This window comes from Sinorhizobium sp. B11, assembly GCA_039725955.1.
Lineage (GTDB): Bacteria > Pseudomonadota > Alphaproteobacteria > Rhizobiales > Rhizobiaceae > Rhizobium.
In genome coordinates this window covers 1,150,105-2,072,850 of sequence record CP091033.1, presented here as the reverse complement: position 1 = coordinate 2,072,850, position 922,746 = coordinate 1,150,105, and the positions used below count along the sequence as shown (strand labels likewise).

General features: G+C 59.9%; 823 protein-coding genes and 25 pseudogenes (2 of these 848 cut by a window edge). 456 read left to right on the top strand and 392 right to left on the bottom strand.

All coding sequences use genetic code 11. From position 1 onward, the window contains the following. Positions 1-659, top strand: the 3' portion of a protein-coding gene (locus tag LVY75_09410) for an iron-siderophore ABC transporter substrate-binding protein (protein XAZ20325.1). 247 nt of this gene lie to the left of the window's left edge; 659 of the gene's 906 nt are visible here — the last part of the coding sequence; its start codon lies off the left edge, out of view; the stop codon is at positions 657-659. Then, positions 656-2,623: a Fe(3+)-hydroxamate ABC transporter permease FhuB gene (gene fhuB, locus LVY75_09405; protein ID XAZ20324.1), complete on the top strand. Its 1,968-nt coding sequence runs from the start codon at positions 656-658 to the stop codon at positions 2,621-2,623. Before LVY75_09410 ends, fhuB begins: the two co-directional genes overlap by 4 nt. A gap of 30 nt (positions 2,624-2,653) precedes the next feature. Here the strand turns inward: fhuB and LVY75_09400 are convergent, their stop codons facing one another. Next, complete coding sequence (locus tag LVY75_09400; protein XAZ20323.1) at positions 2,654-4,891, bottom strand: EAL domain-containing protein; 2,238 nt, start codon at positions 4,889-4,891, stop codon at positions 2,654-2,656. Positions 4,892-5,217: 326 nt separating this feature from the next. Between LVY75_09400 and LVY75_09395 the strand changes: the two genes are divergently transcribed. Then, positions 5,218-5,946, top strand: coding sequence for a transporter substrate-binding domain-containing protein (locus LVY75_09395; GenBank protein ID XAZ20322.1), 729 nt, complete (start codon positions 5,218-5,220; stop codon positions 5,944-5,946). Positions 5,947-5,971: 25 nt separating this feature from the next. On the opposite strand, the gene LVY75_09390 is transcribed toward LVY75_09395, so the two are convergent. After that, a complete protein-coding gene (locus LVY75_09390) occupies positions 5,972-7,513 on the bottom strand; it encodes a cation:proton antiporter (GenBank protein ID XAZ21376.1) in 1,542 nt (513 codons plus the stop codon). Between the two features lie 103 nt (positions 7,514-7,616). On the opposite strand from LVY75_09390, the gene LVY75_09385 reads away from it, so the two are divergent. The 10 genes from LVY75_09385 to LVY75_09340 all read left to right on the top strand — a co-directional run bounded on the left by LVY75_09385 (position 7,617) and on the right by LVY75_09340 (position 20,487). Further along, positions 7,617-8,840 (top strand): FAD-dependent oxidoreductase, encoded by a 1,224-nt coding sequence (locus LVY75_09385; GenBank protein ID XAZ21375.1) that lies wholly within the window; start codon positions 7,617-7,619, stop codon positions 8,838-8,840. Between the two features lie 244 nt (positions 8,841-9,084). Further along, entirely contained in the window at positions 9,085-10,107 is a 1,023-nt protein-coding gene (locus tag LVY75_09380) for a substrate-binding domain-containing protein (protein XAZ20321.1), read from the top strand. Between the two features lie 66 nt (positions 10,108-10,173). Beyond that, positions 10,174-11,718, top strand: a complete 1,545-nt coding sequence (locus LVY75_09375; protein ID XAZ20320.1) for a sugar ABC transporter ATP-binding protein — start codon at positions 10,174-10,176, stop codon at positions 11,716-11,718. A 28-nt stretch (positions 11,719-11,746) separates the two neighbouring features. Continuing rightward, positions 11,747-12,736, top strand: coding sequence for an ABC transporter permease (locus LVY75_09370; GenBank protein ID XAZ20319.1), 990 nt, complete (start codon positions 11,747-11,749; stop codon positions 12,734-12,736). Position 12,737: 1 nt separating this feature from the next. Next, positions 12,738-13,742, top strand: a complete 1,005-nt coding sequence (locus LVY75_09365) for a sugar-binding transcriptional regulator (protein ID XAZ20318.1) — start codon at positions 12,738-12,740, stop codon at positions 13,740-13,742. Then, on the top strand, positions 13,739-14,734 hold the full coding sequence (locus LVY75_09360; protein XAZ20317.1) for an aldo/keto reductase: 996 nt from the start codon (positions 13,739-13,741) through the stop codon (positions 14,732-14,734). The genes LVY75_09365 and LVY75_09360 overlap by 4 nt, the downstream gene beginning before the upstream one ends. Positions 14,735-14,745: 11 nt before the next feature. Further along, positions 14,746-16,482 (top strand): glycerol-3-phosphate dehydrogenase/oxidase, encoded by a 1,737-nt coding sequence (locus tag LVY75_09355; protein XAZ20316.1) that lies wholly within the window; start codon positions 14,746-14,748, stop codon positions 16,480-16,482. An 8-nt stretch (positions 16,483-16,490) separates the two neighbouring features. After that, positions 16,491-17,309 (top strand): class I fructose-bisphosphate aldolase, encoded by an 819-nt coding sequence (locus tag LVY75_09350; protein ID XAZ21374.1) that lies wholly within the window; start codon positions 16,491-16,493, stop codon positions 17,307-17,309. A 32-nt stretch (positions 17,310-17,341) separates the two neighbouring features. Then, entirely contained in the window at positions 17,342-18,871 is a 1,530-nt protein-coding gene (locus LVY75_09345) for a carbohydrate kinase (GenBank protein ID XAZ20315.1), read from the top strand. Next, complete coding sequence (locus LVY75_09340; GenBank protein XAZ20314.1) at positions 18,868-20,487, top strand: GMC family oxidoreductase; 1,620 nt, start codon at positions 18,868-18,870, stop codon at positions 20,485-20,487. The genes LVY75_09345 and LVY75_09340 overlap by 4 nt, the downstream gene beginning before the upstream one ends. Positions 20,488-20,616: 129 nt before the next feature. On the opposite strand, the gene ftsZ is transcribed toward LVY75_09340, so the two are convergent. Further along, positions 20,617-21,639: a cell division protein FtsZ gene (ftsZ, locus tag LVY75_09335; GenBank protein ID XAZ20313.1), complete on the bottom strand. Its 1,023-nt coding sequence runs from the start codon at positions 21,637-21,639 to the stop codon at positions 20,617-20,619. Between the two features lie 243 nt (positions 21,640-21,882). Here ftsZ and LVY75_09330 point away from each other — a divergent pair, with 243 nt between their 5' ends. From LVY75_09330 to glpK, 9 genes are all read left to right on the top strand, one after another. Continuing rightward, positions 21,883-22,656 carry a DeoR/GlpR family DNA-binding transcription regulator gene (locus tag LVY75_09330; protein XAZ20312.1) on the top strand — a complete coding sequence of 258 codons (774 nt, stop codon included), beginning with the start codon at positions 21,883-21,885 and terminating at the stop codon, positions 22,654-22,656. A gap of 113 nt (positions 22,657-22,769) precedes the next feature. Next, positions 22,770-24,299: a glycerol-3-phosphate dehydrogenase gene (gene glpD / locus LVY75_09325; protein XAZ20311.1), complete on the top strand. Its 1,530-nt coding sequence runs from the start codon at positions 22,770-22,772 to the stop codon at positions 24,297-24,299. Positions 24,300-24,341: 42 nt separating this feature from the next. Then, the gene (locus LVY75_09320) at positions 24,342-25,421 is read left to right on the top strand and encodes an ABC transporter ATP-binding protein (GenBank protein ID XAZ20310.1); all 1,080 of its coding nucleotides are present in this window, start codon (positions 24,342-24,344) and stop codon (positions 25,419-25,421) included. A 9-nt stretch (positions 25,422-25,430) separates the two neighbouring features. Beyond that, positions 25,431-26,501 (top strand): ABC transporter ATP-binding protein, encoded by a 1,071-nt coding sequence (locus LVY75_09315; protein ID XAZ20309.1) that lies wholly within the window; start codon positions 25,431-25,433, stop codon positions 26,499-26,501. Positions 26,502-26,504: 3 nt separating this feature from the next. Further along, on the top strand, positions 26,505-27,371 hold the full coding sequence (locus tag LVY75_09310) for a sugar ABC transporter permease (protein XAZ20308.1): 867 nt from the start codon (positions 26,505-26,507) through the stop codon (positions 27,369-27,371). A gap of 14 nt (positions 27,372-27,385) precedes the next feature. Continuing rightward, positions 27,386-28,213, top strand: coding sequence for a carbohydrate ABC transporter permease (locus LVY75_09305; GenBank protein ID XAZ20307.1), 828 nt, complete (start codon positions 27,386-27,388; stop codon positions 28,211-28,213). Between the two features lie 12 nt (positions 28,214-28,225). After that, positions 28,226-28,507 (top strand): DUF2160 family membrane protein, encoded by a 282-nt coding sequence (locus LVY75_09300; protein XAZ20306.1) that lies wholly within the window; start codon positions 28,226-28,228, stop codon positions 28,505-28,507. A 79-nt stretch (positions 28,508-28,586) separates the two neighbouring features. Beyond that, a complete protein-coding gene (locus LVY75_09295) occupies positions 28,587-30,317 on the top strand; it encodes an ABC transporter substrate-binding protein (GenBank protein XAZ20305.1) in 1,731 nt (576 codons plus the stop codon). 112 nt (positions 30,318-30,429) lie between these two features. After that, positions 30,430-31,926: a glycerol kinase GlpK gene (gene glpK / locus LVY75_09290; protein XAZ20304.1), complete on the top strand. Its 1,497-nt coding sequence runs from the start codon at positions 30,430-30,432 to the stop codon at positions 31,924-31,926. Between the two features lie 77 nt (positions 31,927-32,003). On the opposite strand, the gene ugpC (LVY75_09285) is transcribed toward glpK, so the two are convergent. The 6 genes from ugpC (LVY75_09285) to LVY75_09260 form a co-directional block, all read right to left on the bottom strand. After that, positions 32,004-33,074 carry a sn-glycerol-3-phosphate ABC transporter ATP-binding protein UgpC gene (gene ugpC, locus LVY75_09285; GenBank protein ID XAZ20303.1) on the bottom strand — a complete coding sequence of 357 codons (1,071 nt, stop codon included), beginning with the start codon at positions 33,072-33,074 and terminating at the stop codon, positions 32,004-32,006. An 18-nt stretch (positions 33,075-33,092) separates the two neighbouring features. Further along, positions 33,093-34,613: a DUF5060 domain-containing protein gene (locus LVY75_09280; GenBank protein XAZ20302.1), complete on the bottom strand. Its 1,521-nt coding sequence runs from the start codon at positions 34,611-34,613 to the stop codon at positions 33,093-33,095. 30 nt (positions 34,614-34,643) lie between these two features. Beyond that, on the bottom strand, positions 34,644-35,528 hold the full coding sequence (locus LVY75_09275; protein ID XAZ20301.1) for a carbohydrate ABC transporter permease: 885 nt from the start codon (positions 35,526-35,528) through the stop codon (positions 34,644-34,646). Beyond that, the gene (locus tag LVY75_09270; protein XAZ20300.1) at positions 35,525-36,424 is read right to left on the bottom strand and encodes a sugar ABC transporter permease; all 900 of its coding nucleotides are present in this window, start codon (positions 36,422-36,424) and stop codon (positions 35,525-35,527) included. Before LVY75_09270 ends, LVY75_09275 begins: the two co-directional genes overlap by 4 nt. 94 nt (positions 36,425-36,518) lie before the next feature. Further along, on the bottom strand, positions 36,519-37,772 hold the full coding sequence (locus tag LVY75_09265) for an extracellular solute-binding protein (GenBank protein XAZ20299.1): 1,254 nt from the start codon (positions 37,770-37,772) through the stop codon (positions 36,519-36,521). Positions 37,773-38,293: 521 nt separating this feature from the next. Beyond that, entirely contained in the window at positions 38,294-39,130 is an 837-nt protein-coding gene (locus LVY75_09260) for an alpha/beta hydrolase (GenBank protein XAZ20298.1), read from the bottom strand. A gap of 100 nt (positions 39,131-39,230) precedes the next feature. Between LVY75_09260 and LVY75_09255 the strand changes: the two genes are divergently transcribed. After that, positions 39,231-39,863, top strand: coding sequence for a GntR family transcriptional regulator (locus tag LVY75_09255; GenBank protein XAZ20297.1), 633 nt, complete (start codon positions 39,231-39,233; stop codon positions 39,861-39,863). A 13-nt stretch (positions 39,864-39,876) separates the two neighbouring features. Further along, positions 39,877-41,400 carry an aldehyde dehydrogenase gene (locus tag LVY75_09250; GenBank protein XAZ20296.1) on the top strand — a complete coding sequence of 508 codons (1,524 nt, stop codon included), beginning with the start codon at positions 39,877-39,879 and terminating at the stop codon, positions 41,398-41,400. A gap of 285 nt (positions 41,401-41,685) precedes the next feature. Here LVY75_09250 and LVY75_09245 read toward each other — a convergent pair whose 3' ends face one another. From LVY75_09245 to LVY75_09205, 9 genes are all read right to left on the bottom strand, one after another. Beyond that, positions 41,686-43,545 carry a hypothetical protein gene (locus tag LVY75_09245; protein ID XAZ20295.1) on the bottom strand — a complete coding sequence of 620 codons (1,860 nt, stop codon included), beginning with the start codon at positions 43,543-43,545 and terminating at the stop codon, positions 41,686-41,688. Next, positions 43,542-44,576 (bottom strand): Gfo/Idh/MocA family oxidoreductase, encoded by a 1,035-nt coding sequence (locus LVY75_09240; GenBank protein XAZ20294.1) that lies wholly within the window; start codon positions 44,574-44,576, stop codon positions 43,542-43,544. Before LVY75_09240 ends, LVY75_09245 begins: the two co-directional genes overlap by 4 nt. A gap of 1 nt (position 44,577) precedes the next feature. Beyond that, positions 44,578-45,642 carry an ABC transporter permease gene (locus tag LVY75_09235; GenBank protein XAZ20293.1) on the bottom strand — a complete coding sequence of 355 codons (1,065 nt, stop codon included), beginning with the start codon at positions 45,640-45,642 and terminating at the stop codon, positions 44,578-44,580. Next, a complete protein-coding gene (locus tag LVY75_09230; protein ID XAZ20292.1) occupies positions 45,639-47,189 on the bottom strand; it encodes a sugar ABC transporter ATP-binding protein in 1,551 nt (516 codons plus the stop codon). Before LVY75_09230 ends, LVY75_09235 begins: the two co-directional genes overlap by 4 nt. Then, positions 47,186-47,830: a DUF2291 domain-containing protein gene (locus LVY75_09225; protein XAZ20291.1), complete on the bottom strand. Its 645-nt coding sequence runs from the start codon at positions 47,828-47,830 to the stop codon at positions 47,186-47,188. The genes LVY75_09230 and LVY75_09225 overlap by 4 nt, the downstream gene beginning before the upstream one ends. Positions 47,831-47,907: 77 nt before the next feature. Continuing rightward, positions 47,908-48,849, bottom strand: coding sequence for a D-ribose ABC transporter substrate-binding protein (locus LVY75_09220; protein ID XAZ20290.1), 942 nt, complete (start codon positions 48,847-48,849; stop codon positions 47,908-47,910). 134 nt (positions 48,850-48,983) lie between these two features. Further along, positions 48,984-49,811 (bottom strand): NAD(P)-binding domain-containing protein, encoded by an 828-nt coding sequence (locus LVY75_09215; GenBank protein XAZ20289.1) that lies wholly within the window; start codon positions 49,809-49,811, stop codon positions 48,984-48,986. Positions 49,812-49,911: 100 nt separating this feature from the next. Next, the gene (locus tag LVY75_09210) at positions 49,912-51,246 is read right to left on the bottom strand and encodes a four-carbon acid sugar kinase family protein (protein XAZ20288.1); all 1,335 of its coding nucleotides are present in this window, start codon (positions 51,244-51,246) and stop codon (positions 49,912-49,914) included. 2 nt (positions 51,247-51,248) lie between these two features. Next, the gene (locus LVY75_09205; GenBank protein ID XAZ20287.1) at positions 51,249-52,505 is read right to left on the bottom strand and encodes a ribulose-bisphosphate carboxylase large subunit family protein; all 1,257 of its coding nucleotides are present in this window, start codon (positions 52,503-52,505) and stop codon (positions 51,249-51,251) included. Between the two features lie 182 nt (positions 52,506-52,687). Between LVY75_09205 and LVY75_09200 the strand changes: the two genes are divergently transcribed. After that, entirely contained in the window at positions 52,688-53,392 is a 705-nt protein-coding gene (locus LVY75_09200) for a transcriptional regulator NanR (protein ID XAZ20286.1), read from the top strand. Here the strand turns inward: LVY75_09200 and LVY75_09195 are convergent. Then, entirely contained in the window at positions 53,352-54,188 is an 837-nt protein-coding gene (locus LVY75_09195; protein XAZ20285.1) for an SDR family NAD(P)-dependent oxidoreductase, read from the bottom strand. The genes LVY75_09200 and LVY75_09195 overlap by 41 nt on opposite strands. A gap of 181 nt (positions 54,189-54,369) precedes the next feature. Continuing rightward, the gene (locus LVY75_09190) at positions 54,370-54,924 is read right to left on the bottom strand and encodes a hypothetical protein (GenBank protein XAZ20284.1); all 555 of its coding nucleotides are present in this window, start codon (positions 54,922-54,924) and stop codon (positions 54,370-54,372) included. Positions 54,925-55,139: 215 nt separating this feature from the next. Here LVY75_09190 and LVY75_09185 point away from each other — a divergent pair, with 215 nt between their 5' ends. Then, complete coding sequence (locus LVY75_09185) at positions 55,140-55,550, top strand: hypothetical protein (GenBank protein ID XAZ20283.1); 411 nt, start codon at positions 55,140-55,142, stop codon at positions 55,548-55,550. A gap of 84 nt (positions 55,551-55,634) precedes the next feature. On the opposite strand, the gene LVY75_09180 is transcribed toward LVY75_09185, so the two are convergent. Both LVY75_09180 and LVY75_09175 read right to left on the bottom strand, forming a co-directional pair. Then, positions 55,635-56,249: a pyridoxamine 5'-phosphate oxidase family protein gene (locus LVY75_09180; protein XAZ20282.1), complete on the bottom strand. Its 615-nt coding sequence runs from the start codon at positions 56,247-56,249 to the stop codon at positions 55,635-55,637. Between the two features lie 53 nt (positions 56,250-56,302). After that, the gene (locus LVY75_09175; protein ID XAZ20281.1) at positions 56,303-56,848 is read right to left on the bottom strand and encodes a peroxidase-related enzyme; all 546 of its coding nucleotides are present in this window, start codon (positions 56,846-56,848) and stop codon (positions 56,303-56,305) included. A gap of 123 nt (positions 56,849-56,971) precedes the next feature. Here LVY75_09175 and LVY75_09170 point away from each other — a divergent pair, with 123 nt between their 5' ends. From LVY75_09170 to LVY75_09145, 6 genes are all read left to right on the top strand, one after another. Next, complete coding sequence (locus LVY75_09170; protein ID XAZ20280.1) at positions 56,972-57,919, top strand: LysR family transcriptional regulator; 948 nt, start codon at positions 56,972-56,974, stop codon at positions 57,917-57,919. Between the two features lie 90 nt (positions 57,920-58,009). Then, positions 58,010-58,486: a MarR family transcriptional regulator gene (locus LVY75_09165; protein XAZ20279.1), complete on the top strand. Its 477-nt coding sequence runs from the start codon at positions 58,010-58,012 to the stop codon at positions 58,484-58,486. Then, complete coding sequence (locus tag LVY75_09160; GenBank protein XAZ20278.1) at positions 58,483-60,552, top strand: FUSC family protein; 2,070 nt, start codon at positions 58,483-58,485, stop codon at positions 60,550-60,552. Before LVY75_09165 ends, LVY75_09160 begins: the two co-directional genes overlap by 4 nt. Positions 60,553-60,557: 5 nt before the next feature. Then, positions 60,558-60,767: a DUF1656 domain-containing protein gene (locus LVY75_09155; GenBank protein XAZ20277.1), complete on the top strand. Its 210-nt coding sequence runs from the start codon at positions 60,558-60,560 to the stop codon at positions 60,765-60,767. Beyond that, positions 60,764-61,627, top strand: coding sequence for an HlyD family secretion protein (locus LVY75_09150; GenBank protein ID XAZ20276.1), 864 nt, complete (start codon positions 60,764-60,766; stop codon positions 61,625-61,627). The genes LVY75_09155 and LVY75_09150 overlap by 4 nt, the downstream gene beginning before the upstream one ends. Positions 61,628-61,718: 91 nt before the next feature. Continuing rightward, positions 61,719-62,387 carry a hypothetical protein gene (locus LVY75_09145; protein XAZ20275.1) on the top strand — a complete coding sequence of 223 codons (669 nt, stop codon included), beginning with the start codon at positions 61,719-61,721 and terminating at the stop codon, positions 62,385-62,387. A gap of 38 nt (positions 62,388-62,425) precedes the next feature. Here the strand turns inward: LVY75_09145 and LVY75_09140 are convergent, their stop codons facing one another. The 6 genes from LVY75_09140 to LVY75_09115 form a co-directional block, all read right to left on the bottom strand. Further along, a complete protein-coding gene (locus LVY75_09140; GenBank protein XAZ20274.1) occupies positions 62,426-62,755 on the bottom strand; it encodes an L-rhamnose mutarotase in 330 nt (109 codons plus the stop codon). Positions 62,756-62,758: 3 nt separating this feature from the next. Beyond that, entirely contained in the window at positions 62,759-63,877 is a 1,119-nt protein-coding gene (locus tag LVY75_09135) for a mandelate racemase/muconate lactonizing enzyme family protein (GenBank protein ID XAZ20273.1), read from the bottom strand. An 8-nt stretch (positions 63,878-63,885) separates the two neighbouring features. Then, entirely contained in the window at positions 63,886-65,409 is a 1,524-nt protein-coding gene (locus tag LVY75_09130; protein ID XAZ20272.1) for a sugar ABC transporter ATP-binding protein, read from the bottom strand. Position 65,410: 1 nt separating this feature from the next. Then, positions 65,411-66,367 (bottom strand): ABC transporter permease, encoded by a 957-nt coding sequence (locus LVY75_09125; protein ID XAZ20271.1) that lies wholly within the window; start codon positions 66,365-66,367, stop codon positions 65,411-65,413. Then, complete coding sequence (locus LVY75_09120) at positions 66,364-67,383, bottom strand: ABC transporter permease (GenBank protein ID XAZ20270.1); 1,020 nt, start codon at positions 67,381-67,383, stop codon at positions 66,364-66,366. The genes LVY75_09125 and LVY75_09120 overlap by 4 nt, the downstream gene beginning before the upstream one ends. A gap of 71 nt (positions 67,384-67,454) precedes the next feature. After that, positions 67,455-68,480: a sugar ABC transporter substrate-binding protein gene (locus tag LVY75_09115; GenBank protein XAZ20269.1), complete on the bottom strand. Its 1,026-nt coding sequence runs from the start codon at positions 68,478-68,480 to the stop codon at positions 67,455-67,457. 147 nt (positions 68,481-68,627) lie between these two features. On the opposite strand from LVY75_09115, the gene LVY75_09110 reads away from it, so the two are divergent. Together LVY75_09110 and LVY75_09105 are read left to right on the top strand one after the other, a co-directional pair. Next, entirely contained in the window at positions 68,628-69,617 is a 990-nt protein-coding gene (locus LVY75_09110) for an alpha/beta hydrolase (GenBank protein ID XAZ20268.1), read from the top strand. Then, complete coding sequence (locus tag LVY75_09105) at positions 69,589-70,602, top strand: GntR family transcriptional regulator (protein XAZ20267.1); 1,014 nt, start codon at positions 69,589-69,591, stop codon at positions 70,600-70,602. The genes LVY75_09110 and LVY75_09105 overlap by 29 nt, the downstream gene beginning before the upstream one ends. Positions 70,603-70,614: 12 nt before the next feature. On the opposite strand, the gene LVY75_09100 is transcribed toward LVY75_09105, so the two are convergent. From LVY75_09100 to LVY75_09065, 8 genes are all read right to left on the bottom strand, one after another. Next, on the bottom strand, positions 70,615-71,910 hold the full coding sequence (locus tag LVY75_09100; GenBank protein ID XAZ20266.1) for an amidohydrolase family protein: 1,296 nt from the start codon (positions 71,908-71,910) through the stop codon (positions 70,615-70,617). 36 nt (positions 71,911-71,946) lie between these two features. Then, complete coding sequence (locus LVY75_09095; protein ID XAZ20265.1) at positions 71,947-72,891, bottom strand: ABC transporter permease; 945 nt, start codon at positions 72,889-72,891, stop codon at positions 71,947-71,949. Further along, on the bottom strand, positions 72,888-73,937 hold the full coding sequence (locus LVY75_09090) for an ABC transporter permease (protein ID XAZ20264.1): 1,050 nt from the start codon (positions 73,935-73,937) through the stop codon (positions 72,888-72,890). Before LVY75_09090 ends, LVY75_09095 begins: the two co-directional genes overlap by 4 nt. Continuing rightward, entirely contained in the window at positions 73,927-75,456 is a 1,530-nt protein-coding gene (locus tag LVY75_09085) for an ABC transporter ATP-binding protein (GenBank protein ID XAZ20263.1), read from the bottom strand. Before LVY75_09085 ends, LVY75_09090 begins: the two co-directional genes overlap by 11 nt. Beyond that, a complete protein-coding gene (locus LVY75_09080; GenBank protein ID XAZ20262.1) occupies positions 75,453-76,901 on the bottom strand; it encodes an amidase in 1,449 nt (482 codons plus the stop codon). The genes LVY75_09085 and LVY75_09080 overlap by 4 nt, the downstream gene beginning before the upstream one ends. Positions 76,902-76,913: 12 nt before the next feature. Next, a complete protein-coding gene (locus LVY75_09075; protein ID XAZ20261.1) occupies positions 76,914-77,900 on the bottom strand; it encodes a BMP family protein in 987 nt (328 codons plus the stop codon). Positions 77,901-78,039: 139 nt separating this feature from the next. Continuing rightward, entirely contained in the window at positions 78,040-78,816 is a 777-nt protein-coding gene (locus tag LVY75_09070) for an SDR family oxidoreductase (GenBank protein XAZ20260.1), read from the bottom strand. Positions 78,817-78,845: 29 nt separating this feature from the next. Continuing rightward, positions 78,846-79,736: an aldose 1-epimerase gene (locus LVY75_09065; GenBank protein ID XAZ20259.1), complete on the bottom strand. Its 891-nt coding sequence runs from the start codon at positions 79,734-79,736 to the stop codon at positions 78,846-78,848. Positions 79,737-80,026: 290 nt separating this feature from the next. Here LVY75_09065 and LVY75_09060 point away from each other — a divergent pair, with 290 nt between their 5' ends. The 6 genes from LVY75_09060 to LVY75_09035 all read left to right on the top strand — a co-directional run bounded on the left by LVY75_09060 (position 80,027) and on the right by LVY75_09035 (position 86,374). Beyond that, the gene (locus tag LVY75_09060; GenBank protein XAZ20258.1) at positions 80,027-81,010 is read left to right on the top strand and encodes an arabinose ABC transporter substrate-binding protein; all 984 of its coding nucleotides are present in this window, start codon (positions 80,027-80,029) and stop codon (positions 81,008-81,010) included. Between the two features lie 69 nt (positions 81,011-81,079). Next, positions 81,080-82,585: an L-arabinose ABC transporter ATP-binding protein AraG gene (gene araG, locus LVY75_09055; GenBank protein XAZ21373.1), complete on the top strand. Its 1,506-nt coding sequence runs from the start codon at positions 81,080-81,082 to the stop codon at positions 82,583-82,585. 17 nt (positions 82,586-82,602) lie between these two features. After that, positions 82,603-83,559, top strand: coding sequence for an L-arabinose ABC transporter permease AraH (gene araH, locus LVY75_09050; protein XAZ20257.1), 957 nt, complete (start codon positions 82,603-82,605; stop codon positions 83,557-83,559). A gap of 105 nt (positions 83,560-83,664) precedes the next feature. After that, positions 83,665-84,438 (top strand): FadR family transcriptional regulator, encoded by a 774-nt coding sequence (locus LVY75_09045; GenBank protein XAZ20256.1) that lies wholly within the window; start codon positions 83,665-83,667, stop codon positions 84,436-84,438. Positions 84,439-84,573: 135 nt separating this feature from the next. Further along, positions 84,574-85,278: a GntR family transcriptional regulator gene (locus tag LVY75_09040; protein XAZ20255.1), complete on the top strand. Its 705-nt coding sequence runs from the start codon at positions 84,574-84,576 to the stop codon at positions 85,276-85,278. Between the two features lie 154 nt (positions 85,279-85,432). Further along, a complete protein-coding gene (locus LVY75_09035) occupies positions 85,433-86,374 on the top strand; it encodes a dihydrodipicolinate synthase family protein (protein ID XAZ20254.1) in 942 nt (313 codons plus the stop codon). Positions 86,375-86,495: 121 nt separating this feature from the next. Here LVY75_09035 and LVY75_09030 read toward each other — a convergent pair whose 3' ends face one another. Next, positions 86,496-86,849, bottom strand: a complete 354-nt coding sequence (locus tag LVY75_09030) for a helix-turn-helix domain-containing protein (protein XAZ20253.1) — start codon at positions 86,847-86,849, stop codon at positions 86,496-86,498. A gap of 49 nt (positions 86,850-86,898) precedes the next feature. Then, positions 86,899-87,099, bottom strand: coding sequence for a hypothetical protein (locus LVY75_09025; protein XAZ20252.1), 201 nt, complete (start codon positions 87,097-87,099; stop codon positions 86,899-86,901). An 86-nt stretch (positions 87,100-87,185) separates the two neighbouring features. Between LVY75_09025 and LVY75_09020 the strand changes: the two genes are divergently transcribed. Together LVY75_09020 and LVY75_09015 are read left to right on the top strand one after the other, a co-directional pair. Further along, positions 87,186-87,737, top strand: coding sequence for a hypothetical protein (locus tag LVY75_09020; GenBank protein ID XAZ20251.1), 552 nt, complete (start codon positions 87,186-87,188; stop codon positions 87,735-87,737). Beyond that, positions 87,734-87,961, top strand: a complete 228-nt coding sequence (locus tag LVY75_09015; protein ID XAZ20250.1) for a hypothetical protein — start codon at positions 87,734-87,736, stop codon at positions 87,959-87,961. The genes LVY75_09020 and LVY75_09015 overlap by 4 nt, the downstream gene beginning before the upstream one ends. On the opposite strand, the gene LVY75_09010 is transcribed toward LVY75_09015, so the two are convergent. Further along, positions 87,927-88,985 carry a LysR family transcriptional regulator gene (locus tag LVY75_09010; GenBank protein XAZ20249.1) on the bottom strand — a complete coding sequence of 353 codons (1,059 nt, stop codon included), beginning with the start codon at positions 88,983-88,985 and terminating at the stop codon, positions 87,927-87,929. The genes LVY75_09015 and LVY75_09010 overlap by 35 nt on opposite strands. 376 nt (positions 88,986-89,361) lie before the next feature. On the opposite strand from LVY75_09010, the gene LVY75_09005 reads away from it, so the two are divergent. Further along, positions 89,362-89,607: a hypothetical protein gene (locus LVY75_09005; GenBank protein XAZ20248.1), complete on the top strand. Its 246-nt coding sequence runs from the start codon at positions 89,362-89,364 to the stop codon at positions 89,605-89,607. A gap of 41 nt (positions 89,608-89,648) precedes the next feature. On the opposite strand, the gene solA is transcribed toward LVY75_09005, so the two are convergent. From solA to LVY75_08975, 6 genes are all read right to left on the bottom strand, one after another. Beyond that, a complete protein-coding gene (gene solA / locus LVY75_09000) occupies positions 89,649-90,779 on the bottom strand; it encodes an N-methyl-L-tryptophan oxidase (GenBank protein ID XAZ20247.1) in 1,131 nt (376 codons plus the stop codon). A 9-nt stretch (positions 90,780-90,788) separates the two neighbouring features. Continuing rightward, the gene (locus LVY75_08995; GenBank protein ID XAZ20246.1) at positions 90,789-92,282 is read right to left on the bottom strand and encodes a histidine ammonia-lyase; all 1,494 of its coding nucleotides are present in this window, start codon (positions 92,280-92,282) and stop codon (positions 90,789-90,791) included. Continuing rightward, positions 92,279-93,055 (bottom strand): ATP-binding cassette domain-containing protein, encoded by a 777-nt coding sequence (locus LVY75_08990; GenBank protein ID XAZ20245.1) that lies wholly within the window; start codon positions 93,053-93,055, stop codon positions 92,279-92,281. The genes LVY75_08995 and LVY75_08990 overlap by 4 nt, the downstream gene beginning before the upstream one ends. A 27-nt stretch (positions 93,056-93,082) precedes the next feature. After that, positions 93,083-93,787, bottom strand: a complete 705-nt coding sequence (locus LVY75_08985; GenBank protein XAZ20244.1) for an ABC transporter permease subunit — start codon at positions 93,785-93,787, stop codon at positions 93,083-93,085. A gap of 10 nt (positions 93,788-93,797) precedes the next feature. Beyond that, positions 93,798-94,523 carry an ABC transporter permease subunit gene (locus LVY75_08980; GenBank protein XAZ20243.1) on the bottom strand — a complete coding sequence of 242 codons (726 nt, stop codon included), beginning with the start codon at positions 94,521-94,523 and terminating at the stop codon, positions 93,798-93,800. A gap of 105 nt (positions 94,524-94,628) precedes the next feature. Further along, positions 94,629-95,471 carry a transporter substrate-binding domain-containing protein gene (locus tag LVY75_08975; protein XAZ20242.1) on the bottom strand — a complete coding sequence of 281 codons (843 nt, stop codon included), beginning with the start codon at positions 95,469-95,471 and terminating at the stop codon, positions 94,629-94,631. 176 nt (positions 95,472-95,647) lie between these two features. On the opposite strand from LVY75_08975, the gene hutC (LVY75_08970) reads away from it, so the two are divergent. Continuing rightward, the gene (hutC, locus tag LVY75_08970; GenBank protein ID XAZ20241.1) at positions 95,648-96,403 is read left to right on the top strand and encodes a histidine utilization repressor; all 756 of its coding nucleotides are present in this window, start codon (positions 95,648-95,650) and stop codon (positions 96,401-96,403) included. A 50-nt stretch (positions 96,404-96,453) separates the two neighbouring features. Here the strand turns inward: hutC (LVY75_08970) and LVY75_08965 are convergent, their stop codons facing one another. From LVY75_08965 to hutI, 5 genes are read right to left on the bottom strand one after another with little or no spacing between them, the layout of a single operon-like run. Beyond that, on the bottom strand, positions 96,454-97,038 hold the full coding sequence (locus LVY75_08965) for a HutD family protein (GenBank protein ID XAZ20240.1): 585 nt from the start codon (positions 97,036-97,038) through the stop codon (positions 96,454-96,456). A 3-nt stretch (positions 97,039-97,041) separates the two neighbouring features. Beyond that, a complete protein-coding gene (locus tag LVY75_08960) occupies positions 97,042-98,730 on the bottom strand; it encodes a urocanate hydratase (GenBank protein ID XAZ20239.1) in 1,689 nt (562 codons plus the stop codon). A gap of 17 nt (positions 98,731-98,747) precedes the next feature. Further along, a complete protein-coding gene (hutG, locus tag LVY75_08955; protein ID XAZ20238.1) occupies positions 98,748-99,548 on the bottom strand; it encodes an N-formylglutamate deformylase in 801 nt (266 codons plus the stop codon). Position 99,549: 1 nt separating this feature from the next. After that, a complete protein-coding gene (hutH, locus tag LVY75_08950; protein ID XAZ20237.1) occupies positions 99,550-101,085 on the bottom strand; it encodes a histidine ammonia-lyase in 1,536 nt (511 codons plus the stop codon). Further along, a complete protein-coding gene (hutI, locus tag LVY75_08945; protein ID XAZ20236.1) occupies positions 101,082-102,341 on the bottom strand; it encodes an imidazolonepropionase in 1,260 nt (419 codons plus the stop codon). Before hutI ends, hutH begins: the two co-directional genes overlap by 4 nt. Positions 102,342-102,465: 124 nt before the next feature. Between hutI and LVY75_08940 the strand changes: the two genes are divergently transcribed. Together LVY75_08940 and hutC (LVY75_08935) are read left to right on the top strand one after the other, a co-directional pair. Beyond that, a complete protein-coding gene (locus LVY75_08940) occupies positions 102,466-103,812 on the top strand; it encodes a formimidoylglutamate deiminase (GenBank protein XAZ20235.1) in 1,347 nt (448 codons plus the stop codon). A 57-nt stretch (positions 103,813-103,869) separates the two neighbouring features. After that, positions 103,870-104,595 carry a histidine utilization repressor gene (hutC, locus tag LVY75_08935; GenBank protein XAZ21372.1) on the top strand — a complete coding sequence of 242 codons (726 nt, stop codon included), beginning with the start codon at positions 103,870-103,872 and terminating at the stop codon, positions 104,593-104,595. Positions 104,596-104,826: 231 nt separating this feature from the next. On the opposite strand, the gene LVY75_08930 is transcribed toward hutC (LVY75_08935), so the two are convergent. After that, positions 104,827-105,852 (bottom strand): LacI family DNA-binding transcriptional regulator, encoded by a 1,026-nt coding sequence (locus LVY75_08930; GenBank protein ID XAZ20234.1) that lies wholly within the window; start codon positions 105,850-105,852, stop codon positions 104,827-104,829. A 269-nt stretch (positions 105,853-106,121) separates the two neighbouring features. Between LVY75_08930 and LVY75_08925 the strand changes: the two genes are divergently transcribed. The 5 genes from LVY75_08925 to LVY75_08905 all read left to right on the top strand — a co-directional run bounded on the left by LVY75_08925 (position 106,122) and on the right by LVY75_08905 (position 111,765). Next, positions 106,122-107,168 (top strand): sugar ABC transporter substrate-binding protein, encoded by a 1,047-nt coding sequence (locus tag LVY75_08925; GenBank protein ID XAZ20233.1) that lies wholly within the window; start codon positions 106,122-106,124, stop codon positions 107,166-107,168. An 89-nt stretch (positions 107,169-107,257) separates the two neighbouring features. Continuing rightward, entirely contained in the window at positions 107,258-108,058 is an 801-nt protein-coding gene (locus tag LVY75_08920; protein ID XAZ21371.1) for an ATP-binding cassette domain-containing protein, read from the top strand. Beyond that, a complete protein-coding gene (locus tag LVY75_08915) occupies positions 108,055-109,314 on the top strand; it encodes a sugar ABC transporter permease (protein XAZ20232.1) in 1,260 nt (419 codons plus the stop codon). Before LVY75_08920 ends, LVY75_08915 begins: the two co-directional genes overlap by 4 nt. Before the next feature lie 24 nt (positions 109,315-109,338). Beyond that, a complete protein-coding gene (locus LVY75_08910) occupies positions 109,339-110,067 on the top strand; it encodes an SDR family oxidoreductase (protein ID XAZ20231.1) in 729 nt (242 codons plus the stop codon). A 63-nt stretch (positions 110,068-110,130) separates the two neighbouring features. After that, positions 110,131-111,765, top strand: a complete 1,635-nt coding sequence (locus LVY75_08905; protein ID XAZ20230.1) for an FGGY-family carbohydrate kinase — start codon at positions 110,131-110,133, stop codon at positions 111,763-111,765. A gap of 27 nt (positions 111,766-111,792) precedes the next feature. Here the strand turns inward: LVY75_08905 and LVY75_08900 are convergent, their stop codons facing one another. Next, positions 111,793-112,686 (bottom strand): AraC family transcriptional regulator, encoded by an 894-nt coding sequence (locus LVY75_08900; protein XAZ20229.1) that lies wholly within the window; start codon positions 112,684-112,686, stop codon positions 111,793-111,795. A 292-nt stretch (positions 112,687-112,978) separates the two neighbouring features. Between LVY75_08900 and LVY75_08895 the strand changes: the two genes are divergently transcribed. Beyond that, entirely contained in the window at positions 112,979-114,430 is a 1,452-nt protein-coding gene (locus LVY75_08895; GenBank protein XAZ20228.1) for an aldehyde dehydrogenase, read from the top strand. A gap of 27 nt (positions 114,431-114,457) precedes the next feature. Here LVY75_08895 and LVY75_08890 read toward each other — a convergent pair whose 3' ends face one another. Beyond that, the gene (locus LVY75_08890; GenBank protein ID XAZ20227.1) at positions 114,458-114,733 is read right to left on the bottom strand and encodes a hypothetical protein; all 276 of its coding nucleotides are present in this window, start codon (positions 114,731-114,733) and stop codon (positions 114,458-114,460) included. A gap of 19 nt (positions 114,734-114,752) precedes the next feature. Continuing rightward, complete coding sequence (locus LVY75_08885; GenBank protein ID XAZ20226.1) at positions 114,753-114,995, bottom strand: DUF982 domain-containing protein; 243 nt, start codon at positions 114,993-114,995, stop codon at positions 114,753-114,755. Positions 114,996-115,446: 451 nt separating this feature from the next. On the opposite strand from LVY75_08885, the gene LVY75_08880 reads away from it, so the two are divergent. Both LVY75_08880 and LVY75_08875 read left to right on the top strand, forming a co-directional pair. Next, positions 115,447-116,247, top strand: a complete 801-nt coding sequence (locus LVY75_08880; protein XAZ20225.1) for a GNAT family N-acetyltransferase — start codon at positions 115,447-115,449, stop codon at positions 116,245-116,247. A 97-nt stretch (positions 116,248-116,344) separates the two neighbouring features. Further along, entirely contained in the window at positions 116,345-116,812 is a 468-nt protein-coding gene (locus LVY75_08875) for an MEKHLA domain-containing protein (protein ID XAZ20224.1), read from the top strand. Positions 116,813-116,918: 106 nt separating this feature from the next. Here the strand turns inward: LVY75_08875 and LVY75_08870 are convergent, their stop codons facing one another. Further along, the gene (locus LVY75_08870; protein XAZ20223.1) at positions 116,919-117,857 is read right to left on the bottom strand and encodes a sugar-binding transcriptional regulator; all 939 of its coding nucleotides are present in this window, start codon (positions 117,855-117,857) and stop codon (positions 116,919-116,921) included. Positions 117,858-117,941: 84 nt separating this feature from the next. Between LVY75_08870 and LVY75_08865 the strand changes: the two genes are divergently transcribed. From LVY75_08865 to LVY75_08820, 10 genes are all read left to right on the top strand, one after another. Further along, the gene (locus LVY75_08865; GenBank protein XAZ20222.1) at positions 117,942-118,676 is read left to right on the top strand and encodes an HAD-IA family hydrolase; all 735 of its coding nucleotides are present in this window, start codon (positions 117,942-117,944) and stop codon (positions 118,674-118,676) included. A gap of 167 nt (positions 118,677-118,843) precedes the next feature. Next, positions 118,844-120,478, top strand: a complete 1,635-nt coding sequence (locus tag LVY75_08860; protein ID XAZ20221.1) for an ABC transporter substrate-binding protein — start codon at positions 118,844-118,846, stop codon at positions 120,476-120,478. 82 nt (positions 120,479-120,560) lie between these two features. Next, positions 120,561-121,577, top strand: a complete 1,017-nt coding sequence (locus tag LVY75_08855; GenBank protein XAZ20220.1) for an ABC transporter ATP-binding protein — start codon at positions 120,561-120,563, stop codon at positions 121,575-121,577. Continuing rightward, a complete protein-coding gene (locus LVY75_08850) occupies positions 121,574-122,557 on the top strand; it encodes an ABC transporter ATP-binding protein (protein XAZ20219.1) in 984 nt (327 codons plus the stop codon). The genes LVY75_08855 and LVY75_08850 overlap by 4 nt, the downstream gene beginning before the upstream one ends. Positions 122,558-122,568: 11 nt before the next feature. Next, positions 122,569-123,498 carry an ABC transporter permease gene (locus tag LVY75_08845; GenBank protein XAZ20218.1) on the top strand — a complete coding sequence of 310 codons (930 nt, stop codon included), beginning with the start codon at positions 122,569-122,571 and terminating at the stop codon, positions 123,496-123,498. Positions 123,499-123,508: 10 nt separating this feature from the next. Then, positions 123,509-124,387, top strand: coding sequence for an ABC transporter permease (locus tag LVY75_08840; GenBank protein ID XAZ20217.1), 879 nt, complete (start codon positions 123,509-123,511; stop codon positions 124,385-124,387). Positions 124,388-124,419: 32 nt separating this feature from the next. Beyond that, positions 124,420-125,163, top strand: coding sequence for a glycerophosphodiester phosphodiesterase (locus tag LVY75_08835; protein XAZ20216.1), 744 nt, complete (start codon positions 124,420-124,422; stop codon positions 125,161-125,163). A gap of 490 nt (positions 125,164-125,653) precedes the next feature. Next, entirely contained in the window at positions 125,654-126,319 is a 666-nt protein-coding gene (locus LVY75_08830; GenBank protein XAZ21370.1) for a nitroreductase, read from the top strand. A 157-nt stretch (positions 126,320-126,476) separates the two neighbouring features. Then, a complete protein-coding gene (locus LVY75_08825; GenBank protein XAZ20215.1) occupies positions 126,477-126,776 on the top strand; it encodes a DUF982 domain-containing protein in 300 nt (99 codons plus the stop codon). 228 nt (positions 126,777-127,004) lie between these two features. Next, the gene (locus LVY75_08820; protein ID XAZ21369.1) at positions 127,005-127,496 is read left to right on the top strand and encodes a GNAT family N-acetyltransferase; all 492 of its coding nucleotides are present in this window, start codon (positions 127,005-127,007) and stop codon (positions 127,494-127,496) included. Positions 127,497-127,723: 227 nt separating this feature from the next. Here the strand turns inward: LVY75_08820 and ehuA are convergent, their stop codons facing one another. The 11 genes from ehuA to LVY75_08765 form a co-directional block, all read right to left on the bottom strand. Further along, positions 127,724-128,503: an ectoine/hydroxyectoine ABC transporter ATP-binding protein EhuA gene (gene ehuA / locus LVY75_08815; protein XAZ20214.1), complete on the bottom strand. Its 780-nt coding sequence runs from the start codon at positions 128,501-128,503 to the stop codon at positions 127,724-127,726. After that, entirely contained in the window at positions 128,500-129,192 is a 693-nt protein-coding gene (ehuD, locus tag LVY75_08810; protein ID XAZ20213.1) for an ectoine/hydroxyectoine ABC transporter permease subunit EhuD, read from the bottom strand. Before ehuD ends, ehuA begins: the two co-directional genes overlap by 4 nt. Before the next feature lie 8 nt (positions 129,193-129,200). Beyond that, positions 129,201-129,866 carry an ectoine/hydroxyectoine ABC transporter permease subunit EhuC gene (ehuC, locus tag LVY75_08805; GenBank protein ID XAZ20212.1) on the bottom strand — a complete coding sequence of 222 codons (666 nt, stop codon included), beginning with the start codon at positions 129,864-129,866 and terminating at the stop codon, positions 129,201-129,203. Between the two features lie 60 nt (positions 129,867-129,926). Next, positions 129,927-130,778, bottom strand: coding sequence for an ectoine/hydroxyectoine ABC transporter substrate-binding protein EhuB (ehuB, locus tag LVY75_08800; protein XAZ20211.1), 852 nt, complete (start codon positions 130,776-130,778; stop codon positions 129,927-129,929). A gap of 61 nt (positions 130,779-130,839) precedes the next feature. Further along, complete coding sequence (gene doeB, locus LVY75_08795; GenBank protein ID XAZ20210.1) at positions 130,840-131,853, bottom strand: N(2)-acetyl-L-2,4-diaminobutanoate deacetylase DoeB; 1,014 nt, start codon at positions 131,851-131,853, stop codon at positions 130,840-130,842. A gap of 4 nt (positions 131,854-131,857) precedes the next feature. After that, positions 131,858-133,036 (bottom strand): ectoine hydrolase DoeA, encoded by a 1,179-nt coding sequence (gene doeA, locus LVY75_08790; GenBank protein ID XAZ20209.1) that lies wholly within the window; start codon positions 133,034-133,036, stop codon positions 131,858-131,860. After that, complete coding sequence (eutC, locus tag LVY75_08785) at positions 133,033-134,046, bottom strand: ectoine utilization protein EutC (protein XAZ20208.1); 1,014 nt, start codon at positions 134,044-134,046, stop codon at positions 133,033-133,035. The genes doeA and eutC overlap by 4 nt, the downstream gene beginning before the upstream one ends. Then, positions 134,043-135,062: a hydroxyectoine utilization dehydratase EutB gene (eutB, locus tag LVY75_08780; GenBank protein ID XAZ20207.1), complete on the bottom strand. Its 1,020-nt coding sequence runs from the start codon at positions 135,060-135,062 to the stop codon at positions 134,043-134,045. Before eutB ends, eutC begins: the two co-directional genes overlap by 4 nt. A 68-nt stretch (positions 135,063-135,130) precedes the next feature. Further along, entirely contained in the window at positions 135,131-136,579 is a 1,449-nt protein-coding gene (locus LVY75_08775) for a PLP-dependent aminotransferase family protein (GenBank protein ID XAZ20206.1), read from the bottom strand. A gap of 177 nt (positions 136,580-136,756) precedes the next feature. Then, positions 136,757-138,160, bottom strand: coding sequence for an aspartate aminotransferase family protein (locus LVY75_08770; GenBank protein ID XAZ21368.1), 1,404 nt, complete (start codon positions 138,158-138,160; stop codon positions 136,757-136,759). Positions 138,161-138,173: 13 nt separating this feature from the next. After that, positions 138,174-139,652 carry an NAD-dependent succinate-semialdehyde dehydrogenase gene (locus LVY75_08765; GenBank protein XAZ20205.1) on the bottom strand — a complete coding sequence of 493 codons (1,479 nt, stop codon included), beginning with the start codon at positions 139,650-139,652 and terminating at the stop codon, positions 138,174-138,176. Positions 139,653-139,772: 120 nt separating this feature from the next. On the opposite strand from LVY75_08765, the gene LVY75_08760 reads away from it, so the two are divergent. Next, a complete protein-coding gene (locus LVY75_08760; GenBank protein XAZ20204.1) occupies positions 139,773-140,240 on the top strand; it encodes an Lrp/AsnC family transcriptional regulator in 468 nt (155 codons plus the stop codon). A gap of 450 nt (positions 140,241-140,690) precedes the next feature. Beyond that, a complete protein-coding gene (locus LVY75_08755) occupies positions 140,691-141,350 on the top strand; it encodes a response regulator transcription factor (protein XAZ20203.1) in 660 nt (219 codons plus the stop codon). Here the strand turns inward: LVY75_08755 and LVY75_08750 are convergent. Further along, positions 141,347-143,149 (bottom strand): ATP-binding protein, encoded by a 1,803-nt coding sequence (locus LVY75_08750; protein XAZ20202.1) that lies wholly within the window; start codon positions 143,147-143,149, stop codon positions 141,347-141,349. The two genes, LVY75_08755 and LVY75_08750, sit on opposite strands and share 4 nt — an antisense overlap. A 606-nt stretch (positions 143,150-143,755) precedes the next feature. Here LVY75_08750 and LVY75_08745 point away from each other — a divergent pair. The 7 genes and pseudogenes from LVY75_08745 (at position 143,756) to LVY75_08715 (ending at position 157,883) form a co-directional block, all read left to right on the top strand. Then, a pseudogene (locus tag LVY75_08745) lies at positions 143,756-146,341 on the top strand (hypothetical protein). Between the two features lie 963 nt (positions 146,342-147,304). Next, positions 147,305-147,403: pseudogene (locus tag LVY75_08740) on the top strand (calcium-binding protein). A 666-nt stretch (positions 147,404-148,069) separates the two neighbouring features. After that, positions 148,070-151,156 carry a hypothetical protein gene (locus LVY75_08735; GenBank protein ID XAZ21367.1) on the top strand — a complete coding sequence of 1,029 codons (3,087 nt, stop codon included), beginning with the start codon at positions 148,070-148,072 and terminating at the stop codon, positions 151,154-151,156. Positions 151,157-151,228: 72 nt separating this feature from the next. Beyond that, on the top strand, positions 151,229-152,992 hold the full coding sequence (locus tag LVY75_08730; GenBank protein ID XAZ20201.1) for a type I secretion system permease/ATPase: 1,764 nt from the start codon (positions 151,229-151,231) through the stop codon (positions 152,990-152,992). Continuing rightward, complete coding sequence (locus tag LVY75_08725) at positions 152,989-155,448, top strand: cadherin-like domain-containing protein (GenBank protein ID XAZ20200.1); 2,460 nt, start codon at positions 152,989-152,991, stop codon at positions 155,446-155,448. Before LVY75_08730 ends, LVY75_08725 begins: the two co-directional genes overlap by 4 nt. 14 nt (positions 155,449-155,462) lie before the next feature. Continuing rightward, the gene (locus LVY75_08720; protein XAZ20199.1) at positions 155,463-156,785 is read left to right on the top strand and encodes an HlyD family type I secretion periplasmic adaptor subunit; all 1,323 of its coding nucleotides are present in this window, start codon (positions 155,463-155,465) and stop codon (positions 156,783-156,785) included. A 240-nt stretch (positions 156,786-157,025) separates the two neighbouring features. Further along, complete coding sequence (locus LVY75_08715; GenBank protein ID XAZ20198.1) at positions 157,026-157,883, top strand: polysaccharide deacetylase family protein; 858 nt, start codon at positions 157,026-157,028, stop codon at positions 157,881-157,883. A gap of 289 nt (positions 157,884-158,172) precedes the next feature. On the opposite strand, the gene LVY75_08710 is transcribed toward LVY75_08715, so the two are convergent. Continuing rightward, positions 158,173-158,529: a hypothetical protein gene (locus LVY75_08710; protein XAZ20197.1), complete on the bottom strand. Its 357-nt coding sequence runs from the start codon at positions 158,527-158,529 to the stop codon at positions 158,173-158,175. Here LVY75_08710 and LVY75_08705 point away from each other — a divergent pair. Next, the gene (locus tag LVY75_08705) at positions 158,528-158,815 is read left to right on the top strand and encodes a PRC-barrel domain-containing protein (GenBank protein ID XAZ20196.1); all 288 of its coding nucleotides are present in this window, start codon (positions 158,528-158,530) and stop codon (positions 158,813-158,815) included. The two genes, LVY75_08710 and LVY75_08705, sit on opposite strands and share 2 nt — an antisense overlap. Before the next feature lie 78 nt (positions 158,816-158,893). Further along, positions 158,894-159,397 (top strand): cupin, encoded by a 504-nt coding sequence (locus tag LVY75_08700; GenBank protein XAZ20195.1) that lies wholly within the window; start codon positions 158,894-158,896, stop codon positions 159,395-159,397. Between the two features lie 306 nt (positions 159,398-159,703). Here LVY75_08700 and LVY75_08695 read toward each other — a convergent pair whose 3' ends face one another. From LVY75_08695 to LVY75_08685, 3 genes are all read right to left on the bottom strand, one after another. Beyond that, positions 159,704-160,747, bottom strand: coding sequence for a porin (locus LVY75_08695; protein XAZ20194.1), 1,044 nt, complete (start codon positions 160,745-160,747; stop codon positions 159,704-159,706). Between the two features lie 348 nt (positions 160,748-161,095). Then, a complete protein-coding gene (locus LVY75_08690) occupies positions 161,096-162,433 on the bottom strand; it encodes a GAF domain-containing protein (protein ID XAZ20193.1) in 1,338 nt (445 codons plus the stop codon). Further along, complete coding sequence (locus LVY75_08685) at positions 162,430-162,906, bottom strand: hypothetical protein (GenBank protein ID XAZ20192.1); 477 nt, start codon at positions 162,904-162,906, stop codon at positions 162,430-162,432. The genes LVY75_08690 and LVY75_08685 overlap by 4 nt, the downstream gene beginning before the upstream one ends. Before the next feature lie 167 nt (positions 162,907-163,073). Here LVY75_08685 and LVY75_08680 point away from each other — a divergent pair, with 167 nt between their 5' ends. Next, a complete protein-coding gene (locus LVY75_08680) occupies positions 163,074-163,781 on the top strand; it encodes a hypothetical protein (GenBank protein XAZ20191.1) in 708 nt (235 codons plus the stop codon). A gap of 233 nt (positions 163,782-164,014) precedes the next feature. Here LVY75_08680 and LVY75_08675 read toward each other — a convergent pair. The 6 genes and pseudogenes from LVY75_08675 to LVY75_08650 all read right to left on the bottom strand — a co-directional run bounded on the left by LVY75_08675 (position 164,015) and on the right by LVY75_08650 (position 168,816). Then, a pseudogene (locus LVY75_08675) lies at positions 164,015-164,907 on the bottom strand (hypothetical protein). 245 nt (positions 164,908-165,152) lie between these two features. After that, positions 165,153-166,055 carry an acyltransferase gene (locus LVY75_08670; protein ID XAZ20190.1) on the bottom strand — a complete coding sequence of 301 codons (903 nt, stop codon included), beginning with the start codon at positions 166,053-166,055 and terminating at the stop codon, positions 165,153-165,155. A gap of 165 nt (positions 166,056-166,220) precedes the next feature. Continuing rightward, a complete protein-coding gene (locus tag LVY75_08665) occupies positions 166,221-166,871 on the bottom strand; it encodes an alpha/beta fold hydrolase (GenBank protein ID XAZ20189.1) in 651 nt (216 codons plus the stop codon). 91 nt (positions 166,872-166,962) lie between these two features. Further along, on the bottom strand, positions 166,963-167,499 hold the full coding sequence (locus LVY75_08660) for a cytochrome b/b6 domain-containing protein (GenBank protein XAZ20188.1): 537 nt from the start codon (positions 167,497-167,499) through the stop codon (positions 166,963-166,965). Continuing rightward, complete coding sequence (locus LVY75_08655) at positions 167,496-168,542, bottom strand: catalase family peroxidase (protein XAZ20187.1); 1,047 nt, start codon at positions 168,540-168,542, stop codon at positions 167,496-167,498. Before LVY75_08655 ends, LVY75_08660 begins: the two co-directional genes overlap by 4 nt. A 34-nt stretch (positions 168,543-168,576) precedes the next feature. Then, a complete protein-coding gene (locus tag LVY75_08650) occupies positions 168,577-168,816 on the bottom strand; it encodes a hypothetical protein (protein ID XAZ20186.1) in 240 nt (79 codons plus the stop codon). Between the two features lie 181 nt (positions 168,817-168,997). Between LVY75_08650 and LVY75_08645 the strand changes: the two genes are divergently transcribed. From LVY75_08645 to LVY75_08620, 6 genes are all read left to right on the top strand, one after another. Beyond that, the gene (locus LVY75_08645) at positions 168,998-169,447 is read left to right on the top strand and encodes a hypothetical protein (GenBank protein ID XAZ20185.1); all 450 of its coding nucleotides are present in this window, start codon (positions 168,998-169,000) and stop codon (positions 169,445-169,447) included. Positions 169,448-169,718: 271 nt separating this feature from the next. Then, positions 169,719-169,991 carry a BON domain-containing protein gene (locus tag LVY75_08640; protein XAZ20184.1) on the top strand — a complete coding sequence of 91 codons (273 nt, stop codon included), beginning with the start codon at positions 169,719-169,721 and terminating at the stop codon, positions 169,989-169,991. A 125-nt stretch (positions 169,992-170,116) separates the two neighbouring features. After that, on the top strand, positions 170,117-170,512 hold the full coding sequence (locus tag LVY75_08635) for a DUF1236 domain-containing protein (protein ID XAZ20183.1): 396 nt from the start codon (positions 170,117-170,119) through the stop codon (positions 170,510-170,512). Between the two features lie 122 nt (positions 170,513-170,634). After that, the gene (locus tag LVY75_08630) at positions 170,635-171,459 is read left to right on the top strand and encodes a DUF1236 domain-containing protein (GenBank protein ID XAZ20182.1); all 825 of its coding nucleotides are present in this window, start codon (positions 170,635-170,637) and stop codon (positions 171,457-171,459) included. A 53-nt stretch (positions 171,460-171,512) separates the two neighbouring features. After that, complete coding sequence (locus tag LVY75_08625; GenBank protein XAZ20181.1) at positions 171,513-171,665, top strand: hypothetical protein; 153 nt, start codon at positions 171,513-171,515, stop codon at positions 171,663-171,665. A gap of 176 nt (positions 171,666-171,841) precedes the next feature. After that, positions 171,842-173,602 carry an MOSC domain-containing protein gene (locus LVY75_08620; protein ID XAZ20180.1) on the top strand — a complete coding sequence of 587 codons (1,761 nt, stop codon included), beginning with the start codon at positions 171,842-171,844 and terminating at the stop codon, positions 173,600-173,602. Between the two features lie 129 nt (positions 173,603-173,731). Here LVY75_08620 and LVY75_08615 read toward each other — a convergent pair whose 3' ends face one another. Further along, positions 173,732-173,992: a hypothetical protein gene (locus LVY75_08615; protein XAZ20179.1), complete on the bottom strand. Its 261-nt coding sequence runs from the start codon at positions 173,990-173,992 to the stop codon at positions 173,732-173,734. A gap of 1,159 nt (positions 173,993-175,151) precedes the next feature. Between LVY75_08615 and LVY75_08610 the strand changes: the two genes are divergently transcribed. Next, positions 175,152-175,508: a hypothetical protein gene (locus LVY75_08610; protein ID XAZ20178.1), complete on the top strand. Its 357-nt coding sequence runs from the start codon at positions 175,152-175,154 to the stop codon at positions 175,506-175,508. A 164-nt stretch (positions 175,509-175,672) separates the two neighbouring features. On the opposite strand, the gene LVY75_08605 is transcribed toward LVY75_08610, so the two are convergent. From LVY75_08605 to LVY75_08555, 11 genes are all read right to left on the bottom strand, one after another. Further along, entirely contained in the window at positions 175,673-176,608 is a 936-nt protein-coding gene (locus LVY75_08605; GenBank protein XAZ20177.1) for an acyltransferase domain-containing protein, read from the bottom strand. Between the two features lie 9 nt (positions 176,609-176,617). Continuing rightward, a complete protein-coding gene (locus tag LVY75_08600; protein XAZ21366.1) occupies positions 176,618-177,568 on the bottom strand; it encodes an AEC family transporter in 951 nt (316 codons plus the stop codon). Continuing rightward, a complete protein-coding gene (gene mdcB, locus LVY75_08595; GenBank protein XAZ20176.1) occupies positions 177,565-178,437 on the bottom strand; it encodes a triphosphoribosyl-dephospho-CoA synthase MdcB in 873 nt (290 codons plus the stop codon). Before mdcB ends, LVY75_08600 begins: the two co-directional genes overlap by 4 nt. A gap of 11 nt (positions 178,438-178,448) precedes the next feature. After that, positions 178,449-179,129 carry a malonate decarboxylase holo-[acyl-carrier-protein] synthase gene (gene mdcG / locus LVY75_08590; GenBank protein ID XAZ20175.1) on the bottom strand — a complete coding sequence of 227 codons (681 nt, stop codon included), beginning with the start codon at positions 179,127-179,129 and terminating at the stop codon, positions 178,449-178,451. Continuing rightward, positions 179,107-179,826 (bottom strand): biotin-independent malonate decarboxylase subunit gamma, encoded by a 720-nt coding sequence (gene mdcE, locus LVY75_08585; protein ID XAZ20174.1) that lies wholly within the window; start codon positions 179,824-179,826, stop codon positions 179,107-179,109. Before mdcE ends, mdcG begins: the two co-directional genes overlap by 23 nt. Further along, positions 179,813-180,751: a biotin-independent malonate decarboxylase subunit beta gene (locus tag LVY75_08580; GenBank protein ID XAZ20173.1), complete on the bottom strand. Its 939-nt coding sequence runs from the start codon at positions 180,749-180,751 to the stop codon at positions 179,813-179,815. The genes mdcE and LVY75_08580 overlap by 14 nt, the downstream gene beginning before the upstream one ends. Further along, complete coding sequence (locus LVY75_08575) at positions 180,748-181,062, bottom strand: malonate decarboxylase acyl carrier protein (protein XAZ20172.1); 315 nt, start codon at positions 181,060-181,062, stop codon at positions 180,748-180,750. The genes LVY75_08580 and LVY75_08575 overlap by 4 nt, the downstream gene beginning before the upstream one ends. A 12-nt stretch (positions 181,063-181,074) precedes the next feature. Further along, complete coding sequence (mdcA, locus tag LVY75_08570; GenBank protein ID XAZ20171.1) at positions 181,075-182,718, bottom strand: malonate decarboxylase subunit alpha; 1,644 nt, start codon at positions 182,716-182,718, stop codon at positions 181,075-181,077. 128 nt (positions 182,719-182,846) lie between these two features. Beyond that, positions 182,847-183,641 carry an alpha/beta hydrolase gene (locus tag LVY75_08565; GenBank protein ID XAZ20170.1) on the bottom strand — a complete coding sequence of 265 codons (795 nt, stop codon included), beginning with the start codon at positions 183,639-183,641 and terminating at the stop codon, positions 182,847-182,849. Positions 183,642-184,061: 420 nt separating this feature from the next. Further along, complete coding sequence (locus LVY75_08560) at positions 184,062-184,898, bottom strand: acetoacetate decarboxylase family protein (protein XAZ20169.1); 837 nt, start codon at positions 184,896-184,898, stop codon at positions 184,062-184,064. A gap of 122 nt (positions 184,899-185,020) precedes the next feature. Then, the gene (locus LVY75_08555; GenBank protein XAZ20168.1) at positions 185,021-187,879 is read right to left on the bottom strand and encodes a winged helix-turn-helix domain-containing protein; all 2,859 of its coding nucleotides are present in this window, start codon (positions 187,877-187,879) and stop codon (positions 185,021-185,023) included. A gap of 401 nt (positions 187,880-188,280) precedes the next feature. Between LVY75_08555 and LVY75_08550 the strand changes: the two genes are divergently transcribed. From LVY75_08550 to LVY75_08525, 6 genes are all read left to right on the top strand, one after another. After that, a complete protein-coding gene (locus tag LVY75_08550) occupies positions 188,281-189,633 on the top strand; it encodes an ABC transporter substrate-binding protein (protein XAZ20167.1) in 1,353 nt (450 codons plus the stop codon). A gap of 36 nt (positions 189,634-189,669) precedes the next feature. Next, positions 189,670-190,647, top strand: coding sequence for a branched-chain amino acid ABC transporter permease (locus tag LVY75_08545; GenBank protein ID XAZ20166.1), 978 nt, complete (start codon positions 189,670-189,672; stop codon positions 190,645-190,647). Next, complete coding sequence (locus LVY75_08540) at positions 190,644-191,570, top strand: branched-chain amino acid ABC transporter permease (GenBank protein ID XAZ20165.1); 927 nt, start codon at positions 190,644-190,646, stop codon at positions 191,568-191,570. Before LVY75_08545 ends, LVY75_08540 begins: the two co-directional genes overlap by 4 nt. Beyond that, the gene (locus LVY75_08535; GenBank protein ID XAZ20164.1) at positions 191,560-192,348 is read left to right on the top strand and encodes an ABC transporter ATP-binding protein; all 789 of its coding nucleotides are present in this window, start codon (positions 191,560-191,562) and stop codon (positions 192,346-192,348) included. The genes LVY75_08540 and LVY75_08535 overlap by 11 nt, the downstream gene beginning before the upstream one ends. Continuing rightward, complete coding sequence (locus LVY75_08530; protein XAZ20163.1) at positions 192,348-193,040, top strand: ABC transporter ATP-binding protein; 693 nt, start codon at positions 192,348-192,350, stop codon at positions 193,038-193,040. The genes LVY75_08535 and LVY75_08530 overlap by 1 nt, the downstream gene beginning before the upstream one ends. Before the next feature lie 98 nt (positions 193,041-193,138). Then, on the top strand, positions 193,139-195,604 hold the full coding sequence (locus LVY75_08525; protein ID XAZ20162.1) for a PAS domain S-box protein: 2,466 nt from the start codon (positions 193,139-193,141) through the stop codon (positions 195,602-195,604). 19 nt (positions 195,605-195,623) lie between these two features. Here the strand turns inward: LVY75_08525 and LVY75_08520 are convergent, their stop codons facing one another. From LVY75_08520 to LVY75_08505, 4 genes are all read right to left on the bottom strand, one after another. Next, complete coding sequence (locus LVY75_08520; protein XAZ21365.1) at positions 195,624-195,929, bottom strand: response regulator; 306 nt, start codon at positions 195,927-195,929, stop codon at positions 195,624-195,626. A gap of 128 nt (positions 195,930-196,057) precedes the next feature. Then, the gene (locus tag LVY75_08515; GenBank protein XAZ20161.1) at positions 196,058-196,702 is read right to left on the bottom strand and encodes a response regulator transcription factor; all 645 of its coding nucleotides are present in this window, start codon (positions 196,700-196,702) and stop codon (positions 196,058-196,060) included. Between the two features lie 177 nt (positions 196,703-196,879). Next, on the bottom strand, positions 196,880-197,278 hold the full coding sequence (locus tag LVY75_08510) for a GFA family protein (protein XAZ20160.1): 399 nt from the start codon (positions 197,276-197,278) through the stop codon (positions 196,880-196,882). Between the two features lie 458 nt (positions 197,279-197,736). Beyond that, a complete protein-coding gene (locus LVY75_08505; protein XAZ20159.1) occupies positions 197,737-197,958 on the bottom strand; it encodes a hypothetical protein in 222 nt (73 codons plus the stop codon). Positions 197,959-198,010: 52 nt separating this feature from the next. Between LVY75_08505 and LVY75_08500 the strand changes: the two genes are divergently transcribed. After that, positions 198,011-198,883 (top strand): hypothetical protein, encoded by an 873-nt coding sequence (locus LVY75_08500; GenBank protein ID XAZ20158.1) that lies wholly within the window; start codon positions 198,011-198,013, stop codon positions 198,881-198,883. A gap of 24 nt (positions 198,884-198,907) precedes the next feature. Here the strand turns inward: LVY75_08500 and LVY75_08495 are convergent, their stop codons facing one another. The 7 genes from LVY75_08495 to LVY75_08465 all read right to left on the bottom strand — a co-directional run bounded on the left by LVY75_08495 (position 198,908) and on the right by LVY75_08465 (position 205,559). Beyond that, positions 198,908-199,138 carry a hypothetical protein gene (locus LVY75_08495; protein ID XAZ20157.1) on the bottom strand — a complete coding sequence of 77 codons (231 nt, stop codon included), beginning with the start codon at positions 199,136-199,138 and terminating at the stop codon, positions 198,908-198,910. Positions 199,139-199,317: 179 nt separating this feature from the next. Continuing rightward, positions 199,318-199,515, bottom strand: a complete 198-nt coding sequence (locus LVY75_08490; GenBank protein XAZ20156.1) for a hypothetical protein — start codon at positions 199,513-199,515, stop codon at positions 199,318-199,320. A 305-nt stretch (positions 199,516-199,820) separates the two neighbouring features. Continuing rightward, entirely contained in the window at positions 199,821-200,636 is an 816-nt protein-coding gene (locus tag LVY75_08485) for an alpha/beta hydrolase (GenBank protein XAZ20155.1), read from the bottom strand. Between the two features lie 252 nt (positions 200,637-200,888). Beyond that, a complete protein-coding gene (locus LVY75_08480) occupies positions 200,889-201,830 on the bottom strand; it encodes a hydroxyacid dehydrogenase (GenBank protein ID XAZ20154.1) in 942 nt (313 codons plus the stop codon). Between the two features lie 201 nt (positions 201,831-202,031). Continuing rightward, entirely contained in the window at positions 202,032-203,042 is a 1,011-nt protein-coding gene (locus LVY75_08475) for a 2-dehydropantoate 2-reductase (GenBank protein XAZ20153.1), read from the bottom strand. 242 nt (positions 203,043-203,284) lie between these two features. Then, on the bottom strand, positions 203,285-203,794 hold the full coding sequence (locus LVY75_08470) for a cytochrome P460 family protein (GenBank protein XAZ20152.1): 510 nt from the start codon (positions 203,792-203,794) through the stop codon (positions 203,285-203,287). A gap of 127 nt (positions 203,795-203,921) precedes the next feature. Then, a complete protein-coding gene (locus LVY75_08465; protein ID XAZ20151.1) occupies positions 203,922-205,559 on the bottom strand; it encodes a sodium:solute symporter family protein in 1,638 nt (545 codons plus the stop codon). A 531-nt stretch (positions 205,560-206,090) separates the two neighbouring features. Here LVY75_08465 and LVY75_08460 point away from each other — a divergent pair. The 5 genes from LVY75_08460 (at position 206,091) to LVY75_08440 (ending at position 213,072) form a co-directional block, all read left to right on the top strand. Next, the gene (locus tag LVY75_08460; GenBank protein ID XAZ21364.1) at positions 206,091-206,678 is read left to right on the top strand and encodes a Urease operon accessory protein; all 588 of its coding nucleotides are present in this window, start codon (positions 206,091-206,093) and stop codon (positions 206,676-206,678) included. Positions 206,679-206,848: 170 nt separating this feature from the next. Next, positions 206,849-208,450: a GMC family oxidoreductase gene (locus tag LVY75_08455; protein ID XAZ20150.1), complete on the top strand. Its 1,602-nt coding sequence runs from the start codon at positions 206,849-206,851 to the stop codon at positions 208,448-208,450. A gap of 362 nt (positions 208,451-208,812) precedes the next feature. Then, positions 208,813-209,535, top strand: coding sequence for a response regulator (locus LVY75_08450; protein ID XAZ20149.1), 723 nt, complete (start codon positions 208,813-208,815; stop codon positions 209,533-209,535). Between the two features lie 29 nt (positions 209,536-209,564). Then, on the top strand, positions 209,565-210,578 hold the full coding sequence (locus LVY75_08445; GenBank protein XAZ20148.1) for a c-type cytochrome: 1,014 nt from the start codon (positions 209,565-209,567) through the stop codon (positions 210,576-210,578). Continuing rightward, positions 210,535-213,072 carry a two-component system VirA-like sensor kinase gene (locus LVY75_08440; GenBank protein XAZ20147.1) on the top strand — a complete coding sequence of 846 codons (2,538 nt, stop codon included), beginning with the start codon at positions 210,535-210,537 and terminating at the stop codon, positions 213,070-213,072. The genes LVY75_08445 and LVY75_08440 overlap by 44 nt, the downstream gene beginning before the upstream one ends. Positions 213,073-213,097: 25 nt before the next feature. On the opposite strand, the gene LVY75_08435 is transcribed toward LVY75_08440, so the two are convergent. Then, complete coding sequence (locus LVY75_08435; GenBank protein ID XAZ21363.1) at positions 213,098-214,363, bottom strand: MFS transporter; 1,266 nt, start codon at positions 214,361-214,363, stop codon at positions 213,098-213,100. Positions 214,364-214,709: 346 nt separating this feature from the next. On the opposite strand from LVY75_08435, the gene LVY75_08430 reads away from it, so the two are divergent. Then, positions 214,710-215,813 carry an FAD-dependent monooxygenase gene (locus tag LVY75_08430; protein ID XAZ20146.1) on the top strand — a complete coding sequence of 368 codons (1,104 nt, stop codon included), beginning with the start codon at positions 214,710-214,712 and terminating at the stop codon, positions 215,811-215,813. Positions 215,814-216,054: 241 nt separating this feature from the next. Here the strand turns inward: LVY75_08430 and LVY75_08425 are convergent, their stop codons facing one another. Continuing rightward, entirely contained in the window at positions 216,055-217,410 is a 1,356-nt protein-coding gene (locus LVY75_08425; GenBank protein ID XAZ20145.1) for an ATP-binding protein, read from the bottom strand. Between the two features lie 266 nt (positions 217,411-217,676). Between LVY75_08425 and LVY75_08420 the strand changes: the two genes are divergently transcribed. Next, complete coding sequence (locus LVY75_08420) at positions 217,677-218,033, top strand: hypothetical protein (GenBank protein ID XAZ20144.1); 357 nt, start codon at positions 217,677-217,679, stop codon at positions 218,031-218,033. A 141-nt stretch (positions 218,034-218,174) separates the two neighbouring features. Continuing rightward, a pseudogene (locus LVY75_08415) lies at positions 218,175-218,321 on the top strand (replication initiation protein RepC). Positions 218,322-218,391: 70 nt separating this feature from the next. On the opposite strand, the gene LVY75_08410 reads toward LVY75_08415, so the two are convergent. Continuing rightward, a complete protein-coding gene (locus LVY75_08410) occupies positions 218,392-218,595 on the bottom strand; it encodes a cold-shock protein (GenBank protein XAZ20143.1) in 204 nt (67 codons plus the stop codon). Between the two features lie 39 nt (positions 218,596-218,634). Then, positions 218,635-219,900 carry an MFS transporter gene (locus LVY75_08405; protein ID XAZ20142.1) on the bottom strand — a complete coding sequence of 422 codons (1,266 nt, stop codon included), beginning with the start codon at positions 219,898-219,900 and terminating at the stop codon, positions 218,635-218,637. A gap of 156 nt (positions 219,901-220,056) precedes the next feature. Between LVY75_08405 and LVY75_08400 the strand changes: the two are divergent. Then, a pseudogene (locus LVY75_08400) lies at positions 220,057-220,271 on the top strand (DUF2442 domain-containing protein). Here LVY75_08400 and LVY75_08395 read toward each other — a convergent pair. After that, on the bottom strand, positions 220,268-220,606 hold the full coding sequence (locus tag LVY75_08395) for a hypothetical protein (GenBank protein ID XAZ20141.1): 339 nt from the start codon (positions 220,604-220,606) through the stop codon (positions 220,268-220,270). The pseudogene LVY75_08400 and the gene LVY75_08395 overlap by 4 nt on opposite strands. A 400-nt stretch (positions 220,607-221,006) precedes the next feature. On the opposite strand from LVY75_08395, the gene LVY75_08390 reads away from it, so the two are divergent. The 6 genes from LVY75_08390 to LVY75_08365 all read left to right on the top strand — a co-directional run bounded on the left by LVY75_08390 (position 221,007) and on the right by LVY75_08365 (position 227,930). Further along, positions 221,007-222,527 (top strand): alpha-N-arabinofuranosidase, encoded by a 1,521-nt coding sequence (locus tag LVY75_08390; GenBank protein ID XAZ20140.1) that lies wholly within the window; start codon positions 221,007-221,009, stop codon positions 222,525-222,527. Positions 222,528-222,589: 62 nt separating this feature from the next. Beyond that, positions 222,590-223,675 (top strand): sn-glycerol-3-phosphate ABC transporter ATP-binding protein UgpC, encoded by a 1,086-nt coding sequence (ugpC, locus tag LVY75_08385; protein XAZ20139.1) that lies wholly within the window; start codon positions 222,590-222,592, stop codon positions 223,673-223,675. Between the two features lie 139 nt (positions 223,676-223,814). Further along, positions 223,815-225,083 carry an ABC transporter substrate-binding protein gene (locus tag LVY75_08380; GenBank protein XAZ20138.1) on the top strand — a complete coding sequence of 423 codons (1,269 nt, stop codon included), beginning with the start codon at positions 223,815-223,817 and terminating at the stop codon, positions 225,081-225,083. Between the two features lie 100 nt (positions 225,084-225,183). After that, positions 225,184-226,017 carry a sugar ABC transporter permease gene (locus LVY75_08375; GenBank protein XAZ21362.1) on the top strand — a complete coding sequence of 278 codons (834 nt, stop codon included), beginning with the start codon at positions 225,184-225,186 and terminating at the stop codon, positions 226,015-226,017. Between the two features lies 1 nt (position 226,018). Next, the gene (locus LVY75_08370) at positions 226,019-226,843 is read left to right on the top strand and encodes a carbohydrate ABC transporter permease (protein ID XAZ20137.1); all 825 of its coding nucleotides are present in this window, start codon (positions 226,019-226,021) and stop codon (positions 226,841-226,843) included. Positions 226,844-227,006: 163 nt separating this feature from the next. Next, positions 227,007-227,930 carry an ArsR family transcriptional regulator gene (locus LVY75_08365; GenBank protein XAZ20136.1) on the top strand — a complete coding sequence of 308 codons (924 nt, stop codon included), beginning with the start codon at positions 227,007-227,009 and terminating at the stop codon, positions 227,928-227,930. Positions 227,931-227,979: 49 nt separating this feature from the next. On the opposite strand, the gene LVY75_08360 is transcribed toward LVY75_08365, so the two are convergent. The 5 genes from LVY75_08360 to LVY75_08340 form a co-directional block, all read right to left on the bottom strand. After that, positions 227,980-229,110: a substrate-binding domain-containing protein gene (locus LVY75_08360; protein ID XAZ20135.1), complete on the bottom strand. Its 1,131-nt coding sequence runs from the start codon at positions 229,108-229,110 to the stop codon at positions 227,980-227,982. A 63-nt stretch (positions 229,111-229,173) separates the two neighbouring features. Beyond that, complete coding sequence (locus LVY75_08355; GenBank protein XAZ20134.1) at positions 229,174-230,160, bottom strand: ABC transporter permease; 987 nt, start codon at positions 230,158-230,160, stop codon at positions 229,174-229,176. Beyond that, positions 230,157-231,143 carry an ABC transporter permease gene (locus LVY75_08350; protein XAZ20133.1) on the bottom strand — a complete coding sequence of 329 codons (987 nt, stop codon included), beginning with the start codon at positions 231,141-231,143 and terminating at the stop codon, positions 230,157-230,159. Before LVY75_08350 ends, LVY75_08355 begins: the two co-directional genes overlap by 4 nt. After that, a complete protein-coding gene (locus LVY75_08345) occupies positions 231,140-232,654 on the bottom strand; it encodes a sugar ABC transporter ATP-binding protein (GenBank protein ID XAZ20132.1) in 1,515 nt (504 codons plus the stop codon). The genes LVY75_08350 and LVY75_08345 overlap by 4 nt, the downstream gene beginning before the upstream one ends. Beyond that, complete coding sequence (locus tag LVY75_08340) at positions 232,651-233,535, bottom strand: sugar phosphate isomerase/epimerase (GenBank protein ID XAZ20131.1); 885 nt, start codon at positions 233,533-233,535, stop codon at positions 232,651-232,653. The genes LVY75_08345 and LVY75_08340 overlap by 4 nt, the downstream gene beginning before the upstream one ends. A gap of 154 nt (positions 233,536-233,689) precedes the next feature. Between LVY75_08340 and LVY75_08335 the strand changes: the two genes are divergently transcribed. From LVY75_08335 to LVY75_08320, 4 genes are all read left to right on the top strand, one after another. Then, the gene (locus tag LVY75_08335; protein ID XAZ20130.1) at positions 233,690-234,718 is read left to right on the top strand and encodes an AraC family transcriptional regulator; all 1,029 of its coding nucleotides are present in this window, start codon (positions 233,690-233,692) and stop codon (positions 234,716-234,718) included. A 287-nt stretch (positions 234,719-235,005) separates the two neighbouring features. Continuing rightward, on the top strand, positions 235,006-235,767 hold the full coding sequence (cmoA, locus tag LVY75_08330) for a carboxy-S-adenosyl-L-methionine synthase CmoA (protein ID XAZ20129.1): 762 nt from the start codon (positions 235,006-235,008) through the stop codon (positions 235,765-235,767). Between the two features lie 11 nt (positions 235,768-235,778). After that, positions 235,779-236,528, top strand: coding sequence for an isoprenylcysteine carboxylmethyltransferase family protein (locus LVY75_08325; protein XAZ20128.1), 750 nt, complete (start codon positions 235,779-235,781; stop codon positions 236,526-236,528). Between the two features lie 343 nt (positions 236,529-236,871). Next, a complete protein-coding gene (locus LVY75_08320; GenBank protein XAZ20127.1) occupies positions 236,872-238,095 on the top strand; it encodes a sensor domain-containing diguanylate cyclase in 1,224 nt (407 codons plus the stop codon). A 96-nt stretch (positions 238,096-238,191) separates the two neighbouring features. Here the strand turns inward: LVY75_08320 and LVY75_08315 are convergent. From LVY75_08315 to LVY75_08295, 5 genes and pseudogenes are all read right to left on the bottom strand, one after another. Continuing rightward, positions 238,192-238,299, bottom strand: a pseudogene (locus tag LVY75_08315) (transposase). A gap of 100 nt (positions 238,300-238,399) precedes the next feature. Then, a complete protein-coding gene (locus LVY75_08310) occupies positions 238,400-239,146 on the bottom strand; it encodes an SDR family oxidoreductase (protein ID XAZ21361.1) in 747 nt (248 codons plus the stop codon). Positions 239,147-239,638: 492 nt separating this feature from the next. Continuing rightward, complete coding sequence (locus LVY75_08305; protein XAZ20126.1) at positions 239,639-240,235, bottom strand: J domain-containing protein; 597 nt, start codon at positions 240,233-240,235, stop codon at positions 239,639-239,641. 603 nt (positions 240,236-240,838) lie between these two features. Beyond that, positions 240,839-241,042 (bottom strand): cold-shock protein, encoded by a 204-nt coding sequence (locus tag LVY75_08300; GenBank protein ID XAZ20125.1) that lies wholly within the window; start codon positions 241,040-241,042, stop codon positions 240,839-240,841. A 129-nt stretch (positions 241,043-241,171) separates the two neighbouring features. Continuing rightward, entirely contained in the window at positions 241,172-242,242 is a 1,071-nt protein-coding gene (locus LVY75_08295; GenBank protein XAZ20124.1) for a hypothetical protein, read from the bottom strand. A gap of 255 nt (positions 242,243-242,497) precedes the next feature. On the opposite strand from LVY75_08295, the gene LVY75_08290 reads away from it, so the two are divergent. Then, positions 242,498-242,743 (top strand): hypothetical protein, encoded by a 246-nt coding sequence (locus tag LVY75_08290; GenBank protein XAZ20123.1) that lies wholly within the window; start codon positions 242,498-242,500, stop codon positions 242,741-242,743. A 34-nt stretch (positions 242,744-242,777) separates the two neighbouring features. Here the strand turns inward: LVY75_08290 and LVY75_08285 are convergent, their stop codons facing one another. Together LVY75_08285 and LVY75_08280 are read right to left on the bottom strand one after the other, a co-directional pair. Beyond that, the gene (locus tag LVY75_08285) at positions 242,778-243,167 is read right to left on the bottom strand and encodes a nuclear transport factor 2 family protein (protein XAZ20122.1); all 390 of its coding nucleotides are present in this window, start codon (positions 243,165-243,167) and stop codon (positions 242,778-242,780) included. Between the two features lie 25 nt (positions 243,168-243,192). Further along, entirely contained in the window at positions 243,193-243,945 is a 753-nt protein-coding gene (locus LVY75_08280) for a glucose 1-dehydrogenase (protein XAZ20121.1), read from the bottom strand. Positions 243,946-244,056: 111 nt separating this feature from the next. On the opposite strand from LVY75_08280, the gene LVY75_08275 reads away from it, so the two are divergent. The 3 genes from LVY75_08275 (at position 244,057) to LVY75_08265 (ending at position 247,848) form a co-directional block, all read left to right on the top strand. Continuing rightward, positions 244,057-244,956: a LysR family transcriptional regulator gene (locus LVY75_08275; GenBank protein ID XAZ21360.1), complete on the top strand. Its 900-nt coding sequence runs from the start codon at positions 244,057-244,059 to the stop codon at positions 244,954-244,956. Positions 244,957-245,262: 306 nt separating this feature from the next. Then, positions 245,263-245,922, top strand: coding sequence for a DUF1684 domain-containing protein (locus LVY75_08270; protein ID XAZ21359.1), 660 nt, complete (start codon positions 245,263-245,265; stop codon positions 245,920-245,922). Between the two features lie 873 nt (positions 245,923-246,795). Continuing rightward, entirely contained in the window at positions 246,796-247,848 is a 1,053-nt protein-coding gene (locus LVY75_08265; GenBank protein ID XAZ20120.1) for a 2-dehydropantoate 2-reductase, read from the top strand. A gap of 69 nt (positions 247,849-247,917) precedes the next feature. Here LVY75_08265 and LVY75_08260 read toward each other — a convergent pair whose 3' ends face one another. Continuing rightward, positions 247,918-249,639 (bottom strand): extracellular solute-binding protein, encoded by a 1,722-nt coding sequence (locus LVY75_08260; GenBank protein XAZ20119.1) that lies wholly within the window; start codon positions 249,637-249,639, stop codon positions 247,918-247,920. An 82-nt stretch (positions 249,640-249,721) separates the two neighbouring features. After that, entirely contained in the window at positions 249,722-250,627 is a 906-nt protein-coding gene (locus tag LVY75_08255; GenBank protein XAZ20118.1) for an NAD(P)-dependent oxidoreductase, read from the bottom strand. 407 nt (positions 250,628-251,034) lie between these two features. Here LVY75_08255 and LVY75_08250 point away from each other — a divergent pair, with 407 nt between their 5' ends. The 13 genes from LVY75_08250 to LVY75_08190 all read left to right on the top strand — a co-directional run bounded on the left by LVY75_08250 (position 251,035) and on the right by LVY75_08190 (position 264,402). Further along, positions 251,035-251,823: a glucose 1-dehydrogenase gene (locus LVY75_08250; GenBank protein ID XAZ21358.1), complete on the top strand. Its 789-nt coding sequence runs from the start codon at positions 251,035-251,037 to the stop codon at positions 251,821-251,823. 71 nt (positions 251,824-251,894) lie between these two features. Beyond that, complete coding sequence (locus LVY75_08245) at positions 251,895-252,968, top strand: 2,3-butanediol dehydrogenase (protein XAZ20117.1); 1,074 nt, start codon at positions 251,895-251,897, stop codon at positions 252,966-252,968. Between the two features lie 56 nt (positions 252,969-253,024). Then, the gene (locus LVY75_08240) at positions 253,025-253,309 is read left to right on the top strand and encodes a YciI family protein (protein ID XAZ20116.1); all 285 of its coding nucleotides are present in this window, start codon (positions 253,025-253,027) and stop codon (positions 253,307-253,309) included. Next, a complete protein-coding gene (locus LVY75_08235; protein XAZ20115.1) occupies positions 253,306-254,319 on the top strand; it encodes a Gfo/Idh/MocA family oxidoreductase in 1,014 nt (337 codons plus the stop codon). Before LVY75_08240 ends, LVY75_08235 begins: the two co-directional genes overlap by 4 nt. A gap of 11 nt (positions 254,320-254,330) precedes the next feature. After that, a complete protein-coding gene (locus tag LVY75_08230) occupies positions 254,331-255,314 on the top strand; it encodes a zinc-binding dehydrogenase (GenBank protein ID XAZ20114.1) in 984 nt (327 codons plus the stop codon). A gap of 3 nt (positions 255,315-255,317) precedes the next feature. Beyond that, positions 255,318-256,376 (top strand): SDR family oxidoreductase, encoded by a 1,059-nt coding sequence (locus LVY75_08225; protein XAZ20113.1) that lies wholly within the window; start codon positions 255,318-255,320, stop codon positions 256,374-256,376. Between the two features lie 18 nt (positions 256,377-256,394). Further along, complete coding sequence (locus tag LVY75_08220; GenBank protein XAZ20112.1) at positions 256,395-257,276, top strand: intradiol ring-cleavage dioxygenase; 882 nt, start codon at positions 256,395-256,397, stop codon at positions 257,274-257,276. Then, entirely contained in the window at positions 257,273-258,343 is a 1,071-nt protein-coding gene (locus LVY75_08215) for a maleylacetate reductase (protein ID XAZ20111.1), read from the top strand. The genes LVY75_08220 and LVY75_08215 overlap by 4 nt, the downstream gene beginning before the upstream one ends. Before the next feature lie 154 nt (positions 258,344-258,497). After that, entirely contained in the window at positions 258,498-258,782 is a 285-nt protein-coding gene (locus tag LVY75_08210) for a YciI family protein (GenBank protein ID XAZ20110.1), read from the top strand. A 341-nt stretch (positions 258,783-259,123) separates the two neighbouring features. Continuing rightward, a complete protein-coding gene (locus LVY75_08205) occupies positions 259,124-260,149 on the top strand; it encodes an ABC transporter permease (GenBank protein ID XAZ20109.1) in 1,026 nt (341 codons plus the stop codon). Then, complete coding sequence (locus LVY75_08200) at positions 260,146-261,213, top strand: substrate-binding domain-containing protein (protein XAZ20108.1); 1,068 nt, start codon at positions 260,146-260,148, stop codon at positions 261,211-261,213. The genes LVY75_08205 and LVY75_08200 overlap by 4 nt, the downstream gene beginning before the upstream one ends. A 70-nt stretch (positions 261,214-261,283) precedes the next feature. Continuing rightward, a complete protein-coding gene (locus LVY75_08195) occupies positions 261,284-263,791 on the top strand; it encodes an ATP-binding cassette domain-containing protein (GenBank protein ID XAZ20107.1) in 2,508 nt (835 codons plus the stop codon). 83 nt (positions 263,792-263,874) lie between these two features. Further along, positions 263,875-264,402: a VOC family protein gene (locus tag LVY75_08190; GenBank protein XAZ20106.1), complete on the top strand. Its 528-nt coding sequence runs from the start codon at positions 263,875-263,877 to the stop codon at positions 264,400-264,402. A gap of 295 nt (positions 264,403-264,697) precedes the next feature. Here LVY75_08190 and LVY75_08185 read toward each other — a convergent pair whose 3' ends face one another. Continuing rightward, positions 264,698-264,946, bottom strand: a complete 249-nt coding sequence (locus LVY75_08185; GenBank protein ID XAZ20105.1) for a helix-turn-helix domain-containing protein — start codon at positions 264,944-264,946, stop codon at positions 264,698-264,700. 144 nt (positions 264,947-265,090) lie between these two features. Here LVY75_08185 and LVY75_08180 point away from each other — a divergent pair, with 144 nt between their 5' ends. From LVY75_08180 to LVY75_08150, 7 genes are all read left to right on the top strand, one after another. Continuing rightward, positions 265,091-267,994: a monovalent cation/H+ antiporter subunit A gene (locus LVY75_08180; GenBank protein XAZ20104.1), complete on the top strand. Its 2,904-nt coding sequence runs from the start codon at positions 265,091-265,093 to the stop codon at positions 267,992-267,994. Continuing rightward, the gene (locus LVY75_08175; GenBank protein ID XAZ20103.1) at positions 267,994-268,329 is read left to right on the top strand and encodes a Na+/H+ antiporter subunit C; all 336 of its coding nucleotides are present in this window, start codon (positions 267,994-267,996) and stop codon (positions 268,327-268,329) included. Before LVY75_08180 ends, LVY75_08175 begins: the two co-directional genes overlap by 1 nt. Beyond that, positions 268,326-269,957: a monovalent cation/H+ antiporter subunit D gene (locus tag LVY75_08170; GenBank protein ID XAZ20102.1), complete on the top strand. Its 1,632-nt coding sequence runs from the start codon at positions 268,326-268,328 to the stop codon at positions 269,955-269,957. The genes LVY75_08175 and LVY75_08170 overlap by 4 nt, the downstream gene beginning before the upstream one ends. Beyond that, positions 269,957-270,433 (top strand): Na+/H+ antiporter subunit E, encoded by a 477-nt coding sequence (locus LVY75_08165; GenBank protein XAZ20101.1) that lies wholly within the window; start codon positions 269,957-269,959, stop codon positions 270,431-270,433. Before LVY75_08170 ends, LVY75_08165 begins: the two co-directional genes overlap by 1 nt. After that, positions 270,430-270,711 carry a K+/H+ antiporter subunit F gene (locus LVY75_08160; protein ID XAZ20100.1) on the top strand — a complete coding sequence of 94 codons (282 nt, stop codon included), beginning with the start codon at positions 270,430-270,432 and terminating at the stop codon, positions 270,709-270,711. Before LVY75_08165 ends, LVY75_08160 begins: the two co-directional genes overlap by 4 nt. After that, on the top strand, positions 270,708-271,097 hold the full coding sequence (gene mnhG / locus LVY75_08155) for a monovalent cation/H(+) antiporter subunit G (protein XAZ20099.1): 390 nt from the start codon (positions 270,708-270,710) through the stop codon (positions 271,095-271,097). Before LVY75_08160 ends, mnhG begins: the two co-directional genes overlap by 4 nt. Positions 271,098-271,441: 344 nt before the next feature. Then, positions 271,442-271,771 (top strand): MmcQ/YjbR family DNA-binding protein, encoded by a 330-nt coding sequence (locus LVY75_08150; protein XAZ20098.1) that lies wholly within the window; start codon positions 271,442-271,444, stop codon positions 271,769-271,771. Positions 271,772-272,145: 374 nt separating this feature from the next. On the opposite strand, the gene LVY75_08145 is transcribed toward LVY75_08150, so the two are convergent. Beyond that, positions 272,146-272,814 carry a LuxR C-terminal-related transcriptional regulator gene (locus LVY75_08145; GenBank protein XAZ20097.1) on the bottom strand — a complete coding sequence of 223 codons (669 nt, stop codon included), beginning with the start codon at positions 272,812-272,814 and terminating at the stop codon, positions 272,146-272,148. Between the two features lie 239 nt (positions 272,815-273,053). On the opposite strand from LVY75_08145, the gene LVY75_08140 reads away from it, so the two are divergent. Continuing rightward, positions 273,054-275,888 carry a winged helix-turn-helix domain-containing protein gene (locus LVY75_08140; protein XAZ20096.1) on the top strand — a complete coding sequence of 945 codons (2,835 nt, stop codon included), beginning with the start codon at positions 273,054-273,056 and terminating at the stop codon, positions 275,886-275,888. A 173-nt stretch (positions 275,889-276,061) separates the two neighbouring features. Continuing rightward, positions 276,062-276,757: a GNAT family N-acetyltransferase gene (locus tag LVY75_08135; protein XAZ20095.1), complete on the top strand. Its 696-nt coding sequence runs from the start codon at positions 276,062-276,064 to the stop codon at positions 276,755-276,757. 260 nt (positions 276,758-277,017) lie between these two features. Here LVY75_08135 and LVY75_08130 read toward each other — a convergent pair whose 3' ends face one another. Together LVY75_08130 and LVY75_08125 are read right to left on the bottom strand one after the other, a co-directional pair. Further along, the gene (locus tag LVY75_08130; protein ID XAZ20094.1) at positions 277,018-278,316 is read right to left on the bottom strand and encodes an epoxide hydrolase; all 1,299 of its coding nucleotides are present in this window, start codon (positions 278,314-278,316) and stop codon (positions 277,018-277,020) included. A 225-nt stretch (positions 278,317-278,541) separates the two neighbouring features. Next, a complete protein-coding gene (locus LVY75_08125; GenBank protein XAZ20093.1) occupies positions 278,542-279,204 on the bottom strand; it encodes a VOC family protein in 663 nt (220 codons plus the stop codon). A gap of 167 nt (positions 279,205-279,371) precedes the next feature. Here LVY75_08125 and LVY75_08120 point away from each other — a divergent pair. Next, positions 279,372-279,706, top strand: a pseudogene (locus LVY75_08120) (hypothetical protein). Between the two features lie 61 nt (positions 279,707-279,767). On the opposite strand, the gene LVY75_08115 reads toward LVY75_08120, so the two are convergent. The 5 genes from LVY75_08115 to LVY75_08095 all read right to left on the bottom strand — a co-directional run bounded on the left by LVY75_08115 (position 279,768) and on the right by LVY75_08095 (position 283,343). After that, on the bottom strand, positions 279,768-280,403 hold the full coding sequence (locus LVY75_08115) for a cysteine hydrolase (protein ID XAZ20092.1): 636 nt from the start codon (positions 280,401-280,403) through the stop codon (positions 279,768-279,770). A 19-nt stretch (positions 280,404-280,422) separates the two neighbouring features. After that, entirely contained in the window at positions 280,423-280,974 is a 552-nt protein-coding gene (locus LVY75_08110) for a hypothetical protein (protein ID XAZ20091.1), read from the bottom strand. 154 nt (positions 280,975-281,128) lie between these two features. After that, complete coding sequence (locus LVY75_08105; protein XAZ20090.1) at positions 281,129-282,118, bottom strand: enoyl-CoA hydratase/isomerase family protein; 990 nt, start codon at positions 282,116-282,118, stop codon at positions 281,129-281,131. A gap of 35 nt (positions 282,119-282,153) precedes the next feature. Continuing rightward, a complete protein-coding gene (locus LVY75_08100; protein ID XAZ20089.1) occupies positions 282,154-282,624 on the bottom strand; it encodes a RidA family protein in 471 nt (156 codons plus the stop codon). Further along, the gene (locus LVY75_08095; protein XAZ20088.1) at positions 282,618-283,343 is read right to left on the bottom strand and encodes an SDR family oxidoreductase; all 726 of its coding nucleotides are present in this window, start codon (positions 283,341-283,343) and stop codon (positions 282,618-282,620) included. The genes LVY75_08100 and LVY75_08095 overlap by 7 nt, the downstream gene beginning before the upstream one ends. Positions 283,344-283,764: 421 nt before the next feature. Here LVY75_08095 and LVY75_08090 point away from each other — a divergent pair, with 421 nt between their 5' ends. After that, positions 283,765-284,235 carry a nuclear transport factor 2 family protein gene (locus tag LVY75_08090; protein XAZ20087.1) on the top strand — a complete coding sequence of 157 codons (471 nt, stop codon included), beginning with the start codon at positions 283,765-283,767 and terminating at the stop codon, positions 284,233-284,235. A 203-nt stretch (positions 284,236-284,438) separates the two neighbouring features. On the opposite strand, the gene LVY75_08085 is transcribed toward LVY75_08090, so the two are convergent. The 3 genes from LVY75_08085 to LVY75_08075 form a co-directional block, all read right to left on the bottom strand. Continuing rightward, positions 284,439-285,473, bottom strand: a complete 1,035-nt coding sequence (locus tag LVY75_08085) for an LLM class flavin-dependent oxidoreductase (protein ID XAZ20086.1) — start codon at positions 285,471-285,473, stop codon at positions 284,439-284,441. Positions 285,474-285,646: 173 nt separating this feature from the next. Next, positions 285,647-286,696: an alpha/beta hydrolase gene (locus tag LVY75_08080; GenBank protein XAZ20085.1), complete on the bottom strand. Its 1,050-nt coding sequence runs from the start codon at positions 286,694-286,696 to the stop codon at positions 285,647-285,649. A 1,029-nt stretch (positions 286,697-287,725) separates the two neighbouring features. Further along, positions 287,726-288,541 carry an N-acyl homoserine lactonase family protein gene (locus tag LVY75_08075; GenBank protein XAZ20084.1) on the bottom strand — a complete coding sequence of 272 codons (816 nt, stop codon included), beginning with the start codon at positions 288,539-288,541 and terminating at the stop codon, positions 287,726-287,728. A 602-nt stretch (positions 288,542-289,143) separates the two neighbouring features. Here LVY75_08075 and LVY75_08070 point away from each other — a divergent pair. The 10 genes from LVY75_08070 (at position 289,144) to LVY75_08025 (ending at position 300,877) form a co-directional block, all read left to right on the top strand. Further along, on the top strand, positions 289,144-289,842 hold the full coding sequence (locus LVY75_08070) for a type 1 glutamine amidotransferase domain-containing protein (protein XAZ20083.1): 699 nt from the start codon (positions 289,144-289,146) through the stop codon (positions 289,840-289,842). A 227-nt stretch (positions 289,843-290,069) separates the two neighbouring features. Further along, a complete protein-coding gene (locus LVY75_08065; protein ID XAZ20082.1) occupies positions 290,070-291,119 on the top strand; it encodes a LacI family transcriptional regulator in 1,050 nt (349 codons plus the stop codon). Between the two features lie 4 nt (positions 291,120-291,123). Continuing rightward, on the top strand, positions 291,124-292,089 hold the full coding sequence (locus tag LVY75_08060) for an ABC transporter permease subunit (protein XAZ20081.1): 966 nt from the start codon (positions 291,124-291,126) through the stop codon (positions 292,087-292,089). After that, on the top strand, positions 292,089-292,991 hold the full coding sequence (locus tag LVY75_08055; protein XAZ20080.1) for a carbohydrate ABC transporter permease: 903 nt from the start codon (positions 292,089-292,091) through the stop codon (positions 292,989-292,991). Before LVY75_08060 ends, LVY75_08055 begins: the two co-directional genes overlap by 1 nt. Before the next feature lie 32 nt (positions 292,992-293,023). Beyond that, on the top strand, positions 293,024-294,451 hold the full coding sequence (locus LVY75_08050; protein ID XAZ20079.1) for an extracellular solute-binding protein: 1,428 nt from the start codon (positions 293,024-293,026) through the stop codon (positions 294,449-294,451). Next, the gene (locus LVY75_08045) at positions 294,441-295,646 is read left to right on the top strand and encodes an ADP-ribosylglycohydrolase family protein (protein ID XAZ20078.1); all 1,206 of its coding nucleotides are present in this window, start codon (positions 294,441-294,443) and stop codon (positions 295,644-295,646) included. The genes LVY75_08050 and LVY75_08045 overlap by 11 nt, the downstream gene beginning before the upstream one ends. Before the next feature lie 15 nt (positions 295,647-295,661). Continuing rightward, on the top strand, positions 295,662-297,761 hold the full coding sequence (locus LVY75_08040) for an ADP-ribosylglycohydrolase family protein (GenBank protein ID XAZ20077.1): 2,100 nt from the start codon (positions 295,662-295,664) through the stop codon (positions 297,759-297,761). A gap of 19 nt (positions 297,762-297,780) precedes the next feature. Next, on the top strand, positions 297,781-298,830 hold the full coding sequence (gene ugpC, locus LVY75_08035) for a sn-glycerol-3-phosphate ABC transporter ATP-binding protein UgpC (GenBank protein ID XAZ20076.1): 1,050 nt from the start codon (positions 297,781-297,783) through the stop codon (positions 298,828-298,830). Beyond that, on the top strand, positions 298,827-300,044 hold the full coding sequence (locus LVY75_08030; protein XAZ20075.1) for a CoA transferase: 1,218 nt from the start codon (positions 298,827-298,829) through the stop codon (positions 300,042-300,044). The genes ugpC (LVY75_08035) and LVY75_08030 overlap by 4 nt, the downstream gene beginning before the upstream one ends. Continuing rightward, the gene (locus LVY75_08025; protein XAZ20074.1) at positions 300,041-300,877 is read left to right on the top strand and encodes a CoA ester lyase; all 837 of its coding nucleotides are present in this window, start codon (positions 300,041-300,043) and stop codon (positions 300,875-300,877) included. Before LVY75_08030 ends, LVY75_08025 begins: the two co-directional genes overlap by 4 nt. A gap of 267 nt (positions 300,878-301,144) precedes the next feature. Here LVY75_08025 and LVY75_08020 read toward each other — a convergent pair whose 3' ends face one another. After that, positions 301,145-301,849, bottom strand: coding sequence for a DUF899 family protein (locus LVY75_08020; protein ID XAZ20073.1), 705 nt, complete (start codon positions 301,847-301,849; stop codon positions 301,145-301,147). 103 nt (positions 301,850-301,952) lie between these two features. On the opposite strand from LVY75_08020, the pseudogene LVY75_08015 reads away from it, so the two are divergent. Next, positions 301,953-302,036 (top strand): annotated as a pseudogene (locus LVY75_08015) (LysR family transcriptional regulator). Positions 302,037-302,181: 145 nt separating this feature from the next. On the opposite strand, the gene LVY75_08010 reads toward LVY75_08015, so the two are convergent. Continuing rightward, a complete protein-coding gene (locus LVY75_08010) occupies positions 302,182-303,276 on the bottom strand; it encodes a thiosulfate sulfurtransferase (GenBank protein XAZ20072.1) in 1,095 nt (364 codons plus the stop codon). 232 nt (positions 303,277-303,508) lie between these two features. On the opposite strand from LVY75_08010, the gene LVY75_08005 reads away from it, so the two are divergent. From LVY75_08005 to LVY75_07945, 13 genes and pseudogenes are all read left to right on the top strand, one after another. Further along, positions 303,509-304,528 (top strand): ABC transporter substrate-binding protein, encoded by a 1,020-nt coding sequence (locus LVY75_08005; protein XAZ20071.1) that lies wholly within the window; start codon positions 303,509-303,511, stop codon positions 304,526-304,528. Beyond that, on the top strand, positions 304,528-305,412 hold the full coding sequence (locus LVY75_08000; protein ID XAZ20070.1) for an ABC transporter permease: 885 nt from the start codon (positions 304,528-304,530) through the stop codon (positions 305,410-305,412). The genes LVY75_08005 and LVY75_08000 overlap by 1 nt, the downstream gene beginning before the upstream one ends. After that, on the top strand, positions 305,409-306,167 hold the full coding sequence (locus LVY75_07995; protein ID XAZ20069.1) for an ABC transporter ATP-binding protein: 759 nt from the start codon (positions 305,409-305,411) through the stop codon (positions 306,165-306,167). Before LVY75_08000 ends, LVY75_07995 begins: the two co-directional genes overlap by 4 nt. Positions 306,168-306,186: 19 nt before the next feature. Then, positions 306,187-307,440, top strand: a complete 1,254-nt coding sequence (locus LVY75_07990) for a monooxygenase (GenBank protein XAZ20068.1) — start codon at positions 306,187-306,189, stop codon at positions 307,438-307,440. 3 nt (positions 307,441-307,443) lie between these two features. Continuing rightward, positions 307,444-308,802 carry an NtaA/DmoA family FMN-dependent monooxygenase gene (locus LVY75_07985; protein XAZ20067.1) on the top strand — a complete coding sequence of 453 codons (1,359 nt, stop codon included), beginning with the start codon at positions 307,444-307,446 and terminating at the stop codon, positions 308,800-308,802. Positions 308,803-308,981: 179 nt separating this feature from the next. Next, positions 308,982-309,542, top strand: a complete 561-nt coding sequence (gene msuE / locus LVY75_07980; protein ID XAZ20066.1) for an FMN reductase — start codon at positions 308,982-308,984, stop codon at positions 309,540-309,542. An 8-nt stretch (positions 309,543-309,550) separates the two neighbouring features. After that, entirely contained in the window at positions 309,551-309,742 is a 192-nt protein-coding gene (locus tag LVY75_07975) for a hypothetical protein (protein ID XAZ20065.1), read from the top strand. A gap of 18 nt (positions 309,743-309,760) precedes the next feature. Next, a complete protein-coding gene (locus LVY75_07970; GenBank protein XAZ20064.1) occupies positions 309,761-309,928 on the top strand; it encodes a hypothetical protein in 168 nt (55 codons plus the stop codon). An 11-nt stretch (positions 309,929-309,939) separates the two neighbouring features. Further along, positions 309,940-310,080 (top strand): hypothetical protein, encoded by a 141-nt coding sequence (locus tag LVY75_07965; protein ID XAZ20063.1) that lies wholly within the window; start codon positions 309,940-309,942, stop codon positions 310,078-310,080. 38 nt (positions 310,081-310,118) lie between these two features. Beyond that, positions 310,119-310,412 (top strand): hypothetical protein, encoded by a 294-nt coding sequence (locus LVY75_07960; protein XAZ20062.1) that lies wholly within the window; start codon positions 310,119-310,121, stop codon positions 310,410-310,412. 82 nt (positions 310,413-310,494) lie between these two features. Continuing rightward, a pseudogene (locus LVY75_07955) lies at positions 310,495-311,180 on the top strand (gamma-glutamylcyclotransferase). A 120-nt stretch (positions 311,181-311,300) separates the two neighbouring features. Continuing rightward, the gene (locus LVY75_07950) at positions 311,301-312,236 is read left to right on the top strand and encodes an amidohydrolase family protein (protein XAZ20061.1); all 936 of its coding nucleotides are present in this window, start codon (positions 311,301-311,303) and stop codon (positions 312,234-312,236) included. Positions 312,237-312,452: 216 nt separating this feature from the next. Continuing rightward, positions 312,453-314,060, top strand: coding sequence for an ABC transporter substrate-binding protein (locus tag LVY75_07945; GenBank protein XAZ20060.1), 1,608 nt, complete (start codon positions 312,453-312,455; stop codon positions 314,058-314,060). Between the two features lie 61 nt (positions 314,061-314,121). On the opposite strand, the gene LVY75_07940 is transcribed toward LVY75_07945, so the two are convergent. The 4 genes from LVY75_07940 to LVY75_07925 are packed head-to-tail and all read right to left on the bottom strand — an operon-like array spanning position 314,122 to position 319,157. Next, entirely contained in the window at positions 314,122-315,282 is a 1,161-nt protein-coding gene (locus LVY75_07940; GenBank protein XAZ20059.1) for an acyl-CoA/acyl-ACP dehydrogenase, read from the bottom strand. Between the two features lie 13 nt (positions 315,283-315,295). Beyond that, positions 315,296-316,333, bottom strand: a complete 1,038-nt coding sequence (locus tag LVY75_07935) for an ABC transporter substrate-binding protein (protein XAZ20058.1) — start codon at positions 316,331-316,333, stop codon at positions 315,296-315,298. An 11-nt stretch (positions 316,334-316,344) separates the two neighbouring features. Continuing rightward, positions 316,345-317,523 (bottom strand): LLM class flavin-dependent oxidoreductase, encoded by a 1,179-nt coding sequence (locus LVY75_07930; GenBank protein XAZ20057.1) that lies wholly within the window; start codon positions 317,521-317,523, stop codon positions 316,345-316,347. Positions 317,524-317,552: 29 nt separating this feature from the next. Beyond that, positions 317,553-319,157, bottom strand: coding sequence for an ABC transporter substrate-binding protein (locus tag LVY75_07925; GenBank protein XAZ20056.1), 1,605 nt, complete (start codon positions 319,155-319,157; stop codon positions 317,553-317,555). A gap of 281 nt (positions 319,158-319,438) precedes the next feature. Between LVY75_07925 and LVY75_07920 the strand changes: the two genes are divergently transcribed. The 7 genes from LVY75_07920 to LVY75_07890 all read left to right on the top strand — a co-directional run bounded on the left by LVY75_07920 (position 319,439) and on the right by LVY75_07890 (position 327,274). Beyond that, the gene (locus LVY75_07920) at positions 319,439-320,428 is read left to right on the top strand and encodes an ABC transporter permease (GenBank protein ID XAZ20055.1); all 990 of its coding nucleotides are present in this window, start codon (positions 319,439-319,441) and stop codon (positions 320,426-320,428) included. Then, entirely contained in the window at positions 320,425-321,429 is a 1,005-nt protein-coding gene (locus tag LVY75_07915) for an ABC transporter permease (protein XAZ20054.1), read from the top strand. Before LVY75_07920 ends, LVY75_07915 begins: the two co-directional genes overlap by 4 nt. Then, positions 321,429-322,424 (top strand): ABC transporter ATP-binding protein, encoded by a 996-nt coding sequence (locus tag LVY75_07910; GenBank protein XAZ20053.1) that lies wholly within the window; start codon positions 321,429-321,431, stop codon positions 322,422-322,424. Before LVY75_07915 ends, LVY75_07910 begins: the two co-directional genes overlap by 1 nt. Next, positions 322,402-323,337: an ATP-binding cassette domain-containing protein gene (locus tag LVY75_07905; protein ID XAZ20052.1), complete on the top strand. Its 936-nt coding sequence runs from the start codon at positions 322,402-322,404 to the stop codon at positions 323,335-323,337. Before LVY75_07910 ends, LVY75_07905 begins: the two co-directional genes overlap by 23 nt. Before the next feature lie 12 nt (positions 323,338-323,349). Further along, complete coding sequence (locus LVY75_07900; protein XAZ20051.1) at positions 323,350-324,408, top strand: aldo/keto reductase; 1,059 nt, start codon at positions 323,350-323,352, stop codon at positions 324,406-324,408. A gap of 72 nt (positions 324,409-324,480) precedes the next feature. Beyond that, the gene (locus LVY75_07895; protein XAZ20050.1) at positions 324,481-325,725 is read left to right on the top strand and encodes an acyl-CoA dehydrogenase family protein; all 1,245 of its coding nucleotides are present in this window, start codon (positions 324,481-324,483) and stop codon (positions 325,723-325,725) included. 130 nt (positions 325,726-325,855) lie between these two features. Continuing rightward, positions 325,856-327,274, top strand: coding sequence for an FAD-dependent oxidoreductase (locus LVY75_07890; GenBank protein ID XAZ20049.1), 1,419 nt, complete (start codon positions 325,856-325,858; stop codon positions 327,272-327,274). Positions 327,275-327,366: 92 nt separating this feature from the next. Here the strand turns inward: LVY75_07890 and LVY75_07885 are convergent, their stop codons facing one another. Together LVY75_07885 and LVY75_07880 are read right to left on the bottom strand one after the other, a co-directional pair. After that, complete coding sequence (locus LVY75_07885) at positions 327,367-328,986, bottom strand: ABC transporter substrate-binding protein (GenBank protein XAZ20048.1); 1,620 nt, start codon at positions 328,984-328,986, stop codon at positions 327,367-327,369. Between the two features lie 14 nt (positions 328,987-329,000). Then, positions 329,001-330,608 (bottom strand): ABC transporter substrate-binding protein, encoded by a 1,608-nt coding sequence (locus tag LVY75_07880; protein XAZ20047.1) that lies wholly within the window; start codon positions 330,606-330,608, stop codon positions 329,001-329,003. 298 nt (positions 330,609-330,906) lie between these two features. Between LVY75_07880 and gcvA (LVY75_07875) the strand changes: the two genes are divergently transcribed. Then, positions 330,907-331,917, top strand: coding sequence for a transcriptional regulator GcvA (gcvA, locus tag LVY75_07875; GenBank protein XAZ20046.1), 1,011 nt, complete (start codon positions 330,907-330,909; stop codon positions 331,915-331,917). A 33-nt stretch (positions 331,918-331,950) separates the two neighbouring features. Here the strand turns inward: gcvA (LVY75_07875) and LVY75_07870 are convergent, their stop codons facing one another. From LVY75_07870 to LVY75_07840, 7 genes are all read right to left on the bottom strand, one after another. Beyond that, entirely contained in the window at positions 331,951-332,802 is an 852-nt protein-coding gene (locus tag LVY75_07870; protein XAZ20045.1) for an NADPH-dependent oxidoreductase, read from the bottom strand. Positions 332,803-332,836: 34 nt separating this feature from the next. Next, entirely contained in the window at positions 332,837-334,162 is a 1,326-nt protein-coding gene (locus tag LVY75_07865; protein ID XAZ20044.1) for an LLM class flavin-dependent oxidoreductase, read from the bottom strand. Beyond that, positions 334,159-335,391, bottom strand: a complete 1,233-nt coding sequence (locus LVY75_07860; protein XAZ20043.1) for an acyl-CoA dehydrogenase family protein — start codon at positions 335,389-335,391, stop codon at positions 334,159-334,161. Before LVY75_07860 ends, LVY75_07865 begins: the two co-directional genes overlap by 4 nt. 12 nt (positions 335,392-335,403) lie before the next feature. Further along, the gene (locus LVY75_07855) at positions 335,404-335,745 is read right to left on the bottom strand and encodes a DUF3088 domain-containing protein (GenBank protein ID XAZ20042.1); all 342 of its coding nucleotides are present in this window, start codon (positions 335,743-335,745) and stop codon (positions 335,404-335,406) included. 10 nt (positions 335,746-335,755) lie between these two features. After that, on the bottom strand, positions 335,756-337,114 hold the full coding sequence (locus LVY75_07850; GenBank protein XAZ20041.1) for an LLM class flavin-dependent oxidoreductase: 1,359 nt from the start codon (positions 337,112-337,114) through the stop codon (positions 335,756-335,758). Positions 337,115-337,125: 11 nt separating this feature from the next. Further along, entirely contained in the window at positions 337,126-338,304 is a 1,179-nt protein-coding gene (locus tag LVY75_07845; GenBank protein XAZ20040.1) for an acyl-CoA dehydrogenase family protein, read from the bottom strand. A gap of 400 nt (positions 338,305-338,704) precedes the next feature. Then, positions 338,705-338,959 carry a hypothetical protein gene (locus LVY75_07840; protein ID XAZ20039.1) on the bottom strand — a complete coding sequence of 85 codons (255 nt, stop codon included), beginning with the start codon at positions 338,957-338,959 and terminating at the stop codon, positions 338,705-338,707. A gap of 363 nt (positions 338,960-339,322) precedes the next feature. On the opposite strand from LVY75_07840, the gene LVY75_07835 reads away from it, so the two are divergent. Continuing rightward, a complete protein-coding gene (locus LVY75_07835; protein ID XAZ20038.1) occupies positions 339,323-339,577 on the top strand; it encodes a type II toxin-antitoxin system ParD family antitoxin in 255 nt (84 codons plus the stop codon). A 233-nt stretch (positions 339,578-339,810) separates the two neighbouring features. Further along, complete coding sequence (locus tag LVY75_07830; protein ID XAZ20037.1) at positions 339,811-340,185, top strand: VOC family protein; 375 nt, start codon at positions 339,811-339,813, stop codon at positions 340,183-340,185. On the opposite strand, the gene LVY75_07825 is transcribed toward LVY75_07830, so the two are convergent. The 9 genes from LVY75_07825 to LVY75_07785 all read right to left on the bottom strand — a co-directional run bounded on the left by LVY75_07825 (position 340,170) and on the right by LVY75_07785 (position 345,487). After that, positions 340,170-340,628 (bottom strand): hypothetical protein, encoded by a 459-nt coding sequence (locus LVY75_07825; protein ID XAZ20036.1) that lies wholly within the window; start codon positions 340,626-340,628, stop codon positions 340,170-340,172. The genes LVY75_07830 and LVY75_07825 overlap by 16 nt on opposite strands. A 205-nt stretch (positions 340,629-340,833) precedes the next feature. Beyond that, positions 340,834-341,409, bottom strand: coding sequence for a threonine transporter RhtB (locus LVY75_07820; GenBank protein XAZ20035.1), 576 nt, complete (start codon positions 341,407-341,409; stop codon positions 340,834-340,836). Between the two features lie 349 nt (positions 341,410-341,758). Next, positions 341,759-342,157: a hypothetical protein gene (locus LVY75_07815; protein XAZ20034.1), complete on the bottom strand. Its 399-nt coding sequence runs from the start codon at positions 342,155-342,157 to the stop codon at positions 341,759-341,761. Between the two features lie 39 nt (positions 342,158-342,196). Further along, positions 342,197-342,379, bottom strand: a complete 183-nt coding sequence (locus tag LVY75_07810; GenBank protein ID XAZ20033.1) for a twin-arginine translocase TatA/TatE family subunit — start codon at positions 342,377-342,379, stop codon at positions 342,197-342,199. Between the two features lie 111 nt (positions 342,380-342,490). Continuing rightward, entirely contained in the window at positions 342,491-342,697 is a 207-nt protein-coding gene (locus tag LVY75_07805; GenBank protein XAZ20032.1) for a hypothetical protein, read from the bottom strand. Then, positions 342,694-343,116 (bottom strand): hypothetical protein, encoded by a 423-nt coding sequence (locus LVY75_07800; GenBank protein ID XAZ20031.1) that lies wholly within the window; start codon positions 343,114-343,116, stop codon positions 342,694-342,696. Before LVY75_07800 ends, LVY75_07805 begins: the two co-directional genes overlap by 4 nt. Next, on the bottom strand, positions 343,113-344,030 hold the full coding sequence (locus LVY75_07795) for a U32 family peptidase (GenBank protein ID XAZ20030.1): 918 nt from the start codon (positions 344,028-344,030) through the stop codon (positions 343,113-343,115). Before LVY75_07795 ends, LVY75_07800 begins: the two co-directional genes overlap by 4 nt. A gap of 3 nt (positions 344,031-344,033) precedes the next feature. After that, on the bottom strand, positions 344,034-345,011 hold the full coding sequence (locus LVY75_07790; protein ID XAZ20029.1) for a U32 family peptidase: 978 nt from the start codon (positions 345,009-345,011) through the stop codon (positions 344,034-344,036). Continuing rightward, on the bottom strand, positions 345,002-345,487 hold the full coding sequence (locus tag LVY75_07785; GenBank protein ID XAZ20028.1) for an SCP2 sterol-binding domain-containing protein: 486 nt from the start codon (positions 345,485-345,487) through the stop codon (positions 345,002-345,004). The genes LVY75_07790 and LVY75_07785 overlap by 10 nt, the downstream gene beginning before the upstream one ends. 122 nt (positions 345,488-345,609) lie before the next feature. Between LVY75_07785 and LVY75_07780 the strand changes: the two genes are divergently transcribed. Both LVY75_07780 and LVY75_07775 read left to right on the top strand, forming a co-directional pair. After that, positions 345,610-347,118, top strand: coding sequence for a UbiD family decarboxylase (locus LVY75_07780; GenBank protein XAZ20027.1), 1,509 nt, complete (start codon positions 345,610-345,612; stop codon positions 347,116-347,118). Beyond that, the gene (locus tag LVY75_07775) at positions 347,102-347,740 is read left to right on the top strand and encodes a UbiX family flavin prenyltransferase (protein ID XAZ20026.1); all 639 of its coding nucleotides are present in this window, start codon (positions 347,102-347,104) and stop codon (positions 347,738-347,740) included. Before LVY75_07780 ends, LVY75_07775 begins: the two co-directional genes overlap by 17 nt. Here LVY75_07775 and LVY75_07770 read toward each other — a convergent pair. Then, on the bottom strand, positions 347,695-348,375 hold the full coding sequence (locus LVY75_07770; protein ID XAZ20025.1) for an NnrU family protein: 681 nt from the start codon (positions 348,373-348,375) through the stop codon (positions 347,695-347,697). The genes LVY75_07775 and LVY75_07770 overlap by 46 nt on opposite strands. Before the next feature lie 217 nt (positions 348,376-348,592). On the opposite strand from LVY75_07770, the gene LVY75_07765 reads away from it, so the two are divergent. From LVY75_07765 to LVY75_07745, 5 genes are all read left to right on the top strand, one after another. Beyond that, the gene (locus LVY75_07765) at positions 348,593-349,135 is read left to right on the top strand and encodes an iron transporter (GenBank protein XAZ20024.1); all 543 of its coding nucleotides are present in this window, start codon (positions 348,593-348,595) and stop codon (positions 349,133-349,135) included. A gap of 47 nt (positions 349,136-349,182) precedes the next feature. Then, positions 349,183-349,482, top strand: coding sequence for a cupredoxin domain-containing protein (locus LVY75_07760; GenBank protein XAZ21357.1), 300 nt, complete (start codon positions 349,183-349,185; stop codon positions 349,480-349,482). Continuing rightward, positions 349,479-350,333 (top strand): FTR1 family protein, encoded by an 855-nt coding sequence (locus tag LVY75_07755; protein ID XAZ20023.1) that lies wholly within the window; start codon positions 349,479-349,481, stop codon positions 350,331-350,333. The genes LVY75_07760 and LVY75_07755 overlap by 4 nt, the downstream gene beginning before the upstream one ends. Next, positions 350,330-351,709, top strand: coding sequence for a 4Fe-4S binding protein (locus tag LVY75_07750; GenBank protein XAZ20022.1), 1,380 nt, complete (start codon positions 350,330-350,332; stop codon positions 351,707-351,709). Before LVY75_07755 ends, LVY75_07750 begins: the two co-directional genes overlap by 4 nt. 341 nt (positions 351,710-352,050) lie before the next feature. Then, positions 352,051-352,338, top strand: coding sequence for a hypothetical protein (locus LVY75_07745; GenBank protein XAZ20021.1), 288 nt, complete (start codon positions 352,051-352,053; stop codon positions 352,336-352,338). Between the two features lie 66 nt (positions 352,339-352,404). On the opposite strand, the gene LVY75_07740 is transcribed toward LVY75_07745, so the two are convergent. The 3 genes from LVY75_07740 to nirK all read right to left on the bottom strand — a co-directional run bounded on the left by LVY75_07740 (position 352,405) and on the right by nirK (position 355,283). After that, positions 352,405-353,100: a Crp/Fnr family transcriptional regulator gene (locus LVY75_07740; protein ID XAZ20020.1), complete on the bottom strand. Its 696-nt coding sequence runs from the start codon at positions 353,098-353,100 to the stop codon at positions 352,405-352,407. After that, a complete protein-coding gene (locus LVY75_07735) occupies positions 353,090-354,052 on the bottom strand; it encodes a formylglycine-generating enzyme family protein (GenBank protein XAZ20019.1) in 963 nt (320 codons plus the stop codon). The genes LVY75_07740 and LVY75_07735 overlap by 11 nt, the downstream gene beginning before the upstream one ends. Positions 354,053-354,134: 82 nt before the next feature. Beyond that, entirely contained in the window at positions 354,135-355,283 is a 1,149-nt protein-coding gene (nirK, locus tag LVY75_07730; protein XAZ20018.1) for a copper-containing nitrite reductase, read from the bottom strand. A gap of 200 nt (positions 355,284-355,483) precedes the next feature. On the opposite strand from nirK, the gene LVY75_07725 reads away from it, so the two are divergent. Next, entirely contained in the window at positions 355,484-356,701 is a 1,218-nt protein-coding gene (locus tag LVY75_07725; protein ID XAZ20017.1) for an NnrS family protein, read from the top strand. A gap of 42 nt (positions 356,702-356,743) precedes the next feature. Here LVY75_07725 and LVY75_07720 read toward each other — a convergent pair whose 3' ends face one another. The 5 genes from LVY75_07720 to LVY75_07700 form a co-directional block, all read right to left on the bottom strand. Continuing rightward, positions 356,744-357,046, bottom strand: a complete 303-nt coding sequence (locus LVY75_07720; GenBank protein ID XAZ20016.1) for a DUF6522 family protein — start codon at positions 357,044-357,046, stop codon at positions 356,744-356,746. A 104-nt stretch (positions 357,047-357,150) separates the two neighbouring features. Then, positions 357,151-357,456 carry a metal-sulfur cluster assembly factor gene (locus LVY75_07715; protein XAZ20015.1) on the bottom strand — a complete coding sequence of 102 codons (306 nt, stop codon included), beginning with the start codon at positions 357,454-357,456 and terminating at the stop codon, positions 357,151-357,153. Beyond that, a complete protein-coding gene (locus tag LVY75_07710; GenBank protein XAZ20014.1) occupies positions 357,443-357,970 on the bottom strand; it encodes a DUF2249 domain-containing protein in 528 nt (175 codons plus the stop codon). Before LVY75_07710 ends, LVY75_07715 begins: the two co-directional genes overlap by 14 nt. Continuing rightward, on the bottom strand, positions 357,954-359,327 hold the full coding sequence (locus tag LVY75_07705) for a hypothetical protein (GenBank protein XAZ20013.1): 1,374 nt from the start codon (positions 359,325-359,327) through the stop codon (positions 357,954-357,956). The genes LVY75_07710 and LVY75_07705 overlap by 17 nt, the downstream gene beginning before the upstream one ends. Before the next feature lie 15 nt (positions 359,328-359,342). Next, the gene (locus tag LVY75_07700) at positions 359,343-359,627 is read right to left on the bottom strand and encodes a DUF2249 domain-containing protein (GenBank protein XAZ20012.1); all 285 of its coding nucleotides are present in this window, start codon (positions 359,625-359,627) and stop codon (positions 359,343-359,345) included. Positions 359,628-359,886: 259 nt separating this feature from the next. Between LVY75_07700 and hemN the strand changes: the two genes are divergently transcribed. Further along, the gene (gene hemN / locus LVY75_07695) at positions 359,887-361,239 is read left to right on the top strand and encodes an oxygen-independent coproporphyrinogen III oxidase (protein ID XAZ20011.1); all 1,353 of its coding nucleotides are present in this window, start codon (positions 359,887-359,889) and stop codon (positions 361,237-361,239) included. 158 nt (positions 361,240-361,397) lie between these two features. On the opposite strand, the gene LVY75_07690 is transcribed toward hemN, so the two are convergent. From LVY75_07690 to LVY75_07665, 6 genes are all read right to left on the bottom strand, one after another. Then, positions 361,398-363,284 carry a VWA domain-containing protein gene (locus LVY75_07690; GenBank protein XAZ20010.1) on the bottom strand — a complete coding sequence of 629 codons (1,887 nt, stop codon included), beginning with the start codon at positions 363,282-363,284 and terminating at the stop codon, positions 361,398-361,400. A 7-nt stretch (positions 363,285-363,291) separates the two neighbouring features. Beyond that, positions 363,292-364,104: a CbbQ/NirQ/NorQ/GpvN family protein gene (locus LVY75_07685; GenBank protein XAZ20009.1), complete on the bottom strand. Its 813-nt coding sequence runs from the start codon at positions 364,102-364,104 to the stop codon at positions 363,292-363,294. A 27-nt stretch (positions 364,105-364,131) separates the two neighbouring features. Beyond that, positions 364,132-365,472 carry a cbb3-type cytochrome c oxidase subunit I gene (locus LVY75_07680; protein ID XAZ20008.1) on the bottom strand — a complete coding sequence of 447 codons (1,341 nt, stop codon included), beginning with the start codon at positions 365,470-365,472 and terminating at the stop codon, positions 364,132-364,134. 18 nt (positions 365,473-365,490) lie between these two features. Next, complete coding sequence (locus LVY75_07675) at positions 365,491-365,943, bottom strand: cytochrome c (protein XAZ20007.1); 453 nt, start codon at positions 365,941-365,943, stop codon at positions 365,491-365,493. A gap of 206 nt (positions 365,944-366,149) precedes the next feature. Then, the gene (locus tag LVY75_07670) at positions 366,150-366,431 is read right to left on the bottom strand and encodes a cytochrome C oxidase subunit IV family protein (protein ID XAZ20006.1); all 282 of its coding nucleotides are present in this window, start codon (positions 366,429-366,431) and stop codon (positions 366,150-366,152) included. Beyond that, on the bottom strand, positions 366,428-366,970 hold the full coding sequence (locus LVY75_07665; protein XAZ20005.1) for a cytochrome c oxidase subunit 3: 543 nt from the start codon (positions 366,968-366,970) through the stop codon (positions 366,428-366,430). The genes LVY75_07670 and LVY75_07665 overlap by 4 nt, the downstream gene beginning before the upstream one ends. 161 nt (positions 366,971-367,131) lie before the next feature. Between LVY75_07665 and LVY75_07660 the strand changes: the two genes are divergently transcribed. Beyond that, a complete protein-coding gene (locus LVY75_07660; protein XAZ20004.1) occupies positions 367,132-367,287 on the top strand; it encodes a hypothetical protein in 156 nt (51 codons plus the stop codon). 3 nt (positions 367,288-367,290) lie between these two features. After that, complete coding sequence (locus tag LVY75_07655; GenBank protein XAZ20003.1) at positions 367,291-367,749, top strand: hypothetical protein; 459 nt, start codon at positions 367,291-367,293, stop codon at positions 367,747-367,749. Between the two features lie 18 nt (positions 367,750-367,767). Here LVY75_07655 and LVY75_07650 read toward each other — a convergent pair whose 3' ends face one another. From LVY75_07650 to LVY75_07630, 5 genes are all read right to left on the bottom strand, one after another. Beyond that, positions 367,768-369,357 (bottom strand): copper resistance protein CopC/CopD, encoded by a 1,590-nt coding sequence (locus LVY75_07650; GenBank protein XAZ20002.1) that lies wholly within the window; start codon positions 369,355-369,357, stop codon positions 367,768-367,770. 12 nt (positions 369,358-369,369) lie between these two features. Further along, positions 369,370-369,897: a DUF1775 domain-containing protein gene (locus LVY75_07645; protein XAZ20001.1), complete on the bottom strand. Its 528-nt coding sequence runs from the start codon at positions 369,895-369,897 to the stop codon at positions 369,370-369,372. A 57-nt stretch (positions 369,898-369,954) separates the two neighbouring features. After that, positions 369,955-370,407: a pseudoazurin gene (locus LVY75_07640; protein ID XAZ20000.1), complete on the bottom strand. Its 453-nt coding sequence runs from the start codon at positions 370,405-370,407 to the stop codon at positions 369,955-369,957. A gap of 319 nt (positions 370,408-370,726) precedes the next feature. Next, on the bottom strand, positions 370,727-372,652 hold the full coding sequence (locus LVY75_07635) for a PAS domain S-box protein (protein XAZ19999.1): 1,926 nt from the start codon (positions 372,650-372,652) through the stop codon (positions 370,727-370,729). Positions 372,653-372,669: 17 nt separating this feature from the next. Next, on the bottom strand, positions 372,670-373,398 hold the full coding sequence (locus tag LVY75_07630) for a helix-turn-helix domain-containing protein (GenBank protein XAZ19998.1): 729 nt from the start codon (positions 373,396-373,398) through the stop codon (positions 372,670-372,672). A gap of 233 nt (positions 373,399-373,631) precedes the next feature. Here LVY75_07630 and ccoN point away from each other — a divergent pair, with 233 nt between their 5' ends. The 16 genes from ccoN to LVY75_07550 all read left to right on the top strand — a co-directional run bounded on the left by ccoN (position 373,632) and on the right by LVY75_07550 (position 388,488). Beyond that, on the top strand, positions 373,632-375,254 hold the full coding sequence (gene ccoN / locus LVY75_07625; GenBank protein ID XAZ19997.1) for a cytochrome-c oxidase, cbb3-type subunit I: 1,623 nt from the start codon (positions 373,632-373,634) through the stop codon (positions 375,252-375,254). Between the two features lie 8 nt (positions 375,255-375,262). Continuing rightward, positions 375,263-375,997, top strand: coding sequence for a cytochrome-c oxidase, cbb3-type subunit II (ccoO, locus tag LVY75_07620; GenBank protein ID XAZ19996.1), 735 nt, complete (start codon positions 375,263-375,265; stop codon positions 375,995-375,997). An 8-nt stretch (positions 375,998-376,005) separates the two neighbouring features. Further along, positions 376,006-376,158: a cbb3-type cytochrome c oxidase subunit 3 gene (locus LVY75_07615; GenBank protein ID XAZ19995.1), complete on the top strand. Its 153-nt coding sequence runs from the start codon at positions 376,006-376,008 to the stop codon at positions 376,156-376,158. A gap of 1 nt (position 376,159) precedes the next feature. Then, positions 376,160-377,023 carry a cytochrome-c oxidase, cbb3-type subunit III gene (gene ccoP, locus LVY75_07610; GenBank protein XAZ19994.1) on the top strand — a complete coding sequence of 288 codons (864 nt, stop codon included), beginning with the start codon at positions 376,160-376,162 and terminating at the stop codon, positions 377,021-377,023. A gap of 12 nt (positions 377,024-377,035) precedes the next feature. Further along, positions 377,036-377,221, top strand: a complete 186-nt coding sequence (locus LVY75_07605) for a hypothetical protein (protein XAZ19993.1) — start codon at positions 377,036-377,038, stop codon at positions 377,219-377,221. Between the two features lie 260 nt (positions 377,222-377,481). Further along, the gene (gene ccoG / locus LVY75_07600) at positions 377,482-379,050 is read left to right on the top strand and encodes a cytochrome c oxidase accessory protein CcoG (protein ID XAZ19992.1); all 1,569 of its coding nucleotides are present in this window, start codon (positions 377,482-377,484) and stop codon (positions 379,048-379,050) included. Next, a complete protein-coding gene (locus tag LVY75_07595; protein ID XAZ19991.1) occupies positions 379,047-379,532 on the top strand; it encodes a FixH family protein in 486 nt (161 codons plus the stop codon). Before ccoG ends, LVY75_07595 begins: the two co-directional genes overlap by 4 nt. Next, complete coding sequence (gene cadA / locus LVY75_07590) at positions 379,529-381,811, top strand: cadmium-translocating P-type ATPase (GenBank protein ID XAZ19990.1); 2,283 nt, start codon at positions 379,529-379,531, stop codon at positions 381,809-381,811. Before LVY75_07595 ends, cadA begins: the two co-directional genes overlap by 4 nt. Further along, a complete protein-coding gene (ccoS, locus tag LVY75_07585; GenBank protein XAZ19989.1) occupies positions 381,808-381,966 on the top strand; it encodes a cbb3-type cytochrome oxidase assembly protein CcoS in 159 nt (52 codons plus the stop codon). Before cadA ends, ccoS begins: the two co-directional genes overlap by 4 nt. A gap of 23 nt (positions 381,967-381,989) precedes the next feature. Further along, the gene (locus tag LVY75_07580) at positions 381,990-382,655 is read left to right on the top strand and encodes a Crp/Fnr family transcriptional regulator (GenBank protein ID XAZ19988.1); all 666 of its coding nucleotides are present in this window, start codon (positions 381,990-381,992) and stop codon (positions 382,653-382,655) included. 175 nt (positions 382,656-382,830) lie between these two features. Then, positions 382,831-383,559, top strand: a complete 729-nt coding sequence (locus LVY75_07575) for a response regulator (GenBank protein ID XAZ19987.1) — start codon at positions 382,831-382,833, stop codon at positions 383,557-383,559. 63 nt (positions 383,560-383,622) lie between these two features. Further along, a complete protein-coding gene (gene ccmI / locus LVY75_07570; GenBank protein ID XAZ19986.1) occupies positions 383,623-384,759 on the top strand; it encodes a c-type cytochrome biogenesis protein CcmI in 1,137 nt (378 codons plus the stop codon). After that, positions 384,756-385,268, top strand: a complete 513-nt coding sequence (ccmE, locus tag LVY75_07565; protein XAZ19985.1) for a cytochrome c maturation protein CcmE — start codon at positions 384,756-384,758, stop codon at positions 385,266-385,268. The genes ccmI and ccmE overlap by 4 nt, the downstream gene beginning before the upstream one ends. Next, positions 385,265-387,262, top strand: a complete 1,998-nt coding sequence (locus LVY75_07560; protein ID XAZ19984.1) for a heme lyase CcmF/NrfE family subunit — start codon at positions 385,265-385,267, stop codon at positions 387,260-387,262. The genes ccmE and LVY75_07560 overlap by 4 nt, the downstream gene beginning before the upstream one ends. Next, positions 387,259-387,726, top strand: coding sequence for a cytochrome c-type biogenesis protein CcmH (locus LVY75_07555; protein ID XAZ19983.1), 468 nt, complete (start codon positions 387,259-387,261; stop codon positions 387,724-387,726). Before LVY75_07560 ends, LVY75_07555 begins: the two co-directional genes overlap by 4 nt. Before the next feature lie 75 nt (positions 387,727-387,801). Continuing rightward, positions 387,802-388,488: a CBS domain-containing protein gene (locus tag LVY75_07550; GenBank protein XAZ19982.1), complete on the top strand. Its 687-nt coding sequence runs from the start codon at positions 387,802-387,804 to the stop codon at positions 388,486-388,488. 39 nt (positions 388,489-388,527) lie between these two features. Here the strand turns inward: LVY75_07550 and LVY75_07545 are convergent, their stop codons facing one another. From LVY75_07545 to LVY75_07535, 3 genes are read right to left on the bottom strand one after another with little or no spacing between them, the layout of a single operon-like run. Continuing rightward, positions 388,528-389,091: a DsbE family thiol:disulfide interchange protein gene (locus LVY75_07545; GenBank protein ID XAZ19981.1), complete on the bottom strand. Its 564-nt coding sequence runs from the start codon at positions 389,089-389,091 to the stop codon at positions 388,528-388,530. Further along, positions 389,092-389,247 carry a heme exporter protein CcmD gene (gene ccmD / locus LVY75_07540; protein ID XAZ19980.1) on the bottom strand — a complete coding sequence of 52 codons (156 nt, stop codon included), beginning with the start codon at positions 389,245-389,247 and terminating at the stop codon, positions 389,092-389,094. A gap of 1 nt (position 389,248) precedes the next feature. Further along, entirely contained in the window at positions 389,249-390,013 is a 765-nt protein-coding gene (locus LVY75_07535; protein XAZ19979.1) for a heme ABC transporter permease, read from the bottom strand. Positions 390,014-390,279: 266 nt separating this feature from the next. Between LVY75_07535 and LVY75_07530 the strand changes: the two genes are divergently transcribed. Beyond that, the gene (locus LVY75_07530; protein XAZ21356.1) at positions 390,280-392,130 is read left to right on the top strand and encodes an ATP-binding cassette domain-containing protein; all 1,851 of its coding nucleotides are present in this window, start codon (positions 390,280-390,282) and stop codon (positions 392,128-392,130) included. A 453-nt stretch (positions 392,131-392,583) separates the two neighbouring features. Then, on the top strand, positions 392,584-393,276 hold the full coding sequence (locus LVY75_07525) for a beta-lactamase family protein (GenBank protein XAZ19978.1): 693 nt from the start codon (positions 392,584-392,586) through the stop codon (positions 393,274-393,276). 1,335 nt (positions 393,277-394,611) lie between these two features. Here LVY75_07525 and LVY75_07520 read toward each other — a convergent pair. Then, entirely contained in the window at positions 394,612-395,118 is a 507-nt protein-coding gene (locus tag LVY75_07520; GenBank protein ID XAZ19977.1) for a nucleoside-diphosphate kinase, read from the bottom strand. A gap of 146 nt (positions 395,119-395,264) precedes the next feature. Next, positions 395,265-395,684: a nucleoside diphosphate kinase regulator gene (gene rnk, locus LVY75_07515; GenBank protein XAZ19976.1), complete on the bottom strand. Its 420-nt coding sequence runs from the start codon at positions 395,682-395,684 to the stop codon at positions 395,265-395,267. A gap of 374 nt (positions 395,685-396,058) precedes the next feature. Between rnk and LVY75_07510 the strand changes: the two genes are divergently transcribed. From LVY75_07510 to LVY75_07500, 3 genes are all read left to right on the top strand, one after another. Then, the gene (locus LVY75_07510; GenBank protein XAZ19975.1) at positions 396,059-396,283 is read left to right on the top strand and encodes a hypothetical protein; all 225 of its coding nucleotides are present in this window, start codon (positions 396,059-396,061) and stop codon (positions 396,281-396,283) included. Positions 396,284-396,920: 637 nt separating this feature from the next. Further along, the gene (locus LVY75_07505; protein ID XAZ19974.1) at positions 396,921-397,598 is read left to right on the top strand and encodes a hypothetical protein; all 678 of its coding nucleotides are present in this window, start codon (positions 396,921-396,923) and stop codon (positions 397,596-397,598) included. A gap of 365 nt (positions 397,599-397,963) precedes the next feature. After that, a complete protein-coding gene (locus tag LVY75_07500) occupies positions 397,964-398,173 on the top strand; it encodes a hypothetical protein (GenBank protein XAZ19973.1) in 210 nt (69 codons plus the stop codon). A 127-nt stretch (positions 398,174-398,300) separates the two neighbouring features. On the opposite strand, the gene LVY75_07495 is transcribed toward LVY75_07500, so the two are convergent. Next, positions 398,301-399,056: a DeoR/GlpR family DNA-binding transcription regulator gene (locus tag LVY75_07495; GenBank protein XAZ19972.1), complete on the bottom strand. Its 756-nt coding sequence runs from the start codon at positions 399,054-399,056 to the stop codon at positions 398,301-398,303. An 83-nt stretch (positions 399,057-399,139) separates the two neighbouring features. Here LVY75_07495 and LVY75_07490 point away from each other — a divergent pair, with 83 nt between their 5' ends. The 4 genes from LVY75_07490 to LVY75_07475 all read left to right on the top strand — a co-directional run bounded on the left by LVY75_07490 (position 399,140) and on the right by LVY75_07475 (position 401,198). Then, positions 399,140-399,736 carry an NUDIX domain-containing protein gene (locus LVY75_07490; GenBank protein ID XAZ19971.1) on the top strand — a complete coding sequence of 199 codons (597 nt, stop codon included), beginning with the start codon at positions 399,140-399,142 and terminating at the stop codon, positions 399,734-399,736. Continuing rightward, the gene (locus LVY75_07485; GenBank protein XAZ19970.1) at positions 399,736-400,125 is read left to right on the top strand and encodes a hypothetical protein; all 390 of its coding nucleotides are present in this window, start codon (positions 399,736-399,738) and stop codon (positions 400,123-400,125) included. The genes LVY75_07490 and LVY75_07485 overlap by 1 nt, the downstream gene beginning before the upstream one ends. 411 nt (positions 400,126-400,536) lie before the next feature. After that, positions 400,537-400,722, top strand: a complete 186-nt coding sequence (locus tag LVY75_07480; protein XAZ19969.1) for a hypothetical protein — start codon at positions 400,537-400,539, stop codon at positions 400,720-400,722. A 53-nt stretch (positions 400,723-400,775) separates the two neighbouring features. Beyond that, a complete protein-coding gene (locus tag LVY75_07475) occupies positions 400,776-401,198 on the top strand; it encodes an HD domain-containing protein (GenBank protein XAZ19968.1) in 423 nt (140 codons plus the stop codon). Positions 401,199-401,329: 131 nt separating this feature from the next. Here LVY75_07475 and LVY75_07470 read toward each other — a convergent pair whose 3' ends face one another. The 5 genes from LVY75_07470 to LVY75_07450 are packed head-to-tail and all read right to left on the bottom strand — an operon-like array spanning position 401,330 to position 406,545. Further along, positions 401,330-402,100, bottom strand: a complete 771-nt coding sequence (locus LVY75_07470) for an ABC transporter ATP-binding protein (GenBank protein XAZ19967.1) — start codon at positions 402,098-402,100, stop codon at positions 401,330-401,332. A 2-nt stretch (positions 402,101-402,102) separates the two neighbouring features. Continuing rightward, positions 402,103-402,951 carry an ABC transporter ATP-binding protein gene (locus LVY75_07465; protein ID XAZ19966.1) on the bottom strand — a complete coding sequence of 283 codons (849 nt, stop codon included), beginning with the start codon at positions 402,949-402,951 and terminating at the stop codon, positions 402,103-402,105. Continuing rightward, positions 402,944-403,855, bottom strand: a complete 912-nt coding sequence (locus LVY75_07460) for an ABC transporter permease (GenBank protein XAZ19965.1) — start codon at positions 403,853-403,855, stop codon at positions 402,944-402,946. Before LVY75_07460 ends, LVY75_07465 begins: the two co-directional genes overlap by 8 nt. 4 nt (positions 403,856-403,859) lie before the next feature. Further along, a complete protein-coding gene (locus tag LVY75_07455; GenBank protein XAZ19964.1) occupies positions 403,860-404,921 on the bottom strand; it encodes an ABC transporter permease in 1,062 nt (353 codons plus the stop codon). Positions 404,922-404,943: 22 nt separating this feature from the next. Beyond that, positions 404,944-406,545: an ABC transporter substrate-binding protein gene (locus tag LVY75_07450; protein XAZ19963.1), complete on the bottom strand. Its 1,602-nt coding sequence runs from the start codon at positions 406,543-406,545 to the stop codon at positions 404,944-404,946. Between the two features lie 123 nt (positions 406,546-406,668). Here LVY75_07450 and LVY75_07445 point away from each other — a divergent pair, with 123 nt between their 5' ends. From LVY75_07445 to LVY75_07430, 4 genes and pseudogenes are all read left to right on the top strand, one after another. Continuing rightward, positions 406,669-407,379, top strand: coding sequence for a GntR family transcriptional regulator (locus LVY75_07445; GenBank protein XAZ19962.1), 711 nt, complete (start codon positions 406,669-406,671; stop codon positions 407,377-407,379). Positions 407,380-407,392: 13 nt separating this feature from the next. After that, positions 407,393-408,301, top strand: coding sequence for a dihydrodipicolinate synthase family protein (locus LVY75_07440; GenBank protein ID XAZ21355.1), 909 nt, complete (start codon positions 407,393-407,395; stop codon positions 408,299-408,301). A 12-nt stretch (positions 408,302-408,313) separates the two neighbouring features. Then, positions 408,314-409,453, top strand: coding sequence for a mandelate racemase/muconate lactonizing enzyme family protein (locus LVY75_07435; protein ID XAZ19961.1), 1,140 nt, complete (start codon positions 408,314-408,316; stop codon positions 409,451-409,453). Between the two features lie 11 nt (positions 409,454-409,464). Further along, positions 409,465-409,530 (top strand): annotated as a pseudogene (locus LVY75_07430) (hypothetical protein). A gap of 126 nt (positions 409,531-409,656) precedes the next feature. Here LVY75_07430 and LVY75_07425 read toward each other — a convergent pair. Beyond that, positions 409,657-410,844 carry a helix-turn-helix domain-containing protein gene (locus tag LVY75_07425; GenBank protein ID XAZ19960.1) on the bottom strand — a complete coding sequence of 396 codons (1,188 nt, stop codon included), beginning with the start codon at positions 410,842-410,844 and terminating at the stop codon, positions 409,657-409,659. A gap of 464 nt (positions 410,845-411,308) precedes the next feature. Here LVY75_07425 and LVY75_07420 point away from each other — a divergent pair, with 464 nt between their 5' ends. The 5 genes from LVY75_07420 to LVY75_07400 all read left to right on the top strand — a co-directional run bounded on the left by LVY75_07420 (position 411,309) and on the right by LVY75_07400 (position 418,435). Beyond that, complete coding sequence (locus tag LVY75_07420; GenBank protein XAZ19959.1) at positions 411,309-412,739, top strand: basic amino acid/polyamine antiporter; 1,431 nt, start codon at positions 411,309-411,311, stop codon at positions 412,737-412,739. Between the two features lie 309 nt (positions 412,740-413,048). Further along, positions 413,049-414,482, top strand: coding sequence for a basic amino acid/polyamine antiporter (locus LVY75_07415; GenBank protein ID XAZ19958.1), 1,434 nt, complete (start codon positions 413,049-413,051; stop codon positions 414,480-414,482). A 20-nt stretch (positions 414,483-414,502) separates the two neighbouring features. Then, the gene (gene arcA, locus LVY75_07410) at positions 414,503-415,747 is read left to right on the top strand and encodes an arginine deiminase (protein ID XAZ19957.1); all 1,245 of its coding nucleotides are present in this window, start codon (positions 414,503-414,505) and stop codon (positions 415,745-415,747) included. 171 nt (positions 415,748-415,918) lie between these two features. Further along, positions 415,919-417,361: an amidohydrolase family protein gene (locus tag LVY75_07405; protein ID XAZ19956.1), complete on the top strand. Its 1,443-nt coding sequence runs from the start codon at positions 415,919-415,921 to the stop codon at positions 417,359-417,361. A gap of 21 nt (positions 417,362-417,382) precedes the next feature. Further along, positions 417,383-418,435, top strand: a complete 1,053-nt coding sequence (locus LVY75_07400; protein ID XAZ21354.1) for an AI-2E family transporter — start codon at positions 417,383-417,385, stop codon at positions 418,433-418,435. 463 nt (positions 418,436-418,898) lie between these two features. Here the strand turns inward: LVY75_07400 and LVY75_07395 are convergent, their stop codons facing one another. From LVY75_07395 to LVY75_07380, 4 genes are all read right to left on the bottom strand, one after another. Then, on the bottom strand, positions 418,899-419,597 hold the full coding sequence (locus LVY75_07395) for an alpha/beta hydrolase (GenBank protein XAZ19955.1): 699 nt from the start codon (positions 419,595-419,597) through the stop codon (positions 418,899-418,901). A 36-nt stretch (positions 419,598-419,633) separates the two neighbouring features. Next, positions 419,634-422,819, bottom strand: coding sequence for a multidrug efflux RND transporter permease subunit (locus LVY75_07390; protein XAZ19954.1), 3,186 nt, complete (start codon positions 422,817-422,819; stop codon positions 419,634-419,636). After that, positions 422,816-423,931, bottom strand: coding sequence for an efflux RND transporter periplasmic adaptor subunit (locus LVY75_07385; protein ID XAZ21353.1), 1,116 nt, complete (start codon positions 423,929-423,931; stop codon positions 422,816-422,818). The genes LVY75_07390 and LVY75_07385 overlap by 4 nt, the downstream gene beginning before the upstream one ends. 508 nt (positions 423,932-424,439) lie before the next feature. After that, the gene (locus tag LVY75_07380; GenBank protein ID XAZ19953.1) at positions 424,440-425,135 is read right to left on the bottom strand and encodes an MgtC/SapB family protein; all 696 of its coding nucleotides are present in this window, start codon (positions 425,133-425,135) and stop codon (positions 424,440-424,442) included. 160 nt (positions 425,136-425,295) lie between these two features. Between LVY75_07380 and LVY75_07375 the strand changes: the two genes are divergently transcribed. After that, positions 425,296-425,832, top strand: a complete 537-nt coding sequence (locus LVY75_07375) for a YqhA family protein (GenBank protein ID XAZ21352.1) — start codon at positions 425,296-425,298, stop codon at positions 425,830-425,832. A 16-nt stretch (positions 425,833-425,848) separates the two neighbouring features. Here LVY75_07375 and LVY75_07370 read toward each other — a convergent pair whose 3' ends face one another. After that, positions 425,849-426,028, bottom strand: coding sequence for a hypothetical protein (locus LVY75_07370; GenBank protein XAZ19952.1), 180 nt, complete (start codon positions 426,026-426,028; stop codon positions 425,849-425,851). A 254-nt stretch (positions 426,029-426,282) separates the two neighbouring features. On the opposite strand from LVY75_07370, the gene LVY75_07365 reads away from it, so the two are divergent. Continuing rightward, positions 426,283-426,720, top strand: coding sequence for a hypothetical protein (locus LVY75_07365; GenBank protein ID XAZ19951.1), 438 nt, complete (start codon positions 426,283-426,285; stop codon positions 426,718-426,720). Positions 426,721-426,849: 129 nt separating this feature from the next. Here the strand turns inward: LVY75_07365 and LVY75_07360 are convergent, their stop codons facing one another. Both LVY75_07360 and LVY75_07355 read right to left on the bottom strand, forming a co-directional pair. Continuing rightward, positions 426,850-427,512, bottom strand: a complete 663-nt coding sequence (locus LVY75_07360; GenBank protein XAZ19950.1) for an NAD(P)-binding domain-containing protein — start codon at positions 427,510-427,512, stop codon at positions 426,850-426,852. A gap of 333 nt (positions 427,513-427,845) precedes the next feature. Further along, complete coding sequence (locus LVY75_07355) at positions 427,846-428,484, bottom strand: hypothetical protein (protein ID XAZ21351.1); 639 nt, start codon at positions 428,482-428,484, stop codon at positions 427,846-427,848. A gap of 412 nt (positions 428,485-428,896) precedes the next feature. Between LVY75_07355 and LVY75_07350 the strand changes: the two are divergent. Together LVY75_07350 and LVY75_07345 are read left to right on the top strand one after the other, a co-directional pair. Then, positions 428,897-429,004, top strand: a pseudogene (locus LVY75_07350) (helix-turn-helix domain-containing protein). A 398-nt stretch (positions 429,005-429,402) separates the two neighbouring features. Beyond that, positions 429,403-429,636 carry a BrnA antitoxin family protein gene (locus LVY75_07345; GenBank protein XAZ19949.1) on the top strand — a complete coding sequence of 78 codons (234 nt, stop codon included), beginning with the start codon at positions 429,403-429,405 and terminating at the stop codon, positions 429,634-429,636. A gap of 90 nt (positions 429,637-429,726) precedes the next feature. On the opposite strand, the gene LVY75_07340 is transcribed toward LVY75_07345, so the two are convergent. Genes LVY75_07340 through LVY75_07320 form a run of 5 tightly spaced genes read right to left on the bottom strand, consistent with a single transcriptional unit; the run spans position 429,727 to position 434,307 of the window. Further along, complete coding sequence (locus tag LVY75_07340) at positions 429,727-430,461, bottom strand: ABC transporter ATP-binding protein (protein ID XAZ19948.1); 735 nt, start codon at positions 430,459-430,461, stop codon at positions 429,727-429,729. Then, on the bottom strand, positions 430,454-431,167 hold the full coding sequence (locus tag LVY75_07335) for an ABC transporter ATP-binding protein (protein XAZ19947.1): 714 nt from the start codon (positions 431,165-431,167) through the stop codon (positions 430,454-430,456). Before LVY75_07335 ends, LVY75_07340 begins: the two co-directional genes overlap by 8 nt. Next, positions 431,164-432,114: a branched-chain amino acid ABC transporter permease gene (locus LVY75_07330; protein XAZ19946.1), complete on the bottom strand. Its 951-nt coding sequence runs from the start codon at positions 432,112-432,114 to the stop codon at positions 431,164-431,166. The genes LVY75_07335 and LVY75_07330 overlap by 4 nt, the downstream gene beginning before the upstream one ends. Further along, positions 432,111-432,992 (bottom strand): branched-chain amino acid ABC transporter permease, encoded by an 882-nt coding sequence (locus tag LVY75_07325; GenBank protein XAZ19945.1) that lies wholly within the window; start codon positions 432,990-432,992, stop codon positions 432,111-432,113. Before LVY75_07325 ends, LVY75_07330 begins: the two co-directional genes overlap by 4 nt. Before the next feature lie 46 nt (positions 432,993-433,038). Further along, positions 433,039-434,307, bottom strand: a complete 1,269-nt coding sequence (locus LVY75_07320; protein XAZ19944.1) for an amino acid ABC transporter substrate-binding protein — start codon at positions 434,305-434,307, stop codon at positions 433,039-433,041. A gap of 119 nt (positions 434,308-434,426) precedes the next feature. Between LVY75_07320 and LVY75_07315 the strand changes: the two genes are divergently transcribed. From LVY75_07315 to LVY75_07280, 8 genes and pseudogenes are all read left to right on the top strand, one after another. Then, entirely contained in the window at positions 434,427-435,242 is an 816-nt protein-coding gene (locus LVY75_07315; GenBank protein XAZ19943.1) for a helix-turn-helix domain-containing protein, read from the top strand. A gap of 120 nt (positions 435,243-435,362) precedes the next feature. Then, a complete protein-coding gene (locus LVY75_07310; GenBank protein XAZ19942.1) occupies positions 435,363-435,938 on the top strand; it encodes an NAD(P)H-dependent oxidoreductase in 576 nt (191 codons plus the stop codon). 27 nt (positions 435,939-435,965) lie between these two features. Then, positions 435,966-436,778: a citryl-CoA lyase gene (locus LVY75_07305; protein ID XAZ19941.1), complete on the top strand. Its 813-nt coding sequence runs from the start codon at positions 435,966-435,968 to the stop codon at positions 436,776-436,778. 9 nt (positions 436,779-436,787) lie between these two features. Beyond that, a complete protein-coding gene (locus LVY75_07300; GenBank protein ID XAZ19940.1) occupies positions 436,788-437,978 on the top strand; it encodes a CoA transferase in 1,191 nt (396 codons plus the stop codon). A gap of 37 nt (positions 437,979-438,015) precedes the next feature. Continuing rightward, the gene (locus tag LVY75_07295; protein XAZ19939.1) at positions 438,016-438,876 is read left to right on the top strand and encodes an extradiol ring-cleavage dioxygenase; all 861 of its coding nucleotides are present in this window, start codon (positions 438,016-438,018) and stop codon (positions 438,874-438,876) included. Beyond that, positions 438,873-439,256: a hypothetical protein gene (locus tag LVY75_07290; GenBank protein XAZ19938.1), complete on the top strand. Its 384-nt coding sequence runs from the start codon at positions 438,873-438,875 to the stop codon at positions 439,254-439,256. Before LVY75_07295 ends, LVY75_07290 begins: the two co-directional genes overlap by 4 nt. Before the next feature lie 73 nt (positions 439,257-439,329). Continuing rightward, positions 439,330-440,772 carry an amidohydrolase family protein gene (locus LVY75_07285; protein XAZ19937.1) on the top strand — a complete coding sequence of 481 codons (1,443 nt, stop codon included), beginning with the start codon at positions 439,330-439,332 and terminating at the stop codon, positions 440,770-440,772. 78 nt (positions 440,773-440,850) lie between these two features. After that, positions 440,851-441,551: pseudogene (locus tag LVY75_07280) on the top strand (IS5 family transposase). A gap of 38 nt (positions 441,552-441,589) precedes the next feature. Here the strand turns inward: LVY75_07280 and LVY75_07275 are convergent. From LVY75_07275 to LVY75_07250, 6 genes are read right to left on the bottom strand one after another with little or no spacing between them, the layout of a single operon-like run. Further along, positions 441,590-442,534: an ROK family protein gene (locus LVY75_07275; protein ID XAZ19936.1), complete on the bottom strand. Its 945-nt coding sequence runs from the start codon at positions 442,532-442,534 to the stop codon at positions 441,590-441,592. Next, positions 442,534-443,253: a ribulose-phosphate 3-epimerase gene (locus LVY75_07270; protein ID XAZ19935.1), complete on the bottom strand. Its 720-nt coding sequence runs from the start codon at positions 443,251-443,253 to the stop codon at positions 442,534-442,536. The genes LVY75_07275 and LVY75_07270 overlap by 1 nt, the downstream gene beginning before the upstream one ends. Continuing rightward, positions 443,250-444,083 (bottom strand): alpha/beta hydrolase, encoded by an 834-nt coding sequence (locus tag LVY75_07265; GenBank protein ID XAZ19934.1) that lies wholly within the window; start codon positions 444,081-444,083, stop codon positions 443,250-443,252. Before LVY75_07265 ends, LVY75_07270 begins: the two co-directional genes overlap by 4 nt. Beyond that, complete coding sequence (locus tag LVY75_07260) at positions 444,080-444,901, bottom strand: sugar phosphate isomerase/epimerase (GenBank protein ID XAZ19933.1); 822 nt, start codon at positions 444,899-444,901, stop codon at positions 444,080-444,082. Before LVY75_07260 ends, LVY75_07265 begins: the two co-directional genes overlap by 4 nt. Beyond that, entirely contained in the window at positions 444,901-445,977 is a 1,077-nt protein-coding gene (locus LVY75_07255; GenBank protein XAZ19932.1) for a Gfo/Idh/MocA family oxidoreductase, read from the bottom strand. The genes LVY75_07260 and LVY75_07255 overlap by 1 nt, the downstream gene beginning before the upstream one ends. A gap of 10 nt (positions 445,978-445,987) precedes the next feature. Further along, positions 445,988-446,809, bottom strand: coding sequence for a sugar phosphate isomerase/epimerase (locus LVY75_07250; protein ID XAZ19931.1), 822 nt, complete (start codon positions 446,807-446,809; stop codon positions 445,988-445,990). A gap of 251 nt (positions 446,810-447,060) precedes the next feature. Here LVY75_07250 and LVY75_07245 point away from each other — a divergent pair, with 251 nt between their 5' ends. After that, the gene (locus LVY75_07245; protein XAZ19930.1) at positions 447,061-448,209 is read left to right on the top strand and encodes a Gfo/Idh/MocA family oxidoreductase; all 1,149 of its coding nucleotides are present in this window, start codon (positions 447,061-447,063) and stop codon (positions 448,207-448,209) included. Between the two features lie 9 nt (positions 448,210-448,218). Next, positions 448,219-449,172 carry an alpha/beta hydrolase gene (locus LVY75_07240; GenBank protein ID XAZ19929.1) on the top strand — a complete coding sequence of 318 codons (954 nt, stop codon included), beginning with the start codon at positions 448,219-448,221 and terminating at the stop codon, positions 449,170-449,172. Here LVY75_07240 and LVY75_07235 read toward each other — a convergent pair. Together LVY75_07235 and LVY75_07230 are read right to left on the bottom strand one after the other, a co-directional pair. Then, on the bottom strand, positions 449,160-450,194 hold the full coding sequence (locus LVY75_07235) for a LacI family transcriptional regulator (protein ID XAZ19928.1): 1,035 nt from the start codon (positions 450,192-450,194) through the stop codon (positions 449,160-449,162). The two genes, LVY75_07240 and LVY75_07235, sit on opposite strands and share 13 nt — an antisense overlap. Before the next feature lie 154 nt (positions 450,195-450,348). Continuing rightward, entirely contained in the window at positions 450,349-451,110 is a 762-nt protein-coding gene (locus tag LVY75_07230) for a DeoR/GlpR family DNA-binding transcription regulator (GenBank protein XAZ19927.1), read from the bottom strand. A gap of 225 nt (positions 451,111-451,335) precedes the next feature. Here LVY75_07230 and LVY75_07225 point away from each other — a divergent pair, with 225 nt between their 5' ends. The 10 genes and pseudogenes from LVY75_07225 (at position 451,336) to LVY75_07180 (ending at position 462,418) form a co-directional block, all read left to right on the top strand. Further along, positions 451,336-452,136, top strand: a complete 801-nt coding sequence (locus LVY75_07225) for a class I fructose-bisphosphate aldolase (protein XAZ19926.1) — start codon at positions 451,336-451,338, stop codon at positions 452,134-452,136. A gap of 3 nt (positions 452,137-452,139) precedes the next feature. Further along, positions 452,140-453,077, top strand: a pseudogene (locus LVY75_07220) (PfkB family carbohydrate kinase). Between the two features lie 122 nt (positions 453,078-453,199). Further along, positions 453,200-454,345: a sn-glycerol-3-phosphate ABC transporter ATP-binding protein UgpC gene (gene ugpC / locus LVY75_07215; GenBank protein ID XAZ19925.1), complete on the top strand. Its 1,146-nt coding sequence runs from the start codon at positions 453,200-453,202 to the stop codon at positions 454,343-454,345. A 543-nt stretch (positions 454,346-454,888) separates the two neighbouring features. Continuing rightward, the gene (locus LVY75_07210; protein ID XAZ19924.1) at positions 454,889-456,142 is read left to right on the top strand and encodes a sugar ABC transporter substrate-binding protein; all 1,254 of its coding nucleotides are present in this window, start codon (positions 454,889-454,891) and stop codon (positions 456,140-456,142) included. A gap of 95 nt (positions 456,143-456,237) precedes the next feature. Next, the gene (locus tag LVY75_07205; protein XAZ19923.1) at positions 456,238-457,176 is read left to right on the top strand and encodes a sugar ABC transporter permease; all 939 of its coding nucleotides are present in this window, start codon (positions 456,238-456,240) and stop codon (positions 457,174-457,176) included. Between the two features lie 6 nt (positions 457,177-457,182). After that, positions 457,183-458,028, top strand: a complete 846-nt coding sequence (locus LVY75_07200) for a carbohydrate ABC transporter permease (GenBank protein ID XAZ19922.1) — start codon at positions 457,183-457,185, stop codon at positions 458,026-458,028. A 1,190-nt stretch (positions 458,029-459,218) separates the two neighbouring features. After that, a complete protein-coding gene (locus LVY75_07195; protein XAZ19921.1) occupies positions 459,219-460,076 on the top strand; it encodes a hypothetical protein in 858 nt (285 codons plus the stop codon). A gap of 52 nt (positions 460,077-460,128) precedes the next feature. Next, on the top strand, positions 460,129-460,755 hold the full coding sequence (locus tag LVY75_07190) for a hypothetical protein (GenBank protein ID XAZ19920.1): 627 nt from the start codon (positions 460,129-460,131) through the stop codon (positions 460,753-460,755). Positions 460,756-460,841: 86 nt separating this feature from the next. Further along, the gene (locus tag LVY75_07185; GenBank protein XAZ19919.1) at positions 460,842-461,321 is read left to right on the top strand and encodes a hypothetical protein; all 480 of its coding nucleotides are present in this window, start codon (positions 460,842-460,844) and stop codon (positions 461,319-461,321) included. Between the two features lie 857 nt (positions 461,322-462,178). Then, complete coding sequence (locus LVY75_07180; GenBank protein ID XAZ19918.1) at positions 462,179-462,418, top strand: hypothetical protein; 240 nt, start codon at positions 462,179-462,181, stop codon at positions 462,416-462,418. 90 nt (positions 462,419-462,508) lie between these two features. On the opposite strand, the gene LVY75_07175 is transcribed toward LVY75_07180, so the two are convergent. Then, positions 462,509-462,919, bottom strand: coding sequence for a hypothetical protein (locus LVY75_07175; protein ID XAZ21392.1), 411 nt, complete (start codon positions 462,917-462,919; stop codon positions 462,509-462,511). A 402-nt stretch (positions 462,920-463,321) separates the two neighbouring features. Here LVY75_07175 and LVY75_07170 point away from each other — a divergent pair, with 402 nt between their 5' ends. After that, positions 463,322-465,283: an elongation factor G gene (locus LVY75_07170; GenBank protein XAZ19917.1), complete on the top strand. Its 1,962-nt coding sequence runs from the start codon at positions 463,322-463,324 to the stop codon at positions 465,281-465,283. Positions 465,284-465,601: 318 nt separating this feature from the next. On the opposite strand, the gene LVY75_07165 is transcribed toward LVY75_07170, so the two are convergent. From LVY75_07165 to LVY75_07130, 8 genes are read right to left on the bottom strand one after another with little or no spacing between them, the layout of a single operon-like run. Next, on the bottom strand, positions 465,602-466,537 hold the full coding sequence (locus LVY75_07165; GenBank protein ID XAZ19916.1) for a dihydrodipicolinate synthase family protein: 936 nt from the start codon (positions 466,535-466,537) through the stop codon (positions 465,602-465,604). A 25-nt stretch (positions 466,538-466,562) separates the two neighbouring features. Beyond that, on the bottom strand, positions 466,563-467,516 hold the full coding sequence (locus LVY75_07160; protein ID XAZ19915.1) for an ATP-binding cassette domain-containing protein: 954 nt from the start codon (positions 467,514-467,516) through the stop codon (positions 466,563-466,565). Then, positions 467,517-468,533 carry an ABC transporter ATP-binding protein gene (locus tag LVY75_07155; protein ID XAZ19914.1) on the bottom strand — a complete coding sequence of 339 codons (1,017 nt, stop codon included), beginning with the start codon at positions 468,531-468,533 and terminating at the stop codon, positions 467,517-467,519. Positions 468,534-468,541: 8 nt separating this feature from the next. Continuing rightward, positions 468,542-469,459, bottom strand: a complete 918-nt coding sequence (locus LVY75_07150) for a dihydrodipicolinate synthase family protein (protein XAZ19913.1) — start codon at positions 469,457-469,459, stop codon at positions 468,542-468,544. Positions 469,460-469,478: 19 nt separating this feature from the next. After that, positions 469,479-470,357, bottom strand: coding sequence for an ABC transporter permease (locus LVY75_07145; GenBank protein XAZ19912.1), 879 nt, complete (start codon positions 470,355-470,357; stop codon positions 469,479-469,481). Position 470,358: 1 nt separating this feature from the next. Then, positions 470,359-471,318 carry an ABC transporter permease gene (locus LVY75_07140; GenBank protein ID XAZ19911.1) on the bottom strand — a complete coding sequence of 320 codons (960 nt, stop codon included), beginning with the start codon at positions 471,316-471,318 and terminating at the stop codon, positions 470,359-470,361. Positions 471,319-471,372: 54 nt separating this feature from the next. Next, entirely contained in the window at positions 471,373-472,971 is a 1,599-nt protein-coding gene (locus tag LVY75_07135; protein XAZ19910.1) for an ABC transporter substrate-binding protein, read from the bottom strand. Further along, entirely contained in the window at positions 472,955-473,698 is a 744-nt protein-coding gene (locus LVY75_07130; protein XAZ19909.1) for a FadR family transcriptional regulator, read from the bottom strand. The genes LVY75_07135 and LVY75_07130 overlap by 17 nt, the downstream gene beginning before the upstream one ends. 190 nt (positions 473,699-473,888) lie before the next feature. Between LVY75_07130 and LVY75_07125 the strand changes: the two genes are divergently transcribed. The 6 genes from LVY75_07125 (at position 473,889) to LVY75_07100 (ending at position 479,981) form a co-directional block, all read left to right on the top strand. Continuing rightward, positions 473,889-474,638 carry a GntR family transcriptional regulator gene (locus tag LVY75_07125; GenBank protein XAZ19908.1) on the top strand — a complete coding sequence of 250 codons (750 nt, stop codon included), beginning with the start codon at positions 473,889-473,891 and terminating at the stop codon, positions 474,636-474,638. A 68-nt stretch (positions 474,639-474,706) separates the two neighbouring features. Then, positions 474,707-476,224: a putative N-acetylmannosamine-6-phosphate 2-epimerase gene (locus LVY75_07120; protein ID XAZ19907.1), complete on the top strand. Its 1,518-nt coding sequence runs from the start codon at positions 474,707-474,709 to the stop codon at positions 476,222-476,224. Positions 476,225-476,275: 51 nt separating this feature from the next. Next, the gene (locus tag LVY75_07115) at positions 476,276-477,607 is read left to right on the top strand and encodes an extracellular solute-binding protein (protein ID XAZ19906.1); all 1,332 of its coding nucleotides are present in this window, start codon (positions 476,276-476,278) and stop codon (positions 477,605-477,607) included. 55 nt (positions 477,608-477,662) lie between these two features. Further along, a complete protein-coding gene (locus LVY75_07110) occupies positions 477,663-478,535 on the top strand; it encodes a sugar ABC transporter permease (protein XAZ19905.1) in 873 nt (290 codons plus the stop codon). Further along, positions 478,532-479,353 carry a carbohydrate ABC transporter permease gene (locus LVY75_07105; protein XAZ19904.1) on the top strand — a complete coding sequence of 274 codons (822 nt, stop codon included), beginning with the start codon at positions 478,532-478,534 and terminating at the stop codon, positions 479,351-479,353. The genes LVY75_07110 and LVY75_07105 overlap by 4 nt, the downstream gene beginning before the upstream one ends. A gap of 373 nt (positions 479,354-479,726) precedes the next feature. Further along, positions 479,727-479,981 carry a hypothetical protein gene (locus LVY75_07100; GenBank protein ID XAZ19903.1) on the top strand — a complete coding sequence of 85 codons (255 nt, stop codon included), beginning with the start codon at positions 479,727-479,729 and terminating at the stop codon, positions 479,979-479,981. Between the two features lie 5 nt (positions 479,982-479,986). Here LVY75_07100 and LVY75_07095 read toward each other — a convergent pair whose 3' ends face one another. Together LVY75_07095 and zwf are read right to left on the bottom strand one after the other, a co-directional pair. Further along, on the bottom strand, positions 479,987-480,244 hold the full coding sequence (locus LVY75_07095) for a hypothetical protein (GenBank protein XAZ19902.1): 258 nt from the start codon (positions 480,242-480,244) through the stop codon (positions 479,987-479,989). Between the two features lie 33 nt (positions 480,245-480,277). Further along, the gene (zwf, locus tag LVY75_07090) at positions 480,278-481,747 is read right to left on the bottom strand and encodes a glucose-6-phosphate dehydrogenase (protein XAZ19901.1); all 1,470 of its coding nucleotides are present in this window, start codon (positions 481,745-481,747) and stop codon (positions 480,278-480,280) included. A gap of 287 nt (positions 481,748-482,034) precedes the next feature. Between zwf and LVY75_07085 the strand changes: the two genes are divergently transcribed. The 4 genes from LVY75_07085 (at position 482,035) to LVY75_07070 (ending at position 487,199) form a co-directional block, all read left to right on the top strand. Next, entirely contained in the window at positions 482,035-482,718 is a 684-nt protein-coding gene (locus LVY75_07085) for a glutathione S-transferase (protein ID XAZ19900.1), read from the top strand. A gap of 785 nt (positions 482,719-483,503) precedes the next feature. Continuing rightward, on the top strand, positions 483,504-483,830 hold the full coding sequence (locus tag LVY75_07080) for a hypothetical protein (GenBank protein XAZ19899.1): 327 nt from the start codon (positions 483,504-483,506) through the stop codon (positions 483,828-483,830). Between the two features lie 249 nt (positions 483,831-484,079). After that, positions 484,080-485,303 carry a chloride channel protein gene (locus tag LVY75_07075; GenBank protein ID XAZ19898.1) on the top strand — a complete coding sequence of 408 codons (1,224 nt, stop codon included), beginning with the start codon at positions 484,080-484,082 and terminating at the stop codon, positions 485,301-485,303. Positions 485,304-485,954: 651 nt separating this feature from the next. Further along, positions 485,955-487,199, top strand: a complete 1,245-nt coding sequence (locus LVY75_07070) for a carbohydrate porin (GenBank protein XAZ19897.1) — start codon at positions 485,955-485,957, stop codon at positions 487,197-487,199. 46 nt (positions 487,200-487,245) lie between these two features. Here LVY75_07070 and LVY75_07065 read toward each other — a convergent pair whose 3' ends face one another. Together LVY75_07065 and LVY75_07060 are read right to left on the bottom strand one after the other, a co-directional pair. Next, positions 487,246-487,407: a hypothetical protein gene (locus LVY75_07065; GenBank protein ID XAZ19896.1), complete on the bottom strand. Its 162-nt coding sequence runs from the start codon at positions 487,405-487,407 to the stop codon at positions 487,246-487,248. 203 nt (positions 487,408-487,610) lie between these two features. After that, positions 487,611-488,894, bottom strand: a complete 1,284-nt coding sequence (locus LVY75_07060; protein XAZ19895.1) for an ROK family transcriptional regulator — start codon at positions 488,892-488,894, stop codon at positions 487,611-487,613. Positions 488,895-489,411: 517 nt separating this feature from the next. Between LVY75_07060 and LVY75_07055 the strand changes: the two genes are divergently transcribed. From LVY75_07055 to LVY75_07025, 7 genes are all read left to right on the top strand, one after another. Next, on the top strand, positions 489,412-490,413 hold the full coding sequence (locus tag LVY75_07055) for an ABC transporter ATP-binding protein (GenBank protein XAZ21350.1): 1,002 nt from the start codon (positions 489,412-489,414) through the stop codon (positions 490,411-490,413). Between the two features lie 11 nt (positions 490,414-490,424). Then, positions 490,425-491,294: an ABC transporter permease gene (locus tag LVY75_07050; GenBank protein XAZ19894.1), complete on the top strand. Its 870-nt coding sequence runs from the start codon at positions 490,425-490,427 to the stop codon at positions 491,292-491,294. Then, the gene (locus LVY75_07045) at positions 491,291-492,103 is read left to right on the top strand and encodes an ABC transporter permease (GenBank protein XAZ19893.1); all 813 of its coding nucleotides are present in this window, start codon (positions 491,291-491,293) and stop codon (positions 492,101-492,103) included. Before LVY75_07050 ends, LVY75_07045 begins: the two co-directional genes overlap by 4 nt. A 14-nt stretch (positions 492,104-492,117) precedes the next feature. After that, the gene (locus tag LVY75_07040; GenBank protein XAZ19892.1) at positions 492,118-493,155 is read left to right on the top strand and encodes an extracellular solute-binding protein; all 1,038 of its coding nucleotides are present in this window, start codon (positions 492,118-492,120) and stop codon (positions 493,153-493,155) included. A gap of 104 nt (positions 493,156-493,259) precedes the next feature. Further along, positions 493,260-495,233, top strand: a complete 1,974-nt coding sequence (locus LVY75_07035) for a primary-amine oxidase (GenBank protein XAZ19891.1) — start codon at positions 493,260-493,262, stop codon at positions 495,231-495,233. Positions 495,234-495,307: 74 nt separating this feature from the next. Further along, positions 495,308-495,958: a DUF2182 domain-containing protein gene (locus LVY75_07030; GenBank protein XAZ19890.1), complete on the top strand. Its 651-nt coding sequence runs from the start codon at positions 495,308-495,310 to the stop codon at positions 495,956-495,958. A 46-nt stretch (positions 495,959-496,004) separates the two neighbouring features. Continuing rightward, positions 496,005-497,366, top strand: coding sequence for an NAD-dependent succinate-semialdehyde dehydrogenase (locus LVY75_07025; protein XAZ19889.1), 1,362 nt, complete (start codon positions 496,005-496,007; stop codon positions 497,364-497,366). A gap of 74 nt (positions 497,367-497,440) precedes the next feature. On the opposite strand, the gene LVY75_07020 is transcribed toward LVY75_07025, so the two are convergent. The 4 genes from LVY75_07020 to LVY75_07005 all read right to left on the bottom strand — a co-directional run bounded on the left by LVY75_07020 (position 497,441) and on the right by LVY75_07005 (position 501,226). After that, complete coding sequence (locus tag LVY75_07020) at positions 497,441-498,349, bottom strand: hypothetical protein (GenBank protein ID XAZ19888.1); 909 nt, start codon at positions 498,347-498,349, stop codon at positions 497,441-497,443. A gap of 2 nt (positions 498,350-498,351) precedes the next feature. Beyond that, positions 498,352-499,350 carry a hypothetical protein gene (locus tag LVY75_07015; protein ID XAZ19887.1) on the bottom strand — a complete coding sequence of 333 codons (999 nt, stop codon included), beginning with the start codon at positions 499,348-499,350 and terminating at the stop codon, positions 498,352-498,354. 77 nt (positions 499,351-499,427) lie between these two features. Further along, positions 499,428-500,195 carry a GntR family transcriptional regulator gene (locus LVY75_07010; GenBank protein ID XAZ19886.1) on the bottom strand — a complete coding sequence of 256 codons (768 nt, stop codon included), beginning with the start codon at positions 500,193-500,195 and terminating at the stop codon, positions 499,428-499,430. Continuing rightward, on the bottom strand, positions 500,192-501,226 hold the full coding sequence (locus LVY75_07005) for a Gfo/Idh/MocA family oxidoreductase (protein ID XAZ19885.1): 1,035 nt from the start codon (positions 501,224-501,226) through the stop codon (positions 500,192-500,194). Before LVY75_07005 ends, LVY75_07010 begins: the two co-directional genes overlap by 4 nt. A gap of 196 nt (positions 501,227-501,422) precedes the next feature. On the opposite strand from LVY75_07005, the gene LVY75_07000 reads away from it, so the two are divergent. The 10 genes from LVY75_07000 to LVY75_06955 all read left to right on the top strand — a co-directional run bounded on the left by LVY75_07000 (position 501,423) and on the right by LVY75_06955 (position 511,786). Then, positions 501,423-502,688, top strand: coding sequence for an ABC transporter substrate-binding protein (locus LVY75_07000; protein ID XAZ19884.1), 1,266 nt, complete (start codon positions 501,423-501,425; stop codon positions 502,686-502,688). Between the two features lie 89 nt (positions 502,689-502,777). Further along, the gene (locus LVY75_06995) at positions 502,778-503,665 is read left to right on the top strand and encodes a sugar ABC transporter permease (protein XAZ19883.1); all 888 of its coding nucleotides are present in this window, start codon (positions 502,778-502,780) and stop codon (positions 503,663-503,665) included. Positions 503,666-503,677: 12 nt separating this feature from the next. Next, a complete protein-coding gene (locus LVY75_06990) occupies positions 503,678-504,550 on the top strand; it encodes a carbohydrate ABC transporter permease (GenBank protein XAZ19882.1) in 873 nt (290 codons plus the stop codon). A gap of 647 nt (positions 504,551-505,197) precedes the next feature. Further along, positions 505,198-506,523, top strand: a complete 1,326-nt coding sequence (ugpB, locus tag LVY75_06985; protein XAZ19881.1) for a sn-glycerol-3-phosphate ABC transporter substrate-binding protein UgpB — start codon at positions 505,198-505,200, stop codon at positions 506,521-506,523. A gap of 64 nt (positions 506,524-506,587) precedes the next feature. Beyond that, positions 506,588-507,472: a sn-glycerol-3-phosphate ABC transporter permease UgpA gene (ugpA, locus tag LVY75_06980; GenBank protein XAZ19880.1), complete on the top strand. Its 885-nt coding sequence runs from the start codon at positions 506,588-506,590 to the stop codon at positions 507,470-507,472. Between the two features lie 11 nt (positions 507,473-507,483). Continuing rightward, positions 507,484-508,332, top strand: a complete 849-nt coding sequence (gene ugpE / locus LVY75_06975; protein XAZ19879.1) for a sn-glycerol-3-phosphate ABC transporter permease UgpE — start codon at positions 507,484-507,486, stop codon at positions 508,330-508,332. 2 nt (positions 508,333-508,334) lie between these two features. Beyond that, entirely contained in the window at positions 508,335-509,387 is a 1,053-nt protein-coding gene (locus LVY75_06970; protein XAZ19878.1) for a sn-glycerol-3-phosphate import ATP-binding protein UgpC, read from the top strand. A gap of 87 nt (positions 509,388-509,474) precedes the next feature. Next, a complete protein-coding gene (locus LVY75_06965; GenBank protein ID XAZ19877.1) occupies positions 509,475-510,197 on the top strand; it encodes a glycerophosphoryl diester phosphodiesterase in 723 nt (240 codons plus the stop codon). 9 nt (positions 510,198-510,206) lie between these two features. Continuing rightward, positions 510,207-510,989, top strand: coding sequence for a DeoR/GlpR family DNA-binding transcription regulator (locus tag LVY75_06960; GenBank protein XAZ19876.1), 783 nt, complete (start codon positions 510,207-510,209; stop codon positions 510,987-510,989). Continuing rightward, on the top strand, positions 510,989-511,786 hold the full coding sequence (locus LVY75_06955; protein ID XAZ19875.1) for an HAD-IIB family hydrolase: 798 nt from the start codon (positions 510,989-510,991) through the stop codon (positions 511,784-511,786). The genes LVY75_06960 and LVY75_06955 overlap by 1 nt, the downstream gene beginning before the upstream one ends. A 1,118-nt stretch (positions 511,787-512,904) precedes the next feature. On the opposite strand, the gene LVY75_06950 is transcribed toward LVY75_06955, so the two are convergent. From LVY75_06950 to LVY75_06935, 4 genes and pseudogenes are all read right to left on the bottom strand, one after another. Further along, on the bottom strand, positions 512,905-513,129 hold the full coding sequence (locus LVY75_06950) for a hypothetical protein (protein XAZ19874.1): 225 nt from the start codon (positions 513,127-513,129) through the stop codon (positions 512,905-512,907). A 321-nt stretch (positions 513,130-513,450) separates the two neighbouring features. Further along, positions 513,451-513,659 (bottom strand): annotated as a pseudogene (locus LVY75_06945) (hypothetical protein). 38 nt (positions 513,660-513,697) lie between these two features. Further along, positions 513,698-514,297 (bottom strand): NADPH-dependent F420 reductase, encoded by a 600-nt coding sequence (locus LVY75_06940; GenBank protein ID XAZ19873.1) that lies wholly within the window; start codon positions 514,295-514,297, stop codon positions 513,698-513,700. A gap of 70 nt (positions 514,298-514,367) precedes the next feature. Further along, positions 514,368-515,102: an SDR family oxidoreductase gene (locus tag LVY75_06935; protein ID XAZ19872.1), complete on the bottom strand. Its 735-nt coding sequence runs from the start codon at positions 515,100-515,102 to the stop codon at positions 514,368-514,370. Positions 515,103-515,327: 225 nt separating this feature from the next. Here LVY75_06935 and LVY75_06930 point away from each other — a divergent pair, with 225 nt between their 5' ends. Further along, a complete protein-coding gene (locus LVY75_06930) occupies positions 515,328-516,212 on the top strand; it encodes a LysR family transcriptional regulator (protein XAZ19871.1) in 885 nt (294 codons plus the stop codon). Positions 516,213-516,279: 67 nt separating this feature from the next. Here the strand turns inward: LVY75_06930 and LVY75_06925 are convergent, their stop codons facing one another. Further along, complete coding sequence (locus LVY75_06925; GenBank protein XAZ19870.1) at positions 516,280-516,543, bottom strand: DUF982 domain-containing protein; 264 nt, start codon at positions 516,541-516,543, stop codon at positions 516,280-516,282. A gap of 622 nt (positions 516,544-517,165) precedes the next feature. On the opposite strand from LVY75_06925, the pseudogene LVY75_06920 reads away from it, so the two are divergent. Continuing rightward, positions 517,166-517,279 (top strand): annotated as a pseudogene (locus tag LVY75_06920) (AbrB/MazE/SpoVT family DNA-binding domain-containing protein). Positions 517,280-517,914: 635 nt separating this feature from the next. Here LVY75_06920 and LVY75_06915 read toward each other — a convergent pair. The 4 genes from LVY75_06915 to LVY75_06900 all read right to left on the bottom strand — a co-directional run bounded on the left by LVY75_06915 (position 517,915) and on the right by LVY75_06900 (position 522,814). Beyond that, a complete protein-coding gene (locus LVY75_06915; protein ID XAZ19869.1) occupies positions 517,915-519,642 on the bottom strand; it encodes a flagellin in 1,728 nt (575 codons plus the stop codon). 247 nt (positions 519,643-519,889) lie between these two features. Continuing rightward, on the bottom strand, positions 519,890-520,525 hold the full coding sequence (locus LVY75_06910) for a hypothetical protein (protein XAZ19868.1): 636 nt from the start codon (positions 520,523-520,525) through the stop codon (positions 519,890-519,892). A gap of 202 nt (positions 520,526-520,727) precedes the next feature. Continuing rightward, positions 520,728-521,609 carry an MBL fold metallo-hydrolase gene (locus tag LVY75_06905; GenBank protein XAZ19867.1) on the bottom strand — a complete coding sequence of 294 codons (882 nt, stop codon included), beginning with the start codon at positions 521,607-521,609 and terminating at the stop codon, positions 520,728-520,730. 254 nt (positions 521,610-521,863) lie between these two features. Next, on the bottom strand, positions 521,864-522,814 hold the full coding sequence (locus LVY75_06900) for an AraC family transcriptional regulator (GenBank protein ID XAZ19866.1): 951 nt from the start codon (positions 522,812-522,814) through the stop codon (positions 521,864-521,866). A 119-nt stretch (positions 522,815-522,933) separates the two neighbouring features. On the opposite strand from LVY75_06900, the gene LVY75_06895 reads away from it, so the two are divergent. After that, entirely contained in the window at positions 522,934-523,713 is a 780-nt protein-coding gene (locus LVY75_06895) for an alpha/beta fold hydrolase (protein XAZ19865.1), read from the top strand. A gap of 220 nt (positions 523,714-523,933) precedes the next feature. After that, positions 523,934-524,908 (top strand): ornithine cyclodeaminase family protein, encoded by a 975-nt coding sequence (locus tag LVY75_06890; protein ID XAZ19864.1) that lies wholly within the window; start codon positions 523,934-523,936, stop codon positions 524,906-524,908. On the opposite strand, the gene LVY75_06885 is transcribed toward LVY75_06890, so the two are convergent. From LVY75_06885 to LVY75_06865, 5 genes and pseudogenes are all read right to left on the bottom strand, one after another. Further along, a complete protein-coding gene (locus tag LVY75_06885; protein ID XAZ19863.1) occupies positions 524,895-525,536 on the bottom strand; it encodes a CDP-alcohol phosphatidyltransferase family protein in 642 nt (213 codons plus the stop codon). The genes LVY75_06890 and LVY75_06885 overlap by 14 nt on opposite strands. Further along, complete coding sequence (locus LVY75_06880; protein ID XAZ19862.1) at positions 525,533-525,928, bottom strand: hypothetical protein; 396 nt, start codon at positions 525,926-525,928, stop codon at positions 525,533-525,535. The genes LVY75_06885 and LVY75_06880 overlap by 4 nt, the downstream gene beginning before the upstream one ends. Continuing rightward, complete coding sequence (locus LVY75_06875; protein XAZ19861.1) at positions 525,928-526,875, bottom strand: phosphatidate cytidylyltransferase; 948 nt, start codon at positions 526,873-526,875, stop codon at positions 525,928-525,930. Before LVY75_06875 ends, LVY75_06880 begins: the two co-directional genes overlap by 1 nt. Then, complete coding sequence (locus LVY75_06870; GenBank protein XAZ19860.1) at positions 526,872-527,516, bottom strand: 1-acyl-sn-glycerol-3-phosphate acyltransferase; 645 nt, start codon at positions 527,514-527,516, stop codon at positions 526,872-526,874. The genes LVY75_06875 and LVY75_06870 overlap by 4 nt, the downstream gene beginning before the upstream one ends. Positions 527,517-528,322: 806 nt before the next feature. After that, positions 528,323-529,607, bottom strand: a pseudogene (locus LVY75_06865) (GGDEF domain-containing protein). Positions 529,608-530,017: 410 nt separating this feature from the next. Here LVY75_06865 and leuS point away from each other — a divergent pair. Continuing rightward, positions 530,018-532,537, top strand: a complete 2,520-nt coding sequence (gene leuS, locus LVY75_06860; protein XAZ19859.1) for a leucine--tRNA ligase — start codon at positions 530,018-530,020, stop codon at positions 532,535-532,537. Between the two features lie 79 nt (positions 532,538-532,616). On the opposite strand, the gene gcvA (LVY75_06855) is transcribed toward leuS, so the two are convergent. Then, positions 532,617-533,504, bottom strand: coding sequence for a transcriptional regulator GcvA (gene gcvA, locus LVY75_06855; GenBank protein ID XAZ19858.1), 888 nt, complete (start codon positions 533,502-533,504; stop codon positions 532,617-532,619). Between the two features lie 415 nt (positions 533,505-533,919). Between gcvA (LVY75_06855) and LVY75_06850 the strand changes: the two genes are divergently transcribed. Beyond that, a complete protein-coding gene (locus tag LVY75_06850; protein XAZ19857.1) occupies positions 533,920-534,372 on the top strand; it encodes a VOC family protein in 453 nt (150 codons plus the stop codon). 190 nt (positions 534,373-534,562) lie between these two features. Here LVY75_06850 and LVY75_06845 read toward each other — a convergent pair whose 3' ends face one another. Next, positions 534,563-535,513 carry an AraC family transcriptional regulator gene (locus tag LVY75_06845; GenBank protein ID XAZ19856.1) on the bottom strand — a complete coding sequence of 317 codons (951 nt, stop codon included), beginning with the start codon at positions 535,511-535,513 and terminating at the stop codon, positions 534,563-534,565. 105 nt (positions 535,514-535,618) lie between these two features. Between LVY75_06845 and LVY75_06840 the strand changes: the two genes are divergently transcribed. Then, a complete protein-coding gene (locus LVY75_06840) occupies positions 535,619-536,824 on the top strand; it encodes an MFS transporter (GenBank protein ID XAZ19855.1) in 1,206 nt (401 codons plus the stop codon). A 222-nt stretch (positions 536,825-537,046) separates the two neighbouring features. Here LVY75_06840 and LVY75_06835 read toward each other — a convergent pair whose 3' ends face one another. Together LVY75_06835 and LVY75_06830 are read right to left on the bottom strand one after the other, a co-directional pair. Then, positions 537,047-538,279 carry an MFS transporter gene (locus LVY75_06835; protein XAZ19854.1) on the bottom strand — a complete coding sequence of 411 codons (1,233 nt, stop codon included), beginning with the start codon at positions 538,277-538,279 and terminating at the stop codon, positions 537,047-537,049. A 405-nt stretch (positions 538,280-538,684) separates the two neighbouring features. Further along, complete coding sequence (locus LVY75_06830) at positions 538,685-539,983, bottom strand: glycosyl hydrolase family 28 protein (protein XAZ19853.1); 1,299 nt, start codon at positions 539,981-539,983, stop codon at positions 538,685-538,687. A 206-nt stretch (positions 539,984-540,189) separates the two neighbouring features. Here LVY75_06830 and LVY75_06825 point away from each other — a divergent pair, with 206 nt between their 5' ends. The 3 genes from LVY75_06825 to LVY75_06815 are packed head-to-tail and all read left to right on the top strand — an operon-like array spanning position 540,190 to position 543,196. Beyond that, entirely contained in the window at positions 540,190-541,431 is a 1,242-nt protein-coding gene (locus tag LVY75_06825) for an extracellular solute-binding protein (GenBank protein ID XAZ19852.1), read from the top strand. Next, positions 541,428-542,381: a sugar ABC transporter permease gene (locus LVY75_06820; protein XAZ19851.1), complete on the top strand. Its 954-nt coding sequence runs from the start codon at positions 541,428-541,430 to the stop codon at positions 542,379-542,381. The genes LVY75_06825 and LVY75_06820 overlap by 4 nt, the downstream gene beginning before the upstream one ends. Further along, positions 542,378-543,196 carry a carbohydrate ABC transporter permease gene (locus LVY75_06815; GenBank protein ID XAZ19850.1) on the top strand — a complete coding sequence of 273 codons (819 nt, stop codon included), beginning with the start codon at positions 542,378-542,380 and terminating at the stop codon, positions 543,194-543,196. Before LVY75_06820 ends, LVY75_06815 begins: the two co-directional genes overlap by 4 nt. A gap of 97 nt (positions 543,197-543,293) precedes the next feature. Here LVY75_06815 and LVY75_06810 read toward each other — a convergent pair whose 3' ends face one another. Next, on the bottom strand, positions 543,294-545,036 hold the full coding sequence (locus LVY75_06810; protein XAZ19849.1) for a glycogen debranching protein: 1,743 nt from the start codon (positions 545,034-545,036) through the stop codon (positions 543,294-543,296). Continuing rightward, positions 545,033-545,953, bottom strand: coding sequence for an ROK family protein (locus LVY75_06805; GenBank protein XAZ19848.1), 921 nt, complete (start codon positions 545,951-545,953; stop codon positions 545,033-545,035). Before LVY75_06805 ends, LVY75_06810 begins: the two co-directional genes overlap by 4 nt. 240 nt (positions 545,954-546,193) lie before the next feature. Between LVY75_06805 and LVY75_06800 the strand changes: the two genes are divergently transcribed. The 12 genes from LVY75_06800 (at position 546,194) to LVY75_06745 (ending at position 557,820) form a co-directional block, all read left to right on the top strand. Further along, a complete protein-coding gene (locus LVY75_06800) occupies positions 546,194-547,396 on the top strand; it encodes an ROK family transcriptional regulator (protein XAZ19847.1) in 1,203 nt (400 codons plus the stop codon). A gap of 336 nt (positions 547,397-547,732) precedes the next feature. After that, a complete protein-coding gene (gene ugpC / locus LVY75_06795) occupies positions 547,733-548,881 on the top strand; it encodes a sn-glycerol-3-phosphate ABC transporter ATP-binding protein UgpC (GenBank protein XAZ19846.1) in 1,149 nt (382 codons plus the stop codon). Between the two features lie 216 nt (positions 548,882-549,097). Beyond that, complete coding sequence (locus tag LVY75_06790) at positions 549,098-549,760, top strand: response regulator transcription factor (protein XAZ19845.1); 663 nt, start codon at positions 549,098-549,100, stop codon at positions 549,758-549,760. Beyond that, the gene (locus LVY75_06785; protein XAZ19844.1) at positions 549,757-551,124 is read left to right on the top strand and encodes a two-component sensor histidine kinase; all 1,368 of its coding nucleotides are present in this window, start codon (positions 549,757-549,759) and stop codon (positions 551,122-551,124) included. The genes LVY75_06790 and LVY75_06785 overlap by 4 nt, the downstream gene beginning before the upstream one ends. An 87-nt stretch (positions 551,125-551,211) precedes the next feature. After that, the gene (locus tag LVY75_06780) at positions 551,212-551,895 is read left to right on the top strand and encodes an MtnX-like HAD-IB family phosphatase (protein ID XAZ19843.1); all 684 of its coding nucleotides are present in this window, start codon (positions 551,212-551,214) and stop codon (positions 551,893-551,895) included. A 12-nt stretch (positions 551,896-551,907) separates the two neighbouring features. After that, the gene (locus tag LVY75_06775; protein XAZ19842.1) at positions 551,908-553,320 is read left to right on the top strand and encodes an aminotransferase class III-fold pyridoxal phosphate-dependent enzyme; all 1,413 of its coding nucleotides are present in this window, start codon (positions 551,908-551,910) and stop codon (positions 553,318-553,320) included. A gap of 4 nt (positions 553,321-553,324) precedes the next feature. Further along, the gene (locus LVY75_06770; GenBank protein ID XAZ19841.1) at positions 553,325-554,278 is read left to right on the top strand and encodes an arginase family protein; all 954 of its coding nucleotides are present in this window, start codon (positions 553,325-553,327) and stop codon (positions 554,276-554,278) included. Beyond that, on the top strand, positions 554,275-554,625 hold the full coding sequence (locus LVY75_06765) for an EamA family transporter (GenBank protein ID XAZ19840.1): 351 nt from the start codon (positions 554,275-554,277) through the stop codon (positions 554,623-554,625). The genes LVY75_06770 and LVY75_06765 overlap by 4 nt, the downstream gene beginning before the upstream one ends. After that, positions 554,622-555,497 (top strand): fatty acid desaturase, encoded by an 876-nt coding sequence (locus LVY75_06760; GenBank protein XAZ19839.1) that lies wholly within the window; start codon positions 554,622-554,624, stop codon positions 555,495-555,497. The genes LVY75_06765 and LVY75_06760 overlap by 4 nt, the downstream gene beginning before the upstream one ends. After that, positions 555,487-556,302: an alpha/beta fold hydrolase gene (locus LVY75_06755; protein ID XAZ19838.1), complete on the top strand. Its 816-nt coding sequence runs from the start codon at positions 555,487-555,489 to the stop codon at positions 556,300-556,302. The genes LVY75_06760 and LVY75_06755 overlap by 11 nt, the downstream gene beginning before the upstream one ends. 52 nt (positions 556,303-556,354) lie before the next feature. Further along, on the top strand, positions 556,355-557,458 hold the full coding sequence (locus LVY75_06750; protein XAZ21349.1) for a GNAT family N-acetyltransferase: 1,104 nt from the start codon (positions 556,355-556,357) through the stop codon (positions 557,456-557,458). A gap of 5 nt (positions 557,459-557,463) precedes the next feature. Beyond that, the gene (locus LVY75_06745; protein ID XAZ21348.1) at positions 557,464-557,820 is read left to right on the top strand and encodes an EamA family transporter; all 357 of its coding nucleotides are present in this window, start codon (positions 557,464-557,466) and stop codon (positions 557,818-557,820) included. An 18-nt stretch (positions 557,821-557,838) separates the two neighbouring features. Here the strand turns inward: LVY75_06745 and LVY75_06740 are convergent, their stop codons facing one another. Both LVY75_06740 and LVY75_06735 read right to left on the bottom strand, forming a co-directional pair. Next, positions 557,839-558,672, bottom strand: coding sequence for a MipA/OmpV family protein (locus tag LVY75_06740; protein ID XAZ19837.1), 834 nt, complete (start codon positions 558,670-558,672; stop codon positions 557,839-557,841). Positions 558,673-558,864: 192 nt separating this feature from the next. After that, positions 558,865-559,083 (bottom strand): hypothetical protein, encoded by a 219-nt coding sequence (locus tag LVY75_06735; GenBank protein ID XAZ19836.1) that lies wholly within the window; start codon positions 559,081-559,083, stop codon positions 558,865-558,867. A gap of 199 nt (positions 559,084-559,282) precedes the next feature. Between LVY75_06735 and LVY75_06730 the strand changes: the two genes are divergently transcribed. From LVY75_06730 to LVY75_06715, 4 genes are all read left to right on the top strand, one after another. Then, positions 559,283-561,073: an ABC transporter ATP-binding protein/permease gene (locus tag LVY75_06730; protein XAZ19835.1), complete on the top strand. Its 1,791-nt coding sequence runs from the start codon at positions 559,283-559,285 to the stop codon at positions 561,071-561,073. A gap of 303 nt (positions 561,074-561,376) precedes the next feature. Further along, positions 561,377-562,291 carry an esterase gene (locus LVY75_06725; protein ID XAZ19834.1) on the top strand — a complete coding sequence of 305 codons (915 nt, stop codon included), beginning with the start codon at positions 561,377-561,379 and terminating at the stop codon, positions 562,289-562,291. Positions 562,292-563,251: 960 nt separating this feature from the next. After that, entirely contained in the window at positions 563,252-564,127 is an 876-nt protein-coding gene (locus LVY75_06720; protein ID XAZ19833.1) for an alpha/beta hydrolase, read from the top strand. A 102-nt stretch (positions 564,128-564,229) separates the two neighbouring features. Further along, entirely contained in the window at positions 564,230-565,444 is a 1,215-nt protein-coding gene (locus LVY75_06715) for a GGDEF domain-containing protein (protein XAZ19832.1), read from the top strand. 407 nt (positions 565,445-565,851) lie between these two features. Here LVY75_06715 and LVY75_06710 read toward each other — a convergent pair whose 3' ends face one another. From LVY75_06710 to LVY75_06695, 4 genes are all read right to left on the bottom strand, one after another. Beyond that, the gene (locus LVY75_06710; GenBank protein XAZ19831.1) at positions 565,852-567,108 is read right to left on the bottom strand and encodes an arsenic transporter; all 1,257 of its coding nucleotides are present in this window, start codon (positions 567,106-567,108) and stop codon (positions 565,852-565,854) included. 144 nt (positions 567,109-567,252) lie between these two features. Beyond that, positions 567,253-568,071 (bottom strand): alpha/beta hydrolase, encoded by an 819-nt coding sequence (locus LVY75_06705; protein ID XAZ19830.1) that lies wholly within the window; start codon positions 568,069-568,071, stop codon positions 567,253-567,255. A gap of 19 nt (positions 568,072-568,090) precedes the next feature. Continuing rightward, a complete protein-coding gene (locus LVY75_06700; protein ID XAZ19829.1) occupies positions 568,091-569,578 on the bottom strand; it encodes an NAD-dependent succinate-semialdehyde dehydrogenase in 1,488 nt (495 codons plus the stop codon). 16 nt (positions 569,579-569,594) lie between these two features. Continuing rightward, entirely contained in the window at positions 569,595-570,821 is a 1,227-nt protein-coding gene (locus tag LVY75_06695) for an iron-containing alcohol dehydrogenase (protein XAZ19828.1), read from the bottom strand. A gap of 211 nt (positions 570,822-571,032) precedes the next feature. On the opposite strand from LVY75_06695, the gene LVY75_06690 reads away from it, so the two are divergent. The 5 genes from LVY75_06690 to LVY75_06670 are packed head-to-tail and all read left to right on the top strand — an operon-like array spanning position 571,033 to position 575,968. Then, complete coding sequence (locus LVY75_06690) at positions 571,033-571,713, top strand: GntR family transcriptional regulator (protein ID XAZ21347.1); 681 nt, start codon at positions 571,033-571,035, stop codon at positions 571,711-571,713. A 28-nt stretch (positions 571,714-571,741) separates the two neighbouring features. Continuing rightward, a complete protein-coding gene (locus LVY75_06685) occupies positions 571,742-573,304 on the top strand; it encodes a sugar ABC transporter ATP-binding protein (GenBank protein XAZ21346.1) in 1,563 nt (520 codons plus the stop codon). Further along, positions 573,301-574,293 carry an ABC transporter permease gene (locus LVY75_06680; GenBank protein XAZ19827.1) on the top strand — a complete coding sequence of 331 codons (993 nt, stop codon included), beginning with the start codon at positions 573,301-573,303 and terminating at the stop codon, positions 574,291-574,293. The genes LVY75_06685 and LVY75_06680 overlap by 4 nt, the downstream gene beginning before the upstream one ends. Positions 574,294-574,346: 53 nt before the next feature. Next, positions 574,347-575,294 (top strand): substrate-binding domain-containing protein, encoded by a 948-nt coding sequence (locus LVY75_06675; protein XAZ19826.1) that lies wholly within the window; start codon positions 574,347-574,349, stop codon positions 575,292-575,294. A gap of 59 nt (positions 575,295-575,353) precedes the next feature. Continuing rightward, complete coding sequence (locus LVY75_06670) at positions 575,354-575,968, top strand: DJ-1/PfpI family protein (GenBank protein XAZ19825.1); 615 nt, start codon at positions 575,354-575,356, stop codon at positions 575,966-575,968. 289 nt (positions 575,969-576,257) lie between these two features. On the opposite strand, the gene LVY75_06665 is transcribed toward LVY75_06670, so the two are convergent. From LVY75_06665 to LVY75_06630, 8 genes are all read right to left on the bottom strand, one after another. Then, positions 576,258-577,070 (bottom strand): ABC transporter ATP-binding protein, encoded by an 813-nt coding sequence (locus LVY75_06665; GenBank protein XAZ19824.1) that lies wholly within the window; start codon positions 577,068-577,070, stop codon positions 576,258-576,260. Beyond that, positions 577,067-578,056, bottom strand: a complete 990-nt coding sequence (locus tag LVY75_06660) for an ABC transporter ATP-binding protein (GenBank protein XAZ19823.1) — start codon at positions 578,054-578,056, stop codon at positions 577,067-577,069. The genes LVY75_06665 and LVY75_06660 overlap by 4 nt, the downstream gene beginning before the upstream one ends. A 2-nt stretch (positions 578,057-578,058) precedes the next feature. Continuing rightward, a complete protein-coding gene (locus tag LVY75_06655) occupies positions 578,059-578,916 on the bottom strand; it encodes an ABC transporter permease (protein XAZ19822.1) in 858 nt (285 codons plus the stop codon). A 3-nt stretch (positions 578,917-578,919) separates the two neighbouring features. After that, positions 578,920-579,924 carry an ABC transporter permease gene (locus LVY75_06650; protein XAZ19821.1) on the bottom strand — a complete coding sequence of 335 codons (1,005 nt, stop codon included), beginning with the start codon at positions 579,922-579,924 and terminating at the stop codon, positions 578,920-578,922. A gap of 104 nt (positions 579,925-580,028) precedes the next feature. Further along, a complete protein-coding gene (locus LVY75_06645; protein XAZ19820.1) occupies positions 580,029-581,933 on the bottom strand; it encodes an ABC transporter substrate-binding protein in 1,905 nt (634 codons plus the stop codon). A 197-nt stretch (positions 581,934-582,130) separates the two neighbouring features. After that, the gene (locus LVY75_06640; GenBank protein ID XAZ19819.1) at positions 582,131-583,639 is read right to left on the bottom strand and encodes an alpha-N-arabinofuranosidase; all 1,509 of its coding nucleotides are present in this window, start codon (positions 583,637-583,639) and stop codon (positions 582,131-582,133) included. A gap of 206 nt (positions 583,640-583,845) precedes the next feature. After that, complete coding sequence (locus LVY75_06635; GenBank protein XAZ19818.1) at positions 583,846-584,769, bottom strand: helix-turn-helix domain-containing protein; 924 nt, start codon at positions 584,767-584,769, stop codon at positions 583,846-583,848. Between the two features lie 158 nt (positions 584,770-584,927). Further along, positions 584,928-585,884 (bottom strand): LacI family DNA-binding transcriptional regulator, encoded by a 957-nt coding sequence (locus LVY75_06630; protein XAZ21345.1) that lies wholly within the window; start codon positions 585,882-585,884, stop codon positions 584,928-584,930. A gap of 227 nt (positions 585,885-586,111) precedes the next feature. Between LVY75_06630 and LVY75_06625 the strand changes: the two genes are divergently transcribed. From LVY75_06625 to LVY75_06595, 7 genes are all read left to right on the top strand, one after another. Beyond that, positions 586,112-587,026, top strand: coding sequence for an NAD(P)-dependent oxidoreductase (locus LVY75_06625; GenBank protein XAZ19817.1), 915 nt, complete (start codon positions 586,112-586,114; stop codon positions 587,024-587,026). 270 nt (positions 587,027-587,296) lie between these two features. Continuing rightward, positions 587,297-588,283 (top strand): SDR family oxidoreductase, encoded by a 987-nt coding sequence (locus LVY75_06620; protein XAZ19816.1) that lies wholly within the window; start codon positions 587,297-587,299, stop codon positions 588,281-588,283. After that, a complete protein-coding gene (locus LVY75_06615) occupies positions 588,280-589,053 on the top strand; it encodes an SDR family oxidoreductase (protein XAZ19815.1) in 774 nt (257 codons plus the stop codon). The genes LVY75_06620 and LVY75_06615 overlap by 4 nt, the downstream gene beginning before the upstream one ends. A 78-nt stretch (positions 589,054-589,131) precedes the next feature. Beyond that, positions 589,132-590,199 carry a sn-glycerol-3-phosphate ABC transporter ATP-binding protein UgpC gene (gene ugpC, locus LVY75_06610; GenBank protein ID XAZ19814.1) on the top strand — a complete coding sequence of 356 codons (1,068 nt, stop codon included), beginning with the start codon at positions 589,132-589,134 and terminating at the stop codon, positions 590,197-590,199. Between the two features lie 150 nt (positions 590,200-590,349). Next, the gene (locus LVY75_06605; GenBank protein XAZ19813.1) at positions 590,350-591,654 is read left to right on the top strand and encodes an ABC transporter substrate-binding protein; all 1,305 of its coding nucleotides are present in this window, start codon (positions 590,350-590,352) and stop codon (positions 591,652-591,654) included. 81 nt (positions 591,655-591,735) lie between these two features. Then, positions 591,736-592,668, top strand: coding sequence for a sugar ABC transporter permease (locus tag LVY75_06600; GenBank protein ID XAZ19812.1), 933 nt, complete (start codon positions 591,736-591,738; stop codon positions 592,666-592,668). An 11-nt stretch (positions 592,669-592,679) separates the two neighbouring features. Further along, positions 592,680-593,579 carry a carbohydrate ABC transporter permease gene (locus LVY75_06595; protein ID XAZ19811.1) on the top strand — a complete coding sequence of 300 codons (900 nt, stop codon included), beginning with the start codon at positions 592,680-592,682 and terminating at the stop codon, positions 593,577-593,579. A 27-nt stretch (positions 593,580-593,606) separates the two neighbouring features. On the opposite strand, the gene LVY75_06590 is transcribed toward LVY75_06595, so the two are convergent. Both LVY75_06590 and LVY75_06585 read right to left on the bottom strand, forming a co-directional pair. Then, complete coding sequence (locus LVY75_06590) at positions 593,607-594,329, bottom strand: ribonuclease activity regulator RraA (protein XAZ19810.1); 723 nt, start codon at positions 594,327-594,329, stop codon at positions 593,607-593,609. A 17-nt stretch (positions 594,330-594,346) separates the two neighbouring features. Beyond that, positions 594,347-596,084: pseudogene (locus LVY75_06585) on the bottom strand (dihydroxy-acid dehydratase). A 147-nt stretch (positions 596,085-596,231) separates the two neighbouring features. Between LVY75_06585 and LVY75_06580 the strand changes: the two are divergent. Further along, positions 596,232-596,924, top strand: a complete 693-nt coding sequence (locus LVY75_06580) for a GntR family transcriptional regulator (GenBank protein XAZ19809.1) — start codon at positions 596,232-596,234, stop codon at positions 596,922-596,924. Between the two features lie 8 nt (positions 596,925-596,932). Here the strand turns inward: LVY75_06580 and LVY75_06575 are convergent, their stop codons facing one another. Next, positions 596,933-597,766 (bottom strand): SMP-30/gluconolactonase/LRE family protein, encoded by an 834-nt coding sequence (locus LVY75_06575; GenBank protein XAZ19808.1) that lies wholly within the window; start codon positions 597,764-597,766, stop codon positions 596,933-596,935. Positions 597,767-598,158: 392 nt separating this feature from the next. Between LVY75_06575 and LVY75_06570 the strand changes: the two are divergent. Continuing rightward, positions 598,159-600,256 (top strand): annotated as a pseudogene (locus LVY75_06570) (carboxy terminal-processing peptidase). Positions 600,257-600,351: 95 nt separating this feature from the next. Here LVY75_06570 and LVY75_06565 read toward each other — a convergent pair. Then, positions 600,352-600,651: a hypothetical protein gene (locus tag LVY75_06565; GenBank protein ID XAZ19807.1), complete on the bottom strand. Its 300-nt coding sequence runs from the start codon at positions 600,649-600,651 to the stop codon at positions 600,352-600,354. Between the two features lie 89 nt (positions 600,652-600,740). Next, positions 600,741-601,118, bottom strand: a complete 378-nt coding sequence (locus LVY75_06560; GenBank protein XAZ19806.1) for a hypothetical protein — start codon at positions 601,116-601,118, stop codon at positions 600,741-600,743. Positions 601,119-601,807: 689 nt separating this feature from the next. On the opposite strand from LVY75_06560, the gene LVY75_06555 reads away from it, so the two are divergent. The 3 genes from LVY75_06555 (at position 601,808) to LVY75_06545 (ending at position 606,402) form a co-directional block, all read left to right on the top strand. Further along, positions 601,808-603,343: a sensor histidine kinase gene (locus LVY75_06555; protein XAZ19805.1), complete on the top strand. Its 1,536-nt coding sequence runs from the start codon at positions 601,808-601,810 to the stop codon at positions 603,341-603,343. A 385-nt stretch (positions 603,344-603,728) separates the two neighbouring features. After that, the gene (locus LVY75_06550; protein XAZ19804.1) at positions 603,729-605,783 is read left to right on the top strand and encodes a response regulator; all 2,055 of its coding nucleotides are present in this window, start codon (positions 603,729-603,731) and stop codon (positions 605,781-605,783) included. A gap of 286 nt (positions 605,784-606,069) precedes the next feature. Beyond that, complete coding sequence (locus LVY75_06545) at positions 606,070-606,402, top strand: hypothetical protein (GenBank protein XAZ19803.1); 333 nt, start codon at positions 606,070-606,072, stop codon at positions 606,400-606,402. 55 nt (positions 606,403-606,457) lie between these two features. On the opposite strand, the gene catE is transcribed toward LVY75_06545, so the two are convergent. Beyond that, positions 606,458-608,596, bottom strand: coding sequence for a catalase C (catE, locus tag LVY75_06540; GenBank protein XAZ21344.1), 2,139 nt, complete (start codon positions 608,594-608,596; stop codon positions 606,458-606,460). 306 nt (positions 608,597-608,902) lie between these two features. Further along, positions 608,903-609,760 (bottom strand): SDR family oxidoreductase, encoded by an 858-nt coding sequence (locus tag LVY75_06535; protein XAZ19802.1) that lies wholly within the window; start codon positions 609,758-609,760, stop codon positions 608,903-608,905. A 352-nt stretch (positions 609,761-610,112) separates the two neighbouring features. Here LVY75_06535 and LVY75_06530 point away from each other — a divergent pair, with 352 nt between their 5' ends. The 6 genes from LVY75_06530 to LVY75_06505 are packed head-to-tail and all read left to right on the top strand — an operon-like array spanning position 610,113 to position 615,797. Beyond that, positions 610,113-611,150: a LacI family transcriptional regulator gene (locus LVY75_06530; GenBank protein XAZ19801.1), complete on the top strand. Its 1,038-nt coding sequence runs from the start codon at positions 610,113-610,115 to the stop codon at positions 611,148-611,150. A 20-nt stretch (positions 611,151-611,170) separates the two neighbouring features. Continuing rightward, positions 611,171-612,121, top strand: a complete 951-nt coding sequence (locus tag LVY75_06525) for a substrate-binding domain-containing protein (protein ID XAZ19800.1) — start codon at positions 611,171-611,173, stop codon at positions 612,119-612,121. Continuing rightward, the gene (locus tag LVY75_06520) at positions 612,121-612,927 is read left to right on the top strand and encodes an ATP-binding cassette domain-containing protein (GenBank protein ID XAZ21343.1); all 807 of its coding nucleotides are present in this window, start codon (positions 612,121-612,123) and stop codon (positions 612,925-612,927) included. Before LVY75_06525 ends, LVY75_06520 begins: the two co-directional genes overlap by 1 nt. Beyond that, positions 612,924-613,928: an ABC transporter permease gene (locus LVY75_06515; protein XAZ19799.1), complete on the top strand. Its 1,005-nt coding sequence runs from the start codon at positions 612,924-612,926 to the stop codon at positions 613,926-613,928. The genes LVY75_06520 and LVY75_06515 overlap by 4 nt, the downstream gene beginning before the upstream one ends. Further along, positions 613,928-614,998: a phosphotriesterase-related protein gene (locus LVY75_06510; GenBank protein XAZ19798.1), complete on the top strand. Its 1,071-nt coding sequence runs from the start codon at positions 613,928-613,930 to the stop codon at positions 614,996-614,998. Before LVY75_06515 ends, LVY75_06510 begins: the two co-directional genes overlap by 1 nt. A 28-nt stretch (positions 614,999-615,026) precedes the next feature. Beyond that, positions 615,027-615,797, top strand: coding sequence for a glutamine amidotransferase (locus LVY75_06505; protein ID XAZ19797.1), 771 nt, complete (start codon positions 615,027-615,029; stop codon positions 615,795-615,797). A gap of 2 nt (positions 615,798-615,799) precedes the next feature. Here LVY75_06505 and LVY75_06500 read toward each other — a convergent pair whose 3' ends face one another. After that, a complete protein-coding gene (locus tag LVY75_06500; protein ID XAZ19796.1) occupies positions 615,800-616,702 on the bottom strand; it encodes a PfkB family carbohydrate kinase in 903 nt (300 codons plus the stop codon). Between the two features lie 26 nt (positions 616,703-616,728). Here LVY75_06500 and LVY75_06495 point away from each other — a divergent pair, with 26 nt between their 5' ends. Genes LVY75_06495 through LVY75_06485 form a run of 3 tightly spaced genes read left to right on the top strand, consistent with a single transcriptional unit; the run spans position 616,729 to position 619,480 of the window. Then, positions 616,729-617,571: a BtpA/SgcQ family protein gene (locus tag LVY75_06495; protein XAZ19795.1), complete on the top strand. Its 843-nt coding sequence runs from the start codon at positions 616,729-616,731 to the stop codon at positions 617,569-617,571. 5 nt (positions 617,572-617,576) lie between these two features. Beyond that, complete coding sequence (locus LVY75_06490; GenBank protein ID XAZ19794.1) at positions 617,577-618,218, top strand: TenA family protein; 642 nt, start codon at positions 617,577-617,579, stop codon at positions 618,216-618,218. An 11-nt stretch (positions 618,219-618,229) separates the two neighbouring features. Continuing rightward, positions 618,230-619,480 (top strand): Zn-dependent hydrolase, encoded by a 1,251-nt coding sequence (locus LVY75_06485; GenBank protein XAZ19793.1) that lies wholly within the window; start codon positions 618,230-618,232, stop codon positions 619,478-619,480. A gap of 119 nt (positions 619,481-619,599) precedes the next feature. Here the strand turns inward: LVY75_06485 and betC are convergent, their stop codons facing one another. Further along, a complete protein-coding gene (gene betC / locus LVY75_06480) occupies positions 619,600-621,114 on the bottom strand; it encodes a choline-sulfatase (protein XAZ19792.1) in 1,515 nt (504 codons plus the stop codon). Between the two features lie 418 nt (positions 621,115-621,532). On the opposite strand from betC, the gene LVY75_06475 reads away from it, so the two are divergent. Then, positions 621,533-622,447 carry an alpha/beta hydrolase gene (locus LVY75_06475; protein ID XAZ19791.1) on the top strand — a complete coding sequence of 305 codons (915 nt, stop codon included), beginning with the start codon at positions 621,533-621,535 and terminating at the stop codon, positions 622,445-622,447. Positions 622,448-622,450: 3 nt separating this feature from the next. On the opposite strand, the gene LVY75_06470 is transcribed toward LVY75_06475, so the two are convergent. The 10 genes from LVY75_06470 to LVY75_06425 form a co-directional block, all read right to left on the bottom strand. Beyond that, a complete protein-coding gene (locus tag LVY75_06470) occupies positions 622,451-624,454 on the bottom strand; it encodes a CocE/NonD family hydrolase (GenBank protein ID XAZ19790.1) in 2,004 nt (667 codons plus the stop codon). 56 nt (positions 624,455-624,510) lie between these two features. Beyond that, the gene (locus LVY75_06465; protein XAZ19789.1) at positions 624,511-626,142 is read right to left on the bottom strand and encodes an ABC transporter ATP-binding protein; all 1,632 of its coding nucleotides are present in this window, start codon (positions 626,140-626,142) and stop codon (positions 624,511-624,513) included. After that, the gene (locus LVY75_06460; protein XAZ19788.1) at positions 626,135-626,962 is read right to left on the bottom strand and encodes an ABC transporter permease; all 828 of its coding nucleotides are present in this window, start codon (positions 626,960-626,962) and stop codon (positions 626,135-626,137) included. Before LVY75_06460 ends, LVY75_06465 begins: the two co-directional genes overlap by 8 nt. After that, positions 626,959-627,966, bottom strand: coding sequence for an ABC transporter permease (locus tag LVY75_06455; GenBank protein XAZ19787.1), 1,008 nt, complete (start codon positions 627,964-627,966; stop codon positions 626,959-626,961). The genes LVY75_06460 and LVY75_06455 overlap by 4 nt, the downstream gene beginning before the upstream one ends. 88 nt (positions 627,967-628,054) lie before the next feature. Further along, entirely contained in the window at positions 628,055-629,644 is a 1,590-nt protein-coding gene (locus tag LVY75_06450; protein ID XAZ19786.1) for an ABC transporter substrate-binding protein, read from the bottom strand. A gap of 120 nt (positions 629,645-629,764) precedes the next feature. Next, positions 629,765-630,547, bottom strand: a complete 783-nt coding sequence (gene caiD / locus LVY75_06445; GenBank protein XAZ19785.1) for a crotonobetainyl-CoA hydratase — start codon at positions 630,545-630,547, stop codon at positions 629,765-629,767. 6 nt (positions 630,548-630,553) lie between these two features. Further along, positions 630,554-632,608, bottom strand: a complete 2,055-nt coding sequence (locus LVY75_06440; protein XAZ19784.1) for an acetate--CoA ligase family protein — start codon at positions 632,606-632,608, stop codon at positions 630,554-630,556. A gap of 3 nt (positions 632,609-632,611) precedes the next feature. Continuing rightward, entirely contained in the window at positions 632,612-633,772 is a 1,161-nt protein-coding gene (locus LVY75_06435) for an acyl-CoA dehydrogenase family protein (GenBank protein XAZ21342.1), read from the bottom strand. A 10-nt stretch (positions 633,773-633,782) separates the two neighbouring features. After that, the gene (locus LVY75_06430; GenBank protein ID XAZ19783.1) at positions 633,783-635,273 is read right to left on the bottom strand and encodes a carnitine 3-dehydrogenase; all 1,491 of its coding nucleotides are present in this window, start codon (positions 635,271-635,273) and stop codon (positions 633,783-633,785) included. A 7-nt stretch (positions 635,274-635,280) separates the two neighbouring features. Beyond that, a complete protein-coding gene (locus LVY75_06425) occupies positions 635,281-636,183 on the bottom strand; it encodes a 3-keto-5-aminohexanoate cleavage protein (GenBank protein ID XAZ19782.1) in 903 nt (300 codons plus the stop codon). 41 nt (positions 636,184-636,224) lie between these two features. Between LVY75_06425 and LVY75_06420 the strand changes: the two genes are divergently transcribed. Next, positions 636,225-637,274 carry a GlxA family transcriptional regulator gene (locus tag LVY75_06420; GenBank protein XAZ21341.1) on the top strand — a complete coding sequence of 350 codons (1,050 nt, stop codon included), beginning with the start codon at positions 636,225-636,227 and terminating at the stop codon, positions 637,272-637,274. Here the strand turns inward: LVY75_06420 and LVY75_06415 are convergent. Next, on the bottom strand, positions 637,249-638,124 hold the full coding sequence (locus LVY75_06415) for a LysR family transcriptional regulator (protein ID XAZ19781.1): 876 nt from the start codon (positions 638,122-638,124) through the stop codon (positions 637,249-637,251). The two genes, LVY75_06420 and LVY75_06415, sit on opposite strands and share 26 nt — an antisense overlap. 113 nt (positions 638,125-638,237) lie before the next feature. Here LVY75_06415 and LVY75_06410 point away from each other — a divergent pair, with 113 nt between their 5' ends. From LVY75_06410 to LVY75_06345, 14 genes and pseudogenes are all read left to right on the top strand, one after another. Further along, the gene (locus LVY75_06410) at positions 638,238-639,143 is read left to right on the top strand and encodes a DMT family transporter (protein XAZ19780.1); all 906 of its coding nucleotides are present in this window, start codon (positions 638,238-638,240) and stop codon (positions 639,141-639,143) included. A gap of 89 nt (positions 639,144-639,232) precedes the next feature. Then, complete coding sequence (locus LVY75_06405) at positions 639,233-641,275, top strand: FAD-dependent oxidoreductase (protein XAZ19779.1); 2,043 nt, start codon at positions 639,233-639,235, stop codon at positions 641,273-641,275. 27 nt (positions 641,276-641,302) lie between these two features. Further along, positions 641,303-641,527 (top strand): annotated as a pseudogene (locus tag LVY75_06400) (amino acid permease). Positions 641,528-641,649: 122 nt separating this feature from the next. Next, the gene (locus tag LVY75_06395) at positions 641,650-642,213 is read left to right on the top strand and encodes an isochorismatase family protein (GenBank protein ID XAZ19778.1); all 564 of its coding nucleotides are present in this window, start codon (positions 641,650-641,652) and stop codon (positions 642,211-642,213) included. Further along, entirely contained in the window at positions 642,213-643,214 is a 1,002-nt protein-coding gene (locus LVY75_06390) for a helix-turn-helix domain-containing protein (protein ID XAZ19777.1), read from the top strand. Before LVY75_06395 ends, LVY75_06390 begins: the two co-directional genes overlap by 1 nt. A gap of 458 nt (positions 643,215-643,672) precedes the next feature. Next, the gene (locus LVY75_06385) at positions 643,673-644,005 is read left to right on the top strand and encodes a hypothetical protein (GenBank protein ID XAZ19776.1); all 333 of its coding nucleotides are present in this window, start codon (positions 643,673-643,675) and stop codon (positions 644,003-644,005) included. 696 nt (positions 644,006-644,701) lie between these two features. Then, entirely contained in the window at positions 644,702-645,289 is a 588-nt protein-coding gene (locus LVY75_06380; protein XAZ19775.1) for a transglutaminase-like cysteine peptidase, read from the top strand. 249 nt (positions 645,290-645,538) lie between these two features. Beyond that, positions 645,539-646,414, top strand: a complete 876-nt coding sequence (gene panC / locus LVY75_06375) for a pantoate--beta-alanine ligase (GenBank protein ID XAZ19774.1) — start codon at positions 645,539-645,541, stop codon at positions 646,412-646,414. Beyond that, positions 646,411-647,232: a 3-methyl-2-oxobutanoate hydroxymethyltransferase gene (panB, locus tag LVY75_06370; protein XAZ19773.1), complete on the top strand. Its 822-nt coding sequence runs from the start codon at positions 646,411-646,413 to the stop codon at positions 647,230-647,232. Before panC ends, panB begins: the two co-directional genes overlap by 4 nt. 289 nt (positions 647,233-647,521) lie before the next feature. Continuing rightward, positions 647,522-648,724: an MFS transporter gene (locus LVY75_06365; protein ID XAZ19772.1), complete on the top strand. Its 1,203-nt coding sequence runs from the start codon at positions 647,522-647,524 to the stop codon at positions 648,722-648,724. Between the two features lie 205 nt (positions 648,725-648,929). Further along, a complete protein-coding gene (gene msuE, locus LVY75_06360; protein ID XAZ19771.1) occupies positions 648,930-649,490 on the top strand; it encodes an FMN reductase in 561 nt (186 codons plus the stop codon). A 241-nt stretch (positions 649,491-649,731) separates the two neighbouring features. Continuing rightward, a complete protein-coding gene (locus tag LVY75_06355) occupies positions 649,732-650,568 on the top strand; it encodes a MetQ/NlpA family lipoprotein (GenBank protein ID XAZ19770.1) in 837 nt (278 codons plus the stop codon). 84 nt (positions 650,569-650,652) lie between these two features. Then, the gene (locus tag LVY75_06350) at positions 650,653-651,735 is read left to right on the top strand and encodes a methionine ABC transporter ATP-binding protein (GenBank protein ID XAZ19769.1); all 1,083 of its coding nucleotides are present in this window, start codon (positions 650,653-650,655) and stop codon (positions 651,733-651,735) included. Further along, positions 651,716-652,369, top strand: coding sequence for an ABC transporter permease (locus tag LVY75_06345; GenBank protein ID XAZ19768.1), 654 nt, complete (start codon positions 651,716-651,718; stop codon positions 652,367-652,369). Before LVY75_06350 ends, LVY75_06345 begins: the two co-directional genes overlap by 20 nt. A gap of 97 nt (positions 652,370-652,466) precedes the next feature. Here the strand turns inward: LVY75_06345 and LVY75_06340 are convergent, their stop codons facing one another. Then, complete coding sequence (locus LVY75_06340) at positions 652,467-653,822, bottom strand: LLM class flavin-dependent oxidoreductase (protein ID XAZ19767.1); 1,356 nt, start codon at positions 653,820-653,822, stop codon at positions 652,467-652,469. A 206-nt stretch (positions 653,823-654,028) separates the two neighbouring features. On the opposite strand from LVY75_06340, the gene tauA reads away from it, so the two are divergent. From tauA to scpA, 4 genes are all read left to right on the top strand, one after another. Then, positions 654,029-655,033, top strand: coding sequence for a taurine ABC transporter substrate-binding protein (gene tauA, locus LVY75_06335; protein ID XAZ19766.1), 1,005 nt, complete (start codon positions 654,029-654,031; stop codon positions 655,031-655,033). Positions 655,034-655,093: 60 nt separating this feature from the next. Next, a complete protein-coding gene (locus LVY75_06330; GenBank protein XAZ19765.1) occupies positions 655,094-655,888 on the top strand; it encodes an ABC transporter ATP-binding protein in 795 nt (264 codons plus the stop codon). Further along, the gene (locus LVY75_06325) at positions 655,885-656,715 is read left to right on the top strand and encodes an ABC transporter permease subunit (GenBank protein ID XAZ19764.1); all 831 of its coding nucleotides are present in this window, start codon (positions 655,885-655,887) and stop codon (positions 656,713-656,715) included. Before LVY75_06330 ends, LVY75_06325 begins: the two co-directional genes overlap by 4 nt. Positions 656,716-656,814: 99 nt before the next feature. Next, a complete protein-coding gene (gene scpA, locus LVY75_06320) occupies positions 656,815-658,950 on the top strand; it encodes a methylmalonyl-CoA mutase (GenBank protein XAZ19763.1) in 2,136 nt (711 codons plus the stop codon). Between the two features lies 1 nt (position 658,951). Here the strand turns inward: scpA and LVY75_06315 are convergent, their stop codons facing one another. After that, positions 658,952-660,112, bottom strand: a complete 1,161-nt coding sequence (locus LVY75_06315) for a fumarylacetoacetate hydrolase family protein (GenBank protein XAZ19762.1) — start codon at positions 660,110-660,112, stop codon at positions 658,952-658,954. A 355-nt stretch (positions 660,113-660,467) separates the two neighbouring features. Here LVY75_06315 and LVY75_06310 point away from each other — a divergent pair, with 355 nt between their 5' ends. Genes LVY75_06310 through LVY75_06300 form a run of 3 tightly spaced genes read left to right on the top strand, consistent with a single transcriptional unit; the run spans position 660,468 to position 663,007 of the window. Then, a complete protein-coding gene (locus LVY75_06310) occupies positions 660,468-661,478 on the top strand; it encodes a Gfo/Idh/MocA family oxidoreductase (GenBank protein XAZ19761.1) in 1,011 nt (336 codons plus the stop codon). Positions 661,479-661,488: 10 nt separating this feature from the next. Further along, entirely contained in the window at positions 661,489-662,586 is a 1,098-nt protein-coding gene (locus tag LVY75_06305; GenBank protein XAZ19760.1) for a Gfo/Idh/MocA family oxidoreductase, read from the top strand. Positions 662,587-662,596: 10 nt separating this feature from the next. Continuing rightward, complete coding sequence (locus tag LVY75_06300) at positions 662,597-663,007, top strand: VOC family protein (GenBank protein XAZ19759.1); 411 nt, start codon at positions 662,597-662,599, stop codon at positions 663,005-663,007. Positions 663,008-663,064: 57 nt separating this feature from the next. On the opposite strand, the gene cydX is transcribed toward LVY75_06300, so the two are convergent. From cydX to LVY75_06265, 7 genes and pseudogenes are all read right to left on the bottom strand, one after another. Further along, on the bottom strand, positions 663,065-663,187 hold the full coding sequence (gene cydX / locus LVY75_06295) for a cytochrome bd-I oxidase subunit CydX (GenBank protein ID XAZ19758.1): 123 nt from the start codon (positions 663,185-663,187) through the stop codon (positions 663,065-663,067). 12 nt (positions 663,188-663,199) lie between these two features. Then, positions 663,200-664,355 (bottom strand): annotated as a pseudogene (gene cydB, locus LVY75_06290) (cytochrome d ubiquinol oxidase subunit II). A gap of 6 nt (positions 664,356-664,361) precedes the next feature. Further along, the gene (locus LVY75_06285) at positions 664,362-665,942 is read right to left on the bottom strand and encodes a cytochrome ubiquinol oxidase subunit I (GenBank protein ID XAZ19757.1); all 1,581 of its coding nucleotides are present in this window, start codon (positions 665,940-665,942) and stop codon (positions 664,362-664,364) included. 77 nt (positions 665,943-666,019) lie between these two features. After that, positions 666,020-667,711: an ATP-binding cassette domain-containing protein gene (locus tag LVY75_06280; protein ID XAZ19756.1), complete on the bottom strand. Its 1,692-nt coding sequence runs from the start codon at positions 667,709-667,711 to the stop codon at positions 666,020-666,022. Continuing rightward, positions 667,708-669,384: a thiol reductant ABC exporter subunit CydD gene (cydD, locus tag LVY75_06275; protein XAZ19755.1), complete on the bottom strand. Its 1,677-nt coding sequence runs from the start codon at positions 669,382-669,384 to the stop codon at positions 667,708-667,710. The genes LVY75_06280 and cydD overlap by 4 nt, the downstream gene beginning before the upstream one ends. A gap of 4 nt (positions 669,385-669,388) precedes the next feature. Then, complete coding sequence (locus tag LVY75_06270; GenBank protein XAZ19754.1) at positions 669,389-669,964, bottom strand: GbsR/MarR family transcriptional regulator; 576 nt, start codon at positions 669,962-669,964, stop codon at positions 669,389-669,391. Between the two features lie 254 nt (positions 669,965-670,218). Further along, positions 670,219-670,818, bottom strand: a complete 600-nt coding sequence (locus tag LVY75_06265; protein ID XAZ19753.1) for a HupE/UreJ family protein — start codon at positions 670,816-670,818, stop codon at positions 670,219-670,221. A gap of 244 nt (positions 670,819-671,062) precedes the next feature. Between LVY75_06265 and LVY75_06260 the strand changes: the two genes are divergently transcribed. After that, the gene (locus LVY75_06260; protein ID XAZ19752.1) at positions 671,063-672,094 is read left to right on the top strand and encodes a hydroxyacid dehydrogenase; all 1,032 of its coding nucleotides are present in this window, start codon (positions 671,063-671,065) and stop codon (positions 672,092-672,094) included. Here LVY75_06260 and LVY75_06255 read toward each other — a convergent pair. Together LVY75_06255 and LVY75_06250 are read right to left on the bottom strand one after the other, a co-directional pair. After that, positions 672,091-673,101 (bottom strand): Tim44 domain-containing protein, encoded by a 1,011-nt coding sequence (locus LVY75_06255; GenBank protein XAZ19751.1) that lies wholly within the window; start codon positions 673,099-673,101, stop codon positions 672,091-672,093. The genes LVY75_06260 and LVY75_06255 overlap by 4 nt on opposite strands. A gap of 80 nt (positions 673,102-673,181) precedes the next feature. Beyond that, on the bottom strand, positions 673,182-673,640 hold the full coding sequence (locus LVY75_06250; protein XAZ19750.1) for a YbaK/EbsC family protein: 459 nt from the start codon (positions 673,638-673,640) through the stop codon (positions 673,182-673,184). 222 nt (positions 673,641-673,862) lie between these two features. On the opposite strand from LVY75_06250, the gene LVY75_06245 reads away from it, so the two are divergent. The 6 genes from LVY75_06245 to LVY75_06220 all read left to right on the top strand — a co-directional run bounded on the left by LVY75_06245 (position 673,863) and on the right by LVY75_06220 (position 679,481). Beyond that, positions 673,863-674,864 carry a LacI family DNA-binding transcriptional regulator gene (locus LVY75_06245; protein ID XAZ19749.1) on the top strand — a complete coding sequence of 334 codons (1,002 nt, stop codon included), beginning with the start codon at positions 673,863-673,865 and terminating at the stop codon, positions 674,862-674,864. A gap of 167 nt (positions 674,865-675,031) precedes the next feature. Continuing rightward, on the top strand, positions 675,032-676,066 hold the full coding sequence (locus tag LVY75_06240; GenBank protein XAZ19748.1) for a sterol desaturase family protein: 1,035 nt from the start codon (positions 675,032-675,034) through the stop codon (positions 676,064-676,066). Next, positions 676,063-676,374: a MocE family 2Fe-2S type ferredoxin gene (locus LVY75_06235; protein ID XAZ19747.1), complete on the top strand. Its 312-nt coding sequence runs from the start codon at positions 676,063-676,065 to the stop codon at positions 676,372-676,374. Before LVY75_06240 ends, LVY75_06235 begins: the two co-directional genes overlap by 4 nt. A 71-nt stretch (positions 676,375-676,445) precedes the next feature. Beyond that, positions 676,446-677,390 carry a substrate-binding domain-containing protein gene (locus LVY75_06230; protein ID XAZ19746.1) on the top strand — a complete coding sequence of 315 codons (945 nt, stop codon included), beginning with the start codon at positions 676,446-676,448 and terminating at the stop codon, positions 677,388-677,390. 58 nt (positions 677,391-677,448) lie between these two features. After that, the gene (locus tag LVY75_06225) at positions 677,449-678,654 is read left to right on the top strand and encodes an FAD-dependent oxidoreductase (GenBank protein ID XAZ19745.1); all 1,206 of its coding nucleotides are present in this window, start codon (positions 677,449-677,451) and stop codon (positions 678,652-678,654) included. Beyond that, on the top strand, positions 678,654-679,481 hold the full coding sequence (locus LVY75_06220) for a sugar phosphate isomerase/epimerase (protein ID XAZ21340.1): 828 nt from the start codon (positions 678,654-678,656) through the stop codon (positions 679,479-679,481). Before LVY75_06225 ends, LVY75_06220 begins: the two co-directional genes overlap by 1 nt. A 79-nt stretch (positions 679,482-679,560) precedes the next feature. Here LVY75_06220 and LVY75_06215 read toward each other — a convergent pair whose 3' ends face one another. Continuing rightward, entirely contained in the window at positions 679,561-679,785 is a 225-nt protein-coding gene (locus LVY75_06215) for a hypothetical protein (GenBank protein XAZ19744.1), read from the bottom strand. Positions 679,786-680,306: 521 nt separating this feature from the next. Between LVY75_06215 and LVY75_06210 the strand changes: the two genes are divergently transcribed. The 7 genes from LVY75_06210 to LVY75_06180 all read left to right on the top strand — a co-directional run bounded on the left by LVY75_06210 (position 680,307) and on the right by LVY75_06180 (position 687,504). Then, complete coding sequence (locus tag LVY75_06210) at positions 680,307-681,653, top strand: extracellular solute-binding protein (protein ID XAZ19743.1); 1,347 nt, start codon at positions 680,307-680,309, stop codon at positions 681,651-681,653. 71 nt (positions 681,654-681,724) lie between these two features. Next, the gene (locus LVY75_06205; GenBank protein ID XAZ19742.1) at positions 681,725-683,026 is read left to right on the top strand and encodes a sugar ABC transporter permease; all 1,302 of its coding nucleotides are present in this window, start codon (positions 681,725-681,727) and stop codon (positions 683,024-683,026) included. Positions 683,027-683,029: 3 nt separating this feature from the next. Further along, a complete protein-coding gene (locus LVY75_06200; protein XAZ19741.1) occupies positions 683,030-683,872 on the top strand; it encodes a carbohydrate ABC transporter permease in 843 nt (280 codons plus the stop codon). Beyond that, positions 683,872-684,921, top strand: coding sequence for an ABC transporter ATP-binding protein (locus LVY75_06195; protein ID XAZ19740.1), 1,050 nt, complete (start codon positions 683,872-683,874; stop codon positions 684,919-684,921). The genes LVY75_06200 and LVY75_06195 overlap by 1 nt, the downstream gene beginning before the upstream one ends. A 3-nt stretch (positions 684,922-684,924) precedes the next feature. Then, positions 684,925-685,698 carry a glycerophosphodiester phosphodiesterase gene (locus LVY75_06190; protein XAZ19739.1) on the top strand — a complete coding sequence of 258 codons (774 nt, stop codon included), beginning with the start codon at positions 684,925-684,927 and terminating at the stop codon, positions 685,696-685,698. Further along, positions 685,682-686,689 (top strand): LacI family DNA-binding transcriptional regulator, encoded by a 1,008-nt coding sequence (locus LVY75_06185; GenBank protein XAZ19738.1) that lies wholly within the window; start codon positions 685,682-685,684, stop codon positions 686,687-686,689. The genes LVY75_06190 and LVY75_06185 overlap by 17 nt, the downstream gene beginning before the upstream one ends. Then, positions 686,689-687,504, top strand: coding sequence for an inositol monophosphatase (locus LVY75_06180; protein XAZ19737.1), 816 nt, complete (start codon positions 686,689-686,691; stop codon positions 687,502-687,504). The genes LVY75_06185 and LVY75_06180 overlap by 1 nt, the downstream gene beginning before the upstream one ends. Here LVY75_06180 and LVY75_06175 read toward each other — a convergent pair. The 14 genes from LVY75_06175 to LVY75_06110 form a co-directional block, all read right to left on the bottom strand. Continuing rightward, the gene (locus tag LVY75_06175; protein XAZ19736.1) at positions 687,501-688,355 is read right to left on the bottom strand and encodes a glycerophosphodiester phosphodiesterase; all 855 of its coding nucleotides are present in this window, start codon (positions 688,353-688,355) and stop codon (positions 687,501-687,503) included. The genes LVY75_06180 and LVY75_06175 overlap by 4 nt on opposite strands. Before the next feature lie 433 nt (positions 688,356-688,788). After that, the gene (locus tag LVY75_06170; GenBank protein ID XAZ19735.1) at positions 688,789-689,883 is read right to left on the bottom strand and encodes an aminotransferase class V-fold PLP-dependent enzyme; all 1,095 of its coding nucleotides are present in this window, start codon (positions 689,881-689,883) and stop codon (positions 688,789-688,791) included. 11 nt (positions 689,884-689,894) lie between these two features. Beyond that, positions 689,895-690,674 (bottom strand): ATP-binding cassette domain-containing protein, encoded by a 780-nt coding sequence (locus LVY75_06165; protein ID XAZ19734.1) that lies wholly within the window; start codon positions 690,672-690,674, stop codon positions 689,895-689,897. Then, positions 690,671-691,453 carry an ABC transporter ATP-binding protein gene (locus LVY75_06160; protein ID XAZ19733.1) on the bottom strand — a complete coding sequence of 261 codons (783 nt, stop codon included), beginning with the start codon at positions 691,451-691,453 and terminating at the stop codon, positions 690,671-690,673. Before LVY75_06160 ends, LVY75_06165 begins: the two co-directional genes overlap by 4 nt. Beyond that, the gene (locus LVY75_06155) at positions 691,450-692,280 is read right to left on the bottom strand and encodes an ABC transporter permease (GenBank protein XAZ19732.1); all 831 of its coding nucleotides are present in this window, start codon (positions 692,278-692,280) and stop codon (positions 691,450-691,452) included. The genes LVY75_06160 and LVY75_06155 overlap by 4 nt, the downstream gene beginning before the upstream one ends. After that, on the bottom strand, positions 692,277-693,266 hold the full coding sequence (locus tag LVY75_06150; GenBank protein XAZ19731.1) for an ABC transporter permease: 990 nt from the start codon (positions 693,264-693,266) through the stop codon (positions 692,277-692,279). The genes LVY75_06155 and LVY75_06150 overlap by 4 nt, the downstream gene beginning before the upstream one ends. A 40-nt stretch (positions 693,267-693,306) precedes the next feature. After that, the gene (locus LVY75_06145; protein XAZ19730.1) at positions 693,307-694,917 is read right to left on the bottom strand and encodes an ABC transporter substrate-binding protein; all 1,611 of its coding nucleotides are present in this window, start codon (positions 694,915-694,917) and stop codon (positions 693,307-693,309) included. 123 nt (positions 694,918-695,040) lie between these two features. Then, a complete protein-coding gene (locus tag LVY75_06140) occupies positions 695,041-696,441 on the bottom strand; it encodes an LLM class flavin-dependent oxidoreductase (GenBank protein ID XAZ19729.1) in 1,401 nt (466 codons plus the stop codon). 33 nt (positions 696,442-696,474) lie between these two features. Further along, entirely contained in the window at positions 696,475-697,452 is a 978-nt protein-coding gene (locus tag LVY75_06135; GenBank protein ID XAZ19728.1) for an ABC transporter permease, read from the bottom strand. Position 697,453: 1 nt separating this feature from the next. Then, entirely contained in the window at positions 697,454-698,473 is a 1,020-nt protein-coding gene (locus tag LVY75_06130) for an ABC transporter permease (GenBank protein XAZ19727.1), read from the bottom strand. Next, positions 698,463-700,013 carry a sugar ABC transporter ATP-binding protein gene (locus LVY75_06125; GenBank protein ID XAZ19726.1) on the bottom strand — a complete coding sequence of 517 codons (1,551 nt, stop codon included), beginning with the start codon at positions 700,011-700,013 and terminating at the stop codon, positions 698,463-698,465. The genes LVY75_06130 and LVY75_06125 overlap by 11 nt, the downstream gene beginning before the upstream one ends. A gap of 60 nt (positions 700,014-700,073) precedes the next feature. Then, complete coding sequence (locus LVY75_06120; GenBank protein XAZ19725.1) at positions 700,074-701,084, bottom strand: sugar ABC transporter substrate-binding protein; 1,011 nt, start codon at positions 701,082-701,084, stop codon at positions 700,074-700,076. Between the two features lie 114 nt (positions 701,085-701,198). Beyond that, positions 701,199-702,257 carry an ABC transporter permease gene (locus LVY75_06115; protein XAZ19724.1) on the bottom strand — a complete coding sequence of 353 codons (1,059 nt, stop codon included), beginning with the start codon at positions 702,255-702,257 and terminating at the stop codon, positions 701,199-701,201. Continuing rightward, on the bottom strand, positions 702,254-703,738 hold the full coding sequence (locus tag LVY75_06110) for a sugar ABC transporter ATP-binding protein (GenBank protein ID XAZ19723.1): 1,485 nt from the start codon (positions 703,736-703,738) through the stop codon (positions 702,254-702,256). The genes LVY75_06115 and LVY75_06110 overlap by 4 nt, the downstream gene beginning before the upstream one ends. A 234-nt stretch (positions 703,739-703,972) precedes the next feature. Between LVY75_06110 and LVY75_06105 the strand changes: the two genes are divergently transcribed. Both LVY75_06105 and LVY75_06100 read left to right on the top strand, forming a co-directional pair. After that, positions 703,973-705,019, top strand: coding sequence for a substrate-binding domain-containing protein (locus LVY75_06105; protein XAZ19722.1), 1,047 nt, complete (start codon positions 703,973-703,975; stop codon positions 705,017-705,019). Between the two features lie 76 nt (positions 705,020-705,095). Further along, complete coding sequence (locus LVY75_06100; GenBank protein ID XAZ19721.1) at positions 705,096-706,304, top strand: acyl-CoA dehydrogenase family protein; 1,209 nt, start codon at positions 705,096-705,098, stop codon at positions 706,302-706,304. 68 nt (positions 706,305-706,372) lie between these two features. On the opposite strand, the gene LVY75_06095 is transcribed toward LVY75_06100, so the two are convergent. Continuing rightward, positions 706,373-707,590 (bottom strand): SfnB family sulfur acquisition oxidoreductase, encoded by a 1,218-nt coding sequence (locus tag LVY75_06095; protein ID XAZ19720.1) that lies wholly within the window; start codon positions 707,588-707,590, stop codon positions 706,373-706,375. A 309-nt stretch (positions 707,591-707,899) separates the two neighbouring features. On the opposite strand from LVY75_06095, the gene LVY75_06090 reads away from it, so the two are divergent. Continuing rightward, positions 707,900-709,228, top strand: coding sequence for an LLM class flavin-dependent oxidoreductase (locus LVY75_06090; GenBank protein ID XAZ19719.1), 1,329 nt, complete (start codon positions 707,900-707,902; stop codon positions 709,226-709,228). 5 nt (positions 709,229-709,233) lie between these two features. On the opposite strand, the gene LVY75_06085 is transcribed toward LVY75_06090, so the two are convergent. Beyond that, positions 709,234-710,010 (bottom strand): class I SAM-dependent methyltransferase, encoded by a 777-nt coding sequence (locus LVY75_06085; GenBank protein ID XAZ19718.1) that lies wholly within the window; start codon positions 710,008-710,010, stop codon positions 709,234-709,236. 174 nt (positions 710,011-710,184) lie between these two features. Here LVY75_06085 and LVY75_06080 point away from each other — a divergent pair, with 174 nt between their 5' ends. Continuing rightward, the gene (locus LVY75_06080) at positions 710,185-711,081 is read left to right on the top strand and encodes a LysR family transcriptional regulator (GenBank protein XAZ19717.1); all 897 of its coding nucleotides are present in this window, start codon (positions 710,185-710,187) and stop codon (positions 711,079-711,081) included. On the opposite strand, the gene LVY75_06075 is transcribed toward LVY75_06080, so the two are convergent. The 5 genes from LVY75_06075 to LVY75_06055 all read right to left on the bottom strand — a co-directional run bounded on the left by LVY75_06075 (position 711,071) and on the right by LVY75_06055 (position 714,699). Then, the gene (locus tag LVY75_06075) at positions 711,071-711,400 is read right to left on the bottom strand and encodes a hypothetical protein (protein XAZ19716.1); all 330 of its coding nucleotides are present in this window, start codon (positions 711,398-711,400) and stop codon (positions 711,071-711,073) included. The two genes, LVY75_06080 and LVY75_06075, sit on opposite strands and share 11 nt — an antisense overlap. Positions 711,401-711,419: 19 nt before the next feature. Then, positions 711,420-711,572 carry a hypothetical protein gene (locus LVY75_06070; protein ID XAZ19715.1) on the bottom strand — a complete coding sequence of 51 codons (153 nt, stop codon included), beginning with the start codon at positions 711,570-711,572 and terminating at the stop codon, positions 711,420-711,422. A 131-nt stretch (positions 711,573-711,703) separates the two neighbouring features. Further along, positions 711,704-712,345 (bottom strand): ThuA domain-containing protein, encoded by a 642-nt coding sequence (locus tag LVY75_06065; protein XAZ19714.1) that lies wholly within the window; start codon positions 712,343-712,345, stop codon positions 711,704-711,706. 19 nt (positions 712,346-712,364) lie between these two features. Then, positions 712,365-713,468, bottom strand: coding sequence for a Gfo/Idh/MocA family oxidoreductase (locus tag LVY75_06060; GenBank protein ID XAZ21339.1), 1,104 nt, complete (start codon positions 713,466-713,468; stop codon positions 712,365-712,367). 31 nt (positions 713,469-713,499) lie between these two features. Beyond that, positions 713,500-714,699 carry an ROK family transcriptional regulator gene (locus LVY75_06055; GenBank protein ID XAZ19713.1) on the bottom strand — a complete coding sequence of 400 codons (1,200 nt, stop codon included), beginning with the start codon at positions 714,697-714,699 and terminating at the stop codon, positions 713,500-713,502. A 253-nt stretch (positions 714,700-714,952) separates the two neighbouring features. On the opposite strand from LVY75_06055, the gene LVY75_06050 reads away from it, so the two are divergent. From LVY75_06050 to ugpC (LVY75_06035), 4 genes are all read left to right on the top strand, one after another. Continuing rightward, entirely contained in the window at positions 714,953-716,227 is a 1,275-nt protein-coding gene (locus LVY75_06050; GenBank protein XAZ21338.1) for an extracellular solute-binding protein, read from the top strand. Between the two features lie 99 nt (positions 716,228-716,326). Then, on the top strand, positions 716,327-717,250 hold the full coding sequence (locus LVY75_06045; GenBank protein ID XAZ21337.1) for a sugar ABC transporter permease: 924 nt from the start codon (positions 716,327-716,329) through the stop codon (positions 717,248-717,250). After that, positions 717,243-718,127 (top strand): carbohydrate ABC transporter permease, encoded by an 885-nt coding sequence (locus tag LVY75_06040; protein ID XAZ19712.1) that lies wholly within the window; start codon positions 717,243-717,245, stop codon positions 718,125-718,127. The genes LVY75_06045 and LVY75_06040 overlap by 8 nt, the downstream gene beginning before the upstream one ends. Positions 718,128-718,148: 21 nt before the next feature. After that, the gene (gene ugpC / locus LVY75_06035; protein ID XAZ19711.1) at positions 718,149-719,222 is read left to right on the top strand and encodes a sn-glycerol-3-phosphate ABC transporter ATP-binding protein UgpC; all 1,074 of its coding nucleotides are present in this window, start codon (positions 718,149-718,151) and stop codon (positions 719,220-719,222) included. A 103-nt stretch (positions 719,223-719,325) separates the two neighbouring features. Here ugpC (LVY75_06035) and LVY75_06030 read toward each other — a convergent pair whose 3' ends face one another. Continuing rightward, the gene (locus tag LVY75_06030; protein ID XAZ19710.1) at positions 719,326-720,660 is read right to left on the bottom strand and encodes a dicarboxylate/amino acid:cation symporter; all 1,335 of its coding nucleotides are present in this window, start codon (positions 720,658-720,660) and stop codon (positions 719,326-719,328) included. 207 nt (positions 720,661-720,867) lie between these two features. Between LVY75_06030 and LVY75_06025 the strand changes: the two genes are divergently transcribed. The 8 genes from LVY75_06025 to LVY75_05990 all read left to right on the top strand — a co-directional run bounded on the left by LVY75_06025 (position 720,868) and on the right by LVY75_05990 (position 733,354). Then, entirely contained in the window at positions 720,868-722,745 is a 1,878-nt protein-coding gene (locus LVY75_06025; protein XAZ19709.1) for a sensor histidine kinase, read from the top strand. Beyond that, a complete protein-coding gene (locus LVY75_06020) occupies positions 722,742-724,109 on the top strand; it encodes a sigma-54 dependent transcriptional regulator (protein XAZ19708.1) in 1,368 nt (455 codons plus the stop codon). The genes LVY75_06025 and LVY75_06020 overlap by 4 nt, the downstream gene beginning before the upstream one ends. Positions 724,110-724,570: 461 nt before the next feature. Continuing rightward, positions 724,571-726,514, top strand: coding sequence for a PrkA family serine protein kinase (locus LVY75_06015; GenBank protein XAZ19707.1), 1,944 nt, complete (start codon positions 724,571-724,573; stop codon positions 726,512-726,514). A 37-nt stretch (positions 726,515-726,551) separates the two neighbouring features. Then, on the top strand, positions 726,552-727,829 hold the full coding sequence (locus tag LVY75_06010) for a YeaH/YhbH family protein (GenBank protein ID XAZ19706.1): 1,278 nt from the start codon (positions 726,552-726,554) through the stop codon (positions 727,827-727,829). After that, complete coding sequence (locus LVY75_06005) at positions 727,826-729,391, top strand: SpoVR family protein (protein XAZ19705.1); 1,566 nt, start codon at positions 727,826-727,828, stop codon at positions 729,389-729,391. The genes LVY75_06010 and LVY75_06005 overlap by 4 nt, the downstream gene beginning before the upstream one ends. Positions 729,392-729,510: 119 nt before the next feature. Next, positions 729,511-729,942: a hypothetical protein gene (locus tag LVY75_06000; protein ID XAZ19704.1), complete on the top strand. Its 432-nt coding sequence runs from the start codon at positions 729,511-729,513 to the stop codon at positions 729,940-729,942. 372 nt (positions 729,943-730,314) lie between these two features. Next, a complete protein-coding gene (locus LVY75_05995) occupies positions 730,315-731,961 on the top strand; it encodes an acetolactate synthase large subunit (GenBank protein XAZ19703.1) in 1,647 nt (548 codons plus the stop codon). Position 731,962: 1 nt separating this feature from the next. Beyond that, entirely contained in the window at positions 731,963-733,354 is a 1,392-nt protein-coding gene (locus LVY75_05990) for an aldehyde dehydrogenase family protein (GenBank protein ID XAZ19702.1), read from the top strand. Positions 733,355-733,382: 28 nt separating this feature from the next. Here the strand turns inward: LVY75_05990 and mug are convergent, their stop codons facing one another. Then, a complete protein-coding gene (mug, locus tag LVY75_05985) occupies positions 733,383-733,928 on the bottom strand; it encodes a G/U mismatch-specific DNA glycosylase (GenBank protein XAZ21336.1) in 546 nt (181 codons plus the stop codon). A gap of 283 nt (positions 733,929-734,211) precedes the next feature. On the opposite strand from mug, the gene LVY75_05980 reads away from it, so the two are divergent. The 13 genes from LVY75_05980 (at position 734,212) to dhaK (LVY75_05920) (ending at position 745,962) form a co-directional block, all read left to right on the top strand. Beyond that, positions 734,212-735,537 (top strand): ABC transporter substrate-binding protein, encoded by a 1,326-nt coding sequence (locus LVY75_05980; GenBank protein ID XAZ19701.1) that lies wholly within the window; start codon positions 734,212-734,214, stop codon positions 735,535-735,537. Positions 735,538-735,638: 101 nt separating this feature from the next. Further along, on the top strand, positions 735,639-736,607 hold the full coding sequence (locus LVY75_05975; GenBank protein XAZ19700.1) for a sugar ABC transporter permease: 969 nt from the start codon (positions 735,639-735,641) through the stop codon (positions 736,605-736,607). Continuing rightward, positions 736,604-737,557: a carbohydrate ABC transporter permease gene (locus LVY75_05970; GenBank protein XAZ19699.1), complete on the top strand. Its 954-nt coding sequence runs from the start codon at positions 736,604-736,606 to the stop codon at positions 737,555-737,557. Before LVY75_05975 ends, LVY75_05970 begins: the two co-directional genes overlap by 4 nt. Further along, on the top strand, positions 737,554-737,769 hold the full coding sequence (locus tag LVY75_05965) for a hypothetical protein (protein ID XAZ19698.1): 216 nt from the start codon (positions 737,554-737,556) through the stop codon (positions 737,767-737,769). Before LVY75_05970 ends, LVY75_05965 begins: the two co-directional genes overlap by 4 nt. 3 nt (positions 737,770-737,772) lie before the next feature. Further along, positions 737,773-738,870, top strand: coding sequence for an ABC transporter ATP-binding protein (locus tag LVY75_05960; GenBank protein XAZ19697.1), 1,098 nt, complete (start codon positions 737,773-737,775; stop codon positions 738,868-738,870). Next, positions 738,863-739,870: an ABC transporter ATP-binding protein gene (locus LVY75_05955; GenBank protein XAZ19696.1), complete on the top strand. Its 1,008-nt coding sequence runs from the start codon at positions 738,863-738,865 to the stop codon at positions 739,868-739,870. Before LVY75_05960 ends, LVY75_05955 begins: the two co-directional genes overlap by 8 nt. Positions 739,871-739,917: 47 nt before the next feature. After that, the gene (locus LVY75_05950; protein XAZ19695.1) at positions 739,918-741,558 is read left to right on the top strand and encodes a dihydroxyacetone kinase subunit DhaK; all 1,641 of its coding nucleotides are present in this window, start codon (positions 739,918-739,920) and stop codon (positions 741,556-741,558) included. Between the two features lie 46 nt (positions 741,559-741,604). Continuing rightward, a complete protein-coding gene (gene dhaL, locus LVY75_05945; GenBank protein ID XAZ21335.1) occupies positions 741,605-742,195 on the top strand; it encodes a dihydroxyacetone kinase subunit L in 591 nt (196 codons plus the stop codon). Continuing rightward, positions 742,192-742,593 carry a PTS-dependent dihydroxyacetone kinase phosphotransferase subunit DhaM gene (locus LVY75_05940; protein XAZ19694.1) on the top strand — a complete coding sequence of 134 codons (402 nt, stop codon included), beginning with the start codon at positions 742,192-742,194 and terminating at the stop codon, positions 742,591-742,593. Before dhaL (LVY75_05945) ends, LVY75_05940 begins: the two co-directional genes overlap by 4 nt. Next, positions 742,590-742,934 (top strand): HPr family phosphocarrier protein, encoded by a 345-nt coding sequence (locus LVY75_05935; GenBank protein ID XAZ19693.1) that lies wholly within the window; start codon positions 742,590-742,592, stop codon positions 742,932-742,934. Before LVY75_05940 ends, LVY75_05935 begins: the two co-directional genes overlap by 4 nt. Next, positions 742,918-744,498: a phosphoenolpyruvate--protein phosphotransferase gene (locus tag LVY75_05930; GenBank protein ID XAZ19692.1), complete on the top strand. Its 1,581-nt coding sequence runs from the start codon at positions 742,918-742,920 to the stop codon at positions 744,496-744,498. The genes LVY75_05935 and LVY75_05930 overlap by 17 nt, the downstream gene beginning before the upstream one ends. Before the next feature lies 1 nt (position 744,499). After that, on the top strand, positions 744,500-744,910 hold the full coding sequence (locus LVY75_05925; GenBank protein XAZ19691.1) for a hypothetical protein: 411 nt from the start codon (positions 744,500-744,502) through the stop codon (positions 744,908-744,910). Between the two features lie 59 nt (positions 744,911-744,969). Next, a complete protein-coding gene (gene dhaK / locus LVY75_05920) occupies positions 744,970-745,962 on the top strand; it encodes a dihydroxyacetone kinase subunit DhaK (GenBank protein XAZ19690.1) in 993 nt (330 codons plus the stop codon). A 70-nt stretch (positions 745,963-746,032) separates the two neighbouring features. On the opposite strand, the gene LVY75_05915 is transcribed toward dhaK (LVY75_05920), so the two are convergent. Then, positions 746,033-746,644, bottom strand: coding sequence for a hypothetical protein (locus LVY75_05915; GenBank protein ID XAZ19689.1), 612 nt, complete (start codon positions 746,642-746,644; stop codon positions 746,033-746,035). A gap of 191 nt (positions 746,645-746,835) precedes the next feature. Here LVY75_05915 and LVY75_05910 point away from each other — a divergent pair, with 191 nt between their 5' ends. The 3 genes from LVY75_05910 (at position 746,836) to LVY75_05900 (ending at position 751,040) form a co-directional block, all read left to right on the top strand. Then, complete coding sequence (locus LVY75_05910) at positions 746,836-747,915, top strand: ROK family protein (protein ID XAZ19688.1); 1,080 nt, start codon at positions 746,836-746,838, stop codon at positions 747,913-747,915. A gap of 279 nt (positions 747,916-748,194) precedes the next feature. Continuing rightward, complete coding sequence (locus LVY75_05905) at positions 748,195-750,024, top strand: TRAP transporter large permease subunit (protein ID XAZ19687.1); 1,830 nt, start codon at positions 748,195-748,197, stop codon at positions 750,022-750,024. 17 nt (positions 750,025-750,041) lie between these two features. Then, positions 750,042-751,040: a TRAP transporter substrate-binding protein gene (locus LVY75_05900; protein ID XAZ19686.1), complete on the top strand. Its 999-nt coding sequence runs from the start codon at positions 750,042-750,044 to the stop codon at positions 751,038-751,040. Between the two features lie 77 nt (positions 751,041-751,117). Here LVY75_05900 and LVY75_05895 read toward each other — a convergent pair whose 3' ends face one another. The 8 genes from LVY75_05895 to LVY75_05860 are packed head-to-tail and all read right to left on the bottom strand — an operon-like array spanning position 751,118 to position 758,631. Further along, positions 751,118-751,471, bottom strand: a complete 354-nt coding sequence (locus LVY75_05895) for a cupin domain-containing protein (GenBank protein XAZ19685.1) — start codon at positions 751,469-751,471, stop codon at positions 751,118-751,120. Next, positions 751,464-752,132: a cysteine hydrolase gene (locus LVY75_05890; protein ID XAZ19684.1), complete on the bottom strand. Its 669-nt coding sequence runs from the start codon at positions 752,130-752,132 to the stop codon at positions 751,464-751,466. The genes LVY75_05895 and LVY75_05890 overlap by 8 nt, the downstream gene beginning before the upstream one ends. Beyond that, a complete protein-coding gene (locus tag LVY75_05885) occupies positions 752,132-753,682 on the bottom strand; it encodes an ABC transporter ATP-binding protein (protein ID XAZ19683.1) in 1,551 nt (516 codons plus the stop codon). Before LVY75_05885 ends, LVY75_05890 begins: the two co-directional genes overlap by 1 nt. Further along, the gene (locus LVY75_05880; GenBank protein ID XAZ19682.1) at positions 753,679-754,380 is read right to left on the bottom strand and encodes a cysteine hydrolase; all 702 of its coding nucleotides are present in this window, start codon (positions 754,378-754,380) and stop codon (positions 753,679-753,681) included. Before LVY75_05880 ends, LVY75_05885 begins: the two co-directional genes overlap by 4 nt. An 11-nt stretch (positions 754,381-754,391) precedes the next feature. Next, complete coding sequence (locus LVY75_05875) at positions 754,392-755,408, bottom strand: formamidase (protein ID XAZ19681.1); 1,017 nt, start codon at positions 755,406-755,408, stop codon at positions 754,392-754,394. An 18-nt stretch (positions 755,409-755,426) separates the two neighbouring features. Further along, entirely contained in the window at positions 755,427-756,353 is a 927-nt protein-coding gene (locus LVY75_05870) for an ABC transporter permease (protein XAZ19680.1), read from the bottom strand. Next, positions 756,353-757,483 (bottom strand): ABC transporter permease, encoded by a 1,131-nt coding sequence (locus tag LVY75_05865; protein XAZ19679.1) that lies wholly within the window; start codon positions 757,481-757,483, stop codon positions 756,353-756,355. The genes LVY75_05870 and LVY75_05865 overlap by 1 nt, the downstream gene beginning before the upstream one ends. Before the next feature lie 20 nt (positions 757,484-757,503). Then, the gene (locus LVY75_05860) at positions 757,504-758,631 is read right to left on the bottom strand and encodes a BMP family ABC transporter substrate-binding protein (protein ID XAZ19678.1); all 1,128 of its coding nucleotides are present in this window, start codon (positions 758,629-758,631) and stop codon (positions 757,504-757,506) included. Positions 758,632-758,925: 294 nt separating this feature from the next. On the opposite strand from LVY75_05860, the gene LVY75_05855 reads away from it, so the two are divergent. Then, positions 758,926-759,642, top strand: a complete 717-nt coding sequence (locus tag LVY75_05855) for a GntR family transcriptional regulator (protein ID XAZ21334.1) — start codon at positions 758,926-758,928, stop codon at positions 759,640-759,642. 153 nt (positions 759,643-759,795) lie between these two features. Next, positions 759,796-760,171 (top strand): annotated as a pseudogene (locus LVY75_05850) (DoxX family protein). A 383-nt stretch (positions 760,172-760,554) separates the two neighbouring features. On the opposite strand, the gene LVY75_05845 reads toward LVY75_05850, so the two are convergent. From LVY75_05845 to LVY75_05810, 8 genes are all read right to left on the bottom strand, one after another. Continuing rightward, positions 760,555-761,622 carry a porin gene (locus LVY75_05845; GenBank protein XAZ19677.1) on the bottom strand — a complete coding sequence of 356 codons (1,068 nt, stop codon included), beginning with the start codon at positions 761,620-761,622 and terminating at the stop codon, positions 760,555-760,557. Positions 761,623-762,123: 501 nt separating this feature from the next. Next, positions 762,124-763,800, bottom strand: coding sequence for an ABC transporter ATP-binding protein (locus tag LVY75_05840; GenBank protein ID XAZ19676.1), 1,677 nt, complete (start codon positions 763,798-763,800; stop codon positions 762,124-762,126). Further along, positions 763,797-764,741, bottom strand: a complete 945-nt coding sequence (locus tag LVY75_05835; GenBank protein ID XAZ19675.1) for an acetamidase/formamidase family protein — start codon at positions 764,739-764,741, stop codon at positions 763,797-763,799. Before LVY75_05835 ends, LVY75_05840 begins: the two co-directional genes overlap by 4 nt. Before the next feature lie 66 nt (positions 764,742-764,807). After that, entirely contained in the window at positions 764,808-766,427 is a 1,620-nt protein-coding gene (locus LVY75_05830; GenBank protein ID XAZ19674.1) for an ABC transporter substrate-binding protein, read from the bottom strand. Between the two features lie 25 nt (positions 766,428-766,452). Next, positions 766,453-767,373 (bottom strand): ABC transporter permease, encoded by a 921-nt coding sequence (locus LVY75_05825; GenBank protein XAZ19673.1) that lies wholly within the window; start codon positions 767,371-767,373, stop codon positions 766,453-766,455. Further along, positions 767,373-768,221: an ABC transporter permease gene (locus tag LVY75_05820; protein ID XAZ19672.1), complete on the bottom strand. Its 849-nt coding sequence runs from the start codon at positions 768,219-768,221 to the stop codon at positions 767,373-767,375. The genes LVY75_05825 and LVY75_05820 overlap by 1 nt, the downstream gene beginning before the upstream one ends. Next, positions 768,222-768,803: an ANTAR domain-containing protein gene (locus LVY75_05815; GenBank protein ID XAZ19671.1), complete on the bottom strand. Its 582-nt coding sequence runs from the start codon at positions 768,801-768,803 to the stop codon at positions 768,222-768,224. It abuts the gene before it with no gap. After that, on the bottom strand, positions 768,800-769,933 hold the full coding sequence (locus LVY75_05810; protein ID XAZ21333.1) for a transporter substrate-binding protein: 1,134 nt from the start codon (positions 769,931-769,933) through the stop codon (positions 768,800-768,802). The genes LVY75_05815 and LVY75_05810 overlap by 4 nt, the downstream gene beginning before the upstream one ends. 325 nt (positions 769,934-770,258) lie before the next feature. Here LVY75_05810 and LVY75_05805 point away from each other — a divergent pair, with 325 nt between their 5' ends. Continuing rightward, positions 770,259-771,872, top strand: a complete 1,614-nt coding sequence (locus tag LVY75_05805) for a right-handed parallel beta-helix repeat-containing protein (GenBank protein ID XAZ19670.1) — start codon at positions 770,259-770,261, stop codon at positions 771,870-771,872. A 141-nt stretch (positions 771,873-772,013) separates the two neighbouring features. Here the strand turns inward: LVY75_05805 and LVY75_05800 are convergent, their stop codons facing one another. The 7 genes from LVY75_05800 to LVY75_05770 form a co-directional block, all read right to left on the bottom strand. Next, the gene (locus tag LVY75_05800) at positions 772,014-774,260 is read right to left on the bottom strand and encodes a glycoside hydrolase family 95 protein (GenBank protein ID XAZ19669.1); all 2,247 of its coding nucleotides are present in this window, start codon (positions 774,258-774,260) and stop codon (positions 772,014-772,016) included. A 2-nt stretch (positions 774,261-774,262) separates the two neighbouring features. Next, entirely contained in the window at positions 774,263-775,360 is a 1,098-nt protein-coding gene (gene ugpC / locus LVY75_05795; protein XAZ19668.1) for a sn-glycerol-3-phosphate ABC transporter ATP-binding protein UgpC, read from the bottom strand. Between the two features lie 37 nt (positions 775,361-775,397). Beyond that, positions 775,398-776,432 (bottom strand): LacI family transcriptional regulator, encoded by a 1,035-nt coding sequence (locus LVY75_05790; protein ID XAZ19667.1) that lies wholly within the window; start codon positions 776,430-776,432, stop codon positions 775,398-775,400. Between the two features lie 140 nt (positions 776,433-776,572). Continuing rightward, positions 776,573-778,624, bottom strand: coding sequence for an alpha-L-fucosidase (locus LVY75_05785; protein ID XAZ19666.1), 2,052 nt, complete (start codon positions 778,622-778,624; stop codon positions 776,573-776,575). A 5-nt stretch (positions 778,625-778,629) separates the two neighbouring features. After that, positions 778,630-779,451, bottom strand: coding sequence for a carbohydrate ABC transporter permease (locus LVY75_05780; GenBank protein ID XAZ19665.1), 822 nt, complete (start codon positions 779,449-779,451; stop codon positions 778,630-778,632). Next, positions 779,448-780,407, bottom strand: a complete 960-nt coding sequence (locus LVY75_05775; GenBank protein XAZ19664.1) for a sugar ABC transporter permease — start codon at positions 780,405-780,407, stop codon at positions 779,448-779,450. Before LVY75_05775 ends, LVY75_05780 begins: the two co-directional genes overlap by 4 nt. After that, the gene (locus LVY75_05770; GenBank protein XAZ19663.1) at positions 780,407-781,714 is read right to left on the bottom strand and encodes an extracellular solute-binding protein; all 1,308 of its coding nucleotides are present in this window, start codon (positions 781,712-781,714) and stop codon (positions 780,407-780,409) included. The genes LVY75_05775 and LVY75_05770 overlap by 1 nt, the downstream gene beginning before the upstream one ends. A 391-nt stretch (positions 781,715-782,105) precedes the next feature. Here LVY75_05770 and LVY75_05765 point away from each other — a divergent pair, with 391 nt between their 5' ends. After that, positions 782,106-782,918, top strand: a complete 813-nt coding sequence (locus LVY75_05765; protein ID XAZ19662.1) for an IclR family transcriptional regulator — start codon at positions 782,106-782,108, stop codon at positions 782,916-782,918. 63 nt (positions 782,919-782,981) lie between these two features. Here LVY75_05765 and LVY75_05760 read toward each other — a convergent pair whose 3' ends face one another. Continuing rightward, positions 782,982-785,171 carry a beta-galactosidase gene (locus LVY75_05760; protein XAZ19661.1) on the bottom strand — a complete coding sequence of 730 codons (2,190 nt, stop codon included), beginning with the start codon at positions 785,169-785,171 and terminating at the stop codon, positions 782,982-782,984. 680 nt (positions 785,172-785,851) lie between these two features. Between LVY75_05760 and LVY75_05755 the strand changes: the two genes are divergently transcribed. Then, positions 785,852-786,145 (top strand): DUF2934 domain-containing protein, encoded by a 294-nt coding sequence (locus LVY75_05755; protein ID XAZ19660.1) that lies wholly within the window; start codon positions 785,852-785,854, stop codon positions 786,143-786,145. Between the two features lie 164 nt (positions 786,146-786,309). On the opposite strand, the gene LVY75_05750 is transcribed toward LVY75_05755, so the two are convergent. Further along, positions 786,310-786,996, bottom strand: coding sequence for a glycosyltransferase (locus LVY75_05750; GenBank protein ID XAZ19659.1), 687 nt, complete (start codon positions 786,994-786,996; stop codon positions 786,310-786,312). Between the two features lie 35 nt (positions 786,997-787,031). Continuing rightward, positions 787,032-788,165, bottom strand: coding sequence for a 3-deoxy-manno-octulosonate cytidylyltransferase (locus tag LVY75_05745; protein ID XAZ19658.1), 1,134 nt, complete (start codon positions 788,163-788,165; stop codon positions 787,032-787,034). Between the two features lie 79 nt (positions 788,166-788,244). Here LVY75_05745 and LVY75_05740 point away from each other — a divergent pair, with 79 nt between their 5' ends. After that, a complete protein-coding gene (locus LVY75_05740) occupies positions 788,245-788,748 on the top strand; it encodes a hypothetical protein (protein XAZ19657.1) in 504 nt (167 codons plus the stop codon). Between the two features lie 413 nt (positions 788,749-789,161). Here LVY75_05740 and LVY75_05735 read toward each other — a convergent pair whose 3' ends face one another. The 6 genes and pseudogenes from LVY75_05735 to LVY75_05710 form a co-directional block, all read right to left on the bottom strand. Beyond that, positions 789,162-789,908 carry a ribonuclease activity regulator RraA gene (locus LVY75_05735; protein ID XAZ19656.1) on the bottom strand — a complete coding sequence of 249 codons (747 nt, stop codon included), beginning with the start codon at positions 789,906-789,908 and terminating at the stop codon, positions 789,162-789,164. A 21-nt stretch (positions 789,909-789,929) separates the two neighbouring features. Next, positions 789,930-791,093, bottom strand: a complete 1,164-nt coding sequence (locus tag LVY75_05730; protein ID XAZ19655.1) for a mandelate racemase/muconate lactonizing enzyme family protein — start codon at positions 791,091-791,093, stop codon at positions 789,930-789,932. 32 nt (positions 791,094-791,125) lie between these two features. After that, a pseudogene (locus LVY75_05725) lies at positions 791,126-792,224 on the bottom strand (ABC transporter ATP-binding protein). Positions 792,225-792,234: 10 nt separating this feature from the next. After that, positions 792,235-793,126: pseudogene (locus tag LVY75_05720) on the bottom strand (carbohydrate ABC transporter permease). After that, entirely contained in the window at positions 793,123-794,082 is a 960-nt protein-coding gene (locus tag LVY75_05715; protein XAZ19654.1) for a sugar ABC transporter permease, read from the bottom strand. Before LVY75_05715 ends, LVY75_05720 begins: the two are co-directional and overlap by 4 nt. A gap of 73 nt (positions 794,083-794,155) precedes the next feature. After that, a complete protein-coding gene (locus tag LVY75_05710; GenBank protein ID XAZ19653.1) occupies positions 794,156-795,634 on the bottom strand; it encodes a sugar ABC transporter substrate-binding protein in 1,479 nt (492 codons plus the stop codon). Positions 795,635-795,841: 207 nt separating this feature from the next. Here LVY75_05710 and LVY75_05705 point away from each other — a divergent pair, with 207 nt between their 5' ends. The 7 genes from LVY75_05705 (at position 795,842) to LVY75_05675 (ending at position 803,954) form a co-directional block, all read left to right on the top strand. Then, complete coding sequence (locus LVY75_05705) at positions 795,842-796,552, top strand: GntR family transcriptional regulator (GenBank protein XAZ19652.1); 711 nt, start codon at positions 795,842-795,844, stop codon at positions 796,550-796,552. 54 nt (positions 796,553-796,606) lie between these two features. Beyond that, entirely contained in the window at positions 796,607-797,773 is a 1,167-nt protein-coding gene (locus LVY75_05700; GenBank protein ID XAZ19651.1) for a mandelate racemase/muconate lactonizing enzyme family protein, read from the top strand. A gap of 67 nt (positions 797,774-797,840) precedes the next feature. Then, entirely contained in the window at positions 797,841-799,202 is a 1,362-nt protein-coding gene (locus LVY75_05695; GenBank protein ID XAZ19650.1) for a mandelate racemase/muconate lactonizing enzyme family protein, read from the top strand. Between the two features lie 15 nt (positions 799,203-799,217). Then, positions 799,218-800,417, top strand: a complete 1,200-nt coding sequence (locus tag LVY75_05690; protein XAZ19649.1) for a mandelate racemase/muconate lactonizing enzyme family protein — start codon at positions 799,218-799,220, stop codon at positions 800,415-800,417. Between the two features lie 592 nt (positions 800,418-801,009). Beyond that, positions 801,010-801,687 carry an outer membrane beta-barrel protein gene (locus LVY75_05685; GenBank protein ID XAZ19648.1) on the top strand — a complete coding sequence of 226 codons (678 nt, stop codon included), beginning with the start codon at positions 801,010-801,012 and terminating at the stop codon, positions 801,685-801,687. 222 nt (positions 801,688-801,909) lie between these two features. Next, positions 801,910-802,569 carry a response regulator gene (locus LVY75_05680; protein XAZ19647.1) on the top strand — a complete coding sequence of 220 codons (660 nt, stop codon included), beginning with the start codon at positions 801,910-801,912 and terminating at the stop codon, positions 802,567-802,569. Next, on the top strand, positions 802,566-803,954 hold the full coding sequence (locus LVY75_05675) for a HAMP domain-containing histidine kinase (protein ID XAZ19646.1): 1,389 nt from the start codon (positions 802,566-802,568) through the stop codon (positions 803,952-803,954). The genes LVY75_05680 and LVY75_05675 overlap by 4 nt, the downstream gene beginning before the upstream one ends. Here LVY75_05675 and LVY75_05670 read toward each other — a convergent pair. The 5 genes from LVY75_05670 to LVY75_05650 all read right to left on the bottom strand — a co-directional run bounded on the left by LVY75_05670 (position 803,890) and on the right by LVY75_05650 (position 810,479). Next, the gene (locus tag LVY75_05670) at positions 803,890-804,600 is read right to left on the bottom strand and encodes a phosphatase PAP2 family protein (GenBank protein XAZ19645.1); all 711 of its coding nucleotides are present in this window, start codon (positions 804,598-804,600) and stop codon (positions 803,890-803,892) included. The genes LVY75_05675 and LVY75_05670 overlap by 65 nt on opposite strands. Before the next feature lie 636 nt (positions 804,601-805,236). Continuing rightward, positions 805,237-806,262, bottom strand: a complete 1,026-nt coding sequence (locus LVY75_05665; protein XAZ19644.1) for an ABC transporter permease — start codon at positions 806,260-806,262, stop codon at positions 805,237-805,239. A gap of 41 nt (positions 806,263-806,303) precedes the next feature. After that, the gene (locus LVY75_05660; GenBank protein XAZ19643.1) at positions 806,304-807,845 is read right to left on the bottom strand and encodes a sugar ABC transporter ATP-binding protein; all 1,542 of its coding nucleotides are present in this window, start codon (positions 807,843-807,845) and stop codon (positions 806,304-806,306) included. A 75-nt stretch (positions 807,846-807,920) separates the two neighbouring features. Beyond that, positions 807,921-808,886 carry a sugar-binding protein gene (locus tag LVY75_05655; protein XAZ19642.1) on the bottom strand — a complete coding sequence of 322 codons (966 nt, stop codon included), beginning with the start codon at positions 808,884-808,886 and terminating at the stop codon, positions 807,921-807,923. Positions 808,887-809,318: 432 nt separating this feature from the next. Next, a complete protein-coding gene (locus LVY75_05650; protein XAZ19641.1) occupies positions 809,319-810,479 on the bottom strand; it encodes a beta-lactamase family protein in 1,161 nt (386 codons plus the stop codon). Between the two features lie 65 nt (positions 810,480-810,544). Here LVY75_05650 and LVY75_05645 point away from each other — a divergent pair, with 65 nt between their 5' ends. After that, positions 810,545-811,192, top strand: a complete 648-nt coding sequence (locus tag LVY75_05645; protein ID XAZ19640.1) for a TetR/AcrR family transcriptional regulator — start codon at positions 810,545-810,547, stop codon at positions 811,190-811,192. A 123-nt stretch (positions 811,193-811,315) separates the two neighbouring features. Here the strand turns inward: LVY75_05645 and LVY75_05640 are convergent, their stop codons facing one another. Together LVY75_05640 and LVY75_05635 are read right to left on the bottom strand one after the other, a co-directional pair. Further along, positions 811,316-813,274, bottom strand: a complete 1,959-nt coding sequence (locus tag LVY75_05640) for a C1 family peptidase (GenBank protein XAZ19639.1) — start codon at positions 813,272-813,274, stop codon at positions 811,316-811,318. Positions 813,275-813,392: 118 nt separating this feature from the next. Next, a complete protein-coding gene (locus LVY75_05635) occupies positions 813,393-815,126 on the bottom strand; it encodes a hypothetical protein (GenBank protein XAZ19638.1) in 1,734 nt (577 codons plus the stop codon). A gap of 508 nt (positions 815,127-815,634) precedes the next feature. Here LVY75_05635 and LVY75_05630 point away from each other — a divergent pair. The 6 genes from LVY75_05630 to LVY75_05605 are packed head-to-tail and all read left to right on the top strand — an operon-like array spanning position 815,635 to position 825,082. Beyond that, positions 815,635-817,020 (top strand): NADH:flavin oxidoreductase, encoded by a 1,386-nt coding sequence (locus LVY75_05630; protein ID XAZ19637.1) that lies wholly within the window; start codon positions 815,635-815,637, stop codon positions 817,018-817,020. A gap of 33 nt (positions 817,021-817,053) precedes the next feature. After that, positions 817,054-818,580, top strand: a complete 1,527-nt coding sequence (locus LVY75_05625; GenBank protein XAZ19636.1) for a cytochrome c — start codon at positions 817,054-817,056, stop codon at positions 818,578-818,580. Then, positions 818,577-819,008, top strand: a complete 432-nt coding sequence (locus LVY75_05620) for a hypothetical protein (GenBank protein ID XAZ19635.1) — start codon at positions 818,577-818,579, stop codon at positions 819,006-819,008. The genes LVY75_05625 and LVY75_05620 overlap by 4 nt, the downstream gene beginning before the upstream one ends. After that, positions 819,005-820,480, top strand: coding sequence for a cytochrome c (locus tag LVY75_05615; protein XAZ19634.1), 1,476 nt, complete (start codon positions 819,005-819,007; stop codon positions 820,478-820,480). The genes LVY75_05620 and LVY75_05615 overlap by 4 nt, the downstream gene beginning before the upstream one ends. 16 nt (positions 820,481-820,496) lie before the next feature. After that, positions 820,497-823,286, top strand: coding sequence for a cytochrome c (locus LVY75_05610; protein ID XAZ19633.1), 2,790 nt, complete (start codon positions 820,497-820,499; stop codon positions 823,284-823,286). 2 nt (positions 823,287-823,288) lie between these two features. After that, positions 823,289-825,082: a GMC family oxidoreductase gene (locus LVY75_05605; protein XAZ19632.1), complete on the top strand. Its 1,794-nt coding sequence runs from the start codon at positions 823,289-823,291 to the stop codon at positions 825,080-825,082. Between the two features lie 122 nt (positions 825,083-825,204). Here LVY75_05605 and LVY75_05600 read toward each other — a convergent pair whose 3' ends face one another. After that, a complete protein-coding gene (locus LVY75_05600; protein ID XAZ19631.1) occupies positions 825,205-826,278 on the bottom strand; it encodes a LacI family DNA-binding transcriptional regulator in 1,074 nt (357 codons plus the stop codon). A 243-nt stretch (positions 826,279-826,521) separates the two neighbouring features. On the opposite strand from LVY75_05600, the gene LVY75_05595 reads away from it, so the two are divergent. The 14 genes from LVY75_05595 (at position 826,522) to LVY75_05530 (ending at position 843,645) form a co-directional block, all read left to right on the top strand. Beyond that, positions 826,522-827,490, top strand: a complete 969-nt coding sequence (locus LVY75_05595; GenBank protein ID XAZ19630.1) for a substrate-binding domain-containing protein — start codon at positions 826,522-826,524, stop codon at positions 827,488-827,490. Positions 827,491-827,602: 112 nt separating this feature from the next. After that, the gene (locus LVY75_05590; protein ID XAZ19629.1) at positions 827,603-829,093 is read left to right on the top strand and encodes a sugar ABC transporter ATP-binding protein; all 1,491 of its coding nucleotides are present in this window, start codon (positions 827,603-827,605) and stop codon (positions 829,091-829,093) included. Beyond that, positions 829,086-830,102, top strand: a complete 1,017-nt coding sequence (locus LVY75_05585; protein ID XAZ19628.1) for an ABC transporter permease — start codon at positions 829,086-829,088, stop codon at positions 830,100-830,102. Before LVY75_05590 ends, LVY75_05585 begins: the two co-directional genes overlap by 8 nt. Then, positions 830,099-831,094, top strand: coding sequence for an ABC transporter permease (locus LVY75_05580; protein ID XAZ19627.1), 996 nt, complete (start codon positions 830,099-830,101; stop codon positions 831,092-831,094). Before LVY75_05585 ends, LVY75_05580 begins: the two co-directional genes overlap by 4 nt. A gap of 2 nt (positions 831,095-831,096) precedes the next feature. Continuing rightward, entirely contained in the window at positions 831,097-831,945 is an 849-nt protein-coding gene (locus LVY75_05575) for a sugar phosphate isomerase/epimerase (protein XAZ21332.1), read from the top strand. A 69-nt stretch (positions 831,946-832,014) separates the two neighbouring features. Further along, positions 832,015-832,662 (top strand): nucleoside triphosphate hydrolase, encoded by a 648-nt coding sequence (locus tag LVY75_05570; GenBank protein XAZ19626.1) that lies wholly within the window; start codon positions 832,015-832,017, stop codon positions 832,660-832,662. 94 nt (positions 832,663-832,756) lie between these two features. Continuing rightward, positions 832,757-833,626 carry a sugar phosphate isomerase/epimerase gene (locus tag LVY75_05565; protein ID XAZ19625.1) on the top strand — a complete coding sequence of 290 codons (870 nt, stop codon included), beginning with the start codon at positions 832,757-832,759 and terminating at the stop codon, positions 833,624-833,626. A gap of 387 nt (positions 833,627-834,013) precedes the next feature. Beyond that, complete coding sequence (locus tag LVY75_05560) at positions 834,014-835,108, top strand: LacI family DNA-binding transcriptional regulator (GenBank protein ID XAZ19624.1); 1,095 nt, start codon at positions 834,014-834,016, stop codon at positions 835,106-835,108. Positions 835,109-835,328: 220 nt separating this feature from the next. Next, positions 835,329-836,948 (top strand): ABC transporter substrate-binding protein, encoded by a 1,620-nt coding sequence (locus LVY75_05555; protein XAZ19623.1) that lies wholly within the window; start codon positions 835,329-835,331, stop codon positions 836,946-836,948. A 208-nt stretch (positions 836,949-837,156) separates the two neighbouring features. Next, a complete protein-coding gene (locus LVY75_05550) occupies positions 837,157-839,718 on the top strand; it encodes a hypothetical protein (GenBank protein ID XAZ19622.1) in 2,562 nt (853 codons plus the stop codon). Positions 839,719-839,811: 93 nt separating this feature from the next. Further along, complete coding sequence (locus tag LVY75_05545) at positions 839,812-840,747, top strand: ABC transporter permease (protein XAZ19621.1); 936 nt, start codon at positions 839,812-839,814, stop codon at positions 840,745-840,747. Beyond that, entirely contained in the window at positions 840,744-841,628 is an 885-nt protein-coding gene (locus LVY75_05540; protein XAZ19620.1) for an ABC transporter permease, read from the top strand. The genes LVY75_05545 and LVY75_05540 overlap by 4 nt, the downstream gene beginning before the upstream one ends. Next, positions 841,625-842,629: an ABC transporter ATP-binding protein gene (locus tag LVY75_05535; GenBank protein XAZ19619.1), complete on the top strand. Its 1,005-nt coding sequence runs from the start codon at positions 841,625-841,627 to the stop codon at positions 842,627-842,629. The genes LVY75_05540 and LVY75_05535 overlap by 4 nt, the downstream gene beginning before the upstream one ends. Further along, a complete protein-coding gene (locus tag LVY75_05530; protein XAZ19618.1) occupies positions 842,629-843,645 on the top strand; it encodes a dipeptide ABC transporter ATP-binding protein in 1,017 nt (338 codons plus the stop codon). The genes LVY75_05535 and LVY75_05530 overlap by 1 nt, the downstream gene beginning before the upstream one ends. Here LVY75_05530 and LVY75_05525 read toward each other — a convergent pair. Both LVY75_05525 and LVY75_05520 read right to left on the bottom strand, forming a co-directional pair. Beyond that, a pseudogene (locus LVY75_05525) lies at positions 843,642-846,907 on the bottom strand (cellobiose phosphorylase). The gene LVY75_05530 and the pseudogene LVY75_05525 overlap by 4 nt on opposite strands. Positions 846,908-847,202: 295 nt before the next feature. After that, the gene (locus tag LVY75_05520; GenBank protein ID XAZ19617.1) at positions 847,203-847,958 is read right to left on the bottom strand and encodes an SDR family oxidoreductase; all 756 of its coding nucleotides are present in this window, start codon (positions 847,956-847,958) and stop codon (positions 847,203-847,205) included. Positions 847,959-848,178: 220 nt separating this feature from the next. Between LVY75_05520 and LVY75_05515 the strand changes: the two genes are divergently transcribed. Then, positions 848,179-849,066, top strand: coding sequence for an AraC family transcriptional regulator (locus LVY75_05515; protein ID XAZ21331.1), 888 nt, complete (start codon positions 848,179-848,181; stop codon positions 849,064-849,066). A 42-nt stretch (positions 849,067-849,108) separates the two neighbouring features. On the opposite strand, the gene cysG is transcribed toward LVY75_05515, so the two are convergent. From cysG to LVY75_05480, 7 genes are all read right to left on the bottom strand, one after another. Then, on the bottom strand, positions 849,109-850,584 hold the full coding sequence (gene cysG / locus LVY75_05510; protein XAZ19616.1) for a siroheme synthase CysG: 1,476 nt from the start codon (positions 850,582-850,584) through the stop codon (positions 849,109-849,111). Continuing rightward, entirely contained in the window at positions 850,556-853,210 is a 2,655-nt protein-coding gene (locus tag LVY75_05505) for a molybdopterin-dependent oxidoreductase (protein XAZ21330.1), read from the bottom strand. The genes cysG and LVY75_05505 overlap by 29 nt, the downstream gene beginning before the upstream one ends. Beyond that, a complete protein-coding gene (nirD, locus tag LVY75_05500; protein ID XAZ19615.1) occupies positions 853,210-853,539 on the bottom strand; it encodes a nitrite reductase small subunit NirD in 330 nt (109 codons plus the stop codon). Before nirD ends, LVY75_05505 begins: the two co-directional genes overlap by 1 nt. Positions 853,540-853,550: 11 nt before the next feature. Then, complete coding sequence (nirB, locus tag LVY75_05495; protein ID XAZ19614.1) at positions 853,551-856,001, bottom strand: nitrite reductase large subunit NirB; 2,451 nt, start codon at positions 855,999-856,001, stop codon at positions 853,551-853,553. A 17-nt stretch (positions 856,002-856,018) separates the two neighbouring features. Continuing rightward, a complete protein-coding gene (locus tag LVY75_05490; protein XAZ19613.1) occupies positions 856,019-857,260 on the bottom strand; it encodes a NarK/NasA family nitrate transporter in 1,242 nt (413 codons plus the stop codon). Between the two features lie 453 nt (positions 857,261-857,713). Then, positions 857,714-858,997: an ABC transporter substrate-binding protein gene (locus LVY75_05485; GenBank protein ID XAZ19612.1), complete on the bottom strand. Its 1,284-nt coding sequence runs from the start codon at positions 858,995-858,997 to the stop codon at positions 857,714-857,716. Between the two features lie 37 nt (positions 858,998-859,034). Next, complete coding sequence (locus LVY75_05480) at positions 859,035-859,622, bottom strand: ANTAR domain-containing response regulator (protein XAZ19611.1); 588 nt, start codon at positions 859,620-859,622, stop codon at positions 859,035-859,037. A 248-nt stretch (positions 859,623-859,870) separates the two neighbouring features. Between LVY75_05480 and LVY75_05475 the strand changes: the two genes are divergently transcribed. Further along, a complete protein-coding gene (locus tag LVY75_05475) occupies positions 859,871-862,174 on the top strand; it encodes an FdhF/YdeP family oxidoreductase (GenBank protein ID XAZ19610.1) in 2,304 nt (767 codons plus the stop codon). On the opposite strand, the gene LVY75_05470 is transcribed toward LVY75_05475, so the two are convergent. Further along, positions 862,171-863,193 (bottom strand): LacI family transcriptional regulator, encoded by a 1,023-nt coding sequence (locus LVY75_05470; protein XAZ19609.1) that lies wholly within the window; start codon positions 863,191-863,193, stop codon positions 862,171-862,173. The two genes, LVY75_05475 and LVY75_05470, sit on opposite strands and share 4 nt — an antisense overlap. Before the next feature lie 234 nt (positions 863,194-863,427). Here LVY75_05470 and LVY75_05465 point away from each other — a divergent pair, with 234 nt between their 5' ends. From LVY75_05465 to dhaL (LVY75_05410), 12 genes and pseudogenes are all read left to right on the top strand, one after another. Further along, positions 863,428-864,567, top strand: coding sequence for a sugar ABC transporter substrate-binding protein (locus LVY75_05465; protein XAZ19608.1), 1,140 nt, complete (start codon positions 863,428-863,430; stop codon positions 864,565-864,567). 78 nt (positions 864,568-864,645) lie between these two features. Next, on the top strand, positions 864,646-866,184 hold the full coding sequence (locus tag LVY75_05460; GenBank protein ID XAZ19607.1) for a sugar ABC transporter ATP-binding protein: 1,539 nt from the start codon (positions 864,646-864,648) through the stop codon (positions 866,182-866,184). Beyond that, positions 866,181-867,177, top strand: a pseudogene (locus LVY75_05455) (ABC transporter permease). Before LVY75_05460 ends, LVY75_05455 begins: the two are co-directional and overlap by 4 nt. Continuing rightward, positions 867,174-868,157, top strand: coding sequence for an ABC transporter permease (locus LVY75_05450; protein ID XAZ19606.1), 984 nt, complete (start codon positions 867,174-867,176; stop codon positions 868,155-868,157). The pseudogene LVY75_05455 and the gene LVY75_05450 overlap by 4 nt, the downstream one beginning before the upstream one ends. Positions 868,158-868,703: 546 nt before the next feature. Further along, positions 868,704-870,182, top strand: coding sequence for a sugar ABC transporter ATP-binding protein (locus LVY75_05445; GenBank protein ID XAZ19605.1), 1,479 nt, complete (start codon positions 868,704-868,706; stop codon positions 870,180-870,182). A gap of 40 nt (positions 870,183-870,222) precedes the next feature. Then, complete coding sequence (locus LVY75_05440; protein XAZ19604.1) at positions 870,223-871,227, top strand: ABC transporter permease; 1,005 nt, start codon at positions 870,223-870,225, stop codon at positions 871,225-871,227. 95 nt (positions 871,228-871,322) lie between these two features. Further along, on the top strand, positions 871,323-872,309 hold the full coding sequence (locus tag LVY75_05435) for a substrate-binding domain-containing protein (GenBank protein XAZ19603.1): 987 nt from the start codon (positions 871,323-871,325) through the stop codon (positions 872,307-872,309). A 56-nt stretch (positions 872,310-872,365) separates the two neighbouring features. After that, complete coding sequence (locus LVY75_05430) at positions 872,366-873,136, top strand: D-threitol dehydrogenase (protein XAZ19602.1); 771 nt, start codon at positions 872,366-872,368, stop codon at positions 873,134-873,136. A 22-nt stretch (positions 873,137-873,158) separates the two neighbouring features. Next, positions 873,159-874,154, top strand: coding sequence for a dihydroxyacetone kinase subunit DhaK (locus LVY75_05425; protein ID XAZ19601.1), 996 nt, complete (start codon positions 873,159-873,161; stop codon positions 874,152-874,154). Between the two features lie 14 nt (positions 874,155-874,168). Beyond that, on the top strand, positions 874,169-874,816 hold the full coding sequence (dhaL, locus tag LVY75_05420) for a dihydroxyacetone kinase subunit L (GenBank protein XAZ19600.1): 648 nt from the start codon (positions 874,169-874,171) through the stop codon (positions 874,814-874,816). 153 nt (positions 874,817-874,969) lie between these two features. Then, on the top strand, positions 874,970-877,060 hold the full coding sequence (gene dhaK, locus LVY75_05415) for a dihydroxyacetone kinase subunit DhaK (protein XAZ19599.1): 2,091 nt from the start codon (positions 874,970-874,972) through the stop codon (positions 877,058-877,060). Between the two features lie 50 nt (positions 877,061-877,110). Beyond that, positions 877,111-877,767 (top strand): dihydroxyacetone kinase subunit L, encoded by a 657-nt coding sequence (gene dhaL / locus LVY75_05410; GenBank protein XAZ19598.1) that lies wholly within the window; start codon positions 877,111-877,113, stop codon positions 877,765-877,767. A gap of 32 nt (positions 877,768-877,799) precedes the next feature. Here the strand turns inward: dhaL (LVY75_05410) and LVY75_05405 are convergent, their stop codons facing one another. Both LVY75_05405 and LVY75_05400 read right to left on the bottom strand, forming a co-directional pair. Beyond that, positions 877,800-878,558 carry an alpha/beta hydrolase gene (locus LVY75_05405; protein XAZ19597.1) on the bottom strand — a complete coding sequence of 253 codons (759 nt, stop codon included), beginning with the start codon at positions 878,556-878,558 and terminating at the stop codon, positions 877,800-877,802. Between the two features lie 42 nt (positions 878,559-878,600). After that, entirely contained in the window at positions 878,601-880,376 is a 1,776-nt protein-coding gene (locus LVY75_05400) for a cytochrome c biogenesis protein DipZ (protein XAZ19596.1), read from the bottom strand. Between the two features lie 226 nt (positions 880,377-880,602). Between LVY75_05400 and LVY75_05395 the strand changes: the two genes are divergently transcribed. The 7 genes from LVY75_05395 (at position 880,603) to LVY75_05365 (ending at position 886,741) form a co-directional block, all read left to right on the top strand. Then, positions 880,603-880,974, top strand: a complete 372-nt coding sequence (locus LVY75_05395) for a DUF488 family protein (GenBank protein ID XAZ19595.1) — start codon at positions 880,603-880,605, stop codon at positions 880,972-880,974. Between the two features lie 135 nt (positions 880,975-881,109). Beyond that, complete coding sequence (locus LVY75_05390) at positions 881,110-882,150, top strand: alpha/beta hydrolase (protein ID XAZ19594.1); 1,041 nt, start codon at positions 881,110-881,112, stop codon at positions 882,148-882,150. 135 nt (positions 882,151-882,285) lie between these two features. Beyond that, positions 882,286-883,026, top strand: coding sequence for a response regulator (locus LVY75_05385; GenBank protein ID XAZ19593.1), 741 nt, complete (start codon positions 882,286-882,288; stop codon positions 883,024-883,026). Further along, positions 883,023-884,348: a HAMP domain-containing histidine kinase gene (locus LVY75_05380; GenBank protein ID XAZ19592.1), complete on the top strand. Its 1,326-nt coding sequence runs from the start codon at positions 883,023-883,025 to the stop codon at positions 884,346-884,348. The genes LVY75_05385 and LVY75_05380 overlap by 4 nt, the downstream gene beginning before the upstream one ends. 158 nt (positions 884,349-884,506) lie before the next feature. After that, complete coding sequence (locus LVY75_05375) at positions 884,507-884,923, top strand: organic hydroperoxide resistance protein (protein XAZ19591.1); 417 nt, start codon at positions 884,507-884,509, stop codon at positions 884,921-884,923. Between the two features lie 335 nt (positions 884,924-885,258). Continuing rightward, positions 885,259-885,858 (top strand): TetR/AcrR family transcriptional regulator, encoded by a 600-nt coding sequence (locus tag LVY75_05370; GenBank protein ID XAZ19590.1) that lies wholly within the window; start codon positions 885,259-885,261, stop codon positions 885,856-885,858. Then, positions 885,848-886,741, top strand: coding sequence for a haloalkane dehalogenase (locus tag LVY75_05365; GenBank protein XAZ19589.1), 894 nt, complete (start codon positions 885,848-885,850; stop codon positions 886,739-886,741). The genes LVY75_05370 and LVY75_05365 overlap by 11 nt, the downstream gene beginning before the upstream one ends. An 86-nt stretch (positions 886,742-886,827) precedes the next feature. Here LVY75_05365 and LVY75_05360 read toward each other — a convergent pair whose 3' ends face one another. The 15 genes from LVY75_05360 to LVY75_05290 form a co-directional block, all read right to left on the bottom strand. Then, positions 886,828-887,787 (bottom strand): trypsin-like peptidase domain-containing protein, encoded by a 960-nt coding sequence (locus tag LVY75_05360; protein ID XAZ19588.1) that lies wholly within the window; start codon positions 887,785-887,787, stop codon positions 886,828-886,830. A 136-nt stretch (positions 887,788-887,923) separates the two neighbouring features. Then, the gene (locus LVY75_05355) at positions 887,924-888,718 is read right to left on the bottom strand and encodes a PfkB family carbohydrate kinase (protein ID XAZ19587.1); all 795 of its coding nucleotides are present in this window, start codon (positions 888,716-888,718) and stop codon (positions 887,924-887,926) included. Positions 888,719-888,747: 29 nt separating this feature from the next. Next, positions 888,748-889,599 carry a phosphonate ABC transporter, permease protein PhnE gene (gene phnE, locus LVY75_05350; GenBank protein ID XAZ19586.1) on the bottom strand — a complete coding sequence of 284 codons (852 nt, stop codon included), beginning with the start codon at positions 889,597-889,599 and terminating at the stop codon, positions 888,748-888,750. Position 889,600: 1 nt separating this feature from the next. Then, on the bottom strand, positions 889,601-890,521 hold the full coding sequence (gene phnE / locus LVY75_05345) for a phosphonate ABC transporter, permease protein PhnE (GenBank protein XAZ19585.1): 921 nt from the start codon (positions 890,519-890,521) through the stop codon (positions 889,601-889,603). A 67-nt stretch (positions 890,522-890,588) separates the two neighbouring features. After that, positions 890,589-891,503, bottom strand: coding sequence for a phosphonate ABC transporter substrate-binding protein (phnD, locus tag LVY75_05340; protein XAZ19584.1), 915 nt, complete (start codon positions 891,501-891,503; stop codon positions 890,589-890,591). Between the two features lie 49 nt (positions 891,504-891,552). Then, positions 891,553-892,374 carry a phosphonate ABC transporter ATP-binding protein gene (gene phnC, locus LVY75_05335; protein ID XAZ19583.1) on the bottom strand — a complete coding sequence of 274 codons (822 nt, stop codon included), beginning with the start codon at positions 892,372-892,374 and terminating at the stop codon, positions 891,553-891,555. A gap of 218 nt (positions 892,375-892,592) precedes the next feature. Further along, complete coding sequence (locus LVY75_05330) at positions 892,593-893,765, bottom strand: alpha-D-ribose 1-methylphosphonate 5-triphosphate diphosphatase (protein XAZ19582.1); 1,173 nt, start codon at positions 893,763-893,765, stop codon at positions 892,593-892,595. Beyond that, positions 893,752-894,498 carry an ATP-binding cassette domain-containing protein gene (locus LVY75_05325; GenBank protein XAZ19581.1) on the bottom strand — a complete coding sequence of 249 codons (747 nt, stop codon included), beginning with the start codon at positions 894,496-894,498 and terminating at the stop codon, positions 893,752-893,754. Before LVY75_05325 ends, LVY75_05330 begins: the two co-directional genes overlap by 14 nt. A 15-nt stretch (positions 894,499-894,513) precedes the next feature. Next, on the bottom strand, positions 894,514-895,362 hold the full coding sequence (locus LVY75_05320) for an ATP-binding cassette domain-containing protein (GenBank protein ID XAZ19580.1): 849 nt from the start codon (positions 895,360-895,362) through the stop codon (positions 894,514-894,516). Next, positions 895,359-896,273 carry an alpha-D-ribose 1-methylphosphonate 5-phosphate C-P-lyase PhnJ gene (locus LVY75_05315; protein ID XAZ19579.1) on the bottom strand — a complete coding sequence of 305 codons (915 nt, stop codon included), beginning with the start codon at positions 896,271-896,273 and terminating at the stop codon, positions 895,359-895,361. The genes LVY75_05320 and LVY75_05315 overlap by 4 nt, the downstream gene beginning before the upstream one ends. Next, positions 896,270-897,364, bottom strand: a complete 1,095-nt coding sequence (locus tag LVY75_05310; GenBank protein XAZ19578.1) for a carbon-phosphorus lyase complex subunit PhnI — start codon at positions 897,362-897,364, stop codon at positions 896,270-896,272. Before LVY75_05310 ends, LVY75_05315 begins: the two co-directional genes overlap by 4 nt. Then, a complete protein-coding gene (gene phnH, locus LVY75_05305) occupies positions 897,364-897,909 on the bottom strand; it encodes a phosphonate C-P lyase system protein PhnH (protein ID XAZ19577.1) in 546 nt (181 codons plus the stop codon). The genes LVY75_05310 and phnH overlap by 1 nt, the downstream gene beginning before the upstream one ends. Further along, positions 897,909-898,367 carry a phosphonate C-P lyase system protein PhnG gene (locus tag LVY75_05300; GenBank protein XAZ19576.1) on the bottom strand — a complete coding sequence of 153 codons (459 nt, stop codon included), beginning with the start codon at positions 898,365-898,367 and terminating at the stop codon, positions 897,909-897,911. Before LVY75_05300 ends, phnH begins: the two co-directional genes overlap by 1 nt. After that, complete coding sequence (phnF, locus tag LVY75_05295; GenBank protein XAZ19575.1) at positions 898,360-899,148, bottom strand: phosphonate metabolism transcriptional regulator PhnF; 789 nt, start codon at positions 899,146-899,148, stop codon at positions 898,360-898,362. Before phnF ends, LVY75_05300 begins: the two co-directional genes overlap by 8 nt. Positions 899,149-899,361: 213 nt before the next feature. After that, complete coding sequence (locus tag LVY75_05290; GenBank protein XAZ19574.1) at positions 899,362-900,507, bottom strand: Xaa-Pro peptidase family protein; 1,146 nt, start codon at positions 900,505-900,507, stop codon at positions 899,362-899,364. Between the two features lie 96 nt (positions 900,508-900,603). Here LVY75_05290 and LVY75_05285 point away from each other — a divergent pair, with 96 nt between their 5' ends. Beyond that, a complete protein-coding gene (locus LVY75_05285; GenBank protein ID XAZ19573.1) occupies positions 900,604-901,902 on the top strand; it encodes an alpha/beta hydrolase in 1,299 nt (432 codons plus the stop codon). A gap of 30 nt (positions 901,903-901,932) precedes the next feature. On the opposite strand, the gene ugpC (LVY75_05280) is transcribed toward LVY75_05285, so the two are convergent. The 5 genes from ugpC (LVY75_05280) to LVY75_05260 form a co-directional block, all read right to left on the bottom strand. Further along, on the bottom strand, positions 901,933-903,030 hold the full coding sequence (gene ugpC, locus LVY75_05280) for a sn-glycerol-3-phosphate ABC transporter ATP-binding protein UgpC (protein XAZ19572.1): 1,098 nt from the start codon (positions 903,028-903,030) through the stop codon (positions 901,933-901,935). Positions 903,031-903,039: 9 nt separating this feature from the next. After that, positions 903,040-904,971, bottom strand: coding sequence for a glycoside hydrolase family 127 protein (locus LVY75_05275; protein XAZ19571.1), 1,932 nt, complete (start codon positions 904,969-904,971; stop codon positions 903,040-903,042). Positions 904,972-905,000: 29 nt separating this feature from the next. Next, the gene (locus tag LVY75_05270) at positions 905,001-905,864 is read right to left on the bottom strand and encodes a carbohydrate ABC transporter permease (GenBank protein ID XAZ19570.1); all 864 of its coding nucleotides are present in this window, start codon (positions 905,862-905,864) and stop codon (positions 905,001-905,003) included. After that, positions 905,864-906,790 carry a sugar ABC transporter permease gene (locus LVY75_05265; protein ID XAZ19569.1) on the bottom strand — a complete coding sequence of 309 codons (927 nt, stop codon included), beginning with the start codon at positions 906,788-906,790 and terminating at the stop codon, positions 905,864-905,866. Before LVY75_05265 ends, LVY75_05270 begins: the two co-directional genes overlap by 1 nt. A gap of 75 nt (positions 906,791-906,865) precedes the next feature. After that, entirely contained in the window at positions 906,866-908,110 is a 1,245-nt protein-coding gene (locus tag LVY75_05260; GenBank protein XAZ19568.1) for a sugar ABC transporter substrate-binding protein, read from the bottom strand. 180 nt (positions 908,111-908,290) lie between these two features. Here LVY75_05260 and LVY75_05255 point away from each other — a divergent pair, with 180 nt between their 5' ends. Beyond that, on the top strand, positions 908,291-909,304 hold the full coding sequence (locus LVY75_05255; GenBank protein XAZ19567.1) for a LacI family transcriptional regulator: 1,014 nt from the start codon (positions 908,291-908,293) through the stop codon (positions 909,302-909,304). A gap of 49 nt (positions 909,305-909,353) precedes the next feature. Here the strand turns inward: LVY75_05255 and LVY75_05250 are convergent, their stop codons facing one another. Both LVY75_05250 and LVY75_05245 read right to left on the bottom strand, forming a co-directional pair. Further along, the gene (locus LVY75_05250) at positions 909,354-910,544 is read right to left on the bottom strand and encodes an MFS transporter (GenBank protein ID XAZ19566.1); all 1,191 of its coding nucleotides are present in this window, start codon (positions 910,542-910,544) and stop codon (positions 909,354-909,356) included. A gap of 460 nt (positions 910,545-911,004) precedes the next feature. Next, the gene (locus tag LVY75_05245) at positions 911,005-911,514 is read right to left on the bottom strand and encodes a helix-turn-helix transcriptional regulator (GenBank protein XAZ19565.1); all 510 of its coding nucleotides are present in this window, start codon (positions 911,512-911,514) and stop codon (positions 911,005-911,007) included. A gap of 173 nt (positions 911,515-911,687) precedes the next feature. On the opposite strand from LVY75_05245, the gene LVY75_05240 reads away from it, so the two are divergent. The 6 genes from LVY75_05240 (at position 911,688) to LVY75_05215 (ending at position 917,099) form a co-directional block, all read left to right on the top strand. Further along, positions 911,688-912,035 (top strand): hypothetical protein, encoded by a 348-nt coding sequence (locus tag LVY75_05240; protein XAZ19564.1) that lies wholly within the window; start codon positions 911,688-911,690, stop codon positions 912,033-912,035. Between the two features lie 68 nt (positions 912,036-912,103). Continuing rightward, positions 912,104-914,044, top strand: a complete 1,941-nt coding sequence (locus tag LVY75_05235) for an AAA family ATPase (GenBank protein ID XAZ19563.1) — start codon at positions 912,104-912,106, stop codon at positions 914,042-914,044. Then, positions 914,041-915,030, top strand: coding sequence for a hypothetical protein (locus tag LVY75_05230; protein XAZ19562.1), 990 nt, complete (start codon positions 914,041-914,043; stop codon positions 915,028-915,030). Before LVY75_05235 ends, LVY75_05230 begins: the two co-directional genes overlap by 4 nt. Before the next feature lie 120 nt (positions 915,031-915,150). Beyond that, a complete protein-coding gene (locus LVY75_05225) occupies positions 915,151-915,918 on the top strand; it encodes a metallophosphoesterase (GenBank protein ID XAZ19561.1) in 768 nt (255 codons plus the stop codon). Positions 915,919-916,267: 349 nt separating this feature from the next. After that, the gene (locus tag LVY75_05220) at positions 916,268-916,453 is read left to right on the top strand and encodes a hypothetical protein (GenBank protein ID XAZ19560.1); all 186 of its coding nucleotides are present in this window, start codon (positions 916,268-916,270) and stop codon (positions 916,451-916,453) included. 187 nt (positions 916,454-916,640) lie between these two features. Next, complete coding sequence (locus tag LVY75_05215; GenBank protein ID XAZ19559.1) at positions 916,641-917,099, top strand: hypothetical protein; 459 nt, start codon at positions 916,641-916,643, stop codon at positions 917,097-917,099. Here the strand turns inward: LVY75_05215 and LVY75_05210 are convergent. Continuing rightward, complete coding sequence (locus LVY75_05210) at positions 917,050-917,457, bottom strand: hypothetical protein (GenBank protein XAZ19558.1); 408 nt, start codon at positions 917,455-917,457, stop codon at positions 917,050-917,052. The genes LVY75_05215 and LVY75_05210 overlap by 50 nt on opposite strands. A gap of 449 nt (positions 917,458-917,906) precedes the next feature. Here LVY75_05210 and LVY75_05205 point away from each other — a divergent pair, with 449 nt between their 5' ends. After that, positions 917,907-918,143, top strand: coding sequence for a hypothetical protein (locus LVY75_05205; protein XAZ19557.1), 237 nt, complete (start codon positions 917,907-917,909; stop codon positions 918,141-918,143). Here the strand turns inward: LVY75_05205 and LVY75_05200 are convergent. Continuing rightward, complete coding sequence (locus LVY75_05200) at positions 918,133-919,293, bottom strand: hypothetical protein (GenBank protein ID XAZ19556.1); 1,161 nt, start codon at positions 919,291-919,293, stop codon at positions 918,133-918,135. The two genes, LVY75_05205 and LVY75_05200, sit on opposite strands and share 11 nt — an antisense overlap. 308 nt (positions 919,294-919,601) lie before the next feature. Between LVY75_05200 and LVY75_05195 the strand changes: the two genes are divergently transcribed. After that, entirely contained in the window at positions 919,602-920,033 is a 432-nt protein-coding gene (locus LVY75_05195) for a hypothetical protein (protein ID XAZ19555.1), read from the top strand. A 117-nt stretch (positions 920,034-920,150) separates the two neighbouring features. Here LVY75_05195 and LVY75_05190 read toward each other — a convergent pair whose 3' ends face one another. Then, positions 920,151-920,516, bottom strand: a complete 366-nt coding sequence (locus LVY75_05190) for a hypothetical protein (GenBank protein XAZ19554.1) — start codon at positions 920,514-920,516, stop codon at positions 920,151-920,153. Positions 920,517-920,730: 214 nt separating this feature from the next. On the opposite strand from LVY75_05190, the gene LVY75_05185 reads away from it, so the two are divergent. After that, positions 920,731-921,069 (top strand): hypothetical protein, encoded by a 339-nt coding sequence (locus tag LVY75_05185; GenBank protein ID XAZ19553.1) that lies wholly within the window; start codon positions 920,731-920,733, stop codon positions 921,067-921,069. Between the two features lie 311 nt (positions 921,070-921,380). Here the strand turns inward: LVY75_05185 and LVY75_05180 are convergent, their stop codons facing one another. Further along, complete coding sequence (locus tag LVY75_05180; GenBank protein ID XAZ19552.1) at positions 921,381-921,941, bottom strand: hemerythrin domain-containing protein; 561 nt, start codon at positions 921,939-921,941, stop codon at positions 921,381-921,383. 416 nt (positions 921,942-922,357) lie between these two features. Here LVY75_05180 and LVY75_05175 point away from each other — a divergent pair, with 416 nt between their 5' ends. Further along, positions 922,358-922,746, top strand: the 5' portion of a protein-coding gene (locus tag LVY75_05175; protein ID XAZ19551.1) for a heparin lyase I family protein. Its footprint extends 661 nt past the window's final position; 389 of the gene's 1,050 nt are visible here — the first part of the coding sequence; its start codon is at positions 922,358-922,360; its stop codon lies off the right edge, out of view.

Sequence of the window (922,746 nt, the reverse complement as noted above, 5' to 3'; positions counted from 1 at the left end):
GCCTGCGCGGATCGCCGAACCTCGAACTCCTGCGCCTGCTGCGCCCGGACCTCATCCTGATTTCGCCCTTCTATGTCAGGTTCGAGGCAAGCTTCCGGGCGATCGCGCCTGTCTTGTCGCTGCCATTTTACAACAGGGGAGAGCCGCCCTATCAGAAGGCAATCGATGCCGTCTCCGCGCTCGCCAGCGAACTCGGCCTCGAGGAGCGAGCACGTGCTGTGGTGGAGCAACAGGCAGCGCTCGTCGAGGAGACACGCCTCAGCCTGCAGGCATTTGCGTCCCGGCCGACCTATCTCGTCAACATCGGCGATGCCAGGCATGTGCGTGTCTTCGGCGCAGACAGCATGTTCGGCGATATCCTCGGCCGTCTCGGCCTGCCGAATGCCTGGACGGACCGCTCCCGCTATACGTTTGCCGCGCCGGTGCCGATCGAAAATCTCGCGGCCGACCCCGAAGCCCGCATCGTCATCATTTCCGATATCCCGGTCGAGGCCCGCAACGGCTTGAAGGAGAGCATGATCTGGCAATCGCTGCAGCCAGTGCGCTCTGGCCGCGTGCTGATGCTCGGCAACATCAATCCCTATGGCGGCATCATCGCCGCCGCACGCTTCACGCGGCTCTTCCAGGCGGCGATGCTGTCGTCGGGGGAAATGCCGTGACGAGACCCGCCGCATTATCAGCAGCACTTCTGGCCCTTGCCGCCTCTGCCGGCCTCTTCCTTTGGTCAGCGCTGAACCATCTGCCTCTGGCCGACTGGCCGTCCCTGCCTTTCGATGCCGGGCGGATGACGACGCAGCAGATCATTTTCGCCTATGCCGTTCTGCCGCGCGGAGCGGTCGTGATACTGGCCGGTGCCGCTCTCGGTCTTGCCGGCGCCCTCTTGCAGCGCCTGCTGCGCAACCCGATCGCCGATCCCTCGACGCTCGGCGTCTCCTCGGGCGCGCAGCTTGCAATCGTCGCGGCGACGCTCTTCTTTCCTGAAGTGCTCGATGGCTACCGCGCCTTCGTCGCGCTTGCCGGTGCCGCTGCGGCGATGGCTCTCGTCTTCCTGCTCGGTTGGCGTCGCAGCTTCGAGCCCATCACGATGGCGGTTTCCGGTCTTCTCGTCGGCATCACCTGCAGCGCGCTGTCGGCGGCAATGACGCTCTCGCAGGGTGAATATCTGATGTCGCTGGTGACCTGGAACGGTGGCTCGCTCAGCCAGCAGGACTGGTCGACGACGATAACACTTGGTCTGGAGCTGCTGCTCGGCATCGCCGTCACCCTCCTGTTGCTGCGTCCGCTGACCGTGCTTGGCCTCGGCGACAGCGGTGCCCGCTCGCTGGGTGTCGCGCTCGCCGGCACGCGCATAGCCGTTGCCAGCCTTGCCGTGGCGTTGAGCGCCGGCGTTGCCGCTGCCGTCGGCCTCGTCAGCTTTGTCGGTCTTGCCGCCCCGGCACTGGTGCGTCTGGCGGGTATCCGCACGACACGCAGCATCCTGCTTCTGTCGCCTGTCGCCGGCGCCCTCTTGCTCTGGTTCTGCGATGGCGTCGTCCAGCTCGTTGCCGCCTCGGCCGGCGAAACCTTCCCGACGGGATCGGTGACGGCGCTGATCGGCGGCCCGCTGCTCATCTGGCTGCTGCCGCAGGTGCGCGCCGTCGAGCCGCCGCAACCGCCCGACAGCATCGTCGTTTCCCGTGCGCCGTTGTCGCGGCTCCTCTTCATCCTTTGCCTCCTGCCGCCGCTCGTCTGGGCGGCCCTCTGCATTGCTCGCCTGCCTGACGGTTGGATGTTGCTTGGCGGCGATCTCTTCTGGGAGCTCTTTCCCGCCCGCTGGCCGCGACTGGTTGCGTCGGCCGCCGCCGGCGGCCTGCTTGCCATGGCTGGCACCATCCTGCAGCGCCTCACCGGCAATCCGATGGCAAGCCCGGAGGTGCTGGGTGTCAGCGGCGGTGCCGGTGTCGGTTATGCCGTTGCCTTGAGTTTCTCCGCCAGTGCCGGCGCGTTCGAACTCTTCCTCGGGGCCGGCGGTGGCGCGGTCATCGTGCTCGCGCTCGTGGCGCTCTTTGCCGCCCGCCGGCATCTTCCGCCGGAGCGGTTGCTGCTTGCAGGTATTTCCGTCAGCGCCTTCAGCTCGGCGATCCTCAGCGCTCTTCTTGCCGTTGGTGATCAGCGCGCCTGGCAGATTCTTGCCTGGCTTGGCGGCTCGGCTGCGGCGGCGACGCCCGACGTTGCAGCGTTCCTCGCCGCCCTTACTCTTCTTACCCTGATCATCGGCCTGATCTTCACGCGGTGGCTGACAATCCTGCCGCTTGGAGCACCCACCGCCTTGGCCCTCGGCCTGCCGTTGGTCGGCGCCCGCATGATGATGGTGCTGACGGCAGGCATTGCGACCGCTGCCGCCTCGCTGCTTGTCGGCCCCTTGAGTTTTGTCGGCCTGATGGCTCCCCACATCGCCCACCGCGCCGGCTTCGAAAAGCCAGGCAGCCGCCTTGTCGCCTCGGCTGTGATTGGCGCTGTGCTGATGGTGATCGCCGACCTCGGCGCCCGCACCGTAACCTTCCCCTACGAGCTGCCGCTCGGCCTTTTTGCGGCCTTCGCCGGTGCGCCTTACCTTGTCTGGATGATCGGCAAGAGGCCGTGACGCGGCCGCTTTTTAAAGACGATCAGCCGCTCAGGGTGTGGCAGCCGACGGTGGCCGCATAGCTTCGGTGGATGGCAATGACGACACGAAGTCAGCCAGCGGCACAGGACGGGAGAACAGGAAGCCCTGCAGGTCGTTGCAGCCTGCAGCGACGAGAAAATCCCGCTGCCCTTCGGTCTCGACACCTTCCGCCGTCGTCGCTTTTCCAAGCGTGCGGCTGAGGCCCAGGATCGCCGAAACGATGGCGGCGCCCTCGGCCTGCGTTCCCAGCAACCGTACGAAGGACCGGTCGATCTTGATCCGGTCGATATTGAACTGGATGAGGTGGCTGAGCGACGAGAAGCCGGTGCCGAAATCGTCGAGCGCAATTCGGATCCCCTGGGATCGAAGCCTGCCGAGTGTGCCTTGCGCGCCCTCGTCGATGTTGAAGAGGGCGGCTTCCGTCAGTTCCAGTTCGAGGCGCGATGGTGACAGGCCCGTTTCCGAAAGGATCGACAGCACGTAGCGGTCGAAGTCGCGATGCCGGATCTGCGAGGGGGAGACGTTGACGGCGACCGACATATCGGCTGGCCAGCTTGCCGCTGCCTTCGCGGCGTTCCTCAGCACCCAGCCGCCAAGCTGGTCGATCATGCCGGCTTCCTCGGCGATCGGGATGAACTTGTCCGGCGACAACAGTCCAAGGGTGGGATGGCGCCACCGCACGAGCGCTTCCGCCCCCGAAAGTCTTCCATGCGCGTCGGCACGATGCACACCCTGGAAGAAGACCTCGAGATGGCCGGGATCACTCGGACGTACAATTTCTGCGCTGTCGGAGAGGTGCGTCGGACCCTCCAGCACCAGGCGAAGATCGTTCTTGAGATTTTCCCGTGCCTCGACCCGATGATCCAGGGAGGGTTCATATTCGATCAGGCGCCCGCGCCCGCTGGTCTTGGCTTCATAAAGGGCGACGTCCGCACGCCGCAATATCTCGCTGGTCGCCTCAGCCGCATCATGAAAGGCTGCGGTGCCGATCGAGCATCCGATGCGGACGACAACGTCGCCGCCGCGCAGCTGGAACGGCCTGCTCAGCGCCTCGATGATGGTGTTGCAAAGCAGGATGTAGCTGTCGTCACCCTCCCTGACATGGGGAAGAAGCAGGGCGAATTCATCGCCGCCGAGCCTTGCAAGCGTGTCGCCCGTTTCGATCAGGGCATTCATCCTGTCGACGGCGCCGCGCAGCAGCTCGTCTCCGGCAGCATGCCCGTGGATGTCGTTCACCTCCTTGAATTTGTCGAGATCGACAAGGGCAAGGACGGCATGCTCGCCAGGTGATTTCATGGCCGCGAGGCATTGCTCAAAACGGGCCGCAAAGAGCGCCCGGTTCGGCAGGCCCGTCAGCACGTCATGCAGCGAAAGATGCCGGGCATGAAGTTCGCTGGCGCTGAGTTCCCTGAGGCTGCCGCGCAACCGGCCCATCAAGGCGAAGAACAGGCCAGCGATGACGAGACCGGCAACGGAAAGCACGGGAACGAGCCGGCCGATGACGCGTGTGCCCGGCAGGTCCGGCCTCCAGATGATGAAGCCGATCGGTTCGCCCGTCGTCGTCGCCTCGATTTCGAAGGCGACCTCATTCTGCTCCTGATCCGCAGTGCGGGCATAGCGCGCGCCTGCCAGCCCCTGTTCCCGGCTCAGCGTATCGAGCGTGGCGCCGTCGAGGAAGCGGAACGCCACGAGGTAGAGCCTGTTGGCATCATTTGCTTGCTGCGGATCCACTTTCGAAGAGCCCGTGACCGAAACGACGCCGGCGACCGAAGGCCGGCCCTCGAGACGCATCAGCTCCACCCGGCTGGGTTCCGGATCCGAACTCGGTCCCTGCGGCGCACCGTGTTGCCTTGCTTCAAGATCCTGGATCATGGGCTGAAGCAGCGGCCGCACCCATTTAAAGCGACGTTTCGTTTCGGTATCGGACTGCAGGGCGAGCTCGCCTGCCGGGGTCACCAGGAATGCTGCATTGTAGCCGAATACCGTCGTCGCGATCTTCCCGAACGCCCCGGCCGATGTCGCGCCGCTCTTGCCGCCGGTCGTTGCCGAATCCGACACCAGCAGCGAGGCGTAACCGGCGCCCATCAGCTGGATGTCCTGCGATACCCGCTGGACCTGATCCAGAAGCCGGCTGTTGACGAGCTGGCGCTGCCGATCGAGAGCGGCGGCGTCGCTTTCCCTCCCGGCCCAGATGGCAGCCAGGAACACCAGCCCAAGAATTGCCAGGCCGCTGATCGCAAGCAGCACCAGTATCGACCCGGACGATGTCCAGGCCTTTCTATGAGTGAATAATCTTAAAGACGGATCAGCAGGCACGCAGTCTTCTCCCGAGCGCGCCAATACTGACCTCGATTGTTTACAAAAAGCTTTTCAAGCAGCATCAAAATTAATGGCCCAAAATGATGAGCTTTTTAATCGTTTTGTGATTGGCTGCTCATTGCGCAACGCTTGCCGATGCAAGCTTGGCGATCGGGCTCTACGTCAAGGTGATTGATATGTTGCGATTGGGATCTCTCTACCGTTCGAAGTTCTTTGCATTTGTTTGTGCGACCGTTGTTTCGGTCGGCATTTTTATGCCCGCGGCCGTCCGGGCTGCCGAAAGCGACAGCATCCGCATAGCTGTCGAGGGCGCGTTTCCGCCGTTCAACTATGTCGATTCCAATAACCAGCTTCAGGGCTTCGACGTGGATATCGCCAAGGCCCTCTGCGAGGCCGCGAAATTGAAGTGCGAATTCGTCATCCAGGAATGGACTGCGATGATCCCGAACCTGCTCGACAACAAGTATGACGCAATCATTTCGTCGATGTCGATGAGCGCGGAGCGGCGAGAAAAGGTCGCCTTCACGCAGAAATATTATGACAGCCCGACGGTCTTCATCGCGCGCAAGAAGTTCGACATTGCCGGCACGTCACCCGAAGATCTGAAGAAGCTACGGCTCGGGGTGACGGCAGCGACCTCCCAGGAGTCCTACGCCAAGAAGTTCTACGGCGGTATCGCCACGACCGTATTCCAGGCATCGCCGGATCTCTACAAGGGTCTTGCTGACGACAAGGTCGATATCATCCTGGAAGACAAGCTCGCGGTCTATGACTGGCTCGCAAACACCAAGGCTGGCAGCTGCTGCGAATTCAAGGGCGACGATATCAAGAATACCGAATATTTCGGCGACGGAGCCGGTATCGCCGTGCGTCCGACCGACAAACCGCTGCTGGACAGGCTCAATGCAGCGCTCGAGGAGATCCAGGCCAACGATACCTACGATACGATCAACGCGAAATATTTCCCGTTCAGCATCCGCTGAAGGCGCCTAGCCCGTTTCAGGTGACCTAGCTCTCGGTAATGCGCCGATCCTCGTCGGAGCCGACCGAGAGCTGCTTCCAGTCGAGATCTTCCTGCAGTTCGAGATATTGCGTCGCGCCGATCCTGTCCTTGTCGCGCAGTTCCTCCAGACGCTGGCGCTGGGCGATCACGGCGGCGATTGTCAGTTTGCGGCGCCGCTCGAGCGGCGAGGCTCCGTCAAGGTCCGAGGGCACCGTCCAGTGGTCCTTGCAGACCGTCCTGATCGCCTCGGCCTCGACGCCGCCTTCCTTTTCAAGCCGCTGGAATGCCGCCTCGGCGAGCGAGCGCCTTGCTGCTTCCAGTTCGTCATGGACTTGGCGTTGCCGCCCGAGTTTCAGGAAATGGATCATCGGTGCGAGCGTCGCTCCCTGGATGACGAGCGTTGCCAGCACCACCGCAAAGGCTGTCAGCACCACGAGATCGCGGTCCGGAAAATCGGCGGGCAGCGCGAAGGCGGTGGCAAGCGTGACGAGGCCGCGCATGCCCGACCAGCCGACCAGGAAGGTCTCCCCGTGCCTGAAAGGCGCCAGAACACCGCCGCGCCGGTGACGCAAGGTGACGAACGCATGCAGCAGGAAGGCCATCGCCAGGCGCGCCAGGATGACGCCGACCACGACGATTCCGGCAAAGCCGAGCGCCCGCTCGAGCGCCTCGGCCGACATGGATTCGACGATGCTGCGCGCCTGCAGCCCCATGAGCAGGAAGGCGACGACGTTCAGCAGGAAGACGACCGTCGTCCAGACGGCGAAGGAATGCACCCGCATGCGCGGGGAATCGTCGACCGTCGACAGTGTGGCGATCGTCATGGCGCTCGCAACCGTTGCCAGTACGGCCGAGAGATGCAGATGCTCGGCGATCAGCCAGGTCGAAAAGGCATAGACGAATTGCAGCAGGGTGCCACCGACCGTGTTTTCGGTGATCGGCCGGAGCCGCGAGACGAAAAAGCCGAAGGCGATGCCGAGCAAAATGCCGCCGGGTGCTGCAAAGCCGATCTGGAGGGCAGTCGCGCCATCGAGCCCGCCGCGCGCCTGGACCGTGAGTGCGGCTCCGAACAACAATAGCGCCGTTGCATCGTTGAAGAGGCTTTCGCCCTTCAGCAGAGCATCCACGCGGCGGTCCACCGGCAGATTGGAAAGCACGGCGGTCGCCGCAGCAGCATCAGGCGGTGCAACGATGGCGCCAAGTGTGACCGCCACCGCGATCGGCAAGCCAACGGTCAGCATGCTGATCGACACCACCACGCCTGTTGTCACCAGCACGGCGATGACGGCATAGAAGATCAGCGGCAGCAGCATGCGCCGCGCAGCCCCCATCGGGAAGTCATAGGCGGAATCGACGAGGACGGGCGCGATGAACAGGGCAAGCGCCGTCGGCGGATCGATCGGGATGACAGGCGCGCCGGGCAGCATCGCCACGCCCACGCCGGCAGCAGCCAGAATACCCGGATAGGGCAGATGCATGCGCCGGGTGATCTGCAGGAGCAGGATGGCGACAGCGAGAAGGGCGACGAGGGTTTCGAAGAAGGTCATGTCGGCATAGTAGCAGGCTTTCCGTCGCATTGAAGCGGGTGCGGCTCCCATGTAAAGCTGAAGCCTATCAAGGTGATGACAAAAGGCGAGGCAAGCCGTGACGATGGACTACGATGTGGCTGTTATCGGTGCCGGCGCGGCGGGCATTGCAGCGGCGCGAAAGCTCGCCGGTGCCGGCCGTTCGGTCGTCGTTCTCGAAGCCAGCAACCGTGTCGGCGGTCGTGCCTGGACCGTCGAACTTTCCGGCATGTCGCTCGATATGGGCTGCGGTTGGCTGCATTCGGCCGAGCGCAATCCGCTTGTCGCGATCGGCAGTGAGGCCGGCTTCACGATCGAGCGGGGGCCGACGGCCTGGCAGAACCAGTGGCGCGATCTCGGTTTCCCTCCGGAGGAACGCAAGGCCGCCGCTGCCGCCTGGGGCGCGCTTGAAGAGCAGCTGCGGGCCAATCCGCCGGCAAGCGACAGGGCATCGGACGCGCTGGAACCCGGCGGCGAATGGAACGCCTATTGTCAGTCGCTGTCAGGTTATCTGAACGGGGCGCCGCTCGAGCGGCTGTCTGTTGCCGATTTCCTTGCTTATGACAATGCCGCAACCGATGCTAATTGGCGGGTGCACGAAGGCTATGGAAGCCTTATCGCCGCTGCCGTTCCCGATGTGACGCTGCGTCTGTCGACACCGGTGCGCCATGTTGCGCTGACGAGTGGGGGTGTCCGACTTGAAACCGATCGCGGTCCGGTCAGTGCCAATGCTGTGATCGTCACGGTTTCGACCAACGTACTTGCCCGCGGCATTATCGTCTTCGACCCTGAGGCCGATGAGCATCTGCATGCCGCAGCACAATTGCCGCTCGGCCTTGCCGACAAGCTCTTCATGGAACTCCATGGCAATCACGGTCTCGAACCGGAAACCCATCTGCTTGGCGATGCCCGAAACGACCAGACCGGCAGCTATTATATCCGGCCGCTCGGCCGCCCCGTCGTCGAAGGCTTCTTCGGCGGCAAGGGCGCCGTCGTCATCGAACAGGCTGGCTTGCTCGACGCCTTTACCTTTGCGCTCGAGCAGCTGTCATCATTGCTCGGAAACAACATCCGCCGCCATCTGCGGCCCCTGACAGCTTCGTCCTGGTGCCACACGGATTGGGTTCGAGGCTCCTACAGCCATGCGCTGCCGGGCCATGCGGGTGCGCGAGCCATCCTGGCGAAGCCCGTCGCCGACCGGCTGTTCTTTGCCGGCGAAGCGACGCATCAATCCGATTTCTCGACCGCGCACGGGGCATGGGAGAGCGGACTGCGGGCTGCCGACGAAGTGATCGGCAACGCTGGCTAGGCCGGGTCGACAGTCAGGATTCCAAATCGGCTGATCGCTGCTTTACAGGCCATCGTGGTGGACCACGGCGTCTGCGTCGTGCCCTTGATGTGAAATATATTTCACGTGATGAATTATATTGACATTCTTTTGGCGCCAGAGTTATCTCGCTTTACCGGCGTTCGAGGAGGAAATCCGGTTTCACGAACAAGGCGCTGATTGCGCCATCGGCATTTGGGAGGGGCTTCGGCCTCGAGGAGGAACTTTGCGCAATTTTCTAGGCACAACAGCGATGGCCGTTCTGGCTGCCGCGACACTGAGCACGGCTGCATCAGCGGCCGAAACCGAAAACCCGTTTCGCTGCAAACCCGGCGAAAAATACGTCATGAACGTCATGGTGTCGGGCGTTGAATATTGGTTCCCGGTCTATGAAATGTTCAAGCAGGCCGGACAGCAGCTCGGCTGCGAGACGGCTTATACCGGCACCCCGGAATATGACGTCAACAAGCAGATCGCAACGTTCGACCAGGCTCTTGCCCAGAACCCGGCCGGCATCCTCGTTCACCCGATGAACTCGGACCCTTTCATCGAGCCGATCAATCGCGCGATCGATCAGGGTACGGCCGTTGTCACCTTTGCGGCGGATTCACCGCTGTCGAAGCGCATTTCCTTCATCACATCCGACAATACCCGCGAGGGCATTTATGCCGCCGACGCAATTGCCAAGAAGCTCGGGGGCAAGGGCGAATATGCGGTTCTGGAAAATCCGGGTCAGGACAACCACGACAAGCGCATCGCGGCCTTCATCGCGCGAATGGAAGAGAAGTACCCGGACATGAAGCTCGTTGGCCGGGCGGCATCGAACCAGGATCCGAACAAGGCCTATCAGGGTCTGATGAGCCTGGTGCAGGCTCACCCGAACCTCAATGCAGTGTTCATGCCGGAGGCGAACTCGGCGATCGGCGCGGCCCAGGCAAACAAGGAAAGCGGCGGCAAGATCCTCGTCATGTGCGCCGACGTCAATGCCAACATCCTCGACATGATCAAGGCCGGGGAAGTCTTCGGCTCGATCAATCCCAACCAGGGCATGCAGGGCTTCATGCTGCTGTGGCTTGCCAAGCATCCGGAACTGATCGATCCGATGAACGACGCCAAGCGTTCGGGTTTCAACCCGATGAGCATCCCCGTCGTCGATAACGGTCTCTCGATCGTGACGGCCGCAAATGCCGACGACTTCTACTGGGACAAGTACCTCCAGCGCCGGGGTACGAAAGGCATCGAGGAGTAGGCCTTGCTGGCCGCTGTCGGGTCAGGAGCCGACAGCGGCCGCAAAGCGGGGAGAGGGAGAGCTATCATGGCGCAGACGCCGGCCCTGGAAATACGCAACGTCACCAAGCGTTTTGGCACGATCAAGGCGCTGACGGATGTGAGCTTCCACCTTGAAAAGGGGGAGGTTCATGCCCTCTGCGGCGAAAACGGCGCAGGCAAATCGACGTTGATGAACATCATTGCGGGTGTGCTGCAGCCGAATGAGGGAGAAATTGTCGTTGATGGCGCGCCCGTGAAAATCGCCTCTCCCGCCGTTGCCCAGTCGCTGGGCATCGGACTGGTACACCAGGAAATCGCGCTGTGTCCGGATGCCACTGTTGCCGAAAACATGTTCATGGTGGCGACGAACCGCCGGCGGTCGCCCTTGATGAATTTCGCCAGGCTGGAACGCGACGCTCAGGCGGTAATGAACCGCCTTGCTCCGATCGACGTTCGCCAGAAGGTTGGCGATCTGCCGATTTCCAGCCAGCAGCTGGTCGAGATCGCCAAGGCGCTGACGCTCGACTGCCGTGTCCTCATCCTCGACGAGCCCACCGCGGCTCTGACGGAGGCGGAGGCGCAGGTCCTGTTCGGCATCATCAACGATCTGAAGGCTCACGGCATTTCGATCATTTATATCAGCCATCGCATGGCAGAGATCTTCAGCCTCTGCGATCGGGTCACGGTTTTTCGCGATGGACGCTATGTCTCCACCGAACGGATCTGCGACCTGACGCCCGACGAAGTCGTGCGCCGCATGGTTGGGCGTGAGATCACGCAGCTCTACCCCGAAAAGCAACCGGTGGCGGAGCAAAGCGAGCAAACCATTCTTTCCGTCCGCAATCTCGGCGACGGGACGCGCTTTGAAAATGTCAGCTTTGAATTGCGCAAGGGAGAAATTCTCGGGATCGGCGGCCTCATCGGCTCCGGCCGAACCGAGATCGCAGAGGGTATCTGCGGCCTTCGCCCGACCAGGCAAGGCGACGTTCGACTTTGGGGCGACGTGCTTAGCGTCTCGTCCTATGCTGAGGCGGTGAAAGCGGGCGTTGTCTATCTGTCCGAGGATCGCAAAGGCTCAGGTGTCTTTCTCGATCTGTCGATCGCCCAGAACATCGCAGCCCTCGATCTCAAGTCGCTGACGGGACCGTTGGGACTCTTGAACACGAGGGCAGAGGCCGAGCGGGCACAGGATCTGGCGCGCCGTCTTGGTATTCGGATGGGCGGTATCGACATGCCCGTCTCATCGCTCTCCGGGGGCAACCAGCAGAAAGTAGCCATTGCAAAGCAGTTGGCGGTCGATCCGAAAGTGATCCTGATGGACGAGCCGACGCGCGGTATCGACGTCGGCGCAAAATCTGAAATTCACCGTTTGCTGCGCGAGCTTGCGCGGTCCGGGGTCGGCATTGTCGTCATCACATCCGAGCTGCCGGAGCTTCTCGGTCTCTGCGATCGGGCGATCGTCATCCGCGAAGGCAGGGTTGCCGGAGAAGTCAAGGGCGAGGCGATGACCGAACAGGCCGTCATGCGGCTCGCATCCGGCATCGGCGCAAGTCAACACAACATATCGAAGGCATCAGAGCATGCCGTCTGACGATAAAACTGGGACGGGAGACCAGGCAATGACAGATCACGCATTGGCGGCGACAAGACAACGCGTCTCTTCCTGGAAGAGGCTGGGAACGATGCGCGAAGCGGGATTGATTGCGATTATTCTCGCGCTCTGCGTCCTCATGAGCTTTGCCTCCCCACATTTCCTGACGATGGGCAATTTCCGTGCGATGCTGATGTCGTTCTCGGTGGAGGGCATCGTGGTCGTCGGCATGACGATCCTTCTGATCGTCGGCGGCATCGATCTTTCGGTCGGCTCGGTTGTCTGCTTCTCGATGGTCTTGTCCGGCTCGCTGTTCCTGATGGGGATGGACCCATGGAGCGCGTCTCTGGTGGGTATTCTCGCCAGCGCCTTGATTGGTTGTGCCATGGGCTTCTTTGTGACGGTGATCGGGCTCAACCATTTCATCACGTCGCTTGCCGCAATGGTCATCGTGCGGGGCGTCTGCCTGATCATCACCAAGGGAACGCCGCTCTCGCTGTTTACGTTGCCGCCGTCATTCAAGGCGGTCGGGCAGGGCACGTTCCACGGCATTCCCTACGTCATTCTGATCTTCGTCGCGATCGTGGCGATTTTTGATTTCCTGCTGCGCAGGGCGACAGCGTTCCGCAAGGTCTTCTACACCGGCAGCAACGAGAAGGCGGCGCTTTATTCGGGGATCAGGACGAACCAGGTGAAATTTTGGGTGACCGTCCTCTGCAGCACTTTGTCGGGCGTTGCCGGTGTCATCTACATGTCGCGCTTCGGCGCGGCGACCCCGACCTTCGGCGTGGGCATGGAACTCAACATCATTGCCGCTGCCGTGATCGGCGGCGCCTCGCTCAGCGGCGGTTCCGGCACCATCCTTGGCGCCATCCTCGGTATCGCGCTTCTGTCGGTGGTCAGCAGTTCGCTGATCCTCCTGAATGTCTCGGTCTACTGGCAGGATATGATAAAAGGCTGCATTCTCCTGGCTGCCGTTTCCATCGATCATTTCTTGCACAAGCGGAAGGCTGCCTGACATGCCGATTGCCAAACCCAAGATCGTCTCCGCGCCACGCGAAGAAATCGTCATCGCACGCCAGATGCACCAAGCTCTCGTCCTGCATTTCCTGGAAGGTTTGACGCAGGCGCAGATCGCCGATCAGCTCGGCATCTCTCACGCCACCGTCAACCGGCTGATCAAGCGCGGTCGCCAGCTCGGCCTCGTGGAAATCAAGATCAAATCGCCGGTCGAGCCGCTGGTCGATATGGAAGAACAGCTTCTGGCGCTTGGCGGAATCAGCCGGGCGATTGTCGTGCCGACCGTGTCCGACAATCCGCAAACGGCATTGCAGGCCGTTGGCGAGGCGGCGGCGCGGCTGCTCATCGAGGAGATCACCGATGGCGACACCATCTGCATCACCGGCGGCAAGGGCGTCAGCGCCGTCGTTGCCGGCCTGCAGCCGCCGCGGCGCTTCGACGTCGAGGTTATACCGGCAACGGGATGCGTCCAGGGCAAGCACTACACCGATGTGAACCACGTCTCGACGATGATGGCCGACCGGCTTGGAGGCCGCTCGTTCCAGATCCATGCCCCCCTCTTTGCCGACAGCGCCGCCGAACGGGGGATGCTGATGAACATGCGCTCGGTTGCCGATGTCTTCAAACGGGCGCGTGAGGCCAAGGTCGCCGTCGTCGGCATCGGTTCGATCTTGTCGGATGATTCAAGCTATTACGACCTGCATCCGTCCTCCAGCACCGACCGGGCTGCGATCGAGCGCTCCCGCGCCTCATGCGAGCTGCTCGCGCATCTGCTCGATGATCATGGCAGCGTGTGTGACTACAGCCTCAATCGTTCATTGGTATCGCTGACCCTTCCCGAATTCGCGTCGATCCCGATGAAGATTGGCGTGGCCAGCGGACCAAACAAGGCAGGGCCGATCTTGAGCGTCATGCGGGGTCATCATCTCGATACGCTCGTTACCGACGAGGCAACCGGCGCACGCATTCTCGCGTTGGCCGCAGGCAAAGGACAGCACGCATGAGCGGGCAACAGTTGATGCGTGAAATCGGCAGGTCGGGCGTGGTCGCCTCCGCGGTCGGGCTTGGAACCTGGGCGATCGGCGGCTGGATGTGGGGAGGTACGGACGAGGCGGAATCGATCGCAGCAATCCAGGCTTCGCTCGATGCCGGCGTGACGCTGATCGACACGGCACCCGCCTACGGACTTGGCCGATCCGAGGAGATCGTCGGCAAGGCGTTGAAAGGCCGCCGCGACAAGGCCGTCATCGCGACCAAGTGCGGGCTCGTGTGGCATACGGACAAGGGCAAACATTTCTTCGATCAGGATCGCAAGCCGGTCCACCGCTACCTCGGCCGCGACGCAATCCTTTATGAGGTTGAGGAGAGCCTGCGGCGCCTTCGCACCGATCATATCGATCTCTACATCACCCACTGGCAGGATCCGACGACCCCCATCGAGGAGACGGTGCGGGCGCTGGAAGAGCTGAAGGCCGCGGGCAAGATCCGTGCGATCGGTGCCAGCAACGTCAGTGCTGCCGAGCTCGAAACCTATATTTCCGTCGGCGACCTGGATGCCATCCAGGAGCGCTTCAGCATGGTAGACCGGGAAATCGAGGCCGATCTCTTGCCGCTTACGCGGCCGAACGGCATTTCGACGCTGAGCTATTCTTCGCTTGCACTTGGCCTCTTGTCCGGGGCCGTCGGGCCGGATCGGGCCTTTTCCGGTGACGATCAGCGACGAGACAATCCGCGCTTTTCCATTTCCAATCGCGAGAAGGCGATGGCCTTCGCCGCAGCCATCGGGCCGGTCGCCGGGAAGCACGGAGCAAGCGTTGCACAAATCGTCATCGCCTGGACGCTTGCGCAGCCCGGCGTGACATTCGCCCTTTGCGGCGCACGCAACCCTGCGCAGGCGCTCGACAATGCACGGGCTGGCACGATCCGCCTTGACCCGGACGATCACTCGGCCATCGATGCGGCCATTGCGACGAAACTGACGGCTATGGACAGGTAACGGATCGCATCATGAATCGCGAAGAGATATTGGACGGGCTTCGACGGAGCCCGAAGGTGGACGTGTGCGTCATCGGCGGCGGTATCAACGGCATCAGCGTCTTCCGGGAGCTGGCGCTGCAGGGGCTCAACGTCCTTCTCGTCGAGAAGCATGACTATTGCTCCGGAGCGAGTGCGGCGCTGTCACGGATGGTGCATGGCGGACTTCGCTATCTTGAGAACGGCGAGTTCAAGCTGGTGCAGGAATCGCTTGTCGAGCGCGACCGGTTGTTGCGAAACGCTCCGCACTATGTTGCCCCCTTGCCGACGACGGTGCCTGTCTTCGATGCCTTTTCGGGGTTGGGCAACGGCATCGTCCGCTTCCTGGGGCTGACCCGTCGCCCCAGCCGTCGCGGCGCGGTCGCGATCAAGATGGGGCTCAGCATCTATGATTTCCTCACGCGCAAACGGGCAATGATGCCGCGTCACCAGTTTCGCGGCCGACGCACAACGCTTGCGAAGTGGCCGGCGCTCAACCCGGAAATCAGAAGTTCTGCGACCTACTACGATGCGTGGATCAGTCACCCCGAACGTTTGGGCATCGAGTTGCTCGATGACGCCCTTCTTTCCGGCGCTGGCGCAGGAGCGCTGAACTACGCCGACGTTCGTGCAGCGGGTCCCGGGCAGTTTGTCGTTCGCGACCTTGTCAGCGGCCGCTCCGCGGAGGTCGACCCCACACTCATCATCAACGCAACTGGCGGATGGATCGACATTACCAACGACACTCTTTTCTCACCGGATGCACGCCCTGCAACCCTGATGGGTGGCACCAAGGGATCTCACCTCATCATCGACAACGCCGAACTCTACGACGCCCTGGCGGGTCACATGATCTACTACGAGAACGAGGATGGAAGGATCTGCATCCTGTTTCCCTATCTCGGCAAGGTGCTGGTCGGCTCGACCGATATTCGCGTCGATGATCCCGAAACCGTGCGCTGCGAAGCCGACGAGCGAGACTATATCCTGCAATCGCTTGGCTTCGTGCTGCCTGGCATCAAGATCCGGGCGGAGGAAATCAGTTTTCAGTTCTCGGGCGTGCGCCCGCTGCCGACGAGCAAGGACAGCTTCACCGGTCGCATCCCGCGCGACCATTTCTGTACCGTCGTGGAAAATTCCGGCAGTGGACCAGCGGTGCTCTGCATGATCGGCGGCAAATGGACGACCTTTCGCTCGTTCGGCGAGCTTGCGGCCGATCTCGCTCTGGAACGTCTCGGCAAGACACGTCGCGTAACAACGGCTGAGCGGCCAATTGGCGGTGGCAGACGATTCCCACCGGATCGCGCGGAATGGATTGCCAGGACAGCCAGGGAAAAAGGCATTTCCGGCGATCGCATGGGAGAACTCTTCTCCCGCTACGGTACGGAAGCCGAAGCGATCGCGGCCTTCATCGTGGCTGCGCCTGATGCACCCCTGCCGCAGGCGGCCTATTCGGAGCGCGAAATACTCTTCCTCATCAGGAACGAAGCCGTCGAGCATCTCGATGACGTTCTGCTCCGGCGCACGACGCTTGCGATAACCGGCACGCTATCGCTCGAAATGACGGATGCCGTCCTCGATCTTCTGGCAGCGGAGAAGGCGTGGACGCCAGCTCTGCGGGCTGCGGAGCGAAGCCGCTTCCTCACCCTTTTGCGCGACCGCCACGGCGTCGACGAACTCACCCTATCCGCACGGAACGAACAAAGGAGCAAAAAATGCGAAACAACATGAAAGTCCGGATGAACCGGCTCTTCGGTCATGGTCGCTGCCTCGACGTCGCGATCGATCACGGCGTCTGCAACGAGCCGTCGTTCCTTAGTGGCCTTGAGGACATGAAATCGGTCGTTGAGGCGCTGACGGCCGCTGGCCCAGACGCCATCCAGATGAACTATGGCCAGGCCGATCTGCTCCAGAATGTCGCCGGCAAGAACAAGCCGGCGCTGGTAATGCGGATCGACATGGGTAACCCCTATAACAGGATTCGACACCGCGACATGTGGGCGGTGCTGCAGAACGAGGCCGAGCCGCTGATTGGTGCGCTCGAGATGGACGCAGCCTGCGTCGTCGTCAATCTCTTCATGCTGCCTGACGAGCCGGATCTCTTTCGCCAATGCGTGCAGAACATCGCACGTGTCCGCGCCGATTGCGACAAGTACGGAATGCCGCTGATGATCGAACCTCTGGTCATGCAGCCGGTCTCGGAAAAGGGCGGATACATGGTCGATGGCGATGCCGACAAGATCGTCACCCTGACACGGCTTGCGCGCGAAATGGGCGCCGATATCGTCAAGGCCGATCCGACAACCATTGCGGAAGATTTCCACAGGGTCGTGGAGGCAGCGCGTTGCCCGGTTCTGGTGCGCGGCGGCGGCAAGGAGGATCTTCGGTCCGTGTTCGACAAGTCTGCGGCCTTGATGCGGCAGGGGGCGGTCGGCATGGTCTATGGGCGCAACATCTATCAGCACGCCAATCCAGGGGCGGTCGTGCGCGGGCTGATGGCCATCGTGCATGGCGACGCTACTGGCGAGGAAGCCTTTGCGCTCTACGAGCGCGATTGAAAATAGTTGCTGAACCTGGGGAGGAGTTCTGCATGGGAAATTATCTGTTGGGGCTCGATGCCGGCAACACCGTGATCAAGGCGGTGATCTTTGACCGGCAGGGCAACGAGGTCGCTGCCGCGTCAGCCGAGGGGCACAGCCGCATGCCATGCCCCGGCCATGTCGAGCGTGGCCTGGACGAATTGTGGACGAATGCACGTCAGGTCATCAGCAGCTGCATCGAGCAGGCCCGCATCCGGCCCGAGGAGATTATCGCGATCGGCTGCGCAGGACATGGTAACGGTCTCTACGCGCTTGATCGCGAGGGTGAACCATTGCTCGGCATCCAGTCGCTCGACACGCGCGCTGCGGCCCTGGTCGAGGAATGGCAGATACAGGGCATCGGCGATCGCACCTATCCGATCGGTCGACAGCGCCCTTGGCCATCGCAGACGCCGACGCTGCTTGCCTGGCTGAAACGCCACCGGCCGGAGATCTTCGGCAGGATCGGCACGGTATTCCTCTGCAAGGACTTTATCGTCAATCGCCTGACGGATGCCCGTGTCAGCGAGGTATCCGACATGACAGGTTGCGGCCTGCTTGACGTTGCCAACCGCCGCTACAGCGACGACTTGATGGAGGCCTACGGCCTCGGCGATTGCCTGGCGATGCTGCCACGATTGCTTGAGAGCTCGGATATCGCAGGTCATGTCACGGCCGCGGCGGCCGCGCAGACGGGTCTTGCCGTCGGTACACCTGTGGTCGGCGGCCTGTTCGATGTCGTCGCTTCGGCGATCGGATCCGGCGTGACCCGGACGGGTGCTGCCTCGATCATCGCCGGGACCTGGAGCATCAATCAGGTGATCATCGATGCGCCGCAACTGGCCGGGCCTGTCTTCATGTCGTCCACATTCGACCGGGAGCGATACATGGCGATCGAGTCCAGCGCCACGTCGGCTGCAAACCTCGAATGGCTGGTGCGGGAGTTTTTCCCCGACGCCTCGCCCGACGGGCGCTCGCCTTTCGATCATTGCGCGGCGCTCGCCGCTGCCGTCGCGCCCGGCGCCGACGATCCGCTCTATCATCCGTTCCTGTATGGCGCGCAGCAGGATGGCAATGCCCGCGCCGGCTTCTATGGCGTTGCCGGCTGGCACACGAGGGGCCATCTGGTGCGAGCGGTCCTTGAAGGCGTCGCTTTCGGCCATCGTCAACACGTCGAGACCATGCGCAGTGCCGGGGCAACATTCGACGAAGCCGTCCTTTCCGGTGGAGGCTCGCGAAGCCTGGTCTGGCCGCAGATATTCGCCGATGTTCTGGGCGTGCCGGTTTCGATCGCCCGCTCGCGAGAGACGGGCGCGCTCGGGGCCGCGATTGCGGCGGGAACCGGCGCCGGCGTCTTTCCGTCGTTCGAGGCCGGCGCGGCCTCGATGGTTCGCATGGAGCGCAATTACATCCCGGATAGACGGCTGGAAGGCCACTACGCGCGCCGTTATGGCCTCTATCGCGATATCGCCGAGGCAATGGCTCCGATCTGGCGGCGGCTCGTGTCGGCGAAAACCGAAGTTGCAGGAGCAGCGGCGTGAGCGGGATTTCAACGGAAGCGGTTGCCGACGCGGGCTCTTACGACTTCATCATCGTGGGGGCAGGCTCGGCCGGATGCGTTCTTGCCAATCGGCTGTCGGCAAATCCGGCCAACCGTGTCCTCTTGCTCGAGGCCGGCGGCAGCGATCGTTATCACTGGGTGCATGTGCCGATCGGATATCTCTTCTGCATGGGAAATCCGCGCACCGACTGGATGATGCGCACCGCCGCCGAGGCTGGGTTGAACGGTCGGTCGCTTCCTTATCCGCGCGGCAAGGTGCTTGGCGGCTGCTCGTCGATCAATGGCATGATCTACATGCGGGGGCAGGCGGCCGACTATGATGGCTGGCGGCAGGCAGGAAACGAAGGTTGGGGATGGGATGACGTGCTTCCCTATTTCCTCAAATCCGAGGATAACTACCGCGGCAATTCTGCCATGCACGGGGCAGGCGGCGAATGGCGCGTGGAACGGCAGCGACTTTCCTGGCCGATCCTGGATGCCTTTCGCGACGCAGCCGAAGAGCTCGGCATTCCCAAGACCGATGATTTTAACGGCGGTGACAACGAGGGATCGGGCTATTTCGAGGTCAATCAGCGCGGCGGCGTTCGCTGGAATACCACCAAGGCCTTTCTGCGCCCCGCAATGCGGCGCCCCAACCTTCGTGTGCTGACCGGAGCGGAAACGGAGCGGCTGGTGCTCGGCGGACGTCGTGTAACCGGAGTCCGCTTCCGTTTGAACGGGCAGATCCATGTCGCGCATGCCGGTCGTGAAGTCATCCTTTCGGCCGGTGCCATCAACTCGCCGAAAATCCTGGAACTTTCCGGGATTGGCCGCCCGGATTTGTTGTCCGCCGTCAATATCGACGTGGCTCACGCGCTTCACGGCGTCGGCGAGAACCTGCAGGACCACCTTCAGATCCGGACGGTTTTCCGGATCGAGGGGGCAAAGACGTTGAACCAGCTCTACCACAATCTTTTCGCCCGTGCGGGCATGGGCTTGCAATATGCGCTACGCCGCTCCGGCCCGCTCTCGATGGCGCCAAGTCAGCTCGGTATTTTCGCAAGGAGCGACCCGGCAGTCGCGACCGCCGATCTCGAATATCATGTGCAGCCGCTCAGCACCGACAGGCTCGGCGAACCGCTGCACCGCTATCCCGCGGTCACTGTATCGGTCTGCAACCTGAGACCGGAGAGCCGGGGGACGGTCCACATTGCCGGGTCGGATGCGTCCGCAGCTCCCGAGATCAAGCCCAACTACCTCTCGACCAGCAAAGATCGCATTCTTGCTGCAAAATCCATCCGCCATGCCCGCAGTCTCATGCAGACGAGTGCGATCTCGAAGTTCCGGCCGCAGGAGATGCTTCCTGGCAAGAAATTTCAAAGCGATGATGAATTGATCAGCCGCGCGGGAGACATTGCCACCACGATCTTCCACCCGGTTGGAACCTGCAAGATGGGGCGTGACAGCATGGCTGTTGTCGACGAACAGTTGAGAGTGCATGGCGTGGGCGCTTTGCGCATTGTCGACGCTTCGGTCATGCCGACGATCGTCTCCGGTAACACCAACTCCCCGGTGATCATGATTGCCGAGAAGGCGTCCGACATGATTCTGCGCTAACGGCGCTTAGAACTTCATCACGTTGGTGCTGAGAGAGCCAGGATCGTACCGGTGGCGGTCAATCCCATCTCTCTCAGTTGTTCGTCACCGCTGCGAGGATCTGCGTGGCGGTCAGGCGATCTTATCGATCTACTGCAGCGTGCGGTTCGAGACCTGCCCTGCGGCCAAGTTCGGCACGGCTGCGACGGGGCCGGCGCCTTCGAGCCCGGTCGCAACGACGGAGACGCGGAACTTGCCGTCGAGGCCGCGGTCGAAGATTGCGCCGACGACGATTTCGGCGTCGTCCTGGACTTCATCGCGAATGCGGCTTGCGGCCTCGTCGACCTCGAAGAGGGTCATGTCGGAACCGCCTGATATCGAGATCAGCACACCCTTGGCGCCCTTCATCGAGATATCGTCGAGCAGTGGGTTGGCGATTGCAGCTTCCGCCGCCTTCATCGCCCGTGCTTCGCCCTCAGCCTCGCCCGTGCCCATCATGGCCCGGCCCATGCCGCGCATGACGGACTTCACATCAGCGAAGTCGAGATTGATCAGGCCTTCCTTGACGATGAGATCGGTGATGCAGCCCACGCCGGCATAAAGCACGCGGTCCGCGGTCATGAAGGCATCGGCGAAGGTGGTCTTGGCGTCCGCGATGCGGAAGAGGTTCTGGTTGGGAATGACGATGACGGTGTCGGCTGCCTGGCGCAGCGCCTCGATGCCGGCTTCGGCCATCTTCATGCGGCGATTGCCCTCGAAGGTGAAGGGCTTGGTGACGACGCCGACCGTCAGGATGCCGGCTGCACGGGCCGCATGCGCAATGACCGGTGCCGCACCCGTGCCGGTGCCGCCGCCCATGCCGGCCGTGACGAAGCACATATGCGAGCCGCTCAGGTGGTCCATGATCTCGTCGAGCGATTCTTCGGCAGCCGCGCGGCCCACTTCCGGCAGGGAGCCGGCGCCGAGACCTTCGGTGACATGCGCGCCGAGCTGGATGCGGCGCGTCGCCTTGGAGGTCGCCAGCACCTGGGCATCGGTATTTGCGGCGATGAAATCGACGCCCGCCAGTTTTTCGGCGATCATGTTGTTGATCGCGTTTCCGCCGCCTCCGCCGACGCCAATCACCGTGATCTGCGGCCGTAGTCCCGTAATGCCGCTCTTGGCGTCTGTCATCGAACTCTCCTTTTGTCCCTCGTGCATGCCCCGCCCCGTCGCGGATAGCGAATCGCATAATACGTTAAGCGCGCAACAAGGCAGAGGCGGGGCGGGCTTTGCAATATCCAAAGGGATTTCAGCACTCGTTCATGTTCGAAAGCAGTGAACGATGGGATTGATCCGGAGGACCGCGCCAGTATCGATCGCTTTGCCTTGAGGCGAAGTTTCGCTAAAGATGAAAGCGAAACGAAGGGAGGGCGCATGTTTCTGTCGGATCGCCAGGAGAGGATCATCGCACTTGCGAGGTCATCGGGCAGGGTGCTGGTCGATGATCTGGCGGCGCAGTTTGCCGTGACACCGCAGACGATCCGCAAGGATCTGAACGATCTCTGCGATGCACAGCTCCTGACCCGCATTCACGGAGGCGCAACCTTTCCGCGCGGGACGGAAAATGTCCGCTACGATGCGCGGCGCCAGATCGCCGCGATGGAGAAACAGGCGATCGGTGTGGCTGCCGCTGATCTCATTCCCAACAACAGTTCGCTTTTCATCAATATCGGCACGACGACGGAAGCTGTCGGAGAAGCGCTCTCGGATCATCACGAATTGATGGTGATCACAAATAATATCAATGTTGCCAATAGATTGCGACTGATCGACAATATCGAGGTGGTGATCGCCGGCGGCGTGGTGCGCCAGTCCGACGGCGGCATCGTCGGCGAGGCGGCGGTCGACTTCATCCGCCAGTTCAAGGTCGATTATGCCGTGATCGGAGCATCGGCGATCGATCCGGATGGCGCGCTTCTCGACTACGATTTCCGTGAGGTGAAGGTGGCGCAGGCTATCATCGCCAATGCGCGACACGTTATCCTGGTTGCGGATTCAACCAAGTTCGAGCGCACTGCGCCTGTCCGGATCGGCCAGATTTCGCAGGTCCATACTTTCATTACCGACCAATGCGATTCGCCCTCCATCCGCAATATCTGTCAGCAGAGCGGTGTCGTGTTGATCGAAGCAGCGAAAGCTAACCGCTGATTTTTACGGCCAATAACATTCGTTTGACATTCGGAAAATTTTCGATTTAATCACCCTCACTTTCGCAACGGTTGGGGGAACTGTTGCGCTGTCTTGGCTCGAACGGGGGGAATATGGGCCGAATCCACGATATTTTCGTCATTGGTGGCGGGATCAACGGCTGCGGGATAGCGCGCGATGCCGTGGGTCGTGGTTATACGGTGGCGCTTGCGGAGATGAACGATTTCGCCTCCGGCACCTCGTCGGGTGCCACCAAGCTCATCCATGGCGGATTGCGCTACCTTGAGCATTACGAGTTCCGCCTGGTGCGGGAATCGCTGATGGAGCGCGAGATCCTGTGGGCCATGGCCCCGCATATCATCTGGCCTTTGCGCTTCGTGCTGCCCTATCACAAGGGCGGGATCAGGCCGGCCTGGATGATCCGGCTTGGCCTCTTCCTCTATGACCATCTTGGCGGGCGCAAGCTGTTGCCGCCGACTGCGGTCTTGAACATGCGCAGCGATGCGGCGGCAAAGCCGCTGAAGGCGCTGTTTACGAAGGCTTTCGAATATTCCGACGGCTGGGTCGACGATGCCCGCATGGTGGTGCTCAATGCCCGCGATGCCGCCGACAAGGGCGCCACGATCATGCCGCGCACCAAGGTCGTCTCGGCCCATCAGGAAAAGGATGCGCAGGGCAGCAACGTCTGGCAGATCGAGACGATCAACAGTCTCACCGGCAAGAGCGAGCGCCATCAGGCCCGCATGCTGATCAATGCCGCCGGTCCCTGGGTCGACCATGTCATCCGCTCCGCCTTCGGCCATAACGAGGCCCGCCATGTGCGCCTCGTCCAGGGCAGCCACATCATCGTGAAGAAGAAGTTCGAGGGGCCACGCGCCTATTTCTTCCAGAACCCCGACAACCGCATCATCTTCGCCATTCCCTATGAGACCGATTTTACCCTGATCGGCACCACCGACCGCGACTACACCGCCGATCCGAAGGATGTGAAGATCTCCGAGGAGGAGACCGTCTATCTCTGCAATGCGGCCTCGGAATATTTCAAGGAGCCGGTCAGACCGGAGGATATCGTCTGGACCTATTCGGCGGTACGTCCGCTCTTCGACGACGGCGCCTCGAAGGCGCAGGAGGCCACGCGTGACTACGTGCTGAAGGTCGAGGGCAAGGCGGGCGAGGCGCCGCTTCTCAATGTCTTCGGCGGCAAGCTCACCACCTACCGGCGCCTGTCGGAACATGCGCTGGAGAAGATCGGCGAGGCGATCGGCGTCAAGGGCAGGCCGTGGACAGCGGGCAGCCATCTGCCGGGCGGGGATTTTCCGGTGCAGGGCTATGAGGGCGAGGTCGTCAAGCTCAAGAGCCGCTATCCGTTCCTGGCCGATGCTCATGCCCGACGTCTCATTCGCCGCTACGGCACGAAGGCTGCAACGCTTCTCGGCAATGCCGCAAAGGTCGACGATCTCGGCCGGCTGTTCGGATCCGACCTCTACGAGGCCGAGGTCCGCTACCTCATCGACAATGAATGGGCCGTCACCGCCCACGATGTGCTCTGGCGGAGAACCAAGGCCGGCCTGCACATGACACCACAACAGATAGATATTTTGGAGGAGTACATCGCCGCTCTGCCCGCGAAACTCGCAGGCTAAGCCGGCATGTGGTCCCCGTCTTGAGGAGGCACGGGAACCGGAATGCTCGAATTGCGCCATGCCGCAAAGATGGTCGGCGGTGAATACCATATTCACCCGACGGACCTGACATTTGAACGGGGATCGCTGAACGTCCTGCTCGGACCGACGCTCTCCGGCAAGACATCATTGATGCGGCTGATGGCCGGCCTCGATCGGCCGACCAGCGGTTCCGTGCATTTCGACGGCGCCGACGTCACCGGCATGCCGGTGCAGAAGCGCAATGTCGCGATGGTCTACCAGCAGTTCATCAATTATCCCGCACTCAGCGTCTATGAAAACATCGCCTCGCCGATGCGCATTGCCGGGCACGATGCCAAGACGATCGATATCGAAGTGCGCAAGGCCGCAGAGCTTCTGAAGCTGACGCCCTATCTCGACCGCACGCCGCTCAATCTTTCCGGCGGCCAGCAGCAGCGTACCGCCCTTGCCCGCGCGCTCGTCAAGAATGCCAGCCTCGTGTTGCTCGACGAGCCACTCGCCAATCTGGACTATAAGCTGCGCGAGGAACTGCGCGAGGAACTGCCGCGTATTTTCGCGCAATCCGGCGCCATCTTCGTCTATGCGACGACCGAACCTTCCGAAGCCCTTTTGCTCGGCGGCAATACGGTGACGCTGAGCGAAGGCCGCGTGACGCAGTTCGGCAAGACGATCGAGGTCTATCGCCGCCCGGTCGATCTCGTCACCGCCAAGACCTTCGCCGACCCGCCGCTGAACTTCATCGAGGTGGAGAAGAACGGCAGCATCTTCCGCCATGGAGCTGGCGCTGAGATCGTCGTGCCGGCGCATCTTGCCGCCACGCCGGATGGCGCCGTCACGATCGCCTTCCACCCGCATCATCTGTCACTGCAAGCCCAGACTCCGGCGTCGCCGCGACTGACGTCGCGCACGCAGATTTCCGAAATCACCGGCTCGGAAAGCTTCGTGCATGTCGATTTCAACGGTGTGCGTTGGGTGATGCTGGCGCACGGCATTCACGACATCGATCCCGATACCGAGATCGCCGTCTTCCTCGACACCCGCCATCTCATGGCCTTCGGGCCTGATGGGCGGGCAATCGCAACCGGCAACCAGGCGGCATAGGAGGTTTCAATGGCACGCATCACGCTCGACCATATCCGCCACGCCTATGGGCCCGACCCGAAGTCGGACAAGGATTATGCGCTGAAGGAAGTCGATCACGAATGGACCGATGGCGGCGCCTATGCGCTGCTCGGTCCCTCCGGCTGCGGCAAGACCACGCTGCTCAATATCATTTCCGGCCTGTTGCAGCCCTCGCACGGGCGCATCCTTTTCGATGGCCGCGATGTCACCAATCTTTCGACGCAGGCGCGCAATATTGCGCAGGTCTTCCAGTTCCCGGTTATCTACGACACGATGACCGTCTACGACAATCTGGCCTTTCCGCTGCGCAACAGGGGCGTTGCCGAACCCGAGGTCGACCGGCGCGTCCGCGAAATCCTCGAGATGATCGATCTGACCGACTGGGCAAAACGCAAGGCGCAGCGCCTGACGGCCGATCAGAAGCAGAAGATCTCGCTCGGCCGCGGCCTCGTGCGCAATGACGTCAACGCCATCCTGTTCGACGAACCGTTGACCGTCATCGATCCGCATATGAAATGGGTGCTGCGCTCGCAGCTGAAGCGCCTGCACAAGCAGTTCGGCTTCACCATGGTCTACGTCACGCATGACCAGACGGAAGCGCTGACCTTCGCCGAAAAGGTGGTGGTCATGTATGAAGGCGAGATCGTCCAGATCGGCACGCCGGCCGAACTCTTCGAGCGGCCGAGCCACACATTCGTCGGCTATTTCATCGGCTCGCCCGGCATGAACGTCATGCCCGCGAAGGTCGCTGGTTCCAGCGTCAGTGTCGGCGGCGAGACCATCAATCTCGATTATGCGCCCGACACGTCGCGGGCCGCCAAGGTCGAGCTCGGCATCCGTCCCGAATTCATCCGGCTTGGCCGTGACGGCATGCCGGTATCGATCTCCAAGGTCGAGGATATCGGACGCCAGAAGATCGTACGCGCCCGTTTTGCCGGCCAGCCGTTGGCGATCGTCCTATCGGAGGACGCCGAGATCCCGGAAGATGCGCGGGTCAGTTTCGACCCCGCAGCGATCAGCATCTACGCCGATTCCTGGCGTGTCGGCAGGGAGGCCTGAATCATGGAAAAGACCTGGAACAACAAGGCCTGGTTTCTGGTTCTGCCTGTCCTGGTGCTCGTCGCCTTCTCGGCGGCCATCCCGCTGATGACGGTCGTCAACTATTCGGTGCAGGATACGTTCGGCAATAACGAGTTCTTCTGGGCCGGCACGGACTGGTTCGTGCAGACACTGGAGTCGGATCGCTTCTGGGCAGCCCTGCAGCGCAACCTGCTCTTCTCGATCATCATCCTGGCGCTCGAAATTCCGCTCGGCATCTTCATCGCGCTCAACATGCCGAAGAAGGGCATCGGCGTGCCGGTCTGCCTCGTTCTGATGGCGCTGCCGCTGCTGATCCCGTGGAACGTCGTCGGCACGATCTGGCAGGTCTTCGGCCGCGTCGATATCGGCCTGCTCGGCCATACGCTGGAAGCGATCGGCCTCGACTACAACTATGTGCGCGATCCGCTCGATGCCTGGATCACCATCATCGTCATGGATGTCTGGCACTGGACGAGCCTCGTCGTGCTGCTCTGCTATGCCGGCCTCGTGTCTATCCCCGACGCCTATTACCAGGCTGCCAAGATCGACGGCGCCTCGCGCTGGTCCGTCTTCCGCTACATCCAGCTGCCGAAGATGAAGCGGGTGCTTCTGATCGCCGTGCTGCTGCGCTTCATGGACAGCTTCATGATCTACACCGAGCCTTTCGTCGTTACCGGTGGCGGGCCGGGCAATTCGACCACCTTCCTGTCGATCGACCTCGTCAAGATGGCCGTTGGCCAATTCGATCTCGGGCCTGCGGCGGCAATGTCGATCGTCTACTTCCTGATCATCCTGCTGCTGTCGTGGATCTTCTACACGGTCATGACCAGCAGCGACGCCAACGCTTGAGAAAGGAGAGATCCATGGTTTCAAAAATGAAATATAAGCCCGCCGGAAACCTCTCCTGGGTGGTCACGACGATCTATATCCTCTTCCTGCTGCTGCCGATCTACTGGCTGGTCAACATGAGCTTCAAGGAGAATGCCGAGATCACCGGCACCTTCTCGCTCTGGCCGCAGAACCCGACAATCAGGAATTACGCGGTCATCTTCACCGATCCGTCCTGGTATAACGGCTATATCAACTCGATCATCTACGTGGCGATGAACACGGTCATCTCCGTGCTCGCCGCACTTCCCGCGGCTTACGCCTTCTCGCGCTATCGCTTTTTAGGCGACAAGCACCTGTTCTTCTGGCTCTTGACCAACCGCATGGCGCCGCCGGCCGTCTTCGCGCTGCCATTCTTCCAGCTCTATTCCGCCTTTGGCCTGATCGACACGCATATCGCAGTGGCGCTTGCCCATTGCCTCTTCAACGTGCCGCTGGCGGTCTGGATCCTCGAAGGGTTCATGTCCGGCGTGCCGAAGGAGATCGACGAGACCGCCTATATTGACGGCTATTCCTTCCCGCGCTTCTTCGTGAAGATCTTCATGCCGCTGATTGCAAGCGGCGTCGGTGTCGCCGCCTTCTTCTGCTTCATGTTCTCATGGGTCGAACTCCTGCTTGCGCGCACGCTGACGACGACGGCTGCGAAGCCGATCTCTGCGATCATGACGCGCACGGTCTCGGCGGCCGGCATGGACTGGGGGGTGCTCGCGGCGGCCGGCGTGCTGACCATCATTCCCGGTGCGCTCGTCATCTATTTCGTTCGCAACTACATCGCCAAGGGCTTTGCCCTGGGCCGCGTCTGAGGAGGACCGGACATGACCCTTTCGTGGATGGCCTGGACGCTGCCGACGGCGCTCTTCTTTCTCACGATCCTGACCCTGCTCATCGCCATGAGCGTCTGGGAATATTTTTCGCCGGGCGGCTCGCCGCGCGTTGGCTTGCTTCGGTTCGAGACGACGCGCGGCGACCGGCTCTTCATCTCGCTGCTCGGCGCAGCATTCATTCATCTCGCATGGCTGGGTCTTGTCGGACCCAGCCTGTGGTGGGCTCTTGGCATCTCCGTGATCTACGCCATCGGCGTGTTCCGTTACGTGTGATTCCAAGCTGATACGGATGGCCGGGGGTACTGGCCGCCTGAGACGTAAGGACTGCAATCGCTAAACCTGGGAGGATATTATGCGACGGCATCTACTAGTGACGACAGCAGGCATTTTGCTGGCCATGGCGGGCTCCGCCTATGCCGGCATGGATGAGGCGAAAACCTTCCTCGACAAGGAGGTCGGCGATCTCTCGACGCTTACGCGCGCGGACCAGGAAAAGGAAATGCAATGGTTCGTCGATGCGGGCAAGCCTTTCGCCGGCATGGACATCAAGGTCGTGTCCGAAACGCTGACAACGCATGAATACGAATCCAAGGTGCTGGCGCCCGCCTTCACCGCGATTACCGGTATCAAGGTCACCCATGACCTGATCGGTGAAGGCGACGTGGTCGAAAAGCTGCAGACACAGATGCAGTCGGGCGAAAACATCTACGACGCCTATGTCAACGACTCCGACCTGATCGGTACCCATTGGCGCTACCAGCAGGCCCGTTCGCTGACAGACTGGATGGCCAATGAAGGCAAGGATGTCACCAATCCCGGCCTCGATCTCGACGACTTCATCGGCACCAAGTTCACGACCGCGCCGGACAAGAAGCTCTACCAGCTTCCCGACCAGCAGTTCGCAAACCTCTACTGGTTCCGCTACGACTGGTTCAACGACGAGAAGAACAAGGCCGATTTCAAGGCGAAATACGGCTACGACCTCGGCGTGCCCGTCAACTGGTCGGCCTATGAGGACATTGCCGAATTCTTCACCGGCCGCGATGTGAACGGCAAGAAGGTCTTCGGCCATATGGACTACGGCAAGAAGGACCCGTCGCTCGGCTGGCGCTTCACCGATGCCTGGCTGTCCATGGCCGGCAACGGCGACAAGGGCCTGCCGAACGGTCTTCCGGTCGACGAATGGGGCATCAAGGTCGACGAGAATTCGCGTCCGGTCGGCTCCTGCGTCGCACGCGGTGGTGACACAAACGGCCCGGCTTCCGTCTATTCGATCCAGAAATATCTCGACTGGATCAAGGGCTATGCTCCGCCGGAAGCAGGTGGCATGACCTTCTCCGAATCCGGCCCGGTTCCGGCGCAGGGTGCGGTTGCCCAGCAGATCTTCTGGTACACGGCCTTTACCGCTGACATGGTCAAGCCCGGCCTGCCGGTCATGAACGAAGACGGTACCCCGAAGTGGCGCATGGCCCCCAGCCCGCATGGCGTCTACTGGAAGGACGGCATGAAGCTCGGCTATCAGGACGTCGGTTCCTGGACGCTGATGAAGTCGACGCCTGACGACCGCGCCAAGGCCGCATGGCTCTATGCGCAGTTCGTCACCTCGAAGACTGTGGACGTGAAGAAGAGCCATGTCGGCCTCACCTTCATCCGCGAATCGACCATCCGCGACAAGAGCTTCACGGAGCGCGCTCCCAAGCTCGGCGGCCTGATCGAGTTCTACCGCTCGCCGGCCCGCGTCCAGTGGTCGCCGACCGGCACCAACGTTCCTGACTATCCGAAGCTCGCGCAGCTGTGGTGGCAGGCAATCGGTGATGCCGCTTCCGGTGCAAAGACCGCGCAGGAGGCCATGGACTCGCTGTGCGCCGAACAGGAAAAGGTGCTGCAGCGCCTCGAACGCGCCAAGGTGCAGGGCGATATCGGCCCGAAGCTCGCCGAGGAGCATGATCTCGCTTACTGGAACGCAGATGCGGTGAAGAAGGGCAACCTCGCTCCGCAGCTGAAGATCGAGAACGAGAAAGAAAAGCCCATCACCGTCAACTACGACGAGCTCGTCAAGAGCTGGGCCGACGCCAAGAAATAAGCGTCATCGGCCGGGTGCGATAGCACCCGGCCATTCCCGATTTTCCAAAACAATAATGAGGACAGAGCTGCCGTTCCGGCGGAACGATAGCTGTTGCGCAGGAAGTAAAGTCATGAGCGGCCATATCCTTGCCATCGATCAGGGCACGACATCGTCGCGGGCCATAATTTTCGACCCTCAGATGCGGATCGCATCCTCGGCGCAGACTGAGATCACCCAGCATTTCCCGCAGACCGGCTGGGTGGAGCATGATGCGAGTGAGATCTGGGACACGGTACTGTCGACCGCGCGCGACGCTCTCACAAAGAGCGGTGTGGCGCCGGGCGCAATCGCTGCCATCGGCATCACCAATCAGCGGGAAACGACCGTCGTCTGGGAAAAAGACACCGGCCGGCCGCTGCACAGGGCGATCGTCTGGCAGGACAGGCGCACGGCGGAAATGTGCGACCGGCTGAAGGTGGATGGCTACGAAAAGCTTTTCACTGCCAAGACCGGCCTGCTTCTCGATCCCTATTTCTCCGGAACGAAACTGCGCTGGCTGCTTGACAATGTCGAGGGACTGCGTGCCCGAGCCGAGGCCGGCGAGGTCTGTTTCGGCACGATCGACAGCTGGCTCATCTACAAGCTGACCGGGGCGCGGGCGCATGTCACCGATGCGACCAACGCCTCGCGAACCCTGCTCTACAACATCGCCGAGAACTGCTGGGATGACGAGCTTCTCAAGATCCTGCGCATCCCGCGGGCGCTGCTGCCCGAGGTCAAGGACAGCGCCGACGATTTCGGCACGGTCGATCCCGGCATTTTCGGCGCCGCGATCCCGATCCTCGGTGTCGCCGGCGACCAGCAGGCGGCGACAATCGGCAATGCCTGTTTCGAACCGGGCATGGTGAAATCGACCTACGGCACTGGTTGTTTTGCACTTCTGAATACGGGTGACGACCGCGTGCATTCGAAGAACCGGCTGCTCACCACCATCGCCTACCGTCTGAACGGCAAGAGCACTTATGCGCTGGAAGGGTCGATCTTCATTGCCGGTGCTGCCGTGCAGTGGCTGCGTGATGGTCTCGGCATTATCGGGAATGCATCGGAAACCGGCGCGCTGGCCGACAGAGCCGATCCGCAGCAAAGGGTCTATGTCGTGCCCGCTTTCACCGGGCTCGGCGCCCCTTATTGGGATCCGGAGGCCCGCGGCGCGATTTTCGGCCTGACACGCAACAGCGGCCCGGCGGAACTGGCGCGCGCCGTCCTGGAATCGGTTGCCTACCAGACGCTCGACCTGCTTGTGGCGATGCGAAGCGACTGGGGCGACCACCCGATTGAGACGGTACTGCGCGTCGATGGCGGCATGTCGGCATCGGAATGGACCATGCAGCATCTCGCCAATATTCTCTCAAGTCCCGTCGATCGGGCAGCGACGTTGGAGACGACGGCGCTCGGCGCAGCCTGGCTTGCTGGATCGAAGGCCGGTGTCTGGCCGGATCGGCAGGAATTTGCGCGCGCCTGGGCGAGCGATCGCAGCTTTGAGCCTGATATGGCTGACATAGACAGGCAGGCGAGAATTGTCGGCTGGCGAAACGCGATTGCGCGAACACTCAGTACGGTGGCCTGACTGGGGCGGACCGCCACCGTAAATAGGGAGCCGGGTGGTGTCAGGCCGCCCGGCTCGTCGCTCCATCCATGACCGTCCTAGGCATCAAGCCGGTTCTGCGTCTGCCGGTCGAAGAAATGCACTTTCGGGGTCGCAAAAGACAGTCTCACCCGCTGTTCAGGCGCCAGGTTCACCCGTTCGCGCAGGACCCAGGTCAGTTCCTTGCCCTCGACCTCGACGGCGACATGGGTTTCCGACCCGGTCGGCTCGATCACCTTCACGATCGCTTCGAAACCTTCCTCGCCACCGAGCGAAATATCTTCGGGGCGGATGCCGAGTGTCAGTGGCCTGCCGGCGGAATTCTCAGGCGCCTGGGAGAGTTTGACGCGCGCGCCGCCGGAAAGAGCGAGGCTCGGGCTGCCGCCAGTCTCGAGCGTGCCTTCGAGGAAGTTCATCGCCGGCGAGCCGAGGAAACCGGCGACGAAGATGTTGCGCGGCCGGTCGTAGAGTTCAAGCGGGCTGCCGATCTGCTCCACCTTGCCGCCCTGCAGCACGACGATCTTGTCGGCCATGGTCATGGCTTCGATCTGGTCATGCGTGACATAGACGATCGTTGTCTTGAGGCGCTGGTGCAGGGCTTTGATCTCGGCCCGCATCTTGACGCGCAGCTTGGCGTCGAGGTTCGACAACGGCTCGTCGAAGAGGAAGACTTTCGGATCGCGAACGATGGCGCGACCCATGGCGACACGCTGGCGCTGGCCACCGGAAAGCTGTGCCGGCTTGCGCTCCAACAACGGCTGCAGGCCGAGGATGGCGGCAGCTTCGGAGACTTTCCTGTCGATCTCCGGACGCTTGGCGCCGGCGAGCTCCAGCGCAAAGCCCATATTCTGGGCGACCGTCATCTGCGGATAGAGCGCGTAGTTCTGAAAGACCATGGCGATGTCACGGTCCTTTGGCTGCAGATTGTTGACGACGCGCCCATCGATGCTGATCTTGCCGGCGCTGATATCCTCAAGACCGGCAATCATGCGCAGGAGCGTTGACTTGCCACAGCCGGACGGGCCGACGAGGATGACGAACTCGCCATCGGCGATATCGACATCGATGCCATGGATGATGTCGACCGCGCCGAAGGATTTCTTGACGTTCTGGATGTTCAAGCCGGACATGGGCTCCTCCTTAAATCCCTAGCGCTTTCTGCGCACACGCAGCGCCTGATGCGGCTTGCGCGGAAGCTTGACGCCGAAAGCCGCGTCCGGCTTGCCGCCACGCACGATCGCGCCGTGGCGAGTGGGGTGCGGGACGGGTGCGGCAACCTTCTCGGCCGGCGTGATCGTCATCTCCCAGGTGTCGATGATATCGACCTCGTAATTGTCGTCGTCGAGCGGCAGGCCTGATGACCAGATGACGGGCTGGTGCTCGCCGAGATAGATCAGCCGGAAATCGCCGTCGCCATCCCTTGCGCCAGAGACGCGTGACCAGGGCCATTCGCCGAGGACGCCGAGCGGTTCCAGCCCGTGCCTGACGTCGGCCTCGAGCAGATCGCGCAAGAAGCCGATGCGCTTCCAGGCCTCGCCGCGCAGTTCGCCGCCCTTCGCCCACCAGATCAGATCCTCGGGATGGGAATAAGTCTCGCCGTGGCCGGCATAACCGCCGCGCGCCATGGTTATCCAGTAGCGATGCACCAGCTCCTGGGCGGAGAGATTGCCCCAGGACTGCACGATGTCGCCTTCATATTCCGGCTCGTCGTTGACGACCGGCTTGCCATAGGCGTTGCGCCATTCCTGCGTGCGCTTGACGTCGGGATTCTGGATGCAGGTATGGGTGACCCACGGTTTGCGATGATCGAAATTTGCCGTCACGTCGCCGTTATGGATCGAACGCAGGTGCTGGTAGGGATCGTTTTCTTCCAGGATGTGGAAATAGCGGTCCCATTGTTCCATCGGCTTGGTGTCGATCAGGAAGTCATATTCGTTGGCGAGTGACCACCAGACGTTCCGATAGGCAGAAAGCCGCGCCGCCAGATAGGCGACATAGCGGAAATCCTGCTCGGCCGACATGTCGGCATAACCCCAGCGGTCATAGGGATGAAAGATGATGATGTCGGCCTCGATGCCGAGCGTGCAAAGGGCGGCCACCTGCCGGTCGAAATGCTGGAAGAGGGCCGGGTTCGGCCGGTCGAAATCCTCCTTGCCGTCAGCATCCTTCTCGAAGCAGGCGTGCAGCGGCTCGTTGGTATTATAGGGATAGTCCTTCGGGAAGACGCCCATGCGGATCTTGTTGAAGCGGGTCTTTTTCAGCGTCTCCAAAGTCTGTTGCTGCATCTCCAGGGGCTGATGCGTCCAGGCATAGCAGGTGGTGCCGAAGGAGAAGAAGGGCGTACCGTCGGCATAGCCGAAATGGAATTTGTTGCGCACCCGCACCGGGCCGTGATTGCCGGCTGACGGGGCGGTTGCTGCAAACTGCCCCGTCCTGCCGTCCAGGGCAGCGGTCTTCGAACGCGTCCTGAAGGACCATTCGCCTTCGACATCGGGCATGAAGCGGATGCGGTAGGTGCCGTTGCCGTCGTAAAAGCCAGGCACACGGACCTCGCGGCTCTTATGCGTGAACACGGCATCGAATGCCACGTCGAGATAGGGATTGCCTTCGGATGGGCCGGCGAAGGCCGCTTCGAACACACCCCATTTTTCGACTGCTGCATCGGACATATGTCTCTCCTCGTAGAACAGATTTCGGTATCAGCCCTTCACGGCGCCGGAGGTCAGTCCGGACACGAAGTAGCGCTGGAACATGAGATAGACGATCGTCGCCGGAAGCACGGTCATCACGATCGCGGCGTTGAGCTGGCCGTAATTGCTGGAAAACTGGCCCTGGAACGACATGAGGCCGAGCGGCAGGGTCCACATGTGCTGGTCCTGCAGAAGGACGAGCGCCATGGCGAATTCGTTCCAGGTGGAGACGAAGTCGAGGATCAGCAAGGCGGCAAGAACCGGCAGGCAAACCGGCAGGAAGATGCGCCGGAAGATGGTGAAATGCGTTGCGCCATCGATGAGGGCGGCCTCCGACAGCTCCTTCGGAATGCCCTTGAAGAAGCCGTGCAGGATGAAGACCTGATAAGGGACGCCGAAGGCGATATAGGGCAGGATGACGCCCGGATAGGTGTCGATCAGTCCGAAGGAATTCACCAGCGTGAAGAGCGGCGCCAGCATCACCTGGAACGGGATCATCGTGCCGAAAACGACGAGCAGAAGCAGCGCCTTGCTGATCCTGAGCTTGATCTTGGCAAGCGCATAAGCCGCCATTGCCGACAGCGCCAGGCCGAGCGGCACCTTGATGACGGTGATGATCACGCTGTTGAAGAAGGAGCTTGCGAAATTGCCGCGGCTCCAGGCGTCAGCATAGTTCTGGAAGGCGAGTTCCGTCGGCGGCATGAAGGCGCCGGTGCTGGTGACCGCAGCCGGTGTCTTCAGCGAGGTAAAGACGATGAAGACGAAGGGTGCCACCCAGATCAGCGCGACAAGGATGAGGGCGATCCACAAGCCGACGAGGATGGGATCCCGCTTCAGGCGAAGCGGCTTGGTATCGATGTCGATATCATCGGCTTGCGCTCCAAGAACTGTCACGATTCGACCTCCTCATGCTTTTGCGTCCAGCGCAGATACGGGATGACGATCGCCATGGTGATCAGGAGCAGCACCACCGAGATCGCCGCACCGCGGCCGAAATCGAAGATCTGCATGGCCTGGGTAAAGGCCCAGAGTGCCAGCATCTGAGTGGATTGAGCCGGGCCGCCACCGGTCAGGCCATAGACGATGTCGAAGGCCTTCAGCGACGAGATGATCGACAGAACCAGAACGATGGTGATGGTGGGGCGCAGTGCCGGCAGGGTGACATGCTTGAAGACCGCCCATCGGCCGGCGCCATCGATGCGGGCAGCTTCCACCAACGTCTGCGAGACGTTCTGAAGGCCTGCCAGGAACAGCACCATCGAGAAGCCGACGGTCTGCCAGAGGTAGGCGATGAAGACGGAATAGAGCGCGATATCCTTGTTGCCGAGCCAGTCCTTGATCCAGGTCTGCATGCCCCAGGACGTCAGCATCTGGCTGAACAGGCCGAAGAAGGGATCGTACATCCATTTCCACATCGTGGCGACGGCGATCGGCGCGATGATGACGGGCAGGTAGAAGATGGCGCGCAGGCTGTTGCGGCCAAAAATCTTCTGGTTGAGGCTGAGCGCGAGCAACAGCCCGACCAGCGGCGGGAAGACCAGGCTCATCAGCGTCCAGATCACGGTATTCTTGAAGGCGACCCAGAAGACCGGGTCGCGCGTGAAGATCGCCGTGTAGTTTGCAAGGCCGACGAATGGGCGCTGCGGGTCTAGCCCGTTCCATTTCTGGAAGCTGATGATGACCACGTTCAGCATCGGGTAGAGCGCGAAGATCGCGTAGATGGCCAGAGCCGGGACGAGCAGGATGAAGGCCTGCACGCGCGGATCATGCGTTGTTTGGCGCAAGGACATTCTCACCTCCGGCGCAGGGCATCGCCCTGCCGGTCTTGCGGATGCGGCGCCAGCCGACCGACAAGGTGTCGGCCAGCCGGCGTCTCGGGAGGGGTCAGGTTCTGCCGGCGATGAAGGCCTGCATCTGCTTGGCGGCGTCGGCCGGTTCGATGCTGCCGGAGGCGACATCGTTGATGACGCGGAAATATTCCGTCGTCACATCAAGCGGGAAGGCCTGGTCGCCGTTCATGTAGATCTTGTCGTAGGTCTTGAAGATATCCAGCCACTCGGCTTCCAGAGGCTTCTGGTTGGTGTACTGGACGTTCTTGTTGACCGAGATCGAGCTGATCTGCCCGACGAGATCCTGCTGCACCTTCGTCGACAGGAAATAGTCGACGAATTTCGCAGCCATATCCGGGTTCTTGGTCTTGGTGCTGATGTAGTTGTACTCGGCGAAACCGTAGAGGCGGTTGGTATTGGTCGGGAAGGGGAAGATCCCGTAATCGTCGAGATTGGCGCCGCTGCCCGAGAGCTGGCCGACCAGCCAGTCGCCTTCCAGCATCATCGCTGCGCGGCCTGCCGTGAAGAGGCTATAGGACTGTTTGTTGTCGATGCCCATGAAGGGCTGCAGCGTATAGTCCTTCGTCCACTTGGCGAATTCGGCGAAACTGTCGGTGGCGCAGGGCTCCTTCGACCAGTCGAGCTTCATCAGCTTCAGCTGGTCGTGCTTTTCAGCGCCGCACTTGGTTTCGAGGATCACATCCATCAGCCGCATGACGTGCCAGTTGACCGTCCCGCCGAAGGTGAAGGCCGGGATGCCGGCTGCCTTCAGCTTGTCGGCTGCAGCCAGAAGCTCTTCATAGGTCTTCGGCTCCTCGGTGATGCCGGCTTGCTGGAAGAGTTTCTTGTTATAATAGACGGCCTCACCTTTGAAGGTAAAAGGCGTGCCGTGCTTGCCGCCCGGATAAAGGTCGGCAAAGGCCGCTGCCGAGGGAAGCAGCTCGTCGTTCCACTTGTATTCGGTGTAGTACTTGTCGAGCGGCAGCGACAGGCCGGCCTTCACATATTCGCCGCCGAGGCCAAGGCCTGCCCAGCTGAAATAGATGTCCGGGCCGCGGTTGGAGCCGGCGGCAACGCGCAGCGCCGTCTTGTGCTCGTCGACAGCGCGCTGGACGATCTCGATATGGGTTCCAGGGTTTGCCGCTTCGAAGTCACTGGCAACCTTCTTCAGGGCCACGTTGGCGGCATTGTTGTCGAAGTTCAGCGTCCAGAGCGTGATGTCTTCAGCCTTGACGGGGGTGACTGCAACGGCCGCAACAGCGATGGCAGCCATGCATGAAGACTTCAATTTTGCAGAAAGCGTCAGCATTACGTCCTCCTCTTGTAAGCTGGGGCCCTTCTTGCCGGATGCTCATTGACATGTCAACTGGTATGATGAGCTCACCATGAGAATAGGCGTCTTGTGATCGATGCCCGTTTCATTGAGGCCCTGCGGGTGAAGGCGGCAGCGGCGGGAGGATCCGTTTGTTGGAATGGTTATTTCGGGTTGGAAAACGTGGCGCCTTCTAGCTTCGGTGTCCGGATTCGTGCGTGCACGGTAGCGCGTTCGAAACGGCTGTCCGCGACACGATCGAAAGCGATCTGGCGTTGAGCCATGCGCTGCTGCCGCTGCTGCAAGCCAGGCAAATGCTTCTGAAGTATGACCCGCGTGAACGATCAGGCCGATGATGCGCCAGGCAGACCGGAACTTGACGAGGCAATGCTCAAATCCTTAGACCTCGACTGCAAAAGATAGTCGCGTCATTTTCCGCTCAGCGGAAAACGTCTCTTTCTAGATGCGATCGTGGTCGAACTTTGTAGCGCCTGGGCAGCGACACGAAGAAAGCCCTCCTACCGTTCGAATGAGATCGTCTGTGGGTGGGCAGAAACAGGGGCTGCGAGAAATTGATCAAGCAGGGCGATAACCTCGTCGGGCGCTTGCAGTGGCGGTACATGCGCACAGCCCTTGAGTATGGATAATCTGGCATCGCGAAGCCGTCCGACCAGATCATAGGCCATCTCTGATGGCGTTGCCTGATCTTCATCTCCGACAATGACCAGTGTCGGGCAGCGCACCGCCGAAACGCCGGCCGACAGATCAAGCGAAGCGAGTGTGTCGCAGGCCTCGCAAAAAACACCCACATTCGTGCGGAGAAACGCCCGTCGACGATCCTGCATTAGATCGGGATGGCTCTCTTGAAATTCGGCGGCAAACAATCTGTTCATCGCGGTTTCGGCAACCGCAGCAAGCCCGGCCGCAGACGCGACCGTCGCCATTTTTCGAAACGCCTCCCTGCCCTCGTCCGAAAATCTTGTCCCACAGCCTATCAGAACGAGATGGGATACTCGCGTAGGATGCCTGATCGCAGTCTGGAGCGCCACAAACGCGCCGAAACCATTTCCGAGCAGGGCAGCTTCCTCATTCGCCGCAAATGCTTCGATCAGGTTTGCGATACGATCGGCGGTTTCGTCAAAACCTTCCACGCTCGCGGGCGATCCGCCAAAACCTGGAAGATCGGGGACGATCACTCGATAGTGCGCAGTGAGCGCGGGCATTATCCTGTCGAAACTTTCACGGTCGGACAGCAACGAATGAAGCAGGATCAGCGGCTGTCCACGACCGGCCACGTAAAGGTTCATTTTCTTGTCCATCACAAATCCCCAACTGCGCAGGGTTTGATATTTCATAAATCCCATTTTTGTGTATTGCAAGTCGTTATTTTTCAGGCGTATGACTCATATTGTGAAATATCACGGAATACGGAAATGCTAGAAGCGAGATACGAACTTGCTGCTCAGAGAAAATATCTACGACGCGCTTCGCACCGAAATCTTGACCTGCCGCTTGATGCCGGGCGAGGAAATCCGCGAACAGGATCTCGCTGCCCGTTATGAGGTCAGCCGACAGCCAATCCGCGAAGCGTTACTGCGGTTGCAGCAGGATCGCCTGGTGACCGTGCAGCCGCGCCAAGGCTATCAGGTCAATCCGATTTCGATGAAAGACGTCCGGGATCTCTTCCAGTTTCGCCTTGCGCTGGAGCCCGCATGTGTCGCCGCTGCGATCGAGAGCGCCGACGATCAGACACTGTCGGCCCTCGATCGTTTTCGATCCATCGGACCCGAAGAGGAATTTATCGACTACAACAGGGCCTTTCATGATGCGCTCGCGGCCGCCTCCGGCAATAGCCGGATGGAGGCCGCCATCCGGGATGTTCTTGATCAGGCCGACCGCCTCGTTCGTCTTTCCGTCAGCGCCATCAAGGGACGAGACCCGCAAAAGCTCGTCGATGAACACGGCGATATCATCGATGCCGTGCAGCGGCGCGATGCCCGCGTGGCGCGTAAACTCATCCGTGCCCACGTGATTGATGGCCAGAAGCGTGTCCTATCCGCCCTCGGGCGGAGCGCTGTCAGGTCTTGATTGGAGAAAAGTCATGAACCAAACGACCCGTGATCCTGCCGTGGAGACCCACGGTAATTTCGTAGATGGCAAGGAAATCGACGCTGGTAATGGCGCGTTCATCGATGTCCGCAACCCGGCGACCGGAATGGTGATCGCGCGCATTCCGAACTCGACGCCTAGCGATATCGATTGCGCGATGAAGAGTGCGCGTGCGGCTTTCGAAGGCCGCGAATGGGGTGGAATGGATATTCGCGCGCGGGCCCGTCTCGTCAACAGACTGGCGGATGCTTTTGAGGCTAACCTTGAGACTCTGTACCGCCTGGAGACGCTGAACAACGGCAGGCCGCTCAATGAGACGCGGGCGCAACTCTCCCGGCTTCCGGATTTCTTCCGCTACTTTGCTGGCCTTGCAATTGCCCGCCGCGACGATGTCATTCCGGTCGAAGGGTCCTATCTCAACTACACGCTGCGCACGCCGATCGGCGTCGTCGCCAACTGCACGCCGTTCAACCATCCGCTGATGATCATGTGCAAGTCCCTTGCCGCGGTTTTGGCATCTGGATGCACGACCGTCGTCAAGCCGTCGGAATATACCCCGCTGACCACCTTGAAACTTGCGGAGATCTTCGTTGAAGCCGGACTGCCGAAAGGCGTGTTCAATGTCGTCCTTGGCTACGGCCCCGAAGCTGGCCGATTCCTGGCAGAGCACCCCGACATCAACAAACTCGTGCTGACCGGCGGCACGGAAGCCGGCCGGATTGCAGGCAGCGCCGCAGCGAAAGTGTTCGCGCATCAGACGCTGGAGCTCGGCGGCAAGACCCCCGTCATGGTCTTTGACGACTTCGACGTCGATCAGGCCGTGAACTTTGCCGCCTTTAGCGCCTTCATCGGGGCGGGCCAGACATGCGTGTGCGGCAGCCGGCATCTCGTCCAGGAATCGATCTACGAAGCCTTCGTCGAAAAACTTGCCGCCAAGGCGCGTTCCCTCCGGATTGGAAACCCGTTCGATCCCGAGACCCAGCTTGGCCCGGTTATTTCGGCCAGGCAACGCGAGCGTGTCCTGACGTACTCCCAGCTCGGCCGGGAGGCCGGAGCCCGTGCGGTCGCGGGCGGCGACGTCGCAAACGTACCGGGATTTGAAGGCGGCTATTTCGTCCAGCCGACCGTGTTTGCCGACGTCAAGGCGGATATGCGCATCTTTCAGGAAGAGGTATTCGGACCATTCACCAGCGTTACGCCCTTCAAGGATGAAGCGGAGGCGCTGCGCCTCGCCAATGATTCGCCCTTCGGTCTCGGAGCTGCAATCCGCACCCGCGATGTTGCCCGCGCGCACCGCGTCGCCGCCGGCGTCAAGGCCGGAATTGTCTGGGTCAACGACCACCACCGCCTGGATCCGGCCTCTCCCTGGGGAGGTGTCGGTGAAAGCGGCATTGGTCGTGAGTTCGGACTGGAAAGCTTCAACGATCATTTCAGCGTCAAGAGCGTCATGGTGGCAACCGCAGACAAGCCTTTCGACTGGTACAGCGCCACCGCAACGCAAACCCGTCTGAACTGACGGACAGCGCGAGGCGGCAGCGGAGGAATTCTCCGCCTCGCGATCACAATTGATCTCACGAGTAGATAATGTCGACAATCGTCAATGCAGGTGGGCGCCTCGATCGGTTGCCCACCCTGAGCTGTTTCCGACAGAAGTACGCCTGCGCGCTTCGGGATATGCCAGAACCTGGGGCGAGGAGCCACCTCGCAACGCCCTTCATCGTCGTCTCGCTTTTCCAGTCGCATGGAATATCCACGGCACCCATACTGATGCCCAAAGGTCTGCGCGATGGGCCTGAAAATCCTAAACGGCAAGTCTGATCGACGCCGTACCAAAAGGCGCCAGTGCCATGCTCGTGCCTTGCGAGGCTGGCCCGAAAGCACTGATATCGATGCTTTGCTCTTCCGCGGTCAGGTTGACGATGTGCAGCGTCGCAGCTGACGATTGCCGGGAAACGAAAGCCAGGAGTTCCGAGGGGCGCGAAGAAATGCAGCTGCTCCATGGCGAGCCGGCAAGGCTCGACAGTAGCTTGACGACTTTGAAGAGCGGCCGATTGCCGCCTTCGTCCGTTGGCTCTGCCTTGCCGGCAATGAGGCCGAAAGGACCCGTGAGTGCCGCGAGCGTCAGGCATTCGATATTGGCATCAAGTATCCGGATGGCATAACCGAGCGCAAACGCCTCCGCGAAGCGACCATTATGACGCGGATCGCGGTTTGCCATCGGAATGCGTCTGCCGGAGGGATTGTCCATTGTGCGGCTGCCATAGGGGTTCTGCCGCATGGGAATGGTCGAGGGGCCGATCCGGTAGGGTTTGTCGCCATAGATGGCGCGCACCGAGCCGATAATGAAGGGCAGCGCCTCCAGCGTCTGCATGACACTCAGATCATCGGCGGCATGGACGATGGGATTTGTGCAGTGGCTGACGAAATCGAGGCGGTCTGCCGGCACCCGTTTGCGGTTGAGTTCGGTGAAGTAGCTCAGCATGCCGCCGCCGATGCGATTGCCGGCAAAGGCTTCGTGGGCCGCAGCATAAACCTCCTCGAGTGGCGGGCATTCGGGCCATTTGCTGCCCGGAGGCGTCGACTGCCGATCAACGGCAGGCGAGATCAGGATGGCGTCCGCGTGGAAGCCTGCATCCTGCATCTGCCGTGCGATCTCTGCCGCCTCGATGGCTGGCGCCTGCTTGCAGGGCAAGGCGATTTCCAGCGTCGATCTGCCGCCGTTGATAGCGGCGACGGCAGCGAAATCCATTAGAGCCGGCATCCCGTGGCCGGCACTCGGGTCGAAGTGGAACAGCAGTTCTTGCGGAGCGATCTCGGAAAGCAGATTGCGGGCTTCAAGCGTCGCTTTCGCTTCATCGGGCGTGACGAGCAGGCCGATCGCCGGCATGGTGCCGCTGCTCTCACCCGGTTCGAGCCGGATGTCATCAGCGGTCGAGCCGAGGGCCGCCACTTGCCCGCTTCTGGTATCGCGGATGGAAAGGACGATCCTCTGCCGCACCGGTTCATGTGCGGCGATCTGATACGGCCAGGGCAGCGCCAGCGGGCGCACATAGGTCTTGTAGGAAGCGTCGGACCAGTTGCGCTGATCCTCCATCTCGAACGTATCGCCTTCCATCCGACATTCGGCCGAAATACCCGGCAACACCTGATGCGTAATCGCCCGCATATCCTTGAAAGGTTGCCAGGGTTCGATCTGATCAGGAAAGCGCGTCTCGTTCACGTTGCCGTCGACATGCTCGACCTTGGCCGGGCTCCCGGCAATGCCGACGATCGGGTGCAGGATGCAGAAGCCGCAGCGATTGGTCTCGAAACCGGTTGGCGAAAGGGCTCCCGCCTCGAAGATCAGCTCCCGCTCGGTGGCTGCAATATGCACCGAAATGGCAAGCCTTGTGTCTTCCGGTCCCTTGCAATGGGCGACATAACGGACGGAAAAGCTATCCTTGCCCTGCTCGACCCAGAGATTGTCGATTGTCGGACTATAGGTCCCCCAGTCGCGGTCACGCACTAGATAGGAGACGGCACGCAATACTTCTACGCCGTCATAGCGGATCGTCCGCAGATTGCCCTTGGCAAGATCGACCGAGAGGCGCCCGGCAGCCAGGCGGACCGGATGCTCTTCGGCCTCATGCGTGCCGTAGAGGGCAAAGGCGTCCGTCATCATTTCAGCATGGCCCCCACGTCGATCGTCTTTCCCGATGCGGCACTGTCATAGGCCGCTTCGACAAGGGCGAATGTCTTGAGATTGTCGGCACCCGAGGTTGCCGGCTCGCCGCCGTTCTTCAGCCGGTCGACCCAGTGTTTCTGGATGGCGTAGACGCTTTCCTGAATATTGTGCCAGGGTCGCGATGCCCAGGAGAGAAGCTGCGGCGACGCATCGGAAACGACCGTGCCGGCAGCATTCGTGACCTCGAGCCGATAGCCGGACGAAAGGCGGATCGTGCCATCGGTGCCGTCGAGCTCGATCAGCGTTTCCGGGAAAGGCTCGGCGGCAAGCTTCGTCGCGTAGCTGACGTCGACGATAGAGGTCGCCCCACTTTCGTGGTCGAGCAGGATCGTTGCCACATCCTCGCCCTTGATCCTGGGATTGACGCGTTTTGCGCGCGCCGTCAGCGTCTTCACGTCGCCAAGGATGAAGCGGGCGATATCGAGCGTGTGGATGCCGAGATCCTCGATGATGAAACGTTCGCCTTCGGCGAGGTAAGGCTGTCCGGAAAAGACGTCATACCCTGAGCGGAAGGAGAAACGGCCCCAGAAGGGCGTGCCGATCGCCTTGTGGTCGAGCAGCCGGCGGACGGCCTGGATCGGCGTTTGCCAGCGGAAATTCTCATGCACCATCAGCGGGATGCCGGCACTTCGGCAAGCCTCGACCATCGCCTTGGCGTCGACAAGCGTCTTGGCGAAGGGCTTCTGGCAGATGGCGGGGATCTTGTGGCTCGCCGCCATCTCCACCAGTGCCCGGTGGCTTTGGACCGTGGTGGCGATGTCGACGAAATCGAAGCCGCCATCGGCAAACATGGCCGCGGCATCCGTGTAGCGCCTGTTGATGCCGAACTGTTCGCCGACAATTTTCAGGCGCTCGGGATCGCGGTCGCAGATCGCCACGATCGAGGCGCCGTCGACATCCTTCCACGCGTGCATCTGGTTGATCGCAAAGAAGCCGCAACCGATCAAAGCACCTTTCAAGTCAGCCATTTCAACCTGCCTTTGCCATCTGCATGAGGGTCACGCGCTGCTGCAGCCGACGCTGCGCCTGATCGACGACGACGGCGATGATGATCACCAGACCCTTGATGACCATCTGCCAGAAGGAGGAAACCCCCATCATGACCAGACCGTCGGAGAGAATGCCGATCACGAAGGCACCGATGATCGTGCCGCCGATCGTGCCGCGTCCGCCCGACATCGAGGTGCCGCCAAGAACGGCCGCGGCAATCGCGTTGAGTTCGAAGCTCTCGCCTGTGGCTGGATGTGCGGCCATCAGCTCCGAGGAGATGACGATGCCGACGATCGCTGCGCAAAGACCGGAGAACATATAGACGAAGATTTTCACCAGATCGACGCGGATACCCGACATGCGCGCGGCGCGCTCATTTCCGCCGACAGCAAAGATATGTCGCCCGATCGGCGTCGAGCGCGCCACGTAGGCCGCAAGAAGCGCCAGCACGATCAGGATCCAGATCGAGACCGGCAGGCCGAGAATGCGGCCGGCACCGAAGAAATCGAAACCGGTCGTCGCATATTCCGGTCGGCCGACGAGGTTCGGGAAGGTCTGGCCGTCGGAGGAAAGCAGCGCCAGGCCGCGGGCGACATAGAGCGTGCCGAGTGTGGCGATGAAGGGCGCGACGTTGAGCTTGGTAATCAGCAAGCCATTGATCAGGCCGATGAAGAGACCGATCGCCAGCGTGATCAGCACAATCTCGGCGAGGTTGAAATAGACCGTATAGCCGATCGGCAGTTCGATGCCATAAAGGATCAGCCCGCCGGCGACCATGCCGCAGAGGCCGACGATCGAGCCGACCGAGAGGTCGATGCCACCGGTGATGATGACGAAGGTCATGCCCATCGCCAGGAAAGCATTCAGCGCCACATGCTTCGACATCAGGATCATGTTTGCGGTCGAGGTGAAGTTCGGCGCGAAGATCGAGAAGAAGATGATGACGGCAAAGAGCGCGATGAAGGTTCGAAGCTTCATCAGCGTCAGCAGGAAGGAGCCGTTCGCGCCCTTCGGCGCGGAATTGGATGCGGTAGCCGCCGTCATGACGCGAGTTTCCCTTGATGTTCGTGCCCCTTGGCGGAGGCCGCGATAATGGCTTCTTCTGTTGCCTGCGCGCGGTCGAAGACGGCGATGAGATGGCCGTTGCTGAGCACTGCGATGCGATCGGAGAGCGCCATGACCTCTTCGAGGTCGGAGGTTGAAAACAGGATGGCGAGACCGTTGGCAGCAAGCCGACGCATCGTGCGGAAGACATCCGCCTTGGCGCCGACATCGATGCCGCGGCTCGGTTCGTCCATCAAAAGGACCTTCGGATTGGTCATCAGCGCCTTGCCGATGACCACTTTCTGCTGGTTGCCGCCGGACATGGAGGTCACCTCGAAGTCCGGGTTCGGTGCTTTGATGGAGAGATCGCGGATCGCCTCCGCGATGGCGTTCTTCTCCGCCTTGGCATTGATATGGAAGAGACGGGTGAACCGGCCGAGGCTCGCTAGCGTCAGGTTGGAAGCGATGGAGAGAACCTGCACCAGGCCCTCACGCTGCCGGTCCTCGGGAATGAGCGCGAGACCCCGGCGGATGCGTCGCGTGGTGTCCCGAGCGCGCACTTCCTTGCCGTCGATGAAGATCTTGCCGGTCGAATGCGCATGGCGGCCGATGACGCATTCGAAGAATTCGCTTCGCCCGGCGCCCATCAGGCCGTAAATACCGAGGATCTCGCCAGCTTTGACCGTCAATGAAACATCGTCGACGGCAAGCCCGCCGGTCGGGCGCGGCAGGCTGATGTTCTCGGCCCGAAACATTTCCTTGCCGACTGCATGTTCGACGGATTTGGCGAAATCCTTGGCGTCCGAACCGATCATCGAGCGTACGATCCAGCGCGTGTCTATATCCCTCACCATCGCCTGGCCGGTAATCTGCCCGTCGCGCAGCACGGTGATGTAATCGCCGATCCGCATCAGCTCTTCCAGGCGATGCGAAATATAGACGATCGCCACCCCTTGCGCCTTCAGTTCGCCGATCACCTTGAAGAGGATATCGACTTCCGCTGCCGACAGCGCCGATGTCGGCTCGTCCATGATCAGGATGCGGGCATTCAGCGACATTGCCTTGGCGATCTCGACAAGCTGCTGCTGGCCGATCGGCAGGTCCTCGACCATGGTCTCGGCATCGATCCCGGCATCGAGTCGCGTAAGGAATTCATTCGCTTTGCGGACCTGTTCCCTGTGGTCGATGCCAAGCACGCCGCGGGTCAGTTCGCGCGTTGCAAAGATATTTTCGGCAACCGACATGTTGGCGAAGAGATTGAGCTCCTGGAAGATCATGCCGATGCCGTGCGCCTGCGCATCCGCGGGGCTCGCGAAGGAAACGGTTTCCCCATCAAGGATGATATTCCCGAGCGTCGGCCGTTCGACGCCGGCGATAATCTTCATCAGTGTCGATTTGCCGGCGCCGTTTTCACCGACCAGCACGTTGACGGCACCGCGGCGCAGTTCGAGATTGGCGCGCTTGACTGCGACGATGCCGGAATAGACCTTCGACACATCGTCGAGGCGCAGGATGATATCGTCCTTGGGAGCCTCGGCCACCGTCATGGTGCCACCGTCAGCGCCGAAGGGGTCACGAGTGGGAGGTCGCTGCCTGATGGCAACGGGAAAGCGCCTGTCACGGTCACCATCTTGCCGACCAGCCCGTCGCGCGGAACCGCCGATAGGAAGGCGCTGTTGGCCTTCTCATTGAAGGACTTGCCGAACTGCGCCCATTCGATCTGGTTCTTGAACTCGTTGAAATTGACGAAATCCAGCGTGTCTCGCAGCGCCGTGCCACGAATGGCCGGTCCGATCTGCACTTTTGCGTCGGCCTTGCCGTCGCCATCGGCATCGACATCAAGCGTCGCCGCCCGTGACGCCGTATCGGCGGCAATGACCTTGCCGCTGAACTTGACGGCATAGGTCCAGGGAGAGCTCGCCTGTTTGTGCGGATTGCCATATTTTTCGCCCGCCTGATCGGGGCTTGAAGCGGCGAGTGCCACGACGTCCTTGAGCCCGCCGGCACGCTTTTCGTAGTAGGGGACGACCTCAGGCTGCCAAATGGCCTCGACCTTGGCATTCGGATCGAATGCGCTCTTGGCCGTCGCTGCGGCTTTTTCTTCCGCAGTCGGTGTCTTGATGATCTTGCATCCGGGCAAAGCTGCCACGACGATCGCGGCAATCAGGACGCCCCTGATCCTCAACATGCTGTCAACCTCGAAATCAATGGAAATAAGTTGCAGGGAGCGTGGTCGCCCACGCTCCCTGCAACAGTCGGTCCGCCTTACTTTGCGATGGCAAAGGTCTCGAGCTTGCCGGCGTTGTCGGCATTGATGAGAACGCAGTCCATGAGCTGCTTTTCTTCCTTCGGTGCCGTCTTGTTCTTGATATAGGCGTCGGCCTGTTCGACAGCCATCTGGGCCTGTGCGTAGGCCGGTTGCAGCACGGTCGCCTTGATGCCGCCCGACTTGATGGAGTCGCGGACATCGTTGGAACCGTCGAAGCCGACGACGATCACGTCCTTGCGGCCGGCAGCCTGGAGGGCGGCGATTGCGCCCATGGCCATCGTATCGTTGCCGGAGATCACGCCCTTGATGTCGGGATTGGCCTGCAGGATGGTTTCCATCTTGGCATAGGCTTCCGTCTGGCTCCAGTTGGCCGACTGCTTGGCGACCGACTTCAGATCCGGATAGTCGTCGATGACGTCATGATAGCCCTGCGAGCGGATGCCGGCATTGGTGTCTGACTCCTTGCCGACGAGCTCGACGTAATTGCCCTTCTCGCCCATCAGCTTGACGAATTCCTGCGCGCCGAGCTGGGCACCCTGATAGTTGTTCGACACGATCTGGGCGACGGCAACGCCGGTCGCATTGATTTCGCGGTCGATCAGGAAGGAGGGGATGCCGGCATCCTTGGCCTTCTTGACGGCAGCAACCGAAGCGTCTGCGCCGGCATTATCGAGGATGATCGCCTTGGCGCCGCGGCCGATCGCGGTATCGATCATTTCCGACTGCTTGTTGGCATCGTCGTCATGGGTCATGACGAGGGCTTCATAGCCGAGTTCCTTGGCCTTGGCTTCGGCGCCGACGGCCTCCGCCTTGAAGAATGGATTGTCGTGGGCCGGCGTGATGATGGCGATCAGGTCAGCCGAAAATGCCGGCATGGCAACGCCGAGCGACAGGGCGCCGGCGAAGGCTGCAAGGGTCAGTCTACGCGTAAGGTTCATGGTTTTCCTCCCAGGTTTGACGCATGGCCGAACCAACCCCGGTTCGGCTGAATCCATGCGAAATGAAAACCGGCCCGTCTTCAAAGTCCCCCCGGGCCGGCAAGGCGGCAAGGCTAAGCCCTGCCGCAGCAGTGTCAGGTGATGCGCCGGATGCTGTCGGCGATCTCCTGAGGTTCGAAGACCTTCTTCCAGTCGTCGCGCATGAGGGCTGGGATGCCGAACTCGATCGCCTTGTTGCAGGCATCCGAGAACACACCGTCGACTTCCTTGAAGATGACGGCGCCGAGCACGTTCATGTGGCCGAGCAGGAAGTCGCGAGCGGCTTCCGCCGGAACGCCGCGTGCGATGCATTCGTCCATCGCCTGGCGCATGATGACGAGCAGCGAGGCGCAGACGGTTTCCGAAAGCCCGGGTTCCAGCATCGCCATCTGATCGACAGTGACGCGGTGCGAGCGCATGACCGGCGCCCATATTACCTTGGCAATCTCTTCGCCGAGGCTATAGGCGCTTTCCGGCCCCTGCATCAGCGCCGAGACGATGTGCTGCTTGGCAAAGAGGCCGCCGAAATGATCCTTTTTCGCCTGCATATCCGTCTCATCGTTGAAGATCGGCGGATGGCAGGGGTGGGTGACGAAATAGGTGAGATCGTCACGCTTGGGCAGGTGACCGGCGAACGGAGCGGCGGCATCGAGGGCCACGACCATCGTGCCGGGCTTCAGCCTGTCGACGATACCGGCGGCAACCTTGCCGATCGCTGTATCCGGCACGGCCAGGATCACGACCTCTGCGCCGTCGAGCGCTGCATCGGCGGGCGTGCAGTCGATGCCGAGATCGTTCTTCAGGCGCGCCTTGCCGACATCGCTGACCTCGACATGGCGCACATCAAAACGGGAACCTTTGAGATTCTTGGCCAGCCGGTATCCCATTTTTCCGCCGGCGCCAAAGAGGGCAATTGCAGTCATTTTTCCTCACCTTCGTATGTGGGATTGGTATAGTAACTGGTATGATGAGTCAATCACCATTCCATTGGCATTCGAGGGGCCGATTGCACCTGATCGATAATCAGGATGTTCGTCCGTCCCGGATCTGCGCGAAGTAACCATCGGATCCGACCTGCCCGCCTTTCAGGGCAATCTGCAGTCCGTCCGTCGGCCCATGGCCGCCATGGGCGGTGCAGAGCGGCGAACCAGGGGTCTGCGGCAGCGGCAGCAGGGTCGTCAGCGCATCGACGCGCAATTCCTTCAGCGCGTGGCTCGACGTGTCGCCACCGGCGATGACCGCCCGCGAAAGCCCTTCGGTTTCGACAAGACGGCGCAGGATGGTTCCGAGCGCGCGACCGAGCCGATGACGGGCGCCTGGCAGCTGATCGATATCGGCGCCGCGATCGGCCGAAGGGCCAAGTGCAGTGTGCAGTATGACACTACGGCCGGCTTTCAGAGCGGCGAGGCCCGCAGCGACCGCGACGTCCAGTACCGCTTCGGCATTCGCGCCGACCAGTGCCAGAGGATCGAGTGGAATATCATGGAAACCGTCGGATATTGCCGTGCGAATCTGTCGCTCCGTCGTCGGCGAAACGCTGCCGGAAACGACGGCGAGCCGATCCACCTCGCCCGGCGACGGGAATTCTACACTCTGTCCGATCAGGCCTTTTTCGCGCCACGCGTTGAGAAGTGCATATTCGATGCCGGAGGAACCGGCGACGAAGCCGCCCTTGGCAGCCGCGATGCGCTGCAGCTGTCGTCCGGCGGAAGACTGGCTGTCGCCAGAGTCGACGTCGAGAAGCAGGATGCCCGAGCCCTTGTTCGTCAGCTGGTCGATCCTGGCATCGGCATCGGATGATGCAAGCATTGTCAGGTCGGCGAGCGAAACGGCAAGCTCGGTCTGCTTGCCGAGATGCAAGGCAAGATCCGCCTCATGCATCGGTGTAACCGGATGGCGGCTCATGACCGGATGCCGGTCGATGCGGAAGACACGTCCCTGATAGGCAGCAAAGAGGTTGCCGAAGGCGGTATAGCGCTTGAGCTGCGGCGCGCCGACGATGACGGGCACGAGCTCTTGCTCGAATATGTCTTTGCCGATCTCAATCGCCTTGCCGATATTGCCGACCTCAGGCGCGGAATCGAAAGTCGAGCAGACTTTGTAGTGGCAGATGCTCGCCTGCAGCCCCTTCAGCCATTGGAAGGCCGGTGCAAGATGTTCCTGCATCCAGGCCGGGCTCTCACTGCGGCTCGTTCCGGCAATGCCGATGGCCCGGCAATCCCGGAAGCGATCGAGCAGCGCCTGATCCGGAATGCCGAGGAAGAGCACGGTCGGAATACCGTTGCTGGCGAGCGCTTCCATCACATCGGTGGAGCCGGTGAAGTCGTCGCCGTAGTAACTGACGAGCAGGTCGCGCATCGTTACGCAGCCTTCCCGTCGCCGAACTTGGCGATCGATGCCGCAAGTTCCGGATGATCTTTGGCATAGTCGTCGAGCGGAATATCGGCGACGGCCGCCTGCCAGGCCTGTTGGACGGCGCGCACGCCGGCGGCCGGCCCCTGCGGATGGCTGACGATGCCGCCGCCGCAGAGATAGAGAAGATCCGTGGTGCGGCCGGTGCGCCGATAGGTCTCCGGCGCCTGGCCGCCCCACTGGCCGGAGCCGGCGACAGGAAGCGGGCAGTCGGAGGGGCTAAAGAGCGGCGTGCTGATCGCCTTGAAGGAGGCAACGAAGCTTTCGTCCGGCTCCCAATATTTCACGCGGATGCCGTTGATCTGGAACTGGTCGACGCCAAGCAGCCGCCAGAGCTGCTGATAGACCTTGAAGTCGAGGCCGATGCCGGGATGGCGCGTCAGCACGTCCCAGCCATTGCGATGTGCATGCAGCACGAGGCCGGAGCGCTTGCGCAGGAAGCTCATGCCGCCGAAGCCGATGGAATTGATGTTGACGACGGCGCAGTTGCCGCCTGCCTCGAGCACGAGATCATGGTTGCGCATCATCTCGTCGGGATCGGCATGCGAGATGCCGAACGCATACATGACCTTCTTTCCGGTCTTCTGCTCGTGATCGAGAATGCGGGGCATGATGGCCGCCACGCGCTCTTTCAGCGGCGAATAGGCGGGGCTCATCAGCTTCTCGTCGTCCTTGATGAAGTCGACGCCGGATTCGATCAGTTCGCCGACGAGCTCGGCCGTCTCATGTGGACGCAGACCGAGCGCCGGTTTGACGATCGTGCCGATGATCGGCCGTCCCTCGACGCCAGTCAGGCGGCGGCTGCCGGGAATGCCGAATTGCGGCCCGGGATGGGCATCCCTGAAAGCCTCGGGAAGTTTCATGTCGATGACGCGCAGGCCCGTCATGCCCTTGATCGAGAAGGTTCCGCCGATCGCGATCGTCATCAGCGCCGAAAGGTCGGTGCCGATCGCATCGAGCGGGAAAGCGATGTCGGCATCGGCGCGATTGAGCCGCACTCCGTCAGGCGCTTCCGGCCAGGACGGGTGACTTGCATCTTCCAGCGGCCGGATGGCGAGCACCCGGGCCGCGACACGCGACTTCAATTCCTCAGTCTCGCCCGGAACCGGAACGAAGGTTCCGGTCGATTGATCGGAAGCGATCTTGTTCGCCATCGCTTCGACGCTGCCGGGCGTCTCGATGCGGTAGGTCAGGACTATCATCATGAAATTGCCGGTTGCTCCTCTCGCCACATCAAGAAGCCATGGCGTCAACTTGTAATCTGGTATAATGAGTATTCCATTTTCTGCAACGGAAATTTTCAACAGGTGTGAATTTCGCGTGGCGCGCTTTGTCGTCGGTCGGTGGAAATGCTAAGGGGAGAGAAGATTTGAGCCAGCGAGACGCCATGACCTCAGCCATCGAGCCAATAGTCCGTCGAAAACTGTCCGATGAGGTTTTTGACCGGCTGGAACGGCTGATCACGTCAGGAGAGTTGCAACCGGGCGACGAGATGCCCTCCGAGCGCGTTCTGATGGAACGCTTCGGCGTCGGTCGTCCGGCGATCCGCGAGGCGATGCAGTCTCTCGCCAACAAGGGTCTCGTCAGCATCTCGCACGGGGAGCGTGCGAAGGTCCTGAAACTGACCGCCCAGTCGATCTTCCGGCAGGTCGACCTGACGGCGAAGATCATGCTGGCGCAATCGGCCGATTCGCTGGAGCACCTGAAGAGCGCCCGTATCTTCTTCGAACGCGGCATGGCGCGTGAAGCGGCGCAACGCGCCAAACGGGCTGACGTCGAGGCGCTTCGCGAGATCATCGACCATCAGCGCGCATCGCTCGGCCATGCCGAGGAATTCATCTCCGCCGACATGCGATTTCATACGCGCATCGCCCAGATTTCCGGCAATCCGATCTATGTGGCCGTCAGCGAAGCCATGCTGGCATGGCTGAAGGAATATCATACGGAAATGCTGATCTGGACCGGCAAGGAAAAGTATACGCTCGCCGAACATGAAGAGATCCTGGAGCAGCTTGCCGCCAACGATGCCGACGGCGCCGAAGCCGCGGTGCTCAAGCATCTCGAGCGCTCTCGCTCGCTTTACATGAAGTAGACAGTCGCTTGCGGCGAACGGCGCGCCAATGCCGTTCGCGCGCAAACAGAATGTCAGTGGTGACAGCAGTCCTCAGCCACCTCGGCCGCCGGCGGGACGTAGGCGGCAACTCCTGTTCGAGAACCTTGATGACGCCGGTGCGCCAGCGATCGGCAAAGCGTTCGGAATAGGGATCGGGGAAGATATCCTCCTCGCCTCTTTCGAAGCCGTCGAATATTCCTGACGCCACCAGGCCGGGCGGCGACTTCGGCACCTCAAAGCCGCGCGTCATGTCGGTATCAACAGGCCCGGTGAAGCAGCTGTGCACCGCCACGCCACGCGCCGAGAGGAGCGCTCGAAAGGCCTGCATCAGGTTATGGGCGGCCGCCTTAGAAATCGAATAGGCCGGTGTCGACGCGACCGGCACGAGCGCCGACAGGGAGAGGTTGTTGATGATGGCGCCTTTCGATCGCACCAGTGCCGGCAGAAACGCCTGGGTCACCCTTAGCGGACCGAAGAAATTGACTGCCAGATGGCGATTGATGATGTCCGTATCGCCGAGATCGTCGGGTATGAAGATGCCGGCATTGTTGATGAGGATATCGAGGTTCTGAACAGCGGCGGCCGCTTTCTGGACATCCCACTCGTCGGTAATATCGAGGTTCACGAAAACCACGCGTTCATCCTCATGGTGCTGCTCGCCGCGTGATCCCGCATAGATGCGTTTTGCGCCGCGCCGCAGCGCTTCGTCCATGAGAGCCCGGCCGATGCCGCGATTGGCGCCTGATATCAGGACCGTTTTGTTTTCGATGTTCAAGGCTTGCTCCTGTAAATGGTCGTGCCATCAGGAGGGGTTTCCGGATGGTCATCGTGGAGCCTAGGCCGAGGGATGGACACGCGGGAGTAACAAGTCTGGCGGGATTTCCACGCCCTGGGCGCATCGCCGACCGCCGCGTAACTGACAGTCCACTGGCACTAGAGCGAACCAGAGCAGTCGATCAGTTTTCGATTTGCTGCTCCGAGACGACGCTGACGATGACTTCGTCGTGCCCGTTCGGATAGAGGGGCAGGTCGAGCGTGATCGCTTGCTTGCGCTCGGAAGACGAGGCCTCGAAGAATTTCCTGATGCGCCCCTGACCATTCTTCGTGCCGGACGCCTTGGCGCGCGTCTCATCGACGAGGCGACGCTCAAATGCCGCAGCGTCGACTTCCGCATAGGCCATGGTGCAGCTTTCCACCTTGCTGTCGCCTACAGACGCCCGCGCGACGACGAGGGCCTCGAATGACCCATCTCCTTCCGTGGTCAGATTCCAGCCTTCCAACGCGACCGGATTTTCCACCGGCGTGAGACTGGTGGTCATGTCCGTTGCGAGAACTGGCCAGTCCCGGTCCTTTGCAGCGGCGACGGTGCGCTGGAAATCCGGCCCCCGCCCGAGGCAACGTTCGCTGAATTGACCATACGGATCCGGCTGGTCGGCGGCCGCAACGCCGGCAAGGCCGGTGAGAAGGATCGCCGTCGAAAGGCAGTCTGTTATCCTGCACTTGCTTGCCATATGTCAGCCCAATGCCTCCCCGGATGTTTCGCGCTGGCGCGATCCACCTTACCATTGCAATGAAAAGGGAGAAATAATGGCCGCCGTGCCCCCGGAACTTGCCATGGGTGCATGTCGATCGCGGCGAGAAGGCCCGATCGCGGCGTTAACCATCCACGGCCTTGCCCCTGGCAAAGATCGTCAACTCGCAATATTCATGCCCGGAGGGGATCACCATGAAGAAACTTATTTCGATCGCGGTCAGCATGCTTTTTGTCGGCGCGCCCGTGCTTGCGCAGTCGAGCGTGACCGGCACGCATACGAACCGCCCCATTGAGCACTACCGCGCCTATATCGGCGAGGCTGATCTCTTCAATTCGAAAGGAACGCGGCTCACGCAACCTTGGCAGATCATCCGCCAGGATCGAGCGAATTTCCATCAATACGGTATCCGCGACAATGATGACCAGTCGGACTCCTTCTTTGCCGATCCCGCCAATCGTCAATCCCTTGAAGTCATGCTCCGCAACGGGACCATGACCAGGGAAGCTGCCGCAATGATCGTTCAAGGCAATGTCTGGATTGACGTCGATATCTACGGCAGCCAGGGGACCGGACGCTGGATCGATGTGACGGTTTCCGACTGACGGTCCACCCGGCCAGCCGACTCAGGTGCGAGGCCACGGGCGGCGAGCACTACAAGGCGCATTGAGCAGCGCCTTGTTTCGTCGTTAGCCGGCCTTCGCCCGCAAGGCGGCATTCTCGGCTTCCAGTTCTGCGAGGCGCTGGCGGAGCGGCTCGACGGCGACAGCAATTTCCGCCTCGGTATAACGCGGCGTGATATGCTGCGGGCAGTTCCAGTCGAAAGCTTCGAGGCGCAGGCGGAAGAGGCGTTCAGGCTTTGCCCGATAGCCAGGCGTGGCCAGCAGGTCCGTCAGCTTGGGATCGGCGTCGAGCGAGAGCTTTTCGGCATGCGCATAGATCTTCAGCCTTGCGCGACGGGCATAGTCCATCAGAAACAGGCAGACCTTGTCATTGGCAGCAATATTGCCGGTGCTGATGTACTGGCGATTGCCGCGATAATCCGCAAAGCCAAGCGTGCGGTCATCGACCACTTTCAGAAAACCCTGCGGACCGCCCCGATGCTGCACATAGGGCCAGTCCGTTTCGGAAACGGTGGCCATGTAGAAGCTGTCGCGAGAGGCGATAAAGGCTCTTTCGTTTTCCGTGAAGCGGTCGAAGCTCCGGTCCGTCGGCAGATTGGTCCAGAAGTCCTGGAGTCCCATTTCTGCCTGGGCGGCGCGCACGCTGGGTGTCGAGGCTATGTCGAGAAATCCGTAGGACATGATCCATCTCCTCAAGGTTGGACGGAGCGGAGCTTCACCCCGCTCCTCATCCGTCAGGCCGCATTGGCGGCCGGCACAGCCGGGAAGTCGATATCGGTCTTTGCAACTTCGTTCAGATAATTGGTGAAGGTGTTCTCCGCGACCAGAGCGACGATTTCGACGATCTGCGCATCTGAAAAGCCGGCAGCACGCACGGCGGCCATGTCACTGTCAGTGATATGGCCGCGAGCCTCGGCGATCCTGGCCGCAAAGCTGACGGCAGCACTCGCTTTGGCATCGGCGGACGCACCCTTGCGGTTCAGCGCGATTTCTTCCGGGCTGATTTTTGCAAGATTAAGACCGAGATAGGTATGGGCGGAAAGGCAATAGTCGCAGCCGTTCACTTGTGCGACGGCGAGCGCAATGCGTTCACGGGTCTTGACGTCGAGCGTCTTCGACAACGCCCCCTGAAAGCCGGTGAACGCCGTCAGCGCTGCCGGGCTGTTGGCAACCAGGCGAAAAATGTTCGGAACGAAACCGAGTGCCTTCTGGATGCCGTCAAGTATCGGCCTCGCCGCATCAGGGGCGTCGTCTTTGGCGGGAATAGAAATGCGGGACATGGAAGATCTCCTTCAGAACAGGGCAAACCGTGATTGGCTTGTTGATACGAATGTGTCGATTTCCATCTGCAAAGAGAATATGCTTTAAATGAAAGTGATTTTACCAGAAATTGGAAGAACGCTGTGGACCGGTTCGAAGCCATGTCGATCCTGCTGGAGGTGGTGGACAGGGGAAGCCTGTCGGCTGCCAGCCGTTCGCTGAAAATTCCGCTGCCGACGCTGAGCCGCAAGATTACCGAGCTTGAAGCTCTGCTTTCAACGAAACTGCTAACCCGAACTACTCGCAAGATCGCCCTCACAGATGCAGGGGCTACCTATGTGGAAGCCGCAAAACGCATTCTTGAACAGGTCGAGGAAGCCGAACGCCAGGCATCGGGAGAGTTTGCGATGCCGAAGGGTGAGTTGGTGATCACGGCGCCGGTGCAGTTCGGCCGCCTTCACGTCCTGCCTGTCGTGACCGATTTTCTGGCCGCCTTTCCGGCGATCAACGTGCGTCTGATGTTGGCCGACCGGAATATCGATCTCGTCGAAGAGCATGTCGACATGGCAGTGCGGATCGGCAATCTGCCCGATAGCGCCATGGTCGCAACACGCGTCGGCTCGGTTCGCCGGGTGGTTTGCGGCAGTCCTGGTCTCTTTGCCAGTCGTGGCGTGCCGAAGGAGCCGGCCGATCTACTGGATCTGCCCTGCATTGGCGTTGAAGTGCTAACCCCGTTTGCAGGCTGGCAGTTTCGGAAGTCCGGCATCGGCAAACCGATCGAGGTGGCGGTCACGCCGCGGCTTTCCGTCACCACGACGGAAGCGGCTGCGGAGGCGGCGATCCGCGGTGCCGGCGTCACCCGGCTGCTCTATTATCAGGTGGCACAAGACGTTTCCGCAGGCACACTGAGGCTGGTGCTCGAGGATTTCGAACCCGAACCGGCGCCCATTCACCTCATTCATCTTGCGCGTGGGCAGATGCCGCTGAAGATGCGTCATTTCCTTGATTTCGCCGCACCTCGGCTGCGGGTGAGCATCGCGGCCCTTCAATCCTCGTCGCAGCAGCGAAACGCCGCATCACATTCTTCGTGACGCCGCATTATGAACGCTCCATACCGGTGAAATTTGCATTCGTCAGAATATCGTTTGAATACTAACTATTTTGATGCTATTAAAGAGCCCATGCAATCGCTCACCTCCCTGCAGCGCGTTTTCACCGCGAACCTCTTGTCGACCGGCCGCAACTGGCGCCGGGCGGTGGATCTTGCGCTGACTTCCCACGGCATTTCGGAAGCCTGCGCGGCGCCGCTGTTGTGGATCGGACGTCTCGGCGGCGGCGTGCGTCAGATCGTGCTGGCCAATCATGTCGGTATCGAAGGGCCGTCGCTGGTGAGGCTGCTCGACCAGCTGGAGGCGCTCGAGCTCGTGGTGCGCAAGGACGACCCGATCGACAGGCGGGCAAAAGGTCTCTGGCTGACGGAGGAGGGCCAGAGCCTCGCAACCCGCATGGAAGCCATTCTCGACGACCTGCGCGGCAGGATCCTCGCTGATGTCAGTGAAGCCGATCTCGAAGCGGCGGTGCGCGTCCTCGCTGCCTTCGAAGAGATCAGCCCGTCGCAGGTTGCGGCCGTAACCCAGAAGTTCGAGGAGACACCGTGACCCTTCCCTCCTGGCGGGACTGGCTCTTCTCGGCCAAGGCCTTTCTCGCTTCCATGCTTGCCCTTTTCGTCGCCCTGTCCCTCGATCTGCCACGGCCCTATTGGGCGATGGCGGCCGTCTATGTCGTTGCCAATCCGCTTGCAGGTGCGACCAGCTCCAAGGGCCTTTATCGCGCGCTCGGCACCCTGCTTGGTGCCAGCGCAGCGGTCTTCTTCGTGCCGCTCTTCGTCAACGCGCCGGAGCTCTTGAGCATTGTTATCGCGCTCTGGACCGGCACGCTGCTCTTCATTTCGATGCTGGACCGATCCTCGCGCAGCTATGTCTTCATGCTGGCAGGCTATTCCCTGCCGCTGATCGCCCTGCCGTCGGTCGGTTCGCCCGACACCATCTTCGATACGGCGCTCGCCCGCTCGGAAGAGATCATCATCGGCATCGTCTGCGCGAGCCTCGTCAGCGCCGTCGTCTTCCCGACCAGCGTGCGCAGCGTGCTCGGCCAGCGCATCGCCACCTGGCTAGACGATGCCGGAAGCTGGGCGAACGATATTCTGCGCGGCGAGGGCGCCACACCGGCTACACCCCTGAAGCGGCAGAAACTGGCAGCTGACGTCACCGGCCTCGATCTCATCATCAGCCAGCTCGGCTATGATGCCGGCAGCCGCGATATCGTACGCCATTCGCGCGAATTGCGTGGTCGTCTCCTGATGCTTCTGCCGCTCTTCTCCTCGCTTGCCGACCGGCTTCATGCCCTGCGGGCCGAAGGCGAGACGCTCCCAAAAGACCTGATCTGCCTCTTGAACGAGGTTGCCGACTGGCTAGGCCGCGGCGCGAAATCGCAGGCTGACGATACGGCCGAAAAACTGGTGCGGCAGATCGAAAGCCTGCGCGAGACCGATCCGGACCGCCGCTGGAGCGACCTGCTTTTGTCGAGCGCGCTGGCGCGTCTGAAGGAGATCGTCGATCTCTGGCAGGATTGCCTGACGCTGCGCGACGAAATCGTCAGCGGCAGACATTCCGGTCCCTGGCGGCCAGCCTTTCGCCATCGCCAGATCGTCGGCCGTATCAGGCATTTCGATTATGCGCTGCTTGCCTTCCAGGCAGGCGCCGTTGTTGCCGGCATTCTCGTCGCCTGCATGTTCTGGATCTATAGCGGCTGGCAGAACGGCGCCGGTTTCGTCACCATGGCGGCCGTTGCCTGCTCTTTCTTCGCCTCGCTCGATCGGCCGGCCCCCTTCATCACCTCGATGTTCATCTGGTGCGGCGTCAGCCTAGTCATCTCCTTCGTCTACATTTTCGGCATCCTGCCGATGGTTAACAGCTACGAGCTGCTGGTTCTGGTCTTCGCTCCGCCCTTCCTGCTGCTCGGCCTGATGATCCCGAAGCCGCAGTTCAATATGCTCGCCATGCTGCTCACGGTGAACAGCGCCTCCTTCATTGCGCTGCAGGATCGCTATGCCTCGGATTTCACCACCTTCACCAATGAGGCCATCGCGGCCCTCGCCGGCGTCGGCTTTGCCCTGGTCTGGACTCTGATTGCCCGCCCCTTCGGCGCGGAGCTTGCGGCCTGGCGCCTGGTGCGTGCGGGCTGGAGCGATCTTGCCGAGACGGCTGCCGGCGAGCGCCGCGCCGATCACGAGAAACTCTCCGGCCGCATTCTCGATCGCCTCGGCCAGCTCGTTCCGCGCCTTGCCGTCGTCGAGGATCGCGAGCTGAAGAAAGTGGATGGCTTTGCCGAAGTGCGCATCGGCTTCAACGTGCTAGTGCTGCAGAACGAGCGCAAGAAACTGCGTGGCGCCAGTGCGGCTTCGCTCGGCGCTGTTCTCTCCGGCATTGCCGATTTCTACCACGGCCGTATCGAGGCCGGCCGGGCGGTCGATCCGCAGGATGGCCTGCGCCAGTCGATCGACGACAGCCTGAAGATCATCGCGCTCGAAGACGACATGCGCGGCGCCGAGAGTATCGACGCGCTCGTCGGTGTCAGGCGCGCACTTTTCCCTGACGCAGCTCCGCCAGCAAGCTGGCAGGCGGCCGAGGCTGCGCCGCAACTTCTACCGCTTGCCGCTGAGTAATTGTCATGCCCGCAGAATTTGATGTTTACGGCGTCTATGTGCCACGCCTCCTTGTTCTCATGGTACTGAGCCTTCTCTTGATCATCGTCGTCAGACGGATGCTTGCCTGGCTCGGTGCCTATTCCCTCGTCTGGCATCGCGGTCTCTTCGACCTTGCCCTTTACGTGCTCGTCCTCGGAGCCGTCTCCTCCATCACACGCTGGTACTTTGCATGAACGCCCTGAAATTCACTGGCCGCCTTATCGTCACCCTTGCCGTTGTCATCGCCGCCGTCTTCGTTGGCCGCGGTCTCTGGGGCCACTACATGGACGAACCCTGGACGCGCGATGCGCGCCTGCGTGCCGATGTTGTCGGGATCGCGCCTGATGTTTCCGGCCTTGTCAGCGACGTGCTCGTTACCGACAACCAGATGGTCAGGAAAGGCGATGTCCTTTTCCGCATCGATCGCGAACGGTTCGCGATCGCTCTCACCCAGTCTGAGGCAGCGCTTGAAAGCAGCAAGGCAGCCCTCGACCAGGCGCATCGCGAGCGCGAGCGTCAGGGCCGCCTCGGCGACGCCGCCTCTCTGCAGCAGAAGGAACAGGCGCAGACGGCCGAAGAACAGGCGGAGGCCGCCTTCCGACAGGCGAAAGCCAACCGTGATCTCGCTGCGCTCAATCTCGACCGCTCCGAGATCAAGGCAACGGTCAACGGCACGGTTTCCAATCTCAGCCTGCGACCGGGCGACTATGTCAGCGCCGGCACTGCCAAGATCGCGCTGATCGATACGGATTCGCTGCGCGTCGAGGGTTATTTCGAGGAAACCAAGCTGCCGCGCATCCACCCCGGTGATAAGGTTTCCATCCACCTGATGGGGCATTCGCAGAGCCTTGACGGCCATGTCGAAAGCATTGCGACCGGCATCGAGGATCGCGAACGCACTTCCGGCACCGGTCTGCTTGCCAATATCAACCCGACCTTCAGCTGGGTGCGTCTTGCCCAGCGCGTGCCGGTGCGCATCAGCATCGACAACGTTCCTGACGATGTCAGGCTGATTGCCGGCCTGACGGCGACTGTCGAGGTGGATAAGAGCTGATCGTAAGCCGCCACGCTCTCGCCTAGCCTTCGAATCTGGACAATAGTCGAGGCTGCATCAGATCGAAATGACACCACGGAGTTCCGTCAGAATGGTAAAATCCGCTTTCAGGCATGCGCTTGTCGCGGTTATGCTGATGTTATCCGCGATTTCCGCGATGGGGCACAACCAGGCCGTCGCCACCTGGAGCGATTTCATCAGGGGCAGGCACGATCTGACCGCCCTCAATGAGCAGAAGCGGAAGAAAATTCTTAGTGAACTCGGCGCGGCGATTATCGCCGATCCCGCCGGCGTGAGTGATGAGATCGAGAGGAGCAGCGGCGCGCCGGCTCTTTGCCAATATGTGCGTCTCATGTTCGCGAGCGATAGGGCCGCCGAGGTGGTTGATCAGCTTGATGCTGTGCTCCATTGGGGCAAACGGGACAAATCCATCCAGGAGAGGCTTGGCACCCCGACCTTTGACGACGGCAGCGCCTGGTTTCCGAGGGCCAAGAGAGCCGGTTATTTCACAGGCTGTGTGGCTGGAACGCTGGACAGGAGGAGGAAGGGCGGCCCGAACCTTGCGGGGCGGCTGGTCTTGCTCTTGAAAGCAAGGGATCAGACCGCCATCGCCCTGCAGATCGCCGAGCGCCTGAAGATTGGGCCACTCCCGAAGGGCGATACCTATGGCAAATGGATACTGGATGGCCTGGCGAAGAAGGAACTCTTGTCGGATGATGCGCTTGATTGGTTTGAGCTCGGCTTCGACAGATCCTATTGAGCGGTTGCGGAGCTTCAACGCATGCGCAAGTCTGGACTTCAATCCAGGTGAAACACCTCCGGCATCATTGCCCACCATTCGCCTTCCTTGCGCGTAGCAAGCGGCTTCTGGCAGGGCATGCAGGCCGCCCACCATTCCTGGTTTTTCGGGTCGGCGGCCATCTTCGCCATGTCGGCATCGAAATCGTGACCGACATATTCCCAGTAGCCGAAAAGCAGGTTTTCCGGCTCCTTGAGGTAGATTGAATAGTTGTTGATGTTGCAAACCGAGAGCAGCGTCAGGATTTCCGGCCAGACGGCGGCATGCAGTGCCTTGTAGTCTGCGACCTTGTCGGGCTCCAACCCGATCACCATGCCCATGCGCTGCATGTTCTACCGCCCTTGCGTGATTTCCGTGGTGAACTCGGCGACGCTGCGGGCCTTCACGGCATCCCAATCCCATTCGATGCCGATGCCGGGTTCGGAAGGGGCGACGGCGCGACCGTTTCGGATCTCCATGCCCTTGGCCGTCAGGTCGTCCAGCTGCGGGATATATTCGACATATTTGCCGTTCTGGATGGCGCAGACCAGGCTGACATGCAGCTCCATCAGGAAATGCGGGCAGACGGGGATATCGAAGGCTTCGGCCGCGTGTGCCACCTTCAGCCAGGGCGTGATGCCGCCGATGCGGGCGACGTCGACCTGCACGATCGAGCAGGCGCCCTTCTGCATATATTCGCGGAAATGCCGGATCGAATAGAGGGATTCACCGACGGCGATCGGCGTCGGGGTCAAGCGTGACAGCCGGATATGGCCGTCGAGATCGTCGGCCGGCAGCGGCTCTTCGATCCAGGCGAGATCGAGCTCTCTCAGCCGCGCCGCGCGGCGGATCACTTCATCGACGGTAAAGCCCTGATTGCAGTCGGTCATGATCTCGAAGCCATCGCCGAGCGCCGCACGCATTGCAGCCAGCCGGGCGTAGTCCTCGGCGCCGTGCGGCTTGCCGATCTTCACCTTCGAGCCGGAAAAGCCCTTGGCCTTTGCCTGCATGGCATCTTCGACGAGCGCTTCCTTCTCGATATGCAGCCAGCCGCCTTCGGTCGTATAGAGCGGGCAGCTTTCCTTGGCACCGCCGGCCAGTTTCCAGAGCGGCAGACCCTGCTTTTTTGCCCTGAGATCCCAGAGCGCGGTATCGACGGCGGCGAGTGCCAGCGCCGTGATCGCACCGATCGTCGTGGCATGTGTGGCAAATTCCAGCCTGTGCCAGATAGCCTCGATGCAATCGGCATCTCCGCCGATCAGGAGCGGGGCCAGATGGTCCGACAGAAGTCGCATGACGGAGGAACCGCCTGTCCCGATCGTATAGGAATAACCGGTGCCGGAAGCCCCGTCGAAATCGGTGATGGTGACGATTGGTGTTTCCTGGCTGACGAAGCTCTGGATCGCATCGGTGCGCTTCACCTTCGGCGGCAGGTCCACCATGCGCAGTTCGATCTTTTCAATGCGGGCCATGGTTCCTCCTAGCTTGCCGTACGGGCCTGAGCGGGTTCGGCAGCGTGGATCGCCGACATGATGGCGCGGCTGGCCGTTTCATACTTGTGGTCGTTTTCATGTTCGTGGACGATCCTGAAATCGTGCATGACGAGAATGCGGTCGGCGAGCGCCACCATTTCCGGCATGTCGCTGGAGATCAGCAGGATCGCCATGCCCTTGTCGGCAAGGCCGTTGATCAGCTCATGGATATAGGCCTTGGCCTTGATGTCGATGCCGACGGTCGGCTCGTCGATGAAGAGGATATCGACATCGGCGGCGAGCCATTTGGCGAGCGAGACCTTCTGCTGGTTACCGCCCGAGAGGTTGCCGACGAGCTGTTCCAGGCTGGGTGTTCGGATTTCCAGCTGCCGGGCAAGCGGCGTAGCAGTCTTGCGCTCCTTGCCCGCGCCGATCAGCCCAAGGGTCGAGGCAATCCTGCCCCAGACGGTCATGGCGATATTCGAGCGGATCGGATGGGCGAGAATGACGCCCTCATGCTTCCTGTCCTCGCTGACATAGCCCATGCGGAAGCGCTTGATCGCCTCCTCAACCGAGCGGATGCGGACGGGTTTGCCATCGATCACCACCGTTCCCGATGTCAGCTTGTCCTTGCCGATGACGGCACGGACAAGCTCGGTTCGGCCGGCGCCGACAAGGCCGTAGAGGCCGAGGATCTCGCCGCGATGAAGCGAGAAATTGACATTGTCATGGCCGACGGCGGTGGCGACATCACGCAGCTCGAGTTTCGCCACCCCTTCCTGCGGCTTGCGTGAGCGCGCGATGACCGGACGCTCAGCGCGGCCGATCATCGCCTCGATCAGCGTCTGCCGGGTCATGCCGGTCATCGGCGCACCGCGCAGCGTGGTTTCGCCGTCGCGCAGGACCGTGACCCGATCGCAAAGGCTTAAGACTTCCTCCAGCTTGTGGCTGACGAAGAGGATCGCCGTTCCCTGATCGCGCAGCTGTCGCACGAGGCGAAAGAGGATTTTAGTCTCGGCATCGGTAATCGATGCGGTCGGCTCGTCGAGCAGAAGTACCTTGGCCTGATGGCTGAGCGCCTTGGCGATCTCCACCATCTGCATCTGGGCGACGCTGAGGCGTCGCACCTCCGTTGCCGGATCGACGTCGAGGCCGACCTTGCGCAGATGCATGCGCGTCTCTTCATTGGCTCGGCGGAAATCGACGAGGCCGTTGCGAACCGGCAAGCTCTCCAGAAGAATGTTTTCCGCCACCGAGAAGCGCGGAATGAGGTTGCGTTCCTGGTGCACCGCGGAAATGCCGAGCGCGATCGCGTCGCGCGGCGAGGCAAGCGACAGCGGCGTACCATCGAAAGTGACTGTCCCGCTGTCTGGCCGGTGGACGCCGGTGATGATCTTGATCAGCGTCGATTTGCCGGCGCCGTTTTCGCCCATCAGCGCGTGTATCTCGCCGCCATTGAGGGTCAGCGATGCATTGTTGAGCGCCCGCACGCCCGGGAACGATTTGCCGATCCGGTCCAGAATGAGTGCCATCTCAATCCTCCCCGACCCGGATCGCCCGGTAGCGATTGATCCAGACGGCGGCAAGGATCAGCGCGCCGAGCAGGAAGGTGACCCAGTAGGGATCGACGGCGAGCAACACCATGGCATTCTGGATGAGCCCGACCAGAAGCACGGCAATGAACGTGCCGAGAATGGAGATGGAGCCGCCGGCAAGGCTGGCGCCGCCGATGATCGGTGCCGCAAAGGAAATGACCACCCAGTCCGCGCCGATCGTCGGCTGGGCAGAGCCGAGCTGGGCGACGGCCAGCACACCGGCGGTCGCGGCCAGCAGGCCTGACACGACATGGGCCATGATGGTGGCGCGGGCAACGGAAATGCCCGAAAGTTCCGCCGCATGGGCATTGCCGCCGACCGCCAGCATGTAGCGGCCCTCGACCGTGCGGGCAAAGAAGATGACGAGCAGCACGGTCACCAGCAGCGGCACGATGAGCAGGAGCGGAAAGGGTCCGAAACGGCCGTTGCCGAAGGCGACGAAGGCAGGCGACAGATTGTAGAAGGGGATGGCCTTGGTGATCCCGAGATTGATGCCGGCAAAGGCCGATCCCGTCGCAAGTGTCACGATGAAGCCGTTAATGCCGGTCCTCACCGTCAGCCAGCCATTGATAAAGCCGGCAAGGCCGCCGAAGACGATGCCGATGCCGATGGCGACGATCGCCGGCAGGCCCCAGACATCCATCAGCCCGCCGGTAACGACGGCGACGAGCCCGCCGAGCGCGCCGACCGAAAGGTTCATCTGGCCGACGCCCAGCATGACCATCTGGCTGAAGGCGACGAGCAGCGAAACGCAGATGCTGCGCAGCATGACGAACCAGTTGAATTCGGTCATGAAGGCAGGCGAGGCGAAGGAAAGTGCAATACCGCCGGCAATGACGCCGACAAGGATGCCGGACCATTGCGTGCGCGCTGCGAAGGAAAGCAACATTTTCATGCGCGCCTCGTCTGTTCGCGGATGGCGAGTTTGGCGCGGTAGCGCTCGAAGAGGATGGCCGAGAGCAGGAAGACGCCAAGGAAGAGCTGCAGCCAGAAATTCCCGACCTGCAGCACAAGCAGGCCGCTGCGGATGGTCGCAACCAGCAGTGCTCCGAGGATCGTGCCGATCACTGATACCATGCCGCCGGCAAGTGAGGTGCCGCCGATGACGGGGGCGAGGAAGGAGGGCAGCAGCCAGTCGTCACCGGCAACGGCGGGCATGGCGGCCGAAAGCCTTGATGTCAGCATCAATGCGGCAGCACCGGCAAGCACGCCAGAGAGGACATGCACGAAGATCGTGATCCGCCCGACCGGAATACCGGACATTTCCGCCGCGCGCGCATTGGCGCCGACGGCGAGGATCTGCCGGCCGAGAACCGTATGTTTGAAGAGAATGTAGAGCAGGGCACCGATCAGGAGGGCAACGATTGCGAGCGACGGAACTGGGCCGACGCCGCTACGCCCGAAGGCGCCGAAGGTTGCCGGCAGGCCGTTTAGTGGCACGCCCTTGGTGAAGATCAGCACGCCGCCGGAAAACAGGCTGGCGCTGGCAAGCGTCACGATGAAGCTGTTGACGCCGGTCTTGACGATCGCCAACCCATTGAGCGCGCCGAGCAAACCGCCGAAGGCGAGCGTGAGCAGGATCGCGACAGGAATAGGCAGGCCGGCCGCCTGCATGAGATAGCCGGCAATCATGACGCAGCAGACGCCGATCGCACCGACGGAAAGGTTCATGCCGCCGGTCGCCAGCACCACCATCTGGGCGAAACCGACGACGACGTCGATCGCGACCGAGCGGCCCATGGAATTCAGGTTGAAACGCGACAGGAAGCCGGGCGCCAGGCTGGTGAAAACGAACCACAGGATCAGAAGGATGATCAGCAGGCCCAGCTGCGCGGGTCCTCTGGTCAGCAGTCCCAGCAGGCTGTGTCTACCTGCATCGGGGACGGGACTATCATTGTCGATGGGTGCCATGCGCTCGGACGACCGGTCTCGTGGAATAGGAATGGTTGGGCGCGGGGTGGATGGTCCCCGCGCCGCTCCTCTTACTTGCAGGAAAGGTAAGTGTCCTTGAAGCTTGCCTGCAGCTTCTTCGTCAGCGCCTTCAGATCGTCCTTGTAGCTGTCGACGTTCTTGGCGGAGATCAGCAGCGTGCCGGAATCGACGAAATGCGCCGTCTGCGGCGTGGCGATCCACGGGGCATCGGCCTTGACGCTGCAGCCCCCCGCCATCTGGTCCAGCGCATAGGCGCCGATATAGGCCTGACCATAAGGGTTCTGCGCCATGGTGCCGGCGACGAAGCCATCGCGGATTCCATCGAGGATGATCTTGTCGTCATCGATGCCGACGAGTTTGATCTTCTTGTCCCCGAGGTTCTTGAGAGCGGTCGCAGCCACGACCGAGGAAATATAGCCTGTGGCGATCAGGCCGTTGATCTTGTCTTTCTGCGCGGCAAGCAGGGCATTGATCTTTTGGTCGCCCTGTTCCTGGCTGTCGGTATCGCCGACGGTCTGCAGCAGGGTCACGGCGCCATTCGTTTCGCCGACGGCCTTTTCGACCGCCTTGACACGCAGCGTCGTGTTCGGATCGACGAGCAGGCCCGCAAGATGGACGATCGTGCCCTTGCCGCCCATCGCCTCGATCAGTGCCTTGGTCCCAAGGTAGGCCGATTGCGAAACGTCGGTTGCCAGGCAAAGGCCGACATCGGTCGGATCCTGTGCGCAGCCGCCGAGCGCGACCGAGGGAATGCTGTTGCTCTTCATTTCCGACAATATGGCGTTGACGCCGACCGCGTCACCCGGAAACACGCCGAAGCCGTTTGTGCCTTGCGCCGCGAGGCTCTCCAGAAGCTCGGTCTGGGCCTCCAGCTTCCATTCGCTCGGCACTTTGTATTCGACCGCGGCAATGCCGAAATCCTTGGCGGCATCGGCGGCGGCCTGTTCCCAGGGCGCAAAATAAGGGTGCGGACCGCCGGGAACCAGGGCGATCTTGTTGTCCGAGGCGAAAGCGCCGAGCGGCGCAAGTGCCACAGAGCATGCAAGGCCTGCAGCAATGAAACTGCGAATTGTCATGACATCCTCCCGTTTGGGCAAGCCAGTCCTCTTCCAGCATTGCCATACCAATCGCTAACATGATCGAATATCGCATGCAATATTCGATCATTGACTTTTTTGTCATCTTCCGGTTCCATCTCGGCAGGCAATCGGCGGGAGGAGTTGATGAAGCCGCAAGAAAACCAGGCCCCGGTCGATCGATCGAGGCTTCTGCCGGAATATCGAACCCTGCTGGAGGAGATCGACGCATTGGGCGGGCCGGCTCTGGAAACGCTTTCGCCCCAGGAAGCGCGTGCCGATTCCGAGGTTCGGCTGGCGCTTCTTTGGGGGGCAAAGGACGAGGTTGCGGGTATCGAGAACCTCGAAATCCCAAACGGTGAAATGAAGCTGAAGGCAAGGCTCTACCGCAGGTCCGACGCCAGGCGGACCATCCTCTTCTTCCATGGCGGCGGCTGGATGGTCGGCAGTATCGAAACCCATGACGGGCCGGTGCGAACGCTGTGCAACGCGGCGCGCGCCAATGTGCTCTCGGTCGAATATCGCAAGGCGCCGGAGGCGCCGTTTCCGGCGGCATTGGAGGATGCCGAAGTCACACTCCTGTGGCTTCGAGCAAAAGGGGAGGCACTCGGGCTTGATGCGGAGAGCCTGATCCTTGCAGGCGACAGCGCCGGCGCCAGCATCTGCGCATCGCTGGCAATCCGGGCGCGGGATCTCAAAATCCCGCTTGCCGGCCAGGTTCTGGTCTATCCGGCGACCGACCTCGCAGGCACGACGGCGAGCAGGGCTGAATTTTCGAACGGTTTTTCGCTGCAGCAGTCGACGATGATCTGGTTTGCGGAAAACTACCTGTCAGGAGGCACGCAGCCTTCCGACCCGCGTGTTTCGCCGCAGCTCGCCGCCGACCTCTCGAACCTGGCGCCGACCCTGCTGATTACCGCCGACCATGATCCGCTACGGGACGAAGGTCGTGCTTATGCACAGCGTTTGATTGCCGCCGGAAATGACGTCTGTTACGAGGAGTGGCAGGGAACCATCCACGGTTTCTTCATCATGGATCGCGCAGGCAAGACCGCCCGCAAACTGATCGGGCACATCGGGGAATGGGCAGAGAGCCTCTGGAAGAGACATGACGATGCCGAGCGAGGTAGAGACTGAAGCCGCCGCTGCGGTTCGGTCGGAGCCCATCTACCTGACGATCTATCAGGTTCTTCGAGACCATCTGGAACGGCGCGTTCTGACGCCGGGCCTCGTTCTCGGCCAGGCGAATGTCGCGCGCGCCTTCAATGTCAGTCGTATTCCGGCCGGTATTGCGCTGGGGCGACTCCTGGGGGACGGCCTTATCCACACCTTCGAAGGGCGCGGCTACATCGTACCAGGCGGCGAGCCGCAGCGCGGGGACCTTTTTACTGCGGGCCTCGACCTGCCCCATTCACTCACGGTGCCGGTGGTCAATCGCCGTGAACAGATCTACCCGGAAGTCGAGCATGCCGTCGCCGTCTGCCTTGCCTATGGTCGCTTCCTGTTGAACGAGACCGCACTTGCCCAGCACTATGACGTCAGCCGCACCATCGCCCATGAAGTGCTGACACAGCTTGAGCGCAGCGGCGTCATCGAACAGGACAGCAATAACCGGTGGTACGCCGGACCGCTCAGCGCCAAGGTTTTCCGCCACCATTACGACATGCGCCGTCTGCTGGAACCGGAAGCTTTGCGCCAGGCTTATCCCTTGCTCGCGAAGAAGGACCTGAAGGAACGCAGGCAAAGGCTTGTTACCCTCGGTCCCTACCCGCAGGCGCCGGAAAAGCTGGAGCAGGCGGAAGCAGATCTGCATCTGGACTCGCTTGCGCCTTGCCCCAACACGGTGCTTCTTTCCGCCGTGCGCCGAAGCCAGCGTGTTCTGATCGCCACCCACTCGACCTTCGCCAAGCTCCGCACCAAGGAAGAGATTTCGATGATGATTTCGGAGCATACACGTGTCTATGACGCGTTGCTCGCCAACGATATCGAGAAGGCCTGTTCAGCACTTTCCGATCATCTTCGCCGGGCGCTCGATCCCAACCTGAAGATCCTCCAGCACCTGCCCGCCATGCCTTCCGGCCTGACGCCGCCTTACCTGATCCAGGTCAAGGGAGAGCGCTGATCGCTTGCGCCATCATGGGCCTGGGGTGATCGGCGCGTAAGCTGCGCCATCGACCGTTGCCGGGCGCCCGGCAAGGCTCAATTCGGCAATACGCGGCGCCGAGCGGGCAATGATCTTGCCGCGACGAATGACGGTCAGCCGGTTCGCCTTCAGCCTGAGCGCTTCCACCGGATCGCGCGCCTGCAGGATGACGAGGTCGGCGTTCCCACCCTTTTCCAGGCCGTAGCCTTCGAGGCCCATGGTTTTTGCCGAATTGACGGTCAACGCGTCGAAGATCTTCTTCTTGTCCTCGATGCCGGCCATTTGCGCCACATGGATCGCCATATGGCCGACCTCCAGCATGTCGCCGGAGCCCATGGAATACCAGGGGTCCATCACGCAATCATGGCCGAAGGAGACATTGAGACCGGCTTCCATCAGTTCGCGCACCCGTGTCATGCCGCGCCGCTTCGGGTAGGTGTCGTGGCGTCCCTGCAGCATGATGTTGATGAGCGGATTGGGGATGACGTTGATCTGAGCCTCCGCCATCAGCGGAATGAGCTTGGAGACGTAATAATTGTCCATCGAATGCATGGAGGTCAGGTGCGAGCCGGCAACCCGGCCCTGCAGGCCGAAGCGCACCGTCTCGGCGGCAAGCGTCTCGATATGACGCGACATCGGATCGTCGGTCTCGTCGCAATGCATGTCGACGGGCAGGCCACGATCGGCGGCGATGCGGCAGAGTGCTGCGACCGAGGCTGCGCCATCGGCCATGGTGCGCTCGAAATGCGGAATGCCACCAACGATATCGAGACCCATGTCGAGCGCGCGGTTCAGGGCGTCGACGCCGCCGGGCGAACGATAGTAACCATCCTGCGGGAAGGCGACGAGCTGCAGGTCGAGATACGGAGCGACCTTCTCGCGCACCTCGATCAGTGCCTCGGCGGTCACCAGCCTGGGATCGCTGGTATCGACATGGCTGCGGATGGCGAGAAGCCCCTGCGAGACAGCAAGATCGCAATAGCGAAGCGCCCGCTCCACCAGGGCTTCGCGGGTGAGGATCGGCCGCAGTTCCCCCCAGAGTGCGATGCCTTCGAGAAGCGTGCCGGAGCGGTTCATGCGCGGCAGGCCGAGCGAGAGCGTCGCGTCCATGTGGAAATGCGGATCGACGAAGGGTGGGCTGACGAGCTGGCCGGTCGCATCGATTTCCTCGCCGGCACTGGCCTCGATCTTCGCCGCCACCTCGACGATTTTGCCCTTCTCTATGGCGATGTCGATGCCCATGCGGCCATCGGGAAGATTTGCGTTTCTGATGATCAGGTCAAACATGGCGGCACCGGTCTGTTGTGGTTCTGAAGGATGGGATCACCGCTCGCCGCGGCGATAGGGCTGCATCAGCGCCTGCGGCACGCGGGCGCGTCGCGCCATCACGGCAAGAGCTGCGATCGACAGGAGATAGGGCGTCATCAGGAAAAGCTGATAGGGCACGACCCCGCCGAACACCGTCTGCAGCCGCAGCTGGAAGGCATCGAAGAAGGCAAAGAGCAGCGCGCCGAGCAGGGCCCGGCCGGGCCGCCACGAGGCGAAGACGACGAGCGCAATGGAAATCCAGCCGCGCCCCTGGACCATGGTTGGGAAGAAGCTGTTGAAGGCAGAGAGCGTCAGAAAGGCGCCGCCGACCGCCATCAAGGCGCTTCCGGCAATGATTGCACCATAACGGATCCGGATCGGGTCTATGCCCTGCGCCTCGGCGGCATGCGGGTTTTCGCCGGTCATGCGGATCGTCAGGCCGAGTGGCGTTCGGAAGATCAGATAGCCCATCGCGAGTGCCAGGAAGATCGCCAGATAGGTCGGCGCCGTCTGTGCAAAGAGCGCAGGGCCGAGGAAGGGCAGACCGGAGAGGACGGGAATATCGATCGGCTGGAAGGGCACGATCGTCGGCGGTGTCCCGGCAAGCGGCACGACCAGGCGGAAAATGAAATAACTGAGGCTGGAGGCAAAGAGCGTGATGCCGAGGCCCGTGACGTGCTGCGACAGGCCAAGCGTGACGGTCAGCAGCGCATGCAGCAGACCGAAGATCGCGCCGGCAAAGGCTGCGACCAGAAGGCCGGTCCAGAGATCGGCGCCATGAAAGACCGCGAGCCAGCCAATCATCGCCCCGAAGGTCATGATGCCTTCGATGCCGAGATTGAGCACGCCCGCTCGCTCGCAGAGCAGCGCGCCGAGCGTGCCGAAGATCAGCGGTGTCGCGATGCGCAGCACGGCCGCCCAGAGGCCTGCAGAGGAGACAATGTCGATCAGAGCCATCATCTGCGGATCCTGTATTGGGTGAAGAACAGGGCGATCAGCATGGTGAGCAGAGAGACGGCGACGGTCACGTCGGCAATATAGGTCGGTATGCCGAGCGCCCGGCTCATGCCGTCGGCGCCGACGAACATCGTGGCCGTGAAGAGGGCCGCCGCAATCACGCCGATCGGGTGCAGGTTCGCGAGCATGGCGACGATGATGCCGGAATAACCGAAGCCGGGCGAGAGATCGGTCGTTACATAACCCTTGACGCCCATCACCTCGATCGCACCAGCGAGACCCGCCAGACCGCCGGAAAGGCATGCGACTTTCACCAGCGTCATGCCAAGCGGAACGCCGGCAAAGACGGCGCCGGCAGGATTGAGACCGGCGGCGCGCGAACGCAGACCGAAGACAGTGCGCGACTGGAGAAAATATACGGCAAATGCAATGACGATGGCGATGATGAAGCCGACATGCAGCCGCGAACGCGCCACCAGCTTCGGCAGCAGCGCATGATCGCTCACCGGCATGGATTGCGGCCAGCCGAAGGCGAGCGGATCCTTCAGGACGCCATCGATCAGCATGGAGACGAAGAGCAGGGCGACAAAATTCAACAGCAGGCTGGTGACCACTTCATCGACCGAAAAGCGTAGCCGCAGCCAGAGCGGCACGAGGATCAGCACCATGCCGGCAACGGCGCCCGTGACCAGCAAAGCAGGGATGAGAAGTGCCGCCGGCAGGCCTGCCAGGAGCTTGGAGCCGAGTGCCGCAACCGTGATGGCGCCAAGATAGAACTGGCCTTCGGCGCCGATATTCCAGAGCCGGGCGCGGAAGGCGACAGCTGCGGCAAGGCCGGTCAGCATCAACGGCGTCGCTCGCGTCAGCGTCTCCGTCGCCGAAAGCCGCGTGCCGAAGGCGCCGGTCAGAATGCGCCAATAGGCTTCGAAGACAGGGGCGCCTGCGAGCGCAATCAGAATCCCGGCAATGGCGAGTGCGGCGATGACGGCACCGACAGGGGCTGCCACGACCAGGTAGAGCGGACGGTGATCGCGACGTTCAAGACGCATGCCGGGCCTCGGACATCCATTCACCTGACATCATCAGGCCGAGTTTTCGGGGATCGGCACTTTGTGCATCGATGGGGGGCGACAGACGCCCCTTGACGATCGCCTGGATGCGATCGGCAAGGCCGATCACCTCGTCCAGATCCTCAGATATCAGAAGCACGGCCGTGCCCTCCTTGCGTGCCTGCAATATCCGGGCATGGACGGCGGCGACCGCGCCCTCGTCGAGCCCACGTGTCGGCTGCGCCGCAATCAGGATCTTCGGCCTGTCATGCAGGTTGCGTCCAAGGATCAGCTTCTGCATGTTGCCGCCAGACATAAGCCGCGTGCGCGTCGAGGGTCCGCCGCCGCGAATATCGAACTCCGCGATGATCTCCTGGGCAAAGGTCATGCCGGCCTTGCGGTCGACCAGCCCATGGCGAGAGAAGCGCGGCGAGGCGATGCGCTCCAGCACGGCATTTTCCCAGACCGCGAGTTCGCCGATCGCCCCTTCCTTATTGCGGTCCTCCGGAATGCGGCCGATGCGGGCATCGATGAGACTTTTGACACTGAGTTCGGTGACCGGCTGCCCGAAGAGCATGATATCGCCGCGGCTCCAGCTCACCAGTCCGCTGACGAGATGGCTGAGTGTCGCCTGGCCATTCCCGGAGACGCCGATAATGCCGAGTGTCTCGCCGGCATGGAGCTGAAAGCTGATATCTCTCAGCCGCTCCTGGCCGCCGTCAGTGACGGTGACACCGACAGCCTCGAAAACGACCGCGCCGGGCGTAGACGCTTCGCGCACCGGGCGCGTCACCCGGCGGCCAACCATGAGTTCGGCGAGCTCCGCCTTGCTGGTCTCGCCGGTCCGCCGCTCGGCGACGACCTTTCCGCCGCGCAGCACGACGACGCGGTCGGCTGCACTGATCACCTCGTCAAGCTTGTGAGAAATGAAGATCAGCGACAGGCCCTGCCGGGCCATTTCCCGAAGCGTCTGGAAAAGGCGCTCCGCCTCGATATTGGTCAGCACCGCCGTCGGCTCGTCGAGGATGAGAATTCGGGCATCGTTATAGAGCGCCTTGAGGATTTCGACGCGCTGCTGCTCGCCGACCGAGAGGTCGCCAAGCCGGGCATCGGGGTTGACGCCGAGGCCGAAGCGGGCAGCAATGGCGAGAAGCCTGGCGCGGCCGGCCGTTCTCTCCGATTTGAAGGACCAGAGCTTTTCCGTCCCCGTCATGACGTTTTCGAGAACGGTCAGGTTGGGCGCCAGGGAGAAATGCTGGTGCACCATGCCGATGCCGGCGCGGATCGCCGCGCGGGGCCGGCCAGCCGGCAATTCGCTGCCTTCGATATGGATCGTTCCTGCATCCGGCACATAATGGCCGAAGAGGATGCTCATCAGCGTCGTCTTGCCGGCGCCGTTTTCGCCGAGCAGGGCCAGCACTTCGCCCTTGGCGAGGCTCAGCGAAATATCGTCATTGGCCTGGATCGCGCCGAAACGCTTGCTGATACTGTCGAGCTGGAGCACGGGAGCTGATGTCATGGGGCAAGTCCCGCAATGGCATGGGGGTGGGTCCAACGTTGCTCTGCTTCCAGCCGCGAGGCAAGGGCAAGCAGCAGCGGTTCCCGGCCCATCGGTGCCAGCAATTGCACAGGCAGCGGCATTCCGTCCGCATCGCTTCCAAAAGGCAGTGTCAGCGCCGGAAAGCCGGAAATATTGGCAAGACAGGCAAGTGGCGCAAAGCGCGCCATGCGGTTCAGATGCAGGTCGGTATCCTGATGGTCAGTCGGGAAGGAGCCGACCGGCAGAGGGGCTGTCGCAAGCATCGGCGTCAGCAGGCAATCGATATCGTCGAACAGGTGCCAGAGGTCATGGCTGACATGCGGCATGGTGCTGAGGCTCTGCCAGAGCGCAGTCGGCGCAAGTCTGGCCCCGCGCACCGCAAAGGCTGCCGTCAGAGGTTCGGCCTTCGAGAGGTCAAGATGGAAGCTATCAACGAGCCATGCCAGATTGATTGCGATGATGTCGGCGAAAATGGCGGCACTCGCGATGACACTCGCTTCAAGCCGCTGCCAGTCCACGATGACGATCTCATGTCCGTCCCCCTCGAGGCTGCGGGCCGCGGCCTCTACGGTTTGCTGCCGTGCAGCCTCGGTCGGAAAGTCGCTGCCGGTATCGGTCAGCAGGCCGATGCGCCGGCGGGGTCTTTCGTTCCTGTCGAGCGCCGGCTCCGGGTAAGGGCCAGCGGGTTTTCCATGAAGCGCGTCGAAGATAGCACCGGCATCGCGGACCGAGCGGCAGACTGCCAACTCACTGGCGATGCCGCCAAGATGATTGCCGAAGCCCGGGCCGCCTGGAATGGCGCCGCGGCTGGGCTTCAGGCCGATTAGACCACAACAGGCGGCGGGCACGCGAATGGAACCACCGGCATCCGTTGCGTGGGCAATCGCCACGATACCGGCAGCAACCGCAGCGGCAGCGCCGCCCGAGGAGCCGCCCGCGGTACGGGAGGGGTCAAGGGGATTGCAGCAGACGGGTCCGCGCATGGGTTCGCTTGCGAGGGAGAGCCCGACTTCCGGGCTGGTGGTGAGACCGAAGAGGCTGAAACCGGCCCGACGAAAACGATCTGCCAGATCGGAATCGGCAGACGGATCGAGCATGCCGTCGAAGAGATGCGAGCCAGCGCGAACCGGAAGGCCCTTGAACGGGCCGCCGAGATCCTTTGCAAGTGTCGGCACGCCGGCAAACGGCCGGACGGAGAATATGGCGGGATTGTCCCGATATTCGCGATCAAGCGCGGCGGCATTCGCGAGGCCCAGATCTTCGTCGAGATGACAGATCGCGCCCAGCGCATCTTTCGCCCTGGCGGCGGAAATCGCAGCCTTCATCGCTTCGGTACAATCAAATGCACCGGTCCCGATCCGGGCGGCGAGCGCAATCGCGTCGCCGCCCGGTATAGAGCCCTTGCTTTTCTCAATCCCGTTCATGCAGATGCCGGCTTACTTCGGCTCCTCGGGCATGATCGGAACCTCAAAGGCGCCGGACTTGATGGCGGCGCGCTTGGCCTCCATCGCCGCTTCGGCTTCGGCCGGTGCGACACCCTTGACGTAGACGATATCGCTGCCGCCTTCCTTCATCAGGCCAAAGCGGGTGTAGTTGTTGCCGGTCGGCTTGCCAGCCTTCACATCGGCGATTGCCGCGTTCAGGATCGGGCGGAAACCCCAGATGGCATTGGCAAAGACGGTGTCGGGATAACGCGGCGTATAGTCGATCAGCGAACCGACCGACTTGATGCCGCGCTCCTTGGCAGCGTCTGCCGTGCCGATGCGCTCGCCGAACAGGATGTCGGCGCCGGCATCGATCTGGGCAAGGCCGGCTTCGCGCGCCTTCGGCGGATCGAAGAAGGTGCCGATGAAGGCGACGAGGTGCTTGGCATCCGGGCGGACTTCCTTCACGCCGGCAGCAAAGGCATTCATCAGCATGTTGACTTCCGGGATCGGCAGCGCGCCGACCGAGCCGACAATGCCCGACTTCGTCATCTTGCCCGCGAGCATGCCGGCAAGATAGGCGCCGTCATGGTTCCACGTGCCGAAGACGCCGAAATTGTCGCCCGACGGCTCGCCGCTGGAGCCCAGCATGAAAGCGGTCTTCGGATAGTCGGCGGCAACCTGGCGGGCTTCGCGCTCGACGGCATAGGCCTCGCCGACGATGAGGGCGTTGCCCTGCTCGGCATATTCGCGCATGGCACGCGGATAGTCGGTGCCCGAAACGCCTTCGGAGAAGACGTATTCGATCACGCCTTCCGAAGCGGCGTCCTGAAGGGCCTTGTGCAGACAGGAGTTCCAGGCATTTTCTACAGGCGAGGCGTGAATGCCTGCAACCTTCAGTTTTTCCTGCGCCCAGAGCTTGGGTGCAAAGGCGGTTGCACCGAGTGCCATGCCGGAGGCAAGCACCGTGCGGCGAGACATAATGATCTGATTTTTCATGAGTTCCCCTCTTTTTTACCAGATGGATAAAACTCTATGGATCGCCCAAAATTGTGTCAAGTAATGCTGCTGCGCAAAAACTAGACAATAGATGTGAGCGGCTGCACTCTGAGGCCACGGAGAGGGAGAGGGGTCGCTCCTATTGGTGCTGCATGACGCTCAAACCGCCATCGATCGTCAGGCAGGTGGCGTTCATGAAGGTGCACTCATCCGAGATCATGAAAACCGCCGCCATGGCGATTTCCTTCGGCGTGGCGATGCGACCGCCCGGATGCAGTTTCATGGTCTCAGCCTTTGCCTTTTCGGGATCGGCAAAGCCGTTCCAGTAATCGATGACCTTCTGGGTCGAGACGTAGCCGGGCGCGATCGCGTTCACACGCACGTTTTGAGGCGCATATTCGATGCCGAGGGACTTGGTCATGCCGAGAAGCGCATGTTTGGCGAGAGGGTAGGGGAAGGTGTGGGGAATGATGGTGAAGGCGTGGGTCGAGGCGATATTGAGGATCACGCCACCACCTTCTGTGATCATCTGCGGCAGCACTGAGCGGCAGCAGTGCCAGGCACCCTTGAGATTGATGTCGAAGCATCGCTGCCACTCTTCGTCTGTCGTCTGCAATGGTTCGGCAAAGACATTGACGCCGGCATTGTTGACGAGGGCATTGATGCTGCCGATCTCGCTTGCCGCTTTTACAACGGCCGCCTTGATCGCATCGCCATCAGTGATATCGGCTGCCTGGTAACCGAGCACGGCCCCCTTTGCAGCAAGGGCGGCAGCAGTTTCCTCGAGCAGCTTTTCATCGCGGTCGACGAGGAAGAGGCGGGCATCCTCTGCTGCGAATGCCTCGGCGATCGCCTGTCCGATCCCCTGGGCGGCGCCCGTGATGAAGACCCGTTTTCCGGAAAGGCGGTTTGGCATCGTCTGTTTCCTCCTTGTGCGCGTGATAATCAGCCGATTTCCTGTGGCTGCAGACGGATCGAGCCCGCGAGGCTTTCGCCTGGCCGCAGGACGGTGAGATCGCCGAGACCAGGAAGATTGTGCCCGTTGGCGAGATGCGACATCGGCTCGAAGCAGAAATAGTCCCTGCGAAATCCCGGGTCGAAACGCTTGTCCGACAGGAAGAGGACGGCGTGGCGGAAGATCGGGTCGGCCGTCAGGTCGAGCACTGTGCTCGTCTCGGGCCAGGTGATGCGTGCCGTACCGTTCCAGCCCTCGAATCCATTGTTGATCCAGCGCTGCGGCAGTACGGCTGCCCGCGAGAAATCGAGATCCGCGGGGATTTCGGCGGGCTCGCCCGGCAGCCAGCCCTCCGCTTCGGTCCAGAAGCGATCGGCCTTTGCCAGAAGCGTCGTGCGCTCGCTCAGCGGAAAGAAGGGATGCCAGCCAAGCCCGAAAGGCAAGGCTTCGTCACCGGTATTTTCCACCCGCATGCAGAGTTCCAGCCCGTCTGGTGTCAGTGCGAAGCTCTGCTCTGCCTGGTAGCTATAGGGCGTGCCGTCGGCTCGATGACGAAAAGCAATCCGCGCGTTGCTGCTATCCCTGGAAAGAAGGTCCCATTCCGCCAGCCAGCCATCGCCATGCAGGTAATGCGGATCCCAGTCCCTGTTCGGCCGCAGGCTGTAGTCGTGCCCCTTAAAGGTGAAGCGGTTGCCTCTGACGCGATTGCCAAAGGGCACGAGCGGATAGCAGGCAGAGGAAAGTGCATCGGCACTATCGGCCGCCGGCCGCAGAAGCGGGATTGTCAGGCCGTCCCGCAGCCAGGAATAATGAAGGAGCAGGCCGCCTGTCGTAGAAATGCGGGCCGAAAGCGCACCGCCCTGCAAATCGATGATGGCCATGAAGCGACGTCTTCTCCGCGAGATCGAGGCTGATCCGGACTGTGGCGGCACCCTATTATCGGTCACTCGAATGTCAATATATATAGGATTTATTTTCCGGCTCAGAGACGGTCAAGAGCCTGTTTCGTACCAATTTGTCGATCAACTGCGCCGCGTCGGAGACTTCAACTGCCTTTTCACCCGCGAAATCGCAGAAATAATCATACACAAATATTGACTGGTATGATGTTTGTTCCTATTCAGTAGTCGCTGCCGAGTGAGCGGCAGATCAAGATTTAGGGAGAGAGATTATGCGCTTCTTCAAAGCAGCCGTCCTCGCTGGCGCCTTTGCCGTTCTGGCCGCCGGCTCCGTATTGGCGGAGGATGTCAAGATCGGGTTCATCGTAAAGCAGCCGGAAGAGCCCTGGTTCCAGGACGAATGGAAGTTCGCTGACCAGGCCGCCAAGGAAAAGGGTTTCACCGTCGTCAAGATCGGCGCCGAAGATGGCGAGAAGGTCCAGTCGGCGATCGACAACCTTGGTGCGCAGGGCGCCCAAGGCTTCATTATCTGCACGCCTGACGTCAAGCTCGGCCCCGGCATCGTTGCCAAGGCTGCCGCCAACCAGCTCAAGCTGATGACGGTCGACGACCGTCTGGTCGGCGCCGACGGCAAGCCGCTGGAAGACGTGCCGCATATGGGCATTTCCGCTACCAAGATCGGCGAAGGCGTGGGCCAGGCGATCGTCGACGAAATGAAGAAGCGCGGTTGGGACATGAAGAATGTCGGCGCGATCCGCGTCTCCTACGATCAGCTGCCGACCGCCGTCGACCGCGTCGAAGGCGCCATCTCGGTTCTGAAGGCTGCCGGCTTCCCGGCCGAAAACATCTACGACGCGCCGCAGGCAAAGACGGATACGGAAGCAGCGCTCAATGCCGCGACTACCGTTCTCAACAAGCATGCCGACGTGAAGTACTGGATCGCCTTCGGCCTCAATGACGAAGCGGTCCTCGGCGCCGTGCGCGCATCGGAATCGGTCGGCATTCCCGCCGACAACATGATCGGCGTCGGCATCGGCGGTGCGGAATCGGCAATCAACGAGTTCAAGAAGCCGTCCGCAACCGGCTTCTTCGGCACGGTCATCATCTCGCCGAAGCGTCACGGCTATGAAACCGCACTCAACATGTATGACTGGATCGCCAACGGCAAGGAGCCGGAAAAGGTCACGCTGACCTCGGGTTCCCTCGCTCTGCGTGGCGACTACGAAAAGGTTCGCAAGGACCTCGGCATCGAATAATCATCCTCCGATGATGATTTCATCCCGGCGGCGCTATCCGCCGCCGGGCCTATTCTCGACGGAGCGATGATGGCCTTCCTCGAATTCAATTCCATTTCCAAGGGCTATCCGGGCGTCCAGGCTCTGTCCAACGTCTCCTTCGGTGTCGAAAAGGGCGCCGTGCACGGGCTGATGGGCGAAAACGGTGCCGGAAAATCCACTCTGATCCGCGTGCTCTCCGGCGACCAGTCGGCTGATGAAGGCAGCATTCTCATCGATGGCGTCGAGCAGAAATACAGCTCCGTCCGCGATGCCTTCCATGCCGGCGTCATCGTCATCCATCAGGAGTTGCAGCTCGTTCCAGAGCTAACGGTTGCCGAAAACCTCTGGCTCGGCCGTTTTCCCGGCAAGGCCGGTGTCATTAACGGCAAGACACTGATCGAGACGGTGCGCGCCAGGCTGGACGAGATCGGCATCGATGTCGACCCTTCCGCAAAAGTGTCTTCTCTTTCGATCGGCGCCCGCCAGATGGTCGAGATCGCCAAGGCCGTGATGCTCGATGCGCGGGTGATCGCGCTCGACGAGCCGACCTCGTCGCTCTCCTCGCGCGAAAGCGAAATTCTCTTCACGTTGATCGGCAAGCTCAAGGCCAAGGGCACGGTCATCCTTTATGTCTCCCACCGACTCGACGAGATCTTCCGTCTCTGCGACAGCCTGACGGTGTTGCGCGACGGCAAGCTCGCCGCCCATCACCCCAAAGTCGCCGAGACGACGCGCGAGCAGATCATTGCCGAAATGGTCGGGCGCGAGATCAGCAACATCTGGGGCTGGCGCGAGCGGCCGCTTGGCGAGGTGCGCCTCGAGGTCAAGGCCCTCTCGGGCTCCAAGCTTCGCACACCCATCAACTTCTCCGTCCGCAAGGGCGAAATTCTCGGCTTCTTCGGCCTCATCGGTGCGGGTCGAAGCGAGATGGCGCGGCTGCTCTATGGTGCCGACCATCGCCATCAAGGCAGCGTTACAATCGACGGCGTGGCCGTTTCCCCCAACAACCCGAAGGCGGCGATCAGCGCCGGCATGGTGCTCTGCCCGGAGGATCGCAAATTCGATGGCATCATTCAGGGCCGGTCGATCGAGGAAAATATCGCGATCTCCTCGCGTCGCCACTTCTCGCCCTTCGGCGTCCTGAACCCGAAGAAGGAAGCCTCGGTCGCCGAGCAGTTCATTGCCAAGCTTCGGGTGCGCACACCCTCGCGCAAGCAGGACATCATCAATCTCTCCGGCGGCAACCAGCAGAAGGTCATCCTCGGCCGCTGGCTCTCCGAACAGGGCGTCAAAGTGCTTGTTATCGACGAGCCGACGCGCGGCATCGATGTCGGCGCCAAGTCGGAAATCTATGAAATCCTCTACGAACTCGCCGCCGGCGGCATGGCGATCGTCGTCATCTCCAGCGAGTTGCCCGAGGTCATGGGCATTTCCGATCGCATCATGGTCATGTGCCAGGGCCGCGTTGCCGCCAGTGTGGCGCGCGCCGATTTCGACGAACGCAGCATTCTGACCGCGGCGCTGCCCGACAAGAATGCCGCCGGCACAATCTAATTTCAGGAAGAGCAGTCATGAACGCGTTGAAAAAAATCCTTCTCGGCGAACAGGGTCTGGTGGTGATCTTCGCGATCGCCTTCGTGATCGTCTCGCTGACCGTGCCGAGCTTCCTGACCGAACGCAATATGCTGGGCCTCCTTCAGTCCGTGGTGACGATCGGGATCGTTGCCTGCACCATGATGTTCTGCCTTGCCTCGCGCGACTTCGACCTCTCGGTCGGCTCCACTGTCGCCTTTTCCGGCATGATCGCCGTGATGGTGTCGAACTCGACCGGCTCCATTCCGCTTGGCCTGCTGGCAGCTCTGATCTGCGGCAGCATCGTCGGCGTCGTCAATGGCGTGGTCATTGCCCGCTTCCGCATCAACGCGCTGATCACCACGCTCGCCACCATGCAGATCGTTCGCGGCCTCGCGCTGATCGCGTCCGATGGGCGCGCCGTCGGCATCAATGATCCGGCCTTCTACCAGCTGGCGTTGTCGCGTTTCCTGACGGTGCCGACTCCGATCTGGATCATGATCCTGCTCTTCATCGTCTTCGGCTTCGTGCTGAACCGCACCGTCTTCGGCAAGAACACGCTGGCGATCGGCGGCAATCCGGAAGCTTCGCGCCTTGCCGGCGTCAATGTCGTCAATATGCGTATCTGGATCTTCGCGCTGCAGGGTCTCGTCTGCGCCATCGCCGGCATCCTGCTCGCATCGCGCATCACCTCCGGCCAGCCGAATGCGGCCACCGGGCTTGAGCTTTCCGTCATCTCGGCCTGCGTGCTCGGCGGCGTGTCGCTTGCCGGCGGACGGGCGGCGATGACCGGCGTGATCGTCGGCGTGCTGATCATGGGCATTGCCGAAAACGTCATGAACCTGCTCAACATTCAGGCCTTCTATCAATATGTGGTACGCGGTCTTATTCTGCTGATCGCTGTCCTGCTCGACAATATGCGCTCGTCGGCTGCCGGGCGCGGCAGCCGTGCGTGATGATCGGATTTCTTGGGAGAAGCCTGCTGAGCCTGAGGTTGTCCATTGATGAGAAAGCATGACGCTGCTCATGGTGACAACAAGACCAGCGGTATGGGGGACGTTATGAGCACGCGATCGGGACTTCTGCGAACGGGAAGTGCGGTGGCCAAGCCCGAACAGGGACGTCGCACGGTGCGCGAGGAGCTTTTGAAGAAGCTCATCGGCCAGATCGTGTCGGGCGATATTGCCGAAGGATCGTTGTTGCCGAATGAAGCTGAGCTCTCCGAGGTCTATGGTGTCAGCCGCACCAGCCTGCGCGAGGCCATGCAATATCTCTCGGCGCTCGGCATGGTCCGCTCGCGCACTCGTGCCGGCACCAGCGTGCTGCCGCGCGAGAACTGGAACTATCTCGATCCGTTGGTCCTCGATGCAACGCTCGAATTCAGCGATGACCGCGGTTTCTACGATTCCCTGCTCGACGCTCGCCAGTTGCTGGAGCCCGCGGCTGCCGCACAGGCGGCTGCGAACGCCACAGCCAAGCAGCTCGCCCAGATCGCCGCAGCCTTCGAGGACATGGTGGCGGCCAACGCCCGCGATAATGAGGCCTGGAGCCAGGCCGACCTCGAATTTCATACCGCCATCATCAATGCGAGCGGCAACTGGGTCTTCCGCCAGTTCGCCACCGCCATCCGCGCCGCCCTGCTTGCAAGCTTCCGCCTTACGAACCGGGCAAGCCAGAGCCACGACTACGCCATCGCCCGGCACCAGGACGTGCTCGATGCGATCCGCATGCGCCGGCCAGATGCGGCGCGCTTTGCGATGGAGCAATTGATCGGCACGGCCCGCATGGAATTGAGCGACGCTCTTCGCGTCAGCAAGCCGGGCAAGCAGGACTAGGTGCTGACACCTCAGTCCGGTAAAGGAACATTCAAAATTCCGTCTGCCGACAGAAAGTATATAGTGTTTGAAGTCACCTGACGGATTCGCTAGTAGACCGGTATAAACCCGGCTGCTTGAAAGGAAGACCGAAGCGTGGACGAGACCGAAAAACTGCAAACACACCGGCGCGGCTCCGGCGTATCGACGGTTTACGAGACGCTTCGAAACGAGATCATCGAGTTGAAGCTGCCGCCGGGCAGCCCGATCGACGAACAGCAGTTGTCCGATCGGTTTGCGCTATCGCGAACGCCGATCCGCGAAGCACTCGTACGGCTTGCCGCCGAAGGCCTGATCACGACGCTCACCAACCGCGCGACGATCGTCTCGAACATCGATTTTCTTGGCCTGCCGGAATTTTTCGACGCGCTGACGCTGATGTATCGCGTGACGACGCGGCTTGCAGCCGCCAACCACTCCGAAGGTGATATCGCCACTATCCGCATTCAGCAGAAAGCCTTCGAGATTGCGGTCACCGACCGCGATGTCCTTGGCATGATTTCGACCAATCGCGACTTCCATATCGCGATCGCGCAGGCCGGCCGCAACCGCTATTACGTCGAACTCTTCACCCGGCTGCTCGACGAAGGACGTCGCATTCTCAGGCTCTACTATTCTTCCTTCAACGATGTCCTGCCGCGCCAGTATGTCGGCGAGCACGAGGAGATGATCCAGGCGATCATCAAGCGCGACCTGGCGGTCGCTGATAGTCTCGCATCTGCCCATGCCGCCCAGATCGTCCGGCAGATTCGCTCCTACATTACCGCCGATTCCCGCCACAATGCCGGGCTGGCGCTCTAGCCGCTCCGTTCCGATTATTCCCCGCCGCCGGAACCGACCCAGGTCATGGTTATGAAAATTGTTTGTATTTTTCTTGTCGACAAGAAGTCGGCAAACTGTTAAATCCGTTCTCAACCCCGCCATTGGGGAGTTTCCAGAGAACGAGAGATTGACGATGACTGGTTCCGTATTCCAAGGCTGCATCCCGGCGCTGATGACGCCCTGCAAGGATGACCGTACCCCTGACTTCGACGCGCTCGCCCGCAAGGGCAAGGAATTGATCGACCTCGGCATGTCCGCCGTCGTCTATTGCGGCTCAATGGGCGACTGGCCGCTGCTGACGGACGAACAACGCCAGGAGGGTGTCAAGCGCCTCGTCGAGGCGGGCGTTCCCGTCATTGTCGGCACCGGTGCCGTCAATACCAAGTCTGCCGCAGCCCATGCCGCCCATGCCGCGGCGGTCGGTGCCAAGGGACTGATGGTCATTCCGCGCGTCCTGTCGCGTGGTTCGTCCGTTTCGGCCCAGCGGGATCATTTTTCGGCGATCCTGGAGGCTGCGAAGGGCCTTCCGGCAGTCATCTACAATAGCCCTTATTACGGCTTTGCAACGCGCGCCGATCTGTTTTTCGATCTGCGCTCGCGCTTCTCGAACCTCGTCGGCTTCAAGGAGTTCGGCGGCAAAAGCGACATGACATATGCGGCCGAAAACATCACGTCGGGCGATGATGCGCTGACGCTAATGGTTGGTGTTGATACCGGCGTCTATCATGGTTTCGTCAATTGCGGCGCAGGCGGCGCCATCACCGGCATCGGCAACGCGCTGCCGAAGGAAATCCTGCACCTCGTTTCGCTTTGCGAGAAGGCCGCCAAGGGTGACGCAGTGGCTCGCAGCGCCGCCCGCGAGCTCGAAGAGGCGCTGACGGTTCTGTCGACCTATGACGAAGGTCCGGATCTCGTGCTGCACTACAAGTATCTGATGGTGCTGAATGGCGAGAAGGAATACACGCTGCACTTCAACGAGACCGACAAGCTGAGCAATTCGCAGCGCCGTCATCTCGAAAACCAGTATCGCCTGTTCAAGAGCTGGTACGCAGCACGTTATCCGAACGCCGCCTGAGGCTGCAGGGGGTGCCAGAGGCCTCGCAGTTTCCGGCGAGGCCAAAACGGGCGTCACCCTATCAGGTGGGCGTCGCACCGCCGGCAAATGAATTGACCTTGGTCAGGCCGCTTGATGCCGGTCAGTTTGCCACATCGCTGGCGGCCAGGGAGTGGACCAGCATGGTCAGATTGCGGCGGATCTTCACATCGGAGATCCGCCCGATTTCTTCGACGAGATGGGCTGCCTCGTCCTCGACGCCAGCGCCCGCCTCCGTTTCGACGCCGTTGACGAACCAGCCGGCATCCACCTTCATGAAGTCGCATAGCCGCAGCATGACTGCGACGGACAGTCGGTTTGTACCATTCTCGTATTTCTGGATCTGCTGAAACGCGACGCCGATATGCGCGGCGAGTTCGCTCTGCGTGACGCCGCGAGCGGCGCGCACCGAGCGTAATCTTTGGCCGATCGCCAAATTCAGTTCCTGATCTTTCATACCTGTCCTTGAGAATACTTCCGTCGACTGCAGGTCTTTCGGGCTCTCTTTACATGATCGGCTTTTGAGGTCCACCTCCATCTGTCAAAAGCGTCAGTTGTTCTTTGAGTTGCCGTTGTTCTGTTTCGGAAAGCCGCGCAATCTCATTTTCGACGAAGCTCGCAATGGCCCGCGGATCGTCGCCAAACCGGCGTGCCCCTTCCGCACAGAGCGCGATAATGGTTGCCATCGGACTGGCAGGGTCCGTCATATTTGAAATCCCCCCTGAAATCTTCGTCCTTCGCGCAGCACGCGTTCTGCGGTTGAAGTGGGTTGTACAGACAAAGAGGCGGACCGATGGTGAACAAATATCCTAATCTTCGATGCCAAGTCGCAACGACCCCGAATCACGTTCGGGATGCGATGATCTTGAGAAGCATCTGCTTTGTCCATGAGCACGGTATCTCGCCCTCCTTCATCTTCGATGGCAATGATCATCAGGCCACGCATTTCGTCTTTTATGATGGCGAAGAGCCGGTTGGTTCACTTCGCATCCGCTGGTTCGCTGACTTTGCCAAGTATGAACGAACCTGCTTCCGCGAAAAGTACCGACACCCTTTTACGGTTAAGCGTTGCATTCAGATGACCTTCGATCATGTGGCGCGCAAGGGCTATACTAAGGTTCTGACCCAAGCGGAGCAGCGTCTTGCACGGCTGTGGACCATCCTCTTCGACCTGGAGATCGTCGACAGCCCGCCGGTGGAAATCGCCGGCCATCCGGAGCCCTATCTGACCGTTGTCGGCACGATCCCCGCATCATCTGATCCGATTACCATGGAAAGCAGCAGCGCCCTGCTGTTGCGCGTCGAAGGTCAATGGGACGCCCCAAGTTCGTTTGAGACAGCATGACAATGGCAGGTTTTGGCAATGCGGGCGACGGGTCCGCAACGGCTGCGCTACAGGAAGAAATCCTGACGCGCACGAAACTCCACACCGAAATGGTACGTCGTCTCATCAATGATCCGACCGTACAGCCGATTGAGCTGGCCGGCTTCCTGGAGGACGTCGCGAATGCCTATCTTTCGATTTCGGAAGAGCTCAGCCAAATTGTGAAGGCGGCGGAGGGGCGATAGTTTCGAGCATCTTGCGCAGGCTTTCTTCCTGCGCATGCTGCCCGGACGGGAAGGTCAGGCCGGTGCTGAACGACGGATTGCTCCTGAAGATATCGACAATCCAGTCATAGACGGCGGCTACCGGCCTCGATTGCCGTCGATTGGCAACCGAGATCAGATAGATGGGCAGGGCGACATGCACGCCAAGGTCAAGCGGCACGAGTTCAGGATCTGCAAGCACGTAGTTGCCGAGCAACCCCACGCCGGCGCCGTTACGGACGAGAGCAAAATAGGCGAGCGAATTTTCGCAATTGTGCGTCTGGTGGCCGGCTTCGACAAGGCGGCGCCAGCCATCCCAGATCTCGCGTTCGGAAGCATAATAGTTGCACTGCACGTAGACATGCTGGGAAACGAACTGGCGCTGCGGAACCCCGGATTTCTTCAGATAATCACGGCTGGCAATCGGAACGAGATGAAGAGTGCCAATCTCGACACAATCGACATCCGCCCGCGAAATCGGCGAGAGCGAGATCATCAGATCGGCCTGGTTCTTCTCGAAGTTGACGAGCGACACCTGTTCCCGGATGTCGAGGTTGAGCCGGGGATAGTTGTCGTTCAGACGGGGCACGGCGGGACCGACGATCGCGACGGCGAGGCCGGATGTTACGCTGACGGCAACCCGTCCGGTAACGGCGTCCATCTCGTCCTTCAGGTCGTTGGAAAGGGCAAACAGCTGGAAATCAAGCTCTGCAACCTGGATGGCGAGCTTGCGCCCGGTTTCCGTCAGCGTGACGCCGGAAAAGGTCGAGATGACGAGCTGCGAGCCGATCTGGTCCTGGAGGCGCTTCACGTCGCGACTGACCGTCGGCGCACTCGTGCCGAGCAGCTCAGCTGCCTGGGCAAAGGAAGGGCTTTTGGCGACGGCGAGAAAGGTTCTGAGCTCGCGCCAGATTGGCTGCGAAAGCAGACCCCTGATTTCGAGTGGCGATTTATCCAGATCGGCACGTTCGCTGCCGAATGGAAGAGGAGGGAAGGGTTTGTTCACGACCGTCTCGCGTATTAGTGGAGGCGCAACAATATACTTAATCTGGGATTACGGGCAATTGTTGAAGAATCGCAGCTTATCGGTGCGCCGGTCGCCGTTTAGTGGTCGCGATCGCTAATTCTAGTCGCAACTTTCGGGACGCTACTTATAGGGTGTGTAGATATACTTCGGAGATCAGGAAATGCTATCGTTTATCCATCCACAATCGCATAAAGCATTTCGTTTACGCAACTCATAGGGTGTGTTAGCGTTTTCGTAGCGGGCAAGATCCGATTCAACATTCCGTTTCGAGATCGATGCAGGCGGACCTGCTCGATCGCGAAACTTTCGCCAGGCTCGGAGGCAAATCAAGGCGATGGCCGATGGAATTTCTGATATGAATGACAGCAATGGTCCGGTGGGATTTCTGCGACTTTTCCGCCTCATTTCTGCGGCGAGAAAGAGCGCCTCATCGTTGGAGCTCATGGATCTCGTGCGGCTGATGGACATGGCGCTCATGCAGACGGCGCTCGACTGGGAAGGGCTTGATGCCGAGAACCTGGATGAGCGGGCTTTCCTCAACCTCATCCGCGAGAAGCGGGAAATTGCCGATAGGCCGCACCTACGCGCTGTCCCGAACTGACGTGATCATCACCAGCTTCCGAGGGTCGCAGGAGCTGGTATTCAGATCTTTGCAAAGGAAAAGGCGTTGATCGGGAGGTCGGTCCGCCCATCGATGGCAAGATCCGCGAGGATTTCGCCGATGACGCTCGTGAACTTGAAGCCGTGGCCGGAGCAGGGCGAGGCAACGACAACGTTCTTTTCGCCGGGCATGTGGTCGAGAAGAAAATCCTCGCTCGGCAGCATCGTATAACGGCAGGTCGTTGCCTTCACGCGAAGGCCGGCCGCGCCCGGAACCCGCTTTCTGATAAATCCGTCGAGCAGGGCCCTGTCGGCGTCATTGACGGGCGGGTTCGGCTGGTCGGGATCGATCGGTTCGCGGAAATGTGCGTGTTTGCCGATCTTCACACCGTCGACCCCGATGGCCGGGAAACCGAAATAGGAGCCCTCCGCACCTTCATCCCGCAGGAAGCAGGGCATCCTCTGCGGCTGAGTGGCAAAACCATCCTGCGGCTGATACCAGGCGACCACCTGACGGATCGGTACGGCTGGGCGCCTGAGCTGCGGCACGAGTTCGGCAATCCACGAGCCGGTCGCCACCACGATCTTTCTTGCCCGATACTGTCCGGTCTCGGAGATGATTGTCACGCCGGCGTCATCGGGCTCGATTGCCGTGATCTTCTCACCGAAGTGCAGAACCGCGCCACCCTCTGCGGCGAGCTTCAGATAGCCCATGACTGCGGCTTCGGGGCGAAGATAGCCGCCCTGCGGATCAAGCAGGCCGATCTCGTGGTCATCGAGCTGGAAGGCTGGAAAGCGCCGCGCCATTTCCGCCTTGTCCAGCGCCTCATGCGCAAGCCCGTGCAGCTCGCAGGAGGCACGCGTACCGCCGACGACCTTGCCGTCGGGGGCGCCGATCTGCAGCACGCCCGTGATCGTCAGGATATCGGTGCGCAGCCGCGCTTCCAGCGATCGCCAGTTCTGATAGGCGCGTTTGAGCAGCGGCACATAGGAAGGATCTTCGAAATAACCGAGCCGGATAAGGCGGCTGTCACCATGCGACGAACTCAACGCATGGGCGGGGAAATACGCGTCAAAACCAATCGCCTTGACACCGCGATCCGCAAGAAAGGCGAGCGCAGCACTCCCCATGGCGCCGAGGCCGATAACGGCGACGTCGAAGCTGGCGTTCATGAAGTCTCCTCAGGGAATTGCCGGTGCAGCGGCCTCGCGCAGAAACCCGCGCAGGGCCTCGATGTCACGTGAAAGAGGCCGATCATCGGCATAGGCAGGGACGATGGCGCGCACCGCTTTATAGATTGCATCCGTTCCCGTTGCCCTCGATGCGGTGCCGGCAAGGAATTCGTGCGCCTGTGCAGCCGCCATCAATTCGATCGCCAGAATGTATTCGGCGTTGTCGATCAGCGCGAGAAGCTTATTGGCGGCGGCCGTCGGATGCGCCAGGAAATCCTCCTGGAGGCCCGATGTGACGCCGCCATCAGTGGAAGCCGGTGCGGCGAGCCGCCGGTTCTCGTTGGCAAGGGCTGCTGCCGTATATTGCGCGATCATGAAGCCGGAATTGCTGCCGGCATCGCTTGCGAGGAAGGGCGGCAGGCCGCTCACCAACGGATTGACGAGGCGGTCCATGCGCCGCTCGCTCATCACGGAAATCTGTGCGAGCGCCGTAGCAAGCCCATCGGCAGCCAGTGCGAGGGCAGGGGCTACGGCATGTGCCTCGGAGGATACGATCGGCTTTTCGGGCGTGCCCGATATGGCGGGATTGTCGGTGACGGAGGCAAGTTCTCGATCGACAACGAGGGCCGAGGCATCAAAGACATCGCGCGCAGCGCCATGAGCATGCGGGATCGAGCGCAGGCTGAGGGCGTCCTGCGTTCGTTTGCCTGTCGCAGCTGATATCAGCCCGCTGCCGGCAAGTCGGGCGCGCAGCGAAGCGCCGACGCCGGCGATGCCCGTGGAGGGGCGCAGGGCGAGAACAGTTGCATCGAAGGCCGCCACCTGGCAGCCGGCCGCTTCAAGCGTCAGTGCTGCGATCGCATCGGCCCAGTCGAGCAGCCGCTCGGCACGTGCGAGCGCAACGCTTGCGAGCCCGGTCGCACAGGCCGTGCCGTTGACGAGGCTCAGGCCCTCCTTGGCACCGAGCACCAACGGCTGGAGGCCTATGGCGGCAAGCGCATCGCGGCCGCTCATAGGGCTGCCCTTGACGCGGGCGCTGCCTTCGCCGATCAGCACCAGCGCGTTGTGGGCATTATGGGTGAGGTAGCCCGCCGAACCCTTGGAGGGAACGTCGGGAATACAGCCTTTTTCGAGAAAAGCGGCGAGATGGTGGACGATTTCGGGGCGCACGCCGGAATGCCCGTGGGCAAAATTGGCAATCTGTGCGGCGATGATGGCGCGCACCTCGCGCGGCGCCAGCAATTCTCCGACGCCAACAGCATGGCTGAGAATGATATTGCGTGACAGCCGGCTCTGCGAGGCCCGGTCAACCACGGTGTCCGAAAGCGCGCCAACACCGGTATTGATGCCATAGGCCCTGACGCCGCTCTCGACGATGCGCTCGACAATGCGGCTCGCATGCGCGACACGATCCCAGGCCGCTTGCGATAGGACAAGCGTTTCCCCTTCGGCCACGCGTGCAATATCGCGCCAGCCGGCAGCTTTATCGATGGTGATGATCATTGGCCGTTTCCGAAATGGCCGATGAACTGGCGGAAGGCCGGCGATGCACCGCCGCCGAACATGTCGTCCGGCGTGCCGCTGCTTTCGACAAGCCCTTCGCGCATGAAGACCACGCGGTTCGACACGTTGCGGGCAAAGCTCATTTCGTGGGTGACGACGAGCATGGTCATGCCCTCTTCGGCAAGCGCGCGCATGACGCGCAGGACTTCACCCACCAGTTCCGGATCGAGCGCCGAGGTCGGTTCGTCGAAAAGCATCACCTTCGGCTTCATGGCGAGCGAGCGGGCAATTGCTGCACGCTGCTGCTGGCCGCCGGAAAGATGTGCAGGGTAGGCATGGCGCTTGTCGGCAATTCCGACCTTTTCGAGCAGCGCTTCGGCTTCGGCAATGCATTCGGGCCGCGGCCGCTTCAAGACATGGACCGGCCCTTCGATGACATTCTGCAGGATGGTCATGTGGGACCACAGATTGAAGGACTGGAAGACCATACCGAGTTCGGAGCGGATGTGATCGACCTGCTTCTGGCTCGCCGGCTTCGTCTTGCCGTTCTTGTGGATCATCTCGATATGTTCGCCGTCGACCCAGATCTCGCCATCGGATGCGATCTCCAGCAGGTTGATGCAGCGCAGGAAGGTGGATTTACCAGAGCCGGAGGCGCCGAGCAGCGAAATCACGTCGCCGTCCTGAGCGTCGAGCGATATGCCGCGCAGCACCTCATGGGTGCCGAAGCTCTTTCTGATATTGCGGACCGAAAGTCGGGTTACGCCGGGCATGGAAGCTCCAATCACGTTCAGTCGGGTTCAGGCCTTCAAGGCCGGCGGAATGGCGCGGCGATGACGGGAAAGCCAATATTCCAGCAGGGACATGGCCTGCAGGATGATGAAATTCAAAACAAGGTAGATGATGGCCGCGCAGAGGAACACTTCCATCGTCCGGTAGGTCTGCGAGATCAGCCGCTGCGCCACGCCCGTCACTTCCCAGACCGTCACCAGACTCGCAAGTGCGGTCGATTTCATCATCAGGACGATCTCGGTCGAATAGGCTGGCAGCGCATGTCGGAAGGCAATCGGCGCCAGGATGCGGCGCACCATCAGGAAGCCGGACATGCCGATGGCGCGGGCCGCCTCGATTTCCTTCGGCGAGACGGCGCGGATGCCGCCACGGAAGATCTCGGCGGAATAACCGGCGGTGCAGAGTGCGAGCGACAGCACCGCGCAGACCATTGGCTCACGCAGAAAGGGCCAGAGGAAGGAGTAGCGGATGACTCCGAACTGACCGAGACCGTAGAAGACCAGGAACATCTGGATCAACAGCGGCGAGCCGCGGAAGACGAAGATATAGCCCTTGGCGAAGCCTGACAGGATCGGATTGCCGCTGACACGCATGGAAACGATGACGAGCGCGAGCAGCCCGCCGAAGAAGATCGACAGGAAGAACAGGATCAGCGTCGTCGGCACAGCCTTGAGGAGCGTGACCATAGTGCTGGAAAGGAAGGCGATATCCATTTGGTCCTCCCTAAGCCTGGCCCATAGCCGAAGCCGGCATGCTGCGATTGGCCTTGCGCTCGGCGCCGTTGAAGACGCGGTCCGACAGGCTGGTGAGGATCAGGTAGAGAGCGCCGCCGACAATGTAGAACAGGAAATATTGTCGGGTCGAACCGGCCGCGACCTGGCTTGAACGCATCAGCTCGGCAAGGCCGGTGACGGAAATCAGCGCGGAATCCTTCAGGCTGAGCTGCCAGACATTGCCAAGACCGGGAATGGCAAAGCGTAGGACTTGTGGAATGACGATGCGGCGGAAGCGTAACCCGCGATGCATGCCGATTGCCGAGGCAGCCTCGAGCTCGCCCTTGGAAATGGCAAGATAGGCGCCGCGATAGACTTCCGCCTGGTAGGCGCCGGAGATGATGCCGACGGCAAGCGCGCCGGCGGCAAAGGACGGCAGGCCGAGGAAGCCCTCATAGCCCATGGACTGGCCGATGGCGGTGATCGCCGTAGAGCCGCCGAAATAGATCAGGTAGATGATCAGGAGTTCGGGTACGCCGCGGAAGACGGTTGTGTAGATATGGCCGATCGCGACGAGGATGAAATTTCCCGAGAGCTTCGCCCCGGCGATGATCGCGCCAAGCACGGCGCCGATGGCCAGCGCTGTGGTGGTGACACTTAATGTCAGCAACAGGCCGAGAAGCAGAAATGCTCCCCACCCGGTTGAACCGAATCCGATGAGTTCGAGTGTCGCCATGGGCCTTCCCCAGCGCTGTCGTCGTCAAAATGACGGGCGGTCAGAATAGCACGTGGTCCCCGATCAGAAAGCGGAGACCACGGAACGCGGCTTTGCGTCGAAAGCTTAGTTCTGCGGGCTGACGTCGACCTTGAACCATTTCATCGAGAGGTTCTTGACCGTACCGTCGGCGAGTGCGGACTTGATCGCTTCGCTCAACTTGTCGCGCAGGTCAGTATCGGCCTTGCGGATGCCGAGGCCTTCGCCTTCGCCCCAGATCGAGCCTACGATTTCAGGGCCGGTGAAGGCGAGCGTGTCGTTGGCGGAAGCAAAGGCATTAGCGAAATAGACGGCGTCGTCGAAGCCGAGGTCGATGCGGCCGTTCTGCAGGTCGAGGTCGCGGTCGGCGCCGGTCTTGTATTCGCGGATTTCAGCGATGCTGCCGAAATTGTCGTAGACAAATTTCGCATAGACGGTAGCCGCCTGGATGCCGATCGTCTTGCCCTTGAAGACTTCCTTCAGCGCGTCGATTTCCTTCACGCCGGTCTGGCCAGGTGTCATCTTGATAATTGCGCCGGTGCCGGCAGCATTCGCAAGCGGGCTGTCCTTGGCGGTGGCGAAGGCTGCTGGCGTTGCTGCATAGGGAACGGTGAAATCGATGACCTGCTTGCGCTCTTCGGTAATCGACAGTGCATCCATGATGACATCGAACTTGCCGGCATTCAGGGCCGGGATCATGCCATCCCAGTCGGATGCGACCAGTGTGCACTCGATCTTGGCGCGTTCGCACAGAACCTTGGCGAGTTCCGGTTCGAAGCCGCCGAGTGTGCCGTCGGCATTGGTGAGGTTCCAGGGGGCGTAGGCGCCTTCGAGCGTGATGGTCGCCTTCGTCCAGTCCTTGGCAGAGGCAGGCGCGGCAAAGGCCGCTGCCGTCATCGCGCAGGAAAGAAGAATCGTGCTGAGCTTCATTGATGTGATCTCCTCTGAGATTGGACAGACCTTGCGGTATGAATGCCGATCTTCGCCGGCTTGCCTGCTATTTTTTGATCGGCAGGTTGTATAGGGTACCATATGAGATATTTTGTGTTATGCAAGTGGAAAGTCGATTTAGAAGGCAGATTCCACCGGTGCAAAGGGAATAGGCAATGAAGCGTTCCGGCGAGATGAAGCGTGAACTGGCGGAAAATGACGGTGGCCCGCTTTATGCTGGCGTCAAGCAGGTCATTCTCGACCGGATCCGCAGCGGCGAATGGCCGCCGCGACACCGCGTGCCCTCGGAAAACGAGCTGGTGGTGGAGCTCGGCGTCAGCAAGATGACCGCCAACCGAGCGCTCCGGGAACTGGCGAACGAAGGCGAACTCCTCCGCATCCAGGGCGTCGGTTCCTTCGTTGCGGAACGCAAGGGCTATTCGGCGCTCTTCGAGGTGCGCAATATCGCCGACGAGATCGCCGAGCGTGGCCACACACATGAAGCGACAGTCATCGTTTTGGCCGAAGAGACGGCTTCTCCGGAGGTTGCCGATGCGCTCGAACTCGATATCGGCGCGCCGGTTTTTCACTCGCTGATCGTCCACAGCGAGAACGGCGTGCCCGTGCAGATCGAGGACCGCTTCGTCAATCCTGGAGCGGCGCCAGATTATCTGGCGCAGGACTTTTCGACCCTGACGCCAAATGCCTATCTGACGGCGGCGGCGCCGCTCAGTGCATCGGAGCATATCGTCGAGGCTGTGATACCGCGCGCCTGGGAATGCAAGCTGCTGACAATCCTGCAGAGCGAGCCGTGCCTCGCCATTCGCCGTCGCACCTGGTCGGCTCGTCAGGTGGTTTCGACCGCGCGTCTCGTCTATCCCGGACATCGCTACAGGCTGGAAACGCGTAGCGGCAAAATGTTCGAGGAGTGAACCAGTTGTATATGGAACCTGTCGCGAAAGGGCCCAGTTGCCGGAAGGTGTCATTGCTTTTCCGTCCAGCCGATTGAAATGGCGTAGCAAAGCGCCCGGCCGTCGAAGCTGAGCCCATCGCTTCCGCCTTCCTCGAATAACAACGCATCACCGGCGCCAAGCTCGATCCTCTCCGGACCTGCGTGCACAGTCACGGTTCCGCTGGCGCAGAAGAGCATGAAGCTCCCTCGCGTAAACTCCTCCCGTTTCTCACCATCGATCTCGATCCGCGCAACAGCGTGCCGGAGCGTGCTGCGTCGGGTCATGACATTCAGGTCGGTGATCGCTCCATCAGGCAGCGTAGCCGAGACCGCAATATCTGCAGCAAAGGCAAGCGGATCGCTTTCCCGTGTCAGGACCACCGGATCGCGCCCCTCGATCAGGAGCCGCATGCCATTCCCTTCCAGGATCGACAGCGTGCGGTCGATCCCGGGAAAGATTGAGAAAGGGCCGTCGGAGGCGACCGTCGCCATGCTGACCCGCCAATCGAAATCGGCAAGTCCTGCGCCCTGGGGCGAAATGGCGATTTCCACCGTTTCGCCGCCGCCGTTCTTCCACGGCATGCGCTTGTGATCGGCAGAGCGCAGGATCTTCATGGCTCAGTTCCCGAGGATGCCGGGCAGGCGCAGGCCCTTTTCCTTGGCGCAGTCGACTGCGATGTCGTAGCCGGCATCCGCATGGCGCATGACACCGGTCGCCGGATCGTTCCAGAGAACATTTCCGAGGCGGCGCGCCGCATCGTCAGTACCGTCGGCGCAGATGACCATGCCGGAATGCTGCGAAAAGCCCATGCCGACGCCGCCGCCGTGATGCAGCGATACCCAAGTGGCGCCCGAGGCGGTGTTGAGCAGCGCGTTCAGAAGCGGCCAGTCGGAGACGGCATCCGAGCCGTCCTTCATCGCTTCCGTTTCGCGGTTCGGCGAGGCGACGGAACCGGAATCGAGGTGGTCGCGGCCGATGACGACAGGGGCCTTCAGCTCGCCGTTCCTGACCATCTCGTTGAAGGCGAGGCCGAGGCGATGGCGGTCGCCGAGGCCGACCCAGCAGATGCGGGCCGGCAGGCCCTGGAATGCGATGCGCTCTCTGGCCATGTCGAGCCAGTTGTGCAGGTGCTTGTTGTCGGGCAGCAGTTCCTTCACCTTGGCGTCGGTCTTGTAGATATCTTCGGGATCACCCGAGAGGGCCGCCCAGCGGAACGGGCCGATGCCGCGGCAGAAGAGCGGGCGGATATAGGCCGGCACGAAGCCCGGGAACGCGAAGGCGTTTTCGAGACCCTCGTCCTTGGCGACCTGGCGGATGTTGTTGCCGTAGTCGAGTGTCGGCACGCCAGCATCCCAGAAGGCGACCATGGCCTCGACATGGGCCTTCATCGAGGCGCGGGCTGCGGCTTCGACCGCCTTCGGATCGCTTTCACGCTTGGCCTTGGCTTCGGCAACGGTCCAGCCGACCGGCAGGTAGCCGTTGCGCGGGTCATGCGCCGAAGTCTGGTCGGTGACGATATCGGGGCGCGGGCCGCCGGCCTTCATGCGACGCACCAATTCCGGAAAGATTTCCGCGGCATTGCCGACAAGACCGACCGACTTGGCTTCACCAGCCTTGGTCCAGCGCTCGATCTTTTCCAGCGCCTCGTCCAGCGTATGGGCCTTTTCGTCGACATAGCGGGTGCGCAGGCGGAAATCGATGCGGGTCTCGTCGCATTCGACGGCAAGGCAGCAGGCGCCGGCCATGACGGCTGCGAGCGGCTGGGCACCGCCCATGCCGCCGAGGCCGCCGGTCAGGATCCACTTACCCCTAAGATTGCCATTATAGTGCTGGCGTCCGGCTTCGACGAAGGTCTCGTAGGTGCCCTGCACGATCCCCTGCGTGCCGATATAGATCCACGAGCCGGCCGTCATCTGGCCGTACATGGCAAGCCCCTTCTTGTCGAGCTCGTTGAAATGATCCCAGGTCGCCCAGTGCGGCACGAGATTGGAATTGGCGATCAGGACGCGCGGCGCATCCTTGTGGGTGCGGAAAACGCCCACCGGTTTGCCGGACTGGACGAGCAATGTCTCGTCTTCGTTCAGCGTCTTCAGCGTTGCCGTGATGCGGTCGAAATCGTCCCAGGTGCGGGCGGCGCGGCCGATACCGCCATAGACGACAAGCTCATGCGGGTTTTCGGCGACGTCGGGGTCGAGATTGTTCATGAGCATGCGCAGCGGCGCTTCGGTCATCCAGCTCTTGGCGTTGAGCTGATCGCCGCGTGGGGCGCGGACGTCGCGGATATTGTGGCGCGGGTTTACGGTCATGATGATGTTCCCTTGTTTTAGCGTTTCAGACCGAGCGCGATCTCTTCGATCCGCGTCAGGATGGATTTGAGATGGATGCGCAGCTTGTCAGCCTTGGCCTCGTCATAGGCGAAGGGCGATGCTTCGGTTGCCAGATGCGTTGATTGGGCAAGCTCCATCTGGATGGCGTGGACGCCGGTTTCCGGCCTGCCGTAGTGGCGGGTCGTCCAGCCGCCCTTGAAGCGACCGTTCAGAATGCTGTCATAACCCGTTGCAGCCGCGGCAATGGCGACGGTCGCCTGTTCGATTGCCGGATCGCAGGTCTTGCCCATATCCGTGCCGATATTGAAATCCGGCAGCTTCCCGTCGAAGAGGAAAGGAATGTGCGAGCGGATGGAATGGCAGTCGTAGAGCACGACGACACCGTGAATGGCTTTCACCCGCTCGATCTCGGCGGCGAGAGCGGCATGGTAAGGCGTATGGTACGTGCGCAGTCGCTCTGCGATATCGGCTTCGGTTGGTTCTGCTCCCTCTTTCCAGATCGGCTTGCCGTCGAAATCCGTCTCCGGGATCAGCCCGGTCGTGTTCTGGCCGGGATAGAGGCTCGTGCCGGCGGGATCGCGGTTGGCGTCCAGCACATAGCGGTGGAAGGTGGCGCGCACGACGGTTGGGTTGTCGAGCAGGCCGTCATAGAGATGGTGGATATGCCAGTCGGTATCGGCAAGCAGCCGGCCGGTCTCGTTCAGGCGCTCCCATATATCGGCGGGAACATCGGTGCCCGTGTGCGGAAAACCGAGGATGACGGGGGAGGTGCCTTGCTTGACCTCGAAAACAGACATGTCAGACCTCCAGAGCCGGCAGGATGCCGCTTGAAACGGATGCGTTGAGAGCACCGCCGCCAACGAGAATGCTGGCCGCCTTCAGGTCGTTTGCCATGTAGCGATCCTCCTCGAGCGAGGGCACGACGTTGCGGATCGCTGCGATCGCCTTGGTCAGTTCCGGGCTGGTCGCAAGCGGCGCGCGAAGCTCGACGCCTTGAGCGGCGGTCAAAGCCTCGATGCCGATGATGGCGAAGAGATTGTCGGTCATCGGCAGAAGCCGCCGCGCGCCATGACAGGCCATGGAGACGTGGTCTTCCTGATTGGCCGAGGTCGGCGTCGAATCGACGGAAGCCGGATGCGACATCTGCTTGTTCTCGCTCATCAGTGCGGCGGACGTGACCTCGGCGATCATTAGGCCGGAATTCAGCCCCGGCTTCTTGGCGAGGAACGCCGGCAATCCGTAGGAAAGCGCAGGATCGACGAGTAGCGCGATGCGGCGCTGGGCAATGGCACCGATCTCGCAGACAGCGAGCGCGATCTGGTCGGCGGCGAAGGCAACGGGCTCTGCATGGAAATTGCCGCCGGAGACGACCGAATTATCCGAGAGCACAAGCGGATTGTCCGTCACGGCATTGGCCTCGATTTCCAGCGTGCGTGCAACCGAGCGCAGCAGATCGAGGCAGGCGCCGTCGACCTGCGGCTGGCAGCGGATGCAGTAGGGATCCTGCACGCGCTCGTCGCCTTCGATATGGCTCTGGCGGATCGGCGAGTTTTCGAGCAGGGCGCGAAGTGCTGCTGCCGTATCGATCTGACCCCGATGACCGCGCAGCGTATGAATGTCAGGATGGAACGGTGCGGACGAACCCATGGCGGCATCCGTTGACATGGCGCCGGTAATCAGCGCCGATTGCGCCGCCCGGTGGGCGCGGAAGAGACCGGCGAGCGCCAGCGCCGTCGAGGTTTGCGTGCCATTGATGAGCGCCAGGCCTTCCTTGGCGGCGAGCACGATGGGATGCAGCCCGGCCTTGAGCAGCGCGGTTGCGCCATGCAGCCTCTCGCCCCCGAAGAACGCCTCGCCATGGCCCATCATCACGGCCGTCATATGGGCAAGCGGCGCAAGGTCGCCGGAAGCGCCAACCGAGCCCTTTTCCGGAATGACAGGGATGACGCCGCGAGCCATCATCGCTTCGATCAGTCGCACCAGTTCCAGCCGCACGCCGGAAGCGCCGCGGCCGAGCGAAACGAGTTTCAGCGCCATGATCAGGCGCACGACATTTTCCGGCAGTGGCTCACCGACACCGCAGCAATGCGACAGGATGAGGTTGCGCTGCAGGGTCGCCACATCGGCGCTGTCGATCTTGATCGAGGCGAGCTTGCCGAAGCCGGTATTGATACCGTAGACCGGCGCATTGCCAGCGGCGATCTCGGCGATGCGGTTTGCCGCCTTGATGATGCCGGCGTCGAAGGATGGGTCGAGCTTTGCCGGGACGCAGGTCCAGTAAATCGTTGCGAGATCCTGCAGCGAGACGGAGCCCGGATGGAGGGTAATGGTCATCGGTCGATCCTCTGGCCCTTGAAAATATGTGCGTGAAGTGGGTTGAAGCCGATGCGGTAGACGAGCTCGGCGGGGCTTTCGATATCCCAGATCGCCAGATCAGCAGACTTGCCGGCCTCGATCGTGCCGGTCTCGCTAAGCAGGCCGAGTGCACGGGCGCCTTCGCGGGTTGCGCCGGCGATGCATTCCTCCACCGTCAGCCTGAACAGCGTCGCCGACATGTTCATGGTGAGCAGCAGCGAGGTGAGAGGCGAGGTGCCCGGATTGCTGTCCGTGGCGATGGCGATGTGCACGCCGGCCTGCCTCAAGGCCTGAACCGGCGGCTTCTGCTTCTCGTTGATGGCGTAGAAGGCACCTGGGAGCAGAACCGCAACCGTGCCGGCGGCTGCCATTGCCCGCGCGCCATCTTCATCCAGATATTCCAGATGATCGGCCGAAAGCGCACCATAGGAGGCTGCGAGTTTCGCGCCACCGAGATTGGAGAGCTGTTCGGCATGGAGCTTGACGGGAATACCGAGCGAACGGGCCTTCTCGAAGACCCGCGCGATCTCGTCGACTGAGAAGGCGATGCCTTCGCAAAAACCGTCAACGGCGTCGATGAGGCCTTCGGCACGTGCCCGCTCAAGGCCCGGCAGGACGACATCGGAAATGTAATCCTGGTTCCGTCCCTTGTATTCGACGGGTGTTGCATGGGCGCCGAGATAGGAGGTGATGACCCTTACCGGCCGATGGTCTGCAAGTGCGCGCGCGGCGCGCAGCATCTTCAGTTCCGCCTCGATATTGAGCCCGTAGCCGGACTTGACCTCGATGGTGGTCACGCCTTCCGAGATCAGCGTGTCGAGCCGCGGCAGCGCGGCCTCGACGAGGCCTTCGACGGACAGCGCATTGGTTGCCTTCACGGAGAAGACGATGCCGCCGCCGGCGCGCGCGATCTCTTCATAGGTCGCGCCTTCGAGCCGCATCTCGAATTCCCGCGCACGGTTGCCGCCATAGACGATGTGGGTATGGCAGTCGACGAGGCCGGGCGTGACCCAGCGGCCTTCGAGATCGGTAATGTCGGCCGCCTCGATCAGCCAGGACGGCAGTTCGGCTTCCGGCCCTGCGTAGAGGATGCGCCCGCCTTCACAGACGACGGCGCCTTTTTCGATAATGCCAAGGCCCGGCAGATCCTCCCGCAACGTCGCAAGGCGCGCATTGCGCCATAGCGAGCGAGCGCTGGAATTGCGGCCCGATCCGGAAAATTTGTTCCCACTCATCAGCTTTACGCCTTTCCTTATGGCTGAATATGTATATACATAATAAAAAGGGTGACAAGTAGAAATTTATGGCCTTTCGCATAAAGGCAAGCGAAGCGGTCAATTGCGAAACGGGAGAGCGATCATGACGAAACTTCATGCGGCGGCTGCCTTGTTGGCCGAAGGCTGGCGCAGGAATGTGCGCCTGACGCTTGCGGACGGACGCATTGCCGCAATCGAAATGGATGTTGCGCCTGACGCGGATAACGAGCGTCATGCTGTCCTGCTGCCGGCAATGCCGAACCTCCACAGCCATGCCTTTCAGCGGGCGATGGCGGGGCTTGCTGAAGTGCGCGGCCCGGCCAATGACAGTTTCTGGAGCTGGCGCACCGTCATGTACAAATTTGCGCTCTCGATGACGCCAGACCATGTCGAAGCTGTAGCGGCGAAACTCTATATGGAAATGCTGGAAGCCGGCTTCTGCCGCGTCGGCGAGTTCCACTATCTGCATCACGACAAGGATGGCAGCCCCTATACGAATATCGCCGAAATGGCCGAAAGGATTGGGGCTGCGAGTGCCGAAACCGGCATCGGATTGACGTTGCTGCCGGTTCTCTACGCTCATTCCGGCTTTGGCGGCGCAGCGCCCATCGAAGGGCAGCGCCGCTTCATCAATTCCGCCGAGAGTTTTGCGCGGCTGATGGAAGGCTGCCGGCAGGTCGCAGGAAGGCTTCCCGGTTCAGAGATCGGCGTCGCGCCGCACAGCCTGCGCGCCGTCACGCCGGAGGAACTATCTGTCGCCATTGCGCTTGCCGATGACGGCCCCATCCACATTCATGTCGCCGAGCAGGTCAGGGAGGTTGAGGATTGCCTCGCCTGGTCCGGCGCAAGACCTGTCCAATGGCTGCTCGACAATGCGCCGGTTGATCAGCGCTGGTGCCTCATCCACGCAACCCACATGACGGCGGACGAAACACGGCGGACGGCAAGGAGCGGCGCCATTGCGGGCCTCTGCCCGATTACCGAAGCCAATCTCGGCGACGGGACATTTTCGGCACCGCTATTCTTGTCCGAAGCCGGGCGCTTCGGCATCGGATCCGATTCCAACATTCTCATTTCCATTGCCGGGGAACTTCGTCAGCTCGAATATTCCGAGCGTCTGGCGCTGCGTGCCCGCAATGTCATCGCCACCACTGGCGGCTCCACCGGCCAGGCCCTCTTTGAACACGCGCTAGCCGGCGGTGGTGCAGCATTGAAGGCACCGGCGGGTCTTGCTGCAGGCAACTATGCCGACATCGTATCGCTTGATACGAGAGCGGTTCCCTATCTTTCCGAAAGCCAGGTTCTCGATCAGTGGATCTTTGCCGGTGATGTGGCAGTCGACACCGTCTGGGCGCTCGGCCGCAAGCAGGTCGAAGACGGCCGGCATCTGCGTCGGGACCTGATCGACCGGCGCTTCATCGCGGCGATGAACGAGCTCCTGGCAGCATGACGACCTTTCCTCCGCGCTTCCCAGGCGCTACAGCGGGAGGGAAGCCGGAGCGTAATGATGAATGAACCCAAGGAAACGACCTTACACCAGCGTATCCTCAGTGAGATCGAGGGCCGTATCGTTTCGGGCGAATGGCCGCCTGGCTACCGCATTCCCTTCGAAGTGGAGCTGACCAAGCAATACGATTGCTCCCGCATGACGGTAAACAAGGCCCTGACCCAGCTGGTGAAGGCCGGTCTTATCGAACGCCGCAAGAAATCCGGCAGCTTTGTCATGCAGCCGCAAGCGCAGGCCGCAGTGCTCGAAATCCACGATATCAAGGCGGAGGTTCAATCCCTCAATCTCGCCTATTCGTACAAGGTCGCGAAGCGTGTTCGCAGAAAGGCGCAGTCGCAGGATCGCCAGATGCTGGACCTCCAGCAAAATTCAAGCCTGATCGAAGTCATCTGCACGCACTATGCCGGATCGAAGCCTTTCTGCCTGGAAAAGCGGTTGATCAACCTTCAAACCGTGCCGGAAGCAGCGGACGAGGATTTCGAGGAAACGGCCCCGGGCCCGTGGCTTCTGAGCCTGGTTCCGTGGAGTGCGGCGGAGCATAAGATATTTGCAGTTGGTGTCGATCAAGAGGAAGGCGCCATGCTTTCCATCCCCGAGGCAACTGCTTGCCTCGTCATCGAACGACGTACCTGGAACAAGTCTGGGCCGGTGACGCATGTGCGCTTCGTCTATCCCGGAAACCGCCACGCGCTCTACGCGCGCTTCACTCCCGAAGCGGTGAAATAGGCCTGTTTCCCCGAAGAAAAGGCGTCCGATCACCTCGTATGACCGAACGCCTGTTTTTGCCGCCGCACTGGGTCGACGGCTTCCCATAGAGAGCGACTTTCCCGGCGTCAACATCCCTAAAACAAGGGTATTGCGAAAGTCGACGCTTACCTTAAAGCAACAGATTGTTGGGGATTTCTGTCAGCACCTCGCAGACAGGATCGTCGCCTGGCCCGCAGCGGACAGCGCTGCCTAGGCCTCCTGCGCTTCCGGAATGAGCGGTGGCACCTGGATGACGACAGGCTTGTCGGCACCGGATTCGATGAGCTCGAAAACCTTGTTCAACATGCCCGGCACGTCCTGGCGCACCATCTCGATGCCATTGCCGAGCAGAGTCACAAAAGGGTCCCAGTCGAAACAGCCGAGCACAAGGCTGCGGTCGTCGAGATGGCCTGAGCGGCGGATCCAGCGCATGACGCCTTCGAGCGAGATCGTCGAGTTGACGAACATGCCTTTGGGTAGGGCATTGCCGCGCAGCGCGCGCTCGTCCAACGCTTTTTCGGCCTTTTCAGGGGCATAACCGCAGGCGAGGATATTCTCCTCGTGCACGGCGACACCGAGATCTTCATGCGCAGCGCGAAAGCCGCGGATGCGCTCGGCCGTGTTGTGGTCGCTGCCGCGCCCGCCAATGAAGAGCAGCGGCTCCATCCTGCCGAGCCTTTGCTCACTGTTTTTCAGGATCCGGCGTGTCAGTTCCCGCGCGCCGGCGAAATTGTCCGAGATGACCGAAGGGGCAAGCGCGCCTGGAAGGTCGAGGTTGAAGCTGCGCACGCCGGCCGCCGCACACATTTCAGTGATCCGGTCGGGATCGGTCGCACCCGTCGCGATCAGGCATTCGACCTGGTAGGAGAGCATCGTACGCGCCGCCTCGACCTCCAGCTGCGGGTCGCGGCGTGTACAGGTGATGATCGGAAAAAGGCCGCGCGCACGTGCCATGTCTTCGAAGAGTTCGACGATCGATCCGAAATAGCGGTTGTCGTATTTAGGCACGATCATGCCGATGATATGGGATTTTTCGCGCCTCAGCAGGCTCGCCTGCATGTTCAGCGCATACCCCTGCTCCTCGGCGATCCGGATGATCTTTTCGGCAAGCTGGCTGCTGATCCTGCGCTTCTTCCAGTTGCCATTGAGCACGGCGCTGACGGCGCTGGCCGATGTGCCGGCAAGCTCCGCCAGATCATAGATCGTCGTCCTCTTCGTCTGCTTCACCTGATTCAAAATGCCTTCTCCGTTTGACGGTAACTTGACATCAATCTGCGGAAGTGGCAATTCTTGCTTCATCGATTGAGCAAGCTTGCGCAATCGATGATACAAACCGGTTAATCGGCCGGTACAGGGAGGTGTTTCTAAGGGGCTGCGGAGAGGCTGTCCTTTTGCAGGGGCGCTTTGCTCGCCGGTTTTATGGCGGCGAGAGCGGCGAGCGGGCAAACCGCAGTGACTTCCAGCAATGCCTGGTCCTGTCTTTCGATCACACCAAGGAGGAGAAAATGAATTATCGCAATTTGCTCATGGCATCCGTGACAGTTTTCATGGGGCTTGCCGGTGCGGCTTCAGCTCAGGAAGCTGCGACCGTCGCTTTCCTGATGCCTGACCAGGCATCCACACGTTATGAGCAGCACGATTTCCCCGGCTTCAAGGCCGAGATGGAAAAGCTGTGCCCGAAGTGCACGGTCATCTATCAGAACGCCAACGCCGACGCCTCGCTGCAGCAGCAGCAGTTCAACTCGGTGATAGCACAGGGCGCCAAGGTCGTCGTGCTCGACCCCGTCGATTCTGCCGCCGCCGCTGGTCTCGTCGAGATCGCCCAGTCGCAGGACGTCAAGGTCATCGCTTATGACCGCCCGATTCCGGACAAGCCTGCTGACTATTACGTCTCCTTCGACAATGAAGGCATCGGTTATGCCATCGCCAAATCGCTTGTCGAACACCTAAAGGCTGCCGGCGTCGCCGATGGCGCGGGCGTGCTCGAAATCAACGGTTCGCCGACCGATGCGGCCGCAGGCCTGATCCGGGATGGTATCCATCGCGGTCTGAAGGAATCGGCGTACAAGACGCTTGCCGAATATGACACGCCGGAATGGGCGCCGCCGAAGGCACAGGAATGGGCTGCCGGCCAGATCACCCGCTTTGGCGCTGACATCAAGGGCGTGGTCGCCGCCAATGACGGCACGGCCGGCGGCGCGATTGCCGCGTTCAAGGCCGCCGGTGTCAAGCCGGTTCCCCCGGTCACCGGCAATGACGCGACGATTGCAGCGCTTCAGCTGGTCATTTCTGGAGACCAGTACAACACGATTTCCAAGCCATCGGAAATCGTCGCGGCAGCCGCTGCCAATGTTGCGGTGCAGATGATCAAGGGTGAAAAGCCCGAGGCCAAGACGACGCTTTACAATACGCCGTCTCAGCTGTTCATCCCTGCCGTCGTGACGGCAGAGAACATCAAGGCAGAAATCTTCGACAAGAAGATCCAGACGCCCGAGCAGATCTGCACCGGTGAATATGCCGAAGGCTGCAAGAAGCTTGGCATTACCAACTAAACGCGGTTGAGTGAACTCCGGCCGCGCCCGTCGCGGCCGGATGCCCCTATGGCAAGAAGGACTGCCCCATGAGCAGGGATCTGAAGGATATGCCGGAGAAGGGTCAGACGATCCTCCGGTTGAGCAATATTTCCAAAAATTTCGGCGCCGTGTCGGCGCTGACCGACATCGAACTGGACGTGAAGGCCGGCGAGGTCGTGGCGCTGGTCGGTGACAATGGTGCCGGCAAGTCGACCCTGATCAAGGTCCTGGCGGGCGTGCACCAGCCTTCGTCCGGAACGATCGAGTTCTGCGGCCAGAACGTCACGCTCGACAGTCCCGGCAAGGCGCTGGAACTCGGCATTGCCACTGTCTTCCAGGATCTCGCGCTCTGCGAAAACCTCGACGTCGTCGCCAATCTTTTCCTCGGCCATGAAATCTCTCCGTGGGGCCTCGACGAAGTGGCCATGGAAGTGCGAGCCTGGACTTTGCTCCGGGAACTTGCCGCCCGCATCCCCTCGGTGCGCGAGCCGATCGCCTCGCTTTCCGGCGGTCAGCGCCAGACGGTTGCCATCGCGCGTTCGCTGTTGCTCGATCCGAAGATCATCATGCTGGACGAACCGACCGCAGCGCTCGGTGTCGCCCAGACTGCGGAGGTGCTGAACCTGATCGAGCGCGTCCGTGAGCGTGGCCTCGGTGTCATCATCATCAGCCACAATATGGAAGACGTGCGCGCCGTGGCGGACCGCATCGTCGTGCTGCGCCTTGGGCGCAACAATGGCGTCTTCACGCCGGATTCGTCCAATCAGGAACTCGTCGCCGCCATCACCGGCGCCACCGAAAACGCCGTCTCCCGGCGCATCGAGCGCAAGACGGGTGCTGCCCATGAAACCAGCGGGAGGCCCGCATGAGCCAGAAGATGTCAGAGACTATCCGCCAGCCGGCTACCCTTGACCGCAGCGACGAGCGCGTCCGCCACGACGACAACATTACGGGCATGGTCAAGGCCTTCTTCGACCGCGTACGCTCGGGCGATCTCGGCATGCTGCCGGTTTTTGTCGGCCTGATTGTCATCTCGACGGTCTTCTCGCTGCTCAATCCGGTGTTTCTGGCGCCGAACAACCTCGTCAATCTGCTGTTCGACTGCGCCACCGTCGGCGTTATCTCGCTCGGCATCGTCTGCGTGCTGATGCTCGGAGAAATCGATCTCTCCGTCGGTTCTATGAGCGGTCTTTCCTCTGCCATCCTCGGCGTGCTTTGGGTCAACATGGGCTGGCCGATTCCTCTGGCGATCCTGGTCGCGATCGTTGCCGGCATTATCGTCGGCGCGCTCTACGCTGTTCTCTACAACAGGCTCGGCATGCCGAGCTTCGTCGCCACCCTGGCCGGCCTGCTCGCGCTGCTCGGCATGCAGCTTTATATCCTAGGACCAAGCGGCAGCATCAATCTGCCTTACGCCTCGCCGCTCGTCCGTTTCGGCCAGATCCTCGTCATGCCGGACTGGCTGTCCTACGTGCTTGCCCTGCTGCCGGGCGTGGTCCTTGTCGTCAATGAAATGCGAAAGCGCCGCCAGCGCCAGGCCTCGAATCTCTCCTCGCCACCGGTTGGCGCTCTCGCGATCAAGGCGATCGTGCTCACTGCCGCGCTGGAATTTGCCGTTTATTATCTCAATCTCGGCCGTGGCGTGCCGTGGATGTTCGGTCTCTTCGTCGCCATCGCCGTCATCCTCAACTACGCGCTGACGCGCACAAAATGGGGACGCTCGATGTTTGCCGTCGGCGGCAATCGCGAAGCGGCGCGCCGCGCCGGCATCAATGTGCGTCGCATCTATCTCAGCGCTTTCGTGCTTTGCTCGACGCTTGCCACGATCGGCGGCATCCTGTCGGCCTCGCGACTTGCCTCTTCCAGCCAGCAGGCCGGCACCGGCGATGTGAACCTGAACGCCATTGCGGCGGCGGTCATCGGCGGTACCAGCCTCTTCGGCGGGCGTGGCAGCGCCTATTCGGCTCTGCTCGGTATCATCGTTATCCAGGCGATTTCCAACGGGCTCACGCTGCTCAATCTCAGTTCCTCGCTGCGCTACATGATAACAGGTGCTGTTCTCGCCATCGCCGTCATCGTCGATTCGCTTGCCCGCCGGTCCCGTGTCAGCCACGGCCGCGCCTGACCCGCATTCTCAAGGAGTATTCACGTGACTGATCTCATGAAAGGCAAGGTTGCCGCCATTACCGGTGCGGCATCTGGCATTGGCCTGGAATGCGCCCGCACGCTTCATGCCGAAGGCGCAACCGTCGTGCTCATCGACCGTGCCAAGGACAAGCTCGAGTCTCTCTGCAAGGAGATCGGTAAGGGCGCCCTGCCGCTCGTCGTCGATCTTCTCGACGGCCCGCAGGTCTCCGGCATGCTGCCGCGCATCCTGGAATTGGCCGGCCGGCTCGATATCTTCCACGCCAATGCCGGCGGCTATATCGGCGGGCCGGTAGCCGAAGGCGATCCGGATGCCTGGGACCGGATGCTCAACCTCAATATCAATGCGGCCTTCCGCTCGGTCCACGCCGTGTTGCCGCACATGATAGAGCAGAAGTCCGGCGATATCCTGTTTACAAGCTCGATCGCCGGCGTCGTGCCCGTCGTCTGGGAGCCGATCTATACGGCCTCGAAATTTGCCGTTCAGGCCTTCGTCCATTCGACCCGCCGCCAGGTCGCACAGCATGGCGTGCGCGTCGGCGCCGTATTGCCGGGACCGGTCGTCACCGCGCTCTTGGATGACTGGCCGAAAGCCAAGATGGAAGAGGCGCTCGCCAACGGCAGCCTGATGCAGCCGAAGGAAGTGGCCGAGGCCGTGCTCTTCATGCTATCGCGGCCGCGCAACGTCACCGTCCGCGATCTGGTGATCCTGCCGAACAGCGTCGACCTCTGAGGTTGACAGGTCCGGTTCCGGATTGCTCTAGAACCTGAAACTGCCGATTTGAAACGAGAGATCATGAGCGACACTTCACGCACGCCACCAGCGGGTGCCAAACATGTTATCGGCGTCGATGTCGGCACCGGCAGCGCCCGCGCGGGCCTGTTCGACCTTGATGGGCGGATGCTTGCATCCGCCAAGCGGGATATCACGCTCTTCCACGAGACCGGTTCGATCGTCGAGCAATCGAGTACCGAAATCTGGGCAGCGGTCTGTGCCGCCGTTCGCGAGATCGTGGCGACAAGCGGTGTCGATCCGGCTTCGGTTGCCGGCCTCGGTTTCGACGCGACCTGCTCGCTGGTCGTACTCGGCAAGAATGGCGGACCGTTGCCCGTCGGTCCCTCGGAAGATCCGAACCGTGACATCATTGTCTGGATGGATCATCGCGCCGTTCCGCAGGCGGAGCGCATCAACGCGCTCGGTCATGACGTGCTGCGTTATGTCGGCGGACGTATCTCGCCCGAGATGGAAACACCGAAACTGCTTTGGCTGAAGGAAAACCGGCCGCAGGTCTTCGATGCCGCCTGGCAGTTCTTCGATCTCGCTGATTTCCTGACCTGGCGGGCAACCGGCGACCTGTCGCGCTCGACCTGCACGGTCACGTGCAAGTGGACCTATCTCGCCCATGAGAAACGTTGGGATGCCTCCTATTTCCACCAGATCGGCCTCGGCGTACTGGCCGACGAAGGTTTTACCCGTATCGGGCAATCGATCGTCGAGCCGGGTTCGGCACTCGGTCAGGGACTGACCGCGGCTGTGGCCGGTGAACTTGGTCTCCTGCCGGGAACGGCGGTTGCCGCCGGTCTCATCGATGCGCATGCCGGCGGTATCGGAACGGTCGGGATCGGCGCCGGCCCGCAGGCCAATCTCGGCTACGTCTTCGGCACCTCGTCCTGCACCATGACATCGACATCGCAGCCGGCCTTCGTTCCGGGCGTCTGGGGTCCCTATTTTTCGGCCATGGTGCCGGGCATGTGGTTGAACGAAGGTGGCCAGAGTGCGGCAGGCGCGGCCATCGATCAGCTGCTCTCTTTCCATCCGGCTGCCAGCGAGGCGCGAGAGCTTTCGAATCGTGCGGGTGTTCCGCTGCCGGCCCTGTTGGCGGATATGGCGGTGCGGAAGGCAGGGCGCTCCTCCGATGCCGTTGAGCTTGTCGCAGGCCTGCATGTCGTTCCTGAATTCCTCGGCAATCGCGCACCCTTTGCCGATCCGCATGCCCGCGCCGTCATCGCCGGCCTCGACATGGAGAGGGATATCGACAGTCTGGTCGCGCTCTACATCGCCGGTCTTTGCGGCATAGGCTATGGTCTGAGACAGATCATCAACACGCAGGCCGATGCCGGCGTTACCATCGAGAACGTCGTGATCAGCGGCGGCGCCGGCCAGCATGATTTCGTCCGTCAGATGCTTGCCGATGCGAGCGGCAAGCCGGTGATCGCGACGAAGGCCGAGGAACCTGTCCTTCTGGGCGCGGCGATCCTCGGCGCCGTCGCGGGCGGTCTGTTTTCCGATATGCGTGCGGCGATGACGAAACTCTCGGCCGTTGAGAAGACCTATGAGCCGGCGCAAGGTGCGATCGCTGATCGTCACGCAAAGCGTTATGAGGGTTTCAGACAGTTCCAGACGCTGACGCGTGAGTTGCGGAAATTCTGAACGGCCGCCGTCCCAGTCGCGAGTGTCTCACGGCCAGGCGGCAAAGGACGGGACGAGGTCTTTCTCCGACTGCGCGGCGATCTTGCGCCGGTAGGCGCCTGGCGGCTCGCCGACACGGCTCTTGAAGAAGCGGCTGAAATAGCCGGGATCGCGAAAACCGAGCCCGAAACCGATCTGCTCGACCGACTGCTGCGATTGCCCAAGCCGCAGTTTCGCCTCGGCGATCAACCTTTCGTGGATCAGTTCCAAGGGGCTTTTCCCGACGCCGGCGATACAGACCCGATGCAGATGGTCATAGGTGATGCCCATGGTGCGAGCGATATCGGCGATCGCCGGCTGCTCGCGATAGCGCAGTTCGACGATCTGCCGGAACCGCTGCAGCGTCATTGCCCCGGTGCCAGACGTCGTCGGCAAGGAAGCTCCGGAGGCTCGCCAGAGCCGCAATAGCAGCACGGAGAGATAGGCGCTTACGATGGCAGTTCCTCCCGGTAGAAGATGCTGTCCTTCCTCGGTCATCACCGCGAAGGCGCGACCGATGTCGGCTGCATGCCCGGCAAGGTCTTCGCCTTGAGCGACGACGATTCGCTCGATCATGTCATGCAGCTGGACGGCAGCCGGACTGTCGCCGACCGTCCTGTGGACGACATTTTCGGCGGCCAGCAGCATCGCCCCTTCACCGCCGGCGGCAAGGACGAATCTCCCCGCAACCCGTCGGGGCAGCCAGAGCAATGCCGGTGCTGCAAGCCCGAGTTCCTCCTGCCCGTCAATGAACAATGTCGCCTTGCCGCGGGAGACGAAGAAGGCCCTGTAGGAGGGGCGGCTGTCACGGGTGCCCAGGCTCCAGGTCTGGCTACCGAGACCGGCGGCAATCGCCGCCGCGATGACAGACAGAGCTGGCGTATCAACCGATCTTTCGGCCATGTCTGCCTCGAAACTTAAAACGGTAGTGCTGCCGTTCTTGCTCGGCAAATTCTCGGAAAAAGTACAATAGACTGCCAGAAATATCCATTCTATTTCGTGGCGGATTGGTTCCTACTGGATTGCGAGGAGAACCTGATATTCAGGCAGCAGGGTGAGGAACTTCCCGTGAAAGAGGTCGATTGCCGGGCGTGAGCGCCCGATTCGCATGAGCCCGGCATATGCCGGAAACCAGCAAACATCATCGCGCCATCCCTTGGGAGGGACAGCAGGCGCATATCGGAAAGGGAACGAGATGGTAGACCTGATGCTTCTCATTGATGGCCGCACCATGCCGGCCTCGAACGGCGTGACTTTCGAACGGCTGAACCCGATTACCGGTCAGGTGGCAACCACGGCCGCTGCGGCAACGCTGGACGATGCGCATGCGGCCGTTGTTGCAGCAGCTGCAGCCTTTCCGGCCTGGTCGGCGCTCGCTCCGACTGAACGGCGCAAGCGCCTTTCAAAGGCTGCCGACCTCCTGGATTCCCGCACGGGCGAATTCATCGCCGCGATGGCCGAGGAAACCGGCTCGACTGCCGCCTGGGCAGGCTTCAATGTCTATCTCGCCGCCAACATGTTGCGTGAAGCCGCCGCCATGTGCACCCAGATCAGTGGCGAGGTCATCCCGTCGGACAAGCCAGGCCTGATGGCAATGGCCGTGCGGCAGCCAGCTGGCGTCGTCCTCGGTATCGCTCCCTGGAATGCTCCTGTCATCCTCGGCGTGCGTGCAGTCGCCCTGCCGCTTGCCTGCGGCAATACCGTTATCCTCAAGGCCTCCGAGCTTTGCCCCAGGACACATCACCTGATCGGCGAGACATTGCAGGAAGCAGGTCTTGGTGACGGTGTCGTCAATGTCGTGACCAATGCTCCTGCCGATGCCGCGACCGTTGTCGAAAAGATGATCGCCCATCCGGCGGTACGCCGCGTCAATTTCACCGGTTCGACCCGCGTTGGAAGGGTGATTGCAGAGGTTTCCGCGCGCCATCTGAAACCCGTGCTGTTGGAACTCGGCGGCAAGGCCCCCTTCCTGGTGCTTGATGACGCCGATATCGGCGAAGCGGTGAAGGCCGCGGCCTTCGGCGCCTTCATGAACCAGGGTCAGATCTGCATGTCGACCGAGAGGATTGTCGTCGACGAGACGGTTGCCGACGAGTTCGCCGATATGTTCGCCCGCAAGGCCTCGACGCTCGTCGCCGGCGATCCGCGCCAAAGCAATTCGCCGCTCGGCTCGATGATCGGTCTTGATGCGGTGGAACGCGTCAACGGCCTGATCGAGGACGCGGTTTCCAAGGGGGCACGCCTGTTGGCAGGTGGCCGTGCAGTCGGAACCCTGATGGATGCGACTGTGCTCGACCACGTGACGCCGTCGATGCGGATCTATGGCGAGGAAAGCTTCGGTCCGGTTGCCTGCATGGTGCGCGTGCGTGGTGTCGATGAGGCGGTCCGTGTTGCCAATGATACGGAGTATGGCCTGTCTGCCGCAGTCTTCGGCCGGGATGCCACCCGCGCGATGGGGGTCGCAAGACGGATCGAAAGCGGCATCTGCCATGTGAACGGTCCGACCGTTCATGACGAGGCACAGATGCCGTTCGGCGGCGTGAAGGCCTCCGGATATGGCCGCTTCGGCGGCAAGGCCGGCATCAACGAATTCACCGACCTGCGGTGGCTTACCGTGGCATCGCAGCCGGGGCATTATCCAATCTGATGCCAGGACTTTGTAGCCGGGCACGCCTTACAGGCGATGGCAGACGGTCACGAAATTCGTGCGTGGAATATAGCGGTATTCCACGATCATGTCCGTGCAATCGAGATATCGACGCTGCACATACCGCGCACGAACGATCGGCTTCGGTCGATGCTTGGCGACATGGGGTCGTTCATAACTTTGAATCATGTCGGCGGAATTGACCGGGCCTGTCGAAATGGCGGCTACGGCCAACGTCAACAACGATACCAGCAAGGCGCGCATGCAGCTCTTCTCCTCGGAAATAAAGGTGGGCGCGCGCATATGTGCGCGCCTCCTGGGCCTAATGTGTGCTCAGCTTCGCTTCTGCGGCGGCGGCGAGAAAATCGTCCCTTGCGGTTTCCACGCTGATGCGCCCTTCGACGGCGCCCTTGCAGGCGTTGCTTGCCTTCACGAATTTCGCTCCCGTGCGTCGCGGCCACATGTCATGGAGATAGATGAGCGCATCGAACGGGCCTCTGACGGTCCGGGATCCGGCGTTGTCGAACTCGATCTCGACCGGCTCGCTCCATCGGGTATTTGGCATCGGTTTTCCTCCTCCTGTCGCGAGCGCCATAACGTCGCGAACGGGAATTTGTTCCCGCGCTGGAGATCGGTTGGTTAATCGCGGCTTTACCGCAGGTGTGCAAACGGCAGCTCTCGGCCGTGCCGAGTTTCTGGACGCCCGCCATCGCCTGCTATTAGCCCACCTTGTCCGGCAGGGGATGGCAGTTCCCACGGGATCCTCTCATGTTAATCCATTTCTGAGGGCTGTTCGTAGTGACTGCGCACCGCACGTTTTGCGGCGCAATTGAACAGCCCGTCTGGACTTCTAAATCCCAGCCTTATCTTTCTTGATCGGATGCATAGTTTATCAGTGAATGCGATACAGGTTATTTGAACACCCGCGATCCTGCTCTCGAAAGGACCGGGAGGATCGGTCCGGGGCAAATACGCAGCAGTTCTTGGCGATCGGTCGATGAAAAAGAGGAAGTAAATTGAGCATTTCAAGCGGCAGAATTGCCTGGGAAGAGGTCATCGAGGCCAGGGCTTTCATCGATCTTGCGAGGGTCACGCCCCAACCTTTTAAAGACAGCGTCGAGTTTACCTGCCTGCCGGTGGCCCAAGGCTGCGCCATTTCGCTGCCTACAGCTCCTGCGGTTGGGCTCAATCGCATCCTTGCATTGAATAGCAGAGACGAACTTAATGTCGCATTCGAATGGATGAAGACCAGAACTGGCAGGCGGCATGTTCAGATCAGCGAAACCTCCGCCTCCAACGAATTGCGTGACTGGATCCTGGAGCAGAAACTGGTCGAAGATGGTGCCTGGGCAAAACTCACGCGGCCTGCACCGTCCGCCCCGCTTCCATTCGAGGGACCTGTGCGGGTGCGGCTGGCCGGTATCGAGGACGCGCCGATTGTCGGCAGGCTGATGTGCGCAGGCTTTGCTTTTCCGACGGCGCTTGAACCACTATGGTCATCCCTGGTCGCCAAGAAAGGCTGGGCCTGCTTCATTGCGGAACTGGACGGCACGCCGATTGGAACCGGGGCGATGTTCATTGAGGATGGATGTGCCTGGCTGGGAGTCGGAACGACGCTTGCCGAATATCGGAATCTCGGTGCGCAAAAGGCGCTGATCAATGCGCGATTGAACGAGGGCCTTGCTCAGGGTGTCTCGCTGTTTGCGGTGGAAACAGCCAAACCGGAAGAAGGACAACCGAACATATCCTTCGGAAACCTGACGAAGGCAGGCTTCAAGCCATCCTATATTCGCAAGAATTATCTCCTGCCGAACTAAGTCCTTCCCGCCGATGCTGATTGCCGCACCGATGCCATATCCCGTGACTAGATCGGAACAAGCCCCGTGAAGCGGCCGGACTTGAGAAGGAAACGAGATGCAGTTGAACGGCGAACTGAACCCGAACGATCCCGAATTCTTTGAGCTTCTCACTGGAAGCTTCAGGCGTCTTCTCGGACGAGACCTTCTCCCCAGGGATCGGGGACCTGAATGGCTCTACGGCGATGCCCCGTTTGTGGTTCTTGCCCATAATACTGCGCCCGATCCGGTCTTCGTCTATGCCAATGGTGCAGCACAGAGGCGGTTCGGGTACTGCTGGAGTGAGTTCGTGAAGCTGCAGTCGCGTTTATCCGCTGGCCCAAGCGAGCGGTCAGAGCGCCAGGCGTTGCTCGATGCGGTGGCACGCAACGGATTTATGACGGGCTATCGGGGATTGCGGGTCACGAAGTCGGGGAGCCGGTTCTGGATGGAAGATGGAATAGTCTGGCAGCTTCGCACCGCAGACGGACAGGATTTCGGCCAGGCAGCGACCTTCTCGCAGTGGGCCGAGGTGCCGCCCTCCTAAACCGCCGTCTTGTATCGCCCTGGTACGTGGAGGCACTTCTCTCGATGAACAGGCATCGGGGCTGCGCGCGCCGGTCGCCTCCCGTAGAAGCAGGCCGCACCTCACCTCATCCGCCCGCCAGCAACGCCCTTGCGCTCTCCTCATCCGTGATCAGCACGGTTGCGAGTCCGGCGCGTACGGTGGCGCTGAGGATGGCGTGTTTGTGGGGGCCGCCCGAGGCGACGATGCGGCAGGGGATCTTCCGGTAGTCGGCGAGGTCGGGGGCCAGCACCTGTGCGTTCAGCGGGTGGGGGACTGGGCGGCCCTCGGCATCGATATAGCGGCCGAGCAGGTCGCCGACGGCGCCGACGGCGATGAGGTCACCGACGTCGGTTCCTGCCGGCAGGCCGTAGCGCACCTGCAGGGATTGCCTGGTCACGTCGCCGACGCTCAGGTAGGAAATATCCACTTCGCAGGTCTGGCGGAAGATGCGCTCGAAGACCGATTGCGTGATGATCGCCTCGCGCGATTGCGGGCTCTCGGCATAGATCGGTGCCGCGAAATAGTGGCATTGGGCCTTCAGAACCTGCGCGAAGGCGCGCACGACCTCGAACGTGTTGATCTCCGAGCCGCGCGTCAGCCCGCCCATCATCGAGCGCAGTTCGATCCCGGGCTCGCTTGCCGGCGTCATGTGAGTAATGGTCTCGCGTAGCGTCGCGCCCCAGCCGACCCCGATGGAGCGGGGCTTGCGGGCCTGGATCAGCCGGTCGAGATAAGCAGCCGCGCCGCGGCCGAGCGCCTGGTGCAGAAGCTGCGGATCGGCAGGGGTGGGCACGACAACTGCCGCCTCCAGGCCAAAACGTTCCTGCAGACGCGATTCCAGCTCCATGCCGGCGGCAAGCGGCGAGGTGAAGCTTACCCTGACAATGCCTTCCTCAAGGGCTGCGGCCAGGAACTCGTTTACCCGGCGACGGGTGAGGTACATACGCTCGGCGATCTGCGCCTGCGTCAGCCCCTCGACGTGATAGAGCCAGGCCGCCCGGATTTTCAGTTCATGCGATTCCATCAATCCCCATCCCAAATGTGCCCTACACGCCCCGAGGTTACATATTTCACACTGGTGTAACATATGTAACGTAATGCCGTCTGCATGACGATAGAACTTCTGATCTTCGATTGCGACGGCGTATTGATCGACAGCGAGCCGCTGGCGAGCGGCGCGCTGGCGCAGGCTCTGCAGCGGGCCGGCGTTCCCTTGAGCCATGCCGAAGTCCACCGTCGCTTCACCGGTCTTTCGGGCGAGGCGTCCGGCCGCCTCTGTCGCGAGGAACTCGGCCTTGCCGATCCGGCTCATGTCTTCGCCGATGCAAAAAGCGCGCTCTACGCGGAATTTTCCCGTTCGCTGCGGCCGATGGCCGGCATCGAAGAGCTGGTGCGGAATGTGAGGCAGCGCAAATGCGTCGCGTCCAACAGCGACATGGAGAGGCTGCGTCGCAGCCTCGGCCTTCTGGATCTCTGGGCGGAATTTGCCCCGCATATCTACAGCGCCGAGATGGTGGCGAGGCCCAAGCCTGCGCCTGACCTGTTCCTTCTCTGCTCCGAAAATCTCGGCGTGGCGCCGCATCGCTGCCTTGTCATCGACGACAGCGCGCTCGGGATCGCGGGTGCCGTGGCGGCCGGCATGGCGGCGATCGGCTTCGTCGATCCGGCCGATCCGCGCAGCGGACGCCACGAGGCGCTGAAAGCGGCAGGCGCTCTGCAAACGGTCGAGGGGGCGGGGGAACTGGCGATCGCTCTCGAAGCGCTCTCTTCATCAACCGCAAAGGAAGAGGCGGCTCATGCCGCCGGGCCTGCAAGGAATCCGGCGGTGGAGACCGCTGGCTAATCTCGCGCGGGCCGATGCTTCGCGCGCTGGAATGGCTCTTCGCGGCGTCCGCGACGGGCGGCTGTAACCGAAACTTCATGAAGCCGTCAATCAGGCGACATGGAGCTGATCCTAAGAACCAAGACCGCGAGCCGGGGGCCCGCCGGTCAAGACACAAGGAGTTTCCGATGATATCGATCAATCGACGCAGCGCGCTCGGTCTGCTCGGCGCCACCGCCGGCACGCTCATTCTGCCGCGCATGGCTTTCAGCCAGGCAAAGCGTCCTTCCATCACCATCGCGGTGCAGAAGATCACCAACAACAATTCGCTCGACGTCTATCACGAGCAGTCGAACGTCGGCGAGCGCGTCTTCTTCCCGAACCTCTGGGAAGGTCTGATCCTGCGCGACTGGATGGGCAACCAGGGCCCGGTTCCGGGTCTTGCGACCGAATGGAAGCGTATCGACGACAAGACGCTCGAATTGAAGCTGCGCCAGGGCGTCAAGTTCCACAACGGCGACGAAATGACCGCCGAGGATGTCGCCTTCTCCTTCTCCAAGGAGCGCGTGTTCGGCAACACGGAACCGGCCGGCGGCAAGACCATTTTCGAAGCCGACCACAAGCCTGCGACCGCTAAGGAACTGCCGGCAACCGTTCCCGGCGTCGGACGTCGCCTGTGGCCGGCGCTCGCCGGTATCGAGATCGTCGACAAGTACACCGTGCGCCTGCACAACGCCACGCCCGACGTGACGCTGGAAGGCCGCCTCTATTCCGCCGGCAGCCAGATCACCAACCGCCGCGCTTGGGATGAAGCCGCAAGCTTCACCGAATGGTCGCGCAAACCGATCACGACCGGCCCCTACATGGTCGCCGAGTACAAGCCGGACGTTTCGCTGACGCTTGTCGCCTTCGACGAATATTGGGGCGGCCGCCCGCCGCTCGAGCAGATCCGCTTCGTGGAAGTTCCTGAGGTCGCCTCGCGTGTCAACGGCCTGCTGTCCGGCGAATACGACTTCGCCTGCGACCTGCCGCCGGATCAGGTCGCTGCCGTTCAGGCCGCTCCTGGTTACGAGATCCAGAACTCGACGATCTGGAACCACCGCGTTTCCGTCTTCAACACCCAGAATGAGATCCTCGCCAACCCTCTGGTTCGTCGCGCCATGACCCATGCCATCGACCGCCAGGCGATCGTCGATGCGCTTTGGGCCGGCAAGACGGTCATCCCGGCCGGCCTGCAGTTCGAATCCTTCCGTACCGGGGACATGTTCATCGAAGGCTGGGCGCCCCCGGCTTACGATCCCAATCTCGCCAAGGACCTCCTGAAGCAGGCCAACTACAAGGGCGATGCGATCCCCTACCGCCTGCTCAACAACTACTACACGAACCAGACGGCCAACGGCCAGATCATGGTCGAGATGTGGAAGCAGGTCGGCCTCAACGTCGAGATCGAGATGAAGGAAAACTGGGCACAGATCCACGATACGGCAAGCGTCAAGGGCGTGCGCGACTGGTCGGCCTCCAACACGATCAACGATCCGATCACGCCGATAGTCGTGCAGTTCGGCCCGAATGGCGACGCCCAGCAGAAGAAGGAGTGGACGAACGAGGAGATGAACAAGCTCTCCGTCGTCATGGAAACCTCCACCGACCGTGCACAGCGCAAGAAGGCCATCGCCCGAATACTGGAAATCTGCGAGCGCGAAGACCCGGTCTATCAGGTCCTGCACCAGAATGCCGTCTTCACCGGCATGAAGTCCTCGCTGAAGTGGAAGGCCGCTCCGGCCTTCGCCATGGACTTCCGCGCCGCAAACTGGTCGATCTGATCGGTCCGTCACTCCGGTCTCCGGCGGCTGAAGCGCTGCCGGAGATCGTCTTTTTTGTGCAAGCGAAAAGCGGGGATGAAAGATGGGCGCGACCGGCTCCAATCTCGTGGAACTGCGTGACCTGACGGTCGACTTCGACGGCGTGCAGGTTCTCCACGGCATCGATCTCGATGTCGGCAAAGGCGAGGCGCTCGGCCTCGTCGGCGAATCCGGCTGCGGCAAGTCGGTCACGTGGCTCGCGGCCCTCGGCCTGCTGCCCGGCAAGGCCCGCGTTTCCGGCTCGGTGCAAATCGAAGGTCGCGAGCTCATCGGCGGATCGCGCACGGTGCTCGAAAGCGTGCGCGGCAGCCGCGTCGCCATGATCTTCCAGGACCCGTCCAGCTCGCTCAATCCGGTGCTGCGCATCGGGCGGCAGATTTCCGAGGCGTTGTCGGTCCATCGCGGCCTGCGCGGCGAGGCGGCAAAGGCCGAGGCGCTGCGGCTGATCGATATGGTCGGCATTCCCGATTCGCGCCGCCGTTTCGATCTCTACCCGCATGAATTTTCCGGCGGCCAGTGCCAGCGCCTGATGATTGCGATGGCGCTGGCCGGCCAGCCCGACCTTCTGATTGCCGATGAACCGACCACCGCACTCGATGCGACGATCCAGGCGCAGATCCTCGATCTCTTGATCCGTCTGCGTGCCGAAACCGGCATGGCGACCGTTTTCATCAGCCATGATCTCGGCGCCGTCAGCCAGGTCTGCGAGCGCGTCTGCGTCATGTACGCCGGACGCATCGTGGAGGAGGGCAGTGTCGAACAGCTCTTCTCCGAGCCGCGCCACCCCTATACGCGCGGCCTGTTCGATGCCATTCCGCGCCTCGACGGCGGCCGCGAACGGCTGATCCCCATTCCCGGAACCGTTCCCAATCCGAAACATCTGCCGGAGGGCTGTTCCTTCTCGCCGCGGTGTCCGCGCGCCGTCGAGGCCTGTCGCAGCGAGCAGCCGCCGCTCGTTTCGTTCGATGGCGGCCGCAAGCTCGCCTGCGTACGGCCGGTGCCTGTCGCGGCTGCCGTCGAGACCCGGTCGTCCCGTATCGCCGAGGGCCTGCTGCAATGACGCCGCTCATCGAAGCCCATGATCTCGTCCGCATCTATCAGATCCGTCACGGGCTGTTCGGCCGGCCGGCGCCGGTACGCGCCGTAGACGGCGTTTCGCTCTCGGTCGTGGCGGGAGAAACGCTCGGCATCGTCGGTGAATCCGGCTCCGGCAAATCGACGCTCGGGCGGATGCTGCTCGGCATCGATGATGCGCAGCAAGGAAGCGTGCGCTTTCAGGAGCAGCCGATGCCGGTGCGAAACTCCGGGGAATGGCGGGCACTGCGCGCGAAGATGCAGCTCGTGTTCCAGGACCCGCTCGCCGCACTCGACCGCCGCGTGACGATTGCCAGGCAGATCGCCGAGCCGCTCGATATCCACAAGCTCATTCCCAAAGAGCACCAGACTGACCGGGTGACGGAACTGATGAGGGCCGTCGGCCTGCGCCCGGACCAGGCCGATCGTTATCCTCACGAGCTATCGGGCGGCCAGCGCCAGCGCGCCGTGATCGCCCGGGCGCTCGCGTCGCGGCCGAAGCTGCTCGTCTGCGATGAGCCGGTGTCGGCGCTCGATGTCTCCGTCCAGGCGCAGGTCGTCAACATGATGCGCGATCTGCAAGAGAAAAACGGCATCGCCATGGTCTTCATCAGCCACGACCTGAAGGTGGTGCGCAACATCGCCGACCGTGTCGCGGTCATGTATCTCGGCCGTATCGTCGAGGAGGCTTCGTCCGACGTTATCTTCCGCGCCCCGCAGCATCCCTATACGAAGGCGCTGGTATCCAGCGTGCCCGTTCCCGGCAAGCCGCTCGAAGGCCGTGTCGTCCTGCAGGGCGAGCCGCCGAACCCGGCGAGCCGCCCCTCCGGCTGCGCCTTCCACCCACGCTGTCCGTTGGCGCGGGAGATCTGCCGTTCCGCCGTGCCGGAACTCAAAGATATCGGCGGGGGCCGTACCGCGGCCTGCCATGTCGTGGCGGGCGAAACCACGCCGGTCGCGGCATAGGGGAGGGTTCCATGATCCGTTTCGTTCTCGTGCGCCTGTTCCGTGCTCTCCTGACCATCATGGCGGTCGTCACCTTCGCCTTCGTCGTGCTGCGCATGTCGGGCGATCCCGCAACTGTCATGCTCGGGCCTGATGTGCCGAAGGAGGCGGTCGATGCCTTCCGCAAGGCATGGGGCCTCGACCAGCCGCTGTGGATTCAATATCTCGCCTATATCAAGTCGATCTTTACCGGCGATTTCGGCGTGTCGATGCGCGACAAGGCGTCCGCACTGAACCTCGTGCTGGAACGCGTGCCGGCGACGCTGCAATTGACCATCCCGGCGCTCATCCTCAAGCTCATCTTCGGCATTCCCTCCGGCGTCTATGCGGCGCTGCACCGGCAGAGTTTTTCCGACCGTGGCGTCATCCTGCTTGCCGTCCTTGGCTTTACCATTCCCTCCTTCGTGATGGGTCTGCTGCTCGTGCTGATCTTCTCGGTCATCCTTGGCTGGTTGCCCTCGGGCGGGCAGGATACCTGGATGCACGGCATATTGCCGACGCTGACGATGAGCATTGGCGGCATCGGCATCCTCGCCCGCTTTTCGCGCAGCGCCATGATCGAGGTGATGGGCCAGCCCTATATCCGCACCGCCTCGGCCAAGGGGCTGACATGGCGCGACGTGGTCTGGAACCATGCATTGCCCAATGCGGCAGTGCCGATCGTCACAATCGTCGGCTTCATGGTCGGTTCGCTGATTGCGGGTGCAGTCGTGGTGGAATCGATCTTTTCCTGGCCCGGTATCGGCCGCCTGCTGGTGGTCTCCGTCACCAATCGCGATCTCGCGGTCGTGCAATGCATCCTGCTGATCATCGCCGTCGCCATGGTCGTATCGAACCTCGTCGTCGACCTGCTCTACGGCTGGCTCGATCCGCGCCTTCGCTCGCATGCGGCCGGACATTAGGAGAAAACCGATGGCTACTGTCGATCTCGCCGCAACGCCGGCTTCCGGAAAGCCCAACCGGCTCATCTCCTTCCTGCGCCGCAACGTCCCGCTGTCGGTGGCCTTCGGTCTGCTGTGGCTTGCGGCAATGGTCCTGACCGCCGTGTTCGCCGACTATATCCGCCCGTTCAACATCACTGCCATGGATCTCGGCAGCCGGCTTTCGGCGCCGGGCGGGCTTAAGCATCTGCTCGGCACCGACGAACTCGGCCGCGACGTACTTTCGCGCCTCATCCAGTCGATCCGGGTGTCGCTCGTCATCGCCTTCGGCGCGACGATCCTCTCGGCGCTCTTCGGCACACTGCTCGGGTTCCTCGCGGCGCGGTTCCGCGGGTTCGTGGAGCATCTGGTCCTGATCCTCGCCGATTTCCAGGCCGCTCTTCCCTTCCTCATTATGTCTCTGGCAGTGCTGGCCTTTTTCGGTTCCTCCATGCTGCTGCTCGTCTGCCTCATGGGCTTCTACGGCTGGGAACGTTATGCGCGCATCGCCCGCGGCCTTGCGATCTCCGCCGGCGCCCAGGGCTATGCGGCGGCTGTGGTGCAGCTCGGTGCCACGCCTTCGCGCGTCTACCTGCATCATATCCTGCCGAACGTTGCCTCGACGCTGATCGTTTCCATGACGCTGACGTTTCCCGAGATCATCCTGATGGAAAGCGGGCTCTCGTTTCTCGGCCTCGGCGTGCAGCCGCCGGAAACCAGCCTCGGCAACATGGTGGGCTTCGGACGCGAATATCTGACGCGCGCGCCCTGGATCATGCTGGCGCCCGCCGCCGTGATCATGCTGACGACGCTTTCGATCTCGCTCGTCGGCGATTGGCTGCGCGACAAGCTCGACCCGACGATCCGCTAGTGCTGTGAAATCATTATACTGAAGGAATTTCCATGACGCTCATCACCGGCCATCGCGGCGCCCGCAACCTCTGGCCCGAAAACTCGCTCACCGGCTTCCGCAACGCGATCACGCTCGGCGTCGACGCCATCGAATTCGACGTGCACCTGACGCGATCGGGCGAGCTCGTCGTCATCCACGACGCCACACTGGAGCGCACTGCCGAAGGCGCAGGCCCGGTGCAGGACCTGTCGGGGGAGGCCCGCAAGGCGACCCTGCTGAAAGGTACGGACGAGGCGATCCCGACGCTCGCCGATGTGCTCGACGTGCTTGCCGCAAACAAGGGCGTTGACCTGCATGTCGAGATCAAGATCGACGAGACCGGCACGCCCTATCCTGATATTGCCGCACGCGTCGCAGCCGAACTCGGCCGTTTCGGTGTCGGAGAACGTTCTTACCTGACCTCCTTCGATACGTCGGTGCTGGAGGATTGCCGCCTGCATGCGCCTGATGTTTCGCGCCTCGTTTCCGTCAATGCCGTCTGGGCCGAGAAGCAGGGCGGGCTTGCCGACTTCATCGACCGCGTGGACGAGCTGGTGGAGATCATTGCTATCCATCACGAGCTGATGGAAGCGGAATGGGACCTGATCCGCAGCCGGCTGCCGATGGAACGGCTCTGCGTCTGGACCCTCAACGACGAGCCCGGCATCCGCCACTGGCTGGAACGCGGCATCGGTAGCTTGACCTCGGACAGCCCGGATCTGGCGCTGAAACTGCGCGCCGGCATCGCTGCGTGAGCTATGGCTTTACTTCTTCGCCCTAGCGGGGGAACGGCCCATTAAGCCTGTGCCATTTGATCAATGACACAGTCATGGCGCTGTACTTTCTGCGGGTCGGCTTGGACATCATGCGAAATAGTCGACGGCCAGCTTTCGTCCTCATATCGAAAGCAGTGCCACCGATTATATCGTTCATCTAGGCTCTATCATCAAGCCAGGCTGCTCGCAGTCAGGCGATCACCAATGCGCGAGATCGCACTCGGCGGACAAGATTGGAGCGCGGCCGATAAGTGAACCGCCTGTAAGCGAAGTCGAGGAAGGCCGGTTTCGCGCAGCCTTCTTCGTGCCTACCCTATTGCGTCCTGCGGGTACGATCCCAAAAGCAGTAAAGCCGCGCGTGCGAAGGATATAGACACTAAGTTTGGGTTGTCTGCTGGTCCGGGAGGCGCGCAAGTAGACCCCGCGGCACTTGAGCGACGTGAATGCCGGCCGCGCGGAGGAAAACGTCATGGATGTGTATGAGGCAGTGACAAGCCGCCGGTCTGTGCGAGGGTTCAAAGACGAGCCTGTGTCGAGGGAGATACTGGAACGCGTGCTCGACGCGGCTTCTTGGGCGCCATCCGGATCGAACATCCAGCCGTGGAACACTTACGTCATTACCGGCGCGCCGCTGGTCGAGCTCAAGACGTCCGCTGTCGAGCGCGTCGCCCATGGCGATCCCTGGGACGAGCGACAGTACGAGATGTACCCGTCCTCGCTGAAGTCCCCGTATGCGGATCGCCGGTCAGCTTTCGGACGAGAACGCTACAGCGCTCTCGGTATTGCACGTGAGGACTGGGAGGCGCGCCAGCGCGCAGCCATTGCCAATTGGAACTGTTTCGGCGCACCCGCCGCCCTGTTCTGCTACATCGACCGCGACCTAGGGCGACCTCAATGGGCCGACGTCGGCATGTATCTTCAGACAGTCATGCTGCTGCTCCGCGCCGAAGGCCTGCACAGTTGCCCGCAGATGGCGTGGTCGCAGGTTCGCGAGTCTGTCGCGGAGATCCTATCGCCCCCGGACGGGCTGATTCTCTACTGCGGCATGTCGATCGGATACGAGGACCCCACCGTTAGCTATCCTCGGACGGGTCGAGTTCCGCTCGCCGAAACGGTCACGTTTGTGGGGGATTAGTCCAAAGGTGCAGCGCCGGGCCGGAAACGGGGAAAATGATCAAGGCTCAATTGGGAATGAGCCAGCGGCGCCAAGGCGCTGATTCTGCGACCTGCGACTCGACTCATTTGATTCCCGTCCCATGTGAGTCTGTCGAGACATCGAGAGGTACTGCGTCATGGACAATCTTCACAGCTCGACACCGATCCGCCCGCTTCACGTCGAGATCGACGGCGCGGCGAAATATCGCCAGGCCCATAGCGTCGAGGATCTCGCCGCTTTTCTGCTGAGCGAAAAGTGGCCGCATCTCGAAAACGATCCCGCCGCATTCCACCATGCGCTCGCGACCTCGATGGATGCCATGCAGCTCTATCTCGATCCGGAAATTGCACGCCAAGCCTTCGTGGCGGCGGCACATGCATCGAGAATGCATGTCCTTCCGGATGACATGAAAGAAAAGAAGGCCGGCAAACGATGACATAAGCCCCCAGGTGGGCGACGGCATCCGCGATAAACCAGGTTGCCGCGGCAAGCTTGCATGCGCAGCGTGCCGCTGGTACCGATGATCAACTCTTGGAGATGCCTATGCTTGCCGCCCGCCTCACCTGCAATTCGCCGGCCGTGTCGCCGGAGATTTCAGCCTGCTGCCTAGCCCAAGGCTGAAGCTCAAGCGCGTCTCGGCCAATGATCGCCTTCGAAAGGCGTCATCTCCAAAGCTGAGAAACTCATGATCATTTCCCTTACATCGAGCGCCTTCGATGCGCTCGCCGATGGCGTTGTGCCGTCGGGCCTTCGTCTCCTGCAGGATAGCGCTATCGCACCACGGGAGGTCCTGTGCATGCTCTCCGATCTGAACCGCGCCATCGCGGCCGATTTCACTCCATCTGCCTGGATGATCGTCGATGGCGACGAGGTCGTCGGCCTCTGCTCGATCATCAGACCTCCTGAAAATGGCGAACTGCATATCGGTTACGGCGTCGCGCCCTCGCGTGAAGGCCGGGGGATAGCGACCGCAGCCGTCGCGGAACTGCTGGACTGGGCGCGCAGCGACCCTCAAGTCAAAAGCGTGTCTGCAGAAACGGCCGTCGCCAACGTTGCCTCCCAGCGCGTGCTGGAGCGCAACGGCTTTTCACCGACGGGGCGAAGGAGCGACCCCGAAGACGGTCCGCTCATCTGCTGGGCGGTTGCCACTTTGTGACGACGTCGATGAGGGAGTGGCATTGTCCTCTCCCTCGTGACGGTCGGCGGGATTGGCAGACGCTCCAACCCTGTGCGACACCGTCAGCTGACGTCGGCGGCTTGCGGAGGGGACAGGCCGGCTGATCCAGCGCTCAAAAACAAATGCTGAGGAGTGACGCGGGCGGCGCTCGTTCCGTCGCTTTGTTGCGGCCTTCCGCTTACATATCCGGCCGCTCGATTTTCTGATCAGCCGAGGACGGATGACAGAAATTCGCGTGTCCTCTCCGCTTGCGGCGAACCGAATATCTTGTCCGGCGCGCCCTGCTCGCAAATGCGACCCTTGTCGAAGAAACAGACGCGATCCGATACTTCTCGAGCAAAGCGCATTTCATGGGTGACGAGCAGCATGGTCAGATCATGTTCATGTGCCAGTCCGCGGATGACGGACAGCACTTCGCCGACCAGTTGTGGATCGAGCGCCGAGGTTGGCTCATCGAAAAGCAGAACGCGTGGACGCATGGCAAGCGCCCGGGCAATCGCCACGCGCTGTTGTTGCCCGCCGGAAAGCTGTACCGGATAGTGGTCCTTCTTATCGGCCAGCCCCACCATTTGCAGCAGTTCAATCGCACGTGCTTCCGCTTCCGCGCGCGCCATTCCCAGCACCCGCACCGGCGCTTCGACAACGTTGCGAAGGACCGTCATATGAGGAAAGAGATTGAAGCTCTGAAAGACCATGCCGACGTGATTGCGGATCTGGCGCAGGTGCTTTTCCGAGGCTTGGAAAGGACCTTTGCCGCCCGCCTCGTGGTAGGACGTGCCGGCCAGGGTCAGCGTGCCCTCCTGGAACGGCTCGAGCGTCATCAGGATGCGCAAAACCGTGGATTTACCGGAGCCGGATGGTCCGATCAGGGTGACCTTTTCGCCTTTCGCAACACTAAAATTGAAGTTGTCGAGTACGGTCAGAATACCGAAACGCTTGGTGACGTCGCGAAATTCGATAATGGGTTGCTCGGAGGTATCGGTCATCGCAAGGGTATTCCTGCTTTAGGAAGAGCTCTCTGCAGGCGGTGGAGGCCGGCCGAGCAGATCAGCGTCAGGAGAAGGAAGATCACGCCGACAAGGGTCAGCGGCACAAGATATTCGAACGTGCGCTCGCCAATCATGTTGGCAAGCCCCATCATTTCGAGAACGGTCACGACGGAAAGAACCGGCGTTTCCTTGATCATGGCGACGAGATAGTTGCCCATGGCCGGCACGATGCGTGGAACAGTCTGCGGAATGACGACATCGCGATACGTCTGCATGCGCGACAGGTTGAGCGCGGTTGCTGCTTCCCACTGCCCGCGCGGTATGGCTTCGATGCCGCCGCGATAGACTTCTGACGTATAGGCCGCATATTGCAGACCGAGCGCCAGTGCGCCGGTGAGGAACGCGGGCAGCACGATACCGAAATCGGGCAGCACGTAGTAGAGAAAGAACAGCTGCACCAGAAGCGGCGTGTCGCGCAGGAATTCGACGATGAGCGCGGTTGTCCAGGAGATTGCTATGATGCGGCTGCGACGCAGCAGAGCGAACACCAGGCCAAGCACCAGCGCAATCCCGAAGCCGGCAGCGGCCGCCTTTAACGTGACCGTCAACCCGATCAGGATGATCGGGAGGATCGAGGTCGTGTAAGTGACCCAGGTCGTTGTGTCCCACTCGTAACCATACATCATTGCTATCCTTACGAATGGCCGCCGCGGGGAAAGACATCGCCGCGTCGTACAAAGTGCTCGATCACGCGAACGGCTGCCATCAGGACAAGCGACATGGCGAAGTAGCACACGAGCGTGACCGAATAGATGCTGGCGCTATCCAGCGTGATGTTGCGGATGGATTGGGCTGCGAAGGTAAGATCGGCAATCGAGATCAATGAGACCAGCGAGGACAGCTTCAGCGTTTCGATGGCGAGGTTGCCGAAGGCCGGCATCATTTCGACGACGGCCTGCGGCAGCGAAATGCGAAAGAGGGTCTGGACGCGGTTGAAGTTCAAGGCCCGGGCGGCTTCCAGCTGCTGCACGGAGACCGACAGGAGCGCCCCGCGGACGATTTCGGCGCCATAGCCGCCGACATGGGCGGCCAATACCAGGATGCCGGTGGTGATCGGATCGAAACTCAGGCCGACCAATGGCAGCGCGTAATAGAACCAGAACAGCTGAACGAACAGTGACGTCCCACGAAATACTTCCGTGTAACACAGCGCGACGGCCGACAGGACCGGTCCTCCCTCGACACGCAGGATGCCGAAGACGAAAGCGAGCAGCGCGCCACAGACGATCGCTGCCACGGTGATCGTCATCGTCACAATAGCGCCGTGCCAAATCATGGGAAGATAGGCTGTCCAGCTCATCTGGCGTTCTCTCCGAATGAAAGCAGGTGGCGCCCAGTTCGGGACCGGGCGCCTTTGTCGTTACTTCCCGGCGCAGAGATCGGCGACGTTCTTCTCAGCTGCTGCCGCAATGCTCTGTTCCGACAGACCGTACTTCATGAGGATCTTCTTGTAGTCGTCCGTCTTTCGGAACGCGACAAGCGCAGTGTTGAACGCGTCGCGCAATTCCTTGTCTTCCGGACGGAAGGCAAAGCCGCCGTAGTTGCGGACCGGTGCCTCCTTGACGATCGGGTCCTTGAACGGCGCGACCTGCTCGACATTGGCCTGATCCTTGGCGAGCGCGGAGACCGTCAGCTCGGTGGCCGCATAGGCATCGACGCGGCTCTGTACAGTTGGGATCGCATCGGCATTCGCCGGAATGAAGACGATCTGGTCGTCCTTGACGCCGACGGCGCGCAGGAAGTCGACATTGTTTGCGCCCGAAACCACCGCAACTTTCAAGGACGGGTCCTTGGCGATGTCGGCATAGGTTGTCAGACCCTTCGGATTGCCCTTTTTGACCAGCAGTCCCTCGCCGTAGGACGAGTTGGGTTCCGTAAAGGCGACCTGCTTGCAACGCTCGGGGGAAATATTCTGCTCTGCGGCAGCAAAGTCGAAGCGACGCGCCTTAAGGCCCGGGATGAGCGTGCCGAAGGGCGTCACCGTCCAGTTGATTTCCTCGATGCCCATGGATTTCAGGACGGCATTGGCAACATCGGGGCCGATGCCGGCAGAGGTGCCGTCCGGCTGCATATAGGAATAGGGGACCTCGTTGGCTGTGGCGGCCCGGATAAATCCCTGCTTCTTGGCCTCTTCGACGGTCAGTGCGCTGGCCGATGTGACGCCGATGCCGAGCGCAAGCGCGGAAAGGCAAATGGTTTTTGAGATGCGCATTCGAATTCTCCTCTGGTTAAGGTTTTGTGGTCCGTTTTCGGATCTCACGTCTTTCGTCTGGTCAGGTTTTCTCCGTGATCGTTGCGATGACGGAAAGGCAGTCGCCGGCTTTGATCAGGCCGGGCACATGGCGGGCCGCGAGCACGCCGTCCATGGCGGCGCGGTATTCGATTGGCGCAACACCTGTCTTCCCTACGGAATACACGCGGGCGACGATTTCGTTCCTTTTGACCGGCTCGCCCAGATCAAGGGCAAAGGCGATAAGTCCGTCGTCCTCGGCAAAGGTGAAGCAGTCGTCCGATGGCATATCCAGCCAGCGGGTCGGTCGAGCGTCGGGCGCGCCCGTCAGGATTCCGGCATGGCGCAGGAGATTGAGGCTGCCCTTCCGCGCGATCTCGATCGTACGCGCACTTGCCGTGCCCGCCCCGCCAAGCTCGGTGGTGACGAAAGTCTTTCCCATTTCCTCGACCGTCGTATCCAGCATGCCGACAGCATCGATCTCCAGCATCCTCATTGAATAGGGGGCAGCGAACGCCGCCACCGCTTCAAAACAACGCGCTTCCTGATCCTTGTCGGGCAGTTCGTGGGCTGCGGCATAGGGGAGGAAGTCGAGCGTCCTGCCGCCGGAATGGAAGTCGAGCACGATGTCGGCTACCGGGATCAAGTGACGTGTCACGTAATCGGCGATCTTCTCCGTTACCGTGCCATCCGGGCGACCTGGAAAGCTGCGGTTCAGATTTCCGCGATCGATCGGCGATGTGCGTGTACCGGCCCGGAACGCCGGGTAATTGAGCGCCGGGACTATGATGATGCGTCCGTTGACCTCCGAAGGATCGAGCGATTGCGCCAACTCGAAGAGGGCGGCTGGTCCTTCGTATTCGTCGCCATGATTGGCGCCGGTCAGTAGAGCGGTCGGGCCTTCGCCATTGGCGATGACGCAGACCGGGATCATGATCGAACCCCAGGCGCTGTCATCGCGGCTGTAGGGTAGGCGCAAATGCCCGTGCTGCACGCCCTTCGCGTCGAAATCGACGGAAGGGGCGATTGGCGAGGGACGAGGCGTGCCGGTCAGCATCCCATCAGCCCTTCACGAACAATTGGCGCGGCACGTTTGACAGGCATTCCACGCCTGTTTCGGTGATCGCAATGCTTTCGGTGATTTCGAGCCCCATGTCCTCGAGCCAGAGACCGGTCATGAAATGGAAGGTCATGCCAGGCTTCAGTTCCGTGCGGTCGCCCGGGCGCAGGCTCATGGTGCGTTCGCCCCAGTCCGGCGGATAGGAGAGACCGATCGGATAGCCGGTGCGGTTGTCCTTGATGATCCCGTATTTCTTCAGAACGGCGAAGAAGGCGTTGGCAATGTCCTCGCAGCTATTGCCCGGCCTTGCTGCGGACAGGCCCGCTTCCATGCCTTCGAGCGTCGCCTTTTCCGCATCGAGAAAGGCTTGGGTCGGCTTGCCGAGAAACACGGTGCGCGAAAGCGGGCAGTGGTAGCGTTTATAGGCGCCGGCGATCTCGAAGAACGTCCCTTCGCCCGAGCGCATCGGCTTGTCATCCCAGGTCAGGTGTGGCGCGGAAGCGTCCGCACCCGATGGCAGCAACGGCACGATCGCCGGATAGTCACCGCCGAATTCGTGCGTCCCGCGAATGCCTGCGTCATAGATTTCGGCGACGAGATCGCATTTGCGCAAGCCGGGCTCGACGACCTCGACAATGCGCTTGTGCATCAGCTCGACGATCTTGCCCGCCTTGCGCATATAGTCGAGCTCGGTCGAGCTCTTGACCGCGCGCTGCCAGTTGACGAGACCCGCCGCATCCTTGAAGCGGGCATTGGGCAGATGCTTTTGCAGAGACGCGAAGGCGGCGGCCGAGAAGTAGTAGTTGTCCATCTCGACGCCGACAGTCAGGCTCGACCATTTCCGCTCATCGATGATCTGCGCCAGGAGATCCATCGGGTGGCGCTCGGTCGACTGGACGTAGTGATCCGGGTAGCCGATGATATTGTCATGGTTCAGATAGGCGGTGCGCTTGGCGCCATTGGCATCCTGCTTGCGACCGTACCAGATCGGCTCGCCGCTCGGCGGCACCAGAACGCATTGATGCACATAGAAGGACCAGCCATCATAGCCGGTGAGCCAGTGCATGTTGGACGGATCGGTGACGATCAGGAGATCGATCCCCGCCTTTTCCATCGCCTGACGGGTCTTCGACAAGCGCGCGGCATATTCCTCGCGCGTAAAATTCAGCGTCACGCTCACGCTGCATCTCCCATTTTGATGTCGTTTTCGATCGTCCGGCCGCTTCCTGCGTCTCTTGCGCGGGCAAGTGCCAGATTGGCGATGGCAGTGTCCTGCACGCCTGTGCCTGTGAGGTCTGCGAAGGTTATGTCGTCTGCGCTCGACCGACCGACCGCCGTGCCGGCGATCACGGTTCCGAGTTCGGCAAACTGCTGGTCCAGCGTCACTGCGCCGGCCTTGATGGCATGGTGCAGTTCGCCGAGAATGCGGGTCTGCGAGAGCCGATCTGCAACGTAAGCGGCGCGAGCAAAGACGGCGGGGTCGATCTCGTTCTTGTGCTCTGCGTCCGACCCCATTGCTGTCAGATGCTGACCGGGTTCAAGCCATTCGGCCATCAGGATCGGTTTTTCTGCCGGTGTCGTCGTGACAACGATATTCGCGCCTCGGATGGCTTCACGCGGATCGGCAATGGCGGCGACCTCGATCGCGTGGTCGCGAGCGAAGTCTGAAGCAAGCGTCTTGGCCTTTGCGCGGTCGCGTGCCCAGATCCGGGCCGATTTGATCGGTCGTACAAGCATGAGAGCTTCAAGCTGCAGTCGCGCCTGCATGCCTGCACCGAAGATCGTGGCAACGCGGGCGTCTTCACGCGACAGATGGCGTGCGGCGACCGCACCGGCCGCTGCCGTGCGCACATCCGTCAGATAGCCACTGTCGAGAAGAAGGGCTTCGACCAGCCCGGTCTTCGCGCTCAACAGGATCATCAGTCCGTTGAGGCTTGGCAGGCCGATCTTGGGATTATCGAAGAATCCGGGGCTGACCTTAATGGCGAAACCGTCGAAACCCGGCACATAGGCCGTCTTGACGTCCACCTCGCCACGAAACTCCGGAATGTCGAGGCGCAGGATCGGCGGCATGGCAACGGCTTTGGTCGCGAGCGCAGCGAAGGCCTGTTCGACACAATCGACCGCGGAGACATCGAGCTTGACGACAGCGCGAAGGTCTTTTTCCATCAGAATGCTGATGCGGCTCATGTGGCAGCCTCCGCGAGGATTCTCTGGTGCAGGGCCGGGTCAATGTTGCCGCCTGAGATGATGAGAGCGGCAGGGCCGGAAACTGCGATCTTGTTTGCGAGTATGGCGGCAATACCGACCGCGCCGGCACCCTCGACGGTCATGTCCTCCTGTCGCGCCGCATGTCGGATCCCCTCGGCGATCTCGTCTTCAGTGAGAAGGACGATATCGTCGAGCAGATCGCGGCAAAGCGTGAAGGTCACATGGTTTGAAAGACCGATGCCGCCGCCCAGCGAATCCGCCAGCGTTTCCTCCTCTCGGATCGCGACAGGCTTGCCGGCGGCGATCGCCGCATGCATAGCCGCGCCACGCTCCATCGATATACCGATGACGCGAGCTTGCGGCTTCAAGGCCTTGATGGCAACGGCAACGCCGCCAGCAAGACCACCGCCGGAAAGAGGCACGAGCACGGTTGCGAAATCGGGAAGGTCCTCGACAATTTCGAGGCCGATCGTGCCTTGACCGGCAACGACGTCCGCATCGTCGAAGGGCGGGATCGGCGTGAGGCCACGGCTCGCGGTCAGGCGCTCGGCTTCCACCTGGGCATCGTCCTGCGATGTGCCGATGATGCGGATCTCGGCGCCGAGCGCTCGGATCGCTTCGACTTTGTTGACGGGAACGAGCGATGACATGCAGATGGTGGCGGGAACGCCGAGTTCGCGTGCGGCATAGGCGACGGCGCGACCGTGATTGCCTGTCGAGGCAGTGACGAGACCACGCTTGCGTGCCGCGTCATCCAGCGAGAGGATCGCGTTCATCGCGCCGCGCAGCTTGAATGCGCCGATCGGCTGGCGTGTCTCGAGCTTGAGATGGACGGGCTGGCCGGTGCGCTCAGACAGAGAACCGGAGTAAACGAGCGACGTGCGCGTCACCCGGCCGAAGATGCGGGCGGCAGCCCGCTTGATGTCCGCCAGTGTGACTGGCAGCACCTTTTCTTCGGTCGATCTGGACAGGAATTCGCTCTTCATGATTGTCATGTTGAGAGCGAAGTAAAATCATGTCAATTATTTTATTGTAATGATTCAATGATTGTCTTGGGCGGACTCTATCCGATGGCACCGATGTCATAGACCGGTGGCAATTGCTCGAAGGCCTGCCGTACGATCGTCAGTGCCCTGGCCAGGCTTGCATGGTTCATGCGTCCGCCCAGACAGATGCGAATGCCGCCGCCATGGCCGGGTCCGGCAATGAAGGGTTCGGACGGCGTGACCGCGACATTCTGGTTGGTCAGTGAACGGACCAGCCCGTCCTCGGTCCAGTACGGCGGAACTTTGAGCCAGGCGCAGAGCGAGAGCGGATGACTGGAGGCGATATGGTCTCCGAGGATTTCACTGGCGATAGCTTGGCGCGCTCGCGCTTCGTCACGCTGGATTTCGACCAACCGCTGAGCCGTGCCGTTCTCGACCCAACGCGTGGCGATTTCGCCGGTTAGATAGGTCCCGCTCCAGCTCGAGACACGCAGGATCGAGGCGGCGCGAATGGAATAGGCGGGTGGAACAACGAGATAGCCAACGCGCAACCCCGTCAGCACCGCTTTGGTGAAGCTCGTGACGAAGAAGCCGAGGTCGGGCAGCATCTCAGTGATCGACGGCAGGTCTTCCTCGATCAATGGGCGATAGACCTCATCTTCGATGACGAAGAGGCCATATCGCGCCGCAATCACGGCTATCTCGCTCCTGCGGGCCGCGCCCGTGACATGACCCGTCGGATTATTGAGGGTCGGGATCAGCACCAGGGCTCGGACACCGCCTGCAGCACAAACGGCCTCCAACGCATCGGGTAAAATGCCCTCATTGTCTGTCGGCAAACCCTTCAGGCTGAAGCCAAGGACGTTCGAAAGCCCGATGATGCCGTGATCGGTGAGATTCTCACACAAGACGATATCGCCGGAGCGGACAATGCAGCTTAAGGCGAGAAAAATGGCATGGGCAGCACCATTGGTGACGAGGATGCGCTCTACCCCGGCAGTGACCCCGAGCATGCGCAACCAGGCGCGCGCCGTTTCCCGGTGGTGATCAAGGCCTGCGACGGGGCGGCACGGGCGCATGAAGCTCGCATTGTCGCCATCGGCGAGCTCACGAAGAATCTCGCGCGATGCGGTCTCATGTGCATCGAGATAGACGCCGCGGATAATGGAAAGATCGAGCACCTCGTTGGCGCTATGATCAAGCATCATGCGCCCGGCCCGGTCCGTAACCCGTGTCTTCACGAAAGTGCCGCGACCGATCTCACCGCTCAGATAGCCGAGCCGTTCAGCCTCCTTGTAGGAGAGGCTGACGGTCTGGACGGAAAGGCCAAGTTCACGCGCAAGATCGCGATGCGTCGGCATGCGATCCATTGGCTTGAGCACACCGGCATCGATATCGGCGATGATGCGCTCGGTGAGTACTGCATGCTTCGTCTCGCCTTTTTGCTTGGCGAGGCTTGGTCGCCAGACCACCGGCTTCGTCGCCGTAGTCGGAGAAGTGTTTAGCGGATTGGCTTGACGGCGCATGAAATTGTCTCGTTTTGAGGACGATCATTTCATGACATTATGCACGCTTCTTCTGAAAAGATGAAGCGCTTTGCATGTCGAGCCGTGATTGCTTCAGAAATAATCACGATCATCTCGACTTTGCTCGCAGATCGGCAGTTGCGGGCGAGAGTTTCTCGCCCGCCGGCCATGCTTCCATCAGATCTTCTCGCCAGCCTTGATCAATTCGTCCATCACGGAGCGGACGGCGGATTCAGCAATAGTGATGATTTCGTCGACTTCGTCCTTCGTCGTGACGAGCGGCGGGGCAAAACCCAGGATATCGCCATGCGGCATGGCACGGGCAATCAGCCCCCGACTGCGCGCCGCCTTCGAGATCCGTGCACCGACAGTCATGCCGGGCGCAAAGCGCGTCTTTCTTTCCCGATCGGCCACGAATTCGATTGCGCCCATCAGGCCGACGCCTCGCACTTCACCCACGATCGGGAGCTGAGCAAACTTGGTCTTCAGCTGCTCCTGGAAATAGCTACCGACGGTGCGGGCATTCCCCGGCAGATCCTCCTTCTCGACGATGTCGAGAACGGCGTTCGCCGCTGCGGCGCCGATCGGGTGACCGGAATAAGTGTAGCCATGCGAGAAAGAGCCGACGCGATCAGCCCCTTCTTCCATCACCTTGTAGACCTTTTCGCCGACGATTGCGCCCGACAGCGGAAAATAGGCGGAGGTGAGACCCTTGGCGACGGTGATCAGGTCGGGTTCGATGCCGTAATGCTGCGATCCGAACATCGAGCCGGTACGTCCGAAACCGGTAATGACTTCGTCGGCAATGAGCAGGATGTCGTATTTCTTGAGGATCTTCTGTATCTCCTCCCAATAGCCCTGTGGCGGCGGCGTGATGCCGCCGGTGCCGAGCACGGGTTCGGCGATGAAGGCACCGATCGTGTCCGGGTCTTCACGCAGGATCAGGGCTTCGAGCTCGTCAGCACGGCGTTTGGAAAATTCACGTTCCGTTTCGCCGGCTTCGGCGCCCCAGTAGAAATGCGGTGCACCCGTGTGGACAATGCCCGCACGCGGCAGATCCATATGGTCATGGTAGAAACTCATGCCGGTCATGGAGCCGGAGACGACGCTGCAACCATGATAGCCGCGTTCGCGGGAGATAATCTTCTTCTTGTTCGGCTTACCGCGCAGGTTGCTGTAATACCAGACGAGCTTGGCTTGCGTTTCGTTGGCGTCGGAGCCCGACATGCCGTAGAAGATCTTGCTCATCTTGCCGGGCGCCATTTTCACCAGCCGATCGGAAAGGATCGCGAGCTCATCCGTCGTGTGGGCGGCATAGGTGTGGTAGTAGGCGAGGCGATAGGCTTGGCGTGAAATGGCCTCGGCGACCTCGGTACGGCCATAGCCGATATTGACGCAGTAGAGGCCGGCGAAACCGTCGATCAGCTGCTTGCCGTGCGCATCCTGAATGCGGATGCCCTTGCCGGTTTCGACGATCGTCGGATCGCCCATCTTGCCGCTGGCGAAATCCTTGAGCTGCGTGAAGGGATGCAGGACCGAATTACGGTCCATCTCGGCGATCTGATTGGGATTGACGGTCATGGCGCGGATCCTTTCATGCAGCGAGGTTGCCGAAGCAGACATATTTTGCTTCGAGATATTCCAGGAGGCCGTGGCGCGAACCTTCGCGACCAAGGCCGGATTGTTTCCAGCCGCCGAATGGTATCGGGGCGCCGGTGAATTTCGGTGTGTTGACGGCGATCATGCCGTATTCGAGCCGGTCGGTGAGACGCATCGCGCGACTGAGATCGTTGGTGTAGACGTAGGCAGCCAGCCCCATTTCCGTGGCATTGGCGCGTGCGAGCACTTCCTGCTCGTCATCGAAGGGCAGTATCGCCGCGACCGGGCCGAAGGTCTCATCGCGGGCAATCAGCATGTCGTCAGTGACATCGGCGAGCACGGTCGGTGTCACGAAATTGCCGCCAAGCGGGCTGTCCTGTCCGCCGCAGACGAGACGCGCACCGGCTGAAAGCGCCTGCGCAATCTGCTGGCGGCATTTTTCAGCAACCGAAGCGCGCGTCATCGGCCCGATATCGGTGCCGGCTGCAAGGCCATGACCGACGTTGAGCTCCATGGTCGCCCTGGCGAAGGCTTCGACGAAACGATCATAGTGCCCACGCTGGACGTAAATCCTGTTGGCGGCGAGGCAATCCTGTCCCGACGTCGCGAATTTTGCGCCCACACAGCCCCTTACAGCCTTGGAAAGCTCGGCATCGTCGAACAGGATGAAAGGTGCGTGGCCGCCAAGCTCGAGCGAGGCCTTCTTCACAGTCGCCGCCGATTGCGTCAGCAGGATCCGCCCGACTTCCGTCGAGCCGGTGAAGGAAAAGGCACGCACATCCGTGTGTTCGAGCAGGCGGCGCGCAAGCGGGGCCGCCTCCCCGGTGAGAACCTGGAATACGCCGGCGGGCATCCCAGCCTCTTGAGCAAGCTTTGCCAGAGCAAGAGCAGACAAAGGTGTTTCCGGGGCGGGCTTGACGATCATGGTGCAGCCGGCTGCGAGCGCGGCACCCGCCTTGCGGGTAATCATCGCAGAGGGAAAATTCCATGGCGTGATCGCAACCGTCACACCGAGCGGCTGCATCTGCACGGAAAGGCGGCTGCCCGGCAGGTGGCTCGGCATCGTTTCGCCATAGGCACGCTCGCCTTCAGCTGCGAACCAGTCGAGAAAGTTTGCGGCATAGGAAATCTCCCCAAGCGATTCAGCCAGCGGCTTTCCCTGTTCAGCGGTCATGATGACAGCAAGGTCCTGCGCGTTGTCACGCATCAATTTGCTCCAGGAACGCAGGATCTGGCCCCGTTCGACTGGAAGCCTGTCACGCCAATCGAGAAAGGCATTTTTCGCGGCATCGACGGCGGCATCGGCATCTTCGAGCGAGCAGGCCGCGACATCGGCGAGGTGCTCACCGGTTGCCGGATCGATGACGCTGAGCGTCTCTCGCCGGTGTGCCCAGTTGCCGTCGAGAAACGCGCGGCGCTCGATCAGATCGGGTCGTTGCAGGTTTTTCAGCGCAGTGCTGGCGATACCCTTCATGCGGAGCTCCAGGTGGGTTTACAAGGAGACTAGCCGTGCATCATGATCGATAGGCTGCATTGAATTGACGTTCTGTGCAGGAGTTGGGCTTAATTTGCACACTTAACGCAGGATTTCTGCATGACTACTCTCGATAGGGCCGATCGCGCGCTGCTTGACGCCGTCCAGAAGAACAACCGTCTGACCTCGGAAGAATTGGCACAGATCGTCAATCTCTCGCCAACTGCCTGTCAGCGACGACTGAAGCGGCTGCGTGAGGAAGGAGTGATCGAGGCAGACGTGTCCATCGTCTCGCCCAAGGCTGCCGGGCGCGGCATCACCATGATTGTTCTTGTCTCTCTGGAGCGCGAACGGGCAGACATCGTCGATCGCTTCAAGGCGGCGATCCGCGCCACCAAGGAAGTGATGATCGGCTACTACGTGACGGGTGATGCCGATTTCATCCTGGTGATTACCGCGAAGGACATGGAGGACTACGAAGCCTTCACACGCAGGTTCTTCTATGAGAACCACGATATTAAGGGTTTCAAGACCATGGTGGTGATGGATCGGGTGAAAGCTGGCTTTTCATTTCCAATAGAAGATTGACTGTCGGCTGTCGCGCCTTCGAACGTATTTTAGAACAGCCTTATCGTTCCAGGTCTGCCGATTTGCGGCATCCTCCACCGGTGCCGAGAGGGCGCCATCCCCCGAAGGTGACGGCTCTCGACGTTGTAGGACGTGCCCTGATCGTCTCCACCAGATTTCCATTGCTTCAGTTCGTCGCGGTCGAACCCGAAATAGGCAAGCGTTTTGACCGGCGCGGAAAGTTCGCGCTGTCAGCGTTGCTTTCGCGGAATGCGCGCACCGGCGATGACACGATCCGCCATACCCGAGGCAGACTTGGAATTGCGCCTGGACTGAACGCAGCTCGGGCGAGGGTGGTATGCGATTGGAATTATACTCCACCCATGAGAGTAATAGCCATAAATGGCTACATAGACAGGAAATTAAATTGCGAATACAAATTAAGCAATTACTGGGTACAGGGTGCATAACATGAGTCCAATCTCAGTAGCGTTGGTCGACGACCATCCGCTAATGCTGGCAGGATTGACGGAGATCCTTAGGAAGCAGCCGGCATTTGCTGTCGCAGCGACCGGGTCGAGCGCTGAGGAGGCATTGGAGATTGGCCTGCGCCTGGCGCCCGACGTTTTCATCGTCGATCTGATAATGCCGGGAAACATGTTCGACACGATCTCGAAACTTGTCGAAAAAATACGAACAAAGATCCTGGTCTTCACAGCCATGACGGGCAGCGATTACGCTGTGCGAGCACTCAATGCCGGCGCTAGCGGCTATGTGCTCAAAGGCAGCAGCGCCAAGGAGCTCATCCAGGCCATCGCAACCGTCCACCGAGGCGATATGTTCATCACTCCCGCCTTTGCCTGCAAGGTCATAGAAGAGCTCAAGATAGCCTCGCTGCGAAAAGTGACGGGTACGGAAGTGAAGCTCAGCATCCGCGAGGGCCAGATCATCCGCATGTTGTTGCGGGGATTCACGAACCGTCAGATCGCAGCCGACCTGCAGATCGGCGAGAAGACCGTGAAAAACTATATGACGATACTCATGCAGAAGCTGAACGCGCGAAATCGGCTGGAAGTCCTACTCGCCGCTCAAAAGCTTGAGAGTGGAACAGACACCATTCAGCGCCACTAGATACTGTTGCCTTCCATCGGCACGACGACCTCAAGCTCGGTTCCCGAGCGCGGGCCGTGGCGAATCTGAACACGGCCGCCGAAGGCCTCAACGCGATTGCGGATGCCCTGCAGGCCGAGCGGTCTGTGGTTCCCTCTCGGGTTGCTCTTTCCAAAGCCCGGGCCGCTGTCTGCAATGACGACAGTGATGGCCGACAGGTCTGCCGAAGCAAAGACCCGCTGGTCACGCCCGCCGCCATGCCGAAATGCGTTGCTGAGCCCCTCCTGGACAACCCGATAAAGACAGATCTTCAATGGATGCGCGACACGCTCGGGCAACTCGTCGCACTCCGATGTAACTTTCGAACCGGTTGCATATTCGTGCCCGTCGATCGCCATGCGCAGGGCCGCCTTTAGCGGCAAATGTTCTATCTCCGGCAGGACCAGCCCTGTCGACAGTTCACGCAACTCTGTAAGCACCTGGCTTGCGATACGTGAGGGAGCAAGATCGGCCTCTTGCACCCCGGATGCGCTCTCGACGGTCGGGGGCGTCGATGAAACCGGTGCCTCTGTATTTTCCCCAAGCTTGAGGATCAGCAGGCTGAGCAGCTGAACGGGACCATCGTGAAGATCCGCACCAATGCGGTTGAGAAGCTGCTCGTTGGACTTAGAGGCATCCATGCGCGCCCGATCGGCGGCCTTGCGGAGCTCGGTATTCTGCTTGGCCAGCGTCTGAGCCTCGGTCAGTTGTGATTTCAGCGTCATCCTTTGATTGGCAATGATATTGCTCGCCCGTCGAACGATGAGGAACAGCAACGCCATGATGGCCAGTGTTGTTGCGCCGACGATTGCCCAGGTCTGGCGTTGGACCCGGGCTCGCTGGACGACGAATTCGGCGGCGTCCTCGTAGAGTTCTCCTACGGCAATGATGTCGCGCGTGCCGGAACGATAGATCGGCGCGTAGATTTCGATTAACGGTCGGCCGGTGGTCGCCTCTCCTTCCTCACCGTCGTTATGGCCGTCTTCAAGCTGGGCGACGACCTGGCCCGAAAAAGCCAGGTCGATATCCGACGACGGGAAGGTTTTCCCGATGAGAGACTTGTCGGTGCTGTAGATCACTGCCCCATCACTGCGCCAGATCCTGAAGCCTTCGACACGGCGCGCGAGATCGGTGCCGATCAAGAGATCGTCGAGTTCCTTGCGGCGGGCTTCGGCCACCTGGGGGTCGCTCGACGTGCCCTCGATGTGACGAGCAAGAAAGCCCTCCATGTAAAGGGCGCCGGATTCGGCCCGACTTCTCAGCTGATTTGCCGCAATCTGGCCGTTCAGCCACTCTCCCAGGATTGCCATCGAACTGCAGATGACGAGTCCCGCCACAATCAAAAATTGCTTCGTCAAATCAAGGCTGTGCCAAGTTGCCAGGATCTTGGAACTCAAGCCGCCGCAGATCTTCTTGAACGGGACGAAAGTCACTTTTTCTTCCGGGCCTAACGTCCCGGCCTCCTGAAGACCAAAGTCCGTAAATGTCTGCGGACCTTTGGAACTATCTCTTCGCCTTGCCAAAAGACAATATTTGATCGTCGCAGACAATCCTGAAGATTTTCTATCGGCTTTCGCAAATTCATCTCCGAAACGCCGGTAGAAGATCTGCAGCAGAGCTGCCTCTGTCTGCCATCGCAGGCCGGAAAGAAGCATTGCCGGAACGAACCGTTTCCTGAGCAATCCAAAGGGGGGAGTAAAATGGTCACCTATATTCGATCGGATCTCGATTTCATCTTGAAGCAGATCAAAATTGCGGAAGCCGATGCCGCTTTCCGGCAAGGCACGTCGACCGGCGATCCGAACAACGTGGCAAAGCCGCTTTTCGGAGTCGGCGGCTCGATCCCGACCTATAATCTCGCCTGGGGCCTGCGCACTGTCGACGGCACATACAACAATCCGCTGCATCCGGAATGGGGTGCGGCCGACAACGAGTTTCCCGAAAACCTCGGCACGCAGTTCAAGACGGTCATGGTGCCTGGCGGACCGGGAGGCGCCCTGGTTCCCGTGACCTACCAGCCTGGTGTCGACAATGACGGACCCGGCACGGCGGGGCCCAGCGACGTCTTCGACCCGACGGTCCGCACGATCTCCAACCTGATCGTCGATCAGACGCTCGGCAATCCTTCGGCGATCCTGACGGCCCTGCAGCGTGCCGGTATTGTCCCGGCAGCGCAGCAGATGACGGTGACCGCCCAGATCACGGCGGCCTACGAGCCGCTGCGTCCGTTGTTCAACGACGTGGGCACGGCCGAGCGGCTAAACGCCGAGGCACAGGCTGCCGCGTCCGCAAGCCCCGGTAATCAGGCCCTGCAGGACGCCGCCGCCGCGACTGCGGCCAATCTGGCGACCGCGCAAGCGGCGCTTGATGCGCAAGATGACGCTTTAATGGCTCTGCTCGAGGCAAACGGCGTCGAACTCGAAGGCGTCAATGTTGTCATCACCAATGCCGCGCCTGACGAGGGCCTGTCGGCGCCGTTCAATTCCTGGTTCACCCTCTTCGGCCAATTCTTCGATCACGGTCTCGACCTCGTCGCCAAGGGCGGCAATGGCACGGTCTTTATCCCGTTGATGCCCGACGATCCGCTCTATGTCGAAGGAAGCGACACCAATTTTATGGTGCTCACACGCGCCACCCTTGCCGGCCCCGGCGCCGACGGCATCATGAATGACGACCCGGCAACGGCCGTCAACGAAGCTGCCGACAATACCGATCGTCCGGTAAACACGACGACCTCATTCGTCGATCAGAACCAGACCTATACGTCCCATCCGTCTCATCAAGTCTTCCTCAGGGCCTATGTATTCAACGCTGCCGGCGACCCGGTCTCGACCGGCAAGCTCATCGAGGGCGGCAATGGCGGCATGGCGACATGGGCGGACCTGAAGGCGCAGGCCGCTTCCATGCTGGGCATCCAGCTTGCCGACGCCAATGTCGGCAACGTTCCGTTGCTCGCCACCGACCCCTATGGCGAATTCATCCGCGGACCGAATGGTTTCCCGCAGATGGTGACCACCACAGGCCTTGTCGAAGGAAATCCTCTGGCCAATGGAGGATTGGGCGTTGCCGTGCCGGCAAATGCGATCCTGACCGGCCACGCCTTCCTTGCCGATATCGCGCATAATGCGGTGCCGGGTGGACTGGCCGACGGCGACATCGAGATCGGACTTGATAACCCGGGCAACGAGCCTGGAGTCTACGACAACGAATTGCTCGATGCGCACTATGTCGCCGGCGATGGCCGAGCCAACGAGAATATCGGCCTGACTGCGGTGCACCACGTGTTCCACTCGGAGCACAACCGGCTGGTGGAACACACCAAGGATGTTGTGTTCACGGATGCCGTTGCCATGCTGGGTGGCGGCGCGTCACAGGCAGAGGCAGTGGCCTTTTTGAACGAATGGCTCATTAACGACGTTGCCGAGGTTCCAGCCTCGGCGGCTGGCCTCGTCTGGGACGGCGAGCGCCTCTTCCAGGCTGCTAAGTTCGGCACCGAGATGCAGTATCAGCATCTCGTATTCGAAGAATTCGCCCGCAAGATCCAGCCGAACATCAACGTCTTCCTGGTTCCCGACGGCTACGACGTCACCATCGATCCGTCGATCGTCGCCGAATTCGCGCATGTGGTCTATCGTTTCGGCCACTCAATGCTGACGGAATCGATCGACCGCTTCGATCCGAACTTCAACCCAGACCATATCGGCCTGATCGAAGGTTTCCTCAATCCCCTGCAGTTCGAGAACAACGGCGGCACGGAAACTGTCGATGCCGATATTTCGGCAGGCGCCATCGTTCGCGGCATGACGCGGCAGGCGGGCAACGAGATCGACGAGTTCGTCACCAGCGCCCTGCGCAACAACCTGCTCGGCCTGCCGCTCGACCTTGCCACCATCAACCTGGCCCGCGGCCGTGACACCGGTGTACCGTCGCTGAATGCGGCCCGTACGCAGTTCTACAACGCCACCAATCAGGATGTCTTGCTCAAGCCCTATGAGAGCTGGGTCGATTTCGCCGGCCATCTGAAGCACGAGGCCTCGATCATCAACTTCGTCGCGGCTTATGGCACGCATACGCTGATCACCGACGAGACGACACTTGAGGGTAAACGCAATGCGGCACTTACCCTAATCACCGGCGTGTCGGTCGGTGGAATGGAGGTTCCGCTCGATCGGCTCGACTTCCTCAACGCAACCGGGGCCTATGCCGGCGGTTCGCTTGGCGGCCTCAACGATGTCGATCTCTGGATCGGCGGCTTGGCCGAAGCGATCATGCCCTTCGGCGGCATGCTTGGCTCGACCTTCAATTTCGTCTTCGAAATGCAGATGGAAAAGCTGCAGAACGGCGACCGTTTCTACTATCTGCAGCGCCTCGATGGCTTGCATCTCTTCGGCGAGATGGAGAACAACTCCTTCGCCGCGATGATCATGCGCAATACCGATGCGACCCACCTGCCATCGGATGTCTTCTCGACCCCCGGTCTCATTCTCGAGGTCAACCAGACCAGGCAGTTCAACGATCTCGACGGCGACGGTACTCTGGAGAGCACCGATCCGGTTGGCGACGGCATCCTGACGCAGCTTGTCATCCGCAACAATCCGGCAACACCGGGCGCAGACACCAACTACCTGCGCTACACCGGCGGCGACCATGTGGTCATGGGTGGCACTGAAGCCAATGACACCATAATCGCAGGTATCGGTGACGACACGCTGTTCGGCGATGGCGGCAACGACCGGCTCGAAGGTGGCTTCGGCAACGACATCATCAACGGTGGCGACGGCGACGACATCATCGTCGACAGCGGCGGCGACGACAATATCAAGGCCGGCAAGGGCAACGACGTGGTTCACGCCGGCCCCGGTCTCGACCTCGTCATGGGCAATGACGGCCAGGACTTCATCTTCCTGGGCACGGACATGGGCTCGGAAGTCTTTGCCGGCACCGGCAATGACTTCATCTACGGCAACAAGAATGCCGAACGCATCCTCGGCAATGAGGGCAACGACTGGATCGAAACCGGCACATTCGACGGTGCACCCGGGGATAACTTCGACGAAATCTTCTCGCATGACGAGATCGATGGCCACGATGTGTTCCTCGGCGATGGCGGCTTTGACGAGTTCATCGGCGAGGGCGGCGACGATATCTTCGTCGGCAGCGCCGGTCGCGGCAAGATGGTGGGCATGTCCGGTTTTGACTGGGCGACCTACAAGGACAACCCGAACTTCGTGAACGCCGACCTGTCGATCCCGATCGTCTTCGACGAAGCACCAACACTGCCCCAGAATGCTGCGCTCGACGAATACGAGTCGGTCGAAGGTCTGTCGGGAACGAAATTCGGCGATGTCCTGACTGGCACGAACACGCTCGCGGCAGAGCGGCTCCCCGCTACTCAGGGCGGCACCGAGGGCTATCAGGGCAGTGCGCTGACGGCCGAGGGCATCGCTCTCATCCAGGGCCTCCAGGAAATCCTTGGCGCGGGAGTGACGGAATTCAGCGCCGGCGACATCATCCTTGGTGGCGACGGCAGTGACATCATGAAAGGCCTTGCCGGAGACGACATTATCGACGGCGACAAATGGCTCGACGTCCAGATCGGTGTCTTTGCACCAGGCGACACGCAACATACCGGTCAGCCGATCGCGCTGCACAACAGCATGACGACGCTGGCTGCCGCGATGTTCAACGGTTCGATAAACCCTGGCCAACTGGCGATCGTGCGGACCATCCGGACCGATACGACGGCTGGTGATGTCGATACGGCAGTGTTCCAGGGTGCGAGGGGCGACTATACGTTCGGCGCGACTGCCGATGGGCAGGTCACCGTCACAGACGTTACCGAGCTCAACCTCGATGGCTCCGACCGGCTGCGAAATGTAGAGCGCCTGCAATTTACCGATGGCAGCGTCGGCATAATCGTCGGTACCGAAGGCAACAACGTTCTCAATGGCACAACCGGCGACGACCTGATGCTAGGCCTCGGCGGCAACGACGTCCTCAACGGCGGCGACGGCAACGACATCCTCGTTGGTGGGCCGAGCACGGCGGGCACCTCAGGCACTTATGCCGATAATTTCGACAACACCGTGCTGAATGGATCGACGGGGACGGCAGTATGGGCCACGTCTTGGGTTGAAACAGGAGACAACGGCAATACGAACAGCGCAGTCGCAGGCCAGATCCGCATTGACGACGGTACCAACGAGTTGCGCCTGCGCGATGATGACAACGATCCGGGCAACGGCACGGCGACGATCACGCGATCCGTCAATCTGTCGGGCGCATCGAGCGCCACCATCAGCTACACCTACAATGAGAGCGGCTTCGACGCGGGAGAAACGGTCACGGTTCTGTTTGCCGCCGATGGCGTCAACTTCAATCAGACGATCCAGACCATAACCGGCGCATCCAACACAGGATCGATAATCAACTTGCCATTGAACGGACCGTTCGGTGCCAATTCGGCAATCAGGTTCGTAGTGGCCGGCACGAACAACAGCGGCGACTTTGTCGGGATCAATAACCTGTCGATCGCCTTCTCCAGCGCCACCGAGACACTGAACGGCGGCGCTGGCAACGACACCTATGTCATCAATCTCGGCGACGGCATCGACGTCATCAACGAAACAGCCGGTACCGACCGCATCACTGTCGGAGGCACCGTGCCGCCGGCACTACCGGCCGCTCTTACCGGGCTCAACATGTTCGAAGTGACCGCCGGCGGCGGCAACGACGACCTGGTCATCCAGTTCAACGGCCAGCAGGCAACCGTCACCGATCACTTCGACACCGCCGGCGAAGCGGTGGAGTTCATCAACTTCAACGGCAGTACCTTCGAAGGCTATGTTCTGACCGGCGACTATGCGCTTAGCACGGATGACAACGGCGAGCGGACGGCGGCTGTCGGCATCAACACGGCACTCGCAGGCACGACGGCTAACGATACCCTGACCGGCAATACAGGCTTCGACCTGCTGTTCGGCCATGAGGGCAACGATACGCTCAATGGCGGGCTTGGTGAGGATCTGCTCGTCGGCGGCGCCGGTAACGACACGCTCGACGGCGGCGACGATATCGACACGCTGGTCGGCGGCGCCGGCAACGACACCTATATCGACGATACCGGCGAGGATCTGATCGTCGAGGCCGCGGCTGGCGGTACCGACACGGTCGAGACGACAGCGGCACTCTACACACTGGCCACTTTCGCCAATGTCGAGAACCTGACCTATACGGGTGTCGACGCCGACCAGTTCGTCGGCACCGGCAACGATGGCAATAACGTCATCACCGGTGGCGATCTCGCCGACACGCTGACGGGGCTTGGCGGCAATGACACGCTGAACGGCGGCCTTGGTGCCGACGCCATGCTGGGCGGTGTCGGGGACGACATCTATTCTGTCGACGATGCCGGCGACGTGGTGACGGAACTGGCGGCAGGCGGCACGGACCGGGTCGACTCCAACGTCGACTACACGCTCGGGGCTGAGGTGGAGAACCTCAATCTCATCGGCGCAGCGGTCACCGGACGCGGCAACACGCTCGCCAACACGATCAACGGCAATGGCGCCGCCAACCAGCTCTTCGGCGGCGGCAACAACGATACGCTCAATGGTGCCGCCGGAGCTGACCTGCTCGACGGCGGCGATGGCAACGACACGCTGAATGGCGGTGACGACAACGACACCATCATCGGCGGTGCCGGCAACGACACGATCGATGTAGGCGGCGGCGTCAACACCATCATCTACAATTCGACCGGCTTCGGAGCCGATATCATCAACAGCTTCGATGCCACCGGCGGCACGCCGGCGAACCAGGATCGCATCGACCTCAGCGGGCTGGGGATAACGGCGGCGAACTTCGCCAATCGGGTGTTCGAATCCGCCAGTGGCGGCAACACGATCATTACCATCCGCGAGAACGGGCCGGCCTCGACCATCCAGGGCACGATCCAGATCAACGGGGTCAACAATGCCGGTATCGACATCTCCGACTTCACGCTCGCAACTGCCGGAAACGTGATCAACGGCGCCGCAGCCGGCCAGACGCATAATGGCACCGCTGGTGCGGACACGATCAATGCGCTTGGCGGCAACGACACCGTCAATGCCGGAGCCGGCAACGACATCGTCAACGGCGGCACAGGCAACGATACCCTGAACGGCGATGCCGGTGACGATACGTTCAACTGGAACGCCAACAACGCGACAGCGACGTCGCTGGCCAATTCCGACGGGCGCGACATCGTCAATGGCGGCACGGAAGGGCAGGCCGGGGACACTTTCGTGATCACAGGCAACAGCGCGGTTGCAGAAACTTACCGCATCTATACCCGTGCTGCATGGGACGCATTGGCCGGCAACAATGGCGCAAGCCTGAATGCCGCTACAGAGATCGTCATCACGCGGGGCGCCAATACCGATTTTGCCACCTCTGTTATCGCCGAGTTGCGTGAGATCGAAGAGATCCGGATCAACGGTGTCGATCCGTCCGGACCCGGCTCTGCCGGAGGCGATACGTTCCAGGTGATCGGCGACTTCTCGGGAACAAGCCTGCGGCTGAACACGATCACAATTGATGGCGGCGCCGGTGATGACACGATCGACATCTCGGCACTCACCTCTGCGCACCGCATCGTGTTCCGCTCGAACGGTGGCAATGACACGATCGTCGGCACCTTGCGACCGCAGGACGTCATCGACCTGCCCGCGGGCACGAGCGCCGATGATTACGAAATCACGACGGATGAAAACGGCGTGACCACAATGACAAGCAGCCAGCACAGCATTCGCTTCACCAGCGAAGGCGGCCTGCCGCAATTCAACGGCGAGGTCGATGCAGAAGAAGAGGTGCCGACGCCGGAAACGCCGACACCACCCGTTCCCGAAGCAGCAACGGGAACCACGATCGTCGGCACTGTCGCCGCCGATGTGCTTGTCGGCACGGCAAGTGGGGAAATGATCGTAGCATTCGCCGGCAATGATGTGGCGACCGGCGGCGCCGGCAGCGACATCATGCGGGGCGATGACGGTGACGACCTCCTCAGTGGGGAGGCAGGCAACGACATGGTCTTCGGCGGCGCCGGAAATGACGACCTTATGGGCGGCGGTGGAAACGACATGCTCTATGGTGATGCGGGATCCGACCGCATCTTCAGCGACGAGGGCGCCGACATGGTCTCCGGCGGCGCCGGCAACGACACGGCCCATGGCGGCGACGGCGACGATACGTTCATCGCCGAGGCAAGCGACGGCGACGACATTTATTATGGCGATGCCGGCAGCGACACACTGGACATGGCAGCGATAACCGCCAACCTGACGGTCGATCTCGGAAGCGGCTTCAAGGGCAGAGGAAGTGCATCGAGCAGCCAATCCGGCAACGACACGCTCTGGAGTGTAGAGAACGTCGTCACGGGCTCAGGCAACGACACGATCACGGCCAATGCTTCCGCCAACATCATGGATGGCGGGGCCGGAAACGACAGGTTCGTGTTCCAGTCCGAAAAGGATGCGGATGGCGATACAATCATCGGCTTCCAGCCTGGAGACAAGATCGACCTCAGCGCCACGGACGCCAACAACGGTGTCTCCGGAAATCAGACGTTCACATTGGTCGCCGGATCCACGCTCAGCGGCGCTGCGCAACTCATCGTCACCCACGAGACCCGTGACGATGGCGATTACACCGTCGTCCAGGCAAGCGTTGACGGCGATAGCAGTGCCGAGCTTCGCCTCAGCGTAAAGGGGAACCACAACCTCACCACTTCGGACTTCAATCTGTAATGCGCCAAACGCGGCGCGCCGGTCAGACCGGCGCGCCGCTTAGCTCAATATAAGCAGGAAGTGGTGAACGATATGCGTCCTAAAACTCCGCTCACCGGCAGCAAGCGCAAACAGATCGGGAAACTGACCCATGGATTAAGGGGCATATTGGTGTTCCTGGTCATCACGTCGGGGGTTATCAACGTTCTGGCGCTGACCGGTTCCTTCTACATGCTGCAAATCTATGACCGTGCGCTGACCAGCGGCAGTGTCCCAACCCTCCTTGGGCTTTCGGCACTGGCAATCGGCCTCTATCTGTTCCAGGGATTCTTCGACATCATCCGATCGCAAATTCTGGTGCGCATGGGTGCGCGGCTCGACAGTCGGATCGCTCCCATGGCGCATCAGGTCGCGATCGACATGCCGCGGTTCGGCTTTTCGACAGCTGAATCGCTGGAGCGTGGACGCGATGTCGATACGGTTCGTGCCTTCCTCGGCAGTCAAGGCCCGGTTGCCCTATTCGACCTGCCATGGGTGCCGCTCTATCTGATCTTCGTCTACATGCTCCATCCCTATCTCGGAGCACTCACATTCGCCGGCGCGTTCATCCTCTCGATACTGACGATCGTGGCAGAACTCATGACGCGCCGTTTGGCGAGCGCCACGCATAAATCGGGGATAGAGCGCAACGCCATTGCCGATTCCAATGCTCGCAACGCCGATATCCTCAAGGCGATGGGCTTTGCAGGGCGCGCGGTCGATCGCTTCAACCGCGCCAATCAGGACCATCTCGAGCTGCAGACCCGCACCAACGATATCAGCGGTACCTTCGGAGCGATTTCGCGTGTGCTCCGCATGATCCTGCAGTCTGCCGTGCTTGGCCTCGGCGCCTGGTTGACGATCAAGGGAGAGCTGTCGGCGGGTGCAATCATCGCCGCTTCGGTTGCCTCCGCACGCGCGCTTGCGCCCGTGGATCTCGCAATTGGCAACTGGAAGGGTTTTGTCGCCGCCCGTACGGCCTTCAACCGGCTGAAGGAGACGGTCATCGCGCTTTCGGGCACAGTTGCGCCGATGGCGCTGCCAGCGCCTGCCCACTCGCTGAAGGTCGAGAAGATAACAGTCGCTGCGCCTGGCTCGGGAAGGGTCCTTCTCAGTGAAGTCAGCTTCGAGATCGCCGCAGGCCAGGCGCTCGGCATCATCGGTCCAAGCGGTGGCGGCAAGACGACGCTCGCACGCGCCTTGACCGGTGTCTGGCCGACCCTTCGCGGCAGCGTCAGGCTCGACGATGCGGAACTCACGCAATGGTCGGATGCGGATCTCGGCCAGCACGTCGGATACCTGCCGCAGGATGTGGCGCTTCTGGACGCGACGATCGAGGAAAACATCTCGCGCCTGGAGCCGCAGGTCGATCCGCGCGCGATCGTCGAAGCCGCTCAAACCACGGGTATTCATGAGATGGTCGTGCGCATGCCCGATGGCTACCGCACAGCCCTCGGGCCGCAGGGCATCTCGCTTTCTGCCGGGCAGCGCCAGCGCATCGGTCTTGCAAGGGCGCTCTACCGCAATCCCTTCATCGTCATCATGGATGAGCCCAATTCGAACCTTGATGGCGAGGGCGAGATGGCACTCACCCAGACGATCAGGGCAGTGCGCGCCCGCGGTGGCATCGCAATCGTCATCGCTCACCGGCCGAGCGCACTCGCCGCCGTTGATATGGTTGCCGTCATCCAGAATGGAAAGATGATAGCGTTCGGACCCAAGGACGACATCCTCAAGCCATCGGTTGCGGACACTGGCAGCAAACCTGCGGCCGCAGCTCAGGTCGGCTCGCGTATGACAGCGAGGATGTCAGAATGATCGAGGTCAAGGCAACCAAACCCGTCAAGGAAGATCACGACGCGCACGATCGCTATGTTCTCAAGAATGAGGACAAAAACAGTAAAGTGCCGATGTTCCTGACGCTCTTTCTCACAGGATTCGCGCTCTATCTGAAGAGCGCACTGTCAGCGCAGCACGAAGGCCTGCCGGCAGGAGAGGCGGCTCAGCGCCCGTCCACGGATGCCGACGAGGGCCTGCCTGCGACCGATCCCGCCACCACTGGCTCCTTGGCAGGAACAGCGATCGAGGAGGAAGCGGCACCGCCTCCAAGAAAGGCGGGAGGAGTGCATCTGTCCAACCACAAGAACGCCGTGAGCTACCTGCAATCGGACTCGCCGCCGATCGAATTCGGCAGGCTGAACCTGCCGAGCCTTGCTCTCCTGAAAACGTCAGGCGGGATCTCCGTTTCCTTCCACGCATCCAACGATAATGCCTGGACCGTCGCCAAGCCAGCATCAATCGTTCCGGTGCGCATGTCCAAGGATCAGGCCTGGACAGGCGCCGCCGGAGCCGCTTCAGCGACACCGCAGGCGAAAGAGGACAAGCCGGTTCAGCAGGAGAAGGCACACAACCGTGCGCCACGGGTCGGCAACCCGGTGACACTCGCCGATGTTTCCGGCTGCACGATTGCCTTGATCGGCTTGGCCGATTTTTTGCGCGGCACATCGGACCCCGATGGGGACGCACTGTCGGTCAAGGACATCAAAGTCTCATCCGGCAAGCTGGTGCAGGCAGACGGTGGATGGTCTTATCAGGCCGAAGGCCTTGGCCCGGTGACCATCCACTACCAGATTACCGACGGCACCGCCTCGGTGCAGCAGACTGCGCATTTCTCCGTCGTCGAGACCGCACCAATAACCGGTACTGACGGAGACGACCTGCTGGTCGGTACCAGTTGCGTCGATGATATCGACGGACTGGCCGGCGATGACAATATCGACGCCAGAGACGGAAGCGATACCGTGGATGCCGGCGATGGAAACGACAATATCGTTGGCGGCAGTGGAGACGATACGATCTTTGCGGGCAGGGGCAATGACATCGTTCTCGCCGGTCTCGGCGACGACCACATCTTCGGAGGCGCCGGCGATGACCGCCTATATGGCGAGGAGGGTCGCGACAGTATCTTCGGAGACGCCGGCGACGATCTGCTGAGCGGCGGTGCCGATGGCGACATCCTGCACGGCGGCGCCGGCAATGACGCTTTGAAAGGCGATGACGGCAACGACGTTCTCGAGGGGGGAGATGGAAACGACAGCCTCGCCGGCGGCACCGGCAACGATGTGCTGCGCGGCGGCAGCGGCGAGGACACGGTCAACGGCGAGGATGGCAACGACACGGTTGCCGGTGACGCCGACCGGGTGAACGATACTTACGACGGCGGAGCCGGGATCGACAGCCTCGATTATTCTGCGCTTGTGGAGGTGGCCGAGATCAATCTGGCAGATGGCATCGCTTCCGGAGCCGAGATCGGCACCGACTCGATTTCGAACTTCGAAATCGTACGCGCTGGCGCAAACGATGACATCGTTACTGGCAGTGCCGGGGCCGAAGAAATTCATGGCAACGGCGGCGATGACCATCTGAGCGGCAGAGGCGCTTCGGATGTCGTCAACGGCGGCGATGGCAATGACGTCGTCACAGGCGACCTCGATTGCGTGGCAGATAGCTACGATGGCGGAAGCGGAACGGACACGCTCGATTATTCAGCCGCACTCATGTCCGTCGTCGTTGATCTCGCTGCTGGTAGCGCATCCGGCCAGGAGATCGGCACCGATGGAATAAGCAACTTCGAGATCATCAGTACCGGCGAAGGTGACGACCTCCTGCGCGACGGCGACGATGCCGATTGTATCCTCGCCGGTAAGGGCGATGACACGGTCGCCGCGGCTGCCGATGCGGCGGATGACGACTTCCGGGGTGAGGACGGTTTCGACACGATCGACTATTCCCAGGCCGCCCACGGCGTGCTTATCGACCTGACAACAGGCAAGGCCACCGGTTTCGATGTTGGTCATGACAGCATCGACGGATTTGAAAAAATTATCGGTGGTTCGGGCGATGACGTCGTCCGGGCCGGACCGGTGGCTATTGTCGTCGAGGGCGGGGCGGGGAGCGACACGTTCGAGTTCAGCGTTCCTGCAAGCCAAAGTGCCGAGGTCGTCCATCAGATTCTGGACTTCATGGTCGGGGACCGTATCGACGTGTCCAAGTACAAGATCTTCGAGGAGGTCATGGACGGGCTGGAGGATCGCTTCGAGGATATTTACGGCGAGAAGGCCGACTCCGAGCCCCTGCCGATACGTGTACGTCATGAGGGAACGGATGACATGAGCCGCACCTTCATCGAAGTCGATATGGACAAGGATCAACATTACGAAATGACGATCAATCTGACGGGGCACCATCTCCTCGTGATCGTCGAGAATACCTGAGCGGGAGACAAGACGTGTCTGCAAAGCAACCGAAAACTCAATATGCTCCCTCACCCGAGGTGAACAACGCTTTCCCTGTCACATCACGAGTTCTTGCCGGTATAGCGCTCGGCCTCCTGCTCTTTGCAGGGGCAGGCGGCTGGGCAGCGACGACCCAGCTGCAAGGCGCGATCATCGCGTCAGGCGTCATCAAGGTCGATCGAAACCTGAAGTCGATCCAGCATCGCGACGGCGGGATCGTCAGTGAGATCGCAGTCAAGGAAGGAGACGTCGTGAGCAAGGGGCAGGTCATGCTGCGCCTCGACGATGCCCAGACGCGCGCCGAATTGTCGATCGTCAAGACGCAACTCGTCGAGCTCGCGGCACGCCAGGCGCGCCTGATCGCCGAACGGGACAATCAGGAGGAACTCGCTTTCGAGCCTGCGTTCAGCGCTGAGTTTCCCCTTATCTCATCCGGCGAGCTGCGATTGTTCGATGGAAATCGTCGCAACAGGCAAAATCAGAAACAGCAGCTCCAGTACGGAATATCCCAACTTGAGGAGGAACTGAAAGGCCTCGTCGCGCAGCATCAAGCAAAGGCCGATGAGCTCGATCTCGTGAGGGTCGAACATAGCAAGATCAAAGGCCTGGCGGACAAGAAACTCGTCGACACGTCCCGCAAATACGTGATCGACCGCGAACTCGCGAAGCTGACGGGAGAGAGCGGAGAGATCCAGGCCAATATTGCACGGTCGCGAGCGCGGATGAGTGAGATCCAGGTCCAGATCATTGCCATCGATGAAGCTGCGCGCACCGAGGCGCAACGAGAGCTGAGTGTCGTCGAACCGAAGCTGTCCGAATTGCGGGAACGACGGATCGCTGTCGAAGACCGGCTGTCACGGACAGATATTCGGGCGCCACTGACCGGGACAGTGAACGAGCTTTTCGTGCATACGATCGGCGGCGTCATTACACCGGCTGAAAAGCTGGTGACGCTGGTGCCGGCCGACGCTTCGCTGAAGATAGAGGCGAGGCTCTCCCCCACCGATATCGACCAGGTTTTCATCGGCCAGGACGCCAGGCTGCGGTTCTCCGCCTTCAACCAGCGTGCAACGCCCGAACTTGACGGCAGCATCGCTTACGTCTCCGCAGCCACCAGCACAGATCCAGCGACAGGCCAGATATTCTACCTTGCCGACGTAGCCGTGACCGCAACAGAGCTCGCCAGACTTGGAAACAAGAAGCTTCTTCCCGGCATGCCTGTTGAAGTCTTCGTCTCGACCAAAGAACGGACAGCGATGTCGTTTCTCGCCAAACCGCTCACTGATCAGTTCAGCCGGGCATTCCGCGAGGAATAGTTCCTTATTCGATCGCCTGCCGCAGGGAGTGACAAGACGAAATATCCCCTCGTTGTCTGACCCTGCAGAACTGGGCGGAGCCGGTTCGACTTGCAAGCCCGGACCTGAGGGTGCAAACTCGGTCCGGAGCGAAAAAGGGACGTCGCAGAAGCGTCCTGGAATCCGGCGTTACGGCGCCTGGTCCCCCGAACTCGATGAAGCCGGCGCATGTCGCGGCGGCCGCGAGAAAGGGTGACCAGAATGTCCTCGCAATCCAATTCCCGTTTCGTTGTCGTTCACGAAGACGACGTCGGCATCAGCCACGGCGCCAATACTGCTTTCCGCGAGCTCACCCGCCTGGGGCTGTGCACCGCCGGCTCGGTGATGGTGCCGTGCCCGTGGTTTGCCGAAATCGCTGCCATCGCCCGCGACAATCCGGAACTCGATCTCGGCGTGCACCTGACCCTCAACTCGGACATGAAGCCCTATCGCTGGCGTCCGCTGACCGGTGTTTCGAATAGGGGCCTGACCGATCCCGACGGTTATTTCTGGGCCGAGGTCCCCGACGTGCGCCGCAACGCCGATCCGGCGGCGGTGGAGCGCGAGCTGCGCGCCCAGATCGAGGCAGCGCTTGCTGCAGGCATCGATGTGACCCACCTCGATTGCCACATGGGTACCGCGATGATGCCCGAGTTCGTTACCGTCTACGAGCGGCTGGGTGCCGATTACCGCCTGCCGATCCTCCTGATGAAGGACTACATGACGTTCTCCGTTATGGACTATGTCGGTCCGGTGACGACTGCGGAATTCGACGCAGCATCGGGAAGGGCGCGCCAGCGCGGGAATCCGATTGTCGACCTGCAACTGGAAACGCCCTGGGCATGGCCGCAGGGCATCGAGGCGGCCTATCGCGACCTGTTCTCACGTGTGCCCGAAGGCGTGAGCTGGCTTGCGCTGCATTTCAATGCACCCGGCGAGATTGAGCACATGGCGAGCGATGCGGCGTTCCGGACGGGAGAATATGAGTTCTTTCGCAGTGGACGGGCCGCAGAGCTGATGGCCGAATTCGGCATAGTGCCGGTGGGTGTGCGGAATTGGCGGGACCGGATGTGCGGATAGGAGACGATCCATGCCCAAATCAAGGAGGTATGATCCATGGACATTTTCATGGTCGTTCTAGATTGTGCGAAGTGCGCTGCCGGATGCGCGCTGACACCGCGTGCAGCTACAGATGTGACTGTGCCGAGGATCGCCGTCCACTTCGAGGGAAAGAGCGCCACAGGTACATTTCCGCATGCTAGGTGGGCATGAGGGCCGATCCGCATTGCCATTGGCTGCCGGTCCTACGATCCGGAATCGGCATGGTCTATCACCTTCGAATTCATGGCCTCGGAACCGCGCGGGGCGGCTACCAGAATGCCTGAACGGCGACGACGGCGACGATAAATGCAACCACGACCACTGAAGCCATCCGTAAAACAGTGCGATTGGCTTGGGCAAGTACCTGTGGCTTCGGGTCTCGCTTGGGATTGAATTTGTGGCGACGTTTCTGTGGTGCTGCCGCCTGGGACGGTTTGTTTCCTGCTGCCATGGCTGTTTCGCTCGACGTAGTGGATTTCTGCAAAGCTAATTTAGCATGAAAGCTACTTGACGCGGCGGTGACGTCAAGCATTGCGGCGAACAGCGAGCGCCGCCTGCCGAGACGAAGAGGAACAAATGAGAGCTTGTGCGGTTCATGCCTCACACAACAAAGGAGGAATCTCATGGACCATAGCAATCATGTTCGGCTGACACCGGATGAACTCACCCCGACAAACCTCGAAGGCGCGACCGTCTACGGAGCTAATGACCAGAAGGTTGGAACGATAGATCACATCCACGGGACCAGCCTCGCCGTTATCGACGTGGGCGGGTTCCTCGGTATTGGAGCCAAGCCAGTTGCCGTCCCATTCAAGGATTTCGACTGGATGAGAGATGAGGACGGGGTCATTCACGCCGTGACTGGCTGGACCAAGGATCAGCTCAAAGACATGCCCGAGCATCGGGATTGAAGCGAGGCCCGGCCCAAGTGCCGGGCTTTCCGCTCCGCGGGTGTATTATTCCGCATTGTTCTTGTGATGGGTGAAGACATGGAAGCGCAAACGATCTTTTTTGATAAAAGCGACTGGGTGCCCAACAACCAGACGCTTCCGGTTATCGTCTATCGTGAAATCTTCATCTGCGATGATGGTTGTGAGGAATTCGCGCGTCTATTCACCTCGCACGGATGGGAAGGTGTCTGGCGTGATGGTGTTTTCGATTATCAACACTATCACGCGGGCGCTCACGAAGTGCTTGGTATCGGCAAAGGAACGGCGAAACTTCTGATCGGCGGCCCCACCGGTAAAGTGTTCGAGTTACACGCGGGAGATTGTCTCGTCCTTCCAGCGGGGACGGGACATCAAAACCTGGGCGCAAGCAGTGATTTTCGAGTGGTTGGCGCCTACCCGCCAGGCCAACACGCTGACGTTCAGACAAGCGCTGCGACCGCAGAATTCCTCAAAACGATCGCCGAGGTCGCGTTGCCCGAAACCGATCCGGTGCAAGGCGCCTCCGGCCCGCTGTTCGAGGCCTGGCATCTCGGCAATAGATAAGGCAGCCGATTCAGGCGTTGATTCAACCCGCATCGTCTTCGTGCGGGTTCGACCGGAAGGGGGCCAAGAGTGTTGATCTAGGCTCGGTGCCACCTGGAACAGGGAAGATCCGACCATTGGCCGCGAAGACATTATCGATGTCGCTCGCTCGCGCGGTCTGGCAGGTGATGTGGGAGGCGCGTGCATGGACGGTTGTCTATCACCGTCAAAAATACTCGGCGAGCAAACGAAGAAGGCCCCGCTGCTGGTGAGGCCTTCGATCTTTATCATCCGCGCCTCGTCACAGCCGAGAGCCCGGATTTCTGATCAGAACGTGCGCTGCAGACGCAGGAAGCCCGACGTGACGTCTTCGGCACCATCCGGATCGAGATACTGAAGGGAGATCTTCGCAGCAAAATTGTCGACGAACTGGTAGTCGATCGTCAACCCGACCTTCCAGGCATCGTTGTCGTCGTTGAATTCGTCACCGACGATGCCGTAGTGGCCGTAATACTGGAACGCCGGAGTGAACTTCAGCTTGTCGGTCGCCTTGACAGCATACTCGCCAGCGACAACCCACTCAGCCTTGTTGTAATAGGCATTCGGATTGCTGGAGTAGATACCGGCGAGGCTGAGAATGCCGGGGCCGATAGGAACCGTACCCATGGCGCGAACGGCGCCTTCTTCATTGTCGGTGTCGTAACCAGCCGTGACCTGATACGTGAACACACCTGCCCTGCCAGCGACGGCGACTCCTACGCCCCAGTTGTTGGCGGCTTCACCACGGTAGAATGGGCTGTCTTCCAGTTCGTCAACGCTGATGCCGGCGTAGAATTCGCTCGTCTCATACTGGTAACGGATGGAGTTATGCAGGGTGACCGGGGAGCCGATATCGTCGGTTTCGCCGGTGAGACCATCGTCCCACCAGGAGTAGAAGAGACCAGCGCGGAAGCCGGCGATATCGATATAGGCGGAGTCGAGCTGGGCCTTCTGGTCCGTCGCATTGTCGGCATTCGTCTGGATGACGACGAGACCGGTGAGCGGGCCGTATTCGGTATCGCTCTTGGCCGTGAACTGAACCTGGCCTCGCGTGCGGGCGTCCCAGTCGGAATCGTTCGGAACAGAACCGCCGCCGCTCGCGCTGATCGAGCTTGCGTTCGGAGCAACGTCAACCTGAAGACGGATGTAACCGTTGATCTTCAGGCAGGTTTCCGTACCCGGGATGTAGAAGTAGCCGGTGCCGTAGGCGTCGCAGACGCGGACGTATTCAACCGGTTCCGCTTCTGCAGCGACGATCGCGTCAGCAGCCTGAGCGCCGGAAACCACTGCCATAGCGGCTGCAGAGGCAAGGAGGAGACTCTTGATATTCATGATGATCCCTTTTCGTTGAGGCGCCGATCCTTGGGAAAACGAGGCGTCACGATAACGAGATCGGATCGCATGGACTATGAGCTCACGCAACAATATGACAGTTTATGACAGGTCGAGCGCAAGTAGTGTATCCGAAACCACACATCACACTCACCGACGGAAACGTCGTTGATCGGGAGAGCGTTGCGCTGCAAAAACTTCGTCTGAACCGGGCGCGCCTCCGGAAATGCCTGTCACCAAAGCCTCTTCATATCGAGAAACTCGTCCACGGCGCCTTGTGCTCTGGCGGTCAAATCGGCTTTCTCGGGGTGAGGAGCAGGCTGTCTGCAGCTGATTTGCCAGGATGGCTTAGTCCTCGATGACCTCGATCTCTGGTAGGCCGGCGAGCGACAGGCGCAGGCGGCCGCGCTCGGCACGTTCCAGCATGATAGGCCCGGCCTTCTCCTCCAGCCGCCGGCGAAGAAGGATGAGCCGGGTCTCAAGGTTGTCCTTGAAATCCGGCAACTGCAGGCGCCGGTCGCGGCGGAGCTCGCGGTTCAGGAAGTCCTGCTTGCCGCTGCGCCGGTAATCTTCAAGAAAGTGCAGTAGCAACCGGCCCGGCACGCCGCGGATCAGGTATTCATCGTCAACGAACAACGAGCCGTCGCGCTGATAGAAGCGCACTGCGATCCGGCGACCGGCCGGCAAGTGCTCCACCGGCGAACCGGCCTCGGCGCCCCGGCTCGTCTCGGCCCGCTCTGGCCCATCAGACAGGAAGGAGAGGGCGGTGGCGAGGTGTGCTGCCACCACCGTCAGCGCTTCTTCGTCTCGGTGCCGAAAGGTGAAGCGTTCTGCCGACTCCAGGAAGAGCACGCCCACGAGCGCTCCCCGTGCGGCGAGCGGCAGCGCGATCTGGCTGAGCGGCTTGTCGAGAGCCGGAAGCGGGATCGGCGTCGCATCGTCGACGCCCGCCATGGCCCGCACCGCCTGAATATAGCGCAGGCCGCGGCTGAGGTCGGTGATCCGCACGTTGCGCTGCTGTTCGGCTGCAGCCCCGATAATGCCGCGTCCGAGCGGCACCTCGGCACCGAAGCCGAACTGGTCGTAGCCGCGGCTGGCGATCGTCGTCAGGCCGCCGCGTTCGCCGTCCGGCACCAGCACCATGGAATGGTGATAGCCGAAGAGCTCGCCCAGGCCCTCGAGCGTGGCGTCCAGCAGGGTTTCCGGATCGCTGCAATCCGACATCCGCGCCGTCAGCCGCGCCACCTTGCCCATCAGGTCGGGCAAAGACAGCGGCTCCGGCTCGACCAGCGGATGGGCGGCCGGCACGGCCCGACAGTCCTCCACCCGGTAGATGTCGACAGCGCGCAGCTTCATGATCCCGCTCATCCGGCTTTCCAGGATCGCCAGATGGATCGCTACCCGCTCGAATGTCTCGCCCTCTGTTTCGGAGCGTATGAACACCAGGTCGAGCACGTGCTGCTGGCCGCTATAGCCATCGACCACCATCACGGTCGCAAGCCCGTTGCGCGCCACATTGGCGGCGGTCTTGGAGAAGAACTGGTTGGAGAGCGCGACATGCGTCTCGTCGACGTAATGCACGTGCGAGAGGTAGGAGATATTGGGCATTCCGTCGTCATCGGTGGTGGCGATGATGGAGGGGATGACGCCTTCAAAACTGTCCCGCAGCCTATCGAGCGGGATCATGCGGCAGCTTCCGGCGTCAGCCTGCGTCCGGCGCCCGGCCCCGGCGTCTGCTCGAAGATCGCCTGCGGTGCGATCGTCAGGCAGACGAGTTCCTGATCCGAGAGCGTGCTGGAGAGCTGCATCCGGGTGACACCGAGCGCCATCATGCGCGCCAGCTGCTCTGCGACATAGGCCTCGCCCCGTGCCCGATGGGCCTCATCCGCCGGCCCCGCCTCCACGACCCGGCCTTTGATCTGGCAGGCCTTGTAGTCGGTGGCCCGCACATAGGTCGTGGCAATCGGTCGGCCCACCAGCGCCTCGCCCACGGCTCTTGGCCATTGGCTGCGGGAGGCGAGAAAATGCAGATGCCCGCTCTGCCGGTCGACACGCACGCCGGAGCCGCGGCCGATCATTGGCCGGCCGGCCTCGTCGCGCGTCGCAAACAGTATCATGACGGGACTTTCTATGAATTCCACCAGTTCCGGCCCGAGCAATGCTTCCCTCCCTGAGACCAGGCGATGATAGTTAGTTAGGATATTCTTAGCAATCGTTCCAATTGCTTAGGATGGTTTTAGGAAGCGCCTCGCAGTGGCCTCGGCTATCTCCCGCTTATCAGCCCGGCGCAGAGAAAGAGGCTCCGGCCAACGAGAGGAAGACCAACATGAGCCATGAATTCTCGCTTACCAGCATCCCCGATCTCAACGGTCGTTACGATATTTACGGCGCGATACACAAAGGCCTGCGCAAGGCCGGCTGCGACCTGCTCGCCCGCCTCGGCACGGCCGATTTCCAGAACGTCGAGGAGACGGTCTTCCTGATCGGCGACCTGCGCCATTACCTGATGCTTGCCGCTTCCCACGTCATGCACGAGGACGACAACATCCACGTGGCACTCGCCGAAAAGGGTGTCTCGACCGTCACGCTGGATGAGCAGCACGACGACCACCGCACCGCCTTCCGGGAGCTGGAAGAACTCGTTGTCGCCTGGGAAAAGGCCTGGCCGTTGCACAAGTCCGCCTGCGGCCGCAAGCTCTATCTCGCCTTTGCCGCCTATCTCGCAGACGATTTCGCGCATATGCACGAGGAAGAGGCGGTGACCGGCCCTCTGCTGTGGCGTCACTTCAACGACCAGGAAATATTCGGCATCGAGATGCGCATCATCGGCTCCCTGCCGCCGGAAAAGAGCATGGCCTTCATGCGCATCATGATCCCGGCGATCAATCCGGCCGAGCGCGCTGCACTTTTGGGCGCCATGAAAAAGGATGCGCCGCCGGAAATCTTCCAGGCCGTCATCGACTTCGCCGTCCGTCCGGGGCTTTCGGCCGGCGATTTCGCCAAGCTTGCCGATGCGCTGAAGCTGGCAGCCTGAGAGGCGGGCGGCGGGCAGTCGACAGATCGCCCGCTGCTTGCCCGCAACGCTAGGAGAAAATTCATGTGCAAACCGAATGGCGCGGCTGCCATGCCGGTCGAATGTCCGTATCGCGGCGATTGTCGTCTCTGTCCGACGTTATCCGTAGTTCCGGCGGCGGGGGAGACAGCCGTGCACATTGGTGGGATCCTCCGGCAAAATGATCCGGATTCTCAGCTTCGCCTGGCGCTCGTTCAGATGTTTTGCGCCACCTTGAACACGGATGCGAAAAGGTAGCCGAGGCTTTTGGCAGCAGAGGCGGTGATGTGATCGGCATCCATATAGAGCGGAACGCCGGCGCGCGACGCATGACAGCGGGCGTTATCGCAGAAGGAAGGCAGCGGATCGACGATCATCGCGTCGTATTCGGCGGCAGATTTCTCCAGAACGGAGCGAGCAAGCGCCTGCCGTTCTGCGATGTAAGACAGAGGCGGGGCAATGTCCGGTGAAGTGCCTTCAAGCTTGGCCTTGGCAAGTGCTTCTGGCACAAAATGCCCCATCTCCGGCACGTCCATGACCAGGACGACCTTGACGCCTTCCTGCTTCAACTGCGCCAGGGTGTTGTCAAGCGCTGCTGCGACGGGCTTTGAATAATCAGCGAGGTTCGGGGAATGGAGGCGTCGAAATAATCGCCCTGGTTCGGCAATTCGGACTGGTGAACGTATTTGGGCCAATAGGCCAGCATGAACACGAGCGGGATATGCTTCTCGCGGATCAGGTCACGCACCGAGTCATTAAAAGCGGCGCAACGGCGCGTGTCGCCCTTGGTCGCAAGTGGTACGTCGTTAAGCGGCGGGCAGGAGGCGTGGGCAGCAAACATGCCGCCGAAGCCTCCGGCGGCCGCGGCGGCATCGATTGCCGGCGCCATCGCGGCGGCATGGGAATCGCCCCAGACGAGGAAGTCAGGACCGAGATCGCTGAGGTCACCGAGGGCGCAGACCCTGCCGCTTTCGACATCGGCATCGGATGGCCCCTTGTGATCGGATTCGCTGAAACAGCCCGCCTGATAGAAATGGCTGCGGTCATAGGTTGCCGCATAGATGGCGCGGACATCGGCCGGCAATCGGCCGGGCGCTCCGCCGCTCATGACCACCAGTGCCCCGGCACCCGCCGTTACCCCGACGAGCAGAACCGCCATTGCCGGAAGAAGCCTGCCCGTAAGCAGGACACGGCCCTTGCGGAACGGCCTTTCGACGAAGTGCCACGAAGCGAAGGCGACAACGAGCGAGGCCAATATAACGACGAGACGCAGCGCGGGCGTGAGTTCATGATCGGTGAAATACCGCGTAAAGACGATGATGGGCCAGTGCCAGAGATAGAGCGAATAAGAAATCAGCCCCACGAAAACCATCGGCCGTAGCGCCAGAAGTCGGCCGACGATGCCGTTGCCAGCGCGCGCATGGATGATGCAGGCCGCGCCGAGACAGGGCAGCAATGCGGCAAATCCCGGAAGGCCGTTTTCTCCGTAAAGACGAAGACCGCAATGCCGATCAGCACGAGGCCGATCGCCGCCAGAACTTGTCGGCCTGTTTCGCTGCGTAGCTCGGGAATGGCCCCCAGGCCCAGGATGACGCCGATCAGAAGCTCCCAGACGCGATATTGCGAAAGGTAGAAGCCCGCCGTCGGATTTTGGTTCAACACCCCGATGCTGGCAGCGAAGGATGCGGCCAGCGCGACGAGCATGACCGGCATGATCTGCCGCGGCAACAGCCTCTGCAACAGGATCATGAGAAGAGGAAAGCCGATGTAAAACTGCTCTTCAACCGCAAGCGACCAAGTGTGCAGCAACGGCTTCATCTGGGCACCGATGTCGAAATATCCCGCCTCCTTGGCAAACTGAATATTCGACGCGAAGAGGGAGGCGGCGGTCATGCTTCGGGCGAAATACAGAAGCTCCTGTGGCATGAAGGCGAACCATGCCACGACGGCGCACGTCAGCATCATGGCAAAAAGGGCGGGAAAGATGCGACGGATGCGCCGCTGATAAAAGCCCGCGAGACTGAACTTGCCGAGTGCCATCTCGCCTGTGATCAGGCTGCACATCAGGTATCCCGAGATGACGAAAAACACATCGACGCCGACAAAACCGCCACCAAGACCGGGTACGCCAGCGTGAAAGAGAACGACCGGCAAGATGGCGATAGCGCGCAATCCGTCGATATCGGCCCGATAGGGTAGATGATTTTCACCGTTCCGAAGAGAAGATCGAATGGGATTTTCTCCCCTGATGAACATTATACATCCTCGGTGGTGTCGGCTGAGATCGAGGGCGGACCTATCCGACTCAATTAAGGTATTTTAAGGCACGCCATCCCAAAAGCAGCGCGCCGGCTAGCCAAATTGCGATCGCGATCAATCCGGCCCCCGCTAACCAAATGGGAGGCAGGTTCCGTCAAGGGCTCATCGGTGGAACTTGCCATCTCGAAGAAACGAAAGGGCTTGCGCCCACATGATTTTACTTGATGGAATGAAAGTGTGATTGGCCACGATTGCGATATGGTCGGCAGCTCCGATAAGTCGCGTGCTTTCTACAGTCACCTTACCGTCGTTGGCGTTTCGATGGCCAATGATCAAGGACGAGACGGGATCGATGGTTCGGGTACCCGCGATGATACCCAGTTCGAAATCGACCGGACCGAAAATATGGGCGAACGTACTCTGATCGGTAACGAGCTGCTGGCCGGCAGGGCCGTAGGCTGATTTATACAGCGGCACCTTTTTCAAGAAATCTGCGACCTGACTGCCATTATTTGGAGTCCCGATCATCACCACCCGCCCGAGATTTGATGGTCGATAGTTCTCCAACATGGCCCTGATGACCAATCCGCCCATGGAATGTCCCGCCAGGTGAAGACGGCCTTCTGCGTTGCTCTTAGACGCATCTTCGACTTCCTCCGCAATGATCTCTGCCAGCCGTTCAATGGGGTAGCGGGACGAAGGGTAGTCAACGTTTCGAGTAATGTAGCCTTGGGTCTGCAGGTAATTTTCGAACTTGCGCATGGAAGCGCTAGTCCTCCTGATGCCGTGAAGGAGAACAACGGTGTCGGTCATGTCAAATGCCGTGGCTCTGTCGATGGTCAGGATCTCGACGTCTCATCAACTTCGTTCTTAGCCTTGACCACAGTTCAGCCGGCACACGCCGCTACTTGCCCAGCAACATTGTACCAAGGACTCCATCGCGGCGGACGAGTCCGTGAAAAAGGGCTGCGGCGAGATGCAACAACACGAGAGCGAAGAAGGCGAAGGCAAGATACTGGTGCGCGGTCCAAAGGAGTGTGTGCAGGCTGTCGCTCTGCGGCAGGATGGCGGGAAGCCGTATTCCGCCATACAGCACGATAGGATAAGCGGCCGCGGACATCATGGCCCACCCGATCAAAGGCATGCCGATCATCAGCGCGTACAAGGCGAGGTGAGACAGATACGCGGCAAGTTTCATCGGCTCGGGCAGATCGGCAGGCAACGCAGGTGCGCCTGATATGAAGCGGACCACAAGACGAACCAAGGCAAGAACGAGAATGGCGATGCCCAGTGTCTTGTGTGTCACCAGCAGCGGCAGATATTGGCGTCCGACAGTGGACACCATTCCGACGCCGATGAACAGCATTGCTAGGATGGCAATCGCCATCAGCCAATGCAACAGACGCTGGACGATGGTGAAGTGCGTGTTGGTGCCTGTCATGGCTTTGCGCTCGCTGTCGTTCGGGGATAATGGCTCGCTTCCGAGGTACGCAGATCGTAGGATCTGGCATAGGCGGCCGAACGGGCTGCCGGGAACGGATCATCGGAAACCTTTATGCCGTCAGGCAGAATAGTCGGATCGAAATTGATGTCCCGGCACGGGCCGTCGGCCTCCGGCTCGATTTTCTGGACAATCAGTGTACCGGCATCCACGGTTCGCCGCTCAGGCGGCCACGCTTTGGTCGGATCCGCTGTGGGATCGGACGGCTCGGCCACCGTCAACGCGAGCGTCCAGCGCTGCGGCGACTTCGCGACGCGTTCGGCAATTTCGTCTTCGAGATGGTTGGGGCCGAGCTTTGCAAAATCCTCGCTCGTAATCGGTATCGCCTGCGCTTGCGCACGCAGCGACCAGCGCACCGCATGCTCGGCGCCGTCACGATTCGCGAAAATGAAGGCGTTTAGGCTGTTGAACGTCTCTTCGGCGTAGCTCGCGGTCCAGGGAGCCGTCGTCGCCCATGCGCCGAACGCTGCGAACTCCGGATGGGCCGTCACGAAGCCCTTCATCGCTTCGGGATCCTTGCTCTTTGACGCTTCGAGCAGTTCGTAGAAACCTTGAGGAGTGGAGACCGCGAAGACGGGGGGATCGATCAGGGCCATGCGCCAGACGTCCCTGTCCGGTGTCGAGATCTGCACACCGAGCCCGCGCACCCGCACTGTCGGATCCGCCGCATCCGGGTCGGGAGTTGCCAGATTGAAACGACCGAGGACCGGATATTGTCCGGCGGCGAACACCATTGCCCGCGAGAGTTCAACGCCGTTCCCGTTCGCTTCGAATACGCCCGTGAAACAGATGCCCTTCGCGTGATTGCGCCGATGCCCCAGAGCGGCCCCGTCTGGAGGCGCCAAGGCGTCAACGAGCTTTGTGGAAGTAAGGCGGCCGGGCGAAAGCCACCCTGCAGTATAAGCAAACGCGCCGACGCCGAAGGCGACAACGGCAGCGATCAAGACAATCGATCCTAGAGCGGAACGCTGCGGGCTTGGCATCCAAGACTCTCCGTTCTTGTCAGTATCTGCGATGCTAGGAAATAAATTTCAGTGCAAGAGCGGCATTGATCCAGCGTGTAAGCAATCGAGATCCGCCGCTTGTATCGTTGTTTCCATCGTGGAAGATGGCACCCGCGAGCGACTTGGTCAATTCGTTCTCAGGCTGGAATTTACCCCTGACTTCACTGGAATCAAGCCATGTCATGCCCGTGGAATCACCTTTTGAAAACTCTTCCACGAATGGCTTGGCGCTATAAATCCTTGCGTAAAGCATAGACAGCGCATCATCGAATTGCAGAACGGGGCAGGGGTGTCGATCAGAATGCGGACGACAGGTTGGCCGGACTGAAACTCTACAGGATGAACGATATGAAGAATGCGGTCGGCTACGAAGGGCTCGCGTTTTTCGACGAGCTTCGTAATGTCCATTCTGGCATGACGACGGCAGCGATTCGATGGCAATCCTCTTCAAGACTGTAATCACTGAAAATTCGGCTTTCGAGATGATCGAACAGGCGCTCTCCGGCGCCAGTCAATATGACGGCTACCTCAATGTCGCCAGCGATGCGGGGGAGACCGCAACGTCCTGGGGGCCGGCAATGCACGCCGAAGAGTTCAAGAGCGAAGTCAGCGAGATCTTGAGAGCGACATGGGATGCAGCCCGCTTCTGGGTTATCTACGAGCGCCGCGAGGAGCGGAAGGATGCCAAAGCCACCGACATCCGAAACGCCGCCTTCCATCTCACGCGCGGCTACAGCGGCGTCATCGTCGTCACGCTAAGCCTGCTCGGCAAGCGCGACAGCGACAATGACCTTGAACTCGTCTTCGTCTGCTTCGAGCAGGATTTTCACAGGCGGAATTTTCGGGTCCGCTATGAAGGAAAGCCGGTCCCAAGCCGGGATTGACGCTATAACCCGGATCCAGGTCGAGATAATCCACTTCACGCCATGTACGGCAATGGCGATGCAACCGAAGAGTATCGGCACGCCAGTCGGAGCGAAGCGCCGTCATGCCGAGCCACCATGGAGTGACCCGAGCCAATTGTGCTGAGGAGCCTTTCCACGCGTTCGATGGTCCAATGGGACCTAAGTCCGTCTGGCACGATTTGGCGGGGTCACTCATATTAGTATCACGATAGATACGATGTTCCTTTGAGGGGAGGAACCGGGAGGTAGTATGAAATTTGGTTCTGACATTTTCGGCCACGAACAGTGCTGCTCGCAAGGCCATAGTTCTGCGTCGACCATCGCTGCGATCCAGGCCGCCCTATCAGCGGAGCCGGATATTGACAGCAGTGCCATCACGATCCGAATGCTGGGACCGGTCGCCCTCCTCGAGGGCTACATCACGAATGCGGCTGACCGGGATAAGGCGATATCGATCGCCGCCATTATCGTTGGCTTTCACAATGTACAGGACCGGATGCTGAGCCGCTTCCCGAGCCAATAAAGGCGTCCGGGGCGATCAGACCAAGGTCCTAATCCGCACGGACTGAAGTCCCTGGTCTGGAACACTCGCCTCCTTTTTCGGTTTGATCCCGCAGCGGAAAAGGACCGCTTTAAAGGAGGAAACAAATGAATATCAAAGCAGTAGGAATTGCGGCCGCCCTTCTGATGGTGTCCGGCACGGCGTTTGCTCAATCATCTACCGTCACGGGCGCAGCCGGCGGTGCTGCCACCGGCGCTATCGTTGGTGGTCCGGTCGGTGCCGCTGTCGGTGGCATTGTCGGCGGTGTAGCAGGCAGCGTCATCGATCCGCCACCGCAGAAGGTGGTCACCTACGTGCAGCAGGCGCCCGCGCCCGAGACGCACGTCGTCGTGAAGGAAAAGGTCGTCGTCGGGCAGCCGCTCCCGGAGACCGTCGTCGTAACGCCGATCCCCGATGAGCCCAAATACTCTTATGCGATCGTCAACGATGAGCGCGTCATCGTCGAGCCTTCTTCGCGGAAGGTGATCCAGGTCATCCAGTGACCTCCATGCCAGCAAACTGACCCCCAGGCGGCGCTTGCCGTCCATTCATAAAAACACGGACACGCATGCACTTCGCAAGGACGCGGAGACGAGATGTCGTGCCCATTACCCGGAGATCAATCATGAGAACCAATCATCTCGCCTTGGTCGTTGCGGCGTTGTCGCTCAGCGTATCGCCACTTGCCACCCTGCCTGCTGCAGCACAGGGCAGCGGTACGACCCAGTCCGGCTCGCAGGCCGAAACGCAATCGGGTTCCGGTTCGAAGACCGACACCATGTCAGGTTCGCAGACGGAACAGTCGAAATCCGGCGCAGCAGCCACGGGTAGCGACTGTACCCCGGACGCTTCGGGTGCGTGCCCGAAGGGCAAGGGTCAGTCGTCGGAACAGAAGGGGAGTGGAGGTTCCGATACACAGAAGTCTTCCACGGAAACGAAATCCAAGTCCGGTTCGCAGGACGCTTCTGGCGCCGCCACGACCGAGCAGAAGTCCAAGGGGGGAACGAACGAGAGCGGCGGATCCGCCACGACAGGCTCGAAGAGCGGCACGCAGGACACCAATTCGTCTGGCACTATGACGAAGAGCGGTGATACGTCGAAGCAGTCGACCGATCAGAACACGTCGACGTCCAACAAAAGCTCCACCGAAACGAACGTCAACAATACTACCACGAACAATACCAAGACCAACGTCAACGTCACAGTCGAGCAACAGACTGAAATCAGACAGGTCGTGAAGGAAGTTCATGTCCAGCCTGTGAAGGAAGCCGACTTCACGGTGTCCGTCGGAACCAGGATTCCGAAGAAGGTCCGCCTCGAACGGCTACCGCCGCGTATCGTGAAGATCGTGCCGGCATACGAAGGCTACCGCTTCTTTCTCCTTGCGGACGGCCGGATCGTTATCGTCGATCCCGATGCACTCACGATCGTCTACATCATCTCGGCCTAGCCGGCAGCACCCGGCGGCGTCCTCGACACCGCCGGGGCCGCAGGAGGATTTCCATGATCCACAATGACCCAAAGCCTTCCGGATTCGCGTTTCCACTTATCCTTGTTCTGGTCGTCATGGCGGCGATGATCGGCGGCCTGGCGATGACGGCCGGTCACACGCCAGCGACCCGGGTATGGGTTCCCGCTACTTCAGCGGCGCTTTGAAGTCGGCTGTGCCGCCGCGATATCGCCCCGTTTTTCGCAAGTTTTCAGGCGGCTATCGCTGTATTGGCCGTCGCATTGTGCTCCGACCCGCGCCGGCAAAGCGAAGGCCGCGTGGCTTGACACTGGACCGACGTCGCCCCCCAATACTTTCGTCATAGTCATCGAAAGGGAGCGTCATGGTACATTTGCTTTCGGTCAACGTTGGCCTGCCGCGTGATGTCGAGTGGCAGGGGCGGCTCGTGAATACCGCGATCTGGAAGATGCCCGTCAAGGGGCCCCGCATGGTGCGCCGCCTGAACATCGACGGCGACGGCCAGGCGGATCGCGCCGGCCATGGCGGTGAGCACCGTGCAGTTTATGTCTACCAGACCGATTCCTATCGGTATTGGGAGGAGCAACTGGGCCGACATGACTTCGTCCATGGCCAGTTCGGCGAGAATTTCACGCTCGACGGTCTTCCGGACGCCGAAGTCTGCATCGGCGACCGATACCGTATCGGCGAAGCTATCTTCGAGGTGAGCCAGCCGCGTGTCACCTGCTATCGGCTCGGTATCCGGATGGGATTTCCGGAAATGCCTGCCCTTCTCGTCTCGCACCGAAGGCCGGGATTCTACCTCCGTGTCCTGAAAGAAGGGAAGGTTCAGGCGGGCGACGAGGTCGAACAGATAGAATCGGCAGAGGAGTGCATGACGGTCGCCGATATCAACGATCTTCTCTACAAGCCTGGCCATCCTCGCGAACAATTGGAACGTGCCTTGCGGATACCGGCGCTCAGCCCCGGTTGGCGGCGATCGTTCCAGAGCTTGCTGGCGCAATCTAAGGAGAACGGATCTTCGCCTGGAAACGCCGGCCTTACGGGAGCGGAATCCATCGCGCCGGCGTGGGACGGACTTCGTTCGTTCAAAGTGTCGCGAATGACATCGGAGAGTGAAAGCGTGACGTCTCTGGAGCTTGAGCCAGCCGACGGAAAGCGATTGCCGGACTTTCTCCCAGGCCAGTTCATTGTTCTCGGCTTCCAGCCCAGAAAGGCTCCGCTCCTGCTGCGGAGCTATTCCCTGTCAGGCTCGTCAAATGACAGGTCTTACAGAGTAAGTATCAAGCGGCAGGATCACGGCGTCGCCGGCGCCTACGTCAAGGACGAGCTGGGCATCGGCGAGACCGTGCAGGCAAGCGCTCCGCGGGGCAGCTTTACCCTGGCAGAGGGCGCGACGCCGCTCGTCTTCCTCAGTGCGGGGATTGGCGCGACGCCCCTCCTTGCCATGCTTCATGCCCTGGCAATCGACCGTTCGGGCCGGGAAATCTGGTGGCTCCATGGTGCGCGCAACAAACGAGAACACCCGTTTGCGGATGAAGTGACAGGGCTTTTGCAACTCCTTCCAAATGCCCAACGTCTTGTCTGCTACAGCGCACCCGATCCGGCCGACAAGACAGGAATTGATTACGACAGGCGATCTCGCCTCGACCTTGCAGCGGTCCAGTCGCTGCGGCTCCCGCTTGACGGCGACTTCTATCTCTGCGGGCCGGCAAGCTTCATGGACGATCTTGCTGCCGGGATTGAGAAGCTCGGAGTCGAGCGCAGCCGCATTCACACCGAAACGTTCGGATCGGGCCGGTCCATCACTCCCGGGATCGCGGCTTCGCCGGGCCGGCAGCCGCATCAACCGGCCGGACCCCCAGGCGCAGGTGCCGTGATCTCGTTCGCCCGCAGTGGTGTGCGCGTTGCTTGGAACCCGAAGTTCGACAATCTGCTCGAGCTTGCCGAGGCATGCGACGTGCCTGTGCGCTGGTCTTGCAGGACAGGTGTTTGCCACACTTGCGAGACAGGCTTGATTTCCGGGGCAGTGCGCTATCGTCCTGATCCGATCGACGCTCCTGCCGCTGGCAACTTTCTCCCATGCTGCTCGCAGCCGGACGGCGAACTCGTTATCGATTTGTAGCGGGGAATTGACCCGCGAAGGCAATTCGGGATGGGCATGCAGCTCTCCTTCCGATTCAACGGCCTCGTTTCAGGGTCGTGCTTGGGCGAGACGTGAAGCCGACAATGAATATTGCGAAGGTAATCCAGGTCAGGACGCGCGGCGCGGGACCGAGGGCAGCTGCGCGAGTTCGGCTTCCAGTTCACCGCGTTCGCGAAGTTGCGAGATCCCAAGCTGGACGACTTTGATCAGATCGGTCATCCGCTGGCCATGGCTGTTCTGATACTCTTCCAAGGTGGGCGTGCTCAGTATGACATAGGTCAGCGCTGTGACGCGATTGTCCTTCACCGCCTTGGCGCCGAGAGCCCATACGCGGTTGAACAGAATTCGGTCTGAGTCCTTGATTTGCATGACGCTTCACGAGCTGGTTGCACCCTAACCTGATATCGGTCGGGAGGGGTGAGGTAGGGGCACAGGTGCGTTCATCAACCGGACTAAAGTCCGATGCACGACGACCATCGCCGGTTGGTGCGATAGCGTACATTGGCTGCAAGCCGCCTCGACACGTATCCGATGATGCTCGGTGGAAATCGGGGTCCACTTCAGGGTTCCGTGTGGCATCAGAGCGTGATCTGCACGCGGTGGCCGACCGGGCTGGCGAGGAAAAGGCCTCGCGTCGGCGGGGACTGAATGACGCAGCAGTTCGATTTTTTAGTGTCGGATAGACCCGGTCAGAGAAAGCGCCAGTTGCCACCGAACCGAAGCGCCCGCGCGCGGAGACCGTTTGGGCAGCCCGTTGGCTTGATCAGGTCGAATGGTCACAGAGTTCGACGGGCGTCCGCTTTCGAACCAGCCGAGTCATTTGCGAACGGCTTTGCGATCTGTACCGAAGGAGAAAAGGTCCCGACAGTTTGAGCGTCTGCATTATCGGTCCTCTGGTCGAGCCATAATGAAGCCCATACCAATGCGCCAAATGCAACTGCCAGAAAGCAAGCCAAGCCTGCTTCCAGCCAGCGGGGTCTCGTTTTGATCAAGCGTTTGTTAGTGTTGAGCCTGATGATCATCGAATATCAATCCTATTGGAGAAGTCTCAATGTAGCTTCCTCCGGGGTAAGCGTGAGCTCTTTGGCCGCAGCGCCAAATCCAATTGGCGACGCAAGGACCTTCGGGTGGCCCTCCTTAGGATAGACATCACGTCGGGCAGGTCGCCGGCTGGGCAGGCGACCTGCCGATGGTCCGATTTCGTCGGCCTCGGCGGGCGGAGAACCAAGTTGCCGGAGCGAGATCGGGTCCAGTGTGCCCTCGGTGGGAGGAGCCGAGAGACCAGTTTAATTTAGATCTTTGTAACGGATGTCGGAACTACACTTAGGTGTGGGCCAACTGAACTTGCTTTCGCGTCTGCAGCTCCCGGTCAAACCCTAAGTCTAGTCTTCGCGGACCAGCGTATGATTTCTCGCAAGCCTTCCCGCCAATAAGCTTCTCGGGTCGCCGAAAGTCCGGCGATGAACGAGAAACAAGATCGGCCGCAGTCCCAAGTTGCGGCTCGTGACACTCATCGGAAGGATATACAATGAGCCGCTTTGGGCAATTTGCAGTGGTTGCTGTCGTTTCCTCGCTCGCCTTCGCAGGCGTGAGCCGGGCCGACAACCTGGATATGAACGATGGCGCCAAAATCGAAAAAGCGCTGCAGACGTTCAGCAGCAACTTTGACGTCCGGGATATCGATGATTACGCAAACTACAGGGATCAGCCGGAAGGTTCTGACGCCGCTCAACCGCGCACCGATGCTGGGGTTCAGCACATCCAGGCTTCCATCAAGGGAAACAAGGATCTGGTCAGGCGTCTCGGCGAGCGCGGTGTCAAGATCGACGACGTCGTCAATGCCGAGCAGGCAGCCGACGGCAGCATGACATTCTGGGTTCGCTAACCCGGAAGGCCTGGAAGATCACAATTCCGGGCCTCCTTCATTCGCTTGTAGAGACAGAAGCAGGTGAACGGGCGAATTCATGCATGCTCCGATCACGATTGTAGCTGTTGTTGCCGCTCTTAGACCACATCGGGGCCGCGGCAGCCGTCGTGGCGAGCATGGCCTTAGGGCACCCCATGCGAACCGATCCAATTTACGACCCCCGCAACGGAACTGAATTCGTCGACACTTCGGCTCGGGAGGTCGGCGTAAGACGAAGCCACCATTTCGCTTAGCGCTCTCCCGGGACCGAACTCGAGAAACGATGTTGCCCCCGCTTCTACACAGCTGCTGAGACACTCTGACCACAGGACAGTCTGCGACACCTGTCGCGCGAGTTTGGCAAGACCTACCTGGGCATCGACCACGGTCGTGCCATCGATCCCGCTCAACAGGCGAACTCCCGGAGATTGCGGAGAGCAGACCGCCGCGAGCAGGACATCGCGGAAATCATCCGCAGCCTTGCTCAGCAGGTTTGTGTGAGACGCGACCATGACCTGTATAAATGCAACTCTTTGAGCATTTGCGGCACGAGCTGCCTCGGCAATGGCGTCCAGGGCAGGCCGGCCACCTCCGATGATAAAGGCGTCGCCGGGATTGATAATCGAGATTGCCGCTCCGTAACGAGCGCAGAGAATGTCGACCGCATTCCGTGAAAGGCCACGTATGAACAGAAGGCCGTCACCCGGAGTACTTTCGGCGTCCATGATCTCTGCCCGACGCGCAACGAGGTCCAGGGTCTCCTTGGGTGAGAACAGCCCTGCTATGCCCCAAGCCGCAACTTCTCCGACGCTATATCCGGCAACGATCATTTGCGAAGGCAGGTATGACTTAAAGATCTCGAATGTCGCCAGCGCCTGCAGCGTGCAAAGTATCTGGCCGGTTCGATTGCCGTGAAGCGTCTCAATCGATTCTCGTTTGACGAGTTCGCGAGGGTCGACGCCGCCAAGCAAGTTCGCGCAATACGCAAAAAGCTCATCGGCTTCCGGTGCACTTTCCGTGAGAGAAAACATCGCAGAATTCTGGTGTCCTTGTCCGGAACACAGGATGGCGACTGGCATGGCGGGCTTTCACCTCGGAAAGAGGATGGCCACAGCGATGGCCAATGTGACGATGCTCGAGACCGTACTTGCGATCACCATCGATCCCGTCGCACGCGAGTCAAGGCGATAGTTGACAGCAAACAGGATCCCGAAAAAACCGGAAGGTACAGCCGCCAACAAGATGGCGACTTTCGCTGCGTCCCACGGGATCGACAACACCAGTACGACGCCAGTCGTCAGGATGGGGCGCACCAGGTTCGACATGATGGTCGCGCTTATGACCTTCCTGTCGAGTTTGAAAGCCTCCGCGGAAAGGACCACACCTGTCAGGAACAGCGCTACGCCGGGGGCTGCGTGACCAATTAGAAGCAGACTGGCATCGACGACATCACCCGTTTTCAGCCCACTGAGTGAAAATAGTATTCCAAGCAAGGGGGCGACCACGACAGGCTTCGTCAGGGCATGCCACAGACTGTGCGAGATCTTGGGCCGCTGCCCGTTATTCGCGCCGGGCTTGTCGACATGCATCTCGACGAGAAGCAATGACAGCGGGCTAATGATGATCGAGCCACTTGCGAGTACGATCGCGAGCGGCACAGTCCCACTGGGACCCAGCACGTCACTAAGAATAGGAAGACCTACACCTGCCAGATTCGGAAACGCGATCGTGAGTGCCTGCAGCGAGGCGTCCGCCTTGCCGACCTTCATGTAGCGTACTTGAAGTAGATACCAGGCGGCAAACACGACGAGCATGACGCCGCTGCTGATGAGGAAAAGCGGTGCTTGCGCGAGCATTTCGCTACGCGGGGCGGTCGCTGTCGCTGCAAACAGCGACGCGGGCAAGGCAAAGGTCATGACGAGGACGTTCAGTCCCTCAACATGATGATTGTCGACGATAGCCAAGCGCCCAGCAAGGTAGCCAAGCGCCATGACAAAGAAAATAGGAAGCAGCGCGAGTAAGATCGTATGGGCCATCAGATTTCCCGTCTTTCATGCACGTCGACAAACAACGTCATCGCAAGGAGATCTGCCGAACCGCCGGGGCTGAGCCAGCAATCGCGAAATTGTCGATGGATCAAAGCGGCATGACGTTTCCACTGCGGAGCACGGATCCCGCCGTCGTCCAGAAACTCCTGCGCGAGTTGCTTCGCGTAGAGAAGGCCATCCGGGCCGCCCCGATGAAGCAGGTTGGTGTCGTCGAGAGCCGCAATCAGCGCGAAACAAGTCTGGACGCGAGCAGCCTCCGCATCATCCGGACGCGCCTTGATGGCATCTCGTAGGGCGGGCAAACCAACCCGATAGACGGTTGGAAAACCCTCCGCCGCTTCGAGGCGCGCACCGCCGGCGCCAAAGCGACGTCTCGCCCTGTCGCCATGGCTGTGCAACAGGATAGGACCGTCGAGAATGTCATGCCCCCAGCGTTCTGAGACGATTGCACCAAGCGAAAGGTCGTCGGCGACAACGCCGCTTGCTCTCGCACCCGCTGCCGCGCACAAAAGTCCCATCCCGAATATCGCACCCCTATGGGTATTGATGCCGGAGGTGGCGGCACGCATCGCGGCTTCCGCCTCGATGCCGATGACCCGCAGGCGCCCCATTTCACAGTCCTGGGCCCCGGCTTCCGCCAGCGCTCCGAGGAAGGGGCTTATTGCTGCGGCGCTTTCACGAAACGTCTCGCAATTCATGTCGTCGTGGCTGCCGCAGTCAATGTGACTGACGAGCCCCGGTTTCGGCCAGGTTTCGAGCTCCAACAAAAGGCAGGCCGTCGCTGTGGACGCGATGTAGTTGAGGTTTGCTGGCCGCCTATCTCTGGTATGTGATCGTTCGTGCGTGGCGGGAGGGGGCATCAGGAAATTTCTCATAGGTGCGTACCCCCGTTCAGAAAAGCCGTCGGGTGGCACAGCATCGTTCCCGCGATCGATTTGACGAGAATGTCGCCAGTTGCGCCAAGAAACTCCCGCCAGTGGACTCCGGCGCCGTCATCGCGGATGAACTCTCCATCCAATCGCATCGGAGCCATCGACTGGATGCCCGCCAGATCGTTGGCCAAGGAGACGGCGTTCGTATTTCGGTGGAGATAAAACAGAAAATCGAGATCGGAGCTGGCGGTCAGGTAATCCAGACCCGTAATGACACTCCATCCAAGACTGCCAAAGACCCTGACTTCGATCGCGTGCCGGGACGCCAATTCGCCGATTTCCCGCAGCGTCGGAATCCATTCACTGGGTGATTTGGGGTGAACCGCTTCCAGAACAGGAGGGCGATCAACTGACAGGATCTGATGTTCTTGAATTACCAGGGAGAGCCGTTTCTTTCCGGCAGACGGAGGCAAGGGCAGGCCGACGGAAATGCCTGCCGGTCCTCCCGCCTCCGGCCTACGAGCGACCACGGGCCAACCGCGTCTGCGCCATTCAGCAATCAGCGGCTCGGAAGAAAGGCAAGGATTGTCCTCGATTATCGAGGTCCATGACTGCGGATCCAGCGAAACCAAATCGTGCCGCCTCGGCGGCACGATGTTACCGTGCGAGTGCGAGCGCATGAATCCGCTCCGCAATTTCGGCAGCCTTTATCCGGCCCTTGCGTTCCTTGCCCAATGAATCGCGAATATCACGAATGTCCGGCAGATCGGCCAACAGCGTATTGAGCTGAGCCGCAAGAGAGTTGGTCTCACTCCATATTCGGTGAATCGCCCCTGTCTGTGCCAGGTTTTCGAGGCCGGGCGCGAAAACCGGCGTCGATTTTGCTTTTTCTTCGAGAACCTCGACAGAAAGCTTGGTCACCTTCGACATCGAAGGCAGGTCCATGACCGCCGGAGACGCCCCAGGTAGCCCGACCAACACCCGTGTTGCCAATGCCGTCGCGAGAAACGCCCCGGCCGCGGAATGGCCGTAGAGGATGCCGATGGTCGGCCGACCGTGCATGTCGGCATAAATCAGGCATTTGGCGAGGTGCGCCAGGAATTCATTCAAGCCCAGCAGCTCGTCGCGCTTGCTCATCCGCTGACTGTCGCTGTCGACGATAACAAGGATCGGGCCGCTCCCCGTTTTCAGGGCGCCGAGGACGAAGCTTGAAAGGCGGATCGCCTCGTCTACGCCCAATGCGGTCCGGTCCGAAACGCCGATCACCAGGCCCTGGCCGCCGGCTTGGAGGGAGCCGTATCCGGTAAGGATACCGTTGTCGTTCTCCACCTTGCAGCCGTCGGGAAAAAGCGAGGCCAAGATTTCATCGAGCGTCATGGTGGGTGCTCCGCAGTTTGTCGGCGAGGGATATGAATTTGTCAGTTGGCATCCCGGGCACCGAAGCGGCCTCGGACACACCGATCGCCTTCCAGATATCGAGCGCGTCGCCAGACGCGCCAAAGCTTTGCAAGCGCTTCTCGAGGCGAAGCTGCTCGTTCAAAAGGGTCTCGAGGGTGAGGCCCGCAACGGTTTCTACGAGTGTCGACGCCGCCTCTCGAAACGCTTCTGCCGTGTCGTCGACAAAGACATCGGCTGCGCCGATCAGATGTCTGTGTTTTCCGCCCATCGTTCGCCACACCAAAGCGCGATCGCGGGAATCGAATTCTTCGATCCCTCGGTTCGTCTCGATGACTTCCGGTCCGGAAACGGCAATGCGTCCTTGTTCGGAGACGACGAGAGCGGAGCAGCAGCCGGCTGTCAAACCGCCTCCGCCGTAGCAGCCCGCGCGGCCGCCGATAAGTCCGATGATCTTCACGCCGGCGGTCCTTGCTTCGACAACGGCCCGCATTATTTCGGCAATCGCCAGCTCTCCGGCATTTGCCTCCTGAAGCCGCACGCCGCCAGTATCGAAAAGGATCAACAAGGGTATCGACTTCGCATCCCGGGCCGCGCGCAGGAGGCCTGTCAGTTTGGCCCCATGGACCTCGCCGAACGCGCCGCCCATGAAACGGCCTTCCTGGGCCGCAATGAACACAGGCGATCCTGCGAGCAGGCCACGTCCGATGACTATGCCGTCGTCGAATTGCTCGGGAAGATCGAAGACGCGAAGGTGGGGGCTGACCTCCCGCATTTCCGGTCCGAGGAATTCCTGGAAGCTTCCTGCATCCAGCACAAAGTCGACACGCTGGCGCGCCGAAGCCTCATACCAGCTCGAAGACATATCCTGCGGTTTTGCAGGCCGCGTTTTTTCTCCAGAGCTCATTGTTGTTCCTCCATCACGCTGACCGCTTGCGCCAATCGCAGCATCACCGTATCCGGCCGTGCGCCCCCATCGTTGATGGACAACTTGAGCCCACCGGGCGCGTATCGCTCGACAAAGTCATCGATGACAGCGGTCCAGACTTCTCTGAACCCTTCGGCTGCCGTCCTGATTTCGACCTGGCAGTGGTTGTCGGGCAGGACACGCTCGGCGAGGACTTCGAGATTTCCGGAGGCCACTACACCAACGATTGCGAGTCTTCTGTTGCCGGAAGCCCGCCTGTTGGTCGTGTGGTGAAAGGTAAGATCTTCCATCACGTGTTCCTTTCACCAGTTGCGAAACTTCGAGGGAGGGGAATAAAGACCGCCCGACCATCGGACGAGATCCTTGATGGACCGAGCTGCCAGCAGATTTCGATCCACGTCGAGAAGGTCGATGCCGAGATCTTCCGGGCGTCGGATCGCGCCTCGTTCCCTCAGGTGCTGGACCATCTTCTTGTCGCGCGCGCGGCCGACGTCGGTATAGCCTGCCACTCCGCGGATGGCCTGTTCACGCTCCCGGCTATCCCGGCACAGGAGGAGGTTTGCTATGCCTTCCTCCGTAACAATATGCGTCACGTCATTGCCGTAGATCATGACTGGCGCCAGATCGAGCTTGAGTTTTTCAGCGAGGGCTAACGCGTCCAGCTTCTCGACGAACAGGGGGACGTTTTTTTCTCCAAACGTTTCACCGATCTGAACGACGAGCTTGCGACCGCGGCGCAATGGTGCAGGGATATCGGGATCCGCTTCCTTGCCAGCTTGGAGCCATGGCTCGCTCGGATGACGCCGACCCCGCGGGTCGGAACCCATGTTCGGCGCACCGCCGAAGCCTGCGATACGTTGGGTCGTAATCGTGGATGAGTTGCCGTCGAGGTCGATCTGAAGTGTCGAGCCGATGAACATATCGCAGGCATAGAGACCAGCTACCTGGCTAAAAGCCCTGTTAGAACGCAGGGAACCGTCCGCTCCGGTGAAGTAGACATCGGGTCGGGCGCGGATGTAGTCGTCCATCCCCACTTCCGAACCGAACGAGTGGATCTGTTGGACCCAGCCTGATTCAATCGCCGGAATCAACGCGGGGTGGGGGTTCAAAGCAAAGTGGGATGCGATCTTGCCCTTAAGTCCGAGCTTGTCTGCGAATGTGGGAAGAAGGAGTTCGATCGCGGCAGTACTGAACCCGATCCCGTGGTTGAGACGTTTCACGCCGTATGGCGCATAGATCCCTTTAATGGCCATCATGGCCGTGAGGATCTGCGTTTCCGTGATAGCGCCTGGATCGCGCGTAAACAGGGGTTCCACAAAAAACGGCTTGTCGGCTTCGACGACGAAATCAATGCGATCTCCGGGGATATCGACACGGGGGATCCGATCGACAATCTCGTTGACCTGGGCGATTACGACCCCGTCCTTGAAGGCGGTCGCTTCGACGACGGTAGGCGTGTCTTCCGTGTTCGGTCCCGTATAGAGGTTGCCGTCGCGATCAGCGCTGACTGCGGCGATCAACGCGACATTGGGCGTGAGATCGATAAAATACCTGGCAAAAAGCTCGAGATAGGTGTGAACCGCGCCCAGTTCGATCTTGCCGCCGAACAACATTTTCGCAATGCGTGCCGATTGGGGACCTGAGTAGGCGTAATCGAGCCGCTTGGCGATGCCGTGGTCGAACAGATCGAGATGGCTGGGAAGAACCACGCCGGACTGTACCATGTGAAGGTTGTTGACCTTTGTTCGGTCGACGGCCAGCAACGCGCTGCTGAGCAAATCAGCCTGCTTCTGATTGTCACCCTCAAGGCACACGCGATCGCCAGGACGGACCACCGCCTCCAACAGCCGGGTCGCGTCACGTGCCTCGACGATTTTTCCCTTCGCCAGAGCACTTCCCGCCTTGATGCGGGCAAGGTGCTCTTCGCGGTGTCGTTGCCAGTTCATCGTCTTCTGGGCTCCTGCTTGTCAGTTGGTCGACAACCGCGTGTTTCGATTTGACCGATTGGGATCTGCGTCCGGAGGAATGTCTCCGCATCTGTGGGCGAGCGGTTGCGGCTATATGGCAAGGCGCGTTACTTCTTGGCGGTCGTGGCGTCTTGTTCAGCCTCGCGGGCAGCTCGGATGATCACCTCTGCCACTTGCCGGGGATGGGATTCGTATACGGAGTGGCTTGCTCCCTTGATCTCGATCGTGCGGCTCTTCGCTCTTTCGTAGTACCAGCGCTCCAGATCCGGGTTGATGATCTGGTCATTCCCCGCGACGATTGCCCAACTCGGCTTCGTTTTCCATGCCGCTGCAGTCAGCGGTGTGGTGAACACTTCGGCTGCCGCAAGCACCTGCGACCGGGCCTCGAATTCTGCCTGCCCTCTTGGCATGTCCGGAGCGAAGAGCTTCGGGAAGTCGACCGGGTTCAGGTACGTATAGCCGTCAGGCGTCTTCTTGATTGCGCCTTCGGTCTTGGCCAGGACGCTTGGAGTTTTCTTTCCAAGGGTGCCTTCGTCTTCGCCGACATCGGGTGCGTGTGCGGCGACGTAAACCAGCGCTGTCACGTTCGGGTGGACGCCCGCCTCGGTGATGATCGAGCCGCCGTAGCTGTGACCGACGAGAAGTGTCGGGCCGTCCTGAAGGTCGAGAACGCGCTTGGTTGCAGCCACGTCGTCCGCGAAGGACGTCTCGGGCTCCTGGGCCATCGTGACGTTGAAACCCTCCTTGGTCAGGATTTCGTAGACGGGTTTCCAACCAGAGCCATCCACCCAGGCGCCGTGCACCAGAACGATATTCTTGAGCGGTTCAGCGCTCGCGGGCGCCGCCAGCGCGATGAATGGAAGGGTGGCTGCAAGGGTGACATAGGTCTTGAGTTGTTTCATGGCTATGGCTTCCTGTGTGGTTGCATTGAGACAGGGCTCGGCATCTTGCGAGCACAAAAAGTAAGTCATGCGACTGAACTGGAATTCTATTGCAGAAATCCGATCACGCCTTGCTGCAGTCACCGACAACGGCATCAAACCGCGTCGCTACCTGGTCGTGAAATGGGCATGTGATTGGGTAGGCTGTTTTCTCCGCATAAAAACTAGCTTCGATGGTCCCGTTCGAGAATCACACCTAGGTGTAGGACAGGCACGACCATTGCATGGAAACGACAAGGAGGACGGACATAGCCTTTCGGCCGCTCTGGGAACCAGTTCCGGACCAGACATCCATGGGGGCATCCGCTTGTGTGCACGAATTCGCCATGTGCCGTGCGACGACATGGTCGCACAGCACCACCAGCAGGTGCAGCGAGCCCCCTAAGCCAGATAGTCCTTGAGTATGGGAAGATCGGAGACCGAGTACGACATGCCGAAGCGAAATCCTCGCCCCACCTCTCGCGGCGCCAGGGCATCCATATCCTCACCTTCGACATGGGGTATCGAAAGTTCTGCGGACCCCGTCCAGAAATCCGAAAACGTAAGATTGTCCATCAGCGACAGCGTCAATTCGTCGACCGCGGGTCTGCCCTGCTGGCTGGCACTTAGCGATGGGAAATATCTCCGTATCGTGGTCGGCCGATTGAACACCTTTGCCGGGTCCATCACCTTTTCCCGGAGTTCGATCCGAGCTGTTGCCATTCGCTCTCCGTGAGATGAAACACTCGCGCCGAAACGGCTTCCCGGTTCAAGCGGGCAGGCGGCGGCACCCGGCGCAGAAAAGCTCCTTGTTTGATAGATGCTGCCAAGTTTCTTGGGATAACCCTGAATCCAGCCGCGTGCGATCGCCGCATCGTTATCGACAAAGATGAAAGGACAAAAATTGACTGGGCGGCCTTCGAGACGTGCTTCCACCAGAATGAACGCCTCGCGGTACTGATAGCGGGCCGGGTCCGTGTGCTCGTCGTTCGAGCCTGTGAACTGCCAGTCGAGAAACCAGAAGAACGTGCGCCCCTCCGATTCGTCGTCCGGCGTCAGACCCATAGGAAGTAGGGCCGCGACAGCGGCGGGATTCGCCCAGTATTCGACGGCGATGCAATCGCCGGAATAGTGCCAAGGCGGCGGCGGGGTCAGTGAGGACTTACCGTCCGGCGTCAGCGGAACTGTATATCCCGAGAGCATTCGTCGCGCCTCCATCAAATGGCCGGTCGGAAGCACGAGATCTCCCGTTCTCTCGCATGGAACACACCTATACCGGGAAATACGAGTTTAGATTTGTGAATCGTTGTGAAGGTCCGAAGCGCTGCGGCGAAGCGATCCCAAATCGAGGCGCACGGATATTACCGGAGTTCGTCGAGCAGTTGGCGTGCCGAGCTGGCTTCCCAAGCCTCAACGTCGTCGTTGAACCGGGAATGCACAGCTAGAATAAGAGACTTTGCCTCCACGGATTTTCCTTTTTGGGCCCAGATACGAGCGAGCGAGGTCGCTGCTCCTAGTTCCCAGCTCGAAGCATTCTGCCGGCGAGCAATCTCGATGGAACGGGTGAGGCAAGCTTCTGCTTCGGCGGAAGGTGTCGAAATTGCCATTAGCACTTCGCCTTTTGCGTGCAGTAGGGCTGGCAGCCAAAGTGTGGCGCTTGCCTGATCGGCCTGGTTTAGGGCGTCGTTGATCATGAACAATGCCTCGTCGTAATCACCTAGCCGTCTCAGGCCTTCGGCGAGCGCACGCCGTGTCGCCAGTGTCTGCACGTGATATTGATTATCGCCCATTGTCTTCAGCGCATCGCGTAGCATGTTGACGCCTGGTTCGACCTCACCGCGCGCAATCATGAGCTCACCACGTAGCGCAAGGCCGACAGCTTTTTGCGCATGGAGCGAGTATCTGAGGGCGTGAGCAATAACCTGTTCGCAAAACGAAAACGCCTCTTCGGATTGGCCACCCCAGTGCAGAACCGGAATGGAATCCAGGAGGACCGCGCAAAACAGCACCGGGTGCGATGAATCAATCACGCGCGAGATCGCCTCGCGTGCCTTTGCGATACCCTTCGTCTGTGCGCCGCTGATCCAGAGCGAGCGAGCATATGTGCCGAGCGCCCGGACATGGTAGTCGTACCCAAAGTACACAAATTCTGATGGGGCGGTGTTAACAGCAAGTCTAAACCCGCGCTCACCGTGCATGACAGCAGCGGACTGATTTCCCGCAATGTGGTGGGACGCCGCCAGGGCCCATTCGCTCATTGCGTTCTCCGCCACCCCCCCAAATTTTTCCGACAGGGCTGCAGCACGCTTTGCGACGTCCAGGGCCCTCGTAAACTCGCCACGACGGGTAAAGAAGACATTCAAGCCGAGAAGCAGGTAATGCTGAAGCCGATCCTCGCCAAGCTTTTCAGAAAGCTCCAGGCCACGTTCGAGAGCTGCTTTGACTTTTTCGCTGTCATCCCACAGGTACATCGATGAAAGCGCGAGTGCTTTCTGCAGGTAGAGTTCTCTTCGTTGGCCCCGATCGCTCGGCAGAAGTGTCGCCATCGCTTTGCTGCACCAGTTACTGCATTCGGCGAGCAGCGGGAAAGATGCAAGGAACAGGGGAGCGGCATGGGACGTAAGCTCAATGCCGATGCAGACACTTCCAGAACTGGAAAAACACCAGCCCAACGCCTGGCGGATATTGCCGATATGCGGCGCGTATGCCTCGACGTTGTGCCCATGTGAAACGAGATCATCGGTTTCATGCATCTTCAAGAAGTCGGCGAAATATTGTGCATGTCGCATCGCCACCGCATCCGTTTCGCCGCTGGCCGCAAGTTTGGCGGCGGCATAAACGCGTGTCGTGTCGAGAAGCCGATACGTGACGACCCCATTGGCGGGCGATATCCAGATAAGAGACTTGTCCACCAAGCTCGCAATGGCATTGGTCGTCCGAGTTCTGTCTTCCGAGGATCCGGCGACTTCGATGGCAGCCTCAAAGGTAAATTGTCCGACAAAAATCGAAAGCCTGCTCAGCACTTCTTGCTCAACGCTGGATAGGAGATTGTAGCTCCAATCGAGCATACCCTGAAGCGTTTGATGACGAGGCACGGCATTGCGGCGCCCCTGCAACTGGAGCTCGGCGTCGTTACCCATGAGATCGAATGTACCTTGGATGCCGAAAGTGCCGACACGGCTTGCGACAAGCTCGATCGCCAGGGCGATGCCGTCGAGGCGGCGGCAGATATTGGCGACCGTCGGTGCCTCTGCGTCAGTAAGGCTCAACCTATGCCCAGAAGATGCAGCTTTCTCCATGAAAAGTTTGACAGCAGGAGAGCCAAGGGCCTGGGATGCCGTTGTCACCTCGCCGCGCGGCGTATCAAGAGGCAGAAGCAAGTGCACGTTTTCACCGTCTACGCGCAAAGCCTCACGACTGGTGGCCAATAAATGGAGCGATGGCGCAGCATGGAAAAGGCGTTCCGCAAGGGCTGCGGCGGCCGAAATGACATGCTCACAATTGTCTAACACCACGAGGATCTTCTTCCCGGATACAAACGCCAGGATGAACGGTTCTACCTCAGGGCCTTGGACAAAACAGCCGAGAGCTGAGGCGACTGCATTTGGAACCTGCTGGGCATCTTGGACCAGAGTGAGATCAACGAAATAAATCGCGCTCCCTTCGAATTCCTGGCGAAGCGAATGAGCGACCGCCACAGCAACGGTGGTTTTTCCGATGCCTCCTGGACCTACGACTGTGACAAAGCGGCGTGACAAAACCAGCAGCGACAGGACATTCACTGTCTCTGTTCGACCAAAAAGAGATGGCAATGCATGGGGAAGGCTCTGAGAACGCAGCTCGCTCGTCTCGGCAGTCGGCGATCTCTCAGGTGTGACCGGCCCTCGACGGATTGGTGCTGCGAAAGTATATCCGCGCCCTGCTACGTTCAATACATAGCGTGTGTCGTCCTCGCCGTCTGCCAAGGCCTTTCTCAGGGAGGCGATGTGAACCCTGAGGTTCGACTCTTCGACCGTGAGGCCCCTCCAGACGAGCTTTGTCAGCTCGTCACCCGTCAAGATCTCGCCGGGTCGCTGGGTCAGCGCGATGAGGATATCAAGCGCACGGCCGCCAATTGCAACCTGTTTGCCGTTCTTAGCCAGCAAACGTTCGGAGGCGATTAATTGAAACGGACCGAAATAGAGACCGTTGCTGGTGTCCGGATCGCTCTCATTCCACATGACAACCGTCCTGGAAGTCTCTACCCAGCGTGTCTGAGTCAGCGTCCGCTATAGCGCAACCGATCACAAGAATAAAAAATCCGTTTTGTAGCTGCTTCAATTTCGTTGACCCATTACATCCTGTTGCCGGCGATCATCCCGACCGGGTGAGGTCGGCAATACAGCTGTAAAAGAAAGCTTGCCGCGGCCTTTCTTTGAGGCCGGCATCTCAATGCTGCGATGCGGTCACAATAAATGAATGAGAGGAGCGTCTCCGCTCAAAGTCCACTTTAGAGGCCTGCATTTGTCGGACCCGTCTGTCAGACGCCGGCAGACATCGCTTTTGCCGATCGCTTAACCCAGGTGGTCGTCTCATCGGGCCTGTTGGGTCACGAGCTTGATTGGCAGCGATTAGAAACCGAATGCTGCCGTTTGTCCATGGGACATGCCAGGCAGTTCCGCAGGACTTGACCTGCATTGATATTTTGAAAGCGTTGGATTTTAATCGCGTTTCGGACACAAAATGGGCTCTCCCGATGAGTTTGTTTCCCAAAGCCGCGATTTTCATAGGCTGTCTGGTGGGCATCGCCCTAGTGTCCGTTGATGCGGGCATCGCCAATGCGAAAGACATGTTCATCGGTGCGTTGATTGAAGCATCGGGGCCGATGTCGGAAATGGGGCCATCCGTTGAAAAAGCGGCGAAACTTGCGGTGTCGGTGAGTAACATCGCTGCGAAGGAGGCCGGACTTGATCTTTCGGTCTATCTGGTCAGCGCGGATTCTCAAGGAAACCCTCAGGCGGCCGTCTCTGCTGCGCGGACGCTCGTGGACAAGGGCGTCTCGTGCATTCTCGGACCGGCAACCACGCCCGAGTCAATCGCCGTCCTCAACGGCGTGACATTGCAGCGAAGGATTACGTTGTGGCCGCAGGCATCCAGCACGCGGCTGCGCGCTGTCGAAGACGGCGGAACGATTTTCCGCACACTCGCACCGGATGACCTCCAGTCGAAGGCGTTGGTCCGGGCAATCGAGACCTATGTCGGTGCCCGCAAGAGGGTTGCGATCCTCTTTCGAAACGAGCCATACGGCGACGCTCTGTCTCGCACGTTCAGATCGGATTGGGAGGCAAGCGGTGGAACGATTGTCTCGAGCATCGCATTCGATCCCACGCAGCAAGCCTTCGATTCCGAGGCTGCTCAACTTTTCGACGAAAATCCCGACGCCTACGTCGTCATCGATTATCCCGACACTTACGCGAGGCTCGGGGCAGCACTCGTCCGCAGCGGTAAATTCGACCCAAACAAACTGTTTGTTGCGGATGCGTTGTCTTTCGCCAGAGTGCCCAAGAGCATTCCCGCGCGGGCCATCAACGGGGCTTACGGCGTTGCCGGCGGATCCCCCCGTGGAACCCCGGCATACCGACTGTTCAACGAACTTTGGCGGCAGGCGGGAGGGGCGGAAGCCGGTTCCTATGCGGCGAACGTGTTCGATGCGGGCATTCTCTGTGTTCTTTCGGCCATTGAGGCTGGTGCAACCGATCCAGAGCTCATTCGCCAAAAGGTCCGAGAGGTGACAAGGGAAGGGGCGAGGCAATTCACCCTTGAGACGTTGGCGGAGGCCGTGAAGGATGCCGCGGCGGGAAGACCGATTGATTATATCGGGGTGTCGGGAGCATTTCGCTTTGCGCCGAACGGAGATCCCACGAGCGGTCTTTATGATATATTCCAGTATCGGAACGGCGAGCAGGTGACGGTCAGGCAAATCGACGTGAGGTAAGCTTTGACGAACCGGAGGAGTGGCCGAGGCTTGAGAGTGTCAGCTACCGCGCAAGCCTACTTTACGGGAGTGCCGAAACCGGCGAAACTGCTGGTATCTCTCTTCTTTATCTTCCTCTGCCTGATTGCATTTTTTGGAACCGTGAAAGTCTCGCAAGCGACGATCAACGGATTTGTAACTGGTAGCTACCTCGGCCTCGGTGCAATGGGGCTGACGCTCATAATGGGCGTCATGAAACTCGTGAACCTCGCATACGGTGATTTTCTCGTGGCTGGGGCATACTTCACGTTGATGTTCACCGCGCTGGGTACGCCACTGCCGCTGTCGGTGCTGCTGGCCATCTTGGGGACAGCGCTTCTCTCGATTCTGGCCGAAAAACTCGTTTGGCGCCCATTACGGAATGCTGGCGCAAGCACACTTCAATGCTTCTTGTCCGCAATAGGATCAAGCTTTCTCATTCGCTTCACGATTCAGTTTTTTGGCGGCAGCGAGTCACGATCGTTCGATATTGACGTCCTGTCGACGATGGTTTTAGGGCCTTTTCGCGTGGGGACCCAACAGGCGCTCGGTTTCGTCATGGCCCTGGCAGCTTTGTCGATGCTTGCAATAGGCCTGTGGATCAGTGGTGCGATGAAGACGATGCGGGCGGTTTCTGACAATCGTCTGCTTGCCGAAGTTTGCGGTATCGGTGTCGGGCACACCATAGATCTCACATCGCTCTTGTCGGGCCTGCTGGCTGGCGCCGCCGGCATTGTCTATGCGACAGCTGTCGGAAGTTTCAATCCAAATTTCGGTCTGACCTTGTTGCTCAGCTTGTTTGCTGCGGCCACGCTTGGCGGAATTGGCAATATCTACGGCGCAATGCTCGGGGGCTTGGTGATTGGCCTCTCGCAGGAGTGGTCTGCTTTGTTGCTCGGCGCAAAATGGAAGCCCCTCGTGGCCCTGGTTTTCCTGGTTCTCATGCTCCTTGCTGTACCTCGCGGCATCTTCGCTCGCGCGCCGCGCCGCCCATGAGCGTGGATTTCTGGATCAATGTCGGGGTGATCGCGGGCATCTACGGAATACTCACGCTCGGGCTCCAGCTTAACACCGGATTCACGGGTCTGCTGAATTTCGGCCAGGCAGGGTTTATGGCAATCGGTGCCTACGGGGCAGGGATACTGGTCGCCGAAGCCGGGTTTTCCCTGTGGTTGGCATTTTCGACGTCTCTGGTTTTATCTGCTGCGGTCGCGATAGTAATTGGATGGTCAACGAGCAGGCTCGGGCCGGATCAGTTCGCAATCGTGACGATCGCATTTGCCGAGATCGTTCGGCACATACTGCAAAACACTGACTTCAGCGGCGGCAACCAGGGCCTGATCGGTTTCGATGTGGAATGGCGATCGGCCAGTGAGTGGATCACTTCATTATTCTCAGGGATCGGTCTTGGTGAATACAAGCAAATCCCTCTCTTGCTGTTTGTGTGGATCACGTTCGCGGCACTAACGGGACTGATGAAGATGCTCGAACGGACGCCATGGTCCAGGGTCCTCCGTGGCATTCGCGATGACGAGACAGCGATCGCCGCGTTGGGAAAAAACACGCTGTGGTTCAGGATGCAATCGTTGGCAATAGGCGCAGCACTCGCCGCGGTGGCCGGATTCTTCATCGCTCTCGATGTGACATATTTATATCCAGGCATCTTTGACCCGACCTTTACGTTTTTCGGGTTTGTCATCCTGCTTATTGGGGGCCTCGGAAACTACCGGGGAATAATGTTGGGAAGCGTGGTGTTCTGGACGCTGATGGAGGGGTCACGGCTCATCGAGACGTCGCTCTCCGCGACCGAACAGGCGTCTCTCCGCTTCTTGGTGGTTGGATTATTGCTGATCGTCCTCAGTCGCGTTTACCCCCATGGTTTCTTGGGCAACAGCAGGGGACGCGCCCATGACTACTGATATGCCCATCTTGCGAGTAGCAGGTATCTCCAAAGCTTTCAGCGGACGGTGGGCCGTCTCGAATGTAAACTTCGACATTCAGCGTGGATCTGTGACAGCGCTCATTGGCCCGAATGGCGCGGGGAAAACCACGCTGTTCGATCTGATCACCGGTCATTCCCGGGCAGATGAGGGCAAAATTCTTTTCAACCACCAGAGCATCGTCGGCCTGCCGCCCCATCGTATCGCGCGTCTCGGCTTGGCACGGTCCTTTCAGTTTCCGCGAGTTTTCTCCGGAATGACCGTGCTGGAGAATTTGATGGTGGCATGTCCGGGACAACCGGGAGAGCATTTGGCGTCACTCTTCATCGCGCCGCGATCCATCCGTGATCGGGAAGCGACCGGACGCGCCGCCGCTAAAGAAATGCTGGAGAAACTGAGGCTTGAAAAGAAGGCGGATCATCATGCCGGCACGTTGTCAGCCGGTCAAAAAAAGCTTCTCAACTTCGCTCAGGTGTTGATGACCGAGCCGTCTATGGTCCTGCTTGACGAACCAATGAGCGGAATGAACGAAGGCTTACGATCAACGATTTTCGAAACGATAATTTCCCTACAGGGCCGGTCGAAGACCACGTTTTTATTTATCGAGCATGATCTTGAGGCGGTCATGACCTACGCTCATCATGTCTTGGTGATGGTTGAAGCCTGTGTGATTGCCTCAGGCACCCCGGAAGCCGTCTCCTCGGACCCACGGGTCATCGACGCCTACATGGGCGACCTGCAATTCGGGTCGCTGTGATGACGGAGCTCCTCGTCGCCGAGAAATTGACAGTAGGCTATGAGGCTGATCCTGACATCTTGAATAATATCAGCCTGACTGTTTCCCATGATGAGATCGTGGCAGTCGTTGGATCCAACGGCGCCGGCAAATCAACTCTTCTAAAGGCTTTGATAGGGTTGGTCCGGCTGCGTAGTGGCAGCATCAGGCTAGATTCGACGTTTGTAGAAGGCATGGCGCCCAGCGAGTTCGTGAAGCGCGGAATGGGTTATGTCCCCCAGAGCGACAATGTGTTTGAATCGCTTTCCGTGGACGAGAACCTCGAGATTGGCCTCAGGTCGCGATCCGATATAGCCCTTCGTCCTCGCCGCGAAGAATTATACTCTCGTTTCCCCGCACTGGCAGAACGGCGTCGCCAAAAGGCGGGAAGTCTCTCCGGGGGTGAACGTCAAATACTCGCACTGGCGCGGGCCTTGATGCCAAGGCCGAGGATTTTGCTGCTGGACGAACCCACGGCGGGCCTGGCCCCCCGGTTTGTCGAGCGCATTCTTGATCAGATCCAGGCGATTAACCGATCAGGGGTCGCCGTGCTCATGGTGGAACAGCACACCTCCGCCGCACTCAAAATATCTCATCGGGGTTACCTTTTGTGCGGTGCGACTAACGAAAAGGCGCTAGCGATCGTTGACGGAGCAACCATCACAAGCCTTTAGCTCGCTCCTGCATCTGTCGAGTAAACGAGCCCGGGGTTAACACAGCGAAGGGCGTTCACAACGATTCACAATACTAAACTCGTATACGACATCCCCTGATGTCATTGACTTCGTTCGATACCGTCATGCGACGGGAGCAGTTTATCGAGGGAGAGCGACATGTTCACAGGGCAGTGGTTGGCTTTCGTACCGGTAGCGGCAATGCGTTGGTGCGCAACGATGGTGGTGTCGTGAGCACTCTTGAGCTGTTTCGACGCCGCGCAGTGCCACTGCTGGCAGCCGGACGGATTGAGCGCCATCGCTGGCTTCTTGCGTTCTGGCTATTAGGAGGTGCGGCTATAGGCCTGTTCAGCCTGGCTTGCGCAGCTCTTGGCTTCAACTTGACGCCTGCTGCGCTTGTACTCCTGTTGGTCGTTATATTCCTCGCGCTATTCGACAGCTGCATTTCATCGGTCTTCTTTTCGGTTCTTGCTGTCGGATGTTTGAACTTCTGGTTTGTCGCCCCCCTGCACACGTTCATCATCGGCAGCAGGCACGACCTCGCGACATTGATTGTCTTTCTCCTGTCTTCGCTTTTTGCCGCATGTCTTATCAGACTTGTTCACAGCTTGGGCGTGTCGGAGCGCGAACAGGCAAGCTTACTCGATCTGACAAGTGACGCCGTGTTTGTCCGCGATGCCGACGACATCATCACGTATTGGAACCGTGGCGCGGAAGAGCTCTATGGATGGTCCCGCCACGAGGCCGTAGGAAAGGTCGCCCACGAACTCCTGAAAACCAGGTTTCAGGTATCGCTTCTCGAGATAAACGATGCGTTACGTCGTTCAGGGCGTTGGGAAGGCGAGTTGATCCGCACGACCCGCACCGGCAGGCGGATCTCGGTTTCCAGTCGGTGGTCACACCGGCTCGAAGATCGCAGGAACAGTGTCGGAACGCTGGAATGCAATACCGATATCAGTGAGCGCAAACGCACTGAAGGCGAGCTGAACAGGAGCCAGGCGGCCTATCTTGCAGAGGCGCAGAAGCTCAGCAACACAGGAAGCTTCGGGTGGAACCTCTCGACCGGCGAGCTTTTTTGGTCGGCCGAGACCTTTCGAATATTTGGCGTGGAAGAAGGAGTAACGCCATCAATGGCTCTTGTCCTGGAGCGGACGCATCCGGACGATCTGCCTGTTGTTCGAGATCTTCTTGTCAAAGCCCATGCCGATCGGCGCGACTTTCGACATGAGCATCGTCTTCTGATGCCAAATGGGGATGTGAAACATGTTCGCGTGGTTGCCCGATGTGACTTCGGCAGCAAGAACAGTCCCCAATTCGTCGGCGCAGTCATGGATATCACCGCTCAGAAAGAGGCCTATGCGAAGCTGGAAAAGAGCGAGCAGCGGTACCGCTATTTGTTCGACCGGATGCCCATCGCGCTATGGCAGCTTAACGCCAGCAATCTGGTTGCCCAGTTCAAGCAGCTCAGATCCGAGGGCGTGACGGATCTGGACACCTATTTCGACGAGAACCCCGCATTCCTGAGGTCATGCATGGAAGCGATGATTTTCGAGGAAGCAAATGAACGTGGCGTCCAGATGTTCGGTGGCCGTGGGGTGGACGAGTTCAAAGGCAAGTCCGTTGTCGGCACCTTTGAAGAGAGCTCAGCGACCTTCAGACGCGCAATGGTGTCCCGTTATCGAGGGAATACCAACTTCGAAGAAGAAACCAAGATGGTGACGCTCGACGGACGTATCGTAGACGTGCTGTTCACAACAGCGCGCGTTGGTCTCTCCAAAGACCCTGATACCAGCCTTGTCGGTGTCCTTGACATCTCCGCCCGGGTCGAGGCTGAACGACGCCTACAGCAGGTTCAGGCGGAATTCGCGCACGCCGCCCGTTTGTCTGTCCTTGGCGAGTTGACGGCGTCGATAGCTCACGAAATCAATCAGCCGCTGGCCGCAATCGCCAACGCCGGGGCAGCCGGATTGCGATGGATAAACCGTCCGAAGCCCGACCTTGACGAAGTGCGAGATTCTCTGACCTCGATGTTGCATGATGCCAAGCGGGCAGCCGAACTCATCGGCCGAATTCGAGCAATGGCGAACGGGAAGCCTCCGGAGCGGACGCAACTCGACTTGGACGAGGTCATACAGGAAGCGCTGCAGTTCTTACGCCACGAGATCCAGGCACGTTCCGCAATCGTGACCCATGAGAAATCGCGGCAGCCACTCGTCATAGCTGGGGACCGCACACAGGTGCACCAGGTCATCGTGAACCTGGCGATAAACGCACTTCAAGCCCCACGTCCCCAACGGAGCAACCCACACATCGTCGTGCGGTCAGGGACCTCCGCTCGCAATAGGGCGGTATTCACCGTCGAGGACAATGGAGCAGGGATCAATCCCGGTCAGGCCAGTCGGCTTTTTGAAAGCTTTTTCACCACGAAGGAGACCGGAATGGGAATGGGCCTGCGAATATGCAAGTCCATCGTGGAAGCTCACGGAGGGGAAATAACCGCAGATGCCGTCAGCAGCATCGGCGGCGCCTGCTTCTCGGTCAACTTGCCTATCGTACCAGCTTGAGAGCAGCGTTCGCGTCCGATCAACCGCAGGCCACCTGAGAGGTTATCACCTTCGAGAGGTTGGCGGCCAAGAGGTCGCCATCGATGGGTTTCCTCAGGAAATAGGACGCCCCGTTTGCAAGGGCGCTGTCTTCCAGGCCAGGCTCCGCATGAGCGGTAACGACGATGACGGGCACGGTCGAGCGTTGAACAGTCATGAATTTCGTCAACTCGATGCCGCTGATACCAGGCATCTGGACATCTGTGATGAGACACGAGCACTCGTCGAGCGTGCTGGATCTCATGAATTCCTCAGCGGATTCGAAGCCACGCGCGTCGTATCCCATCGAACGAACAAGACGGACAAGTGACGAGCACAGTGATCGATCGTCGTCAACAATTCCGACCAACGTTACCGCTACCACTCGGGAAATCCTTTTTCTGTTTCGATTTATGGGCGCTCGTCCTGCGCGGTTTATTGCCTGTAGCCTATGCCCAGCATCGGCCTGACCATGTCGGCCATGCGGACGAGATCCGGGAGTGTTCGAGCCTCCATCTTCGTCATCGCAGCGCGGCGATGGATTTTGACTGTGACTATGCTGATACCCAGGTAACCAGCTGTTTGCTTGTTCATCTTTCCAGACGTTGCGAACATCATCACTTCCTGCTCGCGCGGCGTAAGGCGCGTGAACCGATCATAGATATCCGCAGCCTGATCCGTGTTGGCGCGTCGGTCATGGTCACGGTCAATTGCCGAGCTTATGGCGTCCAGCATGTCCTGATCTCGAAAAGGCTTGGGCAGGAAGTCGACGGCTCCCGCTTTCATGGCACGTACCGACATCGGAATATCGCCGTGGCCGGTCATGAAGATGACAGGGAGGAAGATGCCAAGATCATTGAGTTGCCCTTGGAATTCCAAGCCACTCACTCCGGGGAGGCGAACATCCAACACCAGGCAACCCGGTTTGTCGGGCAAAGGTTGACTTGTGAATTCGGTGACGGATCCGTAGGTGCGGGCGTGTAAACCAACCGACCGCAGAAGTTGACAGAGCGTGTATCTTACAGATTCGTCGTCATCGACAATGTGAACCAAGGCTTTATCGGTCAGATCGCGCGTCATGATCTTACTCGGTATCAAGCTGGACGAATTTATCCGCAGAAATATACCATTCGCGTATTATACAGGCTATCACACCAAGGTGTGTTTGGTTCCTCTTGTCAGGCAATTTTCAGGTGTCGCGGCGGGTGTGCCCAACGCAAGCAGAGCGAACACTTCGCCCGGCCCGGACGCGTCGAACTAGGGATCCGTTTGGTCGCTCTCCCCGCTAGGCGTGTCTTCCACATGCTGGGTCGCTCCCTCTGTTGCGTGCAGCCAGGGTTCGCGCCTCTTCGTCCAGACCTCGATATCAGGGAAGAGCCGGGCAGGCGCATCGTCGAGTGAGCCCAGGCGGATCTCGACATCCTGTTCATTCAGGCAGAACAGCCTGCCTCCGCACAGAGGGCAGAAGCTGCGGCCCTTATAGATCCCGGTGACGCCAGAAAATGAGAATGCGTCGCGCGGCCAGTGGGCGAAGGTTGTGAAGGAGGATCCGCTTTCCTTTCGACAATCAGCGCAGTGGCAAAGGCCGATGCGATAGGGCTCGCCCTCCACCTGATATCGAACCGCGCCACACAAGCATCCGCCGTGACGAGCCATGCTTCCTCCATCACCGTTTTCAGTCCACCTCCAGAGAACCGATCTCATCAACGAAAAGTTCAATTGGTGCGGCGTAGCAGATCCATTCCAGGAGCAGTTTGCCGACATCGTGACAACGCTTTTGGGCAGTTGTTATTTCACGTCGTGGCAGCCAGACAGGAAGTTGGCCTCGCTGAGCAGCCGAGACGACGGCGAGTTATCTGGTCAAGACCTACCCAATCCTTCTGGAAACCATTTGGTAGCCATAATCTGGTTGGTGCGCGAACCAATTCTCCGCCCAGTCGTTCCCATCAAATGACGGAGGTGCTCGCTGTGGATCAATCGCGAGAAATGCCCCTGCTGGCGACGGTTGTGATCGGAGCCGTTTCAGGGCTCGTGTCCGTAGAGGTCGTGGAGATGTTCCAGCTCTCCGGCCTTTACTATATCGGGGCCGTCGGAGTTCTCATTTTCTTGACGACTCAGTTCGGCCTCCGCTCGATGCAACAGTTTTGGGAATAATCGCCCAACAGGCGTTCCATCTCTCCGTTGCCCCATCTCTCGACGGGAAGGGCGGGAAGGTAGAAACGACGGTAAGTCCTTTTCGCCAGCGCTTTTTTCTCGATCCAGCGGCAACTTGAAAAACGGATCGCTGCAATCGCGGCGAGGTCTCCGAACCCCCAGATTGAAACGATAGCGGTCATCGCGAACCTCACGGGTCGCTTCTGCGTTTTGCTGAGAGCGGGAAGACCTCCAATGAGCAACGATGAAGATCGAAGAATGGACGATGCGACGACGGGCGAGGCAGTGTCCTTTCCCTTCGACAGGATGGCAGCGCAACGGTTCCGGGAGACGTTCCCGCGTGCGCGCTGGAGCGAGGAGAAAAAGGCCTGGTTCGTACCCGGAAGTACGGCGCGGCGCCGTATCGACCGATGGCTTGCGCGCGAAGCATCCCGAACCGAGCCCTTCGCGGATGAGAGGGGGCGCGACGCATATAATTTCGAGCCTATTCTCAGTCCCTACCTGAACGTGGGCGACATTGGTTTTTGGATACGCACGCCTTATTCTCGGACGGCGGTGGAGGAACTCCGGCAGGTCCCGTTTGCAAGATGGGAGAGTGCGAAGCGCGCCTGGCTTGTCCCCTTTTCGTCCTATGACGAACTTCTGCGACGTTGGAAGACCATCGAAGAGGCCGCGCTGCGCAATGAGCCGGACGAAAGACGAAAACGCGCGGCTGCGCGAAAAGGGACGCAGGAGGAAGCATATAGACGACGGCGTGCGGCCGAGCGACGTCGACACAGGTTGCCGGTTGCAGGCAACGATCCGCCGCCGCTCGGGAGACCTGTCGCCACAAATGCATACGGAATTGTCCTGATCGTCGAGGTCACGGGCGAAATTGTCGATCCCGAAATTGCGCAGGAGTTCTATCCTTACTCGGGGGAGGCGGTCTGGGCATTATGGAGAAGTCCGACCCTGGACGAACTTGTACATACCTGGCCGTCAAGAGCCCCGACCGGAGAGTATGAGAGATCGCGCGGCTGGTGGCGGCCGACGCTCGACGAGCTGCGTGAGGCAAGGAAAAGCGCTCGGTCGCGCGAACGACGCCTCAAGCAGCCCAACGGGTCATGATTTGCTCACTCCCACCGATCACCGTCAGATCGCAGGCACCCATTTCCAGAAGACGCCTTCCTTGCGGTCGGGGTAGTGCTTGAACTCGCATTCGAATGCTCTGCCATAGGCGGCCGCTGCATCGAGCGCCTTGCTTCCCACGGGGTTCATTCCGGTGCCAGGCGCAAACCAATCCTCCAGCAGGTCGTCGGGAACGTATACGCCGATGCGTAGCGGTAGCTTCGTCAGGACTTCATCCAGTTCGCTTGCCGGCATGTGACCTCCCTATTACTCATTCCGCAACCCATCAGGTGTTCGAACATGCAGCGTGAAGATTGGTTCCACGCTTTTGCCAGTACCGCATGCAACCCCGATGCATTCGAGGCCATTTAGGGCAAGCCAATCGTTGCGAGACGCATGCCATGAGCCGCGTCGGCCTGTCAGGGAGCGAAACTTCAGGCGTCCGGATTTGCGCTCCGCCTATTTTTGGGGTCCAAAACGAAAATGAGCCCCATTCCGCAGGTGATGAGCACCACGCTAAAAATGTTCCAAACGAAGAACAAAGGATAGCCGAGAAAGGTGGTGCTGTCGTTGAAGGCCACATTTCCGGCAAAAACAGAGGCAACGACAATGACCGCAATCAGAAATCGCATCGCTCCCCCATATCCGCAATTCGTCGGAGAGCGCTACTTTAACATGGCCACGCCGAAGTGGAAGCCTTTCCAAGGAGCGGCTAATGCCTTTCCCGGCATACCTTATGTCGGCGACCTCATCTCCGTGCGAGGCAATGTGATCAAGGGGTATATCGTCAGCGCGTTCGTCGAAAGCAGAAGCAGTCCGGCCGAAATTGCTTCATCTCATCGGCGGAGCTTCGAGACCGTTTCCTGACCGTGTTGGCCAGATTGCGGCACTTCGGCCCGTACGCGAGCATCAGGATGAAGGCCTCTGTCATCATCGGTCATTGATGAACATCATCGAGAAAGTTCCTGAGCAGGGCGTTAAAACTGGCGGGAACTTCCCAAAAGGGAGCGTGCGAGGCGCGTGGGATCCGGATGCATGTGTCGTTCCACAGATTTCCGTAGGGGACGGATTTGACGTAGTCCAGGTTGACAATGTCATCCAACGCGCCGTTCACGATTGCTGTCGGTACGCTGGTTGCAGAAAGCACGTCCCGCTGGTTTGCGCCCTGGCCTTTCATGGCTCCGCTCACGAGCAAGGGCCGAAAATGTTTGTCCGTTCGCCTGATTGTGTTTGGGATGAAAGGCTCCAGATGGGGGCCCATGATGGCCTGTGCAAATTCGACTGCCTCTTCCGACGTAAGCTCTGCCTCGCCGGCCAGTCCGCCGAGCGGCCTGCGGCGAAATCCTTCGGCGATGTTGTCCCCGACGGGTGGGGTACCGGTCACCATGATGCCGTCGATTCCTGCCGAGCGGGATAGCATCTCGATGGCTATATGACCGCCGAGTGACCAACCGACGATAACGGCGCTTCTGATGCCCATCGCCGCCATGACCTCCAGACACGCATCCGCCAATCCTGGCCGCGAATAGGTCCGTTTCGGATCCACCGCATCGCCGGATTCTCCGTGGCCCGGAAAGTCAAGCGCGATGAGATGGTATGATCCGAGGATGTCGTCCATGAATTGCTTCCGAAAGACCGCGCGACAGGTCGAGTTTCCGTGAAGAAAAAGTACTTTCGGGCCGTGTGCGGAGTTCTCCTCTACAGCAATGACGCCGTGGGAGGTGACTACTTCGGTTTTTGAAAGTTTGGACATTTACCTTCGTCCTTTGCCTGATGGCGCAATTCTCGAATATATTCGTCCGATGGGCATGGGCCGGGTCCGAGCATTGCAGCGTTGTCTTATCGGGACTTCTGCCCGATTTCTAAGCGAGGCTCGTTGGTTTCAACTGAAACCGACGGACGAAAGCCGGGGAACCGGGATATCGCTTCAGCGAGAACACTTAGTCGCGATCAATTCACCATCCTCAGGGCAGGCGGTTTCGGATCCCCAAGCAATTCAAAACCCTTAGTCCACTGTGTTCAGTAAGGGCCGCATCACGGCAAAACGTTCGATGTTTTCCGCAACCGCTCGTGCGATGTCGGCCAGGGACCTGTCGGTAATGCCGGCAACATGGGGGGTCATAATGACATTTGGATGCGCAAGAAGAGGGTCGAGCGCGTCGGCGGGTTCCGTCCAGAATACATCCAGGCCCACTCCTCCCAGTTGGCCGTCTGCGATACAGGCCTCAAGCCCCTTCCTGTCGATAAGCCCGGCGCGTGCAATATTGATGAGGACGGCACCGGGACGCAGCCATCGCAAATGCTGCTCTTGAACAAGCCCTGTCGTTTCGGATGTATGTTTTACGCAAACGATCAGGATATCCGACTGTGAAAGGCAAGCTTCTGCATTTTCAGCAGAGTAGCACCGATCGAGGTGATATTCGGATGCTTTTCCCGCGCTGGGCGCTCTCGTCAAGCCGAGCAATCGAACGTCAAACGCCTTGAGACGTTTCGCAAGCGATTTCGCAACAGCGCCAAGACCGTACAAGCAGACGCTACGACCTGCCAGCGCGGTCCCGATGGGGGCTCCAAGAATTCCGTCTCGGATATTTTCTCGAACTTTATTGCATTGGCGCAAGAGCATCAGCAGCAGAAGAATCGCGTGCTCGGCAACGGAATCCGCGTTCCCCCCGGTTCCCGGAACGTTCGCGACGGGGATTGCTCTGCAACGCGCGGCGGCGAGGTCAACGCCATCAAGGCCGACACCGAATTGTTGTATGAACTTCACATTACCGCGGTCCATTTCGACCGCTCCGATCCGTTGAGCGCGGGGGATCAGGATATCGATCTTGGAAGGCATAGTTGCGAGTTCACCATCCCACAGAAGTATCTCGTGGTCGCCTGCAAGCGATCGCTTTAAATAATCGGGCATGTCCGGGAATGTATGTCCGGAAAACACGATACGCATCAAAGTCACCTCGATGTCTGAGACAAAAGAAGAGCCCGAGCTATCGCGCCGTGCGAATGCAGGAATGTTTCACAGCTGGCCTCGTTTGTTTCAGATGTGAGAAATGGCTGGAATGCTCTGGGATGGGAAAGCACTTGCGGACGGAGGATCGGTCTGTTGGCTACGCATGTCGGGCGTTCAGCGGATGAATGTAATCCGCGACTAGGCGGCATGTGACCGTTCAGCGGTGTCTCTGAAATGTGCGAGGCCGGTGATTGCCTCTGTAACCGGCATTCGGATCCCGCGCTGGTTGGCGAGTTCGATGACGGCATCGCAAATCGATGCAAGTTCCAGCTGGTTTCCTTTCTCAAAGTCCTGCAGCATCGAGGTCTTCACATCTCCAAGCTTTCGTCCGGATTCGAGGATGATATCCGGGTCGACTTCAAGCTTGGCGCCATAGGCATCGATCACAGGAATGACTTCCCGCAACATCTGTCGGCTGATGTCTGCAAGGTAGTGATTGCCGAAGTTTTCGCGCAATGTGGCTCCCGTGATGGCGGTTACCGGGTTGGAAATGAGATTGCGAACGACCTTGGTCCAAACTGCATCTCGAATACGAGGCGCGATCCTGGCGCTGATCCCGGCGGCGTTCAGCATACTTGCCAGGACATTTGTGCGCTCAGAGGATCGGTCATCAAGTTCCCCGATCGTCATCTGCAGCGGGTTGGCGGTTCGCGCTGTTCCCGGGCACGTGCGCTCGGCAGTGATCAGCGTGGTCGTGCCGATTATCTGTCGTGAGGGTATCAGTCTCTTCAGTCTCCCATCGGGATCGACCGATTTCACGACTTGACCGGTCCAATCACCCTCATCGCCGTCGAAATACCACCAGGGTATGCCATTGACGACTGGAACAATGATGGTCTCGGCGGAAATGAGCGGCTGTAGAACGGCCGCCAGGTCAACCAGATCATGAGACTTGGAGCAGAGAAATAAAATCCGCTGCGGGCCAAAGTCCGTCGCCTGGCCGACCTCGACGCGCGCACGATGGTCGCCTTCGCTGTCCAGTAAGCGAATACCCTGCTTGTTGATCGCGGCGAGGCTGTCGCCCCGAGCGACCAGCCGGACATGAAAGCCGGCGATCGATAGGCGCGCTGCAACCGTAATCCCTATCGCGCCAGCACCGGCTATACATATCGGTACGCCTAAACCGGCTTTGTCGAAAAATCCGGGCATATGCCCTCCTGCTGATATCTATCGGCAGGATCGGTGAACCTCGTTTCCGCGCTATTACAGCAATCGTCCAAACCGTTACAGACTTAGTCAATCAACCTGAGTGATGACATCAAATCGTCGCTTTTGAAGAACCGGTCCCGTCACGGGATGATCGCCTCGCCCGACGCAATCCTGTCGTATCGGGCCGTGTCAATGATCACGCGGGACGATCGCCGCGTCGCTTCGCCTGTCTGGCCGGAAGCTCAAGGCGCATATCGTGTGAAGACGTAGTCGTGGTTCTCGACGTTGCTGACATGACAGGAAAGACAGGTTTCGTGCTGGGCAATATCGACCGGCTTGCCGTTTACGAACCTTCCGAAACCCCAGCCATGACTGTCAGGGTATTTCTTCGAGTCCTTCACCATGACCTGCACAGTCGTCGCAGCGCCCGGAACGGTCGCAGGCGCAAACTCCGTCGACTGCTTGCGCTTGTAGGCGAGCTTGACCAGGATCGAACCATCCGGAAAGGGCAGCGTACCCTTCTTATAGGCGTCGACCGCGATGTCGTTGCCAAGCACCGAGCGCAGTTCATCAAGCGGCGGCGCTTCCTGAGCCGGCGCTATGAACTTCCAGTCTCTGTAGCCTTCCGGAATGGTAACCCCGTAGATCGGAGAAGCATTTTCAGGAGCTGACTGCGTCGCCGCGCAAAAGGAAGCGACGGCGCCAAATGCAAGTGCGGAAATGACAAATATGCCAGGGAGTGCGGACTTCAATTTGGACTCCTTTCGGACCGATGATCTGAAGCCACGATTGCTGGCGATTGTATCCGCATAATTTCAGGGAGGCGCCGATATGTATCAAAATGTGTACGGGCGGACTCAACGGACCTTGAATCGACGTCTATATCAGCCTGACAGCACGAGGTGATACTGGCCGCGATTCTGGCGAACATGGTGCTATCGCCCAATTCTGTCCGGTAATGCGGAGGCAATCGCAAGGTGATTGAAGACACGCGAAGCCTCGGGGAAACTGCACCGAAGCGCATCGCGAGACTCCTATGTTCGCAGCTATGGATTGAAGCGCGCCGAAGACGTTTGTCGTTGGGCAGTCGCAACGCTGACCAGCAGTGCGACGAGCACGTTCAGAGTCAGTGCGATGAAACCGGTGTTGATCTGCTTTACCGTCGCCGGAGCATTTGGAAAGAAGCTGGCGATCGTCAAGCCAGTCGTGACGACGATGCCGACTGTGCCGACGCCGACGATTATCCCCGCGGCTGCCCCCTCCTTCGTGAAGGGGTTTTTTCGGCAGCAGACTCGCAAGAAGAGCCGGAAAGAGCTGGGTCACGATGCTGTAACCCATAATCAGGATGGCAACGATGCTTTCTCCACCCATCAAGGTGAAAAGTACGGCAATGGCTGTCATGAGCAGAACCGAGCACTTCGTAAAACCGGTGACCAGCCTGTCAGAAATCGAAGGTGCCAGCTTTCTCAGAATATTCGTCGAGATCAGAGTGGATCCGACGATGACGATGGTCGAACCCGGCACAAGTGCCGTAAGCACGCCTGCGGCCCCGATCACGCCGACGAACCAGGGATCAAATGTGGCAATGGACAGCTTCAAGAGCGCCAGGTCGATTTCGTCGCCCTGCAATCCGGGGATCTTGAGGACGGCCGCAAAACCGACGAGCATTGCAAACAGCATAACCAGCGAATAGAGCGGCATCAGCACAGCGTTCCGCCGAAATGCACCCTCCGATCTGGACGTGTAGACCGAGGAGAAGGTGTGCGGCCACATATAAAGGCCGAGGGCCGAAAGCGCGACGGTGCTGCAATACCAAACGATCGTTTCGCCGGTATTCGGAAGCGCCAAGAAGCCGGGCCTTGCCATCTCGATCTGATCGAACATCGGTCCAATCCCCCCATAATAGTGATAGGGAAGATAGAGCCCGAGAAACGCACAGATGATCCAGATCGTTACGTCTTTGACCGCCGCTGCCCACGCAGAACCGCGCATCCCTGAAGCGATGACATACAGGGCCATCACCGCCGCGCCTAAAATCACTGCCCTGGACTTCGAAATCTCGCCCCCGGACAAGGTTTCGGCGATGATACCAAGGCCCTTGAGTTGCAGGATGAGATAGGGAATGAGGGCCACGAGGCCGACGACAGTGACCAGAAAACCGAGACCGGGGCTGTCGTATTTCTGCTCGAAGAAATCCGGTTGCGTGACCAGTCGCATCTCGTTGGCAAAACGCCAAATGGGCGGAAGCAGCCAGTAGGATGTGACAAAAGCCAGGCAGGTGTAAGTCAGGATGTAAAATACTGTGCCGCCCTTGCCATAGGCAAATCCACTTGCACCAAGGAATGTAAAGGTGGTGTAGATTTCCCCCGCCATCAGCAGGAAGACCAGGACGGGCCCAAATCGCCGCCCGCCCAGCGCCCACTGCTCGAGACTGACGCGGCGATGATTGCGGCCCCAAGCAGCCAGGATCAAAATCGCCGCTACGACTGCGCAAATCAGCCACAAGGCACTGTTCACAACGAGCACTCCTTCCGGTCGATTACCAGGGCAACGACTGTGGCAATCCAGAGTGGAGGCAGGGACGTGATCTCCAAGGCCGAGCGGTCTGTGCGGATGTCACCACGTCTTTTCCGTCGCCGTGAAAAACCAACTGGGCTTCGAAGAGAGGCGGGCATCTAGCGAACAGTCTCGTTGCGATGGGGCGGCTCCGGGGTGGATCCGCGTTGGAGCCGACTCGCAGACTATCTCCGGACAAGCGAACTGAATAGGGCAGGGACGCTTCTTCTCAGGCCAATCGTCTTACGATCGTAATAATTGATTTCCGTGCTCCGGGTCTGCTCACGGCGATGTTACGAACACAATGATTTCCTCTGATTTTGCAATGAAGCGTTCATGACCCGAACCAAGCTTTGCGACCTCTCCAGGAGGCCGGCACGGACCGGTTAGCCGTCCATTGCCCGCTCCGCCCCGACGATCTGCTGCCTCATTGGGCTGCGGCCTCTTCGCGGACGGAGCCATCCAATCGAGGAATTTTAGATGACCCGCATTATGATCGTAGGAAATGGCGCCGTAGATTGCCGCTACGCGCCGATTATCGAGTCCGCGGACCTGGTTGTCCGGTTCAATGATTGCCGTTCCAGTGGCGCCAGTGGCCTACGCACCGACGTCGTTGCGGTTTGCAACACCGGTCGACCAGCCAAATCGATGCTGGGCTCAGACGTCTGGCGATCACATCCAGCTGTCGCTCAAGCGGAGGAGATCTGGTGTGTACGTGATCCCAGGAAATTTGCCGCGATGAAACCCCTCATTGCGGTGCTTCACCCGGAACTAGACGATTTCTGCGACGATGGCACGCAGGCATTCAATGCGTTCTGCCTGGAAAGCGGCAAGCGCTGCTTCGTCATCGACGAACGAACGCACGATTGGGTCGATGACGTGCTGCAGTCCTACCACCCGGCGCCCTATGTCGTCCCAAGCAGCGGCATCATCGTGATCGCCAGCGTGCTGGACAGATATCCCAATGCAACGGTTACCATTGTCGGATTTGGACATGAAGGATGGGAATATCACCCATTCGCCGCCGAACGGCGGCTCGTCGATGACTACGTGACGTTGGGCAAGCTGCGCAGGCTTTAGCCGGCAATCATACCCTTGCAGATGTAACCGCAATCCCCTGATCGATAACCGGGCAGACACCTGGTTTCGCAATATCCGTCACCGGCGCCGAGAGGTAACCAGCGCAAAATTCACGCGGGGAGCCTCCATGGTGCCGGGTGCAAATGCCATTTCCACGGAGACAACACACAATGCCTGACGCATCTATCCCGAAAACGCTGGCCAATTCCTTCGATGTCATCGTTTGTGGTTCCGGGACATCTGGTTCGATCGTTGCTCGTCGTCTGTCCGACAATCCAGATCTCAACGTCCTACTGCTTGAATGCGGATGGATAACTTATTCAGACACGATCGAAACCGCCACGCGATGGCCCGAAAATATCGGCGGCCCTCACGATTGGGCGTTCCATTCCGAACCGCAGGCGGGTCTGGGCGGTAGATCGCTGCTGATGTCGATGGGCAAGGTCGTGGGTGGCAGCTCCAGCATCAATGCGATGATCTGGGCGCGAGGTCATCGCCACGACTGGGATTTCTTCGCTAGCGAAACGGGGGATGCCGGATGGGGTTACGAAGCGATTTTGAAGCTTTACGGCACGATCGAGGATTACCGCGGCAGCCCGGACATGGCGCGTGGGAAAGGCGGTCCCGTCGCGGTTTTTCAGCCGGCGCGACCTCATCCGATTGCGCCAGCCTTGGTAGCTGCCGCAAAGTCTGTCGGGATCCCCGAATTCCGAAATCCCAACGGCTACATGATGGAGGCGAAGAGCGGTTGTGCCATCTCGGACGTGCGAGCCGATGGGCTGGAGCGGGTAACCATCTTCGATTCCTATCTGCGTCCGGTGTTCGGTCGCGACAATCTGACCTTGGTCACCGGCGCAGTCGTGCAGCGCGTCGTCACAGAATCCGGACGGGCAGTCGGCGTCGATGTTCTGCTCGACGGCGTACCGCAACGCTTCGCTGCCTCGCAGCAGATCGTGCTGTCCACCGGATCGATCAACACACCGCGCATTTTGATGCAATCCGGCATCGGCAACGAGATCGAACTGAAGCGGCTCGGAATTCCGATCGTTCAGCATCTTCCCGGAGTCGGCGAGAACCTGCAGGATCACCTTTGTTTCCCGAGCATATTTGAGTATCACGAGCCGCAGCCGGCACGGGGCAATGGCAGCGAAGCGACAATCTACACATCGGTTCATTCCGACAGCGCTTCGCCGGATGTGCTGATGTGCCAGGGCGAATTCCCGGTCTGCAGCCCCGAACTTGTAAAACAGCATTCCGTTCCCCAAAATGCCTGGTCACTGGTCGCAGGATTGGCGCAGCCTCGCAGCCGAGGCAGGGTCAGACTACGCAGCGCCGATCCACGCGATGACGTCGTGCTGCAACTCAACGCTTTGTCGGATCCGCGAGACCTGGCGACTGCACGGGCAGCGGTCGAACTCAGCCGGGAAATCGGTGCCCAGGCGCACTTGAAGGAGCTGACAAAATGTGAGGCCTTTCCCGGGAGCGCCTACAAGAACGACCTCGACCTATTCATAAGGCAGAGCGCCGTTCCCTTTTGGCACCAGACCTGCACGGCCAAGATGGGGCGGGACGAATGGTCCGTCGTGGATGCAAAGCTCAAAGTCTACGGCATCGACAATCTTATGATCGCCGACGGATCGATATTCCCTCGGATTCCGACGGGAAACACAATGGCACCCTGTGTCGTCGTCGGTGAGCGGGCTGCGCAGATATTGCTGAAGGAAATATCAGGCAGCGTCGCGACCCCGACCGCCTTCGAAACCCGGCTCTGAAGGGTCATGGGACCGGCAATTCCGTCGGCGGCGCTGCCGATCGGAATTGCCGGGGGCCGATAGCTCGGGCCACAATTCTTGGACGTTCAGCCGGCCACGCCAGGAAGAGTTCGCTTTGGCGCCAATTCCGGCCTGATTTTGCTTGCGCCTGTGAGGAAATGGAGAGCCACTGTTGACCGCGATTCCGTCGGATGCTCCAGGTTTTGGCGTCAAGGCGGTGCAAATTGAGTCTCACTGGCGCTTGTCGACAGCCAGCGTTTCAATTGTAACAAAGCCGCGCCGGCTGTAATGCATTTGAAATCTCGTGCAGCAATACGCGAAGCTAGGCCGAATTCATTCGAGTGGTGTCTGGGGGTTACAACGTGAAACACATTCTGGTCGTCGATGATGACAGTAAGCTTCGTGGCCTTCTGATAGACTATTTCTCGCAACACGCCTTTCGTGTCACCGGCGTGAAGGACAGTCATCAGCTCGGCCAGGTGCTGCAAGCCGAACCGGTGGATCTCGTTATTGTCGATCTCAACCTCGGCCACGAGGATGGGCTGGAAATCGTTCGGACATTATCGGGCAAGTCGGACGCGCCGATCATCATTATCAGCGGAGACCGGCTCGACGAAACCGACAAGGTGGTCGGGCTGGAGCTCGGCGCCTGCGATTACATCACCAAACCTTTCGGCCTTCGGGAATTTCTGGCCCGTGTAAGAGCAGCATTGCGCGTTCACCCGGTCGCGAGTGATCGCAAGGATCGCAAGATCTATTACTTCGACAAGTGGATCCTGAACGTCAAAAGACGGCAATTGATCTCGAACGAAGAAAGCGAGGTCAAGCTGACCGCCGGTGAATTCAATCTGCTCACGGCGTTCCTCGATATGCCCCGCCAGGTGCTGTCGCGCGAGCAGCTTCTGTCGGCAAGCAGGGTGCATGACGAGGAGATTTTCGATCGCAGTATCGACGTGCTCATCCTGCGGCTCAGACGCAAGCTGGAAGCCGACGCCTCGGCGCCGAAGTTGATACGTACCGAGCGCGGCGCCGGCTACATATTCGATGCCGACGTTGTTGTTGAAGCGCGCAGGCGAGCCAAGTGATCGGTTCTCGACGGGGCGCCAGGTTCCGCATGTGGGCGACCTGGCGAAACCGTCAGGCTGTTCTTGCGGTGATTGCCATGGGTCTTTCCTTTGGCGTTGAAGCGGTTCACGCGATCGATCGCAATCCCAATCCCCGTGAGCCGCTTGCCCCACTGACTGTGCCTGAAGGGCTTGATGCCGAGAAGGTTGCACTTGGCGGATTGCTGTTTTCTGACCCTATCTTGTCGGGCATGAACAAGCTTGCCTGCGTGAGTTGCCACGACCTGACCGCCGGCGGAACCGTCAACGTCAGGCGAACGGTCGGCTACAAGGGTCGCGTTCACCGGTTTAACGCGCCGACGATTTTCAACGTCGGCAATAACTATCGGCTCGGCTGGAGAGGAGATTTCACGTCGCTCGAGGATCAGAACGAACGAATATTGCTCGACGACAACCTCATGGCCGCGACGTGGCCGGATCTGCTCGCGCGGCTACGCCAGAATCCGGCATATTCGGCCAGCTTTCAGAGCCTTTATGGCCGTCCGGTGCAGCGCGAGGACCTGCTTGATGCCATCGCGACCTTTCAGCGGTCCTTGACAACGCCCAACGCGCCGTTTGACAGATACCTTGCCGGTGATCTCGACGCTCTGTCGGAGAAGGAGCTGGAAGGATACCGTCTCTTCAAGGACCTTGGTTGCGCATCCTGCCACCAGGGGTCGAACGTCGGTGGAAACATGTTTCAGAAGTTTGGGATCTTTGCTCCTCCGCCTTCAATTGATCCCGACAACGATGGAGATCTCGGGCGCTACACACTGACTGGCGTTGATGCAGATAAAGGCGTGTTCCGTGTCCCCAGCCTGCGCAACGTTGCCGTTACGGCACCCTATTTCCATAATGGCAGCGTCTCTTCACTGTCGGATGCAGTCGAAATCATGGCTCGCAGCCAGCTTGGGCGCACGCTCAGTCAGCGCGATGTGGAGTCCCTGGTGGCGTTCCTGAACACTCTTACGGGCGAGTACAATGGACACAAGCTCCAGCCGGCCCCAGCGTCGAGCAACGATTGAATTATGGCGTATCGCCGTACTCGTCATCGGTGCATTCTGCTTCGCTCTGCTGGCAATCGGACGCGTGCCGTCACGAGACACGCACGAGGCGATACTGACGGCATTGAGGGCTATCGATGTCAATCATGCTTCGTTGCAGCGCGACGTGCTGCGGGCAAGAGCAGGGCTGCTCAGGAATTATGATCCGTTGGTCGAATCGATCGTCAACCTTCATGCTGCGCTCAGCAGGCTGAGGGCGACGTTCCCGGAAAGCGGTGTCGAGAACGTCTCCGACCTCGATCGGGAACTGACTGCGCTCGCCCAGTCGATCGACCGGGACGAGGCATTGGTCGAGCGTTTCAAAACGGACAACGCGATCCTGCAGAACTCTCTTACGATAGCAAACCAGTTGCTCAGCGAACTGCATGCCAGCACTGATCCGGCAATCCAACAGGCGCTGGGGCGGTCGAACGATCTCGGCAATATGATGATGCGCTTTGAAGCCGATCCCGGCGAGCGGCTGGCTCGTTCGATCCAGGACCAACTTGGCGCCATACTTCGCTCCGATGCCGCAAACGTCGCCGAAGTCAGAACCTATGTCGCCCATGCCCGCATGATCCTCGCGACGCTGCCGGCGGTCGATGGCACGATCGCCTCGATCCAGGCATCACAAACGCCCGTCGAGGCGCAACTCCTGCAGAAGCATTATCTCGATGCCTTCGGCGTCATCAGCGTTCGCTCGGCCTGGAGCAGGATCTTGCTGGGCTCGATCTCCGTTCTGCTGTGCATTTACGTCGCGATCCTCGTGTACCGATTGCGCAGTCAGACCAATCGTTTGACCCAGCAACTCGATCTCGAAAATCTGATAGCGGATATCAAGCAGCGTTTCAGCGATGATTTCGACTCGGTCGCGAATGCTGTCATGGACTCGCTTGTCATCGTGGCGGAGTTTTTTGATGCAAGCCGATATGCTTTCGTCGTCGTCGACACGAGTTCTCGATCGGTTGTTGAGAGTTTCGGAAATGTGGAGGCGCCGACCTTGGCCGGCCTTACCGCCCGATTTTCGGACCAGATATCGGCTTCGACCATGGCGGAGAAGCTTCACTGGGATCGCTTCTTTTACCAAAATCTGCAGCGCTCGGAGATGCAGGCACTTCCCGAAGGTTCGCTGAGTGCCGGTTCAGTCGTTGCGACGAGCATAGACGCCGGAAAAGTCGGATTGCTCTTCCTCGAACATGCCGAAATTCGCAAGAAACCGGGTAGCGACGAAATAAGATTGCTCGGGCAAGCAATCGTCGCACTCTCACATAGCTTGAGGGGAAAGCGCGAGCGCAAGGAAAGGCAGGAGCTGGAGGGACGCCTTGAGCATGCGCAAAGGTTGGAAGCAGTCGGCACGCTCGCCGGCGGCATTGCTCACGAATTCAACAACGCGCTTAGCGCAATAATGGGTTATGGGGAAATGGCGCTCGAGCTCAACCAGGCACCATCACGCACGCGCCAATATATTCAGGAGATTGTCTCGAGCGGCCTGCGCGCGAAGCACGTCGTCGATCAAATTCTCACTTTCAGCCGGAAGCGCGAGCGGGTAAGCAGGCCCTTCGACGTCAAGGAGGCCATCGACGACATCGTGCCGCTCGTGAAAATGTCGATTCCGGACACTATCCAGCTATCGAGCACTATCGCGCCGAACATGCCGGCGGTCGCCGGCAATCCGATCGAGCTTCAGCAGGTCATCATGAACCTCTGCACGAACGCCGCGCAGGCGACGGGCGAAAATGGAAGAATTCAAATTTCGGCGCAGATGGCAGAGTTTTCTACCGACATTGCCCTTTCGCATGGCAATATTACGGCCGGGCGCTATGTCCTTGTCGGCTTGACAGACAATGGAACCGGTATCGCACCCGGCCTTTTCCCGTACATCTTCGAGCCTTTCTTCACGACCCGTGTGAATCGAGGCGGAACCGGCCTCGGTCTGGCCGCTGTTCACGGCCTTGTCACTGCGATGGACGGCAGGATCGACGTGGAAAGTCGGCAGGGCGAAGGCACGACCTTCAATCTTTATTTCCCGGTGAGCGCTGCAGCACCCGTTCCTTTGGAACAATTTTTCAATGAGAGGACGGTTCCGCTTGGCAATGGCGAAATGGTTCTGCTTGGCCAGCGCGATCACAATCTGCGTCTGATGTACGAGGAAAAGATTGCCGCGCTCGGATATGAACCTGTCGGCTTTGAGAGCCTCTCAGCGCTCAAGGACTGGGTGTCGGAAAGCGCGCGCGCGCCCGACCTGATCCTTCTCGATCTCGATTTATGGCAAGTCATGCCGGACCTGCGACATATCGCCGGCGAATTCGGGCAGACCACCACGGTGTTTATCGTTGAGCCGGAGCATGCCGGTGCCGATCATCGCGTCTTTGCCGACATATCAATGTTGCGAAAACCCATCAGCTCCAACCGCCTCGCTGCTACGCTGTTCGAATTGATTGGGAACAAGCAACCGCGCCCCGAGGTCCCCCGATAGCCGGCCAGGTTTCCGGTAAAGTATTTTACCTTTGAGCGGTCGAGACTTGCTCCTGGTCGGTCAAGGCCTCGGGCCGAACCAAGAAGTAAGCACCGAGGCCCATCGTGAGCGCGCTGACGAAGAGCAGGTAAAACACATGCGAAAGCGACGAGATCGTCAAGAACGTGGCGAGCGTTACCGGTGTCAGGCCACCAAAAAATGCGTAGGAAACATTGTAGGAGAAAGATACGCCCGAAAAACGGACTGGGGGCGGAAAGCATGAGACCATGACAACGGCTGCTCCAACGGCACTAAGGCCGGAAAAGCCGATTATGGCGCTCGAAAGAAAGACCTGGGCCGGGGCTGGCGTAGAAATATTGTAAAAAGCAAAGCCGCCGATGGCCAAAAAAAGGCCTCCGACCATGAAGAACCGCGCCGCGCCGATCCGATCGAAAAGCAGTCCGCCTGAAACCACCCCGACCACGAGAGACATCGCGCTGATCGTTGTCGCGATCAGCGCAACTTGATGGTCGACATGGTGAGATCCCTCCAGGATTGTTGGGACCATCAGCGTCAGCATCACGACACTAGCCGACAGGATCCAGGTGCAAAGGACAGAAATAACGATGCTCCGCCGATAGGTCTTCACGACCACGGCCAGAGGCAGTTCGGGAACGAGTTGATTTTTTGCTGTTAGAGCCACAAACACCGGCGTTTCATGCAACATGCGGCGAAGCCGCATCCCGATGAGGCCGAAGACACCACCGAGAATGAAAGGCAACCGCCACCCGTAACTCAACATGTCGGCAGGCGGTAGAATCATCGTCGTCAGTGCCGTAAGGGATGCGCCCAGGAAAATTCCAACCCCGAGCCCGGCGCACACCAGGCCGCATGCAAAGCCCACACGACGCGAGGAAACGTGTTCGGCCGCAAATGTCCAGGCGCCGGGCACTTCCCCGCCGATCGCAATACCCTGAAATATGCGGAGGACGACGAGCAATAAGGGCGCGGCAATCCCGGCGCTCTGATAGGTCGGTAAAAGCCCGACCGCGAGCGTTGCGCCGGCCATCAACAGAATTGAGAATGCAAAGACGCGCTTGCGGCCAAACATGTCGCCGAAATGGGCAAGCACTATTCCTCCGAGAGGCCGGAAAATGTAGCCGGAGGCGAATATGCCGTAAGTTTGTATCATCGCCAGCCATGTCGGCATATCAGGCGGGAAGAACAGCACGCTGATCGCCTCGGCAAGGAAGACGAAAATTACAAAGTCATAGAATTCTAGAGCCCCGCCAGCGGACGCAAGACAAAGCATCCGAAACACGTCTCGGCGTCTTGAAGGACGGGTCGAATGCCGATTCCATTGCATGTCGGCTTCGGTTTGTTCTGAGCGGGTCAATTTCGATGCGACGCCAATTGGGCCTTGATGGAGCGTATAGGCTCCTAACGTCGATGGTACCTGCGGGAAAAGTGAAATTCGGTTACAGATGAAAGAACCGCACTATCCGAGGGCCAATTCCCCTCGAATCTGTGCCGAACGTGGCAGTTGGCTACAGATGAAATACCAAGGCAGGTTTTTGAAGCGACGGCGCAACATTTCTTCCTAACCTAGGCGTATTGCAAAGTGGTCATTCTGGCCGCGCGACAATGGGAACCCAGTCATGAAGATTCTGATCGTCGGGGCCGGCATTGCCGGACTTGCTGCGGCAAGAGCGCTCGAGCTGAAAGGATTTGAGGTCGACATCGTCGAGCGGCGCAGTATCTCCCCCACGACCGGTCAGGGCATCTTCCTCTTGGGCAATGCATCACGCGCCCTGGCAATGCTTGGGGTACTGGGGGACGTCTTTGATGTCGCCTTTCCAATCGAGGCACAGAGAATTTTGACGTCACGCGGTGTCGTCATCAATGATGTCGCCACCCAGACGGTGTGGGGCGACTGCGGTCCCTGCCTCGCACTGCCGCGGCACAAGCTGATCGATGCGCTCCAGGCGTCGATCAGCACGACGAAAGTGTCCTACGGTACCTCCGTCACCGCGGCCCGGTTGCGGGATGGCATCAGAGAAGTGCACTTCAGCGATGGCAGCATCGACGAATACGACCTCGTCATTGGCGCTGACGGAATTCGCTCGGCCGTGCGAGAATTCGGTTTTGGCGGGAGGACACCGCGCCCCCTCAGCATGTCTTGCTGGCGTTTGGTGGTCGAAAACCACAATCAGGTGGACGCCTGGACGGCTATGCTGGGAAAAGGACGGACGCTCCTTGCCATACCTCTGAGCCGCTCCGAGCTCTATATCTATGCCGACTGTCCGGTGGAACAGTTCGGCGATGGATCGATTGGCGTTCTCCGGGCACGCTTTGCCGACTTTGGCGATCCGCTGGGCTCGATCATCGCTGCTCTCGACGATAAGGTCACTGCCCACACTGCAAGACTTGAAGAGATTCCAGCCGGTCGTTTCATTGATCAGGGGCTTGTGCTGGTCGGCGACGCTGCGCATGCCTCTTCGCCGAGCATGGCTCAAGGCGCGGCGATGGCGCTGGAGGATGCGATCGTGCTTGCCGCCTGCCTGGCTCAGAATGGTCAAGTCGCGCAAGCCCTGGAGGAATTCTACAAGCGGCGAAAGGGGCGTGTCGAATGGGTCCAGCAGCAATGTCATGCGCGCGACAAGTTGAGAGGCGCGGCAGATATTGTCCGAAATCTGGTGCTTCGCAACTTCGGAAACGCGCTCTACGCGCGGTCCTACCGGCGCCTGGCACAGAGCCTTTAGATCGATCGCCCAGCGGTTCTGAGAGAGCATTGAGGGCGCTGTTTGTTGTCGGCTGTGCAGCGCTGGGTAGCGTCGCCTCTCTGGCAGATGCTCTCTCACGCGCGGAAGAACATTGCTTGCGCCCATCGCCGGCAATGCATGATGAAATGAGATTTCACGGCTCGACCCGAACAATCAAACCGACGAAAACACGCGTCGCGCTCTCAAGACAGCCCTTCGCATTGCCAGCCGTTTGGGGCTCCTAACAGTCGACAGCTGGCGCTATCACCAGTTCTGCGATCAGGCCGCCGTCCGGCCTGTTTCGCAAATTGAGGCTTGCTCCGAACGTCGCGGCTAACTGTTGGGCGATCGCCAGACCGAGACCGCTGCCGGGAATTCCCTCGCTGGCGATCTGGCCGCCCCGCACGAAAGGCTTCTTGACAGCCTCCAGCAGTTCGTCGGCGATCCCCGGCCCCCGGTCCAATACGGTAATTATGATCTCATCGCGATGTGAGCGGATGGCGCTGACCTCGGCGGCTCCCGCGAATTTTAGCGCGTTATCGATGAAGTTCGAAAGGCTTCGTCTCAAGGCCCGCGGCTTGGTCACGATCGGACCGGTAACGGAATTGGCGATGGAAACAGTCCGGCCAGTGTCTTGATAATCAAGCACGAGGCATTCGATGAATGAGCGGAAATCGACAAGTGCGAAGCCCTCTTCATTCGCATGCGCATTCCTGGCATAGGCAATGCCTTCGCGGACCAGCCGCTCAGTCTCATCCAGATCTCTGAGGAGCTTTTCCTTTTCCGGAAAATCGCTTGCCAATTCAGCGCGCAGTCGCATGCGGGTAATCGGGGTCTGCATGTCGTGGGAGAATGCCGACAGAACCTGTATGCGCTCGTCCAACTGTTGCGAGATTCGGTGTCGCATGGCGTTGAAGGCTTTCGCCACCGCGGCAACCTCAAGAGGGCCACCCTCTTTCAACGGTTCGCCCGGGCGATTTGGATCGAGCGCCTCCACTGCCGCAGTGATTTGGGTCAGCGGCAAAATCGACTTTCTGACGGCGTAGGCAAACATGCCTGCAGACACCAGCAGGAAGACAACATGACTTGCAATCATAGTCATCGCCGGTCCCATGGTCTGGCGTTCTGTGTTACCGGCTACGAGAATCTTCCGAGGGGGCAAAATCTCGGGCGGGGGAGGCGAAACAGCATCTGAGCCGCTGCTCTCCAGCATCCCCGTCCCATCAGCGCTTGCCTCTTCCCGCGTGACCTGCAGCGGCGTCTGCCGATCGTCGAGCGCTGCAAGTTCGGTCGGTACGGCTAACACTTGTTGTTCGACCCCGTTCGGCTGGGCTGGGTGCCGCACCTCGTTGTAGAGGCCGACCGCCAGACCGCCATGAGCAAAAACGAGACCGACGGACAGGATGAACAGCAGCCGCCCGCGCAAGGTTCTTGGCGGTACGCGCCATGCGGCGTCGGTGGAAATTGTGGTCACAGAAGAACGAAATCGCCCGGTCATCGGTTTCTCTTCAATGCGCTTGCTGGCAAACGGATGAAAGACTTGTCCATCTTCAGACGAGAAGCAGGGGCCAAGTCGCAGGGAGAAGTGCTGCTGCAAAACCGCAGCATCGTTTCAGTTCTCTGGAAATATGTTTCGTCTGTAATGAAGTACGCCGCAGAATTCTTGCGGCAGCAAAGTATAGGGCCATCGACAATCAACCCGTTGCGACAACCTAGACCAAAGTCTAGTGACAAGTGAATTGCCGTCTAGTGTCGATCCCTGCTGCGAGGCCCTACCTCAAATATGTCTTCACACCGGAGCGCCAAGCACTTTCGAAGCGACCGACGAGAAGACCTATCGTAACCCCCTACGGAGATTTTCCGATGAACCGCGTTCTTAACCTCGCCGCCGTCGTCCTCGTTTCCTCGTTCGGCTTCGCAACTGTCAGCCACGCAGAGAGCCTTGACATGAATGCCCCGGGCCCTCTCGAAAACACCCTTCGCACCTTCTCGTCCGATTTCGACGTCCACGTACTTGGTAACTGGGACCAGTCGCCCGAGCATACCACACGTGGGTCGTCCGTTTCGGATCGCTCGGAGAACGCCATTCAGGGAATTCAGGCTGCCATTGAAGCAAATGGCCCGCTTGTCGCAAGGCTCGAAAGAGATGGCGTGAAGGTCTCCAATATCGTCGACGCAGAACAGGCTGCGGACGGCGGCATGACGTTCTATTCTCGTTAATTGCTGGTGCGGCGGGTGTTGCCGAAGCATGGCAGCACCCGCTGCAGCAAGGGTATGACGGCAGAAAGGGGGACGGGCAGCGACCCGAAATCCTTTCCTGTGCGGCGGGCAGCAAGATCTCATCGCCCGCGGAAAATGCGGGCGACCGTGATCGCCTGCATCCTGGAGCGGAGAGGCCAGGTCAATTCGGTCGGCGGTTCTCTGCGCGACCTGACGAGACCAGCCGAACACGGAGAGTTTGTGCTCGGTCCCATCCTTGTGGCGCTTGCAGGCAGCCGACAGAGATAAACTTCTAAATGAGAAGGGCGCCTCATGGGCGCCCAGCTAGTGCTTGTGATTTTTAAGCGAGTGTCGCAGCTCAGAGCGGCCTGACGTTTTCCGCCTTTGCCTTGCCGGTCTTGCGGTCCTGGCCTACATCGTAGGAAACGCTCTGCCCTTCCTTCAACCCATCGCCATATTGAAGCGCGGTGACGTGGACGAAGATATCGGGTCCGCCCGTCTCCGGCGTGATGAAGCCAAAGCCCTTATCCATGTTGAAAAACTTAACCTTGCCAGTCGGCATGACGTCCTCATGTGTTTGTACGTGTTGCGGGGCGGCAACCTAGCCCTCGCCTTCCGCGAGATCAACCCGGTTTGAACCGTTGACCGACCTGTCATCCTCATCTGTCGGCGATGGCGCGATGGAGCCCAAAGCGGTGCAGAAGATCGCAACGGCGAAGAGTGCCATTCCCCCATGAACGAAATAGGCAAGGCTGTAGCCGCCAAGATCCGTCAGCCAGCCGGCGACAATATTGCTGAGAGACGCGCCGATGCCCTGAACCGTCATGACGGCGGCCAGACCGACATTGAATCGCCCGGTGCCTGACAGGATACGCTCTGCGGCGATCGGTGTCGCGATGCCGATGAGGCCTGCACCGACGCCGTCGAGGATCTGGACTGGAAAGATGGCGGCAAAGCTCGTGAAGGTGCCGGCGATCAGGCCTCGAACAGGCAAGGCGGAAAGCGCGATGATAAAGACGGTGCCAAGGCCGAAGCGACGGATCATCAAGGGGGCGGCTAGGGCCATCGCGATCATGGACAGTTGTGACACCCCTGTCGTGACCGCGGTGGTTCGGAAGGGTGTGCCGAGCTGGATTGAGAAATCCTGGGCGATCAGGCGGCTGATCGGGGCGTTGCCGAAATGGAAGACCATCAGCACGACGGCGAGCAGGACGAGACCCTTCTTGGCAAACAGAACGGAGAAGCCGGAGGGACCAGGCGCTCCGTCGTCGTGCGCAAGACCGCGGGCGGCCTCATGGTCGATGCCGCGCGGATCGACCGCAAGAACAGCCAGAATGGTCGCTGTGGCCGTCATTACCATCATGGCAATGACGCCCTTCAGCCCGAAAGCGAGCGACGCGAGATAGACCCCAGCAAGCGATGCGACGTTGCCGGCGTGGTTCCAGAATTCGTTGCGCGAGACCTGCCCGGAAAAGCGGCGTTCGCCGACAAGCCCGAGCGTCAGCCCCATGAGAGCGGGGCCGACGACCGCCCCGACGATTGCGGTTGCCGATTGGCCGCCGAAGACGGCGGCGTTGCCGGGGCTCGCAAGCGTCCAGAGAGCGGCAGCCGTCACCAACAGAACCGGCAGGATGATCAGCGTGCGCTTGCGATGCGTCGCGTCGACCCAGGCACCGAAGAATGGCGTGGCGACCATGCCAAGCACGCCACCGATCGTGGCGACGAGGCCAAGCGCCATAGGTGACCACCCTCGGGTGGCGAGGAAGCCGTCGAGAAAAGGTCCGAGACCGTCGCGGGCGTCAGCCAGGAAGAAGTTCAGGACGGCAAGCGCCAGAAGTGAGCGATCCTTGGCGAGCGATGCGGGCATCGAAGGCTCCGAGAGAGGCGAGGTTTTGGGCTTCAACGGGAAGCAGGCGACGGAAAACGGATGCTCTCGGCAAACGGTTCCGCTGACGCCCAATGGAGGGTCCGCGCGTCCTGCGGGCCGGCGTCCCTTTCGCGTCATCTTGGAAGGAGCGGTTCAATGTGGATTTCAATAGATAATGGGCGCACTCTCAGTGTGCCTTTGGCTTGCATTCCACAGTTCTTGAACGCGACATCGGATCAGCTGCGCAAAGTTCAGGTCAGCCCAATGGGCCCTGGACTGACCTGAACGAGGATATCTCTATTAGCGACTTACTGCAGGGACGCGGCGACCGGCCGCGATCCGTTGGCAATCCTGGGGCGGTCCTGCTCTAGAGATCCAGGCGGAAATAGACGCCGTTGCGATGTGGGCGATAGTAGCGATCACCGTAGTAACGGTCACGGTATCGCCAGCCGCGATCGTCCCGCCAGCGCCGCTCTGCGCGCCAATCCCGATAGTCGCGATCTCGATAGTAGCGGCGGTGATGCCAGCCATACCGGTCGTAATCACGATGATGGCGGTAGTGGCGGTGCCGGACCTGAACGACCGCGCTCTTTTCCACCGATGCGGACGGCGCCGCCGATCGAGGCATCGCCGCTGCAGGCTCTGCCGCGACCAAGGCCGAGCCGAGCGAGAGAACGGCTGCCACGGCAAAATGAGTGATTTTCATAGTTTCTCTCCTTGGTAGTTGTGACCAAGGCTGGCCCCTTCGCCATGAACTCCTTCTGAAGACGCTCTTCAGCTTAGGTTCATGTCAAAACCGCAGCCCGCGAGCGGCGCGTGAGATCGGTATTGTGAGAGAGCTCTCATTTTGCGTCGCGAACGCCCCAATTTCGCGCTTGGATATGCCGCTGCGGCGTGGTGGCCACCAGAATTCCGTTTCCCATCTTTTTTAAGGGGCGCCTTTGCTCCCACCGCCAGCACATGAATGGTTTTCCCAGATTTTTCATGGGCTTCGCATCTCGTGTGAGATATAAAACCGATTTATGGATACAAAACAAAATACTTGATAAAAAAAACTTGTCAGAATAGCTTCTTCAAAAATCAAATTCAATAAACGAGGAACATTCATGCGAGCTAAGGCGACCCTGAACAGGGAATTCACCATTTCGAACGTCGATAAACGTGTCTACGGCTCCTTCCTGGAGCACATGGGCCGCGCCGTTTACACCGGGATTTATGAGCCGGGTCACGAAAAAGCTGATAAGGACGGATTCCGTACCGATGTTCTTGATATGGTGCGCGACCTGGATATGCCGATCGTACGCTATCCGGGCGGCAACTTCGTCTCGGCCTATCATTGGGAAGACGGCATCGGCCCGCGCGACCAGCGCCCGACGCGTCTCGACCTTGCCTGGCGGACTCGCGAGACCAACCAGATGGGCATCAATGAATTCGCTGACTGGTCGAAGCTCGCGAAGACCGAGATGATGCTGGCCATGAACCTCGGTTCGCGCGGCCTGAACGATGCCCGCAATTTCCTCGAATATTGCAACCATCCTGGCGGTACATATTGGAGCGACCTGCGCGCCAAACACGGCTACAAGGACCCGCACAATGTGCGGATCTGGTGCCTCGGCAACGAGATGGACGGTCCCTGGCAGGTCGGCCATAAGACCGCGACCGAATATGGCCTGCTCGCCAACGACGTCAGCAAGGCGTTCAAATATTTCGACAAGACGCTCGAAACCGTCGTCTGCGGCTCGTCGAATGACAAGATGAAGACCTATCCCGAGTGGGAGGCGCAGGTTCTGGACGCAAGCTATGACAGCGTCGACTACATCTCGCTGCACAAGTATTTCGGCAACGAGGAAAACGACACGCTGAATTACTACGCCAAGGCGATCGAACTCGACCGCTATATCGTCACGATCGGCGGCGTCATCGACTACATCAAGGCGAAGAAGCGTTCCAAGCGCGACGTGAAGATCTGCTTCGACGAATGGAACGTCTGGTATCACGACCGCAAGGAAGACGATCAGCGCTACAAGAACTGGGACTGGCCGGAGGCGCCGCCGCTCCTGGAAGAGCTCTACAATCTCGAGGATGCGATCTTCGTCGCCTCGCTGATCAACGTCTTCATCCGTCGTTCCGACCGCGTCAAGATCGCCTGCATGGCACAGCTCGTCAACGTCATCGCGCCGATCCTGACCAAGGCGGGCGGCCCGGCCTGGCGCCAGTCGATCTACTATCCGCTGCAGTTTGCTTCGAAGTACGGCCGCGGCACTGCACTGGCGGTGTCTTCATCCGGCCCGACTTACGATTGCGAAGTCGCACAGGACGTTCCCTATCTCGATCTCTCGGCCGTGCTGCATGAGGATGGCAAGAGCATCGCGCTCTTTGCGATCAACCGCAGCCTCGATGAGGCTATCGACCTCGATGTCGACCTGCAGGGCTTCAAGGGCGTCAAGGTGGTCCAGCATCACGCGATGGTCGGCGATGACCTGAAGGCCCGCAACTCCGTCGAGGATCAAAACCGCATCGTGCCGAAGGCAGGATCCGGCCTGCAGGTCACCGATGAAGGCAGGCTCACCGGGTCGCTGCCGGCGAAATCCTATCATTTCATCCTGCTGTCAGTCGCTTCGGCATGAGCTGATCGCTATCGGGGCAGCGGAGGAGGCTGCCCCGTTCGGACTGCCAATCGGGAGGATGTATGTCTGGGATAAAACTGACTGATGTCAGGAAGTCGTTCGGCTCCTACGCCGTCATTCACGGCGTCGATATCGAGATCGAGCAGGGCGAGTTCGCGGTTTTCGTCGGCCCCTCCGGCTGCGGAAAGTCGACGCTGCTGCGAATGATTGCAGGGCTTGAGGAAACGAGCGGCGGCCAGATCAGGATTGAGGATGAGGACGTCACCCACAGGGAAGCGTCGAAGCGCGGCGTTGCCATGGTCTTCCAGTCCTATGCGCTTTATCCGCATCTTTCGGTGTTCGAAAACATGGCCTTCAGCCTGTCGATCGCCAAACGGCCGAAGGCAGAGATTCAAGCGAAGGTGAAGGCGGCCGCCGATATTCTTCGCCTGACCGACTATCTCCAGCACAAACCCAGCCAGCTCTCTGGTGGTCAGCGCCAGCGCGTGGCGATCGGCCGCGCCATCGTGCGCGAACCGAGGGTTTTCCTGTTCGACGAACCGCTCTCCAACCTCGATGCCGAATTGCGCGTGAAGATGCGCATGGAAATCGCCCGCCTGCACCGCCAGATTGGCGCGACGATGGTCTATGTGACCCATGATCAGGTCGAGGCGATGACGCTCGCCGACAAGATCGTCGTGCTGAAGGAGGGTGTCGTCCAGCAGATCGGTGCACCCCTGGAACTTTACCGCAATCCGCAGAACATGTTTGTCGCCGGCTTTATCGGTTCGCCGGGCATGAATTTTCTGAAGGGCAGGGTCGTGTCCGCTGGCCAAAGCTCTGCCCGTGTCGAGCTCGACGACGCGCCGGGCCAGGCCTTCGACCTGCCGACACGCAGTCCGGTCGCCGAGGGCGCAGCCATCAATGTCGGCGTGCGGCCCGAGCATATCGGCCTTGGCGCCTCAAATGGCGGCCTGACGCTGCCTGCAACAGCCGAGTTCACCGAGGAGCTCGGTGGCACCGGATATCTTCACGTGTTGACCGCAACAAATGCGGAAATGACGGTCGAGTGCCGCGAAAGCAGGCCTCAGCCGAAGGAGAAGATCAGCCTCTCCCTGAGAGTGCCTGAAATGCTGGCTTTCGACGCCGAAGGCAGAAGGCTCAGTTGATTGAAACGGAATCCGGATCGGATCCGGCGACCGAAAGAAATGCAGGACATCTGATCGCGCGCCTTTGGAGGAGGTTCGCGGCGAGAGACGCCCCGTGCCGCGGGGTGACCTTAACCCATGCTTTAGAGGAGGAACAAACGTGAGAAAGATTATAAAACTCGCCGTCTCGGCAGCCATCGCATTGCTGCCCTCGGCGGCCGCATTTGCGCAGACGGACATTACCTGGTGGGATTTCTTGAGCGGCGGCGACGGTGTTCGCATGAAGGCGCTGATCAAGGAATTCAACGACACCCATCCTGACATCAAGATCAATGCCACGACGCTCGAATGGGGCGTGCCCTTCTATACCAAGGTGCAGACGTCGGCCGCCGTCGGCCAGCAGCCGGATATCATGACCTATCACATGTCGCGCTATCCGCTGGCGGTGCCGACCGGCATCCTGCGTCCCTTTACCGACGAAGAGCTGGCATCGGCCGGCATCAAGAAGGAAAATTACGTGGACGCGGCCTGGAAGCAGGCGACCTTCGACAACAAGGTCTACGGCATTCCCTTCGACGTGCATTCGATCGTTCTCTACTACAACAAGAACATCCTGAAGGAAGCCGGCCTGCTCGGCGACGACGGCCTGCCGAAAGGTTTCGACGGACTCGACAATTTCAACGCCGCCCTCGACAAGATCAAGGCGACGGGCAAGGTCGAATATCCGCTGTCGCTGCACACGGATGAAGGCGGCTCCATGTGGCGCGTCTTCTATACGCTGCTCTCCCAGCAGGGGGCAAAGTTCATCGACGGGGACCAGATCCTGCCGGGCGATGCCGGCGTGAAAGCCCTGAAGACCATGGCGAACTGGGTTTCCGGTGGCTATTCGCCGAAGCTGATCTCCTATGAAGCCTCGATCGCGCTCTTCACCTCCGGCAAGGCAGCTCTCCACGTCAACGGCGTCTGGGAAGTGCCGACGATGGCCGATCTTGCCAAGAAGGGCGAACTCGGTTTCGAATGGGGCGCCATCGAAATTCCGAACCTGATGGGCACGCAGGCCACCTGGGCGGACTCGCATTCCTTCGCTGTCCCGAACAGCGAGAGCAAGCCGATCACCCCTGAAAAACTGAAGGCCGTGCTGCAGATCATTGCCTGGATGAATGAGCACTCGATCTCCTGGGCAAGTGCCGGCCACATTCCTGCTTTCAAGCCGGTCACGGACAGCAAGGAATTCAAGGAAATGCAGCCGAACGCCACTTATGCGAAGCTGGCCGATACCGCCGTCTTCGACCCGGTTTCCAAGCTCGCAGGTGTTGCCGGTCCGATTTACGAGGCAACCCAGAACTTCGTGGTTCCCGCACTCAACGGTCAGCTCGATCCGGAAGATGCGATCGACCAGATGCGCGAAGAGCTGGAAAGCCAGAAGTAGGAAGACACTGGCCGGAGCCAGCCTCCGGCCAGTCCTTCGTCCAGGGAGATGATCTGTGGTCAACACTGAAAAGCGACGCAAGACGCTGACGGCGATCGTCATGATCGCGCCGTTCCTGATCGCCTATGCGACCGTCTTTGCCTATCCGGTCTACAAGATGTTCGCCTTGAGCTTTACCGACGCGCCGCTCGTCGGCGAAGGCCAATGGGTGGGCTTCGACAACTACGTGAAGCTCTTCCATCAGAAGCTCTTCTATACCTCGGTGTGGAACACCGGCTATTTCGTCGTTCTGACCGTCATCCCGAATACGCTGATCGGCCTCGGACTGGCGCTGATGGTCGTGCGCTTGAAGGGCTGGATGCAGAGTCTGGTGCTCGTGCTTTTCTTCATTCCCTATATTCTTCCGGTTTCCGTCGTGACCCAGATCTGGAAATGGGTGCTCGATCAGCAGTTCGGCATCGCCCAATTCGTCATCGAGGCCGTCACAGGCTCGCGCGTCAGCGTCTTCCGCGATCCGGTCTGGGCCATGCCGATGGTGGCGCTTGTGACCGTCTGGTGGACCAACGGTTTCAACCTGCTGCTTTTCATCGCAGGCCTGCGCAACATTCCCAATGACTATTACGAGGCGGCCATGCTTGATGGCGCGACGCGCTGGCAATGCTTCAAGCGTATTACCTGGCCGCTGATCTGGCCGGTGACCGCGCTGGTGCTGACGTTGCAGCTGATCCTGCAGCTCAAGATCTTCGACCAGGTCTACCTTCTGACCGAGGGCGGGCCGTTCAATTCCACCTATGTGCTTCTGCAGCTCGTTTATCGCGAAGCCTTCCGATCGAACCATGGTGGTCTCGGCTCCGCAGTCGCAGTGATCCTGTTTCTGATCATCGTCGTCGTCTCGGTGCTGCAATACCAGCTGTTGCGAGTGAGGGAGCGCTGAGATGCCCGGCAAGACAATTGGCAACGCGCTGCTGCTGCTCCTCACGGTGGTGATCGCCTGCACCTGGGCCTTCCCGATCTATTGGGCGATCGTCACATCCATCAAGCCGGAACAGGACGTGGTCAACAAGACCACCCTCATTCCCGACGTCCTGAATTTCTCAGGCTATTATTACGCGCTCTTCGAGACGAAGCTGTCGACCTGGTACCTGAATTCCATCGTCACCTCGGTGACGGTAACCGTCGTCGTCATCCTGATCAGCGTGATGTGCGCCTACGCGCTGTCGCAGATCGTCTTTCCCGGCCGCCGGCTTCTCTACGGCATCATCCTGGCGAGCTTCATGGTGCCCTCGCAGGCGCTCGTGATCTCCCAATTCGTGCTGATGCACAAGCTGAACCTGATCAATACCTGGGGCGGCATCATCCTGCCGCAGCTGATCGTTCCCGTTGTCGTCATCGTCTACAAGCAGTTCTTCGATTCCGTGCCGAAGGAGCTGCGCGAGGCCGCAAAGCTTGATGGCTGCGGCGAGTTCCAGATCCTGTTCAAGCTCTATTTGCCGCTGAACTGGGGTATCACAACCGCGCTCGCGATCATCACCTACATCATGGCCTGGAACGCCTTCCTGTGGCCGTTCCTCGTCACCAGTTCCGACGACATGATGACGATCACCGTCGGCATCACCCAGACGCGGGATGCGTTCGGCGTCAAATATGCGCGCGATATGGCTGTCGCCATCCTTGCCGCGATGCCGGTCGCTCTTGCCTATCTGCTGTTCCAGAAACGCGTGACACAGGCCCTGATGCTGTCATCCGGCATCAAGGGATAACGCATCAGGGGTTGTTTCCGGGCCGAGGTGAGAAGGCCCCAGCCGGTCCGCGAGAGCTCTCCCGAGGCGCGGGCCGGCGATCAAAAAAGAGCGGCGACATCGGATATGACGCCGTGATATTAGCTCAAACCAACCAGAAAGACTGGAGAACCAGTATCAGGGCATGGAGACGAAACTTCTAACCGTCGATCCGATGCGGGACGTTGACGTCGTGCAGGCACTCGGTTCTCCGACGCGCATCGAAATCCTCAACCTGTTGCGCCAGAAAGGGCCGCTGAATGTCAACGACATCGCGGCACAGATGCGCCTGCCGCAATCGACGACGGCAACCAATCTGAAGTCGTTGGAGCAGGCGGGTCTCATCCAGACCCAGACGATGAAGGCGACGAAGGGAAATCAGAAGATCTGCTCCAGCATCTATGACGAAATCCTGATCCGCTTCGATACCAACGGCACGAAGGCAAGCCAGGATGTGGTGACCGTCAGCATGCCGATTGGCCTCTTCACGGAATTCGACGTCGGCGCCCCCTGCGGCCTCTGTTCGGTCAACAACGTCATCGGCATGCTTGATGTGCAGGAAGTCTTCCTCGATCCGCAACGCATGCAGGCGGCGCTGCTGTGGTTCACCCGCGGTTATGTCGAGTATAAATTCCCGAACAATGCCAAGGTCTCGGGCAAGAAGATCCGCAAGGTGGAATTCTCGGCCGAGCTGAGCTCCGAGACCCCGGCCACGAATGCGAACTGGCCATCCGACATTTCCATCTGGGTCAACGGCATCAAGGCCGGGCACTGGACTTCGCCTGGCGATTTCGGCGATCGCCGCGGCATGTATTCACCGTCCTGGTGGAAGCTCTCGGGCTCCCAATACGGCAAGCTCAAGACCTGGACGATCGATGAGACAGGCACCTGGATCGACGGCGCGATGGTCTCGACGCAGACTATCGCCTCCCTCGGCATAGCCGATCGTCACTCGATCCGCTTCCGTATCGGAATCGACGAAAAGGCCGACAACCCTGGAGGCATGAACCTTTTCGGCAAGGGTTTTGGCGATTTCGACCAGGATCTGGTGATGTCGATCTATTTCTGATCACAATGGATACCCCGGCGTTTCTGCCGGGGCGCCTGTCGTTCAAAACCTATTTCTTGCCACCCCAAAGCTCTGGATAGCCAGGCAGGTCCTGGCAGCCGCAAAGGCTGTAGTGTAGCGGCGGCATGCGCTCGTCGATATAGCTTGCCAGCGTATCCTGCGTGATCGCCGGCTGCGGCAGGATCCATTCCGGACCCGGCACCTGTTTGCCGTCGAGCACATCAAGAGCGCCGAGGATCGCTGTCCGCCACTGGTAGGTCGGATAGGATGGGCCGATTGCCGTCAGCTTGTCCTTCTGCCATTTGCGCAGGAAGTCCTGCTGGTCTTCGCCGCTGATGACAGGATAGGGCAGTCCGGCATCTTCGAACGCTTCGAGTGCTGCGGTGGACGTATCGCCGGCATCCATCCAGACGGCATCGATCTTTTCGCCGCGATTGATGTAGTCCTCGACGACCGCCTTGGTCTTGGCTCGATCGCTTCCGGTGAATTCGGAGCCGATGACCTTCAGGCCGGCTTCGTCGAAGATGTTCTTCGCCGCCGAATAGCGGGTCTCAAGTACGTCGACACCCGGCATGATGCGCAGTGCCAGAACATTGGCGCCCTTCGGCAGCTTGCTGGCGATGAACTCGCCCGAGGTGATGCCGAAGCCGTACCCACCGACCGGGTGGATGTAGGTGACCGGGCACTTGGTAGCGACGCCGCGGTCAAAGACGATGACCGGCAATTTCGCGCAGGCTGCCTCCACAGCCGGCGTTAGCGCCGCCGTCGTGTTCGGCGATACGATCAGCGCATCGCATTTGCCGCCGCTGACCAGGGCTTCGATATCGGAGATTTGCTTATCGTCCTTGCCTTCGGCATCGACAACCACCAGTTCCTTGATGCGATCCTTGTGCAGTTCGGCCTCGGCCTGCAGATTGTGCATGCCAACGACGCGCCAGGGGTTGAATATCCCGGCATTGGAAAAGCAGATCGTGACCGGGCCGTCCTTCTTGTATTTGGCGGCATCGACCATTCTGTCCCCGAGATGCTGCGCCCACGGCTTGCCCTGAGGGCCTTGCGGCGTCATCGAAAGCTGCTCGCGCTGCTTCTTGAATTCAGCGGGATCGTTGAATTCCTGCGCATAGCTAACGCCGGCAAATGCCATCGCTACCAGTGCCGCAACAACTGCTTTGTATTGCATGTTCTTCCTCCTCCATTATGCCGGCGTACCGGCGGTCCATCGCTTGTCTCTCCCTGCAAGCAATCAGGTCTTTCTCCGATCTCGCCAGGCGCTGGCGCCGACGGCGGCAATCAGAATCACCCCCTGGATGCTGTCGCGCAGCGCTTGGGGCAGGCCGGCGAGATTGAGTAGGGTGAAGAGCGCGAAAAGGCTAAGAGCGCCAAATAACGCACTCCATAGCGAGCCGCGGCCGCCGAGCAGCTGGGCACCGCCGATGACGCAGGCGGCGATCGCCTGCAGTTCCATGCCGCGGCCGGCGTTGACGGACACGCCGGAAAAGCCACCGACGAGGATGCCGGCGGTTACCGCCGCCAGTGCCGACACAACGAAAGCGGCGATGCGGGTGGCGGCGACCGGCAAGCCTGCAAGTTCCGCAGCCCTCGGATTGTCGCCGATCGCCAACGCGCGTTTGCCGTAGACAGTGCCGTGCAGTCCCCACCAGGCAAACATGAGAAAAAGCAAGAGGATGATGACTGCGAGCGGCAGGCTGCCGATCAGCCAGACATCGCGCATCAGGAAACGGCCGAGATCGCGGAAATTGTCCGGCAGATCGCCGCGCGCCGCACCACCCGACCAGGCCAGCGCTATGCCGTTGACGAGCAGCATGGTGCCAAGCGTGGCAATAATCGAAGGCACCTTCAGAAAAGTGACGATGAGACCATTCACCAGGCCAACAGCGAGACCCATGAGGTAGAGGACGCCGATCATCGGCCAGGTCATCTCGGGGTCGCCATTGATCAGGATGGAAGCTGCCAGAACGACGAGGGTGACGATGGCCCCCACGGAGAGATCGAAACCACCGGTCAGAACGACATAGAGCTGCCCGACGGCGAGGATGATCAGCGGCGCTGCGCGGCGCAGGAAGTTCATGAAGAGGCCGGCTTCGAGGTAGTTCGGCTGAAGGCTCGCGATAGCGGCATAGAGGATAATAAAGACGATCAGGCCGAAGTTGATCTTTGCAAGCGAAATGACCGGGCGACGCATCGGTGTCGTTTCTGAAAGCGGGGTCATGCGACATGCCCCTTGTGACGTATGGCGTGGATGGCAACAGCGGCGATCACGATCGCACCGCGCATCACCTGCTTGAGAAATGCATCGACACCAAGCATATTGAAGCTGGCGTCAAGCGTGGCAAAGAGCAGGACGCCAGCGACCGTGCCCGCCACTCCCCCCTTGCCGCCGGCCAGTATGGTCCCGCCGATGACGGTTACCGCGATCGATTCCAGGTCATAGATGCCGTCGCGGCCGATCCAGGGCGTACCTGACTGCAGCCGGGCCGCCAGATAGAGCCCCGCAACGCCGGCAAAGAAGCTTGCGATGACATGGGCAGCGAGCACCACGCGCTCCGTGCGGATGCCGGCCAGACGGGCGCCTTGCGGATTTCCGCCGACGGCGTAGATGCGCGCGCCGAATACGGTGCGCGTCAGTAACAGGCTTGCCGCGGCGGCAAGTGCGACGAACAGCAGGACCGGGTAGGGAATGCCGAGAAGACTGGTATAGGCGAAGGCCTGGAAGGACGGCGCGACCGAACCTTGGAGGTAAGTGAAGGATGCCGACAATAATCCCTGGATTGTCAGGCCTGTGCCAAGCGTTGCGATCAGCGGGTTTATGCCGCAATAGGCGACGAGCAGTCCGTTGATGGCGCCGACGATCAGGCAGAGGACGAGGCACGCAAGGATCGCCGGCAGGATCATTGCCGGATTTGCCTGCATGATGAACGAGGCAAGGACCGCGACCGCGCTGATTAGCGCCGCCACCGAAAGATCGATCGAGCCGACGAGAATGACGAAGGTCTGGCCGAGCCCGACAAGGCCGAGAGCGACCATCCGTTGAAACAGGCCGGCCAGCCCTTCAAGATTCAGCTGGCTTGTCTCCCCCGTCGCTGTCGCCGTAATGACAAAGATGCAGGCCGAAACCAGCACGAGCACGGCGGCCACGGAAAGGCGCATCGGGTGACGGGTGCGACTTGTCGCCGGAAGGGTCTCGCCACTCATGTGAGGGCCTCCTGCTTCTGGCGTATATCGATGCCGAGCGACAGCGCCATCACTGCTTCCTCGCTTGCCCCGCGCGGCAACTCGCCGGCGATCCGGCCCTGATGCATCACGAGAATCCGGTCGGAAATGCCGATGAGTTCTGGCATGTCAGAAGAAACGACGATGATGCCGCGGCCGGTATTGGCGAAGCTTCGCATCGCCTCGTAGATCGCCGCCTTGGCGGCGATGTCGATGCCCCGGGTCGGCTCGACGAAAACGAGGATATTCGATTGCCGCGCAAGCCAGCGGGCAATGATGACCTTCTGCTGATTGCCGCCGGAAAGCGAATCGACCGCCTGGCCGAAATCGGCAGCCCGCACGTCCGTCACCCGCAGCACCTCGTCGATGCGGTCTCCTGAGAAGGCCCCGCTTTCGGGGCGGGTGAAGAAATTCGACATGGATCGGAGCGTCAACAGTGCGTTGTCGCGAACGGACTGCCGCAGCAACAGTCCCTCGCGCTTGCGATCGCCCGGCAGATAGCCGATGCCGCGGCTCGTTGCGCGGCGCGGCGAGGTGATTGCCTGCGGACCGCCGCCAAGTCGTATCGTACCTGATGTCAGCGGCTCATCGCCGATAATTGCCTGTGCGAGCGATGCCTTTCCGGAATCTTCCAGCCCGGCGACGCCGATGATTTCGCCGGCCCGGAGATCGAGATCGATGCCGCGCAGGTAGGTATTTCCGCCCTGTTCCACCGAGAGCAACGAATGACCGGGCTTGCCGGCCGGCGGCGATGGATAGAAGTCCTTGAGATCACGACCGACCATCGCCCTGATGATCGCGCCAATATCGGCGTCTTCCCGCGATTTCGTCCAGATCCTGCGGCCGTCCTTCAGTACCGTGATGCGATCGGCAAGAGCCATGATTTCCGGCATTCTGTGCGAGATGTAGATGATCGAGACGCCCTCACTCCGCAGGCCGCGCACGAGTTGCAGCAGGGCCTGGGCGTCACGTTCGTCAAGGGCCGCCGTCGGCTCGTCCATGACGAGAATCTGCGCATCGAGCAGCAACGCCTTGGCAATTTCCACCAATTGCTGGCCCGCAATCGAAAGCGTCGAAACCTGCCGGTCCGGATCGATACCGGCGCCGAGACGCTGCAATAACTCCATGCTGCGGCGACGCATCTCGCGCCGGTCGAGAACGCCGCGCCGCGAGGGCTCGCGGCCCACGAAGATATTTTCCGCGACGCTGCGATAGGGCAATAGGCTAAGTTCCTGATGGACGATGGATATGCCGGCCGCCTTGGCCTGTTGCGGGTGGGCGAAATCTGCGGATTGGCCGCGAATGCGAATCTCTCCACCATCCGGTCGATAGCTGCCACCGAGGATCTTCATGAGCGTCGACTTTCCGGCGCCGTTCTCGCCACAGATTGCGTGCACCTCTCCGGGACGGCAGTCGAAATCCACCTCGTCAAGTGCGAGCACGCCGGGGAAAGTCTTGGTGATGCCAGCCATTTCAAGTGCGGGTAGCGTCATTGCGCCGGCCCCTTCGAGCCCGATGGGGCGCGTTCTCCGGCCATGTCCCATTCCCTGCGGATGAAGGCGATGCTCTCGGCAAAGAGCGTGTCCAGGTCGTCGAAAAGATCCCGCCAGACGCGCGTGGCTCCCGCAAGCTCGGGTAGGGCACGGCTGAAGGATTCGACCGTGAGCCAGCCGTCATATCCGCAACGGCGCAGCGCCTGAAAATGGGCTGCGAAGGGCACGTGACCCGTCCCCGGAATGCCGCGATCGTTCTCCGAAACATGGTAGTGATTGATTTCCTTGTGGTAACGTTCGTAAGTTGCCGGCGGATCCTTTTCTTCGATATTGGCGTGGAAGGTATCGAACATGTAGCCATAGTTCGGGTGACCAACCTCGCCGTAGATCTCCGAGGCCGCAGCGATCGTCGACATCAGGTAGCATTCGAAACGGTTGACGGCTTCGGCGGAGATGCGAATGCCTGCCGATGCGGCATATTCGGCCAGCGCCCGCATCGCCTCGACGCAGCGGCCGCGCTCATTCGACGTTGGACCGAAGCCGGTGAAGACACCGACGGGGGAATGGAGCGGACCGGCGATCACTTCGCCGCCCATTGCCTGCGTGCAGTCGACGATCCACCGGTGATGGTCGCGGGCGCGTCGACGGATCGCAGGATCTGCACTCACGGGATTGGCCTCCTGGGTCGCGACTGCAGCGGCGCCGGCGGAGAGACCGATATCGCGCAGCATCTTGCCGAGGGCGGCATAGTGATCCGGCTTTCCAAAAAAGACAGGGATCTCGACCGCGTCATATCCCAGCGCCTTCAGTCGCTCGAGCTGACGGCCATGCGCCGTGGTGATCTCCGCTCCGAGCACAAGTAAGTTGAATGCGATCTTCACGTGTTCTCCTTCCCGTGCGGCAGTCACGTCGTCGTCCCGCGGCATGGTTGCCCATCCTCGGGGTGGATACTTGGCAGACTTGACTCGGTAAAACTTGCGCCCCACAACAGTGGTAAATTTCTTAAGTCATTTTCTGCGTTGGGAGGCGCGCGAAATGAATAAGCACACAATCATCAAGCCAGCCGACATTCGTCGTCCTTCGGTCTTTCGTCAGCCGGATTCGATGATGTATGCCGACAATTGCCGCGAGTTGCAGGCCGCCGCCGCGCGTGGCGAAGTCGAGTTGCATGCGTGGACCCGCGGCAGCTATCCCGGCCAGTCGCTCGGAGACCGCCTGCCGGGGATCCGTACGGTCGGCTTCTGGGATGCGCGTTATGCGCAAAGCTGGGGACTCGGCCGCCACTGCAATGAAGGGTTCAAAATCGCCTATCTGGCGCGCGGGAACCTCAATCTCGTCGTGGATGACCGGACCTACAAATTCGAGCAGGGCCAGTTCATCGTCATCCGTCCCTGGCAGCTGCATTCGATCGGCAATCCCGGCGTCGATGCGAGCCGCCTGCTGTGGATCATTCTCGATGCGGGGCTGAGGCGTCCGAGCGAAGCCTGGGAATGGCCGAGCTGGATGGTGTTTTCAAGCGAGGAAGCCCGCAGGCTCGGCGAATTGCTGACGCAGAACAACCAGCCGGTCTGGGATGGCGGCGCTGATCTGTGCCGCGCCTTCGAGGCCGTGCCTTCGATCCTGCTCGGACGAACGCCCGAAGATGGCGAAACGCGGCTTAAGGTGGCGATCAATACGATCATGCTGAGCCTGATCGACCGGATGATGGAGCAGGCGCCGAAGCTCGATCCCGATCTTTCGACGTCGCAACATACGGTGGCGATCTTCCTGCGCCGGCTGGCCTTCGCGCTTGCCGAAGACTGGACACTCGATTCCATGGCCGAAGAATGCGGTCTGTCGCGCACCCGCTTTTCGGAATATTGCAAGCGGCTGACCAACATGACGCCGCGGCAGTATCTGCAGCATCTGCGGCTGGAAGAGGCCTCGCGCCTTTTGAAGACGCCGGGGCGTAGCAGCATCACGGAGATTGCCTTCTCCTGCGGCTTCAACTCCAGCCAGTATTTCTCCAACGCATTCCGCAAGCGTTATGGCCATGCCCCGAATGGTGCGGCTGCTTCTGCCTGAGGTGGTGCGTCCGACCGCCTCGCGTGACGACATCATCGATATCGCACGGTCGCTGGCGCGGCCGGGCAGGTGAGGTGAGGGAAGGGGCGGCGTTGATTGTAATGAGAACGACTGGTGGCGAGCCGGCCTCACGTAGGCAGGATCACTTCTAGCCGTTTCTCCCGCCATTGTTGTGAGTGCAGATCGTCTTTCAGGTTATTGTCAGACTCCTGTGCTCACATCGCACCGCGCCGGGTGTGCTCGGGGAAAGTACTCCCACCTGAAATTGCTGTAAATTAGGAGCGGGTATGACCGACCAGTCTAGCCGTCTTGTCTTGCATATGAATTCGCGCGACGAGGTCTTTGCCGACGAACGCAATTCGGTTGCGGACTTTTCTTTCAATTCCACCGTCGCAAGCGTTTTCGATGACATGGTCAGCCGTTCAGTCCCATTCTATGGGGAGATGCAGCGGATGGTTTGCGAATTGGCCCGTGACTTCGCCCAACCTCATTCGACCCTCTATGATATTGGCTGCTCGACGGCCACCACCCTGTTGGCATTGGATCACGTCGTCGACAATCAACTTGATTTCGTCGGAATCGACAACGCGCCGGACATGCTCAAGAAGGCAGCGGAAAAGATTGAGGAATCGGGAACAAACCGATCAATCGATCTGGTCACAAGCGACCTCCACCGCGGCTTTACGATCGAAAATGCTAGTGTCGTGACGATGCTTCTGACGCTTCAGTTCGTGCGTCCACTGTTTCGCGAAAGAGTGATGAAGACGATCTTCAACGGGCTCAAAGCGCACGGATGCCTGCTGCTGATCGAGAAGTTGACCAGCGAGGACACGACGTTCAACAGACTGTTCATCGACCACTATTATGACTTCAAGCGGCGCAACGGATATTCCTCGATCGAAATCTCGAAGAAGCGAGAGGCACTGGAAAATGTCCTCATTCCCTACCGCCTCGAGGAGAACATCCAGTTGCTCAAGGAGGTAGGCTTCAAGAGCACCGAGGTCTTCTTCCGCTGGTACAATTTCTGCGGCATCGTCGCGGTCAAGTGAGTCGAAAAGCCATGAACAGAGTTTCCCTCGCGATCGGCCGCTTCTTTTTCAAATACCGAAACCAGGCTTTCCCGCTCATAATCGTCGCACTGTTCGTTTCTAGCCCGCCTGCCACAACGTTTTTCGGTAGTGCTGCGCTCGAAGGATGGAAAAACATCATCGCGTTGCTTGTCGTCATGGCTGGTTTGGTACTGCGCGCAACCGTGATCGGATATGCCTATATCAAGCGCGGTGGCCTCAATAAGCGGGTTTATGCCAGCGATTTGGTGACGGAAGGCATGTTTGGCGTTTGCCGCAACCCCCTATACGTCGGGAACATGTTGATTTACTCCGGGCTCTTTCTGTTCCACGGCAATCCGGTGGTCGTCGTTGCCGGATGCCTACTGTTCGGCCTTATCTACCAGTGCATCATTTATGCCGAAGAGGAATTCCTCGCGAACAAGTTCGGCGAGGCATATGGCGCTTATTGCCGGGACGTATCCAGATGGGGGCTTAAGCTGAGCGCGTTTTCGTCGTCAACGGAAGGTATGGCTTTCAATGCGAAGCGCGTCATTGCCAAGGATTACTCGACGATGTCGTCCACATTGATCGCCCTGTTGGCAACTGAATTCTATCGACTGGCGGCAGATTCAATATCGCCTGAGGAGCTTTCTTACGCGATGGTACTTGTCGCGCTCTTCGTAGCAGTCGTTGCGCTCACCGGCGTCGTGAGTTCGTTGAAGAAAATGGGGGTCTTGGACGAACTGACTGCCGCGCCCTGAAGGTGTCTCGCGTCATGCTACTCCAGGCCGAATTAGAGGATTGGGTGAACTCCTGCGGTTCGATATCGACGGCGAGGCGATATGCGTCCCACCAGCGAACATTTTCTGGTGAAGTGGTTCTAAGCCGTGTGCATTGCTTTGATGCGCATAGGACTATCTCCGTTCTGTTCACGCTCCTGGGCGATGCGCTGGTATTCCAGCTTGCGACCCAGTGGCGAAGTTTCGAGCAAGCGCTATCCAGAGTATGCGCAGCTAGCCGTCTAATCGAAATTTAATTTATCGCTCCCATGATCCACCTGCTTGATATGGTGGGCTACAGAACACTTTACGGACATTCGGAAAATTGACGGCGGAACGAGCTCAGCGCGAACGCGCGCGGCTCGAAGCACTGGACCAGTTTGACTTGTTGGACGCGCCAAGGGATTCGAGCTTCGAACGAATCGTTCGGCTTATCAAAGAGATATATTCAGTCGATATCGGGATTGTGTCTGTCATCGACGCACATCGTCAAAGTTATCAAGCCTGTGTCGGCTTGCCGAATTCAGAGGTCCCACGAGAAGAAAGCTTCTGCACGTTGATCGTCGACTCGGGAGTGCCGATGATCATTCAGGACGCGTCAAAGGACGCCAGGTTCGCAAACAATCCTTCGGTGACTGGCGAAGCTCATGTCCGTTTCTATGCTGGCGTGCCACTCCAAACGCGCGAGGGGTTTGTCTTGGGAACGGTGTGCGCCATTGACCGTCGGCCCAAGTCATTTGGGGCGAGGGACCTTGCTATCCTTCAGGAGCTCGCTGGACTTGCAATGGAACGCATTGAGCTGCTTCAATCTGCTGCGATAGATGGTCTGACGGGTGTTCTCACACGAAAAGCCTTCAAGTCCGAGAGCGAGAAATTAATCGCGCAGGCACTGAGGCATCAGCATGATCTCGCATGCCTTGTATTGGATGTGGATCACTTTAAGAAGGTAAATGACACTTACGGCCATTCTGCCGGCGATGAGGTTCTCAAAGCTGTTAGTGGTGCATGTAGGGGCAGCCTGCGGGCAGGAGATCTAATTGGACGTCTGGGGGGCGAGGAATTCGCCTTTTTACTTCCCCATGTCGACAAGGCCGCAGCCGCAGCTGTTGCGGAGAAGTTGCGGAACGCTATCGCGGGGTCCCTTGTGAACGGCGACTTCGGCAGCGTGAGTGTGACAGCCAGTATCGGATCGACCAACCTTTCAATCGTTAGCCGTGACACCGATACGCTCATAGCCCAGGCGGACGCGGCGATGTATGCCGCCAAAAGCGGAGGACGAAATCGCTGCGTCTCATGGCATGATCTGAAGGGTGCAAACGGAGGAGAGCGCCGCAGGGTACTGAAAAGCGCCTCCATCCTGTTCAACGAGCGGCGTTCAGTAATCGACTGCACGGTTAAGTCGCTTGGAAGCGACGGCGCCGGGCTGGTCCTTTCAAACACCTCAGGCATACCGCCGGAGTTTGATCTGGTAATCCGCGGCGAAGGCTTCGAAACCCGTTGCCGCGTTATCGCGCAGGACCGTCAAAACGTCGAAGTGTCTTTCAGGTAATAAAGGGCATCAATCACGCGCGGTCAGTGGGGCCGTCCAGGATCCTGCAAGGCTGTCCACATCTTGAAGGCAAAGTCATCTCGCAGGGCCGCTTCGGGAAGCGATCGTCGCCCAACTCTTTGCTCCGGCATCGTGTCCGGCAAAGAGAGCATTCTTACGATTGAGAGCGATTGGCCGGATAGTTCTCTCAACGCTGTTGTTGTTATCGGCCACCGGCTTGGCCAAGGGCTTCACGCCGTCCGGGCACGTGAGGGGGAGAAGGCGCCTTCAGCCAATGCGGTGCCGCAAGGGGCAATAGATGCACTTAGTAAGTCGTTCTTCCGCCACTAAGATCGAATGTGGACGCCGTCGTGAACGAGTTTTCCTCCGACAGGAGCCATACCGTCATCGCCGCGATCTCCGTAAGCTCGGCGAAGCGATCTCGCGGAATCCTGACCAGCATGTATTCAATGAATTCGGGCGTGAGGCCATCGAGGATCGGCGTCTTCGCTGTGGCGGGCGTAATGGCGTTGACGGCGATTCCGGTTTTCGCAAGTTCTTTGCCCAAAGACTTGGTGAAGCCAAGCACGCCTGCTTTGGCAGCACTATAGGCCGCGATATTCGGGTTGCCTTCTTTTCCGGCCACCGATGAGATGTTGACGATCCGACCGTAATTTCGTTTCAACATGACCGGCACGACATGGCGGCAGCAGTTGAATGTGCCCGTCAGGCAGACGTCTACGACACTTCGCCACTCCAAGACATCGTATTCGATCGTCGGTTTGACCTTCCCCGTAATCCCTGCCGAATTCACCAGGCAATCGATCCTTCCGAAAACCTCCTCTGTCGCCGAAGCCGCCCTGCCGACGAGATCGAAATCCGTCACGTCGACCTGGAATGCGTGGGCATTCGGTCCGAGTGTGCTCGCACTATCGGCCGAACGATTGCCATTTGAATCCCAGAGAGCAACTTTCCCGCCGGACTGGATCACCCGTTCGGCGATGGCATAACCGATCCCCTGTGCGCCGCCGGTGATGACGGTCACTCTGTCTTTCAAGTCAATCGAATTCATCAAGCGCTCCTCCAGCACGTTCCGAATGCACCCGCCGAATTGAATAAAACAAGCCTCATTTCGTCCTCGCTTTGAAATCAAAACCTGAACTGAAACCGAGTCAGCGGCGGATGCGTCACGATCCTAGCAATCTGCGGACATCTCGCCAGCGCAAACTCGACCGACCGCAACCAACAATCTTACAAGGGCGCCCTGCGCCAGCAGCCTTATCGAAGCTGAAAATCGAGATGTCGGTCTCGACTTGTCTCGTGCGGACGTCGTCGTCACGCGCGCGGAAAGCAGTTGCCGAGTTCTCGGAACGGAAGAGGCCACCCACATGCTCGTGGTGAAGGCGTCGCCTTCAGAGAAATCAGAATCACATGCGTGTACGTGCGACGCCAAGATCCTGAGCGGGCAGGTCTACGACGAGCCTGTTGGCGCGTTCAGACTAAAAGCCTTCATAATCGCTGGAAGTCGGCTCGAATCCGGTCGATACGCCCAATGCCCACCGACCTAGCAGAAATCGTTGAGCTTCAGGATTTTATAGGCCTCGATCGTCGCCCGAAGTGCCTCCTCTGACGCGCGGTCTCCATCGTTTGCGTCGGGATGGTGCATCTTGAGCCTCTGCTTGTAGCGACTTCTGATTTCATCCGGCGTGGCATCCGCGGAAAGGTCGAGCGTTTCGAATGCTTTCGCTTCAAGAACTTTAAGCTTTCGGGACTGTAAAGCCGCGTGGCTGCGCGCAGCGTTTTTCCTTGCATTGATCGCTTTTGCGGTCCCGGAGCGAACTGAGGAAGGGAGGGGTGCGGCAGAAGCGTGATTGACCCTGACGCCCCAGGTCGGCCGGCTGCCGCTTGCCGCTTCCCTCTGATAACGGGCAGTGACAGGGTTCGAGAGCTTCGTCACGTAATTGTAGCCTTCGCTGTATTCTTTTGCGTGGCCACGACAGAAGAGAAGATACAGGCCCTCGGCATCCGCTCCGACGGGGGCGCGGTGCATGCCTTGTTTGTCACATCCATCCCATTGGCATGTCGGACCGCCTGGATCGCGACGTTCAGCCGGCTTGTTTCGGATCGGTCTCAGGCCGACGAAAATCTTTGAATCAGTCATTGCGCCTTATATGGCCGTACTGCTGGCCGCGGCAAGATTGTTCTTGGCAGATGGCAAACCCGTTGTTCACGGGAACGTACCTGCTATCGCGGAATGTATTGTTTGGAATATCCATGATCTCTCGATCTCATTCCGTCACCGCAAACAGGCTTTACCTGGAAAATCGGGCTGAGCTTCCGAACGACATAAACTGAAAGCGTCAAGGCCAGCCCCCGATGACAGCAAACGAAGACCGTATTGGAAAGCGCGTCTACGAGATCTGGGAGCAGGAGCGCCGGCCGCTCGGGGAAGACATGCAATACTGGCCGCAGGCGTCCAGGAAATTGCCGCAAGCGCCGAGGCGGATGGCGGCGCGGTCAAGAACAGCCGGGCAAAGAAGCCTGGCCCGGAGAGCCGAAACTGCCTGTCGAAGTTCAAGCCTGCCAGGAAAGCTAGAGGTGGCGCTCAGATCGCTCCGACGACGACGCCATCGCCGACGGCTGCGAAGATCACCACCGGTGTCACCAAACACTGCGGAAAACACTGGCGAGCGGTTTGGGTATCGGAAGAAACGGGGCGCGATCGACCGCGCCCCGCTGGAACAGGCTCTCGAAAGAGTTTGGCTCAGAGCGGCCTGACGTTTTCGGCCTTCGACTTGCCGGTCTTTCGATCCTGACCGATGTCGAAGGATACGTCTTGGCCTTCCTTCAAGACATTGCCGTATTCCAGGGCAGATACGTGGACGAACACGTCGGCACCGCCCGTTTCCGGCGTGATGAAGCCAAAACCCTTGTCCGCGTTGAAAAACTTTACTTTACCGGTCGGCATGAAACCCTCGTATGTTTGCAGTTGATCGCGCGTGCAATCTAGCGACCGACATTTGCCACGGCAACCAGGGATCGAAGCAATCGTTCGACGCCGACCGGCCCCGCCTTTCTTCGACAAAGGGATCTTGTCTCAAGGGCTCGCTTCGAAGGGCAGGACGACGTTCTCTGCAATCTCCTTCGAACCCGTCGGGAGAAAGGTCGCGAAATTGCCTCTACCGCGCGCATCCAGCATGGCAGCGCCTGCTCGAATGGCGCTTTGCCATGACGAGCCACGTTCCCAGGCCTCGTTGTAAACAAGAGCAAGGTCAGAGGCTCGCCTTGTTTGCAGGAGGGCTTCGAACAGGAGTGCCGCTTGGCGGATATCCTTAGCCCGTTTGACTGCCGATTGGCCGTCGGCGTGCCTGCGGCTTGCAACAATCAGCTTGTGGACAGCAAAGCGCGATGGGTCGGGGACGGTCACCGGGACACCGCTCTTGTGCAGGAGCATCGTCCGGACAGGATCACGGATCAGGAAATCGAGGAAGCGAAGCGGAGCGGCGCTGGCGCCTCCGAGCGTCGGCATCTCTGCGGGCTGATCAAGATAGTCGTCAGTTCCGCGGTTCGGTGTCAGGAATTCTACCCTGTAGCCGCTCCTGGTCTGAAATGCAGACGTGCCGGCGGCGCCTGAACGGTGTGGGACCGCCCTGAATGAGGGGTCAATGCCCTGCAGAAGATCAAGGATTGGTGGAAGGCTGTCGCCGACCTCGCAAGAGACGGCATGATCCTGGGCGATATCTGCATCGCCCGTCAGGTTGGCGGCCATAGGCAGGCGAATGCCAAGCAGGCGGCTGTAAGTCTGGAACGCCACCGCGCCGATCAACACGCCGCGCAACCGGAAGAGGCCGCCTGCGGCCAGGGCTTCGACAACGTCTCCGGTCATAGCGTCTGCTGCGATCATTCCGCCTTCGCGTATCAGCGACGACACGATGCGCCGGCGGGCTCTGAGATCGTCCTTGTCGCTCTTATGGGCTGCAACACGCTCTGCAATGTCGGGGTCGTCGGCAGAACCGACATAGCGGCGTGTCCGACCGCCCTTGCTGTCCGCGATATCGAAATACCAGTATTTGCGACCTTTGACGGTGACGGGCGTGAACCGCCCTTCGGGGGGAAAGTCGGCCGTCCATGCGGCATCAAGCGAGCGCTGGCCGAGTTCGGCGAGCATCGTCTGCTACATGAGATCGATCGGTTTCACCTATGCGCTAGCCTTATTATACCTTTTTTGGGGGAAGGTATAACTGAGGATGAGCGTTCCGGCCTTCCGTGAAAGGCGCCGAGCCCGTCACGCAATCTTCCGCCGAGTGATCTGTTCAGGCTGGGAAAAGGAGAGAGGAGTAAAATTGCCGGCGAAACAGCGCTGTGCGAAAGGTTTGCCATCGGCCAGGTGCTTTGATGCCGTGGATGGAAGGAAGGAGGCCACGTGACGCTGGGAGCGCTGATCGATCGATACCGGCCATGTCTGGCTGACGAGACCGTGGGTGTACGCCGCAGCTGGGAAGAGATGTTTACCTATACGCTTCGCCATTATGCCAAAGATACGCCCATAGCCACTTTCGATCCTGAAATACTGTCGGAGCGACTTGTCATGTCCGGCATGCATCACCTCATCGTCGTGGGATATGTGAAGCGGTGGCGCGACCTGCTTTCCTGGGCAGGTCGCGAATAGGGCAGGGCGTTGCGCCTCGTGCCTCTCTTCAGGATCATGCCGGTATCGGCGGACTGGTGGGATCAGGTTGACCGTCGAAGAACAGATAGATGGCAGCAATTCTTCCATCCCTTGCCACGATGAAATCCGTTCCCGCGTAGGACGGCGCCTTGCCTGGGCTGCCGGACACCCACCTCATCCGTCCTGCCTCCTCGTGAAGCACTTCGGCCGGAGCGATCGGCGTATATTTGAACTCCGGATGCATGGCGCGGATGACGCCGGCAATGCGGACGATCTCGTCGCGGCCGCGGTAGGTTCCGTGCGGCTCGACGAATACGGCATCTTCATGAAAAATCTCCTCGGCCACCGTCCGGCGGAGGGCCTCGTCGCCCTCCCCGAAGATGCCCTGCAGATTGCGTTCAAGCAACGTTGCGATATCTGCCATGACGGCTCTCCTTCATGTCACCGTGTCAGATCTGAGCCTGGCCGCCATCGACGAACAGTTCGACGCCGTTGACGAAGGAGGCATCGTCGGATGCGAGGAAGAGGACAGCCTTGGCGATCTCTTCCGGCTTGCCGATGCGACCGGCAGGGATGAGGCTCGCAAGGTGGTTCTTCGTGTTCTCCGCTTGGTCGCCATTGCGGAACAGCTCATTGAGGCCTGCCGTATCAGTAACGCCAGGGCTGACCGCGTTGACGCGGATATGACGGTCCTTGAGGTCGAGGATCCAGTTGCGCGCAAAGTTGCGGATGGCCGCCTTCGTTGCCGAATAGACGCTGAAGGCAGGCGTGCCGGAAATGCTCGTTGTCGAGGAAGTGAGAATGATCGACGCACCATCGCGTAGCAGCGGCAGCGCCTTCTGGACGGTGAAAAGCGTACCCTTCACGTTCGTCGCAAATGTTTTCTCGTAGTGTTCTTCAGTGATCGCCCCGAGCAGCGCCATCTCGCCACCGCCGGCATTGGCGAAGAGGATATCGATCTGAGCGTGTTTCTGCTGGACTGCGTCATAAAGACGGTCGATATCGACGAGCTTGCTCATGTCGGCCTGCAAGCCGGTCACCCTGCCGCCGATGTCTTTGACGGCAGCGTCAAGCGCTTCCTTCCGGCGGCCCGTGATGAAGACCGATGCACCTTCCTGAGAGAAGGCCTTTGCTGTCGCCAGCCCGATGCCGCTTGTGCCGCCGGTGACGATTGCGACTTTGTTCTCGAACTTCTTGGTCATTTCCATGCTCCTTGTTTGCGGCCGGTTGCCGTTGAGAAAGAACATGCCAGCAGAACGCTGGTGCCAGTAGCCAGCAAATCTGCTACCCAGCGTTCTGAATGGAGAACGATGATGCGGACCGACCTGAACGATCTGGTTTATTTTGCCGAAGTCGTGGCGCATGGCGGTTTCGCCGCGGCGGGCCGGGCGCTGAGCGAGCCGAAATCGAAGCTCAGCCGGCGGGTCGCGGGCCTTGAGGCACGCCTTGGTGTCCGATTGATCGAGCGCTCGAGCCGGCGCTTTCGCGTAACCGATGTCGGGCAGTCCTTTTACGAGCGCTGCAAGGCGATGCTGGCTGAGGCAGAGCGCGCCGAAGCCCTGGTTGCGGAAGCACAGTCGGAGCCGCATGGCCTGATCCGGATGAGTTGTCCGACCGGCCTCGTCGAACCGATCTCTGGTCTGGTCACGCAGTTTCTGGCGCAACATCCGACGGTACGCCTTCAGCTTGTCGCGATCGACCGTCCCGTGGATCTGATCGAAGAACGCATAGATGTTGCGCTGCGTGTGCGAACGTCGCTCGATGGCGACGCATCACTGACGATGCGCTCGCTGGGAAATTCGGTTCGCATCCTTGTCGCAAGCCCACAGATAGCAAGCCGCATTGGCGACATCGCCGGGCTCGCCGATCAATCGACGCTCTCAACGACTGATGACCAGGGAGAGGTCAACTGGTTTCTCGAAACCGATGACGGGCATACCCATACGCTACGCCACGAACCGCGCATGGGCTGCGCGGACTTCACTGCCGTCAGGGCCGCAGCGATTGCCGGGCTTGGGGTCGCACTCCTGCCCGACCATACCTGCCGCCAGGCCATCGATGAGGGAAAGCTCGTTCATGTGCTGCCGACCTGGCGTGGCATGAAAGGGCTCGTCCACCTCGTGTTCACGACACGCCGGGGTCTTCCGCCGGCGGTGCGCAAGTTCATCGACAGCCTGGCTGCCGGGTTTCCGAGGGATGGCTTGGCACGCTGACATTTTTGGTTGCAGCCTCCGAACCCGCTAGGCTGTGCCTGGGGTGTCGGCTCGGAAATCGATTTTCCGGAACACGCGGTCGTGGCAGTCGGTCCCGCTTCTTCTTCGGATCGCCGACGCTGGCGCTCCTGCGGCTGCCCTTCTTCACGCCGCCTGTGACGCGAATTCCCGCTTTCCCGCGCTGTTGGCGCGGCCGCTATGCTGAAAGCTCCGATATGCTTCTGGTTATTGTTGACATGCACCCAAACGTGGACTGCATATTGTCACGCAGTGGTGCGTCGCAATGAATGCGCGAGCATCACGATGATGAAAGCCGGCTTAATTTCTGACATGGAAGGGTATGGTGTGAACGAGGATCTACAACTGTGGGAATGGCGGGAAAGGATCTCAAATCTCTATTACGAGATACGTTCCAGTGCGGACGCAGTTGCTGCCTGGAGGCTTTGGTGCGACACCCGTTCGACCCTGTTTCGCGACCATCCTCAGTCACCTATCGAACAGGCGGATCGCAAGGGGTTCGGAGGGCCGACCCTATTTCCTTATGATCCTTTGTTGCGCCTGACGGTTCAGCTTGTACCGGAAACATCGGAACGGATAACCATCGCAACAGGCGTGGACGGTGATCTGTCAATGCATGCGTTCGCCCGCACCGCAGGGCTGGAAGACAGATTAGGCGGCGAATTGACCCTTTACTGGATTGAAGGATACGGTGGTGGCGTCTTCCTGCCGTTTGTAGACGGGACCTCGGGGACAGAGACGTATGGTGGTGGCCGATATCTCCTCGACACCATCAAAGGAGCAGACCTCGGAGTTGTCCGAGCAGGCGGCGTGCTGGTACTCGATTTCAACTTTTCCTATTTTCCCTCTTGCGCCTACTCGCCCCGTTATGTCTGTCCACTAGCACCGTCGGGCAATCGGCTGAAGGGCGCGGTGAGAGCGGGCGAGCGACTACCAATCTCGAAATGAGCCGCGTTTAACGGGGAGGTCGATCCCGCCGTGATCGACGTGCTGCCGGCCTTGCTGTCACGTGTCGCAAGGTTGCGGTGCCGGGATGTGATCCTCCGCGTCGGCCCTGCCGGTTCGGATCGGCGTCCGCGACGCTGTCGCCGGTTTCCGGCTGTTGCTCATTAACGGGCGGGGTCCGCCGGTCGTCCACTCTGGTTTCGGGAAGCTCGTCGTCTTGCGTGTCCTCGTTCAACAACTTGGGGGCACCGATCGGAATCGGCTTTTTCTGAAATCGGGCTGGTAGTCGCGGGCATATGGTCATCTCCTCGAGAGAAAGCGGAAGGTAGTGCATCGCAATGGCCACGACACACGGGCACGCAAGGGAATACGTCGCGGAAAGCCGACAACGAACCCGTTCCAACCGCCTGCCTAGGCTCGACGTAACGAGCGCATACGGCTCCGCGGCTATTTGATATGGGAAGGGGGGAACTCCAGCCGACCGTCGATCACCAGATGACCTACGATCAATCCGTCGGGATTGACCCACCGCGATAGTGAACGCAAATCGAGGCGATCTGGCACGCACCTGAACGAATATCTCGGTGTTCGAACAGATCTTGATTCATTTCACGACACTGCGGTCCGAATCTCGTCAAGAGGGTCAGTCCGGACAGCCTTTCAAATTGTGTCTCGTTTCGCAGTGATAGACTGTCGTTGTATGAGGGGATTTGGAATCCCGATCTAGAACGCTCCGCTGTTCCTGTAGACAGCCCAAGGTCAGCTACATCCAGATTGGATAAAACCGTCGTTTAAGTTTCTACGATCGGCATTACGATCGTCCTATCTGATCGCGCGAAGCTGTTGAGCGGCGCGAAAATGTTGGGAGAACATAGGATGACCGGAGCTGATAAGAGACCAAGGATCGCGTTCTTGGGAACGGGCGCGCAAGGGGCCTCCATTGGTGCAGATTTCGCTCTTGCGGGACTTGACGTCACGTTCATTGAGCAGTGGCCGGAACACGTCGAAGCAATTCGTCGCGACGGCATCACGGTCAATCTGCCGTCTCGTACGATAAATGTTCGAGTCCCGGCGTTGCACCTGTGCCAGGTAGCAGAGATCAAGGAGCCGTTCGATTTGGTTTTCCTGGTCGTCAAAGCTTATGACACGAAATGGGCATGTCAGTTGATCAAGCCGTGCCTCGCTCCCGATGGTCTGGTCATCGGTCTCCAGAATGGCATGACGCACGAGGACATCGCCGATGTCGTAGGTCGACATCGGGCCGTTGGTGCCGTCATCGAGATAGCGTCCAACATGTTCGTCCCCGGCATTACAAATCGCCAGAACGATCATGACACCTCGTGGTTTGCTCTTGGCGCCTTGGATCCGGCAAACCAGGATCGGGTGGAACATGTTGCGGAGCTTCTAAGGAACTCTGGGCGCGTCGAAGTGCTGGACGACATTCATTCGGCGAAGTGGATGAAGCTGGTCGTGAACGCAGCGGAGCTTATCCCCTCCGCGATCGTCGACCTTCCACTGGCTGACGCCGCGCGGCATCCGGGGATGCTGGAAGTAATGCGGGAGGCGGGATACGAAGCGATGCAGGCAGCGCTGGCCGACGGAGCTCAGATCATCCCGATCATCGGCATGTCTGCCGTCACAACCAACCATCCGGAACGGTACGTGGACCAAATTTTCGAAGAAGTCCTAAAGACGTTTTCCCAAGCCGACACGCTCACCACGTCTCTCCAGGATTGGCGAAAGGGCCGTCGGGCAGAGGTGCAGGAGGTAAATGGTCTGGTTGTGGACATACTCGCGCGCCACGGAAGGAAGGCGCCCGTGAACGAACGCGTTGTCCAGGTCGCTTTGGATATCGAGAAGGGGGTGCTCTTGGCCCAACCGGATAACTCCGGTCTGTTGATCAGAACGGACCAGGCCGTTCCGGCCTAGTGTTTGGACCCCGACGATCGCAGCCGCCTTGAGGCGGCTGTTCTTCTGAGCGGGGACAGGCGGAGGTGCTCAAACGCTCCGAACTTCTCGACGGTGATGACTTCCCACTCTTAGGCTTGCCTCTATTTGACAAGCAGCCGTCTCGAGTGCCGCGCGAGGTGTCTTGTTGCCTAGCAATGCGTCGTGAATTTCCTCACCCAGGACTTTCTCGATCGTTGTGTACTGCGGAATTTTTGGACGCTGCCACGTGTGTAGCAGGCTCTTCTTCGCAAGTTGATCAACGAACCTGACGATCGGGGAGCTCGCTGCAGCTTCCGGATCCGCGCTCACGGAGAAACGCGGTGCTACGGGAAAGCCGTTCTTCACATGTGCTTTCATAGCTTCCCTCGAGGCCATCCACGCGATCGCATCAGCGGCCATTTCGACACGTTCTTCAGGAAGGTTTGTGGGGATGCAGAAGAGAAAGCCGCCGATCGGCGAAGCGCGTGTGCCGCCGGGTCCCGACGGCTGTGGGAGATACTCGACCCTGCGCTTCACCACCGATTGAACATCGTACTCGAACCGCGCGGCGCGCATCGTCCAGAAATAGCCAAGACTCGCTCTACCGCGAAGGAAGACGTCGAGCGTCTTGTCCCAGGCCATCTCCAAGATCTTAGGCGGTGAGATCTCCATGAGTCGGCGCATATAGTCCAGGGCGGCAAATCCTGCGTCTGAGAGGATAGTGCATGTGAGCTCATCCGGATCGAGACCATCGAGCGTAAAACCGGATCGCGTCCTGCGGAGCGATATTGCTGGTTGTCCGCACGCGCCCATGAAGAAGAGGAAACTTGATGCTATCGGCATGCCGCGAGCGCCATCCCAAACCGCACCGTACATGCCGTCATCGGGTTGGTGGAATTTGCGGCCGGCCTTGATTACTTCGTCGAAGGTTTTCGGGAAGGGTACGCCGGCTTCGGAGAGAAGGTCCTTGCGGGCGGCCAGGAATTCTACCGTGCAGTATCCGGGAACGCCATAGTCTCTGCCATCCCATGTCGCCGATGACCAAATGGTTGGATGGAAGTCGAGAGGGTTAATGCCTGTTTTTTGAATATACTGGTCAATCGGACGAACGATCCCGCTTTCGGCGAACTCTCCGAGCCACGGCATATTGATTGCAATTACGTCGTAGTCGGAGAGCTTCTTGGCCGCGTTTTCCCTTGCGCGTTTATAAAGCTCGGGAAGCGGTAACAGGTCGAAGTTCTTTCGTGAGGCAAGATTGCTGCGGAAGTCGGCCCACATGTTCCGCATGGCGGAGAAGTAGTTGTCGTTGTTCAGGAGAAAACGGAGCTCGATCTGGGACTCGGCCCGACGCTGGACAAGGCGCATTGGTGGGATGATCTGCGAGCCGAGCGGTGTCCCTCCGAAGTAGTACTCGTCTTCCTCTTCTCCGGTTCGCAGTCCCAAGGTTTGTGCAAGCAGCGATTTCGTCTTGCGAGCGTAAGACTCGAACGAGCGAATGAGCTGGTCGCTTGGCTGCAAAGCGAAGCGCTGGCCAGAGGGGCCCTTGGAGATCTTGACTATGTGGCCGGCGTCAATGAGACGATTGATCAATCTCATCGATGTTGCATAGGGGAGACCCGACTCCTGGCCAAGAGTGGAGATCGATACAGGCTGGCTCAAGATATGCGACTTGATCAGGAACATGACGATCAGCCAGACCGCATCTTCGTTGGCGGCATCGATTACCTCCCTGAACGGTCGGCGCGTCTTTTCAATGAAGTCGATGATGCGCAGCATTTCGTATTCGTTCACGTCGGCCTCCCAACCGTCGCTATTGGCAGTCAGACTAGCCTGCCGCCCATGCTTGCACCAGCCATGACGCGGACGCTCTTGCTCAGGAGGCTTTCTTCTCTCGGCTGAGACCGGCTAGGCGCTCGGATTGCTCGAAGAGAACGAAAAAGTCCTTTTCCGCCAAGCCATCGGCGAATGCGGCCTCGTACTGCTGGCGGATCACGGAGGCGAGGTACATGGGCACATGATCAGACTTCGCTGCGCCAAGGATCAGGTCAAAATCCTTCATCATTTGAGAGACCGAGAAGGCGGGGTCAAAGTTCCGATTTACCAGTAGGTCGCGCTTGTATGCGATCAGCGGTGAGGCAACAGCGCTCTCGCAAATGACGTTCAGCATTGTTTCAACCGACAGATTGCCCTTCAGTCCGAGTGTGAGAGCTTCGCCAAGGAGAGCGGCAGTCGCACCAACGAGCGCGTTCAGGACGAGCTTCAGGTATCGGGCCTCCTCGCCATCTCCGAGGTAGAACTGCTTTGTGGAGAAACTGGCGAGGATCGGCTCGACCTTGCGGTAGGCATCCTCTGGGCCGGAGACCATGACAGAAAGCATGCCGGAAGACGCGGTAACCGTGCTGCCTGATACTGGAGCTCTAAGATATGCGACACCGGCTCGGGATAGTGCGTCCGCAACCTCGGCTGAGAGCTCGGGAGATACGGTGCTCATCTCGACTACTATCTGACCGGGCCTCAATAGCTCGGCGAGGGTGGCTGGTGCCAATATGAGAGTGCGCAGAATGACGTCGTTTGGAATGGTGAGCATCACCACGTCCGATGTTTCCACCAGATCTTCAAGGCTATGAGCTACGTTTGCACCAAGAGCCACCACTGAGGCGCGATTTTCGGGAAGCGGTTCATAAACGGAAACGGGGTATCCGTTCTCGAGCACACGTCTGCTCATCGGGGCGCCCATCTTGCCAATGCCAGCCCAGCCCACTCTCAATGTCTCGCTCATTGCAAAACCTTCCTTCCCTGGTGGCGTCTGCCGTCCAGATACTTCTTGCTGCTATGTCGAAGGAGAGCCTGACAATCGGCTGCATGCGTCTGTTCGGCGCAAGTGCCATCTCCTCCCAAAGAAATAGTAGCTTCAGCCCGAGAAGGATTGCTGCATTCAAAATATCCGTTTCGGATAATTAAAGATTTGTCGAGCCGCCGGTCCATCCTCTAGCGTTCGTCTAGGATCGCACGGCGTTTCCTGTGGGAGGAACTAAGCCGTCAGTCGAATGAGAGCACGTGCAAGCCACCGGTTTGCGCGAAGGAGTTCTGTAGCTGATGGCTTTCTCGCACTGGCGAAGCCCACGATCTGCATCCTCGATGCGCCGGCTAACGGGTGGTGGAATATGGAAATCAGGGAGGTGTGTCGTGGCGCGATCAGTTGAAAACAAGGTCGTCATCGTGACTGGTGCCGCGCGAGGCATCGGTGCGGGCATCGCAGCCAACTTGGTCGAGAACGGCGCTAAAGTTGTCATCGCAGACCTGAATGAGGATACGGCGAGACAGACTGCGGCGAAGATTTCAACCGGCGACGGAGATGCCATGGCGATTGGGGTCGACGTTTCCGATCGACAGAGCGTGCAGGAGCTGATCGCAAGGACCGTCGAGCATTTCGGCCGCCTCGACGTGATGTTCAACAATGCCGGAATCAGCCAGACCTGCCCGTTCCTCGAGGTCACTGATGACGACTTCGACCGGATCATGCGGATTAATGGCCGAGGCGTGCTGATAGGTACCCAGGAAGCTGCCAAGCAGATGATCGCACAAGGCACCGGCGGGAAGATCGTAAATACGGCATCCATCGCCGGAAAGCAGGGCTATCCCTTGTTCGCGCATTATTGCGCTTCGAAGTTTGCCGTCGTGGCCCTCACGCAGGCTGCCGCCCGTTCGCTTGCAGAACACAAGATCACCGTCAATTGCTTTGGCCCCGGTGTCGTGAAGACCGAGCTCTGGGAGCAGCTTGACCGTGAGTTCATGGATCACGGCCTCACCGCAAAGCCTGAACAAGCGATCAATGAGTTTTCGCAGTCGATCCTCTTGGGAAGGGTGTCCCTCCCCGCAGACATCAGCGGCGTGACCACGTTCCTCGCCTCAGCGGCGTCCGACTACATCACCGGGCAGACGATCATGGTCGATGGCGGGATGGTCCTGATCTGACGACGCGCTTAGGGGCGAGAATTATTCGACCGTCAGGAGATGGCGGAGCAGAACATGCAAAGGACAGAGCAATGAAGGCTGTTAGATACTACTCCAAGAAGGATATTCGGGTCGAGGACGTGAAAGCCCCCGAGGGACCGCTTGGCGACGACATGGTGCTCGTCGAGCCCCTTGTGTGCGGTATTTGTGGCACCGATATCCATGAATATATCGCGGGCCCGATCGTCACGCCGGCGACACCCCACGTCTATTCGAGGGCGACGTTGCCGCAGATCCTGGGGCATGAGTTTTCTGCTCGTGTGATCGAGGTCGGCAAGAGCGTGATACACGTCGTTCCCGGATCACGTGTCTCCATCCAGCCCCTGATTTCGCCTCGCGACGACTACTATGGACGTCGTGGGCTGTTCCATCTCAGTGAAAAGATGGCCTGTGTCGGTCTCTCTTGGGACTGGGGTGGAATGGGTGAGCGCGCAGTCGTGAACGGTTACAACGTTTTTCCGGTTCCTGACACCGTCTCGGACGTTCAGGCGGCGATGATCGAACCCGCAGCCGTGGCCGTCTACGGCGTCGATCGTGGAGGCGTTACATCGGGAAGCTCGGTCCTCGTCTCCGGAGTAGGACCGATCGGCGCGCTCGTGTTGCTCGCGACCAGGGCTGCAGGCGCGACCAAGATCTTCGTTTCCGAGCTGAACCCCAATCGACGGGAACTTGCCAAGGCACTTGTTCCCGAGGCGATCGTCTTCGATCCGCGCGAGATCGATACCGACCAGCTATTTCGTGATCATACGGAGGAGGGGGTGGGCCTAGACGTTGCCTTGGAGTGTGTCGGCGCCGAAGCTTCGCTCAATCTTTGCGCCAAGGCGGTCCGCCGCCAAGGGACCGTAGTCCAGGTTGGACTTCATGTCCGGCCAGCATCCATTGACGCCATGTTGTGGGCGCTGAAGGACATAACCGTCGAAGCCACTTGGTGCTACCCTGTTCAGATCTGGCCGAGGATCGCTCAGATGATCGGGGCTGGCATTTTCCCGGTCGAAAAGATCGTCACCGCTCAGATTGCTCCCGAGCAAGTCGTCGAAAAGGGCTTCGAAGCACTTCTCGACCCCGCGGGGACCCATCTCAAAATCCTTGTCGACATGAAGGCCTGATCGCTTGCGAGCTGTCGCTGCCGCGACGCTACCGCTGAATTGAAAGGAATTATCGAATGCATTTCGTTGTTCATTGCCTAGACCATGAGGGCGCCGTCGAAAAACGACTGGCGAACTATGATGCCCACAAGGCGTATCTTTCGACGGGCAAAACCAAGACCGTGATCTCCGGGCCGCTGCTGGCCGACGACAACGAAACCATGATCGGCTCCCTGTTCGTTTTCGAGGCGGACACCAAGGAAGAGATCGTCGATTTCAACAGAGCCGACCCGTTCACCAAGGCCGGCGTATGGAAAACAGTCAATATCCATCCCTTCAACAAGCGGGTGGATAATCGATGACCATTCGCGAGGAAAAACCCGTCATCGCAGCGCTTGTTGGTCTTGGCTGGTGGGGGCGGAAGATGGCCGCCCTCGTCAGCGCCGGCGGGGCCGGAATGCACTTCACCCATGGCGTCGATCCGAATCCCGATGCATCCGCTTTCGCTGCTGAGATGGGGTTGCAGTATTCTCAGGACATGGCGGACGCGCTTGCAGATCCGTCCGTCGAGGCTGTCGTGCTGGCAACGCCGCACTCGCTGCATCGTGAGCAGATCGCGCGCGTCGTTGCTGCAGGCAAGCACGTCTTCTGCGAGAAGCCCCTCGACCTTACCAAGGCGGGTGCGGAAGCGTCGGTGGCGCTTTGCAAAGAGGCTGGCCTGGTGCTTGGGATGGGGCACGAGCGCCGGTTTGAAACGCCGATTGCAAGGATCCTTGAAGCAGCAAGCTCCGGCAAGCTGGGGCGCCTTCTGCAGATCGAAGCCAACTTCAGCCATGACAAGTTTCTCGGTCTCGACCCTTCGAACTGGCGCTTGAAGGCAGACCAGGCTCCCGCCGGAGGCATGACGGCGACTGGTATTCACCTTACCGACCTCGCTGTGAAGCTGATGGGGCCTGCCAAGGACGTGCGCGTCGTGTGCGAGAACCTTGCCTCGTCTATTCCGCAAGGCGACACGATGAGCGCCCATATTCGCTTCTCCGGCGGTGGTACGGCCTACATATCGGCAACGCTTGCGACGCCGTTCATTTCCCGCTTCGCGGTATTCGGCACCGAGGGATGGATCGAAGTCCGCGACAAGGCTCACGTCGAGGCGCCGGATGGGTGGGTCGTCACCGAGGGGTGGAAGAACAAGCCGATCACGGTTCAGGAACTGCCGCCCGCTGAACCAGTTCGTGACAATCTACGGGCCTTCGCCTCCGCTGTGAGAGGTGAGGGCTCATATCCGATCACCGGGGAAGACCTGATGAACAACATTGCCCTGCTGGAAGCAATCGTACGTGCCGCCAACACTGGCTTGTTGGAACAGATTTAAGGAGGAGGATGATGAAAGCTCTGATTTTCGAAGCTCCGGAACGGCCGGTTATCGCCGATGTCGGGATGCCGGATCTGTCGCCCAACGAGGTACTCGTCCACACCAAGGCGGTTGGGATCTGCCATTCGGATTACGAGCTCCTCGCTGGCCGCTACATCATCCCGATCTCCTACCCGGTGACGCCCGGACATGAATGGAGCGGGGAGATCGTGGAAGTCGGCCGAAACGTGAAGGGATTCAAGAAAGGCGAGCGCGTCGTGGGCGAATGCGTCGTCCGCACGCCCGATCGTCTCCATCATTTCGGTTTCTCCATGAGCGGAGCCGACCGTGAGTATTTCGCCGTCAATCCTGAATGGCTCCACAAGCTTCCTGATGCCGTCGACAACAAGAAGGCGGCGCTGATCGAGCCCTTCACATGTGGCTACTATGCGGTGATGAGGTCTGGTGGCACGAACGCAAGCGAGACGGTCGTCGTGTCGGGCGGTGGCACCATTGGCTTGGTTTCGGCCGCAGCAGCGATCGGCATGGGGGCGAGGGTCATCGTGGTCGATCCTCTGGCAACACGCCGCGAGGTCGCCAAGCGCCTCGGCGCCGACGAAGCTATCGATCCTTCTGACGGCGGCGCCGCAGACAGGATTCGTGAGCTGACCGGGGGGCACGGCGCAGACCTCGTGATCGAGGCGTCAGGCCATGATGCATCTCTCGCTGCGGCCTTCGATTACGCCCGCGAGGAAGGAAGGATGTCCATGGTTGGCATCAACATCGGACGCAAGGTGCCGGTGACGATCGGTCAGATCCAGATGAAGAACCTGACGGTGCGCGGCTGCATCGGTTCTCCCGGTGTGTGGCCTGCTGCAATTCGCTTCCTTGAGCGCACGGGGATCGACTTGTCGCCCATCCAAACCCACGACTACGCTCTCACCGACGCCGTGGAGGCGTTTTCATTCGGACAGGATCCGACGAAGAGCATCAAGATCACACTGGTGAACGGATAAGAGATGACCAAGAAGGCACTCATCGTAGGCGCGACCGGCATCACCGGAAGCAATCTTGCGGAAAACCTCCTGGCGAGCGGTGACTGGACCGTGGCAGGCCTGTCACGTTCGCAAAGCAAGCTTCCCGGCGTGCGGACGCTGAGTTGCGATCTCGTTGACGGTCAATCGGTAAAAGCTGCTCTCGCGGAAGAACGCCCCAGCCACGTATTCATCACGGCCTGGTCACGCCAGGATACCGAAGTGGAGAACTGCAGAGTGAACGGCGCTATCGTTCGCAACGTGCTCGATGCCGTTTCCGGCCGAGGCGTTGAACACGTTGCGCTTACCACGGGCACCAAACATTATCTCGGACCGTTCGAATCCTACGCGAAGACCAAGCCGGAAACCCCGTTCAGAGAGGAGCAGGAGCGCCTTCCTGGAGAGAATTTCTACTATGTCCAGGAAGACGAGATTTTCACTGCGTCCGCGAGGGACGGTTTCACCTGGTCCGTGCATCGTCCTCACACCCTTATCGGCTATGCGGTCGGCAATGCCATGAACATGGCGGCGACACTGGCCGTCTACGCTTCCATCTGCCGTGAAACCGGTAGACCTTTCATCTTCCCAGGATCACCGGAGCAATGGGAAGCGGCGACAGACGTCACTGATGCCCGGCTCCTGGCAAAACACCTCAAATGGGCGGCAACCACCAGCGCGGCGGCTAATCTCGCCTTCAACGTCGTCAATGGCGAGGTGTTTCGATGGAAGTGGCTGTGGCCACGTCTTGCTGCCTATTTCGGTCTTGAAGCCGGCGCCTATCCAGGGAGCCCGACCCCGCTCGAAGAGCAGATGCGTGAGGTCGGTCCGATATGGGACGAGATGGTGGCGAAATACGCGCTGGAACCAAATGCTCTTACCCGCGTGGCATCGTTCTGGCATTCGGACGCAGATCTCGGGCGCCAGATCGAGACGTTCAACGATATGGGCCGCAGCCGGGACCTGGGATTCCTTGAATATCAAGACACAACCCGGTCTTTCACGGATGCCTTCGATCGTTTGCGGTTGGACCGCATCATTCCCTAGATGTCTCGAGGACTGGACATGGCCAAAAGCATAACCGCGATCACCTCGACGGCTGGTTTCTTTACCGAAGATAATTCCGTCGAGGCAGTGAACGCCCGAATGGGCAAAGATATAAGTCCCCGGCTTAAGGAGGTCATGTCCTGCCTTGTGAAGCACCTTCACAGCTTCGCCCGTGAAATCGAGCTGACGCAAGCGGAATGGGAGTTCGGGATCGATTTCCTGACCCGCACCGGGCAGATGTGCACGCGGGAACGACAGGAGTTCATCCTTCTTTCCGATACGCTTGGAATGTCCATGCTGGTCGATGCGATCAACAATAGACGCCCAGTTGGTGCGACGGAAAACACGGTCTTCGGACCTTTCCATGTGGACGGGTGCCCGATCCGCAAGATGGGTGAACAGATTTGCCTCGACGGCAAGGGCGAAAGCTGCCTCTTCATTGGACGGGTGGTCGATCTGGAAGGCAATCCGGTTTCGGGTGCCCGGATCGACGTATGGTCGGACAACGCGGACGGATATTACGACGTCCAGCAGCCCGACATCCAGCCGAAGTGGAATAACCGGGGTGTATTCATCACCGCTGCCGACGGCCAGTACAGCTTCGTTGGGATCAAGCCGGTTTCATATCCTATCCCGGACGATGGTCCTGTCGGACAGATGCTCTCAAGCCTCGGCCGCCACCCGTTTCGTCCCGCGCACATGCATTACATGGTGCGAGCGGATGGCTTTCAGAAGCTGGTCACCCACACGTTCGTTGGCGGCGATCCGTATTTGGAATCCGACACGGTTTTCGGCGTGAAGCAGACGCTCGTCGCGCCCTTCACGAAGGTGGAGGATGGCGAGACGCTCTGGCGGTCCGACTTCGACTTCGTGCTCGTGCAGCAGACCGATAGGAGATGAGGGTGGAACGGTTCCTTTATAAAGGAAATCCCGCCAGGGTGGTTTTTGGCCAAGGCACGATCGCTAGCCTTCCTGAGGAAGCAGACAGGCTGAAGGCCCGCCGCATCCTAGTGCTCTCGACGCCAGAGCAGGCGTCGCAGGCGGCAGACATTGCCAAGAGCCTGGGAGCGCGCGTCGTTGCGACCTTTTCCAAAGCGCAGATGCATACGCCTGTCGAGGTAACGGCCGACGGGATGAAGACTGTGGAACGCCACGATATCGACGCGCTCCTTTCAGTTGGTGGCGGGTCCACGACTGGACTGGGCAAGGCCATTGCCTTGCGAACCGACCTCCCACAGATCGTCGTCCCGACTACGTATGCTGGCTCTGAGGCGACGCCCATCCTCGGCGAGACCGATGGTGGGCGCAAGGTCACCAGGTCAGATCCGCGGATACTCCCAGAGGTCATCGTCTATGATGTCGATCTTACCCTGACCTTGCCCGTGCCGTTGTCGGTGACGAGCGGGATCAATGCCGTCGCCCATGCGGTCGAGGCGCTCTACGCCAAGGAGGCAAATCCCGTCGTCTCTCTGATGGCAGAGGAAGGGATCGGTGCCATCGTGCGCGCGCTTCCTCGCATACATGCCGACAAAGGGGACGTCGAAGGACGCTCTTCAGCTTTGTACGGCGCTTGGCTCTGCGGCGTGTGCCTCGGATCCGTAGGAATGGCTCTGCATCACAAGCTCTGCCATACGCTCGGTGGCATGTTCAATCTACCGCATGCGCAGTTGCATACAGCAGTCTTGCCTCATGCTGTGGCCTACAATGCGTCTGCTACGTCGGCTGCGATGGAGAGGCTAAGCCGCGCACTGGCCGCGCCTGATCCTGCGATGGCACTTCATAAACTTGCAAAAGGTCTGGGCGCCGAGATGTCGTTACGAGATCTAGGCATGCCCGACGGCAGTATCGAAGCGGCGGCAGATCAGGCTCTTAGTAACGCCTATTGGAATCCAAGAGCACTCGATCGCAAAGCCCTTGTTCAACTACTGGAACGCGCCTTCCGCGGAGATGAGCCGAAGCTCGGATGATGTCAGAAGGCAACGCGGAGGCGGGATAATACTGGAACATCCGAAATGGATAATTCCCTTGTTTTCTTCCTGCACCATCAGGCTACCATCGATAATACGAAATCAAATATCGTCGGTATTGTGAGGAATCGCCGATAATTTGGGAGGTGGAGAAATGCTCGCAGTCCGTTTCGCGATATCGGATCCGAACAAGGACTCCCTGCGCGAAATCTACCTCGAAGAACACAAGCGGCACCTGCGATCGAAAGAAGTTTCGATCATCCAATCCGGGCCGATATTAAACGAGGGCGGATCAGGCGAGGGCGGGGTAGTCGTTGCCGACGTCGGATCTCTCGAAGAAATGCGTCGTTTCAGCTCGGCGGACCCCTTTGTTGTCCACGGCATCTACCGCGATGTTGCGATCTACGAGTGGCGCCCCACGATTGGAGGTCGTGGCTAGGCTCGCTCGCGAACGGGATTGATCTGCTGATTTTCTAAGGAGGAGAGAAAATGAAAGCGGTGACAGCTATTACCTTGAATGACATTCTCGATTGGATTGCAGAGGCGGGAAGCATCTGTAGCGGCATCCTCGTAGAGTATCGCGAGCTGCGTGACGGGGAAGCTGATGCCTACCGTCTACGAAATCGACTCCATGATCGGGACAGGTTTTTGCAGTCTCGCGCGAACTGACCGCGCTCTGATCTGACCACTCCTTCTTTTTCCAAACCCAACCGACCAGGCCCGGATTTATGCCGCGAGCCCGCCGGGAAGACAGTGCCCTTTTGAGCGAAAGAAAGCTTGATGCCAAACGCTTCGCCCATCGCCGACATCGGACTTCCCAAGGAGACAACTTTGAGGATTCCCTTCACGCGAAATTTCGTCACGGTCGTTTTCTCGACGCTCGTGCTCGTAGTCCTGTGTGCTTTGTTTGCTCCGAGCAGTCTTTCGAGCGGCGCTCTCTCGGGAAGCCTTCCGTTTGCTGCAATCATAGCCATCGTCGGCCTAGGCCAACTCCTCGTCGTGCAGCAGGGTGGTTTCGATCTGTCTCTCCCCGGCGCCGTGTCGTTATCCGTGGTCATCGCCACGCACTATCCCCAGCAGGACGACGGGTTGCTTTTCCAGGCCGTGCTTCTTTCTGCCGGACTGTGTGTCGCGGCGGGCATTCTCAACGGCGCCTTGGTGAGCTTCTTCAGGCTGAATGCAATCATTGCGACGATCGGCACCAACGCCCTTTTTTACAGTGCAGTTTTCGCGGTGTCGGGCGGCGTGCCATCCATCACCACCAATCTTCTGGCCGAGATCGCAGGCGGCGAGACGTTGGGATTGCCGAACTCGGTGCTCTTCGCACTTGGCGCTATGGCTGTCGTCTCGTTCGCGCTCAAGAAGACCGTGGCCGGTCGCAGGTTCGAGGCGATCGGTGCCAATCCCCTGGCTGGCAAGGCCGCTGGCTTGAACGTGCGCCTCCATCAGATGATGGCCTACATCTATGCTCAGCTTCTTTACTGCCTGGCCGGGACGCTCATCGCGGGAATAACACGTGAGCCGACCGCTTTTCAGGGCGATAGCCTGCTGCTGCCGTCGGTTGCCGTCGTGGTGTTAGGCGGAACATCGCTGCTCGGGGGACGGGGCTTCCCAGTCTCGACGGTTATCGCAGCATTTTTCCTAAATCACCTGAGCCTGTTCGCGCTGACGATCGGCGTGCCCTTTTCAGCTCAGACAATCATCCAGGCACTCGCTCTGGGCTTCGGTATCGCGGTTTATTCGATCCGTTGGTCGATGAACCAAGGTGGGAAAACTTCAGCAACAAAAGTGGAGGACGCAAAATGAAATATAGGGAACTTGCAACTTATCTCGGACTGGCAGTGACGACCGCGCTCAGCGGGATTGCGATTGCGGGAGCGGCTCAGGCCGAAACGCCGTCCTGGTGCGGGCCAAAGAAGGCGACACTTGCTTTGCTCGACGGCTATGGCGGCAACAGTTGGCGCCAGGTCACGACCGCTTCCGGCAAGCAGACGGTTGAGCTGTGCCCCAGCATAACCAAGTACGAATACGCCGACGGCCAAGGCGATACCATGAAGTCCATTTCGGATATCAAGAGCATGGCCGCAAAGGGTTTGGATGCCCTGGTCGTTTTCGGTGATGCAGGACCTGCCGTTCTGCCAGCCCTCACGAGCGTCTTCAAATCCGGAAAGGTCGTCGTTCCCTATCGCGTGGCCGTTGGTGGCGCCGATGGAAAGAACTACTCGAAGTTCGTTGGCGCATCGTTCGAGAACGATGGCGAGAGCTGGGGCAACTGGATCAAGACGATTTTGCCCAAGGGAGGCAATCTGCTGTTCTTGAGCGGTCCAGCCGGAAACAGCCAAGGCCTCGACGAGCTGAAGGGTCTGAAGAAGGTGCTCGGTCCCGAATATGTTTTCGTGAACCAGGCGCCTTTCGCAGTCACGAACTGGGATCCGGCGCTGACGCAAAAGGTGCTCACGGCAGAAATCGCGAAGAACCCGAAGATCGACGTTATCATTTCCGACTTCGGACCTTCGCTGGTTGGTGCGCTTCCGCTGTTCGAAAAGCAGGGCAAGTCGGTACCGGCCCTTGCTACGTCTGACGGCAACTCCTTGGGCTGCTTCTGGCAGGAGAACAAGGACAAGAACCCCGACTTCAAGTTGTTCACCGTTGCCACTGGCAACGACAATGTCAGGTTGGCGGTCCAATGGGCCGTGGCTTTGGCGACGGGCGGAACGCCACCGAAGGACGAGGTGTTCAAGGCGCCGGGTTTCGAGGACTCCGTTTCGGGGAAGCCGAACCCAGTCCAGTGCCGGAAGGAGTTGCCCGGCGCGATTTACCTATCGTCTGAGCTTCCTGCGGAAGAGCAAGCCAAGGCTGTTGGAAAATAGCCAATCGTCTTGAGGCCTGCTCGGAGCGAGTACTTTGAGCAGGTCATCCTTTGGAATTGGATCGTGGACCATGGCAGCAGTTGAAATGAACGCATACGAGACACTTTCACCGGCGACTACCGAAGAGACGATCCGGCTGGCCGGAATATCGAAGTACTTCGCTGCGATCCCGGCGCTGCGCGACATCAATGTCGACTTCAAGCCGGGCGAGGTCCACGCCATCCTGGGTGAAAACGGTGCAGGTAAGTCCACGCTGATGAACATCATCGCTGGTACGCTGCAACCCACCGAAGGCGAGATCATCTTCGAGGGACAGCAGGTCCCGCAGATGTCGCCCGACATGGCGGCTTCTCTTGGAATTGCCATATGCTTCCAGCATCCGGCCATCCTGAACGATCTCTCGATCTTGGAGAACCTTAGTGTAGCTCTGCCCGCTTCGGTGCTGCGAAATCGTTCGACGCGAGATTTGGCTCAGCAGACCTTGAGATCGGTTTGTCTCGACCTGCCTTTGAACATGCGATCTGGTCATATGACGGTGGCCCAGAAGCATCTGCTTGAGATCGGTAAAGCAATTGCCGTGAACCCCAAGCTCTTGATCCTCGACGAGCCTACTGCCTCGTTGGATCAGGAGGCAACTGAGATGCTGTTCGGTCTCATTCGGACCGCGGCCAAGAACGGCACTGCTGTCATCTACATCACTCATCGACTGGCAGAGATCCGGCAGATCGCTGACCGCGTCACGGTTATGCGCGACGGACGCATCCGCGGTGCAGCCAGAGTCAGCGAGATCACCGACGGCGAGCTGGTCAATATGATCGTCGGCCGCACCCTCGAAGCGGCTTTCCCACCGAAGTCTGAAGCTGGCGATCTTTCGCCTGTTTTCAAGGTCGAGGAACTGAGCGGCGATGGGTTCAGCAATGTCAGCTTCAGCGTAGCGCGCGGACAAATCCTCGGTGTTGCTGGTGTTTCGGGGAACGGTCAATCTGAGCTGATGCGCGCTCTGGCAGGCCTGCATCAGACGCGGGGCGCCGCAATCTTGCATGGGCGTCAACTCGGTCAGAAGGAGCTTCTGGACGAAGCAGCCTTCATGCCCTCCGATCGCCATCTTGAAGGTGTGGCAAACGGACTGACAGTTCGTGAGAACGCAACGTTCTCGGCCCTCGAAAAATTCGCGACCGGCGGGATTTTGAGCAAGACTGCTGAACATCAGAAGGTCAGGTCGATCTTCGGTGATCTCGCGGTCAAGACGCCGGGCCTTGAGGCGTCGATCCAAGCATTGTCTGGCGGCAATCAGCAGAAGGTCGTGATGGCGCGCGCCCTTTTGTCCGAGCCCGGCATCGTGATCGCCGATGAGCCCACGCAGGGCGTGGATGTCGGGGCACGTTTCGAGATTTATCGTATTCTCAGGAGCGTCTCCAAGGCAGGAACGCCCGTTATCGTCAATTCTTCCGACGCGGTCGAGTTAGAAGGCATTTGCGACAAGGTCATCGTGATGTCGCGAGGGCAGGTGGTCGAAACTCTTGTAGGGCAGGAGATCACCGAGGAGCGGATCGTTGCCGCAGCCGTCCGGTCCGAGGCGCATGACATCGGGCATGGAAGCTCTGGGAGCCCGCAGAGCATGTCGCGCCTGAGGCATTTCATGGAATCGGACATCGCGCCTGTGGTTCCACTGGCCCTCGTGACGATTTTGCTCGGCCTCTTCGTCAACAGCCAGAACGACAACTTCTTGTCGGCCTACAACATTTCGAACATTCTTCTGCTCGCGACCGCTCTGGGTTTCATAGCCATGGGCCAGACGATAGCGCTTCTGATGGGTGGGATAGATCTGTCCGTCGGGCCGCTTGCCGGCTTCCTTGTTGTGATCGCCTCATTCTTCGTGAATGAAGACATGTCTGCGGGGGTGATGGCCTCAGGGTTCCTGTTGATGGCCGTCGGTGCATTCATAACGGGAGCGATCAATGGCATTCTCATCCGGTTTGCCAACTTCACGCCGATCGCGGCAACCCTTGCGATGTATATAGCGATCCAAGGCCTGAGCTTCCTACTCCGCGAGAACCCTGACGGTTACATCAACGCCACCGTCACTGATTGGGTGAATTGGCAGATTGGCCCGTTCCCGGTGGCTTTCCTCGTGTTGGTGGGCATCACGTTGCTCGGGGAATACGCATTGCGTCGGTCCAGAGCCGGCAGGCGCCTCCGCGCTGTGGGTTCCAACGAGGACTCCGCACGCAGGGTAGGCATCCGGGTCGACCTGACCTATGTCGGAGGCTACATCCTGTGCTCCATGCTCACGTGCCTGGGTGCGGTCATGCTGATGACGCAGATTGGCGTCGGGGATCCGCGACAAGGCGTGGCCTACACGTTGTCCAGCATCACCGCCGTCGTTCTCGGAGGAACCAGCCTGGCAGGCGGGCGAGGGACGTTCGTAGGCACCATCATGGGCGCGGTATTGCTGACTGAGGTTCTCAGTGCGGTGACGTTTCTTAGCCTCACGCAGACCTACCAGTACCTCTTTCAAGGGGCGCTCATCGTGATCGCGGCTCTCATCTACTCTGCCGCCCGCCGCCGGTCCGCATAACGCAGGAAGCACCAATGCGATCGTCTTCGTGTTCGCCGGACGGGCACGGGTTGGAACCAATCGGTTGTCTCGGGAGAAATGAAATGGCAAACAAAGTTCGCGGCATGCACCACATCGGGATCACCGTGCCGGACATCAAGGAAGGCATTTCGTTTTTCAAAGCGGTGTTTGGCGCCGTCGAGGTGTTTCGCACTGGACCCTTCGATGTCGATCAGGACTTCATGGAAAACAAGCTCGGAGCTGCGAGGCATTCCAAAATCCGTGACCTCGTGTTCCTCCGCTGCGGCAATGGGACCAGCGTTGAGCTTTTCGAATACGAAGGGGAGAGCGTGTCGCCGCCCAAACGATCATCTGAAGTGGGCGGCATGCATCTCTGCTTCGAAGTCGACGATGTCGACGCGGCCGCTGACAGGCTGCGTGATCAAGGCGTGGAGCTGCTCGATGGTCCCAACCTGGTAGATGCAGGGCCGTTGGCCGGGTTCAACTGGATCTACTTCCGTGCGCCATGGGGCCTCATTCTGGAGGTCGCGAGTTTCACTAGACTCGGTTATGAGGATACTTCCTCCGAACGCCTTTGGCGATCCGATGATACACTGAGCGCTGAGCCGTGAATTCTCATTGATATTCATGGATGACCTAGATCGCAGGTTCGCGTTCTTTCAAGAGCCGCAGCTTTTGTCCGCTTTCGGCCCGAAGCGGTCATCGCCGCAACAAAGTCGACGACAGAAATTCGGCGGCACTCTGGTGAGCTTTGTCAGCGTTCCGCGTCCCTGATCTCAGGAAAAAGTCGTGTGCGCCGCCCTCAAAAACATCAAGGCTAGCAGGCTTGCCAAGCTGTTGGGCCTTCCGTTGCAACTCCTGCCCAATAGACAAAGGAAATGTCCGGTCTGCACTTCCCCAGCGATGTCAGCCGGTGCACAACCCTATCTTGCCGCCCTCGACGGGAATGAAAACCGCCCCTCCGACTTCGAGCGCAAGGCGCAACTGCGCTGCGGTAGCGCGATGGACATCATGCCGGCCACCTTCAAAGTCTCTGATGGTGCTGCGCGATACGCCTGCGCGTTCGGCAAGGTCCGTTTGTGTCCAGTCCAGGAGACCGCGTGCAGCGCGGCACAGCTCCGGTGTCAAAATCGTTGTCCCGCTTGCTTGACCCATCGCTTAGAGTCGCCCATATTGGTTGATATAAGCCATATAGAGCAACAAAGCCCCGATTGCTAGACGGCAGTTGAACTGTTGCCCCAAGCGATGGGTACCGATTTTTTGGAGGATTGAGGCGTTGGGATAACAGCCGAACCATTTTTGCTTCTCGTTCTGCTGCTTCTGCCTTTCGTCGGAAGCCTCCTCTCCATTTTCTTACTCAAGACGACTTCGCCACGGCTGCCTGCAGGTCTGGCAGCTATCATCGTCACCGCTTTGTTGCTGCTCACGGGAAGCTTTTATCCGGCGGTGGCGGACGGCGGGGTGGTGCGGTTTCGGGCGGAATGGCTGCCGCAGTTTGGCCTGGACTTCGCGTTGCGCATGGATGGTTTTGCATGGATTTTCACCATGCTTGTCACCGCAATCGGCCTTCTCGTCGTGCTTTATGCGCGCTACTACATGTCCGAGGAGGATCCGGTTCCACGGTTCTTCTCGTTCCTTCTTGCTTTCATGGGGGCCATGCTCGGCATTGTCGTCTCAGGCAATGTGATCCTGCTGTCCGTGTTCTGGGAACTGACCAGCATCTTCTCGTTCTTGCTCATCAGCTATTGGCATAACAATGCCAATGCGCGCGATGGCGCCAGAATGGCACTCACGATTACCGGGATTGGCGGCTTTTGCTTGTTGATCGGCTTCATTCTGCTCGGCAACGTGGTCGGCAGCTATGACGTCGACAAGATCCTCGATTCCGGCGACATCGTTCGCAGTCATCCTCTCTATCTGCCAACGCTGATTTTCATATTGCTAGGCGCTTTGACGAAGAGCGCGCAGTTTCCTTTCCATTTTTGGCTTCCCAACGCCATGGCCGCCCCGACGCCGGTTTCGGCCTTCCTTCACTCGGCGACCATGGTCAAAGCCGGTGTGTTCCTGTTGGTGCGTTTCTGGCCGGTGCTTTCGGGGACGTACGAATGGTTCTGGATCGTCGGCGTCGCCGGGATCTTAACCCTGCTGCTGGGCGCATATTTTGCGCTGTTCCAGCGCGACTTGAAAGGCCTCCTGGCCTATTCGACCATCAGCCATCTTGGATTGATCGTGACACTGCTGAGCCTCGGCAGCCCATTGGCGACCGTGGCGGCCATCTTCCATATGCTCAATCACGCGACCTTCAAGGCGTCGCTCTTCATGGCAGCGGGCATCATAGATCACGAGACCGGCACACGCGACATGCGCAAGCTCAGCGGTCTCTTCCGCTTCATGCCGTTCACAGCGACCTTGGCGATCGTGGCAAGTGCCGCAATGGCTGGCGTGCCACTCCTCAACGGGTTCCTGTCCAAGGAAATGTTCTTTGCCGAGGCGGTGGAGACCCATGCCGATTCGATCCTCGACCGTATTCTTCCCTATGTCGCGACCCTCGCCGGCGCCTTCAGCGTGGCCTATTCGCTGCGGTTCATTCACACGGTTTTCTTTGGTCCGCCGCCGACCGATCTGCCGGTCAACCGTCCACACGAGCCACCCAGATGGATGCGGTTTCCGGTCGAGTTCCTCGTCATCGTCTGCCTGATCGTGGGCATCATTCCGGCTATATCGATTGGTCCGTTTCTTCACAGCGCCGTAGTCAGCGTGCTCGGGACTGCTACTCCGGAATACAGCCTGGCGATCTGGCATGGCGTCAACCTTCCGCTCGCAATGAGCGCGATCGCTCTTGTCGGTGGCGCGCTCATCTATTTTTTGCTGAAGGATTACCTCAGTCGTTGCGATGACGGTCCGCCGCTGTTTCGCAGGCTCAAGGGGCAACGGGTCTTCGAGCGCGTAATTGTCGAACTATCCTGGCGATGGGCGCGTCTCGCCGAGGGGCGCCTGGGCACACGCAAGCTGCAACCCCAGCTGCGCTGGCTGATCGTGACTGGTTTTGCCGCAGGCACGTTGCCGCTTTATCTGAGTGGCTTCGAAAGCCGGCCGGTTACCTACGCGAGCGTCGATCCCGCCTTCACGGCGATCTGGATCATCGGCGTGTGCCTTGCGCTTGGCACAGCCTATACGGCGAAATACCACCGCCTGGCCGCACTGGTGATGCTCGGCGGTGTCGGTCTCGTCGTCTGCATCACGTTCATATGGCTTTCGGCGCCCGATCTCGCAATCACCCAGTTGCTCGTCGAAATCGTCACGACCGTCCTGATCCTTCTCGGCCTGCGCTGGCTGCCCAAACGGTCTGAGGGTTTTGGCGAGGCGATGACGTTGAGAGCACGGTTTCGCCGGTTTCGCGACCTTGCACTGGCCGTTCTCTGCGGCGTCGCCATGTCCTTCGTCGCCTATGCCGTGATGACGACGCCGGTGCCGGACGCGATTGCCAACTACTTTTTGGAAAATGCTTATTCCGAGGGCGGTGGCCGCAACGTCGTCAATGTCATTCTGGTGGATTTCCGCGGTTTCGATACGTTGGGAGAGATCGCCGTTCTCGGTGTCGTTGCGCTCACCGTCTACGGGCTGTTGCGCCGTTTCCGGCCTGCCGAAGACAGCATGAGGGCACCAGAGCAGCAGCAAGCGCAAAACCGCTTTGACGAGGAGCGTCCCGAGCGGTCTGCCGGCGATACCGTCCGCGACTATCTGCTGGTGCCATCGGTCATCATGCAGTGGCTTTTTCCAGTCATCATCACCTTCTCAGTCTACCTCTTCATCCGCGGACACGATTTGCCGGGCGGCGGCTTTTCGGCGGGACTGACGATGTCGATCGCCTTCCTGCTGCAGTATCTGGCGGGAGGAACACGCTGGGCAGAGGATCGCATCCGCATCCTGCCGCTCCGCTGGATGGGCGCGGGACTGCTGACCGCCGTTGCAACCGGGGTCGGGGCTTGGTTCCTTGGTTATCCGTTCCTGACTTCGCACTCCCGCTACGTCGATCTGCCGCTGATCGGAAAAGTGCCCGCGGCCACTGCGCTGCTCTTTGATCTGGGTGTCTTCTGTCTTGTCGTCGGATCGACGGTGCTCATCCTTGTCGCACTCGCACACCAATCCTTGCGCATCAACCGGCTGCGGATGATCGATGCGGCGAAATCGGAGGAGGCGTGATGGAACTGATCCTGTCGATTGCCATAGGGGTGATGACCAGTTGTGGTGTCTGGCTTATCCTGCGCCCGCGAACCTACCAGGTGATCATCGGCCTTTCACTGCTCTCGTACGCGGTCAACCTGTTCATCTTCGGGGTCGGCGGCGTCAAGGCAAACGTCCCGCCTATTCTTACTGACGATGCGGCGGGCCCTCTGGCCGATCCGGTTCCACAGGCTCTGGTTCTGACCGCCATCGTCATCGGCTTTGCGACAACCGCCTTGTTTCTGGTCGTACTCCTGGCGTCGCGCGGTCTGACGGGCAGCGACCATGTCGACGGGAGAAATGAGCCGCGATGAATGCCTGGGCCCACCATCTGATCATTGCTCCGGTACTCGTACCACTGGTCGCCAGCGCATTGTTGCTGCTCGTGGACGAGCGTCAACGATTGGCCAAGGCGATGATCAGTCTTGCATCGACTTTGGTTCTGACGGCCATCGCCATCTGCCTGTTTCGCATTGAAAGCGGCCCAAACGCCTTCGACGGCATCTATCTGCTCGGTAACTGGGCGGCCCCTTTCGGTATCGTCCTGGTACTTGACGGACTGTCGGCGCTGATGCTGCTGTTGACGGCGTTGCTGGCCGTTCCTGCGCTGATCTTCTCGCTCGCTCGCTGGCATGCGGTCGGCGCGCATTTCCACAGCATGTTCCAGATCCTGTTGGTCGGCGTCAACGGTGCCTTCCTCACCGGTGATCTGTTCAATTTATTCGTGTTTTTTGAGATCATGCTGGCGGCGTCCTATGGTCTGCTCCTGCATGGTTCCGGTCCGCTTCGGGTCAAGGCGGGCCTGCACTACATCGCCGTCAATCTGGTCGCAGCCCTGTTGTTCCTCATCGGTGTGAGTCTGATTTACGGCACGGCCGGGACCCTCAATATGGCGGACCTTGCAGCGCGCATTCCCGAAATGGAGCGCGATCGCCGTATGCTCATGGAGGCAGGAGCGGCGATCTTGGGCGTAGTCTTCCTCATCAAGGCGGGGATGTGGCCGCTCTGCTTCTGGCTGCCGACAGCATATAGTGCGGCATCAGCTCCAGTGGCTGGAATGTTTGCCATCATGAGCAAGCTCGGGATTTACATAATCCTGCGCCTGACGATGCTTCTGTTCGGAGAGGGGCCGCTGGCCGGATTTGGCGCCAACGTGCTCTTATACGGTGGTGTGGCGACGCTTGTCTTCGGGACGATCGGTGTACTGGCATCCCAGGCGCTCGGCCGGCTTGCGGGGTTTTCCGTACTCGTCTCGTCGGGCACCCTGTTGATGGTCCTCGGCATCAATGACGGTGCCGTATCATCCGGTGCGCTCCTTTATCTCGTCAGTTCGACATTGACGATCAGTGCCTTTTTCATGCTGATCGAACTTGTCGAGCGCGGACAGGACGCCGGCGCCAACGTCCTTGCGGTAACGATGGAAGCCTACGGAGACGCCGACGAGCAAACCGCCGATGAAGAAGAGGGCGTCACCATGCCCGGGACGATGGCGATACTGGGCATTTGCTTTGCTGCCTGCGGGATCCTGCTGTCCGGTCTGCCGCCGCTTTCCGGTTTCATAGCCAAATTTGCAATGCTGTCGGCAATGATGGGCACGGGTGCGATCGGGGTGCCGCCGACGGCGGCAATCTGGACACTGATCGTGCTCGTCATCCTCTCCGGTATCGCGGCGCTGATTTCCATGACGCGCGCCGGCATTCGCACCTTCTGGAGCTCGATCGAAGGCACAGTTCCGCGTGTCCTCGTGATCGAGATCGTCCCCGTGCTGTTTTTGCTGGCGCTCACTCTTGCCTTGACCGTGCAAGCGGGACCGGTCCTGCAATATATGGACTTAACCATTCGCACGCTGAGCAAGCCTGCAAACTATATCGATGCGGTCCACAACGCGGTACAGGTCCCGGGCTATCAGGGCCCGGCCGCGCCGGGAACGGAGAGCAACTGATGCTGCCTTATCCCGTTCTTTCGCTGTCGCTGCTCGTGATGTGGCTGTTGCTCAACGGCTTCACGGTCGGTCATCTTATTCTGGGTATCTTCGTCGCCGTGTTCGCCAGTTGGGCGATGGCGTCGTTGCGTCCGCAAAAGCCGCGATTGGTGAAGTGGTACCTGCTGCCCAAACTTTTTTTCGTCGTACTCTACGACATCCTCAAATCCAACATTGCGGTCGCGGGCATTATTATCCGGAGCGGTTCGCGCCGGCACGATCCGGGATTTCTGACCATTCATCTCGAAATGAGAAGCCCGTTCGCGTTGGCCGTTCTTGCCGTGATCCTGACAAGCACACCCGGATCTGCCTGGCTCGAATACGATTCCAACGAGAATTCCGTTCTTCTTCACATCCTCGATCTGCAGAACGAGACCGTGTGGCGAGACACGATCAAAAATCGATATGAGAAACTGCTGATGGAGATCTTCGCGTGAGCGCAATTATCTTGTTCAGCGCTGTTTCGATCGCTCAGTTGATGCTGGTCGCGTCGATGGCGATTGTTTCGGTGCGCATGGTCATCGGGCCCCGCGCGCAAGATCGGATTATCGGTCTCGACACCTTTTACATCAACGCCATGCTGTTGCTTGTGACTTTTGGCGTCGGCACGGGTCGCGTCCTCTATTTCGAAGCGGCATTGGTGATCGGGATTTTGGGATTTGTCTCCTCCGTCGCGCTGGCCAAGTTTTTGATGCGGGGTGAGGTGATAGAATGACTGCGGCTGCAGATATCCCGTTGTGGGCGGCCATCCTTGTCGCCTTCTTTCTTCTCGGTGGCGCTTCCCTGGCATTGATCGGAGCGATAGGCTTCCTGCGCCTCCCAACATTTTATGAACGTATTCACGCGCCAACGCTCGCAACCAGTTGGGGGATCGGCGGGATCATGCTCGCCTCGATGATCTTCTTCTCAGTCGGTTCAGGACGACTTGAGATTCACGAGATCCTCATCGGGATTTTTGTAACGGCGACGACGCCGGTTACTCTGATGATGCTTGCGCGCGCTGCTCTTTACCGTGATCGTGTCGAGAATGATGAAAGGGCGCCGCCAAAACAGATCGACCACGTTGCTGCAAGAAAACAAGGCAGCAACGGAGAGACTTGAACCTCCTCGGCCCCACGCTCATAGCCATAAGCGCGATTTTTCATGCGCATTGACGGCTGCGGCACCGCTGAGCCGTCCTCGTTGATACAGAGGACTATTGGGCGAAACGTTGGCTAGGTCGGAGATAGGCGACCTTCTCGGGCAGGTCAGATCCATTTAAGGTTTTCACCACTATAATGTCTAACAACCACTGCTCTACCATCGGGCAACGTACCTCGCCAACCTGATCCTCCATGCTTCAATTTTATCTGCATGATGTTGACCAAGCCAGCCGGCTCGATGTGTCTCGGCACCGAGGAGCTGTTATAAAGTGCTCTCGGTCCGATCAGCCACAAGAGGACGCAATGGCGAGCGAGAAGGATTTACGGCGCTTGGCTTTGTTGCTGGAAGGCACGACCGAGGTGCCACATTTTGATCGAGCCGCTTTCAAAGTGGCGCGAATCTACGCGACAATTGCGGCCGATCGCTTGACGGCCAACTTCCACTTCACGCCGGATGAGCAGGCGTTGAAATGCATGATACTGCCGGAGGTTTTTTCTCCCATTCCTAATGCCTGGGGCAAGAAGGGATGGACTGTAGGTATTCTGTCGGGCCTTAGCGAAGACGACCTCAACAACGCGCTACGGACGGCCTGGGCGCATGGGCAGAAAGCTCATAAACCGGCGCGAAAATGAATGCCGGCAACGCTAAAACAGCCAGACGAACTCCGACGCGGTCCTTCAAATCTTTTGAACGCCGAAGCCGGGAGACGGACACCGGCCTTGATCGCCCCAAGACGCCACTGATCAACGGCGACGACGAGAAGGTGGTAATCCGTCGCTCTCAGCAAGCGAGAACCCGGATCGAGAGACAGCTGGCAGCTTCTATACTTGTCTGAAAGCGCTAGGGCGTCGCCGAGCAGCCTCGAGCCGCGCCGCCCGTCGGCGCCGAGCCGAACGCGCTAGGCCAATAGCAACTACAGTGCAATTTTTCAAAGAAGTCTTCGTAAAAGGTTGTGTAGACCTGTCAACGCAACCGTCTGTCGTCGTCCGCCAGCCCATTCCGCTTTTCAGAGTGCTGCAGCACAGTTGGGAAGAGGTTCGGTGTTCGGTCCCAGCTTCGCTGCCATGTTGACCAGGTCGGGGAGAGACCTTGCTCTCATTTTCCTCATGACTTGTCCTCGATGCGCCTTTACAGTTATCTCGCTGATATTCAGCTTGAACGCCACCTGCTTGTTCAACAGGCCCTCAGCCACAAATTTCATTACCTGACGTTCCCGAGGCGTAAGCGACAGAAAATACGCTTCCAGACGGCTGGCGTCTTTCACCGCACTTACGGCTGCCTCGATCTCCTCCAGAAGATTGAGGCGATCAACAGACTTGGCCATGAATGTCACACGGAATTTGTTGGTTGCAACAGTCATCGCCCCACTGGCCCCTGCAGTCAGCACGATGACGGGGCAATACGAAGCACGCGAACAGATAAGATCCGTGAGATCTGAAACTGTCAGTTCTGCGGTTGTCGTATCAACGACGATGCAGGCATGCGTGCCGACCTGCACCAATCTGAGAAAGCTATCCGCCGAGTGATAGAATTCTGGCTGCCACCCAGACTGAGAAAAATCTCCGAGCAGGGCCGTACAGACGTCGGAGGCATTGCTCAGGATCGCCACCAGCGGGTCGCTGGTCGGTCTGTTCTGATGCTTTACGGAGGAGGTAAGGTGTCGAGTATAGTACATGTCATTCTCCCACGCCGATTATGTTCGCGCTGTTGCGATGCAAGACTTGAGGTAGACGTTTTGATAAAGGGCTTCTGTAGTCGTTTTAGACGAACAGCCCGCCTGCTGCGACTTAAGTGGCGTGATAGAACCTGAAAAAAACTGAAATATTCTCCCGCGGGTTGCGGAACAATGGTTGGCTCAATCTCCCCCTCTATGGTTTTATCACTACGATTTGAAACGGATAGAATTGGCTGGCATTGGGACAGATTGAGATTGGCCGCTTCGAGTACTCCGGATGGGAGCTTGATCTCGAGAAACGGGAGTTGCGCGCCATGGGCGCTCCGGTCCCGCTCGGCAGTAGAGCTTTCGATATCTTGGAAACCCTTGCGCTGTCCTCGGGTGGGATGGTCACTAAAGTCGACCTGATGAAGCGCGTCTGGCCAGGACTTGCGGTTGAGGACAATACCTTGCAGGTCCATATCTCAGCGATCCGGCGGGCGCTGGGAAAGGATCGCGAATTGCTGCGCACCGTCTCCGGTCGGGGTTATCGGTTGCTCGGGGAATGGGTCGAGCCCGAGTCGCAATATGCCGAACCGGTGCCTGCGCCTCGAAAGCAGGTGGGCGAACGAGGCGACTTTGTCTCAAACATCCCTTCAGCAGCGTCTGAACTCATAGGTCGTCAGGCCTCGGTTTCGCAGATTCACACACTCATGTCGGCCTATCGTGTTGTAACTCTGACGGGACCGGGTGGAATTGGTAAGACCGTGCTGGCGTCCGAGGTTGCCCGCCATCTCCAGCCGTCGATCGGCGGTGATGCGTATTTTGTCGAGCTCGTGTCTCTGTCCGATCCCCATCTGGTTCCGACAACTCTCGCCCAGGCCCTCGACCTGCGCCTCCAGGGCGACGACATCTCGACCGAGATCGTGGCAAGAGCCATAGGCAGCCGGAGGATGTTGCTCGTGATCGACAATTGCGAACACGTCGTCGACGCCGCCGCCGAGATGGTGGAGGCGATCCTGCGTGCTTGTCAGAACGTATCCGTGCTCGCGACCAGCCGAGAAATTCTGCGCATCGAAGGCGAATTCGCATACAGAGTGCCGCCGCTGGAAGTGCCGGCCAAGGAACAAGAAGCCGATCTGCTTCAACACAGCGCAATCCAGTTATTCATCGCTCGAACCCGGGCGCTGCAATCTGATTTTAACGTGACCAGGGAAAAGATCTCGGTGATTGCGGGTATTTGCCGGCATCTCGATGGAATTCCCTTGGCCATAGAGTTTGCAGCTGCACGTGCGGCCACTTTGGGCCTTCAACAGATTGCCGGTCGTCTGGATGATCGTTTCGTCCTCCTGACCGGCGGACGACGAACGGCGCTGCCCCGACATCGTACCCTGCGAGCCGCACTCGACTGGAGTTATGAGCTGTTGCCGGAAGGTGAACGCTTCCTCCTTCGCCAGCTCGCCGTCTTTCCCTCAGGTTTCACGTTGGAAGCTGCCACAGCGGCGAGCGGACAGCAAGAAGGTGAAGCTGCTTCCGGGCTTTCAAATCTCGTCTCGAAATCACTGGTCACCTTCGAAGGAACGGGCGCTGCGCCTCGATGGCGTTTGCTGGAGACCGTAAGGGTCTACTCCCTCGAGAAGCTGGGAACGGGCGCCGACTATCACGTGACGATGCGGCGATGCGTGGCGTTTTTCGCATCGTTCTTCCAGCCATTTTCAAACGAGAGTTCGCTACACGCAGCGATCGAACATCTTGGCCCCTTTAGACGGGAGATCGACAACCTGCGGGCAACTTTGAACTGGGCATTTTCACCCGGTGGTGACGGGACGTCGGGAGCCAAACTAGCAGCCGTTGCATCGGATTTCTGGATCGCCCTCGGTCTTGTGTCCGAATCCGGTGAATGGGCACAGAAGGCTCTCCCTTACCTTGAACGCACAGAAGGCAGCCGATCAGAAATGGTCCTTCAATGCGCCCTTGGATTTGCGCTGATTTATACAGAAGGGATGAGCGAACGAGGAAAGGATGTGCTGATCCGGGCGTTGTCGATTGCGAGAGCGCTGGATGATCGCGACTACCTGCAACGCGTAACTTGTGCCCTCTGGCTTTTTTGCGCCCGTTCGATGGAGTTAGACGATGCCCTTTTCTATGCGCGCGAATATGAGCGGGGAGCCAGTGGCCAGGACGAAAGGGCAACAGCAGCCTGGTTGATAGGCATCCCTCAAACCTATCAAGCCGAGCACTTGGAGGCGCAGGCCAGGCTCGATTGGGCTGCCCGACATTCGTCTTCCAACAATCGTCGCCGAGACATGCTGAGGCTCGGTGCAGACATTCGAACGTCTTCCATGGCCCATAACACGGTCAACATGATATCGCGGGGCCAACTCGACACTGCCTTGAGAACAGCGCAGGATTCAATCCTTGAAGCGCGCTCGACGAGACAACCCTTTGTCTCTTGTGTCGCTTTGGCCTGGGCTTCCGCTTTCCTATCCCTGAACCTCGAAAATTTTGTTCAAGCCAAAGAATGGGGCGAAGAACTGATCGAGCATGCGGTGCAGCACAATCTCAGACCATTTCACGCTGTTGGTGTGTGCGTGCGTGGCACTCTGGCGTCACGTTCGGGTTCGCCCGCGGACGGTATCGCCGACTTGTGTGCGGGACTTCGCGAAATGCGTGAGACGACATACTTGCTCTTCTACCCCTTTTTCATGTCTGAACTCGCAGCCGCGTTACACGGATCAGGGCGTTCGGATGAGGGCTTCAATCAGATTCATGAGGCATTGAAGTTTTCATCCGAGAAGGGTTATCACTGGATGGTCCCCGAATTGCTGCGCAGAAAAGCCGAGATTGTCGTGACACAACGAACCGGTGCAGGTCTGCAGATGGATTTATTTGAAGAGGCCAGCCAGAAAGCTTCCGCCCAGGGCGGTTTATATTGGGAGCTGACGGCCGGTATCAGCCTAGTCGAACACCTTGCCGGTCTCGGCGAACGTCGCTCGGCCCGGAAGATCCTCCTGCCCATTTACGAACGTTTCACGGAAGGCCTTACCGCACCGCGACTGTTGCGCGCGAAGGCATTGATAGCCGGTGACGTCTAGTGCTCGGTCGAAATTTTGACGCCGAGTCTTCTATTTACGAGGCGACAATTTCCCGCAAGATGACGGCGAGTTTGCAGCACGCGCTGCTCACAATCAATTCGGCGACGGACCGATGCGAGGCCAGCTTGCCGCGCAAAGGCGGCTCGCCAATATAGCTTTCAGGAGTAATCTCGATGCGGAATCTCCACGATTATAAAGTTGCCCCGCCTGACTATGTGACACTGAAGGGTCGCCACGGCACGGTTGAACCTTATGTTCACGACCTGCATCTTCAGAAATTGTGGGATGGACTGGGAGGGATGGGGATAAACCCTCTGCTCCTGTATTTTGTCCAGGACGATTTTGGCGGAATCGACGATTTCGGCAGGTGGCTGAAGGAGGTCAAGAATAATGGCTGGCTGACACATATCTTCCGCAGCAACATTACAGGTGAAATCGTGGGGATGGCGAGTTTCATGCGCGCTGACCCGTCAAACGGCGTGGTCGAAATAGGGGGCGTCGCCCATGGAGCTGGAATGAAGCGCTCCCCGCTTTCCACCGAAGTGCACTATCTTCTGGCAAAGCACGTATTTGAAGTCCTTGGATACCGCCGTTACGAGTGGAAGTGTGACAACAAAAACGAGCCGAGCAAAACGACGGCCGCGCGCTATGGCTTCAGTTTCGAAGGCGTTTTCCGCCAGCATATGATCTCGAAGCAGCGCAATCGCGATACTGCCTGGTTTTCGATGCTCGACAATGAGTGGCCTACGCTCAAGGCTGCATTCGAGGATTGGCTCTCTCCTGACAATTTTGGAGCAGAAGGAAGGCAATTGCGTCGGCTGGAGGATATCCGCGCGGAGTTGTCCGGGCAAAGCTCTCAAGAAGCTTAGGATCTGCAAGTGATCGTGGATGCTAGGAAGGCAAAAAAACGCAAACGCCGTGGCATTCTTTCGTGACGATCAACCCCAGGGTCGGTGGGCTTTTAGGCTTCTACTGATTGCAGGACGGGCGCCGGTGAAGCCTGGTGCCCTCCGGTAGCATCACGTACACGACGCGATTCGAATTTCCGCGAGAGAGCGGGCAGCCGCCAAAAGCGGCAACCCGGTTTGGACACTGCCAATAAAGCGGACAGGTGTCGTTTTGATCGTTTTCAAATCTGGTCGCGCAGCGACTTGAAGGAGGCGCGCAGCTCCTCGGTAAACAGCTCCGGCTGTTCCCAGGCGGCGAAATGCCCGCCCTTGGCCGGCCTGTTGTAGTGGATGAGCTTCGGATAGGCCTTTTCGGCCCAGCTCTGCGGCGCCTGGTAGATCTCGTCCGGGAAGGCGCTGACGGCCACCGGTATCTTGATGCCGCGCGGATCGAAGAAGCCGCCGGAGGGGAAATGCGCATTGTCCCAATAGAGCCGCGCAGACGAGATCGCCGTGTTGGTCAGCCAGTAAAGCGTGACATTGTCGAGGACATCGTCAGGCGTCAGACCTTCCTTTTCTCCGTTGAAGGATCGGGCGATCATTCGGTAGCTCCGGATGTCGTGGTCGAGCATCCACGAGGCGAGGCCAACAGGCGAATCCACGATGCCGTAAAGCGTCTGCGGCCGATTGTTCATCTCGATCGCATAACCGAGGCCGTTCTTGTAGAAATCGTCGAGCTGCTCATAGGCGCGTTTTTCATCGGCCGTGAGATCTGCCGGCGCCGGCGCCCCTGCTGACAGCAGCTTGGCGATGTCGGCAGGCACGGTGGCTGCCATGTTGGTATGGATGCCGATAAGGCCGGCAGGCTCCTGCACCGCCATGAGCTCGGTCACCGCATTGCCCCAGTCGCCGCCCTGGGCGACGTATTTGGTATAACCGAGGCGCTGCATCAGCACGGCCCAGGCCTTGGCGATGCGCGGCGGGTTCCAGCCCGCTTCCTTCGGCTTGCCCGAGAAGCCGTAGCCCGGCAGCGAGGGAATGACGACATCAAAGGCATCGGCCTCGGTGCCGCCAAAGGCGGTAGGGTCGGTCAGCGGCTTGATGATCTTCATCTGCTCGATGATCGAACCCGGCCAGCCATGCGTGATGATGATGGGCAACGCCTTTTCATGCTTGGACTTCACATGGATGAAGTGAATGTCCAGCCCGTCGATCTCGGTCATGAACTGCGGGAAGGAGTTCAGCCGTGCCTCGACCTTGCGCCAGTCATGCGCCCGCCAGTATTTGGCGACTTTCTGGATCGTGTCGAGCCGCACGCCCTGCGTATCGTCGGAGACTGTCTCACGGTCCGGCCAGCGGGTTGCGGCAACGCGCCGGTGCAGATCCTTAAGCTGCTCGTCGGTCGCGGAAAACTTGAATTGCCTTATGTCGGCGCTCGGTGCCGAAGCGGCCGGCGTGCCCGGAAGCATCCCGACCGCCGCCGCAGTAGCGGCTGCGGCAAGAAGCTTTCGACGTGTGAGCTCAGTCTGTATGCGGGACATGGTATCCTCCTATGTGTGGGTTGATGTGGAGGAAGTTGACACTGAAAGCGCGTTTGACCTATTGCACCATGGTATCGCCGATATCTTCGTATGTAGCTCGCCGCTCGCATGACCGGGCAAGGTTCTCAGAACCCCTTCTACGGGCTATACTTCGCGCCGAATGAAAAACTCAGCGCGACAGGGTCGTCTCAACTGGACTCAGTCTGCTCGACCGCGCATCGACGGTCAGGTCGGGAGAGTGCTCCCCGACTGTTCGCTCACCATGTATTCGGCATACCAGTCCGGCCATGCCTCGTCATGTTTCCCGCCCGTGCTTTTTTCATGTTCGCCATGCGCTTCGGCGGCGCGACGAAGGGCGTTCGCAAGATCGGCGGCGGAGCTGAATGTTGCAGCTTCGACCCGGCCCGGTAGTCTTGTGGTAACTTCCTGAAAGAGCCATCCGTTACCGTCCGGATCCGTGAACGAGGCGAATGAGCCATAGCTGGCACGAGACGGGTGGGGGCCGTGGAGCCGCCGGTCTGTGCCCTTGTGGTGAAACACTCCACCTGCATCATGGAAGACATCGCTCATTTCAACGCCGTGAGCGGCAAGGGCCGCATGGGCCATCTCGATATCCGAGACGATGAGGTGCAGGCCTTGCGCCGATCCCGGGACGGCCGCAGTAACGTTACTACCGAAGATGACCGAGCAAGGCGATCCGCGAGGCGTTACCTGGACGACCCTGAAGCCGTCCGCGCCGGAGACGTCGGCGTCTAGCCTCCACCCAAGGCCCGTGTAGAAGGACTTTGCGCGATCGACGTCGGAGACCGGTATCACGACTACCTCGAGTTTCATGTCAATGTCATTGGCGGCGGTGGCAGGCTGCGTGTTGTGCTCCTGAATGGTCATTTGCTTTCCCTCTATGTGATCTCTGCGGACCGTCCGCAGCGGGCGTGACGATGCTCTGGCGCACCGGTCGCGTCCATTGTCCCATGGTGTTGGTTCCAATCTGGGATAGGCCGGAAAGCTCCTTCCAAGGTATCGACGATACCTTTGTTCAACGGGTTCCAGGAACGGAGTGGAACCGCAAGCCGTTCACCGCCACGCATATGGCAGCACTGGCGGGTCGCGCGCGCTCGAACATCTCAGGGGTATCGGCGTGGAACTGCAGATGGTTTCCACGCGCACAGCCGTTCACATCGGCGATTTCTTTGCGATGTTCCCTATGGGCGGCAACGAACCAATCCAGGAGATCGAAGCAAATCTCCTGTCATCGGCCAAGATTGCGCTCGATGAGCTGGTCTGGTGGGCAAAGGCCACTATGGGCGCCAAAGCGACTGAAGCTCGAAGGGTTATGAGCGGAGTTCAGGGACGGGCTCCACAACTCTCCATTGCTCCAGAGGTCACGTAAATGACAAGGAAAACCCCGGCCGACCCTTATGGTCCGCCGGGTTTTTTGTTGCCCCTCAGGATCAGGCAGCCTGAGCTACCGACAGTGCCGAAAGGATCTCGTTCGTATCGACGATGGCGCTTGCGTAGCTCGGCATGTTGATCTCCAGAGCGGCGTGCATCATCTCATGCGAGTAGTCGGCGACTGCGTCCTTGACGACGGTCACGTCGTAGCCGAGTTCGGCGGCGTAGCGGACCGTCGCCTCGATGCAGGTATGGGCAACGAGCCCGATCACGATGAGCCTCTGGATTCCATGCCGCTTCAGTTCGAGATCGAGATCGGTGTTGGCGAAGCCGCTTGAGCACCAGTGTTCGGAGGCGACGACTTCACCTGCCTGCGGTACGAACTCGGCGCGGAATTCTCCGCCCCAGGTGCCGAACTCGAAGCTCTTGCGATGCCATGCCGCGCGCTGGATAGGAGCGATGAACTTCCAATTCTCGTAGTCGCCGGGGCGATACCGGTGATGCATCGCATAGAAGACGCGAAGTTTCGCCTGGCGTGCCGCGTTCAGCACCTGGAGCATATGCGGTACGCAGTTGTTCGCCTCCGCCACCTCCTTGATCCTTGGCCAGATCTTCCCGCCTTCAGAAATGAAGTCGTTGTACGGATCAACCACCAGCAGACCGGTGTTGTTCCGGTCGAAAGTCAGTTGGGTCATGGGGTATTCCTCCGGATGCTCAGGCCGCTTTCGTGGAGGCGGCGTTTTTCAGCGCCGCCCGTTCGATGCTTGCGGCGAACAGGGGTGTCTCGCCCTTGTTGTGTGCGATCGACATCGGTTGCCGCTGAGTCCGGAAGATATCGAAGGGGATGCCTTGGCGTTCGAGCGAAGCCATCATCTCGTCCGTCGCATAGGACCTGACCCGGTTTGTGAATTCGCATCGACCTGCGTCGAGTTTCTTGACGCTGAGCTCCCAAGTGACGTGGATCGTCACGCGGCCATTCGGCGTGAACACGTCGGAATCCGAGTCGAGAATGAGATGATCCTTCTCCCCGAGGGTTTCGAGGTAATGCTGGACCATCAGGCTTCCGCCGATCGTCTCGACATTGATCGACATTCGCGTGCCGTCGGGCGCCGTCGTGAAGCCCGCGGCAATGTGCGCCGGAGAGCATCCCTGGTATTCCTTCTCGGGCAGGGTGAAGCACCACTTCGGAATATCCACCTGTTCGATCGGGGCATTGATGATTGCCGAAAAGCTGGAATCGACGATCTGGTTTTCGATGCTGTGCATGTGACGTCTCCATGGCTGGTTGGGTGGTTCGTGCGGAAGACCGCGCCTTCATCACCGCGGCTGGGGGCCGCGCGATTTCTCTGATTGGACGAACGGCAGGATGAGATGTGCGCCCGCGCGACCTGCCGTTCCGACGCGCGGGCGCGGCTCCGGCCTACTTGTCGGCCAAAGTCTGCGTGTAGTGCCCGAGGCGCGCTTCGACGTCGGGGTTCGTCTGAAGCCCCATTTCCATCAGGCGGCCGATGTTCTTTTGCGCCACCGGGCGCTGGACGGACTGGATGAAGGCGTCCCAACCAGCTCCGATTTCCGGATCGCTCGGGAGGCTCGCGAAATCGACGAGCCGCTTCGTATCGGCGATCGCCTGGCGGTCGAAACCGGAAATCCTGGCGGCGAGTGCATCTACGAACGGGTCGAGCTTATCGTCGTCGAACGAACGATTGACGTAGCCGTATTCCTCGGCGAGTTCGCCGTTGATGTCATCAGACCCGAGAAGCACTTCGAGCGCACGGCCGCGGCCCATCAGACGCGGGAGGCGCGCCATCGGACCACCACCCGGAACGAAGCCGGCTCCGACCTCCCACTGGGAAAGGATTGCATTCTCCTTGCTGGCAAACCGCATGTCGCTGGCGAGCGCCAATTCGCTGCCGACGCCTGTGGCTCGCCCGCGGATGAGGGCGATGGAGACAACGGGCGCCTTGCTGATGCGAACGAGCATGTCCGGCAGAGGATGGAGGCCGGTCTTCCCATAGGGAAGGCTCGTGGATTCGGAGAGCGGCGGCGTAAAGTTATAGTGGGTGAGGAAGAAGCCCGGGACCGCGCTGTCGAAGACGACGACCCTGAGATTCGGGTCCGCTTCAATCTCCTCGACGACCTTCTCCATTTGCGGAATGGTCTCCGGCCCGAATATGTTGAAAGGCGGATTGTCGAAGGTGACACGCCAATATGCGGGCGTGCGCTTCTCGATCCGGATCTGCGGCTTCTCGCTCGCAGGCTGTGACTTGGCGTCGGCCGGACGATCGGTCTTCTCCGCGACCATGGTCTGCCCGGAAAGCGCGAGCGCGGGAAGCATGAGCACTGCCGCAGCCGTCAGGAACTTCGACGATGCGATCATTGCGCTCGTCGAGATGGGTGATCTGACTTTCATGAATACCTCCATTCAGGTTGTTTAAAACGATGTCGCTAGGATTCGATCTCGAGCACGAGTTCGATTTCGACCGGCATTCCCAACGGAATGCTGGAGACGCCGAGGACGATGCGGGGCGGAACCGACGACGCGCCAAAGACATCCCGCAGAAGCTCGGATGCTCCGTCAGCCACCTTTGGGTGTTCCTGGAAATCGCCGGGCGATGCGATGTAGACGCCGAGCTTGGCGATACGGGTGATCTTGTTCAGCGACCCCAGGTGGGCTTTCGCCGCGGCGAGCCCGCTGAGGCAAGCAGCACGGGCGGCGTCGTATCCTTCAAGAACCGAAAGACCCTCGCCAATGCGCCCGTGGTAGATGGCCTCGTGTCCGATCACGGGGAGCATTCCGCTGAGGAAGAGAAGCGGGCCGACCTGGACCGCCTCGACATAGGCGCCGAAAGGTGTTGGTGGGGGAGGGAGCTCGATATCAAGTTCCAGCAATCGTGCGTCAGCGCCAGGGACTACCATTTTCCAAGATGTGCGCCGTTGTCGACGTGCAGCACCTCCCCGGTGATATTGGTCGATTCCGTCAGATAGACGACGCCGTTGACGATCTCCTGGACGGCGGTGATCGTGCCCATTGGCGAGAGAGACTTCAGAAAGTCCTTCGGATCCATTTCATGCATCGGCGTGTCGACGATGCCGGGAGCAACGGCGTTCACCCGGATATTGTGCTTGGCGAACTCCATCGCGAGACTCTTCGTGACGGCATTCAGGCCGCCCTTGGTGATCATGGCGAACGACGCGGTCACGCCGGCGATCGGGTGGTCCGTCAGCGAAGTCGTTATCGTGACGATGCTTCCGCCCGATCCCTGGCGGAGCATTTGCCGGATCGCGTGCTTGGTGAAATGAACGAACCCTTCGACATTCGTCGCGGTAAGCTGCCGAAGGTCGTCGATCGTGTATTCGAGGAATGGCTTGGTGAAAAAGATACCGGCATTGTTCACCAGCGCGTCGATCGATCCGAAGCGTTCGATCGCACGTTGGGCCACGCGTTCGGCGGTCGCCGGATCGCCCACGTCGCCATCGACCAGTTCCAGGTATTCCATCGTGTCGGCCAACAATGCCCGAGTGGCGCGTCGCGATGTGCCGACGACATTGTAGCCTCTCGCGATGAACGATCTGACCAGTCCGGCCCCGATCCCCTGCGACGCGCCGGTGATCAGGATTGTCTTACGCGTGCTCATTTCGCACCTCCGTTTTTGGACACACGGGATTCCTCGCCCGCCGAGGCACGGTGGGCTCGCCAGGATTTTCAAGGTCATGTCTCTGCTGTTGCGGACAGGAACGATCGTCGCCAGCCGCCGTGACGACACCATCTCGCGGATTGCTGCGTCTCACTATTGTACGAAGGTGTCCCCGATACCTTTGGATCGGGTGTCAGATATGAGGTGCAATAGACCCGCCACGACGCGGTCGCTCAGATGCGATGGAGGGCGATAGGTTTGCGCCGACACCATCGTACAATGGATTACGCCACTATCGCCGTGCATGCTGCCTTCGTCGGCACGGTCACTGAGTGTGAGGGGCGTTATCTCCTTCCGCAAGGCGACCGACTGCCGGCAGGTCGGCGTAGCTCGCCAAACGAATCCGGAAAGAGGTTTCGACATGAACGAACGTTTCGAGGAGATCACGGGCGCGGAACAGAAGACAGGGGATGGTGGCCCCCTGGATGCGCTGATCGAATTCTACAGGGCATTTAATTCGGCCGATATGGCGGGCCTGGAAGGGGTCTGGTTCCCCGGGCAGGCTCCGAGCATGGACAACCCCATCGGTGGGATCCGTCGCGGTTGGAATGAGATCGCGGGGGGCTATGCCAAGCTGTTCGGTGGCGCCGCCACAGTGAACGTCACGTTCCACGACTTCACGAGCCAAGGCGGACGAGAGTGGCATCTCTTCGTCGGTCGCGAGCGGGGCAAGTGCCGCACTGCCAGCGACAGTCTGGATGTCGCCTTCCGCACAACCCGCTGGTTCGTTCGGATGGACGGCGCCTGGAGGCAACTCCATCATCACGGCTCCGTCGAGGATCCGCAGATGCTAGCAGACTATCAGAAGCTGATTTTCGGCAGCAGCAAATGATCACAGCGCCAGCACGGATGCGGCTCTGTGATCGCGTATGATTGTCTTGACCAAAGGCCGAAACAACATCGGTTCATCACGCCGGCGTCTGGATCGCCTGTGGGAACGCGTTGGCGCTTCCATCAGAAGGTTTCGACCCATCCTACCGGTGATCTGGCGGCGCTCGTGGCTTCCCTTGAAGCTCGCGTCGTTTGACGGCACAGCTAAGGACGTTGTCCGCGAACGAGAGGCGCGACATCAGTGCCGAGAAACTCGATAGAGCGGCGCATCGCCTTGGTCTCCAGGGCAGCGGTGCTCATCTGGAAGGTGATGCGAGACACTCCGCGCAAGGTCTCGTTAAGATGCAGGATCTTGGCCGCAACCGTCCGCGGGCTGCCAACCAGGAATGCGCCGTTCGGACCGCACATCTGATCGAACTGGGCCTTCGTCGGCGGCGGCCAGCCCCGTTCCCGTCCCGCGTCGGAGAACATTTGGAACCAACCCGGAAAGAACGCTTCCCTCGCAGCCGCGTCCGTCTCTCCCACAAAGCCGAGGGCATGGACGCCGACCTTCTGGCCCTGCCGGGGGTGACCCGCGGCGTCCCATGCGCGGCGATAGAGATCGACCAGAGGCAGGAACCGCTCGAAGCTTCCGCCGATAATGGCGACCATCAACGGCAAACCGAGTGTTCCAGCTCGGACGAAGGATTCGGGTGTGCCGCCGACGCCCAGCCAGATTGGCAAATTCGGCTGGTGTGGACGGGGAAACACGCCCTCGCCATTGATCGCAGGACGAAAGCGACCCTGCCATTTGATGTTGGGTTGCTCCATGATCTTCAGCAACAGGTCCAGCTTTTCCGCGAACAGCGTATCGTAGTCCCGCAGGTCGAATCCAAACAGCGGATACGCCTCGACCGAAGAGCCACGACCGACCACGATTTCAGCTCTTCCGCCGGATATCAGATCCAGTGTGGCAAATTCCTGGAAGAGCCGCACGGGATCGGCGGCGCTGAGGACAGCAACAGCGCTTGTCAGTCGGATCGACTTCGTGCGTGCCGCGGCGGCCGCAAGGATGACGGCCGGGGCTGAATCGAGCGCGTTCTCTCGATGGTGTTCGCCCATTCCGAAGACATCGAGGCCGACTTGATCTGCGAGCTCGATCTCCGCAAGCACGCTCTCCATGCGATCGATGGCTGACTGCAATCGCCCCGTGGCGGGGTCGGTCAGGAGCATTGCAAAACTATCGATACCGATTTCCAATGTCGGATCCTTTCAAGATGACGTGTCCGCTGGGCGCAAGTTGGGCGATGCGCAGCGACAGATACGCGCCTTTCATCCTACTTCCGCCAGCGCCGCGCCACCCTCCTTATTAGGATGATGATGATCGATAAATTCGATGGGTGCTTCCCACGTGACGGGGCGCTGAGTTCCCGTCATGCCCAGGCATCGACGTCCATCACTGCCTGCGCGAAGGCGCCTGGTGCTTCCTGCGGAAGGTTGTGGCCAATCCCACCTGTGATCAGACGGTGTTCATATCTTCCCTTGAATTTCGCGGCGTAGGTCTTGGGATCCGGATGAGGTGCCCCGTTCGCGTCGCCTTCGAGCGTTATTGTCGGGACCGATAGGTCTGGGGCCTTGGCGAGCACGGCCTCGTATTCGTCGAACCGGTCCTCGCCGGGTGCCAGTCCGAGACGCCATCGATAGTTATGGACGACGATCGCCACATGGTCGGGATTGGCGAATGCAGCGGCGCTTCGCGAGAACGTTTCGTCGTCGAATTTCCAATGTGGGGAGGCGAGCTGCCAGATAAGCTTGGCGAAGTCGTTCGTGTATTTCTCGTAGCCTTCGCGACCGCGATCAGTGGCGAAATAGAATTGATACCACCACTGAAGTTCGGCGGTCGGCGGCAGTGGCGCCTTTCCGGCAGACTGGTTCCCGATCAGATAGCCGCTGACCGATACGAGGGCTTTGCAGCGTTCCGGCCAAAGAGCCGCGACTATGTCGGCTGTCCGCGCTCCCCAGTCGAAGCCTGCGATCGTAGCCTGCTTGATCCCTAGGGCGTCCATCAGCTTGATGATGTCGACTGCAATTGCGGCCTGCTGGCCGTTGCGTTTCGTCTCCGCCGATAGGAAGCGCGTGCCCCCGTAACCCCGCAGGAAGGGCACGATGACGCGGTGTCCTCGGTCGGCAAGGAGAGGTGCGACCTGCGCGAAGCTGTTGATGTCGTAGGGCCAGCCGTGCAGCAGCAAGACTGGTGATCCAGTCGCCGGTCCTATGTCGGCATAAGAGGCGAACAAGTCTCCTGCCTCGACGCCCTTGTTTGCTTCGAGAGTGGCTCCGTCAGCAGCTGTCGGTATATCCACACCCGTGGTCGCCTGAGATGCTTGGGTCGTCTTTTCGCCGAGGACACCCGCCGCGGCAATAGCGAGTGCAACGCTGCCGAACGATCGACGTGTGAGATTTGCGGGTACGAAATTGAACATTGCGCCAGTCTCCGATGGTCATTGCTTATCCTGGGTTAAGGCTGCGCTCTCGATCAGGATTCCGTGAGTGTTTGCGCTGGCCTTTCGTACCGAGATCTGCTGTCGATCCGTACCCGGAAACATTGAGGCTGGCCCATGCGGAGCGCTATTGCACGATGGTATCGCCTATAAAAACGTATCCCCTATACCAAGGTGCAAATGCCTTCCTGACGGTTCGCCGACATAGTCTCGGTCGAAGCCGGGGGTTGCGATCAACCGCGGCCAAAAATCGGGAGCAGATGATGATCTACCGCGCTGCGAGTTCAAGCTTTCCGCTTGTTGCGATCGTAATTGCCATGGTGGCGATCGTCGGAGTTCTGATTGCCATCGGCGATCGGCCAGCACCGACCCGTATCTGGGTACCTTCCGCTTCCGTTGGTTCCGGAGCGACCGCCGCTGTGTCGGACCCAGTTTGAGCTGCCAAGGGAAAAACAATCATGCCAAGCCCAATCGATAGGCCGTGTCTTCGCCCGCTCATGCCGGAGGAGGTGTCGTTGGCCGCAGACGTCCTGAAGGAGTACTGCGAGGCTCGACGTTGCAACAGAAAAAGCGAGGAAGCGGAGGCTGTGGCACGGGATATTATTCGCTGGCTCCAGACCGGAGTTCCGAGCCGGGAGCGGCTTCAGGAAGTCCTCAGAGCAAGATATTGAGACCTCTCATGCCGCGCGTTTGCTGACCTGGGACGGCATCGGGTCAGCAAAGCTCACAGGCACGGTACCGTTTGTCACGTCGAAGACCACCTCCGTGCCTGGAAATGCGCGAGTGCAAATGACGCTTCGCCTTCAAGTCAGGTGCTCGACAATGTGCCGCGAAGTTCGATGTGTGACACCGGGCGATGAGTGATATCCCGGTCATGCGAAATGTAGGGAGATCACCATCGTGCAGGGGGCGGGATCATATCCGCGTCCAGAGGATGGACGCCGGACGTGCCTCCGGTCGCCCGCGGCAATTGCTGATGGATCTGGGCGGGATAAGCGGGATCGCTATTCTTCAGTCGTAAAAGTCCGGAAGAACCTTCAATGTATCCGTCTGCCGTTTATCGTGGTTTATGAACATTTTCGCATTGTACTGCTTCATCAATTCCCGGACGCGATCCATCGAGGCGATCGACTTTGCTTTGTCGACGTTGAGTGCGGGAACGATGTCATGTTCGAAATTGCTCTCGAAATGCACGACGTCGCCCGAGAGAACCACGTACCCTGTCTTGGCCAGGTGAACCATGAGTGACTGGCTGCCAGGAGTATGGCCAGGCGTTGAAATGAGCCTAACGCTTCCATCGCGAAAAAAGTCGATGTCACCAGTGATGAGTTCTAATCGCCGAGGTTGGCCAAGCAGCTTCCTTGCAAGGATTACAAGCGTGTTGATGTTAGGATCAGCCGGGGGAGGCGAGTTTATCCAGTCGTACTCCGCCTTCTGCATAACAACGGTGGCATCCGGGAACAGGCCGATATTTCCGATATGATCGCCGTGCGTGTGTGAAACAAGGACGTATTTTACGTCTGCCGGGGTCAGCCCGATCTGCGCGAGCTGCGAGGATATCGTCTTGTCAAGATGGTAGACGATGAGACTGGGAAGTGTGGACCAGCCGTTTGGATCGTCAATCGTGGCTTCAGGCACCCCGGTGTCCCAGATGAGTATATCTGAGCCGTGCTTTATCAGATAGCACGTTGATGAGAATTCGATGGACTTGCCTACGTTCTGACCGGGTGTCCAGACAGACTCATCGTTCGCCAGGGAGTGACCACAGTCAATGTGGTACAGTTTATCTATTGTCCCTGTTGGTGTGGCGCCGTCTTCTGCCAGCATGGCGCTTCCCGGCATAGCAAACAGAGCAGCGGCTACGAACATTGCTGTTGGACGAGATCTCATGCCAGTTCCTCCAGAATTTAATGATACGATGATCCAACGGAACACAACGAGCACCGGGCGCGCAGCGGCCCCGCAGTCCTGCGAGAGCAGCAGGCGCTTCAGTCGATTAGGAGCTCGAGAGCCTTTGCCTGTTCCGAATTTTTGCCCAGCCAGAATGAGGGCGACGCGTCAGAGGTAGACGGTTCAATCGCTCGCGGTAAGTGAACTAAGGTATCGATTGTTGTTGCCCGCTGGCGGCCAACAGTGTTGTCGCGAACATACGCGCGCACCTAGCAATGACGGACGCTGATTGCTTCCATTCATGCGAAGGCCCAGTTGAGAAAGAGACGCGTTCTCGTCACGCACTGGGATAGTGAATAGAAGGGTCGCCACGGTTCCCCGTCATTCGCCTCGGCTGATAACCGTCCACGGCGTCCTCGCCGGTCATACCAATACCAACGTGTCGGCGATACCATGGTCCAAGTGTGAAATGCCTCGATCCTCAGTAGTCCTTGTGTGCAGCTATTCTGCTGTTGGACAGAACTGGATGGAGCTGAACAATGAAGATCCTCATGGTATTCACCTCTCATGACATACTCGGAAGCACAGGGCGCAAGACAGGCTTCTGGCTCGAAGAGGGCGCCGCCCCTTACTATGTCTTTCGCGACGCCGGAGTCGATTTGACGCTGGCGTCACCCAAGGGCGGTCAACCGCCGATCGACCCGAAGAGCGATCTGCCAGAGAACCAGACGCCTGCCATGACGCGGTTCAAGCACGACGAGGCCGCGCAGAGGGTGTTCGCGACCACCACCAGGTTAAGTGACGTGCGCGCTGACGATTTCGACGCTATCTTCTATCCTGGCGGTCACGGTCCCATGTGGGATCTGGTTGACAACCCCGTGTCCATCAAGTTGATCGAGTCCTTCTACAACAACGGTAAGCCCGTTGCGGCGGTCTGCCACGCGCCCGCCGTCTTGCACCGCGTAACCTATAAGGGCGCTCCGATTGTCAAGGGCAAGCGGGTGACCGGCTTCACCAACGGTGAGGAAGAAGAAGTGCAACTCACGAAGGTCGTACCGTTCCTGGTTGAGGACGAACTCAAGCGGCTCGGCGGTCTTTACGAGAAGAAGGCAAACTGGGAGAGCTTCGCGATCACTGATGGCAGGCTGATCACGGGACAAAATCCGGCATCGTCGACCGCCGGAGCCGAGGCCCTCGTTACGCTTCTCACAAGTCTAAAGGCCGGTGTCGCTGTATAGCCGGCATTGATGAGGAAAGGCCGGGAGATGAGTATCTCACGGCCTCCAAGTGATTTGAATGGCTACGTGGCGCTTCGCGGGTGGGCAGACGCTGCGGCAATCCTGGTGAATGCAATTGCCGTCTTTGTCCCATTGGCCGTCCTCGGCATTGCAAATCTCAATTTTTGTGGTAACGTTCCCACATATCGGCTCTGGCCGTGTTGCTGTCGCGCGAATGGAGGAGGCCGATGGAGAAGAAGCCTCTGCGGAGGGCAACCATTATCGATGTGGCGGAGCGGGCGGGTGTTTCCAAGAGCACCGTTGCGCGCGTGCTGGCCGGTTCGGGGCGGATCTCCGACGAGGCGCGCGATAGCGTCATGAAGGCTGTCGCCGCCACCGGTTACGAGCCCAATCATCTCGCCGTCGGCATGCGCTCCGGGCGCAGCGGCCTGCTCGGCATCGTCATTCCCGACATTACCAACCCGTTCTGGGCCGAAGTTGCGCGCGGCGCGCAGGACCGGGCCGCGAAGGACGATATCTCGCTTCTCGTCTTTTCCTCCGACTGGGATGCGGAAAAGGAAGCGCGGCATCTGCGGGCGCTGCGTCGCGCCCGCGTCGATGGCGCCATCATCAATCCGGTGGCCGACAGTTTCGACGATCTCGGGCGTTTCGGCCTGCCTTTCGTGCTGATCGGCTCCAGCGCCGAGCGCTTTCCCGATACGTCGAGCGTCGGCTCCGATATTCCCCAGGCGGTGCGCCTCGGCATGGGTGTGCTGACGGCGCGCGGTCATGCGGCGCCGGCACTGCTGCTCGGGCCGCGTTCGCGTCTGGCGCGGGCGCGCTTTCTGCGCACCGTGCACGAACATTGCGTCGAACGCGATTTCGATCCGGCTCTGCTGCCGATCGAGGAGGCCGAATATACGGTCGAGGGCGGGCGGCAGGGCATGGCGCGGCTGCTGGAGAGAAGAGGCCCTGGCCATCTGGCCGTCTTTGCCGCCAACGACCTGATGGCGCTCGGCGCCATGATGGCGGTGCGCGAAGCCGGCCTGCGCTGCCCGGAAGATGTGTCGATCCTCGGTTTCGACGGCATTCCGGCCGGCGCCTTTTCCTGGCCGGGCCTGACCACGATCGAAAAGCCAGGGCGGCTGATCGGCGTCCGCGCCGTCGAATGTCTGCTCGATGAAATTGCCGGCCGCCCCGAACACGGCCGGGTCTATATGCCATGCCGGCTCATAGAGCGAGGATCACTCGCCGATCTGTCGGTTCCGGCACCCATAAGGGTGGCGGCAGGGAGGTAATGCCATGACCGTAAGCAACAATATGCCGATGTCACTTGCGCCGTCCAAAAGTGGGAACGTTCCCGCAGTTCGTCGAAGCCGACTCGGCAAGGGCATCCGCCAATGGTGGCCCTATTATGTGATGATGGCGCCCGGCCTCGTCTTCTTCCTCATCTTCCATTACCTGCCGATCTGGGAAGCCAAGATCGCCTTCGAGCAGCTGCGCATCATCGGCCCGAACCTCTGGGTCGGCCTCAAGCATTTCCAGACGCTGTTTGCCTCGGCGATCTTCTGGCAGGTGCTTGCCAATACGCTGATCATCTCGACGCTGAAGATCATCTTCGTCTTTCCGGTGCCGATCGTCGTCGCCCTGCTGCTGAATGAAATCCGTGGCGGCTCCCTGCGCAAGTTCATCCAGTCGGCGATCTACCTGCCGCATTTCCTGTCCTGGGTGGTCATAGCAGGCGTCTTCATCGCCGTGCTGTCGCCAAGCGATGGCGCGGTCAACGACGTGCTCGGCGTCTTCGGCATGCAGCCGGTCTCCTTCATGACCGATACGGGCTCGATCCGCTGGGTGCTGGTATTCTCGGAAATCTGGCGCTCGGCCGGCTGGGACAGCCTGCTCTATCTCGCCGCCATCATCGCCATCGACCAGGAGCTTTATGCCGCCGCCGAGATCGACGGCGCCAATCGCTGGCAGAAGATCCGCTACGTCACCATTCCCGGCATCGTGCCGACGATCGCGACGCTCTTCATCCTGAATGCCGGCATGTTCCTCAATGCCGACCTCAATCAGGTCATCAATTTCTCCAATGACGTCGTGCGCAGCAAGATCGATATCATCGACACCTATGTCTACCGCATCGGCCTGCAGACCGGCGAATATTCGCTGGCGACGGCAGCAGGGCTGTTCAAGGCCGTGCTCGGCATGCTGATGATCGTCGGCGCGCACCTCCTGTCCAAACGCCTGACCGGCAAGGGAGTGTGGTAATGGCCGCCCTCAATATCCGCCGCACGCCGCTCGAACGCGCCGAATATGCGATCATCGTCTCGACGCTGCTGTTCCTCGTCGTGCTGACCGTGCAGCCGCTCCTCAACCTGCTCGCCATCTCGCTCTCCGATCCGAGCGAGGTCGCCGGCATGAGCGGTCTCACCGTACTGCCGAACGGCTTCTCGACCGATGTTTGGAGCCTGCTTCTGAACAACCCGGCGGTGCTGCGCGGCGTCGTCAATTCGATCTTCATCACGCTCGTCAGCAGCTTCCTCGGCGTCATCCTGACGGCGCTGATGGCCTGGGCGCTGTCGCGTCCCGGCCTGCCCGGGCGGCGGGTCATCTTCGTTCTCATGCTGGTCACGATCGTCTTCGATCCCGGCATCATTCCGGATTACCTCGTCAACAAGCGTCTCGGCCTGCTCGACAGCTACTGGTCGGTCATCCTCTTCAAGCTGGTCAATGCATGGTACCTGATCATCTTGATCCGCTTCTTCGAGGAAGTGCCGAAGGAACTGCTTGAGGCCTCCGAGCTCGACGGCGCCAATCCCTTCCAGATCTTCTGGTATGTGGCGCTGCCGCTCGCCAAGTCGGCGCTCGCCACCATCGCGCTCTTCTACTTCGTCTTCCACTGGAACGAGTTCTTCCGGGCGATGATCTACCTGAATGATCAGTCGAAATGGCCGCTGCAGGTGGTGCTGCGCCAGTTCGTCGTCGAGGGCGACAAGCTTGCCATGGTCGGCGTCGACAATTCCAACAATTACACCGGCGCCAGCCAGATCAATATCCGCGCGCTGAAGGCGGGCATGATCCTGCTCACCATCGTGCCGATCCTGGCGATCTATCCACTCATTCTGAAGTTCTTCACGAAGGGCACCATGAGCGGTGCGCTGAAGGGCTGAGACACGAAACCAAAGCATATAAGGAGGAAATCATGCTTGGGAGAATGCTTCTGGGGGCCATGACAGTGATGGCGCTGACGGCGGGAACCGCCATTCCCGCTCTTGCCGATCCGGTGACGATCCGCGTCGTTTCCAAGGATCTGCAGACCACCAATCCTGATGACGTCAAGCTCGTGAAGAAATACGAGGAGGCGCTGAAGGCCAAGGGCACCGACATCCACATCCAGATCGTCGATCTTCCCTCTTCGGGTTATGCCGACAAGCTGAGCGCCATGCTGCTCTCGGGCGATATTCCCGATCTCATCTATTTCCAGGGCGGCGACGCCAAGATGGCCGAGCAGGGTGTTCTCGAGGACTGGAACAACTGGCTGCCGAAGACGACCTATCTGAAGGACGCGCTCTTCCCGCACAATGTCGAGCGCCTGAAGAACTATCCCTACCTGCTCTACGTCTATCCGCCGCGCATTCCCCAGCCGGTCATCCGCACCGACTGGCTCGCAAAGAGCGGTGTCGCTGCCCCGCAGACGGTCGATGATTACGTCAAGCTCTTCACGGCCATCAAGGACGGCGATTTCGACGGAAACGGCAAGGCCGACACCTATGGTGTGACGACCGCCGACAATACGCAGGAACTCGATTCCATCTTCAACCAGGCCTTCGGCGTGACCGGCACCTGGATGAAGAACGACGCCGGCGAATGGATCGCGGCGCGCACCTCCAAGCAGGAGAAGGACAAGATCGCCTTCTACGCCTCGCTGAAGGAGAAGGGCCTCTACGATCCGGAATACATCACCACCAAGTGGGACGTGAAGGAAGACAAGTTCTATTCCGGCCGCGCCGGCGTGGTCTTCGGCTCGTCGGCCGAGGTCATCGATATCTATGGCGGCAAGATGCGCCAGGCCCATCCCGACCAGAACCCGACGCTGACGCTGCTTGCGCCGCCCAAGGGTCCGGCCGGCCAGGGGCTGATCGCGCTCGACGTTTCCAAGGAAGCGCGCGGTCTCGCGATCGCCACGACCTCCGAGCACAAGGAAGAGGTCGTCAAGCTGCTCGACTTCATCGCCAGCCCCGAGGGCCAGGCGATCGAACGCCTCGGCTTCGAGGGTGAGCAGTACACGAAGGACGGCAACACCATCAAGACGACCGACAAGATCGCCACCTGGTATGCCCGCTTCCTCGTCGCCGCCAATTGGCAGCCACCGGTGCAGTGGATGAGCGACGCCGCGCAGGGCTCGCTGAAGACGATCGCCGCCAACTTCAAGCCGGACAATGCCTTCGTCTGGCCCGCAGACTACGCCACCGACATCGACGCCACGGAGAATGTCTACCGGGCCTGGGTCTACAAGTTCATCTCCGGCGAAGCCAAGATGGATCAGTGGGACCAGTTCGTGACCGAATGGAACAGTGCCGGCGGCGAACACATGACCGAATATGCAAGGACGGTACTGAATGGCAAATGATGCAAAGGGGCTCTCCCTCAAGGGACGGGTCCGTGCGCTTCTCTTTGGCGTCGCCTATGGCGACGCCCTCGGGGCGCCGGTCGAAAAACTCTCCGCTGCCGAAATCCGCGAGCGTTACGGCAGGGTCACCTCGCTCGATACCGAATGGCACCGCATGAGCCAGAGCGAGAGCGCCCGCAACGGCCGGGTGCGCGGCAGCGGCATCGTCACCGACGATACGCTGATGACGCTCTGCCTGATGTCGATCTATGGCGACGTCAAGCGCCATGTCGATGCCTGGGATATGGCCTCCGGCATGGTGCGCGAGATCGCCTGGACGCCGCGCTGGGTGCCGGAACTGCAGCGCGAGGCGATGCTGATCGAGCGCCTTTTCTATCCGGAAAAATGGATCTTCCAGCGCCACCAGCTGTCCAATTGCGATCCGCGTCAGGGCGGGATCGGCAATATGGTCAATTGCGGTGCCGCCATGTATATCGCGCCCGTCGGCGTCGTGAACGCCTGCAATCCAAAGGCTGCCTATGACGAGGCGATCGCCTTTGCCTCCGGCCACCAGCAGAGCTTCGGCCTCGAAGCCGCCGGCGTGCTGGCCGCCGCAATCGCAGCCGCTTTCGTGCCGGGCACGACGCTGGATGCCGTCATCGATGAAGCGCTCGCCGTGGCCAAGGACGGCACGCGCGCTGCCATTGCCGATATCGTCGATGCCGCCCGCATCCTCAAACATGCCGACTACAAGACCGTGGTCGATGAATTCCACAAGATCATCGCGCGCTATTCGCCGATGGGCGACAACGTCAATCACACCGCCCAGAAGGCCGGCATCGCCTCGGACGCCTATCAGCCGTCGCGGCTGAACGCGATCGAGGAACTGCCGCTGGCGCTCGGTTTTGCCATCCTCAACGACGGCGATTTCTACAAGACCATTCAGGACGGCATCAATTCCGGCCGCGACACGGATTCGATCGGCGTCATGGCCGGCGCGATCCTCGGCGCCCTGCACGGCGAAAGCGTGATCGACGCGGCCGCTGCCGCGCAGCTCGACCGGGTCAACAGGCTCGCTCTCTTTACGTCCGCCGATGCCTTCACCGAAACGGTCATCGCGATCCAGACGGCCGAGCATGAGCGCGACGCCGCCAAGATCAGGGCGCGCGATGGGCTCCTCGGCCTTGCCGATCAAACTCAGCTTGAACGCCTATAAATTTTGGACAGGACGATGTTGAACACAACAGAGATTTTCGAACGCATTTATTCCGGCTTCATCGGCAAGGCGATCGGCGTGCGCCTCGGCGCCCCCGTCGAGCCCACCATCTGGAGCTATGACCGCATTCGCGGCACCTATGGCGAGGTCACCGAATATCTGCGCGATTTCAAGAATTTCGCCGCCGATGACGATACCAACGGTCCGGTCTATTTCATCCGCGCGCTGCGCGATTACGGGCTCGGCGCCACCGCCGAGGATGTCGGCAAGACCTGGCTGAACTATGCGGCCGAAGAGCACGGCATGTACTGGTGGGGCGGCTTCGGCAATTCCACCGAACACACCGCCTACCAGAACCTGCGCGCCGGCATTCCCGCCCCGCAATCGGGTTCCATTGCCCAGAACGGCACGACCGTTGCCGAACAGATCGGCGGCCAGATCTTCATCGACAGCTGGGGCTGGATCCATCCGGGTGAACCTGAAAAGGCGGCCGATGCCTCCGCACGGGCGGCAAGTGTCGCCCATGACGGCGAGGGCCTGAACGGCGCACGTTTCTGCGCTGCCGCCATCGCCCAGGCCTTCGTCGCCAAAAGCATCGAGGAAATCATCGAAACAGGTCTTTCGACGATCCCGGCAAGCTCGCTCTATGCCCGGGTTGCCCGTGCCGTCCTCGCCTTCCACAAGGACAACCCCGGTGACTGGCGCGCTTGCCGCGACATGCTGACGGCCGAATGGGGTTATGATCGCTATCCCGGCGTCTGCCACATCATTCCGAATGCCGGCGTCGTCTTCATGGCGCTGATCTACGGCCAGGGCGACCTGCCGCGCACCGCCGAGATCGCCACCATGGCCGGCTGGGATACCGACTGCAATGCCGGCAATGCCGGCGCGATCGTCGGCACGTTCCAAGGGGTGCAGCCGGGCTGGGACAAGTACCGCAAGCCGATCAACGATTTCGTCGTCGCCTCCGGCGTGACCGGCACGATCAACGTCGTCGATATCCCTTCCTTCGCCCGCGAACTGACGGTGCTTGCGCTGCGCCTGCAGGGCAAGGAGCCGCCGGCGCTCTGGGTCGAGGATTTCGAGCGCCGCGGCGTGCGCTTCGATTTCGATGCGCCGGGTGCCACACACGCTTTCCGCACCGAGCCCTTCAACCAGATCGCCGTCAAGGCTTCGAACGAGCGCCATACGGACTATGCGAGAGGCTCGCTGGAAATCCTGCTCGACCGGCTGGAGCGCGGGCAGGGCGGCCGCATCTTCTGGAAGCCCTTCTATCGCCGCGCCGATTTCGACGACGAGCGCTACCGGCCGATGTTCACGCCGCTTGCCGATGACGGCCAGACAGTCAGGTTCAAGCTTTGGCTCGACCCGTGGAACGGCGACGGCCATCTGCGCGTCGCCCCCTATATCCGCCGCGCCATGACCGGCGCGATCGAGGAGACCGGCGCCTGGCACGTTCCCTCCTCCGAGGGCTGGCAGGACTATGAATTCACCATTCCCGACGGCAAGGGCGAGGCGATCGACGAGATCGGCATCCTCGTCGAATATTTCGGCCGCCTGAAATTCCTCGGCCGTCTGTTCCTCTCGGAATTCTCCGTCTCCGGCAAGGGCCGCACCGTGATCGACCCGGCCAAGGAAGCGCTGGAATGGGGCGGCATCACCCGCTTCACCTGGAACCGCGGCCACTGGAGCCTGCAGCAGGGCCGCATCCATGCCCATACGGCAAGTGATGCCGATGCCTGGACCGGAAATGCCTATCTGCGGGATGTGAGCGTCAATGCGGATCTGAGACCGCTCTCCGGCGTCTCGCATCTGGTCGTCGCCCGCGCGCAAGGGACCAGCCGTTTTTATGCCGGCGGCTTCCAGAACGGCGAAGCGGTGATCCTGGCCGAAAACCACGGCACGACCATCCTGGCGCGCGCACCGTTCAAGGCGGAATACGGTCGCGACTATCAGGTCAATCTGACGGTCAACGGCAACAGGCTCGCCCTGTCGATCGACGGCAGCCTGGTTCTCGAAGCCGAGGATCAGACTTTCGGCTACGGCATGGTGGGGCTGCGCATGGCCTCGGCCGGCCGCATGTCGATCGGCCGGCTCGAGATCGTCGAGCTCTAATCGCAAGGGGAGGAAGCACATGTCGGAGATCGAACTCAGGAATGTCGGCAAGAGCTATGGCAGCGTCGCCGTGCTCAACGATATCTCGCTCGATATGGGCGACGGCGAATTCGTCGTCCTCGTCGGCCCCTCGGGCTGCGGCAAGTCCACGCTGCTGCGCATGATTGCCGGGCTGGAGGATATTTCCGCCGGCGAGATCACCATCGGCGGCAAGGTCGTCAACGACATGCCGGCCAAGGAGCGCGATATCGCCATGGTCTTCCAGTCCTATGCGCTCTATCCGCACATGAAGGTCGCCGAAAACATGAGCTTCGCTCTGAAGCTTGCCGGCGCCCCGAAGGCGGAAATCCGCAAACGGGTCGAGGAGGCTGCCGGCATCCTCGGCCTTGAAAAACTGCTGGACCGCCTGCCGCGCGAGCTTTCGGGCGGTCAGCGCCAGCGTGTCGCCATGGGTCGCGCCATCGTGCGCGATCCGCGCGCCTTCCTGTTCGACGAACCGCTCTCCAATCTCGATGCCAAGCTGCGCGTCAAGATGCGCAGCGAAATCAAGAAGCTGCACCAGCGCCTCGGCAAGACCACGGTCTACGTCACCCACGACCAGACCGAGGCAATGACCATGGCCGACAAGATCGTTGTGCTGAACGGCGGCAAGGTGGAACAGGTCGGCGCGCCGCTGACGCTCTACAACGATCCCGCCAATCTCTTCGTCGCCGGCTTCATCGGCTCGCCGGAGATCAACCTGATCCCGGCGACCGTCGGCAATGGGGCGGCCATGACGGATAGCGGCGTCGCCCTGCCGCTAACAAACCCGCTGCGGCCGGGCACGGAAATCGTCTACGGCATCCGTCCGCAACATATCACGCTTGCCACGGATGGGGTGCCCGGCCGGATCAGCCTCGTCGAGCCGACCGGCGAGGACCAGGAACTCGTGGTCGACATGGGGGGCGAAGACATTTCCGTCGTCGTTCATGGCGGTCGGCTGCTCTCGGCCGGGCAGGATGTGAAGCTGTCGATCGATATCGACAAGGTGCTGCTCTTCGACAGGGCGACCGGCGAGCGCATCCGATGACCGGACATTCCGAAAGACAGTTCGACCCTGCAGCGAAAGGCCCGCTTGCCGGCATTCGCGTGCTCGACCTCTCCCGCCTCGTCGCCGGCAACATGCTGTCGCTGCAGCTTGCCGATTTCGGTGCGGATGTTGTGAAGATCGAGCCGCCGTCAGGCGATCCGCTGCGCGACTGGAAGGATGACGGCCACTCGCTCTACTGGAAGACCTATAGCCGCAACAAGCGCTCGGTCATGCTGAACCTGCGCGAGAAACCGGCCATGGACGCGCTCTGGGCGCTGATCGAGACGGCCGATGTCTTCATCGAGAATTATCGTCCGGGCACGCTGGAAGAGATGGGGCTTGCTCCTGACGTTCTCCATGCCCGCAATCCCGATCTCGTCATCGTGCGCATTTCCGGCTTCGGCCAGACCGGCCCCTATGCGCAATTTCCGGGTTTCGGAACGATCGTCGAGGGCATGAGCGGCTTTGCCTATCGCACCGGCTTTCCCGATCGCGAACCGGTGCTGCCGCCGCTCGCGCTCGCCGACATGATCGCCGGCGTCTACGGCAGTTCGGCCACCGTCACGGCGCTGCTTGCCCGCGACCGCGGCCTGTCGCGCGGCCAGGTGATCGACCTCTCGCTGCTGGAGCCGATGTTTTCGGTTCTCGGGCCGGAAGCGGCGATCTACAAGGTCACCGGCAAGGTCAAGGAACGCGTCGGCAGCGCCTCGAACACGGCGGCGCCCCGCAATGTCTACCGCTGCCGCGACGGCAAATATGTGGCGCTGTCGGGATCGACACCGCAGGTCGCCCGCCGCATCTTTGACATTATCGGCCGCAGCGACATGAACGAGGATCCGCGCTTTGCCACCAATTCGGCGCGCGTGAACAATCGCGCGCTGGTGGATGAGGCCGTGGGCGGCTGGTTTGCCGGGCATGATCATGACGAGGCATTGCAGATCATGCGCGATGCCGGCGCCACCGTCGGCCCGATCTACAGCATCGCCGATGCGGCCGAAGACGAGCATTTTTCCGGACGCGAGATCATCGTCGATGCCGAAGATGCCGAATTTGGCAGCCTGCCGATGCACAATATCGTTCCCCGTCTTTCCGCGACACCAGGCGTCTGGCGCCGGCCGGCACCGTCACTTGGTCAGCATACGGCGGAAGTGCTTGCCGAAGCCGGCCTTGATGCCGCTGCGATCGACGCCATCGTGAAGGGAAGCGGTGCATGAGATTTCGTTCGCTTCTCTATGTGCCCGCCTCCTCCGACCGGTTTATTGCCAAGGCGCATGAGCGGGGGGCGGCCGCAATCATTCTCGATCTCGAGGATTCGGTCGCACCCGCCGAAAAGCAGGCCGCCCGCGCGAGGCTGGCGGAGGCCGTTGCCTCCGTCGGGCGCAATGGTGCCAAGGTGTTCGTCCGCATCAATTCCGAACCCGACCTGCAGAAAGCGGATGCGGAGGCTGCCTGCCGGGCGGGCGCCTTCGGCCTCTACATCGCCAAGACACGCTCGCTCAGCCGGCTGCATCTTCTCGCCTATCATCTGCAGACGCTGGAACGCGAACTCGGCCGCGAGCAGATGTGGTTCGTGCCGCTCATCGAGGATGCCGCCGCCGTGCTCGATGCGCGCTCCTTCGCCGGCTGCCAGCGGGTGCTCGCCCTTGCTGCCGGCGGCGAGGATCTGGCCGCCAGCATGGGCGGCGAACCGCTGCCGGATGTGTTGCGCCTGCCGAAGCTGATGGTGCACATGGCTGCCAAGGCCGAGGGTAAGCTCTCTTTCGGCACGCTGACGACGGTCGCCGACTACGGTGATCTCGAAGCGCTCGACGCCGCGGCGCAGGAGGCGAGGCGCCATGGTTTCGATGGGGCGAGCTGCGTCCATCCTTCCGCGGTCGCCATTCTCAACGCCGCTTTTTCGCCAAGTCCGGAAAAGCTCGACTGGGCGCGCCGCGTCATCGCGGCGGCCGAGATCGCCGGGTCGGCCGGCAAGGGCGCCATTTCGCTCGACGGAAAGATGATCGACGCGCCTGTCGTCGCGAGGGCGCGTGCGCTGCTGTCGCAGTGATGCTGGCATGCGGGATCAAGCCCAACCGGGAGTGCGAAATAAACGGCAGGAACGATAAGAAACATCCAACACACCAGGCCAGCCAGCGCAACGCCAGTGGGCCGTTTGAATGGAAAAACGTCGGGCCGTTGCGTCGGTAAGCGACAGTGGCGAGACGGCTACGGGTTTGCCTCTATGTGGTGCAAAGAACCTCGCACGCTGATCCGGTTCGGGCCGACAGGCGCGCCGGGTCGTAGCCGAAGCTCGCACTGCGCAAACTGCGAGTACTTAATAGGTGAGCTTCGGATACCAGTTCGTACCGCGACCGGCTGGTGTCATGTCCAGAATGTTCCAGAGCGGCGCGATGTCGACGGCTCCTCTCGGATCCTGTCCGGGATCTGCCGCCTCGGCAGGCATTTCGGCATTATAGAACACGCGGACTTCGTTTCCTTGCCTCTGATAGACGGTAAGCCCCGGATACTCGTTGCCCTTGGCGTCGAGCAGACCTAGATCTCTCGCATAGTCGTCGCCGACGGTCTGAGCGAAATCGAGGTCGCGCCAGCCGCGCTCCATTGCGAACGCGCGCTGCCTCTCAACGGGGCTGCGACCGATGATTTTGAACGCGGCCCGCTGCTTGACATCGGCGCCGTTGCCGTTCGCTCCGCCCAGAAAATTTGTGCACATCGGGCAGGGTCGTTCGCGCTGCGGACCGAACATCCAGAAATAAGTCACGAGCGTATCGTGATGTCCGAACATTTCGGCCAGACCGGTCTCGCTGCCGTTCTCGTCCTTGAAGCGATAGTTCTTTTCGATGACTGGGCCGGGAGGCAGCCGCCTGCGTTGCTCCGCAAGCCTCGTTAGATGCCGCCGAACTTCAATCTCTTCTGCCAAAAGCGCCATTCTTGCCTTGGCGTAGTCGGCTGTTTCGTTTGCGAATCTGCTTGCGCGTTTCGCGGCTAGCTCCTTTGCCGGTCTCAATTCGCCCATGTCCATGTGATTTCTCCCTTGATCTGCCTGTTCGCCTCACATCCATAGACGTGCGACAAAATTCGTTATCGACAAGGACCATCGATTTTTTGCCGATCGCATCTAGGGGCTAATCCGCCATATCGAGGCAGGCCGTATCAATCTCGGTTTCGTCCGGCCGGTGGAGAATATCGGCTCCGTGCGCTTCTTCTCGAAAGTTGCGCGCGCGAAAGCGACCAATGCGGTCCTGTCGTCGCCGCTTGGCGACAGCATGGGCGGCCGATCAGCCCAAGCGGCGGCCGGTTCATGGCTTGAGCCGGTCTGGAGCCTAGCCAAGACCGGCACAGGCGCCTGTTCCTTCAGGCGACCTTGCTCAAGTCCTGCGAATTGAAATCGACCAGCAGGAGAGCGATGTCGTAGCCGCGTCGCTGCAGCCAGTGAGCAACAGTGCGTGCGCGGGCACCGACAAGGTCATCGATGAGCACGACGCGCGCGCCTCTTACCGCTATCGTCCGATAGGCAACACCGAGCAACTGGCCGCCCTCGGAAGACTGGGTGCCTTCGAGATGACCGCCTGCGAATTCCTCCGGCGTCCTGACGTCCAGCAGATAGGTCGTGCGATCGGGATCGGCAGCCCAGCGTCTGGCCGTCGCGATATCGATTTCGGGGAACCGGTCGGCGCTGCTCAAGACCGCGATCTGCCGGCGGGCAAACTCAACCGCCGTGCTGCTCGCCTCGTCATAGATCCGTGTCCTACCGGTCTCCAGGCTGAAGCCTGCCGCAGTCCAGGCCTTGGTGCCGTCGTGGAGATAGGAGACCTTGTTTGGAACCTTGGCATCGATCAGTGTCTGGGCCCCGAGGATGGCGCGCGGCAGGCCGGCGCAGGAGACGATGACCTGTGTCGTTTCGGAGGGCACGACGTCCTTGAAACGCAGGATCAGTTCTGCACCCGGCACGCTGACCGCGCCCGGGACGTGCTCGCGCGCAAACTCAGATACGGTGCGCGTGTCGATGACGATGAGATCCTCACCAGCATCGCGCAGCCTTTTCAGCTCTTCGGCCGAAGTGAGCGGCGTACCCTTCTCATCCTTGACGGCAAGTGTAAATGCGACGCCGGGCGTATCGAATGTCGGCAGGGTTGCGTCTGTGCCACTCGCCGTCCAGGCCGGAATGCCGCCATCGAGCGCAACGGTGTTCACCCAGCCTGCTGCGGTGAGCTCCTCGACAAGACGCTCGGCCGTCCGATCGCCGCCGTCGGCTAGCACGGTGCGCACGACCTTGCGTGGCACAAAGTGAGAAAGCTCGCGCGCGACCCTTTCGGCCGGCAAATTTGTGGCGAAAAGCGGGGACGCGTAGCCGACAACATCGGGCGCGCGGATGTCGAGAACAGCAAGCTCGTGTCCGTCAGCAAGCCACTGTTTGAACGTGTCGAGGGAAATCGTCTTCTGGCTCATCGTCAGTCTCCTTGTTCAAATGCTACCGCAAGACTAACCGGCACCCAACACCGTTTCGAAGTCGGACGATGCGGGCAGGAACCAAAATCCGAAAAGCAATTTCATAATACATAAAATCTATAGAGTTTATTTTCTTATCAGTGTTTTCGCCCTTGCGTAGGCTCGCCGCCATCATGAAAGGCGTCATGCGAATGGACGCGGGTCAGGGCCGATCGGCCAGGAGGGACGAATAATGAGACTTAGCAACATCACCAGGCTGATCCGCGGCGCAGGTCTAGCGATCGCCTGTTCAGCTTCGTTCGCAACCGCATCGCTGGGCCAGGACGCCACGGATCTCAGCAATCTGACCGTGACGGTCGGCACACCCAACAAGACAGGCCTGCACCGCCAGCTGATCGCCGCAAACGAGATCGAAAACCTGCCCTACAAGATTAAATGGGCCGATTTCGATTCCACGCCACCGCTCGTGGAGGCGCTTCGCGCCGGTCATGTCGATATTGCGGCTGGAGGCGATACCGGTGTGCTCGCAGCGATCGCCAACGGCGTCAAGGTGACGATCCTTGCCGGCACCTGGGAGCGCAAGGAGAGTGGCAGCGCCATTCTTGTGCGCGGTGACTCGCCGCTCAAGGACGTTGCCGACCTCAAGGGACACAAGGTTGCGTTGCCCTATTTCACCAAGCAGCATTATCAGTTCGCCAAGGCGCTTGAAGAGGCCGGAGTGCCGTTTGACAATAAGCTCATCTTGAACCTGAACACGACCGACGGCCTGTCGGCGCTGGTCAACGGCCAGGTCGACGCCTTTGTCGTCTGGGATCCGAATACGGCGATCGCCCAGCAGCAACACGGCGCACGTATCCTGAAATCCTTGAGCAAGGTGATCGATACGGCAGGCGTCCTTTACGCCCCGACATCTTCCGTCGACGATCCGGTGCGCAAGGCCGCGCTCGAGGATCTGATGCGCCGCATCATTCGGGCGCAGGCCTGGGTCAACGCTCATCCCGGCGAATGGGCCGAGCAGGTCGCCAAGCTATCGCAGATCTCGCCCGACGCGGCCAACCTGCAAGCCAGCCGTTCACGGGTGGAATATGTGGCTGCAACCGACAGTGACGTGCTGTCCGGCTGGCAGAAGGAGGTCGCTTATTTTCATGAAAGCGGCCAGTTCAAGCGCGATTTCAAGGTTGAGGATTACGTCGTCAAGGACTTCGGCGATCTGATCAGCGACGAAAACAAGAAGCTGGCGAAGACGAACTGATGGCGACGGTGATGAGCCTGTCGGCGGTCAAATCGTATGCGCCCACCATGGGCGCATACGATCCGCATCCAGCCATCGGCGATCTCGAGCGCATCGTTCCTGACGGCAGACGAAAGAGCCGCCGCCTACCGCGCAGCCTTGGCAAGAGCCTCGGTCCGGCGGCGCTGATATGTCTATGGTGGGTCGGCACGCGCTATGGCCTGATTTCCGAGGACCTGCTTCCAGGTCCTGCGACACTCCTTGCGACATTGCTCGAGATGATATCGAGCGGCGACCTCGCGGAAGCGCTTCTCCTGTCGCTCCAGCGCGTCGTGATCGGTTTCGGCATCGGCTTCGTCACAGGTGTCGGTCTTGCGCTCATCGCCGGTCTCTTGCGCCTCGGTGAGGATCTGATTGACGCGCCGATGCAGATGGCGCGCACACTTCCCTGGGCCGGCCTCGTGCCGCTCCTGATTATCTGGCTCGGAATAGACGAGACGCCCAAGGTCATCCTCGTCGCCTTTGCCGTCACGTTCCCCCTTTACATCAACACGTTCGCCGGCATCCGCAATGTCGACAGGACCCTCGTCGAGGCTGCGCGCACGTTGTCCTTTGGCCGAGCGGCGCTGATCCTTCAAGTCATCCTCCCCGGCACCTTGCCGAACCTGCTCGTCGGGCTGCGCTATTCGCTTGGATCGGCGTGGCTGGCGCTCGTCTTTGCCGAGACCGTCAATGCACAGGGCGGGCTCGGATACCTGATCACCCATGCGCGCGAGGTCTATCGCGTCGACATCATCATCCTTTGCCTTGCCATATATGCGCTTCTCGGCCTTGGGGCGGATCTGGTCGTGCGGGTCCTGGAACGCGTCCTGCTCGGCTGGCGCCAGAGTTTCGACGGAGTATGAACATGTCGCTTCCCGTTTCGGCCCAGACGGGTCTTTCGGTCAGTGTGCGCGGGCTGGTGCGCCGCTTTGGAAAACGCAACGTCATCGATCGTCTCGATCTCGATATCAGGCAGGGCGAGTTCGTCGCCCTTTTAGGGGCGAGCGGTTGTGGCAAGAGCACGCTTTTGCGGATCCTCGCCGATCTCGATCACGACATCGAGGGCGACGTATTCGTTTCGCCGCGTCGCGGCGTCGCCTTCCAGTCGCCCCGGCTCTTTCCCTGGAAGCGGGTCTGGAGCAACGTCGTCGCCGGCCTTCCACGCGGGGCTAACCGCGCAAGGGCGAACACGGCTCTCGACGAGGTTGGGCTCACCCACCGCGGCGATGCCTGGCCGAAGGATCTTTCAGGCGGAGAGGCGCAGCGAGCCTCACTGGCGCGTGCACTGGTGCGCAACCCGGACCTTCTGCTGCTCGACGAGCCGTTCGGGGCGCTCGACGCCTTGACGCGCCTCAGGGCGCAGGCGCTCGTCGCCGAACTCTGGCAGAAACACCGCCAGGCCGTGCTGCTAGTCACCCATGACGTCGAAGAAGCGCTACTGCTTGCCGACAGGGTGCTCGTGATGCGCGACGGCGTGGTCGCTCACGAGGCGAGGATCGACCTGCCGCGACCACGCTCGACGGGCAGCGCCGGCTTCAATCGGCTGCGGGTGCAACTTCTCGACTGGCTCGGGGTCAGCACGCCGACAGCAAAACTGGCTGAACAGAGCAATCATTGACATTTGAGGAAGTAAGCTGATGACCAGGATCGATCAAGGATGGGGCCGTGGACCCTCGGCGCGCTATGAGAATATTGCCGCCCCCTTCCGGCTGATTTTTCATGACATCGCGCAGGCGGCGATCGAAAGGGACCAGCAGCGACGCCTGCCTTTCAAGGAAGTCCAATGGTTGCGCGATGCCGGCTTCGGTGCCTTGCGGGTTCCTCAGGATTATGGCGGCCGTGATGTCACATTGCCGGAGCTTTTCGGGCTGTTGATCGAGCTTTCCGCAGCCGATCCGAACATCACCAATATTTTCCGCAGCCAGCTCGGCTTTACCGAGGACCTTCTCAACGCACCGAAGGGAGTCTGGCGCGACGAATGGCTTTCCCGTCTTGGCCGCGGCGAGATGATCGGCAGCGGCTTTTCCGAGCTTTCCAACGTCAAGATCAGCGAGCATTCGACCAAGATCCAGCAGGAAGGAGACGGTTATCGCCTGAATGGCGAGAAATTCTACACGACGGGTTCGATCTATGCGGACTGGATCAACCTTGCCGCCGTGGACGGATCGGGTTCGCCGATCGCTGCCCTGGTGCCGACCAGGGCGCAAGGCGTCGACATCCTCGACGACTGGGACGGTTTTGGACAGGCCATGAGCGGCAGCGGTACCGCGCGGTTCAAGGATGTCAGGCTGGAACCTGAACATATCAAGCCCGATGCGGCCCGTTTTCCCTATACGCCGGCTTTTTTCCAACTCGTCCATCTGGCGAGCCTTGCCGGGATCGGCCGGGCGGCTGCGGGCGAACTCGCACAGCATGTCGGCGCCCGGGCGCGCATTTATCCGCGCGGCAACGGCACTTCGAGCGCGGACGATCCGCAGGTGCTGGAAGTGGTGGGACGCGTCAGGGGGCGCGCCTATTCGGCCGGGGCGATCGTGCTGAATGTTGCCGACGCCCTGCAGCGGTCCTTCGAAGCCAATATTTCCGGTGTCGATCCCGAGCAAACCGATACGCACCTCATTGCCGACGTCGAAACGAGCCAGGCCGTCACCGTCATCTCCACGCTGATCCTCGAGGCGACGACGATACTCTTCGATGCTCTTGGTGCCTCAGCCGCCAAGCGGGCAACTGCACTCGATCGCCATTGGCGCAATGCCCGCACGATCACGTCGCATAATCCCCGTATCTATCACGACCGCGTGGTCGGCGAATATGCGGTTTCCGGAAAGAAGCCCGCAGCTGTCGGTTATCGGAAAATCATTACGCCCTTCGGCACCAGCAGCGAGGTTGCCTGAGCCATGACGAACACGTCCCGGACACTGAATCTCAACGTTGGCATCAACACTACCGGCTATCTTGCCAATGCCTGGAAATACAGAACCGGCAGCCGCCATGACATCAACGATCCCGCTTATTATCGCCGGTTGACAGAGCTGGCACATAAGGGACGCTTCGATGCGGTGTTCTTTTCCGACCACCCCGCATTGATGACCGATCCGGCAAGCCGGCCCTTCCACACGATCGATCCCTTGATCCTCTGCACCGCGCTTTCGGCCCAGGTGCCCGATATCGGGTTCGTCGTGACGATGTCTTCGACCTACAATTCGCCGTTCAACTTTGCCCGGCGCGTTCAATCGACCGATATCGTTTCGGGTGGTCGCCTCATCGTCAACGTCGTGTCGTCCTTCAATCCGAACGTCGCCGCCAATTTCGGTTCCGAGCCGTTGCCACCGCGCAGCGAGCGCTACGCCAAGGCCTCCGAATTTCTCGACGTCGCCAAGGAACTCTGGGCGAGTTGGGATCCGGCACGCGAGGGCGAGGTCCCGGAAAACCGCTTTTGGGATGCAGCAAGCGCCAATGCGGTCGACCACCAGGGTACCTACTTTTCCGTCAAAGGACCGCTCAATGTGCCGAAAGGACCGCAGGGCCATCCCGTCATTGCGCAGGCCGGCGCATCCGAGGGCGGCATAGAGCTTGCCGCGCGCCATGGCGAGATCATTTATTGCAACATTCTTTCGCGCGGTGCAGGCCAGGCTTTCGGCGCAAAGGTGAGGGGCCGTGCAGCATCGATCGGCCGCGATCCCTCGGGTATCCGCATCGTGCCCGGCCTCGTCGTCATCCTCGGCGAAAGCCAAGAGGAGGCATTGCGCAGGCATGAGCTCTATAGCGGCACCGGTTCGGAGGACGGCTTGCTTGCGCGGTTCGCCAAGGAGCATGGTATTGATTCCGACGGTTTCGATCCGGACGCCATCCTGGATGCCGAACGCTTCATCCCCGATGCCAACCGACTGCAGGCCGTCGGCATGGGACTTGGCCTGTCTGATCTCCTGACGCATGAGAAGCTGACCGCAAGACAGGCAGTCCGCAGGTCGGAGGGGCATCACCGCCTGCTGCTCGGGACGCCGGAGCAGGTCGCCGACGAAATCATCGACCTCTGGGCGGATGGTACGGTGGACGGATACACCCTCCAGCCACCCCGCGCGCCCGACGATATCGAGGAATTCGTCGAGAAGGTCGTTCCCATCCTCCAGGATCGTGGCGTCTATCGCAGGGAGTATGAAGGCAGGACAGTTCGTGATCGTTACGGCTTGCCCTATCCGTTCGATAGCTTGTCGTCGACCACCCCTGAGCGGCTATCTACAAAAAACAGATCCTAGCAGCCCAGTCTGATCGCCGGCGTCGCCACGCTTTCTGTTCGTAGGGTTGCCCTGAACAGCGTGGATGAGGGAGGGACTTTCCGAAGGCATTTTTTTCGCACAGTGCCTCAACGGCAAACGGTCATTTCTTTAATCTAGTATCTTTATAGACAATAGTGATTTCAATGAAAGGAAAGACGATGGCCGCTCTTAAACTCGTTGGAATCGCGGGCAGCTTCAACCGCCCGTCTAAGACCCTGGCGCTCGTAAACCATGTCGCTCGTATCGCGAGGGACAAACATGGCTTCGACAGCAGGGTTTATGACATGCTTGATGTCGGGCCGTCTCTTGGCGACGCCATCTGGCGGAAGGACCTCGATGGTCAGGCCGAAGCCGTGATCTCCGACATCGTCAATGCGGATCTGCTCATCGTTGGCTCACCCACATACAAGGGTTCCTATCCCGGGCTTTTCAAACATCTGATCGATCTGATCGATCCGCATGAGCTGCGGGCGAAGCCAATCATCATCACCGCCACGGGCGGCGGCGACAGGCATGCTCTGATGGTCGAACATCAACTGCGACCTTTGTTCGGGTTCTTCATGTCCCATACGCTGCCAACGGCAATCTATGCATCCGATCGGGATTTCACCGACTACGCCGTCGCGTCCGAACAGCTTTGCGGGCGCATCGATGAGGTCATCAGCGAGATCGATGCATTCTTTCCGGGCGCTCGTCCAGTGTTTGATGCTGCGGAGTAGAAGCGGCCATGCACCAGAGTCGGTCAGAAAAAATCGACGTCCCGACAGCACATGTGGAACTGTGGAGCGTCTGCGACTTCGCACGGCGCTACCGGCTGGCGAAATCAGAAGAAAACCGCCTGTTGGCGCTCTTCGGGATGATGGCATCGCCACACGATCTGCTTTTGAGCGCCAGGCGTGACCTGCTTTCTGAGCAATGACCGTTCGAGGGGGGCGTCATGAAGCGTAACACGGTTCTGGACTTTGTTGAACGAGTGGCACGGCTCTTCGATCGGCGCCCGCAGGGACGGATGATCGAACCGGTCGCTTTCGAAGAGACCGATCGTCAGAGGGGTCTTGAATACGAGCTGTCATTCTGGCGGGCCGCAGCTCCGGTCTGGTATTGAAGGAGGAGAAGATGGCAATTGTCGACAATTCTCAGCGCATCTCTGCCTGGCATCACGCAGGCTGGCTCTCTCCGGTTTGCTTGCGCATGCATCAGGCGGCCGCAGCCGGCTCTTTCGCCTTCATCCTGGCGCTTGTCCTCGGACTGGTTTGATCAGCAGGATGAAGCGGGTTGCCATATGGAGCTGGGTGTTGGACGAAGCTGCGCTGCCCGAGGCTGGTGAACCGCCGTCGAACCGGGAACGCCGCCGTGAGATTGTCCACGAGCTCGTTCAAACGCTCACCTGTCTTGCCGAAGGATTGGATGGCCAGGACGAGGTCCACCAGCAATCTGTAGCGCGACTGATCGGAGTTCTGCGGACCATGTCGGATAGCATCGCATCGGCCGACGATACGACCTTCAGCGCGATCATGTCCGAGGCGGCCTTGTTGATCCGTGCAGTGCGCGAGCGGCAGGCCTATTTCAGCAGGTTTACGGTTCACTAGGATGCGAGCGCTCCTGCCGAAAACGCTATCGATCGCTGGAGAGTTCGCGCGAGACAATGGCGATCGAGCAAACTGGCGAGCTATGGCTCTGACGGGCGATCTCGTCTCTCTGAGCCTAAGGCTCGAAACCGACCCCGGACCGGATCCTGATCGCATTCCGCTGAGCGAAGGTGAGCTTCAGACGCTTTCGGAGCGATTGTTTTATGAAGCGGCGGGCGATCCGCTATGGGTGTTTGCCTATGGCTCGCTGATCTGGAAACCGGACTTTGATGCGGTGGACTGGTGCCAGGCCCAGGCCCGCGGCTGGCACAGGTCGTTCTGCCTGCAGATGACGCGATGGCGGGCGACCGATGCGGTACCAGGTCTGATGATGGCGCTTGACCGAGGCGGTCAGTGTAACGGCGTCGCCTACAGGCTTTCGGAAGAAAACCGCATGGGGCAGATCCGCCGCATGATCCGCAGGGAAATCGATTCGCTTTCCGATTCGTCTTTTATCCGCTGGGTTCCGGTCCAAACGCGACAGGGGCCCTTGCGCGCGCTGACGTTCTGGGCAGGCCCCAAAGGCAAGCGCGTCCTGCGTGGGTTGCCGCTCGAAAGCGTGGCGGCGGTGCTCGCCAGGGCATGTGGGCAAATGGGGTCGTGCGCCGAATACTCTACCTCACCGTCAAGCACCTCGAAGAAAAGGGCATCCGCGATCGCAACCTTTGGCGGCTGCAGGCCCTGGTCGCCGAGGAGATCAGACGTATTCACGGGCTTGGGGCGTCATGAGGCACGGTCCAGAAGGCTTTGGCCCCCCGACGTCAGGCCCGCCATCGGTGAGCTGCGGAGCCCGAGACCGAAACACTCCGACCCCAGCTACAATCGCCATCCCGAGGAGAGCGGCAACACATGAGCAATGACCTGGATATTGTCGACATTCACACACATCTCTGGCCCGTCGATTGGGGGCAAAACGGCAGCAAACGCATATCCGCCGGGCTCCCAGACGGCGTGTTGAAGAAGATTGTCGATCCGGCCCGTCTGATTGACGAGTTTGCTGCAGCCGGCGTCTCGCTCGCCGTCTTGAGCACGACCATCGAAAGCCTGTTCGGGATGGAGAAGGCGACCGATCCTGCCGTGATTGCCGAGGTGAACGACTGGCTTGCCGGACTGGTCAAGGCCCATCCCGATCGTCTTGCGGCACTGGCAACGATCGATCCCTTTTCCGGCGAGGCGGCTGCGCAAGAAGCGGAGCGTGCACTTGGAAAACTCGGATTGGCGGGTCTGGTCGTCGATTCCTTTCGTGACGGCAAGTTCATCGGCGATCCGGTCGCCCGGCCTGCGCTGGAAGTGGCTGCCCGTCTCGGAAAACCGGTCTTTGTCCATCCCGTCAATGCACCGCAGGCAGATATCCTCATTGCCGGCGCCGGTAAGCTCGGCAATTCGCTGGGCCGGGGCCTCATGAACGGCGTCGCGTTCCTGTCGGTTCTGGAAAACGGTCTGCTGGACGAATTTCCGGATCTGAATTTCGTTTTCGCAACTCTTGGCCTCGGGGCAGTTGTGCAGGCGGCGCGGGGCGGTGCCTATTCCCGGCAGAACCGTGCGGCCGGGAATAAGCCCAACATCTACTTCGACACGATGGGCGACGATCCTTCGATCATCGCCATATTGGTGGAGTTCTTCAGCGCGGAACGCGTTCTTGCCGGAACGGACTGGCCGATCCTTCCCGCCCTTTCCGCGGAGAGGTTGGCGCAGAGCCTGACGGCGGCGGGTCTGGACGCCCAGTCACGGTTACTTGTGGCTGGCGGCAATGCGCGTCGGCTTTTGGGCGGGCTTGGTCAGTAGCTCTCTTTCCTGTTCATCACCCTCGTCGGGCATGTGCGCTGCCGGCAGCGCGCATGCTCGACTTTGTTGTTTTCTATGCCTGCGCGACAAGCTTTGCTTCGCCGCCACGATAGAAAATCTGCCTTTGCTTCGGCGGGTCGGGAAGGGATCATTCCCTCATCGGGGCATGGGGCTCCGTGCGCGCTTTTTCGAGCGTCGCAGCCTTCGGAGCCTTCCATGTCGATCAATCGCCGCCAGTTCAATCAGCTTCTCCTTGCAGGCTCGGCCGGGCTTGCGCTTGGGGGCGTTCCAACGTTTGCCGCCGCTGCGGCAACCGAGACGCCCGTCAGGGGTGGTACGCTCAATTGGGCCTATTATCCCGATCCAAGTGCGCTCATTGCCATTAATACGTCCTCGGGCACGGGGCAGGCCATCGGGCCGAAGATCAACGAAGGCCTCTTCGACTTTGATTACGATCTTAACCCCATCCCGCTTCTTGCGACGGAGTGGTCGGTCAGCGAGGATCAGTTGCGTTATACGTTCAAGCTGCGCGAAGGGGTCAAATGGCATGACGGGACCGACTTCACATCGGCCGACGTAGCCTTCACCATTTTCCGGCTGAAGGAAGCCCATCCGCGCGGTCGCATCACCTATCAGAACGTGACGGCCGTGGAGACGCCCGATCCTCATACGGCAATCGTTGTGCTCACCAAGCCTGCACCATACCTCATCACCGCGCTCTCAAGCTCGGAATCGCCGATCGTGCCGAAGCATGTCTACGAAACCTTCAAGCCGCAGGAGCAGCCCAAGCTTGCCCAGACGATCGGAACAGGCCCGTTCCTGCTGAAGGAATGGGTGCCGGGCAGTCACCTGATCTTCGAGCGCAATCCGAATTATTGGGATGCCGGAAAACCCTATCTCGATCGTGTCATCCTGCGCGTCATTCTCGATCCGGCCGCCCGTGCTGCCGCGCTCGAGACGGGTGAGATCGACATCGGTGCCAACCCCGTTCCCCTGTCCGACATCGAGCGCCTCAAGACAAATCCCAATCTGGTCGTGGACACGACGACCTATGCCTATTCGGGACCGCAGCAGCAGCTCTTCTTCAACTATGAGAATGAAATCCTGACAAAGCGTGACGTGCGCCTGGCAATCGCCCATGCCATCGACTTGCAGAAGCTCGTCGATATCGCCCTGTTCGGCTATGCGCAGGTCTCGCCGAGCCCGATCAGTACTGCCTTGCCAAAATGGTATGATCCGAGCATCAAGGCCCGTGAACCGGATCCCAAGCTTGCAGAAAAGCTGCTCGACACGGCTGGCTACCCGCGCGGGGCAAATGGCGTGCGCTTCAAACTTCGTCTTGCCTATAATTCCTTCCTCCCGCCTTCCTATGCCGATTTCATCCGGCAATCTCTGGCTGCCGTCGGTATTGACGCGGAAATTCTCAAGTTCGACCTCGCGACGTTCCTGAAGACCGTCTATACGGACCGCGCCTTCGATCTTGTCATCGAATCCCTGTCCAACACGTTCGATCCCACACTCGGAGTCCAGCGCGCCTACTGGTCGAAGAACTTCAAGATCGGGCTCGTCTTTTCAAACGCCAGCCACTACGCCAATCCCGAGGTCGACAGGTTGCTCGAAGCCGCTGCCGTTGAGCCTGACGAGGCCAAGCGGCGTGATCTCTGGTATCAGTTCCAGCGGATCATTCATGAGGATGTCGTGTCGGTCGATCTCGTCGCGGCAGGCGCCCAGATCGTTGCAAACAAGAAGGTCAGGAATTTCGCTCCCGGAGCGCAGGGCATCAACAACAGTTTCGGCCAGATATGGCTGAGCCCGAACGCCTGATCTTAATGGTTGCCCGGTCGGCTGCACGAGCCGGCCGGGCGTTCTAATCCGAGGTCGGGTTTCAGATGCGCCCCGCTTCCAGGCGGGCGAGGGCATTTTTCGCAGCGATTGCCCGGACCATGTGGTTCTGCGGCGCGTGCGAGCGGCCGGTGATCGCGTCGCGGTGATGGCGTTCCAGTCCGAAATCCCTGTTGAGGCCGGGATTGCCGGCAAGATCGAGTGCCAGGTTCGTAACGGCGACCGCATTGTCGATCACCGCATGGCGCACGGCCATGGCGTCGATGCCGACCGGCTTGCCGGCATCGACATCTTCGCCGAGCGAGCGCAGCAGCCTGGCATTCGTCGACAGGCGGACTTCTATCTCGCCGAGACCGTCCTGAATGCGCGGCACGGTCGCAATCGGTGCGCCGAGGCTTGCCGGCGCATGGCGGGCCGAAAAGGTAAGCACCTTGTCACGGGCCGACAGCGCCACCCCATGATAGACGGCGCCGATCAGCGAGAAGAAGAAGGCCGTGGCATGTTCCTCCCGCCGGATCGGTTCTGAAGCGGGCTGTGCCTCGATCAGGTCTTCGAAGGGAATGACGACGTCTTCAAGGATGATGTCGTCGCTGGCGGTCGCGTGCATTCCGGCGGCATTCCAGGTTTTTTCGACCGTAAAGCCGGGTCTGTCGGTCGGCACCAGGAAGGAGGCAAGCCGTGGCTCGGCCTCGTCCGTCAGCGCCAGCAGCGATACCCATTTGAGGATCGGTATGCCGGTGACGTAGGTCTTGCGACCGGTAATACGCCAGCTGTCGCCCTTGCGCCTAGCGATCGTCTCTGGCAATGCGCCATGGGCGGGAGAGCCGATCCGGGGTTCTGCCTGGGCGGCATTGATCAGGGCTGGACCTTGCCGATTGGCGAGAAGAACCCGCTCCGCAAGATGAGCTGGCCATTTTCCGAACCGCCGCAGCGTATAGTGGCTGTTGAAATGCATGGCGAGCACCAGCGCCGTCGATGGCTCGCCGCGGGCGATCTCGCTGATCACCGCCTGGGCATCTGTAAGGCCGCCGCCATGGCCGCCGTGCTCGGGAGCTGTCACCAAGCCGAGTAACCGCGCCTCGTAAAGCCGGGTGAAGTTCTCGAAGGGAAATTCTCCGCTCGCATCGAAATGGTGCGCGCGTTCGGAGAAATCCTTGGCAAGCCTTCGTGCCCTGTCAAGTGGATCGATCGTTTCCTGCAGCATAGTGCTTCTCCTGTCAGGCGACAGCGCGGGTGTGAAAGCTGTCGACGTGACGACGGTCGACCCAGTCGGCAATATCGAAATCGGCGGCCAGGAACCCGAAGTCCCGAAGGAAATTCTTATAGTGGCCGACTGCCTCGACCAGTTCGGGCTCCAGCCCAAGGCCGAGATGGCGGTGGACCTCCGGCCCATTTGCCGCCAGCACCTGCTCCTCAGTGGCGCCAGCCTCGCGCGCAACGAAGCGACGCGTTTCATCCGGATGGGCCTGTGCCCAATCACCTGCCTGGTAGATCGCTTCCAGAAGCCGGTGGACCAGATCGGGGCGTTCCTCGGCAAGCAGTTCGTCGACCGTCAAAACACGCGGCGAGCCAGAATTGATGCGGATCTTCGGGTCGGGGTGAAAACCGAATTCCGCCACCTGAACGGCGCCGATCAGATTGGCGACGCTGATGCCGGCCGTACCCTTTACATAGATCGCATCCACATCACCGCGCAGCAGAGCTGCGATCTCTTCGCCATAGGCCTGGCGACGCTTCAGACCGAAGAGCGATGGTCCCTCCTGGGTGGCGAGCACGGAATCGGCAAGCGCGATGTCAATGATCTCGACGTCGTCGAGCGCCAGGCCCTCCAGCGACAGAGCCGACAGGAGACCTTTCAAGGCCGTCGCGCGCATGAAATCGACTATGCCTTCTGGACGCCGGGCGATGCCGAAGCGGCGTCCCTTTAGATCCCTGCTGGTGGCGATCCCGGTTCCCGGCAAGGTGATGATCGCCTGAAATTCATCCGTCCAGGTAATGCCGACGAGCCTTGTCTTGCGGCCCTCCGAGCGGGCGCGGATCGGCGGCACATTGCCGCCGTGGCGGAAGGACCAGTCGAGCGTATGGTTGAAATGGCTCTGGCGGATGGCGCGGTCGGGAGAGTCGATGATCGACTTCAGCGTCACGCCTTCCTTGCGGAAGCCTTCCTCGAGATAGCCGAGCTGGGCGGCGAGCCCGACCGGGGTCGGCACCGGGCAGCGCGTATACCAGATTTCCGAAATGGTATTGCTGGTCATGATCATCCCTTTCAGTGGCGCAGGCCGGCCTGCTTCATCAGTGGCAGCACGTCGGTGCCGAAGAATTCGAGTTCATCCCGGAAATCGAAGAAGCTGAGCTGCAATCCGTCGATACCGGCGGCTTTCAGTTTCTGGAACTGGTCGACCACGCTTTCGGGCGAGCCGATGACGCGGATATTGCCGCCGACGAAACGGTAGGGATCCTGCGGATCGCGGCCTTTCCAGGCATGCGCATCCGAGTTCAGTGACGAAAAGCCCTGCGGCGAGCGCTGGTCGCCATGGGCGACGATCCGGTCGGCAAGCTCCCAGGCCTCCTTGTCAGTCGGCCGGCAGATGACCATCGGATTGAGCAGGGTGCGCACCGTGCGTCCGACGTCCCTGGCCGCATCCTTCACTCTTTTCGTGTGGGCCGGCAGCGATTGAAGCGCGCTGTTGATATCGGCGCCCGTCGGGCTGGTGATGAAGACAATGTCCGAATAGCGGCCGGCGAAGGCGATGCCGGCATCCGAACCCGTGGCGTTGACGAGGATCGGTCGGCCGAAATTCGGCTTGGGCGTCACGAAGCCGCCACCGAGCTTCCAGCTGCTCTCGCCCTCGAAGGAGAAATTCTCGGTATCACTCCAAAGACGCTGGACGACTTCGAGGAATTCGGCCGCCAGTTCGTAGCGCCTGTCGTGCTCGATGCGTGGCCAGCCGAACATTTCATGCTCGACGGCACGGTGACCCGTCACGACATTGATGCCCCAGCGGCCACCGGTGATGTGGTCGAGCGTCGCACCGAATTTGGCGAGATGCAGCGGATGCCACGGCCCGTAAAGGACATGCATGGTGGAGATCAGCATGATCTTCTTGGTCAGGCCGGCAAGCGCTGCCGTTGTCGTGAAGCTGTCGAGCGCCTGGCCGTTGAAGACGCCGCCATAGCCGCCTTTCGGCAGCCACTGCGACAGGGCGAAAACCAGATCGAAGCCGAGTTCTTCGGCCTTCAGCGTCAGCGCCTTGTTGTAATCGAAGCTCCAGTCTGTCGATCGCTCGAGCGTGGATTGCGTCCAGCCGCCGGCCTGGATCGGCAGGAACAGGCCGAGCAGCACCGGCTGCTTGAGCGCCTGCGACAGTGGGCTTTCGGCAAAGTCGGTGGGGGCGGAGAATTTCGCGAGACCCACGATAGAGCCGGGAGGGTGTTGAATGGACATGACGGATCCGTGTTCCTTTTCCTCTTGGCTCAGGCTGTGGCGAGATAAGCGTAGGCAAGGCTGCCCGAGACGCCTTCTCCACCCACTGTGTGGTCGGCGATGCGCTTGTTGTAGATGGTCAGCTCCGGCTGGCTGGCGATGTCGATCGCCGGCAGGTCCTCGACAAGGATCTGCTGGATCTCGCGCCATTGATCGACACGCTTCTTGGCATCGACCTCGATTGCCGCGGCCTCGAGCAATGCATCGACCTTCGGATTGCTGTAGGCCGAGCCGTTGGAGAAGGGCACGCCCGGCTTGAAGTTCTTGCTCCAGTAGAGGCGCTGAACGCCGACGGTCGGATCGAAGAGGTTGCTCATTCCCTCGAAGGCGAAATCGAAATCGCGATCGGTATAGATGCGCTTGGTATAGGTGGCGAAGTCCTGGCTGCGCACCGTGGCATCGACGCCGACCTTGGCAAGCGCCTGGCGGATATATTCGGAACCACGCGGATAGGTTTCGCCGCTCGGCACATAGTCGAGATTGATGCGGATGCGCACGCCGTCGCTGCCGCGTGGATAGCCTGCCTCGTCGAGCAGTTTCTCGGCGGCGGCAAGATCGATCGGATAGGTCTTCAGGTCGCCATCATACCATTTGGCAAGATTGGGATTGATCGGGCCGGGAATGGCCGCGCCGTAGCCGTAGTTGATGGTGTTGAGGATCACCTTGCGGTCGATCACATGGGCGAAGGCCTGGCGAACGCGGATGTCCTTGAAGAAGGGCCGTTCGAGGTTGAACTCGATGCGGCTAACCCCATTCGAATATTGGTAGCCGCGCTCGTCGAAAGCGATGCCGTCGACCGTCTTCAGACGTTCGAGATCGCTGAGCGGAACGGGTGTCGAGGGGGCAAGGTCGATCTCTCCGGTCTCGATGGCGATCGAGCGTGCTGCGGCATCGGGAATGAAACGGACAATGAGCTGGTCGAGATAGGGGCGCGGCTGGTCCCAGTAATCGGGGTTGCGCTCATAGACGAGGTGGCTGCCGCGGACCCATTCCTTGAACTTGAAGGGACCTGTGCCGATCGGCGCGAGATTTGCAGGATTTTCGGCAACCTTCGTCCCCTCATAGATGTGACGCGCTACGATCGGCGTCTCCGAGGAGGCAAGGGCGGTGATGAGATAGGGCGCCGGCTTGGAGAGTTTCAGGATCGCCGTCAGCGGATCCGGCGTTTCGACGTCGACGAGGTTGAGGAACGTGTTGCGGCCACGCGGATGAACCTCCTTCAGCGTCTTGATCGAGAAGGCAACGTCAGCCGAGGTAAAGGCCTGGCCGTCATGCCATTTTACGCCGTCGCGCAGGTGGAACGTGTAGACGAGCCCATCCGGGCTCACCGACCATTCCTTGGCCAGAAGAGGCTGCGGGTTCAGCTCGAAATCATAGGTCAGAAGGCCTTCAATGACCTTCGGCGAGACATAGACGGAATTGAAGGCAGTGTTCGCAATGGTCGTCAGCACCGGCGGCTCGGCCGACAGGAGCAGCGTCGCTGTGCCGCCGCGCACCGGAGCGGCAAAGGCCGGCAGGCGTGTTGCCGACGCCACGGTGAGCGCAACGGAAGCAAGAAGGAAATTGCGGCGTGTCGGGGCAGGAAATGCTGGCATGGTCGGTCCCTCGATGATTGTGCGTTCCCGTTGCCGGGCGGTCTAAGTTCGCCTTTCCATACTTCGGCGCGGCCGTAGAGTTTTTTACCCAATTGCGGAGTAGCCTCGGTAAGAAATTCGAATTGATGCGCTATTGGCGTTAAATGATTCCAAAAGACATCGATGCAAGGCTTCTTCTTGGAATTATTTACTAATATCGATTTGACAAAACCCACAGATTTAGTCAACTACTATCGCAACGCAACACGATGAATTCTTCCGGCGACGCGAGGTGGAAATCCATGTCGGCACTAAAGCGGGTCGCCCGCACGATCAGAAAGACCGTCATTCAGGCCGTGCCGACCATGCTCGGCATCGTCATATTGAGTTTCTTCCTGCTCAAGCTCGCGCCGGGCGATGCAGCCGACGTGATGGCGGCTGAATCCGGTTCGGCCACGGAAGAAACCATGGCGGCTCTGCGCCAGCGTTTCGGGCTCGACAACCCTCTTCTCGTGCAGCTCGCCAACTACCTGGACAACCTGGCGCATTTCAGCCTCGGCTTTTCACCGCGCTACGGGATGCCGGTTGCAGATCTCATTGGTCAGCGGCTGCCCGGAACACTGACGCTGATGCTGGCCGCGCTGCTGATCGCCATTGCCGTCGGTCTGCTGCTCGGCTCGTTGATGGCAACCTTCTCCGGAAGGATTGCCGACCGCGTGATCTCGGTCGTTTCGCTTCTGTTTTATTCCATCCCCGGCTTCTGGATCGGCCTGATGCTGATCCTGTTCTTTTCCGTCAAGCTCGGCTGGCTGCCGAGCGGCGGCGACAGCACGATCGGATCGCGGCTCACGGGGCTGCCGGCGCTTCTCGACCGCATCCGCTATATGGTGCTGCCCGCAACCTCGCTTTCGCTCTTCTATCTGGCGATCTACGCGCGCCTGACCCGCGCGGCCATGCTGGAGGTAAAATCCCAGGATTTTGTCCGCACCGCCCGCGCCAAGGGTGTGTCGCCCTTCTTCCTGACCACGCGTCACGTGCTGCGCAACGCCCTGATCCCGATCACGACAATGGCGGGCATGCATTTCGGGGGCATGCTCGGCGGAGCAGTGGTGGTCGAGACCGTCTACAGCTGGCCAGGACTCGGCCGGCTTGCCTTCGAAGCCGTGATGGCACGCGATTTCTCCGTGCTGCTCGGCATCCTGCTCTTGTCCTCCTTCCTGGTCATCGTCGCCAACGCGGCCGTCGACCTGCTGCAGGCATGGATTGATCCCAGAATCGGAGCCAGCCGATGACCAGCCAGAAGCTTCATACCTACGCCGGCGAGGCAATTGATTTAGCGGAGCGCGATAGTGACGCGTCACGCCCGGCACCCGAGAAACCAGCCGAGCCGCGCTGGACGCATATTCATGCGCCCGACGTGCGCGCCTCGGCTGCACCCGGTGTCGCCTGGCGCGGTCTGCGACGTGAGCTCAAGGTCTTTCTGTCCAATCCCACCGCATTGTTCGGCGTCCTGTTCCTGATCGCCACCGCACTCGCAGCCCTTCTTGCCCCCGTCTTTTATCCAGGCGATCCGATGGAGATGGTGGCGCGACCGTTCCTCTGGCCGGGCCAAAATCCGTCTTATCCGCTCGGTACGGATTCGATGGGGCGCGATGTGCTCGCAGGCATCCTGCACGGCGCGCGCATTTCGCTTACGGTCGGAATCGCGGCGACCGCCCTCGGGCTTTCTGCCGGCATCACGATCGGCGCGATGGCGGGATATTTCGGCGGGATCGTCGACGATCTCCTGGTGAAAGTCATCGAGATCTTCCAGACGATCCCGAGCTTCGTCCTGCTCGTCGTGCTGGTCGCCATCGCTCAGCCCACAACCTCGACCGTCACAATCGCGATCGCCATCGTCAGCTGGCCGACGGTGGCGCGCCTGACACGGGCCGAGTTCCGTTCCATCCGCGAGAAGGACTATGTGCTTGCGGCGCGAAGCCTCGGCTTCGGCCATGCGCGCATCATCTTCCGCGAAATCCTGCCGAACGCCCTGCCGCCCCTGATCGTCACCTCCTCGGTGATGGTCGCCAGCGCCATCCTGATGGAATCGGCGCTATCCTTCATGGGGCTCGGTGATCCCAATCGCGTCTCCTGGGGATCGATGATCGGTGCCGGTCGCGACGTGATCCGCACAGCCTGGTACCTGACGGCGCTGCCGGGCCTCGCGATCGTCTTTACTGTACTGGCACTCAATCTTTTGGGCGACGGTCTCAACGATGCGCTCAATCCGCGCTTTTCGGAGGAACGCTGATGAGCCATCTTCTCGAAGTCCGCGATCTCTCCGTCCGCTTTGCGACCGCAGAGCCGGTCAAGGGCGTCAGCTTTAACGCCAATCCCGGAGAGATGCTGGCGATCGTCGGCGAATCCGGCTCCGGAAAATCGCTGACGGCCCTTGCCCTGATGGGCCTCCTGCCACGGCACGCCCGGGCGGGCGGCGAGATCCGGTTTGACGGTCGCAGCCTGCTGACGCTGTCGGAACGGCAATTGCGGAAGGTTCGCGGGCGCGACATCGCAATGATCTTCCAGGAGCCGATGACTTCGCTCAATCCGGTTCTGTCGATCGGTGACCAGATCATCGAGGTACTGCGGATCCATGAGGATCTCAGCCGCCGCCAGGCGCGTGCCCGGGCGATCGAGCTTCTGGACCTCGTCAGTATTCCGGAGCCGGCCCGCCGCATTGACGACTATCCCCATCAGTTGTCGGGCGGCATGCGCCAGCGCGTGATGATCGCGATTGCCGTTGCCTGCAACCCGAAACTTCTGATCGCCGACGAGGCGACGACCGCGCTCGACGTGACCATCCAGGCGCAGGTCCTGCAGCTTCTCGATAATCTGCGCGCCAAGCTGAATATGGCGGTCATCCTCATCACCCACGATCTTGGCATCGTGGCGCAATGGGCCGATCGTGTCGTCGTCATGTATGCCGGCCGCAAGATCGAGGAGGGGCTTCCCGGCCCGGTCTTCGACACGCCTTATCATCCCTATACACGCGGCCTGCTGGCGGCCTCGCCGCGGCTGACGGCCGATTATCATTATCGCGATGGGCCGCTTGCCGAAATTCCGGGCTCCATCGTCTCGGCCGCCGGCGAGAAGGGCTGTTCCTTCCGCCCGCGCTGTCCGGTCGCCCGTCCCGCCTGCGCCCAGGCGGTGCCGACGCTGTTTTCCATCTCGGCGGGCCGCGAAGTCGCTTGCCCCTATGTTTCAGTCCACGCGGAGGTCGCTCATGTCGCTCCTGTCGGTCGATAGGCTCTCCACCCATTATCCAGGCAGCGCCGGCACGGTGCGTGCCGTCGACGGCGTGTCACTGGAAATCGCGGAAGGCGAGACAGTTGCGCTCGTCGGCGAATCCGGTTGCGGCAAGTCGACGCTCGGCAAGTCGCTGACGCGTCTCGTCACGCCGTCTTCCGGGCAGGTCCGCTTTCGCGGCCGCGATGTTACGGCCATGTCGAACAAGGAGCTGCAGTCGATCCGCCGAAGCATCCAGATGATCTTCCAGGACCCCTTCGCTTCGCTCAATCCACGGCAGACCATCCGGACGATATTGACGGCACCGCTTGCCGTGCATGGCATCGGCGATCGCAGGAAACGTGATGCGATCGCTGCGGGAATGGTCGAGCATGTCGGCCTGCCACGCGATTCCCTGGAGCGCTATCCGCACGAATTTTCCGGCGGCCAGCGCCAGCGCATCGGCATTGCCCGGGCGCTGATCCTGCAGCCCGAGCTCGTCATCTGCGATGAACCGGTCTCGGCACTTGACCTGTCGATCCAGGCCCAGATCCTTAACCTGCTGGTCGAGATGAAGACGGAGCTGTCGCTTTCCTATCTCTTTATTTCGCATGATCTGTCCGTCGTTCGTTATTTCGCCGACCGTGTGCTCGTCATGTATCTCGGGCGTATCGTCGAAAGCGCCTCGACTGCCGACCTCTGGAACGGTGCCAAACATCCCTATACGCGGGCACTGCTTGCCGCCGTGCCCGACCCGTCGCGCCGCAAGCAGGCAGCCCCGATCAACGGCGACCTGCCAAGTCCGCACAATCCACCGTCCGGCTGTCGCTTCAACACGCGCTGTCCGCTTGCCACCGATATTTGCCGGGCCGAGGATCCGGCATTCCGCCAGTTCGGCGCCGGCCATGCCGTCGCCTGTCACCACGCTCAATGAATGGAGAATGAAATGGTCGATTATCGCTATCTCGGGCGCAGCGCGCTCAAAGTGTCACCGCTCAGCCTTGGAACCATGATGTTCGGCGGGCCGACGCCCGATGAGGTCGCCTTCCGCATCATCGACAAGGCCCGCGAGCAGGGGATCAACTTCATCGACACAGCCGATGTCTATCACGACGGCAAGTCGGAAGAGGTTGTCGGCCGCGGCATCAAGTCAAGCCGCGATCACTGGGTCTTGGCGACCAAGTTCGTAAACTCGCACACCAAGGGCCCGAACCTTGGCGGCCACTCGCGCAAATGGGTGATCGAGACGGTGGAGAATTCGCTGCGCCGCCTGAACACCGACTATATAGACATCCTCTATTTCCACCGCGCTGTCTTCGATGCGCCGCTCGAAGAGCCGGTTCGTGCCATTGCCGATCTGATCCGTGCGGGCAAGCTTCGCTATTTCGGGGTCTCGAACTTCCGCGGCTGGCGCATCGCCGAGATCGCCCACCTTGCCGATCAGCTTGGCATCGACCGGCCGGTGGCAAGCCAGCCGCTCTACAACATCGTCAACCGCACGGCGGAAGCCGAACAACTGCCGGCCGCCCACTATTACGGCCTTGGCGTCGTCTCCTATTCGCCGCTCGCTCGTGGCGTGCTGACTGGAAAATATGAGCCGGGCACGGAACCGGATGCCGATACGCGTGCAGGCCGTGGCGACAAGCGCATCCTCGAAACCGAATGGCGTCCGGAATCGATTGCGATCGCCAGGGAGATCGCTGCCCATGCCAACCGCAAGGGCATTACGCCGACCGAGTTCGCGCTCGCCTGGGTGCTGAACAACAAGCTGATCTCGGCCGCCATCACCGGTCCACGCACCGAGGAGCATTGGGATAGCTATATCCGCGCGCTCGACGTCAAGCTCGATGCCGAGGACGAGGCCCTGGTCGATAGGCTGGTGACGGCCGGTCATCCCTCGACGCCGGGCTTCAACGATCCAAGCCATCCGGTCGAAGGGCGCGTTCCGCGTCTCAGCGAAGTAGGGACCGACAATGTCGTGTCGCTGACGCGCGCCGTCGCCTGAGGCCGTCAGGGAGGATCCGCCTTCGCGCGGATCCTCCCCATTCTTCAAAAATTCACCGTTGAAAGCTTGACCATGGCCACCTCAACCTCTTCCACGCTGCTATCCACCGGTGGATCTGAGCCCGATACCGATCTTGCCGCCCTGCTTTCGACGGTGCCGGCGCTCGCAGCCGAAATTGGCAAGGAAGCGGCACGGCGCGATCTCGATCGCGAGCTTCCGTTTGAGGCTTTCCGCCTGTTCAAGGAGGCCGGTCTCGGAGCGCTGCGCATCCCCACCTCGCTTGGTGGGCCAGGCGGTAGTGTCCTCGACTATATCGAGACGATCATGGCGATCGGTGCGGCCGATTCCAATGTCGCACATGCGCTTCGCAGCCATTTCAATTTCACCGAGAGCCTTATTCTCAATCCCAATACGGTGCTTGACCGCACGCAGCTGGCAAGAGTGCTTGCCGGCAAGCTGTTCGGCGGCGCTCATACGGAACAAGGCACCAAGCGTCCTGGCGAGGTGACGACGAAACTCTCGAAGGCCGGCGACAGTTACCGGCTCAATGGCCGCAAATGGTATGCGACGGGAACCGCATTCTCCGATTTCGCTTCCTTCAGCGCCAGGAACGACGAGGACCAATTCGTGAGCGTCCTGCTTCCGGTCGACCGCAATGGCATCACCGTTCTCGACGACTGGGACGGCATGGGCCAGCGGCTGACGGCGAGCGGCGGCGTGCTGCTGGAGGATGTCGAGGTCCTGCCGCATGAGATTTCCACGCGCGGCCTCAATTCGCTTGTCGGGCGCCATACATCGACCCTGCGTCAACTCCACCTTACCGCCTCCATGGCCGGTGCGGTGCGCGGTGCAGTGGCGGAAGGTACCGATTACGTGCGCAGGCAGGCGCGTTCGGCCGCTCATAGTGCGGCCGAGACGGCCAATGCCGACCCCTTTGTCCAGAAAATCCTGGGTGAGATCGCCAGCGGCTCCTTTGCTGTCGATACGCTGATCCGCGAGGCGGCCCGCGCGCTTGACCGTTCCGTCGCGGCGTTTGGCGCAGGAGATCCGGAACGCTTGGAAGCGGCTCTTGTCGAAAGCGCCCTGACGACGGCGCGTACGCAGATCGTTGCCTCTCAGATCGCGCTTTCTGCCGCAACCAACGTCTTCGAGCTCGGCGGCGGTTCGGCGACATCGAGACATCTCAACCTTGACCGCCACTGGCGCAATATCCGCACCGTGCTCAACCATAATCCGCTTTTACACAAGGCGCGTGTGGTCGGCGATTTCTACATCAACGGAACGACGACGCATCTGGAGGAAGGCAAGGTCTTCTAGAACCCGGCCCGTCGCGTCGCTTCATTTATCACTTGAGGTCATCCTGATGTCCGGCCGCCGCGCCGACAGGAGATCTGTGCGCCTTTCTTGCTGTCATCCCCCGGATCTGTGTGACGGGGAGGGAGGTCTCATGCTTTTCGATCCAAAGCCAGGCCAATCCGTCATCATTATCGGCGGCGGCTTCGCCGGCGCGTTGACTGCGCTCAAACTGCTTGACCGGACGACGGTGGGGCTGTCGATCACCATCATCGAGCCACGTACCGAGCTCGGTCGCGGCGTTGCCTATAGCACCAGCGACCCGGCCCATCTCGTCAACGGACCGGCCGAGATCTTCTCGCTCTATCCCGAGGATATGGGTCATCTGGCCCGTTGGCTTGCCGAAAACGGCCCCGCCAACGGCTGGCAGCCGCCCGCAGACGTTGCCGCAAGCAGCCCGCCGCGCCATCTTTACGGGACCTATGTGCGCGACGAACTGAAGCGCGCGGTTGCACAGGCACGCTCCGGATCGAGCCTGCAGCATGTCCGCTCGTCGGCAGCACATCTGTCATCATCGCCACACCGGGTCCGTGTAGCGACCACGGGCGGCACTGTCTTGGAAGCGGACGAAGCCGTACTGGCACTCGGGGTATTCCAGCCCGATCTGCGCCCTGCCGAGGCGGCTGTGGCAGGACATCCGCGCTTTGCCGAAAATCCCTGGAACCTGGCAGCGCTCGACCGGTTGAGCGACAGTTCCGATATCCTCATCATCGGTGCCAGTCTCTCCATGGTCGATGCGATCGCGAGCATGGAGGCGAGGGGGTTTCGTGGGCGCTACCGGGTGATTTCGCGGCGGGGCCAGTTCGTCGAGGGTCGCAGGAATGCCGATCCGGCCCGTGACTTTCTCGCTGACGGACCGCTTCCTTCGACGGCGCGCGACCTGCTTGCGCGCGTCAAGGCGGAACGACGCCAGCTTGCCGCCGCCGGTGGGGACTGGCAGGGGCTGCCGCTTGCCATTCGCCCCCACATCCTGCCGCTCTGGCAGAATGCCAACGATCGGGAAAGACTGCGCTTTGCCCGTCATCTGAGGGCCTTCTGGGACGTGACGGCACATCGATCCGCGCCGGAAAGCCACCGCAGCGTCGAAGCGGCGCGGTCTCAGGGGCGGCTCGTCGATGGGACGGCCCGCCTCCTGGCGCTGAAGCCTGAGGGAGCCGGTATTGCAGCAACCCTGAAAACCGCGGCAGGCCTTGAGGAGACTATCTTCGGCGGCGTAATCGATTGCCGCGGGCATCAGCTGCATGATTGGCGGGAAATCGCTGATCCGTTTGTTCGCCAGCTTCTTTCAAGCGGCGAGGTGCGCCCGCATTCGACCGGCTTCGGCATCGACGCCACCCCCGAGGGCGACCTCATCGATGAGGAAGGGCGCGTTCACCGCAACTTAAGCGCCATCGGCCATCCGCTGCGCGGTGTGGCCTGGGAATCGAGCTCGATCACCGAACAGCGCACGCAGGCGATCGCGCTTGCCGACCGCATCCTTGCGAAATTCACGCCGGCCCGCGCCGCCTCTTGAGAAGCGATTCATCCGACAAACCGCAAAGCGATCAGGGGCGCATCGTCAGATGCGCCCCTGATCCGTGAAGGCTGGTCGTGACCCCCGAACCGTCAGCCTTCGCCGTCCTTGATATAGACCTCGGCGAAATTGGCCTGGACCCCTTCGGCGCCGATCGTGTGGTTCTTCACCCGCTTGTTGAAGACGGTGACATTTTCCAGCGCGATCAGATTCACCACCGGAACCTCCTCGGCGATGATCCTCTGAAAATCGTTGAATTCTTGTCGTCGCTTCTGCTCGTCAATTTCCACCGATGCCGCCTCCAGCAGCCGGTCGACCTCCGGATTGGCGTAATGGGCCGCATTGGAAAAGGGCAGGCCGAGCTTGAAGTTCTTCGACCAGTAGATGCGCTGGACGCCGAGCGTCGGATCGAACTGATTGCCGAGATATTCGGCTGTCACGTCGAAGACCCGTTCCGTATAGACCTTCTGGATATAGGTCGAGAAATCGTAGGAATCGATCGTCGCGGCGATGCCGATGCGGGTGAGATTCTGTTTCAGATATTCGATGACCCGCTTGAAGCCTTCATTGTAGGAGTTGTGGGTGAGCCTGAGGGCAAAGCGGGTGCCGTCGGCGCCACGCTTGTAGCCGGCCTCGTCGAGGAGCTGTTCGGCTGCCGCAAGATCGTAGGCGTAGGGCTTGATCAAGCCGTCGTGGTAACGGGAGAGGAAGGTACTGATCGGTGTCGGCGAGATATGGCCGTAACCGTACCAGACAGTGTTCAGGATGACGTCGAGATCGATCGCGTGGGCGATGGCGCGGCGAACCTTCACATCCTTCAGATATTCGTTGTCGAGATTGAAGATGAGCTGCGTCTGATCGCCCTTGGTTTCGTAGCCGCGGGAATCGACGCTGATATTCGGCAGCGCCTTAATGCGCTCGAGATCGCTGAGCGGGATCGGATTGTCGCCGCCGATATCGAATTCGCCAGTCTCGAATCCTGCTGCTCGTGCTGCTCCATCGGGCACGAAGCGGATGACGATCTGGTCGAGATAGGGTTTGCCTGCATCCCAGTAGTCGGCATTGCGCTCCAGGATGATATGCGAGCCGCGCGTCCATTCCTTGAAGACGAAGGGGCCGGTTCCGATCGGTGCGCTGCCGTTCTTGTTGAGCGGCACGTCGGCGATCGCGACATTGTCGTAGATATGCTTCGGCACGATCGGCGATTCCGCCGCGTAGAGCGCGCTGAGCAGATAAGGCGCGGGCTTTGACAGGCGGATGATCGCCGTCAACGGATCGGGTGTCTCGACCTTGACGACATTGGCGAAGGTGCCGCGCCCGCGCGGATGGACCTGCTTTAAGAGTTCGATCGAATAGGCGACGTCATTGGCGGTGAAGGGCTTGCCATCATGCCATTTCACATTGGGGCGTAGCTTGAACGTGTAGCTCAAGCCATCGTCGGAAATCGACCATTCGGTCGCAAGCTGCGGTTTCGGGGTCAGGTCGAAGTCATAGGTCAGCAGCCCCTCGGTGATCTTCGGGCTGACCTTCTGGGTGCCGCCGGCGGTATGGGCGAGCGCCAGGATTGTCGGCGGTTCGGGCTCGACGATGAAGTTCAGCGTTCCGCCCGGCTTCGGCGTGTCCTCAGCGGCCCTGAGGCCGAACGAGGGCACAAGCGTGCTGGCGGTGGATAAAAGCAGCAGCTGGTTGAAGGTGCGACGATTAATGCTCATGAGGATCGTCCCTGTCAGGCGTTCTTGAGGAGATAAGCGGAGGAGAGGCTGCCCGAGAGACCGTCGGCAACCACCGTATGGTCCTGGACCTTCTTGTTGAAGATCGTCAGCTGCCGGAAGGAGACGAGCGTGATATCGGGCAGGTCGCGGGCGATGATCACCTGCATGCGGTTGAAGAGTTCGACGCGCTTGGCCCTGTCGTTCTCGACCGCGGCCTGTTCGAAGATCGCGTCGATTTCCGGATTGTTGTAGCCCGAGCCGTTCGAGAAAGGCACGCCCTTCTTGAAGTTCTTCGACCAGTAGAGACGCTGAACGCCGATGGTCGGATCGAATGTATTGCCCATGCCGTTGGTGACGAAAGCGAAATCGCGGTCGGTGTAGACGCGCTTCAGCCAGGTCGGCACATCCTGTCCGCGCAACGTCACCTTGACGCCGATTTTGGACAGCGAGTCGCGCAGATAGTCACCGATACGAGTATAGGTGTCGCCATAGGGCATGACATCGTGCGGCACCTCGAAGCGCACACCGTCTGGCCCGCGTGGGAAGCCGGCTTCGTCGAGAAGCTGTTCGGCCTTTGCCGGATCATGGGCATAGACCGGGACATCAGGATTATAGAAAGCCTTGAGGAAGGGGCTGATCGGGCTCGGCGCCGGGACCGCATAGCCGTAGAAGGCGATATCGGCGACGGTCTGCCGATCGATCGCATGCGCTACGGCCTGGCGGACCTTGTCGTGCTTGAAATACTCGTTCTGCAAGTTGAATTCGATGCGATAGACAGTCGGCGAATAATCGTTGCCGCGATCATCGACGGCAAGCGTGGGCGAGGCTTTCAGCCGGTCGATTTCGCTCAGCGACACCGGTGTATCGGGAGCAATATCGACTTCGCCGGTCTCAAGTGCTGCAACTCTGGCGCTGGCATCGGGAATGAACTTGACGACGATGCGGTCGAGATAGGGCTTGCCCTGGTCCCAATAGTCAGGATTGCGATCCAGGATCACATGGCTGCCGACCGCCCATTCACGGAAGATGAAAGGACCGGTGCCGATCGGGGCGCGACCGTTTGCATGCCCGGCAAGATCGGTGGCGCCCTCATAGACATGTTTGGGGACGATCGGGGATTCGCTCGCCTGCAAGGCGCCGATCAGATAGGGCGCCGGCTTCGACAGGCGGATGATGGCGGTATGGGCATCCGGTGTCGCCACTTCCTTGACGCTGGAGAAGGTGGCCCGGCCGCGCGGATGCACTTCCTTCAGCGCCAGGATCGAGAAGGCAACATCCTCGGCGGTAAAGGGTTTGCCGTCATGCCATTTGACGCCTTGCCTGAGTTCGAAACGATATTCCAGCCCGTCGTCGCTGACGTGCCAGGCGGTCGCAAGTTGTGGAATCGGCTTGAAGTCCAGCCCGTAGGCCAGCAATCCTTCCGTGATCTTGCCGGAGACGCGTGTGGTCGGGCCTGCCGTATGCGCAAGGGTGACGAGTGTGGGCGGCTCCGGCTGGACGAGCAGATTGAGCGTACCGCCGGCGACCGGCTCCGCTGCCTCTGCAAAGCGGCCGATGGGCACGACGGCGCTGAGCGCCGTGAACGCGAAGAGCAGATTGAGCTGACGTCTGTTGATAACCATAACGACCCTCCGTGTCCGTTTCGGCCTACTGAGGCCCAAGCCTTGGTGAGCGCGCATGATCGGTCGGGGGAGGGGAAATCGAGAAGAATGTTTTTCTCGCAGCGCCCGAAAGAAAAGCTTCGCGCAAATCGGCGGGCGTGCCGGGGCAGCAATAATCTAGTCGTTTGGTAGACAATTTTTGGATTTTAGTTTTTGCTTCCCCGGCAGGGTGGTCACGCGCAAGGAAATGTTTCCGGCTGGGTTATCGGCGCAAAGCGGGTTCTCGTCTTGTCTGGTCTGTTTGTGGTGCAATCAGCTCATGAACACGCTCGCGCCCCACCGCAGGAAGACCATCAATCCGACGCTTGCCCGTCTGCCGCCGCTGACGTCGCTGCGCGCCTTCGTGGCGACGGCGCGTCATCTCAACTTCATCCGTGCCGCCGAAGAGCTGCATGTCACCTCGGCGGCCGTCGGCCAGCAGATCAGGCTCCTGGAAAACTACCTTGGCCAGCCGCTGTTCAACCGTGTGCGCGGCCAGCTGCAGTTGACACCGGCAGGCCATGCACTGATGCCAGGTCTGACGGATGCCTTCGATGCCGTCCTTTCGGCCATGACGCAATTTGCGACGAGCGATCACGAGCAGCCGATCCGGGTGTCCGTCGCGCCGTCCTTCGCCAGCAAATGGCTGATCCCGCGGCTCGATGCGCTCCGACGCGCGGCACCCGGCCTGCAGGTTCTGGTCGAAGCCTCGACAGATCTGACGGACCTTGACGCGGGTGACGCCGACTGCGTGATCCGCTTCGGCAGCGGCGCCTATCCCGGCCTCGCGGTCGACCATCTCTTCTCAGAGGCCGTCGTGCCAGTCTGCAGTCCGCAATTTGCCGACCACCACGGACTGTGGGAGCGGCCGGAGGCGATCGAAGACGTGCCGCTCCTTCATGAGGAGGGCGCCGAACATGACCATGCCTGCCCGGACTGGCATGCCTGGCTGCGGGCCGAGGGGCTTTCTTTTCGCCCGTCGCGCGGCGGCTTCCGGCTGAACCAGTCATCACTGGTACTCGACGCTGCTGTCGCCGGCCAGGGGCTTGGTCTCGGCAAGATCCGGCTCGCGGAAGCCGAGATCCGCAGTGGCCGGCTCGTCTGCCCCTTCGGTAGCCCGCAAGCGGTTAGCTTTTCCTATTTCTTCGTCACATCGGCCCACAAGGCGCGGCTGATGCGGGTCGATCTTTTCCGCAACTGGCTGCTTGCCGAGGCGCGCGCCGCGCAGACGATTGAGGTCACTTCGTCCCGCGGCCCTCGATCCGATTTCGATATGATCGCCGCCGAGTGAGATTGTGTGTCGTGAAGGGCAAGCCGGGACGGCCTATTTCAGCTGGAACCCCAGTTTGCGTGCCACCTCGCCAAGCACATGGCGGCCCTTGAGCGCCTCGACCGTGCCGATGCGATTGCGAACCTGATCGGTCCAGTCGATCAGAGGCATTGTCTGTTCTGTCTGGAAGCTTCTGAGAATATGATTGTAACCGGCGAGATCGTCGGCCGGTGCGCTGTCCTGGTAGCGTTCGCGGTGCAGGACGTTCGTTTGCGGCAGGCGGGGCTTGACGCCGGCGGGCACCGCCGGATCGGGATAACCGACCGTCAGGCCAAAAACGGGAAAGACCCCGTCCGGCAGGGCAAGTTCACGGGCGACCGTTTCAGGGTCATTGCGGATCGCTCCGATATAGCAGGTGCCGAGGCCAAGAGATTCCAGGGCGACGACGGCGTTCTGGGCGGCGAGTGCCGCGTCGATCACGCCAAGAAGAAAGCTTTCCACATAGTCGAGCCCTTCGGCCGTCGCGCCACGCTCCGTTGCAATCTTGCGCGGTCGGGCAAGATCGGCGAGCCAGACGAGCAGAAGCGGGGCCTGGGAGATCTGCCGCTGATTGCCGGCAACCGCATTCAAACGACCGCGACGTTCGACGTCTTCAACGGCAACCACACTCCAGGCCTGGAGGTTCGAGGAACTCGGTGCCGACTGGGCGGCGGCAACGGCGAGCTCGACTGCCTCCGCCGGTACCGCGTTTGGCAGATAATGGCGCACGCTCCGATGCGAGAGGATCGTCTCGACGGTTTCGGTCCAATCTCCCGAAAGCTGCTGTTTATTGCGGTAGCGCTCGCCGGCAAGCGCCTTCAGCCTTTCATTGCCGACGTTTCTTTCCGCTGCTGTTGATGGTGTCATATCGATTTTCCCTGCCTGCTGTCATTGTCGATCTCTATTCTGCCGCGGCCGCATAGGGGTTGGCCGGGCGGGCAAGACCGAGATGCTCGCGAAGCGTCTTCCCGCTATAGGCCTGCCGAAACAGTCCGCGTTTGCGCAGGATCGGCACGACCTCATCGACAAAGACCTCGAGCCCGTGCGGCAATACGTCCGGCATCAGGTTGAAGCCATCTGCCGCACCGGCGACAAACCAGCGTTCGATGTCGTCGGCAACGTCCTGTGGCGTGCCGACAATGGTGCGATGGCCGGTGCCGCCGTTCAGGGCGCGGATAAGGCCGCGCACGCTGAGCCGCTCCCGTCTGGCGAGCGCCAAAGTGGCGCGGAAGAAGGTATGACCGCCATCGGCTGGCAACGGAATGTCGTCGGGCAGCGGGGCGTCGAGGTCGAGGTTGCTGGCGTCGAGCTGAAGCACGCCAGCCAGTCGTGCGAGACTATATTCGAGCGGTATCAGTTCGCGCAGCTCTTCCTGCCGTCGTTTGGCCTCGATCTCGGTGCTGCCGATGATCGTCGCAAGGCCGGCGAGCACAAGAATGCTGTCGGCTGGCCTGCGGAAGCGGGCAGCACGCCGGCGCAGGTCGCCGGCATAATCGAGCGCCTCCTCGAAGGATTGCGAGGCGGAGAAAACGGCTTCGGCATGTTCGGCCGCAAGTTCTCTTCCATCGTCCGAGCCACCGGCCTGCACCAGAACCGGATGGCCTTGGGGCGGGCGTGGAATATTGTGCGGCCCATGCACCTGGAAATGCTTGCCGCGATGGGCGATCGCATGGACACGTGCCGGATCGACGAAACGGCCGGTCGCGACATCGCCGATGAAGGCATCTTCCTCCCAGCTGTCCCACAGCGCCTTGACGACGGCTGTAAATTCGCCCGCGCGCTCGTAGCGACTGGAATGGGCGACGGGTTTTTCCAAGCCGAAATTGCGGCTCTGCGACAGGTCGGCACTGGTGACGATGTTCCAGCCAGCCCGGCCGCCGCTTGCATGGTCAAGCGTGGCAAAGCGGCGGGCGATATTGTAGGGCTCGTTGTAGGTCGTCGAGGCGGTGGCGATGAGGCCGATATTCCCTGTGTTGGCGGCGACCAATGCAAGTACGATCGTCGGTTCGAGCGACGTCAGCGGCCTGAAATCCACCCTGTCCGAAATCGCTGCCTGATCGGCGAGGAAGACGGCATCGAACGTGCCGCGTTCGGCAATCCTGGCGACATTGACATAGTGATTGACATCGAAGGAGGCGCGCGGATCGCTGCCTTCCATCCGCCAGGCCGCAGGCGAGAAGCCCGAATGCAGGATATTGACGTTGAGATGAAGCTCGCGTCCGCTCACTGGAATATTCCCGGTTCGGGATAGTCGCCAGTCAGGAACCATGTCCCGACATTGCGTGTCTTGTATTCGGCCGGATTGTGCAGCGTATGGATGCGCACATTGCGCCAGAACCGGTCGAAACCATAGGCACGCACTGCCGACCGCGCACCCATGACCTCGAATATCTCGCTTGTGACCTCGAGCGCCACCTTGCCGGCCAGCACGTTGGCGGAAGCAACGGCAATTGCCGTCTGGCCGCGCTCATCCGCCGTCAGCGCAGCACCTTTAGCGTAGGCGGCGTCAATCGCCTGCGCTGCGCGGTCGGCAAGCGCGGTCGCCGCCTGCACTTTCGTCCAGAGCTCACCATATTGCCGCTTGATCCAGGGATCGTCGACGTGTCGTTCGACGCCAGAATAGATCCAGGGCCGTGATTTCGTGACCGTATAGTCGCGGGCCGCCGCAAGCGCGCCCTGGGCGGTGCCGATAAAGACGTTGAGGAGCACGCTCTGCTGCTGCTGTGGCGCCAGAAGCGCGATTGGATCGCGCGGGCGTTCCGCCAGGATTTCGTCACCGTCGATCCGGACATCCTTGTAGAAAACCCTGCCGCTGCCCGTCTGGCGCTGGCCAATTCCGTCCCAGTCGTCCGCGATGGTGATCCCTGGGCGATTGGCCGGAATATAGGCAAAGCTGCGCTGGTTGGTTTCCTCGTCTTCCCAGGCGACCATGAGATAGTCGGCGACATGCGAGCCCGAGGCGAAAGGGCGAAAACCGTTCAGGATGGCACCACCGGCGGTCCTTCTTCCAAAGAGGCTCTTCGAAAAGCTGTTAGTCGTATTGCCCCAGAACCAGCGGCCGTCCGCTGAGCGGCGCAAGATCTCATGCGAGCGCTTGTCGCCTGCCGTCGCCGCGTTCATGAGCGGGCTGAAGTGATAGCCGAAGAGATGACCAAGCGAACCATCGACCTTGGAAAATTCACGCAGAACCTTAAGCGCGGTCGAATAGGGCTGCCCCTCACCGCCGAATTCCTTCGGGATCAGCAAATTGACGAGGCCGCTCTCCTTCAGAAGCCTTATCTGTTCGGAGGGGCGGCCGCCGAGCTGGTCGCGCTCGACAGCATCGTGCGCAAAGATCTCTGTGAGTTCGGCCGCCTTGGCGAGATAGGGATTGTCGCGATCCGCCTGGAAGAGGGCGGGCGAATTTGAGGTTGGCTCCGGCTGGCTCGGTTCGAACGTTCCAGGCTTTGCGGTCATGGCGCTTTCCCTTCAGTTATGTAAACGCGGGAAACCATGGCGCTCGGCAAGCAGCTCGAGGATACGATCGGTCTTGTTGACGAAATGCACGCCATTCCAGTGTTCAGCATCTGCCGGTGCGTCCTCTGCGAGAACCAGCACCGGCAGGGATTGGTGCTCCTCGCTGATGGCGGCGATCACACTTGTGCGCGGCCGGGCAAAGGGAACCCTCTCCACCTCGATCTTGCTCGCAAGACTTGGGAACGACGCAAGCAGTCCCTCGACGGCATTGCAATATGGGCAGACGTAGCTGACACCCGGCTTCTTCGGGTCGGAAAAACCCGGTTCGATGAGATATAGCTTATCGCGGCTCATTCGTTTCTCCTTATTCGGCGGCCGCAGCACTGGCGGCTTCCGCAAAGCGGTTCGCCGGGCGCTTGAGACCCAGATTGTCGCGCAGCGTTGCGCCCTCATATTCGGTTCGGAATAGGCCGCGGCGGCGCAGTTCCGGAACGACCTGCTCGATAAAGTCGGCAAGCCCGCCCGGCATCAGCGGCGCCATGATGTTGAAGCCGTCGGCGCCATAGTTTTCGAAGCGCTCCTCGAGCACATCGGCGATCTGAACCGGCGTGCCGACCACCTGCCAGTGGCCACGGGCGCCGGCGATACGCAGGTAGAGCTGGCGGATCGACAGATTTTCGCGCCGGGCAAGATCGAGGACGAGAGCCTGGCGGCTCTTGCCGGCGTTGGTCGCCGGCGGATTATAGGGCACCGGCCCATCGAGCGGATAGGACGAAAGATCGACGCCGGAGAGTTGAGAGATGAGGTTCAAGCCCACTTCCGGCTGGATGAGCGTCTGCAGCGCTTCGAACTTTTCCTGCGCCTCCAATTCCGTTCGTCCGACGACGGGGAAAATGCCCGGCAGAATCTTCAGGTCGTCATGCACGCGGCCGAATTTGGCGAGCCGGCCTTTGACGTCGGCATAAAAGGCAACCGCTTCCTCAAGCGTGATCTGCGCAGCAAAGATTGCCTCGGCCGAGCGTGCGGCAAGCTCCTTGCCGGGCTCTGAGGCGCCCGCCTGCACCACAACCGGTCGACCTTGCGGCGAGCGCGGGATGTTGAGGGGGCCGCGCACCTTGAAATGCTTGCCGATGTGGTCGAGCCGGTGCAGCTTTTGAGGATCGAAATAGCGCCCCGACTGCCTGTCGCGGATGAAAGTGTCGTCTTCAAAACTGTCCCAGAGGCCGAGTACCACATCGGCGAATTCCTCGGCGCGCTCGTAACGGTCGCCATGCAGGATCTGCGCATCGTGCCCGAAATTATAGGCGGCGTCCGGATCGGAGGACGTGACGAGGTTCCAGCCGGCCCGCCCGCCGCTCAGCCGGTCAAGGGAGGCAAACTGCCGTGCGAGATTGAACGGATCGGAAAAGCTCGTCGAGGCAGTGGCGATCAGGCCGATATTGCGGGTGACAGAGGAAAGAGCCGAAAGAAGCGTGATCGGCTCGAACGGATAAATGCCGCTATGAGCCTTGCGACTTGCCGCTTCGACGTCTTTCAACCGTGCCGCCACGCCATCGGCGAAAAAGATCGCATCGAACTTCGCGGCCTCGGCAAGACGAGCGAGTTCAAGATAATTTTCGAATTCCGTGCCGATCGACGCCTGCGGATGGCGCCACGCAGCGACATGGTGGCCGGTGAAGAGCAGGAATGCGCCGAGCTTGATCTGGTCCTTGCGTCTCGCCATGGAATGTCCTTTCAGCGGTAGATGGCCGGCACGGGGAACTCGCCGGTCAGCAAAAAGCTGCCGACCGTGCGTTTCTTGTATTCGGCGGGATTATGCAGTGTGTGAGTGCGGACATTGCGCCAGAAACGGTCGAAGCCGTTGGCCTGCGTGGCGGATCGCGCACCCATCACCTCGAAGACCTCGCTCGAAACGGCGAGGCCGACCTCGCCGGCATAGAGGTTAGCCGTGGCGATATCGATGGCGGCGCTGCCGCGATCGGCGTGGCTCAAGGATGGTCCTTGGGCATAGGCCGCATCGAGGCTGCGAGCAGCCTTGTCGGCAAGCTCGGCGGCTGCGAGGGTGCGAATATAGAGCTCGCCATACTGGCGTTTGATCCAGGGGTCGTCGATATGCCGTTCCACGCCGGAATAGATCCATGGTCGAGATGAGGTTACCGTGTAGTCCCGGCCCTCTTCCAGAATGCCCTGGGCGCTGCCGACGAACACGTTGAGAAGGACGCTCTGCTGAAGAAGCGAGGTGAGGGAGGCGAAAGGCGTCAGAGGCACCGAAGGCGCGCTGATCACCTCATCGTCGGCGATTCGGAGGTCGTGGAAACGGACGGTCCCACTGCCGGTCTGCCGCTGCCCAATCCCATCCCAGTCGTCGGCGATTTCGATTCCTTGGCGATCGGCAGGAATTGCCGCGGTCTGGCGTTCACCGGCTGAGTTTTCCCAGGAGATCTGGATATAGTCTGCAACGTGTGAACCCGAGGAAAAGGGCCTGTTTCCATCGATTGCCCAGCCGCCGTTGATCTTTTTACCCGTCGACGTTTTGGACATGGCGTTCCCGGAATTGCTCCAGATCCAGTTGCCCGCGGCGGACCCACCCAGCCATCTGTCCTTTTGAGCATCGGAACCGCGAAACAAGATAAGGTTCAGCGGCAGATGATGATAACCGAAGAGATGCGCAAGTGAGCCATCGGTTTTGGCGAACTCCCGCACGATGCGAAGGACCGTCAGCCAGGAGGCGCCCTGGCCACCGTAAGCTTTCGGGATTTGTGCTGATGCCAGGCCGCTTTCTTTCAGAAGCCTGATCTGCTCGATGGGTCTTCCACCCTGCTTGTCGCGATCGACCGCATCCTGGTGGAAGGTCGTTCGCAATTCGGCGGCTTTTGCCAGGTGCGGATCCTTACCGTCAAATTCGAACGACATATTGCCTCTGCGCATCCTGATGCCAGAAGGTCTGGCAGGCGTTTATCGCGGGGAGGGTCGGTTGGCGGCGAGCTCAAGTCCAGACATATGAATTTGGGAGGCCGGAAAGAAATTCTTTCTGGACCCTGGGGGGCTTTGATTTGCCGGTTCTCGTCAACGCCTGCGCTTGACGTGCGCGAGGCTCTGGAAAGCATGGCTGCGCGTCTTTGCGCCGAGCATTTGGACGAAGCGAAATCGAAGAGCTCCGATCTGCAGCGGTCGAAGGCCCGTTTCCACAAGGATTGCGGCCCGCCGACGTAACAGGTTGTCAACAATCGCCGCTATCGGCCCAAAGCTGCCAACCACGTGGACGCTGCGCCTCTGACGAAGCGTTCGGCATAGCCACGGGTGTTACGATTGCTTAATGTGGGGTGATATCGGATGAAGTAATCCACACCCGTCCATCATATGCCAGTTCACCGTCCGAGAACTTGCGATCGGCGATGCCCTCATAAACTTGAAGGCACTGAAGGAGGCCTTGCATGATGTCGCCTTCGCCGGCAGGCATAGCATCGTCGGTAATGCAGACGGCCTGATGTAGGTTTCCTTCCGTCATGATCAGAATGGCATGACCGCCATACAGGCGAATTTTACCTGGCACCGTCACGAGCGACATGGCGTCCTCCTCGAAAATTGCCGGACACTGTTGCTTCTCTTTCCGGAAGCTAGGGAGCTATGGTTAATGAAAGGTTAACGCTTATCAACTCCGCAATCAGGAGAGCCTGCCACCCTACAAGGTCGAAGCTGAATTTGCCGCGGAAGAAGGCGCCTTCGGCCAATGCGGTGCCGCAATGGCGATTCCGGTTTTCGCAAGTTCTTTGCCCAAAGACTTGGTGAAGCGAAGCACGCCTCTGTCTTCATACAGGATTGGATGGTGGCGTACAGGCAATGAACCTAGTCGAACTGCGCGCCGAACTCTGAGATCGATATGACAAACATTGCCAAATTCAGCTAGCCTACTCCCATTATGGAGGTTCAAATGGCTACGATAAACGTATCTCTTCCAGACCCAATGAAAGATTGGGTCGAGGCGCAAGCAGAGACTGGGCGATATTCCAATGCCAGTGATTATGTGCGCGACTTGATTCGCAGGGACCAAGTTCGCAGTGATAAGATTGCCGCCTTGCAACGCTTTGTTGATGACGGTCTCAAAAGCGGCGCTGGGAGCCGGTCGAAGGACGAACTCTTTGCTACGGCAGTCGCGCGCGTGGACACAATGCGCGGCGGCAGGTAATGCATTGTAGGCTTTCAGTTGAAGCGGAAGATGACATCATTGCAATCGCCGGGGGCTCAAAGTTCTGTCTTCGTCAAGGTGAGAGATCGGAAAAATCGCGGATGCCTGTGGAGCATTTCCATCTGCCACTGACGGCTGAACCGCGACTGGGACGCATCGCAGCGGCATTAGCCGGAACTTCGACCGATAACCGGCAGGAACCAGATTACACAAGCACCCACTGGAGATGAAGCATGTTCACGCACGTCATGATCGGCAGCAACGACTTGGAACGGGCCAGAAGCTTCTACGACGCGACGTTCGCGGCGTTAGGCGGCAAGCCCGGCGAGATGGATGCGAGAGGGCGGCTGATCTATGCACACGATAGCGGCCGGCTGATGATCACGAAACCGATCGATGGGAAGCCTGCGACCGCGGCCAATGGTGGAACGATCGGTATCGCCGCCGCGAGCCGCGACCACGTTCTAGCGTGGCATGCTGCCGGTACCGCGCATGGAGGCACGGCAATAGAGAGCCCACCTTCGGAGCGTCCGAACGGGGCATTCGTGGCATATCTTCGCGATCCTGACGGCAACAAGCTGAGTGCGAGGTCTCAACCGGCGAAATGACAGGCCGTGCATCGTCTGGTGGACAGCGATTGATCGTTGGAGGCGGGCAGGCGCGCAGCTTCAGCTCCGGGCCGTTTGGTGCCGGGTTCCGCTTTTGGCTGCAGCGGACGATCGGCTGTGGACCACCTGGAGCCGATTTTTTTCGGCCACAACCCCGGAACCTCTGACTGGCGCAATTGTCGGTTGCCGCATGGAAAACTCCTCATTACCGCCTGCGACGCCGGCCAATGCGGATACCCCGGCGTTCCCGCCGGCGCTGCTGTCTTCAAAACCGATTTCTTGCCACCCCGAAGCTCCGGATAGCTAGGCAGGTCCTGGCAGCCGCAAAGGCTGGAGTCTAACGGCGGCATGCGCTCGTCGATATAGCTTGCCAGCGTCTCCTGCGTGATCGCCGGCTGAGGCAGGATCCATTCTGGACCCGGCACCTGTTTGCCGTCGGGCACATCAAGAGCGCCGAGGATCGCTGTCCGCCACTGGCAGGTCGGATAGGATGGGCCGATTGCCGTCAGCTTGTCCCTTCTGCCATTTGCGCAAGAAGTCCTGCTGGTCTTCGCCGCTGATGACAGGATAGGGCAGTCCGTCTAATCGCCGACCAAGATGTCAAACCTCGCAACCGACTGCGGTGTTTCTGATGTCGCCCTGAAAAACTCAGATCGCTCTCAGGTCCAATGAGGCGCCGACGGCAAGGATCACGGCGAAGGCAACCAATGCTGCGCAACCGAACTGCCGCGCAAGTGTTGGCATCTGCGCATGGTGTCCAACAATGAGACTGCCAAGGCCTAGCCAGATCGCTGAGGTCACCGCCACGCAGCAGGCGAATGTCGCCATCGCGGCAGGTACGCCGGCTTGGACAACGGGCACGAGGGAGAGGCCGATAATGACGGCCTTTGGATTGAGCAGCGTGGTGATGAAGAGTGGACCGAGGCTGAGCCTGTTACGGCCGCCCGATCGTGCCGGAGCCCATAGCTTGAGCGCAAGATAAAGAACCCAGATCGCCGAAATCAGCTTGACGATGCTGGCAATGGTTGGATGGCCATGAAGGAGCGGAGCGGCGATCCCTGACACCGGAACGATGATTGCGAGATAAGCGAACAAGACTGCAGAGATAAGCGATAGGAACCGCCGGAGCGTCAGGGCTGCCGACGCCAAGGCGAGAACCGCATTGGTGGGGCCAGGGAGGATCAACAGCGATAAGGCGGCGAGTGCGAATGTCGGCAGGTTCATCAGATCCGATCCTCGATTGTCTGCCACCCTTCTCATGGATTCTGACGGATGGTTTTGATCTGTATCAGTTCGAGGACCGCTCCAGGCGGATCGAGATTGATCGAGGACGAGCTCGCAGAGGGCGATAGCATTTCGTCGGTCATGGAGAGACATGCGCTCCCCGTTTTGCCGAGCAGCTTCTCCAGCCATGCTCCTGAGAGAGATCTATCAAGCACCAGAAGACACGTTCTGCATCTCTGACGATCTTTCAAAGGCGCCATGTCTCAATCGCAACCGCGCGAACGAATGAGAACTGCTCGAGACCGAGCTTCGCGATATCGCGCGATCAGGACGAGGCCGTCTCGGGAAACTATGCGCCCAAGAAGCGTTCGCGCTTTTCTGCCGAAGCGCGTAGCCGGGGTGTAGGTTCGGTCGGGCGGGGAACGGGGGTGATGGTGCCGACATCATGCCACGTCCACAGCGGTTCTGACTGTGAATGACCGCGGCGCCAGCGCCTTACGTCGGTTGCTGTGACGACCAGCGTTTCCGCCCGCCTCCGGTCGCATTTGCCATAAGCGAGCGCAATTTCGCAAAAGTTATGCTGGAACTGGAAAAGCCGCGCCTCGCTCGCGCGCGGTGGCGATGCAACACTCAGCAGCGATCGCCTGGTGACGATCAACTGCCTGATCTGGTCCGCGATTTGAAGATCGATTCGACCGCATTTTTCTGCGTCGTCGAACCGAGCCGAGATGATCGCGTAGTCCATCATGCGCTCTCCCGGCATCCAGCACAGTTGTGTCGGTCAGGATCAAGGCCGATCTGCATCGCCGTGCCTGTCCTTTCCGCTGACCTGCTCGTCGTCGAATCCCTTCCTGAAGGCCCGGATGCCATGTGCCACGTCGCCCATGAGTTCTGGGATCCTGCCGCGTCCAAACAGGATGAGGACGATGGCAAGGACGATTAGCCAATGCCAGGTGCTAAAACTTCCCATTCCGATCACTCCTTGCAATATGACGAGCATAAACCATTAGCCTCGACCGTGATTGATCTGGCGCAAATGCGATGATGTCGGTGACAATACCGATCGACCACTGGCTGGCTTTCACGGATGTGGCTTCCCGCCCGCCTCATCGACGCCAATACGCAGACCGTTCAGTTGGTCGCCGGCAGTCGGCTCCGGCGCGAGGGTCGGCCGTGTCTGCAGGAGAAACATTTCGAGAGCTGCGCGCGATTCCCCGCCGGGCGAGCCGCCACAGCTTATGACTTCGAGCACGTCGACGTGCCGATCCCGGCGGTTTTCTGCCTTCATGATAGAATTTCCCCGGGCTCTTTCGCGAGAAGGGTCTGCTGGGCACCAAGAATGTCTCGCCGATTGGCGACGAAGGCTCTGAGAAGCTGAGAGCCCATTCTTGCCTGCTTTGCCACATCGTCGAAAATCAGAGCCGCTTCCTCGATCTCGCCGATTTCGGAGGCAGGTCCAAACTGCTCGAGTTCCTTCAGAAGTTCCAGGAGCGTGCCGACCTTCGTTTTTTGGCGCAGCGCCGACATGAACAGCTCCTGCACGACGGCGGCTCTCTGTCTTGGAACCAGATGCGCGAGCAATTCACCGATGATGAGGGTGCAGTTGCAGTCGGAATCCGGGTCCTTCGCAAAAGCCTTTATCTGACGCAGAGCAGAGAAGATCCGTCTGTCGCCGGGAGCGTCGCTTTCCGACAGTCTCATCTTCATTGTGCCAAATCCTTTGCGTTTCTCAGGCGCGCGACCCATTCCGCGCCGCTCTTGCCGTGGTGAAACCCGTTCGATAGCGGAATGTCCGGATAGAGATCGCGCAGCCTGGTCAGCGCCTGCCCGGGCTCGATTGCTCCATTCAGCATCCCGCGAAAAGTCGAGGATACTTCGACCATGTCGCAGGTCTGCGGCGACAGCCGAAGCGAACTGACACCCTGTGCCGTCCATTCGTCGGATCGCTCGAGCAGGGCCTGGCATGTATGCGACAGCGTCTGCACGCCGTTCAGGGCGAGAAAGGGCTGGCCTGAAATGGTGTTGACCGTGATGCCATCAGGATCCTCCTGGCAGACGAACTGGCAATTGTCCTTGGTTCGCCCTTTCGAGCGGGCGTGAGCGCAGCGCGCGGAGATGGCGAGCGGCATGCGGCCGAAGGCGAAGACTTCTAGATCCAGATCGGGACAGGTCCGGGCAATGGCGGCGACGGAAGAGGCCGGAAGTTCCGGCGGCAGGCAGATCGCCGTCGCACCATTGGATGCCAGAACGCGTGCTGTCGCTGCATTATAGACATTGATGAACGGTCCAACGGCGTGCGGCCGTCCCTTCAGAAGATAGAGGGCGGAGAGATCATTGGCCTCGACGAGCCTGACATCCTCCTGAGCGAGTGCCCTTTGATAATTCGCCTCGCGATCGAGCGTAACAAGCGCCAGTGTCGAGAGCCTGACCTCTTTTCCTGCTGCCTCCAGCCGCTCGATGACGACAGCAAGTTCGGCCTCCATGAAATGCAGGCGCTTCGAGCAGATCGTCTCGCCGATAACGACGACATCCACAGGCGCTTCGTCGGCGATCGCGAAATAGAAGTCGCGCCATCGGTCGGTCGGCCAGAGATATTGGAGCGGGCCAAGTGTCAGCTTCATCTCTTACCTCCACCGCTTCTCATAGGCGCCATGCGTCGTCTCCAGTCCCTCGCTGAGGGCCTTCAGACGGGCCATGAGTGCGGGACGATCGGCGGGTGCGGCTTCCATCGTGGCGCGGAGCGTCGAAACGACCTGCGAGATATAAGCCTTGCCGCGTTGGCGCCCCTCTACCTTCAGCGCTGTGACACCGGCTGCCTGGAGTTCGTCCAGCTGGTCCATGACATCGAGAGAAACCGGGTCCTCGAAGGCGTAGGTCTTGCTCTTGCCGATTTCGAAGCGCCCCTTGCAGAGGGTTGGATAGCCGGCCGGTTCCTTCTCGGAGAACCTGTTGATCGTAAACCCGCCCAGTTCCGATACCATGTCGGTGCCCTCCTGCCGGTAGCGAACGTGGCTTGCCGGCGAGCAGACGCCGTTCATGTTGGGTGATTTTCCGGTGGCGTAGGAGGAAAGCGAGCAGCGTCCCTCCGCCATGACGCAGAGGCCGCCGAAGACGAAGACTTCAAGTTCGCAGGGCACGTGACGGGCGATGCGGGAAATGTCAGCGACCGTCAGGGTTCGGGGAAGGACAACGCGCGCTGCGCCAAAACTTTCGACCAGATAGGCAAGAGCATCCGGATTGGAGGCCGAAGCCTGCACGGAAATATGCAGGCGTTGATGCGGATGACGTTCGGCAACATGGGCCATCAGCCCGAAATCGGCGACGATCAGCGCGTCGGCCCTGGCATCGGTTGCTTCCTGCGCCCGGCGATACCAGAGATCTTCCCGCCCTGCCGTCATGAATGTGTTCAGTGCCACGAACGTCTTGACGCCTCGGGCGCGGGCATATGAAACGGCCTCTCTGAGCTCCTGCAGATCAAAATTCAAACCTGGGAAGTTTCTGGCGTTCGTTTCGTCGCGAAAGCCGCAATAAACCGCGTCCGCACCCGCATCTACGGCCTCTCTGAAGGACGAGGGGGTTCCTGCTGGGCATATCAGTTCCATCTGGCACCTTCGGCTTTGAGCGCACGGCGCCGGATGGATGAGAGTGTCGCCATCACGGGACGGCGAATTGGCCCCGACATGTCTCCGGCCAGTTTCACCAGATCGATTCCGCTGTCGTCGAGCGCATTTCGAAGTGCGAGCACAGCTTCCATATTGCCTGTCACGGCAAGCTTGCGGGCAAAGAAGACGGCATCACCATCCAGGCGGCCCTCGGCAAGCCCGAGCATCAGGAGCAGGGGGCCACTGATCCTGGCGTCCGCTTCCGGCGCGCGCCCGCGCCGGAAGGTTCGGATACTGCCTCCGGCAGGCCGGATCACGAACTCGAAGGCAAGGTCCGAGGGAGCAAAGCCAAAACACAAATATCGATAATCCCCGAGCCGGTCGAAGAGCCGGGGGTGGGATTTGAGCACCTGCTCGAACAGCAGGGATGCGGCGCGGGCCGCGATCGGCAACGGCACAATACCGGCCGCGGTCATCAAGCGGGATGGAACAAGCATTGAGGCCTCTTCTCGTGAGAGTGGCACCCTAGGGCCTGTCGCATTCGCCCTGTTTGTTTTGAGACAAAGACAGGAGCGGTTTCCTCGCCGATTGCATCCCCATGCTAAATGATGCGCCCAAGATCAAACGTCATGCCGACCTGCAATCCTTCATTCGCGAGCTCGAGCAGCGCCGGCTGCTTCTGTCGATCGACGAACCCGTGTCGCTCGTCCACGAGCTGACAGCCCTGCATCAGCATGTCCTTGAGGAAAACGGGCCGGCCCTTCTCATAAAGGCACCGATAGACGCCGATGGACGGCGCAGCCCCATCCCGGTGCTCGTCAATCTGTTCGGCACCAGGGAACGCATAGAGCTTGGTTTCGGGGTTGGGCAGGGTGGCCTCGGGAGACTGGCAGAGGATCTCGCCGATCTTCGAAACCCTTCTGCGCCGAAGTCGCTTGCAGACGCCTTGAGCAAGCTGTCCCTGCTCACGGCCGCAAGTCGCATGCGGCCGAGGCATCGACGCACAGCCCTGTCGCAGGAGGTGGTCCACCGTGGAGCCGAGATCGATACCGGCATGCTTCCAGTCCAATGGTGCTGGCCAGGCGAGCCGGCCCCCCTGGTGACATGGCCGTTGGTGATAACCTGCGATCCCGACGATCCTGACGACGTCAACGTCGGCATCTATCGGATGCAGGTTCGCGACCGTTCCTCCCTGATCGTGCGCTGGCTTGCCCATCGCGGCGGCGCAAAGCACTTCCGCCAATGGCAGCGACGCGGTCAGGACATGCCAGTGGCGATCGCAATCGGCGCCGACCCTGCGACGCTGCTTGCCGCTGTCATGCCCCTGCCCGAAGGCGTGAGCGAACTGAACTTCGCCGGTCTTCTGCGTGGCGCGCGCACGCAGGTCGTCAGCGCTCTGACCGTGCCGCTCGACGTGCCGGCTTGCGCCGAGATCATTCTGGAGGGGCACGTGTCGATCGATGAAACCGCGCCTGAAGGCCCCTACGGCGACCACACCGGTTATTACAACAGCGTCGAACCCTTTCCGATCGTCCGGCTGAGCGCCATCACCACCCGTCGCTCGCCGGTTTACCTCTCGACCTATACCGGCCGCCCGCCGGACGAGCCTTCCAGGCTCGGGGAGGCGATGACAGACCTGTTCGTCCCGATCCTGCGGCGACAGTTTCCTGAAATCTGCGATCTCTGGCTGCCGCCGGAGGCCTGCTCCTACCGCACGGCGGTCGTCTCCATCGACAAGCGGTATCCGGGACAGGCGCGCAGGGTGATGATGGGGCTCTGGTCGATGCTGTCGCAGTTCAACTACACCAAGCTGATCATCGTGGTCGATGCCGATATCGGCGTGAGGAGCTGGGAGGATGTCATGTGGGCCGTGTCCACGCGGTTCGACGCGTCGCGTGACCTGACGGTCCTCGAAAACACGCCGATCGATTATCTCGATTTCGCGTCACCTCGACCGGGTCTCGGAACGAAGATGGGCCTCGACGCCACCCGCAAGATCGGGCCGGAGAGCGACCGCGAATGGGGTCGCGAACTGCGCATGCCGTCAGACATTGCGGCGCGCGCAGCAACAACATGGGAAAGGATCAAACGTGACATCGTTTCATGAGCAGCGCGACGTCGTACTGGCGGTTACTGGAGCCTCAGGCGCGGCTATTGGCCTTGCTGTCCTCGATCTCTTGTGCGGGCTCGGCGTGCGGGTCCATCTCGTCGTCACGCAAAGCGGCAAGCGGACCCTTTTGCACGAGGCTGGGGCCGACGCCCATGACGGGATGCTGCCAAAGGCCTACAGAAGCTACGACAATGGCGATATCGGCGCGACCATTGCCAGCGGCTCGTTTCCTGTCGCGGGAATGATCGTTGCGCCTTGCTCGATGAAGACGCTGGCCGCAATTTCAACCGGCCTTTCTACGAGCCTTGTTGCGCGTGCCGCCGATGTCCAACTCAAGGAGAGGCGACGGCTTGTGCTGATGACGCGAGAGACGCCCCTGCATCTCGGGCATCTGCGCAACATGACATCAGTTACCGAAATGGGCGGGATCGTGATGCCGCCGGTCCCCGCCTTCTACAATCGCCCGCAGTCGGTGCAGGAGATCGTAGATCATCTTGCCCGTCGCGCCGTCGATCTCCTGGGCCTGCCGGTCGCGCCGCTGGCAAGCGCCTGGTCCGGCGAGGCGGACTTCAATCAGCCGAAGATGGAAATCGGGTCGGCGCCAAAGAGCAGGGCGTGACCGCCCGCAAGGAGCAGCCAGGCGACCAGCGCGATCGTGGCCACCGCTGCTGCCACAAGCGCCGTGTCCGATTTCGGCCGGACCCCGGAAACAAACGCCGCCAGGGGCCAGACGGATGTCTGCGCGGCGTAGACCTCCCAGTGAGCGCCGAGACGCTTTCTCGCCCGGCGCTCGGCCATCGGAATGCCGGCGAGTGCGAAAAGCCCGAGACCTCCGAACAAGAGAAGCGAACGCAAGTCCCCGTTGGCGACGACATGGCCGAGTGCCCAGAGAGCAAATCCCCATTGCACGGGATGTCGGGTGATTTGCGAAACCGCTCCGGCCGGCCCCGCCGAGCGGATCGATATGGACAGGGGATTTGCGCTCATCAGACCGGCAAGCACGAGAAAACACCCGACCGGCGCGAGCAGGAAGGTCATCGCCGCATGCCAGGGACGCAGTTCCCACAGCGGGACATAGTCGAGGGCAAGTGCTGCGGAAAAGAGCCAGACCAGCGCCGCGAGCGAGACAACGGAATAGCCAAGGATATAGGTCGGCTTGCCGATCGACCGGATGATACGAAGGCGAATGTTCGGGATCGCCGGGATCGAATGCAGCATGAGAAAGACACCAAACGCGCTGACGAACTGGATCACGTGATTTTCCCCCTTTGGCGAAGGTGATGTATCGGTCACGGCCCGCCACAGCTTTGACCAGAGTCAAGCAATGGGCGACCCGTTGATGAGATTTGGGTCGCGTGCGGCCGGCAAAGGCCTGCCCGACGCTAAACCGCGCATCTTTGCGCCAGCGCAAAGAGCAGGGCGATCGCGCTGTTAAACGTGACGGCAACACTCATCTTTAGGGATTGCCATCATGCTCCGCGCTGCCAGCCTATTCGCCGCTCCTCTCGTTCTCATCGCAATGCCGCTTGCCCTGAAGGCTGCCGAATATCCGATCGGCTCACCTCAGATCGCAGCGGGCATGGAAGTCGCAGCGGTCTACCTGCAGCCGATCGAGATGGATCCGCCCGGCATGATGCGTGCTGCAGCGGAGTCCGACATTCATCTGGAGGCGGACATCCACGCGACTGCCGAAAATGCAAATGGCTTTGCGGAAGGCGACTGGCTTCCCAACCTGCATGTGGAATACACGGTCAGGAACCTCGACAATGGTGAGGAGCAAGTCGGATCGCTGGAGCCCATGGTCGCGAGCGACGGGCCGCATTACGGCGACAACGTCAAGCTGTCGGGACCGGGCCGCTATCAGCTGGAGCTCAACGTTCATCCGGGCGGTCACGGCGAGATGTCTTTCGGACGCCACGTCGACAAGGAGACAGGCGTTGCTCCCTGGCCCGGCGCTTTTGCGCTGAAATTCGACTTCGTTTTCGCCGGCATTGGCAAGAAGGGCGGTTATTGATGCGCGCCATCGGCTGGTTGATGCGGCTGCTGGCTGCAGCCGCGCTGATGGCACCTTGTCAGACCGCCTTCGCCGAAGAAGAAGATACGGTTTTCGAGGTTCATTTCAGCAATGGCGTCGTCTCACCATCGGTCATCGAGGTGCCTGCGAACACCCGTTTCAAGCTCGAACTCCACAATGACGGTTCGACCCCGATCGAGTTCGAGAGCATTCCGCTGCGCAAAGAGAAGGTTCTCGCACCCGGTGCATCGAGTTTCCTCGTGTTCCGCTCATTGCGCGAAGGGAACTATGCCTTCTTCGATGATTTCCATCTCGACATGCCTCCTGCAGCGCTGGTCGCCCGATGAGCGCGGATCTCACTCTGCAGACATTCGAGATCGCTTCGGTGGTCTGGCGGGAAAGCTTCGAAGCCTTGCTGGTTGTGGGGATACTGTTGACGTGGTCCGCGAGGGCGGCGCCGGCGACACGTGGACGGGCAACCAGTTGGATCCTTGCCGGCGCTGGCGCCGGCCTCGCGCTCGCCCTGATGCTGGCGCTGATCGTGAGCAGGGCGAGCGATATCCTGGAAGGGGATGGCGAGGATATCCTGCAGATGATCATGGCAGCATTCGCCGCTGTCCTCATGCTCAGAATGGTATTCTGGATGCGCGCGATGGAACGTGGCCAGACCGGAGATCTCGCAAACAGGGCCGTCCGGCACGTAAAGACCGGTAACTGGCTCGGGCTTGCCACGCTGGCAGCGCTTGCGGTGGCCCGGGAGGGTGCGGAGACGGTTGTCTTCCTGTTCGGACTGATGGCTTCGTCGCAAGGCTGGCAGGCCGGTTTCGTCGTCGCCGCGGGCCTGTCTGGCTTCGTGCTTGCCTCGATCAGCTTCTGGGCGTTTAAAGCCGGGTCGAAATTGATCTCCAGGACGGTGCTTTCGCGCGTCAGCGAGGTGCTGCTCCTGATCCTTGGAAGCGGGCTGACCATGCTTGTCGTCGACAAGGTGATTTCGCTTGGAATTCTTTCGCCGATGACGGAACCACTGTGGGATTCAAGCCGGTTGCTCAATGATGGCAGCGGTTTCGGCGCCTTTCTCGCCGGTCTGGTGGGCTATCGCGCCCGGCCGGAGCTTCTTCCTCTTCTGAGCATCGGCTTCTACTGGCTGATCGCGTCTCTGGCCTATGCACCTCCTCTGACCGGCAAGGCGCCTGCATGACGTCTTCTCTTCGCGCCGCACCGGCACTTGTTGCCAGGTTCGGTGATGTCCTTCTCCGCCATCAGGCGGCTATCCGGCGTCTTCAATGGGTAATGGTGGCACTCTATGCGGTGCTTCTGACGGTTCCGCTCCTGCTGCCGCTTCCCACGCACACCGATTATGTGTGGAGCAATGCCGTGCGCTTCGCACAGTTTGTCTTCTGGGGTGTCTGGTGGCCGTTCATCATCCTTGCCACCGCGTTGGTGGGCCGCTTCTGGTGCGGGATCCTGTGCCCGGAAGGTGCGCTTTCGGAATTTGCCAGCCAGCGCGGCGCCGGGCGGGCAATTCCGGGATGGATGAGATGGTCCGGCTGGCCGGTCGTGTCCTTCGTCTCGACTACGGTCTATGGGCAGCTGACAAGCATCTACCAGTATCCGAGGCCCGCCGCACTGCTGCTTGGCGGCTCGACCTTCGCAGCCATTGTCATCGGCGCGCGCTATGGAAAGGCAAAAAGGGTCTGGTGCCGGTTTCTGTGCCCGGTCAACGGCGTATTCGGGACCGTTTCGAAAATCGCGCCTTTGCATTTCCGTGTTGACCCCGACAGCTGGCGCATCGGGCAGCAGGGACGGTCGAACGCCGTCAATTGCGCGCCGCTCATCCCCATCAAGACCATGCAAGGCGCTAGCGCTTGCCACATGTGCGGCCGGTGCTCCGGTTATCGCGGAGCGATCCGGCTTTGCTGGCGCAATCCGGCGAGCGACATCGTCCACGGGTCGGGCCGGCTTGCGACCATGTGGGAGACAATTCTGATCGTGCCGGTTCTGCTCGGGTTGGTTCCAGCCGCCTTGCATTGGTCCGATAGCGGCCTCTTCCAGGTGATCCGCCTGTGGCTGGTGGAGCGATGCCTCGATCTGCATCTGGTCTGGCCGCTTTCGCAGCGTTTGCCTTGGTGGATGCTGACCGACTATCCCCTGGCGAATGACGTCATGTCACCGGTGGATGCCTTGACGCTCCTGATCCTTCTGTCGGTTTCGATCGCCGCGGCCACGCTGATGTTCGGCATTCCCGTTGTGGTATGCGCAAGAATCCTTCGGGTGAGGGGGCGTTTTCCTCACCATATTGTCCAGGCGCTCATTCCGCTTGCTGCGGCCTGTCTCTTCAGCGGGCTGCTTTCGCTGACCGTCTCGCAGTTGCGCTCCGACGGCGTCGTCATACCCTATTCGGATCAGTTTCGCGGCGGTATTGTTCTTGCTGCGGCCGCCTGGTCCGCAGCCTTGGTCTTCCGGATCGGTGTCTTTTACGACACGCGTCTTGCCAACAGAGTGTTGGCGACACTGATCATGGCCGTTCCGATTACGTCTTTCTCGATCGCCTGGATTGCAGCCTTTCTGAGTTGACGTGCTGCACCGGTCACGATGCCAGACCTGGAGTGTGCAAGCTGCGCGAGGCAAAACCGGCGGGCCTGACCGTGTCGGATATCTTGTCAGGCGGGCTCTTGGTGAGGTCAACGTGGCGAGCCGGACGACGGCGTCGGCGTCTTTTGATTTCGACGATGAAGGGCTTTTGCGATGTAGGCACCGGCATTCCTTTCCTTATGTCCGAAACGCGACCACTCGCCGCGAACCATCGGCTGAGTTTTACGGTGTTCGGCCTTCTTTCTCTTTGATGGACATCAAAGACGTCGAAACACCAGCCGCTATGCTCTGGTCCATCGTGGACGAAAGAGGAGGAAGCCTGGATGTTGCCGAGGTTCATCACTGCATTTCTGAAATCTTCCGGAGAAACAGGTGTCGTGCTGATGGAGCACGAGGGCGCACAGCGCGTGGTCATCGTCGATCGCGATGCCTTGCGGGAGATCAGCAATCCGCCGCGCGCCGATGAGACAAGACTGCAGGAGCATGTCAGAACGATATGCGAAATCGCCGCCTCCAAGATGCGCCTGCAGCCGCACTCGTCATTTTCCCGGATAAGGGTATCGAAGGACGATATCGAGGCGTGGAAGGCGTCGCACGACACCTTCCACTAGGGCAAGCCAAGCCACGACGGGACCGGGCTCGGTTCAAATCCTTCCGGGCAGTGTGCCGCGTGACCGTTAGTCGTCTTCGCCTTCAGCAAGTCTTAGAAGACGCTGCGGATCGGTGACCGTCAGCTTCTGCCTGCCACCCTCGACGATGCCCTTGCCTTCCCAGGCACTCAGGATTCGCGACACTGTATGCAGCGTCGTGCCCGTCATTTCAGCAATATCCTGCCGCGAAATCGGGAAATCGATTTTGATCGCCGTTCCGACCGGCTTGCCGGCTTGTTTGGACAGGCGCAGCACGGCATGGGCAACCCGCTTTTCCACTTCTTCGGTCGACATCTCGCGGATGCGCGTGTGCGCCTCCTCAAGCCGCTGGCCGATCGTCTGCATCGCGGTCATCGCCAGTCGGGGATTTTGCTCGACGAACCGTGACCACATGTCGGTCGGCCATCCGAGGATGAGACTTTCCGCGGCGGCTGTGGCCGTGCCCGGATAATCCTGTCGGCGCAGCGCCATGGCGAAGCCGAACAGGTCGCCCGGATGGACCATCCTGACGATGATCTGCTGGCCGTCATGCGTGACCTGCGTGACCTTGAGCCTGCCGTGCAACAGCAGGAAGAACGATTTTGCGGGTGCTCCCTGCTCGAATACCGCATCGCCCTGGGCGATACGGCGCGGTGTGGCGTGCTCGAGCATGGCGTCGAGATCGGCATCCGTCGTGCGCTCGAAAAGCGGCAGTGACTTCAAAACTATACGGTCAACTTTCATCGTCGCCCCGCTGAACTCCTCTGAAAATGGCGCCGCCGATCATATCGGTCATGGCGCTGCGGGTGAAGTCTTCGATACTCTCAAGGAGGCCTGGTCGGCGGACGAGCCGGAAACCGAGATTGTCCGGGGGGCTGCCGACCGAGCATCCGCCGCCTTTGGGATTTCTCACAAAGGTGCTCATCGGAGCGCGGTGCCTGCCGGCGGCGATCATGATGCCGCAATTCGCCGGATCAGGCTCGTCGACAATGGCTTGCTTGTCGAGGTCGATGCGCCTGTTGCAGGTCGAGGTCCATTCCCAGATGTTCCCGCCGAAATCGGCAAGGCCGGTCTGGCTCACGCCGAACGATCCTCTTGGCTGCGGAGCCGGGTCGCTCGAAGCGGTGCGCCGTGCCTCGCGTTCATAGTCTGCAAGCCAGCGCAACGCAGGGTTTTTGCTGTCCGCCTCGATGCCGAGTGCATCATCGGGAAAACGGTCGGCCGCAGCGTAGGCGAGTTCGAAGTCGGTCGGAAGTCGCCAATGTTCGTCCGTCTTCTGCGACAGCCAGCTCGCATAGCGCAGGGCATCCTCGTAACTGACACCGGTGACCGGCGTGTCGTTGCCGGCGGTCGCGCTTCGTCCCTCCGGCTCAGGGCAGGCGCCGTCGGCCACGCAACGGTCATATTCGGAAAGGCTGGTCTGATATCTCATGATCGTCAGAGGCATCCGGACACGGACCTTATGCTTCGGCGCGTCGACAGCCAGGCCGCTGCGGAAATACTCGGTCGCGTCGCGGTACTGGAATTCGTGGGGTACAATTGTGACCACCTCGGGAGCAGCAAATGCAGCGTCGCGCCGCCCGATGTTCACGAGCCCCGCCTCAACCGCAAGCGTTGCGGAAAGGACCGCAAGAAGCACAAGTGGAAGTGCGATTGAAATGCCGGAAACTCCTGCAGTCTCGGCGTGCGGTGTCATGTCCTTTTCGCAACATGCGCCCCCTTTTTAGAGAAAACAAACTGTGCAGGCCGCCCTCACGGCCTGCACAGTCCCATCAAGGTCAGCTGGCCGACGGCGACTTCACCGAAGTCATCAGATCGTCGTTCCAGTCCCCGGTGACCTTGAAGTGGGCAGCCGCACCGAGTTCGAATGCCTCGATGAGGTTGTGGTTGACATAGGCGTAGATGCCCGGCTGCGCGAAGGTGTAGAGCGCAGCACCCGCCGTGCCGCCCGGGATGAACCAGGTCTCCTGGTCCACGTCGGGCACGTTCGCAAATTTGCCGGTCGCCCAGACATATTCGCCATGGCCGCCGATGAGATGCGGCCGCGTATCGCGATTGGCCTGCGAATGGACGATGAGCACGGTCTCACCGACCTTGGCGGTCATGGCATTGTCGCCCGTCAGCGCGCCGACGGCGCCGTTGAAAACGATATGGGTGGGGGTCAGCGTCTTCATGACGGCAAGCGTATCCTCGTAGGCCTCGCCGGGACTGTCATATTTCTTGAATTTGCCGTCCTCATCGCGCGGGATGTAGAAGTCCTGCTCGCCGACATAGTAGATCTTGTCGTAGACGAGGGGTTTTCCGTGACCGTCGGTAAGACCTTCACGTGGAAGAACCATGATTGCGCCGTTCATCCCCGACGTGACATGCCAGGGTACCATGCCGGGAGGCGCGCAGTGGTAGACGAAGACGCCTGCCTTCGTCGCCTTGAAGCGCAGGACGGTGCTTTCGCCGGGGCCGACGACCGTCAATGCGCCGCCGCCAAGCCCGCCGGTTGCGGCGTGGAAGTCGATATTGTGCTGCATCGTGTTCGTTTCAGGATTGACCAGTGTCAGTTCCACATAATCGTCCTGGTGCACGACCATCATCGGACCAGGCACCGAACCGTCGAACGTCATCGCGTTCACCTCGGTCCCGTCCTTGTCGAGCACCATCTTCTTTTCCTGGATGGTCAGCGTGAATTCCTTGATCTTCGCCCCACCCTCGGCTTTCTGGCTGTGGGGGTGGACGAAGGGCGGCTTGACCAATTCGACCTTCTCGCGCTGAAGCTTGGTGAAGTCGACGGTCGGCGCCTTCTTGGGCGTGTTCGCTGCCACCACCTCGTCGGCATGGGCAGCGTTATTCGCGATGATGATGGGCGTCAGCGCTCCTGCGACAGCAGCGCCCGCAAGCATCGTGCGACGGGTCATTTGCAGAGTATTCGTCATTTCTAATCTCCCGTAGTCGAAGAGCGAGCGAATGCCGCCCGGTCGAGAAGGAAGGTAGTAGAAACTCCGCTGGACTCTTTGATTTGGAGCAAACTGACTGTTTGTGTCAGCGCAAAGTTCTGCTGCCGCTATTTGCGTAATCTCAACGACTACCCCGAGAAACTTTTGCATTGCTGTGTCGTCAATTTGGAGACACGGAAATGAAAAACACTTCGGATGCCACGCGAGATCTTCCGCGCGGCATGTCGCGAACCGGACCGGTGCTCTTCTCCTACGGCTTCCGGCCCTTCTTTCTGGCATCGGCGCTTTGGGCCATCGCAAGCATAGCCCTATGGATGGCCTATCTCAGCTTCGGCGTTCCCGTCGCATTGGACTATGGGACATTGTACTGGCATGCGCATGAGATGCTGTTCGGTTTCGCGCCAGCCGTTCTGGCCGGCTTCCTGCTGACCGCGATCCCGAACTGGACCGGACGCCTGCCGATCGCGGGCAGGCCGCTGGCGGTGCTGTTTGCGATCTGGTGCGCCGGCCGTATCACCATGTTGCTCAGCGGCTCGATCGGGATCGTGCCGGCTGCCGCCGTCGACAGCCTGTTCCTGCCGGTGATGCTCCTCATCTGCGCGCGCGAGGTCGTGGCTGGAAAAAAATGGAAGGACTTGAAGGTCATCGCCGGGCTTTTCGTCCTTTCGCTCGCAAATGGGCTTTTCCACATCGAGGTCATCGACGGCGCAGGTCCGGAACTGGCGATACGTTTCGGAATAGGTGCCTACGTGCTGCTCGTGACCATCGTCGGGGGCAGGATTTTGCCGAGTTTCACCCGCAACTGGATCAATCAGTTCGGCCGTACGGACTTTCCGGTGCCGTATAACAGTTTCGATGCGGCAACCATCATCATCGGGGCTGTCGCGTTTGTCCTGTGGGCGTGCGCACCGGATTCGACGGCAACGTGCGGGACGGCGGGTGTCGCGGCGGTCCTCAACATGATGAGGCTTGTTCGCTGGCGCGGCTGGACCACCTGGCGGGAACCCATCCTGTTCGTCCTGCACGCCACTTTCCTGTTCGTACCGTTCGGTTTTGCCGCCATTTCGCTTCAAGCCGCAGGGTGGCTGCCCGAAGTGGCCGTGCTGCATGTCTTCGCGATCGGCACGATTTCGATGATGATGCTCGCAGTGATGACAAGGGCAACACGCGGCCATACCGGGCGGAAACTGAAATCGAGCCGGATGACCAATATTTCCTATGTCCTGCTTGGCTGTGTTGCCCTCGTTCGGCCGCTCGCCGAACTCATCCCGGCGCTGAGCACCGAGATCCTTGCGGTCGCCGCGATCGGCTGGACGGCGGCTTTCGGATTGTTCGTGGTGGAACATACGCCGCTCCTATGGTCGGGGCGCAAGCCTCTGACGATGAGGGGAGGGTGACATTGCCGGCATCGAAAAGGCCGCACGAGCGGCCTTTTTCGTTCAGCTGCGCTCGCCTCCCGGCACCATGCCCGAAAACTGCATTTCTTCGCTGAGCACACAGCCGTCCTCGTTGACGATCGCAATCCAGACCCGATTGCCGATACGGACGGAAAGACGCCGCTTGCCGGCGTCGTCACCGGCGCCGATCTCCACTCTCGAGCGGACAAAACCCCGGCGCAGATGATCCAGCAGGAGGTCGGGCGTAAGGCCGAAGCGCCCTGCGAGCACGGCAGCGTCGACGATGGGGCTGCCGTCTGTCTGCAATCCAAATAGGCTCGTCCTATCCGCAAAGTCTTCGCTCATGGCCTTTCCAATCAAATGGGAGGGCAGACTGGCCGTACCTACTCGATGTGCAATCCTGCTCGTCGGGCGATCGGTCCGCCATGGGAAAACGTGATTGCAAAGCCTCAGGCCTTCGGCAGGCCGAAGAGCGATACCATGTCAGGCGACCAGGCCGGTTCGTAGACAAGGTCGACGACGGCTCGGCTTACGCCGGCAATATCCTCGATGCGCTGACGCGCCGCGTCGGCGATATAGCCGGACGCAGGACAGAAGCGGGTGGTCGTGGTCATCTTGATCTTCACGACCGCAGGCTCGGTGACATCGATTTCGTAGATAAGGCCGAGATCGACGATGCTCGTTCCCATTTCGGGGTCTTCTATCTCGCGCAGCGCATTGCGCACGTCCTGTTGCGTCACCTCAGGCACCAGCATTGTTCTGATCTCCCGTGGTCGTCCTGATCATGATTCGGTAGGTCTTGCCGGACGAATCGAAGTTGCCGATCCATTCGTGACCCCGTGCTTTCAATTCGTTGAAGAGGAAGACGGGTTCCCGGTTGAGAAGAGCAAACAGAACCTCGCCGTCGTCCATTGTCTCCAGCCGGGAGAGAATGCGCTCCATCGGCTCCGGTGGCGCAAGGTCGGTCAGATCGAGGTTCCAGACTGGCTCGGGCCAGACCGCTTCCGTCGCGGCGATAGCGGGTTCCGATTGCTGAATGGGCTTGTTCGGGACGAAATCGATTTCCCAGTCATCGTCTGCCAGACGCTTTGCGACATGTGAATAGCCGCGCTTTTCGAGCTGGCGGATCAAAGGGACGGGCTCGAATATTGCGCGCAGCTTCAGACCCTCATCTGGATCGAGGCCGGCGAACGTGTCCATGATGAGCTGGAATGGCATGCCGCCATCGCGCAGGATCTGTCGGACGTCGAGTTCACGGAACTGAACCATTGGCGTTACCTCTGTGGTTTGCGGCGACGAACAGCGCCGGTTTGTGAAAGGGTGCGGTCTTGATCTCTGGTTCTACATTCGCGAGCGCGCGGGCGAGCACCAGCTCGACGATAAGAGCGAGCGTCGATGCGGTTTGAACGATCGCGAACACACGAAAACCCAAGTCCCATCCAGCGCAGAGCGCGGCCGCGGCGCCGAATACCGAAACGTAGAAGATGCCAAGCCAGACGCCGGCGCGGCGCCCGTTGATCAGTTCGCCAAGCTTCGGCGTCGGTCTGCGGCCAAGAAGCGGACCGAAGGCTTCGATCCAGGTCAGGAATGGAACGATCTTCAGGAGCTGGGCGAGACCGAAGCCGGTGAGCCAGCCGAACACGAAAAGATAGACGATCGCCGATACGATACGCGTCTCGGCATTGAGGAAAAGGGACAACGCAAGAAGGGAGACGGAGAGGCCGAGCATCGCGAAGGCCGGCAGCGATCCCAGCGTATTCAGCTCGAGCGTGGGGCGGCGCCTGGCGCGATATGTTCCGTAAATTTCGAAGAGATAGGCGGCTACGATCAGCCCAAACAGCACCGCGGCCGACAGGAAAACCACGCGTGCAAAATCGGGTTCGACGGCGGCGGCGATCGCTGCCACCGACAGGAACACAACCGACAGTGTGCTCGCTCGGCGAACGAACTGGACCTTGCGCATGTCGTCGGACAGCAGGAACATCGGAAGCAGCTTATAACTGACGCCGATCGCCGCAAGGGTCATCCATCCGCCGAGGCCGAAACTCGCATGGTAAGCCACGGCTTCCATGCCATAGGCAACGATTGCCGGTGTTTCCATCTGACCGGAGATCGTCAGCGCGAAAAGGGCGCCGAAGGCCGTTGTGACGAGTAGGCATCCGATACCAACGAGGACGATAAGGGAGGCGGCATGCACGCGTCTTCCTCGCCAGAGTAGGGCAGATAAGGATAGCGAAACAGCAGCGATGGAGGTTGAAATCGCGGCGGACGCTACAATCATCACCGAACCGGCCGCGGAGGAACCGAGGCCGATCAAATAAAATCCCAGCATGAGAAGTGCCGGACCGACGACCATGCCGGCGAAAACGATCGGATCGAAGCGGCTGGCGGACCTGTCATTGCCTGTCAGGACCGGCGCGAACTGAAGCAACGAGCCGATCATGAGAAGCAGAAGCCATCCGAGCGTCACGGCGTGCACGATGGCAAGCGCTCCAGGCTCGGCGATACCAAGAGAAGGCGTCCAGACGCCGGCTGCCAGCAGGCACTCTGCCAGCAGCAGGTAAGACAGCGCCGCGCCGAAATACGACATCGTCCACCGCGACAGGGTCGTGCCTACTGGCATCATGGCGCGTCCCCGGTGCTAGTGGCTGCCGCAGCAGCAGTCGCAACCCGCATCGAGGCGGGTGATCTCCACGCGCCAGACATCCGGTCCCTGTTCCAGATATTCCCAGGCGAATTTTCCGGGAAGGGCAGTGTCGAGCTGGTACTGCAGCGGACGAGGTTCGTGGTCGCTGGTAATGTGGAGGCTCTGGCCCGGTGTCAGCGAGTTCAGCGTGCCGAAGATCCGTGGATGGCGCTCGACGGGTGGCAGGATCCGGACGTCGATATGCGCAATCGCGGTCTGCGTGGCTGGCGCATCTGTCATTATGGCTGTTTCCTTCTGCCGCGGGATAACTGATGACCGGACCGCGACGCATCCTGTGTCGAGGCGGAAGATAGCCGGATGCGGGTCAGGCGACTTTGACAGTGAGCAAACAGCCGGGCGATTGTTGGTTGTCCTCGACGCTGGCCACCGCCGAACTTGCTATTGTCAACTTTACACGGGTCGTTGTTGATCCAGGACAAGGAAGCCTGCCCCTTCGTCGGCCTATGAACATCATGATTGTCTCATGAAGGAAGCCGAAATGTCCGATGCCCTGGTCGCCAAATATGGCGAGGCCCGCCTGCCGCGTTACACCAGCTATCCGACCGCGCCTGCGTTTTCGCCAGCCGTCGGGCCGGAGCAATATGCGCACGGTCTCGCAGAGGTCGCAGCTGCCGGACCTGTCTCCGTCTATCTGCACGTCCCCTTCTGTCGCTCCATGTGCTGGTATTGCGGCTGCCACACGACGATCACGCGCCAGGATGCGCCCGTGCTGGAATATCTCGACGTTCTGAGCCAGGAGATCGAACTCGTATCGCAGGCAGCTCGAAACGAGGTTCCGGTCAAGAACGTTCATTTCGGTGGCGGCACGCCGACAATCATGAAGCCCGACGAATTTACAAGCCTAATGGACAAGCTCAAGAGCGCATTCCAGTTTACCAGCGACTGCAGCGTTGCGGTGGAGATCGATCCGCGGACGCTATCGGGTGCAATGATTGCCGCTCTCGGCGAGAACGGCGTCGACCGCGCAAGTCTTGGCGTCCAGAGCTTCGACCCGGTGGTCCAAAAGGCGATCAACCGGATACAGAGCTTCGAGCAGACCCAAGCCGCCGTGACGGGGCTACGAGGCTATGGTGTGACGAGCATCAATTTCGATCTCATCTACGGACTTCCGTATCAGACCATCCAATCCTGTATTGAAACGGTGAGGACGGCGGTCGAGTTGCGACCGGAGCGTTTCGCCGTTTTCGGATATGCCCATGTGCCGGCCTTCAAGAAGCATCAGCGGCTGATCGACGAAGCCGCACTGCCTGATGCAACGCAACGCAACGAGCAGGCCGAGGCGATTGCCAGGGAGCTGGAGAGCGCCGGATATGTTCGTGTCGGCCTCGACCATTTCGGGTTGCCCGACGATCAGCTCGCCGTCGCCTCTCTTTCGGGAAGCCTGCGGCGGAACTTCCAGGGCTACACGACCGATGAATGTGAAACCTTGATCGGGCTCGGCGCTTCGGCGATCGGCCGGCTGCCTGAAGGCTACGTCCAGAACCATGTCGCTCTTGGTCGCTATGCCGAGCGGATCGCTTCCGGAATTCTCGCGACGGCCAAGGGCTATGGGCTGACCGACGAGGACAAATTTCGCGCCAGGGTGATCGAACGGCTGATGTGCGACTTCAAGGTCGATCTCGCAAAGCTTGGCGCGGAGGCCGGCTACGATGCCGGCTTTCTCCTCGAGCGGAACGACCGGCTAGACAGCCTTGCGTCGGATGGTGTGGTGACGATCGAGAATGGCCGCATCACCGTCTCGAAGGAGCATCGCTTCATGGTCCGCGCCGTCGCGGCGGCCTTCGACGCCTATTTCGGCTCGTTCGGCCGGACGCACAGCAAGGCGGCATGATCGCCGGCTGACCGTCGACGCGTTTTGACAAGCGGTAGGGGGCCGATGGCAATATTCCTGCCGTTTACTCCTCACCCCCAATAGAACGAAAAACCAGGCTGGAGACAATTCCGCCTGGTTTTCGATGTGCGAAAGGGGGTGGCTCGGCTTTCGCCTCGCTATGCCGTCAAGTTCCGGTAGATCGCCGGCAGTGCGCTCGGCAATTTCGAGATGTTCGAGACGAGTGCAAAGCCGGATCTGCCGAAGATCGCCGGGAGATAGTCGCCGGCGCTGCGGTCGACCGTGACGGCGAAGACCGCTTGTCCTTTCGTCCGTGCCTCCATGACGGCCTTGCGGCTGTCTTCGAGGGCAAAGCGACCCTCGTAGTGATCGACGTCGTTGGGTTTGCCGTCCGTCAGAATAAGCAGCAGCTTCTTTCTTGCGCCGTCGCTCTCCAGCTGCCTGGATGTATGCCGGATGGCCGCTCCCATGCGCGTGTAGTAACCGGGTCTGAGGCTTGCGATGCGACTGGCGGTCCTGGCTGAGAATGTCTCTTCGAAATCCTTGATAGTCTCGACGCGAACCCAGTCGCGCCGACGCGACGTGAAAGTCTTGATGGCAAAGCGGTCGCCGCAGGATTGCAGGCCGCGGGCAAGGACGTCGAGCGCCTGCATTTCCACGTCGAGAACCCTGCGATTGTCGACCCAAGAGTCCGTCGACAGTGAGACATCGACGAGGATTGAGGTCGCAAGCTCGTGGCTGGCAGGGCGGGCGCATCCGTAGATGCGATCATCCGACTGGCCGGTGGCGATGAAGTCGATGCGGGAGCGGATGGCCGCTTCGAGATCGATCTGATCTCCGTCCAGTTGTGCCCTTCGCAGTTCCCGCTTCGGGCGCAGCGTCTCGAACTGGCGCCTGACCTTGCGCACGAGTGCGGCGTCGCTGACGATTGCCTGATCTGTCTTGTCGGAGGGTGAGCCGATCACCACGCGGCAGTGGTCGGCAAGGTATTGGCTCTTCCGGAAATCCCATTCCGGATAGGTGAATTCGCCGTCTATCGTCGCCGGGTCGGCGGCTTCCGGGGAGAGGTCCAGGTCGAAGTGAAATTTGGACTTCGGCCGTTCGCGCGTTTCGCTGAGTGCGATCTCCTCAAGTTCATCGGCCGCCGCCGGATCGTTCTCCTCGCTGTCGTCGCTTGGGCGATCGACGTTGACCATTTCCGCCATGGCGAGGATTTTCTCGAAGCGGTTCAAAATGAAGGGATCGCGCTTGCGATCGTCGGCGTCGCGTTTGCGTGTTGCCTCATGCGATGGCCGCGCCTGTTGGTCGTTACCCGCCTGATCCGACGGAAGGTCATCGCGCTCTGACGAGTTCGTCTCACTGCGGCCCCTGAAATCCGGCCAGATCGGCAAAGGCAGCATAGGCAGATAGCCGGCAGGGGCGGCGGTTACCTTTGGGCGGACGGCGTCGGGAAGGGAATGATGCAAGGGAACGGTGAGTGCCAGTTGCGCGAATTCCTCGATCCACCGTTCGGCCTGAGGAAGCGTTCCGCGCCTGCGGCAGCCAAGCAGCGCCCGGGTGAGCCGCACATAGCGTGCCGCCATTCCTGGGAATCTCTGGATGATCAGGGCGGAATTTTCCCGGCCCGTTTCGATCCGCCAGAGATCGGCGAGAGCCGGATCGGCAGGGGACAAAGCGGACGGCGCGGTCGCCACATAGGCGGCCAGCCAGAAGTAAAGATCCCGATTGAGCGAACGATCGTCGAAAAGATCGATAGCCGCCGGCAGGTGGATCGCCGTGCCGTCCCAGGTCGGGTGGTCCGATCTCTCCTCGCCGAGGCCGATGACTTGTCTGAGCCGCAGCCTGTGCATCGAGGTTTTCTGCCGGGCCCTCTGGATCTGCAGGGTGGCGTCCCCGCCGAAGGCCCTGAAGCAGACGGCGAGCTGCTGTCTGAGCTCGGCAAGGTGAACGGCCGCAGCCGGATGGTGTGGCCATGAACTGGTATCGCCGACCAACCGATGCCAGGCGCGGCCCACCGTCTCTTCGAGTTCCAGAAATTCCAGCATGTTTCACCTATCCGATCGCGGCCCTGGCGACCTCGACGAGGGCGGCCTTGACGTCCGGCTCGTCTGTCAGCGGCTCGATGATGGCCGCCCGCACGGCGTCGATCGTCGGCAGGCCGGCGTCGATAAGCGAAGCACAGTAGATCAGCAGGCGGGTTGAAACGCCTTCCTCCAGATCCTGGCCCTTGAGCGCGCGCAGGCGCCGGGCAAGTTCGACGAGCGGTGCAACCTTGCCCTCGGCAAGGCCGCTTTCCAGGGACACTGTGGCGATTTCCCGCTCGCGCGGCAGGAAATCGAATTCGATCGAGACGAAGCGCTGACGCGTACTGGGCTTCAGCGCTTTCATCAGGTTCTGGTAGCCGGGATTATAGGAGACGACGACCATGAATCCGGGACCGGCTTCCAGGACTTCGCCGGTCCGCTCCAGCGGAAGGATGCGGCGGTCGTCCGTCAACGGATGGAGAACTACCGTCACGTCCTTGCGCGCCTCGACGATTTCATCGAGGTAGCAGATACCGCCGTCCCGAACGGCCTTGGTTAACGGGCCATCCATCCAGACCGTTTCGCCGCCCTTGAGGAGGTATCGGCCGGTGAGGTCGGCAGCCGTGAGGTCGTCGTGGCAGGAGACTGTCGATAAAGGCAGGCCGAGACGGGCGGCCATGTGCTGCACGAAGCGTGTCTTGCCGCAGCCGGTCGGTCCTTTCAGCAGGATCGGGAGCTGTCGCGTCCAGGCGTGTTCGAAGAGTGCGCATTCGTTCCCCTGAGGCGCGTAGTGCGGTATCTCCACATCAGGATTGAGCGGGTGGTTGAAGGCTATTGTCATCTTTGTTCTCCAGGAAAATGGCCCGCCTCATTCGGCGGGCTGAACGACTGGGCCTGCGACGCGCGTCCGTCCGGGAACGAGCACCGACCAGATGAACATCAGGGCGCTGATGAATACGAAGATGCCGGAGCCGAGTCTCACCCAGTAGAAGAGGGCGAGCTGATCCTGGACGTCCATGTAGGACTGGCCGAGAACCCGCTGCAGGTGCACCTGGATGATGCCAGCGAATGTGAGCGCGAAGGTCATGACCGACATTGCGGTGCACATGATCCAGAAACTGGCGATCGACAGCCATTGATTATAGGGCGCGCGGCCGCGGATCTGTGGGACGGCATAGGCCATCGCTGCGAGATTGAGCATCACATAGGCGCCGAAGAAGGCCAGATGCCCATGAGCTGCGGTGACCTGCGTGCCATGGGTATAATAGTTGACCGACGACAGCGTGTGCAGGAAACCCCAGACGCCTGCCCCAAAGAAGGCCATGACCGAGCAACCGATCGACCAGAGGAGGGCGGCTTTGTTTTCGTGCTTACGGCCGGCGCGCCAGGTCATGACGAAGGTGAATACGACCATGGTGAAGAAGGGCGCCACTTCGAGCGTCGAGAAAAGCGATCCGATCCACTGCCAGTAGCCAGGGGCGCCGATCCAGTAATAATGGTGGCCGGTGCCGAGGATGCCGGAAAAAAGCGCCAGTCCGATGATGACGTAGAGCCACTTCTCCACCACTTCCCGGTCGATGCCGTTCAGCTTGATCATCAGGAAGGCGAGCACCGACGCCATGATCAGTTCCCAGACGCCCTCGACCCACAGATGGACGACATACCACCAGTACATCTTGTCGAGCGCCAGATTGACGGGGTTGTAGAAGGCGAAGAGGAAGAAGATCGCGACACCCCATAAGCCGAAGAGCAGGATGTTGGTGATTGTCGTCTTTCGTCCCTTGAGCGCGGTCATGGTGACGTTGAAGAGGAACATCAGCGCCACGATCACGATCCCGACCTTGATCGCGAAGGGCTGTTCCAGGAACTCGCGGCCCTCATGAATATGGAAGAGATAGCCGACAACGGCGACTGCCGCCGCAATCAGAAAGATCCAGAACTGCGCGATTGCGATCTTGGTGCTGTAGAGCTCGGTTTCGCATTCCTCCGGCAGCAGGAAATAGGTCGTCCCCATGAAGCCCATAAGCAGCCAGACGATCAGCGCATTGGTGTGGATCATGCGCACGATGTTGAAGGGCAGTTCGACGGATAGCGTATTGGGCAGCACGTAGATGGTGCCGGCGAGCACGCCGAACAGGAGCTGGGCCATGAACAGGCCGAGAGCTCCGTAAAAGTAGAGCATTGCGACGCTCTGGGTCTTGTACTTCATTTCTATAGCCTCTCGCTGTCAGCCGGCCTGGTTCGGGGGCCAGTTCTGAGTGTTGGTCTTGCTGACCCATTCGAGGAAATCGGCGAGGTCATTGACCTCCTGGTCCGTCAGGTTGAACTGCGGCATCTGCCGTCGACCCTCGATGCCGGAGGGTTGCGCCGCCATCCACGCGTGGAGCGCCTCGCGGGCATTCGCCGGATCCTTGTCGCCACCCCAGCGGATCCAGACATTCGACAGTTCCGGCGCGAAATAGGCGCCTTCGCCATCAAGGGTGTGGCAGTTGATGCAGGCGTTCTTTTCCCAGATGTGTTTCCCGCGGGCGACGCCTTCCGTCAGCGTGGCCTCATTGGTGGAAACCGTGCGGATGTAGTAGTGACTGTGGGCCGTCAGGCCCACGAATATGGCGAAGAAAAATGCCGACCCGCCGTAGAACACGTTTCGGGCCGCGGTTTTTGTCAGGCGTTCAGCCATCGATCATCCTTTCATGTCAGTGGCGGTGCCGCCGTGACGTCGGAAATCGAGCCAGCGGGCTCGCTGGAAGGGAATGGCGGAATTCGACCGGGAGCTCTTTGCTCATTCGCAAGCAAGCCGACGAATGTGCGGCATGCCGGAGAAGCTGCACGCCGCGGACAGTCGGCACTCACGCGGGGAGCTTTTTTGAAGAGCAGAGCGAAATGTCAGACGGACAGTTGCAAGGCGGCGCGCGTGACCGCGATCAACAGCACGAATGCCGCCCAGGACCACAAGGCCGCGATCAAGGACGTCTGAGTTCCACGAAGTCCGAGAAAATCCAGCACAACGAGCCGGACCTTGGTGACGGCAATGACAGCGATCGTCACAGCGACCAGAACCGGAGGTACGCTATCCGGCAGAGCGTGTGTCAGGATGAACGTCGAGCCTGTCAGAGCAAAGAGCAGCAGCAAAGCGCGCGAGCAGTTCGGACGACCGGAGTGCTTCATAGGAGATAGATCACCGGAAACATGACGAGCCAGACGATGTCGATCACATGCCAGAGCGTGGTGATCAGGTGGACATTTTCCCGCGTCGGAAAAATTGCCACGAGGACGAGGATCATCGATCCGAACGCCACATGCGTCAGGTGAAACCCGGTGATGAGAAGATAGAGCTGCGAGAAGGGATCGCCGGACAGAAGGGACGCGCCTTCGAATGCATATTCCAGGCCTTTGAGCCCGCCGAAAACGACCCCGCCCAGTGCCGCCGCAAGCAGCATCAAACGCCGGCGGGAGATTGCGCCCTGTTCGGCTGCCTTGGCGGCAAGCCAGCCGCTTGCGAGAAGCACGATCGTGTTGGCGATCGGCAAGGCATGATCAAGCCTTGCTTTGCCGGCTGCAAATGTTTCCGGATGCAGCACGGAGGCGACGACGAAGGCCGTGAGCAGCGCCCCGAAGGCGACCAGCTCGCTCCAGGCAAGGATCCATACCAGCAGATCGCCATTATCAGTATCGCGTGTCTCGCGGCTTGAGATCATCGAGGTCATGTTCCCAAGCCTATGACGAGGCTGAGTGCTCGTCTTTGTGAAACCGCAAACAGCTACGCGTCCCCCGCGGACAGGCCGCTCGCCAGGCGAGAACTTTCTTTGACCGATCTCAAAGAAGCGATCGTTGCGGCTAGCTATGTTGCGGTCGCAAAGGAGACCTTATGAGCGACGCGCAAATCGGACTTTCGATAGCAACACCTGTCATCGTGATCTTCGCGATCATGCTTTACCGGATGGGCGTGCTGCAACGGACAGGTGTCGTGACTGCGGTCATTGCCGCGATCGCTATCGCCGCAAGCCTTTTTCTCCAGAGGTAAGCGATGAACCGCCCGACATCGGCATTTCACGAGCTTGAAGCGCGTTACGGCGAGCTCCTGTCCTGGTGCGATCTTCTTGAGGCGATCGCTGATTTCCTGCCATGTCGCGTCAATGAGCGGCTCTGCGGCGCGGTCGCCGACGGGCTCCTTCCTCTGCTTCTGACCAGTCATCGACTGGAGGAACAGATCGGTTCCGACTGGCTGGGAGCGATCATGAGCGGCAGCGAGCGATCCGAGACGGAGAACCACCTCGAGGCTGGTCGACGGGTCAATCTGGAGTCGGGGGAGGATGTTGTGGAGGTGCTGCAGGCGTTACAAGGTCGCCGCTGCTCGCTGTCTTTCGACGCTGTCAACTACCTGCTCAGATCGTTCTTCTCTGGCTTGCGTCGGCATATCGCTGCCCAGCGTCAAATCATCAGACGGATAGACGCGGCATCCAGGGTCGAGCTCGACGTGGCGTGATTGAGGCATACCTGTGGTCTATTCGGCTCCTGCCGGAAGGTCGCCTTCGAGATGGACGAGGTTGAAGTCGTCGATCAGGACCTGAAGGTCCACGCTCCAGCCCGCAGTATCTGAAAGCGGCAGGTTTCTCACGGCCCATGTGCCATCGGCAGCATTTGTCAGTCCGTATTTGAGAGGCTCGATCCCTCGCAAGCTGTTCCTTAGGCCCAGAGATACGCTTCGTGGCTGCATCGGATCGAATTCCGGTGTCAGGATCGAAACGCGGACATCGACCATACCGTCAGGCTGCGGCGACATTTCGAGTTCCGCCATTGCCTTCTGCCCATGGAGATGGAGTGACACGGGCGGTTTGGCATACGCGTATTGATATTGTTCAGGACCGGCGAAACGCCATAGCGAGGCGGCAGCGACGATCAAAAGCGCAAGCCCGATCTCGCCGCCAATGCTCAAGCGCAGTCTGCGCCGGGCGACAGCCTCTCCCGCCAGCGCCGGAGCAGTCAGCCAGAAACGATTGTAGAGGGCGACCCCGCAGAGGACCGCAACGAGGGCTATCTTGACGGCCAGCACGCGCGCAAACAGCGACGACCATGCGATGTCGATGCGGGGTATTTCCATCACGGCAAGCACAAGTCCCGCCAGCAACATAAGGACGAAGGGGACCGGTATCAGGCGAGAGAAGAAGCGCAGCGAATGCTGATCGTCAGCAGATCGGCTGAGACGCAGCAGTGGCAGCAGGCTTCCGATCCAGAAAATCAAGATAGCGGCATGCAGGAGGATTGACGCCAGTGCGATGAAGCGCGGTTGCGCAATCGAACTGTGGCCGGTCAGCGCGAAGGCGAGTGAGGCAACGGCAAGTGCGGTAGCCGAGACTATGCGTGCGGACTGCGGACGACGGACAAACGGCAAAAGAGCAAGCACAATTGCCACCAGCTTGAGGCATTGGGCGATCCCCGTTCTGTCGGAAAAAGCCTGGGCAAACGGCTCTAATCCGGCCCAGCCAGGGCCTAGGCCAATGTCGTCCAGTCCCTGAAGATAAAGCCCCGCCAGGATAAACACGATTGCTACCGCAGCGAGGGCGGGAGATTCCGCGCGCCTGCCTGCCGGAGAAAGCCAGCAATTAAAAAAGGAGCCGCCGACAATGATGGCGAGACCGAGTGTCGAACCGATGGTGACGAGCCAGAGGGCGCCATGCAACGCCTTCGACGGTCTATCGGAAACACTGCTGGCGGGGGCCGAGGGTTTGCCGACATGAAAGACGACGGATCCGCCGACCGGATGGCCGTCCTCAGAGACCACCCTGTAGCTGAAGATCACTGTGCCTTCTGCAAGCGGGCGGGGAAGGGGCGCTTCGACTTCGGCGCCCGTAGAGCTCGCTGAAATCTCTCTGGCAACGCCATCGCCTGCGGCCACGCTGAAGCGAACGACCCTGACGGCTTCGTTGAAGCGCAACAGGATTTTTTCCGGCGCGGCGGCAAGAATATCATTATTCGCGGGCGATGATGCGATCAGGACAGCATGGGCGTCTGCCCCGGCTGCCAGCAGAAGAAACAGCCCCGCGACACGCGCGAGCATGCAAAGGGTGGCCCATAGGGGAAAATTCCACGCCATGGGCGACCCATCTCAGGAACGCGGCTGAACGACGACGTCGAAAAACGGCGCCGGCGTCTCATAATCATCCGACGTCTTGCCTGCAGCGGGAATGTCAATCCAGCGCTCGACCGCGCCTTCGGTGCATTCCTGGACGACAGGGACGTAAATCCGTGTCGCTGCCGGCAGTTCCTTCGCCACGGTGGCGCGGAACGCGAATTCATCATATTCGTCGTCGGCAAGCTGGCCGCCCTGCCATACGATCTCGGTCAGGCCTTCCTTGACCGGCTTGCCGTAGAGATCATAGCTCTTTTCGTAGGTTCCGCGGATTTTTGCCACCGTCCAGCCCGCCTTCGGCATCGGTTTGGCAGACAGCAATCCTTCGGGGATTTTTACCCGGATCCTGACGGTTGCCTTGCCTTCGCAGCCGTGGCCCACGCGCAGCACGGCCTTGTAGGCCTTGCCGGATACCGCTTCGGTCTGCTCGAGAGTGATATGGGCCTGCGCCGATCCGGCAATGCAAAACATGCCCGCCACGGTGAGGGCCAAGTGTCTGATCATCACATGTCTCCTGGTCCGCAGGTGGGGCGCATCGCGCGCCACCTGTGATCGCCTGCGTTATTGGGTGACCTGCGCGATCTGTGCGAGATCGGCGTCAAGGCGCTTACGCACCATGTTCGGAAGCTTGGCAGTCTTGATGACTTCGAGGTTGGTGGGGTTGTCGCCAACCTGGATCAGCGCCACCATGCCCATGCCTGCATGCGGTGTGCACTTGATGACATAGGCGCCGGGCACGTCGAATTTGGCCTGGTACTGCTCGCTCGCCTTGGATTTGAACTCCGCAGCCCCATCCGGAATAAGGCCCTTGTAGGTCTCGGCATTGTGGCTCTTGTCGGTGGGCACGAAGGTAACCGTGTCGCCGGGAGCGATCTTGACGAATCCCGGCTCGAAGACCATCGCGCCGTCAGCGCCCTTGTTGAGCATCTGGATCTGATGGTCGGCGGCCATGAGCGGCGCTGCCGATGCCATCAGAACCGCTGTGGCAGCGATCAGTCCAAAATTCAGACGCATTGCATTTCTCCTATCGTTCGGGGCCGACCTTGGCCTCGGCTAGGGTTTAGGACATGCAGGCGGCTCACTCTTTGATGCCCGTCAAATTGGCTGTGCCAATTCAGCGACCGGCGGCTCTCCCCGGTGTGTTTTCGACGACAGGTAACAGAACGTTTGAGCGGCCGCAGATCATCGCTGACGACGGCATCAATCTCCTGACCGTTGGGCATCCTCCCAACTGCTGGAAGGCTGACTTCAGGGCCAACGCGAGTGGAGCCGTCGGGGGTCCCGGTGGGCGAGCAGGTTGCTGGGTTTTTGAGAGAGTTTACGCGCGTCCGCCTCACCGGGCGTCGATGAGCTCGCGTATCTTCAGGGCAAGGTCACGCGCAGTGTACGGCTTTCGAAGCCATTGCGCTCCGGTGATGACCTCGTTTGCCGCCAGTGCTGGCTCGGAATATCCCGAGGTGAAGAGTACAGCGAGGTGTGGCCGTTCCACACGGGCAGCCCTTGCCAGCTCGTCGCCGGTCATGCCTCCGGGCATAACGATGTCGGTGAACAAAAGCGCGACGTCGGGCTGGTCCTTGAGCAATTGAAGGGCGCGGCGGCCGTTATCCGCCTCGATCACCGAATATCCCATCCCGGCCAATCTGGCGACCGCAACCCTGCGGACGCGTGAATCATCCTCGACTACGAGAATGCGTTCATCGCCACCCGGCAGTGCCGCTTCGGCCTTGCCGCCAGCCGTCGCTTCATCCCTTGCGCCGGCGCTCGAAAGCGCGGGCAGGTAGATACGGATCGTCGAGCCGCGACCGACCTCGCTGTAGATTTGCAGGTGGCCGCCCGATTGCTTGACGAAGCCGTAGACCATGCTGAGGCCCAGTCCGGTTCCCGATCCGACTTCCTTGGTGGTGAAGAAGGGCTCGATCGCACGCTTCTTGACCTCTTCGGTCATGCCGTCCCCGGTATCGCTCATGGAGACGAGGACGAAATTGCCGCTGCGAACTTCCGGATACATTTTCGCGTAGTCCGCATCGAGCTGCACACGCGAAACCTCGGTGGTCAGAGTGCCGCCTTTCGGCATGGCGTCGCGCGCGTTCAGAGCGATGTTGAGGATCGCGTTCTGCAACTGGGAACTGTCGACCAGCACGTTGAAATCGGATCCCGAAAGGACCGTTGACAATTTGATGTTTTCACCGAGCGTCCTTCGCAACAGGTCGGAAAAGCCGGTGACGAGTCGGCCGAGATCGGCCTGCTTCGGGTTCAACGGTTGACGTCTTCCGAAGGCCAGCAATTGTCCGGTGAGCTTTGCGCCGTCGGCCGCGGCATCCTGCGCTTCCTGCAGCATGTCGCGCAGCGGGCCTGACGGGAGCTTGTCCTCGATCATTTCCAGATTGCCGCTGATGACGGTGAGGAGATTGTTGAAGTCGTGCGCCAGCCCGCCGGTCAACTGACCCACGGCTTCCATCTTTTGGGCCTGGCGAAGGTCCTCCTCGATCTTGAACCTGCTGGTCAGATCGCGAACGAAGCCGGTGAAGATCCGTTCGCCATTTGCCGTTGCCTCGCCGACGTGAAGTTCCATCGGGAACTGGGTGCCGTCAGCGCGCTGGCCCGTTACGACGCGACCGTAACCGATGATCCGCTTCTCGCCCGTCTGCATGTAATGGTCGATATATCCGTCATGGGCTGCGCGATAGGGTTCGGGCATCAGCTTTTTGACGTTCTGGCCGCAGATTTCTTCAGAGCTGAAGCCGAAGAGCATCTCAGCCGCTTTGCTGAACGACATGACATTGCCGTTCTGGTCGATGACAACCATCGCATCGGGTACTGTCTCGAGGATTGATGACAGGTGTGCCTCGCGCGCCAGCACAGCCTCTTCCGCCTTGCGCAGGGCACTGATATCGCTGTTTGCCTCGATGACGACGGGATCGCCGTCTGGAAGATTGACGAGAACGCAGCGTGTCGTCACGTACATGTCGCGACCGTTCTTGTGACGATGAACGACCTCGCCTTGCCAGAAGCCCCGCGTCGTCAGATGCGCGCGTATGGTGTCCATAGGCTCGGGAAAGCGCGCATCGAGCAAAGTATAGACGGATTCGCCCACGGCCTCTTCACGAGACCAGCCATACATGTTCTCGCTGCCGATCGACCAATGGGTGATCGTGCCTTCGAGCCGGTGCACGATGATGTCGGCCCCGTCGAGCACATGTACGAGCGCGTCCAGTTCCTGGGGCGATGCGATGCGCGGCGAGATCAGACGGTGAGGCATAGACATTCGTTCCGGAGTCAGTGGACGCTACCCCTATGGCAGGTTCTGTCCGAAAAATCATCCACGTTGCCCGACAACTGGGCGAGGCGGGCCAGATTGACGATGCGCAGATTGTGCCGGCCGTCCGGAATGACGATCTTCCTCTGGGCGAGCTTGCTGATCGAGCGCGAAACGGTTTCGATGGTCAGGCCGAGATAATCGGCGATGTCCTGCCGGCTCATCGGCACCTCGAGCAGCCCCTGATGGAGCGTTTCGCCATCACGGGTCGCAAGCTTCATGAGAAAGGTGCACAGGCGTTCCTCGGCATTTTTCCTGGACAGGAGCACGAGCTGGTCGTGGGCCGACGCGGTCTCCCTGCAGAGCAGGCTGATATAGGCCGGCCGCAGAAGCTCGGAACGCTCGATCTCTTCCTGGAACTGTTTGCGCGAGAGGCGGCGAATCTTGCAATCCGTCACGGCTTCGGCGGTAAACAGGAAATCGCCCTGCAGGAAAGAGCCGACGACATCGCCGGCGAAGTGAAAGGCGGTGATGACCCGGCGCCCGTCGCCGATGATGCGATGAAGCCGAACGACGCCTTCGGTGATCTGGAACAGATGCCGTGCGGCATCACCCTCCCAGCAGATCGCCTTTCCCGCCTCGACCGTTTCGATCGCCGACATCTGGAAAAGCGACGACAACGAATTGCCCTGAACCGCCTTTACGCCAAGATCGACGTTCTCGAATGCCTGCTGGCCCTGCATCAACATCCCAATGATCCCCGTGCCCTGATTGAATGTGAGGCCAATAGAAAGGCGTTCGGTCACAGCGGAATGAGCAGACGGTGCCAAAGGGTAAGACCCTGTAACAGTCTGTAACAACGGGCAAAGCTACGCCTTCGTTGACCTGGATCAAGGAACAGACGGGGTCTCCATGACAGTCGTTCCTCAAAGTACGAGAAAGGCGACCGCGCTGTGGTCGTCTGCGCACTGGGGACGTCATCATGAACTATACTACGGAAACCATGGTGGTCGCCGTGGGAGCATTCCTGGCATTGCTTGGCGCTGCTTTCGCCCACGACCATCTATTTTCAATCCACATGGGGATATTGAGCTTCTGCCTTTTTGCGGGAACGCTACTTCTCGTCAGAAACGTGGATTTCTCGCCGGCAGGGCGGCTGCCGAAAGCGGACCCAACGGGTTATTTCGACGAGGTCATCCGCTATGGCTTGATCGCCACCGTGTTCTGGGGCGTCGTCGGTTTCCTCGTTGGCGTCGTCATTGCGGCGCAATTGGCGTTCCCCGATCTCAATTTCGCTCCCTATCTGAATTTCGGCAGGCTCCGGCCCGTCCACACCTCGGCGGTGATCTTCGCCTTCGGCGGCAATGCGCTGATCATGACGTCCTTCTACGTCGTCCAGCGCACCTGTCATGCGCGCCTCTTTGGCGGCAGCCTCGCCTGGTTCGTCTTCTGGGGCTATCAGCTCTTCATCGTCATGGCGGCGACAGGCTATGTCCTCGGCATCAATCAGGCGCGCGAATATGCCGAGCCTGAATGGTATGTCGACCTGTGGCTGACGATCGTCTGGGTCGCCTATCTCGCCGTCTTCCTCGGCACCATACTGAAGCGCAAGGAGCCGCATATCTATGTGGCGAACTGGTTTTATCTCGGTTTCATCGTGACGATCGCGATGCTGCACGTCGTCAACAATCTTGCCGTGCCGGTTTCCTTCCTCGGCTCGAAGAGCTACTCGCTGTTTTCGGGGGTTCAGGACGCCCTGACGCAATGGTGGTACGGCCACAACGCCGTCGGTTTCTTCCTGACGGCCGGTTTCCTCGGGATGATGTATTATTTCGTGCCCAAGCAGGCGAACCGCCCCGTCTATTCCTACCGGCTGTCGATCATCCACTTCTGGGCGCTGATCTTCATGTATATCTGGGCCGGGCCGCATCACCTGCACTACACCGCGCTCCCGGACTGGGCGCAGACGCTGGGCATGGTCTTCTCGGTCATGCTCTGGATGCCCTCCTGGGGCGGCATGATCAATGGTCTGATGACGCTGTCGGGCGCCTGGGACAAGATCCGTACCGATCCTATTATCCGCATGATGATCGTCGCCATCGCCTTTTACGGCATGTCGACCTTCGAAGGCCCGATGATGTCGATCAAAACGGTGAACTCGCTAAGCCACTACACCGAGTGGACCATCGGTCACGTGCATTCGGGTGCGCTCGGCTGGGTCGGCATGATCACCTTCGGCGCGATCTATTACATGACGCCGAAGCTCTGGGGCCGCGAACGCCTCTACAGCCTGCGCATGGTCAACTGGCACTTCTGGCTCGCAACGCTCGGCATCGTCGTCTATGCGGCGGTCCTGTGGGTCGCCGGGATCCAGCAGGGCCTGATGTGGCGCGAATATAATTCCCAGGGCTTCCTCGTCTACTCCTTCGCCGAGACCGTGGCGGCGATGTTCCCATACTACGTATTGCGCACGCTTGGCGGTGGTCTCTACCTCGCCGGCGGTCTCGTGATGGCCTGGAACGTCTTCATGACAATTCGGGGCCATCAGCGCGACGAAGCCGAAAATCCTACTGCCTATGTGCCGCAGGCACAGGCTGCCGAGTGAGGTGACACATGGCATCAATTCTGGACAAACATCAGATCCTCGAGAAAAACGCGACCCTCCTTCTGGTCGGCTCGCTGCTCGTCGTCAGCATTGGCGGTATCGTCGAAATCGCCCCGCTGTTCTACCTGCAGAACACGATCGAGAAGGTGGAGGGGATGCGTCCCTATACGCCGCTCGAACTGGCTGGCCGCAACATCTATATCCGTGAGGGCTGCTATCTTTGCCATAGCCAGATGATCAGGCCGTTCCGCGACGAGGTGGAGCGCTACGGCCATTACTCGTTGGCAGCCGAATCCATGTACGATCACCCCTTTCAATGGGGCTCGAAACGCACGGGCCCGGATCTCGCGCGCGTGGGTGGCCGCTATTCCAACGAGTGGCATGTCCAGCACTTGTCAAACCCGAGGGCCGTCGTGCCGGAATCGATCATGCCGAGCTATGCCTTCCTCAAGGAGCACGAGATCACCGTCAAGGACGTCGGCATGGACCTGAAAGCGAATGTTGATGTCGGCGTACCCTATAGCGACGACATGATCGCCAATGCGGAGGCGGACATGAAGATGCAGGCCGACCCGAACGCCGATACGACGGCGCTTCTCGCGCGATATCCCAAGGCCAAGGTCGGCGACTTCGACGGCGATCCCAAGAAGCTCACCGAGATGGATGCCCTTGTGGCCTACCTGCAGATGCTCGGCACGCTCGTCGACTTCTCGACCTATGACGACGCCACCGGCTACCGATGAGGTGAAACATGGAAACCTACACCGCAATGCGGCACTTCGCCGACAGCTGGGGCCTGCTGGCAATGACGGTCTTCTTTATCGGAGCGGTGATTTTCACGCTCCGTCCCGGCGGCAAACAGGCCGCCAAGGATGCCGCCAATATTCCTTTGAAGGACGATTGAGATGTCGGAAAAACATATCGATGAAATCAGCGGCGTCGAAACCACTGGCCATGAATGGGACGGGATCCGTGAATTGAACAATCCAATGCCACGGTGGTGGGTCTGGACCTTCTATGCGACGATCCTGTGGGCAATAGGCTATGCGATCGCCTATCCGGCCATTCCCATGATCACATCAGCCACCAAAGGCTATTTCGGCTTTTCGAGCCGCGCCGAACTGCAGCAAGAACTTGATCTGGCCAAGGCCTCGCAGACGAAGTTTCACGACATGATCGCCGCCAAGACCGTCCAGGAAATCGATGCCGACCCGGCGCTTCGCGAATTCGCGATCGCCGGCGGCGCCTCCGCCTTCAAGGTGAATTGCGCGCCGTGCCACGGTTCCGGTGCGAGCGGTGGACCCGGTTTCCCGAACCTCAACGACGACGATTGGCTCTGGGGTGGTGACCTTGATTCCATCCAGACGACGATCGCCCATGGCATCCGCTTCGACGGCGACACGGACACGCATGTCTCCGAAATGCCTGCTTTCGCAGACATGATCGACAAGGATCAGATCCGCCAGGTCGCAGCCTATGTATGGAGCCTGACGAACAAGCCATCCGACGAAGGGCTTGTGGAACCCGGCAAGCAGGTATTCCTGGACAATTGTGCGGCCTGTCACGGCGAGGATGCCAGGGGCAAGGCGGAGATGGGCGCACCGGATCTTGCCGATGCCATCTGGCTGAAGGGCAGGGGTGAGGACGCCATCATCAGACAGGTAGCAGCTCCAAAACATGGCGTCATGCCGGCCTGGTCCGCGCGCCTTGGAGACACGACCGTCAAGGAGCTCACCGTCTTCGTCCACTCGCTCGGCGGCGGCCAATAAGGAACCTGCACGATGACGAACCATGACCATAATGCGCTCCTTGAACTCTATGGCACCCCGCGTGCGGTGATCCGCTCGCGTGTGTCGATGCGGGCAAGGTCCGCACCACCGTCCTGCGAACAGGAAGATCCCGCAAAGATCGGCAGTTCGATCGTAAGTTTGATCTGCCTCAAAGATCACAACCCGACCAGCCGCTAAATCTGCAAACGAGGACGTCCCAGCGGCTTCTCCCCGTTGTCCTCCAGGCCGTGCCCTCTCTCCCGGGCGCGGCCCTTTTTCTTTGACCAAGCGCAAGGAGCGATCGGACGCAACCGCCTATGCCTGTCGATTGCCGGGCTCTTTCAGGGCCGCATCCTGCCTGCGCAGCGTATGTGCCGTGCAAACCACGTTCTTGATATGAATCAAGGATGGTCAGCTGGAAACGGAGGAGAAGGGCAGTCACAAATCGGAACAGGCCCATGAACCTCTACACAGCACCCGATCCCAAATTAGTGGAACGCGTCAATGCGGAGCCGGTCAACGCCCGGCGCAACCGTCAGCCGCTTTATGCGGCTCGTAAGAAGGTCTTTCCCAAGAGGGTTCAAGGACATTTTCGCCGGTTCAAGTGGATCGTGATGCTGATCACGCTCGCGATCTACTATCTTGCGCCCTGGATCCGCTGGGATCGCGGACCTTATGCGTCCGACCAGGCTATCCTGATCGACCTGTCGTCGCGCCGCTTTTTTTTCTTCTTCATCGAGATCTGGCCGCAGGAGTTCTACTATGTCGCCGGGTTGCTGGTCATGGCTGGGTTCGGCCTGTTTCTGGTCACCTCGGCAGTCGGTCGCGCCTGGTGCGGTTATGCCTGTCCGCAGACGGTCTGGGTCGACCTCTTTCTTGCCGTCGAGCGCGCCATCGAAGGCGACCGCAATGCCAGAATGAAACTGGACGCCGGGCCGTGGACGTTCGACAAGCTTCGCAAGCGCCTGCTCAAGCATGCGACTTGGCTTGTCATCGGCGTTCTCACCGGCGGCGCGTGGGTATTCTATTTCGCCGACGCGCCGACGCTCGTCAAAGGGCTCTTCACCGGGCAGGCTCCGGCCGTCGCCTACGCCACGGTCGCCATTCTGACGTCGACCACCTACGTCTTTGGCGGGCTCCTGCGCGAACAGGTCTGCACCTACATGTGCCCCTGGCCGCGCATACAGGGCGCCATGCTCGATGAGAACTCGCTGGTCGTGACCTATAACGACTGGCGGGGTGAGCAGCGCTCGCGCCATGCCAAGAAGACGCAGGCGGAAGGACAGGCCGTCGGTGACTGCGTCGACTGCAATGCCTGCGTTGCGGTCTGTCCGATGGGCATAGACATCCGCGATGGCCAGCAGATGGAGTGCATCACCTGCGCGCTCTGCATCGATGCTTGCGACAATGTCATGGACAAGATCGGCAAACCGCGCGGCCTGATAGCCTATGCGACGCTCAGCGAATATGCGAGCAACATGAACATCGCCACCGACGCAGGCAGGACGCCGGTCCAGCCGGCGCGCGTCAGAAATCCGGATGGTTCCTTTGTCGACGGCATTCGCCACTTCAACTGGCGTATCATCTTCCGACCGCGCGTCGTCTTTTACGCGGGCGTCTGGACCTGCATCGGCATTGCCATGCTCGTGCACCTGTCGATGCGCGAACGGCTGGAGCTCAATGTCGTCCATGACCGCAATCCGCAATACGTGCTGGAAAGCGACGGATCGATCCGCAACGGATATACGCTGCGCGTCCTCAACATGGTCCCCAAACCGCGAACGATCGAGCTGACCCTGTCGGGCATCGATGGCGCGACGATGCGGATTCCTGAACTCGGCAAGGAGGAAGGACGTCGGTTCACGATCGACGCCGCGCCCGATGCAGCGACGACACTCAAGGTATTCGTCACCCGCAAGCCGACGGGCGAGGCGATCAACGAATTCCTCTTTTCGATCGAAGATGCCGGTCACGCCGACCGCGCGACCTATCGCGCCGCATTCAACGCCCCAGGAGATGTCAGATGAGCACCCGCACGCAAGGATTCACCGGCAGGCATATGTTGCTGACGACCTGTGCTTTCTTCGGCGTAATCATCGCCGTCAACTTTACGATGGCCTGGTACGCCTCATCGAGCTGGAGCGGGCTCGTGGTCGAAAACACCTATGTCGCCAGCCAGGAATTCAATGAGAAGGCCGCCGCCATGAAGGCGATGGCTGCCTCCGGGATCGCGGGCAGGCTTTCGCTGAAGAGCGGCGAAATCCATTATGACATCAGCAACAGGGACGGCTCGCCGGCTGTTGTCGACGACGTCGTGGCCAACTTCAAGCGGCCGGTCGGCGATCATGAAGATTTTCGCGTTGCGTTGATCAAACTTTCGGAAGGGCGGTTCGAGGCGGATCACGTAATCGCCGAAGGCGACTGGATCGTCGAGGTCACCTCGCGCCGCAGCGGCGAGATCGTCATGCACGAGGCCGTGCGCATCGACACTGCGGAGTTCGGCCAATGACCTGCTGCACCATGAATGCGGACGGCGTCCTGGCGATGAGCACGACCGCCTTCAGCGCCGAAGAGATCGGACTTGTAAGCCATGCGCTCGGCGGAGGCCTTCGTCAGCTCGATCTCAGCGTGCCTGACGTCCATTGCGGCGCCTGCATATCGACCATCGAGCGGGCTCTGTCGGGCCTGCCCTATGTGCGCAAGGCCAGGGTGAACCTCACCTCCAGGCGTGTGAGCTGCGTCTATGCCGAGGAGATGGACAACAAACCGGTCGATCCGGCCGGCATCACTGCCGCGATCAGCGCGACCGGATACAGGGTCCATCTCTTCACGCCGCTTGCGCCGGAAAGCGACAAGACACGGAACCAGCTTCTCCTTGCGGTCGGGGTTGCGGGTTTTGCCGCGACAAACATCATGCTTCTCTCCGTATCTGTCTGGTCGGGCGCGGATGCCGCGACGCGTGACATGTTCCATTGGATCTCGGCGATGATCGCAGCGCCTGCGCTCGTCTATTCCGGCCGGTTCTTCTTTCAATCGGCCTGGAACGCGTTGAAGCGCGGGCGCACGAACATGGATGTGCCTATCTCACTCGCCGTGACGCTCTCCTATGCGGTTTCGCTCTGGGAGACGATGCATCATGGCGAGCATGCCTGGTTCGATGCGACCGTATCACTGCTGTTCTTCCTTCTGATCGGCCGGACCCTCGACCACGTCATGCGCGAGAAGGCGCGCGCAGCGATCAACGGGCTGGCGCGGCTTGCTCCGCGCGGGGCGTTGGTGCTGGCGGCCGATGGGTCGAGACGCTACGTGGCGGTTGAGGAGATCGCAGTCGGCGACGAGTTTGCCGTGGCGGCCGGCGACCGCATCCCGGTCGACGGTATCGTCGCCAGCGGCGAGAGCGATCTCGACCTGTCGATCGTGACGGGTGAGAGCAGCCCGGTAGCCGTAAAACCGGGAACGGATGTCCATTCCGGGGCCATGAACCTCACAGGCTCGCTCATCGTGCGCACAACGAAGCTGGCACGCAACTCGCTGCTTGCCGAGATCATCGGCCTGATGGAGGCTGCGGAAGGCGGACGGGCGCGTTACCGGCGGATCGCCGACAGGGCCGCAGCACTTTATTCGCCCGCCGTGCACCTGCTTGCGCTGGTGTCATTTCTGGGCTGGGGCATCATCGGCGGGGACTGGAAGCAGGCGATGCTCGTCGGCGTTGCCGTGCTCATCATTACCTGCCCATGCGCCCTCGGACTGGCCGTCCCGGTCGTGCAGGTCGTCGCAGCCGGCGAACTCTTTCGCAGGGGCGTCATGGTCAAGGACGGTTCGGCGCTCGAGCGGCTCGCCGAGGTCGACGCCGTCGCCTTCGACAAGACGGGCACGCTGACGCTCGGGCAACCGAGGCTCATGCGGACCGAGGCCGACAATGTTAAGAACATTGCGATCGCCACGGGACTTGCTCTGCATTCCAGGCATCCGCTCTCGCAGTCGCTCGCCCGCCAGGCGGTCATGGCGGAGCAATTCGATCGCGTGACAGAGGTCGCAGGCGGCGGTCTCGAAGCCTCGCGCGGCGATATCGTCTACAGGCTCGGAAACGCATCCTTCGCCTGCGGCGAGGCCGAGATCGCGACATCAGACAGTCCGCTGTCCGAAGTCGTGCTTTCGGCAAACGGGGTGGTGCTGGCGCGCTTCTTCTTCGATGACACGCTTCGTCCGGGCGCGGCCGAGGCGGTCGCCGATCTGGAATCGGCCGGTTTCCAGACGCTGATTTTTTCCGGGGACCGCCAATCCGTCGTCGAAAGCACGGCGCGCAGCCTCGGCGTCGATCGCGCCCTTGGCGCATTGACCCCGAAGCAGAAGGTGGAAGCCTGCGAGGCCCTGCGAGAGGCGGGACGGCGCGTCCTGATGGTCGGCGACGGCATTAATGACGCGCCTGCGCTCGCCGCAGCCCATGTTTCGATGGCGCCGTCCAGCGCTTCCGACATAGGACGCCAGGCGGCCGACCTCGTCTTCTTCAACGAGAGACTCGATGCAGTGCCCGATGCGATCCGGATCGCCCGACGCTCGGCCGCGCTCATCCGGCAGAATTTCGCACTCGCGATCGGCTATAACGTCCTGGCCGTACCGATCGCGATCGCCGGCCTCGCGACGCCACTGATTGCTGCCGTGGCGATGTCAACCTCTTCGATCATCGTCGTCACCAATGCCCTGCGTCTCAACGCTTTTACGGCACGAAGCGCTTCTTCGCCTGCTTTGCAGAGGCCGATCCACGATCAGGAGGTCGAAGCCGCATGAACATGCTCATCTATCTGATTCCGATTGCACTTTTCATGGGTGGTCTTGGATTGGCGGCGTTCCTCTGGTCCCTGAAGAGCGGTCAGTATGACGATCTGGAGGGCGCTTCCTGGCGAGTGATTGCCGATGATGATTCCGATCCGACCGCCACGTGATCGCATCAGCCGGAAAAGGACCGATGCTTTCTAACAACGAACGGCTTCTACGGTCAGACCTATTTCATGGGCTGAACGAGGATACCGCGAGACGACTTGCCGCCCTCGCTCGCCGGCGCACCTATATGCCGGGCGAAGAGATTCTCTCGGAAGGTGAGCCCGGGATCCACGTCGTCTATGTCGCAAGCGGCGTGGTCAGGCTGACACGAACCGAATCGAGCGGACGTGATGCGGATATCCGCGTCTGCGAACCAGGCGACTTCATCGCCGAATATGTCATTGCGCTCGGTGGTAACTATGCGCACGGCGCATATGCCGGCGCCCTGAGCGATCTCGTGCTGTTCGAAGCTGCGGCGCTGCGGGCATTGGCCGACAAATGCCCGCAGCTCCAGCGCAACTTGCTGAAGATATCGGCTCGCCATCTTCTTGAAGCTTTCGATGGCATTGCCGGCGACCGTTTGCATACGGCGATCCAACGTGTGGCGAATTTCCTGTTGCGGCAGTGCCCGGAAGCGGCTCTTCAGGCGACATTCCATCTTCCGTACAAGAAGCAGATTCTGGCTGGAAAACTCGGGCTTGGGCCAGAGGCCCTTTCCAGGGCATTTGCCGCTCTCGCACGATGCGGGGTCGACGTGAAGGGTCGAACGGTCCGCATCGAAAACGTCGTTCTGCTGCGTCAGGTCTGTTAGCGACAATCGAGCCAGTTGTCCGCAGTCGTGGCGTTGGAGGTTGTGGCGACAAATCCTACCAGGCGGTCATCACCAGGTTTCTTTGGGAACTATCGCATGCGGCGCTGAGAGCGGTGGCGCTGGCCGAATTCCTGCGCTATCTGATTGGCAAGTCGAAACAAGCTCAACGAGGACAATGGAACCGGACAGGATTCTGGTGGTCGATGATGACGCGCGGATCAGGCAGATGCTGATGCGTTACTTCGAAGACAACGGATTTAAGGTGAACGCGGTCGCAAACGGTGCGGCGATGCGTTCCGAACTTGCCAAGAGCTCTTTCGCGGCAATTTTTCTCGATCTAGTGCTCCCGAACGGCGAGAATGGTCTCGAACTGCTCCGGGAGCTTCGAAGCACATCCGATGTGCCGGTACTCATGCTGACCGGTCAGGACGATGTCACGGACAAGGTCGTCGGCCTTGAAGTCGGCGCCGATGATTACATCGCCAAGCCCTTTCATCTGAGAGAACTGCTGGCTCGTCTGAGGACAATCCTGCGACGCCGCACCTCCTCGGATGCGACCCGTGCTGCCAAGGGAGAAGACGAAACGCTCGCCTTCGAAGGCTGGTCCCTCGATGTGTCGCGCAGGCGGCTGACCTCACCCCAGGGCGACGACGTTGCCTTGACGACGGGCGAGTTCGATATGCTTCTTGTTTTCGTGCGCAATCCCGGCCGGGTTCTTTCGCGCGAAACGCTCATGGATCTGACGAGAAACCGCAATTTCGAAGCCTTTGATCGCGCAATCGACGCCCAGATCGTCCGCTTGCGCAAGAAGATCGAGGATGATCCGAAGAGCCCGGATCTCATTCAGTCTGTCCGCGGCGTCGGTTATGTCTTCACCGGTCGACCGGGACGAACATCGAGATAATTGATCCTCGTCAATGTCCGGTCCGCTGCTGACGCTATGAGTTCAGCCATTATGGCTGCAACAATGACGATCTGGGTTCTTTTCGCGGTAATCACAACCGCAGCGACTGCCATCCTGCTTCATCCGCTTTCAACGGGGAGGAAGACAGCGAGCAGCAAAGCGGATGCCGGCAAGGTCTATCGCGACCAGCTTTTGGAACTCGACGAGGATATCGCCTTCGGGCGTATCTCGCTGGACCAATACGAACTGGCCAAAGCAGAGACGGCGCGCCGGCTGTTCAAGGCGGCCGATAACGACCGGCCGGCGCAGACCCCGCAACGCTCCGACAGATGGCTCAAACACGTGATAGCCGTGTTCCTGCCCGTACTCAGTATCGCTCTTTATGTCTCTCTCGGTTCTCCTGATATCCCCTCGCGTCCTTTGGCGACGAGGCTCGCGGAGCCGGGCGAGGATCTCGCAATCCTCGTGAAGAAGATGGAGAATCATCTCGCCGAGCGCCCCGAGGACGGGCGGGGATGGGACATCATCGCTCCGGTTTACCTGAAGATGGGCCGGGTGGATGACGCGGCAAAGGCGTATCGAACCGCGCTTCACCTGGACGGAGCCAATGTTCCCCGTCTTGAAGGGCTGTCGGAAACGCTCATGGCCACCTCAAATGGCACGGTGACGGCAGAGGTGCTCGATGAACTCAAGCAGGTTCTCTCCCTCGAGCCGAACAATCCGCGTGCACGTTTCTACATTGCCCTGAGCATGGAGCAGGCGGGTCAGCCGGAAGAGGCGCGGAGCGCTTTCGAGACATTGGCGAAGCAATCGCCTGCCGATGCCCCCTGGCTGCCGCTGGTCAACGAGCACATCGCCAAGAATGGCGGTCAGGCTGCAGCGCCCGAGGCCCAGCCCGCGGCGCCGGGCGGCCCGACTTCCGAGGATGTGGCGGCGGCTGAGACGATGAGCAGCGGCGACTGTCAGCAGATGATCCGCGGCATGGTGGAAAGCCTCGATGCGAAGTTGTCAGCTGATCCCAACAATTTCGAGGGCTGGATGCGTCTCGTCCGCTCTTACGCCGTATTGAACGACAAGGATCGCGCCGCGGGCGCCCTGAAGCGCGGGCTTGCGGCCTTCCCGGCATCAGGCGATGAGGGCAGGCAGCTGCTGGCGCTCGGCAAGGAGCTCGGCATCGCGACGGAGGGATTGAGCGAATGACGCGCAAGCAGAAACGCATGGCGGTGATTGCCGGCGGCATGGGCTTCATTGCCGCCGCCGTGCTGCTCGTCATGTTCGCCTTCAGCCAGTCGGTCGCCTATTTTTACATGCCCGGCGATCTCGCCAGCAACCCGATCGCACCGGGCACCCGCATCCGCCTCGGCGGCCTCGTGGGCGAGGGCAGCGTCATGCGCGGCGAGGGCTCGGTCGTGCGTTTTGCCGTGACGGATCCGAGCGGTCAGATCGTCAATGTCCGCTACCAGGGCATCCTTCCCGATCTCTTCCGCGAAGGGCAGGGGGTGGTGACCGAGGGCGCGTTCGAGACAGGCAGCAATGTCTTCACCGCCGATACCGTGCTTGCCAAGCATGACGAGACCTATATGCCCAAGGAAGTCGCCGACAGGCTGAAGGCCCAGGGCCTCTGGGAAGAGGGCAAGGGGGCCGCACCGCAAGGCGAGGCGGCAAAGGGCCAGGAAGCCCAGGGACAACAGACAAGGGCAACGCCATGATCATCGAGATCGGCCACTATGCGCTGGTTCTGGCGCTCGCAACGGCAATCATCCTGTCGCTCGTGCCTGTGATCGGCGCAAGGCGCGGCGATCAGGCGATGATGGATGTGGCGCCGCTCGGCTCGGTCCTGCTCTTCGCCCTCGTTGCCTTCTCCTTCGGCGTGCTGACCTATGCCCATGTGGTTTCCGACTTCTCCGTCCAGAATGTCTGGGAGAATTCGCATTCGCTGGTGCCGCTGATCTACAAGTACTCCGGCGTCTGGGGCAATCACGAGGGATCGATGATGCTCTGGCTTCTGATCCTGGCGCTGTTCAGCGCGCTGGTCGCGATCTTCGGCCGCAATCTGCCCGATACGCTGAAGGCCAATGTGCTCTCGGTCCAGGCCTGGATCTCGGTCGCCTTCATCCTCTTCATCCTGTTGACCTCCAATCCCTTCACCCGCCTCGATCCGGCGCCGGCCGAGGGCAAGGATCTGAACCCGGTGCTGCAGGATATCGGCCTCGCCATCCATCCGCCGCTCCTCTATCTCGGTTATGTCGGCTTCTCCGTCTGCTTCTCTTTTGCCGTTGCCGCCCTTCTCGACGGCCGCATCGATGCCGCCTGGGCGCGCTGGGTGCGGCCCTGGACGCTCGCTGCCTGGACCTTCCTGACGCTCGGCATCGCCATGGGCTCCTACTGGGCCTATTACGAACTCGGCTGGGGCGGCTGGTGGTTCTGGGATCCGGTGGAAAACGCCTCCTTCATGCCCTGGCTTGCCGGCACCGCACTTCTGCACTCGGCCCTCGTCATGGAAAAGCGCGAAGCGCTGAAGATCTGGACGGTGCTGCTTGCCATCCTGACCTTCTCGCTGTCGCTGATGGGCACTTTCCTGGTGCGCTCCGGCGTCCTGACCTCGGTCCATGCTTTCGCCAGCGACCCGAGCCGCGGCGTCTTCATCCTCTGCATTCTCCTGATCTTCATCGGCGGGGCGCTATCGCTTTTTGCCTTCCGCGCGCCGCTTCTGTCGGCCGGCGGTCTGTTTGCGCCGATCTCGCGTGAGGGGGCGCTCGTCGTCAACAACCTGATCCTGACGGTTGCCTGCGGCACGGTGCTGACGGGCACGCTCTATCCGCTGGTGCTGGAAACGCTGACTGGCGACAAGATCTCCGTCGGCCCGCCCTTCTTCAACCTGACATTCGGCCTGCTGATGGCGCCGCTTTTGATCATCGTGCCCTTCGGCCCGCTGCTCGCCTGGAAACGCGGCGATCTGCTCGGCGCCCTGCAGCGGCTCTATGTCGTGGCCGGTCTCGCTTTCGTCGCAGCCCTCGTCTTCTTCTATATCGAACATGGCGGCCCGGTCATGGCAGTGATCGGCCTTGCCGCCGGCCTGTTCCTGATCCTTGGCGCGGCGGCCGACCTCTGGTATCGCGCCGGCATCGGCAAGGTGAAGGCTGATATCGCCTGGCGCCGCCTGACCGGCCTGCCGCGCTCGGCCTTCGGCGCCGCGCTTGCCCATGCCGGTCTTGGCGTCACCGTGCTCGGCATCGTCGCCGTGACCACCTTCCAGACCGAACATGTGGTCGAGATGAAGCAGGGCCAGTCGACGGAGGCCGGCGGCTACAGCATCCTCTTTGACGGCATGCGGCCGGCAACCGGCCCGAACTACACCGAGGATCGCGGCCATTTCTCGATCCGTCGTGGTGGCGCCGAGGTGGCCGATGTCTGGTCTGCCAAGCGGCTCTACACTGCCCGGCAGATGCCGACGACGGAGGCCGGTATTCTCACGTTCGGCCTCAGCCAGCTCTATGTCTCGCTGGGTGACGCGACGAAGGACGGCGGCATCGTCGTGCGCATCTGGTGGAAACCGTTCATCCTCTGCATCTGGGGCGGAGCGCTCATCATGGCCTTCGGCGGCTTCGTCTCGCTGACCGACCGGCGCCTGCGCGTCGGGGCTCCGAGCAGGAAGGCAAAGCCGGCGAAACCAGCGGCACCTGCCATGGAGCCGGCGGAATGATCAGGCGTTTTCTCCTCGTCCTGACGTTGATCCTGGCGGCCGCACCAGCCTTCGCCGTCAACCCGGACGAGATGCTCTCCGATCCGGCCCTCGAAGCCCGGGCGCGAACATTGTCTGCCGAACTGCGCTGCATGGTCTGCCAGAACCAGTCGATCGACGATTCCAATGCCGATCTCGCAAAGGATCTGCGCCTGCTGGTGCGCGAGCGCATTACCGATGGCGACAGCGACGAGCAGGTGTTGAACTACATCGTCTCGCGCTACGGGGAATTCGTCCTCCTGAAGCCGCGCTTCAGTCTGCGCACGCTGTTGCTCTGGGGGGCACCGGTGCTGTTGATCCTTGCCGGCGGGGTTTCGCTCATCGTCTTTGCCCGCAAGCGGGCTGGAAAGCCAACTGGCAGCAAGCTGACGGCAGAAGAGCAGGCAAGGCTTGCCGAGTTGCTTGATCCGACACCGCGACTTTGACGGAGGTCAAGGTCGGTTCGTCCAAGCCGTCCTACGCTCATGGCACCAGATGTTTCCGAAAGGGGAGGTGCACGCATGCAGGCCAAGGACATTATGACGAGCAACGTGGTCTCGATCAGCCCTGCGGCAGGGATCCGTCATGCCGCCGCAGTGATGATGCAAAACAACATCAGCGGGCTGCCTGTCGTGGACGACGAAGGGCGGATCTGCGGAATTCTGACCGAAGGCGACCTGTTGCTGCGGCGCGAGATCCGGCTTGCGCCGCGCACCGCGCGTAACGCGGAAATCACGTCCGATGTCGATCTCGACCGCTACATTCGCGGCAACGGCTGGTCCGTCAGAGATATCATGTCGCGCGATGTTATAGTCGCCAGCCCGGACAGCGAGGTTTCGGATATTGCCGAAAGCCTCGAGGTCCATCGCATCAAGCGTATTCCGATCGTCGACGACGGACGGCTCGTGGGGATCGTCAGCCGGCGCGATATCCTCGCACTGATAACCGACGCGCCGACACTCAGGTTGCCGCGCGAGGATGACGCGATCCTACTCGCTGTTCGCACACGCCTGAAATATGATCTCGGGCTGACGCCGCAAAGGATCCGCGTCTCCGTCCATAACGGACAGATCACGCTCGAAGGAAATGTGGAAACCGACTTGCAGCGCCGTGCCGTGCTTGCGCTCGTCGAGAATCTCGGATTGGGCAGCTGCCTCGATCGGTTGCAGCTTGTCGCGGATTCGGAGAAGCGATCACAACCGGCTTGAGGCCGAGTCGCCGAGCCAACTGCGACGAAGGGCTTCCGGTCAGCTGCCGGCAGCCAGTGCCCTGTCGAGAGCGGGACCAAGGCCGGCCGACAGGGCCTTGTCGTCGAGCGGGCCGACCTGCTTGAACAGGATGCGGCCGTCGCGGTCGATGACGAAGGTCTCCGGCACGCCGTAAACACCCCAATCGATCGCTTCCCTTCCGGTCGGATCGACCCCGACGGCAGCGTAGGGATTTCCGTTTTCGTGCAAGAAGGCCAGAGCGTTGCTGCTGTCATCCTTATAATTGATGCCTATCAGCTTGACGCGTGGGTCCTTCGATAGCCGCATGAGCGCGCCATGTTCCTGCCGGCAGGGAACGCACCAGGACGCGAATACGTTGACGATCGTGACCTGGCCGGAAAACCCGCTATCTTGAAGTCCGGGAGACTGCAGACCAGCAAGCGGCGGCAGATCGATTACCGGGTGTACCTGACCGATCAGTGCGGAAGGGAGGGCGGAGGGCGAATATCCTTCCGCCGCCTCCCGATAGAGCGTGCGCCCGGCGGCTCCGGCAATTGCCACAAAGACGAGCAGCGGCATGGCGGCAACCAGATAGCGGCGCACCTAGCGTGCCTCGTGGCGCGCGCCATGCCTGATCTTCGCCACTATCTCGACCTGCCGGCGATAGGTGCGGCCGCGAAACCAGGTCGTCGCGCTGATGGCGGTCATGACGGCGAATGCGGCGGCATAGGCCGCCAGCACATAGTCCCGATGTGTCATTTCAATTCTCCTTTTGCATTGCGGCCCGTGCCGCCAGGCGGTGATGCGACATGAGTCTCCGCCGCCAGATTTCGTTCCTGATCGAGGCCAGGAGGAGCGTGAAAAAGAGCGCCGTGAAGGCCAGGCCCATGGTCAGGAGCGGGCGAAGGAATTCGATGTCCAGAGCGGGGCCATCCAGCCTGAGCACGCTTGCCGGCTGATGCAATGTGTTCCACCAATCGACCGAGAACTTGATGATCGGGATGTTGACGAAGCCCACGAGAATGAGAACCGCCGTGACACGAGCAGCGCGCGTTGGCTCGTCGACTGCGCGGTTGATCGCCAGCAGGCCGAGATACATCAGGAAAAGCACGAACATCGAGGTCAGTCGCGCGTCCCACACCCACCAGGTTCCCCACATCGGCTTGCCCCAGATCGCCCCTGTCACGAGCGACACGAAGGTAAAGGCGGCGCCGATTGGCACAGCAGCGCGCGCGGCGACATCGGCAAGCGGATGGCGCCATACCAGGGAGCCGATGGCGTTTGCGGTCATCACCACATAACAGAACATTGCCATCCATGCCGCCGGGACATGGACATACATGATCCTGACGGTCTCGCCCTGCTGGTAATCACCATCGGACACAAAACTCAGATAAAGTCCAACAGCGAAACAGAGGGTGGTGACGATCGAAAGTCCAGGCAGGACCCGATCGGCCAGTTCCAGGAATCTGGCGGGCTGAGCAAGCCTGGTGATGTCGTCTTTGATGCGTTCGACATAGGTCATGGCCCGCTCTAGCGCCCAAAGCCGTCATGTTAATTGACCGGGATCAAACTGCGACCATTGGTGCGGTCATGCGTCTTTCATTTCGCTCACCTGCTATCACAGTTCGATCCTCGGTCGCGGGTCCAGCAGGCTCATCGTGACATATTGCCGAGGTCTTCTGACGCGGCAACGCTTGGCGGAACCGGCCGATAATTGATCGCGGTCAAAGACGAACGCCGCGCAAATGCCAAAAAGGAGACATTCCAGTCCAGGAGACCCTCACCTTGATGATTGCCGCGCACGACCGATCCGCCACTCCTCCCGCCGACGTGATTGCGGGCTCCAGCCCGCAGCCGGGGGAAACGAAGTCTGCTGTCTCCGGCCTCGTCCGGTTGCTGCCCCTGCTACGGCCTCACCGGGGCTTGGTCCTCCTGGCGGTGATCTCGCTCGCGGCGGCGGCGCTGATCTCGCTTGCGTTGCCGATGGCGGTCCGCCGGATGATCGATCATGGGTTCGGACAGTTCGACGGTGGCTTCATCAACAGCTATTTCCTGATGCTTCTTGCGCTTGCAATCGCGCTCGCCATAGCAAGCGCCTGCCGCTATTATTTTGTCACGACGCTTGGCGAGCGCGTTGTCAGCGACCTGCGTGTGAAGACCTTCCGAAATGTGACGCGGTTGCCGGCAAGCTTTTTTGACGCCAACAAATCCGGCGACATCGCATCGCGACTGACCGCGGATGCCGCACAGATCAAGTCCGCATTGAACCTCGCTGCATCGGTGGCCTTGCGCAATTCGCTGCTGTGCCTGGGCGCGCTGGTGATGATGTTCGTCACCAGCCCTGGACTTTCCGCCATCACATTGGGTGCCATCCCGCTTGTGATCGCGCCGCTCGTCCTTTTCGGGCGCTCGGTCCGGAGAAAATCGCGGGCGGCTCAGGACGCTCTCGCGACCGCATCCGCTTTCGCCAGCGAAATGATTGCCGGAAGCCGGACGGTCCAGGCCTTCAACGGGGAGGCAGCGGCGAGCGACAGGTATGCGCATGACGTCGAGGCGTCCTATCGCAGCGCCGTCCTTGCCGCCAGCTCGCGTGCGCTCCTGACCGCCGTTGCCATTGCAATGATTTTCGGAAGCGTCGTCGGGGTTCTCTGGATCGGCGCCCATAATCTGCTCTCGGGAACGTTGTCGGCCGGAAGTCTGAGCCAGTTCCTGCTCTATTCCGTCATTGCGGCAGGGTCGCTGGGCTCGCTCTCGGAGGTCTGGGGCGAACTGGCGCAGGCTGCGGCTTCAGCCGAACGCCTTTTCGAATTGCTCGATGAAGATGCCGGTGAGAGCGAGCAGGCCTCGCGTTCTGCGCTCAGCCAACCCGCAAAAGGAGCGATCGGAATTCGAGACCTGCATTTCGCCTATCCGGGCGCTCCGGACAGGCAAGTCCTCACGGGCCTGTCGATGAACGTGCGGTCCGGCGAGACAGTCGCGCTTGTCGGTGCTTCCGGCTCGGGCAAAAGCACAATCTTCTCGCTCATGCTCGGTTTCTACAAGGATTATGCGGGCGACATTTTGCTCGATGGTTGCGATGCGCGCACGATCTCCACCACTGCAGTACGAGGCGAAATTGCCGTCGTACCGCAGGACGTGACCATCTTCGCAACCAGTATCGCAGAAAATATAAGTCTCGGACGGTCGGATGCGTCGCTGGGCGAGATCGTGGCTGCAGCGACGGTGGCAAGAGCGCATGGGTTTATTTCCGAGCTAACGGATGGTTACCGTACCGTTGTCGGCGAGCGCGGTCTCACTTTATCGGGCGGTCAGCGGCAAAGACTGGCGATCGCCCGTGCAGTCCTGAAAAACGCGCCGATCCTCTTGCTGGATGAGGCCACGGCATCTCTCGATTCAGAAAACGAGATGCTGGTGCAACGGGGGCTCGACGAATTGATGTCCAATCGCACGACAATCGTGATTGCTCATCGGCTTGCCACCGTGCTCAAGGCGGATCGAATTCTGGTGCTCGACGGAGGGCGAGTAATCGAGGAGGGAACACACACCGCGCTGATCCGCAAGGGCGGTGCATATTCCAGGCTTGCCGAGTTGCAGTTCGATCTCTCGGGGTCGGCGGCCATGGAACACGATGCGGCGTAAGGGCAACGACAAACAGTGGCAGATCGCGCGTTGCGGCCACGTCCGCTTTCTGCCCCTCGGTAAGAGGCTTAAATAAATTGCTGGGAAGAGTTCTCCAGACATAGTCTGTAATCTTCAGCGGAGTCCGGTATTTCGATAGGCTGGTGTCGAACGTTCGGTTATCCATATGGCTCTCAGTGTTTCATGAAAGGTGAACGTGAAACGGAAAGGCAACCCCATATTGCAGGGGCTGCCTCGTCCAAACCTTGCACTAGCCGATCAGGTAACCGGAGATTTGCGTGGCATCACACCAGTCCTCGTCTGACTGCGGCGTCAGCACACGGCAAGCCGTTGGCTTTGCCGCCTCTCGGCCCGAAGTAGTAATCGCAGCCCTCAATGTTCTCAATCCCATACATTGCAATTTTCCCAGCTCTCGGCTTTCCTGCAACCGGAAAGTGATCTCGGAGGTTACGGATGACGGAAGCAAAACGCGTTGATGAACTGTTCGAGGCCTGGGCTAACGATCATTCGCCTGGCTGCGCGGTTGCGGTCATGCGTGACGGCGAGGTTATCCATAGGCGGGGATTCGGCATCGCCAATCTGGGCCACGGTATCGCGATCGGGCCGTCCACCGTCTTTCATTCGGCATCTGTCTCCAAACAGTTCACTGCATTTGCCATCCTGCTACTGTCGGCCGAAGGAAAATTGTCGCTTGATGATGTGGTGGGTAAATACATGCCCGGCCTGCCTGATTTCGGCGCACCGATCACCCTCAGGCACCTCATGCACCATACGGGTGGCCTGCGCGATCACTGGGAATTGCTGGGCCTCGCCGGCTGGCGCTACTCCAAGGACCTGATCACCGATGCCGACATCCTCGCGATCGTCTCCCGGCAGCAGGATCTGAACTTCCAGCCGGGTGACGAGCACCTCTATTGCAACACGGGTTATGCCTTGCTGGCGGAGGTCGTGAAGGTGGTCAGCGGGCAGTCGCTCCGTGCCTTTACCTCGGCCCGGATTTTGAACCGCTTGGCATGCACAACACGTTCTTTCGCGACAACTATGCCGAAGTTGTCAGGAATGTCGCTGACGGCTATGTCGGGACGGAGACCGGGGTTGAGATCTCCAACACGAACTTCGATACGGTCGGCGCGACCAGCCTGCTGACGACAGTGGAAGATCTCGCGCTCTGGGATGAAAATTTCTACCACAAGCGTGTCGGGGGGCCCGACGTCATCGCAAGGATGGTCGAATGCGGCCGACTGAACGATGGCAGTGAAATCGGCTATGCCTCGGGTCTCGGCGTCGGTACTTATCGCGGCCTTGCGATCGTCGAACATACCGGCGGCGATGCCGGCTTCCGCTCCGATATCATCCGCTTTCCGGAGCAGCATTTCACCGTGGCGATCCTTGCCAATTTCGGGTCGATCGTGCCGAGCAACCTCGCGCGGGGGATCGCCGATATCTATCTGGCAGATGTGTTGCATCCGATCCCGGAATCTTTGCCGAGCACGTTTCCGCAACCCGGCGCCGATGCATTGGAATTGCTCACCGGCTATTACGCCGAACCGCGACTGGCCGGCCGCGTCGCCCGCCTCGTGGCGCATGAGGGAAAACTGCTGATAGGCTATGACATCGAATATGGCACATATCGCCTTGAAACGGTGGATGACCGCCGGTTCCGTTTCAGCGATTTCCCGAACCATGAGCTCGCGCTGGAGCAAGGAGAAGGCGAGCCGGCAACTGAGCTGACCTCCTATCGCGACGGCAAGCGCCTGTACCAATACCGGCGATTGCCCGCCTATACGCCGTCGCCAAAGGAGCTTGCCGATCTCGCAGGCACCTATCGTCCGGTCGAAAACGACATGCCCTACGAGGTGAAGGTTCGGGAAGCGGGGCTGGTATTCAAATCCGTGAAGTCACGGGAAATAGCGCTGACAGCCGTCGCTCCGGACCATTTTCTCGGTGACGGGGACCGGTTCACCTTTGCCCGCGATGACGACGGTCGGGTCACTGGCATGCTGATGAACAGTGGTCGCATCCGCAATTTCCGCTTCGAGCGGCTTTGAACCGCTCGCAGCGCCGGAATGTCTGCTCCTGGCGCTTTCCAGACGAAACATCCTACGGATGAGCCGGTTGATGGCTTACATTTCATCAAAGCGGCTATTTTCGCTATTGCTCCACAGTCATTGTTACATTGGCCGCTCTTCATTGCTGGCCACGCGCTCGGGTCCGAAAACTAGAAATGCTCCCCGCCCCAGGGTGCAGGCCCGAGAACGCGCGATCGAGGATCATGACTGCCTGATCGGAACAACCAAGCCCCGTCGCATGGCAAACCCGGCGAGCGGAACCATGGGCCTCATTGACCGGATTTTACCGCGGCAAGCTGGCTAGCCCTTCCAAACGTTATGCCGGCCAGGGCGACGAGCCTGTCGACATGCACGACCAGACCAACGACGACCGCGAGACGCGCGGTTCGCCAATCGACTTCTTCCCCGCCCTTCAGGCGGCCGATGGACCGGGGTCGTCCGGTTTCTCCGGCGCTGGCCTCTGTCTGTCGGGCGCTCCACCCTTTAGCAGCCTCAGCGTCGGCTTCCCAGCGAGCCTCATCCTCACCTGAAAGCCGTCCGATCCCCTCATCGCTCGTTCCGGCTGGTAGTTGACGGTTTCCAGTAGAACCTGTTCCTGAAACCCATCTGCATTTTCGATAATGATCTTCTGACCTTCCCTTAAGCCAAGAAGGGCAAGGCCACGAAGCGTGTCGACCGGGAGCAGCATGCCGACCGGCGTCGTCATACGGCCAGTGGTGAGGATGCGCGTGTCCCGCCTACCGTCGATGCTGAAGGTCACTCGACTGTTCAGGCTTGCGGCATCTTCTGGCAGATCCTCCCTGAACACGACAGTCGCGGCGTCCATCTTCCGCCCCAGGAGCTCGTGCAGCAGGCTGTCGCGAACGAGGGGGTCATCGATCATCGCCTCGAGCAGTGTAAAGTCCTTCGTGGTCAGCAAGCATTGGTCTCTCATCGCAGTCTCCATCGCCCGTATCCGGGCACTCAATTCGAATGGGTGGAGTTCCCCTGGCCGCGAACGGCGCAGGGGTCAGGAGCCTGCTGTGATGCACCCTCCGGGAAGATGATTTGGGCGTGGGTCGAGGATCATAACATTTGACCGAGTTCCGCGGACTCAGACACCCATTCTACGGTCAGCCGGTGCAACTGACCGTCGCGAGCAGTCCAGTCCATGGACTGACCGGCTCTCAGCCCTATCAATGCAGTGCCAATCGGGGTGAGGACTGAAATCTTGCCTTCGGCGATGTCTGCCTCCCCCGGCAATACGAGCGTCACCGTCCGGTCTTCCCCGAGGTCACTGGTGAAGCGCACGGTCGAACCGATGCGGATGATGCCGCGCGGGAGCTGATGGTCGTCCACAACGTGCGCACGTTCCAATTCGTAGAGCAGTTCGTCGGACACGACGGGATTTTTCGAAAGCTGCGCCTCGGCGATTTTCGTCAATTTTAAGTGGTCGGAGTGACCGATGATGATCGCGGGCCTGTTTGGGGGTCGCTTGTTTGCCATCTGCAATCTCCAGCTGACCGCAAATCTGTTCTGCGGCAGCGAAACGATCGGATATGAGGAGAATGTCGCTGTGGCGCGCCGACATGTCGAAGTCGGACGCCAGTATCCCTCGGCAGGCGCGACGTCGCCAGCCGGGGATTAGGATCCCGCGATGAGGATTACCCGCTTCACAACACTATTATGGTGCCAGATCAACATGGAATGAAGATGGCGATGAACCGTTGACGAGTCAAGGATGGCGCGCGGGCGAGAGGCGCGGCTCTGTTGGACTCAGGCTCTGAAGCCGCCATCGTCTGCCGGCGTTCGCCCTGAAATATATCGCATTGCGATATAAATTCATTGATGAGATCTTGACCACAGAGGAGCGCATTTCTATGGAAAATCGACCGAATCCCGCGGCAATGCGTCCTGCGGCGCGTTATCCTGCGGATAAAACGCTCGAAGATCTGAGGCAAAAGGTTCACGCCCTCCTCGATGATAGAATGGCGAGCCGTTTCGAGCTCCTCCGCGCTGAATGGTTTTACGATCTGGCTCTGCTGATCAATGACTTCCGTCTATGGATGCAGCGCCTCGATCAGAGTTTCGGTCGCTTCCAGTAGCCATTGCTTGTCCGGCTCCCTCACGAACGGAAACTCGCCACCACGGCTTCAAACACGCTCGTTAGTAGTGGTCTGCTGGGCGATCAGTCCGAGGCAGTTCGACCGCATATGAAATGGGGTCCTCCAAGGACGGCCTTATTAACATCAATCGGAAGAAGAGGTTGCGTCTCCGAAACTCGGCCATGCATGCGCCGTTGCCGCGGCCAGCGGATGACCGATCTGATTAAGGTCGTTCAGCTAGGAATCTCGAACCTTCGTAACAGCGGCGAACTTGTCGAATGCGACGAGGCCAGCATGCCGCCGTCACCACCTCGTGTCGCGGAGGTTTGACTTCGGAAAATCAGCTGCCGGAATGGACACAGAAATCCGCCGAATCCCAATGGAGCTTGGCTTCATGGACAAGGGCGAGCGATGGCATCGAAAGATTTTCAGCTGCGGGTGGCGGGTTCATCGAACCCTGTAGCACTCCCGTGCGGAACGCAGTCGACTCCAAGCCAGGAGAGCGGCATGGATCTGTCAGAACGGCAGCCTCGATCCGCGCCGCTCGTCGGCGCCGAGCCGAACGCGTTAGGGCAATAGCAACTACAGCGCAAGATTTCAAAGAAGTCTTCGTAAAGGTTGTATAGGCTCACGTCTCATGCGGGCACACATTGTAAGAATTTTAGAGATCGGTGGAATCGCTGCGATCCTCACGGCCTTTGTCGGCATATGGTGGGAGGCGCCGGCCGGTTCCTTCGATCCCTTCTGTACTTACACCACTCAATACGAGGTGGCCGCATCGCTCAGCGTGGGACCGGAGACGCTCCATTCGGTAATACGGGCCCAGAACAGGCGTTCGAGACGTTGGGTCGAGCGGATTTTCAATGGCGGATGCAAACCATCATCCAACAACGCACATGCATTTGTAGCGCGCGATGGAAGGGTCTTCTTGATTCCAATGCAATTGTGCCCGTTGGCCGAAGAGGTGCTGCGCGATATCGAGCAGGTCGACGTCCTTCGCGTCTGCAAGGGACGATGGCCGAACCGTACCGCTGGATTCGTCGTGATGACCGCTGACAAGCCGACGCAATGGGAGCTGTTCGATCCTTTCGGAAACGGTGCCGCGACACTCGCGTCGATGCATGCCGTGCCCTATCGATGGGGTTCGCCGAAAGATGATGTCGAGGAGAAGGCCCCCAATCTTGTCAAAACTGATTTTGACGGGAGTCGAAACTGGTACGACAGTCCGAACCGCGTTGTCCGACGGTCCAGCGACATCGTCTACCGTGCCCAGAAGGTCGAGCCTGGGATCGCATTAGGGAGGACACCCCGATAGGTATTGCTCGACGCGCATATATTGCACTGGCTGTCCTCCTGCTCCTCCCATTTGTCTACGAGTGGTACCTCAATTCCGCGCGTATGAGGGGGACCGGTGAAGCCGAGGTCGCTAAATCCGTTCCAGGCGGCGTCCGAACGGAGCGCCCTTCCCAGAGGCGCGCTCTTAAGATCCCGGGCTTCCGGGCCGCAGGCGTCAGCACGGCCGGGCTTGCTGACCATGTCGGCGAAATCATTACGATCCTCGGACTGGACTATCTTCGACCGTTGAAGTCGCTGAAAGGTGCTGATGACGGATATGTCGACTGGGCTGCCAGTCCAATCGATGCCTATAGCCTCCGGCACGCCTCCCCAGGAGACGGGCAAGTGCTTGCCGCGTTCGAGAAGGCGTGCGAAGCGGCACGCAACATAGAGGATGACTGGGACAGCGATTGTATGGCGTTGAAGCGAGCCAAAACCGATGGTGGCATCTTCTACACTTTTGGCAACGGACGCATCGTGTTCATCGACCCGAAGCGCGGGTTGCTTCATATTGCCTATACCGGGCCGACAAACGGCGTGCGCGTTCAACGCTGAAGCCGTTGGTTGATCTATTCCCAATCTACGGGTCCTTGATTTCCAATTGTCATGCTTCCATGTCGGTTCTGCGCGGCAAATGAAGCAGCATTGTCCTTGTGAAACCGGGCTGTTCGAACGTCGCGCCTCAGGCCGTGGATATCGATATTCCTGCCGTCCTGAAGGGCACCAGCAGGTTCGCCGGACAGCTCTTTGCGACGAGAAGGCCATCCACCTGATCAAGCCCGACCACGTTGCAGGCTGAGACCGCGCCAAGCTTCTCGCGAGACGCGAGCACGATCGTTTCGGCCGCCTGCCTGACGATAGCACGCTTGACGGCCGCTTCCTCCCGATCGCCTGTCGTCAGGCCATGTTCATGATGGATGCCGGTGACGCCCATTAAGTAGATGTCGGCTTTCAAGGAGGAAATGCCCTCTATGGCGACCGCGCCAACCGCCACATTGGAGTGTTTGTAGATTCTCCCTCCTATAAGCTCGACCTCGATGGCCGGATGGGCATGCAGGGCGACGGCGATATCCGGACTATGAGTGACGATTATGGCTCGCAAGGCGAGCGGAAGCGCTCGAGCGACCGCGATGGCCGAGCTTCCTCCATCAAGGAACACGGTTTGTCCGTTCTTGATCATGCCCGCCGCGGCCTTGGCGATGGCCGTCTTGTCGTCTGCATGGACCTTCCGCCTGGTGGGGAGATCGGCCAGCGCTTTGGACGCCGGAAGAGCGCCGCCATGGACGCGTTGAAGCAAACCCTCTGCCGCAAGCTCCCTTAGATCACGTCGAATCGTATCCTCGGAAAGATCCAGTTTCTGGCTCAATTGCTTCGCCACAACCCGCCCTTCGTTGGCAAGAAGCTTCAAGATGAGCGCCTTCCGTTCCGTCGTGAGCATCACCGCCTCCTTGTTGATCGCACGATGTTGCACGAATAGATGAAGCATGCAATATCGTGAGAAAATGAATGGAGCATCGGACAATGATCGCAGACCGCGTGCGTGTCGAAGACGTAGAGACGCTATCGGACGACTGGTACGTCCTGAAGAAGACGACGTTCAGCTTTCTGAGAGCGGACGGAACGTGGCAGAGGCAGAGTCGGGAAACCTATGACCGCGGCAATGGTGCCGTCATCCTGCTTTATGACCTCGAGCGGCGCACGGTGGTGTTGACGAGGCAATTCCGCTACCCCGCCTTCGTAAACGGACATGACGACCTGCTGATCGAAGCGCCGGCCGGCTTGTTGGACGATGCCACGGCCGAAGTGCGCATCAAGGCCGAGGTGGAGGAGGAGACGGGATACCGGGCGGCGGACGTGCGGGAGGTGTTCGACGCCTTCATGAGCCCCGGTTCGGTAACTGAGCGGCTTCACTTCTTCGTCGGCTCCTACTGCGCCGCGGACAAGGTGGCTGAAGGCGGAGGAAACGCCGACGAAGGCGAGGACATCGAGCGCCTCGAGCCGACGATCGATGAAGCTCTGGAGATGATCGCGGACGGGCGCATTCGCGATGGAAAGACCATCATGCTGCTCCAGTATGCCGCGCTTAATCTTTTCGACGTCCGGAAGGACGCTGCCTGATGGAAGTGCGCCTTATCTTAGCTCAGCCGGCACTCGCGCTTTCGAAAACGAAGGCTGCAATGCGAACCGAAATTCAATTGGCGAAACGACTGCCTTCGCGAATCCCCGCACTTCTCATAGTTGGAACTCTATCTGGCTGCGGCGTTACAGGTGCTGATCCGACGGGGGCGGCGGCGATGATACAGTTCGAGGCGCATCGGCAGAAGAGCATGGAGATGCAGCGCCGGGCGACATCCGCAGAAGCAGCCGACGAACGCGAGGCTAACCTCCGAAACGCGATCCAGTTCTGCCGCCAGAACACTCAGGTCGAAGGCTGTCGGCACGTCGTGCGCGACGAGGCGAAGACGATGGAGACGATGCAGAAGATGCGTGCGATCGGATCCCGCTAGAGAAAATCGACCCTGGCGGTCAGCGGCGAAGGATCGACACGTTACCTCGCTGTACTAGGCCCCCGAACACCAGGCGAGAGCACAGCAAGAACACCTTGCAAGGTCTGCGGGCCGCGCGGAACCTCCTTGTTCCAACACCTCTGAGACGCTGCGCGGTGCGGTCCCCTGATCCGACGAATATCGGCCCAGACACAGGATTTCACCGGCTATTACTCGAAGACAACATTGGCCGCGTCGAGCTCGACAGCTCAGGTGATGAAGGCAAGGAGCAGATGTGGTGCTGGAATGGCGGCTTTCCCCGAGCGTGCGCAGGCGTGCCGCAGCAGGGATGGGCTACGACGGCGCGGGAGGCCTCACGTAAAGCTGAAGGCAGCGGTCTTGCCAGACGACATGCATAGAAGAAGGAAAAGCGTGGCGCGCATCGGAAAGATCGCGCCGCGCTTTTTCTATTCGCCCTTCTTCTCTCCTTCCGTTGCCGGCTTGTCTGCTCTTCCTCATCGTCGGAGTGACCTGCCGCCGTCTCCGGCGGCTTCGGATCGATTGGCGGAAGTCGTGCAGATGGACGGCTTCGAAATTGGGTCGTGGAACCGTAACTAGCCCGGTGAGGTTTAGGAAGAGAACGCAGGGCCGTTCGATGATGGAGGATCCAGGTGCAGCCGCAACAGCATCTTCAACACGCCATTCAGGTCGCGTCGGAGGCACATGGCGGGCAGATGGACAAGACTGGCCATCCTTATGTCGAGCATTGTCGACGTGTCGCCGACTTGGTTGCGACCGAGGAAGAGCAAATCGTAGCCTACCTACACGACACTCCGGAAAAAGCGTCGGGCTGGACATTGGATCGGCTTAGACAGGAAGGATTTTCTTCTGCTGTCATCGCCGCCGTGGATGCGATGACCAAGCGGGTCGGTGAAGACGACGATGATTTTGTCCGGCGCGCCATTGCGAACCCGATCGCCCGGGCCGTAAAGAAGGCCGATCTCGAAGACAATCTTGTTCAGGCCGAGGAGGCTGGTCTGGAGACCGCGAAGTACCTGCGCGGACTGGAAATCATTCAGCGGGGAAAAGCCTGAAGTCTCCAGCCGGGATGGCCGAGGTATCGTCGGAGGCGATGAAGGAGCGGTGAGGAACCTACGTCAACGCGCGTCGATCCCGAGTAAACGTTCGCATTCTCTTGGCTGAGCAATGGGTTCGATGCGGTTCGCTACACGACAGGATCAACACGCTTTTTATGATAGCCCCTGCTGCCGTCGAGAAGCGTGTGGGTATAGGAGTGCTCAACATTTCCGCTGAGCAAAGCATCTCTCGAGGCGATTTCCACGAACATCCCGCCCTGCATGACAGCGACGCGATTGCAGAGGTGAGCAATGACCGCCATATCGTGACTGACGAGAATGTAGGTCAGCTTTTCCCTTTCGCGCAGGTCCTTCAACAGATTGAGGATCTCGGCCTGGATGGACACGTCGAGTGCGGATGTCGGCTCGTCGAGGAGAAGAACGCGCGGCTTCAGGATCAGGGCGCGTGCGATTGCGACACGCTGGCGCTGACCGCCCGAGAGCTGATGCGGAAAACGATGATAGAAGGATGCGGGCAGGCCGACATCACGCAACGCCTGCTCTACGCGCTCCCTGCGCCGGTCGATGCCATGAATCTCGAGGGGTTCGAGAAGCGTGCGGCCGATCGTGTGACGCGGGTGAAGCGAGCCGAAAGGGTCCTGGAAAACCATCTGCTGCTTGGCGAGCTGCGATTTTGAGCGCTTGGCGGCGATTGCCTCTCCATCAAGCGCAATCGAGCCACCCCACGCTTTGATCCTGCCGGCCAACGCGCCGAGAACTGTGGATTTGCCGCATCCGCTCTCACCGACGAGGCCGAAGGTCTCGCCCGGAGCGACGTCGAAGGAGACATCCTTGACCACCTGTTTGGCGGAGTGGCCGCTGCCAAAGGAAACGGCAAGATTCTTGACTGATATCATCATGCTCATGCCTCCGCCCAGCTCGGGTCCCGCCTCAAGATCTCAAGGCGGTCTCGAGGGTGGTCGACGCTCGGCAGCGCCTGCAGGAGACCTCGCGTATAGGGATGGGTTGCCTCTTCGAGCTTTGCAGCTTCAAGCTCTTCGACGATACGTCCGGCATACATGATGATCACCCGGTCGCAGAAGCTCTTCACCAGGTTGAGGTCGTGCGAGATAAAGATCAGCCCGATGTTGCGCTCGGTGATCAGATCGTCGAGGATCGACAGAACCTGCTGGCGCACGGTCACGTCGAGAGCCGAGGTCGGCTCGTCGGCGATGATCAGCGATGGGGAGGAAATCAGCATCATCGAGATCATGATGCGCTGTCCCATGCCGCCGGAGACTTCATGCGGATAAAGGTTGAAGACGCGCTCCGGATCGCGAATGTTGACCCGCTCCAGCATGGCGAGTGTGCGTTCTCGCGCTTCGCGGCGGCCGACGCGTTCATGCAGAATGACGGTTTCGGCGATCTGCTCGCCGACCGTCATGACCGGGTTGAGCGAATATTTCGGGTCCTGCAGGATCATCGATATGCGCCGCCCACGGATCGCGCGCATATCGGCCTCGCTGGCGCGTACGAGATCGACATCCTCGAAGCGCATTTCGTCCGCGACGACTTTGGCAGTGGCCGGCTGCAGCCGCATGATGGCGCGTCCGGTCGTGCTCTTTCCAGAGCCGGATTCGCCGATGATGCCGACTTTTTCGCGCCCGACGGAAAATGAGACATTCTTTACGGCCGTCACGACGCCCGAAAGGGTCGGGAATTGGACCGACATGTTTTTGATCGAAAGGATCGGCTGGGATTGATCAGGCATTTCGGGGATCCATGATGTCGCGCAGGCCATCGCCCAGAAGATTGAAGGCAAGGCTGACCACGAGGATTGCAATGCCCGGAACCGTCGTCAGCCACCAGGCATCGAGTAGATATTGCCGGCCCGACGCTGCCATCGCACCCCATTCCGGCATCGGCGGCTGGGCGCCGAGACCGAGGAAGCCGAGGCCGGCCGCCGTCAGGATGACGCTCGACATGTTGAGCGTCAGTCGAATGATGATCGAGGGAGCACAGAGCGGCACGATGTGATGGAGCAGGATGCGACCCATGCCGGCGCCTTGCAGTTCCGCGGCGACGACAAAGTCGGCAGCGCGAAATGTCAGCGTCTCGGCGCGCGCCAATCGGGCGATCGGCGGCCAAACCGTCAGCGCAATGGCGATGACGGCATTTTCGATGCCTGGCCCGAGGGCTGCAGAAAAGGCCAATGCCAGAACAAGGCTCGGGAAGGACAGGAAGATATCGGTGATGCGCATCAACACGACATCGATCCAGCCGCCGAGATAGCCGGCAGTCGCACCGATTACAAAGCCGATCGGCGCAACGATGATGGTCACCAGAATGCTGATATAGAGCGTTGTGCGTGCGCCATAGACGAGACGCGAATAGACGTCGCGGCCGAACTCGTCGGTTCCGAACCAGTTGGTCGCCGACGGCGGTCTCAGCGCCGTCGTCAGATCCTGGGCAATAGGGTCGTGATTGGCAAGGAGCGGCGCGAAGGCAGCGACGAGCACCAGCGCGAGCACGACCAGAAAGCCGGCAAAAGCCAGCGGATTGGCAAGCAGGTTCAGCCACAGGACGTAGGCCTTGTGGAAGCGCGCCTGCCGGGTCGAGGAAAATTCCTCGTTGATCAGCCAATTATGGAGATCGTTGAAATTGCGTGTCGCCATGATGTCACCGGGTGCGCGGATCGAGGAAGCGGTAGGCGATGTCGGACAGCAGGTTGATGACGATCGAAATGATGCCGATCAGGAGCACGCTGCCAAGGATCGCGTTCATGTCCGCGAAGAACAGCGCGGAGGTCAGATATTGCCCGAGGCCGGGCCAGGCAAAGACGGTCTCGATGAGGACCGTGCCATCCAGCAGGCCGCAATAGGCGAGGGCAACGATGGTCAAAAGCTGCACCCGGATGTTGCGGAAGGCATGACGCCAGACGATCGCGCGCTGGTCGAGACCCTTTGCCTTCGCCGTCAGCACATATTCTTGCCGAAGCTGTTCCAGCATGAAGCTGCGGCTCATGCGGCTGAGATAGGCCATGGCCGCGTAACCGAGGATCAGGGCAGGGGCTGTGACATGCAGCAAGGCATCCCGGAAAACCTCCCATTCGCCGGCAATGATCGCATCGACGAGGATGGAGTTGGTTGGCCCTTCGACCAATCCTTCATTAAAGACGTCCAGTCGGCCGCTGCCGGGGATGAGCCCGAACTTGGCGTAAAAGACCAGGATGACGATGGTGCCGAGCCAGAAAATCGGCGTTGAATGCCCAAGAAGCCCGACGACACGCGCGAGATGATCGACCCATGTTCCCTTGCGAACGGCAGAGATGATGCCGAGCGGAATGCCGAGGCCGGCGCCGATGATCGTTGCGAGCGTCGCAAGCTCCAGTGTCGCCGGGAAAACCCGGGCAAGGTCACTTGCCACGGGGTTCTTGGTCACATGGGACTGGCCGAAATTCAGGTGAGCGACATTGCCGAGATAGGTCGCGAACTGGACATAGAGCGGCTGGTCCAGCCCCATCTCCTTGTGGACGCGCTCGTAGGTCGCCTGGTCGGCCTGGTCGCCGATGACAGCAATGACCGGATCGGCAGGGACCATGCGGCCGACGACGAAGGTGATGATCAGCAGGCCGAGCAACGTCGTCAGGATGACGCTGAAGGATGTTGCCACCTTCTTCACCGCATCGAGCACGGCTACTCCGCCGCCCGATGCGGCCCCGGATATTTGTGAGATGCTCACGTCATTCTCCCTTGGAAGGAGGTCACTCGCCCTTGGAAACCGTGTCCCAGCGCGTCAGCCATGTCGAATGGCCGAGATAGCCCTTTACCTCCTTGCGAACAGCCTTTGCGTCGGTGCGCAGGAAGGAGGTGATCAGCGGCGGAGACGATTCGAGATAGGCCTTGTTGATCTTCGCGTAGAGATCGGCCCGCTTCTGCTGGTCGGTCTCATGGGCGGCTGCAGTCACCATATCCTGAATGTCCTTCGGCACATCCCAGGCGGTGCGCCAGGCGTTCAGGCCGGTAAGCTTGGCATCGTCGGAATTGTTGGCATTGGTCGCATAGGACTGGAGGATCGCGTGAGGATCCGGCAGGCGTTCACCCGATCGTGCCGAAAAGATCTCGAATTCACGCGTGCGGAACTTGCCGATATGGTCGCCGCCCTGAAGATCGAGCTTGACGCCGGCCTTTGCGGCGTTGGCCTGCAGCGACTGTGCAACCTCATATTCCGGGGTGACCGGCGTTGCGTAATAGACTTTCGAGAAACCGTTCGGATAGCCGGCTTCAGTGAGCAGCTGCTTGGCCTTCTCGATGTCGAGCTTGTAGGGATTGACCTCACTTGCACCCGGCAGGCCGGCCGGAATGATCGTCTGCTGCTTGATGCCGTAATATTTCATGACGGTGTTGGCGAGGCCGTCATAATCGATCAGGTAGCGGAAGGCTTCGCGAACCTTGGGATTGGACAGAATCTCGTCCTTCTGGTTCAAGGCGAGATAATAGAAGCCGAAGCCCGGCGTCTTCTGAATATCGGCCTTGCCCCCCGCTTCGACCGCCGCAAGGTCGGTGGAGGAAAGACGCGTCGCGACATCGACGTCGCCAGCCTCGAGCTGCAGGCGCTGGCCGGAGGATTCCGGCATGTGGCGCAGGACGACGCGGCGCATTTTCGGAGCACCCTGCCAGTAATCCTTGTTGGCATCGGCGATTAGCAGGTCATTGACGCGCCAGGTCCGCAGCGCATAGGGGCCAGAGCCTGCGTCGTTGGCCTGCAGGAACTCGCGCCCCATATCGCCGTCCTTTTCATGCTCGACAAGGAACTTGCTGTCCAGGATCGAGGTCGAGAAGCTCGCCAGCGAATAGAGGATGAGGTTGGGGTTCCAGAGGCTGGGCGTCTGGAGGACCACGGTGGTGTCGTCGCTCGCCTTGATCAGATCGTCGACATTCTTGTCGGTAAAGCCCCATTGGCGAAGGTCGACGGATGGCGCGAGCCCCAATTTGACGAGACGCCGCAGCGACCACTCGACGTCCTTCGCCGTCAGCGGATTGCCGGAATGAAACTTGATGCCGGGGCGGATCTTGAATGTGAACGTCTTGCCGTCCGGCGAGACGTTCCAGCTCTCGGCGACACCCGGAGCCGGCTTGGTGATGTCGTTGGCCGGCAGCACGATCAGCCGCTCATAAAGGTTCGCGACAATTTCTGCTGCTTCCAACTGGTTGATTTCATTAGGATCGAGACCGCGCATCGACGACATGTTCGTGGCGATGACCAGCTGGTCCTTCGGGGTGGCTGCGGCCGCAGCCAGTGGCATCATCAGGCTCGCGGCAACAAGAGCCGACGAGATCAATAGCCCGCGTCTTTGGATCTTCATTTTCTTCCTCCCAAGCATCTCTGCAATCGCATCAGAACGAATTTTGATATCGACATCGATCTGAAATCTGGTATATCAGATCTCACAAAACGATTTTGTCGTCAACGGGGGAATTTTCGGCTTATGGAAAATAGGATGGAGGGCGGGGCGGGAGACGACCGCATCGAAAAGATCGATCCGCGATTCCTGACGACCCTTCGTGATCATGTTCATAAGACGCTGCGCGCGGCGATCCTGTCAGGCCGCTTTCGCGCCGATGAGCGCGTGAACGAGCGCCAGCTCGCCGAGCAGCTTGGTGTTTCCACCACTCCGATCAAGGAGGCACTCCGGCAGCTCGAGACCGAAGGACTGGTTGAAACCCTGCCGCGTCGTGGGGTGCTGATCCGGTTCAACGCCGGGTGGGCGGAGGAAATGATCCTAGCACGCGCCGCGCTGGAATCGATGATCGCCCATCTCGCCGCCAAGCGGATCACCCAGGAAGAAGCCGGGAAGCTCAGCGATACGGTCGCGTCGATGAAGGCGGCCACAGCCAATGGCGTTGCGGATGACCTCATTGCCCTGAATGAGACCTTTCACGAGCAGATCCACATTGCCTCGCGCTGCCAGTACCTGTCTCGCATGATCGAGCGCCAGCAATTCTACGACGCGAGCATTCGCCGCGTCATTCATTCCGACAACAAGGAGCGCGACAAGGCGCTGGCCGAACACACCGCCATCGCTGCCGCCATCGTCTCGAACGATAGCGACAGGGCTGAGCGGGTGATGCGCGATCACGTTGTCCGCTCCGGGGAAACCTACCTCAACATCGTATTCAGGAAGAAAGAGGACATTTGACGTGACCGTGGCAATGGACAAGATTCGCAAGGCCCTGACGGGCATTTCCGGCGTTCCGGTGACCCCCTACAAGGCGGACGGCAGCATCGATCTCGCCAAGCTTTCCGCATTGATTGCGCGCCTCGCCAGCGCCCGGGTCCACAATCTGATGGCCGCCGGCAATACGGGCGAATTCTTCACGCTGACGATGGATGAGGTAAAGGCGGTTCACAGCGCAACGATCAAGGCCGCCGATGGCAAGGCTCTGATCAGCGCCGCTGTCGGGCGTTCGTTGACGGAAGCCAAGGCGCTCGCCCGTCACGCGATTGCCGAGGGCACTGATGCGATCATGGGTCACCACCCGATGGATCCCTTTGCCGGGCCGAGCTACCAGGCGAAATATTTCCTCGAACTTGCCGAGGCGTCCACCGTCCCTGTCATTGCCTATGTGCGCAGCGATACATTCTCCGTCGCTGATTTCCGCAAGCTTGCCCTGCATCAGAACATCGCCGGTATCAAGTTCGCTTCCGGCAATCTGATGCTGCTTGCCGAAGTCATCCGCTCGACGAAGGATGCACCGGCGATCTGGGTCTGCGGCCTCGCCGAGGGCTGGGCGCCGGCCTTCTATGCCATGGGTGCTCGCGGCTTTACCTCGGGGCTCGTCAACGTTTTCCCCGAGCGTTCGCATGCCATCCATCAGGCGTTGGAAGCCGGCGACTACGCCGCTGCCCGCGCTCTTATCGACGACATCGCCGGTTTCGAAGCGCTGCGCACCAAATATCTGAACGGCGCCAATGTCACTGTCGTCAAGGAGGCGCTCGGCATGCTCGGAACCGATGTCGGCCCTGTTCGCCTTCCCGGCGTTGAAAGTCTGACGGACGCGGAACGCGCGGAACTGCGCGCAATCGTCGACAATGTAAGCGGCAAGAACCGCGCCGCCTGAGGAAGAATGTCAATGCACATCACCGGCTTCAAGACCTACATGCAGCGCGTCGACGACCGGCCGCGACTGCTCCTGAAAATCGAAACGAGCGAAGGCATTTCCGGTTGGGGCGAGTGCTACAATCACGGCCCCGACTGGGCGCTGCCACCGCTTTTCGACTACCTCTTCCATCAGATTGAAGGGGAGGACCCCCGCCGAGTGGAATTCCTTGTGCTGAAACTCAATCAGCAGTGCCGTTTTCCGCCGGGCGCCCTCGGGCTTGCGGCCATTTCGGCGATCGATCACGCGCTCTGGGATATTGCCGGAAAGGCCGCCGGCCTGCCGGTTTACATGCTGCTTGGCGGCAACGTTCGGGATCGGGTGCGCGTCTATTGCGGCGTCTATACCGCGCCGGACCCGCAGACGGCGCAGGACCAGACCCTGGAGCTGAACGAAAAATACGGCTACACGGCTTTCAAGCTCAGCCCTTTCCGCCGCGACCTGCATGCCAGCCGTTGGGGCGAGCTTGTAAAGGAAACCGGTGACTGGTTTGCCAAGATACGCGAGATTACGCCGTCGCATTTCGAATTCGCATTTGATGCCCATGCGAAGATCTTCGAGCCCTATCAAGCTGTTCAGCTTGCGGCGGCGATTGCGCCGAACGATCCGCTGTTCTACGAAGAGCCGATCCGGCCGGAACACATCCCGGCATGGGCAGAGCTGAAGTCGAAAGTTTCCGTCCCGCTGGCCACAGGGGAATCGCTCTACAATCGCTTCGAATTCCTGTCGCTGCTTTCAGCCCGCGGCGCCGATATCATCCAGCCGGACATATGCGTTGTCGGCGGCGTAACGGAAATGCGCAGGATCGCAACAATCGCTGAGGCCCACTATGTAACCGTCGCGCCGCATAACCCGATGGGGCCGCTTGCGACGGCGGTCAACATCCACTTCTGCGCCGCGCAGCCGAACTTCAAGGTGCTTGAGTTCAAGCCTCATGTCCACGCGCCATGGGCGGCCGATCCGTATATGCCGGTCGACGGCCATATGGAATTGCGGCCCGACCGTCCGGGCTGGGGGCTGGAAATCGATGAAAAGGCGTTGCAGACGGAAGACTACATTCACTGGGAGCGGAAAATAACCCGCAAGCCGGACGGATCGACAGCCTATCCCTGACTGCTTCGGTCATTCGCGCCCGCCAGGCCGAGATCGCCCGCCTCGAAGTTCTCGACAATGGCAAGCCGTTTTCGGAGGCCGACTGGGATGTCGCCGAGGCGGCGGGCTGCTTCGATTTATATGCGGGGCTCGCCGAATGGCGTTGCCCCGCCGCGCCCTCGTGGTCGCTTCCGCGGATAGATCGAATGGCTCATGTGGTCGGATCAGCCGTGCAGTCTGCGCAGCATTGTTCCAAGCCGGCTTGCCGGGTCGCTTTCCTCAAGCCCTTTGGGGTGTCGGTAAGGGAAGTGGCTCCTCTTTCCGAACCTCACATCCGTCGGACTATAGCCGAATTCCCGCTTGAAAGCGCGGCTGAACTCCGTGCCGTCACTGAAGCAGCGCTGCTCCGCTAAATCTAGTATCCGGCGTTGGTCGCTAGGGTTCGCTAAAGCTGCATGGGCGTCGAGCAGGCGCCTATGCTGGATGTAATGCTTAACTCCGCCAAAAGCCTCAAACATCCGGTAAAGTCGCGAACGCGAAACCCCCAATTCTCGCTCGAGCGTTTGAGGTCCCAGGGTGGGGTCGAACAGCTTCGATTGTATGATTTTCTGCGCTCGATCCAGCAGCGTTGTTGAAATCGGATGACTTGCCATCTCAACGTTGCCGGCAGAAGGAGAGACACAAGCGAGCATCATTGCGCGCGTTGCCTCCACCAAGGCAGGAAGATCGGTTAGTTGGAGGAGCGGTAGCTGGTTGGCCAGCGCGATCATATAGTCATGGAATAACCGCGCCATGCCGCTTTCAAGTGTTGTGAATTCAGCTGCGCTCAAGGCCCGGGTCAAACGAGGGCAAAAGTCCCGCGGGACGAACAAGATAAGCATCTCGCTCGCCGTCAGACTGCCGTGGAAATTGCGCCCCATCGTATGGATCTGCGTGACCCCGGCAGTGCCACGGAATGTGCCGGTGGTGGTTTCGGTACAAGTTTCTCCGGAAAGCAAAACCGACAGGACGAAATGGTCAAGTGGCTCCCAGTGGAGGTGATGTATTGTGCTCTTGAATTGCAGGGGATCCGTTGTGACATGCGAAAACACAAGGCAGCCGAGGTCCCAGGTGGACTGCTGTCCAAAGAACCCCCTCGTCGTGTCACGCGTCGAACCGAGATCAACGATCGGGGCGAAATTGGCGCGCCACGCCTCGAACTGGCGGATCGTCGGTACAGCGTTCGTTACAAAATCAAAGGAAGAGAGATTTGATGACTGCGGGGCGGTAACCGGTCCGGGGGCGCGGTTTTCCACCGCATTCCGTCCAGCTGCAAGTCGCGCTGGCTGAAAGGCCTTTTGCTGCGTCCCTATCTGGCAAACTGTCATGATACGCGCAGACCGAGCTGCGCTTTGAAAAGCGGAATTCGACATCGAAGGTCTCCAACCAAAATCTGCATTTCAACTGGATGTCTGGCCGTCTTGCGACACTCACGCCGGATTTCGGATCGTCTATTAGCATGATCGACTATAAACTACAATCTAGCCGGGCAGGGACAGCTTTACTATCGCCTGACAACGTACTCAGTTCCGTCAAATGCGCAGAAATCGTTGGTGCGATCTTGTATCGAAGCTATTTCGATGCCGGCCTTCGAGGTTTTTTGGGCTGTGTCGCAGCGAGCCGGTTTCTCGCCCTTAGGTCGCGACGATTGGCGCAATCTTGCTCACAAGAGGCACCTGTTGCTACCGTGCCAACAGATCGAAAGTCGACCTGCTTCGTGGACGGAGAGCATAGGTACGAGATTCCGTGCCATCACTGGGGCGTTGCGGATCAGGTAATGTGAGCTGATGGACGGCCGTTCGTGCCGTCGAAAATAGGCCCACCTGGATCGTCAGCCATGAAATCTTCTTCCGAACGCAAATTCTCGATGTGGACGCTGATGGCGATGTGCGTAGGGTCGATGGTCGGCGCTGGTATTTTTTCGCTTCCACAAGCTTTCGGACGTGCGACGGGGCCATTTGGTGCAATGATCGCTTGGGCGATCGCTGGCCTTGGCATGTTGATGCTCGCCTTCGTCTTTCAGACCCTGTCGCAACGTAAGCCAGATTTGGACGCCGGCATCTACGCCTATGCGAAAGCGGGTTTCGGCGACTATCTTGGATTCCTGTCCACGCTTGGCTACTGGTCCGCCGCCCTGCTCGGGAATGTTTCCTACTTTGTATTGATCAAGTCGACTCTTGGACTCTTTTTCCCGATCTTCGGCGACGGGAATACGATTTTCGCCATTGCCACCTCGTCAGTGTTGCTGTGGACCGTTCACGCGCTGATCTTGCGTGGAATTCGCGGAGCGGCGTTGATCAATACGATCGTCACCTTCGCCAAAATCATCCCAATCATACTCTTCATTGTATTTGTCATTTACGGTTTCCAAGCCGACATCTTCGCGCTCAACTTTTGGGGAGGTGAAACCGTTACCTTCGGCAGCGTCGCGGGGCAGGTCCGCGCGACCATGCTGGTTACCGTATTCGTCTTCGTCGGCATTGAAGGCGCGAGCGTTTATTCTCGCTATGCCCGCAATCGCTCTGATGTCGGAATTGCGACATTGCTTGGCTTTGCGGGCGTGCTTTGTCTGCTCGTTCTCGTGACCATCCTCTCTTACGGCGTCATGCTTCGTGCCGATCTTGCCAATTTGCGCAATCCATCGATGGCGGGCGTGCTATCGGCCATCGTCGGCCCGTGGGGCACCCTCTTCGTCAGCGCCGGGCTGATGATCTCGGTTGGTGGGGCCTATCTCTCCTGGGTTCTGCTTGCCGCGGAAATTCTGTTCTCCGCTTCGAAATATGGGACGATGCCTCGATTTCTGCGGCGTGAAAACAGTGCCGGCGTGCCGTCGAACGCTCTGTGGTTGACCAATATTGTGGTGCAGGTCTTCCTGATCCTGTCACTATTTGCGCAATACGCGCTTCGTCTGGCTATCGAACTTACCAGTTCGATGATTCTGATTCCCTATTTTCTCGTCGCCGCCTATTCTTTTAAGCTTGTCTTGACTGGCGAAACCTACGAAGGGGATTCCGCGAGCCGCCACCGCGAATTCGTGCGATCCGCATTGGCACTCACCTATACTTCCTTTCTTATCGCCGCTGCAGGTGGCACTCATCTGCTGCTTTCCGCCGCCATTTACGGACCCGGTACCATCCTGTTCTTAATGGCACGTCGAGAGCAGAAACTTCCTGTGTTTAAGCTGGCCGAAATGCCGGTGTTCATCGTTGCGGTCGCGGGCGCCATGATTGCCATTTACGCCCTCGCAACCGGTCGCATTTCGGTTTGAGGACAAGTCAAACCGAATGCAGACCGCAGTCGCGACTGTGCGAGAGTGCCAACCGACTGAAATGTCTCGAAATATTTCGCTTCGGCCCGTGCGGCTCCAGGTATCCGTTTCTCAAAGTCGTTGTCGCAAACGCCGCGACTTAACGCATTGTTCGCTAATTTAGCAAATTTCGTCACTTTTAAACGCAAAGCATAGTTGTGAGATTCTGTGCGATCACGGCCACGGCGGAAGCATTTTATAGTGCGCTATAGGCCGTTCCCTGCAGCACGAATGTTCAAAAGGTCCGAACAACCTTCTTGAGAGGGCATCATGACTTCGGCTTCCACGCAAAAATTGTCCCTTTTCGCACTGACGTCCATGGTTGTCGGGTCGATGGTAGGCGCTGGTATATTCAACCTTCCAGGTCGTTTCGGGACGGCGACCGGGCCGTTCGGTGCGATCATAGCTTGGGCGATCGCGGGCACCGGCATGTATATGCTTGCGCGTGTGTTTCAGGCCCTGGCGGAGAAAAAGCCCGAGATCGATTCTGGCGTTTTCGCCTACGCCAAGGAGGGCTTCGGTAATTACATGGGCTTTCTTTCGGCCTTTGGATACTGGCTGGGAAGCTGCCTCGGCAACGTTTTCTATTGGGTGTTGATCGGCTCGACGCTAGGCCGGTTCTTCCCTGGGCTCTTCGGAGACGGGAGCACCATGATCGCCATCGTCGTTTCTCTCCTGGGAATATGGGCCTTCCATTTCATGATCCTGCGCGGCGTGGAGCAGGCGGCCTTCATCAACGTGATCGTCACGATTGCAAAGATCGTCCCGATCGTCGTCGCCATCCTGGCGATGATATTCGCGTTCAATTACACAGAGTTCTCCGCGAATTTTTTCGGCGGCGTACACATGCCCGAAAAATCGCTTTTCGCGCAGGTTCGTGACACGATGCTGATCACGGTCTTCGTCTTCCTGGGGATCGAAGGAGCGAGCGTCTATTCCCGCTTCGCCAAGACCCGTGCCGATGTCGGTACCGCGACTATTCTCGGCTTTGTCGGTGTGACCGGTCTGATGGTGGCGATCACTTTGCTTCCCTACGCTGCGATGCCGCGCGCAACGGTCGCGGGAGTCCAAAACCCCTCGCTCGCTGGCGTTCTGGAAGTCGTGGTCGGCCATTGGGGGGCGGTGTTCATTTCGGTCGGCGTGCTGGTATCGGTTCTTGGCGCCTATCTCGCATGGTCGCTGATCTGCGCCGAAGTGCTGTTTGCTGCTGCCAAATCAGCCGATATGCCGAGGCTATTTGCAGCGCAGAACGACAACAGGGTGCCGGCCAATGCGTTGTGGCTGACCAATATCGTCGTCTCACTGTTTGTGATCTCGACCTACTGGTCTCGCGATGCCTTCAATTTCATGCTCGACATGACGAGCGTGACGGCGCTTCTTCCCTATCTTCTGGTCGCAGGCTACGGCGTGCTGCTTGCGCGTCGGGGCGAAGGCTATGAGGAAACGCCGGAGGAGCGCGGCCGCGACCAGATATTTGCCTGGATCGCGGTGATCTACACGATCGTGATGTTCATCGCCGCAGGGCTGAAATATGTCCTGCTCGTCAGCGTTTTATTCGTGCCGGGAACCATCCTTTACGTCTGGGCGCGGCGAGAGCAGAGAGTGACGCTTTTCACCAGCATCGAACTCATCGTTTTCGCCGTCACCGTGATTGCGGGCCTTGTCGGAGCTTATGGTCTGTTGAGCGGCACCATCACGCCTTGAGGACACAGGGAGGAAAATCGATGACACAGGAAATCACATTCGGTGTGCATTCCGAAGTTGGCCAACTGCGAAAGGTCCTGGTATGCGCGCCGGGGCGTGCCCATCAGCGTCTGACGCCGAGCAATTGCGACGCGCTCTTGTTCGACGATGTTCTCTGGGTCGATAATGCCAAGCGCGACCACTTCGACTTCATAACCAAAATGCGTGACCGCGGCGTCGACGTGGTCGAGATGCATAATCTGCTCGCCGAGACGGTTGCGCTCCCTGAGGCAAAGAAGTGGATTCTCGACAATCAGGTCGTCGCCAACCAGATCGGTCTCGGTCTGCTGAACGAAGTGCGTTCCTATCTGGAGGGGCTTTCCGACCGGGATCTGGCTGAAACCCTGATCGGCGGCCTGTCGACATTCGAATTTCCGGAAGCTCTGGGCGGCGAGCAACTCGCCCTGATCCGTGATGCCGCCGGCGTCAACGAATATCTGCTGCCGCCGCTGCCGAATACGCTCTATACGCGTGATACGACCTGCTGGATCTATGGCGGTGTAACGTTGAACGCGCTTTACTGGCCAGCGCGTCATGAGGAGACGATCCTTACCACTTCTATTTACAAGTTTCATCCCGACTTCGCCGGCAAGGTCAACGTCTGGTGGGGAGATCCAACGAAGGATTGGGGTCTTGCCACGATCGAAGGCGGGGATGTCATGCCAATTGGCAAGGGCAATGTCCTCATCGGCATGAGTGAGCGCACCTCCCGACAGGCGATCGGTCAGGTGGCAAAAGCACTATTCGAGAAAGGTGCTGCCGAGCGCGTTATCGTTGCGGCAATGCCGAAGCTGCGCGCGGCCATGCATCTCGACACGGTATTCACCTTTGCGGACCGCGACTGCGTGCTTCTCTATCCCGATATCGTCAACAATATCGAAGCCTTCTCCTATCGTCCCGACGGCAATGGCGGCATCGAACTGCGCAAGGACAAGGGCTCTTTCGTCGAAACCGTGCGCGACGCGCTCGGATTGAAGACGATGCGGGTCGTCGAGACCGGCGGAAACGACTATATGCGCGAACGAACCCAGTGGGACAGCGGCGCCAATCTGGTCTGCGCGTCACCCGGCGTCGTCTATGCCTACGACCGCAATACCTACACCAATACCTTGCTGCGCAAGCAGGGCATTGAGGTGATCACGATCACAGGCGCGGAGCTTGGGCGTGGGCGCGGCGGCGGCCATTGCATGACATGCCCTATCGCTCGTGACGCGGTCGACTACTGATCGTGGCCGAAAAACCTGGCTTTCTTATCCGGAATCCTTGGGTTTGTGCCCAGGTCAAGGCGCCTGCCTGTGGTCTGGAGCGCTCGCTTCGGGAAGCATCGCCTCTCGAACGGCACGGGATGGTCATGTCGGAGACGGACCGTTTCAGTGAGATATCTTCGGGGGCATGCCATGTTTAGAGCTGGCAGGAAATATGGCCACCTTGTCCACGATGCCGGTTGCGGTTGCGCAAATCGCGATCTTCAGCAGCGATCCCGCTACCTCGGCGAATATTCGCGACGAACATTCCTGGCCGGCATCGGATCGATTGCCGTTGCGGGTGCGGTACCCCGAGCAGGCAACGCGCAAACTTCAAAGCGGCCCTCAAAAATACTTCTGAACCAGATCCGGCTTTTCGACGGCAAATCCAACACCTTGCAGAACGGCTCGCAGGTCCTGGTGGAAGAAGGCAGGATCATCGCGATCGATGCCGCAAACAATCCGCCGCCCGCCGATGCAATCATAATCGCCTGCAACGATCGTGTCTTGATGCCGGGCATGATCGACGCGCATTGGCACACGATTTACGCTGCGGTGCCCCTGCCGGTCCTTTTGACCGGCGATCCCGGCATGATCTTTGCCGCTTCCACCGCCGAAGCCGAACGCACCTTGATGCGGGGTTTTACCACTATTCGCGATCTCGGCGGGCCGGTCTTCACATTCAAACAGGCCATCGATGCCGGCATCATTCCGGGTCCGCGCATTTTCCCCTCGGGGGCAATGATCACGACGTCGGGCGGTCACGGTGACCTGCGCATGCCGTTCGAAATTCCTCCGAGAGATGGTCAGCTCAGTCTCAGCGAATTGATGGGAAGCGCTGCCATCGTCGATGATGTCGGAGGCTTGAAACGTCGCGTGCGCGAGCAGCTTCTTCAAGGCGCATCGCAGGTCAAGATTGTCGGAGGGGGAGGGGTGTCGTCTCCGCGAAGCCCGCTCGACATGAGTACGTTCAGCGAGGAGGAGATCCGCGCAGCCGCTGACGTGGCGCGGGACTGGAACACCTATGTAACGGTTCATGCCTATGCATCCAATACCGTCCGGCGCGCGATCGACGCGGGAGTGGCATGTATCGAACATGCCCACCTCATGGATGAAGAGACGGCAAGGATGTTTGCCGACAAGAATATCTGGCTCAGCACTCAACCGTTCCTGTCGATCGAAGATGCTGCCTCACAGACCGGTGTGGGTGCCGAGCGCGCAGCGCAGATTTTCATCGGAACACCAAAGATCTACGGATACGCGAAAAAATATGGGATCAAGACGGCCTGGGGGTCGGATCTCCTGTTTTCGCCGGAATTGACGCCTCGCCAGAACGTCATGCTCACGCATCTGAGCAACTGGTATTCCAACGCCGAGGCGTTGCGCATGGCGACATCGGGCAACGCAAGTCTTCTGACGCTCTCCAACCTGCGCACGCCCTATTCGGGCAGTTTGGGTGTCATCGAAAAGGGAGCCTTTGCCGATATCCTCGTCTGGGACGGCAATCCGCTCGACGACATCAAGATGATCGAGGAACCCGAGAAAAACCTGAAGCTCGTCATGAAGGACGGCCAGATTTTCAAGAATGCACTCTGAGGTACCCACTCGAGGACGATGATGCGGGCTGGACGCCAACGAGCAGTTTCTTCGGCCGAAGTCGTGATTGCGGTGCTTGTCGTGATCGCCCTGTTGCCGGCGAGCGCGCCGGTGATTGCGCCACTGGCATTCGCGCTCCTGGCAATAGCCCTTCTGTGGCCGGTCCAACACGGCATGCAGGCATTCCTTCCAAAATACGTCGCGCTTCTGGCGACCTTGACCGTTGTGATGATCGCCCTTCTTGCGTTTGCCTGGATCTTCTCTTGGTCCTTCGGCCGTGTCGGCGGATGGATGATCAGCAATGCCGCCCGCTTTCAACAACACTATGATGAAGTTCGTCGGTGGCTGGAGGAACAGGGTATCGACGTCGATGTGCTCTGGGCCAACAATGTTGGCACAGCTTCAGTCGTGCGCATGGTTCAAACCGTGACGACCCGCCTCAACAGCACGTTCAGCTTCTGGTTGGTCGCTCTGACCTACTTGCTTCTCGGAGTGATGGAAGTAGAGGGTTTTGCCAATCGCCTCAAAACAATGCCTTATCCTGTGGCGCGGCAATTGCTTCTCGATGGCAGCCGGCAGACGGCAGAAAAGCTTCGCCGCTACATGAGGATCCGGACGATCATGAGCATCGTAACGGGCCTCGTCGTCTGGGGTTTCACCAGTGCTTTCGGACTTCCCCTCGCAAAGGAATGGGGCGCCATCGCCTTCGTTCTGAATTACATACCCTTTATCGGACCGCTCGTGGCAACGCTGCTTCCTACCGCCTTTGCCCTCATTCAGTTCGACAACTGGCAATCGGCGCTTATCCTGTTCCTGGGGCTCAACCTCATCCAATTCACGCTTGGCAGCTATATCGAGCCTCGCGTATCAGGCAATGCTCTCTCCCTTTCACCGGTCGTCGTGCTGTTTTCCGTTTTTGCCTGGGGTTATCTATGGGGGATCTTCGGCGCATTCATCGGTGTACCCATCTCGATCGCGCTGGTGACGTTCTGCCGCAATCATCCATCCAGCCGGTGGGTATCCGAACTTCTCGGACGCGACAGCGAAGACGATCATGGTGATGACTCAGGCTGAAACGGCGCCAGCGAAATGAATGTTCACCGGCCGACGCATATATAGCCGCGAGCACCGTAAAAACATATGCCGCCCCGACTGCCGCCACCGCTCGAAACGCGGTCGAGGAAGCGCGAGTTGACCCAGCCGCTGCGGGAATACCGGGAGCGGACATTACACCATCTGCGCGACGAAGAGCAGCGGTCAATGGTCACTCTATCTCCCCTTCGTAACTGACCAACGACGCGAAACGAGGTACCGGGTCCGGATCGCACTTGAACTGTGCCGGTCACCTGCGCCGAAGCAGCGTCTGCCGGAGCAACTTCCGCCAAGGTTAAGACAACTGTGAAAAAGGCGACTGTCGCCATGTGCAGGACGTTCATGGAATACTCCTTCAGTTATTCGGGCCAGAAGACCGGTGACGCCTGGCGACCGATGGAAACAAGTCGGCATGCCCATCCGAAACAGAAAGATCGCCGGGTTCCTATCGGAACATCGCAAAAAGCGCCTTGCTTGCCTCCTGCATCGTCAGGCCGCGCCGAAACGCGCCTGTTTCGATGAAATTGACGATTTCGGCGATGACGATGGGGTTGAACATCATGAAGGTGTGCGTCGCATGAAGCACCAGATGGTCCGTCGCGCCCTCCAGCTTCGTCGATGCGACGGACACTTTCCCATCGTTGCGCCCTTCTATGATGGCGTTGAAAAGCGGATTGATGGATATATCACCCGCGATAATGCCCACTGGATAGTCCGGTAGCGGCAGAAGCTTCGGCAACGCGGCGGGGCCAGTCCCAAGCTCGCACCCGGCGGGGCCATTGATCCAGTGAAATGGCGTCATCTCTCCGAAGACGTCCACGATCTCGGACCCGTTGTTCGGGGGCGCCAGCATGACAATCCGGCCAAGATTTGCAGGACGCATTTGCGCCAGCCAATAGCGGACAAGAATGCCACCCATCGAATGGGTAACGAAATTGACGCGTCCTGACCCGCACATTGCCACTGCCTCACCTATGTGGCCGGCGAGTTCGGAAATGGTCGCGCGCGTCGAAGGATATTCGTTGTTGATGACGACGTATCCGCGCCGCGCCAGAGTCTTCTCGACAAGCCGAAGGGATCCGCTGCTGCGCGCAAGCCCGTGCACCAGCACGACATTTTCCGCACGGTCCTCAGCAGCAATCATGGCAAATCCCTCGAGATGGTTCTGAAGAAGTTGGTCTCAGAGATCCCTGGTTCGATCCAATAAATCGCGACCGGTCGCTGCGGTGAGGCCGCGATCCTTCTCGACATGCCCGGAACCGAATATTCGCCGCTTGGCAATCTCTCTCACCGTCTGAACGAATATATAGAGCAAAGGAATGGCGAGAAGGCCTACGATTGTTCCGAGCAGCAACCCACCGAGCACGGTAACGCCGATCGCCTGGCGGCTGCCTGCTCCGGCTCCCGTCGCCACCACCAACGGCACTACGCCCAATATCGATGCCATCGCCGTCATTAATACCGGTCTGAAGCGCTGTGCCGTCCCTTCGCGTGCCGCTTCTATGATGCTGAGACCGTCTTCCCGGCGCTCCTTGGCGAATTCTACAATGAGGATGGCGTTCTTGGCCGCCAGGCCGATCAGCAGCAGCAGGCCGATCTGGGCGTAGATATTGAGATCGATCCTGCCGATCACCAGGCCCGCCAAGGCCCCGAGCACCGCGACGATCACGGACATCATCACTGCAAGCGGAACGCTCCAGCTTTCATATTGGGCGACGAGGAAGAGGTAGGTGATAATGATCCCCATGATCAGGATGATGACCGTCTGTCCACCCGCTTGCTTTTCCTGAAGCGCCAGTCCCGTCCATTCATATCCAAAGCCTGGCGGCAGCTTTTCCGTTGCGAGCGCCTCCATGGCGTTCAAGGCATCCCCGGTGCTCGCCCCCGCCGCAGCCTGACCGTTGATAGCGGCCGATGGAAAAAGGTTGTAGCGATTGACCGAGTTTGGTCCGTAGATGGTCGAGATGGAAAGCAATCCTTGCAAGGGAACCAGATCGCCGGACTGGCTCCGCACTCTCAGCCGCTGGATGTCCTCAATGCGCGAACGGAACGTCGGCTCGTCCTGGATCCGAACCTGGTATACGCGCGAAAAAATGTTGAAGTCGTCGACATAGGCCGATCCCAGATGCGCTTGCAGCGTGCTGAAGATCGTCGCCGGTGAAACGCCGAAAAGTTCGGCTCGTCGCCGGTCGATATCGAGATAGATCTGCGGCGCGTCAGCCGAAAACGTGCTGAACACGCCTGTTAACCGCTCCGTCTGGTTTGCTGCGACGATCAGTCCGCGCATCACTTCGGCAAGTTCTTCCTGACTTTGCCCGGCGCGGGCCTGAAGGCGAAAGTCAAAGCCACCGGTTGTCCCGAGACCAGGTATTGCTGGCGGATTGAACGGGACCACCGACGCCGTCGAAACCTTTCTGAACTCCGTTCGAAGCTCGTTCATCAACGCAAAGGCGCTCTGGTCCGACCCGCGTTCGCTCCACGGCTTCAGCGCCGAGATGATCATTGCCGAATTGGAGCCGCCCCCGCCGATCATGCTCGTTCCGGCAATGGCGATGGTGTTTGCAATCCCGGGCGTCCGCTGGAGCACAGTGGTGACCGTCGCGATTGTCTCCTGCGTGCGCTCGAGGGAAGCGGAATCGGGCAATTGCACGTTCATGAAGAGATAGCCCTGGTCTTCTGCCGGGACAAAACCCACGGGCAGGATGCGATAGAGACCGTAGACGCCCACGACGGTAATCATGAGAAACAGCAGACTGAGGGCAATCCTGCGGGCAAAAACCGCCAGCAAAGAAACGTAAAACCGTCGCGATGCATCGAGGCCCTGGTTTATCCTGCCGAACAGCTTCGACCGGCTCTCCTGTACCGGCCGGAGGATCAGGACGCAGAGTGCCGGACTGAGGGTCAAGGCATTGATCGTCGAGAAGGTGATCGTGATCAAGATGGTGACCGCGAACTGACGGTAGAGTTCACCGGTTATGCCGGTAAGGAACGCAACCGGCACGAAGAGAGCGGCCAGCACCAACGTTGTTGCAACGATTGGACCCGTGACCTGGCTCATCGTGCGTAGCGTCGCTTCACGCACGTCGACGCCCATCTCGCTCATGATGCGCTGGACATTTTCCACCACGATGATCGCGTCGTCCACGACAAGACTGATCGCGAGTATCATCGCGAAAAGCGTGATCGTATTGGCCGAATAACCCATGAGATAAAGCACGGCAAAACCGCCGATCAGCGAAACGGGTATGGTCAGCGTCGGGATGATTGTCGCGCGCCAGTCCTGCAGGAAAAAGAACACGACAAGGACAACGAGTACGAAGGTGATCGCCAATGTGACAAAAATCTCATGGATGGTCTGCCGGACGAAAGCGGTCGTGTCGAAAACGACCGTGTAGGCGAGGTCATCAGGAAATTGTTCCGACAATGTCTGCAGCTCGCCAAGAACAGCGTTCGAGACCGCGAGCGCGTTTGCATCGGTCGATTGATAGACGACGACCGTAGCGCTCGGCCTGCCATTCAGGGTCGAAGCCGTATCGTAGGATTGTGCGCCGAGCTCGATCCGGGCGACGTCGCGGAGATGGACGATCGCTCCGTCCGCGTTGGTGCGGATGATGATGTTGCCGAACTCGTTTGCATCGGCAAGCCGTCCTCTGGCCATGATGGTCAACTGCAGCTGCTGACCGGTGGGTGACGGGGGCGAACCGAGCTGGCCGGCGGATGCCTGGACGTTCTGGGCCTGTATCGCCGCCATCAAGTCGGCTGCGGTTATGCCAAGGGCCTGCATGCGATCGGGATTCATCCAGATACGCATGCTGTAGGCGGGACCAAACACGCTCGCCTCACCGACGCCCGGCAGGCGGGCGATCGCATCACGGATGTTGATCATGGCATAGTTGCTGATGAAGACATCGTCTTTAGTGCCCTTCGGCGAGTAAACCGCAAAGCCAAGCAGCATGCTCGACGAACGAGTTCTGACCGAGACGCCTGTCTGTGTAACGGCAGCAGGAAGCCGAGGCGATGCCATTGACACGCGATTTTGCACATTGACCTGGGCGATCGCTGGATCCGTACCCGCCGCGAACGTAACCGTCAGACTGTAGGTGCCGTTATTGGTGCTCGACGATGACATGTAGAGCATGTCTTCAACCCCGTTCACCTGATCCTCGATCGGCGCCGCCACGCTGTCAGTCATGACGCTGGCATTCGCGCCGGGATAGCTTGCCGTGACCTGCACTTCGGGCGGTGTGATCTGCGGAAACTGGGCGACGGGTATCAAGAAGAGAGACAGGCCACCCGCAATCATCATCACAACTGCGATGACCATCGCAAATCTCGGCCTGGCAATGAAGTGCGCCGAAAGGTTCATTGCGCTGAACCCGATTGCGGTTCCATAGGCGCGAGCGAGATCGCGCTGCTGTCGGCTGGAGAAACTTCCGTCGGTTCGACGACGAGGCCTTCCGAGACGTTCTGCAGGCCGTCGACGATCAGTTTCTCCCCGCCTTTAAGACCATCGTCTACTGCCCAGTTGCCGCCGATCTGCCGGGTAATTTTTATTCGACGAAGCTCGACGGCATTCTGCGCATTGACGAGCAGAACGTACTTGCCACCCCGATCCTGCTGCACCGCCCCCAGCGGCACGACAGGACGAAGCGTCTTTTCCCTTTCCGATATGATGACCGTTACGAACTGACCTGGAATAAGCAGTGCATCCGGATTGGGAAATAGCGTTCGAATTGCCAGCGTCCCCGTTGCCGGGTCGATTTCATTGCCGAAGAACTCAATCCTTCCCGGCTCCGTGTAAGGTTGGCCGTTCGACAGCCGCAGGCTGGACTTATAGCCGCTGGCGAGCTCCTCCTTGCCAATATTGCCTCCGGCCGCACGCAGTTCGAGGATCGATCGATCGCTCACAGAGAACACAACGCGGATCGGATCCATTTCGACGACACGAGCCAATGTCGTTGAGCTGCCGCTGACGAAGCTTCCAACAGACAATTCCGCGGCTCCGATGCGGCCGTCGATCGGCGAGACTATCCGGGTGAAGCTGAGATTGAGCTCGGCCTGGCTCACGCGCGCTTGTGCCGACAGAAGGTTTGCCTGACTGGTTTCAAGGGCGGTCTGGCTTTCCTCCAGCGTCGCGCGCGAAACGGTTTGGTTGCTCAGCGATTGATTTCGCGCGACGCGGCGTTCAGCATCCGCCAATGCCGCCTGGGCGCTCGCAAGCGCTGCCCTGGCGTCCGACAGCGCTATTTCCAGGGACCGCTTGTCGATCAAGAAGAGATCCTGATCCTTCCTGACCAGTTGGCCTTCATTGAAAAGACGTTGGTCGACAAAACCTTCGATCCGCGAACGGATATCGACGGCATTGACTGCCTCCACACGTCCGACGAATTCATGTTTCGGCGAAACGTCTTGAACCGGCACGGTGAGGACGCCAACGGACGGACCAGCCTGTGCCGCCACGTTCTGCGGCACTGACATCAGAGCTGCGAACAATAACATCAGGAACGTCGGCGGAACCCGACGATGCAACTTCATCGACATGTCTCCAACAAGACCGAGAAATTCGACAACTCAAGGCGGATGGAAGCAGTCTATAAAAATTAGCAAGCGCTCAAGTTCTACTACCGGACGTGGAAAGCAGCAAGCATTACTGATGGTGCGTCCTGTCCCAATTCGGCGCTCTGGCGACGCTTGCCGGATGCAGAGCCACTGCGATCACGCCAGCGCGGCAGCGTTGCATTAGGCACATCTCTGAGCGTTCGCCGCGTGGGGACAGCATCCGGCGATCGCGAGTTCGCAGTACCCGCGCGCGTCTGGCTTCGAGCTCCGCAAAGATTTTTTGCCGGCCGGACTTTGTGAACCTACCGATTTGGTGCCGGCCAGATGCTGGTGGCGTCATCGGCGAAGTCGACCATCGAGGCGGCAAAAGCCGGAGATTTCGTGCACCGTCTTTTTATGCTCACTGCAAGGGGCACTTTCTCACTTCTCAGTTAGTCTCATCGATTTTCGACCAGCTCGTTTGTTCGACGTCCGATCTCAAACTCAACTGGGCCACGAGTTGTTCGACAACGCTGTCCTGTTCGTTTTTCGTGAATACGATTGCTTCGATTTCCATCCCGTCGCCGGCATCGCACAGGCGGCTTTTTATCGATCGGAACTGCAGTTTGTTGGCGTTCAGCGATTGCAATAGCGTCGCACGGACGGCTATTTCACGATCGGTTGGGCATTTGAGCTTTATATCGTAAATAAGCTCTTGTTCTGGTGCGACCACTGACCAAGCTTCAATATACGATCCAAGCTTGGGAAGCGTGTAATTGAAGGCAACAATGAAAAGAGCCGCTTCGCCGGCCAGCAGAAGCTGCCCATAGCCAGCAAAGACGCCTACCGCGCCGGTGCTCCAGACAGTCGCAGCCGTGCTCAATCCTTTTATATTGGTGCCGTCGCGGATAATGAGACCGGCCCCAAGGAAGCCTATACCGGTAACGACTTGAGCGCCCATGCGCAGATCGAATTCGAAGCCCATCGCGCTCGGAAGCGATGCATAGGATGCGGCACCAAGGGAAACAAGCGCATGCGTTACGAGATTTGAGTTCCGCTGCTTTAAATGCCTTTCGGCGCCGATCAGCGTTCCAAGCAGCAGGGCAATCACCAGTTTGAGGAGAATTGATTGGCTGGCGTCCATATCGTCGCCTCTATGTTATCCGGTTGAGTGGCGCCTATTTCCGGGACGTCGGTCAGTGACGTCTACTGCAAGAAACCATTTACCCTCGTGCAGAAAGAAACCAGTATCCTCTCGTCTTTGTTACTCTGAATTGGAAGTTGAAGGTTCGATCGGAGAAACCATGATAAACATCCTGCTGAAGTTACGCTTCGTCATGGCGCTTGCATCCATAGGAGTTATTGCCGCTGCGGGTCTGATGTTTTGGGAGGGTCTGCTGACATTATGGCATGCCTTTGCCTATGTGAGAACCGACCCGGACCTTGCCGTTATTGCGGCCGTCATGCGGGCCACGGACAAACTACTGTTTGCCATCGTCCTTATCATCTTCGGCTGTGCCATCGCGCTTGGCTTTCTCATCGATCTGTCGCCCGAACGACGCGCGGCGCTGCCCGATTGGATGGTCATCGATAGTGTCGCCGAACTCAAGAATCTCTTCATCCAGATGATTATCCTCTATCTGGTCGTCCATTTCGCCACGCTCGTCGCCGAGACTGACCAGATGTTACAGTGGAACGCGTTGGTCCTCCCGATCTCGATTCTGCTATTGGCCGGCGCAATGCGACTGATCGCCGGTTCGCCTGGACACGGCACTCACGCTGAGGATGCTTCGGTTCAAAAAAAGCCACCCGCTTCCACTCCCAGCGCCGATGGTTCCTAAATTCACATGCGCGATCTTACCTGCTGCTCGTTGGTGCGTCGGCCGCAAGCGGCGGGCATGTGGTGTTTGCAAGTTCACCGGCAAGCATGAAATTGTCGAAAACGGCCGTCTTGCGCGGTGCCCTGACGACGAGACCACGACGCCGCCGTTCGTCATCGCGTAAGGCATCGCCGCTTGCTATTTCCCTTACCGTCACTCTAACCGTTCCAACCGCCGATAACGGTTGGTCCTGTTTAGAGCAGCTTCGCCGAGCCGCCGGCTCCATTCGTTCCCGCAATGTCGTACCAGTGTTAGCGGCCCACCGCACATGTCGATCGAGGTCACCTGATCTGTCCGGCATGCGCCGCCACGCCAGGTCGATCTGTGACGGCCGGTATCTTTGATATCTCCGGCAGCGTAGCCCCGTGAACCAAGAGCATTTTCCCGCGTTTTCTGGGCAAGGAGAACGTCATGGGCCTGATCATTGAAGGTGACTATCATCGCATCGGTCGCGATTACGACGAGCCTGATGAACTCGGGCAGGCAAATGCATTCGTCGACGAATACCTCCACTTAGTCAAAGAGAGCGATATCGGCAGGCAACTGATTGATGAAATCGAGCTGCCCGTCCGTAAGAGACTGCTCGTGAAGGCTTTTTGCACCGTCATTGCGGCCGAGCATCGCCCGGATATGCGCGCCCTGTTAATCAGGGCAGGCCTTACGCTGGCCCAATATCAATCGGGAATCGGCGGCCGAATTTGCCTCAAGCCAGGCCATGGCACCAGCGCCAGCCACCACCGATCGAGGCTCTCGGCCCACCGATTGGAGGCCATCCTGTTCACCGCAGCTGCAGATCGGGTTCGGCTTGGGGATCTGTTTCTGGCCGTTGTGAAGCGCTCCCTTCACTAACGACCAGTAACAGGCAGTGTGTGTCCCGGCTCGATCAATGCGGGCCATGTGTATGGGGGAACAGCACAGCGCCCGCAGGTCAAGATCGATCTCCGGCGGCGAACGCGGGCTGGATTTCGCCAGATTGGATCACTCTGCAAGAAAATCGGAATTGCGTATCGGGCTTGCCTCGGACAGCGCATCTCGAACGCCCCTAAGGTCGAGATTGGTGCCGTAAACCGGAGTGCCGGGCTGCTGCCTCCAGGAATCCCTCAGTTTGCCGGCGTCCACGGCGTCGAACCCAATATCATCGATGAGCCTAATGAGTTTCGACTTGGCGTTTGTATCGTCACCCGCAACGGGGAGCGCAATGCGGCCCGGCGAGCCCGCCGGCTTGCCGTAGTTGAGAAGGTTCTTCCAGTTGATGTTGTTGAAGGCTTTCAGAACGGGGCGCCCGATCTGTGTTTCCACCCATTGGCTCTCCGTCAGACCGTCCTCGATCGCAGCAATCTTCCCGTCGCGCTGGCGCGGGTAATAATTGCCCGTGTCGACGACGATGACGGCCGGATCGACTCTTTCGAAGAGATCCTGCGGCAGGTCAGGGACCCGGATTTGCGGGATGGTGACGATAACAATCTCACCGCTGCGCGCGGCTTCACGAGCCGCTACCGCCTTGGCGCCGGTTTCTTTGGCGAGAGCGGTTAGGCTCTCGGGGCCTCGGGAATTCGCGACGAAAACAGTGTGGCCGGCGGCCGTCAAGAGTCGTGTGAGAGCGCCGCCGATGTGGCCGGCACCAATGATTCCGATGTTCATGACCTATTCTTTCATTTCTGGCGACCGGATGTGGCCCTTGCCACCGAAACTGGGATCGAGGGGCAATCTTGACAAGTGTACCAGGGTATCGTCTTCAGGTCGGCCATGATCACAATGGCGTGCAAGAGGCAGAGCACTTTCGAAGAGCTTGCAGATCGGCCCCTTTGCGAGGGAGCGCTCCTTCGCCTCGGCACTGGCAGCTGGTTCCGGCATTCCTTCGGGCTGCGTTGAGCTGTTGTGGCTGCATTTGTCGTGCACCTGGGCGACGACGCTCAATGAGCTGAGGCCGCGAGCGTGGCTCAAATGAGTTCAGTTCTCGCTGATTGGTCACCTTTAACGCAGCAGGCCGTCGCTGTCGAAGTCGTCCCAACCGCTCAATTCTGTCGCTGCCTTATCAATGTTGGTTTCGGTGCGCTGCGTATTCATCTTTTTCCGAGAACGCGTCAGTTTCGCCTGGTGTGCAGCGCGCCTGCGGTTTTCTGCTCTTGCGGCAGCTTCTTCCTCTCGCCATTCGTCCACGGCGGCGCGGTCGAGCAGGTCTTCGACCACCCGGGGATCAAATACATGGAAGGTGATTTTTCTTGCTCGCCCCTGCAATCTGACGGTTCGCGTTCCAGCGCTCGGCAGACGGCCGTCCTCCAGCCAACGTTTCCTTTCAGAAGCTGTAATCGTCAGGATATCCTCGATCTCGCGAGGGATGATCGGAAGGTTCGAAATGTCCGCCAGCGATTCGGAGATGACCGACGCGGTCGCGCGGAACGCCGCCCTGGCAGTCTCGGGCATGGTGAGGGTCAGTGCCCCGGTCTGCATGTCGAGCGATTTTCTGACGGCGGTCGGCAGTCGGGAACGGATTTCCTGAAGGATTCCCTTGACCCGAACAGCGGATCCAAGCGTTGCAGCCACCGGCAGTGACCATTCTCTGATCAGCTCGGGATCGTCGCTTTCTTTGGTTTTCGTCTTTGTTCTGGGCATACTGCAGCAGATGGGAAGGGCAGGGTCGAGCGTCAACCGAACTCCGGCCTTCTAACGTTTGACGAGCGAGGAGGGAACCCTGCGTCTGTCCCGAACGAACCGATTGGACCGCCATCATTGTGGCGACCTGACGTCGGCCGGTCTCTCTCGGCCGATATGGGCTCCACCGGCGGTCACAGTCGAAAAACAAGCACTTCAGTCGCCGGTCATGACAAGGCCCTCGATCTTTCGCGGATCAACGCCGGATAGCTTCGGATGCCCAGGCGGTCGCTGGCAGTGGACGTCGATGACGATGGGCGCGAGCAAAATTGTCCTGTGTCCCATGATGGGCAAGAGCGGCGGCGCGCCTCGGTTCCATAAGATAGAGACTTGCGAATGATATCAGTGGGTTGTCACTCGCAAAGAAGACGCAATGGATCGTATCCATTCGCATATCGATCTGGATGAACGACGCAAGATCGCCCGCTGGCGAATGGCTGGCCTAGGTATCGAGACCATTGCCGAGAAGCTCGGACGGCATTTTCGGCTGTTCGCTTACTTGCCGCACTGCTATGGCAATTTGAACGGCGCTCGGTTTCGAGGAGTCACGCGAGGTGTAATGCACCGAAGAAAAGAGATTGCGGAGCGTGTCGTCGCACGATGGAAGGCACACGGCTTTGCGCTCGACGCTGATCCGCAATATACGCTCCTCGTCGAACTCTGGGTCGACGGCGCCATTGAGGCACGAGAAATGCGGCGCCGTTACCTGACAGTTCTGCGCGAGCAAGAGTCCGCCCGGACATCTCGATCCGCTCGGGGAGTAAACCCGCAATTGATGGAATGCAACGGGTTCGCGAACGGGTCCGAGCGCAGCCAAGCCACCGACACTAGACCATCACCTAACCTCCCCTCTTCACTCCCCGACTAAAGGAACGATCAATGGCGACGACCCCACGCAGACCGGTCAATCCACTCGATGCCGCCGAAGCCCTGTTCAAACCGGCCAAGAAGACAACGGCACCACCTGTCGAGCGACGCGCAATTCCAGTCGCGACCGAGACCGTCTCGATCAAGATCGACGGGGATGTGCTGGCATTCTTTCAGGAAGACGGACCGGGTTGGCAGGAACGCATCAACGCGGCCCTTCGAAAGACAATGGAGGCTACACGCTAGCCACTGACCGGACAATCGACTTTGGGCAATGGCGAAGCTGATCCTTCGCGGCTTCAGGCCGCTTTACGACTGGCGGCCCCAAACGCTGTCTCAATGTGCCGTCCCCAACATGGCACGGCGTATCTCCGAATGAGCAAATTCTCCCTGCGATCGCTTAAACTCCTGGTGGATGCTGCCATGCGCCAGCACGTAGGCCCGCGATGATATGTCGATTGCTTGCAGGAAGCTTTGCTCGGCCATCAGGATCGTCATGTTGCTCTTTTCGCGCAGTTGCATGATGGCGTTCAGCACATCACGCACGACGATCGGTGCGAGACCGACCGAAGGCTCGTCGATGATGATGATCTTCGGCGACGTCATCAGCGAACGGGCGATTGCCAGCAACTGCTGCTGACCGCCGCTCATCGTGGATGCAATCTGTTTGCGACGTTCCAGGAGCAGCGGGAAGGTCTCGAAACAATAGGCGAGATTGTCTTTCATGCGGGCACTGACCAGGGGATTGCTGCCCGCAAGCTTGAGATTGTCTTCCACCGAAATGTTGGGCACCAGCCGTCGTCCTTCCGGCACGATTGACAGACCGAGGCGGACGATTTCATGTGGGCGCAGTCGGGTGAGGTCGGTCGTCCTGCCATCCCATTCCAGCAGGATGCGGCCGGCGCTTGCCTGCACGAAGCCGAGAACGCAGTTGAGCAGCGTGCTCTTGCCGTTGCCGTTCATGCCGAGCAAAGCCACCATCTCGCTTTCGTTAAGTTCCAGCGAAACGTTGCGCAACACGGCCACCGCGCCGTAGCCGGCGGACAGATTGTCGATGATCAGTCTATTCACCGAAATACACCTTCTGGACGAGCGGATTGTCGGCGATTTCGGCCGAGGTACCCGAGGCGATGAGGCGGCCGGTTTCGAAACAGACGATCCGCTGCGAAAAGCGCATCACCGCATGCATGATGTGCTCGATCATGATGACCGCTACGCCTGTCTCGTTGAGCGCAAAGAGGATTGCCAGAACCTCGTCGATCTCCTCCTCGGACAGTCCCGCCATCGCTTCGTCGGCAATCAGCACCTTCGGATTGCCGACGAGCGCGCGGGCGAGTTCCAGCTTGCGCAATTCGAGCTGCGACAGGTTTTCAGAAGCGTCGGATATCCTGTTTGCGAGCCCGACGCTTGCAAGGACCGAGCGGGCGCGCTCGGGCTTGCTGCCTTCGACATGGCAATAGTCGAGCGGCACCAGCAGGTTCTCCAGCACCGTCATGCCGGTAAAGGGCCGCGGAATCTGGAAGCTGCGGGAGATGCCGAGCCGAGCACGTTTGTGGGCTTCCACATGGGAAATATCCTGGCCCTGAAAATGCACCGAACCCTTGTCGGGACGATAGACGCCGGTGATGCAGTTGATCAGCGTCGTCTTGCCGGATCCGTTGGGGCCGATGATGCCGAGCCGCTCGCCGGGAGTGATGTCGAGGTCAACAGGACCAAGCGCACGGAATGCGCCGAAGACTTTCTCGACACCCTTGAGGGAAAGAACCATGTCGCTCATGCCCCTGCTCGCTCCCGTCTGCGGCCAAGGACACCGGACAGTCCGCCGGGTGCGAAGGCGACGAAAGCGATCAGCACCAGTCCGACGAAGAGGATGTTGAGCTCGGAGGAAATGGTGACGGTGGCGATCTGCTGAACGGAGGCAAGCAGCAGTGCGCCAAGCACCGGTCCGGCCCAGCTCTTTGTGCCGCCGATCAGCGGCATGGCGATGGCATTGAGCCCGATGATCAGACTGAATGCAGTGACCGGCTCGACGAAGGATGTGTAGAAGGGATAGGGTGCGCCGGCCGCAGCCAGCACGGCGCCGCTCAGGGCGCAGGCGAGCAGCTTGAGGCGCAGCGTCGGAACTCCGGAACATTCCGCCGCGTCTTCGCTCGCCCGCACGGCGCGCAGACCGCGGCCAATCCAGGAGATTTCAACGAAGCGGGCAAGAGCGACGCTCGCCACCGCGATCACCAGCATGACGGTGAAATTATACTGCGATGGCCCAGGGCTCCAGGCCGGTGGGCGCGGCCCGTAGACGGCCATACCGCTTGCGCCTCCGAGCGCTGAGATATTGTGTACGAGGGTCTCCAGAACGACAACGAGACCGAGTGTGGCGATGGCGAAATAGACACCCTGGATGCGAAGCGTCAGATATCCCATCAGCACACCGAGAATGGCGCCGACCACAGCTGCTGCGACGATGAGAACCGGGAGCGGCAGGCCGAAGGTGGTAAACAGGAAAGCGGAGAGATAGACGCCGGCGCCGACAAAGCCGGCGGCTCCGAAGTTGATGTAGCCAGCGTAGCCGCCAAGGATATTCCAGCCGGTGGCGATCGTCACATATTGCAGCACGACGTAACCGACGAAGAAATAGAACGGGTTCTTCAAAAGCCACGGCATCAGGAAGCCGACCGCCAGCACTATGAAGGCTCCGGCAAGGAAGAGGACGGAGTTCTTGCTCATCGTGCGCCTCCGAACAGGCCTTGGGGGCGTCCGGCAAGGCCGAGCAAAAGGATGGCGAATGCCACGCCCGGAGCCCAGGACGGATTGAGATAGGAAGCAACAAGTGCTTCGGCGATGCCGATAATGATCGCGATCACCAGACTGCCTGGGATCGAGCCCATGCCGGCGAGGACGATGATCGCAAAGACGCGGCCGATCTGGTAGCGGCCGGCAAAGGGTTCGATCGGCCCGACCATGATAAGCGCCGCCCCGGCAATCACGGCTGTCGCCGTCGCAATGCCGAACGCATGCCGCTTGACGGCGGCCGGATTGATGCCGGCGATTGACAATGCTCGCTCTTCGTGCGCGACCGCTCGGATCGCGGTCCCGGAACTGGTGCGAGCGAGATAGAGCGAGAGAGCCGCGATCATCAGTGGGCCAAGAAGTGCAGGGATCAGCAGCCGGTATGGAATGGTGAGAAGGCCGAGCTTCAGGCTGGAGCCGATATAGGAGGCACTGACCGATTTCAGCTCCGAGCCGAAGCCGAGCGAAAGCAGGATCTCGATCACCAGTGACAGACCAAAGAACAATGTCAGGCTCTGTAGCACATTGGCGCTGCCCCGCCGTTCGAAGACACGGGAATAGAAGATGTAGAGCACTACGCCGAGAAGATAGAACGGCACCAGGCCGATCAGCGCTGCGACGATTGGATCAAGCCCCCATTGGCACAGGGTATAGACGAAAAAGGCGCCCGCCACGACCAGGGTCGGATGAGCGATATTGGGGATGTGAAGGATGCCGAAGGTGATCCCGAGCCCGAGGGCAAGCGCTGCATAGACGCTTCCCAGCAGAATGCCCGTCACGATGGCGTTCAGCAGAATATCGATCGAAAACATCATGGAGCCCTTGAGCCGGCCCTAAGCCGGCTCTGGATCGGTTGACAAATCAGCCGGCGCGCGCCGCATTGTAGGGGCCGGCAAGATCGCCGGTCTTCAGCGAAGGCGGATCGAGAATGACCTGGTGGCCGGGATTGCGGAACTGTTCCAGGTCGTTGCCCTTGATGCCGCGTAGCTGCACCATCAGCACCCGCCGCTCCTTCCAGTCGCCGATCTCGTTGAAGCCGATCTTGCCGGCAATCGTGTCGACTTCGTTGGCATGTAGATATTCAGCCATCTTTGCCGGATCGACCGAGTTCGAGCCCTTGATCGCCGCTTCGGCGAGCTGACCCGCGACATAGTAGAAGGGTGGGATATAGAAGCCGAGAGGATCAACGCTCTGCTTGACGGCGATCGGTGTGTAACGGTCGAAGAAGCTCTTGATCGCCGAGGTCTGCATCGTCGGTTCAGGAACAAACGTATGGGAGTTGACGATACCGTTGAGCTCCGGCCCGAGCGAACTCAGGAGCGCGCCATATTGCGGACCGATCATCGCGCCGCCAAAGAGTTTCACCTTGTCGGAAATGCCAATTTCCTTGACGCCGCGAATGATTGCCGTGCTGTCGGCCGGGTAGGAGGCGATGAAGATCGCTTCCGGATCGGCGGCATTGATGTTGCGGATGATCGAGGAGAAATCGGTCGTGTTCGGCGGGTAGCTCTGGTTGAAGACGACATCGATGCCGTATTCCTTGGCGACTTCCGCGCCGCCCTTGGCGGCATTCTTTGAGAATTCCAGGTCGGCATTGATGATGGCGATCTTCGTTACACCCTGCCCCTTGGCGAGATCGAAGAAGCCGCGCGCCCAGTCTCGGCCGGAATTCGGTCCCCAGGGGCCGCTGTGGAAGAACTTGTCGTGGCGGGCGACATCGTTGCCGGCGAGCCCGAACATACCGATCATGAAGAGATCGCGCTGCTTGATGAAGGGCATAACCGGCGCCGAGAGATTGGCTCCATAGGGCGAGAAAAGCACGTCACAGGCATCGACGTCGACGAGCTTGGAATAAATGGCCGGAACATTGGCCGCGCTGCTCTGGTCGTCATAGGTGACGAGCTCGACCTTGCGGCCGAGAAGACCGCCGGCGGCATTGACGTCATCACGCCAGAGCTCGTAACCGATCAGCCCGTTCTTCGTGCTGGCGAGCGGGCCCGTCAGCGAAACGCTGGCGCCGATGCGGATCGGCTTGTCCTGTGCGAAAGCTCTGCCTCCGAGAATGGCAGGTGCCGCAAGCCCGGCTGCGGTTGCGGCCACGAGCTTATGAAACTCACGCCTTGTCTTCATCGTTTTTCCCTCCCAAGAAAATTCGCTAGACGAATAAATATTCGCATAACGATAGGCGGCAGCTCTTGCGCTTGTCAATCCCGTGTGCGAACGAAAATAGGAACTGCAGGAGGATTCCGATGATCGACAGCAATTCGCCCGAATTTGTCGAGGCGCTGGCTAGGGGCCTGTCCGTTCTGGAAGCTTTCGATCGGCATGATCCGGAAATGACGCTGGCGGAACTGTCGCGCAAGGTCGGCATGTCGATTGCCACCGTCCGCCGCAATGTGCTGACATTGGAGGCGCTCGGTTTCATTCGTCGCCACAACAAACATTTCCTGCTGGCCCCGCGTATTCTGACGCTCGGCTCCGCTTATTTGAACGCCTTCAATGTCGAGGAGGCGGTTACCCCCGAACTTCATCGCATCACAACGCAGTTCGGCGATGCGGCCAACATGGCAGTCCTCGATGGTACGAATGTTCTCTATATCGCCCATCTGTCTGAAAGCCGTGGCGTACGTCGCAATGCAAGCCTCGGTGTCACCTACCCTGCCTATGCAACGTCGATGGGCCGTGTCTTGCTCGCAGCATTGCCGGACGACGAGATCGAGCGCTATTTTCAGGCTTACAATCCGATCAAACTCACCGACTATACGATTACCGACGAAGCGGAACTGCGCGATATTCTCGTCGAGACCCGCAACAAAGGCTATTCGATCACCGTCGACCAACTCGACTACGGCATCACGGCAATCGCGGTGCCGGTGAAGGACAGTACCGGCCGTATCGTCTGTTCCATCAACAGTTCTGGCTATACGCCGCGGCTCACACCGGATGAATTGATCGCTCAACGGCTGCCGGAAATGCGGCTGGCCGCCAACCGGCTCTCGCAACTTTTTACCCGCTTCCCGGCGCTCCTGCACTCGCTGGCGCCGACCGCCGCACCCGGGCGCTAAACAAATCTCCAGCCGTATTTTTTGACAGGGCTCGACGCCGGGGCTTGACACCTGCCTTTTTCGAAATTCATTATACGAATATAAATTCGCTAGACGAATATAGGGCTTCGGGAGGAGCTTATGACGCGATTGAAAGTCGCCCTTATTGTCGGCAGTGCACGGGCTGCCTCCCTCAACCGACTGCTCGCCCTTGCGATGACAAGGCTTGCCGAGCCCGACGTCGAGTTCGATTGGGTAACGATCCGCGACTTGCCGATCTTCGACCAGGAGGTTCTGGATGCCGGCACACCCTCGCAGGTCGAGCGGCTGAAGAGCCAGATCAAGCGCGCCGATGCGCTGCTTTTCGTGACGCCCGAGCATAATCGCTCCATTTCGGCCATGCTGAAAAATGCCCTCGACTGGGCCTCACGGCCCCGGGATTCCAGTGTCTGGACGGGCAAGCCGGGCGCAATCGCCGGCGCTTCTTACGGACGCATCGGAACCGCCGCCGCCCAGCAGCACCTGCGCGCCATTCTAGGTTGTCTCGACGTTGCCGTCATGGGACAGCCCGAGGCCTTCATTCATCTCTACCCTGATCTCATCACGCCTGAGGGCGAGGTGACGAACGAGGAAACCCGCCGTTTCCTGCAGCTCTACATGGATCAGTTCGATCTCTGGGTCAGCCGCTTCGTTTCGGCGAAGAGCGCTGCCGCCTGACACGGGAACCAACCCAAGGACTTCAGCATGAAAATCGGAAAGCAATCACAGCCCTATCAGGCGATCTGCACCTCGAACCCGGAGACGATCATTGTCCGGGGCCACGACCTCGTGGAAGACCTCGTCGGCTCCATTTCCTTCACCGACTATACCTGGCTGCTCGTCGCCGGTTCGCTGCCGGACGAAAGGCAGCGCCGCATGCTGGATGCCACGCTCGTGGCAATCGCCGAACATGGTCTCGTCCCGAGCGTGCAGGCGGCCCGAATGACGCTCGCCGCCTCTCCGGAAGCCGTTCAGGGAGCGGTCGCCGCCGGTCTTCTCGGCTGCGGTTCGGTGATCCTGGGTGCTTCTGAATCGGCCGGTGCCTTCTTTCGCGACGTGCGCCAGGAAAGGGAAGCAACCGGTAGTTCCACCGAGGCTGCGGCCGAAAAGCTGCTGCGGCGCTACAGGGAAGACAAGAAGCCGGTGCCCGGCTACGGCCATCCGCTGCACAAGGGGCATGATCCCCGCGCCGAGCGGCTGCTTGAGATCGCCCGGGATCTCGGCCTCGCCGGCATACATTGCGAGATCGCCAAGACGGTCGAGAAACTCATTCCCGATATCATCGGTAAGTCGTTGGTGATGAACGTATCGAGCGCCATCCCATGCGTGCTGCTCGATGCCGGTTATCCACTTCTTGCGCTGAAGGGCGTGCCGCTTCTCGCCCGAACAGCCGGGCTTATCGGGCATCTGCTCGAAGAGCAGACCCGTCCGATTGGCTTCATCATGTCCCACGCTGCCGCCGGCGCCATCGACTATGACGGTCCCGCGCCCGAGGGTTTCGTTGCGAACGAGAATTAGGATCCGGAAATGCTGACTGCTTTGAACCAAATCCGTGTCGTCGAACAGGGCACGTTCATCACCGGGCCCTGCGCAGGCATGATGCTCGCCGATCTCGGCGCTGACGTGATCAAAATTGAATCCGCAGGTAACGGCGACCCCTATCGCAGCTTCAAGACCGGCTTCTACAGCGCGCATTTCCAGGCCTATAACCGTAACAAGCGTGCGATTGGGCTGGATCTGAAAAGCGACGCGGATCGCGAAGTCTTCTATCAGCTGATCGCCCAGGCGGATGTCTATATCCAGAACTTCCGCCCAGGCGCTGCCGCCCGTATCGGCGCGGATTACGAGACGCTGTCGAAGATCAATCCGAAACTCATCTATTGCTCGATCAGCGGCTTCGGGCCCGACGGTCCATACGCGCAGCGGCCGGTCTATGATTCCGTCGCCCAGGCCGTTAGCGGGTTCCTGAGTGTCTCCATCGATCCCGAGCAGCCGCGCTTCATAGGGCCGGCGCTCGCCGACGCCATCACCGGCATCTATGCCTCGCTCGGCATCTCCGCAGCCCTCGTCGAGCGCGGTCGAACCGGCAAGGGCAAGCGCATCGACATTTCGATGATCGAGGCAATGATGCATTTTGCCGTCGAACCCTACATGGGCTATTTCGCGCTCGGCGAAGAACCGAGCGGCGTCGACCGTCCGCGGCTCGCGCAGGCCTATATCGTCCGTTGCAAGGACGGAAAGCTCTTCGCCTTCCATCTCTCTTCGCTCGACAAGTTCTGGGATGCGCTGGTGGAGGCGATCGGCGGGCAGGAACTGGCCAAAGACGAACGCTTTTCGCAACGCCTGAAACGCATCGACAATTATGAAGCGCTGAATGCCGAGCTGAATGCGATCTTCGCAACGAGGACGCGGGCCGAATGGGTGGAGCGTTTCTCCGGCTTCGACGTGCCCTTTGCGCCGATCAACTCAATCCCCGACGTTATCGGCGATCCGCAGGCCCAGCATCTCAACATGTTCGTTCCGGTCGCAGGACGCATCGAAGGTGCCGAGCGGACAGTGCGGCCGGCTTTTTCCTTCGACGGCAAGCACGCCACGACCGTGCGGGCCGCGCCCGTCGTCGACCAGCACAGCGAGGAAATCCGCGCGGCGCTCAAAGGCAATCCCGGTGCCTGGCCGGAACTGAACCGCGAAACGGAACCGGTGGCAGCGGCGCAATAAAACGGCTTAATGGACAAGCGATATTCGGAGGAGAGACATGGCAACCCTGGCAGCGGTCCTTGCGACCACCCACCATCCCTTTTACCTGAAAGCGACGACGGCACCGCCCGAGCAGCAGATGCCGCAGGCGCCGGAATGGAAGCGCAAGATCGAGGCCTATCGCGAGACGCTCACTCGTGCGAAGCCCGATATCCTGGTCATGGTTGGCGCCGACCATTTCCACCAGTTCTTCCTCGACAACTACCCGACCTTCCTGATCGGAAAGGCACCGCGCTACGACGCCACGTTCTACAATGAGGAGCGTGAATTCGGCATTCCGAAATATGTGCTTGAGGGCCATGAGGAACTGTCGAACTTCATGCACCAGCGTCTGATGGACCGCGGCTTCGACTTCGCCTTCAGCCATGAGCTGAAGCTCGATCATTCGATCATCTGCCCGATCATCACCACCCGGCCGGATGCCGACCTGCCGGTCGTACCGATCTACACCAATATCTTCGTGCCGCCGCTGCCCTCGCCGAAACGCTTCTGGGATCTTGGCCGCGCCATTCGAGAGATCATAGACGAGTATCCCTCAGATCAGCGTATCGCCGCCGTCGGCAGCGGGCATCTTTCGCTGGAGCTTGGCGGTCCGCGCCAGTTCAAGGAAACTGGTCCCGACCCGGAGTTCGACCGCAAGGCGATCGAATGGCTGTCGACCGGCAACATCGAAGCGATCCTCGAAAACGTCACGCATGACAGCATGACGAGAAGCGGCAACGCCACCCATGGCTTCATGGACCTGATCCTGATGATGGGCATCGCCGGGCCGATCCCGACCGCCTATCACGACAATCTCGATCTCTTCCACACCATGGAGGCCTATTTCACCTGGTATCCCGAGGGAGCTGCAGCATGAGCAAGTATTATGTGAACAAGTTCCTCTTCACCGTCGATCGCGATCCCGACCTGCTGCGCCGATATAAGGACGATCCGCGCTCGCTGGTCGCCAGCTGGGAGCAGTCGATCGGCCCGAAGCTCAACGATGCGGAAATCTCCACCGTCAATTTCCTGACGGATGCCGAGCGCGAAGCGCTGATCAAGCACGACTATGTCACGCTCTTCGAAATGGGTGCGCATTTCTTCCTGTCGTTGACGATCTTCATTGCCATCTACGACGAGGACTACATGACAAAGAACGGTCCGCTGTCTTTCCAGCGGGAATTCGCTGAGAAGTTGCAGCACTGGACAGGCAAGGATTATCCGTCCGTCGCGCTATGGCAGGCTGCTGCACGCTGAAGACTTCGTTTTGAACGACCTTTCGGCGCCCTGGGCGAAGGAAGCTATCTGGATCGGATTGTGGAGGAAAACCATGTGCAAGTTCTGTGGTAACCGGACGCACGCGCCGGCCGAACTCGGGAGCGGCGCAAACAGGGCAAGCGCCGTATCGGCAGACATGCCCGCCGGCATCGGCGAGGCCGATCGCTTGACGCTCATTCGCGGGGGCGCGGTCCTTTCGATGGATGCAGCGATCGGCAATTTTAGAAAAGGCGATGTCTTGGTCCGTGGTTCGCGGATCGTCGAGATCGCCGAGGCGATCGACGCGCCTGAAGCCGCTGTCATCGATGCGTCGGGCATGGTGGTCATGCCGGGTTTTATCGATACCCACCACCATCAATTCGAGACCGCGCTTCGAAGCCTGCTTGCCGACGCGATCCTGATCAATGACGGGCGGCCGGAGAGTGCGGCAAATTACTATGAATGGATCCTGCAAAAGTTCTCCGTCCTCTACCGGCCCGAAGATGTCTATATTTCCGAATTGTTCGGTGGCCTGTCGCAGATCGATGCCGGCGTGACGACTGTAATGGATGTCAGCCAGATCCATCATTCGCCTGACCATTCGGATGCCGCCATCGCGGCACTGCGCGACGCAGGGCGGCGTGCCGTCTTCGGCTATTTCGAAGGCTGGGGGGATGCATCAAAATACCCAGGGGATGCGCGCCGCATCAAAGCCGAACATTTTTCGAGTGACGACCAGTTACTGACGATGGTCATGGGCGGCGAGATTTACCTGCCTTTCTACGAGGATGCCTGGACGCTTGGGCGTGAACTCGGCATTCCGATTGCACTGCATGTCGTCGGGACTTTCGGCATGCGGCCGGTCTTCGATCAATTGGCTGAAGCTGGCCGGTTCGGGCCCGACAATATCTTCATTCATATGACCGGCATGAGCGACATGGCGTGGAAGCGTGCAGCCGATGCCGGTTCACATATTTCACTGTCGGTGCCGATTGAGATGCAGATGCGCCATGGCAATCCGCCGCTGCAGCAGGCACTCGATCTCGGCCTTCAGCCGTCGCTGTCGACCGATGTCGAATGCACCATGACTGCCGACATGTTCACGCAGATGCGCTCGGCAATTACTTTGCAGCGTATGCTGGCAAATGATCAGGCTCTTCGTGGTGAAGATTATCCGAAGCTTCTGTCGGCCATGGATGTCATCCGCTTCGCGACAATCGAAGGCGCGCGCGGACTGAAGCTCGACCATAAGACGGGTACCCTGACGCCCGGTAAAGAAGCTGACATCATCCTTCTTGACGCCACCGCCATCAACGTTGCTCCGCTGAACAACGTCCCTGGCGCCGTGGTGACCCTGATGGAGCGCTCGAATGTCTCGACCGTCCTATGTGCAGGCAGGGTCCGTAAATGGCAGGGCAAGCTTCTCGGTCATGATATTGCGGCACTCCGGGCGAGGCTGGAGTCGAGCCGCGACCATCTGCTCGACAAGGCCGAGATCGCAGCGGCACTGTTCTAGGCTGTGGTGACAAATTAATGATTTGGGATGCCGTTTGAGGAGCAAATCAGATTCAACGCTGACTTTTGGAGGTCAGCGATGGAAGGTGAAGTTGTCCGGGATGATCAGTGGGAGCGGTTGAAGCCGTTCGTGCTTGGCGGTCGCAAAGACAGGCGGGGTCCACGCAGCGACGGACGGCGGTTCTTCGATGCGATCTTGTGGCTGGCCCGCTCCGGTGCGCGTTGGCGCGACCTGCCCGAAGATCGCCTCGGCCCGTATCAAACGGTCAAACGACGTTACTACCGCTGGATCGATCAAGGCGTCTTCGACTGGATATTCGAAGCGGTGGCTGCCGATCCGGATATGGAATGGCTGTCCATCGATGCCACCGTGATCCGAGCGCAGGCGCAAGCGGCTGGCGGACGCCGCAAAAGGGGGACCGCAAGCCCAGGCTCTCGGCAGCTCCCGTGGCGGATTTGGCAGCAAAATCCATGCTGTAGTGGATGCCCTCGGGCTGCCGGTTCGTTTCCATCTCGGCCCAGGACAGCAGAACCACATGGCTCCGGCTTGCGACCTCGTTCGGGGACTGCCAGCACAAACAGGTGCTCGCCGACCGCGCCTATGATGCCGACAGCCTACATGACATCATCCTCGATCAGGCCTACAAGCAGCGCTGGGGCATCGAGAGTTTCTTCGCCAAGCTCAAACAATGGCGACGCCTCGCCACACGCCATGACAAACTCGCAGCCAATTTCCTCGGCTTCATCAAGCTGGCAAGCATCATGCTTTGGCTCAAATAGTTAAGTTGTCACCACGGCCTAGAGATTTCCAACCTCCCTCAGCTGAGAAAAATCAAGCTTGCGGCGCCGATCAGTCCGGCATGCCTTGCGAGTTGTGCCGGCACGACCGGCACGTCGCGATAGGCAGGCATTGCGCGCTCCCGCATGGTGGCCTCGATTCTGTCGCGTAGCAGATCATGGCCGTGAGATATTCCGCCGCCCATGACGATCATGTCGGGCGAGTAGAGATGCAGCAGGTTGGTAAAGCCGATGCCCAGCCAGCGGGCTTCCCTCTCGATCAGTGCAAGGGCTGCTTCGTCACCCGCGCGTGCCGCCTCCACAACGTGTCGGCCTGTCACTTCGCCATCATCGGACAGTGTTCGCAGCGCCGAGCCGTCGCCGGGTTTTGTCAGAGCCGTCGCACGCCGGCCGAGGGCAGTACCCGACGCCACCGCCTCGAAGCAGCCCACCGCTCCGCAGAGGCATCGTTCGCCTTCGCTCGTGATAGTCATGTGGCCGATTTCGCCTGCGAGCCCGCGGCGCCCATGCATGATCCGGCCATCGGAGATCACCCCACCGCCGATACCGGTGGACACGGTGACGAACACCAGCGAGGCTGCGCCGCGGCCGGCACCGAAACGCCATTCGCCGAGAGCGGCGGCGTTCGCATCGTTCTCCAGTCGCACAGGAAGTTTCAAGCGGTCCTGAAGAAGACGCGCAAGGGGTACCTCACGCCAGCCCGAGAGGGTCGGCGGCGCGGTGAGAATGCCTAAGACCGGATCGAGCGGACCAGGTGCTCCGATGCCGACACCGAGCGGCCTGGCGTCGGGAATTTCCGAACAGGTTTTCTCGGCAAGCATCGCGATCTGCTCGATGACTGCATTCGGGCCATCCCTCGCGCGCGTCGGCACGGACGCGAACGCCAGCAATTTGCCGCCGTCGTCAACCAATGCGGCGCGCAACTCCGTTCCACCCAGATCGAATGCAAGCGCAATCTTGCTCATCAGGGCTGAGTCTCCAAAGCGTGCAGCCAGGCGATACGCCCTGGCAGATCCTTATCGCCGAACGCCAGTGATCCGAGCACGACCGTCTCCGCACCTGCTGCCCGCAACATTGGAACGGTCTGTTCGCGGATGCCGCCATCCGCGGCAAGAACGATCTCCTTTTCACGTCCGGCACGCTTCATCAACGACCGGGCTTCGCGCAGCCGGTCACAGGCCTTATCCGAAAGGCTTTGTCCCTTGACGCCGATCGAGGTTCCGAGCAGCGTGAAGAAAGCGACCTCGGTAAGGAACGGTTCTGCCTCGCTGACCGGAGTTTCCAGCCGCAGAACGACGCCGGCTTCGGCTCCAAGCTCTTTTGCGAGTGCTACTGCGCGCAAGCCTGCTTCACCGTTCTCGGCATGAACGCTGACGAGATCGGCGCCCGCTTCGATGAACTGGCGTGTCTGCTCCTCCACAATCTCGGCCTCGACCATCAGATGCACATGGATCGGTTTTGCCGTCAGCTTGGCGATGCGGGCGACGAAATCGGGAAAGAACAGGAAGCCGGGTGTGAAGCGCGCGTCGGCAACGTCGATATGGTGGAGATCGACATAGGGTTCGATGCGGTGAAGGTCGCGTTCCATATTGGCAAGATCTGCGGACCAGAGTGAAAACTCGCCGAGCAGCCTATGCCGCGGCAATGTGGCGATGGTGCCGCCCGAGAGAGATTTCGATGTCATGGCTGAGCGACGCTCCGATGTTTGAATTCTGTCGTGAGGAATTGCCGGATCACCGTCCGGACCGCGGCGAAATGAGATTCCGCATCCGCTGCCTTTGCCGGCACTTCGAGGAAATGCGCATTTGGAAGCGCGTCAGCCATCACTTGTGCGACGGCGAGAGGGTGAATGGCATCCTGCCGGTTGCCGAGGATGAGAGCGGGAACAGCGAGCCTTGCCGCGTCTGCTCGCGAAACGCCGGTCCCATCCGAGGCGATGTCATGAAGCACGTCGGCGAAATCAGGCGCATCCGGGCGCTCGAAATAACCGAGCAGGGAAGCGAGATTGTCCGGCGCTTCCACCCGCAGACGTTCCGCTGTCGCCGACCTGGCAAAAAGCGCCTGGCCTTCGGCAGGTGGATGAGATCGAAGCAAGGCAGCGATCTCGCGGATCGGCGTGAGATTGTCCGGGGCGCGGGCAAACGACCAGGCCGGGCGCACCAGGATGAGGCCCATGACGCGCTCGGGGTGCGTTTTTGCGAGATGCAGTGCGATCGCTGCGCCCATGGAGATGCCGCCGGCGATGAACCGGTCTACTCCCTTTTCATCTGCTGCGGCGATGACGTCGGCTGCAAACATCGCAATCGAGAAGGGGCGTGGCGTGCCGAGCGTCGAGCTCCCATGCCCGCGGCACTCAGTCGTGATCCGCCGCCAGTCGAGCCCTTCGGGGAGAACCTGTGCGACCTGCACCTCATTGCCTCCGAGCCCGTGTTGAAAAAGCAAGGCTTTGCCTGTTCCGCAGTCGTAATCTGAAAGGTCGGCATCGTCTCGTCTGAAGGCGATGTGCGTCTTCATCGGATCAGATCCGAAAGAAATCTGGCGACGGCGGGTGCTTCCTCTGCCGTAAGACCATGCGTGACGAGCGCACCATCGAAACCGGTCACGCACAGGCCGTCGATGAAGGCAGGGAAATCGACGATACCTTGACCTGCTGTCGCGAAGCGGCCATCGGCATAACGATCCTTCGCATGGGCCATCGCCACGTACCCGGCCGAGATATCGATTGCCCTGTCGACGATGTCGGACACTTCGGCCGGTGTCGCCTGCTCGAAGAGGTTTGCCGGATCGAGCACGATGCGCAGGCGCCTCGACCCCATCTCTCCGATCAGTCGTACCGCATCAGCGGCGGACGTGACGATGTTTGCCTGTTCCGGCTCGATGCCGAGATCGATGTCGTGCCGCTCGGCTAGTTCCAGCGCTTTTTCCATTTCGGCAGCCATATCGGCCCAGGCAGACGGAAGCGCATTGTCCAGATGATGCATCCATTGATCCTGGGCATTGCGGCTGCCTGTGCAAAGCGTCACAAGCGGAATCTGCAAGGCCGCTGCCGTTTCGATCACCACCCCAAGCTGTTTGAGCCCCTTTTCCCGCACGGATTTGTCCGGGTGGGCCATGTTATAGGTGCCTGAAAGTGCCGCGAGTGAAATACCGGTCTCTTCAGATGCCGTCCGGATCGCGGTAATCGTTTCCGGCGCCACTGCATCCGGCATCGACGGCAGACCGACGCAGGCGAGATTGAACTGAGTCGTCGCAAATCCGCAGTCACGCACGGCCGAGAGCACCTGCCGAGGATCGGTGCCGGGGAAGGTCTTTGCAAAGATGCCAAGCTGCATCAGACCGATCCCGTGACGGTTGCGAGTTCGACGCGTTCGCCCGTTTCGACCGAGCGGGCGATGGCGACCATGGCACGGATGGAGGCGATGCCGTCCTCTATATCGGCGCCGCGCATGGGCGCGCCGTTCAGCACGGTATCGGCAAGCCCTTCCAGTTGCCGGCGGAAGAAGTGCCCGTCGGCGCCTAGTGGCTTGCGCGTGGTCGCGTCCTTTTCGTGGAAGATCTCGACCTCGCTCGCCCTGAAGTACCAGGGATTGAAGGTCTTGGCGATCACCGAACCGTTTTCGCCATAGAGCTGGAAGCCCTCATGCCAGTCCATGCGGACCGCGACCGTCAGATCGAGATGACCGAGTGCGCCATTGGCGAACTCGGTTTCCACGAACCAGCAATAGGCGCCGGCACGCTCAAGAAGGCGGGCTCGCACCGCGACGATCTCGCCACACAGGAAACGGGCGGTATCGACGAGATGCGAGCCATGCGCCAGCATGAAATACTGGCGCAGGTCAGCCTTGGGATTTCCGGAGGGTTTCCTGGCGAATTTGCTGGTGATCGGCAAAGGCTGGACCGCGTCGGTATTGGTGTAGCGGTGGGTGGAGTCGCAGTACCAGGCTTTCAGCGCGAAGATCTCGCCGATGTCGTCACGGACGAAATCCCGGGCAGCCTCCAGCGCCGGGTCGAAACGCTTCATGTGGCCGACCTGCAGCACTTTGCCGGAGCGCTTGACGGCGTCGGCGAGCGCGCGGCCCTCCTCGATCGTCACGCCGGTCGGTTTCTCGCAGAGCACATGCTTTCCAGCATCGAGCGCCTTGACCGACATCGGCACGTGATAGGCGTCCGACGTCGCGATGATGACGGCTTCGAGCTCGGGATCGGCAAGCATCGCGTCATAATCGGCGTACATCTTCTGTGGTTCGTATGTCGCGCCCATGCGCGCGAGCAGGTCGGGTGCTGCGTCGCAGATGGCGTAGAGGTCGGCATTCCCAGCCTTCATGCAGGATTCGAGATGGGCGAACTGCGCGATCGGGCCGCAGCCGAGCACGCCCACACGCAGCCGACGGTCTTCCTTACGGATCATGACTTCTCCCTCAGGCGCCGTAGCGGCGCATCGTTTCCCGGTTCGTCCGGACGGCTGCCACGGGATCGGCGGCGGCGGTGTCTGATTCCTCTTCCAAGACCAGCCAGCCATTGAAGCGCGGCGCGGCAGCGACGATGTCGATCACGGCGGGCGTATCGCAGACCCCTTTGCCAAGCATGGCCCATTTGCCCTCTGCATCGACGTCCTTGAGGTGCAGATAGCGGATACGGTCCTGATAGGTTCGCAGCGTATCCAGAATATCGTCGTGACCGCGCAGAATATGACCGGTATCCGGCACCCAGCCGACGAGGTTCTTGTCGAGAAGCGAGAAGATCCTGTCATAATCGGCACGGTCGAACAGCAGCGTATTGTGGTGCGAGCTCGGATGCACAGCGATATCCACGCCGGAAGCTTTGCCCAGTTCGCCCGCCCGATTGTAGAATTCCGCGGCGATTTCGAATTTCGCCTCCCGCGATCCTTCGGAGACCACCGTCGCAGAGCCGATCGAAACGAAGGCGCCGGAAAAGGTGGCCGCGAAATCGATCCAGCGTTGTGTGGTCCTGAGGTCGTTCTCGATCTCTTCCCTGAGGGTGAAGCCGCTTTTGGAGCCCATCGCAAAAGACACGAGCGTCAGGCCATGTTTCTTCAGGCTCGCGGCGAAATCATCGGGATGATCCGCGTAGCGACCGATCATCGTGTCGGTAATCTCGATGCCCGCGTAGCCGCCCGCCGCAATGGCTTCCAGCAGATCGTCCGGGCCGCCATTCCAGTTTTTCCCGAGCATTTCCCAGGTGAATGTCTGGCAGCCGACTTTCAGGTCTTTGATACTCATGCCCATTCCTTGACTTCGACCCGCGTAGGCCTTCGTTGATATGCCGCTGGACCGGTTGACCGCGCTCTTGGCATGATGGTGAAGCGGCGACGTCCCCTGGCGAGCTGCGTGTAACGGCTGGATTGCTATTTCCGCATGGTTTATAAAAATTTGTCGCGCGTCAAGAAATAAAATGTTCTATAGCGGTTGTCGCTGCGGCAACGCCCATCGATGATGGGCGGAATATCTGAAATTGGTGGGGAGGCCAGTTTATGAGAGCATATCCGGGGACCAGGCTGGGCATCGGCGTTATTGGCTGCGGCAATATCTCGATGACTTACCTGCGTAACGCTGCCCTGTTTGCAGGGGTCGAATTGAGGGCCTGTGCCGACATCTCATCCGACATCTCGGCGCTGAGGGCGAGGGAATATGGCATCCGGGCGATGGAGGTCGATGCGCTCCTGGCCGACCCCGAAATCGACCTTGTCCTCAACCTCACCATCCCGGCCGTCCATTTCGACGTGACGATGTCGGCGCTTTCCGCGGGCAAGCACGTCTTCACTGAAAAGCCGCTCGCGACGTCGGCCGCCGAGGGCCGCAAGCTCGTGGCCGAAGCCGCAGGTCGCGGTCTTCTGTTGGGTTCGGCTCCTGATACATTCCTCGGCGCCGCCGGCCGGCGTGCGCGAGGCCTGATGGATGCAGGTGCGATCGGCCGCCCGGTCAGCGGCACCGCCTTCATGTTCGGCCGCGGCATGGAACATTGGCATCCCAATCCGCAATTCTATTATCAACCCGGTGGCGGCCCGATGTTCGACATGGGTCCCTATTATCTGACGATGCTGGTCAATCTGCTTGGCCCGGTGAAAAGCGTCATGGCGATGGCGACGAAAGGCCAGGAAGAACGGTTGATAACGGCCGACGGCCCCTTCAGGAACACGACGTTCAAAGTGGGCACGCCGACCAATGTGCTCTCGCTTCTCGAGTTCCAGTCGGGCGCGACGGTGAATTTCGGTGCGTCCTGGGATGTCTTCCGCCACTCCAATCATCCGATCGAGTTGCACGGCACCGAGGGGTCGTTGCGCCTGCCCGATCCCGACACGTTCGGTGGAACGGTCTCGCTCTCCGAGCGCGGCGCCGAATGGAAGAATTTCGAAAGCGAAAACGAGCTGTATGGTGCCCCAAACTGGCCGTATAGCGCTCCCGACCGCGCCAACTATCGCATGCTGGGCGTTGCCGATCTCGTCCGCGCGCTTGGCGAGGGCAGGGCGCCACGCGCCTCCGGCGATCTGGCCCTTCATGTTCTCGAGATCATGGAAGCGGCCCTGGCATCCAGCGAGGCCAGGAGCGCGGTTGTGATCGCAGGCACACTCGCACAGCCGCCGCTGCTCGGGGACGATGAAGCCCGCAGCCTGCTTGCTTGAGGTGAGACGATGAAAGATCGATTGGATTCCGGCGCCGCGCATGTCCTGGCGCTCGGTCGCGCAGCAAACCAGCCGCCCTTTGAGCACGGGACAGTAAGTGAGGCGCGCGCTGCCTATGACGCGGGGTGCCCGACATTGCAGGGCGATCGCGAGCCTGTCGCGGCCATCGAGGACAGAACGATTGCCGGGACGGGCGGCCCGATCCCGCTCAGGATCTACCGAGGCGTCGGCGCTCCGAACGCGGATGCGCCGGCACTTCTCTACCTTCACGGTGGTGGCTGGGTCGTCGGCACGCTTGAATCCCACGACGAGATCTGCCGGTGGTTTGCGAATGTCGGCGCCTGCATCGTATTTTGTCCGGATTATCGGCTGGCGCCCGAGCACAAGTTCCCGGCGGGTTTGGAAGATTGCGTATCGGCGCTTGCCTATGTGGTGGAGCAGGCAAGCGCGCTTGGTATCGATCCAGATCGGATCGCGGTTGCGGGCGATAGTGCCGGCGGCAATCTGGCCGCCGTCCTGTCACTTCTCGCGCGCGATGGCGTTGCGCAGAAAATCTCGGCGCAACTTCTGCTCTATCCCAACACCGATGCCGGGCAGAGGACCGATAGCTTTGTCAGGTTTTCAGAAGGATACGGTTTGACTGCCTCGACGATGCGCTGGTTCCGCGATCATTATGTCCGCGACGCGGCTGATATCGGTGATTGGCGCGTCTCGCCGCTGCGGGTCGGAAATGTCGTGGGCTTGCCACCGGCCTTCGTCGCGATTGCGGGCCAGGATATCCTCGCAGACGAAGGCGAGGCCTATACCCGCCGGCTTGCCGAGGCGGGCGTTCCTGTAGTCCTGCGGCGTTGGCAGGACCAGATCCACGGCTTCGTTTCCATGGGGCGGCACATTCCGGCGGCGCGGCGGGCGGTGGAAGAAGCGGTTGCCGGATGGCGCAGCCTCGTCGATCACGCCGACTGACGCATCACCAATGTACCATCGAGGATGATTTTTCGTGCAACGACCTGCTTGGTGTCGTTGCCTTCGTCCAGCATCGAAAGCAGTGTGTCGACACTGCTGCGTGCCATGGCGGTGAAATCTTGCGCCATCGTCGTCAATGGCGGGCAGGTATAACGGCTGAGAGGGTGATCGTCATGGGCGGCGATGCGAAGATCGCTATCGCCCCTGCGGCCGATGCGGAGGCCGCGCGAGTGGGCGGCAGCCATCGCGCCGAAGGCGAGGCGATCGTTCGCGCAGAGGATCGTCCTGCCCGGAAGCGTTCCAGCCGCGATCATTGCGTCGGTCTGCTCATACCCCATACGTTCGAAATCCCAGCCGTAGCTCTCGGTGGCGCCAAACACGACCGGTTCGAAACCGAGCGCTTCCATCGTGGCGACATAGCTTGCCAGCCGCTCCCCGGAATTGTGATTGACATGCGGAATGTCGAAATATGCGGGCGGCTCGCCGGACCGGCAGAGATAGTCGACAATTGTCGCAACGCTTTGGGCATTGTTGTTGCCAATGAAGGGCGTGTCGCCCTCGATGAACGTATCGAAGTAGACAATGGGAATGCTCTCCCGGAGTTTTTCGAAGATGCCGGGCTCGGAAGAAAGACCCAGAGGCGCGATGATCGCGCCGGCAGCCTTCAAGGACAGAAGCGTGTTGACGGCCTCGGCTTCAAGATCCGGCAAGCCGTGGGACGAGATGACGATTGGCCAGTAACCTTCACCCCGGACGAGCAATTCCAGACGGTTGACCATTTCGGCATAGAATGGATCTGTGATGACAGGCACGAGAATGCCAACGTTGCGTGTCCTCTTGCGATTGAGATTGCGCGCATAGAGATTAGGACGGTAGTCCGATGCCGAGAGCGCATCCTCGATGCGTTTGCGTGTCACCGGCTTTACGCTGCTCGGGTCATCGAAATACCTCGAAAGCGTTGGACGAGAAACGCCACAGGACCGGGCGAAATCGTCCATAGTTTTGATCGTCATCTTGTCCATCGGCAATTCTGGTTGCACTGCGCCAAGGCACCTCTGCGTAAGCCGATGTCGCAAGGGCGGTCAGTGTGGGGGCTTCGAAATGCGTTTGTAGCCTGACAATATCGCATGCGCAAAATTTTTTGTTACATAGGTACAATTGGCAGCCTAAACGCCCCTACACATAGCGCACTTCGACCCCCAGCTTGTCTAATCGGCTGCGAATCCCGTGCGGCATGCCGGTGTCGGTGATGATCAGATCGACACGTGAAAGCGAAAATGCCTTGGACGAGGCGCCAATATCCCACTTGCTGGAATCCGCCACGAGGATGACGCGCCTCGCCATGCGGACCAGATTGCGTTTGGTGCGTGCAATGTCTTCCGAGACATCGACGACATCGAATGCGTGATCGATGGCATGAGCACTGAGGAACGCCTGGTGGGCGACAAGACCGCCCACGGCCTTGTCGGAATCCGAGACGATCGTGCTGACGGTACTTGGAAAGACACGGCCGCCTATCATATGTACGTCCAGCCCCGGCCGATACATCAGATGCTGCGCGATATTCATCGCGGTTGTGGCCACGACAACGTTATTGACCGGGGGCATTTGCATGGCAACCTGCAGCAGTGTCGAGCCGCTGTCGAACACAACGGACTGGTTGTCGATTATTTGACGTGCCGCCATCTGCGCGATGCGTCGTTTGGCGTCGAAATTGCGGTTCATCCGTTCTTCGAAGGCCGCTGCGGGCGAACTGGCCGGCAATGCGATCGCGCCGCCATGCGTTTTGATGAGCTGCTTCTTGGCGTCCAGAATTTCCAGGTCGGATCTGATGGTCACCTCGGAGACACCGAAGTTTTCCGCCAGCTGCGTCGTGCGTGCTTGGCCGGTCCGCTGAAGTTCCAGCATGATCTGATGACGCCGTTGTTCCGCAAGCATGTGTGACCTCGAATTCCCTTAGATGACGGTACCGATCTTTCGAAAATCGAAAATGCACGGCAACTATTGTGATCAAAAGACGCGATGGAGGGCGGCATCAGTGTATGTCCAGCCCACGTTACTGTCATATTAAATCAAAACGAAAGAAATCGAAATATTGAACGTTCGTTTATTTTCGAGTTAGGGTCTCAACGCGAGATCAAATTGTAGAGGGACAGCATCGATATGGGCCTTGGAACCAAAATTCGCCTGTCACGGCTGTTTTCACATCCGTCGGGGCATCTGTTCGGTGGCGCGGTCGACCACTTCGTTGGCTATGGCAACGTCCGTGAGGGCGGCCTGGCGGATCTGCCGGGCGCGCTGAAGCGGGTGATGGCCGGAGAGCCGGACTATATCAGCATTCAGCCGGGGGCTGCGCGTCATTTGTGGCCTGCCTATGCCGGCAAGGCGGCGCTGGTCATTCAAGCCGGCTGCTTTACGCCGGACGATCGAATCCGTCAGTTGATCGCGACCCCGGAGGACGCGGTGCGCTACGGGGCCGATGCTCTGGCCGTTGCCATTCCGGTGCGCGGCAATACGGAAGGCGACTACATTCGCTGGCTCACCGATACCGTCAACGCCGCAGCTCGCTTTGAGATGCCGGTCGTTGCCCATGTCTATCCCCGCGACTATTCAAACGGCGGCAAGATCGTATTCACCCCAGACGAGATCGCCTATGCCGTGCGGATCGGATTTGAGACCGGCGTTGACGTGATCAAGGTCGGATACACCGGGGACTTCGACTCATTCCAGGAAACCGTCGCAACCTGCCCGGTTCCCATCGTTATCGCGGGCGGTCCGAAAACGGAAAATCTGCTCGGGGCTCTCACGCAGACCTTCGACGCCTTGCGGGCGGGAGCGAAGGGTGCCGTGGTGGGACGAAACCTTTGGGGCCACGGCGATACGACGATGGCGGCGCGCGCCTTCAAGCTTGTTATTCACAGCGGTATGGCGCCGCAAGAGGCGCTCGCTGCCGCGGGCGGTTAAAGGGTGACACACAACCTTCAGGTTCTCGGCTTCGGGGCGCTGGCGATCGACGATATCATCTACGTCGATCGACCGCTGAGCGCCGGCAAGGGAAAGGTGACAAGTCGCACCCATGACCACGGCGGCAATGTCGCGACGGCCCTTGTTGCGGTCGCAAAGCTGGGGGGGCGGGCCGGTTTCATCGGTTGGCTGAGTGATCAGCCTGTTACCGATATCAGCGCCCGCGAGCTTGAACGGCACGGGGTCGACATATCCTTTGCACCGCGCCGCCCCGATGCCAAGCCGATACGGTCGGTGATCACGGTCGGACCTGAAGGCGACAGGTTTATCGCCTATGACGACAATGTGCCGCACGGAACCTCCGAGGCACTCGCCGATAGCACTCTTGCACAAGCCCAGGTGCTGTTGATCGACGGCTATGCCACCCACGCCGATACGATCGTTGCGCGCGCCCGCAAGCTGGGCCTTGCTGTGGTGGCAGACATTGAATGGACGATCGGGCCTGCGACCGAACGATTATTGAGCCTGTCCGACATCTGGTACTGCCATTGAAATTTGCGCAGACTTATTCCTGCGAATCCGATCCGGCGTTGATCCTCCATAAGCTCTGGTCTGACGACCGCACCGCAGTCGTTTTGACCGACGGTGAGCGAGGATCCTATATCAGGCAGACGGGAGACGCCGTTTTGTGGCATGTTCCGGCCTACGAGGTCAAAGCGGTCGACACGACGGGCGCCGGAGATTGCTTTCACGGTGCTTATGCTTTTGCGCTGACACAGGGAAAGCCGCCTGTCGACTGCGCCGTCTATGCAACTGCCGCAGCCGCGATTTCGGTGACTGGCCCCGGTGGCCGCATGGCCCTGCCGGATCAAAGCGCCTGTCTCGCGTGGCTGGCGAGGGAAAATGCACCCGTGCCCAGACCGATCGCGCCACCGGAGTGAGAGTTCATCACACCGGTGTCCTGGACGATCGGACTAGCGCTGCGCAGATGATGGTTTCGGTTCGACGCCGGGGAGGGGCTGTCCTGGGGATTGGCTGGCGACGATACTAAGGAGGAAGTGCCGTGGCTGTTGTTGTACTGGATAAAATTTGCAAGACCTTTGGAACCAAATTCCACGCGATCAAGGATCTTAGCCTGACGATAAATGATGGCGAGTTCCTCATCCTCGTCGGTCCTTCAGGATGTGGAAAATCGACGGCATTGCGCATGATCGCCGGGCTGGAAGAGATCAGCAGCGGGACCCTGAGCATCGGTGGAGAGAATGTCGAGGATCTCGCGCCGAAGGACCGGGACATAGCGATGGTCTTTCAGAATTATGCGCTTTATCCGCATATGACGGTGTTCGAAAATATTGCCTTCTCGATGAAGCTTGCAGGCAAGAGCAAGGAAGAGCGCACGAAGCGGGTCCATGAAATTGCCAAGACCCTTCAACTGCATACGCTGCTCGACAGCAAGCCGGCCGCGCTCTCCGGCGGCCAACGCCAGCGGGTCGCCATGGGGCGCGCAATGGTGCGGGAACCGGCAGCGTTTCTCATGGACGAGCCCCTGTCAAACCTCGATGCCAAGCTGCGCGTGCAAATGCGCGCCGAAATCGTCAGCCTGCAAAGACAGCTTGGCGTGACGACGATCTATGTGACGCACGATCAGACCGAAGCCTTGACCATGGGCGACCGGGTTGCGGTCTTGAAGGGCGGCGTCCTTCAGCAGGTCGACACACCAAAAACACTGTATAGCCGGCCGGTCAACGCCTTCGTTGCGGGTTTCATCGGCTCACCATCCATGAATCTGTTCGAGGGCCGCTTGCAGAACGGCAGGATTGATCTGCCGACCTTTTCCATACCGGTCGCGACGACCGCATTCGAGCAGTCTCCCGGTCTGAGGGCGTTCGAAGGCAAGACGATCGTCTTCGGCATTCGCCCGGAAGACCTTTACGACAGCGGTCTGGAATCGGGATCACGCCACGCGACGATCCCTGCCCTCGTGAAATCGATCGAGGAGTTGGGTTCGGAGCTGATCGTTCATCTGAAGATAGAAGCAGCGCGGATCGATTCCGGTGACCCGGATGCCGTCGAGGACTTGAGCGGCGCGGCAAATGCCGTGGCGAAGTTCGAATCCGTGAGCACAGTCCAGCCGGGCGCAATGATCAACCTGGCGATCGATGTAGCCAAACTACACTTCTTCGATCCTCAGACGCATCTGGCAATCTAGCAAGATCTGCGGCGACGGAGCTGCTTGGCGGGCGTTCGCAAGAGCGCCTGCTTGCGTCATCGTTCACAAGTCCTCGCCGCTCCTTGCCGGCCGGCTTTGCGCGTTCCGCATCGAAAGTGCAGGATCTTACACCGTTTCGTTACCCGTGACTTTGCGGCCAAAGGCTGAGTTCTTTTGGCGTTAGTTAGTTGGCGCCTGATTTCTACTTTAAGGTGCTAAGTCCGTGAGGATAGCCTGGCGGAACCCCGCTTTTCCTGGATCGCCAAAGCCTTTCATTTGTTTTCCTTTGGGCGGCGCAGCTTTCATTTGTTTACGAAAGTAAAGAAAAAATGCGACATGAGCAATATGCCGGAAAGAAAAAACGTCTTCGCCGTTGGAAGATAAAATGTATAAAAATCAATAGCTTAAAGTAATTTTTATCGCCCCTGAAGCCCTCCTGCTTTTTCCGATTGCAGTTCTTCATTGACAGCCAGACACCTGGAGGAACCTACTTTGGTCTCGATCGGGAGGATCGAGCGAAATATCGTTTTCAGGGAGGGAAACATGAACGTCAGAAGATTTATCGTGGCGGCTCAGTCGGCTGTGGCCGCCTGGGCACTATGCGCCACCTGCGCCTTTGCCCAGACCAATCTCGAGTTCATCCAGTGGTGGGAGCCAGAAATGCCCGCCGGTGCTCTGCGCAGCATCATGGATGACTTTGAAGCCAAGAACCCCGGCATCAAGGTGACGCTTGTCAGCGGTCCCTATTCCGCCACCCATGATCAGATCGTCGTGGGCGCAGCGTCCGGGACACTCAGCGATGTCGTCGGCCTGGACGGCGCATGGGTCAACGGCTTGGCAAAGCAGGGCGCAATCGCCTCGATGGACAGCCTGATGGCTGATGCCAAATATGATCAGAGCCAGATCGCCGACATCATCAAGGTCAATGGGCAAAGCGTCATGTTCCCGCTTGCCTCGTTCGTCTACCCGGTCTTTGTCAACCTCGATCTGGCAAAGGCGGCTGGGGTCGAAAAGTTGCCGACAAACCGCACCGAATTCGCTGCTGCCGCGAAGAAGATGACCAATGCGGACAAGAACCAATATGGCTGGGTGTTGCCTCTGTCGTTGCAAAACCCCGGCGGCATCCAGAATGACGTGATGTCCTGGGTCTGGGCATCCGGAGCATCCATGCTGAAGGATGGCAAGCCAGATCTGGAAAATGCCTCTGTCGTCGGCACGCTTGAATACATCAAGTCGCTGCAGGATGCCGGCGTCATCTCGCCTGGTATTTTTGCCAAGAAGGAACAGGACAAGGTCGAAGAGTTCGTCAACGGGCGTGTCGGCATGATGATCGACTCGTTGGCGCACATCAACCTCATTCGCCAGCGAAACCCCAATCTCAAATTCGGCATCTCCGCCCTTCCAGCCGTTGACGGCTACACCGGCAAGCGCGGGTTGCCCTATGCCTCCTGGGGCATCGGCATCAGTGACAAAAGCGAGCACAAGGCGGAGGCCTGGAAGCTCGTCGAATATCTGATGAGCCCGGAAGTGAACAGCCGCCTCGTGTCGATCGCCAATGCCTTCCCGGGTAATATCCACGCCAAACCCGATTTCTCGAAATCGGACCCGCTATTCGAAGAAGCCTTCAAGATATTCCAGAGCGGGAAGCTCGCCAACGAATTCGTCGGACTGCCCGTGGCCGAAGATCTCATGCGTCAGATGAATGTCGAAGTTCAGAAGATGTTCGACGGTCAGCAAACCGCAAAGGACGCGGCTGCCAATACGCAGAAGCAATGGTTGGTCGAATTCAGCAAGTAGTCTCCCAAGACGGGCGGCAGCGTGACAGACTTCGATCACGCTGCCGTCGCATCGCGACGAAGCAATGCGTTACGACCAGGGAGAAATTACCTCTCATGAGCCTCGCCACCGAAACTATGATCCGGACGCAATCAAAAACGCGCAAGCGCGGTCTGCTGTCTTACAAGACAAGAAAAAGGCTGGTTCCCTACTTTTATGTTGCGCCAGCGACGTTTCTATTCTGCCTCCTGATGCTGTTTCCCATGATCACCGTCCTGCGCTATTCGCTGATGGACGGCGCGATCACGAAAAAGGACGCGTCCTTCGTCGGATTGCAGAACTATGTGACGATCTTCAAAGATCCGGTTTTCTGGCAATCGGTCGGGCAGACCCTCTACTTCACGGTGATGAGCGTCATCTTCCATCTTCTGATCGGTCTCGCCTTCGCCCTTTTGCTCAACAGCCAGCGTGTCGATCCGTTGATCAGAAGCATTCTGCGGGTTCTCTACATTCTACCCTGGCTCTTCACGGCGGTAATCATCGCGATCATCTGGCGGCTGCTTCTGGATCCGAATGGCGTCGTCAACAGTATCCTGATGACGCTCCATATCATTGACTTCAAGGTCGAGTGGTTTTCTTCGACGAAAACCGCGCTGCATGCGCTGACCTTTGCGAATATCTGGGCGGGATACCCGCTCTATATGGTGAGCCTTCTCGCCGGTCTTCAGGGCATCCCCAAGGATCTCTACGAGGCCGCCGGCATTGACGGCGCCAACGAGTTTCAGAAATTCCGCTACATCACGATCCCGCAATTGATGCCGATCATCATCAGCATCGCCTTGCTTGATTTCATCTGGACGATGCAGGTCTTTCCCCTCGTGTGGATGACGACGGGAGGCGGTCCGATCTACGCGACCGAGGTGCTCAGCACCTACACCTACAAACTTGCGTTTTCGAGTTATGAATTTTCGCGCGCGTCGGCGAGCGCAATCTTCATTCTGATCATCTCGATGGGCGCCACGTATTTCTACATCAAACACCAGAAGGCCAGGTGACCGGCAATGGCAAAACGCTCTCTCAGTCGCACCATCGTACCGACCCTCCTGACATATCTCGGGCTGGCGGTCGGGCTGGTCTTCGCGGGCTTTCCGATCCTGTGGATGTTCTTCACGTCCTTGAAGTCGAACACCGAGATCTTTGCGCTCCCGCCGCGCCTGCTGCCTGACCGTTTCACCAGCGTCGCCTATCTTGCGATCTTCAGCGACCCAACGAAGGTTCGCTTCTTTCTCAACAGCTATCTCGTCGCGGGAGTGGTAACGGTTCTGACGGTGCTGATCGCCATCCTGACGGCCTATGCTTTCAGTCGGTATTCATTCCGGCTCAAGAAAACGCTGAACGTGTTCATCATCAGCACGCAGACCGTGCCGCCGATCACGCTTTTGATCCCCTATTTCGGCATGGTCGTCGCCTTCGGCATTTTCAACACCTATTTTGCGCTGATTTTAACCTACATGGTTTTCACGCTGCCTTATGCGATCCTTCTCATGACTGGCTATCTCAATACCTTGCCGAAGGAACTCGACGAGGCCGTGCTTGTCGATGGCGGGTCGAGCTGGACGGCGCTCTGGCGTGTAATCATCCCGCTGTCGGTGCCGGGGATCGTCGCGACGGCGGTCTATACATTCCTGCTGGCATGGAACGAATTCCTCTTCGCGCTGACCTTGACGAAGTCAATGGACATGAGGACTGTTCCCATCGGTATCGAGTTGCTTATGGGCCAACACGCGTTCGAATGGAACGAGATGATGGCGATGAGCGTGCTCGGATCGCTCCCGCTTCTGGTCTTGTATCTGATAGCCCAGCGCTACTTCCTCGCGGGCATGGCGGCCGGGTCGGTGAAGAGCTGAGCATGGGATCTATTACTTTCGACGCAGTAACGCTTCGCGAAAACCACCTTGCGCATCGTATGTGTATCGCTACGCTTGCCAGACGACTGCGCGGGTCATGAGCTCGACCGATCGGTGTCCGTTGTCGACAGCCAACCGAGCCTGAGATGGATAACGCGGTGATCATCATATTGCAGGCGGTGGCTCGCGAGGCCATCATGGCGTGCCATACCGCTCAGCGCTAACGGCACGATGCTCGCGATCGTTGGCCCACCGTCCTTAATGGCGAATTGGCCAAACGAGTGACTCGAGCAGGACGTTCAAGCAATATGACGCCGTGATGCGCCGTCGAGAAAGGAGGGGGCAAAGATCGGCCCAAGTTTCAACCATCCCCGCAAACCTCCCGTGACCTCGCCACCACCGTCTGACGAAAACCGATTGACTGTCGCTGCAGATGTCGTTTCTGCGCGTACCCAAGGGAATGAAGTTCGCACCAAGTTCTTGTGCTGTTCCATAAATGACCGCTTTAAGAGCGACGCCTGCTTCTCTCCCTCGGCAGCGCGATTCCATCCCGCAGTTTACACTTCCTAAGGTAGATTATCGTTATAACGGTGCTACCTTAAAGCGATCCCGTGAGGTCTACATGGAACCCCCTCCATCTTTTTTCCAGAGATATCGTTCGCGGCCGTAGAATACAGGAGGCTATCGATCTCCGGAATTGGCGCAAACTTACGGCGCTCGCTGCAGCCCTGGGTGTAAACGAAAGTGCGCTGACGCGCTGGCGCAAAGGCGATTCAATTTCGCTGGAGAGCGCCGCAAATCTCTGCAAGGCCCTGGATGTGTCCCTCGACTGGCTGGTGCTTGGGCGAGGCTCACCTGAACACCATAAGCTACCCTCGCGCTCTGAACCGGAGCACGAATTTGCCAGTCTCTTCCGTGCCCTTCCGCCCGGTGCCGCAGATCACCTAACGGCCTTCCTACGGTCTGTTTGTTCAGATGGGTGACCATCATTTTGCGCAGAGCGAAAACAATCTAAGGTCGTTTTGCGGACAACAAAATACCTATAAGTTGAAAATATACCTCAATCGATGTCTATTTGTCTCGCATCCCGGATGTATTTTCCGAGATCGCAACTGCATTGTGCAAGAGAAGTCACGGTATAGAGCCAAATATAACGGGTCTATCCGATCGTTACGTTCATTTAAACCGAGATGGAGACGATCATGAATTCGATTACACTTGATTCCGCAGTGGATTACTTCGCGGAAATTCGTCACCCGCATCTGCCAACCGTCAACGAAATGCTAAGGGCCGGCGCTCCGCTGCCCAGTGCGCCCAAAGATCCGCAAACTGCTTTCAATACCACCGACAATGGCCTTATCTCGGTCATCCTGGCGCAGCCCAAAGTGCCTGACTCTGTTCAGAAGGAGTTGGACGTTCAGCGTCAAAACCTTATCGACCTGACCGGGGTCGCATCGGCCTACGTCCGCAAGGCCGCGGACAAAGCCAACGATCCCAACAAGGTCTACGACACCATGCTGTGGCAGAGCGTCTTCAATCATCTGCCGCTGATGGGGCCGAGCCAATTCGTCAAGCAGACGATGACCCAGAACATCAAGGGGGTGGAACTGGCTGGAAAATTCATCTCGACGATTCTCGGCGTCGCGGTGGGCGGTGGACCTGCATTGGCTTCCTTTGCTGAATTCGTTTCAGGTCTCGGCGATTCCATACGGATGGGGGTCCAGACCGGCACGAAATCCTATAGCGTCGGCACGATCTCGATCGTGCTCGAGGGCCAACAGGTCGGCAACGAGATCAAGATCAATCCTTGGCTGAAGGGGTACTTCATCGACTTTACCCAGGATGAGAAGAAGATCTACTCGTCGTGTGGATCGGCCGAGAGCTTCTCGATGTCGTTCAGCTATCGCGTCGCAACATCGTTGTTCAATTACGGCGCACTCGCAAATGCTGACGTCAAGAAAAAATACGACGCCTTCATCTCGGGCACGCAGATCGACGACATCGAGTCGGCCACCAACTTCTTCGACGGCAAGTTCGATACGAACTGATCCGGCAGTGCCGCCGCTTTGCGGCGGCACGTCAACCATAGGAGAAGCTTCGATGGAAAGCTGCATCTTACTGCATTTTGTCGATCCAAAGACAGATCAATGCGTCGCCGGCTCCGTCACGCCAAGCTCTGTCCTCGACACAATCGCCGATGTCGTGGGCCGCTATGTTGCCGGTCAGCCAGGTCTGGCTGCCGCGGCGGCTTGGGAAACAGGGCTCAACCATGTGCCGTTTCTGTCGCCTGCAAGTCGGTTCGAACGAACGCAGATGGTCGCGCGACCTGAGCGGGATGTCGGCTATGGCCCGATCGTGACTGGGCTGATCGTGGAGCTTGTGCCTGAGGCCAGGCAGATCATTGATGATAATGTTGCCCTGCAAAAGCGCCTATCCGACATCAGCGACGAATTGCGCCAGAGCCTCATGACTTCGGCGACCGCCAGGCTCGTGTTCATAGTGATGAGCGCTATGCCAGGCGACAACCGCAACCCTGTCGTGAAAGTATATGTGGTCGATCGCCTGGCCACGGCAGCACAAACCTCCAACATGAAGCCGCCCGGTGTCTGGTTGAGCCTGGCAGATGTCATTTCCGCGTACGCGTTCGACTTCGCACGCATGGCGGATGCGGCTGACCTGGCTGATTGGCAGAGGTTTGTTTCCAAGACAAAGACTGCGGGGAAGTGACACCTCGGTGCTCCCCGCAGCGCCAACGACCCAACATTGCTAGTCCACCAACCTCGTTATCGCTCGTCTTGAAAGGAGAGCCTTCGATGTCGAACTATGTACTCGTTTGCCACGGTGACATCCGCGAGTTCGGAAGTTTTAACCTGGCTGCCAAGCAAGAGGTCCAGTACCGCGGCAATTTCGGAGCCCCACTCGACTATGTGACAGCATTGGCTGTCTGGAAAGCTTTGAGATCAGATCCCACAGTGGATGACAAAAGCCTGGCCGAGGCAATCCACAACTACCATCCCGAGCCAGTTCTGGCCGGACCGAACTCTTTCGCTCCGGATATTGATTTGGAGGGCGACGACAATCTGTTCCTCTTCCTCATCAATATGAACACTCGCAACTATATCAGGCTGAAAGATGACTGGAAAATCAAGCTGAGCAGCCTCGTCGATATATTGGGAAACCAGGGCAAAAGCAGCTTTTGGCTCAATCTGCTCTGCTGCACGGATATTCCGGGGTCCGGAATTGAAATGCCATCGGGCGCCCATTTGGTGTCTTCGTTCGAGAAGATTCTCTGAAACAGGCGACGATAGAGAGAACATGTCGAACGGTCATCTGCCCGTTCGACATCCTGAAGGGCCGCCGAAGCTTGCGTCATTCGGACCGCCATCGACCCAAGGTGATCACCGCCCCCTTGACCTCAGGTCCAGTGGGGCTGCGGGTTGGTTTCTTGCCCCGTGGCTCGGTCACGACGCTGGCGCTTTTTCCCGTCAACTTCAAGCACCTTGAGTTCCATGCGGAACGGACCTCCGAGAGCGGCGACCAGGTCGTGATCACCGGGAAGTTCCGGCACCGTAAGTGAAGCTCAGCATGTCCCGCCTGTGCTTTCGGAAGACGGTTTGGAGCTAGCCGAGCAATCCTATAGAGCCGCGCAGGATGTTGCTTATTCGATGGCGAGCTACCGCCTGAAAATCTCTATCCGCTGCATGGTTTTCAAAAGCTCCACTTTGTAAATGCCTCGCAGTCGAGTGTTGCCGACATGAGAGTGGTGCGGGAGGAATCGCCGACCAAGATGTCGAACCTCGCAACCGACTGCGATGCGCCTCATGCCGCCGTGAAAAAATCGGATCGCTCTCAGGTCCAAAAAGGCGCGGCATTCACTTGATATCGGGCGACAACAGGGCGGCTTCGAACATAAAGAGAACATCGCTGGCGTTCCGGCCATTTTGGGGCTATGGAATGGCAACAAAACGAGGGCCCACATGAGTCGGTTGAAGCTCCTTAGAGACCAGCGTCAGCTCGCGCTGTCAAAACTCGAACACCTGGCAGAGGACCATCCGCTTCGGCCACGATATTTGGAACGCGTGCGTGAACTGGACGATCAAATCGAAGCGCTCGGCGCCTTCGAATAGTTTGGTGCAACAAGGGATCAATAATGTCGTTGGCTGAGAAATTCATCGTCGTTCCATTCAAGCGCAACCGAGCTGGCTTGGTCCCGGGAGAGATGCGACAGGCTTCGAATGGGACATCTGCGGAAAAAATCGCTTCCGCAATGTCGGCCAGGTCCCTGGGTGTCGGAGCCTATTCGGTGATGGTCGACAGCGAAACGGGTGACATGAGCTCGCCAAGGCTGCTTGCAGCCTTCGGTGAAGTTGGCGACTTAACGCAAGATTGAGATATCGCGACCGCATTGCGCCACTGCTTCGCGCGCAACAGGCGTAAGCCGCTTCGCCCACTTATCTCGGACATCTCGGCGTTTGTAGTGTCAACTGCGGCGTTTGATGGTCGCCAATAGCTCTTCGGCCTCGGCATTCGCGTTCAGCATCAAAGCATGGTTATCGGCGAGCGAAATGAGTGCGACGAGCGTTTCCTGCTGGCCCCATCCCGTTTCGTTCGCGTCCTCCAAGAGCTTCAGAAACGAGCTATACAGTGCATCCTGGCAGCGCACGAACCTCTCTTGCTGATCGTCCGATGGGTTGGGGGGTATTATCGTCATCGTTCCGGAGTTGAAAGAGGTTTTGGGCACTTGGCCGACGCTATTGACTGCGTCTTCGGGCATAGCCCTGCTGAAGCCCGTATTGAAGCGTCGTGCTTGCAGATGTCCCCTGACAGTGAACTTATCCACACTTTGTGCCCAGAAAGGAGCGCCCTTCTGCGGATCTTCGAACCTGCACATGTACGGCTTGCTCTGGCTTCTCACTCAGGGTGAGACGCGCAAGACGAGCGTGTCGGCTCTTCACCGAGTTCTTATTTCGCAATCTTAGCCCGTTTCTCCTGCCTAGCGGCGATCGAGGAGTTCGTTGTTGTCGACCGTCCCTTGTGTGGTAGCGATGAACGCGATGCACTTGCCGCCAAGCTGGTGCGACAGCGAGCGAGTTCACGCCTGACTACTTGTAGGAGCAGCTTCAGAGCCGCTGATAGATCGTTCCCCTGCGCTCAAATCCACTGGGAATTCGAGAATAACTCCTACGTCTCCAGGTCAAAGCATTGTGAAACTGAACACCTCTGGCGCGTTGCAGCGGTTCAGGGCATCCTATGATGGCTGAAAATTGTGTTTATGGCAGTTGGAGGAATGCCGATGCGCTGCTTTACCGTGCTTGGACCCTCGCAGACCGGAAAATCAACAGTCGTGGAAAAGCTCGGCTCCCTGGAGGGGGTGGCGAGAAAATCCAGGTCCCCTTATGGATTGAACCTCACAGAATTCACCTTTGGAAACGAGGCGTGGTGCGCGCTGGATGCGCCAGGAGCCAACGAAGCGTTGGCGCATGCGCAGCACGCGCTTCTTGCCAGCGACGCCTGCATCCTGTGCGTTTCATCGGCACCCGAGGAAGCTGTGCTTGCCGCGCCCTATCTGCGGATAGTCGAAGCCTCGGGGACTCCGTGCATCCTCTTCGTCAATCGAATGGACGAACCGAGAGGGCGGCTGAGAGACGTGATAGCCGCGCTTCAAGACTACGCCAACCACACGCTTTTGCTTCGCCAGATCCCGATCCGGGAGGGAGACAGGATCGTAGGCAGTTGCGATCTGATTTCGGAACGGGCGTGGCGCTACCGGGAAGGCCAGACGTCGGCGCTGATCGCAATTCCCGAAAGCGCCGCCGAGCGCGAGCACGAAGCGCGCAGCGAGCTCCTGGAACACCTGTCCGAATTCGATGACTGGCTTCTCGAGGAACTGGTCGAAGATCGCGAGCCGGCGAGCGACGCGCTCTATGCCATTTCATCGCGGGTTCTCAGCGAAAACAGGATTATTCCAGTCCTGATCGGTGCCGCAAGTCACGGCAACGGCATGATGCGGCTGATGAAGGCGCTGCGCCACGAGGCGCCGCCGGCAGGGGCTCTTCGACAGCGCCTGGCTCGTGCAGGTAATCTCGATGAAAACAAGCTGAGCGCCGTGAGCTTCCATGCCTATCATCGTCAGAATATCGGCAAGACGGTGCTGGTGCGTGCGTTTGGTGAGGGCCTTCGGCAAGGCGCATCACTCGGTGGCTCCAGCCTCGGCGCCGTGCAGGATCCCGCAAACGGACGGTCGAGCTCGGCGATCGTGCCTGCACCGGGGGATGTCTTCGCGACGGTCAAGTCCGACCATTTGCCCGTCCCGTCGCTGTTGACATCAGACGCGACGGTCGCCCCACCCGAATGGACCGCGCCGCCTACGCCGATGCTTGAAAGGATCCTGGTCCCGGGCAGCGCACGCGATGAAAACAAGCTCTCCGAAACGCTGACAAAACTTTCGGAGACGGATCGGGGTCTTGTCGTCTTGCAGGAGGAGGGCACTGGCGCCCAGCTCGTCCGCGCCCAGGGCCCGGTACATCTGCGCGATCTCTGCCGAACCCTGTCCGACGTCTTCCACATCGACGTAACCGATCGAACGCCCAACCCGATCTACCGCGAGACAATTGCAAAGCCGGCCGAGGTTCACTACCGGCATCGCAAACAGACCGGCGGCGCCGGGCAATTCGCGGATGTGAAGCTGAGCATTCGCCCCAACGAGCGCGGCCGGGGGTTCACCTTCAGCGAAACCGTCAAGGGTGGCGTCGTTCCGCGCAACTACATCCCTGCCGTCGAAGCAGGCGCGCGCGAAGCCATGGAGAAAGGGCCGCTCGGCTTTGAGGTCATCGATGTCGGGGTAACGCTGTTTGATGGTCAGCACCATGCCGTCGACAGTTCGGAACACGCCTTCAGGACTGCGTCGAAAATGGGAGTGCGACAGGCGCTTTCCGAAGGGTCGGCCGTTTTGATGCAACCGGTCTTCCGCAGTGAAATTCACATTCCGTCGATCTATTCCGGCAACCTCGTCCAGATCGTCTCCGCTCTCAAGGGTCAGGTTCTCGGCTTCGACCGGGATGAAACCGCTAAGGGATGGGACATCTTCCGGGCACTTGTTCCCGGCAGCGCACTTGACGATCTCGCGCGGGCGCTGCGTTCGGCGACGCAGGGCATTGGTTACTTTTCCAAGACCTTCGATCACTTCGAGGAGCTATACGGCAAGGAAGCGGACGCCATCGTTAGGGCACACGAGGGACAAGGCGTCGCACACTGAAACGTTCGCGCCACTTGCTCGTTCGCAGAACGGGCTCATGTCGTTTGGCAGTTAACCGGGTTCTTCCTCGCTTGGTGTGGAGCGGCGGTAGCATTCGTGCTCTCAGCAGTTCGGGACCTGCCCGACCATGCATGCGCGCTGAGGTTCTTAGGCGGTTGATCTGGCCTTCGGCCTGTCCGTTGCTCGAGGACGGCTCGATGGCATTGCTGACGGCGTCGCTATCGCCTCAACTCATCGATGTGGTGGGAGCAGCGAGTTGTTTCTTCAGGATCGCCGGTTCGGGTCCGCTCGAGGCCCCAACGCGCCTCGCCCTGTGACTCAGTGAAATAGATCGGGGAGCTCAGACATTGCAATTCTTCGCAAACTCTCGGCTTCCGAAGTATCGATCGATCGGTAGGGAAACCTCAGACGAGTTCCCACGGGTCCCCAATTGCCGATCGCACTCAGCAATTTGTCGAGGGCAGCGTTCGAAAAACCCATGTTTTGGCGGAAAGGGACGATGTGATTGTCCATGAATGCGCAGATCCGTCGCTCGAGATCGAGTGCGGCATCGATGTCGCTGCGCATCGAAGCCGTCCATTTTTGCGCGCCGCGGGGGCTGAGGCAAGCGACATTGGAAAACGAGCCTGCCGCCACACCCTCCTTTGTGCCGGTCGCAAGATGATGGCCGGGAACGAAGAGCGATAGGTCCGACAGATGTTGGCGGGCTTCGGCATACCAGGCGCTGTCGCCGTCGGCGAGCTTAATGCCGGTCACGCCGGGCACTGACGCGCAGACCTCGCCCAACTCCTTGGGCGTGAGGACGCGCTTTGCGTGTGGCGGATTGTAAAGGATGAGTGGAATTCCACCGGCCGTTTCCGCGGCACGGTTCAGGAAGTCGGTCGCTTCGGCATCGGTGAGCGGCCACCAGTCCGGCAAGATCACCTGAATGGCGGCCGGATAAAGTGCGCTGGCCCGGCGGACGCGGTTGAGCATGATCAGCGGGTCCGGCTGGCAGGCGCCAATCACAAAGGGCGTCGAGGATGCCCTGCAGCGCTCGGCCAGCAATGCCTGTATCCTGTCGAACTCCTCCTCGGTCTGATTGTGGAATTCACCGGCGGTGCCGTTCGAATAAATGCCATCGACTTTGGCGTCGATGAGGATATCGATCTCCTCGCCGAGCTTGTCGAATTCGATGCTATCGTCGGGCGCGATCGGCAGCAGCAGGCTCGCCCAGTTGCCGCTGATGGCGGGATGCGGCTTCTTCGCGTTCATCTATCGTTTTCCCTGAGGTTTCAATTCAATCGAGATCGTCGCGGATACAGGCCTTGAACTGGCCGGGCGCGACCTCCCGCAGTTGAGGAACTGTGGCGGCGCAGGCGTCGAGCGCGCTCGGACAGCGCGTGCGAAAGACACAACCGCTCGGCGGATTGGCCGGGCTTGGAATATCGCCTTTCAGGATCTGCCGGTCACGCCGGGCATCCGGATCGGGTGACGGAATGGCCGACAGCAGGGCGCGCGTATAGGGATGCTGAGGCCTCGCATAAAGGTCGGCGCTCGGTGCGATCTCCATGATGCGGCCGAGATAGAGCACGATGACCCGGTCGCAGATATATTCGACGACAGCAAGATCATGCGAGATGAACAGCATGGTCAGGCCGAGCCGCTGCTGCAATTCGCGCAGAAGGTTGATCACCTGCGCCTGGATCGAGACATCGAGGGCGGAGACCGGTTCGTCGGCGACGATGAATTCGGGCGACAGGGTCAAGGCGCGGGCGATGCCGATGCGCTGGCGCTGCCCGCCGGAAAATTCATGCGCGTAGCGATTGATCGCATCGGCCGGCAACTCGACCTGCACCAGGGCGGCTTGGGCTCGTTCAAGCCTGTCGCGTGCCGATCCGATCCCTTGGATCTTCAAACCTTCCGTCAGGATTTCGCCGATCGTCATGCGCGGCGACAGGCTGGCGAAGGGGTCCTGGAAAATATACTGCATGCGCGGCCGTTGCCGCCTAAGCGCCGAAGCGGAAAGGTCCGTCAGTTCTTTCCCGTCGAAACGGACGCTGCCTGACGAAGGCTCGACCAGCCGAAGGACGGAGCGCCCGATCGTGGTCTTTCCGCTGCCGGATTCGCCGACAAGCCCGACAACTTCACCCTTGCCGATATCGAAGGAGATGCCTTGCAGGATATTCAGCCGCGCACCGCGGGACATATAGTGTTTCGAAAGGTCACGGACGGAGAGCAGAGGTTCGCTCATCTAGATCTCCTGCCATCTGATGCAGCGGCTTCGATGCTGCGAATTGATCTTTTCAAGCGCTGGAACCGCGGCGCGACAGGCATCGACCGCGAATTTGCAGCGCGGCGCAAAAGCACAACCGCTCGGCATGTTCATCAGGCTCGGGACCATGCCGGGAATGGCTGCGAGCTTTTCGCCCGCCTGTTTCATCCGTGTTGCGTCGCCAAGCCGTGGCATGGAGGCGAGCAGGCCCATCGTATAGGGATGCTTCGGATTGCGGAAAACCTCGCCGACCGGTCCCTCCTCGACGATCCTGCCGGCATACATGACCGCGACGCGATGGGCGATTTCGGCGACGACGCCGAGATTGTGCGTGACGAAGAGCATCGCCATGCCGCGCTCGCGCTGCAGCTTGAGCAGCAGATCGAGAATCTGCGCCTGGATCGTCACGTCGAGCGCGGTGGTCGGCTCGTCGGCAATCAACAGTGCCGGATCGCAGGCGAGCGCCATTGCGATCGTGGCGCGTTGGCGTATGCCGCCGGAGAGTTCATGCGGGTATTGGCCGGCGCGGCGTCTGGCGTCCGGTATGCCGACGCTTTCAAGCAGCGTGACGGCGGCAACCATCGCGGCCTTGCGGCCTGCACCGCGATGGATGCGGATCGGCTCGGCAATCTGATCGCCGATCGTGAAGACGGGATTGAGGCTCGACATCGGCTCCTGGAACACCATGCCGATGTCGTCACCCCTGATCCGGCGCATGCTCTCCTCGTCGAGAGAAACAAGATCCTGGACTGCACCGGACCGTGTCGTCAGACGGATGCTGCCTGCGGCGATCACCCCGATGTTGCGGGTAAGCAGCCGCATGACCGACAGGCTCGTCACCGACTTGCCGGAACCGGATTCGCCGACGAGAGCGAGCGTCTCGCCGGCGGCGACCGTCAGGTCGATATCGTTGACCGCCGTGATCTCGCTGCCGCGGACGCGGAAGACCGTTCGCAGTCCCTTGATGTCGAGTACGGGTTCGGCGGTCTGCACCATCAGCCCTCTCAGTTCAGAAGGCCGGTCGCGCGCAGGATCCCGTCGATCCGTGCGGTTTCGGCATCGTTCAGAGCCGCGCGCGGTCGCGGCATAACAGCAGAATCGATAATTCCGAGGCTGCGCATGGCGGCCTTGAAGGCCCCAATGCCCGATGCGCCGCCGCTCACACGGCCCTGCGCGACCCAGACGATTTCGAAGAGACGGCAAAGCCGCTCCTGCTCTTTCTTCGCAGCGGCCCAGTCACCACGCTGGGCAGCATCCCAAAGCCGGACGTAGCCGTGGGGATCGACATTGGCGATACCGGGAACGACGCCATGCGCACCCATCAGGAGAGCGTTGTCGACGACGATCTCGGAGCCGGTCATCAGGAAGATGTCCTTGTGTTCGGCGAGGTCTAGGAGCGCGTAACGGAAGTTGCCATCGTCGCCGCTGGAATCCTTGAGGCCGATGATCGTGCCTTCCTTGGCGAGCGTGACGACGGTCTGCCGTTGAAGCTTGACGTGCACGCAGACGGGGATGTCATAGGCAACCAGCGGAACGTCCGCCGCGTCGCGAATATAGCGGAAGTGATCGAGGATCTCGGACTGGCTGGTGACGGTGTAGAAGGGTGCAGTCACCACGACCGCATCGGCGCCGGCCGCCTTTGCAACCTTGGAATGGGCGATGACGCGATCCGTGGTCGGATCAATGACGCCGACGATCAGCGGCACGCGCCCATTCACCACCTTGGCGGAATGCTCGATGATCTCACGCCGGGTCTTTTCGTCATGGAAGATGACTTCGCTCGTCGACCCCAGCACGAACACGCCGTGGCAGCCGGCATCGATCAGATGTTCCAGCACGCGTGTGTAGGAGGGGTAGTCGACGGTAAAATCCGGATTGAGCGGCGTGACGACGGGGGGAACAACGCCCTTGAATTTGGTCATTTTCTCTTTCTTTCGATTGTCAGTTCAGTTCGGCACGAGGGTCGAAGGCATCTCTGAGGCCATCGCCAATGAAGTTGATTGCAAGCACGGCAAGGATCAGCGCGGCTCCGGGGAAGAGCCACTGCCACGGATATTGTTCGAGCACGGCGGTCGAGCGGGCCGCATTCAGCATGTTGCCCCAGCTTGCCGCCGGCGGTGCGATACCGAGACCGAGGAAGGAGAGGCCCGCCTCGAGCAGGATGGCATTGGCGATCTGCAGCGTGGCATAGACCACAAGGATATCGATCGAATTCGGCAGGCCATGGCGGAAGAGCAGGTGGCCAATGCCGGCACCCATGCCGCGCGCGGCCATGACGAAGTCGCGCTCGCGCAATTCCAGCAGTCGGGAGCGGATCATGCGCGCAAGCAACGGCCATGAGAGAAGCGAGATGACGATGACCGTCGGCCAGATGCCGGTGCCCGCAATCGAGGCAAGCACGAGCAGGAAGATGACGGGCGGCAGGGTCATCACCAGATCGACGAAGCGCATGGAGGCTGCATCGGCCCAGCGTCCGGCAAGCGCGGAGATGGCTCCGAAAAGAAAGCCGATGACCGCGGAAAGAGCCGTCGATGCGACGGCAACCAGCAGCGAAATCCTGCCGCCTTCCAGCACCCGCGCAAAGACATCGCGGCCGACACCGTCGGTTCCGAACCAGTGCGTCATCGTCGGACCGCTGTTCATCGCCAGGAGATCGATGTCATTCGGCTGGAACGTCCACCACAGCGGGTAGGAGAGGATCAGCGCCAGCATGGGAACTGCGATGCAGACGCCGGCAACGGCGGCGCGATTGTGCAGAAAGCGTTCGAAGGCGCGGGCAAATGGCCCCGGGCTGCGGGATTGCGGAGAGCGTGCCAGCATGTCAGCCCACCTTGATGCGCGGATCGACGACCGCATACGTGATGTCGGTCAGAAGATTGACGACGATGACGCAAGCGCCAATGATGAGCGTTGCCCCCATGATGACCGGATAATCGCGGGTCTGAACGGCATCGACCAGAAGAAGTCCCATGCCAGGCCAATTGAAGACACTCTCGATGAAAATGGCGCCGCCGATCGCAAGGCCGATGGTCGAACCGACCAGCGTCACGATCGGAAGGAGTGCATTGCGCAAGGCATGCTTGGCGATCACCCAGAACTTGTGGACGCCCTTGGCCCGCGCTGTGCGGACATAATCCTGGTTCAGGACTTCGAGCAGCGAAGCGCGCATGTAGCGCATGATCAATGCGCCCTGTGCGACAGACAGAAGGGCGGCCGGCAGGATCAGGTGATGCAGGAGATCGCCAACCGAGAATTCCTCGCCAGGGGTCAGCATGCCTCCTGAGGGCATCCAGTGTAGCCGGACCGAGAAAACATAGAGGCCGATCAGCGCGCTGAGAAATGCCGGGCTCGAAATGCCGGCGAGCGCAACGATAGACAGGGAGAGATCGGCGATGGAATTACGGCGGACCGCGCTGATCACCCCAAAGGCGATGCCGGCAATGACGGCAAAGACAAGTGCAGTGCCCATCAACAGCACCGTCGGACCGATCCGCGATAGAACCAGGCCGAGAACCGGCTGGTCGAGACGCTTGATCGAATAGCCAAGATTGCCCGTCAACGCCTGCTGCAGCCAGCCAAGATATTGGAGGGGAAGCGGCTGATCGAGGCCGAGGCGGCTGCGCAGATCGGCGAGATCGGCCGGCGACATCGGTATGTTCGGATCGATATAGGCATCGATCGGATCGCCCGGGGCCAGGCGCAGCATCAGGAAGATCAGCATGCTCAACGCAACGAGCATGCCTATTCCTATCATCAGGCGTCTGAGACTGTATCGGAGCATCGTAAATCCGTCCGTCAGGGTGGCCGAAGCCACCCTTTAGCTTTGCGGAAACGCCTATTCGGCGACCGACCATTTCTGCGGGTCGGCCTGGTAAGGACCGCCGCCCGGCGCAGGCGTCCAGACGAAATCCTTTACCTTGGCCGAGACGACGCCGTAGCGATTGGCGACCCAGAGCGTCGCCCAGGGGAGGTTGGTGTTCATCACCTTGCAGACGTCCTGATAGGCCGCATCCCGCTTGGCGATGTCCGGCTCGCCAAGCGCCGTATCGAGTGCCTTCGAAAGGTCAGGCATGCGAACTCTGGCGACGTTCGGTCCGGCCGGCGGAATCTGCTTCTCGTTGAGGCCGACATTGATGCTTCCGGCATCCGGTCCGTTCTGAAGCCCGGCATAGACCATCTGGAATTGGGCGATATCCGGCTTTGCGTTCAGCACGATGCTGTTATAGGTCGGCGTATCGACGGCACGCGGAACGATATTGATGCCGACCTGGGCAAGCATGGCCTGGACTGCGGCAAGGACATTGGTCGCCAAAGGCGTGGTGTAATAGGTCAGAAGCGTGATTGGTTTGCCGCCGTTGATCTGTTCCCAGCCTGCTTCCGTCAACAGTTGCTTGGCCTTCTCCGGATCATAGGCATAGTTGTCGATGCCCTGCGGTATCAGTTGCTCGGCAACGTAGGCGCAGTTGGCGGGTTTGGCCGCGCCGCCATAGAGGCTCTTGATGATGGCATCGCGATTGATCGCATACATCACCGCCTTGCGGACCCGCACATCCTTCCAGATCGGCGAATCGTGATTGAAGCCGAGATAGTTGACCACGAAGGAGTCACCTTCGATGACCTTGAAGTCCTTGTTGTCCTTGAAGGTCGGGACGTCGTTGGAATCGACATAGGTGAACTGGATCTCGCCGGATCTCAGCGCCGCAATAGCGGCTGCCGGATTGGCGAAATAGCGATTGATGACGCGCTCCAGTGCAGGCTTGCCACCGCGATAGTCGGTGTTGGCGGCAAGTTCGACATATTGATCCGAAACGTATTTGGTAAACTTGAACGGACCGGTGCCGATCGGAGTGGTGGACCACCATGTGCTCTTCGCCAATTGGTCGGCCGGGATCGAGGAGAGCGCATGCTCCGGCAGCATCATCACCTTGGTCATCGTATCGAGCAGACTGCCGCTCGGTGCGCTGAGCTTGATGACGACAGTGTGGTCATCCGGCGCCTCGACCGACGAGACGGCCTTCAGGCGTGCTGCGAGCACCGAGCCGGTTTTTGCATCCATCGCAAGGCCCATGGTGAACTTTGCGTCCTTGGCGGTAAACAGCTTGCCGTCGTGCCATTTGGCATCCGCCAGCTTGAATGTGTAGGTCATCTGGTCCGGGCTGACCTCATAGGAGCTGGCCAGCGCGCCGACGACCTTCTGCAATTTCTCGTCATAGGTAATCAGCGGTTCGTAATAGATGCTGAGCCAGGTGAAGCCGGAGGTCGCGGCCAGCGGATTGAAATTACCCTGGAAACCGCCTGGGCCGACATCGAAACCTCCGGATAGCGTGGCGGCCTCAACCTGTGTTGCGATGGCCGAAGCGACAAGCGCCGGAACGGCAACAGTCGACAGCATGGCGCCGAGCGCGGCTACGGATAATCTAGACAGTCTTTTCATGTGTTCCTCCCACGTTTGAACTTGTCTTGTTGTTGGCAATCACTTGGGCAATGCCCTCGTAGTGGCGATCCATGCGCTTGCGCGCTTCCTCCAGATCCTTTGCCTCGATCGCATCGACTATTGCGGCGTGATCGCGCCAGGTCGCCATCGGATCGATATTCTCGAGGTTGACGAAATCCGATGCCTTGTAGAAGGCGAGCCAGAAGACATCGATCAGTCGGACGAGCGTCTCATTGTCCTGGCAGCGAAACAGCAGCCGGTGGAACAGCTGGTCATCCTCGGCGAAGGTTTCGCCGCGTTCGGCATGGACACGCATCCGGTTGACGGTCGCACGCAGCTCGGCGAGATCCTCCGCGCCGATCATCTCGATCGTCTTGCCGATCAAACCCACCTCAAGCGTGCGGCGAATTTCGATCACTTCTTCGATCTGTCGCAACGCCCCGCCAAGGCCATAGGCAAGGTTGTCTAAAAGCGGCTCGAAGGAAAAGGCCTTCACGAAGATGCCGACGCCGCGCCGCGTCTCCAGAACTCCGAGCGATTCCAGCGCCTTGATGCCTTCGCGCAGCGAATTGCGGCTGACGCCGAGCTGGGCGGCGAGCTCTCCCTCGGCAGGCAACATCGTTCCCGGCGCCAGGCCGTTATCATGGACGTAAGCGCGCAGGCTTTCCTGCACGGATACATGCAGCAGCGGTGCGCGTGTCAACGGCTTCATCGATTTCAACGCCATGCCTGATCTTCTCTTCGCCTCGCCGATAAGATGGGAGCTACATATCCACTTGTAGGATATCTGTCAAATGGGCAGGTTTGGAACCGCCTGTGGAAATCTGGTTGCGACCAAGGCGATTGCCCCATCATCTTAATACCAGTATAGATCCAGAGGGATTTCGCAGAAAAATTTTGAGAGCATCGGGAACGCTATGGCGACGGATGAACTGATCGACGTGATCGGCAAGGAGTTACAGGCCTCGGCATCGGGTCTGCCGCTCTACAAGCGGCTAAAGTCGGCGATCGAAACTGCGATCCTTTCGAATGCGGTCAAGGCAGGCGCTGTTCTGCCCGGAGAGCGGGTGCTTGCGGAAGCCCTGTCGCTTTCGCGCGTGACGATACGCAAGGCGCTGGCGCTGCTTGAGGAGGAGGGCTTCCTCAATCGCCGCCACGGTTTCAAGACCGAGGTCGGATCACGGGTCGAAAAGTCTCTTTCCACACTCACGAGCTTCTCGGAGGATATCCTCGCGCGCGGGCTTACTCCCGGATGTATATGGCTTTCCAAGCAGATAAGCCGACCTTCCCCCACGGAAATGATGGCGCTCGGAGTGGCTGGAAACAGCCATATCCTGCGCATGAAGCGCGTCCGCACAGCCGATGGCGTGCCGATTGCCGTGGAGATATCAACGGTCCCCGTTCGCTTCATTCCGTCGGCAAGCCTGGTCGGCGACTCCCTTTACCAGGCGCTGGAAGCACGCGGGTTTCTTCCGCAGCGTGCCGTCCAGCGTATGCGTTCGCGGGCGGCCTCCGCAGAGGATGCGCAATATCTCCATTGCGAAGCCGGAGCGCCGCTGCTGATGACGGAGCGCCGCTGTTTTCTTGGTGACGGCCAGATCGTCGAATATTGCGAGAGCCGCTACAAGGGCGATGTTTATGACTTCGTGTTCGAGCTAACGCGATGATACCAGTCATAAACTGGTTGTAATCTGGTACTTTCCAATTATCGTGATGCTGAAATGGAGTGTCACGATTGCAGCGCGACGACATCAAGAAAAGCCTTATCGTTTCCTGCCAGCCGGTTCCCGGCGGGCCGACGGACACGGCTGAATTCGTCATTGGATTTGCGAGGGCCGCCGTCGATGCGGGTGCAAAGGCATTGCGGATCGAATCCGTCGGCTACGTGAAAGCGGTACGCCCCGCCGTGACCGTACCGATCATCGGCATCGTCAAGCGCGATCTCGATGACAGTCCGGTGCGGATCACGCCCTTCGTTGCCGATGCCGAAGCGCTGGCGGATGCCGGCGCCGACATCATCGCCTTCGATGCGACGGATCGCGTTCGGCCGGCATCCATCGAAGCGCTGGTCAAGGCTGTCAGGGCTCGCGGCAAGCTGACGATGGCAGACTGCTCGAACCTCGAAGACGCGCGCACCGCTTTGGCAGCCGGGGTCGATTTCGTTGGCACAACGCTTTCCGGCTATGTCGGCGGGCCTGAGCCCGTCGATCCGGATATCGACCTGATCAGAGCAATGCGAGCACTCACACCCTATGTCATTGCCGAGGGTCGCATTCGCACGCCTGAGCAGGCTGCAAGTGCCGCCGACGCCGGAGCATTCGCCGTCGTCGTGGGCTCGGCGATTACACGCACCGAGCATGTGACCTCGTGGTTTCGCGATGCCGTTGCCGCGACCTATGATGCCGAGAGCCTGCAGACGGCGCTTGCCATCGATATTGGTGGCACGAAGACGATGGCCGCGCTGGTCAGAGGCAGTGACGTGCTGGATGAAATGACGGTGCCGACGGCACGGGAAGCAGGTCCGGATGCGTGGCTTGCTACGATTGCCAGCTCTACTCGATCGTGGGCGGATCGCTATTCCCACGTCGGTATTGCCGTCACCGGCTTCATTCAGGACGGATGCTGGTCTGCGCTCAACCCGGCAACGCTCGGGATCCCCGACCGCTATCCGTTGGTTGATAGGGCAAGCGCCGCTTTCGGCAAACCGGTTTTTGCGATCAACGATGCGCAGGCGGCTGCTTGGGGAGAATATCGGTTTGGCGCCGGTAGTGGTGGCGATCTCGTGTTCCTGACCATCTCGACCGGCATCGGCGGCGGCATTATCGTCAATGGTCGTCCGCTAACCGGGCTTGCCGGCCATTTCGGGCTGATCCGTGGTCCGTCCGCCGGGCAGTCGCCGCTTGAAGATCAGACGTCTGGCCGTTGGATCGCGGCGGAGGCCCTAAAGGCGGGGCACCCGGGTACCGCAGCCGAAGTGTTCGAGCAGGCCGACCGCGGCGAGACCTGGGCTGGCGAGATCGTCTCGCAATCGGCATTTCGGGCAGCAACGCTCTGCCGTGACATCAAGATGATGCTCGATCCGATGCATATTGTGATCGGTGGCGGCATCGGCCTTGCGGCGGGTTATCTCGACCGCATGCGCGATTGTTTTGCGGGTGTTGATCCCAGGCTGACGCCTGTTCTGGTGGCCGCCAAGCTCGGCAGCCGTGCGGGTATCATCGGCGTGGCGAGCCTTGCAGTTCAGGGTGACTGATGAATTCCGGAAGACATCGATCCTAACCTAACCAAAAAAGAGGGAACTACGATGACATTGAACAGAACGACCCTATCCGCGCTTGCCGTACTTCTCGCAAGCGTTGCTCTGCCTGGTACGTCCAATGCGACAGTCACCGTTCTCGGCTGGCCGGGCGGCTCGGAAGAGACAGCGCTGCGCGCAACCGTCGAAGAATACAACAAGACAGCCGGTATCAGCGATGCCGACAAGGTAGAGCTTTTGTTCTTCAACCGGGAGGGCTTCTTCGACAAGCTGCAGGCCGACATGGCAGCGGGCTCGACCGCCTTTGATATCAATCTCGTCGCCACCTACTCGATCGGCCGTTACGCGCCGTATATGGAACCCGTCGATCTCGGCGATGGCGCTGCCAAGACGTTTGGCGAATCCGTGCTGAAGACCATGCAGTTCGATGGCAAGCAGTACGGCGTGCCGACGGATCTGTCGCTGCATTTCATGTATTACCGCAAGGATCTGATCGATGCGCTGATGAAGGACGATGCGGCCAAGAAGAAATATGCCGAAATCGCCAAGCAGTATCTCGGCAAGGAATTGCAGCCGAAGGATCCGGACAGTTGGACCTGGGACGATTGGGCGGCGACGGCTCTCTATTTCTCCAAGCAGGTCAATCCCGAAAGCCCCGTGCGCTATGGCACGGTCCTGCAGATGAAGAACCTGCTTTTCAACATGATGGTGTTTCAGTCCTTGCCACGCTCCTATGGTGGAAACTGGACCGATGAAGAGGGCAATATTACCGTCGATTCCAACGCCTACAAGACTGGCCTCGAACTCTATAAGAAGCTCTACGACGCTGGCGCTTCGCCCAAGGATTCGCTGAGCTACGAATATGCCGAGACCAATGCCGCGTTCGGTTCCGGTCAGGCGGCAACGGCCCTTCAGTGGAATGCGGCTGCCGCGGATCTCACCAGTGCCGAGAAAACCCCTGCCGTTGCCGAGGTCACCGGTATCGTGGCGCCGCCGGCCGGGCCGGATAGTCGCGCCGACCATATTCACGGCCTTGGCCTCGGCCTCAACAAGAACGCCAAGAACAAGGACGGCGCCGTCAAATTCCTGAAATGGCTGGCGACAGAGGATGCCGCCTTGCTCTATGCCCGAAAGGGCGGTTCGCCAGCCCTTACGCCTGACGTTGTGGCGAAAGTCGCCAAGGAACGTCCCGATCTCGTCAAGCTCGGCGAGTTCGCCAGCAAATACGGCTACGTGATGAATGGTGCCACCTCGGCCAACGCACTCTCCGTCTATGAACTGCAGGCCAAGGAATTCACCGGCTACTGGTCGGGCCAGCAGAACCTCGACGATGCGCTGGCTCACACCAAGGCCGGAATGCAGGATCTCTTGAAGAAGTGATATCAGCCGGACGCCTTGCCTCCCGCAAGGCGTCCGGCCCATCCGGCGGATTGAAATGGCGATCATAAAACGTGCCGAGGCAAGAGCCTATCTCACGCCGCTCGTGGGGTTCCTGCTGCTGTTTCTCGGCTTTCCTGCTGTCATCAACCTCATCTATTCCGTCTCGACCGTCGACTTCCAGACCCTGCGAAGTCCGACGCTGAGCGGCTTCGGCAACTATCTTGCCGTGCTCGCCGATCGCGATTTCTGGCGCGCCACGTCTTTTTCCCTGCGTTTCGGCATTCTGACGGCGATGATCGAATGCCTGCTCGGGCTGTTCCTGGCGATCTTTCTGGCGCCGCTTTTATCGAAGCGATCGGCACTGATGGCGCCGCTCATGCTGCCGCTGATGGTGGCGCCCGCCATGATCGGCCTGATGTACCGGCTGGTGCTGCACGAATTTGCCGGGCCTGTGCCCTATTATCTCTTCATGTGGTTTGGTGACAGCCCGGCCTTTCTCGACGCTTCACACGCATTGTGGACCCTGATCGTGGTCGAAACCCTGCAATGGACGCCATTCGCCTTCCTGCTCTTCTACATGGCCTATGTCGCAGTGCCGATCGACGTGCGTGAGGCAGCCGCGCTCGATGGGGCCTCGGCCATTAAAACCCTCTGGTTTGTCGAGCTGCCGTTGATGCTGCCGACACTGGTGATCGCCTTTTTCATCCGTTTCATCGACGGCTTTCGCGTGTTCGACAATGTCTACGCGCTGACGGGCAGCGGCGCAGGCGGCTCGACGACATCATTGTCGATCTATATCTACCAGGCGTTTTTCAAGGAGGGCGCGATCGGCAAGGCTGTGGCGGCTTCCGTCGTCCTCTTCCTGACGTCGCTGATCGTGCTCTACGGCCTCAACTGGCTGGCTGGCCGCAGGAGACGTGAGCCATGATAAACGCACTACGCTGGATCGTCTTTGCCGTTGCCGCTCTCGCAATGAATTTCCCGGTGATCGTGACGCTTGTCACGTCGTTCAAAAGCGCGCGTGAGCTTTCGATCAATCCCGGTTTGTGGATCAATCAGCCCACGTTCGAAAATTACCTGCGTGTTCTGACGCAGACCGATCGCTTCAACATCTATTCCTATCTTTGGAACAGTACCGTCGCCTCATTGATCGGCACCGGGCTTGCAATCCTGCTTGCCTTTCCCGCTGCCTATGCGATCGCAAGGAGCGAGGTGGGCAAACATACGCTGCTGCCTGTTGTCATCAACCTGCGCGCCGTACCGCTCATCATTTTCGCGATCCCGCTCTACATGATGTACCAGTTTCTGGGCCTGCTCGACACTCAGCTTGGCCTCGGCCTGATCCTGACGATCGTCAACACGCCGCTGGCGCTCGTCATCCTCGTCAATGCGATTTCCGACGTTCCGCTGGAACTGGACGAGGCTGCAAGGGTGGACGGGGCGAGTTCGTGGCAGATCATGGTGAGCATCACCCGGCCGGTGGTGCGGCCCGCACTGGTGACGACCTTCATCTTCGGCTTCATCACCGCCTGGAACGAGTTCCTCTTCGGGTTGATGCTGACGACGAACAAGGCAGTTCCGATGACGGTCGGTGCATCGTTCTTCTTTGCCGCGAGCGGCGGCGGCGTCCAATGGGGGACCGCGTCGGCGGTCATGATCCTCGGCGCTCTGCCGCCCGTCTTCCTCGGCTTGCTGATGTATCGGCAAATTTCGGGCTCGATGACGGCGGGGGCTATCAAAGGCTAGGCGAGGCGGAATTCGAACAACCTCAGTATCGCCATGACGTCCAGTACCTCGCCAACTGGAAATGACTGCGTGAGGCGGTCGCCCTACCGAAATGCGCCGTAAGTCCGTTTTTGCCTTATTGCCTTCGAGCTGAGGGTCCCTAACGGTCGGTGTCGCCAGTTCCTATCCCAGAGCACCAAACGGCAGGGCTTACGGCTGAGTCGTACCGGTTGCTGCGAGTCTTTCTGGCAACACCTATGGGGCAACTGAAATCTTGGACGCATTTGACTGGCTTAGAGCGTTTCGGTTGCGGTATCAGTAGGACTGCAAAAGCGATTTGCACGGTCGGGACAGCTGGAGAAGCCACTTCCGCACCTCCTGGAGCAGGATCTTGATGAACGCGGATATGATAGCCGCCTGGGCGGTGGAAAACGGATTCCATGCGATCGATTCGCGGAATTATCGTCGCCATGACAATGCAGGCGTGATGACGATCGAAATCAAGAGGATGTCATTCCTCCTCATCGATGAGAGGCAAGGATTTCGACCGCGCATGATATCGCGGTTGTTCAAAGACATTCCTCTTAATAGCGGGCGTGGCCGCTTGCAGGGTCTTCTTCCTGACCGCTATCCAATCGTTAAGTCCTGACGCGATCACCACAGCCCAGCGGCGGTATCGAGTTGCCATGTGATCGGCGTCGCAACACTGAAACGAATGCCCGCCTGCGGACTCCCGAAATCCGTTCGCTGAGAGGTACCGACCGCGGCGACCGAATAAAAGATGCCAAAACCGAATTCCGCACAAACGCGGATCCACGCACCACTCTGTAACATTTGCGGTCGACGCTCGGTTTCTTGCACATCTCTGGCAACGTCATTGTATTGGGATTTTTCACAATTTGTCGGCGCCATTCTGGTCGCCGGCGTCGATCCGACAACTGACCGTCAATCACGCTTTGCCGCATCCCTCCAGGCGCGCTCGAACGGTAGGCGCCAAGCGTGCGGGGCAATGAGTTGGTGGATCGACTTCGGCCCCCAGCCGCCCTGGTCGTAGAGGCGTACGGGCGGCGGGTTGTCGAGGAGAGGTTGGGAAACCTCCCAGAGCCGCTCAATGCCCTCGGCCGTCGTGAACAGCGTGTGGTCACCGCGCATGGCGTCGAGGATCAGACGTTCATAGGCCTCCAGAACTTCGCCAATCAGGCCGGTTTCGCTCATGGCGAATTGCAGCGAGAGCTTGTCGAGCCGGAAGCCTGGTCCAGGGCGTTTGCCATAGAAGGAAAGCGAGACCTTGGAGGCATCAGCAAGATCGAAGGTGAGGTGGTCGGGGCCTTGTGCCCCCACGCCAGAGCCCGCAGGGAACATCGATTTCGGGGGCTCGCGGAATGCGATCGAAATAATGCGCTGCCCCTCGGCCATGCGCTTGCCGGTACGCAGGTAGAAAGGCACGCCAGCCCAGCGCCAGTTGTCGATGGCGCATTTCAGGGCGATGAATGTGTCAGTGTCGCTTTCGGAATCGACACCAGGCTCCTTGCGATAGCCAATGTATTGACCGCGCACCACGTCGCGCGGCTCGATCGGCAACATGGAGCGGAACACCTTGTTCTTCTCTTCCGAGATTGGTGCAGGCTCAAGGGCAGTGGGCGGCTCCATCGCCATGAAGGCGAGGATTTGGAAGAGGTGGGTCACCACCATGTCACGATAGGCGCCGGTGGTCTCGTAAAAGGCGGCGCGGGTGGAAAGGCCGAGCGTCTCCGGAACGTCGATCTGCACATGGTCGATGAAGTTGCGGTTCCAGATTGGTTCGAACAGGCCATTGGCAAATCGGAAGGCCAGGATGTTTTGGGCCGGCTCCTTGCCGAGGAAATGGTCGATGCGGAATATCTGCTTCTCGTCGAACACTTCGTGCAGCTTCTTGTTAAGTTCAACGGCACTGGCAAGGTCCGTGCCGAAGGGTTTTTCCATGATGATACGGGAGCGTTCAGTCAGCCCAGCCTGGGCGAGGAGTTGCACGGCCGGAAGGGCGGCGCTTGGTGGCACGGATAAATAATGCACGCGCCGCGTCTCGGCGCCCAGTGCTTCCTCGGCCCTGTCGACCGCTGCCTTGAGAGCATTGGCGCCGGCAGCGAGGGGGACGTAGTCGAGCGATGCGGCAAACGCTTCCCATTCGGACTGCGAGAACTTGCGGGTCAAGAACTTGTCCAGCGAGTCACGGGCGATGGTCCGGAAGGCATCTGCATCGATGTCGTCGAGCGAGACGCCGATAATGCGGCACCCTGGAATGAAACCCGCGTTCGTAAGGTGGAACAGCCCGGTCAATAGCTTGCGCCTTGAGAGATCGCCCGTTGCGCCGACGAGCACAACGACCTGTGGATAGCCGGGGCCAACCCGAGTTGAATTCTTGCGCAAAACACCCATCCTCAAGTCTTCGGTTGTCCCTTGGGGATGGAGGTCGACCCCAGCTCCGCGCTGCCGCGAAGCGGCTATCTTTGTGCGTGATGCCATGACGTTGAAGCTCACCCCTCTACGGTTGAATAGAGGCATGGATCGCGTGGCGGAGCAAGGGGGCGGCATTACCGTCGCGAAGTGCCGCGTCTTAGAGGCTTTACCGAGCGTGTTTTCGGTTAGTCGCCCGCGGCTCTGGAACCGCGGGAGCGGTCGAAGGTTAATTGAGGCGCCCTCGATATATCGCAGCGGAGACACCCGTGCTCGTCGTCCATCACCTAAACAACAGCCGATCGCAACGCGTTCTCTGGATGCTGGAGGAGATCGGCCTCGATTACCAGATCCGTTTCTATAAACGAAATCCCGACATGACGGCTCCGGATGCGCTGAAACGCATCCATCCTCTCGGCAAGTCGCCCATCGTCGAGGATATCGGCGACGACGAAAATCGAACGATCCTGGTCGAGACCGGAGCAATTTGCCAATATCTGGTAGACAAGTCTGCTGGACGTCTCGGCCCTTCGGCAGATCCGGAAGATGTCTACCGATACAGACAGTTCCTGCATTATGCCGAGGGATCTGTCATGCCAGTCTTGCTCGCTCTCCTCGTGCTTTCGAAGGTTCCGCTCCTCGGCAGACTGGGAGCGAAGAGGATCCGGCCGATGCTCGACGTCCACCTCGATTACGTCGAAAGCGAGCTCTCCTCGCGCCAGTGGTTTGCAGGCGAGACGTTGACTGCGGCAGATATCATGATGAGCTTTCCCCTGGAGACAGCAGCGAAGAGGGCAGGCAAAGTGACGCCTCGCCCTGCGACCGCGGACTGGTTGAAACGGATCCATGACCGCCCCGCCTATCGCAGGGCATTGGAAAAGGGCGGGCGATACGCTTATGCGCCCCTCCACGTTGACTCCGTGACTCTCGCTGAAGTGCAAGATCGGTCTTGAGGATCTGCATGTCGCTGAAATCAAACTTCACCAGCGCGATACAATGCAAATTGACCGCCTTGCGACGATAAGTGCTCGAGCAAGGTGTGGTCAGCCAGGCATCGGCGATTTGACGCCACTAATAATCGCGGCTGCCGTGCCTACAGAACTCCGTCAGCCTCCAAATCCGCTGGAAACCATATATTCGATTGCCCTCGTTGCAACGGGCGCTAGCGCGAGAAGAACGAGCGTAATCGAAGTAAAGGAGACCGCCATGACGGCTGCCGGAATACAAAGATCGCTATTGAGGCATGACGAAGGAGCAGCTGCGGCCTGGACCGGATAGTCTAGATGCGCGCGCCTCTCGTTCGAATTTGCAGCGCGTAAGAATTTTCTCACGCCGGTTCTCGGGACTGTTCCGTCGTTAATAACGTACGAGGAGTGCTGGATGACCATTGGAAGCTCGTTTTTGAGGGCGTATGGGGCCTAACTGCCCAAACCTTCGCTCAATCCGCTTTCCTTGCAAATTACGACTAGGTTTAAGCTTTCCATACGTACGTGTAGGTCGTTCGCGTGAGGTAGCATCCTCTTGCCTCCCATCCTCCCCGCGCTCGTCGTCTGTGTCGCCGCCGGGTGCCTCTTCGGATGCGAGCTATACCTATGGGAAACGACTTATACACGAGGGTATAGATGCGCCCGCGATAGGTACGACGTAACCTCTCTCCATCGAAAACTCGATCGCATGAAGTCAGACCCTTCTAGTCCGCTTTGGCGATCAAGTGTCGCCAACCTGTGGAGTAGTCACGATGCCCACCTTTCGCGCTGCGGCCGCTGCCGCGCTTGCTATCACCCTCGTCGCTTCCGCCTTACCGGCATCGGCGCAGGAATGGCGCCGGCCCTACTATGACGATCAACCGCAATGGCATCATCACCACGGCAACGGCGCAGCGATAGCGGGAGGAATTGCCGCTGGTGTGATCGGAGGTCTGCTTGGTGGCGCGATCGCGGGCGCTAACAACGGTCCCCGCTACATTGATCCGCAGCCAGCGCCGCGTTGCTGGTACGAAAATCGACAGGTTCCGAATTCCTACGACGGCGGCTGGCATAACGAGAGTGTTCGCGTCTGCCAGTAGACGTAACCAAGAGCGAAGTACTTGAGAAAGGGCGATGATTCGTCCCGCCTTGTTTCAAGTGACTGCTTTTCCATGCCTGACCGAAAGATTTGCGGCGGCATCAAGACGAAGCCAGCCAGAGGAATTCTGGGAAACGGACCAGGGCATCTCGTCATGTCTCATGCACCACGAGAGAGTGTGGCCACGGGTGGCGACCATCTACGGCGATGGCCTTCCTTTGGCAGACCAGATGCCGAGGCCGCCCTGCGAATGGGCGCGCTCGCAATACTCACCGGTATCGCTGCCGGGATCGGAGGCCTGTCACTGGCCCTGATCCTGCATTGGATACAGCATCTCGCCTATGGATACAGTCTGCAAGCCGTCATCAGTCCCGAGAGCTTCCTTCAAGGCGTGTCGAACGCATCTCCCTTTCGACGGCTGACCATGCTCGGCCTATGCGGGCTGGTTGCGGGGGTGGGTTGGCCGGTCCTTGCCAGATACGGACGCCCTTTGGTTTCGGTGACCGCGGCCGTCGGCAAGGCATTACGACCGATGCCCGTCGGTGAAACCCTCGTCCATGGCCTTCTCCAGATCGTGACCGTAGCACTGGGGTCACCGCTCGGGAGAGAAGTTGCACCAAGGGAATATGGCGCTCTTTTCGCACAAAGGATCTGCGCGCTTTTCGGCGCTCCTGCTGACGAACTGCGCATTCTGGTGGCATGTGGTTCAGGTGCAGGTCTGGCCGCGGTCTATAACGTTCCGCTGGCAGCTATCATCTTCGTCATGGAGGTGCTTCTCAGACGTGTTGAGCTAAAGATCGTCGTGGCAGCGCTGTTGAGCTGTTTCGTTGCGGCATATGTTTCCCGGCTGGGCCTGGGTAACGAAGTGCAATATCCGATACCCTATTTCACATCGAATGGCTGCTTGTTATTGATCAGCCTTATCGTCGGCCCACTGGTCGGTGGCGCAGGCGTTTTCTTCAGGCGGTGGACTAGCGGCTGTTCGGCTCGCGCAGCGACTGGCCTCCGGCAGGTGGCCGGCTCCTTGATCGCATTTGTGGTTGTCGGCGCTCTATCGATGATATTTCCGCAATTGCTTGGCAACGGCAAGGGACTTGCAGAGCTCGCGTTCACCGACAATCTGACGCTTGGCCTCGCGGCGCCCCTCGTTCTCGCCAAATTATTGAGCGTCACGATAGTCCTGCGAGCTGGAGCCAGAGGCGGCCTTTTAACCCCTGGGCTCTCGATAGGAGCTCTTCTCGCCATAATGATAGGGGCCTTCTGGAACCAATGGCTTCCCAATATCGATCTTGGGGCCGTCGCGCTCGTAGGCGCCGCCGCTTTCCTATCATGCTCCATGGCCATGCCCCTCACGGCCATGTTGATTGCCGTTGAATTCACTGCTGCGCCCGCGACTTTGTATGTTCCGATCGCCATTGGAGTTCTCGGAGCATCGGCAGTTCAATATGCGATTGGGAGATATTCCTCACGTTGACGTGGGAGACGAGGCGAAGATCTTTGCTGCGCTCCATAGCCACCGCCCATCATCATGTCCTGCCACCTCCACGCCGCCAGGCCCCTGATTTGCAATGTACCGAATCATACAAGCATGGGGTTGGCTGGATCATAGGGGCCACCCAGTCTCTCCTGCTGGAGGCGTCCCGCCACTATCTGCGGCGTTCCCAGCCGCTCGTGTTCGGACTGACATTCAGGAATCAAGAAGGATCCCGCCGCCCAGGAGATCTTCGCGACGACAAGACTGCTCGAAGACGCCCCTCCCGACGACTTCGACGCCGTCTTCTATCCCGGCGGTCAAACTCCGATGTGGAATGTGGCCAAAGACATTTGATCGCAAGCAGCGAATCCTTGTACAATTCCGGCAAGTCAGTCGCGGCTGACGGTGCACTGGAGGCCGCCAACTTTTAGGTCTGTTCCAGGCAGGCGTGAAGAGCCCAAGCACCTTCGTAAAATGCTCGACCAAGCCCATCGGCTGCGTTAAGCGACACCATTGTAAAATCGACCCGCCCCGAATCGGGACGCAAATTTTGTTTTCAGTCGCGACCTCGCAAGGCTGAGGGGACGCGTGTCTAATTGGAGGATATCGAAGTGCGTCATGCAAGGACGGTGGGAGCGGCTATCATGCTCATTGCATTGGACTGTTCTTCCCTCGCGCACGCCGGAGACGCGATTTCCTCCAGCTTCTCAGCCCAAGGCGGTTGCCAGCGAGCCCGAACAGTGGCTGTTCGGCGACTGGAATGGCGCTCGCACCGACCTTCGCGACCGGGGCATCGATTTTCAGTTTGGCTACGTCGGGGAGTTTGCCGTCAATCCGGGCGGAGGCATAGAAACCAAGGCCAGGTATGCCGACCAGTATACCGCCGGAGTGACCTTCGACCTCGATCGGTTGCTTGGCGTCCCGGATGCAAAGTTCCAAGTGACGCTGACGCAGCGTACCGGGCGCAACCTGAGTGATGACGCACTTCTCGGCACCCTCCAGCAAGTTCAGGAAGTCTTTGGGCGCGGTCAGACCATCCGGCTGACGGACTTCTGGTACGAGCAGCAGTTCGCGAACGGTCTTATCGATTGGAAGATCGGGCGAATTCCAGTGAACGAGGACTTTGCAGCATTCCCCTGCGACTTTCAAAATCTCACGTTCTGTGGATCCGATCTCGGGAATCTTGTCGGTAACTACATCTTCAATTGGCCCATCAGCCAGTGGGCGACGCGAGCCAAGATCAATATCAACGGTTTCGGTTACTTCCAGGTGGGCGTGTATGATGTTAACCCCAAATATCTCGGGGTAGACGATCAGGTGCTGCCCGTCTTCTTCAGCCACTCGACCGGAGCGTTGATACCCGTCGAGATCGGCTGGCTTCCTCAGTTCGCGAACGGTGCCCTGCCGGGCAGCTACAAGGTTGGTGCCTGGTATGACACCTCGAGTGCCGATGACGTTTCCCGGGACATCAACGGTGATCCTTTCGAACTGACCGGGCTTCCCGCGCAACAGCACCGGGGCCGCTACGGTGCGTACCTGACCTTCCAGCAGCAGGTAAGCGAAAACCTCAGTCTCTTTCTGAATGCGGTCTTTGCAGACAAGCGGACATCTGTCACCGACCATCAGGTCGCTGCAGGGCTTGTCTACAAGGGATTGTTCGATTCCCGTCCCGAGGATGATATCGGCCTTGCCGTAGGCACGACGCACGTCAACAGTCGTGCGTTCGCTCCCAATAATCCGGGTGGATCCGAATACGCTGCCGAGCTGTATTACACATATCGACCGACGAACGGCCTGCTCGTCCGCCCCAATCTGCAATATATCCACCATCCCGGCGGAACGAGCGAGAACGACGACGTCTACGTGTTCGGCCTGAAAACCGCCGCCACCTTCTAGTTCGGCGGCGGTACCACTGCCCAGCGCAGGCTACAGGGCCCTTGGCTCACCAATCGTAGTAGTCCGGCAGGAGCTTCCACGTACCTGTCTGTTGCTTGTCGTGGTTGATGAAGAGCTCTGCACGGGATTTCGTCATGAATGCTATGACGCGCTCCATGGAGGCGAAGGACTCTGACTTGTCCACATCGGCTTCGGAACGATATCGCATTCGAAGTTGTCTCCCAGGTGGATCACGTCGCCGGAGAGGATCACGTATTCGGTGTTCTCCGGATGAACCGTCAGAGATTGGCTTCCGGGCGGGTGCCCCGGGGGCGAAAGAAGCGTGATGCTTCCGTCGCGGAACAGCTCAACGACACTTGGGACTCCAGCCGAGTAGGGTGTTCGACAAGCGTCCAGGCGGGTGACGAGATTTCACCGCCGGCCGAGATCGATGCCGAGTGTCAGCAGGGCAGGATTGTCAATCCCCGCCGGAGAGGAAGTGGTCGCGTTGACGGCAGAGACGCCGGGTTGCAGAGCGATGGCGATCGGTAACGCCGCTGCCCCCAGAGCCGGAAGCTCCGAGCTGTGTTCGGCGCGCATCAATCGGGGATGCGGGCTTGCATGTCGGTGGATCATGGCAGGCAGAAGCGGTGAAGTTGCGTCGATGAGCCGGTCCAATATCTCGGCCGGCAAGCCACCGCCAATGACCACGGTATCCGGGTCGAACATGGCTTCTATATTGCGGATGGCAATACGCAGGTAGTGCGCCGCCTCGCGCAGCCAGGCGGTCAATCGCGGATCATCGTCCAGCATGCAGGCCACGAGTTCTTCTGACGAAACCTCATCCGGCGTTCGGGTCGGACCGCAGATGGTCTCAGCTGCCGCGTAGAAGGAAACATATTGCTCCAGGCAGCCACGGCTTCCGCAGGCGCACAACCTGCCGCCCGGCTTGACGATCAGGTGACCGATCTCACCGGCTCCGCCGAAAGCACCACGGTAATGCTGGCCGTCGAGAACGAGGCCCCCTCCGATGCCCAGGTTGAAATGCAGGTAGAAAAAGGAACGAACCGATCGGCCAATCCCGTAAAGCCGCTCGCCAATGGCGGCAACCGTGGCATCGTTTTCCACGAAGGTTTTGATACCGGTCAGATCCTCCAGTCGCGCGGTCAGTGGAAATTTCGTCCAGTCGTCACCTTCCTGAACCTTATCGTACCAGAAGGTGCCGTTCTCGACAGTTCCGGGTACGCTGCAACCAACGCCCCATACCTGCTGGCGTTCAATTTCGCCGGCCACCAGCAGGCGCAGCGCGAGTTCGCCGAGAGCATCTGCCGTGTTTGCCGGATCTCGCTCTGGCAGCGGCCTTGTTTCGCTTGCCACCACACTACCGGTCAGGTCTACGAGAAGTCCGGTGATGCGCTGATGGGCAAGGCTCAGTCCAATGGTGTATCCGCCCTTCGGATTAAGCGACAGCTCGACCGCCGGCTGACCGCGCTGCCCCGAGCGTCGGCCCTCCTGCCGGATGAGGCCGGCTTCCTCAAGCTCGGCGGCAATATTGGAAATAGCCTGAACAGTCAGGCCAATCGATTGAGCGAGCTCGGTGCGCGTAATCGGTCCGCTGCGGCGCACCGCATCGAAAACGGCCCGTCTGTTGAGCGTGCGGGTCTGAAGGAGGTTCGTGCCGGGTAGCACGCCTTCGCGGTCAAGGCGCAGATTCATGGGCGCATTCTTATCATCAGGCTGATCTTTATCAAAATCCTTTTAAATAAAAAGTGTTGTGTTATCTTTCTGCCTATGGCGGATGAAAAATGAAACTCCGTCTGGGCTCGAAGACGCCGAAGAGCTGGATCAGCCGGCCGCGCACAAGGCGTTTTCGGGAGCATTAAGGGTGAACGAAGAACCGGGGCGACATCAATGAAGTTCAATCTCACAGACAGGTAAGTTCTGTCGCATGATCGCCACACCTGACCCGAACGTCACCTTCTTGCGAGGTTGGCGACGCTTAACTATTGGTTGTGCTATGGAAATCTGAAATGGTGTCGGTAGAAGAAAACATCAGAAAATAATCAAGAAAAATCAGATGCTTGAATCTCTAGCCTCGACTTTCGACGCGTTTTTTCATGTGACGATGGATCGAAAATAAAAGTGAAACACTCAACTTGACAATGCAAATTTCCCGCTGATAGCTTGTAACTAACTAGTTATTTGGTGGTAATGCGAGGCCGTCTTGCAAGCGATGATCAGCATCGAAAACGTCTCAAAATCGTTCCTCGCAAAAGGGGCGGAGGCATTCACGGCTCTGGACGACGTGTCCATGCGGATTCGTGACCGCGAATTCTTCACGCTGCTCGGTCCCTCCGGCTGCGGTAAAACAACACTTTTGAGAATTATTGCTGGCTTCGACTTTCCGAGCGCTGGAACCGTGCTGATTGAAGGGGCCGACAGCTCGGCATTGCCACCGCAAAAGCGCCCTGTGAACACGGTTTTCCAGAGTTATGCGCTATTCCCGCATATGACGGTGGCCGAGAACGTCGCCTTCGGGTTGCGGATGCAGAAGGTGGTCAAATCCGATCGCGAGGCCCGTGTCGCCGAAGCATTGAGGCTGGTGCGGCTTGAAAGCATGGCCTCGCGCCTGCCGGGCCAACTCTCGGGCGGACAGCAGCAGCGCGTGGCGCTCGCCAGAGCGCTTGCGCCGCGCCCGAAGGTTCTGCTCCTCGACGAACCGCTCAGCGCTCTCGATCTGAAATTGCGCAGGGAGATGCAGGGCGAGCTGAAGCGACTGCAACAGGAAACCGGCATCACCTTCATCCTTGTGACGCATGACCAGGAAGAGGCGCTCGCCATGTCCGACCGTATCGCTGTCATGTCGGCGGGCCGTGTCCTGCAGATGGGCGCGCCGCGGGAAATCTACGACAACCCGAAAAGCCGCTTCGTTGCCGACTTCATCGGTGAATCCAATGTCTTGCCGGGGGCCGTCGTCGGTCACGGCAGCGATATCATGGTTGCTGTGCGGCCGGAACGGATCGCGCTTTCAATGCTGGCGAGCGGTTTGCCCGGCAAGATCCGCGGCACGATCACCTCCATCACCTATCTTGGTCTGGATACGCTTTACGAGATCACGCTCGACAATGGCGAGCGTCTGCGAAGCCGAAGCCGGCAGTCCATCTCTGGCCTCGATGCCGGTCAGCCCGTCATCCTCGACTGGCCGAGCGATGCCGAACGGCATCTGGCGAACTAGGGGAGGGCAGCATGAATGCACAGCGCACCCTGACGCTCGCAGCTCCCGCTGTCCTGATGATCGGCACCTTCATGGTCGTGCCGCTCCTGGTTGCCGTCGCCTATTCCTTCATGACCGCCAATCCCTATGGGGGCGTCGACATGCCGTTGACGGTGGACGCCTATGTCCAATTCCTGTTCCAGCGGGATTTCGACGACACGCTCGTCTTTTCCTGGAGCTACGTCATCATCATCCTGCGTTCGGTCTACCTGGCCGGTCTGACGACGGCGATCTGCCTGATCCTCGGCTTTCCAGTCGCCTGGTATCTCGTCTGCCAGGATGAGAACCGCCGCCGCACGCTGCTATTTCTGGTCACCCTGCCATTCTGGATCAATACGCTGATCAGAACCTATTGCTGGGTTCTGATCCTGCGCGACGAAGGATTGGCGAACGGGCTCCTGAAGGCGGCGGGCGTGATCTCGACACCGTTGCCGCTGCTCTACAATGACGCGTCCATCCTGCTCGGGCTGGTCTATACATTCCTGCCCTTCATGGTCTTGCCGATCTATTCGACGCTTGAACGTATCGATCCGCGCCTGATCGAGGCTGCTTACGATCTCTATGCCAACAGAGGCGCGGTCTTTGCCCGCGTCATCTGGCCGCTTGCAAGACCCGGGGCACTCGTCGGCGCAAGCCTCGTCTTTGCGCCCTCACTCGGCTCGTTCCTCGCGCCCGATTTGCTCGGCGGCGGCAAGAAGCTCCTGATCGGCAGCCTGGTGCAGATGCAGTTTACCTCCTCGCGCAACTGGCCGTTTGGCGCCGCACTTTCGATCCTGGTGACGATTGCCGTTCTGGCAATCTTCGTCAGCCGCTCGAAAAAAGCCGAGGAGGCACGGCTATGAGAGCGTCGCGACCGTTCGACTGGCGCCACACACCGGGCCTCGGCGCCTTCACGACCGTCATCCTGGTCTTTCTCTATCTGCCGCTGGTTATCCTTGTCGTCTACGCCTTCAATGCCAATCAACTAGTGACCGTCTGGTCCGGCTTCAGCCTGCGCTGGTTCGGCGAGGTGGCGGCCAACGAGGATATCAGGCATGCCGCCTTCAACAGCATCATCATCGCCATTGCCGCGACAATCGCCTCCACAGTGATTGCAACGGCCGGGGCTATCGCCCTCGAGCGCGGTGACCTGAAGGGGGCGCGCGGTCTAGTTACCTCCTTGATCGCGCTCCCCCTGATCGTTCCCGAAATCATCGTCGCGATCATGACGCTGATTTTCTTTTCGGCGCTCGGCATGACCAACGGGCTTTTGAACCTGATTATCGCCCATACGGTTTTTTGCATTCCCTTCGCCCTGCTGCCGATCCAGGCGCGATTGCGCGATCTCGGCACGCGTCTCGAAGAGGCGGCGCGGGATCTCTATGCCAGCGAATGGCAGCTGTTCCGGTATGTCACTTTTCCGCTGCTGCTGCCGGCAATCTTCGCCGGCGCCCTGATGGCCTTCGTCGTCTCGCTGGATGACTTCCTGATCAGCCTGATGGTGTCGGGCGCCGGATCGACCACGCTGCCCGTCTATGTCTACGGCATGATGCGCCTCGGTGTGACGCCGGAGGTCAATGCCATCTCAACAATCCTGCTCGGCATCTCGCTCGTGCTCGTCACCGGCGCGCTGCTGCTTGGGCGAAACAGCCAGAACAACAAACAATCATAATGAAGAGGGTGAACATGAAAAACGCAAAGAGGATGCTGGCCACAGCCAGTCTGCTTGCCATCGTCGCACCGGCTATCGCCTGCGCTGACGCCGGCGTCCTGCATATCTACAACTGGACGGATTACACGTCCGAAGAGATGGTCAAGAAGTTCGAGGCCGAAACCGGCATCAAGGTGACGATCGACACCTATGACTCCAACGAGACGGCGCTCGCCAAGATAAGCTCGGGGGCTGCTGGTTACGACGTGATGATCATTTCCAACGACTTCGTGCCGATCTTCGTCAAGCAGGGCCTGTTCGAGAAGGTCGATGTGGCCGGAATGCCGAACTTTAGGAATCTCGATCCGAAGTGGCAGAAGCGCCCCTGGGATCCGAAGGCCGAATTCACCGTGCCCTGGGTCTGGGGGACGACGTCCTATTCCGTCGATACCGCCACCTACAAGGGGCCGACCGACAGCCTGAAGGCGTTGTTTGAACCTTCCGATGACCTGAAGGGCAAGATCGGTATGTTCGGTTCTCCATCCGAAGTCATGTCGCTTGCGCTCCTCTATCTCGGCAAGGACCAGTGCAACAGCAATCCGGCCGATCTTAACGCCGTCAATGCGCTGCTCGAAGCGCAGAAGCCTTTCGTGAAGGTCTATAATTCTGACGGTACGACCGAGCGGCAGGTCTCAGGCGAGACCGTGATGCATGAGCAATGGTCGGGCAAGGCGCTCGCCTCGCGGCTGCAGAAGCCGACGGTCAAATATGTCTTCCCGAAGGAGGGCGTCATCGGCTGGATGGATAATGTCGCTGTGCCGAAGGGTGCGCCCAATGTCGAGAACGCCAAGAAGTTCCTGAACTTCCTGATGGATCCCGAAAACATTGCCCTGCAGCAGAAATCGACCGGCTATCAAAGCGCCGTGACCGGCTCAGACAAGTTCCTGCCGAAGGAAACGGGAGATTCGCCGGAGTTTAATCCGCCGGAGGATTTGAAGATCGTCTTTGCGCCGGCCTGCGAGGAAAAGGCGACCCGTGCCTATGACCGCATCTGGACGACGCTGCGCCAGTAGCTAGCGCTGATGCTCACGACAGGAGCGGGCCGCGAAGGCCCGCCACTTCCCGCCTGAGACCGCCGGAGGCAGAGCCTCCGGGCCATGAATTCGAGGACAGAACGATGAATGAGACCGTCAATCCCGCCAACCTGAAACCCGCCGCCGCACCGCCGCCGCCGGAGCATCTGCAGGCGCTGAAACCGTTGAGCCCCGATGAGATCAATGTGGTTGTCGCGACCGTGAAGGCGGATCCCGAGGTTGGCCCTGGCGTTCTCTTCGAAAACATCGACCTGCGCGAGCCGACGCCGGCCGAATATCGTGCCTATCTCGATGGCGCGCCGCTGCCGCGCGAGGCCCACGTCAACGTCAACCATCTCGAGGTGCGCGGCGTCTGGCAACTGATCGTCTCGATTGCTGACAACGCGATCATCCGCCGCAAGCATTTTCCGACCGCGCGCGCAGGCTTCATGGTCGAGCAGATGATGAGCGTGGAGGTCAACGTCAAGAACGATCCGCGCTTCATCGAAGCCTGCCGCAAGCGTGGCATCGCCGACATGACCGGCGTCATCGTCGATTCCTGGTCGGGCGGCAATTTCGGTCACGAGGATGAGGAGGGCCGGCTGATCTCGCATACCTTCTCTTGGCTGCGCGTCCATGAGTTCGGCAATTATTACGCCCATCCGATCGAAGGGCTGAATGCTGTCATCGATGTGAAGACCGGCGAGGTTCTGCGTGTCGACGATTATCCGGATCACCCGCCGATCCCGATGACGCGCTATGATTACGATCCGGAATTCCTGCCGGCTCCAGCCGCACCCCTGAAACCGCTCGACGTCGTCCAGCCCGATGGCGTGAGCTTCACCATCAAGGATCACGCGATCTCCTGGGACAAGTGGACGCTTGCCATCGGCTTTACGCCGCGCGAAGGGCTGGTGCTTCACGATATCCGCTATGACGGACGTTCGGTCGTGCGCCGCGCCGCGGTGGCCGAACTCGTCGTTCCCTATGGATCGCCGCTCTATGGTCACGCCCGGCAGAATATTTTCGACGTCGGTGAATATGGCTTCGGCAAGCTCACCAATTCGCTTCGCCTTGGTTGCGACTGCCTCGGTCAGATCCAGTATCTCGACGCACATGTGAATGGCCTCAACGGCGAGGTCGTCACTATCGAGAAGGCGGTCTGCATCCACGAGGAAGACGCAGGCATTCTCTGGAAACACTGGGATTTCCGCACGGGCCGCACGGTCCTCCATCGCGGCCGCAAGCTCGTCATCTCCAGCATCTGCACCGTCGGCAACTATGAATATGCCCAATACTGGTATCTCGATCAGGCTGGCGAGATCGAATTCGAGATGAAGGCGACGGGCATCGTCAACACCAATGCCTGCCATCCCGGCCAGCCGGACAAATATTCGACGGAAATCCAGCCCGGCCTCGGCGCGCCGATCCACCAGCATATTTTCTGCGCCCGGTTGGATATGGCGGTCGATGGTAGCGGCAACAGCGTCGTCGAAACCAATTCCTACATGGAGCCCTATAGCGAGAGCAATCCCTATGGAAACGCCTTCCATGCCGTCGACACGGTCCTGAAGACCGAGCTTGCTGCCGCTCGCAGGGCCGATCTGTCCACGCATCGCAGCTGGAAGGTGGTCAACCCAAACAAGCTGAACCATGTCGGCAAGCCCGTGGCCTACAAGCTGCATGCGCCGAACTGCGTCACACCGATGATCCAGGAGGACGGCCCGTCGGGTATCCGCTCCAATTTCATCCGCAATCATATCTGGGTGACGCCGTTCAACGAGAACGAGCGCTATCCGGGAGGCGAGTTCGTCGCCAATTCCGACGGTAGCGATGGTCTTGCCGAGCTGGTGAAACAGGACCGCAATGTCGAGAATACCGACATCGTGCTCTGGCACAGTTTCGGCCTGCACCATGTCGTGCGCGCGGAAGATTTCCCGGTTCAGCCCTGCATTTCCTGCGGCTTCTCGCTGGCGCCGGCAGGCTTCTTTCCGGTCAACCCCTCGAACAATCTGCCGCCCGTCATCAACAAGGCGAGCGTGCTGGCTGGGCAGGGCGGGGGAAGCTGCTGCTGCTGAGACCAGGTGAAGGCCGGCGGTATCCGCTGCCGGCCTCCCGCCCCAACGCCCTCAAGATGTCAGGGATTATGGCAATGACAAGACAGGAGACAAGCCGGACCGCTGCCAACTACGGCATGCTGCTATCAGGTCTCTCCGCCTGGGCCGTCCTCTCCTACATGCCGCAAACATTCGGCGAGGTCATCTGTCGAACCGGCAGACTGTCCCCCGACGCTGCCGGTGGCCTACCGGAGCTTGCGCTTTCATGGTTGGCCATGATGGTCGCGATGACGGCGCCCGCCGCCTTTCTGGCCCGCGCGCTGAACCGTGAGCGGTTTGCGGGTGGCGAGAAACGGATCGTGACGGATGTGTTCTCGTCGATCCCTATGCTTGTGACCGTCGCGCTTGTAGGTGCATTCGGCGAATGGATGTTTCGATCGGCACGCCTTCTCGACGATAGCGGCCGTTTCATCGCGCCGGTTTTTGTGCCGGCCGTGCTCGCGTGCGCGGTCCTGCTCCTGCTGCGCGATATCATGCGAGGCCGGGTCGCGTGCCGGGCGGCCTGCTGTATCACGATGGTCCTCCTGCAGCTCGCAGGCGGCGTCACGAACATGGTCTGGATGGCGGCATTGTCGGCCTGGATGGCGCTCGAAAGCGTATTCCCCTGGCGGCGTGAGCTCTCCGCGTTCGGCGCAGTCACACTCTGCTTTGCCGCCGGTTTCTCTCTGCTTCAAGGAGGCGGCTGATGCCTCCTCGACCCAATACCTGCCTGCTAAACAAGAGGAGATTTAGATGGGCTTCCTGTCCTACAATCCAACCGATGGCCAATTGATCGGAACCTACGAGGAGCACAGCGACCATGAAGTCGAAGCGATCCTCCAGCGCTCGCATGAGACCTGGAAACAATGGTCCGCCACGTCGCTGCAGGACCGGGCGGCATTCCTGAACCGGCTGGCCGACCGTCTAGAGCAGCGCGTTGACGAATATGCCGCCCTGATCGTCGCGGAAATGGGCAAGCCTTTCGCCGAGGCGCAGGGGGAGATCAAGAAATCCGCCTTTGGCGCAAGGCATTTCGCAAGCGATGGCCTTGCCTATGTCAGTGACGAGCCGATCGCCGGCACGCCGGCCAAGATCGTCTATCAGTCGATCGGCCCGATCTTCGGCATCATGCCGTGGAACCTGCCTTTCTGGCAGGTGTTGCGCTTCTTCATTCCGGCGGCCCTCATCGGCAATACCGTCATCGTCAAGCATGCCGAAACGGTGCAGGGATCCGCAGCGGCAATCGAGAAGCTGATCCTCGATGCCGGCGCGCCGCGGGGCCTCTATTCCAACCTTGTGATCGATCGCAAGCGCGCCCCGGCCGTTATCGCCGATCCCAGGATTGCGGCCGTCACAGTTACCGGCAGCACGGCAGCCGGCCGGGCCGTTGCCGAGCAGGCGGGTTCGCTTGGCAAGAAGGTCGTGCTGGAACTTGGCGGCTCGGATCCCTTCGTCGTCTTCGATGATGCGGATTTCGACAAGGCCGTGCAGATGGCGGTGGTGTCGCGCTATTCGAACAATGCCCAGAGCTGCATCGCCGCCAAGCGGATCTTCGTCCATGCGTCTATCGCCGAGCGTTTCACCGCCGCCTTCGTCGATGCGGTCAAGCGCATTCAGGTCGGCGACCCCATGAAGGCTGAAACAAAGCTTGGGCCGCTTGCCCGTTCCGATATCCGCGACAATGTCCAGAGACAGGTCGACGATGCCGTCAAGGCGGGCGCACAGGTCCTGACCGGCGGCAAGCCGATCGGCGGTCCCGGCTTTTTTTACGAGCCGACCGTTATTGTCGGTCTGCCGAAGAATGCTGCGGTAGCCCGCGAGGAATTCTTCGGCCCGGTCGCCATGCTCTACAGCTTCAAGGACGAGGATGAGGCGGTCGCGCTGGCGAACGACACCGAATACGGTCTCGGTGCGGCCGTATGGAGCGGCAATCCGGACCGCGCCGAGCGCGTCGCGTCTCGGATCGAAGCCGGCGCCGTGTTCATCAATGATTTCGTGCGCTCCGATCCGCGTGCGCCATTTGGCGGCGTCAAGGGCTCGGGTTTCGGGCGGGAATTGGGCGGCCTTGGCGCGCGTGAACTTGCCAATGCCAAGCTCGTCTGGAAGGGCGCATAATCAAAACTGAAGAGGCCAGCCGGATTGGCCGGCTGGCCTCTAGATGGCCGCTTGGAGGATATGACCGGTTGGACTTATTGGGCCGCAGGCTTCAGCGCGGCACGCGCAAGAAACAGGGCGCCCTCGACCGGAGAAACTGTCAGTCTGTGGACCGCGAGCCGGGGATGCTCTTGACGCAGCGCCACCTTGAACGCTTCGAAGAGTCGTGACTGATTGACGATGACGCTTCCCGCGACCACCACGTCATTGCCGGTGGCGCCGCGATTTCTGAGTTGGCCGACAAGTGCGGCAAGATCGGCGGCGCCCTGAGCGATGACCTTTTCTGCAAGCAGCGATCCCCGGTCCGCCGCATCGAAGATGGCAGCGCAGTGCGGCGCCCAGTTCTCGGCCGTCGGGTCGTCATTGACCTTGCGGGTCAGCCGCTCTGCATCCTCGACGTCGAAATCCTGGATCAGGGCGGAGAGCAGTCCGTCATCAGGCCGACCTTCGTCATGCGCCTTGAGCGCCGCGCGTGTCGCCTCGCGCACGAGGGCGGCTGCCCCGCCTTCGTCACCGATCACGCATCCCCAGCCGCCTGCCGACAGCGGCTGTCCGTCAGGATCCGTTCCAACCGCGATCGCGCCTGTGCCGGCGATGACGCCGATGCCGGCCGCAAAGCCGGCAGCGGGCACGATGAGCGCTGCGTCATTGACGGCATGAACGCGGTAGCCGCGATCGAGCAGGGCCGCTTCGAGCGCCCGCGCGGTATCCGCGCGGTTGATGCCTTGCGCACCGAAGGCGATCGAGGCGGCGGCAATATCTGAAGGCAGATTGGCTTTCAGCCGTGCGGCCAGCCAATCGGCGCCATGAGCCGCGGGTTCTGCATCCCAGTCATGGCTGCTGATGACCGTATCGAGGATGCGATCGCCCGCCAGCGTCTCGACGACCAGATGCGTCTTGGTTCCGCCGACATCGAGCGCGACGAGGCATGTTTTGCCAGTCATGGTCAGGCCACCTTGGTGTCGTTGTGGTGGAAGACGAAAGCGTCGGGGTCGAGCCCTCGCGCAACGGCCGTCTCCACTGCAATGGTCTGCATGATGAGCGCCTCAAGGATCGGTCGCTGGGTCACCGACACGCGCGGCAGCGCAATATAGGTCAGCCATTCGTTCGCCTCAGCCTGCACTGGGCCGGCGAGGATCGTATGATGGCCGGCCTTTGTCAGTGTCGTCGCCAGTACTGCCTCCCGCTCGTCGCCGAAGAGAATATGCACGCCCTTTCCGGCCGATTCCATGGCGCCATGAAGATATTGGCGGGTCGACATGCCGGTCGACGGGATGCGGGAAATCTCGCGCAGCAGAAGCGAGCCGACTTCCGCCGAACCGGCGGAAGACGCGATCGCCGCGCAGTCGACATAGGCGGCATTTTCCATGCGCGAAAGAATCGCGCCGATCTGTTGCGAAAGCTCGCTTTCCAACTGGCGGAAGGCGGCCGGAAGATCAGCCCAACTCGGATCGGCTGCGCCGCCATCCCAAGCTTCGGCAATCATGCCGAGGGCTGCGATCGTGGCGGTATAGCCAATCGTCGAGGCATAGCTGTCTGGAATGGCGCCGAGCGATATATTGGTCGACGAGGCGGTGGCGACCGGCGAGCCCTTGGCATTGACCACCGACATGCGAAGGCTGCGGTCGATCGAATCGAGAACCGCAAGCGTCTCGGTGCTCTTGCCGCTCTGCGAGACGGCGATGACGGGATGGCTCGAGGCCGGGAAGGGGACCGGATATTCGCCTCCGTTGAGGCGCCACGAGTGGATGCCGCGCGAACGCAGCGCCCAGACCGCGGCCGAGCAGGCCGCAAAGCTTGCGCCGATGCCCACGAAGATGGGGCCGGGGCCTTTGAATGCCTCGGATGCGGTTGTGACTTCTTTACCGATTTCGGCAATTGCTCTTTCGAGCGCGCTCGCCTGCGAAGCGCGCGCTTCGGCAAGCGAAATATAACCCTTGACCATTCCGGCCTTCTCCCTGGTCCTGAATTCATGCGCCGGCGCAACATATTGCCGGCTGTCGTGCGCCTTGAAAGGCGGCCTCAGCTGCCCGCTTTACCGGTGCGTGAAAAGGAGGTGCGCAGGCGATAGCGGTCGCCGGCATAACGGATCGTCGAGGCCATGACCGGACGTCCATTGCCGTCTTCGACCAACTGGCGCATGGCAAGGATCGGCATGCCCTGTTCGATGCCGAGATGCCGGGCGAGCGTCTTGTCCGCCGCCTGCGCCTCGATTGTCGATTCTGCGCGGGCAAGGTCGAAGCCCGCTCCGCTCAGAAGGCGAAACAGCGACGCCGTCTTGAAGTCGATCGCGGACATGTCGAGCCCGCGGATTGACGGAAAGAACGACTGATCGACTGCCACAGGTACGCCGTCGAGCATCCGGACACGATCGAGATGAAAGACCGGCCCACCGGGTGCGATGCCGAGTTCTTCCGCCTCGTCGAGGCTCGCCGGCGCCTCTTCGGCCCGCAGCACCTCCGATGATGGTGCAAGGCCAAGGCGGGCAGCCGTCTCGCTGAAGGATTCCAGCGTCTGCGGGAATTCCTGATGCGCTTCCGTCGCAATATACCAGCCGCGGCCGTGCGAAGAGACCAGCACGCCGTCCGTCACCAGACTCTGCAAAGCGCGTCGCAGCGTCACGCGGCTGATCGAAAGCCGCGTCAGGAGATCGCGCTCCGGCGGCAACCGGCTTCCCGAGACCAGTTTGCCCGCAGCGATTTCCTTCATGATCGCCTTTGCAGCCTGCTGCCACAACGGTTCCGGAGAATCCGACTGCAAGGGAGCCGCCTGGCCTTCAATTCCGATCATAGGCCCACCGCAACCTTTTCCCACTGCCTGGTTTTCATGGATCGATAGCAGGCATCGATGATCCTGTTGACGATCACACCGTCTTCATAGGTTTCGGACGGGGTTCTGCCGGCCGCAAAACAATCGATGAAATGGCGCATCTGCTGGGAGAAACCATAGGCGCGGGTCTCCTCGGGCACGGGATAGACCCACCCGGTTTCGGCATCCGCCTTTTCGACCGTGTAGCCCACCGGCTTTCCGACGAAGCCCCAGACGGGGCCGACGGAGCTGTCCGTCACGATGCGGCCTTCAGAGCCGACGAGTTCGTGGCGCAACTGCATGCCGCCCTTTTCGATCCAGGACGATTCGATGGTCGCCAACTCTCCGCCTGCAAACTTCAGGAGGGCGATCGCGGCGTCCTCGCCGGTCGTCTTGTCGCCGTGCACCATCGTCGAACCCCAGGCCATGACTTCGGTTACGGGATTATCCTTGCCGAAGAAGTGTCTTGCTGATTCTACAGTGTGGCATCCCATGTCAAGCAAGGCGCCACCGCCCGCCGTTTCGGCGTCCCAGAAATGCGGAGCATGCGGGCCGGAATGGGCTTCGCGGGCGCGCATCGTCAAAAGCCTGCCGATGCCGCCGGCCTTCACCATCTCGTAGGCCTTGGCGGTATTGGGAGAAAAGACCGAGCTTTCGGCATATCCGTGCCAGATACCCGCTTCGATCACCACCTTGAGCATGACTGCCGCCTCGGCCTCCGTGCGGGCGAGCGGCTTGGTGCAGATGACCGCCTTCCCGTGCCTGGCGGCGGTTCTCGTCGCTTCGAGATGGATTTCGTTCGGGAGCGCGATGATCACGATGTCGACGGCCGGATCGGCGCAGAGACCATCCATGTCGGAATGAGCAGTCACGTTCCATTTTTGCGCAAATTCACTAGCGCGGGCGGTGCTGCGGGAAAAGCAGGCGCGCAACTCCGCATTGCGCACATCAAGCAGCGCGTCGGCATAACATTCGCCGATAAACCCCGACCCCAGCAGTCCGACACCAATCATGTTTCATCCCTCGATCTATCGCGATGGATCGCGCCATCCTTTTCGATCGAATACCACATAAGACAAAAACTGGAAATAAAAAATATAACTTGTCACAACTGGTATTGAGAGGTATCGTCCGTCATCAATCCCCGGACGATCCTGTAATGAGCCGGGACGGGAGCAGTTTCAAGCGACGAGAATGGGAGATTATCAAATGCTTTCAAGGCATGAATTGCTGAACGGCGCCTTGGTGTCAGTCGCGGCCCTGATGATGGCCGGCAGTGCGCTGGCAGAAGATGTCACGATCAAGCTCGGCAGCTGGCGGACGGAAGACATTGCTGTCTGGCAAGACAAGATCATACCCGCCTTCGAAGCCAAAAATCCCGGCATCAAAGTCGAGTTCGCGCCGGTCAACACCAATGAATATAACGCAGCAATGCAATCCCAGATTGAGGCTGGCGCCGGCCCGGATCTCCTGACCTGCCGTCCCTTCGACGTCAATCGCGAATGGATCGGTCGCGGTTATTTCGACTCGCTTGCCGATTTCGATGCGATCAAGAATTTCGACGAGACATCGAAAGCCGCCTGGACGGATGCAAAGGGTGCGCCCTATTGCCTGCCCGTCGCCGCGGTGCTCGCCGGCTTCTACTATAATATCGATATTTTCAAGGAACTGGGCCTCGAGGTGCCGAAGACGGCTGATGAGTTCGTCAAGGTGCTGCAGAAGATCAAGGACAGCGGCAAGTACGAACCGCTTGCCTATGGTTCCGCCGAATCCTGGCAGCTCGCCTATAACGGCCTCTACAATATCGGCCCGTCTTACTGGAATGGTGAAGAGGGCCGGCTCGGCCTGATCGATGGTACGAAGAAACTGACCGATCCGGAATTCGTCGAAGCCTTCAAGGCCTTCGCGGCCTGGAAGGCTTTCCTGCCGAAAGGCCAGGCGAGCCTGCAATATGCCGACATGACGCAGCTCTTCACGATCGGTCGCGCGGCGATCCTTCCCGATGGCTCATGGAACATCAATCAGGTGACCTCGACGGGCCTCAATGTCGGCGTCTTCGGCCCGCCGGCGGCCAAGGAGGGTGGTCAGCGCTACCTGCAGGAAATGCCTGACATGGCGATCGGCATCAATGCGGCCAGCAAGCACAAGGATGCCGCAAAGACTTTCCTCGCCTGGCTTGGGACGCCGGAGTTCCAGGAACTCTACGTCAATGCCGCGCCCGGCTTCTTTGCCATGAGCAGCACACCCGTTGCCTATACCAATGCGCTGGCGCAGAAATTCGCCGACCTGAAGACGGGCGCCAAGCTGACCCCGCGCCTGGCGCTGGACCGTCTGAGCGCAGGCAACCCGCCGCTCGATGACGAAATCTGGCGCGTGCTGCAGACGATGATGATCGGTGACGACGTCACACCGGAAAAGGCGGCAGCCGAACTGCAGGCCGGTCTTGCATCCTGGTACGCACCGCAGAAGAAGTAAGAAAGAGCCCCTCGCGTACCGGCTGTACCGGTACGCGAGGCTTCCGATACCCGCCGGCCTACCCGGCGCCGAGACTACGGAGATACCGGGTGACACGTCCTGCGACGGCTCGCTGGAGCCTTTTTCTGTTTGTGCTGCCAGCGCTCGCAATCTATCTCGCCTTCGCCGTTCTGCCGCTCGCGGCATCGATCGTCATGAGCTTCTTCGATACGGATAGCCCCGGTGGTCGCGTGTTCGTGGGGATGGCAAACTACTATTATCTCTTCACGCATCCGGTCACGAGCGCCCGTTTCTGGAACGCGCTCATGAACAATTGCGAATTCTTCCTCATTCACCTGATCGTCGAAGTGCCGATCGGCCTGTTGATGGCCGGGCTTCTGACATCCGGGCTTCTCGGCCGTTCCGAGGGCATCTACCGCACGCTGCTTTTCGTACCGGCCACACTTTCGGTCGTCATCGTCGGCTTCATCTGGCGGCTGATCATCAATCCGCTCTGGGGCCTCGTCGGCTTCCCGCTGCTCGGCAACGAGATGACGGCCCTGCCGACGATCTCGCTGATGTCGGTCTGGCAATATGTCGGCATACCCATGCTCTTTCTCTACAGCGCGCTTCTTGCTGTCCCCGAAGATATCATCGAGGCCGCCCGTCTCGATGGCGCAGGAAACTGGCGGATCTTCTGGAAGATCAAGTTCCCGCTGATCGCTCCGCAGTTCGGCCTGATCGTCATCCTGACCTATATCTGGACCTTCAATGGGTTCGACCTGATCTTTGCGCTGAACGGATCCGCCCCCGGGCCGAACTACAGCACCGATATTCTCGGGACGCTGTTTTACCGAACCTTCTTCGGATCGAGCGGCCAGGTCGCCGATCTCGATCTCGGCGCGACGGTGGCGACGGTCATTTTCGTCATCATTCTTCTCGTGACCGGCGCCTATTTCTGGCTGGTCCAGCGCCGCCTCCAGGCCCATCAGATCTAGTGAGCGGAACAGATGTTATCGTCCAGCAAGGTTAGTTCCACCTTCTACGGCACGAGCCGCCACCGCATGTTGCTCGACCGGCTCATCGTCCACGGGCTGCTCATCTTCTTCGTGCTTCTGGCGCTCGGCCCGATCTGCGTCGTCATTCTGAATTCGTTCAAGACGACACCCGCCATTTTCGGCGGTCCCTTCGACCTGCCGACAGCGGCGACCTTCAGCGTCGACGGCTATATTCGTGTCTTCACCCGTGGCAATTTCTTGCTGAACTATCGCAACAGCCTGATCGTTACGGTCTCGACGATCGTGTTGACTGTGGTCCTTTCGGCGCTCGCCGCCTACGGCCTGACGGAATACCGTCTGAAGATCACGCCAGTGATCGCCGCGCTTTTCGTGGTCGGCATCATGCTGCCGATCCGCCTCGGCACCGTGCCGATCCTGAAGATCATGATCACCTGGGGCCTCGTCGATACGCTGACGGCGCTGATCCTGGTCTATACGGCGATGAGCATACCGATCGCGGTCACCCTGATGATGGCCTATTTCCGCACCGTGCCGACGGAGATCAAGGAAGCGGCGCGCATGGATGGCGCGGGCGAATTCCGAACCTTCCGCATCGTGCTGCCAGTGGTCAAACCTGGCCTTGCTGCAGTCGCGACGCTGACCATGCTGCCGGTCTGGAACGACCTCTGGTTCCCGCTGATCCTGGCGCCTGGCAAGGCCAACCAGACTGTGACGCTCGGTGTTCAGCAGTTTGTCGGTCAGTTTCTCAGCGACTATCCGGCCCTTCTTGCCGCATTGACGCTTGGCGTCGTGCCACTCGTCGCGCTCTACGTGATTTTCTCGCGGCAGTTCATCAGAGGGCTCAGCCAAGGCGTCGGCAAATAGCGAGGCAAATGGCTGATTGTTTGCGGTTACGTATCTGTGACCGCACCTTTTGTCGCTCGTCTCAATCGGCCTCGCACCTGAATGGGCGCAGATCTGCCGAACCGCGGTTTCGCTCGGAAGAAGTGGGGGGCGATTTCAAGATCGGTCCCGGTGGCGCTTGGAATAGGGAAGATCGGGCCGCGGACGAACGTCGGCCCTGAACGGACCACTCGGGTGTGGGCGGTCTGACCGGTTCTGCGTCCTGAACTGCGGCTATCCGCCATTTGCGTGATCTGAGCTCCGGCACACTTCTTTGTCACCGGCCAATCGTTACGAATCGGCGCGCGGCTTGCGTTCCCGACCCAGTTAGACAGCTCGAAACGGCGAGCGGCACATCCTGCCATTTCGATATCTGCCATATGTTCATTCGAACGTCTGTCTTTTTGTCAAGGTTCATCTATGTCGGCAAGATGTGTAAGATCGTGCGAAAATGCACGAAGCCCACCGCGATTTTCCCGAATCTCCCTAATTTTACCGAGCCCGTCGAAGCGTTACTTTGATACGGATGTTCATTTGAACATTAATTGATTGCAATATGAATGTCAGCTGGTAGGGTTCGCGTCGCATTCGGAGCGGGAGGCTCCACGGATCAACATTGGGAGTGAGAGATGAATAAGGCTGCTTGTTATCTATCCGCGGGCCTGCTGAGCCTGTCCTTGAGCGCGCCGGCCATGGCGGCAACCAAGATTCAATGGTGGCATGCGATGGGTGGCGAGAACGGTGCAAAACTGGAGGAGATCGCCAAGGGGTTCAACGCGTCGCAAAGCGACTACGAGATCGTTCCCGTCTTCAAGGGCACCTATGACGAAACCCTGACCGGCGCCATTGCGGCTTTTCGCGCCAACCAGCAGCCGGCGATCGTCCAGGTCTACGAGGTTGGAACAGGAACGATGATGGCCGCGCAAGGCGCGATCTATCCCGTGTATCAGCTCATGAAAGACGAAGGCGAGGCTTGGGACCAGAGCCAGTTCATCGCCCCGGTCGTCGGATACTATTCGGACACGAACGGCAACGTCCTGTCCCTGCCGTTCAATTCTTCGACCCCGATCATGTATTATAACAAGGATATCTTCAAAAAGGCGGGCCTTGATCCGGAAACGCCGCCAAAGACCTGGGCCGATGTCGAGGCATTTTCTCGCAAGATCATGCAGTCCGGTGCGGCCAAATGCGGTTTCACCAGCGCCTGGATCTCCTGGATTCAGACTGAGAACCTCAATGCGCTGCACGACAAGCCCTATTCGACCAAGGCCAACGGCTTTGGCGGCCTCGATGCAGAGTTCACCTTCAACAATGACCTGACGGTGCGTCATTGGGACAATTTGAAGAAGTGGCAGGACGAAGGCCTGTTCAAGTTCGGCGGTCCTGGCGGCGGCGACAATGCCCCGCCGATGTTCTATTCGCAGGAATGCGCCATGTACATGAACTCATCGGCCGGCCGGGCTGGCGTCGTGAACAATGCCAAGGGTTTCGAAGTCGGTTTTGCCCCTCTGCCCTACTATAATGATGTCATCCAGCAGCCTCTGAATTCCATCATCGGCGGCGCCACGCTGTGGACGCTGAAGGGACGGCCAGAGGAAGAATATAAGGGTGTCGCGAAGTTCTACACCTATCTGCAAAAGCCTGAGGTTCAGGCCGACTGGCACCAGTTCTCCGGCTACCTGCCGATCACCGAAGCGGCCTACAAGCTCGGCCAGGATCAAGGCTATTACGCAAAGAACCCTGGTTCGGACATCGGCATCAAGCAGCTGACGCGCGTGACCCCGACGGAGAATTCCAAGGGTATCCGTTTTGGCAATTACGTTCAGGTTCGCGGCATCATCGATGATGAATTCGCTGCCCTTCTGTCAGGCAAGAAGACCGCCAAGGAAGCGCTCGATTCCGTCGTCACACGCGGCAACGAACAGCTGCGCGATTTCCAGTCCGCCAATCAGTAGTCCCTACCGAAGGGCCGGTTCATACCGGCCCTTCGCCCATCAACCCATCGGGACGTGAGGGCTCATGCAAACCAAACGGACTGTCTTTCCGGGCAAGCTTCTCCCTTATCTGCTGATTGCCCCGCAGATCCTTGTGACAATAGTTTTTTTTCTCTGGCCGGCCGCAACCGCGTTCTGGCAGTCATTCCTGCGCCAGGACGCCTTCGGCTTCAAAACGAGCTTCGTATGGTTTGATAACTACCGTCGCCTGTTCGCCGATCCGCTCTATCTCGATGCCTTTGGCCACACGCTGCTCTTCGCCGTTCTGGTGACGGGCTTGTCGACGTCGATCGCCTTGATACTGGCGGCTGCCGCCGGCCGTGTGCTGCGCACCTCGCGCCTTTACTCGACGCTCCTGATCTGGCCCTACGCGGTTGCGCCGGCGATTGCGGGCATCCTCTGGTGGTTCATGTTCAATCCGTCGATCGGCATTGTCGCCTATCTCCTGCGATCGATGGGCGTCAACTGGAACCATCTGATCAATCCCAACGATGCGATGGCGCTCATCGTCATCGCTGCGACCTGGAAACAGATATCCTATAATTTTCTGTTTTTCCTGGCAGCACTCCAATCCGTGCCGCAGTCCCTGCAGGAGGCGGGCGCCATTGACGGCGCGGGTCCCGTCAAGCGCTTCTGGACGATCGTCTTCCCGCTGATCTCGCCTACGACCTTCTATCTCGTCGTGATCAACATCGTCTACGCGATGTTCGACACCTTCGGCATCATCCATGCAACAACGCAAGGCGGTCCCGCGCGAGCGACCGAGATCCTTGTCTACAAAGTCTATTTCGACGGCTTTATCGGACTTAACCTAGGCTCTTCGGCCGCCCAATCCGTGATCCTGATGCTGATTGTCGTCGCCCTGACAGCCATCCAGTTCCGATTCATCGAGCGGCGCGTACAGTACTGAGGATAATGACGATGGTCGAAAATCGCCCCTTCCTAACTCTTCTTGCGCATCTGGTTCTGATCGTCGGCGTCGTCGTCGTGGTCTTCCCGGTCTATGTCGCCTTCATCGCATCGACACACGGGCCTAACGACTTTCTGTCCGGGGTCGTGCCGCTGACGCCGAGCACGCATATGATCGAGAACTATTCCACGATGCTGACGGCCGGCATGACGAATGCCGGCGCGCCGCCCATCGGCCCGATGATGCTCAATTCCCTGATCATGGCGATCGGCGTTGCAGTCGGCAAGATTGCGATCTCGATCCTGTCGGCCTTCGCCATCGTCTATTTCAGGTTCCCCTTCAGGACATTGGCGTTCTGGATGATCTTCATCACCCTGATGTTGCCGGTCGAGGTGCGTATCGTGCCGACCTACAAGGTCGTCGCCGACCTCGGCATGCTCAACAATTATGGCGGGCTGATCGTCCCGCTGATCGCGTCGGCAACAGCGACATTCCTGTTCCGCCAGTTTTTTCTCACCGTACCGGATGAGTTGATGGAAGCGGCGCGGGTCGATGGGGCAGGGCCGATGAAATTCTTCTGGGATATCCTCCTGCCGCTATCGATCACCAATATCGCGGCGCTCTTCATCATCCTCTTTGTACTCGGTTGGAACCAGTATCTCTGGCCACTGATCATCACGACCGATCAGAGCCTTTACACTGTGGTGATGGGAATTCAGCGCATGGCGGCTGTGGCCGATGCCGAGCCGCGTTGGAACCTTGTCATGTCAGCCGTCATCCTGGCAGCACTTCCCCCTGTCCTCGTCATCGTCGCCATGCAGCGCCTTTTCGTTAAGGGCTTGGTCGAAACGGAGAAATAAAAATGGCAGCGATCAATATAATTGACATCAAGAAGAACTATGGTTCGGTCCCCGCGGTCAGAGGTATCGACCTTTCAGTCGCGGACGGCGAATTCATTGTCTTGGTCGGCCCCTCGGGCTGTGGAAAATCAACCTTGTTGCGAATGATAGCAGGCCTTGAAACAGTCAGCGACGGCGAGATCCAGATCGCCGGACGCAATGTCAACAAGGCGGAACCTGCCGAACGGGACATCGCCATGGTCTTCCAGAACTATGCGCTTTATCCACATATGAGTGTGCGCAAGAACCTTGAATACGGTCTGAAGAATCGAGGCACGCCGAGGACCGAGATCGATCGCCGGATTGCCGAGGTTGCCGAGATCCTCGAGATCGGTCCGATGCTCGAGCGCAAACCGCGACAGCTGTCCGGCGGTCAGCGCCAGCGCGTCGCAATGGGACGCGCAATCGTCCGCGAGCCTGCTGCCTTTCTCTTCGACGAACCGCTCTCTAACCTCGATGCCAAGCTGCGTGTACAGATGCGCGTGGAAATTCGCCGTCTACAACGTCGGCTGAAGACCACCAGCATCTATGTCACGCACGATCAGCTGGAGGCCATGACATTGGCCGATCGCCTCGTGGTGATGAATGGCGGTCTCGTCGAACAGGTCGGAACGCCGGTCGACGTCTATGATCGTCCCGCTAGCCTCTTTGTCGCGAGCTTCATCGGTTCGCCGCCGATGAACATTCTGCCACTCGAACTGGTCAGGCGAGCGGACGGCGATGGTCTGCTCACTCTGCCGGATGCGACAGATACGCTCGGTATTCGACCCGATGACATATTCACGGAGAAGCCGAGCGATCCGTCTATCCGTCTCGATGCAATAGTCGAACTCCTTGAGCCGATCGGTGGCGAGAGCCATTTGCACATCCGCCTGGACGAAAGCAATCAGACCGCCATTGTGACCGTTCCGGGAAGACCTGACTTTAGCGAAGCCGCCAAAATCCCGGTTTATATTCGCGTTGCATCCATCCATCCCTTCAATCGCCAGACAGGCAGGCGAACGGACGATCTCTGACTCGAAGCCGCGCAAGCACGACTTCGACAATACTGAACTTTATTTTGAGAAGTGAACATGATCACACAGCATATATTGGCTTCGGACTTGGCCAAAAATGAAATCCAGGCTCATCGCGGCGCATCCGCTGTCGCGCCCGAAAACACGATCGCCGGATTCAAGGCGGCGGCCGACCAGGGCGCAGAGTGGGTCGAACTGGATGTGGCGCTTCTTGGCGACGGAACCGCCGTCGTCATTCATGACGTAACGGTCGATCGCTGCTCCTCTTCGAAAGGACACCTCAAGCATATGACAGCCGCCGATCTCTCCGGGATCGATGCAGGCTCGTGGTTCGGCGAGGAATTCAAGGGAGAAAAGATCCCGCTGCTTGCCGATGTCGTACCGGAACTGGGCCGCCTTGGTCTCAACATCAATGTCGAAATCAAGCAGCATCCGCATCAGACGTCGCTCGAGCAGCTGACGAGAACGGTCCACGAGCATCTCCAAAGTCGCGCAGCGCATACGCAAGTGATGATCTCGAGCTTCGATCCTGACGCATTGCGGGCGATGCATAAGCTGGATGCGAACTATGATCTTGCCATGCTCTGGAGCAAGCTTCCCGAGGACTGGGTGGACCGACTTGCCGCTGTGCCGGCGCAGACCATTCATCTCCATTACAAATCGCTGAGCATCGGATTCCTGGAAGAGGCCGCAACTCGCGGCATCAAAGTTCGCGCATGGACATGCAACGACCCCCGCTTGCTGACGTCCTTCTGGCCGGCAGGGCTGACAGGTGTGATAACCGATGATCCGAGCCTCTTTCTAAAGTAGGGACAGCCGATGGCGCAGCGCATGATCTCGGCGCGACAGCGTGAAATCCTGGCGTTGATCGAGAGTGAAGGGACCCAGTTTATCGAGGAGCTTGCGCGTCGATACGACCTGACGACGCAGACGATACGCCGCGACATCAATACGCTGTGCGACCTTGGTTTTGCACGGCGATTTCACGGTGGAGTGGATCTCCCGATCGAGGGCAGCAATATCTCGCTCAATGCACGAGCGCAGTTGAACAAGCGCGCCAAACGGGCGATCGCCAGGCGCCTGGCCAGTGATATCGGTCCGGATTCGACCGTCTTTCTCGGGGTCGGCAGCACCGTTCAGTTCGTGGCCGAGGCGCTGCGCGACCACAAGGGGCTGACCGTCGTGACCAACAATATCCATGTGGCGCTTACGCTCTGCGACGCGCCGAGCGTCGAAGTGCATTTGACGGGCGGCTTGCTACGTCACGACGACCGCGACGTGGTTGGCGCTGACGTCATCAAGTTTATCGAGAAATTCTACGCCAATTATGCGGTCTTTGGCGCCGGTGCATTGAGTGTGACTAACGGTATCATGGATTTCAGTTACGGTGAGGCGCAGATAACCAATGCTCTGATCGAGAATTCGCAGACGCGCTTTCTCGCGGCCGACGTCAGCAAATGGGAGCGCACGGCGGCTGTTCGCGTCGCTCCATTCAAACAACTCAACCGCTTCTACACGGATCGCTTGCCGGGCGAACCGCAGATCCGGCAAGCGCTTGCCGCAAGCGGCGTCGAAATCGTCACAAGCGGCGAGGAAAATTGATGACATTTGTTGATCGAACTCCATCTGCTGACGAGCTTCGGGGTGTGCGTTACCTCTTCACCGATATTGACGACACGCTGACGACCGACGGACAGTTGCTCCCGGAGACCTATCAGGTGCTTTGGGATCTGAACGATGCCGGTATAGCGGTTATTCCGGTCACTGGCGGTTCTGCCGGTTGGTGTGAGCACATTGTTCGCGCCTGGCCCGTCAAGGCGGTCATAGGCGAAAGCGGCGCCTATGCAGTTTTCCGCCGAGGGCGCGATGTGGTCTTCGACTATTGGGAGGGACAGGCGGTCCAGACCGAGCGTCAACGGCGCCATCTCCAAACGGTCGTCGACATTATCGCAAGTGAGGGCTTGGGCTTTCAGATTGCACATGATCAAGCCTTTCGGCTGGCGGACGTCGCCGTCGATATCGTTGGCCATCCACCGGCCGAGGTGGACCGCTTGGCGGCTTGTCTGCGTGACCGTGGGGCAACGGTCGCCATCAGTTCGATCCATATCAACACATGGATCGGCAATTACGACAAACGCTCGATGAGCGAACGCCTCTTGATCGAGGAATTTGGCCTCAGCCCGCAAGCAGTTCCGCTGGCGACGGCTTTTGTCGGCGATTCCCGCAACGATGCACCGATGTTCGGCTACATCGACAATTCTTTCGGCGTGAACAATGTCCTGGCGATTTTGCCGCAGCTCTCACATGCCCCTCGGTGGATTTCGACCCGGCCGGCCGGCCTCGGCTTTGCCGATATCGGGGAGACCATTCTTGCAGCAGCCAAGCATAGAGAGGCTTAGCGCTGGTGCCAGCCGTTAGGATGGTATCGGTTCCGCTACTGGACCTCGAGAGATTGCCGAGGGAACAGCCGGCGTCCTCACGTCCAGGAGGTAGGTCGTGCGAGCGGGATCGGCAGCCCAGGTCCTTGCTGTTGCGATATCGATTTCGGGGGAATGATCACCGCTGCTCAAGATGCCGATCTGCCGGCGCGCAAATTCGACCGCCGTCTCGACGGCCTCTCCGTAACTGCGCGTGTTGCCTTCCTCATGACTGAGGCCGACTGCGGTCCAGGCGCACAAACAAGCCTCAATAGCAGAGTGTACGCAACATCCCTTCAAAATTAGGCTTGCTTTCACAGCTTGGCGCTTGGGGAAGGTGTGATGCGTGACGGTTTTGAGGGCGCACCGCTCGGGACACCGTGGGTGGCTCGGTCGAACAGCCCGAACAGACAATCGCAATCAGGGGCAGGAGCAGAAACAATTTCACTTCTGAATCCTCTTAGCCGCAGCGCGCCATCTAGGTCGTGCTCCAGGCCTCCTGAACCCCTCAACGCTCGCGACCAGGGACGAGGAGACGTCTTACGAGGCGAACGAACGCATTGTTGCGAGAATTCGGGCCTGCTTGCCAACTTCATCGCGACAAGCGACAGCATAGACTGAGTTTCCACAATCGAAAATCAAATTGAGCATGTACTAAAGGACGCCGCGAGACAGGGCCTGCAGGCTCGTCTCGTCATTGCGATGTGATATCCGGTAGACTTCTATCGATTCCACTAGCGATTGAATCAGAAATACCATGGACCTTCGCGGGCGCTCACAGCCGCTTGAAGGAGTTCAGGATAAAGCACCCGATTTTTGCTCTTGTGGTGCACAGGCTTCAAGGGCGATTTCAATTGGATGAAGCTTGACGGTGCGCTCGATGCAGAGGGGCAGCCTATCCACGAGGATGGCGTGGCCGCCCGGCCTCTATTTCGCCGGGCTGGATTTCGCCTCTATCCGCAAGTCAGGCATAATATTGGTGACCGCCGAGGAGGCACCCCGCCTTGTGGACCGCATCGCAGGACCTTCGTGACAGCCCCCATCGCTAAGCGGCAAAGCGTTCACGGCTGCCGGCATCGGCTACCGACGTTGGACTGGACCTATTGCCCGCCCAGTTTCCAACTGTCCCCCGACGGGCAGGCTACGCCATTGAAGCGCGTCATGCCGTCGAGCGATTGCCGGCTGGTTACAAAACGGCGACATCCGTCCGGTCCATCGGTACTGGCATCGATCTGTTCGATAACCCCCGCGCTGCCTGTCGACGGGTTGGCCCAGGCAAGCGCGTTTGCGCCGACAGGACTGCGACCGACAGTATCTGCGATCACTGCTTGATCCGTCAAAGGCGCCTCGTGCGGGATTGCTGACTGGGCGAGGGGCGTCTCAAGAGGCTCGATATGTGAGCATGCCGTCAAAGCTGCAATGCTCATGGCCGTGATGAAGTGCTTCGAGTTCATCGGCTGCATAAAGCCTTTCGCCTTTTATATTTCAAGTTACCAAGCGTTCACATTCTGGGGAGACCCGATTGCGGCCGATGAAATTTATCATCGGTCGGCGACGAACAGGGAGATCCACCGTCGCCGATTTAATCACTCTTCGAAGCAAAAGGTTCCGTTGCGCAGGACGGTCCTGCCGTGCGAATCGCGCTGTCAATCGTCTGAAACTCGTGCCAGCGCCTGCGTGTCGATGTATTCCCTGATGGCCGCCACTTTCCCGTTCTCGACGGTAATTGTGACCCAGTCATTCATGAGCGGCTTGTTTGTGGCGTTGACACCTGAGTGTCCGTGATGGCGTTCCCGGGAACGATCCACTGGATGTCTTCGGCCGCCAGCAACCCTTCCTTGTCGCCGCTGCTCATTGGATTCTCCGGCTTCTCTTGGGTCTGCGAAAACGAGATCAGTTGAATTTGACCAAGTCCTTGAAGATCAGATGACCCCATTTATTCCCGCGCGCCTGCACGAGCAGTCCGCCTTCGGAAAGTCGGCCGAGGTTGATCGGCGCAAAACCGAGATTTTCCGCAAGCGTGCCGATCTGCTTTGACGCGTCCTCGTCGTCGCTCGCCAGGAACACAACCCTCTTGCCGCCGTGGATATCCGGATCTTGTTCAAGGATCCCGGCGACCAGATGGTTGAACCCTTTGACCACCTTGGCGCCTGCAAACGCGTTCGCAATTACTCTAGCGGAAGGCTGCTCTCCCAGTATCTCAAGGGGCAACCCATAGGCATTGGTAACGTCGACGATGATCTTCCCTTTCCAGTCCGACAGCGCCTTTGCGACATCGGGGTGAGCCTCGAAACGGACAGCCAGAAAGATGACGTCCGCCTTGATTGCGTCCGTCACTGTCTTCGGCCTGATCCCAGGCCCAATCGCAGCGGCCTCAGATCCAAAGCTTTCCGGGTCGCGAGTGGTGGCAACGGATACTTCAATGCCGCTTCGGGCGAACGCCTTGGCGAGAGCCTGGCCGATCTTGCCGAAGCCAATGATTGCATAGGTCATAATCTTCTCCCTTGGTTCATGAATTCCCAGGCGCCCCGCTCGTTTTTCGAAGGCGCAAGCAGGCTAAGCGTCAGAGCTGGGCGAGGCCGCCATCAACGGCGACTTCGCTGGCGGTCATGAAGCTACTGTCCGACGACGCGAGGAAAGCGGCCACAGCTGCGATTTCTGACGGATCCGCCATGCGCTGGAGCGGGGTGATCGACGCGAAAGCCTTCTGCCCTTCCTCGCCAAGTGCATCCTTCGCGAGTTCGGTCGCCGTTGCACCGGGCGAGAGCACGTTGACACGGATGCCTGTGCCCTTCAGGTCCTCGGCCCAAGTCCGGGCGAGGTTGCGCACCGCCGCCTTGCTGGCACTGTAGGCGGTGAATGCCGGGGCCCCCGTGGTGCCTGCGCTCGATCCGGTCAGTATGATTGACCCTCCTTGTCCCATGAGCGGAAGCGCTTTCTGCACCGTGAAGATCGTGCCCTTCACATTGGTGTCGAAGGTGTCGTCGATATGCTCTGCGGTGATTTTGCCAAGAGGAAGCGGACTTCCCGCTCCGGCGTTGGCAAAGACGATGTCGAGTTTGCCGCGCTCGGCCTTCACTGCAGCATAAAGACGATCCAGGTCCGCCTCGTCGGAGACCGAGCCTTGCACAGAGCGGGCATTTGGCCCTAGATCGGCCAGGGCCGCGTCAAGCGCTTCCTGCCTGCGACCAAAGATGAAGACGAAGGCGCCTTCCTCGATGAAGCGCTTCGCCGCGGCACGGCCGATGCCAGTGGCACCACCGGTGATAATGGCAGTCTTTCCGTTTAGTCTGTTCATGTTGTGCATCCTTCGTTGTGTTCCGCGGGTATGGTTGGCTTGCCAAACCCTGAGAACACCAACATAGGGCCACCGGATTCGGGGTATCAGTGTGCAAGCACGCACAAGGGTGGTGCAAAAACGATCCGCCTCGATTGGCTAGCCGATTTGCTTTCTAAGCGTGAAGCGGTAGTTTGGATTGGAGAACAGCTTGGAGGGCGCACCGCTGCGGTGCCGGAATGCACCATGATTGACTGGGATGACGTTCGCTATTTTCTTGCCGTGGCGCGAGCCGGATCAGTCCGGGCGGCTGCCCTGGTTCTCGGCGTGAACCATTCCACTGTCCTTCGGCGTATCGGCCAGCTTGAGGAGCGTCTTGGAGCGCGGATGTTCGAGAAGCTGCCTTCCGGTTATCACATATCGGCGGCGGGGGAAGAGGTACGCGAGCTCGCGGAGCAGATGGAAGCCTCGTCGCATCAGTTGGAGACCCGCGTCCTCGGTCGCGACCAAAGCGTGCGCGGGCTACTGCGGGTGACGCTGGCCCCGACACTTGCGACACACCTCCTCATGCCTGATTTCGCTGACTTCGCGCGCTCGCATCCGGACATCGAGATGGACATCATGTCATCCGGCGACCTGGCGAACCTGACAAACCGAGAGGCCGACGTCGCGATCCGCGTCGTTTATGACCGCAAGACTCTGCCGCCCAATCTTCACGGCCTGAAGGGGCCGGATGTGTTCGGCGCAATCTATATGTCTCGCGATCTGCTGCCCGCATGGAATGCCGGCAGGCCCGATCCTGTCCGGTGGATCGTCATAAGTGCTCACGGTATTCCCGAATGGGTCCGCCATGGTGAGACCCGTAGTTCAGGCGTGCCGTTCAGGGTCACGGATGCCGAGGCGCAGATCGTCGCGGTGCAGCAGGGGCTGGGAATGACGACTCTGCCTTGCTTCGTCGGAGATGCCGATCCAACGCTGGTGAGGGTACCTGGAACTGAGCTGCGCATGTACGGCACGCTCTGGCTTCTCACGCAGGGTGAGACACGCAAGACGAAGCGTGTGCGGCTCTTCACCGAGTTCGCCGCTCGCAAGCTTGCCGAGCACGCGTCACTTCTGGCGGGATCGGGTTAGGTGTCACCATCGCTTCGACCTGAAGCAGATATGGCCCGCCGGACGATCCATGGCGGGCGCCCATCGCTCAATGAAGTACGGCAACCGCGGCCACACCAGCTTCATTAGCGGCCCGGAGGATCGCGCTTCTTAGCTCCCAGCTACTGGCTTTTCCGGTCATCACGTCGACACACGCTTTCACCGCAGATAAAAACTCCTCGCCATCGTCCGATGGCCAGTCTTTCAGCAAAGCGTTGGCAGCCTCCTGCACGGTCCGAACGATCAGCCGTCGGCCGGGATCTTTGAAGATGAGGATGACTTGATCAAATTCGGTAGAGGTGTCGAATTTCATGACGCAATACCCCACGGCGATACGATCGGCCAACACGTTTTGAGCGAGAGAGTTAATCGTATGGTTGCAAATTGTCGCGTGAAAAACGCGTGACAGCGCAATTGAGCCGAAGTGTCTGGTCGGACTGGGCGGAGAATTTAGTGCACGATTGTATCCCGGTTCGCTCGTCAATGCCTCGACAGACCTTTGAGTGGTGGCAAGTGGGTGCCGGGGTGCACGTCGGTGCGACGTGCACAGCTGTGCGAGACCAGCTCGCGTGGATGACTGTGAAAACTCGTCGGACCGGAAGTGGAAAGTGCCTGGAATTCGACGCCGGTACGTGCCGAATTTGAAATATGGCCCGAAGAGAGGGTAGATGTCCTTCTTCTTCAGGGGTCGCGCCGATATTGCCTCTGACCGATACTTCCCCTCTGGGTCAATGAGATCCAGCATTACCAGCATATTCGCCATAAAGTCGGAGATCGATGCAATCGACTTTATTCGGGTGTTGGTTGACTCGGAATAATAACGTCACTTTTGTAGAGGTCGCGACTGGTGCCGGAACCTGCCGGCAGGCGGAACACCGCCTCGTTGACGAGCCGGTCCGGTGTCTCCTTTCCGGGCGTGGCGCGATCACGCGCGCGTGGAGCAAGGTGCCGTATTTCAAAGCAATCGCAGACAGGCAGTTCTGCTACCGAAGGCCGTTTCCGTTCCTGATGGTGCAAAATGCGTCGACATCATTGCGATCGGACGCACTCCAGCCGCCGTCCGATTGTGGTAGGGTTGATAAGCAACCCGTGCGACTGGTGGATCGCAATCAACCGAATCCCGAAGGCAGCCCCAAGTGAGAACCGCAATCGTCAGCCTTGTTTCTGCGACGATGTTGTTGAGCAGCGGGGACGAAGCCGACGCTCGCCGGAAGGATCGGGATGACAATCGCCCACGCAAAACCTGCGAACAAATGCAGGATCGCTTGTCGCGAACGACAGGCGGCAAGAGACCCGGTGATGAAGTAGAGAAAAAAACGAAAATCCTAAAGCGGATGCAGAAGCGCGGCTGCTCCTAGTCATTGCGACCGGTATGCGCGCGGCTGTTTCGGTGACTGCCTTGAGCTTCACTCCCAGTCAGACAGGGCGATGTGACGAAATGGAGACCAGGTTTCCTGCCATCTGTATTCGGCTGATATCCATCGATCACTTCTTACGGTGGGCTGGAACTTAAGTCTTCGCCGCGAGCAAGACGCGCGGACCGTACTGCCGGGAACCCAAGCCCTATAGTCCCGCTAAAGCCGGCTGTGCGGTCCGCCTGCATCTGCAATCTGCCTTTTAGAAATTAGATCGGCGGGATGAGTATCCAGAACGGGCGGGCGGACTCGGCCGCCGACGCATCACGCTAGCCCTGACGTCCCGAGTAAAGCTGAAGAATCGAACTCGGTCCCTGATTGGCGATCTGAAGTGCCTGGACGGACAGCTGTTGCTGGGTTTGTTGGGCCGTCAGCCTCGCGGATACTTCTTCCATGTCTGCATCGACCAAGCGTCCGATACCGGATTTCATGCTGGCCTGAAGATGGCTTACGAAATCCGACTGCATGCCCAGGCGCTTGTCGAGGGAGCCAAGGACGCTGCCGCTGGTCGTCGATCGATGGAGCATATATTCGACGCCAACCAGGTATTCGTCGACAGTGAAGCTTGAGGTCGTCACATCGACTTCGGCGAGATCGAATTCCAAAGCCCAGGTCGGATTGGACGTGACATTCCCGACCATGACGCGGGCGGCGCGATTGCCTGCTTCCGGAAACATCGTCCGATCCGCGGAAAACGTCAGTTGGTTGCCGGACGTGGTCACTGAAAGGCCCATCCCGGTCGTGACGTATTCTATGACGGTCGCGAGGTCCGCGGCACTTCCAACTGTGCCGTCGGTCGTGCCGAGTGCCGCATCGACGGTCGCACGGTCGATCGTGAAGGATTGAGGCGCGCCGGGGCCGACCTGAGCGTCGAAGAAAATCTGCGACGTCGGCGATACGGTGAACGGCTTGGTGAAATCGAACCACGCTTCCGGATACATATTGTCGTGGTTCTGTCTCGGCGGGTTTTCCAGGCCCATGGCGAAGCCGGCGGGATACGAGCTTCCGAGATTGGATACGACATTGGAGATATTGATGCTGGAACCTGGATGACCGGAAGTCTCAAGGGAACCGATCTCAAAGACATCCGGTGCTGTCGTCGAGCCTGTGAACATTGTCTCATTGGCGGTCGCTTTGACAGCGTTGTCGGCGAATACTTTCTGGAGCACTTTCCGCATCTCTGCACCGTCATGGATCGTGCCGTCGCTCGTGCCTAGCGCGGAGTCGATGACTGCCTTGTCGATCCTCAGCCCGGAATAGGTGATACCTCCCGAAAGCGTACCTGCATCCACGACCAGATCGAACGTGATGTAGTCCGTGGTGCCGAAAGTCGCCGGGCCGGTGAAACTGTGGCTTTCGTGGCCTTCGTGCGCCACGGAATTGATGCCCGTGCTTCGGAAGCCGCCGATGTCGCCGACACCGCCGAGCTCCTTCTGCAGGATGCCGCCGCCTCCGGCGTTCAGCATGCTGGTGTTCTTGAGGTTCACCTTCGTCGTCGTGACGGCCACCGCTCCATTCTCCGAACGAACGAAGGAAGAGGCCACATCGGTTGCAAGTTCGGTGGTTTCCATCAGGTGCGTCGAAGCGTTGGTACTCAGCCAGTTCTGGCCGCTGAAGCTCGCCGATGTCACGGCTGCCTGCGCCTGCGCGCTAAGCTGGTTGAGTTCGTCCTGAATTTTCGATTTTTCGACGCCTTTTTCCTTGGCCGCAACGAGTTTGGCTTTGAATTCACCAAGGATGTCGATGATGGACGACGTCGCGGCATAAGCCGTGTCGACCGTCGCTGCCCCCAATTCGATGGCGTCGGATACAGCCGAAAATGCCCTGTTGTCCGACCTCATCGTTGTCGAGATCGCCCAATAAGCCGCGTTGTCTGATGCCTTTTGAATCCGAAGGCCGGAGCTGACTTGATGCTGTGTTTTCTCAAGTCCCGCGTTGACGCTTCGAAGCGTCTGAAGTGCGGCGATGGCGGATGTGTTCGTCAGAATGCTGGTCACGTTAAAGCCCCGTGGGAATAGGCTAGCCCCCGGACTTCAGCCGGTCCGGCGCAGGCTGCTAGCGATGTCGGAACACTTCAACGGTTAACCACTGGGGGTGCTCGTCATCATGGCGAGACCGTTACGCATAGACCTTGAGGGTCGAAACTCATTACTGTGGGTTGCGATTTCAATCGTCCCGCGAATTATCGTTAACGCATTTGCACCCGAGAAGGTTAACGGCAAGCTAACGGGAGATAGTGGTTTCTTAAATGGGGAACTGCGGGATGACGCTTGCGACAAAATCGAATTCTGGTTCGAATTCAACAAGGAGATGGCGCATTTTCTGTTCGACCTCATGCGCGTTGTAAGAATCGTCGAGCGAAACCGAGCTTTTCTGCAAGAACCGGGAGTATAGGCGTCCGTTGTCGGCCGCTCCGGCCGGAAACCCGATCCGTTTCAGGCCTTTCGCAGATGCTTCCGCTGCGAGAGTAGCGATAATTCCTTTTCGAAGCCGGTGGTCCGAAAGCGGGCCCAGCTCGATATTGAGATGCAGCTCGCCGTCAGCACCGTTCTTGCCGGACCTTGTCGACAGATAGGTGATGAGCGGGTATCCAAGCCACCAGTTCTCACAGCCTGTCCAAATGCTTTGCATGTTGTCCAGTTTGTCCTTCCAGACAGCCGGTAGGAAGGTTACCTGGTTCTTTTCCATTCGACAGTAGACGAATTGACCGACAACAGTTGCAAGCACCTGCTTTCGCTCGGGCGTTTTGCCGAACAATCTTTGAGCCGCGACGTTAAAGCCAAGCGCAGGGCTCGGTTTCGCAAGCAGATCAAGAACCTTCTTATGATCCCGATAAAATTGATGTGCCAGATCATTGATGCTGGGAATTTCTTTGCTCAAAGATGTTCGTCCTGATCAAGTTGTATCTGAACAAAATGCATATTTCTCAGATTGAATACTTTTCAACGGATTACCCGGATCGCGGGAAATTACAACTTTTCGAATAGTTTGTTCACAGGCAAATTCGCGCCAGACACCCGGCTCGAGATTGCCAAGATCGATGCTCCGCTTCTCAAACTGCCTTTCGTTCCGGACCGGGCGATTACTTCGCTGTCGGGACGCTTGGCTGCCACGAGAAGTGATCGCCGTCGGCTGCGATGTGACCGACGCCCGGGAAGGGGAAGTGCGGCGTGAAGACGAGTTCCTTGTCCTTCGCTAGTTTCTTCAAGGTGTCGATGCGGTTCTTCTCGCCGCCTTTTTCGTCATTGTCGAACCCAACGAGCCATTCCGGTTTTACAAGCGAGATGATCGAGCTGTGCACCGTGTCACCAATGTCCAGCAGCTTCTCCTTGCCGGATACGATTTCATAACCGACATGGCCCGGTGTGTGGCCTTTCAAGCCGACCGAAGTTATCTGCGGCACGACCTCCACGCCCGGATTGAACGTCTTCACATTTCCTTCGATCACCTTGACGACGTCCTCAAGTTGGGCGTTCTTCCTGGCAAACTCCCATTCCGCCGACGACATGCGGATCGTTGCCTTGGGGAAGGCCAGCTTGCCGTCCTTAACGAGGCCGCCCATGTGATCGGGATGCGAATGGGTGATCAAAATCTCGGTAATTTCTTCCGGTTTGGTGCCTGCCTGAGCGAGGGACTGCTGCAGCGCTCCACCGACCCCGGTATCGATCAGGATCACGCGCGCTGGCTCTTTCACCAACAACGCATCCACGCTCAGCGTCACGGTATCGGTCGGCGCACCTGACGCCTTTAGTACTTCACCAATTTCCTCCGTGGAGTGTCCTATACCGAAGATCTTGCCGTCATTGGGCAGCACGAACTGGGCGTCGTGCAATGAAACCAGATCGAGGGAGCCAATCTTGAAGGCTTTCGAGTCCGGCTGCTGCGGAGGCATCTGCGCGGAGGCGGATCCCGTGATCGCCAACGCCAGAGACGAAGCCACGAACAATGTTTTGGAATTCAGCATGACGAGATCCTCTCACTTCGGGAGCTATGAAGTCACCTAGGCTCCATCATCAAGCCAGGCTCCTCGCAGTCTCGCCAAGATATCACCGTGGCGAACCCGACGGATATAGTTCAAGGAGCTAGGGTCGGAGTAGGGTATCCATCAAATTTCCAACTGTCACCAGACGGACAGGCCCAGACGTCATCCCGGCAGAGTTTCGATCCGCATCCCGGCCCGGATCCTGCATTCGTAACCTGTACCGCGCTCGATGACACTCACGGCAATTGGCGGTTCTTGGCCTCGCTCGGCGCATATCCGAAATGGGCCTTGAACGCACGGCTGAACGCCGCATCCGATGCATATCCGCTGCGATAGGCCGCTTCGGTTACTTTCAATCCGCCGCTGCGGAGCAAGTCGGCGGCTATCGTGAGACGCCATCGCGACAGGTAACGCAGAGGCGGCTCGCCCACTGCGGCGGCAAATCGCTCTGCAAAAATGGAGCGGGACATTCTTGCGATCTCGGCAAGCGACTGCACGGTCCAGCGCCGGAAGGGATCAGCGTGCATGGCGTTGAGGACCCGTCCAATTCGCTCCTCGCCCAATCCTCCAAGCCATCCCATGTGGTTGGCCTCGATTGCTGCCCAACTGCGCAAGGTACGAATGACCAGGAGGTCGATCAGGCGGGAAATCATCAGGGACGAGCCTGGATCAGGTTGCCGTGCCTCCGCGACCAGGAAACGCGATATGGCTGCGAGCCATGGCGGTGTTCCGGCGTCGCCGCGAGGGATGTGAATCAAGGCCGGAAGCGCGGACATGACCGCGGGAAGCTGGCTTCCCTCGAAGCTGAAAAAGCCTCCGACCAGTTGGCTGACCGGCCCGTCACCGCCATGTCGCAATACCAACTCGTCTCGATCGAAATGTTCGGCCGCGACCAAGCCGATATTCTCCGCCGGTGAACCCAGGGCGTCGGTGATCACGTGGCCTTTTCCCAGTGGCAACAAGACAAGATCGCCCTGATTGACCCGCGTTGGCCTCTCGCCGGCCGGTGTCACCAAGACCTGACCCGTCTCAATGAAATAAAAGTGTGCGGGTCCGGGCTGAAACTGCAGCCCCCACGGTTCTCCGAGAAAAGCGCTGTAAACCAACTCACCGCGTAGACGGATCAGCTTCAACACCTCTGACAGCACGTCATTGCGTGCCGCCGACATCCCAAAGTCCTGCGTCATTCCGGACGATCCATCATGTATTTCGGAAGCAGTGGCATATCCCGACCTCCGGCTTTCCTCTAGTTTTTGCCTGCCGACTGCCGCTGAAATTACCAGCAAAAATGCGAAGGAACAATGAAATGACCGCCGGAAACTCTGTACCAAACTCTTCTTCAAACGCCTCCGCCATGGCTGCAGAAAAGCCGCCCGTCATTCTCGTTCACGGCGCTTTCGCCAGCGGCTTTGTTTGGGGGCATGTCGCAGCCAAGCTGCAGGCCGCCGGTCATGAGGTTCTGACAATCGATTTGCCTGGCCGACCGGCAAACCCGATGACCCCTGACGCGGTCAGTCTCGATCTATATCGCGATACGGTGCTCATTGCGCTCGCCAACGCCAATCGTCCCGTGATTCTGGTCGGCCACAGTTTCGCCGGCATCGTCATCGCTGCTGCCGCCGAGCGGGCGTCAGAGAAGATCAAGACACTGGTCTTTGTCGCCGCTTACCTCCCGCATGACGGGGACTCGCTCCTGTCGCTGGCCCAGCAGGATCACGACGCCAAGATCGGGCCGCATCTGAGGATCGACCAGGAAAAGGGGATTGCCGTGGTCGAATACTCGGCGCGTGCCGAACTGTTTGCCAATGACGGTCCGGCGCCTCTGAAGGAGAAGCTGCCGGGCCTCATCCTCGACGAGCCCGTGGTTCCGTTGGTGACCCCCGTGCGCCTCACGAACAGCCGGTTCGGGAAGGTCGACAAGGTTTACGTCCATACCAGCGCTGATCAGGTTATCAGTCCCGCCTTCCAGGCCAGGATGGTTGGCAGCATGCCGGTGCGCCGCACGGTGACGCTGCAAGCGGGCCACCTGCCGTTCCTGACTGACGCTGATGGGCTCGCCGCGGCGATCGAGAGCGCGATTGAGTAAACAGCATCGAGAACATCGCTGCGATCGCGCGGGGCGGATGACGTTCGCCTCCGCACTTCCTACTGACCCTTTGGTGCTCGTGTTCTATATCTCGTTTCGGGCTGAAAAGTTCGTTCAATCGGTAATTTTGCCTAACCTCTCCGGAATTTAATCAACGGCTTGCAACTGCCGAGCCACATCAAAGATGTCGGCTGCGGTTAAGAAAAGGAAGGAACGAACCTTGATCGTGATCGGCCCCGAAGAAGTGGCAAACAGATTAGGACGCCAGAGCTGCATTTCTCTCATGCGAGAGGCCATGATCAGACTGTCGACGGGACAATCCCGGCAGCCTCTTCGCAACGTCATCGATCTCGGCAACGGTGACCTATTCGGCGTTATGCCAGGTGTCCTGGATGGCGCGGGGTTCGGTGCGAAACTCGTCAGCGTCTTCCCATCCGCGGCAGCACATGGTCGATCGCATCAAGGAGCAATCCTGCTCTTCGATCGAAGCACTGGGGCGCCGACCTGTTTAGTCGATGCAGGTGCTGTCACCGCGATTAGAACCGCCTGCGCTTCCGCCGCGGCAACGGACATATTGGCTCGCGCAGACGCCAAACGGCTTGCGATCCTCGGCACGGGAGAGCAAGCGTGGCAGCACGCTCTCGCAATCCCGCATGTTCGTGAACTTGAGCACATTGCGGTATGGGGACGATCGCGGGAAAAGGCGCAATATCTTTGTGAACGTATTCGCCAGGAACTTGCCATTTCTACAGAAGTCGCAACAAGCCCGAGGGCTGCGGTTGAAACGGCGGATATAATCTGCACGACAACATCGGCCCGCGATCCGATCCTCTTTTCTGCAGATGTTCGTGATGGGGCGCATGTCAATGTTGTTGGATCCAGCTACGCTGGACCGGCCGAGATCGACGAAATGCTTGTCAAGCGAGCGCGGTTTTTTCCTGACCATCGAGAAGGCGTCATCGCGCAAGGCGCTGAATTCCTGAGGGCGAAGGCGGCTGGACTTGTTTCCGAAATCGATGTTCTTGCGGAGATAGGAGCAGTGTTCGCCGGCGCGTCCGAGGGCAGGGTAAGCAAGGCCGATGTGACAATCTACAAATCACTCGGGTCCATAGTCCAGGACCTCGCATGTGCTGCTTTTCTTCATCACACATACACGAAGGGCGTCGACCCAAAGAGCACCATCAGCGAAGCTTGAGACGCGTTATCAATGTCCTCGAGCGGCGGATCGCAGTAAGGGCTGCTCCCGCCGCAACGACGCAGAGACCGATGGTCAGAATCTGGTTCTGCCAGCCCCATAATGGCTCGAGAAGGGATGCCAATCCCGCCACCGTGATCGTTGCCATCCGATGCTGTTTTGCCATCGGGCCGGAGAAGTCGCTGGGATTGCCGGTGGCGCGGCCGAGTTCCCGGACATAGGCCGTCAGCACGGAGAAAGCGCCGGCGGCCCAGCCCAATCCCGGCATCCCGATGCCATAGCCAACGCCGGCGAATATCATCAGGTCGGCGATGCGATCCGGGAATTCGTTCCAGAATGGACCGTCAGCCTCTCCCTTTCCACCTTCGACCGCCACCATGCCGTCGAACAGGTTGCAAAGGAGGCGCGCCTGGCAGAACAGAACAGCAAGGAGCAGGTAGCCCGCACGCGGCAAGCCTGTTGTCTGTCCCGCCAGATAGAAAGTGCTGCCGGCAATCGCCGCAGCGAGCATACTGGCTTGCGAGATCTGGTTCGGCGTGATTGCGCGTGCGGCCATCCATCGGGCGATGGCGCCCGCCCATCGGGTATTGCGGCTTGCTAGCGGCCTCCTGTCTGCTGTCTCCATCATGTGTCGAATCCTCGTCTTGCGGAGATCGAATAATTGTAGATCGCGGCATAAGTCGTCGATACAAGCAACGGCAGCGCGATGGTCCGAAGTATTTCCGGCGTACCGCTCGCCGCATGGATCACCACAAGAATGCTGGCAGAGCCAAGGCAGGCAATCAGCGGCGGTGCCCAAAATCGTGCCGGACCGCTGAAGCGGACGGAAATCCAGTCGATCACCGATTTCAGAAAAAGCGTCAGGGCGGCGGAAATCGTCCCCTGCACGAGACCGGCATAGAGCGGCGCCGGCATGGCGTGGGTGCGATTGGCGAAGACGGCCCAGCTGCCCATCGCCAGAAAGGCAAACAGGACGTGCACGACTCCGCTGCGCAGAAGACGTTGCAGCAAAACAGGCATCAGAGGGACCACCAGTAGCGGGTAAGATGGAAGAAGATGGGCGCAGAGAAGACGACGGAATCAAGCCTGTCGATCAATCCGCCGTGGCCTTCGATGAGATTGCCCCAATCCTTGACGCCGCGGTCCCGTTTGATCGCCGACATCACCAGGCCGCCGAAGAAGCCCATCAGCGTGATGACCAGGGCGAGAAGACCTGCTTGAAGCGGCGCAAATGGTGTAATCCACCAGAGGCCCGTTCCAATCAGCGTCGCACTGATGACACCACCCACAAAGCCCTCGACCGTTTTCGACGGCGACAATCTTGGCGCAATCTTTGTGCGTCCGAACAGTTTGCCCCAGACATATTGCAGGACATCACTGAGCTGGACGACGATCACCAGGAAGGCGATCAACAGCACATTGCGGCCCTCATATCCCTGTATCTTCAGGGTCAGCAGAGCTGGCACATGGGACGCGCAGAAGACGCAGATCATCAAGGCCCACTGGACTTCCGCGATGCGGACGAGAAAGCGCTCCGTATCGCCTCGCAGTACCGAGATGATCGGCATCAGCAGGAAGGCGTAGACCGGGATGAAGATTGAAAATATGCCGTATTGCTCGGCCCAGAGCAGAAAATACTGGATCGGAACGACAACGAAAAAGGCTGCCGCAAGCGCCCAGTGATCCGCCCTTTTTGTATTGATGAGGGTTACGAATTCGCGAAGTGCTGCGAACGAACAAAAGCCAAACAGGATCAACACGCCGATACGGCCCGCCATGAAAGCGATGCCGATCAGGATGACCATGACCCACCACGCCTTGATCCGCGCGTTTAGGTTTTCGACAGCCGCATTCGAGCCGTTCGGCGAGAAGCGTTGCTGCAATATGTAACCGATGACTGACGCAACAATGAGCACGCCGAAGATCCCGGCTACAAGCGTCATAAGATCGGAGTTCGCGCCACTCATTCCCCACCGCCTACAGTGTTCGGACACAGGGCCAGCAGAGCGGCCTGCATCCGTTCAAGAAAAACATCCTTCTCTTCTCCCGGTGCGATCCTCAAAGCGCTGCCGAAAGTAACCGTGCAGATCAGCGGTATCGGAACGATCTCGCCTTTCGGCATGACGCGGTTGAGATTGCTGATCCAGACTGGCACGAGATCGACATGAGGGCGCGCCATCGCCAGATGGAAGATGCCGCTTTTGAACGGGAGGAGCCGTGCGTCGGACTGGTTTCGCGTACCTTCCGGGAAGAGAATGAGGGACGAACCGGCATCGATGGCCGAGGCCATCTGCGTGACCGGATCTTCCGTTCGCTTGTCCCGATCCCTCGCAATCAGCACCGCGTTGAAGACATCGCTGCCGATGAAGCGATTGAGCCAGGACTTCAGCCAGTATTCAGCCCCTGCGACCGGACGGGCTCGATGCCGCAGCCTTGGCGGCAGTACCGTCCAGACCAGAACGAAATCGCCGTGGCTGGAGTGGTTGGCATAATAAACACAAGGGAGGGAGGGCAGCCCTCCCTCAGGCCACACGGCGCGGACCGCCGTGACGGCGCGTGCGAACAGTACGATGACCGTCGCCGCGGCCTTTGTAAGCAAAGCCTTCATTCACCACTCTGCTGATGTTAGCCGGGTCACCAACCGAAACTCTAGCATTGTCATCGGCAGAAGGAAGGAGCTTCGCGGGTTTTCAACCGAAAGGCGTAGCATACGTCGACGGAGGCCGATGGAGCCGAACGCCATCGAAGTCCCGGTCGCCTCGCGATCGACGGTCAGTCTTAGAGGTGGCCACCATTCGAGGGTTTAAGGCAGAGCATCACACCTGCGAAATCGCGCGTCGCCTGATACTGGCGGCGGCGACGTCCTGGCTATCACAACCCCGACGCACTCAAAAGCGATAATCAGTGATCCCTGATGACTGGCCCCCGGCCCTCGGCCTGCTCTAGCACTTGGGGAGTGGCTCGCAGATCAATCGTATTCGGCTTCTGGCCTGGCTGCCAGGAAAACCAGATCGCGATCGGGCGCCGGTAATGCCTGTTGAGAGCTTCGGCCGCTTCCTTTTCGAAACGAGTCCGTTCTTTTTGGCTGTCGGTAACATTCCGCTTTTCGTAGATCACAGTATTTCATCCCCCCGATCTAGATATAACTCTGGATCATGCACAGAAAAATCTTGTCGAAAACGGACCAAAGTCCGAGGTGAGGCGGATTGTGGTGAGAATGGGAAGGCCGCGTGGAGTTCAATGTGCCTAGAAGCGTGATCATAGACTTGCGTGGCAGAGGTTATAGGCGCAGGATTTTCGATGTCCCCGGTTAAATCCTTAATTTAAAGGGAATTGTTCTGGAGATGACGATCGGATCCGGCCACCTATCCTTCGTCGCCTGCCCGTCGACGCAACAACAATTAATCGAGCCGCTCATTTCATCGCTTGATCGTTCTTGTCACCGTAGGAAACAACGCAGTTCCGGCCTTTTTCCTTAGCGAGGTAGAGAGCCGCGTCAGCCCGGCGCTGCAGGTCCTCCGCCGATGCCCGGTCACCATCTCGCGACGCCGTTGCCACTCCGATGCTCACGGTGATGTAGGGCATGACGCGAGATGTCGGGTTGGGGAGAGAGGCAGCTTCCACGCGGCTTCGGATTGTCGCAGCAATCGATCTGGCGGTGCGGTCATCGGCCCCTGGAAGAAGAACCAGAAATTCTTCGCCCCCGTAGCGAGCGACCTGATCCTGTTCATACTCTCATGCTGCTCTGAATGATGCCGGCAACCTTGACCAGACAGCGATCACCCTCGGCGTGACCGAGGGTGTCGTTGAGCCTCTTGAAGTCGTCGACATCGCACATCAGCATCGCAATGGCATTTGCGCCCTGTTCGTCCTTCCAGCAACGCTGCAGGGCATCCATCATCGAACGTCTGTTCGCGACGCCTGTCAGCGGGTCGGTTCGTGCAAGCAGTTCGAGGCGGGCATTTGCATCCGTCAGGTCCGCTAGCCGATTTCGGTCCCGCAACTCGAGCAGGAAGGTCTTCTGGGCAAGGATAATCGCGGTACGGCGCGCCACCACCGTTGCCGCGACGCCTCCTGTGAAAAACAGCGTCCCTGCGATCGCGCTTCCCACACCGATATCAGGGTTTCGAAGCTGAAACGTGAGATAGATCCCAAGGGCATAAGCAGCAATGGCAATCGCCCAGCTTAACGGCATGGGAAATATGACGATGGCGGTAACGGCCACAAAGAGCATGATGGTGAGGTGCCGTTCATAAAATTCGCCGCCAGTGTTGACGCCTACCAAGGCCACAGAGAGCAGAATCAGAAAAACCCCGGAAAGAAGGAATACGCCATGTTGCCAAGGCGCCAGGGGCTTTCGAAAAGCGATCTCCGTCACGATGGCAGCGGGGGGAAGGATGGCTGCTGGAAGCAGCATTGGCTCGACGGTTTCGATTGGAAGCAGGATTGCGTTGAGGCCGAGCGCCAGGACATCGAGTACGACAACCCAGGCCATCCAGGCGCGGATGATTTTTGAAGCCTGCGGCCAGGAGCGTTCGCGAAAAAGATAAGCGAGTTCTCCATCGAGGCGAATATCACGCGTGCGCCCGCCCAACTGGCGCTCGACTTCCTCTATAATCTCGGCGCTCAGCCGCTGCGGAAGCTTGCGCGGGTGTGCTCCTACCGATTTGCCATCGGTTTTTGTTTGCTTGGCGTCCATCTGGTGGATCTAGGCAGGAGGCGTCTACGGACAAGACGACGTGACCCTGGGGTCGGGAAGGAGGGCGTTGGCTGCCTAAAGAAGTCCTCTCTCAGGATCCAGGGACTGAAAGAGCATGTATCAGATCGGGGCAGCGGAATCTCGCAGGTTCTCCGCTGCCAGAATGGGCGTGTTGCGCGAACGATAGTGATGCGAGTTCGTGGCGGCGCGCTTCGGGATTGTTCCGACGTGGACATTCGATAGAATTCATGGCACTGGTTCAATCATGAATTATAGCGCCGCCCACATCCTGCTCCTAGGCACCTTCGCTTGACGAGGGTGGGTTAGCGTGCGCGCTTTTATGATGCAACCCGCCGAAGAGGCGGGTTTTTTATTGCTCTCTTCGGCCAGATCAACCGATAGAGGCAATTGTGGCTTACGATCCAAAGCGTATTGAGCCCAAGTGGCAGAACTACTGGCACACAAATTCGACATTCCGGACCGGCGAAGATCGCTCCAAGCCGAAATACTACGTACTCGACATGTTTCCGTACCCCTCTGGCGAAGGCCTGCATGTCGGGCATCCCGAGGGCTATACCGCGACTGATATCGTCGCGCGCTACAAGCGGATGGCAGGTTTCAACGTGCTGCATCCGATGGGCTGGGATGCCTATGGGTTGCCGGCGGAGCGCTATGCAGTGCGCACGGGTGTACACCCCGCCGTTACCACCAGGACCAATATCGCCAACTTCAAAAGCCAGGTGCAGCGACTGGGCTTTTCCTACGACTGGCGCCGCGAACTCTCCACCACCGATCCCGATTTTGTCCGCTGGACACAGTGGATCTTCCTCAAGCTCTACGAACGTGGCCTTGCCTATCAGGCAGAGGTGCCGGTCAACTGGTGCCCGGCACAAGGGACGGTTTTGGCCAATGAAGAGGTCAAGGACGGCAAATATGTGGAGACGGGGGAGCCTGTCGAGCGCCGCCTCATGCGCCAATGGATGCTCAAGATCACCGACTATGCCGACCGTCTGCTGGAAGATCTGGACGGACTCGACTGGCCCGAGGGCATCAAAACCATGCAGCGCAACTGGATCGGTCGTTCGGAAGGAGCAGAGATTGCCTTCGCCATTGGAGGGCGCGGGGAGCGCATCAGCGTCTACACCACTCGGCCCGAGACGATCTGGGGAGCGACCTTCCTCGTGCTGTCGCCCCAGCATGCAGTGGTAGAGGCGATCACGACGCCAGCGCAGCGAGAGGCGGTGCAGGCCTATCTCGCCCGCGCTGCGACGCAGAGTGATGTCGAAAAATCGCAGGAGCGCGACAAGACCGGCGTATTCACCGGCGCATATGCCGTCAATCCTGCCACCGGCACACCAATGCCGGTATGGATCGCCGATTACGTGCTGACGGGCTTTGGTACCGGCGCAATCATGGCGGTGCCAGCCCACGACAGTCGCGACCACGCATTTGCACGTGCTTTCGGCCTGCCGATCGTTGAAGTTGTCGCAGCCTCGGCGGAAACCGATATCGAGGAAGAAGCTTGGGAGGGTGAGGGCCTGCTGATCAATTCGGGCCTCTGGACCGGTCTCGACACACCAACGGCAAAGCGGGCCGCTATTGCCTGGGTTGAAGAGCAGGGCGTGGGGCGAGGCCGCAAGCAATATCGCCTGCGCGACTGGCTGTTTTCGCGCCAACGCTATTGGGGCGAGCCTTTCCCGATCCTGCACCGGACGGATGGTGCCGTTGTACCATTGCCAGAGGATGCGCTTCCGTTGCTGGCACCGGAGCTCGGCGACTACAAGCCCACCGAAACAGGCGAACCTCCACTGGCGCGGGCCGAGGGCTGGATGCGCACGAGTGATCCCGCGACCGGTCTGGCGGCGCTGCGGGAAACCAATACGATGCCCCAATGGGCTGGCTCTTGCTGGTATTATCTGCGCTTTGCCGATCCGAAAAACGCCCTGGCTCCGATCGATCCGGCGGCGGAGAAATATTGGCTGCCCGTCGATCTCTATGTTGGCGGCGCTGAGCATGCCGTCCTGCATCTGCTTTATGCCCGCTTCTGGCACAAGGTGCTCTTCGATATCGGGGTCGTATCAACCAAAGAGCCGTTCCAGAAACTGTTTAATCAAGGCATGATCCTGGCCTTTTCCTACCGCGACGCCACCGGGAAGTATTACCGTCCCGAGGATGTCCGCGAGCGCGATGGCCAATGGTTCGCCGGCGAGATGCCGGTGAGCCAGCAGGTGGAGAAGATGTCCAAGTCCAAGGTCAATGTGGTCAATCCGGACGAGGTGATCGATCTCTACGGTGCCGATTCCATGCGGCTCTACGAGATGTTCATGGGGCCGCTCGACGTTGCCAAGCCGTGGCAGATGTCGGGCGTCGCCGGCGTCAGTCGCTTCCTGCACCGGGTCTGGCGCATGATCGCCAACGAAGCCGACAGCCTGAGCGACCAGATCAGCGATACCCCGCCCACAGGCGATATCGTTCGCCTGATGCACAAGAGCGTGCGCGCGGTCAGTGGGGATATCGACGCGATGCGGTTCAACACAGCGATTTCCAAGCTGATGGAGATGTCGAACACATTGATCGCGCTGGATCAAAGGCCGCGGGCGGCGGTGGAAACTTTCGTGTTGCTGCTGGCTCCTTTCGCGCCCCATATCTGCGAGGAATTATGGTGCATGCTGGGTCACAAGACCTCACTTGCCTACGCCCCGTGGCCGTCATTCGATGAAACTCTGGCTGAAGACGAGCGTCGCGAGTACGCTGTTCAAATTAACGGTAAGCTGCGTCACAAAGTGTTCGCCGCTCCCGGTCTGTCTGCCGACACGCTTCTGATTGTCGTCAAGAACGATCCGCGCGTAAGTGCGCTGCTCGAAGGCAAGCAAATTAGAAAAGAAATCGCGGTACCAGACCGCCTTGTCAATTTTGTCGTGGGAGATTGATTGCCGCGAACATCTTGGCTTTTGCGCGTTCGGAACCCGGCTCCTGGATAGCGTTATCGCGTTCTGCGGGGCTTCCAAGTCAGCCGGCCGCCATTTCGCTGAACAGCCAGTCGCGGAATGCTCTGACTTTCCGCTGACGCAGGGCGCCGTCCGGGTAGACGACATAGTAGTTCCATCTGGATTTCAGCGCTAGGTCAAAGGGCCGCACAAGTCGGCCAGCCGCCAGGTCGGCAGAGACGAGCGCGCTCCTGCCCAGGAGCACGCCTTCGCCATGCACCGCCGCTTCTACGGCATAGGCCGCAGAGTCGTACCTTACCCCGTTATCGGGGTTGATATCGTCCAGACCCGCGGCCCGGAGCCAGGTCGCCCAGTCAATGCGGAAGTTGTCGTGGATAAGCCTGTGATGCTTGAGGTCGTTGGGTGTTCGCAGCGCATGCTCCCCCTGTAGCAGCTCCGGACTGCAGACAGGCGAAACCTCTTCCTCAGCCAGGAATTCCGATAACACGCCCTCATATCCTCCGGCGCCGTAGCGGATCGCGATGTCAATTCCGTCTCTGATGAAATCCGAAAACGTGCCGGACGTCGACAGACGCACATCGATGTCACGGTTGGCACGATGGAAGCGATGGAGCCGCGGCACAAGCCACCGGCCGGCGAAGCCGTCCGACGTGCTGACATTGAGGACACCTGCTGATTTGGGCGCGCTTGCGACGATTGTCGCAGCACCTATTCGATCCAGCGCTGCGCCGATCTCCGCAGCATAGGCGGCACCTTCCGACGTCAGTTGGACGGAGCGGGTTCCCCGTTCAAAAAGCCGGGTGCCGAGTTGTTCCTCCAAGTTGCGGATGGCACGACTGACAGCTCCATGCGTCACATGGAGTTCTGCCGCTGCTTTGGTGAAGCTCAGATGACGGGCCGCAGCGTCGAAGGCCGGAAGCGTGGTGAGTGGCGGAAGTCGTCTCGGCATCGGTTCACCTGTGACTATTGCTCACAAATCCTGCACGAATATTCGTTTGTCGTCCAGCCAGGAGCAGCGCACTCTCGGCCATCGACGCCTTTCTCGATCTAGCGAATGGCAACGTCAGGTTCTAGAAATGGAGATTGCTGTGACTATTACTCTCGCTCAAAATGGAAGTTGCGGTCTCAATACCGCTGAGCCCGCCCCGCTATCCATGGCGGCGCTCGAACCGTTTCGTACAGCGACCATCCAACAGGTGGTTCGCTTGGTCGCTGGCATCAGGCACCGGTGGACGATGGGATATCTTGCACGCCTTTCCAACCACCGACTGCAGGACATCGGCTTTGAGCGTGATTGGGATGGGTCATTGATCCAGGCCGACAATGGCCGGACTGCCGGTCGCCTCGACTGAAGGAGAAGCCGTATGAAAATCTATCCCCATCTCTGGTTCGCGTCTCAGGCCGAGGAGGCCATGGAGTTCTACACGTCGGTCTTCAAGGGAGCGAGGATACTCGGGCGCATCGATCTGCCTGATCCTGAGTTGTCGGTTGTCCGCTTCGAACTGGAGGGCTTGCCGATAGCCGCTCTGAACGCTCACTCTCATGTGCCGTACAATGAGGCGTTTTCCTTCCTGGTCGAAACCGACGACCAGGCGGAAACCGACTATTACTGGAACGCGTTGACGTCTGGAGGCGGCAAGGAACAGCCTTGTGGCTGGCTGACGGATAAGTTCGGCGTCTACTGGCAGGTCTCGCCATCGATCCTGCTGCGGATGGTCTCCGACTCCGACAAGGAGAAGGCAGGACGGGTATTACAGGCAATGTACAAGATGAAGAAGATCGTCATCACCGATCTCGAGCGGGCCTATCGAGGCTAGGAAGGAGGGCGAGGCCGATTACTTCGACTGTCGGCTGCCCATCACGAGGCACGCTGACGCTTCGTCAGATTCCCGATTATGTTCTCGGTCGATCACGTGACTTCCGGGAATAGCGCTGGGCTCTGGCAATCTCGCCGGAAGGACCGGAGCACTGCGGCTAAGTCATGGCGTTTCGGCGCTTAGGTTCCCATCAAATGAGACGCTCCGGCGAGGAAGCACGACCATCCTGCGGTCGCCCTCGGAACGTCATGGGCGGGGCGCCGATGATGCGTTTAAACGCCCGGCTGAATGAGGCCTCCGATTCATAGCCAAGACGTTCGGCAATCGTAGCCACGCGTTGCCCTTCCCGCAGCCATTGATGCGCCTGGTGCATGCGCATGCGGGCGACGTACCGAGCGGGTGTCTCGCCAACGGTTCTGGCGAAGCGCTCTGCGAACCCGGAACGGGAGGCGCCCATCTTGCGAGCGAGTTCGTCCACCGTCCAGTCATGGGACGGATCGAGATGGATCGCTGCCAGGACCCGGCCCACATCGGGATTGCGAACGGCGGTCAACCATCCAGAGGAGTCGCCGCAGCCGTGTTCCACCCAAGCGCGGATGATCGTCGCGGTCAGAACATCCGCAAGCCGGGCGAGGATTCCGCCAGCCCCGACGCGGTTCATATCGACCTCGCGCATCATCGCATCGAGCAGGGCCGGAATCGAAGGTTCACTGGCCGCAAGATCGCTTGTGCGCATCACATCGGGCATCAGTTGCAGCAACGGATGGCGCTTGTCGACATTGAAACGCATGACCGCGAAGAACAGCAGGTTCTTGCTATCCGCACAGGGGCATTGCAGATCGACGATGCCATCGCAGACCGCCTTGCGCGGCAGGGCTTCGACGGGCGTCGGCACTATGCCTGGCGCACTTGCAAGCACATGGGCATCGCCCCGCGGCAGCAGGACCGCATCACCCGGGTGCATTTCCATCCATTCTCCGTCCGGCGTCTGCACGAATGCCTCTCCGGCCGCCAGAAAATGAAACTGCGCTTCATCCTTTGTCGGAAAGGCAGTCGCCCACGGGGCCGACGGCTGGCAACGGCCGTAGTCGACGCCGTCAAGACGAAGCCCCCGCATCATTTCCGTCAGTGCGTCGCTCATCGTGTCCTCGTTATTTGGACGAACGGTCATGTCTTGTAGATTTTCTAGCATAGAAACACCAGCGCGAGCCGTCTAGCCTTGTCAGCACAATTTCTGGAGACGGCAATGAACATCAATCCCGAAGCCAACGGCTTCCATACCAGCAACAAGGAGGCCAGTCCGGCCTGGGCAGGAGTCGTATCGCTCTCGCTCGGCGTCTTCGGCCTCGTGACGGCCGAGTTTCTTCCGGCCAGCCTGCTCACACCGATTTCACAAGATCTTCACGTCAGTATCGGCGCTGCCGGCCAGTCGGTGACCATGACCGCTGTGATCGGCGCGATCGCAGGTCCTGCAATTGTCATTGGCACCAGCCGGTTTGACCGTCGTCTCACTCTGCTCGGATTGACCGCCCTGCTCATCATTTCCAGTCTCCTGGCGGCATTCGCCGATGGGCCCGCGACGCTTCTCGTTGCTCGAGGGTTGCTGGGGATCGCGCTCGGCGGCTTCTGGGCCTTGTCGCTGGCGCTCGCCATGCGGCTTGTTCCCGAGCGGCTGATGCCGCGGGCGATGGCGATCATCATGACCGGCGTATCCGTTGCAACGGTTTGCGCTGCACCCGTCGGTGCCTGGGTCGGAGAAGTCTATGGCTGGCGTTTTGCATTTGTCATCGCGGCTGCGGTCGGCGGTCTTGCCTTCATGACCCAACTCCTAACCCTACCTGCGATGCCGTCCGTCGGCGCTGCAGGATTGGGCACGATGGCCACGGTGCTACGCCGCCCGGCAATCAGACTGGGCCTTCTGACCGTCTTGCTGGTGGTCGCCGGTCATTTCGCCGGTTTCACCTTCATTCGGCCCTTCCTCGAAACCGTGCCACATTTTGGGGTCGAGGGGATATCGGCGGTTCTGCTGGCCTTCGGGATCGGCGGTTTCATCGGCAATCTGTTCGGCGGGTTTGTTTCCGAGCGCAACACGGCACTGTCCATCGTCATCGCGGCTACCGGGATCGCCGCAACAACGTTGGCGCTAGCGCTGGCCGGCAGCCTTCCAAGCGTTGCGTTCGTCGCGACCGCACTGTGGGGGTTTGCCTTCGGCGCTCTGCCGGTGAGCGTTCAGAGCTTCGTCACACAGGCAGCATCCGACGAAGCAGAAAGCGCAGGTGCGTTGATGTTGACCACCTTCCAGGTCGCCATTTCTAGTGGGGCGGCTATTGGAGGCCTCATTGTCGAAGCGCAGGGGTTGCCCGGGGTGTTCGGCTTTGCAGCTATTGCCGCGCTGTGCGGCGCCCTCGTGATCGGCATCCTCAGCCGGAAAACGGTAGCGGCGGCGTCCTAGCGAAATCTCCGCCGGGAACCGTTCTTGCCAGCCTGGATCGGCCTGATCTCATCAAACGTAATTGGAAATGTTCGCGGTAGAGATCCTTGATCTGCTGCAATTGATGGCTCCGGCCAATCCGGTCGGCCGGCGATCAGTACGTCAGCCGGCCTGACTTGAAAACTCTATCGGTGGTGCCTCGACCGGCGTAGAGGTTAAGGCATCTTACGGAGCTAGGTCGCCTCAATGCGCTAACGCTGTCTGCGGGCTGCCACGCAGGATCAGCGCGAACACTGCTAAGCCCAAGAGTGTGAGACAAAACCCGGCCCATACTGCCGACAGTAAGCCGAAGCCGTTGCCGATGGCCAGCCCACCCGCCCAAGCGCCGATGGCGTTCGCAACATTGAGCGCGGCCAGGTTCATGGCGCCCATCAAGGTCGGGGCTTCCGGCGCAAGTCTTGTGAGGCGGACCTGGATTGTCGGTATCGCGGTCATCATTGTTGCTCCCACGCAGAAAAGCCCGACGAAGAGCGTGGGGATGTTCGAGCCGAAGCTGGCCAAGATCGCAAGCACGATGATGGCGCTTCCAAAGCCGACTACAATGCCGCGCGCCGGGTGCACGTCGGCAATCCTGCCGCCCACCAGGTTCCCCACCGTCATGCCGATGCCGAACAGGGCAAGGGCAACGGGAATCCATTCCGCGCCTATGGCAACGACGTCGGTCACGAAAACACCGATGAATGTATAGACCGCAAAGATGCTCGCTACGCCGAGCGCGGCGACCGTCATCATCAACCAGACTGACGATCTGCCGAGAGAAGCGAGCTCCCGGGCGACGGAGCCGCCATCCAAGGAGCTTGTCTTTGGGACCCAGAACCACAGCGTCAGCGTGGACAAGACGCCGAGAGACGCGACGGCGAGGTAGGTGTTGCGCCATCCGAGATTTTGGCCAAGGAAGGTGGCGAGGGGTGATCCGACGATCGTGGCGATCGTCAGGCCGCTCATGACGAGCGCAAATGCCTTGCCTCCGTGTCCGGGCCCGACAATGTACGACGCAACCACCGCTCCTGCCCCAAAATAGGCTCCTTGCGGAACGCCGCTGATGAAACGAGCCACCGCAAACATCCGGAGGTCTGTCGCCAAAGCTGAGAGGATGTTTCCGCACACGAAGAGGGTCATGAGCAATAGAAGCAGCGTTCGTCGGTTCAGGCGAGCGGCGGCAAGCGTGACAAGCGGCGCGCCGATAACAACACCGAAGGCATATGCCGTAATCGCATTCGTGGCCGCGGGCAGATCGATTCCCAGACTTGCCGCAAACAGCTGCAAGATTCCCATGCTTGCGAATTCTGATGTGCCGATGCAGAAGCTTCCCAGGGCGAGCGCGAAAAGCGTCAAACCGGCTTTCCGCTGCTGCGCCGCATCGGTGCAGTGCACCTTTACGGCAGAGCATTGGGCGTCAAAGGCTTTGTTGAGCATGCTGGCCTCCATCGTTAAAGACGACTGCCTGCCTCCGTCGCGGGATGCGGTTTAGCATCTACTTCACATGGTTTTGGGGCTCGGCGTCTCCCGGATTTTAGGAGGCCGGACGTAGGCTGACAGTTAAGTTTGGTGAAAACCTGAGAAAACCGAACACGCGGCAATCAATTGGGCGGCATCAAGCTGCCGCCGTTGCAATCCTTCAGACGGCTGGTCTTCAACATAGCGATCCTGTGGAGCCTTACGCACGTCCCGCTTGATCGGTAAGTCCAATCCGTCTCAGCCCTTGGAGACGTCCACCGGCTTCGGGGCAACCATAATCCGAGGTCGTGGACGCGCTTCTTCGCATGCATCGACCGTCACGTCCCGCGCCCGGCTATTCCTGGCATGATCGACCTTTATCGACTACTCGATGCAAAGGGTCTCGGTGTTCCAGCCGTTTGGCAGAGGTTCCGGACGCTGGATTTCGATGTTCTCGAACGTGAGCCCGGCGATATTGTGCGCAAAGAGCGCCGGCATGCCCGCTGGGTAATCGACGAGGCCAACAATTTTTCCGTCGGCTCCCCGCAGCCAGGCATTGCCACGTCCCTCGTGATCCTTGGGCGGGGATAGGTCGGCACTCGTGGGGCGCAGGTCATATTGCCTCGCTGTCCCCAGGGAGCCTTCCTCAATCGTCAACTTGATGTTGCTGAGGCTCATTCCCGTAATTCCGCCGCTTCGCTCTGCAAAGAGGTTGATCGGACCCTGGCAGTTCCCCGTCACGTTCTCGATGCGGACGTTGCTCACGACGCCAGCAGGTGTCTCCGGCCGGCGATCGAGCTGGGTAATTGTGAGCGGCTCACCCGAGCCCCAGAAACCATCGGGCGTTTCGTGGCAATCGATATCTATGTCCGAGAAGGCAATATCTTCAATCGCTCCGCCATCACGCGAGAAAATGCCGAGGGCGCGATTGGAATCGTGGACCTCGCAACGCGTGAAGGCGACATGGCGGATGTCACCAAAACTTTCCGTGCCGATCTTCAATGCGCAACTGTTGCTCTCGACATGGCAGTCCGAAACTTCGATCTCCTCGCAGCGTGCGATGCCCTTGTCGCTGCGGCTCGTCTTGAGGCAGACGCCATCGTCCGCCGTTTTGATGACGACGCCGCGCACAGCGACCTTTGCACAGCTGTCGATGACGATCCCGTCCGTATTCGGGAGTTGTCGATTGTTGAGCACCGTGATGCTCTCGACAACCACATCACGGCAGCGCACGAGGTGGACCGTCCACATCGGCGAATCTTCGATCACAAAGCCTTCCAGCCTGATCTTGCTGCAGTCCTCGAACACCAGGACTCGTGGGCGCTTTTCGCTCGGCGTATAGGTGCCGACCGTCTGGTCAAAGCCGGTGCTGAAGGCGGCGCCCGAGGCGAGGATCTTGCCGTCGCCGACGATCGCGACATCATGGGCCTCCTGCGCAACGATATAGGCGCGGTCGGATCCCTCGGCGATGACGCTCACCGAATTTCCGGCATAAAGCTCGTAATCAGGGACGAACTCGAGCGTGGCGCCCAGCCCGATTGACATTGTCACACCGCTGAACAGGCGAATTGGCCCCGTAATGTGCCGACCCGGCTGCAGCAGAAGCGTTCCCCCGCCAGCGCGCACCAGACTGTCGATGGATTGCTGCAGGTCAGCGCCATCGGGCTCGATCGAAATATCCATTGGCGATCCTCGTTACTCTGGGGATGATTAAGCTACGCCATTTTATTCGTCAACAGGACGAACTAATTCATCCAGTCAATCTTGTTTGTGTTGACACCGCCGAAAACTCGTATTTAATTCGTCATGGTTACGAACAAACGATCGGCCAAAGGGAGATTTGGAGGCTGGTCGGTGCCAGAGTTTGAGGAGCAAAGAAGGGGAACCCTATGAAACCGCTCAAGACATTGATGATGACGGCAGGCGCCCTGGCGATGACGATTTCGCTTGCGACCGCATCCGAATTGAAGATCGTCTGGTATGTCGACAACGACCAGGAAGAGGCGAACACGCGCGCCTTGCTCGATCAGTACACAAAACTCCACCCGGACACGACCTTCGACCTCGAGATCACCCCTTATGATGGGATGGTCCAGAAATTCCAGCAGTATGCCGCCTCCGGCATCATGCCGGATCTGTCGCTCACCTCATCGATGGAGCCGGTCATCCGTCCGTTCCTCGTCGACCTCAAAAAGGAGATCGGCCCTGAATGGATCAACGACTTCGTCAAAGGTTGGGGTGATGGCGCCAAGCTCGACGACAAGGTCATCGCCGCGCCGTTGCGTGTGACCTCGACGGGCATCTTCCTGAACGTCGATGCCTTCAAGAAGGCCGGCGTTGCCGTCCCGGACCACGCGACCGGTTGGACGTGGGATGAGTTCGTTCCCAAGATCAAGGAAGTCGCAGAAAAGTCCGGTACTCGCTATCCGCTCGTCTGGGACGTTTCGGCAAGCCGCTGGATCGTTCATGAATATCAGTACGGAAACCACATCTACACGGAAAAGGAACCCGTAAAGGTCGTCATGGACGAGGCAGCGTGGACGAGCACGCTCGACAAGTTCATCGACATCACGAAGGCTGCAATGCCGCCCGGTCTCTGGTCCGGCGCGAGCTCCGACAACCCGAAGGAAATCTTCACAGCCGGTCAGGCCGTAGCCTATATGTCCGGAAGCTGGCAAATCGCCGGATTGGCCGATAACGCGCATTTTGCGTGGCAGGCTGGCCCGACGCCGCGGGGCACGGTCGCCTCGTCGATCTACGGAGGCGACTACATCGTGGCCTTCAACACGAGCCAGCATCTTCCGGAAGCGATCGATTTCATCAAATGGATCACATCACCGGAGATCCAGGGACAATATGCCAAGACCTTCGGCATGATCCCGGCCAATATGAAGGCAGCAGCCGTCAAGTACGACAATCCGGCCGCCACCGAAGCGATCACGGCAATGCAGGCCGAGTTGAACGCCAGCCCTGCCTACGCTGCGACCGACCAGGCCTGGCCGCAGATGCAGGCCGTCTGGGGGACCGTGAAGACAGCCGTCACGCAGGCTGTTGCCGGTCAGGTCACCTCCGCCGAAGCCATATCGCAGATCAAGAAGGCAGCCGATGCCTCGCTTGAGGCTAGCAAGTGACGACGGGCATATTGGAAGACAGCCGTTCGGCACTGGGTCCCCACCCGGTGCCGAAAGGCCTGCGCGGCAGCTTGGCAAGCCTCGGGTGGCCCTACCTGCTCATGGTGCCGACAATGGCGCTCCTCGTTACCTTCACGCTCTATCCGCTGGTCCAGGGCCTCTTCATGGCCTTCTTCAAGCGGGGTGTGGTCGTCGTTCCGCAGGTGCCCAACACGCTGCCGCAATATGTCGGGCTGGATAACTTTATCGGGCTTCTAAGCAATGCCGATTTTCAGGTTTCATTGCTCAAGACCGTTCTTTTCGTGATCATCGCGGTTCCGTTGAACATTGTCGTCTCGTTGGCGCTGGCTCTGCTGCTGGCGCCACAGACCCGGCTGTTTGCCTTCGTCCGCACGATCGTCTTCTTCCCGTCGATGATCAGCCTGCTGATCATCGGCGTTGCATGGCGATGGCTCTTCGGCCTCAATAACGGCCTTGTGAACTACCTGCTCTCACTGATCGGCTTCGCCCCGGTCCCATGGCTCGAACAGGACACGATGGCTCAGATCGCCGTCGTCATCGCCTGGGTGTGGGCGCAAGCCGGCTTCAATATGATGATCTTCATTGCAGGCCTGACCGCGATTTCCGCTGATTACTACGAGGCGGCCTCGATCGACGGCACCAGCAAGTGGCGGCAATTCACCCATATCACCTTGCCGCTCTTAAAGCCGACGCTCGCTGTCGTCCTGGTCCTCTCCTCTATCGAGGCCTTCAAGGTCTACGAGCTCGTCGTATCGCTGACGGGCGGCGGTCCGGGCAAGGCAACGGTCTATCTCATACAGACGATCTACGACACCGCGTTCCAAAAGCCGATGCAGGCTGGCGTTGCGGCCGCCCAATCCGTGGTGCTGTTCATCATCCTGCTTTTCCTCACGATCTTCCAGTTGCGCGTATCGCGGAGCGAGAAATGACACGCATCTATTCTCCCTGGCGACTGGCCTTCGTCGTGCTGACCTTGTTCGTCTTCCTGATGCCGCCGATCTGGCTTTTCCTGTCTTCGTTGAAATCACAACAGGAGATCTTCCAGTGGCCGCCAACGATTTTGCCGGCCCAGCCGACCTTGCAGAATTTTGTCGACACGGTGTCGCGCGCGAAGTTCCTCATCTTCTTCCGTAATTCGGCCATTGTCTCCGTGCTTTCGGCGCTACTGTCCGTCACCATCAGCGTCATGGCTGGCTACGCGCTCGCGAAATTTCGGTTCAAGGGAGACACACTTTTCTTCCTGCTCATCATGTCGTCGTTGATGGTGCCGTTGCAGATCATCATGATCCCGGTGTTTCTGGTGCTGCGGGATCTCAATCTTCTCGACACGCTGGCAGGTATCATCATCGCGCCGGCGGCAACCCCGACCGGGGTCTTCCTTATGCGCCAATACATCACCAACATTCCTGACAGTCTTCTGGAGGCGGCACGACTCGACGGTACGCCGGAATGGCGGATCCTGTGGCGGATCATTGTTCCGCTCGCCATACCTGCGATCGGCACGCTGCTCGCCTTCAATCTCGTATGGCGCTGGAACGATTATCTTTGGCCGTTCCTGATCATCAGTGACCAGGACAAATGGACAGTCCAGGTCGCGCTTGCCAATACGGTCGGGCGCTTCGGTATCAACTGGCCGAGGCTGCTGTCGATGTCGGTGCTTTCGGTGCTGCCCGTGCTCGTCATGTTTACAGCCCTGCAGCGCATGTTGATGAGCGGCCTGATGGCGGGCGCAACGAAGGAATAGGCCTGCTATATTCCATAATTCAAGGGCCGCCTTTCGGGCGGCCCTTTGACATTTGCTTTTTCAAAAAACGGCCTCGGTGGCGATAGGTCGCAAACCTCTAGCGGATCGCGTCTGGCAGCCTATCCTTGTAGGCAAGCGCGGCGGCGGCCGGCATGCTGCTCCATCCCTGAAGCAGCGAGCCGCGTCCCCAGGGTGGCGAGAAATATTCGACCGCTCCCATCCAGCCTTCTTCGAGGCAGGTCTCCCACCAGCGCAGGAGCGGGTAATCCGCGCCGTCCAGGCCGTATGCAAGCCGTTGCTCGGCATAGAGCCCGGAAAGATAGGGCCAGTCTGAGCCATTGTGGTAGCGATAGGCGAAATAGGATTTCTCACGCGTATCCTTGGGGCGCTTGAACGGCGGATAGGCGCAAAGCACGCCCCAGTCTCCGTAAGGCTGTTCGCCATTGTTGCGACTTTCCAGGATCTCCTGGACCTTGGCGAGAACGCCTTTCGCCCGCTCGGGAGAAACCGCCTTGAAGCGAAGCAGCGTCAGGCTGTCGAGCGTCAGATGGTCTTCGACGAAATCTACCTTTGTCCCGTAGTCCGCGTAAGTGCCGCCCGGTTGCAGAAGCGCCTCGTCCAGCGAAGCACGCGCCTTTTGCGCCACGGCTGCCGCCTTCGACGCAAAGGCTTTGTCGAGCGCGGCGCCGTGCTTTGCGATGACGTCGAGGGCCCCGATCCACAGGCCGAGATCATAGGCGACATAACCGTGACGATAAACGTTGTCGGCCCAATCGCGGTCGTGCCGCGGCTTGATCGGCAAGCCTGTTCCGGTTTCGTCGAAGCTGCAGTAACGATCGAAGATCGCCACCACCTTATCCCAGTAGAGGGAAAGCGGCGAACCGTCGCCGGTCGCATTGATGTAGTCGCCGATCGTCAGAATGAAGAAGAGCGGGCTGTCGAAATGGTCGCTCCACCAGTCGCCGGGTCGAAGGTGCTCCTCTTTGATCCGTGGATCTGTCACGCGTACCTTTTCCCATTCCTCGGCCTGTCCTCGTCCTGTCAGGATGACGCCGCTCGGCGCTTCGCCGTTGTCCTGTACCCCTCGTGCCAGAAGATCGATCTGGGCGCGGACGGCGTCCGGTTCCCGATCCAGGAGAGCCTGGAGTGTCCAATAGCCGTCCCGGTAATAGGTACGAGCCGGCGCGCTGTAGGCCTGTCCGGCGGCAAGGCCGGCAAAGGCGCCGTGCTCGTCCTGTCTTATGCTCGAAAAGGCGGCGTGCAGGCTTTGCGAGATCATGCTGCGCATCAGAGCAGGCGCCTCGGGCATCGCGTCGCAACGCGTGACATAGGCATTGGCCTCGGCAATCAGTTTCGTCTGGTCGAGCTCAAGAGCTGCAAGTGCTTCCCCGATCGTCGCACCGGCCGTCACGAAGATGCCGTCAGGCCTTTGCTCCGCGATGGCGACGCCCCAGCCGGTGCGGGCAATGCGACGACCCTCTTGCCGTTCGATGGGTTCGCGCTTCGCGGTCGCGCCCCACCAGGCGCAGCGCCGTGCAGGGATGAAGGTCCGCAGCTTTGCACCTTTCAAGAAGAGCGCCGGTGCCGACTGCGCCACATAAAGCCCTCCACCATGCGCTTCCACGCGGTTCGGTGCATAAGTGAAAGGGGCGCTCCAGCCGGTGAACGTCAGATTGACGAGCTTGCCCGCACCCCATAGCGAAAGCTCGATCCTGCCTTCCGGTCGACAATCACCCTGCAGGCGCGGGGCCATGAACGGGACGAGCACCGGCGTCGACGAGCGAAGCTGTCCGTCGTCAAGCGGTGTCAGAACCTGTGATTTTGATTGTGCTGAACTCATCGGACGGCTTCCTGTTTTTCTGCCTTCTCAATTGCTGCATGGTCGGTCAGGCCGAGCATGAGCGCCCCGAGCATGCCGGCTTCAGGGCCGATCCCGGTTGCCTCGATACGTGTTTCAAACGGCAGCAACATCGGCATGTGACGCCTGACGGCATCGACGAACTCGCGGCGCGAGCCTATGCCTCCGCCCAGCACGATGAGGGCGGGATCGAAGAGGGCCTGTACGGCGGCAAGGCCGACCGAGGCCGATTTCGCGAGCGTTTCGATGGCGGCGACAGCTTGCCCGTCTCCAGCCAAAGCACGAGCGAATATCTCGGCGACTGGCAGTGTGCCATCGCCATAGAGGCTGCGCACTGCGGGCGAATCAACCTGATCCTCGAAGAGACCGGCGCGTGCCTGCGGCGCCGCCTGATGAGGATTGGGACCTAACGGAAGAAAACCAAGTTCTCCTGCTCTTCCATGCCGGCCGCGGAAGAGTTTTCCACCGATGACCAGCCCCATGCCGACGCCGGTTCCGAAGGCGATAAATGCAAGCGAATCCTGATCCTGTCCTTTGCCGAGCGTGGCTTCGGCAAACGCCCCGAGGTTCACGTCGTTCTCAACCACGACGGGGCACGGCAGAGCATGTGCGAGCAACGCAGCGAGCGGCTGATCGGCCGGTATGGCCAAGTGAGGGGAAAGCGAAGCAAGCCCCGTTTCCGGCGAGACCGCCCCCGGTACGCCGACGACAGCCTTAAGCAACGGACCGCGTTCGCGATTTTCCTGCAGCAGTGACAAAATCATCCGCGGAATTTGCCGCAATACAGGAGCGTCCGCGCCATGTTCGGTCGGCTCTTCGGCCTTTGCCAGAATACGTCCCTGCAGATCGGCAAGCCCTGCCAGGATCTTGGTACCGCCGAGGTCGACGCCGGCGACCATGCCTTGAGATCCGCCCGCTTCGTCCGCGCGACGAGTGATTTTTGCCCGTCGCAAGCCAGACGCAATGGTTGAAATATTTGACAATTGCAGTCCTTTTGCGATATTTGTTCGGCAGGTTGACGAATTTATTATGGCCGCGCTTGCGGGCTGTCAACAAGCAGTTTGAAATCGGCGGGCTTTCATGGAAAAAGCAGAACACCGATACAACGATGAAGACGGATCTGGCGGGGTAGCTAGACGATGGTATTGACCGAAAACGCGCCGCCCGTGCTGCGACAGATTTCCGTGCGCGCGGTTATGGACGTGCTGCTCCATGCCGGACCCACGTCGCGAGCCGAACTTTCAAAGATCACCGGCCTTTCAAAGCAGACGATGTCCGAGGTCATCAGGGCGCTGGAGGAAGCTGGTTGGGTTCGAGAAAAGGGTGTCACGAGCGGGCGCATTGGCCGCACAGCCATCACCTATGAGGTCAATGGTGATGCCGGCTATGCTGTCGGTATCGACATGGGCGCGACGACGACACGCATCGTGCTCGGCAATATCGTCGGGAGTGTTGTCGGCGAAATCGAATATCCATCCGACCGTCGCGGCGGCTATCATCTGATTGACCAGGTGGAGGCGATGCTGTCCGACATGCTTGCAAAGATGGGCATTGCCAGGGACTTCGTCCTCGTGGCGGCGATAGCAACGCCGGGGGTCGTCGATCCCGCGACGGGTGCGCTCTCGATGGCGCCGAACCTCACCGATATCACCGATATCGATATTGGCAGGACGCTCAGCGAGAGGCTTGGCTGTCCCGTTGTCCTGGAAAACGACGTCAACGCCGCCGTCATCGGCGAGTCCTGGCAGGGATGCGCGACCGCAATCGATACTGTGGCCTTCATTTCGCTCGGGACCGGCATCGGGCTTGGCGTGCTTCAGGACGGCAAACTGATGCGCGGCGCGAACGGAGCGGGTGGCGAGATTTCCTATATGCCGTTTGGCGCCGATCCCTATACGAAGGACAGCCTTGAACGAGGCGCGCTGGAATGCGCGATAGCGGCTCGGGGAATCAGCGAGCTCTACGAGCGTTCCGGGGGCAAGAAGGATACCTCCGTCCGGGACATCCTGGCCCTTGCCGAAGAGAACGATCCTGTCGCGGTCGAAGTGATCGGGAAAGTCTCGGACATTGCTGCGCTGCTTGTCGTCTCGGTCAATGCGATCGTCGATCCGAAGATCGTCGTTCTCGGTGGCAGCATCGGCCGCCATCCTCTCATTGCCGAAGGCGTCCGGCGCGGGATTGTCAAGGCGAGCCGTCGTGCCATCGATGTCGAGGCAAGTGTTCTTGGCAGGCGGGCAACGCTGGTTGGGGCCCTCGCAATCGGGCTGAACCACGTTCACAACCTGCTTTTCTCTCCCCAGACGCTGCCGGAGCAGCGGCGCTTGCCGCCGCCGCCGCTTTGATTGTCACGTAGATTTGTTCAACGCGACAACGCTGGCGGCACCGACGTGGTGGGCAAAAATGAGGGTTCCACCACCGATCAAGGTGATATTGTAGCGTCGGATATCCGAGAGGGACCCCGCTGGAAACCCGCGCCGGCGCGAGCTCTGATGAGATCAATTTATTGAAAATCCCGCCTGCAGGCGGAGAAAACCCACCATCGCTGCAACAGAAAATTACGTTCGTCATCTTGACGAACTAATTAGTTCCACGCAGACTGTAGGGAACATGAGGGAGGATATCCGACTGCCGGTGTGCTCGCGGCTGCCTTCGGAAGGAACATCAAAAGGAATGGATTCATGGCCGGTCTGAAGTTGAACGATGTCAGGAAGAGCTTCGGCCATCATTCGATTCTCCATGGTGTCGATCTCGATGTGGACGAGGGCGAATTCGTCGTTCTGGTCGGCCCTTCAGGATGCGGCAAGTCCACATTGCTTCGTTTGATCGCCGGCCTGGAAAGCGTGAGCGGCGGGAAGATCATTATCGGCGACGACGACGTGACGGCATCGCCGCCGGGGGATCGCGGGATCGCGATGGTGTTCCAGTCCTATGCATTGTATCCCCATATGACCGTTGCCAAGAATCTGTCCTTCGGCCTCGAAAACCTCACGATGAGCCGGGCCGAAATCGATCGGCGTGTGACGGAGGCGGCAAGAATGCTCGCCATCGAGCCGCTCCTCGACCGACGCCCGAAACAGCTCTCTGGCGGCCAGCGGCAACGCGTGGCGATCGGTCGCGCGATCGTCAGAAACCCCAAGCTCTTCCTGTTCGATGAACCGCTGTCCAATCTGGATGCTGCACTTCGCGTTCAGACACGCGGCGAGATCAGCCGTCTCCACAAGCGGCTCGGCGCCACCATGGTTTATGTGACGCATGATCAGGTTGAGGCCATGACGATGGCGGACCGCATCGTCGTCCTCAATGCCGGACATGTCGAGCAGGTCGGTACACCGTTGGAACTGTTCGAGGCCCCCGCCAATAAGTTTGTCGCCGGCTTCATTGGCTCGCCACAGATGAACTTCTTCGATGGAGTGCTTGCCGGGGCCGGTCCGGGTCATGTTGTCGTCGACGTGCCGGGTTTCGGCCGCCTGGATATTCCAGCACAGCAGGGAGAGGCGAGCGTTGGCGAACCTGTGATCCTCGGCGTCCGGCCGAGCCATTTCGAACTCGCCAAGGGCAGTGGCGGCGACGGTTATCCGATCCGCTTCGAAGTCGATTACGCCGAAAGCATCGGCACGGATACCTATGTGTACGGCACGGTGGAGGGCAGTGGGACTGCAACGATCGTCCACCTGCCTGATCATGTCGCGATCAAGGATCGCGCAGTCCTGCAACTTGTGGTCCGACCTGCACGCCTTCATCTCTTTCGAGCCCAAACCGGCAATTCCATCACAAAACCGCCTGTCGCCGCCGCGACTGTCGTGAGCGCCGGAAATGTCGAGGCCTGAAACGCCCCGCCGTTCATGAGGCTGTTGCGATGGGGCAATCCGTCAGGAACAAAGCCTGCCGGTCTGCCGCCGACTGATCACACAATCCGGTTCGGTCTCGAAGTATCCGCACCAGCGTAGAGGGGTTTCCGACAGCATGCGGAAATCTTCGCCGGATTTCGGCCTCAATCGAGACCGAAGAAGCATGGTGAGAATTTAAATCGCAAGGATGCGGACGTGCGCATACTCCTGGTCGAAGATGATTACATTCTCGGCTCCTCGCTGAAACGTGCACTCGAGAAACACGCCTATGGCTTAGATTGGTTCCGCGATGCCGAGACGGCGCTCGACGCGCTGCGCGACAGCCAATTTGGATGCGTGATCCTCGACGTCAATCTTCCCAAGGCGAGCGGCTTTGATGTGGCCCGTTCGCTCAGGAGGGGAGGCAACGACGTTCCGATCCTGATGCTGACAGCGCTCGACAGCGTGCGCGACCGCGTCGCCGGCCTGGACGAAGGCGCGGACGATTACCTCGTCAAACCCTTCGACCTTGACGAACTGCTCGCCCGACTGCGTGCGCTGATCCGGCGACGGCAGGGCCGCACCGAAACAATCATTCGATGCGCCGACGTCGAGCTCGACCCTTCGGCCATGGTGGCCCGCCGAAATGGCGTACAGCTTCACATCCCCGCCAAGGAGTTCCATCTCCTGCGGCTCCTCATGGAGCGGAGCGGACGTTACGTCACGAAGAACGATATCGAATATGCGCTCTACGACACGGATGTTTCGGTTGAGAGCAACACGATAGAAGTAACGGTCTATAACCTGCGCAAGAAGCTCGGTACTGATTTCATCCGATCGATCCGCGGCGTCGGTTACATGGTCGAGCGGCAGCAGTGACACTTAGCCAACGCCTTTTTCTCCGCATTCTCCCGACGCTCATCATCACGATCGCCATCGTTGGTATCTTCGCCTATCGCAGTGCTACGCGCGAGATCGACAATATCTACGATGCGCAGTTGATCAATGACGCCAACGTACTTTGGTCGTTGATGAAGCATCCCCTCACAAGATTGACGGCAAGACCGACAGTGCAGGTCCCGGATCTTGATTTCACCATGGACAACCAGCTTGCTCTCAACGAGGACGCGGACGACTATGCCGACGCCCATTCGTTTCGCGCCTGGAGGGGGTCAGCGCTGGCCTTTGCCAGCAGCAACGCCTTTCCTGATGAGGTCAAGCGGTTCTCGGCCGGTTTCACCGATGTGACCTATCAGAACGAGCTCTGGCGGGTCTATGCTCTGCCGATCCCGAATAGTGACGTGACCATCGAGGTCGCTGAAAAGATCATCCTTCGGGAAGGCCTCGTCGATAACATCCTTCTCAATCTCGCCTTTCCGCTGCTCATTCTTGTGCCCGTCAGTGCGATCATCATCTGGCTCGCCATCAATAACGGGCTTGCCAATGTCCGCGAGCTGGTCTCGCAGATCCGTGCCCGTACGCCGGATGACCTGTCGATGATTGCCACAAAAGCCCTGCCGCGGGATCTGGCGCCGCTCGTCCACTCGCTCAACAATCTTTTGCGAAAGCTTGGCCGCTCGCTGACGATGGAGCGGCGCTTTTCCGATCTTGCGGCCCATCAATTGCGAACGCCGCAGGCCGGCATCAAATTGCTCTTGCAAATGTTTGATCGTGCCGATTCCGATGAGGAGCGCGCGGCCCTGCTGAAGGACCTCGTCGTCAGCAACGAGCGCGCCATGCATCTCATAGAGCAGTTGCTGCGGCTTGCACGCGTCAGCCATCAACCGGTGCAGCTGGAAGCGTTGCCGCTCCGCCAGATTGCGGCGGCAGCCCTGGCGGATTTCGGGGTCATCCTCAATCGCCGGGGTTTCCACGTCGGGCTCGTCGCAACGCAAGACCCGCAAGTCTTGACCGACCGTGCTCTGCTGCGTGTCATGATCGATAATGTCCTCGACAATGCGATCAAATATTCGCCCGCCGGCGGTCGGATCGAGGTCCGCATCGAACCCGGCTCGCGCGGATTTCGGCTCTGCATCGAAGACAGCGGCCCCGGTATCCCGCTCGAGCAGCGGGAGGCCGCCTTTCAGCGGTTCAACCGCCTCGACGCGCAAGCCGGGGAGGGTGCGGGACTGGGATTGCCGATCGTCGCCGATATCGGCAACCGTCTCGACATCGGGATCAGCCTCAGCACGCCGGCCTGGGGATCCGGCCTGAAGGTGGACCTCGATATTCCTGCCGCATAAGCGGTCAATTCAGTTTCGCTTCATATTCGCCTCATCTCGCCTTCAGTTCGCGAGGCTAAATGCTTCTTCACAGTGAAGGAGCATGCGATGCAGGTGTTTTGCGATTTCGACGGGACCATATCCAAAGAGGACGTGACGGATCTCGTTCTGGACCGGTTTGCGCGCGCGGAGTGGCGCGAGATCGAAGATCAGTGGACCAATGGCAGGATCACATCCGCCCAGTGCATGCACCGCCAGATCCAGCTGCTTCAGGCAAGACGCGAAGACATCGACGCATTTCTGGACACGATCGAAATCGACAATGCCTTTGGGGCTTTCAAGGCCTTCTGTGAAAAGAACGGGCTCGAACTCGTCATCGTCAGCGATGGCGTCGATCATTTTATAAGGCGGGTCCTTGCCAGGCATGGCCTGGATGACATTCGGATCATCGCAAACAGGCTGATTTCTCGCCCGCACGTCGGCATGCCTGAATTCGATCTGGGCTTTCCATTCAAGAGCGCGAGCTGCACCGCCGGTGCCGGCGTGTGCAAATGCGCCCAGGTGAGGCCGTCCGGCAACCAGGTCTATATCGGCGACGGCCGCAGCGACTTCTGCGTCTCCCACGAGGCGCTGCTTGTCTTCGCCAAGGCCAGGCTTGCGGATTACTGCCGCGCGAATTGCCTTCCTTTCATCCCCTATAGCGGCTTCGCCGAAATCCAGGCGAGTGTCGCAACCATCCTTTCCAGCCCGTCACGGCAGCCTGTTGTACAGGCCGTGGCAAAAACTGCGTGAGAAGAGGACTTCATGCGTTCCAACCTGAAACTTGCTGCCAATGTGCACCCCACCGCCTCTGAAGACGAGCTGCGACAGCTCGAAGAGAACTATTGCTCCCACGGCGATACGGTTCATTACTCGCAGAAGCCGAAATTCTTCGAAAGCTGCGATGGTTCATTCGTCTTTGACGCGGCCGAAACACCATTTCTCGATCTCCAGATGTGGTATTCCGCCGTCAATTTCGGCTATCGCAACGAGCGTTTGAACAATGCCGCGCATCGGCAGCTGGATCGGTTGCCGCAGGTTGCCTCGCAATATCTCCATCGCGAAAAGGTCGAGCTCGCAGCGCTGATCGCTCGGGATGCCGAACATAAATTCGGTTCGAAAGGTCGCGTTCACTTCAACGTCGGCGGCTCGCAGGCAGTCGAGGATTCCTTGAAGCTCGTTCGCAACTATACCGGCGGCAAGAGCCTGATGTTCGCCTTCGAGGGCGGATACCATGGGCGAACGCTCGGCGCGACGTCGATCACCTCGAGCTACCGCTATCGCCGGCGTTACGGCCATTTCGGGGAACGCGCCCAATTCATCGAATTCCCGTATCACTTTCGCGGACCGAAGGGCATGTCGAAGGAGGAATACGGGCACTATTGCGTCCAGAAATTCGCGCGGCTGTTTGAAAGTGAGTACAACGGTGTCTGGGATCCGAAGGCTGGAAAATCGGAATATGCCGCCTTCTACATCGAACCTATCCAGGGCACCGGCGGCTATGTCATCCCGCCGATGAATTTCTTCAAGGAGCTCAAGAAGGTCCTCGACGATCATGGCATCCTGCTTGTCGTCGACGAAATTCAGATGGGCGTCTATCGGACCGGAAAGCTCTGGTCGATCGAACATTTCGGCGTGTCACCGGATGTGCTCGTCTTCGGCAAGGCAATCACCAATGGTCTCAACCCGCTTTCGGGCATCTGGGCCAAAGAAGAGATGATCAACCCGACGATCTTCCCGCCGGGCTCCACGCATTCGACCTTCGCCAGCAACCCGATGGGCACGGCCGTCGCTCTCGAAACGCTGAAGATGGTGTCTGAAACCGACTTCGGCGCGAGTGTGATGGAAAAAGGCGCACACTTCCTCGAAGGCCTGAAGGAGCTGCAGTCGCGGCATCCTATCGTCGGCGATGTCGACGGCCTCGGCCTTGCCCTTCGGATGGAAATCTGCGGGCCTGACGGGTTCACTCCCGACAAGGCGACGCTCGACTGGATGTCCGACGAAGGCATGAAGGGTGATCTTGCGGTCGATGGCAGGAAATATGGATTGGTGCTCGACGTTGGCGGATACCACAAGAACGTCATCACCCTTGCGCCGAACCTGATGATCAGCCGTGAGGAGATCGAGCTTGCTATCTCGCTGCTCGACCAGCTTCTGACGCGCGCCGAGCGGAGATAGGACCTTGCAGCTCCTCCTTCTCCATCTCGATGATGCGTTGGAGTTGCAGCCAGACTTCGTGCATTCCTGCCAGATGGCCGGGGCGCACGAAGTCGACGACAAGGATAGCGGCCGCGCCATCAGGCTGTGGGGGCGCCGGCCGGACCTTGATACCGTCTGGCGCAACCTGGCGAAGGCCCGGCCCTCAACCGGTGAAGGCGCCCGCCTTTGTTTCATGGGATCGGGCGACTTCCATCATGTGACGGCTCTTCTTCTGTCGCAGGCCCTCGAGAATAGCCGCAAAGCCGTCACCGTCATCCATATCGACAATCACCCCGATTGGGTGCATTTCGATCCCGGCATGCATTGCGGTTCGTGGGTCAACAAGGCGCTCGAACAGCCCCTGGTCAAAAAGGTGATAACGCTCGGCGTTTGCAGCCACGACCTCAGGTCACCGGAGCGCAAGGGCGCCAATCTGGTGCCGCTAGCCGACGGCCGCCTTGAACTTTATCCCTATAAGCATCCGCCGAGCAAAGTGAAATCGCATTACGGTTCCGGCCCGAGTTTCAGCCAGATCGACGGAGCTCTGCACTGGCAATCGATATCGGAACTCGGCGAGAGCAATTTCCTCGACCGGCTTCTCGGCCGCATCCAAACCGAAGCGGTCTACGTCACGATCGACAAGGACGCTCTCTCCGACGCCGATGCCGTGACCAATTGGGATCAGGGCCGTATGCGGCTACCCTATGTCCTTTGGCTGCTCAGCGAAATCGGTGAACGGTACCATCTCATCGGAGCGGACGTGACCGGCGATTATTCGACGCCGTATTACGGCGGCGATCTCTACACGCGGACGATCAAGAAGGCAGAGGTGCTGATCGACCAGCCCTTCCGTCATCATGATATGAAGGCTGCCCGGAACATCAACAGTGCGGCAAACCACGCGCTGCTCGAAGTCCTGTCGGAGCTTATGGCATGACGACGGGACTGACAGCATGGACGTTCGCCATCATTGCCTTTTGCGTTCTTGCCGAAACCGGCCGTGAGTTGTGCTTCAAGCACGGCGCTGCAAGCGCGCTGCTCGAAACCCTGCAGAAACCGGTCATCTGGCTCGGGATCGTGTTCTGGGCGGTCGAACTGGTGATGTGGACACGCGTGCTGGAACAGGTGGCGTTGTCGGTGGCCTTTCCACTGATGGCGCTGAGCTATGCGGCGATCGCTTTTGCAGGCGCCGTTATCTTCAAGGAAACCATCAACCTTCGCCACGCTCTCGGCATCGTCCTGGTGACGGCCGGCGTGGTCTGTGTCGGAGCGACGGGACTATGAAAATCTTCGCGCACACGAAATGGGATGTCATGCCGGTGCTTGCCGCGACAGCGCATCTGGCATTCAACATCTATCTGATTGCCGGCTTCTCAAGCCGGCCACTCTGGCTGTCGGCTGTGCTCGGCGCAGTCTATGCCGTGTCGATATCGTGGAACATCAACAGCATCTCGCACAACTTCATCCACACGCCCTATTTCAAGCCGAAGTGGATGAACTATGCATTCAGCCTGCTCGAATCCGTAACGATCGGCTTTTCGCAGGTCTATTATCACTGGGTGCATATGCGCCATCATTCCGGCAACAGCGACCGTCCCAATGAAAACGGCGAGACGGTCGACCTCCTGTCGATCTACAAGCACGGCAAGAACGGCGAGCCGGAAAACGTCTTCTCCTACACGTTTCTCAGCTTCTTCCGCGATGATCTCGGCGACATCCATCGGGCGATTGCGAAGAAAAGGCCGTTCGATGCGAGATGGGCGCGCATTGAACTCGTATCGTTCTTCGCCTTCGTCTTCCTCGCTCTTGTCTATGACTGGAGAGCGACGTTCTTTTTCCTGCCGTTTTATTATTTGGGGAACTGCCTGTCCTCGCTCAACGGCTACTATGAGCATCTGAACGGCGACCCCGATGTTCCAATCGCCTGGGGCGTCAGCAGCCATAACGGCTTCTATAACTGGCTCTGGTTCGGTAACGGCTATCACGCCGAGCATCACTACCGCCCTAAGATGCACTGGACGAAGCTCAGTACCTTTCATGAGCAGATCAAGCAGGAGCAGGATGCGGCAGGCACGCATGTGATCAGCACCTGCCACGCGCTGGGTTTCATGGCGAAGGAGAACCGCCAGCAGGGAGAATTCCCGCATGTCGGCTGACAGTCTCTCCTTCTTTCTCGAGGGCACGAACGGCAAGGGCGTCATCCTTGTTCATGGGCTGACGGGAGCGCCGGCAGAAATGCGGCTTGTGGCAAGGCAATTCCATCGCCGCGGCTTCAGCGTCTATGCTCCCCTGCTGGCCGGCCACGGCGAAAACGAAGCGACGCTACGCCGCTCGCGCTGGGAGGACTGGCTCGACAGCGTCGAAGCCGCGGCTGGCTGGCTCAGCGAACGCAGCGACACGGTCTTTGCCGCCGGAATATGCGTTGGCGGCAAGCTGGCGATGATGGCAGCCGATCGTAATCCCCTGTCGATCCGCGCCGTCGCTGTCTATTCGCCCTGCTTCCACTACGATGGATGGGACGTGCCCCGCTATTATTCGCTGTTTTCGCCGCACATTCGCTGGATCTCGCTTATCCCATTCATCGACCGGCTGAATTTTCGGGAGACGACGTCCCTCGGCATCAAGGACGAGCGCATGCGCCGCATGGTGGCCGGCATGACGGGCGAGGGTATGCTTGAAACCTTTCCGGGGCGTGGCCTGATCGAAATGCATGAGCTTGGCCGGACGCTCAAAGCCCGGCTTCCCGAGATCAAGACACCGACCTTGATCCTCCATTCGCGCGAAGACGATCTCAGTGGCCCCTCGCACGCCCTGTATATCGCATCGCACATCGGCGGCCGCCGGGAATTGCGCTGGCTCGACGACAGCTATCACATGATCCATCTCGACCGGCAGCACAGACGGGTGGCTGACATGACGGCGGAATTCTTCGAGGCAGAATATGCAGCAGCAAGCGCTTAAAGTGCGGTCACCTGAAACACAGGTCTCAAGCGATCCGACAGCGGCAGTTGCGATGATCGTCCCGAGCATTCGCATGCTCGACCGCGGTGCCTGGGACGCCTGCTTCCCTGGGGAGATCGAGACTTACGACTATTTGCTTGCGGTCGAGGAAGCCGGTATCGACGGTTTCGAGTGGCGCTACGCGATCATGCGCGAAGGCGACGAGATTGTCGCCGCCATGCCGGCATTCCTTTGCCGCTACGCCCTTGAGACGACCCTGGAAGCTGGCCGCTTCCGCAGAACGGTGGAAGGCATCCGCCGCATCTTCAGCGGGTTCCTGACGCTCCGTCTTGCTTGCCTTGGCTCGCCCTGCACGGAGACTGCCTCCATCGGCTTTCATCCTGATATCGCGCAAGCCCGCCGGCCAAAGCTCTTTGCCGAACTCCTCGACGCTTTCGAGGCGCATGCGCGCATGGAAGGCTGCTCGCTTACAGCGCTTAAGGATCTGCCCCACCCTATCCCGTCAGGCCTGGAGCCGGTCCTGGCGGCAAGAGGGTACGCCGAGATTGGTGGACTGCCGACGGCATGTCTGGACATCGGATTCGACACGATCGACGCCTATTTCGCCGCACTGTCCTCGGCGACCCGCAAGGATATGCGGCGGAAACTGCGGAGCCGGCAGGAGGTACGGATCGAGTATCGCAAGGATTTCGATGATCTCCTGCCGCGCGTTATGCAGCTCTATCGCGAGACGCGCGAGCGGAGCGGATTACAGTTCGAAGAACTGACGCCGGCCTATTTTGATGGTGTGCTGAAAGGCATGCCGGGGCGGTCCTTCTGCGCGATGTATTTTGTGGGGGACGAACTGCTTGCTGCCAATTTGCTGATCCATGACAAGGACAGGTTGATCGACAAATTCTTCTGCATGGATGGTCAGAAGGGCAGGTCCCACAACCTCTATTATCTCAGTTGGTGCACCAATCTCGAATACTGTCTCAATCACGGGATTGGCCGCTATCAGAGCGGGCAGGCCTACTATCGCAACAAGGTTCGGCTCGGAAGCCGCTTGACGGCAAATGCGATGTATTTTCGCCATTCCAATCCACTGCTGCAATTCGCTCTCAAAATGATGTCGCCGCTGTTTGCGGCCGATGATGGCGGTGAGGTGACGGCGTGAGAGCGTTGCGGCCGATCTGGCTGATGGTGCCGCTCCTGAACATGGCGCAACAGATATTGCTGAAGCAGAGCGCTATCGATGCAGACAGAGCCGGCGGAACCTGGCTGATCGACATTTTGTCGTCACACTGGTTCCTGGCGGCGATTGTCGCTGAGATTGTCTGCTTTGCCATCTGGATGACCGTTCTCTCCGAGCTCGATCTCAGCAAGGCCTTCCCGCTCTCGGCCATCAGCTATGTCCTCATCATGGGCGTTGCCTGGATCGTCTTCGACGAGCCATTGCCGCTGCTTCGGCTCGCAGGCAGCCTTCTGATCCTGGCCGGCGTCTGGCTGATCGCAACAGCGTCGAGACCTGCCGGCTGAGCGGTTGAACTGCGGATTTCAGAAGCTGACGCTGAACGCCTTGGCGAGGGAGATGCCGATTACATTCTGATTCTCGCTGCCGAGCTTCGATGTGATCGGGCTGTCGGCAGCATCTCCCGTGAGGCGATCGAAGCGATCATAAATCTGCAGCGTTATGGTCGGGGTCACATCATAGGCGGCGGAGACCGTGAAGCCTACCGACTTCAAGCCGCCCTTGGCATCGAAGGAGGATAGAGAGCCATTCTGCAATGCTTCACTTGACGAAATACCGAAATACTCTCGCATATAGGCGCCGTTGCCGAACGAGGCGCGGGGGCCTGCAGAGAGCAGCCATCTGTCACCGAGCCGCTGGAACCAATCGGCGCCGATATCGATGACGAGACCGCTGCCGTTCGATATGGCCTGCCGGATTTCGGAGCGGAATCGAAGCTGATTGGGGATCGCCCAATATTGTGCAAAAACACCGGCATCGATGTCCCAATCCACCGAGTGGATGCCTTTCAAGCGGCTATCATCGGATTGCGAACGGCTGTCGCGAATGCCGACCACCGGACCCGCTTCGAAGCGTCCGAGATCGATAAGGCCATAATCGATATTGTCGTCCGGCGCGCTATTTTCGTCCGGCTCGTCGAAGCGCCTGATGTCGAAAGAGGGCAATGCGCTGAAGCTATCATGCTTCGAGCCCGGAAATTTGGGGCCATACTCGACGCTCGCGCCCAAAGTCACGATCCAGGTGCCGGAATCGGACTGGTTGGATGCGTCTTTCCTGTCAGCGGCAGTCGCCAGTGACGCGGTTGACAGCACGCCCAAGGCCGCAAAAAAAAGCGTAAGCCTCTTGGCTTTCGTTCTCAACGAGATTGATCTCCGGGTAAAGCATCGCCCCCAAGGCGCCATTACGTCATTGAAAATGGCCGGCAATGCGGGGCTAGTCAAGGTTGACTGTTCGATGGGAGGGTGGGTTCGCGTTCACAATGCAACTCCCGTGTCATCAGTGCAACAGCACGTGCCATGCTGAGGATAGATCGGTTTGGCTTTGCGGGTTCATCAACCAGCGGAGAAATATTCTTTATTGACCTCGCAAAAGGCGGGAAACTTGATGTCAGCATGACCAAATGCAGGTTGCAGGTCGCTGAATTGTGTCGTTTTCGCATCACTTTCTACAAGGTTGTAAAAAGCCGGTTGGCAACGGCGAATTGGTTCGCTACAAGACGCTAACCGCTTCAGATCGAACATAGGGAGGCATTGCATGACACCAGTATTCATCCAAACCTTCCCGCGTGGAATGTCCCGACACTAGGTCATATCCATTCGCGGTCCGCCTTGAGCGCTCGCGACATGCGGTTTTCTCTTTCTCCATAGCCCGATTGATCTGACGGGATCATTTCGTCTCCCGCTCGGGCTGTGCCATCGAACTCTCGATTTTGAGGAACCGGTTGCCGAAACACGGGCCGGGCTGGTTAAAATGACTCGCAAGAAGCTCGATTTCCGCGCCGACGCGTATCGCCACGTGCTCGGCTTTGTCTTTCATCATTGGAGCCATCGGCCGGCATTGGTCGGCATTATCATAGTGCTGGTGATATCAAGCACGCTTGCTGAAGTCATGGTGCCGGTGTTTTCCGGCCAGATCGTCGATGCCATTGCAGCCGGCAATGAGGCTGATCGCGCCCTGCGCGCCTTTGTTGTCGTCGTGGCTCTGGGCCTGACGAGCGTGGCCCTGCGCTGGTTCATCTTCAATGGCATTATCCGGCTGACGCTGCGCATCATGGCGGATGTCGTCAATAACGGCTTCCACAAGGTGCAGCGGTTCTCGACCGACTGGCACGCCAACAGCTTCGCCGGCTCGACGGTGCGCAAGATTACCCGCGGGATGTGGGCGCTCGACTCGCTCAATGACCTGCTGCTGGTAGCCCTGTTGCCGTCCATCGTCATGCTTGCCGGTGCCAGTATCGTTCTCGGAAGCTACTGGCCGGTCATGGGCCTTATCGTGATTGTCGGGTCGGTCATCTATATCGGTGTGACTGTGGCGCTTTCCATGGGTTTTGTCTCGCCTGCTGCAAGGCTTGCCAACGCCTGGGATACCAAGCTGGGCGGCGCGCTGGCGGATGCCATCAGTTGCAACTCGGTGGTCAAGGCATTCGGCGCCGAGAGCCGTGAAGAGACGCGCCTGGGTCATGTGCTGGCCAAATGGGACAGCCGCACGCGGCGGACATGGAAGCGCGGCACATCGAGCGGCACGATCCAGGGCTTCATGATGGTTTTCATGCAGGCGGGCATTTTGGGAACGGGCCTGGTCATGTGGCAGCGGGGATTGGCGACGCCCGGCGACATCACCTTCGTGCTGGCGATGTTCTTCGTCCTGCAGGGATATCTGCGAAATGTCGGCCAGGACATCCGCAATCTGCAACGGGCCGTCAACGACATGGAAGAACTGGTGCTGCTCGACAAGATGCCGCTCGGCATCGAGGACAAGCCGCATGCCGTGCCGATCGAGATTGGCAGAGGCGAGATCGTCTTCGATCGCGTCACCTTCCAATATGGCGCTCATCCCAATCCGCTTTATGAGGACTTTTCGGTCACCATCAAGCCGGGCGAGCGTGTGGGACTGGTGGGGCATTCGGGCTCGGGCAAGACGACATTCGTCAAGCTCATCCAGCGCCTCCATGACGTGAAATCCGGTTCGATCCGCATCGACGGGCAGGATATCGCTGAGGTCAGGCAGGCGAGCCTGCGCGGCCAGATCGCCATCGTGCAACAGGAGCCCATCCTGTTCCACCGCACGTTGGCGGAAAACATCGCTTATAGTCGCCCGAACGCATCGCGGCGTGAAATCGAGCAGGCGGCGAAACAGGCCAACGCGCACGACTTCATCATCGGCCTTCCCAAGGGCTATGAGACGATGGTGGGGGAACGTGGTGTCAAGCTATCGGGGGGGGAGCGGCAGCGTGTTGCCATCGCCCGGGCCTTCCTGGCTGATGCGCCGGTGCTGATCCTGGACGAGGCGACGTCGAGCCTCGACAGCGAGAGCGAGGTACAGATCCAGCAGGCCATGGAGCGCCTGATGGACGGCCGCACGACGCTGGTCATCGCACATCGGCTGTCCACCGTGCGGGCGCTGGACCGGCTGCTGGTCTTCGACAAAGGCAAGATTGTCGAAGAGGGCGACCACCAGGCACTGATCCGGCTCAACGAGGGCATCTATCGCCGGTTATTCGAACGGCAGGCGCTGGAGTTGACCAAGGGTCTGGTGGCCTGACGGAAAACACAGTTGGCGGCGCAATCGGTGCCGCCAATCCACTCTTGTCTCAGGAAGCTCTCTTGCCGGGTGGTCCACCCGGCAAGAGACAAGATCGCACAGAAGCACGCCTGTGCAAATACAAGGGAGATTGCAGGCTCAAGACGCGATCCAGCGGCTATTCCGTGCCTAAGCGCCGATGGTGCTGCACGATGTCGCCCGATGTCCTGAGGGCAATTGACCCAACTATTTCTGTGGACCGGATAGATCCGATGCATTCAAAGTTCTGTCGTTCTACCAATTGGGGGAGGGGAGCCGTCAACGATGAAGCAGATTTACACGACTCTGGGACCAAAGCGTCGCGAAGAACTCGGGATGATTCTCCCGCACGAGCATGTGTTCGTCGATCTTAGAACACCTGACCAGCCCGGCTATGGCGAGGCGGAGATAGCCGAAGTTGTGGCACTTATGGTCCCACAGATTGAGGCGATCAAAAGACAAGGCGTTACGCTGCTCGTCGAGTGCACGACGGGTGGCGTCGGAAGACGTGCTGACATTGATCTTGCTGTGTCGAAGGCAGCCGACTTCCCGATCGTCGTCCCGACCGGCAACTATCGGGAACCATGGATACCCGCCTGGATAGCCGAGGCTAGTGAGAGTGATCTCGAACAGTGGATGGTAAGCGAGCTCACCGAGGGGATGGAGGATACCGGTGTACTGGCGGGATGGATCAAGCTCAGCGCTGGCGACGACGGGATTACGCCGCTCGAAGCCCGTATCCTGCGCGCAGCGGCAAGAGCGTCCGCGCGGACCAATGCGGTCATCGGCTCGCATACGATCCGGGGACGCGTTGTGATGGATCAGTTGGACATTCTTCAGTCAGAGGGCTGCGCAGCGGAGCGCTTCATATCCATTCACACCCAGGAGGAAAAAGACTTCGGGCTTCACCGGGCACTGGTGGAGCGCGGTGCGTGGATTGAATACGATCATGTGGGAAGGGCTCCAGACCAAGAACTGGTAGCAATGATAATGCGCGCCCTTGAAACCGAGCTGGGCGAGCACCTGCTCATAAGCCACGATCTCGGCTGGTATGATCCCGCGCAGCCCGGTGGTGGAATCCCGCGACCTTATACGCACCTTGTCGAGAACCTGCTGCCAGCGCTCACAATCGCGGGCGCAAGCCAGGATGCGATCCGCCAACTCACCGAAATCAATCCCTTCGAGGCATTCGCGCGCTGAAGACAGGCGCAATTCTCGCTTCTGGATGCCGTTGCGGACCAATGAGGGACGGGGCTTTAAGAAATAGGTTTTCTTCCTGCCCCACGGATCAGCGTGTCTCTGCTGACCGGGATCATCAGGCATTTGGCTTGCCCGGTGAAGGCTGTCGTCTCAATGCCTCGCTCCGGCGCAACCGGCGATCACGGGTGCCACGGGTCGTGGTGAGAACATGTGACAAGATGTGAGCAAGATCCCTGAATTGTGGCAGGCGTTCGCCAATTTCGATGAACACATATGGTTAGTGGCTACACAGAGCCGCCTTTTTAGGAACACCACCATGTCTGTATTTCGCAAAATCGCCTTAACAGGTCTTATCTCCCTGACCCTCGCAGTTGGCTCCATCGCAACGCCCGCATTTGCTCACGGTGGAGGCGGAGGCCACGGAGGCGGAGGCCACGAGGGAGGGGGGCACATGGGAGGGGAGCACATGGGAGCGGAGCACATGGGGGGATTCGGTATGGGCCATTTCGACAGGGAAGGAAACCGCGGTGCGTTTTTCGCCCACGACCGCTTCAGGGATCGCGGGCCGTTCTTCCTGGGTAGCAACGACGACTATGATCGCTGCTATTGGCAATGGGACGCCGAGCACCCCGGGCGTCCGTTCAGGACCGAGGTATGCTACTAGTCGATGCGAAACGTAAGGTCCTTCTGACCAGCCGATGACTGGCACGAACCAAAACCAGCAGTCCACCGTGCTTGGCACTCCAACTCAAACCTTGCCGCAGCGTTCTTCCTGTAATGCTGCGGCAACGGCGATCGGCGGAGTCTAGGACAAGTGTGTCGTGCGCCTCGAAGCGTGCGGCATCCCTTACAGGTTCGCGGTGACACCAATGTGTCCGTCCACGGCTCTCCGAACTCAATCCATTTCTCTGGCGCGGTGCAACGACGGCCGTGCTTTTCAAGCGATATAAGGTCCAATCGATGTCAATGCGAAATAGCCTCAATCCCGGACATCATGTCGTCGATATCGACGGAATTCAGCAAAGCTTTCATGTCGCGGGCCAGGGGCCGGTGATGGTCGTTCACCCTGGCGGGCCAGGGATCCACTGGCAATATCTTCGCATGGGTTTTTTGGAGCACCATTTTACCATGGTCTACCTTGAGCCGATCGGCACCGGTGGCTCCGGCCGGTTGGCGGAGCACCCCCATGGCTATACCGTCGAACGCTTCGCCAAACAGCTTGGCAGGTTCCTCGAAACACTCGACCTTTCAAACGTCGTGCTTCTTGGTCATTCCCACGGAGGCTTCGTCATCCAGCAATATACGATCGAGCACCCGGATCGCGTATCGGCGATGATCCTGTATTCCTCGTCGGCCGTGACAGGGAGTGATTTCATGGTGGCGGCGGCAGACGGTGTTCGGAGTTTTGCTGATCGCCACCAGGTGGAGGGGCGGGCGGTACTGAGAGCGTGGCAGTCGGTTCCGAAAATGTCGAGCGACGAAGACTATACCGAGATCATGCGCGACCTGCTTCCCGCCTATTTTGCCGACGATGTCCACGAGAAGCTTGATCTCGGAGTATTCCGCTTGCGAATAAAGGCGACAATTCTCATCGGCAACAATGAGCCGTTTGACGTCCGCTCAAGACTTCAGGACCTTTCCGTACCGGCGCTTGTTCTGGTCGGAGCGCACGATTTCATATGCGGTCCGAAATGGGCAAGAACCCTAGATGACAGCTGCTCGAATTCGGAGCTGGTGCACTTCGCCCAAAGCGGTCATTTCGCGCACTTGGAACAGCCGGAAGAATTCTTGAACGCCGTCCTCGCATTTTCTGAAGCTCACAGGCTGATCCCGTGATGAAGTTCTGCCTGATCTGCTCTGTCAGCGCGAGAAGATTCATTCAAAAGTAGCTCTCGGAAATTATAGACATCGGCATCCCGGTTGTTTTTCGGTTTGACGATGGATCTTGCTACAGTTCTTCTTCTTCACAAGTGCTCGTTTATAGTCGGCGCCATCTGCTGTTTCTACGTCAGGTGGCGCTCCAGAGAGCCAGGTCTCGATTTTCTGGCGATCGGCGACGGCCTTCTTGCCGTTGCATCCACGCTTGCCGGGGTCGGAGAACAAGGCGTACTGCCATATGAGATCTGGACGCTGGCAAGTTTTTCCATTGGTGTCACAGGTTATGCGTTGATGACGACGGGACTGATCCAGTTGAGCCGTCGCGGGCGAAAGCGTTCGGATTGCCTTCTGGTGGGTTTCGCCCTCATCTTGTCCGTCGTTGTTGGTTTTATGCATTGGTATGCGGATAACCAAACGCGCGCCGCAATATTCAATGCGAACACTGCGGCTTTCCTTGGCATCTCCTGTGTTGTCATCTTGCGGGATTTCTTCCTCGACCGGCTGCCGGCGAGATTGGGTCTGCTTGCGTCACTCGCCGCTGCCATGGGCTTTTCGACGCTGGTCACTGTCGGAATGATCTTTCCGCAGTATGGGCCGGTCGAACCCCGCTATGCGTTTTTCATGCTTATCATTTGCCATTTCTCCGTTGCGCTTTTCGTGGTTGTCCTGGTGCAGGAACGCGCAGAAACTCAGCTCAGACGTCTGGCGAACACCGACGCGTTGACGGGAATCCCAAACCGGCAGCACTTCCTTGCATCCCTTCCGAGCGAGCTCAGGGACGGTGACGCCTTCATCATGATAGACATCGACCACTTCAAGAGCATCAACGATCGCTACGGGCATGAGACGGGGGATGTGGTTCTCGTCGGCGTAGCGCAAGCCATCGCCAATACCGCTGGACGCAACGTCACGTTCGGCCGCCTTGGCGGCGAGGAATTCGCGCTGTTTCTGCGCGGTCAAACCGAAGATGCCGCCGCTGCAGAGGCGGATCAAATCCGCATTGCGGTCAACGGCTTGGCATTTGCCTCCGGTGCGGAAACGATAGTGCCGACTGTGAGCGCAGGCGTCGCCATCTGGAGAGGCGATTGCGATGCACAGAAACTGCGGGATCGAGCAGACCAGGCGCTCTACCTCGCGAAGCGAGGCGGCCGTGACAGGGTCGAGATATATCCAGATCCGGCAAGCATGGAAGAATGTTCTTCAAGCGCGGCAACAGCCGCAGACCAGCATTCGACCGAACCCGGGCATCCCCGTCCAGGGGAGCTTGCCGCCTAACTGCAATTGTCAGTCAAGCCGGCTCAATCAGCCCCGCTCCCATATCCTCGTCTATCACTGGATATAAGCTCGCGTTTCAAGCAAGCCGAATGGGGATCGGGCATTCGATGCATCGAGACGATTATGTCGTCAGCGATAACAATGTGCGCCTGACAGCCCTGCGGTCGCGCGGCTATCCCGGAGACGCCAATGCTCGCCAAGCGCCGCGGCCTCTCCGGCTATTCGGTTGCGCGCACAGATGCGCGAAAGGATATTGTTGTCGTTGCTCCGATTGAGGGGGCGATGCTTCGGGACCGGTGTGAGCCAGAAGCCGATCCGGCAGCTGCAACGTCTTGAGGCGCGTATCGTCTTTGGGCAGAAGCTCCGGCGCCTAGTTTGAAAGAAGATGGCGCCGTCGGCTGGCAGTCTCAGAAAAGAACGAGCGACAGCAAGGACAAGATCAGTGCTGGAAACATGACGACAGTTCCGAGCTTGAGAAACTGCCACGCACTGACGTGCAGTCCTTCGCGGCGAAGGACGGTCAACCACAATATTGTTGCCAGCGATCCTGTCACGGAAAGGTTAGGACCGAGATCGACTGCGATTAGCACCGCTCCGGCAATCTTGTCTGAGACATGCGCCGCCTGGACCGCGCTTCCCGCAACCAGGCCTGCCGGGAGATTGTTGACGAGGTTGCAGACAACCGCAACAACCACGCCTGCAATGCCGGCCGCCTGTGTTTCCGACGCTGCCGCGAGTAGGGCCAATTGATCGGAGAGCATGGTTGTCAGACCGGTACGATCCAGCGCCTCCACGACGACGAACAGGCCTGCGACCAGAGGCAGGACGCTCCAGCTTACGCCCTTGAAGGTCTCGATCGGGCTTTGCCGGGTCAGTGCCAGCACCAGCACGGTGGTAATCGTGCCGGCGAGAAAAGTCAGCATACCCAAATCGATGTGCATAGCTGATGCCACGATAAGAATGACGGCCGTCAGGACAATTCCCCACCCGGCCAGCCGAGCGCTCGCGGAAAGGGTCGGCCGCGGCACGTTTTCAGCAACGCTGTCCTGGGCAAGCGCCTGGCGCTGAGTCCAGTAAAGGCAGCCGAATGTAACAACGATCGAAACGATCGATGGAAGCATGAATGTCGACAACCAACGCGCCAGGGGCGGCATTTCGCCACCCGCAAAGATCACCAGATTGGCAGGATTGGAGATGGGAAGGACAAAGCTCGCGGCATTGGCAATGAAGGCGCATATCAGCAGATAGGGCATCGGGTCCCGGACGCGGGCCGCCCGGCAGGCCGCGCAGACGGCTGGGGTAAGGACGACGGCCGTCGCATCATTTGAGAGAAAGACCGTCACGACAATGCCGACCAGATAGACAAGCACGAACAGGCGTCGGGAGGAGCCACGGGAGTGCGTTGTGGCGATCGCTGCAATCCAGTCGAACAGCCCTTCCCGGCGGGCGAGTTCCGACAGCAGCATCATGCCGATCAGAAAAAGATATACGTCGCTGCCTTTTAAGACGCCCGTGATGACGTCCTGTGGTCCGATCAGGCGAAAGGCAAAGAGCAGCAAGGCACCGAACATGGCCCATACCGCTTCCGGCCATCGAAACGGACGAACGACCACGCCCATGGCGGTCAGACCGGCAATGCTCCAGGTAATGGCGTGTTCTGTCATTCAGTCGCTGTTTTCAGTTGACGGGCCGGCTTTTATCAGCCGAGACGGCAGGCGCAAGAGAATTATCTCGGCGGTCCTTTGCGTAAGCCAATGGCAAACGTCGAGCAAGATGGCCTGCTGCAGTTGGAGTTCGACGTTTGGACGTCACCCGACAGAGGCAATCATTTGACTGAGGATCCGACCGATTGCCGTATCCGGGAAGCCGAGATCGCGAACGCTGCTCATGTGATTGGAGCCTTCGAGCCTTTCGCTGGTGACCGACAGCCCTTGCTGTCGCAGGCGCAATGAAAAGGCGTCCGCCTGCTGATGAAACGGCGGCGTTTCTTCAGCGCCGACCGCGATAATGGCGCGACAGCCCTGGTCAAAGGAGTGCAGCATCGGCGAAAGGTCGGCAACCTCTCTGTCGGTAATGGCGATTTCCGAGCGCAGAAATGATGATTGCAGGGGCTTCAGGTCGTAAAGGCCCCCCAGCAGGAGGGCTGCCGACACGCCCGAGAAAGCCTCCTGTCGATGAAGCAGGAAGCTCGCAAGATGCGCACCGGCGGAATGACCGCTGACCGTGAAGCGCGAGGCGTCGCCGCCGTGGCTCGCGATGTGTTGGAATACCCATTGCTTGGCTCGCCGAACCTGATCGACGAGCGCCTCCATCCTGACATGCGGCATGAGGGCATAATCGACAATGATCGCGATTGCCCCTGTGCCGGTAATGGTGTCGGCGACATAGGAGTAGTCGCGCTTGGAAAACATCCGCCAGTAGCCGCCGTGGATGAACATGTGCACCGGTCGTCGGTCGCTTATACCGTCGGGGTAGAAGACGTCCACGGTTTCACTCCCGCCTTCTCCGTAAGCGATTTCCCGCATACGCAGCCTTGCACGCGTCGAAGCACTCCTTGCCTTGATCTCCGACACGATGGCGTCGAATTCCGGCACATGTCCCCGTATGCGGAACGGATCGGTTTCCAAATATTCTTCCTCTCAGCCGTCAGAAACTCGCAGCGATATACTTGGCTTCCATGAATTCGGCGATGCCGTGATGCTGCCCGCCCTCACGGCCGAGACCGCTCTGCTTGACGCCGCCGAACGGTGCTGCCGGATCGGAAACCAGGCCCCGGTTGAGCGCGATCATGCCTGATTCCAGAGCGGAGGAAACGCGCAATCCCCGTGCCAGGTCGCGTGTGAAGACGTAAGCGGCAAGACCGTATTCGGTGTCGTTGGCGCGCCCTATCACCTCGTCCTCGGTCTCGAACCTGTAAAGAGGCGCAACCGGTCCGAAGATTTCCTCATGCGCCATCTCGACACCGTCAGGCATGTCGACGAGAACTGTGGGCGGGTAGAAGTAACCCGGCCCGGCGGAGGGCTCGCCGCCGCAGGTGACGCGGGCGCCCTTTGCTTTCGCATCAACGACGAGGCGGTCGATCTTCTCCACGGCTTTCGTCGTGATCATCGGCCCGCATTCGGTGAGGGCATCGACGCCCGCACCGACGTTGAGAGCAGACATCCTTTTGGCCAGCCCCTCTGCGAAAGACTGGTAGATTCCCGACTGGACATAGAGACGGTTTGCTGCGGTGCAGGCTTCGCCCGCATTGCGCATCTTGGCAACCATCGCGCCGTCGAGGGCCGCCTCCAGATCGGCGTCATCAAAAACGATGAACGGAGCATTGCCGCCGAGTTCCATGGAACATGAGACGACATGCTTGGCCGCTTCGGCGAGAAGCAGGCGGCCAACGCCTGTCGAGCCCGTAAACGAAAGTTTTCTGACGCGCGGATCCGCGAGAATGGCAGCGCTGAACGGGGCTGGAGTGCTCGTCGTCAGAACGTTGACGACGCCTGCCGGTACGCCGGCCTCCTCATAGATCGAGGCCAGCGCATAGGCCGTCAGCGGCGTCTCGCTTGCCGGCTTCAGAATGACGGTGCAGCCAGCGGCGAGGGCCGGAGCGATCTTTCGCGTCGCCATTGCAGCCGGGAAATTCCATGGCGTGATCAGCAGGCAGATGCCGATCGGCTGGTAATCGACAATGATGCGGTTGGCGCCCGACGGAGCGATGCCGAATTCTCCCGTAATACGGACGGCCTCTTCCGCATTCCAGCGGAAGAACTCGGCGGCATAGGCGACCTCGCCGCGGGCGTCGCGCAGCGCCTTGCCGTTCTCCAGGGAGATCAAGGTGGCAAGCATTTCGGAACGCTCGATCATCAGTTCGAAACAGCGTCGCAAAATCTCCGAGCGCTTGCGCGGCGGCGTCGACCGCCAGCCGGGCGCAGCCCGGGATGCGGCCTCTATGCTCGCCTGTGCATCCTCGACGGTGGCGTCCGCAACAGCCGCAAGAAGCGCCCCGGTCGAGGGGTCGGTCACATCGATCTTGCGCCCGCTTTTCGATTGCCGCCAGTTCCCGTCGACATAGAGGCCGCGGGCCGTGGCCTCTATGTCTGGCAAGTGGCGGTCGGCCTGTGGCATTTGCTGGGCAATAGTCATTTTGGTCCTCGAATGTTTAGAGGGCAGAGGCGGCAAGATCGCCGTCATAGGCTGCACGAACGAGACGCTTCATGGCGTCGATGTCGAAAGGCCTCGGGTTGTTCTTGATCAATCTGTCGATGCTGAGTGCCTGTTCGGCAGTCCAGTCGAGCTTGTCGGCGGAAAGCCCGAGATCGGCGAGTGTCGGTGTGATGCCGATGGCTTGAAAGAGCCTGCGGATCTCCTCAATGGCCGCCTCCGCCATTTCCTGCGTCGTCCTGCTCGTTGAATCCAGACCGAGCGCTCGCCCGATCTCAGCCATTTCGGTCATCGAGGCGGAGCGGTTGTAGTTCATGACGTAGGGCATCACCGTTGCGACGCCAAGCCCGTGGGCCGTATGGGTCAATGCGCCTGCGGGATACTGGATGGCATGCGCCGCTGCGGTACCGGCCGTGCCGAATGCGCAGCCGGCAGCAAGCGAACCCATCATTACGTCGGCGCGCGCATCTTCGTTCGATCCCTCCTTGCAGGCCTTTTCCAGACTGCGTCCCAGGAGCTTGATGGCGAGGAGCGCGAAATAGTCGGTAAGTTCACTCTTACCGATGAAGACATGGTTTTGTGGCAACAAGGGGTCGGCGCCGCGTCGGGCGGCCGTGAATGCCTCGATCGCATGGGTCAACGCGTCCGCGCCCGCGACGGCGGTCAGACCCGGCGGGCAGGACATTGTCAGTTCCGGATCGCAGATAGCGGCTGCGGCGATGAGATAAGGGCTCGATATGCCGACTTTCAGCGTCCGATCCGGGTCGGAGATGACGGCAACCGGCGTCACCTCTGAGCCGGTACCCGCCGTGGTCGGCACAGCGATGATCGGGATTGTCGGACCGGGAACCTTGAACTCGCCATAGTAGTCCGCAAGGCTTCCGCCATGGCTCAAAAGCAGGGCGGCGCATTTTGCCATGTCGAGGCAGCTTCCCCCGCCTATCCCTATCACCATGTCGGGCTCGAAGCTCCGCGCCTCCTCGACACATAGCGCAACGGTGTCGCGCGGCACATCCGGTAGGACCCGGTCATGGACCAGTGTCTCGATCGATGCCGCGTTCAGCGCGGCCACAAGCTCGGCGAAAATGGAAGTCCCTGCGAAGCGCTCATCCGTGCAGATCAGCGCCCTTTGACCAAGTTTTTTGGCAACCGAGGGCAGTGCAAAACGTTGGCCCTTGCCGAACAGGATTTCTTTCGGGAGCCGGATAGCCGCAAAGAGGGTCATTGTACTGGCCCTTTCACCAGTTGGGGAATGAAGAAAGACCTTGAGGAAGTGTCGTAAAATTGGCGCGCGATTTCCTTCGCGCTTATCCAAATGACCCTCATGAAACCTCCGATATAAAATCCTATAGGATATGGGATTGCATATCGCCGAGCATCGTGTTAGCGATTGTTCCTGTCAAGAGGCAAAAGAAATACAGGGCCGGAATACGATGATGCTCAATGCCACGCCTGATCCGAGTGGTTTCATACAGCGCAGCAACAGTCTCGCGGACAGCGTCTACGAGGTGATTTTTGCGCAGCTCATGTCTCTTAAGATTGCTCCGGGTGCGCGCATCACCGTCGATAATCTGGTCAAGGAATTCAATGTTTCCCAGACCCCGATCCGCGAAGCGCTCGGCCGCCTCGAGGGAGAGGGGCTCGTCGTCAAGACGCATCTTATCGGTTACAGCGCTGCTCCGCAGATTACTCATCGTCGCTTCGATGAGCTCTATCACTTGCGGTTGCTTCTCGAGCCCGACGGTGCTGCGAGGGCGGCAAAGGCAATGGACGATGAAAAGCTCGCTATCCTCAGGGAGGCGGCCGGCGTCATGGGACGCCGGGAGGGAGCTGACGAACGGCTGCGCTATTCCACTTTCGCGCGGCAGGACGCCGTTTTCCATGACAGGATCATGGAATTTGCCGGCAACGAGCTCATTCGCCAAACTCTCAGCCACCAGCACACGCATTTTCACATCTTTCGACTGATGTTCCATTCCCGCGTCACCGAAGAGGCGTTGGACGAGCACGAGGCGCTTCTCTCTGCATTTGCGGCGGGTGACCCATCGGCTGCCGAGAAGGCAATGAGAACCCATCTCGAACATTCACGGGACCGGCTCGTGCCGGCCTTCGATTGAGAGGCGGGCAATGTCGAGCGTCATGACCATGGAGAGGAAGGGGAGGAGCGTGGTGTCCGAGAAAGACGGCCTCGTCTCTCATCCGGTCCTTCGTGCAGAGGGCATGTCGAAGCAGTACGGACCTGTCACCGTACTCTCGGAAGTCACGCTCGATATCTTGCCCGGCGAGATCCATGCCATCATCGGCGAGAATGGCGCCGGCAAGTCGACATTCATGCGGCTCCTTTCCGGTTACGCCGAGCCCACTGCAGGAACGCTGTCGATGGGCGGCCGCAAGGTCGGATTCTCAAAGCCGGAGCAGGCGCAGGAAGCGGGTATTGTCCTGGTGCACCAGGAGATCCTGCTTGCGGACGCCCTGACTGTCGCCGAAAATCTTTTCCTCGGCCGCGAGCTGATGCGTCATGGCCTGGTCGATGATCGGACGATGCGGCGTCTGGCCGTCGAAAAACTTCACGACCTTGGATGTCACGTATCGCCAAATGCTTTGGTGCGCGACATTTCGCTTGCGGATCGCCAGCTCGTGCAGATCGCGCGTGCACTCCTCGACGACTACAAGCTTGTCATTTTCGACGAACCGACTGCAGTCCTGACGGGCGAGGAGGTCGAGCGACTGCTTGCCATCATCCTGCAACTGAAGGAGCAGGGTGCTGCCGTACTCTACATCAGCCATCGCCTCGATGAAGTCCAGCGGCTTGCCGATAAGGTGACGGTGCTTAGAGACGGCAAGATGGTCGGCACATATCCCGGTCATAGCCTGACGCAGATGGACATGGCGCGGCTGATGGTTGGGCGCGATCTCGCCGCGCTTTATCCCGAGAAGACCGTAAAGCCAGCCCTGCAGGCGATGCTGGAAGTCCGGGACCTCGGCGTTCCCGGCTTCGCAAGCGACATCTCGTTTACCGCTCACAAAGGCGAGGTCCTCGGATTCGCCGGCATGATCGGTGCCGGCCGCACCGAAGTGTTCGAGGGCATCATGGGCCTGCGCCCTGCCACCGGAACCGTAAAATTGCAGGGCAGGGCGATTGATATCAGGCGTCCCCGGGCAGCGATGGATGCCGGCATCGGCTACCTGACCGAGGATCGCAAAGGCAAGGGCCTGCTGCTGCAGGAGCGGCTTGCGCCGAACCTCACGCTGTCCGCCCTCGGCAGATTTCATCCCGGTCTTCTGATGCGCCACCGTCGTGAGCAGAGCGCGCTCGTCGAAGCCGTCAACACCTACGACATCCGGCTGAAGAGTTACGCCGTCAAGGCGGGCCAGCTCTCCGGAGGCAACCAGCAGAAGCTTCTGCTCGCCAAGGTGCTTCTCACCGACCCTTCGGTGGTCGTCATCGACGAGCCGACGCGCGGGATCGACATCGCGAACAAGGCCCAGATCTACGCCTTCATCGAGCGCCTCGTCGCAGAAGGCAGGACGTGCATCGTCATCTCGTCCGAAATGCAGGAACTGATCGGAATCTGCGACCGGATTCTTGTGATGCGGGAGGGGCGCATCACGGGAGAGGTGACGGGCGACAGAATGACGGAACATGAGATTGCGCTTCTTGCCACCAGCGAGACGAAGGTTGCGGCGAAGCAGGGAGGAAGACAATGAGTGTGATTACGGGTTCGACGCCGGTTCGGCCGGAGCGGGAATGGAACATCGGCTGGTCGGATGTCGGCCCGTTCCTTGCGCTTCTCGCGCTGCTGCTGATCGGTTTTTCGATCAACCAGGATTTCCTCTCGGCGACCAATCTCGGCAATGTGATCACGCGAAGCGCCTTCATCGCGATCATCGCCGTCGGTGCGACCTTCGTCATCTCATCCGGTGGACTGGATCTTTCGGTCGGTTCGATGGCCGCATTCATCACGGGCATAACCATCATGTTCATGAACAGTATGGCTGCCGACTGGGGTGTCCTGGCAATACCCGCCGGCATGGCTATCGCGCTTGTCGTCGGGCTCATCTGCGGGCTGATGAACGGGCTCATCGTTACCGTCGGAAAGATAGAGCCCTTTATCGCGACACTCGGTACTATGGGGATCTTCCGCGCCCTCATCACCTATATGTCGGATGGCGGAACGATCCCGATCGATCGCAGCCTCCGCGATGCCTATCGGCCTGTCTACTTCGGCACCTTTGGCGGTATTCCCTTTCCGATCCTCATTTCGATTGCCGTTGCCGCTATCGCTTCCTTCATCCTCTACAAGATGAAGTACGGCCGGAAATGCGCTGCCGTTGGCGCGAATGAGGACGTGGCCCGCTACTCAGGAATTTCCATCATCAAGACGCGCACGATCGCCTACGCGATGCAGGGCGTATGTGTTGCGATCGCTGCGATCTGCTATGTGCCGCGCCTCGGAGCGGCGACGCCGACCACCGGCGTGCTGTGGGAATTGCAGGTGATCACTGCGGTCGTCATCGGCGGAACTGCCCTGCGGGGCGGCAAGGGCCACGTCTGGGGCACGGTCGCCGGAGCGGTCATCCTCGAACTCATCGCCAACCTCATGGTGCTCTCGGATTTCGTATCCGAATATCTCGTCGCCGGCGTTCAGGGCGTCATCATCATCATCGCCATGCTCATTCAAAGATTCTCGAAGTAACCGCGTCCGGACCGCGCGGATTGATGTTTGTGGTCCGATTCTGGGAGGAATGAATGTCTAGAAAATGGATTGCGGCCCTGGCCGTCAGTACGGTGCTGCTCGCCGGTCAGGCCCTTTCGGCAGACAAGAAGGTTGTCGCCGTGTCGATCCCGGCAGCCGACCATGGCTGGACGGCGGGCATCGTCTATCACGCACAGGCTGCCGCCAAGGAAGTCAATGCCGCTTTTCCGAATGTCGAGGTCGTCGTGAAGACCTCGCCTTCGGCAACGGCGCAGGTGAGCGCGCTTGAAGATCTGTCCGCAGGACGCAAGCTCGATGCACTGGTCATCCTGCCCTATACGTCGGAGGAACTGACGACGCCGGTCAAGGCGGTCAAGGATGCCGGCACCTTCATCACCGTCGTGGACCGTGGCCTGAACGACCAGTCCATCCAGGACCTCTACCTTGCCGGCGACAACATCGCGGTTGGCCGCAATACGGCGAAATTCATGATCGACAAGCTGGGCGGCAAAGGCAACCTCGTCGTCTTGCGCGGCATTCCGACCGTCATCGACGATGAACGCATCCAGGGCTTTCAGGATGCCATCAAGGGAACCGATCTCAAGATTCTGGACATCCAGTACGCGAACTGGAACAGTGATGACGCCTTCAAGCTGATGCAGGACTATCTTGCCAAATACCCGCAGATCGATGCTGTCTGGGCAAATGATGACGACATGCTTCTCGGTGTGCTCGAGGCTGTCAAGGAATCGGGTCGCAAGGACATCAAGCTTGCCCTCGGCGGCAATGGCATGAAGGACATCGTCAAGAAGGTTATCGACGGCGATCCGATGACGCCAGTCGAGACACCCTATCCGCCGTCCATGATCAAGACCGCCATCTACATGACCGTTGCCAATATTGTCGGCCAGGCGCCGGTGCGAGGCACTGTCAAGCTGGATGCGCCGCTGATCACGCAGGAGAATGCCAAGGAATACTATTTCCCCGACTCTCCGTTCTGATGAGACCGAAACCGGGGGCGGCCGCAGCCGCCCCATTGCATGAAGAAGAGGAGCAAATCATGCCTGGTAAGAAGATACTGATGCTGACCGGTGAATTCACCGAGGAATATGAAATCTATGTCTATCAGCAGGCGATGGAGGCAGTCGGCCATACGGTCCACGTGATCTGCCCCGACAAGAAGGCGGGCGACCTGATCAAGACCTCGCTCCACGATTTCGAGGGCGATCAGACATATACAGAAAAGCTCGGGCACTTCTTCACGATCAACAAGACCTTCTCGGAGGCCGAGGCGCAGCTCGATCAATATCATGCAGTCTACTGCGCAGGCGGTCGCGGCCCCGAATATATCCGCACCGATAAACGTGTTCAGGCAATCGTGCGGCATTTTCACGAGAAGCAGAAGCCGATCTTTACGATTTGCCACGGCGTCCAGATTCTGATTGCCGTCGACGGTGTGGTTCGCGGCAAGAAGGTCGGTGCCCTCGGGGCTTGCGAACCGGAAGTCACGCTTGCAGGCGGTACCTATATCGATCTGTCGCCGACCGAAGCCTATGTCGATGGTACCATGGTTTCCGCGAAGGGATGGACCGCACTTGCGGCATTCATCCGCGAATGCCTGAAAGTGCTCGGCACGGAAATCCGTCACAGCGACGATATCGCCAAGGCAGCCTGAGCCTGCACTCACGGCACGGCTTGTTCTTTTAGTTCGATGATCAGGCAATCCTCGCAGAATGCGGGGGTTGCCTTTCCAGGGCGGTCCCTTCCTGCCCGCAGATGGCATCACGACGGCGCCGAGAGGGCCTACGCAATCTTCCGAACGTCGCTTCAATTTAGATTATAAGTCTGAGGATTTTCGGCGGGCGGGTTGCGATGCTCATCGATGGTTTGAGCAATGCAAGCGAATGCACTCACGATCTGAGGCAGGGTTCCACAGGTGAGGCTCTTCCGTCACCGCTCGCGCGCTAGGGCGCCTCAGCGAAATCGGCGCTCAGCACGGCTTCCTTCAATGCACGCGAGTAGGAGTGCTGGGGATTGTCGAGGACCTTGCGTGCCTCGCCCTGCTCGACGATCTCGCCCTTGCGCATGATAATAATCCGGTCGCTGATATAGTAGGCGGTGGCGAGATCATGCGTGATGTAGACAATCGAAAGTCCAAGCTCGCGTTTCAATTGATCGAAGAGATTGACGATTGCCATGCGCAGGGACGCGTCAACCATCGATACCGGCTCGTCGGCGATGAGCAGACGCGGCTGCGGGATCAGGGCACGGGCAATTGCGGCGCGCTGTAGCTGTCCTCCGGACAGTTCATGCGGAAACCGGCCCTTCACTTCCGCAAGACTGAGCCCCACATGGCCGAGAGCCTCATCGGCCAATCGTTCGATCTGTTGGCGATCCGACTTGCCGGCGCCGGCCGAGAAGTTCCTCGCCGTCTCGAAGAGGTAGCGATCCACGCGCTTGAGCGGATTGAAGGCTTCGAAGGGGTTCTGCAGAACTGGCTGCACTTCCCTCATGAAGGCGCGACGCTCCGCCTTGCCGTGCAGGGCCACCGCTTTCCCACGAAAATGAAGTATGCCTTGCGTGGGCGCCGTCTGCCCGAGGATCATTGCTGCAATCGTCGATTTTCCCGAACCCGATTCTCCGACGATGGAGAGAATCTCCGGTTCGCTGCCGATCTCGAAGCTGACATCCTTGACCGCCACGATCTGCCGGCGGCCTAGCATGCCGCCCTGACGGTAGATTTTCGTGACATGAGAGAGAGTGAGAAGAGCGTTCAAGCCTGATCTCCCGTAACCGCAAAGCACGCCACTCGCCGATCCGGCTCAACCGTGACCATCGGCGGCACCTTTTGCGAACAGATCTCCATCCGCTTCGGGCAGCGCGGATGGAACCGACAGCCTTCAGGCGGCATGGCAAGGTTCGGCGGCCGCCCCTCGAGTGAAGGCCGGGCCTTCGCATCGCCGATACGCGGCAGGCTGCCGACCAGATGCTGCGTGTAAGGATGCAGCGGCAGCGCAAAGAGCTTGCGGGTCGGCGCTTCCTCGACGAGACGCCCGGCATAGACGATGCCGATACGGTCAGAAACGGTCGCATGCACACCCATGTCATGGGTGACGAACAAGAAGGAGGAGCCTATTTCATGCTGGATTTCGCGGATCATCGACAGCACGTCGCGCTGTACGATGACGTCGAGCGCCGTTGTCGGCTCGTCGGCAATGATGAACTCAGGCGTCAGGATCGTCGCGAGCGCGATCGTCATACGTTGGCGCATGCCCCCGGAGAGTTCATGCGGATAGGCCTGGAGCAGATGCGGATCGAGTTTCAATCTCTGGAGGTGCGAGCCGACTTTCGCGAAGAACTCACTCTTGCCGACTTTCATGTGACGCAAGGCGAAATCGGTGAAGGAGTGATGGATGCGCCGAACCGGGTTCAGCACGTTCATTGAGCCCTGCATGATGTAGGACAGATGCAGCCAGCGAAGCGCCATGCGTTCGTCCGGCGTCATGGCGTATATGTCCTGCGTACCGCCGGCAAAATGGAAGACGACCTTGCCCGATACGACCTTGAGCGGCGGCCGGATCGCACCGGCAATCGTCTTGATCAGCGTCGTCTTGCCGCTGCTGGATTCGCCGGCGACCCCATAGATTTCACCGCGACCGATCGTAAGGGTAATGTCGTCGACTGCGCGCACTTCGCGGTCGACGCCAAAAAGGAAGGCGCGGTAATAGGCTTTCAGGTTCTGGACTTCGACCAGGGCATCCATGGCTAACCTCCCATCCGGTTCAGCCGGCTGCGCGGATCGTTGTATTCGTTCATCGACATGGACAGGAGAAACAGTGCCAGGAAGAGAACGACGATGACGGCAACGGGTGCAGCCACCCACCACCAGGTGCCGGCGATGAGCGCCGAATGGGCGTTGGCCCAATAGATCATCATGCCCATGGTCGGGGTCTCGATGTCGGTGAAGCCAAGCACCGACAAGGTGATCTCCATCCCGATAGACCAGATCATGTTGTTCATCGTCGTGGCAAAGACGATCGGCAGGACATAGGGCAAATGCTCCTCGACGAGGATCTTGCGCATGCTCATGCCGGAATAGACGCTCTGAGTGGTAAACGGCCGCGTTTTAAGGCTGATCGCAACAGAACGGATGAGCCTCGCATCATAGGACCAGCCGAGAGCTGCCATGATGACGATGAGAGCTGTCCAGGTCATGCTGTCCTTCAGCACAAAATAGAACAGGATCAGCAGCGGAAATTGCGGAATGACCATGACGCTGTCGTTGATCGCCATGAGGACCCGGTCAACCACGCCGCCGGCATAACCAGCGACCAGGCCAACGACGAGCGATATGATGCGAGACAGGAAGGCGACGCCGATACCGAAATAGAGCGTGTTGCGCAGCGCAGTCGTCAGCTGCCAGAAGACGTCCTGGCCGCGCGACGTGGTGCCCAGCCAATAGTCTCCGTCCGGCGGCATATCGGGCGGCAGGAGGTAGATGTCCGTGGCGCCATAGGGCGAGAAATAGGACAGGATGACCAGGCCCACGATGATGGCAAAGAGTGCCAGACCGCTCAGGAATTCCATGTTGTGGCGCGTCAGGTCGCGCAGGATTGTGAACATGGCCTACTCCACCTTGATGCGCGGATCGATGAGCGGGCTCAGGATGTCGATGATGAAGACGGCGGCCGCGACGCCGACGATCGATAAGGCGCTGAGGCCGAGCACGAGGCTGTAGTCGCCAGCATGGACGGCTGATATCAGCAGGTTTCCGATGCCGGGATAGCCGAAGACGATCTCGGTAATGACCGTGCCGTTGAAGATAGCGCCGAGCGACATCGCCAAGCCCGTAAACTGCGGCACCATGGCGTTGCGGGCGATATAGGAGCGCAGGATGCGCCGCTTCGGCACGCCGCCGAGCTCGGCAAAGACCACATAATCCTCCGTGATGATGTTGGAGACCAGAGCACGCATCCCGATCAACCAGCTGCCGGTGCCGACGAGGATCAGCGAGAATGCGGGCAGGATGGAATGCTCGAGAATGTCGATAACAAGGGAGAAAGACAGGTCGAGATTGGCATTCATCTCATAGCCGCCATTGATCGGCAGAATCGGCCAGACATAACCGAAGACAATGAGCAGAACGAAGGCCAGAATGTAATAGGGGATCGGCAACATCGCGATGAAAACGAGGCTGACCGCTTTCAGGATCATGTTCTTCCTGTGGTAACCGGCAAGCGCACCGATCGCGTTGCCGAGCACGAAGGTAATCAGCGTGGAGACCGTCATCAGACCGATCGTCCAGGGCAGGGAACGCATTATGATGGTCGAGACCGGTGTGGGGAAGGCCGAGAGCGAGGGGCCGAGGTCACCTGTCGCGAGCCGAAGCCAGAAATGCAGGTATTGCTGCCAGATCGAGCCATTCAGTCCGTAAAGCTCCCGAAGCGACTGGCGCATCAGTTCGATCGCGTTTGGATCGGATTGCCCCATCTGCGTTATGGAGCCTATGCTCTCTTCGACCGGATCGATCGGGGTCAGGTGGGTGACGAAGAATGTTATGGTCACGCCAAGAAATACGACGAGCAGAAACTGACCGAACCGCTTCAGCACAAAGATCAGATAGGACGTCATAGGGTGGTGGTTCCTCTCTGGGTCCCTTCATCGAAAGGATCGACGGGCAGATTGCCCGCCGATAAGGGGGCCGGCGCGAAAGGGCCGCGCCGGCGGTGGGAGGATTATTTCGGTTGTGCCGGTTTCAATTTGACCATCATCAACCTGGAATTCGCCCAGTTCGGTACCGGATCGGTATAAGGGTCTGATATCGTCGGGTAACCGGTCCAATAGGTCGTGTCCATCGAGGTGAAGACGTTATAGGACATCAGCGGTATCGTCGGCATTTCGCGGGCGACCAGCTTGAGATAATCCTTGCCAAGCTCAAGGCCCTTCGGATCGTCGGCGCCGATGCCGCGAATGCTTTCGATGATCTTGTCGAGTTCCGGATTGCTCCAGCGCTGCCAGTTGCGCGGCGGCTGGTTCTCACCCTTCTTTGCCACGAACTGTGAGTGCCAGCTGTCGAGGAAGAACGACAGATCGGGATCGCCGCCCCAGGTTTCCACGCTCCAGGCAATTGCTACCTGATAGTCGCCGGGCTGCAGCGCAACCTGCCAAAGTTTCGTGACCGGCACGGCTTTGGCGTCGATACCGAAAGAGGCCCATTGCTGTGCGATGAGCGTTCCGGCCCGAGTGAAGACGGAGCGGGTGTCGCCCTCGACGGTCATCCGGATCTTGAACGGCTGGCCGTCCGGGGTCATCCATTTGCCGCCGGTCTTCTTGAAGCCTGCTTTTTCCAGCAGTTCGGCTGCTGCCTGCGGATCCGGTTTCCACCAGCCATAGCCGAACGCGCTATTGATGGCGGCGGGGTCCGTCGGGATCTGATCCTTGTATTTTGGCTGCTTGCGCAGGATATCGGCAATCTGCTGGCCAACTGTCGGATCGTAAGGCTTGATCTTGCGCTTGCCCGTATCGATCTCGAAGTCCTTCAGCCAATCCTGCAGAGGAGCCTGATAGTCCGTCATGGCAATGGCCGTTGGCGGTACACCGAGTGCCGAAAGCGTGGCCGCACCGCGATAGCTCGCCATGTCCACGGCCTTGATATCGATCAGCAGCGCCAATGCCCAGCGGACATCCGGGTTCTGGAAGGTCGGATCCTGCGTATTGAAAATGACAGCCGGAAGCGTCGGGTCCGGATGAGCAAAGGGGAAGCCCGGGAACCAGCTATCGACGCTCTTCGACTTTTCCTTGAGCGTGAACATGCCTTCCGGCGTATTGTCGTGGATGATATCGAGATTGTGCTCGAGCTGGGCGATGGTGCGTTTATCCGGCGGGCCTGGGTCGACATAGGTTACATATTTTGGAGCAGGCTCGCCGAACCGGCCAAGCGAAGTCCGCTGCCAGTCGTCGCGCTTCTCCCATGTGTACCATTTGCCCTGGGGGTCATAGGTCTTCAGCTTGTAGGCGCCCAGTGAGACGGGGTTGGCGAAGTCATAGCGAACCGGATCGGCGATCTTTTCGAAGACGTGCTTCGGCATGATCCAGGCACCGTTCCAACGCACGGTGAAGATCGCATGAAAACGGGAGTTGGGCTTTTTCAGCTTGAAGACGACCGTATAGGGATCGGTCGCTTCGACGCTCGCCACCTGCACGGAAAAGGCAGCACTCCAGACCATGCCGGGATGGTCCATCTGCGTCTTGACCGTGTAGACCAGGTCGTCAGCGGTGAATTCCACGCCGTCGCTCCAGTAGAGCCCCTTGCGCAGTTTCACCGTCATCTCGGTGAAGTCGGCATTGTATTGCGGTTTGTCGGCGGCAAGGGAATTGTCCCAGGTCGAGCCGCCGAGGCCTTTTTCCGGATCGATGTACCAGAGCGTGTCCATGGTCAACTGCTGCAGGCCGGTCGAAACACCGCCGCCGCCGTTGACCCAAATATTGAACCAGCCGGGGTTCTTGATGGTGCCTTCCGGGTTTTCGACGATGAGAGTGTCCTTGCGAGGCAAGGATTTATAGTCATCCGCCTTAGCCGCGGCCATCAGGCCGAGCGTCGCCAAGGCGACGCCGAATGCAAGCTTCTTCCAATGCTGCATTATCTCCTCCCTTTGAATGCGACGAGAGCGCGGCCGCAATGGACGCATGGGACGTCGCGGTTTTAGGGTTCGCAGCGGCATAGGGACTTGCACTTGTCAGGTCAGATGCTTCTGCGAACCATTTCTCCGGCTCGGCTGCCTCCTCGCAGCGAGCGGATATTCTCCAGGCCAGCACGAGAGTGATGGCCGGAATGGCGTCAGACCGAAAGCCGGATGACGCTGTAGGACAGAGGCTTCAGGCTCGCGCGCAATCTGCCGTCCTCGACTTTCGCGTTCTCGACTTTGATCGGGGCAACCGTCTCCGGCTGCCGTGCCGTGTTGACCGCCTGCAGGTCAGGATGCGTCATCTCCAGCTGCTCGAGCACACGGGCATTGGCAAAGCCATCCAGCCGGGCGTCGAGGTCAAGCGCGCTTTGCGGATGACGGTTGACGATAAAGAAGGTCAGCGTCTTGCCGTCGTCGGAAAGCACTGCGGATGTGTCCAGATAGGGCACATCGTCCGCTTCGTCGCAATCGTAGGTCGGCGCGTCGGTGATCAGTTGCAGGGCCGATCCCCGGCCGTATTTCGACGCGAAGTAGAAGGGATAATAGATCGTCTGACGCCAGGCCGGACCGCCATTCTCGGTCATGATCGGAGCGATGACATTGACGAGCTGGGCGATGCAGGCGATGCGCACGCGGTCCGAACGGCGGATGAAGGTGTTGAGAATCCCGCCGACCTGCAACACGTCCTCGAAATTATAGACGTCTTCGAGAAGGTGTGGGGCATCGGGCCATTCGTTTTTGGCGAGGATATCCTTGTCCTGCTGGTTGGAATGATACCAGACATTCCATTCGTCGAAGGAAATGCCGATCGTCTTCTTCGACCGCTTCTTCGCCTTGATGTAGTCGATCACACCGCCGATCGTGGTGATGTAACGGTCAAGCTTCGTCGTGCGGGCAAGGTAGTTGAGCGTATTTTTCTCGCGGTTTGCGAAATACATATGCAGGGAAATATAGTCGGCGCTGTCATAGCACTCGTTGAGGACCTCTGCTTCCCAATCCGGATAGGTCTTCATATCGGAATGCGAGGAGCCGCAGACCACGAGTTCCAGCGACTTGTCAAAATTCCGCATGGCCTTTGCCGTTTCGTCGGCGAGCCGGCCATATTCGTGCGCTGACTTGTGTCCTACCTGCCAGGGGCCGTCCATTTCGTTGCCGAGGCACCACAATTTGACGTTATGAGGTGCCTCCCAACCATGCTTGCGACGCAGGTCCGACCAATAGGTGCCGCCGGGATGATTGCAATATTCGAGGAAATTGCGGGCCGAATCCAGCCCGCGTGAGCCGAGGTTGACGGCGAGCATGGGCTCCGTCTTCGCCTTCTTGCACCAGTCGACGAATTCATTGACGCCGATTTGGTTGCTTTCTCGGGTACGCCAGGCAAGATCCAGCCGGACAGGACGGTCGGAACGCGGACCAACGCCATCTTGCCAATCATAGGCGGAAACGAAATTGCCGCCAGGGTAACGACAGTAGGGCGTATCGAGTTGCTGGACGAGATCGATAACGTCTTGCCGGAAGCCGTCCGCGTCTGCTGTCGGATGCCCTGGCTCGTATATGCCGCCGTAAACGGCTCTCCCGAGGTGCTCAAGGAACGAACTGTAAAGTCTGGGATCAATGCTCGCGACCCGAAAATCGCGATGAACAACAACATTCGCTTTCAACGAACCCTCCCGTAAATATCGATTTCTTCGTTCTTGTGCAGCTATCTTGATAGCTTGATGAGTGCGAGTCAATCGAACAGCGTGTGAGTTGTTGGCAGCCCGCCAGTAAAAAATAATAGTTATTTAACAATAATTTAGGGCGAAATTTCCGTCATCTAGAGAAAAATTTCTCGCGCCTTCGAAATCAGGATTTCCGATATTGTTCGTTAAATATAGAGGCGCATAACAATGTCGCGGCCATGATTCCCAAATCCACGGCCAAATATGTTGACGCCACCGGTATGGCTGGCGTTCTCGGCAATGCCGATCCGCAGGCGGATCGAGGAATGCTGCGCGAGAGCAAGGTCTTCCACCGTGACATTGGAGGTTGAGATGCCGTCGATGAATGTGCCTCGTGTGGAGATACGCCAGGTCTTCAACTTGCCGTACTGAGAGCCTTCCAGCTTCCACCAGGCAGGTGTGTGAGCACCGCGCTTGTCACCGTAATCGCCCGGAGAAGTCCAGGTGCCGACCGGTATTCCATTGACCCAGATCGTGATGTCCGAGGGCCAATCGGGATTGGTCCCAGGTACTTCAGAAGACAGTTCCATCGAGAATTCAATGGCGCGCACGTCCTTGTTCAAAACCTTGGCATTGTTCGGGAATTTGTATTCGACATAACCCCTCCCGAACCACACAAGACCGGCCTGCATGCGCTGTGGATCAAGGAAATAATCAGGAACATCGAGCAAGCCGATTACACTGTCACTGGAGCAAAGGCCGCATGGGGCGTGGATATCGCAGCTCGTGTAGAGCCCAACCGGCATCTCGACCTCGATGACGTCATCCGCCTTGTTGACGGACTTGTCCTCAAAGCTGATGAGGATTTCGTCATAAACCGCGGAGCAGATCTTCTGATTGCCCTTCCGGCCTTTGGCGAGGCGGGATTCGACCAATCCTACCTCTTCCAGAATTTGAATTCCGGTTGCGACGGTCGACTGCGGCAGCGACAGAGCCCGTGCCATGTCGTTGACGTTCATGGGGCCCTTTGAACACAAAAGTTTAAGGAGTTGCAGGCGTCCAGGCGCCGAGAGAGCTTTGATTACGGTGTCATTGACTCCGGCATCGATCGTCAAAAACGAGCGTTCCATGGCTTCTCCATGCTGCATCACATATCGATTTATATCGACAATGCTGATATAGCAAGCCGCGCGTGGATATAGATCGACTTCCCTGATTTAAATCTCAGCATTCGTTGAAATTGACAAGCGCGTCTCTCCGCAAAACCACGTCGGTTGGCAAACCGGAGTTACGAGCCGGAGTTATCCGGTACAATGCCCGTAATCTCGGGAACGAAGGCGGTGATCTTGCCGCTCGACGGAATATCCGGCGCCATGGAGCCGCATGCCAGACGTGCTGCGACTTCACCGATCAGACGACGTGGCGATTTGGATGTAGCGATCCTCACGGGAAGCGCAGCCGCGAGTTCAAGGCCGTTGAAACCCGCCATCAGAATGTCGTCAGTCCGGGAGGCCTCGATGCCGGCAAATGCACCCCCCGCGGCCATGTCGTCATTGGAATAATAGATACAGTCGAGGTTCGGCTCGTCACGCAGCAACTGCTGTGTCAGATATTTGCCGAGACTGACGGAGGAAAGGGTATCACCCAGCCTTTGCCCGATGATGGCGAGGCCGTTTTCATGCAGGGCGCGCTCGAAGCCGGCCTTGCGTTTTGCGGCACGCAGGTCCCGCTCCAGCGCACTGCCAATATAGCCGAAACGCTTTCGGCCGGAGGCAATCAGCGCTCTCGCCATTTCCTCGCCTGCCTTTCCGTGCGACAGGCCGACATTGAGATCGATCGGCGTACCATCGAGATCCATGATCTGAATGACGGGAATATCGGCGCTTTTCAGTATTCTCACCGTATCTTCGGGCTGGTCGAGACCGGTGACGATAATGGCGCTCGGCCGCCAGGACAGCATGTCCCTGATAACGTCCCGTTCCTTGCGCGTATCATAGTCTGAGAGCCCGAAGACCGCCTGCATTCCGGACCCTTCGAGCCCGGTCGAAATGCCTGCGAGCACCTCGGGAAAGACGATATTGGACATGCTCGGCACCACGACGGCGACGAGATTGGTTTTCTGTGACGACAATGAAAGGGCAAGCCGATTGCCGACGTAACCGAGTTGTTCCGTCGCCGTCAGCACTCTTTGGCGAGTTTGCGCGGAGACGTCAGGTGCACCACGCAGCGCTCGGGATACAGTCATCTTGCTCACGCCGGCCGCAGCGGCAACCTCTTCCAGAGTGGACTTGCGTATCCCCAAGGGGTCCCCCATCAGTGCCGACACCAGCACACGCGCATAAATTATAAGCCGATTTCGCAAAAAGAGGAATTGCCGACGCTTGACATATGTTACGAAATTGAGGCTTGTTATCGATACCGGTATCGATAACACCGTACTCAACGCTGGTATTCCGCGTTGGAGGAGGAGCTGTGCAGGACATACGGACAGCAGCGGTCATCGGCCTTGGATCGATGGGATGGGGCGCTGCCCTGTCGCTTTTGAGGGCGGGTTTTATCGTCCACGGATGTGACGTCCGGTCGGATGTATTGCAGCGCTTTTCGGAAGCGGGCGGCAAATCCTGCGAGACACCATCCAAAGCCACAGCGGAAGCCGATGTGGTGTTCGTGTTCGTCGTCAACAGCAGTCAGGCCGAGGATGTGTTGTTCGGGCCGGGCGGTTCGCTGGAGACGGCTCGCGCCGGCACCGTCTTTCTGCTTAGCGCGACCATGGCGCCGAGCGCCACAGTCGCGATTGCCGACCGACTGGAAGCTGCTGGCATGCTTGTCGTCGATGCGCCGGTTTCGGGCGGCCACGCCAAGGCGCTTTCCGGCGAGATGGTCGTTATGGGCTCTGGCTCGCCGGAGGCTTTTGCGCGCGCAGAACCGGCGCTCGATGCGGTCTCCGGCAAGGTCTTCCGGCTCGGGGACAGGCCCGGCCCCGGTTCGCAGGTGAAGATGATCAACCAACTGCTGGCTGGGGTGCATATCGCCGTGACGGCCGAGGCGATGACGTTTGCAGCCAAGACCGGGATCGACCTGAAGACGCTTTACGAAGTCCTGCGGGTTTCGGCAGGCTCCTCCTGGATGTTCGAGAACCGGGGCGAACATATCGTCTCGGGAGACTATACACCGCGCTCGGCGGTGGACATCTTCGTCAAGGATCTCGGCATCGTCGCCTCTGAGGCAGAGCGGGCAGGCGCCGCCACTCCGCTCGCTTCGACCGCGCTCTCGCTCTTCCAGCAGGCAGCCGACGCCGGTCTCGGCAAGGAGGATGATGCCGCCGTGGCAAAGGTCCTTGCCGAAAAGAGCGGCGTCGTCCTGCCGGGCATGACTGTTATTCGCTGACAGGCACTGGGCAAAGGAGACATGAGACTTATGTTCGATTGCTACCACCCGCAGATCATGCAAGGTAAGTTGACCTGCAGGTTGCAGTTTTGTTTGATTTTATCCGGTCGGTAACGTTCCTGCATATCGGTCCGGACTTTGGAAAACTTGAAGGAATAGATGGCGTTGCGCTTGGTGTGACGCGCGGAATCCAACCGGGGAGAACGGGTTCCGATCTGACACGAGGTCGTCTCGAAGAACGAGATCGGCGGCGCTGGGAGGTAAGCAGACATGCATGTGATGATTTTGGGTGCGGCAGGCATGGTCGGCCGCAAGCTGGTCGAAAGAATTGCCCGCGAACCCAACGCGCTCGGCACTACGATCAGTCGATTGACGCTGGTCGATGCATTTCAGCCGCCGGTACCCGAAGCCCTTCAGTCCCTGTCAAACGCCATGACGTTCGATCTTGCCCGGGCGGGTGTTGCCGACAAGCTGATCGAGGCCCGGCCGGATCTGATCTTTCATCTGGCGGCGATCGTTTCAGGCGAGGCGGAAGCGGATTTCGATAAGGGCTATGCCGTCAATCTCGATGGGACGCGCGCACTGTTCGACGCAATCCGCCAAGAGGGTCTGAAATCTCACTATGTGCCGCGTGTCGTGTTTGCTTCATCCATCGCGGTGTTCGGCACGCCTTTCCCTGATGTCATTCCGGACGAGTTCTTCTCCACGCCCCTGACAAGTTACGGAACCCAGAAAGCCATTGCCGAGTTGCTGCTTGCCGACTACTCGCGCCGCGGGATTTTCGATGGCGTCGGCATTCGCCTGCCGACGATCTGCGTGCGCCCTGGCGCACCGAACAAGGCCGCCTCCGGCTTCTTCTCCAACATCCTGCGTGAGCCGCTTGTTGGCAAGCCGGCCGTGCTGCCGGTCAGTGATGGCGTCCGGCACTGGTTCGCAAGTCCGAGGGCGGCGGTTGGTTTCTTCGTCCATGCTGCAAAAATCGATACGGCAAAAGTGGGGTCGCGGCGCAACCTGACCATGCCGGGTCTCTCGGCGCTGGTTTCGGAGGAAATCGATGCCCTGCGCCGGGTTGCAGGCGACAAGGCGGTTGCCTTGATCAAGCGCGAGCGTGACCCGGTGATCGAACGGATCGTCGCCGGCTGGCCCACCCAATTCGATGCGAAGCGAGCGTCCGAGCTCGGCTTTACGGCGGAGGCGAGCTTCGACGAGATCCTGCAGGTGCATATCGAGGACGAACTCGGCGGGAGGATTGCATGAGCGGGAGTTCCGGCGAGCAGTCGAAGATTGCCCTTGTGACTGGCGGAGGCACGGGTGTTGGCCGCGCAATCGCAAGAGGACTGGGGACTGCGGACTACAAAGTGGTCATTTCGGGGCGACGTGCCGAGATTCTCGAAAAAGCCGCCGCCGAACTCGCCAGCGAGACAGGTGCAGAAGTTACCGCAATCCGCGCCGATGTCGGCGATCCGCTTTCAGTCAGAGCATTGTTCGATGCGATCGAAAATCGGTATGGCCGCCTCGATCTCCTGGTCAACAATGCCGGTGTCTCGGCGCCGGGGATATCGTTGGAGGACGTATCTTTCGAAGACTGGAGCGCCGTCGTATCGGCCAATCTGACGGGCGCCTTTCTCTGCACGCAGCAGGCGTTCAGGCTGATGAAGGGTCAGATGCCGCGTGGCGGCCGCATCATCAACAACGGCTCGGTTTCGGCAACGACGCCACGTCCGAATTCCGCGCCCTATACGGCGACCAAGCATGCAATCACCGGACTGACGAAATCGACCGCTCTCGACGGTCGCGAATTCGATATCGCGTGCGGCCAGATCGATATCGGCAATGCGGCAAGCGACATGACGAAAAGAATGGCCACCGGCGTTCTTCAGGCGAATGGCACGACTGCCGTGGAGGAGACGATTGATCCCAAACATATCGCCGATGCGGTCGTCTATATGGCGGGCCTGCCGCTCAGCGCCAACGTGCTGACGATGACCGTGATGGCGACCAGGATGCCCTTCGTCGGGCGCGGGTGACCAGCGGTCCTGCGCCAGCGAAAAGCATGAGAATACGAATACATAGCATGTGATGCTCGATATCTGGGAGGAGGGAGTATGGCAGGTGTTCAATTCGCGGAAGTGCGAAAATCGTTCGGCGCATTTCCGGTCATCAAAGGCGTGAACATCGATATTGCCGATGGTGAATTCGTCATTCTCGTCGGCCCTTCAGGCTGCGGCAAGTCCACGCTGCTGCGCATGCTGGCGGGGCTGGAAAACATCTCCGCGGGCGAAATCCGGATCGGCGGGCGGGTGGTGAACACCTTGCCGCCGAAGGATCGCGACATCGCCATGGTCTTCCAGAACTACGCGCTCTATCCGCACATGACGGTGCAGCAGAACATGGGCTTTTCGCTGATGCTAAACAAGGCGCCGAAGGCCGAAGCCGAAAAGCGGGTGAAATATGCCGCCGGCATTCTCGGGCTCGATGCGCTGCTCGACCGTTATCCACGCCAGCTTTCCGGCGGCCAGCGCCAGCGTGTCGCCATGGGCCGCGCCATCGTGCGCGATCCGGAAGTCTTCCTTTTCGATGAGCCGCTCTCCAATCTGGATGCGAAGCTGCGCGTCGCCATGCGAGCCGAGATCAAGGAGCTGCACCAGCGGTTGAAGACCACTACCGTCTACGTCACCCACGACCAGATCGAAGCGATGACCATGGCCGACAAGATCGTCGTCATGCATGACGGGATCGTCGAGCAGGTAGGTTCGCCTTTGGAACTCTACGACAAGCCGGCCAATCTCTTCGTCGGCGGCTTCATAGGCTCGCCTGCAATGAACATGATCAAGGGCAGGCTCGATCCCGAGAATGCAGCGCGTTTTATCACTGCCGATGGCACGGCGCTTCCGGTCGCCAATGCGCCGGAAAGCGCTAAAGGACGTGATCTCGTCTACGGGCTTCGGCCTGAATATATCGTGCTCGATGCCGGCGGCCTGCCAGGTGAGATCGTCGTCATAGAGCCAACCGGTTACGAGACACATCTCACTTTGAAGCTTGGCGGCACAGATCTCAACTGTGTCTTTCGCGAACGCGTCAATGCACGGCCGGGCGAAAGCCTGCATGTGATGATCGACGCCTCGCATGTTCATCTCTTCGATGCAGAAGGCGGCCAGAGGTTGACCAATTAAGCCTTCAGGCGGGGCGCGGCAGAGGAGGAGTCTTCCCGCCCATTCGCCAGATGGCTGGCATCCCATTTCAGGATGCGGGTACCGTCGTTCATCAAGCGGGAGATGAATGTCGGAGAATTCTCTCCCGCTTTTTCCAGGAGGAGGAATATAATGACGATCAAGAGACGTGAATTTCTTGCCGCTTCGGCAGCAGCGGCCGGCGTCGCCGGTCTCGGCATCAGGCCGTCTTTCGCACAGGCAGAGCCGACCTACACGCCGGAAAGTGGAGCGAGCCTGCGCCTGCTTCGCTGGACACCCTTCGTGAAAGGCGATGAGGAGGCCTGGCTTGCAAATACCAAGAAATTCACGGAGGCGACCGGTGTCGAGGTCCGTATCGACAAGGAGAGCTGGGAGGACATTCGCCCGAAGGCTGCTGTTGCGGCCAATGTCGGTTCCGGGCCTGACCTTATCATGTGCTGGTTCGATGATGCCCACCAATATCCGGACAAACTGGTCGACCTGACCGAACTCGCCAACTATCTCGGCAACAAATATGGCGGCTGGTACGATGGGGTCAAAGGTTATGCCTCACGCGGCGATACGTTCATTGCCATGCCGCTGACGGCGATCGGCAATGCCGTGGTCTATCGCGACAGCCATGTGAAGGCGGCGGGCTTCAGCGAATTTCCCAAGGACACTGCAGGCTTCCTGGAGCTTTGCAAGGCCATGAAGGCAAAGGGCACGCCTGCCGGCTTCCCGCATGGCAAGGCCGTTGGTGACGGCAACAACTATGCCCATTGGCTGCTCTGGAGCCACGGCGGCAAGATGGTCGACGAAGGCGGCAAGGTAACGATCAACAGCCCGGAAACGCTGGCGTCGATCAACTATGCCAAGGAGCTCTATGCGACCTTCATTCCGGGCACGGAAAGCTGGCAGGACGTCAATAACAACCGCGCCTTCCTTGCCGGCCAGGTTTCGCTGATCGCCAATGGTGTGTCGGTCTATTACACCGCCAAGAACGATCCCAAGCTTGCAGAAATCACCAAGGACATTCGCACGACGAACTTCCCGATCGGCCCGGTCGGCCAGAGCGTCGAGCTTTGCCAGACGAGTTCATTGCTTCTGTTCAAGCACAGTAAATATCCGGAAGCCGCGAAGGCCTACATCAAGTTCATGATGGAAGCCGATCAGATGAATGCCTGGATCCAGGGTTCCAGCGCCTATTGCTGCCAGCCGCTCAAGGAATTCGCCAAGAACCCGATCTGGACTGCCGATCCGATCCATGCGCCTTACGCACGCGCCTCGGAAAAGCTGCGTCCGAACGGCTATGCCGGCCCGCTCGGCTATGCCTCGGCTGCCACCATGGCCGACTATGTTCTGGTCGACATGTATGCCGCCGCTGTTACCGGCCAGATGTCGCCGGAAGATGCGATGAAAGAGGCCGAGCGCAGGGCGAACCGCTACTACCGCGTCTGATCCCGCATTTTCCAAGACAAGCGGCATGCCGGAAACCGGCGTGCCGCAAGCCTTTAGGCTACAGCAATCTGGAGATAAGCAATGTCGACGGTGAATTCCGGGGATGCGCGCGCGCCGACGTCCGCGCTCCTGCAGAACAATAATGTGCTCGGCTTCCTGTTCATGCTGCCGGCGGCGGTCTTCCTGGTCTGCTTCCTGACCTATCCGCTGGGGCTCGGCGTCTGGCTTGGCTTCACCGATACGCGCATTGGCCGCGACGGTATCTTCATCGGGCTGGAGAACTACCAATACCTGATGGACGACAACGTCTTCTGGCTGTCGGTCTTCAACACCGTCCTCTATACCTTCATCGCATCGCTGCTGAAGTTCGCGCTTGGCCTCTGGTTGGCGCTGCTCCTGAACCAGCATCTGCCGTTCAAGAGTTTTTTCCGCGCGATCGTGCTTCTGCCCTGGGTCGTGCCTACCGTGCTGTCGGCCCTTGCCTTCTGGTGGATCTACGATTCCCAGTTTTCGATCATTTCCTGGTCGCTGATGGAGCTTGGCCTGATCGATGCACCGATCAACTTCCTCGGCGATCCCACCAATGCGCGTATTTCCGTCATTATCGCCAATGTCTGGCGCGGCATTCCCTTCGTGGCTATTTCGCTGCTTGCCGGCCTGCAGACCATTCCAGCCTCTCTGCAGGAGGCTGCCTCACTTGACGGGGCGACCAGCTGGCAGCGTTTCCGCTACGTGACGCTGCCGATGCTGACGCCGATCATCGCGGTCGTGATGACATTCTCGGTGCTTTTCACTTTCACCGATTTCCAGCTCATCTACGTGCTGACCAAGGGCGGCCCGGTCAACGCCACGCATCTGATGGCGACATTGTCCTTCCAACGCGGCATTCCCGGCGGCCAGCTCGGCGAGGGTGCTGCGATCGCCGTCGCCATGATCCCGTTCCTGCTTGGGGCGATCATGTTCAGCTTCTTCGGTCTGCAACGCCGCAAATGGCAGCAGGGCGGCCAGGACTAGGGAGAAAAACAATGTCGACCAATTCCAATACCGCCAACGTCGTCCTGACCGATAATGCCGAGGGCATGAGCTATCTGAACCGCCTGCCGCGGCGGGTGGTGATGCTCTATCTGCCGATGGCGGTTTTCGTCTTCGTGCTGCTCTTCCCGTTCTATTGGATGGCGATCACCGCGGTGAAGCCAAACGAACAACTGACAGACTATAGCAATTACAGCCCGTTCTGGGTGGTCGGGCCGACGCTTGATCATATCAAATATCTGTTCTTCGAAACGTCCTATCCGGGCTGGATGTGGAACACGATCCTTGTCGCCGTCTGCTCGACCTTCCTGTCGCTTGTGGCGTCGGTCTTCGGCGCCTATGCGATCGAGCGCGTGCGCTTTACCGGCTCCCGTTCCATCGGCCTCGTCATCTTCCTTGCCTATCTCGTACCGCCATCGATCCTGTTCATTCCGCTTGCCTTCATCGTTTTCAAGCTCGGCATCTATGACTCGCGGCTCGCGCTGATCTTCACCTATCCGACCTTCCTCATTCCCTTCTGCACATGGCTTCTGATGGGTTACTTCCGCTCGATCCCGTTCGAGCTGGAGGAAAGCGCACTGGTGGACGGCGCCAATCGCTGGCAGATCCTGACGAAGATCATTCTGCCATTGGCAGTGCCCGGCCTGATCTCGGCTGGCATCTTCGCCTTCACCCTGTCTTGGAACGAGTTCATCTACGCCCTGACGTTCATCCAGTCGTCGGAAAACAAGACGATCCCCGTTGGTGTGCTGACGGAGCTGGTGCGTGGCGATGTGTTCGAATGGGGATCGCTGATGGCGGGAGCCCTGTTCGGTTCGCTGCCCGTCGTCATCCTCTATTCGTTCTTCGTGGACTATTACGTCTCGTCGATGACCGGGGCGGTCAAGGAATGAAAGGGCAGAAGCTGCCCCTTGCCGAGTCTACCGATTATTCCTCTTCCGCCACTCGGCGAACTTTGCGCGCGGCGCTTCGCTGGTTGCCGGATAGAGCCCGATGATGGTCGCGCCGGCGAGCACTTCCTCGGTGACGAAATCCTCGTAGGCCGTCATCTCGACGGCCTCGTCGGCGATCTCCTCGGCAAGATGCAGGGGGATGACCATCACGCCCTCATTGTCGCCGACCACCACGTCGCCCGGGAAGACAGGAACATCGCCGCAGCCGATCGGCACATCGATCTCGATTGCCTGATGCAGGGTCAGGTTTGTTGGCGCTGACGGCCGGTGGTGATAGGCAGGGATATCGAGCCCGGCGATCTCAGGACTGTCACGGAAGCCACCGTCGGTCACGACACCGGCAACGCCGCGCACCTGCAGGCGCGAGACGAGAATCGAGCCGGCGGAGGCCGCACGCGCGTCCCGCCGGCTGTCCATGAGCAGCACTGCGCCCGGCGGGCAGCGTTCCACGGCTGCGCGCTGGGGATGTTCCGGATTGCGGAAAACATCGAGCGTGTTCAGGTCTTCGCGCGCCGGAATATAGCGCAGCGTGAAAGCCTGGCCGACCATGTTGGTCTTCTTCGGCGAGAGCGGGCGCACGTCCTGGATGAACTGGTTTCGCAGCCCGCGTTTGAAAAGGGCGGTACAAAGCGTTGCGGTCGAAACGCTTTTCAGCTTCTCACGCGTTTGCTCGCTGAAAGTGGTGGTCATATCTTGTCCTCCTGAAATCAATAGATATCCGGCTCGCCGGGGGCGGGGCCAAAGCCGGATTCCAGAAAATCGAAATCGCAGCCCGTATCGGCCTGGGCGATGTGGCGGGCAAACATCCAGCCATAACCGCGGCCGAACTTTTCTGGCGGCTTGACCCAGGCAGCACGACGGCGGGCCAGTTCCTCATCATCGACAAGCATGTCGATGCGGCGGGCTTCGAGATCGAGGCGAACAATGTCTCCAGTCTTCAACAGGGCGAGCGGGCCACCGACGTGCGATTCCGGGGATATATGGAGCACGCAGGCGCCGTAGCTCGTGCCGCTCATGCGCGCGTCCGAAAGCCGCAGCATATCGCGGTAGCCTTTCTTCAGCAGCGCCTTCGGCATCGGAAGCATGCCCCATTCCGGCATGCCGGGGCCGCCTTGCGGGCCTGCGCCGCGCAGAACCATGACGTGATCAGGGGTGATATCGAGGCTTTCGTCGTCGACGGCTCGCTTCATGTCCGGATAGCTGTCGAAGACGAGGGCAGGACCTTCATGCTTGTGGAAGCGCGGATCGCAAGCAGCCGGCTTGATGACGGCGCCGGTCGGCGCAAGATTGCCCTTCAGCACCGCGAGCGACCCTTCGTGATAGAGGGGATTCTCGAGCGAGCGGATGACATCGTCGTTGTAGCATCTGGCCCCTTCGAGCGTTTCGCCGAGAGTTACACCGGTCACCGTCATCGTCGAGAGATCGAGCTTGGACGAGAGCTTCGCCATCAACGCCCTCAGACCGCCCGCATAGTAAAAGTCCTCCATCAGATAAGTCTTGCCGGTTGGGCGTATATTGGCGAGCACAGGCGTCGCGCGGCCGGCGTGATCGAGATCGTCGAGCGTCAGCGGTATACCGGCCCGGCGTGCCATCGCGACCAGATGCACGATCGCGTTGGTGGAACAGCCCGTCGCCATGGCTACCGTCACTGCGTTATTCACTGCCGTCCGGGTGACGATCTTCGTCGGCACAAGATCCTCCCACACCATCTCGACGATGCGACGGCCGACTGCCGACGACATGCGGATATGGTTGGAATCGGCAGCGGGAATGGAACTTGCACCCGGCAGCGTCAGCCCAAGCGCTTCGGCGATCGCCGTCATCGTGCTTGCCGTGCCCATGGTCATGCAATGGCCATAGGAGCGGGCGATCCCGGCCTCCACTTCGACCCATTCGGTTTCGGAAATCGTGCCGGCCCGCCGCTCGTCCCAGAATTTCCATGCATCCGAACCGGAGCCCAGATATTCACCGCGATAGTTGCCGCGCAGCATCGGGCCTGCCGGCAAAAAGATCAGCGGCAGGCCCATGCTGAGCGCACCCATGATAAGCCCGGGCGTCGTCTTGTCGCAGCCGCCCATCAGCACCGTGCCATCGACCGGATGTGAGCGCAGCAGTTCTTCTGCCTCCATGGCAAGCATGTTGCGATAGAGCATCGTCGTCGGCTTGACGTAGCTTTCCGAGAGCGACAGTGCCGGCAGTTCGAGCGGGAAGCCGCCCGCCTGGAAGATGCCACGCTTCACATCCTCGACGCGATGTTTGAAAATGCGCATGGCATGGGTTGGCGTCTGACCAGGTATTGAGGATGGCGATGACGGGCTTGCCCGACCATTCCTCCGGCGCATATCCCATCTGCATGGTGCGGGAACGGTGCCCCGAACTTCTGAGGTCGTCAGGCGCGAACCATCTGGCGCTGCGCAGCATGGAAGGGTTTCTCCTGACATTCATTGTGAAGTCCTGTCTCGGATGAAAGAAAATGCCGCCCAATTCCGGCGCGACGTTGGACGAACGAACTGAAGCACTAATGCATCAGTGCATCAAGCTACAAAATATGTTTAAACGGTCGGCAGTGTTTCGAGGGTGGGACAGGCAGACGTGAAAGTTAACCGGACAGAATTTCCTCTCGACCGAACGCGTCAGGTCGCGCCGCAAATTCTTGAAATCCTTCGCTCCCGTATTCTCTCCATGGATCTGACGCCGACGACGGTTCTGTCGCGCGTATCACTGCAGAGCGAGTTTAATGTCAGTCAGACGCCGGTGCGAGATGCCTTGATGCGGCTGGAAGAGGAAGGACTGGTCGAGGTCTATCCGCAATATGCCACTGTCGTTGCCAAGATCGACATCGAGCATGCCAAGCGGGCGCATTTTCTCAGGCTGTCGATCGAACTCGAAGCGGTTCACAGGCTGACGCTCGCAAGCCCGGCCGAGACGGCACAGGTATTGGAGCGGGTACTTCGTATGCAGGAGGCAGTGGCCTCGCCAATTCAGTTTGATCAGTTCGATTCACTCGACAGGGAGTTCCATCGCACGCTCTTCGAGCGCAACGGCATTCTGGGTCTCTGGACAACGGTGCGGCGTCAAAGCGTCCATCTCGACCGGCTGCGCCGCCTCAACCTGCCGATGCCCGGCAAGTTGGAGACAGTGCTTGCCGATCATCGTGCCATCGTTGAAGCTGTTCGTTCCGGCGAACCCGAAAAGGCGGCCGCGGCCATGCGCAAGCACCTGTCGGGCACGCTGTCGATCACGGATATCATCTGCGCTCAATATCCCGATTTTGTCCGGCGCTAAGGACAGGCTCAGGTACGAAGGCAGCGCAGGAGGTGGCCGGAGGCGTCGCTCTGATCGGGATCGGCCATGCGGCGGGTGGTGACGAAAATCGTGCGCGGCATTGTGTGGTTCATCACGAGCTTGGTCGGATGGGTTGTCGGCAGTTCGACAGGCGTGAGCGGCTCACCTGATGGTGCAAAGCGCAACAGTTGCGAGCCGCCGACGCCGGCAATCCAGTAGATCCCGTCCTCGTCGATGAACGCCCCGTCGGGCCTTCCGGAAAAGGCATGTGTGGTCGCAAAGATCCGACGGTTGGACGGCGTGCCGGTGGCAAGGTCATAGTCGCAGACCCAGATGGTCTGAACGGAAGGATGGGAATCGGAAAAATACATTCTTTGCCGTATTGGATCGAAGGCCAGGCCGTTCGGCGTCCAGAAATCTTCGAAAACCCGTCGGTGGCTGAAATCGGGCTCGATGCAGAAGATCGCTCCGGCCGGCGCTGCCATCTCCCGCTGCATCGTGCCGGCCCAGAATCGTCCGGCGGGATCGAGCGTGCCATCGTTGAAGCGGACATCCGGGCGGCTTTCCGGTGTGCAGACCCGTTGGAACAGGCCTGCCGACGCTTCAAAGAGGAAAATGCCGGTCGCAAGCCCGGCAATCAGCGTTCCATCTGTCCGCAACGCAATGCAGCCGACTGCTTCGGGCGCATCCCATGCCGAGGTCTTGCCGGTTTCTGGATCGGTACGCAGCAGCTTGCGGCCGTCGGTATCGACCCACCAGATGCAATTTTCAGTCTCCGACCAGACCGGGCTCTCGCCAAGATGCGCCCAGCGGTTGGAGAACACTTCGAATGTAATCGCCATTTCGCTCTCAGCTTGTCTCACTATATCAATACGACATGCATAGCTTAGCCGCAGCCTCTCGGGAATCGTGGGGTCGCGACCTGTGCGAATTGTGGTCCTGATGCGGAACACGAAATCGTGGGCAGTCGATCCCACTTTCCTACGAACCGCTACGCGGAAGCTCCTGCGACCGCCCAGTCACGACCTCGTGGACCGTAAATTCATGCTTTTCCAAGGCTTTCGGGCGGCGTTATGTGGAAGGTCCCAGCACACTTCATTGTTTTCCGGCCGGTCGTTGAGAATGGTTTTTCGCGGCTTTGCAAACCACACGGTTTACTACCGGTTGCCAAAAAACCATAATTACCTCACCTAGATCGCACATCGACAACAGGCATTACGAATTGGATCAACGCTTGCGCATATCACACATCGTCCTTGGTGCATTTCTTGCAATCGCGCAGTCCGCCTATGCTGAAGTCGCATCACCGCCCGTTTTGGCGCCGCTAAAGCAGCAGGCGCAAGCCGCTCAGTTAAGCGCACAACTCCTCACGCGATACAGCTACAGGCCTGTTGCGCTCGATGACGCCTTGTCGGCCAAGATCATGGATCAGTTCATCAAATCGCTGGATCCGGATCACATGCTCTTCCTGCAAGCGGACATCGACAAATTCATGTCTAACCGCAGCGAGATCGACGATGCCGTCGAACGGAAGGATTTGAAGATCCCGTTTGCGATCTTCAACGCCTATGAACAGCGTATTGTCGATCGTATGACCTACGCGCGTAATTTGCTTAAGCAGGGCTTCGATTTCGGCGTACAGGAAAATTATTCCGTTGTGCGTGACAAAGCGCCGTGGCCGCAATCGGAGGCCGAAAGCAATGAGCTCTGGCGCAAGCGTGTCAAAAGCGACTGGCTGCTGTTGAAACTCGCCGGCAAGACCGATGCAGCCATTCGGGAGACGCTCGACAAACGCTATGCAAACGTTCTCGAGCGCGCCTATCAATATAAAAGCGAGGACGTATTCCAGTCGTTCATGGAGGCCTACGCAACGTCGGTCGATCCGCATACGGACTATTTCGGCGCGGCTGCCTCGGCAGATTTCAATATCTCGATGAAGCTTTCGCTCGTTGGTATCGGTGCGGTCCTGCAAGAGCGCGACGACTACACGACGATCCGTGAGCTCGTGCCCGGCGGCCCTGCCCAGTTGTCGGGCAAGCTCGTGGTCGGAGATCGCATTACGGGCGTTGGTCAAGGCAAGGATGGCGCGATAAAAGAAGTGGTGGGCACGCGCCTTGATGAAGTCGTGCAATTGATACGCGGAAAAAAGGGCTCCGTCGTACGCTTGGACATCCTGCCCGCGGATGCCGGGCCAGATGGCACGCATCGTGTTGTCAGCCTCGTGCGCGATAAAATCAGCCTTGAAAAACAGGCTGCCAGGAAGACCGTGCTCACCGTGAATGAAGGGGGTGCCACACGCAAAATCGGGGTGATCACCCTGCCGACATTCTATGAGGACTTTGAGGCCCGGCACAAAGGGGACAAGGACTATAAAAGTGCGAGCCGCGACGTCGCCAAGCTTCTCGACGAATTGAAGCAGGAAAAGGTCGACAGCGTTCTCATAGACGTGCGCAACAATGGCGGCGGTTCATTGGATGAGGCAGTTGATTTGACGGGCCTGTTCATCGGCAATGGCCCGGTCGTTCAGCAACGGAGTAGCGACGGCAAGGTCGCGGTCAGAAGTGCGGATTTTGCGGCACCTGTCTGGACAGGCCCTATGGGCGTCCTCATCAATCGCGGGTCGGCATCGGCTTCAGAGATTTTTTGCCGCGGCAATCCAGGATTACGGTCGCGGCGTGATCATCGGCGAACCGAGTTTCGGCAAGGGCACCGTTCAGACCGTCGTTGATCTCGACCAGATCGTGCGTAACAGCAAACCCGAACTCGGCGAGCTGAAGGTGACGATTGCCCAGTTTTTCCGGATCAATGGCGGTACGACGCAGCTGCGTGGTGTTACTCCCGATATCAGCTTGCCCGGGCTTTCCGACCCGGCGAGCTTCGGCGAGACGAGTTATGACAACGCTTTGCCGTGGGCGCAGATCAAGCCCGCGAATTACGCACCCGCCGACACGGTCGCAAAATTGCTGCCCACATTGCAAAGCCGCCATGATGCACGGGTTGGAAGCGATCCGGCCTTCCAGGGACTCGTGAAAGATATTGCCGACCTCAAGGCGCTGCGCGACAAAGGCGTCGTTTCCCTCAATGAAGCCGAGCGTCGGAAGGAAGCAACTGCTCGAGAGGAGCGCCGAAAGTCTCGAGCGCAGTTGATCGGTGGCGAAGATACCGGCGCGGATGATGGGCTGGAGTCGAACGAACGCAGCCTGAGTGCCGATATTGCCATTGAAGATGCTCGCAAGAAGGCAAAGGACGTCCTTTTGGACGAGGCAGCCGCCATCCTTGCCGACGAGGCGGATTTGCAGCAAGGCGTATCGAAGACAATCACCAAGCAGTAGATACAGGCGGAAAGTAGTCAGACCCGAGTGTCCCGTCGCGGCCTACCGGGCCGGCCGAAGCGATCCCAGCTTCGTCCGGCCAGTGAAAGGAATGATCACCGCCAGTCGCGGTCGCGATCCCAGCGGTCGTAGCGTCTGTATTCGCGCCAGTCGCGATGCGGACGACCCCAACCGTAGGAGCGATCCCAACCGTAGTAGCGTGGCGGCGGCGGTGCCCATCGATTGGGCCGGCAAAAGCCGCGCGGGCTCAAATGATAACCGCGGCCACAGGCGTAGTCGACCGTTACGACGTTCGAGGCTGCCGGAGCCGTGACCCTGCCAGAGGGCATGGCATTTGCAGCTCCGGTTGTCATTCCGGCTGCGAGCAGGGCTATGGTGACGAGAAGTTTTCGCATCTTCGTTTCTCCGATTATTGGGCGATTTAACGCCTGTCCCGGTGAACCGAGGCTGAAAACGCCGTTCACCTGGGCGACAGCTTCAGCTGCTAGTCGCGTTCCCAGCGATCACGCCGGTCATCGCCGCGCCGATCGTTGTTGCCGGAGTTGGATGCCTGCAAATGCTCCAGCACCTGCAGAACAGCGTCGGCGCAGTCCTTTGTGGAGTCGCCGTCGGCGCATCTGAGATCGATCCTGGTCTGACCGTTCTCGATGTGGAACCGGGCACCGCGCTCCCTCGGCTGCGAACGCCAACCATCATCAGCACGCTCCTCGTTCTTGCTGGAAGAATTCGGTGGCGGCGGTGGATTTTGCCTGCTGGATTCTGGTGGTGGAGGCGGCGACGGTTCGGCTGGCGCCTGCGCAAGGGCGCAAGTGGAGATCAGTCCAAAGACAGCCGCCGATGACAGTCCTATGATTTTGTTCATGACGTTACCTCGCTTCTGTGCCGAGGTAACGAAGGGTTGAGGCGATAGTTCCTGTCGGGCGATTGCGGCTGATACCTAGCCATGCCGGGGCCAGTATTGTTCAGTCCGGTCCTGCTTGTCACGGGCAGATCGTCTGGTCCTGTCTTGCGGACGGGATTGAATCTCGCACAGGAGATCGCTTGCTTCCTGTATGTCCGGTCTATAGCTAGTGGAGGCCCTGCAGCCGATTCCGCCGTTCACTCAACAATTCATGTTGCACCAGGTCTCGCGCTTCTGCCGAAAGGCCATTCGGCCCGGATAGTCCGAGCGCGACTAACCTCGCTTCGATCGCCTGTGGAACACTATCTGCTTCGTGCTGGCAGAGCCGCACAAGCCACTTCCATTCGTCGCTTGTCATGTCCCTTCGCGCGACCATCAACTGCCTCCAGCCCAAGGATAACCGTAATTTCGAGAATATCACAATTCTCACCGAAAGGCAGTGAGGCACGCCGTTTTGCAATTCCTCGGTCATGACGATACAGATCTTCGGATCTCCTGTGCCAGGCCCCGGGACGGTAGTCGCGGGAAGCGTGTGCTGGTTCCCCGAATCGGGCGGCGGGAGAATGGGAGGATCGAGGAGGCTGCAACCTATCCTTGACTCTGATAGCCTGCTATCCGACAGTGTCGCCTGTTAAATCCATGGGGATTCAATGGGCCTCACGAAAGGCTTCACGATCGTCGGCAGAGCTGCGATGGCCGCCATCGTGTTAATGTTCCTTGCGCTCTCGCTTGTCCTGGGCTTTTGGCTGCATTCGAGCTACATGTCCGCCGTCAGGCGTGGAGAGGATCAGGTCACAGCCACAGCCAAGATCGTTGCTGCCAACGCGATCTGGATCAATTCTCTGGCGCGCCAGACCCTTTACCGCATGGACGATGCCTTCGGAGTGGCTGAGGCATTGCCGGACGACGCGCGTATCCGAAGGCTCAACGCCGCGACGGCTGCATTGCCGACCACGGCAACCGCCTATGTGGTCGCTGCGGATGGGAGGCTGCTCTATTCCACCGATCGCGAAAGCAGCCCCGCAGACATCGTTGATCAAACCTATTTCCGCCGCCTGGCCAATGGCGCAGAGGACCATACGTCGGCGATGACCGTCATGCGCAATACGGATCGCCACGTCTTCCTATCGGCTGCGCGCATCGAGAGGAACGATAAGTTCGAAGCCGTCGCGATCCTGGCGTTCGATGTCGGAATGCTGCGATCGATCTGGGACGCCGCCTCGCTCGGACCAGGCTCGACGGTGAGCTTCTTGAGACGTGACGGAAAGCTGATCGCCAGATATCCCGAACCGAAAGAAGTCATCGATCTCGGTAACTATATCCTTTTCACCGACTATATGCGCAAAGCGACATCGGGCTCCTATGTGTCTGTCTCCCCTGTCGACCAAGTCAAAAGGCTGGTGGCATACCGCATCGTCGAGCGCACACCATTCGTCGCCATCGCATCGGTCGACACCGGCACAATTCTCAAGCCGTTCTGGACCGATGTCTCAATTGCCGCGCTGATCGTTCTCCTGGCGCTTTGCGCCGCCGTGGTTGGCGGGTTGAAGATCCTGCACCTGGCGCATGCGGATGCGCGCCACACCGCCGAACTTGCCGAGGCGCTTCGAACCAATCAGGTCCTGATGCGGGAAATTCATCACCGGGTGAAAAACAATCTGCAGACCGTGATGGCGCTCATCCGTCTACAGGGCCTGCGGCCTGAAACCGTCCAGAGAGTGAACGAGCGGATCGTCGCCATGTCGGCGGTGCACGAGCAAATGTATGGCTTCGATCAGTTCAGCAGCGTCACTGCGCGGCAGTTCGTTCCCAACCTGGTGCGCACGCTGGTCGGGTTGCATGATCGCGACATCAAGCTGACCTTCGAGATCGACGATATCAGGATCGATGCGGACAAGGCGACGCCATTTGCATTGTTGCTGAACGAGCTTCTGACAAACAGCATGAAATACGCCTTCGTCGACCGGACCGACGGTCATATCCGCATCAGGCTGCTCAAGCATCCCGAGGGCAAGGTCCTGCTTGAAGTGGCGGATGATGGCGTTGGCTATGAGCCGGTTGCGACAGAAACCGGCATGGGAAGCCGGTTGATCAAATCCTTCGTCAGCCAGATGGATGGGACCTACGGCACCGAACGGGCACGCGGTACCGTCTTCACCGCCCTGTTGTCTATCGCTGCACGATGATGCTTCGATCGGCGTTGGCGTCGGCGACCTTGGCTCTCCGTGCAAAAAATCCTTGCAGCAATCTGTGGCTGTATTGGCGCTGGCGAGGAACTCCCTCCGGACCGGCAGCAATTGGCGAAACCGCCCGCGCCGCCGTCGCGTAGTGTCAACCACGACTGAGGCGTTTCGGATTTCCTAGGGCCAGCAAAGCCGCCTCCTCAGCTCCTAACCTGGCCGCTAGCGCGATCCTGCGGGTCGAAGCACGCCGATTTGAAAGTCGAGCGGAGACACGGCTCTGCTGTCGCCGCTTATTCAGGGGAAAGGTCAGTCTTATTCCAACTTGGCATTGCAAGTTTCCCGCCCTGGATTATTTGATAGGGTTCGAAGAACACACCCGGAGTGTCCGTTGAATAAAACCCGGCCAGCGCTCCTTCTCATCACGGCGTCGCTCATTCCGGTCATCATACTGGCAGCGCTGATGGGAAGGTTCTTCATCAAGGAGCAGCAGGCTGCTCTCGACGATGACATTCGCGGCCGGGCAGCGACGTTGGCCGCCACGCTTCAACGCGAACTCGCGAGCCAGATCCAGCTGCTTTCGATCGTCGCCGATTCCCCTCGGCTCGATCCCCCCATACCGCGCGCCGCTTTTGCCGAGACTGCGCGGCGTCTGCGCGATCGGGTGCCGGAATGGGAGCAGATCCGGATTTCCAACGAGAAGGGCGAAGTGGTTCTGTCATTTCCGCCGCTCGACCCCTCCGCCGATACGCATGTTGTGGACATGGAAAGCCATGACGCCCTGGTTCGCACGGGTGTCGCGGTGGTCGGCAATATCGCCATCGGGCCGAAAGGCCAGGCGGCCTTTGCCTTGCGCGCTCCGATCCAGAGGAGCGATCGTCTGAAAGCGGTCCTTTCGGTGGTGATCCGTCCGACGATCGTGACGAAACTGCTTTATGCCAATGGACTTCCAGGATCATGGTCGGCCTGGATCGTCGATGGGCAGGATCGTCTGGTTGCATCGACCGGCGATCCCGCGCTTGCCGGCAATCCGGCGAGCGAATTCGCAAGCTTTTCCGGCAATGACTTCGGGACGGCCACCGTCAAGAGCGGATTGGAGCTTCGTGTCGCCGAAGTCGCGCTTGCCGACACGCCTTGGCGGGTAAGGGTTGGCCTGCCGGTTTCCGATTATGAGAGGCTGGCGCGCAGGGCCACCATGCTGCTTGTGACGGCGAGCTGTTTCACACTTCTGTTGTCCGGCTCGGCCGTGTTTCTCTTCTACAGGGAGGCGCGCGCCCGGAACCGGGAGCGCGAGAGCATGGCCAACTGGCAGCGGATGGATGCGCTTGGCAAGCTGACGGGGCAGGCTGCTCACGATTTCAACAATCTCCTGATGGTCTTCCAGTCAGGGGTTGAGGGCATCAAGAGACGGCGAAACGACGAACAGCGCGTGACGCAGCTTCTGATGCACATGAGCGATGGCGTGGCACGAGGAAAGGCGATCACGCAAAGGCTGCTGTCGTTTTCAAGGCGCTCCAACCAAGGTGCCTCCCAGATCGAACTGGACGTCAGGCTTGCCGACCTGTCTCCGCTGTTGCGTCAAGCGATCAACGACACAATCGTGATGGAGATCAGGATACCGGAAGATACCTGGCCGGTTCACGTCGATCCTGCCGGGCTTGAAATCGCCCTGATCAACATCCTGACGAATGCGCGCGAAGCCATGACGGGAGGTGGAAAGGTGACGATTTCCGCCCGCAATGTGCTCAACGCAGCCACAGAGGATCCGGGGCTGCAGGGCCCATTCGTGGCGCTGACGATTTCTGACACCGGGACAGGCGTTGCCCCGGAAAATCTCGCGCGGGTGTTTGAGCCATTCTTTTCCACCAAGAAAAATGGTGGCTCAGGCCTTGGTTTGACGCAGGTCCACAGTTTCGCCACCGGCAGCGGCGGTGCGGTCAAGGTCGCAAGCCTGGCCGGTCACGGCAGCGCCTTTACCTTGCTTTTACCACGATCGAGCGAGCCGCGTGCGGCACGTCCGGATCCAGCACCCCCCGCGAATCTTCCCCATGCGATCATGATCGTCGACGACACACCGACATCGCTTGAATCCGTGCGACTGGCGCTCGAGGGCATCGTGCCGTCGATCTTCCTGGCCGCAGGTGGACCTGAGGCAATCGAGATCCTGGGCCGCCATCCTGAAATCGAAGCGATCGTCAGTGACATCATGATGCCGGGCATGTCGGGTATCGAGCTTGCCGAGGAGATCCGCCGCAGAAACGCATCTCTACCCGTCGTGCTGATGACCGGCTACAGCGACAGGCTTGAGGCCGGTACGGAGGTCGGCTGTCCGGTTGTCCCGAAGCCCTTTAAGATCGAGGATCTGGCCGCCAGCCTCGAAAAGGCGAAAACCTCTGTAGTCCAATCGGCAAATGTCGTGCGCCTGGAAATTCCGACGAAGGGCTGACCAGCTTCGACGTCTTTGCGAGGTTCATTTTTCGCGCGATTGCGGCAAACGAGTTTCGGCAACGATCTGCTTCCCTCCATCAGCCGTTACCGCCGATCTTATCGTCGCTGCTCCTTTCGAGGGGAACCCTGGCCAATCTTTGCCGTTTTGCGCTTTGCAAAGATAAAAGGAATATGTCGATGATTGGAACAAGCGCCAAGCGGGGCACGGCGATCTCCGCGGAAGCGATACTCGTCCTCGGACCGGTCAATCCCTCGTCAGACATTCAGCTGGAGCATGCGGTGCGATGATTACAAGCGAACAGCTGCGCGCAGCGCGCGCGCTATTGCGATGGGAGCAGAAGGACCTTGCCGATGCCGCACGGGTTTCATTGCCTCTGATCCAGGAGCTTGAAGCCGTGTCCGGGCAGTTGAAGACGGAAAAGCGGGCAATTGACGCAATCATCAACGCCGTCCATCAGGCAGGTGTTTCGTTTTTCGACGGAGACTATTCAAGTCCGGGAGGACCCGGTGTCCGCTTCAGCCAGCCTTCCGGATCCAGCCTGGATACCAATGAAGACGAAACGATCCAGTACCGGGAATTCTTCGAGAACGATGCGCCGCCTGGTGCGGGTGGTTGAGACGACGCGCGCCTAGCGAAGGTCCGGACACGCTGGCTGCCGCGTCCCGGCTGTCTCATTTTGTCGGCGGTGAAGCCTTGCCAAGCTTGACGGAGGGTTCCCGGCCCCAGACACGCAGCTTGCCGAGTTCGGTGACGAACGCGGCAATGCCCTCTTCTCCAGGCAAGCTCAAGACGCCCTCGTCGATGCTTTCGGAAATTCCCGCCTTTTCTAGCAGCGGCAGCGCCGACGGATCATAGCCGATAAACTTGCAATGCTGGAAAGCATCGGCGACGAAGTCACGTGCTGTGGCCTCCTTGACGAGGTCTTCGATAGCAGCCGGTGAGGTCAAAAGTGCTATCGCGTCGAAAAGCACCGACGGTGCGCCATCGATCATATGCTGCGCTTCGATCCAAGTGCTGTCCGAAGCCGTCACGCCACCGACCTTCGGAGCAATCAGCTCGAAGACCGCTTTCTGCTTGGTTAGAGCTGTTGTCACGCCCTTGAGCAGTTTGGCATCGACACCGTCGGTAATGAGGATGCCAAGTTTGCGCCCCTCGAAGCGTCCAGGACCGCGTTTCACGATGCTGAGCGCGGGTGAGGGCTCCAGGTTCTGACGCGTTGGAATAGCGGCCTGAGCCGGTTTCGGCAGCGACTGCAATCCCAATTCTTCTGCGACGGTGGTTGCCAACGTTTCGTCGATGTTGATCAGATGAGATACCATCCGCTCGCGGATGACAGGGTTTTCGACCTTGCTGAGTTCAAAGGTGAGCGCCATGGCGATATGCCGTTGCTCGGGCGGCGTCTGGCTGATGTAGAACTGACGCGCCTGGCTGTAATGGTCGGCGAAGCTCTCCGGACGGAGCCTGGCCCTTGCGCCTTGTTCCTCGGACGCGAAATGTCGAAAGCCTTTCTGAGGCGATTCTCTCGGACCTTCGCCCCAGGAGTTTGGCTGGTAGTTGACCCGGCCGGCCGGATTGCGCATCGCCATGTGGCCGTCCTGCTGAAAGGTGTGGAAGGGACACTTGGGCGCATTGATCGGCAGGTGCGTGAAGTTCGGGCCGCCGAGGCGCTTGAGCTGTGTATCCAGATAGGAGAAATTCCGGCCCTGCAAAAGCGGATCGTCGCTGAAGTCTATCCCCGGCGGAACGTTCTGCGTCATGAAGGCGACCTGTTCTGTTTCGGCGAAGAAATTGTCGGGCATGCGATCGAGCACCAGCCGGCCGATCGGCTGAACAGGGAGGATTTCTTCCGGAATGATCTTTGTCGGATCAAGCACGTCGAAATCGAACGTGTCGGCGAACTTCTGATCGAATAGCTGGACGCACAATTCCCATTCCGGAAAATTACCCGACTGGATTGCCTGCCAGAGATCGCGGCGATGGAAGTCTGGATCAGCGCCGTTGATCTTGACCGCCTCGTTCCAGGCGACGGACTGCAGCCCAAGCTTCGGCTTCCAGTGGAACTTGACGAATGTCGACCGATCCTTAGCGTTGACGAAACGGAAAGTATGGACGCCGAAGCCCTCCATGAAGCGGAAGGATCGGGGAATCGCCCTGTCAGACATGACCCACATGATCATATGCATGCTTTCAGGCGTCAGGCTGATAAAGTCCCAGAAGTTGTCGTGGGCGGATTGTGCCTGCGGAAAACCCCGGTCTGGCTCCGGCTTTACGGAATGGACCACGTCGGGAAATTTGATGGCGTCCTGGATGAAGAAAACCGGGATGTTGTTGCCGACGAGATCCCAGTTTCCTTCCTTGGTGTACATCTTCACGGCAAAACCGCGAACATCCCGCGCAAGATCGAAGGACCCTTTGCTGCCGGCGACTGTTGAAATGCGCACGAAGGCGGGTGTCCTTTCGCCCGGGCGCTGGAAAATGTCGGCCCGCGTGTAGTCCGCAAGGGATTTATAAGTCTCGAAAAAACCATGCGCACCATAGCCGCGGGCGTGGACCACGCGTTCGGGAATGCGCTCATGGTCGAAATGGAAGATCTTTTCTCGGAAGTGGAAGTCATCGATGAGTGCAGGTCCGGGTGCCCCGACATGCAGGCTGTTCTGATCGTCTGCTACAGGGCCACCTTGGGCTGTTGTCAGAACCGGATGCCCATCTTCGGCGAACTGATGAAGCTCGCCCCCTTCGCCGCGATGGAGTTTCTGGTCATGGATCGTCGCTGTGTTTTTCCCGGCGGTCGTCGAAGATTTCTTGGCCATCATGTCGTTCCCTTGCGATATATGTGAATTGCCAACTGGAAATGCTGCCTCGGGGCCGGTCCGCTCATGTCGGAGCGTTCGATCTGGCCCGCATCGCGGTGCTTTGGCGTCTTGGTGGTGCTACCGGGCGCGGACGCATTCCCAATGTCTGCGCGGCGTCATTGTTCCTAATCGTACTGAGACGAAGGTCCCAGGTCGGCGCTCGCTCAGCCGTCTGTAAATATTGAGGTGGACCTTCGAACGAGCACGAGCGTCGAAGAATGGTATTCACGCCCCCGCCGACAGTGCAGGCCGCAATGCCCGAGCTCACAAGATCGGTTTGCCGCCTGTCACCGCAATCGTTGCTCCCGAAACATAGCTCGACAGCGGATCGGCAAGCATCACATAGGTGGTTGCAAGCTCGGCGGGCTGCCCAGGTCGCTGCATCGGCACCTGTTTGCCGAAATTCCTGACGGCTTCGTCCGGCATCGTCGAGGGAATGAGCGGCGTCCAGATTGGGCCTGGCGCGACCGCATTGGCACGGATGCCCTTTTCCGCAAGCATTTGGGCCAGACCCGCCGTGAAGTTCTGGATCGCCCCCTTGGTTGTCGCATAGGCGAGCAGGTGCGGACTCGGACTGTCGGCATTGATCGACGCCGTATTGATGATCGCGCTGCCCGCTTTCATATGCGGGACCGCTGCCTTGGTCAGGTAGAACATCGCATGGATATTGACCTTGAAGGTCAGTTCCCACTCGTCATCGCTGATTTCGCCAATATCCTTGAAGCTTGCCTGATGGGCCGCATTGTTGACGAGGATGTCGATACCGCCAAGTTTGCCGCGCGCGGTTTCGATGATGTGCCGGCAATGTTCGGGATGCTGCAGGTCCCCGGAGACGAGAATGGCCTTTCGCCCTGCTTCTTCGACCCATTTCTGGGTTTCGCGTGCGTCTTCGTCCTCGTCGAGATAGGCGATGAGAACATCTGCGCCCTCACGGGCATAGGCAATCGCAACGGCTCGTCCGATACCACTGTCGCCGCCGGTAATAATCGCTTTCCTGCCGGTCAGTCGGCCAGATCCTCGATAGGTCTGCTCGCCGTGGTCCGGTACCGGCGACATCGCGTCGGTCGTGCCCGGCATGGGTTGGCGCGGCGTATCGAAGGGTGGGGTCGGGTAATTGGCCATTTTCTGTTCCTTTTGACTTTCGCGTCGCAGATGCGGTCGGAGTTTCGGTACACAACTCGTCGGTCGGCCAGCAGTTCCCGGTGAGTTTGCGGAGATAATCCGGATTGAGCGGCGTGTTTGCGCAGTGCGTTGCGGCCCGCCACCTCAAGAAGGAAGGCATTGGTCTTGTTCTTGCCGGAAGCTAACCAACTGATTCAACAAACCCTTCGACTGGCAGTCGAAGCGACGTAGCCCGTGGGCAAATCAGTCAGCCTCCCAAACCAGATCTTCCGCAGCTGATAACGGCTCTTGACAGGCATTCTCTTCTCATGGAGTGTAAGTAAAGCGTTTTACTAAAGCGGTTTACAAACTGATGACGCAAGCGAGAACTCCAGGGTTGAAGGATGTCGCGAAAGCGGCGGGCGTATCGGTGACGACGGTCTCGCGCATGCTGAACGGCTCGCTGGATTTGCCTGCCCTCACCAAGCAGCGTATCGAAAACGCTATCGCTTCCCTCAAATACCAGCCGAACCCTCACGCGCGGCGGCTGAGCCGCGGCCGCTCCGACATGATCGGGCTGGTCGTGCCCGATATCGCCAACCCGTTCTTCGCGACCATGGTGGCGGCGGTCGAAGAGGAGGCAAACGATCGGGGGCTGGCCGTTTCGCTCTACGCGACTCTCAACCGGACCGGCCGTGAAGTCACCTATCTTCGGCTGCTCGAGCATAATCATGTCGACGGCCTGGTTTTCGTCACCAACCATCCCGACAACGGCGATCTCGCAGCTCTCATCAATCGAACAGGCAAGGTCATCGTCGTCGACGAAGACGTTCCGCTTGCCAGTGTCCCGAAGCTCTTCTGTGACAACTTTCAGGGCGGCCATCTGGCGGGGCGCCATCTGGCGGAGTTCGGCCATCGGAATGTGCTCTATGTGGGCGGTCCCGATGCCATGATCAGCACGCAGCGCCGTTTCAACGGACTGCATAGGGGCCTGCAGGAGCATTTCGGCGGCGATGCCTCGATCCGGCGCTACAGCGGCGAATATACGGTCGCCTGCGGGCGGGACATGGCGCGCCGCTTCCTGGAAGAAGGCAAGCCAGCGACCGCAATCTTCGCGAGCTCCGACGAAATCGCCATCGGCATGATCGAAGTCTTCAGAGAGAAGGGAATATCGATCCCTGAAGACCTGTCGATCGTCGGCTTTGACGATGTCAGTCCGCTACACCTTTTTGCGCCGCCTTTAACGGCGATCCGTCAGCCGGTGCGCGCCATCGGCCGGCGTGCCCTGTCCCTTCTTCTTGAAACAAACTGGCAGGAGAGCAAGTCGCTCGCCACCGAGGAACTCGTGCCAGTCGAAATCGTCGTGCGGAACTCCGTTGCGCCGCCGTCGACCCATAATAAGCAACGATAACGAAACCAGAGGATGAGAACATGAAACAGATCAGACGTCGGGCGTTCAGCGCCGCTCTTGCCTTCACCGCGCTTGCCAGCGCCACACTTGGAGCTTCGCTCGCTCACGCTGCGGGCAAGACCTATGCGCTGGTGCAGATCAATCAGCAGGCCCTTTTCTTCAACCAGATCAATGAGGGCGCGCAGAAGGCGGCTGATGCCTCCGGTGACAAGCTTGTCATCTTCAACGCCAACAATGAAGCGGCCGCACAGAACAGCGCGATCGAAAACTACATCCAGCAGAAGGTCGATGGCCTGATCGTTGTCGCAATTGACGTCAATGGCATCATGCCGGCGGTCAAACAGGCTTCGGACGCCGGCATTCCCGTTGTCGCCATTGATGCAATCCTTCCCGATGGACCGCAGAAATCGCAGATCGGCGTCGATAACGGCAAGGCCGGCGCCGATATGGGTGCCTACTTCCTCGACTACGTGAAGAAGAACATGGGCGGCAAGGCCAAGGTCGGCATCGTCGGCGCCTTGAACTCCTATATTCAGAACGTCCGCCAGAAGGGCTTCGAGGACGCCATCAAGGGCGATGGCATCGAGACCTCGGGCGTCGTCGACGGCCAGAACATCCAGGACAATGCACTTGCTGCTGCCGAGAACCTGATTACCGGCAATCCCGACATGACGGCGATCTACGCAACTGGCGAACCGGCCCTGCTCGGCGCCATCGCCGCTGTCCAGAGCCAGGGCAAGCAGGACAGTATCAAGGTCTTCGGATGGGATCTGACCGCTCAGGCGATTTCGGGTCTCGACGACGGCTACGTCGTTGCTGTCGTCCAGCAGGATCCTGCCGGCGAAGGCAAGGCCGCGGTCGAAGCTCTTGCCAAGCTGACAGCAGGGCAGAGCGTCGAAAAGAGCATTTCCGTTCCGATCACGATCGTGACGAAGGAAAATGTCGAGCCATACCGGGCCGTCTTCAAATGATGACGGACAATCGGCCTGTTTATGCCGGGGCCGGGGAGGCGCAAGCCTCCCCGCATTCCTCCGGCTCGTCCGCCCGGACACCTGCTGTCTCACTGCGCGGGATCCGCAAGACGTTCGGTTCGCATCAGGCGTTGCGTGGCGTCGACCTCGACCTCTTTCCGGGCGAGTGCCTTGGTCTTGTCGGTGACAATGCAGCCGGTAAGTCAACGCTTACCAAAATCATCTCCGGCACCTATCTGCCGGATGAAGGGACGATTTCGCTGAACGGCGAAGATGTCCATCTGTCCGGGCCTGCGGATGCTCGCAACCGCCATATCGAAATGGTCTTCCAGGATTTGAGCCTCTGCGACCATATCGATGTCGTCGGCAATCTGTTTCTTGGACGCGAACTCACCAGGGGTCCGTTTCTCGACCGTCAGAAGATGATGAGCGAGGCGCGCAAGATGCTGGATGCGTTGGAAATCCGCATTCCGCGTCTTTCTGCCAAGGTCGAGAAGCTGTCTGGCGGCCAGCGCCAGGCGATTGCGATCGCGCGCGCGGCTTCCTTCCAGCCCAAGGTTCTGATCATGGACGAGCCGACATCGGCATTGGCGGTCGCCGAGGTCGAGGCTGTGCTCGCACTGATCAACCGCGTCAAGGCAAAGGGTGTATCCGTCGTCCTCATCACTCATCGCCTGCAGGATCTGTTCCGCGTCTGCGACAGGATTGCCGTCATGTATGAAGGCACCAAGGTTGCCGAGCGGGACATCGGCAAGACCAATCTCGAAGATCTCGTCAAGCTCATCGTCGGGGGAGAAAGACATTGACCGTCTACACCGAACGCGCCAAGGGCTCGCCGATGGCCGACTTTCTGGGTGAGAACGCCCAGGTTCTGTCGATCGCCTTTTTCTTTCTGGTATGCCTCGTCTTCTTTTCACTGACGACGACGACCTTCATGACGACGGGCAACATCCTGAACATCGTGCGCCAGGCAGCTCCCATCCTCGTCGTCGCCATCGCCATGACCCTCGTCATCGTCACCGGCGGGATCGATCTGTCGGTCGGTTCGATGCTGGCCCTGATCAACGCCGTTGCCGCCATTACACTGGCGACAGGCATACCTTGGCCCATCGTCTCGATCGGCATGCTCGCCTTCGGCGGCATTGTCGGCCTGCTTCAGGGCTGGTTCATCGCCTATCAGAACATCCCAGCCTTTATCGTCACCCTTGCCGGGCTTTCCATCCTGCGTGGCGTAGCCCTCTATCTTACACAGGGCTATTCCATTCCGATCAACAACGAGCCCGGCTTCTTCTACCTGGGGCGTGGCGAACTGGCGGGCTTTCCTGTCCCGGCGCTCATTGCGATCCTGGTTGCGATCGCAGGCTACGTCATCATGGCGGTCACCAAGTACGGACGGCAGATCGTGGCGGTAGGATCCAACATGGAAGCCGCGCGCCGCGTCGGCATGCCGGCGAAATGGATCGTCGCCTCGGTCTACCTCGTATCAGGCGCCGCCTCGGCACTCGCCGGTCTTTTGATCGCGGCTCGCCTCGGCTCCGGCTCGTCCAATGCCGCTGTTGGCTTCGAACTGCAGGTTATCGCGGCGGTCGTGCTCGGCGGTACCTCGCTGATGGGCGGGCGCGGCACGATGATCGGCACTGTCCTTGGGACGATGACCATTGCCGTCATCGGCAATGGTCTGATCCTGATGCATATCTCGCCCTTCTTCACCCAGATCGTCACCGGCGCGATCATCCTTGTCGCCATCTGGCTGAACACTCGCATCTTCACAACCAACTTCCGCTTGGCGGGCAGGAGGAAGAGCTGATGGCGGCGAATGAGCTTTCGCCGGGTCACGTGCGATCCGGCAATGTGATGACGGTCTCCGGGCCGGTTCCAGCGGCGGAGATCGGCATCACGCTGATGCACGAACACATCCTCAACGATTGCCGCTGCTGGTGGCATGCGCCGAAGACGCCTGAGCGGCAATATCTTGCCGAGGGATTTGTCTGCATGGAGATTCTCGGCGAACTGAGGCAGGACCCCTTCGTCAACAAGCACAATATCACGCTCGACGACGAGAACCTTGCCGTCACCGAACTTGGGGACTTTGCCAGTCTCGGCGGACGTACGGTCGTCGAGCCCACGTGTCAGGGCATTGGTCGCGATCCTCTCGCCTTGCGGCGGATTTCTGCGGCGACAGGACTGAACATCGTCATGGGCGCCGGCTTCTATCTGGGCTCCTCGCATCCGGCCAAGGTTGCCGGCATGTCCGTCTCAGAGATCGCCGACGAAATCGTCTTCGAAGCGACGGTCGGGGCGGATGGTACCGATGTGAAGATCGGCCTGATCGGCGAAATCGGGGTATCCTCTGATTTCACAGCCGCCGAGGAAAAATCGCTGCGGGGTGCGGCGCAGGCACAGCTACGCACCGGCCTGCCGCTGATGATCCATCTTCCCGGCTGGTTTCGGCTGGGCCACAAGGTCCTTGATATCGTCGGTTCCGAAGGCGCCGATCTCAGGCACACCGTGCTCTGCCACATGAACCCGTCACATGACGATCTCACCTATCAGTCGGAATTGGCCGCCCGCGGCGCGTTTCTCGAATATGACATGATCGGCATGGATTTCTTTTACGCCGATCAGCAGGTGCAATGCCCGAGTGACGAGGAGGCGGCGCGCGCGCTCGTCAAACTCGTCGAGATGGGATATGCGGATCGCCTCCTACTCTCCCACGACGTCTTCCTGAAGATGATGCTCAAGCATTATGGGGGCAACGGCTACGCCTATATCCTGCGCCACTTTCTGCCTCGCCTGAAGCGTCACGGTCTCGATGATGCGATGCTCGACATCTTCATGCGCGCCAATCCAAGGTCGGTTTTTCAGGCGAGCGCCTGACCGCCACATAAAAAGAAATGGAAACATCATGACAAAGAAGGTTCTTCTCGTCGGCGAAAGCTGGGTCAGTTCCGCCACGCACTATAAGGGTTTCGACCAGTTCGGGAGCGTCACGTTTCACCTCGGCGCCGAGCCGCTCGTTGCGGCGCTCAAGGATAGTGCATTCGAGCTCACCTACATGCCGGCCCATGAAGCAGTCGAAAAATTCCCCTTCGACATGGCAGGGCTCGACGCTTTTAACGCGATCATTCTCTCCGATATCGGCGCCAACTCCCTGCTGCTTCCCCCGGCGGTCTGGCTGCATTCCAAGACTGTTCCGAACCGGCTGAAACTGCTCAAGGCCTGGGTCGAAAAGGGTGGCGGGCTGCTGATGGTCGGCGGTTATTTCTCGTTCCAGGGCATAGACGGCAAGGCGCGCTGGCGTCGCACGCCGGTCGAGGATGTCCTGCCGGTCACGTGTCTGCCCTATGACGACCGGGTGGAAATTCCGGAGGGGACAACGCCTGTCCTCGTCAAGCCCGGTCACGAGACCGTCGCCGGTCTGTCAGGCGAATGGCCATTGCTGCTCGGCGTCAACGAAGTCGAGGTGCGCGAGCGTCCCGATGTCGAAGTCGTTGCCCGGCTACCCGAAACGGAAGGTGGCCATCCACTGCTGGTTACAGGCCGCTTCGGCAAAGGCCGAACTGCCGCCTGGACCTCGGATATCGGTCCGCACTGGCTCTCCCCGGCCTTCTGCGAATGGGAGGGCTACGGGCGTCTTTGGAAGAATATTCTCGGCTGGCTGACGGAGGCAGAATAGCCTCATTCGCCGGCGAGAATGCCGGCGAGTTCTAACCTGGTTGGGAAGGCCGAACGCGTCCCGCGGCGGCTGACGGTAATGGCCGCAGCCGCAGTTGCGTGATGGATCGCCTTCGCATCGAGCCTGGTCGATCGGAGGGCCGCAGAGGCAAGGGCGACCGCCATGAAAGTGTCGCCGGCGCCGGTCGTATCGACGACCTCTGTGACACGGGCAGGAACGGTTGCCAGTACCTGATTTCCGCTGGCAAGGATTGCCCCGTCGCCGCCGAGGGTCAGTACGGTCTGCGTCACGCCGGCTTCGGCGAGGCGCTGGATCGCGGCTTCGCCGAACGATCCGGTCAGACTTTCGGCCTCGCCTCTGTTGAGGAAGGCGATGTCGATAAGCGGCCAGAGCTCGGCGAAATAGGGCCTGAGCGGCGAGGGATTGAAGGCGGTCGTGAGGCCGCGGCGTCTGGCTTCGGCGAGAATGCCGCGGGTCACGTTTTCACTGAGGTTGCCCTGGAGCACGACGAGGTCGCCCCTGGCTGCATCGTCGAGCGGGGCAAGCGCCTCGGACAGGGTCAAGGCTTCGGCCGAGTCCGTCGTCGTGACGATGGCGTTTTCGCCGTCGGGCGTCGTGAAGATGATGGAGAAATCGCTGGAGCGATGAGGACTGCCCAGCAATCGGGCGTCCAGCGCTTCACCAGCGAGCTGGTCGCGGATCGTCTGGGCGCGAAAATCGTCGCCGACGGCCGTGACAAGCGTCGTGGGAAGGCCTGTGCGGCCCATCACGACGGCCTGATTGGCACCCTTGCCACCGAGGTCGCGGGTTTCCTCCCGACCGAGGATCGAGGCGCCGGCTTCGGGCATGGACATTACGGAAATGGTTTCGTCGACGGCGACGTTACCGATGACATAGGCACGCATGGCTGGCTTTCAGAAGGGAAAGAAAAATGCAGCAGATATCGGATAAGGCCACAAGCGCCATACGGGAAATATTCGGCACTGACAAGGCGCTGATTGGCATGATCCATTGCCCGCCTTTCCCGGGGGCTCCACGCTACCGCAGCGCGGCAATGGATGTGATCTATGACGCCTGCATGCGCGATGCGGAGGCGCTTGTCAAAGGCGGCATCCACGGATTGATCGTCGAAAATCATGGCGACATCCCCTTTGCCAAGCCGGAGGATATTGGCCACGAGACCGCAGCCTTCATGTCGGTTGTGACGGACCGCATCTCTCGTGCCGTCGGGGTACCGCTCGGCATCAATGTGCTTGCCAATGCGCCGATCCCCGCTTTCGCGATCGCGGCAGCCGGTGGGGCGCGCTTCATCCGTGTCAACCAATGGGCCAACGCCTATGTCGCCAATGAAGGCTTCATGGAAGGCCGTGCAGCCGAGGCCATGCGCTATCGCTCGGCTCTGCGTGCGGAACATATCAAGGTGTTTGCCGACAGCCATGTCAAGCATGGCGCACACGCCATCACCGCCGACCGGACGATCGACGAACTGACCCGTGACCTGGCGTTCTTCGATGCCGATGTGGTGATCGCCACCGGCCAGCGAACGGGCAACAGCGCGACAATGGAGGAGATAGAGGAAATCGGTGCTGCGACCCATCTTCCATTGCTCGTCGGCTCGGGCGTGACCAAGGATAATATCGTCGAGATCCTCAAGCGCACCAACGGCGTCATCGTCGCCTCGTCGCTGAAGGAGGAAGGCGTCTGGTGGAACCCTGTCGAGCCGGCTCGTGTCGCAGCCTTCGTCGAAGCCGCAAAACCCGGTCTGGAGTCGTGACGATCATGGTATCTCTCTCCGAACAGATGCTCGACGAGAACCGCGACGTCTTCGAAGCCATGGTGCACCACCGCTTCGTCGAAGACATCAAGGCTGAGCGCCTCCCGAAGGATGCCTTCGAACGATATCTCGTCTTCGAGGGTGCCTTCGTCGATACGGCGATTGGGATATTCTCCTATGCCACTGCAAAGGCCGGGACCATCGAGCAGAAGCGCTGGCTGATCGGCGTGCTGGACGCGCTTGCAAACCAGCAGATCGCCTATTTTGAGAAGACCTTCGCAGCCCGCGCCATCGATCCCGCTCGCTATGATACCGGCCGGGCTGATGTTGCTGCCTTCCGCGAGGGAATGCTGGCAATTGCCCGTGACGGCGGCTTTCTCGACACGATTGCCGCCATGTTTGCCGCCGAATGGATGTACTGGACCTGGTCGACCGAGGCCGACCGGACTGATATCAGCGATCCGCTTCTCAAGGCATGGGTCAAGCTTCATGCCGAACCGGAGTTCGAAGCGCAGGCGCGCTGGTTGAAGGCAGTGCTGGACGAGGCTGGTGAGACGATGGATCCTGCCGAGCGCAAGCGATTGAGCGCCATTTTCGGCCGTGCCCAACGCCTTGAGATCGATTTCCACGAAGCAGCCTATTCCTGAGAGCCTGCGCAATGACCGGCAATCCCGAGATCAATGGAGAACGCCTGCTGGAACGCCTGGACCGGTTTGCCGGGATCGGCGCGACCGCGGGCGGCGGTGTCAATCGTCAGGCCCTGACGGAACTGGACCGAAAAGCCCGGTTGCTGCTGGCAGAGTTGGCAGAGGCGCGCGGTTTCGGTGTCTTCCAGGATCCCGCCGCCAATCTCTTCATCCGCCGGCCGGGCAGGGACGGGGAGGCGCCGCCGCTCCTGATCGGCAGCCATCTCGACAGCCAGCCGTCCGGAGGCCGCTATGACGGTGCGCTCGGGACACTGTCGGCCTTCGAGGTCCTTGAAAGTCTTGAGGATGCGGGCGTTGAAACCCAAAGGCCGATCGAAGTGGTTGCCTGGACGAACGAGGAGGGAAGTCGCTTCGCACCAGGCTGTATGGGATCCTCGGCATTCTCGGCTGGCGAAATTCCGCTTGCCTGGTCCGATCTGGCCGCAACCGACGGCGCACGGTTTGGCGACGAGCTGAAGGCAACCATTGCCAGTCTTCCGCAGGCCGCGATCCGCGATCTCGGCTTTCCTGCTTACGCATATCTCGAACTGCACATAGAGCAGGGGCCGTCTCTCGAGAAAGAGGACATCCCCATTGGCATCGTCGCCGGCATCCAGGGAACGCGGTGGCTGGAAGTGACCGTGTCGGGCCAGACCGCCCATGCCGGGACCACTGCGCTCAACTATCGTCGGGATCCGCTTCGCGCGATGATCGCGGCCCTCAACGGGCTTTACGCCAGTATCATGCCTCAGGACGAGCGTGCCCGATTTACCGTCGGACGTATCGCCGTAGAACCCGGTGCCATCAATGCCATCCCGCAGACGGCGCGATGCACCATCGACATCCGTCATCCGGATTCATTGGAGATCGATCGTTTGAGCGCGACCATCGAGCAAGTCTTCAGCGACGGCGCGGGGGCGGAACATTGTCAGGTCGCAATCAGGCAAACCTTCGATATGCCTCCGGCCAACTTTCCTCGAACGGTGCTGGAAGCATTGGACCGCGCCGCGATAAAAGGCGGGCTGGCAACCAGGAAAATGCTGTCAGGTGCCTTCCACGACGCATTGTTCGTCAACCGGGTCGCACCCGCGGCAATGATCTTCGTGCCTTGTCGCGATGGCCTCAGCCATAATGAAGCCGAATATACCGCACCTGATCATGTTGTCTCCGGGGCACGCATGCTGCTGCTGTCGACAATCGAAATTCTGGAAGCCGCGCTTTGAAGCCTATGGCTCGGAATTGATGATCGTAAGTGCTGTATCGAGGGATGGCCCGTCGCGAAGATCGCTGCGCTCGTGAGCCGTGCCCGCGGATATTTGTAGTGCTCAGTGATGCCCGAAGATTATTCGCCCCGGGGAAACCGCTGGTTCTCCTCGAGCACATTCAGATCCATATGATTGCGCATGTAGCGCTCGGCGGCTTTCTGCAGAGGTTGATAGTCCCAGGGGTAGTAGGCTCCTTCGCGCAATGCCGGATAGACGACCCAGCGCCGTGCCTGGCTTTCTCGAACTGCCGCGTCAAACGCTGCAAGGTTCCAGCGAAGCTTTGCCTGATCGAGAAGCGTGGCAAGCGTATTCGCATGGGCCGGATCTCCGGCCAGATTGATGAGCTCGCGGGGATCGGCCTGAAGGTCAAACAGCAGCGGCGGATCCTTCTCACAGACTGTCAGCTTGAAGCGCCCGGAGCGAATGCCCACCAGCGGCGCGATCGATCCTTCGGCCGCATATTCCATCAAAACCGGACTGCGGGTTTTCGTGCCATTCACCAGCTGTGCTAGGTCCTCGCCATCCGTCCAATTGGCGATTGCCGAAATATCGAGGCCGGCGAGGCCGGCAAGCGTCGGCGTGACATCGAGAGTGGAGACCGGCTGATCGACCAGGGCGGGCTGCCAATCCGGTGCCGATATCATCAGCGGCACGCGTGCGGAACCGTCGAAGAAGCACATCTTGAACCATAGGCCGCGCTCCCCCAACATGTCGCCGTGGTCGGATGCAAACAGGATGACAGTGTCGTCCTGCATCCGTGTGCGCTCCAGCACGTCGAGGATCTCTCCGATCTTCTCGTCGACATAGGAGATATTCGCAAAGTAGCCTCGCCTCGCCCTGCGGATCTGTTCGGCAGTGATATCGAAGGCCTTGTAGTCGCAGGCCTCGAGCAGGCGCTTCGAATGCGCGTCCATCTCGTCAAAGGGCAGTGGTGGAACCGTCGGGTCAAGTGCCGGGCAGTCCTCGTAGAGATCCCAGAATTTGCGCCTGGCGACATAGGGATCGTGCGGATGGGTGAAGCTGACGGTCAGGCACCAGGGACGCTCGTCTTGACGGCGCGAGAGATCGTAGAGCTTTCGAGTGGCATTGTAGGCGACTTCGTCATCATACTCGAGCTGGTTGGTGATCTCAGCGACCCCCGCGCCCGTCACGGATCCGAGATTGTGATACCACCAGTCGATCCGTTCGCCAGGCTTGCGGTAATCGGGCGTCCAGCCGAAATCTGCCGGATAGATATCCGTCGTCAGGCGCTCCTCGAAGCCGTGCAATTGGTCGGGCCCGACGAAATGCATCTTGCCCGACAGGCTGGTGTGATAGCCGGCGGCCCGGAGATGGTGCGCATAGGTCGGAATGTCGGAGGCAAATTCGGCTGCATTGTCGTAGACGCGCGTTCGGCTCGGCAACTGGCCCGACATGAAGGAGGCGCGCGCCGGCGCGCAGAGGGGGCTTGCCGTGTAGCTGTTGGCAAAACGGACCGAACGGGCCGCGAGTGCCTTGAGATGCGGCGCATGCAGGAAATCGGCCGGCCCGTCCGGAAACAGCGTGCCGTTCAGTTGGTCGACCATGATGATGAGAATATTGGGACGGGCCATTGTATATCGACGCTGCTCACATTCAGGGGCTTGTGGGGGAAGGGGTCTACGGATGCGTCAGCCACCAGTTCGCCTGACGGAACCGGCTGTCGCCGGCGGGTACCGGTCTCGATCGGCGAGCGCCGATCAGGTACATTATCCTCTTCAGAAGCGGCACTGTTCGTCGCATGAGTGATCCTCTCGGCGGCGTGGGTCGCAGTTGTCATTTCACGATAACCAACTTGATGATTGCACACTATCGCCTTGCCGACATCCGGTGTTCCGGGTGCTCGCGCCTGCCTGTTTCACAGGGGGCGAACTTGCCGGCGACACCAGGAGTCGCAGCAAGACAGGCGTCGTGGCCGAGCGCGTGCATGATGCAATATCGGCTAGCTGGCTGCCGCCTGACAGCATCTTGCGAGCATGCGGAAGGATCTTCATGTCGATCGACCGACCGATGCCCACCGAAGAGAGCATTCTGGAATTCCTTGATGTCTGCGAAGGCTTTTATCCACCGGACGCAGTCGAGGCATCGATCGAGCAGCAACGTCAATGGTATGACGCACTCTGCGCGCGATTTGACCACGCACTGCCGCAGGGGATGGTCTATGCAGATGGCATGGTGCTGCGGATACCGATCCGCCGGTATCGTCCGCGAACAATAACCACATCAACCGTTCTCCTCTATCTTCACGGCGGAGGTTTTGTTGTCGGCTCGCTCGAAAGCCATCACTCGATCTGCGCTGAAATCGCCGATTTCGCCGGCGCCGAACTTGTTTCCGTCGACTACCGGCTGGCGCCCGAATACCGCTGGCCGGCGCAGAGCGAGGATTGTTTCCTCGTCCTGAAGCATCTGCTGTCGTCCACCGGTAGCAAGGTCGTCATCATCGGCGATAGTGCCGGTGCCAACCTGGCGGCAGGGCTCGCCATCAGGGCGCTGGGGGAGGCCTTACCGGGTATCGCCGGTCAGGTTCTCGTCTATCCGGCGCTGGGCGGCGACCTGCAGAAGGGCTCCTATGTTGAAATGGCAAATGCACCGGGCCTGAGCACGGCCGATGTCGCCTACTATCGCAGCGTTCTGCAGGCACCGCTGCGCCATCCTGTCGCCGCGCCGCTTCACGCGGTATCGGTCGAAGGGCTTGCACCTGCCTTCATCACGGTTGCGCGGTTCGATCCGTTGCGAGACGACGGACCAGCCTACGCTGCCCGGCTTGCGGAGGCTGGTGTGGAAGTCTGGTTCCGGGAGGAGCCGCAGATGGTGCATGCGTGGCTGCGCGCGCGCCACATGAGCGAGGGTGCGCGGGCAGGCTTCAAGGCGGTATGCGAGGCGGTGCGGCTCTTCGCTTCGCGCTGATGGCTACATCAGATCGCGGGCGATTGCAGTCTCGCCAAAATCCTTCTCGAAGATTTTTATCCCGCCCTCATCGGCAATGACCGTGGCGGCGATGATCCAGTGCGTTGCCGTGCAGGCGATCGATGCGGTCGCAACCGTCGTCACGGACCAGCCGGGACGCTGCATGTCGCAGGTCCAGGTAGATTGACCTGTCATCGAAAGCGGGTCATCCGGCGAAATCGACCATGTCTCATCCCGCAGCTGACGCGTGCTGAGCCCGGTGTCGGGATGCTCGAAAAGCCCGGTATCCTCGTAAATACGGTATTCGGTTCGATTGGCGGAAAGCTCCCTGATGACCTGCCTTCTGGTCTTAGCCGGCGCATGCTCGATATATTTCGGCAGCGGATCGGGATTATCCGGCTCTTTCACGGCGATGAGGTGGTGATCGGCAAGTATGGGCAGGGCGAGTTCGATCGAGGCCGTATCGATGACGAGGCCGGAATCCGTCGGCGGCGGCAGGATCATCGGCCAATAGGCCGTCGAAAGTGAAAGGCGTATGCGATGGCCGGCGCGAAAGCGATAGCCGCAGGCATCGAGCATCAGGCGCACCGTCGTCTGCTCTCCGCTCTTCATGGGCTTGGGCTCGGCGTTGCCATCACGATGAGCAAGATTGAGGACGCCGAAGGAAACGCGTGTGGCGGTGCCGTCCTCATGCACGTCGACGAGCCGCGCGCAGAGATTTGCGGTCTCTGCCTCGCAGCGTAGCGCCAGCGTAACAATAGGCTGGCCGAGATAGTCATGATCTTCGACAAGTGGCGGGGTCTCGAATATGAGCGAACCGGCATCGTCCCCGCGCTGGTCGATGGCCATTTCAGCATCCGGTTTCAGCGTGAAATATTCCCCCGATGCCGTGCCGGTATCGAGGGGCGAGCGCACATAGACCTCTTGCGCTGATGTCTGGGGCTCGGCCGCTCCTTCCTCGAGCCGGCTGGACGATCCGACATGGAAAAACTGCATTGCCGGTTCGCGCCATGCGTCCATGGCGACCCAAAAACCGGGATCGGCATCGCGGCGCGGGGCAGGGCGCATGGCGTCGAGAATATAGGCGCGAAGCTGGGGCGTATTTTCCGCACCATTCTCTTCGCCGCGCAGCCAGCGGTTCCACCAGGCGATCGCTTCGCCATGGAAATCGGCGCGCGGCTTTGGAAAGGCGAAATGCGGATATTTGTGAACCCAGGGGCCAATCAGCGCCTTAGCCTCTGTGCCAAGCCCGGCGATCGCCTTCAGCGGTGTGTTGCGATAGCCGTCCGCCCAGCCGGCAATCACCATCGCAGGGATCTCGACGCGTGCAAAATCCTCGCAGATCGAACCATGTTCCCAGAAGGTGTCGCGTCGCTGGTGGACAAGCCATTCCTCCATGAAGAACGGTTCGTTTTCCAGCCGCTCCAGCCACATATCCTTCCAGCGATCGCCGGTGATAGCGGGATCGGGCGGGCGAGACTGGTAGCCGAGCATCGTCGCGGCCCAGGAGAGCTGGGCGGAAAGGTGACAGCCGTTCTTATAGTGGATGTCGTCATTGTAGCGGTCGACGGTCGAGGCGATCGAGATAACGGCCCTCAATGCCGGCGGACGCAAGGCCGCGACCTGCAGGCTGTTGAAGCCGCCCCAGGAAATGCCCATCATGCCCACCGAGCCATTGCACCAGGGCTGGTCGGCGATCCAGGCGATCAGTTCGCAGGCATTGGCAAGCTCGAGTTCGGTATATTCGCCGTCGATCACCCCGTCGGATTCGCCCGAGCCGCGGATATCGACACGCACACCCGCAATGCCGGCGGCGGCAAAGACCGGATAGGTCGATTCGTCACGCAGGCTCGTTCCATCGCGCTTGCGGTAGGGCAGTAATTCGAAGACGGCCGGCACCGGATCGGCATCCGTACCATCAGGCATCCAGATCCGCGCGGCAAGTCGCGTTCCGTCGGCGAGCGTGATCCACTGGTTTTCGATCGTCGTGAAGGAGCGTTGGCTCATGGTTTTCCCTGGAAGCAATCATTGAGCCGGCCAAGAGCGGCCGGCCGATTTGACGTTCAGTTGCCGGCGCTTTCCATCCGCCGGGTGGTCAACACCTTTTCCAGCCAGCCGATCTCCATCTCCGGGACGGATTTCAGGAGCAGGTCGGTATAGTCGTCGAAGGGCGGAGAGAGCGCCTTCGATTTCGGGCCGAAGCGCACGAGCCTGCCGCGATGCATGACCGCGACGCTGTCGGCAATGGCCCTGACGATGGCGATGTCATGGGTGATGAAGATGTAGGAGAGCTTTTCCTCTTCCTGCAGGCGCAGCAGCAGCTTCAGGATGCCTTCAGCCACCAGAGGATCGAGAGCCGAGGTTGGCTCGTCGCAGAGGATGAGTTCCGGTTTTGCGGCGAGCGCACGCGCAATCGCCACACGCTGTTTCTGGCCGCCCGAGAGCTCTGCCGGGTAGCGGTTCAGGAAGCCGTTACCCATCTCGATCTGGTCGAGCAATTCCTTCACACGGTCGGTCTTTAAGGCTCCCCTGAGGCCGTAATAGAAGGTGAGCGGCCGGCCGATGATGTCGCGCACGGTCTGACGCGGGTTCATTGCCGTGTCGGCCATCTGGTAGATGAGCTGGATGCGGCGGAGATCGTCGCGTGGCCTGCGTCGGACGTCGGGCGTCAATGGTTTGCCGGCAAAAGAGATCGACCCGGCGCTGGGTGACAAGAGCCCAGTGACGACGCGGGCGAGCGTCGATTTTCCCGAGCCCGATTCACCGACGATCGCCAATGTCTGTCCCTTCGGCACATGCAGACTGACATCGTTCAGGACCTTGAAGCCGTTGGAATATTCTGCACTGACGTTTTCGATCTTCAGCAGCGCATCGGACTGGTCGACAGCCTCGTCCCTGAGCGTCTGCCGGACGTTGACGAGCGCGCGGGTATAGTCCTCCCGTGGCTCTTCGATGATCTGCCGTACACTGCCGTATTCCACTGTCTTTCCATGGCGCAGCACCATGATGTCGTCGGAGATCTGGGCGACGACGGCGAGATCATGAGTGATGTAAAGGGCCGCCGTATGGGTTGCTTCGATCGCATGCTTGATTGCAGCGAGCACGTCGATCTGGGTGGTGACGTCAAGTGCCGTCGTCGGTTCGTCGAAGACGATCAGTTCGGGGTTAGAGCAGAGCGCCATGGCCGTCATGGCACGCTGCAGCTGGCCGCCCGAGACCTGGTGCGGGAAACGCTCGCCGAAACTTTCGGGATGGGGAAGGCCAAGCACCTGAAACAGGTAGAGCGCTCTGTTCTTCGCCTCCTGTTTGTTCATGAGCCCGTGTTTGACGGAAGCCTCGATCACCTGGTCGCCGAGTCGGTGGGCGGGATTGAAGGCTGCCGCGGCCGACTGTGCGACGTAGCAGACGCGGGCGCCGCGGATCTGTCTAATGCCATTCTTGCCAAGGGCAAGGATATTGTCGCCGTCGAGCCGCACCTCTCCGCCGGTGATCTCGGCACCGCCTCGGCCATAGGCAAGTGCCGATAATCCGATCGTCGACTTGCCGGCCCCGGATTCACCGATCAGCCCGAGTACCCGGCCTTTCTGCAAATCAAAGGAAACGCCGTCGACGATGGTTACTCGCTTCGGCGCTTCACCCGGCGGATAGCTGGTGGCTTCGATCTTGAGATTGCGGACGGAAAGAAGATCAGGCATCGCCACGCCCTCCCTTGAGGCTCGATGTTCGTTTCAAAAGCCAGTCGACAACGAGGTTGACGCAGACTGCGAGGATGGCGATCGCGCTACCCGGCACGAGCGCTGCCGAAATGCCGAAAATGATCCCGTCCTTGTTGTCCTTGACCATGCCGCCCCAGTCAGCCGATGGCGGCTGGATGCCGAGGCCGAGAAAGGACAATGTCGAGAGGAACAGGATCGAGAAGGCAAACCGCAGGCCGAATTCGGCAAGCAGCGGGGTCAGCGTGTTCGGCAGGATCTCCCTGAAGATGATCCAGAGTTTTCCTTCGCCGCGAAGTTTGGCCGCCTCGACGAATTCCATGACGGCGACATCGAGTGCCACGGCGCGGCCGAGACGATAGACGCGGGTGGAATCGAGGATCGCCATGACGAGGATCAGCACGATGATGTTCTGTGGCAGGACGGCCAGTACCACGAGCGCGAAGATCAGCGTCGGGATCGACATCATCAGGTCGTTGAACCGCGAGAAGACCATGTCGATTAGCCCGCGCGAGACGGCTGCCGTAAAGCTCAGGATGACGCCGAGCGAAAAGGAGATGACGGTCGCTGCAAGCGCCACGAAAAGTGTCGTGCGCGCGCCGTAGATCAGCCGCGAGAGGATGTCGCGGCCGAGATTGTCGAGGCCGAAGACATATTGCGCGTCCGGCATCTGCCAGACGCTGCCGACGACCTGGGTCTCGCCGTATGGCGCGATCAGGGGCGCAAAGAACGCGAAGATGAAGGCGACGGCGATGCCGATCATGCCGATCCAGGCGGTGATGGGGATGTCTCTCAATCTCATCTTGGATGCCTCAGCCGGGGGTTGGCAATGATGGCGAGAATGTCGGCCAGCATGTTGAGGAAGATATAGACGGCGGCAAAGATCAGGCCGCAGGCCTGCACCACCGGCATGTCGCGCACCGTCACGGCATCGACCATGTACTGGCCCATGCCTGGATAGACGAAGACCACCTCGACGACGACCACTCCGACCACCAGATAGGCAAGGTTCAACGCCACGACGTTGATGATCGGCGCAAGCGCGTTCGGTGCGGCATGCTTGACGATCGAGCGAAACGCCGAAAGGCCCTTCAGCTCTGCCGTCTCCATATAGGCCGACGACATGACCGAGAGGATTGCGGCGCGCGTCATGCGCATCATGTGGGCAAGCACGACGAGTACGAGGGTCGCCGTCGGCAGGGCGATCGCCTTCAGGCGGTCGGCGAAGCCCATGCTCTCATAGACGGTTGCGGGAAAGGTGGCGACGCCGAACTTCACCGCGAAAAACATGATCAGCAGGTAGCCGATGAAGAACTCCGGCAACGAAATCGCAGCCAGCGAAATGATGTTGATGATCTTGTCGGGCAGGCGGCCCCGAAAATGCACCGAAACCATGCCGAGCCCGACGGCAAGCGGCACGGAGATCAGTGCGGCAAAGCCCGCCAGAAATAGTGAATTGCCGAGCCGCTTGCCGATCTGCTCGCTGACGGAGTTCTTGCTGGCCCAGGATGTGCCGAAATCGCCTTGCACGGCATTACCGAGCCACTCGACATATCGCGTCGTCACCGGCCGGTCGAGGCCGAGATCCTTGCGGATATTGGCAACCGCCTGCGGCGTTGCCGACTGGCCGAGATAAGTCGTGGCGAAATCGCCGGGGAGAGCTTCCAGGCCGCCGAAAATCAGGATTGAGACGGCAAAGAGCAGGATGATGCTGAGCACGAAGCGCTCGAGAACAAGGGCAAGCAGCGGAAAACGCTGCCGGAACCTGAGACCGGGCAGGATATTGCCGGAGGTCGGACTGGACATGGTGATGGCCTCGAGCTGAAACGTCAGGAGGACCGCGGGTTTTGTCCCACGGTCCCGGCTTCGGTGGAGATCGGACAGAAGACCGGCGTCAGGCCTCCAGCCAGACGCGGGTTGCGACGTAGCCGTTCGACATGTCGTTGCCGATGTCGTGGACGTAGCCCTTCACCTGCTTGGTGGAGGCGTTCACGAAGTCGTTGAACATCGGCAGGATGACGCCGCCTTCATCGCGGACCATCATCGCCATGGCGCGATAGAGCTCCTTGCGCTTGGCCTCGTCGAGTTCGGAACGGGCCTGAAGCAACAGCTTGTCGAAATCCGGACGCTTGAAGCGGGTGTCGTTCCAGTCCGCCGTCGACAGATAGGCGGTGGAGTACATCTGGTCCTGTGTCGGACGCCCGCCCCAATAGGAAGTCGAGAAGGGCTGGACGTTCCAGACGTTGGTCCAGTAGCCGTCGCCCGGCTCGCGCTTGACCTCTATCTCGATGCCGGCCTTCTTGCAGCTTTCCTGATAAAGGACGGCAGCGTCGACACCGCCGGGGAAAGCGACTTCGGAAGTGCGCAGCAGGACCGAGCCGCTATGACCTGATTTCTTGTAGTGGAAGGCCGCCTTGTCCGGATCATAGGTGCGCTGTTCGATGCCCTCGGGAAACAGCGCATAGGTGCTGTTGATCGGAAAGTCGTTGCCGACCTTGCCGTAACCGCCGAGGATCTTCTCCACCATGGTCTCGCGGTCCATGGCGTATTTGAGCGCCAGGCGCAGGTCGTTATTGTCGAACGGCGCCTTGTCGCAATGCATGATGAAGACATAGTGGCCGCGTCCGGCAGTCGAAAGGATCTCGACATTCGGAGCACGCTTCAGGAGGTTGACGGTCTTCGGATCGACACGGTTGATGTAGTGCACTTGGCCGGACGAAAGCGCGGCGATACGCGCCGTGGCGTCGTTCATGCCGATGATTTCGATGGAATCGACATAGCCGCGATCAGTGCGCCAGTCGTCCTTGTTCTTCTCAAAGGTGGCGCGCACGCCCGCCTCGAAGTTCGTCAACTTATAGGGCCCCGTGCCGATCGAGGCGAGCGGATCGTCCACACCACCATTCGGCTGAATGACCAGATGATAGTCGGTCAACAGCAACGGCATATCGGCGTTGCCTTCCGAAAGCGTCAGAACGAGGTTGCCGCCGTCCGCCTTGATTTCCTTGATCGAGCCGAGAACGCCGAGCGCTCCGGATTCCGACGCCTTGTCAGTATGACGCTTGAGTGTGGCGACCACGTCATCGATCGTCAGTTCCTTGCCATTGTGGAACTTGACGCCCTTGCGGATCTTGAAGGTCCAGGTTGCCGCATCTTGCGACGGTTCCCAGGATTCGGCGAGCGCCGGTACGGCGGCACCGGTGAGCGGATCGGATTCTACCAGCATGTCGCCCCAGCAGCGGCCGACGCAGAACATGAATTGCGAGAGAAATTTCGCCGGGTCCTTGGAGTCTGTTGCTGCCCCGCCCTCCAGGCCAAGCTTCAGATGACCGCCGCGCTTTGGTTCGGCGGCTTCGGCACTTTCGGTAAAGAGCTTGTCGGCAACGGCAAGTGTCAGGCCGGCTGCCATGGCGCGTCCCAGGAATTCGCGGCGGCTGAGGCCACCGGCGGTTACCCGGCTTGCGAGATATTTCGTGTAGTCGTTCATTCCCCTTCTCCTTCTTATGGTGCGTTGACTTCGATTTTTGGGCATGATTCCCGAACGGTTTCCTCTTCCGTTCGTGATGCCCGCACGCTTGCGGGAAGATGAGCGGTTGCCGCCGCCTTGTTACCGTCCTTTCCAGTCAGGGCTTCGTTTTTCGGCGAAAGCCCGTGCGCCTTCCAATTGGTCCTCGCTCGAATAAAGCCGGTCCACTGTAGCAAACTGCCGTTTGGTGATTTTGTTCATGGCAGTCTGGAAGGTGGAACCCTCCGATTCACGCACGATTTCCTTGATTGCCGCGTAGACGAGCGGCGGCCCGCTTTCGAGCAGGCGGGCGAGATCCCAGGCCCGCTCCATCAGCTTGTCTGCTGCCAGGATTTCGTTGACGAAACCCCAGCGATGCGCCTCCTGGACATCAAGCCAGCGGCCGGTCAAAAGCATACCCATGGCGATATGATAGGGGATGCGCTTCGGCAGCTTCACCGAGGCGGCATCGGCAACCGTGCCGGAGCGGATTTCCGGAAGAGCGAAGGTTGCATGTTCTGCTGCGAGGATCAGGTCGGCGGAGAGCGCGATCTCCAGCCCGCCTCCGCAACAGATGCCGTTGACCGCACAGATGACAGGCTTGTTGAGATCGCGCAGCTCCTGCAGCCCGCCGAAACCGCCGACACCATAATCTCCGTCGACCGCGTCGCCTGCCGCGGCGGCCTTCAGGTCCCATCCGGCACAGAAGAATTTCTCGCCTGCGCCGGAGATGATCGCCACCCGCAGCGATGGATCGTCACGGAAATCACGGAATATCAGTCCCATGGTGCGGCTGGTGGTAAGGTCGATGGCGTTCGCCTTCGGCCGGTCGATGATGACTTCCAGCACTGCGCCGACCTGTCGGGTGCGAATGGGGTTGCTCAACCTATGCTACCTCCTCCGCCGGATCAGGGCATCGACTGCGGCCACGCCGTGACCTTCGGGAAGAACCATCAACGGATTAATGTCCAGTTCCTCCAGCCGTGCCGCGTTCATTACGACATAATCTGCCGCCCGCGCGACAGCCGTCACGGTCGCTTCGAGATCTCCCTTCGGGCGCCCGCGATATCCCTCGATCAGTTTTGCGATCTTCAGGCGCGAAATTGCCTCGGAAATTTCTGATCTCGTCGTCGGCAACGGCAAAATAACGGAATCCTCCAGCAATTCGACGAAAATTCCGCCGGCGCCGAGCGTTAGCGATAATCCGAAGACCGGGTCGCGGGAAGCGCCGACGATCAGCTCGGCGACAGGCCGGTCGATCATCTTCTCGACCAGAAAACCGTCTGTCGCAGCCATCTTTGATGCGGCATCCGATACGGCCTTGGCATCCTTCAGGTTGAGTGCGACGGCGCCTGCTTCGGTCTTGTGCGCGACGCCAAGAGCTTTCAGGACAACAGGAAAGCCGAGCCGCTCAGCACAATCCGCCGCCTGAAGCGGTGAGCCTGCAACCCTGCCTTTGGGGGTCCGTAGGCCGGCGAGATCGAGTTCGGTCTTCGCATCGGCCTCCGTCAGCGTTTCGATTGCGCCTTCGACGGACGCCACATCGAGAAGCGGCAGGGAAGGCGGTTTTCGCCAGGCATGGCCGATGCCGGCTGCGACTTCCGCGGCAATCAGGGTTTCATCAATACCGCAGAAGGGAACGACGCCTTCGGCGATCAGTCGGTCGGCGACAGCCTCCGGCATGTTTTCGGGCAGCGTCGCCAGGATCCCGGCAAGCGCGCCTGTCGCAGATGCCGCAGCGGTGACCGCGTCGGCCGTCGTCACCCAGTCTGCCGCCTCGCATCGGTCGGCGCGGGGAAAATCGAGGACGACGAGATTGAGGTCGTAGCCACCTTCGAACATGGCGGTGAAAGCCTCTGTCTGACGCGCACGATCGCCCCACACGAACGTGTGGTAATCGAGCGGATTGGAGAGCGTCACCATGTCGCCGAGGATGCCTCTCTGGCGCGGCAGTTGCTCTGGTTCGAGATCTCGGAACGTGACAGCGCGTCCGATCGCAGCATCCGACATCAGCGAGGCTTCGCCACCCGAGCAGCTCATCGAGGAGATTGAGGCACCTTGCAGCGGGCCTGCGACATGCACGAGTTTCAGCGTTTCAAGCAGCGCCGGCAGCGTTTCGACGCGGCCGAGGCCGAGGCGGGCAAGCACTGCATCGGCCACCGCATCGCCGCCGGCAAGGGATGCGGTATGAGAGAGCGTTGCCTGTCTCGCTTGTTCGGACTTGCCGACTTTCAAAACAACAACGGGCTTTTTCGTCTGGCGGGCTGTGGCGGCAAGGCGCTCGAGCGCGGCTTTGTCTCCAAAGCCTTCGACGTGCAGGCCAAGCGCCGTCACGCGCGGGTCGGCAAGCAGGCCGCAGGCGAGGTCGCAGAGCGAGGTTTGCGCCTGGTTGCCCGACGTCACGACATAGGCGATCGGCAGGCCGCGTGTCTGCATGGTCAGGTTGAGCGCTATATTCGACGATTGGGTCAGGATCGCTACGCCGCGTTCGACGCGCGTCATGCCATGCTGATCGGGCCAGAGAAGCGCGCCGTCGAGGCCGTTGATGAAGCCGTAGCAGTTTGGTCCGAGGATCGGCATGTCACCTGCGGCGCCAACCAATGCCTGTTGCAGGTCGCTGCCATCGGCAAGCTCCGCCACGGCCTCGCTGAAGCCCGAGGCATAACAGACCGCACCGCCGGCACCCGCTGCCGACAGGCTGCGCACGATTTCGATGGTCGATATCCTGTTGACCCCGACGAAAGCCGCGTCGGGCGGCGACGGCAGGTCGGAAACGCTTCTGTAGCAACGCCGTCCGAGGACCTCGTCGAGCGTCAGGTGAACGGGCCAGAGCTCGCCCGCAAACCCCATCCGGTCGCACTGCTCGATCACCCGACGCGCTTCGCGGCCGCCGAAGACGGCGATCGTTTGCGGTCTGAACAGGCGGTCGAGCGCGCGTGATGTCATCGGCTACGCTCCCAGAGGCCGCAGAAGATCGCGGCTGATGATGTGGCGCTGGATCTCCGACGTGCCGTCCCAGATACGTTCGACGCGCGCATCCCGCCAGAAGCGGGAAAGCGGCAGATCGTCCATCAGGCCAATGCCGCCATAGATCTGGATCGCCTCATCCGTGACGCGGGCAAGCATTTCGGAGGCGTAAAGCTTGGCCGAAGCGATTTCGCGATCGGAAGATAGACCTGCATCCAGCCGCCATGCCGCCGAAAGCGTCAGCCAATCGGCTGCGTCGATCTCGGTGATCATGTCGGCAAGCTTGAAGGAAACGCCCTGGTTGGCGCCGATTGGCCTGCCGAACTGCTTGCGCTCGGCGGCATAGGACAAGGCCATGTCGAAGACGCGCCGCGCCCGGCCGACGCAGGTGGCAGCGACAGTGAGCCGCGTGCCGTAGAGCCATTGGTTGGCAAGTTCGAAACCGCGATGCACCTCGCCCAGCACTTGGCAGGCCGGAATGCGACAATCGGCAAAGCTTAAGGTGCAATTGTGATAACCGCGATGGGAGACGGAATCGTAACCCTTGAGGATTTCGAAGCCTGGCGTGCCGCGATCGACCAGAAACGCGGTGATCTTCTTCTTGAGACCTCTCGGCGTTTCCTCCTCGCCGGTCGCGGCAAAGACGATGATGAAATCGGCGACATCGGCATGCGAGATGAAGTGCTTGGTGCCATTGAGCACGAAATCGCTGCCGTTGCTGCGAGCGGTGCATTTCATGCCGCGCATGTCGGAACCGGCATCGGGCTCGGTGATCGCCAGCGCGTCGATCTTTTCTCCGCGGACGGCAGGAAGCAAATACCGTTCACGCTGCTCGCCCTCGCAGGCCATCAGGATGCCGGAGGGACGGCCGAAAAAGACCGTCAGGGCCATGGAGCCCCGGCCGAGTTCCCGCTCGACAAGCGTGAAGGTGACATGATCGAGGCCGGCGCCGCCCGCCTCTTCGGGGAAATTGCAGGCGTAGAAGCCGAGGTCGATGCATTTGCGCCGGATCTCAGCTGCTAGATCCGGTGGGACGAAACCCGTGCGCTCGACTTCGTTCTCATGCGGATAGATTTCGGTTTCGACGAAGCCGCGGACCGTCTTGACGATCATTTCCTGTTCTTCGCCGAGGCCGAAATCCATGTCGATCTCCCTATCGTTTCTGGCTGACATGGCGGCCAACCCCATCGGGGGGAGGCAGCTTTGCATGGGCCGCGGCGATCAGATTTGCCTTGTCGAGGACTGCGACTGGCGCCGGTGTCGCCTTGCCGGCTTCGGTATCGACATGCAGCAACATCTGCTCGGCAGTGGCGAGCACCGCACCGCTCTCCGTGTCGTGGATCGTGTGGAAGAGGTGCAGCCGCTTCTCGTCAATTGCGAGGATCTGGCAGGTCGAATGGATCGCCTGCCCGAGCTTGGCCTCGCCAAGATGGCGGATATGGGTTTCGACCGTATAGTAGCTCTGCCCGGCCTCGACATAGGCAAGATTGACTCCGATCAGCCGGAGAAGCGCGTCGGACGTATCGCCGAAAACCTGCAGGTAGCGATGCTCCGTCATATGGCCGTTATAGTCGACCCAGGCGGGGCTCACCTTGGTCTCGACGAGCTTGAGGGGGCCAGAACGATCGGCAGTAGTGGTTTTCCCGCCGCCTGCTGCCCACAGGGACCGTTCGAAATCCTTCAGCAGTTGGCCGGCGCCCCAGCCCTTGCCATCGTTTCCGGCCTTCAGCGCCTGCAGGATGCCGACGAGATTTTCGTCGCGGATGCGCTCAAGTGCACGGATCGAAAGGCCGGCGGCCTGTTCGTCCGACTGTTTTCCGATCTTTTCAATCAGCGTATCGTCGAGGTCGACGACGTCGGTCAGTTTCGTCCAGGGCCAGGCAAGGCAGGGTCCGAACTGAGCGAGGAAATGGCGCATTCCGGCCTCGCCGCCGGCAATGCGATAGGTCTGGAACAGGCCCATCTGGGCCCAGCGCAACCCGAAGGAATAGCGGATGACGTCGTCGAGCGTCTCGACGGTGCAGATATCGTCATGGATAAGCCAGAGCGCCTCGCGCCAGAGCGCTTCGAGCAGCCGGTCGCCGACGAAGGCCTCGATCTCCTTGGCGATATGAACGCCCTTCATGCCGATTGGAGCGAGCCGCTCCATCGCTGCCTCGATGGTCGCTTTCGAGGTCTTCTCGCCGCCGACGATTTCGACCAGTGGCAGCAGGTAGACGGGGTTGTAGGGATGGGCGACGAAGAGGCGCTCGGGATGTTTCATGTCGCGCTGCAGATCGCTCGGCAGCAGGCCTGATGTGGACGAGCCGATCAGCGCGTCCGGTCGTGCCGCAGCATCGATTTCCGTCAATACGCGGCGCTTGAGGTCGAGCCGTTCCGGTACGCTTTCCTGGATCCAATCCGCACCGGAGACAGCCTCTTGCAGCGACGTTTCAAAGGTAAGCCGGCCGCGCGGCGGCAGCGGTGCGCTAGTCAGCATGGCATAGGCTTTTTCCGCATTGGAAAGGACCTCGCCGACGATGCGGCTTGCTTCCGGATGAGGATCGAAGACGCTGACATCGATGCCGGCAAGCAGAAAACGTGCAATCCATCCGCCGCCGATGACGCCGCCGCCGATACAGGCCGCTTTGGTAATCCCTGTCATGTCGTCCTCAGCGCTTCGTCAGATTGAGTTTCTTGCGGACGTCCTCAGGACCGATGATCCTGGCACCCATGCCTTCAACCACCTGCACGGCCTTTTCGACGAGTTGCGCATTGGTGGCGAGAGCGCCCTTGCCGATATAGAGATTGTCCTCCAGGCCAACGCGGACATTGCCGCCCGCCAGAACCGCTGCAGCCGGATAGGCCATGGCGTTGCGACCGATCGAAAAGGCCGAGAAGGTCCAGCTATCGGGCACGTTGTTGACCATGGCCATGAAGGTGTTGAGATCGTCAGGGGCACCCCAGGGAATGCCCATGCAGAGCTGGATCAGCACCGGATCTTCGATCAGGCCTTCTTCGGCGAGCTGCTTTGCAAACCACAGATGGCCGGTATCGAAGGCCTCGATCTCGGGGCGCACGCCGAGATCAGTCATTTTCTTCGCCATTGCCCGCAGCATGGCGGGCGTGTTGGTCATGACGTAATCGCCGAGATTGAAGTTCATCGTGCCGCAGTCGAGCGTGCAGATTTCCGGCAGGCATTCGGCGACATGGCTGACGCGCTCGGTTGCCCCTGCCATATCCGTTCCCGACGCCTTCAGGGGAAGGGGGCTTTCGACATCGCCGAAAATCAGATCTCCGCCCATGCCGGCCGTCAGGTTCAGCACCACGTCGACGTCGGCCGAACGGATGCGGTCGGTGACCTCCCTGTAGAGGTCGTTGCGGCGGCTTGCGGCACCGGTATCCGGATCGCGGACATGACAGTGAACGACTGCCGCCCCAGCCTTGGCGGCGTCGATCGCGGAATCCGCGATCTGCTTGGGAGTAATGGGAACGTGGCTGGATTTCGAAACCGTATCGCCGGCACCGGTGACGGCGCACGTGATGAAAACATCGCGGTTCATCGCAAGAGGCATGTTTGTTGTTCTCCCTCGTCTTGAGGGCATTACGCGCCAGGATGGGAGAGGATGCTTTGCATTTTCGGAATCGATCGATACATTATCGGAACACCAAGGAGGGGAGTTTGCTGGAGCGATCGACCGAACGGCTCGACATCGATCTTCTTGTCCTGCCGGACACCAATCTCATCCTCATTGCCTCCGTCATCGAACCGCTGCGCGGGGCAAACCGCATTTCCGGCAGCGAGCTCTACCGCTGGCGCATCTTCACGCCAGATGGGGAAGCTGTGCCGACAACCAGCCACATTGCCATACCGACGCAGGGAACGTTCCAGACCACGGCATCGGATACACCGCTCTTCGTGCTGGCGAGCTACAACTGGCGGCAAAGCGCGACAGCGGGCCTAAAAATGCAGCTATCGCAGGCGGCACGCCACCGGACCATAATCGCCGGCATCGAATCCGGCACCTGGCTGCTCGCGGAAGCCTGCCTGCTCGATGGCTTGTCGGCAACCGTGCATTGGGAGGATTACGAGGATTTCGCGCTCGCCTATCCGCAGGTGTCGGCCGTCAAGGACCGGTTCGTAATCGACGGCAAGCGGCTGACGACATCAGGCTCGTTGCCGACCGTGGACCTGATGCTGGAGATCATCCGGCGGCGCCAGAGCTATTCGCTGGCGCTTGAGGTCAGCCGGCTGTTCCGCTACGAGCAGCCATCCTTTCATGCCGACGACGCGCTGTCGGCAGGCTTGCGCGTGGATGATCCGCGGGTGGCCCACGCCGTGCGGCTTATGGAGGACAATATCGAGCAGCCGATCGTGCTGGCGCGCCTTGCCCGCAGGGTCGGGATCAGCGCCCGACACCTGCAGGATCTCTTCCAGGCCTCGATCGGTGCGCCCCCTCATATCCACTATCTTGCCCTGAGATTGAACGCGGCGCGGCGCAAGGTGATAGAGACGACGGCGTCCTTCGCCGACATTGCCGCCGCAACCGGCTTCAATTCGGCCTCAGCTTTCGCGCGAAGCTATCGGGCAAGCTATTCCGAAAGCCCCTCGGAAACGCGGCGTCGGCTGCGGCGTCCGGTCAGGCCATCGGAGGTCCGGCCATAGGCTGGAAGGCATCGCGTACCATCTCGGCCAGCTCGCGAACCGCTTCGCTGGACCGAAAGGTATTGCGACGAAGCACGACCCTTGAGGAATCGACCGGCGGGAAGCCGTCCTCGGTCGTCAGCTCCCGGCAGCCGGCCGGGATGTTGCTGCGCGACAGCGTGGTGACGGCAAGACCGGCAGTCACGGCGTTCTTCAGTCCGGAGCTGGTATCGGCAATGAAGGCGACCCGGTAGTTGCGACCGAGCTGGTGCAGCGACTTCAATGCAAACTCGCGACACCAGCTCGAGTCTCTGTAGGTTGCGATCGGCAGCGGGTCGATGTCGTGCAGCCGGTGGACGATCGAGGTCACCCAGACGGTCGGATCGATGCAGAGCACCTCGCCACTCATCTGATCGCTCCAGTCGAAGACGACGGCGAGATCGAGTTCGTCGCGTTCCAGGGCGGCGATGTTGCGGACAGTATAGTCGCAGGAGATGGTAACCTCGACAGCCGGATGACGCACGGCGAAGGCCGCAAGTGCTGCGGGCAGCACGGTCTGGCTATATTCCTCGGGAATGCCGATGCGAACCGGTCCGCCAAGCGGTTTGCTGCGGATTGTCGCCGCGGCCTCACTCAGGAGATCGATGACGCGGCGGGCATAGGGGACGAGCTGGACGCCCTGACGTGTCAGCACCACCCCTCGGGCGCCGCGTTCGAACAGTGCTTCGCCGATCGTGTCTTCCAGCTTCTTGATCGCCGCGCTGATCGCAGATTGCGTTCTGCCGACGCGCTGTGCGGCCGCAGAGAAATTGGTGGTCTCGACGACAACGAGGAAGGTCCGGAGAAGATCACTCTCAATGGGCTCGCGCATGGACAGCCATAGAAAAAATCGATGACATCCATCTCTACTATTCGTTTGTCTGATGTCAATTGCGGGTGCAGAAAGGAGGTGCGTTCGACTTTCCTCCTTCGAGACTAACTTGCGTGACCATTGACCATCCGGCCAGGCGCCTCGGTGCCGGCGAGCGCGAGAAGGGCATCCTTCTCGTCATCGCGGCGACACTTGCCTGGAGTGCCAGCGGGGTCTACTCGCGGCTCCTGACGACAGACGTCTGGACAGCGATCGCCTGGCGCTCGCTGTTCGGCGGGTTGTTCCTGCTGATCCCCTGCCTGTTCCTCGAAGGCGGGATATCACGAAAGCAATGGCGTTCGGTCCTGCATCCGTCCGGCCTGGCAATGATTGTCTGCCAGACAGTCAGCCAGGGCTGCTTCATCGGCGCGCTCTATATGACCAGCGTCGCGAATGTGACGATGATCTATTCGACCGCACCCTTTATCGCCGCTCTGTTCGGATGGATCATCCTGAAAGAGGGTGTCGGAAGGCGCACGCTGATTGCCGGGGGCATTTCTCTTCTGGGTGTTGTGGTCATCGTCGCCTCGTCGATCGGCGGTGGCACCGGGGTCGGCGACCTGCTGGCGCTTGGCATGACGGTTTCCTTCGCGCTCGTCATCATCATCCCGCGCATCAATCCTGAAGTGCCGAGCCTGCCGCCGACTGTTGTCAGCGCCTTCCTCACACTCGTCATCTTCGCTCCATTCGGCTCGGTCGGCTCCCTTGATCTTCACAATTGGATCGTGCTTGCTGCTTTCGGTGCTACCAATTTTTCGCTGGCGCTTGTGCTCTTCCTGGCCGGGGCCAGGCGAATGCCGCCGGCCGAAGCTGCGTTGATCGGGACGATGGAGATCGTGCTGACCCCGTTCTGGGTCTGGCTTCTGTTCTCCGAGCAACCGCCAGTCGCCACCTTCTTCGGCGGCGCCATCATCTTCGCAGCCGTTCTCTGGCATACCGCCGTCGACCTCAGCCGCAGCCGGCGGACGCATCCCGGCTAGAAAGCGACGCCGATCGGATCGTCATTTCAGGCGGCATGGGTCAGAATAGCGCTTCGATTGCCACTCCCACCCAAGCAACGAGTGCGGACATGTTCTCCAAAGACCCCCTGCTGCAGCCGTTTCGGCTCAAGCACCTGACGCTGAAAAACCGCGTCATGTCGACCGCTCACGAGCCGGCTTATTCGGAAAACGGCATGCCGACGGATCGCTATCGGCTCTATCACAGGGAAAAGGCGAGAGGGGGCATCGCATTGACCATGACGGCGGGATCGGCGGTCGTCTCGCCTGACTCCCCGCCGTCCTTCGGCAATCTCCACGCCTATCGCGACGAGATCGTGCCCTGGTTGAAGAGACTTGCCGACGACTGTCACGAGTTCGGCGCGGCGGTCATGATCCAACTCACCCATCTCGGTCGCCGTACAAGCTGGAACAAGGGCGACTGGCTGCCCGTTCTGGCGGCCTCGCCGATCCGCGAGCCGGCGCACCGCGCCTTCCCGAAAGAGGTGGAAGACTGGGACATCGAGCGTATCGTGGCCGATTACGCAAGCGCCGCGCAGCGCATGCAGGAAGCCGGCCTCGATGGTATCGAGATCGAAGCTTACGGCCATCTGCTCGATGGTTTCTGGTCGCCGGCAACCAACCGGCGTGAAGATGAATTCGGCGGATCGCTCGACAACCGCATGCGTTTTTCTGTCATGGTCACGCAGGCGGTGCGCGAAGCCGTCGGGCCGGATTTCATCGTCGGCATGCGCCTTGTCGCCGACGAGGACTGGGAGAAGGGACTATCGCGGCAGGAAGGCATAGAGATCGCTTCACGATTTGCCCGGTCCGGCGATATCGATTTCCTCAATATCATTCGCGGTCATATCGACAGCGATGTCGCGCTCAACAAGGTCATCCCGATCCAGGGCATGGCATCTGCCCCGCATCTCGATTTTGCCGGCGAAGTGAGGGCGATAACCAAGTTCCCCGTCTTCCACGCCGCGCGCATCGGTGACGTAGCAACCGCCCGTCATGCGATCGCCGAGGGTAAGCTCGACATGGTCGGCATGACGCGCGCCCATATCGCCGACCCGCATATAGTGCGAAAGATCGAGAGCGGCGAGGAGGCACGCATCCGGCCCTGCGTCGGCGCTACCTACTGTCTCGACCGGATCTATGAAGGCGGGGAGGCACTCTGTATCCACAATGCCGCGACCGGTCGTGAAGGGGAAATCCCGCACGAGATCCCCAAGGCGGAGATCCGCCGCAAGGCCGTCGTGGTCGGTGCGGGGCCGGCCGGCCTCGAGGCCGCTCGCGTGCTTGCGGAGCGTGGTCATCAGGTGGATGTTCTGGAAGCGACGGGAAAGGCCGGCGGACAGGTCAATCTGCTCATCCGAAATCCCCGGCGCAAGGAGATGGTAGGCATTATCGACTGGCGGCTGGCGGAACTCGAGCGGCTGGGTGTTCGCATGCACTATGACGTCTACGCCGAGGCAGGTGATATCCTTGCTCTTGAACCCAATCTCGTTGTCATCGCGACCGGTGGCATTGCGCAGCAGCCAGAACTCGATGCAGGCGACGAGCTGGTGACTTCTTCCTGGGAAATCCTCGCCGGCGGCGCCAGGATCGCCGACACGGTACTGCTCTTCGATGACAATGGCGGACATCCGGGAATGTCGGCGGCTGAGGTGATTGCCAGAAGCGGTGCCGAACTCGAGCTCGTCTCCCCCGAACGCTTCTTCGCGCCTGATATGGGCGGCATGAATCATGTGCCTTATGCCCGTGCCTTCGCCGAACGCAACGTCAGGGTTACCATCAACACGCGGCTCAAATCCGTTCGCCGCGACGGCAATGCCCTTGTCGCCATGCTCGGATCGGATTTCGCGGACGGCGTAGAGTGGGAGCGGCGTGTCTCTCAGGTCGTTGTCGAACATGGCACGCTTGCCAATGACGGGCTCTATCTCGCACTGAAGCCGATTTCACGAAATGTTGGTGCCGTGGATTATTCCGCCCTGATCAATCGTCGGCCACCGCTGCCACAACGCAATAGCGAGGGGCATTTTGACCTCGTGCGTATCGGCGACGCGGTTTCCAGCCGCAACATCCATGCGGCCGTCTACGATGCTCTGAGGTTATGTTCGTTGTTTTAAGCTCCTAACCGTGGGCCTGGCTTTTGTGAGTCTACCTGGCCTCAAGGTTTGCGCTGCTGCCTGTTCTTCTTCCTCGTTCCCTTCGCCTTGCAGGGCGTGCCTGGTCATACGAGCATGCTGGCACCCGGGATCGTAGACGGCACCGGTGCCGCCGAAGCGCCAGGCGGCCTGATCGGCGCCGGCCGCATCGTCACCCAGCTTCTCGTCGTGCTGATGATCATGGCGCTTTTCCTCGCCATCATGACAGCGATGGACCGAGCGATCAGGGCATGCATCATGTTGGCGTGATCTGTCCCCTATCTGTCCGCAATCGGCATTTCGCAGTATGCTCCTCTCGATAGAATGTCTTCATGCCCATCCTTGGAGATAACCAAATGTCCGCAGATACCGTACTCCTAGTCATCGACGCCCAGGAATCCTTCCGTCATCGACCCTATTTTCGTGAAGATGAGGTCGGGCTTTATATCGCGTCCCAGCAAGCGCTGATCGATGGCGCGAAAAGGGCCGCTCTTCCGGTCGTCCAGATATTTCACGTCGAGGAGGCAGGCGTTTTCTCTGAAGGTTCGGGCTTCGTCCGCCCGCTGGCGCCGCTTCAGATTGAGGCGGATGCGGTGTTTCGCAAGCGCCGCCACAGCGCGCTTGTCGGCAGTGGCCTGGACGTCTGGCTGACTGAAAACCATATCCGGCGCGTCATTGTCTCCGGCATCCGCACCGAGCAGTGCTGTGAGACGACGGCAAGGCACGCCTCCGATCTCGGTTACGAGGTCGACTATGTCGGCGAGGCGACATTGACCTTTCCGATGACCGATAGGTCGGGTCGCGAATGGAGTGCCGCCGAGATCAGGGCGCGCACGGAGTTGGTCCTTGCCGATCGTTTTGCCCGTATCGTTACTGTAGAGCAGGTGCTCAACGGACTTTCAGCACGAGCGGCCGCGTAATGGTGGATGGCCCCCGGCGCATCATCCCGGTTTTCGTGGTCGTGCCGCCGCGGGCGCTCCTGCTCGATATCGCAGGTCCGATGGAAGTCTTGCGCAGAGCCAACCTCGAGCAGGGATCGACAGAGTTCGTGCCGAGCTACATCGGACCTGCCGCTGAGGTGCGAAGTTCGACCGGCCTCGACCTCGCCAAGATTTCTCCGCTTCCGGTACGTTTGCCCGACGACGCGCTTCTTATTGTTTCCGGTGCGGTGGATGAACCGCTTGCCGGATCGGTCGAAAGCGGACCGGGAGATGCGGCCCTTGAGGCAGAGATCGTTGAATGGCTAAGGGGGACCGTTCGGCCTGGCATCCGCCTCGCGACGATCTGTTCGGGTGCCTTGCTTGCGGCGCGGGCGGGACTGCTCGAGGGCTATGAATGCACGACCCACCATTCCATGCTCCAGGAACTCGTCCGACTTGCTCCGACCGCCCGCGTCCGCGAGAACCGGCTCTATGTCGAGGATGGTGAGCGGCTGACCAGTGCGGGCGTCACCGCGGGGATCGATCTCATGCTTGCGGTGGTCGCAAAAGAGGTCGGTCATGCTGTGTCGCTTGCCGTAGCACGCACTCTGGTCATCTATCTCCGGCGGGCTGGCGGTGATCCTCAGTTGTCGCCGTGGCTGGAAGGGCGAAATCATCTCCATCCGGCAATCCACAGAGCCCAGGATGCCGTCGGCGCCGACCCCTCGCAAAACTGGTCCGTTGAGACGCTCGCCAAGATCGCCGCGACGAGCCCGCGCAATTTGTCACGGCTTTTCAACGAGCACACCGGCATGAGTGTGACCGACTATGTCAACCGCATGCGAATTGTGCTCGCAAGAGAACTCATCACCGGCTCGAGGCTCGATATGGAAAACGTCGCTGAACGCATCGGCTTTTCGTCAGCTCGCCAGTTTCGACGGGCCTGGAGACGACTTCATGATACGCCGCCGGGCCACGTTCGAGCGCCGACCAGAAGCTGACAGGCTTGATCAAACCCTAACGGGGGCTGTCGCCTGGTGAGCAAAAAAAGAGGCCGCGAGCGTAGGGCCGGGCCTTTAGGTGTGAAGGTCAAAAAACCTCCAGAGGGGAACAGCTGACGTAGCGGGCCGGGAGGAATGGACCGCCGTGGATCGCCAACTGTCGCGATGATGACCGAAGGTCGTTTTTCATGCGAAGTATATGGCACTCAAAACGAGGCGCTCTTTGACAAATTCTACCGCAGGCGCTCCTGGAGTCCTGCAATCAGCCGGCGAATATTGAAAGACATTGTCGGCGAGTGGCTGCCGCTGCGCATCGAGAATGACGGTTGGGCTCTTGGCGCGATGCCCGGGAACCGTCCGACGGGGGCGGGCAGCCAGTCCGTAAAGTGGAAATCCAATGCTGGCGATCCTTGGCCGACAGCTGTATGCAGCTTGCGGAAGACGAACGAAGGTCACCGATGAGAATAGAATTTCTGCTTTGGCTCGCTGGCGCGATGGCAACATTCCTGGGCGCGGCGACCGCTTCGCGCACCTATATCGCGACCAACAGCATTCTTGTGTTGATCCTGTCTCTCGCCCTTTATTGCGTGGGTAATCTCATCATGGTGCGGCTGATGAGAGAGGGCGGAATGGGGCTTGCAATATCGGTTTCCGCCGTTGCTCAGCTGTTGCTCATCAACGTGATTGCATATTTTGTTTTTGACGAGCGTCTTGCTCCGTCGCAGATGCTAGGCGCGGGACTAGGTCTGGTCGCAATGATGCTTTTGTTATTCCCAATTGGGGAAAGATAGCAGTCCCGAAGCGGCTGGTTTCGAAAGATGAAGCCAGAACGCAGAGAAGGGTAGTATCTCTTTTGTGTCCCCAAGGGGATAGCGCGACTGCGAAAGCCTGCATCGAATGATGTATACCGGAATCCGCATCCACTAGAACGGTCGCGCACGTCGCTGGCCGGTGTCCCGGTCGGCTACTGATATCCGATGTTCAGGGCGAGCCCGGACAAATCGGTTGAAGGCCCGGAAGGAAATTCTTCCAGGCCGTGAAGTCGCGCCTGATTGTCAAAATCCCTAAAAGCGCGATCCCATTTTTGCAACAGCATGCAGCCCGCGACGGGAGATAAGATCTCGTTTCGTCATCGCTCGCCTATAGCGCGATCTCTCCTGTCGCCGAGCGCATGATTTTTTTAAATTAATACCTATCGCATCGATTGAAAAGGAGTATCGTTACGCTAGTTTAAATTGTTAAGACGTTGGCGTCGATGCGTCTGGTCGTGATACGCATGCCGCCAGCTCTGCTCCGACTGAGGGACCGGAAATGCCTGAAAACCCCCTAAATTATTGCATTCTGAGAAATGAACCTCTCCGGAAACATCCTGGAAATATGGACTGCGACCGAGAGCCCAGCCGTCGAATGACATGCCCAAAAGGGCTCCATCACCGCTGGTCGTGCCTCACCATTGTTCGATGAATTACCACACGGAGAGGTAGACGATGTGGAAGCGTGAAGTGGTTGTCGTAGCGACGCTTGTATCCCTGTTTACGGTTCAGGCTGCCCGCGCGGACGGTCCTGCCGGTGCAGCCCGCGGGCTGAAGACGGCGCCCGTATTCAGCTATATTTCTGAAAAGCGCCGAACTGCAGCACCTTTCGCGCATGTGATGTTTTGCGCTCGAAATCCGGATGAATGTACGGTTCGCGGCGATGTTTCCGAAGTTCCCTTGAGCCCCCTTGCGGAGAAGCAACTTGGCGATATCAACGCGTCGGTCAACCGCTCGATCCGTCCGACGGACGAACGGCAGGGTGATGTCTGGCAGGTGAACGTCAAGGCAGGCGATTGTGAGGATTTCGCGTTGACGAAACGCGACCACCTCATCGCCATGGGCTGGTCGTCGAAAGCACTGCGGATCGCCGTGACCAAGACGCCTGCCGGTAAAGGTCACGCGGTTCTGGTCGTCAAGACCGATCGCGGCGATCTGGTGCTCGACAACCGCACGAATGCGATCAAGGGCTGGAAGGATACGGATCTTCGCTGGCTGATGATCCAGTCAGGCGATGATCCGAAGATATGGTACGAACTCTAGATATGCGGACATGATGCGGGTTCGAACCCATATGCGGCGACCGAAGTGTCGATGGCAGGGAAGGCGCCGTTCTGAGCCCGCAGAATGTTCGCGCCGAAATCCGCCGCCTCGGTTGCGATCGGCACCATTGAACACGCGTTGATGGAACCTTCGTCATCTAATCGATCTTATCGAAAAGAATCCATTGACCTGACGCCCTGCTTGCATCTTCTATCCGCCCCCACATGAGGAAGGCTGGCAGGAGGGCATATGCAAGTCCTATCGAGCATTAACGCGATGCGCGTAGCACTGGCATCAGCAAAGGCAAACGGCGGAGACGTCGGTTTCGTGCCTACGATGGGCTATCTTCATGAAGGACATATGGAACTTGTCGCGCGAGCCCGCGCTCAGAACCAGATTGTCGTTGCCTCGATCTTCGTCAATCCGCTCCAGTTCGGGCCGACGGAGGACCTCAGTCGGTATCCGCGCGATCTGAAACGTGACCAGGCGATGCTGGAAGAGGCCGGCGTCGATATTCTCTTTGCGCCCGGCGTCGAGGATATGTATCCGCACCCGATGAAAACCGTCGTTGATGTGCCCGAGCTTGGCTGCGAGCTGGAAGGTGCCGTCCGACCAGGGCATTTTGCCGGCGTGACCACTGTCGTCAGCAAGCTTTTTAACATCGTACAGCCAGACAACGCCTATTTCGGCGAGAAGGATTACCAGCAGGTTGCCATCATCAAACGGATGGCAGACGATCTGGCGCTGCCAGTGCGCATCGTTTCCGTGCCGACGGTGCGGGATGCCGATGGTCTCGCTCTCTCTTCTCGCAATGTCTACCTCAGCGAAGAGCAGCGACGTGCTGCAGTCATCGTCCCTCGCGCGCTGGACGAGGCCGAGCGCCTTGTCAACCAAGGCCTGACCGATCCGCAGCTTCTTGAGGCAAAGCTCGTCGACTTCATCGGGCGTGAAGCTTTAGCGAAGCCTGAGGTCGTCGCTGTAAGGGACGCCTCGACGTTGAAGCACGTCGCGAAAATCGACGATCCGGTGGTTGTCGCACTGTTCGTGCGGATTGGCACGACCAAGCTTCTGGACAACCGGGTGATTGCGAAAAAAGGTTCGTCTGGAACGGGGGAGAGATCATGAGCGCTGTCGGTTCCGCAAAGCGCCTGACGCCATCACGGATCCGGGCGATGAAGGGCGGCACGCCGATCGTGTGTTTGACGGCCTACACGACGCCGATGGCGCGGCTCCTGGACGAACACTGTGATCTCCTGCTTGTTGGAGATTCGCTCGGCATGGTCCTTTATGGCATGGACAGCACCGTGGCGGTGACGCTCGACATGATGATCGCCCATGGCAAGGCGGTGATGCGTGGTGTCGCGAGAGCCTGCGTGGTCGTCGATATGCCCTTCGGCAGCTACCAGGAGTCGAAGGAGCTTGCCTACCGCAATGCCGTACGCGTTCTGCAGGAAACCGGGTGTGACGCGCTCAAGCTCGAAGGCGGCCAGGAGATGGCCGAGACAATTTCCTTCCTCGCTGCGCGCGGCGTTCCGGTGCTCGGCCATATCGGGCTCATGCCGCAGCAGGTTCATACCGCCGGCGGCTACCGATCTGTCGGTCATTCCGAGGAGGAGGTTGCCAAGATCCGGCGTGACGCCGACGCGATCGGCAATTCGGGGGCCTTTGCCGTCGTCATCGAGGGTACGGTGGAGACATTTGCGCGTGAGGTGACAACGGCAATTCCTGTTCCGACCATCGGGATTGGAGCCTCGGTTGCGTGCGACGGCCAGATCCTCGTCTCGGACGACATGCTCGGACTATTCAACGACTTCACGCCGCGCTTCGTCAAACGTTACGATGAACTTGGAAAAAGGGCAGCGGTGGCGATTGCCGCCTATGCAGACGAGGTGCGTTCCCGCGCATTCCCCACCGACAAACATACATTCAAACGTCGGTCTTGATTGTGAGGCCCTTTCGATTGGGAGCCGGTGATGAACCGCATCGCTCTTTTGATCACCAGTACAGAATTGGCTCCATGAGAGGCCGAATTGCAGAATCGGGAGCAAAAATCTTAAAACTGCGTACCGATCCGCGCAAAACTGGGCTGTAATCGTCGCCCTCCATACGATAAATGCTTTTTCAGCGACCGCCGCTGACAATTCACTTCCCAAGCCCCGATCGCCTCATAAACAGCCCGCACGAAAACCGACGACGGCCCGATATGATTCCGGCCGCTCAGGAGGAAGATCCATGGCATCCGTTGCCGAGAGCGCCCCCCGCTTTGAAAAGACCGCAATGTCCATTCTGGTGGCAGTCAGCTTCTGCCACATGCTCAACGACATCATGCAGTCGCTGCTTGCCTCGCTCTATCCGCTCTTCAAGGCGAACTACAACCTCGATTTCGTGCAGATCGGCCTTCTGACGATGACCTTCCAGGTCACGGCCTCGCTGCTCCAGCCGCTCGTCGGCATCGTCACCGACCGTTGGCCGATGCCCTATTCGCTGCCGATCGGCATGGCGAGCACATTCTGCGGTCTGATCCTGCTCGGCAATGCCGGCAGCTTTGAGTTGCTCCTGTTCGCCGCCAGCCTGATTGGCTTCGGCTCGGCCGTCTTCCATCCGGAATCCTCGCGCGTCGCGCGTCTTGCTTCCGGCGGCCGCCACGGCTTTGCCCAGTCCTTCTTTCAGGTCGGCGGCAATGCTGGCCAGGCGATCGGTCCGCTGCTGGCCGCCTTCATCGTGTTGCCGAACGGTCAGCACAGCGTGTCCTGGCTTTCCGGCATCGCCATGGTTGGCATTGTGGTCCTGAGCTGGGTCGGCAGCTGGTACGTGAGCCACCGTCGTCAGAACGCCAGCAAGGCGGCCCCGAGCCGCACGCTGCCGCTGCCTCAGAGCAAGGTCGTCACGGCGCTGCTAATCCTCGTGCTGCTGACGGCGACGAAGAACGTCTACATGGCAAGCGTCTCGAGCTACTTCACCTTCTATGTCATCGATCGTTTCCAACTCGATGTGCAGCAGGCGCAGCTCATGCTCTTCCTGTTCTTGGGTTCCGTTGCGACCGGCACCTTCCTCGGTGGCCCGATCGGAGATCGTTTTGGTGCCCGTTTCGTCATCTGGTTCTCGATCCTCGGCGTGATCCCCTTCGCGCTGCTGCTGCCCTATGCGAACCTCTTCTGGACGGGCGTGCTCAGCGTTGTCATCGGCCTGATCTTCGCCTCTGCCTTTTCTGCCATCGTCGTCTTCGCGCAGGAACTGGTGCCAGGTCGCGTCGGGCTGATCGCCGGCGTTTTCTTCGGCTTCGCCTTCGGTGCGGGCGGTCTCGGTGCGGCCTTGCTCGGCGGTTTTGCCGACTCGCACGGCATCGCCTTCGTATATCGTATCTGCTCCTACCTGCCGCTCCTCGGCCTGTTCACCATCTTCCTGCCGCGCATCCCAAAACATCGAGCGGTTTAAGTTTCGCACTCGGAAAGAGGCACCGAAATGCTTTCGGTGCCTCTTGGTATCCCGGCAGGCGCACGGCGCGGCGTCGCGTTGAAACGAACATTTTTTCCCCGGCCTTCAGCGAAGACGGATCGTCATTTCTTTAATCTACTATTTTGATGGATAATATCTGTCTTGTGATGGAGCCATCGACGGCGCGATAGCGGAAGGAAATGATATGTCAGCACCCAAACTGGTCGGTCTTGCCGGCAGCTTCAATCGTCCCTCGAAGACCTTTGCGCTGGTCGAGAATATCGCCGGCCTCGCCGCGGAAAAATATGGCTTCCGCAATACGATTTACGACCTGACGGATGTTGGCCCCTCGCTTGGGCAGGCGTTGCGCCGTGACGATCTCGACAATCGCGCCAAGGAAGTCATCGCCGATATCGTTTCTGCGGATGCTATCGTCATCGGCGCGCCGACCTATAAGGGCAGCTATCCGGGCCTTTTCAAGCACCTGGTCGATCTCATCGATCCGCATGAATTGCGCGCAAAGCCGATTGTCATCACGGCGACGGGCGGCGGCGATCGCCACGCGCTCATGGTCGAACATCAGCTTCGCCCGCTCTTCGGCTTCTTCATGGCCCATACCTTGCCGACGGCCGTCTACGCCTCAGATCGCGATTTCACTGACTATCGCGTCTCCTCCGAACAGCTTTCCAAGCGTATCGGGGAGGTCATCGGCGAGCTTTCCGCTTTCTTTCCGGCCAGAAGTTCCGCGCTGATCGCGGCGGAATGAATCTTATCCCAAGACTGACTTTCGCGGCGCCCATTGGGCGCCGTTTTCGTTTGACGGCTATTTTTACGCTGACATTAATCCATAAATTTGATAGAATTTTATCCTGCCGGCATCGACAAGGGGGCAAGAGTTTTTCTGGCATTAACAAGACATCGGACGTTCTTGCTTCGCTCGTAATGACCGTATTTGCAATTATCCGCCTGCTCGGGGCTCGGCCTCATTCAGTCAGACGGGATAAAAAATGACCAAGAACAAGAATATCGGCACCATTTCGATTTCGCGCCGCGCGGCACTCACTGTTGCCGCATCTGCGGTTGCGCTCATCGCCTTTGCTGCGCCGGCTCCTTCCTTTGCGGAAGACAAGTCGATCAAGGTCGGCATCATGAGCGGCGAGGACGAGGATGTCTGGCGTGTCGTGACCACCGAAGCCGCCAAGAAGGGCCTCAAGATCGAGACGATCACCTTCAACGATTATACCCAGCCGAACGAAGCGCTGGAGCGCGGCGAAATCGACGCGAACGCCTTCCAGCACCAGCCCTACCTCGACAATCAGATCAAGCAGAACGGCTACCACATCGTCCGTGTCGGCTATACCGGCGTGTGGCCGATCGGCCTCTACAGCAAGAAGCACAAGTCCGTCGCCGAGCTGCCGGAAGGCGCCGTGATCGGCGTGCCGAACGATCCGTCCAACGAAGGTCGTGCGCTGCGCGTTCTGCAGAGTGAAGGCCTTATCAAGCTGAAGGACGGCACGGGCATTCTTGCGACGATCGCCGACGTCGCTGAAAATCCGAAGAATATCGAGATCAAGGAACTGGATGCCGGCATTGTCGGCCGTTCGATCGATGACCTCGACGCCGGCGTCGTCAATACCGATTGGGCGTTGAAGAGCGGCCTTTCGCCGGCAGAGCGCGTCGCGCAGGAGCCGATCGCCGACAATCCCTACCGCAACTTCATTGCCGTGAAGGAAGAAAACAAGGATGCCGATTGGGTGAAGACCCTGGTATCTTCCTATCAGAACGATACCGTGAAGGCCGAGTTCGACAAGGTCTATAAGGGTACGGGCCTCAGCGCCTACTGATCAGCCGCCCTTCCGAGGGCGCCAATGACCGAGGCGGCCCGGGCCTTTGCCGGGGCCGCCTTCGGCTTTTGTGAAGGAATGAGCATGAATTCAATTGTCTCCGCTTCAGGGATCGAGACGCGCCCCGCTGACGCCGAAGAGGTCGTCCGGCTGACGGATGTCAGGCGTAAATTCGGTGCTACACCGGCGCTTGACGGCATCTCGTTGAGTGTGAAGAAGGGCGAGGTTCTCGGCATTATCGGACGCAGCGGCGCCGGAAAGTCGACGCTGATCCGCTGCCTGAACGGTCTTGAGCGCGCTGATAGCGGCGAGATCGTCATCGAGGGCCGTAACATTACAGGCCTTGCCGAGAAGGACCTGCAGCCGTTGCGCCGCCGCATCGGCATGATTTTTCAGCACTTCAATCTGCTTTCGGCCAAGACAGTCGAAGAGAACGTCGCGCTGCCATTGAAGATCGAAGGTATCGGCAAGGCCGAGCGACTGAAGCGGGCGCATGAGCTTCTGGATCTCGTCGGCCTTTCCGACAAGGCCAAGGCTTATCCGTCTTCCCTTTCAGGCGGCCAGAAGCAGCGTGTCGGTATCGCCCGCGCACTTGCGGCACGCCCGGCCCTGCTACTTTCCGACGAGGCGACCTCAGCACTCGATCCGGAAACGACGCGCTCGATCCTTGTCCTGCTGAAAGATATCAATCGTAAGCTCGGACTTACTATCCTGTTGATCACCCATGAGATGGAGGTGGTGCGTGGCATTGCCGATCGCGTCGCCGTCATCGACGCTGGCAGGATCGTGGAAGAGGGACAGGTCTGGTCGATCTTCGGCAATCCGCAGACGGCGATCACCAAGAGCCTGCTCGGTGGCATCCGCCCGCAACTACCCGAACATATTGCCGCTCGCCTGTCGCAGTCAGGTGGCACGGAAGCGATCGTCAGTGTCGATCTCTCCGGTCCGGAAGCCCAGGGCGCTCTCTTTGCCGACCTTTCGGCGGTATTGCCGCATTCCTTCCGCCTCGTCCATGGCGGCATCGATCACATCCAGAACCAGCCCGTGGCACGGTTCTTCATTGCTGTCCCGGCGCGCGATCCTGCGCTTGCCGGAAAGGTCGAACAATTTCTGAAGGCCCGGTCCGCCCGGGTGGAGGTGCTTGGTTATGTCACCGATCATGATTAATCTGCTTTTGCGCTCCCTCTGGGAGACGGTGTTGATGACGGCGGCATCCGGCGTGATCTCGCTCATTGCCGGACTGCCGCTCGGACTGGCGCTGGTGCTGACGAACCGAGGCGGCATTGCGGAAAATGCCTGGGTCAACCGCGTTCTCGGCGGTGTCATCAACGGCTTCCGCTCCGTGCCTTTCATCATCCTCCTGGTGGCGCTGATCCCACTGACCCGCCTGATCGTCGGCACGGCGATCGGCACCTGGGCGGCCATCGTTCCGCTCGCCATTGCGGCCACGCCCTACTATGCCCGTATTGCAGAGGTCTCGCTGCGCGAGGTCGATCGTGGGTTGATCGACGCCGTGCGTGCCATGGGTGGCAACCGCTGGACGATCATTCGCGAGGTTCTGGTACCGGAAGCCCTGCCGGGAATCGTTGCCGGTTTCACTGTCACACTCGTAACGCTGATCGGCGCATCGGCGATGGCCGGAGCCATCGGTGCCGGCGGTCTCGGCGACCTCGCCATCCGCTATGGCTACCAGCGTTTCGAGACCAATGTGATGATCGCGGTCGTCGTCGTGCTCATCGTTCTCGTCTGCGGCATCCAGTGGCTGGGCGACCGGCTGGTCGCCCGCCTCGATCATCGCTAGAGCAATTCCAGCGCAAGTTTGCAGCGCTCTTGCGCACGAGATTGCGTGAACACGACGAGGTAGAGCATTTTCGTATTTCGAAGAAAACGAAAAGACTCTACCTTCTGAACTGCGCGGCGGGATGGCTGGCCGATAGCCGGCCATTGCCGCCGAACAATTTCTGGCGCAGCGGCCCTTCCGCGTAATCGGCCTTGAACAGGCCGCGCTCCTGCAGCACGGGAACAACGAGATCGACGAAATCGTTGAGGCTCTCAGGTGTCACGGTGCGCGCCAGATTGAAGCCGTCGATGCCACCTTCCTCGATCCAGCGCTGAAGCGTGTCGGCGACCTGCTCCGGCGAGCCGACGATCGGCTTCATGCGGCTGCCGAGCACCATTTGGTCGATGATCTGCCGCTTGGTGACAGGTTTTGCCGCCTGCTTGGTGATTGCCGCCAGTGCCGACTGATTGGCGTTGGTCGAACTCTGGTCAATTACGTCATCGAGCTCGTATTTCGAAAAATCAACGCCGACAGAGGCGGAATAATGGGCGAGCGACGCCTCGATGCTTGCGTGCCGGCGATAGTCCTCAAGCTTCTCCTGTGCCTCGTTTTCGGTCCTGCCGACGACGACGGTGATCAGGCTCAGGATCTTGATCGCGTCTGCACCGCGGCCGTTCGCCAGCGTCTTGGCGCGAAGCGCATCGACAGTCGGACGCGCCGACTGCGGCGTCGGTCCGGCAATGAAGACGCATTCGGCATGGCGGGCGGCGAAATCCTGTCCGCGGGCCGATGCGCCGGCCTGGAAGAGCAGGGGCGTGCGCTGCGGCGACGGTTCCGCGAGATGAATGCCCTCCATCTTGTAATACTGGCCCTGGTGGCTAACCGCACGCACCTTTGAGGCATCGGCGAAGATGCCGCGCTTGCGGTCACGTAGCACTGCATCATCGTCCCAGCTGCCTTCCCAGAGCTTGTAGAGGATTTCGAGATATTCTTCGGCGGCGTCGTAGCGCGCATCATGCTCCGGCAGTTTCTCGAAACCCATGCTGCGGGCAGCACTGTCGAGATAGCCCGTCACGATGTTCCAGCCGATGCGGCCCTTGGTCAGGTGATCGAGCGTCGACATGCGCCGCGCCAGCAGGAAGGGCGATTCATAGGTCGTATTGACGGTGACGCCGAAACCTAGATGCTTCGTGACATAAGCCATGGCCGAAATCGGCATCAGCGGATCGTTGACCGGGATCTGCGCACCCGTCTCGATGACCGGGGCTGGGCTGTTCTTGTAGACATCATAGATACCGACGATGTCGGCCAGAAAAATGCCGTCCAGCCTACCGCGTTCGGCCGTGCGCGCAAAATCGACCCAGTAGTCAAGATCGGTGTAATTGACCGAGCGATCGCGTGGATGCGTCCACATGCCGTGGTTTATGTGCCCGACGCAGTTCATGTCGAAGGCGTAGATCTGCATTTTCTTCATCGAATATTGTCCTGAGATTTCGTCGGCCACGTGGCAGGAATTGTCGAGCGGGTCGGGAAACCACCGCTTCTTCCCTTCAAATTAGAAGCAAATTGTCCCTCATCGCTGATTCCTGAAATATTCTATCTCTATAAAATCTATGAATTTTACAATGATCTATCGACATTCCCGAGGCGGAATGATTTTTAACATTGCTGGAGAGGGATATGAAAATCAACCGACGCAACCTGCTGGGCACGGCCGCTGCCGCTGTCCTCACCTTGACCACCTATGCAGCTCACGCTGCCGACGTCACGCTCAATATCGGCTACCAGCCGATCGTCGAGCCGTCGCGCGTGCCGCAGGCCGATGGCACCTATGAAAAGGAGACCAAGGCCAAGATCAACTGGCAGAAATTCGATGGCGGCGCCGACGTCATCGCTGCCATCGCTTCCGGTTCTATCGATATCGGTTATGTCGGCTCGTCGCCGCTTGCCGCGGCCGCCAGCCGCGAACTGCCCATCGAGACGATCTATGTCGTCGGCCTCATCAGCGACGCTGAAGCGCTTGCGGTCAAGAACATCACCAAGCCAGAAGACTTGAAGGGCAAGAAGATCGCCACGCCCTTCGTTTCGACAGCGCATTACAGCCTGCTGACGGCGCTGAAGCACTGGAAGGTCGATCCGAAGTCGGTGCAGATCCTCAATCTGCGTCCGCCGGAAATCGCTGCTGCCTGGGAGCGCGGTGACATCGACGGCGCCTATGTCTGGGATCCGGTCCTGGCGCAATTGAAGAAGAGCGGCAGCGTGCTCGCCACCTCTGCAGATGTCGCCAAGTGGGGCGGCCCGACCTTCGATGCCTGGATCGTCAGCAGGAAATTTGCCGACGCCCATCCGGAAGTCGTCACCGGCTTCGTCAAGGTCACGGGCGCGGCTTACGCCTCCTATCTCGCCAATCCGGATAGCTGGAATGCGAAATCACCGGAAGCCGAAAAGATTGCCAAACTCACCGGCGCCAAGACCGATGAAGTGCCGGCTCTTCTCAAGGGCTATACCTTCCCGAGCCTGAAGGAGCAGGCCAGCGCCGATCTCCTCGGTGGCGGTACGACGAAGGCCGTTGCTGAAACCTCGGCCTTCCTTCTGGAGCAGGGCAAGATCCCCGGCGTTCTGAAGGACTACAGCCCCTATGTTTCCGACCGCTGGGTCAAGGAAGCCGCCAAGGCCGGTCTCTGATCCTCCCAAGGGTCCCGGCGCGGCTTCGCCGCGCCGATTTTCCTCGAACAGGTGATGCCCATGAGCATACTTTCACTACAGTCCCTGTCGCTCGATTATGCCGAGGCAGGCACTCGCCGGAAAAGACGTGTGCTGGATGGCGTCAACCTGCATATCGCCTCCGACGAGTTCGTGGTGGTCATCGGCCGTTCGGGTTCCGGCAAGACGAGCCTTCTCAATATTGCTGCCGGTTTTACCGAGCCGAGCGAGGGACGCGTGCTGGTCGACGGCAAAGAGATCGACGGGCCTGATGTAGACCGAGCTGTCGTCTTTCAGGACGACGCGCTCTATCCATGGCTGACGGCCGCCGGCAACGTCGCCTTTCCGCTGAAGCTTCAGGGCATCCCGAAAGGCGAGAGGCAGCGCCGCGCGGAAGACCTGCTGGTGAAGGTCGGCCTCGATGGCGCGGGCAAGAAGAATATCTGGGAACTCTCCGGTGGCATGCGTCAGCGCGTCGGCATTGCCCGCGCGCTTGCCTCCGGGCCGCGCTTCCTGTTGCTCGATGAGCCGCTCGGCGCGCTCGATGCTTTGACGCGCAGCCGCATGCAAAAATTCCTGCTCGACGTCTGGGCCGAGAGCAAGACCGGCGCGTTGCTGATTACCCACAGCATCGACGAGGCCTTGCTGCTTGCCACGCGCGTCATCGTGCTTGCTCCCAACCCGGGTCGCATCGTTGCCGATATCAAGACGGAGTTCGGCAAGGCGGTGCTCGAAGGAAAAAGTATAAAGGATATCAAGGCGCTGACGGAATTCAAGCACTTGAATGACGAGCTGACCGCGCTCATCCACGCCGATGAAGAGGAGATTGCCGCATGAGCGTCGAGGCAGAAGCACTCACGACGGCAGTCTCGGATCACCCGGTAGAGGCGCGGCCGAAACGCCGCGGTACCCTACCGATCTCGCTCGCAACCATTGCCGTTATCATTGCCGGCTGGAGCCTTGCTTCCGCCTATGGCGCCATCTCACCGGTCTTCCTGCCGTCGCCGTTTGTCGTGGCGCAATCGCTTGCCAATGTCGCGGTCAACGGCTTCGTCGATTCCACGCTCGCCGAGCATACGTTGGCAAGTCTGCTGCGCATCTTCGCAGCGCTCGCCGTCTCGCTCCTCATCGGTGTGCCCGCTGGTCTTGCCATCGCCACCAGCCGCATCGGCAAGGGCATCCTCGATCCGATCGTCGAATTCCTGCGCCCTCTGCCACCGCTTGCGTATCTGCCGCTGATCATCATCTGGGTCGGCATCGGCGAGGCGTCGAAGGTTACGGTCATCTCGCTCGCCATGCTGCCCCCAATCATCTTGTCGACGGCATCAGGCGTCAAATCCGCTCCGGCTGATTTCGTCAACGCCGCCCGCTCGTTTGGCGCAAGCCGGCTGCAGGTGCTGCTGTATGTCATTCTTCCAGGCGCCATTCCGTCGATTTTGACAGGCACACGCATCGCGCTCGGCGCCGGCTGGTCGACGCTGGTCGCTGCCGAGCTGGTGGCGGCAAGTCAGGGCCTTGGTTTCATGATCCAGTCCGCGGCGCAGTTCCTGGTGACCGATATCGTCATCGGTGGAATCATCGTGATCGCCGCCATCGCCTTCCTGCTAGAGATACTGGCGCGGCTGATCGAACGGGTCCTCGTGCCCTGGGCTGCTCATCGCTGAACGTCTATCATCGCCTTGCCGATCAAATTATCCTAAGGCTGTATCGCGCCGCGCGACCGCATGATGGTAGCGTGGTGCCAGATAATGCCGGAGGATGATATGACGAAGACGACGCTGTCGGACTGGGAGGCGCTGGCGGAGAAGGAGCTGCGCGCAGCACCGGAGACGCTGACCTGGCAAACACCCGAAGGCATAGACGTCAAACCGCTTTACACGGCAGCCGATATCGACAGCACTGGCGTGGACAGCCTGCCGGGATTTGCGCCCTTCACCCGCGGTCCGCGCGCCACCATGTATGCCGGCCGGCCCTGGACGATCCGACAATATGCCGGCTTCTCGACCGCCGAGGAATCCAACGCCTTCTATCGCCGCAATCTCGCCGCGGGTCAGAAGGGCCTCTCCGTGGCCTTCGACCTCGCTACCCATCGCGGCTATGACAGCGATCACCCACGGGTCGTCGGCGATGTCGGCAAGGCGGGGGTAGCCATCGACAGCGTCGAGGACATGAAGATCCTCTTCGACGGCATTCCGTTGCAGGACATGTCTGTCTCCATGACCATGAACGGCGCCGTCATCCCAATTCTGGCGAATTTCATTGTCGCCGGCGAGGAGCAGGGCGTCTCGAAGGCGGAGCTTTCAGGCACTATCCAGAACGATATCCTCAAGGAGTTCATGGTCCGCAACACTTACATCTACCCGCCGGAACCCTCGATGCGCATCGTTGCCGATATCATCGAATATACGGCAAAGGAGATGCCGAAATTCAATTCGATCTCGATCTCCGGCTATCACATGCAGGAGGCGGGCGCGACGCTGGTGCAGGAGTTGGCCTTCACACTTGCCGACGGGCGCGAATATGTGCGTGCGGCTATCGCCAAGGGCCTGAATGTCGATGATTTCGCCGGGCGGCTCTCCTTCTTCTTCGCGATCGGCATGAATTTCTTCATGGAAGCCGCAAAGCTTCGCGCCGCCCGCCTGCTCTGGACCCGCATCATGGAGGAGTTCGAGCCGAAGAAAGCGTCTTCGCTGATGCTGCGAACTCATTGCCAGACCTCGGGTGTGTCGCTGCAGGAGCAGGATCCCTACAACAACATCATCCGCACGGCTTTCGAGGCGATGTCGGCCGTGCTCGGCGGCACGCAGTCGCTGCACACCAATTCCTTCGACGAGGCGATCGCCCTGCCGACGGAATTTTCGGCCCGTATCGCCCGCAACACCCAGCTCATTCTGCAGCACGAGACCGGCGTTACCAAGGTGGTCGACCCGCTTGCCGGCTCCTATTACGTCGAGAGCCTGACGAAGGAACTTGCCGACAAGGCCTGGACGCTGATCGAAGAAGTCGAGACGCTTGGTGGCATGACGAAGGCCGTCAATGAAGGCTTGCCGAAGCGGCTCATCGAGGAGGCTGCCGCCCGTCGCCAGGCCGCGGTCGACAAGGGCGACGAGGTCATCGTCGGCGTCAACAAGTACCGGCTCGAGACCGAGCAGCCGATCGACATTCTCGAAATCGACAACAGCGCGGTGCGCGCAGCGCAGATCCGCCGGATCGAGGAAACCAAGCGTCGCCGCGACGGCATGAAGGTGAAGGAGGCGCTAGCCGCGCTTTCGGACATTGCCCGCAGCGGCAACGGCAATCTGCTCGCAGCCGCTGTCGAAGCGGCGCGTGCGCGAGCGACCGTTGGTGAAATCTCGGATGCGATGCGTGAGGTCTTCGGCGATCATTTCGCCACACCCAAGGTCATCCGCGGCGTCTATGGAACCGCCTATCGCGACGAACCGGAACTGGATGTTCTGAAAGCCCGCATGGCCGAGGTAACCGAGGCGATGGGCCGCAAGCCGAAGATCATGGTCGCCAAGCTCGGCCAGGATGGACATGACCGCGGCGCCAAGGTCATCGCCTCGGCTTTCGGCGATGTCGGTTTCGACGTGCTCGCCGGCCCGCTATTCCAGACGCCGGAGGAGGCGGCCGGCATGGCGCTCGGTGAGAAGGTCAATGTCATCGGCGTTTCGTCGCTGGCGGCCGGTCACCGGACGCTGCTGCCGCAGTTGATCGACCGGCTTAAGGAACAGGGTGGCGGTGACATCATCGTCGTCTGCGGCGGCGTCATCCCGCGGCAGGATTATGAATTCCTGCACGAACACGGCGTCGCCGCCGTGTTCGGCCCGGGTACCAATGTGCTGGAGGCCGCGAATTCCGTTCTCGACCTCCTGCAGGGGATCAGGCGAAACCAGTAGCTCAGAGCAGTCCGCGTTTTGCGAGATTGCTCATCAGCGCCGAGATGCCGAAGGTCCAGGGCGGGCATTCCGTCGACAGCCGGACGGTATTGACCAGTGCGCCGAGGCCGGCGGACGAGATTTCCACGACATCGCCGACCTTGTGGGTAAAGCCCTGGTTCTTCGCGTCGCGGTCCTGCGTCGGCGCAAAGAGCGTGCCGAGGAAGAGCATGAAGCCATCGGGATACTGGTGGTGGGCGCCGACAGTCTGTTTGACGAGATCGGTCGGGTCGCGGCTGATCTGCGACATGGAACTCTTGCCGTGCAGCACGAAACCGTCCTGGCCGGTGACCTTGAGATCGAGTTCGGCCTTGCGGACGTCGTCGAGGCTGTAGCTCTGATCGAAGAGGCGGATGAAGGGGCCGATCGAGCAGGAGGCGTTGTTGTCCTTCGCCTTGCCGAGCAGCAGCGCCGAGCGGCCCTCGACATCGCGCAGGTTCACGTCATTGCCGAGCGTGGCGCCCTTGATCTCGCCACGGCTGTTGACAGCCAGCACGATTTCCGGCTCCGGATTGTTCCAGGTCGAGATCGGGTGGAGGCCGACATCCGAACCCCAGCCGACCGATGAAAGCACCGGCGACTTGGTGAAGACCTCCGCATCCGGGCCGATGCCGACTTCGAGATATTGCGACCAGATGCCTTCCTCGATCAGCGCCTTCTTGACCTCGGCGGCTTCCGGCGAGCCGGCCTTGATGTTGGTCAGGCTGCCGCCGATCAGCGTGCTGACGCGCTCGCGAATGGACGCTGCGCGATCCGGATTACCGGCGGCTTTCTCCTCGATAACGCGTTCGATCATCGACTGGGCGAAGGTCACGCCGCAGGCCTTGATCGCCTGGAGGTCGGCCGGTGCCAGCAGATAGGCTTTGCTCGTATCTGGTTTGCCAGTGCTGTTGGCGGCAATCGCCTCGAGGGTGCCAAGCGCCTTGCCGCTGGCGGTACGGACGAAGTCTGCCGCATCGGCTCGCTCCAGGAGAGCGCTCAGCGTCGGCGCTTCAGCGGAGGTGATATCGACGAGGCTGCCATCGCGCAGCGTTACGATGCTCGGCCCGGCAACATCGGGGTTCCAGGCACGGCCGACAAAGAGACCGCCCGAAGCGGCAGCGTCGAGGGGGGATTGGGACATGGTGATCTTCCGTCACATGGCGGAGCGGGGAGCGCTCCTGCAGAATGGGATAGCTGCCGTCCTCCTACCCGACGGCCACCAAAATCGAGCATATTCATCGGCCAAGAGCAAGCCTCAAAGGGCTGGAGCGGTTCGTAGGAGTGCCGCACGATGGCGCGGTCAAGAGGCATTTCATCTTAACTTATAACTATTTAGATACAAAATAATCTTTCTATTTCATATATTTACAAAAGAGGCAAAAGAGTTTTGCCATCAATCCCGCCTTGACAGGCCTTTGCTTTCGCTGTCTGGTTTGCAACACGAAGGAGGGTCGGCGCAAGCCGACCCGGATAATTCCCGGGAGGATTATATTGCGATGCTAAGATTTGCCGTCGTCGGAATCGATCATGGGCACACTTTCGATCATGTGAAGGGATTGTTGGCCGCCGGCGCCGAATTCGTCGGCTATTGCCCGCAGACATCAGTGCCGGCGATCCGCGAAATGTTCGAGAAAACCTATCCGGACGCGCCGCAGATCGACCGTGAGAAGATCTTTGCTGACCCCTCCATCGACATTATCTGCATTGCCGCGATCCCGCGTGACCGCGCCGGCCTTGCCATCCGCGCGATGAAAGCCGGCAAGGATGTCATGACTGACAAGCCCGGCGTGACGACCTTCGCCCAGCTGGAAGAGGTCAAACTTACCGTTGCCGAGACCGGCAAGATCTTCTCCATCTGCTTTTCCGAGCGCCATTGTGTGCGCTCTGCCGTCAAGGCCGGCAAGCTGGTGAAGGAAGGGGCGATCGGCAAGGTCATCCAGACGCTGGGCATGGGGCCGCACCGGCTGCAACTGCCGACACGGCCGGACTGGTTCTTCGATCCGGAAGCCTTCGGCGGCATCATCGTCGATATCGCCTCGCATCAGGTCGACCAGTTCCTGTTCTACACAGGCTCGTCGACGGGTGAGGTGGTCGCAAGCTCTGTTGGTAATTTCGGCATGCCGGAAAAACCGGCCTTCCAGGATTTCGGCGAAGTGCTGCTGCGTTCCGACAAGGCAAGCGGTTATATCCGCGTCGACTGGTTCACGCCGGAAGCGCTGCCCACCTGGGGAGACGGTCGACTGACCATCCTCGGCACCGAGGGTTATATCGAGCTGCGCAAATATATCGATATCGCCGGCCGTCCCGGCAAGGATCATCTCTTCCTCGTCAATGGCAAGGAGATGACGCATATCGATTGCAGCGGCGAGAAGCTTGATTATTTCGACGCCTTTGTCGCCAACGTGCGTGACCGCAGCGAAACGGCGATGACGCATAACCACGTTTACGAGGTTTGCCGTCTGTCGCTTGAAGCGCAGTCGAAAGCCGCCCGTATCGGTAATCGCTGAGGAAGACACCATGACACGGAAACTGCGCGTCGGCGTCATCGGTGCAGGCATCGCTGAGCGGCACCTGGCAGGTTTCGCCTGGAACAGCGATCTCTTCGAGATTCCCGTTCTCTGCTCTCTCGATGCCGATCGCGGCCAGCCGCTCTGCGAGGAGCACAAGATCCCCGAATATACGCAGGATACGAATTCGCTCTTCACGCGCGACGATCTCGATATCATCGATATCGCCACGCCGCCGAGCTCGCATTTCGAACTGTGCAAGAAGGCGATCGAGAGCGGCAAGCATGTGATCTGCGAAAAGCCGCTGTTCGGTTCGATTGCCGAAGTCGATGAGATGGCAAAGATCCTTGCGAGTTCGAACGGGCGCAAGCTGATGCCGATCTTCCAGTATCGCTATGGCAGCGGCCTGCAGAAGCTGAAATTGCTGATCGAGCGCGGCCTGGCCGGCAAGCCCTTCCTCACCACGATCGAAACGCATTGGTGGCGCGGCCCGGATTATTATGCGGTGCCTTGGCGTGGCAAGTGGGCGACGGAACTCGGCGGCGGCCTGCTCGGTCATGCCATCCATGCTCATGACATGCTGAATTATGTCCACGGCCCCTGTGCCGAGGTGTTTTCCTATGGTGCGACGCTCGTCAATCCGATCGAGGTCGAGGATACCGCGTCACTGTCGGTGAAGATGCAGAACGGCTCCCTTGCGACGCTTTCCATGACCCTCGGCTCTCGCAAGGAAATCTCCAGGCTGCGCTTCTGCTTCAGCGATCTCGTCGCAGAAAGCATTCTGGAACCCTATACGATGGGCCGCGATCCCTGGACCTTCATCGCCGGAAGCGAACAGCATCAGGCGCGCATCGATGCGGCACTTGCCGGCTACGAAGCCGGGGAGGACGGGTATACGCGCCAATTCCAGCTTTTCCATCAGGCAATCATGGATGACCGCGATCCGCCGGTTACCCTGCAGGATGCCCGCAATTCGCTTGAGCTGGTAACGGCCGCCTATTATTCGCAGCGCACCGGACGGCCGACGCCGATGCCGATTACGGCCGACCATCCCCTATACGGTTCCTGGCTGCCGGAAGAAGAGCGGCGCCCAGCCGCCAGCGTCTGAGGAAAAGACGGTGCTGAAATCATTCGAGCATATCGGCATGACGGTCGGCAATATGGATCGTGCCATCGAATTCTATTGCGGACTGCTGGGGTTGAAGCTGCATCTGCGCAAGCAGATGCCTGACGGCATGCAGGTCGCCTTTCTCGATGCCGGCGGCGGCATGCTGGAGGTTTTCGGACCACCCGGCGGTGCTGCGAGGGCGGTCGATCTCCCGGAGGGGACGGCTGGCGTCAAGCACATCACCTTCCATTTCGAGAATGTCGAAGAGACCTTCGCGCGGCTGGAAGCGGCGGGCGTCGAAATCAAGGAACGTCCGCGCTTCGCCGTCCATTCCGAGATGCTGAACAAGATCGCCTTTGTTCGCGATCCCGACGGTATCATCGTCGAGCTTGCGGAGCGCTCACAGAATCGGCTTGGCTGACGGCTGCCACGCGCCCGGTCGAAAGATAAAGGGCGCGGTGAACCGCGCCCTTCGAATTTATCGGCGTTCGCCCGAAGTCTTCTTCTTGGCTTCGTCATCCGTGAGCTCGTACCACATGGCGTTGAGGACGGCGAAGGCGGCTGCCAGCGGCAGACCGAGTATCCATGCGAAATACCACATCGTTTCGTCTCCTCAATAGGCGTGGCTGTTCTTGTCTGTGGCGCTCTTCTCGTCGACCTTGCCCCACAGAACCTTGTAGACCCAGGCGGTGTAGGCAATGATGATCGGCAGGAAGATGACCGTGACCACCAGCATGATGAAAAGCGTCTGGTGGCTCGACGATGCATCCCAGACCGTCAGGCTCGACTTCGGATCGAGCGAGGAGGGCAGGATGAATGGGAACATCGACAGCCCCACCGTCGAGATGATGCCCAGGATCGAGAGCTTGCTGAAGAGCAGAGTCACGACCTCGCGCCGGGCCTGCATCGCGATGAAGGCAGCCGCAGCACCGAGGAAGCCGAGGATCGGAGCAACGATCATCCAGGGATAAGTGCCGTAGTTGGCAAGCCAGGCCCCGCCTTCCTGCGACAACCGTTTTCAAAAGCGGGTTTGACGGGCCGATCGGGCTGATATCGCTGGTGATGCGATAGCCGCTGACGCCGGCCCAAAGCCACAGGCCGCCAAGCGCAAAGAGCACGATGACCACAAGCGCTGCGATGCTGCCGAAGCGGCGGGCGCGATCGGCGACCGGCCCCGTTGCCTTGAGCACCAGCCATGCGCTTCCGTGCATGATGAGCATGGCGACGGAGAGCAGGCCGCAGAGAAGGGCATAGGGGTTCAGAAGCGCGAAGAACGAGCCTTCATAGAAGATGCGCATGTCATCCGCGAAGCGGAAGGGCACGCCCTGCAGCACATTGCCGACGGCAACGCCGAAGATCAGCGACGGTACGAAGCCGCCGATGAAGAGCGCCCAGTCCCAGCCATTGCGCCAGTTGGCGCTGTCCCGCTTGGAACGGTACTTGAATCCGACAGGGCGCAGGATGAGCGCAAAGAGGATCGCAAACATCGCCAGGTAAAAGCCCGAGAAGGAAACCGCGTAGAGCGGCGGCCAGGCGGCGAAGATGGCGCCGCCGGCGAGGATCAACCAGACCTGGTTGCCTTCCCAGGTGGCGCCGATCGTATTGATGGCGATACGGCGTTCCGCATCGGTCTTTGCGACGAAGGGCAGCAGTGTGCCGACGCCGAGGTCGAAGCCGTCGGTCGCGGCAAAGGTGATCAGGAGCACGCCGAGCAGGACCCACCAGATGAGGCGCAAGGTTTGATAGTCGATGAGTTCGTACAGGATCATGACAGGTCACTCCGCAGCTGGAACGAGGGTTTCGGAGATCAGCTTGGCTTCCGGCTCGTGGTCCGGTTCCGGCCCCTGACGGATCGCCTTCAGCATCAGGCTCATCTCGATGATGATCAGCGTCGTATAGAGCGCGGCAAAGCCGATGATGGTGAGCAGCACCGTCCAGGCGCCGTGGTTGGAAACGGCGACCGCCGTCGGCAGTACGCCTTCGATCACCCAGGGCTGACGGCCGATTTCGGCAACCACCCAGCCTGCCTCGATGGCAATCCAGGGCAGCGGGATGGCAAAGACCGCGATGCGCAATAGCAGCGGGTACTTGTCGAGATGCCGGCGAGCCGACAGCCAGAAGAAGGTTGCCGTCAGCACGATGAAGAACATGCCGAGACCAACCATGATGCGGAACGACCAGAAGAGCGTCGGCACGTGCGGGATCGTGTCACGCGCGGCCTGGGCGATTTGCTCGTCGCTCGCCTGACGTGGATCATCGACATAGCGCTTCAGGAGCAGGGCATAGCCGAGGTCGTGGCCTAGATCCTCGAACGAGGAGCGCACTTCCTGGGCAACCTGATCCTGCGTCGGCGCGGAGCGGATCTGCATCAGCGCATCATAGGCCTTGATGCCGTCGCGGATGCGGGCCTCGGCCTGCTGTTCCAGCTTGTCGATGCCGGGTATTTCCGTCGTCAGCGAACGCGTGCCGATGAGCCCCATGACCCAGGGGATATGGACGGCAAAATGGGTTTCGCGCGCCTCCTGATCGGGGAAACCGAAGGCGGTAAAGGCAGCCGGAGCCGGCTCCGTCTTCCACATGGCCTCGATTGCGGCGAGCTTCATCTTCTGGTTTTCGGTAGCGAGATAACCGCTTTCGTCACCAAGCACGACGACCGAGAGTGCCGAGGCGAGGCCGAAGGATGCGGCGACGGTCATCGAGCGCTTTGCAAGCTCGATATGCCGGCCCTTCAGCATGTACCAGGCCGAGACGCCGAGCACGAAGATCGAGGCACAGACGTAGCCGGCCGAGACCGTATGGACGAACTTTGCCTGCGCGACGGGATTGAAGACCACGTCGAAGAAGCTCACGATCTCCATACGCATCGTCTGCGGATTGAGCGCGGAACCGACCGGGTTCTGCATCCAGCCGTTGGCAATGAGAATCCAGAGCGCGGAGAAATTCGAGCCGAGCGCCACCGCCCAGGTTGCGACCAGATGGCCGACCTTCGACAGCTTGTCCCAGCCGAAGAAGAAGAGGCCGACGAAAGTCGCTTCGAGGAAGAAGGCCATCAGGCCTTCGATCGCCAGCGGCGCGCCGAAAATATCGCCGACGTAATAGCTGTAATAGCTCCAGTTCATGCCGAACTGGAATTCCATGACGATACCGGTGGCGACGCCCAGCACGAAATTGATGCCGAACAGAGTGCCCCAGAATTTCGTCATCTGCCGCCAGATTTGGCGACCGGTCATGACGTAGGTCGTTTCCATGATGGCAAGCAGCACGGAAAGGCCGAGCGTCAGGGGTACGAACAGAAAGTGATAAAGCGCTGTCAGCGCAAATTGGAAGCGCGATAGCGCTACGATGTCTAGTTCCATTATCTTTCTCCCACGGTCCCACGCGGTATCAAGAGTTTCCGCGTGGCCGGCCGGCCACGCGGGGTAGGCCTGTTCGCTCAATCCGGCCGAAGCCGATCGAGCGCCTTTTCGAACGCCGCCTCTCCACGGCGCGAAACTTCTGTGATGCGGCCGCCCTCAACGACGACGATGCGGTCTGCGAGCGCCGCTTCGCGGCGAATATGGGTTGCGATGAGCAGTGCCCGGCCTTCCGCTTCGACTGCGAGCCGATGCAGTACGTCGCGCGCCGTGCGCCCATCGAGACCTTCGGTCGGTTCGTCGAGAAGCCAGAGCGGCGTGTCACGCAGAAAGAGACGGGCGAGCGCCAGCCGACGCGACTGGCCGCCGGAAAGCCCCATGCCGCCTTCGCCGAGCAGTGTATCGAGGCCCGATGGCAGCGCATCGACATCGGCAATCAGGCCGGCAGCGGCAAGCGCATCGCGCAACCGGTCGTCATCGGCATCTGGCGCTGCGAGCACGAGGTTGCCGCGCAGCGTATCCTGGAAAAGTTCCGTCCGCTGGGTCAGCAGCGTGCCGTCGAGTGCAGCGGCCATGCCGGAGGCCGGTGGCAATTCGCCTGCAAGCAGCGATAACAGGGTCGATTTGCCGGCTCCGCTCGAGCCGATCACGGCGATATGTTCGCTGCGGCTTACTTCCAGGGTCACATTCCGTAAGGCCGGCAGGGCCGCGCCATCGTGGATAACGGTCACGTTCTGCAGTGCGAAGGCGAGTTCATGTGCAGGCGCCTTGGGCGCGAAATCCGCCTCGACTGCGGAAAGGCGCGGTGCGATGCGTCCGGCGGCAAGCAGCGTCCGTCCGAATTCCAGGGCACCCCGGCGCAATACTGCGAAGGGTTCTGCGGCGGCAAAGGCAACGAGCACGCCCAGTGCTGCGACAGGAGCGCTGATCGCCCCTGCCTGCATCAGCGCCGCTACGGAGAGCAGTGCCGCGACCAGCAGGGCGGTCGAAAAGAGCCCGAAGCCGAAGGCCACGCCGGTCTCTATCCGGTTCAACCGGTCGTCGGCGTTTGCCACATAGGCGTCTGCGGCTGATATCGCGTGCTCCTGGGCGGCAAGCCGATTTGCCATCAGAAGATCGGCCTGTCCGGCAACGAGATCGATCGTCCGCGACCGTAGTGTCTCGATGCCATAAGCGCGCCGCCGTGCAAATTTGCGGGCTGCCTGACCCGCAGCGAGCGGCAGACCAAGTCCAACCAGTATAAGGCAAAGGCCGAAGAGCAGCCCAAACAGCGGATGCATCAGCCCGAGCGTGACGCTGGCGACGAGTGCTGCACCGATCGCCACGGTCGCCGGCACGAGAACACGCAGGTAAAGCGAATCCAGCGCGTCGATATCTGCTGTCAGCCGGAAGAGCAGTCGAGCCGGTCGGTTGAGAAGCGTGCGCGCAGCACCCGCCGATGCCCAGCCTCGGAACAGCCGCTCGCGCAGGGCAGCCAAGACGGCAAGCGTGGCATTATGAGTTGTCAGCCGTTCGCCATAGCGGGCTGCTGTACGCAGAATGGCGAGGAAGCGAATGCTTGCCGATGGCGCAAACACATCGAAAGTCGCGGCAACCGTGATCGAAAGCCCGGCAAGCGCGGTCGCCGTGATGAACCAACCCGACAGGCCGAGCAAAGCAATGCCGGCGATGACAGTCGCGGCCGACAGCACCGCGCCGAGCAGCAGTTCCCTACGGCGTGTCTCGAGGAAGAGATGCAGGACCGGTTTGATATCCTTGAGGGAAAAGGTCATTCGGCTGCCTCCCGAAGGGTTTCGCTGTCAAGGCGGATGGTGCGTTGCATGCGCGCGGCCAGCAGCGGGTCATGCGTGGCCACGATCAGCGTGCGATCCTCGGCGAGGGCGAGTAGGCTGGCGGTGATCTCAGCGGCAGTCTCGGCATCGAGATGGGCGGTCGGCTCGTCGGCAAGGATGATGCGGACATCGGGATCGCAGGCCGCCCGTGCGATCGCCAGCCGCAGCGCCTCGCCACCGGAAAGGCCGATGCCGCCTTCGCCGAGCGGGCGATGGCCGTAGGCTTGCGCGACGCCGGCAAGCCTTGCCAGTTCGAGTGCATCGGCGACCTTGTCTCTTGTCATTCCGGGCCTGCCGAGCGCGATATTGCCCGATATCGTACCGGCACAGATGTGCGGCTTCTGGCCGATCCAGGCCATCCCGCCGCGTCTTGCCGGCACGCCTCCGATCAGAACCTGACCTTCTCCGCAAGGTGCCAGGCCGGCGATCAGCGATAGTATGGTCGATTTGCCGCTGCCGCTCGCGCCGAGCAGCGCCAGATGTTCGCCAGCGGCGATATCGAGTTTGAAGCCGTCAAGCACCGGCTCCTGATCGGGCTGGTAGCGAAAGCCGACGTCTACCAGACGGATGTCGCAGGCCCCGGCGGCGGCGACATTCTCCCGTTCGGGAAGCGTCATGCCTCCGGCAGCTAATCCATTAAGTGCCTTCAGCGCGGCTTCGCCCGAGGCACGGTCATGCCAGACAGCGGAGAGTTCACGCAGTGGCTCGAAGAAGGCCGGTGCCAGCAGCAGGATGAACAGGCCCTCAGAGAGGCTGAGGCCGGCCGACCATGCGCCGAAGCGGATTTCACCGAGCAGGCTGAAGCCGATATAGACGGCGGTCATCGCCACGCCGAGTGCCGAAAAGAGTTCGAGCACAGCCGAAGACAGAAAAGCGATCTTCAGCACTGCCATAGTGCGCGTGCGAAGCGATTCTGCTTCCGCGCGGAGCCGGTGCGCAGTGGCATCGACGGCGCCGAGAGAGCGGATCGTTGCAAGACCGCGCAGACGGTCGAGCAGGAAAGCGTTGAGGCCACCCGTTGCGATAAGCTGTTTTTCGCTTGCAGCCTGCGCGCGCCAGCCAATCAGCGCCATGAAGATCGGAATGAGCGGCGCAGCGAACAGCAGCACGAGTGCTGCAATCCAGGAGATGGGGAAAATGCAGCCGAGAATGATGAACGGCACAAGGCTTGCCTTCATCCGCGTCGGCTGGAACCGGGAGAGAAAGGGTACGATCATCTCAGCCTGTTCGCCGAGAATGCTCGCTGCTTCGCCGGAAGCTGGACGGCCGATATCGACGGGCGAGAGCCGTGCGAGCAGGCGGACGGCTGTCGCCCGCCTTTCGCTGAGTTCAGCGCGGGCCGCGCGAAAGGCGAGGCGGGTGCCGACTGCATCAAGACAGCTTTTGACGATGCCGAGCAGCAAGACAGAGACAGCCGGCCATAGGACATCATTAAGACCGCTACCATCGGCAAGCCTGCCGACAGACCAGGCAAGCAGGCCCGCCTGCGGAATCCAGAGCGCGGCCGCGAAGGCCTGGAGCATTGCGGCGCTGCGCAAGCGGCGTCTGTTTGCGGTGGGCTTGCGTGTCCCCGCCTCTCGCCGGTTTCTCGCGTCGAAGAAAGCACGGGTCATGGCGCTAGCTCTTGTTCGCGGGATCGGGACGGCGGCGGCCAAGCGAAACGACCCTGTCCTTGGCCTCCAGCAATTTGGTCACTTTTGCGCCTAACGAGAGTAACGTTGCAAGTCTCTCTGTTTCAAGTTGCTTTACGTCTTCGTACCAATGCGTCAGCTGCTCGATCAGCGTGTGCATCTCGCTCATGCGCTCCTGCGCATGGCGTTCGGCCTCGCTTGCCGGGCGCTGCATGAGAATCTCGCGCAGCACCGAAAGCGTCGGATCGACCTCACGCTTCTTGCGCTCTTCGGCAAGCGTTCTGAGGATGACCCAGACGTCGTCCGGCGTCGTGAAGAAGTCGCGCCGGTCGTCCGGCTTGTGGCGTAGCAGCACCAGGTTCCAGGCCTGCAACTCGCGAAGGCTCATGGAAACATTCGAGCGCGATATGCCGAGGGCATCGACGATTTCCTCTGCGCAGAGCGGCGCTGGCGAGACGTAGAGCAGAGCATAGATCTGGCCGACCGTACGGTTGATTCCCCAGCGGGAACCCATTTCACCGAAGTGCAGGACGAAGGACTGAACGAGAGGCGGAAGGTTCATTGTCATTTCCGTTGCGTCTGTGATTTCAGAAATTTCTGAAATCACTATACAGACTTTCGCGTTTGTGCCGCAATTGGCGAGCTTGACCTGCGTCAATTTGGAAGCATTCTTCGGTGAACTGCTTCTTCATAGACCGGCGCTGAGCGCCCGGAATTGACTTGAATCAAATCCTGCAAACATAAAACGCCCACAGACTGGTGTCTGCCGGGCGCCAGATGCTGTTTGAATTTGAACTTGTCGGTGAGGCGTAAGCCTCAGATGAGGCCAGTCAGGAGGCCGACGCCGGCAATGGCTGCAAGGCCGCCTGTCGTACGCATGACAAAGACACCCCGCCGTTCGCCGAAGCGAGCGATAAGGAAACCAACGCCGAGCCCGACTGCATGCAGCAGGGCCGTTGCGAACATGAAGCCTGCGGCATAGGCGGCACCACCCGCATTTTCAGGCATTTCGACCCCATGCGCATGGCCGTGGAAGACTGCAAACAGGCCGACAACAGCCATTGCGGCCGCTGTGGAGGCGCGCATGTTCAGAGCGACGACAGCACCGAGCACGATGACGGAAAGCGCAATGCCGGTTTCAACGAAAGGCACGTTGATGCCGGCCATGCCGAGCGCGCCACCGAAGGCCATGACAAGCACGAAGGTCGCTGGCACAGCCCAGACGGCGCGGCCGCCAAGCTGGAAGGCAAGAACGCCGACCATGACCATGGCCAGGATGTGATCGAGGCCGGACACCGGATGGCTGAAACCATGGACAAGGCCGGCCGTCTCGCCGACGCCGGTATGGGCATAGGCAGCTGCCGGAAGCGCTGCGGCAGCAAGCGCAAGGACGCCGCTCTTGAAGACTGATTTCATGATGGAATTCCCTCTGTTTTATAGATCCTGCGGCCGCCGATCGCTCAGTCCCGGTTGCAAGTCGCTTCCACAAGCTAATCCAGCGAAATTTCATCGTCAACGGAAAGGAGAAGAATAGGTAGGAATTTCAAGTGCTTATATCGTAGGCAATTGCCGTTTTGAAAGGCGTCTTCACAAGCGCCCGCCAACGGTATTATCAATCACGTTGCGGCGGTGAGAGCCGCCGCATCTTGAGGAGGATTCCATGACGAATACCGAAAAGCCGCTGGCAATCAGTGCGCCGGAACCGCGCACGCTCGACCTGATCTTCAGCGACAAGGCGCGTGCCGAACTCAATGCCAAATATGAGATTGTCGAGGCCGATGCCGAAAACATCGCCGGCCTCGGAGAGGATATTCTGGGCAAGGCGCGCTACATCATCGGCCAGCCGCCGCTTTCGGCGGAAACACTCGGCCGCATGCCGCAGCTTCGCTCGATCCTCAACGTCGAGAGCAACCTCCTCAATAACATGCCCTATGAGATCCTCTTCCGGCGCGGCATCCACGTGGTGACGACCGGTCAGGTTTTCGCAGAGCCCGTGGCGGAGATCGGCCTCGGCTTTGCGTTGAGCCTTGCCCGTGGCATCGTCGACGCCGATGTGGCCTTCCGGGAGGGCAAGGAACTCTGGGGCGGCGAGGGCAATACGAGCGCGCGGCTGATCGCGGGTTCGGAGATTGGGATTGTCGGTTTCGGCGATCTCGGCAAGGCGTTGCGCCGCGTCCTTTCAGGCTTTCGCGCCAGAATCAGGGTTTTCGATCCCTGGATGCCTCGTTCGATCCTGGAAGAAAATGGCGTCGAGCCAGCGAGCCTGAACGACGTGCTGACACAGAGCGATTTCGTCTTCGTCGTTGCCTCCGTCACCAGCGAAAACAGGGGCTTCCTCGGCGCGGATGCTTTCGCCAGCATGCGCAAGGGTGCGGCCTTCATCTTGCTCAGCCGTGCCGATGTCGTGGATTTCGAAGCGCTGATGGCGGCCGTCGCGTCAGGCCATATCGTGGCGGCAAGCGATGTCTATCCTCAGGAACCGCTGCCGCTCGACCATCCCGTCCGCAGCCTCAAAGGCTTCCTCCGCTCGGCCCATCGGGCAGGTGCGCTCGATATCGCCTTCAAGAGGATGGGCGACATGGTGCTCGAAGACATGGATCTGATGGATCGCGGCCTGCCGCCGATGCGCTGCAAGCGGGCGGAGCGCGAAACGGTGTCCCGAATGCGCTCCAAACCCGTGTCGGTCAATTAGGCTGCGCGCTGGCCGGTGCCCTGGATAGCGGCAAGCTTCCAATCGGCGCCGGGCTTGCGCACGAAGGTCCAGACCTCTGTGCTTTCGCTCGGGCGGCGATCGTCACCCGAAACGACACGGCCGCTCGCGCGCTCGACCATGGCGTCGATCGAGGAATAACGCATCGCGAGTGTTGCATATTCCTGACCGTTCTCACGCCAGGCTTCGGCAATATCGCCCTGCAGAAGCTTCACGTCGGATACCTGGTTGCGCACGCCATTGGTGGCGTTCTCGCCAAGCTCTTCGGCAAGGTAGGACATGGCTTCCGGTGTCGTCAGGCGGCGCAGCGCGGCGTAGTCTTCTGCGCCATAAGCGGTCTGAACCTTTGTCAGCAATTCCTCGAACTGGTCGAGGTCCGCCTGGGCAAGGCCGATCTCATCGCTCGGGCGGGCATTGCGCTGCTGGCTGCCGGAACCCGAGCCGATCGCCGGAATATGGAAGGACGAACCGGCATTGGCCGGCGTCATGTTATGGGCCTGCGGTCCACCATAGCTCTGGCCGCCTGTTCCATACGAGGGTTGGCGGCGATTGGCGAAGAAACGCATGGCGAGTGTAATCGCTCCGAAGATCAGCGCGATCTGCAAGAGCATACCAAGGAAACCGAAGCCGCCACCGAAACCATGGCCGAGCAGCATGCCGAGAAGGCCGCCGGCAATCAGGCCACCGATCATCGAACGACCGAAGCCGTTGAAGAGGCCGGGGCGCTGCTGAGCAAAACCGGGCTGCTGGGTGCCGTAAGGCGCAGTCGTCTGCGGGCGCGGCGTCATCGAGCGTTCGATGGGCGCGGCCGGGGCCGGGGCAGTCTGTGTGATCGGAGGCGCGTTGAAGGTGCGCGTGCCACGGCTTCCGAATCCGCCAAAGCCGCCGGCGCGGCGCGCATCGGCGTCTCCGATCGAAGCAAAGACGGTGGCGCTCGCAAGTACAGCGATAGCCGCAATCCTGGCAAAACGCGAAACGGCACTGGGCATTCTTCATCTCCTATCATGCGCTGAATGGCATGTTCGGAGATAATATAGGTATTCTTTCTGCCCTGTGAAGTTGTGGGATGCTACTGGCAGACGTCGACCCATTCCGCGCGGGTGATTTCCACCAATCGTTCGGTCGGAATATGCACGGCGGAATTGGTCGAACCGGCGGCCGGAACGACCTCGCCGAACTGCTTCAGCGATACGTCGCAATAGATCGGCAGCGGTGCAGGCAGGCCAAAGGGGCAGACACCGCCGACCGGGTGGCTCGTCACTGCCAGCACCTCTTCGGCATCGAGCATGCGCCCCTTTCCACCGAACGTGTCCTTGAACTTCCTGTTGTCGAGACGCGCGGTACCGCTTGCCACGATCAGCATGGTGCGGTCGCCCACACGAAGGCAGATCGTCTTGGCGATCTGCGCGGGCTCGACGCCATGCGCTTCGGCGGCGAGAGTGACTGTCGACGAACTGCCGGCCGTTTCGACGATGGCGATATCGGGGGCATTGGCGGCGAAGAAGGCGCGAACGGATTCAAGGCTCATAGGATAGGATACTTCTGGATCGACAATCGACAGGGAGGCCGCGAAGCGGCGGTGAATTCCCGCACTTGCGGGCCAACTTAATATTTAAATTTTAGAGAATTCAATTGCTTAGTTGCCGCAATATCGTTTTCGGTCGTCCTTTTGAGTGGCGCGGATTGTTCCGAAATTCTAAGTCATGGATATTGCTGGAAAAATTGGCAGCTGCGCAATAAGGACTCCAGAGTGAGCAAGCCGAATTATCGCGATATCGCCCGCCAGGCGGGCGTGGGAACCGCGACTGTCGAGCGCGTGCTCAACGGGCGCGGCGGTGTGCGGCCCGAACTCGTCGAGAAGGTGATCATTGCCGCGCGCAGCCTGGACTACCCACGAACACTCCCCGATACGCGTCGCGGCCTTTTACGCATCGAAGTGCTGATGGTTCGCCCTGAGACCACATTCTATCAGCGGCTCTCCAAGGCATTCGAGAGGATCGCGGCGACGCTCGATGCTCTCGTCGTCGTACATCGCAGCTTCACCGAGGAAATGAAGCCCGAGGAGATCGCCAGGCGCATTTTGTCGACCGACCTGCCGCGCGCGGGCCTCATCCTCGCGGTGCCGAGCAACCCTGTCATCAAGGCGGCGGTGGACAAGGTTGTCGCCCAAGGGTTGCCTGTGGTTCATGTCGTGACCCGCGCTTCCGATCGCTCGGGCGAATTAGTCGCCATCGACAACTATGCTGCCGGACGCACTGCAGCACTCTTCATCGGTCGAATGGCCCGCCGGCAGGGCTCTGTCGTGGCGATCTGCCATCCGATCTATCAGGTCCATCGCGATCGTATCCGCGGATTTTCCGAATATTTTCTGGAGCATGCCGGTGCCACCAGCTTCCAGTGGCTGGGCTTCGGTCTTGATGAGGAGCATATCAGCGCCGAGCTTCTCGCGTCAGCTCTGAAGACCTATCCGGACTTGGCCGGTCTTTATAATGCCGGCGGCGCCAATTCCGCTCTCATTGATGTGCTTCGACGCCAAGCCGCCAAGCGCGATATCTTTTTCGTCGGCCACGAACTGACGGACTACACCCGCAAGGCACTTCAGGATGGCATCATGGATGTCGTCCTCGATCAGGCGCCGGAAGCGCAAGCCAGGCGATCGCTTGATCTCATCCTGCGCCGCATTGGCCTGACCGATATCGAGCCGGATCAGGCCCCCATCCGTTTCATCACCATCACCAAGGAAGCGCTTTGATCTGATTTGATCAAGAATGGCTTCGGCTCCGACGCGCTCTCCTGTTACTTTTGCATCAGGGGGAGAGCCCGAGCGTCGCGAGGAGCGACACCGGACAGGGCGCAGAAGGCGCTCTCCTTCATCAGATCTGCGCGGACCGATATCGGATCCACCTGAAGGAGAGTGCAATGGACGATCTGAAATTCGGCACGCGCAACAAGCGCGGCGACTGGGCGCCGAACCAGCCGGTCGAGACCGCGCCGCTATTTGCGTTTCCGCCGAGGCTGATGGCCGTCGTGAAATGGCTGCCGCATTATTTCTTTCCGTGGAATGCGATTTTCGCCGCTTCGGCCGTTGCCTATTGGGCCTGGGTCATTCCGCCCGTCGAAACAATGCGGACGCCGGGCATTGGCTGGATTGCTTGGTTATATGCCGTCAATGCGGTCTGCGTACTCCTGTTCTACGGCGCATTCGAGCTGCATCTCTATGTGCTGAAGCGGCAGGAGAGCCGCTTCAAGTACAATGGCAAATTTCCCTCCGAGCAGAAGAACAAGGCCTTCTGGTTCGAAAGCCAAAACCTCGACAATATATTGCGCACGTTCCTGTCGGGGGTAACGATCTGGACGGCGATCGAAGCAGGCATGTTATGGGCCTATGCCAATGGTTACGCGCCATGGCTGAGCTTTGCCGAACATCCCTGGACGCTGGCATTGGTCGCGCTGGCGGTGCCGATCATCCACGAGTTCCATTTCTTCTGCATACACCGGCTCATTCACACGCCCTTCCTCTATAAGTGGGTGCATTCGGTCCATCATAACTCTGTCAATCCGTCGCCCTGGTCGTCGCTATCCATGCATCCGGTCGAGCATCTGCTCTATCTCGGAACGGCCTTCTACCACCTGGTCCTGCCGTCCAATCCGATCCTGATGCTCTACCAGCTGCACTATGCGGGCTTCGGCGCCATCCCCGGCCATGTCGGCTTCGACAAAGTCGAGGTCGGCGAGGACACGCTGGTCGATAGCCACGCCTATGCGCATTACCTGCATCACAAATATTTCGAGGTGAATTACGGCGATGCATTGATCCCGCTCGATAAGTGGTTCGGCACCTGGCACGACGGTTCGTCCGAAGGCGAGGCGCGCATGCAGGAGCGTTACCGCCGCCGCAAGGAAAAGCTCGCCGCCCGCAAGGCTGGCATGCAAGTGAAGGGAGCAGCCGAATGAGCTGGATCACTGCCTGTAAACTCGAAGACATCGAACAGGAAGGCGCTATGCGTTTCGATCACGGCAGCCGCACCTATGCGATCTATCGCGGTCCCGATGACAGCGTCTATTGCACTGCCGGCCTCTGCACCCACGAGGCCATCCATCTCGCCGAAGGTCTGGTCATGGATTTCGAAGTGGAATGTCCCAAACATTCCGGCGCCTTCGACTATCGCACCGGCGAGGCGCTGCGGCTTCCGGCCTGCGAAAATTTGAAGACCTATCCCGCCGAGGTGATCGACGGGGAGGTGCGCGTGGCTCTCGCCTGAGCCAGCATCTTTTGCAGGCCTGAGTGGCCTCCGGAATGCGTGGGGTGGCCCGGCACCCATGGGAGGAAATCATGAAGTCATTTTGTGTGGCGGCCATCCTGGTCGCCCTGACGGCAAGTGCTGCCTCGGCCGAGACCATCGGCGTGTCGATGCAGAGCTTCGACAATAACTTTCAGACATTGTTGCGAGAAGGTCTGAGCGCAAGGGCATCTGAAGTGGGTGGCGTCACCCTGCAGATCGAGGACGCTCAGACCGATGTCTCCAAGCAACTCAATCAGGTGAACAATTTCATCGCTGCAGGCGTCGATGCGATCATCGTGACACTTGCGGATACATCCGCAGCGCCTGGCATCAGCGCGGCGGCCGAGAAGGCTGGTATTCCTCTCGTCTATCTCAACCTTGAGCCGGGAAATCTCGCTCAGCTACCGCAAAAGCAGGCCTATGTCGGCTCCAAGGAAACCGACTCCGGGCGTCTCGGTGCGGAAGCCGCCTGTCAGATCCTGAAGAAGAATGGCAAGGCAAGCAGTGCCCAGGCCTATATCCTGATGGGAGATCTCGCACATCAGGCCTCGCGCGATCGCACATCGTCGGTCAAGGAAACGCTTGCGGCGAGCGACTGCAAAGACGTGAGCATCGCCGACGAGCAATCGGCGGCTTGGACGCGCACGAACGCCATGGATCTGACAACCAACTGGATCACCGCCGGCCGGCCGATCGACGCGGTCTTTGCCAATAACGACGAAATGGCAATCGGTGCGATCCAGGCACTCAAGGCCACCGGCGTCTCGATGGACAGCGTCGTCGTCGTCGGCATCGATGCGACGCAGGATGCCCTTGCTGCGATGGCCGCGGGCGATCTGGACGTGACGGTATTCCAGAACGCCAAGGGACAGTCGGCGAGCGCCGTCGATGCAGCCGTTGCGCTCGCTCAAGGAAAGGGCATTGAAAAGGAGGTCTGGGCTCCTTTCGAACTGGTCACTCCCGAAAACATGGACCAGTACCGGCAAAAGAACTGATCCTCCCCGGCCGGCGTCTCTTCCTCACGAGCGCCGGCCTCCTTTCATGGAGAGCTTTATGAGCGGCATTGTCATCATCGGCGCAGGAGAATGCGGAACACGCGCGGCGTTCGCCCTGCGCGAGACCGGATATTCCGGATCAATAGCCCTGCTTGGTGCCGAGCCGCATCTGCCTTACGAACGGCCGCCCTTGTCGAAACCGATGGATGGCGCCGTCCAGATGAAGCTGATCTGCGCGGACGATGCGCTAGCTGCAGCCCAGATCGAATATCTCCGGGGCGTGTTGGTCTCGGAATTGGATGCCGATGCTGCTGCAGTCACCTTGGACAACGGGCAGGTCCTGGTCTACGAAAAGCTGCTACTCGCCACCGGCGCGCGCCCAAGAAGGCTTGCCTGCCCGGGTGCCGGGCGTGCGCTCGATTTTCGCACTCATGCCGATGCCGAAGCGATATTCTCCAAAGCGGGGATCACGCGTAGCGTTGCCATTATCGGCGGCGGCCTGATCGGCATGGAGCTCGCCTCCGTCCTTCGCGGAAAAGATATCGCGGTCAGCGTCATCGAAGCGGCACCCAAGCCGCTGGGACGCGCGGTCCCGCCGCGCTTTGCCGACAAGCTTCATGCCAGGCACAGCTCGGAAGGCGTCATTTTCCACCTCGGCCGGGGCGTTGTCGCCATCGATGAAGATGGTGTTCTGCTGAGTGATGGAAGCCTGGTGCGCGCCGATCTGGTCGTCAGTGCCATCGGTGTGACGCCGGAAGTCACGCTCGCTGAGAAAGCTGGGCTGGCGACCGGGAACGGTATTCTGACCGATCGCCATCTTCACACCAGCGCACCTGATATCTTTGCAGCGGGTGATTGTGCGGCGGTGAGCCAGCAAAGCGGAATTCATACCCGGTTCGAGAGCTGGCGGAATGCAAGAGCGCAGGCAGAAACTGCTGCGCGCAACATGATCGGCATCGCTGAGCCTTTTACCGCGATCCCCTGGTTCTGGTCCGATCAGTATGACCTCGGCTTGCAGGTGGTGGGGCTGCCGCAGCCGACGCACGAGCGCGTGATCCGTTCGCTCGGCGATAACGAGCTTGAATTCTATCTGGACGATGGGCGCCTTGTGGCCGCAGCCGGCCTCGGTATCGGCAATTCCCTGGCCAGGGATATCAAGCTCGCAGAAATGCTGATTGCAGCTGGTATCCATCCTGATCCGGCCGCACTTGCCGATCCCGGCCTGAACCTAAAGGCCCTTCTGAAAAGGGAGAAGGCGGCGTGATGCAGAGACTGCTGATCTTCCAGTCACTCTGGGCCATGGAGCGCCGGCACACCGACGGGTACGAGCGCAGCCTCAGCGAGAATATCGCGATGATCTCGGAAGCCGGATTCGACGGCATAAGCGCCCACTATACCAACCGGGCCGATGTCGTCACGCTGAATGACGCGATCCGGGGCACCGGGCTGAAGATCGAGGCTGTCTGCTTCCCTCGCACCGTCGAGGATCTGCGCCTGCCGCTCGAACTGGCTTCGGAGTTTCCCGTCAACCATATCAACCTGCAGCCCGATATCCGCATGCGGCGGGTCGAAGACTGCCTGCCGATCCTCGATGGCTGGATGCGGCTTTCCGAGGAAGCCCGCATTCCCGTCTTCATAGAGACCCACCGCGACCGGATGACGACGGACCTCTTCTTCACGCTGGATCTGCTGGACAGGCGGCCGGATCTGCCGCTGCTTGCCGATCTGTCGCATTTCATGGTCGCCCGCGAGTTCGCCTTTCCTGTCGATGCCGAGAACCATGCCATGATCCACCGCATTCTCCGCAATGCTCACGCCTTTCATGGCCGGGTCGCATCGCGCGAGCAGGTGCAGATCGAAATCTCGTTCCCGCACCACCGGCCCTGGGTCGAGCTCTTCCTGCAATGGTGGGACCACGGTATGCGCGATTGGCGTGGTCGCGCCGCTTCAGACGCGGAACTCGTCTTTACCTGCGAGCTGGGTCCGAAGCCCTATGCGATTTCCAGCCGAGACGGCAACGACAGTACCGATCGGTGGGCGGAAGCGCTGCTGCTCCGCCAGATGCTTCTCGATCTCTGGGCCGCGATCTGATGGCCATAACGTCCGGGATACCGACAGGAATGCTACCATCCCTGCCGGACAGCCCCCTGCATATGCGTCGCTAGGCCCTCTAGTCATCGAACAGGGCAAGGTCATGGCGCAACCATGCAGGCAGACTGCTGGCGCTGTTTGCCATGCGCTGACGCCTCCATCGGGCTATGATGGTTGCGAGCAGAATTTCCCTGAAGCTGAATCGCGAGCAAAGCTCGCGCATTGATGCCGCCAGGCTGTCGCCGGCGTGTTGATTGGTCATGGTGATGATCTGCGGCCAGAAATCTGAACCGCCCTCTTTCAAGCTGAGTATGCATAGCGCCATACCGAGCGGACGTTGCCGTAGCCGGACGCTGCGCGCGAAAAAAACGCCATCTCTGGATGGTGAAGCTTGAAAGTTTCGGACGTGGCCGAGGTTTGGAGCTTCGAGGACCTATGCCAAAGAGGCGCGGGACGAAGAAATATCTGTCATTGCACGCCTCCATTGTTGATGAACTCCGGCGCAATCATTAGCCGATCGGGAATGAGCAGGCAAGGGCACTCGTTCGGATGTGGGGCCACCTATCGCCAGCCTGGGACGGCGCTCCGCCGCCGTCTGATCGCGATTTCCACCGGCAACTGACTGGGTCTTTTGATCGGCAATTGACCGCGCCCAGAACATCGTCATAATAATTTTGCACACGTGCTCAATTTTGTCATTTGGTCGTTACGTTCGCCCCCTAGAGCGGGACATGCCACGTTTTCGTGGGGCGATTGGAACGGCCATCAACACCAGTGATGACCCGTCAAGAGGCCTCACACTGTTCTTCCAGGGAGATGAAGAAGATGACCATTTTGCCGACACTGAAATCCCTCACTATTGCGGCCGCAATCCTGGCCTCGACCTCCGCATTTGCACTTGCCAAGGACGTTCACATCAGCGTCTGGGCCGGCGGTACTGGTCCGAACGACGTTTACCGCCTCGATGCCATCGAGATCGCTGCTCAGCAGCTTCAGCGAGAAGCTGCGCTGAAGGGCGAAGATCTGAAGATCATCGTCGAAAAGACCCCTTACTCGGGTTGGGACGACTTCAAGCAGGCGCTGACGCTTGCTGCCGAAGCCAAGAAGGCACCGAACATCGTCGTCAGCGGCCATGAAGACATCGCTCCCTGGTCGCAGGCCGGCCTCATCGTTCCGATCGAGGACTATGTCGATCTCGACTCCTGGCCGCTCAACGACATCTATGAAAACCTGATGCAGATCGCCTCCTACAATGGCTCGGTCTACGGCATCCCGCAGGATGCTGAATCCCGCCCGATGCTGTTCTGGAAGCCGCACATGAAGGCGATCGGCTACAGCGACGCTGACCTCGACGCGCTGCCGAAGAACGTCCAGGACGGCAAGTACACGATGAAGAACCTGCTCGAAGACGCCAAGAAGATGCAGGACAAGGGCCTCGTACAGCCCGGTTACGGCTTCTATCCGCGCACCAGCAACGGTCCTGACTACTGGCAGTTCTACACCTCCTTCGGCGGCGTCATGGAAGAGAACGGCAAACTCGTTTTCGACAAGGCCGCGATGAAGCGCACCTACCAGTTCTTTGCTGATGCCGTTGCTTCCGGCGTCACCAAGAAGAACCACATCGGCATGCCGGGCGACCAGTGGTGGAAGGAAGTCTCCAGCGGCAAGGCCGGCATCTGGGACGCCGGCACCTGGCACTATGCCCGCATGGTCAACCAGGAAGGCCTGAAAGACTTCTTCGGCAACATCGCCTTCACGCTGATTCCGGCTGGCGAAGGCGGCAAGGCCAACACGCTGACGCACCCTCTCGTTTACCTGCTGACATCGGGTCATAGCGACGAGGACACGCAGATCGCAGCCCAGCTGATCACGATCGCTTCGGAGCCGCGCACCAATGCGCTGCACGCTATCAAGTCGGCGCATCTCGGTGTCTCCAAGTCCGAATCGGCCGTTGATTTCTACGCCGCCAATCGCTGGGCCCGCGAGGCGACGGAGCGACTGCTACCCCACGCCAACGCGATGCCGAACAATTCCGATTTCGGCACCTACTGGAACATCATGTGGAAGAACCTTGAAGCATCCTGGACCGGCGCCAAGACTGTCGACGCCGCCGTCAACGATGCCGAGAGCGAGCTGAAGAGCACGCTCGGCGACAAGATCGTCATCCGCTAAGATCGACGCACTCTGCCGGAAGGCGGTGGCTAAACACCGCTTTCCGGAGCGTCGTCCATGAGGGGACTTCCATGAAATCGTCCAGAACGCTTGGGCTGGTGATGATCACACCTGCAGCGATCATGATCCTTCTGTTCTTCCTGCTGCCGGTCGTTCTGACGGCCGTCTTCTCGATGACGAACATGACGACGGCGACCGGCATTTCCGGCGGCGTCTATCAGGTCGCGCCGAATTCGCTGATCACGCTCAAATCGGCCATGCCGGATATTGCCGATCAGCTCGGCGAGCCGCGCTACACGATCGACGAGGCAGGCCTCAAGGCCCTCGAAGGCCTCAATCTCTCCGCCGGCATCGTCTCGGAGCTGCGGGAAAAGCATATGAACGAGGTCTTTCCTTCGCGCCGCGAGATCGAGCGCATGATCAAGGACCTGAACGAGCGCCCCTCGACGCGCGAAGTCAAGCAGATCTCCGACCAGTTCAACCGCTCGGTCGTCAACGCACGTTTCGACAGCAAGGATCAGCTCTTTTCCGCCCTCGATACGCTCGGCTTCAAGCTGACGCCGGAGCAGAAGGAGGCTGTCGCCAAGGCCACCTATACCGGCTGGATCTGGACGTCAGACAATTTCTCACGCATGGCCTCTTCGCCGGATATGGCCCGCGTTCTTCTCAACACCGTGCTCTATGTCGCGCTGGTGCTGACGATCTTCAACGTTGGTTATGCACTGCTGCTTGCCATCTGGACGCATTATATGCCGGCGGCACCGGCTTCCTTCTTCCGCGGCGTATGGCTGTTGCCGCGTATCACGCCTGTCGTCATCTATGTCATGCTCTGGAAATGGCTTGCCTGGGACACGGGCTTCATTTCCACGCTGATGGGCAATTTCGGCTACCCACCCAAGAATTACCTGCTCGACAACGCCTATAACGCCTGGATCTTCGTTGTCATGATCAACGGCTTCATCGGCGCCTCCATGGGCATGCTGGTTTTCTCCTCTGCGATGAAGGCCATTCCGAAGAGCCAGTTCTATGCGAGCGAGGTCGACGGCGCGTCGCGCTGGCAGCAGATCCGCTACATCATCCTGCCGCAGATGCGCTGGCCGATCCTCTTCGTCACCTGCTACCAGACGCTCTCGCTGCTTGCCTCCTTCAACGAAATCCTGCTTTCGACGAACGGCGGACCCGGCAGGGCGACTGAGATCTGGGCGCTCGCCGCCTATCATACGGCGCTCAGCAACTACGCCGGCAACCTGGAATACGGTCTCGGTGCTGCCATGGCCCTCGTGCTTGTGGTCATCGGCGTGACATTGTCGCTGATCTATCTGCGCATCTTCAACTACGGCACGCTTGTCTCCAAGCCGCTGATCGAGGACTAATCCATGGCCGAAAAAGCGCAACCTTCCGCGAATTTCAGCAGTTGGCCGGTCATTGCCGTGCTCGCCGTCGTCAGCCTGCCGCTGCTTTTGATGTACGCCTATTTCTTCATCGACACGGTAACGGTGAAAGAGGCCGGCTCGCTCATACCCTCCAGCTTCACCATCGAGCACTGGCGCTTCCTGTGGCAGACGACCGAAGGCAAACCGAACATCTGGATCGTGACGCTCAATACGCTGCTTTTCGCCAGTTCCACGACCAGCGTGGTCGTCATCGTCTCGTCGATGGCGGGTTATGTGCTCTCGCGGCTCAATGTACCTGCACGCGGCTTCTTCCTTGCCGGTGTCATGGTGCTGCACGCCTTCCCGTCGGTGACGCTCATCATCGCCATCTTCATCGTGCTGCAGATGATCGGCCTCTATAATTCCCTGATCGGCGTCATCCTGGTCAAGGCGGCGATCGACCTGCCGCTTGGCATCTGGCTGATGAAAGGCTTTTACGACACCGTTCCCTGGGAAATCGAGATGGCTGGCGTCGTCGACGGCGCTTCGCGCTTCCGTGTCTGGCGCAGCCTCGTTCTGCCGCAGGTCGGCCCGGGTATCATGGCGCTCGGCCTCTTCTCGTTCCTGTCGGGCTGGGGCGAATTCATCCTGCCGCAGGTCCTCGCCCCGGGCAATCAGGTGCAGGTGCTCTCGGTCTATCTCGCCGGCTTCCTCGGTGACGATAACAATTATGATTTCAACATGTTCAAGGCGGTCGGCGTCTTCTACGTCATCCCGGTTCTGATCGCCTACGCACTCTTCCACAAATATCTCATGAACATCTACGGCGGCGGGAGCAAAGGCTGATGCGTATCCTCCTCGACAATTTTTCGAAGAGCTTCGGCTCCACCAAGGTCATCGAGAACATGACGCTCCAAGTCGGCAGCGGCGAAATGCTGGCGCTGCTCGGACCCTCGGGCTGCGGCAAGTCGACGACGCTTTTTGCCATCTGCGGCATCCATCGCCCGACTGGCGGTCGTATTCTCTTCGGCGATCGTGACGTCACCAACCTGCCGAGTCAGATGCGCAATGTCGGCGTCGTCTTCCAGTCCTATGCGCTCTATCCGCATATGACGGTTGCCGAGAACATCGGCTTTCCCTTGAAGGTCAAGGGTGTCAACGGATCTGAGATCAGCAAGGAGGTCGAACGCATTTCCGGCCTCGTGCAGATCGGCAATCTGATGGGGCGCCGGCCGGCACAGCTTTCCGGCGGCCAGCAGCAGCGTGTGGCGCTCGCCCGTGCGCTCATCCGCAAGCCGGATGTCCTACTGCTCGACGAACCTCTTGCCAATCTCGACGCGAAGCTTCGCCTCGAAATGCGCTCGGAAATCCGCCGCATCCAGCGCGAGACCGGTATCACCGCCGTTCTCGTGACCCACGATCAGGTGGAAGCGATGAGCATGTGCGACCGCATCGCGATCATGAAGGAAGGCGAGATCGTGCAGATCGCCACACCCTCCGAAATGTATCACGACCCGCGCACCTCCTTTGTCGCCGGCTTCCTCGGCAATCCGCCGATCACCTTCCTGCGCGGCGTCATGAAGGACGGCGCTTTCGCCATGCCGGAGAGCGAAATCCGCGTTCCGGTATCGGTCAAGGCTGCGGAGGGCACCAAGCTGACGCTCGGCGTGCGCCCCGAACATTTCAGCCCGGCCGGTGATGTCGCCGTTCCAGGTAAGGTCACTTTCGCCGAAACGCAGGGTCGCGAGAACCTCTACGACGTCCGGCTTGCCGGCGGTTCGCTGCTACGTTCCATTCAGCCTGTTCGCAACGACATCACTGTCGGCGATGAGGTGAAATGGGCAATCGATAGCCGAGGCGTTTTCGTTTTCGACGAGGAAGGCCGGAGGCTTTGAGCGATGCGTGATTTCTCGTCTTTCTTCGAGCGCTATGGCTGGCCGTCAAACAAGGGAAGCCTGCCGTTCTGTATCGGCCATCGCGGTGCCAGCGGCCATGAGCGGGAAAATACACTGGAAGCCTTCCAGCGTGCCGCCGAACTCGGCGCGGAAATGTGGGAGCTCGATACCCAGCTCACCAAGGATGGCGTGGTCGTGGTCTGTCACGACGATCACCTCGAACGTGTCTTCGGCATCGACAGGCGCATTTCGGAGATGACGGCTGTCGAGCTTGCCATCCTCGAAGGTGTCAACGTTCCGACTTTCGAGGCGGTCGCGGCCCTCGGTCGGCGGACCAATACCGGCCTTTACATCGAGCTCAAGGCGCCGGGCACGGGACCTTTGTGCTGGAAGCATCTTAGGGAAAAGAACCAGCGTTTCGCCTGTCTCGGTTCCTTCGACGCCGCACAGGTGCGCGAACTCCGCGATGCCGGCTGCGACTATCCTCTCTCTGTCCTGATCCGCGTCGGCCATGATCCGCATGCGGCTGGCGACGAGGCAGGCGCAGATATTCTGCACCTCTGCTGGGAAAGGGCTGGCGATCGGCCGCAGGACCTGGTTACCGATGAGCTGACGCAGAGAGCCTTCGGCGAAGGCCGCGAGATCGTGCTCTGGCACGAGGAGCGGCCGGCCATCCTGGCGGACATCATGAAGCTTCCGGTGCTCGGCATCTGTACGGATCTGCCAGATCTGATGCGCCCGGCCGCCAGGGATGAGAAGCATGGCCGACAGGGATAACAAGGGACCGAGAAAGGTCACGTCCTTCGATGTGGCGCGTGTGGCAGGCGTCTCACGCGCTGCCGTTTCGCGCGCCTTCACGCCGGACGCAAGCGTTTCGCCGAAGACTCGCGAGAAGGTCTATCAGGCGGCCAAGGAACTCGGCTATCGGGTAAATTATCTTGCCCGCAGCCTTACCAACAAGCGCTCCGATCTCGTTGGTCTCGTTGCCGCAGGCCTCGACAATCCGTTCCGCACGATGCAGATCGAGCATCTGGCGCGTGTATTGATCGCCCGCAATTTCCGCCCGATCCTGTTGCCGACGTCGAAGGAAGCAGACACCTCAACGGTCATCGGCCAGCTTCTGCATTATGCAGTCTCAGGCGTTATCGTCACGTCGGATGCGCCGCCGACGGAGATTTGCGAGCAATGTGCCGCCGAAGGTGTGCCGATCGTCCTTATCAACAAGGGCGACGATATCCCGTTCGTCGACCGCATCATCTCCGATGACCGGATGGCTGGCCACCTTGCCGCGACGCATTTGCTGGAAAGCGGCGTCAGGGCGCCGGCGGTCATGGCCGCACCCGCTATCTCCTATACGGCGCGACGGCGCAGTGAAGCCTTCATGACCACCTGTCGGCAGGCTGGCCTCGAGCCGCGTATGATCGAATTGAAAATCAACGATTATCGGAGTGGCTATGACGCAGCCGCCGACCTTCTGTCGCTCGGTATCGACGGCCTGTTCTGCGCCAACGACTATATGGCCTGCGGCGTGATCGATAGCGTCATGAAGGGGCTTGGTCGTGAGGACCAGCCGCCGTTCCGCATCGTCGGCCACGATGACATTCCGCAGGCCGGCTGGTCGGCCTATGACCTTACGACCATCCGCCAGCCGTGCGATTTGCAGGCCGAACAGACCGTCGATCTGCTGATGAGCAGGATGGCCGAACCGGATATGACCGCCCGCGTCGAATTTACCCCCGTGACGCTGATCAAAAGAAGGACTGCTTGATGAAATCCGCATTCGATACCTCCGCTCTGACCGCGCGGGCGGAGGTCGCAATCGACGTGGCCCGCAAGGTTGGACGCGAGGCTGCGCGCTTCAGGCGTGAAGGAAACCCGGGCGCGTTGCATGTCGAAAACAAGGGCTTGCAGGATTTCGTCACCGTCGCAGACAGGCAGGCAGAACAGGCTATCCGCGAAGGGCTGCTGGCGCGCTTTCCCGATGACACATTCATGGGCGAGGAAAGCGGCGGCAAATCCGGCTCTGCCGGCACCTGGGTCGTCGATCCCATCGACGGCACCACCAACTATATCCGTGGTTTCCGCCATTGGGGCGTCTCAATCGCCTTCGTTGTTGGTGGCAAGGTAGAGATCGGCGTGGTCTACGACGCGGCCAACGACCAGGTTTTCTCCGCGATCCGCGGCCGCGGCGCCCTCAAGGAAGGCCAGCCGATCCACGCCGCTCCGACGACCGATCCCGCCAATGCGATTGTTGTGCTCGGCCATTCGCGCAAGACGAGCTTCGATGACTATGCGGCGCTTTCCAAGCGGCTCTACGAACGTGGAATGGATTATCGCCGCATGGGTGCGGCGGCAGTCGATCTCGTACGCGTGGCGGAAGGTGTTTCCGACCTCTTCTACGAACGGCATCTGAATGCCTGGGACATGCTGGCCGGCGCGCTGATCGCCGCGGAGGCCGGTGCGAAGGTCGCCATTCCGCCTGTCGCCATGCTGCTGGAGGACGGCGGTCCTGTTATCGCCCATTCGCCTGGACTGGCAGAAGAATTCGCCTTCCTCGTCGAGTTCGAAGGTCTGGCTCTCTAGCCCGCCATGCGCTTCAACCACGCCCGTTCGGTCGCCTGAGCTTCGTCCGTGGTGATCTGATCCGGCTTCAAGGCGACCAGGGCCGAGAACTTCGTCCATTCCGTATCGCTGAAGCCGCCGTCGGGATCCTTCAGCGTGAAGGTCCATGCGTCGACCCGCTTGCCCTCGTCGTGGCAGAGCGCGATCATATCGAGGCCAGCCTCTGCCGCATCGAGCAGTATCGGCCAGTAGAGGTAGATTGTCTCTGGCTCCGTTGGCCCACGCAGGTCGGCGAGCAATTCCTTTTCGACCGCTTTCCAGCCTTCGGCCTTGTAGATATTGCCGAGCTTGTCGGTGGGATCGATCCCGCGGCGCAGATGCGGCAGCTTCTCCTTGACGGCCAGCATCAGCTCCAGGCTTCCGGCACTGACGATAACGGAGGCGGATATCTGCTGCAGGTTTTCAGCAAGATGGGCGATGCCCTTTTCGCCGATCACCTCGTAATCGTCCTTCATGTCGAACTGCAGCAATGCGTCCGGATGGGCCGATTGCAGCATGGCAGCCAGATCCTCGCTGGTGAGGATCGGACGATTGCCGTCCTTCATGCGCAGATCGCGTAGATCGGTAAGGCTCTTTTGCGCAATGATGCCGTGCCCCGAAGTCTCGCCTTCCAGCTCCCTGTCATGCAGCACGACGAAACCGCCATCGGCGCGCACCCTCAGATCAAGCTCCATCGAGGCGCCGGCCTTGAAGCCGTCTGCCATCACTTCTGCCGAAAACAACGGATCGGCCATGCGCCGGCGCAGCCGGTGCCATTTCAGCAGGGTCACATGGTTCTCGAACACTATCTGAAGCCCGCGTGCGTCTGCCATTCCATCATCCTCGGCCTGTTCGTTTCTGCCTCTTCGTGCATCGGAAAGATCCGATTCTCAAGGGCCTGCGGCAGATTAAGCCCGATCTCCCGGCAGTCGCTTCTCTTGCACCGAACATGGTCTTTTTCGTGAGTCGGTCTTCCGATGGTGTCCGCATGCAGCGTAACAGCGCAAATTAGAATACTAATTTTGTAGACAATATTTTCTGCGCCGGCGATACGTGCGAGAATCCAGGCTCGGTTTTCCAGGAGGTGACGTATGTTTGCGGCATTCAAAACTTTCCTAGCGAAGCTTTTCCGGGGCCGTGACCACGTGGCGCCCGAAACTCCTGGCCGCGCTGCGGGAGCGGATGCCGAAAGCCGTCTGCGTAGCCTGCGGGAGGAAGAACTGTTCTTCTGGCAGCCAACGCCGAACTCCTGGTACTGAGGAGCAATCAGCCGCAATAGCTCTTCGTGACAGCTTCCGAAGCCGCGCCGATATTCGCCGGGAACCCAGCCTGCCGAAGTGCAGCGCCATAAGCCACGACATTTGCAAGCACGGTCGGGAAGCTTGCCCGCGCGCCTGTGTGGTTGATACGCATGAGGTGAGACAAGCCCGTGCCGACACCGGGCGTCAGTTCGACGCCTAATCCTGCGGCAAAGGCGATCACAGACGCAGATCCAAGTTCTGACGGCAGCGAGACCGTCGTCACGAGGTTCGAACCCTGTCCGGCCGGCACCCAAAGGCTCGTGCCCAGCGCTGTCAGGCCGGCTCGGCTCGCCGAAGCGGCTTTCTCATGGCGGGCAATGATCTGCGCCAGCCCTTCGGCCTCGACCTGGTCGAGGGAGGCTTCCAGCGCGAAGAATTCCAACGGCGCCGGCGTTCCCGGCAGCACGCCACGGCCGGCATCCACCCAGGCCTTCAGGTCGGCCAGCGACAGGATGGAATCCCGCGGTGCGCCGTCATGAAGCATCAGTTCCCAGGCATGCCGGCTGACCGACAGCGCGGAAACGCCTGCCGGCCCGCCCAGTGCTTTCTGTGGACCGATCACGGCGATATCGATACCCAACGCATCGACATCGAGCGAGTGACCGCCGACGGAGGCAACCGCATCGACTATAGTTACAATGCTTCGCGCCTTTGCGAGAGCGATGATCTCCGGCAATGGATTGAGGATGCCGCTTGCCGATTCTGCGTGGACAAGCGCCATTACGCTGACATTGGGGTTGATATCGAGCGCGACTGTGATCGCGTCGAGCTCGATCGGCAGGCCGGGGCGAGCGACGATATCGACGACGTGAGTGCCGCCCCGTCGCAGCCATTGTCCAAACCAGTTGCCATAAGGGCTGGTGACGATGTTGAGTACAGAGAGGCCAGGTCTGGCAAGGCTGGTCGCAACGGCTTCGAGCGCGACCACGGCCTCGGCCTGCACCAGCAGGACGTCGTTGTTCGTCTTCAGGATCCCGCCGATGCGGCGAGTGAGGGCGGCGTAGCGTTCAGCCGGATAGACCGGCGCACCATAGAGCGGGTTCCAGGCGACTTCGGTCATGCGCAGCTCCATCAAACGGGTTCGGTTACAAGGCGTGGCACCGCCGCAACGAGCCGGCGCGCCGCTTCGGATCGCGGCGCATTGACGACATCTGCCGCCAGCCCTTCCTCGACGATCCGGCCGGAATCCATGACCGCGATCCGATGCGAGATCGCGCGCACCACCGCAAGGTCATGGGATATGAAGAGATAGGCAAGGCCATGCTCGCGCTGCAGTTCGACCAGCAATTCGAGAATGCGGCTACGAACCGTCACGTCGAGCGCGGAAACGGCTTCATCCAGCACCAACAGTGAAGGCCGCGTCGCGATAGCGCGGGCAATAGCAACGCGCTGTCGTTGGCCGCCCGACAGCGTGCGAACCGGGCGGGGAGCGAGGGTTGCGGGCAGGCCGACGCGTTCCAGCAGGGCAGTGATTTCCGCCGGCCGTTGCTTCCTGTCCGCAATGGCGTGGATCCGCAGCGGATCGTCGAGAACGGAGGCGACGGAGGCCAATGGGTTGAAGGCTGCGAGTGGATCCTGAAACACCATTTGCATGCGCGCACGCCTGCGTCGCAGCTCGGCTCCGCGCAGCGCAAGCCAGTCCTGTCCCTCGAAGCTGATAGAGCCGGAATCAGGTTCCAGCAGGCGCAGAAGGACGCGCGACAGGGTCGATTTTCCACTGCCGGATGCTCCAACCAGCCCCAGGGTTTCGCCGGCTGCGATTGTCAGCGAAACAGCGTCGAGAGCCGCAACCTGCCGTCCGGAACTGGAGTAAGCCTTGGCAAGTGCATTTACCGTCAGAAGCCCGGTCATGACACCACCTCGGCGATCAGTGGCGGCGTGGAGAGATCGCGATGACTGGCGATCAGGGCAGCCGTATAGCCGTCGGCTGGCGATGACAGCACCGACCGGACGGGGCCGGTCTCCACCAACGCTCCACCGTGGAAGACGGCGACGCGATCGACGAAGCCGGAGGCAAGCGCGATATCATGGGTGATGAAGAGAAGCGTCATGCCTTCTTCGCGCACCAGGCTGTCGAGAAGTTCGACGATCTCGGCCTGCACCACGACATCGAGCGCACTGGTCGCCTCATCGGCGATGAGCAGGGCGGGTCTGGCTGCAATCGCTGCCGCAATCGCCACGCGCTGCCGCTGACCACCCGAGAGCTGGTGCGGGAACGCGCGCATGATGTTTGTCGGCTGCGGTAGGCTTACGCGCTCCAGCAGTTCCTCGGCGCGTGCATAGGCTTGCCGCCAGCCGAGGCCCAGGTGTCGTCGGGCACCCTCCGCAACCTGCTCGCCGATCGTCAGCACCGGATTGAGACTGGTGCCGGGGTCCTGAAAAACAAAACCGAAATCGCGGCCGGGAAGCGGAGCATGGCCGAGCGCCGGCCAGATTATGTTGCCTTCGATCCTTGCCTGTACCGGCAGAAGGCCGGCGAGCGCCCGGGCAAACGTACTTTTGCCGCACCCGCTTTCGCCAATGATTGCCAGCCTCTCGCCCTCGATGAGATCGAGGTCGATGGAACTCAACGCCGCCTCGTGTTCATAACGGACAGAAAGCCCTTTCACGCAGCAGAAGAGAGCGGTCATTGCGGCCCTCCGCCACTGTCGAGCGCTTTGGTCAGGCCCTCGCTGAAAAGGTGAACGCCAAGCACCGTGATCGCCAATGCCATGCCGGGCAGCACAGAAAGATAGGCGGCCGAGCGCAGCACGCTGCGGCCTTCGGCGATCATCGAGCCCCAGGTGGCAAGGTTGGGATTGCCGAGACCGAGGAAGGAAAGTGCCGCTTCCGTGAGGATTGCGCCGGCAACGATTGTGGCCGACAGCGCCAGCACCGGCGGCAGGGCATTCGGCAGGATTTCCTTGAAGGCGATCTCGGCCGGATGCATGCCGATCACGCGTGCAGCAGCCACATAATCCCGTTCGCGGATGGACAGGACCTGCGCTCGAGCCAGCCGCGCAGGATCGGCCCAGGCTCCGAGCGCAATGGCAAAGACGACGACAGGTGTTGAAACCCCGATGACGCTGACGAAGGCAAGCGCCAGCAGGAAGCCCGGAACGATCTGGAAAGCATCGACAATACGCATGAGCGCCTCGTCGATGACACCGCCAGCAAAACCCGCAGCCATGCCCACAAGGAGCCCGAGCACCATGGCGGAAAAAGCTGCTGCAATGCCGACGGCCAACGAAGTCCGCGCACCGTAGAGCAGGCCTGCCAGTACGTCGCGCCCCAGTCTGTCGGTGCCGAGGGGCAAGCTCATATCGGCGAATGGTGTGAGCATGGCCCGCCCGGCAATCCGCAGCGGATCTCCTGGCGACAGGACCGGAGCCAGCAAGCCGGCGGCGAGAAGGGCTGCCAGGATGGCAAGCCCGATTGTACCTTCGGAGGTTCGAAGGAGACGGCGCAGCAGGGTCATGCCCGGCCCTCCGACGCGCCGATCCGCGGATCGAGGACGGCGTAGACCAGATCGACGACAAAATTGACACAAATGACGAGGACGGCGCTCGTGACGATGATGCCCATCAGCAGCGGCGCATCCCGGCCGTTGACCGCCTCCTGCGCCAGCCTGCCGAAGCCCGGAATGGCAAAGACACTTTCGATGACGACACTGCCGCCGAGCATGGCAGCGGACTGCAGTCCGAGCATGGTGACGAGCGGCAGCAGCGCATTGCGCGCGACATGACGAAGCACGATGCGGCTGCGCGACAGGCCCTTGGCCCGGGCGAAGAGCACGAAATCGAGCTTCCAGGCTTCCGCCATGCCTGAGCGCATGACGCGCAGAAACAATGCGAGATAGATGAAGGCGAGCGCGCCGACCGGCAGGACAAGATGCTCCGCTACATCCAGCACCTGCGGGAGTCCTGATTTGCCGGAGGCGATGGTCTCGATGCCGGCAATCGGCAGCCAGCGCAACTTGACCGAAAAGAGGATGCTGAGCACCAGCCCCAGCCAGAAGCTCGGTATGGCGTAGATGATCAGCGAGCCGATCGAGAGGAGACGATCGCGCAGGCTGCCCGGCTTTGCGCCGGCAACGATACCGAGCGCCGAACCGAGGCCGAAGGAAAGCGCCGTAGCACTTCCCATCAGGAGCAGCGTGTTCGGTAGCCGCTCGGCGATCAGGTCCCGTACCGGTCGGTTGAAAGCCACCGACCAGCCAAGATCGAGGCGAACGAGCGACGACAGATAGAGCCAAAGGCGGGAAAAGACCGATTGGTCCAGGCCGTAGCTTTCCCGCAGCGATTTGATGAGTGCAGCATCGCCGCCGCCGATCGAGCCGAGATAGGCATCGACGGCGTCACCGGAGGCGGATTCCAGCAGGAAGAATGTGAAGATCACGACGATCAGCAGCACCGGGATGCTGCTGATGATCCTGCGTCTCAGGAGGAGAAGTGCACGTTTCACGCCGGATGAGGCCTCTGCCGCAATTGCGCCTTCGACCCTATCACGACTGCAGCGCGGTATCGCCCCAGTTCGAAACTGCCCATCGCGGATTGTCCGAAACGTTCAGCACCGTATCGCGGGCAACCGTGATGAAGCCCCATTCGGCGACATTGATCAAAGGCAGTTCGGCCACCACAAGCTGCTGGAACTTGTAATAGAGGTCGGTGCGCGCGGCGGTGTCCACGGTCACTGCTGCTTGCGCGATGATCTTGTCGAGCTCGGCGCTGACATAGCCGCCCTGGTTTGAGAAGGGCACGCCATCAGGCGTTCCGGACTGTACGAGAATGGTGGTCGAGATGGCCGGATCGCCACGGAAGACCGGCGGACCGACGGCGATATCGAAGTCGTGGTCGGTATAGACGGCCTTCTGATGTGCGGCGGCATCGGCATTGACGATGACCGCATCGATGCCGACGGCTGCGAGCGCCTGGCGCAGATAATCACCGAACTGGCGCGTCTCGTTGAAATAGGGTGCCGGCCGCAGCTTGAGCTGGAATCGATTGCCGTCGGAGCCCTTGGTATAGCCGCCCTGGTCCAGCAGCTCGTTTGCCGCCTTCACGTCGAAATTATAGTTGGCGACATCGGCCGTGTAGAATTCTTTCGAATTCTTCGGAACAGGGCCGGTGGATTCCGTCGCATAGCCGAGGAAGATCGTATCGACGACGAACTTCTTGTCGATCGCGTGGGCAATCGCCTGACGGACCCGAAGATCGGAGAGCTCCTTGCGGCGATGATTGATCTCGACGACGAGCTGATAGGTGAGCGCCTCATAGCCCTTGGAGATCACCTTGATGCCGTCAACTTTGGAGATACGGTCGAGATCGGCAAGCGGCACGGCTGAGAAGGCGGCGAGATGGATTTCCTCGGCCTCTAGTGCGGCGCCGGCCGATTCACGATCAGGCAGCACGCGGTAGACAATTTCGTTGAGCTTTGGCTCGCCCTTCTTCCAGTAATTCTCGTTACGCGTCAGCCGGTAATATTCGCCGGGCTTGTATTCGGCGAACTTGAACGGGCCGGTGCCGACAAGCGTGTTGTTGGCCGGGTTCTTGGCGATATCGGTACCTTCAAAAATATGCTTAGGAACCACGCTGGTGACGGCCGGAAGCGCATTGCGGATGAGCTGGAAGGGCGTCGGCTTCGAGAAACGGAAGATCGCCGTGTGATCGTCGGGCGTATCGACTGCTTGCAGATTGGCGAAGACCAGGCGGCCGAGGTTCTGGAGCGGTTTCCAGACGTTGAGCGCCGAGAAGGCGACGTCGGCCGAGGTGAATGGCTTGCCGTCATGCCAGGTGGCGTTGTCGCGCAGCTTGAAGGTGACGGAGAGCCCGTCGGCTGAGCCTTCCCAGGACGTGGCGAGACGCGGCGCAAGACCGTCCGAGCCTTCGTAGGAAGCCTCCGCGAGCGGCTCGATCACCTTGCTTGCGATGAAGAAGACGCCGTTCGAGGCGACGATTGCGGGGTTGAGGTTCTTCGGCTCGGAATCGGCTGCAACGATCAGGCGCCCGCCGGCCGGCACGTCCTGCGCCAGCGCAATACGCGACAACGCTGTCGTTCCGAGAAGCAACGCCGTGCCCTTCAGCAGGCCGCGCCGAGAGATATCTGCAATAGTCATGCCCGCTCCTGATATCCAAGAAATTCAATGATCTATATTCGAGTTGAAACGTTAATTGTGACAGGAATTAAATTCGAACAGGATGGCCAGGCGAGATATTTTTTGTCACCCAGCCATTATTTTTCAGCGGTTGCCAACAACGAGCCGCGGCGCGTCAATGCCGAGATTGCGATAGGACGCTCCCGGATGCGGCGCAACCAGCCGCGGTCCCGCGCCACCAAGCTTTTCGCGTAGCGTACCCTGCCGGTATTCGGTCTTGTAGACGCCGCGCTTTTGCAGTTCAGGTACCAACAGGTCTACGGTGTCTTCGAAGCTCTCGGGGGTCACCGCATAGGCGAGGTTGAAGCCATCGACGTCGGTATCCTCGACCCATTCCTGCATCAGATCGGCGACTGTCGACGGTGAGCCGACGAAGACTGGGCCGAAGCCGCCGATGCCCACCCAATCGGCCATTTCGCGTACGGTCCATTCCTTATCCGGATCGATGGTCGTGAAGGTTTCGACAGCCGATTGGACGGCATTGGTATAGCGATGGCGCAGAACTTCGTCCGGACCGAACTGGCCGAAATCGATGCCGGTCCAGCCTGATATCAGCGTCAGCGCACCCTCGAAGGAGGCGTATTGGCGATATTCGTTGAACTTGCGCTGTGCCTCGGCATCGGTCTCGCCGAGGACGACGGTCTGCAGGTTGAAGGCGAGGATTTCGCGCGGATTGCGTCCGAGCCGCTCGGCCGCCTGGCGGACATTGGCGACATAGCGCTTCAGTACTGCCTTGGAGGGAGCTGCAACAAAGATGCATTCGGCATGCGCGCCGGCAAAATCCTTCCCGCGGCTCGAGGCGCCGGCCTGGTAGAGCACCGGCGTGCGCTGTGGCGAGGGCTCGCTCAGGTGAATGCCGGGAACGTTGAAATATTTGCCCGAATGATTGATCGGATGGACCTTTTCCGGATGGGTGAAAATGCCGGTTTCGCGGTCGCGCACGACGGCATCGTCCTCCCAGCTTCCCTCCCAGAGCTTGTAGCAGACCTCGAGATATTCGTCGGCGAGGTCGTAGCGGTCGTCATGGTTGGTCTGCGCGGCCTGGCCGATATTGAGCGCACCGCTGTTCAGATAGGAGGTGACGATATTCCAGCCGACGCGACCCTTGGTCAGATGATCGAGCGTGGAGATGCGCCGGGCAAAAGTATAAGGGTGTTCGAAAGAGAGCGAAGCCGTCAGGCCAAAGCCGAGATGTTCGGTCTCATACGCCATGGTCGGGATGAGCTGCAGCGGATCGTTGACCGGCACCTGCGCCGAATGGCGAAGCGCTGCATCGACATTACCGTTCAAGACGTCATAGACGCCGAGCACGTCGGCGATGAAGAGACCGTCGAACTTGCCGCGCTCCAGCGTCTTTGCCAGATGCACCCAATAATCGAGATCCTTGTAGGTCCAGGATTTGTCGCGCGGATGTCGCCAGAGCCCCGGCGACTGGTGTCCGACGCAATTCATGTCGAAGGCGTTGAGCCTGATTTCACGGGTCATGTCATTCTTCCTGCGTTGTCGGCGAGGTGCGCTTCAGGCGCCGACGGTTTTTCTGTTGATGAAGCTGAGGGCGAGCACGGCAAAGATGAGCGTGCCGGTGCCGACCTGCTGCCAGTAGAAGTTCAGGCCGGTTAGCAGCAGGCCGTTGGCGACGATGCTGAGGAGCAGGACGCCGAGGACGGTGCCAAGCACATTGGGCCGGCCGAGCGGCGACAGCGTCGTGCCGATGAAGGTGGCACCGATGGCGTTCAGCAGGAACGCATTGCCGGAGGAGGGGATGTAGACGGTTACCGTCGCCGTCAGGATGAGGCCGGCAACGGCGGCAATCAGCCCAGCGAGAATGAAGGTGGCGGCAACAGGCGCGCCGAGACCGATGCCGGAATAGCGCACGACGCTCGGCTGGATGCCGATCGAGACGACTACGCGCCCGAAACGGGTCCGAGCGAAGACTGCGGCTGCGCCCGCGATGACGATGGCAGCGATCACCAACGGCACCGGAACGTTGGCAATCGTGCCATGGCCGAGAAAGCGAAAGGTTTCCGGCACTCCCGAGGGCGGAAGATAAACCGGGTTGCCGCCATTGGTCAGCAATTGCTGGACGCTGCGGCCGATAAAGAGGGTGCCGAGTGTCGCGAGAAACGGTGCGACGCCGATCACGGACACGAGGACAGCGTTAAACGCGCCGACCAGCGCGCCGGCTGTAAGCCCGGCGATGAGTGCGAGCGGCACCGGCTGGCCCGCCAGAACGAAGGAGACGAAGGCAAAGCTTGCAAAATCGACGGCCGTGCCGACCGAGAGATCGATGCCGCCTGCGGAGACCGCGAAGGTCATGGCGATCGAGACGATGGCAAGCAGCGTGAAATTGTTGACGAGAATGCTTTGCAGGTTGCCGGGAGTGAAGAAGGTGGGCGCGAGGACGGAGAACACAGAGAAAACCACGATCAGCGCTATGATCAGGCCAAAGCGTGCGAGGCCGGCGAGCGAGCGTCCGGCTGAAGTTGAGGCGGACATATCAGATCTCCCGCTTGCGCAGTAATGTCGTGGCCGACACGACGATCAGGATGAGAAGGCCCTGCACACCGCTGACGAGCGTGCTTGGCAGGTTCAGGAGCTGAAAGCCGTTGGTGAGGAAGCCGATGAACAGCGCCGAGATCAGCGTTCCCGGAATGGTCGGCACCAGCCGCCGCGAAAAGATCGAGCCGAGCAGCGCAATGACGACGACAGGCAGCAGCGCCTCGCCCGAACCGGTCGTGCTGCCGCTGAGATAGGAGACCGAGAGAATGCCGGCAAAACCGCCGCAGAGCCCGCTGGCGATGAACGCGCCGGCAAGCAGCCGCTTGAGCGGCAGGCCGGCGGCGCGTGCCGCGTCCGGAAACTCGCCGACGGCATAAAGCCTGAGCCCGATCGGCGTATATTGCACGATCGCCGTGGCAATTGCCGTGAAGCCGAGCAGCACGTAGGCGAGAATGGGGATGCCGAAACTATCGGAGGCCGAAACAGCCGTCAGAAAATCGGTCGACGCAGGTACGACGGTGTTCTGCGTCAGGACAAGTTCGAGGCCGGCGACAACATTCATCACTGCGAGCGTAGCTAGCAGCGGGACGATTCCCGCGAGTACGACGGCGACAGCGTTGACCGCGCCGATCGCAACACCGGTCAACAAAGCCGCCGCCGCCGCTGTTGCGTCACCATAGCCAAGCTGGATCAGGGTCGCATAGACTGCAGCGCTCAGGCCCATATTGGCCGCCAACGACAGGTCGATGCCGCCGGTGACCACATTCGAGCCTCCGGCGATCAGCACGACTGTCAGTCCGATCGCCAATATACCGGAAATGGCGGACTGGCCGAGAACATTGCCGATATTGCCAACAGACAGAAAATAAGGCGCCGTCAAAGAGAACACGACAAGGATGGACGCGAAGGCAAGCAGCGAGCCGAAGCGGAGCACCGCGACCGCCGCTGCGCCCCTGGCTTGCGACACGGGGTCCGTGGACGCGGTGGGAAGAGGCCCGAAATGAACGTCAGCCGACATGGCGCAATCCTTCCGAAGCGCCGGTCGAGATCGACAGGACTTCATCCGTTGTGGTTTTCGAGGAATCGAGCTCGCGGATCAGCCGGCCGCGGAAAAATACCAGGATCCTGTCCGTAATCCCGACGAGCTCCGGCAGGTCGGAGGAGAGAACGATAACGCCGGCCCCACGTGCGGCCAGTTCGCCGATCAGCGTATAGATTTCGACCTTTGAGCCGATATCGACACCGACGGTCGGTTCATCCAGCAGGTAGATTTCCGACTGGCGGCTCAGCCATTTGGCGATCGCCACCTTCTGCTGATTGCCGCCCGAGAGTGTGCGGACCAACGCATCGCGCCCGGCCGTTTTGATCTGCAGCCGCTTGATCAGGTCTTCCGTGTCGGAGCGCTCACGCTTGCGATTGAGGAAACCGAAACGGCTGTAACGGGCAAGGCTCGGGAGGGTGATATTTTCGGTCACACTGAGATCGAGGCCGACGCCGTGTCCGCGCCGGTCCTCGGGAATAAGCGCAAGCCTGCGGTCCACCGCTTTTGCGGGGCTGCCGGGCCGTACTGCTCGTCCCTCGATTTCAATCTGACCGCTTGCAGCCTGTTCCAGACCGAAAAGCGTGCGGATCAGGTCTTTGGCGCCGGAGCCGAGGAGGCCGGTGATGCCGAGCACCTCGCCGCGGCGCAGGCTGAAACTGACGTCGTCAAAGCGGTTGGGTGCCGAAAGCCCCCGGATATTCAGGATCGCTTCGCCGAGATCGACCCGGCGCTTGGGGAACATTTCGGTGAGGTCACGCTCGATCATCAGACCGGCGATCGCCTTGGCCGAGGTCCCGCCAATCGGCAGCGAGGCCACATCCCGGCCGTTGCGCAGTACGGTGACGTGATCGCAGAGTTCTTCGATCTCGTTGAGATAATGCGAGATGTAGATGATGGTAACACCTTCGTCGCGCAGCCGGCGGATCAGGCGGAAGAGGATTTCAGCCTCGCGCCGTACCAATGCAGCGGTCGGCTCGTCGAAGACGAGAACTTTCGGCTGATGGAGCAATGCCCGCGTGATCTGGACGATCTGCTTTTCGGCGGTCGAGAGCTCGCCGATAAGGGCGTTCTTCGGCAGAGTGATCCCAAAATAATTGGCAAGGATCTCGCCGGCGCGTTTCTGCATTGCCCGGCGATCAAGGAAGGGTGTTCCCGCACGCCGCGTCTCGCGGCCGAGAAACAGTGCCTCGCCGACCGTGAATGTCGGAACCAGCAGCCTGTCCTGATGGATGAAATGGATGCCCAGCTCTTCGTTCAGATGCGGTGTCAGCCGATCATAGGCTTTGCCTTCGATTTCGATCGTGCCTTCGTCCGCGACATGCAGCCCGGCAAGCAGCTTGATCAGCGTCGACTTGCCGGCTCCGTTCTGGCCGACGAGGCCGTGGACGGTGCCGCGACGTATGGCGAGTGATGCGCTGGCCAGTGCCTGGGCGCCGCCGAAGCGCTTGACGATATGATCGAAGCGAATGATGACATTATCGTCGGCTGTCGCTTGCGTCGGGACGGGTACAGTCATGATGCCGCTTTCCAGGGACATGCGGACCCTGCGGCATCAGCCGCAAGGCCCGCCTTGATATCAGCCGATACCGAGCTTCTTGATGATCTCGGAGACGTTTTCCTTGTTGGCCAGCAGCGCCGGTACGTAGGTCTCGCGCGGCAGCGTCTGGCCGGCGAGCAGCCTGGCAACGTTGCGGACTGCGACACGGCCGATCTCCGCCGGCTGCTGGGCAGCATCGGCGCCAGCCGGTGAATTCTTGTCGGCAACGAGCTGGAGAACCTCCGGGCTGCCATCGACGCCATAGGTGCGGATTTCGTTGCGGCCGGCGGCGGCGATCGCCTGCGTTGCGCCGAGCTGCGGAATATCCCAGGCCGACCAGACGGCCTTGATCGAGCCCTTGTCCGGATATTTGTTGAGGATCGCAGTGATCTGCGTGAAGGCATCCTGGACCGTATTCGGGATGACGTCGCGCAATTCCGGCTGCAGGATCTTCACCTTCGGGAAATACTTGACGACGTTGACGAGCTGGTCGTAGCGGATGGCGCAGGGCGTGACACCGTAGAAGCCGTTGAAGACGACGATATTGCCTTCTCCGCCGATATCGGAAACGAGCTGCAGGGCCAGGTCCTTGCCGATGCCCCAATTGTCCGACGTCGTGTTGTTGATCGAATTGGTCGAGCCGACATCGACGGTCAGTACCGGAATGCCGGCGTCACGGGCCTTTTTCAGCCAGGGATCGATGACGCTGAGCGTGCCGAGGATCTGTACCAGCGCATCCGGCTTCTGGGCGACGAGTGTCTGCAACTGGGCGATCAACTTGCCGTCGTTGCGGCCGGCATCGACTGCGATCGGCTCGCCGCCGAGCCGCTTCACCTCTTCGATCTGGGCATTATAGACCTGCAGATCGAAATAGTGGTCCGTGCCGGTAGCGCTGATGGCGATGCGCTTGCCTTTCAGGGAAAGCCCTTCGTCGTCGGCCCTTACAGCCGGCGCGGTCAGCATGCTGGCGCCTGCAAAGGTGGCACTTGCGACGGCAGCAAGTTTCAAGATTTCACGGCGTCCGAAGCCGCCTCCAAGTCCTTCATTCATGACGATACCCTCTCAATTTGATAGGCTATAAATTATATAGATTTAAGGCGCATAAGAGGTACGTTATTCCAAAAGCATGCGGCCACAGGAAATTTTCTGAAGCTAAAGCTGGCTTCAGCGATCGCTGTTGCGACCGAGCCCATAGGTCAGGGCAAGGGCTCCGACGAGCACGGCGCCCTTGACGAAATCCTGCGTGTAGTAGGGAGCGTTCAGCATCGTCAGGCCATTCAGCAGCACGCCGACGAAGACGGCGCCGGCAATGGTGCCAAGCACGTTGGGTCGGCGCAGGTTGAGAACGGCGAAGCCGATGAGGGCGGCCGCGACCGAGTCCATCAGCAGCGATCCGCCAGAGGAGACATCGCCGCGCCCCACACGGGCCGCGATCACGATACCGCCAAGGGATGCCAGGGTCCCCGAGATGACGTAGGCGAGCGTCTTCAGCCGCGTGGTGGACGCACCGGCAAGCCGCGTCGCCACCTCGTTGCCGCCGGTGGCAAAGAGCAGCCGGCCAATGCGAGTGCGCTCGGTCAACACGAACAGGGCGATGGCAACGATGGCCATCAGCACCACGGAGACGGGCAGGGTGGCAAAGAGGCTGTAGCGGCCGATCAGCAGGAAAGCCGGATCGTAGGCGCCGGTCGCCTTGGAACCGTCTGGCAGGACAAGGCCTGCCGAAATCGACCGCCCGGCCGTCGGAATAAGCTGCAGGCCCGAGAGCAGGAACATCATGGCAAGGGTGGCCAGCAGGTCGGGGACGCGAAGCCGCACGATGAGCAAGGCGTTGACGAGCCCAACCGTGGCGCCGAAGGCAAGCACCAACGGCACTGTGGCGAAAACATCGAGATGCCAGACGATCATCGCATAGCTCGCGGCCATGACGCTGGAGGCGGCGACCGCACCGATCGAGAGGTCAAAACCGCCGACAGCAAGTGTTACCGTCACGCCGGCACCGAGGATCGCAACGACAGATACGGACTGAAGGATGCTCATCAGGTTGCCGATATTGACGAAGGCCGGTTGCGCGATCGTGAAGCCGATCATCATCAGTCCGAGCAGGATGAACACCGCGCCGGCGCGCAGAAAGCTGCCGAGCGCTGGAACGCGGGTACCCTGGCTGTGGTTCTGTGTGGTCGAGCCTGCCTTTGGCAAGGCCTCTTCATCGATGGTTGTCATGCGGAAAGTTCCTGTCGGGATGAAGAAGAGGCATCGTCGATAAGGTCGCGCAGCAAGGTGTGGTGCTCGATTGTCAGGATGCGGTCGGCGACCTCGTAGGCCTCTTCGGGATCGGATGTCGCGATCAGCGTCGCGCGGTCGGTGCGCGCCCGGATTGCCTGGATGATGTCGTGGCGGGCGCCGACATCGACGCCCTGGAACGGCTCGTCGAGCAGCAGCAGCCGGCTTGGCTCCGCCTCCCAGCGGGCGATGACAGTCTTCTGCTGATTGCCGCCCGATAGTGACCAGATCGAAGCGAGCGGACCGGCGGCCTTGATGCCGAGCCGGGAAATGGCCTGTTCCGCCTCGCGCCGCTCGCGGCCGCCGAAAAGCAGGCCGCTCGGATACCATTTGGCAAGATGCGGAAGGCTGATGGTGGCTGCGAGCGAATTGCCGGGCCACGCCGCCGGCATCAGCGAGGAGCGATGACGATCCTCGGCTGCCATGGCGACGCCTGCAGCAATCGCCTCGGCCGGCGATTTCGGCCGATAAGGCTTGCCGTCGAGTTGCATCGCGCCGTCAGCCATGTCTCGAATGCCGAAGATCGACGACAACAGGCGGCTTTTGCCGGCTCCCAGCACGCCTGTGACGGCAACGACCTCGCCTTCATGCAGGGTCAGGTCGAAGGGCTTGCTTGACGGCAGAAGGCGGATGCCATGCATTTCGAAAATGGCTGAGCCAGTCGCCGGGCGGGCGGCTGGCCGCGCTGCTTCAAGCCTGCGACCGATCATCGTTTCGATGGCGCTGGAAAAGTCGATCGGCCGGTTGAAGCTGCCGACGATGCGGCCGCCACGCATGACGAGCGCCCGGTCGGCGATCGATTCGAGATCGGCGGTCCGATGGGAGATGTAGAGGATGGCAAGGCCTTGCGCTCGTAAGGTGAGCAGGATGTCGAACAGGCGCCGGCTTTCTTCCGCCGAAAGACTTGCGGTTGGCTCGTCGAGGATCAGCAACTCGGCCTTGTCGGCAAGCGCGCGGGCGATCGCAACGAGCTGACGGTCGGCGGCGGTCAGATCGCCGAAATCCCGGTCGAGCGGCAGCGAGAAGCCGGCCGCGTCGAGCATGGCAAGCGCTTCACGGCGCACGCTTGTCCGAGAAAGAAAAAAGGGTGTGCTGCCCTCCGCAAAGCGATGCAGCAGCAGGGCGTCGGCAACTGTCAGTCCTGCCGCTCCGACAAGATCTGTCGACTGGTGCACGGTGACGACGCCGGCCTTTGCCGCCTCGGATGGCGTTTTGGGTGAAAAGGTCCGGCCATTCAGACTGATCGTGCCGCCGTCAGCCGCAAGCACGCCCGAAACAATTTTCACCAGCGTCGATTTGCCGGCGCCATTGGCGCCCATCAGCGCGACGATTTCGCCCCGCTCGATAGAGAAGTGTGCGCCGGAAAGCGCGCGGGTGGACCCGAAACTGCGGGTGATATTGTCAACGTGAAGGAGCGGCATCGGGCATATCCGGGTCTGCTTTCGAGCCGCAATATTGGCCTGACGCATGCCTGAACTGCGAGGCAAGCCTTTGCCGCGGTCGCCCAGCGACGGGAACAAAGAATCTCCTGAATCGCCAAAAATCGGATCATTAAATCTACTAAAAACATAGAGTTTATATCTAATAATTTCATGCGTCGCAGGGAGCTGCCAACCTGTCAGACGACGCTCTCGATTGACTAGAGGATCGCGACGATGAAATCCCTCGCACGGCTGGCGCTCTCTGCAGCCGCAATTTCTTTCACTCTCTATCAGACCTCCTTTGCCGCCGGTCTCAACGGCGCACCGGCCCCCTTCGACAAAGGCGGCGTCAAGGTGGCGCTGATCAGCTACATCTCGGCGGGTGACTTCTTTCAGGCCTATCAGGCCGGTGCGGAAGCCCAGGCCAAGGCGCTGGATATCGATCTGCGTGTGTTTCCCGGTCGGCAGGATGCCGCCGAGCAGCGTGAGCAGATTCTGCAGGCGATCAATCTCGGCGTAGCCGGTATCGTCGTCGATCACGGCCTGCCGGAATCGCTCGGCGATGTCGTCCAGCAGGCGCTGGACAAGGGCATCAAGGTCGTTGCCTTCGACGTCAACCTCAACAATCCCAAGGTGCCGCAGGTGGAGCAGAGCGACCATGAACTCGCTCAGCTCGGGCTCGAACAGGTCGTCAAGGACAATGGCAAGAGCTTCAAGGCCGGTTATGTCTATGTCGCAGGCTTCGCGCCGCTCGACCGCCGTAACGAGGTCTGGGAGAAGTTCAAATCGGAGAATTCCGGCGTCGTCGAGAAGGCCCGTTTCGGCAATGTGAGCGATACGACGGCGACCTCGACGGCCGATCAGGCGAAAGCCGCGCTGACCGCCAACACCGATATCAGTGTCGTCTTCGCTCCCTATGACGAGTTTGCTCGTGGCGTGAAGCTCGCCGCCAATGACCTTGGCATCGCGAGCAAGGTGAAGATCTATTCGGCAGATGTCTCCACTGCCGACATTCAGGAGATCACCGAAGAGGGCAGCCCCTGGGTTGCAACCGTCGCCACCAATCCGGCTGTTGTCGGTGCCGTCTCCGTTCGTGCCGCCGCTCTTCAGATCGCCGGGCAGGAAATCCCGCATCAGATCACAGTCAAGCCGACGCTCCTGACGCAGGAAAGCCTGCGTGCCGCCGGCGTCAAGACGATCGAGGATTTGGCGCAGAAAATCCCGGCCTTCAGCACAAGCGACGCGGCAACCGCGAGCTGGATCCCGGACAAGCTTTTCTAAGCTGCCTGCCTCGATCTTCCGGCGGGGGTTGTGCGGCCCCCGCCGGCCCCATTTCTAGAAACCGGAGTTTCATTCCATGAGCCAGTCCAATGTCGTCTTCGCGACCAACCGTAGCGCGACGCGAGCGGACCTCTTTGCCCGCGCTGAGGACATCTCGGCCGATCTTTCCAGGCGCGCCGCCGAACTCGACCGTGAAGGTCGCCCACCGCTTGCCGAGATCGTCAAGCTGAAGAATGCCGGTCTGCTGAATGCCCTACATGATCAAAAGATCGGTGGCGGTGGCCTTGATTGGGTGGATGGCTTGCGGCTCGTGCGCATCCTGGCGCGCGGCGAAAGCTCGATCGGCCAGCTTCTCGGCTATCACTTCGTCAATAGCCAGTATGTCTATTGGGCGCTTGACGAAACCCGCGCTCATGCACTAGGCACTGAAACCGTGGCGAAAAACCTCTATTGGGGTGCTGCCGTCAATCCGCGCGATCCAGGTCTTGTTCTAACCCGTCGCGGTAACGGTTATGTGCTGAACGGGCGTAAGTCCTTCTCCACCGCCGCTCATGTCTCCGACTACATCAATGCCAACGCCGCGCTTGGCGACAAGATCGTCGGCTTCGCGGTGCCGACCAATCGGCCCGGCTATCAGGCCAATGACGACTGGGACAATTTCGGTCAGCGGCTCTCTGACAGCGGCAGCGTCGAGTTCCACGATTTCCCTGTTTATGAGGAGGATTTCGTTGGCGTCCCGGTTGCTCCCGATGCCGCCCCGCAGGTACTTTCCACCTTCAACACGCCGCTGATCCAGCTCGTCTTCGTCAACTTCTATCTCGGCAGCGCTGAAGGCGCGCTCCAGACTGCCATCGACTATGTGCGCACGACGACGCGTCCCTGGGTCACTTCGGGCGTCGAGCGGGCTGCGGACGATCCCTATATCCTGGAGCGGGTTGGTGAGTTCACCGCCGCGCTGAAAGCCTCCGCCGCCCTGGCCGATGCGGCAGCGGCGACTGTCCAGGCAGGACTTGCAAAGGGCCATGCTGTCACCGCCCGTGAGCGCGGCGAGGCGGCGGCGGAAGCCTATGCCGCCAAGGTGCACGCCACCCATGTCTCGCTCGATATCACGTCTCGCCTCTTCGAACTAACTGGCGCGCGCTCCACGGCGGAGAAATATCGCTTCGACCGTTTCTGGCGCAATGTGCGCACCCATACGCTGCACGATCCGGTCTTCTACAAGGCCAAGGAAGTCGGCGAATTCGTGCTGAACGACAAGATCCCCGAAGTCAGCCTCTATAGCTGAGACGGGGAGTGGTCGCGAAAAGAACCCCATTTCCGGTGACGGAAATGGGGTTTTAGTTGAGGAGAGAGTTAGAGTGCGCCGTTCTTCGGTGGGATCACGCCGTTCAGGTGATAATTGCCGACGACGTGGTACTTCCAGCGCACGGGATCGTGCAGCGTGTGGGTGCGTGCATTGCGCCAGTGCCGGTCGAGATTGAGTTCGGCCTTGACGGCGGAGGTGCCTGCAAGCTCGAAGAGCGTATTGGTCGCTTCGATGGCGATCTCGGTCGTCAGCACCTTGGCAGCGGCGACGGCAAGCGTGGCTTCAACGACGGTTGCTTCCGTCGTCTCGATCTGGGCCGCATCGACTTTCTGACCGGCACGTTCGAGGAGTGCTGCAGCAGCTTCCAGCCGGATGGCGATCTGTCCGACCTTCGAGATCGTCAGCGGATCCTCTGCGGCACGTTCCACGCCGCTGTCCATCCAGGGGCGGGATTTGGTGCGCACGAATTCGAGCGTCTCAGCGAAAGCGGCCCGCGCGATGCCGAGATCGATGCCCGCATGGACGATCTGGCCGACCGAGCCGATGGTCGTCGGCCGCTCGAAGCCCTTGTGGTGACGAACGACGGAATCGGCGTGGACATAGACATTGTTGAGGATCGTCGTGCCGCTGCCCGTTGTGCGCTGGCCGAAACCGTCCCAGTCGTCGATGATCTCGACGCCCTCGGTTCCCTTCGGCACGAAGGCCATGACAAGCCGGTCCTCCTCATCGAGCGCGAACACGGTGACCCAGTCAGCGAACAACACGCCCGTCGAGTAGTATTTCTCGCCGTTGATGCGATAGCCGGGTCCGTCTCTGACAATGCGGGTATTATAGTGGCCGACGGTCTTCGTGCCGCGCTCCGAAAGCGCATTGCCGAAACGGTCACCGGCAAGCGCCCTGCCGAAGAAATACCGCTTCTGCTCCTCGCTGCCATCCACCCGCAAGGCTTCCAGAATGTAGAAATGGTTCTGCGGGATCTGGCCGATCGAGCCATCTGCTTCCGCCAGGATCGCGGTCACTTCGGCCAGAACGGCATTCGAGACATCAAGTCCGCCATATTGCGCGGGAACCGCAATCGCCAGCAGGCCGGATTGTGCAAGCGCGTCGAGTTCGGCGAAAGGTAACCGGCGTTCAGCATCGCGCCCGACGGCGGTGGCGGCGAATTGGGTGGCAAGCCCGCGGGCCGTCGCAAGTGCCTCCTCGTCGCTGGCAATGCGGGCGGCCACGGGCCGGATCTGGTCTTGTTGCCTGAGCACGGTCGTCATCGATTTCTCCAGTTCTGACCGTCGTATGGGTGAAAGAAATCAACACGAGAGGTAAGATTATAAATTCTATAGATGCGATAGAAAATGGAAAGTGCTTGCTTATCCGGGGCCCGGGCGGCGGCTAGCCTATGCCTCCGTCCATATCACCGCGAGTTGACCGCTTTGCCGATGAAATCACTGCCGGAAAAACGCGAACCAATCTCGAATAACGGCGCGCGAACCCCTACGTAAACGCAGGCATACGTCATTCCGGCATCCGCGTTCAGCAGTGGGCAGGCGGTCGCTTCGCTCCGATCCACGAGGAAAAACATGACCCGTTCACGGCAGTTGCGCCTCGGCGCCTTCATGCGTCCCGTCAGCCTGCATACCGGCGCATGGCGCTATCCGGGTTCCTATCCAGACGCCAATTTCAATTTCGCTCACATCAAATCCTTCGCGCAGAAGCTCGAAGCCGCGAAATTCGACGCCTTCTTCATGGCGGATCATCTGGCTGTGCTCAACATGCCGGTTGAGGCGCTGAAGCGCAGCCACACCGTCACCTCTTTCGAGCCCTTCACACTGCTATCGGCGCTCGCTGCCGTTACCGACAGGATCGGGCTTGCGGCAACGGCATCCACCACTTTTGAAGAGCCCTATCATGTCGCCCGCCGTTTTGCTTCGCTCGATCATCTGAGCAATGGTCGCGCCGCCTGGAATATCGTCACCACGTCCAATCCTGATGCGGCGCTCAACTTCGGTCTCGACGAGCATGTGGAACATGGCGAGCGCTACAAACGGGCGCGCGAATTCTACGATGTTGTCACCGGTCTCTGGGACAGCTTTGCCGACAACGCCTTTATCCGTGACCGCGAGAGCGGAATTTATTTTGATCCCGAAAAAATGCACGTGCTCAACCACAAGGGCGACGAACTGAGCGTGCGCGGGCCACTGAACATTGCCCGCCCGGTTCAGGGCTGGCCCGTCATTGTGCAGGCCGGCCAGTCTGATCCCGGCCGCCAGCTCGCTGCCGAAACTGCCGAGGTGGTCTTCTGTTCGCCGCGCGACCTCGACGGCGGCAAGGCACTCTACGCTGACATCAAGGGCCGGATGCAGGCTATTGGCCGCAATCGCGATCACCTGAAATTGTTGCCCGCCGCCTTCGTCGTCATCGGCGACAGTATCGACGAGGCCCGCGCCAAACGTCTTTCCCTCGACAGCCTCGTACACTACGACAGCGCCATCGCCTCGCTTTCGATCGCGCTTGGCCATGATGCCTCCGGCTTTGATCCGGATGCGCCGCTGCCCAGCGATATTCCCGACACAAACGCCAGCAAGACGGGTCGCGCTCAGGTCATCAAGCTGGCTCAGGAGGAAAACCTGACTGTCCGCCAGCTCGCCCAGCGTTACGGCGGCTATTCCGGCCTTGCCTTCGTTGGTACGCCCGAGAGCATTGCGGACGAGATGGAGCGCTGGCTGGATGAAGAGGGGTCCGACGGCTTCAATGTCGTCTTCCCTTATCTGCCGCAGGGGCTGGATGACGTCACCATGCGCCTGGTGCCTGAGTTGCAGCGCCGTGGCCTGTTCCGCAGGGAATACGAGGGCACGACGTTGCGCGAGCATCTCGGCCTGCCGCGACCGGAGAACCGGTTCTTTAGTTGAGGCCGTCAGGGGCGGGCGACGATCAGGCGCAGCGACCCTTCGAAGAAGGGCTGCGTGCGCAGATATCCATAGCGCGCATCCCACTTGCCGTCCTGAAGATCTCGGCCGAGCTCGGCTACGAAACGCTTGCCGACCGATGGATCGACAAAGCTCCAGGCCGAATTTGCGAGCCGGGAGCCGGGATCGAGCATACGCTCCGGCCGCCCATAATAGGCCTCACCGAAACCATCGATGCAGGCAAATGGGATTGGTACGGGCAATATCTCGACAGTACCGCCGAGGTGGTCGGCAACAGTCTGCATGGCCGGATAACGGCTCGCCTCGACGGAGATCATCTCCGGCGCATAGTCGAACAGCCATGAGCGTTCCAGCTCATTGGGATCGCAGCTCAGGACCAGCACCGGACCGCGCGAAACGCGCCGCATTTCTGCAAGACCGGCCTTGAGGTCGGACCATTGATGCACGGTGAAGGTCGCCATGCTCGCATCGAAGGACTGATCGGCGAAGGGCAGCTTTTCCGCCGTCGCATCGATCGCCTCGGGCAGATGTGCCGGTCGCTGCGCGCGCATGGAGGCAGACGGTTCGACCGGCGTCACCTTCCGGTCGATCGGTTCGTAGGAGCCGGCGCCTGCGCCGACATTCAGAACGGTCTCGGCATTGCCGAGTGCTGTACGAATGAACTCTGCGATATGCGGGTCGGGTTGCCGATACCTTGAGTAGTTCGCGCCGATCACGCCGTAATTGGCGTCGCCCGCACTTCCGTCACTGTGTCTGCTGTTCACGATCACTCTCCATAAATTGCTTCAAAAGCAAAGCTTCGCCATTGCCGGCACGCGTTGCAGTCCAGCATCCTTTGTTCCTGAAAAGGCATTCGATAGTTCGCGAACCATAATAAACACCATGGAATTCCGTGTGAAAACCGATATGATCGAACAGATATTGTTCGGAAAACGCACATGGCTCGCCGTATTCCCTCGCTCAATGCGCTGCGTGCTTTCGAAGCCGCCGGTCGTCTCGGCCGCATGACGCTTGCTGCCGATGAGCTTAATGTCACCCATAGCGCCGTCAGCCGTCAGATTCAGCATCTCGAAAACGTGCTCGGCGTTCCCCTCTTCGAGGGTCCGAAGAACAGGCTGCGTCTGACCGAAGCCGGTAAGACGCTGCTGTCGGGGCTGAACGTTGCCTTCGACCAGATCGATAATTCCGTTCGCGCCGTCGCCGATACCGAGGATGGCGCGCTCGATGTATCCTGCCCCGGCACTTTCACCATGCGCTGGCTCATCCCGAGGCTTTATCGGTTTCAGGCGGAGTATCCCGATATCGATGTGCGCTTGACCGCCTCCTCGCGCCCGGTGGATTTTGCTCGCGACAGTTTCGATGTCGCGATCCGCGTCGGAACAGCGCCCTGGCCCGCCGGCGCAGATGTCATCCCGCTCTTTCCGGAGCAGACCGGCCCCGTGCTGTCACCGTCGCTGGCCGAGACCGTAGGTAAGCGCTTCAGTGGTGCTGCGCGGCTTCACACGCGTAGCCGGCTGCGTGCCTGGGGCGACTGGCTTGCGCGCTCCGGTGTTGTCTTGGAAGCAGGTGGCCGCGTCGAATACGAGCATTTCTATTTCATGCTGGAGGCGGCTAATGCCGGGCTTGGCGTCTGCGTTGTTCCCTGGCCCTATGTGACGGATGATATCCGCTTCGGCCGGCTGGCAGCGCCGCATGGATTTCTCGAAAGCGGCCATGAATATGTGGCGCTGCGCCGGGCGAGGCGAAACCGCAAATCCTCGCTCTTCTGCGAATGGCTGGAAAAGGAGGCGCGCGCATTCCCGCTCTCGCATCCGGCGCCAGCCGCTATTTCCTGACGACGCCAACTCGTGCCAGCACCTCGCCGGGAATGCCGTATCGCTGGACAATATCCTTATTGTTCCGCAGCCCGCAAATCTCGCGTTGGACAAAGAGCGCCCAAACGGCGTCCGAAGCGTCGTTGACCAGCGTTTCGCGTTGCTCGGCGGTGTGGCGATCGGGATTCCAGGCCTTCAGGGCAGAGAGGGCCGATTCGACTTTGAGGCCGTTGCGCCCGAGTGAACTGGCGCGCTCCGACATGAGCTCGTATTCGAGTACATTCACCCCGCCTTCGGCCGAAAAGGACTGCCTGAAGGATTGCGGCGGGCGAACGCTCATCGGACTATCCCTCGCTGGATTATTGCGGCGGCACGCCGGTGACCTGGACATAGATCCAGGCCAATGCAAACACGACGATGACCGCAGCGATGATCATGAGCTTGCGGAGCAGGGGATTGGGAGCTTTTGGCGGGGGCTTCGGCTTGCGAAACTTGATAACGTTGTCGCTCATGGTCTTGCTGTCTGGTTCGTCCTTCCTACAGCAGTAACGCATATCGACGGGTTTGGCACCCGTGTCATGCCCAAATATGCGCTTTTCATGTGGGCCGCCGGCGAGAAGCCGGCAGCCCTGATATCAGGCGATCAACGAGCTGCCCAATTGGCGCCGCGACGGAAGATCGTCCTCATCTGCGGCACGTCGAATTCCTTGGCGACATGGCCGAGCGAGGAATAGAAGACGCGGCCCTTGCCGTATTTGCGCTTCCAGACGACCGGCATCGTCACGCCGTCGATCCAATAGGCATGTTCGCCGGTGAAGGTCGTCGTCGCCAGCACCTCGTTCGAGGGATCGACATGCATGTAATACTGCTCGGAATTGTAGGGGAAATCAGTGATCCCCTCCATCAGCGGGTCGTCCGGCCGGGTGATGTTGACGGTGTAGTTGATGATGTTGCCGGGATGGGCAACCCACTGGCCGCCGATGATGAACTGGTAGTCGGTCGACTCACGGAAGCTGTCGCCGGCGCCGCCGTGATAACCCGCGATGCCGACGCCGCTTTCGATCGCGGCAGCGAGGTTCTTCACCTCTTCCTTCTCGATCTTCGACATGGTGATAACGGGGACGATCAGGCTGAGATCATGGATCGACGGATCGGCAAAGGCCTCCGTGCTGTGCTCCACATAGACCTTGAAGCCGTCATCCTCGAGAATGTCCTTGATGATTGCGGCGCATTGTTCCGGTTCGTGGCCGGCCCAGCCGCCCCAGACGATCAGTGCTTCACGCATCGTGTATTCCTCCTGAAAATTACTTGCCGAGCAGTCCGTCGACGAGGGATTGAGAAAGCGGAGCAGGGCGCTCCGTTGTCGTGGTAAGGCTTACAGTGCTGCCCGCGTCGGATGCCTTCTGGAAGGCTTCCATGACTTCGAGCACATGCAGCGCCAGATCGCCGTTTGCGCGATGCGGCCGGTTCGACCGGATCGCATGGGCGAGATCGGCCACACCGAGAGAGCGATAGTTGCCGTCGGCATAGGGCAGGGTCACCGGCTGGTCCTCAAACTCGCCGCCCTTCTTCAGATATTCAACCGGGCCGGCGAAGCGGTTGGGGTCCGGCACGATCAGCGTGCCTTCGGTGCCGTAGACTTCGAGCGGCACGTGCTTGTGGCCGGCGACATCGAAGCTCATGCCGATCTGCACGACAGCACCGTTGGCGAAAGCCATGACGCCGGCGACATGCGTCGGAATATGAACCGGAATGCGCTCGCCGTTGCGCGGCTCACTGGAAATGATGCGCTCTTTGCGCGGGGTCACCGCAAAGCCGGCGACTTTGGCGACCGGTCCGAGCAGGTTGACGAGATCGGTGATGTAATAGGGACCCATGTCGAGCATCGGGCCGCCGCCAACTTCATAGTAGAAGGCCGGGTTCGGGTGCCAGCGCTCATGGCCGGGGCACATGAAGGTCGCGGTCCCGCCGACCGGGATGCCGATCACGCCCTCGTCGATCAGTGCGCGGGCAGTCTGATGGCCGCCGCCAAGGAACGTGTCGGGGGCCGCACCGATGCGCAGGCCCTTGGCCTTTGCGGCATCCGCCAATTTTTTCCCTTCCGCGAAATTAATCCCCAGCGGCTTTTCCGAATAGGTGTGCTTGCCAGCATCCAATGCCTGCAGCCCGACGGCGACATGGGCCTTCGGAATGGTCAGGTTGACGATGATCTCGACCTTAGGATCAGCGAGAAGCTCATCGACCGTGCGGGCTTGAAGGTTGAATTCCGAGGCCTTAGCCTCTGCAAGTTCGCGATTGAGGTCGGCCAGACCGCGGATCTCGAGGATCGGAAATGCCGATGTCATCGCCTTCAGATAGGCGCCCGAAATATTTCCGCATCCAATGATGCCGATACCGACTTTTTCCATCATGTCCTCCATAAATACTGGTTTTTGCGCGTCAAAGCGCAGGCCCTGTTGTGCTCCAAGGCGATTCGTAGAGTTCGTAAAGGGCGACAGCGGCTGCACCCTGCGCCCAGAAATCGTCGGTCGAATCGTCGAAGACGAGTTCGCTGACGCCTTTGAGAGACGGTGGGATAGCCAGAGAATAGGCATCCCGCAGGCTGTTGAGGAAGGGCTCACCCAGCGCAAGCGAGGAGCCGACGAGAATGACGCGTGGCGGTGCAAACAGCGTGACGATATTGGCGATTGTCAGCCCCACCGCCTCGCCGGCGCGCACGGCCGCGGCAATGAGCCGGTCGTCGTCGGCCTGGATCAGCGCCTGCACATGCGTCATTCCGCGGCCGAGGCGCACCGCTTCGGCAAAGCGTCCATCGGCCTGCTGTTCGCCGAGAATGGCACTTTCGCCGGCCTGACTGGAAAGTCTGACGACGCCTTGCTGGCCCATGCCGAGAACCAGGTCGCCCAGATTGTGGCTGAGGCCGCCGGCGCCGCGAAAGAGCTGATTGTCGTGCAGCACGCCGAGACCGAGCGTCTGCTCCAGCGAGATCAGCACCATGTCTTCGAGATCACGGGCCTTGCCGAACCAGTGATGGCCAAGCGTTACGGCATGTGCGTCGCTCTCGATGATCGTCGGCGTCGACAGGCGGGCGGACATTTCCGCAGCAAAATCAATGTTGACTTCGCGGAATATGGGGCTCGAACGGATGTGGCCGGTACGGTGTTCGATGACGCCGGGAAGTGCCAGGCAGATGCTGTCTATATCATCGAGCGAGAGGCCGATATCGACGACGCAGCGTCGCACTCCATCCTCGATGAGGTCGGCAATCACGGCAATTGGCTGTCGATCAATGCGGATCGGCAGGGTGAGCTTGGAGAGCACGTCGCCGCGGAAATTGGTCACGACGAAGATCATGCGGCTGGCTGCGATCTTGGCGCCGACGACGCGGGCAGCATCCGGATTGACCTCAAGCATGACCCGCGGCCTGCCACGCACCGCCTCGTTGCGGATATCGCCCTCGTGAATCGGCAAAATGAGCCCGTCGTCGAGAAGCGAGGCGGTAATGGCCGAAACTGTCGTCGTGGACAATTCAGTGCGTTCGCTGATCTGGATGCGGGAGATCGGGCCGTGGCGCCGGATCGTATCCAGCACGTTCAAGCGGTTGATGGCACGCATCAATTCAGGATCGGCAGTCTTCATCGTCTCGTGCGCACCTAAACTGTCATAGGGCCCCACGATTTTTTTCGAGAGGCAAATTAAATTCGCCTTGTTGTAGATCTGATTTTCGCAATCGCGCAATAGAAATTTCCGTAATTGCATCATTTTGCGCATCCTTTGCCGCTTTTTCAGGCAGGGTATTGACAGAGAGGCAAAGGCTGCGATTATTTAATCCGGATACAGAAATAAAGCGCCTCGGGAGGAGTGCCACGTGCTGACCACCAAAACTCATCGCATGAACATGCTGTCGGCGATCGCAATTGCTGTTGCCGGCTACTGCGCATCGACGGTAACGGCTGCCGCCGATACGACCATCCGCTGGCTCCACCTGGAGCAGGTTCCGGGCACCATCGAAGTGTGGAACAAGCTCGCCAAAGACTTCGAAGCGAGCCATCCTGGCGTGAAGATCGAACTGCAGTTCCTTGAAAACCAGGCCTTCAAGGCCAAGCTGCCGACGCTGCTGCAGTCAAACGAGGCGCCGAGCTTTTTTTACACCTGGGGCGGCGGCGTGCTGAAGGCGCAGGCCGAGACCGGAATGCTGCGGCCGATCGATGCCGCGCTTGACGCCGATGGAGGCGCATGGCGCAACGGCACCAGCGCCGCGACGATCGATGGCATGACTTTCGACGGCAAGGTCTGGGCAGCGCCCTACAAGACCGGCCTCGTCTCCTTCTTCTACAACAAGGAACTGTTCAAGAAGGCCAATGTCGACGCCACCCAAATCAAGACCTGGGGTGACTTCCTTAACGCTGTGAAGACGCTCAAGGCCGCAGGCATCGTGCCGATCGCCGGCGGCGGTGGCGACAAGTGGCCGATCCATTTCTACTGGGGTTATCTCGCCATGCGCGAAGCCGGTCACGACGGTTTCGAAAAGGCCAAGGCCGGCGAGGGTGATGGTTTCGCCGGTGAGGCCTTCGTGAAGGCCGGCGAGCATCTTGCCGAGCTCGGCAAGCTCGAACCCTTCCAGAATGGTTATCTCGGTGCCACCTGGAACGACGCGCTTGCTGCCTTCGGCGATGGCCGCGCGGCGATGCTGCTCGGCTTTGAAAACACCAACGACACCTCGCGCGCCAGCTCGACCAGCGGCAAGGGCCAGCCGGACGACAATATCGGCCGCTTCCCGTTCCCGGTCGTTGAAGGTGCTCCCGGTGTGGCAACCGACTATCTTGGCCGTCTGAACGGTTGGGTGGTCACCAAGAATGCGCCCCCGGAAACCGAGGAATTCCTGAAATTCCTCGGCAACCCGGAAAATCAGAAACTGCTGGCCCAGAAGACCGGCATCATTCCTGTCGCCAAGGGCTCGGCCGATGGCGTTCAGAATGTGCTTCTGAAGGACAGTGCGGTGGCTCTCGATCAGGAAACCTGGCACCAGAACTTCCTCGATCAGGATCTCGGTCCGAATGTCGGCGGTGTCGTCAACGACATGACGATGGACATTGTCTCCGGTTCGACATCGCCGGCCGACGCCGCCCAGCAGATCCAGGACGCCTACTCGCTCGAAGCGAAGTAAAAATCCGCCGGCGCTCAAGCAGAGCGCCGGCTTCTTCTCACTCGCGGCGCAGTCGCGAATTCGCCCGAGGAGTCCTAGAGACCAATGAGTGATACTTTCATGTCAGCAAATGTGGCAGGGACGAGCGCCAAAGTTGCGCCGCGCCGGCACAAGCGTTCGCTGGCTCACAGCAAATGGCCGGTACTGATCCTTTTCCTGCCGCCCGCATTGATGCTTTTCACCCTGCTCGTCATCGTGCCGATGGGCGAAGCCGCCTGGTATTCCTTCTACAACTGGAACGGCTACGGCAACCCGACGCAATGGGTAGGTTTCCGTAACTACCAGCTCATCTTCCGCAACGGTGCCTTCACCCAGGCGCTCGTCAATAATGGCCTGATCGTCCTTATCTCGCTCTGTGTGCAGATTCCGCTGGCGCTATGGCTTGCGACAATGGTTTCCAGCAAGATCAAGGGCGCGCTCTTCTTCCGGCTGATCTTCTTCCTGCCCTATGTTCTCGCCGACGTTGCCGCCGGCATGATCTGGCGCTTCGTCTATGATGGCGATTTCGGCCTCGTTGCGGGCATTTCGCATATGATCGGCGTCGAGCCGCCCTTCTGGCTGGCCGATCGCAACGTTGCCATGTATGCCATTCTCGGCGTTATCGTCTGGAAGTATTTCGGCTTTCACATGATGGTCTTCATTGCCGGCCTTCAGGCGATCGACAAAAGCGTGCTGGAAGCTGCCGATATCGATGGTGCGACCGGCTGGCAGAAATTCCGGCACGTAACCTTGCCGCTACTCGGCTCCACGGTTCGCCTCTCGGTCTTCTTCGGTGTCGTCGGCTCCCTGCAGCTCTTCGACATGATCATGCCGCTGACCGGCGGTGGTCCGTCGAACTCGACGCAGACCATGGTGACCTTCCTTTACAATTTCGGGGTGACCCGCATGCAGGTCGGTTTCGGCAGCGCCGTTGGTGTCGTGCTGTTCGTGATCTGCGTCACGCTCGCCTTCAGCTACAAGCGGATTTTCATGCGCAATGACTGATATCTCGACCGCACCACCCATCGACGCCACCACGGCAAACAGCGCTGGCCGCAAGGTCCGTACCGGCACGCAGATCTACATGTATGTCTCACTGCTGATCGTTGCCGGCCTCGTCGTCATCCCGTTGATCAGCACCGCGCTCGGCGGCTTCAAGACGCTGTCCGACCTTCGCGGCAATCCCTTCGGTCTGCCGACGGTATGGCAGTGGAGCAACTACATCGACATCATCGTCAGCCAGCGCTATTGGCTGCAGATGGGCAATTCGCTGCTGATCGCCCTGCTCACAGTTTTCCTGACGCTGACGCTGGGCGCCATGGCCGCTTTCTGCTTTGCCCATATCCGTTTCTTCGGCTCGACCTATCTGGTCAACTACTTCCTGATCGGGCTGATGTTCCCGGCCGCCACCGCGATCCTGCCGCTTTACATCCGCATCCGCGATCTCGGGCTTCTCAATACCTATTGGGGCGTGGTGCTGCCGCAGGTGGCCTTCGGGCTCGGCATGAGTATCATGCTCTTCCGCAATTATTTCCGGAACCTGCCGTCAGAGCTCTTCGATGCGGCTTTTGTCGATGGTTGCGGCTACATGCGCTTCTTCTGGCACATATCGCTGCCGCTCTCGCGCCCGATCGTCGCCACCGTCGGCATCATCTCCTTCGTTGGCAGCTGGAATAGCTATATCGTGCCGCTGATCATGCTCAATTCCGAGAGCCTCTATCCCTGGCCGCTCGGCATCATGGTCTATAGAGGCGAGTTCGCCACCGATTGGCATCTCATCCTGGCGTTCATCACGCTGACCATCCTGCCGACCATCATCGTCTTTTTCCTCGCCCAGAAGCACATCATCGCCGGCCTGACAGCTGGTGCGGTGAAGTCCTGAGCCCGCATAGGAGACACGCACATGGCGTCCGTCGAACTGAAGAATATCCGCAAGGCCTATGGATCGCTCGATGTGATCCACAATATCTCGCTGTCGATCGAGGATGGACAGTTCGTCGCCCTCGTCGGCCCCTCCGGCTGCGGCAAATCCACACTGCTGCGCATGATCGCCGGCCTTGAGGAAATCACCGACGGCGAGATCATGATCGATGACGCCGTCGTCAATGAGCTGACGCCGCGCGAGCGCAACATCGCCATGGTGTTCCAGTCCTATGCGCTCTATCCGCATATGACGGTCGCCGAAAACATGGGCTTCAATTTGAAACTATCAGGTCTTCCCAAGCCGCAGATCGAGCAGCGTGTGGCCGAGGCCGCCCGCATGCTCGATCTGACGAAACTGATGGATCGCAAGCCTGCACAGCTTTCCGGTGGCCAGCGCCAGCGAGTCGCCATGGGCCGCGCCATCGTGCGCAATCCGGCCGTTTTCCTGTTCGATGAGCCGCTCTCCAATCTCGATGCGAAGCTGCGCGTGCAGATGCGCTCGGAAATCAAGACGCTGCACCAGAAGGTCAAGACGACCTCGATCTACGTTACCCACGACCAGATCGAGGCGATGACGCTTGCCGACCGCATCGTCGTCCTGAACCAGGGCAAGATCGAGCAGGAGGGCACGCCCCTCGAACTCTACAAGAAGCCGGCCAATCTCTTCGTCGCCGCCTTTATCGGCTCTCCGGCGATGAACCTCATCGAAGGCGTCGTCGAAGGTGAGGGTGGCGGGCCGGCCGCACGTCTTTCGGACGGGACTGCGATCCGTATCGCGCCTGACCGCAAGGTTCGCCCCGGCCAGGCAGTGACCGTCGGCCTTCGTCCTGAACATTTGACACCCGGCGGCAGGGACGGAAATGCGCTTGCCGGGCAGACCTTGCTGGTCGAGCCGACGGGCGCCCAGACGCATGTCGTCTTCGATCTCGCCGGTCAGCCGGTCACCGCTGTGGTGGATGGGGATTATGCTGCCCGCTACGGTGCGCGTTTCGAAGCCAATATTTCCAGCGAGCAGGTCCATATTTTCGACCGGGGTACGGGTCTGGCGCTCTAAGTTTAAGAGATAGCGAGCGGGCTTCGTTGGCCCGTCCAATCGATCTCAAATGAAATCCGCCGCCAATCGTCTGACTGGCGGCGGATTATTCTTGTCTCGCTGTTTACTCGGCGGGCACTGCCACCGGGGCGAGCAGGTCGCTCTCATCGCGCAGATTGCCGGCCATCGCCGCGGCAAAACGGGTCTGGTCGAGTTCGTTTTCCCAGCGGGCAACGACGATGGTGGCAACCGCATTGCCGACGAGGTTGGTCAGCGCGCGGCATTCCGACATGAAGCGGTCGATGCCGAGGATGAGCGCCATGCCGGCGATCGGAACCGAGGGAACGACCGAGAGTGTGGCGGCAAGCGTGATGAAGCCGGCGCCGGTAATGCCGGCGGCACCCTTGGAGCTCAGCATCGCCACGAGCAGCAGCAGGATCTGGTCGCCGAAGCTCAGATGCGTATCCGTCGCCTGGGCGATGAAGAGTGCCGCCAGCGTCATATAGATATTGGTGCCGTCGAGATTGAAGGAATAGCCGGTCGGAATGACGAGACCGACAACCGAGCGCTTGCAGCCGGCGCGTTCCATCTTGTTCATCAGACCGGGCAGGGCGGCTTCAGACGACGAGGTGCCGAGCACCAAGAGCAGCTCTTCCTTGATATAGCGCAGCAGCGCCAGGATGGAGAAGCCGTTATAACGGGCGACCGCGCCGAGTACGACCAGCACGAAGAGCAGCGAGGTCAGATAGAAGGTACCGATCAGGAAGGCGAGGTTGGCGATCGCGCCGATGCCATATTTGCCGATCGTGAAGGCCATGGCGCCAAAGGCGCCGATCGGGGCGAACTTCATCAGGATCGCGACGAGGCGGAAGACTGGAGCTGTCAGAACCTGGAAGAAGTCGAGAACTGGCTTGCCGCGTTCGCCGACAGAGCCGAGCGCGATGCCGAAGACGACGGAGAAGAACAGCACCTGCAGGATGTCGCCTTTGGCGAAAGCGCCGACGATCGTGTCCGGGATGATGTTCATCAGGAAGCCGACGATTGTCGCGTCATGGGCCTGAGCGGCGTAGTTGTTGACGGCTTTCGTATCGAGCGTCGCCGGATCGATATGCATGCCGGCGCCTGGCTGCAGCACGTTGGAAACGACGAGGCCGACGACGAGCGCCAGCGTCGAGAAGACAAGGAAGTAGCCAAGCGCCTTGCCGACCACGCGGCCGAACTTCTTGAGATCTGCCATGCCGGCAATGCCGGTCGTGACGGTCAGGAAGATGACGGGCGCGATCACCATGCGCACAAGCTTGATGAACGCGTCTCCGAGCGGCTGCAGCGAAGCGCCGAGAGACGGGTAGAAGTGGCCGAGCAGAATGCCGGCCGCGATGGCGGCGAGAACCTGCACGTAGAGGTGCCGGTAAAAGGGAGTTTTGCCGCGATCTGCAGCGGCGTGCATTGCAATATCCATGGTGTCCTCCACTATGCCGGACGCCAATAGGGCGACGGCCAAGTCATGATGGTCAAACAGCCTCCCGACTGATGAGGACTTGTTTTGCAACGCGCGTGCCAGTTTCCTCTGATTTCCTAATTCATTGATATTGTTGAATGGGACTGGTTGATGCAGATGAGGTAGTGCGAGTTTTCGCACAAAGTGATTTGTCGATCGTGCGAAAACATGCACAATGCGGCCATGCTCCAGAGGAATGCAAACGAACGTTTCCTGACGCCTGAACAGCTTGGCCGGCGCTCCCGGTCGGTCTGGCTGGTCTTTGCGGCGCTCGCGGCCATTCTGATCGGCACGGCCCTTTACGGCGCCGGCGTCTATGGTCGACTGCAGGCAATTGCGGCACTGGAGGATCAGGGGCAGACCGACGCCAATCTCAAGGTGGCGCTGCTGCGTGCCGTGCTGGAGGGGCCCCGGGCTCTGCCGCTGCTCCTTGCAGATGACCAGCAGGTGCGAGACGCTCTGGCATCAGGACAGGGGGAGGCCGTCATGGGGCTTGATCGCAAGCTTCAGAGCCTTGTCGCCGGCACCCGCGCCTCGGTTCTCTATGTAACCGGCAGGAACGGTATCGCAATCGCTTCCAGCAACTGGCAGGAGCCTCTGAGCTTTGTAGGCAACGACTATTCCTTCCGTGATTATTTTCGCCGTGCGATGGAAAATGGTACGGCAGAGCATTTTGCTCTTGGCAATGTCAGCAACCGGCCGGGGCTCTATATTTCCCGACGGGTCGGGGATGCTGCGGCTCCGCTTGGCGTCGTCGTCGTCAAGATGGAGTTCGATCAGCTGGAATCCGACTGGCGCGATGCAGCCCGGCCGGCCTATGTCATCGATGAGCACGGCGTCGTGCTGATCACCAGCTTGCCGTCCTGGCGTTTTATGACGGCCAAGCCTCTGCCGCAGGAAAGCCTTGCGGCGATCAGGACGAGCTTACAATTCGGCGAGGCGCCGCTGTTGCCACTGCCGATCGACGAACGGCAGGAACTGAGGCCTGGGGCCGCGATCGTCCACGCCATCATGCCGGGCGCCGGGGAGGGCGAGTTCCTGCGATTGCGCACGGAGGTGCCATCAACAACCTGGCAACTCGAATATCTGGTGCCGACCGAGGCGCCGATAGCCTCTTCCGTGCGCGAATGGCGACTGCTGACATTGGCAGCCCTCATTCCCGTGCTCGCGATCATGACGTTTCTGCTGCGCCGCCGCCAGATCGCCGTCATGCGTATTGCGACCGAGCGCGCCGCGCGCGAGGAGCTGGAGCGTCGGGTACTGGAGCGCACGCAGGACCTGAGCCGCGCCCGTGATCGCCTGCAGGAGGAGATAACCGACCATCGCGCCACCGAAGCGAGGCTGCAGGTGGTTCAACAGGAGCTGGTGCAGGCGAACCGTCTGGCGATCCTGGGGCAGGTTGCCGCCGGCGTGGCACATGAGATCAATCAGCCGGTCGCGACTATCCGTGCTTATGCCGACAATGCCCGCACCTTCCTCAAACGTAGGCAGCCGGATTCGGCCGACGACAATCTCGGTGCGATTGCCAGCCTGACGGAACGCATCGGTGCCATCACCGAGGAGTTGAAGGCTTTTGCCCGCAAGGGTCGCACCGCGGCGGAGCCGATAGAACTGCACGCGGTCATCGAAGGCGCGGTCGTTCTGCTGCGGAGCCGTTTTGCTGGCCGATTGGATGCGCTCGATATCAAGCTGCCTTCTGCCGATCTGAAGGTAACCGGCAATCGCATCCGGTTGGAGCAGGTGCTGATCAATCTCTTTCAGAACGCGCTGGAGGCGCTGGAGGGCCGCAATGGCGCAAAGGTGGAGGTCTTTTGCGAGGAGATGGGCAACGAGGTGGCGGTGAGCGTCGTCGACAACGGCCCAGGCATATCTGCGGACATCCTCGGCTCGCTCTTTTCGCCTTTCAATACCTCCAAGGAAAAGGGCCTTGGCCTTGGCCTCGTCATCTCGAAGGATATCGTTGCCGATTATGGCGGCCGTATCGAGGTCGACAGCAACGAGAGCGGCACCCGCTTTACCGTCTATCTGCAGAAGGCACAGGCATGAGTGAAACTATCCCCGTCTTCCTTATCGATGACGACAAGGATCTCCTGAAGGCGACGAAACAGACGCTGGAGCTTGCCGGCTTTTCGGTTTCGACCTTTTCCGCCGCTACGGAAGCTCTGAAGGATCTGAGCGCGGAGTTCTCGGGTGTCGTCGTTTCCGATATCCGCATGCCGCATGTCGACGGATTGCAGCTCTTCGATCGAATCCGTCGCCTCGATGAAGACCTTCCCGTGATCCTGATCACAGGGCATGGCGATATCCCGATGGCCGTCAAGGCAATCCAGGATGGGGCCTATGACTTCATCACCAAGCCTTTTGCAGCCGACAGGCTGGTGCAAAGCGTGCACCGCGCCGCCGAAAAACGCCGGCTCGTGCTCGACAACCGGTCGCTGCGCGACGCGGCTGAACAGGCGCAGGGCGATCTGCCGCTGATTGGCCAGACGCCTGCCATGGAGCGCCTGCGACGAACGCTCCGGCAGATCGCCGACACCGATGTCGACGTCCTGGTGACTGGCGAAACCGGCAGCGGCAAGGAAGTGGTGGCAAGCCTGCTGCATCGCTGGAGCCGTCGTTCGAAGGGAAACTTCGTCGCGCTGAATTGCGGCGCCCTGCCTGAAACGGTGATCGAGAGCGAACTCTTCGGTCACGAAGCCGGGGCGTTCACGGGTGCCCAGAAGAAACGCATCGGCCGCATCGAACATTCGAGCGGTGGGACGTTGTTTCTCGATGAAATCGAAAGCATGCCGGCCCCCGCCCAGGTGCAGATGCTGCGCGTCCTGGAAATGCGCGAAGTCATGCCACTCGGCACCAACGAGGTGCGGCCGGTCGACCTGCGTGTCGTGGCTGCGGCCAAGGTTGATCTCGGCGATCCGCGCGAGCGCGGCGATTTCCGCGAGGATCTCTATTATCGGCTCAATGTCGTGACGATCAGCATCCCGCCGCTGCGCGACCGGCGCGACGACATCCCGCTCCTCTTCGCCCACTTCACCGAACGGGCCGCCACCCGCTTCAAGCGTCCGGTACCCGTCGCTTCGCCCGAACTGCACCGCCACCTGAAGAGCCATGACTGGCCGGGCAATGTGCGCGAACTCTCTCATTTCGCTGAACGCTTCGTCCTCGGTCTTGAAGCGGTGCCGGTGGAGCCGAGGCAAAACGGGGTTGAAAACAAAGATGCCCCCTTGCCTCTGCCGGCGAGGATGGACCGCTATGAGGCCGATATCATCCGCGAGACGCTGACCCGGAACGATGGCGACGTACGCCGGACAATCGAAACCCTCGGCATTCCACGCAAGACCTTTTACGACAAACTGCAGCGGCACGGCATCGAACGGGCTGCGTTCAGCTCGTCAAAGCCCGAAAGCTGACGCGTCGGTTGCCGCAGAACAGGTCGCTGCACAGATTGCTATGTAACAACGAGCCGCAACCATAAAGACTGGGTTGAGGCCAATTCTCAACCACTGCTGGCTTTCTTGCGGAGTTCTTGAAGACAGCTGTCTTTTTTGGAAGGCGAGAAATTCTCGCTCCAGCGAATCAGGTGGCCTTTTGAGCGGCACCGACACATATTCGTGTCATCGGCGTGAAGGTGCGCGGCGTCCTCTTTTAAACCGCGCGCGAATAATACTCCCGGCACGGTCGCAAAGCTATAGAGGCCGTCAGATTTCGAGGATCAAATTGGCAAGTTACGCGCACTTTTTTGTGTAGCGATGCCGGAATGTCGACCATGTCTTATTTCCGCCGAGGAGGACCTTGATCTTTCGAAACATTGGCGCACCATCTTACTTAGCGAAGGCGAAAATCGCTGAGGCAGACCTTTATAGGAGGGCCTATGCTGAACAACTCCCTATTTGATGCGTTCACCCGTAACTACGAGTCTCGGCGAGAGACGGATATGTCTATAGCAGACTATCTTGCCTTGTGTAAAAAAGATCCGATGGCCTACGCCAACGCGACCGAGCGGCTGCTTTCGGCAATTGGCGAACCCGAAATCATCGATACCGCCAAGGATTCGCGGCTCGGCCGGGTTTTCATGAACAGGACCATCCGAACCTATCCCGCCTTCGAAGGGTTTTTCGGCATGGAGGAGACGATCGAGCGGATCGTTTCCTTTTTCAGGCACGCGGCCCAAGGTCTGGAGGAGCGCAAGCAGATCCTTTACCTGCTCGGCCCGGTCGGCGGTGGTAAGTCTTCGCTTGCAGAGCGTCTGAAGCAACTGATGGAAGTCAACCCCATCTATGTTCTAAAAGCCGGTGACGAACTGAGCCCGGTCTTTGAAAGCCCCCTCAACCTTTTTGATCCCCTAGCCATGGGGCCGATGCTGCTTGAAGAATACGACATCCCGACTCGTCGCCTCAGCGGTTTGATGAGCCCGTGGTGCCTTAAGCGGCTCGACGAATTCGATGGTGATATCTCCCGCTTCCGGGTCGTCAGGATCCAGCCCTCAAGGCTTCGACAGATCGCGATTGCAAAGACCGAGCCGGGTGACGAAAACAATCAGGATGTCTCGTCGCTGGTCGGCAAGGTCGATATTCGCAAGCTCGAGCACTATTCGCAAAACGATCCTGATGCCTACAGCTATTCCGGCGGTCTCAACCGCGCCAATCAGGGCGTGCTGGAATTCGTGGAAATGTTCAAGGCGCCGATCAAGATGCTGCATCCGCTGCTGACGGCGACGCAGGAAGGCAACTACATGGGCACCGAAAACATCGGTGCGATTCCCTTCTCTGGCATCATCCTTGCCCATTCGAACGAAGCGGAGTGGCAAACCTTCAAGGCCAACAAGAACAACGAGGCCTTCATCGACCGCATCTGCGTCATCAAGGTTCCGTATTGCCTCAGGGTGATTGAGGAACAGAAGATCTACGAAAAACTGATCGAAGGATCGGAGCTAGCCGATGCGGCATGTGCACCGGCGACATTGGAGATGCTGGCTCGTTTCTCCGTGCTGTCACGGCTTCGCAAGCATGAGAATTCCAATCTTTTCTCGAAAATGCGCTCCTATGACGGCGAAAGCCTCAAGGAAACTGATCCGCGTGCCAGAAGCGTGCAGGAATATCGGGATGCTGCCGGTGTCGATGAGGGCATGGACGGAATATCGACACGTTTCGCGTTCAAGGTTCTTGCGTCGACCTTCAACCACGACACGACGGATATCGGTGCGGACCCTGTGCATCTGATGTATGTTCTGGAACAGGCTATCCGCCGCGAGCAGTATGGCGAGGAGACGGAAAAGCGCTACATGGAATTCATCAAGGCCGAATTGGCACCGCGTTACGCGGAGTTCATCGGCAACGAGATCCAGAAGGCCTATCTGGAATCCTATTCCGATTACGGTCAGAACCTGTTCGACCGCTATGTCGATTACGCGGACGCCTGGATCGAGGATACCGATTTCAAGGACCCGGATACTGGTCAGCTGCTCGATCGCGAACTTCTGAACCAGGAGCTGACGAAGATCGAAAAACCGGCGGGCATCGCCAACCCCAAGGATTTCCGCAACGAGATCGTCAAGTTCTCCTTGAGGTCGCGGGCTGCCAATGGCGGCAAGAATCCTTCCTGGACGAGCTATGAGAAGATCCGGGAAGTCATCGAGAAGCGTATGTTCTCGCAAGTCGAGGATTTGCTGCCGGTCATCTCTTTCGGATCGAAGAAGGATAGTGAGACCGAAAAGAAGCATAGCGAATTCGTCTCGCGCATGGTGGCGCGGGGCTACACGGAACGGCAGGTTCGCCGGCTGGTGGAATGGTACATGCGCGTCAAGCAGGCGAGTTAGGTAGGCCGTCGGAGCGAGTACCCAGGTAGGAGCAAACATGCACATCATAGACCGGCGGCTTAACCCGCGCGGTAAAAGTCTGGAAAATCGACAAAGGTTTCTACGGCGTGCCAAGGACGCCGTAGAACAAGCGGTTAAACGGTCTTTGCAAAACCGCTCCATCCGCGATGTGCTTGATGGCGGTGAAGTCACTCTTCCAATCGGCGGCATGACCGAACCGGGTCTTCACCGGGGCGGTGGGGGAGTCCAGGATCGCATCCTTCCCGGCAATCAGAAATTCGTAGAGGGCGACTTCATAAAGCGTCCACCGGCATCGGGAGGCGGACGTTCGTCCGAGGCGGGGGAGGGCGACGGCGAAGACGGTTTCCGCTTCGTACTGACCCGAGAGGAATTCCTCAACATCTTCCTCGAAGACCTGGAACTGCCCGACCTTGCCAAGCGCCGGCTGAGCGAAACCGAGGAGGTGACACCGCAAAGAGCCGGTTTTTCCGTTTCCGGCTCCCCCTCCAACATTGCCGTCGGGCGCACAACACGCCTTGCCATGATGCGCCGCCTGGCGCTTCATCGCCCGAAGGCGGAGGAAATAGAGGCGCTTCAGAAGCAGATCGACGAATGCGATGATGCGGAAGAACGCGTCGTACTTGAAGACAGGCTGAAGGCCTTGACGCTCAAGAGCAAGCGTATCCCCTACATCGACCCGCTCGACGTCCGCTACCGGCGTTTTGAGAATACGCCCAAGCCTGTCGTCAAAGCGGTGATGTTCTGCCTCATGGACGTTTCCGGTTCCATGAGCGAGCATATGAAGGATCTCGCCAAGCGCTTTTACCTGCTCCTCTACCTCTTCCTGTCGCAGCGTTACGAGAAGGTGGAGATCGTTTTCATCCGTCATACGGAAAAGGCAGAGGAAGTCGATGAGGAGACTTTCTTTTATAGCCCGGCGACAGGCGGCACGCTGGTTTCCAGTGCGCTGGCGGTGATGCGCTCGATCGTTGCTGCGCGCTTCGATCCGACGGAGTGGAATATCTATGCGGCGCAGGCCTCCGATGGCGACAACTCCTATTCCGACGGTGCTCTGACGGGGCAACTGCTGCAGCAGGAAATCCTGCCGGTCTGCCAGTACTTCGCCTATATCGAAGTCGGTGAGGAAGATGGAGATTCCTCGACGTCGAGGTCACCGCTCTGGGCGCTCTATCAGGAAATCCGCTCTGCTGCATTGCCTCTTGCCATGCGCAAGGTCTGCCGCAAGAACGAGATATTCCCTGTTTTCCACGACCTGTTTCAGAAAAAGGCTGCCACGGCAGGGGCTACGCCATGAAAATCAGCACGCGGCACAAGGAAAAGCTCCTTTTCGAAGGCGCTGACTGGGATTTTCCGACCCTACAGCGCATTCATGATGCCTGTGAGGATATCGCGCTTGGGGAACTGGGGCTCGATGTCTACCCGAACCAGATCGAGGTCATCACATCCGAGCAGATGCTCGATGCCTATTCCTCGACGGGCATGCCACTCTTCTATCGCCACTGGTCCTTCGGCAAGCATTTTGCCCATCACGAGGCCTTCTACCGCCGCGGCATGCGCGACCTCGCCTATGAAATCGTTATCAACAGTTCGCCCTGCATCTCCTATCTCATGGAAGAGAATACGGCGACCATGCAGACATTGGTAATAGCGCACGCTGCCTTCGGCCATAACCACTTCTTCAAGAACAATTATCTGTTCAAGCTCTGGACCGATGCCGAGGGCATTCTCGACTATCTCGATTTCGCCAAGAGCTACATCTCCCGTTGCGAAGAACGATACGGAGAAGCGGCCGTCGAACGCACGCTCGATGCCGCACATGCGCTGATGTCGCACGGGGTGCACCGCTACGCCGGCAAGACCCAGGTGGACCTCAGGCAGGAGGAAAAGCGGCTGCAGGAGCGCCGCGCTCACGAGGAAAAGATCTTCAACGATCTTTGGCGCACCGTGCCGACCGGTAACAAACGCAACAAGTCAGACCGCGATCTCGAGCGCCGGCGTGCCGCGCTCGGCTTGCCGCAGGACAATATCCTTTACTTCCTCGAAAAATCTGCGCCTCGGCTCCATTCCTGGCAGCGCGAGATATTGCGCATCGTTCGCCACGTCGCCCAGTATTTTCACCCTCAGCGCCAGACCAAGGTGATGAACGAGGGTACAGCCACCTACGTCCACTACAATATCATGCAGCGCCTGCACGAGCGCGGTCAGATCAGCGACGGCAACTATTTCGAGTTTCTGAAATCGCACACCAATGTCGTGTTCCAACCGTTGTATGATGATCGGCGGTTCTCGGGCTTCAATCCTTACGCGCTCGGTTTTGCGATGATGCAGGATATCGAGCGTATCGTGACGGAGCCGACCGGCGAAGACCGCGACTGGTTCCCGGATATTGCCGGGCGGGGCGACCCGATGGCGGTCCTGCGTGATATCTGGGCCAATTATCGCGACGAGAGCTTCGTCAGCCAGTTCCTGAGCCCAAGCCTCATGCGGCGGTGGCGCATGTTCCACCTCCACGACGATCCGGAGATTCAGGAAGGCATCCTGGTTTCCGCGATCCATGATGAGCGCGGTTATCGGCGTATTCGCCGGCAACTCTCCCGCGACTACGATATCGGTCATACCGACCCGGCGATTGAGATCGTCGACGTCGATCTTGCCGGCGACCGCAGATTGCTGTTGCAGCACCGAGCAACCAATGACGAGTTCCTGGAAGAGGAAGATCTGAAGCTCGTCCTGCAGCACCTTGCCGATCTCTGGAGCTATGACGTTCTGCTGGAAGAACTCGACAGCAAGGAGAGTATCGTCCGGAAGCACATCGCCCATCCTCGGACCTTTTCGAGACAAAGCGAATTCGCGTGAATGCGTGGGGTAGACTTCTCAAGAGATCGGATTCTTCAAACGTGATTGGACAGGCAGCGTAGTTGGGATCAACGTTCTAGATGGGGGCGTGCAGTCTATTTTCCAAATAGGAGGCCGCCATGGAACAATACGCAGTCGATCAGCTGAAGGCTATAGCCAGGGTCAGCCGTACCACGCCACAATTGTCTCGGGCAGAGCGGTTGGGCCGGTGGGCGGAGCTCCTGGAAGACGATCCTGCGCGTTCGCTCGTTACCCTTCGGGAAACCGAATATCTCCCCCATGACCAGCGGATAATGATGCGGATCACCGGGTCTCCCATATCCGTAGCCTATGCCGATCCGGTTCTGCGTGCCGCCGGTCTAGAGGGCGATACCTATGGGGATGCTCAGAGCTTCTTTGATCTTAACGATCGCCAATTGCATGGGCTCGTCTGCTCCTGCCATTTTGGAGCACGGGTCGACGCTGGTATCGTCGCCCGCCATCTGAGAGCCGCCTCCATACCGGGCGTGAAGGGCATTCTGGCGCGCATGCGGCTGATGTTTACGCGATAGGGACTGCCTATCGGCAACCAACGATCAGAGACCTGGCGGCAGCCGACCGGGAGATGGGGTGCGGCGCCTGGGTGCCGCGCTTTATCGCGGGCGGGCTACAAGCTGAACGCACCACCGGGCGGACAAATCCAAACCTCTTTCCGGCAGCCTGAATAAAAAATGCACGACGTCGAGGCGCCGCGCACGCGATGTACGCCGTTAATGGCTTGACGCAGTGAAACTCCAAAATCCGAGGGAGGGTTTGCGAGCATATCTCGCATGCAAAATCCGCATTGAGGGTGCGGTTGGTTCGGACGGTAAATCGGCCTATGTTCGGTGCCTCAAGTTCTCATCGCGTCGCTGACCGCGTCGTCAAAGCACAGGGCACCTTCCATGACCAAAGGCTCGGATCTCCTTATTGCGGCTCTTGAGAATGAAGGCGTGGAGCGTATCTTCGGCATTCCCGGCGAGGAAAACCTCGACGTCGTCGAATCCATCCGCAAATCCTCAATCCAGCTCGTGCTCACCCGACACGAGCAGGCAGCTGCGTTCATGGCAGCGACGTACGGACGGCTGACGGGCAAGCCTGGCGTATGCCTTACGACGCTTGGTCCGGGAGCGCTTAACCTGTCGACAGGAGCGGCCTATGCTCTTCTCGGCGCGATGCCGATGGTGATGATCACCGGCCAGAAAGGTATTCTTTCATCGCGGCAGGCTCGCTTCCAGATCGTCGACGTCATCGCATCGATGAAGCCGCTGACCAAGCTCACGCGTCAGATCGTCTCGCCGCAGATGATCCCGACTCTCGTGAGGGAGGCATTCAGGATCGCGCAGGAGGAACGGCCTGGTCCAGTTCATCTCGAACTGCCTGAAGACATCGCGGCAGAAGAGTGCGAAGATGTCGCGCTGGTGGCGCCGCATCAGCTTGAACTGCCGACTGCAAGTGACGCTGCGCTTGATCGCGCCGCTGAGCTGATTGCATCAGCCAAGCGTCCATTGCTCATGTTTGGAGCAGCAGCCTCGCGCCCTCGCTCCACGTCGGACATTGCCCAGTTCGTTATTCGAACGCGCATCCCCTATTTCACGACCCAGATGGGGAAGGGAACGGTTCCGGGCGGAACCGAGCTCTATATGGGCACAGCGGCCCTCTCGGAGCGCGACTATGTCCACGAGGCCATCGAGCAGGCAGACCTGATCGTCACGATCGGTCATGACACGATCGAAAAACCGCCGTTCATCATGGGTAAGGGCGGACCGAAAGTCGTCCATGTCGGATATCAGCCCGCGACAGTCGAGCAGGTCTATTTTCCTCAAGCCGAGGTCATCGGGGACATGGGGCCTTCACTGAAGGCGCTCGCCGATCGCCTGGAAGGCAAGCTGCCGAACGCGCAGGCACTTCTTCACCTGAGGGAGCGAATTCTGGACCGCATTGCAGACCGGGCGACCGAAGGACGATTTACACCCCAGAGGCTTGTCCACGACATCCGGGAGGTCATGCCCCATGATGGCATTCTCGCTCTCGACAATGGCATGTACAAGATATGGTTCGCTCGCAACTATCGCACCAGGATGGCGAACACGCTGCTTCTCGACAACGCGCTCGCGACGATGGGAGCTGGCCTTCCGTCGGCAATGGTCGCTTCGATGCTCTACCCGGAACGACGGGTCATGGCGATCTGCGGCGACGGCGGCTTCATGATGAATTCGCAAGAGCTGGAGACTGCCGTGCGGCTCAAACTGAACCTTGTCGTTCTCGTCATCGAGGACGATGCCTACGGGATGATCCGTTGGAAGCAGGCCGTGGACGAATTTCCGGACTTCGGAATGACGTTTGGCAATCCCGACTTCGTCAAATATGCAGAATCCTATGGCGCCAACGGTACCAGGGTCGACGATATCGGTCAGTTCAAACAGGTTCTCGAGGATGCGTTTAGGGGTGGGGGCGTGCATCTGGTCAATGTCCCCGTCGACTATTCCGAGAATGAACGTGTGCTGGTGAAGGAGCTGCGCGAACGGCTCCCGACAATTCTGGAGGCATGAGATGTCGGCTACCCTGAAGGTTTATCAGGCGTTTGATCGAGCGATCATCGCCGAGGTGCCGGTCGATGACGCCGCCGCACTTGATCGCAAGCTGGATATTGCGGCGAAAGCCTTTGCCGATCGCGACGGGTGGATGCCTGCGCATCAGCGCATGGCTGTCCTGAGAAGGGCGTCGGAACTGCTGCGCGACAACAAGGACCGTTTCTCCATGATGATTGCGCGGGAAGGCGGCAAGCCGCTGACGGACGCCATCATCGAAGTCACGCGAGCGATCGACGGGCTGATCAATGCCGCCGATGAGATCCGCAACTTCGGCGGCAAGGAAATCCCGATGGGGTTGACTGCAGCGAGCCTGAACCGCTTGGCCTTCACGACGAAAGAGCCTCTCGGTGTTGTCGCGGCGATCTCGGCGTTCAATCATCCCCTCAATCTCATCGTTCATCAAATTGCGCCGGCCATTGCCGTCGGATGCCCAGTCATCGTAAAGCCTGCGGCAACGACACCCATCTCGTGTGTCGAAATCGTGAAGCTGCTTTGGGAAGCCGGTCTGGACGAACGCTGGTGCCAGAGCTTCGTCACCGATGACAATGTGCTTGCTGAATCCTTCGCGACCGATCCCCGCGTCGCGTTTTTAAGCTTCATCGGATCTGCGAAAGTCGGCTGGTATCTCAAGAGCAAGCTGCCGCCCGGCACGCGATGCGCGCTTGAACATGGCGGTGCCGCACCGGTTATCGTTGATCGAAGTGCGGATGCGGGCGCAGTCGTCAATCCCATCGTCAAAGGCGGCTACTATCATGCTGGCCAGGTCTGTGTCTCGGTCCAGCGGATATTCGTGCACGACGATATTCTGGAGCCGTTCACCGAGAAACTTGCTGCCGCGGTCGCAGCCCTTCGGGTTGGCGATCCAACCCTCAAGCAAACCGAAATGGGGCCGCTGATCCTGCCCCGCGAAACGGAGCGAGTATCGAACTGGATCCGGGAAGCCGTCGATGCAGGAGCAAAACAGCTCGGAGGCGGCCGTCTGTCGGAAACGACGCTTTTGCCCTCGGTCCTGCTCAATCCGCCTGCGGACGCAAAAGTTTCGCAACTCGAAGTCTTCGGCCCACTGACCTGCGTCTACGGTTACCGGAATCTCGACAATGCGATTGAGAGTGCCAATTCGCTGCCATATGCGTTTCAGGCGAGCGTATTTTCCTCCGATATCGCCGTCGCGCTCCGTGCGGCGAAACGTCTGGATGCCGCGGCCGTTCTCGTCAACGACCATACTGCGTTCAGGACGGACTGGATGCCGTTTGCAGGTCGCCGTCAGTCCGGTTACGGCATCGGCGGTATCCCTTGGACAATGCAGGAGATGGCCGATGACAAGATGGTCGTATTCAATGGAGTAAGCTAGTAGGCGTCGGCACGCTCGCGGATGGAGCTCAACCGATGCGTGGCTGGATTTCGGCTTTCAGATCGCGGTAATAGGCAGTCAGCCGATCGAGACCGAAAGCTCTGTTGAGCCCGCTGGGGTTCGGTAGAACCCAGGTGTTAGCGCCGGCGAACACCTCGCTCTGTCTTCCCCAGTCGCAGTCCGCCCGCGCGCTGATCGCCGCAAAGGCAGCCTTGCCGAGAAAGGCCAGATTGGCCGGCGCGAACTTGGCTATCTTCGCTTCGAGCAGCGGTGCTGCCCTTTTATAATCGTCCAGCCTCAATTCGCTGGCGCTCTTCGTGGCCCGCGAGACAGCGGCAGTGATGCCGCATCCATACTGGAGCAACTCTCGCTCTTCATCGGCGCGCAGGAGGCGCGACGTAAAGCCGGAAAGGTGCAGCACCCTCCAGAAGCGGTTGCTGGGAGAGGAGAAATTGTGGCCGTCCCGGACTGCTGTGAGCGCGGGGTTCAAGCCACAAAAGACAACCGACAGACCAGGGCCGAGTATGTCCGAAAGACCGGCCGCCGCCTGTTGCATATCCCCGCTGTGATCCATCTGCGCAGACACCAGCCGATTTCCTTTCAACTGATTGAGCATACCCCGCGCGTTTCCTCCTGCCCATAGCTTCGTCCTGACCTCAAGTCATCAAGCCACCGCCGGGCTGCATCGTCACGGGATGGATGATTGGCTGCGGAGATTGTCGCTTGCAATGTTTATAAATGTGTCTATTACTAAACATATTGCTAAACATGAGAGTTGAGGAGTTCATGTAGGCAGTCTCTGAAATTGGTGGACTTGCATGTCGGCGGGGAGCCGGCTTTGGTTCTGGGAGGAACGTATGCAAAAGAAATCGAAAGCCCTTCTCGGGCTGGCCTCGGCATTTGTCATGTCGTCGGCGCTGCCCAATCTCGCAAAAGCCGATCAACTGACACTTTGCTGGGCGGCTTGGGACCCGGCCAACGCGCTTGTTGAGCTCTCGAAAGATTTCACCGCCAAAACCGGCACCGAAATGAAGTTCGAGTTCGTGCCGTGGACGAGTTATGCCGACCGTTTTCTCAACGAACTGAACTCTCACGGAAAGCTCTGCGACCTGATCATTGGCGACAGCCAGTGGATCGGCGGCTCGGCGGAAAACGGCCACTACGTCAAGCTTAACGACTTCTTCGACAAGGAAGGCATCAAGATGGATGACTTCGTGCCGGCGACGGTGGTTGGCTATTCGGAATGGCCGAAGAATACGCCGAACTACTGGGCGCTGCCCGCCATGGGCGATGTCGTAGGCTGGACCTATCGCAAGGACTGGTTCGAGCGGCCTGAATTGCAGAAAGAATTCAAGGAAAAATACGGACGGGAGCTCGCAGCGCCCAAGACCTACGACGAACTGAAACAGATCGCCGAGTTCTTCCAGAAGCGCGAAATCGACGGGAAGACCGTCTACGGTGCTTCGATCTATACCGAGCGCGGCTCCGAAGGCATCACGATGGGCGTGACCAACGTGCTGTATGACTGGGGCTTCCAGTACGACAACCCTGACAAGCCATATGAGATGGAAGGTTTCGTCAATTCTCCCGATGCGGTGAAGGGACTGGAATTCTATAAGGCGCTCTATGATTGCTGCACTCCGCCCGGCAGCTCCAACGTCTACATGGTCGAATCTGCCGATGCTTTCAAATCCGGCCAGGTCGCCATGCAGATGAATTTCGCCTTCACCTGGCCTGGCCTCTACAAGGACGAGAAGGTGGGTGGCGACAAGATTGGCTTCTTCCCCAATCCGGCTGAAAAGAAGCACTTCGCTCAGCTCGGCGGACAGGGCATTTCGGTTGTTTCCTATTCCGACAAGAAGGACGCCGCCCTGCAATATATCAAATGGTTCGCCCAGCCGGATGTGCAGGCAAAATGGTGGCAGCTCGGCGGTTATTCCTGCCTGAAATCGGTGGTGAACGCTCCTGACTTTGCGTCCAGTCAGCCCTATGCCCAGGCATTCCTGGACTCGATGGCGATCGTGAAGGATTTTTGGGCCGAGCCAAGCTACGCGACCCTTCTACAGGACATGCAGAAGCGCGTTCATAACTATGTGGTGGCCGGCAACGGCACCGCGCAAGAGGCGCTTGATGGACTGGTGAAGGACTGGACCGAAGTCTTCAAGGACGACGGCAAGATCTAGTGTCCGGCTGGATGCGCAAATTTCTTGCCAGAGTGGCGGCCCGGATCGCCAAGACTGCCGGGCCGCCACATGTGTCACATACGCAAGGACCAGGTGATACCTTGAACATTTCCTCTTCCTCCATGGTCGAGAAAGCTGCAGATGCGACTGCCAGGGCGACACCGACACCGGTTGCCCGCCGCGTCCGCGGACTGTCCGATCGAGCGATTGCCTGGGTGTTTATCGCGCCCACCATCATCCTGCTTCTCGCTATCAACATCTTTCCGCTAATCTGGGCGATCTACCTGTCGTTCACGAATTATCGCGCCAACCGCCCGAATGCCCCGGTCCAGAATGTTGGATTGGGCAATTACGAGCGGGTGCTGACCGATCCCGATATCTGGCAGGCGATGCAGACGACGGCGCATTTCGTCTTCTGGACGATCCTGCTGCAGACCGTCATCGGCTTTACGCTCGCCTATCTGATCGACCGCAAGTTTCGCGGCCACGCCTTCTGGACGACGCTGATCCTGATCCCGATGATGCTGTCTCCAGCTGTCGTCGGCAATTTCTGGCGCTTCCTCTACGAGCCGCAGATCGGTCTTTTCGCCTATGCCGTTTCCCTGGTCACCGGCATCCCCACAGCCGACATCCAGATGCTCGGCAGCGTATCACTGGCCCCTTGGGCGATCATCATCGTCGATACCTGGATGTGGACGCCGTATGTCATGCTGATCTGCCTGGCAGGTCTGCGCTCCATCCCCGATTATATCTACGAGGCAGCCGAAGTGGACCGCGCCTCCGCCTGGCGGCAATTCTGGTCGATCACCGTGCCAATGGCACTGCCGTTCATCATGCTTGCGGTGCTGTTCCGCGGTATCGAGAATTTCAAGATGTTCGACATGGTGACACTGCTGACAGGTGGTGGCCCGGGTTCGACCACCGAGGTTGCCTCCATCACCTTGAAGCGGGCCGCCTTCGAAAGCTGGGCAACCGGACGGGCGTCGGCGTTTGCCATTGTCCTCTTCGTTGCCGTGTTCGGTCTCGCGAACATCTATGTCAAGGCACTCAACAAGGTGAAGCAGCGATGAGCTCGGTTACCTCAGCCCATTCGGTCGTCGAGCCGAGCCCGACCAGCAAGAGGATTGCCGGCGCTATCGTGATCCTCTACGCCCTCATTACGATGATCCCGCTCGTCTGGATCTTCCTGACCAGCATCAAATCCCCGCCGGATTCCATCAGCTACCCTCCGAAGATCATCTTCCAGCCAACGTTGGAAGGCTATTGCAATCTGCTGACGACGAGAACGCGCCAGACGCCGGAATACATCGCCTCTCTTCCTGCACCGACCGGCACCTGTGATGAGGTGACCCGCAAGCGGAACATGGTCATTGCGGGACCCTCGAATTTCCTGCCGCGCTTTGTCAATTCTCTGGTGATTGCTTTCGGCTCGACCTTCCTCGCCGTATCGTTGGGAACCCTTGCCGCGTATGGATTTTCGCGCTTCAAGGTGCCGCTCGCCGACGACCTTCTGTTCTTCATCCTGTCGACGCGCATGATGCCGCCAATCGCGGTCGCCATACCGATCTATCTGATGTACCGCGAGCTTGGCCTCTCCGACACGGCGCTGGGCATGATCCTGCTCTATACGGCGGTCAACGTCTCGCTTGCTGTCTGGCTGCTGAAAGGCTTCATCGACGAGATCCCGCGCGAATATGAAGAGGCTGCGATGATAGACGGATACACCCGGCTGCAGGCGTTCTGGAAGGTCGTCCTGCCGCAAGCAACCACAGGCATTGCCGCCACTGCGATCTTCTGCCTGATTTTTGCCTGGAACGAATATGCCTTTGTCGCACTGCTGACCTCGGGTGAAGCCCAGACGGCACCGCCATTCATCCCGACTATCATCGGCGAAGGCGGCCAGGATTGGCCCGCCGTTGCTGCGGGAACGACGATCTTCCTGATCCCGATCCTCGTCTTTACCATCCTGCTACGCAAGCAGCTCCTGCGCGGCATCACTTTCGGAGCGGTTCGCAAATGACCAATCTCATCGAGACCCCGCGCCCATCCTCCCGCCCGAAACGACCCTTCTTTTTACGCAGGGGGCCCATGGAGAACATTGCAACCGCCCTGATTGCCATTGGTTTCCTCATGCTCTTCCAGCCGTTTTTTCTCATGCTCTATACCTATTCGCTGGTAACGCTGCTCGCAGGCACTGCCATGTTCATCATCGTCTCGAAGTTTCCGGAGTGAGCCATGGCGGACATCAGGATAGAACATCTCCGCAAGCAGTTCGGCAGCTTCGTGGCTGTGCAGGATTCGAGCTTCGTCATCCATGACGGCGAGTTCCTGGCTCTGCTCGGCCCCTCGGGCTGCGGCAAGACGACGACATTGCGTATGATCGCCGGCCTGGAATTGCCGACCAGCGGCAAGATCTATCTCGACGGGGAGGACGTCACCTTCAACCGCGCCAGCGCCCGCGATATTGCCTTCGTCTTTCAGCTTTTTGCGCTCTATCCCCACATGAACGTGCGCAAGAACATCGGCTTTCCGCTGCTGTCGCAAGGCATGCCTAAGGCTGAGATCCGCCAACGCGTGGAAGAGACCGCACGGCTGCTGCAGATCGATCATATTCTGAACCGAACCGTCTCCGGACTCGCGGGCGGCGACCGTCAGCGCGTTGCCCTCGGCCGCGCGATCGTACGCCGCCCGAAGTGTTTCCTGATGGATGAACCGCTTGGGACGCTGGACGCCGAATTCCGCGAGGTTATGGTCCATGAGCTGCGCGAACTGCATAACCGCATCCACGCGACGACGGTCTATGTGACGCATGATCAGCATGAGGCGATGGCCATGGCCGACAAAATCGCCGTGATGAACCACGGCGTCATCGAGCAATTCGGGACGCCGCAGGAAATCTACAGCAAGCCGGCCACCATGTATGTTGCCGATTTCATCGGCTCACCGCCGATGAATTTCATGCGCTTCACCTCAGGCCTTCGCAGCGGCGACCAATCCGTCTCGCTGCATGGCGTCGATGTCAGCATACCGGAGGTGCGCCAGGATCTGACGGAGACTGAATTGGCGCTTGGCGTCAGGCCGGAACACATCCGCTTCAGTGATAGTTCCCCCTTGCGCGGAGCCGTCTACGGCAGCGAATATCTCGGAACCAATCAGGTGGTGGCGATCGAGACCTCGAGCGGCGTCATCAAGGCACGCGTTCCGGCGAACCGCAACTTCCGCATCGGAGAGACAGTTGGCCTTGAGTTCAATCCGGCCAAGCTTGCACTATTCGATTGCCAATCGGGCCGCGCCATCGCCTCGGCACTCTATTCGGAGGAGCGTCATGGCTGACATCGCTCTCAAGGGCCTCAATAAGCGCTTCGGCGACACGCAGGCTCTTTCTGATTTCAACCTTTCCATCCGCGACGGCGAATTTGTCGTTCTGCTTGGACCGACCGGCGCCGGCAAGACAACGACGCTGCGCCTTATTGCCGGCCTGGAGCGCCCCGACAGCGGTCGGATTGACATAGGCGGTCGAAGCGTCGCAAGCGAAGCACCGGCCGAGAGGGATGTTGCCTTCGTCTTCCAGCAATATTCGCTCTATCCGCACATGACGGTCTACGACAACCTTGCATTTCCGTTGCGGGCGCCGGTGCGCAGGCTGACAAACGAAGAGATCGACCGTCGCGTCCGCGAAATTGCGCGCATGGTCAGGATCGACCACAAGCTGGAAAACCGTTCGACGCGTCTGTCGGGCGGCGAAATGCAGCGCGTTGCAATTGGCAGGGCGCTGGTGCGCCGGCCCGCCATCTATCTGATGGACGAACCGCTATCATCGCTTGATGCGAAGCTGCGTGCGGAACTGCGTCTGGAACTAAAACGCATCCAGAAGGAACTCGGCTCGACGCTTCTCTACGTAACCCACGACCAGGTCGAAGCCATGACGATGGCGGACAGGATCGGCATTGTTTCGGAAGGAAGGTTGCTGCAAATCGGAACGCCCCGTGAAATCTATGGCAATCCGGCCAGCCTTCACGTCGCCGCGCGTCTGGGGCAGCCCCACATCAACCTTCTGCCGACCGATCTTCTTCCGGGCGCCAATCCGCCGCCGGGAACGAAGACGATCGGCGCGCGAACAGAACATCTCGACATCCTTGTCGATCAGAATGCTGAAGCGAAGATCGATTGGATCGAACATCTGGGGGATCAGAACCACCTTCATATAAAGGTGCGAGATCACAAGCTGGTTACGCTTGCCGATCCATATCTGGCGATCCGGCCGGGTGATCGAATAAGCTTGACGCTGCGCGATCCACTCTATTTCGATGCCAGCGGCCAACGCCTTGGATAAGCAACTGAAAGAAACGAACTCACTGGCATGAAAGACGGGTCCTCTCCATGAAACATTTCTTCAATCGCCGGGAAACCATCGTCACCGAAGCCCTGGATGGCCTGATCCAGACAAGCGGCGCCGGTCGTCTTGCCCGTCTCGACGCGTTCCCGGAGATCAAGGTCATCCTGCGTGCCGACTGGGACAAGTCGAAGGTCGCCATTATCTCCGGCGGGGGCGCAGGGCATGAGCCTTCGCATGCGGGCTTCGTCGGCAAGGGCATGCTGACTGCGGCAGTATCTGGCGAGATCTTTGCCTCGCCGAGCGTCGATGCGGTGCTGACGGCGATCCGCGCCGTCACCGGGCCCAAGGGCGTTCTGCTGGTCGTCAAGAACTATACGGGCGATCGCCTCAATTTTGGTCTCGCTGCCGAAAAGGCGCGTGCCGAAGGTTTCGATGTCGAGATGGTCATCGTTGCCGACGATATCGCGACCCCCGGTATCATCCAGCCCCGCGGCGTCGCCGGTACGCTCTTCGTGCACAAGATCGCCGGCTATCACGCCGAAGCAGGCGCCGATCTCAAGACGGTGGGGAGCCTTGCGACCGCTGCAGCGGGCAGCATTGTTTCGCTCGGCATGTCGCTGTCAACCTGTAGCGTGCCGGGCCAAACGCATGAGGATCGACTGGGTCCCAATGAAGGCGAACTCGGTCTCGGTATCCACGGCGAGCCGGGGGTCGAGCGCATTTCCTTGCAGCCGATTGCCAATCTGGTTGCGACCATGACCGAGCGACTGGCGGCGAAGCTCGATGCTGCACAAGATCATGCGCTGCTGATCAACAACCTGGGCGCCGTGCCACCGCTTGAAATGGGTGTCATCGCCAATTCTGTGCTGTCGTCACCGATCGCCAGCAGTGTTCGGTTGATCGTTGGACCGGCGCCAATGATGACCGCTCTCAACATGAACGGCTTTTCCCTGTCGCTCATTCGACTGGACGCCGAGCGTGAAGCCGCTCTTAGGGCCGCCGTCGAGCCCCATGCCTGGCCGCCCGCGACGGAGCGACACGAGATCGCTATCCTTGCCGCGCCGCAACGGGCGTCGACGCAAAGCGAAGCGGTACCCGCCAGCGATGATAGGGATAATCGTCGTCTGCTGACCGCACTTTGCGAGCATCTGATTTCGCTGGAGGACCAGCTTAACCAACTGGATGGCCGGGTTGGCGATGGCGATACCGGTTCCACCGTCGCGACCGGAGCCCGCAGCATTCTTACCCGCATCGACATGCTTCCACTGAAAGATCCTGCCGCGACGATGGCCTCCATCGGCGAGATCCTGAGCACAAGCATGGGAGGCTCCAGCGGCGTCCTTCTCTCGATCTTCTTCACGGCCGCATCCAAGTCCATGGCCGAAACGGACGATATCGCCGCTGCCCTGCTTGCCGGGCTTGATCGGATGACGTTCTATGGAGGCGCTGCTGTGGGTGACCGCACGATGGTCGACGCCCTTTCTCCTGCGCTGGCGGCCCTTTCTTCAGGGGGTGTCGCAGCCGCGGCAAGGGCGGCAACGGCAGGTGCTGAGTCGACAAAAGCGATGCGACAGGCAAAGGCCGGTCGTGCCTCCTACGTTGGCGAAAGGGATCTCGAAGGCGTCCCCGATCCGGGTGCCGTGGCCGTGGCGGGTGTATTCGAGGTCGTCGCAACGCTCGTATGAGTTCTGGAGGCGGGAGGCTTGGGTGCTGGCAGAACCGGTTCTTCTCATGGGATTGATCGAAGCTTGCCGTGCGACGATCGCTGCAAACAGCGAGCACTTGTGCGCTCTTGACCGCGCCATTGGTGATGGCGATCACGGAACGAACATGCGGCGGGGCTGCGAAGCGGTGAGTGCCGAGGACGCCTCGGTCTCAACCCTTCCCTTGCCTGATGCGCTTGAGAAAATTGGCCTTACGCTCGTGATGAGCATCGGCGGAGCGGCAGGCCCGCTTTACGGAACGCTGCTCATGGAAATGGGCCGTGAGCTCCGTGCCGCAGAGGAAGAGAAAGACTTTTCTTCCGCACTGAAACAGGCGATCAACGCTGTCGCGCGTCGTGGCCGCTCGCATCCCGGAGACAAGACGCTTCTTGACGTTCTCTATCCCGTCCAGGACGCGCTCGCTCATCGGTTGCCTTGGACGGACATTGCACGCCAGGCCGAACGTTCTGCCGAGCTGACCGCAACGATGAGGGCAATGCGCGGGCGTGCCTCCTATCTCGGAGACCGGTCGATCGGCCATGTCGATCCGGGCGCCTCAAGTTGTGCGCTGCTGACAACTGCGATCTGCCGCTACCTCGAGGAGTACCGACCGGTATGAGTGGGAAGGGCCCCAATGTTGGGATTGTGATTGTTTCCCACTCGCCGCTTGTTGCGCGTGGTACTGCCGATATGGTGAAGCAGATGGTGGGCGACAGCGTGCCGCTTGCCTGGTCGGGCGGCAACAGCCACGGCGAGCTTGGAACCGATGCCCGCGGTATTCTCAAAGCCATCGAGGAGGCCTGGTCTGACGCGGGCGTCGCCGTCTTCGTGGATCTTGGGGGAGCCGAGACCAACAGTGAAATGGCGGTTGAGATGCTTGGCTTGCCGCGGTCGAAGCAGGTAACGATCTGCAATGCGCCCGTCGTGGAGGGGGCTGTTATCGCAGCAGCCGAGGCTTCCGGCGGCGCATCGTTGACAAAGGTCGTTGCGACGGCAGAGGAGCTATCACCCTCATGAACGGTGGATTGCGCGTAGAAAGCCGCGAGGGTGAGCAGATGCACGCCAGCTGCCAGACGGAAGTCGAGGTCAAGCATGGTGTAGGGTTGCATGCCCGGCCGTCGGTCACATTCACCCGGCTTGCAAAATCGTTTCCCTGCTCGATCGAAGTCGCGATCAACGGGAGTGATCTCTGGCTGAATGGAAAGAGCATCATCAAGATCATGGGTGCCAGGATCCGCAAGGGATCGTTGCTGAGGATTCGCGCAGAGGGGATCCTCGCCGAGGAAGCGGTTCGCGCATTGAAGGGTCTCGTCGAGCGTAACTTCGATGAGGAAAAGAAGCATGGTCGCTCAGCCTAAATTGAAAGCGACAAGTGCGTCGCCAGGCATTGCAACCGGACCCGTCTATGTCGCTCAGCCGATGCCCGCCGTCGCGTCGCCGGCATCAAGCCTTTCCGGCCACGCAGCCCTAGGCGATGCCATCGACAAGGCCATCCGCGAATTACGCGACCTTGCAGCTGGGACAGATCCCGAAAGTCGCGAGATCATCGAGTTTCAGATCGAAGTGCTACAGGACCCGACGTTGATGGAGATGGTCGGTGCCCTGATCGATGCCGGCGAAAATATTGAATTTGCCTGGGTCGAGACACTCGATGACTACATCCGCGAGTTGGAATGCGCGGAGGAAGAGCGTTTGCAGGCGCGTGCGGTCGACATTCTCGACGTCAAAAATCGCGTCCTTTCGATCCTTGCCGGGGCGCCGATCGACGACTTTCCCGCAGGCTCCATCTATGTAGGAAAAGACATGGAGCCCAGTCGGTTCTTGGCACATGACTGGTCGGCAGGCGGGGGTATCGCTCTTTATGCGGGCAGTGCCGTCGGCCATGTCGCCCTTCTTGCCAGGTCTCGCTCGGTGCCAATGGTCATTGGTGCCGGTCAATTCGCGACGGAGAAGGGGCAGCATATCGGGATTGATGGCGAGTCAGGTATCATCACGCTTCAGATAACCGAGCGGAGGGAGCAGTTGGCTCCGCCCGATCATCGCCCGGTGGGCATGGTATCGATAGCCGACAACGGCACCTTGTGCACGGCCGACGGTTCTCCGGTCCTGCTGGCTATCAACGTCAACGCTCCCAACGAAATCGATGCGGTCGATGCTGCGACAACCGCCGGCATCGGGTTGATGCGCTCCGAATTTGCCCTGACATCGCTTGGGGACGCCGCAAACGAAGAAAAACAGTTCGAGATCTACCGCCGCTTGCTGGATTGGGCGGACGGCCGGTCAACGACAATTCGCATGCTGGATATAGGCGGCGACAAACCGCTCGCCGGACTTGCCGAAGCACCATCGCTGCGCGGTATCCGTCTTCTGCTCGCCCGGCCGGAGATCGCACGTGTTCAAGCCCGCGCGCTGCTACGCGCGGCAGTTTTCGGCAATCTTCATATCATGCTGCCGATGGTGATGTTTCCATCCGACGTCGACGATATCAGGCAGATTTATCGTGAAGAGTCTGGCGAGCTTGCTCGGCGAGCCGTCCCGCATCGCATACCCCCGATCGGGATGATGGTAGAGGTCCCGGCGGCCGCGCTCATGCTGGATGAGTTCGAAAGCGCTGACTTCTTTTCGTTCGGGACGAACGACCTTGCACAATATCTCGTTGCATCGCCACGCGAGGATGCCGACTTCGCCCGTTATCAGGTCAAGGCGGTGCCGGCCGTACTGCGTCTGCTGACTCAGGCTATAAAACTCGCCGGGAGCAAACCGGTCAGCATCTGCGGCGACATGGCGGGGGATCCGTCCCTCACCGCGAACCTGCTTGCCGCAGGCATACGGTATTTTTCCGTGGCGCCTGCTCAGCTTCCCGCGATAAGATCGGCAATCGTCGGCCTGAGGGCAGATGGGACAAAGGCAGCCGGAGAATAGGATGGCGCGCGAAGACACGGAAGACGCCATTATCGCCTATAAGTCTATTCTGGCGCAAATCATTGACAACAGGCCTTCCGGAACACGCCAGCGCCTTGCGACGGAACTCGGCAAGCATCGCAGTTTCGTAACGCAGATAACAAGCCCGACCTATGCAACGCCGCTTCCTGCCCGACACCTCGCCACGATCTTCCGGGTGTGCCATTTCAGTGCCGCTGAACAGGAGCGCTTTCTGGATGCCTATCAAGCGGCACATCCGGGCAAGCTGCCGGAACTTGGCGCCTCGGAAAAACTGCGGCACCTTTCGCTGATGGTGCCCGATTTCGGCGACGAGAGACGCAACCGGCTGCTTGAGGAGGCGATTGCGGATTTGGTGCAGAAGATCGCAGCAATTTCCGGGCTGCCGGATTAAGCAAGCCCTTGTGGCACATGCAAAAGGATTGGCATGATCATCGCCTTGGGAGGGGCTTGATGAAGAAATTCATGAACACGGCAGAGACTATGGTCGCCGAGAGTATCGAAGGTTTCGTGCGCGCCCATCAGGAGTTCGTTGTGTTCGGCGCCGGCCGCAAATGCATTCGCCGCCGTGAGCTGGTTCCTGGCAAGGTCGCCATCATTTCTGGCGGCGGGGCGGGCCATGAGCCGATGCATATCGGCTTCATCGGTCGCGGCATGCTCGATGCTGCCTGTGTCGGATATATTTTCACATCGCCCACACCGAGCCAGATCGTCAGTGCGATAGAGGAAGCAGACACCGGTGCTGGCTGCCTGCTCGTCGTCAAGAACTACGATGGCGACGTCATGAATTTCGAAATGGCGTCAGAAATGGCGTCAGACCGGCATAAAATTGAAATGGTCCTTGCCTGCGACGACATCGAAACGACGAGGGGCGGCGACGGTCGTGGGCGACGCGGGGTTGCCGGTACGCTTATCACGGAAAGGCTGCTCGGAGCGGCTGCCGAGAAGGGCCGGTCCCTTTCGGAACTGAAGGCCTTTGGCGACAGTCTCTCCTCACGCATCCGGTCGATGGGCGTTGCCCTGACCGGCGTCGCGGTGCCGGACACCCAGCGCACGACATTCGCGCTCGGGCCGAACGAGGTGGAAATGGGCGTTGGCATTCATGGCGAGCCTGGCCATTCAAGGGAGCGGTTCTCCAACGCTGACACGATTGTCAGGTATCTGAGCGAGACGATTCTCAGCGATATCAACCGAAGCACAAACAAAGCATTGCTTCTCGTGAATGGACTTGGCGGCACACCGCCTGCCGAACTCTATCTCGCCTATAATTCTGCGCTTCGCACCGTGTCGGAGTACGGTCTGCAGGTCGAACGCTCGCTTGTTGGCACCTATGCGACCTCGCTCGACATGCAGGGCCTTTCCATCACGCTTGCCTTCCTCACGGATGAGGAGTTTTCGCTATGGGATTCGCCCGTTGCCACCGCTGCATTGCGCTGGAGGTGCTAAGCATCTGGTGAGCAACCGAGAAGGCGCCGCCCACTTGCTCAGGTCGAGAAACTTCGTTCGGGCAGGCGTTTTACCGGGAACTGGACCCCTTCCTGTCGTCCGGGCTCTTCAATGCGTATTCAACGGTGTAGATTCGCACGCGAGGGCGGCTTCCATCACTCGCCTTGCCGAATTTAAGCTTCTCGGTGATGACAGGTACAACCTCATTGCCTCGACCTTTGCCGATAAGCGAGGCGGCGACATCGCCATCGATCACCGTGGGCGGCTCCTGCAGTTCGTCAAGGTAGGCTTGTGTGTCGCTCCAGCCTTCAGATCGCCACGTCTCGATGCGCTCGTCGAGATCGACAGCGCCTGCGTCCTCAAGAATGCCGAGCGCGAGTTCGTGCCGGTCAGGTGCCAGCCCGCGCACGGTCAGCACATGGCCGCCTCGTCGGATCCCCTCGCTGTAGATCGCATGGTCGGCTTCTGGGAACAGAAAATCTTCGAGCTTGTGTGACGGGCCAGGTTTCTCGTCAGCGTTTTCCGTTGCATTTTCCGCCTCTGCGATCAGGCTGATGCTTGCCTGCGGAATACCGGCCGCCCTCAGACTCTCAACCGCCTGTGCGGCGACGTCTCGATCATCAAAGAGGGATGTCAAAGTCAGGGACCGGTATGGGCTTTTGTCGGCTTCGCTTTGCGTCATCGTTTTCCACTCCTTGACCTGACCTGCATCATGCAAAATCCTTGGAAGCCCATAGAGTTCCGGATAGAGCCGGTTTCGTTCGATCGCGGTCGATTATCCCCAGCGGTTCGGACGTTCGTGGAACCTCTCTCATTGACCCCGCGTTACACTGTCCCATCCTTTGCGGTTTCTGCCGACGTCGAGGTTCATCGATGCCAAAAGCAAAATCTGAAAAGCAGACCCGGACGGCGCCGCTGGTTCACGGCGCCGCCGAACTGTCGTCGGTCATCGTCGACGGCCACAGCTCTAAATTGCGCGGCAAAAATGGGTTTCTGGGCGACGACGCCAACAAGAAAACCTTCCAGTTGAAGCTCGAAGAGCTCCGTAAACTGATGCGCATGGACGGGAAGGATCCGCTGGGGCGGACACCGACGAAAGAGCTCTCAAAGAAGAAGATCGATGCTTTCCTGTGCGGTGACGATGTCGGGGCGGTCGCCATCGTCATGGCTGCAATCGAGGGCTTTGCGCAGGATTTTGCTGCTGTGATCGAAAAATTTCTCAAAGACAGCGCTTGGTCGAAAACCGAACGGATCGTTGTCGGCGGTGGATTCCGGCAGGGGCGTGTCGGCGAATTGGCGATCGCCAGGACGCAGATCCTGCTCAACGCGTCGGGTCTCGGCGTCGAGCTTGTCCCAATCGTCCATCACGCGGACGAAGCCGGCCTGATCGGTGCAGTCTATCTTATGCCGGACTGGATGCTGAACGGCCACGAAGCGATCCTGGCTGTCGATATCGGTGGCACCAACGTGCGCGCCGGTATCGTCGAGTTCGGCAAGGGGAAAAGCCGGGATCTTGATGAAACCCATGTGCGGAAATCGATCCTTTGGCGCCATGCCGATGACGAGCCCAGTCGTACCGCCACCATTTCCAAGCTCGCCTCCATGATCGAGGAGCTCATAGGAGAGGCGACAGCGTCTCAGCTGAGGCTTGCCCCGCTGATCGGTATAGGATGTCCCGGAGTGATTGAAGCCGATGGTTCGATCACGCGCGGTGGGCAAAATCTGCCCGGTGGAAACTGGGAAAGCGATCACTTCAATCTTCCGCTCGAACTTAAAAAGGCTATTCCGCAGATCGGCGGCGATGACACGTTCATCATGATGCACAATGACGCGGTCGTGCAGGGGCTTTCTCAGATGCCGCAGATGAAGGACGTTGCGAATTGGGCGGTCCTCACGATCGGCACCGGCCTCGGAAACGCCCATTTCACGAATCGGACGCGTGAGAAGAAGTAGCGCGAACGGCTGGATGCTGCCTCGCGTTCAAACTCGTTGCTTTCGGCCATCCGGGTAGTTGAAATCCCTTTACTGTCTTGCGTCGCGCCCTTGCCTTGAGGGAGGGCACGAGCCGACTGGCGACCGGTCACTTTTGCCGGCTATCTCGAAGTCCCGGGATCCGGGGTCCTTAGGCGGAAGGGGTGCACATGCGGCGGCGGCGACACCGGGTCAAAGCTCTTTGATTTGCGACATTCTGCCGTTAAGAGTGCCTGATCCTTCGGCAAGAGAGAAAATCCTGTGGCAGCAAGCGAATTCCACCCAGCCGAACGGGAGATGACAGGTGGTGGCCTCGCCGGCCGCATTCTAAAGGCGATCGAAACCGTCCTTGGCGTCGCCGCCGCGTCGGTCCTTGCCGTGCTGCTCTTCATGGTGCTGGTCACGGTCTGCATGCGCTATTTCTTCGCCGCCGGTTTCATCGGCGCCGAGGATCTCGGCATCTGGCTGCATGTGCTGCTGATTGCGCTCGGGGCGCCGCTAAGCCTCAATAGCGCGCTTGCCATGCGTCTCGACGTCTTCGCCAATATGATGCCGAAGCGTTTGCATCCGGCAACGCAGGTGGCCGCCGATGTCTTCACTGTGCTCTCCGGCCTTATCCTGAGCTTCGGCGGCTCCGAGATCATGACTATGCTCGGAGGTACTTCCCCGACACTGGGCGTGCCGGAATGGATTCGCTTCGGCTTCCTCGGCGCCGGCGGCGCGCTGATCCTCGTCGTGCTTCTGCTGCAGCGCATCGTCGAAGGAAAGGCGTGGCCGGTCCTGCTCTCCTTTGCTGTCGGCGCCGCGCTCTATGCCAGTATCCCTTTTATCTCCATCGAGCTTGATTGGCCGCCCAGCATCTTCCTCGGGCTGATTGCTGCCATCGGCCTGGTACTCGCGGCACCCCTGCCACATGCCTTCCTGGCCGCGGCCTATGTGGTTATCGCCTTCGGCAGCAGCCTGCCGGAGCCGGCGATCGTCTCGTCGACGGTCACGGGCATTTCGAAATTCCTGCTGCTTGCCATCCCCTTCTTCCTGCTCGCCGGCGGTCTGCTGACGGCATCGGGCGTTGCCAACCAGCTCGTACGCTTCGCCGCCGCCATGGTCGGCCATCGCCGCGCTGGTCTTGCCCAGACGACGCTGCTGACCAGTGTGCTCTTTTCGGGCGCTTCCGGTTCATCCGTTGCCAATGCCGCTTTTGGCGCATCGACCTTCCAGCCGGAACTCGTCCGTCACGGCTATCCGCCGGCCAAAGCCGCGGCGATCATCGCGGCGACTTCGGTGCTGGACAATGTCATCCCGCCATCGATCGCCTTCCTGATCCTGGCAACCGCCACGAATCTTTCGGTCGGTTCGCTGCTGGTTGGGGGCTTCTTTGCCGGTGGGCTGATGGCCATCTGTCTGGCCATTGCCATTCATCTGACGGTTCGCGATCAGACGCCCATCCCGCGGGCCACAGGGGCGCAACGCCGGCAATCGGCCGTCCAGGCGATCCCGGCCTTCGGTCTTGGCGTCATTGTCGTGGTCGGCATCCGCATCGGCATCGTCACGACGACGGAAGCCGCAGCCCTTGCTGCCTTCTATACCTTCCTGCTCGGCATCGGCGCTCGGCTTGGTGTGCTCTCGCTTTATGCCGCCTTTCGCCAGGCGGCTGTCGAAGCGGCAGCTATTGGCCTGCTGATCGGCACTGCCGGTCCCTTTGCGTTCCTGCTGGCTGTTGACGATGTCTCGGGCCTGATCTCTCATCTGACGACGGCGCTCGGCGGCAGTGCGCTTGCCGTGATCTTGCTGTCGAACATCATCCTGCTGGTCGTCGGACTGGTTCTCGATATCGGCGCTGCGATCCTGCTCTTCGGCCCGATCCTTCTGCCGGCCGCCGTCGCCGCAGGCATCGATCCCATCCATTTCGGCGTCATCATCGTGGTGAACCTGATGATACACGGGCTGACACCGCCGCTGGGCATGCTGATCTTCGTCGTCAGCGGGGTGACCCGCATTCCGGCATCCGCCCTTTTCAAGGCGGTCGTTCCCTATCTGCTTGCCCTTCTCGTTTCGCTCGCAATCCTTTGCGTCTGGGCGATCATCTTCTAACGGACAGGATTTCATTCATGGACAGTCTCAATCGCCGCAATTTTCTGAAGACCACGGCGATTGCCGGTACCGCTCTTGCCGCACCGGCTTTCGTTCGCACCGCGGCCGCCCGCACGACGACGATCACCGTCGCTTCGCTGCTTGGAGACGACAAGCCGGAGACGAAGATCTGGATAAAGATCAACGAGCTGGTCGAGGCGAAGCTGCCCGGCCAGTTCAAGTTCAACATCGTCAAGAACGGTGCGCTCGGCGGTGAAAAGGAAGTGGCCGAAGGCGTCCGCCTCGGTTCCATCCACGCCAGTCTTTCCACCGTTTCCTCGCTCTCCGGCTGGGCGCCGGAACTTCAGATCCTCGACCTTCCCTTCCTATTTCACGATGCCGATCATGTCCGCCGCACCGTCAGTGGCAATGTCGGTGCCGATCTGAAGGGCAAGTTACAGGCACAGAATTTCGTCGTCGGCGATTTCATCAATTACGGTGCCCGCCATCTCCTGACCAAGGAGCCGGTGACGCGTCCGGAACAACTAAAGGGCAAGCGCATCCGCGTCATTCAGAGCCCGTTGCATACCAGGCTCTGGAGCGCTTTTGGCACGACGCCGATCGGGATTCCGATCACCGAGACCTATAATGCACTGGCAACGGGCGTTGCAGATGCCATGGACCTCACGAAATCGGCTTATGCAGGCTTCAAGCTCTATGAGGTCGTGCCCTACATGACTGAGACCGGCCATATCTGGGCTTCAGGGATCGTCTATTATTCCTCGACCTTCTGGGGTGGCCTGAATGACGAGCAGAGGGCTGTCTTCCAGCAAGCCTCCACAGAAGGTGCCGCCTACTTCAACCAACTGATTGTCGATGACGAGGCGGCCTCGGTGGAAATCTCGCTGAAGAACGGTGGCAAGCTGCTGAAGCCGGAAGCTCCGGAAGAATGGCAGAAGGGCGCGCAGGGCGTCTGGGACGATTTTGCCCCGATCGTAGGCGGCCTCGACCGCATCAAGGCTATCCAGTCGGCCTGAGGAACCTCTGAACGCAGGGCTGGTCTATCTGCGAGTCTTGCCGAACTTTCGGGGCGATGAAGTATGGGCCTTCGAATTCACGCTGCTTCGTCGTCCAATATTTTCACCGGCCGGTCCCACTGGATCAGCACGACACAACCGGTATCGCTCCAGACCGAATGTTCGGTACCAGGTGCATTGACGATGTAACTGCCGCGCCCGTAGTCGCCCGCCTCGTCGGATTGCACGCCATCGAGGACGAGAATGGTTTCAAGCCCTTCGTGCCGATGGCGGGGAACGGAGGCGCCTGCCTCGTATTTCAGAAGTGCCACGCCCGGCTGGTCGCCTTCGAAAGGCCTGATCCAGTGGATGGTCACCTCATCGCGGAAGGGGCCGAATTTCAGCTCCTTCCAACCGCCCGAGGTGAGCAGTTCGCGGGTGGTTTCAGGCATGGGCGATGCTCTCCAGGATATCGTCGACACTGGCCGTCCAGCCGACGATCGCGCCCTGGGCGCGGATCATGGCGATGGCGGCCGCCTTGAATTCGGGGAAGTAGCTTTCCGTCGCCTCCTCGGCGAGCAGGCATTCGTAACCGCGGTCGTTCGCCTCGCGCATGGTTGTTTGGACGCAGACTTCTGTCGTCACGCCCGCGAATACGAGCTGCTTGATACCCTTGTCTTGCAGAACTTCGCCGAGTTCGGTGGCATAAAAGGCGCCTTTGCCGGGTTTTTCTATCACCACTTCGCCCTTCAGCGGCGCAAGTTCCGGGAGGATTGCGGTGCCGGGCTCGCCAGAAATCAGAATCCGGCCCATGGGGCCTTCATCGCCGATCCTGAGTGTCGGGTTGCCACGGTCCCTTTTTGCCGGCGGCAGATCCGAGAGGTCGGGCCTGTGACATTCCATCGTGTGGATGACCGGCAGACCGGCATTGCGGAAGCCCTGAATGAGACGTTTGACATCTGGCACGATCTTGGTGATGCGGCTGACATCGTTGCCGAGGCTGGCGCCGAAACCGCCCGGTTCGGCGAAATCGCGCTGCATGTCGATGACGACGAGGGCGAGCTGGTCGTGGTTCACCGGAAAGGCGAAAGGCTCTGCTTTGATCTCCGCCATCAGTGATGCCCCGCCATATGCGCGCCGATGACGCCGATATCGGCTGATCGCGCCGGGGTCTCGTAGACCAGCTTGCCTTCGGAAATCACCATGATGCGGTCAGACATTTCGAGCAACTCGTCGAGGTCTTCGGAAAGCAGCAAAACGGCCGTACCGGAATTGCGCGCTTTCATGATGCGGGCGCGGATCTCCGCAACGGCCGAGAAATCGAGACCGAAACAAGGGTTCGAGACGATCAGCAGGTCCACCTCGCCCGTCAGTTCGCGGGCGAGTACGGCGCGTTGCACATTGCCGCCCGAAAGCGCTGCGATCGGGGACGAAGACGATGCCGTCTTGACCTTAAAATCGGAGATCAGGTCTATTGCGCGCTTCTTCATCTTGCCCTTGTTCAGCCAGATCGCATCATTGCCGTCTGCCTTCAGATCGAAGGTGCGGAAGGCGAGGTTTTCACTGACCGTCATGCGTGGCGCACAGGCATTCTGCAGAGGCTCTTCCGGGATGAAGCGAACATTGTTCTTGCGGGTTTCCGGACGCGTCGCGCCGTAAATCGCGCCCTTGACGCTGACGCGGCCAGTATCGGTCGGCCGTTGGCCGGCAAGGATCTCAGTCAGTTCCTTCTGGCCGTTGCCCGATATGCCGGCAATGCCGACGATCTCGCCCGAGCGGACGGTGAGATTGTCGATCTCGATGGTCTTGAGACCGGAGCGATCCGGTGCCTTGACCTGCTCGACTGTGAGGACCGGCTTGGCGCCTTCGGAAATCGGAACGCGGGTGTCGAGTTCGGCAAGCTTGATGTCGCCGATCATCATCGCCGCCATGTCGGCCGTGGAAAGCTCACCCACCTTGCCGCTGCCGACGAGCTTGCCGCGCCGCAGGATGGAGACGGCATCGGCGAATTTCGTGACCTCGTGGAATTTGTGGGAGATCATCAATACGGTCAGCTCGCCGCGCTGTGTCATGCCGCGCACGAGACCAAGCATTTCGTCGGCTTCGGCAGGCGTCAGCACTGAGGTCGGCTCATCCAGTACCAGGAAGGAGCGGCCGAGATAGAGTTGCTTGACGATTTCAAGCTTCTGCTTCTCGCCGGCGGCAAGTTCACTCACCGGACGATCGAGCGGAATCTTGAAGGGCATGCGCTCCATGAAGGCGGCGAGATCCTTGCGTTCCTTCGCCCAGTTGATGATGGCAGGTACTTCGGCGCGGCTGATGACGAGGTTTTCAGCTCCGGTGAGCGAAGGGACGAGCGTGAAGTGTTGATAGACCATGCCGAGCCCATAGGTCGCAGCGTCCTTCGGTGACGCGATTGCCACTTCGCGACCATCGACGGAAAGCGCGCCCGATGTCGCGTGGTAGAAACCCATGATGCATTTGACGAGCGTCGACTTGCCGGCGCCGTTTTCGCCGAGCAGCGCGTGGAAGCTGCCGGCGGGTATCTTGATCGACACGTGGTCGAGGGCGGTGAAGCTGCCGAAGCGCATCGTCATGTCGATCGTGTCGATCCCAACGGCCTTGCCGGCTTGCGGAAGAGGGGTGTCGCGGACTGTGCTCATGGCAGCTGGCTCACAAGGGTTTGAGAGTTGGAGACGGAGCCGAAGACGCCGCCCTGCATCTTGACCATCTTGATCGCGGCGAGGTGGTTGCCATAGTCGGTCGCGCCGCAGCAGTCTTCCAAGAGCAGGCACTCATAGCCGCGGTCGTTCGCCTCGCGCATCGTGGTGGAAACGCAGACGTCGGTGGTGATGCCGGTCAGGATGATATTTTCGATACGCTTCTGGTTGAGGATCAGTTCGAGATCGGTAGCGCAGAACGAACCTTTGCCGGGCTTGTCGATGATCGTTTCGCCTTCGATCGGATAGAGTTCGGGAATGATGTCCCAGCCGGGCTCGCCACGTGTGAGGATACGCCCGCAAGGCCCGGGATCGCCGATGCCAGCGCCGATGCGCTGCGAACGCCAACGCTTGTTGGCCGGCAGGTCGGCAAGATCGGGCCGGTGGCCCTCGCGCGTGTGGATGATGTGATAGCCCTTGGCCCGCATGGCGGCCAAGACCTTCTTGATCGGCTCGATCGGTGCTTGCACCAGCGACAGGTCGTAACCCATGTGATCGACATAGCCGCCCTTGCCACAGAAATCCGTCTGCATATCGATGATGATGAGGGCGGTATTGTCTGGTCGCAGGGCGCCGTTATAGGGCCAGGCATAGGGGTCGGCGTCGATATAATGTCCTTTGGCTTCGACTAAGGCGTCCATCGTCTTCTCTCCTACTCACCCGCGAGTTTGAATGTTTCGCCGTAGCGACGCTCCGGCTTGTCGAAGCCGCAGGACGTACCGTCCGTAACCTTCACCTGATCCTCCCAAGGGAGGCGGTATTTGCCGGCGATGAGGTCGTGCATGTAGGTGTAGGGCGCATCACCGGCACCGCCGGCGACCGCGACGTAGCCACGATGGCCGAACTGGTAGATGTTGTTTTCGACGCCCCAGCCAAGGCGGGCTTCGCGCACGAGATCCGGACGCACCTCGGCGGTAATGATCTCGTTGACGCGGCCCGATGTGCCGTGAGCGATGATCGAGCCGTCGAAATTGCAGATCATGCCTTCGCCCATGCTGTCGAACGTGCCGTCTGAGCCGCACATGCAGACGCTCGCAGTGACCATGAGATTGCAGAAGGCGTTCGACTGGTTGGTGAATTTCCAGCTGTCGCGGATCGGCGCCGTGTAGCCGGCCGTGCGGATCATGATTTCCGCACCCTTATAGGCGCATTCACGCGCCATTTCCGGAAACATGCCGTCATGGCAGATGATGAGCGCGAGCTTCGCGCCCTTGGGGCCGTCGATGACGGGGATGCCGAAATTGCCGGGCTCCCACGGCTCGACCGGCACCCAGGGATGCATCTTGCGGTAATAGAGCTTCAGCTCGCCCCTGTCGTCGATGATAATGCCGGAATTGTAAGGCATGCCCTCAGGGTTCAGCTCCATGATCGAGAAGCAGCCCCAGATCGTATTCTCCCGGCAGGCCTTCTTGAAGGCTGCGACCTCTGGCCCGTCGAGCGTGCACATGATCTCGGGATTGATGTCCATCGACAGGCCGTGCAGGGCATATTCCGGAAAGACGACCAGATCCATGCCCGGCTGATTGCGCCGCGCCTTGCCGACGAGATCGACGATGACCTGCGTCTGGCGCGCAAGGTCTTCTCGTGTCACGGTGACAGGAAGCTGAAGCTGAACGAGGCCGATTCCGACGCCATGTTCCGACTTGTTCAATCCGCCGAGGCCATTCATGGCTTGGCTCCTTTCATGCTATTTCGTCAGGGAAAGCGCGCCGGGCGCGCCGGCGAGCGAACGTGTGGGTGAGGAGGTCGCGATCATGATGACCAGCGTCAGCACGTAGGGAGCCGCGTAGAAGAGGTAGTAGCCCTGCGTGACGCCGACCGATTGTAATGCCGGGCCGAGTGCGCCGGCACCGCCGAAGAGAAGAGCGGCGAGGAAGCAGCCAATCGGATTCCAACGGGCGAAGATGACGAGCGCCACGGCCATCAAGCCCTGGCCGGACGAAATGCCCTCGTTCCAGGAGCCGGGATAATAGAGTGACAGATAGGCGCCGCCGATGGCGGCCAGCGAACCGCCGACGGCGGTGGCGAGCAGTCGCACGCGATCGGGATTGATGCCCATGGCGCGGGCGGCATCGGTGCTGTCGCCGACGACGCGTAGGATCAAGCCGATCCGGGTATTCTTGAAAGCCCACCAGAGGATGAAGGCGAGGGCAGCCCCAAGCAGGAAGAGCACGTTGATATTCAGCGCGGCCTGGATCTGGGGCATGCTGGACCAGAAACCAAGCTGTATTGCCGGCAGGTGCGGCGCGGCCGGCTGGATGAAAGGCTTGCCGAGGAAGAAGGCAAGGCCGAGCCCGAACTGCATCATGGCGATACCGATGGCGATATCGTTGACCTTCGGCCATTTGCAGATCCAGCCATGGACGAGACCGAAGACGGCGCCCGTCGCCATTGCCGCGAGTACCCCGAGCCACGGCGAATTGCTCATGACCGCGACGGCATAAGCTGTCATCGCACCGAAGACCAGCGTGCCTTCAAGCCCGAGATTGATGCGGCCGGAGCGCTCGGTGATCGTCTCGCCGAGGCTGACGAAGATGAAGGGCGTGGAAACGCGGATGGCGCCTGCGAGGATCGCCAGGGGCACGCCCCATATGCCGATGCCTGTCTCTTCCATCAGAGGCTCCTTTTCCAGAGGTCGGGATTGAAGATCTTGAAGCGGCCGTAAAAGGTCTCGCAGAATAGGATGACGATGAAGAGCGTGCCCTGCAGCACTAGAACGGTGGCATCCGGCAGGCCCATGCGGCGCTGGATGAGGCCGCCCGAAGCATCGATACCGCCGAGCAGGATCGCGACCGGAATAATCGCCAACGGATTGTGGCGCGCGAGGAAGGCAACGAGGATGCCGGTATAGCCGTAGCCTGCGGCGAGCGAGGCATTGGCGCTGCCTTGAACTGCGGCGACCTCGACCATGCCGGCGAGCCCCGCGAAACTGCCGGCGATCGCCGTGAATCCGACAATAAGCTTGCCAACCGGAAGGCCCTGGATCTGGGCGGCGCGGACATTGCCGCCGGCGACGCGGGCGGCAAAGCCGAAGCTCGTTACCTCGATCAGGATCCAGGAGATAATGCAGGCGACGATGCCGATGACGAGGCCCCAATGCACGTCCATGCCGGGAATATTGCCGAGCATGTAATCTGGGGGCAGCGGCTTGGTGGACGGCTTGTTGAGACTGGCGGGATCACGCAGGGGCCCTTCGACAAACTGGTTCATCAGAGCGATGGCAATGTACGATAGCAGCAGCGATGAAATCGTCTCATTGACACCGCGATAGTGGCGGAGGAAACCGGCAAGGCCGATCCAGATGCCGCCGACCACCATGGCGGCAATGCCCATGAGAATAAGGGTCAGGAAGACAGGGGCAGTACCGGCAAGCGGCATGGCCATGGCCGCGGCAGCAACGCCGCCCAGCACGACCGCTCCTTCCCCGCCGATGATGACGAGGCCGAGGCGAGCGGGCAGGGCGACGCAGAGTGCCGTCAGGAGAAGGGGTGCGGCACGGCTCAAGCTGTTTTGCACCGAAAACCAGCTGCCGAAGCCGCCGGTATACATAAGCTGGAAAAGCATCGCCGGCGATTTTCCGATCGCCAGGATGAACAGGGAGAAGAGCGCAAGACCGATCAGGATGGCCGCAAGACCGATGACGACTGGTTCGGCACGGCGCGCAATCCATTCGAGGACGGGGCGCAACGATGCCGGCTTTCCGGAAACAACTGGGATTGCGGGATCATTGGCCTGGACGGTCATGGCGCTTCTCCCTCTACGGTCTACGCCGTCGATCCGACGACGCCCTCGACCAGATAATTCATGCTCTCGAGCTCGATCGCGTCTTCGGCATAGCTCTTGTCGGCAGTCACAACTGAACTGCCCTTGTTATCCTTCAGCGGTCCCTTGAAGACCGAGAAACCGCCCTTCATCATTTCCGCATGGGTTGCTTCGAAGGCCCTGCGGCCTGCCTCGGAAACGCCGGGGCCGAGCGCGCTCATCTTGACAAACCCGTCCTTCAGGCCGCCGCGAACGAAATTGCCGAGCTTTTCGCCGGCCTGCGCCTTCTTGACGAAATCGCTGTAGACATTGCCCCAGGCCCATTCGGCACCGGTGAGATATTTCTCGGGGGCAAGCGGGCTCTGATTGGCGTGGTAGCCGCAGATGAAGGCTCCGCGGCCGGCGGCCGTTTCGACGACGACCTTCGGGCTGTCGACGTGGCAGGTGATGACATCGGCACCCTGATCGACCAGCGCGTTGGTGGCTTCGGCTTCCTTGACGGCGAGCGACCACTCGCCAGTGAAGATCACCTGGCAGGTGATAGCAGGATCGACCGTGCGGGCGCCGAGCAGGAAGGCGTTGATATTCTGCAGAACCTGCGGGATCGGCTTTGCCGCGACGAAGCCAAGCTTCTTGCTTTTCGTCGCATGGCCGGCGGCGATGCCGTTCAGATACTGGCCCTGGAAGATATAGCCGAAATAGGAGCCGGTATTGGCCGGGTTCTTGCCCTCCTGCCAGAGGCCGCCGCAATGGCGGAACTGGATATCGGGATATTTGGCTGCCACGGCCAGCATGTGGGGATCGAAGTAGCCGAAGGAGGTCGGGAAGATGAGCGTCGCACCGTCCAGATTGATCATCGATTCCATCGTCTTCTGAACGTCGACGGTCTCGGGCACGTTCTCTTCTTCGACGACGGTGATGCCAGGCAGCGCCTTGACGGCAGCCGCGCCCTCGGCGTGCGACTGGTTGTAGCCATAGTCATCCTTTGGGCCGACATAGATGAAGCCGACGGTCAGCGCGGTCTGCGCAAGGGCGCGCGAGGAGAGGATGCCGGGGGCTGCGCCGACCAGGGCGGTGGCAGCGGAAGCCTGAAGGAAATGGCGACGGTTCATGGAAAGGAGTTTGGTCATCAGAATGCTCCCCTTGCGGCGTTTCGCCGGTTCATTGGTTACGGAAAAGTGTATGCAATGACCGTGCCAGATTTCATTCTATTGAATTCATTGAAAATATTCGAACGCCTGCAAAGTGCTGTAAAAAGTGTATGCAATTTTTAGTCACGTAAGATCAAAAACTATGCAGAGTCTATAAAATCAGCTAATTTTGGCGTCAGATGCTTCAGAATGAAAGTGAAGGGGACATGCAAAGGGCAATTTCCTTGTTTTAAACAAGAACTTGCTGTGCTATTTGACTTTGCCGTGCTAGCAATGCATGTGTATGCATCGCTCAATTGGCAGAATCATTCCTTGAAGCAGGTCAGGCGCAGAGAGATCATCCGGACAGGAACGACCGTCGAGCAGATGGTGCGGGCAATTGCTGATATGATCGTGACCGGGCAGATACTGCCGGGCGACAAGCTTGACGAGATTTCACTGGCGGCTCGTTTTGAAGTGTCGCGGACGCCTGTGCGCGAGGCGCTTCGCGAACTCGGAGCAATGGGGCTCGTCGATCGCGAGCCGAACCGCAGCGCTGTCGTCACCAATGTAACCGAGACCTACTTGCATTCGATGTTCGAGGCGATGGCCGAGCTCGAAGGCGTTTGCGCACGTCTAGCCGCCGAGAGGATGACGGTTGACGAGCGGCGTATGCTGGAAATCGAACATCGTGCGTCTGCACGGCTCGTGCATCAGGGTGCGGAAGAGGACTATGCCGTTCACAATACCGAATTCCACACCCGGCTCTATCGCGGCGCACACAACGAGCATATCTATGAGCTGGTAACCCAAAGCCGGGCCCGGCTCGCGCCTTTCCGGCGCGCGCAGTTCCGGCTGCCGGGTCGGCTCGCGAAGTCTTATGACGAGCACGACGTCATCGTCACCGCGATCATGCGGGCAGATGGTGCCGCCGCTGCAAAGGCTGCCTATTCGCATGTGGAAATCGTCAGCGATGCCAGTGTGGTCTTCGCCTCGGCGAGAGAGAAATAGCTAGCGCAGCCGTCGGAAGCCGCAAGGTTCGGAGTTCAGGCGTTACCAAACGCGGACACGCAAAATTGCTGATTGCGAGATTGCCGACGAATTGACAACATCCAGATCGCTCCATAAGCCAGCTTGCGACCGGCAACTAAAGAGGGAGCGACAATGTCGATCTGGATCGGGCGAATTCTGTCAGCACTGGTTGTTGTTCTGCTTCTTGCTGATGCGGCCACCAACCTTTTTGCACCTGATTTCATACGGACGGAAATGGAAGCAACCGGTTTCCCCGTCAACCTCGCCCCGGTGCTCGGCATGATTATCGCGATCTGCGCGATCCTTTATGCTGTTCCGAAAACAGCTTTCCTTGGTGCTATACTGGTGACCGCTTTCCTCGGCGGCGCCATTTGCACGCACTTCCGTCTGGGCGAGTTTTTTTACGCCACCCCAGATCGTAAGCTTGCTTCTCGGGGCTGCCACCTGGGGCGGCCTTTATCTGCGGGACCAGAGACTGCGCCAGTTGATACCACTGAATATAGTCTGAGCCTGCGGCGATCTCGCCGCGGAGTATGGAAGCGGCCGGTACTCTCCTCGCCCTTCTACAAGGCTGGCGGAATTCTGGCCGGCGACCAGACACTGTTGCGCCTACCGGCTGCGATTTTTTCTCAAAGGAAATCGGCGACTGAGACTTCAGGTCCTCAGCCGCCGACAAAGACCTCGTCCGATGGACGTTCCCGTCAAGGAAAAGGCTCGCCCTCGGCTGAGGGCGAGCGAGAACCATCTACAGGAGTGGAATTCTGTATCGATGGGTGAGGCCGATCCGGCAGGGAACCGAACCGACCTCCTTCTTCTGAATTGGAGGTCACCAAAGCAGAAGCCTGTGATGAAAAACCCCAGGATGCGATCCCGGGGTCTTCAATGTTCAGATTAGAACGAACGCTGCAGGCGGAAGTAACCCGTCGTGAAGTCGTCGCTATCTTCCGGATCCAGGTACTGGACGGAAGCCTTGGCGTAGAAGTTGTCGACGATCTGGTAATCAACCGTCAGACCGACCTTCCAGGCGTCGCCGGTACCGTCGAAGTCATCCGGAACGGTGTCGAACGCGCTGTGACCGCCGATGTAGTTGCCGTAATACTGAACACCAGGAGTGATCTTCAGCTTGTCCGTTGCCTTGATGGCGTATTCGGCAGCAACTGCCCATTCAGCCGTCGAGTAGTAGGAGTTCGGGCCGCTGGAGTAGACAGCAGCGAGGCCGAGCGTGCCCGGGCCGAGTTCAGCCGTACCCATAGCGCGGATTGCGCCGTCTTCGTTGTCGAAGTCCCAGCCGCCGGTGATCTGGTAGCTGAAGGCGCCAGCCGTGCCGCCGATGCCGAAGGCAACGCCGACATTGTTCGGGCCGTCGTTGGGGACGAGTTCGCCGAGGGCCGGATCGAAGTCACCCTGGTATACGCCGTCTTCCAGTTCGTCGACGCTGATGCCGGCGTAGAAGGAACCGGTTTCGTACTGATAACGGATCGAGTTATGCAGCGTTACGACAGAACCGATATCGTCGGTTTCGCCGGAGAGGCCATCGTCCCACCAGGAGTAGAAGAGACCAGCGCGGAAGCCCGCGACGTCGAGGTAAGCGGAGTCGAGGATCGTGTCCTGGTCCGTTGCATTGTCGGCATTGGCCTGGAGAACGATAACGCCGGTGAGCGGACCGTACTCGGTGTCGCTCTTGGCCGTGAACTGAACCTGACCACGGGTTACAGCATCCCAGTCAGAGTCGTTGTCACCGCCGACGTTCGAGCCGACGTTGACCTGGAAACGGATGTAACCTTCGATCTTCAGGCAGGTTTCCGTGCCCGGGATATAGAAGTAGCCGGTGCCGTAGGCGTCGCAGACGCGAACGTATTCAACCGGTTCCGGCTCGGCAGCGACGATTGCGTCTGCTGCGAATGCCGGTGCAGCGATGAGGGCAGCTGCGGAACCAAGCAACATCATACGAATGTTCATGGAAAGCCAATCTCCTAAGTTCGAGTGCGTTCCACGAAAGAACGTCCCCTCTGATAAAGCCCGATTAATTCGGTAAGGCCTAAAATAACCGAAAGGCAGGAGGGCTCAACAAGGAATGGTCTCATTTTACAGAGAATTCTAACTAAACCGCCATGTGTGTGACAGAAGTACAACACTCCTTGGGCGGGTATTAACAAGACGTAAAACAGAATGGCGAAATATGGCTATATTAGTACGACTTAGCCGGATTGGCCGAGCGCAAATGGGGCACGGCGGTCTGTCGCTGAAGCCTGAATCAATCAAATATCCTGCTGCCGCGAGCCTGTATTTGCCCATCTTGAAGGGCTGCCGAGAGAAAGTGCGGCTGAAATATAGGTTTTATGTGGCAGGCGGGACCGCCAATTCGACGGTGCCGCAATTCGATTTCTTGTGACGATTCGCGGCGGCCGAGGCAACGCTACAAGGCTCCAAAGGAGGCGCTCTGCTCCGCGTCCGGGAAACTCAGACCTGCGCTCGCCGCGCTTCAGGATCGGGGATCGGAACGGCAGCCATCAGGGCCTTCGTGTAATCCTCTGCCGGGTGTTCGAAAATTTGACGGCGAGTGCCGGTTTCGACGATCCTGCCGCTACGCATGACGGCGACCTTATGGGACATGCGTTCGACAACCGCCATGTCATGCGAGATGAAGAGATAGGAGAGCCCCATGCTCTCCTGCAGTTCCAGCATCAGGTCGAGCACGCGGGCGCGCACGGAGACGTCGAGTGCCGCAACGCTTTCGTCGGCAACGATGAGCTTGGGTTCAAGTGCAAGTGCGCGCGCAATGCAGATGCGCTGGCGCTGGCCGCCAGAGAATTCATGCGGATAGCGTGTGGCGGCGTCCGTCGTCAGACCGACGCGGCGCAGAAGTTCCGCAACTCTGTCCTGCCGCTCGGACTTACTGGCGATACCGTGTATGACTAGCGGTTCGGCGATCGCAGCGCCCACCGCCATGCGAGGGTCGAGCGAGGCATAGGGATCCTGAAAGATCATCTGCGCCGTGCGGCGTATGGGCTGCATGTCTCGATGGCTGAGCCCTGCGATGTTGCGGCCGTCGATGACCACATCGCCCGTGAAAGGAATGAGGCCGAGCACGGCCTTGCCGGTCGTCGATTTTCCCGAACCGCTTTCGCCGACGAGGCCGAGGGTTTCGCCGGGCAAAATATCGAAGGAGACGTCGCTGACTGCCGCGGCAGGCGCCTTGCCCTTGAAGAGAAAGCTCGCAGCACCGCCATAGGTGACATTGAGACCACGCACATTCAGTACTGGTGTGCGATCGGGACGCAAGGTCTCGACGCTGCGTGAGGTGATACGCGGCGGGCCGTCCGTGCCTGCAAACGCGCCCAGGCGTGGTACGGCGGAGAGTAACTGCTGCGTATAGGTTTGCCGCGGGGTACGGAAAATGCCGACGGCCGGGCCCTCCTCGACGATGCCACCATTCTGCATGATGATGACGCGGTCGGCCATTTCGGCGACGACGCCCATGTCATGGGTGATCAGGATGATCGAGGTGCCGAATTCTGATTTCAGCTCGCGCATCAGCTTCAGGATCTGCGCCTGTACGGTGACGTCGAGCGCGGTGGTGGGCTCGTCGGCGATCAGCACCTTGGGACGGCAGGAGAGCGCCATGGCGATCATCACGCGTTGCCGCATCCCGCCGGAAAGTTCATGCGGATATTGTTTCAGGCGTTTTGCCGGATCGGTGATCTGCACCGCATCGAGCATCTGTAATGCAGTCGCTTCGGCGTTCTCGCTGCCCTGATGCTCGCGGATCGCCTCCGTCAGCTGTGCGCCGATCGACATGACCGGGTTGAGTGACGTCATCGGCTCCTGGAAGACCATGGCAATATCGCCGCCGCGCACGCCGCGCATGGCCCTGTCGGAAAGTTTCAGCAGATCGCGTTCGCCGAGCATGATGCTGCCGGAGGCGACTTGAAGCGAGGCCTTCGGCAGCAAGCCCATGATCGACAGCGACGTCACCGATTTGCCCGAACCGGATTCTCCGGCAAGGCAAAGCGTTTCGCCGCTCGCCAAATCAAAGCTGATATTTTTCAGAACCGGTTTGCGACCTTCCGGCGTTCGCGCATCGACATTGAGATTGCGAACGCTGAGGATAGGTGCCGAGGGTATGGCTTCAATCACGCGAATACGATCCTAGGGAAGTAGAAGGAGACGACCCAGTTCGGCATATCGACGATTTCGCTGATGCGCAGATCGCCACAGACGGAGCAGAGCAGATAGGCATCAACCGCGCTCATGCCGTGTTCTGCGGTCAAAAGATCGATCATGCGCATGACGCTTTCGCGAGCACCCGTCATCAGGTCGGGGCCGATGCCGGTGGTCACTTCATAGCCGGCGCCGTCGAGATGGCGGGTAACCGGCTCGGTCGTGGTGAAACGCGGTGTCTGCAGGCGTGCATCTTTGACGAGCTCGATCGTTGCCTCGACATTCATCTGGCTTTCGATCGCCGTTCCGCAGACTTCACCGTCGCCCTGCGCGGCATGCGTGTCGCCGATAGAGAAGAGTGCGCCTTCGACCTCGATCGGCAGATAGAGGGTGACACCGGCCGTCAGGTCACGAATATCCATGTTGCCGCCGACGCGGCGCGGCGGCACGACGGAATGGGTGCCTGGCTCGGCCGGAGCGACGCCGATCGTGCCGGCAAAGGGCTTCAGCGGCACGCGGCCGCCAGGGCCGTAAAGGGCCGGCGTCATGCTGTTTGCATCATAGGACCATACGTGCAGCGCCGGTTCCTTGAACTGGTCGGCAAGCAGGCCGAAGCCCGGAATATTGGCCGTCCAGCCGATGCCCGAGGGAATGAACTTGCGGAGCGTCACCTTCAGCGCGTCGCCTGGCTTGGCGCCTTCCACGTAGATCGGGCCGGAAACCGGGTTGATCTTGCCGAAATCCAGATTATTCAGTGTTTCCAGCGTCGCGTCGCTGCCGAGCTGACCGCCGGAAGAATCCATGCATTCGAAATGGATGGTTTCGCCAGGCTTGGCGACAACAGCCGGTGCGAAATCCTTGTTCCAGCCGAAATTATGCTGGGCGCGGTGAATCGTGTGGGTGCAGGCAATGCACATAAGGTGTCTCCCTCGATTTTATGAAGCCTTCCCGGCCGAGCCGGGAAGGCATTGCTTCCTTAAGGCTTACTGCTTCACGTAGATCGCGTCGTAATTGATGACGCGGGTCGGGTCGATGTAGATGTTGTCCGCACCGCCCATCCGCAGCGATTTGGCGACGACGCGGCGTTCGTTGATGACGGGAACCCACGGCGCATCGGCCATGATGTCGGTGAAGACCTTGCCCCAGGCAGCGATGCGCTCTTCAGACTTGGCCGGATCGGACATGGAGTCGGCCGCAACCGCACGCTTGTCGAGATCGGCGTTGCAGTACCAAGACCAGTTCCAGCCACCCTGAACCGCACCGGCGCAACCGAGGATCGGGCCGTAGAAGTTGGACGGATCCGGGAAGTCGGCGATCCAGGCCATGCCACCCGACCAGATCATCGGCGCTTCGCCTTCCGTACCGCCGGCCGCGATGACATTGGCCTGCGCAAGCGCACGAACCTCAGCCTTCACGCCGATCGCTGCGAGATCCTGCTGGATCGCTTGGGCGATACGCGGTTGCGGATCGGTATTGGTGGAATAGAGCACCGTTTCGAAACCATCGGCAAAGCCTGCTTCGGCAAGCAGCGCCTTCGCCTTGGCGACATCATAGGCATAGCCGGTGAAGGACTTGTCGTAACCCGGCATCAGCGGCGGCAGCGGCTGGTTGGCGGGCGTTGCGCGACCGTTCAGGATGCGCGTGACGCGGTCCTTGTTGATCGCCATGTTGACAGCCTGTCGCACCTTGACGTTGTCGAACGGCTTCACCTTGGTGTTGAGCGTGATGTAGCCGGTGTGAAGCTGTTCGCCATCGACGATCATCTGTGCGCCATCGGCGGAGTTCTTGATTTCCAGGAACTTGGCCGGGGGGATGCCGTCGCCGGCAATATCGACTTCGCCCTTCTGCAGGCGCAGCAGCGCAACAAGAGGCTCCTGGCCGACTTCGACCGTGAAGCTGTCGAGATACGGCATGTTCTTGACGAAATAATCCTTGTTGCGTTCAAAGACGAGCTTCTGGCCGATTGTCCAATCCTTCAGCACGAAGGTGCCGGAGCCGACGGGCTTCTTGCCGAAATCGCCACCGGCCGCTTCGACGGCCTCCTTCGGTACGACCGAGGCGAAGTTGATGGCGAGAACGTGCAGGAAAGTGGCGTCCGGGCGCGAAAGATGGAAGACGACCGTGCCGTCATCCGGCGTCTCGATGCCGGAAAGCGTTTCGGTCTTGCCGCCCGTTTCATCGTCAAAGCCCTGGATCGCACCGAAGAAGCCGGCACCAGGGCCTTGCGTCTTGGGATTGACGGCACGCTCGATCGAGTACTTTACGTCTGAAGCAACGATTTCGCGGCCGTTGGTGAACTTCACGCCCTTGCGCAGCTTGAACGTATAGGTCAGGCCATCGGGCGAAACGGTAAAGCTCTCGGCGAGCGACGGGACGAGGTTCGGCGTGCCGGGCTCGTAATCCATCAGTCGCGAATAGAGGCTTTTGATCATCGACCAGTTGACCCAGTCATAGCCGATCTGCGGGTCGAGTGTGGTGATGTCATCCTTGTAGGTAACGACGATATCGCCGCCCTGCTTGGGTGTTTCCTGCGCCTTGGCGGCGATAGGGGCAAGCGCCACCATCGTTGCCATGGTTGTGTGTCGAAGCCAGCGTTTGAACATTCGGGTTCCCCTTCTTTGGTTGCTGTCAACGTGTACGGATGCGTGGATCGATAAGCGGCGCCACGAGATCGGCGAGCAGATTGCCGATGACGATGGCAAGTGCTGATGTCAGCGTGACGCCCATGATGATCGGAATATCGACCTGCTGAATGGCCTGCCATGCGAGCTGGCCGATGCCGGGCCAGCCGTAGACGGCTTCGACCACGACCACGCCGCCCATGAACTGCCCGATATCGATGCCGATCATGGCGATGATCGGCAGGATGGCGTTCGGCAGGGCGTGGCGGAAGATGATGCGGCGCGAGGACAGGCCCTTGGCGCGCGCGGTGCGAACATAATCCTGATTGAGCACGTCGATCATCGCTGATCGCACCATGCGTGCATACCAGCCGGCGCCAAGGACGCCGAGGGTGGTGGCTGGCAGCACGACATGGGCGAACGTGCCGTAGCCGCTCATGGGTAGCCATCCGAGCGTTACGGCAAAAACATAAAGAAGCAGCAAGGCAACGACGAATTGCGGTGCCGAGACGCCCACGAAGGAGGCGGTCATGACAAGCCGGTCGATGAAACCGCCGCGACGGACCGCGGCGAGCGTCCCGAGCGTCAGGCCGAGGGCCACTTCCACGAGAATGCCGGCCAGCATGAGCACGAGCGTTGCCGGCAGGCGGGCGGCGATCAGCGTCCAGACCTCGGTCTTCTGTGCATAGGAGCGGCCGAGATTGCCGTGCAACAGGTTGGAGAGATAGGTGCTGAACTGCACGAGCAGCGGCTGGTCAAGGCCGAGTTCATGGCGGATGTTGGCAACAGTTTGCGCCGTGGCGCTGCGGCCGGCGATCATGCGCGCGGGATCGGCCGGCAGCGCATAGAGCAGCACGAAGGTGATGGCGGCGACGCCAAGAAGAATGAGGGATGCCTGAACGAGCCGGCGAAGGATAAGGAAGATCATCAGCCTCTCCCGCGCTGGGTCGGATCGAGAATGTCGCGCAGCGCATCTCCGACGAGATTGAAGGAGAGTGCCGTCAGCAGGATGATCGCACCAGGGAAGAAGACGAGCCACGGGGCAGCCTGGAAATAGCTCTGGCTTTCGAAGATGATGTTGCCCCAGGATGGCTGCGGCGGCTGTACGCCGATGCCGAGGAAAGAAAGCGTTGCCTCCAGCAACACTGTCGTGGCGATGCCGAGCGTGCCCCAGACAATCGCCGTCGGCACCAGATGTGGCAGAATATGCAGGAAGAGCACGCGCATGTGCCCGGCGCCGAGCGAGCGCTCGGCCATGATGAAATCACGTTCCACCAGTCCGCGCGTCTCGGTATAGACGATGCGGGCAACCTGTACCCAGTTGACGAGCGCGATCACCATGGCGACGATCCAAAGGCTCGGCTGCAGCAGCGCGGCAAGCACGATCGCCAGCAGCAACGCCGGAAATGCCATCATCAGATCGGTGAAGCGCATCAGGATATTGCCGACGATGCCACGCATGTAGCCGGCGAGGATGCCGATCAAGAGGCCGATCGCAACCGCGATGCCGTTGGCGACGAGCCCGATGACGAGCGAAGTGCGCGCACCGAAGAGCATGCGCGAGAAGAGGTCGCGCCCCAGCGTATCGGTGCCGAGCAGATAGGGGCCGCCGGGCGGTAGCGGCGCGCCTTCCAGCGACAATCCGTCGAACATCTGCTCATCGGGATTGAAGGGCGCAATCCAGGGGGCCGCCACCGCAAGGCCTATGACGATAAGCACGACGACAAGGCCAAAAAGGGCGGTCGGCTGCCTTAAAATGGCTTTCAATACTCGCATTCAACCCGCCTCCGGCAGCGGTTCTATGCCGCCGATGATGAAGGCAGCGATCTGTTCCATCGGCAGCCGGCGACGCATGGCGCAGTTACGCAGGATCGAATAGGCGCGCTCCTCATCGACGGCGTGCGCCTTCATCAGTTTTTCGACGGCGGCATGTACGAGCGGGCGCAGGCGTATGCGTTCCTCCAGATATTGAAGGCGCTCGGCGACACTCTTGCGCTCCTGATGAATGGAGACGGCCATGACAAGGGCCGGATAGACCGCGGAGGCTGCAATCGGCTTGGCGATAACGGCGCCGGCACCCTGGCTGAGCGCCCAGGCGATACGGCCAGGCGCTTCCGAGCCGAGCAACGCGACGACGGGACATGTCGGAGCCGCACCGCTCCAGGGCAGGAGACCATCAAAACCCTGGTCGGCATCGACGATGACAAGGTCGGGTACGGCTGCGGCTGAAAGTGGCGCCCACTGCAGCGTGGCCGACAAGCCCAGCAGACGCAGCTGACGGATCAGCCTTTCGGTATTGCCATCCTCGCGGTGCAGGACGACGGCATGCCAGCCGGTGAAATTGGGTGTTTGCTTCATGATACCACCCGCAATCTCGGCGAAGACGCCTTGCTGCGGCCGGTCAGATAGGGATCGGCGGCGAGCGGCGGGCGCGAGGCGATCACATCGAAGCCGTTCTGAGCATTGATGCAACCGAGGTGGAAGGGCAGGGCCGCGTGGTTCGTCTCACGGTCGATGTTGAGCGCGCCGAAAGGTGTCGCCCAGCTCTTGCCGTACAATTCCCTGCGTACCGCAGAAGGCTCGTCAACCCCGGCCGCCACAATCGCATCGACGCAGAGCCGCACGGCTGTATAGGCACTGGCAAAGACGCTGGAGATACGGCGTTCGGCACCAAAGTGGGCCACGATCCGCTGCTTGAATTCGGCGTTTTCGGATGTCGCGATACTGTCGAAATAGGAGGCGGCACAGAGCTGGCCAGTCGCGGCCCCCGGTGCGATATCATCGAGCTCGCATTCCATCAGGTCGCAGCTGACAACAGGGCAGTTCTCCGGCCGGAAGGCGGGGTCGCGATCGGCAAGCCGCCGGATCGCTTCGTGGAAGGCATAGCTCGACGGCCCGATCAGATTGTTGAGGATGAAGCTCGGACGGCGCTGCTCGATATCGGCGACAATGCGCTCGACTGCGGTTTCCTCAAGCGGCAGATAGCGCTCTCCGAGGACCTCGCCACCGGCATTGGCAGTGAGTTCACGGGCAAGCCGATTCATCTCCCAGCCCCAGACATAATTGGCGCCGACGAGATAGGGCCGGTTGCCGTAGCGTGGGATCAGGTGCTCAAAAAGCGGCAGGAGATGCTGGTTGGGGCAACCACCGACATAGATGACATTCTCATTCGCCTCGAAACCCTCGTAGGGACACATGTACCAAAGCAGCGCGTCATGTTTTTCGATAAGCGGGATGACCTCCTTGCGGGCGGCCGAGGTAATGGTGCCGACGATATGACGGCAGCCGGCACGCAGCAGACGACGGGCACCTTCGAGATAGGCGGCAAGATCAGCTTGCGGATCAAAGAAGACCGGTTCGACCGGCCGACCGCTCGTCGCGGCGAATTCGGCAATCGCGAATTCTGCGCCATCGCGTGCGTCGCGCCCCATCGAGCCGTAGGGGCCGGTGGTGGAGTAAAGAATGCCAATTTTCAACGCATCATTCATCTTCAAGCCAAAAACCAAAAAACCCCATGAAAGCGTCCCATCCGCGACGGGGCCATCATGGGGCGAAACTGCCCAGCGACTATCGAAGTCATGTGAGAATGCGGAGCGTTTTGCCTAATCCGCAGGCTTGAATAAAATACAGGCACTTCAACTTTGTCAAGCGCGCGTCGGGCGAAATACGAGGGGCGACACCGTAAGATCACAACTGCAGGCCGAAGGCCTGACGATGAAGCTTTTGCGCCGTGCGAGACATCAGCGGGAGTGCTTGCAAAAACATCAACTCAGACGATAGTGTCGATGACGTTTTTTATTGGGGCGGCATTGAATGAAAGCGCAAATAAAGGTCAATGCCGAAGATATCAATAGGAAGCTCAACCGGCTCGGACCGGGTGATGAGCTTTACCTGAAAAAAGGCCGTTACTCCGATCCGATAACGATAACAGGTAAACGAGGTTCCGAGGAACGTCCTATATGCATCACCGGTCCGGGAGCAACCCTGGGCTCTGATATGGACTTCGACGCCTACCAGGAAACTGCGAACAAACTGGCTGCCGCTCACCAGAAGGGCGGTTCGTTTCCCGGTATCTATTTCATGGCCGACAATGCGGCTTTGACATTGCGCGACTGCCAATGGGTTATCATCGACGAACTGGTTTTCAGGAACTGCTGGCCGACAGCAATATACCTCGACAATTGCCAGCACATTTTCATACGCCGCGTCGATTTCAGGGGAGGATGCATTGCGATCGGTGCGGCCGGCCCCTACACGCGTCACCTGCTCGTCGAAAAATGCAGCTGGGTGCAGGATACGAAAAGCCACGGCGAAGACGACGTTCTATCGATCAGGGGCAATGGTCACGTTCGTGCCGACTTGTCCCCGACGGACTGCAGGCTTTGGAGCGATATCCTCTGGAAGCAGGTGCACGGATCTGGCGACGAGGATGGTCCGGTTGATCCGAACGGCGATGCACGTGCCTATGACGGCGATTTCTTCCGCGCCTGGACCATTGCCGGATATGTCATCATCCGCGACAACGTCATCACAGACGCATTCAACGGCGTTCATTTCTTCAATCAGGCATCGGAGTCCACCAAGGAGGCCTTCGCCCGGAATATACTCATCGAAGATAACTGGTTCGTGCGGATAAAGGACAATGCCGTCGAGCCCGAGAATTTCGCATGGAACTGGACGATCCGTCGAAACCAGTTCGTCGATTGCTACATGCCGTTTTCCTTCGAAATGCAGCGCTCCGGCTATTTTTATGTCTATGGCAATCTTGGCTGGAACATTCACATTCCCGGACCCGAAGGCGACAAGCATGCCAAGGGCGTACTCTTCAAGTTTCCCGAAAAGCATATTGCGGATGGACCGCATTACGTCTTCAACAATACCTGGCTCCTTCGAGCGCCGATTGCCAAGAAGAAGAGATTTGCGAAGCTGGAGCATCGCAACAACCTCATTGGCTATGCGACTGACGCCGATAAATTCAAATGGGAGAGTTGTTCTCCATTCGGATCAGGCTGGAGCTTGGACTTCTGTCCCTTGAGCGAACAGGAAGATCTGCTCCGCTTTGAAGAGAATTGCTTTACCCGTTCCTGGAGGTCTCTTGGCATTGTCTTTGACGGCGACGTGATCTCGCACCGGGATTTTCCCGGCCGATTGCGGGAGGCGCATTATGATATCGGCGAAAATGCCAGGTATGCGGACGTTCAATTCCATAATCGGACCATTGGTCTGCCATCCGGATTGAGGATGACCAAGGCTCCGCCGGCAGTAGCTTTCCCGATCGAGTTGCCGGATAAATCGCGCCGTTTGTTTGCGCCATCCAACTATTGTGTCGGCGCCTGGCAAGAAACCGGCCGGATCGATGTCTTTGATCCGCTATTCGCACTCATATGGCCGACACCAGCCGAATACTCTGAGGAATCCCAAACCTAGGAACGCAAGAGCGAGCGGCGAAAATATCCGCTTTCGAAGCAGCGCGAAACAAGATCGACGCCGATATCGCCAGTCCGCAGCCTGCTGGTCTGATAATCAACGCGTGCCACCAAGAGCTAAGTTCACGCAGAGGCTCGACCTCTATACGAAGAGGTCGTCCTTGCTCGCCATGAAAGTCTGGCCAGCGGCAAGGGTGATGGTGAACCTGCCGTCCGCAAAACGGATGGCGGTCTGAATATCCCGTGCTGCCGAAATCGCAATCTTCACCGGCCTGCCATTCTCCCAGTCGAGGTCGAGAAGCATGCCACCCCGCACGCGCAAACCGCGCACTGAGCCGCGTGGCCAGGCTTTGGGCAAGGCCGGGAGTAGGTGAATTTCGCCGGGGCGAGACTGCACCAGCATTTCCAGGATGCCGGTGGCCCCACCGAAATTGCCGTCGATCTGGAAGGGCGGATGGGCGTCGAACAGATTGGTATAGGTCCGCTCGGGGCTGATCAGCATTTTGACCACATCGAGCGCATGATCGCCGTCACGAAGCCGTGCCCAGAGATTGATGCGCCAGCCGATGCCCCAGCCCGTCGCGTCGTCACCGCGGATTTCAAGTGAGCGGCGGGCCGCCGCGGCAAGCGCGGGCGTCCTGTCCATGTCGATCTGCCAACTCGGATAGAGGCCGTAGAGATGCGAGACATGGCGGTGATGGATCTCCGGTACCTGCATATCCCAGTCTTCAAGCCATTCCTGCAACTGACCGGCAGCACCAATCCGGTCGGGCGGTAGGCGCGGCAACACGCGGTCGATCGTGGAGACCAGTGCGTCTTCGCCGCCGATGGAGACTGCGAGCGGGCGCAGCAGATTGAGGAAATCCCGGATGATCTGGCTATCCATGGCCGGCCCGGCACATAGGGAGGCGCCACGCGGATGGACGTTCTCCGGGGAGAGCGAAGGATTGGTCACCAGATAATCGGTGCCCGGAAGAGGAACCAGCACATCGAAGATAAACTCGGCAGCGGCCTTGGCAACAGGGAAAAGCCGCCGGCGTAAGCCTTCGGCGTCATCAAGATAATCGCTGAGGTCGAGCAGTTGCGCCATAAGCCAGGCGCCACCAGTCGGCCAGAGTCCCCATTTGGCACCATCGATCGGACCGGTCGCACGCCAGAGATCGGTATTGTGGTGCATGACCCAGCCGCGGGCGCGGTAGTGCACCTCAGCCATCTCGCTGCCGGTTTCGGCAAGCTCTTCCGCCATCTCGACAAGAGGCTCGATACATTCCGGCAGATTGGCAGGCGCCGGCAGCCAGTAGTTCATCTGCAGATTGATGTTGGCAGTATATTTGCTGCCCCAGGGCGGGTCGGTCTCCTCGTTCCAGATGCCCTGCAGGTTTGCCGGCTGGGCGCCAGGGCGCGATGAGGCGATCATCAGGTAGCGGCCGAACTGCACATAAAGGGCAGCCAGTGCGGGATCATTGCCTTCGGCAAAGCCACCAATACGACGATCTGTCGGCTGAGAAGCTGCCGGTGTCGTGCCGAGATCGACAGTGAAGCTCCGAAACAGCCTTTGATGTTCGGTGATATGGTCACGGCGCATGCTCTCGATGCTACGGCGCGCGGCTTTCGAAAGGCGTTCGGCAATTATGCCATCTGCGTCGCCGGAGACGTCGTCATAACGGCGGAAACTCGTGGCTGCATCGAGCAGGATCAGCAGCTCGTCGGCGCCCTCGGCGGATAGTATGCCGCTGGAAGAGCTGACACTTCCTCCTATGTTGACCACCCTGATGCCGAAGGCGAAGCGCAGGGCGGCGGGGATGCCCCATTCCGCCTTGCCGGCGCCGGAGAAAGTGAGTTCCGGGCCGTTTTGCTCGACGAATTGTCCCCGCTGCGGACTGTCGATTGATATCCGGCATCTGATGGCTCCGGGCCGATCTGCCGAAAGGCGTACGACAAGCACACCGTCGACTGGGGAAACAAAGGCTTCGCGAAAGAAAGTAATGCCATCGGAAATGTAGGAAGTCGTGGCGATCGCCGTATCGAGATCGAGCATGCGACGATAGCTGCCGACGGTCTGCGAATGGAGGAAATCGATATGGAGATCGCCGACCGGCTGGTACGACATCTGCTTGATCGGCCGCGCCATCAGATGTTCTTCGGCCATCGCTTCCGCTTCGGCGTAGCGGCCTGCGAAGATCAGCTCCCGTACATCCTCCAGGTGGCCATAGGCATCGGCATTGACCGGCCGGTAGGGCCCGCCGGCCCAGAAGGTGGACTCGTTGATCTGCAGTCGTTCGGAAACAGCGTCGCCGAAGACCATAGCACCAAGCCGACCATTGCCGAGCGGTAGCGCATCCGTCCAGAGCCGCGCAGGGGCATTGTACCAGAGAAGGTTGTCCGTCATGATCATTCTGCCGGGATGCTGTTTGCCGGTCTGATGTCGCGGATCCGAAGGCCGTCGACGCTGAAGAGCAGCGCCTTTCTCGCGGAAAAGCCGGCGCTGACCGTCTCGCCCGGGCGCAGCGTCCTTTCCGAGCGGTCCTCGATGATGACGGATTGGCCCGAGGTGAGAGTTCCGTAGATGAAGCGGGTTCCTCCGAGGTTTTCCACGACGTCGACTGTGACATCGATCGCGCCGCCTCCTTCGTCCTGTCCGGTGAAATGTTCCGGGCGGATGCCGACCTTGACCGGCATGTCCTTGCCCGGACCGACGATGGCTGCTCTGAAAGCAGTGCCGCAATCGAGCTTGATCACCCCGTCCGCGCCGAGCGTGCCATCGAGGAAATTCATCCGCGGCGAGCCGATGAAGCCGGCGACGAAGAAATTGTCGGGATCGGCATAAAGCGTATTCGGCGTGCCTGCCTGCTCGATCTTGCCGGCGCGCATGACGACGATCTTATCGGCAAGTGTCATCGCTTCGGTCTGGTCATGCGTGACGTAGATCATCGTCGCGCCGATGCGCCGGTGCAGTTTGGCGATTTCTACGCGCATGGAGACTCGGAGCTCCGCATCGAGGTTCGACAAGGGTTCGTCGAACAGGAAGACGGCGGGGTTGCGAACGATCGCACGGCCGATCGCAACGCGCTGGCGCTGTCCGCCAGAGAGTTGAGCGGGCTTGCGTTTCAGGAGCGGCTCGATCTGCAAGGTCGAGGCGGCAGCGGCAACGCTCCGGTCGATATCGACCTTGCCCATGCCGGCCATGCGCAGCGAGAAGCCGATATTCTGCTCCACCGTCATATGCGGATAAAGCGCATAATTCTGGAAAACCATGGCGACGCCGCGTTCGATCGGATCGGCCTCGTTCATGCGCCGTCCGCCGATCGTCAGGTCGCCGGCGGTGATCTTCTCCAGGCCGGCGATCATGCGCAGAAGCGTCGACTTTCCGCAGCCGGAGGGGCCGACGAAGACCGTGAACGAACCGTCATCGACGCTCAGATTGAGCCCCTCTATCGCCTGAAAGCTGCCATAGGATTTGTCGATATCGTGCAACTCTACACTGGCCAAAGCTTCCTCCCTTTAACCGCTTGGCGGGCAGAACGCGTCAGGTGATCCGTCGCGTCGAGCCTCGCAGGATGATGTCGCATTCGAGGACGACGCTGCGCGTCACACCGCCTGACGGCTCCGTCAGGCGTTCCACGAGAATGTCCGTGATGGTTTCAGCAATGCTTGCCACCGGCTGGGCGACGGCCGTAATGCCGGCTTCGTAGAGCCGGAAGATTGCCACATCGTCGAAGCTGGCAAGCGAAACATCCTCGGGCACGTGCCGGCCGTTCTCCTTCAGCCAGCTCAGCCCTCCGACTGCCATGCCATAATTGGCGGAAAAGATCGCGGTGGGCGGATTTTCAAGCGACATCAATCGCTTGGTGGCCTCATAACCGCCGTCCATGCGCCAGTTTCCACGCGCCGCGAGGGTAGGATCGATTGTGATACCCCGGTCGCGCAACGCCTGTTCATAGCCCGCCAGCCGTTCAATACCCGAAGAATTGCGCGGATCGCCTGTCAAAATGCCGATGCGGCTATGGCCGAGATCGATGAGGTGGCTGACGATGCGATAGCTCGCCCGATGGTTCTCAACCATGACCCGGTCTGCTGCCAGCCCGCGAACGTCGTTGTTATAGAAGATGATCGGAATGTCGTGATGGATCAGGTCGTCGACACGGTCATAAACTTCCGCAGTGCCGTCCATGACCAGCGCATCGACACGCTGCGCGGCGAAGAAATCGAGTGCCTCGGCGACCACGCGCGGATCACCGCCATGGCAGTAAGTCAGCAGTGCCCGTCCGGTTGGACGAACCGAATGGGCGAGATGCTCGAGCATGCGGGAATGGAATTCGTCGAAGGTCGGCACCAGGAAGCCGATCATATGGGTGAGGTCGGTCCGGATCGAGGCGGCGGCGGCATTGCGCCGGTAGCCGAGGTCCTGGATCGCCTGCTCGATCTGTTCGCGGTTGGAGCGGCGGATCGTCTGGCCGTTGAGATAGCGGGACACGGTGCCGACTGCGACGTTTGCCACCCTGGCAACGTCGATGATCGTGGCTCCGCGCCTCTTTCCGGCTGTCTGGTCCGTCTGTTGCATTTCGAGCGGGCTCCTGCGTTCATCCATGGGAAATGACACCTGGCCAGGCGCCTTTCCGTCGTATAGCCCAGCACTCCGCCGCCCACCAGTATTGCGGGCGGCAAGAGCAAAGTCCGACGGCTCCCTTACTTCAACCTGCATTACGCGCCTTCAAAGACCACGGCGCTGTGGATGCGCAGGCGCGGAACCGTGATATTGATGGCGCCATCGTCACCCGCATTCCAGGCAAGATCCTCTCCTGTCATCGCATCGAAAACGCGCTTCGGTTTTGCCGGCAGGCGCACCGTGGCGTTGACGGGGCCGATCGCCGGAATGTCCTCGATCATTTCCATGACCCGGGTCGAACCGTCATCGCCACGTACGTCCTTGCCGCGGATCTGCGGCGGACCGTAGAGGAGATGCAGGATATGGCGGTCGTGCTCGATCTGATGCGTCAGCGTCGCCCGTCCGGACGAGGGCAGATCGGTGACCATGGCCGGATCGGGAACAAGCCGGTCGAGAAGGCCGCGAACCAGGTATTTGTAGAGCGGCTGGCCCATCGCCCGATAAAGCCGGAAGATCGGATAGGCGATGTAGGCCGCGCCCTTGTGTTCGGTCACTGCCGCGCCCAGCATATCGGCATCCGGGTCATCGGGCGCGTGCTGGTGTGAGCAGAAATGCTTGTAGGAGCGGTTGAAGTAGGACGGATAGACGCCGGCCAGCACCGTTGCGCCCACCGAACGGACGGTTTCGGCATCATCGTAGAAAACGAAGGCCGTTTCCGGCATGGAGGGATCGAGATCCTTTCCGGCTTTCACATAGCTTGGCTTGAAGGCGACAGGCGCAGGGCCTCTTTCGACACCGAAGTCGATGGCAAATTGCCCGCTTTCATCGAGACCCGAATGCCAGGAGGCGATGATCTTGCCGCCGCCGGCAAGATAGGATTTCAGCCGGGCGGCGAGCGCGGCATCGACAGGGATTTCGTCCGGCAGGATCAGCAGGCGGTACTGCTCGAAACGGCCGGACCTGTCGAGTACGTCGAAAGGCCGTTTCAGCTCCTGCAGTACCTGGGCGGCGCCGTCATCGCTTGGATGGTTGCGCGCGCCTTTGGGGTTCATATGTTCCGCCGAAAGGATCGCGATTTCGGAAATCTGCTTTGCGCCCTCCAGGAAGGGTTCGAGTTTTTCGACACGATGATAGGCCGGCGCAATCGAAGCGTAGGTATCGGGGTTGATCGCTCCGTTCGGATGAAGCTGGTCGCCGACCAGGCATTTGGAGCCAAGCGCGATCATTTGCGCACACTCATATTCCAGCGCGTCCGGGTGCTTGAAGCCGCCGAACTCTCCCCAGGATGTATGGAACTTGCCGGTATGAGCGAGGAAATCCATGCCGAGTGTGGCGGCATAACGGGCGCTCGACGGGAAATGGTCGTAGCCCCAGCCGCCGGTCGGGAGGCTTTCGAGCTCGAGATGGGAGTAAGTCGAAAAGCGCTCCGGTCCTTGCTTGTGGATGTGACCGCAATTGTAGAAGACACGCAGGCCCGGAAATTCGGCAAATAGCGCTTCACTCGTCTCGCGGCGGAACTGCTCGTTGACGGCTTCGTCGTTCTTCAGGCGGTCGGCCGGGTTTTCAGGGTCGAGACCTTCGCACAGCATGCGTTCGACGCAGGCTGGGCAGACGCAGTCCGGCGTCAGGATGATATCGAAGAAGAGGCCCTGCGTCGGATAGTTCTGCGCGACCTCGCGTGCCTGTTCGAGGATATAGTGCCTGAGGCCCGCATGATTGAGGCAGAGCGTGTGCCAGGCGGGGCTGAGCTGCTTGCCGGCGGATGGGTCGGTCGGCCGGTCGTGATGATAGCGGTTCGAGGCGCTCATCGCCCGCCATTCGGGATGTTCGCGCGCCGTCAGTTCATCCCATTGTACTGAGATATAGATCGGGCTTTCTATATCGGCTGCGGCAAGCGCCTTCACCATGTCGCCGAGAAGATCGGGGCGGGCAAGCTGCGGATGCGGCTTGCCGACCTTGGTCGGATAATAGGACCAGCCGTGATGGCACTTGGCGAAAATGGTGATGGAATCGACATGGGCTGCCTTCAGCGTCGAAACGAAGGCATCCGGATCGAAATCGGCGCCGATGCCCGGAATATGCTCCGATGTATGGAAGTCGAGATGGATCTGGCGGTAACGCAGCGGCTTGTTCGTTGTCTTGGGCATGGGTCCTATTCCTTTGCGCCGGTGCGGGTTTGCGAGCCGGCGGCGAACTGACGTTGGAAAACGAGGAAGACGAGCAGGGGGACGATGGTGGTGAGGATGGCCGCCACCGATCTCAGGTCCCAGTTGATCTCGTAGCTGCCGGAAATACGGGCAAGCAGCACGGGAAGGGGCACATCGCTGCGCAGGAAAAGCATGGGCAGCAGGAGCGCATTCCATGTCCAGAGGAACTGCAGGATGCCGACGGCAAAGATAGGCGACAGGCTGTTCGGCAGCACCACATGGCGGAAGGTCGCGAGCGGCCCGCAGCCGTCGATCTTGGCCGCCTCCACGAGCTCGCGCGGAAAATCCTCGAAGAAGTTTTTGACGAGGAAGATAGACCAGGCGAAGGACAGCCCGACATAGGGAATGAGCACAGAGAGAATGTTGTCGATCAGCCCCATGTCGCGCCAGAGCGTGAAGAGCGGAATGATGACGACTTGTTGCGGCAGCACGAATGCATTGATGATGATGATCAGCAGCACCCGGCGGAAGGGGAATGTCAGAAAGTGGAAGGCATAGGCGGCGGCCGGTGTGAGCAGCATGGTGAGTGCCGTCGCAATACCCGCCGTCTTCATCGTCACCCACATGGAGTCTGCGAGCGGGTATTTGTCCCAGACGCGGTGCCAGGCATCGAGCGTAAGATCGAAATGATCGAAGCGCCACCAGCCGAGCGATACGCCCTCCGGCGGACGCAACGAGGTGACGACGATGCCGATGATCGGGATGACCCAGATGAAGGCGACGATGCCGACGACGATGATAATCCAGCGAGGAGCTTTGCCGATCATTTCGCACCTGCCGTTCGCTGGATGATGGCGGGGATCGAGACGATCAGGACTGCAAGCAGCAGGATGACGGTAGCGGCCGCACCATAGCCCAGTTTGAACTGGGTCATGGATTCCCGATACATGAAATAGCCGACGGTTTCGGTCGAACGCACCGGCCCCCCACCGGTCAGGATATAGATGATGTCGAAGGCACGCAGAGCCGTCAGAAGGTTGATGAAGACAGCGACGCGCACGCCCGGCATCGACAGCGGCATCATGATGTGCCGCATGGTCGAGAGCGGCCTGGCACCGTCCATGTAGGCCGCTTCGAGCACAGATTTGGGGATCGCCTGGATGGCAGCGAAGATCAGCATCAGGGGCAGACCGACACCGCTCCAGGAGGCTGCAACGATCAGCGCCCAGAGGGCGGTGTTGGCGTCGCCGAGCCAGGCATGGGCAAAACCGGGAAAGCCCAGAAGCTGGATCAATGAATTGAGCAGACCGCCGGCATCCGGCCTGTAGATGCCGATCCACATATAGCCTGATACTGCTTCCGAAATGCCGAAGGCCGCAAAGATCATCACGCGGAAGGGCAGGGTTTGCTGCGGCGCGAAGGCACACAGCATCGCCAGAACCCAGCCGATCGCCACCGAGATCACGGTCGTGCCGATGGTGAAGATCAAGGTCGTCAGCAGCGTGTTGCGGAAAGCCGCGTCCGCGAAGAGCCGCGCATAATTGCCGAAGCCGATAAAGGCCGGCTTTCTGAGCCCCTGGATATCCCAGAAGCTCAGCCGGATCGTCTCGACCAGCGGATAGATCACGGCGATCGCAAACAACACGATAACCGGCGCAATCAGGATCAGTGCGGCGGGCGTGTCCCTAAGCAGACGCCGACGGCCTTTGATGCCAGCCGCCAGCGGAGAACCCTGCATCACGCCCGCCGCTTCCCGCACCGGGGAAGCGGAGGTGTCAGCCATCAGTAGGAACCTTGGGCCTTGGTTTCGATAGCAGCAAGAACCGCATCGATATTGGCGCTCGACGGATCCTGCAGGAACTTTTGCAACTGCACGCGATACTCGTCGACGAGATCGCCGGGCAGCAGGTCGCCGAGCACGAATTGCAGCTTCGAGCTTGCGACAGCCTGCGTCGCCACTTTCTGTGCTTCACCATAGAGCGAAGCATCGACATTGCTGCTTGGCGAGGCATAACCGGCCTTGGCGAGAATGTTGGCGGCCTCGGCACTCGTCCAGAAATCGAGGAAGGCATCTGCCGCCTTCGGATTAGGGCCATTCGTCGTCACCAGCAGCTCCTTGGCGTCGACGCTCGATGTATCGTCATGGCCCATGCCGAGAGACGGGAACTGGAACAGACCGTAATCCTTGCCCTCGACCAGCTTGTAGTCGTTCTTGGCGCGATTGTTCATCCACATGCCGATCAGCAGATAGTTCTTGGCATTGGCCTGGAAGACCTGGTCGGCCTCACCGTCCCAGTCGTTGGCAAGCATGGTGTTCGGCGCCCCGCAGCAACCGGACGTCAGCATCTCGGCGTATTTTGTCAGCGCGGTCTTCACAGCTGGATCGGTCCACGGGATTTCATGGGCGCCAAGCTTCGCCGCCGTCTCCACACCTGCGGTTCTGAGCAGCAGGGTTTCAAACCATTCGGCATGCGCCCAGTATTTCCCGGGGATCGCGATCGGGGCCGCATAGCCCGCCTTTGTAAGCTTCGCGAAGGAGGCGACAAATTCGTCCCAGGTCTTCGGCGGTTCGGCAATACCGGCCTTGGCGAGATGCTCCTTCTTGTACCAGATGCCGGAGCGGTCACCGAAGGTGTAAGTCAGGCCGTAGGTCTTGTCGCCGATGGATCCGAGATCCTTCCACGACTGGCTGACGAGCTTGTCCCAACCGAAGGATTTCCACTGATCGTCGATCGGCCGGAGCATGCCGGCATCGGCAAGTTCCTTGCGAAAGGCCGGCCACGTGTTGAAGAGCACATCGACGACCTCGCCGCCCATCAGCGCGGTGCGGATGCCGCCGCGCATGTCACCCTGGCCAGTGATGGCGACTTCGCGGATCGTGACATTGGGATATTTCGCCAGAAAGGCCTTCTCGATCGAATGCATCATGTCGAGTTCTGAGCCGCCGAGCCAGTTCAGAACGACGAGTTCGCCGCTAACTGCATCCTGAGCTCTCGTTGCGCCTGCCATGGCCAGCAGGGCGGTGCTGCCCGCTCCTGCGAGCAACGTGCGGCGACGGATTTCGGGCATAAATCTATTGCTGTTGGTCATGTCACGTCCTCCCAAACGTTGACTGCTGCCATCCGGCATTCAATTTAGTTGAAACGTTATCATCTATTTTGCATCCAACAAGTGTTTTTATCGATAAACAAACGACAATTTACTTAAGTCGTTGCCGAAAAAACGATAAAATTGACCTTGTATGATGATTTAGAGCCGGGTTTCCCAGGCTGCGCGAGCGCAAAAGGGACATGGCAATGGAAGCCGCCTTTGTAACTCGCGATGGCGTTGGTCGAACTGGCGTCAGCATGGCGCACGATCTCGTGAACAACCATGTTCGCGGTCGGTACATTCCGCTTTCCGTCGTTGACGCTGGCAGATGGTAGCGTTACCATCTGAATAAACAGCGCCAAGAAAAGCTTTATTGCAATGGAGGAGACCTATGGGAGAGCAGGTGGAGGAGAAAAATCTTCACGGGCGCGTGCAATCGATCGACCGTGCCATGATGCTGCTCGAAGCGATGGGTATGGACGAGCATGGCAACCGTCTGGTCGATCTCGCCAGCCGCACGGGTTTGGCCCCGTCTACGGTTCATCGCATTCTGACAACACTGGAGCAGTGGCAATTCATCCAGTACAATCCCAACGATCGCATGTGGCATATTGGCCGGCAGGCCTTTGCCATCGGTTCCGTGTTCACCCGTCAGAGCAATCTTGTTGCGACCGCGCTCCCCTATCTCAGGCGCTTGCGCGATCAGACGCGCGAAACCAGCAATCTCGGCTTCGTTCAGGACGGTGAGATGGTTTGCGTCGATCGGGTTGAGAGCCGCGATATCACCCGCAGCGTCAGCCGGGTCGGCAGCAGGGTGCCGATGACGGCCTCAGCCATGGGCAAGGCGATCCTGGCGACATATTCGCAGGAGGATCTGGAGGCGATCCTGTCACGCGAGGGAAGCCGACGCTTCACGGCCAATACGCTCACGCGACAATCGGCTCTTTGCGCCGATCTCGAAAGAATCCGGGCGGACGGTTATGCTGTCGATGACGAGGAGCTGGTTTCCGGCCTGCGCTGTGTGGCAGCTGCCGTCTACGACCATCGCGGCGAGGCGATCTGCGCCATATCGCTGTCGAGCCTCGCGTCGCGGATAACGCCGCAGCGGATTCCAGTGCTCGGGCGCCTGCTCGCTGAGACTTCGGCGCAGTTGACGGCGGCTCTCAGCGGGGAGATGCCGCCTGTCAACGCCATTGCGAGCTGACGCGAAACACTCTGCTCGAAATGAAACCGCCGGCTGTTTCGAGCCGGCGGCTCTCTTTGTCGGTCAGGACCAGTCGACGACGATCACCTCGTGGTCGAGGATCGTGCCGACATCGATGGCGATTTCGCTGCCCTCGTCGGTGACCTTCACAGTCTTTCCCGCAACCCTGAGATTTGCGTCGGAGGCTGTCTTGCCGCGCGGTTTGCGCAGACGCAGGGTCACCGGACCAATCGGTACGAGCTCGTTCTGGCGACCCGGCACGCGGGAGACCAGAACGCGGTTGTTGAGGTGAACGATCTGCCGTCTATCCTGCTGATAGAGCACGGCCGTAACAAGATCATGCGTGCCTTCCAGCCTCAGGAGCGATCGGTCGGCTAGCATCCAGCGCGCGGCATTGGTAATCAGCCGCGCGTGCTCGAACTGGTCGTCACGTGCATAACAACGGTCGAGATCGGCAACGAACCAGACGAATTTTCCGTTGCCGTGTTCGCGGACGGTGATGGCAGGCACATCCGAATAAGGCTGCCGCATCCAGGAGGTTTCCGGCGGATAGATCGGAAAGTCCGGGATGAAAGTTGCCAGCACCTTGACGTCATCATCGACACTGGCGATGGGCAGGTAGCCGCCGAAGGGAAGGGTGTCGGTTTCGTCAAGACCAGCAAGCACCGGATGCCGGCTTCCGTCAGCTTTCGGCGCGGTCTTGTCCGATGGTCCGTGGACACCGGCGCGCTGTTCAGGCAAGAGGCGCAGATAAGTGTGACGCGCGCTGGTCTCGATGTCGGGATTGGCGGCCTCGAAGTCACCATGCGCGCCATTCTTGCGATGGACGCCGAAAAGCTTTGCAAGGGCAAAGTCCTTTCGGCGGTCGCCATGCTCGCTGTAGAGGCTCGCTTCTGACGAGGCGATCACAGAACCGCCTTGGGCGGCGAAAGCTTCAACGGCAGCAACCTGCTTGTCCGTCATGGCGGCGAGGTTCGGAAGGACAAGTACGCCGAAGCGCCCCGCAGCCTTGCCTATATCGTCGGCATTGACGGGCAGATAGGTAATCCCAGCCCGATCGAGCGCCCTTGTCGTGCCCCGATAGGGGTTCATGGTGCGGTCGTTTGCCTTGTCGCGGCCGTGATAGTCGTGGTTGTGCTGCGACCAGACGACGCCGACATCGGCCTGTGGCTGGCGATTGATCAGAATATCCTGGTTCGCCTCATGCCATTTGAATATCGGCTCTGCCGTCCTGTATTGGCGGCGATCTTCATGAGACGAGCCGATATGATGCCACCAGGGCTGGATGCCGCCGGCAAAGCCGGAGGAGGACCACAGACGCACTTCGGCGGGCGGCATGCTGGCGAGGCGGAAAGCCGGCGAACCGAGCTGGTATTGCGGCGTACTCTCGGGGATGAGCTTGTCCCAACCACCAACTTCATGCAACCGTTTGCCAGTTTCGGTATTGTCCTCGAAACCGTCGACGAGGTTTCTGCGCTGATGGTCGAGCATGACGATCGGGCTGCGGGCAAGGATTTCCTTGAGATCGATGAAGCGATTGCCGTTGTTGAGGATATCGCCGCTGATCATGCCCATCCAGCAGCAGTCCTTGCCGCCGACTGCGGTGGTGACCTTGTTGTTGAATTCCCAGAGGTCGGTGCGTCGCTTGTAGTTCCACTGGATCCAGCGGCGATAGTTTTCGTCAGCCCAGTCATGGCGGCCGGGCAGGTCCACGGCCGACCATGCGAAGAACTGCTCGGTGCAATGCCGGCAATAGCAGATGTTCTTGCGCGGTATGCCGGCCCAGCTGTTGTCGGCGAAACCGTCTGGCATGGTGCGTTCGATGATCTCGCGCATGATGTCAGGCAGATATTCGCTGTAGTAGGGCGAGTTGATGCAGGTGACGTATTTGTCAGCCTGACGGTAGGGCTTGCCGTCGATATCGAGGCAGATCCAGTCCGGATGGGCACGATAGAAGTCTTCCGCGACGCGGTTTGAATCCATGCGCGCGATCACCTTCAGACCCTCCTCGCGTGCGGCCTTGACGATCTCGCCGTAGAGGTCGCGCTCTCCGAGCGTTACCGCCTTGTGATGCAGGGGAAATTTCGTCGGGTAATAGCTGACAATGCCGCCGGCATTGATGATAACGCCTTGAACGCGCGTCTTGCGCCAGTGCTCCCGCCACCAGGTGTCGTCGTAGCGCTCGGGGTCGATTTCAACCAGATTGGTCTGTCCCCATCGCAGCGCCGTGCGGTACCAAGGTTCCGATCCCATGACTATTTCCACCCTTGTTTCAGTTGTTTGCCCCGCAAAACTAACTGAAAGCATTGTTTAGTCGCCGACTATTCCCGGAAATTCCACGATGTGGAAAATCCCGGCAAAGCGCTCGATGGTCATCCGGAATGTTGGCGCTTTATCCTAATAGCGGAAGTACGATCTACCGTGTCGGCAAAGGCTAGAGCGGTAATGCCAAGGGTAGGGACGGGCCGTGCCCTATGCGTCCTTGCTAGATTCCGTCGAGCGTGAGCGATCAGGCTTTCGTTTGCCACCAGACGAGTGCAAACGATGCAGAGGCAAAGGTGGCTGCGAGAAGGGTCTGATGGTCCATGACACTGTCCTTGTTGAAGCCGCACCATAATGCGGAGGCGGCGAAGAGGTTCCGCATGATCCGCGCGCCGCGACCACGCAGTAGGCACCGACATCTCTTGCGAAATTCGTGTGACGGCAGCGATGCCGGAGCTGATTGAAGACAATGGATCCGCTCAAGCTATGGCGATCTGAACTTCGCTGACGACCGGCTGGCGCCCAAAAGCTTGCGTTAAATTCAAGGCAGATGCCGATCATCGCGATTTCGTGATCGCGGCCCAGGCAATAAGAGCATGCGTCGCCGTTGTCGACGCGCGTTGGCGCACCATCTGGCTCATCCGGATAGCATCAACACCGGAGGGACGACGATGACAGACAGGGAAGACCGTATCAGGCAGCGCGCCTATGAAATCTGGGAACAGGAAGGCCGTCCGCAGGGCGAGGATATGAGACACTGGCTTCAGGCGTTTCAGGAGATCAGCGCGAGCGTAGACGCAGACAGCCAGCCGGCCAGGAAGCCACGCGCGAAGAAGGCCACGGCCACCGACAAGACGGCAAAGCCAAAGGTCGCAAGCAAATCCAAAGGCGGCGCCCAGAGCGTTCCGACGACAACACCGCCGCCGAAAGCTGCCAAGCCCGCCGGTGGTGTCACCAAACACTGACGGGGTTTTGGGTCGCGTTGGCATGGAGCCGATAGACATAAGCTTCTAAACGAAAAGGGCGCCTTGATCGGCGCCCTGCAATCGTCTGTCGCTTTTTCATGGCCACCGTACCCCTCGGAGCGGCCCGACGTTTCGGAACACGCCCCGCCCACCTGATACGCCGGTCAGCCGCGCTGCTGGACGTGCAGCATTCGCTCGCGCGTTGCGAACCATTCCTCGGCGTAATCGTCGTTCCTGTACTCGTCGAAATAGGGGCCGCCATCTGTGAAATGCACGATCTTTGCGTCATCGCGCTTGTCATATTCGTTGACGAGATAGTTCCAGGTGACGGGCAGCTCGCCGATCAGATCGTCGCCGTCGAGCCACTTGAACTGGTGCAACTGCAGACCGGTTGCGGTGTTGACATAATCAGGTGTCAGCGCCTTGCATTTTGCGTTGTTGAAGAGGATGAGGCTCGACCAGTTCTTCTTTTCGTACTTCGTCTGCACCTGGCCGAGAAACTTCGTTTCGACCTTCGGCTGGTAATCGTGCTTCACGCACATGACGGAATAGCGCTCATCGCGCAGCGCCCAGAGCTCGGCAATATCCGTGCGCGCAAGCATGTCGCAATCCATGAACAGGCTCCATCCCTCATACTGGCTGAGATAGGGCGTCAGGAAGCGCGAGAAGGAGAACTCGGTCGACTGCAGTGCGTTTCGCTCACGCGTGAATATGTTTGCGACATTGTGCAGGTAGATCGGCGTGATCCTCACGGGTACGCTCGATTTTTCCAGAATGCTTTGCGACAGCACGTGATGGGCAACGACTTCCTTTGAATCGAAACCAACATAGATGTTGACGATATCGGTCATATCAATTTCTCCTTGGCACAAATCAGTGATTGCATTCAGGAAGCTTGCTTCTTCTGGCGGTCAAGCGCGCGCTGCTTGCGGGTCTTTGGCCGCGCCTTGCGGAACGCCTGATCGAGAGCCCGCTGCCATTTGGTGAGTGACATCAGGCCGTCGATGAGGGTCAGCGCATGATCAAGCCGCGTGGAGAGTGCATCGTTGACCGCGCCCTGGATCTCCTCGAATTTCGCATCAGGAAAATGCCGGGCCAGAAGATCGAAGCGGGACGGCCTGGCGTGTTCAGCGCTGGTGATGAGGCCCCTTTGCGCCAGAAGCCTGAAATAGATCCGTTCGAATGTCCAGTCATGAACGTCGAAGACTTTCCAGCGCGCACTCCTTTTCCCGGAAAATCCGGCGAGCACGATCTTCGGCGTCAACTGAAGCTCCCGCATCCACGCAACCAGCGCAAAGCCGCTCGTCGGGATTTTATCCGGCGGATAGTGGCCCGACATCAGCGTCTCGAGATCACCGTACATGACCGTCGCACCGTTGAATGCGGCAACGGGACTGAAGCGCTCTTCGGGTGCGGTGCGGATATTCAGAATGCCGAGGAACTTTTCCGAGGTGAAGAATTTCAGGACATCATCCACCTCCCGCCGATGGACGATATTGGCGCCCATCATGCCGCTGCGCGCCACAAGAATGGCATGTCCGGGGAAACTGCTGTCGAGGACCTTGTAGACCTTGTTGAAGAAGACGAACAAGGTATCGCCGGGAAACTCCGTCCTCATCGACTGCGGATCGAGCGCCTCGCTATTGGCGACCAGAACGATGTGCGAATAGCGATTGAAGAATGCGCGCCAGGCATCGGCGCTCTGCGTTTGAAAAACGTGGCTTCCTGAATTTTCGGGTCCGGGATTCCTGTCGACCATTGGGACGCCCTCACTCGCGCCAAAGTATGTCTTCAGTTGTTGGGAGCGGTTCATCGCGCCGGCGCGCTTGCCGAACGCAAGAAGATAGTCGGCCGCCTTTCGGGAAGGACTGCGACGGCTGACAAATCCCGACCACGGTGTTTTCGAAAGCATGTTCGAATAGATCTCGGCATAGGTCGACTGCCCCGTCTGCACCGAAGGGTGCCACGGCTTGCGACGCCCGGTGAAATGCAGCAGCGCAGGATTGCGGATATAGCGCATGGTCCCGGTCTGGACATTCCATCGGTTGTCGAGCCGCTGCCACGTCCCATGAAAGGCAATATTGAGAATATCCTGGTCGTTGGAGGCGAAGGATCGTCCCGATCTCAGCAGCGAACGCGCCGTCTCGAAAAAGTCGCCGGCCCGGACGGCGGCGCAATCCATGAGAAAGACCCCGGCATTGAAGTATCCCGCTCCCCGGTCGAGGCCGAGCTCGCGCTCCCCGCTGTCCGATCTTGTCGGGGAAGGCAACGACGTAGTCATCAACGGCACCGATGGCCTTGCCGTTGAGATCGACATCGAAGAGTGGATCGATATTGCCGACGGCCAATATATCCGCATCGAGGTAAAGAACCCGCTCCAGGTTCTCGTTCATCAGCTTGTCGAGATAGAGGCGCGCAAGCGTCGACTTGTGCCAGCGGCCTGCCGTCTCGGGCGTATCGGTGGGAAAAGTGAAGTCGACGACGTCGATATTGATTCCGTTGGCCATGTTGAAGGTTGCAACGCCAGCCTTCTGGTCCTCGGGCAAATCGATGCCGACGATCACCAGTTTGATATCGTTCTTTTGACTGTTGCGTACGACTGACAAGAGTGTGCAGCATGCGGCCGGAAGCATCCGCGCATCCGTGAACACGTATATGGCCTTGCTATGTATGCCAACCGACATCCCGCCCCCTGGGAAATGCAATATTGAGCGACGACAGAATCCTGAATGAGCTCGTTACTAAATGAAGATTCAGGAAAATCCTACCGCACTCAACCGCGCAGACGGTGAAACATCGTGGACAAGCGAGTTTTGTCAATGCCATCAGGGGTTTTTACTTTTTCGGCAGTCGCCGCAGTGTCAACGACGAACCGACGCGGTAAGGAACGCCCGCCCGTGGCGTTCAGCAAACCTCGCCGGCCGGATCTCGGCTGCCAGATCGAAGCGGCGCCGGCTTTTGTGCAGACGTCGGGGACACCCCGGAAAGCTCGCGGCCCGCCGGGGTAATCCGTTGGCTAAGTTGTTCTGAGGCGGTTTGTTTTGCGCCACTCTTCGTATTCTCCGCGGGCATCGTCATGCAGCGGATAGTAACGCTGCAACGACCCGCCCTCCATGAGCTTCAGCCGAGAGAACTCCTCCCAGTCGTGATGCTTTTGCGACTCTTCGATTACTTTCGAGGCCATAGCAACTGGAAGAACCACCACCCCATCATCGTCGGCGACGATGATGTCGCCTGGGATGACCGTGACACCGCCGCAGGCAATCGGAACGTTGACGGCATTCGGATAGATGCTGGTCTGCACGTGGTAGTTGGGCGTCCACCCGCGCAGCCAGAGGGCGAGATCAAGCTTTTCGACATTGGGCCGATCGCGCATGCAGCCGTCGATGACAATGCCGGCGCCGCCTCTGCCTTTGAAATAGGTCGACATCATATCGCCGAAGACGCCAGAGCTCATGTCGCCGCGCGCGTCGACCACGACCACATCGCCCTCCTGCGCGTGATAGAGCACGTGCCGGTGCAACTGCGTCTCGGGATCGGCATATTCTCCCTCGTTGAAAAGGTCCGGCCGCTGCGGCAGGAACTGAAGAGTGAGGGCCGGGCCGACGATCGACTTCCCGCGGCTCTGCGATACGGGACCAACCATGTGCGGATTGCGGAAGCCCATGTGGCCGAGCGTACCGGCAATGGTCGCGGCGCCGATCTCCTTCAGCGCGTCGATCAGCTCTTTGGGCGGTCGCGTAATATCGGGCGTATGGGTCATTTTAGGCTCCGGTGGATGAAACTACCAATTGGTGACAGAACCGTCGCGGCGCTTGAGGTGAGGTGCTTCCCAGAAACGAAAGCTCTCCGCCTTGATTGCCTCTTCGTTGACCTCGACGCCGAGTCCCGGCAGGTCGCTCACCGGATAATCGGGGCCGTCGAGCCGCGGTTGCACGGGGAAGAAGTCGGAACTGTCGAAGCCGAGCTTTGCTTCGGGCGCTCTGGTCTCGAGCCAGGCGAAATTCGGCACCGCGGCGGCGAGATGGATCGTCGCGGCCGTGCAGACTGGGCCGAGGGGATTGTGCGGCATCAGGTCCACATAGTGCGCCTCGCTCCAGCCGGCGACCTTCATCGCTTCGGTGAGCCCGCCAACGTTGCAGACATCGAGCCGGTTGAACTGATGGATGCCACGCTCGATATAGGGCAGGAACTGCCACTTGCTGGCAAACTCTTCTCCGATGGCGAAGGGGATATCGGTCATCCTGCGCAGGGATTCGTAGGCTTCGGGTGTTTCGTCTCGTATCGGCTCCTCGAGGAAGTCAAGGACGCCACGGTCGAGCTTGTTGCAGAAGCTCGCCGCCTCTGCCACCGACAGCCGATGATGATAGTCGATGCCAAGAACGACGTCGTCGCCGAGCGCCTCGCGCGCCTTGTTCAGCATCCGTGCGGTAGGCCCGATCGACTCGCGCGGCTCAAAGATGTCCTTGCTGCTTTGCCCGATGGGGAAGAAGCGGATCGCCTGCCACCCCTGGGCATGGAGTTCACGGGCTCGTTCGATGGCAACATCGCCCTCGGCCTCGTCGCCGGTGGAGGCAAAGGTCGGAATGCGGTCGCGCTGCTTGCCGCCAAGCAGTTCGTAGGCAGGCACGCCCAGCGCCTTGCCCTTGATGTCGTGGAGGGCAATATCGATGGCGGAAATCGCCGCCTGCAGAACGCGGCCGCCTTCGAAATATTGGCTGCGATAAACTTCCTGCCAGATCCGTCCGATCTGCATCGGGTCGCGGCCGATAAGGAACTCGCGATAGTGCTCGATCGCGCCGGTCACGGCCTTCTCGCGACCGCTCAAGCCACTCTCGCCCCAGCCGAAGATGCCGTTGTCGGTCTCCACCTTGACCAGCATCTGGTTGCGCGTTCCTACCCATACCGGATAGGGCTTGATCGCCGTGATTTTAAGTTTCGCAGTCATAAACGCCCTCGTTCACGCGTATCCGCGTGGTCTCAGTTGGCCTTGAGAGCCATTTCCGTTTCGCCGTCGAACAGATGCATCCGCTCCTGATCGAACTCGAGCCAGATCTGTTCGTCGGGCGCGACGGCAATGGTCGGCGGGACGCTGACATTGACGATGGCGCCGGAGAGAAACGCTTGTACGAAAGTCACGTCTCCGGTCGGCTCCACTGTGTAGGCCTTGGCAGGGACGGTCCCAGGCATCGCACTCTTGTGCAGCTTGATCGTCGAGTGGCGTGCGCCGAGCACGACTTTCCTGCTGGTTGCCCTTGCGACCTTCTGGGCGTTTTTTTGGCGAAAGCTCGAGGCGCCAGCCTTCTGCGCTGGTCAACACGGTCTCGCCGCTTGCCGTTGACGCCTCCAATGGGACAAGGCTCATCGCCGGGCTGCCGACGAAGCTGGCGACGAACATGTTCACCGGATGGGCAAAAACCTGCGCCGGAGTGTCGTATTGCTGCAGGTAGCCGCCGTTCATCACCGCCATCCTGTCGGCCATGGTCACGGCTTCGAGCTGGTCGTGCGTCACATAGATGATCGTCGCCTTGAGGTCCTGGTGAAAACGCTTGATCTCCGAGCGCATCTGCACGCGCAGCTTTGCGTCGAGGTTGGAAAGTGGTTCATCCATCAGGAATACCGCCGGATCGCGAACAAGGGCGCGGCCCAGCGCCACACGCTGCTGTTGCCCGCCCGAAAGTTCGCGTGGCTTGCGCTCGAGCAGCTGCGTCATGTCGAGCACGCGCGCTGCTTCCCTGACCTTCTTGTCGATCTCGTCCCTTGGCAGTTTGCGCATCTGCAGCGGGAACGCCAGATTTTTGTAGACCGATTTCTGCGGATAGAGCGCGTAGTTCTGGAACACCATTGCGATGTCTCGATCCTTGGGATCGAGGTCGTTGACCACCTGGTCGCCGATGACGATGTCACCGGATGTGACCGGAATGAGCCCCGCCACAAGATTGAGCGTGGTTGTCTTGCCACAGCCTGAAGGGCCGACGAGCGCAACGAATTCGCCGTCATTGACCGTCAGCGAAACATCGTTGACAGCTTTGAAGGCGCCATAGGTCTTGACCAGATCTTTGAGGACCACGTGGGCCACCGGCAACTCCTTAGTGCTTGACTGCGCCTTCTGTGAGGGCGCGTACGAAGTAGCGTTGAAGAACGAGGAACAGGACCACGACGGGCACGCTCATCATGAAGCTTGCCGCCATCAGGCCCGGAAAGTCCGTCGTGTTTTCCGAGAAGAAGCGCTGGATGCCGACTGGCAGCGTCAATTGCTCGTTCTTGGAGAGGAAGGTGTAGGCGTAGATGTACTCGTTCCACGCACCGATGAAGGAATAGATCGCCGTGGCGATGATGCCCGGCGCCGAGAGCGGCATCACGATCAGGAGAAAGGCCTGGAAATCGCGTTGCTCCATCGATGCGTGCGGCCTGCTCGAGCTGCACCGGGATGTTGTCGTAGAAACCCTTGAGGAGCCAGATTGCCAGCGGCAGGCCGAATGTGAGGTAGGTGAGGACGAGCGACCCATGGGTGTTGATCAGCCCGATCGCGCGCATCAGGATGAAGAGCGGCACGAGAAAGATCACTGCCGGGAACATGTTGCGCAGCAGGACGGCGAAGAACAGAAAGTTTCGGCCAGGAAAGGTGAAGCGCGAAAACGCATAGGCCGCAGGAACTGCCACGATCACCGAAAGGATGGTCGTGGCGGTGGAGACGAGAAGGCTGTTCCAGAAAAAGCGCAGGAAGTCCTGGCCGACGCTGTTTTGAGGATCGAGCAGCTTCTGGTAGCTGGCAAGCGTGGGTTGGTCCGGCCACAATTGCGGCGGAAACTGCATGGCCGCGAAGCCGGACTTGATCGAGGTGCTCAGCATCCAGATCATCGGCAATGCGGTGTAAAGCAGCATGAACACGAGGAAGATGCGTCCGCCCCACCGCCATCCATCGATGCGGGTACGGCGGCGCGCCAGGCCTCGATGAGCAGTCCCGGCAATCGCGCTCATTCGCTTCCATCCTTCCGTTCGTTACCGCTCAGCGCACGGACGTAGAAGTAGCCGAGCGACATCAGGATCAGGAACAGCAGCACCGAATAGGCCGATGCCACGCCCCAGCGCTGGCGGCCGAAGGCGAGCTCATAAATGTGGGTGATCCAGATATGCGATGCATTCGACGGCCCACCGCCGGTCATGATCCAGGGGATGATGAAAGAATTGAAGTTGGCCACAGCCAGGAGAAGGATCGTCACGGTCGAGACGTTTCTCAAGTGCGGAAAGGTGACGTGCCAGAACCGCTGCCATGCATTGGCGCCGTCGACTTTTGCGGCGCGCAGCAACTGGTCGGGAACCGTCTGCAGGCCGGCCATCATCATGATCATGGCAAACGGAAACTCCCGCCAGATATTGACGACGATCAGCGAGGGCAGCACCGTCGTGACGCTGTCGATGAAATTCGGCGGCCGGTCTGCCAAGCCGAGGCCGACCAGCACCGCACCGATGATCCCGAAGTCCGAATGGTAGATCCACTTCCAGATATAGGACGCAGCGACCGCGCTGATGACCCAGGGAATGATCAGGATGGCACGCAGGATGCCCCGGCCGAGAAAGTCGCGATGAAGCGCGAGCGCGCAGGCAAACCCGAGGACGAATGAGATGAACGTGGATCCGAGCGTCCAGATAAGCGTGTTCGAGGTGACCGTCCAGAACACCGGACTTGTGAGGATAGCGGTGTAATTGTCGAGGCCGACGAAAATCTTGTCCCGGAGCTGCAGGCCAGGCGGTGTGTTAAAGAACGACAACTCGATCGTGTAGTAGATCGGATAGGCAATGACGATGAGCATCACGGCGATCGCGGGAAGCACGTACGCATAATCGGCGCGGTGTTCCCAAATCTTTCGCAGCAAGCCCGACCTGTCGGATTGCAGTCTTCGGCGAGTCTCGGCCTTCGAAGTCAAGATCGTCACTGTGCGCTGCCCTTATTCTTCGGAACAGACCGGCCGCGATCAAGGCGCAGCCGGTCAGATCGTCAGGCTTGGACTAAAGTCCGCCGTCCATCAGGCCCTTGACCTTCTTGGCCGCGTCGTCCGCTGCCTGGTCGACCGTCATGGCCCCGGTGAGGGCATTCTGCAGCATGTCGGGGACGATGATGTTCATGATCTCGGGCGACTGCGGCAGCGCCGGGAAGGGGATGCCGTATGGCAGCATTGAGGTCGTGACATCAAGGAACTTGATACTGTCGAGGCGTTCCTTCATCCACTTGGTCTTGAAGCCGTTCAGGTTTCCGGGGTTCGAGCCGGCATAGGCCATCTTCAGTGACCATTCGGGGCTCGTCCACATGCAGATGATAGCCTTTGCTGCCGGCTCATCTACCTTGCCGCCCTCGACATATTCGGGCTTCAGGATGTGAATATTGGAGCCACCGAACACGACGGCACGCTTGCCATCAGGGCCTGTCGGAATCAGGCCGTAGCGCATGTTGTCGATGACGGTCTGCGCTTTTTCCTTGTCGCTGCCTGTCGTCTTCTTCTGCAGGTCGAGCATGACGTTATAGTCGGACGGGTGCGAGATCATCATGCCGAGCTGGCCAGCCAGGAAAAGGGGCTGGTTATCGGCCTGCTGATTGGTCAGCGCCGAAACCGGAACCGACTTGTCGCGAACATACATATCGTACGAGGCCTGCAGTGCAGCCTTGCTCTGCGAACTATTGAGCTCGACCTCCTTATAGGCCGGGCTCGCGGTGGCCTCGTCAAAGACGCCGCCGCCATAGGCCCACAACTGCGGCATGAAACGATATGGCGTATTGCCCGCATTCTTGCGTGCCACGAGGCCGTAACCCGAAATGCCGAGTTTGTCGTGAATCTGCTTGGAATATTTGACAACGTCGTCCCAGGTTGCCGGAGCCTTGTCCGGATCGAGACCTGCACGCTTGAAGACATCGGCGTTCCAGATGAACGCCATCGTCTCGTTGTTGGTTGGAATGCCGTAGGTCACGCCATCCCAGGTTACAGCCTTCATCGCTCCGGGCCAGAAATCGTCAGTCGAATAGCCGACATCCTCAGGTTTGAGCGGCTGCAAATAACCCTTCGCTGCGAATTCGGTTCCGCCGAGGATCTGCAGGCGCACCGCCATGGGCGCTGCATTGCCAAGGAGCGCGGTCCGGAACTTGTCCAGAAGGTCATTATAGGTAAGGGCTTGTTCCTCAAGCTCAATGTTTGGGTAGGTTTTGCGGAAGGTCTCGAAGAAGTCCTTGTAATACTGGCGCAGGAGGTCGGGGTCGCCCTCGAACACGCCCTGATACCAGAAAGTCAGTCGCCCCTTGTAGTCGAGCGGAGTGACCTTGGAGCAATCGCCGGCCGTGTCGAAATCCTGTGTGCCGGCGATGGAGCGCACGTATTCCGGCGACCACTTGCTCAGGTCGACCGGCGCACCCAGCGCAGACACGGATGTCAACGATATCATCAAAGCAGTCGAAACAGTGCCGTGCAGGACAGCACGGCCGAGTGAAATCCTCGTCATAGGTAACCTCCCAGGTTTTCTCCCATGCCGCTCTGCGTCAAGGCGAGCGGTCTTTGCTCCCCGGCCGCGAGATTTTCCCTAATGTATCCCTTCGGCCTGATCATACGTTTTCAGATCGGCGATTGCCTGTCAATGACAGAAATCGTACATTGTTTTGAGAAGTATTGCGTGATATCTGGGAAATCTGTGTATTTATTGGGGACAATCTTGGCCGAAACGAGCGATTTTAAAGCGCAGCCGCCCGAAGGCATCGACGCTATCGGGGCCTCCAGCGAAGGCGCCTCGCTTTATCAACTGATCAGGGATGACATCATCGAAGGGCGGCTCGCTGCCAACGAGCGGCTTGTTGTCACCGATCTCGCTCGGCGCCACGGCACCTCGACCAACCCTGTGCGCGAGGCTTTGCAACTCTTGCGCGGGGAGGGCTTCGTCACCTTCGTTCCCAACCGCGGAGCGCGCGTGAGGCCCATAGATCAGGATTTCGTTCGGGACATCTACGAGATTGGGGTCTTGATCGAGCCGGCATTGACGAAATGGTTCGTGAACATGGCCACTGTAGAGGACATTGCTGAACTCGAACGCATCCAGGGCCTGATCGAAGAGAACAATTTCGCCGACCCTTTCAGGCACAGCGAGCTGGACACCGCCTTTCACACCGTCATGTATCAGAAGCACTACAACCGCCATGCCGCCGAGCTCTGGTGGAAGCATCGCGAAGTGCTGCGAGCCGTAAGTCGGCGTTTCGACTTCACGCTCGCCCGGCGTGCCGCGATCCTCAGCGAGCATCGCGAGCTTATCGCACATGTAAAAGCGGGACATGCCAACGAGGCCGCCGACCTCATTGCACGCCACGTCGAGGGCTCCGGCCGGCACATCCTCGAACACATGCGTGCGCGTAATGCGGCTCGAGCAGGCTAGAATCCATAACCCTGAATATCGTTATCCCGACCACTTCAGTTAAAGGCAGTTGAGATGAAAATCACCAGCGTTCGGCCGTGGCTTATCAAATCCGATGCTTCTTATTGGGGAGAGTTCCTGTTCATCGAAGTGACGACAGATGAGGGAGTGAGCGGCTGGGGCGAGATCACCACCACGACAAGGCTCGCCAATCGCGCCCTCTGCACGATCCTGCGGCAGATCGGTGCCGCTATTGCCGGCGAAGACCCGGCCCGGATCGAGTATCTGTGGCACAAGATATTCCGCAGCTTCACCTACATGGGCAGTCGCGGCGCTGCGGTCGAATGCATAAGCGCCATCGACATCGCCCTCTGGGACATCCGCGGCAAAGTTCTTGGCAAGCCGATTTATGAACTCCTGGGCGGACCGGTACGCGATGAAATTTCGCTCTACACCCATCCCGACCAGCGCAAGTTTACCAGCAAGGAGGCTGTGGTCCGGGAAATTCGAGACATCGTCGAGTCCGGCCACACCGCGCTCAAGTTCGATCCTTTGCCCCACCAGGGCCGCACCGCCGGCGGACAGGCTCGCGAGCAGCGGGATGGCTATCTCGATGGCAGCATGACCCGCAAGGACGAGCGCGAAGCTGCCGAGCTTACCGCCCTGATCCGCGAAACGGCAGGTCCCGACATCGACATCCTCATCGATGCGCATGGCCGCTTTGACGTTCCGACCGCCATCCGCCTTTGCCGGAGCCTCGAGGAAGCCGGTCAGATCGACTGGTTCGAAGAGCCCTGTCCACCGGAGAGCCTCAACGCCCTCAAGCAGGTCCGTGACAAGGTCAGCGCCGCTATCTCGTGGGGCGAGCGCGGCCACACGAAGTGGGATTTCGTGCCGGTGCTCGAAAACAAGCTTGCCGATTACATCATGCCTGACGTCACCTGGACCGGCGGCATAACCGAACTCAAGAAGATTTCCGCCCTATGCGAAGCCTACTACATCCCGGTCTCACCGCATGATGCCGCCGGTCCGATCAACGTGGTTGCGGGAGCGCAAGTGATGATGACCGTTCCCAACTTCTACAAGCTCGAAACGTCGGAGTGGAACCTGGGCAAGTATGATCACCTCATCGATAGGCCGCTCGACGTTTCGAATGGCAGCCTCAAGCTGACACTAAAGCCTGGTCTCGGCGTCGAAATGAACCGCGACTACCTGCAAAGCCACGAGATCGAGCTGGATTAGCCAGTCGCTCTACGCCGTCCCACCGTACGCGCGGTGACGTACCCTGCCGACCAAACGAGGATAGACCATGCTAGAGGCAGATGGAGCCGACGAGGCGCTCAATCGGGTAAACACGCATTCCAAGCCGTCAGAACTTCGCATCACCGACATGCGGGTTGCCGAAATTGTCGGCGCGCCGTTCACCTCAGCGCTGCTCAAGATCTACACCAACCAGGGCATCGTCGGGCTTGGCGAGGTGCGCGACGGTGCCAGCGCCACCTACGCGCTGATGCTGAAGAGCCGGTTGCTTGGCGAGAACCCATGTGACATCGATCGTCTGTTTCGCCGCATCAAGCAGTTCGGCGGGCACGGCCGGCAAGGCGGCGGTGTTTCGGCGGTCGAGATCGCATTGTGGGATCTTGCCGGCAAGGCCTACGGCGTCCCGATCTACCAAATGCTCGGCGGTCGGTTCCGGGAGAAAGTGCGCGTCTACTGCGATACCGACGCCACCGTGCCGAGCGGTGCCGAGACCGGTAAGCGCCTCAAAGAGCGCATGGAGCTCGGATTCACCTTCCTCAAGATGGATCTGGGATTGATGCAGATCGCCGACGTACCTGGTGCGGTCGTGTTTCCTGCCGGCTCACTGGAAGGATACCGCAACTCTCCCAGTCGCGGGCCGTTGAAGACCATTGAAGAACGGCGTCTTCGCAACGCTGCGTACGATCTGCATAACGTCCAGCACCCGTTTACCGGCCTGCACTTTTCCGACAAGGGCCTCGACCTGCTCGAGCAGTACATCGCCGAGGTTCGTGAGGTCATCGGCATGGATGTGCCGCTTGCGATCGACCATATCGGCCATATCTCGATGCAGAACGGCATTCGCCTTGCCAGGCGAATTGAAAAATACGTCCCGGCCTGGCTCGAGGATGTGATCCCATGGCAGTATAGCGAGCAATACCGACAGCTGCAGGACGCGACCACGGTGCCGATCTGCACTGGCGAGGACATATACCTCAAGGAAGGCTTCGAGCCTCTGCTCAACAGCGGCGGCGTCTCGGTTATTCACCCGGACCTGCTCACCAGCGGGGGCATCCTCGAGACCAAGAAGATCGGCGATATGGCGCAGGACCATGGTGTGGCCATGGCCATTCACATGGCAGAAAGCCCAATCGCCGCCATGGCCGCCGCACATGTCGCCACCGCGACCGAAAATTTCATGGCGCTCGAATACCACTCCGCCGATGTCGATTGGTGGGACGATATTGTCACGGGACTTCCCAAGCCGCTGGTGAAGGACGGCTTCATCACTGTTACGGACAAGCCTGGCCTGGGGATCGACGACGTCGTCGATGAAGTCATCTCGCAGCATTTGCAGCCGGGTGTCACCGGCATTTGGCAATCTACGGATCGCTGGGACGATGAGTATTCCTGGGATCGCACCTGGAGCTGAAGCAAAGGACCGAAGATGAAGATCACCGATCTCCGTTGCGCCGTCATCGGCAAACACCCGATCGTCCGCATCGTAACCGATGAGGGCCTCTATGGCCTGGGCGAAGTCGAATTTACCAAGTCCTACCTCAAACCCTTCGTGCTGCATTTCCGCGAGGCGCTGATCGGCGAAGATCCGACTGACGTCGAGAGAGTGATGCTGAAGATCCGCCAACGTGGCTCTTTCAAGCCGTATGGCGCGGCGGTCAGCGCTATCGAGCATGCACTGTGGGACATAGCCGGCAAGGCTGCGGGCGTGCCGGTCTATAAGCTGCTCGGCGGCAAGGTGCGCGACAAGGTGCGTGTCTACAACGGCTCGATCCGCCAGAAACGCGCGGGCGACCGGCCGGAGGATTACGCCGCTGACGTCAAATGGATGATGGAGCAGCCGCAGAACTTCTTCATGGTCAAGCAAGGAATCTCGTTCCACTCCAACATGAAGGACACGATTGAGGGCTTCCACTACGGCGTGACGCAGAAGAAGGCCGGCTACCACGGTGCCATGGATCAGGGCGTGATCAGCGAGCGCGGTTTCAATCACATGCTCGACTGTGTGATCGCAATGAAGGAAGTGCTTGGCGATAAGGTCAGCCTGGCGCTCGACTGCGGTCCGGGCTGGATGCTGCCTGATGCGATCAGGTTCGCTCGCGCAGTAGAGAAGTACAATCTGATGTGGCTGGAGGACATGCTGACTGGTGACTATGTGCCATGGGTCAACCCGCAGGCCTATCGTGAGCTGACGACCTCTACCTCGACACCAATCCACACCGGTGAGCAGATCTACCTGCGGCACAATTTCAAGGAGTTGATCGAGACGCAGGCGGTACGCGTCATCGGCCCCGATCCTGCCGATATTGGCGGTATCGCAGAGCTCAAATGGGTCGCCGAGCACGCTTACATGCATTCAATCCTGATGGCACCGCACGGCACGGCCAACGGACTGCTAGGCCTCGGCGCGTTGATCAACGTCTGCGCCACCTTGCCCGCAAATTACGTCGCATTCGAGTATCCAAGCGCCTCCGACCCTTGGTGGGAGGATCTGGTCATCGGCTTGCCGGCTCAGATTGTGAAGGACAGCATGGTGGACCTGCTGGAGGCGCCCGGGCTAGGCCTCGATATCGACGCCGAAGGAGCCAGGAAATATCTCAGCGAAGAGGATGCGGGCTTTTTCGACTGAACCTCCCTCCACATGCCGTGCGATATTGTTAGGCGCCAGGTGCTGGCGCCTGACGAAATAAGTGGTGTCGAACTGTAAACGGGGATGAAGGCTTCGATCTTCAGGGTCACTTGTCACTATTGGGTACAACGGCGGCGACCTCTTGCGGCTCCGCCCACCCCGCCGCCGAGGATGCGATTGATCTCACCGATACGTTGAATGTCTCATAAGACCTGAATCTTAGGTAATTTCCTACACTTCAAGTCGGCGCATACCAATGCCGGGGCAATCTTGGGATCGGCATGGAAAGCTATCGCGTGGAAACGGCTGCGTCCTTGGTTTTGAGGGGCACGGTGCGATCCTGCCGCTGCGCTTTCAGCTTATTGTCAGGAATCATCGCTAAAGCTTTTTCGACGCGTAGTGGGCTGGGGAAGGCGCGCCCAATCTCCATTCATCGACTCGGAACGGAAGTGACCGAACAGTCTCGCCGTTGATGCGGTATCGGGCTCATGGAAATGCAGTTCGATCGCCGGGTGCGCTCGTCTGCAAATTTCTGGTTCGGCCAGCGTTTAGAAGCTCAGCGCAATTGAGGGATCAAAGCAGAAGGTATCCTATGAGACTTGAATTCAAACGCTCGGCCTCGCTTCTGGCGGGTATCGCCTTTTGCGCTCTCGCGATGGCCGGCACGGCTTCGGCTGAAGATCTGGAATTTTCCATCTATGGCGGTTACCAGACGGCACCGCATAGCCATATCGATGTATCCGATGGCACCTCCTTCAGCGCCGGCTGGGAAGGCAAGTCGTTCGGCAGCCCGCCTTACTACGGCGGCCGTGTCACCTGGTGGCTGGGCGATTTCAACCTGCCGAACTGGGGCGTGTCTCTCGACTACACCCATGACAAGGTCTATGCCGACGACGAGACCATGGCGCGTTCACCGGGCTGGACGCATTTCGAATTCACCGACGGCCTGAATCTCCTGACGGTCAACGGCCTCTATCGCTTCAAGGACCCGGCTCGCCGCTGGACCCCCTATCTTGGCGCCGGCGTCGGCGTGAACATTCCGCATGTCGAAGTCACCCGTCCCCAGGGCACGACCTTCGACTACGAATTCGGCGGCGTAACCTTCCAGGCGCAGGCCGGCGTCGACTTCCGCGTCACCGACAACTGGTCGACCTTCGTGGAATACAAGGGCACCTATTCGCGCGTCGATGTTCCGATCGACAGCGGCGACCGCCTGAAGACGAATATCGTCACCAACGCGGTCAATGTCGGTATTTCCTACCACTGGTGATCGTCGCAAGCGATAAGCGCTGATACCCGATGCAGGTTGCTGCCCATCCCATCAGCCGCAATCATCGGGTCGGTGGTTTCGCGATAGCCGATCCGAGATCGGAAAAGCATCTGGCCGTATGGTGCATCGGCACGATATGGTCCTGTTGGCTTTATCCTCGGGACGGCTGCTGGGCCAAGCTAACAACGGTGCAACCAGCCACTAGGTCGCAAGGGACGGATTGTGCGTATTCTCCTGGTCGAAGACGACGAGATTATCGGTGAGGCGGTTCGCGATCACACGAATACGGCCGGTTACGCGACGGACTGGGTCCGCACGGTCGTCGATGCAGAAGCCGCAAGCAGGTCATTCGAATACGGGCTCGTTCTCCTTGATCTGCATCTTCCGGACGGCAACGGTCTGGTCTTCCTGGAATATTTTCGGGCTCGGGGCGGGGAGGCTCCAGTGATTGTCCTCACCGCCAAAGATCAAATATCAGACCGCATCGCCGGACTTAACGCGGGTGCGGACGATTATCTGATCAAGCCGTTCAACCTCGACGAACTCGAAGCGCGAATCCTTGCCGTTCGTCGTCGCTACGAGGGACGTCGGCGAAATACCATCGAGGTTGCGGATATCGTGATCGAGAGATCGTCGCACTCTATCAGCGTCGGCGGACAGGACGTTCAGTTGACTCCGCGCGAGTGGGCGTTGCTCGATCTGCTTGTCGAGCGTCCGGGAAAACTCGTTACGCTGAAACGGATCGAGGACGCCCTCTATGCTTTCGGTGAGGAGGTCGAAAGCAACACAGTGCAGGTGTATATCAGCAGATTGCGCAAGAAGATCGGAATGGAGAAGATCAGGACCGCCCGAGGGCTCGGCTACATGCTGGCGGTCGAATGAGAAGAGATCGAAGCATCGTCCGACCTCTTATAGCCGCGCTCACAGGCGTGCTGGTGCTGTTCTGGCTTGGTGCCATCGGGCTTGGGATCTCGGTGATGAGGTCGGAATTCGACGAGATCTTCGACAATGCGCTCGAGGAGACGACCGAACGATTGCTGGCGATCGTAGAAGAGGGGCAATTGCCGAATGTTCAGGAGGGAGAGCAGTCGCATCGCGCGCCATCGACCCCATCCAAAAAGGAATATCTTGTCTACCAGGTTCGCGGCAGGGACGGCGCGGTTGTCTTTCATTCGAAAGACGCACCGCTCGAGCCGTTTGATGTCCCTCTGACCGTCGGGTTTCACGACACGGACAAGTATCGATTTTATACGGCAATGAGCGCGGATGGCTCTCTCTTCCTGCAGACGGCGGACCGGTTCGGCCACCGGCGTGAGGCGGTGCGGGAGAGCGCGGTGACGATGCTCATCCCGCTTGCCATCCTGCTTCCGCTCAGTTTTCTCCTGATGACGTGGATTGCCAGAAGAGCCGTCGATCCGATCAACAAGCTGCGTGAGGCGATCTCAAAAAAGGGCAGTGGCAACCTGTCGCCTGTCGAGACCGAGACCGTACCCCGGGAACTGAAACCCATCGCCCAGTCGGTGAACCTGCTCTTGCAGCGCGTGCGGGCGGCGATAGCCGCGGAACGGGAGTTCGCCACCAACAGTGCTCATGAGCTTCGCACGCCCGTGGCTGGCGCGCTTGCGCAGACGCAAAGACTTCTCGCCGAGTTGCCGGATGAGGTCATGAAAGCGCGTGCACGCAATATCGAGGCGGCGCTTTTAAAGCTCGGACGCACGTCGGAAAAGCTTCTCCAGCTTGCCCGAGCTGACGCCGGTCTCGGGCAGACGGCTGCGACGAGCGATCTTCGCCAGGTGCTTGACCTGATCGTCCGCGACTATCGCCGCAGTCCAGCGATAGAGCACCGTCTCGCCTACAGCCCGGCGGCAGATCCCCTCATGCGGGCCGTCGATGTAGATGCTTTCGGCATTGTGGTCAGCAACCTCATTGAGAATGCCATCCTCCACGGACGGCCCACCGGCATAATCGACGTATCGGTAAACAGCGACGGCAGCATCAGCATCTCCAATGATTGCGCGCTACTATCTGCGGCCGATCTCGATGGGCTGAAAGTCCGGTTTCGCAGAGGGGCGACGTCCGCCAGGGGCGCTGGTCTGGGGCTCTCCATCGCCGATACGATCGTCCGACAAATGGGAGGCGTATTGGAACTTCGATCGCCGGCGAGCGGCCGCTCGGAAGGGTTCGAGGCCCGCATCTTGACCGTCAGGCCCGAACAGCGTCGCGACGCCAGGACAGGGGCAGGAGCCGCCCATCGTTCGCGTAGCTGAAGACGAGTTGTCTGCGGGCAAACTGGTGGGCGAGCCAAAGCGTGAATGCGGCGCCGACCGCCCAGCCCATGATCGTATCGCTTGCCCAGTGTGCGCCTATCATCTGACGGGAGAGGCAGATCGCAACGCCAATTGCGACAACGAAGGGCCGGAGCGCCGGAAACGTCAATGCGACCGACATTGCCATCGCGCCCGCAGTTGCGGAATGGCCGGACGGGAAAGCGGCGAATTCTGAATTGAAAGCGAACGGTTTGAAATAGAACGGTCCGTCGACAGCAAGCAGTTCTGGCCGCGCCCGCCCCACGATGTTCTTGGCCAAGGCGCTTGCAATACCTGCGCCTGCTACAGACAAGAACACGAAGGCGGTAATCGCGGTTGCGGCATTTACTTTGCGGACCGTCGAGCGGCACAAACCGCCGAGAGGCATCACGATGCGAGAAAGCAATATGATGCCCGTGACGGTCAGGAGGAGCTGACCTGTCCCGAGGTCGCTCAGCCAGTTGATAATGCCGTGCAATTGTTTCGGGACGGATTGCATCCAGACACCGAGGGCGAGATCGGCCTCGTTCATGGTCACGAGCGACGCCAGGAAAAAGACGAGAAGTATGAAGGTGGGTCTCTCCAGGAGCGCTCTGCGCGATGGCACGACCTGGATCTGGCTGGTAAAAAATCTCCGGTAACCTGCCCGCAAGCGCTTTCGTGCGCGTCCCAGAATTCGGTCTGTCGCCGCAGCGAGGGCGACGAAGAGCAAGGCAGACCTTTTGGATATCGCGGGGACGTCGGTGGCTTGTACGCTCACTGTAATCGAACTTCCGTGGGTAATCTCGGCAAGAGGGGTGATCGGGAACATCACTCCACTGCGAAGTTCGATAGCCGATCAGCCTGACAACAGCCTGAAGGCGATTTTCCCGGCTTGAGAAATCCGAGCGGACGGCGGGCGGGGTCGGGCGGTCACAACGAGAATTTCTCGCTGGTGTGATGCTGACGGGAGGGCACGATGATGGACGTTCACAGTGTAATTGGCGGCGCAGGGTATGTGGGGAAGAGGACGCGCCGTCGATACTGTTCATTCACGGATGGCCACAGAACAGCTTTGCTGGAAGCCAGTATGAAAGCACGCGTGCAGAAATATCCGCCTCGTTGCCTCGGCCTGCGCGGCCATGGCGGATCGGTGCTCCCCTTGACGTGGGTATTCCACTGAGCTGCAGCTTTGGGCGGACGATATCGCCGCCGTCATAGATCAGCTCAACCCTTGCAAGCCGGTTCTTGCCGGCAAGGAGGCCTAGTCCTGACTGGCAACTACCGGCACTGTGCCTTCGTCCGGAACACGGGCCTCGGTCTGCCTGGCTGCTGACACAAGGCGCCGCTGTGCGCGGATTGCGTGCCATTGTTGGTCGATGAGGACGCCAATAAGGATAACACCACCCATGACGGCGAAATTTAGCGACGAGGGGATGCCGAGCAGATTAACGAGGTTCTGCAACTCCTGGAGCAGGACTGTTCCGAGCACGACGCCGACGATCGATCCCTCGCCGCCGCGGAGCGAAAAGCCGCCGAGTACGGCAGCGGCAATCGCGTAGAGTTCATAGAACTGGCCATGGCTGGCCGGCGAGATCGAGCGCGTATACATGGCGAAATAGATTGCCGAAAGCGCCGTCAACAGCCCGCAGATGACATAGGCCGACATTACCATCCGGCCGGTACGAATACCGGAATAGCGGGCCGCTTCCTCGTTCTTGCCGATCGCGTAGAGATAGCGCCCAAAGATTGAGCGATGCAGTACCACCCACATGACCACGGAAATGATGACAAGCGCAATGAAGGTGTTGGGAACGCCGTAGAACCGTCCGGCCGTCAGAAATTCGAGGTCCGGGAAGTTCTGACCGAACGCAAAGCCCGCCGTTCCGTCGGCCGTATAGAAGCGCGCTGCACCGCGATAGATAAGGAGACCGCAGAGGGTGACGACGAAGGGCTGCAGGTTCAGTCGGGTGATCAGCAAGCCGTGGATGGCACCTATACCCGCGCCGAGCACGAGAATGAGTGGTAGCGCCAGCATCCATGGCATGTCCTGGACAGCGACGAAATCGACAAACAGCACCCCGAGCAGGGCTACGAGCGAGCCCACCGAAAGTTCGATACCGCCTGTAATGATGACGTAGGCCTGACCGATCGACAGGATGCCAAACAGGCCGATCAGGTTGGCGGTATTCGCCAGGTTGATCGGCAGCAGGAAGCGCGGATTGATGATGGCGACGACGACACCGACGACGACGATGAGAAGCAGCAGTCCAAGATCTTTTTTGACCATGCGAGAACCATTCCCGATACCTGATTATATTGTCGCGGCTGCTATTTTACGCTTTTACCGACAGCAAGCAAAAGCACGCTTTCCTGACTGAACTCATCCTCATCGAGGATGCCGGCGATTTGGCCTTCATGCATGACGGCAATGCGGTCGGAAACGCCGATCACCTCTTCCATGTCGCTGGAGATCATCAGGATCGCAACTCCGGCATCGGCAAGCGCCCGCATAAGTCCGTAAATCTCGTTCTTCGCGCCAATATCGATGCCGCGTGTCGGCTCATCGAAGATCATCACCTTGGGGCTCATCGACAACCATTTGGCAAGCACCACCTTTTGCTGATTGCCGCCCGACAGAGTGCCGGTTCGTGTCGAAACGGAGGGCGCCTTGATGCCGAGGCGAACGCGCTGCTTTTCGGCCGCCGCAATCTCCCGCTCGGCGGAAAGCATGAAGCGGCTGGCGAGCGCGGGAAGGTCGGCAAGGGTTATGTTCTGGGCGATCGGGAAATCAAGAAGTATGCCGTTACGCTTGCGATCCTCCGGGACCAGGAAAATACCGCGAGCAACGGCATCCCGCGCGGAACGAAGCACGATTTCCTCTCGGTCCTGCACAATAGCTCCGCCGTAACTGCGGTCTATGCCGAAGAGCACCCTTGCGAGCTCGGTGCGGCCCGACCCGACGAGGCCGGCAAGCCCGAGGATTTCTCCATACCTCATTTCAAGATCGACGGGGCGACTGGGATAGGCCGCAGTACGCACGCCGCTTGCTTTCAGCGCAACTGATCCAGGTGAGCGCTGCGGCTTTGCCGTACGGGCCGCAAGCGCCCGGCCGATCATCAGCTTGACCATCTGATCGTGACCAATGTCCTTTTTTGCGAGCGTGCCGACAAGTGCACCATCGCGCAGGACTACAACCCGGTCGGCGACGCGCTCAACCTCGTGGAGGCGATGCGAGATGAAAATCACACTGATGCCATCCGCCTTCAGCAACTTGATGATATTGAGCAGCCGTTCGGTTTCCGCCAACGGAAGGCTGGATGTTGGTTCGTCGAAGATGACCAGCCTTGCGTTGATGGATAGCGCCTTGGCAATTTCCACCATCTGCTGCTCTGCAAGCGAGAGCGATGCCACCGGCGTGTCGGCGGAGAAATGCGCGCCCACGCGCTTCAGAAGCGGCTTCACCATGTCCCTTAGGCGATCGCGATCGACGAGCTTGAAAGGTCCCGCCTTCAGCGGTTCGCGCCCAAGAAAGATATTGGCAGCGACATCGAGATTCTCAAAGAGATTGAGTTCCTGATGCACGAAGGCGATGCCGGACGAGATGCTCGATTCCACAGTGAGGTGACGAAGCTCTGTCCCGTCGAGCAGAATCCTTCCCCGGTCGGGGGCAATCACGCCGCCGAGGATCTTCATCAACGTCGATTTTCCGGCCCCGTTTTCGCCGACGAGGCCGATGACCTCGCCTGGCGCGATGTCCAGTGAAAGGCCGTCTAGTGCAACGACGCCTGGATAGGTCTTGCCAACTCCGGAAAGCGAAAGGAACGGCGTTGAGGGCACGCCCGGTGACGGGATGTCGCTGCTATGATTCATCGCCTGCCCATGACTGCTGGTAATGTCAACGTATTCAGCGGCAGCGGCGAGGGCCGCCGCCGCCGCGAAGCCGGTTTATTTTCCGGCCATGGCCTTCAGGTTGGCGGCATATTTGTCCACGTCATCCTTGCCGATGATGACCGTGGGGATAATGATCAGGCCGTCGGCAGGAACGCCGGACTTGTCGCCCTTGAGGTAGGCGGCCATCAGTTTCATGCCCTGATAGGCCCATTCGAACGGCTGCTGGACGACGGTAGCGGCGATCGTGCCTTCTTTGACGCCCCCAAGTGTAATCGGGTCGTCATCAAAGCCGACGACGGTGATCTGGCCAAGCTTGCCTGCGTCACGAAGCGCCTCATAGATGCGCGGCGTGTTGTAGGAATAGAAGCCTACCATGCAAGTCAGATCGGGGCTGGCGACCAGCGCATCCTCGACGTTCTTCTTGGCACGAGTCTGGTCGATGTCGTCCCCGCGAACGTCCACCAGCTCGATCTTGGTGCCCTTGAGCCCCTCCTTCATGCCTTCGATGCGTTCGCGAGCATTATCGGCACCCAGCAGGCCGACGAAGCCCATGCATTTGCCGCCGTCCGGCATCGCCTTCTTGGCGATTTCGGCGGCCTGCTTGCCGGCATCAACGTTCGAGGAGCCGATATAGGCGACGCGATTGGTCTTCGGTGCGTCGCTGTCGGTGGTGAAGAGAGCCGTCTGCGAGCCGATTTTGTTGAGGCCGTCCGTCTGGGTCTTGGGATCGACGGCGGAAACCATGATCCCCTTGACGCCAGCACTGACGAGATCTTCCATCAGGCGCTGCTGAATGGCGACGGCCGCCTGCTCAGGATATTTGAGTTCCATGGTGTAATCAGGCATTTCGCTCTGCGCCTTTTTCACCCCCGCCTCGGCGGCTTTCCAGAAGTCGGACGCTCCGTTGACGACGAATGCGAGCGTCGGCTTGTCGGCAGCGTGGGATGCAGCCAGAGGCACCACGCTCAGCATCAACCCGGCGAAAAACAAGGCAGCATTCTTGCGTTTCATTTGTTTCATAATACTCCTCCCGAAGGCCGCAATTGCGAGGGCCCGTTCGCGACTTACGGTCGGCCGAATGCGCGCGCCCCCTCCAAGGGCCTGTCGCAAGGCGACGTCTGGCATGGGTGCCGATCGCCCTCCGACGGTATACCAGAATCTCAATTAGTAAATAGTAATATTAGTGGGAGTAGCAGGAGCTTCGGCATAGCAGTTCGATGGAGAAGTTGTACCCGCTGCCCCGCGACCGCTTGTTCCTTTTTCAGGGGAACTCGCCATCACTCGATATCCCCGCAACCAACGGCCAGTCCGCCGGCAGCGCGCCGCCGGCGCCCGGTGCAATGCCGCCGAGGCAGGTCCGTGTCCGAATTGCTGTTTGCTACGATCCCTGAATTGCGCCAGTCAATCAGACCAGCGCAAGGGCTTCTCGTGTTCGCTAGAGCGGATACGAGATCAGAGGGCGCCGTAAATGGTATTGCGCAGGTCGACGGTGAACTGCCCCCACATGCCCTCCAGTGCAGTATTGGTCAGCGCCACGACCGTCAGTTCCTTCTGTGGATCCACGAACCAGCTGTGACCATAAACCCCGCCCCAGCGATAGGTGCCCTTTGACCATGGTGCCTGCGCGGCGACGGGATCGGTGACCACGGCCCATCCGAAACCGAAGCCGATTCCGGGGTCCAGCGGCTGGCGCACGCCGTGCGCCTGGTCGCGGGTCATAAGGTCCACCGTCTCCTCGGAAAGAAGCGGTGCACCGCCTTTACGGATTGTCTCCAGTATCGCGAGCACCTCATGCGCCGTTCCTGCCATGCCGGCACCGCCGGAATGATAGGACTCGGGATCGAAGATGCGGTCTGGCGCAAACTTCACCGTTCCGGTCAATGCCACGACGGATGCTTCCGCTCCCATGCGCGCGGGCTCGGGCGAAGCGTTCTTATAGGCCGCCGCCAGTCTCTCGCGGTCAGTAATGTGGAACGCGGTGTCGCGTAGCCCAAGCGGGCCGGTCACAAGCCTTTCGATCGCCTCGCCAAGCCTCGTGCCGGTTTGCTTTTCGATGACACCGCCGATGACGTCCATCGACAGCGAATATTGCCAGTTTGTGCCCGGCGTGAAGAGCAGGGGCGCGCTTGCGATACGCCGGAGGTTTTCGGCCAGAGACAGACCGGGCTCCGCCAGCCCGTCGGAAACGCCAGCACGAACATAGGGGCCATTTTCCTCCGTGAACCCGTAGGTCAGACCCGCCGTATGCGTCAGGAGATCGCGGATAAGGATCACCGGTTCGTTGCCGTCCGCGAGACGCGGCCGGAAATCCGGCAGCCATCTCGTCACCGGATCGTCCAGTTCGATTAGCCCCTGTTCGACTAGACGCATGGCTGCAATCGCAACGATCGGCTTCGTTACCGATGCCAGGCGGAAGATCGTATCCTCGGTCATGGCGCGGTTCGCCTCGCGGTCGGCCAGGCCGGCAGCGCGGTGGTAGACAAGTTCGCCATGCCGAGCAACGAGAACGACCGCACCCACGAGCCGCCTTTCGAAGAGCGTGTGATCGATGACGGCGTCGAGGCTTTCAGCCAGGGAATTGTCTGCAACAGCAGTTTCGAGAGGGAGACTCATGTGACCAAACCTCCTATATCACAATGGTCGTTCCTGAATAACCCGAACCGATTTTTATTTCTAGAGTGATCGTTGTGAAAAATAAGGATAGCGATAAAGAATCCATTGCACGCAAGCGTGGCCGCCCGCCGGCTTTCGATCGCGAGACGGTGCTAGCGGCGGCGCGCGACGTATTCTGGGAGCATGGTTACGACGGCTCGTCGATCGCCGATCTCACGGCATCCATGGGCATCACGCCGCAAAGCCTCTATGCGGCGTTTCAGTCCAAGGCGGACCTCTACCGGGAGGCTCTTGACCAATATCGCCGTATGCCCCGGCCCTATCCGGGCAATCCGTTGAGGGAACAGATTGATACGTTTTCCGCCTTCGAACGTTTCCTGATAAATTCGGCGATGATCTTTACGGCCCCCGATCACCCGAAAGGCTGCATGATTTCCACGGCCGTGCTGAACTGTGCCTCGGAAAACGAAGATATTGCCTATCATGTGTCTTCGCTTCGCCAGCAGACGCTCGATGCCTTCACAGCGCGTATCGAGAGCGGAATAGCGGATGGGGAGCTTCGCCCCGACACGAATGCAAGATCATTGGCGCGTTTTCTCGGCGCAATCGTACAGGGCATGTCCGTCCAGGCGCGTGACGGGGCCACGTCGGAGGAACTGATGGAAATGGTGACGCACGCCATGAACGAACTCGGCCGCTACCATTCCAGCTGAAGAAGAGCTGATACGCGCTGTGTACCCGAAGGCTATGCGTGGTGAGCTGACATCGCCCACGCGATGCCAGCAAATCAGCCCCACAGGCCGAGCGCGATTGCCGACTTTGGGTCCACAACATCTTCAATACTTTGTGACGGCAGCATCGCTGGCGAGCTTGCGCTCCAGTTGCCTTCTGAACTCCTTCTTCTGAACGTTCGACGCGAACCGGGTCTTCCTGAGCGAATCCTCCGCCACCCGAGATACGGATGTGCCGAGAATGCGCTGTAACGTCGACATCAAAGTTGCCTTGTCGTTGTCGAAATCGCCGTGATGTCTGGCGTCGCTTGCGCCGCCTGGCGCAAGGAGCCACCGGAGGCGGTCTCCGTCGAATATGGATGCCTGGGATGCGTCCACATCCTTCGCCAGACCCAACAACGGAATTCCGGGCCGTATGGCGGGGATGTGCGGGGATTTTTCGAATGCGTTGCTGACGAGATAGAGCAGCGACTTATGATAGATCTGGGCGCAGTCGTCATCCTGTTCCGTTGCGTCGTCCAGCGTATAGAGATCGAATTCTTCGATCGCCTTGCTTTTTATTGCAGGAAGATACGCCTTTTTGAAAAGTTCGATCGTGCAGGCCGGAGCCCAGAGGTTCAAGCTTTTGATCGGGACTTTCGCCGCGGCGAACTTCTCGACCAACGGGGCGTGAAATATCGATCCGGCGCTGTGACCGACCAGGTGAATCTCATCGATTTTTCCAGCTTTATACAGGTCGATAAGGTGATCACCGACGAGCCTTGCCGAGCCGTTCTTGTTGCTGGTAGCCAGGAGTGCGTTCTCCTTCATCTCGTCCCAAAGAGCCTTCCCGCCCAGATTCCTCGCAAGCACTTCGAGTGTGTCGTCAAGCCGATCGAGCATGAAGTCCTTGGCCCGGTCGAGAACGTCCTCGTCACGGCGGCGTCCGACGGCATCGCGCAGAATGTTCTCGATCGTCGTCCACGCGTCCGAGCGCCAGATGAAAGATAAAGGATAAACCTGCGACTGCAGCAACGGCGCGAGATTGCTCGACACCGTTTGAATTGCGCCGTCCTGACCAACGAGGCCACCGTGGGCGTACAAGAGTACCCTTTTCCGCTTCCAGGATTTCATCGCCGCGGGCATCCGCTCCGTAACGAGCGTCTTCAACCCCTCCGACGTCAGACCATAGGTGCCCTTGTCGTCCAGAACTCCGTCGTTCTTTGAGGTTATGATGTACGGCCTCAGATCGGCGTAGATCTGGCTCTCGTAGCTTCGCGGAGCGTTGGCACGCATATTGGCGGTCGCCAGGGAGGAGGTAAGATCGACGGGCGCACCGAGAGCGGCGACCCAGACATCCGAGCCGTTTGCAAGCCAGTCGGCATAGGAGAGATTCGCGAGCCCGCCCGTGCCCCATTTGTCGCCCCAGCTGTTCTGGATCCAGAAACCGCGCCTGTCGAAACCGACGATGGCGAAGGCGTGTCCACCGATCACACCGGGACGGTACTCGATGTTCTCGTCGCCAGACTTCACCGCTTGCCAGCCGTCGTGTACGCGTGAGGTGGCATATAATATTCCGGTCTCGGAAATCGCGGCGTGCATCGACACCAGGTCTTTATGATTGACCCGGAAGTAAGCTCCAAGCGGCCGGGCCAAAGCATCTGCCGACCGTTTTTCTTCGAGGGTCGGGTCAGGGTCTCGCTCCTTCCAGAGTGCGTAAGCACAGAGGCCATGTTTGAACCAGCCTTTCATCGCGCCGCGCGCGCTCGAGCCGTTGTAATTCTCGCCGGGCCATTCGTCGTAGCGCTTTGCCATCGCATACAGCATCCACGCGCTGACTTCGTCCGCGGTTGGATTCTGGCCTCTTGCTCTCAGCAGGTAATTCGCCACGGTCGCGAGACCGAACCCCGTACACGCTCCCTCGCTTCCTTGATCCAGGATCGGGATCTTGAAGTTACGATATGCCTGCAGGTCCGATTTCGCCGGGACACGGACCAGCGTTGGTATGAAGATCGTATCTCGAAAGTCTATTGTGTCCGGTAACGCATCGAATGTGCGTGCTGGGTCTTTCTTGGACGTTGGCATGCTGGACCTCCGGTGCTGAGACGAGTGATTATGAGAGGAAAAGCAGATCCGTCGGGATCGTCAGCATCGACCGATCGCAGGGCTCTTCGCGTCGATTATCAGTCGTTCCGCGACGAGATTAACGCTGGTCGGCAGGAATATCGGCACAGGACTGACTTTGGCCGGCAGCAGCAATCCAACAGGGAAAGGATAGCTGTTCGACCAGGTCAGATCCGACGTTCTCCCGCCTGGCTTTCTCCAGTGTGATCTGCCGTATTCTCTTGTTTCCGTCGTAGAAGAGTAGAAAGCGGTAAATGTGATCGGGGATTTTCGCCGCTGCCTTTGCGTCCGTCATCGATGTTGTCGTCGACGTGTTGCTTTGCGAGCCTGTGGCCGAACCTGACGCGGGCACGATCGGAGGTTCGGTGGCGACGTTTGCCAAAGCGTCCAGTATCTGGCTCCGACGTGTGGCTACAATTGTGATCGGGCTCTGTTCTGCTGAGGTGACGGAGTATCGATTGAGCCTGAACCCGTCCAGGCAGGCGGCGACTTCCGTTCTCGACTTGTTGACGCCCGTGCAGGAAAGCACGGCTTCTCCGGTATTGTCCTCGACCTGCTCGAGATTATCGGCAATCTGTTCCAGGTAGATCGAATTTGGCTTGAAGCCGAGACGCAAGCCCGTCGCGAAATAATCGATCAGCCTTTTATCCGGAAGTACCTCAAGATCGTCGGGAATTATCTTGAAGTCCGATAACTTGTTCCAATCACGTCCCTGGAAGCACGTCCTGGAGCCGCGGGTATAGAGGTCCTGCCTGCCGCCCATTTCCAGCAATTCGTAGATTGTCCGGAGCGTGTCGATGTCATTAAAGCCGAAATTGCTGAAAATTGTCTGCCGAAGCTGCCGGCAGTCGTTTTCGACGATCGGGCCTGTTCCATATGCGACTTTCGAAAGCATCGCGCGTTTATCGTCATCCGCGGCAAGGCTGGAGAACAGGGTGTTCTTCTGATCCCCGATTGCCGGCATTTGGATCGACAGCATATTCGTATTGACGTTCGAATAGTCCGGTGCGGGCAGATCCCGGGTTAGCTCGCTCCAACCTATGTCGTTGCCGGCGACCATCGACCTCCGGAACTTTACAGTTGCGGTCAGAGTGCCCACCTCATCATCGCCTTGCGGAGTGGTGAGGACGAGAACGCGTTTGATCACACCGTCACGCGATCTCTCGGCGAAACCGAAGGTCGCGTTCGATGACTCTTCGAAGCTATAGTAAGAGGTGAGAATGCTGTCGGTAATTTCGGTCGCCGCGTCCAGCGCGGGTTTTGCCGCCTCCGAAATAACTCCTCCTCCGGCGACGTCTATGAGTGGCTTAACGCGATCCAGCAGGGCTTTCACATCGAAGTTCGCCTTGGTCGTCGCGCGGGCCTTCAGGACGAAGCTCAGAGGGTCGTTGTCGTAGCGTATATACGGCGTGCTGAACTCAAAATCGCTATTGGTGCCGAACGTGCGCTCGGTGTTGTTGGCCATGTAAGAATAGATTGGACGCTCGGTCGATACGTAGCTACCCAACCGCGGTGCCACCGAAATCGTGATTTCATCGGTGTCAGCCGACGTGAAAATCCGCTTGAACATCGCGCCGATCGACGCGGTGCTTCGCGATCCCGGCGGTCTCGACTTAAGTTCGAAACGGAACGTCAAAGCGGCGTAGTATTCGCCGGCTTGAGGGATAAAGCCGCCGTTCCAGTTGTCGCAGCTTGTCTGGTTTATATTCAGACCACGCCACGACGCGCTGCCTTGGCCCTGGCACGTCTGTTGAGCGCCAGCGCCTCCACACATCGCGAAGAACAGGAAGAAAATCACAAGCAACTTCCGCATTCCAGCCCCCGCCAGACGACCTGAATCGACATGCGTGCACGGCCGGCACGCGTTCATCTAATCCATGTCATGAAGAAAAATTGCAAGTTTAAGTAAAGTCAGTCGTCGGATTTTGTCAAGCGATATCCGCCTCAGATCGAGGCCGCGTGAATGCGCGACGATGCAGGCGTCGAGGCGAAATGGTTGGCGATATAGGCGCTCAATACCTCCGAACCGGCTGCGGCTTCTCTTGCAGAACGTGCTACCGCTTCTGAAGCGAACGCAAATACTTCGACATGAAATGCGCAGCTTACGGTCATGCCGGACACGACCAACGTTGTGAATGTAAGTGCCTGCGGCTTCGTCCTCTAATACCTATGGGGGCGCCGATTGCTGCGATGGGCGGTACCGAAATCCATTTGCAAACTACATTAGATTGCATTACCGTCCATAACACTTGGGGGTTATAAACCTCGCATTGCATTTCGGCTTTTTGTTTTCCTGTTGCTCGTCATTCGGAAGGCCCTGCATGCACCCAGATAGCCAGTTCACACACGCCGATAACACGACCCTCATCTTCAACGAGCTGAAATTTCGCTCGTTGAGGGTCAAGAACCGGCTCTTTCGATCCAACATATCAGGCCAGTTCGACGACTATAACGGCCACGGCGGCAATGCCCGGCTGAACTGGGAGGAGAAGTTCGCGCGCGGCGGGATCGGCTGCATCATTTCATCCTTTACCCCGGTCTCCGTGCGCGGCCGTATCCTCGTGCGTTACGCGATGATCGACGACGACGACAAGATCCCGTTCTGGCGGGAGGTCGGCCACCGCGTCCACAGCCATGACTGTCGGTTCATCATGCAGCTCAGCCATTCCGGCCGCCAGCAGGACATGGGCGGCGTCGAAAACCTGTTCAATAGGGGCCTGAGCTCGACCAACAAGAGCGATTACTTCCATGGACTGCTCGCCCAGGCGATGACGAAACCCGAGATCGCCGAGGTTGTTGAGCAGTTCGCGCAAGGGGCGCGGCGCGCACGCGAGGCAGGGCTCGACGGTGTCGAACTTCACGGCGCCAACGGCTATCTACTGACGCAGTTCCTGAGTTCCGGCATCAACGACCGGACGGATGAATATGGCGGCGGCTGGGAGGGGAGGGCGCGTTTCGTGCTCGAGATCGTCAGGGCGATCCGCCGCGAGGTTGGCCAGGACTTTCATTTGCAGATGAAGATCAACGGCGTTGACCACAATGACTGGCTCTATCCCTGGATAAAAAAGGGCAACACGCTCGACGAGACCGTCAAGATCTGCACGATGCTGCTCGACGGGGGCAAGGGCGTCGACTCCTTTCATGTCTCCAGCGGCTCGACCTTTCCGCATCCGCGCAATCCGGCCGGCGACCTGCCGCTGAACGACCTGCATCGCTGGTACGACGGCATGCTCTCGCAAGGCACGCGAGCGCCGATGAATTATGCGATCTTTTCCAATCCCCTGCTGGGACGCGCCTTCCAGGCGCTCTGGCGCTGGCGTCGCGGCAAGGTCATCGAGGGCATCAATCTCGATTATGCGCGCGCCGTTTCCGAAGCGATCGGCAAGATCGACCCTGCGATCAAGGTGCTCTGTACCGGCGGGTTCCAGCATGCCGACAGGATCGCCGAGGCCATCCGTTCGAAAGCCTGCGACGGCGTCAGCATGGCCCGCCCGCTGGTCGCCAACAACGATCTGCCGAAGATCCTCGCCGAGGCCAACGGCCCGGAGAAGGAATGCACCTACTGCAACAAGTGTCTGCTCAACGATCTCGAAAACCCGCTCGGCTGTTATGACCTCAGCCGGTTCGACGGCGCGACTTTCGAGGATCGCTACAGCGAGATGATCAAGCAGGTCATGTCGGTTTTCGAGCCGCCGACCTTCCATTGAGGCCCGCATCGCACGCGCATTCGGAGGGGATCCATGAGCAGCGACAACGACCGCAAGACACCCGTCGAGATCGCCGTCGCCCGCCACCGCCGCTGGTGGCTGGCGGTCGTCGTGCTGCTGTTGCTCGCGCTCGTCTACTATCTGGTTTTCGTCAACCAGTATGTCGTCGCGTTCAAAAGTCAGAGCGAGCATTTCATGCATGGCTCGATCGGCAGCGAGACGGCGACGGGGCCGCCCTATTGGGTCTTCAAGGCCTTGCCGGTCATGTATGCCGACAAGCTCGGGCCGGAAGGCTGGAGCCGCTTCGGTTTCCTCTACGAAAAGCCGGGCGACGATCTTCCGATCGGGGTGTCGCGCCGCGTGGTCTCAGGCGTCGAGCGGGTCTGGCTCAACTGTTCCGTCTGCCATGTCGGCACCTATCGTCTGCCCGGCGATCCGGTTCGCCACCTCATTGCCGGCGCGCCGTCCAACAATCTGCGTCTGCAGGAATTCATCCGTTTCTTCATCGACGTCGGCCGCGATCCCGGCTTCACCGCCGACACGCTGATTGCGACGATCGATAGCCCCAAGGTTGGAGGTGACCTCAATGTCTTCGAGCGGCTGATCTATCGTTACGTGGTGTTTCCAAGGGTCAAGAGCGCCTTCCTCGATCTCGGCACCCAGCTCGATTTCGTCAAGCGTCAGGAGGATTGGGGTCCCGGCCGCGTGGATACGTTCAATCCTTACAAGGCGCTGCAGTTCAACTTTCCCATGGACGAGGCTCATATATCAGGCGCGGCGCTGAACGGCTCTTCCGACTATCCCGCCATCTGGCGCCAGCGCCCCCGAGAGGGCATGAACCTCCATTGGGACGGCAACAATGATTCCGTCGCCGAACGAAACCTGAGCGCCGCACTCGGCGCCGGCGTGACGCCTGTGACGGTCGACCGGGCATCGATCGCGCGCATCGAGGACTGGATGTGGGATCTGCCTTCGCCCCCATTCCCTTCCGCAGCCAAGATCGATCAAGCGAAAGTGGCGGAGGGCAAGACGCTGTTCCTGCATTACTGTGCCGATTGCCACGGCTTCAAGGATGCGAACGACTACAGCTACGACAGGCGGCGTTTCACACGCCTCGGCAAGACGGTTCCGCTCGCTGATATCGGCACCGATGCCGGACGCTGGACCTCCTATACGGCAAATTTTGCTGCTGAGCAGAACCTGCTTTACGCCGGCTATCCCTGGCGCTTCAGCCGCTTCCACAAGACGGACGGCTATGCCAACCACCCGCTCGACGGCATCTGGGCGCGCTCGCCCTATCTGCACAACGGCTCGGTGCCGACGCTACGCGATCTGCTCGAGCCGAGCACCAGGCGGCCGCCCGTCTGGTTTCGTGGCAGCGACGAATTCGATCTCGCCAGGGTGGGCTACCGCTCGGATCAGTCGGCCGGAGGGGATCTCTTCCGCTACGACACCACGCGGCCCGGCAATGGCAATGCCGGCCATGAAGGATATCGCTACGGCACCGAGCTGCCGGACGCGGCAAAAGACGCCCTCGTCGAATATATGAAAACGCTATGACCCAGTCGCGCTCGCTCAGCAAATGGAAGGCACGGCATGCGGTCCTCGTCTGGATCGGCATCCTTCTGAACTTCGCCTTCGTCCTGCCGCTCATCTTTTGTCCGGAATGGATCCTCGGCCTCTTCGGAATTACCGTCAACCAGCTGATCTGGCCGCGATTTGCCGGTCTGCTGCTCGGGATCCTGTCGATCTTCTACATTCCGGCGACGCTCGATATCGACCGCTACCGCGTGTTCGCCTGGCTCGCGGTCTTCCCCTCCCGTACGCTCGGCACGGTTTTCTTCTTTCTTGCCGTCTTCGTCTTCGACCAGCCGCTCGGCTATCTCGCCGGCGTCTTCCTCGACGGATCGGTCGGCATCGCGACGCTTTTCTGTCTCCTGCGCATCCTGCGGCTCGAACAGAATATCGCCGAAGGGAGACCGGCATGAGGCGCGTCTTCTGGAAATGGCTTTTCGGCGTTCTGGTCCTGCTCGTCGTCGGCGCCTTCGCGCTGTTCTTCCTGCTCTTCCGGCCGGTGGCCCAGCCGCGGACGAACGATCTCGCGGAGGTTTTCAATCACGGTTCGATTGGCAATGAAGAAGCGCAGGGCATTCCCTACTGGATCTGGCGCGTCCTGCCGCAGCTCTTTCCCGAGCATCTGCCCGCCAATGCCGATGGATACGGCGCATTCGGCCTCTATTGGCGAACCGGCGACGAGGTTCCGGTCGGCCTTTCGGTCAGGACGCTCGGCGTCATCGAGCGCGTCGCGCCGAACTGCGCCTTCTGCCACCAGGGCAGCTACCGGCTTCGCGCCGACGAGCCGGCGCGGCTAGTCGAGGCGGGGCCGGGAACGAGGGTCAATCCGCAGGCCTATATCCGCTTCCTGATCGCCGTCGGCGCCGATCCGCGCTTCACCGCCGACCGGGTGATGGCGGAGATCGGCAGGATCTACGACATGCCGCTCTGGGAGCGGGCGCTCTATCGTTTCGTCCTGATTCCAGCGACCCGGTCAGCCCTGCAGGAACAGGGGCGACGCTTCGCCTGGATGAAGGATCGGCCGGACTGGGGTCCTGGCCGGATCGATCCCTTCAATCCGGTCAAGTTCCAGAATCTTGAACTGGCCGACGATCACACGATCGGCAATTCCGACATGATGCCGCTGTGGTCGCTTGCCGATCTCTCCGCCACCAACACGCGCCGCTTCTCGCTCCATTGGGACGGCTTGCAGACCGACCTCTACGAGACCGTAGTTTCCGGTGCGATCGGTGACGGCATGACCTACAAATCCTACGGGGGGACGGAAGAGGGGCTTCGCCGCATTACCGATTTCATTCGCCTGCAGGGACCGCCGCCGTCGCCCTTTTCTCCGCTCAAGCCAGAAGGCGATTCCTATCATGTCGATGCGGCGGCGGTAGACGCCGGTCGAGCGATCTATCTGGCGCGATGCGCCGTCTGCCACGATGCCAAGGGTGCGCGCTACCGGACCCCGATCTCGATCGTCGAACTCGGCACGGACCGCCATCGCCTGGACATGTGGACCCCCGCGGCCCGCGACCGCTACGCGGCTTACGAGCCTGGTTATGCCTGGGGTTTTACCAACTTCCAGAAGACTGACGGTTATGTCGCGACGGGTCTCAGAGGTCTCTGGCTACGCGGTCCCTACCTGCATAATGGCAGCGTCCCGACATTGCGCGCCCTGCTGCTTCCACCGGCCGAGCGGCCGACACAGTTCTACCGCGGCTACGATCTGGTGGATGCTGAGAACGGCGGCTTCGTGAGCGGGCGTGACACAGCGGGGCAACAGTACGGCACGCTTTACGATACGAGCCAGCCGGGCAACGGCAATGGCGGCCACCTCTGGGGCACGGATCTGCCTCAGGAGGCGAAGGAGCAGCTGCTTTCCTATCTCAAGACACTTTGACCATCAGGAGGGATCGATGGCAAACGTCAGACAGCGCATCGTACGGTTTCTCGCCTGGATCGTGGTGGCGGTCGTCACTCTTGCCGTCGTCGCCATCGTCGGGGTTGCGCTCATCGTCTGGTGGCTGATCGAGCCGGATTCCGGCCAGTTCGGCCGTGTCGAGGATGAAGCGAAGAAAGTCCACCGTAAGGTCGAGGAATTTCCAGGGGCGAGCGAGTCTTACTTTGCGGCGATGGACAAGGGCCTGCTCTTGCCGCCGGCAGCCGGCGTCGATTATCCCGCCGAGATCAAGGAGGTCGCAACCGCCACCGGCCTCGATCCGGAGGCCGTCCGCAAGGCGGCGATCCGCGGGCAGAATGCCTGGATCGTCTGGACCGGCGGTAACGACAAGTTCTGGGATTTCGCCGCCCGTGCCACGATCGGCTCCTTCGATCTTCTGAAAACCATTTCGTCCCATCCGACGATGGCATATGGCCGCGACAATCGCTTCCGCTATCTCGGGCTCGTCAATGAGCCCTGCTTCACGGCCGCGAAGAGCGCCGATCCCGATCATTGGGGCCTGTGGCTCGATCAGCGCGACAAGGACTGCGCCGCCGACAGTTTCGGCGGAAATGCCGAGGCCGATGCCCGTTATCCCGGCGTGCAGATCGGCTCGCGCGGTACCACGGTCAAGGTGAAGGGCGAAGAGAAGAAAATCCCGGTCGGCTCCTACTATGGCGAGCCGACAGGCGTCATGGGCCTGCGTCTCTTCCCTAACCCCGATTTCGACAGCAAGGCCGCCGAACATTGGGATGCGCTGCGCTACTACACCGATCCGTCCTATTACAACGACAAGGATCTCGTGCGACCTTATCGCGTCGGGATGTCCTGCGCCTTCTGCCATGTCGGTCCCAACCCGATCAATCCGCCGAAGAATGTCGAGAGCCCCGAATTTTCTGAAATCTCCTCCAATCCCGGCGCCCAGTATTTCTGGGTCGACCGCATCTTCTTCTGGAACACCAAGCCGCGCGCAAAGCCAGGGGAGCCGGCCCAGAACGAAGGCAACTTCCTCTTCCAGCTCTTCCACACGAATCCGCCGGGTTCGCTCGATACGTCGCTGGTCTCGAGCGATTACATGAACAATCCCCGCACCATGAACGCCGTCTACGACGTCCTGGAGCGGCTGCGCATCGGGGCGAAGACAGGCAAGGAAATCATCAAGGGGGACGAGAAGGACAACAAGCAGGCGCAGGACTATCCGCAGACCGCAGCCTTCGGTTCGCTTTACGACAAGGCGACCGGCACCGTTGCCTCGATGCGCGTCCTGAAGGACGGCGCCGATTCCGTCGGCACGCTCGGTGCGCTCAACCGCGTCTATCTCAATATCGGCCTTTTCAGCGAAGAATGGCTGCTGCATTTCCGCCCCTTCCTCGGCGGGCAAAAGATCTCGCCGATCCGCATTGCCGATGCCCAGAAGAATTCGGTCTACTGGCAGGCGACCGAGGCGATGACACCAGACATGGCGATATTCTTTCTGGTTGCCGCTCGCGCCGATCATTTGAAGGATACGCCGGTCGGGGAAAAGGTGCTCGAAGCGCGCAATCCGGTCGAGGTCGAGCGCGGCAAGATCGTCTTTGCCGAAAACTGCGCGGCCTGCCATTCGAGCAAGCAGCCGGTGCCCGCACCGGATCTCGGCGTCGATGAGGGCATATGCGCCGGCGGCGGGTCCGGCCCGCATTATCGCGAATGCTGGGATCGCTACTGGGCCTGGGCGCAGTCAGATGCCTTCAAGGCAGGCATGGTCAAGCTCGTCACCGAGAAGGATGCGGATGGAAAGGACTTCCTCGACGGCAATTACCTTTCCACGGAACGGCGCGTGCCGATGGATGTCGTGCGCACCAATGCCTGCAGCGCGATCGCCACCAACGGGCTTTCGGGCGATATTTGGGACAACTTCACCTCTTCTACCTACAAATCGCTGCCACCACCGCATGAGGTGACCGTCAATCATCCGGTTTCAGGGGCGGCGACGCCGCTGCAGGCGGCAGGCAATGGGCGCGGTTATCTGAGGCCACCCTCACTCGTCAGCCTCTGGTCAACAGCGCCCTTCCTGCTCAATAATTCGGTTGGCCACGAAGACAGCTATTACGGGACCGACTACTACAATCAGGACTATGCCGGCGGTTACGGCGCCGGGCGAGGCACCTCTTGTCCGGCGGCGGACGCCCGCGATCCATATATGCCCTGCATCGAAAACAGGCTTGCGGTCTTCGATCGGTCGATCCGCCAGATGCTCTCGCCGCAGACGCGCCGCATGGACAAGATGACCGAGGCGCCGGTGCCCGGCTATATCTACCGGACGAGCGCTCCCTCCTGCCTGATTGTGCCGCCGGGCTTCGTGCCCGACAAGGTGCGGCCCTTCACCGGCCTGTTGAGCCGAGTTGCCGGTTGGGCCTTCAAGAAGGACGGCTCGATCACTATCGGCCCGTTCCCTGCCGGTTTCCCAGTCAACGCGCTGACCAATACCGAGCTGCTGCCCGACAATGACGAGGAGGACAAGTTCGCCAACTACAAGAGGCTGATCGCCAACGGCCCGGCGCTGATCGGGGCCTTCTCCGAGCTCGGCGGTCAATGCTCGCCGGAAGAGCTTGCCGATCCCGCCGTGCTCGCCAAGGCCGAGAAGGTGGTGCGAGACACCAGGCTCGTCGATCGCCTTATAGGCTTGAGCAAGTGTCCTGACTATGTCGTCAATGGCGGGCACACATTCGGCGCCGATCTTCCGCAATCGGACAAGAACGCGCTGATCTCCTATCTGAAGCAGTTCTGACTATGTCCGGCGGGCAGACCTACGATTATATCGTCATCGGCAGCGGAGCGGGCGGCGCCGTCGTCGCCGCACGGCTCGCCGAAGAGGGGCGGACCGTACTCGTCATCGAGGCTGGCGGCGATCCGCTCGCCAAGGTGGGCGACAGTTCCGACATGCCCCTTGCCGATGCCTCCCGCGTGCCGGCCTTTCACGCCTTTGCCTCGGAACATCCCGGCATGGCTGAGAACCATTGGGTGCGCCACTACGAAAACCAGGAGATGCAGGAGCGCGACTGGCGTTACTGCAAGAAAAGGGATGGCGTGCTCTATCCGCGTGTGCGCGGGCTCGGCGGCTGCACCGCCCATCATGCGATGATCATCGTGCGGCCCAATCATTGCGACTGGAACCACATCTTTGCGATCACCGGCGACGAGAGCTGGAAGGCCTCGCACATGCAGGGTTATTTCGAGCGCATCGAACGCTGCCGCTACCGTTTCTTCCTGTGGCGATGGCTCGCCGCCGCAACGGGCCTCAACCCGACCGGCCACGGATGGTGGGGGTGGATGACGACGGAGCGGGCGCTGCCGCTCAGGGTCCTGCGAGACTGGCCGCTGTGGCGGGCACTGCTGCGCAGCGTCGGCGCAGCCGCCGATGCTTTCGGCAAGAGGGGCTCCGACTGGGAGACGACCGAGATCGACCCGAACGACAGCCGCAACTGGAATGTCGGCGCCTGCGGCGTGCGCGTCACGCCACTTTCGACGCGCCGCCACACCAGGCACGGGCCGCGCGAGCGGCTACTCGACGTCCTGAAGCGGCACCCGGACCGCCTAGCGCTTCGTTTGAATACCACGGTCACGCGCATTGAATTTGACGGCAAGCGGGCGGTGGCGGTCCGCTGCGTCGACGGTGAGGGACGTGAGCAGGTCATCCGGGCCGGGCGCGAGATCATCCTCTCAGGCGGCGCCTTCGCCTCGCCGCAACTTCTGATGCTTTCCGGCATCGGCGATCCCGCGCATCTGCGCAAGCACAAGATCCGTGTCGTCGAAGCGCTTCCACGCGTTGGGCGGAACCTGCAGGACCGCTATGAGGTCGGAGTCGTCAGCCGGATGAACGAACCCTGGTCGGCGCTCAAGGGCGTGACCTATACGACGCGCGACGCTCATTACAGGCGATGGCGCAGGTTCCGCATCGGCAACTATACGAGCAACGGCGTCATGTTTTCCCTGACGCTCAAATCCCGCGACACGCTGACGGAACCCGACCTGCATTGTTTCTCGCTGCTGGCCGATTTCCGCGGCTATTATCCCGATTATTCCGCGCGCATCCGCAAGCCGGATTACATGACCTGGGCGATCCTCAAGGCCTATACCGAAAATCAGGGCGGAACGGTCCGGTTGAGAAGTGCCGATCCCACTGTCCTGCCTGCCGTCGTCTTCCATTCCTTCTCCGAGGGGACCGGCAATTACGACCTCGACCTCGACGCCGTTGTCCATGCCATTCGCTTCGTCAGGAAGGTCAACGATGCCATGGACGATCTCATCGCTTGCGAAGAGGAGCCCGGCCGGCAAAACGAGAGCGATGAGGCGCTTCGAAACTACGTCGCCGAAAATGCCTGGGGCCACCATGCCTGCGGCACTTGCGCCATCGGTCGTCGGGAAGATGGCGGCGTGCTCGACAGCCGTTTCCGGGTGCACGGTATCGAAGGCCTGCGCGTCGTCGATGCTTCGGTCTTCCCTCGAATTCCCGGATACTTCCTTGCCACGGCGGTCTACATGATCGCCGAGAAGGCGGCTGACGTCATTCTTGCCGATAGCTGACGGAGTACGGCCATGAACAAACACCAGCCCCGGCTTTGCCGGATGGATCGCCCTTGCCCCGGTATCCTATTCGACCCGCTGATGGAAATCCTGCAGGGTCTCGTCATTGTCGTTGCGGTGCTTCATTCGGCAAACACAAATGGCGGGGAAGGATCATTTAACGCATCAAGCGGGCCCTCCAAGGCGGTGCGGGGAGGAACCAACTCCGGCTCGATCATGATCGTCAAAGGCTTCGGCTCTTCGAGAAGGTCAAAACCCCGCTCGAGCATTTTCGAGATATTCGGTCTGATCATGTAAACGGGAAAGGGTAGGAATGAAGCGAACGGATCGTAGTCGAAGCATCCGACGACGATGTCTCCGAACGCCTCTCCGTCGTGGCGCCCCATGAACCGCAATAGCCCTTCAAAATTGATGGACGAGTTGATGAAAAAGCATCTGGGCAGCCTGCCGTGCTTGTCGAAAAAACGGTCGAACGCAAGCGCCGTCGCGCCAGGCGAGTAGCCTGTGATCTCGATATCTCCTTTTGTGACCGCTCCAAATACGGATTGCTTGACGGCATGGAAACCGGCGATACGCTCCCGACTGGCGTGGTCGTTGCGGCCGCCGAACAGGTAGACATCGCCGGCGTGCAGTGGTCCTAATGTTTCGGCATGGCGAATGATCGCCGAAGTCAACGCTTCAGCGCCTTGACGGTTATCCGCAATCACGGATGACGCGAACTTGCCTGGCAGATCGATGTTGACGTGAGGCAGCCCTGCACGCATGCAGATCTCGTGGACGCCATCCGGATCTGTTGCTCCGGCGATAAACAGCGAGTCGATCGCATAGGCGATGAGAGACTCCACCGTACGGCGCTCTTCCTGGGGGTCGCGGCGGCCTGAGACAACCATAGGCACAAGGCCCCGCTTTCGCGCTTCGCTCTCGAAGGTCTGCGCCATGGACGAGAAGAACCTGTTGTCGTAGACGGGCAAAAGCAACCCGACCAGACCCGAACGGGAACTGCGCAGCGCGCGAGCCTGCAGGTTCGCCTTGTAGTCATGCTCTCTGGCCAGCGACAGTATCTTGGCGGCGGTCTCCTCGGAGATGCGCCGCTTGCGCCATGTGCCGTTTAGCACCGAGGCCACTGTCGACGGGGATGCTCCTGACACGACGGACAAATCATAAATAGTTGCTTTTTTTCGTTCTTTTTCAGACATCCGCAAACCTTCCAGTGGCTCTTTCTCTCTAGATCAGCAGTCCTCTTGACGAAAGTCTTTTCCGTGGTAGGGTAATTGCACCATCGATGGTGCATAAATGCAAGACCGATTGTGCATGGAGATGGGGCTTTGAGGAAAGCGACAGGGAGGAGTTCCGCAATGCGGGGCTAACGTTGAGCGCGAGAGCATGGGGCTTTCGCGAACGGTGCTTCCTTGCCGGCTCAGTGGAGGAGGGAATACCCAATGAAAAAGCTATTTGCGATCACGCTCGGCTTGTCCTTGCTCGCGTCAACGGCCTTTGCTGGTCCGAAGATTGGTGTCGTGGTGAAGATCGGCGGCATCCCGTGGTTTAATGCCATGGAGGCGGGCATCAAGGAGCAGAGTGCCAAGCTCGGCGTTGAAGGCTTCATGGTCGGTCCGACCAGTGCCGACCCTGCGCTGCAGGTCCGCGCCATCGAAGACCTGATTGCTCAGAAGGTCGATTACATCGGCGTCGTGCCGAATGATGCCAAGGTTCTCGAACCTGTTCTCAAGAAGGCCCAGGAGGCCGGTATCAAGGTCATTACCCATGAATCGCCCAAGCAGGTCGGCGCCGATTGGGATTTCGAACTGGCCTCCGCCAAGGGCTTCGGCGAGGCGCATGGCAAGCTGCTCGCTGAGAAGATGGGCGGCAAGGGATCGTATGCCGTATTTGTCGGCTCGCTCACCGTGCCCCTGCACAACGCCTGGGCCGATGCAGCAATCGCTTATATCAAGGCGAATTATCCGGACATGAAGCTTGTCGGTGACCGCTACGGCGTGGCTGAAGACGTCGACAAGAGCCGCTCGACCGCGCTCGACCTGATGGCGGCCAACGCTGATCTGACGGGTTTCCTCGCCTTCGGTTCGCAGGGGCCGATCGGTGCGGGTCGTGCTGTCGAAGAGCGCCGCAAGGACGGCAAGGTGTTCGTGATCGGTCCATTTTCTCCCGGGCAGGGGGCAAAGCTCATCAAGTCCGGCGCGCTGACCGGTGGCTTCATGTGGAATCCCAAGCAGGCGGGTGAAGTCTTCGTGACGCTTGCCGATCGTATTTCCAAGGGTGAGACGCCGAAGGCCGGCGACGACATCGAGGGCCTTGGAAAGATCAACCCCGAGGGCAACACCATCGTCGTCGACCAGTTGCTGGCGATCAACAAGGACAGCATCGACAAGCTTGTCGGCATGGGCCTCTAATCCTCCCTGGACCCAAGCCCGGGGTCGCGGACAATTCCCGCGACCCCCCAGTTTACGAATATCGGAAAACCTGAACCAGCCGCCATCCAGCGGCTGAACAGGAGGATACTCCATGAGCGACGAACCGCTGCTTTCACTCAAGAACATCAAGGTGACCTTCGGCGGCGTGCGCGCGCTGAAGGGCGTGTCGTTTGAAGTCAACCCGGGGGAGGTGCATTGCCTGGCGGGGGAGAACGGCTGCGGCAAGAGCACGCTCATCAAGGTCATCACGGGGGTCTACAAGCCACAGGAGGGGGCCGAGTTCTTCTTCGACGGCAAGGCGATCTCGGCCATGACACCCACGTTGGCGCAATCGCTCGGCATCCAGGTGATCTGGCAGGACCTGGCACTGTTCGGGGAAATGACCGTCGCCGAGAACATCGGGTTTCAGTATGCCGTCAACGGCAAATATGGTCTCGTCGACAAACGCGCCATCGAGGAAGCAGCGAGGAAAGCGCTCAGCCGTCTCGGCGTCAGCATCGATATCCATCTTCCATTGAAGGAGCTGCCGATCGCCCAACGCCAGATCGTTGCGATCGCACGCGCTCTTGTCGGCGAGGCGCGTCTTGTCTTCATGGACGAGCCGACCGCTTCGCTGACGCAATCCGAGACCGATTACCTGATCGATATCGTGCGCAACCTGTCGGCGTCCGGAGTGGCCGTGGTCTTCGTCTCGCACCGTCTCGCGGAGGTGCTCGAAATCTCGGACCGCATGACCGTACTTCGCGACGGAGCGCTCGTTGGCGTCTTCCCTGTCGAGGGCATGACTCAATCACGGGTGACCGAGCTGATGACCGGCAGAAACTTCGACAGTTCCGTCATCGCCGCCGATCACGACGACGCGCAGGTCGTGCTTTCCGTCCGCGGGCTGACGCGCGCAACGGAGTTCGAAGATATATCGTTCGACCTTCGCCGAGGTGAGACGCTCGGCATTACCGGCCTCCTCGGCGCCGGCCGCACCGAACTGGCGCTTACACTCTTCGGGATGCACCGTCCGCAGGCAGGGGAAATCGCCATCGAGGGCAAGACCGTCAAGTTCGGCTCCAATCGCGACGCAATTCGCGCCGGAGTGGGCTACCTCTCCGAAGACCGTTTGTCTCTCGGCCTCAACCAGCCGCAGTCGATAGCCGACAACCTGGTTATGGCATCGCTCGATAAGCTTCTGTCCGGGGGGATGATCTCGCCCGTGAAGAAGGCGAGTGTGGTCAGCCACTGGATTTCAGCGCTCGGTGTCAAGATCGGTACGGCCGACGACCCCATCCGGACGTTGTCGGGCGGCAATCAGCAGCGCGTCGCGATTGCCAAATGGCTCGCGATCGGTCCGAAAATCCTCATTCTCGACGCCCCGACCGTGGGCGTAGACGTCGGTGCGCGCGCAGGCATCTTCGAGATCGTGCGCAAGCTTGCTGCTCAGGGCCTTGCGATCATTCTGATCTCCGACGAGCCGCCGGAAGTCTACTTCAATGCGGATCGCATCATTCACATGGTCGAAGGCAGGATCCGCGCAACCTACGACCCGCGACATTTATCGCTCATCGAACTGGAGTCTGCCGTCTATGCGTAGGCTGATCCTTGGACACACAACGGAATTCACGCTTCTGGCGGTCATGGTCGTGCTTTGCGTCGGGCTGTCTTTGGCCACCGATCGGTTTTTTACGATCTCGAACGCGTTCGATGTGCTGAACGTCTCGGCCGTCAACATCATCTTTGCCGTTGGCCTTCTCGTCGTCCTGATCTCGGGCGGGATCGACATTTCCTTCGCTGTGGCCGCCTCGGTGGTCCAATACATTACCGCGCTGGCCCTTGGCGCATTGGGCGGCGGCAACTGGGCGGAAGGCTTCATCATCGCCGGCGCCATCGGCATTGGCCTGGGTCTGATCAATGCGGCCCTGGTTTACCGGCTGCATATCATCTCGATCGTCGCAACCATCTCGACCTTCAACATCTTCTTCGGGCTGCTGATGTTCTTCACCAAGGGCGTGTCGATCTACGACCTGCCGGAATGGCTGACGACGCGCGTGGTATTTTTCGAACGCGAGATGGCTGACGGCTCCTGGATCGAGCTGACACTGCCTGTCGTCGTCATGATCCTTTGCTGCCTCGCGACCTGGTTGATGATTTCCCGCACCACCATCGGACGGCAGCTTTACGCATTTGGTGACAATCCGGAAGGGGCACGCCGCTTCGGGATCAACATTGCAGCGATGCACTACATTTCGTTCGGCTGGATGGGTCTCATGGCCGGGATCGCCGGATTGATGCAGGCCCACTATGCCGAGGAAGTCGTTCCGAACGCCCTCTATGGCCGGGAACTGGATGTCCTGGCGGCTACGGTTCTCGGCGGTGCGAGGCTCGGTGGCGGCAAGGGCTCGGTCATCGGCTGCGTCCTCGGCGTCTTGATGGTCTCGATCACCCAAAACGGCCTCAACCTCATGGGCGTGTCGCCCTTTGCATTCAAGATGATCGTCGGCGCGATCATCCTCATCGCCATCACGCTCTCGTCCGCACGGATCGACAAGCTTTTCCCGTTTCTCGCCAAGGGCAGCGCCAAAACTAGGGGCACGCACCAATGAAGGCCATGGCTCAAAAGTTCAACGCCACCTTCGGCGCCGATATGACCGGACCGGCTATCGCATTCGTGGCGGTGATCGTCATCTTCGGTCTGGCCGCAAACAATTTCATCTCCGCTGCAACATTCGGTTCGGTTGCCTTCCAGCTTCCTGAACTCGGGCTTCTCACGCTCGCCATGCTGCTTCCCCTCCTGACCGGCGGGATCAACCTCTCCATCACCTTCACGGCAAACCTTTCCGGATTGGCCGCAGCCTCGGTGATGCAGATGTACGGCGGGGCCGACGCGTCTCCAGGCGCGTTCCTGCTCGGTGTCCTTGCTGCACTCGCCACCGGCGGCGCTGCCGGGCTGATGACCGGTGCTGCGATCGCCTACACACGGGCGCATCCAATTCTCGTCACGCTATCCATGATGATCTTCCTGCGTGGCCTCGGCGAATTTCTGACCCGCGGCGGCGATGTGTCCGGATTCCCTTCCTTCATCGCTCCGATCGGGCATGGTTCGATCCTGGGATTGCCGATCCCGCTTTTGATCTTCATCGCCTGCGTTGGCCTGTGGCAGCTCCTGCTGACGCGCTTCAAACTCGGCTTCGGGCTGTTGATGGTCGGTTCAAATATCGAGGCGGCACGCTACTCCGGCCTGAATACGCGCCGCATCCTGGTTCTGGTCTACACGCTTTCGGGCCTCATGTGCGCGGTCGCCGGCGTTATCATGCTCGCCCGTTTCAACTCGGTCCGCGTCGGCCATGGTGAGTCCTATCTGTTGATCACGGTGCTTGCGGCGTTTCTCGGCGGCATCAATCCGTTCGGCGGGTTTGGCCGTGTGTTGCCGGTGTTCGTGGCGCTTATCGTGCTCCAGCTGCTGTCTTCCGGCCTCAATCTCATGGGCGCAAACCAGCATCTCGCGACAGCACTCTGGGGCGTGCTGATGATCGTCGTCATGGCGGCAAGAACCATCGTTTCAACCTACATCGCATCGCGCAGAAAGAAGGGGTGACCGTGCAAGGGTTCGGTATTCACGCAAGCATGTGGACAATGAAGTGGGACCGCGCAGGCGCAGAGCGAGCCATCGCCGGGGCAGCCAGGTACAATATGGAATTCATTGAAATTCCGCTCGCAGACGCCGCATCGGTAGATGCCGAGCACACACGCGAGCTCCTGGAAAAGCATGGCCTGCGTGCGGCATGTTCGCTCGTGCTACCGCAGGCCGCCTGGGCATCCGTCCGGCCCGAGGCCGCAATTGAGCACCTGAAGGTGGCGATCGACAAGGCGGCCCTGATGGGAGCCGAGGCACTTACGGGCGTCACTTATGGCGGCACCAACGAACGCACGGGCGTTCCGCCGACCCAGGCAGAATATGACAATGTGGCTCATGCGCTCGGTGCTGCAGCCAAGCAGGCCAAGGCCCAAGGTATCCAATTCGGTGTGGAAGCGGTGAACCGATACGAGAGCCATTTGATCAACTCGGCAGAACAGGCCGTGGCCCTGGTCGAACGCATCGGGATGGACAACGTCTTTGTCCACCTCGACACATTCCACATGAACATCGAGGAAAAGGGGGCAGCCAACGGCATTCTCGTTGCGCGTGAGCATCTCAAATACATGCATTTGTCCGAGAGCGACCGTGGAACGCCTGGAGCAGGAAACGTCCCTTGGGATTCGATTTTCGCCGCTCTGTCTGCGATCGGCTTCAAGGGCGCGCTGACCTTGGAGAGCTTCGTCAGCATGCCACCGGAGATGGCCGGCGACATATCGACGTGGCGCCCGGTCGCGCGTGACGAGGACGAAGTCATGGGCAACGGCCTCTCGTTCCTACGCAACAAAGCCACGCAGTATCAACTGGCATGACTTCGAATGGTTGGCGTTTCCGGATGGTCCTAGCCGCCGAAAATGCGGAGAGGCAATGGGAGGAACTCATTGAGCAAAATTGACGAAAACGCGCGGAAGATAGCGAAGATCGCAGTTCAGCGCTTTGCGGAAAACGGCGGTCGGAGGGTTCTGATAGCGATTGCAGGTGCGCCGGGTTCAGGCAAATCGACGCTCGCAGAGCGCGCCGTCGAAGCGATCAACAATGACCACCGTCTGAAAGCTGCTCTGTTCCCGATGGACGGATATCACTACGACGATGCCGTCTTGGAGCAGATGGGTCGCCGCCCCTACAAGGGAGCAATCGATACATTCGATGCGCATGGTTTGCGCTACATGCTCAAGCGCCTGAAGGCCAACGAGGATGACGTTGTTGCCGTTCCGGTATTCGACCGCTCGATCGAGATTGCTCGCGCCGGCGGCAGTCTCATTCCTCAGTCTACGAAGATCGTCGTCTGCGAGGGTAACTACTTGCTTGCGCGACAGGCTCCCTGGGACAAGCTGAAAGAGATTTTCGACTTCACGGTGTTTGTTGACGTGGACGAGGCTCACCTGCGGCAGAGACTTCAAAACCGCTGGCGCAACTACGGCCTGGACGCTGCGGAAATTCGCCGGAAGGTCGAAGAGAACGATCTTCCTAACGGCCTTGCAATCGTGGCCGGAAGCGCCGAGCCCGATCTCCACATCGAGAACAACTGATCCGTCCAGGCCGACCGGAGGTCGCCGCGACAGTCCACTGTCAACCCCGCCAAGGACGATCGGCGGGATCTGCAACTGAAACTTGGAGACTCCTATGAAACACGGGATTTATTATTCTTACTGGGAACATGAGTGGAGCGCCAAGTTCGGCCCCTATGTCGAAAAGGTCGCGAAACTTGGCTTCGACGTCATCGAGGTCGCCGCACATCACATCAATGACTACAGTGATGCCGAACTTGCGGAAATCAGACAGACTGCCAGGGATAACAACATCATCCTGACGGCCGGGATTGGCCCGTCGAAGGCCAAGAATCTGTCGTCACCGGACATTGCGGTGCGCCAGGCGGGAAAGGCATTCTTCGAGCAGACGCTCACAAATGTCGCAAAGCTCGATATCAAGACAATTGGTGGCGCGCTCCATTCCTATTGGCCGGTGGACTACTCCAAGCCAGTCGACAAGGAGGGCGATCGGGCGCGTGGGGTCGAGGGCATTCATGGCATTGCGGACTTCGCCGGAAACCTCGGTATCAATCTCTGCATCGAAGTGCTCAACCGCTTCGAGAACCACGTTCTCAACACTGCTGCGGAGGGCGTGGCATTCGTCAAGGATGTCGGGAAGCCGAATGTCAAAGTGATGCTCGATACTTTCCATATGAACATCGAGGAAGACAGTTTCGGAGAAGCGATCCGTACCGCTGGCCCGCTGCTCGGACATTTCCATACCGGCGAAAGCAATCGCCGCGTCCCCGGTAAAGGCAGAATGCCTTGGCACGAGATCGGTCTTGCACTTCGCGATATCAATTACGCGGGCGTCGTTGTCATGGAGCCGTTCGTAAAGACCGGCGGAACGATCGGGTCAGACATCAGGGTTTGGCGCGATCTGAGCGATGGCGCGGACGAAGCAAAAATGGACGAGGATGCGCGGAGCGCTCTTGCATTTTCTCGATTTGTGCTCGGCGGTTGACCTTTCCGAAGCCCTCATCTGACGTGCATCACGATCTCTAGACCTCAACGAGATGCAGGGAGCCGGCTCGCCGAAACCCTGCAGTCGTGATAGGTGCCGTGGCGACCTGTTTCCTCAAGGTTTGCGACGGCAATTGACCTGATGGGGCTTCTAGTCGCGGCAAATAGACCGAGATAAGTGAGCCCCATTTCGTTTCCATGGTCGCGACCGCCACAGGGGTATCGCGCCCTGCAGTTCTCAATGCGCGCTGCCTCGCCGGCCGGTCTTGCGCCTGCGTTGACTTCGGCGCTGCTTTTTGGAATTGACATATTCGTTTTGGGTAATGCCTGAGAAGCCTTCCAGGCAAAGACGTGCAGCGCTGTTCCGAAATGCCGCGAGGGAAGAAGATTGCGAAGCCGACGGACCGATGGTCGCCCCACGATTGCGGATGTTGCGCGCCTGGCCGGGGTTGGCGCGATCACGGTGTCGCGGGCGCTGCGCGATCCGAGCCAGGTTTCCGCCGCCCTTCGCGCCAATATCGACAAGGCGGTGAAGGAACTGAACTATGTTCCCAATCTCAGCGCCCGGGCGCTTGCATCCGTCAGGGCCGATGTCATCGGTGTGCTGGTCCCCTCGCTCACCCAGAACATCTTCTCCGACGTTTTACGCGGTGTGTACGACGGCGTGGAAGGCACGGAACTGCAGATCCAGATGGGCAACACCCGCTACCAGCCGGAAGAGGAAGAGCGGCTGATCGCCCAGATGTTGCGGCAGAAGCCGGCGGGCATGATCGTCTCGGGTACCGAACAGAACGATCGTTCCCGCGAGATGCTGGAAAATGCGCGGTGCCCGGTCATCCAGATCATGGACCTGACGGACAAGCCGATCGATACGATCATCGGCTTTTCCCATTATGAGGCGGGGCGGGCGATCACCCGTCACCTGATCGAGGCGGGCTATCGGCATATCGGTTTTCTGAGCGGCTGGCTGAATGGCCGTTCCTTCGGCCGTTATTCCGGTCTGAAGGACACGCTGACGGAAGCCGGCATCTATAACCCGAGCTATATTTCGCCGATCGACAGGAGCGACCATATCCCTGAAGGCGTGGGCTGGGAAACGCCGCGTTTTGCAACCCCTTCGACAGGCCGCAAGCTGATGGCCAATCTTCTGGACGCCAATCCAGATATGGACGCCGTCTTCTGCAACAATGACGTCATGGCGCTTGGCGCGCTGTTCGAATGTATGGAGCGCGGTATCCGCGTGCCCGAGGATTTCGGTATCGCCGGCTTCAACGATTTCGACATCATGGCCGCAGCCTATCCTTCGATCACCAGCGTGCGCAGCCCCCGCTGGGAATCCGGCTATAACGCCGTCATGGCGCTCCGTCGCCGCTTGAACGGAGACGACGGTGGAGACCGGATTATCGACCTGGGCTTCAAAATCCAGAGACGCGTCAGCACCGACCGCAGCGGTGAACTGCGGCGTGGGCTGACTGGCCACTGACGCCTGGAGTACCGCGTTTCGCCTTCGGCATATGTCGCTATTTGAATAAGAGCTTTTCCGAAACGCCCATAAATCTGCGGCCGAACAAACTTGACGCTTATGTCTGGTAGCGCTACCGTCCCCTTGCGCTGCTCGTCGACCCAGAAGACGCTCCACAAGAAAAACACAGGAAATCAAGCGTCAGACGGGATGCAGCGCCTCGATAAGGGAGGATCTGAGCATGGCGATTACTCGACGTCGATTCATGGAAAACTCTGCGGCTGCTGTTGTCGGCGCCGGTATTGCGGCAAGCCTGGGGCCGGCCGCTTTTGCGCAAGCCACCGATACATTGAAAATTGCTTTTGCTGCCCGCGGCCTCAAGACGATCGATCCTGCAAAGTCGATCCAGGGTGTCGATAACTGGGCGATTATTCACATTTACGACAAGCTTGTTGACCTGCCGCTCTGGAAGTTTCCGGCAACGATAGACGAACTCGTACCGCGCCTTGCGACGAGCTGGAGCTCGACACCGGATTCAAAGTCCTGGACCCTGAAACTCCGCCAAGGCGTCAAATTTCACAAGGGTTATGGTGAGATGACGTCCGAGGACGTCAAGTTCACGTTCGATCGCATTCGCGATGCCGTTCGCGTGGGCGGGGTACGTCCGAAATTCACCAATATCAGCGAGGTCGTGGCTGACGATCCTTACACGGTCACATTCAAGTTGGCGCAGCCGGATCCACTCTTCCTGCTCGGCGCTCTCAGCGACTACGACGCCTCGGTCATGAGCAAGAAGGCAGTTGAGGAAAAGGGCGAGGAACCGATCGGCCGCGATCCGATCGGAACCGGTCCTTACGTGCTGGAGACAGTCTATCCGGATCCGTCGCAGGGCGTCATGCTGGTCGCCAATGCGGAGCACTGGGACGTCCAGCCGGCGACACCGAAGCTGCAATGCCTCTATATCGCCGATACGACGGCGCGCACGCTGGCGCTGCTGTCAGGCGACGTGCATCTGATCGAGGGCGTTCGCGCCCCCGGCTGGGCGGCCTCCATGTCGCAGCGCGATCCGAACCTGATCTTCGACGTCGCCAGCCCCGGCAGTTTCTTCACCATGCAGGTCAATCTGACGAAGAAGCCTTTCGACGATGTGCGTGTGCGTCAGGCGCTCTTCTACGCGATCGATCGTGACGAAATCACCACGGCAATCGCGCCGATCAGCAAACGCACCTATGGGCTCAATCCGCCCTCCTATCCCGGTGGCTTCTCCGCGGAGAACATTCCGGCGGACGTTGCCTACAAGTATGATCCCGAAAAGGCAAAGTCCCTGCTTGCAGAAGCCGGATTCCCTGATGGTTTCAGCTTCAAGAACGATACGTCGCAGCGCGAGGACTTTTCGGCGATCATGCTGATGATCCAGGCGCAGTTGCGCAAGGTCGGCATCAACATGGAACTCAACATCAAGGACCATACCGCCTTCCATGCCGATCAGAACATCGGCACCAACACCCTGTCGCAGCAGTCATCTGCATTGCCGCCGGTGCCGACACAGGTGATCGTCACCTACCTGTCGAAAGGCGCCGAAGTTCGCTCGGATGGCAATGGCGGGGCAAATATGAGCCATTACGGCGTTGCCATTCCAGGGATCGACGACCTCCTGGGCAAGGCGCTTGCGGAACCGGACCTCAGCAAGCGTCTGGAGATCGTCAAGGAAATCGAGATCAAAGCCCTCACGGACGCGGTCATCCTGCCCGTTTCCAACAACGGCTTTATGGTCGTTCGCTCGGAAAAAGTCGATCTCGGCTACGACGTGGTTTCCGGCTATGTGAACTGGCCGCTGACCAAGGCCAAGATCAAGGCCTGAACCGTTAAGGGCGGCGGGTGGAAGAAGAGAAATGCCTCCGCCGCTCTAAGCTTTGTTGAAGCATCGGATTACCCTGAAAACCGCTTCATAAGTTTCAGCCCGGTGCTCCAGTCGCGAACACGCTCCGACATCGTCATCTCTCCCCGCTGTTGAACCGGGGTGTTGCGCCCTGCGCGCAGATATTGGTCCTTCTCCTGTGAGGTCAGACATGGCGCAAGCCAACACCATATCCATTAGCCTGCCATCCAAGCCGCTTTCGGACGGCGTCACATGGGCAATCGACGAACTGCGCAGCCGCCTGAAGCGGCGGGGCGCGAAATTCTCGGACAACCCATCGGGGCAGGACATCTCGATCAACGTGGCCGAGGTGGCATCGCCGCAGGCGCCGGCTGCGATGGCGCGTAGTGAAGAGGCTTTTGCTCTCACCCGGGACGGCAACAGGATTACCGTCTGGGCGCATGACGACAGGGGCATGGTCTATGCTTTGACCGAACTCGCCGACCGGGTGCGCTATAACGGTGATGAAGACCTGTTCGCCGGCAAGTTTCCGGTTACCGAACAACCGTCTGCCCGCATCCGCAGCATCGCCCGGCTTTTCTGCAGCGAGGAGGAAGACAAGATCTGGTTCTACGACAAGCAGCAATGGCGCGACTATCTGACCATGCTGGCATCGAACCGCTTCAACCGTTTCGCCCTGACGCTTGGCATGGGCTACAACTATCCCTACCACAATCCCTGGATTACCGACGTCTACTTCTATTTCCCCTATCCGTTTCTATTGAAGCTGCCGGGTTACGGCGTCGAGGTCACCGAGCTCTCCGATGAGGAGCGCGAAACCAATCTTGAGATGCTGAAATTCATTGGTCGTGAGGCGGCCAGGCGCGGATTGGAATTCCAGCTGGCGCTCTGGACGCAGCGCTATGATTTCGACGATGTCCCGCGAGCCAATTACACGGTTAGAGGCGTGACGGATGATAATCTCGCTCCTTATTGCCGTGATGCGATCACCGAATTGCTGCGGCAGGTGCCTGAGATCACCGGCCTGACATTCCGCGTCCATGTCGAGGGCGGCATTGCCGAAGGCGAATACGGTTTCTGGAAGGAGGCGTTTGCAGGTGTTGCCGCTGCCGGTCGTCCAGTCGAGATCGACATGCATGGCAAGGGTCTCGATCACACCATGCTGCAGATCGCCCGGGAGTCCGGCATGCCCTTTGCCGCTTCGCCAAAATATCTCGCCGAGCATATGGGGCCGCCCTATCACCAGTCAGCTATCCGCAACAAGGAATACCCGCCAGAAGTGGCGCGCAGCGAGCGCGAGCAGCTCAGCGAAGGGTCCCGAAAATTCCTGCGCTACAGCTATGGTGACCTTCTGACGAAGGACAAGGACTACAAGGTCATCTATCGCATCTGGGCGGGAACGCAGCGCGTGCTTCTCTGGGGCGATCCGGAATTTGCTGCCGGTTATGGCCGCAGCTCCATGTTCGCAGGCTCCGATGGCGTTGAATGGTGCGAGCCGCAGAGCTTCAAGGGCCGTATGGGCACCGGCATTCCCGGTGGCCGCTTCAATTACCAGAAGCACGGTCTGCCGACGCGCTACGACTGGCAGAAATATGAGTATCAATACCGTATCTGGGGGCGACTGCTCTACTATCCTGAAGCGCCGCGCGAAAGCTGGATGCGTTATCTCGAACATGAATGCGGCGATGCCGCCGCCGATTGCGAGAAGGGGCTCTCCTGGGCAAGCCGCGTGCTGCCGCTGATCACCCTGGCGCATGGCCCTTCGGCCTCCAACAATCACTACTGGCCGGAGGTCTATACCAACCTCCCGCTTGTCGAGGGCTCGGGCCGTCGCGCCTACGCTTTCGACATGGAAGGGCCGGTCCGTTTCGGAAATGCGCCTACCTTCGATTCAGCGCTGTTTGCCAATGCGCGCGAATATGCGGAACTGCTTCTCGCGGGAAAGCCCTCGCATCGCTACACGCCGCTTGATGTGGCCGACTGGCTGGACGAGATGGCGGAAGGCTGTGAGACGGCACTAACGGGTGTGAAGGCGACCGAAAGCTTCGGCTCCGCCACTGTCCAGCGCATCATGATCGATGTGCAGATCTCAGCCGGCATCGCCCGTTTCTTTGCCGAGCGGTTCCGCGCGGCTTGTTGGGCCGAGCTGTTCATTGCCACCAAGGTGACGACACTGATCGAGCCGGCAATCGATCACGCCAAGCGGTCGGTCATGGCCTGGCAGGCGGCCGCTGATATTTCGCGCGATGTCTACCACGACGATCTGACTTACGGACCACAATCCTGGCTGCGAGGTTCCTGGCAGTCGCGCCTGCCGGAGATGGCGGCCGAGGTTCTCGACCTGGAGTCACTGCGCGGCGGCGGCAAGTTTGAATCGGTGCAGGCGGGCGAACAGGTGCTCGCAGCCGTGAAAGCACTCAAGGCTCGCCGACCTGTGATCGCCAGCGCGACAGGCATCATAGCCCCCGCGACGTTCAAGGCGGGCGAAGCCTTGACGGTGCGTGTCGATGAAACCATGGACGAGGAACCGGTGCTGCACTATCGTCACGTCAATCAGGCCGAGCGTTGGAGTTCGGCGAAGATGACGCGGAATGGCAATGGCTTCGACGCCACCATTCCCGGCGATTACACCGACTCCAAGTTTCACCTGCAGTTTTTCGTCAGCTCGAGGAGGGGCGGGCGAAGCGTGCTGTCACCGGGTCTTGAGGACAATCTGTCCAACGAGCCCTATTACACGGCGCTGCAGAACTGAAGCTTGCATACCATCATGGACGTCCGTTGACGGGAACGCCGGCGGCGCCAAAGGAGGAGACCGCTCCGGCGGTAACAGGGAGGAGACGGATCTGTGACCCGGTATCTCTTGTTCAGGCTGGCGGATGCCATTCCGACCATCCTGCTGGTTTTGACGCTCGTCTTCATCGCCATGCGCATCCTGCCCGGCGATCCGGCGATTGCGGCGCTTGGCGACAATGCCACGGCCGAACAACTCCAGCTCTTTCGCGAGCGCATGGGGCTGAATGCGCCCCTATGGCAGCAATATATCAACTTTGTCGTCGGAACGCTCAGCCTGGATTTCGGCCGTTCGGCCATGACCGACCAGCCGGTGCTCGGCCTGATCGCCTATAATCTTCCCTATACGATCGAGCTGACGATCGTCGCGATGATCATGGGGGTTGTCGTTGGCGTACCCTTCGGCGTTTGGGCGGCCACGCACCGCAACGGATTGCCGGATTCGGCCATGCGCGGTTTTTCGCTGTTTGGCTACGCCATTCCCGATTTTTATCTCGGAGCGCTGCTTCTCATCACCTTCGCGCTCAATCTCGGCTGGTTCCCTATCAATGGGGGCGGCACAGGCTTCATCGACCGCATGCACCACGTGTTCCTGCCGGCGCTGACACTGGCCCTTGTGAAGGCTGCCTTTATTGGTCGCCTGACCCGTACATCGCTGCTGGAAGTAATGGGCCGCGATTATGTACGAACTGCCCGTGCCAAGGGCGCGCGCGAAACGCGCGTCATCTATCGCCATGGATTGCGCAACGCGCTTCTGCCGCTGACGACCGGGCTTGGCCTCAGCATGCTGGCAACCCTCTCCGGCTCGGTGGCGATAGAACTCGTCTTCAATCGTCCCGGCATCGGCAAGCTTTTGATCAGCGCCATCGCCGAGCGCGACTACGGTGTCATCCAGGGGGGCGTCGTCGTCTTCGCGATGTTCGTCGTGCTGATCAACCTGGCGATGGACCTCATCTACATCGTTGTCGATCCAAGAATCCGGGTGAAATGATGGTCACATCAGAACAGGCTCCCCAGATCATCACGGACGACCACCGGCTGGCAGATGCGTTCCGCCACATTCTCTATGGGCGGATATCGACCAGCTTTGCGTTGCTTGTGGTATTGATCTTCATCTTCGTCGCCGCCTTTGCGCCTTGGCTCGCGCCTTACGACCCGCTCGCCCAAAGCATCCTGGCGATCAACCAGAAACCGTCAGCAGCCCATTGGCTCGGAACCGATCAGTTCGGGCGCGATGTGCTGTCGCGCATGATTTATGGCTCCCGCAATTCGCTGATCTTCGGCTTCATCTCGCCGGTTCTGGCGGCGATCTTCGGCACACTGCTCGGCGTCACGGCCGGTTATTTCGGCGGGATCACCGATCGCATCATTTCGCGCCTGATCGATCTGCTGCTCGCTTTCCCGGAATTGCTGCTCGCCATCATCATCGCCGCTGTGCTCGGCGGTGGCTTCTGGAATATCATCGCAGTCATCACCGTCGCCTTCATTCCCGGCTTTGCCCGCGTCGCCCGTGCCTCGACACTGGCCGTCAAGCAAGAACCTTACGTGGAAGCGGCAATCGCGGTCGGCGTGCGCACGCCTGTCATCATTTTCCGGCACATCATCCCGAATATCGCAGCCCCCATCGTCGTGCTGATGACGCTCTGGGTCGCGTCAGCCATCCGCCTCGAAGCCTCGCTCAGCTTTCTCGGCATCGGCACTCAGCCGCCGAATCCGAGCTGGGGCAATATCATTCGCGACGGTCTCAACAATCTCTTCGGTTCGCCTTGGCCGATCATCGGTGCCGGCATTGCGATCACGCTCGTCGTGCTCTCCTTCAACCTGATCGGTGATGCCGTGCGCGACGTGCTCGATCCGGAGACGGCGCAATGAAGCAGCCCTTGCTGAGCGTCGAGCATCTGCGGGTAGAATTCGGAACGGCGACGAACCCTGTTGTCGTCGTCGACGATGTGAGCTTCGAGATCGAGGCCGGCGGAGCCGTCGGTATCGTCGGCGAGTCTGGTTCCGGCAAGTCGATCACGTCGCTGTCGATCATGCGACTTGTGCCGGAGCTCTGTCGGATTTCCGCTGGCAGGATTAGTTTCGAGGGCAACGATCTGCTGAAACTGCCGGTAAGCGCGATGCCGGAGATCCGCGGTCGCGATATCGCGATGATCTTTCAGGAGCCGATGAGTTCTCTGAACCCGGTCATGACGATCGGCGACCAGATCGGCGAGGCGATCAAGCTGCATGAGAGGATGAGCCGTCAACAGCGCCGCGCCTGCATCATCGAGCTTCTGAAACTCGTCGGCATCCCCAATCCGGAAGGCCGCCTCGATGCCTATCCACATCAGTTCTCCGGCGGCATGCGCCAGCGCGTGATGATCGCCATGGCCGTTGCCTGCAATCCGAAACTCTTGATCGCCGACGAGCCGACGACGGCACTCGACGTCACCATCCAGGCCCAGGTGCTCGACCTGATGGCGAAGGTGCGTAAGACGTTGAACACCGCCGTGCTCTTGATTTCGCACGATCTCGGCGTCATCGCGGAAGTCTGCGATCGCGTCATCGTCATGTATGCCGGCCGAGTGGTCGAGGACGCGGATGTCCGCTCGATCTTCAGGAACCCGAGCCATCCTTATACGCAGGGACTGCTCAAATCGATCCCGCGGCTCGATGACGATCACAAGCGTCTCTACCAGATCCCCGGCTCGGTGCCGACCGCGGGCTCGGTGAAGCAGGGCTGTCCCTTCTACGCCCGCTGTCCTTTGCATATCGATAAGTGCCGCAGTGAAATGCCGCCGATGTTTGCCTTCGGCCCGAAACATAAGGCCGCCTGCTGGGTCACCGCCGAAAACAAGGCATCCCTCCCATCGATCGAGGAGCATATGTGATGAATGCGATCCTGCGTGCCGAAGGGTTGAGCAAGGTCTTTTCCGACGGTGGCATGCTGTCCTTCAAGCAGGAGAGCAGTGGCGTGCGCGCTGTCGATGATTTGAGTTTCGAGATCTTGCGTGGCGAAACGCTGGCGCTGGTGGGTGAATCGGGCTGCGGCAAGTCCACGCTCGGACGGTTGCTGCTGAGGCTGATCGAGCCGACGGATGGTCGCGTCTTCTTCGAGGGCACGGAACTGACGGCGTTGTCGCACGAGAAGATGCGCAGCATGCGCCGCAATGTGCAGATGATCTTTCAGGACCCCTATGGCTCACTCAGCCCGCGCCGCTCCATCGCGGAAATCATCGGAGAACCGCTGGACGCCTTTGGTCTCGTCCGCTCGAAGCGCGAACGGCGCGAAAGGGTCGCCGATCTCCTGACCCAGGTCGGTCTGCCAACGAGCGCTATGGACCGCTATCCCAGGCAGTTTTCCGGCGGTCAGCGTCAACGCATCGGTATTGCCCGGGCGATCTCTCTCAATCCCGGCTTTATCGTCGCCGACGAGCCGGTCTCGGCGCTCGATGTTTCCGTGCAGGCGCAGATCATCAACCTGATGCAGGATTTGCAGGAGACGAAGGGTTTCTCCTTCCTCTTTATCGCCCACGACCTTGCCGTCGTGCGTCATATCGCCGACCGCGTAGCGGTGATGTATCTCGGCAGGATCGTAGAGATCGGCGACAAGCGGAAGGTCTATTCGGCCCCGCAGCACCCTTATACGCAGGCACTATTGTCGGCCGCGCCAGAGCCCGACCCGGATCGCAAAAGCCGCCGTATCGTGCTTGAAGGCGATGTGCCGAGCCCATCGCGCATTCCGTCCGGCTGCAGCTTCCATACGCGCTGCCCGATTGCCAAGGACATTTGCAAGGTCGAGCGGCCCGCCCTGAAAGAGGTTGCAAGCGGCCAGATGGCCGCATGCCATTTCGCCGCGCCCAATCCAATCCCGCCGCGCGTGCGGGAAGTCGTCACCGAGTTCTAGCGCTTCAGCCGCCGCCAGGGCGCATGATCCGTCTTGATCGTGATCGACGCGGACGACGGCAATAGCGGTTCGCGCTTGCGCCGTCCGAAGCGACGCTTGAAGCCGAGGATATTCTCGATGAAGCTGCGGGCGTAGAGGCCGGGACCGCTGGAATAGATGCGCCAGCCACCATCGATATCGATCTCGCCTTTCTTGACCCGATCCCAGTCGGTCATCGCCTGATAACGGTCGAGGAAAGCGGCATCGCTGCTGCTGAAATAGGTGTTGCGCTGGCGCAGCGACGCGTGCGGCAGGGCGTCGGTGACGGAGATCGGGTTGACGAGGCCGATCGTCTTCCAGAGCGCCTTCGCATCCTCGGCAATGGCGAGCGTCTCGCAGTAACGCAGATGCGCATGCACATACATGAGGCCGATCTCGCGGCCGAAGAAGGAAGAGGATTCTGCGCGCCGGAACAGCGTTTCCGGGCCGCCGGCATAGGTTGCCGGCTTCTCCATCAGGCGCACGCCATCCGGGAAGAGCAGGTGTTTTTCGATCAGCTTCATATGCGCCTGCCGCTGCTCCAGCGTGAAGAGCTTGCCGAGCATGGCCTGCGTCATCGAGATCAGCGAATAGTGCAGACCCGTGCGCTTGTCATCGGGATGCAGCAGCAGTTCGACGCCGTTATGGGCGGGGTCGAAGATACCGTAACCGGCGACAACGCCATTGCGGATCAGGTGCTTGTTGAAATCGCGCCGCATGGCGGTGGCGATCTTGCGCAGTTCGGTGGCGTCGGCGCCTTTGCCGATACGCCGCAGGATGGCGGCATAACGCACGATCTGTTCATAGAGCAGGGAAACGGTCCAGCTGCTCACCATCCAGTCACGAAGATGCGGATCGGCCGGCTGCAGGGAATCGTTCCAGTCGCCTTCGCCATAGCGGATCAGATGGGTGCCGGGAATGAAGCGCTCACGCACCGTCGCGAGAAGCTTGTCGACATGGACGCTGATCGTATCGGCGGATGCCCTGCCCATGGTCTTGTCGTCGCGCCAGGCCACGGTTTCATCGAGGATGGCAAAGTCTCCGGTCGCTTCGATATAGTCGCAGAGCGCCTTCAACGGCCAGACGACGATATCGCCGTGGCTGTCGCCGGAGCGGATGTTGGAATAGGGCTCCAGCATGAACCATTGCGGCCAGTCGCCCTTTTCGAGGTACTGTTCGCTGAAGACGGTCTTCACCACTTCCTTGGCTTCGCGATCGTGCTCATAGGCGAGCAGGAATTCCACCGGTCCCTGACACGCATCGCGCGTGCCCCAGGCAGCGCCGGTATATTGTTCCAATCCGTGCGGCACGCTCAGATGCACGATCGCATCATGCGCAAGCCAGGGCAGGATCGTCGCATGGGCCACGGCATCGCCTTTCGGCTTGTCGAACGTCAGGCCGCGAATGGTGTGCTGCCAGAAACGCGAGGCCGGTGCCAGCATCATTTCCTGAGTGACGCCGCTTGCGTAGCGATCCGCCAGTCGCTCGGCCTCTGCCATATCGGTCATCGAGCCGACGACGGCGAAGGAGAGCGACTGTGTCTCGGTGGAGCGCAGGGCAATGAAAGCGCCATTGCGGGCAACGCCGTCCTCATAGAGAAGCTCGTCGCCACCGACCGCCTCGATGGCGCCAGGCGTGGAGCTTACCAGCCAGTAGCTGGCATCGGGAAAACGCTCGCCCCAGAGCCAATGCGGGTCAGGGCGGAAGCGGATGCGCTTGGCTTCGCCGTCGAATTCGAGATAACCGCTCGCATCATATTCCCGCTCGCCGAGAACGAGATGACCGAACACGAGGAACCGGCACGGCTTGCCCTCGACGGAGACGGCCCATTGCATTGCGGGATCTTCACCCGATGCCGCAGCCGTCACGATGATGGTGCGGTCGGCAAGGCGGTAGATCCAGCGGCAGTCACTGAGGCCCATGTCGAAGGCTGAGGGCACGCCGAGGAGCTGCCAGCCATGACCGGCATCGACAAGAATGCGCAAACCGCTCGTCCGAGTGAGGTTGTAGGGCTCGCGCGAGACGGAAAACAGCTTGTGGAAGGATGTGTTGCCGATCGTCAGCTGTGCAGCAAAAATGCCTTGCATCCAGCAAGTCGAGGCCAGCGTCACATCGTCGAGCAACATGTTCTGGCCGCTGCGCACGATCGCGCCATGACGGCGCGCCACGTGTGACTCCTTCTCTTGCAGGACCACGTGACGGTTGAGAGCGCCCTCGGGCACGAAGAAGGAGAGGAGCTTTCCCTCGACGCGCTCTTCAAGCACGCGCGCCGGATAGAGACGGGCGAGCGCTTTCTCGTCCAGTGCCTCGGCGGCCAACAGCCCGGCATCCTGCAGGATGCCGCGCGGCGGTGTCTGTTCGGCCGCGCCTGATACATTCTTTCCGATGGTGCTCAGATGGTCGAGGCGGGACAGGTCGGCATTATCGGACGCCGCCTGGTGATCGTTAAGGAAAAGGCCGAAGAAACTTGCGGTGACGCCCTCGGCTGAAACGGCGAGCGGCTTCGATTGAAGGGCCGGGCAGGCCATTTCATGCTGGCGGCGCTGGCTCGGCAGATCGGTGCCGAAGGGACCGACGAGACGATCATCGTTCGCGGCAGCCGATTTTACCAACTGGATTGCATCGGTGGCGTAAGCGGAGACACCTTCCAGGCAGCCCTGCGAGAGCCAGGGATTGCGCCCGCCGCCCTGCTTCAGGTTCTGGCGATTCATCACCACAGGCCGAAGACCGGATGCTGGGCAATATGATGGTCGACATATTGCGACGCATAGGCCTCGCTGTTCATCAGGAAACCGCGGTCGCCGAGGCCGATATCCTGAACCAGGACGAGGTCGGCCGGCAGTTTTTCCGTGCCGGAATGCGCCAGCGTCACATGCCAGAACCACGTCGTCTCTGAAGGGGCAAGCACGAGGCTAACCTGGTAGCGGATATCGGCGACATTTCCGCTCCAAGAGAAACCCGCTTCGCTAAAGCCGAACTTGCCCTGCGCCCGGGGGCCGACAATCTCGGCGGTAGCAGGCTTTTTGCCACCAATCCGCAGATAGAGCCGTCCGACGCCGCCGGACAGCGGCGATCCCTGGATCTGGTTGATCTGCACCGATCCGAGACTGTCGCCATAGTCGATGGAAAACAGCGTGCCGTTCGGCAGGGCGGAGATGGAAAGGCCAGTGCCGTTGGCGATCGTCAGAAGGCCGAGGTCGTCGCGGCGGGGCATCTGCAATTTGCGATTCAGTCTCGTGGGCATGTGAGATCTCGTGTCGCCTAAAGGGAATCGGACAATGACGCAGAATGTTTGTGCGAAATATTACCCAATGTCACTGGTTAGATCATGGCGCCCATGATGAACTCAAATCAGAGTGAAGCAAACGATGACTTAAGAGGGAGGACGGCTTAACCAAGTCCGCCTTGGCCCCTCAACGACGCGAGTATTGAAGCGCATCGCCTTCCCACCGTCGCGGAACAAGATTTTCTCGGGGAGGGCAGATGTTTTGAAGGCATTCGAGGCCGGTCTGGCGTAACGCCGAACCGGCCCTGGTTGACTAGATATTCTGACCGCCAGACACTTCAATGCGCTGTGCCGTGACCCAGCCGTTGTCAGGGCCAATCAGGCTGGCGATCATCGGGCCAATATCGTTTGGCAGCCCGACACGGCCAAGGGCGATCATCTTTGCGAATGCCTCGTTATAGGCGGGCGTATCGCGCACCGCTCCGCCCAGGAAATCTGTCGCAATCGCACCTGGAGCGACCGTATTCGCCGTAATGCCGCGACTTCCGAGCTCTTTTGCCAGGTAGAGCGTGAGGATTTCGACCGCTCCTTTGGCTGCGGAATAGGCGGAAAATCCCGGATAGGAAACGCGGGTGAGGCCGGACGAGAAATTGACGATACGGCCGTCGTCGACAATGAGCGGGAGCAGGGTCTGGGTCAGGAAGAAGACGCCCTTGACGTGGACATTGAAGAGATTGTCGAACTGCGCTTCGGTGGTCTCTGCGAAGCCCGCCATCTCGCCGTGACCGGCATTGTTGATGAGGTGATCGAAATTGGTACGCGACCAGGTAACCGTCAGGACGGATCGAACGGCGTCCGCGAAGGCCGGGAATGCCGATATGGTGCCGACGTCGAGCTGCAGCGCCACTGCCTTGCGGCCGAGAGCTTCTATTTCGGCCACGACAGCCTTGGCTTCTTCCGCGCCATTTCGGTAGGTCAAAATAACATCGCCACCATGCTTGGCGATGCTGACGGCGGTGTTACGTCCAAGGCCACGGCTGCCGCCGGTTACGATTGAGATTGTCGTCATAGGTCAACTCCTTTTGTGCTGATTGCTGATCAGCACAATGCGCCCAGCTCGATTGGAACTGCTGCCTATTTCTCCAAACGAATTGCCTATTTATCCGAAAGCGAAGATTGACGTTGCCTCACGCGCTTGCGACTTGGCTCAAGGGCCTGCTAATCTGGCGTCATTTAAGGCAGGCAGACGATTCCGACTTGCCTTTTTCTCCATTGCCATAGGAGTTCTGATGAGTTTGCTGGAGATCGTCCGCCGTCATGCAGACGTCAACGTCGATCGCTTCGGAGCGGCAGCAACTCCGATCGCCGGTCTGACGGCTATCCGCGCCCTGAACCCAAGCGAAATCCAGTTTGCGATCAACAGGCCTCTGGTCGCGCTGGTTCTCCAGGGTCGCAAGAGAGTGAGCATCGGGCCGGAAACGTTCGACTTCGGTGCAGGCGATAGCCTGCTGATCACCGCTGACGTGCCGACGGTGAGCCAGATCACAACGGCAAGCCGCATTGCTCCCTATTATTCTCTCGTTCTCGAACTTGACCTCGCGATGATCCGTGAACTGGGTTCGGAGATTGGTCCGGTGACAGCTTCGACTTCGAAACCCGTTAAGGTAGACCCGACGGAAACTGAGGTCGCGGAGACCGCCGTCAGGCTCATGAGCCTCGTTGATCGGCCCTCAGTCATGCCGATCCTGGCGAGACAGCATCTAAGGGAGATGCATTTCTGGCTGATGACCGGCAAGCACGGAACCTCGATCCGGGCACTCGGTCAGACAGATGGCCACGCGGAGAGAATTGGTCGTGCCGTAGCCATCATCCGCGAAGGCTTCGCTCGTCCCTTGCGAGTGAATGAGCTTGCAGAGACGGCGGGCATGAGCCTTTCGTCATTTCATCAGCATTTCCGCGCAGTGACCACATTGTCACCACTTCAGTTCCAAAAGCAGTTGCGTCTGATCGAGGCGCGAAGGCAGATAATCTCGGAAGGCGTTCCGGCCAGTTCGGCTGCATATTCCGTCGGCTATGAGAGCATCACGCAGTTCACGAGGGAATATGCCCGCCAGTTTGGAGCACCGCCCGTTCGTGATCTCAGGGCGTTGCTGGAAAATGGTGTAACCGCGGCGTGAGTTTGGCAAGGCAAGGTTTTTGCTCAGCGTTCCGGCGCTTCCTTAAGCCTGGGAAACGAACGGCAGATCCGCTTCAGCCATCAAATCGCAAGCTGCGAAAACCTCCCCGACGCCGATCAGTACCGGCCGGTCGAGGCCGATTTCCGCCATGGCCGAAGAAAGACCGTCCAGGCTGCCGGCCCAGCGCCGCTCGTCGGCATTGGCAACAGAGCTGACGATGACGACAGGCGTTCTTGCATCGAGCCCGGCCTCGATCAACCTGTTCTGGATTGCTCCGGCTGTTCGTCCACCCATGTAGAAGATCGTCGTTTTTCTTGTGTCTGCGATAGCCTGCCAGTCGATCGTCTCGGGCAGGTTGCCATGGCGCGAATGTCCGGTGACGAATTGCACGCTCTGCGCATGATCGCGATGGGTCAGGGAAATGCCGAGCCGTGATGCCATGGCGCTCGCCGCCGTGATGCCGGGGATGACCTCGACCGAAATATTGTGCTTTTTCAGATAGGCGATCTCCTCGCCGGCGCGGCCGAAGATCATCGGATCGCCGGATTTCAAGCGTGCAACATTCTTGCCGGCCTTGGCGAAAGTCAGCATCATCTCGTTGATGTCTTCCTGCCGGCAGCTTTCGCGCCCGCCGCGTTTGCCGACCAGCAGGCGCTTTGCTTCGCGCCGCGCGAGTTCCAGAACCTCGTCCGAGACGAGATCGTCGAACAGGATGACATCGGCGGCCTGCAATGCCCGCACCGCCTTCAGCGTCAGATACTCCGCGTCGCCCGGACCGGCGCCGACAAGCGTCACCCGTCCGACGGGGCGCATCTGCGCCGGCCTTTGCATATCGGACAGCAGATCGCGGACGCTTGTCTCTGTCGGCTCAGCGCCGAAAGCACGATCCACAAAACGTTCCCAGAAGGCGCGGCGGGCTGCGCCGGGCTTCAAGCGAATAGCAATTTCCTCGCGGAGAGACTGGGCAAGGCCCGCCCACGATTTCAGGGATGTCGGCAGCAGCGTCTCGATGCGGCGGCGAATGGCCTGCGCGAGAATAGGGGCCGCGCCATCCGTAGAGATCGACACCACCACGGGCGAGCGATTGACGATGGAGCCGAATTGGAACTGGCAGAAAGCCGGCTTGTCGATCACGTTGACAGGAACGCCGGCTCGCCGTGCAGCATCGCAGAAAGCGTGAGCCTCGGTCTCCTCATCGCAATCCGCTATGGCAAGCGCCGCACCAGCAAAAACGTCCTCGCGCCATGCCATAGGACAGTGGATGAGTGCGCCTTCCGGATGCGGTGAACCTCGCGCGACGAGAGTCGCGCATGCCTCGCCGAGATGTTCGCAATAGATCTCGACTCTGGCGCCGCAGGCAGCCAACAATTCTGCCTTCCAGGCACAGGCATCCGAGCCGCCGGCGACGATCACCCCTTGTCCGGCAAGCGACCAGAAGACGGGCAGTTTGGCGAGCGGCGCCATGCGGGCAGGTGCCCGGTCGGCAACATCATTCGGCAGCGTCTGCAACACAGGCATTGATGATCCCCCTGATTTCGGCACGGCAGGAGCCGCAATTGGTGCCGGCTTTGAGCTCGTTGCCGATCGCTTCGACGCTACGGCAGCCGGAGCGAACGGCGGTGACGATCTGGTTGACGCCGACGCTGAAGCAGGAACAGACCGTCGCCCCCGGATCAGGCCTGTCGGCGCCAGGCCGGCCGGCGATAATGGCAAAGCGGCGACGCAGATCGCTGTGATCAGCAGTCAGTTGCGCCACCGCCCAGTTGCGTGCGACGGCGACCGGCTCTCTTGCAAGGAAGAGCGCGGCAAGCAGCCTCTCTCCGTCGAAGAAGGCGATCCGCCGGTTGCCGGACTGCTGGTCGGCATAACCCAAGGGCTCGATATGGTCGGCAATGGCGAAGCTTTTTCGGCACCAGGCCGTCCAGTCTTCAATACCGTCATGGAATGCAAGCTCCAGGCGCCATCCGCCATCGGCCTTGGCGAGTGCCCAATAATCCGCGTCCGCCACATCAGGCTTTGCCAGGCTGACGGCGAAGCCATAAGCGGCAACGCGATAGCGGCTGACGGCAACCGCAACATTCTTCGAGGCGGGCTGACCCGAAACGGGGTCCGTTGCGGGTTTGACGACGGCGCCGATTCGCGCTTCAGCCGAATTCTGGTCGCTCCAGTGCATCGGCACGAAGACGCTGCCGCGCGCCTGCCGGTCGGTCACCAGGGCGCGGATAATCGCCTTGCCATGGCTGCTTTCGATCTGCACGAGGGCGGCATCGGCCACGCCGAGTTCCATCGCATCGCGCGGATGGATTTCCGCGAAAGGCTCGGCGATATGGGATGACAGTCGCGCGCTCTTTCCCGTCCGCGTCATCGTGTGCCACTGGTCGCGGATGCGGCCGGTATTCAACGTGAAGGGATAGGCCGAATCTGTTCTATCGGTTGCCGGCGCTTCGACGGCAATAAAGCGCGCCTTGCGATCGGAATGGAAGAAACCGCCCTTGGCGAAGAACCGCGTTTCTCTTTTCTGTGCCCCGAAAGGCTGCGGCCACTGGAACGGCTTCAGCGCATTGTAGTCTGCCGGCTCCGTCTTGGCATAGGCGCCGATATCGAAGTCGCGGCTGCCGTCATTCTCGAAGGCGGAGAGTGCAGCGTGCTCGGCGAAAATATCGGCCGGGGACCTGTAGTCGAATGCGGCAAAGCCCATCCGGCGGCCGACTTCTGCCATCTGCCACCAGTCGGCTCGTGCCTCTCCCGGCAGAGCAAGGAAAGGGCGTTGCCTCGATATGCGGCGTTCCGAATTGGTGACCGTTCCGTCCTTCTCGCCCCAGCCGAGGGAGGGTAGCAGCACATGCGCGTGTCGCGTCGTATCGGTCTCGCGCAACATGTCGGAAACGACCACGAAGGGGCAGGCGGCAATCGCCGCCTCGACGCGGCGGGCATCGGGCATGGATACGACCGGATTGGTCGCCATGATCCAGAGCGCCTTGACGCGGCCCTCCTCGACGGCCCGAAACAGATCGACAGCCTTCAGGCCGGGCTTGGCGGCAATATCAGGCCGATTCCAGAAGCGCCGCACCCGGTCGCGATCAACAGCGCTTTCGATCGCCATATGCGCAGCCAGCATATTGGCCAGGCCACCGACCTCGCGGCCGCCCATCGCATTCGGCTGCCCCGTCAGCGAAAACGGCCCCATGCCGGGTCGGCCGATGCGCCCCGTCGCGAGATGGCAATTGATGATGGCGTTGACCTTGTCGGTGCCGGAAGCGGACTGATTGACGCCTTGGCTGTAGCAGGTGACAACTTTCTCGGTCGTCTCGAACAGGCGGAAGAATTCCCTCACCTGCATGGCCGGCAGGCCGGTGCGCTCAAGCAGGTCGTCTACCGTTAGTGCGGCGGCAGCGGCGAAGGCCGCTCCAAAACCTTCCGTATAGGCACCTATATAGTTCTGGTCGATAGCAGGACTTGCCGCGAGATGGGCAAGCAGTCCCATGAAGAGTGCGACGTCACCGTCCGGACGGATGGCCAGATGCAGATCGGCGATATCGCAGGTCATCGTCCGGCGAGGATCGATGACGACGATTTTCAGGCCCGGTCGGGTCGCCTTGGCGGCTGCCAGCCGCTGGTAGACGACGGGATGGCACCAGGCAAGGTTGGACCCCGTGAGTATGACAAGATCGGCAAGTTCCAGATCCTCATAGAGGCCGGGCACCGTATCCGAGCCGAAAGCGCGGCGATGACCGGCGACCGAGGACGACATGCAGAGGCGAGAATTGGTGTCGATATTGGCAGAGCCGATGAAGCCCTTCATCAGCTTGTTGGCGACGTAATAGTCTTCTGTCAGAAGCTGACCCGAGACATAGAAGGCGACGGAATCGGGGCCATGTTCGGAAATGGTCTCGGAAAACCTGCTGGCGACGAGATCGAGCGCCTCATCCCAGCCTGCCTCTCTGCCCTTGATTTCAGGATGGAACAGGCGACCATCGAGATCGATCGTTTCGGCAAGCGCCGAACCCTTGGAACAGAGCCGGCCGAAATTGGCCGGATGCTCAGGGTCGCCCTTCACTGTTACGGTGCCGGTATCATCCACTTTGGCGATCACGCCGCAGCCGACGCCGCAATAAGGACAGGTAGTCTTGACTTCTGCTCCCATCATTCCGCCGCCATGACAAGGCTTTCGAGCGCGATATAGAGCATGCCGCCCTCGTTCCTGAGCGGGATGGTACGCACCGCACCATCATCGGCACCGAGCGCCTTACCGGTCTCCAGCGAGATCACCCAGTTGTGCAGAGGGCAGGTGACGGCATTGCCGTGCACGATGCCTTCCGAGAGCGGGCCGCCTTTGTGAGGGCAGCGATTTTCGATCGCATAGACCTCGTGTTCGCCCGTGCGGAAGACGGCGATGTTCATCTGCGGGGTTTTCACGCAGCGCGATCCGCGCAGCGGAATATCGGAAATGTCGCCGATCGGGTGCCAGTTCATGATGGTTCTCCTCACTCGGCTGCCTGACTGAAACCGATGGTCGCCATCGGCCGGAATTCGTGCTTGTCCTTGCCGGAGACGCGTTCCGACCAGGGGTCGACCTGAGCGAATTTCTGGGAAAAGACGAAGCGTTCGTAATAGGCCTTGCGCTTGTCGTGATCCTCCATGATCTGCCGGCGGATCTCGTCGAGGCCGATGCGCTTGGCCCATTTATAGATGCGCTCGAGATAGCGGCCCTGTTCGCGGTACATCTGCGTCAGCGCCACGATATGTTCGAGCGCCTCGTCCTCGGTCCTCACCAGGCCGAGCACCTCCGTGCCCTTGATGTCGAGGCCCGCAGCTCCGGCGAAATGGATCTCGAAGCCGGAATCCACGCAGATCACGCCGATATCCTTGCAGGTGGCCTCGGCGCAGTTCCGCGGACATCCTGACACTGCCATCTTCAGCTTTGCCGGTGTCCAGGAGCCCCACATGAATTTCTCGATGCGGATGCCGAGACCCGTGGAATCCTGCGTTCCGAAGCGGCACCAGTCGGAGCCGACGCAGGTCTTCACCGTGCGCAGGCCCTTGGCATAGGCCTGGCCCGAGATGAAGCCGGCCTTGCCAAGATCGGCCCAGACTGCCGGAAGGTCTTCCTTTTCGACGCCGAGCAGATCGATGCGCTGGCCGCCGGTGACCTTGACCATCGGGATTGCGAACTTGTCGACGACATCGGCGATGGCGCGCAGTTCGCCGGAGCTGGTCACGCCGCCCCACATGCGCGGCACGACGGAATAGGTACCATCCTTCTGGATGTTGGCGTGGACGCGTTCATTGATGAAACGCGACTGGTAGTCGTCGGCATATTCATCCGGCCAGTCGCAGACGAGGTAGTAATTGAGCGCCGGGCGACATTTGGCGCAGCCGCCCGATGTCTTCCATTCCAGCTCCTGCATGACGGCGGGAATGGTCTTCAGCTTCTTTGCCTTGATGAGGCGGCGCACGTCATCATGGCCGAGCTCGGTGCAGGTGCACATCGGCTGCACGGCTTTTGGGTTATAGGCATCCCCCAGCGTCAAGGACATGAGCTGTTCGACAAGGCCGGTGCAGGAGCCGCAGGAGGCCGATGCCTTCGTATGGGCGCGCACATCATCGAGCGATGTCAGCCCCTTGGCCGTGATCGTTGAAGTGATTTTGCCCTTGCAGACGCCGTTGCAGCCGCAGATTTCCGCATCATCCGGCAAGGCTGCAACGGCCGCCATAGGGTCCAATGGGGACCCTCCCTGATAGGCCTGGCCGAAGATCAGAGTGTCGCGCATCTCGGAGATGTCGACCGCCTTTTTCTTGAGGTCATTGAACCAGGCGCCGTCGGAGGTCTCGCCATAAAGCACCGTACCGATGATGCGGTTGTCTTTCAGCACAAGGCGCTTGTAGATCCCCGCAGTCGCATCGCGCAGCACGATTTCCTGCCGGTCGTCGCCGTCGGCGAAATCGCCGATCGAGTAGAGTTCGATACCGGTAACCTTGAGCTTCGTCGGCGTGTCGGAATGCGCAAAGGCCGGCTTCTTATCGTCGGACAGATGGGCGGCGGCGACACGGGCCATCTCGTAGAGCGGCGCGACGAGGCCATAGACCATGCCGCCCACCTCGGCGCATTCGCCGAGCGCGTAGATATCGCCGTCCGAGGTCTGCATGCCGGCATCGACGACAATGCCGCGATTGACGGCGAGCCCGGCGTCCTTGGCGAGATTGACGTTCGGGCGAATGCCGACGGCCATGACGACAAGCGTGGCAGGGATGATCGTGCCGTTGTCGAGCTCGACGCCTTCCACCTTGCCGTTGCCGATGATCTGTTTGGTGTTGGCTTTGCAGATAACCTTGATGCCGCGGTCCTCGACAGCCTTCTGTAAGAGGTAGCCGGCGGCGGGATCGAGCTGGCGCTCCATCAGCGTCGGCATGACGTGCAGCACAGTGACATCCATGCCGCGCTGGGCGAGACCGGCGGCTGCTTCGAGCCCGAGGAGACCGCCGCCGATGACGATGGCCTTTTCGCGCGATTGGGCTGCAAGCAGCATGGCCTGCACGTCGTCGAGGTCGCGGTAGGTGATGACGCCGCGAAGATCCTTTCCGGGCACCGGAATGATGAAGGGTACCGAGCCTGTCGCGATGACGAGCTTGTCGTAGCTCTCGGTGACGCCGTGGTCGGAGGTGACGGTCTTGGCGACGCGATCGATGTTAACGATCTTGTGACCCTTGTAGAGCGTTATGCCGTGCTTGATGTACCAGCCATCACCGTGAATGATGATCTGCTCGTAGTCCTTTTCTCCAGAAAGCACTGGCGACAGCATGATGCGATCGTAATTGACGCGTGGCTCGGCGTTGAAGATCGTAACCTCGTAGCGTCCGGGCGCCTGTTCGAAGAGGTGCTCCAGCATGCGCCCAGGCGCCATGCCATTGCCGATGATAACGAGTTTTTCTGTCATATTTACAGGTCCTTGGATCAGGTTGCAGCCACGGGCGCGGAGTGGCCCTGGCGCGATAGTTGCTTGACGGACAGGTGCATCCAGATGAGTGAGATCGCGACGATTGCGAAGAGCAGCAGGAAACAGCTCGACCAGAGGCCGGTCATGTCCTTGAGGAGGCCAAAGGCGATCGGAAGGATGAAGCCACCAAGGCCGCCCATCATCCCGACGATGCCGCCAACGGCGCCGACGCTCTCTGGGTAATAGGCCGGAATGTGCTTGTAGACGGCAGCCTTGCCGAGGCTCATGAAGAAGCCGAGCACGAAGATGACCACGATGAAGATGACGGGCGTGATGGTGGAAGCAGGCAGCGACAGGATGAGCGTAGCCACGGCTGACACGGCAAACATCGTGTACATCACGCTGCGCGCGCCCTTCTTGTCCGACAGCACGCCGCCGAAGGCACGGAAGATGCTGCCCGGGATCGAATAGGCAGCGGCGATCATGCCGGCAGCTTCCAGATTGAAGCCGTAGACACCGACAAGATAGCGCGGCAGCCACAGCGAGAGGGCAACGAAGCCGCCGAAGGCGAAGAAGTAATAGAGTGAGAAGCGCCAGACCTGAAGGTTCTGCAATGGCGCGAATTCCTGGGCGAGGCTTTTGGAGGCGACGCCGCGTTCGCGGCGAAGACGAAAGGCCGGATCATCCGTTGTGGTGAACCAGAAAATGATTGCCATCAGCGCCAGACCGGCCGCCCATATTTCAGCGACTGCCTGCCAGCCCCAAGCCAAAAGCACGAAGGGGGCTGCGAATTTTGTCACGGCCGCGCCCACATTGCCTGCACCGAAGATGCCAAGTGCGGTACCTTGCTTCTCCGCTGGAAAGAAGGGCGAGACATAGGCGACGCCGACCGCAAACGAGCCGCCGGCGAGCCCGACACCCAAGCCGGCGATCAGCATCTGCGTATAGGTGTGGGCGTAGGAGAGCAGAAAGGTTGCGACTGCAGCGGCAAGCATGGTCAGCGTATAAACGAGACGGCCGCCGTAACGTCCGGTCCAGATGCCAAGCACGATGCGCACGAGCGAGCCGGTCAGCACAGGGGTGCCGATAAGCAGTCCGAACTCGGCTTCGTTCAGCCCGAGTTCCTGCTTGATGCGAATGCCGATGATCGCAAAGATCGTCCAGACCGCAAAACAGAGCGTGAAGGCGACCGTGGAGATCCACAGTGCTTTGGCTGGTTCGCCGGCGGACATGGGCTGCGCTTTCTTGATGACAGTCATGGCTTCTCCGTGGCCCGACAAGGTCGTGCCGATCCATCGCTGGGGGTTAAAAACAAAAAGCCGCTGGTCAGGACGCGCATACACGAGGCGCGCGAAATATCCTGATCAGCGGCTTTGCTGGTGACGCCCGTCGTTGGACGCCGAATTCATGGCCTTCTGGCCCATCTGCCTCAAGCAATCCGTATGACAGATTGCACAAGGGTACTCCTGTATCCTCAATGAGCGCCTATCGTGCGCTCATTCTGCTCTGATCGCCTTTGATCAGTGCATAACTATCAAAGCAAACCGCGTGCCAGTTTGCGGAGGCTGTCCCAGTGAATTGAATCTAAAGGATTTTTTAGAAATCCATCGGCTGCTGGTTTTTTGGGCCGCTGTCGTTTGTGCAAATCTTTTGTGCGCGATTGTGAGGTCGGTGCAAATCTCTGATGGCGTTTTGTGCAGGCGAGCATGAGATTAAATTCCTTCGCTGCTGGAAGCGAAGGGCAAGACGCTCTTTACCGCAAAGCCCGCAACATAATCCGGCAGTTTCGATGGGTCGAAAACGTGACCATCCATGAAGCGGTCGGCTTCGTCGGCCCCTTCGATGCGCACGTCGGCATCGATCGGTGCGCTGCCCTCGCCAAGGGCTGCGCGATAGAGGTCAGGGCGGTAGGCGGAAGCAGCTGCGCGTGCTGGATTGAGTCCGAGTTCGGCCTGACCCCAGCGGATCATCTGACTGTAGATCCAGAGTGCCTGGCTGGTGCGAGGATAATTGGCAAAACCCGAATGGAACATGAAGTAATTGTCGATGATGCGCCGGTTCCCTTTTGCGTCGAGGCTGAACTCGCCTGCCAGCACATGGCGGATGATGTGAACCGGTGCTGCGATGTAGCGGGCATCCGCCAGGGCCTCGGCCAGTGCATCGTGGTTGTCCGGCTGGTCGCACCAGCGTGCCGTCGCGTCGAGGGCGACGATCAGTCGGGAGACTGTTTCCGGATGGCTGTCTGCCCATTCCGGGCGCATGCCGATCACCTTTTCCGGTGCAGATGGCCAGATATCCTGTTTGGCGGCGACGATACGACCGACGCCACGCTCTGAGGCAACCATGTTCCAGGGTGCGCCGACACAGAAACCATCGATCGCGCCGGCGGCCAGCGCGTCGGAGGTCAGCGGAGGCGGCACGACGACGAGTTTGACGTCCTTGTCCGGATCGATGCCGCCGGCGGCAAGCCAGTAGCGGAATTCGTAATTGTGCGAGGAAAAGGGATAGGTGACGCCGAAAGTCGGCAGCGGCTCGCTGCTCGCCTTCATCTCTGCTAGCACCTTTGCCAATGCCTTGGCGTTTTCCAGCGCGCTGGCGCTTTCCGATAGGTTCTCGGCGTCCCGCATCCTGTCGAACAGGCGGGCTGAGAGCGTGATTGCATTACCGCCGCGCCCGAGAGAGAAGGGTGTAATCGTCGGTGATGGATTGGAGCCAAGGCCGAGCATGGAGGCAACGGGCATCGGCGAGAGCATGTGGGCGATATCGAACTGCCGGAAAGCGAGGCGGTCGCGAATGTTTGCCCAGGAGACGTCCTTGACGAGATCGAGCGTCAAGCCTTCCCGCTTGGCAAAGCCAAATTCCGCTGCCGCGATAAGCACGGAAGCGTCGACGAGCGGAATGAAGCCGGCTCTCAGGGTTCTGGAGCCTTCGCCGTTGGCATGGGCGGGCGCTGGCAGACCGGCATCGGGATTGAGGCTTTTCGTCATCATGTTCACTCCGGCCTCCTCCGGACAGTCGCGACCAGAGAGGTCATCACATTAAAAGCCCTGCTGCGGTCACGACGCTCTGGGCGATGTCGGACATCTTCTTTTTCTCGTTCATTGCCGTCTGACGAAGCAGCGCAAACGCTTCCTCCTCCGACAGGCCACGCATCTTCATCAATATGCCTTTGGCGCGTTCGACGATCTTGCGCTCCTCGAGGGCCGACTTGGCATCGGCAAGTTCGCGTTGCAGCCGGTCGAATGCATTGAAGCGGCTGACCGCCATATCGAGAATGGGTTTGACGCGTTCCTTCTTCAACCCGTCGACGATGTATGCCGACACGCCGGCATCCACTGCTGCCTCGATGGAGGCCGTGTCGGAGCGGTCGACGAACATGGCAATCGGCCTGCCGACCGTACGGGTCAACTGGAACAGATGCTCCATCATGTCGCGATTGGGGTTCTCGATATCGATGATGATGACGTCGGGCCTCAGCGTATCGATAATACGCGCCACGCCTTGGACTTCGTGGATGACCGTCACGCGCGCATGGCCGGCCTCTCGCAGCCCCTCCTCGATGATGGAGGCGCGAATGGTATTTTCATCGATCACAAGGATGGTCAGATCGAGCCGGCTCATGCGACATTTATGACGCAATGCAGCAAGGCCGACAAGCTAGAAAGGCAATTTATTAGGCATTTTATAAATTTGATTAAATAATGGGCGGCCTGCTTTATATATGAGCAATGTCAGGTCTCATGGAGGTTTTCGAAAAAGATTTCCGCATCCGTTCACTTGTCGACAACTGCGCTACCTATGCCTCAGTATAATGCACCGCCCGCGCGCTCGCTGTTATCGTCGGGCTATCTTGGAGACGGAGAGCGAAGATGAGCGACAAGCGGCCAGAAGGTGTTGAGGCGTACAGTCATCCGGCAGGCGGGTGGGATGCGCTGAAAGCGGTGGCGAAAACGCTGAAGCATCAGCAGATCGTTGCACAGGGCAGTACCACACTGCTCAAGGCAAACCAGCCTGAAGGTTTCGATTGTCCCGGCTGCGCCTGGCCCGATCCAAAGCACACCTCTTCCTTCGAGTTCTGCGAGAACGGCGCAAAGGCGATCACCTGGGAGTCCACCGCCCGGCGCGTCACACCTGAATTCTTTGCCGAACACACGGTCTCCGAGCTTTGGGAATGGATCGACCACAAGCTTGAGGACCAGGGCCGGCTGACGCATCCGCTGAAATACAATAGCGCCACGGATAAATACGAGACGATCGATTGGGATGATGCATTCAGCCTGATAGGCTTGGAACTCAACAAGCTCGCAAGCCCCGACGAAGCTGAATTCTACACGTCGGGACGCGCTTCCAACGAGGCAGCCTTCCTCTATCAGCTCTTCGTGCGGGCCTATGGCACCAACAATTTCCCCGATTGTTCGAACATGTGTCATGAGGCGACGAGCGTTGGCCTGCCGCTGTCGCTCGGTGTCGGCAAGGGTACGGTGACGCTTGAGGATTTCGATCATGCCGACGCCATTTTCAGCTTCGGCCATAACCCCGGAACCAACCACCCCCGCATGATGACGACCCTGCACGAGGCATCCCGTCGCGGTGTTCCGATTATCGTCTTCAACCCGTTGAAGGAGCGGGCGCTCGAGCGTTTCGCCGCGCCGCAAAATCCGGTGGAGATGGTGACCTTATCCTCGACGCCCATTGCATCAGCCTATCACCAGCTCCGCACCGGTGGCGACCTTGCCGCCCTCAAGGGTCTGATGAAGCTGATCTTCGAACGCGATGTGGCCGATCTCTCCGGCGGCGGCAAGGGCGTCCTCGACCGAGATTTCATCGCCGAGCACACCGCTGGCATTGATGCCCTGAGGGAGGATCTCGACAAGGCCAGCTGGGCAGACATCCTCAGCGTGTCCGGTCTGACCATGGAGGCGCTGAACAGTGCCGTTGATGTCTACCTCAATGCCCGCAATGTCATCCTTTGCTACGGCATGGGCATCACGCAGCACGCGAACGGAACGGCAAATGTCCAGCAGCTTGCCAATTTCCTGATGCTGCGCGGCAATATCGGCCGCACCGGCGCTGGCCTCTGCCCGCTGCGCGGCCACTCCAATGTGCAGGGGGACCGGACCGTCGGCATCACCGAGATCCCGAACAAGGCGCTGATCGACGGCATGGAGCGTGCCTTTGGTTTCCGCCCTTCTGCAGAGAAAGGCCACAATGCGATCGAATCTATCGAGGCGATTGCAGCCGGCCGATCCAAGGCGCTGATCTGCCTCGGCGGCAATCTGGCCGTCGCCATGTCCGATCCTGATGTCACCTTCCAGGCCATGCGCAAGCTCGATCTTGCCGTCCATATTGCCACCAAGCTCAATCGCTCGCATCTCCTGACGGCAAAGACCTCCATCATTCTTCCCTGCCTCGGGCGGACCGATCTCGACACCCAGGCATCAGGGCCGCAAGCGGTGACGGTCGAGGATTCCATGTCCATGGTGCATGCTTCGCGCGGTTTCCTGAAGCCGCCGGGCGAATTGTTGAAATCCGAGCCCGCCATCATCGCAGGCATTGCAATGGCCACGCTCGGTGCAAAATACGGCATCGACTGGAAGGGTCTGATTGCCAATTACGATCGCATCCGAGACAAGATCGAGGTGGTCTTCCCGGATTTTCATGAATTCAACAGCCGGGTCCGGGCCCCCGGTGGTTTTCGGCTGGATGTTCCGGCTTCCTATCGGGTCTGGAAGACTGCGAGCGGCAAGGCGAACTTCCTCATCGCTCCCGGTCTCGACGAAGATCCCCGCCTGAAGAACCCCGCGACCCTGGTGCTGACGACGCTGCGCAGCCACGACCAGTACAACACGACCGTCTATGGCCTCGACGATCGCTACCGCGGCATTTTCGGCCGCCGCGACGTGATATTCATGAGCGGTCAGGATCTCGCTGAACGGGGCCTGCGTGACGGAGACAGGATCGATATCCGCTCGGCCACCGGCCACGGTGGCGGGAAAACCGCCATCGGTTTCACGGCTGTCGAATATAATATCCCCGTCGGTTCGGTGGCAGGCTATTACCCGGAAATGAATGCGGTGATCGCGCTTGATCACTATGACCGCAAATCGGGCACGCCGAGCTACAAGGGTGTTCCCGTCGCGATCACCAAGAGCGAGGCTCAGGCTGCGGCTTAGCGTGAGACCGCAATTGTCCCTCCCGTGCTTTCGCGGGCGATGACCTCGAAGCCAAGGTCGATCTGATTTGGTGGCTGGCGGCTCGTCGAATTGAGGGCCGACAGCACTTTTTCCGCGGCTAGCTTGCCCGTCTCGAACCGCCTCGTCATGATCGATGACAGGGAGGGTGACGCACAGGCCGAAAATTCGAGATCGTGGAAACCGATGATGGCGATGTCGTCAGGCACGCGGATGCCACGCTTGCGGCACTCCTGCATGGCGCCGAGCGCCAGGTTGTCGTCGATGCAGAAGATCGCTTCCGGCCGGTCGCCACGTTCATGCATGAGAGTCAGGAGATCGGACCCGAGCGCAACCGAGCTGTGCCGCTGCCATTGCGTGATGATTTCGAGCTTCTGCAGTCCTGACTCCTGCATCGCCAGACGGTAGCCATCAAAGCGGGATTGGGCCCGGTGGTCGAGATTGCCGGCGAGGAAGGCGACACGATCAAAGCCTTGGTCGATGAGATGCTGCGTCGCTGCTTGCCCGGCACGATCCTGCAGCATGCCGATATTGAGGTCGATCGGATCGGGCGAGAGCTCGAATGTCTCAACGACGGGCAGATGCGCGCGCGTGAGAAGCTGGCGGGCAAGTGGCGTGTGATGGGTACCGGCGATGATGATCGCTTCGACCCTTTGGCCGAGCAACACCTTTATGGCATTTTCCTCTTCCTGCTCGGAATAGCGGCTGTTGACGACGATGACCTGGAAGCCCGCCGCGACAAGCACGTCGTGCAGAGCGAAGAGATATTCGGCAAAGATGACATTATAGAGGGTCGGCACGATGACGCCTATTGCGTGCGTTCGCGACGAGGCGAGCCGGCTGGCCGCAATATTCGGCACGTAGCCAAGCTCCTGGACAGCGGCGGTGACGCGCTGCCGTAGGGCCTCCGACACTGCATCGGGTTTGCGAAGCACGCGTGAGACTGTGATCGGGCTGACACCGGCCAGAGTTGCCACGTCATCCAAAGTTACTCTTCGCATTGTACTCTCGATTCATACAGAAAAGTCATGCCGATCCGCAATTTATCTCGCAATTGCGAAATATTTATCCGGACAATCCCAGTTGACAGCGCTAGCAAATACGATTTGACAGCGCTGTCAACTATGTTAGGCTCGAAATGTACCGGAAAAGGATGGGATGGAACCTTCCGGGATCAGCATGCAAATAAGATTTTGTGGAGGGCGGCCTAGGTCCGCCTGAGGAGGAGACATTCAATGCTTAAGGTGAAGAAAGCGAAGATGGCCCGTATCGCCGCGTTTTCCGCGTCGGCGTTTGCTCTGCTCTGCAGCACGGCCATGGCGGAACCAAAGGTCGTGTCCGGCCCCGCCGCCGATCCGAACTGCATGGTTCCGTGGTCGGCCGAAACCCAGTTCCTGCAATATCCGAAGAAGGATGGTCCTTACCGCATCGCCCTTGCAAATGGCTACATCGCCAATACCTGGCGCATCCAGATGGTGCAGACGGCAAAGGCATACGCTGCCCAACCGGATGTCGCCGCCAAGCTGAAAGAATTCAAGGTCGTATCGACCGGCGAGGACGTTCCTGCCCAGATTTCCGCGATCAACAACTTCATCGATGCCGGCTATGATGCCGTCGTCGTCAACGCCCAGAACCCGACAGCCTTCGGTCCGGTCATCAAGCGCGCCAAGGAGGCCGGCGTCGTTCTCGTCGCCTTCGACAACATCCTTGACACCAAGGACGCAATCAACGTCAACGTCGACCAGAAGGGCCTTGGCGTCATCTGGGCCAACTGGCTGGCAAAACACCTGCCGCAGGGCGGCAAGATCCTGGAAGTACGCGGCGTAGCCGGCACTTCCGTCGATACCGATCGCCATAACGGGATTCATGAAGCTCTGGATGCTTCCGGCAAGAAATTCACCGTCACCGAAGTCGTTGGCAAGTGGGATGATGGTGTAGCGCAGAAGGCAGCGGCCGATGCGATTGCCACCAATGGTCCGTTTGATGGCATCACCGCACAGGGCGGTGACACCGGCGTGGTGCAGGCGATGATCGACGCGAAGCATCCGTTCGTGCCCTTCGGCGGTGAAACGGAGAACGGCTTCCGCAAGTTCTGCGCCGCCCATGCGGGGGATGGTCTGAAGTGCTCATCAGCAGGTACCGGCCCGGCGCAGGTTGCGGTGGCCATCAAGACTGCCATTGCCGCTCTCGAAGGTCAGGTCGTTCCTCAGGCCGTCAAGCTGCCGACGGCACTCGTTTCCGATCCCGATTTCAAGGAAGGCGAGGACTTCTACCCCAAGGAATCCGACAACTTTTTCGTCGGCAATTCCTTCCCGACCTGCGGCATCAACTTCTCCGCACAGGAAATCATGGGGCAGACCAAGGAAAACCAGTAAGCGCCACCATCCGGACCTGACTGCGGGCGTTCGCGCCCGCAGTCTCGATCTCGACGCGACCGAATGGAGGCTGGATGCATGATCCTTTCCGAACCGCTTCTGCGCCTGGAAGGCATATCGAAACGCTATGGCGGCGCGATTGCGCTGAAGGAAGCCAATATCGCCGTGCGCCCCGGCGCGATCCACGCCGTGCTTGGCGAAAACGGCGCGGGTAAATCGACCCTCATCAAGATCATGGCCGGTGTGGTGGCGCCTGACGAAGGGCGCATGCTGCTCGACGGAAACGAAGTCTCCTTTGCCTCGCCGGCTGCCGCCAATGCTGCCGGTATCGTCTGTGTTTTCCAGGAACTGTCACTCATTCCGGATCTCTCGGTGGCCGACAACATCGTGATCAGCAATCCGCCGCTGCGTTTCTGCATGATTGACCGCAACAAGCAGCGCCAGATTGCCGAGGAAGCACTTGCCCGCGCCGGGGCCGCCGATATTCATCCCGCCTCTCTGGTGAAGGATCTGCCGCTTTCGCGCCGCCAGATGGTTGAGATCGCCAAGGCGCTCGCCCGCAAGCCGCGGCTGATGATCCTCGACGAGGCGACTTCGGCCCTGACCCAATCCGATGTCGAGAAGGTCTTCGGCGTGTTGAAGCAGCTTCGGGCCGAGGGCATGGCGCTGATCTATATCTCGCATCGCATGCATGAGATTGCAGAACTCGCCGATGACTGCACGGTCTTTAGAAACGGCCGCAGCATCGAATCCTATCCCGCCGGCACCAAGTCCGACCAGCAGGTGGTGGAGCTGATGATCGGCCGCGAATATACCAACGTCTTTCCGCCCAAGCCGCTGCACCCGAAGGCAGACGCGCCGGTTCTGTCCTGCCGCAACCTCTCCTGGGGGGATCGGCTCTCCGGGATCAACTTCGATGTGCGTCCCGGTGAGATCATTGGTTTCGGCGGACTGGACGGGCAGGGGCAGCGTGAATTGCTGCTGGCGCTGTTCGGCGTGCTGCGCGACCTCAGGGGCGAGGTGGCGGTCGATGGCAAACCGATAAGGTTGAAGAGCCCCGGCGCGGCGAAATCAGGTGATATCTCCATGGCGCTGATCCCGGAAGATCGCAAGACGGAAGGGCTCATGCTGCCGATGACCGTTCGTGAGAACCTGTCGATCGCAGCGCTTGACCGCGTTTCGCGCAACGGCGTGATCGACCGCGCGGCCGAGCTTCGCGAGATCGACGAACTCCTGAAGCTCCTGTCAATCAAGGCAACGACGATCGACATGCCGGTCGCATCCCTGTCTGGTGGCAACCAGCAGAAGGTGGTGATCGCCAAGTGGCTGATGAACAGGCCGCGCATCATCCTTCTCAACGATCCGACCCGTGGCATCGATGTTGGCACCAAGCAGGAAATCTATGCCTTGCTGCGCAAACTTGCCGATGCGGGTGCGGCCATCATCTTCTATTCGACTGACTATGACGAGCTGGTGGGCTGCTGCGACCGCGTGCTCGTCATGTATGATGGCAGCATCATCCGCGTCCTCGAGGGGGACGAGATCACCGAACGCGAACTGGTCAGTGCCGCGCTCAACATCGATGCCGGCGAGGCGCAGAAAAGGATGGCCCAATGAGCAGGCAGTCGACGGGCGAATGGCGCTATCGGTACGTTCAGCAGAAGGGCACGCTTTTCGCAGCGCTGCTCTTCATCCTGATGTTCATCATCTATGTTTCCAACCATCCCGCCGGCTTCACGCCGAACGTGGTGCAGACCGCCGCCAACAAGGCAACGTTGCTGGCTTTCGTGGCCATGGCGCAATGTTTCGTGGTCATCACGGCTGGCATCGATCTTTCTGTCGGCATGATCCTCATCCTGTGCAACTGCCTGGCCTCATGGCTCGTGGTCGGCACGCCGCTGCAGACCGGGCTGGGTGTCGCAGCTGTGCTCCTGACGGGTCTCGCCTGCGGTCTGCTCAATGGGCTGGTCATCATTTTCGGTCGGTTGCAGCCGATCGTCACCACCATTGCGACCAGTGCGGTCTTTTACGGGCTGGCATTGCTGTTGCGGCCCACACCGGGCGGCTCGGTCAATGAAGATCTTGCCGATGTCTTCACCTCGAAGCTCTTTGGCGTCGTGCCGGCAAGCCTCGTCGTGCTTGCACTCATCGTACTGATAATCTGGGTGCCCTTCAGCCGTTCGGTCCTCGGCCGCACCGCCTATGCGGTCGGATCGGCGGAAAACGCCGCCTACATGTCGGCGATGCCGGTAAAGAGGGCAAAGCTCGCGGCTTACGCGCTGGCAGGCCTGCTTTCGGCAATTGGCGGGCTCTATCTGACTTTTTTTCTCGTATACGGGCGAGGCGGCCTTTGCGAGCGGTAACGCCTATACGCTCTATTCGATCGCGGCAGTGGTGCTCGGTGGTGTCTCGCTTGCGGGGGGAAAGGGAAGCGCCGTTGGTGCCGTCTTCGGTGCGCTGGCCTTCCGCACTATCGGCGACCTGTTGTTCGTCTTCGATCTCGATCCGCTCTGGCAGCCGCTCTTTCAAGGCGTGGTGCTGATGTTGGCGGTCAGTATCGGCTGCATTGGCCTGTCGCGTGTTCGCAATCGTCTGGAGTGGTTCCAATGAGCGAGGATGCTTCCACAATGCGGCAAATTCCTGTGCCCGCCCGACTGCGCGGCGTCGATCCGGCTGTGGCAATCGCCTTCGGCTGCATCATCCTGCTGCTCCTTGGCGGCTCGCTCTACTCCTCTAATTTCCTGTCGCTGGACTACCTGCTGCAGCAGTTGAAAGTGGCCTCTTTCCTCGGCGTCATCGCAACCGGCATGATGGCGGTCATCCTGCTTGGCCAGATCGACCTGTCGGTGCCCTGGGTGGTGACGACAGGAGCGATGATGGCTTGCGCTGCCACTGCTTACGGAACGACCGGCGCGGTTCTCGCAATCCCCTTCGGTATTCTCTGCGGTGCCACGATCGGCCTCGTCAACGGCATCGCGGTTGCCTATCTGCGCATTCCCTCGATGATCATCACGCTTGCGACCAACGCTGTCGCGCAAGGGCTGATGGTCGTCTACACCGGCGGTTTCTCGCCGCAGGATTCGGCCTCGGCCGCCATGCGCTTCCTGGCAACCGGCTATGCCATTCCCGGGCTTCCGAACGGCGTTCTCGTCTGGCTCGCCGTCGGCTTGCTCGCCGTCTTCTTGCTGACACGCACGACCTTCGGCCGGTCGCTCTATGCGATCGGCAACCGCGAACGTGCCGCCTACATGTCCGGCATCAATACGCGCAGGATCACCCTTCTTGCCTTCATTATGTCGGGCGGTCTCAGCGCACTCGGCGGCGTGCTTCTCGCCGGTTATGCTTCGAAAGCATCCCAGTCCATGGGTGACGCCTATCTTCTGCCGTCGATTGCTGCCGTGGTGCTTGGCGGTACGCACGTGCTTGGCGGCAAGGGCTCCTATCTCGGAACTGTCGCCGGCGTCATCCTGATCACTCTGCTGCAGTCGATTCTCTCGGTCATGCAGATCGAGGAGGCTGGCCGTCAGTTGATCTATGGCGCCGTCATCATCGGCATGCTGCTGCTTTATGGGCGGCAGAAGGTCTTGTGACGAAATTCAGTATTTCAGTCCATCCGGGCAGTCACTTGCCTCGATGTTTCGGCGGATGGGTCACGCGAGCCGAAGCTGGAGACGATGCTGCTATCGACAATTCCTGGTAGGGGCCAACTTCCGGTGCATCGATGGCGATGGCCTAAGCATTGTGACTTGGCCACGCTCGGCCGGATAGCTTCATAGAAGCCTGAGTCACCTAGATATGCCACCGTTGTGCGGCCTCTCCAGCCGATGCAAGGCCATGGCACGCAACAGCAGTTTGCTGGCTCTGGTGCCCCGGTGGCAATATATTCGCGTAAATTCTTTCCAGCTTCCCCAAGGTCCTCTTTCTCGTCGTGACAACGCTCTCAAGCCTGCAAATGCTGGCTTTTTCTGCGTGGTTCCTGGTCTCCCGACGACCTGACATTTATATGATCACGCGTCACTTGACATTTGTCGATCATGACTTGAATATTGTCAGCATCGACATTTGGCGGAGGTTTCCAGGTGTCCGATGGGCGCGCTGGAGCGTAGTCGCCAGACGCACGCATGGAGGAGACAGACGTGGAATTTTTGTTGGAAGTGGAGGGGCTCAGGAAGTCCTTTGGCGGTGTCGCGGCCCTGCGCGACGGCCGCTTCCAACTTCGCGCCGGCTCGGTTCACGCGCTCTGCGGCGGTAATGGCGCCGGCAAATCGACTTTCCTGAAAATCCTGATGGGCATTTACAAGCGCGATGCCGGCTCGATCCGCCGCCGTGGCCAGGAAGTGGATTTCTCCAGTCCTGCGGATGCTCTCGCATCCGGTATTGCCATTATCGAGCAGGAGCTGAGCCCGGTTCCACACATGACGGTTGCCGAGAACATCTATCTCGGCCGTGAACCGTCTACCCGTTTCGGCGGCATTGATTTCCGCAGCATGAACCGGGCGGCGCAGAAGCTGCTCGACGAGCTGGAGTTCGACATCCGGGCCACCCAATACATGATGAACCTATCGGTCGCGCAGATGCAGCTGGTAGAGATCGCTAAGGCACTGAGCCATGACGCCGAAGTCATCTTCATGGATGAGCCGACCTCGGCCATCGGCGAGCGTGAAGCCCAGCAGCTCTTTGCGGCGATCCGCCACCTGCAGGCCCAGGGGCGTGGCATCGTCTACGTCTCGCACCGCCTGTCGGAAATCTTTCAGATTGCCGATTCCTATACGGCTTTCCGCGACGGCTCCTTCATCGGTGCCGGCGCCTTGTCGGAGATCGACCGGCCGAGCCTGATCCGCATGATTGTCGGACGGGAACTCGCCGAGGAATATGTCAAGACCAATAGGCCGACGTCGGATGTCGGTCTGGAGGTCAACGCGCTTTCCTGCCCGAACAAGATCAAGGATATTTCATTTGCCGCACACAAGGGCGAGATCTTCGGCATTTACGGGCTCATGGGCTCCGGGCGTACCGAAATCTTCAATTGTCTCTTCGGTCTCGACAAGCCGTCCGCCGGACGCATCTCGGTTGATGGCGCGCCGATCCTCGTCTCGAAGCCCTCGGATGCGATGGCTCATGGATTGGCGCTGGTCACCGAAGACCGCAAGCAGACTGGCCTCAATCTGTCGGACTCAGTTCGCGCCAATATCTGCATGGCGAGCCTGCCGGCACTGAGCCCGGCCTTTGCCATGGACCATGCGAAGGAACTGGACGCCAGCCGGCGGATGCGCGAGCAGTTTCAAATCAAGGCAGCACGCGACACCATGCCGGTATCTGGCCTTTCCGGCGGCAATCAGCAGAAGGTCGTCCTCGGCAAGTGGTTCCTGCGCAACCCCAAGGTCCTGCTGCTGGATGAGCCAACGCGCGGCGTCGATGTCGGGGCCAAGCGTGAAATCTATCGCATCATCTGCGACTTCGCGGAAGGCGGCGGCACTGTGGTGATGATCTCATCGGAAATCGACGAAGTTCTCGGCATGTCGGACCGCATCATGGTGATGCGCGGCGGCAAGAGCGCCGGAATATACAGCCGGGAGGAGACGAATGCCCAATCACTCGTCCACTTATCAACCTGATCAGAGTCAGGGCGTTCGTCCGGCATCAGAGGAGCAGGCAGTGTCAGTGAGTGAGAACAAGAGTACGGGTGGCTGGTTCAAGACGGAACAGCGGCGCCTGATCGTGCAGGAATACGGGATCTTCCTCGCGTTCCTGATCCTGGTCATTATCCTGTCGTTCTCGAACGAATTCTTCCTGACCGGCGGCAATATCTCCAACGTGCTGCTGCAGACGTCGATCAACGGCGTGCTGGCGATCGGCATGACCTTCGTCATCCTGACGCGCGGTATCGACCTGTCGGTCGGCTCGGTCGTCGCGCTCGCCGGCATCGTCAGTGCAAGTTTTGCAACGACGTCTGCTACGGCGGGCGTCATCGGCTCGCCTTATCCGGTCGGCGTCGGCCTGCTCGTCGGCGTGTTCGTCGGCATCATCTGCGGTTCGATCTCGGGTGTGATTGTCTCACGTTTCTCGGTGCCGGCCTTCGTAGCGACACTCGGCATGCTTTCGGCTGCCCGCGGCATGACGCTGATCTACGGCGGCGGTCGTCCGGTCCCCGCGCTGACACCTGCCTTCCGCTGGATCGGCACCGGCGACGTGTTCGGCGTTCCCGCGCCGGTCATCGTGCTTGCCGTCGTCTTCGCGGTCTCCTGGTGGATCCTCAACCGCACGCGCTTCGGCCGCTACATCTATGCCGTCGGCGGCAATCCGCATGCAGCCAAGACTTCGGGCATCAATACCGATCGTATCCGTTTCACCGTCTATGTCATCTCGGGCGGCCTGGCAGGGCTTGCGGGTATTCTGCTCAGCGCCCGTACCGGTTCGGGTCTGCCGCAGGCAGGTGTCGCCTATGAGCTGGACGCGATCGCGGCAGTCGTCATCGGCGGGACAAGCCTTTCCGGCGGCGTTGGCCGTGTGACGGGAACACTGATTGGCGCCCTCATCATCGGTGTCATGAACAATGGCCTCGATCTGATGGGTATTCAGTCCTACTACCAGCAGGTCCTGAAGGGTGCCCTGATTGTCGGCGCCGTCATGCTCGACCAGAAACGAAATTTCGGAGCTTGAGCTCACCAGCAGAAATTCGGGGGCAGGCAGTTCGCCGCCCCGTCCGACAGGCAAGCCATGCCGGCAGCCTAAACCCAAAGTGGAGGAGAATTGAAATGAGAATGCTTCTGATTGCGCTTGCTTCGGCAACGGCGCTGCTGGCAACGTCTGCCGCAGCCCAGGAAAGGATCAAGATCGGCGCAGCACCTTACGGCCTCAACGCAGAATTCATGCAGATCTGGACGGCAGCGCTCCAGGACCACCCGGCCGTCAAGAGCGGCGAAGTCGAACTGACGGTTTTCGACGGCCGTTATGATGCGCTGGTCCAGCAGGACCAGTTCAAGACGATGATCACGCAGAAGTACAACGCGATCATCTTCGCCCCGATCGACGTCGATGCCGGTGCGGCCGCCGTCCAGTCGGCTGTTGATGCCGGCATTCCGGTCATCGGTTCCAACACTCGCGTCAACTCCGATCAGCTGACATCCTATGTCGGTTCCGACGATACTGTGTCCGGCTATCTCGAAGCCAAGAGCGTTCTGGACAAGATCGGCTGCAAGGGTAATGTCGTTATCATCGAAGGCCCGGTCGGTCAGTCCGCCCAGATCCAGCGTCTGGAAGGCAACAAGAAGGCGCTTGCCGAGTGCCCGGATGTGAAGGTTCTCGAAGACCAGACGGCAAACTGGTCGCGCGCGGAGGCCCAGACGCTGATGGAAAACTGGCTGACGGCTCATCCGAACCAGATCAACGGTATCATCGGCCAGAACGATGAAATGGCGCTTGGCGCCATCGAAGCGGTCAAGGCTGCCGGTCTCGACGTCAAGAGCTTCGCGATCGCCGGCATCGACGGCGTCACCGATGCCCTGCGTGCGGTCAAGGCGGGCGAAATGACGTCGATCCTGCAAGATGCGCGCGCTCAGGCTCAGGGCGCCCTGGATCTGGCGATCTTTAATGCCAAGAAGGGCGACTACAAGCCGGAGTCCGATATCTGGACCACCTACAAGGACATGCCTTGGAACGGCGGTAAGGATAAGACCTACAATGTTCCGTGGACCCCGGTGACGGCTGAAAACGTCGATCAGCTGCTGTCGACCCGCAAGTGATCCTCGCTGGGGGCGGGATCATATCCCGCCCCAAACCCTGAGTTCGAGAGAGAGCCATGACTGATTCCAAAGAGGTTGACCTGAACTTTTCCCTGAGCGGCAAGGTCGCTCTGGTTACGGGCGGCGCGTCCGGTATCGGCAGCGCCATTGCATCCGCCATGGCCGCCAAGGGCGCTGTCGTTGCCGTCATCGACATCAATGAATCGGTGGCACGGAGCAAGGCTGAAGAACTCGGCAACGGTTCCAGATCCTTTGTCTGTGACGTGTCAAATCCGCAGTCGGTCGAGAATGTGATTGCCGGTGTCGAAGCTGCCTTCGGCCGCATCGATATCGCCGTCAACAGCGCTGGCGTCGTCATGCTTGCGCCAGCCGAGGACCTGGGTCTCGACGCCTGGGACAAGACGATCGCCATCAATCTCAAGGGCACGTTCCTGGTCTCCCAGGCTGCCGGCCGCGCCATGATCAAGGCGGGCAAGGGTGGCAAGATCATCAACATGGCGTCGCAGGCAGGCACCGTCGCGATCGATCAGCACGTCGCCTACTGTGCTTCGAAATTCGGCGTCATCGGTCTTTCCAAGACACTTGCCGCCGAATGGGGCAAACACGGCATTACCGTCAACACCATCTCTCCGACAGTCGTCCTGACCGATCTCGGCAGGAAGGCATGGGATGGCCCGCGCGGCGAGGCGCTGAAACAGCGCATTCCCTCCGGTCGCTTTGCTTTTCCGGAGGAGATTGCGGCCGCGGCGGTGTTCCTGGCTTCCAATGGTGCCGATATGATCAACGGCGCGGACCTTCTGGTCGACGGCGGTTACACCATTATCTGACGCGCGGTAGATAGGAGTTATAATGCAGCGATTTATCAACAATCCGGATGAGGTCGTCGAAGATACCGTCAAAGGTTTCGTCAAGGCTCATGCCGACATCGTAAGGCAATCAGCACAAAATCCCCGTGTCATCGCCGCCCGTCACGCACCAGTCGCCGGCAAGGTGGGCGTCATCACCGGCGGCGGTTCGGGTCATGAACCGGCCTTCATCGGCTATACCGGCCGCAACATGCTGGATGCCGTGGCAGTCGGCGAACTTTTCTCTTCGCCAACCGCAAAGAGCTTCCTCGATGCGGCCCGCGAAGCCAATGGCGGCAAGGGCGTCGTCTGCCTCTATGGCAACTATGCCGGCGACAACATGAATGTGAAGATGGCGATCAAGCTGGCGGCGAAGGAAGGCATCGAGATCGCCACGGTCGTCGCCAATGACGACGTCTGTTCCGCAAGCCCCGAGGAGCGCGAGAAGCGTCGTGGCGTTGCCGGCGAGATCTTCATGTGGAAGTGCGGCGCCGCGAGAGCTGCCGAGGGCGCAAGCCTCGAGGAAGTCAGGGCGACCGCGCAGAAGGCGATCGACAATTGCCGTTCGATCGGTGTCGGCCTCGGCCCCTGTACCCTGCCGTCCGTCGGCCATCCGAATTTCACCATCGAGCCTGGCACGATGGAGGTCGGCATCGGCCACCATGGCGAACCCGGCGTGCGTGTCGAGCCCCTGAAGTCCGCCAGGGACGTCGCGGAGGAGATGGCGAAGATCGTTCTCGAGGATCACCAGCTTGCTGCTGGAGCCGAAGTCGCCGTTATCGTGTCCGGCCTCGGCGCCACGCCGCTTAACGAGCTCTATATTCTCCACGATACTATTGAATCCGAGATCACCGGACGCGGACTGAAGATTCACAAGGTCTATATCGGCAACTATTTCACATCGCTGGAAATGGTCGGCGCGACACTGACCGTGATGGCATTGGACGACGAACTGAAGCGACTGCTGGATGTCGATGTCCAGTGCCCTGCGATGCTCTGAGGGGAGGTGGGTCAATGCAGCAATTTCAGAATGCCAGATCGGGTGAAATCGTTCTCTCGTTGGCCGACCGGATCATCGAAAATCGCGCCTATCTGAGCGAAATTGACGGCAAGATCGGAGACGGCGATCACGGCGTCAACATGGCCAAGGGTTTCGGCATGGCCGCCGAGCGCATCAAGGGAACCGACATGTCGCTGGCTGAAGCGCTCGACACGCTCGGCACGGTTCTGATGACGGAGATCGGCGGCTCCATGGGGCCGCTTTACGGCGTGATGTTCACGCAGTTTGCTGAAACCATCGAAAAGTCCGATGCAATCGATGCCGCCGCCTTCAGCTCCATGCTCCACAATGGTCTCGACGGCATTCAGGCGATCGGTTCGGCCAAGGTCGGCGACAAGACATTGCTCGACACACTCGTGCCGGCGATCACTGCATTCGATACGGCAATCGGCAGCGGAAAGCCCTTTGCCGAGGCGCTTCACGCGCTCGTCGCAGCTGCTGAGGCCGGACGCGACAGCACACGCGATCTCGTCGCAAAGGTCGGTCGCGCTAGTCGGCTCGGCGAACGTTCGCTCGGTGTGCTCGATGCGGGCGCGACATCCTGTGCATTGATCCTGACGTCGCTGGCTGAAGGCGTGGAACCGAGGCTGCAGTCGGCCTGACAGATCGGGCTTTGGTGAGAGCCCGCGATCCTCCCTTGCATCACCTTCCCGGCCGCTTCGGCGGCCGGGAACAATCAGGCGAAGGCACGTTGAAAACTGCAGCTTTTACGCTCATCTTCGCCGTCGATTGCAGACGAGGAGAAACCAGGCAGGATGACGGCTAAGACATCATCGGCACGAAAGAACAACGCGGCAGACGTTTCGGCCGAACCCATCCCGCTGCGCTACGGCGACGATCCCTATGTATGGGCATGCTGGCTCTATTATGAAGACGGCATGACTCAGGGCGACATCGCCGAAACCATGGGCATTTCGCGCGCTACGGTGAACAGCTACCTCGCCGATGCGCGCGCTCGCGGCATCGTCAATATTTCCATCGAACCCTCACGCCTCAGTTCGCTCACCATCGCTCAGGAACTGAAGCGGCATTTCGGCCTGCATGACTGTCTTGTCGTGCCGAGCGACGACAATGCGCGGCCGCTGATCGAGCGGCTTGGTGCAGCAGGCGCGCAGGCACTGCAGAAGCTCCTGAAGTCGGGCGACACCCTGGCGGTTGTCTGGGGACGCACCATCATGGCGGTTGGCGAGCAGGCCGCCATCTCGGGCCTGCAGGATATGACCATCGTGCAGGCCACCGGTGGCACGAGCGCAACTTTCGCCTATACGCCGGAACTCTGTGCTGCGGCCTTTGCCGATGCGGTCGACGGCCGGCTCATCAACATTGCGGCGCCTGCCATTGTGTCCAGCGCCGAAGTGCGTGATCTGCTGATGCGCGAACCGCTGCTTGATCGTCAGTTTGAGTCGCTTTCACGGGCGAACAGGGTAATTTTCGGCATCGCTTCAATGCGGCCGAATTCCACCATCCACACCAGTGGTTTTTTCGAGTCCGTATCGCTGCAGGACTATCTGGCGAAGGATGCGACCGGTGTCGTGGCAGGGCGCTTCATCGATGGCCATGGGCGGCCCGTCGTCGGTCCGCTGGACGACCGGACGGTCGGCATCTCGCTTGATATGCTGAAGAGGATCAACATGCGCATTGCTGTTGCCGGCGGCTTCGACAAGGTGCCGGCCATTCTCGCGGCGCTTCGCGGCGGCTATGTCAATGTCCTCATTACCGATGCGGCTACGGGCCGCGGCATCCTCAATGCCGACGGGGTTACTGAAATCGCTCAGAAGAGCCTCCAGCGTCCGCGTGTGGAAAGCGAGATTTCAGCGCCGTTGAACAGCGCCCGCACCCAGATCAAGAAGTTCCTGAACAACCCTGACGACGTCGTCGAGGAAATGCTCGAGGGCGTCGTCAAGGCACATGCGGGCTACCTCCGCCCGGTCGACGGCTCCAACCGTGCGCTCGTTGCCCGCGCAGGCCCCCGGGCGGGCAAGGTTGGACTGGTCGTCGGCGGCGGCACCGGCCACGAGCCGGCCTTCCTCGGGTATGTGGGCAAGGGGCTCGCCGATGCTGTCGCGGTCGGCAATATCTTTTCCTCCCCGCCTCCGGGGCCGATCCTTCAATGCGCCAGGGCGGCATCGGGCGGGGAGGGCGTACTATTCGTCTACGGCAATTATGCCGGCGACGTCATGAATTTTGAGATGGCTGCCGAAATGGCCGCGGAGGACAATATCGAGGTCCGTACCGTGGTTACCACCGACGATATTTCCTCCTCGCCAGTAGAGGATCGGGATGGCCGCCGCGGAGTCGCCGGCAATTTCTTCATCTTCAAGATCGCCGGTGCGGCCTGCGATCGTGGTCTGTCGCTGAATGCTTGCGAGGCAGCAACGCGAAAAGCCAATGACCGTACCTTCACGATGGGTGTTGCGTTGGAGCCCTGTTCGCTGCCGCAGACGCGTCGCCACAATTTCGAGATCGGTCCCGACGATATGGAAATCGGCATGGGCATCCACGGCGAACCGGGCGTGATGCGTGAAAAGATGATGAGCGCCGATGCCGTGGTCGATGTCGTCATGGATCGCATATTCTCGGAAATGAAACCGGTGGCGGGGGACCGCGTTGCCGTTCTCGTCAACTCGTTCGGCGGCACGCCGCTGATGGAGCTCTATATTCTCTATCGACGGGTGGAACAGCGCCTGAGCGCAAAGGGGATCAAGATCGAAGCGAACTGGGTGGGGCATTATTGCACATCGCTCGACATGGTCGGCGCATCCATATCCATTCTGCATCTCGACCAGGAATTGACGGATCTGCTGCACCACCCCTGCGATACCGCGTTTCTGAGGGTCGTAAACTGAAAAGTAAAAGCATCCCAGGGAACTGGGCTGCATGAATTGGGAGGATACGCATGTCGGCAAACGCGGCCCGCCGCCTCAGCAGGATGTTTCACCGGATATCGGTGGCGATCTCGGCTGAGAAGGATCATCTCTCCGATCTGGATGGCGCGATCGGCGATGCCGACCACGGCATTACCATGTCGCTCGGCTTCCAGGCGGTGAATGGCGAACTGGCAAAGCAAGATCTCGATAAAATATTGCCATCAGAGGTCTTTTCGCTTGCCGCATCCGCCTTTCTCGATGCCGTTGGCGCATCGACCGGCCCGCTCTATGCCACCGCCTTCCGCAAGGCCGCGCAGGCCCTGAAGCGGGACGAGACGCTTTCGATCGACTCTCAGGCCGCAATTGTCGAGGCCATGACATCAGGTATCCGGGATCGCGGCAAGGGCCAGCGCGGCGATAAGACCATGCTGGATGCCTGGATCCCCGCAACCGAAGCGGCAGCTGCCGCCCGCGACCGGCAGGCGACCGTCTCGGACATGTGGAACGACATCCTGGAAGCCGGTGATGCCGGCGCACGCTCGACCCGTTCGATGGTTGCGACCCGCGGGCGGGCGGCCCGCCTCGGCGAACGATCCCTTGGCCACATCGATCCCGGCGCGGCATCGGCCGTCGTCATTATCAGAGCGATGAAGGAGACATTCACTGAGAACGAGCCGGCGGAGTGATCCACCGGCTCCGGTTGCTACTTTTGATCCGATTACTTGCTGGCCGCCTCGGCTGCCTTTGCGATCACATCGGCAACCTTTTCCGGCTGAGATGCGAAGACAGCATGGCTTGCCTTGATCTCCGTCACCGTGCTGCCTGCCCGCTTTGCCATGTCGCGTTCGAGATCGGGATTGATCGAACGGTCTTCGGTGGCCACCACCGTCCAGCTTTTCTTGGTCTTCCAGGCAGGATCGCCAGCCTTGGCAGAGAAAGCCTCCTTGGAGGCGAAGACCTGTGACTTCGCGAGGAATGCCGCCTCGTCCTTCGGCAGGTCGGCGGCGAAGTCGTTCGTGAAGGCGGCCGGGTCTAGGTAGAGATATTTTCCGTCCTTCGTCTCACGAATATTCATGCCGCCAGCCGGCTTGGAACTCGCCAGGCTGATGAGGCTTTCCCCCTTGTCCGGCTGGAAGGCCGCGACATAGACCAGGCCCGCCACATTGGGGCTGTTGCCGGCTTCGGTGATGACCATGCCGCCATAGCTATGGCCGACGAGCAGGGTTGGGCCGTCCTGCAGGTCCAGCACCCGGTTGGTGGCGGCGACGTCATCGGCAAGCGAGGTGATTGGCTCCTGGACGATGGTGACGTTGAAGCCGCGTTTTTCGAGAATTTCAGTCGCCTGGCGCCAGCCGGAACCATCGGCAAGAGCGCCGTGGACGATGACGATGTTCTTCACCTCTGCTGCCTGGGCGGTGAAAGCGATGACGCTGGTGGCGAAGGCGATGGCGAGTGTGGAAAAATACTTGTGTTTCATGGTGTTTATTCCTGTTGTTCAAGTTAAACGGGAGTAGGAAGTTCAGCCGAAGGTAAAGGCGTAGGCCTGGACGCCGGGATCGAGGAAACGGATCTCGAAGTTGCGTGCTTCCACGGCACCGGACTGGCGCACGAGCTGGTAGAGTTTGGTTGAGGTCACCGTGCCGTTTCCATCGGCATCGATATCGCTGCCGTGGTCGGCACCTGGCGCCTTGCCGTCGACCGTCACCTGAAAGCGGATCGGTTTGCCGTCAGTAGCTGGGCCAAGAACGAGATGCAGGTCGCGGGCGCTGAAGCGGTAGGCGATGCCGCCGCCTGATTGATCGAGGGTCGCCTCTTCGGCGCCGACAGTCCATTTGCCCGAAAGACTCCACTGGTTGAGCCCAGGCTGCTTGACCGAATAGTCTCTGCTGGCATCGGCGCGCATGCTCTCATTGGAGGCAAAGCCGGTGGCCTGCTGATAGCCGATATAGGTCTCGCCGGAGCCGATGTCCTTCAGGTCCGGGCTCATCTCGGCACCTTTCGCATCCGGCACGACCGGTGCGCTTGTTGCCATCTCGCTGCCGGCTTCGCGCAACAGATCCTGGATCGCCTGCTCGGTCTGTCGGTAGTTGCCTTCGCCGAAGTGATGTTCGCGGATCTGGCCCTTGGCATCGATCAGGTAATGAGCCGGCCAGTAGCTGTTATCGAAGGCGCGCCAGATCTTGTAGTCGTTGTCGATTGCGACCGGATAGCCGATATTGAAGTCGCCAATGGCCTTTTTGACATTGTCGATCTTCTTTTCGAAGGCAAATTCCGGGGCATGCACGCCGATCACAACCAGGCCCTGGTCTTTGTATTTTTCAGCCCAGGCGCGGACATAGGGGATAGTGCGGATGCAGTTGATGCAGGAATAGGTCCAGAAATCGACGAGTACGACCTTGCCGCGGAGTTGTTCCATAGTCAGCGGCGGCGAGTTCAGCCATTCGACGGCACCGTCCAGCGATGGCGCTCGACCTTCGACCGGCAGATCGCTATGGAAAGGTTTCGTCGCATCGGCAAGACCGATCGCCTTGTCGTTGCTCGCGACTTCGGACGATCCTCCATCGGTTGGCTTCACATTCACCCTGTCGAGAACGGCCTGCTCGAAGGATGCGGTGCTGGCATAGGAAAGCTGCGAAAGCAGGCCAGTGTCGAGACCGAGTGCAATGACAGCGACGCCTGCGAGTACGGCAGCGCCGAGGCCCTGACGAATGCGCTCGCTGACGCCAAGCGACTTCTTCATGCCGGCAAAGATCTTGCCGCCGACTGAGAGTGCAATAGCCAGCGAAGTGGCGGCGCCAGCGGCATAGGCAAGCAGCAGGAACGTCGTCTGCAGGTTCGCGCCCTGGAGTGCGGCGCCGGTCAGTACGAGACCGAGGATTGGCCCGGCGCAGGGCGCCCAGAGCAGACCGGTCGCGACGCCGAGAACGAGCGCGCTCGCCACAGTCGGCGCAGCACCGGTCTTGCCGGAGGCGTTCAGCAGGCGGTTGCCGAAATCGACGACAGGCTGGGTGATGAAGCTTGCGATACGGGGCGAAAGAAGACTGAGGCCAAAGATGGCAAGCAGGGTCAGCGCGGCAAGGCGGCCATATTCATTGGCGTTGATCGCCCAGCTGCCGCCAACTGCCGCAAGCGTCGCTACCAACGCGAATGTTGCGGCCATGCCGATCAGCATGGGCAGCGTGCTGCGCACGAATGGCTGTCCGGCACGGGCAAAGACGAAGGGGAGAATGGGGAGAATGCAGGGGCTGAATATGGTCAGTGCCCCTCCAAGATAAGCAATGATAAGAAGTGTCATCGTCGTTTCCTTTGAAACCGGGTGATCGGACTCTGGACGGCGATGCGGCCCGATCAGCAACGTGGCTATCTGGTCGAGGCGATGTATCTCGGATGTGTCTGGTTTGATGGCAATGTGTACCGAAGTGTAGGAAGCGCACAGATGAGAGCTGCGCTATCTTCCCGCATCATGGCTCTCGCCGATCGAACCTTCTTTTGGGAGAGCGTGGCCGAGCAGGTAGGATCACATGACGATCAGTCCGGAAAATATAAAGCTGAAGCGGGTTTATGCGGCCAAAGCTGCTGCCGATGGCGCCCGCCTGCTTGTCGATCGCATCTGGCCGCGCGGCCTCAGCAAAGACCGCGCTGCTCTCGATGCCTGGCTGAAGGATATCGCACCCAGCACCGAGCTGCGCCACTGGTTCAATCATGAGCCCGATCGCTGGGAGGAGTTCTGCAAGCGCTACATCGTCGAGCTTCAGCAAAAGGAGGAAGAGGTAGATCAGGTGCTCGGTTTCGCAGAAAAAGGCACGGTCACCCTGCTTTATGCCGCCCGCGATGATGAGCACAACAATGCCGTCGTGCTTCGTGATTTCCTCATCCAACGGATTTTCGATTAGGAAGGCAGCCATTGTATCAGAACGTATCCGGAAGCCCGGATGCTACATCCGCATGCAATTGAAGCGGATACCGAAACATCGGGGATACATGCGAGCTGTTTTCTCCTTGCCATCAACTTGAAACGGAGAAAGCCAATGTCCAGCGAAATCAATATTCAGCGTCGTCGTTTTTTCGGTGTTGCGGCCATGACCATGGCTGCCGTCGAGTTCGGTCTGACCAGCGCCGCCGGCGCCCAGTCACAGGTGACCGCGCCCGCCGTCACGCCAGGTTCGAATACGTCCTTTGCACCGCTGAAGCAGATCAAGGCTGGCGTATTGAATGTCGGCTACGCTGAAGCCGGTCCCGCAAATGGTCCGGTTGTGCTGCTGCTCCATGGCTGGCCCTACGACATCTACAGCTACGTCGATGTAGCGCCTGCGCTCGCCGATGCCGGCTACCGGGTACTGATCCCCTATCTGCGCGGCTATGGCACAACCGAATTCCTCTCCGCGAAGACACCGCGCAACGGTCAGCAGGCTGCCATCGCCATCGATATCATCGCCTTCATGGATGCTTTGAAGATCGAGCGTGCCGTGATCGGCGGCTATGACTGGGGCGGCCGCACTGCGGACATCCTGGCCGCCGTCTGGCCGGAACGCTGCAAGGGTTTGGTCTCTGTCAGCGGCTATCTGATCGGCAGCCAGGAAGCCAACAAGAAGCCGCTTCCGCCGCAGGCCGAGTTGTCCTGGTGGTACCAGTTCTATTTCGCTACGGAACGCGGCCGCGAGGGCTACGAGGCCAACCGGCATGATTTCGCGAAGCTGATTTGGAAGCTCGCTTCGCCGCAGTGGAAATTTGATGACGCAACTTTCGACCGCACCGCCAAGGCATTCGAAAACCCGGATCATGTCGCGATCACCATCCACAACTACCGCTGGCGGCTTGGCCTTGCCAATGGCGAAAAGAAGTATGACGCGTTGGAAAAGAAACTTGCCGCCTTCCCGGTCATCACAGTGCCGACCATCACCATGGAGGGCGACGCCAATGGCGCGCCGCATCCGGACCCTTCTGCCTATGCTAAGAAGTTCACCGGCAGATATGAGCATCGCACCATCACCGGCGGCATCGGCCACAACCTGCCGCAAGAAGCGCCGCAGGCCTTTGCCCAGGCCATCCTGGATGTCGATCGCTTCTAAAGTCAGCCTTTGCTGCCGCGGACGGAATTCCCTGTTTCGCGGCAGCCAATTCAGAGTCAAAACAGGAAGCAGTGAGTCTGCGTTAAGATAAAAATTCTGCTGGCGCCAACAGATAGAGGATCCGAAAGTCCTGACATGGAGCATATCGACCATATCCTGATCGTCGATGACGATCGTGAAATCCGTGAGCTGGTTTCGAGCTATCTGAAGAAGAACGGTCTTCGGGCGTCAGTCGCGGCCGATGGCCGACAGATGCGCAGTTTTCTCGAAGGCAATACGGTCGATCTCATCGTGCTCGACGTCATGATGCCGGGTGACGACGGGCTCGTGCTCTGCCGCGAGCTGCGTGCTGGTAAGCATAAGGCTACGCCGATCCTGATGCTCACGGCCAGGAGCGACGAGATGGATCGCATCATCGGGCTGGAGATGGGTGCCGACGATTATCTGCCGAAACCCTTCGCAGCGCGCGAATTGCTGGCGCGCATAAAGGCTGTGCTGCGACGCACGCGCGCTCTGCCTCCGAACCTGCAGATCTCGGAGGCGGGGCAATGGCTTCGTTTCGGCGACTGGCGTCTCGATACTGTCGGCCGGCATCTTCTCGACAGGCAGGGAACGGAGATTGCGCTCAGCGGTGCCGAATATCGGCTGCTGCGCGTCTTCATCGATCATCCCCAGCGGGTGCTCAACCGCGATCAGCTCTTGAACCTGACCCAGGGCCGCGATGCGGAACTCTTCGACCGCTCGATCGACCTTCTGGTCAGCCGCGTGCGTCAGCGATTGGGCGATGACGCACGCGAGCCGACCTATATCAAGACGGTGCGCAGCGAGGGTTACGTCTTTTCCGTTCCGGTGGAGATTGAAGAGGCGAGGTCATGAGTGCGAGCGGGGGGCTTCGCTTCGGGTTTTGGCCGAGCACACTGAGGGCCCGGCTTTTCCTTATCCTGCTCTTCGGCCTGGCGATTGCCTACGGCCTGTCATTCACGGTGCTCTTCGTCGAGCGTTCCATGTCGGCCAAGGCCGTCATGCTCGGTACGCTGGAGAGTGACGTTGCGACCTCGATTGCGGTACTCGACCGCCTGCCGGCGGATCAGCGCGGCGACCTGCTCGACCGCCTGAGTCGCGGCAATTATCGTTTCGAACTTGGGCCGGGTCTGCCGGGCGTGCCCGATAACTCCAGCAAGGGCAAGGAAATCGGCGGCAGGATCGAAGAGGCGATCGGGGGTATTTATCCGATCCGCATGGAATCGATTCCAGGCGACATTAGCCGCCTGCAGGCGCATCTGACGCTGAGTGATGGAAGTCCCCTGACGATTGAAATCACGCCGCGCCCGCCCATGCCCATTGCGGCATGGCTGCCCTACGTGCTTGCCATTCAAATGGCGCTGCTTGTGCTCTGCACGTGGTTTGCCGTGCGTCAGGCGATCCGCCCGCTTGGCGCTCTTGCCGCGGCAGCAGATGAACTTGACCCGAACAAGAAGGGGCCGCCGCTCAGTGAGCGCGGACCGAGCGAGGTTGCCCATGCGGCTCGCGCCTTCAACGCCATGCGGGAGCGAATTGCGCACTATCTCGAGGAGCGTGTGCAGATACTGGCCGCAATCTCCCACGACCTGCAAACGCCGATCACCCGCATGCGGCTGCGCGCCGACATGGCAGATGAGTCCCCCGAGAAGGACAAGCTGGTCCGCGATCTCGGCGAGATCGAACGCCTGGTGCAGGACGGAATCGCTTATGCCCGCAGCGCCCACGGAAGTGGTGAAAAGTTTTCGCGCATCGATCTCTCGTCCTTCATCGATAGCATCGCCTACGACTATCAGGACATGGACAAAGACGTCAGTGTCGTCGGTCTGGTGCAGGGCGTCGCATCGACCAAGCCACATGCCTTGCGTCGTATTCTGACGAATTTCATCGACAACGCCCTGAAATTTGCTGGGGCCGCCGAAATCGGCGTCGAGCGAAACGGTGAAGAGGCGATCGTTATCACCGTGACGGACCGTGGCCCCGGCATTCCAGAGGCTATGCTCGAGGCTGCAATGCAGCCCTTCTTCCGGCTGGAGCAATCGCGCAATCGCGAGACAGGCGGCACGGGACTCGGTCTTGCCATCGCCCAGCAGCTGGCCGCCGCGATCGGCGGTTCAGTGCGGTTGTATAACCGCGAGGGCGGCGGATTGGCCGCCGAGGTCACCATCCGCGCCAACTGAATTTTTCGCTGTTTTGTATGCGAAAATGTCCAGATTGACCTGCGCTACGCTTTGATACAGTTCGGCCGATTTCGGAAACATAGCGGATACGTCAAACCGTCAAAACCACTCCGTCACCAGATGTCGCAGCTCGCGACACGAAATCGAGGATTGCTCTCATGACGACGATTGAAAAGGTTCTTTATACCGGCAAGACCCACACGACAGGCGGCCGTGACGGCTCCGCCCGCAGCAGTGACGCGCAGCTCGACGTGAAGCTTTCGCCTCCGGGCAGCGCCCATGCCGGCACCAATCCCGAACAGCTCTTTGCTGCCGGCTGGTCCGCCTGCTTCATCGGCGCGATGGGCCTTGCTGCCGGTAAGCGGAAGCTGAGGCTTCCCGCCGATACCGCTGTCGATGCGGAAGTCGATCTCGGCATGACGGGCGACGCCTATTTCCTGCAGGCTCGCCTCAACATCAGCCTGCCGGGTCTGGAGCCCGAGGTCGCCCGAGCGCTGGTCGAAGAGGCTCATCAGACCTGCCCTTATTCGAAGGCGACGCGCGGCAACATCAATGTCGAGCTGAACCTCGTCTAGGGATACTGATAACAGAAGGCGCAGTCCGGCTGCGCCGATGGAGGCTTCGATGAAAAGGATCATCATTGTCATTCTGGGAGCAGCGGTTTTCGCAGCACCCTGTATTTATGACGTGTTCTCTGATGAGCCGTCGGCACTATACGGACTACTTGCTGCGACCTCGGGAATGTCTGGTTCCCTGTAGGCCGCTAAGTTCGATATCGTGGAAATGATCAAGGCACCGGCCGGTAGGCGGGTGCCTTTATTTTTATGCATGTTTTTCGGTTTGACGCCCTTTACGTCGCGCCGGCAATTTCACTCTTGATTTTAATACGGTCGTACGTATTATGGCAGCCATGGCAAAGCACTCACACCGAAACACCATTCTTGAAGCGGGCCGCAAGGTCATGTTCCGCAAGGGTTACATTGGCGCAGGCGTTCGCGACATCGTTGCCGAGGCGGGCGTGCCGCAGGGCTCGTTTACCAACCACTTCCGTTCCAAAGAGGAATTCACGAAGGAGGTGCTCGATCTCTATTTTCAGGATCTTCAGTGTGCCATCGAGACGGCGCTGGGGGATGTGAGGCTGAGGCCACGCCAGCGCATCGAGAAATACCTCGATATCATCACCGGCCGTCTGGCTGCCGATGGTTTCAGCCGCGGCTGCCTCATCGGCGATCTCAGCCTGGAGGCGGCGCCGCAGAGCGAGATGCTGCGCACGCGGCTCGCGGAAATTTTTGGCGAATGGAGCGCGCCATTTACGGCTTGCATTGCCGAAGGACAGGCCTCCGGAGAGATCGATGATGCGATCGGTCCGGAAGATCTGGCCGAATTCCTCCTTGCTTCATGGGAAGGTGCGATCCTGCGCATGAAAGTATCGCGGGATGCCCAGCCCTTGGAGCGGTTCAAGAAGATCGTTTTTGCCACCGTGTTCAAGGATCACACCCATGAGACATGATATCAGTCTGCCGCGCGTGCCGGTGCTCGATTCCGAAATGGCATATCGCGAGGCCGGCAGGACGGACGGCCCCGTCGCCCTGTTTCTGCATGGCAATCCCACGTCGTCCTATATCTGGCGCAATATCATTCCGCTTGTCGCCGAGGCCGCTCATTGCATTGCCCCCGACCTGATCGGCTTCGGACAATCGGGCAAGCCGGACATTGCCTATCGCTTCGAGGATCATGCGCGTTACCTCGATGCGTTCATCGCGACGATGGGCATTAAGTCGGCCTATCTCGTCGCCCAGGATTGGGGAAGCGGGCTGGCACTCCATCTCGCCGCCCGCCGTCCCGACTTCGTTCGTGGCCTAGCCTTCATGGAGTTCATCCGGCCGATACCGACCTGGGACGAATTCCTGCAGAACAGTGCCGAGCGTGAGATATTTCGCAAGTTTCGCACGCCGGGAGAGGGCGAGGAACTCATCCTGAGGGAAAATATCTTCGTTGAAGGCGTACTTCCTGGCGCAACCTCCCGCCAACTCAGCGAGGAGGAGATGGCCGTCTATCGAGCGCCGTTCCCCACACCGGCCTCGCGTCGGCCAACCTGGCGATTTCCGAATGAACTGCCGATTGCCGGTGAGCCGGCGGATGTCTATGCAACCATGGAAAAAGCACATGAGGCTTTGGCGGTATCGACCTATCCGAAGCTCCTCATCGCCGGAGATCCGGGTGCGCTCATTCCGCCGGCGGTTGCAGAGGATTTTGCGAGACGTCTGCACAATTGCCGGCTGGTGAAGCTCCAGTCGGGCCTGCACTATCTGCAGGAGGACCACCCCGAAATCATCGGCGAGACCGTTGCCCAGTTTGTCGCCGAAATCGAGGCCGAAAGCCTCGTCGCTTGAGGACTGCCATAGCCTGCCGCGATTAGAGAACGAAGCACGATCTCCGGCTTCGTTCTCTTCTTTAGCTATATCGGCTAAACAGTTGCCTAATGTGCTCTTTTAGCCGGCCGAACGGTGCGTTGTTCGATCCGCCCTGCAATGGAAAAAATCAGAACATCGACATCGGAATCGATCGTCGACCCATCCAGCAGCCGGACGACGTCATCTATCCCCGATACCGGATGGCCGGCGATTGCAAGCAGATAGTCACCTTCACGAAGGCCTGCTCTCGCGGCAGGGCCACCATCTTCGACGCGGCGCAGGCGGACCGTTGTCCGTTGCGGAAGGCCGGCTTCAAGCGCAATGCGCCGATGCAGATCAACCGTATCGGCGGCGATACCGATATATCCGCGGCGGACCTCGCCGAAACGCAGGATTTCGGACACCACATGCTTGGCGGTGTTCGAGGCGACTGCAAAAGCGATGCTCTGCGCGCCCTGTATCACGGCCGTATTGACGCCGATGACCTCACTAGACGAAGAGACCAGCGGACCGCCGGAATTGCCGGGGTTAAGCGCTGCGTCCGTCTGGATGATATCTTCCATCAGGCGACCGCTAGCCGCGCGCATCGAGCGTCCGAGGGCAGAAACGACGCCGGCCGTGACGGTCCATTCGAAGCCAAGCGGATTGCCTATGGCGACAGCGATATGCCCGCGCTTCAGTTTCTTCGAGTCGGCAAGCTGCGCCCAGGCGCCGGACCAGTCGTTGGCCCGGATCAGAGCAAGGTCGGTATCTTCATCCCGGCCAAGCACCCGGCCCTCGACGACCGTACCGTCAGGTGTCTTGATGGTGACGGCTTTCGCATCGCCGACGACGTGATTGTTGGTAACGATGAGACCGTCGGGCGAAATGGCAAAGCCCGAACCATGCCCCGCTCGTCCGCCAATGCGTTCGATACGGCTGACCGCCGGACCGACCATGTCGACGGTATTCGACACCGTTTCGGAATAGGCATCCAGCAGCCCGGCGTCTGACGACGGCTGAATGTCACGATCAATCAATCCCATGAAATCTCCTCCGACGCGTGAGGCGTCGATGTTGAGGACCGGCAGCGACTGCTGATGGCAAAGGGCTGTCGTTCGACAGGTGAACAATGGAGATATCAGGTGAGATTGATGTGCGCGTCTTTCAAGAGCCGCGACTTCAGGAAGCGGCAAGGTAAGAGGCCGCGACCCTGCAGGCGGCCAGCACTGCCGCACCGGCATCAAGGCCTCTGACCATGGCATCGATGTAGCCACCGGCGAAATAATCGCCCGCTCCTGTCGTGTCGCGTGCAGGAGGCGCTGGCGGCACCTCGACGATGATCGAACCTCGTTGACTGACGATCTCGATTGGTTGCATGCCACTCGTCAGGACGAGAGTTTCAAGTCGCGGCGCGGCGATTTCCGAAGCTGCCTGCCAGGCCGTTTGCGCTGTTCCATTTACGTCCGACCGCGAGGCGATTAGAACATTCGCGGGCCGGCGTTCGGCCGACAGCGGATATTGCGAAACCACCACGTCGAAATCTTCCAACTGCCTGAGGGCCGCCGGGCTCATTATCCGTGCATTGAGATAGACAAGCGACGCATCGATCGGCGGCAAGCTATCTATCCCCGGTCGCCGCCGGCCCGCCGGCGCGATGATGGTGCGCTCGCCATTGGGATCGACGAGGATGTCAACGGGTGCTGTCTCCCCGGGTATAAGACCGATGAAATCGGTGTTGAAACCTCGCTTTCCGAGATCCTTCAGATAGCTGCGTCCTCTATCGTCATCGCTAAGGCTGGTGACCAGAACCACCTCGTGGCCAAGATCGAGCAGGGCCAGGCCGGTATGGAAGCCGCCGCCGCCATAACGCTCCTCGATCGACTGGCAGGAGAGCCTCCCGCCCGGCACGAGCGGCCGGTCGAGTCGCCAGATCCGGTCGACATTGGCATTGCCGACCACCATTATCCTTGCCATTCCCACTCCCTCGTCGCGATATTCCGGCCTCACCGGGCGCTGTCGTTCTTGCCGATGATCTTGCCGCGCAGCCATGCGGAGGAGAGATCGATAGCATAAACGACGGCGACGATCAGGAAGATGATCGTCCAGGCCTCCGGCCAGCGATAGGCGGCAATGCGGTCTGCCAGCAGGAAGCCGATTCCCCCGGCGCCGACAATGCCGAGAATGGTGCCGGAGCGGGTGTTGGATTCGAAATTATAGAGCATGATCGAAAGGATGACCGGCATCGCCTGAGGCATGATGGCAAGGCGGATGGTTTGCAGCGGCCCGCCGCCCGATGCCAGAACACCGTCGACAGGTTTGCGCGAGGTATTTTCGATCGCTTCTGAAAAGAGCTTGGCGAAAGTGCCGATTTCCGAAACGGCGATCGCGAAGACACCGGGAAGCGGGCCGAGGCCGAAGGCGCGGATGAAGATCAGCGCGAGCACGATCTGTTCGACGGCGCGCAATGCATCGAAGCCGCGGCGGGTCGATAGCCGCACCCAGCCGAGCGGCATGATGTTCTTCGCGCCGAGAAAGGCGAGCGGAAAAGCGGCGAGCGCGCCGAGCAGCGTTCCGAGGAACGCCATCGAAATCGTCTGGCCGAGGCCAACCAGAACGTCGCTCCATTCCTGCCAGGTCGTCCAGACGTAGGGCGGGAACATGAACGAGAAGATCGTGCCGAGCCGCGTCAGGCCGTTCAGGATGCGGGCTGGCGAAAAGTCGAAGAGATAGAGGCCGGCAAGCAAGGGCAGGACCAAGACGGCAGCGCCTGCATAACGCATCAGCCGCACGCGCGGCGGCACCGTAAATGCATCTGGCACCCGCTGTCGCACTCCGGAAGAAGAAATGTCGATCATGTCAGATGCTCCGGCTTTCGATACCGATGATGCGGTGACGCAGCTTCTCGCTCAGGAAATCGATGACGACGACGGTGAGGAGGATGATGACGAATAGCGCCGAGAGATCGGTATATTCCTGAAGCGACATGGCGGTGCGGATTTCCTGGCCGAGACCGCCGGCACCAACATAGCCGATGATCGAGGAGGAGCGCACATTGATCTCGAAACGCAGCAGCGTGTAACTGATGATGTTCGGGATCACCTGCGGCACAACGCCATAACGCATCTGCTGGAACCAGGTGCCGCCGGAAGCCTTGACGCTCTCCAGCGGCCGCATGTCGATATTCTCGTTCACTTCGGAATAGAGCTTGCCGAGCGAACCCGTTGCATGCGTGGCGATTGCCAGTACGCCTGCGAGCGGCCCGACGCCGAAGCAGAAGACGTAGATCAGTGCCCAGACGATATCGGGAACGGTGCGGATGACCTCCAGATAACGACGCGAAGCGACCAGCAGAAAGCCATTGGGGCTGAGGTTGCGGGCAGCCGGGAAACTCAGGATAAAGGCTCCGACGACTCCGAAAAACGTCGCCACATAGGCGATCAGGATCGTTTCCCCAAGCAATTCCAGCCAGACCGGCCAGCGCCAGAACCATTCGGCAAGATCGGCGCCGAACGTCTCGATGCGAAGGTGCGGCAGCGTCTTGTAGAGATATTCGCCGAGCCGGGGCAGGGAGGCCCACAGTTTCCAGGTGGTGATGCGCTCGCCCGAGGGCAGGTTGACCTCGGTCATGTCGAAAAAGCCGCCCGTCCAGGCCGTCAGCAAGACGGCGGCGGCAAAAAGCGTCGCCGAAACAAGCTGGACGGTTTTGGCGCGGCTGCGGATGCGACGGTAGTCGGCCTCGAACCGGCGGATGGTGATGGAAGCGGATGCGATCGTCATGTCTGATCCCGGTCGTGGAAGCGCCGGAGGGCGCGGCGCTCCCGTTGCTTGGCGTGGATGGCAGATATCAGCCGTTGCGACGCTGCTTCTTCAGCCAGTCGCGCATGTCGACGATCCACTGGTAGCGCTGGTGGTCGACATCGACGTAACCCTTCGAGGTGGAGTTATCGCCGCCGCTCATTTCCTTGAAAGCCTCAGGCGCCTTTTCCGGCGTGGCCTTCACCACAGCCTTGACGTCAGCGATCATGTCGGCCGGCAGGTTGGTGCGGGTGGTGAAGGGACCGTTGGTAATCTCCGGCGACTGCCAGATGCGGCAGATCTCGCCCTTCGGGATCATGCCCTTCGATTCCATACGCTGCGGGATGCCGCTGATGTCGTTGTTGACATAGGTCGCGGCCGCATCGAACTGCTTATTGGCGACGGCCATGACGCCGGTTTCGTGGGCGCCGGAGAAGGGGATTGCCGAGAAGAAGGTCTTCGGATCATAGCCCTGCTTGACGAGGTTATAATAGGGAACGGCATAGCCTGAGGTCGAATCCGGATCGGCGAAGGCGAGAACCTTGCCCTTGAGGTCCTCGACGGATTTATATCCGGAATCGCAGCGAACGGTGATGACCGAATAGTAGCCCGTCGAGCCGTCCTGTTCCTGACCGGCGAGCAGCGGTTCAACGCCGCCGTTCGTTTCGGTATAGGCGGCGGCATAGGCCGAGGAGCCGAGGAAGGCAAATTCGATCTGGTCGGAAGCGAGCGCCTGGATGACACCGTCATAATTGCCGGCGGTGAAGATTTCGACCTTCACACCGAGTTCCTTTTCCAGATACTGCTGGAAGCCGACGCGGCGTGCGATGCGGTCCTTTTCGTTCTCGCCCGAGAGAACGCCGAGGCGGATCGTCTTGTACTTGTCTTTCCAACCTTCAGCATGGGCCTGGCTGGAAAGGGCGAGCGCAGCCGTTACGGCCGCAAGCATGAGGACGTTTTTCATTCCAACTCTCCTGTTGCAAAAAGCCGCGGCCTTGGGCCACGGGCGAAACTCACACCGCCTGGTAGACCTTTTCCTTCGCGGTTCGACCTGCGTTGAATGAGGTGGACGTCACTGCCTCGTCGATCTCCGCATCGAAATCGTCGGTGCCGTAGATTTCGCGGACCCGTTCCTGGGTCAGGTCCGCTGGTGCGCCGTCGAAGCGCACCCGTCCGGCCCGCATGGCGATGATGCGTTCGCAATAGTTCCGGGCCGTATCGAGCGTATGAAGATTGACGAGAACGGTAATGCCGTCCTCTCGGTTGATCTTGCGCAGTGCCTCCATGACCCGTGTCGCATTGGCCGGATCGAGCGACGCGATCGGCTCGTCGGCAAGCATGATCTTCGGCTTCTGGACCAACGCCTTGGCGATGGCGACACGCTGCTGTTGTCCGCCGGACAAGGTGGCGGCTCGCTGCAGCGCCTGCGGCACAAGATCGAGCCGGTCGAGCGCGCTGATCGCCATTTCCTTTTCTTCATCCGTGAAGCGGCGCAGCATCGATGAGAGGAAGCCGTGTTGGGCAACGCGGCCAATCAGCACGTTGGTCAGCACATCCATGCGCTCGACCAGATTGAACTGCTGGAACACCATCGCGCAGGACGCGCGCCACAGACGCAACTCGCGACCGCGCAGCTTGGTGATATCCTTGCCCTCGAACATGATCGTACCGGATGTCGGGTCGAGCAGACGATTGATCAGCCGGAGCAATGTCGATTTCCCGGCGCCGCTGCGCCCGATTATGCCGACCATCTGTCCGGCATCGATCGACAGATTTACATCGTTGACCGCCTGTGTTTGACCGAATTTCTTCTTGAGGGAATGAAGCTCAAGCACCGGAAGGTCTCCGCTTGCCAGAAACGTCAAAGACGAAACTGAATTATATTTAATTTCAACCTATGAAACTAAATATAGCATTTCAGTGTGACGATTTTATTAAGTAATTATCCAATAATTACGAGTATTTATGCGGATTTTATCAAGCAATACATCCGGAATTTCCGGATGTATTTTGTGAGAAATGAAGCTATCCGCTGTCGGAGGCGGCGGCCTTATCAGGCAGCCTGTTGGAATCGCAAAACAATTCCGTCGGAATAGACCTGCCTGCCTTTGGAGAAGGTGGCGCGCACACGCGGCAGGCGGCCGCGTTCGGCGATCACCAGATCGGCACGCAGCCCGGTCTCGATCGCGCCGCGATCCTCAAGGCCGAGTGCACGGGCCGGATTGGCGCTGACGAGGGCAACGGAAGCGGGCAGTCCGCCGGCTCCGGCCTCTGCCAGTGCGATTACCGCCGGCAGCATGGCCGAGGGGTGATAATCGCTGGCAAGAATATCAAGAATGCCGCGTTCATAGGCTTCGCGGGCCGAGAGATTGCCGGAGTAGGAAAGGCCGCGAAGAGCATTCGGCGCGCCCATGGCGGTTGCCAGCCCGAACTTGCGCGCTTCCTGCGCGGCTGCCATCGTCACCGGAAACTCGCTGATGCGCGCGCCCAGTCCCTCGACGATAGCCACCTTTTCGATACTGTCGTCATCGTGGGAGGCGATGATGACGCCATGGTCGCGCGCCGTGGCGGCGATCCCCTGCAGATTGTCGACCGCATCGCCGTTCTGGGCGCGGTTTTCCATGCGTTGCTGAACACGCTGGGCAGCCTGTTCGAGGGTGATCTTGTTGTTGCGCGCAATCGTTTCGATGTGACGTTCGACATCGCGGTATTGGCCTTGGCCCGGCGTGTGATCCATCAGCGAGACGAGATCGAGGGCGCCGGCGCGCAGCAGATCTTCAATGACGGCGCGGGCATGGGTGAAGGTGATTTCGAAGCGCGCATGAACCCTGTGATCGATCAGGAGATCGTTCTTCCTAAGTTCGACCAAGGTCTGGATGATCGAGCGCGAATGTTCTTCCGAGCGGATGTGGCCGTAGCTGCTGTTGGCGTGGAAGGAAAGCGCGGCATAGGCCGTGGTGATACCATTGCCGGCGAGCTTCTTGTCGAGTTCGAAAATGCCGAGTTCCAGGGGAAAGCGCACATTGGGGCGCGGCTCGATTTCGCGCTCGATCATGTCGCCATGCATATCGATGAAGCCGGGAAGCAGAAGCCTGCCATCGCCGGAAATATCGGCTGCGGCCACGGGCTCTTCGCTGATCTCTGCGATGATACCGTCTTCGATCCTGACTGCGCCGCGCGGTATGACCCTATCGCGCAACACGATTTCGAAATCACTCAGCCACATCTTCTGCTCCATCCTGGATCTGTCGTGTTTGAAGGCTGATTTCGCGGTCGATGAGATCCGCGACATCGTCGGGGTGGTGAAAGACGCCGATCATTGCGACGCCAGCGGCTTTCAGCTCCGCGAGGCGGGCAACGAGTGCGCGACGCGCATTCTTGTCGAGCGAGGCGGTTGGCTCGTCGAGAAAGAGAAGCCGTTGCGGGAGGATGAGCGCGCGAGCCAGGTTGACCTTCTGCTGCTCGCCGCCGGAGAAGGTTGACGGATAGGCAGCCCAGAGCCCTCGCTTCACGCCGAACGCGGAGAGCCACCGGCGGGCCTCTTCGATCGCCTCGTCGTAAGGTCGGCCGGCGAGGCGCAGCGGCTCGGCGACCAGTTCTTCGGCCGCCACGCGCGGGCGGGCCTGCAGGAATTGCGTCACGAAGCCGATCTCGCGCTTGCGCAACAGGGCTATATCTACGTCGGCTGCGACGGTCAGGTCGATGACGCCTTCGCGCGTGTGATAATAGGCATGGCCCGCGCGCGGTACGTAGGAGCGGTATAGCGTGCGCAGCAAAGTCGATTTGCCGGCGCCGTTTTCGCCCGTCAGCAGGATGAATTCACCCTCGCGCAGTTCGAAATCGACCTTGTCGAAGGCATGAAGCGTCCGCTTTAGGTGATGCATTTCGAAATGCTTGGCGAGGCCTTGGACGGAGAGGATCATCTGCCCGGAAGCGGATGGATGTGTGTGCATGTTCATCTGATGCCTCTCCCGTCAAAGCTTCGCATGCACGAGCTGCTGAGTATATTCATGCTGCGGGTCCTGGAAGATCTGGTCGGCGAGACCCTCTTCGACGGCTTCGCCGTTACGCATCACCATGACCCGGTCTGCCATGGTGCGGATAACACCGAGATCATGCGAAACGATGACGATAGTGATGCGGCGTTCGCGCTGCAGCCGCTTCAGCGTGTCGAGCACCAGAGCCTGGACGCTGACATCGAGCCCGGTCGTCGGCTCATCAAGCAGGAGCAGGGCAGGCTCGAGTGCGATTGCCTTGGCCAACTGTACGCGCTGCTGCATGCCGCCGGAAAGCTCGGCCGGACGGGCATCCATGCGCGCGACCGGAAACTCCGAGGCGTCGAGGGCACCTTTGGCGCGGGCGCGAAGCGTCGCGAAATTCCGCTCACCGGCAATGAGCAGCCGCTCGGCGACATTGCCGCTGCTTGTATGGTTCATCCGAAGGCCAAGATGCGGGTTCTGATAGACGATGCCGATATGGCGCGCCCGCAGCATGCGCCGCTCGAACCGGTCGAGCGTGAAGAGATTGAGATCCTCTCGGCCAGGCAGCGCCAGCCGGAATTCGCCGGCGTCCGGCCGGTCTTCGAGGTTCATCATCCTGAGCAGTGTCGATTTGCCGGAACCGGATTCGCCGACGATGCCGAGCACTTCGCCGGGATAGACGGTAACATCGACGCCGCGCAGCGCCTGCACGTCACCGAAGCTCTTGCGGATGCCGTTCATCGTCAGGATGGGAGAGGACAGCATCAGCCGCGGCGGCTGGCGCCCTGAGGTGGACGGACTGGGGGCGGACGGATTGGGGGCGGAGAGATTTACGGCGCTCATTGCTCGATCCTGCCCTGCTTGTAATAGGTTTCGCCGACGGCGACGGCTTCGCCATCCCGCTTGCGGATATGCTTGACGCCGTACTGGCTGTCGGAGACCTCGAAGGTGGAGGCACCATCGTCCTGCGGCAGTTCGTTCATAAAGTAGCCTGTTACGCCGCTGCGGTGACAAATCTTGTCAGCATGGTCCTCGACCCGGTAAGGCACGTCGTCGAAGACAAGCGGTTCGACGCGGGTATAGGGTGGCACGGCATGGATGCGCTTTTCGCGGCCGGCCGAAAGGATGGTGAGGTTTGCCGCCTGGTTCATCTTCGGCACATCCCAGCGCGGGATCGGAGACGGCGTCATCACATGCCGGCCATTGACCATGCTCGGATAGCTCGATCCCTGCATGATGCGGCCGGACCGGACCAGTTGCTCGTAAAGCGTAAGCCAAAGCTGACCATAGTCGGCGTCGCCATGCATGATGCGGGCCTCCGACATGTCCGGCTGGACGGGCCGCAGCGGCTCGGGATTGGGAACCTGCAGCACGAGGATCTGATCCTCGCGCAGCTTCTCCTCCGGAATCCGGTGGCGCGACTGGATGATGTCGGCCTCCAGCGTATCCAGCGTCTCGCGGGCTGAGCTGACACGGCGCAGGAATTTGCGGATGCTGCTGGCATTGACGGAATCGTCGGCTCCCTGGTCGATGACCTTGACGACGGAGGTTGGCTTCAGAAGCGTCAGAGTCACCTGCAGGCCGCCGGTTCCCCAGCCACGGGCAATCGGGACTTCGCGGCTGGCATAGGGAACCTGATAGCCGGGAATGGCGATGGCCTTGAGGATGCGGCGGCGCATCTCGCGCTTGGCGGATTCATCCAGGAAGCCGTAGCTGAAGGCCTCCCAGGGTTTGGTAAGTTGATCGAGTTTCACAGCGTTGCCTCTTCAAGTTCGGCTTGCTTTGCCGCGCCCTCGGGCGCGCCTGTTGCATTGGCTGCCTTATCCGCCTTCACGCGCCGGATGGCGTCGAGGCTCGACTGGAAGGTCACGTAATGCGGCAGCTTGAAGTGAATGCAGAAGCCCGAGCTTTCGACCGGTTCCGTATGGTAGAGGATGAATTCCTCGTTCGAGGCCGGATGCGGATTGGGCTGGTTGGAGGCAAGATCGAGCGAGGCGGCGGCGATCACTTTGACCTCATTCCAGCCGAAAGTGGCGGAAAAACCGAGCTCCAGCCCCTTGCTCTTGGAGATGACCTCGCTCTGGCTGACGCGCACGCGTCCGGCGCTGAAGAGCGTGCCGCGCGGATGGCGGATACGGACCTCGGCCTCGCCGAGCCTAAGCTCGTTGACGGTCGGATGCACGCTGCCGTAACCGCGCATGGTCGAATAGCCGAGCGCCAATGTGCCGCCGGTATCGGCACGCGCCAGACTCTGCAGCTTATGAGCCCGGCTTGCCGGAAAGAGCAGCGGTTCGCGCGTCACGTCGGGGATCTCGTCAAGCGGCACATCCTCGGTCGGCGTTTCGGCGATCAAGCCCTGTGCCTTCTGCCAGTCAGTCAGCGAAGGCTGCGTGGCGGGTGCCGGCTTGCCCGCAGATTCCACAGGTTCGGGAATGAAAGTCGCGCCATTCAAGACGTCGACATTCAGCAGCCGGTGCGAGTAGTCGAGCGTCGGTCCGAGGATCTGGCCGCCGGGAATATCCTTGAAAGCCGCCGAAATACGCCTGACGGTGAAGAGATCCTGCTGACGAACCGGCTCGGCGATCGTCAGGCGTGGTTGCGTCGTGCGATAGGCGCGCAGCAAGAGCACGGCCTCGTAGAGGTCGCCGCCGGACTGGGCGAGCGCAAGTGCTGCAAGTTCAGGCGCGTAGAGCGATGCCTCGCCCATGACACGGTCGACCAGATAGGGCAGGCTTTCGCCGATCGCGTCTACGCGGGCCTTGTCGATCCGTCCAAGCTCCTCGCGGTAGAGACGCTCTGATTGTTCAATGGCGTGTTCGCCGCCACGTGTTGCAACATAGGCCATCAGAGTACCTCGATCTTCGTGGAGCGGGGAATGCCGATCAGGCTTGCGCCGTCTGCGAAGTAAATGTCCCAGCCAAGTGGATAACGGATGGCCTCGGCGCGCAGCGCCCAGAAATCCGGATGCACGCCACCGATGGCGATATCGATCGCACCATTGACTCCAGGGCCGGCGAGGCGAAGCTTCGTTCCCGAGCCGATCTCAGCCTCCGCAAAAATCGTCGCCGAGGCATCAGGATAGAGCAGATTGCCGCTCAGCATCGCCGATAGGGCGGAAACGTCTGCACGTGTGCCGATTGATGCGAAGACATATTCTGCCTCCGGTAGGGCAACGGCATTCGCGCCTGTCCTGGCAATGTCGGCCTTGAGCCTTTCATCGGAGCAGAAGAAGCCGCATTCACGGTCGAGCAAGCTTTCTGCCAGCGCGAGCAGGCCGGGAAAAGGCAGAGGCTGGACACGGCCGGGGCGAGCGAGCGCCCACATCAACGCATCGAATGTTGCATTGGTGCGCATGTCTTCAACGGTCGGAAGGAGCAAGGTCTGGTTCATCAGAAGGTCTCCATCCGCACGCGCGTCGCCTCGACCTTGCGCAGTCTGATATCGTCGTCCTGTGTCTGACGCCTCTGTTCGCTCGTCAGGAAATTCACGATGCCGGCCTTGCCGATGTCACTTGCGAAGCTCGCATCGATGACGGCCATTGCCATGGCATGTTCGAGATCGCGTCCGATGATCGCGCCATAGCCTTCCACATCCCGGTCCGGCAGGCGAATATGGGCTTCGGCCATGAGCACCTCACCGAGATGGAAGGCCGTGTTTTGCACTGTGTCTGTATAGGGCAGCATCGCAAGGCCCGTGCGGTTCACGAGAACCTCCACTGGCCCGAGTTCATCGAGCAAATCCTCTGCTACGGCTTTGATTCCCTCGGCATCGGCCCTCGCAAGTATGTCGAGCATGCTTGCATGACTGAAGCTGGCAGGGGGCGCGCCGGCTTCCATTGTGTCATTCATCGTCCTGTCCTTTCGCCGTGGTCGCGACGCGATCCTCCGGCTCGTTGTCAATGCTGAATTGAACGCGTTCTCCGGCCCAGACCGTCTCGGAATAGGCGATCGGCCGGCCTTCCATGTCGACGTCGGTCTTCTGGACGACGAGCACCGGCTGCTGCGGCGATTGGGCGAGAAGCTGCGCTTCATCAACGATCGCCCGGCGGGTGAGGATCACGGTGCTCTGCCGGACATAGTCAGGAATTCCAAAGGCAGCGTAGATGGTCGTGACCGATTCACCCGCGCGGCGGCGCAGATGCATATTCGGGAAACGCTCCACCGGATGGTAGGAATGGCTGAGACTGATCGGCACGTCGTCGGCAAAGCCGCGCCGGGCGATCATGTAGACCTTTGCGCCCTCGGGAAGCTTCAACGCCGCGGCGACGCCGGGTGGCGCTGCGATCTCAGCTTCGGAGACCGGTTGACCTGAAGGGATGCGCCCCTGTTCCAGCAGGTTTTTGCGGAAGCGTGTTCGCCGGGCGATATTGTAGGTGATGACGGAGTGCTCTTCGACGAAAGTGCCGCGTCCCTGCTCGACCCGCACCTTGCCGGCAGATGCCAGTTCGGCAATCGCCCGCCTCACGCTGTGGCGACCAACCTTGAACTGATCCATGATCTCGGTTTCCGTCGGCAGGCGGCTACCAGGGGCGAGTGCGCCCGAAGCGATATCCCGACTGATCTGTTTCTCGAGGATCTGCCACTGACCGGACCGGGATCTTGCTTCGATCGAATGTTCTTCGCTTGTCATTCGGATGAATCCAAAATTCATTCGGATGACTTAAGATAGCCGTTGTCGGTGACGCTTTTGTGTACGCACTGACGATTTCTGCGCTGATTGATCGCTGCCGAAGTGAAACGGTCGCGCGGCCCCGATCCGGAAGCCTGGATGGCAAACAGGCTGACGAACTGAATTCTCGGCCGCCGCAGTGCCGGATGACTTCGCTCGGACGCGAAACGAAAACTAGGCCGCGTAGGGATTTGCCGCCGGCGTCGTGAACCAGCGCGGGCCGTCTTCGGTCATGTAGATATGGTCTTCGAGACGAACGCCGAATGTGCCGGGGAAGACGACCATCGGTTCATTGGAGAAGCACATGCCCGGCGTCAGCGGAGTTTTGTTGCCGCGGACGATATAGGGTGCCTCGTGGATTTCGAGGCCGAGGCCATGGCCAGCGCGATGTGGCAGGCCGGGCAGGCGATAGTCGGGGCCGAGCCCGTGCCGCGCAAACACGTCGCGGGCGGCGGCGTCAAGGTTTTCGCAGGGCGTGCCGAGTTCTGCCGCATCGAAAACGGCTTGCTGGCCCTCCCGCTCGATTGCCCATGCGCGTTCGAATTCGCGATTGCCTTCGTCGAGCATATAGGTACGTGTCAGATCGGAATGATAGCCATCGATCCGGCAACCCGTATCGACGAGAATGACGTCACCCGCCTGCAGGATCTGTTCGCCATCCGCCCCATGTGGCAGTGCGGTTGCGTCACCAAAGGAGACGATGCAGAAGGTCGAACCGCCATCGGCGCCGGCAGCCCGATGCTGCTGGTCGATGAAGCGCGCAACGTCCGAGGCGGCTATGCCGGGCGCGATCGTATCACGGACTTTGCGGTGAATATCCAGCGTGATGCCCATCGCATATCGGATAAGAGCGATTTCAGCAGGCGATTTGATGGTTCGCAGCGCGCGGATGACGGGCCCGGCATCGACAAGTCGGCCCGCTCCCATCTCGCCGGTAAAAGCGTGATAGACGGCGAGCGGCAGCGCCTCGTCGAGCGCGAGCTTTCCAGACGGGCTAACGAACCGTGATACCAATGCGGCGGGGCTCTCATCTTCTTCCCAGACGGCAATCTCACCCGGCAGATGCGGCAGCGACTCGACGCGGCTGCGCTCGAAACCGGGTAGGATATAAGTGAGCTTGTCTTCCGTCACGACCGCGCCGAGCAGCCGCTCGCTCAGGTGCCAGACGAGGCCGGTGAAGTAGCGTAGGCTCTCGGTTGGGCCGAGCAGTGTGGCGGTGATGCCTTCCGCCTGCATCCGCTCGCGCAAGCGCGACAGGCGGCTTTGCCGGTCTTCGTCAGTGATGGCTGCGACGGGATGGGACCAGACCGGGAGAGACACGCTATATATCCGTTATCTTTGTCAAAGCTGAATGGTTGATTCCAGCATAGGGCAATTGTAGGCAGTGTGTCGACAAACATTCCACAGGATTTGATCATGCTCGTCAGCAAATATACGATCCCCGGCGTCCTTATCCGCGACCACTTCGTCGATGTGCCGCTCGATTGGAAAAAGCCGGATGGCGCCTCGATCAAAGTCTTCGCGCGAGAGGTTTGCGATCCCGCGCGCAAGCAGGAAAAGCTGCCCATCCTACTGTTCCTGCAGGGCGGTCCGGGCGGGAAGTCGCCGCGCCCGGTGGGTGGCGGGCCGTCCTGGCTCGGGGAGGCGCTCAAGAACTACCGTGTGGTGCTACTCGATCAGCGCGGCACCGGCAAAAGCACGCGCATCGAGAGCGCCACCATGGCTGGCTTTGCGAACGGGAAGGCCGGAGCCGATTATCTCAGCCATTTCCGAGCCGACAGCATCATTGCCGATTGCGAGCATCTGCGGAAGACCGTGTTCGGCGGCGTGCGCTGGGAGACGCTTGGCCAGAGCTATGGCGGCTTCCTGACGCTCACCTATTTGTCGCAGGCGCCGGAGGGGCTGGCTGCGTGCTATGTCACGGGCGGGCTGGCGGGCCTGTCCGCAACGGCTGATGACGTTTACCGCCGCACCTATCCGCGTGTCGCCGGCAAGAACCGGGAATATTACCAGCGCTATCCCGCCGATCGCGATCGCATCGCCCGGATCGCCGCCTGCATTGCCGCCGATGACGTCCGTCTGCCTGACGGGGATCGTCTCACGGTGCGCAGGCTGCAGACCATCGGCATCGATTTCGGCATGGCGCCCGGCTATGAAAACGTGCACTGGCTGGTGGATGAAGCCTTCTCCGATCCGGAGGAAACGCGGTTCTCCGATGCTTTTCTCGCCTCCGTCATGTCGTTGACCTCCTATGATGGCAACCCAATGTTTGCGGTGCTGCAGGAGAGCATTTACGGGCAGGGCATGGACGCGACCGCCTGGGCGGCGGAGCGCATCCGGTCGGAATTTGCCGAGTTCGGCGAAGAGAGCCGGCCGCTCTATCTGACCGGTGAGATGATGTATCCATGGATGTTCGAGGAAATCCGCTCGCTGCGGCCGTTCCGCGACGCTGTGGAAGCGCTGGCGCGCTACGATGGCTTCGAACCGCTCTACGATCCGGCCCGGCTGGCTTCGAACGAAATTCCGGTGGCCGCAGCAGTCTATTTTGACGATATGTATGTCGATGCCGAGCTGTCGCTTGCGACCGCGGGTGATGTCGGCAATGTCCGGGCCTGGGTGACCAACGAATTCGAGCACGACGGCGTGCGCCAGTCACCGGCCGTGTTCACACGCCTGCGGCAGATGGTGCGCGAGCGTGGGGGTCCCCTCGGCTAGGCCGAGGGTATGCGTCATCACTCCCGACGGTCAGGCCGAAAGCGACCTGCCGCCAACCGGGTCGAAGAGATGCATGCGGTTCATGTTGAAGGAGAGCGGCATTTTCGTGCGCGGGCGCGGGTCGCTCTCCGGATCGACATTGGCGCACATGCTGACCGAGCCGATGTCGAAATAGATCATCGTTTCCGGCCCAAGTGGCTCCACCAGATCCACATTCGCCTCGATGGTTTCAAAGCCGGGCTTCTGTGTAAGGCTTGATATCGATTCCGGCCGGATTCCGAAGATGACTGGCTTGCCGGCATGCGTCCGATATTCTTGAAACCGTGTCGCGGGAACAGCAAGCCGGCTGCCGTCGTCCAGGATGACGACCAGCCCATCTCCCTCGGCTTGAAGCATCGCCGTGAGGAAGTTCATCGACGGTGATCCGATGAAGCCAGCCACGAACTGGCTAACCGGGTGATGATAGAGTTCCTGCGGCGGTCCAGCCTGCTCGATGATGCCGCCATTCATGACGACAACGCGATCGGCCATGGTCATGGCCTCTACCTGATCGTGCGTGACATAGACCGTGGTGGTCGGCAGCAATTGGTGCAAGCGTTTGATTTCGGTGCGCATTTGCACGCGCAGCTTGGCGTCGAGATTGGAGAGCGGCTCGTCGAACAGGAAGACTTTTGGATTGCGCACGATGGCGCGGCCCATGGCGACACGCTGGCGCTGACCACCCGAAAGCTGGCCGGGACGACGTGACAGAAGCTCGGTAATATGCAGCGTTTCGGCAGCGCGGTTGATGCGCTCGTCGATCTCCGCCTTTGGGAGCTTTTGTTGCTCAAGGCAGAAAGAGATGTTTTCCCTGACACTCATATGCGGATAGAGCGCGTAATTCTGGAACACCATGGCAATGTCGCGCTTTCCCGGGCCAAGCCGGTTGACGACCTGATCGCCGATGACGATATCGCCGCCGGTAATGTGCTCCAGGCCGGCGATCATGCGCAGGGTCGTCGACTTGCCGCAGCCCGATGGGCCGACGAAGACGACGAATTCATTGTCCTCGATATCGAGATTAATGCCGCGCACGGCTTCGTATATGCCGTAGGATTTGACCACGTTGCGCAGTTCAAGGCGAGCCATGGTGATCTCCTACTTTTCGTGCAGCCAGACGGCCATGGCGCCCGGCTCGCGGTTGGCCCAGAGATGGTAGGGGATTGCCCTGAAACGCCTCGGCTTCAGCGCCGGCGGCTGGATGCGATAGAGCGTCTCCTGCCAGTCGGATGCATCGGCTTCCAGCGCATCGCCCTCGAGAACCGTGGCGCCACCGAGAAGCGTTTCGTCGAAGCTTGCGGCGATCTCGCCCTGTGACGGCAACCTCAGGCGCTGTGGCTCCGTACCCAGATCGGCCTCCTCGACACAGAAAATGACAGGTCCGCGTCGCAGCGCAAAGCGGCCGTTGTCTTCGGTTGCCGCCGGATGTGCATAGAGGCGGTCTACCGGCATGTCGAAGGCGAGCCGAACTTCGTCGCCATCCTTCCATTCTCGGTCGATTGCGGCATATCCCTTGACAACGTCGAGCTTGGTGCCTTCGCCATTGACGAAGGCCTTTGCATCGCGGCACCAGCCGGGAATGCGCAGACGTAGCGTGAAGCGCTTCGGCTGATCGAGGCCGAGCGAGACTTTGACATCGCCGTTCCACGGATACTGAGTCTTCTGTGTCAGCCGCAGGAAAACATTGCCGACCGAGAGTTCGGCGGCATTTTCGCCATACAGATGGATTGCCACCTCGTCGGCCTTGGTCGAGTAGAAATACTGGCCGAGCGAGGTGATGAATCGGGCGATATTGGTCGGGCAGCACGGGCAGTAGTGCCACTTCCAGCGACGGTTCTGGCCGTGGCTTTCGAGCACATTTTCGTAGAAATAATGCTCACCGTCGCGGGATATGCCTGACAGGGCGCCATTGTAGAGCACGGTTTCGAGCTTGTCGGTGAACTTGCTGTCGAGCTCGATCTGCGCCATGCGGTGGCTGAAGAAACCGAGTGCCACGGCGGCACAGGTCTCGGCATAGGCCGTTTCATTCGGCAGGTCGTATTCCCTGGTGAAGCCCTCGTTCGAAGCGGAGGGGCCGAGGCCGCCGGTGACATAGAGCTGGCGGCCGACCAGATTGTCGAAAAGCCGGGCGCAGGCACTTTTCAGGCTCTCGTCGTCATTCTCGAACGCGAGATCGGCCATCGCCGAGAACAGATACATGGCGCGCACGGCATGCCCGACCACCTGCGTCTGTTCGCGCACCGGCATATGCGCCTGGCTGTAGGCATAAGTCTGGAAGACATAGCTGGCCGGGTCTTCGCCACGCTTGCGCGCCTCCTCGTCATAATAGGAGGGCATCTGGCCGCGTTCGTCGACGAAATAGGTCGCGAGATCAAGATGGCGAGGATCCCTAGTAACGCGGTAAAGCTTGACCAGCGCTAGCTCGATTTCCTCATGCGCATCGTAGCCGCGCAGCTTGCCCGGTTCGCGGCCGAACGTCTCGATGATGTGATCGACGGCGCGGATCATCACATCCAGGAAACGGCGCTTGCCGGTCGCCTCGTAATAGGCGACGGCGCCTTCCAGCAGATGGCCCATCGAATACATTTCATGCAGGTCGCGCAGATTGGTCCAGCGCTTTTCCGGCTCGCGCCGGATGAACCAGCTGTTGAGATAGCCGTCGGCCATCTGGCCATGTTCGAGCTTCTCGACGATTGCGTCGATCTTTGCCTCGATCTCAGGGTTCGGGTTGTTCTTCAGCGTGTAGCTTGCGGCCTCGATCCACTTGCCGAAATCGGAATCGAAGAAATGTTGCATCGACAACCCGCTCGGCTGGATCGGCCGCGCCAGCGGACCGGCCGGCCTGTCGAAATCGAGCACTTCGAGGAAGCCTTCCTCGTCGAGCCGCATATGCTGGGTCGGGATGGTCACGCTACGGACGGTTTCCGTCCAGCTCTTCCAGAAGCCACCATTGAAAGCGACGCGGGTATGGTCGGCGGGTACGTAACGGTCGATCGGCGATCGGGAAGGGGATTTCTGGGCGATAGGCATTGGAACTCCTTGAGCGGACGGGCCGCTTTTCATTTCACGGCGCCGGCCGTCAGGCCGCGCACATAATAGCGTTGCAGAAGAAGGAAGAGGATGATGCAGGGGATCATGGTGACCGCGATGCCCGCCTGCAGGGCGCCCCAGTCGATGATGCCGTAAAGGCCGGAGGAGACATTCACGAGCATGATCGGCAGCGTGAACTTGTTCTGGTCCGACAGGAAGATGAGGGCAGCCAGGAACTCGTTCCACGAGTTGAGGAAGGCAAACATCGCCACTGTCGCGACGCCCGGCAACGCAATCGGCAGCATGATACGGCGCAGGATCGTCGCCTGCGAGGCCCCATCGATACGCGCCGCCTCGATCAGCGCCTTCGGCACGGCGTCAAAGGCATTGCGCATCATGAAGACCGAAAAGGGCAACTGGAAGGTCACGTAGATCAGCACCAGGCCGACCAGGCTGTTCTGCAATCCAAGCAGTTTCAGGATCAAGAACAGCGGCGTCAGGATCGACTGGAACGGGATCATCATCGTTGCCATGATCAGCACGAAGAGGATCGACTGGCCCGGAAACCTGAACTTGGAGAAGCCGTAACCGGCCGGCACGGAGACGATGACGGTCAGGAGAACCGTACCGATCGCGATCATCACGGAATTGGCGGCATAGACATACCAGCCGGCCCCGACATTCTCGAGCCGGCGGTAATTCTCCAGCGAGAAGGTCTTCGAAAAGAGCGCAGCCGGATTGGCAAGCGCTTCGGCGGCCGGCTTGAAGGAATTGGCAAGCGACCAGACGATCGGCATGATGAAGAAGATCGCAAACAGGATCGATACGAGCAGGAAGAGGAGGTATCCCGTCTGGCCGCCGCGCGAATTGGTGTTTGTCTTCGCTTGAGTCATTAGCCTTCCTCCGGCCGCTCGCGCAGCAGCACGAATTGAATGGCGCTGATGGCGACCAGCACGATCAGCAGCGCAAAGGAGAGCGCCGAACCGTAGCCGAGCCGATAAGACGAGAATGACGCCAGATAGATCGAAAATACCGCCGAGATCGTGCTGTTTTCAGGCCCGCCCTGGGTGATGATGAAGAACTGGTCGAAGGCGAGCATGGACGAAGTGACGTTGAGAACCAGCGCCAGCACCAGCGAATTGCGCATCAGGGGTAGGGTGATACGGCGGAAGCGGCTGAAGACGCTGGCGCCGTCGATCTTCGCGGCTTCGATGACATCGTTGGAAATGCCCTGCAGGCCGGTCAGCAGGATGACCATGGTGAAGCCCGCAGTCTTCCACACGACCATCAGGATGATGACGGCCATCGCCGGCCAGAAGCTCTCGAGCGGACGAGGTGCCGAGCTGATGAGACCGATGCCGCGCAGCACCTGTGCGAAAACGCCGCTGTCTGGATTGAGCAGCCACATCCAGAGCGTCGACGCCGCGCCGAAACCGATCACGACAGGCATGAAGAAGATCGTGCGGAAGAAGCCGGCGGAGCGCAGCGGGCGGTCGACGAGCAGCGCCAGCGGAAAGGCAACGGCGAAAATCGCTGCCGTCACCAACACCGTATAGAGCATGGTAAAGCCGAGCGAATGCCAGAGCTGCATGTCGCCGAGAAGTTCGCTGTAATTGGCAAGACCGATGAATTTCTTCCGGCCGAGTAGCGGCCAGTTGTAGAAGCTCATCCATATGGTCATGGCGAGCGGAACGAGAAACAGCACCAGGATGAAGAGGAAGCCGGGCAGGATGAAGGCCAGTCCCAGCCACCCCTTCGGCTCCGGCTCCCCGGCGGCCGGCTGTTTTATGTGTGTTGTCGGCGTGTCGACCACTGTCATTCCTCGAAGATTTCAAAACCGCGCGTCGGCAATCCGGAATGTGCGGGGCGGACGACCGCCCCGCATCAGATGTTGTTACGGGTTTGTGCGGTCGAGGATCTTGGTGAAGTCGTCCTGCGCCTTCTTGATCGAACCATCGACGTCGTCGCCGAAGATCGTGCCCTGGATCAGGTTGAGAAACGGGCCGGTGCGGCTGACGAACAACTCATCCGAGGAGAAGGTATAGGGCGTGCGCGCTTTGGCGAGGATGTCATAGGCGATCAGGTTGCGCGGGTCGAATTTGGCGTAGGCTTCCTTGGCAAGGTCCGTGCGCGACGGCATGCCGGATTCCTGCGTGATATAAACCTGCTGTTCGGGCTCCATGTAGAATTTCACGAAGTCGAGCGCGACCTTCTTCTTCCCCTCGCTGATGCCCTTGATGAGGGCCACTGTATCACCGCCGGCAAAGCTCGATGCGCCGCCCTTCGGGCCGGGGATTGGGGCGACCGCGAACTTCACGTCCGGATATTTGCTGGTCAGCAGGTTGACGATGTAGGAGCCGGTCATGAGGATGCCGACCTTTCCGGAAGCAAACGCTTCGACGGCGTTGTTGCCGTTGCCGGAACGTGAAGTCGGATGGATCGCGCCTTCCTTCCACATGTCACGATAGGCGGCAATCGTGTCGCGCATGGCCGGCGTATCGACGGTGGCGGTGCGGCCGTCATCGGAGAGCACATCGGCATTGGCAGCCCAGAGGTGCGGCAGGAAATCGTAGATCAACCAGCTGCCGGAATTGGCGACGAAATAGAAGCCATAGGTTTCCTTGTCGAGCGCATGGATCTTCTTCGCGTCGGCAGCAATCTCCTCGAGGGAGGCAGGCGCCTTGTCCGGGTCGAGGCCGGCTTTCTTGAAGAGGTCGGTATTGTAGGCGATGATCGAGGCATCGGGCAGGGCCGGCACGCCGTAGACCTTGCCGTCATAGGTGGCAAGGCGGATATGCGATGGGCTGAGCGCCGCCGAATAGGGCAATCCCTTGACGAAATCGCTGATGTCCTCAAGGCTGTCATTGGCGGCGAAGGTCGGCAGATAGATCAGGTCGAGGACCGCGCCGTCAGGTGCTGCGCCGCCAGCGATCGCGGCGCCCAGCTTCGGCACCATCTGCTCGGCGGTGATCTGGGTCACATTAACCTTGTCGGAATGCGAGGCATTGTATTTTTCGGCGAGTCCCTGAAGCACGGCACCCGAAGATGTCCGCACCCATAGCGTGATTTCTTCGGCGCTGGCGAGAGAAGAGCTCGCCAGCAGTGCAACAGCGGCAATGGTGGTTTTCAAATGTATCATGCGGGTTCCCCTTCTCTTATGCGAGGCTCCTCTGCCTCGAGACAAAGACGACGTTAAATGAGAAAATTTTTTATGTCGACAGGCTGTATGCATCAAAAGGCCATGTTTTTGTTAAAACCTTTTAGCAGCTAAATTTTTTCTGCTAAAAGGTTTTAACAAAGTAGTTGAATGGGTGCGAATTTGAAAGAAACTGGTGGCGGCCGGCATACGATCCGTGACGTAGCGAAGGCTGCGGGGGTAAGTATTTCAACGGCCTCGAACGCGCTGAACGGCACCGGGCGAACCAATGCCCAAACCCGCGAAAAGGTAAGGCGGATCGCCGAGGAAATCGGATTTCGCCCGAATGCGCTCGCGCGTGGGTTGCTGACCAAGCGCAGCCACGCGATTGGAATGCTGACCAACGACACCTATGGGCGTCTAACCTTGCCGATGGCGAGCGGCGTCTCGGAAGTGCTGGTCGATCATGGCGTCTCGCTTTTCCTCTGTGCCACCAACAATGATCCGCGACTGGCGAGACTGCATCTCGAAGCGCTGCGCGACAGACAGGTCGACGGCATCATCTTCACCGCGACACGCATCGACATGGAGCCACCTCCGGAACTGACACAACTGGGCATTCCGGTGGTCTATGTCTTCGCGCAGGGGCCATCGGACAGCGTCAGCTTTCATCCCGATGATGCTCAAGGCGCGCGCCTCGCAGTCGAACATCTTCAGGCTCTCGGCCGGTCGCGCATTCTGCATATCACCGGCGAGCAGAACTATCGCGCTGCCTGCATCCGCGCCGAGGCCTATCGGGAGCTCGTCGGGTCGGCGGCCGAGGTCATGTTCGGCGACTGGTCGGAGGAGTGGGGACATGCGGCGATCGAAACCGTCTTCTCGCGATCCGGGGCAAAACCGGATGCGATCTTCTGCGGTAGCGACGAGATCGCCCGTGGCGTCATCGACGCGCTGCGCGACAGAAATATTTCCATCCCGGGCGACGTCGCGGTGGTCGGTTTCGACAATTGGGAGGTCGTCTCACGGCAGACACGTCCGCCGTTGACGACCATCGACATGGAACTCAAGGAGCTTGGTCATCGGGCGGGGCTAGCGATCCTTGCCTTGTCGAAAGGCGAGGCGATCGAGCCAGGCGTCGAGAGACTGCCATGTACGCTCGTCTTTCGCCGTTCCGCCGGGCAAGCCGATCAAGCTTGAAGGGGCTGCGCCATTGTGCGCGGCCAAGGTGCGATGAGCAGATCGAGCCTCAGCCGCGTGCGGCCTGATCGGCCGTGGCTTCGATCCTTGTCCTGCTTTCAACTTCGCGGGGCTTCAGCGCCTTCGTCAAACACAGGGCGACAATGATGACCGGCAGGCAGACGAGGTAGGCGATCCTGATGCCCGCATGCTCGGCAACGAAGCCGAGCAAGGGTGGCGCCAGAAAGAACACGACGAAGGACATCTGCCCGAGGGCTGCAACGTTCAAATGGGCGGGGCGATCAGTCCGTTGTGCTGCCGCGGAAACGGCGAGAGGATAGACCGCACTGCAGCCGCCGCCCATCAATGCAAAACCGAGCAGCGCGACATAGGGGTGCGGCGCCAGCCAAACGGCACAAAGTCCTATGGTCGAGAAAATGAGCAAGAACGTTGCAACCGCACGCGCACCAAACCGGTCGACGAGCGGATCGACAAACAGTCGGGCGATCGCCATGAAGAAGGTAAATAGCGTCAGTCCAAGACCGCCGAGAAAGGGTTCGACTGCGAAAACATCTCGCATATAGATTGCTGACCAGTCGATGCCGGCGCCTTCCACCAGAAATGCGGCAATGCCGATCACGCAAAGTGGCATGAGCCCCCATGTCGGCAGCGCTATGCTTGGGCCATCCACATGCTCGGCCCCGGCACGGGCCGGCGCATTCTCAATGCCTGAGATCACGACAATGCCGACGATCAGAACGAAAGTGAATGTCAGCGCAAGATGCAGATGCATCGGCACGCCCGCTTGACGTACGGCGGAGCCGGCAAGTGCGGTCAGGAAGAATCCGAGGCTCCAGAAGCCATGCGCCCTGTTCATCACGCCGCGGCCGAGTTGCGCCTCGATGCGATCGATCTCGACATTGAGATTGATTTCCAGCGCGCCGGCCAGCAAGCCCTCACAAAAAAGGATAAAGAAAACCAGCCAGGCGGCGTTGGCCCAGGGGATGGTTGCCAGCAGAGCGGACGTGCCGAGTACCGTCAGAAACGCCGTCTTGCGCGCACCAAAGCGGGCAATCAGCGGCGAAGCGAAGGTCAAGGAGATCAGCGCGCCGATTGCGGCGCCGATCAGCGTCAGGCCGAGCTCGGACTTATTGACGGCCAGTGCGTCCTGAAGGTCGGGCAGGCGCGAGAGTAGCGCACCCATCGAGATCGCGAAGAGAAAGAAGCAGACATAGATCCGGTGTTGCGGCTGGATATGCATTCGATCGCTCCGGGATGTGATCGGTTCAGAAGTTTGACCTCAATCGCAACGGTGGCGAAAAAAGACAATTTCGAGTGGCATTTCGGAGATATATCTTGTCGGCGGCAATCGCAACAGCAACCTTAACTAGTTCCGGGCATAGACTCGGCTTCTTTTCAGGCTATAGGCCCAAATCAAAATGATCTTTTGCGAAAAAAAATGATCCAGACGCCCCGGTGATTCGGCTTACGATTTCGACTAACTATCTGAAAATTCGCGTAGTGTATTACTTCAACTGCCCTGGGTTTGGCAAAATATTCAGTTGCGAAATTGGCTCGCCACGACCCTCAACGAGAGAGTTCTGCGCCGAATTTCGCGCAAACATCGATCTTTTGAGATCACTGAATCGTTCTTTTGAGGGTCAACCGGCTAGCCGAGCAAAGGCATTTCGGCTTCCCGAATGCCGTCCTAGTACAACCGGCTATCGCTCTATTCCCTCAACGGCACGCTCCGCGCTCCACCTAACGCCGACCCCGTAAAACAGCTTGGATGACGCATCGCTCCAGCCGAGGAACTCTATGTTTTTCCGTTCATAGTAAGCCTGCAGCGTCCGGGTAGACTCCTGCCATTGCTCCCCGCTTTCCAGAGCCCTTATGACCGCAACGGACAGGTTCGCTTCTTCCGCCACCTGTTCACGCGTGTGACCCAGCATAGCGCGAGCCGCACGGAACGATATCCCGGCCTCTTCTACGTGATAATCTCTCTTATAACCTCGGACTTCCTCAGGCGAGATCGGAGCGAGCCATCGTGCTCCGGCGCGGGAAACTTCGCGCCCCACCGACGCTGCCCCAAGAAACTCGATACCCTGGCTCACGTAGAAATCGACCAATTCGAGATTGAAGCTGACCAGGGATTCAGAGGTTTCGGCTGTCGATATGTACCGATGGGTTACGTTTGCCCGCGTGGCAGCAGCGCGCTGGGAAAGCATCATCAGCGCGCGGGCGACCCTCAGGGCCTCTGGTGGTGCGGGTAACCTCATGTCGTCGAGAAGCCGACCGAGGAAAAAATTGTCAACATTATTGATTTGGGGTCTATTAATATCCCAAATGGAGTCTATAAGAATCGATATGCGATAGAAATGAGTCGCAAAGGTCCGGAGGAAAAATGTCTGACGTTGATTCGGATGATATCGGTGGTTCTGATGCGTATCGAGCTCGTCTTGCTGTCCGGCTCCGCAGGCTCGCGGATGACCTTGAAAACGTCGAACGATCTCTTGAAAGAACAGAGCGTCTTGTCCTCATCAAAGACTGGGCCATCATCAAAAGAAGTGTGCCGTGCCTCGTGGGTCGCACGATTGGACATCCTGACATCACCGACAACCGCGCAGCATGCACGACCGAGCTCTTCTATTTGGACGAAGAGCGCGGCGTGCCTCGCACGATGTCGCGCTGGTATCGGCTTGGCTCGCCAATGACACCTGATTTCTGGAGCGATAGTCTTCGAGGAGTTTAGTAGGGCGGGTCTTCCTGCGCCGGAACTAGGCAGCCTCTATACCAAATTCTGAATTCATGGAGTTATCGATGCCGAAAAACAATTCGGGCAAACGAGCACGTGTGCCTTGGCGACAGCCTATTGTTGCCGGTGAACACGTAACGGTGCCGGTATTCATGGCTTACTGCCAAATCGCCGGGGCCCTTCGGCCATGGAACAGGACGAGCAGCCGAGCTATCCTGACGCTCGTGGCCAACGATGATTTCTACCTCCCGGTATTCTCGCAGGCCGCGAGAGTGTTTGCAGAGGGGCTCTGGCCGCCGAATGAATGGAACGACTCGCGCGTTTTTGAATGGTCGGAGAAATCTGGTCGCGACGAGATGCAGGCCGAGAGGTTTCAACGTGCCATATTCTTCGCGCCGCCCGAATACCGATTGACCGACGACAATCGGCTATTTTCGGATGCGGTCATACCGTTGGGGCCACGAACGACAAGGGAAGTGGAGGCGGCATTGCGGCGGGCAGGGCTGCCAGCGGACGAACACACCGTCGATTTACTTCTCACAGAACCTTGGTCGCGCCTATCGAAGGCTTTTCAAGATCGACGCTCCTCCCTGCGAGCCCTAGAGCGTTTAAGACGCATTCCAGTGGCAATCGCAAAAGACGCCGCGCCAAAGACCGTTGGGTCTACAGGTCCCACCTTGGCGGACGTTCAGGGAAGCGGGCCCGCATTTGACTGGGGGAACAATCTAGCGAAAGACCTCGCTGATTACCGGGGTGGTCTTATCGATTGGAAAGACGTCGACAACGGAGTTTTGATATCCGGGCCGCCGGGCGTCGGAAAAACCATGTTCGCCAGCGCGCTGGCGAACACTTGTAAAGTGCCGATAATATACGGATCGGTTTCGAAATGGCAGGAGGCCGGGGCTCTCGACGAGCATCTTCGAGCCATGCGGGCTTCGTTTGCCGAAGCCAAAGCGAACGCGCCGTCGATACTCTTCATTGATGAGATTGAAGCCATCGGAAACCGGACGGATTCGGGTCGAAACGCCGGATACGCTCGGGGAGTAATTGCAGGTCTTCTTGCGCTTATGGATGGCTTCGAACGCCGGGAGGGTGTCGTCGTCGTTGCGGCCTGCAACTACCCCCGAATGGTGGACCCCGCGCTCCGACGTGCCGGGCGGCTTGATCGGCATCTGGAAATCGGACCTCCGAACACACAGTCTCGGCTAGCGATCCTGGAGTTTCATTCCGGCGTGACGCTTGAAGGCGAGGAAGCAGAAAAATTCGAACTCGCGACGGATGGCTGGGCGGGAGCAGAAATCGCGCGACTAGCAAGAGACGCGAAGCGGGTTGCGCGCCGACGGTCTGAGACCTTGTCCGCCGGGCATGTTGTCGAGCAGCTACCTTCAATGACTGCTCTCCCCGATGACTATCTTCGAGGCCTGGCTGTCCATGAAGCGGGCCATGCGCTGGTCGGATTTCAACTCGGTTTCGGGCAAATAACCGACGTCAAGATTTCCAGTTTTCGAATGGATGACGGTGTTGGCCAGGTAGGACAGGTGGAATTCCAGCGCGCGGGGCCGCGCCGCAGGACCAAGGCGACATACCTCGACGCGATTGCTGTCTCTCTTGGAGGAGCCGCGGCTGAAACCGAGGTCTTCGGATCGTTTGCAGATGGATCGTCGGGTGCGAGTACGGCGGATCTCAATCACGCAACCGACCTCGCGACTGCGATCGAGGGAGGGCTGGGTATGGGGCACACATTGGTCGTTGAGAAATTTGACGAGGAGAGACTCGCGAGGTTGCGCCTTAACAATGAAGAGCTCCGAAAACAGGTACATCAGGTGCTAGCCAGTGAGTTCGAACGCGTGAGGTCCATCATTAGGGCGCAACGCCGGGCGCTGGATGCACTGACCGAGCGTTTATTGGAGCAGAAGGCGCTCTCGGGCGACGAGGTCGTCGAAATCCTTAGGTCTTACCGAAGATCGGTTGTCAGCTTGGCGAAGCTGCCGAGGACTGGCACATGATGGTGAAGCGAACACGATCAACAAGTGATCACAAGACTCCGGGAAAGCCATCCGCGGGGTCGCTGGGTGAGGCGCTCGATCAGGTGGGGTTTCAACCACTTGGTCGAAGGATCAAAATCGGTGGAAGCGGTCCTCAAAATGATCCTGAACCGTCCAAGTGGGTCGGCCCGGTAATCGAATTTTTGTGGGCCGCATTGCCAGACCCTGCAACCCAATTCGACTACAGCGAACTCGTTTACTTCAGCGCGTGTCAGGCCGCTAGCGATGCTTTGATAGCTTTCGGTCAAGCCCTTAAAATTGCGGGTGGCGTAGAGCCGGCTGCCAACCCGACCTTGCCGGCACTCTTGCCTCGTTGGGACGACATCGCCGCCATCGTCATTCGGTTGGCATCGCAGAGCGGTCTCTTGGGATATCGACATTTCCCGGGGAGCCGGGGGCGTCCAAATCCGACGGGGCTCCTAAGGCCCAACATTCGGGCAGCCCATGGCACCGGTCCTGCCTATCTCGCGCCGGAGGCGTTTCCAGTGTTCGAAAGCCTCGGACTGGTTTTGGGCGGTCGATGGACGGACGCGGCCGAGACCATTTTGTGGCGCGACACTCCTGATGAATGGGGTTTCGATTTCACCCGTGATCGCCGCTTCACGACGGCTCGCGATGTTGCGTTGGCCATAGTCCCTGATGGGGTCGCCGAAAAGATCAAGGCCACGGCTACCATTACCGATGAGCGCATAGAAGAATGGCTCGAGGTGGCAAGGCAGCACGCGCCAACAGCAAAGACACGGGAGGACGCGCTCAAATCGCTGCAGTTCTGGAACCGCCTTAGCCTTGATAAAGTGTTCTCCAACCGCCGGCGTCTGGCCGATGGATGGCTCGAGGGCGACGAGGCTCGGCGCACACTCGTGATCGAATTCGATCCGCTGTCACTCAACATGAGACGCGAATTCGCGGCCCGGTACCTACCGGACGTTCCGTTTCTTTCAGAATAGGTGGCGACCGAACAAGAGGCCTACTGATGGCAAGGCGCGTCAATGTCGGCGCGGCAGCATCTTATTGCGTTGCCTTCGTGAATTTGGCGCATTCCCCGACAAAACACACGGTGCAAGAAAATGAAAATCTGGGTGATTTCCGATCTACACGCTGAATTCGGCGAGCCATTTCCACATCGGCCGCCTGTCGGCGTCGATGTGATAGTTTGTGCTGGCGATATCCTCACCAAAGGCATTGTCCCGAGCATAGAATGGCTCCTCCGGCATTTTAGCCGCGACATTCCAATCGTTTTTATCGCGGGGAACCACGAGTTTTATGGTGCCTCTCTTCTAGGAGGCCTCAGAAATGCAGAAATTGCGGAAAACTATCCATACCTGCATTTCCTAGAAAACGACGTCGTGGAAATCGACGGCGTGCTTTTTGTCGGCGGAACCTTATGGACCGATTTTGGTCTTTTCGGGCGCGAGCCGTCGCTGGCGATGGCGGCGGCGGAAAATGGCATGAACGACTACAAGCGGATCAAATATTCGACGACTCCGTTTCAGCGGTTCCGCCCCATCCACGCTTTTCGAAAGCACGCGGAGACCAGGGATTTCATCTTTTCGGAATTGCGGAAACGAATGGGCCAAAAGACGGTTGTCGTCTCGCACCACGCACCGTCGCCCCGCTCGATATTGTCGGCTTATCGAGACGATCCTCTAACGTCGTGCTACGCTTCCGACCTCGAAGACCTCATCCTTGAGACGCTACCTACCGTTTGGATCCATGGTCACGTGCACCATAGAAACGACTACCAAATCAGCGATACGAGGGTTGTTTCGAACCCGCGGGGGTACCCGGGTGAGAAGACGGGATTTGATCCCGATTTCACTCTGGAGATTTCTTAGCGCCGGGATTTGAAAGAAGGGCGTGTTGCCTCGGCGGTGACCATCTTGGACCTAGCACCAAGGATTCATAGCGCGAGCGGTAGCGAGCTTCCCGACTACGAAGATAAGTCGGTGTCTAGCCGTTGTTAATCGATCCCATTTGACAATGCCTCCTCAAGAGGTGACAGTTCGATATCAACGCCCGCGCGGCGACCGCAATGGGGTTCTCTCCTAGTGGCCGCTTCGCGGGCTTTTCTTTGAGAAATAGCTTGTGGGATTTGCTATCGAATCCGGCAAGACGAGGCACGGTTTATCCGGCGACGTGATCTGGCGGCGGATCGCTTAGCTATCGATAAAAGGAGGTCTGTTGATGCGCGAAGCAGATGGGACAACAGAAGTTTCAGACGCAAAGGAGCCGATGGCCGACAGTGAAGCCAACGATCCTGCCGTAGCAGTCTTTCTGCGCGGCCGTGGCGGTCGGAAGGCGCAGCGTACTGAACAGGACTATTCCTTGGGAGACGGTGTGATCGAGCGCCGGAAAGACGAGACGCCCTGATCTTAAAAGCAATACCGCTGGCTGCAAATTACCGGATCAACACTGAGTCAAAAGCTCCAGAATTACATATGCATAGTAGCTAGCCGCCAACAGAAGGCAGGACTGTAATCAGATTAAACCCACATCGCCGTTGCGCCGGTTCAATTCAGTGGGGAAAATTGTTTAGGTTCGATTAGGTAACGTTCAAATGATCAACGCACGAGATGGGAAGCGGATTCGAAAGCTGAGAGTTCAAGTGACGGATTTCGCGATGCAAGTTGTGGCCTCTCCAGTGGGATGCACAAAAGAACCGATTCCAATCCAGCTAATATGGTCTTCGATATCGCGTGGTGACACCGAAAGCCTTCGCTACTGGATCGACTGGGCTGCAATGCATGTGCAAAACAAGGCCAAATGGCGATCGACGATCAATGCTGCCAAGACCCTGCTCGATATATGGCTGGCTGTGGAAAGAAATCATGGCGCGGGCTGCCTGCTGGATATTGATCAGACCCTTAGACTTTACGCAGGACGACCTGAAACCGAGTCCGTCGTGGCCAACGCGCGAAGATTCATTTCGCAACAAGGCCAAGCAAACCGCGACGAACTAGTAAAGCTTACCTTTGCGGATCAAGTCCCGGACGAGGCCTTTCTACAGGCAGCCTGAGATGATCGATTATATCGCTCAGACTGTCAGTGACGAAAACAGGTACGTGAAGACCCTCGCGTATCGAAAATGAATATTTGCCATCATCGGCTTGGTTCAGATCGAGTTCACGTTCGCCCAACAACGCTTTCAATAGCTTCTCGTTGTCGAAGAAGTGCTTTTCGAGAATTTTTACGCCTGCGGCTATGAGCATTCTTTGTTGATTTTCGGCTTTCTCGAACATTTGGTTCTGTTCTCGCCTGATGTGAGCGAAAGCTTTCTGGAAACCTATTTCTCCCGACCCAAACTCGGTCATCACACCATCCACAAGAGCAGAGAAGACCAGTTCACCATCGGAAATTCTTGCACTAAATCCCATTATGTTTCCGCTGCTTCTACTAGATGTGGACATTCCGCGTTGGTCTTAGAACAGGGGGATTAATGCGCAGTTATCGAAAATGGCCGCCTTCAAAGGAACGATCGTGGATGTCGATAAAGACCTCAACCTTCGCGAATACAATTAGTCAATTCTCCTCTGGCGATCAGCGTCGTCGGAGGAGGTAGGGGCCAATTTCTCAAGATTTTCCGCTCTAGGTCTGGCGGGATCAGGTTCCAGTGCGAGGGAACGATCGTATTTGGTCGGCATGCGGTCGTCGATGATGTGTGCATTGGCAAATCTGCCGATCACACTGCTTGCGCTTTGCGATCTGATCGCGCCTTCTCTCCGATCGCGTACTCCACGAGAGAGGGATAGCCAGAATTGCGTGGTGGGTGCCAGACCACTCAGACCGGCAGGAAATCGAAGTACGCCTTTGGAAGATCATCGAAGTGGATGTTTCGTTCGGTCGCCGCTTCACGAACGGATTTGATGCGGGAGCCGGCATCACTTGCGCTGAAATCGACCGAAAAATCCGCGCGCTGGCGAATTCCATCAACGGCCAAGCCCCTATCGCGGATCGGGCGACGGCGCGCACCGCGGTCGCTTGTTCCATGATGTTGAAGTGGCGTGGAATGGAGTTCGCCCGGCTCGGGGAATCTCGATGGCTGACGAAAATCACCAGCTGAGGCGAGGCTCCGGGCCAAGCGCCATGTAGCGGACGGCAGTCCCGGAATGTCGCTCTATCCAATCACTTTGAAGCAGGCACCGCGGCTCGTCGTACGAAGCCTGCGCGTCCCGACGATCGTGCAGAACTACGTCGCCGCTGTACGGGCCACTTCTGTCGTCGTCATCGAATGTGGAAAACATAGGTTCATGGATGTCGTCTCCGTGCCGTACCTGAAACCAGTAGCCATGCGCGGCAGAGCTATTCGCAAGCTCCGATAGCTTGATTGGTCCTGTCCTCGGCCCTCGGAAAACGAGTTCCCCGCTGTAAACACCGAACTTGCTGTAGGATAGCTCTCTAAGAACCCACTTTTTGGATGGATCCGAAGCTTCGTCGGTAACGATCGCATTATAGGCCGAAACTAATCGCGGTGTGATTTCCGCTATCTCTACTGCCTCCACGAGAGCTTCGGCGAACTCGTGGCGAAAGGGAGTGTGCGCCTCTGAAGGGAAAATATCGGTGTCGTAGGCGGGTTGTTGGTCCGACGCCGCAACAGTAAACAATTTCGTGACAATGATCGGGATGTCGTCTTCGTTGTTGTCTTCAGCGGGGAACCAGATGGCACCCTGCAACGGCGTCAAGCCACAGTTTTCATGGGCGGAGTTTCCCCGCCTCGTAATCTTGGCGGCTTCCTTTTTCAGAAACTCGCAAATCTCCTTCGGCGACGTCGTCTCAAGAGCCAACATGCCCATGAAGCCCTCGTCGGGGCTGTCGTAGTCAAACATTTCGAGCATGTAGCGCCGCGACGATATCGAGCCGTCCGTCGAGATGACATGGACGACGTACGGCTCAAAACGCGGCCGCTCGTTGTAGTCCAAATGATACCAGACACCTGTAAATACGACGCGGTCGTCGGGGGCTTTCCTCAGGCCGCCTACGGTTTCGAGGATCGAGTCCTCGTAGTTGTCGATCAGCTCGGCGAACGCCGGATTGTCGCTCGGAAGGCCGAACATGTACCGCGTTATCTTGTTTCCGATCACTTCGATGGCCGCATCCGGTCCCGTAAACATCAGCTGCGCACCGTAAACCGGCCCCTCTGCCTGGGTGCCGTTTTTATATCGTTCTGGGAAAGCGCCTGTTGCGAGGGTGAAGACTTCAGAGGGCGTAGTCATTGGGCTCCTATGGACGCGTTCGCTCCCCCCGGAATCATTCCCAGGATGGGCACAGCATCTTGCTGATCGGTGGTTTGATGGTCGACCCCACTACGAGTTCGCCGCGACCGTTATGGAATGCTCGCCCGGAAAAATGGGGCTGGCAAGAGGGAAAACGGTTTAATGGAATTCAGTGAAGCGAGGGGCAGACAAGGGACACCCTTGGGGTCGCAAGAATACTTGTGTCTTGGTTTATTGCCTCAGCGAGCGGACCTTGTCTGAGAAGTGCTGGACTGGCGAACTCTGTGGCATGCTATATGGTTTCCCGCATGAACACCGACGTTTTTCCCAATCCAACCCTCCGTGATCTGGCATATGAAATCGGTCAGGTTCAAATCTACTGGTGCTTCCTTGAGAACGAGATGCGCCGCCAACTCGAGGAAGCAGGCCTGCAAGGACGATTGGCCAAGGGTGCCGTTATCACCCACTGGAGAGCTTACATGAGTGAGGCCGCGGCCGGTTCAGCAAGAAGCTGGCTCATTGACTATCTCACTGCCGTGGAGAAGGTTTCGAGAGCCCGGAATCTTCTAGCGCACGGTATTCAATCTGTTGCTGCCAATCCTTGGGAGACGGATAGCGCAGTGGTGGTCTGCGTAGGTCCCGATGGCTCACGGCACAACCTTTCGATTGAAGCGATCCGCGGGTTGGCGGCGGAAATCGATAGTGTACGGCGGTCGCTGCGTGGGGTCGCGCTCGTTTAGGACAGTCGCCTGCCTCACAGACTAAGCATCTCTAGGTTTTCGTTTCATTGGCACATTAGAAGCCAAGCGGCTCCACACGCGTGCAGCCTTCCTCCCCGCGGCCTTCGTCTGTGACGGTTACGAGGCCAGGACCTCGAGCAAGCCCAGCAATTCGGCTTCGACCGCGACAGGGTGTACTGCCGCTTCCCGCATGACCTCAAGGCACGCCCTTGCCCTTGCCGGTTGACGCAGGTTGCGGAAGCCGTGCTCAAGATCGTAGTCAGCTTCTGCGAGCGAGACGATCTCATCCGAAAATCTGGAGTCGATCCATTCGCGCACGCGGTTTCCGTTTTGTGGAAGCTTGGCTCGTTTCTCCTGGAGCAGTTCGATCTTTGATCTGATAGCCCCACCCAGCTCGATGCGAAACCGCTCGGTCGCCTCTTCAAGCTCGACCATCTCAAACGTACAAAACGGCCCAAAATGACCTTGTTCCAGAAGGCTCATGCTGCTAGCCGAGCCTCTGCTACGCGTGTGTAAGAGGTGGAACAGCGTACTGGTGGAACCTGCGCGATGGATGTGGCTCCGCCAATCGACGCCTGGGTTCGTCGGATCGACCATACATTGGTCTACCCAGCCTACACGTCTCGATAGCTGTTCATTGGGGGATGCAGGTGGCATTCCCTTGGCCGGTAAGACTCTCAAACTCGACGGAATCGAAATGGCTAAGTTTGTCTCCTCCATCCCAGCCGCCATGCTGGTTGTTTCTCTTGTCGGCTCGGCCATGCCTGCCTCCGGACAGGAGTGGCGAAGGCACGATTATGACTCTCCGCCGCCACGTCACCACCACCATGGCGACGGAGGCGCGATCGCCGGCGGCATCGCTGCAGGCGTCATCGGCGGCTTGATTGGCGGTGCAATCGCCAACAGCAATAGCGGTCCGCGCTACATCGATCCACCGCCGCCGCCCCCGCCACCGCGCTGCTGGTACGAGGATCGCCAAGTGGCGAATGCATACGACGGTGGTTGGCACAACGAAACCGTGCGGGTTTGCCAGTAACCCTCCAGCGCGTCGATACCCGACGATAAGCGCGAACGTCACGTATGCGACGAAAAGGTTGACCCCTAATAATTGTGGGTTGGGCTTTGCGCAGACAGGACTATTTTGACCAGGTTGGCTGATTTGCCGGATGCTCAAAATTATGGGCACCCCCATTCGTGCAAGTCAGCCACATACCCTGGTTTTCGGGCTACTGAGCGGTGGCATCTTTACTCTCTGAGCAATTCCATGATCCTGCCCGAACCGGAAGCGAAATGGGTCTCGATCAATTCGAGACGACAGATGGGATCACCACTGCGGATCAGGTGACCCTAGAACGGGATGGCGTAAAACCCGATAGCCTCTTCCAACTCGGTTTGCTCGTATTGGAAGTGCGAACGGACCACCTTGTATAACAGCTCGAACGTCTTCTTTGTGCTGGCGAACGTTTCAGGCCCTGGCTGATCCCGCATCTCGATCACATTGTGCGCTAGATTCTCAAGCAGGCGTGCGACTACAAGGTGCTCCTCGGCGAGACGTTCGATCACCCGCTTGAGTCCGGCGCTGCCGTTCTCTTCAATGATCGGGAAGATCTCGGTATCCTCTGAGGTATGGTGGAAGTCGAGAAACTGGCATTCCCGGCCGCATAGGTTTCCAAACTGCCTGTAGTTGTTTGCCAACTCCATGGATGAGATCTGGTTTGCCAAGTCACCGAGCAATGCTTCGCCCGCCGCCACCTTCTCCATCATTTCCCTGGTTTCGTCCAAAGCAGCGATATGCATGTCGTGAATCATGGCCAACTTCTTGCCGGCCTTGCGATGAGTTGGCGTAGCGCCCGGAATGGGCGGCGCTTTCGGCCGAGAGTTTTCGTCTAGCAAGTCGAAAATGTTCATGCGCTTGATTATTTCGTGAGACGTTCCAGAGGGATGCCGTGGTATCCGCGCGTGCACATGTGCGAATCGGTGGGCCTACAATCAAGCATCTAGTTTGCTGATCTGACAGGAGCAACTTGTCCGATGAGCGAAGTGCCACTGGCCGAGCATGATGCGAGCCAAACAAAGCTTCACCTGCCTCCGATTCATGTCCTTGGTACGTGCAGGTACGCGAGATGCCGCGCGAATAACAGCGGCATGACACTAAAAGTTGTTGCCAACCTTCGGGCATTTGATAATCTAAGTGGCGAGGGACCTTATCAAAATAAGCATATATCTCGGAATCGGTAGATCTATTGATCTCCCGTCAATATCCGGCGGGCGCTTTTCGGTGTGTCCGAATGCAGTTTGTTGTCTAATGTTTGCAGGGGAGTGCAATGAGACTTTGGCGTTTTCTCATTTTCTTCGTTTTACTACTCACGTCTTGTGACGCCGCTATGGCGGCTGATTTCAACGATGATTTCAACAAGCCGCTCGGCAAGGGCTGGTGTGATTGCCAAATCGACAACAACAGATTGCCCGTCACCTTCACAACCGATCCCGAAAATAAGTCAAATAGTGTCGCGCACATTACAGTCGACGCGGGAAATCTCGGTGGGCATCGCTGCAAGCCCGCTTGCGGTGTGACACTATTTTCACTCGGTCCGGAGATCGGTTCTGAAGCTACACTAGGGCCGATGCTTGTTTCACCGACCGGGTTGAAGTGGTCCCCGCAAACGCCCAAGCCTGATCCGTATTGCACCCCAACGATTGTAAAAAAAGCCAA

Coding starts and splice junctions, on each gene's coding strand:
- LVY75_07880 (XAZ20047.1), bottom strand. CDS start 330,608: ATGGTTATCAACAGACGTCAGCTCAATCTGCTCTTCGCGTTCACGGCG.
- LVY75_05300 (XAZ19576.1), bottom strand. CDS start 898,367: ATGAATGACACAATGGAAGCCGGCGCGCCCCCTGCCAGCTTCAGTCAT.
- LVY75_06195 (XAZ19740.1), top strand. CDS start 683,872: ATGCGTATCCTCCTCGACAATTTTTCGAAGAGCTTCGGCTCCACCAAG.
- LVY75_08390 (XAZ20140.1), top strand. CDS start 221,007: ATGCGAGCTAAGGCGACCCTGAACAGGGAATTCACCATTTCGAACGTC.
- cydX (XAZ19758.1), bottom strand. CDS start 663,187: ATGTGGTATTTCGCATGGATACTCGGTCTGCCGCTGGCAGCCGCCTTC.
- LVY75_08735 (XAZ21367.1), top strand. CDS start 148,070: ATGTTCGAAGTGACCGCCGGCGGCGGCAACGACGACCTGGTCATCCAG.
- LVY75_06590 (XAZ19810.1), bottom strand. CDS start 594,329: ATGACCACCACTTTCAGCGAGCAAACGCGTGAGAAGCTGAAAAGCGTT.
- LVY75_08000 (XAZ20070.1), top strand. CDS start 304,528: ATGGCGACGGTGATGAGCCTGTCGGCGGTCAAATCGTATGCGCCCACC.
- LVY75_08710 (XAZ20197.1), bottom strand. CDS start 158,529: ATGAGATTCCTCCTTTGTTGTGTGAGGCATGAACCGCACAAGCTCTCA.
- ugpC (XAZ19711.1), top strand. CDS start 718,149: ATGGCGTCCGTCGAACTGAAGAATATCCGCAAGGCCTATGGATCGCTC.
- LVY75_07700 (XAZ20012.1), bottom strand. CDS start 359,627: ATGACAGATGCGCCAGCCACGCAGACCGCGATTGCGCATATCGACGTC.
- LVY75_08655 (XAZ20187.1), bottom strand. CDS start 168,542: ATGCCAAGCCCGCAGCGTTCCGCTCTAGGATCGATTGTCTTGATCGCT.
- LVY75_08190 (XAZ20106.1), top strand. CDS start 263,875: ATGGCAAACAAAGTTCGCGGCATGCACCACATCGGGATCACCGTGCCG.
- LVY75_09355 (XAZ20316.1), top strand. CDS start 14,746: ATGAATCGCGAAGAGATATTGGACGGGCTTCGACGGAGCCCGAAGGTG.
- LVY75_07265 (XAZ19934.1), bottom strand. CDS start 444,083: ATGAAGACGCACATCGCCTTCAGACGAGACGATGCCGACCTTTCAGAT.
- LVY75_08965 (XAZ20240.1), bottom strand. CDS start 97,038: ATGAAGATCCTGCGCTCTGCCGATCACAAGCGCATGCCGTGGAAGAAC.
- LVY75_06455 (XAZ19787.1), bottom strand. CDS start 627,966: ATGTCCAGTCCGACCTCCGGCAATATCCTGCCCGGTCTCAGGTTCCGG.
- zwf (XAZ19901.1), bottom strand. CDS start 481,747: ATGGGTGTTTTGCGCAAGAATTCAACTCGGGTTGGCCCCGGCTATCCA.
- LVY75_08310 (XAZ21361.1), bottom strand. CDS start 239,146: ATGAATTCGATTGACTTGAAAGACAGAGTGACCGTCATCACCGGCGGC.
- LVY75_08335 (XAZ20130.1), top strand. CDS start 233,690: ATGAATAAGCACACAATCATCAAGCCAGCCGACATTCGTCGTCCTTCG.
- LVY75_05465 (XAZ19608.1), top strand. CDS start 863,428: ATGCTTAAGGTGAAGAAAGCGAAGATGGCCCGTATCGCCGCGTTTTCC.
- LVY75_08480 (XAZ20154.1), bottom strand. CDS start 201,830: ATGCGTATCGTGTTTTCCGGACATACATTCCCGGACATGCCCGATTAT.
- LVY75_09215 (XAZ20289.1), bottom strand. CDS start 49,811: ATGACTGCAATTGCCCTCTTTGGCGCCGGCGGAAAAATGGGATACCGG.
- LVY75_07000 (XAZ19884.1), top strand. CDS start 501,423: ATGCTTTCAAGGCATGAATTGCTGAACGGCGCCTTGGTGTCAGTCGCG.
- LVY75_06000 (XAZ19704.1), top strand. CDS start 729,511: ATGGAACAATACGCAGTCGATCAGCTGAAGGCTATAGCCAGGGTCAGC.
- glpD (XAZ20311.1), top strand. CDS start 22,770: ATGGGCCGAATCCACGATATTTTCGTCATTGGTGGCGGGATCAACGGC.
- LVY75_08245 (XAZ20117.1), top strand. CDS start 251,895: ATGAAGGCTGTTAGATACTACTCCAAGAAGGATATTCGGGTCGAGGAC.
- LVY75_08130 (XAZ20094.1), bottom strand. CDS start 278,316: ATGTCCCGCATACAGACTGAGCTCACACGTCGAAAGCTTCTTGCCGCA.
- LVY75_07575 (XAZ19987.1), top strand. CDS start 382,831: ATGGAACCGGACAGGATTCTGGTGGTCGATGATGACGCGCGGATCAGG.
- LVY75_09360 (XAZ20317.1), top strand. CDS start 13,739: ATGAGCGGGCAACAGTTGATGCGTGAAATCGGCAGGTCGGGCGTGGTC.
- LVY75_06355 (XAZ19770.1), top strand. CDS start 649,732: ATGACCAAGAACAAGAATATCGGCACCATTTCGATTTCGCGCCGCGCG.
- LVY75_05810 (XAZ21333.1), bottom strand. CDS start 769,933: ATGAATGATGCGTTGAAAATTGGCATTCTTTACTCCACCACCGGCCCC.
- mdcB (XAZ20176.1), bottom strand. CDS start 178,437: ATGCCCCCTCCCGCCACGCACGAACGATCACATACCAGAGATAGGCGG.
- LVY75_07975 (XAZ20065.1), top strand. CDS start 309,551: ATGCACCAGAGTCGGTCAGAAAAAATCGACGTCCCGACAGCACATGTG.
- panB (XAZ19773.1), top strand. CDS start 646,411: ATGAGCGCTGTCGGTTCCGCAAAGCGCCTGACGCCATCACGGATCCGG.
- LVY75_06220 (XAZ21340.1), top strand. CDS start 678,654: ATGCAGAGACTGCTGATCTTCCAGTCACTCTGGGCCATGGAGCGCCGG.
- LVY75_06140 (XAZ19729.1), bottom strand. CDS start 696,441: ATGACCCGTGAAATCAGGCTCAACGCCTTCGACATGAATTGCGTCGGA.
- LVY75_07115 (XAZ19906.1), top strand. CDS start 476,276: ATGACATTGAACAGAACGACCCTATCCGCGCTTGCCGTACTTCTCGCA.
- LVY75_06325 (XAZ19764.1), top strand. CDS start 655,885: ATGAGCGTCGAGGCAGAAGCACTCACGACGGCAGTCTCGGATCACCCG.
- LVY75_06700 (XAZ19829.1), bottom strand. CDS start 569,578: ATGACTATTGCCCAGCAAATGCCACAGGCCGACCGCCACTTGCCAGAC.
- LVY75_08690 (XAZ20193.1), bottom strand. CDS start 162,433: ATGATCCCGCTCGATAGGCTGCGGGACAGTTTTGAAGGCGTCATCCCC.
- LVY75_08115 (XAZ20092.1), bottom strand. CDS start 280,403: ATGACCCAACTGACTTTCGACCGGAACAACACCGGTCTGCTGGTGGTT.
- LVY75_08515 (XAZ20161.1), bottom strand. CDS start 196,702: ATGACGCGCGATCTGACCGATAAAGCCTTGGTTCACATTGTCGATGAC.
- LVY75_06350 (XAZ19769.1), top strand. CDS start 650,653: ATGAATTCAATTGTCTCCGCTTCAGGGATCGAGACGCGCCCCGCTGAC.
- mnhG (XAZ20099.1), top strand. CDS start 270,708: ATGACTGCGGCTGCAGATATCCCGTTGTGGGCGGCCATCCTTGTCGCC.
- LVY75_08925 (XAZ20233.1), top strand. CDS start 106,122: ATGAATTATCGCAATTTGCTCATGGCATCCGTGACAGTTTTCATGGGG.
- LVY75_08345 (XAZ20132.1), bottom strand. CDS start 232,654: ATGACGCTACCCGCACTTGAAATGGCTGGCATCACCAAGACTTTCCCC.
- LVY75_06870 (XAZ19860.1), bottom strand. CDS start 527,516: ATGAAGGCTTTGCTTACAAAGGCCGCGGCGACGGTCATCGTACTGTTC.
- LVY75_07100 (XAZ19903.1), top strand. CDS start 479,727: ATGAACGCGGATATGATAGCCGCCTGGGCGGTGGAAAACGGATTCCAT.
- LVY75_06835 (XAZ19854.1), bottom strand. CDS start 538,279: ATGCTCAACAAAGCCTTTGACGCCCAATGCTCTGCCGTAAAGGTGCAC.
- LVY75_07095 (XAZ19902.1), bottom strand. CDS start 480,244: ATGGCGCCGACAAATTGTGAAAAATCCCAATACAATGACGTTGCCAGA.
- LVY75_07535 (XAZ19979.1), bottom strand. CDS start 390,013: ATGACCTATGTCGAACGCATCAAAGACGACATCACCAGGCTTGCTCAG.
- LVY75_06655 (XAZ19822.1), bottom strand. CDS start 578,916: ATGTTCACAATCCTGCGCGACCTGACGCGCCACAACATGGAATTCCTG.
- hutH (XAZ20237.1), bottom strand. CDS start 101,085: ATGACCATTACCCTCCATCCGGGCTCCGTCTCGCTGCAGGATCTCGCA.
- LVY75_05285 (XAZ19573.1), top strand. CDS start 900,604: ATGCTCGTCAGCAAATATACGATCCCCGGCGTCCTTATCCGCGACCAC.
- LVY75_09100 (XAZ20266.1), bottom strand. CDS start 71,910: ATGTTTGACCTGATCATCAGAAACGCAAATCTTCCCGATGGCCGCATG.
- LVY75_05435 (XAZ19603.1), top strand. CDS start 871,323: ATGAGAATGCTTCTGATTGCGCTTGCTTCGGCAACGGCGCTGCTGGCA.
- LVY75_07640 (XAZ20000.1), bottom strand. CDS start 370,407: ATGCGTCTGAATTTTGGACTGATCGCTGCCACAGCGGTTCTGATGGCA.
- LVY75_06605 (XAZ19813.1), top strand. CDS start 590,350: ATGACGATCAAGAGACGTGAATTTCTTGCCGCTTCGGCAGCAGCGGCC.
- LVY75_09200 (XAZ20286.1), top strand. CDS start 52,688: ATGACCTCAGCCATCGAGCCAATAGTCCGTCGAAAACTGTCCGATGAG.
- LVY75_08490 (XAZ20156.1), bottom strand. CDS start 199,515: ATGCGATTTCTGATTGCGGTCATTGTCGTTGCCTCTGTTTTTGCCGGA.
- LVY75_09005 (XAZ20248.1), top strand. CDS start 89,362: ATGAATGACAGCAATGGTCCGGTGGGATTTCTGCGACTTTTCCGCCTC.
- LVY75_07910 (XAZ20053.1), top strand. CDS start 321,429: ATGAGCCATCTTCTCGAAGTCCGCGATCTCTCCGTCCGCTTTGCGACC.
- LVY75_05995 (XAZ19703.1), top strand. CDS start 730,315: ATGACCAAAGGCTCGGATCTCCTTATTGCGGCTCTTGAGAATGAAGGC.
- LVY75_06650 (XAZ19821.1), bottom strand. CDS start 579,924: ATGACGTCCTATCTGATCTTTGTGCTGAAGCGGTTCGGTCAGTTTCTG.
- LVY75_08460 (XAZ21364.1), top strand. CDS start 206,091: ATGATCGTAGGAAATGGCGCCGTAGATTGCCGCTACGCGCCGATTATC.
- LVY75_06380 (XAZ19775.1), top strand. CDS start 644,702: ATGTGGAAGCGTGAAGTGGTTGTCGTAGCGACGCTTGTATCCCTGTTT.
- LVY75_07425 (XAZ19960.1), bottom strand. CDS start 410,844: ATGTCGAATTCCGCTTTTCAAAGCGCAGCTCGGTCTGCGCGTATCATG.
- LVY75_06190 (XAZ19739.1), top strand. CDS start 684,925: ATGCGTGATTTCTCGTCTTTCTTCGAGCGCTATGGCTGGCCGTCAAAC.
- LVY75_07440 (XAZ21355.1), top strand. CDS start 407,393: ATGGACAAGATTCGCAAGGCCCTGACGGGCATTTCCGGCGTTCCGGTG.
- LVY75_06005 (XAZ19705.1), top strand. CDS start 727,826: ATGAAAATCAGCACGCGGCACAAGGAAAAGCTCCTTTTCGAAGGCGCT.
- LVY75_05200 (XAZ19556.1), bottom strand. CDS start 919,293: ATGACTACGCCCTCTGAAGTCTTCACCCTCGCAACAGGCGCTTTCCCA.
- LVY75_05820 (XAZ19672.1), bottom strand. CDS start 768,221: ATGCGAGTATTGAAAGCCATTTTAAGGCAGCCGACCGCCCTTTTTGGC.
- LVY75_05835 (XAZ19675.1), bottom strand. CDS start 764,741: ATGTGCATTGCCTGCACCCACACGATTCACCGCGCCCAGCATAATTTC.
- LVY75_05530 (XAZ19618.1), top strand. CDS start 842,629: ATGAATGCGATCCTGCGTGCCGAAGGGTTGAGCAAGGTCTTTTCCGAC.
- LVY75_05730 (XAZ19655.1), bottom strand. CDS start 791,093: ATGACTGCGAAACTTAAAATCACGGCGATCAAGCCCTATCCGGTATGG.
- LVY75_05755 (XAZ19660.1), top strand. CDS start 785,852: ATGACAGACAGGGAAGACCGTATCAGGCAGCGCGCCTATGAAATCTGG.
- LVY75_08630 (XAZ20182.1), top strand. CDS start 170,635: ATGAGAACCAATCATCTCGCCTTGGTCGTTGCGGCGTTGTCGCTCAGC.
- scpA (XAZ19763.1), top strand. CDS start 656,815: ATGACGAAGACGACGCTGTCGGACTGGGAGGCGCTGGCGGAGAAGGAG.
- LVY75_05845 (XAZ19677.1), bottom strand. CDS start 761,622: ATGAACATTCGTATGATGTTGCTTGGTTCCGCAGCTGCCCTCATCGCT.
- LVY75_06545 (XAZ19803.1), top strand. CDS start 606,070: ATGATTACAAGCGAACAGCTGCGCGCAGCGCGCGCGCTATTGCGATGG.
- LVY75_05790 (XAZ19667.1), bottom strand. CDS start 776,432: ATGCAACAGACGGACCAGACAGCCGGAAAGAGGCGCGGAGCCACGATC.
- LVY75_05360 (XAZ19588.1), bottom strand. CDS start 887,787: ATGGGATTGATTGATCGTGACATTCAGCCGTCGTCAGACGCCGGGCTG.
- LVY75_07945 (XAZ20060.1), top strand. CDS start 312,453: ATGTCGATCAATCGCCGCCAGTTCAATCAGCTTCTCCTTGCAGGCTCG.
- LVY75_07900 (XAZ20051.1), top strand. CDS start 323,350: ATGGTCGATTATCGCTATCTCGGGCGCAGCGCGCTCAAAGTGTCACCG.
- LVY75_05195 (XAZ19555.1), top strand. CDS start 919,602: ATGAACACCGACGTTTTTCCCAATCCAACCCTCCGTGATCTGGCATAT.
- LVY75_08055 (XAZ20080.1), top strand. CDS start 292,089: ATGGCCGCCCTCAATATCCGCCGCACGCCGCTCGAACGCGCCGAATAT.
- LVY75_08575 (XAZ20172.1), bottom strand. CDS start 181,062: ATGGAAGATCTTACCTTTCACCACACGACCAACAGGCGGGCTTCCGGC.
- LVY75_05765 (XAZ19662.1), top strand. CDS start 782,106: ATGGGAGAGCAGGTGGAGGAGAAAAATCTTCACGGGCGCGTGCAATCG.
- LVY75_08195 (XAZ20107.1), top strand. CDS start 261,284: ATGGCAGCAGTTGAAATGAACGCATACGAGACACTTTCACCGGCGACT.
- LVY75_07940 (XAZ20059.1), bottom strand. CDS start 315,282: ATGCTGCAGGAAACGATCGATCCACTTGACAGGGCACGAAGGCTTGCC.
- LVY75_05855 (XAZ21334.1), top strand. CDS start 758,926: ATGCATGTGTATGCATCGCTCAATTGGCAGAATCATTCCTTGAAGCAG.
- LVY75_06845 (XAZ19856.1), bottom strand. CDS start 535,513: ATGAGCGACGCACTGACGGAAATGATGCGGGGGCTTCGTCTTGACGGC.
- LVY75_09135 (XAZ20273.1), bottom strand. CDS start 63,877: ATGGCCCGCATTGAAAAGATCGAACTGCGCATGGTGGACCTGCCGCCG.
- LVY75_08125 (XAZ20093.1), bottom strand. CDS start 279,204: ATGACCATTCAGGAGCACAACACGCAGCCTGCCACCGCCGCCAATGAC.
- LVY75_07295 (XAZ19939.1), top strand. CDS start 438,016: ATGGCAACCCTGGCAGCGGTCCTTGCGACCACCCACCATCCCTTTTAC.
- LVY75_06250 (XAZ19750.1), bottom strand. CDS start 673,640: ATGAGCCTTGAATCCGTTCGCGCCTTCTTCGCCGCCAATGCCCCCGAT.
- LVY75_08255 (XAZ20118.1), bottom strand. CDS start 250,627: ATGAGCGAGACATTGAGAGTGGGCTGGGCTGGCATTGGCAAGATGGGC.
- LVY75_09225 (XAZ20291.1), bottom strand. CDS start 47,830: ATGTTGAGGATCAGGGGCGTCCTGATTGCCGCGATCGTCGTGGCAGCT.
- LVY75_06620 (XAZ19816.1), top strand. CDS start 587,297: ATGCATGTGATGATTTTGGGTGCGGCAGGCATGGTCGGCCGCAAGCTG.
- LVY75_09370 (XAZ20319.1), top strand. CDS start 11,747: ATGACAGATCACGCATTGGCGGCGACAAGACAACGCGTCTCTTCCTGG.
- LVY75_06765 (XAZ19840.1), top strand. CDS start 554,275: ATGACGACGGGACTGACAGCATGGACGTTCGCCATCATTGCCTTTTGC.
- LVY75_09145 (XAZ20275.1), top strand. CDS start 61,719: ATGGTAAAATCCGCTTTCAGGCATGCGCTTGTCGCGGTTATGCTGATG.
- LVY75_05870 (XAZ19680.1), bottom strand. CDS start 756,353: ATGGAAGAGACAGGCATCGGCATATGGGGCGTGCCCCTGGCGATCCTC.
- LVY75_08840 (XAZ20217.1), top strand. CDS start 123,509: ATGGCTACTGTCGATCTCGCCGCAACGCCGGCTTCCGGAAAGCCCAAC.
- LVY75_05895 (XAZ19685.1), bottom strand. CDS start 751,471: ATGCCTGAAACCACCCGCGAACTGCTCACCTCGGGCGGTTGGAAGGAG.
- LVY75_05230 (XAZ19562.1), top strand. CDS start 914,041: ATGATGGTGAAGCGAACACGATCAACAAGTGATCACAAGACTCCGGGA.
- LVY75_08580 (XAZ20173.1), bottom strand. CDS start 180,751: ATGAGCTCTGGAGAAAAAACGCGGCCTGCAAAACCGCAGGATATGTCT.
- LVY75_05185 (XAZ19553.1), top strand. CDS start 920,731: ATGGCTAAGTTTGTCTCCTCCATCCCAGCCGCCATGCTGGTTGTTTCT.
- LVY75_06045 (XAZ21337.1), top strand. CDS start 716,327: ATGTCAGCAAATGTGGCAGGGACGAGCGCCAAAGTTGCGCCGCGCCGG.
- LVY75_05880 (XAZ19682.1), bottom strand. CDS start 754,380: ATGGACGCCTTAGTCGAAGCCAAAGGACATTATATCGACGCCGACCCC.
- LVY75_05770 (XAZ19663.1), bottom strand. CDS start 781,714: ATGACCAACAGCAATAGATTTATGCCCGAAATCCGTCGCCGCACGTTG.
- LVY75_08455 (XAZ20150.1), top strand. CDS start 206,849: ATGCCTGACGCATCTATCCCGAAAACGCTGGCCAATTCCTTCGATGTC.
- LVY75_08875 (XAZ20224.1), top strand. CDS start 116,345: ATGCAGTTGAACGGCGAACTGAACCCGAACGATCCCGAATTCTTTGAG.
- mdcA (XAZ20171.1), bottom strand. CDS start 182,718: ATGAACTGGCAACGACACCGCGAAGAGCACCTTGCCCGCATCAAGGCG.
- LVY75_06615 (XAZ19815.1), top strand. CDS start 588,280: ATGAGCGGGAGTTCCGGCGAGCAGTCGAAGATTGCCCTTGTGACTGGC.
- gcvA (XAZ20046.1), top strand. CDS start 330,907: ATGAACACGCTCGCGCCCCACCGCAGGAAGACCATCAATCCGACGCTT.
- LVY75_08200 (XAZ20108.1), top strand. CDS start 260,146: ATGAAATATAGGGAACTTGCAACTTATCTCGGACTGGCAGTGACGACC.
- LVY75_06495 (XAZ19795.1), top strand. CDS start 616,729: ATGCAGCAGATATCGGATAAGGCCACAAGCGCCATACGGGAAATATTC.
- LVY75_08205 (XAZ20109.1), top strand. CDS start 259,124: ATGCCAAACGCTTCGCCCATCGCCGACATCGGACTTCCCAAGGAGACA.
- LVY75_07165 (XAZ19916.1), bottom strand. CDS start 466,537: ATGAACGCGAAGAAGCCGCATCCCGCCATCAGCGGCAACTGGGCGAGC.
- LVY75_06520 (XAZ21343.1), top strand. CDS start 612,121: ATGACGGACAATCGGCCTGTTTATGCCGGGGCCGGGGAGGCGCAAGCC.
- LVY75_07140 (XAZ19911.1), bottom strand. CDS start 471,318: ATGCTCCGATACAGTCTCAGACGCCTGATGATAGGAATAGGCATGCTC.
- LVY75_09120 (XAZ20270.1), bottom strand. CDS start 67,383: ATGGCACCCATCGACAATGATAGTCCCGTCCCCGATGCAGGTAGACAC.
- LVY75_07375 (XAZ21352.1), top strand. CDS start 425,296: ATGATAAACATCCTGCTGAAGTTACGCTTCGTCATGGCGCTTGCATCC.
- LVY75_07840 (XAZ20039.1), bottom strand. CDS start 338,959: ATGTCGCTCGTGACGGTGCCAGGTAAAATTCGCCTGTATGGCGGTCAT.
- LVY75_08670 (XAZ20190.1), bottom strand. CDS start 166,055: ATGTTCATCAGGGGAGAAAATCCCATTCGATCTTCTCTTCGGAACGGT.
- LVY75_07505 (XAZ19974.1), top strand. CDS start 396,921: ATGCGGGCACACATTGTAAGAATTTTAGAGATCGGTGGAATCGCTGCG.
- LVY75_07950 (XAZ20061.1), top strand. CDS start 311,301: ATGAGCAATGACCTGGATATTGTCGACATTCACACACATCTCTGGCCC.
- LVY75_08070 (XAZ20083.1), top strand. CDS start 289,144: ATGAAGATCCTCATGGTATTCACCTCTCATGACATACTCGGAAGCACA.
- LVY75_06525 (XAZ19800.1), top strand. CDS start 611,171: ATGAAACAGATCAGACGTCGGGCGTTCAGCGCCGCTCTTGCCTTCACC.
- LVY75_09345 (XAZ20315.1), top strand. CDS start 17,342: ATGGGAAATTATCTGTTGGGGCTCGATGCCGGCAACACCGTGATCAAG.
- LVY75_06840 (XAZ19855.1), top strand. CDS start 535,619: ATGAACATCAATCCCGAAGCCAACGGCTTCCATACCAGCAACAAGGAG.
- LVY75_05375 (XAZ19591.1), top strand. CDS start 884,507: ATGACGACGATTGAAAAGGTTCTTTATACCGGCAAGACCCACACGACA.
- LVY75_05385 (XAZ19593.1), top strand. CDS start 882,286: ATGGAGCATATCGACCATATCCTGATCGTCGATGACGATCGTGAAATC.
- LVY75_09365 (XAZ20318.1), top strand. CDS start 12,738: ATGCCGATTGCCAAACCCAAGATCGTCTCCGCGCCACGCGAAGAAATC.
- LVY75_06960 (XAZ19876.1), top strand. CDS start 510,207: ATGGCGCAGCGCATGATCTCGGCGCGACAGCGTGAAATCCTGGCGTTG.
- LVY75_05270 (XAZ19570.1), bottom strand. CDS start 905,864: ATGACTCAAGCGAAGACAAACACCAATTCGCGCGGCGGCCAGACGGGA.
- LVY75_05775 (XAZ19664.1), bottom strand. CDS start 780,407: ATGGCTGACACCTCCGCTTCCCCGGTGCGGGAAGCGGCGGGCGTGATG.
- LVY75_05580 (XAZ19627.1), top strand. CDS start 830,099: ATGAAGGCCATGGCTCAAAAGTTCAACGCCACCTTCGGCGCCGATATG.
- LVY75_05750 (XAZ19659.1), bottom strand. CDS start 786,996: ATGACCGATATCGTCAACATCTATGTTGGTTTCGATTCAAAGGAAGTC.
- dhaL (XAZ19598.1), top strand. CDS start 877,111: ATGTCGGCAAACGCGGCCCGCCGCCTCAGCAGGATGTTTCACCGGATA.
- LVY75_08605 (XAZ20177.1), bottom strand. CDS start 176,608: ATGCCAGTCGCCATCCTGTGTTCCGGACAAGGACACCAGAATTCTGCG.
- LVY75_07180 (XAZ19918.1), top strand. CDS start 462,179: ATGTCGTTGGCTGAGAAATTCATCGTCGTTCCATTCAAGCGCAACCGA.
- LVY75_07385 (XAZ21353.1), bottom strand. CDS start 423,931: ATGTCAGTGCCGCAGAACGTGGCGGCACAGGCTGGTCCGTCCGTTGGC.
- LVY75_07135 (XAZ19910.1), bottom strand. CDS start 472,971: ATGAAAAGACTGTCTAGATTATCCGTAGCCGCGCTCGGCGCCATGCTG.
- LVY75_09065 (XAZ20259.1), bottom strand. CDS start 79,736: ATGGCCATCATCGATTTGCAGGGCGGTGCGCTTTCGGCCCGCATTTCT.
- LVY75_05630 (XAZ19637.1), top strand. CDS start 815,635: ATGCACCCAGATAGCCAGTTCACACACGCCGATAACACGACCCTCATC.
- LVY75_08535 (XAZ20164.1), top strand. CDS start 191,560: ATGACTACTGATATGCCCATCTTGCGAGTAGCAGGTATCTCCAAAGCT.
- LVY75_05370 (XAZ19590.1), top strand. CDS start 885,259: ATGGCAAAGCACTCACACCGAAACACCATTCTTGAAGCGGGCCGCAAG.
- LVY75_07760 (XAZ21357.1), top strand. CDS start 349,183: ATGGCACCTTGTCAGACCGCCTTCGCCGAAGAAGAAGATACGGTTTTC.
- LVY75_05615 (XAZ19634.1), top strand. CDS start 819,005: ATGAGGCGCGTCTTCTGGAAATGGCTTTTCGGCGTTCTGGTCCTGCTC.
- LVY75_07290 (XAZ19938.1), top strand. CDS start 438,873: ATGAGCAAGTATTATGTGAACAAGTTCCTCTTCACCGTCGATCGCGAT.
- LVY75_07355 (XAZ21351.1), bottom strand. CDS start 428,484: ATGCCCAGAACAAAGACGAAAACCAAAGAAAGCGACGATCCCGAGCTG.
- LVY75_09330 (XAZ20312.1), top strand. CDS start 21,883: ATGTTTCTGTCGGATCGCCAGGAGAGGATCATCGCACTTGCGAGGTCA.
- LVY75_08860 (XAZ20221.1), top strand. CDS start 118,844: ATGATATCGATCAATCGACGCAGCGCGCTCGGTCTGCTCGGCGCCACC.
- LVY75_07050 (XAZ19894.1), top strand. CDS start 490,425: ATGAATGCACAGCGCACCCTGACGCTCGCAGCTCCCGCTGTCCTGATG.
- LVY75_08445 (XAZ20148.1), top strand. CDS start 209,565: ATGTGGGCGACCTGGCGAAACCGTCAGGCTGTTCTTGCGGTGATTGCC.
- phnE (XAZ19585.1), bottom strand. CDS start 890,521: ATGACGATCGCATCCGCTTCCATCACCATCCGCCGGTTCGAGGCCGAC.
- LVY75_05240 (XAZ19564.1), top strand. CDS start 911,688: ATGTCTGACGTTGATTCGGATGATATCGGTGGTTCTGATGCGTATCGA.
- LVY75_08270 (XAZ21359.1), top strand. CDS start 245,263: ATGAAAGCCGGCTTAATTTCTGACATGGAAGGGTATGGTGTGAACGAG.
- LVY75_05365 (XAZ19589.1), top strand. CDS start 885,848: ATGAGACATGATATCAGTCTGCCGCGCGTGCCGGTGCTCGATTCCGAA.
- LVY75_07835 (XAZ20038.1), top strand. CDS start 339,323: ATGGCTACGATAAACGTATCTCTTCCAGACCCAATGAAAGATTGGGTC.
- araG (XAZ21373.1), top strand. CDS start 81,080: ATGGCCTTCCTCGAATTCAATTCCATTTCCAAGGGCTATCCGGGCGTC.
- LVY75_05605 (XAZ19632.1), top strand. CDS start 823,289: ATGTCCGGCGGGCAGACCTACGATTATATCGTCATCGGCAGCGGAGCG.
- LVY75_06095 (XAZ19720.1), bottom strand. CDS start 707,590: ATGACGACCGTGCTCAGGCAACAAGACCAGATCCGGCCCGTGGCCGCC.
- LVY75_08645 (XAZ20185.1), top strand. CDS start 168,998: ATGGCAATCCTCTTCAAGACTGTAATCACTGAAAATTCGGCTTTCGAG.
- LVY75_06875 (XAZ19861.1), bottom strand. CDS start 526,875: ATGAGTGGCGCGAACTCCGATCTTATGACGCTTGTAGCCGGGATCTTC.
- LVY75_06750 (XAZ21349.1), top strand. CDS start 556,355: ATGATCGTCCCGAGCATTCGCATGCTCGACCGCGGTGCCTGGGACGCC.
- LVY75_06390 (XAZ19777.1), top strand. CDS start 642,213: ATGGTGGATGGCCCCCGGCGCATCATCCCGGTTTTCGTGGTCGTGCCG.
- LVY75_08045 (XAZ20078.1), top strand. CDS start 294,441: ATGGCAAATGATGCAAAGGGGCTCTCCCTCAAGGGACGGGTCCGTGCG.
- LVY75_07605 (XAZ19993.1), top strand. CDS start 377,036: ATGACGAACCATGACCATAATGCGCTCCTTGAACTCTATGGCACCCCG.
- LVY75_06990 (XAZ19882.1), top strand. CDS start 503,678: ATGTTATCGTCCAGCAAGGTTAGTTCCACCTTCTACGGCACGAGCCGC.
- LVY75_08500 (XAZ20158.1), top strand. CDS start 198,011: ATGAGCAACGATGAAGATCGAAGAATGGACGATGCGACGACGGGCGAG.
- LVY75_07615 (XAZ19995.1), top strand. CDS start 376,006: ATGGAAACCTACACCGCAATGCGGCACTTCGCCGACAGCTGGGGCCTG.
- LVY75_08915 (XAZ20232.1), top strand. CDS start 108,055: ATGAGCCAGAAGATGTCAGAGACTATCCGCCAGCCGGCTACCCTTGAC.
- LVY75_05970 (XAZ19699.1), top strand. CDS start 736,604: ATGAGCTCGGTTACCTCAGCCCATTCGGTCGTCGAGCCGAGCCCGACC.
- LVY75_09250 (XAZ20296.1), top strand. CDS start 39,877: ATGAACCAAACGACCCGTGATCCTGCCGTGGAGACCCACGGTAATTTC.
- LVY75_06180 (XAZ19737.1), top strand. CDS start 686,689: ATGAAATCCGCATTCGATACCTCCGCTCTGACCGCGCGGGCGGAGGTC.
- LVY75_06780 (XAZ19843.1), top strand. CDS start 551,212: ATGCAGGTGTTTTGCGATTTCGACGGGACCATATCCAAAGAGGACGTG.
- LVY75_06430 (XAZ19783.1), bottom strand. CDS start 635,273: ATGACAGGGATTACCAAAGCGGCCTGTATCGGCGGCGGCGTCATCGGC.
- LVY75_07260 (XAZ19933.1), bottom strand. CDS start 444,901: ATGCAGCTTGGCATCTTTGCAAAGACCTTCCCCGGCACCGATCCTCGG.
- LVY75_06485 (XAZ19793.1), top strand. CDS start 618,230: ATGACCGGCAATCCCGAGATCAATGGAGAACGCCTGCTGGAACGCCTG.
- LVY75_07125 (XAZ19908.1), top strand. CDS start 473,889: ATGGCGACGGATGAACTGATCGACGTGATCGGCAAGGAGTTACAGGCC.
- LVY75_05620 (XAZ19635.1), top strand. CDS start 818,577: ATGACCCAGTCGCGCTCGCTCAGCAAATGGAAGGCACGGCATGCGGTC.
- LVY75_09130 (XAZ20272.1), bottom strand. CDS start 65,409: ATGGCACTCATTCTGGACCGGATCGGCAAATCGTTCCCGGGCGTGCGG.
- LVY75_07970 (XAZ20064.1), top strand. CDS start 309,761: ATGAAGCGTAACACGGTTCTGGACTTTGTTGAACGAGTGGCACGGCTC.
- LVY75_07470 (XAZ19967.1), bottom strand. CDS start 402,100: ATGATGATATCAGTCAAGAATCTTGCCGTTTCCTTTGGCAGCGGCCAC.
- LVY75_05450 (XAZ19606.1), top strand. CDS start 867,174: ATGAGCGAGGATGCTTCCACAATGCGGCAAATTCCTGTGCCCGCCCGA.
- LVY75_07250 (XAZ19931.1), bottom strand. CDS start 446,809: ATGAGTATCAAAGACCTGAAAGTCGGCTGCCAGACATTCACCTGGGAA.
- LVY75_07450 (XAZ19963.1), bottom strand. CDS start 406,545: ATGAAGATCCAAAGACGCGGGCTATTGATCTCGTCGGCTCTTGTTGCC.
- LVY75_07755 (XAZ20023.1), top strand. CDS start 349,479: ATGAGCGCGGATCTCACTCTGCAGACATTCGAGATCGCTTCGGTGGTC.
- LVY75_08050 (XAZ20079.1), top strand. CDS start 293,024: ATGCTTGGGAGAATGCTTCTGGGGGCCATGACAGTGATGGCGCTGACG.
- LVY75_05225 (XAZ19561.1), top strand. CDS start 915,151: ATGAAAATCTGGGTGATTTCCGATCTACACGCTGAATTCGGCGAGCCA.
- LVY75_06880 (XAZ19862.1), bottom strand. CDS start 525,928: ATGCCTGTTTTGCTGCAACGTCTTCTGCGCAGCGGAGTCGTGCACGTC.
- LVY75_07320 (XAZ19944.1), bottom strand. CDS start 434,307: ATGAAGACAAGGCGTGAGTTTCATAAGCTCGTGGCCGCAACCGCAGCC.
- LVY75_06755 (XAZ19838.1), top strand. CDS start 555,487: ATGTCGGCTGACAGTCTCTCCTTCTTTCTCGAGGGCACGAACGGCAAG.
- mdcG (XAZ20175.1), bottom strand. CDS start 179,129: ATGCGCTCGCACTCGCACGGTAACATCGTGCCGCCGAGGCGGCACGAT.
- LVY75_06165 (XAZ19734.1), bottom strand. CDS start 690,674: ATGACCGGGCTTCTGACGGTAAATGCACTTGCCAAGGCTTACTCCAGT.
- LVY75_06065 (XAZ19714.1), bottom strand. CDS start 712,345: ATGCGTGAAGCACTGATCGTCTGGGGCGGCTGGGCCGGCCACGAACCG.
- LVY75_07015 (XAZ19887.1), bottom strand. CDS start 499,350: ATGGTCAAGGGTTATATTTCGCTTGCCGAAGCGCGCGCTTCGCAGGCG.
- LVY75_05695 (XAZ19650.1), top strand. CDS start 797,841: ATGCTAGAGGCAGATGGAGCCGACGAGGCGCTCAATCGGGTAAACACG.
- LVY75_06815 (XAZ19850.1), top strand. CDS start 542,378: ATGACACGCATCTATTCTCCCTGGCGACTGGCCTTCGTCGTGCTGACC.
- LVY75_05405 (XAZ19597.1), bottom strand. CDS start 878,558: ATGAAACACAAGTATTTTTCCACACTCGCCATCGCCTTCGCCACCAGC.
- LVY75_08975 (XAZ20242.1), bottom strand. CDS start 95,471: ATGAAGCTCAGCACGATTCTTCTTTCCTGCGCGATGACGGCAGCGGCC.
- LVY75_06125 (XAZ19726.1), bottom strand. CDS start 700,013: ATGACTGTACCCGTCCCGACGCAAGCGACAGCCGACGATAATGTCATC.
- LVY75_08220 (XAZ20112.1), top strand. CDS start 256,395: ATGGCCAAAAGCATAACCGCGATCACCTCGACGGCTGGTTTCTTTACC.
- LVY75_05505 (XAZ21330.1), bottom strand. CDS start 853,210: ATGGGAGCAGAAGTCAAGACTACCTGTCCTTATTGCGGCGTCGGCTGC.
- LVY75_08150 (XAZ20098.1), top strand. CDS start 271,442: ATGGCGAGCGAGAAGGATTTACGGCGCTTGGCTTTGTTGCTGGAAGGC.
- glpK (XAZ20304.1), top strand. CDS start 30,430: ATGAGCGGCCATATCCTTGCCATCGATCAGGGCACGACATCGTCGCGG.
- ugpC (XAZ19814.1), top strand. CDS start 589,132: ATGGCAGGTGTTCAATTCGCGGAAGTGCGAAAATCGTTCGGCGCATTT.
- LVY75_06365 (XAZ19772.1), top strand. CDS start 647,522: ATGGCATCCGTTGCCGAGAGCGCCCCCCGCTTTGAAAAGACCGCAATG.
- mdcE (XAZ20174.1), bottom strand. CDS start 179,826: ATGACGCTCGATGAAATCTTGGCCTCGCTTTTTCCCGACGGCTGCAAG.
- LVY75_07055 (XAZ21350.1), top strand. CDS start 489,412: ATGATCAGCATCGAAAACGTCTCAAAATCGTTCCTCGCAAAAGGGGCG.
- LVY75_06080 (XAZ19717.1), top strand. CDS start 710,185: ATGGCTCGCCGTATTCCCTCGCTCAATGCGCTGCGTGCTTTCGAAGCC.
- LVY75_07150 (XAZ19913.1), bottom strand. CDS start 469,459: ATGACCAAATTCAAGGGCGTTGTTCCCCCCGTCGTCACGCCGCTCAAT.
- LVY75_09185 (XAZ20283.1), top strand. CDS start 55,140: ATGAAGAAACTTATTTCGATCGCGGTCAGCATGCTTTTTGTCGGCGCG.
- LVY75_08175 (XAZ20103.1), top strand. CDS start 267,994: ATGGAACTGATCCTGTCGATTGCCATAGGGGTGATGACCAGTTGTGGT.
- ftsZ (XAZ20313.1), bottom strand. CDS start 21,639: ATGACAGACGCCAAGAGCGGCATTACGGGACTACGGCCGCAGATCACG.
- hutG (XAZ20238.1), bottom strand. CDS start 99,548: ATGTCTGTTTTCGAGGTCAAGCAAGGCACCTCCCCCGTCATCCTCGGT.
- LVY75_07190 (XAZ19920.1), top strand. CDS start 460,129: ATGGAAAGCTGCATCTTACTGCATTTTGTCGATCCAAAGACAGATCAA.
- LVY75_07485 (XAZ19970.1), top strand. CDS start 399,736: ATGGAAGTGCGCCTTATCTTAGCTCAGCCGGCACTCGCGCTTTCGAAA.
- LVY75_06340 (XAZ19767.1), bottom strand. CDS start 653,822: ATGAAGAAAATGCAGATCTACGCCTTCGACATGAACTGCGTCGGGCAC.
- LVY75_07005 (XAZ19885.1), bottom strand. CDS start 501,226: ATGATTGGTGTCGGACTGCTGGGGTCGGGGTTTATCGGCGAATGTTAT.
- LVY75_09320 (XAZ20310.1), top strand. CDS start 24,342: ATGCTCGAATTGCGCCATGCCGCAAAGATGGTCGGCGGTGAATACCAT.
- LVY75_06510 (XAZ19798.1), top strand. CDS start 613,928: ATGGCGGCGAATGAGCTTTCGCCGGGTCACGTGCGATCCGGCAATGTG.
- LVY75_07740 (XAZ20020.1), bottom strand. CDS start 353,100: ATGAAAGTTGACCGTATAGTTTTGAAGTCACTGCCGCTTTTCGAGCGC.
- LVY75_06830 (XAZ19853.1), bottom strand. CDS start 539,983: ATGGATATTTCGATCGAGCCCGATGGCGCTGACCTGCAGCAATCCATC.
- LVY75_07920 (XAZ20055.1), top strand. CDS start 319,439: ATGTCGGCACTAAAGCGGGTCGCCCGCACGATCAGAAAGACCGTCATT.
- LVY75_08615 (XAZ20179.1), bottom strand. CDS start 173,992: ATGCAAATCAAGGACTCAGACCGAATTCTGTTCAACCGCGTATGGGCT.
- LVY75_05800 (XAZ19669.1), bottom strand. CDS start 774,260: ATGACGGACAACCTTCTCTGGTACAATGCCCCTGCGCGGCTCTGGACG.
- LVY75_08550 (XAZ20167.1), top strand. CDS start 188,281: ATGCTGCCGTTTGTCCATGGGACATGCCAGGCAGTTCCGCAGGACTTG.
- LVY75_06710 (XAZ19831.1), bottom strand. CDS start 567,108: ATGACAGAACACGCCATTACCTGGAGCATTGCCGGTCTGACCGCCATG.
- LVY75_07765 (XAZ20024.1), top strand. CDS start 348,593: ATGCTCCGCGCTGCCAGCCTATTCGCCGCTCCTCTCGTTCTCATCGCA.
- LVY75_06075 (XAZ19716.1), bottom strand. CDS start 711,400: ATGAGCGTTCGCCCGCCGCAATCCTTCAGGCAGTCCTTTTCGGCCGAA.
- LVY75_08625 (XAZ20181.1), top strand. CDS start 171,513: ATGATCCACAATGACCCAAAGCCTTCCGGATTCGCGTTTCCACTTATC.
- LVY75_07155 (XAZ19914.1), bottom strand. CDS start 468,533: ATGGTGCAGACCGCCGAACCCGTACTCGACATCAAGGGACTGCGAACG.
- arcA (XAZ19957.1), top strand. CDS start 414,503: ATGACACAGGAAATCACATTCGGTGTGCATTCCGAAGTTGGCCAACTG.
- LVY75_05690 (XAZ19649.1), top strand. CDS start 799,218: ATGAAGATCACCGATCTCCGTTGCGCCGTCATCGGCAAACACCCGATC.
- LVY75_07555 (XAZ19983.1), top strand. CDS start 387,259: ATGATCAGGCGTTTTCTCCTCGTCCTGACGTTGATCCTGGCGGCCGCA.
- LVY75_07040 (XAZ19892.1), top strand. CDS start 492,118: ATGAAAAACGCAAAGAGGATGCTGGCCACAGCCAGTCTGCTTGCCATC.
- LVY75_09270 (XAZ20300.1), bottom strand. CDS start 36,424: ATGTCCTTGCGCCAAACAACGCATGATCCGCGCGTGCAGGCCTTCATC.
- LVY75_08895 (XAZ20228.1), top strand. CDS start 112,979: ATGGTAGACCTGATGCTTCTCATTGATGGCCGCACCATGCCGGCCTCG.
- LVY75_07305 (XAZ19941.1), top strand. CDS start 435,966: ATGAAAATCGGAAAGCAATCACAGCCCTATCAGGCGATCTGCACCTCG.
- phnE (XAZ19586.1), bottom strand. CDS start 889,599: ATGATCGACATTTCTTCTTCCGGAGTGCGACAGCGGGTGCCAGATGCA.
- LVY75_06055 (XAZ19713.1), bottom strand. CDS start 714,699: ATGAAGACTGCCGATCCTGAATTGATGCGTGCCATCAACCGCTTGAAC.
- LVY75_06470 (XAZ19790.1), bottom strand. CDS start 624,454: ATGAGCCAACGCTCCTTCACGACGATCGAAAACCAGTGGATCACGCTC.
- LVY75_07110 (XAZ19905.1), top strand. CDS start 477,663: ATGGCGATCATAAAACGTGCCGAGGCAAGAGCCTATCTCACGCCGCTC.
- LVY75_09155 (XAZ20277.1), top strand. CDS start 60,558: ATGCCCGCAGAATTTGATGTTTACGGCGTCTATGTGCCACGCCTCCTT.
- LVY75_08960 (XAZ20239.1), bottom strand. CDS start 98,730: ATGACCGTAAACCCGCGCCACAATATCCGCGACGTCCGCGCCCCACGC.
- LVY75_08905 (XAZ20230.1), top strand. CDS start 110,131: ATGAGCGACACTTCACGCACGCCACCAGCGGGTGCCAAACATGTTATC.
- LVY75_08640 (XAZ20184.1), top strand. CDS start 169,719: ATGAAATTTGGTTCTGACATTTTCGGCCACGAACAGTGCTGCTCGCAA.
- LVY75_05760 (XAZ19661.1), bottom strand. CDS start 785,171: ATGGGATCGGAACCTTGGTACCGCACGGCGCTGCGATGGGGACAGACC.
- LVY75_08410 (XAZ20143.1), bottom strand. CDS start 218,595: ATGCCGACTGGCAAGGTTAAGTTTTTCAACATGGATAAGGGCTTTGGC.
- LVY75_07580 (XAZ19988.1), top strand. CDS start 381,990: ATGCTTTCTAACAACGAACGGCTTCTACGGTCAGACCTATTTCATGGG.
- LVY75_08835 (XAZ20216.1), top strand. CDS start 124,420: ATGACGCTCATCACCGGCCATCGCGGCGCCCGCAACCTCTGGCCCGAA.
- LVY75_09390 (XAZ21376.1), bottom strand. CDS start 7,513: ATGACCTTCTTCGAAACCCTCGTCGCCCTTCTCGCTGTCGCCATCCTG.
- LVY75_07630 (XAZ19998.1), bottom strand. CDS start 373,398: ATGTTGATGCAGGGCCAGCAGGCATTCGAGAACGTCGATCTTGGCGTA.
- LVY75_09030 (XAZ20253.1), bottom strand. CDS start 86,849: ATGAAAGATCAGGAACTGAATTTGGCGATCGGCCAAAGATTACGCTCG.
- LVY75_06850 (XAZ19857.1), top strand. CDS start 533,920: ATGAAAATCTATCCCCATCTCTGGTTCGCGTCTCAGGCCGAGGAGGCC.
- LVY75_06050 (XAZ21338.1), top strand. CDS start 714,953: ATGAACATGCTGTCGGCGATCGCAATTGCTGTTGCCGGCTACTGCGCA.
- LVY75_07660 (XAZ20004.1), top strand. CDS start 367,132: ATGAGCGACGCGCAAATCGGACTTTCGATAGCAACACCTGTCATCGTG.
- LVY75_05825 (XAZ19673.1), bottom strand. CDS start 767,373: ATGATCTTCCTTATCCTTCGCCGGCTCGTTCAGGCATCCCTCATTCTT.
- LVY75_06115 (XAZ19724.1), bottom strand. CDS start 702,257: ATGACAACCATCGATGAAGAGGCCTTGCCAAAGGCAGGCTCGACCACA.
- LVY75_09205 (XAZ20287.1), bottom strand. CDS start 52,505: ATGATGATAGTCCTGACCTACCGCATCGAGACGCCCGGCAGCGTCGAA.
- LVY75_06595 (XAZ19811.1), top strand. CDS start 592,680: ATGTCGACCAATTCCAATACCGCCAACGTCGTCCTGACCGATAATGCC.
- LVY75_05400 (XAZ19596.1), bottom strand. CDS start 880,376: ATGACACTTCTTATCATTGCTTATCTTGGAGGGGCACTGACCATATTC.
- LVY75_07270 (XAZ19935.1), bottom strand. CDS start 443,253: ATGACATCGAAATCTCTCTCGGGCGGCACCATCGCCACATTGCCGCGG.
- LVY75_05565 (XAZ19625.1), top strand. CDS start 832,757: ATGAAACACGGGATTTATTATTCTTACTGGGAACATGAGTGGAGCGCC.
- LVY75_06130 (XAZ19727.1), bottom strand. CDS start 698,473: ATGTCGGCTGACGTTCATTTCGGGCCTCTTCCCACCGCGTCCACGGAC.
- LVY75_06670 (XAZ19825.1), top strand. CDS start 575,354: ATGCCTGGTAAGAAGATACTGATGCTGACCGGTGAATTCACCGAGGAA.
- LVY75_06935 (XAZ19872.1), bottom strand. CDS start 515,102: ATGAACAGACTAAACGGAAAGACTGCCATTATCACCGGTGGTGCCACT.
- LVY75_05925 (XAZ19691.1), top strand. CDS start 744,500: ATGGCGCGCGAAGACACGGAAGACGCCATTATCGCCTATAAGTCTATT.
- LVY75_05710 (XAZ19653.1), bottom strand. CDS start 795,634: ATGACGAGGATTTCACTCGGCCGTGCTGTCCTGCACGGCACTGTTTCG.
- LVY75_07680 (XAZ20008.1), bottom strand. CDS start 365,472: ATGAAGTACAAGACCCAGAGCGTCGCAATGCTCTACTTTTACGGAGCT.
- LVY75_07175 (XAZ21392.1), bottom strand. CDS start 462,919: ATGTGCAGGTTCGAAGATCCGCAGAAGGGCGCTCCTTTCTGGGCACAA.
- LVY75_08530 (XAZ20163.1), top strand. CDS start 192,348: ATGACGGAGCTCCTCGTCGCCGAGAAATTGACAGTAGGCTATGAGGCT.
- ugpC (XAZ20139.1), top strand. CDS start 222,590: ATGTCTGGGATAAAACTGACTGATGTCAGGAAGTCGTTCGGCTCCTAC.
- LVY75_05430 (XAZ19602.1), top strand. CDS start 872,366: ATGACTGATTCCAAAGAGGTTGACCTGAACTTTTCCCTGAGCGGCAAG.
- LVY75_06120 (XAZ19725.1), bottom strand. CDS start 701,084: ATGAATGAAGGACTTGGAGGCGGCTTCGGACGCCGTGAAATCTTGAAA.
- LVY75_05785 (XAZ19666.1), bottom strand. CDS start 778,624: ATGCCCAAGACAACGAACAAGCCGCTGCGTTACCGCCAGATCCATCTC.
- LVY75_05590 (XAZ19629.1), top strand. CDS start 827,603: ATGAGCGACGAACCGCTGCTTTCACTCAAGAACATCAAGGTGACCTTC.
- LVY75_08370 (XAZ20137.1), top strand. CDS start 226,019: ATGCCCGGCAAGACAATTGGCAACGCGCTGCTGCTGCTCCTCACGGTG.
- LVY75_06420 (XAZ21341.1), top strand. CDS start 636,225: ATGGGAGAGGATGCTTTGCATTTTCGGAATCGATCGATACATTATCGG.
- LVY75_07705 (XAZ20013.1), bottom strand. CDS start 359,327: ATGATGCCAGTAGGCACGACCCTGTCGCGGTGGACGATGTCGTATTTC.
- cmoA (XAZ20129.1), top strand. CDS start 235,006: ATGACCGACCAGTCTAGCCGTCTTGTCTTGCATATGAATTCGCGCGAC.
- LVY75_06730 (XAZ19835.1), top strand. CDS start 559,283: ATGACTCGCAAGAAGCTCGATTTCCGCGCCGACGCGTATCGCCACGTG.
- LVY75_06105 (XAZ19722.1), top strand. CDS start 703,973: ATGAAATCCCTCGCACGGCTGGCGCTCTCTGCAGCCGCAATTTCTTTC.
- LVY75_07795 (XAZ20030.1), bottom strand. CDS start 344,030: ATGAAGCTGACACTTGGCCCGCTCCAATATCTCTGGCCGACCGACCGA.
- LVY75_08665 (XAZ20189.1), bottom strand. CDS start 166,871: ATGACCGACACCGTTGTTCTCCTTCACGGCATCAGGAGGACTAGCGCT.
- LVY75_07690 (XAZ20010.1), bottom strand. CDS start 363,284: ATGCTGGAATTTCTGGAACTCGAAGAGACGGTGGGCCGCGCCTGGCAT.
- LVY75_07650 (XAZ20002.1), bottom strand. CDS start 369,357: ATGGCGTGGAATTTTCCCCTATGGGCCACCCTTTGCATGCTCGCGCGT.
- LVY75_05860 (XAZ19678.1), bottom strand. CDS start 758,631: ATGACCAAACTCCTTTCCATGAACCGTCGCCATTTCCTTCAGGCTTCC.
- LVY75_07200 (XAZ19922.1), top strand. CDS start 457,183: ATGGCAAAACGCTCTCTCAGTCGCACCATCGTACCGACCCTCCTGACA.
- LVY75_05235 (XAZ19563.1), top strand. CDS start 912,104: ATGCCGAAAAACAATTCGGGCAAACGAGCACGTGTGCCTTGGCGACAG.
- LVY75_05780 (XAZ19665.1), bottom strand. CDS start 779,451: ATGATCGGCAAAGCTCCTCGCTGGATTATCATCGTCGTCGGCATCGTC.
- LVY75_05685 (XAZ19648.1), top strand. CDS start 801,010: ATGAGACTTGAATTCAAACGCTCGGCCTCGCTTCTGGCGGGTATCGCC.
- LVY75_08025 (XAZ20074.1), top strand. CDS start 300,041: ATGAGATTTCGTTCGCTTCTCTATGTGCCCGCCTCCTCCGACCGGTTT.
- msuE (XAZ19771.1), top strand. CDS start 648,930: ATGTCAGCACCCAAACTGGTCGGTCTTGCCGGCAGCTTCAATCGTCCC.
- LVY75_05745 (XAZ19658.1), bottom strand. CDS start 788,165: ATGCGCTATATCCGCAATCCTGCGCTGCTGCATTTCACCGGGCGTCGC.
- LVY75_08285 (XAZ20122.1), bottom strand. CDS start 243,167: ATGGCAGATATCGCAACGTTGCTTGAACGCAATCTGCAGGGCATCTTC.
- cydD (XAZ19755.1), bottom strand. CDS start 669,384: ATGACCCGTGCTTTCTTCGACGCGAGAAACCGGCGAGAGGCGGGGACA.
- LVY75_08020 (XAZ20073.1), bottom strand. CDS start 301,849: ATGGACATGGGCGAATTGAGACCGGCAAAGGAGCTAGCCGCGAAACGC.
- LVY75_08240 (XAZ20116.1), top strand. CDS start 253,025: ATGCATTTCGTTGTTCATTGCCTAGACCATGAGGGCGCCGTCGAAAAA.
- LVY75_05425 (XAZ19601.1), top strand. CDS start 873,159: ATGCAGCGATTTATCAACAATCCGGATGAGGTCGTCGAAGATACCGTC.
- LVY75_09115 (XAZ20269.1), bottom strand. CDS start 68,480: ATGACAATTCGCAGTTTCATTGCTGCAGGCCTTGCATGCTCTGTGGCA.
- LVY75_08375 (XAZ21362.1), top strand. CDS start 225,184: ATGATCGCGCCGTTCCTGATCGCCTATGCGACCGTCTTTGCCTATCCG.
- LVY75_09305 (XAZ20307.1), top strand. CDS start 27,386: ATGGTTTCAAAAATGAAATATAAGCCCGCCGGAAACCTCTCCTGGGTG.
- LVY75_09060 (XAZ20258.1), top strand. CDS start 80,027: ATGCGCTTCTTCAAAGCAGCCGTCCTCGCTGGCGCCTTTGCCGTTCTG.
- LVY75_07510 (XAZ19975.1), top strand. CDS start 396,059: ATGGAAAATCGACCGAATCCCGCGGCAATGCGTCCTGCGGCGCGTTAT.
- LVY75_09230 (XAZ20292.1), bottom strand. CDS start 47,189: ATGACGGTGGCCGAGGCTCCCAAGGACGATATCATCCTGCGCCTCGAC.
- LVY75_06715 (XAZ19832.1), top strand. CDS start 564,230: ATGGATCTTGCTACAGTTCTTCTTCTTCACAAGTGCTCGTTTATAGTC.
- LVY75_06135 (XAZ19728.1), bottom strand. CDS start 697,452: ATGTCCGCCTCAACTTCAGCCGGACGCTCGCTCGCCGGCCTCGCACGC.
- LVY75_08395 (XAZ20141.1), bottom strand. CDS start 220,606: ATGAAAATCACTCATTTTGCCGTGGCAGCCGTTCTCTCGCTCGGCTCG.
- LVY75_05935 (XAZ19693.1), top strand. CDS start 742,590: ATGAACGGTGGATTGCGCGTAGAAAGCCGCGAGGGTGAGCAGATGCAC.
- LVY75_07800 (XAZ20031.1), bottom strand. CDS start 343,116: ATGAAGATGAGACTGTCGGAAAGCGACGCTCCCGGCGACAGACGGATC.
- LVY75_07675 (XAZ20007.1), bottom strand. CDS start 365,943: ATGGCTGAACGCCTGACAAAAACCGCGGCCCGAAACGTGTTCTACGGC.
- LVY75_05915 (XAZ19689.1), bottom strand. CDS start 746,644: ATGACGCAAAGCGAAGCCGACAAAAGCCCATACCGGTCCCTGACTTTG.
- LVY75_06505 (XAZ19797.1), top strand. CDS start 615,027: ATGACAAAGAAGGTTCTTCTCGTCGGCGAAAGCTGGGTCAGTTCCGCC.
- LVY75_07020 (XAZ19888.1), bottom strand. CDS start 498,349: ATGACTGGCAAAACATGCCTCGTCGCGCTCGATGTCGGCGGAACCAAG.
- LVY75_05515 (XAZ21331.1), top strand. CDS start 848,179: ATGAGTTTGCTGGAGATCGTCCGCCGTCATGCAGACGTCAACGTCGAT.
- betC (XAZ19792.1), bottom strand. CDS start 621,114: ATGGCCCGTCCCAATATTCTCATCATCATGGTCGACCAACTGAACGGC.
- LVY75_06500 (XAZ19796.1), bottom strand. CDS start 616,702: ATGCGTGCCTATGTCATCGGTAACGTCGCCGTCGACGAAACCATTTCC.
- LVY75_09090 (XAZ20264.1), bottom strand. CDS start 73,937: ATGCGTCTTGAACGTCGCGATCACCGTCCGCTCTACCTGGTCGTGGCA.
- LVY75_08295 (XAZ20124.1), bottom strand. CDS start 242,242: ATGCTCGCCGAACTCGGCCAGCGCTCGCTTGATGCCGCATGGACGGCC.
- LVY75_08170 (XAZ20102.1), top strand. CDS start 268,326: ATGAATGCCTGGGCCCACCATCTGATCATTGCTCCGGTACTCGTACCA.
- phnH (XAZ19577.1), bottom strand. CDS start 897,909: ATGAACCAGACCTTGCTCCTTCCGACCGTTGAAGACATGCGCACCAAT.
- LVY75_08830 (XAZ21370.1), top strand. CDS start 125,654: ATGGATGTGTATGAGGCAGTGACAAGCCGCCGGTCTGTGCGAGGGTTC.
- LVY75_08435 (XAZ21363.1), bottom strand. CDS start 214,363: ATGCTTTGTCTTGCGTCCGCTGGCGGGGCTCTAGAATTCTATGACTTT.
- LVY75_05660 (XAZ19643.1), bottom strand. CDS start 807,845: ATGAATCATAGCAGCGACATCCCGTCACCGGGCGTGCCCTCAACGCCG.
- LVY75_09070 (XAZ20260.1), bottom strand. CDS start 78,816: ATGCCAAACCGCCTTTCCGGAAAACGGGTCTTCATCACGGGCGCCGCC.
- LVY75_08680 (XAZ20191.1), top strand. CDS start 163,074: ATGAGCCATGAATTCTCGCTTACCAGCATCCCCGATCTCAACGGTCGT.
- LVY75_05950 (XAZ19695.1), top strand. CDS start 739,918: ATGAAACATTTCTTCAATCGCCGGGAAACCATCGTCACCGAAGCCCTG.
- LVY75_07905 (XAZ20052.1), top strand. CDS start 322,402: ATGTCGCTCCTGTCGGTCGATAGGCTCTCCACCCATTATCCAGGCAGC.
- LVY75_08355 (XAZ20134.1), bottom strand. CDS start 230,160: ATGACCCCGCTTTCAGAAACGACACCGATGCGTCGCCCGGTCATTTCG.
- LVY75_06090 (XAZ19719.1), top strand. CDS start 707,900: ATGACCCGTTCACGGCAGTTGCGCCTCGGCGCCTTCATGCGTCCCGTC.
- solA (XAZ20247.1), bottom strand. CDS start 90,779: ATGAACGCCAGCTTCGACGTCGCCGTTATCGGCCTCGGCGCCATGGGG.
- ugpC (XAZ19846.1), top strand. CDS start 547,733: ATGGCCGGTCTGAAGTTGAACGATGTCAGGAAGAGCTTCGGCCATCAT.
- LVY75_06345 (XAZ19768.1), top strand. CDS start 651,716: ATGTCACCGATCATGATTAATCTGCTTTTGCGCTCCCTCTGGGAGACG.
- LVY75_08540 (XAZ20165.1), top strand. CDS start 190,644: ATGAGCGTGGATTTCTGGATCAATGTCGGGGTGATCGCGGGCATCTAC.
- LVY75_07635 (XAZ19999.1), bottom strand. CDS start 372,652: ATGCCTCACCGTCTGATCTCGCCGCGCATCGCATCGCCCCAGGAACTG.
- LVY75_08695 (XAZ20194.1), bottom strand. CDS start 160,747: ATGAATATCAAGAGTCTCCTCCTTGCCTCTGCAGCCGCTATGGCAGTG.
- LVY75_08210 (XAZ20110.1), top strand. CDS start 258,498: ATGCTCGCAGTCCGTTTCGCGATATCGGATCCGAACAAGGACTCCCTG.
- LVY75_07245 (XAZ19930.1), top strand. CDS start 447,061: ATGAGAGCATATCCGGGGACCAGGCTGGGCATCGGCGTTATTGGCTGC.
- LVY75_05610 (XAZ19633.1), top strand. CDS start 820,497: ATGGCAAACGTCAGACAGCGCATCGTACGGTTTCTCGCCTGGATCGTG.
- LVY75_09245 (XAZ20295.1), bottom strand. CDS start 43,545: ATGATGACGGACGCCTTTGCCCTCTACGGCACGCATGAGGCCGAAGAG.
- LVY75_08110 (XAZ20091.1), bottom strand. CDS start 280,974: ATGCACAGCATCGAAAACCAGATCGTCGATTCCAGCTTTTCGGCAATC.
- hutC (XAZ21372.1), top strand. CDS start 103,870: ATGAATGAACCCAAGGAAACGACCTTACACCAGCGTATCCTCAGTGAG.
- LVY75_07240 (XAZ19929.1), top strand. CDS start 448,219: ATGAAAGATCGATTGGATTCCGGCGCCGCGCATGTCCTGGCGCTCGGT.
- LVY75_06450 (XAZ19786.1), bottom strand. CDS start 629,644: ATGAACGACTACACGAAATATCTCGCAAGCCGGGTAACCGCCGGTGGC.
- LVY75_06805 (XAZ19848.1), bottom strand. CDS start 545,953: ATGGTCGCCGGCGTCGACCTCGGCGGTACCAAGATCCTGGCAGGGCTT.
- dhaK (XAZ19690.1), top strand. CDS start 744,970: ATGAAGAAATTCATGAACACGGCAGAGACTATGGTCGCCGAGAGTATC.
- LVY75_05550 (XAZ19622.1), top strand. CDS start 837,157: ATGGCGCAAGCCAACACCATATCCATTAGCCTGCCATCCAAGCCGCTT.
- LVY75_07235 (XAZ19928.1), bottom strand. CDS start 450,194: ATGGACAAGATGACGATCAAAACTATGGACGATTTCGCCCGGTCCTGT.
- LVY75_05265 (XAZ19569.1), bottom strand. CDS start 906,790: ATGACAGTGGTCGACACGCCGACAACACACATAAAACAGCCGGCCGCC.
- LVY75_05890 (XAZ19684.1), bottom strand. CDS start 752,132: ATGGCGGAGATCAAAGCAGAGCCTTTCGCCTTTCCGGTGAACCACGAC.
- LVY75_07080 (XAZ19899.1), top strand. CDS start 483,504: ATGCCCACCTTTCGCGCTGCGGCCGCTGCCGCGCTTGCTATCACCCTC.
- LVY75_07130 (XAZ19909.1), bottom strand. CDS start 473,698: ATGGCGTTGAAATCGATGAAGCCGTTGACACGCGCACCGCTGCTGCAT.
- LVY75_05390 (XAZ19594.1), top strand. CDS start 881,110: ATGTCCAGCGAAATCAATATTCAGCGTCGTCGTTTTTTCGGTGTTGCG.
- LVY75_08235 (XAZ20115.1), top strand. CDS start 253,306: ATGACCATTCGCGAGGAAAAACCCGTCATCGCAGCGCTTGTTGGTCTT.
- hutC (XAZ20241.1), top strand. CDS start 95,648: ATGAAGCGTTCCGGCGAGATGAAGCGTGAACTGGCGGAAAATGACGGT.
- LVY75_09210 (XAZ20288.1), bottom strand. CDS start 51,246: ATGCGCGACCTGCTCGTCAGTTACTACGGCGACGACTTCACCGGCTCC.
- LVY75_06025 (XAZ19709.1), top strand. CDS start 720,868: ATGCACAATGCGGCCATGCTCCAGAGGAATGCAAACGAACGTTTCCTG.
- ehuC (XAZ20212.1), bottom strand. CDS start 129,866: ATGAGCTGGACAGCCTATCTTCCCATGATTTGGCACGGCGCTATTGTG.
- araH (XAZ20257.1), top strand. CDS start 82,603: ATGAACGCGTTGAAAAAAATCCTTCTCGGCGAACAGGGTCTGGTGGTG.
- LVY75_08620 (XAZ20180.1), top strand. CDS start 171,842: ATGGTACATTTGCTTTCGGTCAACGTTGGCCTGCCGCGTGATGTCGAG.
- LVY75_08350 (XAZ20133.1), bottom strand. CDS start 231,143: ATGAGTGGCGAGACCCTTCCGGCGACAAGTCGCACCCGTCACCCGATG.
- LVY75_05250 (XAZ19566.1), bottom strand. CDS start 910,544: ATGCATATCCAGCCGCAACACCGGATCTATGTCTGCTTCTTTCTCTTC.
- LVY75_09265 (XAZ20299.1), bottom strand. CDS start 37,772: ATGCTGACGCTTTCTGCAAAATTGAAGTCTTCATGCATGGCTGCCATC.
- LVY75_05520 (XAZ19617.1), bottom strand. CDS start 847,958: ATGACGACAATCTCAATCGTAACCGGCGGCAGCCGTGGCCTTGGACGT.
- LVY75_06230 (XAZ19746.1), top strand. CDS start 676,446: ATGAAGTCATTTTGTGTGGCGGCCATCCTGGTCGCCCTGACGGCAAGT.
- LVY75_06725 (XAZ19834.1), top strand. CDS start 561,377: ATGAAGCAGATTTACACGACTCTGGGACCAAAGCGTCGCGAAGAACTC.
- LVY75_05490 (XAZ19613.1), bottom strand. CDS start 857,260: ATGACTGTCATCAAGAAAGCGCAGCCCATGTCCGCCGGCGAACCAGCC.
- LVY75_07785 (XAZ20028.1), bottom strand. CDS start 345,487: ATGACCGCGGCCGGTATTGTGCCGTTGCCGATCGCGGCCCGCGCCGCA.
- hutI (XAZ20236.1), bottom strand. CDS start 102,341: ATGAGTGGGAACAAATTTTCCGGATCGGGCCGCAATTCCAGCGCTCGC.
- LVY75_06680 (XAZ19827.1), top strand. CDS start 573,301: ATGAGTGTGATTACGGGTTCGACGCCGGTTCGGCCGGAGCGGGAATGG.
- LVY75_09025 (XAZ20252.1), bottom strand. CDS start 87,099: ATGACGGACCCTGCCAGTCCGATGGCAACCATTATCGCGCTCTGTGCG.
- LVY75_07445 (XAZ19962.1), top strand. CDS start 406,669: ATGGAAAATAGGATGGAGGGCGGGGCGGGAGACGACCGCATCGAAAAG.
- LVY75_08095 (XAZ20088.1), bottom strand. CDS start 283,343: ATGAGCACGCGTAAGACAATCCTGATCACCGGCGCGTCGCAGGGGATC.
- LVY75_05910 (XAZ19688.1), top strand. CDS start 746,836: ATGCCAAAAGCAAAATCTGAAAAGCAGACCCGGACGGCGCCGCTGGTT.
- LVY75_07815 (XAZ20034.1), bottom strand. CDS start 342,157: ATGATGGACTACGCGATCATCTCGGCTCGGTTCGACGACGCAGAAAAA.
- ccoS (XAZ19989.1), top strand. CDS start 381,808: ATGAACATGCTCATCTATCTGATTCCGATTGCACTTTTCATGGGTGGT.
- LVY75_07885 (XAZ20048.1), bottom strand. CDS start 328,986: ATGAGCATTAATCGTCGCACCTTCAACCAGCTGCTGCTTTTATCCACC.
- LVY75_06235 (XAZ19747.1), top strand. CDS start 676,063: ATGAGCTGGATCACTGCCTGTAAACTCGAAGACATCGAACAGGAAGGC.
- gcvA (XAZ19858.1), bottom strand. CDS start 533,504: ATGCCGAGACGACTTCCGCCACTCACCACGCTTCCGGCCTTCGACGCT.
- LVY75_06395 (XAZ19778.1), top strand. CDS start 641,650: ATGTCCGCAGATACCGTACTCCTAGTCATCGACGCCCAGGAATCCTTC.
- LVY75_08825 (XAZ20215.1), top strand. CDS start 126,477: ATGGACAATCTTCACAGCTCGACACCGATCCGCCCGCTTCACGTCGAG.
- LVY75_05540 (XAZ19620.1), top strand. CDS start 840,744: ATGATGGTCACATCAGAACAGGCTCCCCAGATCATCACGGACGACCAC.
- LVY75_08855 (XAZ20220.1), top strand. CDS start 120,561: ATGGGCGCGACCGGCTCCAATCTCGTGGAACTGCGTGACCTGACGGTC.
- LVY75_07850 (XAZ20041.1), bottom strand. CDS start 337,114: ATGGCGAGACGCAAGGACCAGATCAAGCTCGGCGCATTCCTGCTCTTC.
- LVY75_07845 (XAZ20040.1), bottom strand. CDS start 338,304: ATGTCGTTCGAATTTGACGGTAAGGATCCGCACCTGGCAAAAGCCGCC.
- LVY75_05585 (XAZ19628.1), top strand. CDS start 829,086: ATGCGTAGGCTGATCCTTGGACACACAACGGAATTCACGCTTCTGGCG.
- LVY75_05885 (XAZ19683.1), bottom strand. CDS start 753,682: ATGAGCACAGTCCGCGACACCCCTCTTCCGCAAGCCGGCAAGGCCGTT.
- LVY75_08280 (XAZ20121.1), bottom strand. CDS start 243,945: ATGACCAAGAAGTTCGAGAACAAAGTCGCAATCGTCACCGGCGGCACA.
- LVY75_07160 (XAZ19915.1), bottom strand. CDS start 467,516: ATGAGCGAACCTCTGCTCTCCGTCCGTGACCTTTCGAAACACTATATG.
- LVY75_05480 (XAZ19611.1), bottom strand. CDS start 859,622: ATGAGCCGGCTCGATCTGACCATCCTTGTGATCGATGAAAATACCATT.
- LVY75_07075 (XAZ19898.1), top strand. CDS start 484,080: ATGGGCGCGCTCGCAATACTCACCGGTATCGCTGCCGGGATCGGAGGC.
- LVY75_06110 (XAZ19723.1), bottom strand. CDS start 703,738: ATGCCGCTCCTTCACGTTGACAATATCACCCGCAGTTTCGGGTCCACC.
- LVY75_06385 (XAZ19776.1), top strand. CDS start 643,673: ATGAGAATAGAATTTCTGCTTTGGCTCGCTGGCGCGATGGCAACATTC.
- LVY75_07365 (XAZ19951.1), top strand. CDS start 426,283: ATGGGCCTGATCATTGAAGGTGACTATCATCGCATCGGTCGCGATTAC.
- LVY75_08700 (XAZ20195.1), top strand. CDS start 158,894: ATGGAAGCGCAAACGATCTTTTTTGATAAAAGCGACTGGGTGCCCAAC.
- LVY75_07315 (XAZ19943.1), top strand. CDS start 434,427: ATGATCGACAGCAATTCGCCCGAATTTGTCGAGGCGCTGGCTAGGGGC.
- LVY75_07325 (XAZ19945.1), bottom strand. CDS start 432,992: ATGATGTTTTCGATCGATATTCTGCTGAACGCCATCGTGACGGGCATT.
- LVY75_05475 (XAZ19610.1), top strand. CDS start 859,871: ATGAGCGACAAGCGGCCAGAAGGTGTTGAGGCGTACAGTCATCCGGCA.
- LVY75_05210 (XAZ19558.1), bottom strand. CDS start 917,457: ATGGGATTTAGTGCAAGAATTTCCGATGGTGAACTGGTCTTCTCTGCT.
- LVY75_06015 (XAZ19707.1), top strand. CDS start 724,571: ATGCTGAACAACTCCCTATTTGATGCGTTCACCCGTAACTACGAGTCT.
- LVY75_08430 (XAZ20146.1), top strand. CDS start 214,710: ATGAAGATTCTGATCGTCGGGGCCGGCATTGCCGGACTTGCTGCGGCA.
- LVY75_07025 (XAZ19889.1), top strand. CDS start 496,005: ATGGGCTTCCTGTCCTACAATCCAACCGATGGCCAATTGATCGGAACC.
- LVY75_09035 (XAZ20254.1), top strand. CDS start 85,433: ATGACTGGTTCCGTATTCCAAGGCTGCATCCCGGCGCTGATGACGCCC.
- LVY75_07035 (XAZ19891.1), top strand. CDS start 493,260: ATGAATGAGACCGTCAATCCCGCCAACCTGAAACCCGCCGCCGCACCG.
- LVY75_06415 (XAZ19781.1), bottom strand. CDS start 638,124: ATGCGCGAGCCCATTGAGAGTGATCTTCTCCGGACCTTCCTCGTTGTC.
- LVY75_05875 (XAZ19681.1), bottom strand. CDS start 755,408: ATGAATGGCCTCGGCGGATTGAACAAGTCGGAACATGGCGTCGGAATC.
- LVY75_06160 (XAZ19733.1), bottom strand. CDS start 691,453: ATGACCGCTCTCTTCTGCTGCGTGAAAGGGCTTTCTGTCCGTTATGAA.
- LVY75_08525 (XAZ20162.1), top strand. CDS start 193,139: ATGTCATTGACTTCGTTCGATACCGTCATGCGACGGGAGCAGTTTATC.
- LVY75_07820 (XAZ20035.1), bottom strand. CDS start 341,409: ATGAACCTGCCGACATTCGCACTCGCCGCCTTATCGCTGTTGATCCTC.
- LVY75_07560 (XAZ19984.1), top strand. CDS start 385,265: ATGATCATCGAGATCGGCCACTATGCGCTGGTTCTGGCGCTCGCAACG.
- LVY75_07750 (XAZ20022.1), top strand. CDS start 350,330: ATGACGTCTTCTCTTCGCGCCGCACCGGCACTTGTTGCCAGGTTCGGT.
- LVY75_08485 (XAZ20155.1), bottom strand. CDS start 200,636: ATGTCCAAACTTTCAAAAACCGAAGTAGTCACCTCCCACGGCGTCATT.
- LVY75_07670 (XAZ20006.1), bottom strand. CDS start 366,431: ATGAAGCACTCCGGTCGTCCGAACTGCTCGCGCGCTTTGCTGCTGCTC.
- LVY75_08215 (XAZ20111.1), top strand. CDS start 257,273: ATGAGGGTGGAACGGTTCCTTTATAAAGGAAATCCCGCCAGGGTGGTT.
- LVY75_07300 (XAZ19940.1), top strand. CDS start 436,788: ATGCTGACTGCTTTGAACCAAATCCGTGTCGTCGAACAGGGCACGTTC.
- LVY75_07550 (XAZ19982.1), top strand. CDS start 387,802: ATGCAGGCCAAGGACATTATGACGAGCAACGTGGTCTCGATCAGCCCT.
- LVY75_07465 (XAZ19966.1), bottom strand. CDS start 402,951: ATGCCTGATCAATCCCAGCCGATCCTTTCGATCAAAAACATGTCGGTC.
- LVY75_05990 (XAZ19702.1), top strand. CDS start 731,963: ATGTCGGCTACCCTGAAGGTTTATCAGGCGTTTGATCGAGCGATCATC.
- LVY75_05595 (XAZ19630.1), top strand. CDS start 826,522: ATGAAAAAGCTATTTGCGATCACGCTCGGCTTGTCCTTGCTCGCGTCA.
- LVY75_05215 (XAZ19559.1), top strand. CDS start 916,641: ATGATCAACGCACGAGATGGGAAGCGGATTCGAAAGCTGAGAGTTCAA.
- LVY75_07415 (XAZ19958.1), top strand. CDS start 413,049: ATGACTTCGGCTTCCACGCAAAAATTGTCCCTTTTCGCACTGACGTCC.
- LVY75_05635 (XAZ19638.1), bottom strand. CDS start 815,126: ATGCGGAAGTTGCTTGTGATTTTCTTCCTGTTCTTCGCGATGTGTGGA.
- LVY75_08610 (XAZ20178.1), top strand. CDS start 175,152: ATGAGCCGCTTTGGGCAATTTGCAGTGGTTGCTGTCGTTTCCTCGCTC.
- LVY75_08005 (XAZ20071.1), top strand. CDS start 303,509: ATGAGACTTAGCAACATCACCAGGCTGATCCGCGGCGCAGGTCTAGCG.
- LVY75_07030 (XAZ19890.1), top strand. CDS start 495,308: ATGACAAGACAGGAGACAAGCCGGACCGCTGCCAACTACGGCATGCTG.
- LVY75_05900 (XAZ19686.1), top strand. CDS start 750,042: ATGGACAGTCTCAATCGCCGCAATTTTCTGAAGACCACGGCGATTGCC.
- LVY75_08065 (XAZ20082.1), top strand. CDS start 290,070: ATGGAGAAGAAGCCTCTGCGGAGGGCAACCATTATCGATGTGGCGGAG.
- LVY75_09375 (XAZ20320.1), top strand. CDS start 10,174: ATGGCGCAGACGCCGGCCCTGGAAATACGCAACGTCACCAAGCGTTTT.
- LVY75_08995 (XAZ20246.1), bottom strand. CDS start 92,282: ATGATCATCACCATCGATAAAGCTGCCGGCTGGCGCGATATTGCACGC.
- LVY75_07335 (XAZ19947.1), bottom strand. CDS start 431,167: ATGAGCGACATGGTTCTTTCCCTCAAGGGTGTCGAGAAAGTCTTCGGC.
- LVY75_06030 (XAZ19710.1), bottom strand. CDS start 720,660: ATGGATATTGCAATGCACGCCGCTGCAGATCGCGGCAAAACTCCCTTT.
- LVY75_07205 (XAZ19923.1), top strand. CDS start 456,238: ATGAGCCTCGCCACCGAAACTATGATCCGGACGCAATCAAAAACGCGC.
- LVY75_05700 (XAZ19651.1), top strand. CDS start 796,607: ATGAAAATCACCAGCGTTCGGCCGTGGCTTATCAAATCCGATGCTTCT.
- LVY75_07935 (XAZ20058.1), bottom strand. CDS start 316,333: ATGACCAGCAATACCATTTCGGAAATCTGGTATACGCGCTGCCCGGTG.
- LVY75_07330 (XAZ19946.1), bottom strand. CDS start 432,114: ATGAGCAAGAACTCCGTCCTCTTCCTTGCCGGAGCCTTCATAGTGCTG.
- LVY75_06490 (XAZ19794.1), top strand. CDS start 617,577: ATGGTATCTCTCTCCGAACAGATGCTCGACGAGAACCGCGACGTCTTC.
- LVY75_06645 (XAZ19820.1), bottom strand. CDS start 581,933: ATGCAGCATTGGAAGAAGCTTGCATTCGGCGTCGCCTTGGCGACGCTC.
- LVY75_06440 (XAZ19784.1), bottom strand. CDS start 632,608: ATGACATCACGCGCGCTCGACCGCCTGTTCAGACCGCAAACGATCGCC.
- LVY75_08145 (XAZ20097.1), bottom strand. CDS start 272,814: ATGTACTATACTCGACACCTTACCTCCTCCGTAAAGCATCAGAACAGA.
- LVY75_06630 (XAZ21345.1), bottom strand. CDS start 585,884: ATGACTGTATCCCGAGCGCTGCGTGGTGCACCTGACGTCTCCGCGCAA.
- LVY75_08060 (XAZ20081.1), top strand. CDS start 291,124: ATGACCGTAAGCAACAATATGCCGATGTCACTTGCGCCGTCCAAAAGT.
- LVY75_09240 (XAZ20294.1), bottom strand. CDS start 44,576: ATGGCTGACTTGAAAGGTGCTTTGATCGGTTGCGGCTTCTTTGCGATC.
- LVY75_06280 (XAZ19756.1), bottom strand. CDS start 667,711: ATGACCTTTTCCCTCAAGGATATCAAACCGGTCCTGCATCTCTTCCTC.
- LVY75_06070 (XAZ19715.1), bottom strand. CDS start 711,572: ATGAGCGACAACGTTATCAAGTTTCGCAAGCCGAAGCCCCCGCCAAAA.
- doeB (XAZ20210.1), bottom strand. CDS start 131,853: ATGCTGACCGGCACGCCTCGTCCCTCGCCAATCGCCCCTTCCGTCGAT.
- LVY75_09105 (XAZ20267.1), top strand. CDS start 69,589: ATGACGATGCCGAGCGAGGTAGAGACTGAAGCCGCCGCTGCGGTTCGG.
- LVY75_09220 (XAZ20290.1), bottom strand. CDS start 48,849: ATGAACCTTACGCGTAGACTGACCCTTGCAGCCTTCGCCGGCGCCCTG.
- LVY75_06575 (XAZ19808.1), bottom strand. CDS start 597,766: ATGGCGATTACATTCGAAGTGTTCTCCAACCGCTGGGCGCATCTTGGC.
- LVY75_06265 (XAZ19753.1), bottom strand. CDS start 670,818: ATGAAATCAGTCTTCAAGAGCGGCGTCCTTGCGCTTGCTGCCGCAGCG.
- LVY75_05640 (XAZ19639.1), bottom strand. CDS start 813,274: ATGCCAACGTCCAAGAAAGACCCAGCACGCACATTCGATGCGTTACCG.
- LVY75_06955 (XAZ19875.1), top strand. CDS start 510,989: ATGACATTTGTTGATCGAACTCCATCTGCTGACGAGCTTCGGGGTGTG.
- LVY75_07780 (XAZ20027.1), top strand. CDS start 345,610: ATGCTAAATGATGCGCCCAAGATCAAACGTCATGCCGACCTGCAATCC.
- LVY75_07595 (XAZ19991.1), top strand. CDS start 379,047: ATGAGCACCCGCACGCAAGGATTCACCGGCAGGCATATGTTGCTGACG.
- LVY75_09020 (XAZ20251.1), top strand. CDS start 87,186: ATGGTGAACAAATATCCTAATCTTCGATGCCAAGTCGCAACGACCCCG.
- LVY75_08635 (XAZ20183.1), top strand. CDS start 170,117: ATGAATATCAAAGCAGTAGGAATTGCGGCCGCCCTTCTGATGGTGTCC.
- LVY75_05735 (XAZ19656.1), bottom strand. CDS start 789,908: ATGACCCATACGCCCGATATTACGCGACCGCCCAAAGAGCTGATCGAC.
- LVY75_07390 (XAZ19954.1), bottom strand. CDS start 422,819: ATGAACCTTTCGGCGCACTTCATTGCCAGGCCGAGATTTGCGATGGTC.
- LVY75_08135 (XAZ20095.1), top strand. CDS start 276,062: ATGCGGAATCTCCACGATTATAAAGTTGCCCCGCCTGACTATGTGACA.
- LVY75_06760 (XAZ19839.1), top strand. CDS start 554,622: ATGAAAATCTTCGCGCACACGAAATGGGATGTCATGCCGGTGCTTGCC.
- LVY75_05650 (XAZ19641.1), bottom strand. CDS start 810,479: ATGAGTCTCCCTCTCGAAACTGCTGTTGCAGACAATTCCCTGGCTGAA.
- LVY75_09190 (XAZ20284.1), bottom strand. CDS start 54,924: ATGGCAAGCAAGTGCAGGATAACAGACTGCCTTTCGACGGCGATCCTT.
- LVY75_08770 (XAZ21368.1), bottom strand. CDS start 138,160: ATGACCGTCAATCCCAATCAGATCGCCGAGATGGACCGTAATTCGGTC.
- LVY75_06255 (XAZ19751.1), bottom strand. CDS start 673,101: ATGCCCAGTGCCGTTTCGCGTTTTGCCAGGATTGCGGCTATCGCTGTA.
- LVY75_07195 (XAZ19921.1), top strand. CDS start 459,219: ATGGAGACGATCATGAATTCGATTACACTTGATTCCGCAGTGGATTAC.
- LVY75_05320 (XAZ19580.1), bottom strand. CDS start 895,362: ATGAGCGCCGTAAATCTCTCCGCCCCCAATCCGTCCGCCCCCAGTCCG.
- LVY75_06205 (XAZ19742.1), top strand. CDS start 681,725: ATGAAATCGTCCAGAACGCTTGGGCTGGTGATGATCACACCTGCAGCG.
- LVY75_08360 (XAZ20135.1), bottom strand. CDS start 229,110: ATGCAATACAAAGCAGTTGTTGCGGCACTGGTAGCGATGGCATTTGCC.
- LVY75_08885 (XAZ20226.1), bottom strand. CDS start 114,995: ATGCCAAATACCCGATGGAGCGAGCCGGTCGAGATCGAGTTCGACAAC.
- LVY75_05355 (XAZ19587.1), bottom strand. CDS start 888,718: ATGGCAAGGATAATGGTGGTCGGCAATGCCAATGTCGACCGGATCTGG.
- catE (XAZ21344.1), bottom strand. CDS start 608,596: ATGGCCAAGAAATCTTCGACGACCGCCGGGAAAAACACAGCGACGATC.
- ugpE (XAZ19879.1), top strand. CDS start 507,484: ATGGTCGAAAATCGCCCCTTCCTAACTCTTCTTGCGCATCTGGTTCTG.
- LVY75_07310 (XAZ19942.1), top strand. CDS start 435,363: ATGACGCGATTGAAAGTCGCCCTTATTGTCGGCAGTGCACGGGCTGCC.
- LVY75_07490 (XAZ19971.1), top strand. CDS start 399,140: ATGATCGCAGACCGCGTGCGTGTCGAAGACGTAGAGACGCTATCGGAC.
- LVY75_05275 (XAZ19571.1), bottom strand. CDS start 904,971: ATGCCTATCGCCCAGAAATCCCCTTCCCGATCGCCGATCGACCGTTAC.
- LVY75_07360 (XAZ19950.1), bottom strand. CDS start 427,512: ATGAACATCGGAATCATTGGTGCCGGCCACATCGGCGGCGCTCTCACA.
- LVY75_09015 (XAZ20250.1), top strand. CDS start 87,734: ATGACAATGGCAGGTTTTGGCAATGCGGGCGACGGGTCCGCAACGGCT.
- LVY75_05930 (XAZ19692.1), top strand. CDS start 742,918: ATGGTCGCTCAGCCTAAATTGAAAGCGACAAGTGCGTCGCCAGGCATT.
- LVY75_07805 (XAZ20032.1), bottom strand. CDS start 342,697: ATGAAGGCAGAAAACCGCCGGGATCGGCACGTCGACGTGCTCGAAGTC.
- LVY75_06930 (XAZ19871.1), top strand. CDS start 515,328: ATGATTGACTGGGATGACGTTCGCTATTTTCTTGCCGTGGCGCGAGCC.
- LVY75_07720 (XAZ20016.1), bottom strand. CDS start 357,046: ATGAGCGAAGACTTTGCGGATAGGACGAGCCTATTTGGATTGCAGACA.
- LVY75_06685 (XAZ21346.1), top strand. CDS start 571,742: ATGGAGAGGAAGGGGAGGAGCGTGGTGTCCGAGAAAGACGGCCTCGTC.
- LVY75_05960 (XAZ19697.1), top strand. CDS start 737,773: ATGGCGGACATCAGGATAGAACATCTCCGCAAGCAGTTCGGCAGCTTC.
- LVY75_06315 (XAZ19762.1), bottom strand. CDS start 660,112: ATGTCCCAATCCCCCCTCGACGCTGCCGCTTCGGGCGGTCTCTTTGTC.
- LVY75_06720 (XAZ19833.1), top strand. CDS start 563,252: ATGTCAATGCGAAATAGCCTCAATCCCGGACATCATGTCGTCGATATC.
- ccoP (XAZ19994.1), top strand. CDS start 376,160: ATGTCGGAAAAACATATCGATGAAATCAGCGGCGTCGAAACCACTGGC.
- LVY75_07685 (XAZ20009.1), bottom strand. CDS start 364,104: ATGACAATAGCCTTCAACCACCCGCTCAATCCTGATGTGGAGATACCG.
- LVY75_06660 (XAZ19823.1), bottom strand. CDS start 578,056: ATGGATGCCCTGGTCGAAGTCCAGAACCTGAAAGCCTATTACCGCGCC.
- LVY75_08900 (XAZ20229.1), bottom strand. CDS start 112,686: ATGGCCGAAAGATCGGTTGATACGCCAGCTCTGTCTGTCATCGCGGCG.
- LVY75_08715 (XAZ20198.1), top strand. CDS start 157,026: ATGTCCTCGCAATCCAATTCCCGTTTCGTTGTCGTTCACGAAGACGAC.
- LVY75_08760 (XAZ20204.1), top strand. CDS start 139,773: ATGACTACTCTCGATAGGGCCGATCGCGCGCTGCTTGACGCCGTCCAG.
- LVY75_09395 (XAZ20322.1), top strand. CDS start 5,218: ATGCCCGCGGCCGTCCGGGCTGCCGAAAGCGACAGCATCCGCATAGCT.
- LVY75_07185 (XAZ19919.1), top strand. CDS start 460,842: ATGTCGAACTATGTACTCGTTTGCCACGGTGACATCCGCGAGTTCGGA.
- LVY75_09165 (XAZ20279.1), top strand. CDS start 58,010: ATGCAATCGCTCACCTCCCTGCAGCGCGTTTTCACCGCGAACCTCTTG.
- LVY75_07145 (XAZ19912.1), bottom strand. CDS start 470,357: ATGCTGGCACGCTCTCCGCAATCCCGCAGCCCGGGGCCATTTGCCCGC.
- LVY75_08165 (XAZ20101.1), top strand. CDS start 269,957: ATGCTGCCTTATCCCGTTCTTTCGCTGTCGCTGCTCGTGATGTGGCTG.
- LVY75_08275 (XAZ21360.1), top strand. CDS start 244,057: ATGCGGACCGACCTGAACGATCTGGTTTATTTTGCCGAAGTCGTGGCG.
- phnD (XAZ19584.1), bottom strand. CDS start 891,503: ATGAAAAACGTCCTCATGCTTGCGGCCGTAACGGCTGCGCTCGCCCTT.
- LVY75_06465 (XAZ19789.1), bottom strand. CDS start 626,142: ATGCCTGATCTTCTTTCCGTCCGCAATCTCAAGATCGAAGCCACCAGC.
- LVY75_05555 (XAZ19623.1), top strand. CDS start 835,329: ATGGCGATTACTCGACGTCGATTCATGGAAAACTCTGCGGCTGCTGTT.
- LVY75_08510 (XAZ20160.1), bottom strand. CDS start 197,278: ATGGCTCGTCACGGCGGATGCTTGTGTGGCGCGGTTCGATATCAGGTG.
- LVY75_08080 (XAZ20085.1), bottom strand. CDS start 286,696: ATGTTCAATTTCGTACCCGCAAATCTCACACGTCGATCGTTCGGCAGC.
- LVY75_08075 (XAZ20084.1), bottom strand. CDS start 288,541: ATGCTGGCAGAAGACGGCGCCACACCAACAGGGACAATAGATAAACTG.
- LVY75_08305 (XAZ20126.1), bottom strand. CDS start 240,235: ATGACTGATTCAAAGATTTTCGTCGGCCTGAGACCGATCCGAAACAAG.
- LVY75_07995 (XAZ20069.1), top strand. CDS start 305,409: ATGAACATGTCGCTTCCCGTTTCGGCCCAGACGGGTCTTTCGGTCAGT.
- LVY75_06895 (XAZ19865.1), top strand. CDS start 522,934: ATGACCGCCGGAAACTCTGTACCAAACTCTTCTTCAAACGCCTCCGCC.
- LVY75_08845 (XAZ20218.1), top strand. CDS start 122,569: ATGATCCGTTTCGTTCTCGTGCGCCTGTTCCGTGCTCTCCTGACCATC.
- LVY75_08505 (XAZ20159.1), bottom strand. CDS start 197,958: ATGACCGCTATCGTTTCAATCTGGGGGTTCGGAGACCTCGCCGCGATT.
- LVY75_07665 (XAZ20005.1), bottom strand. CDS start 366,970: ATGACCTCGATGATCTCAAGCCGCGAGACACGCGATACTGATAATGGC.
- LVY75_08230 (XAZ20114.1), top strand. CDS start 254,331: ATGAAAGCTCTGATTTTCGAAGCTCCGGAACGGCCGGTTATCGCCGAT.
- LVY75_09110 (XAZ20268.1), top strand. CDS start 68,628: ATGAAGCCGCAAGAAAACCAGGCCCCGGTCGATCGATCGAGGCTTCTG.
- LVY75_07645 (XAZ20001.1), bottom strand. CDS start 369,897: ATGATCAGACACTTGGCCCTCACCGTGGCGGGCATGTTTTGCATTGCC.
- LVY75_06735 (XAZ19836.1), bottom strand. CDS start 559,083: ATGAATACTGGTGTCATGCAATGCCTCCCTATGTTCGATCTGAAGCGG.
- LVY75_06185 (XAZ19738.1), top strand. CDS start 685,682: ATGGCCGACAGGGATAACAAGGGACCGAGAAAGGTCACGTCCTTCGAT.
- LVY75_08010 (XAZ20072.1), bottom strand. CDS start 303,276: ATGAGCCAGAAGACGATTTCCCTCGACACGTTCAAACAGTGGCTTGCT.
- LVY75_09385 (XAZ21375.1), top strand. CDS start 7,617: ATGGACTACGATGTGGCTGTTATCGGTGCCGGCGCGGCGGGCATTGCA.
- dhaL (XAZ19600.1), top strand. CDS start 874,169: ATGCAGCAATTTCAGAATGCCAGATCGGGTGAAATCGTTCTCTCGTTG.
- LVY75_07855 (XAZ20042.1), bottom strand. CDS start 335,745: ATGAGCCGCGATAAGCTATATCTCATCGAACCGGGTTTTTCCGACCCG.
- LVY75_08030 (XAZ20075.1), top strand. CDS start 298,827: ATGACCGGACATTCCGAAAGACAGTTCGACCCTGCAGCGAAAGGCCCG.
- LVY75_09045 (XAZ20256.1), top strand. CDS start 83,665: ATGAGCACGCGATCGGGACTTCTGCGAACGGGAAGTGCGGTGGCCAAG.
- LVY75_08725 (XAZ20200.1), top strand. CDS start 152,989: ATGATCGAGGTCAAGGCAACCAAACCCGTCAAGGAAGATCACGACGCG.
- LVY75_06555 (XAZ19805.1), top strand. CDS start 601,808: ATGGGCCTCACGAAAGGCTTCACGATCGTCGGCAGAGCTGCGATGGCC.
- LVY75_08765 (XAZ20205.1), bottom strand. CDS start 139,652: ATGAAGGGTATCGCCAGCACTGCGCTGAAAAACCTGCAACGACCCGAT.
- LVY75_05965 (XAZ19698.1), top strand. CDS start 737,554: ATGACCAATCTCATCGAGACCCCGCGCCCATCCTCCCGCCCGAAACGA.
- LVY75_09075 (XAZ20261.1), bottom strand. CDS start 77,900: ATGAAAAATCAGATCATTATGTCTCGCCGCACGGTGCTTGCCTCCGGC.
- LVY75_07930 (XAZ20057.1), bottom strand. CDS start 317,523: ATGTCCATTCAACACCCTCCCGGCTCTATCGTGGGTCTCGCGAAATTC.
- LVY75_05830 (XAZ19674.1), bottom strand. CDS start 766,427: ATGTTCAAACGCTGGCTTCGACACACAACCATGGCAACGATGGTGGCG.
- LVY75_08440 (XAZ20147.1), top strand. CDS start 210,535: ATGGACACAAGCTCCAGCCGGCCCCAGCGTCGAGCAACGATTGAATTA.
- LVY75_06145 (XAZ19730.1), bottom strand. CDS start 694,917: ATGACTATTGCAGATATCTCTCGGCGCGGCCTGCTGAAGGGCACGGCG.
- LVY75_06310 (XAZ19761.1), top strand. CDS start 660,468: ATGCTAAGATTTGCCGTCGTCGGAATCGATCATGGGCACACTTTCGAT.
- LVY75_06675 (XAZ19826.1), top strand. CDS start 574,347: ATGTCTAGAAAATGGATTGCGGCCCTGGCCGTCAGTACGGTGCTGCTC.
- LVY75_07400 (XAZ21354.1), top strand. CDS start 417,383: ATGCGGGCTGGACGCCAACGAGCAGTTTCTTCGGCCGAAGTCGTGATT.
- LVY75_08100 (XAZ20089.1), bottom strand. CDS start 282,624: ATGGTAGTCCCTGGCGCTGACGCACGATTGCTGGAACTTGATATCGAG.
- ehuD (XAZ20213.1), bottom strand. CDS start 129,192: ATGATGTATGGTTACGAGTGGGACACAACGACCTGGGTCACTTACACG.
- LVY75_07790 (XAZ20029.1), bottom strand. CDS start 345,011: ATGGAACTGATATGCCCAGCAGGAACCCCCTCGTCCTTCAGAGAGGCC.
- LVY75_08940 (XAZ20235.1), top strand. CDS start 102,466: ATGACGAAACTTCATGCGGCGGCTGCCTTGTTGGCCGAAGGCTGGCGC.
- LVY75_09140 (XAZ20274.1), bottom strand. CDS start 62,755: ATGCAGCGCATGGGCATGGTGATCGGGTTGGAGCCCGACAAGGTCGCA.
- cysG (XAZ19616.1), bottom strand. CDS start 850,584: ATGCCTGTGTTGCAGACGCTGCCGAATGATGTTGCCGACCGGGCACCT.
- LVY75_07725 (XAZ20017.1), top strand. CDS start 355,484: ATGAAAAACACTTCGGATGCCACGCGAGATCTTCCGCGCGGCATGTCG.
- LVY75_08850 (XAZ20219.1), top strand. CDS start 121,574: ATGACGCCGCTCATCGAAGCCCATGATCTCGTCCGCATCTATCAGATC.
- LVY75_05940 (XAZ19694.1), top strand. CDS start 742,192: ATGAGTGGGAAGGGCCCCAATGTTGGGATTGTGATTGTTTCCCACTCG.
- dhaL (XAZ21335.1), top strand. CDS start 741,605: ATGGGATTGATCGAAGCTTGCCGTGCGACGATCGCTGCAAACAGCGAG.
- LVY75_06040 (XAZ19712.1), top strand. CDS start 717,243: ATGACTGATATCTCGACCGCACCACCCATCGACGCCACCACGGCAAAC.
- mug (XAZ21336.1), bottom strand. CDS start 733,928: ATGGATCACAGCGGGGATATGCAACAGGCGGCGGCCGGTCTTTCGGAC.
- LVY75_08555 (XAZ20168.1), bottom strand. CDS start 187,879: ATGTGGAATGAGAGCGATCCGGACACCAGCAACGGTCTCTATTTCGGT.
- LVY75_05220 (XAZ19560.1), top strand. CDS start 916,268: ATGCGCGAAGCAGATGGGACAACAGAAGTTTCAGACGCAAAGGAGCCG.
- LVY75_07420 (XAZ19959.1), top strand. CDS start 411,309: ATGAAATCTTCTTCCGAACGCAAATTCTCGATGTGGACGCTGATGGCG.
- LVY75_06020 (XAZ19708.1), top strand. CDS start 722,742: ATGAGTGAAACTATCCCCGTCTTCCTTATCGATGACGACAAGGATCTC.
- LVY75_09280 (XAZ20302.1), bottom strand. CDS start 34,613: ATGTCCGATGCAGCAGTCGAAAAATGGGGTGTGTTCGAAGCGGCCTTC.
- LVY75_07925 (XAZ20056.1), bottom strand. CDS start 319,157: ATGCCAGCATTTCCTGCCCCGACACGCCGCAATTTCCTTCTTGCTTCC.
- LVY75_07530 (XAZ21356.1), top strand. CDS start 390,280: ATGATTGCCGCGCACGACCGATCCGCCACTCCTCCCGCCGACGTGATT.
- LVY75_06155 (XAZ19732.1), bottom strand. CDS start 692,280: ATGACCCTGCTGCGCCGTCTCCTTCGAACCTCCGAAGGTACAATCGGG.
- LVY75_08325 (XAZ20128.1), top strand. CDS start 235,779: ATGAACAGAGTTTCCCTCGCGATCGGCCGCTTCTTTTTCAAATACCGA.
- LVY75_07065 (XAZ19896.1), bottom strand. CDS start 487,407: ATGCGATATCGTTCCGAAGCCGATGTGGACAAGTCAGAGTCCTTCGCC.
- LVY75_06775 (XAZ19842.1), top strand. CDS start 551,908: ATGCGTTCCAACCTGAAACTTGCTGCCAATGTGCACCCCACCGCCTCT.
- LVY75_06600 (XAZ19812.1), top strand. CDS start 591,736: ATGTCGACGGTGAATTCCGGGGATGCGCGCGCGCCGACGTCCGCGCTC.
- ehuA (XAZ20214.1), bottom strand. CDS start 128,503: ATGACCGATACCTCCGAGCAACCCATTATCGAATTTCGCGACGTCACC.
- LVY75_07210 (XAZ19924.1), top strand. CDS start 454,889: ATGAACGTCAGAAGATTTATCGTGGCGGCTCAGTCGGCTGTGGCCGCC.
- LVY75_07010 (XAZ19886.1), bottom strand. CDS start 500,195: ATGATCGGAATTGAAGGCCAGGCGGCTCCCTTGCAGTCGGATTCTCCG.
- LVY75_06175 (XAZ19736.1), bottom strand. CDS start 688,355: ATGGCAGACGCACGCGGGCTTCAGATAGTGTTCGAGAACCATGTGACC.
- LVY75_06530 (XAZ19801.1), top strand. CDS start 610,113: ATGACGCAAGCGAGAACTCCAGGGTTGAAGGATGTCGCGAAAGCGGCG.
- cadA (XAZ19990.1), top strand. CDS start 379,529: ATGACCTGCTGCACCATGAATGCGGACGGCGTCCTGGCGATGAGCACG.
- LVY75_07060 (XAZ19895.1), bottom strand. CDS start 488,894: ATGAATCTGCGCCTTGACCGCGAAGGCGTGCTACCCGGCACGAACCTC.
- LVY75_06330 (XAZ19765.1), top strand. CDS start 655,094: ATGAGCATACTTTCACTACAGTCCCTGTCGCTCGATTATGCCGAGGCA.
- LVY75_08225 (XAZ20113.1), top strand. CDS start 255,318: ATGACCAAGAAGGCACTCATCGTAGGCGCGACCGGCATCACCGGAAGC.
- LVY75_05460 (XAZ19607.1), top strand. CDS start 864,646: ATGATCCTTTCCGAACCGCTTCTGCGCCTGGAAGGCATATCGAAACGC.
- LVY75_08565 (XAZ20170.1), bottom strand. CDS start 183,641: ATGAAACAACTCAAGACCTATGTCACCCTTGCAGCCACCCTTCCATTC.
- LVY75_05665 (XAZ19644.1), bottom strand. CDS start 806,262: ATGGTCAAAAAAGATCTTGGACTGCTGCTTCTCATCGTCGTCGTCGGT.
- LVY75_05865 (XAZ19679.1), bottom strand. CDS start 757,483: ATGACCGTCCAGGCCAATGATCCCGCAATCCCAGTTGTTTCCGGAAAG.
- LVY75_08405 (XAZ20142.1), bottom strand. CDS start 219,900: ATGCCCGCATCGCTCGCCAAGGATCGCTCACTTCTGGCGCTTGCCGTC.
- LVY75_08650 (XAZ20186.1), bottom strand. CDS start 168,816: ATGCTTTACGCAAGGATTTATAGCGCCAAGCCATTCGTGGAAGAGTTT.
- LVY75_06565 (XAZ19807.1), bottom strand. CDS start 600,651: ATGCGAAAACTTCTCGTCACCATAGCCCTGCTCGCAGCCGGAATGACA.
- LVY75_05380 (XAZ19592.1), top strand. CDS start 883,023: ATGAGTGCGAGCGGGGGGCTTCGCTTCGGGTTTTGGCCGAGCACACTG.
- LVY75_06170 (XAZ19735.1), bottom strand. CDS start 689,883: ATGACCGAAGTCGCCTGGAACCCGCTCTATGGTGCGCCGGTCTATCCG.
- LVY75_06825 (XAZ19852.1), top strand. CDS start 540,190: ATGAAACCGCTCAAGACATTGATGATGACGGCAGGCGCCCTGGCGATG.
- LVY75_05655 (XAZ19642.1), bottom strand. CDS start 808,886: ATGAAACAAATGAAACGCAAGAATGCTGCCTTGTTTTTCGCCGGGTTG.
- LVY75_07735 (XAZ20019.1), bottom strand. CDS start 354,052: ATGACACCGCACGCCGAGACTGCAGGAGTTTCCGGCATTTCAATCGCA.
- LVY75_06285 (XAZ19757.1), bottom strand. CDS start 665,942: ATGGAACTAGACATCGTAGCGCTATCGCGCTTCCAATTTGCGCTGACA.
- LVY75_05245 (XAZ19565.1), bottom strand. CDS start 911,514: ATGATGCTTTCCCAGCGCGCTGCTGCCACGCGGGCAAACGTAACCCAT.
- LVY75_07230 (XAZ19927.1), bottom strand. CDS start 451,110: ATGCTTGCGGAACAACGGCGTCATCAGATCATGCTGGAACTTCAGCGG.
- LVY75_09350 (XAZ21374.1), top strand. CDS start 16,491: ATGAACCGGCTCTTCGGTCATGGTCGCTGCCTCGACGTCGCGATCGAT.
- LVY75_07985 (XAZ20067.1), top strand. CDS start 307,444: ATGACGAACACGTCCCGGACACTGAATCTCAACGTTGGCATCAACACT.
- LVY75_09295 (XAZ20305.1), top strand. CDS start 28,587: ATGCGACGGCATCTACTAGTGACGACAGCAGGCATTTTGCTGGCCATG.
- LVY75_07345 (XAZ19949.1), top strand. CDS start 429,403: ATGGCGACGACCCCACGCAGACCGGTCAATCCACTCGATGCCGCCGAA.
- LVY75_08475 (XAZ20153.1), bottom strand. CDS start 203,042: ATGCCCGGATTTTTCGACAAAGCCGGTTTAGGCGTACCGATATGTATA.
- eutB (XAZ20207.1), bottom strand. CDS start 135,062: ATGACAATCATGAAGAGCGAATTCCTGTCCAGATCGACCGAAGAAAAG.
- LVY75_08775 (XAZ20206.1), bottom strand. CDS start 136,579: ATGCGCCGTCAAGCCAATCCGCTAAACACTTCTCCGACTACGGCGACG.
- ugpC (XAZ19572.1), bottom strand. CDS start 903,030: ATGGCTCGCCTTGAACTGCGCAACGTGGTCAAATCCTACGGCATATAC.
- ugpC (XAZ20303.1), bottom strand. CDS start 33,074: ATGTCCGGCTTGAACATCCAGAACGTCAAGAAATCCTTCGGCGCGGTC.
- msuE (XAZ20066.1), top strand. CDS start 308,982: ATGGCCGCTCTTAAACTCGTTGGAATCGCGGGCAGCTTCAACCGCCCG.
- LVY75_06475 (XAZ19791.1), top strand. CDS start 621,533: ATGTCGATCGACCGACCGATGCCCACCGAAGAGAGCATTCTGGAATTC.
- rnk (XAZ19976.1), bottom strand. CDS start 395,684: ATGGCAAACAAGCGACCCCCAAACAGGCCCGCGATCATCATCGGTCAC.
- LVY75_09180 (XAZ20282.1), bottom strand. CDS start 56,249: ATGTCCTACGGATTTCTCGACATAGCCTCGACACCCAGCGTGCGCGCC.
- LVY75_06060 (XAZ21339.1), bottom strand. CDS start 713,468: ATGGAAAAAGTCGGTATCGGCATCATTGGATGCGGAAATATTTCGGGC.
- LVY75_06535 (XAZ19802.1), bottom strand. CDS start 609,760: ATGGCCAATTACCCGACCCCACCCTTCGATACGCCGCGCCAACCCATG.
- LVY75_06940 (XAZ19873.1), bottom strand. CDS start 514,297: ATGACCTATGCAATCATTGGCTTCGGCAAGATCGGCCAGGCTCTCGCC.
- LVY75_06695 (XAZ19828.1), bottom strand. CDS start 570,821: ATGACCCTCTTTGCGGCTATCCGGCTCCCGAAAGAAATCCTGTTCGGC.
- LVY75_05815 (XAZ19671.1), bottom strand. CDS start 768,803: ATGAAGCAAACACCCAATTTCACCGGCTGGCATGCCGTCGTCCTGCAC.
- LVY75_06885 (XAZ19863.1), bottom strand. CDS start 525,536: ATGATGGAGACAGCAGACAGGAGGCCGCTAGCAAGCCGCAATACCCGA.
- LVY75_06970 (XAZ19878.1), top strand. CDS start 508,335: ATGGCAGCGATCAATATAATTGACATCAAGAAGAACTATGGTTCGGTC.
- LVY75_08730 (XAZ20201.1), top strand. CDS start 151,229: ATGCGTCCTAAAACTCCGCTCACCGGCAGCAAGCGCAAACAGATCGGG.
- LVY75_05955 (XAZ19696.1), top strand. CDS start 738,863: ATGGCTGACATCGCTCTCAAGGGCCTCAATAAGCGCTTCGGCGACACG.
- LVY75_08040 (XAZ20077.1), top strand. CDS start 295,662: ATGTTGAACACAACAGAGATTTTCGAACGCATTTATTCCGGCTTCATC.
- LVY75_06435 (XAZ21342.1), bottom strand. CDS start 633,772: ATGGATTTCGGCCTCGGCGAAGAACAGGAAATGATCGTCAAGACGGTC.
- LVY75_07225 (XAZ19926.1), top strand. CDS start 451,336: ATGGGCCTTGGAACCAAAATTCGCCTGTCACGGCTGTTTTCACATCCG.
- LVY75_06905 (XAZ19867.1), bottom strand. CDS start 521,609: ATGCTGAATTCCAAAACATTGTTCGTGGCTTCGTCTCTGGCGTTGGCG.
- nirK (XAZ20018.1), bottom strand. CDS start 355,283: ATGACGAATACTCTGCAAATGACCCGTCGCACGATGCTTGCGGGCGCT.
- hemN (XAZ20011.1), top strand. CDS start 359,887: ATGTCCGATGCCCTGGTCGCCAAATATGGCGAGGCCCGCCTGCCGCGT.
- LVY75_08985 (XAZ20244.1), bottom strand. CDS start 93,787: ATGGATATCGCCTTCCTTTCCAGCACTATGGTCACGCTCCTCAAGGCT.
- LVY75_09235 (XAZ20293.1), bottom strand. CDS start 45,642: ATGACGGCGGCTACCGCATCCAATTCCGCGCCGAAGGGCGCGAACGGC.
- ugpB (XAZ19881.1), top strand. CDS start 505,198: ATGAATAAGGCTGCTTGTTATCTATCCGCGGGCCTGCTGAGCCTGTCC.
- ugpC (XAZ20076.1), top strand. CDS start 297,781: ATGTCGGAGATCGAACTCAGGAATGTCGGCAAGAGCTATGGCAGCGTC.
- LVY75_05325 (XAZ19581.1), bottom strand. CDS start 894,498: ATGAACATGCACACACATCCATCCGCTTCCGGGCAGATGATCCTCTCC.
- ccoN (XAZ19997.1), top strand. CDS start 373,632: ATGAACTATACTACGGAAACCATGGTGGTCGCCGTGGGAGCATTCCTG.
- LVY75_08300 (XAZ20125.1), bottom strand. CDS start 241,042: ATGCCGACCGGTAAAGTAAAGTTTTTCAACGCGGACAAGGGTTTTGGC.
- LVY75_07045 (XAZ19893.1), top strand. CDS start 491,291: ATGAGAGCGTCGCGACCGTTCGACTGGCGCCACACACCGGGCCTCGGC.
- LVY75_06635 (XAZ19818.1), bottom strand. CDS start 584,769: ATGGAACGCTCGTTTTTGACGATCGATGCCGGAGTCAATGACACCGTA.
- LVY75_08890 (XAZ20227.1), bottom strand. CDS start 114,733: ATGCGCGCGCCCACCTTTATTTCCGAGGAGAAGAGCTGCATGCGCGCC.
- dhaK (XAZ19599.1), top strand. CDS start 874,970: ATGACGGCTAAGACATCATCGGCACGAAAGAACAACGCGGCAGACGTT.
- LVY75_08660 (XAZ20188.1), bottom strand. CDS start 167,499: ATGACAGGCACCAACACGCACTTCACCATCGTCCAGCGTCTGTTGCAT.
- phnF (XAZ19575.1), bottom strand. CDS start 899,148: ATGACAAGCGAAGAACATTCGATCGAAGCAAGATCCCGGTCCGGTCAG.
- ccoO (XAZ19996.1), top strand. CDS start 375,263: ATGGCATCAATTCTGGACAAACATCAGATCCTCGAGAAAAACGCGACC.
- ccoG (XAZ19992.1), top strand. CDS start 377,482: ATGAACCTCTACACAGCACCCGATCCCAAATTAGTGGAACGCGTCAAT.
- LVY75_05330 (XAZ19582.1), bottom strand. CDS start 893,765: ATGTGGCTGAGTGATTTCGAAATCGTGTTGCGCGATAGGGTCATACCG.
- LVY75_08755 (XAZ20203.1), top strand. CDS start 140,691: ATGAGTCCAATCTCAGTAGCGTTGGTCGACGACCATCCGCTAATGCTG.
- LVY75_08420 (XAZ20144.1), top strand. CDS start 217,677: ATGAACCGCGTTCTTAACCTCGCCGCCGTCGTCCTCGTTTCCTCGTTC.
- LVY75_07830 (XAZ20037.1), top strand. CDS start 339,811: ATGTTCACGCACGTCATGATCGGCAGCAACGACTTGGAACGGGCCAGA.
- LVY75_09085 (XAZ20263.1), bottom strand. CDS start 75,456: ATGACATCAGCTCCCGTGCTCCAGCTCGACAGTATCAGCAAGCGTTTC.
- LVY75_09315 (XAZ20309.1), top strand. CDS start 25,431: ATGGCACGCATCACGCTCGACCATATCCGCCACGCCTATGGGCCCGAC.
- LVY75_06560 (XAZ19806.1), bottom strand. CDS start 601,118: ATGAACAAAATCATAGGACTGTCATCGGCGGCTGTCTTTGGACTGATC.
- LVY75_07395 (XAZ19955.1), bottom strand. CDS start 419,597: ATGATTGCTGCTGAGGACCGTGCGGAAAATGTCGTGCTGGTGCACGGG.
- LVY75_05675 (XAZ19646.1), top strand. CDS start 802,566: ATGAGAAGAGATCGAAGCATCGTCCGACCTCTTATAGCCGCGCTCACA.
- LVY75_09080 (XAZ20262.1), bottom strand. CDS start 76,901: ATGAACGGGATTGAGAAAAGCAAGGGCTCTATACCGGGCGGCGACGCG.
- LVY75_07745 (XAZ20021.1), top strand. CDS start 352,051: ATGTTGCCGAGGTTCATCACTGCATTTCTGAAATCTTCCGGAGAAACA.
- LVY75_09260 (XAZ20298.1), bottom strand. CDS start 39,130: ATGAAATATCAAACCCTGCGCAGTTGGGGATTTGTGATGGACAAGAAA.
- LVY75_05395 (XAZ19595.1), top strand. CDS start 880,603: ATGACGATCAGTCCGGAAAATATAAAGCTGAAGCGGGTTTATGCGGCC.
- LVY75_06425 (XAZ19782.1), bottom strand. CDS start 636,183: ATGCCTCTTGCGATGAACCGCGATGTTTTCATCACGTGCGCCGTCACC.
- LVY75_05600 (XAZ19631.1), bottom strand. CDS start 826,278: ATGTCTGAAAAAGAACGAAAAAAAGCAACTATTTATGATTTGTCCGTC.
- LVY75_06460 (XAZ19788.1), bottom strand. CDS start 626,962: ATGAGATTGAGAGACATCCCCATCACCGCCTGGATCGGCATGATCGGC.
- LVY75_07285 (XAZ19937.1), top strand. CDS start 439,330: ATGTGCAAGTTCTGTGGTAACCGGACGCACGCGCCGGCCGAACTCGGG.
- LVY75_05805 (XAZ19670.1), top strand. CDS start 770,259: ATGAAAGCGCAAATAAAGGTCAATGCCGAAGATATCAATAGGAAGCTC.
- LVY75_08520 (XAZ21365.1), bottom strand. CDS start 195,929: ATGGGATACGACGCGCGTGGCTTCGAATCCGCTGAGGAATTCATGAGA.
- LVY75_08265 (XAZ20120.1), top strand. CDS start 246,796: ATGACCGGAGCTGATAAGAGACCAAGGATCGCGTTCTTGGGAACGGGC.
- LVY75_06800 (XAZ19847.1), top strand. CDS start 546,194: ATGGTATTGACCGAAAACGCGCCGCCCGTGCTGCGACAGATTTCCGTG.
- nirB (XAZ19614.1), bottom strand. CDS start 856,001: ATGACAGAAAAACTCGTTATCATCGGCAATGGCATGGCGCCTGGGCGC.
- LVY75_08870 (XAZ20223.1), bottom strand. CDS start 117,857: ATGGAATCGCATGAACTGAAAATCCGGGCGGCCTGGCTCTATCACGTC.
- LVY75_09095 (XAZ20265.1), bottom strand. CDS start 72,891: ATGATGGCTCTGATCGACATTGTCTCCTCTGCAGGCCTCTGGGCGGCC.
- nirD (XAZ19615.1), bottom strand. CDS start 853,539: ATGAACTGGCACCCGATCGGCGACATTTCCGATATTCCGCTGCGCGGA.
- LVY75_06270 (XAZ19754.1), bottom strand. CDS start 669,964: ATGAACCTTCCGCCTCTCGTTCAGTCCTTCGTCCTGCACTTCGGTGAA.
- LVY75_05180 (XAZ19552.1), bottom strand. CDS start 921,941: ATGAACATTTTCGACTTGCTAGACGAAAACTCTCGGCCGAAAGCGCCG.
- LVY75_06200 (XAZ19741.1), top strand. CDS start 683,030: ATGGCCGAAAAAGCGCAACCTTCCGCGAATTTCAGCAGTTGGCCGGTC.
- LVY75_07255 (XAZ19932.1), bottom strand. CDS start 445,977: ATGATCCGTAAGGAAGACCGTCGGCTGCGTGTGGGCGTGCTCGGCTGC.
- LVY75_06900 (XAZ19866.1), bottom strand. CDS start 522,814: ATGACGCAGGACTTTGGGATGTCGGCGGCACGCAATGACGTGCTGTCA.
- LVY75_07380 (XAZ19953.1), bottom strand. CDS start 425,135: ATGGACGCCAGCCAATCAATTCTCCTCAAACTGGTGATTGCCCTGCTG.
- LVY75_09150 (XAZ20276.1), top strand. CDS start 60,764: ATGAACGCCCTGAAATTCACTGGCCGCCTTATCGTCACCCTTGCCGTT.
- ehuB (XAZ20211.1), bottom strand. CDS start 130,778: ATGCGCATCTCAAAAACCATTTGCCTTTCCGCGCTTGCGCTCGGCATC.
- LVY75_07810 (XAZ20033.1), bottom strand. CDS start 342,379: ATGGGAAGTTTTAGCACCTGGCATTGGCTAATCGTCCTTGCCATCGTC.
- ccmI (XAZ19986.1), top strand. CDS start 383,623: ATGACGATCTGGGTTCTTTTCGCGGTAATCACAACCGCAGCGACTGCC.
- ccmD (XAZ19980.1), bottom strand. CDS start 389,247: ATGACACATCGGGACTATGTGCTGGCGGCCTATGCCGCCGCATTCGCC.
- LVY75_05190 (XAZ19554.1), bottom strand. CDS start 920,516: ATGAGCCTTCTGGAACAAGGTCATTTTGGGCCGTTTTGTACGTTTGAG.
- LVY75_07105 (XAZ19904.1), top strand. CDS start 478,532: ATGATAAACGCACTACGCTGGATCGTCTTTGCCGTTGCCGCTCTCGCA.
- LVY75_09310 (XAZ20308.1), top strand. CDS start 26,505: ATGGAAAAGACCTGGAACAACAAGGCCTGGTTTCTGGTTCTGCCTGTC.
- LVY75_07405 (XAZ19956.1), top strand. CDS start 415,919: ATGTTTAGAGCTGGCAGGAAATATGGCCACCTTGTCCACGATGCCGGT.
- LVY75_08990 (XAZ20245.1), bottom strand. CDS start 93,055: ATGCCCGGCGTAACCCGACTTTCGGTCCGCAATATCAGAAAGAGCTTC.
- LVY75_06690 (XAZ21347.1), top strand. CDS start 571,033: ATGCTCAATGCCACGCCTGATCCGAGTGGTTTCATACAGCGCAGCAAC.
- LVY75_09300 (XAZ20306.1), top strand. CDS start 28,226: ATGACCCTTTCGTGGATGGCCTGGACGCTGCCGACGGCGCTCTTCTTT.
- LVY75_07710 (XAZ20014.1), bottom strand. CDS start 357,970: ATGGTTCAGTTCCGTGAACTCGACGTCCGACAGATCCTGCGCGATGGC.
- LVY75_08495 (XAZ20157.1), bottom strand. CDS start 199,138: ATGCCGGCAAGCGAACTGGATGAAGTCCTGACGAAGCTACCGCTACGC.
- LVY75_07170 (XAZ19917.1), top strand. CDS start 463,322: ATGCGCTGCTTTACCGTGCTTGGACCCTCGCAGACCGGAAAATCAACA.
- LVY75_07895 (XAZ20050.1), top strand. CDS start 324,481: ATGGCCACCTCAACCTCTTCCACGCTGCTATCCACCGGTGGATCTGAG.
- LVY75_07525 (XAZ19978.1), top strand. CDS start 392,584: ATGACGGAAGCAAAACGCGTTGATGAACTGTTCGAGGCCTGGGCTAAC.
- LVY75_06100 (XAZ19721.1), top strand. CDS start 705,096: ATGAGCCAGTCCAATGTCGTCTTCGCGACCAACCGTAGCGCGACGCGA.
- LVY75_07460 (XAZ19965.1), bottom strand. CDS start 403,855: ATGGCGACACGCAATTTCAACGATCTCCATAATTGGCTGATCAACGAG.
- LVY75_07435 (XAZ19961.1), top strand. CDS start 408,314: ATGCACATCACCGGCTTCAAGACCTACATGCAGCGCGTCGACGACCGG.
- LVY75_05625 (XAZ19636.1), top strand. CDS start 817,054: ATGAGCAGCGACAACGACCGCAAGACACCCGTCGAGATCGCCGTCGCC.
- LVY75_09175 (XAZ20281.1), bottom strand. CDS start 56,848: ATGTCCCGCATTTCTATTCCCGCCAAAGACGACGCCCCTGATGCGGCG.
- panC (XAZ19774.1), top strand. CDS start 645,539: ATGCAAGTCCTATCGAGCATTAACGCGATGCGCGTAGCACTGGCATCA.
- LVY75_08105 (XAZ20090.1), bottom strand. CDS start 282,118: ATGAAAGTCAGATCACCCATCTCGACGAGCGCAATGATCGCATCGTCG.
- LVY75_07915 (XAZ20054.1), top strand. CDS start 320,425: ATGACCAGCCAGAAGCTTCATACCTACGCCGGCGAGGCAATTGATTTA.
- LVY75_06405 (XAZ19779.1), top strand. CDS start 639,233: ATGTTCTCCAAAGACCCCCTGCTGCAGCCGTTTCGGCTCAAGCACCTG.
- LVY75_08920 (XAZ21371.1), top strand. CDS start 107,258: ATGCCGGAGAAGGGTCAGACGATCCTCCGGTTGAGCAATATTTCCAAA.
- LVY75_06240 (XAZ19748.1), top strand. CDS start 675,032: ATGGACGATCTGAAATTCGGCACGCGCAACAAGCGCGGCGACTGGGCG.
- LVY75_05470 (XAZ19609.1), bottom strand. CDS start 863,193: ATGCGAAGAGTAACTTTGGATGACGTGGCAACTCTGGCCGGTGTCAGC.
- LVY75_07860 (XAZ20043.1), bottom strand. CDS start 335,391: ATGACCGCAAAGCCTGGAACGTTCGAACCGAGCCAGCCGGAGCCAACC.
- LVY75_07655 (XAZ20003.1), top strand. CDS start 367,291: ATGAACCGCCCGACATCGGCATTTCACGAGCTTGAAGCGCGTTACGGC.
- LVY75_05260 (XAZ19568.1), bottom strand. CDS start 908,110: ATGATACATTTGAAAACCACCATTGCCGCTGTTGCACTGCTGGCGAGC.
- LVY75_05310 (XAZ19578.1), bottom strand. CDS start 897,364: ATGGCCTATGTTGCAACACGTGGCGGCGAACACGCCATTGAACAATCA.
- LVY75_09125 (XAZ20271.1), bottom strand. CDS start 66,367: ATGAAAATGTTGCTTTCCTTCGCAGCGCGCACGCAATGGTCCGGCATC.
- LVY75_06810 (XAZ19849.1), bottom strand. CDS start 545,036: ATGAGTTCAGCACAATCAAAATCACAGGTTCTGACACCGCTTGACGAC.
- LVY75_07495 (XAZ19972.1), bottom strand. CDS start 399,056: ATGCTCACGACGGAACGGAAGGCGCTCATCTTGAAGCTTCTTGCCAAC.
- LVY75_07965 (XAZ20063.1), top strand. CDS start 309,940: ATGGCAATTGTCGACAATTCTCAGCGCATCTCTGCCTGGCATCACGCA.
- ugpA (XAZ19880.1), top strand. CDS start 506,588: ATGCAAACCAAACGGACTGTCTTTCCGGGCAAGCTTCTCCCTTATCTG.
- LVY75_06305 (XAZ19760.1), top strand. CDS start 661,489: ATGACACGGAAACTGCGCGTCGGCGTCATCGGTGCAGGCATCGCTGAG.
- LVY75_07990 (XAZ20068.1), top strand. CDS start 306,187: ATGACCAGGATCGATCAAGGATGGGGCCGTGGACCCTCGGCGCGCTAT.
- LVY75_08365 (XAZ20136.1), top strand. CDS start 227,007: ATGGAGACGAAACTTCTAACCGTCGATCCGATGCGGGACGTTGACGTC.
- eutC (XAZ20208.1), bottom strand. CDS start 134,046: ATGAGCCGCATCAGCATTCTGATGGAAAAAGACCTTCGCGCTGTCGTC.
- LVY75_07870 (XAZ20045.1), bottom strand. CDS start 332,802: ATGACACCATCAACAGCAGCGGAAAGAAACGTCGGCAATGAAAGGCTG.
- tauA (XAZ19766.1), top strand. CDS start 654,029: ATGAAAATCAACCGACGCAACCTGCTGGGCACGGCCGCTGCCGCTGTC.
- LVY75_06225 (XAZ19745.1), top strand. CDS start 677,449: ATGAGCGGCATTGTCATCATCGGCGCAGGAGAATGCGGAACACGCGCG.
- LVY75_07275 (XAZ19936.1), bottom strand. CDS start 442,534: ATGAGCAAGATTGCGCTTGCATTCGATCTGGGTGGAACGGAGTTGCGC.
- LVY75_05980 (XAZ19701.1), top strand. CDS start 734,212: ATGCAAAAGAAATCGAAAGCCCTTCTCGGGCTGGCCTCGGCATTTGTC.
- LVY75_08980 (XAZ20243.1), bottom strand. CDS start 94,523: ATGGCGACACTCGAACTCATCGGATTCGGTTCAACCGGGTGGGGAGCA.
- LVY75_07715 (XAZ20015.1), bottom strand. CDS start 357,456: ATGCTGGTGCCTGAGGTGACGCAACAGGACGTGCGCAATGCGCTGCGC.
- LVY75_06260 (XAZ19752.1), top strand. CDS start 671,063: ATGACGAATACCGAAAAGCCGCTGGCAATCAGTGCGCCGGAACCGCGC.
- LVY75_06210 (XAZ19743.1), top strand. CDS start 680,307: ATGACCATTTTGCCGACACTGAAATCCCTCACTATTGCGGCCGCAATC.
- LVY75_08185 (XAZ20105.1), bottom strand. CDS start 264,946: ATGGGTCAAGCAAGCGGGACAACGATTTTGACACCGGAGCTGTGCCGC.
- LVY75_08865 (XAZ20222.1), top strand. CDS start 117,942: ATGACGATAGAACTTCTGATCTTCGATTGCGACGGCGTATTGATCGAC.
- LVY75_07890 (XAZ20049.1), top strand. CDS start 325,856: ATGCTTTTCGATCCAAAGCCAGGCCAATCCGTCATCATTATCGGCGGC.
- LVY75_06925 (XAZ19870.1), bottom strand. CDS start 516,543: ATGAAATTCGACACCTCTACCGAATTTGATCAAGTCATCCTCATCTTC.
- ccmE (XAZ19985.1), top strand. CDS start 384,756: ATGACGCGCAAGCAGAAACGCATGGCGGTGATTGCCGGCGGCATGGGC.
- LVY75_05535 (XAZ19619.1), top strand. CDS start 841,625: ATGAAGCAGCCCTTGCTGAGCGTCGAGCATCTGCGGGTAGAATTCGGA.
- LVY75_08090 (XAZ20087.1), top strand. CDS start 283,765: ATGAACGAACGTTTCGAGGAGATCACGGGCGCGGAACAGAAGACAGGG.
- LVY75_06010 (XAZ19706.1), top strand. CDS start 726,552: ATGCACATCATAGACCGGCGGCTTAACCCGCGCGGTAAAAGTCTGGAA.
- LVY75_08705 (XAZ20196.1), top strand. CDS start 158,528: ATGGACCATAGCAATCATGTTCGGCTGACACCGGATGAACTCACCCCG.